Annotated in this window: 772 protein-coding genes, 7 tRNA genes, 3 rRNA genes, 2 other RNA genes, 6 pseudogenes and 2 riboswitches (1 of these 792 running past the window's edge); of the genes and pseudogenes, 430 read left to right on the forward strand and 360 right to left on the reverse strand. The window is 62.8% G+C overall.

What is annotated here, in order from left to right; genetic code table 11:
- The 3 genes from DJ563_RS23030 to trhA all read left to right on the forward strand — a co-directional run.
- Nucleotides 1–1286: the end of an Hpt domain-containing protein gene (locus DJ563_RS23030; protein WP_434518388.1), read on the forward strand. 3658 nt of this gene lie to the left of the window's left edge; only the last 1286 of its 4944 coding nucleotides appear in the window; the start codon falls outside the window, past its left edge; it ends in the stop codon at nt 1284–1286.
- A complete protein-coding gene (locus DJ563_RS23035) occupies nt 1279–1752 on the forward strand; it encodes a chemotaxis protein CheW (protein ID WP_274097400.1) in 474 nt (157 codons plus the stop codon). The genes DJ563_RS23030 and DJ563_RS23035 overlap by 8 nt, the downstream gene beginning before the upstream one ends.
- Before the next feature lie 148 nt (nt 1753–1900).
- Nucleotides 1901–2518: a PAQR family membrane homeostasis protein TrhA gene (trhA, locus tag DJ563_RS23040; protein WP_274097399.1), complete on the forward strand. Its 618-nt coding sequence runs from the start codon at nt 1901–1903 to the stop codon at nt 2516–2518.
- Nucleotides 2519–2526: 8 nt separating this feature from the next.
- Here the strand turns inward: trhA and DJ563_RS23045 are convergent, their stop codons facing one another.
- From DJ563_RS23045 to DJ563_RS23055, 3 genes are all read right to left on the reverse strand, one after another.
- Nucleotides 2527–3246 (reverse strand): 16S rRNA (uracil(1498)-N(3))-methyltransferase, encoded by a 720-nt coding sequence (locus DJ563_RS23045; protein ID WP_434518389.1) that lies wholly within the window; start codon nt 3244–3246, stop codon nt 2527–2529.
- A 170-nt stretch (nt 3247–3416) separates the two neighbouring features.
- Nucleotides 3417–4823 carry an adenosylmethionine--8-amino-7-oxononanoate transaminase gene (locus DJ563_RS23050; RefSeq protein ID WP_274097397.1) on the reverse strand — a complete coding sequence of 469 codons (1407 nt, stop codon included), beginning with the start codon at nt 4821–4823 and terminating at the stop codon, nt 3417–3419.
- Nucleotides 4824–4902: 79 nt separating this feature from the next.
- Nucleotides 4903–5394, reverse strand: a complete 492-nt coding sequence (locus DJ563_RS23055; RefSeq protein ID WP_434518390.1) for a hypothetical protein — start codon at nt 5392–5394, stop codon at nt 4903–4905.
- A gap of 210 nt (nt 5395–5604) precedes the next feature.
- On the opposite strand from DJ563_RS23055, the gene DJ563_RS23060 reads away from it, so the two are divergent.
- From DJ563_RS23060 to DJ563_RS23070, 3 genes are all read left to right on the forward strand, one after another.
- Nucleotides 5605–7476 (forward strand): flavin monoamine oxidase family protein, encoded by a 1872-nt coding sequence (locus DJ563_RS23060; protein ID WP_274097395.1) that lies wholly within the window; start codon nt 5605–5607, stop codon nt 7474–7476.
- 191 nt (nt 7477–7667) lie between these two features.
- The gene (locus DJ563_RS23065; protein WP_274097394.1) at nt 7668–8219 is read left to right on the forward strand and encodes a cytochrome b; all 552 of its coding nucleotides are present in this window, start codon (nt 7668–7670) and stop codon (nt 8217–8219) included.
- A 31-nt stretch (nt 8220–8250) separates the two neighbouring features.
- Nucleotides 8251–8826 (forward strand): YceI family protein, encoded by a 576-nt coding sequence (locus tag DJ563_RS23070; RefSeq protein WP_434518391.1) that lies wholly within the window; start codon nt 8251–8253, stop codon nt 8824–8826.
- Between the two features lie 119 nt (nt 8827–8945).
- On the opposite strand, the gene DJ563_RS23075 is transcribed toward DJ563_RS23070, so the two are convergent.
- The 5 genes from DJ563_RS23075 to ahcY all read right to left on the reverse strand — a co-directional run bounded on the left by DJ563_RS23075 (nt 8946) and on the right by ahcY (nt 15509).
- Nucleotides 8946–10856 (reverse strand): DEAD/DEAH box helicase, encoded by a 1911-nt coding sequence (locus DJ563_RS23075; protein ID WP_434518392.1) that lies wholly within the window; start codon nt 10854–10856, stop codon nt 8946–8948.
- Between the two features lie 218 nt (nt 10857–11074).
- A complete protein-coding gene (locus tag DJ563_RS23080; protein WP_434518393.1) occupies nt 11075–11863 on the reverse strand; it encodes a substrate-binding periplasmic protein in 789 nt (262 codons plus the stop codon).
- 52 nt (nt 11864–11915) lie between these two features.
- Nucleotides 11916–12992, reverse strand: coding sequence for a hypothetical protein (locus tag DJ563_RS23085; protein ID WP_274097389.1), 1077 nt, complete (start codon nt 12990–12992; stop codon nt 11916–11918).
- A 93-nt stretch (nt 12993–13085) separates the two neighbouring features.
- Nucleotides 13086–13931 (reverse strand): methylenetetrahydrofolate reductase [NAD(P)H], encoded by an 846-nt coding sequence (gene metF / locus DJ563_RS23090; protein ID WP_186652837.1) that lies wholly within the window; start codon nt 13929–13931, stop codon nt 13086–13088.
- A gap of 168 nt (nt 13932–14099) precedes the next feature.
- Nucleotides 14100–15509, reverse strand: a complete 1410-nt coding sequence (ahcY, locus tag DJ563_RS23095) for an adenosylhomocysteinase (protein ID WP_434518394.1) — start codon at nt 15507–15509, stop codon at nt 14100–14102.
- A 20-nt stretch (nt 15510–15529) separates the two neighbouring features.
- Nucleotides 15530–15626: riboswitch (S-adenosyl-L-homocysteine riboswitch) on the reverse strand.
- A 179-nt stretch (nt 15627–15805) separates the two neighbouring features.
- Here ahcY and DJ563_RS23100 point away from each other — a divergent pair.
- The gene (locus DJ563_RS23100) at nt 15806–16207 is read left to right on the forward strand and encodes an acyl-CoA thioesterase (protein WP_012312432.1); all 402 of its coding nucleotides are present in this window, start codon (nt 15806–15808) and stop codon (nt 16205–16207) included.
- Between the two features lie 34 nt (nt 16208–16241).
- Here the strand turns inward: DJ563_RS23100 and DJ563_RS23105 are convergent, their stop codons facing one another.
- Nucleotides 16242–17477 (reverse strand): cation:proton antiporter, encoded by a 1236-nt coding sequence (locus DJ563_RS23105; protein WP_274097388.1) that lies wholly within the window; start codon nt 17475–17477, stop codon nt 16242–16244.
- A gap of 191 nt (nt 17478–17668) precedes the next feature.
- Here DJ563_RS23105 and DJ563_RS23110 point away from each other — a divergent pair, with 191 nt between their 5' ends.
- Together DJ563_RS23110 and DJ563_RS23115 are read left to right on the forward strand one after the other, a co-directional pair.
- Entirely contained in the window at nt 17669–18502 is an 834-nt protein-coding gene (locus tag DJ563_RS23110; RefSeq protein WP_434518395.1) for an EamA family transporter, read from the forward strand.
- Between the two features lie 28 nt (nt 18503–18530).
- A complete protein-coding gene (locus DJ563_RS23115; protein WP_033701891.1) occupies nt 18531–18917 on the forward strand; it encodes an MAPEG family protein in 387 nt (128 codons plus the stop codon).
- Between the two features lie 92 nt (nt 18918–19009).
- On the opposite strand, the gene mltA is transcribed toward DJ563_RS23115, so the two are convergent.
- Nucleotides 19010–20161, reverse strand: coding sequence for a murein transglycosylase A (gene mltA, locus DJ563_RS23120; protein ID WP_434518396.1), 1152 nt, complete (start codon nt 20159–20161; stop codon nt 19010–19012).
- 119 nt (nt 20162–20280) lie between these two features.
- Between mltA and DJ563_RS23125 the strand changes: the two genes are divergently transcribed.
- Complete coding sequence (locus tag DJ563_RS23125; protein ID WP_434518397.1) at nt 20281–20727, forward strand: c-type cytochrome; 447 nt, start codon at nt 20281–20283, stop codon at nt 20725–20727.
- Nucleotides 20728–20798: 71 nt separating this feature from the next.
- On the opposite strand, the gene DJ563_RS23130 is transcribed toward DJ563_RS23125, so the two are convergent.
- The 4 genes from DJ563_RS23130 to DJ563_RS23145 form a co-directional block, all read right to left on the reverse strand.
- Complete coding sequence (locus tag DJ563_RS23130; protein WP_274097516.1) at nt 20799–21191, reverse strand: DUF1090 domain-containing protein; 393 nt, start codon at nt 21189–21191, stop codon at nt 20799–20801.
- A gap of 130 nt (nt 21192–21321) precedes the next feature.
- Nucleotides 21322–23022 carry an NAD-dependent DNA ligase LigB gene (ligB, locus tag DJ563_RS23135; RefSeq protein WP_434518398.1) on the reverse strand — a complete coding sequence of 567 codons (1701 nt, stop codon included), beginning with the start codon at nt 23020–23022 and terminating at the stop codon, nt 21322–21324.
- A 168-nt stretch (nt 23023–23190) separates the two neighbouring features.
- On the reverse strand, nt 23191–24381 hold the full coding sequence (metK, locus tag DJ563_RS23140; RefSeq protein WP_033701884.1) for a methionine adenosyltransferase: 1191 nt from the start codon (nt 24379–24381) through the stop codon (nt 23191–23193).
- Nucleotides 24382–24400: 19 nt separating this feature from the next.
- Nucleotides 24401–25393, reverse strand: coding sequence for an ArsR/SmtB family transcription factor (locus DJ563_RS23145; protein ID WP_434518399.1), 993 nt, complete (start codon nt 25391–25393; stop codon nt 24401–24403).
- Between the two features lie 248 nt (nt 25394–25641).
- Between DJ563_RS23145 and tkt the strand changes: the two genes are divergently transcribed.
- From tkt to DJ563_RS23190, 9 genes are all read left to right on the forward strand, one after another.
- Nucleotides 25642–27639: a transketolase gene (gene tkt / locus DJ563_RS23150; protein WP_434518400.1), complete on the forward strand. Its 1998-nt coding sequence runs from the start codon at nt 25642–25644 to the stop codon at nt 27637–27639.
- Between the two features lie 152 nt (nt 27640–27791).
- Complete coding sequence (gene epd / locus DJ563_RS23155; RefSeq protein WP_274097520.1) at nt 27792–28853, forward strand: erythrose-4-phosphate dehydrogenase; 1062 nt, start codon at nt 27792–27794, stop codon at nt 28851–28853.
- A gap of 12 nt (nt 28854–28865) precedes the next feature.
- Nucleotides 28866–30029, forward strand: a complete 1164-nt coding sequence (locus DJ563_RS23160; protein WP_274097521.1) for a phosphoglycerate kinase — start codon at nt 28866–28868, stop codon at nt 30027–30029.
- Nucleotides 30030–30061: 32 nt separating this feature from the next.
- Complete coding sequence (locus tag DJ563_RS23165) at nt 30062–30280, forward strand: hypothetical protein (protein WP_033702581.1); 219 nt, start codon at nt 30062–30064, stop codon at nt 30278–30280.
- A gap of 64 nt (nt 30281–30344) precedes the next feature.
- The gene (locus tag DJ563_RS23170) at nt 30345–30674 is read left to right on the forward strand and encodes an MliC family protein (protein ID WP_274097522.1); all 330 of its coding nucleotides are present in this window, start codon (nt 30345–30347) and stop codon (nt 30672–30674) included.
- A 100-nt stretch (nt 30675–30774) separates the two neighbouring features.
- Entirely contained in the window at nt 30775–31839 is a 1065-nt protein-coding gene (gene fba, locus DJ563_RS23175) for a class II fructose-bisphosphate aldolase (protein ID WP_016501943.1), read from the forward strand.
- A 214-nt stretch (nt 31840–32053) separates the two neighbouring features.
- A complete protein-coding gene (locus DJ563_RS23180; protein ID WP_274097523.1) occupies nt 32054–34180 on the forward strand; it encodes a putative bifunctional diguanylate cyclase/phosphodiesterase in 2127 nt (708 codons plus the stop codon).
- Nucleotides 34181–34219: 39 nt separating this feature from the next.
- Complete coding sequence (locus DJ563_RS23185) at nt 34220–34720, forward strand: M48 metallopeptidase family protein (protein ID WP_434518401.1); 501 nt, start codon at nt 34220–34222, stop codon at nt 34718–34720.
- A 12-nt stretch (nt 34721–34732) separates the two neighbouring features.
- On the forward strand, nt 34733–35029 hold the full coding sequence (locus DJ563_RS23190) for a winged helix-turn-helix domain-containing protein (protein ID WP_033701873.1): 297 nt from the start codon (nt 34733–34735) through the stop codon (nt 35027–35029).
- A gap of 29 nt (nt 35030–35058) precedes the next feature.
- On the opposite strand, the gene DJ563_RS23195 is transcribed toward DJ563_RS23190, so the two are convergent.
- Nucleotides 35059–35511: a GNAT family N-acetyltransferase gene (locus DJ563_RS23195; protein WP_186652821.1), complete on the reverse strand. Its 453-nt coding sequence runs from the start codon at nt 35509–35511 to the stop codon at nt 35059–35061.
- Nucleotides 35512–35729: 218 nt separating this feature from the next.
- Here DJ563_RS23195 and DJ563_RS23200 point away from each other — a divergent pair, with 218 nt between their 5' ends.
- Nucleotides 35730–36467: a substrate-binding periplasmic protein gene (locus DJ563_RS23200; protein ID WP_274097525.1), complete on the forward strand. Its 738-nt coding sequence runs from the start codon at nt 35730–35732 to the stop codon at nt 36465–36467.
- A 17-nt stretch (nt 36468–36484) separates the two neighbouring features.
- Here the strand turns inward: DJ563_RS23200 and yccS are convergent, their stop codons facing one another.
- The 8 genes from yccS to putA form a co-directional block, all read right to left on the reverse strand.
- Complete coding sequence (gene yccS, locus DJ563_RS23205; RefSeq protein WP_274097526.1) at nt 36485–38668, reverse strand: YccS family putative transporter; 2184 nt, start codon at nt 38666–38668, stop codon at nt 36485–36487.
- Nucleotides 38669–38750: 82 nt separating this feature from the next.
- The gene (locus tag DJ563_RS23210; RefSeq protein WP_033701867.1) at nt 38751–39932 is read right to left on the reverse strand and encodes an NAD(P)/FAD-dependent oxidoreductase; all 1182 of its coding nucleotides are present in this window, start codon (nt 39930–39932) and stop codon (nt 38751–38753) included.
- A 119-nt stretch (nt 39933–40051) separates the two neighbouring features.
- On the reverse strand, nt 40052–41389 hold the full coding sequence (gene dbpA, locus DJ563_RS23215) for an ATP-dependent RNA helicase DbpA (RefSeq protein WP_434519743.1): 1338 nt from the start codon (nt 41387–41389) through the stop codon (nt 40052–40054).
- 112 nt (nt 41390–41501) lie between these two features.
- Complete coding sequence (gene mdtD / locus DJ563_RS23220; protein ID WP_033701864.1) at nt 41502–42929, reverse strand: multidrug transporter subunit MdtD; 1428 nt, start codon at nt 42927–42929, stop codon at nt 41502–41504.
- Between the two features lie 143 nt (nt 42930–43072).
- Nucleotides 43073–44404, reverse strand: coding sequence for a TldD/PmbA family protein (locus tag DJ563_RS23225; protein WP_434518402.1), 1332 nt, complete (start codon nt 44402–44404; stop codon nt 43073–43075).
- Nucleotides 44404–45846: a TldD/PmbA family protein gene (locus DJ563_RS23230; protein WP_434518403.1), complete on the reverse strand. Its 1443-nt coding sequence runs from the start codon at nt 45844–45846 to the stop codon at nt 44404–44406. Before DJ563_RS23230 ends, DJ563_RS23225 begins: the two co-directional genes overlap by 1 nt.
- 31 nt (nt 45847–45877) lie before the next feature.
- Complete coding sequence (locus DJ563_RS23235; RefSeq protein ID WP_434518404.1) at nt 45878–47680, reverse strand: acyl-CoA dehydrogenase; 1803 nt, start codon at nt 47678–47680, stop codon at nt 45878–45880.
- Nucleotides 47681–48142: 462 nt separating this feature from the next.
- On the reverse strand, nt 48143–52096 hold the full coding sequence (gene putA, locus DJ563_RS23240) for a trifunctional transcriptional regulator/proline dehydrogenase/L-glutamate gamma-semialdehyde dehydrogenase (RefSeq protein WP_274097532.1): 3954 nt from the start codon (nt 52094–52096) through the stop codon (nt 48143–48145).
- A gap of 356 nt (nt 52097–52452) precedes the next feature.
- Here putA and putP point away from each other — a divergent pair, with 356 nt between their 5' ends.
- Nucleotides 52453–53931 carry a sodium/proline symporter PutP gene (gene putP, locus DJ563_RS23245; RefSeq protein WP_274097533.1) on the forward strand — a complete coding sequence of 493 codons (1479 nt, stop codon included), beginning with the start codon at nt 52453–52455 and terminating at the stop codon, nt 53929–53931.
- 126 nt (nt 53932–54057) lie between these two features.
- On the opposite strand, the gene DJ563_RS23250 is transcribed toward putP, so the two are convergent.
- On the reverse strand, nt 54058–54315 hold the full coding sequence (locus DJ563_RS23250; RefSeq protein ID WP_274097534.1) for a hypothetical protein: 258 nt from the start codon (nt 54313–54315) through the stop codon (nt 54058–54060).
- A gap of 167 nt (nt 54316–54482) precedes the next feature.
- On the opposite strand from DJ563_RS23250, the gene DJ563_RS23255 reads away from it, so the two are divergent.
- The 8 genes from DJ563_RS23255 (at nt 54483) to DJ563_RS23290 (ending at nt 63616) form a co-directional block, all read left to right on the forward strand.
- The gene (locus DJ563_RS23255) at nt 54483–55319 is read left to right on the forward strand and encodes a 23S rRNA (adenine(2030)-N(6))-methyltransferase RlmJ (protein ID WP_274097535.1); all 837 of its coding nucleotides are present in this window, start codon (nt 54483–54485) and stop codon (nt 55317–55319) included.
- Between the two features lie 147 nt (nt 55320–55466).
- Nucleotides 55467–57224, forward strand: coding sequence for a carbamoyltransferase family protein (locus DJ563_RS23260; RefSeq protein WP_027592485.1), 1758 nt, complete (start codon nt 55467–55469; stop codon nt 57222–57224).
- On the forward strand, nt 57208–58338 hold the full coding sequence (locus DJ563_RS23265) for a glycosyltransferase (RefSeq protein WP_274097536.1): 1131 nt from the start codon (nt 57208–57210) through the stop codon (nt 58336–58338). The genes DJ563_RS23260 and DJ563_RS23265 overlap by 17 nt, the downstream gene beginning before the upstream one ends.
- The gene (locus DJ563_RS23270; protein ID WP_033701856.1) at nt 58338–59234 is read left to right on the forward strand and encodes an antimicrobial resistance protein Mig-14; all 897 of its coding nucleotides are present in this window, start codon (nt 58338–58340) and stop codon (nt 59232–59234) included. The genes DJ563_RS23265 and DJ563_RS23270 overlap by 1 nt, the downstream gene beginning before the upstream one ends.
- Nucleotides 59231–60634 carry a PIG-L deacetylase family protein gene (locus DJ563_RS23275; RefSeq protein WP_434519744.1) on the forward strand — a complete coding sequence of 468 codons (1404 nt, stop codon included), beginning with the start codon at nt 59231–59233 and terminating at the stop codon, nt 60632–60634. Before DJ563_RS23270 ends, DJ563_RS23275 begins: the two co-directional genes overlap by 4 nt.
- Before the next feature lie 48 nt (nt 60635–60682).
- A complete protein-coding gene (locus tag DJ563_RS23280; RefSeq protein ID WP_095063881.1) occupies nt 60683–61639 on the forward strand; it encodes a glycosyltransferase family protein in 957 nt (318 codons plus the stop codon).
- A 65-nt stretch (nt 61640–61704) separates the two neighbouring features.
- Complete coding sequence (locus DJ563_RS23285) at nt 61705–62478, forward strand: glycosyltransferase family 2 protein (protein WP_434518405.1); 774 nt, start codon at nt 61705–61707, stop codon at nt 62476–62478.
- Nucleotides 62479–62524: 46 nt separating this feature from the next.
- Entirely contained in the window at nt 62525–63616 is a 1092-nt protein-coding gene (locus tag DJ563_RS23290; protein ID WP_434518406.1) for a glycosyltransferase, read from the forward strand.
- Between the two features lie 3 nt (nt 63617–63619).
- On the opposite strand, the gene DJ563_RS23295 is transcribed toward DJ563_RS23290, so the two are convergent.
- Nucleotides 63620–64225, reverse strand: coding sequence for a lipopolysaccharide kinase InaA family protein (locus tag DJ563_RS23295; protein ID WP_033701851.1), 606 nt, complete (start codon nt 64223–64225; stop codon nt 63620–63622).
- A gap of 101 nt (nt 64226–64326) precedes the next feature.
- Here DJ563_RS23295 and DJ563_RS23300 point away from each other — a divergent pair, with 101 nt between their 5' ends.
- The 3 genes from DJ563_RS23300 (at nt 64327) to hldE (ending at nt 68878) form a co-directional block, all read left to right on the forward strand.
- The gene (locus DJ563_RS23300; protein WP_434518407.1) at nt 64327–65502 is read left to right on the forward strand and encodes an O-antigen ligase family protein; all 1176 of its coding nucleotides are present in this window, start codon (nt 64327–64329) and stop codon (nt 65500–65502) included.
- Nucleotides 65503–65517: 15 nt separating this feature from the next.
- Complete coding sequence (gene msbA, locus DJ563_RS23305; protein WP_274097540.1) at nt 65518–67326, forward strand: lipid A export permease/ATP-binding protein MsbA; 1809 nt, start codon at nt 65518–65520, stop codon at nt 67324–67326.
- 130 nt (nt 67327–67456) lie between these two features.
- Nucleotides 67457–68878: a bifunctional D-glycero-beta-D-manno-heptose-7-phosphate kinase/D-glycero-beta-D-manno-heptose 1-phosphate adenylyltransferase HldE gene (gene hldE, locus DJ563_RS23310; protein WP_033701849.1), complete on the forward strand. Its 1422-nt coding sequence runs from the start codon at nt 67457–67459 to the stop codon at nt 68876–68878.
- Between the two features lie 30 nt (nt 68879–68908).
- Here hldE and DJ563_RS23315 read toward each other — a convergent pair whose 3' ends face one another.
- The 4 genes from DJ563_RS23315 to DJ563_RS23330 are packed head-to-tail and all read right to left on the reverse strand — an operon-like array spanning nt 68909 to nt 72278.
- Nucleotides 68909–69877 carry a metal ABC transporter ATPase gene (locus DJ563_RS23315; RefSeq protein ID WP_274097541.1) on the reverse strand — a complete coding sequence of 323 codons (969 nt, stop codon included), beginning with the start codon at nt 69875–69877 and terminating at the stop codon, nt 68909–68911.
- Between the two features lie 37 nt (nt 69878–69914).
- On the reverse strand, nt 69915–70727 hold the full coding sequence (locus DJ563_RS23320) for an aldo/keto reductase (RefSeq protein ID WP_274097542.1): 813 nt from the start codon (nt 70725–70727) through the stop codon (nt 69915–69917).
- On the reverse strand, nt 70724–71899 hold the full coding sequence (locus DJ563_RS23325) for an NAD(P)/FAD-dependent oxidoreductase (protein WP_274097543.1): 1176 nt from the start codon (nt 71897–71899) through the stop codon (nt 70724–70726). Before DJ563_RS23325 ends, DJ563_RS23320 begins: the two co-directional genes overlap by 4 nt.
- Before the next feature lie 46 nt (nt 71900–71945).
- Nucleotides 71946–72278, reverse strand: a complete 333-nt coding sequence (locus DJ563_RS23330; RefSeq protein WP_033701845.1) for a DMT family transporter — start codon at nt 72276–72278, stop codon at nt 71946–71948.
- A gap of 85 nt (nt 72279–72363) precedes the next feature.
- Here DJ563_RS23330 and DJ563_RS23335 point away from each other — a divergent pair, with 85 nt between their 5' ends.
- The 6 genes from DJ563_RS23335 to DJ563_RS23360 all read left to right on the forward strand — a co-directional run bounded on the left by DJ563_RS23335 (nt 72364) and on the right by DJ563_RS23360 (nt 84497).
- On the forward strand, nt 72364–73254 hold the full coding sequence (locus DJ563_RS23335) for a LysR family transcriptional regulator (RefSeq protein WP_274097544.1): 891 nt from the start codon (nt 72364–72366) through the stop codon (nt 73252–73254).
- Nucleotides 73255–73265: 11 nt separating this feature from the next.
- The gene (waaA, locus tag DJ563_RS23340; protein WP_434518408.1) at nt 73266–74537 is read left to right on the forward strand and encodes a lipid IV(A) 3-deoxy-D-manno-octulosonic acid transferase; all 1272 of its coding nucleotides are present in this window, start codon (nt 73266–73268) and stop codon (nt 74535–74537) included.
- Nucleotides 74538–74749: 212 nt separating this feature from the next.
- Entirely contained in the window at nt 74750–76897 is a 2148-nt protein-coding gene (locus DJ563_RS23345; protein ID WP_434518409.1) for a type I secretion system permease/ATPase, read from the forward strand.
- Nucleotides 76894–78312, forward strand: coding sequence for an HlyD family type I secretion periplasmic adaptor subunit (locus DJ563_RS23350; RefSeq protein ID WP_434518410.1), 1419 nt, complete (start codon nt 76894–76896; stop codon nt 78310–78312). Before DJ563_RS23345 ends, DJ563_RS23350 begins: the two co-directional genes overlap by 4 nt.
- Nucleotides 78313–79083 (forward strand): hypothetical protein, encoded by a 771-nt coding sequence (locus DJ563_RS23355; protein ID WP_434518411.1) that lies wholly within the window; start codon nt 78313–78315, stop codon nt 79081–79083.
- Nucleotides 79080–84497, forward strand: coding sequence for a S8 family serine peptidase (locus DJ563_RS23360; protein ID WP_434518412.1), 5418 nt, complete (start codon nt 79080–79082; stop codon nt 84495–84497). The genes DJ563_RS23355 and DJ563_RS23360 overlap by 4 nt, the downstream gene beginning before the upstream one ends.
- 137 nt (nt 84498–84634) lie before the next feature.
- On the opposite strand, the gene DJ563_RS23365 is transcribed toward DJ563_RS23360, so the two are convergent.
- Complete coding sequence (locus DJ563_RS23365) at nt 84635–86068, reverse strand: TolC family outer membrane protein (RefSeq protein ID WP_274097546.1); 1434 nt, start codon at nt 86066–86068, stop codon at nt 84635–84637.
- Between the two features lie 160 nt (nt 86069–86228).
- Nucleotides 86229–86334, forward strand: a riboswitch (TPP riboswitch).
- A gap of 156 nt (nt 86335–86490) precedes the next feature.
- Between DJ563_RS23365 and thiC the strand changes: the two genes are divergently transcribed.
- On the forward strand, nt 86491–88371 hold the full coding sequence (gene thiC / locus DJ563_RS23370) for a phosphomethylpyrimidine synthase ThiC (RefSeq protein WP_274097547.1): 1881 nt from the start codon (nt 86491–86493) through the stop codon (nt 88369–88371).
- A 176-nt stretch (nt 88372–88547) separates the two neighbouring features.
- Nucleotides 88548–89831, forward strand: a complete 1284-nt coding sequence (gene cytX, locus DJ563_RS23375) for a putative hydroxymethylpyrimidine transporter CytX (protein ID WP_434518413.1) — start codon at nt 88548–88550, stop codon at nt 89829–89831.
- Here the strand turns inward: cytX and DJ563_RS23380 are convergent.
- Nucleotides 89800–90546: an RsiV family protein gene (locus DJ563_RS23380; protein ID WP_274097549.1), complete on the reverse strand. Its 747-nt coding sequence runs from the start codon at nt 90544–90546 to the stop codon at nt 89800–89802. The genes cytX and DJ563_RS23380 overlap by 32 nt on opposite strands.
- Nucleotides 90547–90731: 185 nt before the next feature.
- On the opposite strand from DJ563_RS23380, the gene DJ563_RS23385 reads away from it, so the two are divergent.
- From DJ563_RS23385 to DJ563_RS23425, 9 genes are all read left to right on the forward strand, one after another.
- Nucleotides 90732–91349 carry an NUDIX domain-containing protein gene (locus DJ563_RS23385; protein ID WP_033701837.1) on the forward strand — a complete coding sequence of 206 codons (618 nt, stop codon included), beginning with the start codon at nt 90732–90734 and terminating at the stop codon, nt 91347–91349.
- Nucleotides 91340–91792 carry a DUF1249 domain-containing protein gene (locus DJ563_RS23390; RefSeq protein ID WP_027592506.1) on the forward strand — a complete coding sequence of 151 codons (453 nt, stop codon included), beginning with the start codon at nt 91340–91342 and terminating at the stop codon, nt 91790–91792. The genes DJ563_RS23385 and DJ563_RS23390 overlap by 10 nt, the downstream gene beginning before the upstream one ends.
- 85 nt (nt 91793–91877) lie before the next feature.
- Nucleotides 91878–92684, forward strand: a complete 807-nt coding sequence (gene cpdA / locus DJ563_RS23395; protein ID WP_434518414.1) for a 3',5'-cyclic-AMP phosphodiesterase — start codon at nt 91878–91880, stop codon at nt 92682–92684.
- 151 nt (nt 92685–92835) lie between these two features.
- A complete protein-coding gene (locus DJ563_RS23400) occupies nt 92836–93444 on the forward strand; it encodes a YqiA/YcfP family alpha/beta fold hydrolase (protein ID WP_274097550.1) in 609 nt (202 codons plus the stop codon).
- A gap of 48 nt (nt 93445–93492) precedes the next feature.
- Entirely contained in the window at nt 93493–95397 is a 1905-nt protein-coding gene (parE, locus tag DJ563_RS23405) for a DNA topoisomerase IV subunit B (RefSeq protein WP_033701834.1), read from the forward strand.
- On the forward strand, nt 95394–96380 hold the full coding sequence (locus tag DJ563_RS23410; RefSeq protein WP_274097551.1) for an esterase-like activity of phytase family protein: 987 nt from the start codon (nt 95394–95396) through the stop codon (nt 96378–96380). Before parE ends, DJ563_RS23410 begins: the two co-directional genes overlap by 4 nt.
- A complete protein-coding gene (locus tag DJ563_RS23415; RefSeq protein ID WP_274097552.1) occupies nt 96377–96895 on the forward strand; it encodes a retropepsin-like aspartic protease family protein in 519 nt (172 codons plus the stop codon). The genes DJ563_RS23410 and DJ563_RS23415 overlap by 4 nt, the downstream gene beginning before the upstream one ends.
- Nucleotides 96896–96905: 10 nt before the next feature.
- On the forward strand, nt 96906–99164 hold the full coding sequence (parC, locus tag DJ563_RS23420; protein WP_033701831.1) for a DNA topoisomerase IV subunit A: 2259 nt from the start codon (nt 96906–96908) through the stop codon (nt 99162–99164).
- A gap of 173 nt (nt 99165–99337) precedes the next feature.
- A complete protein-coding gene (locus DJ563_RS23425) occupies nt 99338–100048 on the forward strand; it encodes a PqiC family protein (protein ID WP_033701830.1) in 711 nt (236 codons plus the stop codon).
- 85 nt (nt 100049–100133) lie between these two features.
- On the opposite strand, the gene DJ563_RS23430 is transcribed toward DJ563_RS23425, so the two are convergent.
- Nucleotides 100134–101597: a histidine kinase gene (locus tag DJ563_RS23430; RefSeq protein ID WP_434518415.1), complete on the reverse strand. Its 1464-nt coding sequence runs from the start codon at nt 101595–101597 to the stop codon at nt 100134–100136.
- A 135-nt stretch (nt 101598–101732) separates the two neighbouring features.
- On the opposite strand from DJ563_RS23430, the gene serB reads away from it, so the two are divergent.
- Nucleotides 101733–102947 (forward strand): phosphoserine phosphatase SerB, encoded by a 1215-nt coding sequence (gene serB, locus DJ563_RS23435; protein WP_274098722.1) that lies wholly within the window; start codon nt 101733–101735, stop codon nt 102945–102947.
- 46 nt (nt 102948–102993) lie between these two features.
- Here the strand turns inward: serB and asd are convergent, their stop codons facing one another.
- Genes asd through DJ563_RS23450 form a run of 3 tightly spaced genes read right to left on the reverse strand, consistent with a single transcriptional unit; the run spans nt 102994 to nt 106256 of the window.
- Nucleotides 102994–103857: an archaetidylserine decarboxylase gene (gene asd / locus DJ563_RS23440; protein ID WP_033701827.1), complete on the reverse strand. Its 864-nt coding sequence runs from the start codon at nt 103855–103857 to the stop codon at nt 102994–102996.
- Nucleotides 103858–103866: 9 nt separating this feature from the next.
- Nucleotides 103867–104676 carry a rhodanese-like domain-containing protein gene (locus tag DJ563_RS23445; RefSeq protein ID WP_274098723.1) on the reverse strand — a complete coding sequence of 270 codons (810 nt, stop codon included), beginning with the start codon at nt 104674–104676 and terminating at the stop codon, nt 103867–103869.
- Between the two features lie 44 nt (nt 104677–104720).
- A complete protein-coding gene (locus DJ563_RS23450) occupies nt 104721–106256 on the reverse strand; it encodes an HDOD domain-containing protein (RefSeq protein WP_434518416.1) in 1536 nt (511 codons plus the stop codon).
- 130 nt (nt 106257–106386) lie between these two features.
- Here DJ563_RS23450 and motA point away from each other — a divergent pair, with 130 nt between their 5' ends.
- Both motA and motB read left to right on the forward strand, forming a co-directional pair.
- Nucleotides 106387–107238 (forward strand): flagellar motor stator protein MotA, encoded by an 852-nt coding sequence (motA, locus tag DJ563_RS23455; RefSeq protein ID WP_033701822.1) that lies wholly within the window; start codon nt 106387–106389, stop codon nt 107236–107238.
- Between the two features lie 3 nt (nt 107239–107241).
- Complete coding sequence (gene motB / locus DJ563_RS23460) at nt 107242–108267, forward strand: flagellar motor protein MotB (RefSeq protein WP_274098724.1); 1026 nt, start codon at nt 107242–107244, stop codon at nt 108265–108267.
- Nucleotides 108268–108383: 116 nt separating this feature from the next.
- Here the strand turns inward: motB and DJ563_RS23465 are convergent, their stop codons facing one another.
- Nucleotides 108384–108863 (reverse strand): molecular chaperone Tir, encoded by a 480-nt coding sequence (locus DJ563_RS23465; RefSeq protein ID WP_274098725.1) that lies wholly within the window; start codon nt 108861–108863, stop codon nt 108384–108386.
- A 122-nt stretch (nt 108864–108985) separates the two neighbouring features.
- Nucleotides 108986–110017: a small ribosomal subunit biogenesis GTPase RsgA gene (rsgA, locus tag DJ563_RS23470; RefSeq protein WP_186652753.1), complete on the reverse strand. Its 1032-nt coding sequence runs from the start codon at nt 110015–110017 to the stop codon at nt 108986–108988.
- Nucleotides 110018–110158: 141 nt separating this feature from the next.
- Here rsgA and orn point away from each other — a divergent pair, with 141 nt between their 5' ends.
- Nucleotides 110159–110701, forward strand: coding sequence for an oligoribonuclease (gene orn / locus DJ563_RS23475; protein ID WP_033701818.1), 543 nt, complete (start codon nt 110159–110161; stop codon nt 110699–110701).
- 91 nt (nt 110702–110792) lie between these two features.
- Entirely contained in the window at nt 110793–111404 is a 612-nt protein-coding gene (locus tag DJ563_RS23480) for a trimeric intracellular cation channel family protein (RefSeq protein WP_033701817.1), read from the forward strand.
- A gap of 25 nt (nt 111405–111429) precedes the next feature.
- Here the strand turns inward: DJ563_RS23480 and queG are convergent, their stop codons facing one another.
- Nucleotides 111430–112494: a tRNA epoxyqueuosine(34) reductase QueG gene (gene queG / locus DJ563_RS23485; protein WP_434518417.1), complete on the reverse strand. Its 1065-nt coding sequence runs from the start codon at nt 112492–112494 to the stop codon at nt 111430–111432.
- A gap of 65 nt (nt 112495–112559) precedes the next feature.
- Here queG and DJ563_RS23490 point away from each other — a divergent pair, with 65 nt between their 5' ends.
- The 13 genes and pseudogenes from DJ563_RS23490 (at nt 112560) to DJ563_RS23550 (ending at nt 126962) form a co-directional block, all read left to right on the forward strand.
- Nucleotides 112560–113420 (forward strand): NAD(P)H-hydrate dehydratase, encoded by an 861-nt coding sequence (locus DJ563_RS23490; protein WP_434518418.1) that lies wholly within the window; start codon nt 112560–112562, stop codon nt 113418–113420.
- Nucleotides 113408–113872 carry a tRNA (adenosine(37)-N6)-threonylcarbamoyltransferase complex ATPase subunit type 1 TsaE gene (gene tsaE / locus DJ563_RS23495; RefSeq protein WP_033701813.1) on the forward strand — a complete coding sequence of 155 codons (465 nt, stop codon included), beginning with the start codon at nt 113408–113410 and terminating at the stop codon, nt 113870–113872. The genes DJ563_RS23490 and tsaE overlap by 13 nt, the downstream gene beginning before the upstream one ends.
- Nucleotides 113873–113892: 20 nt before the next feature.
- Nucleotides 113893–115326: an N-acetylmuramoyl-L-alanine amidase gene (locus DJ563_RS23500; RefSeq protein ID WP_156311294.1), complete on the forward strand. Its 1434-nt coding sequence runs from the start codon at nt 113893–113895 to the stop codon at nt 115324–115326.
- A complete protein-coding gene (gene mutL / locus DJ563_RS23505; protein ID WP_274098728.1) occupies nt 115323–117221 on the forward strand; it encodes a DNA mismatch repair endonuclease MutL in 1899 nt (632 codons plus the stop codon). Before DJ563_RS23500 ends, mutL begins: the two co-directional genes overlap by 4 nt.
- 1 nt (nt 117222) lies before the next feature.
- The gene (gene miaA / locus DJ563_RS23510) at nt 117223–118194 is read left to right on the forward strand and encodes a tRNA (adenosine(37)-N6)-dimethylallyltransferase MiaA (protein WP_047582306.1); all 972 of its coding nucleotides are present in this window, start codon (nt 117223–117225) and stop codon (nt 118192–118194) included.
- 94 nt (nt 118195–118288) lie between these two features.
- The gene (hfq, locus tag DJ563_RS23515) at nt 118289–118549 is read left to right on the forward strand and encodes an RNA chaperone Hfq (protein ID WP_003258160.1); all 261 of its coding nucleotides are present in this window, start codon (nt 118289–118291) and stop codon (nt 118547–118549) included.
- A gap of 12 nt (nt 118550–118561) precedes the next feature.
- The gene (hflX, locus tag DJ563_RS23520; RefSeq protein ID WP_033701809.1) at nt 118562–119863 is read left to right on the forward strand and encodes a ribosome rescue GTPase HflX; all 1302 of its coding nucleotides are present in this window, start codon (nt 118562–118564) and stop codon (nt 119861–119863) included.
- A 96-nt stretch (nt 119864–119959) separates the two neighbouring features.
- Nucleotides 119960–121141 carry an FtsH protease activity modulator HflK gene (gene hflK, locus DJ563_RS23525; protein WP_033701807.1) on the forward strand — a complete coding sequence of 394 codons (1182 nt, stop codon included), beginning with the start codon at nt 119960–119962 and terminating at the stop codon, nt 121139–121141.
- Nucleotides 121141–122010, forward strand: a complete 870-nt coding sequence (gene hflC, locus DJ563_RS23530; protein ID WP_033701806.1) for a protease modulator HflC — start codon at nt 121141–121143, stop codon at nt 122008–122010. Before hflK ends, hflC begins: the two co-directional genes overlap by 1 nt.
- Before the next feature lie 301 nt (nt 122011–122311).
- Nucleotides 122312–123499, forward strand: a complete 1188-nt coding sequence (locus DJ563_RS23535) for an ATP phosphoribosyltransferase regulatory subunit (protein ID WP_033701805.1) — start codon at nt 122312–122314, stop codon at nt 123497–123499.
- 56 nt (nt 123500–123555) lie between these two features.
- Complete coding sequence (locus DJ563_RS23540) at nt 123556–124848, forward strand: adenylosuccinate synthase (protein WP_008095424.1); 1293 nt, start codon at nt 123556–123558, stop codon at nt 124846–124848.
- Between the two features lie 995 nt (nt 124849–125843).
- A pseudogene (locus tag DJ563_RS23545) lies at nt 125844–126104 on the forward strand (HAMP domain-containing protein); the annotation flags it as partial.
- Between the two features lie 69 nt (nt 126105–126173).
- Complete coding sequence (locus DJ563_RS23550) at nt 126174–126962, forward strand: methyl-accepting chemotaxis protein (RefSeq protein ID WP_434519745.1); 789 nt, start codon at nt 126174–126176, stop codon at nt 126960–126962.
- Nucleotides 126963–127056: 94 nt separating this feature from the next.
- Here DJ563_RS23550 and DJ563_RS23555 read toward each other — a convergent pair whose 3' ends face one another.
- The 4 genes from DJ563_RS23555 to DJ563_RS23570 form a co-directional block, all read right to left on the reverse strand.
- Complete coding sequence (locus DJ563_RS23555; RefSeq protein WP_033701803.1) at nt 127057–128622, reverse strand: ABC transporter permease; 1566 nt, start codon at nt 128620–128622, stop codon at nt 127057–127059.
- Nucleotides 128622–129635, reverse strand: a complete 1014-nt coding sequence (locus DJ563_RS23560; protein WP_434518419.1) for an extracellular solute-binding protein — start codon at nt 129633–129635, stop codon at nt 128622–128624. Before DJ563_RS23560 ends, DJ563_RS23555 begins: the two co-directional genes overlap by 1 nt.
- Nucleotides 129636–129834: 199 nt before the next feature.
- A tRNA-Leu gene (locus DJ563_RS23565) sits at nt 129835–129921 on the reverse strand.
- 88 nt (nt 129922–130009) lie between these two features.
- A tRNA-Leu gene (locus DJ563_RS23570) sits at nt 130010–130096 on the reverse strand.
- A 275-nt stretch (nt 130097–130371) separates the two neighbouring features.
- On the opposite strand from DJ563_RS23570, the gene rnr reads away from it, so the two are divergent.
- The 8 genes from rnr to DJ563_RS23610 all read left to right on the forward strand — a co-directional run bounded on the left by rnr (nt 130372) and on the right by DJ563_RS23610 (nt 140000).
- Nucleotides 130372–132948, forward strand: a complete 2577-nt coding sequence (gene rnr / locus DJ563_RS23575) for a ribonuclease R (RefSeq protein ID WP_274098731.1) — start codon at nt 130372–130374, stop codon at nt 132946–132948.
- A complete protein-coding gene (rlmB, locus tag DJ563_RS23580; RefSeq protein WP_274098732.1) occupies nt 132945–133691 on the forward strand; it encodes a 23S rRNA (guanosine(2251)-2'-O)-methyltransferase RlmB in 747 nt (248 codons plus the stop codon). Before rnr ends, rlmB begins: the two co-directional genes overlap by 4 nt.
- Nucleotides 133692–133997: 306 nt before the next feature.
- On the forward strand, nt 133998–134423 hold the full coding sequence (gene rpsF, locus DJ563_RS23585; RefSeq protein WP_033701800.1) for a 30S ribosomal protein S6: 426 nt from the start codon (nt 133998–134000) through the stop codon (nt 134421–134423).
- A 28-nt stretch (nt 134424–134451) separates the two neighbouring features.
- Nucleotides 134452–134682 (forward strand): 30S ribosomal protein S18, encoded by a 231-nt coding sequence (gene rpsR / locus DJ563_RS23590; RefSeq protein WP_003249563.1) that lies wholly within the window; start codon nt 134452–134454, stop codon nt 134680–134682.
- A gap of 34 nt (nt 134683–134716) precedes the next feature.
- Entirely contained in the window at nt 134717–135580 is an 864-nt protein-coding gene (locus tag DJ563_RS23595) for a hypothetical protein (RefSeq protein ID WP_274097485.1), read from the forward strand.
- A gap of 20 nt (nt 135581–135600) precedes the next feature.
- Nucleotides 135601–136047 (forward strand): 50S ribosomal protein L9, encoded by a 447-nt coding sequence (gene rplI / locus DJ563_RS23600; protein WP_033701798.1) that lies wholly within the window; start codon nt 135601–135603, stop codon nt 136045–136047.
- Nucleotides 136048–136160: 113 nt separating this feature from the next.
- Nucleotides 136161–137558, forward strand: a complete 1398-nt coding sequence (gene dnaB / locus DJ563_RS23605) for a replicative DNA helicase (protein WP_186652730.1) — start codon at nt 136161–136163, stop codon at nt 137556–137558.
- Between the two features lie 141 nt (nt 137559–137699).
- Entirely contained in the window at nt 137700–140000 is a 2301-nt protein-coding gene (locus tag DJ563_RS23610; RefSeq protein WP_274097486.1) for a YgiQ family radical SAM protein, read from the forward strand.
- Between the two features lie 43 nt (nt 140001–140043).
- Here the strand turns inward: DJ563_RS23610 and DJ563_RS23615 are convergent, their stop codons facing one another.
- Nucleotides 140044–140631 (reverse strand): TIGR00730 family Rossman fold protein, encoded by a 588-nt coding sequence (locus DJ563_RS23615; RefSeq protein WP_434518420.1) that lies wholly within the window; start codon nt 140629–140631, stop codon nt 140044–140046.
- A gap of 349 nt (nt 140632–140980) precedes the next feature.
- On the opposite strand from DJ563_RS23615, the gene azu reads away from it, so the two are divergent.
- The gene (gene azu / locus DJ563_RS23620; RefSeq protein ID WP_274097487.1) at nt 140981–141430 is read left to right on the forward strand and encodes an azurin; all 450 of its coding nucleotides are present in this window, start codon (nt 140981–140983) and stop codon (nt 141428–141430) included.
- Nucleotides 141431–141559: 129 nt separating this feature from the next.
- On the opposite strand, the gene nadE is transcribed toward azu, so the two are convergent.
- The gene (nadE, locus tag DJ563_RS23625) at nt 141560–142387 is read right to left on the reverse strand and encodes an ammonia-dependent NAD(+) synthetase (RefSeq protein WP_434518421.1); all 828 of its coding nucleotides are present in this window, start codon (nt 142385–142387) and stop codon (nt 141560–141562) included.
- A gap of 3 nt (nt 142388–142390) precedes the next feature.
- Complete coding sequence (gene pncB / locus DJ563_RS23630) at nt 142391–143596, reverse strand: nicotinate phosphoribosyltransferase (protein ID WP_434518422.1); 1206 nt, start codon at nt 143594–143596, stop codon at nt 142391–142393.
- 457 nt (nt 143597–144053) lie between these two features.
- On the opposite strand from pncB, the gene DJ563_RS23635 reads away from it, so the two are divergent.
- The 6 genes from DJ563_RS23635 to DJ563_RS23660 all read left to right on the forward strand — a co-directional run bounded on the left by DJ563_RS23635 (nt 144054) and on the right by DJ563_RS23660 (nt 150514).
- Nucleotides 144054–145190, forward strand: a complete 1137-nt coding sequence (locus tag DJ563_RS23635; RefSeq protein ID WP_434518423.1) for a branched-chain amino acid ABC transporter substrate-binding protein — start codon at nt 144054–144056, stop codon at nt 145188–145190.
- 157 nt (nt 145191–145347) lie between these two features.
- Nucleotides 145348–146262 carry an ABC transporter permease subunit gene (locus DJ563_RS23640; protein WP_033701789.1) on the forward strand — a complete coding sequence of 305 codons (915 nt, stop codon included), beginning with the start codon at nt 145348–145350 and terminating at the stop codon, nt 146260–146262.
- 2 nt (nt 146263–146264) lie between these two features.
- Entirely contained in the window at nt 146265–147566 is a 1302-nt protein-coding gene (livM, locus tag DJ563_RS23645) for a high-affinity branched-chain amino acid ABC transporter permease LivM (protein ID WP_434518424.1), read from the forward strand.
- Complete coding sequence (locus tag DJ563_RS23650; RefSeq protein ID WP_047582330.1) at nt 147563–148438, forward strand: ABC transporter ATP-binding protein; 876 nt, start codon at nt 147563–147565, stop codon at nt 148436–148438. Before livM ends, DJ563_RS23650 begins: the two co-directional genes overlap by 4 nt.
- Complete coding sequence (locus DJ563_RS23655; protein ID WP_033701785.1) at nt 148435–149151, forward strand: ABC transporter ATP-binding protein; 717 nt, start codon at nt 148435–148437, stop codon at nt 149149–149151. The genes DJ563_RS23650 and DJ563_RS23655 overlap by 4 nt, the downstream gene beginning before the upstream one ends.
- A 595-nt stretch (nt 149152–149746) precedes the next feature.
- A complete protein-coding gene (locus tag DJ563_RS23660; protein ID WP_095063875.1) occupies nt 149747–150514 on the forward strand; it encodes an SDR family oxidoreductase in 768 nt (255 codons plus the stop codon).
- A 10-nt stretch (nt 150515–150524) separates the two neighbouring features.
- On the opposite strand, the gene DJ563_RS23665 is transcribed toward DJ563_RS23660, so the two are convergent.
- The 3 genes from DJ563_RS23665 to DJ563_RS23675 all read right to left on the reverse strand — a co-directional run bounded on the left by DJ563_RS23665 (nt 150525) and on the right by DJ563_RS23675 (nt 152746).
- Complete coding sequence (locus DJ563_RS23665) at nt 150525–151622, reverse strand: AGE family epimerase/isomerase (protein WP_434518425.1); 1098 nt, start codon at nt 151620–151622, stop codon at nt 150525–150527.
- Between the two features lie 50 nt (nt 151623–151672).
- Complete coding sequence (locus DJ563_RS23670) at nt 151673–152305, reverse strand: TetR family transcriptional regulator (RefSeq protein WP_033701781.1); 633 nt, start codon at nt 152303–152305, stop codon at nt 151673–151675.
- Nucleotides 152306–152428: 123 nt separating this feature from the next.
- The gene (locus DJ563_RS23675; protein WP_274097495.1) at nt 152429–152746 is read right to left on the reverse strand and encodes a hypothetical protein; all 318 of its coding nucleotides are present in this window, start codon (nt 152744–152746) and stop codon (nt 152429–152431) included.
- Between the two features lie 338 nt (nt 152747–153084).
- On the opposite strand from DJ563_RS23675, the gene DJ563_RS23680 reads away from it, so the two are divergent.
- Nucleotides 153085–155151 carry an AsmA family protein gene (locus tag DJ563_RS23680; protein WP_274097496.1) on the forward strand — a complete coding sequence of 689 codons (2067 nt, stop codon included), beginning with the start codon at nt 153085–153087 and terminating at the stop codon, nt 155149–155151.
- A gap of 31 nt (nt 155152–155182) precedes the next feature.
- On the opposite strand, the gene DJ563_RS23685 is transcribed toward DJ563_RS23680, so the two are convergent.
- Both DJ563_RS23685 and osmE read right to left on the reverse strand, forming a co-directional pair.
- Nucleotides 155183–155713 carry a ferritin-like domain-containing protein gene (locus DJ563_RS23685; RefSeq protein ID WP_033701778.1) on the reverse strand — a complete coding sequence of 177 codons (531 nt, stop codon included), beginning with the start codon at nt 155711–155713 and terminating at the stop codon, nt 155183–155185.
- A gap of 48 nt (nt 155714–155761) precedes the next feature.
- Entirely contained in the window at nt 155762–156103 is a 342-nt protein-coding gene (gene osmE, locus DJ563_RS23690; protein ID WP_434518426.1) for an osmotically-inducible lipoprotein OsmE, read from the reverse strand.
- 123 nt (nt 156104–156226) lie between these two features.
- On the opposite strand from osmE, the gene DJ563_RS23695 reads away from it, so the two are divergent.
- Nucleotides 156227–157117, forward strand: a complete 891-nt coding sequence (locus tag DJ563_RS23695) for an esterase/lipase family protein (protein ID WP_186652722.1) — start codon at nt 156227–156229, stop codon at nt 157115–157117.
- Here the strand turns inward: DJ563_RS23695 and DJ563_RS23700 are convergent.
- A complete protein-coding gene (locus DJ563_RS23700; RefSeq protein WP_274097497.1) occupies nt 157098–157991 on the reverse strand; it encodes a DMT family transporter in 894 nt (297 codons plus the stop codon). The two genes, DJ563_RS23695 and DJ563_RS23700, sit on opposite strands and share 20 nt — an antisense overlap.
- Nucleotides 157992–158124: 133 nt before the next feature.
- Between DJ563_RS23700 and DJ563_RS23705 the strand changes: the two genes are divergently transcribed.
- The 3 genes from DJ563_RS23705 (at nt 158125) to DJ563_RS23715 (ending at nt 160351) form a co-directional block, all read left to right on the forward strand.
- On the forward strand, nt 158125–158913 hold the full coding sequence (locus DJ563_RS23705) for an AraC family transcriptional regulator (protein ID WP_274097498.1): 789 nt from the start codon (nt 158125–158127) through the stop codon (nt 158911–158913).
- Nucleotides 158914–158987: 74 nt separating this feature from the next.
- Nucleotides 158988–159272 (forward strand): PsiF family protein, encoded by a 285-nt coding sequence (locus DJ563_RS23710; protein WP_047582340.1) that lies wholly within the window; start codon nt 158988–158990, stop codon nt 159270–159272.
- Nucleotides 159273–159343: 71 nt separating this feature from the next.
- On the forward strand, nt 159344–160351 hold the full coding sequence (locus DJ563_RS23715) for an AI-2E family transporter (protein WP_434518427.1): 1008 nt from the start codon (nt 159344–159346) through the stop codon (nt 160349–160351).
- A gap of 38 nt (nt 160352–160389) precedes the next feature.
- Here the strand turns inward: DJ563_RS23715 and DJ563_RS23720 are convergent, their stop codons facing one another.
- Nucleotides 160390–161661 carry an Hsp70 family protein gene (locus DJ563_RS23720; protein WP_434518428.1) on the reverse strand — a complete coding sequence of 424 codons (1272 nt, stop codon included), beginning with the start codon at nt 161659–161661 and terminating at the stop codon, nt 160390–160392.
- 164 nt (nt 161662–161825) lie between these two features.
- Between DJ563_RS23720 and cbpA the strand changes: the two genes are divergently transcribed.
- Both cbpA and DJ563_RS23730 read left to right on the forward strand, forming a co-directional pair.
- Nucleotides 161826–162782 (forward strand): curved DNA-binding protein, encoded by a 957-nt coding sequence (cbpA, locus tag DJ563_RS23725; RefSeq protein ID WP_033701769.1) that lies wholly within the window; start codon nt 161826–161828, stop codon nt 162780–162782.
- A 2-nt stretch (nt 162783–162784) separates the two neighbouring features.
- Nucleotides 162785–163093, forward strand: coding sequence for a chaperone modulator CbpM (locus tag DJ563_RS23730; protein ID WP_033701768.1), 309 nt, complete (start codon nt 162785–162787; stop codon nt 163091–163093).
- A 46-nt stretch (nt 163094–163139) separates the two neighbouring features.
- Here the strand turns inward: DJ563_RS23730 and DJ563_RS23735 are convergent, their stop codons facing one another.
- From DJ563_RS23735 to cbiE, 17 genes are all read right to left on the reverse strand, one after another.
- Nucleotides 163140–163655 (reverse strand): GNAT family N-acetyltransferase, encoded by a 516-nt coding sequence (locus DJ563_RS23735; protein WP_274097501.1) that lies wholly within the window; start codon nt 163653–163655, stop codon nt 163140–163142.
- Nucleotides 163656–163686: 31 nt separating this feature from the next.
- Nucleotides 163687–164385 carry an urea ABC transporter ATP-binding subunit UrtE gene (gene urtE, locus DJ563_RS23740; RefSeq protein WP_274097502.1) on the reverse strand — a complete coding sequence of 233 codons (699 nt, stop codon included), beginning with the start codon at nt 164383–164385 and terminating at the stop codon, nt 163687–163689.
- A gap of 37 nt (nt 164386–164422) precedes the next feature.
- Nucleotides 164423–165280, reverse strand: coding sequence for an urea ABC transporter ATP-binding protein UrtD (urtD, locus tag DJ563_RS23745; RefSeq protein WP_274097503.1), 858 nt, complete (start codon nt 165278–165280; stop codon nt 164423–164425).
- On the reverse strand, nt 165277–166356 hold the full coding sequence (gene urtC, locus DJ563_RS23750) for an urea ABC transporter permease subunit UrtC (protein ID WP_434518429.1): 1080 nt from the start codon (nt 166354–166356) through the stop codon (nt 165277–165279). Before urtC ends, urtD begins: the two co-directional genes overlap by 4 nt.
- Complete coding sequence (urtB, locus tag DJ563_RS23755; protein ID WP_434519746.1) at nt 166356–167876, reverse strand: urea ABC transporter permease subunit UrtB; 1521 nt, start codon at nt 167874–167876, stop codon at nt 166356–166358. The genes urtC and urtB overlap by 1 nt, the downstream gene beginning before the upstream one ends.
- A gap of 88 nt (nt 167877–167964) precedes the next feature.
- On the reverse strand, nt 167965–169230 hold the full coding sequence (gene urtA, locus DJ563_RS23760; RefSeq protein ID WP_033701760.1) for an urea ABC transporter substrate-binding protein: 1266 nt from the start codon (nt 169228–169230) through the stop codon (nt 167965–167967).
- Nucleotides 169231–169415: 185 nt separating this feature from the next.
- Nucleotides 169416–170822: a D-serine/D-alanine/glycine transporter gene (cycA, locus tag DJ563_RS23765; protein ID WP_186652717.1), complete on the reverse strand. Its 1407-nt coding sequence runs from the start codon at nt 170820–170822 to the stop codon at nt 169416–169418.
- A gap of 132 nt (nt 170823–170954) precedes the next feature.
- Nucleotides 170955–172319, reverse strand: coding sequence for a PepSY-associated TM helix domain-containing protein (locus DJ563_RS23770; RefSeq protein ID WP_434518430.1), 1365 nt, complete (start codon nt 172317–172319; stop codon nt 170955–170957).
- Between the two features lie 58 nt (nt 172320–172377).
- Nucleotides 172378–174444, reverse strand: a complete 2067-nt coding sequence (locus DJ563_RS23775; RefSeq protein WP_434518431.1) for a TonB-dependent copper receptor — start codon at nt 174442–174444, stop codon at nt 172378–172380.
- A 66-nt stretch (nt 174445–174510) separates the two neighbouring features.
- The gene (locus DJ563_RS23780) at nt 174511–174951 is read right to left on the reverse strand and encodes a DUF2946 domain-containing protein (protein ID WP_434518432.1); all 441 of its coding nucleotides are present in this window, start codon (nt 174949–174951) and stop codon (nt 174511–174513) included.
- A gap of 23 nt (nt 174952–174974) precedes the next feature.
- Entirely contained in the window at nt 174975–175466 is a 492-nt protein-coding gene (locus DJ563_RS23785; RefSeq protein ID WP_434518433.1) for a copper chaperone PCu(A)C, read from the reverse strand.
- A 46-nt stretch (nt 175467–175512) separates the two neighbouring features.
- On the reverse strand, nt 175513–175902 hold the full coding sequence (locus tag DJ563_RS23790) for a DUF2946 domain-containing protein (RefSeq protein WP_274097512.1): 390 nt from the start codon (nt 175900–175902) through the stop codon (nt 175513–175515).
- Between the two features lie 140 nt (nt 175903–176042).
- Nucleotides 176043–176897: an SPFH domain-containing protein gene (locus tag DJ563_RS23795; RefSeq protein WP_434518434.1), complete on the reverse strand. Its 855-nt coding sequence runs from the start codon at nt 176895–176897 to the stop codon at nt 176043–176045.
- Between the two features lie 26 nt (nt 176898–176923).
- Entirely contained in the window at nt 176924–177361 is a 438-nt protein-coding gene (locus DJ563_RS23800; RefSeq protein WP_033701751.1) for an NfeD family protein, read from the reverse strand.
- Between the two features lie 416 nt (nt 177362–177777).
- Nucleotides 177778–178500 (reverse strand): cobalt-precorrin-6A reductase, encoded by a 723-nt coding sequence (locus DJ563_RS23805; RefSeq protein ID WP_434518435.1) that lies wholly within the window; start codon nt 178498–178500, stop codon nt 177778–177780.
- Nucleotides 178497–179591: a cobalt-precorrin-5B (C(1))-methyltransferase gene (locus DJ563_RS23810; RefSeq protein WP_033701749.1), complete on the reverse strand. Its 1095-nt coding sequence runs from the start codon at nt 179589–179591 to the stop codon at nt 178497–178499. Before DJ563_RS23810 ends, DJ563_RS23805 begins: the two co-directional genes overlap by 4 nt.
- Nucleotides 179584–180795 carry a precorrin-6y C5,15-methyltransferase (decarboxylating) subunit CbiE gene (cbiE, locus tag DJ563_RS23815; RefSeq protein ID WP_434518436.1) on the reverse strand — a complete coding sequence of 404 codons (1212 nt, stop codon included), beginning with the start codon at nt 180793–180795 and terminating at the stop codon, nt 179584–179586. The genes DJ563_RS23810 and cbiE overlap by 8 nt, the downstream gene beginning before the upstream one ends.
- A 131-nt stretch (nt 180796–180926) precedes the next feature.
- Here cbiE and cobG point away from each other — a divergent pair, with 131 nt between their 5' ends.
- The 7 genes from cobG to DJ563_RS23850 all read left to right on the forward strand — a co-directional run bounded on the left by cobG (nt 180927) and on the right by DJ563_RS23850 (nt 187443).
- Complete coding sequence (cobG, locus tag DJ563_RS23820) at nt 180927–182258, forward strand: precorrin-3B synthase (RefSeq protein ID WP_434518437.1); 1332 nt, start codon at nt 180927–180929, stop codon at nt 182256–182258.
- On the forward strand, nt 182251–182877 hold the full coding sequence (locus DJ563_RS23825) for a precorrin-8X methylmutase (RefSeq protein ID WP_274098077.1): 627 nt from the start codon (nt 182251–182253) through the stop codon (nt 182875–182877). Before cobG ends, DJ563_RS23825 begins: the two co-directional genes overlap by 8 nt.
- Nucleotides 182874–183608 carry a precorrin-2 C(20)-methyltransferase gene (locus tag DJ563_RS23830; RefSeq protein ID WP_274098078.1) on the forward strand — a complete coding sequence of 245 codons (735 nt, stop codon included), beginning with the start codon at nt 182874–182876 and terminating at the stop codon, nt 183606–183608. The genes DJ563_RS23825 and DJ563_RS23830 overlap by 4 nt, the downstream gene beginning before the upstream one ends.
- A complete protein-coding gene (gene cobJ / locus DJ563_RS23835) occupies nt 183596–185293 on the forward strand; it encodes a precorrin-3B C(17)-methyltransferase (protein ID WP_434518438.1) in 1698 nt (565 codons plus the stop codon). The genes DJ563_RS23830 and cobJ overlap by 13 nt, the downstream gene beginning before the upstream one ends.
- Before the next feature lie 116 nt (nt 185294–185409).
- On the forward strand, nt 185410–186105 hold the full coding sequence (locus tag DJ563_RS23840) for a hypothetical protein (RefSeq protein ID WP_274098080.1): 696 nt from the start codon (nt 185410–185412) through the stop codon (nt 186103–186105).
- A gap of 50 nt (nt 186106–186155) precedes the next feature.
- Nucleotides 186156–186824: a hypothetical protein gene (locus DJ563_RS23845; RefSeq protein ID WP_274098081.1), complete on the forward strand. Its 669-nt coding sequence runs from the start codon at nt 186156–186158 to the stop codon at nt 186822–186824.
- The gene (locus tag DJ563_RS23850) at nt 186817–187443 is read left to right on the forward strand and encodes a hypothetical protein (protein ID WP_274098082.1); all 627 of its coding nucleotides are present in this window, start codon (nt 186817–186819) and stop codon (nt 187441–187443) included. The genes DJ563_RS23845 and DJ563_RS23850 overlap by 8 nt, the downstream gene beginning before the upstream one ends.
- Here the strand turns inward: DJ563_RS23850 and DJ563_RS23855 are convergent.
- The 9 genes from DJ563_RS23855 to DJ563_RS23895 all read right to left on the reverse strand — a co-directional run bounded on the left by DJ563_RS23855 (nt 187427) and on the right by DJ563_RS23895 (nt 198543).
- Nucleotides 187427–188029 (reverse strand): MarC family protein, encoded by a 603-nt coding sequence (locus tag DJ563_RS23855; RefSeq protein ID WP_274098083.1) that lies wholly within the window; start codon nt 188027–188029, stop codon nt 187427–187429. The genes DJ563_RS23850 and DJ563_RS23855 overlap by 17 nt on opposite strands.
- Nucleotides 188030–188082: 53 nt before the next feature.
- Entirely contained in the window at nt 188083–190854 is a 2772-nt protein-coding gene (locus DJ563_RS23860) for a hybrid sensor histidine kinase/response regulator (protein ID WP_274098084.1), read from the reverse strand.
- A 135-nt stretch (nt 190855–190989) separates the two neighbouring features.
- Nucleotides 190990–192285 (reverse strand): phosphoribosylamine--glycine ligase, encoded by a 1296-nt coding sequence (purD, locus tag DJ563_RS23865; RefSeq protein ID WP_274098085.1) that lies wholly within the window; start codon nt 192283–192285, stop codon nt 190990–190992.
- A gap of 99 nt (nt 192286–192384) precedes the next feature.
- Entirely contained in the window at nt 192385–193992 is a 1608-nt protein-coding gene (purH, locus tag DJ563_RS23870) for a bifunctional phosphoribosylaminoimidazolecarboxamide formyltransferase/IMP cyclohydrolase (RefSeq protein ID WP_033701735.1), read from the reverse strand.
- 79 nt (nt 193993–194071) lie between these two features.
- Complete coding sequence (gene fis / locus DJ563_RS23875) at nt 194072–194392, reverse strand: DNA-binding transcriptional regulator Fis (RefSeq protein WP_012274390.1); 321 nt, start codon at nt 194390–194392, stop codon at nt 194072–194074.
- Nucleotides 194389–195402, reverse strand: a complete 1014-nt coding sequence (dusB, locus tag DJ563_RS23880) for a tRNA dihydrouridine synthase DusB (protein WP_033701734.1) — start codon at nt 195400–195402, stop codon at nt 194389–194391. The genes fis and dusB overlap by 4 nt, the downstream gene beginning before the upstream one ends.
- 212 nt (nt 195403–195614) lie before the next feature.
- Nucleotides 195615–196970 carry a DUF3426 domain-containing protein gene (locus DJ563_RS23885; protein ID WP_434518439.1) on the reverse strand — a complete coding sequence of 452 codons (1356 nt, stop codon included), beginning with the start codon at nt 196968–196970 and terminating at the stop codon, nt 195615–195617.
- Nucleotides 196971–197010: 40 nt separating this feature from the next.
- Nucleotides 197011–197889 carry a 50S ribosomal protein L11 methyltransferase gene (gene prmA, locus DJ563_RS23890; RefSeq protein WP_434518440.1) on the reverse strand — a complete coding sequence of 293 codons (879 nt, stop codon included), beginning with the start codon at nt 197887–197889 and terminating at the stop codon, nt 197011–197013.
- Nucleotides 197890–198087: 198 nt separating this feature from the next.
- The gene (locus DJ563_RS23895; RefSeq protein WP_434518441.1) at nt 198088–198543 is read right to left on the reverse strand and encodes a MaoC family dehydratase; all 456 of its coding nucleotides are present in this window, start codon (nt 198541–198543) and stop codon (nt 198088–198090) included.
- Nucleotides 198544–198686: 143 nt separating this feature from the next.
- On the opposite strand from DJ563_RS23895, the gene DJ563_RS23900 reads away from it, so the two are divergent.
- The 3 genes from DJ563_RS23900 to DJ563_RS23910 are packed head-to-tail and all read left to right on the forward strand — an operon-like array spanning nt 198687 to nt 200362.
- Nucleotides 198687–199049 (forward strand): CidA/LrgA family protein, encoded by a 363-nt coding sequence (locus DJ563_RS23900; RefSeq protein WP_033701729.1) that lies wholly within the window; start codon nt 198687–198689, stop codon nt 199047–199049.
- Nucleotides 199046–199762, forward strand: coding sequence for an LrgB family protein (locus DJ563_RS23905; RefSeq protein ID WP_186652685.1), 717 nt, complete (start codon nt 199046–199048; stop codon nt 199760–199762). Before DJ563_RS23900 ends, DJ563_RS23905 begins: the two co-directional genes overlap by 4 nt.
- Before the next feature lie 9 nt (nt 199763–199771).
- Nucleotides 199772–200362: an LON peptidase substrate-binding domain-containing protein gene (locus DJ563_RS23910; RefSeq protein ID WP_033701727.1), complete on the forward strand. Its 591-nt coding sequence runs from the start codon at nt 199772–199774 to the stop codon at nt 200360–200362.
- Between the two features lie 22 nt (nt 200363–200384).
- On the opposite strand, the gene DJ563_RS23915 is transcribed toward DJ563_RS23910, so the two are convergent.
- Entirely contained in the window at nt 200385–201701 is a 1317-nt protein-coding gene (locus tag DJ563_RS23915) for a bifunctional DedA family/phosphatase PAP2 family protein (RefSeq protein WP_274098091.1), read from the reverse strand.
- A 3-nt stretch (nt 201702–201704) separates the two neighbouring features.
- Nucleotides 201705–202373, reverse strand: a complete 669-nt coding sequence (locus DJ563_RS23920) for a DNA-3-methyladenine glycosylase (protein WP_274098092.1) — start codon at nt 202371–202373, stop codon at nt 201705–201707.
- 262 nt (nt 202374–202635) lie between these two features.
- On the opposite strand from DJ563_RS23920, the gene DJ563_RS23925 reads away from it, so the two are divergent.
- The 13 genes from DJ563_RS23925 (at nt 202636) to DJ563_RS23985 (ending at nt 215065) form a co-directional block, all read left to right on the forward strand.
- Nucleotides 202636–203907: a glutamate-5-semialdehyde dehydrogenase gene (locus DJ563_RS23925; RefSeq protein ID WP_033701724.1), complete on the forward strand. Its 1272-nt coding sequence runs from the start codon at nt 202636–202638 to the stop codon at nt 203905–203907.
- 1 nt (nt 203908) lies between these two features.
- Nucleotides 203909–204568 carry a nicotinate-nucleotide adenylyltransferase gene (gene nadD / locus DJ563_RS23930; RefSeq protein ID WP_033701723.1) on the forward strand — a complete coding sequence of 220 codons (660 nt, stop codon included), beginning with the start codon at nt 203909–203911 and terminating at the stop codon, nt 204566–204568.
- A 42-nt stretch (nt 204569–204610) separates the two neighbouring features.
- The gene (rsfS, locus tag DJ563_RS23935; protein WP_274098094.1) at nt 204611–205030 is read left to right on the forward strand and encodes a ribosome silencing factor; all 420 of its coding nucleotides are present in this window, start codon (nt 204611–204613) and stop codon (nt 205028–205030) included.
- A gap of 9 nt (nt 205031–205039) precedes the next feature.
- The gene (gene rlmH, locus DJ563_RS23940) at nt 205040–205507 is read left to right on the forward strand and encodes a 23S rRNA (pseudouridine(1915)-N(3))-methyltransferase RlmH (RefSeq protein WP_023382530.1); all 468 of its coding nucleotides are present in this window, start codon (nt 205040–205042) and stop codon (nt 205505–205507) included.
- Between the two features lie 16 nt (nt 205508–205523).
- Nucleotides 205524–207413, forward strand: a complete 1890-nt coding sequence (mrdA, locus tag DJ563_RS23945) for a penicillin-binding protein 2 (RefSeq protein WP_274098095.1) — start codon at nt 205524–205526, stop codon at nt 207411–207413.
- 38 nt (nt 207414–207451) lie between these two features.
- A complete protein-coding gene (gene rodA / locus DJ563_RS23950; RefSeq protein WP_050506153.1) occupies nt 207452–208555 on the forward strand; it encodes a rod shape-determining protein RodA in 1104 nt (367 codons plus the stop codon).
- Nucleotides 208556–208572: 17 nt separating this feature from the next.
- The gene (gene mltB / locus DJ563_RS23955; protein ID WP_033701719.1) at nt 208573–209583 is read left to right on the forward strand and encodes a lytic murein transglycosylase B; all 1011 of its coding nucleotides are present in this window, start codon (nt 208573–208575) and stop codon (nt 209581–209583) included.
- Nucleotides 209583–210584, forward strand: a complete 1002-nt coding sequence (locus DJ563_RS23960; protein WP_434518442.1) for a septal ring lytic transglycosylase RlpA family protein — start codon at nt 209583–209585, stop codon at nt 210582–210584. Before mltB ends, DJ563_RS23960 begins: the two co-directional genes overlap by 1 nt.
- 278 nt (nt 210585–210862) lie before the next feature.
- A complete protein-coding gene (locus DJ563_RS23965) occupies nt 210863–212023 on the forward strand; it encodes a D-alanyl-D-alanine carboxypeptidase family protein (RefSeq protein ID WP_033701717.1) in 1161 nt (386 codons plus the stop codon).
- A gap of 75 nt (nt 212024–212098) precedes the next feature.
- Nucleotides 212099–212374 carry a DUF493 domain-containing protein gene (locus DJ563_RS23970; protein WP_033701716.1) on the forward strand — a complete coding sequence of 92 codons (276 nt, stop codon included), beginning with the start codon at nt 212099–212101 and terminating at the stop codon, nt 212372–212374.
- Complete coding sequence (lipB, locus tag DJ563_RS23975) at nt 212374–213021, forward strand: lipoyl(octanoyl) transferase LipB (protein WP_033701715.1); 648 nt, start codon at nt 212374–212376, stop codon at nt 213019–213021. Before DJ563_RS23970 ends, lipB begins: the two co-directional genes overlap by 1 nt.
- A 2-nt stretch (nt 213022–213023) precedes the next feature.
- A complete protein-coding gene (lipA, locus tag DJ563_RS23980) occupies nt 213024–214040 on the forward strand; it encodes a lipoyl synthase (RefSeq protein WP_274098098.1) in 1017 nt (338 codons plus the stop codon).
- 86 nt (nt 214041–214126) lie between these two features.
- Complete coding sequence (locus DJ563_RS23985; RefSeq protein ID WP_434518443.1) at nt 214127–215065, forward strand: S66 peptidase family protein; 939 nt, start codon at nt 214127–214129, stop codon at nt 215063–215065.
- A gap of 27 nt (nt 215066–215092) precedes the next feature.
- Here DJ563_RS23985 and DJ563_RS23990 read toward each other — a convergent pair whose 3' ends face one another.
- From DJ563_RS23990 to leuS, 5 genes are all read right to left on the reverse strand, one after another.
- Nucleotides 215093–216409, reverse strand: a complete 1317-nt coding sequence (locus tag DJ563_RS23990) for a lytic murein transglycosylase (RefSeq protein ID WP_434518444.1) — start codon at nt 216407–216409, stop codon at nt 215093–215095.
- Between the two features lie 60 nt (nt 216410–216469).
- On the reverse strand, nt 216470–216634 hold the full coding sequence (gene arfA, locus DJ563_RS23995) for an alternative ribosome rescue factor ArfA (RefSeq protein ID WP_434518445.1): 165 nt from the start codon (nt 216632–216634) through the stop codon (nt 216470–216472).
- Between the two features lie 142 nt (nt 216635–216776).
- Nucleotides 216777–217814 carry a DNA polymerase III subunit delta gene (gene holA, locus DJ563_RS24000; RefSeq protein ID WP_274098101.1) on the reverse strand — a complete coding sequence of 346 codons (1038 nt, stop codon included), beginning with the start codon at nt 217812–217814 and terminating at the stop codon, nt 216777–216779.
- A gap of 37 nt (nt 217815–217851) precedes the next feature.
- Complete coding sequence (gene lptE, locus DJ563_RS24005; protein ID WP_033701709.1) at nt 217852–218457, reverse strand: LPS assembly lipoprotein LptE; 606 nt, start codon at nt 218455–218457, stop codon at nt 217852–217854.
- A 60-nt stretch (nt 218458–218517) separates the two neighbouring features.
- On the reverse strand, nt 218518–221124 hold the full coding sequence (leuS, locus tag DJ563_RS24010) for a leucine--tRNA ligase (protein WP_434518446.1): 2607 nt from the start codon (nt 221122–221124) through the stop codon (nt 218518–218520).
- A gap of 227 nt (nt 221125–221351) precedes the next feature.
- On the opposite strand from leuS, the gene DJ563_RS24015 reads away from it, so the two are divergent.
- Both DJ563_RS24015 and DJ563_RS24020 read left to right on the forward strand, forming a co-directional pair.
- Nucleotides 221352–221666 carry a hypothetical protein gene (locus tag DJ563_RS24015; protein ID WP_274098103.1) on the forward strand — a complete coding sequence of 105 codons (315 nt, stop codon included), beginning with the start codon at nt 221352–221354 and terminating at the stop codon, nt 221664–221666.
- Nucleotides 221667–221798: 132 nt separating this feature from the next.
- A complete protein-coding gene (locus DJ563_RS24020; RefSeq protein ID WP_434518447.1) occupies nt 221799–222560 on the forward strand; it encodes a YdcF family protein in 762 nt (253 codons plus the stop codon).
- Between the two features lie 180 nt (nt 222561–222740).
- Here DJ563_RS24020 and lnt read toward each other — a convergent pair whose 3' ends face one another.
- From lnt to DJ563_RS24040, 4 genes are read right to left on the reverse strand one after another with little or no spacing between them, the layout of a single operon-like run.
- On the reverse strand, nt 222741–224258 hold the full coding sequence (lnt, locus tag DJ563_RS24025; protein ID WP_434518448.1) for an apolipoprotein N-acyltransferase: 1518 nt from the start codon (nt 224256–224258) through the stop codon (nt 222741–222743).
- Between the two features lie 8 nt (nt 224259–224266).
- A complete protein-coding gene (locus tag DJ563_RS24030) occupies nt 224267–225106 on the reverse strand; it encodes an HlyC/CorC family transporter (RefSeq protein WP_033701704.1) in 840 nt (279 codons plus the stop codon).
- A 26-nt stretch (nt 225107–225132) separates the two neighbouring features.
- Nucleotides 225133–225606, reverse strand: coding sequence for an rRNA maturation RNase YbeY (ybeY, locus tag DJ563_RS24035; protein WP_434518449.1), 474 nt, complete (start codon nt 225604–225606; stop codon nt 225133–225135).
- The gene (locus DJ563_RS24040) at nt 225599–226597 is read right to left on the reverse strand and encodes a PhoH family protein (RefSeq protein WP_274098106.1); all 999 of its coding nucleotides are present in this window, start codon (nt 226595–226597) and stop codon (nt 225599–225601) included. Before DJ563_RS24040 ends, ybeY begins: the two co-directional genes overlap by 8 nt.
- Before the next feature lie 186 nt (nt 226598–226783).
- Between DJ563_RS24040 and DJ563_RS24045 the strand changes: the two genes are divergently transcribed.
- Nucleotides 226784–227110 (forward strand): DUF1820 family protein, encoded by a 327-nt coding sequence (locus DJ563_RS24045; RefSeq protein WP_033702578.1) that lies wholly within the window; start codon nt 226784–226786, stop codon nt 227108–227110.
- Between the two features lie 6 nt (nt 227111–227116).
- On the opposite strand, the gene DJ563_RS24050 is transcribed toward DJ563_RS24045, so the two are convergent.
- From DJ563_RS24050 to DJ563_RS24065, 4 genes are all read right to left on the reverse strand, one after another.
- Nucleotides 227117–227662, reverse strand: coding sequence for a tetratricopeptide repeat protein (locus DJ563_RS24050; protein ID WP_434518450.1), 546 nt, complete (start codon nt 227660–227662; stop codon nt 227117–227119).
- A gap of 177 nt (nt 227663–227839) precedes the next feature.
- Nucleotides 227840–229123: a glutamate-1-semialdehyde 2,1-aminomutase gene (hemL, locus tag DJ563_RS24055; RefSeq protein ID WP_033701699.1), complete on the reverse strand. Its 1284-nt coding sequence runs from the start codon at nt 229121–229123 to the stop codon at nt 227840–227842.
- A 17-nt stretch (nt 229124–229140) separates the two neighbouring features.
- On the reverse strand, nt 229141–229764 hold the full coding sequence (thiE, locus tag DJ563_RS24060; protein ID WP_434518451.1) for a thiamine phosphate synthase: 624 nt from the start codon (nt 229762–229764) through the stop codon (nt 229141–229143).
- 14 nt (nt 229765–229778) lie between these two features.
- Nucleotides 229779–230576: a hydroxymethylpyrimidine/phosphomethylpyrimidine kinase gene (locus tag DJ563_RS24065; protein WP_033701697.1), complete on the reverse strand. Its 798-nt coding sequence runs from the start codon at nt 230574–230576 to the stop codon at nt 229779–229781.
- A gap of 265 nt (nt 230577–230841) precedes the next feature.
- Here DJ563_RS24065 and DJ563_RS24070 point away from each other — a divergent pair, with 265 nt between their 5' ends.
- Both DJ563_RS24070 and DJ563_RS24075 read left to right on the forward strand, forming a co-directional pair.
- On the forward strand, nt 230842–232830 hold the full coding sequence (locus DJ563_RS24070; RefSeq protein WP_434518452.1) for a sensor histidine kinase: 1989 nt from the start codon (nt 230842–230844) through the stop codon (nt 232828–232830).
- Nucleotides 232831–233121: 291 nt separating this feature from the next.
- Nucleotides 233122–233250 (forward strand): annotated as a pseudogene (locus DJ563_RS24075) (DUF3077 domain-containing protein); the annotation flags it as partial.
- A gap of 24 nt (nt 233251–233274) precedes the next feature.
- On the opposite strand, the gene DJ563_RS24080 reads toward DJ563_RS24075, so the two are convergent.
- Nucleotides 233275–233883, reverse strand: coding sequence for a hypothetical protein (locus DJ563_RS24080; RefSeq protein WP_434518453.1), 609 nt, complete (start codon nt 233881–233883; stop codon nt 233275–233277).
- A gap of 390 nt (nt 233884–234273) precedes the next feature.
- Nucleotides 234274–234624 (reverse strand): PAAR domain-containing protein, encoded by a 351-nt coding sequence (locus DJ563_RS24085; protein WP_274100021.1) that lies wholly within the window; start codon nt 234622–234624, stop codon nt 234274–234276.
- Between the two features lie 232 nt (nt 234625–234856).
- On the opposite strand from DJ563_RS24085, the gene DJ563_RS24090 reads away from it, so the two are divergent.
- From DJ563_RS24090 to DJ563_RS24100, 3 genes are all read left to right on the forward strand, one after another.
- A complete protein-coding gene (locus DJ563_RS24090) occupies nt 234857–236509 on the forward strand; it encodes an acyl-CoA dehydrogenase family protein (protein ID WP_434518454.1) in 1653 nt (550 codons plus the stop codon).
- Between the two features lie 71 nt (nt 236510–236580).
- Nucleotides 236581–238044 (forward strand): AMP nucleosidase, encoded by a 1464-nt coding sequence (gene amn, locus DJ563_RS24095; protein ID WP_033701693.1) that lies wholly within the window; start codon nt 236581–236583, stop codon nt 238042–238044.
- A gap of 6 nt (nt 238045–238050) precedes the next feature.
- The gene (locus DJ563_RS24100) at nt 238051–238686 is read left to right on the forward strand and encodes a pseudouridine synthase (RefSeq protein ID WP_047582401.1); all 636 of its coding nucleotides are present in this window, start codon (nt 238051–238053) and stop codon (nt 238684–238686) included.
- 54 nt (nt 238687–238740) lie between these two features.
- Here DJ563_RS24100 and DJ563_RS24105 read toward each other — a convergent pair whose 3' ends face one another.
- Complete coding sequence (locus tag DJ563_RS24105) at nt 238741–238944, reverse strand: DUF2788 domain-containing protein (RefSeq protein ID WP_033701689.1); 204 nt, start codon at nt 238942–238944, stop codon at nt 238741–238743.
- A gap of 53 nt (nt 238945–238997) precedes the next feature.
- On the reverse strand, nt 238998–239474 hold the full coding sequence (locus DJ563_RS24110; RefSeq protein WP_003249795.1) for an Lrp/AsnC family transcriptional regulator: 477 nt from the start codon (nt 239472–239474) through the stop codon (nt 238998–239000).
- 397 nt (nt 239475–239871) lie between these two features.
- On the opposite strand from DJ563_RS24110, the gene DJ563_RS24115 reads away from it, so the two are divergent.
- Nucleotides 239872–240699 carry a DUF6515 family protein gene (locus DJ563_RS24115; protein WP_434518455.1) on the forward strand — a complete coding sequence of 276 codons (828 nt, stop codon included), beginning with the start codon at nt 239872–239874 and terminating at the stop codon, nt 240697–240699.
- 11 nt (nt 240700–240710) lie between these two features.
- Here the strand turns inward: DJ563_RS24115 and DJ563_RS24120 are convergent, their stop codons facing one another.
- Nucleotides 240711–241580 carry a cation diffusion facilitator family transporter gene (locus DJ563_RS24120; protein ID WP_258714176.1) on the reverse strand — a complete coding sequence of 290 codons (870 nt, stop codon included), beginning with the start codon at nt 241578–241580 and terminating at the stop codon, nt 240711–240713.
- A gap of 25 nt (nt 241581–241605) precedes the next feature.
- Complete coding sequence (locus tag DJ563_RS24125; RefSeq protein ID WP_047582423.1) at nt 241606–242025, reverse strand: hypothetical protein; 420 nt, start codon at nt 242023–242025, stop codon at nt 241606–241608.
- Nucleotides 242026–242142: 117 nt separating this feature from the next.
- On the opposite strand from DJ563_RS24125, the gene hrpB reads away from it, so the two are divergent.
- Nucleotides 242143–244668: an ATP-dependent helicase HrpB gene (gene hrpB / locus DJ563_RS24130; protein ID WP_434518456.1), complete on the forward strand. Its 2526-nt coding sequence runs from the start codon at nt 242143–242145 to the stop codon at nt 244666–244668.
- 6 nt (nt 244669–244674) lie between these two features.
- On the opposite strand, the gene DJ563_RS24135 is transcribed toward hrpB, so the two are convergent.
- On the reverse strand, nt 244675–245259 hold the full coding sequence (locus DJ563_RS24135) for a hypothetical protein (RefSeq protein ID WP_434518457.1): 585 nt from the start codon (nt 245257–245259) through the stop codon (nt 244675–244677).
- A gap of 105 nt (nt 245260–245364) precedes the next feature.
- Nucleotides 245365–246021, reverse strand: coding sequence for a YciC family protein (locus DJ563_RS24140; protein ID WP_047582415.1), 657 nt, complete (start codon nt 246019–246021; stop codon nt 245365–245367).
- 167 nt (nt 246022–246188) lie between these two features.
- Here DJ563_RS24140 and DJ563_RS24145 point away from each other — a divergent pair, with 167 nt between their 5' ends.
- The 4 genes from DJ563_RS24145 (at nt 246189) to DJ563_RS24160 (ending at nt 250013) form a co-directional block, all read left to right on the forward strand.
- Entirely contained in the window at nt 246189–246950 is a 762-nt protein-coding gene (locus DJ563_RS24145) for a DUF2076 domain-containing protein (protein ID WP_434518458.1), read from the forward strand.
- Nucleotides 246951–247007: 57 nt separating this feature from the next.
- The gene (locus DJ563_RS24150) at nt 247008–247502 is read left to right on the forward strand and encodes an NYN domain-containing protein (protein ID WP_156311438.1); all 495 of its coding nucleotides are present in this window, start codon (nt 247008–247010) and stop codon (nt 247500–247502) included.
- Nucleotides 247503–247705: 203 nt separating this feature from the next.
- Nucleotides 247706–248626, forward strand: coding sequence for a drug/metabolite exporter YedA (gene yedA, locus DJ563_RS24155; RefSeq protein WP_186652640.1), 921 nt, complete (start codon nt 247706–247708; stop codon nt 248624–248626).
- Nucleotides 248627–248681: 55 nt separating this feature from the next.
- Nucleotides 248682–250013, forward strand: a complete 1332-nt coding sequence (locus tag DJ563_RS24160) for a DEAD/DEAH box helicase (RefSeq protein WP_033701681.1) — start codon at nt 248682–248684, stop codon at nt 250011–250013.
- A gap of 73 nt (nt 250014–250086) precedes the next feature.
- Here the strand turns inward: DJ563_RS24160 and DJ563_RS24165 are convergent, their stop codons facing one another.
- Entirely contained in the window at nt 250087–251334 is a 1248-nt protein-coding gene (locus DJ563_RS24165; protein ID WP_434518459.1) for a TIGR03862 family flavoprotein, read from the reverse strand.
- A 149-nt stretch (nt 251335–251483) separates the two neighbouring features.
- Complete coding sequence (locus DJ563_RS24170) at nt 251484–252398, reverse strand: histone deacetylase family protein (protein WP_274098768.1); 915 nt, start codon at nt 252396–252398, stop codon at nt 251484–251486.
- 180 nt (nt 252399–252578) lie between these two features.
- Here DJ563_RS24170 and DJ563_RS24175 point away from each other — a divergent pair, with 180 nt between their 5' ends.
- The 7 genes from DJ563_RS24175 to DJ563_RS24205 all read left to right on the forward strand — a co-directional run bounded on the left by DJ563_RS24175 (nt 252579) and on the right by DJ563_RS24205 (nt 258833).
- On the forward strand, nt 252579–253148 hold the full coding sequence (locus tag DJ563_RS24175) for a GNAT family N-acetyltransferase (protein ID WP_033701678.1): 570 nt from the start codon (nt 252579–252581) through the stop codon (nt 253146–253148).
- Between the two features lie 95 nt (nt 253149–253243).
- Nucleotides 253244–254113, forward strand: coding sequence for an acyl-CoA thioesterase II (gene tesB / locus DJ563_RS24180; protein ID WP_033701677.1), 870 nt, complete (start codon nt 253244–253246; stop codon nt 254111–254113).
- Entirely contained in the window at nt 254110–254700 is a 591-nt protein-coding gene (locus DJ563_RS24185; RefSeq protein WP_434518460.1) for an HAD family hydrolase, read from the forward strand. Before tesB ends, DJ563_RS24185 begins: the two co-directional genes overlap by 4 nt.
- A gap of 71 nt (nt 254701–254771) precedes the next feature.
- Nucleotides 254772–255782, forward strand: a complete 1011-nt coding sequence (locus tag DJ563_RS24190) for a zinc-dependent alcohol dehydrogenase family protein (RefSeq protein ID WP_033701674.1) — start codon at nt 254772–254774, stop codon at nt 255780–255782.
- Between the two features lie 131 nt (nt 255783–255913).
- The gene (locus DJ563_RS24195; RefSeq protein WP_434518461.1) at nt 255914–257017 is read left to right on the forward strand and encodes an ABC transporter substrate-binding protein; all 1104 of its coding nucleotides are present in this window, start codon (nt 255914–255916) and stop codon (nt 257015–257017) included.
- Entirely contained in the window at nt 257014–258075 is a 1062-nt protein-coding gene (locus DJ563_RS24200) for a FecCD family ABC transporter permease (RefSeq protein WP_434518462.1), read from the forward strand. The genes DJ563_RS24195 and DJ563_RS24200 overlap by 4 nt, the downstream gene beginning before the upstream one ends.
- Nucleotides 258072–258833, forward strand: coding sequence for an ABC transporter ATP-binding protein (locus DJ563_RS24205; RefSeq protein WP_434518463.1), 762 nt, complete (start codon nt 258072–258074; stop codon nt 258831–258833). Before DJ563_RS24200 ends, DJ563_RS24205 begins: the two co-directional genes overlap by 4 nt.
- Nucleotides 258834–258992: 159 nt before the next feature.
- Here DJ563_RS24205 and DJ563_RS24210 read toward each other — a convergent pair whose 3' ends face one another.
- On the reverse strand, nt 258993–259694 hold the full coding sequence (locus DJ563_RS24210) for a FadR/GntR family transcriptional regulator (protein ID WP_033702574.1): 702 nt from the start codon (nt 259692–259694) through the stop codon (nt 258993–258995).
- A gap of 256 nt (nt 259695–259950) precedes the next feature.
- Between DJ563_RS24210 and DJ563_RS24215 the strand changes: the two genes are divergently transcribed.
- The 3 genes from DJ563_RS24215 to gabP all read left to right on the forward strand — a co-directional run bounded on the left by DJ563_RS24215 (nt 259951) and on the right by gabP (nt 264449).
- Complete coding sequence (locus tag DJ563_RS24215) at nt 259951–261303, forward strand: MFS transporter (protein WP_033701668.1); 1353 nt, start codon at nt 259951–259953, stop codon at nt 261301–261303.
- 19 nt (nt 261304–261322) lie between these two features.
- Entirely contained in the window at nt 261323–262678 is a 1356-nt protein-coding gene (gene gudD, locus DJ563_RS24220) for a glucarate dehydratase (RefSeq protein WP_434518464.1), read from the forward strand.
- Between the two features lie 379 nt (nt 262679–263057).
- On the forward strand, nt 263058–264449 hold the full coding sequence (gabP, locus tag DJ563_RS24225; protein WP_434518465.1) for a GABA permease: 1392 nt from the start codon (nt 263058–263060) through the stop codon (nt 264447–264449).
- 138 nt (nt 264450–264587) lie between these two features.
- Here gabP and DJ563_RS24230 read toward each other — a convergent pair whose 3' ends face one another.
- Nucleotides 264588–265451, reverse strand: a complete 864-nt coding sequence (locus DJ563_RS24230; RefSeq protein WP_186652631.1) for a LysR family transcriptional regulator — start codon at nt 265449–265451, stop codon at nt 264588–264590.
- Nucleotides 265452–265627: 176 nt separating this feature from the next.
- On the opposite strand from DJ563_RS24230, the gene DJ563_RS24235 reads away from it, so the two are divergent.
- The 3 genes from DJ563_RS24235 to DJ563_RS24245 all read left to right on the forward strand — a co-directional run bounded on the left by DJ563_RS24235 (nt 265628) and on the right by DJ563_RS24245 (nt 270423).
- A complete protein-coding gene (locus tag DJ563_RS24235; RefSeq protein WP_434518466.1) occupies nt 265628–267175 on the forward strand; it encodes an MFS transporter in 1548 nt (515 codons plus the stop codon).
- Between the two features lie 117 nt (nt 267176–267292).
- Complete coding sequence (locus DJ563_RS24240) at nt 267293–269686, forward strand: TonB-dependent siderophore receptor (protein WP_434518467.1); 2394 nt, start codon at nt 267293–267295, stop codon at nt 269684–269686.
- A 146-nt stretch (nt 269687–269832) separates the two neighbouring features.
- The gene (locus DJ563_RS24245; RefSeq protein ID WP_274098782.1) at nt 269833–270423 is read left to right on the forward strand and encodes a TetR/AcrR family transcriptional regulator; all 591 of its coding nucleotides are present in this window, start codon (nt 269833–269835) and stop codon (nt 270421–270423) included.
- A 10-nt stretch (nt 270424–270433) separates the two neighbouring features.
- On the opposite strand, the gene DJ563_RS24250 is transcribed toward DJ563_RS24245, so the two are convergent.
- From DJ563_RS24250 to DJ563_RS24265, 4 genes are all read right to left on the reverse strand, one after another.
- A complete protein-coding gene (locus DJ563_RS24250; RefSeq protein ID WP_434518468.1) occupies nt 270434–271945 on the reverse strand; it encodes an MFS transporter in 1512 nt (503 codons plus the stop codon).
- A 92-nt stretch (nt 271946–272037) separates the two neighbouring features.
- Entirely contained in the window at nt 272038–273837 is a 1800-nt protein-coding gene (locus tag DJ563_RS24255; RefSeq protein ID WP_434518469.1) for an ABC transporter ATP-binding protein, read from the reverse strand.
- Between the two features lie 962 nt (nt 273838–274799).
- Nucleotides 274800–275420, reverse strand: a complete 621-nt coding sequence (locus DJ563_RS24260; protein ID WP_274100516.1) for an FMN-dependent NADH-azoreductase — start codon at nt 275418–275420, stop codon at nt 274800–274802.
- Nucleotides 275417–275863 carry a GNAT family N-acetyltransferase gene (locus tag DJ563_RS24265; protein ID WP_274100515.1) on the reverse strand — a complete coding sequence of 149 codons (447 nt, stop codon included), beginning with the start codon at nt 275861–275863 and terminating at the stop codon, nt 275417–275419. Before DJ563_RS24265 ends, DJ563_RS24260 begins: the two co-directional genes overlap by 4 nt.
- Nucleotides 275864–275953: 90 nt before the next feature.
- Here DJ563_RS24265 and DJ563_RS24270 point away from each other — a divergent pair, with 90 nt between their 5' ends.
- From DJ563_RS24270 to DJ563_RS24380, 23 genes are all read left to right on the forward strand, one after another.
- On the forward strand, nt 275954–277357 hold the full coding sequence (locus DJ563_RS24270) for a PLP-dependent aminotransferase family protein (RefSeq protein ID WP_434518470.1): 1404 nt from the start codon (nt 275954–275956) through the stop codon (nt 277355–277357).
- Between the two features lie 839 nt (nt 277358–278196).
- Nucleotides 278197–278463 (forward strand): hypothetical protein, encoded by a 267-nt coding sequence (locus DJ563_RS24275; protein ID WP_095063969.1) that lies wholly within the window; start codon nt 278197–278199, stop codon nt 278461–278463.
- A complete protein-coding gene (locus tag DJ563_RS24280; RefSeq protein ID WP_095063844.1) occupies nt 278453–279217 on the forward strand; it encodes a DotI/IcmL family type IV secretion protein in 765 nt (254 codons plus the stop codon). Before DJ563_RS24275 ends, DJ563_RS24280 begins: the two co-directional genes overlap by 11 nt.
- A gap of 2 nt (nt 279218–279219) precedes the next feature.
- On the forward strand, nt 279220–280239 hold the full coding sequence (locus tag DJ563_RS24285) for a DotH/IcmK family type IV secretion protein (protein ID WP_095063843.1): 1020 nt from the start codon (nt 279220–279222) through the stop codon (nt 280237–280239).
- On the forward strand, nt 280236–281678 hold the full coding sequence (locus DJ563_RS24290) for a DotG/IcmE/VirB10 family protein (RefSeq protein ID WP_186652627.1): 1443 nt from the start codon (nt 280236–280238) through the stop codon (nt 281676–281678). The genes DJ563_RS24285 and DJ563_RS24290 overlap by 4 nt, the downstream gene beginning before the upstream one ends.
- 10 nt (nt 281679–281688) lie before the next feature.
- Entirely contained in the window at nt 281689–282309 is a 621-nt protein-coding gene (locus DJ563_RS24295; RefSeq protein WP_095063841.1) for a type IV secretion protein DotF, read from the forward strand.
- 14 nt (nt 282310–282323) lie between these two features.
- Nucleotides 282324–282908 carry a type IV secretion protein DotIE gene (locus DJ563_RS24300; protein ID WP_095063840.1) on the forward strand — a complete coding sequence of 195 codons (585 nt, stop codon included), beginning with the start codon at nt 282324–282326 and terminating at the stop codon, nt 282906–282908.
- Nucleotides 282909–282945: 37 nt separating this feature from the next.
- Complete coding sequence (locus tag DJ563_RS24305; RefSeq protein WP_095063839.1) at nt 282946–283326, forward strand: hypothetical protein; 381 nt, start codon at nt 282946–282948, stop codon at nt 283324–283326.
- A 73-nt stretch (nt 283327–283399) separates the two neighbouring features.
- On the forward strand, nt 283400–284146 hold the full coding sequence (locus tag DJ563_RS24310; protein ID WP_434518471.1) for an HNH endonuclease: 747 nt from the start codon (nt 283400–283402) through the stop codon (nt 284144–284146).
- A gap of 63 nt (nt 284147–284209) precedes the next feature.
- A complete protein-coding gene (locus DJ563_RS24315; RefSeq protein WP_095063837.1) occupies nt 284210–287272 on the forward strand; it encodes a type IV secretion protein DotO in 3063 nt (1020 codons plus the stop codon).
- An 11-nt stretch (nt 287273–287283) separates the two neighbouring features.
- Nucleotides 287284–290223: a TraM recognition domain-containing protein gene (locus tag DJ563_RS24320; protein ID WP_434518472.1), complete on the forward strand. Its 2940-nt coding sequence runs from the start codon at nt 287284–287286 to the stop codon at nt 290221–290223.
- Nucleotides 290224–290332: 109 nt separating this feature from the next.
- A complete protein-coding gene (locus DJ563_RS24325; protein ID WP_434518473.1) occupies nt 290333–290950 on the forward strand; it encodes a hypothetical protein in 618 nt (205 codons plus the stop codon).
- A gap of 2 nt (nt 290951–290952) precedes the next feature.
- Nucleotides 290953–291477 carry a transglycosylase SLT domain-containing protein gene (locus tag DJ563_RS24330; RefSeq protein WP_227696470.1) on the forward strand — a complete coding sequence of 175 codons (525 nt, stop codon included), beginning with the start codon at nt 290953–290955 and terminating at the stop codon, nt 291475–291477.
- 81 nt (nt 291478–291558) lie between these two features.
- Nucleotides 291559–292059, forward strand: a complete 501-nt coding sequence (locus tag DJ563_RS24335) for a DotD/TraH family lipoprotein (RefSeq protein ID WP_227696469.1) — start codon at nt 291559–291561, stop codon at nt 292057–292059.
- 14 nt (nt 292060–292073) lie between these two features.
- Entirely contained in the window at nt 292074–293021 is a 948-nt protein-coding gene (locus tag DJ563_RS24340; RefSeq protein ID WP_434518474.1) for a type IV secretory system conjugative DNA transfer family protein, read from the forward strand.
- The gene (locus DJ563_RS24345; RefSeq protein ID WP_095063833.1) at nt 293018–294217 is read left to right on the forward strand and encodes an ATPase, T2SS/T4P/T4SS family; all 1200 of its coding nucleotides are present in this window, start codon (nt 293018–293020) and stop codon (nt 294215–294217) included. Before DJ563_RS24340 ends, DJ563_RS24345 begins: the two co-directional genes overlap by 4 nt.
- 48 nt (nt 294218–294265) lie before the next feature.
- Complete coding sequence (locus DJ563_RS24350; RefSeq protein WP_095063832.1) at nt 294266–294538, forward strand: hypothetical protein; 273 nt, start codon at nt 294266–294268, stop codon at nt 294536–294538.
- 79 nt (nt 294539–294617) lie between these two features.
- Nucleotides 294618–295937: a secretion/conjugation apparatus DotM-related subunit gene (locus DJ563_RS24355; protein ID WP_434518475.1), complete on the forward strand. Its 1320-nt coding sequence runs from the start codon at nt 294618–294620 to the stop codon at nt 295935–295937.
- 134 nt (nt 295938–296071) lie between these two features.
- The gene (locus tag DJ563_RS24360) at nt 296072–297040 is read left to right on the forward strand and encodes a hypothetical protein (RefSeq protein WP_434518476.1); all 969 of its coding nucleotides are present in this window, start codon (nt 296072–296074) and stop codon (nt 297038–297040) included.
- A 12-nt stretch (nt 297041–297052) separates the two neighbouring features.
- A complete protein-coding gene (locus DJ563_RS24365) occupies nt 297053–297844 on the forward strand; it encodes a hypothetical protein (RefSeq protein ID WP_434518477.1) in 792 nt (263 codons plus the stop codon).
- Nucleotides 297845–298018: 174 nt separating this feature from the next.
- Nucleotides 298019–298861: a hypothetical protein gene (locus DJ563_RS24370; RefSeq protein ID WP_095063828.1), complete on the forward strand. Its 843-nt coding sequence runs from the start codon at nt 298019–298021 to the stop codon at nt 298859–298861.
- Nucleotides 298861–299439: a hypothetical protein gene (locus DJ563_RS24375; RefSeq protein WP_434518478.1), complete on the forward strand. Its 579-nt coding sequence runs from the start codon at nt 298861–298863 to the stop codon at nt 299437–299439. Before DJ563_RS24370 ends, DJ563_RS24375 begins: the two co-directional genes overlap by 1 nt.
- Nucleotides 299440–299476: 37 nt before the next feature.
- Nucleotides 299477–300325 (forward strand): hypothetical protein, encoded by an 849-nt coding sequence (locus tag DJ563_RS24380; RefSeq protein ID WP_434518479.1) that lies wholly within the window; start codon nt 299477–299479, stop codon nt 300323–300325.
- A 133-nt stretch (nt 300326–300458) separates the two neighbouring features.
- On the opposite strand, the gene DJ563_RS24385 is transcribed toward DJ563_RS24380, so the two are convergent.
- Together DJ563_RS24385 and DJ563_RS24390 are read right to left on the reverse strand one after the other, a co-directional pair.
- Nucleotides 300459–300812, reverse strand: coding sequence for a hypothetical protein (locus tag DJ563_RS24385; protein WP_095063826.1), 354 nt, complete (start codon nt 300810–300812; stop codon nt 300459–300461).
- An 11-nt stretch (nt 300813–300823) separates the two neighbouring features.
- Entirely contained in the window at nt 300824–301369 is a 546-nt protein-coding gene (locus DJ563_RS24390; RefSeq protein WP_434518480.1) for a hypothetical protein, read from the reverse strand.
- A 971-nt stretch (nt 301370–302340) separates the two neighbouring features.
- Here DJ563_RS24390 and DJ563_RS24395 point away from each other — a divergent pair.
- The 5 genes from DJ563_RS24395 (at nt 302341) to DJ563_RS24415 (ending at nt 309447) form a co-directional block, all read left to right on the forward strand.
- A complete protein-coding gene (locus DJ563_RS24395) occupies nt 302341–305928 on the forward strand; it encodes a DotA/TraY family protein (protein ID WP_258714165.1) in 3588 nt (1195 codons plus the stop codon).
- Between the two features lie 156 nt (nt 305929–306084).
- Nucleotides 306085–306504, forward strand: a complete 420-nt coding sequence (locus DJ563_RS24400) for a hypothetical protein (protein ID WP_274151102.1) — start codon at nt 306085–306087, stop codon at nt 306502–306504.
- Nucleotides 306505–306601: 97 nt separating this feature from the next.
- The gene (locus tag DJ563_RS24405; RefSeq protein ID WP_186652621.1) at nt 306602–307054 is read left to right on the forward strand and encodes a hypothetical protein; all 453 of its coding nucleotides are present in this window, start codon (nt 306602–306604) and stop codon (nt 307052–307054) included.
- A 26-nt stretch (nt 307055–307080) separates the two neighbouring features.
- On the forward strand, nt 307081–308880 hold the full coding sequence (locus DJ563_RS24410) for a phospholipase effector Tle1 domain-containing protein (RefSeq protein WP_227696464.1): 1800 nt from the start codon (nt 307081–307083) through the stop codon (nt 308878–308880).
- A 132-nt stretch (nt 308881–309012) separates the two neighbouring features.
- Complete coding sequence (locus DJ563_RS24415; RefSeq protein ID WP_238338535.1) at nt 309013–309447, forward strand: hypothetical protein; 435 nt, start codon at nt 309013–309015, stop codon at nt 309445–309447.
- A 48-nt stretch (nt 309448–309495) separates the two neighbouring features.
- Here the strand turns inward: DJ563_RS24415 and DJ563_RS24420 are convergent, their stop codons facing one another.
- Entirely contained in the window at nt 309496–310749 is a 1254-nt protein-coding gene (locus DJ563_RS24420) for a DUF6685 family protein (RefSeq protein ID WP_095063820.1), read from the reverse strand.
- A gap of 38 nt (nt 310750–310787) precedes the next feature.
- Complete coding sequence (locus DJ563_RS24425; RefSeq protein ID WP_095063819.1) at nt 310788–311321, reverse strand: hypothetical protein; 534 nt, start codon at nt 311319–311321, stop codon at nt 310788–310790.
- 305 nt (nt 311322–311626) lie between these two features.
- On the opposite strand from DJ563_RS24425, the gene DJ563_RS24430 reads away from it, so the two are divergent.
- Together DJ563_RS24430 and DJ563_RS24435 are read left to right on the forward strand one after the other, a co-directional pair.
- Nucleotides 311627–312118 (forward strand): hypothetical protein, encoded by a 492-nt coding sequence (locus DJ563_RS24430; protein ID WP_095063818.1) that lies wholly within the window; start codon nt 311627–311629, stop codon nt 312116–312118.
- Nucleotides 312115–312822, forward strand: a complete 708-nt coding sequence (locus DJ563_RS24435) for an OmpA family protein (RefSeq protein WP_186665798.1) — start codon at nt 312115–312117, stop codon at nt 312820–312822. Before DJ563_RS24430 ends, DJ563_RS24435 begins: the two co-directional genes overlap by 4 nt.
- Here the strand turns inward: DJ563_RS24435 and DJ563_RS24440 are convergent.
- Nucleotides 312790–313137 (reverse strand): hypothetical protein, encoded by a 348-nt coding sequence (locus DJ563_RS24440; RefSeq protein ID WP_095063816.1) that lies wholly within the window; start codon nt 313135–313137, stop codon nt 312790–312792. The genes DJ563_RS24435 and DJ563_RS24440 overlap by 33 nt on opposite strands.
- A 111-nt stretch (nt 313138–313248) precedes the next feature.
- On the opposite strand from DJ563_RS24440, the gene DJ563_RS24445 reads away from it, so the two are divergent.
- Together DJ563_RS24445 and DJ563_RS24450 are read left to right on the forward strand one after the other, a co-directional pair.
- The gene (locus DJ563_RS24445; protein WP_095063815.1) at nt 313249–313860 is read left to right on the forward strand and encodes a hypothetical protein; all 612 of its coding nucleotides are present in this window, start codon (nt 313249–313251) and stop codon (nt 313858–313860) included.
- An 85-nt stretch (nt 313861–313945) separates the two neighbouring features.
- Complete coding sequence (locus DJ563_RS24450; RefSeq protein ID WP_274151113.1) at nt 313946–314692, forward strand: hypothetical protein; 747 nt, start codon at nt 313946–313948, stop codon at nt 314690–314692.
- Between the two features lie 26 nt (nt 314693–314718).
- Here the strand turns inward: DJ563_RS24450 and DJ563_RS24455 are convergent, their stop codons facing one another.
- From DJ563_RS24455 to DJ563_RS24495, 9 genes are all read right to left on the reverse strand, one after another.
- On the reverse strand, nt 314719–315168 hold the full coding sequence (locus DJ563_RS24455) for a hypothetical protein (protein ID WP_095063813.1): 450 nt from the start codon (nt 315166–315168) through the stop codon (nt 314719–314721).
- A 15-nt stretch (nt 315169–315183) separates the two neighbouring features.
- Nucleotides 315184–315609: a hypothetical protein gene (locus tag DJ563_RS24460; RefSeq protein WP_095063812.1), complete on the reverse strand. Its 426-nt coding sequence runs from the start codon at nt 315607–315609 to the stop codon at nt 315184–315186.
- A 95-nt stretch (nt 315610–315704) separates the two neighbouring features.
- Entirely contained in the window at nt 315705–317024 is a 1320-nt protein-coding gene (locus DJ563_RS24465) for a hypothetical protein (protein WP_095063811.1), read from the reverse strand.
- A gap of 28 nt (nt 317025–317052) precedes the next feature.
- Nucleotides 317053–318186 carry a M23 family metallopeptidase gene (locus DJ563_RS24470; RefSeq protein WP_186665792.1) on the reverse strand — a complete coding sequence of 378 codons (1134 nt, stop codon included), beginning with the start codon at nt 318184–318186 and terminating at the stop codon, nt 317053–317055.
- Between the two features lie 13 nt (nt 318187–318199).
- Nucleotides 318200–319375, reverse strand: coding sequence for a hypothetical protein (locus DJ563_RS24475; RefSeq protein ID WP_434518481.1), 1176 nt, complete (start codon nt 319373–319375; stop codon nt 318200–318202).
- Between the two features lie 7 nt (nt 319376–319382).
- A complete protein-coding gene (locus tag DJ563_RS24480; RefSeq protein WP_434518482.1) occupies nt 319383–320474 on the reverse strand; it encodes a hypothetical protein in 1092 nt (363 codons plus the stop codon).
- Nucleotides 320475–320520: 46 nt separating this feature from the next.
- The gene (locus tag DJ563_RS24485) at nt 320521–321276 is read right to left on the reverse strand and encodes a hypothetical protein (protein WP_434518483.1); all 756 of its coding nucleotides are present in this window, start codon (nt 321274–321276) and stop codon (nt 320521–320523) included.
- A gap of 12 nt (nt 321277–321288) precedes the next feature.
- Nucleotides 321289–322122 carry a hypothetical protein gene (locus DJ563_RS24490; protein WP_434518484.1) on the reverse strand — a complete coding sequence of 278 codons (834 nt, stop codon included), beginning with the start codon at nt 322120–322122 and terminating at the stop codon, nt 321289–321291.
- Nucleotides 322115–322633 carry a type IVB secretion system protein IcmW gene (locus tag DJ563_RS24495; RefSeq protein ID WP_434518485.1) on the reverse strand — a complete coding sequence of 173 codons (519 nt, stop codon included), beginning with the start codon at nt 322631–322633 and terminating at the stop codon, nt 322115–322117. Before DJ563_RS24495 ends, DJ563_RS24490 begins: the two co-directional genes overlap by 8 nt.
- 381 nt (nt 322634–323014) lie before the next feature.
- Here DJ563_RS24495 and DJ563_RS24500 point away from each other — a divergent pair, with 381 nt between their 5' ends.
- Nucleotides 323015–324181: a hypothetical protein gene (locus DJ563_RS24500; protein ID WP_434518486.1), complete on the forward strand. Its 1167-nt coding sequence runs from the start codon at nt 323015–323017 to the stop codon at nt 324179–324181.
- Nucleotides 324182–324210: 29 nt separating this feature from the next.
- Here DJ563_RS24500 and DJ563_RS24505 read toward each other — a convergent pair whose 3' ends face one another.
- The 7 genes from DJ563_RS24505 to hsdR form a co-directional block, all read right to left on the reverse strand.
- On the reverse strand, nt 324211–324981 hold the full coding sequence (locus DJ563_RS24505; RefSeq protein WP_274100513.1) for a nuclease-related domain-containing protein: 771 nt from the start codon (nt 324979–324981) through the stop codon (nt 324211–324213).
- 65 nt (nt 324982–325046) lie between these two features.
- Nucleotides 325047–326897 carry a 3'-5' exonuclease gene (locus DJ563_RS24510; RefSeq protein WP_186665782.1) on the reverse strand — a complete coding sequence of 617 codons (1851 nt, stop codon included), beginning with the start codon at nt 326895–326897 and terminating at the stop codon, nt 325047–325049.
- A 329-nt stretch (nt 326898–327226) separates the two neighbouring features.
- A complete protein-coding gene (locus DJ563_RS24515) occupies nt 327227–328162 on the reverse strand; it encodes a restriction endonuclease (RefSeq protein ID WP_434518487.1) in 936 nt (311 codons plus the stop codon).
- 26 nt (nt 328163–328188) lie between these two features.
- Entirely contained in the window at nt 328189–329532 is a 1344-nt protein-coding gene (locus tag DJ563_RS24520; protein ID WP_434518488.1) for a restriction endonuclease subunit S, read from the reverse strand.
- The gene (locus DJ563_RS24525; RefSeq protein ID WP_434518489.1) at nt 329525–331075 is read right to left on the reverse strand and encodes an N-6 DNA methylase; all 1551 of its coding nucleotides are present in this window, start codon (nt 331073–331075) and stop codon (nt 329525–329527) included. The genes DJ563_RS24520 and DJ563_RS24525 overlap by 8 nt, the downstream gene beginning before the upstream one ends.
- Before the next feature lie 66 nt (nt 331076–331141).
- Nucleotides 331142–332653, reverse strand: coding sequence for an RNA-binding domain-containing protein (locus DJ563_RS24530; RefSeq protein WP_434518490.1), 1512 nt, complete (start codon nt 332651–332653; stop codon nt 331142–331144).
- A 97-nt stretch (nt 332654–332750) separates the two neighbouring features.
- Nucleotides 332751–336215: a type I restriction-modification system endonuclease gene (hsdR, locus tag DJ563_RS24535; protein ID WP_434518491.1), complete on the reverse strand. Its 3465-nt coding sequence runs from the start codon at nt 336213–336215 to the stop codon at nt 332751–332753.
- 358 nt (nt 336216–336573) lie between these two features.
- Between hsdR and DJ563_RS24540 the strand changes: the two genes are divergently transcribed.
- A complete protein-coding gene (locus DJ563_RS24540; protein ID WP_434518492.1) occupies nt 336574–337671 on the forward strand; it encodes an endonuclease NucS domain-containing protein in 1098 nt (365 codons plus the stop codon).
- A gap of 38 nt (nt 337672–337709) precedes the next feature.
- Here the strand turns inward: DJ563_RS24540 and DJ563_RS24545 are convergent, their stop codons facing one another.
- The 4 genes from DJ563_RS24545 to DJ563_RS24560 all read right to left on the reverse strand — a co-directional run bounded on the left by DJ563_RS24545 (nt 337710) and on the right by DJ563_RS24560 (nt 339450).
- Nucleotides 337710–337973 (reverse strand): DUF3077 domain-containing protein, encoded by a 264-nt coding sequence (locus tag DJ563_RS24545; protein ID WP_434518493.1) that lies wholly within the window; start codon nt 337971–337973, stop codon nt 337710–337712.
- Between the two features lie 88 nt (nt 337974–338061).
- Nucleotides 338062–338304: a hypothetical protein gene (locus DJ563_RS24550; RefSeq protein ID WP_434518494.1), complete on the reverse strand. Its 243-nt coding sequence runs from the start codon at nt 338302–338304 to the stop codon at nt 338062–338064.
- Nucleotides 338305–338666: 362 nt separating this feature from the next.
- Nucleotides 338667–339058, reverse strand: a transfer-messenger RNA (tmRNA) gene (gene ssrA / locus DJ563_RS24555).
- A gap of 98 nt (nt 339059–339156) precedes the next feature.
- Entirely contained in the window at nt 339157–339450 is a 294-nt protein-coding gene (locus DJ563_RS24560; RefSeq protein ID WP_227696445.1) for a hypothetical protein, read from the reverse strand.
- A gap of 457 nt (nt 339451–339907) precedes the next feature.
- On the opposite strand from DJ563_RS24560, the gene DJ563_RS24565 reads away from it, so the two are divergent.
- Both DJ563_RS24565 and DJ563_RS24570 read left to right on the forward strand, forming a co-directional pair.
- Nucleotides 339908–340156 (forward strand): hypothetical protein, encoded by a 249-nt coding sequence (locus tag DJ563_RS24565; RefSeq protein WP_047583937.1) that lies wholly within the window; start codon nt 339908–339910, stop codon nt 340154–340156.
- A 486-nt stretch (nt 340157–340642) separates the two neighbouring features.
- Nucleotides 340643–340891, forward strand: a complete 249-nt coding sequence (locus tag DJ563_RS24570) for a hypothetical protein (RefSeq protein WP_047583937.1) — start codon at nt 340643–340645, stop codon at nt 340889–340891.
- A 330-nt stretch (nt 340892–341221) separates the two neighbouring features.
- Here DJ563_RS24570 and DJ563_RS24575 read toward each other — a convergent pair whose 3' ends face one another.
- The 3 genes from DJ563_RS24575 to DJ563_RS24585 form a co-directional block, all read right to left on the reverse strand.
- The gene (locus DJ563_RS24575; protein WP_434518495.1) at nt 341222–344032 is read right to left on the reverse strand and encodes an FAD-binding and (Fe-S)-binding domain-containing protein; all 2811 of its coding nucleotides are present in this window, start codon (nt 344030–344032) and stop codon (nt 341222–341224) included.
- 75 nt (nt 344033–344107) lie between these two features.
- Nucleotides 344108–345253 (reverse strand): FMN-dependent L-lactate dehydrogenase LldD, encoded by a 1146-nt coding sequence (lldD, locus tag DJ563_RS24580; protein ID WP_033701621.1) that lies wholly within the window; start codon nt 345251–345253, stop codon nt 344108–344110.
- A 63-nt stretch (nt 345254–345316) separates the two neighbouring features.
- Nucleotides 345317–346987, reverse strand: coding sequence for a lactate permease LctP family transporter (locus DJ563_RS24585; RefSeq protein ID WP_033701618.1), 1671 nt, complete (start codon nt 346985–346987; stop codon nt 345317–345319).
- Nucleotides 346988–347242: 255 nt separating this feature from the next.
- Here DJ563_RS24585 and DJ563_RS24590 point away from each other — a divergent pair, with 255 nt between their 5' ends.
- Nucleotides 347243–348010, forward strand: a complete 768-nt coding sequence (locus DJ563_RS24590) for an FCD domain-containing protein (RefSeq protein WP_434518496.1) — start codon at nt 347243–347245, stop codon at nt 348008–348010.
- A 160-nt stretch (nt 348011–348170) separates the two neighbouring features.
- Here the strand turns inward: DJ563_RS24590 and smpB are convergent, their stop codons facing one another.
- Nucleotides 348171–348653: an SsrA-binding protein SmpB gene (gene smpB / locus DJ563_RS24595; RefSeq protein ID WP_012312633.1), complete on the reverse strand. Its 483-nt coding sequence runs from the start codon at nt 348651–348653 to the stop codon at nt 348171–348173.
- Between the two features lie 163 nt (nt 348654–348816).
- On the opposite strand from smpB, the gene DJ563_RS24600 reads away from it, so the two are divergent.
- Nucleotides 348817–349251: a type II toxin-antitoxin system RatA family toxin gene (locus DJ563_RS24600; RefSeq protein WP_033701615.1), complete on the forward strand. Its 435-nt coding sequence runs from the start codon at nt 348817–348819 to the stop codon at nt 349249–349251.
- Nucleotides 349252–349311: 60 nt separating this feature from the next.
- Here the strand turns inward: DJ563_RS24600 and bamE are convergent, their stop codons facing one another.
- On the reverse strand, nt 349312–349845 hold the full coding sequence (gene bamE, locus DJ563_RS24605) for an outer membrane protein assembly factor BamE domain-containing protein (RefSeq protein ID WP_033701613.1): 534 nt from the start codon (nt 349843–349845) through the stop codon (nt 349312–349314).
- Between the two features lie 97 nt (nt 349846–349942).
- Here bamE and fur point away from each other — a divergent pair, with 97 nt between their 5' ends.
- Nucleotides 349943–350347: a ferric iron uptake transcriptional regulator gene (fur, locus tag DJ563_RS24610; RefSeq protein ID WP_019470441.1), complete on the forward strand. Its 405-nt coding sequence runs from the start codon at nt 349943–349945 to the stop codon at nt 350345–350347.
- A gap of 85 nt (nt 350348–350432) precedes the next feature.
- Here the strand turns inward: fur and recN are convergent, their stop codons facing one another.
- Entirely contained in the window at nt 350433–352106 is a 1674-nt protein-coding gene (gene recN / locus DJ563_RS24615; protein WP_274098757.1) for a DNA repair protein RecN, read from the reverse strand.
- Nucleotides 352107–352298: 192 nt separating this feature from the next.
- On the opposite strand from recN, the gene grpE reads away from it, so the two are divergent.
- The 8 genes from grpE (at nt 352299) to DJ563_RS24655 (ending at nt 362663) form a co-directional block, all read left to right on the forward strand.
- On the forward strand, nt 352299–352853 hold the full coding sequence (grpE, locus tag DJ563_RS24620) for a nucleotide exchange factor GrpE (RefSeq protein WP_434518497.1): 555 nt from the start codon (nt 352299–352301) through the stop codon (nt 352851–352853).
- 102 nt (nt 352854–352955) lie between these two features.
- Nucleotides 352956–354881, forward strand: coding sequence for a molecular chaperone DnaK (gene dnaK / locus DJ563_RS24625; protein ID WP_274098759.1), 1926 nt, complete (start codon nt 352956–352958; stop codon nt 354879–354881).
- 212 nt (nt 354882–355093) lie between these two features.
- Entirely contained in the window at nt 355094–356218 is a 1125-nt protein-coding gene (gene dnaJ / locus DJ563_RS24630) for a molecular chaperone DnaJ (RefSeq protein WP_033701606.1), read from the forward strand.
- A 13-nt stretch (nt 356219–356231) separates the two neighbouring features.
- Nucleotides 356232–357038 carry a 4-hydroxy-tetrahydrodipicolinate reductase gene (gene dapB / locus DJ563_RS24635; protein ID WP_047583812.1) on the forward strand — a complete coding sequence of 269 codons (807 nt, stop codon included), beginning with the start codon at nt 356232–356234 and terminating at the stop codon, nt 357036–357038.
- 254 nt (nt 357039–357292) lie between these two features.
- On the forward strand, nt 357293–358429 hold the full coding sequence (gene carA, locus DJ563_RS24640; protein ID WP_274098760.1) for a glutamine-hydrolyzing carbamoyl-phosphate synthase small subunit: 1137 nt from the start codon (nt 357293–357295) through the stop codon (nt 358427–358429).
- 106 nt (nt 358430–358535) lie between these two features.
- A complete protein-coding gene (gene carB / locus DJ563_RS24645) occupies nt 358536–361757 on the forward strand; it encodes a carbamoyl-phosphate synthase large subunit (protein WP_033701599.1) in 3222 nt (1073 codons plus the stop codon).
- Nucleotides 361754–362236: a transcription elongation factor GreA gene (gene greA / locus DJ563_RS24650; protein ID WP_077068663.1), complete on the forward strand. Its 483-nt coding sequence runs from the start codon at nt 361754–361756 to the stop codon at nt 362234–362236. Before carB ends, greA begins: the two co-directional genes overlap by 4 nt.
- Nucleotides 362214–362663, forward strand: coding sequence for an MFS transporter (locus DJ563_RS24655; RefSeq protein WP_081874760.1), 450 nt, complete (start codon nt 362214–362216; stop codon nt 362661–362663). The genes greA and DJ563_RS24655 overlap by 23 nt, the downstream gene beginning before the upstream one ends.
- 12 nt (nt 362664–362675) lie before the next feature.
- Here the strand turns inward: DJ563_RS24655 and DJ563_RS24660 are convergent, their stop codons facing one another.
- Entirely contained in the window at nt 362676–362984 is a 309-nt protein-coding gene (locus tag DJ563_RS24660; protein ID WP_027595032.1) for a YhbY family RNA-binding protein, read from the reverse strand.
- Nucleotides 362985–363086: 102 nt separating this feature from the next.
- Between DJ563_RS24660 and rlmE the strand changes: the two genes are divergently transcribed.
- From rlmE to DJ563_RS24740, 16 genes are all read left to right on the forward strand, one after another.
- Complete coding sequence (gene rlmE / locus DJ563_RS24665) at nt 363087–363713, forward strand: 23S rRNA (uridine(2552)-2'-O)-methyltransferase RlmE (protein WP_033701595.1); 627 nt, start codon at nt 363087–363089, stop codon at nt 363711–363713.
- A 203-nt stretch (nt 363714–363916) separates the two neighbouring features.
- A complete protein-coding gene (gene ftsH / locus DJ563_RS24670; protein ID WP_033701593.1) occupies nt 363917–365821 on the forward strand; it encodes an ATP-dependent zinc metalloprotease FtsH in 1905 nt (634 codons plus the stop codon).
- Between the two features lie 8 nt (nt 365822–365829).
- On the forward strand, nt 365830–366681 hold the full coding sequence (gene folP / locus DJ563_RS24675) for a dihydropteroate synthase (RefSeq protein WP_434518498.1): 852 nt from the start codon (nt 365830–365832) through the stop codon (nt 366679–366681).
- A gap of 16 nt (nt 366682–366697) precedes the next feature.
- Nucleotides 366698–368038 carry a phosphoglucosamine mutase gene (glmM, locus tag DJ563_RS24680; protein ID WP_274098762.1) on the forward strand — a complete coding sequence of 447 codons (1341 nt, stop codon included), beginning with the start codon at nt 366698–366700 and terminating at the stop codon, nt 368036–368038.
- Nucleotides 368039–368103: 65 nt separating this feature from the next.
- Nucleotides 368104–368859, forward strand: coding sequence for a triose-phosphate isomerase (gene tpiA / locus DJ563_RS24685; protein ID WP_033701590.1), 756 nt, complete (start codon nt 368104–368106; stop codon nt 368857–368859).
- A 4-nt stretch (nt 368860–368863) separates the two neighbouring features.
- Nucleotides 368864–369259, forward strand: coding sequence for a preprotein translocase subunit SecG (gene secG / locus DJ563_RS24690; RefSeq protein ID WP_047583813.1), 396 nt, complete (start codon nt 368864–368866; stop codon nt 369257–369259).
- Nucleotides 369260–369280: 21 nt separating this feature from the next.
- Nucleotides 369281–369366, forward strand: a tRNA-Leu gene (locus DJ563_RS24695).
- 99 nt (nt 369367–369465) lie between these two features.
- Nucleotides 369466–369542: transfer RNA gene (locus DJ563_RS24700), tRNA-Met, on the forward strand.
- A gap of 130 nt (nt 369543–369672) precedes the next feature.
- Nucleotides 369673–370131 carry a ribosome maturation factor RimP gene (rimP, locus tag DJ563_RS24705; protein ID WP_033702568.1) on the forward strand — a complete coding sequence of 153 codons (459 nt, stop codon included), beginning with the start codon at nt 369673–369675 and terminating at the stop codon, nt 370129–370131.
- A gap of 59 nt (nt 370132–370190) precedes the next feature.
- Nucleotides 370191–371672 (forward strand): transcription termination factor NusA, encoded by a 1482-nt coding sequence (gene nusA / locus DJ563_RS24710; protein ID WP_027595024.1) that lies wholly within the window; start codon nt 370191–370193, stop codon nt 371670–371672.
- Nucleotides 371673–371699: 27 nt separating this feature from the next.
- The gene (gene infB, locus DJ563_RS24715; RefSeq protein WP_274098763.1) at nt 371700–374225 is read left to right on the forward strand and encodes a translation initiation factor IF-2; all 2526 of its coding nucleotides are present in this window, start codon (nt 371700–371702) and stop codon (nt 374223–374225) included.
- Between the two features lie 116 nt (nt 374226–374341).
- A complete protein-coding gene (gene rbfA / locus DJ563_RS24720; RefSeq protein WP_016489165.1) occupies nt 374342–374740 on the forward strand; it encodes a 30S ribosome-binding factor RbfA in 399 nt (132 codons plus the stop codon).
- A 3-nt stretch (nt 374741–374743) separates the two neighbouring features.
- Nucleotides 374744–375661, forward strand: a complete 918-nt coding sequence (gene truB / locus DJ563_RS24725) for a tRNA pseudouridine(55) synthase TruB (RefSeq protein ID WP_033701583.1) — start codon at nt 374744–374746, stop codon at nt 375659–375661.
- 147 nt (nt 375662–375808) lie between these two features.
- A complete protein-coding gene (gene rpsO / locus DJ563_RS24730) occupies nt 375809–376078 on the forward strand; it encodes a 30S ribosomal protein S15 (RefSeq protein ID WP_016489163.1) in 270 nt (89 codons plus the stop codon).
- A 247-nt stretch (nt 376079–376325) separates the two neighbouring features.
- Complete coding sequence (gene pnp, locus DJ563_RS24735; protein ID WP_033701582.1) at nt 376326–378431, forward strand: polyribonucleotide nucleotidyltransferase; 2106 nt, start codon at nt 376326–376328, stop codon at nt 378429–378431.
- A 262-nt stretch (nt 378432–378693) separates the two neighbouring features.
- Entirely contained in the window at nt 378694–379044 is a 351-nt protein-coding gene (locus tag DJ563_RS24740) for a BON domain-containing protein (protein WP_434519747.1), read from the forward strand.
- A gap of 81 nt (nt 379045–379125) precedes the next feature.
- On the opposite strand, the gene DJ563_RS24745 is transcribed toward DJ563_RS24740, so the two are convergent.
- Nucleotides 379126–379428: a putative quinol monooxygenase gene (locus tag DJ563_RS24745; protein WP_434518499.1), complete on the reverse strand. Its 303-nt coding sequence runs from the start codon at nt 379426–379428 to the stop codon at nt 379126–379128.
- 60 nt (nt 379429–379488) lie between these two features.
- Here DJ563_RS24745 and DJ563_RS24750 point away from each other — a divergent pair, with 60 nt between their 5' ends.
- Complete coding sequence (locus tag DJ563_RS24750; RefSeq protein ID WP_434518500.1) at nt 379489–379902, forward strand: VOC family protein; 414 nt, start codon at nt 379489–379491, stop codon at nt 379900–379902.
- A gap of 64 nt (nt 379903–379966) precedes the next feature.
- On the opposite strand, the gene DJ563_RS24755 is transcribed toward DJ563_RS24750, so the two are convergent.
- The 13 genes from DJ563_RS24755 to dksA all read right to left on the reverse strand — a co-directional run bounded on the left by DJ563_RS24755 (nt 379967) and on the right by dksA (nt 398605).
- Complete coding sequence (locus DJ563_RS24755) at nt 379967–382897, reverse strand: DUF748 domain-containing protein (RefSeq protein WP_434518501.1); 2931 nt, start codon at nt 382895–382897, stop codon at nt 379967–379969.
- Nucleotides 382898–382975: 78 nt separating this feature from the next.
- The gene (locus tag DJ563_RS24760; protein ID WP_033701574.1) at nt 382976–383845 is read right to left on the reverse strand and encodes an oxygenase MpaB family protein; all 870 of its coding nucleotides are present in this window, start codon (nt 383843–383845) and stop codon (nt 382976–382978) included.
- A 42-nt stretch (nt 383846–383887) separates the two neighbouring features.
- Complete coding sequence (gene acs / locus DJ563_RS24765; RefSeq protein WP_274100150.1) at nt 383888–385822, reverse strand: acetate--CoA ligase; 1935 nt, start codon at nt 385820–385822, stop codon at nt 383888–383890.
- 125 nt (nt 385823–385947) lie between these two features.
- Nucleotides 385948–387612 (reverse strand): glucose-6-phosphate isomerase, encoded by a 1665-nt coding sequence (pgi, locus tag DJ563_RS24770; RefSeq protein ID WP_033701571.1) that lies wholly within the window; start codon nt 387610–387612, stop codon nt 385948–385950.
- Nucleotides 387613–387808: 196 nt separating this feature from the next.
- The gene (gene panC / locus DJ563_RS24775) at nt 387809–388672 is read right to left on the reverse strand and encodes a pantoate--beta-alanine ligase (RefSeq protein ID WP_033701570.1); all 864 of its coding nucleotides are present in this window, start codon (nt 388670–388672) and stop codon (nt 387809–387811) included.
- Nucleotides 388669–389469 (reverse strand): 3-methyl-2-oxobutanoate hydroxymethyltransferase, encoded by an 801-nt coding sequence (gene panB, locus DJ563_RS24780; RefSeq protein WP_033701569.1) that lies wholly within the window; start codon nt 389467–389469, stop codon nt 388669–388671. Before panB ends, panC begins: the two co-directional genes overlap by 4 nt.
- 246 nt (nt 389470–389715) lie before the next feature.
- Nucleotides 389716–390195, reverse strand: a complete 480-nt coding sequence (gene folK / locus DJ563_RS24785) for a 2-amino-4-hydroxy-6-hydroxymethyldihydropteridine diphosphokinase (RefSeq protein ID WP_274100151.1) — start codon at nt 390193–390195, stop codon at nt 389716–389718.
- Nucleotides 390192–391580 carry a polynucleotide adenylyltransferase PcnB gene (locus DJ563_RS24790; RefSeq protein ID WP_033701566.1) on the reverse strand — a complete coding sequence of 463 codons (1389 nt, stop codon included), beginning with the start codon at nt 391578–391580 and terminating at the stop codon, nt 390192–390194. Before DJ563_RS24790 ends, folK begins: the two co-directional genes overlap by 4 nt.
- A gap of 746 nt (nt 391581–392326) precedes the next feature.
- Complete coding sequence (locus DJ563_RS24795; RefSeq protein WP_274099175.1) at nt 392327–393766, reverse strand: sigma-54-dependent transcriptional regulator; 1440 nt, start codon at nt 393764–393766, stop codon at nt 392327–392329.
- Between the two features lie 4 nt (nt 393767–393770).
- Nucleotides 393771–396746, reverse strand: coding sequence for a sensor histidine kinase (locus DJ563_RS24800; protein WP_434518502.1), 2976 nt, complete (start codon nt 396744–396746; stop codon nt 393771–393773).
- Nucleotides 396730–396906, reverse strand: coding sequence for a hypothetical protein (locus DJ563_RS24805; RefSeq protein WP_003250005.1), 177 nt, complete (start codon nt 396904–396906; stop codon nt 396730–396732). The genes DJ563_RS24800 and DJ563_RS24805 overlap by 17 nt, the downstream gene beginning before the upstream one ends.
- A 301-nt stretch (nt 396907–397207) precedes the next feature.
- Nucleotides 397208–398095 carry a tRNA glutamyl-Q(34) synthetase GluQRS gene (gene gluQRS / locus DJ563_RS24810; RefSeq protein ID WP_274099174.1) on the reverse strand — a complete coding sequence of 296 codons (888 nt, stop codon included), beginning with the start codon at nt 398093–398095 and terminating at the stop codon, nt 397208–397210.
- Nucleotides 398096–398158: 63 nt separating this feature from the next.
- The gene (gene dksA, locus DJ563_RS24815; RefSeq protein ID WP_274099173.1) at nt 398159–398605 is read right to left on the reverse strand and encodes an RNA polymerase-binding protein DksA; all 447 of its coding nucleotides are present in this window, start codon (nt 398603–398605) and stop codon (nt 398159–398161) included.
- A 210-nt stretch (nt 398606–398815) separates the two neighbouring features.
- Here dksA and DJ563_RS24820 point away from each other — a divergent pair, with 210 nt between their 5' ends.
- Nucleotides 398816–399988: a pyridoxal phosphate-dependent aminotransferase gene (locus DJ563_RS24820; RefSeq protein ID WP_274099172.1), complete on the forward strand. Its 1173-nt coding sequence runs from the start codon at nt 398816–398818 to the stop codon at nt 399986–399988.
- Nucleotides 399988–400701, forward strand: a complete 714-nt coding sequence (gene sfsA, locus DJ563_RS24825) for a DNA/RNA nuclease SfsA (RefSeq protein ID WP_434518503.1) — start codon at nt 399988–399990, stop codon at nt 400699–400701. Before DJ563_RS24820 ends, sfsA begins: the two co-directional genes overlap by 1 nt.
- On the opposite strand, the gene DJ563_RS24830 is transcribed toward sfsA, so the two are convergent.
- Nucleotides 400691–401008, reverse strand: coding sequence for a Rieske (2Fe-2S) protein (locus tag DJ563_RS24830; RefSeq protein ID WP_274099170.1), 318 nt, complete (start codon nt 401006–401008; stop codon nt 400691–400693). The genes sfsA and DJ563_RS24830 overlap by 11 nt on opposite strands.
- A 149-nt stretch (nt 401009–401157) precedes the next feature.
- Here DJ563_RS24830 and DJ563_RS24835 point away from each other — a divergent pair, with 149 nt between their 5' ends.
- Genes DJ563_RS24835 through DJ563_RS24850 form a run of 4 tightly spaced genes read left to right on the forward strand, consistent with a single transcriptional unit; the run spans nt 401158 to nt 404743 of the window.
- On the forward strand, nt 401158–402042 hold the full coding sequence (locus tag DJ563_RS24835) for a heme/hemin ABC transporter substrate-binding protein (protein WP_274099169.1): 885 nt from the start codon (nt 401158–401160) through the stop codon (nt 402040–402042).
- Between the two features lie 50 nt (nt 402043–402092).
- On the forward strand, nt 402093–403076 hold the full coding sequence (locus DJ563_RS24840; RefSeq protein ID WP_434519748.1) for a FecCD family ABC transporter permease: 984 nt from the start codon (nt 402093–402095) through the stop codon (nt 403074–403076).
- Complete coding sequence (locus tag DJ563_RS24845; protein WP_434518504.1) at nt 403076–403843, forward strand: heme ABC transporter ATP-binding protein; 768 nt, start codon at nt 403076–403078, stop codon at nt 403841–403843. The genes DJ563_RS24840 and DJ563_RS24845 overlap by 1 nt, the downstream gene beginning before the upstream one ends.
- A 12-nt stretch (nt 403844–403855) precedes the next feature.
- A complete protein-coding gene (locus DJ563_RS24850) occupies nt 403856–404743 on the forward strand; it encodes a ChaN family lipoprotein (protein ID WP_434518505.1) in 888 nt (295 codons plus the stop codon).
- Nucleotides 404744–404920: 177 nt separating this feature from the next.
- Here the strand turns inward: DJ563_RS24850 and DJ563_RS24855 are convergent, their stop codons facing one another.
- Nucleotides 404921–405199, reverse strand: a complete 279-nt coding sequence (locus DJ563_RS24855; RefSeq protein WP_047583985.1) for a TfoX/Sxy family protein — start codon at nt 405197–405199, stop codon at nt 404921–404923.
- A 220-nt stretch (nt 405200–405419) separates the two neighbouring features.
- Complete coding sequence (locus DJ563_RS24860) at nt 405420–406982, reverse strand: AAA family ATPase (protein WP_434518506.1); 1563 nt, start codon at nt 406980–406982, stop codon at nt 405420–405422.
- A gap of 116 nt (nt 406983–407098) precedes the next feature.
- Here DJ563_RS24860 and mrcB point away from each other — a divergent pair, with 116 nt between their 5' ends.
- From mrcB to DJ563_RS24960, 20 genes are all read left to right on the forward strand, one after another.
- Nucleotides 407099–409420 carry a penicillin-binding protein 1B gene (mrcB, locus tag DJ563_RS24865; RefSeq protein WP_033701549.1) on the forward strand — a complete coding sequence of 774 codons (2322 nt, stop codon included), beginning with the start codon at nt 407099–407101 and terminating at the stop codon, nt 409418–409420.
- Nucleotides 409421–409435: 15 nt separating this feature from the next.
- Nucleotides 409436–410224, forward strand: coding sequence for a tetratricopeptide repeat protein (locus DJ563_RS24870; protein ID WP_274099165.1), 789 nt, complete (start codon nt 409436–409438; stop codon nt 410222–410224).
- Nucleotides 410224–410550, forward strand: a complete 327-nt coding sequence (locus DJ563_RS24875) for a YqcC family protein (protein ID WP_186652584.1) — start codon at nt 410224–410226, stop codon at nt 410548–410550. The genes DJ563_RS24870 and DJ563_RS24875 overlap by 1 nt, the downstream gene beginning before the upstream one ends.
- 414 nt (nt 410551–410964) lie before the next feature.
- Complete coding sequence (locus DJ563_RS24880; RefSeq protein WP_033702567.1) at nt 410965–412689, forward strand: acetolactate synthase 3 large subunit; 1725 nt, start codon at nt 410965–410967, stop codon at nt 412687–412689.
- A gap of 1 nt (nt 412690) precedes the next feature.
- Complete coding sequence (ilvN, locus tag DJ563_RS24885) at nt 412691–413182, forward strand: acetolactate synthase small subunit (RefSeq protein ID WP_003250040.1); 492 nt, start codon at nt 412691–412693, stop codon at nt 413180–413182.
- 55 nt (nt 413183–413237) lie between these two features.
- Nucleotides 413238–414254: a ketol-acid reductoisomerase gene (gene ilvC / locus DJ563_RS24890; RefSeq protein WP_033701544.1), complete on the forward strand. Its 1017-nt coding sequence runs from the start codon at nt 413238–413240 to the stop codon at nt 414252–414254.
- 149 nt (nt 414255–414403) lie between these two features.
- Nucleotides 414404–415255, forward strand: coding sequence for a CDP-diacylglycerol--serine O-phosphatidyltransferase (pssA, locus tag DJ563_RS24895; RefSeq protein WP_027594991.1), 852 nt, complete (start codon nt 414404–414406; stop codon nt 415253–415255).
- A gap of 79 nt (nt 415256–415334) precedes the next feature.
- The gene (gene msrP, locus DJ563_RS24900) at nt 415335–416348 is read left to right on the forward strand and encodes a protein-methionine-sulfoxide reductase catalytic subunit MsrP (protein ID WP_434518507.1); all 1014 of its coding nucleotides are present in this window, start codon (nt 415335–415337) and stop codon (nt 416346–416348) included.
- Nucleotides 416348–416962 carry a protein-methionine-sulfoxide reductase heme-binding subunit MsrQ gene (gene msrQ, locus DJ563_RS24905; RefSeq protein WP_258714124.1) on the forward strand — a complete coding sequence of 205 codons (615 nt, stop codon included), beginning with the start codon at nt 416348–416350 and terminating at the stop codon, nt 416960–416962. Before msrP ends, msrQ begins: the two co-directional genes overlap by 1 nt.
- A gap of 858 nt (nt 416963–417820) precedes the next feature.
- Nucleotides 417821–419357 (forward strand): 16S ribosomal RNA (locus DJ563_RS24910).
- Between the two features lie 86 nt (nt 419358–419443).
- Nucleotides 419444–419520, forward strand: a tRNA-Ile gene (locus DJ563_RS24915).
- 26 nt (nt 419521–419546) lie between these two features.
- Nucleotides 419547–419622 (forward strand) — tRNA-Ala (locus DJ563_RS24920).
- Between the two features lie 244 nt (nt 419623–419866).
- Nucleotides 419867–422758: ribosomal RNA gene (locus tag DJ563_RS24925) — 23S ribosomal RNA — on the forward strand.
- Nucleotides 422759–422890: 132 nt separating this feature from the next.
- Nucleotides 422891–423006, forward strand: a 5S ribosomal RNA gene (gene rrf, locus DJ563_RS24930).
- The 16S, 23S and 5S rRNA genes sit together here with 2 tRNA genes alongside, the layout of an rRNA operon.
- 148 nt (nt 423007–423154) lie before the next feature.
- Nucleotides 423155–426637, forward strand: coding sequence for an exodeoxyribonuclease V subunit gamma (gene recC, locus DJ563_RS24935; RefSeq protein ID WP_434518508.1), 3483 nt, complete (start codon nt 423155–423157; stop codon nt 426635–426637).
- Nucleotides 426634–430311 (forward strand): exodeoxyribonuclease V subunit beta, encoded by a 3678-nt coding sequence (gene recB / locus DJ563_RS24940; protein ID WP_434518509.1) that lies wholly within the window; start codon nt 426634–426636, stop codon nt 430309–430311. The genes recC and recB overlap by 4 nt, the downstream gene beginning before the upstream one ends.
- Entirely contained in the window at nt 430308–432383 is a 2076-nt protein-coding gene (gene recD / locus DJ563_RS24945) for an exodeoxyribonuclease V subunit alpha (protein WP_434518510.1), read from the forward strand. The genes recB and recD overlap by 4 nt, the downstream gene beginning before the upstream one ends.
- A gap of 292 nt (nt 432384–432675) precedes the next feature.
- Nucleotides 432676–433242, forward strand: coding sequence for a YfiR family protein (locus tag DJ563_RS24950; protein ID WP_274099055.1), 567 nt, complete (start codon nt 432676–432678; stop codon nt 433240–433242).
- The gene (locus DJ563_RS24955) at nt 433239–434507 is read left to right on the forward strand and encodes a diguanylate cyclase domain-containing protein (protein ID WP_274099056.1); all 1269 of its coding nucleotides are present in this window, start codon (nt 433239–433241) and stop codon (nt 434505–434507) included. Before DJ563_RS24950 ends, DJ563_RS24955 begins: the two co-directional genes overlap by 4 nt.
- Before the next feature lie 4 nt (nt 434508–434511).
- Nucleotides 434512–435003 (forward strand): OmpA family protein, encoded by a 492-nt coding sequence (locus tag DJ563_RS24960; protein ID WP_274099057.1) that lies wholly within the window; start codon nt 434512–434514, stop codon nt 435001–435003.
- Between the two features lie 118 nt (nt 435004–435121).
- Here the strand turns inward: DJ563_RS24960 and DJ563_RS24965 are convergent, their stop codons facing one another.
- Complete coding sequence (locus tag DJ563_RS24965; RefSeq protein WP_033702979.1) at nt 435122–436072, reverse strand: LysR family transcriptional regulator; 951 nt, start codon at nt 436070–436072, stop codon at nt 435122–435124.
- A gap of 132 nt (nt 436073–436204) precedes the next feature.
- On the opposite strand from DJ563_RS24965, the gene DJ563_RS24970 reads away from it, so the two are divergent.
- Entirely contained in the window at nt 436205–437731 is a 1527-nt protein-coding gene (locus DJ563_RS24970) for a CoA-acylating methylmalonate-semialdehyde dehydrogenase (protein ID WP_033702978.1), read from the forward strand.
- 10 nt (nt 437732–437741) lie between these two features.
- Nucleotides 437742–438629, forward strand: coding sequence for a 3-hydroxyisobutyrate dehydrogenase (gene mmsB / locus DJ563_RS24975; RefSeq protein WP_274099059.1), 888 nt, complete (start codon nt 437742–437744; stop codon nt 438627–438629).
- A 139-nt stretch (nt 438630–438768) separates the two neighbouring features.
- On the opposite strand, the gene DJ563_RS24980 is transcribed toward mmsB, so the two are convergent.
- The 8 genes from DJ563_RS24980 to DJ563_RS25015 all read right to left on the reverse strand — a co-directional run bounded on the left by DJ563_RS24980 (nt 438769) and on the right by DJ563_RS25015 (nt 446004).
- Nucleotides 438769–439113, reverse strand: coding sequence for a cupin domain-containing protein (locus tag DJ563_RS24980; RefSeq protein ID WP_003251579.1), 345 nt, complete (start codon nt 439111–439113; stop codon nt 438769–438771).
- Nucleotides 439114–439308: 195 nt separating this feature from the next.
- Nucleotides 439309–440241: a phosphatidate cytidylyltransferase gene (locus DJ563_RS24985; RefSeq protein WP_033702976.1), complete on the reverse strand. Its 933-nt coding sequence runs from the start codon at nt 440239–440241 to the stop codon at nt 439309–439311.
- 1 nt (nt 440242) lies between these two features.
- Nucleotides 440243–440866 (reverse strand): lysophospholipid acyltransferase family protein, encoded by a 624-nt coding sequence (locus DJ563_RS24990; RefSeq protein WP_434518511.1) that lies wholly within the window; start codon nt 440864–440866, stop codon nt 440243–440245.
- Between the two features lie 10 nt (nt 440867–440876).
- Nucleotides 440877–441308 carry a hypothetical protein gene (locus DJ563_RS24995; protein WP_274099060.1) on the reverse strand — a complete coding sequence of 144 codons (432 nt, stop codon included), beginning with the start codon at nt 441306–441308 and terminating at the stop codon, nt 440877–440879.
- On the reverse strand, nt 441305–442633 hold the full coding sequence (locus DJ563_RS25000) for a serine/threonine protein phosphatase (protein ID WP_434518512.1): 1329 nt from the start codon (nt 442631–442633) through the stop codon (nt 441305–441307). The genes DJ563_RS24995 and DJ563_RS25000 overlap by 4 nt, the downstream gene beginning before the upstream one ends.
- Nucleotides 442630–444387, reverse strand: a complete 1758-nt coding sequence (locus DJ563_RS25005) for a bifunctional alpha/beta hydrolase/class I SAM-dependent methyltransferase (protein ID WP_274099062.1) — start codon at nt 444385–444387, stop codon at nt 442630–442632. The genes DJ563_RS25000 and DJ563_RS25005 overlap by 4 nt, the downstream gene beginning before the upstream one ends.
- Before the next feature lie 30 nt (nt 444388–444417).
- Nucleotides 444418–445023, reverse strand: a complete 606-nt coding sequence (locus tag DJ563_RS25010; protein ID WP_434518513.1) for a CDP-alcohol phosphatidyltransferase family protein — start codon at nt 445021–445023, stop codon at nt 444418–444420.
- Nucleotides 445024–445104: 81 nt separating this feature from the next.
- Nucleotides 445105–446004: a LysR family transcriptional regulator gene (locus DJ563_RS25015; protein WP_274099064.1), complete on the reverse strand. Its 900-nt coding sequence runs from the start codon at nt 446002–446004 to the stop codon at nt 445105–445107.
- A 77-nt stretch (nt 446005–446081) separates the two neighbouring features.
- On the opposite strand from DJ563_RS25015, the gene DJ563_RS25020 reads away from it, so the two are divergent.
- On the forward strand, nt 446082–446846 hold the full coding sequence (locus DJ563_RS25020; RefSeq protein WP_434518514.1) for a sulfite exporter TauE/SafE family protein: 765 nt from the start codon (nt 446082–446084) through the stop codon (nt 446844–446846).
- On the opposite strand, the gene DJ563_RS25025 is transcribed toward DJ563_RS25020, so the two are convergent.
- On the reverse strand, nt 446836–447150 hold the full coding sequence (locus DJ563_RS25025) for a putative quinol monooxygenase (protein WP_033702960.1): 315 nt from the start codon (nt 447148–447150) through the stop codon (nt 446836–446838). The two genes, DJ563_RS25020 and DJ563_RS25025, sit on opposite strands and share 11 nt — an antisense overlap.
- 194 nt (nt 447151–447344) lie before the next feature.
- Here DJ563_RS25025 and DJ563_RS25030 point away from each other — a divergent pair, with 194 nt between their 5' ends.
- The 3 genes from DJ563_RS25030 to ggt all read left to right on the forward strand — a co-directional run bounded on the left by DJ563_RS25030 (nt 447345) and on the right by ggt (nt 450707).
- The gene (locus DJ563_RS25030) at nt 447345–447935 is read left to right on the forward strand and encodes an NAD(P)H-dependent oxidoreductase (RefSeq protein WP_274099068.1); all 591 of its coding nucleotides are present in this window, start codon (nt 447345–447347) and stop codon (nt 447933–447935) included.
- A 90-nt stretch (nt 447936–448025) separates the two neighbouring features.
- Nucleotides 448026–448922: a LysR family transcriptional regulator gene (locus DJ563_RS25035; RefSeq protein ID WP_274099069.1), complete on the forward strand. Its 897-nt coding sequence runs from the start codon at nt 448026–448028 to the stop codon at nt 448920–448922.
- Between the two features lie 117 nt (nt 448923–449039).
- A complete protein-coding gene (ggt, locus tag DJ563_RS25040; protein WP_186658906.1) occupies nt 449040–450707 on the forward strand; it encodes a gamma-glutamyltransferase in 1668 nt (555 codons plus the stop codon).
- 100 nt (nt 450708–450807) lie between these two features.
- Here ggt and DJ563_RS25045 read toward each other — a convergent pair whose 3' ends face one another.
- From DJ563_RS25045 to ypfJ, 3 genes and pseudogenes are all read right to left on the reverse strand, one after another.
- A complete protein-coding gene (locus tag DJ563_RS25045; protein WP_434519749.1) occupies nt 450808–451671 on the reverse strand; it encodes a methyl-accepting chemotaxis protein in 864 nt (287 codons plus the stop codon).
- Nucleotides 451666–452727, reverse strand: a pseudogene (locus DJ563_RS25050) (methyl-accepting chemotaxis protein); the annotation flags it as partial. The gene DJ563_RS25045 and the pseudogene DJ563_RS25050, both read right to left, overlap by 6 nt.
- 183 nt (nt 452728–452910) lie before the next feature.
- Entirely contained in the window at nt 452911–453798 is an 888-nt protein-coding gene (gene ypfJ / locus DJ563_RS25055) for a KPN_02809 family neutral zinc metallopeptidase (RefSeq protein WP_095064169.1), read from the reverse strand.
- A 200-nt stretch (nt 453799–453998) separates the two neighbouring features.
- Between ypfJ and pcaH the strand changes: the two genes are divergently transcribed.
- Nucleotides 453999–454718, forward strand: coding sequence for a protocatechuate 3,4-dioxygenase subunit beta (gene pcaH, locus DJ563_RS25060; RefSeq protein WP_274100089.1), 720 nt, complete (start codon nt 453999–454001; stop codon nt 454716–454718).
- 10 nt (nt 454719–454728) lie between these two features.
- Complete coding sequence (gene pcaG, locus DJ563_RS25065; RefSeq protein WP_033702952.1) at nt 454729–455334, forward strand: protocatechuate 3,4-dioxygenase subunit alpha; 606 nt, start codon at nt 454729–454731, stop codon at nt 455332–455334.
- A 34-nt stretch (nt 455335–455368) separates the two neighbouring features.
- On the opposite strand, the gene DJ563_RS25070 is transcribed toward pcaG, so the two are convergent.
- From DJ563_RS25070 to DJ563_RS25090, 5 genes are all read right to left on the reverse strand, one after another.
- Nucleotides 455369–455803, reverse strand: coding sequence for a cupin domain-containing protein (locus DJ563_RS25070; RefSeq protein ID WP_274100088.1), 435 nt, complete (start codon nt 455801–455803; stop codon nt 455369–455371).
- Nucleotides 455804–455906: 103 nt separating this feature from the next.
- Nucleotides 455907–456812, reverse strand: coding sequence for a LysR family transcriptional regulator (locus tag DJ563_RS25075; protein WP_434518515.1), 906 nt, complete (start codon nt 456810–456812; stop codon nt 455907–455909).
- A gap of 58 nt (nt 456813–456870) precedes the next feature.
- Nucleotides 456871–457956, reverse strand: coding sequence for a tRNA (uridine(54)-C5)-methyltransferase TrmA (gene trmA, locus DJ563_RS25080; protein ID WP_434518516.1), 1086 nt, complete (start codon nt 457954–457956; stop codon nt 456871–456873).
- Nucleotides 457953–459248 (reverse strand): NCS2 family permease, encoded by a 1296-nt coding sequence (locus tag DJ563_RS25085; protein ID WP_274100085.1) that lies wholly within the window; start codon nt 459246–459248, stop codon nt 457953–457955. The genes trmA and DJ563_RS25085 overlap by 4 nt, the downstream gene beginning before the upstream one ends.
- 212 nt (nt 459249–459460) lie before the next feature.
- Nucleotides 459461–460681 carry an MFS transporter gene (locus DJ563_RS25090; protein ID WP_274100084.1) on the reverse strand — a complete coding sequence of 407 codons (1221 nt, stop codon included), beginning with the start codon at nt 460679–460681 and terminating at the stop codon, nt 459461–459463.
- Nucleotides 460682–461035: 354 nt separating this feature from the next.
- On the opposite strand from DJ563_RS25090, the gene DJ563_RS25095 reads away from it, so the two are divergent.
- The 3 genes from DJ563_RS25095 to DJ563_RS25105 are packed head-to-tail and all read left to right on the forward strand — an operon-like array spanning nt 461036 to nt 463648.
- A complete protein-coding gene (locus tag DJ563_RS25095) occupies nt 461036–462472 on the forward strand; it encodes a cytochrome ubiquinol oxidase subunit I (RefSeq protein WP_434518517.1) in 1437 nt (478 codons plus the stop codon).
- A 3-nt stretch (nt 462473–462475) separates the two neighbouring features.
- Entirely contained in the window at nt 462476–463483 is a 1008-nt protein-coding gene (cydB, locus tag DJ563_RS25100) for a cytochrome d ubiquinol oxidase subunit II (protein ID WP_274100082.1), read from the forward strand.
- Nucleotides 463484–463492: 9 nt separating this feature from the next.
- Complete coding sequence (locus DJ563_RS25105) at nt 463493–463648, forward strand: DUF2474 domain-containing protein (protein WP_033702943.1); 156 nt, start codon at nt 463493–463495, stop codon at nt 463646–463648.
- Nucleotides 463649–463680: 32 nt separating this feature from the next.
- Here DJ563_RS25105 and DJ563_RS25110 read toward each other — a convergent pair whose 3' ends face one another.
- Together DJ563_RS25110 and DJ563_RS25115 are read right to left on the reverse strand one after the other, a co-directional pair.
- The gene (locus DJ563_RS25110; RefSeq protein WP_434518518.1) at nt 463681–464805 is read right to left on the reverse strand and encodes a methyltransferase; all 1125 of its coding nucleotides are present in this window, start codon (nt 464803–464805) and stop codon (nt 463681–463683) included.
- Between the two features lie 96 nt (nt 464806–464901).
- Nucleotides 464902–465609 (reverse strand): autoinducer binding domain-containing protein, encoded by a 708-nt coding sequence (locus DJ563_RS25115; protein WP_434518519.1) that lies wholly within the window; start codon nt 465607–465609, stop codon nt 464902–464904.
- A gap of 212 nt (nt 465610–465821) precedes the next feature.
- On the opposite strand from DJ563_RS25115, the gene DJ563_RS25120 reads away from it, so the two are divergent.
- Nucleotides 465822–466598, forward strand: coding sequence for a ferredoxin--NADP reductase (locus DJ563_RS25120; RefSeq protein ID WP_274099619.1), 777 nt, complete (start codon nt 465822–465824; stop codon nt 466596–466598).
- Between the two features lie 30 nt (nt 466599–466628).
- On the opposite strand, the gene mscL is transcribed toward DJ563_RS25120, so the two are convergent.
- Nucleotides 466629–467048, reverse strand: coding sequence for a large-conductance mechanosensitive channel protein MscL (mscL, locus tag DJ563_RS25125; RefSeq protein WP_033702940.1), 420 nt, complete (start codon nt 467046–467048; stop codon nt 466629–466631).
- Nucleotides 467049–467225: 177 nt separating this feature from the next.
- Here mscL and radA point away from each other — a divergent pair, with 177 nt between their 5' ends.
- A complete protein-coding gene (gene radA, locus DJ563_RS25130; protein ID WP_033702939.1) occupies nt 467226–468596 on the forward strand; it encodes a DNA repair protein RadA in 1371 nt (456 codons plus the stop codon).
- A gap of 79 nt (nt 468597–468675) precedes the next feature.
- On the opposite strand, the gene DJ563_RS25135 is transcribed toward radA, so the two are convergent.
- The 3 genes from DJ563_RS25135 to DJ563_RS25145 form a co-directional block, all read right to left on the reverse strand.
- Complete coding sequence (locus DJ563_RS25135) at nt 468676–470193, reverse strand: nucleobase:cation symporter-2 family protein (RefSeq protein ID WP_274099618.1); 1518 nt, start codon at nt 470191–470193, stop codon at nt 468676–468678.
- 265 nt (nt 470194–470458) lie between these two features.
- The gene (locus DJ563_RS25140; protein WP_033702937.1) at nt 470459–470824 is read right to left on the reverse strand and encodes a PilZ domain-containing protein; all 366 of its coding nucleotides are present in this window, start codon (nt 470822–470824) and stop codon (nt 470459–470461) included.
- A gap of 103 nt (nt 470825–470927) precedes the next feature.
- On the reverse strand, nt 470928–471659 hold the full coding sequence (locus tag DJ563_RS25145) for a lytic polysaccharide monooxygenase auxiliary activity family 9 protein (RefSeq protein ID WP_274099617.1): 732 nt from the start codon (nt 471657–471659) through the stop codon (nt 470928–470930).
- A gap of 209 nt (nt 471660–471868) precedes the next feature.
- On the opposite strand from DJ563_RS25145, the gene DJ563_RS25150 reads away from it, so the two are divergent.
- The 3 genes from DJ563_RS25150 to yjiA all read left to right on the forward strand — a co-directional run bounded on the left by DJ563_RS25150 (nt 471869) and on the right by yjiA (nt 475206).
- On the forward strand, nt 471869–473935 hold the full coding sequence (locus DJ563_RS25150; RefSeq protein WP_274099616.1) for a carbon starvation CstA family protein: 2067 nt from the start codon (nt 471869–471871) through the stop codon (nt 473933–473935).
- A 17-nt stretch (nt 473936–473952) separates the two neighbouring features.
- On the forward strand, nt 473953–474150 hold the full coding sequence (locus DJ563_RS25155) for a YbdD/YjiX family protein (protein WP_027595234.1): 198 nt from the start codon (nt 473953–473955) through the stop codon (nt 474148–474150).
- Nucleotides 474151–474228: 78 nt separating this feature from the next.
- Nucleotides 474229–475206 (forward strand): GTPase, encoded by a 978-nt coding sequence (yjiA, locus tag DJ563_RS25160; RefSeq protein WP_274099615.1) that lies wholly within the window; start codon nt 474229–474231, stop codon nt 475204–475206.
- Here yjiA and DJ563_RS25165 read toward each other — a convergent pair.
- Nucleotides 475166–476653, reverse strand: a complete 1488-nt coding sequence (locus tag DJ563_RS25165) for a methylenetetrahydrofolate reductase C-terminal domain-containing protein (RefSeq protein ID WP_274099614.1) — start codon at nt 476651–476653, stop codon at nt 475166–475168. The two genes, yjiA and DJ563_RS25165, sit on opposite strands and share 41 nt — an antisense overlap.
- A gap of 214 nt (nt 476654–476867) precedes the next feature.
- On the opposite strand from DJ563_RS25165, the pseudogene DJ563_RS25170 reads away from it, so the two are divergent.
- Together DJ563_RS25170 and DJ563_RS25175 are read left to right on the forward strand one after the other, a co-directional pair.
- A pseudogene (locus DJ563_RS25170) lies at nt 476868–478004 on the forward strand (5-methyltetrahydropteroyltriglutamate--homocysteine S-methyltransferase); the annotation flags it as partial.
- Nucleotides 478005–478076: 72 nt separating this feature from the next.
- Entirely contained in the window at nt 478077–478796 is a 720-nt protein-coding gene (locus DJ563_RS25175; RefSeq protein WP_186658871.1) for an SDR family NAD(P)-dependent oxidoreductase, read from the forward strand.
- A 68-nt stretch (nt 478797–478864) separates the two neighbouring features.
- Here DJ563_RS25175 and DJ563_RS25180 read toward each other — a convergent pair whose 3' ends face one another.
- On the reverse strand, nt 478865–480043 hold the full coding sequence (locus DJ563_RS25180) for an acetyl-CoA C-acetyltransferase (protein ID WP_434518520.1): 1179 nt from the start codon (nt 480041–480043) through the stop codon (nt 478865–478867).
- 203 nt (nt 480044–480246) lie between these two features.
- On the opposite strand from DJ563_RS25180, the gene DJ563_RS25185 reads away from it, so the two are divergent.
- The 4 genes from DJ563_RS25185 to DJ563_RS25200 all read left to right on the forward strand — a co-directional run bounded on the left by DJ563_RS25185 (nt 480247) and on the right by DJ563_RS25200 (nt 483501).
- Nucleotides 480247–480513 (forward strand): PepSY domain-containing protein, encoded by a 267-nt coding sequence (locus DJ563_RS25185; RefSeq protein WP_047582639.1) that lies wholly within the window; start codon nt 480247–480249, stop codon nt 480511–480513.
- Nucleotides 480510–481040 (forward strand): cytochrome b/b6 domain-containing protein, encoded by a 531-nt coding sequence (locus DJ563_RS25190; protein ID WP_434518521.1) that lies wholly within the window; start codon nt 480510–480512, stop codon nt 481038–481040. Before DJ563_RS25185 ends, DJ563_RS25190 begins: the two co-directional genes overlap by 4 nt.
- Before the next feature lie 160 nt (nt 481041–481200).
- On the forward strand, nt 481201–482412 hold the full coding sequence (gene fabV / locus DJ563_RS25195; RefSeq protein ID WP_274099611.1) for an enoyl-ACP reductase FabV: 1212 nt from the start codon (nt 481201–481203) through the stop codon (nt 482410–482412).
- Between the two features lie 180 nt (nt 482413–482592).
- Nucleotides 482593–483501 carry an alpha/beta hydrolase family protein gene (locus DJ563_RS25200; protein WP_274099727.1) on the forward strand — a complete coding sequence of 303 codons (909 nt, stop codon included), beginning with the start codon at nt 482593–482595 and terminating at the stop codon, nt 483499–483501.
- Between the two features lie 67 nt (nt 483502–483568).
- Here DJ563_RS25200 and DJ563_RS25205 read toward each other — a convergent pair whose 3' ends face one another.
- The 4 genes from DJ563_RS25205 to DJ563_RS25220 are packed head-to-tail and all read right to left on the reverse strand — an operon-like array spanning nt 483569 to nt 485548.
- Nucleotides 483569–483910, reverse strand: coding sequence for a HopJ type III effector protein (locus DJ563_RS25205; RefSeq protein WP_033702922.1), 342 nt, complete (start codon nt 483908–483910; stop codon nt 483569–483571).
- Complete coding sequence (locus tag DJ563_RS25210) at nt 483903–484199, reverse strand: DUF1244 domain-containing protein (protein WP_033702921.1); 297 nt, start codon at nt 484197–484199, stop codon at nt 483903–483905. Before DJ563_RS25210 ends, DJ563_RS25205 begins: the two co-directional genes overlap by 8 nt.
- A gap of 9 nt (nt 484200–484208) precedes the next feature.
- A complete protein-coding gene (gene folM, locus DJ563_RS25215; protein ID WP_274099726.1) occupies nt 484209–484955 on the reverse strand; it encodes a dihydromonapterin reductase in 747 nt (248 codons plus the stop codon).
- A 32-nt stretch (nt 484956–484987) separates the two neighbouring features.
- Nucleotides 484988–485548 (reverse strand): antibiotic biosynthesis monooxygenase, encoded by a 561-nt coding sequence (locus DJ563_RS25220; RefSeq protein ID WP_274099725.1) that lies wholly within the window; start codon nt 485546–485548, stop codon nt 484988–484990.
- Nucleotides 485549–485767: 219 nt separating this feature from the next.
- Here DJ563_RS25220 and DJ563_RS25225 point away from each other — a divergent pair, with 219 nt between their 5' ends.
- On the forward strand, nt 485768–486718 hold the full coding sequence (locus DJ563_RS25225; protein ID WP_434518522.1) for a MerR family transcriptional regulator: 951 nt from the start codon (nt 485768–485770) through the stop codon (nt 486716–486718).
- On the opposite strand, the gene DJ563_RS25230 is transcribed toward DJ563_RS25225, so the two are convergent.
- Entirely contained in the window at nt 486703–487320 is a 618-nt protein-coding gene (locus DJ563_RS25230) for a hypothetical protein (RefSeq protein WP_274099723.1), read from the reverse strand. The genes DJ563_RS25225 and DJ563_RS25230 overlap by 16 nt on opposite strands.
- A 59-nt stretch (nt 487321–487379) precedes the next feature.
- The gene (locus DJ563_RS25235; protein ID WP_274099722.1) at nt 487380–487808 is read right to left on the reverse strand and encodes a PAS domain S-box protein; all 429 of its coding nucleotides are present in this window, start codon (nt 487806–487808) and stop codon (nt 487380–487382) included.
- 113 nt (nt 487809–487921) lie between these two features.
- Here DJ563_RS25235 and DJ563_RS25240 point away from each other — a divergent pair, with 113 nt between their 5' ends.
- Nucleotides 487922–488377: a flavodoxin gene (locus DJ563_RS25240; RefSeq protein ID WP_434518523.1), complete on the forward strand. Its 456-nt coding sequence runs from the start codon at nt 487922–487924 to the stop codon at nt 488375–488377.
- Nucleotides 488378–488395: 18 nt separating this feature from the next.
- Here the strand turns inward: DJ563_RS25240 and DJ563_RS25245 are convergent, their stop codons facing one another.
- Entirely contained in the window at nt 488396–489277 is an 882-nt protein-coding gene (locus DJ563_RS25245; protein ID WP_434518524.1) for a LysR substrate-binding domain-containing protein, read from the reverse strand.
- Between the two features lie 96 nt (nt 489278–489373).
- Here DJ563_RS25245 and DJ563_RS25250 point away from each other — a divergent pair, with 96 nt between their 5' ends.
- From DJ563_RS25250 to DJ563_RS25260, 3 genes are all read left to right on the forward strand, one after another.
- Nucleotides 489374–489760, forward strand: coding sequence for a CidA/LrgA family protein (locus tag DJ563_RS25250; RefSeq protein ID WP_274099719.1), 387 nt, complete (start codon nt 489374–489376; stop codon nt 489758–489760).
- Complete coding sequence (locus DJ563_RS25255; protein WP_274099718.1) at nt 489750–490436, forward strand: LrgB family protein; 687 nt, start codon at nt 489750–489752, stop codon at nt 490434–490436. The genes DJ563_RS25250 and DJ563_RS25255 overlap by 11 nt, the downstream gene beginning before the upstream one ends.
- 176 nt (nt 490437–490612) lie before the next feature.
- The gene (locus tag DJ563_RS25260) at nt 490613–491518 is read left to right on the forward strand and encodes an alpha/beta fold hydrolase (RefSeq protein ID WP_434518525.1); all 906 of its coding nucleotides are present in this window, start codon (nt 490613–490615) and stop codon (nt 491516–491518) included.
- A 246-nt stretch (nt 491519–491764) separates the two neighbouring features.
- Here DJ563_RS25260 and DJ563_RS25265 read toward each other — a convergent pair whose 3' ends face one another.
- A complete protein-coding gene (locus DJ563_RS25265) occupies nt 491765–492547 on the reverse strand; it encodes an IclR family transcriptional regulator (protein WP_274099717.1) in 783 nt (260 codons plus the stop codon).
- A 197-nt stretch (nt 492548–492744) separates the two neighbouring features.
- Between DJ563_RS25265 and hmgA the strand changes: the two genes are divergently transcribed.
- The 3 genes from hmgA to maiA are packed head-to-tail and all read left to right on the forward strand — an operon-like array spanning nt 492745 to nt 495987.
- Nucleotides 492745–494046 carry a homogentisate 1,2-dioxygenase gene (gene hmgA, locus DJ563_RS25270; RefSeq protein WP_274099716.1) on the forward strand — a complete coding sequence of 434 codons (1302 nt, stop codon included), beginning with the start codon at nt 492745–492747 and terminating at the stop codon, nt 494044–494046.
- A gap of 3 nt (nt 494047–494049) precedes the next feature.
- Nucleotides 494050–495342, forward strand: a complete 1293-nt coding sequence (fahA, locus tag DJ563_RS25275) for a fumarylacetoacetase (protein WP_033702910.1) — start codon at nt 494050–494052, stop codon at nt 495340–495342.
- 12 nt (nt 495343–495354) lie between these two features.
- Complete coding sequence (maiA, locus tag DJ563_RS25280; RefSeq protein ID WP_434518526.1) at nt 495355–495987, forward strand: maleylacetoacetate isomerase; 633 nt, start codon at nt 495355–495357, stop codon at nt 495985–495987.
- On the opposite strand, the gene DJ563_RS25285 is transcribed toward maiA, so the two are convergent.
- Nucleotides 495981–496787, reverse strand: a complete 807-nt coding sequence (locus DJ563_RS25285; RefSeq protein WP_033702908.1) for a SirB1 family protein — start codon at nt 496785–496787, stop codon at nt 495981–495983. The genes maiA and DJ563_RS25285 overlap by 7 nt on opposite strands.
- A 125-nt stretch (nt 496788–496912) precedes the next feature.
- On the opposite strand from DJ563_RS25285, the gene DJ563_RS25290 reads away from it, so the two are divergent.
- Nucleotides 496913–497932 (forward strand): Leu/Phe/Val dehydrogenase, encoded by a 1020-nt coding sequence (locus tag DJ563_RS25290; protein WP_033702907.1) that lies wholly within the window; start codon nt 496913–496915, stop codon nt 497930–497932.
- 58 nt (nt 497933–497990) lie between these two features.
- On the opposite strand, the gene DJ563_RS25295 is transcribed toward DJ563_RS25290, so the two are convergent.
- Entirely contained in the window at nt 497991–498254 is a 264-nt protein-coding gene (locus tag DJ563_RS25295; RefSeq protein WP_033702906.1) for a YebG family protein, read from the reverse strand.
- Between the two features lie 231 nt (nt 498255–498485).
- Here DJ563_RS25295 and DJ563_RS25300 point away from each other — a divergent pair, with 231 nt between their 5' ends.
- Nucleotides 498486–498956 (forward strand): phosphate-starvation-inducible protein PsiE, encoded by a 471-nt coding sequence (locus tag DJ563_RS25300; RefSeq protein ID WP_012274137.1) that lies wholly within the window; start codon nt 498486–498488, stop codon nt 498954–498956.
- Nucleotides 498957–498970: 14 nt separating this feature from the next.
- On the opposite strand, the gene DJ563_RS25305 is transcribed toward DJ563_RS25300, so the two are convergent.
- Both DJ563_RS25305 and DJ563_RS25310 read right to left on the reverse strand, forming a co-directional pair.
- Nucleotides 498971–499261, reverse strand: coding sequence for a DUF3509 domain-containing protein (locus DJ563_RS25305; RefSeq protein WP_434518527.1), 291 nt, complete (start codon nt 499259–499261; stop codon nt 498971–498973).
- A 122-nt stretch (nt 499262–499383) separates the two neighbouring features.
- Nucleotides 499384–499731, reverse strand: coding sequence for an HPF/RaiA family ribosome-associated protein (locus DJ563_RS25310; RefSeq protein ID WP_027595269.1), 348 nt, complete (start codon nt 499729–499731; stop codon nt 499384–499386).
- A gap of 257 nt (nt 499732–499988) precedes the next feature.
- Between DJ563_RS25310 and DJ563_RS25315 the strand changes: the two genes are divergently transcribed.
- The 6 genes from DJ563_RS25315 to DJ563_RS25340 all read left to right on the forward strand — a co-directional run bounded on the left by DJ563_RS25315 (nt 499989) and on the right by DJ563_RS25340 (nt 506261).
- Nucleotides 499989–500294 (forward strand): DUF3649 domain-containing protein, encoded by a 306-nt coding sequence (locus DJ563_RS25315; protein ID WP_434518528.1) that lies wholly within the window; start codon nt 499989–499991, stop codon nt 500292–500294.
- Nucleotides 500291–501868 (forward strand): PepSY-associated TM helix domain-containing protein, encoded by a 1578-nt coding sequence (locus DJ563_RS25320; protein ID WP_434518529.1) that lies wholly within the window; start codon nt 500291–500293, stop codon nt 501866–501868. Before DJ563_RS25315 ends, DJ563_RS25320 begins: the two co-directional genes overlap by 4 nt.
- Nucleotides 501868–502194 (forward strand): DUF3325 domain-containing protein, encoded by a 327-nt coding sequence (locus tag DJ563_RS25325; RefSeq protein ID WP_274099885.1) that lies wholly within the window; start codon nt 501868–501870, stop codon nt 502192–502194. Before DJ563_RS25320 ends, DJ563_RS25325 begins: the two co-directional genes overlap by 1 nt.
- A 22-nt stretch (nt 502195–502216) precedes the next feature.
- Complete coding sequence (locus tag DJ563_RS25330) at nt 502217–502774, forward strand: RNA polymerase sigma factor (protein ID WP_434519750.1); 558 nt, start codon at nt 502217–502219, stop codon at nt 502772–502774.
- Nucleotides 502771–503754 carry a FecR family protein gene (locus DJ563_RS25335; protein WP_434518530.1) on the forward strand — a complete coding sequence of 328 codons (984 nt, stop codon included), beginning with the start codon at nt 502771–502773 and terminating at the stop codon, nt 503752–503754. Before DJ563_RS25330 ends, DJ563_RS25335 begins: the two co-directional genes overlap by 4 nt.
- A gap of 116 nt (nt 503755–503870) precedes the next feature.
- A complete protein-coding gene (locus DJ563_RS25340; protein WP_434518531.1) occupies nt 503871–506261 on the forward strand; it encodes a TonB-dependent siderophore receptor in 2391 nt (796 codons plus the stop codon).
- A gap of 20 nt (nt 506262–506281) precedes the next feature.
- Here the strand turns inward: DJ563_RS25340 and DJ563_RS25345 are convergent, their stop codons facing one another.
- The gene (locus tag DJ563_RS25345; protein ID WP_274099889.1) at nt 506282–507157 is read right to left on the reverse strand and encodes a helix-turn-helix domain-containing protein; all 876 of its coding nucleotides are present in this window, start codon (nt 507155–507157) and stop codon (nt 506282–506284) included.
- Nucleotides 507158–507339: 182 nt separating this feature from the next.
- Between DJ563_RS25345 and DJ563_RS25350 the strand changes: the two genes are divergently transcribed.
- Complete coding sequence (locus DJ563_RS25350; RefSeq protein ID WP_434518532.1) at nt 507340–508236, forward strand: DMT family transporter; 897 nt, start codon at nt 507340–507342, stop codon at nt 508234–508236.
- A 9-nt stretch (nt 508237–508245) separates the two neighbouring features.
- On the opposite strand, the gene DJ563_RS25355 is transcribed toward DJ563_RS25350, so the two are convergent.
- Nucleotides 508246–509220 carry a 2-hydroxyacid dehydrogenase gene (locus DJ563_RS25355; RefSeq protein ID WP_434518533.1) on the reverse strand — a complete coding sequence of 325 codons (975 nt, stop codon included), beginning with the start codon at nt 509218–509220 and terminating at the stop codon, nt 508246–508248.
- 129 nt (nt 509221–509349) lie between these two features.
- A complete protein-coding gene (locus tag DJ563_RS25360) occupies nt 509350–510297 on the reverse strand; it encodes a LysR family transcriptional regulator (protein WP_033702895.1) in 948 nt (315 codons plus the stop codon).
- Nucleotides 510298–510488: 191 nt separating this feature from the next.
- Here DJ563_RS25360 and DJ563_RS25365 point away from each other — a divergent pair, with 191 nt between their 5' ends.
- The 4 genes from DJ563_RS25365 to DJ563_RS25380 are packed head-to-tail and all read left to right on the forward strand — an operon-like array spanning nt 510489 to nt 515268.
- Nucleotides 510489–512018: an efflux transporter outer membrane subunit gene (locus DJ563_RS25365; protein ID WP_434518534.1), complete on the forward strand. Its 1530-nt coding sequence runs from the start codon at nt 510489–510491 to the stop codon at nt 512016–512018.
- Entirely contained in the window at nt 512015–514192 is a 2178-nt protein-coding gene (locus DJ563_RS25370) for an FUSC family protein (RefSeq protein ID WP_274099891.1), read from the forward strand. Before DJ563_RS25365 ends, DJ563_RS25370 begins: the two co-directional genes overlap by 4 nt.
- Nucleotides 514193–514196: 4 nt before the next feature.
- The gene (locus DJ563_RS25375; RefSeq protein ID WP_027595286.1) at nt 514197–514397 is read left to right on the forward strand and encodes a DUF1656 domain-containing protein; all 201 of its coding nucleotides are present in this window, start codon (nt 514197–514199) and stop codon (nt 514395–514397) included.
- A 10-nt stretch (nt 514398–514407) separates the two neighbouring features.
- Entirely contained in the window at nt 514408–515268 is an 861-nt protein-coding gene (locus DJ563_RS25380) for an efflux RND transporter periplasmic adaptor subunit (RefSeq protein ID WP_033702892.1), read from the forward strand.
- A gap of 126 nt (nt 515269–515394) precedes the next feature.
- Here DJ563_RS25380 and DJ563_RS25385 read toward each other — a convergent pair whose 3' ends face one another.
- A complete protein-coding gene (locus DJ563_RS25385; RefSeq protein WP_033702891.1) occupies nt 515395–515844 on the reverse strand; it encodes a universal stress protein in 450 nt (149 codons plus the stop codon).
- 169 nt (nt 515845–516013) lie between these two features.
- On the opposite strand from DJ563_RS25385, the gene DJ563_RS25390 reads away from it, so the two are divergent.
- The 4 genes from DJ563_RS25390 (at nt 516014) to DJ563_RS25405 (ending at nt 521113) form a co-directional block, all read left to right on the forward strand.
- A complete protein-coding gene (locus DJ563_RS25390; protein WP_434518535.1) occupies nt 516014–516919 on the forward strand; it encodes a LysR family transcriptional regulator in 906 nt (301 codons plus the stop codon).
- A gap of 115 nt (nt 516920–517034) precedes the next feature.
- Complete coding sequence (locus DJ563_RS25395; RefSeq protein ID WP_274099085.1) at nt 517035–518576, forward strand: MFS transporter; 1542 nt, start codon at nt 517035–517037, stop codon at nt 518574–518576.
- Nucleotides 518577–518603: 27 nt separating this feature from the next.
- Nucleotides 518604–519665 (forward strand): HlyD family secretion protein, encoded by a 1062-nt coding sequence (locus tag DJ563_RS25400; RefSeq protein ID WP_274099084.1) that lies wholly within the window; start codon nt 518604–518606, stop codon nt 519663–519665.
- Nucleotides 519662–521113 (forward strand): efflux transporter outer membrane subunit, encoded by a 1452-nt coding sequence (locus DJ563_RS25405; protein WP_274099083.1) that lies wholly within the window; start codon nt 519662–519664, stop codon nt 521111–521113. Before DJ563_RS25400 ends, DJ563_RS25405 begins: the two co-directional genes overlap by 4 nt.
- Nucleotides 521114–521141: 28 nt before the next feature.
- On the opposite strand, the gene DJ563_RS25410 is transcribed toward DJ563_RS25405, so the two are convergent.
- The 15 genes from DJ563_RS25410 to yaaA form a co-directional block, all read right to left on the reverse strand.
- Entirely contained in the window at nt 521142–521966 is an 825-nt protein-coding gene (locus DJ563_RS25410; RefSeq protein WP_274099082.1) for an SDR family oxidoreductase, read from the reverse strand.
- A 69-nt stretch (nt 521967–522035) separates the two neighbouring features.
- Entirely contained in the window at nt 522036–522500 is a 465-nt protein-coding gene (locus DJ563_RS25415) for a multidrug transporter (RefSeq protein WP_274099081.1), read from the reverse strand.
- 151 nt (nt 522501–522651) lie between these two features.
- Nucleotides 522652–524106: a mannose-1-phosphate guanylyltransferase/mannose-6-phosphate isomerase gene (locus DJ563_RS25420; RefSeq protein ID WP_033702884.1), complete on the reverse strand. Its 1455-nt coding sequence runs from the start codon at nt 524104–524106 to the stop codon at nt 522652–522654.
- 37 nt (nt 524107–524143) lie between these two features.
- Complete coding sequence (locus DJ563_RS25425; RefSeq protein WP_027595301.1) at nt 524144–524791, reverse strand: alginate O-acetyltransferase AlgF; 648 nt, start codon at nt 524789–524791, stop codon at nt 524144–524146.
- Between the two features lie 21 nt (nt 524792–524812).
- A complete protein-coding gene (locus DJ563_RS25430; RefSeq protein WP_274099080.1) occupies nt 524813–525970 on the reverse strand; it encodes an alginate O-acetyltransferase in 1158 nt (385 codons plus the stop codon).
- A gap of 11 nt (nt 525971–525981) precedes the next feature.
- The gene (locus DJ563_RS25435) at nt 525982–527439 is read right to left on the reverse strand and encodes an MBOAT family O-acyltransferase (protein WP_274099079.1); all 1458 of its coding nucleotides are present in this window, start codon (nt 527437–527439) and stop codon (nt 525982–525984) included.
- Nucleotides 527440–527632: 193 nt separating this feature from the next.
- Nucleotides 527633–528736 carry a mannuronate-specific alginate lyase gene (locus DJ563_RS25440; RefSeq protein ID WP_274099078.1) on the reverse strand — a complete coding sequence of 368 codons (1104 nt, stop codon included), beginning with the start codon at nt 528734–528736 and terminating at the stop codon, nt 527633–527635.
- A gap of 7 nt (nt 528737–528743) precedes the next feature.
- The gene (locus DJ563_RS25445; RefSeq protein ID WP_434518536.1) at nt 528744–530183 is read right to left on the reverse strand and encodes an alginate O-acetyltransferase; all 1440 of its coding nucleotides are present in this window, start codon (nt 530181–530183) and stop codon (nt 528744–528746) included.
- 13 nt (nt 530184–530196) lie between these two features.
- Nucleotides 530197–531756, reverse strand: coding sequence for a mannuronan 5-epimerase AlgG (gene algG / locus DJ563_RS25450; protein ID WP_274099076.1), 1560 nt, complete (start codon nt 531754–531756; stop codon nt 530197–530199).
- A gap of 22 nt (nt 531757–531778) precedes the next feature.
- A complete protein-coding gene (locus DJ563_RS25455) occupies nt 531779–533257 on the reverse strand; it encodes an alginate export family protein (protein WP_047582654.1) in 1479 nt (492 codons plus the stop codon).
- Nucleotides 533254–534681 (reverse strand): alginate biosynthesis TPR repeat lipoprotein AlgK, encoded by a 1428-nt coding sequence (gene algK / locus DJ563_RS25460; RefSeq protein ID WP_434518537.1) that lies wholly within the window; start codon nt 534679–534681, stop codon nt 533254–533256. The genes DJ563_RS25455 and algK overlap by 4 nt, the downstream gene beginning before the upstream one ends.
- A 12-nt stretch (nt 534682–534693) precedes the next feature.
- The gene (locus DJ563_RS25465; RefSeq protein WP_434518538.1) at nt 534694–535860 is read right to left on the reverse strand and encodes a PilZ domain-containing protein; all 1167 of its coding nucleotides are present in this window, start codon (nt 535858–535860) and stop codon (nt 534694–534696) included.
- A gap of 36 nt (nt 535861–535896) precedes the next feature.
- Nucleotides 535897–537378 carry a glycosyltransferase family 2 protein gene (locus tag DJ563_RS25470; RefSeq protein WP_177326484.1) on the reverse strand — a complete coding sequence of 494 codons (1482 nt, stop codon included), beginning with the start codon at nt 537376–537378 and terminating at the stop codon, nt 535897–535899.
- 81 nt (nt 537379–537459) lie between these two features.
- Complete coding sequence (locus DJ563_RS25475) at nt 537460–538776, reverse strand: nucleotide sugar dehydrogenase (protein WP_095064190.1); 1317 nt, start codon at nt 538774–538776, stop codon at nt 537460–537462.
- 801 nt (nt 538777–539577) lie between these two features.
- The gene (yaaA, locus tag DJ563_RS25480; protein ID WP_434518539.1) at nt 539578–540357 is read right to left on the reverse strand and encodes a peroxide stress protein YaaA; all 780 of its coding nucleotides are present in this window, start codon (nt 540355–540357) and stop codon (nt 539578–539580) included.
- Nucleotides 540358–540492: 135 nt separating this feature from the next.
- Between yaaA and DJ563_RS25485 the strand changes: the two genes are divergently transcribed.
- From DJ563_RS25485 to moaE, 5 genes are all read left to right on the forward strand, one after another.
- On the forward strand, nt 540493–541629 hold the full coding sequence (locus tag DJ563_RS25485) for a polysaccharide deacetylase family protein (RefSeq protein ID WP_274099072.1): 1137 nt from the start codon (nt 540493–540495) through the stop codon (nt 541627–541629).
- A gap of 266 nt (nt 541630–541895) precedes the next feature.
- Entirely contained in the window at nt 541896–543290 is a 1395-nt protein-coding gene (locus tag DJ563_RS25490; protein WP_033702869.1) for a PhoH family protein, read from the forward strand.
- A gap of 121 nt (nt 543291–543411) precedes the next feature.
- Nucleotides 543412–543882, forward strand: a complete 471-nt coding sequence (moaC, locus tag DJ563_RS25495) for a cyclic pyranopterin monophosphate synthase MoaC (protein ID WP_033702868.1) — start codon at nt 543412–543414, stop codon at nt 543880–543882.
- Complete coding sequence (moaD, locus tag DJ563_RS25500; RefSeq protein WP_033703011.1) at nt 543882–544127, forward strand: molybdopterin converting factor subunit 1; 246 nt, start codon at nt 543882–543884, stop codon at nt 544125–544127. Before moaC ends, moaD begins: the two co-directional genes overlap by 1 nt.
- A 2-nt stretch (nt 544128–544129) precedes the next feature.
- The gene (gene moaE / locus DJ563_RS25505) at nt 544130–544576 is read left to right on the forward strand and encodes a molybdopterin synthase catalytic subunit MoaE (protein WP_274099071.1); all 447 of its coding nucleotides are present in this window, start codon (nt 544130–544132) and stop codon (nt 544574–544576) included.
- Between the two features lie 161 nt (nt 544577–544737).
- On the opposite strand, the gene rhlB is transcribed toward moaE, so the two are convergent.
- Nucleotides 544738–546207, reverse strand: a complete 1470-nt coding sequence (gene rhlB, locus DJ563_RS25510; RefSeq protein ID WP_274099946.1) for an ATP-dependent RNA helicase RhlB — start codon at nt 546205–546207, stop codon at nt 544738–544740.
- A gap of 100 nt (nt 546208–546307) precedes the next feature.
- Nucleotides 546308–546964 (reverse strand): alpha/beta hydrolase, encoded by a 657-nt coding sequence (locus DJ563_RS25515; RefSeq protein ID WP_434518540.1) that lies wholly within the window; start codon nt 546962–546964, stop codon nt 546308–546310.
- A 332-nt stretch (nt 546965–547296) separates the two neighbouring features.
- Here DJ563_RS25515 and DJ563_RS25520 point away from each other — a divergent pair, with 332 nt between their 5' ends.
- From DJ563_RS25520 to DJ563_RS25535, 4 genes are all read left to right on the forward strand, one after another.
- Nucleotides 547297–548325: an amino acid ABC transporter substrate-binding protein gene (locus tag DJ563_RS25520; protein ID WP_186663361.1), complete on the forward strand. Its 1029-nt coding sequence runs from the start codon at nt 547297–547299 to the stop codon at nt 548323–548325.
- A 67-nt stretch (nt 548326–548392) separates the two neighbouring features.
- Nucleotides 548393–549571 (forward strand): amino acid ABC transporter permease, encoded by a 1179-nt coding sequence (locus DJ563_RS25525; RefSeq protein WP_434518541.1) that lies wholly within the window; start codon nt 548393–548395, stop codon nt 549569–549571.
- A gap of 10 nt (nt 549572–549581) precedes the next feature.
- Entirely contained in the window at nt 549582–550679 is a 1098-nt protein-coding gene (locus DJ563_RS25530) for an amino acid ABC transporter permease (protein WP_033702862.1), read from the forward strand.
- Nucleotides 550680–550689: 10 nt separating this feature from the next.
- Nucleotides 550690–551454 (forward strand): amino acid ABC transporter ATP-binding protein, encoded by a 765-nt coding sequence (locus tag DJ563_RS25535; RefSeq protein ID WP_033702861.1) that lies wholly within the window; start codon nt 550690–550692, stop codon nt 551452–551454.
- A 41-nt stretch (nt 551455–551495) separates the two neighbouring features.
- Here the strand turns inward: DJ563_RS25535 and algW are convergent, their stop codons facing one another.
- On the reverse strand, nt 551496–552656 hold the full coding sequence (gene algW / locus DJ563_RS25540) for a Do family serine endopeptidase AlgW (protein WP_033702860.1): 1161 nt from the start codon (nt 552654–552656) through the stop codon (nt 551496–551498).
- 214 nt (nt 552657–552870) lie between these two features.
- Between algW and DJ563_RS25545 the strand changes: the two genes are divergently transcribed.
- The 4 genes and pseudogenes from DJ563_RS25545 to cysN all read left to right on the forward strand — a co-directional run bounded on the left by DJ563_RS25545 (nt 552871) and on the right by cysN (nt 557114).
- Nucleotides 552871–553629: a Nif3-like dinuclear metal center hexameric protein gene (locus DJ563_RS25545; protein WP_434518542.1), complete on the forward strand. Its 759-nt coding sequence runs from the start codon at nt 552871–552873 to the stop codon at nt 553627–553629.
- Between the two features lie 174 nt (nt 553630–553803).
- Complete coding sequence (gene cysD, locus DJ563_RS25550) at nt 553804–554721, forward strand: sulfate adenylyltransferase subunit CysD (protein WP_434518543.1); 918 nt, start codon at nt 553804–553806, stop codon at nt 554719–554721.
- Nucleotides 554722–554878: 157 nt separating this feature from the next.
- A pseudogene (locus DJ563_RS25555) lies at nt 554879–555159 on the forward strand (four helix bundle protein).
- Between the two features lie 53 nt (nt 555160–555212).
- Nucleotides 555213–557114, forward strand: coding sequence for a sulfate adenylyltransferase subunit CysN (gene cysN / locus DJ563_RS25560; protein ID WP_434518544.1), 1902 nt, complete (start codon nt 555213–555215; stop codon nt 557112–557114).
- A 335-nt stretch (nt 557115–557449) separates the two neighbouring features.
- Here cysN and DJ563_RS25565 read toward each other — a convergent pair whose 3' ends face one another.
- From DJ563_RS25565 to DJ563_RS25575, 3 genes are all read right to left on the reverse strand, one after another.
- Nucleotides 557450–557728, reverse strand: a complete 279-nt coding sequence (locus DJ563_RS25565) for a bacteriocin immunity protein (protein ID WP_274099952.1) — start codon at nt 557726–557728, stop codon at nt 557450–557452.
- Nucleotides 557725–558045 carry an S-type pyocin gene (locus DJ563_RS25570; RefSeq protein ID WP_434518545.1) on the reverse strand — a complete coding sequence of 107 codons (321 nt, stop codon included), beginning with the start codon at nt 558043–558045 and terminating at the stop codon, nt 557725–557727. Before DJ563_RS25570 ends, DJ563_RS25565 begins: the two co-directional genes overlap by 4 nt.
- Nucleotides 558046–559733: 1688 nt before the next feature.
- Nucleotides 559734–560213, reverse strand: coding sequence for an Lrp/AsnC family transcriptional regulator (locus DJ563_RS25575; protein WP_027595326.1), 480 nt, complete (start codon nt 560211–560213; stop codon nt 559734–559736).
- 127 nt (nt 560214–560340) lie between these two features.
- On the opposite strand from DJ563_RS25575, the gene DJ563_RS25580 reads away from it, so the two are divergent.
- Nucleotides 560341–561546, forward strand: coding sequence for a methionine gamma-lyase (locus DJ563_RS25580; protein ID WP_434518546.1), 1206 nt, complete (start codon nt 560341–560343; stop codon nt 561544–561546).
- Between the two features lie 283 nt (nt 561547–561829).
- On the opposite strand, the gene DJ563_RS25585 is transcribed toward DJ563_RS25580, so the two are convergent.
- Nucleotides 561830–562267, reverse strand: a complete 438-nt coding sequence (locus DJ563_RS25585) for a YhcB family protein (RefSeq protein ID WP_027593992.1) — start codon at nt 562265–562267, stop codon at nt 561830–561832.
- Between the two features lie 135 nt (nt 562268–562402).
- Here DJ563_RS25585 and DJ563_RS25590 point away from each other — a divergent pair, with 135 nt between their 5' ends.
- The 3 genes from DJ563_RS25590 to zapE all read left to right on the forward strand — a co-directional run bounded on the left by DJ563_RS25590 (nt 562403) and on the right by zapE (nt 565632).
- Nucleotides 562403–563038, forward strand: coding sequence for an alpha/beta hydrolase (locus tag DJ563_RS25590; RefSeq protein WP_434518547.1), 636 nt, complete (start codon nt 562403–562405; stop codon nt 563036–563038).
- Between the two features lie 25 nt (nt 563039–563063).
- Nucleotides 563064–564413: a tryptophan--tRNA ligase gene (locus DJ563_RS25595; RefSeq protein WP_434518548.1), complete on the forward strand. Its 1350-nt coding sequence runs from the start codon at nt 563064–563066 to the stop codon at nt 564411–564413.
- Between the two features lie 124 nt (nt 564414–564537).
- Nucleotides 564538–565632 (forward strand): cell division protein ZapE, encoded by a 1095-nt coding sequence (gene zapE / locus DJ563_RS25600; RefSeq protein WP_274098465.1) that lies wholly within the window; start codon nt 564538–564540, stop codon nt 565630–565632.
- A gap of 147 nt (nt 565633–565779) precedes the next feature.
- Here zapE and DJ563_RS25605 read toward each other — a convergent pair whose 3' ends face one another.
- Both DJ563_RS25605 and DJ563_RS25610 read right to left on the reverse strand, forming a co-directional pair.
- Complete coding sequence (locus tag DJ563_RS25605; RefSeq protein WP_274098477.1) at nt 565780–566700, reverse strand: GlxA family transcriptional regulator; 921 nt, start codon at nt 566698–566700, stop codon at nt 565780–565782.
- A 234-nt stretch (nt 566701–566934) separates the two neighbouring features.
- Nucleotides 566935–567975: an NADP(H)-dependent aldo-keto reductase gene (locus DJ563_RS25610; protein ID WP_274098466.1), complete on the reverse strand. Its 1041-nt coding sequence runs from the start codon at nt 567973–567975 to the stop codon at nt 566935–566937.
- Nucleotides 567976–568232: 257 nt separating this feature from the next.
- On the opposite strand from DJ563_RS25610, the gene rplM reads away from it, so the two are divergent.
- The 7 genes from rplM (at nt 568233) to DJ563_RS25645 (ending at nt 573097) form a co-directional block, all read left to right on the forward strand.
- Nucleotides 568233–568661: a 50S ribosomal protein L13 gene (gene rplM / locus DJ563_RS25615; RefSeq protein ID WP_008097538.1), complete on the forward strand. Its 429-nt coding sequence runs from the start codon at nt 568233–568235 to the stop codon at nt 568659–568661.
- 14 nt (nt 568662–568675) lie between these two features.
- The gene (rpsI, locus tag DJ563_RS25620) at nt 568676–569068 is read left to right on the forward strand and encodes a 30S ribosomal protein S9 (protein WP_033702850.1); all 393 of its coding nucleotides are present in this window, start codon (nt 568676–568678) and stop codon (nt 569066–569068) included.
- 262 nt (nt 569069–569330) lie between these two features.
- Nucleotides 569331–569924 carry a ubiquinol-cytochrome c reductase iron-sulfur subunit gene (petA, locus tag DJ563_RS25625; RefSeq protein ID WP_027593998.1) on the forward strand — a complete coding sequence of 198 codons (594 nt, stop codon included), beginning with the start codon at nt 569331–569333 and terminating at the stop codon, nt 569922–569924.
- Nucleotides 569924–571135, forward strand: a complete 1212-nt coding sequence (locus DJ563_RS25630) for a cytochrome b (protein WP_033702849.1) — start codon at nt 569924–569926, stop codon at nt 571133–571135. The genes petA and DJ563_RS25630 overlap by 1 nt, the downstream gene beginning before the upstream one ends.
- The gene (locus tag DJ563_RS25635) at nt 571135–571914 is read left to right on the forward strand and encodes a cytochrome c1 (RefSeq protein WP_274098467.1); all 780 of its coding nucleotides are present in this window, start codon (nt 571135–571137) and stop codon (nt 571912–571914) included. Before DJ563_RS25630 ends, DJ563_RS25635 begins: the two co-directional genes overlap by 1 nt.
- 117 nt (nt 571915–572031) lie before the next feature.
- A complete protein-coding gene (locus DJ563_RS25640) occupies nt 572032–572655 on the forward strand; it encodes a glutathione S-transferase N-terminal domain-containing protein (RefSeq protein WP_434518549.1) in 624 nt (207 codons plus the stop codon).
- Nucleotides 572656–572665: 10 nt separating this feature from the next.
- Nucleotides 572666–573097, forward strand: a complete 432-nt coding sequence (locus DJ563_RS25645) for a ClpXP protease specificity-enhancing factor (RefSeq protein ID WP_033702846.1) — start codon at nt 572666–572668, stop codon at nt 573095–573097.
- Nucleotides 573098–573148: 51 nt separating this feature from the next.
- On the opposite strand, the gene DJ563_RS25650 is transcribed toward DJ563_RS25645, so the two are convergent.
- From DJ563_RS25650 to DJ563_RS25670, 5 genes are all read right to left on the reverse strand, one after another.
- Nucleotides 573149–573367, reverse strand: a complete 219-nt coding sequence (locus DJ563_RS25650; protein WP_274098469.1) for a YgdI/YgdR family lipoprotein — start codon at nt 573365–573367, stop codon at nt 573149–573151.
- 101 nt (nt 573368–573468) lie between these two features.
- Nucleotides 573469–574047 carry a BON domain-containing protein gene (locus DJ563_RS25655; RefSeq protein WP_033702844.1) on the reverse strand — a complete coding sequence of 193 codons (579 nt, stop codon included), beginning with the start codon at nt 574045–574047 and terminating at the stop codon, nt 573469–573471.
- Entirely contained in the window at nt 574044–574637 is a 594-nt protein-coding gene (locus DJ563_RS25660) for a phosphoheptose isomerase (protein WP_012274070.1), read from the reverse strand. Before DJ563_RS25660 ends, DJ563_RS25655 begins: the two co-directional genes overlap by 4 nt.
- Before the next feature lie 86 nt (nt 574638–574723).
- Nucleotides 574724–575095: a YraN family protein gene (locus tag DJ563_RS25665; RefSeq protein WP_274098470.1), complete on the reverse strand. Its 372-nt coding sequence runs from the start codon at nt 575093–575095 to the stop codon at nt 574724–574726.
- Nucleotides 575095–576912 carry a penicillin-binding protein activator gene (locus DJ563_RS25670; protein ID WP_274098471.1) on the reverse strand — a complete coding sequence of 606 codons (1818 nt, stop codon included), beginning with the start codon at nt 576910–576912 and terminating at the stop codon, nt 575095–575097. The genes DJ563_RS25665 and DJ563_RS25670 overlap by 1 nt, the downstream gene beginning before the upstream one ends.
- 187 nt (nt 576913–577099) lie before the next feature.
- Between DJ563_RS25670 and rsmI the strand changes: the two genes are divergently transcribed.
- From rsmI to lpxC, 18 genes are all read left to right on the forward strand, one after another.
- Nucleotides 577100–577975 (forward strand): 16S rRNA (cytidine(1402)-2'-O)-methyltransferase, encoded by an 876-nt coding sequence (gene rsmI / locus DJ563_RS25675; RefSeq protein ID WP_033702841.1) that lies wholly within the window; start codon nt 577100–577102, stop codon nt 577973–577975.
- 67 nt (nt 577976–578042) lie between these two features.
- Nucleotides 578043–578416: RNase P RNA component class A (rnpB, locus tag DJ563_RS25680), an RNA gene on the forward strand.
- 308 nt (nt 578417–578724) lie between these two features.
- The gene (gene mraZ / locus DJ563_RS25685; protein WP_019439042.1) at nt 578725–579180 is read left to right on the forward strand and encodes a division/cell wall cluster transcriptional repressor MraZ; all 456 of its coding nucleotides are present in this window, start codon (nt 578725–578727) and stop codon (nt 579178–579180) included.
- A complete protein-coding gene (gene rsmH, locus DJ563_RS25690) occupies nt 579177–580124 on the forward strand; it encodes a 16S rRNA (cytosine(1402)-N(4))-methyltransferase RsmH (RefSeq protein ID WP_434518550.1) in 948 nt (315 codons plus the stop codon). Before mraZ ends, rsmH begins: the two co-directional genes overlap by 4 nt.
- Complete coding sequence (gene ftsL / locus DJ563_RS25695) at nt 580121–580414, forward strand: cell division protein FtsL (protein ID WP_033702839.1); 294 nt, start codon at nt 580121–580123, stop codon at nt 580412–580414. Before rsmH ends, ftsL begins: the two co-directional genes overlap by 4 nt.
- Nucleotides 580414–582150 (forward strand): peptidoglycan D,D-transpeptidase FtsI family protein, encoded by a 1737-nt coding sequence (locus DJ563_RS25700; RefSeq protein WP_434519751.1) that lies wholly within the window; start codon nt 580414–580416, stop codon nt 582148–582150. The genes ftsL and DJ563_RS25700 overlap by 1 nt, the downstream gene beginning before the upstream one ends.
- On the forward strand, nt 582147–583637 hold the full coding sequence (locus tag DJ563_RS25705; protein WP_434518551.1) for a UDP-N-acetylmuramoyl-L-alanyl-D-glutamate--2,6-diaminopimelate ligase: 1491 nt from the start codon (nt 582147–582149) through the stop codon (nt 583635–583637). The genes DJ563_RS25700 and DJ563_RS25705 overlap by 4 nt, the downstream gene beginning before the upstream one ends.
- Nucleotides 583630–584997, forward strand: a complete 1368-nt coding sequence (locus tag DJ563_RS25710; RefSeq protein ID WP_274098473.1) for a UDP-N-acetylmuramoyl-tripeptide--D-alanyl-D-alanine ligase — start codon at nt 583630–583632, stop codon at nt 584995–584997. The genes DJ563_RS25705 and DJ563_RS25710 overlap by 8 nt, the downstream gene beginning before the upstream one ends.
- Nucleotides 584997–586079, forward strand: coding sequence for a phospho-N-acetylmuramoyl-pentapeptide-transferase (gene mraY, locus DJ563_RS25715; protein WP_033702836.1), 1083 nt, complete (start codon nt 584997–584999; stop codon nt 586077–586079). The genes DJ563_RS25710 and mraY overlap by 1 nt, the downstream gene beginning before the upstream one ends.
- Nucleotides 586080–586085: 6 nt before the next feature.
- The gene (murD, locus tag DJ563_RS25720; protein ID WP_033703003.1) at nt 586086–587432 is read left to right on the forward strand and encodes a UDP-N-acetylmuramoyl-L-alanine--D-glutamate ligase; all 1347 of its coding nucleotides are present in this window, start codon (nt 586086–586088) and stop codon (nt 587430–587432) included.
- Entirely contained in the window at nt 587429–588643 is a 1215-nt protein-coding gene (gene ftsW, locus DJ563_RS25725; protein WP_033702835.1) for a putative lipid II flippase FtsW, read from the forward strand. The genes murD and ftsW overlap by 4 nt, the downstream gene beginning before the upstream one ends.
- Nucleotides 588633–589712 carry an undecaprenyldiphospho-muramoylpentapeptide beta-N-acetylglucosaminyltransferase gene (gene murG / locus DJ563_RS25730; protein WP_434518552.1) on the forward strand — a complete coding sequence of 360 codons (1080 nt, stop codon included), beginning with the start codon at nt 588633–588635 and terminating at the stop codon, nt 589710–589712. Before ftsW ends, murG begins: the two co-directional genes overlap by 11 nt.
- The gene (gene murC, locus DJ563_RS25735; RefSeq protein WP_274098474.1) at nt 589705–591153 is read left to right on the forward strand and encodes a UDP-N-acetylmuramate--L-alanine ligase; all 1449 of its coding nucleotides are present in this window, start codon (nt 589705–589707) and stop codon (nt 591151–591153) included. Before murG ends, murC begins: the two co-directional genes overlap by 8 nt.
- Nucleotides 591150–592106: a D-alanine--D-alanine ligase gene (locus tag DJ563_RS25740; RefSeq protein WP_274098475.1), complete on the forward strand. Its 957-nt coding sequence runs from the start codon at nt 591150–591152 to the stop codon at nt 592104–592106. Before murC ends, DJ563_RS25740 begins: the two co-directional genes overlap by 4 nt.
- A gap of 5 nt (nt 592107–592111) precedes the next feature.
- The gene (locus tag DJ563_RS25745; protein ID WP_033702831.1) at nt 592112–592981 is read left to right on the forward strand and encodes a cell division protein FtsQ/DivIB; all 870 of its coding nucleotides are present in this window, start codon (nt 592112–592114) and stop codon (nt 592979–592981) included.
- A 14-nt stretch (nt 592982–592995) separates the two neighbouring features.
- Nucleotides 592996–594258, forward strand: a complete 1263-nt coding sequence (gene ftsA, locus DJ563_RS25750) for a cell division protein FtsA (protein WP_033702830.1) — start codon at nt 592996–592998, stop codon at nt 594256–594258.
- 55 nt (nt 594259–594313) lie between these two features.
- Complete coding sequence (ftsZ, locus tag DJ563_RS25755; protein WP_016488958.1) at nt 594314–595510, forward strand: cell division protein FtsZ; 1197 nt, start codon at nt 594314–594316, stop codon at nt 595508–595510.
- Nucleotides 595511–595622: 112 nt separating this feature from the next.
- Nucleotides 595623–596534 carry a UDP-3-O-acyl-N-acetylglucosamine deacetylase gene (lpxC, locus tag DJ563_RS25760; protein ID WP_033702829.1) on the forward strand — a complete coding sequence of 304 codons (912 nt, stop codon included), beginning with the start codon at nt 595623–595625 and terminating at the stop codon, nt 596532–596534.
- A gap of 47 nt (nt 596535–596581) precedes the next feature.
- Here the strand turns inward: lpxC and DJ563_RS25765 are convergent, their stop codons facing one another.
- The gene (locus DJ563_RS25765) at nt 596582–597043 is read right to left on the reverse strand and encodes a DUF721 domain-containing protein (RefSeq protein WP_434518553.1); all 462 of its coding nucleotides are present in this window, start codon (nt 597041–597043) and stop codon (nt 596582–596584) included.
- A gap of 314 nt (nt 597044–597357) precedes the next feature.
- On the opposite strand from DJ563_RS25765, the gene secA reads away from it, so the two are divergent.
- The 4 genes from secA to DJ563_RS25785 all read left to right on the forward strand — a co-directional run bounded on the left by secA (nt 597358) and on the right by DJ563_RS25785 (nt 603121).
- Entirely contained in the window at nt 597358–600093 is a 2736-nt protein-coding gene (secA, locus tag DJ563_RS25770) for a preprotein translocase subunit SecA (RefSeq protein WP_033702825.1), read from the forward strand.
- A gap of 184 nt (nt 600094–600277) precedes the next feature.
- Nucleotides 600278–601495, forward strand: a complete 1218-nt coding sequence (gene argJ, locus DJ563_RS25775) for a bifunctional glutamate N-acetyltransferase/amino-acid acetyltransferase ArgJ (RefSeq protein ID WP_261872400.1) — start codon at nt 600278–600280, stop codon at nt 601493–601495.
- A gap of 52 nt (nt 601496–601547) precedes the next feature.
- The gene (locus tag DJ563_RS25780) at nt 601548–602180 is read left to right on the forward strand and encodes a glutathione S-transferase family protein (protein ID WP_033702823.1); all 633 of its coding nucleotides are present in this window, start codon (nt 601548–601550) and stop codon (nt 602178–602180) included.
- Nucleotides 602177–603121 (forward strand): Nudix family hydrolase, encoded by a 945-nt coding sequence (locus tag DJ563_RS25785; protein WP_274100353.1) that lies wholly within the window; start codon nt 602177–602179, stop codon nt 603119–603121. Before DJ563_RS25780 ends, DJ563_RS25785 begins: the two co-directional genes overlap by 4 nt.
- Before the next feature lie 106 nt (nt 603122–603227).
- Here the strand turns inward: DJ563_RS25785 and DJ563_RS25790 are convergent, their stop codons facing one another.
- Genes DJ563_RS25790 through DJ563_RS25800 form a run of 3 tightly spaced genes read right to left on the reverse strand, consistent with a single transcriptional unit; the run spans nt 603228 to nt 606783 of the window.
- Nucleotides 603228–603794: a cob(I)yrinic acid a,c-diamide adenosyltransferase gene (locus tag DJ563_RS25790; RefSeq protein WP_274100352.1), complete on the reverse strand. Its 567-nt coding sequence runs from the start codon at nt 603792–603794 to the stop codon at nt 603228–603230.
- Between the two features lies 1 nt (nt 603795).
- The gene (locus tag DJ563_RS25795; protein WP_274100351.1) at nt 603796–605826 is read right to left on the reverse strand and encodes a sensor histidine kinase; all 2031 of its coding nucleotides are present in this window, start codon (nt 605824–605826) and stop codon (nt 603796–603798) included.
- Between the two features lie 39 nt (nt 605827–605865).
- Complete coding sequence (locus tag DJ563_RS25800) at nt 605866–606783, reverse strand: putative 2-dehydropantoate 2-reductase (protein WP_434518554.1); 918 nt, start codon at nt 606781–606783, stop codon at nt 605866–605868.
- A 100-nt stretch (nt 606784–606883) separates the two neighbouring features.
- Here DJ563_RS25800 and DJ563_RS25805 point away from each other — a divergent pair, with 100 nt between their 5' ends.
- From DJ563_RS25805 to DJ563_RS25815, 3 genes are all read left to right on the forward strand, one after another.
- Entirely contained in the window at nt 606884–607369 is a 486-nt protein-coding gene (locus DJ563_RS25805) for a YajQ family cyclic di-GMP-binding protein (protein WP_033702818.1), read from the forward strand.
- Nucleotides 607370–607483: 114 nt separating this feature from the next.
- Entirely contained in the window at nt 607484–608326 is an 843-nt protein-coding gene (locus tag DJ563_RS25810) for a mechanosensitive ion channel family protein (protein WP_033702817.1), read from the forward strand.
- 209 nt (nt 608327–608535) lie between these two features.
- Nucleotides 608536–609780 (forward strand): MFS transporter, encoded by a 1245-nt coding sequence (locus tag DJ563_RS25815; RefSeq protein ID WP_274100101.1) that lies wholly within the window; start codon nt 608536–608538, stop codon nt 609778–609780.
- A 73-nt stretch (nt 609781–609853) separates the two neighbouring features.
- On the opposite strand, the gene DJ563_RS25820 is transcribed toward DJ563_RS25815, so the two are convergent.
- Nucleotides 609854–611401: an AmpG family muropeptide MFS transporter gene (locus tag DJ563_RS25820; protein WP_033702815.1), complete on the reverse strand. Its 1548-nt coding sequence runs from the start codon at nt 611399–611401 to the stop codon at nt 609854–609856.
- 43 nt (nt 611402–611444) lie between these two features.
- Nucleotides 611445–611798, reverse strand: coding sequence for an MGMT family protein (locus tag DJ563_RS25825; RefSeq protein WP_274100100.1), 354 nt, complete (start codon nt 611796–611798; stop codon nt 611445–611447).
- A 151-nt stretch (nt 611799–611949) separates the two neighbouring features.
- On the opposite strand from DJ563_RS25825, the gene DJ563_RS25830 reads away from it, so the two are divergent.
- The 5 genes from DJ563_RS25830 to groL all read left to right on the forward strand — a co-directional run bounded on the left by DJ563_RS25830 (nt 611950) and on the right by groL (nt 616547).
- Nucleotides 611950–612960 (forward strand): DUF481 domain-containing protein, encoded by a 1011-nt coding sequence (locus DJ563_RS25830; protein ID WP_434518555.1) that lies wholly within the window; start codon nt 611950–611952, stop codon nt 612958–612960.
- 92 nt (nt 612961–613052) lie between these two features.
- The gene (locus DJ563_RS25835) at nt 613053–613784 is read left to right on the forward strand and encodes a HugZ family protein (RefSeq protein ID WP_274100098.1); all 732 of its coding nucleotides are present in this window, start codon (nt 613053–613055) and stop codon (nt 613782–613784) included.
- A 65-nt stretch (nt 613785–613849) separates the two neighbouring features.
- Entirely contained in the window at nt 613850–614314 is a 465-nt protein-coding gene (locus DJ563_RS25840) for an FxsA family protein (protein ID WP_033702811.1), read from the forward strand.
- Between the two features lie 247 nt (nt 614315–614561).
- Nucleotides 614562–614855: a co-chaperone GroES gene (locus tag DJ563_RS25845; RefSeq protein WP_012274036.1), complete on the forward strand. Its 294-nt coding sequence runs from the start codon at nt 614562–614564 to the stop codon at nt 614853–614855.
- A gap of 48 nt (nt 614856–614903) precedes the next feature.
- Entirely contained in the window at nt 614904–616547 is a 1644-nt protein-coding gene (gene groL, locus DJ563_RS25850) for a chaperonin GroEL (protein ID WP_033702809.1), read from the forward strand.
- Between the two features lie 80 nt (nt 616548–616627).
- Here the strand turns inward: groL and DJ563_RS25855 are convergent, their stop codons facing one another.
- Entirely contained in the window at nt 616628–617356 is a 729-nt protein-coding gene (locus tag DJ563_RS25855; protein ID WP_274100096.1) for a phosphatase PAP2 family protein, read from the reverse strand.
- Nucleotides 617357–617537: 181 nt separating this feature from the next.
- Between DJ563_RS25855 and colR the strand changes: the two genes are divergently transcribed.
- From colR to DJ563_RS25880, 5 genes are all read left to right on the forward strand, one after another.
- Entirely contained in the window at nt 617538–618221 is a 684-nt protein-coding gene (gene colR / locus DJ563_RS25860) for a two-component system response regulator ColR (RefSeq protein ID WP_003255215.1), read from the forward strand.
- A complete protein-coding gene (locus tag DJ563_RS25865) occupies nt 618211–619521 on the forward strand; it encodes a sensor histidine kinase (protein WP_274100095.1) in 1311 nt (436 codons plus the stop codon). The genes colR and DJ563_RS25865 overlap by 11 nt, the downstream gene beginning before the upstream one ends.
- Before the next feature lie 107 nt (nt 619522–619628).
- Entirely contained in the window at nt 619629–620309 is a 681-nt protein-coding gene (locus tag DJ563_RS25870; RefSeq protein WP_033702806.1) for a class I SAM-dependent methyltransferase, read from the forward strand.
- A gap of 6 nt (nt 620310–620315) precedes the next feature.
- Nucleotides 620316–621017, forward strand: a complete 702-nt coding sequence (locus DJ563_RS25875; protein ID WP_033702805.1) for a lipopolysaccharide kinase InaA family protein — start codon at nt 620316–620318, stop codon at nt 621015–621017.
- Entirely contained in the window at nt 621014–621241 is a 228-nt protein-coding gene (locus tag DJ563_RS25880; protein ID WP_033702804.1) for a hypothetical protein, read from the forward strand. The genes DJ563_RS25875 and DJ563_RS25880 overlap by 4 nt, the downstream gene beginning before the upstream one ends.
- A gap of 68 nt (nt 621242–621309) precedes the next feature.
- Here DJ563_RS25880 and DJ563_RS25885 read toward each other — a convergent pair whose 3' ends face one another.
- The 9 genes from DJ563_RS25885 to DJ563_RS25925 form a co-directional block, all read right to left on the reverse strand.
- Nucleotides 621310–624354 (reverse strand): multidrug efflux RND transporter permease subunit, encoded by a 3045-nt coding sequence (locus DJ563_RS25885; protein ID WP_434518556.1) that lies wholly within the window; start codon nt 624352–624354, stop codon nt 621310–621312.
- A 12-nt stretch (nt 624355–624366) separates the two neighbouring features.
- Entirely contained in the window at nt 624367–625515 is a 1149-nt protein-coding gene (locus DJ563_RS25890; protein WP_434518557.1) for an efflux RND transporter periplasmic adaptor subunit, read from the reverse strand.
- A 162-nt stretch (nt 625516–625677) separates the two neighbouring features.
- Entirely contained in the window at nt 625678–626775 is a 1098-nt protein-coding gene (locus DJ563_RS25895) for a DUF1513 domain-containing protein (protein ID WP_033702801.1), read from the reverse strand.
- A 2-nt stretch (nt 626776–626777) separates the two neighbouring features.
- A complete protein-coding gene (locus tag DJ563_RS25900) occupies nt 626778–627842 on the reverse strand; it encodes an imelysin family protein (protein WP_095064201.1) in 1065 nt (354 codons plus the stop codon).
- A gap of 18 nt (nt 627843–627860) precedes the next feature.
- Entirely contained in the window at nt 627861–629288 is a 1428-nt protein-coding gene (locus DJ563_RS25905) for a di-heme oxidoredictase family protein (protein WP_274100079.1), read from the reverse strand.
- Between the two features lie 162 nt (nt 629289–629450).
- Nucleotides 629451–630785 (reverse strand): imelysin family protein, encoded by a 1335-nt coding sequence (locus tag DJ563_RS25910; RefSeq protein ID WP_274100078.1) that lies wholly within the window; start codon nt 630783–630785, stop codon nt 629451–629453.
- A gap of 148 nt (nt 630786–630933) precedes the next feature.
- Nucleotides 630934–632985, reverse strand: coding sequence for a putative bifunctional diguanylate cyclase/phosphodiesterase (locus DJ563_RS25915; RefSeq protein ID WP_274100077.1), 2052 nt, complete (start codon nt 632983–632985; stop codon nt 630934–630936).
- Nucleotides 632986–633251: 266 nt separating this feature from the next.
- A complete protein-coding gene (locus DJ563_RS25920) occupies nt 633252–633848 on the reverse strand; it encodes a superoxide dismutase (protein ID WP_033702796.1) in 597 nt (198 codons plus the stop codon).
- Nucleotides 633849–634326: 478 nt separating this feature from the next.
- Nucleotides 634327–634926 (reverse strand): LysE/ArgO family amino acid transporter, encoded by a 600-nt coding sequence (locus DJ563_RS25925; RefSeq protein ID WP_047582705.1) that lies wholly within the window; start codon nt 634924–634926, stop codon nt 634327–634329.
- A 124-nt stretch (nt 634927–635050) separates the two neighbouring features.
- On the opposite strand from DJ563_RS25925, the gene DJ563_RS25930 reads away from it, so the two are divergent.
- The 3 genes from DJ563_RS25930 to DJ563_RS25940 all read left to right on the forward strand — a co-directional run bounded on the left by DJ563_RS25930 (nt 635051) and on the right by DJ563_RS25940 (nt 637947).
- Nucleotides 635051–635941 carry a LysR family transcriptional regulator ArgP gene (locus DJ563_RS25930; RefSeq protein WP_274099966.1) on the forward strand — a complete coding sequence of 297 codons (891 nt, stop codon included), beginning with the start codon at nt 635051–635053 and terminating at the stop codon, nt 635939–635941.
- 49 nt (nt 635942–635990) lie between these two features.
- A complete protein-coding gene (locus DJ563_RS25935; protein WP_033702793.1) occupies nt 635991–636995 on the forward strand; it encodes an NAD-dependent epimerase/dehydratase family protein in 1005 nt (334 codons plus the stop codon).
- Between the two features lie 79 nt (nt 636996–637074).
- Entirely contained in the window at nt 637075–637947 is an 873-nt protein-coding gene (locus DJ563_RS25940) for an ATPase (protein ID WP_274099965.1), read from the forward strand.
- A gap of 40 nt (nt 637948–637987) precedes the next feature.
- Here the strand turns inward: DJ563_RS25940 and DJ563_RS25945 are convergent, their stop codons facing one another.
- The gene (locus tag DJ563_RS25945; protein ID WP_274099964.1) at nt 637988–639037 is read right to left on the reverse strand and encodes an alkene reductase; all 1050 of its coding nucleotides are present in this window, start codon (nt 639035–639037) and stop codon (nt 637988–637990) included.
- Between the two features lie 12 nt (nt 639038–639049).
- Nucleotides 639050–639352: an ArsR/SmtB family transcription factor gene (locus tag DJ563_RS25950; RefSeq protein WP_434518558.1), complete on the reverse strand. Its 303-nt coding sequence runs from the start codon at nt 639350–639352 to the stop codon at nt 639050–639052.
- Nucleotides 639353–639503: 151 nt separating this feature from the next.
- On the opposite strand from DJ563_RS25950, the gene DJ563_RS25955 reads away from it, so the two are divergent.
- Entirely contained in the window at nt 639504–640088 is a 585-nt protein-coding gene (locus tag DJ563_RS25955) for an ACP phosphodiesterase (protein WP_274099962.1), read from the forward strand.
- A gap of 51 nt (nt 640089–640139) precedes the next feature.
- On the opposite strand, the gene DJ563_RS25960 is transcribed toward DJ563_RS25955, so the two are convergent.
- Together DJ563_RS25960 and olsB are read right to left on the reverse strand one after the other, a co-directional pair.
- Nucleotides 640140–640928 carry a lysophospholipid acyltransferase family protein gene (locus DJ563_RS25960; protein ID WP_274099961.1) on the reverse strand — a complete coding sequence of 263 codons (789 nt, stop codon included), beginning with the start codon at nt 640926–640928 and terminating at the stop codon, nt 640140–640142.
- Nucleotides 640928–641683: an L-ornithine N(alpha)-acyltransferase gene (gene olsB / locus DJ563_RS25965; protein ID WP_274099960.1), complete on the reverse strand. Its 756-nt coding sequence runs from the start codon at nt 641681–641683 to the stop codon at nt 640928–640930. The genes DJ563_RS25960 and olsB overlap by 1 nt, the downstream gene beginning before the upstream one ends.
- A gap of 150 nt (nt 641684–641833) precedes the next feature.
- On the opposite strand from olsB, the gene DJ563_RS25970 reads away from it, so the two are divergent.
- The 6 genes from DJ563_RS25970 to DJ563_RS25995 all read left to right on the forward strand — a co-directional run bounded on the left by DJ563_RS25970 (nt 641834) and on the right by DJ563_RS25995 (nt 646586).
- Nucleotides 641834–642721 (forward strand): acyl-CoA dehydrogenase, encoded by an 888-nt coding sequence (locus tag DJ563_RS25970; RefSeq protein ID WP_434518559.1) that lies wholly within the window; start codon nt 641834–641836, stop codon nt 642719–642721.
- 81 nt (nt 642722–642802) lie between these two features.
- Nucleotides 642803–643867, forward strand: a complete 1065-nt coding sequence (locus DJ563_RS25975) for a serine hydrolase domain-containing protein (RefSeq protein ID WP_434519752.1) — start codon at nt 642803–642805, stop codon at nt 643865–643867.
- Complete coding sequence (locus DJ563_RS25980) at nt 643864–644172, forward strand: amidase (protein ID WP_434518560.1); 309 nt, start codon at nt 643864–643866, stop codon at nt 644170–644172. Before DJ563_RS25975 ends, DJ563_RS25980 begins: the two co-directional genes overlap by 4 nt.
- Nucleotides 644173–644215: 43 nt before the next feature.
- Nucleotides 644216–644797, forward strand: coding sequence for a YceI family protein (locus DJ563_RS25985; protein WP_434518561.1), 582 nt, complete (start codon nt 644216–644218; stop codon nt 644795–644797).
- 1 nt (nt 644798) lies between these two features.
- Complete coding sequence (locus DJ563_RS25990; protein WP_434518562.1) at nt 644799–645956, forward strand: phospholipase D-like domain-containing protein; 1158 nt, start codon at nt 644799–644801, stop codon at nt 645954–645956.
- 51 nt (nt 645957–646007) lie between these two features.
- A complete protein-coding gene (locus DJ563_RS25995; protein WP_434518563.1) occupies nt 646008–646586 on the forward strand; it encodes a DJ-1/PfpI family protein in 579 nt (192 codons plus the stop codon).
- Nucleotides 646587–646622: 36 nt separating this feature from the next.
- Here DJ563_RS25995 and DJ563_RS26000 read toward each other — a convergent pair whose 3' ends face one another.
- On the reverse strand, nt 646623–647021 hold the full coding sequence (locus tag DJ563_RS26000) for a nuclear transport factor 2 family protein (protein ID WP_033702781.1): 399 nt from the start codon (nt 647019–647021) through the stop codon (nt 646623–646625).
- Nucleotides 647022–647136: 115 nt separating this feature from the next.
- Here DJ563_RS26000 and DJ563_RS26005 point away from each other — a divergent pair, with 115 nt between their 5' ends.
- Together DJ563_RS26005 and DJ563_RS26010 are read left to right on the forward strand one after the other, a co-directional pair.
- On the forward strand, nt 647137–647727 hold the full coding sequence (locus DJ563_RS26005; protein ID WP_033702780.1) for a GNAT family N-acetyltransferase: 591 nt from the start codon (nt 647137–647139) through the stop codon (nt 647725–647727).
- Nucleotides 647724–648596: a carbon-nitrogen hydrolase family protein gene (locus tag DJ563_RS26010; RefSeq protein WP_434518564.1), complete on the forward strand. Its 873-nt coding sequence runs from the start codon at nt 647724–647726 to the stop codon at nt 648594–648596. Before DJ563_RS26005 ends, DJ563_RS26010 begins: the two co-directional genes overlap by 4 nt.
- A gap of 51 nt (nt 648597–648647) precedes the next feature.
- On the opposite strand, the gene DJ563_RS26015 is transcribed toward DJ563_RS26010, so the two are convergent.
- The gene (locus tag DJ563_RS26015; protein ID WP_434518565.1) at nt 648648–650171 is read right to left on the reverse strand and encodes a fumarate hydratase; all 1524 of its coding nucleotides are present in this window, start codon (nt 650169–650171) and stop codon (nt 648648–648650) included.
- Nucleotides 650172–650420: 249 nt separating this feature from the next.
- Between DJ563_RS26015 and DJ563_RS26020 the strand changes: the two genes are divergently transcribed.
- Nucleotides 650421–651341: an iron-sulfur-binding ferredoxin reductase gene (locus DJ563_RS26020; RefSeq protein ID WP_274099609.1), complete on the forward strand. Its 921-nt coding sequence runs from the start codon at nt 650421–650423 to the stop codon at nt 651339–651341.
- A gap of 143 nt (nt 651342–651484) precedes the next feature.
- Here DJ563_RS26020 and pyk read toward each other — a convergent pair whose 3' ends face one another.
- Complete coding sequence (gene pyk, locus DJ563_RS26025) at nt 651485–652939, reverse strand: pyruvate kinase (RefSeq protein ID WP_033702776.1); 1455 nt, start codon at nt 652937–652939, stop codon at nt 651485–651487.
- Between the two features lie 180 nt (nt 652940–653119).
- On the opposite strand from pyk, the gene DJ563_RS26030 reads away from it, so the two are divergent.
- From DJ563_RS26030 to sbcB, 3 genes are all read left to right on the forward strand, one after another.
- Complete coding sequence (locus DJ563_RS26030) at nt 653120–653506, forward strand: tetratricopeptide repeat protein (protein ID WP_095064207.1); 387 nt, start codon at nt 653120–653122, stop codon at nt 653504–653506.
- 123 nt (nt 653507–653629) lie between these two features.
- The gene (locus tag DJ563_RS26035) at nt 653630–653989 is read left to right on the forward strand and encodes a PilZ domain-containing protein (protein ID WP_033702999.1); all 360 of its coding nucleotides are present in this window, start codon (nt 653630–653632) and stop codon (nt 653987–653989) included.
- A 67-nt stretch (nt 653990–654056) separates the two neighbouring features.
- Complete coding sequence (gene sbcB, locus DJ563_RS26040) at nt 654057–655493, forward strand: exodeoxyribonuclease I (protein WP_434518566.1); 1437 nt, start codon at nt 654057–654059, stop codon at nt 655491–655493.
- Between the two features lie 70 nt (nt 655494–655563).
- On the opposite strand, the gene mvaT is transcribed toward sbcB, so the two are convergent.
- Nucleotides 655564–655941, reverse strand: a complete 378-nt coding sequence (mvaT, locus tag DJ563_RS26045; protein ID WP_033702773.1) for a histone-like nucleoid-structuring protein MvaT — start codon at nt 655939–655941, stop codon at nt 655564–655566.
- A gap of 284 nt (nt 655942–656225) precedes the next feature.
- Here mvaT and purU point away from each other — a divergent pair, with 284 nt between their 5' ends.
- Entirely contained in the window at nt 656226–657077 is an 852-nt protein-coding gene (gene purU, locus DJ563_RS26050) for a formyltetrahydrofolate deformylase (protein WP_033702772.1), read from the forward strand.
- Nucleotides 657078–657265: 188 nt separating this feature from the next.
- Here purU and DJ563_RS26055 read toward each other — a convergent pair whose 3' ends face one another.
- From DJ563_RS26055 to DJ563_RS26075, 5 genes and pseudogenes are all read right to left on the reverse strand, one after another.
- Nucleotides 657266–658258, reverse strand: coding sequence for a lysylphosphatidylglycerol synthase transmembrane domain-containing protein (locus tag DJ563_RS26055; RefSeq protein ID WP_434518567.1), 993 nt, complete (start codon nt 658256–658258; stop codon nt 657266–657268).
- The gene (locus DJ563_RS26060; protein ID WP_274099606.1) at nt 658255–659019 is read right to left on the reverse strand and encodes a DUF2334 domain-containing protein; all 765 of its coding nucleotides are present in this window, start codon (nt 659017–659019) and stop codon (nt 658255–658257) included. The genes DJ563_RS26055 and DJ563_RS26060 overlap by 4 nt, the downstream gene beginning before the upstream one ends.
- Nucleotides 659012–660133 carry a glycosyltransferase family 4 protein gene (locus tag DJ563_RS26065; RefSeq protein ID WP_434518568.1) on the reverse strand — a complete coding sequence of 374 codons (1122 nt, stop codon included), beginning with the start codon at nt 660131–660133 and terminating at the stop codon, nt 659012–659014. Before DJ563_RS26065 ends, DJ563_RS26060 begins: the two co-directional genes overlap by 8 nt.
- Nucleotides 660134–660300: 167 nt before the next feature.
- Entirely contained in the window at nt 660301–661065 is a 765-nt protein-coding gene (locus DJ563_RS26070) for a methyl-accepting chemotaxis protein (RefSeq protein ID WP_371097681.1), read from the reverse strand.
- A gap of 93 nt (nt 661066–661158) precedes the next feature.
- A pseudogene (locus DJ563_RS26075) lies at nt 661159–662175 on the reverse strand (HAMP domain-containing protein); the annotation flags it as partial.
- 167 nt (nt 662176–662342) lie between these two features.
- On the opposite strand from DJ563_RS26075, the gene DJ563_RS26080 reads away from it, so the two are divergent.
- Nucleotides 662343–663818, forward strand: coding sequence for a helicase HerA-like domain-containing protein (locus tag DJ563_RS26080; protein ID WP_274099604.1), 1476 nt, complete (start codon nt 662343–662345; stop codon nt 663816–663818).
- 54 nt (nt 663819–663872) lie between these two features.
- Here DJ563_RS26080 and DJ563_RS26085 read toward each other — a convergent pair whose 3' ends face one another.
- Together DJ563_RS26085 and DJ563_RS26090 are read right to left on the reverse strand one after the other, a co-directional pair.
- Nucleotides 663873–665345: an inorganic phosphate transporter gene (locus DJ563_RS26085; RefSeq protein WP_033702766.1), complete on the reverse strand. Its 1473-nt coding sequence runs from the start codon at nt 665343–665345 to the stop codon at nt 663873–663875.
- A 314-nt stretch (nt 665346–665659) separates the two neighbouring features.
- Nucleotides 665660–665860 carry a hypothetical protein gene (locus DJ563_RS26090; RefSeq protein WP_033702765.1) on the reverse strand — a complete coding sequence of 67 codons (201 nt, stop codon included), beginning with the start codon at nt 665858–665860 and terminating at the stop codon, nt 665660–665662.
- A gap of 538 nt (nt 665861–666398) precedes the next feature.
- Between DJ563_RS26090 and pcaR the strand changes: the two genes are divergently transcribed.
- The 7 genes from pcaR to pcaC all read left to right on the forward strand — a co-directional run bounded on the left by pcaR (nt 666399) and on the right by pcaC (nt 674375).
- Nucleotides 666399–667274, forward strand: coding sequence for a pca regulon transcriptional regulator PcaR (gene pcaR, locus DJ563_RS26095; RefSeq protein ID WP_050506164.1), 876 nt, complete (start codon nt 666399–666401; stop codon nt 667272–667274).
- 326 nt (nt 667275–667600) lie between these two features.
- Nucleotides 667601–668947 carry an MFS transporter gene (locus DJ563_RS26100; protein ID WP_274100688.1) on the forward strand — a complete coding sequence of 449 codons (1347 nt, stop codon included), beginning with the start codon at nt 667601–667603 and terminating at the stop codon, nt 668945–668947.
- 134 nt (nt 668948–669081) lie between these two features.
- Entirely contained in the window at nt 669082–670287 is a 1206-nt protein-coding gene (pcaF, locus tag DJ563_RS26105) for a 3-oxoadipyl-CoA thiolase (protein WP_274100687.1), read from the forward strand.
- Between the two features lie 218 nt (nt 670288–670505).
- The gene (locus DJ563_RS26110) at nt 670506–671795 is read left to right on the forward strand and encodes an MFS family transporter (protein ID WP_033702762.1); all 1290 of its coding nucleotides are present in this window, start codon (nt 670506–670508) and stop codon (nt 671793–671795) included.
- A 9-nt stretch (nt 671796–671804) separates the two neighbouring features.
- Nucleotides 671805–673169, forward strand: a complete 1365-nt coding sequence (locus DJ563_RS26115) for a 3-carboxy-cis,cis-muconate cycloisomerase (protein WP_274099301.1) — start codon at nt 671805–671807, stop codon at nt 673167–673169.
- Nucleotides 673170–673180: 11 nt separating this feature from the next.
- A complete protein-coding gene (pcaD, locus tag DJ563_RS26120) occupies nt 673181–673972 on the forward strand; it encodes a 3-oxoadipate enol-lactonase (RefSeq protein ID WP_274099302.1) in 792 nt (263 codons plus the stop codon).
- Nucleotides 673973–673982: 10 nt separating this feature from the next.
- Nucleotides 673983–674375, forward strand: a complete 393-nt coding sequence (gene pcaC / locus DJ563_RS26125; protein WP_047583944.1) for a 4-carboxymuconolactone decarboxylase — start codon at nt 673983–673985, stop codon at nt 674373–674375.
- 139 nt (nt 674376–674514) lie between these two features.
- On the opposite strand, the gene DJ563_RS26130 is transcribed toward pcaC, so the two are convergent.
- The 6 genes from DJ563_RS26130 to ttgA form a co-directional block, all read right to left on the reverse strand.
- Nucleotides 674515–675027 carry a DUF962 domain-containing protein gene (locus DJ563_RS26130; protein WP_274099303.1) on the reverse strand — a complete coding sequence of 171 codons (513 nt, stop codon included), beginning with the start codon at nt 675025–675027 and terminating at the stop codon, nt 674515–674517.
- 75 nt (nt 675028–675102) lie between these two features.
- Nucleotides 675103–676026, reverse strand: a complete 924-nt coding sequence (locus tag DJ563_RS26135; protein WP_047583969.1) for a LysR family transcriptional regulator — start codon at nt 676024–676026, stop codon at nt 675103–675105.
- A 139-nt stretch (nt 676027–676165) separates the two neighbouring features.
- Complete coding sequence (locus DJ563_RS26140) at nt 676166–677419, reverse strand: OprD family porin (protein WP_434518569.1); 1254 nt, start codon at nt 677417–677419, stop codon at nt 676166–676168.
- Nucleotides 677420–677675: 256 nt separating this feature from the next.
- On the reverse strand, nt 677676–679133 hold the full coding sequence (locus DJ563_RS26145; protein WP_274099304.1) for an AdeC/AdeK/OprM family multidrug efflux complex outer membrane factor: 1458 nt from the start codon (nt 679131–679133) through the stop codon (nt 677676–677678).
- Entirely contained in the window at nt 679130–682282 is a 3153-nt protein-coding gene (gene ttgB / locus DJ563_RS26150; RefSeq protein WP_274099305.1) for a multidrug efflux RND transporter permease subunit TtgB, read from the reverse strand. Before ttgB ends, DJ563_RS26145 begins: the two co-directional genes overlap by 4 nt.
- Before the next feature lie 3 nt (nt 682283–682285).
- Nucleotides 682286–683440, reverse strand: coding sequence for a toluene efflux RND transporter periplasmic adaptor subunit TtgA (gene ttgA, locus DJ563_RS26155; protein ID WP_033702753.1), 1155 nt, complete (start codon nt 683438–683440; stop codon nt 682286–682288).
- A gap of 255 nt (nt 683441–683695) precedes the next feature.
- On the opposite strand from ttgA, the gene ttgR reads away from it, so the two are divergent.
- Entirely contained in the window at nt 683696–684328 is a 633-nt protein-coding gene (gene ttgR, locus DJ563_RS26160) for an efflux transport transcriptional regulator TtgR (RefSeq protein ID WP_033702752.1), read from the forward strand.
- 84 nt (nt 684329–684412) lie between these two features.
- Here the strand turns inward: ttgR and DJ563_RS26165 are convergent, their stop codons facing one another.
- Nucleotides 684413–685864, reverse strand: a complete 1452-nt coding sequence (locus DJ563_RS26165; RefSeq protein ID WP_186659607.1) for an MDR family MFS transporter — start codon at nt 685862–685864, stop codon at nt 684413–684415.
- Nucleotides 685865–686211: 347 nt separating this feature from the next.
- Here DJ563_RS26165 and DJ563_RS26170 point away from each other — a divergent pair, with 347 nt between their 5' ends.
- A complete protein-coding gene (locus DJ563_RS26170; RefSeq protein WP_033702750.1) occupies nt 686212–687081 on the forward strand; it encodes an isocitrate lyase/PEP mutase family protein in 870 nt (289 codons plus the stop codon).
- Between the two features lie 19 nt (nt 687082–687100).
- On the opposite strand, the gene DJ563_RS26175 is transcribed toward DJ563_RS26170, so the two are convergent.
- A complete protein-coding gene (locus DJ563_RS26175) occupies nt 687101–687274 on the reverse strand; it encodes a hypothetical protein (RefSeq protein ID WP_167334470.1) in 174 nt (57 codons plus the stop codon).
- Between the two features lie 68 nt (nt 687275–687342).
- Nucleotides 687343–688251: a LysR family transcriptional regulator gene (locus tag DJ563_RS26180; RefSeq protein WP_274099307.1), complete on the reverse strand. Its 909-nt coding sequence runs from the start codon at nt 688249–688251 to the stop codon at nt 687343–687345.
- Nucleotides 688252–688354: 103 nt separating this feature from the next.
- Between DJ563_RS26180 and DJ563_RS26185 the strand changes: the two genes are divergently transcribed.
- Nucleotides 688355–689230: an MBL fold metallo-hydrolase gene (locus DJ563_RS26185; protein ID WP_258714074.1), complete on the forward strand. Its 876-nt coding sequence runs from the start codon at nt 688355–688357 to the stop codon at nt 689228–689230.
- A 27-nt stretch (nt 689231–689257) separates the two neighbouring features.
- Complete coding sequence (locus DJ563_RS26190; protein WP_434518570.1) at nt 689258–689872, forward strand: NAD(P)-dependent oxidoreductase; 615 nt, start codon at nt 689258–689260, stop codon at nt 689870–689872.
- Nucleotides 689873–690000: 128 nt separating this feature from the next.
- Here DJ563_RS26190 and DJ563_RS26195 read toward each other — a convergent pair whose 3' ends face one another.
- Nucleotides 690001–690885 (reverse strand): LysR substrate-binding domain-containing protein, encoded by an 885-nt coding sequence (locus DJ563_RS26195; RefSeq protein ID WP_033702746.1) that lies wholly within the window; start codon nt 690883–690885, stop codon nt 690001–690003.
- A 114-nt stretch (nt 690886–690999) separates the two neighbouring features.
- Here DJ563_RS26195 and DJ563_RS26200 point away from each other — a divergent pair, with 114 nt between their 5' ends.
- Nucleotides 691000–692637: a 5-guanidino-2-oxopentanoate decarboxylase gene (locus DJ563_RS26200; RefSeq protein ID WP_434518571.1), complete on the forward strand. Its 1638-nt coding sequence runs from the start codon at nt 691000–691002 to the stop codon at nt 692635–692637.
- A 49-nt stretch (nt 692638–692686) separates the two neighbouring features.
- Here DJ563_RS26200 and DJ563_RS26205 read toward each other — a convergent pair whose 3' ends face one another.
- Nucleotides 692687–693607 (reverse strand): AraC family transcriptional regulator, encoded by a 921-nt coding sequence (locus tag DJ563_RS26205; protein WP_033702744.1) that lies wholly within the window; start codon nt 693605–693607, stop codon nt 692687–692689.
- 200 nt (nt 693608–693807) lie between these two features.
- Here DJ563_RS26205 and DJ563_RS26210 point away from each other — a divergent pair, with 200 nt between their 5' ends.
- Together DJ563_RS26210 and DJ563_RS26215 are read left to right on the forward strand one after the other, a co-directional pair.
- Nucleotides 693808–694101: a putative quinol monooxygenase gene (locus DJ563_RS26210; RefSeq protein ID WP_033702743.1), complete on the forward strand. Its 294-nt coding sequence runs from the start codon at nt 693808–693810 to the stop codon at nt 694099–694101.
- Nucleotides 694102–694123: 22 nt separating this feature from the next.
- A complete protein-coding gene (locus DJ563_RS26215; protein ID WP_434518572.1) occupies nt 694124–694390 on the forward strand; it encodes a hypothetical protein in 267 nt (88 codons plus the stop codon).
- Here DJ563_RS26215 and DJ563_RS26220 read toward each other — a convergent pair whose 3' ends face one another.
- The 6 genes from DJ563_RS26220 to bglX all read right to left on the reverse strand — a co-directional run bounded on the left by DJ563_RS26220 (nt 694391) and on the right by bglX (nt 703152).
- Nucleotides 694391–695002 (reverse strand): flavin reductase family protein, encoded by a 612-nt coding sequence (locus DJ563_RS26220; protein ID WP_274098011.1) that lies wholly within the window; start codon nt 695000–695002, stop codon nt 694391–694393.
- A 118-nt stretch (nt 695003–695120) separates the two neighbouring features.
- Entirely contained in the window at nt 695121–695408 is a 288-nt protein-coding gene (locus DJ563_RS26225) for a hypothetical protein (protein ID WP_033702740.1), read from the reverse strand.
- Nucleotides 695409–696122: 714 nt separating this feature from the next.
- Nucleotides 696123–697442 (reverse strand): MFS transporter, encoded by a 1320-nt coding sequence (locus DJ563_RS26230; RefSeq protein ID WP_274098012.1) that lies wholly within the window; start codon nt 697440–697442, stop codon nt 696123–696125.
- 252 nt (nt 697443–697694) lie between these two features.
- Nucleotides 697695–699026 carry a sigma-54-dependent transcriptional regulator gene (locus tag DJ563_RS26235; RefSeq protein ID WP_434518573.1) on the reverse strand — a complete coding sequence of 444 codons (1332 nt, stop codon included), beginning with the start codon at nt 699024–699026 and terminating at the stop codon, nt 697695–697697.
- Entirely contained in the window at nt 699020–700777 is a 1758-nt protein-coding gene (locus DJ563_RS26240; RefSeq protein ID WP_434518574.1) for a sensor histidine kinase, read from the reverse strand. The genes DJ563_RS26235 and DJ563_RS26240 overlap by 7 nt, the downstream gene beginning before the upstream one ends.
- 83 nt (nt 700778–700860) lie before the next feature.
- On the reverse strand, nt 700861–703152 hold the full coding sequence (gene bglX, locus DJ563_RS26245) for a beta-glucosidase BglX (protein WP_033702736.1): 2292 nt from the start codon (nt 703150–703152) through the stop codon (nt 700861–700863).
- A gap of 186 nt (nt 703153–703338) precedes the next feature.
- Here bglX and DJ563_RS26250 point away from each other — a divergent pair, with 186 nt between their 5' ends.
- The 4 genes from DJ563_RS26250 (at nt 703339) to DJ563_RS26265 (ending at nt 706245) form a co-directional block, all read left to right on the forward strand.
- A complete protein-coding gene (locus tag DJ563_RS26250) occupies nt 703339–703956 on the forward strand; it encodes a TPM domain-containing protein (RefSeq protein WP_274098015.1) in 618 nt (205 codons plus the stop codon).
- A gap of 83 nt (nt 703957–704039) precedes the next feature.
- Nucleotides 704040–705254 carry a class I SAM-dependent methyltransferase gene (locus tag DJ563_RS26255; RefSeq protein ID WP_434518575.1) on the forward strand — a complete coding sequence of 405 codons (1215 nt, stop codon included), beginning with the start codon at nt 704040–704042 and terminating at the stop codon, nt 705252–705254.
- 200 nt (nt 705255–705454) lie between these two features.
- Nucleotides 705455–705733 carry a hypothetical protein gene (locus DJ563_RS26260; RefSeq protein ID WP_274098017.1) on the forward strand — a complete coding sequence of 93 codons (279 nt, stop codon included), beginning with the start codon at nt 705455–705457 and terminating at the stop codon, nt 705731–705733.
- Nucleotides 705734–705735: 2 nt separating this feature from the next.
- Complete coding sequence (locus tag DJ563_RS26265; protein ID WP_274098018.1) at nt 705736–706245, forward strand: helix-turn-helix transcriptional regulator; 510 nt, start codon at nt 705736–705738, stop codon at nt 706243–706245.
- A 20-nt stretch (nt 706246–706265) separates the two neighbouring features.
- Here the strand turns inward: DJ563_RS26265 and DJ563_RS26270 are convergent, their stop codons facing one another.
- Nucleotides 706266–707276: a DUF4917 family protein gene (locus tag DJ563_RS26270; RefSeq protein WP_434518576.1), complete on the reverse strand. Its 1011-nt coding sequence runs from the start codon at nt 707274–707276 to the stop codon at nt 706266–706268.
- Nucleotides 707277–707411: 135 nt separating this feature from the next.
- Here DJ563_RS26270 and DJ563_RS26275 point away from each other — a divergent pair, with 135 nt between their 5' ends.
- From DJ563_RS26275 to DJ563_RS26290, 4 genes are all read left to right on the forward strand, one after another.
- The gene (locus tag DJ563_RS26275; protein WP_274098020.1) at nt 707412–707951 is read left to right on the forward strand and encodes an RNA polymerase sigma factor; all 540 of its coding nucleotides are present in this window, start codon (nt 707412–707414) and stop codon (nt 707949–707951) included.
- A complete protein-coding gene (locus DJ563_RS26280) occupies nt 707944–708906 on the forward strand; it encodes a FecR family protein (protein WP_274098021.1) in 963 nt (320 codons plus the stop codon). Before DJ563_RS26275 ends, DJ563_RS26280 begins: the two co-directional genes overlap by 8 nt.
- Nucleotides 708907–708979: 73 nt before the next feature.
- Nucleotides 708980–711349 carry a TonB-dependent siderophore receptor gene (locus DJ563_RS26285; protein ID WP_434518577.1) on the forward strand — a complete coding sequence of 790 codons (2370 nt, stop codon included), beginning with the start codon at nt 708980–708982 and terminating at the stop codon, nt 711347–711349.
- Nucleotides 711350–711356: 7 nt separating this feature from the next.
- On the forward strand, nt 711357–712961 hold the full coding sequence (locus tag DJ563_RS26290) for an alpha/beta hydrolase (protein WP_434518578.1): 1605 nt from the start codon (nt 711357–711359) through the stop codon (nt 712959–712961).
- Nucleotides 712962–713092: 131 nt separating this feature from the next.
- Here the strand turns inward: DJ563_RS26290 and DJ563_RS26295 are convergent, their stop codons facing one another.
- From DJ563_RS26295 to DJ563_RS26320, 6 genes are all read right to left on the reverse strand, one after another.
- Nucleotides 713093–714793 carry a SulP family inorganic anion transporter gene (locus DJ563_RS26295; RefSeq protein WP_434518579.1) on the reverse strand — a complete coding sequence of 567 codons (1701 nt, stop codon included), beginning with the start codon at nt 714791–714793 and terminating at the stop codon, nt 713093–713095.
- A gap of 233 nt (nt 714794–715026) precedes the next feature.
- A tRNA-Gly gene (locus DJ563_RS26300) sits at nt 715027–715100 on the reverse strand.
- A 111-nt stretch (nt 715101–715211) separates the two neighbouring features.
- Nucleotides 715212–716096: an alpha/beta fold hydrolase gene (locus DJ563_RS26305; RefSeq protein ID WP_186656580.1), complete on the reverse strand. Its 885-nt coding sequence runs from the start codon at nt 716094–716096 to the stop codon at nt 715212–715214.
- A 335-nt stretch (nt 716097–716431) separates the two neighbouring features.
- A complete protein-coding gene (locus tag DJ563_RS26310; protein ID WP_274098025.1) occupies nt 716432–717124 on the reverse strand; it encodes a pseudouridine synthase in 693 nt (230 codons plus the stop codon).
- Between the two features lie 32 nt (nt 717125–717156).
- On the reverse strand, nt 717157–717378 hold the full coding sequence (locus DJ563_RS26315; RefSeq protein ID WP_033702730.1) for a cysteine-rich CWC family protein: 222 nt from the start codon (nt 717376–717378) through the stop codon (nt 717157–717159).
- Complete coding sequence (locus DJ563_RS26320; protein WP_274098026.1) at nt 717371–718861, reverse strand: sensor domain-containing diguanylate cyclase; 1491 nt, start codon at nt 718859–718861, stop codon at nt 717371–717373. The genes DJ563_RS26315 and DJ563_RS26320 overlap by 8 nt, the downstream gene beginning before the upstream one ends.
- A gap of 212 nt (nt 718862–719073) precedes the next feature.
- Here DJ563_RS26320 and DJ563_RS26325 point away from each other — a divergent pair, with 212 nt between their 5' ends.
- Complete coding sequence (locus DJ563_RS26325; protein ID WP_434518580.1) at nt 719074–719514, forward strand: hypothetical protein; 441 nt, start codon at nt 719074–719076, stop codon at nt 719512–719514.
- A gap of 39 nt (nt 719515–719553) precedes the next feature.
- On the opposite strand, the gene DJ563_RS26330 is transcribed toward DJ563_RS26325, so the two are convergent.
- On the reverse strand, nt 719554–720669 hold the full coding sequence (locus tag DJ563_RS26330; protein ID WP_274098028.1) for an enoyl-CoA hydratase/isomerase family protein: 1116 nt from the start codon (nt 720667–720669) through the stop codon (nt 719554–719556).
- A 126-nt stretch (nt 720670–720795) separates the two neighbouring features.
- Between DJ563_RS26330 and ung the strand changes: the two genes are divergently transcribed.
- A complete protein-coding gene (ung, locus tag DJ563_RS26335) occupies nt 720796–721488 on the forward strand; it encodes a uracil-DNA glycosylase (protein WP_186663421.1) in 693 nt (230 codons plus the stop codon).
- A 37-nt stretch (nt 721489–721525) separates the two neighbouring features.
- On the opposite strand, the gene DJ563_RS26340 is transcribed toward ung, so the two are convergent.
- From DJ563_RS26340 to DJ563_RS26360, 5 genes are all read right to left on the reverse strand, one after another.
- The gene (locus DJ563_RS26340) at nt 721526–722554 is read right to left on the reverse strand and encodes an AbrB family transcriptional regulator (protein ID WP_274098029.1); all 1029 of its coding nucleotides are present in this window, start codon (nt 722552–722554) and stop codon (nt 721526–721528) included.
- Entirely contained in the window at nt 722547–724061 is a 1515-nt protein-coding gene (locus DJ563_RS26345) for a tripartite tricarboxylate transporter permease (protein WP_047583618.1), read from the reverse strand. Before DJ563_RS26345 ends, DJ563_RS26340 begins: the two co-directional genes overlap by 8 nt.
- A gap of 3 nt (nt 724062–724064) precedes the next feature.
- Nucleotides 724065–724523 carry a tripartite tricarboxylate transporter TctB family protein gene (locus tag DJ563_RS26350; protein ID WP_274098030.1) on the reverse strand — a complete coding sequence of 153 codons (459 nt, stop codon included), beginning with the start codon at nt 724521–724523 and terminating at the stop codon, nt 724065–724067.
- A gap of 149 nt (nt 724524–724672) precedes the next feature.
- Entirely contained in the window at nt 724673–725653 is a 981-nt protein-coding gene (locus tag DJ563_RS26355; protein WP_274098031.1) for a Bug family tripartite tricarboxylate transporter substrate binding protein, read from the reverse strand.
- 32 nt (nt 725654–725685) lie between these two features.
- Nucleotides 725686–726975, reverse strand: a complete 1290-nt coding sequence (locus DJ563_RS26360) for an OprD family porin (RefSeq protein WP_047583619.1) — start codon at nt 726973–726975, stop codon at nt 725686–725688.
- Nucleotides 726976–727174: 199 nt separating this feature from the next.
- Here DJ563_RS26360 and DJ563_RS26365 point away from each other — a divergent pair, with 199 nt between their 5' ends.
- Both DJ563_RS26365 and DJ563_RS26370 read left to right on the forward strand, forming a co-directional pair.
- Nucleotides 727175–727846 (forward strand): response regulator, encoded by a 672-nt coding sequence (locus DJ563_RS26365; RefSeq protein WP_027594137.1) that lies wholly within the window; start codon nt 727175–727177, stop codon nt 727844–727846.
- The gene (locus DJ563_RS26370) at nt 727839–729218 is read left to right on the forward strand and encodes a sensor histidine kinase (RefSeq protein WP_033702720.1); all 1380 of its coding nucleotides are present in this window, start codon (nt 727839–727841) and stop codon (nt 729216–729218) included. Before DJ563_RS26365 ends, DJ563_RS26370 begins: the two co-directional genes overlap by 8 nt.
- A gap of 38 nt (nt 729219–729256) precedes the next feature.
- On the opposite strand, the gene DJ563_RS26375 is transcribed toward DJ563_RS26370, so the two are convergent.
- Both DJ563_RS26375 and DJ563_RS26380 read right to left on the reverse strand, forming a co-directional pair.
- Nucleotides 729257–730063 (reverse strand): HDOD domain-containing protein, encoded by an 807-nt coding sequence (locus DJ563_RS26375; protein WP_274098033.1) that lies wholly within the window; start codon nt 730061–730063, stop codon nt 729257–729259.
- Between the two features lie 57 nt (nt 730064–730120).
- A complete protein-coding gene (locus tag DJ563_RS26380; RefSeq protein WP_274098034.1) occupies nt 730121–731062 on the reverse strand; it encodes a YgfZ/GcvT domain-containing protein in 942 nt (313 codons plus the stop codon).
- A 134-nt stretch (nt 731063–731196) separates the two neighbouring features.
- Between DJ563_RS26380 and DJ563_RS26385 the strand changes: the two genes are divergently transcribed.
- Nucleotides 731197–731451 carry a succinate dehydrogenase assembly factor 2 gene (locus DJ563_RS26385; protein WP_027594141.1) on the forward strand — a complete coding sequence of 85 codons (255 nt, stop codon included), beginning with the start codon at nt 731197–731199 and terminating at the stop codon, nt 731449–731451.
- Entirely contained in the window at nt 731435–731893 is a 459-nt protein-coding gene (locus DJ563_RS26390) for a protein YgfX (protein WP_274151842.1), read from the forward strand. Before DJ563_RS26385 ends, DJ563_RS26390 begins: the two co-directional genes overlap by 17 nt.
- Before the next feature lie 56 nt (nt 731894–731949).
- Here the strand turns inward: DJ563_RS26390 and nadB are convergent, their stop codons facing one another.
- Nucleotides 731950–733554 carry an L-aspartate oxidase gene (gene nadB, locus DJ563_RS26395; RefSeq protein ID WP_434518581.1) on the reverse strand — a complete coding sequence of 535 codons (1605 nt, stop codon included), beginning with the start codon at nt 733552–733554 and terminating at the stop codon, nt 731950–731952.
- A 435-nt stretch (nt 733555–733989) separates the two neighbouring features.
- Between nadB and rpoE the strand changes: the two genes are divergently transcribed.
- The 10 genes from rpoE (at nt 733990) to pdxJ (ending at nt 743982) form a co-directional block, all read left to right on the forward strand.
- On the forward strand, nt 733990–734571 hold the full coding sequence (rpoE, locus tag DJ563_RS26400) for an RNA polymerase sigma factor RpoE (RefSeq protein ID WP_003252049.1): 582 nt from the start codon (nt 733990–733992) through the stop codon (nt 734569–734571).
- Nucleotides 734572–734602: 31 nt separating this feature from the next.
- Nucleotides 734603–735199, forward strand: a complete 597-nt coding sequence (locus tag DJ563_RS26405; protein WP_033702715.1) for a sigma-E factor negative regulatory protein — start codon at nt 734603–734605, stop codon at nt 735197–735199.
- 8 nt (nt 735200–735207) lie between these two features.
- Entirely contained in the window at nt 735208–736173 is a 966-nt protein-coding gene (locus DJ563_RS26410) for a MucB/RseB C-terminal domain-containing protein (RefSeq protein WP_274098037.1), read from the forward strand.
- 209 nt (nt 736174–736382) lie between these two features.
- Complete coding sequence (locus DJ563_RS26415) at nt 736383–737783, forward strand: DegQ family serine endoprotease (protein ID WP_371856416.1); 1401 nt, start codon at nt 736383–736385, stop codon at nt 737781–737783.
- Nucleotides 737784–738055: 272 nt separating this feature from the next.
- Entirely contained in the window at nt 738056–739855 is a 1800-nt protein-coding gene (gene lepA, locus DJ563_RS26420) for a translation elongation factor 4 (protein ID WP_033702712.1), read from the forward strand.
- 5 nt (nt 739856–739860) lie between these two features.
- The gene (lepB, locus tag DJ563_RS26425; RefSeq protein WP_274098039.1) at nt 739861–740715 is read left to right on the forward strand and encodes a signal peptidase I; all 855 of its coding nucleotides are present in this window, start codon (nt 739861–739863) and stop codon (nt 740713–740715) included.
- A gap of 161 nt (nt 740716–740876) precedes the next feature.
- Nucleotides 740877–741566: a ribonuclease III gene (rnc, locus tag DJ563_RS26430; RefSeq protein ID WP_033702710.1), complete on the forward strand. Its 690-nt coding sequence runs from the start codon at nt 740877–740879 to the stop codon at nt 741564–741566.
- A complete protein-coding gene (gene era, locus DJ563_RS26435) occupies nt 741559–742461 on the forward strand; it encodes a GTPase Era (protein WP_027594149.1) in 903 nt (300 codons plus the stop codon). Before rnc ends, era begins: the two co-directional genes overlap by 8 nt.
- Nucleotides 742462–742514: 53 nt before the next feature.
- A complete protein-coding gene (gene recO / locus DJ563_RS26440) occupies nt 742515–743198 on the forward strand; it encodes a DNA repair protein RecO (protein WP_274098040.1) in 684 nt (227 codons plus the stop codon).
- Between the two features lie 61 nt (nt 743199–743259).
- On the forward strand, nt 743260–743982 hold the full coding sequence (gene pdxJ / locus DJ563_RS26445) for a pyridoxine 5'-phosphate synthase (protein ID WP_156310258.1): 723 nt from the start codon (nt 743260–743262) through the stop codon (nt 743980–743982).
- Nucleotides 743983–744056: 74 nt separating this feature from the next.
- Here the strand turns inward: pdxJ and DJ563_RS26450 are convergent, their stop codons facing one another.
- A complete protein-coding gene (locus tag DJ563_RS26450; RefSeq protein WP_274098041.1) occupies nt 744057–745436 on the reverse strand; it encodes a heavy metal sensor histidine kinase in 1380 nt (459 codons plus the stop codon).
- Entirely contained in the window at nt 745433–746107 is a 675-nt protein-coding gene (locus tag DJ563_RS26455) for a heavy metal response regulator transcription factor (protein ID WP_033702706.1), read from the reverse strand. Before DJ563_RS26455 ends, DJ563_RS26450 begins: the two co-directional genes overlap by 4 nt.
- Nucleotides 746108–746356: 249 nt before the next feature.
- Here DJ563_RS26455 and DJ563_RS26460 point away from each other — a divergent pair, with 249 nt between their 5' ends.
- Entirely contained in the window at nt 746357–746560 is a 204-nt protein-coding gene (locus tag DJ563_RS26460; RefSeq protein ID WP_033702705.1) for a hypothetical protein, read from the forward strand.
- A 67-nt stretch (nt 746561–746627) separates the two neighbouring features.
- Here the strand turns inward: DJ563_RS26460 and cmoB are convergent, their stop codons facing one another.
- Both cmoB and cmoA read right to left on the reverse strand, forming a co-directional pair.
- The gene (gene cmoB, locus DJ563_RS26465) at nt 746628–747584 is read right to left on the reverse strand and encodes a tRNA 5-methoxyuridine(34)/uridine 5-oxyacetic acid(34) synthase CmoB (RefSeq protein ID WP_434518582.1); all 957 of its coding nucleotides are present in this window, start codon (nt 747582–747584) and stop codon (nt 746628–746630) included.
- The gene (gene cmoA, locus DJ563_RS26470) at nt 747581–748324 is read right to left on the reverse strand and encodes a carboxy-S-adenosyl-L-methionine synthase CmoA (protein ID WP_434518583.1); all 744 of its coding nucleotides are present in this window, start codon (nt 748322–748324) and stop codon (nt 747581–747583) included. The genes cmoB and cmoA overlap by 4 nt, the downstream gene beginning before the upstream one ends.
- A 253-nt stretch (nt 748325–748577) precedes the next feature.
- Here cmoA and DJ563_RS26475 point away from each other — a divergent pair, with 253 nt between their 5' ends.
- Together DJ563_RS26475 and DJ563_RS26480 are read left to right on the forward strand one after the other, a co-directional pair.
- Nucleotides 748578–749762 (forward strand): alpha-xenorhabdolysin family binary toxin subunit A, encoded by a 1185-nt coding sequence (locus tag DJ563_RS26475; RefSeq protein WP_434518584.1) that lies wholly within the window; start codon nt 748578–748580, stop codon nt 749760–749762.
- A 26-nt stretch (nt 749763–749788) separates the two neighbouring features.
- Nucleotides 749789–750700, forward strand: a complete 912-nt coding sequence (locus DJ563_RS26480; RefSeq protein ID WP_434518585.1) for an alpha-xenorhabdolysin family binary toxin subunit B — start codon at nt 749789–749791, stop codon at nt 750698–750700.
- Between the two features lie 7 nt (nt 750701–750707).
- Here the strand turns inward: DJ563_RS26480 and DJ563_RS26485 are convergent, their stop codons facing one another.
- The 5 genes from DJ563_RS26485 to DJ563_RS26505 all read right to left on the reverse strand — a co-directional run bounded on the left by DJ563_RS26485 (nt 750708) and on the right by DJ563_RS26505 (nt 759877).
- A complete protein-coding gene (locus tag DJ563_RS26485) occupies nt 750708–751100 on the reverse strand; it encodes a protease inhibitor I42 family protein (RefSeq protein WP_434518586.1) in 393 nt (130 codons plus the stop codon).
- A gap of 114 nt (nt 751101–751214) precedes the next feature.
- Nucleotides 751215–753635, reverse strand: a complete 2421-nt coding sequence (gene lon / locus DJ563_RS26490) for an endopeptidase La (protein ID WP_434518587.1) — start codon at nt 753633–753635, stop codon at nt 751215–751217.
- A gap of 147 nt (nt 753636–753782) precedes the next feature.
- Nucleotides 753783–756194, reverse strand: coding sequence for a glucose/quinate/shikimate family membrane-bound PQQ-dependent dehydrogenase (locus DJ563_RS26495; RefSeq protein WP_434518588.1), 2412 nt, complete (start codon nt 756192–756194; stop codon nt 753783–753785).
- A gap of 31 nt (nt 756195–756225) precedes the next feature.
- Nucleotides 756226–757560: a carbohydrate porin gene (locus DJ563_RS26500; RefSeq protein ID WP_434518589.1), complete on the reverse strand. Its 1335-nt coding sequence runs from the start codon at nt 757558–757560 to the stop codon at nt 756226–756228.
- Between the two features lie 265 nt (nt 757561–757825).
- Nucleotides 757826–759877 (reverse strand): TonB-dependent receptor, encoded by a 2052-nt coding sequence (locus DJ563_RS26505; protein ID WP_434518590.1) that lies wholly within the window; start codon nt 759875–759877, stop codon nt 757826–757828.
- 165 nt (nt 759878–760042) lie between these two features.
- On the opposite strand from DJ563_RS26505, the gene DJ563_RS26510 reads away from it, so the two are divergent.
- Nucleotides 760043–760264: a VF530 family protein gene (locus tag DJ563_RS26510; protein ID WP_274098511.1), complete on the forward strand. Its 222-nt coding sequence runs from the start codon at nt 760043–760045 to the stop codon at nt 760262–760264.
- 1 nt (nt 760265) lies between these two features.
- On the forward strand, nt 760266–760916 hold the full coding sequence (locus DJ563_RS26515) for a Pr6Pr family membrane protein (RefSeq protein WP_274098512.1): 651 nt from the start codon (nt 760266–760268) through the stop codon (nt 760914–760916).
- Nucleotides 760917–760962: 46 nt separating this feature from the next.
- On the opposite strand, the gene DJ563_RS26520 is transcribed toward DJ563_RS26515, so the two are convergent.
- The 3 genes from DJ563_RS26520 to DJ563_RS26530 all read right to left on the reverse strand — a co-directional run bounded on the left by DJ563_RS26520 (nt 760963) and on the right by DJ563_RS26530 (nt 765488).
- A complete protein-coding gene (locus DJ563_RS26520; RefSeq protein WP_434518591.1) occupies nt 760963–761724 on the reverse strand; it encodes a siderophore-interacting protein in 762 nt (253 codons plus the stop codon).
- Nucleotides 761721–762263, reverse strand: coding sequence for a PadR family transcriptional regulator (locus tag DJ563_RS26525; protein WP_434518592.1), 543 nt, complete (start codon nt 762261–762263; stop codon nt 761721–761723). Before DJ563_RS26525 ends, DJ563_RS26520 begins: the two co-directional genes overlap by 4 nt.
- Nucleotides 762264–762350: 87 nt before the next feature.
- Entirely contained in the window at nt 762351–765488 is a 3138-nt protein-coding gene (locus DJ563_RS26530) for a biosynthetic peptidoglycan transglycosylase (RefSeq protein ID WP_274098514.1), read from the reverse strand.
- A 424-nt stretch (nt 765489–765912) separates the two neighbouring features.
- Between DJ563_RS26530 and DJ563_RS26535 the strand changes: the two genes are divergently transcribed.
- Nucleotides 765913–767331, forward strand: coding sequence for an amino acid permease (locus tag DJ563_RS26535; RefSeq protein WP_274098515.1), 1419 nt, complete (start codon nt 765913–765915; stop codon nt 767329–767331).
- A 37-nt stretch (nt 767332–767368) separates the two neighbouring features.
- Here DJ563_RS26535 and DJ563_RS26540 read toward each other — a convergent pair whose 3' ends face one another.
- Both DJ563_RS26540 and DJ563_RS26545 read right to left on the reverse strand, forming a co-directional pair.
- Nucleotides 767369–768988: an FMN-binding glutamate synthase family protein gene (locus DJ563_RS26540; RefSeq protein WP_274098516.1), complete on the reverse strand. Its 1620-nt coding sequence runs from the start codon at nt 768986–768988 to the stop codon at nt 767369–767371.
- Nucleotides 768989–769114: 126 nt separating this feature from the next.
- A complete protein-coding gene (locus tag DJ563_RS26545; protein ID WP_434518593.1) occupies nt 769115–773398 on the reverse strand; it encodes a DEAD/DEAH box helicase in 4284 nt (1427 codons plus the stop codon).
- 129 nt (nt 773399–773527) lie between these two features.
- Between DJ563_RS26545 and DJ563_RS26550 the strand changes: the two genes are divergently transcribed.
- The gene (locus tag DJ563_RS26550; RefSeq protein ID WP_274098518.1) at nt 773528–773941 is read left to right on the forward strand and encodes an NUDIX hydrolase; all 414 of its coding nucleotides are present in this window, start codon (nt 773528–773530) and stop codon (nt 773939–773941) included.
- Here the strand turns inward: DJ563_RS26550 and metR are convergent.
- Complete coding sequence (gene metR / locus DJ563_RS26555; protein ID WP_033702687.1) at nt 773925–774842, reverse strand: transcriptional regulator MetR; 918 nt, start codon at nt 774840–774842, stop codon at nt 773925–773927. The two genes, DJ563_RS26550 and metR, sit on opposite strands and share 17 nt — an antisense overlap.
- A 207-nt stretch (nt 774843–775049) precedes the next feature.
- Here metR and DJ563_RS26560 point away from each other — a divergent pair, with 207 nt between their 5' ends.
- Nucleotides 775050–776045 (forward strand): alpha/beta fold hydrolase, encoded by a 996-nt coding sequence (locus tag DJ563_RS26560; protein ID WP_274098519.1) that lies wholly within the window; start codon nt 775050–775052, stop codon nt 776043–776045.
- 37 nt (nt 776046–776082) lie between these two features.
- Here DJ563_RS26560 and DJ563_RS26565 read toward each other — a convergent pair whose 3' ends face one another.
- The 6 genes from DJ563_RS26565 to DJ563_RS26590 form a co-directional block, all read right to left on the reverse strand.
- Nucleotides 776083–777411 (reverse strand): sigma-54-dependent transcriptional regulator, encoded by a 1329-nt coding sequence (locus DJ563_RS26565; protein ID WP_434518594.1) that lies wholly within the window; start codon nt 777409–777411, stop codon nt 776083–776085.
- Entirely contained in the window at nt 777408–779312 is a 1905-nt protein-coding gene (locus tag DJ563_RS26570; RefSeq protein ID WP_156310215.1) for a sensor histidine kinase, read from the reverse strand. Before DJ563_RS26570 ends, DJ563_RS26565 begins: the two co-directional genes overlap by 4 nt.
- Nucleotides 779313–779379: 67 nt before the next feature.
- Entirely contained in the window at nt 779380–780114 is a 735-nt protein-coding gene (locus DJ563_RS26575) for an amino acid ABC transporter ATP-binding protein (protein WP_047583640.1), read from the reverse strand.
- Nucleotides 780111–780782, reverse strand: a complete 672-nt coding sequence (locus DJ563_RS26580; protein ID WP_033702682.1) for an amino acid ABC transporter permease — start codon at nt 780780–780782, stop codon at nt 780111–780113. Before DJ563_RS26580 ends, DJ563_RS26575 begins: the two co-directional genes overlap by 4 nt.
- Entirely contained in the window at nt 780783–781529 is a 747-nt protein-coding gene (locus DJ563_RS26585; RefSeq protein WP_033702681.1) for an amino acid ABC transporter permease, read from the reverse strand.
- Nucleotides 781530–781671: 142 nt separating this feature from the next.
- Complete coding sequence (locus DJ563_RS26590) at nt 781672–782589, reverse strand: glutamate/aspartate ABC transporter substrate-binding protein (RefSeq protein WP_434518595.1); 918 nt, start codon at nt 782587–782589, stop codon at nt 781672–781674.
- Nucleotides 782590–782908: 319 nt separating this feature from the next.
- Here DJ563_RS26590 and DJ563_RS26595 point away from each other — a divergent pair, with 319 nt between their 5' ends.
- Nucleotides 782909–787036 (forward strand): NEL-type E3 ubiquitin ligase domain-containing protein, encoded by a 4128-nt coding sequence (locus DJ563_RS26595; RefSeq protein ID WP_434518596.1) that lies wholly within the window; start codon nt 782909–782911, stop codon nt 787034–787036.
- Between the two features lie 35 nt (nt 787037–787071).
- On the opposite strand, the gene glpD is transcribed toward DJ563_RS26595, so the two are convergent.
- The 4 genes from glpD to DJ563_RS26615 all read right to left on the reverse strand — a co-directional run bounded on the left by glpD (nt 787072) and on the right by DJ563_RS26615 (nt 792217).
- On the reverse strand, nt 787072–788601 hold the full coding sequence (gene glpD, locus DJ563_RS26600; protein WP_434518597.1) for a glycerol-3-phosphate dehydrogenase: 1530 nt from the start codon (nt 788599–788601) through the stop codon (nt 787072–787074).
- Nucleotides 788602–788929: 328 nt separating this feature from the next.
- A complete protein-coding gene (glpR, locus tag DJ563_RS26605) occupies nt 788930–789685 on the reverse strand; it encodes a DNA-binding transcriptional repressor GlpR (RefSeq protein WP_274099378.1) in 756 nt (251 codons plus the stop codon).
- Nucleotides 789686–789814: 129 nt separating this feature from the next.
- Entirely contained in the window at nt 789815–791314 is a 1500-nt protein-coding gene (gene glpK, locus DJ563_RS26610; protein WP_274099377.1) for a glycerol kinase GlpK, read from the reverse strand.
- Nucleotides 791315–791365: 51 nt separating this feature from the next.
- Nucleotides 791366–792217 (reverse strand): MIP/aquaporin family protein, encoded by an 852-nt coding sequence (locus DJ563_RS26615; protein WP_434518598.1) that lies wholly within the window; start codon nt 792215–792217, stop codon nt 791366–791368.
- A 302-nt stretch (nt 792218–792519) separates the two neighbouring features.
- Between DJ563_RS26615 and ybaK the strand changes: the two genes are divergently transcribed.
- The gene (gene ybaK / locus DJ563_RS26620) at nt 792520–792990 is read left to right on the forward strand and encodes a Cys-tRNA(Pro) deacylase (protein ID WP_033702675.1); all 471 of its coding nucleotides are present in this window, start codon (nt 792520–792522) and stop codon (nt 792988–792990) included.
- A gap of 41 nt (nt 792991–793031) precedes the next feature.
- Here the strand turns inward: ybaK and DJ563_RS26625 are convergent, their stop codons facing one another.
- On the reverse strand, nt 793032–794141 hold the full coding sequence (locus tag DJ563_RS26625) for an ABC transporter ATP-binding protein (protein WP_434518599.1): 1110 nt from the start codon (nt 794139–794141) through the stop codon (nt 793032–793034).
- Nucleotides 794138–795058: an ornithine carbamoyltransferase gene (argF, locus tag DJ563_RS26630; RefSeq protein WP_033702673.1), complete on the reverse strand. Its 921-nt coding sequence runs from the start codon at nt 795056–795058 to the stop codon at nt 794138–794140. The genes DJ563_RS26625 and argF overlap by 4 nt, the downstream gene beginning before the upstream one ends.
- A 364-nt stretch (nt 795059–795422) precedes the next feature.
- Between argF and DJ563_RS26635 the strand changes: the two genes are divergently transcribed.
- A complete protein-coding gene (locus DJ563_RS26635) occupies nt 795423–797531 on the forward strand; it encodes a molybdopterin oxidoreductase family protein (protein WP_434518600.1) in 2109 nt (702 codons plus the stop codon).
- Nucleotides 797532–797622: 91 nt separating this feature from the next.
- Nucleotides 797623–797958: a Grx4 family monothiol glutaredoxin gene (grxD, locus tag DJ563_RS26640; RefSeq protein WP_033702671.1), complete on the forward strand. Its 336-nt coding sequence runs from the start codon at nt 797623–797625 to the stop codon at nt 797956–797958.
- A gap of 57 nt (nt 797959–798015) precedes the next feature.
- On the opposite strand, the gene bfr is transcribed toward grxD, so the two are convergent.
- Both bfr and DJ563_RS26650 read right to left on the reverse strand, forming a co-directional pair.
- Entirely contained in the window at nt 798016–798489 is a 474-nt protein-coding gene (gene bfr, locus DJ563_RS26645) for a bacterioferritin (protein ID WP_027594191.1), read from the reverse strand.
- A 201-nt stretch (nt 798490–798690) separates the two neighbouring features.
- Nucleotides 798691–798909, reverse strand: a complete 219-nt coding sequence (locus tag DJ563_RS26650) for a bacterioferritin-associated ferredoxin (protein ID WP_033702670.1) — start codon at nt 798907–798909, stop codon at nt 798691–798693.
- Between the two features lie 213 nt (nt 798910–799122).
- On the opposite strand from DJ563_RS26650, the gene DJ563_RS26655 reads away from it, so the two are divergent.
- On the forward strand, nt 799123–799725 hold the full coding sequence (locus tag DJ563_RS26655) for a peroxiredoxin (protein WP_033702669.1): 603 nt from the start codon (nt 799123–799125) through the stop codon (nt 799723–799725).
- Between the two features lie 134 nt (nt 799726–799859).
- On the opposite strand, the gene rnt is transcribed toward DJ563_RS26655, so the two are convergent.
- Entirely contained in the window at nt 799860–800471 is a 612-nt protein-coding gene (rnt, locus tag DJ563_RS26660; RefSeq protein WP_371097688.1) for a ribonuclease T, read from the reverse strand.
- A gap of 59 nt (nt 800472–800530) precedes the next feature.
- Nucleotides 800531–801577 (reverse strand): dihydroorotase, encoded by a 1047-nt coding sequence (gene pyrC, locus DJ563_RS26665; protein WP_434518601.1) that lies wholly within the window; start codon nt 801575–801577, stop codon nt 800531–800533.
- Between the two features lie 130 nt (nt 801578–801707).
- Between pyrC and DJ563_RS26670 the strand changes: the two genes are divergently transcribed.
- Nucleotides 801708–802673, forward strand: coding sequence for a flagellar protein MotY (locus DJ563_RS26670; protein ID WP_434518602.1), 966 nt, complete (start codon nt 801708–801710; stop codon nt 802671–802673).
- Nucleotides 802674–802842: 169 nt separating this feature from the next.
- The gene (locus tag DJ563_RS26675; RefSeq protein WP_274099372.1) at nt 802843–804060 is read left to right on the forward strand and encodes an argininosuccinate synthase; all 1218 of its coding nucleotides are present in this window, start codon (nt 802843–802845) and stop codon (nt 804058–804060) included.
- A gap of 69 nt (nt 804061–804129) precedes the next feature.
- Here DJ563_RS26675 and DJ563_RS26680 read toward each other — a convergent pair whose 3' ends face one another.
- The gene (locus tag DJ563_RS26680; protein WP_274099371.1) at nt 804130–804573 is read right to left on the reverse strand and encodes a hypothetical protein; all 444 of its coding nucleotides are present in this window, start codon (nt 804571–804573) and stop codon (nt 804130–804132) included.
- 369 nt (nt 804574–804942) lie between these two features.
- Between DJ563_RS26680 and DJ563_RS26685 the strand changes: the two genes are divergently transcribed.
- A complete protein-coding gene (locus DJ563_RS26685) occupies nt 804943–805569 on the forward strand; it encodes a response regulator transcription factor (RefSeq protein WP_033702663.1) in 627 nt (208 codons plus the stop codon).
- Between the two features lie 45 nt (nt 805570–805614).
- On the opposite strand, the gene DJ563_RS26690 is transcribed toward DJ563_RS26685, so the two are convergent.
- The 7 genes from DJ563_RS26690 to metG form a co-directional block, all read right to left on the reverse strand.
- Entirely contained in the window at nt 805615–805791 is a 177-nt protein-coding gene (locus tag DJ563_RS26690) for a PA3496 family putative envelope integrity protein (RefSeq protein WP_027594199.1), read from the reverse strand.
- A 104-nt stretch (nt 805792–805895) separates the two neighbouring features.
- Nucleotides 805896–806534 carry an endonuclease III gene (gene nth, locus DJ563_RS26695; protein ID WP_033702661.1) on the reverse strand — a complete coding sequence of 213 codons (639 nt, stop codon included), beginning with the start codon at nt 806532–806534 and terminating at the stop codon, nt 805896–805898.
- Between the two features lie 4 nt (nt 806535–806538).
- Complete coding sequence (locus DJ563_RS26700) at nt 806539–807063, reverse strand: NADH:quinone oxidoreductase (protein ID WP_434518603.1); 525 nt, start codon at nt 807061–807063, stop codon at nt 806539–806541.
- Nucleotides 807056–807658, reverse strand: coding sequence for an RnfABCDGE type electron transport complex subunit G (locus tag DJ563_RS26705; protein ID WP_274099369.1), 603 nt, complete (start codon nt 807656–807658; stop codon nt 807056–807058). The genes DJ563_RS26700 and DJ563_RS26705 overlap by 8 nt, the downstream gene beginning before the upstream one ends.
- Entirely contained in the window at nt 807655–808623 is a 969-nt protein-coding gene (locus tag DJ563_RS26710) for an RnfABCDGE type electron transport complex subunit D (protein ID WP_274099368.1), read from the reverse strand. Before DJ563_RS26710 ends, DJ563_RS26705 begins: the two co-directional genes overlap by 4 nt.
- On the reverse strand, nt 808620–809168 hold the full coding sequence (locus DJ563_RS26715; RefSeq protein WP_434518604.1) for an Rnf-Nqr domain containing protein: 549 nt from the start codon (nt 809166–809168) through the stop codon (nt 808620–808622). Before DJ563_RS26715 ends, DJ563_RS26710 begins: the two co-directional genes overlap by 4 nt.
- Before the next feature lie 87 nt (nt 809169–809255).
- Entirely contained in the window at nt 809256–811301 is a 2046-nt protein-coding gene (gene metG / locus DJ563_RS26720) for a methionine--tRNA ligase (protein ID WP_434518605.1), read from the reverse strand.
- A 158-nt stretch (nt 811302–811459) separates the two neighbouring features.
- Here metG and apbC point away from each other — a divergent pair, with 158 nt between their 5' ends.
- On the forward strand, nt 811460–812554 hold the full coding sequence (gene apbC, locus DJ563_RS26725; RefSeq protein WP_434518606.1) for an iron-sulfur cluster carrier protein ApbC: 1095 nt from the start codon (nt 811460–811462) through the stop codon (nt 812552–812554).
- Nucleotides 812555–812686: 132 nt separating this feature from the next.
- Here apbC and DJ563_RS26730 read toward each other — a convergent pair whose 3' ends face one another.
- Complete coding sequence (locus DJ563_RS26730) at nt 812687–812896, reverse strand: cold-shock protein (protein WP_012273869.1); 210 nt, start codon at nt 812894–812896, stop codon at nt 812687–812689.
- Nucleotides 812897–813234: 338 nt separating this feature from the next.
- Between DJ563_RS26730 and dcd the strand changes: the two genes are divergently transcribed.
- Entirely contained in the window at nt 813235–813801 is a 567-nt protein-coding gene (dcd, locus tag DJ563_RS26735; protein ID WP_012313046.1) for a dCTP deaminase, read from the forward strand.
- A 94-nt stretch (nt 813802–813895) separates the two neighbouring features.
- Nucleotides 813896–814123 (forward strand): hypothetical protein, encoded by a 228-nt coding sequence (locus DJ563_RS26740; protein ID WP_274099499.1) that lies wholly within the window; start codon nt 813896–813898, stop codon nt 814121–814123.
- A gap of 10 nt (nt 814124–814133) precedes the next feature.
- Here the strand turns inward: DJ563_RS26740 and pdeM are convergent, their stop codons facing one another.
- From pdeM to DJ563_RS26795, 11 genes are all read right to left on the reverse strand, one after another.
- On the reverse strand, nt 814134–814787 hold the full coding sequence (pdeM, locus tag DJ563_RS26745) for a ligase-associated DNA damage response endonuclease PdeM (protein ID WP_434518607.1): 654 nt from the start codon (nt 814785–814787) through the stop codon (nt 814134–814136).
- On the reverse strand, nt 814784–817237 hold the full coding sequence (locus DJ563_RS26750; RefSeq protein WP_434518608.1) for a ligase-associated DNA damage response DEXH box helicase: 2454 nt from the start codon (nt 817235–817237) through the stop codon (nt 814784–814786). Before DJ563_RS26750 ends, pdeM begins: the two co-directional genes overlap by 4 nt.
- Nucleotides 817238–817305: 68 nt before the next feature.
- Entirely contained in the window at nt 817306–818421 is a 1116-nt protein-coding gene (locus DJ563_RS26755; protein WP_274099502.1) for a succinylglutamate desuccinylase/aspartoacylase family protein, read from the reverse strand.
- A gap of 83 nt (nt 818422–818504) precedes the next feature.
- Entirely contained in the window at nt 818505–820163 is a 1659-nt protein-coding gene (locus DJ563_RS26760; RefSeq protein ID WP_274099503.1) for an ATP-dependent DNA ligase, read from the reverse strand.
- The gene (locus DJ563_RS26765) at nt 820160–821176 is read right to left on the reverse strand and encodes a ligase-associated DNA damage response exonuclease (RefSeq protein WP_434518609.1); all 1017 of its coding nucleotides are present in this window, start codon (nt 821174–821176) and stop codon (nt 820160–820162) included. Before DJ563_RS26765 ends, DJ563_RS26760 begins: the two co-directional genes overlap by 4 nt.
- Nucleotides 821177–821281: 105 nt before the next feature.
- Complete coding sequence (locus DJ563_RS26770) at nt 821282–821623, reverse strand: hypothetical protein (protein ID WP_434518610.1); 342 nt, start codon at nt 821621–821623, stop codon at nt 821282–821284.
- A gap of 104 nt (nt 821624–821727) precedes the next feature.
- Nucleotides 821728–824169: a penicillin acylase family protein gene (locus DJ563_RS26775; protein ID WP_434518611.1), complete on the reverse strand. Its 2442-nt coding sequence runs from the start codon at nt 824167–824169 to the stop codon at nt 821728–821730.
- A gap of 210 nt (nt 824170–824379) precedes the next feature.
- Nucleotides 824380–824583 carry an SEC-C metal-binding domain-containing protein gene (locus tag DJ563_RS26780; protein ID WP_033702646.1) on the reverse strand — a complete coding sequence of 68 codons (204 nt, stop codon included), beginning with the start codon at nt 824581–824583 and terminating at the stop codon, nt 824380–824382.
- 7 nt (nt 824584–824590) lie between these two features.
- The gene (locus tag DJ563_RS26785) at nt 824591–825067 is read right to left on the reverse strand and encodes an LEA type 2 family protein (protein WP_274099512.1); all 477 of its coding nucleotides are present in this window, start codon (nt 825065–825067) and stop codon (nt 824591–824593) included.
- A gap of 2 nt (nt 825068–825069) precedes the next feature.
- Nucleotides 825070–825546: a YchJ family protein gene (locus DJ563_RS26790; RefSeq protein ID WP_274099507.1), complete on the reverse strand. Its 477-nt coding sequence runs from the start codon at nt 825544–825546 to the stop codon at nt 825070–825072.
- Nucleotides 825547–825548: 2 nt separating this feature from the next.
- Nucleotides 825549–826043, reverse strand: a complete 495-nt coding sequence (locus DJ563_RS26795) for a DUF6231 family protein (RefSeq protein WP_274099508.1) — start codon at nt 826041–826043, stop codon at nt 825549–825551.
- 160 nt (nt 826044–826203) lie between these two features.
- Between DJ563_RS26795 and DJ563_RS26800 the strand changes: the two genes are divergently transcribed.
- The 3 genes from DJ563_RS26800 to DJ563_RS26810 all read left to right on the forward strand — a co-directional run bounded on the left by DJ563_RS26800 (nt 826204) and on the right by DJ563_RS26810 (nt 828080).
- Nucleotides 826204–826896 (forward strand): OmpA family protein, encoded by a 693-nt coding sequence (locus tag DJ563_RS26800; RefSeq protein WP_274099509.1) that lies wholly within the window; start codon nt 826204–826206, stop codon nt 826894–826896.
- 157 nt (nt 826897–827053) lie between these two features.
- On the forward strand, nt 827054–827329 hold the full coding sequence (locus tag DJ563_RS26805) for a DUF1145 domain-containing protein (RefSeq protein ID WP_434518612.1): 276 nt from the start codon (nt 827054–827056) through the stop codon (nt 827327–827329).
- Nucleotides 827322–828080, forward strand: coding sequence for a collagen-like protein (locus tag DJ563_RS26810; protein ID WP_274099510.1), 759 nt, complete (start codon nt 827322–827324; stop codon nt 828078–828080). Before DJ563_RS26805 ends, DJ563_RS26810 begins: the two co-directional genes overlap by 8 nt.
- Nucleotides 828081–828116: 36 nt before the next feature.
- Here the strand turns inward: DJ563_RS26810 and DJ563_RS26815 are convergent, their stop codons facing one another.
- Nucleotides 828117–828581 carry a CopD family protein gene (locus tag DJ563_RS26815; RefSeq protein WP_033702640.1) on the reverse strand — a complete coding sequence of 155 codons (465 nt, stop codon included), beginning with the start codon at nt 828579–828581 and terminating at the stop codon, nt 828117–828119.
- A gap of 98 nt (nt 828582–828679) precedes the next feature.
- Here DJ563_RS26815 and dinG point away from each other — a divergent pair, with 98 nt between their 5' ends.
- From dinG to pdxH, 5 genes are all read left to right on the forward strand, one after another.
- Nucleotides 828680–830824: an ATP-dependent DNA helicase DinG gene (gene dinG / locus DJ563_RS26820; protein WP_274099511.1), complete on the forward strand. Its 2145-nt coding sequence runs from the start codon at nt 828680–828682 to the stop codon at nt 830822–830824.
- Nucleotides 830825–830905: 81 nt separating this feature from the next.
- Nucleotides 830906–833143, forward strand: coding sequence for a beta-galactosidase (locus DJ563_RS26825; protein WP_434518613.1), 2238 nt, complete (start codon nt 830906–830908; stop codon nt 833141–833143).
- A gap of 120 nt (nt 833144–833263) precedes the next feature.
- On the forward strand, nt 833264–834409 hold the full coding sequence (locus DJ563_RS26830; RefSeq protein ID WP_274098838.1) for a serine hydrolase domain-containing protein: 1146 nt from the start codon (nt 833264–833266) through the stop codon (nt 834407–834409).
- 98 nt (nt 834410–834507) lie between these two features.
- The gene (locus tag DJ563_RS26835) at nt 834508–835494 is read left to right on the forward strand and encodes an OmpA family protein (RefSeq protein ID WP_274098837.1); all 987 of its coding nucleotides are present in this window, start codon (nt 834508–834510) and stop codon (nt 835492–835494) included.
- 19 nt (nt 835495–835513) lie between these two features.
- A complete protein-coding gene (pdxH, locus tag DJ563_RS26840) occupies nt 835514–836161 on the forward strand; it encodes a pyridoxamine 5'-phosphate oxidase (RefSeq protein ID WP_434518614.1) in 648 nt (215 codons plus the stop codon).
- A 38-nt stretch (nt 836162–836199) separates the two neighbouring features.
- Here the strand turns inward: pdxH and DJ563_RS26845 are convergent, their stop codons facing one another.
- Nucleotides 836200–836433, reverse strand: a complete 234-nt coding sequence (locus tag DJ563_RS26845; RefSeq protein WP_033702634.1) for a hypothetical protein — start codon at nt 836431–836433, stop codon at nt 836200–836202.
- A gap of 149 nt (nt 836434–836582) precedes the next feature.
- Between DJ563_RS26845 and DJ563_RS26850 the strand changes: the two genes are divergently transcribed.
- Complete coding sequence (locus DJ563_RS26850; RefSeq protein WP_033702633.1) at nt 836583–837047, forward strand: glycine zipper 2TM domain-containing protein; 465 nt, start codon at nt 836583–836585, stop codon at nt 837045–837047.
- An 80-nt stretch (nt 837048–837127) separates the two neighbouring features.
- Here the strand turns inward: DJ563_RS26850 and nhaA are convergent, their stop codons facing one another.
- The 8 genes from nhaA to DJ563_RS26890 form a co-directional block, all read right to left on the reverse strand.
- The gene (nhaA, locus tag DJ563_RS26855) at nt 837128–838303 is read right to left on the reverse strand and encodes a Na+/H+ antiporter NhaA (RefSeq protein ID WP_274098835.1); all 1176 of its coding nucleotides are present in this window, start codon (nt 838301–838303) and stop codon (nt 837128–837130) included.
- A gap of 249 nt (nt 838304–838552) precedes the next feature.
- Nucleotides 838553–840160 (reverse strand): NAD(P)/FAD-dependent oxidoreductase, encoded by a 1608-nt coding sequence (locus tag DJ563_RS26860; protein ID WP_434518615.1) that lies wholly within the window; start codon nt 840158–840160, stop codon nt 838553–838555.
- 103 nt (nt 840161–840263) lie between these two features.
- Entirely contained in the window at nt 840264–840938 is a 675-nt protein-coding gene (locus DJ563_RS26865; RefSeq protein ID WP_033702630.1) for a COG3650 family protein, read from the reverse strand.
- Nucleotides 840939–841074: 136 nt separating this feature from the next.
- Nucleotides 841075–841776, reverse strand: a complete 702-nt coding sequence (locus DJ563_RS26870) for an ABC transporter ATP-binding protein (RefSeq protein ID WP_274098833.1) — start codon at nt 841774–841776, stop codon at nt 841075–841077.
- Entirely contained in the window at nt 841777–842544 is a 768-nt protein-coding gene (gene livG / locus DJ563_RS26875) for a high-affinity branched-chain amino acid ABC transporter ATP-binding protein LivG (protein ID WP_033702628.1), read from the reverse strand.
- Nucleotides 842541–843797: a high-affinity branched-chain amino acid ABC transporter permease LivM gene (locus DJ563_RS26880; protein ID WP_033702627.1), complete on the reverse strand. Its 1257-nt coding sequence runs from the start codon at nt 843795–843797 to the stop codon at nt 842541–842543. The genes livG and DJ563_RS26880 overlap by 4 nt, the downstream gene beginning before the upstream one ends.
- Nucleotides 843794–844717, reverse strand: coding sequence for a high-affinity branched-chain amino acid ABC transporter permease LivH (livH, locus tag DJ563_RS26885; protein WP_008097482.1), 924 nt, complete (start codon nt 844715–844717; stop codon nt 843794–843796). Before livH ends, DJ563_RS26880 begins: the two co-directional genes overlap by 4 nt.
- 185 nt (nt 844718–844902) lie before the next feature.
- Nucleotides 844903–846018: a branched-chain amino acid ABC transporter substrate-binding protein gene (locus DJ563_RS26890; RefSeq protein WP_274098832.1), complete on the reverse strand. Its 1116-nt coding sequence runs from the start codon at nt 846016–846018 to the stop codon at nt 844903–844905.
- 360 nt (nt 846019–846378) lie between these two features.
- On the opposite strand from DJ563_RS26890, the gene DJ563_RS26895 reads away from it, so the two are divergent.
- Both DJ563_RS26895 and DJ563_RS26900 read left to right on the forward strand, forming a co-directional pair.
- On the forward strand, nt 846379–846684 hold the full coding sequence (locus DJ563_RS26895; protein WP_274098831.1) for a DUF2288 domain-containing protein: 306 nt from the start codon (nt 846379–846381) through the stop codon (nt 846682–846684).
- A gap of 169 nt (nt 846685–846853) precedes the next feature.
- Nucleotides 846854–847741 carry an NAD(P)-dependent oxidoreductase gene (locus DJ563_RS26900; RefSeq protein WP_434518616.1) on the forward strand — a complete coding sequence of 296 codons (888 nt, stop codon included), beginning with the start codon at nt 846854–846856 and terminating at the stop codon, nt 847739–847741.
- Here the strand turns inward: DJ563_RS26900 and DJ563_RS26905 are convergent.
- Both DJ563_RS26905 and rapA read right to left on the reverse strand, forming a co-directional pair.
- Nucleotides 847641–849905 (reverse strand): putative bifunctional diguanylate cyclase/phosphodiesterase, encoded by a 2265-nt coding sequence (locus DJ563_RS26905; protein ID WP_434518617.1) that lies wholly within the window; start codon nt 849903–849905, stop codon nt 847641–847643. The two genes, DJ563_RS26900 and DJ563_RS26905, sit on opposite strands and share 101 nt — an antisense overlap.
- Before the next feature lie 223 nt (nt 849906–850128).
- Entirely contained in the window at nt 850129–852975 is a 2847-nt protein-coding gene (rapA, locus tag DJ563_RS26910) for an RNA polymerase-associated protein RapA (protein ID WP_274098828.1), read from the reverse strand.
- A gap of 151 nt (nt 852976–853126) precedes the next feature.
- Here rapA and DJ563_RS26915 point away from each other — a divergent pair, with 151 nt between their 5' ends.
- The 7 genes from DJ563_RS26915 (at nt 853127) to DJ563_RS26945 (ending at nt 857963) form a co-directional block, all read left to right on the forward strand.
- On the forward strand, nt 853127–853822 hold the full coding sequence (locus DJ563_RS26915; protein ID WP_434518618.1) for a M949_RS01915 family surface polysaccharide biosynthesis protein: 696 nt from the start codon (nt 853127–853129) through the stop codon (nt 853820–853822).
- Between the two features lie 61 nt (nt 853823–853883).
- A complete protein-coding gene (locus tag DJ563_RS26920) occupies nt 853884–854213 on the forward strand; it encodes an aspartate-semialdehyde dehydrogenase (protein WP_274098826.1) in 330 nt (109 codons plus the stop codon).
- 67 nt (nt 854214–854280) lie between these two features.
- Nucleotides 854281–854442 (forward strand): hypothetical protein, encoded by a 162-nt coding sequence (locus DJ563_RS26925; protein ID WP_077068735.1) that lies wholly within the window; start codon nt 854281–854283, stop codon nt 854440–854442.
- 135 nt (nt 854443–854577) lie between these two features.
- Nucleotides 854578–854694 (forward strand): cytochrome c oxidase subunit CcoM, encoded by a 117-nt coding sequence (ccoM, locus tag DJ563_RS26930; protein ID WP_003254862.1) that lies wholly within the window; start codon nt 854578–854580, stop codon nt 854692–854694.
- Nucleotides 854695–854876: 182 nt separating this feature from the next.
- The gene (locus tag DJ563_RS26935; RefSeq protein ID WP_434518619.1) at nt 854877–856865 is read left to right on the forward strand and encodes an FUSC family protein; all 1989 of its coding nucleotides are present in this window, start codon (nt 854877–854879) and stop codon (nt 856863–856865) included.
- Nucleotides 856852–857058 (forward strand): DUF1656 domain-containing protein, encoded by a 207-nt coding sequence (locus tag DJ563_RS26940; protein ID WP_274098824.1) that lies wholly within the window; start codon nt 856852–856854, stop codon nt 857056–857058. Before DJ563_RS26935 ends, DJ563_RS26940 begins: the two co-directional genes overlap by 14 nt.
- Nucleotides 857059–857093: 35 nt before the next feature.
- Nucleotides 857094–857963 (forward strand): efflux RND transporter periplasmic adaptor subunit, encoded by an 870-nt coding sequence (locus DJ563_RS26945; protein WP_047583682.1) that lies wholly within the window; start codon nt 857094–857096, stop codon nt 857961–857963.
- Between the two features lie 34 nt (nt 857964–857997).
- Here DJ563_RS26945 and DJ563_RS26950 read toward each other — a convergent pair whose 3' ends face one another.
- The gene (locus DJ563_RS26950) at nt 857998–859212 is read right to left on the reverse strand and encodes a GAF domain-containing sensor histidine kinase (RefSeq protein ID WP_274098823.1); all 1215 of its coding nucleotides are present in this window, start codon (nt 859210–859212) and stop codon (nt 857998–858000) included.
- A gap of 182 nt (nt 859213–859394) precedes the next feature.
- Here DJ563_RS26950 and DJ563_RS26955 point away from each other — a divergent pair, with 182 nt between their 5' ends.
- Nucleotides 859395–859715 carry a DUF2025 family protein gene (locus DJ563_RS26955; protein WP_227696389.1) on the forward strand — a complete coding sequence of 107 codons (321 nt, stop codon included), beginning with the start codon at nt 859395–859397 and terminating at the stop codon, nt 859713–859715.
- A 45-nt stretch (nt 859716–859760) separates the two neighbouring features.
- Here the strand turns inward: DJ563_RS26955 and DJ563_RS26960 are convergent, their stop codons facing one another.
- Together DJ563_RS26960 and DJ563_RS26965 are read right to left on the reverse strand one after the other, a co-directional pair.
- Nucleotides 859761–862349 (reverse strand): bifunctional diguanylate cyclase/phosphodiesterase, encoded by a 2589-nt coding sequence (locus tag DJ563_RS26960; RefSeq protein WP_434518620.1) that lies wholly within the window; start codon nt 862347–862349, stop codon nt 859761–859763.
- Nucleotides 862350–862405: 56 nt separating this feature from the next.
- Complete coding sequence (locus DJ563_RS26965) at nt 862406–863476, reverse strand: diguanylate cyclase (protein ID WP_434519753.1); 1071 nt, start codon at nt 863474–863476, stop codon at nt 862406–862408.
- Nucleotides 863477–863606: 130 nt separating this feature from the next.
- On the opposite strand from DJ563_RS26965, the gene DJ563_RS26970 reads away from it, so the two are divergent.
- Nucleotides 863607–864701, forward strand: coding sequence for an MBL fold metallo-hydrolase (locus DJ563_RS26970; protein WP_434518621.1), 1095 nt, complete (start codon nt 863607–863609; stop codon nt 864699–864701).
- Nucleotides 864702–864704: 3 nt separating this feature from the next.
- On the opposite strand, the gene DJ563_RS26975 is transcribed toward DJ563_RS26970, so the two are convergent.
- On the reverse strand, nt 864705–865601 hold the full coding sequence (locus DJ563_RS26975; RefSeq protein WP_047583684.1) for a formate/nitrite transporter family protein: 897 nt from the start codon (nt 865599–865601) through the stop codon (nt 864705–864707).
- Nucleotides 865602–865811 lie beyond the last annotated feature (210 nt).

Below are 865811 nucleotides of genomic sequence, written 5' to 3' on the forward strand. Positions count from 1 at the left end.
GCATGGTGGCGCCCCTGGAACACATGCTGCGCAACGCCGTCGACCATGGCCTGGAAGGCCGCGAAGCGCGCCTGGCGGCGGGCAAGCCCGAGCACGGCACGATCCACCTGAACCTGTTGCACGAGGGCGCCGACATTGTCATCGAGATGACCGACGACGGCGCCGGCGTGCCGTTGGAGGCGGTGCGGCGCAAGGCGATCAAGCGTGGCCTGCTGGACCCGCAGGCGCACTTGAGCGACCACGAGGTGTTGCAGTTCATTCTGCGCCCGGGTTTCTCCACCGCCGAGAAGATCACCCAGATCTCCGGGCGTGGCCTGGGCATGGACGTGGTGCACGAAGAGGTCAAGCAATTGGGCGGTTCGATGACCATCGAGTCGGCCCAGGGCAAGGGCGCGCGCTTTTTGATCCGGCTGCCTTTCACCGTGTCGATCAACCGTGCGCTGATGGTGCATTTGGGCGAGGACCAATACGCGATCCCGCTCAATACCATCGAGGGCATCGTCCGCGTACCACCAGCGGAACTGGCGGCCTGTTACCAGCTGGATACCCCGCAGTACGTCTACGCGGGCCACACCTACGCTTTGCGCTACCTGGGTGAGCTGCTGCAAGGGTTGCCGCGGCCCAGCCTGCTTGGCCAGAGCGTGCCGCTGCCAGTGCTGCTGGTGCATTCCCAGGAGCAGTCGTTCGCGATCCAGGCCGACAGCCTGTCGCCTAGCCGCGAGATCGTGGTGAAAAGCCTCGGCCCCCAATTCGCCGCGGTTGCCGGGTTGTCTGGTGCGACCTTGCTGGGTGACGGCCGGGTGGTGCTGATTCTCGACCTGCTTGGCCAGTTGCGTGGCCAGCAAAGACGCCTGGCGCGCCTGCCGGGTGGTGGCGACGCGCAGCGCCAGCTGTTCGGCCCGGCGCCGCGACGGGCACTGCTGGTGATGGTGGTGGACGATTCGGTGACGGTACGCAAGGTCACCAGCCGGCTGCTGGAGCGTCATGGCATGAGCGTACTGACGGCCAAGGACGGCGTCGATGCCATGGCGCAGCTGGAAGAGCATCGCCCCGATGTGTTGCTGCTGGATATCGAGATGCCGCGCATGGACGGTTTCGAGGTGGCCACGCGCATCCGCCGTGACGAGCGCCTGAAGGGCTTGCCGATCATCATGATTACCTCACGCACAGGGCAGAAGCACCGCGACCGTGCCATGGCCATCGGTGTCAACGAGTACCTGGGCAAGCCTTATCAAGAGTCTGTGTTGTTGCAGAGCATCGCCCATTGGAGCCAGGCCCATGCTTGAACTTATCTCCGGCCAGCGCAGCAGCCTGACCGGCCTGTTGCTGCCCTTGGGCGACCGGACTTTGGTCTTGCCCAATGTTGCCGTGGCCGAACTGATCGCCCAGCGCAACCTGCTGTGTCAGCGTGGCGAGCCTGCCTGGCACCTGGGCTGGATCGACTGGCGCCAGCAACGGTTGCCGCTGATCGGTTTCGAGGCGGCGTGCGGGGGGGATACCCCGTGTGGTGAGCGGGCGCGTATCGTGGTGCTCAATGCGCTGGGGGATACCGGGCTGCGTTACCTGGCGGTACTGCTGCAGGACATCCCGCGTTCGTGCAAGCTCGACAGCCAGCTCAATTACGTGGACGTGGCGCTGGGCAGCCTGGAGCTGGCAGCGGTGCAGGTGGGCGAGCAGGTGGCGCGGGTGCCGGACCTGGTGGCGCTGGAGCGCTTGGTGCGTGACGCGCAATTGCAACCTGAGGCTGGATAATAGGGCGTTTGATCGGACCTCTTCGCGGCGCAAGCCCGCGCCCACAGGCACAGCGTTTTGTCCAACCTGTGGTAGTGGGCTTGCCCCGCGAAGAGGGACGAACGGAGTACCTCAGGAACCCAGCCCGCCAAAGGAGGTCTGTGTTTGCATGTATTACGGTGAACGCTTCAACGCCTGGACCCACCTGGTAGGTGCCGTCCTGGCCTGCATAGGTGCCATCTGGCTGATCGTCGTCGCGGGCCTGCAGGGCGACCCCTGGAAGATCGTCAGTTTCTCCATCTACGGCGGCACGCTGCTGCTGCTGTACAGCATCTCCACCCTCTACCACAGCACGCGCGGGCGGGCGAAGGTGATCATGCGCAAGCTCGATCACCTGTCCATCTACCTGCTGATCGCCGGCAGCTATACGCCATTCTGCCTGGTCAGCTTGCGCGGGCCTTGGGGCTGGAGCCTGTTTGGAGTGGTCTGGGGGCTGGCAGTGATCGGTATGCTGCAGGAGATCAAGCCCCGCTCCGAGGCGCGAATCTTGTCGATCATCATCTATGCAGTGATGGGCTGGATCGTCCTGGTGGCGGTCGACCCGCTGCTGCGCAGCCTCGGCACCGCCGGCTTCGCCTGGCTGGCGGCCGGCGGCGTGTTCTACACGGTGGGCATCATCTTCTTTGCCTTCGACAGCCGTTTTCGACACTGGCACGGCATCTGGCACCTGTTCGTGATCGCCGGCAGTGTGATGCACTTCATTGCCGTGTCGTTCTACGTGCGCTAGGCGCTGGGTTAAAAGTCGCCCCACAACTGCTGTGCCACCGACAACGCCACCACTGGCGCTGTTTCGGTGCGCAGCACGCGTGGGCCGAGGCGGGCGGCGTGGAAGCCGGCGGCCTTGGCCTGGTCGACTTCGGCGTCGTTCAGGCCACCTTCAGGGCCAATCAAGAAGGCCAGGCGTGAAGGCGTGGCGTGGCTGGTCAGCGGTTCGGCCACCGGGTGCAGGACCAGTTTCAGGTCGGCCTCGGTGTGTTTGACCCATTCGGCCAGTGTCACTGGCGAGTGAATTACCGGCACGCTCGACCGGCCGCACTGTTCGCAAGCACTGATGGCCACCTGGCGCCAGTGGGCCAGGCGTTTGTCGGCGCGTTCGTCTTTCAGGCGGACTTCACAGCGTTCGCTGACGATCGGGGTAATTTCATTGGCGCCCAGTTCGGTGGCCTTCTGGATCGCCCAATCCATCCGTTCGCCACGGGACAAGCCCTGGCCGAGGTGGATGTGCAGCGGCGATTCGGCCTGGCCGGCAAGGGCCTGGTCCAGTGCTACACGCACGGTTTTCTTGCCGACTTCGAGCAGCTGGCCGCGAAACTCCTGGCCGCTGCCGTCGAACAGTTGCACGGCATCGCCCGGGGCCATGCGCAGCACGCGGCCGATGTAATGGGCCTGGGCCTCGGGCAAGTCATGCTCGCCAAGGCTCAGGGGGGCGTCGATGAAGAAGCGGGACAGTCTCATGGTTAAGCTCAGAAAGTGAAGAAGTCATCGACCCTTGTAGGAGCGGCCTTGCGTCGCGAAAGGGTCGCAAGGCGGCCCCGGCGATATTTGCTGCGCCACAGAACCTGGGGCCGCTGCGCGCCCCTTTCGCGACGCAAGGCCGCTCCTACAAGGGAGTGCGTGGTGTTTGGTTAGCCCGGGTCGCGGAAATCGGGGTGGAAGTTGGCCGGCACCGCCACGCTGACGCTGTCTCGCGTGGCGATATCGATGCCTTCACTGGCCACCTCGGCAAGGAAGTCGATCTGCTCGGGCGTGATCACGTACGGCGGCAGGAAGTACACCACGCTGCCCAGCGGGCGCAGCAAGGCGCCACGGGTCAGGGCGTGCTCGAAGACCTTCAAGCCACGGCGTTCCTGCCAGGGGTAGGCGACCTTGCCAGCCTTGTCCTGGACCATCTCGATGGCCAGGGCCATGCCGGTCTGGCGGATCTCGGCCACATGCGGATGATCGGCCAGGTGCGCGGTGGCCGTGGCCATGCGTGCGGCCAGGGGCTTGTTGGCCTCGATCACGTTGTCTTGCTCGAAGATATCCAGCGTCGCCAGTGCGGCGGCGCAAGCCAGCGGGTTGCCGGTGTAGCTGTGCGAGTGGAGGAACGCGCGTAGCGTCGGGTAGTCGTCGTAGAAGGCCTGGTACACGGTGTCGGTGGTCAGGCACGCCGCCAGCGGCAGGTAGCCCCCGGTCAGCGCCTTGGACAGGCACAGGAAATCAGGACGGATACCGGCCTGTTCGCAGGCGAACATCGTCCCGGTGCGGCCGAAGCCCACGGCGATTTCGTCGTGGATCAAGTGCACGCCGTAGCGGTCACAGGCTTCGCGCAGCAGCTTGAGGTAGATCGGGTGGTACATGCGCATGCCGCCCGCGCCCTGGATCAGCGGCTCGATGATGACCGCGCTGATGCTGGCGTGGTGTTCGGCCAGGGTCTGCTCCATGGCCTGGAACAGGTTGCGCGAGTGTTCTTCCCAGCTCATGCCTTCGGGGCGCAGGTAGCAATCCGGGCTGGGCACCTTGATGGTATCGAGCAGCAGCGCCTTGTAGGTTTCGGTAAACAGCGGCACGTCGCCCACCGACATCGCGGCAATGGTTTCGCCGTGGTAGCTGTTGGTGAGGGTGACGAAGCGCTTCTTCTCGGGTTTGCCAATGTTCTGCCAGTAATGGAAGCTCATCTTCAGCGCGACTTCGATGCAGGACGAGCCGTTATCGGCGTAGAACACCCGGTCCAGCCCCGCCGGGGTCATGGCGACCAGGCGTTCGGACAGCTCGATCACCGGCTGGTGGCTGAAACCGGCCAGGATCACGTGTTCCAGCTGGTCGACCTGGTCCTTGATGCGCTGGTTGATGCGTGGGTTGGCATGGCCGAACACGTTGACCCACCAACTACTCACGGCGTCCAGGTAGCGCTTGCCTTCGAAGTCTTCCAGCCACACGCCTTCACCGCGCTTGATCGGGATCAGCGGCAACTGCTCGTGGTCTTTCATCTGGGTGCAGGGGTGCCACAGGACCTTGAGGTCACGTTGCATCCACTGATCGTTGAGGCCCATGGGTACTTCTCCTGGCTGCACTGCTGGCTTGGACCGCGTAAGCCTAAGCAAAGCTGCCGGGCAGGACAACCGCTGCTCATCAATGACGTTGGGTGCCGGTCCATTCGAGCTTGCGAATATGTACGGTGCCGGCCTGGGAAGTGGAAATGGTCAGGCGCCGGAAAGGCCCGTCGATGACCTGGTGATAGGGTTGTGTGGCGATGGGGCCGGGCATCAGGTCGGTAAAGCCGCTGCCTTCGATAGTGAGCCAGTAGAAGTTGCGTGGCGCGGGAGCGGCCAGGTCGTAATTGTGGTCTTCGGCATCGAACAGCATGTGCAGGTCGTCGCACAGGAAGTCGCTGACCACGTAGTACTCCAGTCGCAAGCATTCGACCTCTTGGGCGAAGGTAATCTCCACATCGCTGTTTTCGCCAATTACCAGTTCCGTGCCATCGTCGCCCCTGAACGCTTCGTGAAAGCCCGTCCAGGATGTGCTGTTGGCGCGAATACTCAGGCCAGATGCCGTGCACAAGGTTTGTTTGTGCCAGAGAAATTGCCGTGCGACGTGAGTGAAACACTCCTCGAAGATCATCTGCAGGCCCTCCTGGCGGGCGTTTGGCCATTCGCGTCAGCATCGCCTGCCGTGGTGCGAGCTGGCTACTGACAAAAATGTCAGTTGCCAAAAGGACTTGATGTCGCTGTGGTGGCAGGGTTGGCAGACCTGACGTATTCTTAACGCATCTGTCTCGGGGCATTTCTGCCTCCCTCTTTTTCTGAAACGTCTGACTCGGAGTTCGCCAACATGGCTGCTGCTTGGGTGCGCCTGTGCGCGTTGGTATTGATCGGTGTGTCCAGCGGCGCCGCGCTGGCGAAGGACAAAACGCCCACGGCCATCGTCGTGGGTGGCGGCCTGGCGGGCCTTACTGCAGCCTACGAGCTACAGAGCAAGGGCTGGCAGGTGACGCTGCTGGAGGCCAAGTCGGGCATGGGCGGCCGCTCGGGCCTGGCGACCAGCGAGTGGATCGGCAATGCCAAGGCGCAGCCGGTGCTCAACCAGTACCTCGACCGTTTCAAGCTTGAAACACTGCCTGCGCCGGAGTTCGTGCGCACGCCGGGTTACCTGATCGACGGTGAATACTTCAGTGCCACCGACCTGGCCACCAAGCAGCCCGCCACCGCCGAGGCGCTCAAGCGCTATGAGAAAACCCTCGATGACCTGGCCCGGTCGATCGACGACCCGCTGAACCCCCAGGCGACCAGCACACTGTTCGCCCTCGACCAGATCAACGTTTCCACCTGGCTCGACAAGCTGCAACTGCCAGCCACCGCGCGTCAGCTGGTCAACCAGCAGATCCGTAGCCGCTACGATGAGCCGTCACGCCTGTCGCTGCTGTACTTCGCCCAGCAGAATCGCGTGTATCGGGGTGTCAGTGACCGTGACCTGCGCGCCGCGCGCCTGCCCGGTGGCAGCCCGGTACTGGCTCAGGCTTTTGTCAAACAGCTGAAGACCATCAAGACCAGCTCGCCGGTCACCGCCATCGTCCAGGACAAGGACGGCGTCACGGTCAAGGTGGGCAGCGTGGGCTACCAGGCCGATTACCTGGTCATGGCTGTGCCCCTGCGCGCCCTGGCCAAGATCCAGATGACCCCGGGCCTGGACAACCAGCACCTGGCGGCGATCAAGGGCACCAACTATGGCTGGCGCGACCAGCTGATGCTCAAGTTCAAGAAGCCGGTGTGGGAAAGCCGGGCGCGCATGTCTGGCGAAATCTTCAGCAACGCCGGCCTGGGCATGCTGTGGATCGAACCGGCACTCAAAGGCGGCGCCAACGTGGTGATCAACCTGTCCGGCGACAACGCCCGCCTGCTGCAGGCGTTCGGTGACAAGCAGATGGTCGACCAGGTGTTGATCCGCCTGCACGCGTTTTATCCACAGGCCCGTGGCTCGTTCACCGGCTACGAGGTCAAGCGCTACAGCACCGACGCCGGTATGGGCGGCGCCTACCTGGCCTATGGCCCGGGGCAGATCAGCAAGTACTGGCGCCTGTGGGAGCGCCCGGTGCAGCGCATCACCTTTGCCGGCGAGCATACCGACGCCCTCTACCCTGGCACCCTGGAAGGCGCTCTGCGCAGCGGCCAACGTGCGGCCAGCCAGGCACAGGACTTGTTGGCCGGCAAGTCATTCGACCCCGCCAAGGCTGTGCCGGTTGCGGCCGCAGCCGCAGCAGGTGCTGCTGCGGCCAAGGACAAGGGCGGGTTCTTCTCGAACATGTTCGGTGGCGGGTCCGGCAAGACCGACAAGGCTGAAAAAGCCCCCGCCAAGGCCGAGCCGCTGAAAGATGAGGCCAAGCAGGACAAGCCAGGGTTCTTCTCGCGCCTGTTTGGCGGGGCTGACAAGCCCGAGGTGAAAGCCGAGCCGCTTGCCAAGGCCGACGAAGTGGCACCGGCGCCTGCTGCGCCAACCCCCGTTGCACCGGCAGTTGAGGCCAAGCAAGAGGCGGCCAAGCCTGCTGCCGCCAAGCCCGCCGCAACCAAGGCAACCCCTGCCAAGCATGCGCCAGCACACAAGCCGGCGGCAAAACAGGCGCACAAGCCTGTCGAGGCTAAAAAGGCCACGGCAAAATCGGCGCCGGCCAAGAAGCCAGTGGCCGATACCCAGGCCAAGGCAGGCTGACCTCCTCCCAGTGCCGGCTTAAGGGCCGGCACTGGCGCCCCGCGCTAATCCAACTATCGTTAATGTTTCCTTAATGGGAAGCTTTCACAATAAATATCGGATTTCTCGATAATCCGAAGCAATTTTTTCCGCTTTTATTCGATACGTTACGCGTTAGTCTGTGCACAGCTTTCACGGGGAAACACGCCAACATGCAACTGCGCAATTCACCTTCTCGCTACGGCGTGGTCAGCATCATCCTGCACTGGGGTGTAGCGCTGGCAGTCTTTGGCCTGTTCGGCCTGGGGCTGTGGATGGTCGGTCTGGACTACTACGACCCTTGGCGCAAATCTGGCCCAGACCTGCACAAAAGCATCGGTCTGATGCTGCTCGCGGTGATGCTGCTGCGTGTCGTCTGGCGTTTCATCAGCCCGCCACCGCCGGCGCCGGCCAACCACGGGGCACTCACCCGCGTGGCCGCCAAGCTGGGCCATCTGGCACTGTATGTGGGGCTGTTCGCGGTGATGATCGCCGGTTACCTGATATCCACCGCCGACGGCGTCGGTATTCCGGTATTCGGGCTGTTCGAAGTACCGGCACTGGTCAGTGACCTGCCCGATCAGGCGGACCTGGCTGGCGTGATTCATCTTTGGCTGGCCTGGGGCCTGGTGGTTTTTGCCGTGCTTCATGGCCTGGCAGCATTGAAACACCACTTCATTGACCGTGACGCGACCCTGACCCGTATGCTGGGCCGCAAAGCTTGACCCTCAACCTCAATTGCAAGGAATAGAAAGGATGTTGAAAAAGACTTTTGCCGCTCTGGCGCTCGGTACTGCGCTGTTCTCCGCTGGCGCCATGGCCGCCGAGTACAAGATCGACAAGGAAGGCCAGCACGCGTTCGTCGACTGGAAGATCAGCCACCTGGGCTACAGCTTCATCCACGGTACCTTCAAGGACTTCGACGGCAACTTCACTTGGGACAGCGCCAAGCCTGAGGCGAGCAAGATCAGCGTCGACCTGAAGACTGCCAGCCTGTGGTCCAACCACGCCGAGCGTGACAAGCACATCGCCAGCAAAGACTTCCTGGATGTGAAGAAATATCCAGACGCCAAGTTCGTTTCCACTGCCGTCAAATCGACCGGTGACAAAACGGCTGACGTGACCGGTGACCTGACCCTGCATGGCGTGACCAAGCCGGTCACCTTCAAGGCCACGTTCAACGGTGAAGGCAAGGACCCATGGGGCGGCGAGCGTGCTGGCTTCAACGCCACCACGACGCTGAACCTGAATGACTTCGGTATCAAAGGGCCAGGCGCGACTTCGCAGACCTTGGACCTGGATATCAGTGTTGAAGGCGTGAAGCAGAAGTAATGTGTTGTAGCTGAAAAAAGCTGGGGCCGCTGTGCGGCCCTTTCGCGACACGAGGCCGCTCCTACACAGAGCGGCCTTTTGCCGTGAAAGGGCCGCGCAGCGGCCCCAGCTTTTTACGATCAGCGGTTACGGGTGAGCAGCGCCGGGCGCTCGCCACGTGGGCGGCTTGGCAGATCGTCCAGTTGCTCAGGCGTCGGGTAACGGTCGAGCTTGGATTCCTTGCGGATGATCACCGGCTGGTTCTGCGGCTCACGCGAGCTGCGCACTGCAGGTTCCTGACGGGCAGCATCATCGCGAGCCGGGCGACCACGGCCACCGCCACCGCCATCACGGCGTGCACCGCCACCGTTTTTGTTGCGCGGCGGGCGCTTCTCGCCGCTGGTGCTGCGTGGCTGGCCGCCATTGCGAGCCTGGCCACCGGCACCGGCACCGGCACCGCCACCGTTGCTGCGCTGGGCAGCACCTTGGCCTTGGCTCTGGCTCGCACCAGTACCAGCGCCACCACCAGGACGACGGTTACGCCCCTGGTTCTTGCCCTGGTACGGGCTGACGTAGTCGGCGCGGTTACCGAAGTTGTCGACTTCGTCATCCAGGAACTCATCCGGCGCGCGGTCAGATGGCGCTTTGGGCGTGCTGTTCTGGCTGGCTTGCTGCTGGCGTGGCTTGTTGTCACGCGGCTTGCGCTGCTGCGGCTTGTCGCCGGACCTTTCCTTCTCGGCAGGCTTGTCGGCAGCGGGCTGCTTGGCCTTGCCTTTATCCTTGCCTTTGTCCTTGCGGCCGCCGTTGGCGTCTTTGCCGCCTTCGCCGCGTGGCTGGTTGCGACCACCACGGCCGGTGTTCTGCGGGCGTTCGCGTACTTCAGGCTTCTCGGCTTCCACCTGGCTTGCATCAAAGCCCATCAGGTCGCCATCGGCAATCTTCTGCTTGGTGACCCGCTCGATGCTCTTGAGCAGCTTCTCTTCGTCTGGCGAGACCAGGGAAATAGCCTCACCCGAACGGCCTGCACGGCCCGTACGGCCGATACGGTGCACGTAATCTTCTTCGACATTGGGCAGCTCGAAGTTGACCACGTGGGGCAACTGATCGATGTCCAGGCCGCGGGCGGCGATGTCGGTGGCAACCAGAACCCGTACGGCATTGGCCTTGAAGTCGGCCAGGGCTTTGGTGCGGGCGTTCTGGCTCTTGTTGCCGTGGATGGCGGCGGCGGTCAGGCCGTGCTTTTCCAGGTACTCGGCCAGGCGGTTGGCGCCGTGCTTGGTACGGGTGAACACCAGTACCTGTTCCCAGGCACCCTGGGTGATCAGGTGTGCCAGCAGTGCACGCTTGTGGCTGGCGGGCAGGCGGTAGATGCGCTGCTCGATGCGTTCGACCGTGGTGTTGGGCGGCGTGACCTCGATGCGCTCCGGGTTGTGCAGGAGCTTGTCGGCCAGGTCGGTGATGTCTTTGGAGAAGGTGGCCGAGAACAGCAGGTTCTGGCGCTTGGCCGGCAGGCGCGCAAGGACCTTCTTGACGTCGTGGATGAAGCCCATGTCGAGCATGCGGTCGGCTTCATCGAGGACCAGAATTTCTACATGGGACAGGTCAACCTTGCCTTGACCGGCCAGGTCGAGCAGGCGACCAGGGCACGCCACCAGGACGTCGACACCCTTGGCGATGGCCTGGATCTGCGGGTTCATGCCGACACCGCCGAAGATGCAGGCGCTGACCAGTGGCAGGTCACGGGCATAGACCTTGAAGCTGTCATGCACCTGGGCCGCCAGTTCGCGGGTCGGGGTCAGGACCAGTACGCGGGGCTGGCGTGGGCCATGGCGCTGCGACTTGTCGGGGTGGCCACCGGGGAACAGGCGCTCAAGGATCGGCAAGGCAAAGCCGCCGGTTTTACCAGTACCTGTCTGTGCGGCGACCATCAGATCGCGGCCTTGCAACACGGCGGGAACAGCCCGCTGTTGCACCGGAGTCGGCTGGGTGTAGCCCGCAGCCTCGATAGCGCGGACAAGAGCCTCGGAGAGACCGAGGGAAGCAAAGGACATGGGCGATCCTGTTCTCGTGTGGGCTGGGCCCGTTGGGATGTTCTGCCTGGCGCGACGGGCATCGGTGAGATGCGATCGCGTCCGGTCCAGCTTGGCTTTCACTGCACATCCAGGAAGCGGAGGGCTGACGCGGTGGGGCGTCGATGCCGATCGGGATGTCTGTTGCTAGGCCGAGCGTCCGGGCGTAAGCCTGGCGGGAAGGCCCGAGTATAACAGAGCTATCGCGGCGTGCTGCTTTCCTGCTGCTCAACGGCGTTGAGAATGTTTCCGATGTCGCCTGTGTAGCGGTTGTTGATGGCGGCATAGGCGGGTTCTTGCTTGAAGCGCTGCAATTCTTCGGCGAACGCCTGGGCCAACGCTTCTCGCCCAGGTTTACGGGTCAGCCCGAGGTACTGCGTCTGTCGGCTGATCAGCAGTGGCAGTTCCTCGACCTGCTGTTCCAGGCCCAGTTGACGCATCAGGTAGCGGCCAACCCTGCGGTCGGTAATCAGTAGATCGATGCGGCCAAGCACCAACTTGCCGAGGTTGGCTTCATGGGTGGGGGCTGCTTCACGTCGGAAACGGGACGAGCCGTTGAAGGCCGCGCCGTAGGTATAGCCGGGCGATGTGCCTACGCTGAGGCCGGCGAGGTCATTCAGGCTGGTCACTGTGTGCCGACGGCTGCGGGCCTGGAACAGCACGAACTCGACATCCGACATGGGCTCCGACGGGTAGATCAGAAAAGGCCTGCGCGCGTCGATCTGAAAGATATCGACAATACCGTCCGCCAGCCCTTGCTCGATCATCGCCAGGCAGCGCTTCCAGGGTAGAAACTGCCATTCCACCTCCACGCCCAGGCGCTTGAAGACCTGGGTGGTGACCTCGTAATCGATGCCTCGGGGCTGGCCGTTCTGCTGGTAGACATACGGCGCCCAGTCGTCGGACACCAGGCGCAGGCGTTCGGCCTGGGCCAACGGGCTCAGGCAGGCGAGCAGCAGGATCCAGAACAGGCGGGTGATGGCGGGCATGGCCCGCAGATTACGCGCTCGGCCTGCTCAAGGCCAGTGAAGAGCAGGCTGTTCAGGCCTGCTTCGAGCACAGCAGGTGCGCTTCGATATCCTTGCGCCGCGCCCCCAGCGACAGGCGCAAGCCCGGGTGGCGCAGGCACTGGCGCAACTGCTCGGGCTCGATGCGGCCGTGGCGCGTATTGAAGTTTTCCAGGGCTTTGTCCCACCAGGCCGATGCACAGGCGCGGTCGAATTCATTGGGGTAGGGGTAGCTGCCGTAGAGCAATTCGCGGGCAAACTGCCGCTCGTGGCGGGGCAGGGTCAGGCTCAGTGCCTTGTAACCCAAACGGTGCAGGGTTGGCGGCCGTGGCAGTTGATCGTTGACCCGCGCGACATCGGCCAGCGCCGCCTCGCAAAGCGGCTCATCGCCGTGCTTGCGTAGCCAGGCCTGGATCTTGGCGCGAAACTGGGCTTTGCGGCTCCAGTAATGGTGAATGACGTCGGTGCATTCGGCCACTTTCAGCGTGCGGTAGGCCGCCACCGCCAGGCAGAACTCCTCCAGGGTGTAGGCCTCGCGGGCCAGCGGGTAGAACTCGTCCATCATGGCGATGGAGTGGTCCAGGGTCGGCGCGTCTTCGGCGCTGAGCCCGATCACGCCAGAGTTGATCAGCGGCATCTGGCAATCGGCCAGGCCCCGGTCCTGGAGAACAGCCAGCAGGTTCTTGTACAACAGACACTTCTGGTTGGCGCCGTAGCGGCCACCGATGGCGTTGCACAGCAGTTGGCCGGGCTTGACGCGCTCGAACAGGCGCATCGGCGAGTGCCGGAAGAAGGTGTCGGTATCGATCAGTATGGCCAGTGGGTGCTGCTCGAGTACCTGACGGAGCAGCACGTGCTTGCTGCGAAAGTGATAACCGTGGGGCGCATTCCACGCTGTGCGGGTGGCTTCGTCGAGCAGATGCACCGTGACCGGCAGCTTGGCATACGGCGCTGGGTTGTCGGTGTAGACCTGGATGTCCAGGGCCTCGCCTGCCGACCGGCCCAGGTGGGCAAGGGCACTGACGATGCTGAAGCAGGCTTCCTGATGGTAGGTGGCCGGGCCGAAAGCCAGGTAGACGAGCTGAGGGCGCGATGGCTGGGGATGCTGCATGTCAGGCAAGACCTGTTTAACCCGAAAATAAATAAGGCCTTAGTCTATGACCAAAGCCTTAATCATTTCTTAAACAGATATTGCCAAGACGTTTCAGCGGGGCAGCTTCAGGTTGTTCCAGATCGCGAGGCTCGCTTCGGCCTGGTTCAACGTATAGAAGTGCAGGCCCGGTGCGCCGCCTTGCAGCAGCTGTTCGCACATGCGGGTGATCACTTCTTCGCCGAATGCCTGGATGCTGGCGGTGTCGTCGGCATAGGCTTCGAGCTGCTTGCGGATCCAGCGCGGGATCTCGGCGCCACAGGCGTCGGAGAAGCGTGCCAGCTTGCTGTAGTTGGTGATCGGCATGATGCCGGGCACCACCGGGATCTCGACGCCCAGTTTCTGCGCACGCTCGACAAAGTAGAAATAGCTGTCGGCGTTGAAGAAGTACTGGGTGATGGCGCTGTCGGCACCGGCTTTGACCTTGTGCACGAAGTTGGCAAGGTCGATCTCGAAGTTGCGCGCCTGCGGGTGCATTTCGGGGTAGGCGGCCACTTCCAGGTGGAAGTGATCACCGGTTTCCTGGCGGATGAACTCGACCAGGTCGCTGGCGTAGCGCAGCTCGCCGCTGGCCATGCCCATGCCCGAGGGCAGGTCGCCGCGCAGGGCGACGATACGCTTGATGCCCGCTGCCTGATATTCGGCCAGCAGGCTGCGCAGCTCTTCTTTGCTATCGCCAACGCACGACAGGTGCGGTGCGGCAGGTACCTTCACTTCGCTTTCCAGCTGCAGCACGGTGTTCAGCGTGCGGTCGCGGGTAGAGCCGCCGGCACCGTAGGTGCAGGAGAAGAAGTCCGGGTTGTAGGTGGCCAGCTGGCGGGCAACGCCCATCAGCTTTTCGTGACCGGCATCGGTCTTGGTCGGGAAGAATTCGAAGCTGTAGCGGCGTTCTTGTGACATCACTCTTTCCTCAAGCAGCAAGCTGCTAGCGGCAAGCTGCAAGTAAAAGCCAGATCGGTGATGGCCGATCTGGCTTGGCATCGTTCAAGATCGTTAGTGCATGAACCACAAGCGACAGCGGCACGGGGCGCCTTTTCTTGCCGCTTGCAGCTTCAAGCTTGCCGCTTATCAGTAGCGGTAGGCGTGCGGCTTGAACGGGCCTTCGACAGTCACACCGATGTACTCGGCTTGCTGCACGGTCAGTTTGGTGACGACGCCGCCGAAGCCGCGGACCATTTCCAGGGCCACTTCTTCGTCGAGCTTCTTGGGCAGCACTTCAACGGTCAGGCGCTCGGCTTTCTTCTCGGCCGACAGGTCGGCGTACTTCTGCTCGAACAGGAAGATCTGGGCCAGCACCTGGTTGGCGAACGAACCGTCCATGATGCGGCTTGGGTGACCGGTGGCGTTACCCAGGTTCACCAGACGGCCTTCGGCCAGCAGGATCAGGTAGTCGTCGTTTTGCGGGTCGAAATCGCCAGCGCCGGTACGGTGGATCTTGTGTACCTGCGGCTTGACCTCTTCCCAGGCCCAGTGCTTGCGCATGAAGGCGGTGTCGATCTCGTTGTCGAAGTGGCCGATGTTGCACACTACGGCGCGCTTTTTCAGGGCCTTGAGCATGTTGGCGTCGCAGACGTTGACGTTACCGGTGGTGGTGACGATCAGGTCGATCTTGCCCAGCAGGGCCTTGTCGATGCTGGCTTCGCTGCCATCGTTGATGCCGTCGATGAACGGCGAGACCAGCTCGAAGCCGTCCATGCACGCCTGCATGGCGCAGATCGGGTCGACTTCGGTGACCTTGACGATCATGCCTTCCTGACGCAGGGACTGGGCCGAGCCCTTGCCCACGTCACCGTAGCCGATCACCAGGGCTTGCTTGCCCGACAGCAGGTGGTCGGTGCCGCGCTTGATGGCGTCGTTCAAGCTGTGACGGCAGCCGTACTTGTTGTCGTTCTTGCTCTTGGTGACCGAGTCGTTGACGTTGATCGCCGGGACTTTCAGCTCGCCCTTGGCCAGCATGTCCAGCAGGCGGTGCACGCCGGTGGTGGTTTCTTCGGTCACGCCGTGGACGCGGTCCAGCACGGCCGGGTATTTCTTGTGCAGCAGCTCGGTCAGGTCGCCGCCGTCGTCGAGGATCATGTTGGCGTCCCATGGCTGGCCATCCTTGAGGATGGTCTGCTCCAGGCACCACTCGTACTCTTCCTCGGTTTCACCTTTCCAGGCGAACACAGGGATACCGGCGGCGGCGATGGAGGCAGCGGCCTGGTCCTGGGTGGAGAAGATGTTGCAGGACGACCAGCGCACCTCGGCACCCAGGGCAACCAGGGTTTCGATCAGCACGGCGGTCTGAATGGTCATGTGGATGCAGCCCAGGATCTTCGCGCCCTTGAGCGGTTGCTCGGCGAGATACTTGCGGCGCAGGCCCATCAGTGCAGGCATTTCCGATTCGGCGATGATGGTTTCGCGACGGCCCCAGGCGGCCAGGGAGATGTCAGCGACTTTGAAATCGGTAAAACCAGCAGGCGTGTTTACAGCGCTCATGAGAGCCTCCATTCGTAGTGTGCGAATGGGCGCCGTTGTGCGTTGAGCGTCCGCAGAAGCGGACAACGCCCCATCCGAGCCTGACAGGCCTAGCCTGCTGCAGCGCCCCTCGGACAGGTGGCGGGCATGGCCCCGCGGCGGGTGGCCATGTAAAACGGCACAGATTATAGCCGTGACCGGGACCTTCGCCCAAGGTTTTCTGTCGATTAATCGAGACGATAGTCGATGTTCAATGGAGCGGTGACGGCCGCTCTGCCATCATGAGTACACGTTAGCCAAGCAGGTCAGGAGTACAGATGAACTTTCACACCCGCAAATGGGTAAAACCCGAAGACCTCAACCCCAATGGCACCCTGTTCGGTGGCAGCCTGTTGCGCTGGATCGACGAGGAGGCGGCCATCTACGCCATCGTCCAGCTGGGCAACCAGCGTGTGGTGACCAAGTACATGTCGGAGATCAACTTCGTCAGTGCTTCGCGCCAGGGCGACATCATCGAGCTGGGTATTACCGCAACCGAGTTCGGCCGTACCTCGATCACCCTCAAGTGCGAGGTGCGTAACAAGATCACCCGCAAGAGCATCCTGACGGTCGACAAGATGGTCTTCGTCAACCTCGGTGAAGATGGCCAGCCGGCGGCGCATGGGCGGACCGAGATCAAGTACGTGCAGGACCAGTTCCCGGATTCTGCGGTGGAGTGAAAACCAGGGGGCCGCAAAGCGGCCCCGTTGTTTTTCAGGGTTGGGCGCTGACCTTGCGCACCACGCGGCCAATGCTCAGCCCCTGCACCAGGATCGACGACAGCACCACGATGTAGGTGATCGACAGCAGCAGGTCGCGCTCTTCGCCCAGCGGCAGCGACAGCGCCAGGGCCACCGAAACCCCACCGCGCAGACCACCCCAGGTCAGCACCCGCACAGTGCCTTTGGGGACCGGGCGCCAGCGCCGCAGCAGCACGATTGCCGGGGCCACGGTCAACAGCCGCGACAGCAGTACCGCCAACGCCAGCACGCTACCGGCCGCCAGGTGCATCCAGTTGAACGGCAGCAGCAGAAGCTCCAGGCCGATCAGCGCGAACAGCAAGGCGTTGAGCATGTCATCGATCAACTCCCAGAAACCGTCCATGTAGCGACGGGTCATGTCGTTCATCGCCAGGTTGCGCCCCATGTTGCCGATGATCAGGCCGGCCACCACCATGGCGATCGGCGCCGAGACGTGCAGCTCGTAGCACATCGCCGAGCCACCGATGACCAGCGCCAGGGTCAGCATGACCTCGACCTGGTACTGCTCGATGCTCTTGATCATGCGGTAGGTGGCGTAGCCGATCAGCCCACCGAACACCACGCCGCCAATGGCCTCGCGGGCGAACAGCACCGCCGTGTCGTAGACGCTGGGGGTTTCGCCCAGCTGGATGATGCCCAGCAGCACAGTGAACACCACGACTGCGGTGCCATCGTTGAACAGCGATTCGCCGACGATGGTGGTTTTCAGTGGCTTGGATGCATTGGCGGTACGCAATGCGCCGAGCACGGCAATCGGGTCGGTGGGCGAAATCAGCGCGCCGAACAGCAGGCAATAGATCAGCGGCACCTCCCAGCCGAACATCGCGAACACCCAATGCGACAGGTAGCCGATGACCACGGTTGCGATCAGCACACCGATGGTGGCCAGCAGGCCGATCGGCCAGCGATAGCTGCGCAGGTCCGAGAGGTTGACGTGCAAGGCGCCGGCGAACAGCAGGAACGCCAGCATCCAGTGCATCAGCAAATCGTTGAAGTCGATCTGGTTCATCAGGCCTTCGACGCGTTCTTCCAGGCCAGGGAAGCCGATCAGGCTCAGGCCCTGCAGCATCAGGGAGAACAATAACGCGGTGACCATCACGCCAATGGCGGGTGGCAGGCCGATGAAGCGGTAGTTGACGTAGGTGAGGAGGGTGGTGAGGCAGATAAACGCGGCAACTAATTCAAGCATCCCGAATCCTGTGACAGTGGCTTCCAAGTCGTACCCGAATGGCTCGGGCAGTTCTTTGATGACCTGGCGAGGGGTTCGGGACACAGGGTTTGACCCAATTAGTCCAAATCGTTCCCAGATATGGGGCGCGCAGCGGCCCCCTGGAACGCTATATATTCAACCCTCGAGAAACCTCACAAGGATAAGAAGGCGTGTTGGCAACATCCCTGGTACTGGTCGCCGCCTTGCTGCATGCGACGTGGAATACCCTGATCAAATTCAGCGGCGAGCGCTTGCTGGTGATCGCCAGCATGGACACGGTGGCACTGGTGTTCGCGGTGCTGGCGGTGGCGTTCGTCGATGTGCCGCCGGCGCAGATATGGCCCTGGCTGATGGCCTCGGCGCTGGCCGAGCAGTTGTACCGCTACCTGCTGATCAAAGCCTACCGCGTGGGCGACCTGGGGCTGGTCTATCCTCTGATGCGCGGGCTGTCGCCGTTGGTGGTGCTGGGGCTGACGCTGGCGTTTGCTGGGGAGTCGCTGAGCCAGCAGCAGATCATCGGCATCCTGCTCATCCCTTGCGGCATGGCGTGCCTTCTATGGCAGGGGGGAGGGGGCGATCGCCTGCCCTGGTCGATGCTGCCGGTGGTGGCGCTGATCGGCCTGTGCATCGGTTGCTACACCTGGTTCGATGGCCAGGCGGTACGGCTGTGGGGCAAGCCGTGGGACTACCTGGTATGGCTGACCTTGCTCAGTGCCTGGCCCTTCCCGCTGCTGGCCAGTGTGGCGCGGCGGGCCCCCTTCGTGCTGTTCTGGCGAACCCAGTGGCGGCTGGGGTTGGCCGTGGGGTTTTGCGTGTTGTTCAGTTACGCCCTGGTGCTGTGGGCCATGCACCTGGGATCGGTGGCCGAAGCGGCAGCGTTGCGAGAGTTGAGCGTAATCCTGGTGGTGCTGTTTGGCATGCGCTACCTCAAAGAACCTTTTGGCGGGCCAAGACTCCTAGCTTGCGGGCTGGTGCTGGCAGGTATGCTGGTAATGAAGCTCTAACCCGATTATTGAACAAGGAGTCCTGTCCATGACCGTTGCCCTGTGGTGCATCCTGATCGCGCTGGCACTGCCGCCGCTTTGTGCGTTGATCGCCAAGGTGAGCAGTGGCCGTTTCGGCCTCAAGGACAATCACGACCCGCGCGCCTTCCTCGACACGCTATCGGGCCTGCCGCGCCGTGCCCACGCCGCGCAGCAGAACAGCTACGAGGCGTTTCCGGCATTTGCGGCGGCCGTGCTGGTGGCCGATATCGTCGGCAATGCCGAACAAGTGACGCAGGACGTGCTGGGCGTGATGTACATCACCAGTCGGCTGCTCTACATCATCTGCTACCTGGCGGACTGGGCGGCGTTGCGCTCGCTGGTGTGGTTTGCCGGGTTGGCGCTGATCGTGTCGTTCTTCGTCGTTTCGGCCTGAGTCGTCGCGCTTTTCGCGGGTAAACCCGCTCCCACAGCAGCCATTGCGATCCCTGTGGGGGCGGTTTTATCCTCGCAGCATTCAGCACCGTATCAAAGGACTTTCGGCACTTCAGGCAGCGGTTTGCCTTTCGGCCACAACATCCAGATCTGCCCCTGCTGCTTCATGTTACCGGCCAGCTCGCCTGCTTCAGGCCCGGTGCCCCAGAACAGGTCCGCACGTACTTCGCCAGCAATAGCCCCACCCGTATCCTGAGCGCCTACCGGCCGCACCACCGGCGTACCGTCCGGGCGCGTGGTCGACAGCCAGAGCAGGCTGCCCAGCGGAATCACCTTGCGGTCGATCGCCACACTGTAACCGGCCGTCAATGGCACATTGAGCGAGCCGCGCGGGCCTTCGTTACTGTCGGGGCGGGTGCTGAAGAACACATAGCTGGGGTTGCTGGCGAGCAATTCCGGTACCCGCTGTGGGTTGGCCTGGGCCCAGGCGTGAATGGCGCCCATACTCACCTCTTCCTTCTTCAATTGGCCCTGCTCCACCAGCCAGCGGCCGATCGGCCGATAGGGGTGGCCGTTCTGGTCGGCGTAGCCCAGGCGCAGTTGGCGGCCATCTTCCAGTTGTACCCGGCCCGAACCCTGGATCTGCAGGAACTGCAGGTCCATCGGGTCGGTCAGCCAGGCCAGCACCGGGGCCTTGACGCCCTCACGGTTGATCACCTCGGCGGTGTCGTAAGGCTTGAGCACGCGGCCGTCCAAGCGCCCACGCAAGCGCTTGCCCTTGAGCTCTGGGTACACGCTGGCCAGGTCGACCACAATCATGTCGTCGGGCACGCCATAAACCGCGACGTGGTTGGCCTCGGTAGGCTTCAGGCTGCCGGGGTAGACCGGCTCGTAGTAACCGGTGATCAGGCCGTTGGCATTGTTTTCGGCCGAGCGCAGGCCATAGACCTGCAGGTTCTGCTGCAGGAAGGCGCGTATTTGCAGGGCGTCGTCGGGCACGCTGGCAGCGGCCTCGCAGGTGGCGGCCCAGACTGTGTCGCGCTTGAGCTTCTCGCAACCATTACGCCACGCGTGGAAGCCGGCAACCAGGTCGGTGTCGCTGACGCTGGGCAGGTCCTGCCAGGTGGCGTTGGCATAGGTGGCAATGGCATGGGGCTCTGGCTTGGCGCTTTCGCCGCCGTTGCAGCCGGCCAGCAGGGCCAGCGCCGGGAGTGTCCAGGCCAGGTGGCGCAGGGCAGATTTCATGTGTGGGTTCCTGTCACGGGCGAAGATGAATATTCGCCCCTGTTATTTATGTGGCTATTGGTCTTTGGCCCTCGGGCGGCGATACTGGCTGCCCATTTTCGTAGGCCGTATTGACCGTGATGTTCAAGCGATTGACCGTTGTTCTGCTCGCAGCCCTGGCCCTGAACGCCTGTGACCGTGTTGACCCGAATTCGCCGTTGGGCAAGCGTAAGGTGATCTTCAAGGACATGCTCAAGACCAGCGAAGACCTGGGTGGCATGTTGCGCGGTCGTTTGCCCTTCGACGGGGAGAAGTTTGCCGAGGGGGCCGTGAAGCTCGACACCCTGTCGCAGCAGCCGTGGCAGCACTTCCCGCAGGCGCGCGATGGCGGCGACAGCAGTGCACGAGCAGAGGTGTGGGAGCGTCAGGCGCGTTTCCATGACCTTGCCCGGCAACTGGAGGGCGTGACTGGCGAGCTGGTCGATGCGACTCGGGGCCAGCCGCTGGACGCCGCGCAATTGAAAGGGCCGATGGACAAGGTCGAGGCAGCATGCAAGGCCTGTCATACCGAGTTTCGCAATCATTGAGGGTAAATGCCTTGGCCCCATCACCGGGAAACCGCTGATGGAGCCAGGGCAGGCAGCATAAGCAGGGCCTGTCAGCGGTCCAGTTCGTCCACTGCTTCCTGCAGTTCCTTCCTGGACTCTGCGAGCTTGTCTTTACGCTTGTTTATCCTTTCGGCGTCGCCTTTTTTCTCGGCTTTTTTCAGGTCTTTTTCGCGCTGTGCGACTTCATGGCGTGCATCGAGCACTTTTTGTTCGCGCTCTTTGCGCAGGCTGTTATCGGTGCAGTTCTTGGCGCCTTCCAGTGCCTGTTCGAGCCCCGCGACCTGGTCGCTGTTGCCATGTTCACGGGCAATCTTCAGCTGGTTCTCGATGGCACTGCGTTTGGCGTCGCAGCCCGTCAGGCCGGCATCCGGCTGGGCGGCCTGCACGGCGCCAGCGGTCAGACCAAGGGTTGCGAGCAGGAAAAGAGTCGAAATACGTTTCATGAAAAGCCTCCTGAACGGGGCGGGCAGAAAAGTTGGGGGAAATCCTGCCTTGGTTTTTCCTATTTAGAAACCCTTGTTGGTTTTTTCTGGTCGATACTCAGACTTTGCTTACATGGATTTTGGTAATAATTCATTGCGCGGGGGCTTTGTCGCTGAATTGGAATGCGTTGACGCCGGCCTCGTTCAACCGCGCTGCGATGGCTTGAACCTCGTTGGCCATGAAAAATGCCTCAAGCTGATGCGCGCGTACGGCGCCGATACCCGGCAATGCCTGCCAGTCACCGGCAGTACGCAAGGATAGCTGAGCCCACTCACCTTCCAGTTGCATGCCGCCGGGTGCGGGTACGCCAAGCGCCCGCAACCAGCGGGCAAAGGGTTGGGAGCGCGCGCTTTCGAAGCTGTTCATCAGCTGTGTGGCAGTCGCTTCGCTGATACCCGGCACCTCACCCATTCGCTGGGTATCGAGGTGCAGCCAGTCAGTCATTGAGGTAACTACCCCCGCATCGACCAGGCGCCGCCACGTACCCGGCCCGGTGCGTGGCATGGCCAGCCCCTGCTTGCCACTGAGCCATGTGAGCCGTGCAATGAACTGCTCGTTGCAGCCATCGCCTGCGTGCCAGCAGCTGTGCGGGTGATAGCGTCCTGGCGGCGGCACCTCCATCGGCTGGCGCACGGCCGCGCGATGCACCACGCGCTCGAAACGCGGGATGGTCAGCCCTGCCAGGCTGATTGCCACCTGGTCACCCGGGGCAATGTCGAGGCGCTGCCAGCGGTCCAGTGAGCCCAGGCTTACCTGGGTGATCAGTCGGTCGTCCAGTTTGACCGGTTGAAGCTGCAGCACCGGTGTGATCCTCCCGGTGCGGCCGACCCGCAAGCGGACTTCGCGTACGTCTGCCAGGGCCTGGGCGTAGGGGTGTTTCCAGGCTGCGAGCCAGTAAGGCGCCTTGGCCTGCCAGCGCTCAGCGGGTGGCCGTGCGTCCTGGCGCAGAATCACGCCATCGGTGGCGAAGGGCAGGGGTGAGCGGTACCAGTGCTGGCGCCAGTGCGCGGCCTGGGTGGCGGAGTCGATCGCGATGCTGTAGCGCTGGCTGTCGGGGAAGCCCAGTTGCGCCAGTTGCGAAACCCGTTCGGCCTGGCTATCGGGGCCTTGCGGCCAGTCCCAGACGAACAGGCCGATGCCGGCCCCTTGTTCTGCGCTGAACAGCTTGCGGGCGAGTAGCCCGGCCACGGTCCCGCGCGCATTGACGCTGCCAGCCTGGGCTTGGATATGTGCGTCCAGGCGCAGGTACAGTTCACCTTGCAGCACCAGGTCACGCGCTTGGGGCAGTTGCCGGGTGATGGCGCCGAGCTGAGCGATATGGCGACTCCAGTCGTGCCCTTGCACCCCATCACCGCGGCTCAGCAACTGCACCAGTTGCCCCTGCCGATAGCGAACAGAGACCGCCACGCCATCGACCTTGGGCTGTATCCACAGGCCCGTCTTGCCAGCCATCCAGCGGCCCACGGCCTGCTCGTCGGCGAGCTTGTCGACGCCGGTATGCGGAATGGGGTGGGGAACCGGGCCACGTGCCGTCGTCAGGGGGGCAAGTCCTGCCAGCAGGCCGAAACATTGCTGCAAGTGGTGCAGGCGTTGTCGGCTTTGGTCATACAGCTCATCTGCCACCAGCGCGATGCCCTGGCGGTGGTAGTGGTCATCCCAGTGGGAAAGCGTATCGCGCAGGTGGGCAACTTCGGTTTCGGCTTGTTGCATGGGCCAGTCGGGGCATGAGGCGGCCCTTGCAAGCGAGGCCTGCAGTGAGAGCAGCAGTGCAAATAGCAGCATGAACGGCATGGCCAGCATCCTTGCATGGCGGGAGGAGCCTTCAGCCTAGGCAGGTAGCGCGCTGGTTGCTGTGAGCAGTTGTCAGTCGATATGTCACAACGCTCACGGCGGAAACCTGAAAAGCAAAAGCCCCTGCCGATCGCTCGGCAGGGGCTTTCGTTTACCGCTGTAGGAAAATTACAGCCCGGCAGCGTCACGCAGCGACTGGGCGCGGTCGGTGCGCTCCCAGGTGAAGGTGGTGAAGGTGTCGTCGCCGACAGTCTTCTGCTGTGGCGTGCGGCCGAAGTGGCCGTAGGCAGCGGTTTCCTGGTACATCGGGTGCAGCAGGTCGAGCATCTTGGTGATGGCGTACGGGCGCAGGTCGAAGCACTCGCGCACCAGTTGTACGATCTTCTCGTCCGACACTTTACCTGTGCCGAAGGTGTTGATCGAAATGGAGGTCGGCTGGGCCACGCCGATCGCGTAGGACACCTGGATCTCGCAGCGCTCGGCCAGGCCGGCAGCAACGATGTTCTTGGCCACGTAGCGGCCGGCATAGGCGGCCGAACGGTCGACCTTGGACGGGTCCTTGCCGGAGAACGCGCCACCACCGTGACGGGCCATGCCGCCGTAGGAGTCGACGATGATCTTGCGGCCAGTCAGGCCGCAGTCACCCACCGGGCCACCGATGATGAAGTTGCCGGTCGGGTTGATGTGGTACTGGGTGCCCTTGTGCAGCAGCTCGGCCGGCAGGGTGTGCTTGACGATCAGCTCCATCACCGCTTCCTGCAGGTCTTTCTGCGAGACCTCAGGGTTGTGCTGGGTGGACAGGACGACGGCGTCGATGCCGACCACCTTGCCGTTTTCGTAGCGGCAGGTGACCTGCGACTTGGCGTCCGGGCGCAGCCACGGCAGCAGCTTGGACTTGCGCGCTTCGGCCTGGCGCTCGACCAGACGGTGCGAGAAGCAGATCGGCGCCGGCATCAGCACGTCGGTTTCGTTGCTGGCGTAGCCGAACATCAGGCCCTGGTCGCCCGCGCCCTGGTCTTCCGGCTTGGAGCGGTCGACGCCTTGGGCGATGTCGACCGACTGCTTGCCGATGATGTTCATCACGGCGCAGGTGGCGCCGTCGAAGCCGACGTCGGAGCTGTTGTAGCCGATGTCGATGATGACCTTGCGTACCAGCTCTTCGAGGTCGACCCAGGCGGAAGTGGAGACTTCGCCGGCGATGATGGCGACTCCGGTCTTGACCAGGGTTTCGCAGGCTACGCGGGCGTATTTGTCCTGAGCGATGATGGCATCAAGGACAGCGTCCGAAATCTGGTCGGCGATCTTGTCCGGATGCCCTTCGGACACGGACTCGGAGGTGAAAAGGGAGTATTCGCTCATCTCGAAGGGTTCCTAAAATTTACCGATGGTGTATGTCGCCAGTCGCCCGCTGAAAGTGGCGGACCTGTATCTGGAAACCGTTACGCAAGCCCACGTAGAGGCTGTCCCCGGGGACCAGCCCGGCAACGTTGGCCCAACGGGCCAGGTCGTCCTGTTCGAAGCCCAGCCAGAGGTCGCCGCAGGCATCCCGCGCCCACCCCTGGTCATGGCTGCACAGCTCGGTGACCAGCAGGCTGCCGCCCGCTTTCACCCGTTTGGCCAGCAGGCGCAGGGCCAGGGCCGGGTCGCTGAAGTGGTGCAGGACCATGTTCAGCACAACGCAGTCGGCTGCCACATCCGTTGCATCCAGTGCATCGGCCAACTGCAGGCTCACATTGTCCAGGCCTTCACGCTGGCAGACCTGGCGGGCCAGCTCGAGCATGGTCGGGCTGTTGTCCAGCGCGGTCACCGTGCCGAAGCGCCGCGCCAGGTCCGGCAGGAAGCCGCCGTCGCCGGGGCCTACCTCCAGTGCACTGGCAGCCGGGCCGAAATTCAGTTTGTCGAGCATGGCCAGCAGGCTTTCGCGGTACTGCGGCAGGCCGGCGATCAGGTCTTGCTGGGCGCGGAATTTTTCTTCCACGCGCTGGAAGAAGTCCTGGCTGGTGGCCGCACGACGCTGCTGCACCTGGGCGATCCGTGCCTGTACCGCCGGCGGCAAGGTCAGGTCGTCGACCTCGTCGAGCAGCGCCGTGTGCAGGCGCCCGCCAAGGCGCAGGCTGTCGGGCAGGGCGCGGCGGTAGAAGATGGCGTTGCCTTCGCGGCGGGTAGCCACCAGTTCGGCCTGGGCCAGTACCTTGAGGTGGTGGCTCATGCCGGACTGGCCGATGTCAAAGATTTGCGCCAGTTCCAGCACGCCAAACGAATCGCTGGCCAGCGCGCGCAAGACATTCAGGCGCAGCGCATCGCCACTGGCTTTGCACAGGGCAGCCAGTGTGTCGCTTCGCTCGGGGATCGATTGCGCACGGAGGTTCATGGGGCGGCAGTCTAGACAGGCATCGTTGCCCCCGCAAGACCAATATCAAAAAGTTTTGATATTGGCGATGAGCTGCAAGCCGCAAGGCTCAAGCTGCAAGAATAGAGCGTTCCGCGCGCGGGTCTGCTTTCGCTTGCAGCTTAAAGCTTGCCGCTCGCAGCTTTAATGTTTGCCCCCAGCCCCCCCAGTGGGCGAAAATGGCCGCCTTTTTTCGTTTCACTACTTATTCAAGCCCCAGGAGATCAGCGATGCCCAGCCGTCGTGAACGTGCCAACGCCATTCGTGCACTCAGCATGGATGCCGTGCAAAAGGCCAACAGCGGCCACCCAGGTGCCCCTATGGGCATGGCGGATATCGCCGAAGTGCTTTGGCGCGACTATCTGAAGCACAACCCGAGCAACCCGAGCTTCGCCGACCGTGACCGCTTCGTGCTGTCCAACGGCCACGGCTCGATGCTGATCTACTCGCTGCTGCACCTGACCGGCTACGACCTGTCGATCGACGACCTCAAGGCCTTCCGCCAGCTGCACAGCCGTACCCCGGGCCACCCGGAATACGGCTACACCCCGGGTGTCGAGACCACCACCGGCCCGTTGGGCCAAGGCCTGGCCAACGCCGTGGGCTTTGCCCTGGCAGAAAAAGTGTTGGGCGCGCAGTTCAACCGTGACGGCCACAACATCGTCGACCACAACACTTACGTGTTCCTCGGCGACGGCTGCATGATGGAAGGCATCTCCCACGAAGTCGCCGCCTTGGCTGGCACCCTGGGCCTGGGCAAGCTGATCGCGTTCTACGACGACAACGGTATCTCCATCGACGGCGAAGTCGAAGGCTGGTTCACCGACGACACGCCCAAGCGTTTCGAAGCCTACAATTGGCAGGTGATCCGCAACGTCGACGGCCACGATGCCGAAGAGATCAAGATGGCGATCGAGACTGCGCGCAAGAGCGAGCAGCCGACCCTGATCTGCTGCAAGACCATCATCGGCTTCGGTTCGCCGAACAAGCAGGGCAAGGAAGACTGCCACGGTGCCCCGCTGGGCAACGACGAAATCGCCCTGGCCCGCAAAGCACTGAACTGGAACCACGGCCCGTTCGAAATCCCGGCCGACATCTATGCCGAATGGGACGCCAAGGCCGCCGGTGCCAAGGCTGAGGCCGAGTGGAACCAGCGCTTCGACGCCTACGCCAAGGCGCACCCGGAGCTGGCTGCCGAGTTCAAACGCCGTGACAGCGGCGAGCTGCCGGCCGACTTCTCGGAAAAGGCCCAGGCCTACATCAATGAAGTCGCTGCCAAAGGCGAGACCATCGCCAGCCGCAAGGCCAGCCAGAATGCCCTGAACGCTTTCGGCCCGCTGCTGCCTGAGTTCCTCGGCGGTTCGGCTGACCTGGCCGGTTCCAACCTGACCCTGTGGAAAGGCTGCAAGGGCGTCGAAGCCCATGACGCCAGCGGCAACTACGTGTACTACGGCGTGCGCGAGTTCGGCATGACCGCGATCATGAACGGCGTTGCCCTGCACGGCGGCCTGGTGCCTTACGGCGCGACCTTCCTGATGTTCATGGAATACGCCCGCAATGCAGTGCGCATGTCGGCCCTGATGAAGCAGCGCGTCATCCACGTCTACACCCACGACTCCATCGGCCTGGGCGAAGACGGCCCGACTCACCAGCCGATCGAGCAGCTGACCAGCCTGCGCAGCACGCCGAACCTGGACACCTGGCGCCCAGCCGACGCGGTCGAAGCGGCCGTGTCCTGGAAAAACGCCCTGGAGCGCAAGGACGGCCCATCGGCGCTGATCTTCTCGCGCCAGAACCTGCAGCACCAGGACCGCGACGCCCAGCAGATCGCCGACATCAGCCGCGGTGGCTACATCCTCAAGGACTGCGCTGGCGAGCCTGAGCTGATCCTGATTGCCACCGGTTCCGAAGTGGGCCTGGCGGTTCAGGCCTTCGACAAGCTGACCGAGCAGGGCCGCAAGGCCCGCGTGGTCTCCATGCCGTGCACCAGCGTGTTCGATGCCCAGGACGCTGCCTACAAGCAGTCGGTACTGCCACTGGAAGTGGGCGCGCGCATCGCCATCGAAGCTGCCCATGCCGACTTCTGGTACAAGTACGTCGGCCTGGAAGGTCGTATCATCGGCATGACCACCTACGGTGAGTCGGCCCCGGCCTCTGCCCTGTTCGAAGAGTTCGGCTTCACCCTGGAGAACATCCTGGGTACCGCCGAAGAGCTGCTGGAAGACTGATACAGGCAAAGTGAGGGCCGCAGGCCCTCATTCGCGGCACAAGGCCGCTCCCAGAGGATCTGCATAAACCGCAGTACCCTGTGGGAGCGGCCTTGTGCCGCGAATGGGCCGCATGGCGGCTCCGTTCAACCGCCGGAGTTCAAGAGCTACCTATGTCCCACCCGCGTCCCTACAAAGTTGCACTCAACGGTTATGGCCGCATCGGCCGCTGTGTCCTGCGCGCGTTGTTCGAGCGGGGGGCGAAGGCCGGTTTCGAGATTGTCGCGCTGAACGACCTGGCCGATCAGGCCAGCCTTGAATACCTGACACGCTTCGACTCCACCCACGGGCGTTTCCCCGGTGAGGTGAAGGTCGACGGCGATTGTCTGCATATCAATGGTGACTGCGTGAAGGTAATGCGCAGTGCCACCCCGGAAGGCATCGACTGGGCCGCCCTGGGCATCGACCTGGTGCTGGAGTGCTCCGGCGCCTACAACACCCGCGCCGATGGCCAGCGTTTTCTGGATGCCGGCGCGCCACGGGTCCTGTTCTCGCAGCCCATGGCCAGTGAGGCGGACGTGGACGCCACGGTGGTCTACGGCATCAACCAGGCGTGCCTGACCGGCAGCGAGCGCCTGGTGTCCAACGCGTCGTGCACCACCAACTGCGGCGTGCCGCTGTTGCGCGTGCTGGACCAGGCGTTCGGCATCGAATACGTGCAGATCACCACCATCCACTCGGCGATGAACGACCAGCCGGTGATCGACGCCTACCACCACGAAGACCTGCGCCGCACGCGTTCGGCGTTTCAGTCGGTGATCCCGGTGTCCACCGGGCTGGCACGCGGCATCGAGCGGTTGCTGCCGGAACTTGCCGGGCGAATCCAGGCCAAAGCGGTACGCGTGCCGACCGTCAACGTGTCGTGCCTGGACATCACCCTGCAGACCGCCCGCGACACCAGTGCCGCCGAGGTCAACCGGGTGCTGCGCGAGGCAGCGCTGGAAGGCCCGCTCAAAGGATTGCTGGCCTACACCGAGCTGCCCCACGCCAGCTGTGATTTCAACCACGACCCGCATTCGGCGATCGTCGATGCCAGCCAGACCCGTGTTTCCGGCCCCCGCCTGGTGAACCTGCTGGCCTGGTTCGACAACGAATGGGGGTTCGCCAACCGTATGCTCGACGTCGCCGAACACTATCTGCACGTCGTTCACCCAACCCGCAACAAACAGCCCTGAAGGACTGCATTCATGACCGTGTTGAAGATGACCGACCTCGACCTGCAAGGTAAACGCGTACTGATCCGCGAAGACCTCAACGTGCCTGTGAAGGACGGTGTGGTAACCAGCGACGCGCGTATCCTGGCAGCGCTGCCGACCATCAAGCTGGCCCTGGAAAAGGGTGCGGCGGTAATGGTCTGCTCGCACCTGGGCCGCCCTACCGAAGGTGAATTCTCGGCCGAAAACAGCCTCAAGCCGGTCGCCGAGTACCTGAGCAAGGCCCTGGGCCGAGACGTGCCGCTGGTCGCCGACTACCTGAACGGTGTCGAGGTCAAGGCCGGTGACCTGGTGCTGTTCGAGAACGTGCGCTTCAACAAGGGCGAGAAAAAGAACGCCGACGAACTGGCGCAGCAATACGCTGCCCTGTGCGACGTGTTCGTGATGGACGCCTTTGGTACTGCCCACCGCGCCGAGGGTTCGACCCATGGCGTGGCCAAGTTCGCCAAGGTCGCCGCTGCTGGCCCGCTGCTGGCTGCCGAGCTGGATGCCCTGGGCAAGGCGCTGAAAGCCCCGGCCAAGCCGATGGCGGCCATCGTTGCCGGCTCCAAGGTTTCCACCAAGCTGGACGTGCTGAACAGCCTGAGCAGCGTCTGCGACCAACTGATCGTTGGTGGCGGTATTGCCAACACTTTCCTGGCCGCTGCTGGTCACCCTGTGGGCAAGTCGCTGTATGAGCCTGACCTGGTCGACACCGCAAAAGCCATCGCCGCCAAGGTCAGCGTGCCGCTGCCAGTCGACGTGGTGGTCGCCAAGGAATTCGCCGAAAGCGCCGAAGCCACCGTCAAGGCTATCGCCGACGTTGCTGCTGACGACATGATCCTGGACATCGGCCCACAGACTGCAGCCAATTTCGCCGAGCTGCTGAAGTCGTCGAAGACCATCCTGTGGAACGGCCCGGTCGGCGTGTTCGAGTTCGACCAGTTCGGCAATGGCACCAAGGTGCTGGCCAAGGCCATCGCCGAAAGCCCTGCGTTCTCCATCGCCGGTGGCGGTGACACCCTGGCGGCCATCGACAAATATGGCGTCAGCAAGGAAATCTCCTACATTTCTACCGGTGGTGGTGCCTTCCTCGAGTTCGTCGAGGGCAAGGTACTGCCGGCTGTGGCGATCCTGGAAGAGCGGGCTAAAGCCTGACAATGGCGGCGCCTGGCAAAGGGAGCGACCTGATGGTCAAGCAATTGCCTGTGATGATCCTGGCCGGCCTGCTGAGCGCCTGCTCCGGCAGCCCCTCTTCGGACGATGACCCGGCGCAGCCGCCCAAGGGCGGTTGCTACCAGTCCGAGTGGCAGGCCGAAACCGTGCCGGTCATCAACAAGCGCGTGGGCCCTGAAGGCCTGGAGAAGTATGACGAAGACCACCAGCGCAAGGCTCCAGGCTGCCCTTGAACCGATGCGCTTCGTCGGAGCAGGCAACCAAGCGACCGTTGTGTGGTCATCTAGAGGATACGTAATGAAAGCGCTGATGGCCTTGATGGCCCTGGCGACACTGGCAGGATGCTCACTGCTGCAGCCGGCGCAACCCGCCCCGGCAGACGACTGGACCCGTTGGGTCTGTGACAGCCAGGCCGAGGTGCTGTGGCGCTTCGCTGACCCGCAGCAGGACTCGGTCGACGTCCGCCTCGGTGGCGGCGACCAGGTCTACCGGCTCAAATCCGAGCCGAGCGCGTCGGGGGCGATGTACAGCGATGGCATGCTGGCCTTCCACACCAAGGGCGAAGAAGGCCTGGTGTACTGGGTGGCAACCAACGATCTGATTGGGCGGGGCTGCAAGGCACCGTGACTGGCCGGGCCGCCATGGTGGCCCACACTACTTGAACAGCAACCGCCCCTGCGGCAGGCTTGCACGAAACAAACGACGCTTGTCGGGAGAGAGATACACAATGGCACTCATTAGCATGCGCCAGATGCTGGACCACGCCGCCGAGTTCGGTTACGGCGTTCCAGCTTTCAACGTCAACAACCTCGAGCAGATGCGCGCCATCATGGAAGCGGCCGACAAGACCGATTCCCCCGTGATCGTCCAGGCTTCGGCCGGTGCCCGCAAGTACGCCGGTGCACCCTTCCTGCGTCACCTGATCCTGGCCGCCATCGAAGAATTCCCGCACATCCCGGTGTGCATGCACCAGGACCACGGCACCAGCCCTGACGTGTGCCAGCGTTCGATCCAGCTGGGCTTCAGCTCGGTGATGATGGACGGCTCGCTGGGCGAAGACGGCAAGACCCCGACCGACTATGAGTACAACGTCCGCGTTACCCAGCAGACTGTTGCCATGGCACACGCCTGTGGCGTTTCGGTAGAAGGCGAGCTGGGCTGCCTGGGTTCGCTGGAAACCGGCATGGCGGGTGAAGAAGACGGTATCGGCGCCGAAGGCGTGCTGGACCACAGCCAGATGCTGACCGACCCGGAAGAAGCGGCCGACTTCGTCAAGAAGACCCAGGTCGATGCCCTGGCCATCGCCATCGGTACCAGCCACGGTGCGTACAAGTTCACCAAGCCACCTACCGGTGACGTGTTGGCGATCGACCGCATCAAGGAAATCCACAAGCGCATCCCCAACACCCACCTGGTCATGCACGGTTCGTCCTCGGTACCGCAAGAGTGGCTGGCGATCATCAACCAGTACGGCGGCGACATCAAAGAGACCTACGGTGTACCGGTCGAAGAGATCGTCGAAGGCATCAAGCACGGCGTGCGCAAGGTCAACATCGATACCGACCTGCGTCTGGCGTCCACCGGTGCCATGCGTCGCCTGATGGCGCAGAACCCAAGTGAGTTCGACCCGCGCAAGTTCTTCGGTGAAACCGTCAAGGCCATGCGTGACGTGTGCATCGCCCGTTACGAAGCCTTCGGTACTGCCGGCAATGCCTCCAAGATCAAACCGATCTCCCTGGAAGGCATGTACCAGCGCTACCTGAAAGGTGAGTTGGCCGCCAAGGTCAACTGATTCGCAGGCCGCACTGAAAAAACCCGCAGCGATGCGGGTTTTTTTATGCCTGCGCTCAAGCGCGCAGATATTCACGGCAGAGCAACCGTTAGTCGGCTACCGTACAGTTTAGGCACTGATAGCGTTCTGATTGCATTGCTTGTTACAAACTCGGGTCTAGAGTAGTTATCGGATCCAACCGCGATGTGAAGTCGGTCACAAATAGAGAAGCAGCATGGATGGCGCTCACCCTCAACCTCAGCCAGTGGATGGCAGCTCGGTTCTGCTGGTAGTAGACGATTACCCCGAAAACCTCATCAGCATGCGGGCCTTGCTGGCCCGGCAGGATTGGCAAGTGTTGACTGCAAGTTCAGGGACAGAAGCCTTGAGCGCCTTGCTCGAACACGACGTCGACCTGGTTTTGCTGGATGTACAAATGCCGGAAATGGACGGCTTCGAAGTCGCTCGGCTGATGCGTGGCAGCCAGCGCACACGGCTGACGCCGATCATTTTCCTCACCGCCAACGAGCAGTCCGATGCCGCTGTGCTCAAGGGTTACGCCAGTGGCGCCGTGGACTACATGTTCAAGCCGTTCGACCCGCAAATTCTCAAGCCCAAGGTCCAGGCCCTGCTCGACCAGCAGCGTAACCGGCGCATGCTGCAACGCCTGAGTCGCGAGCTGGAAGCGGCGAGGGCATTCAACGCCTCGATTCTGGAGAACGCTGCCGAAGGTATTCTGGTAGTGAATGCCGCAGGTACCATCAGTTTCGCCAACCCGGCCATTTCACGCTTGCTGGCCGCTGCGGTGGAGCAATTGCAGGGCGCCCAGTTGCTTGATCTGGTGCAGATGGCCAATGCCAATCTGTGGAACGAGTCGGACTTCTACCAGGCCTACCTGGGGCGGCAGATCTTTCGCGTGCACGATGCCCAGTTGCGCACCCTGGGTGGCCAACTGGTGCCGGTCGCGCTGTCCTGTGCGCCGTTGCCGGCCGATCAGCAAGCGATGGTGGTGACCGTGCTGGACATGTCGGTGGTGCGCAACCTGCACCAACAGCTTGAGTACCAGGCGGTGACCGACCCACTCACCGGCCTGCTCAACCGCCGCGGCTTCTATCAGTCTGCCGAGGGCGTGCTGCTGCGCAACGAGCGTTCGGACAAGGCCCAGGCGCTGATGTACATGGACCTGGATGGCTTCAAGCGGATCAACGATTCGTTGGGCCATGAGGCGGGCGATCGCGTGCTGCGCTGGGTGGCAGAACAGCTCAAGGACTGCCTGGGCAGCGAGGCGTTATTGGCGCGGATGGGCGGTGACGAGTTCACGGCGTTGTTCGACAGCCTGCCGTACCCCGAGCAGGCCGGGCGTTACGCCGAGCGACTGCTCGAGCGCGTTTCGATCAGCCAGCAGATAGAAGGGCTGGATGTATGCCTTGGGGTCAGCATTGGCATCGCCACCTTTCCCGACTGCGGCGCAACCGTCGAAGGCCTGCTGCGGGCTGCCGATGCGGCGATGTATGCGGCCAAGCAGGCCGGGCGGCAGCAGTATCGCTTCTATGACCAGGAGCTCAATGGCCGGGCGCGGTCACGGCTGATGCTCGAAGACAGCGTGCGCGCCGCTATCGAGCAGCACGATTTCAGCCTGGTGTATCAGCCCCAGGTGGCTTTTGCCGACGGCCACCTGCGCGGTTTCGAGGCGTTGCTGCGCTGGCAGCACCCCAGTGTCGGCGATGTGCCACCGGGGCTGTTCATCCCCTTGCTGGAAGAGGCGCGGCTGATCAACCGGCTGGCCAGCTGGATCTATCGCCAGGGCGCGGCCCAGCGCCAGGCCTGGTGCGATCGTTTTGCCCAGGGGCTGGTGCTGGGCATCAGCCTGAGCCGCGCCCAGTTCGTCATGCCGGGCCTGGTCGATGAGCTGCAGCGGGTGATCCAGGACTACCAGCTGGACCCGGCGCAGCTAGAGGTCGAGGTGGCAGAGACGTCGTTGATGTACAACATCGACGCGGCCGTGAAGCAGATACACCGCCTGCGCGAACTGGGCGTGCGGGTGGCGCTGGATGATTTTGGCGCGGGTGACTGCTCGTTGCGTATGCTGCGTGACTTGCCGATCGACACCCTCAAGCTTGACCGCCACCTGGTTGCGCGCTTGCCGGGCTCTGCGGTAGACGCCGCGCTGGTACGCAGTGTGATCGGCTTGTGCGCCGACTACCGCATCACGGTGATAGCCGAAGGCGTGGAAACCCCGGCCCAGGCCGACTGGCTCAAGGCCAATGGCTGTGCCTACGTGCAGGGGTTTCTGGTGGCACACCCGATGACGGCGGCGGATGCCAGCGGCTTCCCGGCGATTTTCTCCTGGCCCCGGCCATGATTGGCTAGAATCGCCATTCGCCCCGCCGAATGCAGTGCCATGACCGTATTACGTTACTTGCAAGCTTACCCGCCGCACCTGCAGGAGCAGGTACGGCAGATGATCGACAGCGACCGCCTGGGGGAGTACCTGCAGCGTCGCTACTCCGACCGCCATGACGTGCAGAGCGACAAGGCGTTGTACAGTTATGCCCAGGACTTGCGCCAGCAGTACCTGCGCAGCGCGCCCGGCCTGGACAAGGTGCTGTTCGACAACCGCCTCGACCTGACCCACCGTGCCTTGGGGCTGAACACGGCGGTATCGCGGGTTCAGGGTGGCAAGCTCAAGGCGAAGAAGGAAATCCGCATCGCCTCCTTGTTCAAGGAGGCCGCGCCGCAGTTTCTGCGCATGATCGTGGTGCACGAGTTGGCGCACCTGCGTGAGCGCGACCATAGCAAGGCGTTTTACCAGCTCTGTCAGCACATGGAGCCGGACTACCACCAACTGGAATTCGACCTGCGCGTCTACCTGACCTATCGGGAGCTGCCGGGCAACTGTTAAGGACCACGCAGCATGGAAGTGAGCAAGACCAAGAGCAGCTTCTACCGGCGCCTGTACGTGGCCTGGCTGATCGACAGCCAGACTGCGACCAGCGTGCCGGCGCTGATGGAGGCCACCGGCATGCCACGGCGCACCGCCCAGGACACCATCGCCGCTCTGGCAGACCTGGATATCATCTGCGAGTTCGAGCAGCAGGAGGGCGCGCGCAATCATGCCGGGCACTACCGCATTCATGACTGGGGCGCGATCGACAAGCAGTGGATCATCCAGCATTTGCGGCAGATCCGAGAAGTGCTGGGGTATCGGTGATTGTGGGGGCGCAAAGCGCCCCGGCTTTCTCAGCCCTTACGCATGCCGATATGCGGTATGTCATCCTCCAGGTATTGCTCGCCAACCGCTTCGAACCCATGCCCTGCGTAAAACCCTTGCAGATGCGCCTGCGCCGACAGATACACCGGCGTCCCCGGCCAGCAATGTTCGGCAGCCTCCAGCCCTTTCAGCAGCAACGCATGCCCAAGCTTCAGCCCACGCGCCGCCGGTGAGGTCACCACGCGCCCGATCACCACATCACCGCCCTGGGATTGCGGGTCGAGCAGGCGCAGGTAGGCCACCAGCTTGTCGTCCTGCCACGCCATCAAGTGCAGGGTATCGCCGGCCAGGTCCTGGCCATCGACTTCCTGGTAACTGCAGCGCTGCTCGACCACGAACACTTCGGTGCGCAATTGCAGGATGGCGTAGAGCTGGTCCTTGCTCAGGTCGGTGTGGTGCTTGCAGAGCCAGTCGATAGACATTGGCGAACTCCTTGAATGGGCCGTCGATCATCGCAAATCCCGGGGCTGTGGACGAGTGGATGATTGCTGCAGGGCATTGCCTGCGCGCCTCGGCCAAAATAGAGGCAAAATGACACTATTGTCCGCTGCCGTGAGCCATGGCTTTGTGTACTCTCATCCGCAGTCGCGGCGAAGGCCGCCTACACAGTGTGCGCCCTCCATTGCAAAAGGACTTGAGCATGCGGCCACTGCTTGGTGTTCTGGGATTGCTGGCAGCCCTGCTGGCTGCGCCAGCCCTGGGTGAAGACAAGCTGCGGCTGGTGGCAGACAAATGGCCACCGTTCACCGATGCAAGCATGCCGGGCGGCGGTTTGGCGACCAGCATCGTTACCACCGCACTGACCCGGGCCGGTTACGCCAGCGGGTTCGAGGAGGCGCCATGGGCACGGGCCTTGATGGGCGTGAGCGAAGGGCGCTACGACGTGTTGATCAATGCCTGGTACAACGACTCACGTACACGCATCGGGCATTTTTCCAACGCTTATCTGAACAACAAGATTCGCCTGCTCAAACGCAAGGGTGAGGCCTTCGCCTACCAGCAGGCGTCCGACTTGTACCCCTACAGCATCGCCGTGGTGCGCGATTATGCCTATTCACCTGAATTCGACAGCGACACCCGCTTGCACAAGGTGGCGGTGCGCAACTTCTCGTCGGCCGTGCGCATGCTGGCGGCCGGCCGGGTGAACCTGGCGGTGGAGGATGAATACGTGGCCCGCTACAACCTGCAACGTGAACCGCAGGCGGTGCGCGATGGCGTGGAGATGGTCGAGCCGCCTCTGGGGGAGAACAGCCTGCATATTCTGGTCAGCCTGAAACACCCCCAGCACCAGCAGATCGTCGAACGTTTCGAGCGGGCGATAGCGGCGATGAAGGCGGATGGCAGCTATGCGCGCCTGCTGCGCCAGCATGGTTTTTGACCCAGGCCACAAAGCACTCAGCCCGTAGGGCTTTCCTTGACCAGGTGCGCCGCCAGCGTGCGCAACGGCGCCAGTTGCCGGCAGATCAGCGCCAGCTGGGTCTGCACCAGCCGCTGATGTTCATCCAGCTCTTCCGGCATCTGCTCCAGGTCGTTGGCCAGCGCCTCTTCAGCATCACTGTGGATGGCGACCGGTAGCCGCGCTGCCAGGCCGTTGGCGATTTCGTCCAGGCTGTTGGCCAGGCTTTGCCCGGCGCCCTCGATCAATTGCTCCTGAACCTCCGCCGGCAGGGCGGTATCACGGTGCGCGCCCAGCCCGGAAAGGTAGCTGAGCAGGGTATGCGACAACACCAGGAAGCGGAAGCCGACGTCCGCCTCCTTACGGAAGTGCCCCGGCTCCATGAGCATGTTCGCCAGCGTGGTGGACAGGGCTGCATCGGCGTTGTGGGCGTTGCGCCGGGCCAGGCGGTAGGCGAGGTCGTCGCGCTTGCCATGGGCATACTGCTGCATGATCTGGCGCAGGTACACGCTGGCGCAGGCCAAGGTGTTGGCCAACGCCTTGTTCAGGCGCCGGCCCTGCCAGTCGGGCAGGAACAGGAACACCGCCAGAATGGCGATCAGGCTGCCCACCAGGGTGTCGAACAGGCGTGGCAGGAACAGGCCGTAGCCGTCGCCGATCTGGTTGAAGCAGAACAGCACCATCAAGGTGATCGCCGCCGTGGCCAGGGCGTAACGGGTAGTCCGGTTGACGAAGAACACTACCCCGGCGACCACGGCGAACATCGACTGGATGATCGGGTTGGGGAACAGGTCGAACAGCGCCCAGCCGACTGTGAGGCCGATGGCCGTGCCGAAAATCCGCTGCACCAGCTTGCGCCGGGTGGCACCGTAGTTGGGTTGGCAGACGAACAGTGTGGTGAGGATGATCCAGTAGCCCTGGGTGGGGTGGATCAGGTGCACCATGCCGTAGCCGATCGACAGCGCCAAGGGTAGGCGCAAGGCATGGCGGAACAGTAGCGAGGTGGGTGTGAGCTGGGTGCGCAGGCGGCTCCAGACATCCTTCAGGGAGCGTGGCGAACGGTCGAGCAGGCTGCTGTCACTGGCATCGGCCAGGCTGTCCGGGTTGCTGGCGGCGCCCAGCAGGCGGTCCAGGGTGGCCAGGTTGGCCGCCAGGGCCCGCAGCGAGCGCAGCAGGCTGCGCCAGGCAGGGTTGTTCTGGTTGCGCAGGTGCTCCAGGGAGGCGTTGAGGTCTTCCAGGGTGTCGGCAAATCGGCTGTCGAGGACAAACGGCTGACGCATGCGGATCGAGCGCGCCAGGTCCTGGCAGGCCGAGCCTTGATGGCGCAGCAGGCGCTGGCAGCGGAACATCACGTCGCTGTGGAAGAACGCTTCGGCCAGGGCGTTGTAGGGATAGTGCGAGGCGCTCACCCGCTCGTGGATGTCCTGGGCCAGGAAGTACAGCTTCAGGTAGCGGCTGACCTTGGAATTTGGCTGGCTGTTGCCGACCCGGTGCAGGATGATTTCCTTGGCGGCATTGAGCGCCGCGACCACCTTGCCGTTTTGCTGGGCCAGCTCCAGGCGGCGGGCCTCCAGGTCGTGGTGGCGGATCGGCTCGAACAGGTTGGCCTTGAGCTTGAGGTAGCGCCCCAGCTCGAAAAACAGCTTGGCCAGGCTTTGCTGCACCGGCTGGTTGGAGAACAGCGCCTGCCATAGCACCGACAGCAGGCCGTACCAGGCCGCGCCCGCCACCAGCAGCATCGGCTCGTGCCAGAAGTCGGTGACCAGGCCGCCGCGTTGGTCCACGCCGATCATGGTGTACACCGCCGTGATCAGCGTTGCCGAGGCGATTGCGCCATAGCGCTCGCCCAAGGCGCCAAGCATGGTCAGGCCGAACGCCGCCAGGGCCAGGGCAATGGCGAACACCCACGGGTAGGGGAACAGCAGCTCGACGGCCAGGGCGGCGATGGCAAAGCACACCAGGGTCACAGCCAGGGCACTGAGGCGGCCCTGCCAACTGTCGTCGGTCTCGGCCAGTGCGCTGGCGATGATGCCCAGGAACAACGGGATCAGCAGGGCCATTTCATCCTGGTACCAGCACAAGGCCATGCTGCCGGTGAGGGCGACCGTTACCCGGATGCTATAGCTGAACTTGTCTTGGCCCCACAGGCGACGCAGTGACTGACGGAACGAGCTCGATGACATGATGGCCTTGGGCTGTGATCGAATGAATACATTGCCGCACGGACCAGCAAGAAGCGTTCCGTGCTGCTGAATGGATTCTACTCTACACGAACTGTGCCGCTGCGTTAGCCGATGCCCACGCCCACTGGAAATTGAACCCGCCCAGGTGGCCGGTCACATCCAGCACCTCGCCAATGAAGTACAACCCTGGGCTCTTGAGCGACTCCATGGTCTTGGACGACACCTCGCGGGTATCCACGCCGCCTAGGGTCACTTCGGCGGTGCGATAGCCCTCGGTGCCGGCAGGTACCACCTGCCAGGCCGCCAGTTTGTCGGCGATCTGCGCCAGTTCGGCCGGAGTGTACTGCTTCATCGGCTTCGATTCGAACCACTGCTCGGCCAAGAGGTTGGCCAGCTTGCGGGTGAACACTTCGCCGAGCACGGTCTTGAGTTCTGCATTGGCGCGCTCGGCCTGCTGCTGTTGCAGCCAGGTCAGGGCGTCACGGTCGGGCAGCAGGTTGATCTCCACCGTGTCGCCCGCCTCCCAGAATGAAGAAATCTGCAGGATCGCCGGGCCACTCAGGCCGCGGTGGGTAAACAGCAGGTTTTCGCGGAAATGGGTGCCGTTGCAGCTGGCGGTGCAGTCCAGCGAGGTACCCGACAGTTCTGTGCACAGTGCCTTGAGTTGGGGCTCGGTGATGGTGAAGGGCACCAGCCCGGCGCGGGTCGGCAGCAGGGTGTGGCCGAACTGGCGAGCCACCTGGTAGCCGAAACCGCTGGCGCCCAGGGTCGGGATCGACAGGCCGCCGGTGGCGATCACCAACGACTGGCAGGCAAACTGCCCGGCACTGGTTTGCAGCAGGTAGCCGGTTTCGGTCTTTTCGATGTGCGAGATGCTGGTGTCCATGCGCAACTCGGCACCGGCCTCGTCGCACTCGGCCAGCAGCATGTTGAGGATGTCGCTGGCCTTGTTGTCGCAGAACAGCTGGCCGAGCTTTTTCTCGTGGTAGGGCACGCCGTGCTTGGCCACCAGCTCGATGAAGTCCCACTGGGTGTAGCGGGCCAGGGCCGACTTGCAGAAGTGCGCATTGTGCGAGAGGAAGTTGGCCGGCTCGGTGTACATGTTGGTGAAGTTGCAGCGCCCGCCGCCGGACATGAGGATCTTCTTGCCTGGCTTGTTGGCGTGGTCGAGCAGCAGCACCCGGCGGCCACGGCGGGCGCTGAGCTGGGCGCACATCAGGCCGGCGGCGCCGGCGCCGAGGATGATCACGTCGGTGGAATGCACGGGGTACCTCTTGGAGATTGCTGGGGCTTTTGCGCAGCCCTTTCGCGTACAGGGATATGCATGCCCCTGTAGGAGCGGCCTTGTGTCGCGAACGGGCCGCAAAGCGGCCCCAAAGGATTTCAGAGAATACGAACTTTCAGAACGCGGCCCTTGATCTTGCCGCTGTTCAGCCGCTGCATGGCCTGCTTGGCCAGTGCTCGCTCTACCGCCACAAAGGCCTGGAAGTCGAAGATGGCGATCTTGCCCACTTGCTTGCCCGGGATGCCGGCATCACCGGTCAGCGCCCCCAGGATGTCACCCGGGCGCAGCTTGTCCTTGCGTCCGGCAGCGATGCACAAGGTGCTCATCACCGGCAGCAGCGGCTCACCGCCCTTGTTTTTCAGGCTGTCGAGCTGGTCCCAGTGCAACGGGCTCTTCTGCAGTGCCTCGATGGCCTGGGCGCGATGCCCTTCGGCCGGGGCCACCAGGCTGACCGCAACGCCTTTCTCACCCGCACGGCCGGTGCGGCCGACGCGGTGCACATGGATTTCGGCATCCCGCGCCAGTTCAACGTTGAGCACCATGTCCAGGCCGTCGATGTCCAGGCCGCGTGCGGCCACGTCGGTCGCCACCAGCACCGAGCTGCTGCGGTTGGCGAACATCGCCAGCACCTGGTCGCGGTCGCGCTGTTCGAGGTCACCGTGCAGGGCCTGGGCGACGATACCTTTGGCCGTGAGGTGGGCGACCACGTCTTCGCACTGCTGCTTGGTGAAGCAGAACGCCACGCACGATTGTGGGCGGTAGTGGCCGAGCACGCGGGTCACCGCATCCAGGCGCTGCTGTGCGTCGATTTCGATGAAGCGTTGTTCGATCTGATTGTCGGTGTGCAGGCTTTCGACCTTGACCTGCTGCGGCTTGCGCATGAAGTCTGCGGCCAGTTGCTCGATGCCGGCCGGGTAGGTGGCCGAGAACAGCAGGGTCTGGCGACGCGCCGGGGTCTTGCCGATGATGCTGGCGATGGCGTCGAAGAAGCCCATGTCGAGCATGCGGTCGGCTTCGTCCAGCACCAGGGTGTTGAGCCCGTCGAGTACCAGCGTGCCCTTTTCCAGGTGCTGCTGGATGCGCCCTGGGGTGCCGACGATGATGTGCGCACCGTGCTCCAGCGAGGCGATCTGCGGGCCGAGCGAGACGCCGCCACACAGGGTCAGGATCTTGATGTTGTCCTCGGCACGGGCCAGGCGGCGGAGCTCTTTGGCGACCTGGTCAGCCAGTTCGCGGGTCGGGCACAACACCAGTGCCTGGCAACCGAAGTAACGCGGGTTGATCGGGTTCAGCAGGCCGATGCCGAACGCAGCGGTCTTGCCGCTGCCGGTCTTGGCCTGGGCGATCAGGTCCTGGCCCCTGAGGATGACCGGCAGGCTCTGGGCCTGGATCGGCGTCATCGAGGCATAGCCGAGGGCGTCCAGGTTGGCCAGCATGGCGGCGGACAGCGGCAGAGTGGCAAAGGCGGTGGTTTCGGTGGTCACGAGGCGGGCCTGTGTAGCGAAGCGAAAAATGCCGCACAGTCTACCAGCCTCATGGCCATTCGCCCTACGACTCCATGTGTTGTTCCGGACGACGGGCACGCCTTCCGTCTGTCGGCGCCAGTTGCAGGAAGATCGCCGCTGCCAGCATCGACATGATGCCGATGGTGACGAAAGTCAGCTGGAACGCCCCCAAGGTGCTTTCCACGCCTTCGGCACTGCCCGCGGCGGTGAAGCCGCCGAGCAATGCCCCGGCGCAGGCCACGCCCAGGCTCAGGGCCAGCTGGGCGACCACCGATAGCAGGCTGTTGCCGCTGCTGGCGCTGGCATCGTCGAGGTCGATCAGGGTCACCGTGTTCATGGCCGTGAACTGCATGGAGTTGACCGCGCCGAGCAGGCCCAGGTGTATCAGCAGTACGGCGTAGGGGGTCTGTTCGTCGATCAGCCCCAGGCTGGCCAGCAGCAGGCCCAGCAGCAGGGTGTTGCCGGTGAGGATGATGCGGTAGCCAAGGCGCTCGATCAGCGGCCGGGCAATGGACTTGGCGAGCATCGCCGCCGCTGCCAGCGGGATCATGCTCATGCCGGCCTGGGCCGGCGAATAGCCCAACGCCACCTGCAACAGCAAGGGCACCAGGAAGGGCAGGGCACCGCTGCCCAGACGAGCGAACAGGTTGCCGAGGATGCCGATGGCAAAGGTGCGTACACGGAACAGGCTGGGCGAGAACAGCGGCTCTGGGTCGCGCCCGGCACGCAGCCAGTACGCGGCCAGGCAGGCCATGCCGGCGAACAGCAGCAACATCACCCGCAGGTGCGGCAGGTGCAACTCGCCCAGGCCTTCCATGGCGATGGTGATCAGCACCATCGCCGCGCCGAACAGCAGAAAACCCGGGCCATCGAAGCTGGTGCGCTCGGCACCGCGCAGGTCGGGGATGAACTTCCACACGGCATAGCAACCGATGGCGCCCACCGGCAGGTTGAGCAGGAAGATCCAGTGCCAGCTGAGGATCTCCACCAGCCAGCCGCCGACCGTGGGGCCGAGCAGGGGGCCGAGCAGGCCGGGGATGGTGATGAAACTCATGATGCGCACCAGTTCGGTGCGTGGATAGGCGCGCAGCACCACCAGCCGCCCGACCGGCAGCATCAGCGCGCCGCCCAGGCCCTGGACGACCCGCGCCAAAATCAGAAAGCCCAGGCTGTTGGCGGCCGCGCACAGCAGCGAGCCGAAGCTGAACAGCAGGATGGCGCTGAAGAAGATGCGCTTGGTGCCGAAGCGGTCGGCGATCCAGCCGGAGGCGGGGATCAGCAAAGCCACGGTGAGCATGTAGGCGATGATCACGCCTTGCATGCGCAGCGGGTCCTCTTCCAGCGAGCGGGCCATGGCCGGCAGCGCGGTGTTGAGGATGGTGCCGTCCAGGGACTGCATGAAGAAAGCGATGGCCACTACCCACGGGATCCAGCGGGCGGTGACGGGGTCGAGCGGGGTGCGTTCGGGCATGACGTCCTCGTTTGTCAGTACGGGCCTCTTCGCGGGGCAAGTCGGATCGCCGCACCGCCGCTCCCGCAAGTACCGTGCAGCCACCAGAAACAGCGGCTATATGTGAGAGTGGGCTTGCCCCGCGAAGAGGCCAGCAACGCCAATCACAATGTCAGGGTAAGCCCTTTGACCAGAGCCCCCGGCAAATGACTCGACCCGGTACTGCGCTGTCCATAGGTACTGGTGGACAGGATCATCTCGCGCTCGCGGGTCAGGTCTTCCAGTTGGTTGCCCAACAGGCTGAACAGGCTGTCATCGAAGCGCATGGTGCTCACCGGCCCCTGAATCTCGCCATTCTCCACCCAGAAGGTGGCAAAGCGGGTCAGGCCGGTCATGCGCGCCGCTGGCAGGTCCGAGTAGTTCAGGTACCACAGGTTGCTGATATATAGCCCGGTGCCAAGCCGTTCGAGGATCGCCTCACTGGCCAGGTTACCCGGCGCCAGGCTCAAGGCGCAGGGCGACTCGTAGCTGTCGGCGCCATTGGCCTGCAGTGCGAACTCGGCCGCGCTACGCGCGCTGATCAAGCGCTGTACGGCCTGGCCTTGGGTGATCAGCGGCACATCGAGGCGCGGTGAGCCCTCATCCGAGAACGCCGGGCTCAGCGAGCCGCTGACCTGCTCGTCGAAGCTGACCAGCGGGCTCAAGCGGGCATCGCCGTTGTACAGACGCTGCAGGGCGCTGTTGCCAGTGGCCAGCGCCTGCGCGGAAAAACCGCCCCAGCACAGCATGCCGGCAATTTCGTCCATGGCCGCAGGCGCCAGGTAGGCGCGGTAGCTGCCCGGCTTCAAGGTAATCGCCGGGCGGCCGAGGAAGGCCAGCTGTTCGCGGGCCTGGCGCAGGCGGGCGGTGAAGTCGTCGGCGTGCCACACCTGCCCGGCATAGTTGGCTTTCACTGCTTGGCCGTTGCTGTGGAACAGGCTCCAGTCCATGTTGAAACTGTTGGCCTGGTGCCAGCCGAAGGCGCCGAACGAGCTGGCGAAACCGCGACAGATCGGCCCGGCGGCATAGATACCGACCAAGTCCATGTCGCCGGCTTCACGTTCGATCAGGGCAAGGACCTCATCCAGTTCCGGCAGTGGGTGATCCTGCTGGCTATGGCTGTGCCATGGGGTATCGTCCAGGCGCAGGTAGGGGTCGACCGGCAACAGCGGCAGGGTCTGGCGCAGTTGACTGAGGGCATCGGCCAGGCGCGTGCGGTCCAGCACGGCATCATCGCCCAGGGTGATCTGCTGCTCGGCCTGGCGGCCGTCACGCATCAGGCGCAATTGCACGCTGGCCTGGCTGACCTCGCCGGCCTGACGCACCTGGGCGTGGTTGAAGCGGATGAACTGCGACTGTTCGGCGCTGTAACCAAGGGTGAACTGCTCGCCCACCTGAAGGGTGTCGCGCAGGGCGCCAAGCAGGGTTTCGAAGCGTTGCTGGGGTGTGGCGCTCATCAGGCGTCGCCTCCGAATACGTCGATCTGGCGGAACACGCAGGCCGGCGAGGCGTGGCCGACCCGTACCACCTGGTTGGGTTCGCCTTTGCCGCAGTTGGGCGTGCCCAGCACCTGGAAGGTGCTGCGGTCGCCGACTGCCGACAGGTTGCGCCAGAACTGCGCCGAGATGCCGCGGTAGTTGGGGTTTTTGACGATGCCCTTGAGTTCGCCGTCCTCGATCAGTTGGCCCCACTCGCAGCCGAACTGGAACTTGTTGCGTGCATCGTCGATGGACCACGAGCGGTTGGTGCGCATCAGGATGCCGTGCTCGATGCCCTTGACCAATTGTGCCAGCGAGCAGTCGCCTGGCTCGATGTTGAGGTTGGCCATGCGGTCGATCGGTGCGCGGTTCCAGCCACAGGCACGGCTGTTGGCCACGCCGTCCAGGCCCGAGCGGAACTGCGACAGGGCGCCGCCCAATGGGCGCAGCAGCAGGCCGTCGCGGATCAGGAATTGCTTGCTGGCCTGGGTGCCGTCATCGTCGTAGCTGTAGCTGGCCAGCTCTTCGTCGATGGTAGGGTCGAAGGTCACGTTGAGCAGCGCCGAGCCGTATTGCAGGTGGCCGAAGTCGCTGGCTTTGACGAAGCTGGTGCCGGCGTAGTTGCGCTCGTCGCCGAGAATGCGGTCCATCTCCAGCGGGTGGCCGATGGACTCGTGAATCTGCAGCATCATCTGGTCGGGCATCAGCAGCAGGTCGCGCGGGCCGCTGGGTGTATTGGGTGCCAGCAGCAGTTGCAGCGCTTCGTCGGCGACGCGGCTGGCGGCGCCGACCAGGCCACAGCGCTCGACGATCTCGAAACCGCCCTGCTGGCCGAAGTTGTCCCGGCCCAGGCTGCGGCTCTGGCTGTCCTGGCCGTCGCTGGCGGTCACGCTCAGGCCTGGGAACAGGAAACGCTGGGCGTGGCGCAGTTCGGCGCCGGCAGAGTTGAGGTAGGTTTGCTCGACCACGCTCATGCCCAGGCCGGCCTGCCAGTCCACCAGGCGGCTGTCGCTGGGCACGCTGGCCGATTCCGCGGCGAGCAGGCCGAGGCAGTCGGCAAGGCTGGGCAAGGGTTGATCGAAGTGGGGCGAAACGTGGTCGTGGCGCGCGCTGGTCACCGGTTGCTCGCGCAGGTCCAGCAGGCTATGCCCGGCGAGCTGCCGGGCCAGGGCTTCGGCGCGTTCGAGTGCCTGTTGCAGGCCGTGCTGGGACAAGTCTGCGGTGGCTGCATAAGCCTCCACGCCATTGACACGCACGGTGAGCATGGCGCCCTCGTCCTGGCTGAAGAACGGTGGCTCGGTAACATTGCGGCGCACCGACAGCGCCTGGTGCGACTGTTTCACATGGCGCAGGGAAAACAACTCCGCCGTGCTGCGCAGCGCGGCGAACCGCTGGCGCAGCAGGGCGCTGGAATCGAACATGCGGGAACCTCCGAGTCAGTGGTGGCTCCCCCTAGAACCACTCCTCTCGCATGCTCAGGCACGTATCGTCGCGGGCCTCGAGCAATGCCAGCTCATTATGGCAGCCAGGCACTTCCCAGGTGAGGAAATAACGGGCGGCCTGCAGTTTGCCCTGGTAGAAGTCGCGGTCTGCGGCATTGCCCTTGAGCAGGCCAAGTTCAGCGTGGATGGCTTGCTCCAGCCAGCGCCAACCGATCACGCAATGGCCGAACGCCTTCAGGTACAGGGCCGAGTTGGCCAGGGCGGCGCTGACCTTGCCCTGGGCCAGATCGCCCAGTAGGGCGAGGGTGACGGCTTGCAGGCGATTGACCAGTTGCTCCAGTGGCTGGCGCAGGGTATCGAGGCCGGGGTGGTGGCTGGCGCGCTCGGCCGTGCTGGCGATCAGGCGAATCAGATGCTTGAGCCCGGCGCCGTTGTGTTGCGCCAGCTTGCGGCCGAGCAGGTCGAGTGACTGGATGCCCTCAGTGCCCTCGTGGATCGGGTTCAGGCGGTTGTCGCGGTAATGCTGCTCGACCGGGTATTCGCGGGTGTAGCCGTGCCCGCCGAGGATCTGGATGGCCAGTTCGTTAGCTTTGAGGCAGTACGCCGACGGCCAGGATTTGACGATCGGGGTCAGCAGGTCGAGCAGTGTCTGGGCCTGTTGCCGAGAGCTCTGGTCGTCGGCGGTCTGGGTGTCGTCGAACAGGCGCGCGGCGTACAGGCCCAGGTCGAAGGCGCCTTCCACGTAGGCTTTTTGGGTCAGCAGCATGCGCTTGACGTCGCTGTGCCCAATGATAGGGACGGCGGGGCTCTGCGGGTCCTTGCTGTCTGGCAGGCGCCCCTGCGGCCGTTGGCGGGCGTACTCCAGCGAATACAGGTAGCCGGCATAACCGAGCATCACCGCGCCCATGCCGACGCCGATACGTGCCTCGTTCATCATCTGGAACATGCAGGCCAGGCCCTGGTGCGGCTGGCCGACCAGGTAGCCGACGCACTGGCCGTTGTCACCGAAGTTGAGCGCGGTAGAGGTGGTGCCGCGCCAGCCCATCTTGTGGAACAGGCCGGCCAGCAGCACGTCGTTGCGTTCGCCACGGCTGCCATCCGGATTGACCAGGTACTTGGGCACGATGAACAGCGAGATGCCCTTCACGCCGGGCGGTGCGTCCGGCAGCTTGGCCAGGACCATGTGCACGATGTTTTCCGACAGTTCGTGGTCGCCGCCGGAGATGAAGATCTTGTTGCCCTTGATCCGGTAGCTGCCATCGCCGGCGGGTTCGGCGCGGGTGCGGATATCGGCCAGTGAAGACCCGGCATGCGGTTCGGTCAGCGCCATGGTGCCGAAGTAGCGGCCTTCGATCATCGGCTGCAGGAACAGGCGCTTTTGCTCCTCGCAGCCGAAGCTCTCTATCAGGTTGGCCGCGCCCATGGTCAGGAACGGGTAGGCCGTGGTGCCGGCGTTTGCAGCCTGGAAGTGGGCGAAGCAGGCTTGCGAGACCAGGCTGGGCAGTTGCATGCCGCCGGCTTCGAAGTCGCGGTTGGCGTTGAGAAACCCCGCATCGAGGAAGGCATCGACTGCCGGTTTGACCTCCGGGATCAGCTCGGCGCGGCCGTCCACATAGCGCGGCTCGTTTTCGTCGGCCTTGCGGTTGTGGGGCGCGAAGTACTTTTCGGCGATGGTGCGGGCGGTGGTCAGGGCAGCGTCGAAGGTTTCGCGGCTGTGCTCGGCGAAGCGCGGGCGCTGGGTCAGGGCTTCGGCGTCGAGCACTTCGTAGAGTTCGAAGGCGAGGTTGCGGGGGCTGAGCAGGGTCTCGGGCATCGGGGCGGTCCTTGGGCGGGGTTGGACCGAGTCTAGGATTTAAATAGAGGTGGGAGACAGGTTAATAGGTGGGGGTGATATGGGTTTAGAAGGTTTGGGGGCGGGCAGGCGCTAGCCGTGACGTATTTGCTGGTCCTGAGATCGAGCGCCGCCCGCGCGGCGCATCGCGAGCCAGCTCGCTCCTACATTTGTTTCGGGCCAGTGAGGCCTGTGGCATTTGCGCGCGACCGCCTTGTTTGTACGACGCGATATCGAGACAGGCACCAAGGGGCCGCGCGCCAATACCTCAGGAATAACTGGCCCGAAACAAATGTAGGAGCGAGCTGGCTCGCGATGCGCCGCGCGGGCGGCGCTCGATCGCGATCGCGCCCGAGAAGCCGGTGGCATGCACCTGGTGGCCGTAACACCAAACCCATAAAAAAAGGAGAGCCTAAGCTCTCCTTCTTCACCAACCGTCAGCTATCAACCAATGGTCATCAAGCTGGCATTACCCCCAGCAGCAGCGGTATTCACACTCACCGCCCGCTCAATCACCAACCGCTCCAATGCAATCTGATGATCCCCGCTGGACAACCCGTGCACCCCGACGATCGCCCCGGCGCGCTTGGCCACCTGCTGGCAAACGCCACGCAGCTGGTCCGAGTCGCCATGGTGGATCACGGCATCGAACGCCACGTCATCCTTGTTCCAGTCCGCCACCAGCTTGACCTTGCCCTGCAGCTCCTTCGGCAGGCGGCCGCGCAGGCCTTTGCCTGGCTCGCCATCCACCCACACCGCCGAGCTGCCAACGGCCAGCACCGCGGCAAACTGCGCCAGCAGGTCAGCCTCGTTGTCCGCCAGGCACAGCACGTGCTCGCGCGGCAGGATGGTGTAGCTGTTGCGCTCGCCGGTAGGCCCTGGCAGCAGGCGGGCGATGCCGCTCTGCGACTGGCCGGCGAACTGTGTGCACAGCGCGGCCAGGTCGGCCTGCTGGTTGCTCTCGGCCCAGGCCTTGAGGCTGTGCAGCGGCTTGATCAACTGCTCGTGCAGCGTACGGTCCGGCTTGCCTTCGCCATCCTGATGCTGGAAGTGACGGCCAATCGCGTCAGCCGGGCGGGTCGACAGCAGGCGGTACAGGTACAGCGGGCCACCAGCTTTCGGGCCGGTACCAGACAGGCCTTCACCACCGAACGGCTGCACGCCCACCACCGCACCAACGATGTTGCGGTTGACGTACATGTTGCCGGCGTTGGCGTTCTCCACCACCTTGGCGATGGTCTCGTCGATGCGGGTGTGCACGCCGAGGGTCAGGCCGTAGCCGGAGTTGTTGATCTGCTCGATCAACTGGTCGAGGTTGCGGCGGTTGTAGCGCACCACGTGCAGCACCGGGCCGAAGATCTCGCGCTTGAGCTCATCGAAGCTGTCCAGCTCGATCAGGGTCGGCATGACGAAGGTGCCGCGCTTGACCTCGCCAGCATCGGCGATGGCGACCTGGTACACCGAGCGGCCTTTTTCACGCATGCCCTGGATGTGTTTTTCGATACCCGCCTTGGCTTCGGCATCGATCACCGGGCCGATATCCACGGCCAGGCGGTCCGGGTTGCCCAGGCGGTTTTCGGCCATGGCACCCTTGAGCATTTCGATCACGCGGTCGGCAGAATCTTCCTGCAGGCACAGCACGCGCAGGGCCGAGCAACGCTGGCCGGCGCTGTCGAAGGCCGAGGACACCACATCGATCACCACCTGCTCGGTCAGTGCCGAGGAGTCGACAATCATCGCGTTCTGGCCGCCGGTTTCGGCGATCAGCGGGATCGGCCGGCCCTGGTTGTCCAGGCGCCCGGCGACGTTGCGCTGCAGCAGGCGGGCGACTTCGGTGGAGCCGGTGAACATCACGCCTTTGACGCGCTCGTCACCGACCAGGCCAGCACCCACGGTCTCGCCACGGCCTGGCAGCAGTTGCAGGACGCCTTCGGGAATACCGGCCTCAAGCAGCAGGCGCACGGCCTGGGCCGCGATCAGCGGGGTCTGCTCGGCAGGCTTGGCCAAGACCGGGTTACCGGCTGCCAGGGCTGCGGCCACCTGGCCAGTGAAGATCGCCAGCGGGAAGTTCCACGGGCTGATGCACACCACCGGGCCCAGCGGGCGGTGGGCGTCGTTGCTGAAATCATTGCGTGCCTGCACTGCGTAGTAGCGCAGGAAGTCCACGGCCTCGCGCACTTCGGCGATGGCGTTGGCGAAGGTCTTGCCGGCTTCGCGGATGAGCAGGCCCATCAGCGGCTGGATCTCGGCCTCCATCAGGTCGGCGGTGCGCTCAAGGATCGCAGCGCGCTCTGCGGGCGGGGTGGCCTGCCAGATCGGCGCGGCGTTGAGTGCGCATTGGATGGCGCTGTCGACGTCGGCAACGGTGGCTTCCTGAACATGGCCGACCACGTCGCGATGGTCTGCCGGGTTGAGTACCGGTGCTGCGGCTGCTTCACTGGCGGCGCAGGCCAGCAGCGGGGTGGCTTTCCAGTCGTTGTGGGCGGTGGCCAGCATGGCGCAGGACAGCGACGCCAGGCGGTGTTCGTTGGCCATGTCGATACCGGCCGAGTTGGCCCGCTCGCTGCCATACAGCTCACGCGGCAGCGGAATGCGCGGGTGCGGCAGGCCGAGGCTGCCTTCCTGGGTGCCCATGCGCTCGATGCTGGCGACCGGGTCGGCGACCAGTTCCTGGATAGAGATGGAGTGGTCGGCAATGCGGTTGACGAACGAGGTGTTGGCGCCGTTCTCCAGCAGGCGGCGGACCAGGTAGGCCAGCAGGGTTTCGTGGGTGCCGACCGGCGCGTACACGCGGCACGGGCGGTTCAGCTTGCCTTCGGAGATCTTGCCGACCACTTGTTCGTACAGTGGCTCGCCCATGCCGTGCAGGCACTGGAACTCGTACTGGCCTGGGTAATAGTTCTGGCCGGCGATGTGGTAGATGGCCGACAGGGTGTGGGCGTTATGCGTGGCGAACTGCGGGTAGATGGCTTCGGGTACTGCCAGCAGCTTGCGTGCACAGGCAACGTAGGAAACGTCGGTGTACACCTTGCGGGTATAGACCGGGTAGCCTTCCAGGCCTTCAACCTGGGCGCGCTTGATCTCGCTGTCCCAGTAGGCGCCTTTCACCAGGCGGATCATCAGGCGGTGGCGGCTGCGCTTGGCCAGGTCGATGACATAGTCGATGACGTACGGGCAGCGCTTCTGGTAGGCCTGGATAACGAAACCAATGCCGTTCCAGCCAGCCAGCGAAGGCTCGAAGCACAGGCGCTCGAGCAGGTCGAGCGACAGCTCCAGGCGGTCGGCCTCTTCGGCGTCGATGTTCAGGCCGATGTCGTATTGCTTGGCCAGCAGGGTCAGCGACAGCAGGCGCGGGTACAGCTCTTCCATCACGCGCTCGTACTGGGCGCGGCTGTAGCGTGGGTGCAGCGCCGACAGCTTGATCGAGATGCCCGGGCCTTCATAGATGCCGCGGCCATGGGAGGCTTTGCCGATCGAGTGGATGGCCTGCTCGTAGGACGCCAGGTACTTCTGGGCGTCGTGCTCGGTCAGTGCGGCTTCGCCGAGCATGTCGTAGGAATAACGGAAACCCTTGGCCTCGAAACGGCTGGCGTTGGCCAGGGCTTCGGCGATGGTTTCGCCGGTGACAAACTGCTCGCCCATCAGGCGCATCGCCATGTCGACGCCCTTGCGGATCATCGGCTCGCCGCTTTTGCCGATGATGCGGGTAAGCGACGAGGTCAGGCCGGACTCATTATGGGTAGACACCAGCTTGCCGGTCAGCAACAGCCCCCAGGTGGCGGCGTTGACGAACAGCGACGGGCTGTTGCCCAGGTGCGGCTGCCAGTTGCCGTTGCTGATCTTGTCGCGGATCAGCGCGTCACGGGTGCCTTTGTCGGGGATGCGCAGCAAGGCTTCGGCCAGGCACATCAGTGCCACACCTTCCTGGGACGACAGCGAGAACTCTTGCAGCAGCCCCTGGACGATGCCGGCACGCCCGCCTGCGCTCTTCTGGTTGCGCAGTTTCTCGGCGATGCCGGCGGCCAGTTTGTTGGTGGCCTCTGCCAGCGGCGCGCTCAGGCGAGCCTGCTCCAGCAGCATTGGGATAACTTCCTGCTCGGGGCGGCGATAGGCGGCAGTGATGGCCGAACGCAGGACCGATTGCGGCAGGATGCTCTCGGCGAACTCGAGGAAGCACTGGTGAGCATGGTCGGGCTGGATTTCACCGGCGTCGTCGGCCAGGTTGCTGGCCTGACCGTTGAGTTCGGTCAGGGTGGCGCCACCCTCGAGCTTCTCCAGGTAGTTGAAGATCGCTTGCTTGATCAACCAGTGCGGCGTGCGGTCGATGGACTGCGCAGCTGCTTTGAGTCGCTCACGGGTAGGGTCATCAAGTTTGACCCCAAGGGTGGTCGTCGCCATTTCTTATCCTCGTTATTGCCACGGTTGTGGCCTAAGCTGACGCCAAGAGTATCTGTAGGACAATTCGGGTGCAACCAGGTGCAACCCGTTTTTTTGGCAGAAAAGGTGCAACTCGTCCGGCGAACATTCCTACACTTAATAAAGGGTTGTTTATGGTGCGTTTTAATCTGAAAAACGCGGTTTTTGCTCCAAAAAGGAGCAAAAAGTAGGCAATAACTGAAAATGCATAAGTAGGTGCAACTAGACGAAGAAAAATGGTTGCACCTCGTTTGGGTTGTTGCATAGGATTCGTCGCCTGGGTGCAACCACCTCGTTGTGGTTGTGCATGAAATAAAAACAAACGCCAGGGCACACGCATGGGCAATCCACTAACGATCACCTTCGTGATCTACATCGCGGCAATGGTGCTGATCGGCTTCGCCGCCTATCGCGCCACCAATAACCTTTCCGACTACATCCTTGGCGGGCGCAGCTTGGGCAGTGTGGTTACCGCGCTTTCCGCCGGTGCCTCCGACATGAGCGGCTGGCTGTTGATGGGCCTGCCGGGCGCCATCTACTTCTCGGGCCTTTCCGAAGCCTGGATCGCCATCGGCCTGACCGTTGGTGCCTACCTGAACTGGCTGTTCGTTGCCGGCCGCCTGCGGGTGCAAACCGAGCACAACGGCGATGCACTGACGCTGCCGGACTACTTCGCCAGCCGTTTCGAAGACCAAAGCGGCCTGCTGCGGATCATCTCGGCCATCGTCATCCTGGTGTTCTTCACCATCTATTGCGCCTCTGGCATCGTGGCCGGTGCTCGTCTGTTCGAAAGCACCTTCGGCATGCCGTATGAGACCGCGCTGTGGGCCGGTGCTGCGGCGACCATCGCCTATACCTTCGTCGGTGGTTTCCTGGCGGTGAGCTGGACCGATACCGTGCAGGCATCGCTGATGATCTTCGCGCTGATCCTTACCCCGATCATCGTGCTGATCTCCACCGGTGGCGTCGACACCACCTTCCTGGCCATCGAGGCGCAGAACCCGGCCAACTTCGACATGCTCAAAGGCGCAACCTTCGTCGGCATCATCTCGCTGATGGGCTGGGGGCTGGGTTACTTCGGGCAGCCGCACATCCTGGCGCGCTTCATGGCCGCCGATTCGGTCAAGTCGATCGCCAAGGCACGTCGCATTTCCATGACCTGGATGATCCTGTGCCTGGCCGGCACTTGCGCCGTGGGCTTCTTCGGCATCGCCTACTTCTCGGCGCACCCTGACCTGGCAGGCCCGGTCACCGAGAACCGCGAGCGCGTGTTCATCGAGCTGGCGAAGATCCTGTTCAACCCATGGATCGCCGGTGTGCTGCTGTCGGCCATCCTGGCGGCGGTGATGAGCACCCTGAGCTGCCAGTTGCTGGTTTGCTCCAGTGCCTTGACCGAAGACTTCTATAAAGCCTTCCTGCGCAAGAATGCCTCGCAGCGCGAGCTGGTCTGGATTGGCCGCCTGATGGTGCTGGCCGTGGCGCTGATCGCCATCGCCATGGCAGCCGACCCGGACAACCGTGTACTGGGCCTGGTGGCTTATGCCTGGGCAGGCTTCGGTGCTGCCTTTGGTCCGGTGGTGCTGATCTCGGTACTGTGGAAGGGCATGACCCGTAACGGTGCCCTGGCCGGTATCGTGGTGGGTGCGCTGACCGTGATCGTGTGGAAGCAGATCGATGTCTGGGGTCTGTACGAAATCATCCCGGGCTTCCTGTTGGCCAGCATCGCCATCATTCTGGTGAGCAAGCTGGGTAGCCCATCGCAGGCGATGGTGCAGCGCTTCGAGACTGCTGATGCGGCGTATCACGCTGACAAGTAACCCTTGTGCCGACAGTCAGCTTTGCTGCTGACTGCCTGGTTAGAATCCGCTGGGCGTTGGCCCGGTAAAAGCAAGCGGCCCGAACAATCAGATTGTTCGGGCCGCTTGCTTTTCAGTGAAGCCTGCTTACAGCGAGAACTTCACTCGGGTTGCTTCAAACGCGTTTGCTTCCCTTGGGCGGATCAGCGCGTCGTAATCGCCAGGAGCGTAACTATCCAGGTTCATCGACCACTTTGTGCTTTGCGAGGACCCTACGACCAGGTTGTCGGTCGTGCCATCGGGCTTGGTGATTTCGAGTACAGCGGTGTACGGCACATTGGCGATACCGAGGTCGCCGTGTACCAGTGGTGTTTCGGTGTTGTCGAACGTGATGGAAGCTTTCATGTCAGGTACTCCTTGATAATGGAAGCGCTAGTTTGAGCTCCATGCCTGAGGTGAAGAACGAGGAATGGCTACCTGACATGGGGTGAGGTGGGTGGATGAACTGTGCGTGCCCGTACCTGACTCCGCCGGTCTTACGAGGTAAACTTGCCACCCCCGCAGGAGTTGCCATGAACTATCGTCACGCCTTCCACGCCGGCAACCATGCCGACGTTCTCAAGCACATCGTGCTGACCCGCCTCATCGCCCTGATGTCGCGCAAGGAGCAGCCGTTCGCCTATATAGACACCCACGCCGGCCTCGGTCTTTACGACCTGCAGGGCGACCAGGCGACCCGTACCGGTGAATACCTCGAAGGTGTTGCACGCTTGTGGAATCGCGATGATGTCCCGGCGATGGCCGCCGACTACCTGCGTGTCATCAAGCGCCTGAATGCCGATGGCGAATTGCGCTACTACCCTGGGTCGCCAGAACTGGCTCGCCGCCTGATGCGTCAGCAGGACCGGGCGTTGCTCAACGAGAAGCACCCTGAAGACGGGCCGCTGCTCAAAGAGAACATGAAGAAAGACCCGCGCGTGGTGGTGCACCTGGGTGAGGGTTGGCATGTACCGCGGGCGTTGCTGCCGGTGCAGGAAAAGCGCGCGATCATGCTGATCGACCCGCCATTCGAGCAGGCTGACGAGCTCAAGCGCTGCACCAGCTCGCTGAAAGAGGCGATTGGCCGCATGCGCCAGACCGTCGCTGCCATTTGGTACCCGATCAAGGACCAGCGCTCGCTCACCCGGTTCTACCAGGACCTCACCAGTACCGGTGCGCCGAAGCTGCTGCGGGTCGAGTTGTACGTGCACCACCAGGACAGCCCGCAGGGGCTGAATGGCTCTGGCCTGGCCATTGCCAACCCGCCGTGGGGCCTTGAAGAGGAGCTCAAGGAGCTGCTGCCTTGGCTGGCCAAGGAGCTGGCGCAGACCGCTGGCAGCTACCGGATGGACTGGCTGATCGCCGAATAAGGCACTGCCCACCGCTGCAGATTTGCCGCGCCGCCGCCCCTACAAGGGGCGGTGTGTCGTTCTGGTTTGCGTTATAATCCCGCCTTTTAGCCGCCACCCGCCCATGAGGCCGCTGGCGCATCTCTACCGAATGAAGAGGCTAATCCCTTGGCATTGACGATTCTTGGCCTGTCCGGCGCCCTTAGCCATGACCCTTCCGCGGCCCTGTACATTGACGGCAAGCTGATTGCCGCCGCCGAAGAAGAGCGCTTCGTGCGTGACAAGCATGCGAAGAACCGCATGCCCTACGAGTCGGCGAAGTTCTGCCTGGAGCAGGCGGGCATCAAACCGTCCGACGTCGACGTGGTAGCCATTCCGTTTGCGCCGATCAGCCTGTTCGGCAAGGCCCGCTGGCACTATGCCAAGCGTTACTGGTACGCCCCGGACCGCGCCCTCGACGCGATCCTGATGGGCAACCGCCGCTACAAGCGCTACCGCAAGAAGATCGTCTGGTGCCTGGAGCAACTGGGCTTCGACCCGAAAAAGGTCAAGATCGAGCCGGTCGAGCACCACCTGGCCCACGCCTCCAGCGCCTACCACTGCTCGGGCTTCAAGGAAAAGACCGCGATCCTCGGCATCGACGGTAAGGGCGAGTACGCCACCACCTTCTTCGGCTACGGCGAAAACGGCAAGATCCACAAGATCAAGGAGTTCTTCGACCCGGACTCCCTGGGCGGCCTGTATGGCGCGATCACCGAGTTCCTCGGTTTCGAGATGCTCGACGGCGAGTTCAAGGTCATGGGCATGGCGCCGTACGGCGATGCCAGCAAGTATGACTTCTCGCGCCTGGCCAGCTTCGAGAACGGCGAGTTGGTGATCAACACCGAATACGCCAACGTCATCGGCCTGCGCCGCTATAAAGAGAAGGGCAAGGGTTTCTACTTCTCGCCGAAGCTGATCGAATGGCTGGGCCCCAAGCGCGAAGGCGACATTGCCGACGAGCCGTACATCCACTACGCAGCCAGCATGCAGGCGCTGTTCGAAAAGCTGGCCCTGCAGATGATCGACCATTACCTGGGCGACACCTTGAAGCAGACTGGCAAGCTGGCTTTCGCCGGTGGCTGCGCGCTGAACGTCAAGCTCAACCAGAAGATCATCGCCCGCCCGGATGTGAAGGAGCTGTTCGTCCAGCCCGCATCCGGTGACGCCGGTACTGCGGTGGGTGCTGCTGCTTATGTTTCCCACGCCCGTGGCGTGCCGGTCGAGAAGATGGAACACGTCTACCTCGGCCCGTCGTACTCCAACGAGGACGTGATCGCCGCCTGCGCCCGTCACCCGGACCAGCCGAAGTGGCGCAAGCTCGACAACATGCCAGAGCAGATCGCCAAGATCATGGTCGACGGCAACCCGGTGGCCTGGTTCCAGGGCCGTATGGAGTTCGGCCCGCGCGCCCTGGGCGGTCGTTCGATCATCGGTTGCCCGAGCGTCGAAGGCGTGGCTGACCGTATCAACCACCAGATCAAGTTCCGCGAGCGCTGGAGGCCTTTCTGCCCGTCGATGCTCGACACCGTCGCGCCGCAGATGATCAAGGTCGACCACCCGGCGCCATTCATGACCTTCACCTTCGAAGTGGCTGAAGAGTGGAAAACCCGTGTGCCGGAAGTGGTCCACGAGGACGGCACTTCGCGTGCTCAGGTGCTCAAGCGCGAGTACAACCCGCGCTACTACGACATGATGAAGGCGCTGGAAAACCTGACCGGCAACGGCGTCTCGCTGAACACCTCGCTGAACCGCCGTGGTGAACCGATGATCTGCTCGCCGACCGATGCCTTGAACATGTTCTTTGGCTCGGACCTGCAGTACCTGATCATGGAAGACATCCTGGTAGTGAAGGACGGCGCGGCCGCGTATGACCAGCCGCTCTGAACCGCGCATCCTGCAGTTCTGCCATGGCTATGACGGGCCGTTCCTGGACTGTGCCCGTCAGTACGCCAGCCTGTTTCAGGGGCGTGGCTACCAGGTCACCACGGTATTTCTCACCGGCGCCGCCGACCCGCAGGTTGCGGCGGGCTGCGCGTCGGACGAGGTGCTGTTCCTGGAGTTCAGCTCCAAGGCTGTGCGTGGCCTGAAGCTCGGCGCCATCCGCGCCTTGCGGCGGATTGCTACCGAGCGCAATTTCAGTTTCTGCATCGCCCACCGGTTCAAGCCGATCTATGTGGCATTGCTGGGTACTGGCCTACCGGTAATCGGTGTGCACCATGCCTTTGGCGACTATCAGCGCAAGGGGCGGCGGCTGTTTGCCAACCTGTTCAGCAAGCGCCTGAGCCTGCTGGGTGTTTCGGATGCGGTGCGTGACGACATGCGCCGTTGCCTGCCGCAGTGGCCGGCCGAACGCATCCAGACTCTGTACAACCGTATCGACATCCAGGCCCTGCAAGCGGCATTGGTGCCGCGTGAAGCGGCGCGCCAGGCCCTTGGCCTGGACCCTCAGGCGTGGATTGTCGGCAATGTCGGGCGCCTGCACCCGGACAAGGACCAGGCCACGCTGTTGCGTGGTTTTGCCGAAGCGCTGCCGGGGCTCCCCGCAGGCGCGCGCCTGGCGATTCTGGGTAAAGGCCGCCTCGAAGCCCAACTCAAGGCATTGGCGGCCGAGCTCGGCATTGCCGGCCAGGTGGATTTCCTCGGCCAGGTGCCGGACGCGCGGCGCTATTTCAAGGCGTTCGATGTGTTTGCCCTGAGTTCCGACCATGAGCCGTTCGGCATGGTCCTGCTCGAAGCCATGGTCGCGGGCGTACCACTGCTGGCCACGGCCTGTGGTGGGGCACGCGAAGTGGTCGAGGGTGTGGGTGTGCTGTTCCCGCTTGGCGATGCTGCGCAGCTGGCTCAAGGCCTGAAGCACATGGCCGCGCTAGACGACCAACAGCGCGAGGCGTGCGCCGAGCACATGCTGCAACGCCTGCACCAGCGCTTCTCCGATTCGGCGGTACGCGAAGCCTTCTGGCAACTGCCGCAGGTGCGTGCCTTGGTGGCGAAGGCGTGATGCTCAATCGTATTCAAGCCTTCCGCGAGCGCGGCTGGCAAGTCATCGACGCCAAGGCATATGCCGAGGCATGGGCGCGGTTTGGTGGCAGCGTTGCCACTCATCCGCGGGTGGTCGAGCAGTTGGCCGAGTTGGCGCAGATCCCCGTGCGCTACCTGGGTTGGCTGCAAGACGGCGAGCTGAAAGCGGCGATCCCGACCTGGGGGCGCCACCTGGCGCTGTCCAAGGACGTGCTCAAGCGCGCGGGCAAGAAAGGCCTGTTCGACCTGGGCAATGCCGAGATCATCCTGCCGGCCGCCGCCGATGCCAGCGCGCCGCTGCGCCATGCCGCGCGTTACCTGTCCGAGCTGAACCAGGGTCGTTTCACTGGCCTCAAGGCACAGACCGAGCAGTTGGCCATGGCCCGCGCTCATGAAGACCTGTCGAAAAAGTTCCGCTACAACCAGCGCCGCGAGTTGCGCCTGCTGGAAGAGGCGGGCGGGGTGGTGCGGCCGATCAGTGACTTCGACGCCGGCCAGATCGCCGCCATGTACCGTGACCTGTTCCAGCGCCGCTGGGGCTTCCCGGCTACCGGCGCCGAGCGCCTGGCCGAGGTGCTTGAGCGTTTGCGCGAGCTGCTGATCGGTTCGGTGCTGCTGCTGGACGACAAGCCGATCGCGATTCAGCTGGTGTACCGGGTCGAAGCGCCCGAGTGGATCAGCGTCGAGTACGTCAACGGCGGCGTCGACCCCGAGACCAAGGCATTCAGCCCCGGTAGCGTGCTGAGCTTCCTCAACACCCAGGCAGCCTGGGAAGACGCCCGCGCACGTAACAAGCCGCTGCGGTTCTCGTTCGGCCGTGCCGACCGTGAGTACAAGGATCGCTGGTGCAACCCCGTGCCGGTGTTCCAGGCGTGAGCCGCAAGCAGCAATTGCTCAAGCGCCATCGGCGCAACAAGCGCCTGGGCCTGCTTGCCGGCCTGATCGCACTGATCGCGCTGGGGGTACTGGCCTGGTGGTGGCTGCCGCTGTTGTTGCTGCCGTTGGTCTGGGCCGCCCATGAGGCCTGGTTCGCCGATCACTTGTTCTACGCACCCGGTGAGGATTACGCCTACAACTTCGGTGAGCAAACCCGCGCGGCGGCGGCCAGCCTGCAGGGTGGGCTGCTGCAGGCCGATGCGACACTGCAAGGTGACGAGACCCTCGTCCTGGAACTGCGGATAAAGAGCACCTGGCTGGGGCGCTTTCTCGACCCGCGGGTGGAGCTTTCTGCGGATGCGCTGAGTGATCGGCAAACTTTCGAGCGCGGCGTCGACGGGGTTCGCTTCCTGAACCTGACCGGCATGGCCTTGCCGCTCAAAGCCGGCACGCTGCGTGTGCGTGGCCGCCATTGCCGGCTGCAGGGCGAACCGCGCCTGTGGATAACCCCCAGGGTCGAATTGCAGCGCCGCCGCGTGATGGTGATTGCGCCGCATGCCGATGATGCCGAGCTGGCGGCTTATGGGCTGTACAGCCAGGCTGACGAAACCTGGGTGGTCACCCTGACTGCCGGCGAGATCGAAGCCGAGCACTATCAGAAAATGGGCCTGGGAAAGGCCGAGGCGGCGCGCCTGAAAGGGCGCTTGCGCGCCTGGGACAGCATTGCCGTGCCGCGCTGGGCTGGTGTGCCGCAATCGCGCTGCGTGCAGTTGGGCTACTTCTGCCTGCAACTGCCCACCATGCAGGCCGCGCCAGATGTACCGGCGGCTTCACGCGAAGCCGACATGGCCGATATCCGCCCGTTCCGCCAGTTCAATCCGTTCCCGCTGCCGGCCGACAATGACGGTGCGCCGACCTGGCACAACCTGCTGGCCGACCTGCGTGCGCTGTTGGCAATGGCCAAGCCCGAGGTGCTGGTCATGCCGCACCCGCAACTCGACCCGCACCCCGATCATGTCTGTGCCCAGGCGGCCGTGCTGGAAGCCTTGCAAGGCCTGGCGTGGCAGCCGCAAACGCTGCTGTGCTACGCCAACCACCTGCATGACAACGACCGCTGGCCGATGGGTGACAGCGGCGACGGTGTGGCCTTGCCGCCACAACTGAGTGCCGAGCAGTCGTGGGCACCGTGCTCGCTGGTGCTGGACGTGTCGACCCAGCACGACAAGGCCATGGCCCTGGGCATGATGCACGACCTGCAGCCCCCCGCGCCGTTCAAACGCCGCCTGCGGCGATTGTTGCAACGCTGGCTGGCCGGGCGCAGGCCGTCGCCCTATGGCGAAAACGAATTCTTCCGCAAGGCTGTGCGCCGGCATGAACTGTTCTGGCGCCGTGAGCTGTAAACAATGCCCATGGTTGACCGCGATGGCGCAGCGCGCCCAAGGAAAGCAATGAAAGTCTTATTTCTGGTGCAGAAGGAACAGCGGGCGATCCTCGACCGCCTGTACGATGGCGTCGCGGCCAACTGCGAATGTGACCTGCGCTGGCTGACCAGTGAAGACCAGCGTAACCTGCGCCGCTACTTCAAGCGTGAAGTGCAGGTGGAGCGTTACGACCGCATCGTGTTCTTCCTGCGCTTCAAGCAGGAAATCCGCCAGGTGGCGTTCATCCAGACGGTGCCAAACCTGGTCATCCTCGAACATGACGCCTATCAGAACTACATCCCCTGCAAGTACACCGGCAAGTTCAGCGCGCATTACCGCAAACTGCCGTGGGCGCGGGTGATCAGTTCGGGCTACATGGTCAGCGAGCGCCTGCGCCAGGAAGGCTTTGACGCGGTATTCGTGCCCAAGGGCTACGATGAGCAGCTGCTGACCGACCAGGGGCGTGAGCGCGATATCGACCTGGCGTTCGTCGGCAGTACCAACAGCGTTGCCTACAGCGGGCGCAAGGCGCTGCTGGACGAGTTGGGGCGGGTCGAGAACCTGGTGGTGACCCGCACCAAGTCGGGCGAGGACTATTGCAACACGCTCAACCGTATTCGTTTCTTCGTCAGTGCCGATGTCGGCATGGGCGAGTACATGATCAAGAACTTCGAGGCCATGGCCTGTGGCTGTGTGTTGCTGGCGTTCGACCAGGGCGAGGAAGAAAACCGCGCCCTGGGCCTGCAGGACATGCACAACGTGGTGTTCTATGACAGCATCCCGACCCTCCAGGAAAAGCTGCGCAGTTTGCGCGCCGACCCTGCGCTGGCCCAGCGGATTGCTGAAAATGGCCGCCATCTGGCGGTTTCTCGTTTCAGTTTCGGTGAAGTTGGACGTAGCATCGTCGACCACATGCGCCCTGCGCTCAGGCCTCATCCGCCGTTGTCTGCCTGGCAGCGGCTACGCCTGAAACTGGGCATTTAATAAAGCACTTTCGTGCCTACGGAGCGGGTGCTGGAAGTCGATTGTCGCAATGCGGAGGGAGTCCGGTGCGCTTTTCAAATGAGAGTGATGTCACGCTGGTCGTGACCAGCTGTGGGCGGTTCGATCTGCTCAAAGACACCCTTGAGAGTTTCGATCGCTACAACACCGCGCCCATTCGCGAAGTCTTCATCACCGAAGATTCCGGTGACGATGCCGTGCATGGGGCAGTGCCAGAGCACTGGAAACCGTATTGCAAGGTGTTCGTCAATCGGCCGAAGCTGGGCCAGCTGCCGTCGATCGACCTGGCTTACAGCCACGTCAAGACGCCTTACATCTTCCATTGCGAGGATGACTGGCATTTCTACCGGCAGGGCTTTGTCGAAGATTCCCGGGCGATCCTGGAGGTCAGCCCCAACCTGCTGCAGGTCTGGCTGCGCAGCCATGCCCATGACCTGTCCGTGCACAGCCCTTACATCCACCTTGGCGACCGGCAGGTGATCGCGGGCGTGCCTTGCTACCCACTGCTCTCCGAAAAAGCGGAGTGGCAAGCGTTTTCGCTCAACCCCGGCCTGCGTCGTTTGAGCGATTATCAGCGCTGCGCACCATTTGCCGCCTATGCTGGAGAAAAGGCGCTTTCCCGTCGTTATGCTGAGTTAAATCTGACAGCGGTCACCTTGGAGGGTGATGCAGTATTGCACACAGGATTTGGTAATCACGTGACCTTGCCCATAGAAGTGGAGCGCAAGGCCAAACGTCGTCAACGTGATCGGATAAAGCTGGCATTGACGCTGGTGGCAGGTGCCGTGATTGGCATGGGTATCACCATTTTTGTTCAATGAAGTCGCAGTCCCACCTGACCTTGAGCGGGAGAGGGGCGCTAACCCCATGAACATCGTCAATATGATGTGGGCAGGCGGTTCGCCGTACATGTCCATCCACAAGGTTCACCGACAGGTGCTGTCGCACGCCGGCCCCGATGCCAGGATCAGCAACTGGCTGCTGTTGGGCAGCGGGCTGTGCTGTGGGCTCGGCTCGACCCGGGAGTGGCACATGCCGCCGCGTGCGCTCAAGGGCCGGCACCTGTGGCGCCTGCTGCGGCCGTGGCTGCGCATGCGCCTGCGCAAGGCGCTGGCCGAGGCCCAGGCCGAGATCGTGCTGCTCGACGGTGTCGGCGTGGCAAGGCTGGTGCTGCCGCTGCTGCAGCAGATTCCCGAGGTGCGTGCCAAGGTACTGTTCCACGGCAAGACGCGCCTGACGGCGAGTGATATCCGCCTGTTGCGCGCATTGCCCGCCGAGCGCTTGAGCATCGCAGCGGTTTCGCACACGCTTGCCGAAGCCCTGGAGCATGACCTTGGGCGGCCGGTACAGACCCTGCGCATGGCGCTCGACCCTCGGGCCTTCGTCGAACCGCTGTTGAGCCGCGAGCAGGCCAGGCAGGCACTGGCGTTGCGGCCAGGCAACGGCCAGGTGCTCGGTGCGGTGGGGCGGCTGGTCGAAAGCAAGGGCTTTGAAATGCTGATCGAGGCGTTTGCCAAGGCCGTTGTCCACAAACCCGATCTGCAGATGGCAATCATTGGTGAAGGCCCTCTGCATGCCGTGCTGCAAGCGCGTATCGACGAACTGGGCCTGGCCGGGCAGGTCCACCTGTGCGGCCACCGTGAAGACCTGCAGCGGCTGTACCGGGCATTTGACTGGCTATTGGTACCTTCGCGCTCGGAGGGCCTGGGGCTGGTGGTGCAAGAGGCGGTGATGGCCGATGTACCGGTGGTGTGCAGCGACCTGCTGGTGTTCCGTGAGCAGTTGCTGGACACCGGTGGCTACCTGCCCATTGCCGATGAGCATGCCTGGGCCGAGGCGATAGCGCGCTGCAGCCTGCCAGACGCCGCAGCCGTGGCCGCCCGGCAACGCCAGGCGCTGGCGCCGGAGCAGGCCTGGCAAGCCTTCCAGAATGGCTCGCAAAGCCTGCTGCGGGGTTGACCCTCAGCGGGCCAGCAGGGCTGCCTCGAAGTCGGCGAGGGGGAACTGGTCACCCAGGTTCTCCCGCTCGATGTAGCGCACCATGTGCTGCACGTTGCGACGAATCATGCGGGCAGACAACGGCGGGCGCAGGAACCGCATGTCGGCCACATCAATCAACCCCAGGCGCTGATCGGGGGTCACCACGACATTGCCCAGGTGCAGTGAGCGGAAGTAGACACCCGCGCGGTGCAGTTGGCGTATGAGTTCGATCAATCGCGGCAGATAGGTGTCCCAGCTGAAGTCGGCGTCGCGCGACATCTGCAGCAGGGTCCGCCCGGGCAGCGGGCGATACAACACCGCGGTTCTGCCGGGCAAGTCGAGCTTGTGCTGGCTGATCACCTCGAGGGTGGGAATGCCCAATTGCGCCAGGCGCGCGGCGTTGTCGACGAAGCGCTGCGAGTAGGGGCGCAACAGGGCAGATGAAATCAATCGCTTACGGCGAAAAACCTTAAGGAAATTACCATCCTTGAGCAGGTAGACTTTGGCGCCATGGCTGTCTGCCTCTAGCACCTGTGCGCCTAGTGTCAGCTGATCGAAGTCGATCTGGGTGAGCCGGGAGCATTGCATGAATAGAGCCTTGTCGTCTGGCGAGCAAAATGACCGGCAATAATGCCGAAAATAATGCGGTAGCACCATGGATGGTGTCTTTGATTCATCGGGGGAAAAGGATGTTGTATGAAAAACGCTGGGCTCGGGCCTGGTTAGGTTTGGGTCTGGTCTGGTTCCTGGCGGCGATTGCATTGGCGCCCAGCAACAAGGTCTACCAGCAAGGGCTGGTGTTGTTTTTGTGGTTACCGACGCTCGTGCTGGCGTGGTCTGCCCGGCAGGTGTTTGCCCAGGCCTGGCGGCGTCAGCCGGCATTGTGGGGCAGTATCTTGTTGCTGCTGGCCTGGAGCGGGTTGAGCCTGGCCTGGTCGCCGGCCGAAGAGCCGGGGCGTGAAATCAAGCGCCTGATCTACATTCTGGTCTTCCTGATGGCGTTCCCGTTGCTGGCCCAACTGGGCCTGGCCCGGGTCCGCCAGTTGTTGCTGCTGGGGAGTGGCCTTTTGGCCTTCGCCGCGCTGGTATCGATCATCAACTTCTACGGGTTGCAGGGCAAATCGCTGCTGGCCCGGCTGGCAGGTATCGGTGAAATTTCACACCCCATCCTGGGTGCCTATGTGGTCGGTGCTGCCGCGCTGTTTCTGTTGTACGAGCCGCCGCAAAAGCGCGGCATGCAGTTGCTGTGGCTGGCGGCGCTGGCCTGCCTGGGCGCGTTTGCAGTGCTCAGCCAGAGCCGCGGGGCGATCCTGGCCCTGGTGATCACGGTGGTGATGGCGCCGCTGTGGTTCCGTGATCGTCACAGCCGGGTGTTCTCGATCCTGGCTGTCATCGCCACGGGCGCTGCGTTCTATGTGATGTACGACCTGATCGCCAAGCGCGGCTCGTCCTACCGACCAGAGATCTTCCATGCGGTGGTGGACATGATTGCCGCCCACCCGTGGACGGGCCTGGGCCTGGGCGCCGGGTACGACGTGAGCGCAGTCGGCAAGCACTTCGACCATACCCACAACATGTTCACCCACGTTGCGGTGGAAATGGGCCTGCCTGGCATGCTGCTGTGGGTGACCGTGTGGCTGTACACCCTCGGTGAAATCGTCCGGGCCCGTGCCACACTGTTCGGCAAGGTACTCTTGTGCTTCTGGGTCTACTCGACCCTGGCCATGCAGTTCGATGCCGCCAGCCTGACCGGTACGCCGCGTGCGGAGTGGTTCATCAGCTGGTTGCCGGTCGGCCTGGCCATGTTGTTGCCCTGGGGGCGTGCCGAAAATGAAGCCTGTGGTAAAATTTCCGGTTCAACCTGAACAGCGAGCTCGATGATGGCCGAAACACCGCGAACCGCGGAGCACACCTCCAGCCTGAAGATCTACTTCCGGCTGTTGAGCTACGTGAAACCCTATGCCGGCATTTTCCTGCTGAGCATCGTCGGTTTCGTGATCTTCGCCTCGACCCAGCCAATGCTGGCCGGCATTCTCAAGTATTTCGTCGATGGCCTGAGCAATCCGCAAGCGGTGTTGTTCCCTACCGTGCCCTACCTGCGCGACCTGCAGCTGCTGCAGGCGGTGCCACTGCTGATCATTCTGATCGCAGCCTGGCAGGGGTTGGGCTCGTTCCTGGGCAACTACTTCCTGGCCAAGGTGTCGTTGTGCCTGGTGCATGACCTGCGGGTCGAGTTGTTCAACAAATTGCTGGTGCTGCCCAACCGCTACTTCGACAACCACAATTCGGGCCACCTGATCTCGCGCATCACCTTCAACGTGACCATGGTCACCGGTGCCGCGACCGATGCGATCAAGGTTGTGATCCGCGAGGGCCTGACGGTTGTCTTCCTGTTTGCCTACCTGCTGTGGATGAACTGGCACCTGACCCTGGTCATGGTTGCCATCCTGCCGGTGATCGCGGTGATGGTCAGCGTCGCCAGCAAGAAATTCCGCAAGCAGAGCAAGAAAATCCAGGTGGCCATGGGGGATGTGACCCACGTCGCCTCCGAGACCATCCAGGGTTATCGCGTGGTGCGCAGCTTTGGTGGCGAGGCCTACGAACAGCAGCGTTTTGGCCGCGCCAGCCAGAGCAACACCGACAAGCAGCTACGCATGACCAAGACCGGCTCGCTGTACACGCCGATGCTGCAGCTGGTGATCTACAGCGCCATGGCCGCCTTGATGTTCCTGGTGCTGTACCTCCGTGGTGACTCTACCGCCGGTGACCTGGTGGCCTACATCACCGCAGCGGGCCTGTTGCCGAAACCGATTCGCCAGCTTTCCGAAGTCAGCTCGACCATCCAGAAGGGCCTGGCAGGCGCAGAAAGCATCTTCGAGCAGCTCGACGAAGAGCCTGAAGTGGACAGCGGCACCATCGAGAAGGCGAAGGTCGAAGGCCGTCTGGAAGTGCGTAACCTCAGCTTCACCTACCCAGGCACCGACCGTGAGGTGTTGAGCGACATCAGCTTCGTCGCCGAGCCGGGGCAGATGATCGCCCTGGTGGGCCGCTCTGGCAGTGGCAAGTCGACCCTGGCGGCATTGATTCCACGCTTCTATCACCACGACAAGGGGCAGATTCTGCTTGATGGCGTGGAGATCGAAAACTATCGCCTGCGCAACTTGCGTCGCCATGTTTCCCAGGTTACCCAGCACGTCACCTTGTTCAACGACACCGTCGCCAACAACATTGCCTACGGCGATCTGGCCGGTGCCCCGCGTGAACACATCGAGGCTGCGGCTGCAGATGCCTACGCCAAGGAGTTCGTCGACAAGCTGCCGAAGGGCTTCGACACCGAGGTCGGCGAGAACGGCGTGCTGCTCTCCGGCGGCCAGCGCCAACGCCTGGCCATTGCTCGGGCGCTGCTCAAGGACGCGCCGTTGTTGATTCTCGACGAGGCGACCTCGGCGCTGGATACCGAGTCCGAGCGGCACATCCAGGCGGCACTGGACCATGTGATGGAGGGCCGCACCACGCTGGTGATCGCCCACCGTCTGTCGACCATCGAAAAGGCCGACATGATCCTGGTCATGGACCAGGGCCGCCTGGTCGAGCGTGGCACCCATGCCGAGCTGCTTCAGGCTAATGGCCATTATGCCCGCCTGCATGCCATGGGCCTGGATGAGCCGGCCAAGGCCGATATCACCTGAACCTCTTTGATCGGGGCCGTGCCGGCCCCGATTGTCACCGGAATTTTCAAGGGCCCGATCTGGCCGTAAAGCCGTCGCTTGCCCTGTGCTAATATCCTGCCCCTGTTCATTATTTTCATATGGGTTGCCCATGAAGTTGTCCATGCCGCGTTTCGATCAAGCCCCGGTACTGGTGGTCGGCGATGTCATGCTCGACCGCTACTGGCATGGCGGTACTTCGCGTATCTCGCCTGAAGCGCCAGTCCCGGTGGTCAAGGTCGATCAGATCGAGGATCGCCCCGGCGGCGCGGCCAACGTTGCCTTGAACATCGCCGCCCTGGGTGCGCCGGCGTCGCTGATCGGTGTTACCGGCCAGGACGAGGCGGCCGACAGCCTGGCCAACAGCCTGCAAGCTGCGGGCGTGCGCTCGGTGTTCCAGCGCATCGCGCACCAGCCGACCATCGTCAAGCTGCGGGTCATGAGCCGCCACCAGCAGCTGCTGCGTATCGATTTCGAAGAACCGTTCGCCACCGACCCGCTCTCGCTGGGTACGGAGGTCGACAGCCTGCTCGATGGCGTCAAGGTGCTGGTGTTGTCCGACTACGGCAAAGGCGCCCTGAAGAACCACCAGAGCCTGATCCAGGCTGCACGTGCCAAGGGTATTCCGGTATTGGCCGACCCCAAGGGCAAGGATTTCTCCATTTACCGCGGCGCCAGCCTGATCACCCCGAACCTCAGCGAGTTCGAGACCATCGTTGGCCGTTGCGCCGATGAGGCAGAACTGGTCGCCAAAGGCCTGCAGTTGCTGCTGGACCTGGACCTGGGCGCTTTGCTGGTGACCCGTGGCGAGCACGGCATGACCCTGTTGCGTACGGGCCACCCCGCACTGCACCTGCCGGCCCGCGCCCGCGAAGTGTTCGATGTGACCGGCGCCGGCGACACGGTGATCTCCACCCTCGCGGCGGCCATCGCGGCCGGTGAAGACCTGCCGCACGCGGTTGCCCTGGCCAACCTGGCGGCGGGTATCGTGGTCGGCAAGCTGGGTACCGCCGCTATCAGTGCGCCTGAGCTGCGCCGCGCGATCCAGCGCGAAGAGGGCTCCGAGCGCGGGGTGCTGGGCCTGGAACAGTTGCTGCTGGCGATCGATGATGCGCGTGCGCACAACGAGAAGATCGTCTTCACCAACGGCTGCTTCGACATTCTGCATGCCGGCCATGTCACCTACCTGGAGCAGGCGCGTGCGCAGGGCGACCGGCTGATCGTCGCGGTCAACGACGATGCGTCGGTCAGCCGCCTGAAAGGCCCGGGCCGCCCGATCAACAGCGTCGACCGCCGCATGGCGGTGCTGGCAGGGCTGGGGGCAGTGGATTGGGTGATCAGCTTCCCCGAGGGTACGCCGGAAAACCTGCTGAGCCAGGTCAAGCCCGATGTGCTGGTCAAGGGCGGCGACTATGGCATCGACCAAGTGGTGGGTGCCGACATCGTCAAGGCCTATGGCGGCACCGTGAAGGTGCTGGGGCTGGTCGAGAACAGCTCGACCACGGCGATTGTCGAGAAAATCCGCAAAAACTGATGTTACCGGGGCCGCTTTGCGGCCCCGGTGTTACTTGTGCAACGAAGTCCGCGCCCTGGCCAGCAATGCCCGCGCCTTGTCGCCAAACCGCTGCAGATGTGAAGCCCGCCCGGGCTTGGCCTCCACCAACCCCTGCTGCTTCACCCAATCCCGCCAGCGAATCCGCTCATCCCTGACCACCCAACCTTCCTGCCGGGCAAAGCTCTCGGCCAGGTACAGCCCGCGTGTGCTCGCCGGCACCAGCTCGTCCTTTTTCAGCGTGTAGAGTTCGGCCAACGGTTGCCCGTCCTTCAAGGGCATCAGGTACAGGTCCGGCCGTTTGCGATTGAGCCGAGCCACCAACTGGTCGCCTTCCAGGCGTTCATCGACATGGAACAGGCTGAGCTTCTTGGCGTCCCTGGGCACTTGCAGGCGCATGTCATAGATGAGCTGCAACGAGGCGGTCGGCAAGTGCACATAGGCCCGTGGCCGTTCGAGCAGCATCAGGTTGGCGCAATGCACTGGCCGTGCGGCACCAGACTCCGGCGTCAGCACAAACGGCAGCGCTTCGCGGTAATGCAGTGCGGCGGCGTAGGGTGCCGGTAGCCAGGTGTCATTGAAACGCCCACCCAGCCAGCCTTCCGGGGTTTCCAGCAGGCACTCTTCAGCCACTTCCTGCACGGCGGTGTGCAGCGGCAAGTTGAGTTCTTGAGCGGGGACATAGCCGGAAATCAGTTTCAGCACCACGTCGCCGCGGTCCTGGCGTCGCTGACGGACCAATACCCAGTAGTCGCGGTTTTGCCAGTGCAGGGTCAGGCGTACCGAGACCCCCAGGTTGGCAAGCTCGGCCACGAAGCGCTGTGTGTCGGGCAACTGGATGGCCCGGCGCCGCTGTTGGGTCTGGGCGAAGTTCAGCGGCATGCCGATGCTTTGGTAAACCAGGCCTTCGGCGGTGGCCTCGACATGCAGCGGCAGTGTCTTGAAGTTGCTCGGGTTCTTGCGGATCAGCGTTCGCGGCACGAGGTTCCTCCTCCTGTCGGACGCCCGCGAGGGCGGCTCAATGCTGGCCCAGAATTCGGGCGACGGTGGCCACGTTATGGGCCAGGTGCAACGGATTGATGGTGCCGACGATAGCACTGCTGACGCCCGGGTGGGAAAACAGCAGCTCGAAGCTGGCCTGCACCGGGTCGACTCCGGGTGCCAGGCAGATGTGCCCGCTGGCCAGGGCCTTCTTCACCAGGATCGCCTTGCCGTGTTCGGCAGCGTAGTCCAGCACCGGGCGTTCTGCCTGCTCGTTCAGGTTATAGGTGACCATGGCGCAGTCGCCCTGTTCCAAGGCCTTGAGGCCACCTGCGACGGTCTTGCCCGACAGCCCGAAGCCGAGGATCTTGCCCTCTTGCTTAAGGGCCGCAAGTGTCTGGTAGACCTCTTGCTGTTCGAGGATCGCCAGGTCGTTGCCGTCGGAATGCACCAGCACCAGCTCGATGTGGTCGGTTTCCAGGCGGCGCAGGCTGCGCTCCACAGAACGGCGGGTGTGGGCGGCGCTGAAGTCGAAGTGCGAGTTGCCGTTGTCGAACTCTTCACCCACCTTGCTGACGATCACCCACGCATCACGCTGGCCGCGCAGCAGCGGGCCAAGGCGCTCTTCACTGCGGCCATAGGCCGGTGCGGTGTCGATCAGGTTGATGCCCAGTTCGCGGGCCTGGGCCAGCAGCATGCGAGCTTCGTCATCATCGGGGATGGTGAAGCCGGTGGGGTATTTCACGCCTTGGTCGCGGCCAAGCTTGACCGTGCCCAGGCCCAGGGGCGAGACCTTGAGGCCGGTACTGCCCAGGGGGCGATGGAAGTCGTGCAGGGTCGGCAGGCTCATGGCAGCAGTCGCTCCCAGGCTGGCACGCCCAGCGCAGGGCGCGGCAGGCCACTGAGGTCGGCCTGGGCGGCTGGGCGGATGCCGTCGCGTTCAAACATGGCGATTACCCGGTCGCTGAAGTCCGGGGCCAGCGCCAGCTTGGTCGGCCAGCCCACCAGCAGGCGTTGCTGGTCGGCGATAAAGGCGTTGTCCGGGCGTACCAGGCCCGACTGCGCGGGCTCGGCGCGGTCCACGCGCAGGGTTGCCCAACGGACCTGGCCCTGGTCGACCCAGGGCAGCAGGTTGGCGATTTCCTTTTGCGCCGCGGCTATCTGCGCGGCCGGCTCGCGCGCCACGCCATCGGCCTCGGCCAGGTCGCCGCCAAGGTACCAGACCCACTGGCCATCGGCCGCCGGGTGGGTGGTGATGGTGACCCGTGGCTTGGGCCCGCCGCCCAGGCAGTGCGCATACAGCGGCTTGAGGTTCGGCCCCTTGGCCATGACCATGTGCAAGGGGCGGCGCTGCATGGCCGGCTGGCTCAGGCCCAGCGCATGCAACAGGTCTTCGGTGCCGGCGCCGGCGCTGAGCACGATACGCTGCGCGCGGATTTCACGGTCGTCCACGCGCAATCCCACCAGCTCATCGCCGTCACGCAGGGGTTCGATGCGCTCGCCGGCGAGCAGGCTGTCGCCGGCCAGTTCGGCCAGGTTGGCCAGCAGGCTGGGCACGTCGATGACCAGTTCCGCCAGGCGATAGACCTTGCCCTTGAAGGCGCGGTCCTGCAGGGCCGGCGGCAGTTGCTCGCCCTTGACCTGATCGACCCGGCCGCGCACGGCCTTGCTGGCAAAGAAACTGGTGAGGTTGCCGGCCAGGGTGCCGGGGGACCACAGGTAGTGTGCCTCGGACAGCAGGCGGGTGTTGCCCAGCGGCAGTTCGCCATTGCCCGCCAAAGCCTCGCGCCAGCGCCGCGGCATGTCGGCGATGGCTTCCGAGGCGCCGGTCAGGGCGCCGTGCAGGGCGTACTTGGTGCCGCCGTGGATGATGCCCTGAGACTTGATGGTCTGCTCGCCACCGAGGCTGGCGCGTTCCACCAGCACGGTCGAAAAGCCCTGACGACGCAACCGGGCATTGAGCCAGAGGCCTGCGACCCCGGCGCCGACGATCAGCACGTCAGTGGAAATGGCGGTTGGCATGGCGGTACCTCTAAGACTGGGACAGCTGGCAAGTATACAGCCCGTATCAATGCCCGGCAGTCTTCGAGAACAGCTGAATCACCACCACCCCACCGACGATCATCGCCATGCCCAGCATTGCCGGTACATCCAGCTTCTGCCCATAGATCACCAGTGCCGCCACGCTGATCAGCACAATGCCCAGCCCCGACCAGATGGCATAGGCGATCCCCACCGGAATGCTGCGCACCACCAGGGTCAGCATCCAGAACGCGATGCCGTAGCCGACCACCATCAGCAGCAACGGCAGAGGCGTGCTGAACCCCTTCACCGCTTTCATGGAGGCAGTGGCGATGACTTCGGCGCAGATGGCGATGGCGAGGTAGGTGTAGGCATTCATGGCGGTTCTCCGGTGACTGGTCGGGCATTCTAGACGTTGCCTGGATGGGGTAAAGTCATTACCTATCACCCATGGAGATAGGTTGATGGCCGAACAGTGGAACCTCGAGCAACTGCGCACCTTCGTGCGCGTCGTTGAACTGCGCTCGTTCTCCGCCGTTGCCCGTGAACAGCGCAAGGCCCAGTCGGCGGTGAGCAACGCCATCGCTCTGCTAGAGGCGGACCTGGGCGTAACCCTGTTCGAACGCAGCAGCGGCCGCCAGCCCAAGCTGACCGAAAACGGCACCGCGCTGCTGGAGGACGCCCGCGAACTGCTGCGCCAATGCGAACGCCTGGACGGTCGCGCCTTGGCCCTGATGCGCGGGCAGGAGGCCCTGTTGCGGGTCGCCCAGGACGAGGCGATGCCTTATCAGCCCGTCATCGACAGCCTGGACGAGCTGGCCAGCCGCTACCCGTACCTGGAAGTGCAACTGGCCAGCGCCGCCCAGGGTGATGTGGCGCGCAAGCTGGTGGAGCGGCGCGCCGACCTTGGTCTGTTTTTTCATCATGAAAGCATGCCGTCGTCGCTGGAGCGCCGTGCCCTGGGCAGTGTGGAAATGGTCACGGTGTGCGCGGTCGGCCATCCGCTCGCGCAGCAGGCAAGGGTCAGCCGCCAACAGTTGGCACGCCACCGGCAGTTATTGATCACCCCGCAGCAGAGTGGCTACCCTGGCGGCGAAGCGATCAGCCCGCAGGTCTGGCGTGCCGACAGCTTCTACGCCATGGCTGAACTGCTGATGCGCGGCCTAGGGTGGGCCTGGCTGCCCCGGCATGTGGTGCAGTACCCTACCTACCAGGCGCAAATGGTCGAGCTTGCCAGCGAGTGGCGGCCGCCGGCGCTGGTCGTCGAGCTGGCCTGGCGCCGTGACGAGCCGTTGGGGCCGGCCGCGCAATGGCTGGCCGAGCGCTTTGCGGTGCACCTGCGCGCGATCGGGTAAACTTCGCCGCCATGAACAGAACTCTCTATACCTTGCTGTTTCACCTGGGCCTGCCACTGGTTGCGCTGCGCCTGTTCCTGCGGGCGCGCAAGGCACCGGCCTACGGCCAGCGCATCGGCGAGCGCTTCGCCTTCAACCTGCCGGCCATGCAGCGGGGCGGCATCTGGGTGCATGCCGTGTCGGTGGGTGAAAGCATCGCCGCCGCACCCATGGTGCGGGCGCTGCTCAAGGCCTACCCAGGCCTGCCGATCACGCTTACCTGCATGACCCCGACCGGTTCCGAACGCATTCGCGCCATGTTTGCCGACGAACCGCGCGTGCAGCATTGCTACCTGCCCTACGACCTGCCATGGGCCGCCGGGCGTTTTCTCGACCATGTGCAGCCGAAGCTGGGCATCATCATGGAAACCGAGTTGTGGCCCAACCACATCCATCAGTGTGCCAAGCGGGGCATCCCGGTGGCGCTGGCCAATGCCCGGTTGTCCGAGCGCTCCGCCCGTGGTTATGCGCGCTTCGCCAAGCTGACCCGGCCGATGCTCGCCGAGATGAGCCTGATCGCGGTGCAAACCGACACCGAAGCGCAGCGCTTTCGCAACCTGGGCGCGCTGCCTGCGTGTGTGCAGGTGACCGGTTCGATCAAGTTCGACCTGAAGGTCGATGACCAACTGCTGCCGCGCGCCAGGGCGCTGCGCGAGCAATGGGGCGCAAGCCAGCGTCCGGTGTGGATCGCCGCCAGCACCCATGAGGGTGAGGATGCCTTGATCCTGCAGGCCCATCGGGCGTTGCTGCAGGTGCACGGCGATGCCCTGCTGATACTGGTGCCGCGCCACCCTGAGCGGTTCAACTCGGTGCATGCCCTGTGTGCCGAGCAGTTCGCCACCGTGCGCCGTTCAACCGATGCCGCAGTCGATAACCAGACCCGCGTACTGCTCGGCGATACCATGGGCGAGTTGCTGTTCCTCTATGCACTGGCCGACATCGCCTTCGTCGGCGGCAGCCTGGTCGCCACTGGCGGGCACAACCCGCTGGAACCGGCAGCGCTGGCATTGCCGGTGATCATGGGGCCACATGTGTTCAACTTCCTTGAAATCAGCGCGATGCTGAAGGCAGCCGGGGCGTTGCAGCAGGTCGAGGATGTCGAAGGGCTGGCCGAGGCGGTACGGCGGCTGATCGAATTGCCGCAGGATCGTCAGCGCATGGGCGAGGCGGGCAGGGCGGTGATGCAGGCCAATCAGGGGGCCTTGCAGCGGTTGCTGGATGGGCTGGGTAAGTTGATACGTTGATGTAGTCGCTCAAGTAATAAGCCAGATGTTGTACTTTTTACTTCACATAAATGAGAGCCTTCCTACACGAATTTTATTGTCAATCGGAAGTTTCCTACGATTAACATTATTTAGTCAGAAGCTTCCCACTACTTAGTCGGACTGTTGTAGGACGCTTGTCCTATTGTTTCGGTCTAGTATCCCCTCGTGTTGTTTTTACATGAGGTGGTGTAATGCCGGATTTATCTGATGGCTATAACGCCAAGTCTATCGATAGCGGGTTGGCTTGCCTGGTCATGCTGTCGCGCTTTCACAACGTGGCCGTCTCTCCCGAACAGTTGCTTCACACTCATGCAACGCCGGGTGAAAAGTTTTCGAGTCTCACGATACTTCGCGTTTTCAGCCAACTAGGGCTCAAGGCCAAACACCGAAACATCAACCTAAATCGGCTGCAGCATACACCGCTGCCCGCCATTGCCGTTGACAACCTCGGTGAGTATTTCATCATTGCGCGGGTTGAAGATCAGCGAGTACTGGTGCAAGACCCGCATGTCCCGGCGCCACAGACCCTGACCTTTGATGAGCTCGCCGCCCGCTGGAGTGGCGAGCTGATCTTGGTCCGTTCCGATGCCCAGTTGCCTCATGGGCTGTCGCGTTTCGACCTGACCTGGTTCATTCCGGCGGTGGTGAAGTACAGGCGGCTTCTTGCTGAAGTACTGGTCGTTTCCTTGGTCATCCAAGTGCTCGCTTTGCTGACACCGCTTTTCTTCCAGGTGGTGATGGACAAAGTGCTTGTGCATCGCGGGCTGACGACACTGGACGTGATTGCGCTGGGTTTACTGGTCATCGTCCTGTTCGAATCCTTGCTCAGCGGATTGCGCGCCTATGTGGCGGCCCACACGGCGTCAAGAATCGACGTCGAACTGGGTGCCAAGTTGTTCGGTCACCTGATAGAACTGCCGCTGGCCTACTTTCAAGCGCGACGAGTGGGCGACTCGGTGGCCCGAGTGAGAGAGCTGGAAAACATCCGAAGCTTCCTGACCAACAACAGCATCACCTTGCTGCTGGATGTGCTCTTCACAGTGGTTTTCATCGCTGTGATGTTCCTTTACAGCGGGTGGCTGACGTTGATGGTCGTTGCCTCGCTGCCTTTGTATTTTCTGGTGTCCTTGGTGGTTACCCCGCTGTTGCGGGCGCGGATCGATCAGAGTTTTCAGCGCGGCGCCGAGAACCAGGCTTTTCTGGTGGAGGCAGTGAACGGCATCGACACACTTAAAGCGATGGCGGTGGAGCCGCAGATCGCTCGACGCTGGAACAATCAGTTGGCCGCGTATGTATCGGCCAGTTTCAAGACCCAGAACCTTTCCAACCTGGCGAACGAAAGCGTCGGCCTGATCGGCAAGCTGGTCACAGTTGGCACGCTGTGGCTCGGGGCACGCCTGGTCATCGATGGTGAGCTCACGGTGGGCGAACTGATCGCTTTCAACATGCTTGCAGGGCGTGTGTCGCAACCCATCATCCGGTTGGCGCAACTCTGGACCAGCTTCCAGCAGACCGGCGTATCGATCCAGCGCCTGGGCGACATCCTCAACAATCGCACCGAAGTCAATCAGGGCAAGGGCACGGTGCTGCCTGCGCTTGCAGGGCAGATCGAGCTCGACCGTGTGTGCTTTCGCTATCGACAGGACGGTGGCGAGGTCCTGCGTGATGTCAGCCTGAAGATCGCAGCCGGTGAAGTGATCGGCGTTGTCGGCCGGTCGGGGTCTGGCAAGAGCACGCTGACACGCCTGATTCAAAGGCTGCACTCGCCTGAACGGGGACGGATATTGCTCGATGGTGCAGACCTGGCAGTAGCCGATGTGGCTTCGCTGCGTCGGCAGATCGGGGTGGTGCTGCAGGAAAACATGCTTTTCCGGCGCACCGTGCGCGAGAACATCGCGCTCGGCAACCCTGCGGCACCGCTCGAAGAGGTCATCGCCGCAGCGACGTTGGCGGGCGCCCACGCGTTCATCCTCGAACTGCCGGATGGCTACGAGACCTTGGTTGGTGAGCACGGCGCCAGCCTGTCGGGCGGGCAGCGACAGCGTATAGCCATCGCCCGGGCGCTGTTCGGCAACCCACGCATCTTGATCTTCGACGAAGCCACCAGTGCGTTGGACTATGAGTCCGAACGGATCATCCAACAGAACATGGCGCATATCTGCGCACAGCGCACGGTGATCATCATTGCCCACCGGTTGTCTGCGGTGCGGCATGCCGACCGCATCGTGGTCATGGAGCGCGGGCAGATCATCGAGCAAGGGGCTCATGAGGAGCTTTTGGGCGACTCCCAAGGCACCTACGCCTACTTGCATCGACTACAGCTTGGGGCGGCCCTGTGAGCGCAGCGTTCAGAGACCTTGTCGAGCGTTATCGGGACGCCTGGCGAGGGGCCTGGCGATGCCGTCAGAGCATGGACGGCCCACTGCGTGAGTGTGACGAACTGGCCTTTTTGCCAGCGGCACTCTCTCTGCAGGAAACGCCGGTGCATCCCTTGCCGCGCTACCTGCAGTGGAGCCTGCTGACGTTCGTCGCCTTGGCATTGGCCTGGGCCTGTATCGGTGAGATCGACGTAGTTGCCAGTGCCGAGGGCAGGATCGTGCCCAGTGGCAGAAGCAAGCTGATACAGGCCAGCGAGGTCGCGGTGGTGCAGGCGATCCATGTAGTAGATGGTCAGGCGGTGCGCAAAGGCGATGTGCTGGTCGAGCTGGAAGGGCAGTTGACCGAAGCGGATATCAAGCGCCTGGGCAGCGAACTGCTGGCAGCGCAGATAGACCAGGCGCGGGCCAGCACGCTGTTAAGTGCGCTGGAAAGTGGCGAGGCGCCTGCCTCCCTCGCACCGCTGATCCCCCTGGCCACCCCCGGGCAGCAAGCAAGCGCCCAGCGTTGGTTGGAGGGGCAATACTTTGAATTGCGGGCCACGTTGCAGCAGGCCGATGCCGAGATCGGCCAGCGGGAAGCCGAGATCCGTTCTGCTCAAGCGCGTGCACAGGCACTTGAGCAACTGTCGGTGATCACCCGCCAGCTCACAGCGGATTACAAGCAGCTGTTCAGCGAGTCAGCGGTAGCCAAGCACACCTACCTGGAAAAGGAACAGGCCCGCCTGGAGCAGGAGCGTGAACTGGCTATCCAGCACTCGCGCATCGAGGAGCTGAACGCTGCCCGGCTGGCTGGGCAACACCGCCGCGCAGGTGCCATCGCCCAATTGCGGCGCTCCATGCTCGACCTGTTCGGTGATGCAGAACGGCGTATTGCAACGTTGGGTCAGGAATTGAATAAAGCCGAACAACGTCACCGCCTCAAGGCGCTGACATCGCCTGTGGATGGCACTGTCCAGCAACTCGCCATTCACACGCAGGGCGGCGTTGTTACGCCTGCGCAGGCACTGATGGTGATCGTGCCAACGGGGCAGCCGGTGGAAGTGGAAGTGAAAGTTGAGAACAAGGACATCGGCTTTGTCTATCCGGGGCAGGCCGTGGAGGTGAAGGTCGAAACCTTTACGTTCACCAAGTATGGAATTGTGCCTGGGGAAGTGCTGAGTATTTCCGATGATGCCATTGAAGATGAGCGACGAGGTTTGGTTTACAGCGCTCGGATCAAGCTGGGTGAGAAGGCTCTACGTGTCGGGGGTAAGGATATGCTGCTAACAGCGGGTATGTCTGTGCGCGCAGAGGTAATTGTAGATAGGCGCAAAATTATAAGTTATTTCCTGAGTCCGCTGCAGAGGCATGTTCAAGAAAGTCTGGGGGAGCGATAAATGCATTATGCGAACGTCACTGTTGCTTTGTGTCGAGCTACGTGGTGCGTACTAAGGATTTGTAGTGGTGTGCTTTTGTTGGCTTTAGGGGGTTGTATCGTTTTTGGGGTTGTGTTTTCAGAATCCTGGGAAGTAAAGGGGAGAAGGGTCGTTGACCCTATGGTGTGCGGCAAGCTTTCGGGACTTGTGTACGAATTCCCAAGGGAATACATGATTTATTGGCCGGAATATGAGGGTAAAAGTTCTTGGGAGCCAGGTTTTACCGAAAACAAAAAAGGATGTGACGCAAATTTAGTGTCGCTTTATATGGCGATGAGTTGGCCGGAAATTAAACCTGTTTCTTTCGGTGAGGCTACCTCCTTTAGCTTTACTGGTGTCACCACAGCGATTGAGCCTTGGGTTCATGGCGAAGCGGGTTTGAAGAAAGTGCTTGATGTTTACCTTCGTGCAACTCCCGTCAGTGTCGTGGAGCAGGCAACATACGACAAGCATGTCGAGTTGCATCATGTGGAAGGGGTTAATAGTGCGCTACCTAATCACAAGGAAGACTATTACTGGGCGCAAGAGGGAGGGCGTGTGAAGTACGTTATCGCTTGTGTTAGGGGGTATCGGGGAGGTGAGTCATTTTGCAGTTTAAAATTTCTATTGGCTGATAAGCGCGCTCTTGTAAGTTTGCGCTTTCTACGAAGTCAACTTAAAGAGTGGAAGCGTGTGGCCAGTGCTGTTGAGGGTTTTATTTTGCTAGGTATAAGGTGTGGAGATGCTAGATGATTAAAGTTGAAATGGCTGATATTGATGAAGCGCGTGCTGCCCTTGAAAGTAAGGGGCCGTCAGCAATGTATGACCTGCTGGCAGCAAAGGGAGATAAGTACGCAGTACTTGCAAATGGCGTTGCTCGAGGGGAGTCGGTGGCCGGCGTTGCAGCAATAAACTATATGAAAGTCGTTGCCGCTGATGCCGGCCTCCCTATGTCTGATAGTGATGTGAATGTGATTCGGGTGGCAATGGCAAGTGAATATTTGAGAGTTCTCGAGGTTAAAGCTTCAAATGGTTCAATTGTTGAACAGGTACGGCAAGGTGAAGTTGCCGAGTTTCATGCGAGGGTGTTTGTTGTTCACGGTTATTCTCCCAAGGCTTGGACCCTAAATCCTGTGTTTGAGATTATGCACGAGGCTCATCGGGAAGCTTATTGGGGGCTCGTACTTTCTTCGGCTGGGGAGTTATCGGGTGAGGTTTCCCTGTCTTTCCATACTCATCGAATGATGGCAATGGCAAGCGCCATTGCGCCGGCCAAGTCTAGCTCGCTTGCGAGAGAGTGGCTGTCCAGAATCGAATCATTATCGGGCGTGCCAGATTTAATAGGGGCAGCAGCTACATCAGCTTTAAACTCAATTGACGCGAGTATTGAGCGTTGGAATAGCTCTGTCCCATCTTCAGCTGAAACGCTTAAAATCGAGATAACCCCCACTACCGAATCCCGCCGCGACCTCCAGGGCCAGGACGACATCCGCAACGATGTCTCCGAAGGCTACGTCGATCGCCATCTCACCCACAGCATCGCCTTCACCGATAAGACCCTCGAAAACACCGATTTCACCTCCGCCCAGATGGGCAGCCTGGCCACGGGTGGCATACGCCCCGGCGAATTGCAGCGTGACCCCAACGTGCGCCCCAACCAGCACCTGTCGCAGTTCTACCGTGATGACAGCGAACAACCCGACTTCAGCCTGCGCAATGCCGTGGTCCTGAACGGCCTGGCGGCAATGACCACGGTGAACACTTTCGTCGACCCGCTGTTACTCGACCTGAGCGGTAAGGGCGTGGGCCTGACGGGCATCGAAGATGGCGTGCTGTTCGATGTCGATCACAGTGGTTCACTGCGTCGCACCGGCTGGGCTGACCGACAAACAGGCATGCTGGTGCATGACGATGGCTCGGGCCAGGTCAGCAATATCAGCCAGCTGTTCTCCGAGTACTACGGTGGCAATGCCGGCACCGCCGGCGCATCGGGTGAAACACCGTTCAAGGATGGCTTCGCCGCGTTGGCAAGCGTGGATGCCAATGCCGATGGCGTCATCAACGCTGAGGATGCCATCTGGGCACAATTGAAAGTCTGGGTCGACGGCAACCACGACGGGCGTGCCGATACAGGAGAGCTGAAGGCGCTGCAGGAGCATGGTATTTCCCAGATCAAGTTTGCTGAACGCCAGGTATTGAATGAGGTGCGCCTGGGCAACCAGGTTACCGCTCGTGGCGCATTCACCATCAACGGTGCGGACCGGGAAGTCCTGGCGGTGAAGTTCCTTGCCGATACCGTCGGCAATCGGGCCGAAGCCTTGGATGGCAGCACCGTACTGACCTCCTCGAGTGGAACCTCCTCCCGCCGCGCCTTTGTCAGCCAGCACCCTCAAGGCACTGCGCTGGACGCCTCGGTGCTTGGTGTGGACACCCTGTACGGCGCAGCCGGCGATGATGTGCTGACGGCTGCTCCCGGTGGCAGCTGGCTGGTCGGTGGCGGCGGTAGCAACACCTATAACGGTGGGGCGGGCGACGATGTGTTCGTGATCAGCGCCAGCGATGACTGGGCGAACATGCACGGCAATGGCGGGCGCGACACGGCACTGATCGTGGGAGAGGAAGGTGTAGGCCTGAACATGGCCAAGGCCGGGTTGACCATCGCGCAAGGAGGGCGGGGTAGGGACATCATCGCCAGCGGCGGTCAACGCGGTGTTTTCATCAAGGGCGGCTCGGGCGACAGCGTGCTGATGGGCGGCGGGGGCAACGATGTGCTGGCCGGTGGCAGTGGCCGCAACACTATTTTTGGCGGTACCGGCAAGTCCGTGATCTACGCAGGGCCCAAGGGTGACCGTATCCAGGCCTCGGCGGGCGGTAGCATCATTTACGCGGGCGGTGGCGCTGACCGGATTATCGGAGGGGCGGCCGATGACGTAATTGAAGCCGGCCGCGGTGATGCCATGATCGACGGCGGTGCAGGCACCAACCTAGTCAGCGTGCATGGCGCACATGATGAATACGTGATCACACGCACCGAGTCCGGTTACCAGATCACCGACACTGTTGCGGGGCGAGACGGCCGCCTCACCCTCAGCAACATCCAGAAACTGAGCTTCGCCGACATTGCTGCTGTCGATCTTATGGGCACCGGCGCTTTGCCGATTGGCGACAGGCTGGCACCGGAGCAACTGGTTGCGTTCGCCACCACTGAAACCGCGCTGGTGGTCCCTGCCGCGACGCTGCTGGCCAACGACCAGCCGCTCTACAGCAGCGGGCCGTTGCGCATTGCGTCGGTGAGCGATGGCAAGGGCGCCACAGTACGCTTGAATGAGCAGGGGGATGTGGAAGTAACGCCGTTGCCCGGCCATGACGGTGATGTCAGCTTCCGCTACGACTTGGTTGATGCTGCTGGCAACGCGTCCTTGGGCGTGACCGAGGTCGGCAGCGGTGCGACGGCCCCCTTGCGCGCGACGGTGACGTTGCGTCACGAACAATCGCCCAGTGACCCGCTGTCGGCGCGGCAGTGGTACCTCGGTGAAATCGATGTTCTACCTGTCTGGCGGGATTTCACGGGCAAGGGTGTGAGGATTGGCCAGTTCGAGCCGGGCGGTGAATTTGCGGTCGCTCCGGAAATTTTCGATATCGAGCACCCCGATCTCAAGCCGAATATCGATGGTATCTGGCTTGAGACCCAGCGCACCAACGGGACGCTGCCTGCGCTGGCGTCCAATCATGCCACTCAAGTGGCAGGTATCATGGTAGGTGCGCGCAATGACCAAGGCGGTATCGGTGTGGCCTATGATGCGACGATTGGCGGGCATTACCTGGCCAACAAAGGTGACGACTTGACTACCCTGGGGCGGATGGTCAATTACGACGTTGCCAACAACAGCTGGGGATTCACAACCGATTTCGCGCTCGGCAATGTCCCGGAAGGCAAGGTCGATACCGCTTTGGCGCTAGCCTTCAGCACTACCCTTGCGGCCACCAATGGCCGAGGCGGGCTGGGTACTGTCGTAGTTGCCTCTGGCGGCAACCAGCGTGAGAAAGGTGGCAGTGCGCAGGGGTCGCTGACCAATAACAACCGCCATGCCATCGAGGTGGCGGCCATCAATGCAAAGGCGGATCTCTCTGTGCTGCAAGCCGCTAGCGCACCTTTTTCGAATCCAGGTTCCAGTTTGTTGGTCGCCGCACCCGGCAGCCACGTGTTGTCCAGTGGCGTGAGCCTCGAGGCGGAGCGCGGTGCGACGGTGGGCAGTGCCTACAGCACGACGCAGGGCACCAGCTTCGCCGCGCCTATTGTTTCAGGCGTGGTGGCGTTGATGCTACAGGCCAACCCTGGGCTTGGTTACCGGGATGTGCAGCAGATCCTTGCATTGTCTGCGCGCAAAGTGGATGACGCCTCTACTCAATGGGCTTACAACGCCGGGCATAACTGGAATGGCGGCGGCATGCGCCCAAGCCACGACTATGGTTTCGGCATGATCGACGCACGTGCGGCAGTACGCCTCGCCGAGTCGTGGGGCAACCAGGCGACCAAGGCCAATGAGCGGCAGTTGACCGCCAGCAGCGAACCACTGGCCCGGCAGATAGTTGCGGGGCAGGTCGCTACGCTGTCTTTGATCATGCCGGCTGATGTTCTGGTGGAGCATGTAGAGGTCGATGTCCACTCCACGGTCGGACGTCTTGGCGACATGACGCTAACGTTGGTGTCGCCCGGTGGGACACGCAGTGTGCTGCTTGACCGGGCGGGGAAGGCTCCGAGCTCTGGTGATGAGGACCTTGGTAATTCGCGTTCGGGGGATTTCACCTATGGCTTCATGTCGACCCATCATCGCGCAGAGCGCTCAAGTGGGGCATGGACGCTTGAAGTGCGCAACGCTGACGCTGGCCTGCCGATAACGCTCGATCGTTGGACGTTGCGTCTCGCGGGTAGCCCCAGCACCCTCGATGATGTTTATTACTTCACAGATGAATACGCAGGTCTGGTGGCAGAAAACGCAGTGCGGGCGCAGCTTGACGATGCAACCAATGGCACCGTTGGCGGGCGTAACACGTTGAATGCTGCGGCCGTGAGTAGCAGCATTCTGGTGGATTTGAACAGCGGCAGTGCCAATATTGCCGGGACAGAGCTGACCATGAGCCCTGGCTCGGTGCAGAACATTATCAGTGGTGATGGCGACGATACCTTGGTTGCTGGAGCTGCCGGAGCATTGCTCGATGGCGGGCGTGGATACAACCTGCTCAAGGGTGGGGAGGGCACTGACTGCTACGTTATCCACAGGCGCGCAGCCGGCAACGATGTGCTTGAGCACTTTGAGACTTCTCGCGAAGTGATTGACCTGGTCGGGTTTGGCAGCCGCGGGTTTGCAGACCTGCAGATGCGGCAGGACGGCACTGTAGCTGTGCTGGATCTTGGAAGTGGGCAGACACTGAAGCTTGTGGATAGGGCCATCGCCGAACTGAAGCCAACCAATTTCCGCTTTCTTGATGTATTCACAGCCCCGCCGGGTTACTTCGAGGGTAGCCCTGAAGGGCAGAAGCCAGCGCCGGTCAGTGCAAATGTGTTGCTCAGCGGCGGTGCGGGAGGTGTGTCGCTGGCGAGCGACGAGTCAGGGCAGTTGGTGGCTTCTCTGACGGGCACCATCTACACCCCGGCAACGGTTTCACCCAGCGTGTTCGAGGTAGTGAAACAAGAAGGGGTGAGTGACTACAAGAACACGTTGCGGGGGTTCAGACACGGTATCGACAAGATAGACCTGAGCCAAGTGGGCATCAGCCGTATCGAAGATTTGCAGATCAGTAAGTCCGAACGCTTCGAACTCAATGGATTTGCCCAAATACACGGTGTGGAAGTTGAGACTCAAAGTACGGCGGGGCAGGGAGGTGTTGTGAAGCTGCTGTACCTGGATGCGCTTGAAGTGGCTCAAGTGACAGCAGAGGACTTCATTTTTGCGCAGCCGGCCGTAGTGACGTCTGAAGGAGGCGCCGTACCTGAAACTGTAGCCCTGTCAGCAGAGGTGTCTCTGTTTGCTGCCGAGCAGTCGCTACCGAGCCTGGGGAACCTTGTTGATGCGATGGCTGCATTCGCCCCGAAGCCTGCTGGTTCTGCATTATTCGGGGATGTGTCTGCTCAGCATATTGAATCGACGATTGCCATCGCTGCTTAGTCGCGGTCCAGTTGTGGCTGCGGTGGTGTTTGATGGCCCTATCGCGGGCAAGCCCGCTCCTACAGGGATCGCGCAGTTCCTAAGCAATGCGTGATCCCATAGGGAGCGGTTATGCCCGCGAAGAAGCCCTACGCATCTCAAGGCCTGCGTTCGAAGTTCTTCGCTGCAGCTGCCGCCAGGTCTGGTGGCAGGAAGTCCTTGTCCGGGTTGTAGTCCGGTTTCAGATACCGCCCCAGGTCCTGCAGGTCTTGCGGGCTCAGGGTGCCCGCCGCTTGCTTGAGGCTCAGGTTGTCGAGAATGTAGTCATAGCGGCTGTTGTTGTAGTCACGCACCGAGGTGTACAGCTGGCGTTGGGCGTCGAGCACGTCGACGATGTTTCGGGTACCGACCTGGTAGCCGATTTCGGTGGCTTCCAGCGCGCTCTGGTTGGAAATGATCGACTGCTTGCGCGCCTGCACCTGTTCCACATCGGTATTCACCGCACGGTGCAGGTTGCGCGTGTTCTCTACCACCTGGCGGCGCAGGCTTTCGCGCTGTTGCTCGCTCTGGCTCAGGCGCTGGTAGGCCTCGCGCACTTGCGAACTGGTCAGGCCGCCGCTGTAGATCGGAATGTTCAGCTGCAGGCCGATGCTGGTCTGCTCGACGTCGCCGCTGTAACGCACGCCCAGTTGCGAAGGGTTGGTGAAGCCGAGGCTGTCGTTGTCACCCTTCTGGTACTTGGCCACCGCATCCAGGGTCGGGGCATGGCCGGCCTTGCGCTGGCGCAGGGTTTCTTCAGCGGCGTTGACGGCGTAGTTGGTCGCCAGCAGGTTGAGGTTCTGCCGCCCGGCGGTCTCGACCCAGGCTTTGGCATCGTTGGGCGTGGGCACCTGAATCGGCAGGGTGTGGACGACGCCCTGGATCGATGCGTATTCGCGGTTGGTCAGGGTTACCAGGGCTTCGAAGGCATCCTGTACCTGGCGCTCGGCGATGATCCGGTTGGCCCGGGCGGTGTCGTAGCTGGCCTGGGACTGCAAGACGTCGGTCTTGTCGGAAAGGCCCACGTCGAAACGCTCGTTGGACTGGTCGAGCTGGCGCTTGAAGGCCGATTCTTCAGCCTTGGTCGCGGCCAGGTTGTCCTGGGCGCGCAGCACCGCAAAATAGTTTTGCGCCGTCTGCAGAATGAGGTTCTGCTCGGTGGCAGACAGCTCAAGCGCTGCCTGCTCGTTGACCGCCTCGGCGGCCTGCAACTGGAACCAGCGGTCGGCACGGAACACCGGCTGCGCCAGGGTCGCACTCCAGGAGTTGCCGCTGCGGTTGGAAGTCATCGACGGTTCGTCGAGCTTGGTACGGGTGTTCAACATTTCGGCGCTGGCCGACAGGTTCGGCAGCAGCCCGGCGCGGGCCTGCGGTACCACCTCGCGGCGGGCGCCATAATCGGCGCGGGCCGCTGCAAGGTCGGCGTTGTTGTCGACCGCCTCCTGGTAGACGCTGACCAGGTCGGTCTTCACCGTCATGGGCACATCCGCTGCCCAGACCACTCCGTTGGACGCACAAGACACGGCTATCGCCAGTGAGAGTTTGCGCAGCATAGAGGCAATCCTTGTACGAAAATTAATTACTGAACTGTTGAGTATCGAGCGATGGGCCAGTGTAGTGCCATGCGCCCCCGGCAACAATCGCCCAGTGCGCCTTTCATCATCCCCGCATTTACCCGCTTGGCTTTGCCGGCCACTCCAGTCTAGACTGCGCATGTTCTTGTCGGGGTGCCTTGTTGCAAAGGCTGAGATCGGAAGTTCCGGATCCCGTTGAACCTGATCAGGTTAGCGCCTGCGTAGGGAACAAGATTGCTCGCTTTCCCGATGAGCCTCTTGTGCCAGGTCCGGGATTGTCGCCGCTGTAAAAAGCGCAAGGCACCCCCATGTCCGGCACTGCATCCATCTCTGGGTGCGTCCGCGTCTTTCAGGTTCTCCCCGACATTCCATCCGCTAGGAAGCTGTCTGGAGAGCCCGTGATGAGCAAACAAGAAAAAACGATCAACCTCAGCGAGTCGGCACAAGTCGATCAGCAGTCCGTGCAACCGTTCCCCCGTTCGCGCAAGGTCTATGTCGAGGGCTCTCGCCCGGACATCCGCGTGCCCATGCGCGAAATCAGCCTGCACGACACCCCGACCGACTTCGGCGGCGAAACCAATGCCCCGGTGCTGGTCTATGACACTTCCGGCCCGTACACCGACCCCAACGTCATCATCGACGTGCGCAAGGGCCTGGCCGACGTCCGTTCGGCCTGGATCGACGCCCGCGGCGACACCGAGCGGCTGGGCGGCCTGACCTCGAACTTCGGCCAACAGCGCCTGAACGATGCAGAGCTGGCCAAGCTGCGCTTCAACCACGTGCGCAACCCGCGCCGCGCCAAGGCTGGCGTCAACGTCTCGCAGATGCACTACGCCCGCCAGGGCATCATCACCGCCGAGATGGAATACGTGGCCATCCGCGAGAACATGAAGCTGCAGGAAGCCCGTGCTGCCGGCCTGCTCGACCAGCAGCACGCCGGCCACAGCTTCGGCGCCAACATCCCGAAAGAAATCACCCCCGAATTCGTCCGCGAAGAAATCGCCCGCGGCCGCGCGATCATCCCGGCCAACATCAACCACACCGAGCTGGAGCCGATGATCATCGGCCGCAACTTCCTGGTGAAGATCAACGGCAACATCGGCAACAGTGCGCTGGGCTCCTCGATCGAGGAAGAAGTGGCCAAGTTGACCTGGGGCATTCGCTGGGGCTCGGACACGGTCATGGACCTGTCCACCGGCAAGCACATTCACGAAACCCGCGAGTGGATCATCCGTAACTCGCCGGTGCCGATCGGTACCGTGCCGATCTACCAAGCCCTGGAGAAAGTCGGCGGCGTCGCCGAAGACCTGACCTGGGAGCTGTTCCGCGACACCCTGATCGAGCAGGCCGAGCAGGGCGTGGACTACTTCACCATCCATGCTGGCGTGCTGCTGCGTTATGTGCCGCTGACCGCCAAGCGTGTCACCGGCATCGTCAGCCGGGGTGGCTCGATCATGGCCAAGTGGTGCCTGGCGCATCACCAGGAAAACTTCCTGTACACCCACTTCAACGAAATCTGCGAAATCATGAAGGCCTACGACGTCAGCTTCTCGCTGGGCGACGGCCTGCGCCCGGGCTCGATCGCCGACGCCAACGACGCTGCACAGTTCGGTGAGCTGGAAACCCTTGGCGAACTGACCAAGATCGCCTGGAAGCATGACGTGCAGTGCATGATCGAAGGCCCAGGCCACGTGCCGATGCAGTTGATCAAGGAGAACATGGACAAGCAGCTGGAATGCTGCGACGAGGCGCCGTTCTACACCCTCGGCCCGCTGACCACTGACATTGCGCCGGGTTACGACCACATCACTTCGGGTATCGGCGCGGCGATGATCGGCTGGTTCGGTTGCGCCATGCTCTGCTACGTGACGCCCAAGGAGCACCTGGGCCTGCCGAACAAGGACGACGTCAAGACCGGCATCATCACCTACAAGATCGCCGCCCATGCCGCCGACCTTGCCAAGGGCCACCCGGGCGCGCAGATTCGTGACAACGCCTTGTCCAAGGCGCGTTTCGAATTCCGTTGGGAGGACCAGTTCAACCTTGGCCTGGACCCGGACACTGCCCGCGCGTACCACGACGAGACCCTGCCCAAGGAGTCGGCCAAGGTCGCGCACTTCTGTTCGATGTGCGGGCCGAAGTTCTGCTCGATGAAGATCACCCAGGAAGTGCGTGAATACGCCGCCAAGATCGAAACCGTGGACGTGACGGTTGCAGATGGCATGCGTGAGCAGGCCGAGCGGTTCCGCCAGGAAGGCAGCCAGCTGTACAAAAAAGTCTGACTGCAAAACTGCCCTCTGTAGGAGCGGCCTTGCGTCGCGAAAAGGGTCGCGAAGCGGCCCCGGCACTATCAGCGGCGAAGCTGAAACCGGGGGGCCGCTTCGCGCCCCTTTCGCGACGCAAGGCCGCTCCTACAGCGACCGTGTTCAACCACCTTTAATGCCGAGTGTCTGCAAGCATGACCACCCCCAGCCAATTCTCTCCCGACCACCCGGTCCCCACCCAGCAACGCATCTTCGGCGCACGCGACCTGTTCGCGCTGTGGTTCTCCCTCGGTATCGGCCTGATGGTGCTGCAGGTCGGCGCCATGCTGGCGCCAGGCCTGGGCCTCGCCGGCGCGGTACTGGCCATCGCGCTGGGCACTGGTGTGGGTGTGCTGTTGCTGGGGGCTGCCGGGGTTATCGGCAGCGACACCGGCCTGTCCGCCATGGGCACCCTGCGCCTGAGCCTGGGCAGCCATGGCGCGCGTTTGCCGGCACTGCTCAACCTGCTGCAACTGGTCGGTTGGGGCGCCTTCGAGATCATCGTCATGCGCGATGCCGCCAGCCTGCTGGGCGCGCGGGCCTTCGGTGAAGACAGTGCCTGGAACAGCCCGGTGCTGTGGACACTGTGCTTCGGTGCGCTGGCCACTGTGTTGGCAGTCAGCGGGCCACTGGCCTTCGTGCGCAAGGTGCTGCGCGCCTGGGGCATCTGGTTGTTGATGGGCGCTTGCGTGTGGCTGACCTGGAACCTGTTTGCCAAGGCCGACTTGGCTGAGCTGTGGAGCCGCGCCGGGGATGGCTCGATGTCGCTGGCGGTGGGTTTTGACATCGTCATCGCCATGCCGCTGTCCTGGTTGCCGTTGATCGCCGACTACTCGCGCTTCGCCCGCAATGGCAAGCATGTGTTCGGCGGCACGGTAGTTGGGTACTTTATCGGCAACACCTGGCTGATGAGCTTGGGCGTGGCCTACACCCTGGCCTTTGCCGCCAGCGGCGAAGTCAATGCCCTGCTGCTGGCCCTGGCTGGCGCCGGCATGGGTATTGCGCTGCTGCTCATTCTGCTGGATGAGTCGGAAAAGGCCTTCGCCGATATCCATTCGGCAGCGGTTTCAACCGGTGTACTTCTGCCACTGAAGGTCGAGCATCTGGCGCTGGCCATCGGCGTGCTGTGCACCCTGATCGCCCTGCTGGCGCCGCTGGCCCAGTACGAAAACTTCCTGCTGCTGATCGGTTCGGTGTTCGCACCGTTGTTCGGCGTGGTGCTGATGGACCACTACGTGATCCGCCGCCGCCGTTTGCCGGCGCAGATCGATGGCTTGCACTGGCAGGCGTTGCTGGCCTGGGCCGTGGGGGTGGCGGCTTATCATCTGATCGCCGCGCAAGCGCCGGACCTGGGTGCGACCCTGCCAGCGCTGGTGCTGGCAGGTGTGCTGCATGCGCTACTGAGCTTCAGCCGCGGCCGGGAAACAGCTCAGGCTTGATCACGCCGTTCAGGCGCGGGTAGGGGATCTTCAGCTCTACATGGCCCATGGAGTAGGGCGCGATGGCATAGACCTCATACTTGACCACCACCGCGCCGTACGTCAGGGCGACGTGCGGCGACTTCTTGAAGGGCCAGGTCTTGATGAATTCGGCGTCCTTGTCCATGCCCACGCTGATCATCCACGCGCGGTGCGACTCTTCGACGGTTTTCCAGAAGGTCTCTTCCTGGCCGGGCACCAGCATGTCCTGCAGGGTCAGGACCTTGTCCAGCTTGCGCGAATAGTTGATGAAACCACGCCCCGGCATGCCGTGGGCACCCCCGCTGTCCAGGTAGCTGGACAGTTCGATGATCACCAGTCCGTCATGCTGTTCGCGTACCTTGGCCTGCAGGTAGCTGCTGTTGCGCTTGTCGGCGCTGGCCAGGTACTGCTGCTCGTAGGCCTGCAAGGTGGTTGGCGCGGCGCCGCGCTGGTTGTCTTCGGTCAGTTGCAGCAGGCGCTGTTCGACGATGCCGTCGAGTTTGGGCAGGGCGGGGAAGTGAATGGTGTCGATGTTCACCAGGGGGCAGTCGCTTTCGCTGCAGCCGGGTTTGACGTGCTCCCAGGCGTCACGCTTGACCTCGAGCGGTGCTCGGTAATTGGGCGTGAACAGGCTCTGGCAGGCACTCAGGGCCAGTGCCAGCACGGCCACGGAAGTCAGTTTGACAAGTGTCATGATGATCCTTGCAGAACAGGGAAAAGTCGGCCTTTGACCGTCGGCGCGGCCTTCAGTTCGCCACTAAGCTAACAGACAGAAGGCGTGCTGTCCCGAGTGCGCGAACGGTTGCTGGAAACGGATGAAAGAGGCCGGCAGGCGGAGTAGGATGGCGCGAAGCGGTAAATGAGGTAACGAGGATTTCTATGTCAGACACGCTCAATTCAGTCCCCAAGGCGGTCGAGATCGTCAAGCGGGCCAACTGCTTCCAGGGCTTCTACAAGCTCGACAAGGTGCACCTGCGCCACGAACTGTTTGCCGGGGGCATGGGCCGCGAGATCAGCCGCGAACTGTTCGTGCGTCATGATGCGGTCTGTGTGCTGCCTTATGACCCGCTACGCGATGAAGTGGTGTTGATCGAGCAGTTTCGTGTCGGCGCCCTCGACAAGGTCGCCAACCCGTGGCTGATCGAGATGGTCGCCGGGCTGATCGACAAGGACGAGCAGCCTGAAGAGGTTGCACACCGCGAGGCAGAAGAAGAGGCCGGCCTGACCTTCAGCGCCTTGTGGCCGATGACCCGCTACTTCCCGTCGCCCGGTGGCAGTGACGAATACGTCCATCTGTTCCTTGGGCGTTGCACCAGCGAGGGCGCGGGCGGCCTGCATGGCCTGGAAGAAGAGGGCGAGGACATCCGCGTGCGCGTCTGGTCGTTCGAAGATGCCTTGCAGGCGGTGCGTGACGGCCGTATCTGCAACGCTGCGACGATCATTGGCCTGCAGTGGCTGGCGCTCAACAGAGACGAAGTTCGAGGTATGTGGAAGTGAACCTGCTGCGCGAGCGATATCGGGTCGACCTGGTCGGGCTGCAAGCAGCCTGCGAGGCCAACTACGCCCGCTTGATGCGCTTGTTGCCTGACATGCGCACCACCCAGAGCTCGCGTCGCATCGGCATGACCCAGGGCGATCAGATGCTCGGTGTGCTGGTGCTCGATGTGGTGCTGGCCTGCCCGTATACCACCACGCTGCACGTGCGCCAGGAACACAGCTTGCCATGGCTGCCGGTGCCGCACCTGGAGGTTCAGGTGTACCACGATGCGCGCATGGCCGAGGTGGTCAGCGCCGAGCACGCGCGGCGCCTGCGCAGTATCTACCCGTACCCCAATGCAGGCATGCACCAGCCCGATGAAAAGGCGCAGCTCAACCTGTTCCTCGGCGAGTGGCTGAGCCACTGCCTGGCCTGTGGTCACGAATTGGCAAGCGTTCGCTGAAATGTGATGTGCGTCGGCTTCGGGTGTTTGCTCGCACCCGTTGCACAGCCATAATTCGTGCTGAATCCGTTCGAGGAGACGGCCGTTGCCGCACCTAGACCCAACCCACCCCGTGCATGTGGTGCAACTCACCGATGCCCACCTGTTCGCCGACCCGGCCGGCACCCTGCTGGGTCTCAACACCCGGGACAGTCTGCGCCATGTGGTTGCCCAGGTGCAGCGCGAGCAACCGGCCATCGACCTGCTGCTGTGCACGGGGGACCTTTCCCAGGACGCCAGCGTGGCGTCGTATGAAGCGTTCCGCGAGCTGACCGCAGGGTTTGGCGTAGCGACGCGCTGGTTGCCGGGCAACCATGACGAAGCCAGGGTGATGGCCGACATCGCGCAAGGCACGGACCTGGTGCAAGCGGTTACCGATATCGGTGGCTGGCGCATCGTGATGCTCGATTCTGCGGTGGCCGGCGCGACCCATGGCCTGCTCGAAGAGGCTCAGCTGAGCCTGCTTGAGGGTGCATTGAAGACGGCGGGCGAACGCCATTGCCTGGTGTGCTTCCATCATCAGCCGGTGGACATCGGCTGCGCCTGGATCGCCCCGATCGGCCTGCGCAATGCCCAGGCGCTGTTCGGCATCGTCGAACGTTATCCACAGGTGCGCGGGCTGCTTTGGGGGCATGTCCACCAGCCGTGGGATGAAATGCGCGAGGGGTTGCGCTTGCTGGCCACGCCGTCTACCTGCATTCAGTTCGCGGCGCACAGCGAGGACTTCAAGGTGAGCGAGGAACAGCCGGGCTATCGCTGGCTGCGTCTGCACGCCGACGGGCGGTTGGAGACTGGTGTAGAGCGGGCGCGGGACTTCGACGTGAAGCTGGACTTCGACAGCCCGGGGTATTGACGGCCTTGGGGCTGCTGCGCAGCGGCCCCTCAGGTTGCCGAAGAAATTGTTGCGAAAACCCCGCCGCTGCGTCAAAACCCGGCGAACGCGCTACACTGCGCGTCCCTGCGCCTGCCAGATTGGGCGCGAAGCCACAGATTCCGGGGGCAGCATGTCGGGTTCCATCCTCTATATCCATGGCTTCAACAGCTCGCCGCTGTCGAAGAAGGCGCGCCAGCTCGAGGCCGTCATGCAGCAGCTGGGGTTGTCCGAGCAATTGCGCGTACCGGCCTTGCACCATCACCCGCGCCAGGCCATTGCCCAACTGCAAGGCGCTATCGCGGAGTTGGGCGCGCCCCTGCTGGTCGGCAGTTCGCTCGGCGGCTACTATGCCACCTATCTGGCCGAGCGCCATGGCCTCAAGGCCCTGCTGATCAACCCGGCAGTGGCACCGCACCGGTTGTTCGATGGCTACCTCGGCACCCAGCGCAACCTCTACACCGATGAGGCCTGGGAGCTGACTCACGATCACGTGCAGGCCCTGGCCGAGCTGGAAGTGCCCGCCCCCGTGGATGCCAACCGCTATCAAGTGTGGTTGCAGACCGCCGATGAAACCCTGGACTATCGCCACGCCGAGCGCTATTACCGTGCTTGTGCCCTGCGTATCCAGGCCGGTGGCGACCACAGCTTCCAGGGCTTCGTCGAGCACTTGCCGGCGATGCTGGCCTTCGCCGGTGTTGCCCCCAGTTTGTATGCGGCGCTCGACTTTTCTGTGCTCTGACTTTTGTACTCTGACCTTTTGCATTCACCTGACTGACGACGAGACCCCATGGCCAATCCCAGCGCTAGCGCCTATAACGCAGACGCCATCGAAGTCCTCTCGGGCCTTGATCCGGTCCGCAAGCGACCGGGCATGTACACCGATACCAGCCGACCGAACCACTTGGCCCAGGAGGTCATCGACAACAGCGTCGACGAAGCCCTGGCCGGTCACGCCCGTTCGGTGCAGGTCATCCTCCACGCCGACCACTCGCTGGAAGTCAGCGACGACGGCCGCGGCATGCCGGTGGACATTCACCCGGAAGAAGGCGTGTCCGGGGTCGAGCTGATCCTTACCAAGCTGCACGCCGGCGGCAAGTTCTCCAACAAGAACTACCAGTTCTCCGGCGGCCTGCACGGCGTGGGTATTTCGGTGGTCAACGCCCTGTCGACCCAGGTGCGCGTGCGCGTCAAGCGTGACGGCAACGAGTACCAGATGACCTTCGCCGATGGCTTCAAGGCCAGTGAGCTGGAAGTGGTCGGCTCGGTCGGCAAGCGCAATACCGGCACCAGCGTGTACTTCAGCCCCGACCCGAAGTATTTCGATTCGCCTAAATTCTCCATCAGCCGCCTCAAGCATGTGCTCAAGGCCAAGGCCGTTCTGTGCCCGGGCCTGCTGGTCAGTTTCGAGGACAAGGGCAGCGGCGAGAAGGTCGAGTGGCACTACGAGGACGGCCTGCGTTCGTACCTGGTCGACTCGGTCAGCGAGTACCTGCGCCTGCCGGACGAGCCGTTCTGCGGCAGCCTGGCTGGCAACAAGGAAGCCGTGGACTGGGCCTTGCTGTGGCTGCCCGAAGGCGGTGACAGCGTTCAGGAAAGCTACGTCAACCTGATCCCTACCGCCCAGGGCGGCACCCACGTCAACGGTCTGCGCCAGGGCCTGCTGGATGCCATGCGCGAGTTCTGCGAATTCCGCAACCTGCTGCCGCGCGGCGTCAAGCTGGCGCCGGAAGACGTCTGGGAGCGCATCACCTTCGTGCTTTCGATGAAGATGCAGGAGCCGCAGTTCTCCGGGCAGACCAAAGAGCGTCTGTCGTCCCGCGAGGCGGCCGCGTTTGTTTCCGGTGTGGTCAAGGACGCCTTCAGCCTGTGGCTCAACGCCCACCCCGAGCTGGGCATGCAGTTGGCTGAACTGGCCATCAGCAACGCCGGCCGTCGTCTCAAGGCCAGCAAGAAGGTCGAACGCAAACGCATCACCCAGGGCCCGGCGCTGCCAGGCAAGCTGGCGGATTGCGCAGGCCAGGACCCGATGCGCGCCGAGCTGTTCCTGGTCGAGGGTGACTCGGCCGGTGGCTCGGCCAAGCAGGCGCGGGACAAGGAGTTCCAGGCGATCCTGCCGCTGCGCGGCAAGATCCTCAACACCTGGGAAGTGGACGGCGGCGAAGTCCTGGCCAGCCAGGAGGTGCACAACATTGCCGTGGCCATCGGCGTCGACCCCGGCGCCGCCGACCTGTCGCAACTGCGCTATGGCAAAATTTGCATCCTCGCCGACGCCGACTCCGACGGCTTGCACATCGCCACCTTGCTGTGCGCGCTGTTCGTTCAGCACTTCCGCCCCCTGGTGGAGGCCGGCCATGTCTACGTGGCCATGCCGCCGCTGTACCGCATCGACCTGGGCAAGGAAATCTACTACGCCCTCGACGAAGCCGAGCGTGATGGCATCCTCGACCGCCTGGTGGCCGAGAAGAAGCGCGGCAAGCCGCAAGTCACGCGCTTCAAAGGCCTGGGCGAGATGAACCCGCCACAGCTGCGCGAAACCACCATGGACCCGAACACCCGGCGCCTGGTGCAGCTGACCCTGGAAGACGTCGAGGCCACCTGCGAGCTGATGGACAAGCTGCTGGCCAAGAAGCGCGCCGGTGATCGCAAGAGCTGGCTGGAAACCAAAGGCAACCTGGCCGAGGTCATGGTTTGATTCGGCTGCTACTTGCCACTTGCCTTGCACTGTTTGCCTTGCCGAGTTTGGCGGGCAACTGGCCGCAGTTGAAGATGGCCGCCGAGCACCCGATCGAGGGTATGCGCGGCGGCAACCTGTCTGGCCTGGCCCAGTGCCGAGGCGGGCTATGGGGCGTTTCCGACCGTGACGACGACCGCGTTTACCGGTTCGATCAACAAAATGCCGTGTGGCGCGCTCAACCGCTGACCTTCAACCCGCCGCCGGTACCGGAGAGCGGTTTGCCGTGGGGGCTGAAGTCGCGCAACTGGGCGGCGTCCTATGTCCGCGGTGGTGAACTGGACTTCGAAGGCATCACCTGTGACCAGGCCGGTAACCTTTATCTGGTCAGTGAGGCCCACGCTGCTGTCTTGCAGGTCCCCGTCGAAGGCGAGCCGGACTGGTTGAAGATCGACTCGGCCATGGTACGACAGGCCCGGGCCAGCGGCATGCTGCTGAACTTCAATGCCTTGTTCGAAGGCTTGGCGATCAACCCGGCGGGCGACCGCATCTGGCTTGCCGCCGAGCGCGAGCGCCGGGGGCTGGTGGCGATCGAGCGCCAGCAATCGGTATGGACGTGCGGGCGCAGCTGCGTGCTGCTGAGCGAGGCCGGGGTCGAGATGCAACCGCCGCAGATGCCCAACGCGCGCGCGCTGTCGCGTGACTTCGCCGACCTGGCCTGGTTCGAGGGCAAGCTGTTTACCCTTGAGCGTAACGCCTACCGCATCTGTCGCCGCGACGCCGACAGCGGCAAGGTCGAGCGTTGCTGGTCGTTTGCCGCCGATGCGCTGGTGGATGCTCGCCGCTATGATCAGCCGTTCGGCCTGGCAGAAGCCCTGGTGATCGACGCCAAAGGCGCCTGGATTGGCCTGGACAACAACAATGGCCGCCGCGCCGATGGCGAGGTGCGGCCGATTGTCTGGCGCTTCGAAGCGCCAGAGGGCGGTTGGAGCGCCAAACCATGAGCCAGGCACCGGGCAAGCGTGCTGGCAAGGTACTGATGATCGTCGCCTGGGCGGCGGCGCTGTTCCTTGCCACGCGCTTTTTCGGTCAATGGGAAGATAGCCAGCGCAATCCCAATGCCCAGGTGCGCTCCGAGCACGGCGAAGGCTTTATCGAGGTGCGCCTGCTGAGCAATGGCCAGGGGCATTTCGTGGTGGATGGCGCGATCAATGGCCAGGCGGTGCATTTCATGCTCGACACCGGGGCCACGGACGTGGCGATCCCCGAGGCCCTGGCCAGCGAGCTGGACCTGGCGCGAGGCAGCCCGGTGCTGCTCAGCACCGCAAATGGCCGCACCGAAGGCTACCGCACCCGTTTGAATACCCTGCAACTGGGCGATATCCGTTTACAGGGCGTGCGCGCAACCGTGGTGCCAGGCCTGGACGGCCAGACCGTGCTGCTGGGCATGAGCGCCCTGAAACAGCTTGAATTTACCCAGCGCGGCGGCACCATGCTGTTGCGCCAGAACCTGAAATGACGAGGCCCGCATGAGCGACCCACTGGAACTCAGCCTCGACGGCGTCGAACGCCGCTCGCTGGCTGACTTCACCGAACAGGCCTACCTCAACTACTCCATGTACGTGATCATGGACCGGGCCCTGCCGCACATCGGCGACGGCCTGAAGCCGGTGCAGCGACGCATCATCTACGCCATGAGCGAGTTGGGGCTCGATGCCGATGCCAAGCACAAGAAGTCGGCGCGTACCGTCGGTGACGTGCTCGGCAAGTTCCACCCCCACGGCGACTCGGCCTGCTACGAAGCCATGGTGTTGATGGCGCAGCCGTTCAGCTACCGCTACACCCTGGTCGATGGCCAGGGCAACTGGGGTGCACCGGACGATCCGAAGTCGTTCGCTGCCATGCGTTACACCGAGGCGCGCCTGTCGCGCTACGCCGAAGTGTTGCTCAACGAAGTGGGCCAAGGCACCGTGGACTGGGTGCCGAACTTCGACGGCACCCTGCAGGAGCCCGCAGTACTGCCGGCGCGCCTGCCCAACATCCTGCTCAACGGCACCACCGGCATCGCCGTGGGCATGGCCACCGACGTGCCGCCGCACAACCTGCGTGAAGTGGCCAGTGCCTGCGTGCGCCTGCTGGACGAGCCCAAGGCTACCATCGAGCAGTTGTGCGAGCATATCCAGGGCCCGGACTACCCGACTGAAGCCGAAATCATCACGCCCCGCGCCGAGATCCTGAAAATCTACGAAAGCGGCCGCGGCTCGATCCGCATGCGTGCCGTTTATCGCGTCGAAGACGGCGACGTGGTGGTCACCGCGCTGCCGCACCAGGTCTCCGGGGCCAAGGTGCTGGAGCAGATCGCCGCCCAGATGCAGGCGAAGAAGCTGCCGATGGTGGCCGACCTGCGTGACGAGTCGGACCACGAGAACCCGTGCCGTATCGTCATCATCCCGCGCTCCAACCGGGTGGATGCCGACGAGCTGATGCAGCACCTGTTCGCCACCACCGACCTGGAAAGCAGCTACCGGGTCAACGTCAACATCATCGGCCTGGACGGCCGGCCGCAGTTGAAGAACCTGCGAGCACTGTTGCTGGAGTGGCTGGAGTTTCGTACCAACACCGTCCGCCGCCGCCTGCAGCACCGCCTGGACAAGGTGCAGAGGCGCCTGCACCTGCTCGAAGGCTTGCTGACTGCCTTCCTCAACCTGGATGAAGTGATTCATATCATCCGCACCGAGGAGCATCCCAAGCAGGCGCTGATCGAGCGTTTCGAGCTGACCGAAATCCAGGCTGACTACATCCTCGAGACCCGCCTGCGGCAGCTGGCGCGCCTTGAAGAGATGAAAATTCGCGGCGAGCAGGACGAACTGCTCAAGGAGCAGGCCAAGCTGCAGGCCCTGCTCGGCAGCGACGCCAAACTGCGCAAGCTGGTGCGCAGCGAGCTGATCAAGGACGCCGAAACCTACGGCGACGACCGCCGCTCGCCGATCGTCGAGCGTGCAGAAGCCAAGGCGCTGTCGGAAAACGAGCTGATGCCGACCGAGCCGGTCACCGTTGTGCTGTCGGAAAAGGGCTGGGTGCGCTGCGCCAAGGGCCACGACATCGACGCCACCGGCCTTTCGTACAAAGCTGGCGATGGCTTCAAGGCTGCAGCCGCCGGGCGCTCCAACCAGTTTGCCGTATTGATCGACTCCACTGGCCGCAGCTACTCGGTGGCCGCGCATACCTTGCCGTCGGCGCGGGGGCAGGGCGAGCCGCTGACGGGCCGCCTGGCGCCGCCACCTGGGGCGACCTTCGAGTGTGTGCTGCTACCTGAGGACGATGCGCTGTATGTGGTGGCGTCGGATGCCGGTTACGGCTTCGTGGTCAAGGGCGAAGACTTGCAGGCCAAGAACAAGGCCGGTAAAGGCCTGCTCAGCCTGCCCAATGGGGCCAAGGTCATGACCCCGCGCCCGGTGGCCAACCGCGAGCAGGACTGGCTGGCGGCAGTCACCACCGAGGGCCGGCTGCTGGTGTTCAAGGTCAGCGACTTGCCGCAGTTGGGCAAAGGCAAGGGCAACAAGATCATCGGCGTGCCTGGCGATCGGGTGGCCAGTCGTGAAGAATTTGTCACCGACCTTGCGGTAATCCCTGAAGGCGCGACCCTTGTATTGCAAGCCGGCAAGCGTACGCTATCGCTGAAAGCGGACGATCTGGAGCACTACAAGGGCGAACGGGGCCGGCGCGGCAGCAAGCTGCCACGCGGCTTCCAGCGCGTCGATGGGTTGCAGGTGGAAGGCCCGGCGTAAGCTGCTGAAATGTCTGGAACGGCAATTTCAAGGCCGTTCCGGGCAGAAATGCTGGAGTCGGACAGCTATTTCGCGGATGATATGGCCCTTGCGGTGCCGGCGTGGCCGTGTGCCCGATTGAATCTACATGAGTATCACTGCGGTCTGCCTGTGGCGACCGCCTGGATGGGATGATGAAACTTCTGCGCCTTCCATTTGCGCTGTTGATGACGGGCCTTCTGGGGCTGGGCGGATGCAGCATGCATCAGCCTGTGGCCTTGTACCAGCTCGACAGCGGTGATCCTGGCCAGCCGTCGCAAAGCGCGGGCATGGCCGTGGTGCTCGGCCCGGTATCGGTTGCCGATTACCTGCAACGCGAGACGTTCCTGCAGCGTCAGGCCGATGGCAGCCTGAGTTCGGCGACCGACGGTCGTTGGGCCGGCAGCCTCTCGTCGGACATTGACCAGTTGCTGGTTCGCCAGCTGGCCTGGCGGCTGGATAGCCAGCGCGTGGTGCTGGCCCCGGCGACCACTGGTTTCAGCCCGGACGTGCAAGTGTTGCTGTCGATTACCCGCCTGGACTCGGGCAAGGACCAACCGGCGATTCTGGACGCCCAATGGCGCCTGCTCGACCGTCGTGGCCATGTGCGTGACAACCGCATCGTTCACCTCGAGCAGCAGCATGAGGGCAGCGAAGCGTCGCAGGTGCAGGCTCAAGGGCAACTGCTGCAAAAGCTGGCCGAACAGCTGAGCACGGCGGTCAAGCCGCTGGCCAATCAGCCAGCCATTGCCGAAGAGGCGCCGAAAAAGCCCGCTGCGCCGGTACAGGTCAAGAAGGCACCCGAGAAGTCCAAGATCCCGATGGCTTCGCCGATTCGTACCGATATGGAAGTCTATCGGTTCTGATGGTTCCGCCAGATACAGAAAAGCCCGCATCGATGCGGGCTTTTTTGTATCTGCTGCACGATCCTTTGTAGGAGCGGCCTTTGTGTCAGGCCCGGCGCTCGTGCATCCGCGCCAATTGCCGCTCCAGCATCGACGGATACGGCTCCATCAACCGCTCTACACAGCAAGCGCCTTCCGGGCTGGCAATCGGGCGAATCCGCGCGCGCTGACGAATCAGCGCGTCATCACTGATCTGGCGCTCCACCAGCAGTAGGTTACGGCTGTGCTGCGACAGCGCCAGGGCATCCTGGGCTTTTTCTGCCATCAGCAGGTCGACCAGCTCCAACCCTTGCAGGTCGTTACCCAGTGCCAGGCCCAGTTGCAGTTGCAGGGTAATGCCGCTGTCGGCCACCTCGATCTGCAAGGCATGGCCCAGTGCACGCAGCAATTCGCCACAGCAGATCGCATTGGTCAGGTAGTCCTCGCCACAGTCGCGGCTGTGGAACAGCACCAAGGTGCTGCCGTCGTTGAGCGTGTGGGTTTCACCGTCATACAGCGAAGCGGCTTGCTCCAGGCAGTCGCGGTAGCGCTCCAATAATTCGGTCAGGCGCGTGCGCGGCAGGCGGCGCAGCTGCTCCTGGGAGCCGAGCTGAACGGCCAGTACGGCGCTGTTCTGCGGCTCGTCCGAATCGTATGGCACAGGCTTGGGCGCGCTTTCGTCGTTGTCCAGCAGCCCGGCAAAGGCATCGTCGTCCTCTTCGTCAGCCTGGGCGACAACCTTGGCGCGCGGCGCAGTCTTAGGGGCCGGCGCGTGATCGTGCAGGTCGTCGAAGTCGTCTTCGTCGTCCTCTTCTTCCGGCTCTGGCTCAGGTGGCGGCGGCGGAGCCAGGCGAGTGTGCAGCTGGCGGGCAATATCGCCGATCTCGTCCTGGCGGTCGGTGGCCGGCGTATAGGGCTGCGGGTCGCGCAGCCACACCCGCAACTGCAGCAGCGGTGTGGTGATATGGCGCGCCTGGCGCAGGCTCAGGCTCAGCGCCAGGGCCAGCAGGATGGCGGCGAGGATGCCCATGCTCTGCAGGCTGATCAGCATCGGCTGCTGGAACTGGCTCATGTCCAGGCTGATGCGCAGTTGCCCTGCCGTGACGTCCTGGAAGGTGATCTTGGTCTGGTACAGGCCTTCGGCTTCGCCCAGCAGGCTGTTGCGCGGGCGCTGGCCGGCCTCGGCAAGGATGCGGTTGTCCACGCTGTAGATGGCCGCATGGGCCACCAGCGGGTTTTTCACCAGGTTGCCCAGCAGCACGTTGAGGCTGAGGATGTCGTTGGACACCAACAGCTCGGTGGCCGACGTGGCCGTCTGCGTGGTCAGGCTCTGGCCGAGCGCGTCGGCCTGCTCGTGCATGGCCTGCTTGAACTGCAGGCCCATCACACAGGCATAGATGACCAGCGCCAGTGCCACCAGGAATATGTTGGTGCAGGCGATGCGTAGCGCCAGAGGGACGCGACGTTGACTCAGGGCACGATAGATCATCAGGAAGAAGTTGTCTGGCTTGACGGGGGTGGGCCGGTTCACAGCGCTCGGCTCTTAATGGCATAAAAGTGTTGGGCAGTATAGCGACACCGGTTTTGTCGGCAAAGCATCGTTCGCGCCCGATGGTCACTGAAAATCGGTAGAATGCGCATTTTTCATCGAAGTCGGAGTCCGGTCTTGCGCGAAATCGTCCTGATCAACATCACAGGTGAAGACCGTCCCGGTCTCACTGCGGCCATCACTGGCGTCCTGCTGCAGGGCGGTGTGAGCATTCTCGACATCGGCCTGGCGGTCATGCACGGCACGTTGTCGTTCGGCATTCTGGTCGATATCCCGGACAACGAAGTGGCCACTCGCCTGCTGCAAAGCGTGCAGGCCAAGGCCCACGAACTGAATCTGCAGGCCCGTTACACGCCGATATCCGAGGCGGATTACCAGCATTGGGCCGATGGCCACGGTGAGGCGCGTCATATCGTCACCCTGCTCAGCCGCAAGATCACCCCTGAGCAGTTGCAGCGCGTCAGTGCGGTCATCAGCCAGTACGGCCTGACCATCGAGCGCATCGAACGCCTGTCCGCCCGCGTGGGGCTGGATGCCGAGACCGAGAAGGGCAAGGCAGCCATCGAGATCTCTGTGCGCGGCGTGCCGAGCGATGCCCAGGCATTGCGTGCAGATTTCTTCGCCCTGGCAGAAGCCTTGAGTGTCGATATCGCTTTCCAGAAGGACGACCTGTTCCGCCGCAACCGCCGCCTGGCGGTATTTGACATGGACTCGACCCTGATCGAGGCCGAAGTCATCGACGAGTTGGCCAAGGCCGCTGGCGTTGGCGAGCAGGTGGCAGCGATCACCGAGCGGGCGATGCGGGGCGAGCTGGACTTCCGCGCCAGCTTCAAGGAACGCATGGCGTTGCTCAAAGGCCTGGATGTAGGGGTGCTGGATGAGATCGGTGCGTCGCTACGCCTGACCGAAGGTGCCGAGAACCTGTTCGCCGAGCTCAAGCGCCTGGGTTACAAGACTGCGATCCTGTCCGGTGGCTTCACGTACTTCGCCAAGCAGGTGCAGGCGCGCCTGGGTATCGACTATGTGTTCGCCAATGAGCTGGAAGTGGTCGACGGCAAGGTGACCGGCGTTGCCGTGGAGCCGATTGTCGATGCTCAGCGCAAGGCCGAACTGCTGCAGCAACTGGCCCGCGAAGAGGGCTTGCAGCTGGACCAGACCATCGCCGTGGGGGATGGCGCCAACGACCTGCCAATGTTGTCGCTGGCCGGCCTGGGCGTGGCCTTCCGCGCCAAACCGCTGGTGCGTCAATCGGCCAAGCAGGCGATTTCCACCTTGGGGCTGGATGGGGTGCTGTATCTGCTGGGCCTGCGCGACCGCGACGCGCGCGGTTGATCTGAACGACCGGGGCTGCACAGCAGCCCCAGCTTCTACAAGGCGATCAAGCCTGCGCAGGCGCTGCCAACTGCTGGCCCATGCGCACTGCCGACCCGGCACCCAGGCTTTCAGCCCACTTCACCTGCTCTGGCCCGAACAGCACGATGGCGGTCGAGCCCAGTTTGAAGCGGCCCAGCTCGGCACCTTTTTCCAGGTGGATCGGCGCACGGCTGGCTTCGTCGTAACGGAAGGTCTTCAACTCACGCTTGGGCGGCGTTACCAGGCCGGCCCAGACCGTCTCGATCGAAGCAACAATCATCGCACCTACCAGCACCACGGCCATCGGGCCGCGTTCGGTGTCGAACAGGCAGACGACGCGCTCGTTACGGGCAAACAGCTCGGGCACGTTTTCGGCCGTGGTTTGGTTCACCGAAAACAGGCGACCCGGTACATACACCATCTCGCGCAGGGTGCCGGCCAGCGGCATGTGCACGCGGTGGTAATCCTTCGGCGACAGGTAAATGGTGGCGAATTCGCCGCCCATGAACGGCGCGGCCAGGGCCGGGTCGCCACCCAGCAGCTCCAGGGCGCTGTAGCCGTGGCCCTTGGCCTGGAAGATGCGGCCGTGCTCGATCGGGCCTAGCTGGCTGACAGCACCGTCGGCCGGGCACAGGATGGCACCGGGGGTTTCGTCCAGCGGGCGGGCGCCGGGCTTCAAGGCGCGGGTGAAGAACGCGTTGAAGTGCTCGTAAGCGCTCAAGTCCTCGACCAGGGCCTCGGACATGTTCACCTGGTAGCGCTTGGCAAACCAGGCGGTGAAGGCGTTTTTGAACCAGCGTGCACGGCACTCGGCAATGCAGCCGGCCAGCCGCGACAGCAGGTGGTGCGGCAGCAGGTACTGGCTGATGATGAACAAACGGGATTTCATGCAGGTTCCTTAAACTTCAACAGGCGTGTCCGGGTGGTTGCCCCATTCGCTCCATGAGCCAGCGTAGGCCTTGACGCGTGGGTAACCGAGGGCTTTGGCCACCAGGTAGGTGAAACCGGAGCGGCGGTGGCTCTGACAATGGGTGATCACTTCCTTGTCGGGCGTGATGCCCAGCTTTTGCAGGACTTCGGCGATGTCGTGGCGGATGCGCAAGTGGTCGTTGAGGTCCATGCCGGCCGTCCACTCGAAATTGACCGCGCCGGGGATGTGGCCGCCTTTGGCCGCCAGCACCTTCTCGCCGCTGTACTCCAGCGGGCCGCGGGCGTCCCAGATGACCAGGTCATCGGCGCCCAGGCGGCTTTGCAGGTACTCGCGGGTGGCCGTTGGCTCACTGTGCACCTGCAGGCGCACGGTGGCATTGCCGCTTGCCGGCACGTCGGTGCAGAGCGTGTCCGCCGGCCAGGCCTGAATGCCGCCATTGAGGTAGTGGTAGGCCTTGTGGCCGATCACGTCGAGCATCCAGATGAAGCGCCCGGCCCAGCCCCCGCCTTCATCGTCGTAGACCACGTAGACGGCATCGTCGCGATGACCGAGCTCGCTGAACAGTTTTTCCAGGTCGGCCAGTGCCGGCAGCAGGCCCGGCGCTGGTGGCAGGCCCAGCTGGGTGCGCTTGCCTTCGACGAAGCGGGCGCCGGGGATGTGCCCGCTGACATAACGGTTTGCGCTGCTCAGGTCCACCAGGATCAAGTGCGGTGAACCCAGGCGCGGCAAGAGATCCGCGGCTTCGATCACCAGGGGCAGGCCGGAAAAGTCAGTCATCCACGGTCTCCAGTGTGGAAAGAGGGGCGATTGTAGCGCAAGGCTCAGCCCTTGCGGTTGGCAAACACGGACAGCGCGCGCTCGATGCATTGCGCGGTTTTACCAAAGGCTTGCACGCTGATATCGGCCAGGGGGTTGCCGCCTTGGTCGGCCACCGCCAGCATCAGGACCTGGTCGTTGACTGCCAGCGAGCGCAGCAGCAGGTGCTCGCTGCGGAAGAGGGCGCGCAGCGGTGCAGGCAGCAGGGCCGAGAACTGGCCGTGGTTTTCCGGGGTCAGGCGCAGTTGCCCGGCCTTGCTCATCAGTTTTTGCAGCAGCTTGCTTTGCGGCACTTGCAAGGCCATGGCCGCGGCTTCCTTGGGCAGGCCGGCGGTCTGCTGCACGCGCAGGTAGTCGCTCGCCTTGTCCAGGGTCAGCAGCATGATGCGCTGCATGCCGCAGGCCAGCAGGGCCTCGCGGGCCTGGGTGGCCAGGTGCACGGTATTGGTGAACGGGCTTGGCTGCGCCAGCAGGTCCTGGCACAGCGTGCGCCAGCGGTTCAGTTCTTCACTGCTGGGCGGCGGTGGCGCCAGCATGCCTGGGTGGGGGCGGCGTTGCTGCCAGGGCCAGATCAGCGCTTCGGCCGGGTGGAACAGCGCCTGGTGGGCATGGCGCCGGGCGCTGGCCGCCGCTTGTTGGTGAACCTGCTGCTGCACGTCATCCAGCGACGTCTGCAGGTACAGCGCGGTCAGCAACTGCCAGCGCAGCAGGTGCGGGTTGTCCCAGCCCACCTGCGCCGCCAGGGCCAGGCCGTTGGCCAGCAGCACGGTATTGGCCGGCTGGTTGAACCAGCGGCGCAGGCCGGGCTCCTCATCCAGGCGGTGTTGCTGGCTCAGCACGTCCTGATCGCGGGCAATGTTGAACACCTGCGCCAGTTGCTCGCGTTCATCCAGCAACATGCGGTAGCCCTGGGTCACCCATTGCGGCAGGCGCCAGTACTCGGCCATGGTCTGGCACAGCGCCATGATGCGCACACCGAACAGTTCCTGCTCCACCTCGGCGGCTTTCTCACCCTTGTGGATAACCCGCAGCTCCCAGGTGTCGAGCAGCTTCGGGTAGGCCAGGGCCAGCGGCCAGAGCGGGGCGAGGAACAGCAGGCTGCCCCAGTGGATTTCTTGCCACAAGCGCGCCAGGCGGCTGGCGAACAGGCCACTGGCTTGCTGCGAGGCGTGCTGGCTGATCAGCTGGAACTGGCCCAGTACCGGCGGGACCTCGTCGGCTGGCAGCGAGGGCAGGCGCTTGAGCAACTGCTCGATACGCGTCAGGCCCAGCCGGTTCAGGGCAATTTCCAGGCTCTCGGCGGGCTCGGCCTGGCTGGCGTTGGCCGGGTGATTGGCTTCACGCATGACCGAAAGCACCAGTGCCGGGCTATCCTGCATCAGTTCGGCGATATCGCGCAGGGAGCGGCGGCTGTCGTTTATCGCAGCCAATACCCGGTCGTAACTCTGTTTCGGCACAGGTATACGAACACTCTCCAGCAGCTTTACCCAGGCCTCTAACGTACGTGGCGGCTGAGCGGGCACCTTGGTTTCAATTGGCATTTTGACATCAGTCCGAACTGGCTTTTCGCTTTGAGTGGCTATAGTCTGGCGCAGTTCTGCCGATAAGTAGAAGAAGAGTTTTAAAGCTCCCGTCTCTCACCCTGACCACGACAGCAAGTGCTTTGAACCTATGGCTAAAATTATCGGCATCATCGTCGTATTCGCGAGCGTGCTCGGCGGATACGTGCTCTCCCACGGCAAGATCGCGGCGCTGATCCAGCCGTTCGAAGTACTGATCATCGGCGGTGCGGCCTTCGGTGCATTCTTGCAGGCCAACCCTGGCCACATGACCATGCACGTCATCAAGAAGTCGATGAAGATGTTCGGCTCGCGCTTCACCCACGCCTATTACCTGGAGGTGCTGGGCCTGGTGTACGAGATCCTCAACAAAAGCCGTCGTGAAGGCATGATGGCCATCGAGAGTGATATCGAGGACGCTGCGGCCAGCCCGATCTTCGCCAAGTACCCCACCGTACTGGCGGATGAGCGCATGACCGCGTTCGTCTGCGACTACCTGCGCATCATGTCCACCGGCAACATGGCCCCGCACGAGCTCGAAGGCTTGTTCGACATGGAGCTGCTGAGCATGAAGGAAGAGCTCGAACACCCCTCCCATGCGGTGAACGGCATTGCCGACGGCATGCCGGGCTTCGGTATCGTTGCGGCGGTACTCGGCATCGTGGTGACCATGGCCTCGCTCGGCGAAGGCGACCAGGCGGCCATCGGCATGCACGTGGGTGCGGCACTGGTCGGTACTTTCTTCGGTATCCTGGCGGCCTATGGCTTCTTCGGCCCGTTGGCCAAGTGCCTGGAGCACGATGCCAAGGAAGAGATCAACCTGTACGAGTCGATCAAGGCCTCGCTGGTCGCGTCGGCCTCGGGCATGCCACCGTCCCTGGCTGTCGAGTTCGGTCGCAAGGTGCTTTACCCCAAGCATCGCCCAAGTTTTGCCGAGCTGGAACAAGCGGTTCGCGGTCGCTGAGTCATGGAGAACAATCAGCCGATAATCATCAAGCGCGTCAAGCGCTTCGGCGGCGGCCACCATGGCGGCGCCTGGAAAATCGCCTTTGCCGACTTCGCCACGGCGATGATGGCGTTTTTCCTGGTGCTCTGGCTGTTGTCCACAGCCACGCCTGAGCAGAAGATCGCCATTGCCGGCTATTTCAAGGACCCGATCGGCTTTTCCGAGAGTGGCACGCCCTACGTCATCGACCTCGGCGGTTCGCCCGAGATGGCACCGGAAAAAACCATCAACCCTGAAGTGAAGTCCGAGCCGACGCCTGAATCCAGCGTGCAACTGAGCAAGGACCAGGTCGAGACCATGGCCGAGCAGGTCGAACGCGAGCGCCTCGAGCTGTTGCTGCAGGAACTGCAGAACAAGGTCGAGGAAAACCCGCAGCTGCAGAAGTTCAAGGACCAGATTCTGTTCGAGATCACTCAGGACGGCTTGCGTATCCAGATCATGGATGCCGAGAACCGGCCGATGTTCGACATCGGCAGTGCGCGTTTGCAGCCGTATTTCGAGGACATCCTGCTGGCCATGGCCGACACCATCAAGGCGGTGCCGAACAAGATCAGCATCAGTGGCCACACCGATGCCAAGCCGTTTGCCGGCACCGGTGAGTTCGGCAACTGGGAGCTGTCGGCCAACCGTGCCAACGCGGCGCGGCGCGCGCTGGTCGCAGGCGGCTATCCGGACGGGCAGGTGGCCCGGGTGGTGGGCTACGCCTCGTCGTCGTTGTTCGACCGCAAGGACCCGTTCAACCCGGTCAACCGGCGCATCGACATCATCGTGCTGACCAAGAAGGCCCAGCGCAACATCGAGGGTGAGCAGGCCGCGCCCGAAGCGCCGCCGGCCGAGCCCGCAGCACCTGCCGACACCGCCCCCGGCGCCTCGGCCCCGGCTGTGCCAGAGGCCGAGCAGGCACCGATGCAGCCGCGTGAGCTGCGCGAGAAACTAAACATCTTCGAAGATGGGACGCTGAAGATGGACGACGCCAAAGAGCAGTAGCCCCTCGCGCAGCCGCTCCGATAGAGAAACAGTTATCGCATTGATAGCTGTGCCTCTGTGGGGGCGGGCTTGCCCCGCGAACACCGGCGAAGCCGGTGCCAGCCATCACATGGCCGTCAAAACCCCCGGCGGATCTTGGCCTTGAGATCGGCATGAAAGAAATCGGCATTATCCCTGTCAGCACCCAACCCTCGCCCTGGCGGCAGTGGCATGGCCCGCTCGAACGTGCGCTCGTCATGATAGGCCCGCACGAACAGGTCGATATGCGCCCGCTCACGCATGCACGGCCACCTGCCCAGGCATTCCGGTAGTGGCGCTAGTTCTTTGCGATAGAAGCTGATACGGCGGCAGGCCATTGCCGCAGCCCCCAGCAGCCAAGCAGTCCACCAGTCTTCGGCAGCGTCGGCGGGGAGCACCCCGACCCAATGAGTAGCATCGCTCATCTGCTGGCAGAAACTGCCATGCAGGTCATCGCGGGTCTGCCCTTCGCTGTCAAGCTGCACCACTTGGGTAGCGATGCCTTCGAGCAGCAGGCGCTCATTGAGGATGAACGCATCGAGCCGCTCTTCGTGGCGGTAGCTGATAAGAACCGGCATGGCGGTTGCCCTCCCTGATAGAAGGCATGACCATCAGCGAAAGCAGTAGAAGGGGCAATAGATGACGGTAAAACCGGAGCGGTCCTACATGCCCCGGTAATACTTCCTACAAAACAGGCTGATCAGTAGCTGTCTTCCGGCAGGCTGGCGATGATCGAGCGGTAGCTGTTCATGCGCTGCTGCTTGATACGGCCATCGTCCAGTGCCTGGAGCAGTGCGCAGCCTGGCTCGCGGTCATGCTTGCAGTCGCGGAAGCGACAGGTGCCGAACAGGTCGCGAAACTCGATGAAACCGTCTTCCACGTCATCGCGGCTGACATGGCCCAGGCCAAATTCGCGAATGCCCGGCGAGTCGATCAGGTCGCCGCCGTTGGGGAAGTGGTACAGGCGCGCGGTAGTGGTGGTGTGCGTGCCCTGGCCCGACCACTCGGACAGGTCACCGACGCGGGTGTCGGCGGCCGGCAGCAGGCTGTTGACCAGGGACGACTTGCCCACGCCCGACTGGCCGACGAACACGCTGATGTGCCCGTCCAGCATCTGCTGCAGGCGCTGCATGCCATCACCCTGGTGGGCAGAAACCTCCAGCAAGGGGTAGCCGAGGTCGCGATAGACTTCGAGCAGCGCATGCAGGGCCGGGCCGTTCTCGTCGTTGATCAGGTCGGCCTTGTTCAGCAAAAGCAGCGGGCGGATGCCGGCATGCTCGGCGGCTACCAGGTAGCGGTCGATCAGGTTCGGGTGTGGCTCGGGCGCTGGCGCGAAGACGATCACGATCAGGTCGACGTTGGCCGCTACCGGTTTGAGCTGGCCGTGGTTGTTCGGCCGGCACAGCTCGGTGCTGCGCGGCATCTGCGCGACGATCACGCCGATGCCCTGGTTACCTGCACGCCAGACCACACGGTCGCCTGTGACCAGTGCGGGCAGGTTGGCCCGCAGGTGGCAACGGAACACTTGGCCGGCCGTATCGCCGTCCTGGGCCTCGACCTCGACCTGCACACCAAAGTGGGCAATCACCAGGCCCAGTTGTTCTGGCCCCAGGTCGCCGCCCTCCAGTTCCTGCAGCGTGTGCTGCTCGCGTTTGGCGGCGCGAGCGGCGCGCTCGTTCTGGATTTTTTCGATACGCCAGTTTTGGCGACGATTGAGCTGGCGTTTGGCCATGAAGGTTCCGTGCTGGGACAGATTGAAAACGGCAGGCAGTTTAGCACGCCGGGCGCTCGACCATTGGGCTTACCTTTGCGCCGCGCATGCGCCGGCCGCCCCCGCTAGGCTAATATGACGGCCTATACGAGGAGCCCCTGCATGCATAACCCACAGAACCTGATCTGGATCGACCTGGAAATGACCGGCCTGGATCCGGACAGCGACGTCATCATCGAGATGGCCACGATTGTCACCGACAGCGATCTGAACACCTTGGCCGAAGGCCCGGTGATCGCCATTCACCACAGTGACGAAGTGCTGGCGCGCATGGACGAGTGGAACACCCGTACCCACGGCGGCTCGGGCCTGACCCAGCGTGTGCGCGAAAGCCGCGTCAGCATGGCCGAGGCCGAGGCGCAGACCATCGCCTTCCTCGAGCAGTGGGTACCCAAAGGCAAGTCGCCCATCTGCGGCAACAGCATCTGCCAGGACCGCCGTTTCCTTTATCGCCATATGCGCAACCTGGAAAACTACTTCCATTACCGCAACCTCGACGTCTCGACCCTCAAGGAGCTGGCCGCACGCTGGGCGCCGAATGTTCGCGACAGCTTCAAGAAGGGCGGCACCCACCTGGCGCTGGACGATATCCGCGAGTCGATCGCCGAGTTGCGCCACTACCGCGAGCACTTCATCAAGGTGTGAGCCGAAAGGGCGCGGATATTGTGTCTGCGCCCTCTTTTGGTGCCTCGGGCAACTGGTTAGACTGCGCGCCTTTCTCGCACGGACTCGCACCATGTTGTTGATGCTCTACCTCATTGCCATCACCGCTGAAGCCATGACCGGTGCCTTGTCTGCCGGCCGCCGCGGCATGGACTGGTTTGGCGTGGTGCTGATTGCCTGCGTCACCGCCCTGGGCGGTGGCTCGGTGCGTGACGTGCTGCTTGGGCACTACCCGCTGACCTGGGTCAAGCACCCGGAGTACCTGGTACTGACCAGCTGTGCGGCACTGCTGACGATTTTCATCGCACCGATGATGCGCCGCCTGCGTTCATTGTTCCTGGTGCTCGATGCCCTGGGGTTGGTGGCGTTTACCTTGATCGGTTGCATGACGGCGCTGGAGATGGGCCAGGGCATGCTGGTGGCGTCGATCAGCGGGGTGATCACCGGGGTATTTGGTGGGATCTTGCGCGATATCTTCTGTAACGACATCCCGCTGGTGTTCCGCCGGGAGCTGTATGCCAGCGTGTCGTTTGCGGCGGCATGGTTCTATCTGGGCTGCGTGCACTTTCAGCTGCCGGCGGAGCAGGCGACGTTGCTGACCTTGTTTGGCGGGTTTCTGCTGCGTTTGCTGGCGATCAGGTTTCATTGGGAAATGCCCAAGTTTCATTACAACGACCAGCAGTGAGGCGGCCTCGCCCGCCTGACCCCACCTACACCTGTCCGTGCCGTGCCAGCGCCCACTCTACATGCTCACGCACCAGTGCCGACGGGTCATCCCGTCGGGCCTTCAAGGCCTCCAGCACCGGAATCGTCGAAGGGGCATTGCCCAACCCCACCGCCAGGTTTCGCAGCCAGCGTTCATACCCCGCTCGCCGCAATGGCCCGCCTTCGGTCTTGCGCAAAAAGGTCTTTTCATCCCACAGGAACATCTCGGCCAACTCGGCATTCTCCAGCCCATGCCGGGGCTGGAAGTCACTCTCCTGGGTGGGCCGGGCAAAGCGGTTCCACGGGCAGACGATCTGGCAGTCATCGCAGCCGAACACTCGGTTGCCCATCATCGAACGCAACTCGACGGGAATCGCACCCTTCAGCTCGATGGTCAGGTACGAGATGCAGCGCCTGGCATCCAGCACATAGGGGCCGACAAATGCTTGGGTCGGGCAGATGTCCAGGCACGCCTGGCAGCGCCCGCAGTGCTCGCTGGTATGTGCTTCGTCCACCGGCAGCTGCAGGTCGACGAACAGCTCGGCAAGGAAGAAATAGCTACCGGCCTTGCGATTGAGCAGCAGGGTGTTCTTGCCGATCCAACCCAGCCCGGCTTGCTCGGCAATTGCCTTTTCCAGCACCGGGGCGCTGTCGACGAACGCCCGGTAACCGAACGGGCCAATGTCTTCCTGGATGCGATCGGCCAGGTGCTGCACGCGTTTGCGCACCAGCTTGTGGTAGTCGCGGCCAAGGGCGTAGCGCGATACGTAGGCCTTTTCTGGCTGGGCCAGGCGTTGCGCCATCTGCGTGTCGCCTGGCAAGTAGTCCATGCGCAGCGACACCACCCGTACCGTGCCGGGGATCAACTGGTCAGGGTGGGCACGCTTGCCGTCGTGAGCGGCCAGGTACTCCATTTCGCCCTGGTAGCCAGCGTCGAGCCAGCGTTGCAGGTGTTGTTCGTGCTCGCCAAGGTCCACACCGGCGATGCCGACGTGGGCAAAACCGAGTTCTCGGCCCCAATTCTTGATCGATTGGGCCAGTGCGGCGAGGTCAAGTGTGCAAGCGGACATGGATGGGCAAGGCAATACGGGCTCAGGTGCGTATAATTCTGCCAGACATTGGAGCCTTTGACCCCATGCCCCAGACCAAACACCCAGGTAATGCCCCGCAACTGCTCAGCAGCGTGACCGTCGCGCACCTGCCGGCAAGGCAGGCGCATGCCCATAAAGGTGATTTTGGCCATGTGCTGGTGGTCGGTGGCGACCTCGGCACCGGCGGCGCGGTGCTGCTCAGTGCCGAGGCGGCGCTGCGCTGTGGCGTGGGCCTGGTCAGCGTGGCAACGCGGCCGGAACATGTCGGTGCGAGCCTGGCCCGCCTGCCAGAAACCATGTGCCTGGGCGTGAGTTCGGCCAATCAGCTGATGGGCGTGCTGGAGCGCGCCTCGGTGCTGGTGGTCGGGCCGGGGCTGGGGCAGGGCGCATGGGGCCGCAGCCTGCTGTCGGCAGTGGCCAATGCCGAGCGCCCGCAGGTGTGGGATGCCGATGCGTTGAACCTGCTGGCGCGCACGCCGCTGGCCCTGCCCAGTGGCAGCATCTTGACCCCGCACCCTGGGGAGGCGGCGCGGTTGCTGGGGATTTCCACCGAGGCCGTTCAGGCCGACCGTCCGGGCGCTGCTCGCAAGCTCGCCCGCCGCTATGCCAGCGTCTGCGTGCTCAAGGGCGCCGGCACCCTGGTGGCCGACCCTGGCGGGCAATTGGCACGCTGTGACCGTGGGCACCCAGCCATGGCCGGTGCAGGCCTGGGCGACGTCCTCACCGGCGTGCTGGCGGCGCTGCTGGCTCAGGGCATGGCGGCCTGGCCGGCGGCTTGCCTGGGTGTCTGGCTGCATGCCTGTGCCGGTGAGCGCCTGGGCGTCAAGGGTAGAGGCTTGGCAGCCAGTGATCTGGCGCCGGTCATTCGTGAGTTGTTGGAGGAGCATTCTGCGTGTCTGGCTTAACCTTGTTTTTGGCCGATGAAGCGGCCATGGTCGCGTTTGGTGCGCGGCTTGCCGAAGTGACCGGCGGTCACGGCGTGATTTTTCTCGAAGGTGACCTGGGGGCTGGCAAGACCACGCTCTCGCGTGGCCTGATCCGCGGCCTGGGCCATACTGGTGCAGTCAAGAGCCCGACCTTCACCGTGGTCGAGCCTTACGAGATCGGAGACGTGCGCGCTTTCCATTTCGACCTGTATCGCCTGGTCGATCCGGAGGAGCTGGAGTACATGGGCATTCGTGACTACTTCGATGGCGATGCATTGTGCCTGTTCGAGTGGCCAGAAAAGGGTGCGGGCGTTTTGCCAAAGCCTGACCTGACCATTACCATAAGCCCCCAAGCGCGCGGACGCTCGCTGAACCTTTCGCCGCAGGGGGCTCGCGGCGAGGCCTGGTGCGTGGCACTGGGCAAACACTAAAAACAGAAAGTGGGGTAGGTATGCGCATACGCGCACTGGTCGCCATCGTTGGTCTGCTGCTGACAACGGTGACCGTTGAGGCTCTGGCCGTCACACAAGTCAAGAGCGTGCGCCTGTGGCGCGCGCCGGACAACACGCGGCTGGTCTTCGACCTGTCTGGCCCCGTGCAGCACAGTGTCTTCACCCTCAGCGCACCTGATCGCCTGGTCATCGACATCAATGGCGCGACCCTGGCCGCGCCGTTGAACGTGGCCACGTCCAATACACCAATCAGCAGCGTGCGTTCGGCCCAGCGCACGCCTACCGACCTGCGCGTTGTGGTCGACCTGAAAAAGTCGGTCACACCCAAGAGCTTCACCCTCGCGCCCAATGCCCAGTACGGTAACCGCCTGGTGGTCGACCTGTACGACCAGGAGGCCGATGCCGTCGCCGCCAGCACGCCGACCCCACCGCCTGTGCCAGTACAAACGCCTGCGACCACGCCGGCCGTGCCGGTGAGCCCGGCCCAGCCGGCCATCAAGCTGCCACCGGTGCCTAGTGGCAAGCGTGACATCGTGGTCGCCATCGACGCCGGTCACGGCGGTGAAGACCCGGGCGCCTCCGGCTCGCGCGGGCAGCACGAAAAAGACATCGTGCTGCAGATCGCCAAGGAACTGCAGCGCCAGATCAACAGCGAGAAGGGCTTCCGCGCCGAGCTGACCCGTACCGGTGACTATTTCATCCCGTTGCGCAAACGCACCGAGATCGCCCGCAAGAAGGGCGCCGACCTGTTCGTCTCGATCCACGCCGACGCCGCGCCATCCAGGGCCGCCTTCGGTGCGTCGGTATTCGCCCTGTCCGACCGTGGTGCCACGTCCGAGACCGCGCGCTGGCTGGCCGACACGGAAAACCGCTCCGACCTGATCGGCGGTGCTGGCAACGTCAGCCTCGACGACAAGGACCGCATGCTGGCTGGCGTGTTGCTCGACCTGTCGATGACCGCCACCCTCAGCTCTAGCCTCAATGTCGGGCAGAAGGTGCTGGGCAACATGGGCCGCGTCACTTCCCTGCACAAGCAGCGGGTGGAACAGGCGGGCTTCATGGTGCTGAAATCGCCAGATATTCCGTCGATCCTCGTTGAAACCGGGTTTATCTCCAATGCCAACGAGGCGGCCAAACTGGCTACCCGCAGCCACCAGCAGGCCCTGGCCCGCTCGATCCATACCGGCGTGCGGCAGTTCTTCCAGCAGAATCCGCCGCCCGGCACCTACATCGCCTGGCTGCGTGACACCGGCAAGATCGCTGCCGGCCCACGTGAGCACACCGTGCGCCCTGGCGAAACCCTGGCCATGCTTGCGGTTCGTTATCAGGTCAGCGTGGCCAGCCTGCGCAGCACCAACAGCCTCAAGACCGATGAGCTGAAGGTCGGCCAGCGTCTCGATGTGCCGGCCACCACACTGGCTTCGCAGCAATGAATGGTGGTTCGCGCATCCAGCTGCTAAGCCCGCGGCTGGCTAACCAGATTGCCGCCGGTGAAGTGGTCGAGCGCCCGGCTTCGGTGGCCAAGGAGCTGCTGGAGAACAGCCTCGACTCCGGTGCCCGGCGCATCGATGTCGAAGTTGAGCAGGGTGGGGTCAAGTTGCTGCGCGTGCGCGACGATGGCGGCGGGATCTCCGCCGACGACCTGCCGTTGGCCCTGGCCCGTCACGCCACCAGCAAGATCCGTGAGCTGGAAGACCTCGAAGGCGTGCTGAGCCTCGGTTTCAGGGGTGAGGCCCTGGCCTCTATCAGCTCGGTGGCGCGCCTGACCCTGACGTCTCGCACGGCCACTGCCGGCGAGGCCTGGCAGGTCGAGACCGAAGGCCGCGACATGACCCCGCGCGTGCAGCCTGCCGCGCACCCGGTCGGTACGTCGGTTGAAGTGCGTGACCTGTTCTTCAACACCCCGGCGCGGCGCAAGTTCCTCAAGGCCGAGAAGACCGAATTCGACCACCTGCAGGAAGTCATCCGCCGCCTGGCCCTGGCCCGCTTCGATGTCGGCTTCCACCTGCGCCACAACGGCAAGAGCATCCTCAGCCTGCACGAGGCCCATGATGAAACCGCCCGTGCGCGGCGGGTCGGCGCCATTTGCGGCGCTGGCTTCATGGAGCAGGCGCTGCCCATCGATGTCGAGCGCAATGGCCTGCGGCTGTGGGGCTGGGTAGGGCTGCCGACCTTCTCGCGTAGCCAGGCCGACCTGCAGTACTTCTTCGTCAACGGCCGGGCGGTACGCGACAAGCTGGTGGCCCACGCTGTGCGCCAGGCGTACCGGGACGTGCTGTTCAATGGTCGGCACCCGACCTTCGTGCTGTTCCTGGAGCTTGAGCCCAACGGCGTCGACGTCAACGTGCATCCGACCAAGCACGAAGTGCGCTTTCGCGAAGGGCGTTCGGTGCACGACTTCCTTTACGGTACCTTGCACCGTGCTCTGGCCGATGTGCGCCCGGAAGATCAATTGGCCGCGCCCGCCGCCGTTGCCGAAATCGTTCGCCCCAGTGGCCAACAGGCCGGTGAGTTCGGGCCTCAGGGTGAGATGCGCCTGGCCTCGCCGGTGCTTGAACAGCCTCGGGCACCGCAGTTTTCGATTTCCAATGGTGGCAGTGGCGCGGGCTATCAGTCCCAGTACAGCCCGCGCCCGTCCCAGCCGTTGCCGGCAGCCGAGTCGCAAGCCGTCTATCGCGAGTTCTACAAGCCGCTGGCCGACGGCGCCGAGACGCCGTCGGCGCTGCCCGAAAGCCAGGGCGACATTCCACCGCTGGGCTACGCCCTGGCCCAGCTCAAGGGCATCTATATTCTGGCCGAGAACGCCGTCGGCCTGGTGCTGGTGGACATGCACGCTGCGCATGAACGGATCATGTACGAGCGGCTCAAGGTGGCCATGGCCAGTGAAGGCCTGAGCGGTCAGCCACTGCTGGTGCCCGAATCGCTGGCGATGAGCCAGCGCGAAGCCGACTGCGCCGAGGAACACGCCCAGTGGTTCCAGCGCCTGGGCTTCGAGCTGCAGCGCCTGGGTCCCGAGACTTTGGCGATCCGGCAGATCCCGGCGTTGCTCAAGCAGGCCGAGGCCAACCGCCTGGTACAGGATGTGCTCGCCGACCTGATGGAATACGGCACCAGTGACCGTATTCAAGCGCACCTCAACGAACTGCTCGGCACCATGGCCTGCCACGGCGCCGTGCGCGCCAACCGGCGCCTGGCCATCCCCGAGATGAACGCACTGCTGCGCGACATGGAAAGCACCGAGCGCAGCGGCCAGTGCAACCATGGCCGGCCGACCTGGACCCAGATGGGCCTGGACGACCTGGACAAACTTTTCCTGCGCGGTCGATGAGATGAGCGGCAAGCCCCCAGCAATATTCCTCATGGGCCCGACGGCGGCCGGCAAGACCGACCTGGCCATCGAGCTGACCAAGGCCCTGCCGTGCGAACTGATCAGTGTCGATTCGGCGCTGGTCTACCGCGGCATGGACATCGGTACCGCCAAGCCTTCCAAAGAGCTGCTGGCGGCTCACCCACACCGGTTGATCGACATTCTCGACCCGGCCGAAAGCTACTCCGCTGCACATTTTTGCACCGATGCCTTGCAGGCCATGGCCGAAATCACCGCGCGCGGCAAGATCCCGCTGCTGGTCGGCGGTACCATGCTGTACTACAAAGCCTTGATCGATGGCCTGGCGGACATGCCGCCGGCCGACGCCAGTGTGCGTGCCGAGCTGGAAGCCCAGGCGCGCGAACTGGGCCTGGCCGAATTGCACCGTCAGCTGGCCGAAGTGGACCCGGAATCAGCGGCGCGCATCCATCCGAATGACCCGCAGCGGCTGATACGTGCACTTGAGGTTTACCGGGTCAGTGGCGAGAGCATGACGGCGCATCGCCAGCGTCAATACGCGGAAAGTCGCGGCGCAGACGCAGGCGCTGACGGACATTTGCCCTATACTGTCGCGAGTTTGGCGATTGCTCCTACAGATCGTCACATTTTGCATCAGCGAATTGCGTTACGATTTTCGCAGATGCTGGAACAGGGCTTCATCGACGAGGTCCGATCGCTGCGAGCCAGAAGTGACTTGCACGCCGGGTTGCCGTCTATACGGGCAGTGGGGTACAGGCAGGTCTGGGACTACCTGGATGGCAGGCTAAGTGAGAATGAGATGCGAGAACGCGGTATCATTGCCACTCGCCAGCTGGCCAAGCGGCAGTTCACCTGGTTGCGCGGCTGGTCCGACGTCCACTGGCTCGACAGCCTGGCCTGCGACAATCTGTCCCGCACCTTGAAATACCTGGGAAGCGTCTCCATATTGAGCTGAGTCCCTGCTAATTGCCGTCTATTCTTGCGAAGGGGCGGCCTAATTTATCGATTTTCTTGATTTTCTATTATTTATCCTTACAGGAGTGCGGCATATGTCAAAAGGGCATTCGCTACAAGACCCTTACTTGAACACTTTGAGAAAAGAAAAGGTTCCGGTTTCCATTTACCTGGTCAACGGGATCAAGCTGCAGGGCTCGATCGAATCGTTTGACCAGTTCGTGGTGCTGCTGAAGAACACCGTCAGCCAGATGGTGTACAAGCACGCCATTTCGACTGTGGTGCCTGCTCGTCCGGTTCGCCTGCCAAGCCCGTCCGATTCCGAACACGGTGACAGCGAGCCAGGCAACGCCTGATAGGAGCCTGCATTGTTCTTTGAGCGCCACGGTGGTGGTGAACGGGCGCTGCTCGTTCACTTGGAAGGACAGAACCCTGAGGCGCGCGAAGACCCGCAGGAGTTTCAGGAATTGGCTTTGTCGGCCGGGGCGGACATCGTCTCGCTGGTGACCGTGTCACGGCATCAGCCTACAGCCAAATACCTGATTGGCAGCGGCAAGGTCGAAGAATTGCGCGACCGGGTCAAAGCCGATGAGGTCGACCTGGTGATTTTCAATCACACCCTCACGCCCAGCCAGGAACGCAACCTCGAACGTGTCTTCGAGTGTCGCGTACTTGATCGCACCGGGCTGATTCTCGATATCTTCGCCCAGCGGGCGCGTACCCATGAAGGCAAGCTGCAGGTCGAACTGGCCCAGCTCGAGCACATGAGCACGCGGCTGGTACGCGGCTGGACGCACCTTGAGCGGCAAAAAGGCGGTATCGGCCTGCGCGGCCCGGGTGAAACCCAGCTGGAAACCGACCGCCGCCTGCTGCGGGTGCGCCTGCGACAGATCAAGGCACGCCTTGAAAAAGTGCGTAGTCAGCGCGAACAGGCCCGCCGCGGCCGACGCCGCGCCGAGCTGCCGTCGGTCTCGCTGGTGGGTTACACCAACGCCGGCAAGTCCACCCTGTTCAACGCCCTGACTCAATCCGATGTCTACGCCGCCGACCAGCTCTTCGCCACCCTCGACCCGACTTTGCGCCGACTCGAGCTGGATGACCTTGGGCCGATCGTGCTGGCCGACACTGTCGGCTTCATTCGCCACCTGCCGCACAAGCTGGTCGAGGCTTTTCGGGCTACGCTCGAAGAGTCGAGCAACTCCGACCTGCTGCTGCATGTGATCGACGCGCATGAGCCCGACCGCATGGAGCAGATCGAACAGGTTCTGGCGGTATTGGGCGAGATCGGCGCCGAAGGCTTGCCGATCCTCGAGGTGTATAACAAACTCGACCTGCTCGAAGATGTCGAGCCGCAGATCCAGCGCGATGCCGATGGCAAGCCGGAGCGGGTCTGGGTATCGGCACGAGACGGGCGTGGCCTGGAGCTGGTTGGCCAGGCGATTGCCGAGTTGCTGGGGGATGATCTGTTTGTCGGCACCCTGTGCCTGGAGCAGCGTTTTGCCCGCTTGCGCGCGCAATTCTTTGCCTTGGGGGCGGTGCAGAGTGAAGAGCATGATGAAGAAGGGCGCAGCCTGCTGAGCGTGCGACTGCCCAGGGTCGAGTTGAATCGTCTGGTCAGTCGCGAAGGCATGGAGCCGCAAGTGTTTGTCGAGCAACACACTTTGCAATAAATGCTCGTCGAGGTCGCCGGGCAGCAGTGACAGGCATTCTGTAGCATTGGACGGCGCGCCGTGGGCGCGTCTTTGCTTTATCAGATGGAGAGCGCTATGGCTTGGAACGAGCCGGGTGGCAACTCGAACAATCAGGATCCCTGGGGCGGCCGCCGTGGTGGCGGTGGCGGCGGTGGTGACAAGAAAGGTCCGCCGGATCTGGACGAGGCCTTCCGCAAACTGCAGGACAGCCTGAACGGCATGTTCGGCAGCGGCAAGAAACGTGGCGGCGGTGACCGCAATGTCGGCAGGGGTGGCGGCTACGGCCTGCTGGGCATTGGCCTGGCGGTGCTGGCGGCTATCTGGCTGTACAGTGCCGTGTACGTGGTGGACGAGCAGGAGCAGGCCGTTGTGCTGCGCTTCGGCAAGTACTACGAGACGGTAGGTCCCGGCCTGAACATCTACTTCCCGCCGATCGATCGCAAGTACCTGGAAAACGTCACGCGTGAGCGTGCCTACACCAAGCAGGGGCAAATGCTGACCGAAGACGAGAACATCGTCGAGGTGCCGCTGACCGTCCAGTACAAGATCACCAACCTGCAGGACTTCGTGCTCAACGTCGACCAGCCAGAGGTGAGCCTGCAGCATGCGACCGACAGTGCCCTGCGCCACGTGGTGGGTTCCACCTCGATGGACCAGGTGCTGACCGAAGGCCGTGAGCAGATGGCCGTGGACATCCGCGAGCGCCTGCAGCGCTTCCTCGACAACTACCGCACCGGCATCACCGTCACCCAGGTCAACGTACAGAGCGCGGCAGCCCCGCGTGAAGTGCAGGAAGCCTTCGATGACGTGATCCGCGCCCGTGAAGATGAGCAGCGCGCCCGCAACCAGGCCGAGTCCTACGCCAATGGCGTGGTGCCGGAAGCCCGTGGTCAGGCCCAGCGCATCATCGAGGATGCCAACGGTTACCGCGACGAAGTGATTGCCCGCGCCAAGGGTGAGGCCGACCGCTTCACTAAGCTGGTTACCGAGTACCACAAGGCACCTGACGTGACCCGTCAGCGTCTGTACCTCGAAACCATGCAAGAGGTCTACAGCAATTCGAGCAAGGTCATGGTGGCAACCAAGGACGGGCAGAACAACCTGCTCTACCTGCCGCTGGACAAGATGGTCGAAGGCAGCCGCAACACGTCCGCACCGACCAGCAGCGTGTCTGCGTCGGTCAACGATGCGGCCGCGCGTGCGGCGCAGGACCTGCAACAGCAACAACAGCCGCTGCGCACTAGGGAGAGCCGCTGATGAGCAATAGATCGCTGATCGCCCTGATCGCCGCTGTGGTGCTGGCCGTCGTGGCCTGGAACTGCTTCTACATCGTGTCGCAGACCGAACGCGCCGTGCTGCTGCAATTCGGCCGTGTGGTCCAGGCGGATGTCCAGCCAGGCCTGCATGTGAAGGTTCCTTATGTGAACCAGGTGCGCAAGTTCGACGCCCGTCTGATGACCCTTGATGCTCCGACCCAGCGGTTCCTGACCCTGGAGAAGAAAGCGGTCATGGTCGACGCCTACGCCAAGTGGCGCGTCAAGGATGCCGAGCGCTTCTACACCGCCACGTCCGGCCTCAAGCAGATCGCCGACGAGCGTCTGTCGCGTCGTCTGGAAAGCGGCCTGCGTGACCAGTTCGGTAAACGTACCCTGCACGAAGTGGTCTCCGGTGAGCGTGACGCGTTGATGGCTGACATCACCGCTTCGCTGAACCGTATGGCCAACAAGGAGCTGGGTATCGAGGTGGTCGACGTTCGCGTCAAGGCCATCGACCTGCCGAAGGAAGTCAACCGCAGCGTGTTCGACCGTATGAGCACCGAGCGTGAACGTGAGGCTCGCGAGCATCGCGCCAAGGGTAACGAACTGGCCGAGGGTATCCGTGCGGATGCCGACCGTCAGCGCCGTGTACTGCTGGCCGAAGCCTACCGTGAAGCTGAAGAAACCCGCGGTGACGGTGACGCCCAGGCGGCCGCCATCTACGCCAAGGCCTACACCCAGGACGCTGATTTCTATGCGTTCCACCGTAGCCTGCAGGCGTACCGCGAAAGCTTCTCCAGCAAGAGCGACGTGCTGGTCCTGGACCCGAAGAACGAGTTCTTCCGCTACCTGGACAAGAGCAAGCCTTGATGCTCTGAGCCCGTTCTCATTGGGGTAACGCCCCGCCTGGCAGCTAAAACACCAGGCGGGGTGCATCCTGAATGAAAAGGGGTGTATGATGAGGCAGCCGGGAAATTTCCCGGCTTTTTTGCGTCTGCAAGGTTGATTGGCACACGGCCAGTTGACGGTTTGGTCAGGTCGCAAGGCAATTCGAGGGTATTGGGTACGGTGGCTGCGCTGGGATCAGTGCTGCCCGCTGCTGTGCGCCGATACCTGCTTTACTGACGGCTCGCCACAGGCAGGCCGCCCGGACCAGAGGGGAAATGGCGTAATGGCAACGGTAGACCGCTGGCTGCTGCCAGATGGCATCGAGGAAGTACTGCCACCTGAGGCTGCGCGCATCGAGATCGCGCGTCGCCAGGTGTTGGACCTGTTCCAGAGTTGGGGCTACGAACTGGTTGTCACCCCGCATATCGAGTATCTGGAGTCGCTGCTAACCGGCGCCGGCCAGGACCTGGATCAGCGCACCTTCAAGGTGGTCGACCCGCAGTCCGGACGCCTGATGGGCTTCCGTGCCGACTTCACCCCGCAGGTGGCGCGTATCGACGCCCACACCCTGCGCCGTGAAGGCCCGAGCCGCCTGTGCTATGCCGGCAGCGTGCTGCACGCCCAGCCGCGTGCACTGTCGACCTCACGCAGCCCGATCCAGCTGGGTGCCGAGCTGTACGGCGATGCCAGCCCCACCAGCGATGTCGAAGTCATCAGCCTGATGCTCGCCACGCTGCAACTGACCGACGTCGCGGATGTGCACATGGACCTCGGCCATGTCGGCATCTACCGCGGCCTGGCGCGTGCCGCCGGGCTGTCGGGTGCGGTCGAGCAGCAGCTGTTCGATGCTCTGCAGCGCAAGTCGGTCGATGAAGTGCAGGCACTGACTGCCGACCTGCCTAAAGACCTGGGCAACATGCTGCGTGCCCTGGTCGAGCTGTGCGGCGGCCGTGAAGTGCTGGCCGAAGCCCGCGTGCGCCTGGGCCGTGCCCCGGCCAGCGTGCTGGCGGCGCTGGACGACCTGCTGGCGATCGCCGATCGCCTGGCGTCGCGCTACCCGGACCTGCCGCTGTACTTCGACCTGGGCGAGCTGCGTGGTTACAACTACCACACCGGCGTGGTGTTCGCCGTGTTCGTGCCGGGCGAAGGTCAATCGATCGCTCAGGGCGGTCGCTATGACGACATCGGCGCCGATTTTGGCCGGGCACGCCCGGCCACCGGATTCTCCACGGATTTGAAGACCCTGGTCACACTGGGGCGAGCGGAGGTCGTATTGCCAACTGGCGGCATCTGGATGCCTGACAGTGGCGACGCGGCCCTCTGGCAGCAGGTCTGCCAGTTGCGCAACGAGGGCCAGCGTGTGGTCCAGGCTTTGCCTGGCCAGCCGTTGAGTGCTGCTCTCGAGGCGGATTGTGATCGGCAATTGATTCAGCAAGACGGGCGCTGGCAGGTTCTGCCGCTGACCCAGTGAGTTTCTGCGTCGGCAGTAGGCCGGCAACCAAGTTTGCGTGAATGAGGACCAATGTAATGGGTAAGAATGTCGTCGTCCTGGGCACCCAGTGGGGTGATGAGGGCAAAGGCAAGATCGTCGATCTGCTGACCGAACATGCTGCCGCCGTAGTGCGCTACCAGGGTGGCCACAACGCGGGCCACACCCTGGTGATCAACGGTGAAAAAACCGTTCTGCACCTGATTCCGTCCGGCATCCTGCGTGAAGGCGTTCAGTGCCTGATCGGCAACGGCGTGGTCGTTGCTCCAGATGCCCTGATGCGTGAAATCACCAAGCTGGAAGAGAAGGGCGTACCGGTGCGTGAGCGCCTGCGCATCAGCCCGGCTGCGCCGCTGATCCTGTCGTACCACGTGGCCCTGGACCAGGCCCGCGAGAAGGCCCGTGGCGAAGCCAAGATCGGCACCACCGGCCGTGGTATCGGCCCAGCGTACGAAGACAAGGTCGCACGCCGCGGCCTGCGCGTCGGTGACCTGTTCCACCGTGAGCGTTTCGCCGCCAAGCTCGGTGAGCTGCTGGACTACCATAACTTCCAGCTGGTGAACTACTACAAAGAGCCGGCCATCGACTTCCAGCAGACCCTGGACGAGTGCATGGCCTACGCCGAGCAGCTCAAGCCGATGATGCTCGACGTCACCGCCGAGCTGCACAACCTGCGCCGCGCCGGCAAGGACATCATGTTCGAAGGCGCCCAGGGCTCGCTGCTGGACATCGACCACGGTACCTACCCGTACGTCACCAGCTCCAACACCACTGCTGGCGGTATCTCGACCGGCTCCGGCGTTGGCCCGATGTACCTGGACTACATCCTCGGTATCACCAAGGCCTACACCACCCGCGTCGGTTCTGGCCCGTTCCCGACCGAACTGTTCGACGAGACTGGCGCTACCCTGGCCAAGCGTGGTCATGAGTTCGGTTCGACCACCGGCCGTGCCCGTCGCTGCGGCTGGTTCGATGCCGTCATCCTGCGTCGTGCCATCGACGTCAACAGCATCTCGGGCATCTGCCTGACCAAGCTGGACGTACTGGACGGCCTGGAAACCATCAACATCTGCGTTGGCTACAAGAACGAGAACGGTGCTGTCATCGACGCGCCTTCCGATGCCGACAGCTACATCGGCCTGGAGCCCGTGTACGAAGAGATGCCAGGCTGGAGCGAGTCGACCCTGGGTGCCAAGACCCTGGAAGAGTTGCCAGAAGCTGCTCGCGCTTACATCAAGCGCATCGAGGAGCTGACCGGCGCGCCGATCGACATCATCTCCACCGGCCCGGACCGCAACGAGACCATCGTGCTGCGTCATCCGTTCGCCTGATCCGCTTTCCAGGCTGATCTGACGCCGCGACCCCGCAAGGGATCGCGGCGTTTTTTTTTGTATGCCTGGGCTGCTAGACCTTGGCGCATATCCCTGCTGTTCCCGGCATAACCCTTGCTGTAAGAAGTTTCTGTAGATGCCATCAAAATAGTGGCGCCAGTAAACACGAGGGTTACACCGTGTCTGCCATCCTCTCACTGTTACGAAGCCGCCTTTTGCGGCCTGTGTTTGTTGCCCTTGGTATCGCCCTTTTGGTGCAGGTACTGGTGGCCGTTGCGCTGACCCGAAGCACCGTCACCGCCCTGGAGGCTGACCTTGGCGAGCGCCTGGGCACCGACAGCCACAAGCTTGCCAGCGAGCTGGAGCAGGCCGGGCAGGAGGTGCGCTCGGGCCTCGACAGCCTCTCCAGCAGCACGCGTCAGCGCCTGAGCGCGGGGTTGTCCACGCGCCTGCAGAACGAACAGCAGCAACTGCGTACGACCCTGGAAAAGAACCTCAAGGATTCCGCCAACGACATGGCTGAGCTGCTGGCCTCGGTGGCGCCGCGGGCGATCTGGGACAACGACGTGCCGGTGCTCTCCGATTTCGCCCGGCGTGCCCAGCGCAACCCCAATGTGCTGTTCGTGGTCTACGACGACGCCCAGGGCCAGCACCTGACCCGCTACCTCAACCGGCAAAACCCGATCAACCAGGCGTTGATGGAGAAGGGGCAGGGCGAGCGGGCGCTGGACAAGGTCATCGAGGCGGCTCGCCGCGACCCGGCGGTGTACTTTGTCGAGGCGTCGATCAACCCGAATGGCGCGGAAATCGGCAAGGTGCTGATGGGGGTTTCCACTGCTGGCGTCGATCAGGAACTGGCGGCCCTCGACCAGCGTTTTGCTGCCTTGATCGCCAGTGGCGAGCAACTGGTGGGTGACAGCCTCAATGGCGCCGCCGCCGACAGTGGCAAGGCCCTGCGTGAACGCCTGGAAACGGCGCAGAGCAGTGCCACCGCCATGCAGGCCAATACCGCGCAGACCGTACGCGAAGCTGCTGCCGAACTGCGTTGGCGCATTGGCCTGGGCCTGGTGCTGGTGGGCCTTGGTGTGTTGCTGGTGGTGGCTGTGGTGCTGGGCCGCCGCGTGCTCAGCAAGCTGCGCCTGTTGATCGATGCCCTGAACGATCTGGCGGCTGGCGAAGGCGACCTGACCAAGCGCGTCAGCCTCGACAGCCGCGACGAGATCGGCGACATGGCTTCGGCGGTCAACCGCTTTGTCGACAAGCTGCAGCCGATTGTGCGTGAGGCCGGCGAGGTGGCGCAGCGTACCGGTGTCGAGATTGGTGCCATGGCCCAGCGCAATGCCGGCGCCGATGCCGCTGCTGCGCTGCAACGGGATGAAGTGGCTGCCAGCCTGCGTGATCTGTCGAGCATGGCCGATGAAGCGCAGGCCGAGAGCCACGCCATGCAGTCGGCCTTGCAGCAAGTGGTAGACATCCGCCAGGCGACGGATGAGAACAGCCGCACCTCGACCCAGCTCGCCGGCTTGATCGAGAGCCTGGCAGGGCAGGTGGAGACCGGCTCCCATGTGATCGAGCGGCTGGCCAAGCAGAGTGAGCAGATCGAGGTGGTGCTGACGGTGATCCACGGTATTGCCGAACAGACCAACCTGCTGGCGTTGAACGCGGCCATCGAGGCGGCGCGGGCCGGTGAGACCGGGCGCGGGTTTGCTGTGGTGGCCGATGAGGTGCGTGCGCTGGCCAGCAAGACGCAAAGCTCGACGGGGGATATCCAGGCGCATATTACCGCGCTGCAAAAGGGCGCCAAGGAGGCGGTGGCGACCATCAGCCAGGCGGGGCTCAAGGCCAGTGAAGGGTTGTTGGTGCTGCGCGAGAACGAGCGCCGCCAGCAGTCGGTGCAGGTGGCGGTGGAGCAGGTGCATGCGGCGATCGGGCTGGCGACGCGCGCGGCAGAACAGCAGGCGCATGGGGCGCAGGCGGTGCGCGGGCGAGTGGAGACCATTCATGCCCAGGCTGAACGGTCGGCTGAGGTGGTGATGCAGACTACGGCCAGCAGCAAGGTGCTGGATGACTTGGCGGCGCAGTTACGGGCTAGCCTGGGGCAGTTCAGGGCTTGAGATGATCGCCGGGCGTCTTTCTGCGCCTATCAGATCGAGCGCCGCCCGCGCGGCGCTCGATTTATGCTGCGATCAATGACTCAAGGCGTACACATCACGCCTTGTTCAAATACATCCGCGTCGTCAGCAAATACACCGGCAACCCCGACACCACGATCAGCAGCGCCGCATAAGGCGCCGCCGCCGCAAACTCGACGTTGGCGGTATGTGCCCAGACCTCGGTGGCCAGGGTGGTCATGCCCGTCGGGCTGAGCAGTAGGGTAGCGGTCAGCTCCTTCATGGCATCGAGGAACACCAGCGCGAACGCCGCCGCCAAGGCCGGGAAGATGATCGGCAGCGTCACCCGGCAAAACGCCGTGAAGCTGCTGGCGCCCAGGGTGCGCGCGGCTTCTTCGAGGGTGGGCGAGGCCTTGTTCAAGGCGGTGCGTACAGGGGCCTGGGCCAGCGGCAGGAACAGTAACCCATAGGCCAGCAACAACAGGGCTGTGGTCTGGTACAGCGCCGGCACGTAGTGCAAGGCGAAGAACACCAGCGTCAGCGCGATCACCAGGCCCGGCAGGGCATGCAGCAGGTAGGGCAGGCGTTCGGCCCAGATCGCCAGGCGGCCTTTGTAGCGCACCACCAGGAAGCTGATCGGCAGTGCCAGCAACACGCACAAGCCCGCGCCGCCAAGCGACACCGACAGCGACGTGAGCAGCGCTTTGGAGATTTCCGCCACCGGGAACGCTGCCGACGAGCCGACACTCAGCCAGTAGCCGAGCATCGCCAGTGGGATGCCGCTGCCCAGTACTGCGAGGGCCACGCAGAACAGCTGCGCCAACGGCGCCCAGCCGCGCAGGCGCACCGGTTGCGCGCGGCGCGCCACGCCTTGGCCGATGCGCACATGGCGGGCCTTGCCGCGCACTCGCAGCTCCAGCCACAGCATGATCAGGCACAGCGCCAGCAGCACGGCCGAGAGCATGGCAGCGTTGGCGTTGCTGAACTCCAGCTCGAACTGCTGGTAGATAGCCGTGGTGAAGGTCTGCAGGCCAAGAATCGACAAGGCGCCAAATTCCACCAGCATGTGCAGGGCAATCAGCAGCGCGCCGCCCAGCATCGATGGCCACAGCAGCGGCAGGGTCACCTTGACGAACACCCCCCAGCGGCTGCAGCCCAGCGTGCGTGCCGACTCTTCAAGCGAGGTGTCGACGTTGCGCAGGGTGGCGGCCACCGGCAGGAACACCAGCGGGTACTTGGACAGGGCCATGACTAGGATGGCCCCGCCGAGGCCTTCGAAGTCCGAGCTCAGCGATACCCAGGTAAAGCTGCTGACGAACGAGGGCACTGCGAACGGCAGGCACAACACCACGCCCCACAGCCGACGGCCCGCCAGGTTGCTGCGTTCGAGCAGCCAGGCCAGGGCCAGCCCGACCACCATGCACACCAGCGTCACCCCGAACATGAGCATCAGGGTGTTGCGCATCAGGCCCCAGACGAACGGGCGCCAGAGCAGGTGCAGGGCCTCTCGCCAGCCTGCTTCCCAGGCCTTGAGGGCGACATACGCCAGCGGCAGCAGGCTCATCGCCACCAGAAACAGCACAGGCAGCACCACCCAGATCGAGGGGCGCTTGCGGCGCGGTACGAAGCGTACCGGCACCGGCTCGGACAGGGCGGCGGTCATCAGAGCAGGCCGACCTCACGTTCAAGCTCAAGCGCTTCCTGGGCGTTGCCAAGGTCGGCCGGCGAGATCTTCGGCGGGCGCAGCTCTTCGAACGGCTTCAAGCCACGGTCGGACACCATACCCTTGTGCAGCGGGTATTCGGCGGTGGTCTGGGTGATCACGCGCTGGCCTTCTTCGCTGGCCATCCAGTTGAGCAGGGCCTGGGCTTCCTTGGGGTGCTTGCTGGCCTTGACCGCCGCGGCGCCAGAGATGGTCACCAGGCCACCGGCATCGCCGTCGGCCAGGTAGTACAGCTTGGAGTCCAGCTTGCCCCGCTCACGCTCAAGGGCATACCAGTAGTAGTTGTTCACCAGCACGGCGGCGACTTCGCCTTTTTCCACGGCCTTGAGCGCCACCATGTTGTTGGTGTAAGTCTTGCCGAAGGCTTTCAGGCCGGTCAGCCACTCCTCGGCAGCGTCACGCCCGTGCATCTTCAGGATGGCCACGGCCTGTTCCTGGAAGGCGCCGCTGGTCGGCACGAAGCCGACGCGGCCGTCCCACTCAGGGTTGGCGAAGTCCATTACCGATTGCGGCAGGTCTTTCTCATCGATTTGCTTGGGGTTGAACACCACGACGCGGGTACGCGCAGTAACGCCCATCCAGGTGCCGTTGGCAGCCACGTATTCCTTGGGCAGCATGTTCAAGGTGGCGTCGTCGATCTTCGCCAGCAGGCCCAGTTCGCCCAGGTTGTTCAGCGGCGGCGACTCTTCGGTGTAGATGACATCAGCCGGCGAGCGCTCGCCTTCTTCGATGATCTGGCTGGCCAGCTGGTTGCTGCTGCCCTTGCGGATATCGATGTGAATGCCGGTCTTGGCCTCGTAGGCCTTGGCGATGGCGTCGCCGATTTCCTTGTGCTGCCCGTTGTACAGGGTCAGTGTTACCGGTGCGTCTGCCATGGCGGCCGGCGCGCCGATCACCAGGCTCAGTACAGCGGCGGCCAGGGTGCGCATCAGCGGTTGCGGACGGATCGTCATGCGGGTACTTCCTCGCTTACGGCTACATATTTGGAAACAATGGTAAACGAAATCGTTTCTCAGGTGGCCGGGTGACAAGAAATTCATCGCGAGACGATCGTCGAGTGGCGGAGTGCGCGAGGGTGTCGTGCGCAAAGGGAAGGGGAAACAGAAAACGCAGGCAAGAAAAAACCCACTAGCAAGCTAGTGGGTTTTTATATGGTGCCCAGGAGAAGACTCGAACTTCCACGACCTTGCGGTCACTGATACCTGAAACCAGCGCGTCTACCAATTCCGCCACCTGGGCAAAGCTTTACATCGTCTGATGAAGGCGACTATCGTTCGCTTTCAAACAGTAGTAATAGATCCTTGGTCATCTATTACTTGATAATACTTGGTGCCCAGGAGAAGACTCGAACTTCCACGACCTTGCGGTCACTGATACCTGAAACCAGCGCGTCTACCAATTCCGCCACCTGGGCACACATTTCGTCGAGGTCACATGATGCTTTACATCGCGTTTCATCTCAACTACAACGTCGTCTGTCCGTCGTTGTGGTGCGCACTATACGGACGGTCCTGGAGGCTGTAAACCCCCCGGTCGAAAAAAATTTCAAAAAATTCAACTTGTTGATTCTTCAGCCCTATTACGGCTTCCTCGACTCATTGCTGGGGGGCTGTCCAAGGCTGACATTTCCGGTTTCAATACGCCTATGCCAGAATTCCTATCTATATACCCCAAGGTGAACCCCTTCTGATGGCCGATTGGCAATCCCTCGATCCCGAGGCCGCTCGCGAAGCGGAAAAATACGACAACCCTATCCCCAGCCGTGAGCTGATCCTCCAGCGTCTTGCCGATCGCGGCGAGCCGGCCGCCCGCGAGGAGCTGGCGGCAGAATTCGGTCTGTACGAGGAAGACCAGATTGAAGCCCTGCGCCGCCGTCTGCGTGCCATGGAGCGCGATGGCCAGCTTATCTATACCCGGCGCGGCACCTATGCCCCGGTAGACAAGCTGGACCTGATCTGTGGCCGCGTTTCCGGCCATCGCGATGGTTTTGGCTTCCTCATCCCCGATGACAAGAGCGACGACCTGTTCCTCAGCCCTTCGCAGATGCGCCTGGTGTTCGACGGCGACCGCGCCTTGGCGCGTGTCTCCGGCACCGATCGCCGTGGCCGCCGTGAAGGTGTACTGGTAGAAGTCATCTCCCGTGCCCACGAAAGCGTGGTCGGGCGTTACTTCGAAGAGGGCGGTATCGGTTACGTAACGCCGGACAACCCGAAGATCCAGCAGGAAGTGCTGGTGACCGCCGGTCGCAATGGCGGCGCCAAGATCGGCCAGTTCGTCGAGATCAAGATCACCCACTGGCCAACCCCGCGCTTCCAGCCGCAGGGTGATGTGGTCGAGGTGATCGGCAACTACATGGCGCCGGGCATGGAAATCGACGTCGCCCTGCGCAGCTACGACATTCCGCACGTCTGGCCCGACGATGTGGTCAAGGAAGCGCGCAAGTTCCGCTCCGAAGTGGAAGACAAGGACAAGGAAAAGCGCATCGACCTGCGCCACCTGCCTTTCGTCACCATCGACGGCGAAGATGCCCGCGACTTCGACGACGCGGTCTATTGCGAGCCATTGGGCAAGCTGCGCATGTTCTCGGGCGGTTGGCGCCTGTACGTGGCGATCGCCGACGTTTCCAGCTACGTGCGCCTGGGTTCTGCCCTGGACGTCGAAGCCCAGCAGCGCGGCAACTCGGTGTATTTCCCCGAGCGCGTGGTGCCGATGCTCCCCGAGGAGCTGTCCAACGGCCTGTGCTCGCTGAACCCGCACGTCGATCGCCTGGCCATGGTCTGCGAGATGACCATCAACAAAGCCGGCCAGATGGTCGACTACCAGTTCTACGAAGGCGTGATCCACTCCCATGCCCGCCTGACCTACAACAAGGTCAGCAGCATGCTCGAGCATTCCCGCACCCGTGAAGGCAAGGCGCTGCGCGAGCAGTACAAGGAAGTCCTGCCAGACCTCAAGAGCCTGTATGCGCTCTACAAGGTGCTGCTGGACGCGCGTCACACCCGCGGTGCGATCGACTTCGAGACCCAGGAAACCCGCATCGTCTTCGGTGACCAGCGCAAGATCGCCGAGATCCGCCCGACCGTGCGCAACGATGCACACAAGCTGATCGAAGAATGCATGCTGGCGGCCAACGTGGCCACCGCCGAGTTCCTGCAAAAGCACGGCGTGCCGGCCCTGTACCGCGTGCACGACGGCCCGCCGCCGGAGCGCCTGGAAAAACTGCGCGCCTTCCTCGGTGAGCTGGGCTTGTCGCTGCACAAGGGCAAGGACCCGTCGCCGAAGGATTACCAGGCACTGCTGGCGAGCATCGCCGAGCGCCCGGACTTCCACCTGATCCAGACCGTGATGCTGCGTTCGCTGAGCCAGGCGGTGTACAGCACCGACAACAATGGCCACTTCGGCCTGAATTACGAGGCGTACACCCACTTCACCTCGCCGATTCGCCGTTACCCGGACCTGCTGGTGCACCGCGCCATTCGCAGCATCATCCGCTCCAAGGTGGATACCCCGCACGTCAAGCGTGCGGGTGCCATGAGCATTCCCAAGGCGCGTATCTACCCGTACGACGAGAACACCCTGGAGCAGCTCGGCGAGCAGTGCTCGATGACCGAGCGTCGCGCCGACGAAGCGACCCGCGACGTGGTCAACTGGCTCAAGTGCGAATACATGAAGGACCGCGTGGGCGAGACCTTCCCGGGCGTGATCACTGCGGTGACCGGCTTCGGGTTGTTTGTCGAGCTGACCGACATCTACGTGGAAGGCCTGGTGCACGTCAGTGCGCTGCCGGGTGACTACTACCACTTCGACCCGGTCCACCATCGCCTGTCCGGCGAGCGTACCGGGCGCAGCTTCCGCCTGGGCGACACCATCGAAGTCAAGGTCATGCGCGTCGACCTGGACGAGCGCAAGATCGACTTCGAAGTCTCCGAGAAGACCCTCAGCGGCCCGATCGGTCGCAAGCAGCGCGGTGCAGCGCCAACCGACGGCAAGGCCGAGCCGCAGCAGCCGGCCACCGAAGCGAAAGCCACGCCCAAGCCGCGCAGCCGCAAAAGCGAGGCTTCCGAGGCTTATTTCCCGAAAGATGCCGTGCAGCGTAACGCTGAGGTGCGCAAAAGCCGCGAGATGAAGAAGGCGTTGATGACCGACGCGCGCAGCACTGCCGGCAGCAAGTCGGAGAAGGCTGGCAAGCCATCCGGCAAGCCGACCAAGCATCGCAAAGGCCCGCCGAAGTCCGGTGCGCCCCGCAAGAGCAAGAGCAAGTCATGAGTCAGCTGGAAAAGATCTACGGCGTACACGCCGTGCAGGCGTTGTTGCAGCACCACCCCAAGCGGGTCAAGCAGGTCTGGCTGTCGGAGGGGCGTAGCGAGCCTCGCCTGCAGAAGCTGCTGGAACTGGCCGCGGAAAACCGCGTGGCGGTCGGCCAGGCCGAGCGCCGTGAGCTGGATGCCTGGGTCGAAGGTGTGCACCAGGGCGTGGTCGCCGAGGTCAGCCCGAGCCAGGTGTGGGGCGAGTTGATGCTCGAAGAGTTGCTTGAGCGCACCGAAACGCCGCCGCTGATCCTGGTGCTGGACGGTGTCACCGACCCGCACAACCTCGGCGCCTGCCTGCGCACCGCCGATGCCGCCGGTGCCACGGCGGTGGTGGTGCCCAAGGACAAGTCGGCGACCCTGACGCCGGTGGTGCGCAAGGTTGCCTGCGGCGCTGCGGAAACAATCCCGCTGGTGGCCGTGACCAATTTGGCGCGTACCCTTGAAAAGCTTCAGCAACGTGGGCTGTGGGTAGTTGGCACGGCTGGCGAGGCTGAGCAGGAGATCTACCAGCAGGACCTGACCGGGCCTCTGGTGATGATCATGGGGGCAGAAGGCAAAGGTATGCGCCGCCTGACCCGTGAGCATTGCGATTTTCTGGTCAAGTTGCCGATGGGCGGTAGCGTCAGCAGCCTGAACGTTTCGGTGGCGACCGGCGTTTGCCTGTTTGAGGCAGTGCGCCAGCGTCAAGCCAAGCGCTGATATTCAGTCTGTGCTGGCCTCTTCGCGGGGCAAGCCCGCTCCCACAGGATTACTGCAATGGCTGAGGCTGCAGTAGGCCTGTGGGAGCGGGCTTGCCCCGCGAAGGGTTGGTGAAGGCAAAATATGTTTCCGGCTGTTCAAATAATCGCCAATCACCTTGCTTGTGCGCCACGCCTTCTCTACAATTGCGCCCCTTGCCGAGCTGGCAGGCGCTCATGTGCCTCCCCTCCATGGCAAGACATACAGTGTCATTCACTCCTTGTCTGACCAGCGTTCTGGCAGACTACTAACCCGTAAGGAGCATTCATGCGTCATTACGAAATCATCTTTCTGGTTCACCCGGACCAGAGCGAGCAAGTCGGCGGCATGGTTGAGCGTTACACCAAGCTGATCGAAGAAGATGGTGGCAAGATCCACCGCCTGGAAGACTGGGGCCGTCGTCAACTGGCCTACGCAATCAACAATGTTCACAAGGCTCACTACGTGATGCTGAACGTTGAGTGCACCGGCAAGGCCCTGGCCGAGCTGGAAGACAACTTCCGCTACAACGATGCCGTGATCCGTAACCTGGTCATCCGTCGCGACGAAGCCGTAACCGGTCAGTCCGAGATGCTCAAGGCAGAAGAGAACCGCAGCGAGCGCCGTGAGCGTCGTGAGCGTCCTGAGCATTCTGACTCCGCCGAAGGCGATGACAGCAATGACAGCGACTCCAGCGATAACGCTGACGAGTAATCCACGGACCTTTTGAGGAGCCTATTACATGGCACGTTTCTTCCGTCGTCGTAAATTCTGCCGCTTCACTGCTGAAGACGTGAAAGAGATCGACTTCAAAGATCTCAACACCCTGAAAGCTTACGTATCCGAAACCGGCAAGATCGTTCCAAGCCGTATCACCGGTACCAAAGCTCGTTATCAGCGTCAGCTGGCTACCGCTATCAAGCGCGCCCGCTTCCTGGCCCTGCTGCCCTACACCGACAGCCACGGCCGCTGAGACCGGGTCGTCGACAAGCAGTAAGGGATAAAGCATGCGAGCGTTAGCTGATTTCATCATGCGCGGTCGTGTGCAGGCCACCCTGGTGGTGGTCATCAGTGCAGTGTTACCGCTGTTGTTCTGGTTGAGTGCCGCTGCCGGGAGCCTCGTGCTTCTGCGGCGCGGGTTCAAGGATGCTTCAACGGTCATCGCGTTCGGGCTTTTGCCGGCGGTGGCCATCTGGGCCTTTGGCGACCCAAGCACCTTGCTGGTGCTGTTGGGGACGCTGGGGCTGGCCGCCTTGTTGCGTGCCGGGCATTCCTGGAGCCGGGTGTTGATGTCCAGTGTTGTGCTGGGGCTGGTCTACAGCCTCATCCTGGACACGGTACTGCGTGAAACCTTCGAGGTGTTGGCCAAGGCGCTTGTACAAGCCCTGCCACAAATCGAAGGCAAACCGGTGATCCCCGGTGAGCTGATCGGCCCTGTGCTGGTCGCTTCAACGGCGGTGATGCTGCAGCTGTTCAGCGTGCTGGCTTTGATGCTGGCGCGTTATTGGCAGGCTGCGTTGTACAACCCTGGAGGCTTCGGTCGCGAGTTTCGCGCCCTGAAGTTGCCGCGGGTCACCATGCTGACGCTGGTGGCACTGATGGTGCTGGGTCCGTTCATCGGGCCGCAGTTCATCGTCCTGGCCTCTGCATCCAGCCTGGTGCTCGTCCTGGCCGGCATCGCCTTGATGCATGGGCTGGTGGCACAGGGCCGACTGGCTGGTTTCTGGCTGGTGGGCATGTACGTGACGCTGCCGCTGATCATGCAGCTGATTTATCCGTTGCTCGTGGTTTTGGCCATTGTCGACAGCCTGATTGATTTTCGCGGTCGCAAGTCCCCTGAGGGGAATGACTCCGCGAACGGTGAAGGTTAAAAGTTAAGAGGTTTTACCAAATGGAACTGATCCTGCTGGAAAAAGTCGCTAACCTGGGCAACCTGGGCGACAAAGTAAAAGTTAAGGCTGGTTACGGCCGTAACTTCCTGCTGCCATTCGGCAAGGCCACCGTTGCCAACGCCGCCAACCTGGCTGCGTTCGAAGAGCGTCGCGCCGAGCTGGAAAAAGCAGCTGCTGACCGTAAAACATCGGCTGAAAGCCGCGCTGCCCAACTGGCCGAGCTGGAAGTGACCATCACTGCCACCGCTGGCGACGAAGGCAAGCTGTTCGGTTCGATCGGCACTCACGACATCGCTGACGCCCTGACCGCCTCCGGCGTTGAAGTGGCCAAAGCTGAAGTGCGTCTGCCGAACGGCACCATCCGTCAGGTTGGCGAATACGACGTGGCCGTGCACCTGCACAGCGACGTTGAAGCCACCGTACGCGTGGTCGTCGTAGCTGCCTAAGCTGCGCTGACTGGCTGGCCGTCCGCGGCCCAGCCGGTTAACATCGGGCACGGTCCTGTCTTCTACAGGCCGTGCCCTTTGTCTTTTTCGTCCCCCAGAATCCTTTCGTGGCCATGAACGAGATCACCACCTCCGAACAGCTCGACCTGCAAACCGCAGCCCTCAAGGTGCCGCCGCATTCCATCGAGGCCGAACAGGCCGTGCTCGGTGGCCTGATGCTGGACAACAACGCCTGGGAGCGGGTACTGGATCAGGTCTCGGATGGCGATTTCTATCGGCATGACCACCGCCTGATCTTCCGCGCCATCCACAAGCTGGTCGACCTGAACCACCCGTTCGACGTGGTCACGTTGCACGAGCAGTTGGACAAGGAGGGCGTGTCGTCGCAAGTCGGCGGCCTCGCCTACCTGGCGGAGTTGGCCAAGAACACCCCGTCGGTGGCCAACATCAAGGCCTATGCCGCGATCATTCGCGAGCGGGCCACGCTGCGTCAGCTGATCAGCATCAGCACCGACATCGCCGACAACGCCTTCAACCCGCAAGGGCGCAACGCCGAAGAAATCCTCGACGACGCCGAGCGGCAGATCTTCCAGATCGCCGAGGCGCGGCCGAAGACCGGCGGCCCGGTGGGGGTCAACGAGCTGTTGACCAAGGCCATCGACCGCATCGACACGCTGTTCAACTCCGACAGTGACATTACCGGTATTTCCACCGGTTACACCGACCTGGATGGGAAGACCAGCGGCTTGCAGGCGGCCGACCTGATCATCGTTGCCGGCCGTCCGTCGATGGGCAAGACCACCTTCGCCATGAACCTGGTCGAAAACGCCGTGCTGCGCAGCGACAAGGCGGTGCTGGTGTTCTCCCTCGAGATGCCAGGCGAATCGCTGATCATGCGTATGCTCTCGTCGCTCGGGCGCATCGACCAGACCAAGGTGCGTTCCGGCCAACTGGACGACGACGACTGGCCGCGCCTGACCTCGGCGGTCAACCTGCTCAACGACCGCAAGCTGTTCATCGACGATACCGCCGGCATCAGCCCGTCGGAAATGCGTGCGCGTACCCGCCGCCTGGCTCGCGAGCACGGTGAGATCGGCATGATCATGGTCGACTACCTGCAGTTGATGCAGATTCCGGGCTCTTCCGGTGACAACCGAACCAACGAGATTTCCGAGATCTCCCGCTCGCTCAAGGCCCTGGCCAAGGAATTCAACTGCCCGGTCATCGCCCTGTCGCAGCTCAACCGCTCCCTGGAGCAGCGGCCGAACAAGCGCCCGGTGAACTCCGACTTGCGTGAATCCGGTGCAATCGAGCAGGACGCCGACGTGATCATGTTCGTTTACCGTGACGAGGTGTATCACCCGGAGACCGAGCACAAGGGCATTGCCGAAATCATCATCGGTAAACAGCGTAACGGCCCCATCGGTTTCATCCGCCTGGCCTTCATCGGCAAGTACACCCGCTTCGAGAACCTTGCGCCGGGCATGTACAACTTCGACGACGACGAATAACAACCCTGTGGCTCGGGCTTGCCCGGCCCCACGGGGTTATTCGTGTTGCAAATGAATCCGACAACCACCGTCGGATTTGATCAAAATTTGTGCTATATTCCGCGCCCGCGATTTCCCTGAACACCAGAACCGGTCACTGACATGCAAGCAGCCAAACCACTCTACGACTATCCCAAGTACTGGGCCGAATGCTTCGGGCCAGCACCGTTCCTGCCCATGAGCAGGGAGGAGATGGATCAGCTCGGCTGGGATTCCTGCGACATCATCATCGTGACCGGGGATGCCTACGTCGACCACGCGTCGTTCGGCATGGCCATCATCGGCCGCCTGCTGGAAGCCCAGGGCTTTCGGGTTGGCATCATCGCCCAGCCGAACTGGCAGTCCAAAGAAGACTTCATGAAGCTGGGCGAGCCGAACCTGTTCTTCGGCGTCGCGGCCGGCAACATGGACTCGATGATCAACCGCTATACTGCGGACAAGAAGATCCGCTCCGACGACGCCTACACCCCTGGCGGCATGGCCGGCAAGCGCCCAGACCGCGCCAGCCTGGTGTACAGCCAGCGTTGCAAGGAGGCCTACAAGCACGTGCCGATCGTGCTCGGTGGCATCGAGGCCTCGCTGCGCCGTATCGCCCATTACGATTACTGGCAGGACAAGGTCCGCCACTCGATCCTGATCGACGCCAGTGCCGACATCCTTTTGTATGGCAACGCCGAGCGGGCGATCGTCGAAGTCGCCCAGCGCCTGTCCCAGGGCGAGAGCATCGAGCACATCACCGACGTGCGCGGTACCGCGTTCGTGCGCCGTGACACGCCCCAGGGCTGGTTCGAGATCGACTCCACCCGCATCGACCGCCCAGGCCGGGTCGACAAGATCATCAACCCCTACGTCAACACCCAGGACACCCAGGCCTGCGCCATCGAACAGGCCAAGGGCGACGTGGAAGACCCGAACGAAGCCAAAGTGGTGCAGATTCTCGACAGCCCGGGCATGACCCGTGACAAGTCGGTGATTCGCCTGCCGTCGTTCGAAAAAGTGCGTAACGACCCTGTGCTGTACGCCCACGCCAACCGCGTGCTGCACCTGGAAACCAACCCAGGCAACGCCCGCGCCCTGGTGCAGAAACATGGCGAAGTGGACGTGTGGTTCAACCCACCACCCATCCCCATGACCACCGAAGAAATGGACTACGTGTTCGGCATGCCCTACGCGCGTATCCCGCACCCGGCCTATGGCAAAGAGCGCATCCCGGCCTACGAGATGATCCGCTTCTCGGTGAACATCATGCGCGGCTGCTTCGGTGGCTGCACCTTCTGCTCGATCACCGAGCACGAAGGGCGGATCATCCAGAACCGCTCCCACGAATCGATCCTGCACGAGATCGAGGAGATGCGTGACAAGGTGCCGGGCTTCACCGGCGTGGTCTCCGACCTCGGCGGCCCGACTGCCAACATGTACCGCATCGCCTGCAAGAGCCACGAGATCGAGAAGCACTGCCGCAAGCCGTCATGCGTGTTCCCGGGTATCTGCGAGAACCTCAACACCGACCACAGCTCGCTGATCGAGCTGTACCGCAAGGCGCGTGCCTTGCCGGGCGTGAAGAAAATCCTGATCGCCTCGGGCCTGCGCTACGACCTGGCGGTGGAATCGCCGGAGTACGTCAAGGAGCTGGTCACCCACCACGTGGGCGGCTACCTGAAGATTGCCCCCGAGCACACCGAGCGTGGCCCGCTGGACAAGATGATGAAGCCGGGTATCGGTTCCTACGACCGCTTCAAGCGCATGTTCGAGAAGTACTCGAAAGAGGCGGGCAAGGAGCAGTACCTGATCCCGTACTTCATCGCCGCGCACCCGGGCACCACCGACGAAGACATGATGAACCTGGCCTTGTGGCTCAAGGGCAACGGCTTCCGCGCCGACCAGGTACAAGCCTTCTACCCGTCGCCCATGGCGTCGGCCACGGCCATGTACCACTCGGGCAAGAACCCGCTGCGCAAGGTGACCTACAAGAGCGAAGGGGTCGAGATCGTCAAGAGCGATGAGCAGCGCCGTCTGCACAAGGCGTTCTTGCGCTATCACGATCCGAAGGGCTGGCCGATGCTGCGCGAGGCGCTGGAGCGCATGGGCCGCGCCGACCTGATCGGGCCGGGCAAGCACCAGCTGATCCCGTTGCACCAGCCGCAGTCCGACAGCTACCAAAGTGCCCGGCGCAAGAACTCGACCCCAGCTGGCAGCCACAAGGTGGCCAAGGAACAGAAGATCCTGACCCAGCACACCGGCCTGCCACCGCGCGGCAGCGATGGCAGCAAGCCGTGGGACAAGCGTGAGAAGGCCAAGGCCGATGCGTTTGCCCGCAACCAGCAGGCGGCCAAGGAGCGTAAAGAAGCGGCCAAGGGCGGCAAGGGTGGCAAGAAGCCGCGTCAGCCTGTCATTCCGCGCTGAGTGATTCATTGCGGGGCTGCAAAGCAGCCCCAAAATGCCAAGCTCAATCAGGCTGCTTGTCGACCCACTTCGGCACCACCGGCGCAACGAACTCGTTCATCCCGTCCAGCAGCGCATCCGGCTGCTGACCCAGCAGCAACATGGCCCGATGCTGCGGCCGCACGAAACCTTCTTCGACGATATGGTCGAGGAACCCGCCCAGCTTTTCATAGAAGCCATTGACATCGAGCAGGCCCAGCGGCTTGGCGTGATAGCCCAGTTGCCCCCAGGTCCACACCTCGAACAACTCCTCCAGCGTACCCAGGCCACCCGGCAGTGCAATGAACGCATCGCTGAGTTCGGCCATGCGTGCCTTGCGCGCATGCATGCCATCGACCACTTCCAGGCGGGTCAGGCCTTTGTGGCCGACCTCGGCGTCCAGCAGGCTTTGCGGGATGATCCCGACCACTTCGCCACCTGCGGCCATGGCAGCGTCGGCGACGATGCCCATCAAGCCGACCGCGCCACCGCCATACACCAGGGTCAGGCCGCGTCGGGCGATGGCCTGGCCAAGGGTGACGGCCGCTTCACGGTAGGCAGGGTTGGCGCCGATGCTGGCGCCGCAGAAGACACAAACGGAACGTACAGGCATTGCTCATCTCCAGTCACTCAGGGTGACAGGGTACGGCGCCTGCCTGGCACTTCCAAGGCCGCTTTCACTCCGGCCGGGAGAATTCACAGACGGCGCCAGTGGCGCCTTGGGCATAGGCGGCGAGCAGACTGTTCAGAAAGCTGGACATGGGCATTTGGTATTGCTCCTAAATGAGAGGTTGTCCCATCGTCTATTAAAAGGGCATGATGTGCCCTTAGATTGGTTGTATACAATCCATTGAACAATTCAACTGGCTGGCCACTTGACACCCCCTTGACCCATATCATCAAGGGGCTGAACGGTTTCAGGCAGTCTCGCAATTGATAAAACCCTGCCAAGGAGATTCATGATGTTTGCGAAAGCTGTAGCGGTATCCCTGCTGACCCTCGCCAGCGCCTCTGTCTTCGCCGCCGAGTGCTCGGTAACTGTCGACTCGACCGACCAGATGTCCTTCAATACCAAGGAAATCACCGTCGACAAGAGCTGCAAGGAATTCACCGTCAAACTGACCCACTCCGGCAACCTGCCGAAGAACGTCATGGGCCATAACCTGGTGATCAGCAAGACTGCCGACATGCAGGGCATTGCCACCGAAGGCATGACTCAAGGCCTGGATAAGGACTACATCAAGGCCGACAACGCCGGCATCATCGCTCACACCAAGATGATCGGCGCGCCAGAGAAAGAAACCGAAGTCAAATTCGACGCTACCAAGCTGGAAGCCGGCGGCGACTACAGCTTCTTCTGCACCTTCCCGGGCCACATCTCGATGATGAAGGGCAAGGTCATCGTCAAGTAAGGACGATGGCGTAGAGGGGAGGGCTTAGCCCTCCATTCGCGGGGCAAGTCGGATCGCCGCACCGCCGCTCCCACAGGTCTGATGCCAGTGGGGCGGCGGTGCGGCGATCCGACTTGCCCCGCGAAGCTTTTACGGGGCGAACGGCAGTTCGCGCTTGTGCTGGGTCTTGCGGTAGGTGGCGACGATGATGTCGAACGCTTCCTGCTCGACCGGCTCACCCTGTAGGAATGCATCGATCTGCTGGTAGGTCACGCCATGTGACGCCTCGTCCGGCTTGCCCGGCGCCAGGTCTTCCAGGTCCGCTGTCGGGACCTTCTCCACCAGCGATTCCGGCGCACCGAAGCTGCGTGCAATCGCCCGCACCTGGTGCTTCACCAGCCCGCTCAGCGGTGCCAGGTCGCACGCGCCATCACCAAACTTGGTAAAGAAGCCCATCACTGCTTCGGCCGCATGGTCGGTACCGATCACCAGGCCCGCGCGCGCGCCAGCGATGGTGTACTGCGCGACCATGCGCGTGCGTGCCTTGATGTTGCCGACAACGAAGTCCACCAGGGTCGGCGACCCCCCTTGCAGCGCCTCGGTTTCGGCCGCCAGTGCACGCACGGCGGGTGCGATGTCGACGGTGTGCACTTCATCGGCGTTGATCACCTCCAGGCAAGCCTGGGCGTCGTGCTCGTCATGCTGCACCTGATAGGGCAGGCGCACGGCAATGAAGCGGTAGGCCGCATCGCCCGTTTCGGCACGCAGCTCGTTGATCGCGCGCTGGGCGAGCAGGGCGGCGGTCAGGGAATCGACGCCCCCGCTGATGCCCAGTACCAACGTCTTGAGCCGGGCATTGGCCAGGCAGCCCTTGATGAACACCACGCGCCGGGCCACTTCCTGGTCGAGCGCGGCAGCATCGGCGAACGGCGGCTGCACCTTGAGCGCTTGGGCAATCTCTCGCTGAACGGCTTGCATGGGTTACTCCTTGCTGGGGATTTTGAAAACGTGGCGCATGTAGGCAACGAAGTTTTCGTCGCGGCATTGGGTCTTGGCCGCCTCGTCGGAGATTTTCGCCACCGGCGAGCCGTTGCAGTCGGTCATTTTAAGCACGATGTTCATCGGTGCCACACCCGGGATGTCGCAGGTCAGGTTGGTGCCGATGCCGAAACTGACGTTGATGCGCCCGCGCAGGGCGCGGAAGATTTCCAGCGAGCGGGTCAGGTTCAGGCCGTCGGAAAACACCAGGGTCTTGGTCATGGGGTCGATGCCCAGCTTCTGGTAATGGGCGATGGCCTTTTCCGCCCAGGCCACCGGCTCGCCCGAATCGTGGCGCAGGCCGTCGAACAGCTTGGCGAAGTACAGATCGAAGTCGTTGAGGAAGGCGTCCATGGTGATGCAGTCGGTCAGGGCGATGCCCAGCAGGCCACGGTACTCGCGCACCCAGCAGTCCAGCGCGGCAATCTGGCTGTCGATCAGCCGCGGCCCAAGCTGTTGATGGGCCATGAACCATTCATGGGCCATGGTGCCCAGCGGCTTGATATCCAGTTTCCATGCCAGGTCGACGTTGCTGGTGCCGACGAAGCGGGCCGGGAAGTCATCGCGCAGTACCCGCACCACCTCTTCCTGCACGCGGCTGGAGAAGCGCCGACGGGTGCCGAAGTCGGCCACCTGCAGGTCGGCCAGCTCATCTTCGCTGGCATGCGCACGCAGCCAGTCGAACTTGCGGTACAGCTGGTCACGGGCATCGGCCAGGCGCATGTGCGGGTGCAAGTGGCGGTTGCGTACTTCGCTGATCATGGCCAGCAAGGGCACTTCGAAGAGGATCACGTGCAGCCAGGGGCCACGCAGGCGCAGGTACAGCTGATCGTTTTCGATGCCGATGCGCACGTAGCGCAGGTTGAAGCGGAACAGCCGCAGAAAGCGCAGGAAGTCGGGCTTGAGGAAGCTGATACGTTCTAGAAAGGCCAGTTGGCCGTCATCCAGGGTCAGCTCGCTGAGCCGTTCGAGCTGGTTGCGGAGCTCGCCGAGGTAAGGGCGCAGGTCTTCGCCGTTGCGGCAGCGGAATTCCCATTCCACGTCGGCGTCCGGGTAGTTGTGCAGCACGCCCTGCATCATGGTGAGTTTGTAGAAGTCGGTGTCGAGCAGGTTGTGCACGATGCGCTCGGCGAATGCGCTTTCGCTCATCAAGGGTGGCTCCAGAAGCGGCGAATGGCGGCCATTGTGCCACAGGTACTGGGATGAACTGGCTGGCAGTGGGGCGGGTTTACCCGCGAAGAGGCCAGCACCGGCAAAACAGGTGTTTTTCCGTGCACCAGCTAGCCTTCAAACGGTGCTGCCTGTAGCAGTCGCGCACCAGCGGTGTGCACTTCGGTGACGTCCGCTGTTACAGGGCGGTTGCACGTAAACACTTGCCAGGGTTGCAATGATGGCACTCGACGGTTGCTACTTGTCTGTACGTGTGGTGGCGCCTGCCGCAGGGCAGACGGTTGCACGCTCAATAAAGAAAAGGCCGTCGGTCGCCTGCTGGCGACCTTCACAGTGTGTTTTCCCGGAAGACAAAACCAATGGCACGGCCCTTGCTCAGAGCACAGGGTTGAGAAGTTGTAGTGCCAACCAAAAAAAACTCTAGGAGCACCACCTCATGTCGCAGACGTTTTACAAGAAAGGTTTCCTGGCACTGGCCGTAGCTACGGCACTGGGTGTTTCTTCGTATGTTCAGGCCGACGTAAAGATCGGCGTCGCGGGCCCGATGACCGGTGCCAACGCAGCGTTTGGCGAGCAGTACATGAAAGGTGCCCAGGCGGCAGCCGACGTGATCAACAAAGCCGGTGGCATCAACGGTGAGAAGATCGTCTTGGTGGCGGGTGATGATGCTTGCGAACCGAAGCAGGCCGTGGCCGTGGCCAACCGCCTGGCCGATCAGGACAAGGTGATCGGCGTGGTGGGCCACTTCTGCTCTTCGAACACCATCCCGGCGTCCGAGGTGTATGACGAAGCGGGCATCATCGCCATTACCCCGGGCTCGACCAACCCGCAAGTGACCGAGCGCGGCCTGAACGCCATGTTCCGCATGTGTGGCCGTGACGACCAGCAGGGCATCGTGGCCGGTGACTATATCGTCGATGTGCTCAAGGGCAAGAAGGTTGCCGTCGTGCACGACAAGGACACCTATGGTCAGGGCCTGGCCGATGCGACCAAGGCGCAGTTGGAGAAGCGCGGCGTCAAGCCTGTGCTGTACGAAGGCCTGACCCGTGGCGAGAAAGACTTCAGCGCGTTGGTGACCAAGATTCGCTCTACAGGTGCCGATGTGGTCTATTTCGGCGGCCTGCACCCGGAGGCCGGGCCACTGGTACGTCAAATGCGCGAGCAGGGCCTGAAGGACGTCAGGTTCATGTCCGATGACGGCATCGTCACCGACGAACTGGTAACCACCGCAGGCGGCGCCCCAAATGTCGACGGCGTGTACATGACCTTCGGCGCCGACCCACGTCTGCTGCCCGACAGCAAAGCCGTCGTGGAAGAGTTCCGCAAGAACGGTACCGAGCCTGAAGGTTACACCCTGTACGCCTATGCCTCGCTTCAAGCGCTGGCCGCCGCGTTCAATGGTGCCAAATCGAACAAGGGCGAAGACGCTGCCACATGGCTCAAGGCCAACACGGTCAAGACCGTCATGGGCGATAAAAAGTGGGACAGCAAAGGCGACCTGACGGTCTCCGACTACGTGGTCTACCAGTGGGACAAGACCGGTAAATACCACCAGCTGGAAAAACAAAAATAATAACGGCTACCGGCCCGGGTGCGCATTGCCCCGGGCCGCAGCCCCGCAGTACCTGTCTTTATCCGTAGATCTGCACAGTTCTGCGCTGCGAGGGCCGCTGCATTCATGGCCCGCCGTGGACGGCGCTCGTGCAATCTCAATCAGGTGAGATTGCGTTATGGATGGTATTTTTCTGCAGCAACTGGTCAACGGCCTGACCCTCGGGTCGGTCTATGGCCTGATCGCCATCGGCTACACAATGGTCTATGGCATTATCGGCATGATCAACTTCGCGCACGGCGAGGTGTATATGATTTCCGCGTACCTCGCGGCAATCAGCCTGGCATTGCTGGCCTATTTCGGCGTCGAGTCGTTCCCGCTGCTCATGCTGGGCACGCTGTTGTTCACCGTCGTCGTCACGGGCGTTTATGGCTTTACCATCGAACGCATCGCTTACAAGCCCCTGCGCAACTCCACCCGCCTGGCACCGCTGATCAGTGCCATCGGTATTTCGCTGATCCTGCAGAACTACGCTCAGATCAGCCAGGGCGCTCGCCAGCAAGGCGTGCCGACCCTGCTGGAAGGCGCCATGCGCATCGAGGTCGGCACCGGCTTCGTGCAACTGACCTACACCAAGATCTTCATCCTGATTGCCGCGTTCGTAGGCATGGGCCTGCTCACCTACGTGATCAAGTTCACCAAGCTCGGCCGCATGTGCCGCGCCACGCAGCAAGACCGCAAGATGGCCTCGATCCTGGGCATCAACACCGACCGGGTGATTTCCTACGTGTTCGTCATCGGTGCGGTAATGGCCGCCCTGGCGGGCGTGCTGATCACCATGAACTACGGCACCTTCGACTTCTACGCCGGCTTCATCATCGGCATCAAGGCGTTCACGGCGGCGGTACTGGGCGGCATCGGCTCGCTCCCGGGGGCCATGCTTGGCGGCATCATCCTGGGCATTTCCGAGTCGCTGTTCTCTGGCCTGATCAACTCCGACTACAAGGACGTGTTCAGCTTCTCGCTGCTGGTGCTGATCCTCATCTTCCGTCCCCAAGGCCTGCTGGGTCGCCCGCTCGTGGCTAAGGTGTGAACATGTCCACTGCCAAAACTGCCCCTGTTTCCGAAACCAACCGTTTCGACCTCAAACGCAGCCTGCTGGAGACCTTCGTCGCCGGCCTGCTGGCGCTCATTGTCTTTGGCCCGGTCGTCGGCGTGGTGCTCGACGGCTACACCTTCAATGCCGAACCCCGCCGCGTGGCGTGGCTGGTCGGTGGTGTAATGGTCGGGCGCTTCCTGCTCAGCCTGTACCTGCAGAGCGGCGCTGGACGGCGCATGCTGCAAGGCTTCGACAGTGGTGGCTCGGGCGTGCATGTGAACGCGCCGAACTACAAGTCACGCCTGCGCTACATCATCCCGGCGCTGATCGTGATCGCCATCGTCTTCCCGATCTTTGCCAACAAGTACCTGCTGACCGTGGTCATCCTCGGCCTGATCTACGTATTGCTGGGCCTAGGGCTGAACATCGTGGTCGGCCTGGCCGGCCTGCTCGACCTGGGGTACGTGGCGTTCTATGCCATTGGCGCTTATGGCCTGGCGCTGGGCTACCAGTACCTGGGCCTGGGCTTCTGGAGTGTGCTGCCGCTGGCGGCCATCGCCGCAGCGCTGGCGGGGTGCATACTCGGCTTCCCGGTGTTACGCATGCACGGTGACTACCTGGCGATCGTGACCCTGGGCTTTGGCGAGATCATCCGTCTGGTATTGAACAACTGGTTGTCGTTCACCGGCGGGCCGAACGGCATGCCGGCGCCGTCGCCAACCTTCTTCGGCCTGGAGTTCGGCCGTCGGGCCAAGGACGGCGGGGTGCCGATCCACGAGTTCTTCGGCTTCGATTACAACGCCAACCTCAAGTTCGTGTTCATCTACGCCGTATTGTTCCTGGTGGTGCTGGCGGTGCTGTACATCAAGCACCGGTTGACCCGCATGCCAGTCGGCCGCGCCTGGGAAGCGCTGCGTGAAGACGAGATCGCCTGCCGCTCGATGGGCCTGAACCACGTGCTGGTCAAGCTCTCGGCCTTCACCCTCGGGGCATCTACTGCGGGCATTGCTGGTGTGTTTTTCGCCACGTACCAGGGCTTCGTCAACCCGTCGTCGTTCACCTTCTTCGAGTCGGCGCTGATCCTTGCCATCGTGGTACTGGGCGGTATGGGTTCGACGGTGGGCGTAGTGATCGCAGCGTTTGTGCTGACTGTGGCCCCGGAGCTGCTGCGCAGCTTCTCCGAGTACCGCGTGCTGCTGTTCGGCGTGCTGATGGTGCTGATGATGATCTGGCGACCGCGTGGGCTGATCCGCATCAGCCGTACCGGTGTGGTTCCGCGTAAAGGAGTGGCGCCATGAGCGACGAAATCATTCTTTCGGTCGACAACCTGATGATGCAGTTTGGCGGCATCAAGGCGCTCAGCGATGTCAGCCTCAAGGTCCGGCGCAATCAGATCTTTGCCCTGATCGGCCCCAATGGTGCCGGCAAGACCACGGTGTTCAACTGCCTCACAGGCTTCTACAAGGCCAGTGGCGGGCGCATCGAACTGAACGTGCGCGGCAGCCAAACCAACGTCATCCAGTTGCTCGGCGAGCGCTTCCAGGCGGCCGACTTCATATCGCCCGCGCGCTTTGCCAACCGCCTGTACTACAAGATGTTCGGCGGCACCCACCTGGTGAACCGGGCAGGCCTTGCCCGGACCTTCCAGAACATTCGCTTGTTCAAGGAAATGTCGGTGGTGGAAAACCTGCTGGTGGCCCAGCACATGTGGGTCAACCGCAACCTGCTGGCCGGGGTGCTCAACACCAAGGCCTACCGCAAGGCCGAGAGCGATGCCCTGGACCATGCGTTCTACTGGCTGGAGGTGGTCGACCTGGTCGATTGCGCCAACCGCCTGGCCGGTGAGTTGTCGTACGGCCAGCAGCGGCGCCTGGAAATTGCCCGGGCCATGTGCACGCGGCCGAAGATCATCTGCCTGGACGAACCGGCTGCCGGCCTCAACCCGCAGGAAACCGAGGCCCTGAGTGGCATGATCCGCGTGCTGCGCGACGAGCACGACATCACCGTGGTGCTGATCGAACACGACATGGGCATGGTCATGAGCATCTCCGACCATATCGTCGTGCTCGACCATGGCAACGTGATCGCCGAAGGCGCGCCACAGGAAATCCGCAACAACCCGACGGTGATTGCCGCCTACCTGGGTGCAGACGAAGAGGAACTGGTATGAGTGCACCCATTCTCGAGCTCAAGGACCTGGATGTGTTCTATGGGCCGATCCAGGCGCTGAAGAAGGTGTCGATGCACATCAACGAAGGCGAGACGGTGAGCCTGATCGGCGCCAACGGTGCCGGCAAGTCGACCCTGCTGATGTCGATTTTCGGCCAGCCGCGCGCCGCGTCGGGGCACATCGTGTACCGCGGCACCGACATCACCCGCAAGTCGTCGCACTACATCGCCTCCAACGGCATTGCCCAGTCGCCGGAAGGGCGGCGGGTGTTCCCCGACATGACCGTCGAAGAAAACCTGATGATGGGCACCATCCCGATTGGCGACAAATATGCCAAGGAGGACATGGAGCGCATGTACGAACTGTTCCCGCGGTTGAAGGAGCGGCGTACCCAGCGGGCGATGACCATGTCGGGGGGCGAGCAGCAGATGCTCGCCATCGCCCGTGCGCTGATGAGCCGGCCTAAGTTGCTGCTGCTCGATGAGCCGTCGCTGGGGCTGGCGCCGATTGTGGTCAAGCAGATCTTCGCCACCTTGCGTGAGCTGGCCAAGACCGGCATGACCATTTTCCTGGTGGAGCAGAACGCCAACCATGCCCTGAAACTGTCGGACCGGGCGTATGTGATGGTCAACGGAGAAATCCGCATGACCGGGACGGGGCAAGAGTTGTTGGTGAATGAAGAGGTGCGTAGCGCCTATCTGGGCGGGCACTGAGTCGGATACGGGGGCCGCTTTGCGGCCCCAACTGCAATGTGGACAACTTGCCGCACATCGCTCCCAGGCCGCCACAAAACCTCAGCCTAAGTCATTGTTTGCACAGCCTTGTTTTACCCACGGATAATGTGGAGCCGCCTGTGGAAAACATGGGTGCACCTCGCTGTAGCCCTTTGCTGTCGTGGTCTGCAGGGATCTGATCATTTTTTGATCGGTTTGCCCTTGTGGATGATTTCCCAACGATTTTTACCCACATGCAGCTGTGTGTAATCGCCTTGAGCACCTGTGTATAACTCTGTGCAAAACCCTTGGACATACCGCTGCAAGCGGCATGGTTTAAAGCCTTGCGCCATCACTAAAAAGATATCCACCGACCCTGTAACGCTGAAAGGGTTCCGCTACCCCGACAAGTTGCCCCCAATCTGTGGGGAAAGCCTTGTGGATAACATGCGCATACATGACGCCAGGCCCTCTGCAACGGGGCTTTCGCCGATATGGTCAATATTTGATCAGTTGCCTCAATGGCTTGCTGCCTGCGTGGCACGAAGGCATGCTGCAACCCCTGCCGAAATTAATCCACAGCGAGGAACAGAGCATGACGTCCACCGTATTCATCACTGGCGCGACTTCCGGTTTCGGTGAAGCCACCGCCCGACGTTTCGCCGAGGCCGGCTGGAAGCTGATCCTCACTGGCCGGCGCAAAGAGCGCCTGGACGCCCTGTGTGCCGAACTGTCGGCCAAGACCGACGTGCATGGGCTGGTTTTGGATGTGCGCGACCGCAACGCCATGGAACAGGCCATCGCCACGCTGCCGCCCGGTTTTGAGAAGCTGCGCGGCCTGGTCAACAACGCAGGCCTGGCGCTGGGCGTCGATGCGGCGCAGAACTGCAGCTTGGACGACTGGGAAACCATGGTCGACACCAACATCAAGGGCCTGATCTACACCACGCGCCTGCTGCTGCCTCGGTTGATCGCACACGGCCGCGGCGCGTCGATCCTCAACGTAGGTTCGGTGGCGGGCAATTACCCGTACCCGGGCAGCAACGTGTATGGCGGCACCAAGGCGTTCGTCGGGCAGTTTTCCCTCAGCCTGCGCTGCGACCTGCGCGGTACTGGCGTGCGCGTCAGCAACATCGAGCCGGGGCTGTGCGAGAGCGAGTTCTCGTTGGTGCGTTTCGGGGGCGACCAAGCCAAGTACGACGCCACCTACGCGGGTGCAGAGCCGATCCAGCCGCAGGATATTGCCGAGACCATCTTCTGGATCCTCAACCAGCCGGCGCACATCAACATCAACAGCCTGGAGCTGATGCCGGTGAGCCAGGATTGGGCAGGGTTCTCGATCGACCGGTCGCCCAAGGGCTGATCCGAAGGCGTCAAGCCAGGCGCTGCAGCCCTGCCAGGCAGGTCGCCAAGTGATAAGGCGTGGTCGAAGGCATGTCATGCCGGCTGACAGCGCCTTCGCCGTCCCGGCACTCATACCAGCCGCCGTCATGCAGGAACCGCTGCGTCATCGCCTGCAACTGCGCCGCAAGCTTGGCTTCGTTGCCTGAGCGCAACACCAGTGCCCGCAAGTACTCCGCCTGGGCCCAGATCCGCTGGGTGGCATCGATGACCTTGCCGTCCACAGCCAGCATTGCCAATACCGCCGAATCCTTTACCCCGCACTGCTCGGCATAATCGAACGCCCGGGCAATGGCGCCATGCAGCGGGGTGCCGCGTAACAGTGGCGAAGTGTCGAGCAGGTAGAACCATTCGAACTGATGCCCTGGCTCGAACCAGTTATCCACAGCACCGCGTGGTTTTTCCAGCATCAGGCCGTGCTGCGGTTCGATGAACTGTGCCTGCAGGGCATCGCACAACTGCAGCAGCGCCTGCTGCACGCTGGCATCTTCACGCACGGCAAGCACCTGCAGGAAGGCCTCGGCCAAGTGCATCTGGGGGTTCTGCAGCGGGCCGCTGCCAAGGTCGGCCCAGTCTTCTGCGAGGCTGGCCTCGTACAGGCCGTCGTCGCGGGCGAACTGCGTGCTGACGATTGCCAGGGCAGCGTTCAGCGCAGATTCCACCAGGCTGTCGCGGACCTTGCCCCAGTAATGCGCGCAGGCAAACACGATGAACGCGTGGGTGTAGAGGTCCTTGCGTCGGTCGAGTGGCTTGCCTTCGGCATCGATGCTGTAGAACCAGCCACCGTGCTCGGCATCGTGGAAATGCCGCTGCAGCGAGCGGAACAACGCCGCTGCCCGCTCTGCCGCGCCCGGTTGCTCGATGCGGCTGCTGAACAGGTACAGCTGGCGCGCGCAGGCCATCGCCCGATAGCGCTGAACCGGCAATGGCCGGTGCTGGGCATCGAGGGCCTCGAAGGGCAGGGCCATTTCGACGTTCCAACCCGGGCCTTGCCACAGCGGCACGATACGCTCGGCAAAGTGCTGGTTGAAGCGGGCCAGTTCGGGCGGAGTGGGGCGGGGGTCGGACATGAATGCGCTCGTCACAATCGGGCAGTGCGCCATGGTAGCAGAACTGCGCTTCAGCCCGGGTTACCCAGGCCTTGCCAGTGCCGTGCGCCGACGAAGATGAAGCGCAGCTGTTGGGTGATCTTTTCCTGCGCGGACAGCGCCTGTGGATAACCTGAGTCAGGGTTGTCGATCAGCTCGGGCAGGGTGGCAAATACCGTCTTCACGACCAGGTCGGCCATCACCGCCAGTGCTGCACCGTCCAGGTGCTGCCAGCGTTTCATGCGCGCAAGGTCGGTGGCCAGGTCGTCACTGATGTCCTGGCGCAGGCGAGCAATCGCCTGGCGTACCGCCTGCGAGCCACCGTATTGCTCACGGGCCAGGAACAGGAACTGCGCCCGGTGGGCGGCGACCACGTCGAGGAAGATGCGCACCGAGGCGTCGGTGATGCCGCCAAACTCGAATTCGTTCTGGCGCACCAGACGGATGGTCTGGCGGAAGGTGGTATCGACCTCGGCCACCAGGGCCAGGCCCAGGGCGTCCATATCGGGAAAATGCCGGTAGAAACCGGTGGGAACGATACCTGCCGTTTTCGCCACTTCGCGCAGGCTGATGCTGCCGAAACCACGGCCACTCTCCATCAGCTGGCAGGCGGCATCGAGCAGGGCCTGGCGGGTCTGTAGCTTCTGTTCGGCACGCGGCAGCATGGGTCAGGGTTCTGTGTCGGTCGAGGCAGGGCACTCTAGATAATAAAACGAAGCCCGGTCAATGGACCGGGCTTGGAGGTGAGCAGGCATTGTGCCGCAGGTTGTTATTTTCGGCCATGGCGATCAGCTCACACGGCTGAGTTCAACCAGGCGATCCGAGCCACCCTCGGCTACCCGGCCGGAGCGTTCGATCAAGCGGTCCGAACCGCCTTCGGCTACCCGGCCGGAGCGTTCTATCAGGCGGTCCGAGCCACCTTCGGCGACGCGGCCAGTGCGTTCGATCAGGCGGTCCGAACCACCTTCGGTAACCGTTTTCAGGGGCTGGGCGATTTCAGCGGCGCTGGAGCGCGATTCGGCGGTCAGGTGCTGGTCAGCAGCCGGCAGGGCGAAGGCGTTGGCAGCAAGGATCGACAGGGTCAGGGTCAGCAGGTGGCGTTTCATGAGTAGTTGCTCCTCTGGGGGGCTGGAAAGTGGGTACGAAGCCAATGCTACGCCCGGTAACGCCAGAGAAAAGTTCATAAGGATAATGGTAACAATCGACAGCATTGATAGAGCTTTTTGGAGGCTCTAGCGCGGCTGTTTCGACATGCATGGTGGCTTTTGGCCTTCATCTTTGCCAGGTAACGCAACGCCGTTGCCCAGACCAAATGCTGAGCAAGGCGCCAGGAAAAACTTCGCTATCATGGCGCCACCGATAAAACCCAGCGGGTTTTCATCAGTCCGAGTTAATGAGTGCCACCGGTGCCCGCTTTGTGCCATGCCGTCAGGAGAATCACGCAATGACGCGACCCGCCAGAATCCTTGTCTGGACCCTTGCCACCCTGTTGACTCTGTTGGCGATACTGGTGGTGGTAATCGCCACCTTCGACTGGAACCGCGTCAAGCCGTTGCTCAACGAGAAGGTTTCCGAGGCCCTGCACCGGCCTTTCGCAATCAATGGCAACCTTGCGGTGCAGTGGCGTACCGAGCCTGAAGAAGGCGGTTGGCGGGCGTGGGTGCCGTGGCCGCACTTCATTGCCGAGGACCTGACCCTGGGCAACCCCGACTGGCTCAAGGAGCCGAAAATGGTCGGCCTCGAGCGTGTCGAGTTCCGCCTGGCGCCGCTGCCGCTGGTGTTCCAGCAGATCGTCATCCCGCGCATCAACCTGACCAAGCCCACCGCCAGCCTGACTCGACTGGCCGATGGCCGTGCCAACTGGACCTTCGACTTCGGCCCCAAGGATGAAAACGCAGAACCCTCGAAATGGCAGCTGGACATCGGTGCCATCGGTTTTGACCAGGGCAATGTCAGCCTTGATGATCAGACCCTGAAGACCAGCATGAAGATACAAATCGACCCGCTGGGCAAGCCGATACCCTACAGCGACATCGTCGGCAAGGCGCGGGCCGAGAAAACGGCGGGCGCCCAGGACTATGCCTTCGGCCTCAAGGCCCAGGGCCGCTACAAAGGGCAGCCGGTGGCCGGCACCGGCAAGATCGGTGGCCTGCTGGCGCTGCAGGACGCCAGCCAGCCGTTCCCGTTGCAGGCTGACGTGCGCATCGCCGACACCCACGTGGTGCTCGCCGGCACCCTGACCGACCCGCGTAACCTGGGCGCCCTGGACCTGCGCCTGCGCCTGTCCGGCAAGAGCCTGGGCAACCTCTACCCGCTGACCGGCGTGACCCTGCCGGACACCCCGGCCTACGCCACTGATGGCCACCTCACTGCCAACCTGCATGCCGCGCAAGGTGCGACCTTCAATTACCAGGGGTTCAACGGCAAGATCGGCGACAGCGACATCCACGGCGACCTGGCCTTCGTGGCCAGCCAGCCGCGGCCCAAGCTCTCCGGCAAGCTGGTCTCCAACCAGCTGCTGTTCAAGGACCTCGCGCCGCTGATCGGTGCCGACTCCAACGCCGAGCAGAAGGCTCGCGGGGGCGCCAGCAAGCAGCCGACGGGCAAGGTATTGCCGGTCGAGGAGTTCCGCACCGAACGTTGGCGCGCCATGGACGCCGACGTCGAGTTTGCCGGCAAGCGCATCGTCCACAGCGAGCAATTGCCGTTCAACGACCTGTCTGCCCACGTGATCCTCGAAGACGGCCTGCTGCGCCTGGAGCCGCTGCGCTTTGGCGTGGCCGGTGGCAACCTGGCCTCCAGGATCCGCCTCGATGGCCGCAGCGTACCGTTGCAGGGGCGGGCGCAGTTGACCGCGCGGGGCTTCAAGCTCAAGCAACTGTTCCCCACCTTCGCGCCGATGCAGACCAGCTTCGGCGAACTCAACGGCGATGCCGACATCACCGGCCGCGGCAACTCGGTGGCGGCGCTGCTGGGCACGGCCAATGGCGACCTGCGCATGCTGATCAACGATGGCGCGATCAGCCGCAGCCTGATGGAAATTGCCGGCCTCAACGTAGGCAACTACGTGGTTGGCAAGTTGTTCGGGGACGAGGACGTGCAGATCAACTGCGCGGCGGCCGATGTCGGGATCAAGGATGGGCTGGCGAGCACACGCCTGTTCATCTTCGATACTGAGAACGCGATCATCTACATCAACGGCACGGCGAATTTTGCCAGTGAGCAGTTGGACCTGAAGGTGACCCCGGAGTCGAAGGGGCTGCGGCTGTTCTCGCTGCGTTCGCCGCTGTATGTACGCGGGCCGTTTGCCAAGCCGAGTGCGGGTGTGCAGGCGGTGCCGCTGGCCTTGCGCGGGGCGGGGATGGTGGCCTTGGGGGTGGTTGCGGGGCCTGCGGCGGGGCTGCTGGCACTGATTGCGCCTAGCAGTGGGGACGAACCTAACCAGTGCACGCCGTTGTTGCAGCAGATGAAGGCGGGCAAGGCGCCGGCGGCGGTCAAAGGCAAGAAATAATGTAAGGGGCTGCAGGGCAGCCCCCTTTCGATTACAAACCTTGCAACAGATCGGACATATCGTCCGCGTGCTCTTCTTCCTGCGCCAGGATGTCTTCGAAGATGCGCCGCGTGGTCGGGTCCTTGTCACCAATGTACTGAATGATCTCGCGGTAGCTGTCGATCGCAATCCGCTCGGCCACCAGGTCTTCCAGCACCATTTCTTTGAGGTTATTGCCCGCCACATATTGGGCATGGGAGTTCTTGGTCAGGTTGTCCGGGTTGAAGTCCGGTTCGCCGCCCAGCTGCACGATCCGCTCGGCCAGCTTGTCGGCGTGCTCGGCTTCCTGGTTGGCATGCTCAAGAAACTCTTCGGCCGCCACGCTCGCCTTGATCCCGCTGGCCATGAAGTAGTGGCGCTTGTAGCGCAGCACGCAGACCAGTTCGGTGGCCAGCGACTCGTTGAGCAGGCGCAGGATCTCTTGGCGGTCGGCATGGTAGCCCTCGGTCACGGCGCCTTGCTCGACGTGCTGGCGGGCACGTTCGCGCAGGGTTTGCACATCGGTCAGTTCAACGTTGCTCATGGTTATCTCCAAAAAGATCAGAACGGGTGGTCAAGGTGTTGCGTAGGCTCACGCGCCGGGTACGGCTTCGCTGTCCTCTTCTCGTTGCTTGCAAGTCTTGAAGCCCTTGGCATCGACATGGCCGGTGGCGTCGAAGCGCACGTAGTACGCCTGTTGCTTGCCGTCGCGGTTGAGGATGTAGTCGTTGCAGGTGCCGCCGTGGGGCAGGTCGATCGCATTGGATGGGCTGCCACCAATGGCGATGACTTTCTGCATGGTCATGCCGTGCTCCACCTGCTTGACCAGCGGCTCGTCACCGTAGGTGACGTAGTCCACCGGGTTCTCCGGGCGGCTGCCGCAAGCGGCAAGTGTTGCGCTGGCCAGAAGGATTGCCAGGGTCTGCTTGTACATGGTCCCGCTCCTTGCTCAGGGTCTGTTTGGTTTGGAACCGCACGGCGCGCCAGGAGTTCGATTGCGATGGTCATCCAGGCCGCTGTAGTGTTGGCCGGTCGACCACGCAAAGGGGCAGGGGCTATGCCGCAGGAATTGGCCACGCGATACCCACTGGTGCTGGTGCCGGGCATGCTCGGTTTCGTCCGGGTGCTGCTCTACCCCTACTGGTTCGGCATCGTGCCGGCCCTGCGCAAGGGCGGGGCGCAGGTGTTCCCCGTGCAAGTCTCGCCGCTGCACGCCAGTGAGGTGCGGGGTGAGCAGCTGCTGGCGATCATCGAAGCCATCTGCCAGCGCACCGGTGCCGACAAGGTCAACCTGATTGGCCACAGCCAGGGCGCCTTGGACGCGCGCTATGCTGCGGCCAAACGGCCTGAGCGGGTGGCTTCGGTGACGTCCGTGGCGGGGCCCAACCATGGCTCGGAACTGGCCGACCACCTGCACCGTACGGCGCCGGGCGACTCGCCCCAGGGGCGTATCCTCAAGGGCGCGCTGCACGGCCTGGCGGTGCTGCTGGTGTGGCTGGAAACCGGCTGGCGCCGCGAGCCATTGCCCATCGACGTGCACGCCTCGCACCAGGCGCTGACCAGTGCCGGGGTGGCGCTGTTCAACCAGGCTTATCCACAGGGCCTGCCCGACACCTGGGGCGGCGAAGGGCCGGCAGAGGTCAATGGCGTGCGCTACTACTCCTGGTCAGGCACCTTGCAGCCCGGCCTGACCGACCAGGGGCGCAACCGCTTTGACGGCAGCAACCGCTTCTGCCGCCTTTTCGCCCGCAGTTTCGTCAAGGAAAAGGGCCATTGCGATGGCATGGTCGGGCGCTTCAGCTCGCACCTGGGGCAGGTGATCGGCGACGACTACCCGCTCGACCACCTGGACATCGTCAACCAGTCGCTCGGCGCCGTGGGCAAGGGCGCCGAGCCGGTGCGCCTGTTCACCGAGCACGCCGCCCGGCTCAAGGCTGCGGGGCTGTAACGCTGCGGCGTACGGGTGTGGTCCAGCGCTCGGCCAGGATCACCCCCAGCAGGGTCAACAAGCCGCCGACCAGGTGGTAGCTGGCCAGCTGTTCATCGAGTACCCCAGCGGCGATCAGCGCGGTGACCAAGGGCAGCAGGTTGAAGAACAGCGTGGTGCGGCTTGGCCCCAGGCGGTGCACGGCCTGCATCCACACCAGCGGGGCGATCATCGAGGCCAGCACGCAGGCGTACAGCACCAGGCCGACGTTGTGGGCATTCAGGCCGGTCTTGTCCGACAGCAGGAACAGTGGCAGCAACACGACGATGGCCACCAGCACCTGCAGGTACAGCAACTGCAAGGGCGGCAGGCGCAACTGCCATTTTTTCAGCAGGAAGCTGTACAGCGCATAGGCCAGGGTGGCCACCAGCATCAGCAGGTCGCCGCTGTTCAGGCCCTGTTCCAGCAAGGCCCCGGGTTGGCCTGCGCTGACCACTTCAAGCACGCCGAAAAACGACACCAGGGCGCCGACCAGGGCGCCGAAGGTCAGGCGCTGGCCGAGCCAGGCAATCGACAGCGCCAGCGACATCAACGGCATCAGCGAGAGGATGATGCCCATGTTGGTGGCGCTGGTGATGCTGGCGGCGAAGTACGCCAGGCTCTGGTACAAGGCCATGCCCAGCACGCCGAGGACGAACACCTTGCCCAGGTGCGGGCGGATGGCTGCACGGTTGCGCCACACGGCGGGCAGCAAGAAGGGGGTGAACAGCAGGCCGGCCAGCAGCCAGCGGTAGAAGCCGATCTCGGCGGGGTGGATGGCACCGGCCGACAGCTTGGTGACCACGGTGTTGCCGGCCCAGATAAGGATGGCGGTGAGGGGGAACAGGTAATTCATAAACGTGCAACTCTGGGTGAGACCAGGAATTTTGGGGCTGCTGCGTAGCAGGCCCAGGTTGCCCGGTATTATGAGTTGTCTGTCCGCAAGCCTATACTTGCATCCAGACAATCCGCCCTTCGAAGCAGACAGCATGCCGCGCAAATACCTCGACATCCCCGGTTTCGACCGGCTCCCGGCGCCGGTGTACTTGCGCCACGACGAGTTCGGCGCCGATACCCACAGCGCCCCCCATCGCCACGCCTGGGGCCAGTTGAACTACGCGGCGCACGGTGTCATGCACCTGGATGTCGAAGGCCAGCGCTTCCTCTCGCCGCCGCACTACGCCGTCTGGGTGCCACCGGGCATCGAGCATGGCTGTTACAACCCCCAGGCCATCGTCTACCGCTCGCTCTACCTGGACCGCAGCTTGTGTGCCGGGTTGCCGCAGCAGCCGTGCAGCCTGGTCATCAGCGACATCCTCAAGGCCATCCTCGGCGACTTCGCCCGGCGCGGCCTGAACGTGGCGCAGGACGAACGCGACCAGCGCCTGGTGCAGGTGCTGCTCGACCAGTTGCTGCTGGCGCCGACTCAGACCTGCTACCTGCCCTTCGCCCGTAGCGAGGGCCTGGGCCAGGTGCTCGATGGCTTGAGCCATGCCCCGGGCGACAATCGCCCGCTGGCTGATTGGGCGCGGCAGGTGCATGTCAGCGAACGTACCCTGGCCCGCCAGTTCATCCGCGAACTGGGCATCGGTTTTGGCGAGTGGCGCCTGCGCCTGCGCTTTCTGCGTGCCATCGAGATGCTGGAGGCAGGCTTGCCGATTCAGGCCATTGCCTTCGACCTCGGCTACAGCAGCGCCTCGGCCTTCATCGCCATGTTCCAGCGCCAGGCCCATTGCACGCCGGAGCAGTACCGGCGTCAGGTGAGGGCTGGCGGCTGAAATGAGTGTAAAAAATCTTGTCTACACTCAGTGGCACCACCGTGCATCGGGCGCGGAGACAAGGAGACCACTCCATGAAGCTGCTGCAAATGCCATTGCTGGTGTTGGCTGTATTGTTCAGCGCACAGGGGTTCGCCGCCACTGCGCAACAGGAAAAGATGACCTCGTGCAATGCCGACGCCAGCGCCAAGGCGCTCAAGGGCGATGAACGCAAGGCGTTCATGAGCAACTGCCTGAAGAAGAGCGTACCGGCCACCCAGCAGGAAAAGATGAAGACCTGCAACGCCGACGCCAGCACCAAGGCACTCAAGGGTGACGAGCGCAAGGCGTACATGAGCGACTGCCTGAAGAAGAAATGACCTGCGCCTATGCCTGTAGGGCGAAGGCTGGCAGACTGCGGGTCTTTTCCGTTGTCTGCCCCTGAGGCTGTATGACCTTCACCCCCCGCCAGATCACCCTGGCCAGCTGGATCATCGTGTTTGCCGGCCTGTTGCTGGCGCTGCCCCTGAAGTTGCTGCCGAGCCTGCTTGCCGGTTTGCTGGTGTTCGAACTGGTCAACATGCTGACGCCGCGGTTGCAGCCACTGATTGCCGGGCAGCGCGCCCGCTGGCTGGCCGTGGCCCTGCTCGGCACGTTGGTGGTCACTACCCTGACCTTGCTGATCGCCGGCGCATTCAGCTTCCTGCTGCACGAGGCGGAGAACCCCGGGGCCTCGCTGGACAAGTTCATGGCCCTGGTCGAGCGGGCCCGTGGGCAGCTGCCGCCGTTCATCGAAGGCTACCTGCCGGCCAGTGCCGCCGAGTTCAAGGTGGCCATCGGCGACTGGCTCAAAAGCCACCTGGGCGAGCTGCAACTGGTAGGCAAGGGCATGGCGCACATGTTCGTCACCTTGCTGATCGGCATGATCCTCGGCGCCATCGTGGCCTTGCAGCGTATACCCGACATCTCTCGGCGCAAGCCGTTGGCCGCAGCCCTGTTCGACCGCTTGAGCCTGCTGGTGCAGGCGTTTCGCAACATTGTTTTTGCGCAGATCAAGATTTCGCTGCTCAACACCACCTTCACCGGCATCTTCCTGGCCGTGGTGCTGCCGATGTTCGGTGTGCATCTGCCGCTGACCAAGACGCTGATCGTGCTGACCTTCCTGCTTGGGCTGCTGCCGGTGATCGGCAACCTGATGTCCAACACCCTGATCACCATCGTCGGGTTGTCATTGTCGATCTGGGTGGCGCTGGCGGCGTTGGGGTATCTGATCGTCATCCACAAGGTCGAGTACTTCCTCAACGCGCGGATCGTGGGGGGACAGATCAGTGCCAAGTCGTGGGAGCTGCTGCTGGCGATGCTGGTGTTCGAGGCGGCATTCGGCTTGCCGGGGGTGGTGGCGGGGCCGATCTACTATGCGTATCTGAAGAGTGAGCTGAAGCGAGTGGAACTGGTTTGAGCTGAGATCTTGGGGCCGCTTTGCGGCCCCAAGATCGTTCAGATAACGCCGTAGCGCTTGCGTGCCTCGATCGCCAGCCCGCTGCCAATACTGCCGAAGATGTTGCCTTCCACATGCCGTGCATTGGGCAACATCGCCGCCACGCTGTTACGCAGCGCCGGAATGCCGCTGGAACCCCCGGTAAAGAACACCGTATCCACTTGCCCTTCGCTCACCCCGGCCTTGTTCAGCAGCTCGCTGACACTGCCGCGCACGCGCTCCAGCAGGCTATCGATCGCTTCTTCGAACACCGCACGGGTCAGCTCGGCGGTCAGTTCGGGCTCGACACGGCGCAAGTCGATGCGGCGGCTGTCCTGTTCGGTCAGCTCGATCTTGCTGGCTTCCACTTCCATCGCCAGCCAGTGGCCGGCGCGCTGTTCGATCAGCTGGAACAGGCGGTCGATACCGATGGTGTCCTCGATGTCGTAACGCATGTTGCCCAGGGCCAGCTGCGACTTCTGCGAGTACAAGGCGTTGATGGTGTGCCAGGTGGCCAGGTTGAGGTGGTAGCTGGTCGGCATCAACGCACCGCTCTTCATCCGGCTGCCATAGCCGAACAACGGCATCACGCCCTGCAGGCTCAGCTGCTTGTCGAAATCGGTACCGCCGATGTGCACGCCACCGGTGGCGAGGATATCGCTTTGGCGTTCGGCCACCAGGTGGCGCTCGGGCGACAGGCGGATCAGGGTAAAGTCGGAGGTACCCCCGCCGATATCGACGATCAGTACCAGCTCTTCACGGCTGATGCTCGACTCGTAGTCGAAGGCTGCGGCAATCGGTTCGTACTGGAACGACACGTCCTTGAAGCCGATCTTGCGCGCCACGTCGGCCAGGGTGTCTTCGGCTTCCTGGTCGGCGGCCGGGTCTTCATCGACGAAGAACACCGGGCGGCCCAGCACGACCTGGTCGAAGCTGCGCTCGGCGGCGGTTTCGGCGCGCTTTTTCAGTTCGCCGATGAACATGCCCAGCAAGTCCTTGAACGGCAGGGCGCTGCCCAGCACGCTGGTGTCGTGCTTGATCAGCTTGGAGCCGAGCAGGCTCTTGAGCGAGCGCATCAGGCGGCCTTCGTAGCCTTCCAGGTACTCGTGCAGCGCCAGGCGGCCATACACCGGGCGACGCTCCTCGATGTTGAAGAAGACCACCGAAGGCAGGGTGATCTTGCCGTCTTCCAGGGCAATCAGCGACTCGAGGCCAGGGCGGTGCCAGCCGACCGTGGAGTTGGAGGTGCCAAAGTCGATGCCAAGGGCACGGGCCGGGGATACGTCAGACATGGGAAAAAGGTTTCCGGAGGCAAAACGGCCGCGCAGTTTATGCCAGTTGGCAACAGAATCAAGACCAGTCGTCTGCCATACAGCAATCCCAAGCGGCCCTTGAAAGGCTATGCTTGACCCCTATCTTCAGTTGCAACACGCAAATTCACATTGGTGATCCATAAATGGACTTCAAAGACTATTACAAGATACTTGGCGTAGAGCCCACGGCGGACGAAAAGGCGATCAAGGCCGCCTACCGCAAGCTGGCACGCAAGTATCACCCCGATGTCAGCAAGGAGCGCGACGCCGAGGACAAGTTCAAAGAGGCCAACGAGGCCTATGAAGTGCTCGGTGACGCGCAGAAACGTGCCGAATTCGACGAGATCCGCAAGTACGGTGGCCAGCATGGCCGGCCGTTCCAGGCGCCTCCGGGCTGGGAAAACCGCGGCGGTGGTGCGGGCGGTGGTTTCGAAGGCGGCGACTTTTCCGACTTCTTCAGCTCGATTTTTGGCGCGCGGGGGGGCAACCCCTTTGGCGGCGCCCGGCAGCAGCGCAGCGCAGGCAGGCGAGGGCAGGACGTGGAGTTGGAACTGGCGGTATTCCTTGAGGAGACCCTGAGCAAGGAGTCCAAGCAGATCAGCTTCCAGGTGCCGCAGACCAATGCCGCCGGGCAGCGCACCGGGTTCACCACCAAGACCCTGAACGTCAAGATCCCCGCCGGGGTGACCGACGGCGAGCGCATCCGCCTCAAGGGCCAGGGTGCGCCGGGCAGTGGCGGCGGGCCCAACGGCGACCTGTTCCTGACCATCCGCATGGCACCGCACCCGCTGTTCGATGTCGAAGGCCATGACCTGATCATCACTGTGCCACTGGCACCGTGGGAGGCGGCACTGGGCGCCAAGGTGGCGGTGCCGACCCTGGACGGCAAGATCAACCTGACCATCCGCCCCGACAGCCAGAGCGGCCAGCGCCTGCGCGTACCGGGCAAAGGCCTGGCCAACAAGCAGGGCGAGCGCGGCAACCTCTATGCGCAGCTCAAGGTGGTCATGCCGACTGCATCCGACGAGTCGACCCGTGAACTGTGGGCCAAGCTTTCCGAGAAGGCCGCGTTCAACCCGAGGGCACAATGGAGTAAGTGATCATGAGCAGCACCCTGATCGTTCAACTGGACATGCGCACCCTCTGCCAGGAAGCCGACATTACGGCGGACTACGTGATCGAAATAGTCGAGCACGGCATCGTCGAACCCTCTGGGCGAACGCCTGAGGACTGGTTGTTCGACGATCAGGCGCCGCTTTTGGCCAAGCGCGCGGCGAAGCTGCACCAGGAGCTGGAACTGGAGTGGGAAGGCGTGGCGCTGGCGCTGGAGCTGTTGCAGGAAGTGCAGCAACTGCGCAGTGAGAACAACATGCTGAAACAGCGCTTGGGCAGGTTCACCCAGCTGGGATGAGGCCAGTGCGGGCCCCTTCGCGGGGCCCACACCGGCACCCTCACGTTCAGGCCGGCTCAGCCCCCGGGTTCAGCATCAGCTGCATGAACGTCAGGTCCAGCCAGCGGCCGAATTTCACCCCCACCTGCGGCATCTGCCCGGTCACCACGAACCCCAGCCGCTCATGCAGGCGTACCGACGCCGCGTTGCCGCTCTCGATGGCCGCCACCATCACGTGCTTGCCGCAACCCCGCGCGCGTTCCACCAATGCGCTCATCAACAATGGCCCCAGGCCCTTGCCGCGCTGGTCGCCACGGATGTACACCGAATGTTCCACGGTATTGCGAAAGCCCTCGAACGGCCGCCAGTCACCAAACGACGCATAACCCAGCACGCCGCTCTCATCCACCGCCACCAGAATCGGGTAGCCCTGCTGCGCACGGGCCTCGAACCAGGCCTGGCGGTTGCCCAGGTCGACGGGTGTTTCGTTCCAGATCGCCGTGGTGTTGCGCACGGCGTCGTTGTAGATGTCGAGGATGCCCGGCACATCGGCGGGCAAGGCGTCGCGGATTTCGTGGCTCATTGCAGCGTCTCACAAGGTCGATCGGTGCAGATTAAATGGTTACCAGCCCGCGTACACCTTCTGCCTGCATGTTTGCCCCCAGCCCGCGCTGGATGATCTCGCCGCGGGCCATCACCAGGTACTGGTCGGCCAGTTCTTCGGCGAAGTCGTAGAACTGCTCCACCAGCAGGATGGCCATGTCGCCGCGCTGGGCCAGGCGTCGGATGACCGCGCCGATTTCCTTGATCACCGAAGGCTGGATACCTTCGGTGGGCTCGTCGAGTATCAGCAGACGCGGGCGGCTGGCCAAGGCGCGGCCAATGGCCAACTGCTGTTGCTGGCCGCCGGACAGGTCGCCGCCGCGGCGCTGTTTCATCTGTTCCAGTACCGGGAACAGTTCGTAGATGAAGGCGGGCACTTCACGGGCCTCGCGGGCGGGGAAGCGCGACAGGCCCATCAACAGGTTCTCCTCCACGGTCAGCCGCGCGAAGATTTCGCGGCCCTGGGGCACGTAGGCGATGCCGGCCTGCACCCGTTGCTGGGGCTTGAGCGCGGTGATCGGCTTGCCTTCCCATTCGACGCTGCCTTCGCGGGCTGCGACCAGGCCCATCAGGCAGCGCAGCAGGGTGGTCTTGCCCACGCCGTTGCGGCCCAGCAGGCACGTGACCTCGCCGACCTTGGCCTCGAAGGACAGGCCGCGCAGGATGTGGCTGCCGCCGTAGTATTGGTGCAGTGTGTCGATTTTCAGCATGTCATGTCCCTGGAAGTTTTTGCGCTGGCTGTGAGGATCATCGGCCCAGATAAACCTCGACCACCCGCTCATCCGCCTGCACCTGCGCCAGCGAGCCCTCCGCCAGCACGCTGCCTTGGTGCAGCACCGTCACATGGTCGGCAATGCTGCCGACAAACCCCATGTCGTGCTCCACCACCATCAGCGAATGCGTGCCGGCCAGCCCCTTGAACAGCTCTGCGGTGAACTCGGTTTCGGCATCGGTCATGCCCGCCACCGGCTCGTCGAGCAGCAGCAGTTGCGGCTCCTGTACCAGCAGCATGCCGATCTCCAGAAACTGCTTCTGGCCGTGGGACAGCAACCCTGCCTGGCGCTGCGCCAGCGGTAGCAGGCGCAGGGTGGTCAGCACGTGTTCGATACGCTGTCGTTGCTCGCCGCTCAAGCGCGCGGCCAGGCTGGCCCACACCGACTTGTCGGCCTTCAGCGCCAGCTCCAGGTTCTCGAACACCGTCAGCGCCTCGAACACCGTGGGCTTCTGGAACTTGCGGCCGACCCCGGCCTGGGCGATCTGGTATTCGCTCATGCGGGTCAGGTCGAGGGTGTCGCCGAAAAAGGCGCTGCCGCTGTCGGGGCGGGTCTTGCCGGTGATCACGTCCATCATCGTGGTCTTGCCGGCGCCGTTGGGGCCGATGATGCAACGTAGCTCGCCGACGCCGATGTACAGGTTCAAGCCATTCAGCGCCTTGAACCCATCGAAGCTGACGCTGATGTCTTCCAGGCTCAGCACCGTGCCGTGACGGGTGTCGAGGCCGGCCTTGCGGCTCTGGCCGAGGCCGATGGCGTCGCGGCTGGCGCCAAGGGTGTCGAACACCGGCTCCAGCATGAACTCGGGATGAACCGGGGGCACGCCTCTCATGGCTGGCTCCTTTTCTTCAGCAGGCCCACCACGCCCTTGGGCAGGTACAGGGTGACCAGAATGAACAGCGCACCGAGGAAGAACAGCCAGTACTCGGGGAACGCCACGGTGAACCAGCTCTTCATGCCATTGACCAGGCCTGCGCCCAGCAGCGGGCCAATCAACGTGCCACGCCCGCCCAGGGCGACCCAGACAGCGGCTTCGATGGAATTGGTCGGCGACATTTCGCTGGGGTTGATGATGCCCACCTGGGGCACATACAGTGCGCCGGCCAGGCCGCACAGCACGGCGCTCAGCACCCACACCAGCAGTTTGAAGCCGCGCGGGTCGTAACCGCAGAACATCAGGCGGTTCTCGGCGTCGCGCACGGCAGTGAGCAGCCGGCCGAACTTGCTGGTGGTCAGGCGCCAGCACAGGTACAGGCTGGCCAGCAACAGGCCGACAGTCAGCAGAAACAGCACGGCCCGTGTGCCTTGCGCGGCAATGTCAAAGCCCAGAATGGTGCGGAAGCTGGTAAAGCCGTTGTTGCCGCCAAACCCGGTCTCGTTGCGAAAGAACAGCAGCATGCCGGCAAAGGTCAGGGCCTGGGTCATGATCGAGAAGTAAACGCCCTTGATCCGCGAGCGGAAGGCGAAAAAGCCGAACACCAGCGCCAGCAGCCCAGGCGCCAGCACCACCAGGCACAGGGCCCAGGCAAAATGCTGGGTGCCGGCCCAGTACCAGGGCAGCTCGGTCCACGACAGGAAGGTCATGAAACCCGGCAGGCCATCGCCGGCGGCCTGGCGCATCAGGTACATGCCCATGGCGTAGCCGCCGAGGGCGAAGAACAGCCCGTGGCCGAGCGACAGCAGCCCGGCATAGCCCCAGACCAGGTCCAGGGCCAGGGCGACGATGGCGTAGCAGAGTGTCTTGCCGACCAATGTCAGCGTGTAGGCCGAGACCTGCAGGGCATGGTCGGCCGGCAGCAACGACAGCAGTGGCAGGGCCAGCAGCAACAGTACGACGACTGCGCCGATGGCCAGCGACAGGCGCGGCCCGGCTTTTTGCGAAGCGGTGACAAGCAGTGGCTGGTTCATCAGTCGATTACCCGTCCCTTGAGGGCGAACAGGCCTTGCGGGCGCTTCTGGATGAACAGAATGATCAACGCAAGGATGAGGATCTTGCCAAGCACCGCGCCGATCTGCGGCTCCAGCAGCTTGTTGGCGATGCCTAGGCCGAAGGCGGCCCAGAGGCTGCCGGCCAGTTGCCCGACACCGCCGAGTACCACCACCAGGAACGAGTCGATGATGTAGCTTTGGCCCAGGTCCGGGCCGACGTTGCCGACCTGGCTCAGGGCCACGCCACCGAGCCCGGCGATACCGGAGCCGAGGCCGAAGGCGAGCATGTCGACGCGCCCGGTGGACACGCCACAGCAGGCGGCCATGTTGCGGTTCTGCGTCACCGCGCGCACGTTCAGGCCGAGCCGCGTGCGGTTGAGCAGCAGCCAGGTCAGCAGTACCACGGCGAGGGCGAAGCCGATGATCACCAGGCGGTTGTACGGCAACACCAGGTTTGGCAGCAGTTGGACACCACCAGACAGCCACGCCGGGTTGCTGACTTCGACGTTCTGCGCGCCGAACAGCAGGCGGATGGCCTGGATCAGGATCAGGCTGATACCCCAGGTCGCCAGCAGGGTTTCCAGCGGGCGGCCGTACAGGTGGCGGATCACCGTGCGCTCCAGCGCCATGCCGACCCCGGCGCTGACGGCGAACGCCACCGGCAGGGCGATCAGCGGGTAGAACTCGATGGCGCCCGGGGCGTAGCGTTGCAGCAGTACCTGGACCATGTAGGTGCTGTAGGCACCGAGCATCAGCATTTCACCGTGGGCCATGTTGATCACCCCGAGCAGGCCGAAGGTGATCGCCAGGCCCAGCGCCGCCAGCAGCAGGATCGACCCCAGTGACAGACCGCTGAAAGCCTGGCCCAGCAGCTCGCCGACCAGCAGCTTGCGTTTGACCTGGGCCAGGCTGGTTTCGGCAGCGGTACGCACGCCGGCATCGCTTTCGACGCCGGGCTGCAGCAGCGCCTCCAGGCGGGTGCGGGCGACCGGGTCGCCGGTCTCGCCGAGCAGGCGCACGGCGGCCAGGCGTACCGCAGGCTCGCCGGCGCCCAACTGCAGGTTGGCCAGGGCAAGGCCGAGGGCGGCGTGTACCGCAGGGTCCGCTTCGTTGGCGAAGCGCCGGTCGAGGAAGGCCATCTGCGCCGGTTGCGCGCTCTTCTGCAGTTGCTGGGCGGCGGCCAGGCGCGCGTCGTTGTTGTCGCTGAGCAACTGGTGGCTGGCCAGGGCGTTGTCGATCAGGCCACGCAGACGGTTGTTCAGGCGCACCTTGCGGGTGTCGCCTTCGGCGATGCGGCCTTGGCGCAGGTTTGCCAGCAGCGCCAGGCGCGCGGCATCGGGTTGCGCCGCCCAGCCTTCGAGCAGGCGAGCCTGTTCGGCGGGCTTGGCGCTGAGGAAGAATTCGCCCTCGCTGGCCTGGGTTGCCAGGGGCAGCATAAGGAGCAGGGTGAGCAGGAGTCTGAGCATGCGGGCAATCCTGGAAATCGGCGGTGGATTCATCGCGAGCAAGCTCGCTCCTACAGGGCAGGCACCGCATGTGTAGGAGCGAGCTTGCTCGCGATTGGGCCGCATAGCGGCCCCAGTGCACTCAGTTACCTTTCACTGCGTAATCAGGGCGCTTGTCGTTACCCGGAATGAACGGGCTCCAAGGCTGTGCCCGCAGTGGCTGCTCGGTCTCCCAGACCACGCTGAACTGCCCATCATCCTGGATCTCGCCGATCATCACCGGCTTGTGCAGGTGGTGGTTGGTCTTGTCCATGGTCAGGGTGAAGCCGGACGGTGCCTTGAAGCTCTGCCCAGCCAAGGCTTCGCGCACTTTGTCGACCTCGGTGGACTTGGCTTTTTCCGCCGCCTGCGCCCACATGTGGATGCCCACATAGGTGGCTTCCATCGGGTCGTTGGTCACCGCCTTGTCAGCGCCGGGCAGGTTCTTGGCCTTGGCGTAGGCCTTCCAGTCGGCGACGAACTTCTGGTTCACCGGGTTATCCACCGATTCGAAGTAGTTCCACGCCGCCAGGTGGCCCACCAACGGCTTGGTGTCGATGCCACGCAGTTCTTCTTCACCCACCGAGAAGGCTACCACTGGCACGTCGGTGGCCTTCAGGCCCTGGTTGGCCAGCTCTTTGTAGAACGGCACGTTGGAGTCGCCGTTGACGGTGGATATGACAGCAGTTTTGCCGCCGGCAGAGAACTTCTTGATGTTGGCGACGATGGTCTGGTAATCGGCATGGCCGAACGGGGTGTAGACCTCTTCGATGTCCTTGTCGGCCACGCCTTTGCTGTGCAGGAAGGCGCGCAGGATCTTGTTGGTGGTGCGCGGGTAGACGTAATCGGTGCCCAGCAGGAAGAAGCGCTTGGCGCTGCCGCCTTCTTCACTCATCACGTACTCCACGGCCGGGATGGCCTGCTGGTTGGGCGCGGCGCCGGTGTAGAAGACGTTCGGCGACATCTCTTCGCCTTCATATTGCACGGGGTAGAACAGCAGGCCGTTGAGCTCTTCGAACACCGGCAGTACCGACTTGCGCGACACCGACGTCCAGCAGCCGAACACCACGGCAACCTTGTCCTGGGTCAGCAGCTGGCGGCTTTTCTCGGCGAACAGCGGCCAGTTGGATGCCGGGTCGACCACCACTGGTTCGAGCATCTTGCCATTCACGCCACCCTTGGCGTTGATCTCGTCGATGGTCATCAGCGCCATGTCCTTGAGCGAGGTCTCGGAAATGGCCATGGTCCCCGACAGCGAATGCAGGATGCCGACCTTGATGGTCTCGGCGGCCTGGATGCTCCAGCTCAGGCCCATCGCCGCAATCGATGCGCTGAGGGTAAAGGCCTTGATCAGACTGCGACGCTTCATGTGCTCTCTCCGCTGGTTTTTTTGGTGTTGGCCAAGCGGGAGGGGCTTTGCAAGGGGTGTGCCGAATGGCGAGAGGCGCGTAATAGACGGGGTGTGCGAGGTATTGGGGCGCGGGAAGGGGCCAGGTTGGTGCTTGAAAGATTTGCGTGCACAGCATTGGGGCTGCAAAGCAGCCCCTTGCTGCATCAGTTGTTGCGTACAGCCGCGCGCGGGTGGCGCTTGCTGCGCACACCCTGGTAGGTGACGGCCAGCAGCACGAACCAGATCGGCGTTACCAGCAGCGCCGAACGGGTATCCGCCTCCAGGCTCAGCAACACCAGGATGAAGGCGAAGAAGGCCAGGCACACGTAGCACATGAAGCGCCCGCCGGGCATCTTGTACTTCGATGCCTGGTGCAGCGCTGCGCGGGTTTTGCGGTACTTCAAGTACGACAGCAGGATCAGCGTCCAGACGAACATGAACAGCACCGCCGAAACCGTAGTGATCAGGGTAAACGCCTCGACTACGTCAGGAATCAGATAGATCAGCACCGCGCCCAGCAACAGGCAGGTACAGGAGAAGTACAGGCCGTTGGCCGGTACTGCGCGGCGCGACAGTTTCTCCAGTGCCTTAGGCGCGTCACCTTCCTGGGCCAGGCCGTAGAGCATGCGGCTGGTGGAAAACACGCCGCTGTTGGCCGACGAGGCCGCCGAGGTCAGTACCACGAAATTGATGATGCTGGCCGCTGCCGGCAGGCCGGCCAGGACGAACAGTTCGACGAACGGGCTCTTGCCCGGTACCACGTCGCGCCACGGGGTCACGGCCATGATCGCGAGCAGTGCCAGCACGTAGAACACGATAATACGGATCGGGATCGAGTTGATTGCCCGGGGCAGGGTGCGTTCGGGGTTTTTTGCTTCGGCGGCGGTGGTGCCGACCAGTTCGATACCGACGAAGGCGAACACGGCGATCTGGAAGCCGGCGAAGAAGCCCATCAGGCCATTGGGGAACATGCCGCCGTCGTTCCACAGGTTGGCCAGCTGCGCGGTGCGCCCGCTCGGCGACTCGAAGCCGCTGATGACCATGTACAGGCCGGTGGCAACCAGGCCGAGGATGGCGACGATTTTGATCAGGGCGAACCAGAACTCGAGCTCGCCGAACATCTTCACGGTCACCAGGTTCAACGACAGCAGCACCGCCACGCAGGTCAGCGCGGGTATCCACTGTGGCAGTTCCGGGAACCAGAATTGCGTGTAGGCGGCGATCGCCACCACATCGGCGATGCCGGTGACCACCCAGCAGAACCAGTAGGTCCAGCCGGTGAAGTAGCCGGCCCAAGGGCCCAGCAAGTCGGCGGAGAAGTCGATGAACGACTTGTAGTTGAGGTTCGACAGCAGCAGTTCGCCCATGGCGCGCATGACGAAGAACAGCATGAAGCCGATGATCATGTAGACGAAGATGATCGATGGGCCGGCAAGGCTGATGGTCTTGCCCGAGCCCATGAACAGGCCGGTGCCGATCGCGCCGCCGATGGCGATGAGCTGGATGTGGCGGTTGGTCAGGTTGCGCTGCAGATGCTGCTCTTCAGCGGGAGGGGAAGAGGTCCGGGTCATTGGCTGCATTCCATTGAGGGTCAGTCTTTTTTTGTGAAAGCCAAGTAGGCTAACACGGGCGTCCCAATTCGGGGCGCGACAGATCGACACGATTCATGGGTAGCAGGGGGCCGCTTTGCGGCCCCGCAGGCCTCAAGCCTGGGCCAGTACCCGGCGGCGCACCACCAGGCTGTCGACCAGCCACATCACCACCATCGACACTCCCACCAGCGGGAACATCACCCCCAGCACGACCATCACCCCGACTGCCGTCTTCCAGCGCGGCAGGTCATGGCGCAGCGGCGGCACACCCAGCCCGCCCGCTGGCCGGCGCTTCCACCACATCACCAGGCCACTGACCGACCCCAGCAGAATCATCAGGCACACCACAAGGATGATGATCTGGTTCAACGCCCCGAACATCTTGCCTTCATGCAGCATGACGCCCAGCTCGGTAGCCCGGGCGACCGGGCTGTAGTCCTGCCAGCGCACGTCGGCCAGCACCTTGCCGGTGTACTGATCGACATGCAGGGTGGCGTCGTTGCGTGGGTCGTCGGCGAACACCGTAACGGTGAACACGCCGTCGGCCGTGGTCGGCAAGGTAATGCTGTAGCCCGGCTCGACCTGACGCGAAGTGGCGATGTCCTCGACCTGCTGCAAGCTCACTTGCGGCGCTGCCGGGGCGTTCGACATCATGTGGTGCCCGGCATGTTCGGCATGGGCGCCGGACTGCGGCATGGGGGTGTTCTCCACCGCCCAGGGCACGGTCTGGCGATGGGCGCTGTTGAGCTCGCGGGCCTGCTGGTCGGACTTGGGCACGTCGTTCCACATCGCGGCAGGGAAACGGTTCCACAAGTCGGCGTACTGCTTGCCCCACATGCCCGTCCAGGTCATGCCACTGAGCAACATCAGCAGCAACAGGGCCGAGCCCCAGAACCCGGTCACCGCATGCAGGTCACGCCACAACAGCCGACCGCGTGCGGAAAACCGCGGCCACAGCACGCCGGCGCTGTTGCGCCCGCGTGGCCACCACAGATACAGGCCCGACACCACCAGCACGATGCCCCAGCCCGCCGCCAGCTCGACCAGGCGATCACCGACCGTGCCGACCATCAGCTCGCCATGCAGGGCACGGGCAACCGCCTGCAGGTTCTGTTTGCCATCCTGCTCGCCGAGCAGCTTGCCACTGTAGGGGTCGACGAACACGTTCAGTTCGCGCCCGCCGTCATGCACCACGAACTGCGCGCTGCGCTCGGCATCCAGGGGCGGCAGGTACTGGCCGACATGGCCTTGTGGATAAGCCTTGCGCACCTCGGCCAGCAGGGTGTCTGCAGGCTGTCGATGATGGCCGGCTTCGACCACCATCAGGTCGCGGTACAGCAGCGGGTCGAGCTGCGGTTTGAACAGGTAGATGATCCCGGTGATCGCCAGCAGGATCATGAACGGGGCGACGAACAGCCCCGCGTAAAAATGCCAACGCCAGGCCAGGTTGTAGAAAGAGATGCGTGTTCCGCGCATGGGAACCTCCTGTTTGACCAGGTGAGGGGCGCGACCGCAGCCGCGCCCATTGTTGTTGTCAGAAGCTGAAGTCGACCTTGGTCCAGAAGGTCCTGCCTGGCTCGTTCACCGGCTGTGGGTCTGTGGCCGGGTAGCCGAACCCGGCGTTCCCGGCCAGGTTCAAGTGCTCGGCGTAGGTTTTGTCGAACAGGTTGTCGACCCCTGCGCTGAGCTTGAGGTTGTTGTTCACCTTGTAGGCACCATTGAGCGAGAACACGCCGAAGCCAGCGCTCTTGTCGTAGTCCTTGCCCACCACATTGCCCTGGTTCTCGGCGATGCGGTTTTGCGCGGCCACCAGCCGCCACAGGGCACCGACACTCCAGACGTCGCGGCTGTAGGTCAGGCCCAGGCGGCTCTCCAGGGGCGGCATTTGCGGTAGCGCTTTGCCATCACTGCTGTTCTTGCCCCAAGCGTAGGCCAGGGTAGCGTCGGCTTTCCAGTTTTCGCTGAGCTTGTAGGCCGCGCCCAATTCGCCGCCCATGATGCGCGCGTCGATGTTCTGGGCCTGGGAAGTGCTCATGCCCATCATGCCGGTGTGGTAGTCGAACAGAATGTAGTCGCGGATCTGCCCGACATACCCCGAGGCCCAGGCCTCCAGGCGTTCGTCGCGGTACTGGATGCCGAAGTCGAGCTGGGTGGTCTTCTCTGGCTTGATGCCGTCGAAGGCGTTGGCAGCACCGGCCGGCGCTTGCTTGGGCGAGAACAGCTCCCAGTAGTCGGGGAAGCGCTGGGCATGGCCCAGGCCGATGTAGGTGGTGGCGGAAATGGCCGCCAGGTCGTGCTCGTAGCGCACGAAACCGCTGGGCAGGGTATCGGCGCGGGTGTCGCCTTCAGTGGCGCTGCCTTTACGGAAGTCACGGGCCGAGGCACGGTCCAGGCGGGCGCCGCTGATCAGCCGGTCTGCGTCGCTGACGTACCAGGTCAGCTCGCTGAAGGCACCGTAGTTATGGAAGTCGGCGTCCTTGGTCCAGGCCTGGCCCTTGTGCGCATCGACGCCCATGCCACCGCGCTGGCGATGCTCGTTGGTCTGCGCATCAATACCGCTGACCAGTTGCACGTCGGCCCAGCGCCAGGTCGCCTTGACCCGGGCGCCCATGGTGCGGCGGTCGACGTTGCTGACCATGGGCATGCCCATCATGCCGCTGCCGGAGGGGGTACGCAGGCTGTAGTTGTCCATCACGTGGTCGGCGTAGTTGTAGTAGACCTGCGCCTCGACCTTGTCGAGCACGTCGCCGAGGTTGGACTTCTCGAACCGCAGCCCCAGGCTTTCACGCTTGAACTGCGAGCCGTCCATGCCGCGCCCGGCATAGCGTGCTTCGCCGTCGCCCTTGCCGGCGGTGAGTTCCAGCAGGGTGTCCTGGTCGGGGGTCCAGCCGAGGGTGACATCGCCGTTCCATTTGTCCCAGCGCGACGGCACGGTGTCATCGTTGCCGTCATGGTAGTCGTCCGAGCGCGACTGGTTGCCGACGAAGCGGGCATAGGCCTGGCTGTTGCCGGCGGCGGCGTCCAGTACCTTGTCGAAGCGGCCATTGGAGCCGGCCAGCAGGCTGGCGTTGACGCGGCTGCCCAAGGTGCCGAATTTTTCCGGTTCGCGTTCGAAGAGGATGGTACCGGCCGAACCGCCAGGGCCCCAGATCACGCTTTGCGGGCCTTTGATCACGGTCAGGCGGTCGTAGGTTTCGGGTGATATGTACGAGGTCGGTGCATCCATGCGGTTGGGGCAGGCGCCCAGCATCACGCCGCCATTGGTGAGGATGTTCAGGCGTGAACCGAACATGCCGCGCAACACGGGGTCACCGTTGGTGCCGCCGGAGCGGATTGCCGAGAAACCGGGGATGGTCTTGAGGTAATCGGCACCGTCGCTGGCCGGTACCGGCTGGCGCGGGTCTTTCGGGTTGGTGACCACGGTCAGCGGCGAGCTGGGCGCCACGGCGGTGATCACCGTCGGGCTCAGCTCGGGGGCGGCATGCGCGTGCTCGGCGTGGCCGAGGTCGCTGGCCAGGGCCATGGGCGCGATCAGCGAACCGCAGACGGCGGCGATGGCCCCGCGCAGGGACAGGGCAAAAACAGGGGTGCAGCCAGACATAATGATTCCAGTCGATCAGTCATGAGTGAGCGCGAAGCCTCCTGGCTCCGTGCGGACAATGTGTTTTCAGACGCTGATCGAGGAAGGCGGTGCGCGGCTGCGCGCACCCGGGAATACAGCCTGCCGGGCATGCCCCTGGCGCGTGGTTGCAAGAAGGTGAGTGGAGGGGACTGCTACGCCGGCACTGAGCGGGCTGAGGGTTTGCGGCAGTGCGGGGCAGTTGAACAGCAGGCTGCAGTAGCCGCACTTTTCCCACATCACATGCAGTTGGCCATCGCCGCCATGGCCATCATGGCCGTGGTGCGAGTCCACGCTCTGCGCGTGCTCGTGGGCCATCGACATGCCCGTCGGCATGTTCATGCCGGCGTGGTGGTCCATCGGCATCGACTGGGAAACCAGCGGGCCGATGAAGATCATCCACATGGCGAACAGGCTCAGCCAGCCGCCCCCGACGCGCCTGCGTTCAGGGCGGGGGGTATGGCTGATGCTGTTGCGCGGCAGGCTCATGGCGAGTGCCTGTCAGCTAATGTTCAGTGCGCGTGTTCGTGAGCCTGGGGCTGGGGCTGGCCCGAGGGCGCCTCTTTCTGCACGGCGATTTCGACCGTGACATCACCGGCCTTCTCGAAGTGCAAGGTCAACGGGAAACGCTTGCCGTCGCTGAGCAGGCTGCGGTCCTTGGGCTGCATCAGCATCACGTGGTAGGCGCTGGGGGCGAAGGTCACATCCTTGCCGGCGGGTACTACCACGCTGGGCACCTGTTGCATCTTCATGGTGCCGCTGGCCGTCATGGCGTGCTCGTGCAACTGGGCGTCATCGCTGATGGGGCTGTCGACACTCAGCAGGCGGTCATCGGCCTGGCCATTGTTGTGCACGACGAAATACGCGGCGACGTTGGGCGCGTTGGGGGGCAGTTGCAGTGACCAGGGGTGCGCGATGTGCAGGTCGCCCACGGTGTATTCGTGGGCAGTGGCGAAGGCGCTGGGCAGCAGCAGGGCGGCCACGACGAGGGCTTGCTTGAGCATGGTGAGTCTCCGATCTGTTCAGGTTCAGGCAGACAGCGTGAGCAACTCAGACCAGAGGGGAGGCACGGGGGTTGAGCGCGGGCCATAGCTGGCGCGGCGTGGGTTGGTAGTCGGCAAGCAGCGGCAGGTGCCCGGCGTGCAGTGTCGGCGGGTTGTGCAACTGCGGCGGGTAGCCGGGCAAGGCCAGCAGCGGCGCGGCGCCAGCGCAGCACCAGCAGTTCATCATGCTGGCGCTGTCGTCGCTTTGCGGGCCGAGGTCGATCTTGGCCAGGGCCTGGACGTCGACCTTGGCCTTGTTGGCCATGCTGGAACAGAAAGCCCCCCACAGCAACTGCTCGGCCGGGCCCTTGGGCGCGGCAGAAGACAGCGGCATGGCCAGCAGGTTGAACAGCACTGCTAGGCAGGCTATCCAGGCAATGTGCCGACGTGGGGGCATGGAGAGATCCGGTCAGGAATCGTGGTGGGTATTGTAAGGCGCAGTATAGGTAAAAAAGGCGGGGTGCGGTGAAGTGACGCAGGTGGGAGGGGCTGGGGCCGCTTTGCGGCCCCTTCGCGGGGCAAGCCTGGCCCGCTAACTCAGGGCTTGTTGCGGCCCATCAGGCCGCGCACGGTCTCTTGCAGGTCGGCCGGCAACACCACGACTTTGGCATTGCTGCTGCTGGCCAGGTTCTCCATCGCGCCGATGTAGCGCTCGCCCAGCAGGTACATGGCCGGCACGGTCTCGCTGCCCACGGCCTCCTTGACCAGCGAAATCGCCCGTGCCGACGCCTCGGCCAGGTTGATCTGCGCCTCGGCGTCCAGCTTGGCGGATTGCAGGCGTGCTTCAGCTTCGAGGATCGCAGCCTGCTTGGCACCTTCGGCACGGGTGACGTCGGCTTTACGTTCACGCTCGGCAGCGGCCTGGCGTTCCATGGCCAGTTGCATGTTCTCGGATGGCTTGATGTCCTGGATCTCGACCGAGCGCACGGTCACGCCCCAGTCTTCGGTCTGCTCGGACATCGCCTCGCGCAGGCGGGCCTTGATCTGCTCACGGCTGGACAAGGCTTCGTCCAGGTCCATGGCGCCGACGATGGCGCGCAGCGAGGTCATGGTCAGGCTGGTGACGGCGAAGGAGAAGTTCTGTACGCCGTACGAGGCCTTCTGCGGGTCGACCACCTTGGCGAAGCACAAGGCGTTGGCGACGATCACCGCGTTGTCCTTGGTGATGATTTCCTGCTCTTGCACATCGAGGATGATGTCTTTGGTGGGCAGGCGGTAGGCGACCACGTCCACGTACGGAATGACGATGTTCAGGCCGGGTTTGAGGGTGTTGTTGTAGCGGCCAAGGCGCTCGACGATCCACTCCTCGCCCTGGGGCACGATACGCACCCCCTTGAACACGGTGATCAGGACGAACAGGGCGAGGGCGCCCACGACGATAAGGCTGGTCATGATACGAACTTCCTTTCAGTACGGATTCAGGCCCGGATGACGCGGGCGGTATTGCCTTCGATGGCGGTGAGGCGCACACGCTCGCCGGACGGGATCTCAGTGTCGGCGACGCAGGTCCATTCTTCGTTGCCGAGGATCGGCTTCTGGAAACGCACGCGGCCTTTCTGGAACTCGGAAACGCTGGCGGTCAGCAGGCCGACTTCACCGATCACGCTATCGGCCGTCCAGCGCACATCCGGTTTTTTGCGCCGGAACAGCTTGAACCACAGGGCGGTGGTGGCTGAGGACAGCAGCACCCACAGCAGCATCTGCATATCCAGTTGCAGGCTGGGTGCGGCGAGCGAGATGAGCGAAACCAGCACGGCACCGATGCCGAACCAGAGAATGAAGAACGTAGGCAGGACCAGTTCGAGCAGGATCAGCGCGATACCGAATACCAGCCAGATCCACCATTGCATTTCCATATGAATGAAGCCTTCCGGGGGAGGGGGGAAGAGTTTAGGGCAGAGGATGGGCAGAAGGCTATTCAGACAAGTTGGCGTTGGGTGTAGGAAGAGGCTGATTTGGCATAGAGGCGGTTGGGGGGGAGAAGTGCTTGCCGTAGGTTTTTTGGCGCCTTGAAGATCGAGCGCCGCCCGCGCGGCGCATCGCGAGCAAGCTCGCTCCTACATTCGTTTTGTGCCAGTTATTCCTGAGGCATTGGCGCGCGCCCCTTTTCGCGCCCGCCTCAATATCGCGTCGTACAAACAAGGCGGTCGCGTGCGATGGTACAGGTATTACTGGCACGAAACGAATGTAGGAGCGAGCTTGCTCGCGACGCGCCGCGCGGGCGGCGCTCGATCTCGAAGGCGCTACAAAACCCACGCCATGCGCCTCGTCCCTACCCGCGGTCCAAGTCCGCCATCAACGCTTCGCACGCCCCATACTCCCGATCCACCCCAGGCAGCTCCGGCCGCTTCAGAATCAACACCGGCACCCCTAGCTCCCGTGCCACTTCAAGCTTGGGCTCGGTCGCCAGGCTGCCGCTGTTCTTGCTGATCAGCACATCAATCTGCCGCCGCGCGAACAACGCACGCTCCTCTTCAATACGAAACGGCCCACGCGCGCCAATCACTTCGCAGCGGTCGTTACCCGGGCAGGCTTCCAGGGCCCGCAATGTCCAGAACTGTTCCGGCGGTATCTCTGCCAGATGTTGCAACGGCTCGCGCCCCAGCGTGAACAGCGGCCGCCGGAAGGGCGCGAGTGCGTCGATCAGCCCCGCCCAGTCTTGCACCTCGCGCCAGTCGTCACCCGGCTGCGCTTGCCAGGCAGGCCGGCGCAACGCCCAGCACGGAACACCTGCAGCGCGTGAGGCAACGGCGGCGTTGTGGCTGATTTGCGCGGCATAGGGGTGGGTGGCATCGATCAGCAGCGTGATACCCGCCTCACGCAGGTAGCGGGCAAGGCCTTCGGCACCGCCAAAGCCGCCAACCCGCACCTGGCATTGCAGGTCCTGCGGCACGCGGCCGATGCCTGCCAGGCTGTAGACATGCTGCGGGCCCAGCTGGCGGGCGATGGCCAGGGCCTCGGTCACGCCGCCCAGCAGCAGGATGCGCGCGCTCATTGCACGCCCGCCTGGCCGACGATACCGCCTTGGCGGTCGATGGCGAATACCTCGACCTGGACCTGCGCGGGCACCACGCTGCGGGCGAATGCCAGCGCATGCGCGCAGACGGCGTCGCCCAGGGCAATGCCGGCGGCATGGGCCAGTGCCAGGGCTTGCTGGCTGGTGTTGGCGGCGATGATCGCGGCCTGAAGGTTTGCATCGGCGCCGACAGCCGCCGCCCAGCCGGCCAGTTGCGGCAGGTCGATGCTCGAATGGCGGCTGTGCAGGTCCATGTGCCCGGCGGCCAGCTTGCTGATCTTGCCGAAGCCACCGCACAGGCTCAGGCGCGGTACCGGCACCTTGCGCAGGTGCTTGAGCACGGCACCGACGAAGTCGCCCATTTCTATCAGGGCGATTTCCGGCAGGCCGTAGACCCGGCGCATGGTGTCTTCGCTGGCGTTGCCGGTACAGGCGGCAATGTGCGTGTAGCCGTTGGTGTGGGCCACGTCGATACCCTGATGGATCGAGGCGATGTAGGCCGCGCAGGAAAACGGCCGGACGATGCCGCTGGTGCCCAGGATCGACAGCCCGCCGAGGATGCCCAGGCGCGGGTTCATGGTCTTGAGCGCCAGCAATTCACCGCCCTGCACGTTGACCGTCACTTCGAAGCCGCCATGATAGGCACACGCCTCGGCCAGGCGTTGCAGGTGTTCGCCAATCATGCGCCGGGGCACCGGGTTGATCGCCGGCTCGCCCACCGCCAGTACCAGCCCCGGGCGCGTCACGGTCCCCACGCCATGGCCGGCGACAAAGCGGATGCCGGGTTCGGCCAGCAAGCGGACCTGGCTGTAGAGCAGGGCGCCATGGGTCACGTCCGGGTCGTCGCCGGCGTCCTTGAGGGTGCCGGCTTCGGCGCACTGCCCTGCGCGACGGCAGAACTCCAGGCGCATCTGCACCACCTTGCCCTTGGGCAGGGTGATGCTCACTGCGTCGTCACAGACGCCTGTCAGCAGCAGGCGCGCCGCTGCGAGGCTGGTGGCGGTGGCACAGCTGCCGGTGGTCAGGCCGCTGCGCAGCGGCGCGGGTTGTTCGTGGGTTTCTTCACGCATCGAAGGGTTTCACCACGTCCAGCAAGGTGATCGGCAAGGCCTGGCGCCAGGTGTCGAACGCCCCCAGCGGCTGCGCGTGGGCAACATGGATACGGGTCAGCTCGCCACCGTGCTGCTCGCGAAAATGCGCCAGGGCCAACTCGCTTTGCAGGGTGACTGCGTTGGCCACCAGTCGCCCACCCGGGCGCAGACGCTCCCAGCACAGCTCCAGCACGCCTTCACGGGTTACCCCGCCACCGATGAAGATCGCGTCGGGTTGCTCAAGGCCTGCCAATGCCGCCGGCGCCTTGCCGCGTACCAGTTGCAGGCCAGGTACGCCCAGCGCATCGCGGTTGTGTTCGATAAACCCCTGGCGCCCTTCGTCGGCCTCGATGGCCAACGCACGGCAGGCAGGGTGGGCACGCATCCACTCGATGCCGATCGAGCCACAGCCCGCGCCCACGTCCCACAGCAGCTCGCCGGGCTGCGGGGCGAGGCGGGCCAGGGTGATGGCGCGGACATCGCGCTTGGTCAGTTGGCCGTCATGCTGGAAAGCCGTGTCTGGCAGCCCGGCAACCCGTGGCAGGCGTGGTGCATTGGGCGCGGCGAGGCACTCGATGGCCACCAGGTTCAGCGCTGCAACCTGGGTGTGAGGCCAGTCCTGGGCGCTGCCGGCCAGTTCGCGTTCATCGGCGCCGCCAAGGTGTTCGAACACGCGCAGGCGACTTGGCCCGAAACCACGCGCGCACAGCTGGGCGGCAATCGCGGCAGGGCTGTCGCCGTCATTGCTCAGTACCAGCAGGCGGGCACCGCTGTGCAGGTGGGCATTGAGCGCCGCCAGCGGCCGGGCGACCACCGATACCACCTGCACCTCCTGCAGCGGCCAGCCCAGGCGGGCGGCGGCGAGGGCGCAAGAAGACGGCATCGACAGCACGCGCATCTCGCTGGCGGGCACCTGGCGAGCCAGGCTGGCGCCGACGCCGAAGAACATCGGGTCGCCGCTGGCCAGCACGCAGACAGGGGCACTGCGCGCTGCCAGTACCGGCGCCAGGGAGAACGGGCTGGGCCAGCTCAGCCGCTCGCCGACCACGCAGCGCGGCAGCAAGGCCAGTTGGCGGGGGCTGCCGAAGATCCGCGAAGCGCCCAGCAGGGCGCGCCGGGCCTGCTTGCCCAGGCCGTTGAAGCCGTCTTCGCCGATGCCTACTACTGTCAGCCAGGGTGCCATGTGTTTCAATCCGCCATTTCTGGGGCGCGAAGCGGCCCCGGGTAAACGATAAGCTCGACCACCGGCTTTTCATGCCGCCGGACAAAGCAGGCATAATACCGCGCCTTCTATACTCAAGCGCACTTCACAGATTGCCGGACACCCCTTTGAAGCAGGCCCAAGCCCCCGATGTTTCACCTCGCCCCTCGGCCTGCCCGGGGTTGTGGCGCATCGTCAGTGCCCGTGATGGCGGAATTTGCCGGGTCAAGCTGCCCGGGGGCCTGCTGCTGGCCGATCAGGCCGATGCCGTGGCCGAGGCCGCCGAGCGCTTCGCCGGTGGCGTGATCGAGGCGACCAACCGCGCCAACCTGCAAATCCGTGGTATCGGCAGCGACCACAGTGGCCTGGTCGCCAGGCTGCTGGCTGCCGGCCTGGGCCCGCGCGATGCCGCCGGTGACGATGTGCGCAACCTGATGCTCAGCCCGCTGGCCGGGCATGATCCGGCCATGTTGCTGGATGCCCGGCCATTGGCGGGGCAGATCCTCGCCATGCTGGAAAGCACACCGCGTTTTCACCAATTGTCGGCCAAGTTCGCCGTGCAGCTGGACGCCGGCGAAGGCCTGGCCATGCTCGAACACCCCCATGACTTATGGCTTTCGGCCCTGCACCTTGAGCAGCGCACGTGGCTGGCGTTTGGCCTGGCGGGCTGCCCGGCCGATGGCCAGGTGCTCGGTGCCGTGCCGCTGGAGCAGGGCCTGGCCCTGGTGCGTGCGGTGCTGGCGCGTTTCCTTGACCTGGCGTCTGCGGACCAATCGCGTATGCGCCAATTGCTGGAAGGCTGTTCGGCCGCGTTTTTCGTCGAAGGGCTCGGCCTGGACATTCGTCGCGATGCTGCCGTGCTGCGATGGCGCCGTGCACGAAACCAGCCCGTATGGCTGGGGGTATTGCCACAAAACCACGGCCGTGCGCTGGGCGTCGCCCCGCCCCAGGGCCGGTTGACGCCGGAGATGCTGCGCGGTGCCGCGCACATCGCCCGCCACCGGGGTGACGGCAGCCTGCGCCTGAGCCCCTGGCAAAGCCTGGTGCTGACCAATCTCGACCCGGCCCACATCGAGCAGGCCCAGGCGCAGTTGGCCGCCTTGGGCCTGCTTTGCCACCGCGATGAGCCGCTGGCGCGCATCACCGCGTGCACCGGCAGCAGTGGGTGCGCCAAGGCCCACGGCGAGACCAAGGCCGATGCCGTTGTCCTGGCCGCGCTGCTCGGCCCAGGCGTTCCCGGCAGCGTCCACCTGTCCGGTTGCCCCCGATCCTGCGCCGTGGCCCATGTTGCCCCGGCCACTTTGCTGGCCCGTTCACCGGGCCGTTACGACTTGTATGTGCGCGATGCACGCCTGCCGGGCTTCGGTGCCCTGCGCGCCATCGACCTCACCTTGAACGAAGCAGGCGCCATGCTCGACCTGCCGACGGAGCACCTTGATGATTGACTACATCCGCGATGGTCAGGAGATCTATCGCAATTCCTTCCGGATCATCCGCGAGGAAGCCCGACTCGAGCGGATACCCGCAGACCTCGAAAAGCTCGCCGTGCGCGTGATCCATGCCTGCGGCATGGTCGAGGCCATCGACGGCCTGCAGTTCTCCGAAGGGGCTGGCCGCGCCGGGCGCGAGGCCCTGGCCAACGGCGCGCCGATCCTGTGCGATGCGCACATGGTCGCTGAAGGCATCACCCGCGCGCGCCTGCCGGCGAACAACCCGGTGATCTGCACCCTGCGTGACCCGAGTGTACCTGGCCTGGCCAAAGACGCCGGCAATACCCGTTCTGCCGTGGCCCTGGAGCTGTGGCGCCCACACCTGGAAGGCAGCGTGGTGGTGATCGGCAATGCCCCGACCGCACTGTTCTACCTGCTGGAAATGCTCGACGCCGGTGCGCCCAAGCCTGCGCTGATTCTCGGCTTCCCGGTCGGCTTCGTGGGTGCGGCCGAATCCAAGGCCATGCTGGCCGCCGACAGCCGCGGCGTGCCGTTCGTGATCATGCAAGGCCGCCTGGGCGGCAGCGCGATGGCCGCTGCCGCGGTCAACGCCCTGGCCACGGAGGTGGAATGATGACCCCACGTGGACGTCTGCTCGGCCTGGGCGTAGGCCCCGGCGACCCTGAACTGATCACCGTCAAGGCCCTGCGCCTGCTGCGCGAGGCGCCGGTTGTCGGCTACTTCGTGGCCAAGGGCAAGCGCGGCAACGCGTTCGGCATCATCGAGGCGCACCTGCAGGCCGAGCAGACACTGCTGCCGCTGGTCTACCCGGTCACCACCGAAGCGCTGCCGGCGCCGCTGTCCTATGAACAGGTGATCAGCGATTTCTACGATGAAGCCAGTGTGCAGGTTGCCGAGCACCTGGATGCCGGCCGCGACGTGGCGGTGATCTGCGAGGGCGACCCGTTCTTCTACGGCTCCTACATGTACCTGCATGACCGCCTGGCGCAGCGCTATGAGGCCGAAGTGATCCCTGGCGTCTGCTCGATGCTGGGGGGGGCGTCGGTGCTGGGCGCGCCGCTGGTCTACCGCAACCAGAGTCTTTCGGTACTGTCGGGCGTGCTGCCGGCCGAGGAACTGAAGCGGCGCCTGGCCGATGCCGATGCTGCCGTGATCATGAAGCTTGGCCGCAACTTCCCCAAGGTGCGTGAGGTGCTGGCCGAGCTGGGCCTGGACGGGCGTGCGCTGTATGTCGAACGGGCAACCATGGCCAACCAGAAGATCGTGCCGCTGGCGGAGGTCGACCCGCTGTCGTCGCCGTACTTCTCGCTGATCATCGTACCGGGTGAAAAATGGCAGGGATGAACATGCACAAGGCACCGGCAATCGTCGTGCTTGGCCCTGGCAGCCTGGCCACGGCGCAGCGCATTCAGCAGTGTTATCCACAGGCCTCGATCCATGGCCTGAGTGGCCGGGTCGAGGGCGCCGATCAGCTTTACGCATCGTTCGGCGATACCTTGCGCACGCTCTATCAGCAAGACACCCCGATCATCGCCCTGTGCGCGGCGGGTATCGTCATCCGCAGCCTGGCCAGCCTGCTCAGTGAAAAAGGCGTCGAGCCGCCGGTGCTGGCAGTGGCCGAGGATGGCAGTGCGGTGGTGCCGCTGCTCGGTGGCCTGGGTGGGGTGAATGTGATGGCGCGTGAGATCGGCGAGGCACTGGGCGTGGCTGCGGCCATCACCACCAGTGGCGAGCTGCGCTTTGGCACCTGCCTGCTGAACCCGCCACAGGGCTATGCCCTGGCGGACATCGAGCAAGGCAAGCGCTTTGTCTCTGACCTGCTGGCCGGCGAGGCGGTGCGCGTCGAAGGCGATGCACCTTGGCTTGAGCAGGCGCAGCTGACCGCGAGCGAGAGCGCCCGGCGCACCATTCATGTCGGCCATCAGGCACGCCCGAGCAGCCGTGATGAGCTGTTGATCCACCCGCGTTCGGTCGTGGTGGGCGTCGATACCGCTGACCTGCAAGGCATCCGCGCCGCGCTGCAGGCGGCGGGTATCGCCGAGCAATCGCTGGCCTGCCTGTTGGCTGGCGAGCACGCCATGGCCGATGCCGCCCTGCACGAGGCTGCACAGGCCCTTGGCGTGGCGCTGCGTTTTGCAGCCAAGCCTGGCGACCTGCGTGACATGCTGGCCCAGGCGCTACCCGGCGCCGAGTTGATCGAGCAGGCGGGTACCGTCATCGCCGTGGCCCCGGCGCCGGTGGATGCCGCGCAGGTCGGCCGCCGCCGTGGTCGGCTGGCGGTGATCGGCCTTGGCCCAGGCGCTGCCGAGCTGATGGTGCCGGCGGTCAAGGCCGAGCTGGCCCGCGCCGAGGACATCCTCGGCTACGAAACCTACGTGCGCATGGCCGGGCCGTTCCGCGCCGATCAGGTGCAGCATTGCACCGACAACCGCGAAGAGATGCAGCGCGCTCGGCATGCCTTCGAACTGGCCGCCCAAGGGCGTTCGGTGGTGGTGGTGTCGTCGGGTGACCCGGGCGTGTTCGCCATGGCCGCAGCGGTGCTCGAAGCGTTGCACGAATCCAGTGACCCGGCCTGGCATCGGGTCGATCTCGAGATCCTGCCGGGGGTTTCGGCCTCGCTGGCCACTGCCGCTCAGGCGGGGGCACCGCTGGGGCACGACTTCTGCGTGATGTCGCTGTCGGACAACCTCAAGCCGTGGTCGATCATTGAAAAACGTCTGGACCTGGCCGCCCAGGCGGACCTGGTAATGGCCTTTTACAACCCGATTTCCAAGGCCCGGCCTAAGCAATTGGGGTTGGCACTGGACATCGTCCGCCGACACCGCGAAGGGCAAACGCCTGTAGTCCTTGGTCGCGATATCGGTAGGCCTGGGCAGACGCTCAAGGTCGTCTCCTTGGCCGAGCTGATGCCAGAAATGGTCGACATGCGCACCATGGTGCTGGTGGGGTCGTCGACAACCTGCCGGTTCCAGTGGGCTGAAGGCAAAGAGTGGGTGTACACCCCGCGCTGGTATCCGGTTGTAGCGTAAGGCCCTCATCCCCAGCGGGGAAGGTCTTCACGGCAGTTTTGCACGCAAGTCGTCGGTAGATTCGAGCGCTGAAGCCTCAGGCTTCAGCTCTTTCATTCACCAACGGAGTATTCGCCATGACAACTGCCGACGACAACCAGCGCGTCGATGTGCTGCCGGGCAACAACGTGTTCGTCTTCCCTGACAACATGAGCTCGGAAAACATCAACGCCGCCAAGGAATGCCACGTATTCGCCAACCAAGCTGCCACTGCCGAGCATCACCCGGTTAGTGAGACCGAGCAGTGGTTCGGAATGTATATAGAAGTGATGCAGCAGTGCGGCTGGCTGCCGATCAGCTATGAGCTGATCAGGGTCACGGAAAGCGACATCAAACTCGACCTGAGCAACCTTTTAGGCAAGGGCCTGAAAGCCGCTGCCGGCTTTGCAGCAGGAGCCGTCGGGGCTGGGGCCGCCGCCCTGGACATGGGCAAGGCGGTAGTCAATACCTTGGCAGACAGCGAAGCCGCAGTAGAGCTGGTCAGCCATGGGGCAAGTGAAACAGACCGCACAGGCCTGTCGGTGGCGCAGTGCCACCAGTCTGGCAATGGCGAAGTGGTGATGTTGCTCAGTGCCGTGAAGACCGATGCCACTCCCAAGGGGGGCGGCAACTACTTGCTGTTCCAATGGAGCAGCACAGGTAGCACCAACTCCACCGCCTCTGCCGCGCTGACATTCCATCGCTCGTTGTACGAGGCCAACAAGGACATCCTGGTCGAGCGTGTGCATGCCAATGCCCGCAGCACGTTGCTCTCCCTGAAGCTCAAGGCCTAAGCCGGTACGCGCCGAGCCTGAGCTCGGTGCGCACTCACTAGGAGCACATGATGCAGGATGAATTTTCACTGTGGCTCAACGGCAATAGCCTGGTGCTGGCGAGTAATGCATTGGGCCGTCGGCAGATCAATGACCTCCTCGATCTGCAGTTGCTGGCCTATCTGGGCAGCGTTGGCGAGATGCCCGATATAAAAGAAATCACTGAATGGCGGAGCCTCTACCAGGCCATCCAGGCTTCGATGGGGTGTGCCTTCACATCGCTGTACAGCCACCCGTTACCGAGTTCCACTGAGGCGTCGCTGGAACCCTTGCAGGCGTTGAAAACGGGGCTCACAAAGCATGTGCCAGGGCCTTCGCAGGCTTCGCTCAGCCGCGCACTTGCCGGTCTCGATGCCTTGGACCGGCAACGGCTGCAGCCCCTGTGTCAAGCGTGCATTACCGGCTGTCAGTTCAATGCCGAGCTGCGCCTGCTGCTGCCCGGGCCGTTGATCATCGGCAGTGAGTTGTGGTTCGGCAGCAGCGAGCCACTGTCATGCCAAGCGCCTGGTTGGCGGGTAGATCACGCAGCGTTGAGCAAGGTCAGCGCGCACACGACGACTTACCTGGTGGACGAAAGCCTGTTCGATAGCGTTCGCGACCTTGTCGATGAGACGTTGTCCGGCAAGCGCGAGCAGTATCGATTGGCGGTGAACTTACCGGGAGGGCAAGGCCATGAATGAAATCACCAGCAAGGAACTGGCAGCCAACAGTAACCTGGGCGGAAATGCGTCGTTCCTGGCTAATGTGGCCGCTCAGGATCGGGAGGACATCAAGTTGGCCAACTTGATGGTGCAACAGCAAGTACTCCAGGCCCAGCGCTCGGGTGAAGCGATGCACTGGTTCGACAATTATCAACTCAAGCTGCAAGCGTTGGCCCGGCCTGCGACAGAGGAAGGGTTTGACCCTGCTGTCTTTCAGATGATCGCCCAGGCCGGGCAGGCGGGGTCGATCATCACCCAGTGGGCGCTGCAATCGCTGACCGAGCACATGCAGGGGCTGCAGCTGTTTCAGTCGCGCGTCCAGCATGAACGCAAGCGATATGTGCAGCTGTTGCCGTGCGTGACCCAGGCCAATGGCTGCATCGTGCTCATCCTCCATTACCTGGAGGTGGACGTCACACACTCGAGCCGTGGCGTGCTCAGCCTGCGCACCAAGCGTGATGACAATTCACTCTCGGAAAGGGTGGCGGCCATCACATTCGACCCGGCGGTGTTTCGCGACGCGCATCGACAACGCGTGCTCTTGCAGATCTCGGAGCACAACCGCCAGATGTTGCAGCAGGTCAAGCTGGGCCGATGAGGTAACCCTTGATCCCGGTAAAAATGATCTGCGCCGCCAGGGCACAGACGAACAGCCCCATCAGACGGCTGACGATCTGCAGGCCCTGGTCACCGAGCAGCCGCTCGATGCCGTGCGACAGGTACAGCACCAGGCCCACGGTAAAGCTGGCCAGCGCGATACTGACGATGGCCAGCAACTTGTCGTCCCAGTGCGGCTGGCCCACGCCCATCACCAGCAGCGCACCGATGGTGCCGGGGCCGACGGTCAACGGGATGGTCAGCGGCACGATGGTCACATCCTGCTGCACGTTGTCGGCTTGCACGGCGGGTTTGCCCTGGGCCATGCCCAGCGCAGAGATGAACAGCACACTGCCGGCACCGATGCGGAAGGCGTCGGCGGTGATGCCGAAAATACCGAAGATCGCCCGCCCGAACAGGTACAGCAGAATGCTGGCGACCAGTGCGGCGAAGGCCACCTTCCAGGCCAGCTGCTTGCGTTCCTTGCTGGAGTGGCCACGGGTCAGGCTGATGAAACAGGACAGCACGAAGAACGGGCTGTAGAGCACGAGCATCTTCAGGTAGACGCTGAACAACTCATGGAGCATGGGCGTTGATCCTCGGCTGCGGTGCAGGCCTGTTGGCACTTCATCGGCATGGGTTACGGGATAGGCGCAGGGTCCGTCTTGGCTTCCCGGTGATTCGCCCAATACTGGATCAGCTCGCGCAATTGCGACAGCTCCACCGGCTTGGCCATGTGCCCATCCATGCCCGCCAGCTTGGCGCGCTCCTTGTGCTCGGCGAGGATATGCGCAGTCAGCGCCACCACTGGCGTGCGCTGGCGCTGCTGTGCGGCTTCCCACGCGCGCAGTTGCTGGGTCGCCGAGAAGCCGTCCAGCACGGGCATCTCGCAGTCCATCAGCACCAGGTCATAGCGTTGCGCTTTCATCGCTTGCAACGCCTCTTCACCGTTGCAGGCCGTGTCGGGCTCAAGGTTGAGCTTGCCGAGCATGCCACGGATGACCTTGGTGGAAATACTGTTGTCCTCGGCGACCAGCACGCGGAAGTCGCTGGGCAGGTCCAGTGCTTGCGGGGTACCCGGGGGGCTGACGGGCACCGCTTGCTCACGGCCGCGCTGGGCCAGCTCTTCAGCCAGCGTGGTCTTGAGTGTATAGCCCGCCACCGGTTTGGCGAGAATCCGCTTGACCCCGGCGTTGCGCGCGATGACCTTGCTCGGCGCATTGCTGATGCCGGTGAGCATCACCACCAGGATGTCGTGGTTAAGGCTGGGGTCTTCCTTGATCTTGGCCGCCAGCTGCATGCCGGTCATGCCGGGCATGTTCTGGTCCAGCAGCACGGCATCGAAGTAATCGCGCAAGTGGGCCTTGGTGCGCAGCAAGGCCAGCGCCTCCTTGCCTGACGGCACCGCGCTGACATTCATGCCCCAGGCGCTGCACTGCTGCACCAGCACCTTGCGGCAAGTGTCGTTGTCGTCCACCACCAGTACCCGGGCGTCGCGCAGCGGGCCGTCGAGGTCGGCCGGTGGCTGTTCAAGGCGCGAAGGGTCCAGTGGCAGGGTCAGCCACAGAGTGTTGCCCATGCCGCTGCTGCTCTTGATGCCGAATTCGCCCTGCATCAGGCCGATCAACTGCTTGGCGATGACCAGCCCGAGGTGGCCGCCCAGCTTGTTGCTGGAGAGAAAGTGGTGGCTGTGCAGCTCGGCTTGCAGCAGCGCTTCGCGCTCGGCGGCGGGCAACGGTTCGCCGCTGTCCTGCACGGCAATGCGCAAGCGCGGAGCCGCGCCGCGCTGGTCGAGCGCCACCACCAGCAGGATCTCGCCCTGGTCGGTGTTTTTCAGGGCATTTTCCAGCAGGCTCGACAGCGCTTGGCGCAGGCGTGTCGGGTCGCCACTGATCACCCGTGGCACTTGCGGCTGGGTAAAGCTGATCAGCTCGATGTTCTGCTGCTCGGCCTTGGCCCGGAAGATGTTCAGGCAGTCCTCGATCAGGGCGTTGAGGTCGAACTGCACATCGTCCAGCTCGATCTGCCGTGACTCCAGCTTGGAGATGTCGAGGATCTCGTTGATCAGCGTCAGCAGCTCGTTGCCGGCGCTATGGATGGTTTGCACATAGTCGCGCTGCTTGACCGACAACGGCGTGCCGAGCAGCAGCTCGGTCATGCCCAGCACGCCGTTCATGGGCGTGCGGATTTCGTGGCTGATCTTGGCCAGAAACTCGGCCTTGGCGTTGATCTCGGCATCGCTGGCGGCCAAGGCGCGGCTGGCGCTGAAGCGCTCTTCGCTCATGCGCCGCAGGCGTTCGCTGACCGCCAGGTTCAGCAGCAGGCCGCTGACGACGGTCAGGCCCATGAGCACGCACAGCAGCCAGGGCGTCGAGGTGCGGGTCAGGCCCAGCAGCGCAGGCAGCAGTACCAGCCCGCCAAGGTTGTAGACCACCATGGCGAGGCTGAACAGACGGGCTGGCGCATAGCCCTTGTACCAGTGGAAGGTGCTGACCAGCAGCATGCTGACGCTGCCCAGGGCCAGCAGCGCATAGGTCATCAGGTTGAGCGGCAAGGTGTCGACGAACAGCAGCACCAGGCCGCTGACTGCCGCCACCAGCATCTCGCCTTGTAGCAGGCGGTTCAGCCGCGGCGAATTGCACGGCGAGAAGAAATGCAGGGTGAAATACAGCCCCGCCAGGCCCGCGAGCACCAGGGTGAGGTAGGCAGCGGGCGTTTGCGCACTGTGCCAAACATGCCACCAAGGGCCGCTGAGGTTGAGCAGGATCAACCCGCTGAGCAACATCAGCCCATGGTACAGGGCCAGAATCAGGGTAGTGCTGGAGCGGCTATAGAGGAAGCGGATCAGGTTGTGCAGGATCAGCATCACCAGGCCGCCAAAGAGCATGCCGAACAACAGTGGCCGGCTTTGGTCCGAGGCGGCCACGGCGGCGGGCTCCAGACTGATGGCCGGGCGCAGTTGATGTTCGGAGACCAGGCGCAGGTAGATGTCCAGCGGCTGCTTGCTGTTGGGCAGGGGCAGTACATGGTCGCTGCCGCGCAGGGTCGGGCTGGCATTGCCGGCCTGGCGCCCGTGGTGCAGCTGACGGAGTAATTTGTCGCCCTCGAGGGCGTAGAGGTCCAGGCCTGACAGGTCTGGGGCGAAGACCCGCAGCAGTTGCTCCTGATCGCCGGGTTCCAGGCGATAGTGCAGCCACAGGGCTTGTTCTGCGGGGGCCGCGTCCAGGTCGGCGAGCAGCAGGGGGCTGAACTGGTTGCGGTAGCGATCGGAGCGCACGTCGCTCAATTGCAGGTTGGCCTGTTCGTCGAGCAGCACGGACCAGCCTCCGCCTTCTTCGGCCGAAGCCGGGAGCAGGCAGAGCAAGGTCAGCAAGCTGACGATCAGAGCTGTGGCAATCCGAAGCCGACGCACTACGAAATCCCTTCTTAGCCGATGTGCCGGATACTAACTATGCGCGGCGCGCCAAGTCGAAGGCAAGGCCCACACAGAGCCCTGTCGACGAGCCGAAGGCCGTGGGCGCAAGGCGTCACGGCGCTTCGGTAAAGGTTACTGCTGGTGTTCACCGCGCTCGCGGGCGATGGCCCGGTAGCCGATGTCGGTGCGGTAGAAGCTGCCGTCCCATTTGACCTGCTCTGCCAGGCGGTAGGCCTGTTGCTGAGCGGCTTCGACGGTCTCGCCCAGGGCGGTGGCGCAGAGCACACGGCCGCCGGCGGTCACCACCTGGCCATCTTTGAGGGCGGTGCCAGCGTGGAACACCTTGCCTTCGAGCTTGGCAGCCGCGTCCAGGCCGCTGATTGCGTCACCCTTGGCGTAGTCGCCCGGGTAGCCGCCGGCGGCCAGTACCACGCCCAGGCTCGGCCGTGGGTTCCACTGCGCTTCGACCTTGTCCAGGGCCTTGGCGAAAGCGGCCTCGATCAGCAGCACCAGGCTCGATTCCAGGCGCAGCATGACGGGCTGGGTTTCCGGGTCGCCGAAGCGGCAGTTGAACTCGATGACCTTGGGGTTGCCCGCCTTGTCGATCATCAGGCCCGCGTAGAGGAAGCCGGTGTAGACGTTGCCTTCCTCGGCCATGCCGCGCACGGTCGGCCAGATGACCTGGTCCATCACGCGCTGGTGCACGTCTGCGGTAACGACCGGGGCAGGGGAGTAGGCGCCCATGCCGCCGGTGTTCGGGCCGGTGTCGGCGTCACCGACGCGCTTGTGGTCCTGGCTGGTGGCCATTGGCAGCACGTTGTGGCCGTCGACCATGACGATGAAGCTGGCTTCCTCGCCGTCCAGGAACTCTTCGATCACCACACGCGAGCCAGCGTCGCCAAAGGCGTTGCCAGCCAGCATGTCACGCACGGCGTCTTCGGCTTCCTGCAGGGTCATGGCGACGATCACGCCTTTGCCCGCAGCCAGGCCGTCGGCCTTGATCACGATTGGCGCACCCTTTTCCTGCAGGTAGGCCAGGGCTGGCTCGATTTCGGTGAAGTTCTGGTAGTCGGCGGTCGGGATCTTGTGACGCGCCAGGAAATCCTTGGTGAAGGCCTTGGAGCCTTCCAGCTGGGCCGCGCCCTTGGTGGGGCCGAAGCAGTCCAGGCCACGGTTGCGGAACAGGTCGACCACACCGATGACCAGTGGCGCTTCAGGGCCGACGATGGTCAGGTCGACGTTCTTCTCGGCGAAGTCGGCCAGTTGCTCCAGGGCGCACACGTCGATGGCGACGTTCTCGCACTTGGCTTCAATGGCGGTGCCAGCGTTGCCTGGGGCAACGAAGACTTTCTCGACGCGTGGGTCCTGGGCAACTTTCCAGGCCAGGGCGTGCTCACGGCCGCCGCTGCCGATGATCAAAACTTTCATGTCAAAACCTCGAATTCTTTCGGGCGCAAGGCAAAGCCTCACGCTGTACGAGGTCGCACTGAAGCAGATGCCTGCTTCAGTGCGGCCGATTGCCGTAAATCAGTGGCGGAAGTGGCGCATACCGGTGAACACCATGGCAATGCCGGCTTCGTCGGCTGCGGCGATGACTTCGGCATCGCGCATCGAGCCACCAGGCTGGATCACGGCGCTGATACCCACTTTAGCTGCATTGTCGATGCCGTCACGGAACGGGAAGAACGCATCCGATGCCATGACCGCGCCTTGTACCTGCAGGCCAGCATGCTCGGCCTTGATTGCAGCAATGCGGGCGGAGTTGACGCGGCTCATCTGGCCGGCGCCGACGCCGATGGTCTGGCGCTGCTTGGCGTAGACGATGGCGTTGGACTTGACGAACTTGGCGACTTTCCAGGCGAACACCAGGTCATGGACTTCTTGCTCGGTCGGTGCGCGTTTGGTGACGATCTTCAGGTCATCGGCGGTGATCATGCCGATATCGCGGCTCTGTACCAGCAAACCACCGTTGACCCGCTTGAAGTCCCAGCCGGCAGCACGCTCGGCAGGCCACTCGCCGCACTCCAGCAGGCGCACGTTCTGCTTGGCAGCCACCACGTCGCGGGCGGCCTGGGAAATTTTCGGGGCGATGATCACTTCGACGAACTGGCGCTCGACGATGGCCTTGGCGGTTTCGCCGTCCAGCTCGCGGTTGAAGGCGATGATGCCGCCAAAGGCCGACTCGGTGTCGGTGGCGTAGGCCAGGTCGTAGGCCTTGCGGATGCCGCCTTCTTCTTCCGGTACCACAGCCACGCCGCACGGGTTGGCGTGCTTGACGATGACGCAGGCCGGCTTGACGAAGCTCTTCACGCACTCCAGCGCGGCGTCGGTGTCGGCCACGTTGTTGAACGACAGCTCTTTGCCTTGCAGCTGGATGGCGGAGGAGATGCTCGCCTCACCCTTGCGCGCTTCGACATAGAACGCCGCGCTCTGGTGCGGGTTCTCGCCGTAGCGCATTTCCTGGGCCTTGACGAACTGGCTGTTGAAGGTGCGCGGGAATTCGCTGCGGTCGGACGTCGACAGGGTTTCTTTGGCCTGGTCGATGGTGCCCATGTAGTTGGCGATCATGCCGTCGTAGGCGGCAGTGTGCTCGAAGGCCTTGAGCATCAGGTCAAAGCGCTGGGCGTAGGTCAGGCCACCGGCTTTCAGGCCGTCGAGGACGCTGGCGTAGTCGCTGGCGTTGACCACGATGGCGACATCCTTGTGGTTCTTGGCGGCCGAGCGGACCATGGTCGGGCCACCGATGTCGATGTTCTCGATGGCGGTCGGCAGGTCGCAGCCTGGCTTGGAGATGGTCGCTTCGAAGGGGTACAGGTTGACGGCGACCAGGTCGATCGGCTTGATGCCGTGCTCGTTCATGATGGCGTCGTCGACGCCGCGACGGCCCAGAATGCCGCCGTGGATTTTCGGGTGCAGGGTCTTGACCCGGCCATCCATCATTTCGGCGAAGCCGGTGTAGTCGGCCACTTCCACCGCGTTCACGCCGTTATCCTTGAGCAGCTTGTAGGTGCCGCCGGTGGACAGGATCTCGACACCGAGCTGCTGCAGCTCACGGGCGAATTCGAGGATACCGGTCTTGTCGGAGACGCTGATCAGGGCGCGGCGGATCGGCAGGCGGGTAGTCTGGTCGGTCATTTCGGATTCCATAACGCGGTGGAGTCAGCAAAAAAGGCGTCCCTTTGCAGGAGCCGCCTTTTCTGATTGGGATTCTGGCTTACAACAAGTCGTACTGCTTGAGCTTCTTGCGCAGGGTGCCTCGGTTGAGCCCGAGCATCTCGCTGGCCTTGGTCTGGTTGCCCTTCACGTAGTTCATCACGCTTTCAAGCAGGGGCGCCTCGACTTCGGAGAGCACCAGGTTGTACACGTCCGTGACGGTCGCGCCTTCCAGGTGGGCGAAGTAGTTGTGCAGCGCCTTCTCGACGCTGTCGCGAAGGGTCTGGCCCTCTTCGCTCGGCGTGTTGAGGTGCTGTTTCAGGTTGGCGTTGTCGCTCACGGGCGTTGTTCCACTCACAAATGTCTCGGTCATCATCGTCATGCGGCCACCCCTTGTCCGTCCTCTGTCTCAAGGCTCTGTCGACGTTCACTGAAAAACGCGCGAACGTTGGCGCACTGCGCTTGTGTGTCTTCCAAAGCATTGAACCGGGAGCGAAACTCCTTGCCGCCGGGTCGTGTCGCCAGGTACCAGCCAACGTGCTTGCGGGCAATACGTACGCCCATCACATCGCCATAGAAGGCATGCAGCGCGGCCAGGTGCTCCAGCAGGATGCGTTCCACTTCGTCCAGCTGCGGGGCTGGCAAGTGTTCGCCAGTACGCAGGTAATGCTCGATCTCGCGAAAGATCCATGGCCGCCCCTGGGCGGCGCGGCCGATCAACAGCCCATCGACGCCAGTGGCGTCCAGTACCGCCCGGGCCTTTTCTGGCGAAGTGATATCGCCGTTGGCAAATACCGGGATAGACACCGCCTGCTTGATGGCAGCGATGGTGTCGTATTCGGCTTCGCCGGTGTACAGGTCGGCGCGTGTGCGGCCATGCACCGCCAGCGCCTGGATGCCGGCCTGCTCGGCGATCTTCGCCACATTCAGGCCGTTTTTGTTCGCCCGATCCCAGCCAGTGCGGATCTTCAGCGTCACCGGGACGTCCACGGCGCCTACCACGGCGTGGAGAATCTCGCTGACCAAGGCTTCATCTCTCAATAAAGCAGAGCCTGCAGCTTTGTTGCAGACTTTTTTTGCCGGGCAGCCCATGTTGATATCGATGATCTGGGCACCCGCTTGTACGTTGGCCTTTGCCGCCGCCGCCATCATCTGTGCGTCACCACCGGCGATCTGTACCGAGCGTGGCTCGGGATCACCTTCGTGGATGCGGCGCAGGCTCGACTTGCGGCTGTTCCACAGGTTCATGTCGCTGGACACCATCTCCGACACCACCATGCCTGCGCCAAGGCGCTTGCAAAGTGTTCGGAAAGGCTGGTCCGTGACCCCGGCCATGGGGGCGAGGATCAGGTTGTTGCGCAGTGTGTATGGGCCGATGCGTACCGCCGACATAGGTGATCCCTGTTGTGGGGCCGAATCTTGGAGTTCGAAAAAGGGTGGGCATGATACCCGCTCTCGGTGACCGGATAAAGATGGATTTGGATAAAATCTGAACAGTTGTCGGCTTATGACTTTGAGCTTCAAGCTGCAAGCTTCAAGCGGCAAGACAAAAGCAGCCGTGGTCTGGCTTCTTGCCTTGTGGCTTGCAGCTAGCCGCTTGTCGCTTATTCCGGCGAGCGGAAGCTGAGGCTGTAGTTCACGGCCTTGGGGCCCGGGTCGAGGATGTCCAGGGCGATGTGGATCGGGGTCTGGCTGGGCATTTCGCCACGCCCGGCCAGTTCGCCGGAGAGGTACTCGCTGGGTTTGAAGCGCCGGCTGGCGATCAATTGGCCATTGAGGTCGGCGAAGCGCAGCTCCAGCAGCGGGAACGGCTGAGCGAAGGGCGCGCGGTTGTAGATGATCGCATCGACGATCAGCGCTCCCTTGAAGTCCGGATGGCTGCGCACCACCAGGTTGCTGCTCTTGATGCGGGCGATGTCGACGCGGGTCGGCACTTGGCAGCCGAATACCGGGCACAACTGCTGGAAGATCGGCCGGTACTGGTCTTGGCGGGCCATCTCGTCGAAGTGGAACCAGACGTACTGGAACGCCAGCAGGCCGGTGGCCAACAGCGTCAGGCAGCCCCACAGCAGGCGCTTGCCCCAGTTCGGCTGGGGTTTTTCCCAGCCCAGCTGCAGCGGGTCGTCGACCACGTCAACCAGCGGCTCCTTGCGCGGTGCACGCTCGGGTTTGCTGGACAGGCCTGGCTCCAGGCGTTCGCCGGGCAGCGGCGCGTCAGGGGCGTCGTGATGGGCCGACAGGTGCAGGTCCAGTTCGTCGTCGTCGCGGGCGCTCAGGCCCTTTTCAGGGGGGGCATCATCGCTGGCGGCGAAGTGCTCGCTGACGAACGCATGGTGCTCATCGGCCTCGATGTCCCGGCGTACAGGCGGTTCATCGTCGATGTCCAGGTCCAGATGGCCGCCCAGGGTAGGCTCGGTGCGATCGCCTGGGGCCGGCTCCAGGTCCAGAGGTTCCTGTTCCAGCAGCACCGGTGCAGGCGCGGGCGCCTGCTGCGGCTCGAAGCGGTCGTCGGTGGCGTTGCCGAACAGGGTGTCGGCATGCGTGTCCGGCTGATGCTCGTCACGGCGGGCCTGCAAGCCGTTGTCCGGCTTGACCGGGCGAGCGGCGGCAGGGTCGCCGCGACGTTCAAGGCGGGCCAGCTCCTGGTCCAGGTCCAGTTCATCGAGGGCCTGGGCGGTGAGCACCCAGTCTTCCTCAATGGCGGGTGGGCGCTCGCTGATGGGTGGATCGGGCGTAACCGCAGGCTCGGCGACCGGTTCGGCAGGCGCGGCCGGTGCTGGCGGCACCACGGGGGTGCTGGCGGCATCGGTACGGTTCTGCTCCAGCAGTTGCTTTGCGGCGTTGAACACCTGCAGGCAATGGCCGCAACGCACCACCCCGCGCGCCACACTCAACTGGTGATGAGTGACGCGAAAGCTGGTCTGGCAATGCGGGCACTGGGTGACGAAACTGTCGGTCATGCGGCGATCCGGGGTTGTACAGAGGTTATTCTAGGCCCGCTTAACGGCGGCGACCACTGATGCGCACCCAACCATCGCGTACGGCGATCGGGTCCAGCTCGAAGTCGGCGGCGTATGCAGCGGCCACTTCCTCGCCTTGCTCGGCAAGGATGCCCGACAGTGCCAGCAGGCCGCCAGGGCGAACCAGGCCGGACAACTGTGGCGCCAGCGAGACCAGCGGGCCGGCCAGGATGTTGGCGACCAGTACGTCGGCTTGCATGGCCGGCATGTGCTCGGGCAGGTACAGGGGGAACTGTGCGTCAGCGATGCCGTTGCGCCCGGCGTTGTCGCGCGAGGCTTCCAGCGCCTGCACGTCGATGTCGGTGCCGACCGCTTCGCGGGCGCCCAGCAGCAGCGCCGCGATGGCCAGAATTCCCGAGCCGCAGCCGAAGTCCAGCACGTGGGTGCCTTCGAGTTGCTGGCCGTCGAGCCATTCCAGGCACAGGGCGGTGGTCGGGTGCGTGCCGGTGCCAAACGCCAGGCCCGGGTCGAGCAGCAGGTTGACTGCGTCCTTCTCCGGGGCTTCGTGCCAGCTTGGCACGATCCACAGGCGGCGGCCGAAGCGCATCGGCTGGAAGTTGTCCATCCAGCTGCGCTCCCAGTCCTGGTCTTCGATCACTTCGGCCTGGTGCTCGGGCAGCTCGGCGCCGGTCAGCAGGCGGACGTGGGCGAACACCTGCTCGGGTTCGGCATCGGCCTCGAACAGGGCCAGCAAATGGGTTTGCGACCACAGGGGCGTGGTGTTGAGGTCGGGTTCGAAGATCGGTTGGTCTTCTGCGTCCACGAACGTGACCGAGACGGCGCCGACTTCAAGCAGCGCGTCTTCGTAGGTTTCGGCTTGTTCCGGGCTGATGGCCAGGCGTACTTGCAGCCAGGGCATGGCGGGCACCTTTGGTAAATCGACAGGGGCAGCCCGAGGCTGCGCGAAGGCTGGCAGTTTACGCGAGTGCGCAGGGTTTGTAGAGAAGACCAGGCGCGGACCCTGTAGGAGCGGCCTTGTGTCGCGAATGGGCCGCAGAGCGGCCCCGGCGATGGCAGAGCAAGCACAAGACAGTTGCTCCCACAGTTATCGTGGTGCCTAGACGAAACAGAGCGAAAGCGACTCAGCTATATAGGCAGGCTTGTCTTCATTCTCGATTTCCAACGTTGCAATCGCCTTGAGCAACCATTGCCCCGGCTTCTTCTCCACCACTTCAGCCAGGTCCACCTTCAGCCGCACCTTGCTGTCGACCTTGACTGGCTGGATGAACCGTACGCTGTCCAACCCATAGTTCACCACCATCTTCAGCCCTTGTGGCAGGACCAGGATGTCCTCGATCAGCTTGGGGATCAGCGACAACGTCAGAAAACCATGGGCAATGGTGCCGCCAAAGGGTGTTTTCGCCGCCTTTTCCGGGTCGACGTGAATGAACTGGAAATCGCCTGTGGCCTCGGCAAACAGGTTGATGCGCTGCTGGTCGATCGTCAGCCATTCGGAACGTCCGAGTTCCTTGCCAACGTACTGCGAAAGCTCTGTAACCGGTACATAAGGCATCGCGACTCTCCAGGTTGTCATTTGGTACGAAAGTGCAAGATCAGCACGGCGAACCGTTTCAGTCAAGTTATGCGTTTTTCGGCGAATATCGGCTTATAGCTGCGGCGTGCTTATAATGGCCGCCATGCCCGAGGGAGATGCTTATGCTGTTGCGTGGTTTGACCTGGCTGGTGCTGTTCCAACTGCTGGGTACGGCGATCAATCACCTGTTTGTGCCGTTTTTACCGGGGCCGATCATCGGCTTGCTGTTGCTGCTGGCCTTCCTGATGGCCCGGGGTGAGGTGGGCAAGCCGCTCAACGAGGCTGCCGGCAGCCTGCTGCGTTACCTGCCCCTGTTGCTGGTGCCTCCGGCGGTGGGGGTGATGGTGTATGCCAAGGATATTGCTGCCGACTTCTGGGCGATCGCCGGTGCGCTGTTCATTTCGTGCCTGCTGACATTGGTATTCGTCGGCGTGCTGATGCAAAAGCTCATCCATCGCCAGGGCAAGCGCGAGGAGCAGCCATGATGCTCGACTGGCAAGGCGCGCTCGACGCGGTCATCCACCACCCCTTGTTTGGTATCGGCATTACCCTGGGGGCTTACCAGGTGGTGCTCGCGGCGTACGAGAAGACCCGCTGGATCTTCCTGCAGCCGGTGCTGGTCTCGATGCTGCTGGTGATCGGGGTGCTGCTCGTGTGTGGCATCGACTACAGCGAGTACCGCAAAAGCACCGAAATCATGAACACGCTACTGGGGCCTGCAACCGTGGCCCTGGCTGTGCCGCTCTATCTCAACCTGCGGCGGATCCGCCAACTGTTCTGGCCGACATTTACTACGCTGGTAGTCGGGGGCCTGTTCGCCACCGTCTGCTGCTTGCTGCTGGGCTGGTGGTTCGGTGCCGAGCACATGATCCTGATGACCATGGCGCCAAAATCGGTGACTTCGCCGATCGCCATGCTGGTGGCTGAGCAGATCGGCGGGGTGGCCGCACTGGCTGCGGTGTTCGTGTTGATCACCGGGGTGATTGGCGCAATCTTCGGCCCGGCGCTGCTGACCCGGCTGGGTGTGCACAGCCCTGAAGCGCGTGGTATGTCGCTGGGCGTTACCGCGCATGCGGTGGGCACTTCGGTAGCCTTGCAGGAGAGTGATGAATGCGGCGCTTTTGCCGCGCTGGCGATGAGCCTGATGGGGGTGGCCACGGCGGTGTTCCTGCCGCTGGCGGTCAGCCTGGTGGCTTGAGGAGTTGTGATGACGCTACCGCTGTTTCCCCTCAATACCGTGCTGTTTCCCGGCTGTTTTCTCGATTTGCAGATTTTCGAGGCGCGTTACCTGGACATGATCAGCCGCTGCATGAAGCAGGGGGCGGGCTTTGGTGTGGTGTGCATCCTTGAAGGCGAGCAGGTCGGCAAGGCGCCGCCGGTGGTGGCTTCGATCGGCTGCGAAGCGATGATCCGCGACTTCGTGCAGCAGGATAACGGCCTGCTGGGGATCCGCGTCGAAGGTGTGCGGCGTTTCAGCCTGGAGCAGACCGAGGTGCAGAAGGACCAGTTGCTGGTGGGCCAGGTGCAATGGCTGCCGGAGTTGGCGGACAGCCCGGTGGGCGAGCCGGACGAAGATCTGCTGGCGTTGCTGGTGGCCTTGGGCGAGCACCCGATGGTCGAGGCGCTGGACATGCCGCGACCGGTGGACGGGCGGCAGGCGTTGGCCAATCAGTTGGCGTACCTGCTGCCATTCATGGAAGAGGACAAGCTCGATTTGCTGGCGATCGATTCGCCGCAGTTGCGCCTGGAAGAGATCCAGCGGCTGCTGGAGCGCATCCAGGGCGAGTTGTTTGCCTGATGCTGCGGTGCTTCAGTCGGCCTCAGTACTGATAGCGCAGCAGCGCCTGCGGCAATGCGTGCATGGCAAAGAACGCCAGCAACGCAATACACGCCGGCAGCACCAGCCACCACACCCGCAGCGGCAGTGCGGTAAGCGGTTGGCGGTACTGCGACAAGGTCAGGCTCAACGCACAGACGCAGCACGCCAGCAGGGCGCCGGCCAGAATGTCGGTCGGCCAGTGCGCCCCCAGGTATACCCGCGACAAGGCGATCGCCAGGGCGGGGATGCACCCCAGCATCACCCAGGTCAGGCGCATCCGCGGCGGTTGACCGCGCCCGGCGAGCACCGCCATCACCAGAAAGAACGCGAACGACGCCGAGCTGTGGCCGCTGGGCATGCTGTAACTCGTCAGCGGGTCGGTCAGCACCTCGGGGCGCGCGCGGGCGAACAGCCATTTCAGCGTGCCGTTGGCTAGCGCCGTCCCCATCAAGGCGCCGCCGGCAAACAGGGCGTGGCGCCATTGCCGGGCGAGCAGCAGCAGGCCGGTCAGCAGCCCGCCGAGAAAGAACTGGGTGCGAAAATCGCCTAGCCGGGTCACCAGCACCACAACGCCGTCAACGGCCTGGCTGCGGTGCTCCTGCACCAGTGTCATCACGCCCTGGTCGAATTCGTGCAGGTACGGCCAGCCCAGGAATACCCCGGCCAGGGCTGCGAAGCTCATGCCGGCGATCAGTCGTGTTCCATGGCGCTGGTCACGAATGCTGGTGGTCAGGCTAAGGCCGATGATGACTGCCAGAGTGCCGGCGATGATGCCTGCATCCAGCCAGAAGCCTTCCGGTAGCGGCAGACGCATGGCCGCGCCGGTGGCCCAGCCTGGCAGCAGGTAGGCGACCGACCAGCCGGCGCCGGCCACCAGGCTGACGGCGATGAAGCGCGGCAGCGGCATGTCGAACATGCCGGCGACCATTGGCAGCATGGGCCGCAGCGGCCCGATGAAGCGCCCCACCAGCAGGCTGGCGATGCCATAACGCTGGAAGTAGGCCTCGGCGCTGCCGATCCATTCCGGGTGGTGGCGCAGCAGCGGCAGGCGCCGGATGTTCTGGTGGAAATACTTGCCGACGGTGTATGACAGCGCGTCGCCCAGCAAACCGCCGAGAAAGCCCAGCAGCAGGGTTTCGCCCAGGCTGAAGGCGCCGCTGCCGGCCAGCACGGCGACCGCGAACAGCAGTACCGTGCCAGGCACGATGATGCCGGCAATGGCCAGGCATTCAATGCAGGCCACCAGGAAAATCGCCAGGCCAAGCCACTGTGGGTTGGCGCTTAGCCAGCCGGTCAGGCTGTCGAGCCATTGGCCCATGTGTCAGCTTCCTTGTTCGAGTATGAAGAAGTCTTGGCCTTCGACTTGGCCGCGACGCAACGGGTTCCGCGTACAGGCGCGGGCGTATTCGGCGTCGACGAAGCGGTACGGCAGGTGTTCGTCGCGCCCGTGTGGGATGCCCAGGCGGGCGGCCTGGATCACCCGTGGTACGGCGATGCCGCAATCGTCGACGTAGAACCGCTCGGGGTCGAACCGTTGGGCGTCCCAGTGCGGCACTTTCAAGCCCAGTGCACGGCACAGCAGGGTCTGGCCGGCGCACAGGCGCTCGGCCGGGCGCAGGTTGCCGCTGGCATCGGGGTTGTTCAACTGCATCTGCGCCAGGCTGTTGGCGCCTGAGATCGCATCCTGCCAAGGGTAGGCGGATTTGATCAGCACGGCGTTGCCCGGGCCTTGGGCGCTGAAGTTCAGTGAGTCGCCACCGCGGGCGTAGTACATATAGATGTGCCCGCCGTCGAGGAACAGCGCCTTGCGTTTTTCGGTGTAGCCGAGCGATGCATGGCTGCCTTTGTCGGTAAGGTAGTACGCCTCGGTCTCGATGATGCGTGCCGCCAGCCACAGGTCGCCTTGGCGATGGCGGATGACCTTGCCCAGCAGGGCCTTGGCCAGGGTTTGGGCGTCACGGTCGAAAAAGCTGTCGGGCAAGGCTGGCATGCTGGCAGTTCGTCGGTGGAAAGGCGGGGATAATAGCAATGAATGGCTTAATCGAGGCTGAACCAGTGCCCTGATTCATTGGTATCGATATGTTTCGCGCCAGGGTGATGTTTGCCTTGGGAAGCGCGGTGCTCGCCCTCACAGGCACTGAAAATACCAAGCCGAGAACAGCCATTTTCTACCATCCGCCAGCCGCCGCTGGGCGTACACCTGCGCGCCAGTTATAATCAGCCGATTTCCCCTTCGCCAAGACACCGAACCCATGACTGAGTCCGTTCTTGACTACATGACCCGTTTGGGTCGCGCTGCTCGCCAGGCTTCCCGGGTGATCGGCCGTGCCAGCACCGCGCAGAAGAACCGCGCCTTGCAAGCGGCCGCTGACGCTTTGGACGCCGCACGCGCCGAGCTGACCGCCGCCAACGAGCTGGACCTGGCCGCCGGCCGCGGCAATGGCCTGGAGCCAGCGCTGCTCGACCGCCTGGCGCTGACCCCGGCGCGTATCGACGGCATGATCACCGGCCTGCGCCAGGTGGCCAGCCTGCCGGACCCGGTCGGTGCCATCCGCGACATGAGCTACCGCCCATCGGGTATTCAGGTCGGCAAGATGCGCGCTCCGCTGGGGGTGATCGGGATCATCTACGAATCACGCCCGAACGTGACCATCGACGCTGCCAGCCTGTGCCTTAAATCCGGCAACGCGACCATCCTGCGTGGCGGCTCCGAAGCAATCCACTCCAACCGTGCCATCGCCACCTGCATCCAGCGCGGCCTGGCCGAGGCCGGCCTGCCGGCGGCAGTGGTGCAGGTGGTCGAGACCACCGACCGCGAAGCCGTGGGCGCGCTGATCAGCATGCCCGAGTTCGTCGATGTCATCGTGCCGCGCGGCGGCCGTGGCCTGATCGAGCGTATCAGCCGCGATGCGCGGGTGCCGGTGATCAAGCATCTGGACGGCATCTGCCATGTCTATGTCAGCGAGCACGCCGACCTGGACAAGGCCTGGCGCGTCGCCTTCAACGCCAAGACCTACCGCTACGGCATCTGTGGCGCCATGGAAACCCTGCTGGTCGACCAGCGCGTAGCCGAACGGTTCCTGCCGGAAATGGCCCGCCGTTTCCAGGAAAAGGGCGTCGAACTGCGTGGCTGCGAGCGCACGCGTGCGTTCATCGACGCCAAGCCGGCCAGCGAAGACGACTGGCACACCGAGTACCTGGATGCGATCCTGTCGATTCGTGTGGTCGATGACCTGGACCAGGCCATCGAGCACATCAACCACTATGGCTCGCACCACACCGATTCAATCATCACCGAGCACCAGGGCCAGGCCCGCCAGTTCATGGCCGAGGTCGACTCGGCGTCGGTGATGCTCAATACCCCGACCTGCTTTGCCGACGGTTTCGAGTACGGCCTGGGTGCGGAGATCGGTATTTCCACCGACAAGCTGCATGCCCGCGGCCCGGTCGGCCTGGAAGGGCTGACCTGCGAGAAGTACGTGGTGATCGGCGACGGCCAGCTGCGCGGCCAGGAGTCCTGCTGAGTTGAGCAAGGCCCAGGCAGTCCGGCGCATCGGCATTCTAGGCGGCACCTTCGACCCCGTGCACATCGGCCACTTGCGCAGCGCGCTGGAAGTGGCCGAGCTCATGGCGTTGGACGAGTTGCGCCTGCTGCCCAACGCCCGGCCGCCGCACCGCGACACGCCGCAAGTGGCCGCGCAGGACCGCCTGGCGATGGTGCAAAGCGCCGTGCAGGGTGTCGAGCGCCTGAGTGTGGACGCCCGCGAGCTCGCGCGCGACAAGCCGTCTTACACCATCGACACACTGGAGTCGATCCGCGCCGAACTGGGCACGCACGACCAGTTGTTCCTGGTGCTGGGCTGGGATGCCTTTTGTGGCTTGCCAGGCTGGCACCGCTGGGAAGAACTGCTGCAACACTGTCACATCCTGGTGCTGCAACGCCCGGATGCCGACGTAGAACCCCCTGACGAGCTGCGCAACCTGCTGGCTGCGCGCTCCGAGAGCGATCCCACCGCCATGTCCGGCCCGGCGGGAAATATTTCGTTCGTCTGGCAGACCCCGCTTGCGGTGTCGGCTACACAGATCCGACAGCTGCTGGCCAGCGGCAAGTCGGTGAGGTTCCTGGTGCCGGACGCCGTACTGGCCTACATCGAGGCGCACGAACTGTATCGTGTGCCTAACTGACGGTGCTCCGGCACCTCATCCAACAAGTTGAACGAGTTTTATATGAACAAGCAGAAAATTCACGGCGAAGAACTGGTCCAACTGACCATTACCGCGCTGGAAGACGTCAAGGCCCAGGACATCCAGGTCATCGACGTCAGCGAAAAACACAGCCTGACCGATTACATGATCATTGCCACCGGTACCTCCAACCGCCAGATCAGTGCGATGCTGGAAAAGGTCCGCGAAGCGGTCAAGAGTAAGGGCGTTCAGCCGCTGGGCGAAGAAGGCAAGGGCGACAGCGACTGGGTGCTGCTCGACCTGAACGATGTCATTGTGCACATGATGACCGCCGCTGCCCGCCAGTTCTACGACCTGGAGCGCCTGTGGAAGGGTGCCGAGCTGAGCCGTGCTGCCGATGGCAAGCACCACAACCCGGAGCACGCCCACGAGTACTCCGACAAGCTCAAAGACCGGGAATAAGGAAGCGTCGTGCGTCTGCGCCTGATCGCGGTCGGCTCGCGCATGCCCAAGTGGGTCGAGGACGGTTGGCATGAATATGCCAAACGCCTGCCCCCGGAGCTGTCGCTCGAGCTGGTGGAAATCCCGCTGAATACCCGTGGCAAGAATGCCGACGTCGCTCGCCTGATCCGTCAGGAGGGCGAGGCCATGCTGAGCAAGGTGCAGCCTGGGGAACGCATCGTCACCCTCGAGGTCCATGGCAAGCCCTGGAGCACCGAGCAACTGGCGACCGAGCTGGACCGCTGGCGCCTGGATGCGCGCACGGTGAATTTGATGGTTGGCGGCCCGGAAGGGCTGGCGCCTGAGGTCTGCGCGCGCGCCGAGCAACGCTGGTCGCTGTCGCCGCTGACGTTGCCGCACCCGTTGGTAAGGATACTCATCGGCGAGCAGATCTACCGCGCCTGGACCGTGTTGTCCGGGCACCCTTACCACAAATGAGCCTGTAAGCAGTCCGATGTCGCAGCCGATCCGTCTCAAGGACCACGAGAAAGACGCCCGCCTGGTGCGTAACCGCGTCGTGGTCGGCGCGGTGGCGATCATGCTGCTTATCTGCGTCTTGATCGCGCGGCTGTATTACCTGCAGATCATCCAGTACGACTACCACTCGACGCTGTCGGAGAACAACCGGGTGCATGTGCAGCCGATCCCGCCGACCCGCGGGCTGATCTTCGACCGCAACGGGGTGATCATCGCCGATAACCGGCCCAGTTTCAGCCTGTCCATGACCCGTGAACGCGCAGGGGACTGGCAGGTGGTGCTGGACAACATTGTCGAAGTGCTGGAGCTGACAGCGGACGACCGCGCCCTCTTCGAAAAACGCATGCGCCAAGGCCGCCGGCCGTTCGAGCCGGTGCCCATCCTGTTCGAGCTCAACGAAGAGCAGATTGCGCGGGTGGCAGTGAACCAGTTCCGCCTGCCGGGCGTGGAAGTGGTCGCGCAGTTGGTGCGGCACTACCCGCAGGGTGCGCACTTCGCGCACTCGGTGGGGTATGTCGGGCGCATCAACGAGAAAGAGCTGAAAACCCTGGATCCGGTGAATTACAGCGGCACGCACCATATCGGCAAGACCGGTATCGAGCGCTTCTACGAAGATGCCCTGCACGGTCAGGTCGGTTACGAAGAAGTCGAGACCAACGCCCGCGGTCGGGTGCTGCGGGTGCTCAAGCGTACCGACCCGAAGCCGGGCAAGGACATCGTCCTGAGCCTGGACATCAAGCTGCAGGAAGCCGCCGAAGCGGCCCTGGGCGGCCGGCGTGGCGCGGTAGTTGCGCTCGATCCACGTACGGGTGAGGTGCTGGCGATGGTCAGCCAGCCGAGCTTCGACCCCAACCTGTTCGTCACCGGCATCAGCTTCAAGGCCTATGCCGAGCTGCGTGATTCGATCGACCGGCCGCTGTTCAATCGCGTGTTGCGCGGGCTGTACCCCCCCGGCTCGACCATCAAGCCGGCGGTGGCCATCGCCGGCCTGGACAGTGGCGTGGTCAATGCCGGCAGCCGGGTGTTCGACCCAGGCTATTACCAGTTGCCCAACTACGATCACAAATACCGTAACTGGAACCGCTCTGGCGATGGCTGGGTCGACCTGGATACCGCGATCATGCGCTCCAACGACACCTACTTCTACGACCTTGCCCACAAGATGGGCATCGACCGCCTGTCCACCTACATGAACAAGTTCGGCATTGGTCAGAAGGTATCCCTCGACATGTTCGAAGAATCTTCCGGGCTCATGCCGTCGCGTGAATGGAAGCGCGCCACCCGCCGCCAGGCCTGGTTCCCCGGCGAAACCCTGATTCTCGGTATCGGCCAGGGCTACATGCAGGCCACGCCGCTGCAGCTTGCCCAGGCCACCGCGTTGATCGCCAACAAAGGCGTATGGAACCGCCCGCACCTGGCCAAGACCATTGAAGGCCAGCCGCCGGTGGACGACAACCCCATGGAAAACATCATCCTGCGGGACAAGTCCGACTGGGCCAAGGTTACCCATGGCATGGAGCAGGTGATGCACGGTGCCCGGGGTACCGCCCGCAAGGCTGCCGCTGGCGCCCAGTACCGCATCGCCGGCAAGAGCGGTACCGCCCAGGTGGTGGCGATCAAGCAAGGCGAAAAATACGACCGCAACAAACTTCAGGAACGCCACCGCGACCACGCCCTGTTCGTCGCCTTTGCACCGGCCGATGACCCGAAGATCGTGATTTCGGTGATGGTCGAGAACGGCGAGTCCGGCTCTGGCGTCGCCGCACCGGTGGTGCGCCAGATCATGGACGCCTGGTTGCTCGACGAGCACGGCCGGCTCAAGACCGAGTTCGCTCCCGCCACCGTTACCCAGGAATCGGCCCTGTGATGAACAATTTCGATCGCATGCTCTCCAGCGAGGATGTGATGCGTCGGCGCGCCAGTTTTCTGCAGCGCATTCATATCGACGGCCCGTTGCTGGTCATTCTGCTGGCCCTCGCGGCCGGCAGCCTGTTCGTGCTCTATTCGGCCAGTGGCAAGAACTGGGACCTGCTGCTCAAGCAGGCCACCTCGTTCGGTATCGGCCTGGTGTCGATGTTCGTCATCGCCCAGCTGGAGCCGCGTTTCATGGCGCGCTGGGTGCCGTTGGCCTACCTGACGGGGGTACTGTTGCTGGTGGTCGTGGACGTCATGGGCCACAACGCCATGGGTGCGACGCGCTGGATCAACATCCCGGGGGTGATCCGCTTCCAGCCCTCGGAGTTCATGAAGATCATCATGCCGGCGACCATCGCCTGGTACCTGTCCAAGCGCACCTTGCCGCCGCACCTCAAGCATGTGGCGATCAGCCTGGTGCTGATCGGCGTGCCGTTCATTCTGATCGTCCGCCAGCCTGACCTGGGCACGGCGCTGCTGATTCTCGCCTCCGGTGCCTTCGTGCTGTTCATGGGTGGGCTGCGCTGGCGCTGGATCGTCAGCGTGGTGGCCGCCGCGGTGCCAGTGGCGGTGGCCATGTGGTTCTTCGTCATGCACGACTACCAGAAGCAGCGCGTGCTGACCTTCCTCGACCCGGAAAGCGACCCGCTGGGCACCGGCTGGAACATCATCCAGTCCAAGGCCGCGATCGGCTCGGGCGGCGTATTTGGCAAGGGCTGGCTGCTGGGCACCCAGTCGCACCTGGACTTTTTGCCCGAGAGCCACACCGACTTCATCATTGCGGTGCTGGGTGAGGAGTTCGGCCTGGTCGGCATCTGCCTGCTGCTGATCGTCTACCTGCTGCTGATCGGCCGCGGGCTGATGATCACGGCCCAGGCGCAGACCCTGTTCGGCAAGCTGCTGGCGGGCAGCCTGACGATGACTTTCTTTGTATACGTGTTCGTCAATATCGGTATGGTCAGCGGCCTTCTGCCCGTGGTGGGCGTGCCGCTGCCCTTCATCAGCTATGGCGGAACTTCGTTGGTGACGCTGCTGTCAGCGTTTGGCGTTCTGATGTCGATCCATACGCACCGCAAATGGATCGCACAGGTTTGAATAAGGTGAAGAATTTAATGCAAGCAGTGCGTAACTGGGCTGCCCGTTGTACGCCGTGGATCGGTGCGGTGGGCCTGTTCGGCGCTGTCCAGCTGGCCCATGCCGGCGACTACGATGGCTCGCCCCAGGTGGCCGAGTTCGTTGGCGAAATGGCCCGTGACTATGGCTTTGCCAGTGAGCAGCTGACCGGCGTGTTCCGCGAAGTGCAGCGTAAGCAGTCGATCCTCGATGCCATCTCGCGGCCGGCCGAACGGGTCAAACCGTGGAAGGACTACCGGCCGATGTTCATCACCGACGCGCGCATCGCCCGCGGTGTGGACTTCTGGCGCCAGCACGAAGCGGTGCTGGCCCGTGCCGAGCAGGAATACGGGGTGCCGGCGCAAGTCATCGTCTCGATCATCGGCGTAGAGACCTTCTTTGGCCGCAATACCGGCAATTACCGGGTGATCGACGCCCTGTCGACGCTGGGCTTCGACTACCCGCCGCGGGCCGAATTCTTCCGCAAGGAGTTGCGCGAGTTCCTGCTGCTGGCCCGCGAAGAGCAGCTTGACCCGCTCACGCTCAAGGGTTCCTACGCCGGTGCCATGGGCCTGCCGCAGTTCATGCCGAGCAGTTTCCGCAACTATGCCGTGGACTTCGACGGCGATGGCCACATCAATATCTGGAACAACCCGGACGATGCCATCGGCAGTGTCGCCAGCTACTTCAAGCGCCATGGCTGGGTGGCCGGCGAGGGCGTGGTCAGCCGTGCCATGGTGCAGGGCGAGCGGGCCGACGAAGGCCTGACCACCGGTATCGAGCCGGTGAAGACGGTCGGAGAGTTGCGGGCGCTGGGCTGGTCAAGTCATGATGCGCTGCGCGATGATCTGCCGGTTACCGCCTTCCGCCTGGAGGGCGAAAACGGCCCCGAGTACTGGATGGGCCTGAAGAACTTCTACGCGATCACTCGCTACAACCGCAGCGTGATGTATGCCATGGCGGTGCATCAGCTTTCGGAACAGCTGGTCCAAGCACGGGGCGTCAAGTAATGCGCGCAATCATTTCTGCCAATACCTTCAAGCTGCTGACCTGCATGACCGTCGGCATGCTGCTGGTCAGCTGCTCCTCCAGCCGCCCGACCACCACCCAGAAAAGCGGCAATACAGTCCGCGCCCAGCCCGGGCTGGACATCAACCGTGCCCACAAGGACGGTGCGCCGTGGTGGGACGTGGATGTGAACAAGATCCCCGACGCCACGCCGACGGTGCACACCGGCAACTACAAGGCCAACCCGTACACGGTGCTGGGCAAGACCTACTACCCGATGCAGGAATCGCGCAACTACCGCGCCGAGGGTACCGCGTCGTGGTATGGCACCAAGTTCCACGGGCAGAACACCGCCAACGGCGAGCTCTATGACCTGTACGGCATGAGCGCCGCGCACAAGACCTTGCCGCTGCCGGCCTACGTGCGGGTGACCAATCTGGCCAATGGCCGCAGCGTGGTCCTGCGGGTCAACGACCGTGGCCCGTTCTATTCCGACCGCATCATCGACTTGTCGTACGCGGCGGCGAAAAAGCTCGGCTACGCCGAAATCGGCACCGCGCATGTGCGTGTCGAGGGTATCGACCCGCAACAATGGTGGGCCCAGCGTGGCCAGCAGCCACCGTTGGTGCTGAAGGAGCCTCAGGTCGCGCAGACCCAGTCGATCCCGGCCAGCACCGGCCGCGTCGAGCAGTGGACCCCACCAGCGCAACAGCACGCGGCGCCTGTCGTGCCCGTGCAAGTCGGCGGCAACAATGTGCCGGCGGGCAACGGCGGCAGCTTCCTGCAGGTGGGCGCCTTCGCCAACCCGGACGCCGCCGAGTTGCTGCGTTCGAAGCTGAGCACCATGGTCAGCGCGCCGGTGTTCATCAGCTCCATCGTGCGTAACCAGCAGACGCTGCACCGCGTGCGTCTGGGGCCGATCGGCAGCCAAGGTGAGATCCAGCAGGCGCAAGACAGCATTCGCCTGGCGAACTTGGGGCAGGCCAAGCTGGTCACAGACTGACCTCAGCTACAAGCAACGAGCTGCAAGCTGCAAGCTGCAAGAAGAGCCTGCGCGCGCCCGCTTTGTCTTTTGGCTGCAGCTTGAAGCTTGAGACTCTTGCTGTCGGTTTTGTCATGAATTGCCGGGCGCGCGCATGTACAATGGCCGTTTTTGCCCGCAGCGACATAAAGCCGCACTTCGTGGGCACGGCCCAAGGCCTTAAAACTAGACTGACTGGCGCTGGGTACACGATGTGGCCCAGGGAACATCTCAGACCATTAGCGATTTTCGAGAGACGGATGAACATCACCAACCTTGCCAAACGACTTTGCCTGCCCGTACTGCTGATGATCACGCCTGCTGCTTTCGCGGCAGAGCAAATGATGCCGGCACCACCGCAACTGGCAGCCAAGTCCTACGTACTCATGGACGCGTCCAGCGGCAACGTGCTGGTCGAGAACAACGGTGACGAGCGTCTGCCGCCGGCCAGCCTGACCAAGCTGATGACCGCCTACATCGCCACCCTGGACATTCGCCGTGGCCAGATCGGTGAAAACGATCCGGTTACCGTCAGCGAAAACGCCTGGCGTACCGGCGGTTCGCGCATGTTCATCAAGGTCGGCAGCCAGGTCACGGTCAGCGACCTGCTGCACGGCATCATCATCCAGTCGGGTAACGATGCTTCGGTCGCCCTGGCCGAACACATCGCCGGCAGCGAAGACGCCTTCGCCGACATGATGAACAAGACAGCTGCCGACCTCGGCATGTCCAACAGCCACTTCATGAACCCGACCGGCCTGCCGAACACGGAGCACTACTCCTCGGCGCATGACATGGCCCTGCTGGCGCGTGCGATCATCGACGTCGACCCGGCCCACTATGCGATCTACTCGCAGAAAGAGTTCTTCTGGAACAACATCAAGCAGCCCAACCGCAACCTGCTGCTGTGGCGCGACAAGACCGTCGATGGCCTGAAGACCGGCCACACCGACGAAGCTGGCTACTGCATGGTGGCTTCGGCCGTACGTGACGGCCAGCGCCTGATCGCCGTGGTGTTCGGCACCAACAGCGAGCAGTCCCGTGCCGCCGAGACCCAGAAGCTGCTGACCTACGGCTTCCGCTTCTTCGAAACCCAGACCTTCTACCAGAAGGGCACCGAGCTGACGCAGGCTCCGGTCTGGAAGGGCGCCACCAGCCAAGTCAAGGCTGGCCTGGCCAACGACCTGACCATGACTATGCCTAAAGGCCAATTGAAGCGCTTGCAAGCTTCGATGACCATGAACCCGCAGCTCACCGCGCCGATCGCCAAAGGTGACGTGATCGGCAAAGTGGAAGTCAAACTGGACGAGAACGTGGTTCACAGCGCCGACCTGATCGCCCTCGATGGCGTCGAGGAAGGTGGTTTCTTCCGCCGTATGTGGGATAGCATCCGTCTATTCTTCTACGGGTTGTTCAACTGATAACGTGACCTGCCACGCTCCCGCTGTTCATGCGGGAGCGTTGTTGTTGCCACGGCTTACGAGGCCGTTTCCGCCATGAGCGAACCTGACGTCAAGTCGCACAAGATCGAATTCCCCTGCGCCGATTACCCGATCAAGGTGATCGGTGACACCGTGGTCAATTTCAAGGACACGGTCATCGAGATCTTGAAGAAATATGCTGAGGTCGACATGCAGACCTTGGCCGAGCGCCAGAGCAAGGAAGGCAAGTACACCACGGTGCAACTGCACATCGTTGCCACCAGCGAGGATCAGCTGCACGATATCAATAGTGCCCTGCGTGCTACCGGCATCGTGAAAATGGTGCTCTGATGTCCGCCTGTCTCGGTTTTCGCGATCTCGGCCTGCAGCCCTATGAACCGGTGCTGGAAGCCATGCGTCGCTTTACCGAGCAGCGTGGGCCCGACAGCCAGGACGAAATCTGGCTGGTCGAACACCCTTCGGTCTTTACCCAGGGCCAGGCTGGCAAGGCCGAGCACCTGCTGATCCCGGGCGATATCCCGGTGGTGCAGACCGACCGCGGTGGCCAGGTGACCTACCATGGCCCCGGTCAGCTGGTGGCCTACCTGCTGCTGGATGTACGGCGGCTGGGGTTTGGTGTACGTGAGTTGGTCAGCCGCATCGAGCAGGCCCTGATCGACCTGCTTGCCAGTTACGATGTCCAGGCCGCGGCCAAGCCCGACGCCCCGGGTGTCTATGTCGATGGAGCGAAGATCGCCTCCCTCGGCCTGCGAATCCGCAACGGCCGTTCTTTCCACGGCCTTGCCCTGAACGTGGACATGGACCTTGCGCCATTCCGCCGAATCAACCCCTGCGGCTATGCGGGGCTGGCCATGACCCAGCTACGCGATCAGGCAGGCCCGATCGAACTCAACGAGGTCAGGACAAGGCTGCGCGGACAGCTGGTCAAGCACCTCGACTACGCTGAGCAGACGACCCTCACGGGCGGAATCGACTGAATATGACAACTGTGCAAGAAGCCGTGCCGAACCTGATACCTACCCTGGATGCCACCCCGCGCCCTGCGCCGAAGAAGGTGGAAGCTGGGGTCAAACTGCGTGGCGCCGACAAGGTGGCGCGCATCCCGGTGAAGATCATCCCCACCGATGAGCTGCCGAAGAAGCCCGACTGGATCCGCGTGCGCATCCCGGTTTCGCCCGAGGTAGACCGCATCAAGCAACTGCTGCGCAAGCACAAGCTGCACAGCGTCTGCGAAGAGGCCTCCTGCCCGAACCTGGGCGAGTGTTTCTCTGGCGGTACCGCGACCTTCATGATCATGGGTGACATCTGCACCCGTCGTTGCCCATTCTGCGACGTTGGCCACGGCCGGCCGAAGGCACTGGATGTCGATGAGCCGAAAAACCTCGCGGTCGCCATCGCCGACCTGCGCCTGAAGTACGTGGTGATCACCTCGGTGGACCGCGACGACCTGCGTGACGGTGGTGCCCAGCACTTCGCCGACTGCATTCGCGAGATCCGCGCCTTGTCGCCGGGCGTGCAGCTGGAAACCCTGGTCCCGGACTACCGTGGCCGTATGGATGTCGCCCTGCAGATCACCGCGCAAGAGCCGCCGGACGTGTTCAACCACAACCTGGAAACCGTACCGCGGCTGTACAAGGCAGCGCGTCCGGGTTCGGACTACGACTGGTCGCTGGACCTGCTGCAGAAGTTCAAGCAGATGGTGCCGCACGTGCCGACCAAATCGGGCCTGATGCTTGGCCTGGGCGAGACCGACGAAGAAGTCATCGAAGTGATGCAGCGCATGCGCGAGCATGAGATCGACATGCTGACCCTCGGCCAGTACCTGCAGCCGTCGCGCAGCCACTTGCCGGTGCAGCGTTTCGTGCACCCGGACACCTTCGCCTGGTTCGCCGAGGAAGGCTACAAGATGGGCTTCAAGAACGTCGCCTCCGGCCCGCTGGTGCGTTCTTCGTACCATGCCGACCAGCAGGCTCACGAAGCCAAGATCAAGCTCTGAGCCTGGTCTGAGCCACACATGCCGATGCGCGCCGAAAGGCGGCATCGGCATTTTTGTTTTTGTGCCATGCGCTGCAAGGAGTTGCGATGAATTGCGCCGAAACCTTTGAATCCCGTCTGCCCGCCGCCTTGCGGGAAAATGCCTGCTTTGCCATCGTCGCCCCGGCCGGGCCGGCACGGCTGGATGCGCAAAAAGCCAGCCAATGGTTTGCCGAACGTGGCTACCGTTGCCGCATCTACCCGGGGGTGGAACAGGCCCAGGGTTACCTCGCAGGCACCGATCAGCAACGTCTGCAGGACCTACACGATGCCTTCGCCGACCCGGCCATCGATGCGATTGTGTGCATGCGCGGGGGGTACGGCAGCATGCGTTTGCTCGATAGGCTCGATTTTGAGCTCATTCGGCGTAATCCCAAGCCGCTGATCGGCTACAGCGACATCACCGCGCTGCACACGGCCATCTACCGCAAGACCGGGTTGATTACCTTCCATGGGGCGATGCTCAATGCCGACCTGCTGGGCGCCAAGCAACAACCGACCGAATCGTCGCTGGTGGCCCAGTTGATGGGGCAGGTAGGGGCGGGGGATGCGATTGCTCATCCGGCAGACTTTGCCTTGAGCTGCGTGGTGCCGGGTGTTGCCAGCGGGCGTTTGCTGGGCGGCAACCTGTCGATACTGGGTGCGACCCTGGGCACTGTGGCCCAGATCGATACGCAGGGCTGCATCTTGTTCATCGAAGACGTCAACGAGCCGCTGTTTCGCGTGGATCGTTTGCTGACCCAGTTACGCCTGGCGGGCAAGCTTGCGGGGGTGAAGGGGGTGCTGGTGGGGGATTTCGCCGGTATTACCGTGACGGCCATGACGCCGTTGCTGCAGGACATTTTCGGGCCGCTGGGTGTGCCGGTGCTGGCCGGGTGGCGCAGTGGGCATTGCGATCCGAATGTGTGCTTGCCGCTGGGGGCCGAGGTGGTGCTGGACAGCGAGAAGATGAGCCTGGTGTTGCAGCAGGATCTGTTCAGGGCTTGATGGGGCTGCGCCGCAGCCCCAACTGCCTCAACGCTGACGCAAGCTCTCAAGCAGCTTGTGCGTCGGATACCCATCCGCCGGCCAACCCAACCCCTGCTGGGCGGTGCGAATGGCCTTGCGGGTATTGGCGCCAATGATGCCGTCGGCATTGCCCGCGTCATGCCCGCTGGCATTGAGCAGGTGCTGCAGCTCCATGCGTTCGCTGCGGCTCAGGGGCAGGTCCTCTTTCGGCCAGCTGCCGGCAATGAACCCCCAGCCTGAGAACCGATCACCCAACAGGCTCACTGCCAGGGCATAGGACGATGAGTTGTTGTACTTGAGGATCGCGCGGAAGTTGTCCAGTACCAGGAACGCCGGGCCGCGAGCGCCCGCAGGCAGCAGCAGGGCGGCGGACAGCTGATTGCTGTTGGCCGGCAGCTGGGTGCCGGCTGGCAGTGTCACGCCCAGTTGCAACCACTCGCCCACCGGCTTGCGCAGCGAACCGTCGGCCAGCCAGAAGTCGAAACCTGCCGGCACCTGCACTTCAAAGCCCCAGGGTTGGCCACGCTTCCAGCCGGAGCTCTGCAGGTAGTGCGCGGTCGAAGCCAGGGCGTCCGGGGTGCTGTTCCAGATGTCCCGGCGGCCATCGCCGTCGAAATCCACTGCATGGGTGTTGTAGGTGGTCGGAATGAACTGGGTCTGGCCCATTGCACCGGCCCACGAACCGCGCATGGCCTCCGGCTGGATGTCACCGTTCTGCAGGATCTGCAGGGCGGCAATCAGTTGGTCCTGGGCGAACTGCGGGCGGCGGCCTTCGTAGGCCAGGGTCGCCAGCGAGCGAATGACCGACTTGCTGCCCTGGAACTGGCCGAAGTTGCTTTCCATGCCCCAGACCGAAACCAGCACCTGGCGATCCACGCCATAGCGCTGTTCGAGGCGGGTCAGCAGCTCTGCATTCTGCTCCAGCAGTTTCTTGCCGTTGCGCACACGCAGTGGCGACAGGGCGCCTTCAAGGTACTCCCACACCGGCCGGCTGAACTCAGGCTGGCTGCGGTCGGCCTTGATCACGTCCAGGTCGGGGGTAACACCGAGGAATGCACGGTCGAAGGTGTTCGGCGAAATACCGGCCTGCAGCGCTTGTTGGCGGAAGCCAGCCTGCCATTGCGCGAAGGTTTGCAGGGGTTGGATCTCAGTGCTGGCGTCGGGCGTTGCACCGGGCAGGTTCACCACTGGAGCGGGCTGGGCAGGGGCCAGCGGCAAGGCATCGGCGGCGGTGGGTTTTTCCGCACAGGCGACGAGCAGGATGAAGCTGGAGGCCGCGATCAGCTGACGGGATTTCCAACGGGGGAGAAGACTGAAGAGCATGCACAGATCCAGAATTTCAGGTCAGGTGCCGACCATACCATGCCTGCGCTTTCGATGCTTTCATGCGGCCAAAAAGTAAGAAGCCTCCCAATCTCTCGATTGGAAGGCTTCGCGGCGGTAGCTGCCTTTGCCCTTGCCTGGTTGTTCCTGGCGGCAGCGGAACAGGGGCTGGGCGACGATTGACTTGGCCTTGTTGGGGCCGTGCTTTTTCGGCTTTTTGCTCATGGTGCAGGTTCCCGATGGGTGGCTTTCGGGGCGCACTGTAGGCCCCTGGGCTACTACGGGCCAATTGATTGTGTTTATGGGAGGCAACGTGATGCTCGTAGGAGCGGCCTTGCGTCGCGAAAGGCGCGCGCAGCGCGCCCGGCTATTGCGAAGGAAGCACCAATCGCTGCCCCGCCATCAACAACGAAAGCCGCGCCAGCCCGGTCCAAGGCGACCCCTCGGCCTGCCCCTTGATCTGCGCATCGATACGCTGGGCATCCTGCAACAGCTGGGCCCAACGCTGCGCGGAAAGGCGCTGCAGTGCTTTGCTGACTAGCGGGCGGCGTTTATCCCACACCGGTGGTCGTGCTTGGCTGAAGGCTTTGTCCAGCGGTACGCCCTGGCTGAACTGCTGAGCCAGCCCGGCCAGTTGCCGCAGCTCGCGGGCCAGCGCCCACAGAATCACCGGTGGCTCCACGCCTTCACCGCGCAGCCCTTCGAGCATGCGCAGGGCATGCGCGGCTTCGCCATTGAGAATGGCATCGACCAGCCCGAAGACATCGAAGCGGGCGCTGTCGGCGACTGCCGACTGCACCGTCTCCACGGTGATCTGGTTACCCTCGGCCAGCAGCTTGAGCTTTTCGATTTCCTGGGCGGCGGCCAGCAGGTTGCCTTCGACGCGTGCGGCAATCAGGTCGACCGCATCACGCTGCGCCGAAAGGCCCGCCTGCGACAGCCGCTGGTTGATCCACTGGGGTAGCTGGTGGGCATCTACCGGCCAGATCTGGATGAACTGGCAGTGGGCGCCTTCGATCAGGGCCTTGCCCCATTTGGTCTTCTGCGCGCTGCCGTCGAGCTTGGGCAGGCTGATCAGCAGCAGGGTGTCCTCGGCCGGGTTGGCGCAGTATTCCATCAACGCGGCAGCGCCCTTGTCCCCGGGTTTGCCAGAGGGCAGGCGCAGTTCCAGCAGGCGGCGCTGGGCGAACAGGGAAAGGCTGGCACCGGCCTGAAGCAGGGTGCCCCAGTCGAAATTGGCGTCGGCGCTGAACACCTGGCGTTCGTCGAAACCCTGCTGGCGTGCGGCGCCACGGATGGCGTCGGCGGCTTCCTGGCACAGCAACGGGTCGTCGCCACTGACCACGTAGACCGGTGCCAGGGCGCCTTGCAGGTGCTTGTTGAGTTGGGCGGGGGCGAGTTTCATCGGAAACAGGCGGGGCACCGGGGTGCCCCGCGCGGGCTCAGTTGCCCGGAACTTCCAGTGGCGACTGCTGCGGCGTTTCAGCCTGCTGGCTGCGGGCCGCTTCCAGCGCGTCGGCTTCGGCCTTGGCGCGTTCGTCGGCTTTGACCTGCAGCTCGTCCAGTTGGGCCGGGGTCAGCATTTGCAGGCGTACAACCATGGCGTTGACCAGGTCGCGGCGCATTTCTTCACGTGCCCGGTTGGCTTCCTGCTCGGAACCGGTGATGTTGGAGGCGTCACGCACGTAGATCTTGCGCACTTCCAGCTTGTCGCTGAGCAGTTCCAGGTTGTTCAGGCCCTGGATGCTGTAGTTCAGCACCGTGGTCAGCTCGTACTCGGCCGAGCGGCTGCCACCGCTGTAGGTCGCGGCGCGCTGGTTTTCCTGCTCGTTGGTCAGGACCAGGCGGTACGGTGCGCCGGCGTGCACGTTGACGCCGCTGCGCTCCAGCACCTGGCGCAGTTCGGTCACGGTTTCGCCATAGGCATTACGTGCGCTGACGTCCATCTCCTTGACGCTCAGCTCGGTGGAGCCGGTGCCGCGCAGTTGGAAACCGCAGGCGCTGAGCAAAACGGCCAGGCCGATTACCAGCAGATTGCGTTTGATCATGTTGTTGCTCCCTCTTGGGCCTGTACCGCCCGCCCGCAGTGGCTGCGGGCGGGCGTGCCATCAATTGGCGACGATGTTGACCAGCTTGCCCGGCACCACGATGACCTTGCGGATGGTCAGGCCATCGATGAAGCGCAGGACATTCTCGTTGCTGCGGGCGGCGGCTTCGATTTCCTCGCGGCTGGCGGCGGCCGGCATTTCGACCTGGCCACGCAGCTTGCCGTTGACCTGTACCACCAGGACGATGCTGTCCTGCACCAGCGCGCTCTCGTCGACCGCTGGCCAGCCAGCATCGATGACCGCCTGGTCGTGGCCCAGCGCCTTCCACAGCTCGTGGGAGATGTGCGGGGTGATCGGTGCCAGCAGCAGCGTCACGGCTTCCAGGCCTTCCTGCAGCAGGGCGCGGTCCTGTTCGGTGGCTTGCGGGGCCTTTTCCAGCACGTTCATCACGGTCATCACCTGGGCGATGGCGGTGTTGAACTTGTGGTGCTGGCCCACGTCGGTGCTGGCCTGCTTGATGGCGGCATGAATGGCGCGACGGATGGTTTTTTGCGCGTCGTCCAGCGCGGCTACATCCAGCGTGCCCGGCAGGCCCTGGTTGACGTGGCCCTGAGCCAGGCGCCAGACACGGCGCAGGAAGCGGCTTGCACCTTCGACGCCGGAGTCGGACCACTCCAGGCTCATGTCAGGTGGCGAGGCGAACATCATGAACAGGCGGCAGGTGTCGGCGCCGTAGGCTTCGATCATCGATTGCGGGTCGACGCCGTTGTTCTTCGACTTCGACATCTTCTCGGTGCCGCCGATTTCCACCGGCAGGCCGTCGGTCTTCAGGCGCGCACCAATGATCTTGGCCTTGGCGTCACGCTCGATTTCGACGTCGGCCGGGTTGAACCAGTCCTTGCCGCCGTTGCTGGCGACGCGGTAGTAGGTCTCGGCGACCACCATGCCCTGGGTCAGCAGGTTCTTGAACGGTTCGTTCGAGGTGACCAGGCCTTCGTCACGCATCAGCTTGTGGAAGAAGCGCGCGTACAGCAGGTGCAGGATCGCGTGCTCGATGCCGCCGATGTACTGGTCGACCGGCAGCCAGTGGTTGGCCGCTTTCGGGTCGACCAGGCCCTGATCGTAGTTTGGCGAGGCGTAGCGGGCGAAGTACCAGGACGACTCGACGAAGGTGTCCATGGTGTCGGTTTCGCGCTTGGCCGCCGTGCCGCATTTCGGGCAGGTGCATTCGTAGAATTCTGGCAGGCGCGCCAGTGGCGAGCCGGCGCCGTCCGGTACCACGTTCTCCGGCAGGGTGACCGGCAGCTGGTCTTCCGGTACCGGCACGTCGCCGCAGGACGGGCAGTGGATGATCGGGATCGGGCAGCCCCAGTAGCGCTGACGGCTGATGCCCCAGTCGCGCAGGCGGAACTGGGTACGCGACTTGCCGAGGTCCTTGCGGATCAGGGCGGCCTCGATGGCGTCGAAGGCGCCGGCGAAGTCCAGGCCGTCGAACTCGCCGGAGTTGATCAGCTGGCCATGCTCGCCATAGGCGGCCAGCCACTCGTTGCCGACGTCATCGCCAGCGCTGGTGCGCACCACGGCCTTGACCGGCAGGTTGTACTTATGGGCGAACTCGAAGTCGCGCTCGTCGTGGGCCGGCACGGCCATCACGGCGCCATCGCCGTAATGCATCAACACGTAGTTGGCGACCCATACCGGCAGCTTCTCGCCGGTCAGCGGGTGGTCGACGAACAGGGAAGTGGGCATGCCCTTCTTCTCCTGGGTGGCCATGTCGGCCTCGGCGACGCTACCGCTCTTGCACGCGTCGATGAACGCCTGCAGCACCGGGTTGCCCTGGGCGGCCTGGGTGGCCAGCGGGTGTTCGGCGGCGACCGCGACGTAGGTGGCGCCCATCAGTGTGTCGGGGCGGGTGGTGAAGACCTTGAGGGTGCCTTCGTGGCCGATACTGGCCTGGTCGAACGGGAACTGCACTTCCATGCCGCGCGACTTGCCGATCCAGTTGCGCTGCATGGTCTTGACCTGTTCAGGCCAGCCCGGCAACTCGTCGAGGCTTTCCAGCAGCTCGTCTGCATAGTCGGTGATGCGGAAGTAGTACATCGGGATTTCGCGCTTTTCGATCAGCGCGCCCGAACGCCAGCCGCGGCCGTCGATGACCTGCTCGTTGGCGAGCACGGTCTGGTCGGCCGGGTCCCAGTTGACGGTACCGTTCTTGCGGTAGATGACGCCTTTTTCGAACAGGCGGGTGAACAGCCACTGTTCCCAGCGGTAGTAGTCCGGCTTGCAGGTGGTGACTTCACGTGCCCAGTCGATGGCCAGGCCCAGGCTCTTGAGCTGGGTCTTCATATAGTCGATGTTTTCGTATGTCCACTTGGCCGGGGCGACGTTGTTTTTCATCGCCGCGTTTTCCGCGGGCATGCCGAAGGCGTCCCAGCCCATCGGCTGCAGGACGTTTTTGCCCAGCATGCGCTGGTAGCGGGCAATCACGTCACCGATGGTGTAGTTGCGCACGTGGCCCATGTGTAGCTTGCCGCTCGGGTACGGGAACATCGATAGGCAATAGTAAGTGTCTTTGCCTGGCTGTTCGGTAACAGCGAACGATTGTTGCTCGTCCCAGAAGTTCTGGGCGGCGGCTTCGATATCACGGGGCGTGTATTGTTCGTGCATGGCTACTTTTGGCTGAGAGAGAAGAGACCTTGTTCCAGGCAGCGGAACCTCGCTGCAACCGGTACTCCGGTGTCGTTTAGAGTGAACGCCGTAGCATACAGCAGCGCCGCGCATCGTGGGAAACCTTGATTGCTAATGGCCGCTGGTCGCGGCAAACGGCTGCTTTTTAGAGTGACGCTAAGCTCAGGTGTGGGGGGAGATATTCTGACCTTCAATGAGGTGAACGGATGGGAGAGACGCAGCTACCCGCAATCAAACCGGAGCTTTACGAACGCCTGATCGACCGCCTTGGCCTGGCGCTGGAAGTTGCCAGGACATCGGTAAGATTGCGCGACGAGATGCCAGCCGAGCTGGAGTTGCGTGGCCTTAGCCACGCAGAGTTCGAAGTGATCAAGGCGTACCTGGACACCCTCCCGGAGCGCCAAAATGCCTGTGCCGGCAGTTACCCGCAAGCGGAGCCGACAACGGCCAAGATCATCTGGCTCAAGGACAAGAAACGCCCCGCCAGCACGGCGAGATCCAGGACGCTGCCACATCGTTAGCCGTTCAGGACGCCAGCCGCAGGCCATCGCGCGCCGGTTCTTCAATACACTTCTCACGATCGTCGCCGGCCGCACACTTGTTGCCCGGCGTCGATCCTCTTAGGCTGCACGCCTTCCATGGAGGTGTGGCCGATGCCGATCCGATTCTTCATCAAACAATGGCTGATGCCGCCTGGCGTCCTCTTGCTGCTGCTGTTGGCGGCGTGGTGGCTGCGCAAGCGGCGCCCACGGCTGGCCGGGCTGTGCTTCGCTGTGGGCCTTGGCGGTTTGTGGCTGATGAGCCTGCCGCTTGCCGTGCAGGAATCGGCGCGCCTGCTGGAGACCGAGCCGCCGCTGGCGGTCAGCGAATGGGCGGGCCTTGCCGGCAGGGCGGATGCCATTGTCGTGCTGGGCGCAGGGCGCGAGCGCGGTGACCCGGCCTGGGGTGGCGATGACCAGCCCACCGCAACGGCCCTTGAGCGCATGCGCTTTGCCGCACGGTTGGCCAAGGCCTCGGGTTTGCCGGTGCTGACCAGTGGTGGCTTGCACTATGGCACGCCGCCCAGTGAAGCGCGGTTGATGGCCGATCGCTTGCGTGAGGATTTTGCGGTCGAGGTGAAATGGCAAGAGCAGGCCAGCCGCACCACCTGGGAAAATGCCCGGTTCACGGCGGACATTCTGCAGCCGCTGGGTATTCGCCGGGTGGTCGTGGTGACGCAGGCCTGGCATATGCAGCGTTCGCGCTGGAGCTTCGAGCAGGCAGGTTTCGACGTGGTGCCGGCACCGATGGGCTTCCTCGGGCGCGAGCATGCCCGCCCGTTTGCCGGGTTGCTGCCGGAAAGCCGGGCGATGTGGCAGAGCGGGCAGTTGCTTAATGAAGCGGTGGGGTTGGTGGGGTATCGGTTGTTCTACTGATCTCGGAGCTGCCCGGTCTTTGTAGGAGCGGCCTTGCGTCGCGAAAGGCTGCGTAGCGGCCCCAGGTTCTGTGGCGCAAAAAAGATCGCTGGGGCCGCTACGCAGCCCTTTCCGACCGGTCCGGCGCCCCGGCAAGGCTGCTCCTACAAAGATGGTGCCGGTCATCAAAGGAAGGCGCAGTCAAACAGTCTTGGCAATCCGCCCTGCCAGCAACGCCCACCCGAGCAACAGCACACAGACAATCGCCAGCGGCCACGAACGCCACTGCAGATAAGGCGTCAGCTGCTGCATCGGCACCACCTCGCCATACAGCACCGCCGGCTGGAACTGCGGGATCTGTGTGGTAATGCGCCCAAACGGGTCGATCAGCGCGGTCACACCGTTGTTGGTGGCGCGGATCATCCAGCGGCCGGCTTCCAGTGCGCGCATCTGTGCCATCTGCAGGTGCTGCAGCGGGCCGATCGAGGTGCCGAACCAGGTGTCGTTGCTGATCGTCAGCAGCAGGTCGCTGCGCGCTGCCAGGCTGGCGGCAAACTCGGGGTAGACCACTTCATAGCAGATGTAGGGTGCGATCTGGTAACCCTTGGCCTGCAGCAACGGCTGGTCTTCCGGGCCCCGGGCGAAGTCCGACATGGGCAGGTTGAAGAACTCGATCACGCCGCGCAGCATGTCCTGCAAGGGCACGTACTCGCCGAAGGGCACCAGCTTCTGCTTGAGGTAGGTGCCGTCACCTTCGCCGGTCACGGTGATGCCGTTGTAGTAGCGGCGCTGGTGGTGCACCACCTCACGCACCGGCACGCCGGTGATCAGCGCCGAATGGCGCTCGGCGGCAAAGCGCCCCATCACGTCGATGTAGCCCTGGGCCTGGTCCTTGAGCACCGGTACCGCAGTCTCGGGCCAGATCAGCAGGTCTACCGGCTTTGAGGTGAAGCTCATGTCACGGTACAGCGCCAGCTGGGCGTCGATGTGGGCCGGGTCCCACTTCAGGTCCTGGGCGACGTTGCCTTGGATGGCGGCCACCTTCAACGGCTCGCCGGCAGGCTTGGTCCAGGCGTGGCCCTTGAGTGCCATGCCCAGTAGCCAGGGAGCCAGTAGCAGCACGCCGGCGACGGCCAGGAACGAGGGCCGGGCACGCAGGCGGGGCAAGTTGCACAGCAAGGCGGCGCTAAGCGCCAGGGTGAACGAGATCAGCCATACACCCCCCAGCGGCGCAAGGCCCGCCAGCGGGCCGTCGAGCTGGCTGTAGCCCGCATAAAGCCAAGGGAAGCCGGTGAGGAACCAGCCGCGGAAGGCCTCCTGCAGCAGCCACATGGCCGCGAAGCACAAGGCATCAGCCAGTGGCGCCTCATTGCGCCGCAGCCAGCGCGCCCACAGCCATGCGGGCAGGGCGAAGAACCAGGCCAGGGCGGCGAAGAACGCCAACAGCAGCAGGATCGCCAGCAGCGGCGAGGCGCCGCCGTAGGTGGTCATGCTGACGTAGATCCACCAGGTGCCGGCGCCGTACAGGCCGAAACCGAAACACCAGCCACGGCCCATGGCCTGGCGCGGGCTGAGCTCGCGCAGGCCAAGGTAGAGCAGGGCGATGGACAAAAGGGCCAGCGGCCAGATGTCGAATGGCGCCAGGGCCAGGAGGGTGGAAGCGCCGGCCGCCATGGCCAGCAGGTTACCGGGCCAGCCGGGGCGGGTGATCCAACGCATGATTGTCCTTAGCGGGTGATCGGTGTCAGGCGCAGCAAGTGTACCCGCCGGCTGTCGGCATTGAGAATGCGGAACTTGTAGGCGCCGATCTCGGTGGTTTCGTTACGCTTGGGCAGGTGCCCGAACGCGCTCATCACCAGGCCGCCAACGGTGTCGAATTCGTCATCGGAGAAGCTGCTGTCGAAGAACTCGTTGAAGTTCTCGATCGGCGTCAGTGCCTTGACCAGGAAGTCGCCGCTGGGCAGCGGCTTGATGTAGCTGTCTTCCTCGACGTCATGCTCGTCTTCGATGTCGCCGACGATCTGTTCCAGCACGTCTTCGATGGTCACCAGGCCCGCCACACCGCCGTATTCGTCGATGACCACGGCCATGTGGTTATGGTTGGCACGGAACTCGCGCAACAGCACGTTCAGGCGCTTGGACTCGGGCACGAAGGTGGCCGGGCGCAGCAGGTCCTTGATGTTGAAGCTGTCGCCGTTCTCCTTGAGGATCAGCGGCAGCAGGTCCTTGGCGAGCAGGATGCCCAGCACATCGTCATGGCTTTCGCCGATCACCGGGTAGCGCGAGTGCGCGGCGTCGATCACCGCCGGCAGGAACTCGCGAGGCGACTGGCTGGCCTTGATGCTGATCATTTGCGAGCGCGGCACCATGATGTCGCGCACCTGCAGGTCAGCGACCTGGATGGCGCCTTCGACGATGGTCAGCGCTTCGCTGTCGAGCAGCTTGTTCTGATGGGCTTCGCGCAGCAGCTCAAGGAGCTCCTGGCGGTTTTTCGGCTCATGGGCAAAAGCCTGGGTCAGTTTACCCAACCAGGACTTTTGCCCGTTGCTCGATCGATCTTCGCTCATGGCGGTTACTCGTGATCCTTGCAGTGTCAGTGTGTGATTGAATCGGTTTCGTCGTCGGCATAGGGGTCCGGGTGGCCCAGTTCTGCCAGCAATTCTCGTTCCAGGGCTTCCATTTCCTCGGCTTCTTCATCGTCGATGTGGTCGTAACCGAGCAGATGCAGGCAGCCGTGGATTACCAGGTGCGCCCAATGCGCCTCCAGGGCCTTGCCCTGTTCGGCGGCTTCGCGCTCGACCACCGCCACGCAGATCACCAGGTCGCCCAGCAAGGGGATATCGAGCAGGTCATCGGGCACGTCGGCGGGGAACGACAACACGTTGGTCGCGTAGTCCTTGTGCCGGTAGACGTGGTTCAGCTCGCGGCCTTCGGTTTCATCGACCAGGCGGATGGTCACTTCCGAGTCGGCTGTGCGCTGGCGAAGGGCCAGCTCGCACCAGCGGCGGAAGGCGGCATCATCAGGGGCGGCGGCGTCCGTGGCCCGTTGCAGGTCGAGTTCAAGCATCTTTGCCGGGTGCCTCTGGCTGGGCCTGACGGCCTTCGAAGCGGTCGTAGGCCTCGACGATGCGTTGCACCAATGGGTGACGAACCACATCTTTGGGTTGGAAATGGGTAAAGCTGATACCCGGAACGTCCCTGAGCACTTCGATCACATGCGCCAGGCCCGACTTGGTGCCACGCGGCAGGTCGACCTGGGTGATGTCACCGGTGATCACCGCAGTCGAGCCGAAGCCGATGCGGGTAAGGAACATCTTCATCTGCTCGAGCGTGGTGTTCTGGCTCTCGTCGAGGATGATGAAGCTGTTGTTCAGGGTGCGGCCACGCATGTAGGCCAGCGGGGCGATCTCGATCACCTGGCGCTCGATCAGCTTGGCCACGTGCTCGAAGCCCAGCATTTCGTAGAGGGCGTCATACAGCGGGCGCAGGTACGGGTCGATCTTCTGTGCCAGGTCGCCGGGCAGGAAGCCGAGCTTCTCGCCCGCCTCGACCGCCGGGCGCACCAGCAGGATGCGGCGCACCTGTTCGCGCTCCAGGGCATCCACAGCGCAGGCCACGGCCAGGTAAGTCTTGCCAGTACCGGCCGGGCCAACGCCGAAGTTGATGTCGTTGGCCAGGATTTCCTTGACGTAGCGCTGCTGGTTGACGCCGCGCGGGCGAATATTGCCCTTGCGCGTGCGCAACGAGACGCTGACCTCGTTGACCGCCGGGTTGTCGATGTTCTCGACGGTCGACTCCTGCAGGTACAGGTGGACGGTTTCCGGCGACAGGTCAGTGGCCTTGGCCTCGCGATAGAGGCGGCGCAGCAGTTGTTCAGCAGCGGAAGTGGTCTTGGGCTCGCCGATCAGTTCGAACTGATTGCCGCGGTTGCGGATCTCGATGGCCAGGCGTTGTTCGATCAGGCGCAGGTGCTCGTCGAACTGGCCGCACAAGTTGGCGAAACGGTGGGCCTCGAAAGGTTCGAGGATGAAACGATGGGGTTCTATGGGTGCGTTCAAGGTCGTTTTTAGCCGCCCGACGGCAATGGATGTGAGCTCAAGAATAACCCTTGAATGGCAGTGGCGAAAGCACTGAAACGATCAAGGGTCTTGCAGCCTGTGCCGGCCCATCGTGGGCTTGCCTGCGAAGCGGCCGGCACTGCTATGATGCGCGCCTTTTCTTACACATGGGTTATCCCGCCAAACATGAGCAAACGCGAACCCGCCATCTATAAAGTGATCTTCCTCAACCAGGGGCAGGTCTTCGAGATGTATGCCAAGCAGATCTTCCAGAGCGACCTGTGGGGCTTTCTGGAAATCGAAGAGTTCGTCTTCGGTGAGCGCACCCAGGTGGTGGTCGACCCCAGCGAGGAAAAACTCAAGAGCCAGTTCGAAGGTGTGATCCGCAGCTTCGTGCCGATGCATTCGATCGTGCGTATCGATGAGGTCGAGCGGTTGGGCACGGCGAAGATCAGCGAAGCCAAGGGCGGCGGCAACGTGATGCCGTTCCCCATGCCGATGCCGGAGAAGTAGGGCGGTTCAGGGCAGTGGCGAGAACGGCGTACGGCCTTCGGCGTTCTGCAGTTCGAGCAGGTACTTGCGGAAGATCTGGCCGAGCACCTGGGTGGCGTGCTCCAGTTCGTCGCGGGGCATCTGTTCGGTGACTTCGTCGGCCATGTCCAGCGCATCCTCGGCGCCGTTGACTGCCGCCATTTTCAGCAGGATGTAGGCCTGCACGTTGTTGGCCTTGACCCCTTCGCCCCGGTAGAACATGGCGCCAAGGCGGTATTGAGCCTGGGCGTGGCCTTGCAGCGAGGCCTTCTGGAACCAGTTCAGCGCCTTGTTCAGGTCTTTCGGCGTCTGGGTGTAGTAGTACTCGCCCAGTTCGAACTGCGCCAGGGCATCCCCCGTCGTCGCCGTCTGCTCGCAAGCCTTGAGGGCATTGGCGAGGTCTTCTGGCTGAACATTCAGGGTGCAGCGGCCCGTCGCTGGAATAAGCAACGAGTTACCGCCCTCCGCCAGGGCCAGCAGGGGCTGAAGAAGCAACAGGCAGCCCAGGGTCAGGGCGCGGCCGGTGCGGTTCATGGGGATCGACTTACCTCTGCAAAGCTGCGGCCAATGTCTCTGGTGGCACATTATGGGATAAGCAACGCCAACCTTACAAAGTTTTACTCGAATTTCTGCATTGGTGGGGAAGTTGGCTGATTGTCTCGGGCTTTTTTGCGCCTGCACCCGCCGCCTGGTGGGTGCAGGCAACGCCACTTACTTGAGTTTCGCGAACGCTCGCTCAGCCGCATCCAGGGTGATCTGCAGCTCTTTGTCACCGTGGGCGATGGAGGTGAAACCGGCCTCGAACGCACTTGGCGCCAGGTACACGCCACCTTCGAGCATCAGGTGGAAGAAGCGCTTGAAGCGGTCCGCATCGCTGGCCATCACGTCGTCGAAGGTGACGATGTCGTCGGCGCCACTGAAGTACAGGCCGAACATGGCACCCGCCTGCGTGGTGACGAACGGCACGCCAGCGGCATCGGCGCGTTGCTGCAGGCCGTCGAGCATGCGGCTGGTGAAGTCGGTCAGTTCGGCGTGGAACCCAGGGCGGCTGATCAGCTTCAGCGTGGTCAGGCCGGCGGCCATGGCCAGCGGGTTGCCCGACAGGGTGCCGGCCTGGTAGACCGGGCCGAGCGGGGCGATGCAGCCCATGATCTCGCGCTTGCCGCCGAAGCAGCCGACGGGCATGCCGCCGCCGACGATCTTGCCGAAGGTCGACAGGTCAGGGGTGATGCCATAGTGGCCTTGGGCGCCGCCCAGCGAGACGCGGAAGCCGGTCATCACTTCGTCGAAGATCAACACCACACCGTGCTTGTCGCACTGCTCACGCAGGCCTTCGAGGAAGCCTGGCGCGGGCGGTACGCAGTTCATGTTGCCGGCGACCGGCTCGACGATGATGCAGGCCACGGTCTGGCCGACGTCGGCCAGAGTCTTCTCGACCGCAGCAATGTCGTTGAACGGCAGGGTCAGGGTGTGTTTGGCGAAGTCCGCCGGTACGCCCGCCGAGCTTGGCACGCCTTGGGTCAACAGGCCGGAGCCTGCCTTGACCAGCAGGCTGTCGGAGTGGCCGTGGTAGCAGCCTTCGAACTTGATGATGGCGTCGCGGCCGGTGTAGCCACGGGCCAGGCGGATGGCGCTCATGGTGGCTTCGGTGCCGGAGCTGACCATGCGCACCATCTCCATGGATGGCACGAGCGAGCAGACCAGGTCGGCCATCTCGGTTTCCATGGCCGTCGGTGCGCCATAGGACAGGCCGTGCTGCAGCTGGTTACGCACCGCGTCGAGTACTTCAGGGTGGCCGTGGCCGAGGATCATCGGGCCCCAGGAGCCGACGTAGTCGACGTAGCGCTTGTCATCTTCGTCAACGACATAAGCGCCTTCGGCATGCTTGAAGAACAGGGGTGTGCCGCCAACGCTCTTGAACGCGCGGACCGGCGAGTTGACGCCGCCCGGGATGTGCTTCTGGGCTTGGGCGAACAGGGATTCGGAACGGGACATGGGATCTTCTCTCGAAATCAGGAAGCGAACAGGGCATTGAAGGCACGGGCGCGGCGGGTGACTTCCGGCGCGCTATCGGTACCAAACAGGCCGTGGATCACTGCCAGCAGGTCGGCGCCATGGGCGACCAACGGGGCAGCGTTGTCGAGGGTGACGCCGCCGATCACGGCGATCGGCAGCTTGACCTGAGCGCGGGCCTGTTCCAGCAGGTCGAGGCTGGCGGCCGGCGCGCCCGGCTTGGTCACGGAGTTGAAAAACCGCCCGAAGGCCACGTAGCTGGCGCCTTCGCTGGCGGCCTGTCGGGCCAGGTCGAGCTGGGCGTGGCAGGTCGAGCCGATGATGGCGTTGCGGCCGAGCAGGGCGCGGGCCGGGGTGAGTGGGCCGTCGGTCTGGCCCAGGTGTACACCCACGCCCAGGCGGGCGGCCAGTTCGGCATCATCGTTGATGATCAGTTGGGTATCGTAGCGCTCGCAAAGGCGCATCAGTGCTTCGGCTTCACGCAGGCGGCGGGCCGCGTCGTCACTCTTGTCGCGGTACTGCAGCAGGCACACGCCGCCCGCCAGCGCCGCTTCGACATGAGACAGGAAACGGCCGGCGAGCAGCTGGCTGTCGGTGATTGCATACAGACCGCGTAGCTTCATCTGAAAGCCTCGTATCAGGAGCAGAAGTCCAGGGGCAGACGGCGTGGCACGAACTGGCCGCGGCCCAGTTGCTCGGCGTCACGCAGGGTCCGCCAGGTGTAGTCCAGGGCGCTGCGTACAGCGCTTTGCAGCTGTTCGCCGAGGGCCAGTCGGCCAGCCAGGGCACTGGCCAGGGTGCAGCCCGAGCCATGATAGCTGCCAGGCAGGCGCTGGCAGGTCCAGGTATGGGGCTGGCCATCTCGGCTGTACAGGCGGTTGTGGATTTCGTCTTCGTCGCCGTGACCGCCGGTAATCAGCAGGTGTCTACAGAACGGCAACAGTTTCTCGGCACACTCGTCAGCCGTGCCTTCTGGCAGCTCTGCGAGAATGCGCGCTTCCGGCAGGTTGGGGGTGGCAATGGTCGCCAGCGGCAGCAGGCGCTCGCGCACGGCATAGCCGACCTCGTCCTTGCCCAGGCGGCCACCGCCGCCGGCACGCAGCACCGGGTCGCAGACCAACGGCAGGTGCGGGTGGGCAGCCAGCAGTTCGGCGACGGTGTCGACCATGTCGATCGAACCGAGCATGCCCAGCTTGACGGCGGCCACCGTGGAGTCGGCCAGCACGGCGTTGGCCTGGGCCAGCACCCACTCGCGGTCGAGCACGCGGAAGTCGGAAACGTTGACGGTATCCTGGACGGTCAGGGCGGTCACCGCAGGTGCGGCGTGACAGCCTTGGGCGATCAGGGCTTCGATATCTGCCTGCAAGCCGGCGCCGCCACTGGGGTCGTGGCCGGAGAGACAGAGGACAACGGGGCGGGAGCTGTAGGTATTCATGGGCGGCGAGCTTACCACCAAACCTATTTGTGGGGATCGTCCTACAAACGGGTTTTGTTGATCGAGTGGTCAGATTTGTTTGTGTGAATCTTCTGAAAGTATTGATTTAGAGCTGTTTTATCGTGATCTCAGGTGGTCGATTGCCAGGTGGGAAAGCTATGCTAGAGTGCTCGGATAACTCGACAAACGGGTTCTGCCGGATTACGTCGTCTCAAACGGATGGGAGGCAACCGCGACGCGACCGGACAGGCCATGCTGGGGCTGTATGCGCTATTTGCTGATTGTGCTTCTGGGCTTGTTGCCTGTGCTGGCCGGGGCGGTCGAATTCGACGATGCCACCCGCCACCTTCCGTTGGGCCAGGCCATGCAGGTCTTCGAGGACCATGATGGCAGCGCCAGCATCGCCGAGGTCAGTGCGCCTGCGTTCGCCAAGCGGTTTCGCGCCCACCACGAGCCGGTGTTGAACGCCGGTTACTCCACATCGGTGTTCTGGCTGAAGATCGACTTGCACTACCTGGCATCGGCCACTGCCTCGCCCCGTGAATGGCTGCTGGAACTGGCCTATCCACCCCTGGACCACCTTGAGCTGTACCTGCCCGACAGTGCCGGCGCCTACCGCCTGGCCCAGCGCACGGGCGACGCCTTGCCCTACGCCAGCCGGCAGATCCGGCAGAACAACTACCTGTTCGAGTTGCCGCTGCGCCCTGGCCAGGCGCTTACCGTCTACCTGCGCCTGCACAGCCAGGGGTCGGTGCAGGCACCGCTGGCGTTATGGTCCGCCGAAGCCTATATGGAGGACCAGCCGACTCGCCTGTACGTGTTGGGCATGATCTACGGCGTGCTGCTGGTGATGCTGGTGTACAACCTGTTCATCTACCTCAGCGTGCGGGATGTCAGCTACCTCTATTACATCCTCTATATTGCGTCGTTCGGCCTTTACCAGGTTTCGGTGAACGGTGCGGGGGTCGCCTATTTCTGGCCGGAAAGCCCCTGGTGGGCGAATGCCTCGACACCGCTGTTCATTGGTGCCGCCGGCTTGTTTGGCTGCCAGTTCGCGCGGCATTTTCTGCAACTGGGCACGATCAGCCGAGGCTTCGACCGGTTGCTGCAACTGTTGATGCTCGGTGGCGCGGTGGTGATGGTGCTGGCCGTGAGCATGCCGTATGGCATCGCCCTGCGCATGGCCACGGTGCTGGCGCTGCTGTTTACGGTCAGCATCTTTACTGCCGGTGTGTATGCCTGGTCGCGCGGCTTGCGGGTGGCGCGCTGGTTCATCATCGCCTGGTCGGCGTTTTTGCTGGGCGGGCTGGTCAACACCTTGATGGTGCTGGGTTACCTGCCGAACCTGTTCATCACCATGTATGCCAGCCAGTTGGGTTCGGCCCTGGAAGTGGCACTGCTGTCACTGGCGCTGGCCGACCGTATCAACAGCCTGCGCGAGCAGCAGGCGCAAACCTTGCGTGAAACCGGACGAACGCTGGAGCAACTGAACCTTGAACTGGCCCGGAGCAACCGTATGAAGGACGAGTTCCTGGCCAGCGTGACCCATGAGCTGCGCACACCGATGAATGGTGTGATCGGTTCGCTGGAGCTGATGCACACGCTGCCGATGGACGCCGAGATGGCCCAGTACCATCGCACGGCGGCAGGTTCGGCGCAGGGTATGATGGACATGGTCGACGACATCCTCACCCTTTCCGAATTGCAAGGTGGTCGCCTGCGTGCGCAGCCTGCGCCGTTCAGTTTGCGCAACCTGCTGCAGGGCCTGCGTGCCGCGCATGCTGGCCAGGCGCTGGGCAAAGGGTTGTACCTGAGCCTGGACATCCCCGCCGAGCTGCCGGATGCGCTGCTGGGTGATGCGCAAAAACTCAGCCGCTGCCTGGGTTGCCTGCTCGACAACGGCCTGAAGTTCACCCATCAGGGCGGGGTCATGCTGCAAGTGCGCGGTCGACACCTGGGGCCGGACAACCTGGCGCTCACCTTCACGGTCAGCGACAGTGGTATCGGCTTTGATGATCTTGACCAGGCGGCCCTTTATCAGCGTTTTTATCAGCTCGATGGTTCCATGACCCGGCGTTATGGCGGGCTGGGGATTGGCTTGTCGATTTGCCGGCAGATGGGCGAGTTGTTGGGGGCGACGTTGTCGCATGACTCGACACGCGGGCTGGGGAGCCGGTTCGAGCTGACGATGAAAGTCGCGATATCGCAGGTGCAGTTGCCTGCGCACTCGCTGCAGACGCGTCGCTCGTTCTAGGTATATCGATAGCGGGGACGACGCGTTTGGGGGTGACAGGCGCCTGCCACGGGAGGTTTAGCGCCTGGGTAATCGAGTGCCGCGCGGGCGGCGCTCGATCTCATAGGCGCTAAATGTGTTGTGGCGAGCACCTGTCAGCCCTGATGCATTCCAACTCCTGTCGACGCGCGTCAGATTGTTCCTGCAACTCCCGCCCTCTAGGTTTGCCTGTCGCTTACAGTTCAGCGATCGGGTGCCGAAACTGCAGCAAGCATCTCAGGGTTTGATGAGTATTCCGGAGAACCCATGTAAGACGAAACCAAAACCACCCCAGGCGTCACCTATTTCTAACAAGGCGTGTTCCGCATAGCCGAAGGCATCCCCTGCCGCAGAGCCCGCGAGGAAGCCTCGGAGATGATGGAGGTTCCCCGCGATGAGTCCTCAGGCAAGGCTAGGCAGCGCGGGTTACTGCATCACTAATGGTGCGTAAGTCGACGAAAAGCCAAAAAGAGCGGTGATGGGCATCCAGCAGATAATCAGCCATAGAACATTTAGCCAAGTTATTTTTGAATTTTCAAAGCCGCACGCATCCCCCTCGCAAACATTGACTGACTGCTGGATCTGTACCATTGCTACCGAGAAAAAGGTGGTGTAGAGGAGTGTAAGCATAATCGGGATTATAGTGAAAAAAGAGAGTGGAAGGCTATCAAGTACCTTTTCGGATATATAGAATTCCCAGCTCACTATCATTAGGATGGGGGCGTAAAACATCAGCGTGACACCGATCGCACTACCTTCTACAGGCTGATTCACTTGAGTGCAGCGAGCGACGATTTTTTTCATCAAGAAGAAAATTGTTAAAGCGCCAAATATTGTACACAGCAGCGGGATGAGTCTGAGGCCATGCTGACCTCTAATGAGTAACCAGTGTCGATAGTGCCAGTAATAAAGGTACAGGCCCATTGACAAGGAAGCCATGATGATGAGTTTTGAAATGGAAATGACATAGAGTTGTTTTTTTTGCGGGTGTGAGGTGGTTGGCAATTCGGGATGGTGCTTATGGTCTGAGCTCATAGGGGTGTCTCTCATTTCATCAGCTTCATTAGGTAATATATCGCTACCCAGACAACGCCAATGGTGTTTAATGAAGATGCAATGAGTATTTTTCTTCTCAAATGTCTAGGAAATTGTAAGTGGTCTTGCTCATCCAGTAGCCCTCTGCGAATGCTTGAGGCGGGGGATCCGATGGCGCCAGCGATTACAGAAATAACTAGAATTCTGGAACCTATCTTTTTCTCTCCCCACATGCCGGTCGCAAATGGAAGGCACGCGCTCCGTTGGAGTGCTGAGGTCATTTCTTTATATTGGCGAGAGCAAGCGATGTGAAGGTCAGATACAAGCCCGATCAAGGCGAGGCAGATAGGAGTACCTAACAAAAAAAGCCTTAGTTTTACGTCAAGGTGGTCAATCATCCCCAAAGACCTCGAAGACTAATTCGCCGAACTCCTCACCCGCTTCCATACCACCGATGCTGCCGGCCACAGCGCCTCCACCAGTGATCACTATTCCGCATGCTGCGGCGTACGGCCCGAATCTCCAGCAAACCTTCGCAGAGATCTTCCATCGGCTTTCGCCTTCAACGATGGTCCCCTCGTTACCGCAGAGTGGGCAGGGCGTTGTTTTGTCGCCCACCAGCAGCCAGCCTCTCCCGTGTACACGCCCACGTGCCTGGCCGGCGATACAGAGGGCACCTGTGGTGGTCTGGTCACCGTCGAGCCCCTGGCCTTTGCCAAGGATGTTAATACGCTGGCTCATGGTTCGTTTCTTCCTGAAAGGGTGGAAGCCCGAACCTAGCACTCTGGAAACAGCCCTTTTCACTGGAAGAATGGTTTAGGAAACTTCTTACGCGAAATGCAGATTTGGATGTCGTCCAATCATCACCGCCGTAGCCAATTGCCATCCCGATTAGTCATTTTTGTCACTTTGACTGACCCCCAGGGAGTGCTTCACTGGACCTTTCAAGCATGCCCGGCTCCAGGAGCTCCCGATGAACCTGCACCAGTACGCTGAAACCCACGAAGTCACCAACCAGCCGCCGTCGCTTGATGGCGCCAACCTGTACCGCCTCGACCTGCCATTGCAGGAATGGTCGCGGCGCTTTGGCGCCGGCTGGGCCGAGTCGCGGATCGATGCCTACGGTGCCTTGGCCGGCGGCCCGCTGATGCGCGCGGGCTTCCTGGCCAACGCGCACAAGCCGGAATTCAGCAGCCACGACCGCTATGGCCATCGTATCGACCTGGTCGAGTTTCACCCTGCCTATCACGAACTGATGCGCACCGCGGTCGAACATGGCCTGCCCTCATTGCCCTGGGCCGAGCCGCGCCCCGGTGCCCATGTGGCGCGGGCTTCGATGACCTACCTGCACACCCAGGCCGAAGCCGGTACCGGCTGCCCGCTGACGATGACGTTTGCCGCGGTGCGGGCGCTCAGGCTGCAGCCTGAGCTGGCCGAGTACTGGCTGCCCAAGGTGCTGGCGCGTGAATACGACCCGCGCAATGTCGGGGACCGGCACAAGGCGGGGGTCACCCTTGGCATGGCCATGACCGAGAAACAGGGCGGCACCGATGTGCGGGCCAACACCACGCGCGCTTATCCTGTGGGTGCGCCTGGGCCGGGCCAGGCCTATGAACTGGTCGGCCACAAGTGGTTTTGCTCGGCGCCCATGTGCGACGCCTTCCTGACCCTGGCCCAGACCGAAAAAGGCCTGAGCTGCTTCCTGCTGCCACGCCATCGCCCGGATGACAACCGCAACCAGTTCTATATCCAGCGGTTGAAAAACAAGCTGGGCAACAGCTCCAATGCCTCCAGCGAAGTGGAGTTTCGTGGCGCCCTGGCGTGGATGGTCGGCGAAGAAGGGCGCGGGGTGCCGACCATCATCGAAATGGTCGCCATGACCCGTTTCGACTGCATGGTCGGCTCCAGTGCCTTGATGCGCCAGGCCTTGACCCAGGCGGCCCATCATTGCGCGTATCGCAAGGTCGGCGGCCGGGTGCTGAACGAGCAGCCGCTGATGCAGAACGTGCTGGCCGACCTGGCGCTGGAAAGCGAGGCGGCGCTGGCCCTGAGCCTGCGCATGGGGCAGGCGCTGGAACAGCTCGATGACCCGCAGCAGGCGCATTTTGCCCGGCTGGTCACGGCGGTGGGCAAGTACTGGATCTGCAAGCGTGCGCCGGCCATGATCAATGAAGCCGCCGAATGCCTGGGCGGCGCCGGGTATGTCGAAGACAGCATCCTGCCACGGTTGTACCGTGAGGCGCCGGTCAACTCGACCTGGGAAGGTTCGGGCAATGTGCAGTGCCTGGATGTACTGCGGGCCTTGTCCAAGGAACCCGGGGTGCTCGATGCGCTGTTCGCAGAACTGGGGGACGGCCATGGCGACCCTCGGCTGGCCGCGCACATCGGCAACCTCAAGGGGGCGTTTGCCGACACCGCCGACATCCAGTATCGCGCCCGTCAGTTGACCGAGGACATTGCCCTGGCACTGCAGGCCAAACTGCTGCTGGAAGCGGGCAATGCGGTGGTCAGCGATGCCTTCATCGGTAGCCGCCTGGCCGGTGGCGGCCGGGCCTATGGGGCGTTGCCGCGGGGTGTGGATGTGCACGCGCTGGTGGCCAGGGCTACGCCAGCCTGGCAACACTGATCAATGGGGGTGTATTTACCCTCGAAGGCAGGCAAGATGGTCCACATGCATGTCCAGACAGGAAGCACAGTGTGAGCCACGCTTTTGTAGTCGTTGATACCCCAGAACAGGCCGTCGACCGTCTGGCGGCCCTGCATGCTCAGGCCACCGGTGCCCTCAGCCAGGCCCTCAAGCAATACCTCAAGGACCGAACCGAACCAGACGCCGAGGAACGCGGGCTGTTCCGTTACCCGGCGCTGCGCCTGACCTACTACAGCCAAGGTGAAGTCGCGGCCACCACGCGTGCTTACGCCAAGGTGCAGGTGGCCGGTACCTACAGCGTTACCGTTACCCAGCCGGCCGCCTTCCGCGGCTATTTGCTGGAGCAGTTGCGCCCCCTCATGCACGACTACACCGTGACGGTTGAAGTCGGCGTCAGCGAGCAGAACATCCCTTACCCTTACGTGGTCGACCAAGGCGACGAACTGGCCGGCAGCGGTATCACCGCGGCGCAGCTGGCGCGGGTGTTCCCCAGCACCGACCTGTCGGCAGCCACCGACAATATCGCCGATGGCCTGTACGACTGGGACAGCACCGAAACCCTGCCGTTGGCCTTGTTCGATGCCGCGCGCGTGGACTTCTCGCTGCGCCGGCTGGTGCATTACACCGGCAGTGACTGGCGCCACGTGCAGCCGTGGATCTTGCTGACCAACTACCACCGTTATGTCGACCAGTTCATCAGCCATGGCCTGGAGCAGTTGCGTGAAGACCCGCGCTTCGTGCGCATGGTGTTGCCGGGCAATGTGGTGATCGAAAAGGGCATGGACCATGGCGAGACCCAGGCCTTGGTGGCCAGCGTGGTCTGGCACCGTTACCAGATGCCGGCCTATCACCTGATTGCGGGCGACGGCGACGGGGTCACCTTGGTCAACATCGGCGTCGGCCCTTCCAATGCCAAGAACATCACCGACCACCTGGCCGTGCTGCGCCCGCACTGCTGGCTGATGATCGGCCACTGCGGCGGCCTGCGCCAGTCGCAGACCATCGGTGACTATGTGCTGGCGCACGCCTACATGCGGCGCGACGGCATCCTCGACCGCGTGGTGCCGCCGAACATTCCCATCCCGGCCCTGGCCGAGGTGCAACTGGCCTTGCAGGAAGCGGCTGCACAGGTGACCGGTGAGCGTGGCGAAGAGCTGAAGAAACGCCTGCGCACCGGCACCGTGCTGACCTACGACGACCGTAACTGGGAACTGCGCTGGGCCCAGGAGCGGCCATTGATCAACCTGTCACGTGCGGTGGCCGTGGACATGGAGAGTGGCACCATTGCCGCCCAAGGCTACCGGCTGCGCGTGCCGTACGGCACCTTGCTGTGTGTGTCCGACAAGCCTCTGCACAGTGAGATCAAGCTGCCGGGGTCGGCTAACGCGTTTTACAACCGGGCGGTCAGCCAGCACTTGAAGATCGGCATCGCCGCACTGGATCTGCTGCGTACCGAGCTCAATTCGCTGCACTCGCGTAAACTGCGCAGCTTCGATGAGCCGCCGTTCCGCTGAGGATCCATGCCCCTGCCACCCCGTTCCAAGCCGCGCCGCCCCCAGGCGCGGCCTGCCGACCAGCGTCGCCAGCCCAAGGCGCCGCCGGCCGAGCCACGCCTGATCCTGTTCAACAAGCCGTTCGACGTGCTGACCCAGTTCAGCGATGGCGAAGGGCGCGCGACCCTCAAGGACTTCATCGACATCCCCGGTGTGTACCCGGCCGGGCGGCTGGACCGCGACAGCGAAGGCTTGTTGCTGCTGACCAACGATGGTGGCCTGCAGGCGCGCATCGCCGACCCCAAGCACAAACTGGCCAAGACCTATTGGGTGCAGGTGGAAGGCGAGGCGAGCGACGAGCAACTGCAACGCCTGCGCGAAGGCGTGGCACTCAATGATGGGCCGACATTGCCGGCTGAAGCACGGCGCCTGGATGAGCCCGAGCTGTGGCCACGCAACCCGCCGGTGCGCTTTCGCAAGAGCGTGCCGACCAGTTGGCTGGAGCTGGTGATTCGCGAGGGGCGTAACCGCCAGGTACGGCGGATGACGGCGGCGGTAGGGTTACCGACATTGCGCCTGGTGCGGGTACGCATTGGTGACTGGGCGCTGGATGGGCTGGAGCAGGGGTGCTGGCGGGAAGTTGCAGCGAAGCTGTCGAGGTAGGTGCAGGGGGCCGCTTTGCGGCCCATTCGCTACGCAAGGTAAAGCGCCGCGCGCCTACACGCCTTCCAGGAATGCCACCACCACGCTCTTGATGATGAAGGCCAGCACCCCCAGCCCCAGCACGAAGAACAGGATCATCGTGCCAAACCGCCCGGCCTTGGACTTTTTCGCCAGGTCCCAGACGATGAAACCCATGAAACCGATCAGCACGGTGACCAGGATGATCATCATCCATTCTTCGAATACGGCGGGATCCATCTGTGTTCTCCAGGCAGTCTGAGCGCTCGATCATACGCCGGGCGCCCGGGTATTCAACGCAGGTGCGTCAAGGGCAGCTCGGTACTGGCCAGCACCTGGTTGAGCACGAAGCTCGAACGCACGCTGGTCACACCTTCGATGCGGGTCAGGCTGCCTAGTAGCAATTTCTGGTAGTGGTCCATGTCAGGCACCACCACTTTGAGCTGATAGTCGGCGTCCATACCGGTGACCAGGCTGCATTCGAGCACCTGCGGCAAGTTGCGGATGGCGGCCTCGAAGGTTTCGAAGCGCTCCGGGGTGTGGCGGTCCATGCCGATCAGCACATAGGCGGTCAGGCTCAGGCCGAGCTTCTTGCGGTCGAGCAGGGCAACCTGACGCGAAATGTAGCCGTCATCCTCCAGCTGCTTGACCCGACGCGAGCACGGCGAAGGCGACAAGCCGATGCGTTCGGCCAGCTCCTGGTTGGAAATGCGCGCATCGCGCTGCAATTCGGCAAGGATGCTCAGGTCGTAGCGGTCAAGTTTGCTCATGGAATATGCCTTTTCTGTTCCGATTGCGGTGAATTATCAATCCACGATGAAAAATTGCGCAAGTGCTATTTATCTGAGCAATCTTCGCAATCCTCTGTCACCTCCGGTTCGGTATCTTTATCAACAGAATCACTGCCCGGACAACAGTCCACGGCGACGCGCCCTAGGCGGGCGGTCGCGGCCAGCCATCCAACAGGATCCGCTAGGCCCCCGGGCTACACACCGTCCAGAAGACGGCGTGAGGTGAGCCGGCGCCACAAGTGCCGAGCACGGACGACAATTCCCAAAGGGAGGCCCCACGGCCTCCCTTTTTTCATGTCCGCGATTTTAACTTGCCGCTGTGGCCGGCGCGGTAGACTGGCAGCGGCTGCAGTCATTTTTTACCGAGAGGAACACCATGAAGTCGCGCATCTGGCAGTTGGCAGGTGTTGGTTTGGTTGCGTTGAGCATCAGTCTGGGCGCCTTGGCCCAAGGCCCGGATGAGGCGCACGGTGGGCATGGCGGCGACCCCAATGGCGCCCCCGCGGGCCGTTCCCCGCTCAACTCGCGCGACGAAGTGCGCCAGACGCAGCCGCCGCGCGAGGGCTATTACCAGGACATCCCTCGGCGCAATGGCGATAACCGTCACTGGCAGGCCGGTGGGCCCGGGCAGCGGCCAGGCGGTGACTGGCAGGGGCGCCCGGACGGGCATGGCAATGGCTGGGGGCCGGGGCCGCAGTATCGGCCAGGGCAAAGCATCGAGCGCTTCCCTGACCGCTACTGGAAGGTGCCCTACCGCGGGCAGGACTACTTCTACTCGGGCGGCTACTGGTACCGGCCGCATGGCGGCAGTTACATCGTCGTGGCGCCGCCCTATGGGGTAAGGGTGGAATACTTGCCGTCGTATGCCCGCGAGGTGTGGTTGGGTGGGGCGTTGTTCTTCCTGGTTGCCGATACCTATTACCAGTACCTGGCGGACAGCCGCGAGTACGTGGTGGTCAACCCGCCGGGGGTGGCGCCGGCGCCTGTGCCGGCTGGCAACGGTTACGACGTGGTGGCCTATCCGATGAATGGCCAGGGGCAGGAGCAGCAGGAGCAGGACCGCTACCAATGCCATCGTTGGGCGGTGAGCCAGTCTGGGTTTGATCCGGCCACGGCGGTTTATGCGCCACCGGGCAATGTCACAGACACCTACCGGCGTGCGCTGGGGGCCTGTTTCAGTGGGCGTGGTTACAGCATCAACTGAAGCTGACGCGCCTACACCGGGTCCGCGTGCACCATCACATCCGCCTGTGGATAACGCTGGCGGATCACCTTCGATGCCGCCACGCACAAGCCGTGCGCCTCATGCAGCGCCAGCTCCCCAGGCAACTCCAGGTGCAACTGCACGAACCACTGGTTGCCCGATACCCGCGTGCGCAGGTCATGCACCCCTTTCACCCCGGGGATGGCCAGCACCAGGGCGGCCATCTGCTCGCCAACCTCGCCGGGCAGCGCCTTGTCCATCAGGATGGCGGTGCTTTCCCGCGCGATCTGCAGGGCGCTCCAGAGAATGTAGAAGGCAATGCCCAGGCCGAACAGGGCGTCCAGTTGCGACCAGCCAAACTGCGTCAGCAACAGGGCAAGCAAGATGCTGCCATTGAGCAGCAGGTCGGAGCGGTAGTGCAGTGAGTCGGCCCGCACCGCCGTAGAGCCGGTCAGGCGAATGACCTTGTGCTGCAACGCCAGCAGGGCAATGGTCAGCACCAGCGAAAGCAGCATCACCGCGATGCCGACCGTGGTGTCGCCCAACGGTTGTGGCGTTTGCAGGCGTTCGACCGCCTGCACCCCGATCAACACCGCGCTGACCCCGATAAACAGCGCCTGCGCCATACCGGCCAAGGCCTCGGCCTTGCCGTGGCCGAACCGGTGGTCATCATCGGCCGGGCGCAAGGCGTAATGCACGGCGAGCAGGTTGAGAAACGAGGCCACGGCGTCCAGTGCCGAATCGGTCAGCCCGGCCAGCAAGCTGACCGAGCCGCTCAGCCACCAGGCCAGTGCCTTGCTCAGCACCAGGATGCTGGCCACCGCCAGTGAGGCGCGGGTGGCCAGGCGCAGCAGGCGCTGGTGTTCAGCCGGGGTGATCATGCTGTGGGCGATGTCCTTGTGTGGTTCAGGCAGCCGGTACCCGCTGGTAGGCCGCCAGTTGCTCGACGCTGCCACGCTGCTGGATCAGGCGCGGGTCATTCAGCGGCAGGCGCTGGCCGAGCTCGCTTTCGAGGATGGCCTGCAGCTTGAGGTTGTCGACCTTGCCATCGGGGCTTACCGCTTCGCGCAGTTTTTCCGGAGCGACCTGGGCGGTGCGGCCGCCGGGGTAGTAGATGGCGCCCGTGGCGAAGTCGATGCCGAAGGCGATCAGCCCGGGGATCACGTAGAACAGGATGCCGATGGCGTCCATGGCGGCGACCACGGGGTCGATCTTGCCGTCGATCTGCCCGCGACGGTCTGGGTAGAACAGCGTGCCGCAGGCCGTCAGCTGGGTCAGCAAGGTGACGATGAGGGCGCCGCCGATGACACGGGATGGGATACGCATGTAAATCTCCGAAAAGGTATTCAGCAGGGGCAAGCGAAGCGCCAGCACCTGAAGCTAAGACCATGATAGAGCAGGCTGGGTTCGCCGTTATACTCGCCCGACTGTTCGAGGACCACCATGATTTCATTACCGATCGATACCGTGTTGCCCGCCTTGCGCCAGGCATTGGAAAACCGCGACGAAGCCGTGCTCGAAGCGCCGCCCGGCGCCGGCAAGACCACCCGCGTGCCCCTGGCGTTGCTGGACGCGCCATGGCTGGCCGGGCAGACCATCGTGATGCTCGAACCGCGCCGCCTGGCGGCCCGCGCGGCCGCCGAAAGGCTGGCCAGCGAGCTGGGGGAAAAGGTCGGGGAAACCGTTGGCTACCGCATCCGCCTGGACAGCAAGGTCGGGCCCAGGACCCGTATCGAAGTGGTCACCGAGGGTATCCTCACCCGCCGGCTGCAGGCCGACCCAGGGCTGGAGGGCGTGGGGTTGCTGATTTTCGATGAATTTCACGAACGCAGCCTGGACGCCGACCTGGCGCTGGCGCTGAGCCTCAATGGCCGCGAGTTGCTGCGTGACGAGCCGCTGAAGATCTTGCTGATGTCGGCGACCCTGGAAGGCGAGCGCCTTTCGCGGCTACTCGACGACGCGCCGGTGGTCAGCAGTGAAGGGCGCATGCACCCGGTGGATATCCGCTGGGGGCGGCCCTACCAGCCTGGTGAATTCGTCGAGCCGCGGGTCGTCGAGTGTGTCCTGCAGGCCCTGGCGGAGCAGCCAGGCAGCGTACTGGTGTTTCTGCCAGGCCAGGCGGAGATCCGCCGGGTGCATCAGCACCTTCAAGAGGCATTGGCTGACCGCCCGGGTATCCTGCTGTGCCCGCTGCATGGCGAACTCGACCTGAACGCGCAGCGCGCGGCCATCGACCCCGCGCCCAGCGGTATGCGCAAGGTGGTGCTGGCCACCAACATCGCGGAAACCAGCCTGACCATCGACGGCGTGCGCGTGGTGGTGGACGCAGGCCTGGCGCGAGTGCCGCGCTTCGACCCCGGCAGCGGCATGACGCGGCTCGATACCCAGCGCATCTCCCGCGCCAGTGCCACCCAACGCGCCGGCCGTGCCGGGCGCCTGGAACCGGGGGTGTGCTTCCGGCTGTGGTCCGAGGCCCAGCATGACCAGCTGGCCGCCCATGGCAGCGCAGAAATACTCCAGGCCGACCTTGCGGGGCTGGCCTTGCAACTGGCCCGCTGGGGCGTCACGCCCGATCAGTTGCGCTGGCTGGACCAGCCGCCAGCGGCGGCGTTCGCCCAGGCCCAGGACCTGCTGGCACGGCTCAACGCGTTCAAGCCCGGCAGCCGCGACAACTTGAGCGAGCACGGCCAGGCGATGGCCGAATTGCCGGCCCATCCGCGCATCGCTCACTTGCTGCTGCGCGGCCAGGATCTGGGGCTGGCCACCATGGCCTGTGATGTTGCGGCCTTGCTGGGGGAGCGTGATATCCAGCGTGGCGGCGGCGCCGACCTGCACAGCCGGCTGGCGCTGGTCAGTGGTGAAAGCAAAGCATCCCGAGGCGGGCAAGGCGGTGTGCAGCGTGCGCGGCAGCTGGCCCGTCAGTACCGTGGGCTGCTGCGCGGCAAGGTGGGTGCGGGCGTCGCCGACCCCGACCATCCACGCTGGTTGGGCGCGTTGCTGGCGCTGGCCTACCCCGACCGGGTCGCCCAGCAGCGACGCGAAGGCGGCGCCGAGTACCGCCTGGCCAACGGTCGCGCGGCATTGTTCGCTGAGGTCGATGCCTTGATGAAGTGCCCGTGGCTGGTGATTGCCGACCTGGGCAGCCGTCAGGGCCAGCGTGAGGAACGCATCTACCTGGCCGCCGAGTTCGACCCGGCGCTGCTCGACGGTGTGCTGGCCGAGCAGGTCGAGCGTGTCGACCTGCTCGACTGGGACGAGCGCGAACAGGTGCTGCGTGCCGAACGCCAGACCAAGGTTGGCGAGCTGGTGCTCAGCCGCGAACCGTTGCCTGGCCTGGACGATGAAGCCCGCGCCAAGGCGCTGCTCGGCCTGGTACGGCGCAAAGGCCTGAACCTGCTGAGCTGGACGCCAGAGTTGCGCCAGTGGCAGGCGCGGGTGGCCTTGCTGCGCCAGCTGGACCTGGAGAAGAACGGGCAGAGCGAGTGGCCTGATCTGGGCGACGAAGCGCTGCTGGCCAGCCTGGAAGATTGGCTGCAACCCTACCTGGGCAAGGTCTCGCGCTTGAGCCATTTTGCCGGGCTGGACCTGTCGTCGATCCTGCGCAACCTGCTGCCATGGCCGTTGCCGCAGCGTCTGGATGAGTGGGCGCCGGCGCATCTGGCCGTGCCGTCTGGCTCGAACATCCGCCTGGACTACAGTGAATACCCGCCCATTCTCGCCGTGCGCCTGCAGGAGCTGTTCGGCCTGGCCGACACCCCGCGCATTGCCCAGGGGCGACAGCAGGTCAAGCTGCACCTGCTGTCACCGGCACGCCGGCCGGTGCAGGTGACCCAGGACCTGGCCAACTTCTGGCGCACGACCTATGCCGAGGTGAAGAAGGACCTCAAGGGCCGCTACCCCAAGCACTACTGGCCGGATGACCCGCTGGTGGCTGAAGCCACGGCGCGGGCCAAGCCTCGGGGTACCTGATGGGTTTCAGGCGGAATTACTCGGTTCCTGCACTGGGCGTCCGTTGCAAACCCGCGTGAGGAGGAAGATGGTTTCTTTGCCCTCCAAGACTCGCAGGTAAGAAAAGAAAGGATCGGCCACGGTCTGGTCGTGGTCGAGCCGCACCGTATGCCCTTGATGATCACGCCAACGGCATATCAAGCTGTCGTCGCTCCAGTACAGCGGTTCGAACTTGAAGGGGTCGGACACGCTGGCGTACTGGTATAGCCCAAGGTAGCCGTTGCGGCTGACCCCCATGGTCTTGTCGTGGTCCGCCCCGCTGCCGGTGATCATGAAGTGCAGGCGATCTGGTTCTTTCGAGTGAAACAGAAAACGAAACACGCTGGCAGGCTTCTGATGGCCGGCAATCACCCAATCACTCTGGCCGCTGATCACCTGCTGATCAGCGTCTTTGAACAGGCTGAGGTAGACGGATTTGGGCTTCTGGCGCGGAAGGCTTTCGAGGGTGGTTGCCGGATCGAGGGCTTGCAGAGTGCCGAGGAATATCTCGGCATCTTCTGCCCAATGGCTATCGCTTGCTGCCCCTTGGCTGTCGGTTATGGAAGTGATCATGGCGGCTCCGTGTCTTAAGGTCGCGAGCCGCCACGGTCACTGATACGGGGCCATGCTGGCAGCGTGCAGGTCTTCCACGGCGCACGCCTTGTGCAAGGTCACGCGTCAGGCGCCGCTATCCGCCTCCAGCAACGTGAACAGGCGGTACAGCACCACGGTACTGAACAGCTGCAAGAAGCCGCTCAGGCTGTCCATGGCCAGTTCCATGCCGGGGGCTGGCTCCGGGAAGGCCATCAGCAACAGCCCGTCGATCAGCCAGATGGGCGCCAGCACGCCCAGCACGCAGATCATGATGCGCATGAAGTGGCCGGTGGTCATCCGCGCGCTTTCGCGCATCGCCTGCACCACCGGCAGGCCACGCAGCACCAGCAGGTATTCGGCGAACACCAGGTTGATCATGATCCACACGCCCGGGAAGATGAACAGCGCCAGGCCCGCCATGATCAGCAGCGAGCTGATCAGAATCAGCAGGGCCAGTTGCGGCCACAGTTGCAGGGCGCGGGCGAACAGGTCGCGCTTGGCGATGTCCTGGCCGTTGCTGCGGGTGTCGAGATAAAGGATCAGCGCCGCGCTGTACAACGGGTAGAACAGCAGGCTGACCAGCATGCCGTAGGCCGGCGACGCCTGGTCGCCCAACTGCCGGTACAGCAGCTGGGTGAGCAAGGCTTCAAGCACCACCAGCGGCAGGCACAGCTGGAGAATGTTTGGCAGGTGGCGGCGGAAGAAGTACAGGGAGTCGCGCAGAACGCTCAGCGGATTCATCGGTCAACATCGCATGGCAGTAAAAGCAGGGGCCTAACTTTAGCCCAAAGCGGGCGTGCAGCTGTCACTTGCTGAAAAAAGTTTCACCGCCGTGGCGATTGAATCCCGTGCCTGCACCCCCCATCTTTGACGCTGTCCGTTGTCCCGCTTCCCCACGAGGTCGCCTCATGAACACTGAAGAACAAACCCTGATCGATAGCCTGTTCGGCCGCATCAAGCAAGCTGAAGACCCAAGCCAGCCCCGCGATGCCCAGGCCCAGGCGTGCATCGAGGAACACCTGCGTCAGCAGCCAGCAGCACCTTATTACATGGCCCAGGCGATCCTGGTTCAGGAAGCTGCGCTCAAGCGCCTGGACGAGCAGAACAAGCAACTCGAAGCGGAGCTCAAGCAGGCCCGCGCCCAAGCCGAAGCCAGCCGTGCGGGTAGCAACGCCCCGAGCAACAGCGGCGGTGGTTTCCTGTCGAGCATCTTTGGTTCGGGCGGGCGCAGTGCGCCACCGGCGGTGCAACCGCAGCGGCCTTCGGCGCCTGTTTCTGCCGGCGGTGGCTGGCGTGAACCGTCTGCGCCGGGCTTTAACCAGCAGCCTGCGCAGCAACAGCAGCAAGGCTTCGGCGCAGCCCCGGCGCGGGGTGGCGCCAGCAGCTTCCTGGGTGGCGCGATGCAGACCGCTGCCGGTGTGGCAGGCGGGGTGTTGCTGGCGCAAGGTATCAGCAGCCTGTTCAACCACAACTCGCAGCCCGAGGAAGTGGCCGAGGTAAGCAAGGAAGAGCCGACCCCTGCCAGCGACAGCGGTGGCTGGAATGACCAGGGCGGGCAGCAGCAAGTGGCCGACAGCGGCGGTTGGGGCAATGACCAGGGCGGTTACGCCGACACCGATTATGGCAGTGATGATGGGGGCTTCTTCTCCGACGACGATTCCTACGTCTGACGGGTCTGGCATACTGCTGGCATTTTGGGGCTGCAGGGCAGCCCCGAATTCCATCAGATGAAGGGGTTCCAGGTGAAAAAGATCGCGTTGTTCGCCGACGTGCAGAACCTCTACTACACCGTGCGCCAGGCGCACGGCTGTCATTTCAACTACGCCGCGCTGTGGGCCGAGGTCAGCCGTGAAGGGCAGATCGTCGAGGCCGTGGCCTATGCCATCGACCGCGGTGACAGCAAGCAGCAGCAGTTTCAGCAAATTTTGCGCAACCTGGGTTTCGAGGTACGCCTGAAACCGTTCATCCAGCGCAGCGATGGCTCGGCCAAAGGTGACTGGGATGTGGGCATCACCCTGGATGTGATCGATGCGGCCAGCCGCGTGGACCAGGTGGTGCTGGCCTCGGGTGACGGTGACTTCGACCTGTTGCTGGAGCGGGTCATCCAGCGTCACGGTGCTGAAGCGGTGGTGTATGGCGTGCCCGGGCTTACTGCGATGTCACTGATCCGCGCTGCGAGCCGGTATGTGCCTATTGAGGGGCGGTTGTTGTTGCGTCATTGAGGTGTTCGCCATTACATCTTCAGCGCCCATAAGATCGAGCGCCGCGCGGGCGGCGCTCGATCTCACAGGCGCTGAAAACCTACCGTCAAACTCGCCCCCCCCCACCAAGTGTGCCGCTCATTTATTCTGGTTTTGTAACTTATTATTGCTCGGTGGCCTTTCTAAACTAAGCCACCCGTAAACGGATTTTGAGTAACCTTGCCATGCCTGCCTCCCGTCGCTTCCCGCTGCTGCTTATCGGCGCCTTTATGGCCCTGTACCTGGTCTGGGGGTCCACCTACCTGTTCATTCGCATTGGCGTCGAGTCCTGGCCACCGATGCTCATGGCGGGGGTGCGCTTTCTGATCGCCGGGGGCTTGCTGTACGGTTTCCTGCGCTGGCGGGGTGTGCCGGCGCCGACCTGGCCGCAATGGCGGGCGGCGGGGGCAATCGGCTTTCTGCTGCTCAGCTGCGGCAATGGCGGTGTGACCGTGGCCGAGCACGCCGGTGTGGCCTCAGGCGTGGCGGCGCTGGCGGTGGCGACGGTGCCGCTGTTCACTCTGGTGTTCGGCTTGCTGTTCGGTCACCGTAATTCGCGGCTCGAGTGGGCGGGTATCGGCCTTGGGCTGGTCGGTATCGGCCTGCTCAACCTTGGCTCCAACTTGCAGGCAAGCCCGATTGGCGCGGCACTGATTCTGTTCGCGGCGGCGTCGTGGGCATTCGGTTCGGTGTGGAGCAAGAGCTTGCCGTTGCCCCAGGGGCCGATGGCCAGTGCCGCCGAAATGCTGGTGGGCGGGGCAGTGTTGCTGCTGGGCAGCGTGGTGTCGGGCGAGCGCATGACCCAGATGCCGACCGCCGCCGGTTGGGGCGCGCTGGCCTACCTGGTGTTCTTCGGCTCGATCCTCGCATTCAGTGCCTACATGTACCTGCTCAAACATGTACGCCCGGCAGCCGCGACCAGCTATGCCTACGTCAACCCGGCGGTGGCGGTGCTGTTGGGTATCGTCTTCGCCGGTGAGCAGATCGGCGCCGAAGAATGCGTGGCCATGGCAGTCATCATTGGCGCAGTGGTGCTGATCGGCCTGCCGCAGTGGCGCAAGGCACCACAACCTGCGCAACCGCTGAAGGGCGAAATCTGCAAGTAAGCGGGGGTGTTGCGGTAAACTTGCCGCCTTCGCTGAACCCCCTGACGGTATTGCCATGAATTTCGCCAAACTCGGCCTGATCGAACCCTTGCTGCGTACCCTGCAGCAGCTGGACTACACCACCCCGACCCCGGTCCAGGCCCAGGCCATCCCTGCCGTGCTGGCCGGCCGCGACCTGATGGCCGCAGCCCAGACCGGCACCGGCAAGACCGCAGGCTTCGCCCTGCCGGTGCTGCAGCGCCTGGCGCTGGAAGGTGAGAAGGTTGCCAGCAACTCGATCCGCGCGCTGGTGCTGGTACCCACCCGCGAGTTGGCCGAGCAGGTGCACAACAACGTGCGCGAATATGCCGAGAACCTGCCGCTGAGCACCTATGCGGTGTACGGCGGCGTCAGTATCAACCCGCAGATGATGCGCCTGCGCCGTGGCGTCGACCTGCTGGTGGCAACCCCAGGTCGCTTGCTCGACCTGTTCCGCCAGAACGCTGTGAAGTTCAACCAGGTGCAGACCCTGGTGCTCGACGAAGCCGACCGCATGCTCGACCTGGGGTTTGCCGAAGAGCTGCAGTCGGTGTACGCCGCGCTGCCGCGCAAGCGCCAGACGTTGCTGTTTTCCGCGACCTTCTCGGACCAGATCCGGGTGCTCGCCGGCCTGGCCCTGAACGACCCGCTGAGCATCGAAGTCAGCCCGCGCAATGCCGCCGCCTCCACCGTCAAGCAGTGGCTGGTGCCTGTGGACAAGAAGCGCAAGGCCGACCTGTTCTGCCACTTGCTGCGCAAGCAGCGCTGGAGCCAGGTGCTGGTGTTCGCCAAGACCCGCAACGGTGTCGACCAGTTGGTGGAGCGCTTGCTCAGCGAAGGTATCAACGCCGATGGCATCCATGGCGACCGCCCGCAAGCGACGCGCCAGCGTGCCCTGGATACCTTCAAGGCGCGTGAGATCCAGGTATTGGTGGCAACCGATGTGGCCGCACGCGGGCTGGACATCGACGACCTGCCGCTGGTGGTCAACCTCGACCTGCCGATTGTCGCCGAGGATTACGTGCACCGTATCGGCCGCACGGGGCGTGCTGGCAACAAAGGTGAGGCGATTTCGCTGGTGTGTGCCGACGAAGTGCAGATGCTGGCGTCGATCGAGACGCTGATTCGCCAGACCTTGCCGCGGCACGAAGAGCCGGACTTCATCCCTGAGCACCGGGTGCCGATGACTGATGCCAGTGGGCAGGTGATCAAGAAGCCGAAGAAGGCCAAGAAGCCGAAAGAGAACAGCGCCAAGCGTGGTTTGGGGCGCTGGATGGACAGTGCCGAGGCGGCTAGCCCGGCGCCAGCTGTTAAAGCGGTGCGCAAGGTGCCTAGCTTCAATGGCGGGCCGCGTAAGCGTAAGCCTTGAGCTAGCTGCGGCTCTGTGGGAGCGGGCTTGCCCCGCGAACACCGGCGAAGCCGGTGCCAGGCACTGCGTGCCTCTATTCGTGGAACAAGCCCGCCACCCAATCCGCCGCTGCCCGCCCGGCCCGCAACCCACTGGCAAAGCACGCCGTCAGCAGATAACCCCCCGTCGGCGCCTCCCAGTCCAGCATCTCGCCGGCACAGAACACACCCGGCAGCGCCTTGACCATCAACCCCGCGTCCAGCCCCTCGAAGCGCACCCCACCGGCACTGCTGATCGCTTCATCCAGCGGCCTGGCGCGCACCAAGGTAATCGGCAACGCCTTGATCGCCCGTGCCAGCGCTTGCGGATCGGCGAAGGTCGCTTGATCCGTCAGCTCCCGCAACAAGCCTGCCTTGACCCCGTCGATACCCAATTGGCTGTGCAGGTGCTTGGCCATCGAGCGTGAACCACGCGGCTTGGCCAACGCTTCAGCAATTTTATCCACAGGCCGGTCTGGCAACAGATCCAGCAGCAGCACCCCGCGGCCCTCGCGGTTGATGGCCTCGCGCACTAGCGCCGACCAGGCGTACACCAGGCTGCCTTCGACCCCTTGCGCAGTGAGAATGAATTCGCCCTTGCGCGGCGGGCTGCCCGGCACGCTGAGGGCAATGTTCTTCAGCGGTGCGCCGGCAAACTTGTCCTTGAGCAAGGTGCTCCAGCCTTCGACTTCAAACCCACAGTTGCTCGGCTGCAAGGGCGAGATATCCACAGCCCGCTCAGCCAGCAGTGGTTGCCACGCACCGTCTGAACCGAGGCGCGCCCAACTGCCCCCACCCAGCGCAAGCACCACGGCTGCCGCTTTCACCCGTCGTTCACCCTGTGGATAAGCGATCCGCAGGCTGCCATCGTCATGCCAGCCCAGCCAGCGATGGCGGGTGTGGATAACTACGCCGCTGTCGCGCAGGCGCTTGAGCCAGGCGCGCAGCAGGGGGGCTGCCTTCATGTCGCGAGGGAATACCCTGCCCGAGGTGCCGACGAAGGTTTCGATACCCAGGCCGTGAATCCACTGGCGCAGGGCCTCGGCATCGAAGCTGCGCAGCAGGGCGTCGATCTCGCCCTGGCGTTCGGCGTAGCGCGCGACGAAAGCGGGGTATGGCTCGGAATGGGTGATGTTCATGCCGCCGACACCTGCCAGCAGAAACTTGCGGCCTACCGAGGGCATGGCATCGAATACCTCGACCGCCAAGCCCGCCTGGGCCAGCGCTTCGGCGGCCATCAGGCCGGCGGGGCCACCACCGATGACGGCGACAAGGGGAGGGGATGAAGGGTGTAGATCGGGCATGGGCGGCGGCAGGCTGTGGAAAAGAGTGTGCATTCTAGCGCAGGCGGCCCTGTGGAAGCACTGGTCAAAAAATGATCAGATCTTTGCAGGGCACGCAGGCAAAGGGCTGCAGCAGCTTTCGCGCAGCTTATCCACAGGCGGTTCCACAGTCATTGTGAACAACTGATGACCTTCGCCGCACTGTGATGCAGGATGCCATGGCGCCGCGCCAGCGCAGCACGGTCTTTGCTGTAGCCACCGCCGATCACCCCCACCACCGGGATATCGCGGCCCAGGCAATGACGCATGACACTTTCGTCGCGGGCCGCCAAGCCTTCGTCGGTCAGTTGCAGGTAGCCCAGGGCATCGTCCTTGTGCACATCCACGCCGGCGTCGTACAGCACCAGGTCGGGCTGGTACAACGGCAGCAGGTAGTTGAGGGCATCGTCCACGACCTTGAGGTAGGCCGCGTCGCCCATGCCGCGGGGCAGGGGGATGTCCCAGTCGCTCTGCGCCTTGCGGGCCGGGAAGTTCTGTTCACAGTGCAGGGACACGGTGATCGCGTCGGGTGTGTCCTGGAGGATGCGCGCAGTGCCGTCGCCTTGGTGCACGTCGCAGTCGAAGATCAGCACCCGGTGCACCCGCCCGGCCTCCAGCAGGTAGCGGCTGATCACGGCCAGGTCGTTGAAGATGCAGAAACCGGCGGGGTGATCGTAATGGGCGTGGTGGGTGCCGCCGGCCAGGTGGCAGGCGATGCCGTGCTCAAGGGCCAATTCGGCGCACAGCAGCGAGCCGCCCACGGCGCGCACGGTGCGCCGGGCCAGCGCCTCGCTCCAAGGCAGGCCGAGGCGGCGCTGGTCCTCGCGGGACAGGTCGCCGTTCATGTAGCGCTCGATGTAACCGCGGTCGTGGGCCAGGGCGAGGATGTCGTTGGGGCAGATCTGCGGGCGCAACAGGTCCTGGTCGCGGGTCAGGCCGCTGTCGACCAGGTGGTCGCGCAGCAGGCGAAACTTGTCCATCGGGAAGCGGTGGTCGGCGGGGAACGCCGGGCTGTAGTCATCGTGGTAGATCAGCGGCAACGGCATGGTGGGTTCGCAATCGGGGCCAGTGCTGATCTTGCCAGTTCTTGGGCGGTCGGTGCTATTGCCCGTGGGAGCGGGCTTGCCCCGCGAAGCGCCGCGCGGACGGCGCTTGATCTCACTGGGTTAAACCTTCGCCCGCGCCTACGCTGTAAACTGCAAGACAGCAAAACCGGAGCACACCCCATGACCCCCATCCCCCAACTGGAAAGCGCACGGCTGGTGCTGCGCCAATGGCATGACGACGACCTGCGCGAGTTCGCCGCGCTGTGCGCCGACCCTCAGGTGATGCGCTACTTCCCGGCGCCGTTGACGCGCCTGGAGGCGGCTGCGCTGATCGGGCGTATCCGTGGCCACTTCAATGAGTACGGGTTCGGCCTGTGGGCGCTGGAGCGCAAGGACAGCGGCGCGTTCATCGGCATGACCGGGCTGTTGCACGTCAGCTTCGATGCCGATTTTGCGCCTGCAGTGGAAATCGGCTGGCGCCTGGCGCGGCGCCACTGGGGCCTGGGCTTTGCCAGCGAGGCCGCCTGGACGTGCCTGCGTTGTGCCTTCGCCCAATTGCGCCTGGATGAGGTGGTGTCGTTCACTAGCGAGAGCAACTTGCCCTCGCAAAAGGTCATGCAGGCCGTTGGCATGCTGCAAGACCCGAGCGGCAGTTTCGAACACCCGCGCCTGCCTGCCGGCCACCCGTTGCGCCCGCATGTGCTGTACCGCATCGACCGTGCACACTGGGAGCAGACCCTGCGCGGCTGAATGGATGGCCATGCGCGGTGCGAATGACAAACCCTGTATCATTTGCCTTCATGAAAGTGCTGTAGAGCCGTGATGCCTTGCTAGGAGAACCCCCGATGAGTCATGTGTTGGACGACCTGGTCGACCTGTTGAGCCTCGAGTCCATCGAGGAGAACCTGTTCCGTGGACGCAGCCAGGACCTGGGCTTCCGCCAGCTGTACGGCGGGCAGGTGCTGGGCCAGTCATTGTCGGCGGCCAGCCAGACGGTCGAGGACGCGCGCCACGTGCATTCGTTGCACGGCTACTTCCTGCGCCCTGGCGATGCCAGCTTGCCGGTGGTCTATTCGGTAGACCGGGTACGTGACGGTGGCAGCTTCAGCACCCGGCGGGTGACGGCGATTCAGAAGGGCCACACCATCTTCACCTGCAGCGCGTCGTTCCAGTACGACGAAGAGGGCTTCGAGCACCAGGCGCAGATGCCGGATGTGGTCGGCCCGGAAAACCTGCCCAGCGAAGTCGAACTGGCCAGTGCCATGGCCGAGCACCTGCCCGAACGCATCCGCGACAAGGTGCTGTGCGCCAAGCCGATCGAAATCCGCCCGGTCACAGAACGCGACCCGTTCAACCCCAAGCCGGGTGACCCGGTGAAGTACGCCTGGTTCCGTGCCGACGGCAACCTGCCGGACGTGCCAGCGCTGCACAAGTACCTGCTGGCCTATGCCTCTGACTTCGGCCTGCTGACTACCGCGCTGCTGCCCCATGGCAAATCGGTGTGGCAGCGCGACATGCAGATCGCCAGCCTCGATCATTCGCTGTGGTTCCATGGCAACCTGCGTGCAGACGAGTGGTTGCTGTACGCCACCGACAGCCCTTGGGCCGGCAATGCCCGCGGCTTCTGCCGGGGCAGTATCTTCAACCAGGCCGGGCAGCTGGTGGCATCGTCGTGCCAGGAAGGCCTGATCCGTCATCGCAAGGACTGGGCATGAACCTGAGCGAAGTGCGTAACTGGGTGTTCGATATGGACGGCACCCTGACCGTGGCGGTGCACGATTTTGCGGCGATCCGCGAAGCGCTCAAGATCCCGGCCGAGCACGACATCCTGACCCACCTGGCGGCGTTGCCGGCGGCGCAAGCGGCGGCCAAGCACGCCTGGCTGCTGGAGCATGAACGCGACCTGGCGCTGGCCTCGACGGCAGCGACGGGCGCGGTGGAGCTGGTGCGCGAGCTGGCCGAGCGCGGCTGTCGGCTGGCGATCCTGACCCGCAATGCCCGCGAGCTTGCGCATGTCACGCTAGAGGCCATCGGCCTGGCTGACTGCTTCGCGGTGGAGCATATTCTTGGCCGTGACGAGGCCGCGCCCAAGCCTAGCCCGGACGGCCTTTTGAAAATTGCCGGGGCGTGGGGCGTGGCACCGCGCGAGCTGGTGATGGTCGGTGACTACCGCTTCGACCTGGATTGCGGGCGCGCGGCCGGGGCGCGGACCATACTGGTCAACCTGCCGGACAACCCGTGGCCGCAATTGACCGATTGGCATGCAGCGGATTGCCGGGCGTTGCGGGTGATGCTCGGCTGATCGTTGGTGTTGGCAAGCTGCCTGCACGGGCTATGCTGAACCGAAATTTTTCCCTTGATGGAGACCCAGCCATGAGCAGCAAGGCCATCTACGTCCAACCTGGCGGCGGCTACGCCAACGTCCAGGTCGGCACCTGCGAGGCGCTTGCGCCACAGGCCGGCGAGATCACCGTGCGTTTGCACGCCAGTTCCCTCAACTACCACGACTTCGCCGTGGTCAGCGGCATGTGGGGGCCGAGCGAGCGGCGCATTCCCATGGCCGATGGTGCCGGTGAAGTGACGGCGGTGGGGGCCGGCGTCAGCGAATTCCAGGTGGGTGACAACGTTGTCAGCACCTTCTTCCCCGACTGGCTCGACGGCCAAGCCAATGTCGAAGGGTTTGCCCGGGTGCCCGGTGATGGCCTGGATGGCTACGCCCGTGCGCAGGTCACCGCGCGTGCCACCTCCTTCACCCTGGCGCCCAAGGGTTACAGCCACGCCGAGGCGGCCACGCTGACCACCGCAGGCCTTACCGCCTGGCGTGCCTTGATGAGCGACGACCACCTCAAGCCCGGTGATACCGTGCTGGTGCAGGGTACCGGCGGGGTGTCGATATTCGCCTTGCAGTTCGCCAAGCTGGCGGGTGCGACGGTGATTGCCACGTCGTCCAGCGATGCCAAGCTCGAGCGCCTAAAGGCCCTCGGCGCCGACCACCTGATCAACTACAAGAGCACCCCGGCCTGGGGCGAGAAGGTGCGTGAGCTCACCGGCAATCGCGGTGTCGACCATGTGATCGAAGTCGGCGGCCCGGCGACCCTGGAGCAATCGATGATTGCCGCGCGTATCGGCGGGCATGTGTCGTTGATCGGTATCCTCACCGGGGTGGCAGGGCAGTTGCCGCTGGTGCAGGCGCTGGTGCGGCAGATCCGCTTGCAGGGCGTGCTGGTCGGCAGCCGGGCCCAGCAGCAGGCGATGGTGCGGGCGATCGACGCCAATGGCTTGCGGCCGGTGGTGGACAAACACTTCGAGCTGGAGCAGATCGTCGATGCGTTCCGCTACCAGGAGAGCAACAAGCATTTCGGCAAGATCTGCCTGACCTGGTAGTTGCTGCGCCGACAAGGCGTTTGTAACGAGCGACCTACAACCCGATACATTCCCGCACATGGGTAGCACCAGGCGGCTGGCTAGAATGCCCTGCTTCTGATGCGACTGATTCTCTCGAAGAGGATGCCCCCATGTGCGTACTTCCCCGCCTCTGGCAGCGCTTGCTGCCTTTTCTGTTGTTGATGGCGTTCATCCAGACCGCCAGTGCCGTGCAAGCCACCGATGTGCTGGGGCGCAAGGTCGAGCTCGACCATGCGCCGCAGCGCATCGTGCTCGGCGAGGGCCGGTTGTTCTTCGCCCTGGCACTGCTCGACCGCGACAACCCCTTCCAGCGCGTGGTGGGTTGGCAGAACGACATGCGCCTGCTCGACCCCCACACCTATGCGGTATATGCGCAAAAGTACCCGCAGATCACCCAGTTGCCGCTGATCGGCCAGGCCACCGAGCAGAGCGTCAGCGCTGAACAGATTCTCGCGCTCAAGCCCGACCTGGCGATCTTCAGCATTGCCGGCGAGGGCCCGACCCAGCACAGCCCGGTGGCAGACCTGCTGGCCAAAGCCGGCGTACCGGTGCTGTTCATCGACTTTCGTGTACACCCCATCCGCAATACCCAGGTCAGCATGCAAGCGCTGGGCACGCTGCTCGGTCGCGAGGCCCAGGCCCAGCAATACCTGAGCCTGTATGACCGCCACCTGAAGCGGGTGACCGAGGGCGTGGCCGGCCTGCCGGACAACGCGCGGCCCAAGGTCTTCCTCGAACTGTTGGCCGGGGTCTGGCAGGCGCCTGGGCACACCACCGGCAAGAGCGGCCTGGGCAGCGTGGTCGAGGCCGTGGGCGGGCATAACATCGGTGCCGACGTGGTGCCGGGCGCGCTCGGCGATGTGAGCGTCGAATACGTGCTGCAGGCCGACCCTGATGTGTATATCGCCACCGGCAACCGCGCACCTGGCGTGCTGCTGGGGGCTGGGGTATCGCTCGATACCGCGCGCCAGAGCCTGGCCAAGATCACCGCGCGGCCTGAATTTGCGCCGCTGCGGCCAATCCAGGCGGGCCAGGCGCATGGCCTGTGGCATGACTTCTACAATTCGCCGTTCAACATCCTCGCCATCGAAGCCATGGCCCGTTGGGTGCACCCCGAGCGCTTCGAGGGCCTCGACCCGCAGGCGACCCTGGCCGAGATCAACCAGCTGCTCAAGGTCGGCCTGGACGGCCAGTACTGGGCCGACGCCAAGTGACTGCACTGGCTCAGGATGGCGCCGCACTGGCCGCCTGGCACTATCGCCGGCTGCTGTGGCGGCGCGGGTTGCTGGTAGCGGGGCTGGCGCTGTTGCTGCTGGTGTCGGTGCTGGGCGACCTGGCCAGTGGCGCCTCGGGCATGAGCCTGGGGCGTTTGCTGCAGGGCATTTTCGAGCCGACCACGCTCAGTGCCACCGAGCGGGTGATCATCTGGAACGTGCGCCTGCCGTACGCGTTGATGGCGGTACTGGTGGGGGCGGCGCTGTCGCTGGCCGGTGCCGAGATGCAGGCGATCCTCGACAACCCGCTGGCCAGCCCCTTCACCCTGGGGGTGTCGTCGTCTGCTGCGCTGGGCGCTTCGCTGGCGATTGCCTACCCGCTCGGGGTCGCCTGGCTGGCGCCGAGCGCCCAGGTGACAGTGATGGCGTTTGCCTTCGCCTGCCTGTCGGTGGTGCTGCTGCAGATGATGTCGCGCTTGCGCGGTGCCGGTGTGCAGAGCCTGGTGCTGTTTGGCATCGCCTTGGTGTTCAGTTGCAACGCGCTGGTGTCGCTGCTGCAATTGCTGGCCACCGAAGACGTGCTGCAGCAACTGGTGTTCTGGACCCTGGGCAGCCTGGCGCGGGCCGACTGGCACAAGCTTGGCCTGTTGGCCCTGGTGCTGGCGGTGCTGCTGCCGTTTTCGCTGCGCGCCGCGCCAGCGATGACCTTGCTGCGTATGGGCGAGGACCGCGCGCGCAGCTTTGGTGTGGACACCCGGCGCCTGCGCCTGGCCTCGTTGCTGCGCATCAGCCTGCTGTCGGCCACTGCGGTGGCGTTTGTCGGCACCATTGGCTTCGTCGGCCTGGTCGGGCCGCACATCGCGCGATTGCTGGTGGGGGAGGACCAGCGGTTTTTGTTTCCGGCCAGTGCGCTGGTGGGCGCACTGATGCTGTCGTTGTCGTCGCTCGCCAGCAAGTTGCTGCTCCCTGGCGTGATCGTGCCGGTGGGCATCGTCACAGCCCTGGTCGGTGTGCCGGTGTTCGTGGTGCTGGTGTTTCGACGGGGGAGAAGCCTGTGAGCCTGTCGATCGAACATCTTTGCGTTGCCTACGGCGCACGGCAGATTCTGCATGGGGTGACGCTGCCTGCGTTGCCGGCGGGTAGCCTGGTGGCGCTGGTCGGGCCCAACGGCGCCGGCAAGTCCACACTGCTGCGGGCCTTGGCCGGGCTGGAGCGAATGCAGGGCACACTGCGCCTGGATGGCCAGAATGTGACGCGGCTGGGCTCTGCCGAGCGCGCCCGGCGCCTGGCCTACATGCCGCAACAGCTGCCGCCGGGGCTTGCCTTGGGCGTGCTGGAAAGCATCGTTGCGGCGTTGCGTGTCGGCGGCAGTGAAGACCTGCTCGGTCATGCCTTTGAGGCGTTGCGGCAATTGGGCATCGAGGGCCTGGCCGAGCGCTCGCTCGACAGCCTGTCGGGTGGCCAGCGGCAGTTGGTGGCGCTGGCGCAGTTGCTGGCGCGCAATCCGCAGGTACTGCTGCTGGATGAGCCGACCAGTGCGCTGGACCTGCACTACCAGCTGCGGGTGATGGGCGCGGTGCGTGAGCGGGTAGTGGCGCATCGGCTGCTGGCGGTAGCGGTGCTGCATGACATCAACCTGGCGGCCAGCCAGGCCGATTGCCTGGTGGTGTTGCGCGAGGGCAGGGTGGTCGCCTGCGGGGCGCCTGCCGATGTCCTGAAGCCGGCGATGCTGGCCGAGGTGTATGGGGTCGAGGCGCGGGTCGAGCAGTGCTCGCAGGGGCGCTTGCAGGTGTTGGTGGATCGGGCGCTGGCCTGACGCCCGGCCTGCGGTTTGTAGGAGCGGCCTTGCGTCGCGAAAGGGCTGCGCAGCGGCCCCCGGCAATCTCTGCTGTGACATAGAACCTGGGGCTGCTGCGCACCCCTTTCGCGACGCAAGGCCGCTCCTACAAAGGCCCGCAAGGTGGTTTCCGCAAGGTCATTCGGGCAGCAATCTGTCGCGGCTGTTGGACAGGTGCAGGCACATCGCCGCCCGCGCTGCATCCGGGTCCTGGCGGCGGATGGCATTGAGAATCGCCTCATGCTCCAGGTTGGCCAAATACGCATGCCGGGCCAACCTGGCCCCGGCCCGTTCGGCCAGGGCCATGCGGTTACGTGGGATAAGGCCGCTGCCAAGCTGCACCATCATTTCGCTGAAATACAGGTTGCCGGTGGCCTCGGCGATCAACAGGTGGAAGCGCCGGTCAGCCTCGATGCAACTGTCGCCGGCGGCCGCCAGGTCTTGATAGTCGTCCAGCGCCTGGCGCATGCGTGCCACGTGCCCGTCGTTGCGGCGCACTGCGGCGAGAGCGGCGGCCTGGCCTTCGAGGCCGATGCGCAACTCCAGCAGGTCGCGCACGCTGGCGGCGTTTTCCGCGCCAACGCGCAGGCCTGCCTGGGGCTGGCGCTCGATCACGAATGTACCGATACCGTGGCGGGGCTCCACCAGCCCCGAGGCCTGCAACTTGGACAAGGCTTCGCGCACCACGGTGCGGCTGACCCCATGCTCGCGCACAAGGGTGTTTTCCGAAGGCAACTTGTCGCCGGGTTTGAACGTGCCCAGCAAAATCTGCTGGGTCAGGCTGGAAACCAGGTCGTGGGCGCGGCTGTGGCCGCGAACACGGGTGGGTGCTGTGTCCATGGTGGGCTCGGTGTTATCGGTTGGCTTGTACGACAAGTTAATTCATAAAAATAATCTCTGCTGGTTTTTAGTCTGCTGAAGCCAGCGCTGTGCGCAGTTGTTTTTGAAAGATTGCAGCATTTTCTCATTATGGCAGCTTGTATTTTGCCTTTTTGGCGACTTTATCGATCTTGTCGTACAACTTCGCGAAGCCTATGCTCCTCCCACTGTCATGTCAGACAACCCGCATAAAAACAACTAGTGGGAGACCCGCAAAGTGAACGACACCCTCGCTCCGCCTGCCTGCAATGGCGGCGACACACTGGCCAGCGCCGTGGCCAAGGTCAAACGCCATGTGTTACCGCTGTTCGTCATCATGTTCATCGTCAACTACCTCGACCGCGTCAACATCGGCTTCGTCCGCCCCCACCTTGAAAGCGACTTGGGCATCAGTGCGGCGGCCTATGGGTTTGGCGCCGGGCTGTTCTTCATCGGCTACGCACTGTTCGAAGTGCCCTCCAACATGCTGCTGCAGCGTGTCGGCGCGCGCCTGTGGCTGACCCGCATCATGTTCACCTGGGGGCTGGTGGCCACGGCCATGGCCTTCGTCCAGACCGAAACCCAGTTCTATGTGCTGCGGTTTCTGCTGGGCGTTGCCGAGGCCGGGTTCTTCCCCGGGGTGATCTACTACTTCACCCGCTGGTTGCCAGGCGCCGAGCGTGGCAAGGCGATTGCCATCTTCCTCAGCGGTTCGGCGCTGGCCTCGCTGATCTCCGGCCCGCTGGCCGGGGCCTTGATGCAGATTCAGGGGCTGGGCTTGCACGGCTGGCAGTGGATGCTGTTCATCGAAGGCATGGCGTCGGTGACGCTGTGCTTCTTCGTGTTCTTCTGGCTCGACTCCAAGCCGCAGGATGCCAAGTGGTTGAGCCAGGCCGAGCAGGCGGCGCTGGTGCAGGCCATCGACAGCGAGCAACGTCAGCGTGAGGCGGTCGGCGCGGTCAAGCTTTCTGCCTGGAGCCTGCTCAAGGATCGCCAGATCGTGCTGTTCTGCCTGATCTACTTCTGCATCCAGCTGACCATCTATGCCGCGACCTTCTGGTTGCCGAGCATCATCAAGCGCATGGGCGACCTCAGCGACCTGCAGGTCGGCTTTTTCAACTCGATCCCATGGCTGATCTCGATTCTTGCCATGTACGCCTTCGCTTCCGGTTCCAGCCGCTGGAAGTTCCAGCAGGCCTGGGTGGCCGCTGCGCTGGTGATCGCCGCCATCGGCATGTTCATGTCCACCACCGGTGGGCCGGTGTTCGCCTTCGTCGCCATCTGTTTTGCCGCCATCGGGTTCAAGTCGGCCTCGTCGCTGTTCTGGCCGATTCCCCAGGGCTATCTGGACGCCCGTATTGCGGCGGCCGTGATCGCGCTGATCAACTCGGTCGGCAACCTCGGCGGCTTCGTCGCGCCCACCACCTTTGGCCTGCTCGAACAACAGACCGGCTCGATCCAGGGCGGCCTGTACGCCTTGGCGGTGACGTCGGTGCTGGCGGCGATCGCCGTGTTCTTCGTCCGCACCCGCCCCAAGGGCGCCCCTTCCGATGAGCTCAAGGCGCCTTCGGCCCTGGGCCAGACCCACTGATGACTGCGAGATAAAAACCATGAACATGCAGACGACACCCGCCGTGCACTCCGCCACCCCCGTGGTCACCGACCTGCGCGTGATCCCGGTGGCCGGCCACGACAGCATGCTGCTCAACCTCAGTGGTGCCCATGGCCCGTACTTCACCCGCAACGTGGTGGTGCTGCGCGACAGCGCGGGCAACACCGGCCTGGGCGAAGTGCCGGGTGGCGAGATGATCCGCCAGACCCTGGAAGACGCCCGCAGCCTGGTAGTCGGCCAGCCCATTGGCCATTACCAGCGCGTGCTCAATGCCATGCGCCAGGCGTTCGCCAACCGCGATGCCGGCGGCCGCGGGCTGCAGACCTTCGACCTGCGCATCGCCGTGCACGCGGTCACCGCCGTCGAGTCGGCCTTGCTCGACCTGCTCGGCCAGCACTTGCACGTGCCCATGGCCGCACTGCTGGGTGAAGGGCAGCAACGTGAGGCGGTGAAGATGCTGGGTTACCTGTTCTACATTGGCGACCGCCAGCAGACCGACCTGGCCTACCGCGCCGAGGCCGATGCTGACAACGACTGGTTCCGCCTGCGCCATGAGCCGGCGCTGACGCCCGAAGCCGTCGTGCGCCTGGCCGAAGCCGCCCGGCAGCGCTATGGCTTCAGCGACTTCAAGCTCAAAGGTGGCGTACTGCGCGGCGAGGAAGAAATGGAGGCGGTGACCGCCCTGGCCGAGCGCTTCCCCGATGCACGCATCACCCTCGACCCGAACGGCGCCTGGTCACTCAAACAGGCCATCGCCCTGTGCCGTGACAAGCACGACGTGCTGGCCTATGCCGAAGACCCTTGCGGTGCCGAGAACGGTTACTCGGGCCGTGAGGTGATGGCCGAGTTCCGCCGCGCCACCGGGTTGCCCACCGCCACCAACATGATCGCTACCGACTGGCGGCAGATGGGCCATGCGATCCAGTTGCAATCTGTGGATATCCCCCTGGCCGACCCGCACTTCTGGACCTTGCAGGGCTCGGTACGGGTGGCGCAGATGTGCCATGACTGGGGGCTGACCTGGGGCTCGCACTCCAACAACCATTTCGATATCTCGCTGGCCATGTTCACTCAGGTGGCCGCAGCGGCGCCGGGCGAGATCACCGCCATCGACACTCATTGGATCTGGCAGGACGGCCAACGCCTGACGCGTGAGCCGCTGCGCATCGTCGATGGCCAGGTGCGCGTGCCTGCGCGGCCGGGGCTAGGGGTGGAGATTGATGAGGACCAGTTGGCCAAGGCGCATGAGTGCTACTGCAACATGGGCCTCGGGGCGCGCGATGACAGCGTGGCGATGCAGTTTCTGATACCGGGCTGGCGCTTCGACAACAAGCAGCCTTGCCTGGTGCGCTGAGGCACGGCGGTTCGTTACCCCGATAAACCCGCTCCCGCTTGGGAGCGGGTTTTTTTATGCATGGGCGATACACACCCAAATGAAAAACGATAGCTTCAGACGGCCCGATGGCGCGTTTGGGCATGCCAATCGCGACATCTGACGGGAATGGAAAAGCGTTGTCGTGATCGCACACCTGCGGGACGTTCTCGTGTAATTTTCCTACGCCTTACGGGGCTTAAATGAACCCCGAATTCCACTGATGTGTTGCTCTGAAAGCGTGCAAAAGGCCAACAACAGCGCGTGAGCGACGTGTCATTTCGATGGCCTCTCAAGGAGATATTGTTCGCCTACGCCTGCCCCCGTCCTTCCTTGTGTCAGCAAAAAGAGAACAAGATCAATGAACACCGTGGGATCTGATGGCAACCTTGCACAAGGTTTCAAGCCACGTCATGTAACGATGTTGTCCATCGCGGGCATCATCGGTGCGGGACTTTTCGTAGGCTCCGGGCACGCGATTGCTGCGGCCGGGCCAGCCACCATAATTTCTTACTTCGTGGCCGGTACCTTGGTGGTACTGGTCATGCGCATGCTCGGCGAGATGGCCGTAGCGCACCCTGACACCGGATCGTTCTCCACCTACGCTGACCAGGCCATCGGCCGCTGGGCTGGCTACACCATCGGCTGGTTGTACTGGTGGTTCTGGGTGTTGGTGATCCCCATCGAGGCACTGGCGGCGGGGCATGTGCTGAACGCCTGGTTCCCGCAGGTCGACAGCTGGATCTTCGCCCTGGCCTCGGTGCTGCTGTTGGCGTGCACCAACCTGTTCAGCGTGGCCAAGTACGGTGAGTTCGAATTCTGGTTCGCCATTCTCAAGGTCACGGCGATCCTTGGCTTCATCGGCCTGGGCTTCGCGGCGCTGATGGGCTGGTTGCCAAACCGTGAAGTCAGCGGGTTGAGCGGGTTGATCGCCGAGCACGGTGGTTTCGCGCCCAACGGCTGGTCGGCGGTCATCGGCGCCTTCATTACCGTGATGTTCAGCTTCATCGGTACCGAGGCTGTGACCATCGCCGCCTCCGAGTCCAGCGACCCCTCACGCAACATCGCCAAGGCCACGCGTTCGGTGATCTGGCGGATCAGTACCTTCTACATCCTGTCGATCTTCGTGATCATCTCGGTGGTGCCGTGGAATGATCCACAGCTGGCGGCGGTGGGTTCCTACCAGCGTGCGCTGGAGATCATGAACATCCCCAACGCGGCCTTCATGGTCGACATGGTGGTGCTGGTGGCCGTGACCAGCTGCATGAACTCGTCGATCTACATTGCTTCGCGGATGATGTATTCGCTGGCCAAGCGCGGTGATGCACCGGCCTTCCTGAACAAAACCTCGAAAGTCGGCGTGCCGCGCTCTGCGGTGTTCGGCAGCACCTTGATCGGCGCGGCCATTGCTGTGCTCAATTACTTCGCGCCCAAGGGCGTGTTCGAGTTCCTGCTGGCAAGCTCCGGCGCCATCGCCTTGCTGGTGTACCTGGTCATCGCCATCTCCCAGTTGCGCATGCGCCGTCGGCTGGAGCGCGAGAACGCCGAGCTGAAGTTCCGCATGTGGCTGTTCCCGTGGTTGACCTGGGCCGTGATCATCTTCATCGCGGCGGCGCTGGCGGTGATGATGTACACGCCTGAGCACCGGGTGGAAGTGAGCTCGACACTGGGCTTGGCGATTGTGATTTCCTTCTTGGGGATCGTCACTTCGCGGGGGCATGCGCAGGTGGTGGCGGCGCGGTCGGTGGGGTGATGGAGTGGTGGGCGAAGGTGCTTGGCTTGGGTTTTGTAGTGGTGCGTAGATCGAGCGCCGCGCGGGCGGCGCTCGATCTCACAGGCGCTGAAAATACCGAGCCGAACACTGACGCCCCACCACCCTACAAACAGCCAATCAGCGGCGCACCCTTTCGATATACCTGACCACCGCCGGCGCCTTCTCGAAACGCCGATGAATCAGGCTCAGCCACGAACTGGCCTGGCAATCGGCAATGCGTCGGTAATTCACCTGCGCCAAGCTGATGCGCTGCACCACCGACTCCGGCACCACGGCTATGCCCTGGCCCAACGACACCAACGTGATCACCGCCACCAGGCTACCGGGTTGCGGGCCCAGTCGCGGGACAAAACCCCCTTGTGCCGCCACTTCCAGCGTGCCGGAGATCTGCTCGGGCAGGATGAAGGTTTCACCGGCCAGGCGTGCCGCCGGGATCTGTGGCAGCTCGTTGATCCGTGAGCTGGCGGGCAGGGCGAGGACAAAACCTTCCTGGTGCAGGCCGATGGCTTGCAGCGTGTCAGGCAGTTCCATGGGCGAGCGCACGTAGGCGAGGTCGAGCAGGCCGTCGCTGACCCTGTCGGGCAGCTCGGCCATGGGCAGTTCGCGGATGTTCAGGCGCACGCCGGGGTGGCTTTCGCTGAAGCCGATCACTTGCCGCTGCAGCATGCCCGAATAGGCAGCAGAGGCCACGTAGCCCAATTCGATGCTGCCACTCTCGCCTCGGCCCGCACGCTGCGCACCCAGTTGCGCCGCGTCGAACTGGCGTACGGCCTGTTCGGCTTCGATCAGCAAGGCTTGGCCGGCGGCGGTGAGGTTGACCTCGCGCTGGCTGCGTTCGAACAGGCGCACGCCCAGCTCGCGTTCCATGTCCTGGATCTGCCGGCTGAGGGTGGGCGGAGCGATGCCCAGCTGTTCCGCAGCCCGGGTGAAATGGCCGTGTTGGGCGACGCAGAGGAAGTAGCGGAAATGGCGGATTTCCATGCGGTGTTACCTGCAAGCTAATGACGCGGGCCTTGGGGGCTAACAAGCCTCGGGGCTGACGGCGTTAAGGTGAAGACAACACTACAAGGCTGGTGGCGTGGCGGCAAAGGTATCGGCAGTTGCCGGTGACACAGCAAGGGGCCCCATGACAACCAGCCCGCTTCTGGAGCCTTGCCATGCCCATCACCGCTTCCCCGCGCTTCACCCTGCTCACCGCTTCGCTGGTCTGCGCCCTGATCATCCTCGACACCAACATCGTCGCCGTCAGCCTGCCCAGCATTGCCCGTGACTTGTCCGGCTCGTTTGCCGACATCGAATGGGTGGTCAGCGCGTATCTGCTGGCCTTCGCCGCGTGCCTGCTGCCAGCCGGCAGCCTGGCCGACCGCTTCGGTCGGCGGCGCATGCTGCTTATCGGCCTGGCCGTGTTTGGCGCCGCGTCGCTGGCCTGTGGCGCCGCCCCCACCCTGATGTTCCTTGACCTGGCCAGGGCCGCCAAGGGCATCGGCGCGGCCATGCTGCTGACAGCGGCCCTCGCGGCCATCGGCCATCGCTTCCATGAACCCCAGCAACGCCTGAGCGCCTGGGCCTTCTGGGGCGCCTGCATGGGCGCCACCATCACCTTCGCGCCGCTGCTCGGCGGGGTTATCGCCAGCACCCTGGGCTGGCGCTGGATTTTCTACATCAACCTGCCGCTGGTGGTGGTGCTGGCAGTGATGGTGCTGCGCAGCGTCGAGCCCTCGCGCGACAGCGCCGCAGCACGCCTCGACCCGTGGGGCAGCCTGACGTTCGCCGGCAGCTTGGGTTACCTGATCTGGGCAATGATCGACGCCAACCAGGTCGGCTGGGGCAGCGCCCAGACCCTGGGGCGGATGCTGATCAGTGCGTTCCTGTTCGGCCTGTTCATCATGGTCGAGCGCAGCCAGGCGCGGCCGATGATCGACTTGCGGCTGATGCGCAGCGGGCGCTTCGTCGGTGCCTTGCTGGGCATGTTCGCCTACGCCGCCTGCGCCCAGGTCATGATGACCCTGTTGCCGCTGTACCTGCAGAACGGCCTGCAACTGTCGGCCCTGGCTGCCGGTGCGGGCATGCTGCCATTCGCCGTGGCCATGTTGCTGACCCCGCGGCTGGGCATGCGCCTGGCTGCGCACTTGAGCCCGGCGCAGGTGTTTACCCTTGGCCTGGTGCTGGTGGGGGTGGGCAACCTGCTGTGTGCCTGGGCCGCAGGCTACGGCGGCTACACCGCCTTTGCCCTGGCCAGCCTGGTGCTGGGCGCGGGCGCAGGCCTGCTCAATGGCGATACGCAGAAGAACATCATGGCCTGCGTGCCGCGTGAGCGCACCGGCATGGCCTCGGGGTTGAGTACCACCACGCGGTTCGGCGCGATTGTGCTGGCCATCGGTGTGCTCGGGGGGGTACTGGCTACCCGTAGCGGGCAATTGCTCTACGACGCCATGGCCGCCGTGGCGCCCGCGCAGCTGGGCCAGGTTGCCGCGATGGCCACGCGGGTTGCGGCGGGCGACCTGCAGGCGGCGTTGGCCGTGCTTGAGCCCGGCTTGCGGGAGGCGGTGGCCCCCTTGGCCCGCCAGGCGTTCATGGGTGGGTTCGAGGCAGTGTTGCAGGCTGCAGGTGTGGCGGCGCTGCTGTTCGCGGTATTGGTCGGCACGTTGCTGAGCCGACCACTGCCCGCCCTGCAGGAAGCGCTGGTGGCGGACGGGCAGTCATAGGGCCGGCGGCTTTTGCACAATGTTGTGAAAATAAATGAGGTGTTTTCTCATTCTCGTTCGGCTTGTAGGGAAGGCCGGAATACAGGCCAGTCCGCCAGCACTCCACGGAGCGAGAAAATGAGTTCGACCCCGGTTCCCCAGCGCCATCCCTTGAATCGAGCCTTGCACGGCGCCTTCCTGGGGTTGGTTGTCAGCAGCTATGCATTGCCGTCGCTTGCGCAACCGTTGCCCGCTGATCACAACAGCCAGCTGCAGCAGTGGAGCATCCCTGCCGGCCCGCTGGCGCCGGCGCTTGACCGCTTTGCGCGGCAGGCAGGTGTCAGCCTTTCCTACGATGCGCAGAGCATCGCCGACCGCACGACCCAAGGCGTACAAGGCCCGCTCGAAACACCGGCAGCCCTGTCGTCGTTGTTGCAGGACACCGAGTTACAGGCGCAGCAGCAAGGCCCGAACGCCTATCTGGTGATCCCGCAAGTAAAGCCTGCCGGCCCGCTCGAACTGGGTGCGACCGAGGACTATCGCCTTGCGCCCGTCATCATCAATGCCAAGGTCAAGGCCAGTGCTGACGACGACACCGACTCGGTGGTTGCCAAGGAGCTTTGGGTGGGTGGCAAGGTCGCCACCAGCATCCTCAACACACCTGCGTCCGTGTCTGTGGTTACCCGCAAGGAAATGGAGCAGCGCAGTGTCAGCACCACGGAAGAGGCGCTGCTCTACACCCCAGGCGTCATCAGCGACTTTTATGGCTCGGACGACCGCAACGACTACTTCCAGATCCGCGGCTTCCAGGCCACGACCTACCGCGATGGGTTGACCTTGAGCTCGATGCGCGGCGTGCGTGAAGACCCGTTCGCCTACGAGCGCATCGAGATTCTGCGCGGCGCCAACTCCACCCTGTTTGGCCCGGCAGACCCAGGCGGCTCGGTAAACTTTGTGACCAAACAGCCGCGCTTCGAGCAGTTCGGCCAAGGCTACGTGACCTACGGCTCCTATGACCATGCCGAAACAGGCATCGATGTAGGCGATGCCCTGAACGATGAAAAAACCCTGGCCGGTCGCTTCACCGCCAAGATGCAGAACAGCGACCGCGAGTACGACCATTCCCAGGACGACAACCGCTTCGTGATGGGTGGCCTTACCTGGGCGCCCACCGACTACACCTCGGCCACCGTGATTCTGGATTACCTGAAGACCGACAGTTCGCCGAACAGCGGTGGTTACCCGCTGGACAAGGAATACGACCGCAGCGATTTCTACGGTGAGCCCAGCTACAACTTCCACAACGTCGAGCGCACCAGCCTCAGCGGTAACATCACCCACGACTTCGACAACGGCTTCGTGCTGCGCAGCAACCTGCGTTACAGCGAGTTGAGCGATGACTTTGGCTACGCCTACCTCAGCGATAGCCCGACGCGCGTTGGCACCACCATTCCACGCTACGTGTTTGGTACCGACAGCGACGCCGACCAGCTCAACGGCAACCTGATGCTGCAGTACGATGCCCAGTTCGAGCACATCGACAGCAGCACCCTGGTGGGTGTGGAGTATCTGGACTCGACCACCAAGCAAAGCTCCGTCTATGGCCTGGCGCCTTCGATCGATATCGCCAACCCGGTATTCACCGGTGTGCCCGGCGGCATCACGCCCTATACCCGCAAAAAGAATGACGCCACGACCAAGGCGGTGTTCCTGCAGCAGAACCTGTCGTTCTACGACCGCGTCATCGCTACTGCGGGCGTGCGTAATGACTCCATGGAGCTGTCCAGCAAGGAGTACATCGGCACGGTGGGGAGTGAGCGCGACAACTTCTCCGAAACCTCTTACCGCGGTGCGCTGACCTACATCGTCAACGATGAGGTTTCGACCTACGTAAGCATGGTCGAATCGGTCTCGCCGCCCCAGGTCGGCGTCACCCCGCAGACCGGCCGGCAGTACGAAGTGGGCATCAAGTACTCGCCCATGGGCATGGACGCGTTGTTCTCCGCTGCCATTTATGACCTGACCCAGGAAAACGTCACCATCGCCGTGGTGCTGCCGAGCGGCATCATCGAGCAGCAGACGGTGGGTGAGTCCCGTGTGCGCGGCCTTGATCTGGAAGCCAAGGCGCAAGTGACGCAGAACATCAGCGTGATCGGGGCGTATTCGTATATGGAGTCCGAAGTGCTGCGCGGGGCGTTGTATGACGGCTCGTCGCTCAAGGGTAAGGAATTTACCACCGCGCCGAAGCATTCGGCGTCGTTGTGGAGCTACTACAGCATTCCTGACACGGACGTGAGCGTCGGCCTGGGCGCGCGGTATGTTGGCGCTTATTACATGGATGCTGCCAACACCAAGAAGAGCGATGGGACCACGTTGTTTGATGCGGCTTTGAACTACCGGATTGCCAAGGGCACCGACCTTGCCCTGAATGTCAGCAACCTGTTTGATGAGCAGCATGTGGTGGGTTCCGGCACGGCGAACTACTACAACCCGGGGCGCGAATTCACGGCCAAGTTGAGTTACAACTGGTAACGCAGGCTTTTGCGGTGCCCGCCGTATGGCGGGCATGCACGGCGGCTTCGACGACAACCTTGTGTGGGCGGTTTTTCAAATGAGAGACTAAGTAGTCGATCTAATGAATAGCGTTGCAGGTCGGCTTCTGCATCCCTGGAGAAAGCATGAGAAAAGTCGACCCTGAGAAACACCAGGCCAAGCTGCAGCACATCCTCGAAGCCGCTGTGGCGTGCTTTGCCGAGAAAGGCTTCCGCGGCACTTCGACCAACGAGATCTGTGCCGCAGCGGGCATGAGCCCAGGCAACCTGTTTCACTACTTCCCCAACAAACAGGCAGTGATTGAGGCCATTGTGGAGGAAGACCGACGTGAAATGAGCGAACGCTTCGCCCAACTTGCCGACGAGCCCGATGCCATTGTGGCTATCGAACAATTGGCAAAAGGCCTGCTCAAGCAGTGCGCCGACCCGGTCTACGCCAAGATCGGGGTCGAGGTCGTTGCCGAGAGCATGCGCAACCCTGAGATGGCCACCTTGTTCGCGGCCAGCGAGGCTTCGATCAAGGGCGATCTGGTTACTCTTCTGCGCCGGGGGATCGCCCAAGGCCAGATTGATACCGCCCTGGACCCGAAAATCGCTGCTACCTGGCTGCTCGCGCTCATTGACGGAGCCGTCTCGCGCTCTGTACTGGACCGCGATTTCAAGCTCAAAGCCTATACGCCAACGTTGATGCGCATGATCCGGCGGTTTCTCGAATAATGCCCTTGGGCTAACGGGTGCAGGCCTGTTGTGCCCGGGGCCCTGATTCGCCGTGAAGCCGGATCACGCGCTGGGCAGCAAACAAGGCGAACAGGGGCGCGAAAGCGAATACGCCGAACAGCCAAGTTGCAGCGCTCGCCGTGCCCAGGCTACCGCCTGGGTCCGTCAGCCCGGCAAGGTTTGCCACCATGCCGGCCAGCGCCGCGCCGAGTGCTGTGGCGAACAGCTGCACGGTGGTGATGGACGCCGCAGCCAAGTCCTGCTCGCCTGCCGAGGCGACCTGAAACACGCGGGTCAGCAGGTGCGGCCAGGCCAGGCCCACCCCCAACCCGATTGCAACCAGTGCCAGGCAGATCGGCGTGATCGTCAGCCAGCCGCCTGCACTTTCGCTTCGAATCAGAATGGCAAGCGCCACCATGCCGGCCAACCCAAGGATTGGGCCGGCGAGGATGGCGCGCCTGATGCCTTTATCACTCGCCCCGGCACTGGCGAGGGACCCGAGCGTCCACCCGGCAGCCATGAGCGCAGCGAGATAGCCGGCGGCGAGGGGGGATTGATGGTGAAGCACCTGAAGGAACAGCGGCACGAAAATCTCGCCACTGGTAACAGCGACGGCCAGCAGCGACATGGTCGCATACAGGGCGCACAACGCAGAGGTGAGGCTGAATGCACCTGCCGGCAGCAGCCTATGCCGTGAGCGGCTTTCGGTGCCTATCAGCAAGGCTGTGAGAATAACGGCGGCGCCAAGGCCGGCGATGTTCCAGGGCAAGCTTGGCGAGACGCTGCCGGCCGAAACGGCCAGCACTGCCGAGGTCAGAAACACCAATTGGGCAAGTGGCAGCGGCGCGCGCGCTGACCGTTCAGCATGGCGTTTGGGCAGCACGACCCCAGCCAGCAGTGCGAACAACACGGCGACCGGGATCAGTGACCAGAACGCGGCGCGCCACGCGCCGAGTTCAGCGAAGATACCGCCGACCGCAGGGCCGATCAACGTCGCCACTCCCCACATGCCCGAGACCAGCGCCATTGCACGTGGCCATAAGGCCTCGTCGAAAACCAGCCGGATCATGGCGTAGGAGAGGGCGAACAGAAAACCCCCGCCGAGCCCCTGAACAAGCCGCCCCGCCAACATGATCGGCATCGAGGGGGCAAACGCACACAGCAGCGCGCCGCAGGCAAACACCAGTGTGGCGACGATGTAGGCGCCACGTGGCCCAGCGGCGCCAAGCAACCTGGCCGAGAGCGCTGAACCGAGGATCGAGGCCGCGACGAACAGCGTGGTATTCCACGCGTAATAGTCGATACCGCCGATGTCCTTGACCACTGAAGGCAAAATAGTGGTCGCAATGTAGACGTTGACCGCATGCAGCACCACGCCCCCGGCCAACGCGAGCGAGCGCACGCCATTCGCGCCCGACAGCAGGGCAGCCCAGCCAGCATTGGCCGGGCGGTTATCCACAGGTGTGCCTGCTTCTGACACGGATTGCGCGCTTTGGGCAGGTGAGGCGTGATGCTTGTTCATGTCGGCTCCACTTCGATCGTTCACCCGCCGCGGCGAGCAGGGTTTGCGAAGGCAAACCGACACCCCTTATAAAACCTCAGGTTAAGGTGAGGTCAAGCGGCATTTGAATTCATGTTAGCGATGAGCCCAGCATAAACACCGTTGAGCTGCTCCAGCTCAGTGTGCGTTCCGCATTCAACAACGCGGCCATGCTGTAGAACGACGATCTGATCAGCATGCCGAATGGTGGAGAGGCGGTGGGCAATGGTGATTGTGGTGCGGCCTTTAGCCAGGGCCGCCAGGGCAACTTCCATGGCGCGTTCGGTTTTTGTGTCCAACGCACTGGTCGCTTCATCGAGCAGCAGGATCGGAGGGTTGCGCAGGATCGTGCGGGCGAGCGCAAGGCGCTGCTTTTCACCGCCCGAGAACCGGTACCCGCGGTCGCCAACCAGCGTGTCATACCCGTCGGGCAAGGCCGACAGGCTGTCGTGGATTTGCGCGATCTTGGCCGCCGCGATCAGCTCTTCATCGGTGGCGTCGGGTTTTGCGAAGCGAAGGTTTTCTGCCACCGAGGCATAGAGCAGATACGGCTCCTGTGTCACCACGCCAAGCAGATCGGTCACCGTTTCAAAACTCAGCGTGCGTACGTCCACGCCGTCGTAACGGATTTCACCAGCACTGACATCGTAAAGGCGCGCCAGCAGATAACCCAGCGTGGTCTTGCCCGACCCTGTTGAACCTACGATGGCGACGCTGGAGCCGGCTGGAATATCGATCGAGACATCCGACAGTGTTGGCTGCGGGTTATCTGGGTAAGAGAAGCTGACATGCTTCAACTGCACTGCGCCTTGCATGTGCAGGCGATCCAAGGTGATGGCATCAGGTTGTTCGGTGATCTCCACGGGCTGGTCAAGGTACTGAAAAACACGGGTGAACAAGGCGCGGGTGGTGCGCATTTCACGGCCGATTTCCAGTAAGCCTTCCAAGGGCCAGAGCAACTGCTCCTGCAGGGCGATCATCGCCACCAGCGTGCCGATGGTCGCCGGTACCCCAGCATTGAGCAACAGGCCGCCCAGCAACAGGGTAAGCGCCGGGAAGATCGACAGCATCAGCAGGATCAACTGCCATTGCCACTCACCTGCGGTGTGGGAGCGGACCTCAAGGCTGGCGACCTCTTTCGAGGTGCGGGTGAAGCGTTGGGTCAAATGTGCCGCGCGGCCGAGGGTACGCGCCAGGATCACCCCCGAAATCGACAGCGATTCCTGCACCGCTGCAGACATATCGCCAAGGCGCACCTGCTGTTCGTGGGTAATGGTTTCCCGCAGCTTGCCGACGCGGTCGCTCAGGAGGATCGAGATCGGCACCGCGATCATCGAAAACAGCGCAAGGCGCCAGTCGAGTAGAAACATGGCAATGGTTGTCATCACCACGATGCTGAAGTTACGTGCCAACTCGTTGGCAGTATGGGTGACGAGTGTTTGCAGGCCCCCGATATCGCTGGCAATGCGTGATTGGATTTCGCCAGAGCGTGTTGCCGTGAAGAACGACAGGGAAAGCGATTGCAAGTGCGAGTAAAGCTTCACCCGCAGGTCATGCATGATCGACTGGCCGATCTTGGTCGACATGACGATCTGCAGCGTGTTCAGCCCGGCCGTCAGAGCGGCAACGCCAATCAACCCCCCCGCGAGGTACACAAGAAGGCGCAAGTTCCCGTCAGGTAGCGCCTCGTCAATGATCGCCCGCAGCAGGAAAGGGGACGCCATGCCAATCGCAGAGCACACCAGGATCAGGCAGACGACCCGTGCTATTTGCAGTTTATAGGGGATGAACAACGCGATGATCCGGCTTGCCGACACATGCTTGGCTGCAAGGTCATGGTAGGTGTCAGCTTTTGCGATGCCATGTTCAGTCATTTTTATTCCGGCCCTGTAGGCACTGAATGGTTGCCCACCCTCGGTGAGCGTTCCTTGTAGCGATATCCCTGAGCAGGGGGCCGCTTCGGCACCCTGGACGCTTCCGTCGGCGCGAGTGTATTCTAGACTAAGTGCTTAGTCTATTAATTGCGAAGGGATGAACCGGGCTGCTGTTCCCGGTGCAAAGGGAGGTTAGGATGACAAAGAAATCCAGGATTCTGGCGTGGGTAGGTGGCCTTGCGGTTCTGCGGGTGGGTGGACGGCAAGTTGTCGTGGTCCCCAACGCCACTCATAGCCTGTTAAGAGCGGGATTATTCAATTATCAGTTGCTCTCGCAATGGCCGCGATGGCCAACCGCCGGTGGGCAGTCCATTTTGTGGGAGCGGGCTTGTCCCGCGATGGAGTGCGAAGCGCTCCTGTACCCGATATCAAAGGTGTCAAAGAAGCCGCGGTGTGGATTTTCACGGAATGTTGGGGAGTGGGGCTGCTATGTGCTTGACGGGAGATAGGGTGATGGGGGCTAGGTGCCTGTCTTGGGTTTGGAGGTGGGGCGGAAATCGAGCGCCGCCCGCGCGGCGCATCGCGAGCTCTGCTCGCTCCTACATTTGTTTCGGGCCAGTCACGTCTGTGCCAGCGCGCGCGACCGCCTTGTTTGTCCGACACAATATCGCGTCGTGCCAACAAGGCGGTCGCGCGCAAATGCCACAGGCCTCACTGGCCCGAAACAAATGTAGGAGCGAGCGTAGCTCGCGATGCGCCGCGCGGGCGGCGCTCGATCTGATAGGCGACGAAAATGCCAAGCCAGGCACCTGGTGGCCCCGAATACAAGCTCCAGGCATTCACAACCCCCCTGAAAAAGCCGAGGACACCCTGGCCCCCATCGCCCGTGCGGCACGGGCCTTGGGCATGTAATTTTCATTGGCACTTCTGAAACACCACACCAAGGCACGATCGTCCACCGCTCAGGCGCCAACCAGGGTTTTGAACAGTGGCTCCTGCGACAGCCGAGCACGAGTGTCTTCAAGCGTTAAACGCACGGCCGCATCACCGAACACCAAACCCTGAAGGTAGGTGAAGTGTGGGTTGAACAGGCCGAGCGTACTCAATACCTGGCGCAGGTAAGGCGTCAGAAAGTCCGGTTGCCGCGCGGATTCACCTTGGTGAAAGCCACCAGAGCCCACCAACACGTACACCGGGCGGTCTTTCAGGAGCCCGGTCTTGCCCTCGGGGCCTGAACGGAATGTGCGGTGAATACGCAAGACGTAATCGACCCAGAGCTTGAGCGCGGCAGGCAGCGTGAAGTTGTGCATCGGCGTGGCAATGAGCAGGATATCGCTGCGTTCCAACTCGCCGATCAGCGCCTCCGAGAGCTCGAACACCGGTGAGTCGAACGGTGTGGTGGTGGCCAGGGCATGGGCGTAGTCCCTGTCGAGCGGTGGCAGTGGGTACCTGCCCAGATCGCGTTCGACCAGTTCGAGCCGCGGATACCGATGGCGCAAAGAGGCGACTAATTCCAGCGCCACCTGATTGGCATGGGAGACGTGGCCATGGGGGCTGGCATTGATCAAAAGTACATTGTTCATGGCTGACTCTCTGTTTGCAGGCGCTGTGTAAAGTGCATGCCGTGCGCCAGCAATCCCTGGCGGAAGTAGAAACGCTGAGCCAACGGCATGTGCAGCCCGGTGTCCAGTACGAAATGCGCGCAACCGCGCTGCACCGCCTCTTCGCGAACCGCCCCCAGCAGCCGCGCCCCCAGGCCACTGCGCTGCACGTCCGGCTGCACCACCAGGTCGTCCACGTAAACAAAGCGCCCGTAGAGCAAGTTTTCCATCTCGCGGTAACCGGCCAGGCCGACAACCTGCTCACCCTCCCACGCGGCCAGCAGGCGGTAGCCTTGCCCAGCTTGCCGAAGCAGTTGCTGCACATAGCTGTCCCGGTCAGTGACATGCGGGCGCAATTCGCGCATGAGGTTGAAACTCGCCTGAAACCCATTCCGGTCTTCGAGGTGTTGCAGTGTGTATTGCATAGCCGTCGTCCGCTATAGAGTGATGGCTGACCTTAATCCGCCAATGACTTAAGCTACAGGGCCGAAAAGTGCATAAATGACTGGGCCAAGATGCTTCCCTTCACGCTGGACCGCAGCCAGTCCGAGCCGATCTATCGCCAGCTCTATCTCCGTTTTCGTGAGTCCATTGCCGACGGCCGCCTGCGCCCGGGCGACCGGGTACCTGCAGTGCGCGCGTTGGCGGCGGAGTTGAACCTGGCGCGAGGCACGGTGGAGGCGGCATACCAGTTGCTGATCGGCGAGGGCTACTTGATCGCCCGTGGCGCCGCCGGCACGGTGGTCACCCCACACCTGCCACCCGTTCCCACCCCCACGCCGCGTGCGCCAGTGGCCTCGACGCAGTACCAGCCCACCCATTCAGGTGAGCTGCCGTTAGCCCTGCAGATGGGGCTGCCGGCGCTGGATGCCTTCCCCCGCAAGCTCTGGACAAGACTGGCCGGCCGCCAACTGCGCCAGGCTGGCCTGGAGGGGCTTGTCTACCCCGACCCGCGCGGGCATGCCCCGTTACGCGCGGCCATCGCCACCTACCTGGGCATTTCACGCGGTATTACCTGCCACCCAGAGCAGGTGTTCGTGTGTGCCGGTTATCGTGCCTGCCTGGACCTGATCAGCCACACCTTGATGCGCCTGGGCGACACCTGCTGGCTGGAAGAGCCCGGCTACTTCATGGCCAGGAACGCCCTGCTGGAAGCCGGCGCGCAATTGGTGCCGATCCCCGTGGATGAGGACGGCCTCGACGTCGCGCAGGGCATTGCCCGCGCCCCGGATGCACGCTTTGCCGTGGTTACGCCGACCCACCAGAGCCCACTGGGCATGTCGCTGTCACTGCCGCGCCGGTTGGCCCTGCTGGGCTGGGCCAACCGGCGCGGTAGCTGGGTTATCGAGGATGACTACGACAGTGAGTACCGCTATCAGGGCAAGCCCTTGCCCGCACTCAAGAGCCTCGATCAGCAAGGCCGCGTGCTGTACACCGGCACCTTCAGCAAGGTGCTGTTTCCTGGCTTGCGCCTGGCTTACCTGGTGGTGCCGGCGGAGCAGAGCGCCGCGTTCGCCCGCCAGGCGGACCGGCTGCATAACCACTGCCCGCATGTGCTTCAGGCGACGGTCTGCGCGTTTCTGCAGGAGGGGCACTTTGCCCGGCATTTGAAGAAAATGCGCAGCCTTTATGCGCTGCGTCGGCGGTGGTTGGTTGAGGCGCTGGGGCAGCAGTTTGGGGGAAGGGTAGAGATCAACCCGCGGGCGGGGGGGATGCACCTGGTTGTGGGGATTCGAGAGGGGAATGATATCGAGATTGCTCGGCGTGCTCGGGCGGTTGGGGTAGCGGTGGAGCCGCTCTCGGAGTGGTATCTGGGAGGGGCGCGTAGGCGGGGGGTGGTGGTGGGGTTTACCAATATTGTTAGTGTGGGGCAGGCGGGGCGGGTGGCGGAGCGATTAAGCGAGATTATTGAGGGGTGAATGGGGTCGTGGGGCTGGAGCGTGACTCTTGGAGCGGCTTCAGAGGTGGCGTAATGCAATTATTTTTACCCGCTCGTTCAACAATTTAAGCCAGAAAATTTGGGCTGCGACGCAACGTTCGCGGTGGCTAGGGGTCAATCAAGCAAGCTGATGGCAAAAGGCCCCTATCGCATAAAGGTGAATGGATAGTGGAAAATCGCCGTCCGACCCTCGGCAGGGTCCATCGTAGCGGCCCCAGGCGCGCTTGAAAGCGGGATGGACAGACCGGGTCGAGGGCGAACTTCAAGCCTTGAACGATCACATTCTAAACGCGAAATACCCTGTGTCCGTACAGGGTTTATGGAGAGGTCTGGACCACGATCCAGGCCTGTCATGGAGGATATGTTGCGAGATCTGCTGTTCACCCTGCCCGCCATCATGTCGGCCTGGCCCTTGCGCCAGCGCTGCTCGATCGCCTGCCCGGCATTCTGAACACTCATGAATGACCAGGTTGCGTAGATCGAAAAATTAGTGTCGCCACGTATTTTTCAAAGTGGTGTTCTGATGGTGCGTCCCCTCGTTTGGGGGGGTACGGCGCCCCATGGGCTAAGTGCGAATAAAATCCTTTAAAATCAGGTAGTTATTGCCTTTGCGCGGCAGTATTCGTCTGTGATTGCCCGTGTCTTTCCCATGGCTAAGGCGTTATGAGGCGCGCCTCTGAAAGGGCACCAGAGTTTATGAAGGGGTAACAGAGGCGTGCAAAAATACGTCGCGGATTGCAAGGATTGTCCCTATCTGTCAAAATTTCGGTGTTGCACCTTTCTAAGTTTTGGCTGAAAATGCTGCTCACGGAGCGAGATATGGATGAACTCGAGTCAACGACAACATCATGGGGCAGCAGGTCCAGCGAAGACGTGGATGTACGCGCGCTGCGCCGCTACAACCGAATGCTCTGCGTGCTGCTGGATGTCGGTGAGTGGGCCTGCATGGCCTTGCTCCCCTGTGTAGCGGTCGCCGCCATCTGGCTCGTGACACAAACGAATTTTGAAAACGTCGTGTTCTATGACGGAACCGACTCGATTTGCATTTACGACGGAACGACAGGGGAAATCCGGAATGTCGAGTAAGGAAACCCAGCACGGAACCCCGAGTGGCGATGGGCCGGAAGCTCGTCGGGGCACCGATGAAGAGAAGCTGCTGGAGCTGGCGCTGGACGAAACGCCCGGGGAGGCAGCGGCTACCGTCCGGGAAGTCAAGCGTCTGCAGCTGGAGTGCCTCGACCTCAAGCGCCGTAACAAGCGCGTCTGGGGCCAACTGTTGGCACTCACATGCGTATTCGGCTTGACCATCGGCGCCGTCGTTTTCTGGTACCCGAAGTACCGCTGGATACCGACCACGGATAACCACGCCATCTGTGAAGTCTCGACTGAAAGCAACCCGCGGGTCACCCCTGCGACCTTGGCCGAATACGCTAAAGACGCCGTCGTCAATTCGTATTCCTACGACTATGTGAATTACCGCTCCAACCTCAATGCCGCGGGTGCCCGCTGGTACACGGATGACGGGCGCAAGGCCTTCCTGAAGACGCTGGACGACTCGGGGAACCTGGAGCGCGTGCTCAAGGGCCGGATGATATTGCGTGCCATGGCGACTCAAGTTGCCCAGGTCGAAGAAAGCGGTGTGCTCGCAACAGGTCAGAACTACTGGCTGGTACAGGTGCCTGTCGCCATCGAATTCTATGTCGGTGGTGACCAGCAGGCACGCTCGCGCCAGGACTTCCTGGCGGCTGTCACCATCGTTCAGATCCCGGCTTCGGCCACTAACACCAAAGGGATCGCCGTCGATTCTGTTCAGCTGTCGCCGTATATCTCAAGGAAGTGACCATGAAGAAGCATCTGATCGCATCGTTGATTGCGAGCGCTATTGTCATGCCTGCGTTTGCCAATGAGCCGCAAATCGCGCCCGTTACCGCCGATGGCGCCGGGCAAGTCGATGCCGCGCAGGCCAATGAAGCGCCACCCCTGCCGCCCATGAACGGCCTCGGTCGGCAAGTAGCCAGCGCTGCTCAAGTGGTCTACCCACGTCCGGAAGATGTCGTCAACGAAACCATTCAGGATGTGCAGGACTCGCAACTGACCCCTGCGCAACTGGAGCTGGTCAAAAAGCTCTGGCTCGATCGTGAAAAACAGAAAGCCACGCCCTACGTCAGCCCGGCCAAGCCTGTGACTCGCACCCTGGCACTGAACCTGGATCCGGGCGTGTCGCCGCCCATCGTTCGCCTGAGCAAAGGCCAGCAATCATCGATCGTGTTCTCTGACTATGCCGGGCAACCGTGGATGATCCAGAACGTCTCGATCAACCGTGAGTTGTTCAGCGATGGACGCGAGCGCGGTGCGCAAGGCGGTCAGGGGCAGGGCGGCGGCGTCACGCCTACCAACATCCTGACCCTGGACCCCGCCACTGCTGCTGCCTACGGCAACGTGACCGTCACCCTGCGTGGCCTGTCCACCCCGATCATTCTGATTCTGGCCGCAGGCCAGGAGGAAGTGGACATGCGGGTGGATGCCAAGGTGCCAGGGCGCAACCCTGACGCTGCGGCCTCGGTTGCCCTGCAGAACATGCCAAGCATCGACAATGCGCTGACCTACTTCCTCGATGGCGTGCCGCCGAAGGAAGCGCTGCGCCTGAGGGTGACCGGGTTGGATGGCGTGGAGGCCTGGAGCTATCGCCAGAACATGTATGTGAAAGCGAAGGCTGACGCTCAGTACCCGGCGTACACCAACGCTGCGCGCAGCACGACTGGGGTGGCCGTGTATCGCTACGCCGGCTTGCAGAACAGCGTCACGTTCACGACCGGTGGGCAAGCCGTTACCGTCTTCATCGAGCAAGGGAATCTGCAATGAGTGAGAACAATACACCGCCCAGTGACGCAGGCTTTGATGAAGAGCACGATCACCTGGTGGCCGATCGCGACGAAGCCTCTGCCGGGAAGTCGGACAAGGCGCGCAAGTCGAACGAGATGCAGCGCAATCTGCAAGCCGTGTTCGGCTCGGGTGTTGGCAAGGTCTCGCTGATTGCTGCCGGCATCGTGGTGGTTGCGTTGGGGGCGCTGGCCTACAATGGCATGACCGCCAAGGACGAGCCGGTCGGCCAGACAGCCAAGGTCGATGTGCCTCGTGCGCCACAGCCCGAAGTGTCGGTCGATCCGATTTCCGCTGCCGAAGCCGAACGTCGCAACCAGCGAAGCTCACTGGAAGCTCAGCAGGCCGCCGAGCGCGGCATGTCGTATCAGCCGGGCTTCGACCCCAACATCGTGGCCTCCACCAGCAAGGACTACGCCCGCGATCAGGCGGTGCAGTTCAATGTACCTGGGCAACCCTACAACGATACCAGTGCTCCGCCGCCGATCTATGTCGGGGCCGGCCAACCGCCCCGCGAAGAGGCGGCGAACGCTGCGCTAGCGGCTCGCCAGCAAGGTGGTGCGGGCAACGCCCAGGTAGAGGAGCAGGAGCGTCGGCGCCTGGAGGAAGAGCTGAAAAAGGCCCGCCAAGAGCGCGATGCCTACGTCAGCGAGCTGAAAAGCGAAACGCTCAAGTCGATCAAGCAGCTCATGGGCGAGTCGGAAAGCGCCAAAGGGTTTGCTGAAAAAAGCAGCTTCAGCACGGTCAGCTACTACCCGGCCGAGCGCGCTGTGGCCGACGACGGGGGCGCTATGGCGCGTACCGCCAAGGACAAGAAAGACCCCAGCGCCATCGAGGCCGTGGGCGATACCGACCGCGAATTGCTGATCAAGACCGGCACGATCATGTATGCCACGCTCGATGCCGAGGTCAACACCGATGACGGCGGCGATGTCCTGGCAACCATTCGTGGCGGCAAGTGGAACGGCTCCAAACTGATCGGCAAGATCGAGCAGGCGCCGGACAACATCCGCGTCAAGTTCACCATTCTTGCGCCGCCGGTAAACGACACACGCCCCACCATGCGTATCAGTGCAGTGGCGCTTCGCGAAGACGATGCCAAGCAAGGCATTGCCGAGACGAAGGACCACCACACTATGGAGCGCTACTTCGCACTGGGCGCTGCCTCGCTGCTGTCCGGTTACGGCCGGGCCTACCAGCAGACGGCGGGCACCACGGTCATCAGCCCGAGCGGCGTAGTGGCCCAGACCACCACCGAGCCTTCCTCCAAGCAGGTCATCGGTATGTCGGTTGGCGAGCTGGGGACCTCCATCGCCTCGGAAGTGCGCCGTGGGTTCAACCGGCCTGCTACTTACGCGACGCCTGCGAACAAGGGCTTTGGCCTGTTCTTCCTGCAAGACGTTCACGATCAATCTCGATAAGGAGTTCGACATGAAGAACTGGTCGTTCGGAAAACTGTTAGGCGTTTTTGCCGGCAGCTTCGTAGCCCTCATCCTCATCGCCGTGATGGTGATGAAGGTGTCGTCGTCGCCCGCCAAAGCCAAGCGCATGACGCCAGCCCAGGCGCAGGCTGCGCAACAGCCGCGGATGGATGTGCTGAGCATTGAGTTGGCCAAGTCCAAGGAGCAGGCGCAAGCCGCCCTCGAGGCCCAGCAGAACAGTGAGAAACAGCTGAAGATCGTGCGTCAGGAGTCCCAGCACAATACCCAGCTGCTGCTCAACCAGATCAAGCAGCTGGATAGCACCCTCTCTGGGCTGAACCAGCGCATGGACTATTTCGAGGCGAGCCGTCAGCGGGTAGACATCGTCAAGCCGCCGCGCAAGGCCCCGGTAGCCACCCCGGCACAAGGGCTTGCCAAAGGCGGCCATGCAATCCCGCAGTCCAGTGGCTACAAGGTGCAGGCGATTGTCGGGCACCGCGCCTGGGTCAAGAGCGGCGAGCGTGAAGACAGCGTAAAAGCCGGCGAAAGATTGCCGCCTGTACAGCGTGAGCTGAATGTACTCGCGGTGGATGGCAACAGTGGCATCGTGGTCACCGCGCCCGCGCTTTAAATAGGGAAATACACATGGCAGCCGGATATGCCGATCTCGTAGATGTGATGGTCAACATCGGTAAAGTCATACCGACGGCGATCATGATGTGCCAGGGTATTGCCGCGCTTATCGGGCTTTACCTGACCTCTGCTGCGTTGGTGGAAATTTGGGGCGTTACCCACGACAACGCATTGAAGTATGTTGCCGGGCGCCAGCGGTTTTCCGTCGGTTCAGCGTGTGTGCAATTGGTCATTGGCTCGATTTTACTGGCCATCGGCACACTGGAGTGGATGGGTATCATGTCGCGCACGTTGACAGGCGATTATGCCAACTCGCGCATGCTGTCTTATTCCTCTTCCGGGAGCACGTTGCAAGCGCAAGCACAACTGGCAACGCTGGCCCTGTTGGGCATCATGCAAGTGGTCGGTTTCATTGCCATGGTGAAAGGCTGGTTGACGGTTAACGGTTATTACAATAATCAAACGCAAGCCGGCTTGGGTACTGCCAGTGGGTGGATTATTGGCGGTATCTTGGCGTGGAACTTCAAATGGTTCAGCGATGTACTCAACAACACAATCGGATTCAATCTGGTTGGACTTTTCACGCCGTGGTCGTAACGGCTTCACGCACTATGAAACCCAAGGAGCGTCACTCATGAAAGCACTCAAAACCCTTAAAGCTGCTTACGATTCGGCCAAAGTTCGCGCAATTACCGCTGCTGTCGGCGCCCTGACCGCGCCGTCGGCATTCGCCATCACCAAGACCGACCTGACCCAGGATACCTCTGGCGGCAAGACGGCCAGCGATGTCATGACCAACATCGACGATACCGCCCAGGGCGGTGCCACGCTGTTGATCTCCCTGGTGTCGATTGGTGGCTTCGTGGTCGTGGCCATGTCGCTGTACACCCTGTGGAAAGCTTCCAAGGACGAGCGTGAAAAGCCCCTGTCCGCCATCGTCGGCCTGTTCATCGGCGGCTTGATGGCGGGTGTCGGTACCGTGATGTGGATCATGCGCAACACCACCGTCGGCTAAGGCTGCGCGCCGCCTACCGTAGCGCGGGGCGCAATGCCCCGCATTCTCAATAACCGTTTCGGGGATTTCAGACGTGAGCGAACAACCCTCTCCTGAGAACAAGGCCGTCAATGTCCCCACCCTGGCAAGTGGCTATCTCAGCCGTACTGCCAACCAGCCGGTATTTGGTGTGCGTCGACCGCTTTGGCGCTCCGACGATGACCAACGCACGTTGCTGAGTGAAGCGAACGCCAAACTTCGCACGGCCGTGTGGCAGCGCGACAACTACACCTGCCGCTTCTGTGGTTTCAAGTCTGCCAAGTATCAGGAACTTCACGCGCTGGATGGCAATGCCGAAAATTGCAGCAAAGAGAATCTCGTCACGGCGTGCAACTTGTGCCGCCAGGTGCATCACCTGGGCGCGTGTGCCATGAACAACACGGGATTTTTCGTGGCCGTGCAGGAACTGACGCAGACCGAAGTCAACCTTATTGCCCGTTGTATTTACGTGAACGAATTACTGGGCGATGTGGCCGTCAACGAGAAGCTGGCCAGCCTGCTGGCGGCGTTCAAGTTTCGTGGCAGCGACACCCTCAAGGAAGTGTATGGCGGTGAACTGATCACCGTGCTTGGCGTGGCAGAAACACTCGCCAGCAAGCACCTGGTCAGTGATGAGGAATACGCCAGGCGTGGTGAGTGGCTGGCCCCGCTGCGCCTGTTTCCCACCAAGAGCGCATTCAAGGACGGGCAACTTGAATACTACGCAACGCATAACCGCGCGCTGTTTTTGCCCGACAGTTGGTCTGCATTGACCGGCCAACTATTCAAGCATTTTGCTTAATGCACCCGAACGCAGAGCTGATCAGCCTCGCCGTTGAGAACGTTATCAAGGGAGAACAAGGACATGTTTAACAAACTCGAGGCGGTGATCCTGACGGTTCTGAGCCAGCTCAAAGCAGACGTGCAGGACTACTGCGATCTGGAGACGGTCGATGGTGGGCAGTCCATCGTCGCCAACGACGGTTCGCTGGCTTCAATCGTGCGCTTCAACGGCACCAAGAGCGTGCTGGGTCGCGAACAGTTCGAACGGCTCGTGAGCTTGCTGGAAGCATCGCTTGCCGTGTACTTCAAGGTGCGCGGTCATCACCTGCAGATTGTCTTCAGCCGTGACCTGGATGCCACCGCGCCGCTGGAGCAGAACGCCTTGCAGCAGGCGGCTACCGCCGAGCGGCTGAACCTGAACGTACGCCACCTGATCAATGAAGGGGTCAAAAAGTACGCGCAGTATGTGTATGACGAAGAATGCTACCTGGTGTTCTGGTCGCGGCCCGCGCTGCTTGACCAGACTGAAAAGACGATGGCCCGCGAAGCCACCAACGAGTTCAGAAAAGCCTCGGACTGGCCCGCTACCGCCGAGGCGCAGAACCTGCTGCGCCCCATCTCCTACCTCAAGGATCGCCACCTTTCCTTCGTCGCCAAGATTACCGAAGACCTGACGTCCCCCGAGTTCGGCTGCTCGGCCGATGTGCTCGACGTCAGCGAAGCGATTCGCGCAATCCGTGCCAAGGTGAACCCCGACATTACTCCGCGTAGCTGGAAGCCTTACATTCCGGGCAGCGCAATCCCGATGCGCTGGAAAGCCAACAACCGCAGCAATGACAAGTCGGAGTTCATGTACCCCACGCTGCCCAGCCAGATCATGGTCACCTCTGGCGAAATTGGCAGTGGGCAGCGCACAAGCCTGCTGCCAGACCCCACCAGCGTTAGGGTCGGCTCGCGGGTGTATGCGCCTTTGCTGATGTCGATTCCGCCGGCAGAGCCGCAGTACTTCAATACCCTGTTCAACAGCCTCAACCGCGCAGAAACCCAGGAAAACGGCGTGTCCAGGGCCTTGCCGTACTCCATGTCGATCATGCTGTCTTCCGATGGCATGAGTGTGCTGGCCTGGAAGAGCTTGTTTGCCCAGCTGCTTTCGGTCACCTCCGAACAGAACCGCAACATCAACCTGGCCACCAAAGAGCTGCGCGAGCGTGTGCGCGACGGCGAGTGCATGGTGAAGCTGCAAATCGCCGCGATGACCTGGTCCAGCCCCGACGAGAAAGGCGTGAAGGAACTTGCGCTGCGCAAATCGAAGCTGTGGCGCACCTTGGAGGCGTGGGGGCAACCGGTATTCATCGAGCGTACCGGCAACCCGATGCAGGCGTTCCAGTCCAACTGCCTGGCCTTGACCACCAAGCATCTCGGCGACCCTGCAGCCGCGCCGCTGGGCGATGCAGTGGCCATGCTGCCGCTGACCCGGCCCGCGTCGCCGTTCCAGGAGGGGTCGACCATCTACCGTAGCCTGGATGGCAAGATCCTCAAGTATCAGCGCTTCTCGTCCCAGCAGACCACATGGATCACCTTGATCGCCGGCAAGCCGGGTTCGGGCAAATCGGTGTTGATGAACAACAACCATTTCGAATCTTGCCTGATGCCGGGCCTGACGGGCCTGCCCTACATCGGCATTACCGATATCGGGATTTCCTCGTCCGGCTTCTGCGACCTGGTTCGCGACAACCTGCCACCCAGGCTTCATCACCTGGTGGTGTACAAACGTTTGCAGAACGCCAGAAAGGACTGCATCAACCCGCTTGATACGCCGCTGGGCCAGCGTTATCCACTGCCAAAGGACCGTGAGTTCAACAAGAACTTCCTGACCATCCTGGTGACGCCGCCCGAGCGCGAAAAGCCTTACGAAGGGATGAGCAACTTTGTGGGGCGCATGGTCGACCTGGCCTACCGACGCAAGGACGACAAGATCGAGCGGGCCAGCCCAGAGACCTACAAGCCCGGGCACAACGATGTGGTGGACACGGCGGTGGCGCAGCTGGGCTTCCGCATTCTTCCTGCCACCACCTACTGGGAACTGGTCGATGCGATGTTCGACGCCGGTATGGTGTACGAAGCCGAGGTGACCCAGCGCTATGCGGTGCCGACCCTCAATGACCTGGTAGCGGTGGCATCGACCGAAGAGGTTCGCGCCGAATACGAAGGCTCCGGTGAGGTGGGGCGCAGCCTGGTCGATGCCTTCATCCTCGGCATCCGCGAATCGGTCGGCGACTTCCCGGTGTTCTCCGACCACACCCGTTTCGATGTGGGCAGTGCCCGCATCGTTGCCCTCGACCTGCAGGACGTGGCGCTGCAGGGCTCTGCTTCGGCCAAGAAACAGACTGCACTGATGTACATGATCGCTCGCCAGTGCTTCATGAAGAAGGTGGCCTTCTCGAAAGAGGACTTCCCCTTCTTCACCGAGAAGTACCTGCCGTTCTACGAGCGTCTGGTCGCCGACCTGGTAGACGAATACAAGGTCATGTGCATGGACGAGTTCCACAAGACAGGCGGCCACTCCGGGCTTCAGGAACAGATGCAGACCGACGGCCGTGAGGCGCGAAAGTGGAACATGGAAATCATCCTGGCTTCCCAGTTGATGGAGGACTTCGGCCCGCTCACCAAGATCGCCACGGCCACGTTCATCCTCGACTCGGGCACCAAGGAAACCCGCGACTGGCTCCGCAAGAACATTGGCCTTTCCGATACCGAAGAACATGCGCTGGTCAATTTCGTCCACGGTGCGAACAAGCACGGCTGTACGTTCCTGGCGCGTTTCGAGACCAAGAACGCCAGTTACAGCCAGCTGTTCACCATGTCTGCCGGGCCGATGCGGCTCTGGGCACTGACCACCACCGCCGAAGACCGCAAGCTGCGCACCATGCTCTACGAGCATATGCCGCGCCCGGATGCGTTGGCGCTGCTTGCCCGACGCTTCCCGTCAGGGGGCTGCAAGGACATGGTCGAGCGGCTCAAGCGCGAAACGTTCAAGGACGTCGAGTTTGTCGATGACGACATGGAGCAGTCCGTGATTGCGCGGATCGCCAAGGATTTGGTCGCTGACTACATCAGCGCCAGTGCATTCGAAGACGTGGTTTAAGGGGGCGACAGATGGCTCAGTACAAGGGCGCATCCCGTCAGCATGAAGTCAGCAGCAGCCGGCGGCGCAAAGATACTCGCCTGGCCGGGCAGCGCTTCAGTGACTTCTTTCAATCTGCCGAAGGTGCGGTGTTCGGTACGTTCGCGTTGCCGATCCTGGCCCTGGTACTGATCAAGGTGCCTTTTTCGGGTGAGCTGCTGTTGCTGCTGGCCTGGGCCTTCAAGCGCAAGTTCGTGGCGGTGGATAACCGGGCGTTCGATTTCCCGTACCGGGTGCCAAAGCTGGCGGATGTCAACGATGGTTCCTACAAGGGCAAGAAGAAGGGCGAGGGTGTCACCCTATTCGGCAACGACCTGGAAACCAAAGAGCAGATCTACGCCGGCGACAGTGACCTGAGGACGCACCAGCTGGTACTGGGCACCACCGGTTCTGGCAAGCCTCAACCCAAGCATGCCAAGGTACTCACGCCGAAGGGCTGGGTTGCGATGGGCCAGGTCAAGGTGGGCGATAGCGTGTGCACACCCGATGGCAAGCACGCCGCTGTGCTGCGGGTGATCGAGCAGGGCATCCAGCCGATCTGGACCATCGCCACGCGCGACGGCCGCCGTGCCCAGGCGACCGGCGACCACCTGTGGCGCGTCCTCAGCCGCGAACCGGACGGCACTGAACAAGCCCATACCGTGACCACCGATGCCATTCGGGCGCTGATGGCCCGTGGCGTCGTGGTGATGCTGCCGAAGGTGCGCAAGAAGCGCGGCACGGCCAAGTTCGACGGTTGGGCAGAGGTCTGGAAAGTCACCGCTGCCGGCCAGGCGCAGTGCCAGTGCATCGAGATCGATCACCCGCACCACCTGTACATCACCGACGACAGCCTGGTCACCCATAACACCGAGCTGTTGCTGGGCATCGTGTTCAACGCACTGGTACAGAACACGGGCTTCATCTATGTCGATGGCAAGGGAGACCCTAAGCTGCAGAAGGAAATATTCCGCCTGTCGCGCTATCTGGGGCGTGAAGACGACCTGTTGATCATCAACTTCATCACCTCTGGCCGCGACTTCGTGGAGAAGCAGGTCGACAAGGTCACCAACAACATGAACATGATGGGGAACACCTCGTCCGGCATGTTGATCGAGCTGATCGTCTCGCTGATGGATGACTCGGGCGGTGGCGGCGACATGTGGAAAGGCCGTGCAATCATGTTCGTGGCGGCGTTGACCCGGCCACTGACCTACCTGCGCGACAAGGGGCACATCAACCTGTCGCCAGAGAAGTACCTTGAATACTTCGAGCTGAACATCATCGAAGAACTGGTGTGGGAACACGGTGGCAAATACGGCGACATGTTCGATGTCATCGTCGCACCGTTGCGCTCGTACCTGCTGACGCTTCCGGGCTATCAGAAAGCCAAGTTGAAGAAGCAGGAAACCAAGACCCTCGAACAGCACGGTTACATCGTGATGCAGCTGGGGCGGATCTTCAACGACCTGACGTTCAACTATGGGCACATCTTCAAGACCCGGGTCGGCGATGTCGATTTCTATGATGTGGTGATCAACCGACGGCTGCTGGTGGTGCTGTTGCCTGCACTGGAGCGGGCACCGGACAGCATGCGCATGCTCGGCAAGATGATCGTCGGCAGCATCAAGCAGATGATGGCCGGCTGCCTGGGTAACCGGGTTGAAGGGGTTGTGCGCGAAATCATCGACAGCCGCCCCACGGGCTCGGAGTTCCCGTTCTATACCATCCTCGATGAATACGGCTATTACGCCGTGGTCGGCTTCGCGGTGGCCCCGGCACAGGCGCGCAGCCTGGGCTTCAGCGTGACGTTTGCCGCGCAGGACTTCTCTTCGCTTAAAAAGTCCAGTGCCGAAGAAGCCGATGCCACCTGGGAAAACACCAACATCCGAGCCGTCGGCCGACTGACTTCAGGTACTGAATCCGAGACCTGGCGGCGCGTGCAGGGTGCGGCGGCGGAGTCTTCGCAGGCCATGGTAGGTAATTTCGAGCGCTCCCCGGGGGGCGCCAATGAAAAACTGCGCCAGTCCGACAATGTCGCGATCGAACAGCGTAGCCGGTTGAACTACGACGACGTCGCCATGCAGGAAAACGGCGAATTCACGTTCCTTATCGGCAAGAAATCGCAGAATGGCAAAACCGGTGGCGTGGCGCTTATCCGCGGCCTTGGCTTCTACACCGCTGGCCCTGCACCCAAAGAAATGCGGATCAACGACTTCATCCCCGTCGAGCCGCCAGAGCCTTCGGACCTGCCTCAGAGCAGGGCGTCGCGCAAGGCGTTTGTCGACAGCCTGAAAGACGGCTCATTCGCCAAGCGGGTGCGCTCGGTGGTGAAGGGCGACCCGACCTTTGCTCGCATGCACAGCGCCTTCGAGCATAACTATGCAGATGCCGACCGGCCTGTGCTTGGCCGCCTGGACACCTCGTTCGCTGTGCTTGGGGCATATCTGTCGGGCAGTTTGCAAAAGCCACCGGCCGCTGCGCCGTTGCCGGTAACGCCAGCGCCTGAGGCCGTGGCGCAGGTTGCTGTTGCGCCTGCACCCACGCCGCAGCCTGACCCGCTGAGCCAGGCGTCGATCGAAGCAAGCCTGCTGGCCGTGGCGGACATGCTCGCTGAGACGGCAGTGGCGCCGGTGGTTGCCGCCCCGGATGAAAAGGTATTGGACGCGGCGTGGGAGGGTGAATTGGCCATTGCCGAGCCGCAGCAGTTGCTCGACATGCAGCTGATGGCGGCCGGCGAGGGCTTTGAATCGTTGTCCGACAAATGGGCCGCGCAGGAGCGGATCCAGACTACCTGCGATGCCATCGCCCGCGAAACGGCCTATGTCATCGCGCCCGAGCCTGAAGCACTCGGCGTGGCAGGGGTACGCAAACAGTTGAGTGACCTGGATGCGCGATGCCGCGAGTTGATCAAGGGGCAGCCAGGCAGCTAAGCGGCAACCCGTTGGTCGGAAGCTGTTTGATGGTTGTGTCATAAATTGACGACGATATAAATCTGACAGATAATCAGAAACTATAATTTCTGCATGCTATGGTGAGGCGATGGGGCTGTTCAGCACAGGGAAGAAAGTAGCGAAGTACGCGTTCATCAAAATGCCGATGGCGGCGTTGGGCGTAAACCAGCTGCGCATGGGCAACCAGCACATCAAGTCGCTGTGGCAGTCGAATTTCAGCCCCGCCTGCCCGGAGTGCGAGCGCGGTGTGCTGCTCAAGGCCGAAGGCGATCACCAGGAGCTTGAACAAAGCCCCAAGGGCAAGATCCGCGTACTGCACAGCTGGGGCTGCAACAACTGCGACTTTGCGTTGTTCGAAGAGGATGACGTCAAAAAGGTCCGGGACCACGCCGCGCGCTATCGCAACGAGCGGGTCAAAGAACAGCTGACGACCATCGAGCGCGATGAGATCGACCGCATCGCCCGCAACCACCGGTTGCATTCCAGGGCCTTTTTCATCGCCAGCGTTGTCGCCATCCTCGGGTTTGTCTACATGCTCGCAACCGGCGCGGGCGTGATGGTGGCCCTGAACTGGCTGTCGATCGGCTTCGCGCTGTGGGTCTTCGGCATGAAGAAGTCCTACCGCTGCTGGCAGGTCTCGACAGGGCAGTTGTTCGTCGAAGGGGCATTCTGGTTCTGGTTCCAGCACCAGAAGTGGATCATCTGAGCATGGCCGGCAAGTGGTTGTACCGCGTAGTCGTCCCGTTGACGCTGTGGCCGGCGCTAGCCCAGGCGGACGACTTTTATGCCGTGCGGCCGGCGGACATCGAATGTGTCGTTCAGGCAGCCCAGCGCCAGGGCGTACCTGCCAATGTGCTGCTGGCCATTTCCAGCAAGGAAAGTGGCAAGAACGGGCAGAGTGTCTCGAACAGCAACGGCACCTTCGACCTTGGCCACTTCCAGATCAACACCACCCATTGGGGCCCGAAAGGCGTGTTCGCCTCATACCCGGCAATCACCAAGTCCGATGTCGCCTGGCGGGGCTGTTACAACGCGGAATTGGCAGCATGGCTGCTGCGCCAGAAGCTCGACGAAAGAAACGGTCAGGATTTCTGGACCCGCGCTGCCAATTACCATTCCCGTACCAAAAAATTCAACGACATCTACAAGAAAGGCCTGATTCCGCTCGCGGTGAAATGGGGCAAGTACCTCGAACAGCAGCGTCACGCCCAGTACGTGGTGAGCTACCAGTAGAACAGGCCACCGCCAGTGCCCGAAGCGCTTGAGCGTAGGGCACGCCGGGTCGATCAGAATGACAACTTCAGGAGTTTTTACATGAAAGGAATGCTCATGGGTGCACGCGGCTGCAAGGCTGGGGGCATGCTGCTTGCGCTGTTTGTGCTGGGCGGGTGCGCAAGCTCTGCCAAACCGACCACCGATGACACCGAGGCCTTTGCCAGCCGCATCATCGCGGACAAGGTGGCCGTGGCAGTCAACTCGCAGCACAACTATGTTTCGTCGCTGACGGCCGACCGCGTCAAAGCGGCCTCCAGGCAGGCTGCGGTCGACACCGACCAGGTGGATATCGACTTCATCGGCAAGCCCCAGGAGCTGTTGCAGACGTTCGCCAGCCGCTATGGCTATGCCTATGTCGAAAGCGGCAAGCGCGTGGACCTCAAGCCGATCAACATCTGGGTGCGTAAAGCCACGCCCATCAACGTGCTCAAGGATGTGGGCGTGCAGATCGACACCGGCGCCGATGTGGTACTCGACAAGAGCACCAACACGCTGCGCCTGATCTACAAGCCCGTACCGCTGGCTTTGGGGAGGGGCTGAACATGGCGATGGACATGCCCCCGATGACCCTCGAAGACGCTGAGCGCCTTTACGACAAGCCGGCTTATGTTCAGCAGCAGGGTGACGCCGGTGATGCCAGGTCGGCCGTGGAAGCCATGCGTGACGAGAAGAACCAGGCCTCGGCGGCCCGCGGCGAGGCCATTCTCGATGCGGCATTGCAGGTGGGGGTAAAGGCTGGCCTGGCGTGGCAGTTGACCAACATCAACAAGGCACTGAAGGAGCGCGAGCGTGAGTTCGATACGGTCTACGACTTCAGCAACCTGATGATCCAGGACCGTGTGGTGCCGCCGGTGATCACCGAGGCGCGCGATCTGTACAACCAGGACGGTGACTACACGCTTCGCCTTTCGGGCGCGTCCTACAAGATCGAGTCGCAGGCACGCTTTTCGTCGGTCCCGCCAAGCTGGCGCGAGTACCTGAGCTTCCCGCTGCCCGCCATGGACCGCACGTCCCTGGTGTCGGCGCTGATGCCACGCTCGGACGAAGAAGAACGCGTGTGGAAATTGGCCGTCCGTGACGGTTGGAAGCAAGGCGTCGAGCAGGCAAACCTGATGCTGACCTATGGTTTCGACCGGATGAACCGCGACATTGATGGCATGCGCCGTTTCAGCACGTTCGCCCGCCACGGCCAGATCACGATGCCGATCATTTCCGGTGCCGCGATCCCTGTCACCAAAGAGGGGCAGACCATGGCGGTGGACGAGACCCTGCTGCGCATCACCGCGTTGCCGCAGTTCAATGACAACATGAATGTATGGCGCAGTTCGATTGCAACGTCGACCGCAGCCGACCCTGTGCGCAGGCCGCCGGCACCGCGTGCACCCAGCCCGGCGCCGGCGCCTGGTGTTTCCAGCCAGCCCGGTGCGGCCAAGGCTTTTGCCGTGCCCGGTGGTGGTGAGCTGCGCACCCAGCCTTCGGGCAGAGAAGGCGGGCCGCAATGAAGCAGGACTTTCACGATGACGTGATGATGCTGGAACCCGGTGCGATGATCGAGCGCCTGGAACGGCTGACCAGTTATGAAGACCCCTTTCGCTTCGACCGTGCCGAGCAGTTCAAGGCGATGATGCTGGAAACGCTGAGCCATGGCGTCAGCGACATCTTCATCCAGCCCGCATTGCCGGTCGTGGTGAAGAAGTACGGCCGTCTGTATGCGGTCACCCGCCGTGCGCTGGATGTCGGGGAGGTCAACGAGCTGCTCAAGATGGCCGCCAACCGCGACACAGCCACCACCGATATCGTGTCCGGTACTGCGGTCAACGAGCGCTACGAGTTGTTCGACCCGCAGCGCAAGGATGCCCGCGGTGCTCGGCTGCGTTATGCCTACCGGGTCAACGCCTCGCCCATTGCCTGCCATGGCGATACGTCCTGCCAGATCGTCATCCGGGCGATCCCCGACGACCCACCGCGGATTCAGGACGTAGGCCTGAGCGAAGACATCGTGAGGATGGCCACGCCGCGTGACGGCATCGTGTATATCGCGGGGGCGACCGGCCATGGCAAGACCACCACCTTTGCCGCCATCAACCGCTTCATTCTTGAAAATGACACGCCGATCAAGGGCAACCTGATCAGCCACGAAGAGCCCATCGAATTTACGTACGAAAAGATTCAGAGCAAGCATTCGATTTTCGTGCAGTCGCAGATCCCTACGCACTTCAAAGACTTCTACAGGGCCAACCGTGAGGCCATGCGGCGTGCGCCCGGCCTGTGTGTGATCGGTGAATTGCGTGACCAGGAAACCATTCGGGCGGCGGTCGAGCTGTCGCTGACAGGCCACCCGGTGTTCGGCACGGTTCACGCCAAGGATGTCGCGGCGATCATGCGCAGGATGATCTCCCGCTTTCCCGAACAGGAGCGGGCGACCGCGATTTACGACCTGGTCGATACCAGCCGGTTCATGATGGCGCAGAAGCTCGTGCCCACGGTTGATGGCAAGCGGACGGCGGCCCGTTCCTGGCTGCGGTTCACCGAGCAGGTACGCGACACCTTGATGGACTTGACCGACATGGGCCGTGTGACCCAGCGGGTCGCCGAATTCGTGCGTGAGGAAGGGCATACCTTTGCTGCTGAAGCAGATCGCCTGCTGGCAGCAGGTTTGATCAGCGAGTCGACCGCCCGCGATCTGCGGCACGGTTGAGCTGGGAGCGCCCTGTAATGGCATTGCAAACGAGATTTTGGAGGGGTTATGGCAAAGGGACGGTACCACTGGAGCAGAAGCGCGCCGCCGGCACGCTTTTTCGTCATCAACGCAAGCGCCGCCTTGCCTTGGTTGATGTTGCTGCTGGTGCCAGCGTTGTGGAAGTTTCTGCTGCCGTTGGCGCTGTGCATGACGTTCGGCCTGGTCTACATCGAAGTCGTGAAAAAAATGACCGTGCGCGCGGTGTTTCGCCAGGCCGGGGTTTTCCTGGTAGGGCGGGTGCGTACCACGCACAACATTCTCAAAGAACTGGTCAGGTAGAAAGCACGTTGCACAGGGCTGGCGCATGGCTTGGCGGCGCTGCGGGTGTGAAGGCATTTTTGGCCCATGGAGGCGTTGAATGAAACAGCAAGGCGGTGGGCAAAGAAGCTTTACCTGGGATGACCCCGCCGTGCTCATCGGCATCATCCTGGTGCTGTACCTGGGGGGCTGGGGCGCGTGGTCTTTCGCCCATGACAAGATTGCGACTGTCTATGTCTACATCCGTTACGTGGAGCTCTGGCTGTTGAGCGTTGCGGGCGAATTCGCGGCGCTTCCGGGTATTGCTTCGATCAACCAATGGGTCGGGCGGATGTGTGCGCCGGACGGAATTGTCGGCGCTTGCCAGCGCGATTTTTCGACGGTGGCATGGAGTGAAATCACCTCGTCTTCCCTGGTGGTGAACGGGTTCCTGCTTGTGGTGATGGTGGTGCTGTCGGTGCGCATGTTCATCCGCATCAACAAGACCCACCCCAAACTCAAATTCACCAAGACGCACAACATCAAGAGTTATGTGCAAGAGAGCAAGGCGCAGTACCCGCACCTGCGCATGTTCGCGGAGCTCGACCTGATTGCTCAGCCGCTTGATCATCCGGTATTCGGCATGTCGCAGACATCCCGCCAGTTTGCCTATGAGCACCTGCTGATCAGCGGGTGGGCAGAGCAGGCGGACCGCAGCTGGGCGCCTACCCTGGATCGTGAAAAAGCCACCGAGGTGATGCGTCGTCAGTTGGGCCAGCACTGGACCCGGGTGGGTAACCTGACCCCTGCCGAAACCCTGCTGGTGGCCATCGCGCTACCCCGCGTGGTTGCCACGGATGCTGCGCTGGACGACGCCGCCTTCAAGGCGGCCATGGCCGACAGTGATTACATGATTGCCTGGTGCTGGGACCAGTTCAAAGCGCCTTCAGGCAAGGGCAGCAAGGGGCAGGGTGCGCCCGAACCTTATGCGTGGTTGAAACCTGAAGTGCCGCTGGAAGTGCCGCGGGCGATCATTCAGAAGTACATCAAGCACCCTAACGCAAGCGCGATCCTGCACGCCCATGCGTTTGTCAGAACCATCATTTTCGCCATGTTCTTCCAGGCGCGGCGCCTGGGGGTATTGCCACCGGCCGAGATGCGCTGGTTGCGTTTCTTCGATCGGGACATGTGGTACGCCCTGCAGACCATCGGGCGCCAGGCGAGCTTCCCGGAGGCGCCGGGGATCCTGTCGCACTTCCTTTACGAGTGCAAAGCGGGTGTGTCGCTGGCAGAGCCTCAGCTCGACAGGGCAGTCAATGGCCTTGAGCAAGCCATGTCGGCGTACAAGTACCTTGATGCCGACAAGAAACGCTACGAGACGATGCAACAGGAGAAGCATGCTGCGGCGCAGGCTGCGACCCTCGCTGAGGTTGCGCCCTGACGCTGCGGCCTTGAGCGTATCGGTACCACTAAAGGGCCATCTTTAAAGATGGCTCTTTTTTGTTTTTTTGGTGCCAAGTTCTACTTTTTTGTTAGAATACGGTCGTATTGGATTATTAATAAGGACATCGAGCCATGAAAGGTGTGATTGCAAGACCTGTAGCCGTGTTGGCGGCGCTTGCGGCGGGGGTTTCAGCCGCCCATGCCGACCCTGCTCAAACGGCAGACCTCTCTTCCTTCATCACCGCTCAAGGTGCCGTTGCGGCAAACCCTGCGCAACAGCCGCTCGATGACCTGACTGCGCAGCGGGTATCGCGCTACGGCCGCATCGTCAACGCCCGCCCTGTCGGCCTGGGCGGCTTGACTGCCTGGACCGTGGAAAAGAACGGCCACCAAGTGGTGCTGTTCAGCACGCCGGATTCCTCGGTGCTGTTCACCGGGGTGGCCTGGAATGCTGAAACAGGCGTGAACATTTCCGACGCTTTCCTGCCGGGTGTGGCCCAGATGAACAACCCTCGCCCGGCAAACCCGCCCGTAGCGGCTGCGCCCGCTGCGCCGCTGATGTCGCCGGTTGAAGCCACGAACGTGCGGGAAGCTGCGGCCATGGACGGTCAGTACCAGGGCGCAGTACCTGAGTCGATGAAGACGGTTGACTCGCTGGCCGGCGTCAAGGAAGGCGATGGCAGTATCGGCGATACCGTCTACATCATCATCGACCCACGCTGCCCGTATTGCCGCGAGGCGTACAACTTAACAAGGGCTTACGCGGCAAAGGGCCACACCATCAAGTGGATTCCGTCGGCTGCGCTGGGCAACCCGGCAGATGGCGTGCCGCTTGCTGCCACGATCCTGCAGGCCAAGGACCAGCGCACGCTTGAGCGGGTGCTGGGCAAGCACGAACAGATTCGCTCCGAGCCTTCGCCGGAGACGGTGGAGCAGCTGAGCACCAACCTGGCGTTTCTGTACGCAGCATTCGAAAACAACGGCAAGGAGCAAGCGGGTGTCCCGGCTGCCTTCTTCGTCGACCACCGCACAGGGAAGCCAAGGATGATGACGGGCCTTTCGCAGGCCGTCGTGCTTGAAGACATCTTTGGAAAACTTTAAGGAGCAAAGTACATGAAAGCCAAAGCCCCGAACTTCGAGTTCGACCCCAGCATCCGCCTCTTCGGCTCGGCCGAGCACTTGTTGGTGGTGTTCGACAGCCAGAGCCCACATGACGCGCTGCGGGCTACCCGCACTGTGCGCATCCCCAAGGCGTTCAAGCAGCTGTCCCTGGTGGTGGCCGGCCTCGACGCCGCTGAAGACGATGGGCACCGGCGCATGCTGACGGGAAGTGTCAGCCTGGCGATCCAGGATGATGCCGACGTGTTGTCGAGCTACGAGCTGGCTGCCCTGCAGTTGGTGTTTCATGCCGAGGCGGATCGCAAGGGCGCGCTCACGCATATCGACCCTGCACTCGTTGCCTATCAGGTGCGCCAGGCGCTTTCGGAATGCTTGAACCAGGCCCTGAACGACTACTTCCAGCGCGAAGAAGCGCAAAAGGCAAGCGCGCAGCCGGAGGCCTTGCAGCCTGTTGCGGTGAGTGCGCAGTATCACGGCGCAGCGCCCCAGCCGTCACGCAAGGCGCTGCGCGAGCAGGCCGCCAGCGACGCAGAGCGCCAGGCCCGGTCACGCCGGCGCAAGGCGGTATTGGCGTGGGTCGTGCCGCCGGTTCTGGTCATTGCCGTATTGTCGACTCTGTCACATCTTGCTTCCAGTCAGTCGCCGATTGAAAATGCTGTCGCGCAGCAGATGGCGAACGATCCCGAGTCGATCAAGGCGCAGGTCGAGCTGACCAAGCAGACGCTGCAGTCCATGGGGCTTGACCCAGGGCAGGGCGGAGACCTCGGATGCCTGGCACCGCAATGATTTCAGTTGCTCCCATCTTCGCTGCTATGCAGGTGCCGAAGGAGGATCTTTTCCAGGATTGGAGATGAGCAGGCGATGCTCGCGAAGCCTTCGTCTGCTGTTTTGCTTGAGCGGGGTTCTGCGCCCGCCAGCACTTGAAGACTATTTTGGATTGGAGAACCTTTAGGTACGTATATGCGACCAGCGAATGAAGTGAAAGACGGGGCTAAATTATTATCCCTTGCCCAAGGCCTGAGGTCGCTGCTGGTCCCCTCGCCGGATGTACTGGCAGATACCGTCAAAGAGTTGCACCCCTTGGTCAACTTGTCTGACAAGGTGCTGCCGTTGAAGTCGTATTTCAACATGGTCCAGGACATTCAGCGGACCAAGCATACCCACGCCGCCATGCGCGCCGCGGGTGAGGCGCTGAGCCGCGAAGCCATTCAGCAAGGCGTGTCACGCAAGCTCTGCACCGAAGACATTTTCATGGTGGCGTGTTCTTTCCTGGAAGTGGAAATCGCCAAACAAGGCTCGGTGTACTACCTGAGCGGCGAGTCGCCCGACTTCAAGGAAACCAAGAAGAACCGAAACCCGCTCGATCTGTCCGATGAGGTCGTGCTGAAGAACCTTTCAAGCGGGCTGGCCCGCCCCGACACCGATCGCGGTGCGGTTGAGCGTGGGCAGATCGACAGTGGCTTCAACCATCTGGTGCGGTTGAACCAGCTGCATAACCTGATGCTGGAAAGTGTGCGGCTAATGAAGGCGGATGAGCGTTTGACCAAGGTCGATATCCGCAAGAAGTTCAACATTTCGCACACGGATTACGAGCGCATGATGTCGATGGCGCGCCGGTCGGGGCTGATTTCCTTCCGCAATCGGAAAAAGGACCCGTCAAACTCTTACACCTTGCGCAATGACAACCATGAGCGCGTTTCCGAACATGCGAAAAACTTCGGCCACACGCCGCAGAAGATGTTGAACAAGATCCTTGATGACTTCTTCGGCATGCTGGAAAAACGCAAAAAGCACGAGGACTGATGCAGATGGGTATCCAGGGCCAAAAGGATGTGGGGCCGGCAATCAGCGCAGAAGAGCAGGCGCGGGTAACGCGGGCTGCAAGGCAAGTGGTGGCCTACGCCAACTTTCTGCGTTGGACGGCGAACTTCAAGCGGGACGAAGTGCTGCGTCATCCCCGGCATGAGCGCGTCATGTTGCTCTCGCCCATGCAAAGTGGGCGTTTCAGTTTTGCGCTGGAGGGCGACACCCTGTATGTGGGTGTTCAGCCATTCGAGGCGGCCTGGGCTGCATGCATGCCTTTCCAGGCCGCTTATGTCTCCGATCGTCTGTACCTGTCGGTTGAAGGCGTCAGCTTCATGGATGCCCGTATGCCGCCCTTGTCACTCGGCATTTTTGTTGATGAGAGCAGCAAGCGTGCGCTCATGGCGCGCGCCAAGTTCGTTCGGTTCGTGCATGTGAGTGTGCGTGACGGCTACGTGATCGATGTCGGTGAGCCTTGTGGCGAGCCTGTCGAGATGCGCCCAGGCGATGTGGTGCAGCAACTGCAGCAGACCCAGCAGGCGAAAGTTCAGCAGCAAGACATGGGGCGGTTCTTCTGATCGCGCTCAAGCAGAATTCACAAGTAAGGATACGAGCATGACCAAGTGCACACTCATCCTGCCTATTCTGGCCGCTGTGGCCATGGCGGGCTGTGTAACCACCGAGAAGATGCCGGACGGGACTACCAAGATTCGCTTTTCCGATGAGGCCGCCAATTCCCTGGCCTCGTTGATGCCTACTGGCGTCGTGACCGGGATCGCAGGTGGCGCGGGCAGTGGTGGGCTGGATCTCAACTACAGCCTGAGCCCGCTCAACAGTGGCGAATACCTGTACCTGAACGGGCAATACGACTTCGAATGTGCCGCAGCCATGCTGTACAGCGCGAAGTCGGGCCAGCCCATGGATGCAAAAATCAGCAAAACCTGCCGCGACGGCTATTTCTTGCGCCAGGAGCAACTGCGCATGGCGGGCAAGCCGTACGACAGGGGCGTGCCTGCCTATGACCCTGCCAACCCGTCCAATGCCTACTGGGAAAAAGTGGCCGGCCGAACCGTCAGCCAGCTAGCGCCGATCAACCAGTTCAAGGTCCGTTTTGCCGGGTATCCGCGCGTTGATCGCAACGGCAACATCTCCATTCGCGTGAGCTTCATGGGTGCTGCCGACGGGCAGTATGCAGACTTGGTTACCACGCCCGAGCGCACGCCGGTGGTGCTGGACGATGCTGGCTTCGCGCAGGGTATGCGCAAGCGAGTGGCAGAGCTCAACACCCAGATCGGTGAGTTGATTGCCTGTGAGGCGGTGCTTGGGTACAGCAAGGCCGTCGATAAAGGCCCTCGGCCTTCGAGCATTTCAGCTGGCGACTATTCGCGTTATGAAGTGCGCTTCACGGTGGCATCGATGGGCTGCAAGGACCACTCCCGCCAGTTCTCGGCGGCTGCACGCTAGCGCTGCCAGTGGGCTTGCTGCGCAGTTGATCGCCGGCAAGCCCGGCCCCGCAGTGTGGAGGTGGTTGCCCATTATCTTCCATGCTGCGGGGTAGTTGCCTGCGTTTGCTGGGCCACTCAGATGCCGAGGGCGGTCATGGCGCCATGTTCCATGTATCGTCAGCCGCCACCGCTGCCTCATTGATGCCGGGGCCGTGCCTGTCTGCGGCGTTCAGCCATTCCTGGCTGAGGTCCGCCTGTTGAGCGGCACGCTCGTGCGCAAATTCGCGCAGCAGAATGGCGTCCTCGATCGAGGTGACGACCTGCGCGGTCGCGCCGCCATACTCGCTGAGCAGCGTTCGGGTCGCTTCGGGTGGGAGCTGGTTGATGGCGCTGCGCAGCTCTCGGCCGTAATCGGCCAGAACAGGCTGCTTGTCAATGACGATCTCCGCCGCTTGAGAGGGGAATACGGAGGCTGTGAAACTCTGGAAATCCTGTGCGCTCGGCATGGCGTGCGTCCTTACATGCTGTAGTCGTCGAGGCCCTCGCTGCGTGACAGCGATGGATTGGCATAACGGGCAAATGTCTTGTCCAGGTCGGCTGCCAGGTACGCCTGTTCACTGTCGCGCAGCGCGCGCTTCATGAAGTCGCCGTCGCCTGCTACCGAAACCACCTGATCGCGCAGATTGCTCAGCAGCCCTTCACGGTCGGCCCGTGAGCCGGGCGTGTTGTCGATCGCTTCGAGTACGTGCAGCAGCGATTGGCGAAGTTCGGTTTCGGCGGCGCCTTTGTCGGCGGGCGGGGCCGCGTCGAAGGCCACGGTGCTGATCACGGCGCGATGGATGGCTGTGAATGCGCTGATTTCGGCTGCCCGGCTCTGCATGACCCGATCGGAGTTCAGGGTGTGAGGCGGCGTATTGCGCAGCCAAGCCGATTCCTGATCAGCCAGCGTGTCGATGGTTTGCCGGATTTTCTGGCCGTCGGGGCCTTCGCGCAGTGCGGCTTGCGCTACGTTCTCAAAACTAATTGCCGGGTTGCCCGAGGCCTCGATGGCTTTCTGGCGCATTAACCCGGCACCGATCACGAATCGGCTGGCATCACGTATTGATAGCTGCATCTATGTCCGTCGTTTTTCACAGGGCTTGAACGTGCCCGAATCAGTCGGCATCCAGCAACGTCAGCTTCCCTGCGCGGCTCACCGTACGCCAGTCGCATAGGCTGATGCGAAGCGTCGATTGCGGCTTTGCGACGTGCTGTGGGTGCTCCCTCGCAGACCTGGGTGCGTCTGCCATGAGTGACCATAGCATTTTTACTGTTTTATTTCTTGTGAGCGAGTCGAGTCAAACGCTTTTTTCGATGATTTATAGTATCCCCCTCCATGGCCGGATGTACCGAGGCGGGTTGAGCGCGAAAAACCCGACCATCTTCAATTTAGGCGCTGAAACCCCAGTGGTACGGGCTTTTTCGCCTGTTGTCGCGTTCACGTGCCTGGTGGGCCTACGTAAGAGCAATGTGCCTTTTTAGCGGTCTTGCAGCGTTCTGAAAGCCCGAATTGAAGATGAAAATTCGCGATTTCATGGATCATTCGGCAATTGATCAAGTATGCGAATAGAGGTCGCTTTGACCATAGGGGCAGTAGGTGAATATCATACGATATTCATGATTTTAAAGGACTTTAGGCTGTTTTTAGCCTGTTTTAATGGGTTTTGATACGGTAGCTGGGCAAGCTTGGGTGGCTTGCGAGATCGCCGATTTTCAGCAGCGCACACGTTCTGAAATCGTTTTGTTAGTTTTCTTTCGTAACATTTTTTTGATAATTCTGTGATGTCTGGTTTAAGATTGCCCGACCTTAGCTATCCGCAGGATTACGGCTCACAGGGTGGAACCATGGCTCAAGCTAGAACGCATGCCCGTCTAGGCCTTCGCTTACGCGGCTGCACGACAGCTCATCTCAAGGACGACGGAGCACTCCAAGGGGAATTCGTCGCGAACGATTCAGATAATCCGTCCGCAATTCGATTCAGGTAGGTATTCACAATGGCTCAGATGCCGTTCTCTCCGTGCAGCGATCCAAGCGCCTGCACCGACCAATCGGTCAAGATGCTAGGCCGGATATTCGGCCCGGTCATCGATGCATTGGTCAAAGGCACCGACCCCAATACGGTTGAGGCAAGCGCGAATATCCTTGCGACGATGTTCGGCTTCTTCAACAGCGGGATCCTGATCATCGGCTCGCTGATCGTCTCGTACGTAGCGGTGATGGGCGTGACCAACACCGCCAACGACGGTGAGGCGATGGGCAAGAGCTGGTCCTCATTGTGGACGCCGGTACGGATCGTGGCAGGTGGCGCCGTGTTGCTGCCGACAACCAGTGGCTTTTCTTTCATTCAGCTCATCGTGCTGATGTTCGCCTTGTGGGGCGTTGGTTTTGCCAACGGCACCTATAAAGCGGGCATGGCCATGGGGGTTCTGTCCCCGAACGGTGTTGTCGAAGGGGTGAACTCTCCCGGCAACTTCTATGGGCTGCGCGATTTTGCCCGCGGCTACCTGGCGGGGTCTTACTGCGCGACGGCGGCCAACTCGATCTATGCCGACAACACCGCCTCAGGTGCACTCCCTGAAGTTGGCGCGAAAAAGAACAGGACCGAAGACAAATTCACCATTGTGGATGGCCGCAAGGAATGGGTTTTCGACCTGAAAGACCGCAACAAGGTTACCAACCTGGCGGGCGGCTCCGCGTTTTGCGGCTCTGTGAAAGTGGCCGAATACCAGGCGCAGACGAAGACGGATGCCACTGCCCAAGCCTTGGAGCAGATGCGCGTGCAGGTTCAGGGCATCAAGCGCGCAGCAGCCATCAACATGATGAAAGAGCTGGATGACTGGGTGCGGCAGTGGCCAGCCACCATCAATGATACGGGCTGGGATCAAGTCGACTCCGGCCAGTTCAACGTCATTGTGAACAAGTGGGAGCAGAAGGTGGCGACCGATATCGTCGCCCAGGTCACCAACCAGGCGTCGGGTGTCAACGGGGGGCTCGACGACTTCCTGAAGACGCTTACCAATGATGGCTGGGCGGCAGCCGGGGGGTGGTTCCAGCGTGTAGGCATGGTCCGCGGGCAAATTGCAGGCGTGCTTGCCGAGCCGGTGGGTGCGGTCAGTGCGCCCTCCCTGGGCGCACTGCCTGGCGATGCCCGGTTCTTTTTGCTGGCCAACAGCGTGACAACGGTCACTGAGGCAATCGACAAGAAGGCAGAAGAAAAAACCAGCTACAAATCTTCGACCTCGGCCAAGCCCGAAGACATCGCGAGCCTGATCCCCAAGGACCCCGGCAGCGATATCAGTGTCAGCACCTTGCGCGCCGACATGGATGCGAAGATGTCGTCGTTCGTCAACGGCGTGATGCTGAACGTGGTGGAGATCGCCACGGGGGCGGGCAGCAATGGGCAGACGCCGCTCTGCGGAACGGCGGGGCAGATGGGGGGCTCGCTCAACCGCATGAAGTGCGTGGGTGATTACCTGGTCGTAGCTCGCGCCGGCATTCTGGTGGCCGATGTCGCCATCAAAAGTGCGGGAACAGCGGTGAGGGTGCTTGCGGGTACGCTTTCGTCGGTCAAAGGCTTGGGCAACGGGTTGGACCTGGACAAGGTCGTGACCCCGCTGTGGGACTGGGTGATGGAGGTGCCGGTCAAGCAACTGGCGTTGATGGCCAGCTACATCGAGCCGCTGGCGTTCTATTTTGCTGTGTTCCTCCCCAGCTTGCCCTACACGCTGTTCATGATCGTTTTTGTTGGCTGGTTGCTCGCTGTGTTGCAGTCGATCATTGCGGCGCCGCTCTGGGCTGTGATGCACATGACGCCGGACCGCACTTTCGTGGGCTCGCAGACGCAAGGCTACCTGCTGTTGCTGTCGCTGTTCGCTCGCCCGGCGCTGGCCGTGCTTGGCCTGTTCGCGGCGGTGTTGGTGTCCGACCCGGTGATCGACTACATAGCCCAGGGCTTTTTCGCCATGCGCGGTGCGGTGGTGACCTCCTCGGGCAATGTGGGCATCATTTCGGAGTTTCTGACCTTCGCGTGGTGGTTCATGGTGTTCGGGCTGACGTTGTTGCCCGTGTTGTACATGATCTTCGGCTTGCCCCAGACCCTGCCTGACCAGGTGCTCAGCTGGATCGGCGGGGGCCTTGGCAGCATGGGTGAGACCAGTGCGGTGGCTGATATGCGAGGCGGCATGAGCCGGGTTGGCTCGAGCGTTCAGGGCAGTGGTACCGGCATGCGCCTGGGTGGCGGCACCCAGGGCAGGCTGCCACCGCCTGATGGCGGTTCGCCCAATGATCCCAAGGGGGGTGGGCCTCGCGGCGGCGGCTCAGGCGGCGGCACGCCACTGCTCAGTGCAAACGGCCAAGGCGCAGGTGGGGCGGCATCGCGGGAGTCGGATGCGACCGGCGACAGTGCACCGAGTGACAGCCGTACGAACGGCCAGCGAGTCAGTGATGCAGCTGGTGTTGCCCTGGGCCGGGCAGTTGCGGGGGGTGCCGCTTCGACAGGCAGGGCCATGCGCAGCGCCGGCAGTGCCGCGCTGTCTGCCGGCCGTGCGGGCGTGGAATCGTTCCGCGGCTCGGAAGCAGGCTCTATTGGTGGGCGCATGCGTGATGGGGTGAAGGCGGGCGCGTTGACGGCCGGTGCCGGTCTGGCGTCTGCTGCGAGCGCCGCCGGGGCCGATTACAAGCAAGCGTTTTCGACCGCTGGTGCGGAAGGCAAGGCGGCGTATCACGAAGGTGCTGACGCACGTATCCAGGCGTTCAAGGAATCGCTATCGGCCGGGGCAGCACCTGTCGGAGGGGGGAGCGATCAGGAATCAGCCGCCTCATCTGCCGGCGGTGCGGATGACTCCGGGCTCAGCGACCATCAGTTCAGCAGCGCGACCCTTGCTGCCGGGGCGTCCTCGGCCAGTAACGAAGGTGGGCAAGCGGCAGCTGCCGACGGCTCCGGCCTGAATGCGCAGGATGGCGGTGCGGGCCAGTCGGCGGGTCGCTCGGCAGCGTCTGCCGGGCAGCCTTATGCGTCCAGCGGCGCTGCACCGGGCGGTGCGGCGACCGGCGCAAGTGGCGGCGATCAACAACCGGCTGCATCATCCGCCGGGCGGGCAGGCGACGCTGGGGTCAAGGACCATCAGTTCAGCGGCGCGACGCTTGCTGCTGGGGCATCCTCGGCCAGTAACGAGGGCGGGCGCGGGGCCGTTGCCGGCGGAGCCAGCAGCAACGCGCAGGCTGGTGCTGCTGGCCAGTCGGCGGGTCGCTCCACGGCGTCTGCCGGGCAGCCTTATGCCGCCAGCGGCGCTGCACCAGGTGGTGCGGCGTCCGTCGCGGATGGCGGTGCTCAGCAGCCGGCTGCAGCCTCCGCTGGGCGGGCAGGCGACGCTGGGGCCAAGGACCATCAGTTCAGCGGCGCGACGCTTGCTGCCGGGGCATCCTCGGCGAGTCACCAAGGCGGGCAAGCGACAGCTACCGAACGCTCCGCCGGCACTGCGCAGGAGGGTGCCGATGGCCAGTGGACCGGTCGCGGCACATCGCGTGCCGGTGAGCCTTATGCTACCGGCCGCTCCAATGTCGGCCACGAAGAAGATCGATAAGCAGGCAGGCCGCCTTGCTCCGAGCGGGTGGCCATTTGCCCACGGATAGCCGGCAGGCGGGGAATTATTCCCGCCCTTGGCTGTCTTGGACGGTGACGCGCAATGGGTGTGCGCAACTTGATACGCGGCTGAGGCCGCGCTGAGCAGAGGCTTCGCATGGTTGATAATCCACTGGAAGACCAGCTTCGACGGCTCCTTACCGGGCTGGCTGATCAGGCCATCGTGCGTGGTGAACAGTTCTTCTACGATGGCGGGGAGTTGTATGCCGACGATGTAGCCGATATCGGCCTGGTGGCCGTGTTGTGCATTGCCCAGGCGTTATCCGAGCGTACGGGGCTGGGCGGGTTCGGCTATGAGTTCGAGCTGGCTGCGCCTGCCAACCCAATCTTTCCGCTGCACGCCAGCCCTCAAGGTGAGCTGCCTGACTTCTTTCGGGTGGCACCCTTCGTGGCGGCGGTTTTCTACGGTGAGGTGCTCGCAGCCAGGCAAGATCTGACGCTGCTGTACCACGCTGCTGTACAGGCTTTGCAGAATGGCCCTGGGCGTGCCTTTGACAAGGTGGGGGTGGCGAGCTGATTACTGCATATTTTTGTCAAAATAGCCTGTTAGAAAATTGATTTTCACCATATCTGTAGTTAGTATTCAGGCTACAGTGCCGCGCTAGGAGCATCCCATGCACGACGACGAAAACACGCGTCAAGCGTCTGGTCCCCACGAAGAACTACCCCCTGGGGTATTTCCGCCGATGCCAGGCTACACCACTGCTGACCTGCTCGCGGTTGCCAACGCCCCCGTCGAAGCATTGCTTGAAGAGCGCGCTATCGACCCCGGCCTGATCCGCGAAACCGTCATTGCGTTAGCCGAGCATTTGTATGCAGCATTCGAGCGAAATGACATTCAGTACCAAATTGCCACTTGGTACCAGAAGCCCTACGACCACCCAGAAATGCGCACACGCAGTATCGAAATTATTGCGGAGCAATTCGGCGTCATTGCGCTGGATGCGGCGGCAGATTCCTTGGACGGCTCACCCTTGCTCCACCTGGGTGAGGCGTTCTACGGAGATTTTATGGAGCGCGCGGGTAACGCAATAAAGGCCCACATTCTCAAGTTGAATGAAGCCTGAGCCGTCGTTGTTCATAGGGACATGAAATGAGTAAATCTGTGTACTTTAGTGTGTACCTGGATGGTACGGCTAATAGCAAAGATAATGATAAACCCACGGGTAGCCACACCAATGTAGCCCGGCTCTTCGAGCTGGATACCGCGCAAGGTACCAATCTGGCTGTCAACTCCGACCATGTGCCCTTGAAGTACGACCCGGCGCAATACGCCGGGCAGTCGGAGAAGATCTACCTCGATGGCGTGGGCAGCCAGAGGTCGAGCACGCCCAATGCGTTGCTCGAACGGGGAACCGGTTTGGGTGGCCAGAACCGTATCGAACAGGCCTACGACGCCTTCGTCGCCTTTTACAATAAAAACCAGGACCTCGATATCGATGTCAACGTGATCGGCTTCAGCCGTGGTGCGGCGCAGGCCCGCGCGTTGGCGAACGAGATCATCGACCGGGGTGTGCCAAGGCTCGACAGCAACTGGAAACCCACCCGTGAGTATCTTGTCCCGCCGGGCCAGGCCGAGGTTAACAAGCTCGGCATATTCGACACCGTTGCTTCCTATGGCATCCCCATCACCGATAGCCACCCGAACAAAAATCTGGAGATAAGCAAAAACGTCAAGTCGACCACGCATCTGGTGGCGATGCATGAATATCGCTCAACGTTCCCTTTGACCAGTGCGCTGCGTAATGACGACAACTCGCGCATTGAAGAGGTGAAGTTCGCGGGCGCGCATTCCCAGGTCGGTGGCGGCTACCGTAATGATCTGTTGGCCGCTGGCCCGCTGGCGTTCATGTACGATCGCTTGAAGTCGGCGGGCATCGAGATGGGGCCAATGCCGCCGGAAGAGTTGAAGCGTATCGAGCAGTACAATGCATTGATCAAAGACCCCGAACGGCTGCAGGAAGCGTTGATCGACTCTCGCCTGATCAAAGGCAACGAGGCGTTCAAGCGCAATGCCGATGGGTCGTTCACGCTTGTCAATAATCAAGCCTTCCCGACCGAGCGCGGTACGCTCTTGCCGTTCAGGCGGCAGGACCAGCCGTTCGGCCAGCAAGTCAATGGTCGCAAGGTCATCTTTGAAAACGATGACTCGCTGGGCGAGCCGCTTGTCCAGCGCATCGGCAGAAAGGTAGGTGAGAAATTCTTCGCGTGGGACGAGAAGGCTGAAAATAGCGCGGCCACCCCTGAAAACCCTGCCGGCAGCAACATCAAGGACAGGATGGCGACCCGCAAGGCTGAGCACGCGTCACGATTGGCAGCTCAGTCCCAGCAGCAAGTGGCGGAACTCTCGTCGTTGCTAGCAAGCTCCAAGCCCGAAGTCGAACACCTCAAAAGGTTGGCGCTTGAAGAGGTTCCGGTACCCAAGCCGGCCTTTTCAGCCAACTATGCCGTGGTACGCATTGACCCCGAAGGCTCCTCGGCATTTGCCGATCTGGGTTTTGAATACGAGGCCAGCCGCATTGTTGCCGATGCGGCTATCGGCGCCCTTGCCAAAGCGCCCTTGGGTATCGATGATCCGTTCATGCTGCATGACACCAACGGCAATGTGGTGGGCACCCTGGAGGCTGTGCATGAAGCGCCATCGTTTGCCAGTGCGCGCGGCGTGCTGGTCGCGATCGACCTGCAGCATATAGACCCGGCGGCGCAGGCAGGGATGCTCTACGATGGCTTCAAGCAAGCTGCAACCTGGATCGCCGAGCGACCGGAAGGCACCTTGAAGGACGCCTGCGAGATACCCGGCGCGGATGGCAAGCCATTGGCGCGTGCGATGATTGCCTATTCTGCGGAGCGCGAACTGGAGCGTACCGTCACCTGGGATGCCCCCGAGCCGTGAAAGCGCTCGACGTTGCGTTGCATCAACAACAGGTGTCGGTAAGCGCATGCGGTTACGCTTTTTGCAGGCTGCTTGCTTAGAATGCACCTGTTACCGACGTGGGTCGGTCAGTCAATCCGTAAGGGCTACATGATGAAAATCCACAAATACCAGCCAGGCACCTTTATCGAGGTCGATGATATGGCCGGTGGCCGCCGTGTGGGGATGGTCTGCAAGGATGGCGTGACGTTCTGGGATTTACTCGATTCCGACCTCTGCACACCGCTGACGATTCACCCTTCCATGGCGCCGCAGGCGCTGGGCACTTTGACCCAGTTTGGCCAGGGCAACGGGTTGGTCAAGGCGACTCAGGCGCTGGTCGGCCATTTGCGTGCAGTGGGTGATCAGCGCCTCGACAGCGACCCGCTGTTTGTCATGCGCGCGTTGTGGTTCGTGTCGCAGCGGGCGAGCGGGGCGCAGGCCGTGCCTGACGCCGCGACACTGCTTTGGGCGTGCGAACAGGCTCAAGGCCAGGCGCAAGCAGCAGCACGCATCCACCAGATGGCCAAGCAGTATTGTTCAGCGTAGCGACTGCACCCAACTGCTTGTTCGAGCCGAAACGTCCGAGCCCCGCCTTCAGTCGGGGCTCGGTGCATCTGGGGTTGCCTGGCTGTCCAGTTGCCGCTCATGAAGGGCTGCATAGCCGTCCACGGTAGCGCGCAGGGTGTTCTGGGAGTGGCGGGAGACAGCGCCTGGGCTGTGCTGGCAAAGGCCCTCGAACACGCTCTGGGCGTCGAGCCGATGCACGCCAAAGGCTTCCTCCAGCGTCGCTCGCTCCACGGTTGGCCAGTCCACCTGTGTCGCCAGTTCGTGGCGCAGGCTCGCCGCTGCATGCTTGCCGAACACGTGCGCCACGCCAGCCTTTGCTTCCAGGCCAGGCAAGGCCTCAATGCGCTTGCGCATCTCGTCCTGGCGGTCGCGACGTTGCACGGCTGCGTTCTCCGAGGCCAGCTCCACCAGTATCTCGCCGACGTTGGTAAAGCCTTCACTGGCAAAGACCTCGGCAACCTTGCGTGAGCGCGGTTCCTCTTTGGGCAGGAAGATGGCCAGGCCATTGTCATAAGGGTGTGGCAGATCGCCCCAGAAGTGCGTGGCCTTGAAGTCGCGCAGGGCATCGAGCGCGTCAGAGAAGTAGGCGTCCTTGGCAACGGCGTAGATGGCGTATTCGTCGTTCAGCTGAGCCACCGCATCGGCATCCAGGCCGTAGCGCTCAAGGCGGCCTTGCAAGGCAACGGGTTGCTGCAGGTGCCTGGCGATATGCTGGGCCGCGACGAAGTGGTGCGAACCGCCGCTGTTGACCAGGTACAAGCCATCATCCCAGTCGTGCCTGACCATGAAGTCGGAGCCGCCATGAACAATGCGCACCTCGGGCCAGCGCAGGTTTTGCGCAAGGCCCTCTTGGCTCAGGTCTTGGGTGAATGCCTGGCAGGCCTGCTCTGCCATCTGCTGCATGGAGTTGAAGCGATACAGTTCGGACTTCGACGCCGACAGGCCGGACACGTCGGTGATATCGCAGGCGAAGTCTGCTGTCGTCTCGCGCCTGCTGAGCCGGGCCAGTGCGGGGATGTGCCGGTGCTCACCCTGATAGCGGCCGTTGGCCGAGCGCCAACCTCTGACTTCGCCGCTGCTTTCGCTACCGTGGCCGAAGCCGATGCGGTGCGACCATTCATGCCAGCGAACCACGCTCGATAACGCGATGACACTTGCAGTGTCATCGACCCGCCTGCGCAGGGCGGGTTGCTCGGCAATGACTCGGCGCAGCCGGGCCGGGATGCCCAGGTCGTCCTTGACCGTTTCCAGAAACTTTGCAGCCAGTGTTCTGAAGCTCATGGCATGACTCCATTCAGCGCATGTCGGTTAGCGTGGCGTTACTGGGTGGCCCGTTTGACGGCGTCCGCGGCGTCGCGCGCTGTGCGTTTGATGGTTTTCGCCACTGTGCGCACATCGTACGCGCAACTGATGTAGGTGCTGCCTGAATCTACATACAGCCACTGGTCATGGTTGCCGACCTCTTTCTTGTAGTCGCCGATTGGGTCCCGGGGGACGCCGGCCAGCTTGGCCACCGTCTGGATGCTTTCGCCGCTGAATGCGCCGGAGTAGGAGTTGAAATCACCTTCGCCATTGGAGCCTGGGTGCAGTGCAAGCCGGGTGACGGGGCGACCGAAAACGTCCAGCGGGTTCGGCACCGTGTATTCGCCATCGGACAAGTCCGAGGCCTGCACGATGGCTTTGCCCTTGGCTGTTTTAACCAGTGCTTCGAACTCTTCTGGCGAGACGTTGCGTTGGCAGGTCAAGACCTGAGCCAGGCGTGCGTTGGCCTCGGGCTGGTCGACTTGCTCGGCGTACGCCCCAGAGCAGGCGAGCGAAACCAGCAGCGGTACGGCGAGTTGCAGTGCTTTCATGCGGCAGATCCTTCTGGATGACAAAGTGCTATCAATTTAGCCTGTTAGAAAAACGTTTTTTGCATGGCCGCAGTGTGCGCTACGCCTTGCGGCCGGTCAAGCGAACGCCTGTGCATCCTCAGGATTTCACCTTGACGGCAAATGGCCTCAAATTCATACTCGCCATCACGAGCAACATTTTTCTAACAGGCCATTTTGATAATTGACAGGACGTTGAACGCTGGCTGATCGGCATCGCCTCCGCATGCTGCGACGCTTGTCTTGAACATCACCGTTCAGCTGGCCCTTACAAGGAGTTTTCAGGCATGTCCTACCCATTACCGCCACTTGCTGTGGAGCCGGGCCTGAGGGTGGTGGGCGATCGCCGCGCGGCCTTGTGGCTTTTGCTGGTGCCGTTGCTGGGGGCACTGCTGGCCTTCGTCATTGCGGTCGCTGCGACCATGATGGGTGAAATGGCTGAAGGCTCGCCACGCTTCTACGCCGCGGCACTGTCGTTCTCGGTGCTTTTGTTTAGCGTGATTCTGCTGCCGGCCTACCTGCTCAGCGTGGGCTGGTACGCCTGGTGGACGCACGGCGCTGACCACCGTCGGCTGCGCCTGGGCCTGTGGCTTGTCCCGCTGGTGGCGCTGCTGTTTGCGTGGTTCCCCGTCACCTTGGTGCCAGGCCTGAAGCCACTTGGCCAGGACACTATCGACCCGCTGCGCATGTACTTGCTGGCAGGCGCACTGACGCTGCTATTGGGCTATGCCTGGTCGCTTATCGTTTTCGTGATCCTGCGGTTCTGGAGAGATGTATGAGCACCCTGATTGTCACCCCGCGCAAATTGCTACCGTTGGTATTGGCGGTCGTGTCTGCGGCGCTTGCCCCACACGCTTTTGCGGGGTTTGAATTGATTGAAAGCCCAGCCGCGCCGGTGTCTTATGTAACTACGGCGCCCCCCGTAGACGACACTGCGCAGATGCAGCAGACGATCAACGCGCTGCGTGTGGAAATCCAGAGCCTGCGGGTTCGTCTGGCAGCTGCAGAGGCCGATGCCAACGGCAGCCGCCAGGAATTGCTGGCCATCAGGGCGGGGCAGGAGCAGGTCCAGGCCTCGATCAACCACATGACGCTCAACTTCGCCTTTGGCCACTCAAGGTTCCGCCCCAACGCCGCCGATGAAGACGTGTTGGTGCGCTCTGCTCGTGCCGCGCGGCAGGTGAAGATCTTTGGCTACACCGACAGTGTGGGCACCCTGGAAGCGAATCGCCGCGTTGCCCAGCTTAGAGCGGAAGCGGCGAAGATGTACCTGGTTCGGCGTGGCGTGGAGGCCTCGAAGATCAGTGCCCAAGGCCGGGTGGGGGACTATATTGCGTCCAACGACACAGCCAATGGCCGCGCCGCCAATCGCCGGGTCGAATTCGAGTTCTCGACCACGGCCAATGACGCCAGGCCCTCCTATGAAGTCAGTGAGGGCCGCGCACCTGTATCAGGCCTGCAGGCGCATGTTATCCAGGAATAACCGTGCCTCGGCAGCTGCCGCGATCGTAGCGTCGGCGGGCGATTCCCAGGCCACCCCGTTGTAACGCAGGCTGTAGCTTTCGCGGCAGGGGTGAAAGCCGATATGGGCCCAGTCGATCCCTTCGCGAGCAGCCCACTCGCCGAGGATTTCCGACCGGGTTTCGCCGGCCGTACGACGTTTTTCGATTTGCCCGACCACGTCTGCAAACAGGCGCAGGTTCTCAAGGTCGATACTGACCGAGGCCGGGCCGATATTCAGTACTCCACCCGGGTTACCGGGGGCAGCTTGAAATGCGCAATGAAACTGATGGCTCATTGATACTTCCTTGAAGTTTGGGCTGCAAACATACACACACTGTTGACAGTAACTTTGACCTTGAAGCCGCTTCAAGTTCAGTCTAGTCGACCCGGTGCAGGGAAGTTGAACATGTATTCACTTGGTGAACTTGAAGCATTCGTGGCGCAGGCCATCAGTGGCAATGTGTTTGCGCAGTCAGGCGGCGGCTTTGTCAGCGTGATGGCCAAGAGCACCCCGGCCATTCAAAAAGACATCCCGGCGGCATTCGAGATGTACACGCTGCTGGAGCATTTTTTGAAGACGTTGCCCATTCGCCATGAGGCGCTGGGCTTCGGTGCACCCACCATCAACCTCGAGCCGGGTATCGTGGTGAGTCACGACGGCGGCAAAGTGATTGCCTTGTTGCCGATCCAGGCCAACCAGTTGGGCGACGTGGCATTCTGGCTGGCCGATGCGCTGCCCAGCCGAGAGGTCAAGGCCATGCCCGGAACGCTGGCACTGATGTTCACTGTCGAAACCCACGATGCGATAAATCACCTGCTGCCCGAATGGCTGGCCGCTTTCTATGTCCAAGGGGATGCACGGCATTGTGTGCCGATCCTGGCGCTGAAGTCGGTGCTGGAAGACGAACGTTTCGGGGGCGACTGGGTAGCGGTCGCCGTGCACCGGCTGACGGAGTTCGCCTTGCCCCAGGCAGCGGCGGAGCAGGCAGCCGGCGCCGAGATCAAGACCACACGTTAGGCGCTGTCAGCCCTGATCGCGGCACCCATCATCTAGAGTGTGAGGCGTGTGACGCGACGATGCGCCAATGGAAGGAGGTAACGAAATGGACCAAAACTGGGCAGCACGCAAGGGCAACATGAGCCTGGACGGCGGCTACAACGGCTCTGCGCAACAGGCCGAGGCCAACCTCCACGTTGGCCGCGACCAAGGGCGCCGGGAGGGCTTCGAGCAGGGGCGCTCCCACGGTTATTCACAAGGCTGGGATGCCGGCGCGGCCCACGCCAACCAGAAGCTGGAGCCGCTGCGTGGGCACGTGCGCCAGTACTTCGCAGAAGCGGTACAGCTCAGGGACCATGTGAAGCGTCAGAAGGCGGTAATCGACCTGATGTACGAGCAGTTGTCGCAAGTCGCCAAGGCCAACGAAGCCAACCGCAGCGCAGTGGCCGAGGAGGCCCGCCTGACCAGTGTGGTCGCCGCCCTCAACAGCGCCAATGAGTTGCAGGAACTCACCATCAAGGCGATGGAGAAGCAATTCGAGTCCACGTTTGCGCAATCTGAGCTGAAGACCGAACAGTACCAGCGCACCCTGGTCTTCACGCAGGCGGCACAAGGGCTGCTGGAGGAGCTTGCCGGCGAAGATACGCCTGAGGCCCGGCGTATCCGTGAGCGGTTCGTCGAGCGTTATCAGCAGCAGGTGGCGCTGGGCCTGCGTGAGGGGCACATCCAACGCCCGCCGGAGCAGGATGAAACGTTCCAGAAACAGCTGCCTGAAACACACCAGTTCATCCTGAGCATGCAGGCGGCGGTTGCACCGCGCTCGCAACCGGACGACGCGGACCCAGCGCCCTAGGCGCTGAGCCGGGCAGCCTCGGCTGGCTATTGCGCCGGGGCTTCAGCGGGCGGCAGTGGGGCAGGTGGGGGCGCGTAAGGGGTCTCATGGCCAGGGTTGCCAGGCTCAGCGCCTTGGCCGCCGGAAGGTGGGGCGTCCGGCGGCACGCACACCAACCCCGTTCGCACCTGTGCAGGGTACTGCTGCACCTGATACCCATACGCCGGCGGTTGGCGCATTTCGGGGGCCTGGCAGGTGCCTTCGACGACCCCCTGCTGAGGCGTGGCGAAGTCACAACGTTCACCTTCATAGCGACCGGAACACGACCGGTAGGCGGATACGGGTGTGATCCGCGTCGGTACTGGCACGTAGATGGTGGTGTTGCGCGGCAACTCCTGCCACTGCTCTTCAGCCGGCTCAGGGGCGTTCTGAGCCTGGGCAGCACTCACCAGGGCCAATGCGCTCAACGCCAAGGCGATTGATAGGGTGTTTTTCACAGGCGCCTCCAGGCATTACATGCCAGGTTCGTAGTCCGAACCGCTGGTGCGTGCGGGTGCCGGGTCGCTGTGATCCAGACCGGCATCCACGTCTACGCCACGTTCTTTCATCTCACTGATCATGTATTCGTAACCGACTGTGAAATGGGCCATGTCGTAGCCAGGGTCAGCCTGTTTGATCTTCGACGTCAGCGAGACGATCTCCAGTTTCACCGGGTCAGGTGTTTCGTCGGTATCCCAGTTACCCGAGTTGTTCTCCAGGTTGTTCAAGTGGAAGGCCTGGCTGAACGCCTTGCCATCCACGGTGATTTCCTGGGCCAGTTTCTGATAGAGGTTCTTGCCACCCAGGCCCTCGTCCAGGCTGGCATCGACCACCCGCAGGAAATCCAGATGGGCCTCTGGCGTGGCGGTGAGTTCTTTCCAGTTGCTGTATTCTTTCATTCCGTTCTCCTTGCTTGGATGTATATGCCTGCGCCTTCATGGCTCCATTCGGCATTGGCCTGGTGCTGAGCCTGCCGCCGGGGTGGCGGCCCCCATCACGGGGTGTAATCGTTGCCTGACGATGGGCCCGAAGGCTTGCCACGGACCATGTCGACGATCCCTTGGAGCATTTCCTTGAGCCGCTCGGCGATGCGCTGCATGACGTCTTTGAGGCGCTCCAGGTGCGATTGCGCTTCGCCGTCGAAGGCCGGTGTATTGCCGGCGTTGGCATGCATGCTCTGGCTGGACGTTTCGAGCCGGTTCTTGAGCTTGTCGTAATGCGGGCTGCCGTCGGTTTCCGGGTTCAGCAGCTCTTCCTGGGCGCGCCCGTATTGCCGCGCCCAGCCGGTGAGGGCCTTGTCCATGGCTTTTTTGTTGCTCTGGGCCTCGGGCGACTGGCCTACAGCCTCGACGAATGTTTCGTGCAGGTCGGTGAATTCGCCATCGGGCTTCATCTTCTCGATCACTTCGGGCACGGTCAGGCCGGTTTGCTCGGCGCGCGCCTCGATCTGCTGACGAACCTGGGGCATGTTGTCCGCATTCCAGAAGGCAACATGTGCCTTCTCGTAGTTGCTGGCGGCTTTCTCGACCTGATCGACCCGGTATTCGGAAAGGCGAGGCAAAACCGGCACCCGGCCAGCCGTTTCTTCCGAGAACGCAGGCTCTGCGGCTTCCTGCGCCTTTGAGCCGCCGCGCCAGGCATTGGCCAGCGCGTCCGCACCCTTGCCCAGGCCCTGCATGGCAGCACCCGTCAACGACGCGACGCCACCCACCAGCTCGGCAGTGCCACGCAACAAGGTTTCGGCACCATTGGCCTCGCGCTCCGAGCGTTTGCCAGAGGCAGCGTCATTCTCATGCAAGGAGGCGTTGATCCGCCGCACTTCCTCGGGGTCGAGCGAGTCCATTTTCTTCTTCACATCGCCCGCCACCTGCATCAGCGCATCGAGTGCCACGGGGTCGATCTCGGTGCGGGCAGTTGGCGCCTGGCTGGCGGGGGTATCCCTGCCGGCAGCCGCCCCCTGCGGCGTTGCGTTGGCGTCAGCGGCCTGCAACGATGCCGCATCGATCGAGCGTGCGCTCCAGGTGGCTTGCGCCGAATGCTCGGCGTTGCCTTGGTAATCCAGCTGCACAGCCTGGCCGCGCTGCACTGCAGCGCCGCGTATGGCTTGCTCAAGCTCGGCGCCCCACAGGGTTTGCTCGCCAGCGGGGGATTTCAAGGTGACGTAGTAGCTTTTCGGTTGTGCAGGGTCGTTGTGAGCGGGCGCCGCGCCATGATGGACCAAGATGCCTGCGTAACTGCGCCCTGGCTCGGCGTGCGGCCCGGCAGCAGAGTGAGCGACGGCCGGTTCAGGCTTCTCGAGTTCTTTGGGTTCCATCTTTGATTACCTTTTCGTGGGCGCCGCGTTATTCAATGGATCTGGACACAGCTCCTTTCTGGGCGCGCTGATGCGCCCAATCGGTCTGTGCCCGTTGACCTGCCAATTTCTGCGACGCGTAAACGGCAAGCAATGCTTCAACTTTTTCTTTCTTGCGATAAATCGCTTCCGACAGGTAATTGCTGACACCTGTCGCCCGGTTGTAGTCGACCCACAGGGCGCGGCTGGAAACGTGCGTGATGCTGTTGTTCCACTCGGCGTCGCTGAACCGCCGGGTCGCTTCAGTCATCATCATTTCCGAAACCGACATGGTGTCGTAGCCACCGATGGGGGCTGTCGGCAAGGCACCATAGCCATCGGCGTCAGACAAGTACATCTCAGGTGTTTTGCCATCTGCTTCGGCCAGTGCGGCATCGGCGTTGGCAGCGGCCACCTGCACGGGTTCGGCCGTGGAGTCGGGGGCGACGCCGCCTGAGGGCACATTGCCGAACAGGATCTGGTGTTGCGCCTTGGTATCCTTGCCCAGGATCGGGTAGTGCTCCGGGTGGCCATCCTGAATGGAATAAGTTTGGCAGAAATAGGGTGCCGGGTCAGTCTTGTAGCCAATGTCGTCCTGGCGATTGAACACGGGCGGTAACTGGGCCGGGTTAAAGGGCCCACGGTGAGCATTTTCGGCAAACGCCTTGGCCCTGGCCGCATCCTTTTGCGCGGTGCCATAGGTGAAGTGCAAATGCTTGGTCATGCTGCTGCTGGGCGTATTGCCCGACAGACCAAGTTGCTGCCCGGGTTTTACCGTAGCGTAGCGCTTCACGCCATTAGCAAAACCGCTAAGGTGGTAATACGCGACGATATCGCCGTTGTCCCGTTTGATCAGCACTGTGTTGCCCGCCGACCCTCGGCTTCCGACAAATGCGATGACACCTTCAGTGGTCGCGTACACTGGTTGCGACGCGCCACTGGTAGAGAAGTCGAGGCCATCGTGCATGTGCGCTTTCTTGTTGGCCGAGCCGAAGTTGCCCGAGCCGCCGCCGCGGAATTTGCCGAAACGCCCGGAAACAACTTCCTTGTCGGTCGGCGATACCATGCAAGTGTCGGCAATGGCGCTGTGGGCGTAAACCGCCAGCCCCAAGGCTGCCACGCCTCGCAAGATCGTTCTGTTCATACCTTGCGCTCCGTCACTTCACACTCTGCTTCACGTTTTGCTTGGCGGCATCCGAGGCGGCTTGGCTGGTGCGGGCTTGTGCGCCACCTGCAGTGACTTCCAGCGACACCAGCGAAGCCAGTTGGGCTTCCATGCTTTCGTATTGGCGGTACTGCTTCTCTTGGATGGCCAGGTCCAGCGCCTTGATCTTCAGCAGCTCGACCAGCGCGCCGCGCTCGTTCTGCGCAGCCATCACCCGGGCCCAGCTGTCGTATTCGGCGGTGTTGCCCGAATAGCGTTTGACCTCGTTACGGAAATGCACCGCCAGCGGCAGGTCGGAGCCTGTCTCCTTGCCCTCTACACCCGAGTAGTCGAGCTGGATGGCCTTGAGGCTGGAGAGTGCAGGCGAGACCAGCGCGTCTTTACGGGCCTTGGACAGGGAATAGTCTTCGGCGGCAGACGATTTGCCGGCCGATGCCGGTACCGGGCCGTCAGGCAGGCCAGCAATGTTGTTGACGAACCCGACCTTGGCCTCGTACAGCGTTTCGCCTTCCATGGCGGGTTCGAACAAGGTAGCCACGGTCAAGTCGGCGCCCGGCATCGACCCGGTCGATTGGCACATGCCCGAATCTGCCTGGTCTTGCGTGCAGAACTTCTGCCTTGCCTTCACCAGTGCTGACTGGGCGCTGATCGGCTCGGCATAGGTGCCCGGTGCGGCGACGATCTCGGCTTTGACCCGTTGGCGAACCTCGGTGGTCATGTCGGCATCGCGGTTGCTCATCAGCGTTCGGGTCGAGTAGACCTTGCACGGCGAGAAGCCTTGGCCGAACTCACCGCCATAGTCGAAGCGGGCCTGCTTGACCCGCTGGGTCTGCGCCAGCACGTTCAGCGCGGTCGCCGTTTGTTGCGCCGCATTGCGCCCTGCCTCGGCAACGGTGTTGGCCGACAGGGCTTTCTGCTTGGTCATTACCGCGATGGCGGAGGTCAGGCGCTGGCTTTGGGTCTCGAGCAATGCCGAAAGGGAGGCGTCGACTGAGGACACCAGCCCGTTGAGCGTCTGGGTAGCCGCCGTGAACGCCGGCGCCACGACGGTTTCCTGATACTGCGGTGGGCAGTAGGCCCAGGCCAGCGTAGAGGTGAGGGCCAGCGATACGCCGAACGACACCTTCCATTTACGCGACTCGCGCGCTTCGTCGAAATCCTTTTTCATACGCATCTCATTGCACCGCCTGCTTGGCGGTTTCAGACAGCACCTTCTGATAACGCGACTCCAGCGGCGCGTCGAGGCGGTCGGACGAGGCGACCACCAGTGTCGCCAGGTTGGCGATCAGCCGTTGGTTCTGCTCGTACTGCTGCTGATGGATCCATACCTCGAGGCCACCCATCTTGGCGGCCTCCACCAATAGCCCGCGCTGGGTCTGGCGTGCCAGGTTGCCCGACCACTGCTCGGCTTCCTTGCCGCCGAAGTACTGGTTCACACGCAGCTTGAGCACTTCGTTGGGCGACTTGCCGCCGAACTGGGTGCTGCGGGTGTTAGCCGCGTTGATGGTCGACAAGCTGTAGGCCGGCACCGACAACATCGAGTCCTTGCGGTTTTTCTGGACCATGTAGGTTTCACCGGCAGGCGTCGCACCGGCCTCTTTGGCAAGCTTCTCGTCCGGCGGGCCAATCACATGCTGAATGTAGGCAGTACGCGCTTCGGTGGTCAGCGAGTTCTCTTCCGCAGGTTCGAACAGCAGGGCGGCATTGGTATCGCCGCCGGGCAAGGCGCTGAGCGTGCACAGCCCGGCATCCGCCTCTGCGGCGGTACAGAACTTGTCGCGGTGCACTTTCAGGCGCGCTTGCATCGCCTGGGAGGTTGATGTCACCAGGCGACCTGGGGAGGCGTCGAGTACACCGACTGCCGCCTTGGCCTTGGCGGCCAGGGTGGTGAAGGCCAGGTCCATCGATTTGTTCTTGGCCACCGTACCGCAAGGGTCGAAGCCTTGGCCGGTCGCCGCGTTGAAGTCGAGGTAGGCTTTGGCGACCGCAGTGTTCTGCTGCTGCGCACGAATGGCGTTCACCAGCTGTTCAGACGTTTGCCGGTTGTTGTCCGCCACCACGTTTGCAGACAGCGCTTCCTGCTTGGTGGCAATGGCCACCGCCGAAATGATCTGCTCGAACTTGGTCGTCATCTGCGCACCGAAGCTGGTGCCAAAGGCGGTAATATTGGCGCCCACTGTCCCCGTGTGCGTCGATATCTGCGCTGCGGTCCATGCCTCTGCGGGGCCGAAACCGTACAGCGCACCGTAGGAAACACTGGAGAGCATTGTCGACCCCGCGACAATGCCCGCTAACTTGAGCCGAAAATTCATATCACTGCCCTGTGAGCATTGGCACGCGACGGTCCGTCACTTGCCCTACGAGAGAGTTGGCAGCCATCGCGCTCATCGCCGAGGTGGCTAGCTGCTGCGACTGGGCGGCGTTGCAGGCGGCTGAGGTGCAGTCGATGTGCGCCTCGGCGCGCTGATCGGTGATCATCGCGGTGTACGCATACGCTGCCGCCTCGCCTTCGGGGGCGAGAGTGTTCTCGCTGAAAGGCCCGGCGTAATCCACATCCCAGCCCTGCATGCCGTTGGCGTTGAGCGTGCACATGCCCTGCCTGGCCTCGGACACGGTGCAGTAGGTATCGCGGTGCATGGCCAGGGCCGACTGATCGGCCGTAACCCTGGAGCCCACACGCTGGGAGGCGTAAGTGGCCATCAGCCTTGCCGTGTCCTTGTCACGCTGGGACACGGCCTCCACGAACAGCTTGCCCTGCTCCTGAGCCGTGCATTTGATGGTCACCGGCTGCCCGACGGCAGAATCGAACGATGTCACGGCCTTCATCACCCGGTCGGACATGTCGATGGTGCCTACCGCGTTGGCCAGCTGCTTTTTCGAGTCGCTGTCCATCTGCGAGACGACGTTGGCCGACAGCGCGGTCTGCTTGACCGTCACCGACCAGGCACTCATTTCGCTCTGCATCGTGTTGAAGAAGGTCAGCACCGATGCCCAGGTAAGCGCCTGGGCCGGCAGCGCCGTGGCCCCGACCGCAAGGCCCACCGCCAGAACTGCTGCGATCTTTTTCATCGACAGCCCCTTTTAGTTGAACAGGCCCGCAGCGGAGCTGGACGACCCACTGCTCGAGTTTGGCGAGGCACTTGGCGTGCTGACGGGTGCCGGCGCTGCGCTGGCAGGCGCCGCCAGGCTGTTGGTGGTGGCTGGGGGCGTGGTACCCGCGCCGGCACCGGCGCCACCGCCGAAGTCGGTCTGCACGTAGTTGAACGGGTTCACATCCACGGTGTAGGTGGCTTCGTAGCCTGCCGCGGCGTTGTGGTAGCCGCTGCCCAGCTGCGGGTCGAGCGTGCTCATGCCCTGGCTGACCAGGCCGTTGGTGAGGCCGTTGAGGTCGCCCAGCGAGGTGCCGCTGCTGACCTTGCCAATCGCCTGGTTGATCGGCGTGGTGACCATCGAAGCGACCTGCTGTACCGCCGAACACACCTTTTTCTGCGCGTATTGCAAAACCGCCGCCTGGGCGGAGGCGAGGATGCTGCCCAGGCTCGGGATGGAGCCCGAGAGGTCGAACAGGCTGCTCAGGCCACCGAAGCAATCCGCCGTGGCGCTGAACAGCGACTCGACATTGGGTGTGGCCGACGCCAGCTCGGTATGGATCTTCAGCGCATCGCCGATGGAGGCGCCAATGGTGCCTTCCTTGGTGCCCTCGGCGCAGTCCTCGGCATCGGCCTTGATGGCATCGGCGACGACCGAATCCTGTTGCGAGATCAAGCTGCTCGACGTCGCGCCCAGGCTGCTGGTTGCCCCGAAAGCCGGCCCGGCCAGCACCAGCCAGGCGCCCAGCACCCCGCCCAGCACCGCGCGCTTGCCCACAGATTTGCCTATCGCCTGTGCGACAGGGTTCAAGCGTCCCTTATACATCTGCGTAACTCCCCATGATCTGTGATATCTCGCGCAGCCGCTCTGCGCAGAAAATCTCGCTGAGCAGGTGCGTCTTGCTGAAGGCATCCAGCCGACGCCGAAACGCCGCCAGGTCCATCGACTGCGCTGAGTCGCTGCCTAACAGCGCGGCCAGCGCCCCGGTGAAAGCTTCATTGCGTTGCGCGACATACCGCACCAGGTACATGCAGCGCGACGAAGTGAGGTGTGCCAGCAGCTCGGCGAATGGCTGCGGAAGCCGATGCAGCACGCGCGCATAGGCCTCCACGAAGGTTTGGATTTCTTGCATCAGCAGCTGGATTTCGAACTGTTGCCCGGGAGCGTCTTCGTCAAAGTCCACGGCCCAGCGGTCCACGCGGTCCATGGCCATCAGAAAATTCAGCAGCTGTACATTGCGCGACGACGCGGCGAAGTGGCCCAAAACGCCGTGTGCCGTGAGATCAAGCTGGTCGATGGGCGGCACGGCCGCATCTGAGGTTCTGTCTTCGTCCATTCCCTGCACTCGCTTAAAGCATACTGAAATACGCTAAAATGCATCCTGTTTCTAATTCTCTATCAAAAAGACTGGCGTATCAACTTTTTGACATAGTGATAATGTGTTCGATCGTAAGGCAAATGGCCATATCTGACCCGCCTGCGGGAGTGGCGCTATGAAAAAATCGGCTATCAAACAAGTGGTTGCATTTTCGCTAGGAGGGTTTTTGGGGGCTTCCCAGTGGCTAGCCAATCTCCTATAGTGGCCCGCGCCGCCAGGCCTACTTGTACGCGAGTAAAAAATGGCATCTGTACCCCACATACTTTGATCAAGCCTCTCGCTCGTCGATACGGCTTAAACGCGTACCCCACTGCATCGACGGGCCTTGAGGATTGACTCATGACGCTCAAAGATCTTGTTTTCGCCGTTCGCCAGGGAATCAACTCCCGCCTCGGTTCCAAACTCTCCGTTGGCCATACCTACGAAATGCTCGCAGCCCTGATGGGCTATGGCTCGTTCGCCAGCTTGAGCAGCCAGGCATTCATCATCAACTGCGGCAACGGAGCCATTGATGTAGGCGATGCACAGGTTGCTTTCGGCTGCCAATACTCCCTCGAGCGAGCCGCTCAGAGGCACCGGGCAATCAGGGCTCAGGGTGACGCTCACGCCACAGCTGCAAAGCTCAAGGAAATTGCTGAAAGCTTGGAGCTGGTTGCCATTCCCCATGCTGCCCTCATCAGCCTTTTCGAAGGTGGCCTCGACGACTGCCAGGCTGACGTGCTCATTACGTTTATGGAGTGCATACAGCCAGACGACGCACCAACCATGGCAATAGCCCTCGGCATGCTTGAACAGGAGTGTGCTCGCAAGCCTGCATTGCACTACCCGATCTCGCAGATCTACCAGGCGATGGTGGATGAAGAAGCAGATAAGTCGGATTACTGGTTGAAACAGCGGCGTGCCGGACGGGTGCTTTCCGAGGTAGAGGAAATCTTTGCGAACGAAGCGGCGGGTTACAAACATGTTCGTGACCGCTATCAGTACCACTACGATTGTGCGGTCGCCGGCCATAACCCATACGCACTGATCGACGCGGCCGCCGACGCATTAGGCAAACGTGATTTGAATGCGGCCCGTGCCCATCTCCAGTTATTGAAAGACTCGGACTCGCCGTATGTTGTTTGTGAGACTGCCTCGGTCGTGGTCAGGTCAAAACTGAAAGATGACTGCGCCTACTGGGCGGCAAAGGCCGCTCCGTTGGGGCACATCAAGTCCATGCGTTGGTTGGTCGAGCAAGCTGAAGGCACACCAACGGTGGATACCTGGACCTGGATCTATCTCAGCAAAATGCTCGGCGAAGATGTGACCGCCTCAAACGTCCGCGCTTACCATGACGGCGGGCTCTATGACGGCCAGGAGTATGATGACGATTGCGGTGGCCCCATGTGCTTTGACGGCGACCTCGGGCTGAACGTGCGAGCACTTGATGCTGCCGGTGACAAAGCAGCCCGACACGAAGCGCGCCGGTTGAAGGCTGAACTGAGGGGCCCTGGTCGTATCGGCTGAATCGACACGCCCGTAAGCCCCTCTCACCCTTAAAGACTCTGCATCGTTCGGCATTTGGGGAATGCCGAACAACCCCAAAACTGCTCCCCTGCCTTCGCCCCTGATTTGGCGGTCCGAACCAGCAGCGCATTGCCACATTTAGGGCATTGCCGCTCGGCTGTCGGGTCGCTGCGGCGTTTCAGGTTTTGCACGTGCTCGCGGTGGGTAGCGCGGGTAGGGGCACGGCGGCCGGTTTGCAGGGTTTGCAGCATGGCGTTCACATCGGCCTCCGTGAAAACCGGCTGATTAAACGATTTGATGTAGCGAATGAACTTGCTGCCTTGGGTAACTTTTGCAGGCATCTGCGTTTTGAACGTGCTGTCACCGACGAATGTGATCACCGAGTGCAGGTGCTCGGCATTCACGCCCAAGGTCGTTTCCAGTGCTTTGAGGTGCTTGTAGTTCTGCCGCAGCGGGTTCTGGAATTTGAAGGTGCGCTTGTAGAGCTTCTGCGTCCACTGGGGCTGCTTTTCGCTGCCGAAGATCCAGCCGTTCATATTCTTCGTTTCCAGCACGAAAATGCCGTACACCGAGACGAAAACGTGGTCGATCTGGGTGGTGCCGTCCGGGGTGTCCAGGGTGATGTTGTGCAGGCGGCGATAGGTTTGCTCGTTCAGGTGCAGGTAGGTGAAGTAGCGTACAAGCAGCTCGCCTAGGTAGCCCTTTACACCTGGAGACTTGAGTGCGAAAAGCAAGATGACGAGGGGGATGAACCAGCTCAGGGGGATCCAGTGCTGGGCGATGATGGGGGTGAAGTCCATTTCTTATCTTTCAAAAGTATGGGTGACAGCGGCTATTCCAAGCCGCTGTACGAACAGCCGTTGACCTAAAGGCTGGCTTTTACTTGGGCGATTGCTTCCCCGAGACGTTCGGTGAACCCCGACTCACCTTGATGGCTCATTACCAGGCGATCGACTGCGCGTGTCATCGCCACGTACAGCAAGCGCATCTCGTCAGCTTCATCTTCGCCTTTGGCTGGCATTTCATGCAGGCGCGGGATCATCACAAAACCAAACTCCAGCCCTTTGCTGGAGTGCATGCTGACGATTTTTACCGAATGGTGGGCGTAAAGCTTTGTGCGCTGAGAGCTCACGCGTGCGGTGGTGTAGGGAATACCTGCCGCCTTTAGCGCCTCTTCAACCCAGAAGGCCTGCTCGGTATGCCGGTAAATGACCGCCATGTCGTCCCAGGCTCTGCCGTTTTCATGTTCTGCCCTCAGCCTAGTAACCAGGCATTGCGCCTCTTGTGCAGGCCCAGCAAGGCTTAGAAGCTGTGGCATCTCACCCCGGCGACCTGCACTTTGGGGTGCAAGCACAGGTACATGGTCGTCTTCGGCGTCGCGTGCGCTTAGCAACTCCTTGGAGAATGCATGGGCAACCGACAGCACTTCCAGCGTGTTGCGATAATTGATACGCAGCACCGTGGTACGGCCAGAAGCCTTGATGCCCACGCTGGCAAAACTGAACGCCAATTTTGTGCTCGGCGCCTTGCCGCGATAGATCGCTTGGGCGTCGTCATACAGTACCAATAGGTCCTCGCGCTCACGATCCACCTGATGGACGACTAAGCGGAACCACTCGGGTTTGAAGTCATGCCCTTCATCAATCAGGATGGCACCGTACTGTTCGGGCGCGAGGGCGCCGCTTTCCATTTGCCGAAGCACCTCTTCTTCCAGTGCTTGAATAAACTTCGCCCCTTTCATTTCGGGGATGGCGAGTTTTGCTTGGGTCAGCAAACTGTGGCACCAGGCATGAAAGCCTACGACTGTTACCTTGTGCTCCTGGCGGTGCTGTTGCAGCACCTGGTTCAAACGCGCGGCAAGTGTTTTGTTGAAGCACAAGACCAGCACCGGTTTAGTGGCTGCGCGAGCCAGGTACAAGCAGCGATAGACCAGGATCATGGTTTTACCGCTACCTGCCACACCGTGGATCACCCGATGGCCATCGCCCATTGAGCGCGCCAGCTGCTCTTGCTGAAGGTCCATCACTTTCAGCAGGCAGGGAAGGGGCGCGTCTTGTTCACTGAACAACCCGAACTGGGCGGGGGCAGGGCTCAAGCGGATTTCTGGAAACAAGTGATAACGCACTCGGTCGATCTGTTCTGGTACCAGATGCACGGGAAACTGATGGACCAGCATCTTGCAAACCTGCTGTTCGAATACGCTGCTGTCGGCGGTTTCGTACATCTCGTCCTTGCAGATGACCCGCGTGCCCTCCATCGCGGCACCAAGCTGTCTTGCCTCGAACTCTTTGCGAGTGATCTCGGTGAGCACCACCCCCCAGCTGTACGGCATGATCAGCTTGCCGGGCCGGTAAGCCTCAGCACCTTGGGTCAGCGCGCTGTCTTTCTCCAATGCCTGAACGGTTTCAAAGGCATTCTTGCGGGCCTGCGCCAGGGGATTGATAACGGTTTTTTCTTGACCATCATCATATTTTTTCACATCGCTGGCCGTTATCGAGATCAGCGAAGTCATTTTCCAGTCTTTGACTTCGAGCACCAATAGCCCGATTTTCGGGTGCAACAGGACAAAGTCAGGTTGCAGACCTTTTGGGCCTACTGGTACGTTGAACCAGCATAGCCAGTCGTTTGAGAGCTTTTTCTCGAGTCGCTCCGCCAGGCGTTTTTCGCCGGGAGCGTCGAAGCGACAGGCACTGAGTGCCGGGAAGAGTTGGGCCATATCCTTATCGTCCATATCCAAAAACGCCGTGCACAGTAGGATTTAATGCTGCGAGGTGCAAATCCAAAAGGAGGAGGGGGCGGTTTGGGGTAGCGGCGCTGGAGGATTCACTGACCGTGATTTTGGGCCGTGAGGGGAGGGCTGGGGGTAAGCGTTAAGCCGAGGCGGCTTGATTGGTTTTACCAAATAGCAGCTGATAGGGCCGGGGTAATTTGAAACGTGTCGGTATCTATCTGTTTTTTCTAATTAATAATTTATTGATCAACATGCTTGGAATACCAGTTGGAACGCTTCGTGGTCTGGATTCCGATGGACATTGATTGTCGAGCTCAGCCAAGCGACTCATCAAAGTAATCGCTGTCGAGCCTAGGCACCTTGTAAAGCTGCGAGCTGACTCCGACCTCGTGGTCCAACATCAGATTGACCAGGCGTTTACCGTCGACCAGCACAAGCCCTTCGACCGATAGCGCGAACTCAACCGCTTGGGCGGTGAAGCCGGAGGTGGTGATGAATACACCGCGTTTGGCTTTCTGTCCTGCTAGAGCTCCGTAGAACGCCTGCAAATCGGGGCGGCCTACAGTGTTCTGCCAGCGCTTGGCCTGCACGTAGACTTTCTCCAGACCCAGCGCGTCGAGCGAGATCACGCCGTCAATGCCTCCGTCGCCACTACCGCCGACTTGCTGCAGCGCCTGCCGGTTCGCTCCATAGCCCAAGCTGTGCAGGACGTCGAGGACGATGTGCTCGAAGCGCGTCGGGCTCGCTTGCAACAGATTGTCCAGCAGGTCGCCAGCGACGCTGGTGCGCAACTCGAGGATTGCTTGGTTCAAGCGCTCTTGCGGGCTGCTAGTGGCGAGATTGGTCTTGGCAATAAGCGCTGGCGTGTCGTTGCTCTCATCCAGCGAGGCGGCATCCGGCGCTGTCTTCAGTTTCACGCTCATGAAGTTCACAGCTAGATACTCGACCTGTTCTGCGCTCAACGGGGCAGGGTTGGCCTGAGCAAATGCGCGGCCGGTGTCGGTCAGCTGCCAGTAGCCACGCTTGGCGCTGCTGGAGTAGCCGGCGCGCTTGAGCCGATCATGCGCCCAGCCTGATCGGTTCTTGTAGGTGGCCTGACCGCTGGCAAGGGTCTCTTGCCGCTGTGCTTCGCTAAGACCAAGCGTCATGGCGGCGGCCTCGTGAACCTCGCTCGCGGTGGTCCCGCTCGAGTTGGCGGCGAGAAAGCGCAGGATGGGCTCAATGAACTGGTCGTAGGTCGGGACTGGCATCGTTAGTTTTCTTCCAGAAGTAAGGCTTAGACCGTCATGGTGGATCTGCGACCGCGTTTGCCCTTGGGGGCAGCGGCGCGTTGGGCTTTGATGCGATCAAGCAGTACGCTGGCCGGTTCGTCGTTCAGGTCTTGCGGCACGAGCTCGCCGCTGAAGGCTCTTGTAAGGATGCTTTGGGTCAAGTGGTCGATTCGCGCCTGCGCGGTTTTCACGCGGATTTCGAATTGGTCGGTGAGAGCGAATAGTTTTTCGACGCGGCGGACAATTTCAGTTTGTTCATGGAGCGGCGGCAGTGTGATTGAGTAGTTTAGGATTTGTTTTCCGCTGATATGTGGAATATCACTGCCCGTTTGGTTAGGGATTAAGTAGTTCGTGAAGGCGTAATCTGACAGGAGCAAAAATAAATAATCGTTTAGAATCTTTTTGGATTGCTTAAAGCGGCACACTCGCTGAACAAGTAGACAGGGAAGGTCTTCTTTTTTTGCTCTGGCTAGTTTAAGTCCAGCAGAAACTACTGGGCGATCCATTGCAAGAATGATGTCTCCCTCCGATATAAGCAAATTTTCGAAGCTTGACAGTTTTTTTTCTGGGAAAAATTTTGTTTCTATCCAGCGCAGAGAGCCAGGCTCAATATTTTGCCCTCTAAGTAGCCGAATCCCATCGGCTGAAAATTCGCTGCTTTTGAAAGCATGGCCGATATCAATAGCAACAAAATCTCCAATTTTCCCCTTGAGCCATTTGTCATAGTCCGAACTACACCGCTCAGACGTCAACCGCCCGGAAGTAGCGGCGGTAAGTACGGATTGTCTAAAGCGCTTGAGTAGCGCGGGAATTCTGTCGATGCGGGCTTTCAGGGTATCGACTTGAGCCAGCAGTTCGTCGAGTTTGGCGGCGATGCGGGTTTGTTCGGCGAGCGGTGGAAGACCGATTTCATGTGCTTTTATGACCGCCTGCGAAATATTCGGCTGAGCTCCACCTTTACCTTTCTCAATGAAAGCCGCCTTTTCATTTTGAAGAAGCCTATACAGGTATTCTTTTCCAATAAGACCTTTGACTGGCGTGCCAACGGCACAAGCTTGGTTGGTAGATGCATCGATGCCGAGGATGGCCGTTTTACCGATAGTTGCCCCATACATTGCAATGGCCACGGAGCCTGCGGGGAAAATCTTCGCACTTGAGGATTTGATAGCTTCTTCTGTAATGCTTTCCTCAGTCGTTTTTATGTAACGGCTATTAAGTTCTCCGCTTTTAATCCAAGGGATCTCTCCGCCGTAAAAATTTGGCTCGCTGCGAGACGGAGTTCCTCCTGCTCCCCAATCGGCAACGGTCCCTAAAGTTGTGCGTGCCCATCCACTTGGCAGCTCACTCATTGCCATCCTCCTCAACTACAGCCAATCCCATCACCTCAGCCATCAACTGCTTCTGCGCCACTACTTCATCCCCTGCACCCAGGGCTTTCATCAACTCCTCCAACTCATGGAGCGCCTCGGTCAGTTCAGCCATGGCTTCCCCCGCCAGAACTTCCGGAGCAGGCAGGTCGACGGCGTCGAGGCTGCTTTCGTCTTTTAGCCAACTGATATCTAGCGAGTCACTACGCTCGTTGCGGATGTAATCGCGGGTAAAGCTGCGGAAGCGACTGTTTTCACCAATTCCTTCGACGTTCTCGGCGCGCGGGCTTTCGCCGTTGGGGCTGTTGCCATAGGCCTCCTCGAACTGCTTGAGGTGGGGAGGCCCGAACGGCGTACGCTTGCCAAAACTAGGCATATTGCTACGCAGGTCATAGATCCAAACGCGCTTAGTGCAACCTTCCTCCTGCCGCGGGTTTTCCAAGGTGCCCTTCTGAAAGAACAGTACGTTGGTCTTCACCCCCTGTGCGTAGAAGATGCCAGTAGGCAGGCGCAGAATGGTGTGCAGGTTGCACTTGTCCATTAGGTCGCGACGCACGTCGGTGCCGACGCCGGCCTCGAACAGCACGTTGTCCGGCAGCACCACGGCGGCGCGGCCGCCCGGCTTGAGGCCACGGTAGATGTGTTGGAGAAAGGCCAACTGCTTGTTACTGGTGCGGTAGGTGAGATCATCACGAGTCGGGCCACCGCCACCCTTGGCAGTGCCAAAAGGTGGGTTGGAGAGGATGACGTCGACCTTGGGTAAGTTGGCCCCGGTTTGACCCAAGGCGTTGCCCAGATGCACGACACCTTCCTCGTCGCCTTCCATGCCATGCAGCAAGGTGTTCATTAGCGCCAAACGGCGAGTGCCGGGCACCAGCTCTACGCCAACAAAGGCGCGATTGCGCTGGAATGCTTGTGCTTTGGCGTCTAGGTCGTAGTGATCGTCGGTTTGGCTTTTGATGTAGGCGTCAGCAGCGATCAAAAAGCCCGCAGTACCTGCGGCCGGGTCTTGAATAGTCTCGCCCGGTTGCGGCTTGATGCAACGAATGATGCTGTCGATCAGCGGGCGTGGGGTGAAGTACTGGCCGGCGCCAGACTTGGTTTCGCTGGCGTTCTTTTCCAGCAGGCCTTCATAAAGGTCGCCTAGGCCGTCTTGGCGGGCGCTGAACCAGTCGATGCCATCGAGGCTCTTGATCAACTGCTCAAGGTGGCGCGGTTCCTTGAGGCGAGTCTGAGCGTCGGCGTAGATGGCGGCAATCAGCGGGTCAGGGTTTTTGCCAAGGTCCAGCAGCATCTGCCGGTAGTGATCGAGAAGGTTAACGCCGGACTTGCCAGCCAGGTCTGGCCAGCGCGCGCCTTCGGGCAACTTGTGGCCGAAGCTGTCGTTGTTTTGCACCTGTTCGTATTCCATCTTGATGAACAGCAGCAGCACGAGCTCTGTGACGTAGTCGCTGTAGTTGATGCCATCGTCGCGCAGGACGTCGCAGAGGTTCCAGAGTTTCTGGACGATATCGGAGTTGGTCATGGGGTACCTGTGGCGAAGTGTGTATAGCACCAGATTTCGCTGGCGCAAAGAAATGATTGTCTGGGCTCAGTCGTCTGAGGAGCGTTGTTCGGCCTTTAGCGCTCGGCCCGTCGCAGTCAGGCGATAGCGTTGCTTGCTGCTGTTGGGCTTGTCTGGAATGGTCATCTCGACAACGCCAAGCCTCAGTAGTGGGGTCAAAACCTGCTCGCGAAACTTGCTGCGGTTGCTGCGCCCGACGAATGTCATTAGCTCTGGCGCAGTGTGATCGTCTGTCATCTTGCACAGCATCGTTATCTGCTCTTGCTGCAAAGACCGGCGAGTTTCGGCTTGTTCTTCTTCGACAGCAAACTCAGTCCCTACTTGGTCCCTACTTGGTCCCGACTTAGTCCCTACTTGGTCCCCACTTGGGCCCGAAAGAGGCCCTTTTTCAACGGCGCGCTGAATCACCACCTTGAACTGATTACTCTGCCGGTCGTCCTCCAGCCGGATCATTGGCCAAGCATCGATAGCGCGTGGGATGCCGGTGCCCAAACCGCGATAGGGGAGAATGTGCACAGCATGGGAGGTGAGCGTCGGGTTACGACGGTTGGACAGGCCGAATCGAATTTTCTCGGTATCGAGCACGTCAGGCAGGTGCCCAGGGCTGATCAGTTCGATGCGATCGGCAAAGATCATGATCCGGATGGAGGCGCTGACAAAGTAGTCGCGGTGGATCAGGGCATTGACCAGCAGTTCTTCAAACACCTCCTCCGGCACTTCCAGCTGGCCGAGGGTATTGAAGCCCTGCTGGCGCTGCACGTGGTGTAAGTTGCGCTTTATGAAGGCAAGGCTGCGTCGGTATTGTTCCTGCAGATTGCCGTCGATATCTTCGCTGTCTAGATAGTGGCGGTCATGCAGAACCGTGCCCGGAAACGCCACGGCCTTGATATCGAATGCTGGGCACAGGCGTTGTGGCGTTTGGCAGAAGAGCAGCAGACCAGCCAAATTGGGTGTGTCGCCACTGGCGAGGCCAAGATTGTCCAGGATGCGGGTGGTTTCCAAACCTGTCTGTTCGGGGTTCTGCCGAAAGCGTCTTTGGAAGTACTCGCCAAGCGCTTTGGCGTCGATATCCGCCACGCTGCTGCCCGCGACCGGTACCGCATCGGCGCACACCAGTCCGGCCTGCTGGAACAACCGCTGCAGTTCTTCACGGGCCGTGACCCGACGCTTGTCGGCGCCGTTCTTTACCCAGATGCGACCCTGGTTGTCGACATAGGGTTTATTCAGCCCTTGTTCGACTGTCACCACCATGACCAGCCCGTGCTCGGTCTGAAGGTTGCTGGACAATGGATTGATCGCCGGGCGGACGTTCTGCGAGGCCGCATTGGAGAGCAGCTGATTGAGTCGCGCAACGTCGGTACTACCCAGCCCGCTAAACTCCCCTGAGTCCTCTACGCCAATTATCAGATAGCCACCGGACGTATTGGCGAACGCCACCAACTCGGCTGCCAAGGCATCGATATTGTTGAAGTCGCGCTTGAACTGATGGCGGCTGTCCTCACCACAGGCAAGGATCTGATGAAGCTCAGCAAGGGTCATGAAGCGTCTCTAGGTATCGCGGCCGATAAGTCGTGTAGTAGGGGGCATTATCCCTCATGAACAAGTACGGTGGCCAATCCAGCGTTCAGGATGGGGCTCATCCCGCTTGTGCCCACAGGTTGTCATTCAGGGCGTCCAGCACCACGCCCAAGTTACCGCCGAGCATTTTATCCAGCCGTGTGCTGCCGCCATCGTTTTTGAAGGCCTCGCCAATCTGCTTCTCGTCAATAACAACCTCGTGCACCAGTTGCTTGGCCAGCCGGTCCAGCCACTTACGCTGAACTTGAGTCCAAGGTTGCAGGGTGTAAATCGCCTCCATCGCCTTGGTTACGCGCTGCTCGAATGGCAGCAAAGCCTCTCCGAGGGCGGCGCGGCGGATGAAGCCGACGATACTGGCAGCGATTTCCTGGTTCGTCTGGTTGCGCCAGGCGCTTTGCAGGTTGACCTCGCTGTAGCCATGCCCGTCGAGCAGCAGGCGCACTTCGCGCAGTTGCTCACGAGTCAGGTCTTGCGGGCGGTTGACTACTACGCCGAGGGCAACCGACTGGTTCAGTTGATTCTTGATGAAGTCGTTGAAGCTTTCCAGGTAGTCGGCGGGCTTTGGGTAGTCGCCATAGTTCTGCTCACGGACCATCAGTTCGTCCGTGTGGGTGGAGATTACCGGGTAGTTCAGCGACCCAAGCAGGGCATTAACCGTAGCGAGTTGATCAAGCAGATGGGCATGCTGTTGGATGAACTGGGCCGCTTGCTGCGGGCCTAGCTGGTGCAGGTGCTGGTGCAGTTTGTCCGGGGCTACGCCCCAGCTGTCTTCCAGTTCGGCGAGCTTGTCCTTTAGGATTGGCTTGTTTTCAGCCTTATGGCTGGCTTTGCGTAGGATGCGCATGACCCGCTGGCTCAGTTGGTCTAGCACGTCGTGGGCATGGCTGGTGTCTGGCAGGTTGCCCGGGGCATCGAGGCTGGCCGGGTTGGTTAGCTCGCTGACCAATTGTTCGAGGCTAATGCTCGGGTCTTTGACCAGCGGCTTCATCGTATCTACCGGCTCAAGGGCAGCGTACAGGTCAACCGGATCGTAAATCTTGAATACCGTCTTGCCGATGTCATCGCAGCGGCGAGTCGCGCGGCCCTTCATCTGTTCGTAGAGGATGCGCGAACGCACCCGGCGCATGAATACCAGGTGGCAAATGCGCGGCACGTCGATACCGGTAGTCAACAGGTCGACCGTGATGGCAATGCTCGGGTAGCGCTCGTTCTTATACTGGCGGATCAGTTGATTAACCTTGTCACTCTTCCCGGTGATGATCTGTACAGCCGCCTGGTTGTAATCCTCGCCGTGAACGTCCTTGAGCGCTTCGTCGAGGAGGTTTTTGACCCGCTCAGCATGGGCTTGGTTAACGCAGAAAATCATCGCTTTTTCGTCGCCCGACGGGTCGAGTTCTTGTGCCAGTTGCTCGCAGATAACCTTGTCGAAACCGGGCGTAATCACTCGGCGATTGAAGGACTCGATTTCGAAGTCGAGTTCGTCCTCGAGCTCGGCGACATCCACCTCGCCGGTGCCTGTATCAATGACGTTGACGCTCTCGCCCTTGGCAAAGTGGATGCCGTTCTGGCTCAGCAGGGTCTGGTAGCGGATTGGGGGTTCGTGATCAATTAGCCAGTCGTCCGCCACAGCCTCACGGTAGCTATAGGTGAATAACGGGGCACCGAAGACTTCGCTGGTGTGCTTGGCTGGCGTAGCGGTGAGCCCGATGCGGCAGGCGTCGAAGTAGTCAAGCACGCGACGATACTGCGACAGGTACTGGTTGAAGTCGCGCACCGTCAGCTCGCCTTCAGTCATTTCCTGGTCGAGTGTGTAACCGCGGTGCGCTTCGTCGACGATGATGCAGTCGAAGGCATCGATGGACGGCGGCGTGTCCGACTGGAAGATGCGCTTGACCATGGCCTGCACAGTGGCGACCTGAACCCGTGTTTCAGCCTCGGCAGCCATGTCGCCTAGTTCTTTGACGTCGTATATCTGCGCCAGCGTGTGATTCTGTTCCAGCGTCGCCTCGTTGAAGGCTTCGATGGCCTGTTCCCCCAAGGCGCTGCGATCGACCAGGAAAAGAATACGGCGAAAGCGCTCGGCCTTCAGCAGGCGGTACATCAAGCCGATGATAGTGCGCGTTTTACCGGTTCCGGTCGCCATGGCCAGTAGGCAGTTGCGGCGATTGGCGGCTAGCGCCTGCTCAACGGCGCGGATGGCGTTTTCCTGATAATCACGCAACTTAAGATAGGCGAAGCCTTCCTGCTGTAGCTTCGCCTCGGCGCTTTCACGGCTGCGCTTGAGCAGGTCGAGTAGGCCGCCCGGCGTATGGAAGTCTTGCAGCGGCCGGCGCAGGTTGGCAGGGCTGCGCAAGTCGCGGAACCAGATGCCGGACAGCTCGGCGAGCTGCTTGATAAAGGGGCGGCCATTGCAGGCGAAGGCAAACGGGACCTTGAAGTGGGCGCCCTGGCCATCCGCCCAGCCCGCGCTCTGCCCGGCCGGTTGCAGATCGGCGGTAATGATCAGTTGGCGTGAATAGCGCTCGGCTTGGGGAATGCGGTCCGCTATGTTGACGCGCTTGCGCTTCGCTTCGACGATGGCGACCGGGATTAGGCCGGCGAATAGCACGTAATCAGCGTTTTCTTTGGGCTTGCTGGTTGGCCATTCGGCGATGGCCTTGTTCTTGCCCTTCTCGGGGCGAGCGCCCTTGCTGTAGGTAAGATCGAGCGAATCGGCTTCCCAGCCGGCATCGTTCAACTGTTGATCGATGAGAATGCGGGTGAGGTCTTCATTGAGGTCGAACTGGCTGCTTGCCTGCTGGGTTTTGCGCGTGACCTGCTGGGCAGCTTGCGGCTGATCTTCAGGCTGTTGCTGCAGCACTTTCAGCCTGGCCTCGAAATCGACTCGGGCCTTCGATAGCTCTGCCTCGCGTTCAAGGGCAATCTGCTCGTAGACGCGGGCTTCTTCGCTCATCTGGCCTACAAGACTGGCTTGCACTTGCTTTTCTTGCGCCAGTAGCTCGGCTAATTGTTGGTTGCTCTCCAACTGCTGGCGACTGTCGCCCAGCTCTGCGCGAAGTTTTTCGATCTGCCCCTGCAGCTCACGTAGAGGCTCACTCGGATCGGCCGGAACCATGAAAGGCCCAGGCTTGAAGGTGCTGCCGCCCGTACCGAATGACTGGTGATACCAGATCGCCAGGGCCCGGGCGACTCTTAACCCGTCTAGTGCCTCGCGATGCTGGGTGCGGAATTCGTGGGTAGCCTTGTTGCCTTCGATACGCAGTGTATGGAATAGGTTACGGATGTTGCCGTCGAGCTGGATTTCACGGCTCAAGCGGAACAGCAGATCAGCTTGGGACGTGGTGGCTTCGAACTCAATGCCTGCTCTTACCGCCAGATCTTGGGCGAGCGCTTCACCCAACTGGCGCAGTTTGATCAGCGTCGTGTTGGGGTCGCTGGAAAATACCCGCTCGGCCGCATTGGCAAGCTGGAAAAAAATCGGATCGTGTTCTTTGAAAAAGGCGAAGTTGCTGGTCTCTGCCATGTTCCATCCCTTGAGTTCGTCACCAGCCATCCCGAGAGTAGTGGCGCTATAGAGGCATGATGCCAGACGAAGGGTGGTGCGTGTATCACCGTGTGCAATCTGGCCAGCGTCACAGTCATCGGCATGAGAATTGTTGTTGGTATTATCGGCGTTTGTTACGAGTCGGAATGCCGCAAAGGCACGTATGATATGGGCTTAGGAAACGGTAGAGGGAGCGCCTCAAACAGTCCGTCGCTGCCTTCGTCGACCGATCAGCAAATTCGGATCCTGACCCCCCGTGACCGCCACAGCTAAAGGCTAAATCACCGCAGCATCCACGTTTCCGTCTCGCAGAGAAATAGTGCCTAAGGAATTGCCTATGCCCATCAAAACGGACGTTTGGACTGTTGGCCTTACACCAAACAAGCTAAGTCAAAGCCAATTACCAAGTGAGCAGCTTTTAGAGGATATGATCGTCAATTCCCCAAGCATCCTGTCTGAGGAATGGATGCTGATAGGAAGACAAGAAACCACTGGTATGGGAGGACGCATTGACCTACTGGCCATCGCACCTGACGGTAGCCTTGTGCTGATTGAGCTAAAGCGTGACCGAACCCCTCGCGAGGTGGTTGCTCAAACGCTTGATTACGCAGCTTGGGTAGACAACCTCACAGAAAGTGATATCGCCGCCATCTATGAACGGTTCCGTCCCGGGCACAGCCTGTATGTAGACTTCCAAACCCGTTTTGGCCGCGTCCTAGACGACGATGAACTGAATGCTAGTCATCAACTGATCATTGTCGCCACGGAGCTGGACGCCAGTAGCGAGCGGATCGTGCAGTACCTGAGCAAGCGAGACATTCCGATCAACGTGCTCTGCTTTCAAGTTTTTCAGATAGGCGAGCAGCAATTGCTGAGTAGATCCTGGTTGCTGGATCCTATTCAGACTCAAGTGAATGCCGCATCTACCAGCGAGGGTCAGAGTGAGCCCTGGAATGGTGAGTTCTACTGCTCATTCGGGGATTCCAGTTCACGCTCGTGGGCAGATGCTGTGGAGTTCGGTTTCATTTCGGGTGGTGGTGGCTCCTGGTACAGCAAAACCCTTCAGCTTTTATCTCCTGGGGACCGCGTGTGGATAAATGTTCCCCAGCAAGGCTATGTGGGAGTTGGCCGTGTGCTCGGTGCGGCTACTTCCGCAAATGAGTTTACGGTGATGAAAGATGGCGTGGAGCGGCCTGTATTGGAGGTCGCAGTCCGTGCTAACTACCACGCCGCGTTCACTGACGACCCTGAGCGTTGCGAGTATTTTGTCCCGGTGCAATGGTTGCAAACCGTTCCGGTCGGCCAGGCAATCCGTGAGATTGGAATGTTTGGCAACCAAAATACGGTGTGCCGGCCTAGAACACCGAAGTGGAGATCAACGATTGAGCGGTTGAAGGAGCGCTTCCCGCATTTCGATGATATGACCGCTATCTAGGCCGGGCCGGGGGGCGAGGAGGCAGGGCTGCGCAGGCGTCAGCGCGTCATGCTGAGTTCGGCATCATCCAGAAGACCCTTGGCCATAGCGCAGAGATAATGTGAGGCCCAGATCAGTTTTGGTTTGTCTTCCATGAGGCCCTCAATGGTGAGGTCACGCGCATAGCCCATGAGTTCCGACGCCTGTTCGCGGGCATTTTGGCAAGGAATGCCGGCCTCGATGCGAAACAGTGGGTGAGTCTGGTTTTCACCTTGGAAGAAGATGGTTTTGCCGACTGTGCATTGGGTATCTTCGGTTGTCATTGATCAATCTCCCTGGTCTTGTGGTTGCCTGGGCTGCCCCTATCGCCGGCAAGCCGGGCTTCCACACGTCTTTCGCTCGGTATGCGAATCAATGCATCGGTTGCGGGTTCGCGGGCGTCTGTATTTGCGCCAGCGCTGATTCTAGTAAACGGCGCAGGGTTTCAAGCTCGTGCATTGACGCCATGATCAACAACGAAGCGGGCGACCTCGGCTGCATCAGCATCGCCTGTTGGGCTACGGCTTCTGCACAGAGTGCGTAGTCCGCGGCCATCATGATCGTGTCTTCCAGGGAGTGGAGGTGGTGGGGTGGGTCGGGGACTATCTTCAACATGATTGCTTCCATTTCAGGGCCGTCACCATCTGCTGTCAAACAGAGGGTGGCAGCTGTACGTGGGTTGACAGACCGGCGGAAACAACAAGTTCCGGCGCACGCAAGCGTGCCCGCACGTACAGCCGCCATAAGGACGAGCCGTTTTGTTGTTTACCGTCGCGACCTGTCAAAGTCATGCCGTTGATGAGCAACGACCCACCGAGACTAAAACCCTGAAAAAATGACCGCAACGGAAAACAGGCGCTGGGAGTATCTTTGGGAAACGCCCTACGAGAAAGGCGGTAAATCTGATTTCTTTAGCCCGCAGATCCCAAAATTCAGACACAAAAAAAGACGCCCGAGGGCGTCTTCTTTTTAGGATTTGGTGGAGCCGGGGGGATTTGAACCCCCGTCCGCCAGTACTCCGCTGTCGGTACTACATGCTTAGCCGTGTCTACTGATTTAATCCGCAGCCGCCCGACGGGCAGGGTGCTTTGGATGAGTTGGGTAAGTTTTAGTCGCTTTGCCCCCAACGTGCTACACGACGATCCTGTTCTGTATGACAATCATTTCGGGTTTACAGGCATCCCCTGATGATTGCTGGAGCCGAAGCTACCAGGAGAGCGGGCTCAGCTGCTTACGCAGCGAGAGCGTAACCCTCGTAGTTTTCGTCATTGGCAACTATAGAAAGTTGCAACAGTGGATTTACGAGTTCTGTTACCAACTCGGCATGCACCTAGAGTTTCGCTACCGGCGTCGAATCCTAATCGGCCCCACACTCAGCTCTAGCTGACCGTACCTTTCGGCACGTGGGCTGAGTATACGCGCTAAAGCGGGCGGCGTCGACAGCAGGTTCCGCCGCCCGCTTCAGGCTCAGGCACCGCCGCCGCCGGCCGAGCCGCTGCCTTTCTCGGTTTTTTCCAGGCGTTCCAGGACTTTGCTGGTAATGGCAATGCATTCCTTGGTGTCGCCCGAGGCTTGTGCGGCTTTGGCTTTGTCGACGTGCTCGGTGAGGGCTTTGTCCAGGCCCTCGGAGGTAGCGCCGGCGGTGGCCATGCTGTCGTCGATTTTCTGCAGGTTGGCGGTGCAGAGGTCGTCTGCGGCGAACACTGGCGAGGCCAGGAGGGTAGCGGCCGCGAAGAGGGCCGAAAGCGCGGTACCTTTCATGGGTGACTCCTTCTGAGGCCTCTGGAAGGTGGGCCTGTAAGGTGGACTGCGCAGGTTTGGCGAGGGTTCAATCGGGATGGTGGCGGGGCGATATGATGGGATGGCTAGGCGTGATTGCGTCGCTTTGGGCGGCGGGGCTGTAGGGGAAATCGGAACTTGAAACCAAATGCTTCAGGTGGAATTGTTTTAGGAATTATCCTACCGGCGCCGCAGCCGTTTCTCTGTTGTCGATGATGAGCGCAGGGGCTAGTTTCCCTGGGTCGCCATGGTTTGGCGATGGGGTGTGAGAGCCCGCTCCATTCAAGAGATTTACCGTCATGGTAGCTGTGCGCGGGCAGGCCTTGTGCCTGGCCGGTTTCCTCCTGTTTGGCCGGTCTCTCACCCCGCGTACAGCTGCCACCCATTCCTGTGAGAGGGAATGGGCGGAGCGTCATGCACACAAACGGGAGAGAGATTTATGAAGAAGATTGTTCCTGACCCACCCAGCCAAACGTCTTCACGTTCGTTCTACACCATCGACAACAAGGTGCCTTCACCTGAGGCGCTGTTGTACGCCATTCAGTTGATGCGCGGTATTGAAGACACCTTGGACGAATACATCTGCGGCAATGCCGGTGAGCCGGGGATCGGTATGCTGGTGAATTCGGTGCATAACGTGCAGATGAGCAGGGCGTTGGCTGAGTTGGTGCTGGCTCGCGAGCCTTGAGGGCTTTGGGGGGGGCTAGTGCTTGTCATGGCATTTTTGGCGCCAGTGAGATCGAGCGCCGCCCGCGCGGCGCATCGCGAGCGAAGCTCGCTCCTACATTTGTTTCGGGCCAGTTATTCCTGAGGCATCTGCGCGCGGCCCCTTGGCGGCTGCCTCAATATCGCGTCGTACGAACAAGGCGGTCGCGCGCAATGCCACAGGCCTCACTGGCCCGAAACAAATGTAGGAGCGAGCTTCGCTCGCGATGCGCCGCGCGGGCGGCCTGATGAGCGCAGGGGCTAGTTTCCCTGGGTCGCCATGGTTTGGCGATCGGGTGTGAGAGCCCGGCGATTACATCGTGCCAGTGTTATGGCAGCCGTTCGTGGGCAGGCTTCGGCCTGGCCGGAATTCCGATGTTCGCCGGTCTCTCACCCCGCGTACGGCTGCCACCTCCTTCTGTGAGAGGAAGAGGGTGATAGCTCCGTTTATGACATCGGAGAATTCATCATGAAGAAGATTGTTCCTGACCCACCCAGCCAAACGTCTTCACGTTCGTTCTACACCATCGACAACAAGGTGCCTTCACCTGAGGCGCTGTTGTACGCCATTCAGTTGATGCGCGGTATTGAAGACACCTTGGACGAATACATCTGCGGCAATGCCGGTGAGCCGGGGATCGGTATGCTGGTGAATTCGGTGCATAACGTGCAGATGAGCAGGGCACTGGCTGAGTTGGTGCTGGCGCGCGAGCCTTGAGGGCTTTGGGGGGGGGCTAGTGCTTGTCATGGCATTTTTGGCGCCTGTGAGATCGAGCGCCGCCCGCGCGGCGCATCGCGAGCGAAGCTCGCTCCTACATTTGTTTCGGGCCAGTTATTCCAGAGGCATTGGCGCGCGACCCCTTGGTGCTCGCCTCGATATCGCGTCGTACAAACAAGGCGGTCGCGCGCAAATGCCACAGACCTCACTGGCCCGAAACAAATGTAGGAGCGGCCTTGCGTCGCGATGCGCCGCGCGGGCGGCGCTCGATCTCATAGGCGCTGAACATGCATTGGCGAACACCTGTCAGCCATAACGCCATCTCATGCTTCAAATACTACGCGCCCGCGTCACCCGATCCACCAGGTAAACCAACCCGTGATAATCAATACCACTATGGCTGGACAACCCAATCTCACAGGTGCGGCTGGTAGAAATCCCTTCACTGCAATACTGCACCGCATCCTTCAAGCTCCGCAGCGAATGTGCATTGAGCTCCGGCGTGGTAAACCCCTTGTCCCCGGCAAACCCACAACAGTGAATCCCTTCCGGAATCACCACCTGCTTGCTGCACCGCCGCGCCAGGTCGATCAGCGCCTGGCTTTCCCCCAAATGCTGGGTGCTGCAGGTCACATGCACCGCCACCGGCTCTTCCTGCGGGGTGAACTCCAGCCTGTCCAGCAGATGGCTACGAATGAAGCGCACCGGGTCGTACAGGTCCAGGCGGGTTTCCCCCAGGTCCTGAACCAGGCGCAAGGTGCACGGGCTGGTGTCGCAGTAGATCGGGTCAAGCCCTCCGCGGCTGGCATGCAGCAGGGCGTTGATCAGCTCCTGGCGCTTGTGCTCAGCCTGCTCCGGGTACCCCTTGGACGCAAACGGCTGCCCACAGCACAGGCTGTCGGCATTCTCCGGAAACACCACTTGGTAACCGGCCTTCTCCAGCAGCCCGCGGGTCTTGTCCAGCAATGAGCTTTGCTCCCGGTCCGCATAGGCCGGCCCCATCACGCGTGACACGCAAGCCGCCAGGTACACCACCCGTGGCCGGGCATCATGGCTCGCCGGGCCAAAGTCGATGCTGCGCAGGGGCTGTGGCATGGCTGGGGTCCACTGCGGCAGCCGGCCTTTGCTGGCTTTGTTCAGCGCTGTGCTCAAACGGCCCAGGCGCGGGGCGCCGAGCAGCTTGCGGGCGGTGTTGGCGGCGGTCAGGGTCAGGCGGGCACCGCTCAGTGCCGTGTGGAAGTGGTCGGCCAGCCAGTCGGCGGCCTTGTCGTGCTCGGCGGCCTGGCTGCGCAGCTTCTTCACCAGCTCGCCGGTGTTGATGCCGACCGGGCAGCGCTGGGCGCACAGGCCGGTGGCGGCGCAGGTGTCGAGGCCTTGGTATTGGTAGGTCTTGAGCAGCGCTCGGGTATCGATGCCGGCGCGTTTCTTGGCCTGGATATCACGCCACATGACGATGCGCTGGCGGGGGCTCAGGGTCAGGCCCTTGGACGGGCACACCGGTTCGCAGAAGCCACACTCGATGCACTTGTCGACGATTTCATCGGCGGCCGGCAGCGGCTTGAGGTTTTTCAGGTGGATATCGCGGTCTTCGCTCAGCACCACATCGGGGTTGAGGATGCCGTTGGGGTCGAGCAGGCGCTTCAGCGCCCACATCAACTGGTACGCGTCATGGCCCCACTCCAACTCCACGAACGGCGCCATGTTGCGGCCGGTGCCGTGCTCGGCCTTCAGCGAGCCACCGAACTCCACGGCCACCAGTTGGGCCACGTCGTCCATAAAGGCTTGGTAGCGCGCCACTTCCTCGGCGCTGTTGAAGCCCTGGGTGAAGACGAAGTGCAGGTTGCCCTCCAGGGCATGGCCGAAAATGATCGCTTCGTCGTAGTGGTGCTTGTCGAACAGCTGGATCAGGCGGTTCACGCCCTCGGCCAGTTGCTCGATGGGGAAAGTCACGTCTTCGATGATCACCGTGGTGCCGGTCTGGCGCACGGCGCCGACGGCGGGGAAGGTGTCTTTGCGGATTTTCCACAGCTGGTTGTACACCGCCGGGTCTTCGCTGAACTCGACTTTCTGCTCCAGCGGGAACTCGGCAATCGACGCCATCACCTGCTGCAGTTGCTCATGCAGCAGCGTCTGGCTGGCCGCGCGGGACTCGATCAGCAATGCGCAGGCATTGTCTGACAGGCCTTTTACCCACAGCGGCATGCCGGGCATGTTCTGCACCGAACGCAGGCTGCGCCGGTCGAGCAGCTCTACGGCAGACACCGGCTGGCGCTTGAGCAGGGTGACCGCGCGGCAGCAGCTTTCGACGCTGGGGAAGACCAGCAAGGCGCTGGCTTTGTGCGGGTGGTCGGGCACGGTGTCGTAGGTGACGGCGCTGATGAAGCCCAGCGTGCCTTCAGACCCGACCAGCAGGTGCTGCAGGATGTCGAGCGGCTGGTCGTAGTCCACCAGGGCATTGAGGGACAGCCCGGTAGTGTTCTTCAGCCGGTACTTGTGGCGGATGCGGTCGGCGAGTTCGGTGTTGGCGCGGGTTTCACGGCCCAGACGCGCCAGTGCTTCGAGCAGGTCGGCGTGGCTGTGCTCGAAGGCGCTGACGCTGGCCGGGTCTTCGCTGTCCAGGCGGGTGCCGTCGGCCAGCACCAAACGCAGGCCGGCCAGGGTGTGGTAGGTGTTTTGCGCGGTGCCGCAGCACATGCCGCTGGCGTTGTTGGCGACGATGCCACCGATCTTGCAGGCATTGATCGAGGCGGGGTCTGGGCCGATCTTGCGCCCAAACGGTGCCAGCCAAGCGTTGGCCTGGGCGCCGATCACGCCGGGCTGCAGGCGGATCTGCTCGCCCTGGCCGCGGATTTCGCGGCCGTTCCAATTGTCGCCGAGCATAATCAGCACCGAGTCGCTGATGGCCTGCCCAGACAAGCTGGTGCCGGCCGCGCGGAAGGTCACCGGCACGCGCTCGCGCTGGGCCAGTTGCAGCAGGCCGACCACTTCGTCCTCGGACTCGACGCGCACCACCAGCTTGGGGATCAGCCGATAGAAGCTGGCATCGGTGCCAAAGGCCAGGGTGGAGGTGGGGTCGTCGAAACGGCGTTCGGCGGGTATCAGGCGCTCGGCATCACGCAGGAACGCGGCGGGCAGGCTCATGCAATCTCCTCGCGGGGCCGCGGCGTCTGGTGCGCCGCATGCCCCGGTCAATCAGGCGGTGTTTCGTGCAGGCGTTCAGGCGCCCAGTTCGCGGACCAGCGAATCGCGGGTGATCTCGCTGATCGACTTGGCGCCGGTGAGCACCATGGCCACGCGCATTTCCTTCTCGAACAGTTCGAGCAGGTTCTTCACCCCGGCCTCGCCATGCACGGCCAGCGCCCAGAGGAAGGCACGGCCGATCAGCACGGTGTCGGCGCCCATGGCGATCATGCGCACCACGTCGAGGCCGCTGCGGATGCCGGAGTCGGCGAGAATCTTCAGCTCGCCCTTGACCGCATCGGCAATCGCCGGCAGCGCGCGGGCGCTGGACAGCACGCCGTCGAGCTGGCGGCCACCATGGTTGGACACGACGATACCGTCGGCGCCGAACTTGACCGCGTCACGGGCGTCGTCGGCATCGAGGATGCCCTTGATGATCATCGGGCCCTCCCAGAAGTCGCGGATCCACTCCAGGTCTTTCCAGGAGATCGAGGGGTCGAAGTTGTTGCCCAGCCAGCCGATGTAGTCGGCAAGGCCGGTGGGGTTGCCACGGTATTTGGAGATGTTGCCGAGGTCGTGCGGGCGGCCCATCACGCCGACGTCCCAGGCCCACTCGGGGTGGGTCATGGCTTGCAGCACGCGGCGCATCGGGCCGTTGCGGCCGCTCATGCCGGAGTGGGCGTCGCGGTAGCGGGCGCCGGGCACGGGCATGTCGACGGTGAACACCAAGGTCTTGACCCCGGCCGCCTTGGCCCGCTCCAGCGCATTGCGCATGAAGCCGCGGTCCTTGAGCACATACAGCTGGAACCACATCGGCCGGTTGATGGCCGGGGCCACTTCTTCGATCGGGCACACCGACACGGTGGACATGGTGAACGGGATGCCATGGGCTGCTGCGGCGCGTGCCGCCTGCACTTCGCCACGGCGGGCGTACATGCCGGTCAGGCCGACCGGGGCCAGGGCCACGGGCATGCTCAGGGTTTCGTCGAACAGCTGGGTTTCCAGGCTGAGCTCGGACATGTTCTTCAACACGCGCTGGCGCAGGGCGATGCTGGCCAGGTCCGAGACGTTGTGGCGCAGCGTGTGCTCGGCGTAGGCGCCGCCGTCGGCGTAGTGGAAGAGGAAGGGGGGCAGCTTGCGTTGGGCCGCGGCGCGATAGTCGGTAGAGGCGGAAATGATCATGGATTCTCGCAGCGTTGCTTGAGGGGAATGCCGGGCGCGCCTTGGCGCCCGGCCCCTTTCACTTTAGTGATGAACCAGCATGCCGGTCAGCCAGTAAGCCTGGACCAAGGTGATCAGGCCCACGATGGTGGCGAAGAACAGGCTGTGCTTGACGGTGAAGCGGAACAGGTCGGACTCCTTGCCCACCAGGCCGGTGGCGGCGCAGGCCACGGCAATGGATTGTGGCGAGATCATCTTGCCGGTCACGCCGCCGCTGGTGTTGGCGGCCACCAGCAGGGTGTCGTTGACCCCGATCTGGTGCGCGGTGGTGGCTTGCAGCGAGCTGAACAGGGCGTTGGACGAGGTGTCCGAGCCGGTCAGGAACACGCCCAGCCAGCCGAGGAACGGCGAGAAGAACGGGAACGCGGCGCCGGTGCCAGCCAGTACCAGGGCCATGGTCGAGGACATGCCCGAGTAGTTGGTGACGAAGGCGAAGGCCAGCACCATGCCGATCGACAGGATTGGCCAGCGCAGTTCCCAGAACGTCTCTTTGAAAGTGGTCAGACCAGTTTTGAAGTTGATCTTCAGCACCGCCATGGAGATCAGCGCCGAGAGGAAGATCGCGGTGCCGGTGGCGGAGATCGGGTCGAGCTTGAACACCGCTGGCATGGCGGTCGGCGCGGCAACGATCGGGGCGGTCTTGATCACCAGTTGGTCAAGGTGCGGGATGGCGAAGTTGAACACGAAGTTGTACATCGCACCGCCCGGCGCGAACGCGGCCTTGAATGGTTTCAAGGTCCAGATGGTGACCAGCACGGTGAGGATCAGGAACGGCGACCAGGCCTTGAAGATCTCGCCGAAGCTGTACGGGCTAGGCTGGCTGCCGCTTGATTGCACGACGGCGGCGCCGACGCTGCCCTTGGCTTGCGCGAACGAGCGCTTGGGCTGCCAGACTTTCAGGAACAGGGTCAGGCAGATCAGGCTGGCCAGGGCCGAGGTGATGTCGGGCAGCTCTGGGCCGATGAAGTTCGAGGTGAAGTACTGGGTCACGGCAAAGCTCAGGCCGGCGACCAGGGCTGCAGGCCAGGTCTCCTTCACGCCGCGCACGCCGTCCATCATGAACACCAGCCAGAACGGCACGAACAGCGACAGCAGCGGCAGCTGGCGGCCGGTCATGGCGCCGATGTGGAAGGCGTCGATGCCCGTCACCTGGCCGGCCACGATGATCGGGATGCCCAGCGCGCCGAAGGCGACCGGTGCGGTGTTGGCGATCAGGCACAGGCCGGCGGCGTACAGCGGGTTGAAGCCCAGGCCCACCAGCAAGGCGGCCGTGATGGCCACCGGTGCGCCGAAGCCGGCCGCGCCTTCCAGGAAGGCACCGAAGCAGAAGCCGATCAGCAGCACTTGCAGGCGCTGGTCGTCGGTGATCGACAGCACCGAGCTGCGGATGACTTCGAACTGGCCGCTCTTGACCGTGAGTTTGTACAGGAACACCGCGGCAACGATGATCCAGGCAATCGGCCAGAGGCCGTAGAGGAAGCCGTAACCCGCGGCGGCCAAGGCCATGTCGACAGGCATCTGGAAGGCGAAGATCGCCACCAGGATCGACAACCCGAGGGTGATGCTGCCGGCCACGTGGCCTTTGAGGCGGAACACGGCCAGGGCAAGGAAGAAGAACACGATAGGGATGACCGCCGCCAGTGCGGACAGGCCGAGACTACCAAGCGGGCTATAGAGTTGTTGCCAGGTTTGCATATGGGGTGGCCCCTAATTGTTGTTGGTCAGCACTGGCATTGGATAATTGGTAAGACCAATTTACAATGTCTGGGCGCTAGGTTAAAAGCGCTGTCGTGGGTGTGTCAATTTGTCCGACACAAAACTTTGCTCGTGTGCCGATGAGCGGGCGTCTGATGAGCTTGGAAAAACACCGGGTGATGGGTGTGTGTGCGGCGCGGATCGGCGAGAATAGGCGCCCCCTGATATTTGCCGGGGGTTTGTGGAGAGCATGTGATGGTTTTTGATCAGGTCCGCCAACGGCGCCTGTCCGACGACATCGTCGATCGGTTGGAAGGGATGATTCTCGAAGGCACGCTGACCTCGGGCCAGCGGCTGCCGGCCGAGCGCGTTCTGGCCGAGCAGTTCGGTGTGTCGCGCCCGTCACTGCGTGAGGCCATCCAGAAACTGGTGGCCAAGGGGCTGCTGATCAGCCGCCAGGGCGGTGGCAACTACGTCGCCGAGTCACTGGGCTCGACGTTCAGCGACCCGCTGTTGCAGTTGCTGGAGCACAGCCCCGAGGCGCAGCGTGACCTGCTTGAGTTTCGTCATACCCTGGAGGCGTCCTGCGCGTACTACGCGGCCCAGCGCGCCACCGAGCCGGACCGTGCACGGCTCAAGGCAGCCTTCGACACGCTGCAGGACTGCTACACCCGGGTTGACCAGGTGACGCGGGCTGAGGAGGGCGCAGCGGATGCGCGCTTTCACCTGGCGATTGCCGAGGCCAGCCATAACGCGGTCTTGCTGCATACCATCCGCGGCTTGTTCGACCTGCTCAAGCGCAACGTGGTGACCAACATCGGCGGCATGTACCAACAGCGGACCGAAACCCGGGACATGCTGATCAGTCAGCACCGGGAGCTGTACCTGGCGATTGTCGAGGGCAGGGCGGAGGAGGCGCGAGAGGTTTCCAGCCGGCACATTCTGTATGTGCAGGAGGTGCTGGAAGAGGCGCGCGAAGAGGCGCAGCGCGTGGCACGGGCAGAGCGACGCAGCGGACGTTAAGCGGTCAATGCTGATGCGCCTCCTGTAGGCGCGGCCTTGCGTCGCGAAAGGACTGCGTAGCAGTCCCCGGATTTGTGCGTCGCCGCTGATATCCGGGGGCCGCTTTGCGGCCCTTTCGCGACGCAAGGCCGCTCCTACAGCAAGCGCGCAAGGGCGGAATCTAGTCTTCCTTGCCCTTGTTCCGCACGGCACGCTGCAGCTCGCGGTTGGAATCGCGTTCGCGCACGGTGTCGCGCTTGTCGAATTCCTTCTTGCCCTTGCCAAGCGCGATCTCGCACTTGATCAGGTGCTTGCTCCAGTACAGCGCCAAGGCCACACAGGTGTAGCCCTTCTGCGCCACCGCCGCTTCCACACGCTCCAGCTCGCGCTTGTTCAGCAACAGTTTGCGCGAGCGGATGGGGTCGGCGATGACGTGGGTGCTGGCCGTGGTCAGCGGGGTGATGTGGCTGCCGAACAGCCAGGCTTCGCCATCCTTGAGCAGCACATAGCTGTCGGTCAGGTGCGCCTTGCCGGCCCGCAGGCTCTTTACTTCCCAACCGGACAGGACCAGCCCGGCCTCGAACTTGTGTTCGATGAAGTAATCGTGTCGCGCTTTCTTGTTTTGCGCGATGGTCCCGGTCGGATGTTTCTTTTGTTTAGCCATAGGGGCGGCATTATAGGCAACTCGATGCGTCGTCGGCTATGGGATTTCGGTGTGCTTGAGCCACCGCAATGAATACCGGACAATACAGGCCCTGTCGTAGGTACAGAACCTGTTTTCGGCACGCTGCGAAGCGCCGCCACCCAGCCTTGGAAGTGACGCCTGGATGACTACCCATATTCAACGCTCCGCCCTGCTGCCGTATCCCGCCCAGGCGCTCTATGATCTGGTCAATGACGTGGCCAGCTACCCGCAGTTCCTGCCGTGGTGCTCTGCCGCTACCGTGATCGAGGCCAGCGACACGCACATGCGGGCCAAGCTCGAAGTGGCCAAGGGCGGCATGAGCCAGCATTTCGTCACGCGCAATGTACTGGTGCCGGGCCAATCCATCGAAATGAACCTGGAGGAGGGGCCGTTCTCCCAGCTGCATGGCGTGTGGGTGTTCAAACCGTTGGGCGAGAAGGCCTGCAAAATCAGCCTGGACCTGTCTTTCGACTATGCCGGCCCCTTGGTGCGGGCCACGTTGGGGCCGCTGTTCAATCAGGCTGCCAACACCCTGGTCGATGCCTTCTGCCAGCGTGCCAAGCAGCTTAATAGCTGAGTGCTGGCCGCAAACGAAAAAGCCCGGGCCTAGGCCCGGGCTTTTTAATGCCACCCGCGTTTATTGCGGGGAGGTTTCCAGCGGTGCTGGTGTCGGGACCGGCGTGGCCTCGATGGTGTCGATTTCGCGCTGGATGGATTCTTCCACCGAACCCGGCTTGGCCGGTTTCTCTTCAGGCTGAGGCGTAGCCTGCTCTGGCTGAGCCGCAGGGCTGACAGTGGTGTCACTGCTGCCACCGAGGATTTCCTGGTCGCGGCTCACGCCTGGCATGAAGTCGCCCGACAGGCTGACCAGTTGGTCGCCCTCGTTGAAGAAAATGCTCATGCGCTCTTGCTGGCGTTTTCCGCCACCAGGCTGCAGGCTGTACAGGTAGTCCCAACGGTTGGTGTTGAACGTATCCTGAATCAGGGGGTTGCCCATGATAAACCTTACTTGCCGTCGGGTCATTCCCGGGCGTAATTGGTCTATCATGTCCTGCGTGACGACATTGCCCTGCTGGATGTCGATTTTGTAAACCCCGGGAAACGAGCAACCGGCGAGTGCGAGCAGTCCCACTAGGGTGAGGCTGGTTAGCAAGAGCTTGGTGTTTTGCATCGGTGGGCGACTTCCACTATCTTGGCTGGACAACGTAAACCCCGATCATACCCGTATTAAGAGAAGCTGCGAAGCAGCATCGGCGAGAAAGCTGACCATGGTTGAAAATAGCGAATTACGCAAAGCCGGTCTCAAGGTTACCCTGCCTCGAGTAAAGATCCTTCAGATGCTCGACTCTACCGAGCAGCGTCACATGAGTGCCGAGGATGTCTACAAGGCCTTGATGGAAGCTGGTGAGGACGTTGGCCTGGCCACCGTCTACCGCGTGCTGACCCAGTTCGAAGCGGCGGGTCTGGTGGTTCGCCACAACTTCGACGGCGGCCACGCAGTCTTCGAGCTGGCGGATGGCGGTCACCACGACCACATGGTCAACGTGGAAACCAGTGAAGTCATCGAGTTCATGGACGCTGAAATCGAGAAGCGTCAGCGCGAGATCGTGGCCGAGCATGGCTTCGAGCTGGTGGACCACAATCTGGTCCTGTACGTGCGTAAGAAAAAGTAACGATTTCGATCGTTATAAATAGCAAAGGCGACCTTCGGGTCGCCTTTGTGCTTTGTGCTGCAGGAAAATGCTGGGGGGCAGGGGCTCACGCCTTGCCGCTGACCACCATCTTGCGCGCATGCGCCAAGGATTCCTTGGTGAGGTCGATGCCGCCGAGCATGCGCGCCACTTCCTCGACCCGTTCGCGTTTGCCCAGGCTGGCCACCGCCGTGTGGGTGGTGTCGCTGTGGCGCACCTTGTGCACGAACAGGTGGTGGTGCCCTTGCGCCGCAACCTGAGGCAAGTGGGTTACGGTCAGTACCTGGCCGCGCTCACCCAGCCGGCGCAGCAGTTGGCCGACGATTTCGGCGGTGGGGCCGCCGATGCCCACGTCCACTTCGTCGAAGACCAGGGTAGGGATGCGTGAGGTCTGCGCGGTGATCACCTGGATGGCCAGGCTGATGCGTGACAGCTCACCACCCGAGGCCACTTTCGCCAGGCCTTTGAGCGGTTGCCCCGGGTTGGCGCTTACCAGCAGTTCGATCTGCTCCAGGCCGTGGGGCGACAGGTCGTTGCCCTCGTTAGGGATCAGTTCGATACAGAAGCGCCCGCCCGGCATGCCCAGGCGCTGGACCTCCAGTTCCACGGCCACCGCCAGTTGCTGGGCGGCCTGCTGGCGCAAGGCGCTCAGTTCGCGCGCACGGTCCTTGTAATGCTGGGCATAGGCCGCCAGTTCTTCGCCCAGGCGCTCGATCGACTCGTCGCTGGCGTTCAGACCTTCCAGTTCTTCCATCAACCGTTGCTGCAGGTGGGGCAGTTCGGTGGGGTGCACGCGGTGCTTGCGGGCCAGGGTATAGATAGTGTCGAGGCGTTCTTCCAGGGCCTGCAGGCGCATTGGGTCGGCGTCGAAGTGATCGAGGAAGCGGTTGAGCTCGCCCACGGCTTCTTCGACCTGGATCTGCGCACTGGCGATCAGGTTGGCGGCCTCGCCCAAGGCCTTCGGTGAGTTGCTTGCGGCGCCCAGCCGGTTGAGGCTGGCGGTGAGGGCGCTGAGCACATTGCCCGAGTCGCTCTCGCTGCACTGGTCGATGACCTGGCGGCAGATGCCGAACAGGGCCTCGGCATTGGTCAGGTTCTTGTGTTCCTGCTCCAGCTGCTCCAGCTCGTTTTCGCCCAGGCCGAGGTTGTCCAGCTCTTCCAGCTGATAGCTGAGCAGCTGATGGCGGGCGCGCTGCTCGTCACCTGAATTGGACAGGCGCTCCAGCTCCAGGCGGGTCTGGTTCCAGCGCTTGGCGGCCAGTTGCACCTGGCGGGCCAGGTCGATGGCGCCGGCATATTCGTCCAGCAGGCGCCGATGGGTGTCGGTCTTGAGCAGCGACTGGTGCTCGTGCTGGCTGTGGATGTCGATCAACAGCTCGCCGAGCGACTTCAAGTCGCCCAGCGGGCAGGGCGTGCCATTGATGTAGCCGCGGCTGCGGCCTTCGGCGGTGATCACCCGGCGCAGGATGCACGGGCCGTCGTTGTCCAGGTCGCGCTCGGCAAGCCAGGTGCGCGCTTCGGGGATATCTGCCAGGTCGAAGGTGGCGAGGATGTCTGCCTTGTCTGCGCCGGGGCGCACCACGCCGCTGTCCGCACGGTCGCCGAGGGCCAGGCCGAGGGCGTCGAGCATGATCGATTTGCCTGCGCCGGTCTCGCCGGTGATGACGGACATGCCGCGGGCAAGTTCGAGGTCAAGGTGCTCGACGATGGCGTAGTTGTGAATGGACAGGTGCAGCAGCATGGGGGCGGCTCCCGAAGGGACAGGTCTGGTTATTTATACAGTACTTTTTTCTACCCTGACAATGCCCGCTCGCACATTCTCATCCGCCCGGGAAACCATGTTGCCCCTTGAAGCTGGTTTTTCCGGCCCCATATAGCCGACAACAAAGGCGAGCCTGGCTCGCAATCCAGAAATCTGCGCAGGAGAGACCCAATGGCTGACGAACAGCTGAATGAGAAAGACCTTAACGTCGAAGAGGCAGGTGCAGCAGATGTCGGCGCCCGTGTTCTGGAGCTCGAGGAACAGCTGGCCGCCGCCAAGGATCAGTCGCTGCGCGCCGTTGCCGACTTGCAGAACGTGCGCCGTCGCGCCGAGCAGGATGTCGAGAAGGCGCACAAGTTCGCCCTGGAAAAGTTCGCTGGCGACCTGCTGCCAGTGATCGACAGCCTGGAGCGTGGCCTGGAGCTGTCCAATGCCGACGACGAAAGCATCAAACCGATGCGTGAAGGCATCGAGCTGACCCTGAAGATGTTCCACGACACCCTCAAGCGCTACAACCTCGAGGCTGTCGACCCGCACGGCGAACCGTTCAACGCCGAGCATCACCAGGCCATGGCGATGCAGGAAAGCGCCGAGGTCGAGCCTAACAGTGTGCTCAAGGTGTTCCAGAAAGGCTACCTGCTCAACGGCCGCCTGCTGCGCCCCGCCATGGTGGTGGTCAGCAAGGCGCCGAGCGCAGCTCAGCCTTCGATCAATGAAAAGGCTTGAAATCTGTCGGGGCAACCCCATCTAGGTGTCAAGCCTTCAAGTATTACCGCAGTTGGCCAAAGTAGTCGCTGCTAACCAAATTCAAGTTTCGGGAGAGTTAACATGGGTAAAATCATCGGTATCGACCTGGGGACCACCAACTCGTGCGTCTCCATCCTGGAAAACGGTAACGTCAAAGTCATCGAAAACGCCGAGGGTGCGCGTACTACCCCTTCGATCGTGGCCTATGCCAACGATGGCGAAATCCTGGTAGGCCAGTCTGCCAAGCGTCAGGCTGTCACCAACCCGCACAACACCCTGTTCGCAGTGAAGCGCCTGATTGGCCGTCGCTTCGAAGAGCAAGTGGTGCAAAAAGACATCGAGCTGGTGCCGTACAAAATCGCCAAGGCCGACAACGGTGACGCCTGGGTCGAAGTCAACGGCCAGAAAATGGCGCCGCCGCAAATCAGCGCCGAAGTCCTGAAAAAGATGAAGAAGACCGCCGAAGACTACCTCGGCGAGCCTGTCACCGAAGCGGTCATCACCGTGCCGGCCTACTTCAACGACAGCCAGCGTCAGGCCACCAAAGACGCCGGCCGCATCGCCGGTCTGGACGTAAAGCGCATCATCAACGAACCGACCGCTGCGGCACTGGCCTATGGCATGGACAAAGCCAAGGGCGACCACACTGTCATCGTTTATGACCTGGGTGGCGGTACCTTCGACGTTTCGGTCATCGAAATCGCCGAAGTCGACGGTGAGCACCAGTTTGAAGTACTGGCTACCAACGGCGACACCTTCCTGGGTGGCGAAGACTTCGACATGCTGCTGATTGACTACCTCGTCGAGGAGTTCAAGAAAGAGTCCGGCATGAACCTGAAGGGCGACCCGCTGGCCATGCAGCGCCTGAAAGAAGCCGCTGAAAAGGCCAAGATCGAGCTGTCGTCCGCGCAGCAGACCGACGTCAACCTGCCGTACATCACTGCAGATGCCACCGGTCCTAAGCACTTGAACGTGAAAATCTCCCGCGCCAAGCTGGAGTCGCTGGTTGAAGGCCTGGTGCAGCGCACCATCGAGCCTTGCCGCATCGCGCTGAAAGATGCCGGCATCGACGCCAGCAAGATCGACGACGTGATCCTGGTCGGCGGCCAGACCCGTATGCCGCTGGTACAGAAAACCGTTGCCGACTTCTTCGGCAAGGAAGCCCGCAAGGACGTCAACCCGGACGAAGCCGTCGCCATGGGCGCCGCTATCCAGGGTGCAGTTCTGGCCGGTGACGTGAAAGACGTACTGCTGCTGGACGTCAGCCCGCTGACCCTGGGTATCGAAACCATGGGTGGCGTGATGACTGCGCTGATCGAGAAGAACACCACCATCCCGACCAAGAAGTCGCAGGTGTTCTCGACTGCCGACGACAACCAGAGCGCCGTGACCATTCACGTGCTGCAAGGTGAGCGTAAGCAGGCTTCGAGCAACAAGTCGCTGGGCAAGTTCGACCTGGCCGAGATCCCGCCAGCACCACGCGGTGTTCCACAGATCGAAGTGACCTTCGACATCGACGCCAACGGCATCCTGCACGTCGGCGCGAAAGACAAGGCCACCGGCAAGACCCAGTCGATCGTGATCAAGGCCAACTCCGGCCTGTCCGATGACGAAATCGAGCGCATGGTGCGTGACGCCGAGGCCAACGCCGAGGAAGACCGCAAGTTCGAAGAGCTGGCCGCTGCCCGTAACCAGGGTGATGCACTGGTTCACTCGACCCGCAAGATGGTCGCTGATGCAGGTGACAAGGTCACCGCTGAAGAGAAAACCGCCATCGAAGCGGCAGTCGTTGCCCTGGAAGCCGCTGTCAAAGGCGACGACAAGGCCACGATCGACGCCAAGGTCGAAGAGCTGTCCAAGGTCTCCGCGCCAGTGGCTCAGAAGATGTACGCCGAGCAGCAAGCCGAACAGCCTCAGGGCGGCGCGCAGCAGGCCGAGCCGGAAGCCAAGCACGATGACGTGGTTGACGCCGAGTTCGAAGAAGTAAAAGGCGACGACAAGAAGTAATTTTTGCATGTTGTCGGCCAGCTCACCGCCGTTTGGCGGTGAGCTGGTAGGATGTCGCCGCGCGGGGGCTTGCTCCCGCGTTGGTGTGTCTGGAATACGCGAATTTTTACAGCATCTGTCAGGACGCATTCGCGCGGCAGGTGCTTACGGCACAGCGCCCATGCGCCTATGCGCAGCGCTCTGTCGAACGCCCTCAAGAGTGCAAATGACCTATGGCAAAGCGTGATTATTATGAGGTCCTGGGTGTCGAGCGTGGCGCCAACGAAGGTGATCTCAAAAAGGCCTATCGCCGCCTGGCGATGAAGTACCACCCCGACCGCAACCCGGGCGACAAGGAGTCGGAAGAGCAGTTCAAGGAGGCCAACGAGGCCTACGAAGTGCTGTCCGATGCCAGCAAGCGCGCGGCCTATGACCAGTATGGTCATGCCGGCGTCGACCCTAGCATGGGTGGCGGTGGTGCCGGCTTCGGTGGTGCCAACTTCTCCGACATCTTCGGCGATGTGTTCAGTGATTTCTTCGGTGGCGGCCGTGGCGGCTCGCGCGGTGGCGCCCAGCGTGGCAGCGACCTGCGTTACACCCTGGAGCTGAACCTGGAAGAAGCGGTGCGTGGCACCACGGTCAGTATCCGCGTTCCTACTCTGGTCAACTGCAACCCTTGTGATGGCTCCGGCGCGAAGAAGGGCTCGACCCCGTCGACCTGCCCGACCTGCGGCGGTATCGGCCAGGTGCGCATGCAGCAAGGCTTCTTCTCGGTGCAGCAGACCTGCCCGCGCTGCCATGGCCAGGGCAAGATCATCACCGACCCTTGCGGTGCGTGCCACGGCGAAGGCCGTGTCGAGGAATACAAGACGTTGTCGGTCAAGGTGCCGGCAGGTGTCGATACCGGTGACCGCATTCGCCTGTCGGGCGAGGGCGAGGCCGGTACCCATGGTGGCCCGACTGGCGACCTGTACGTGGTCATCAACGTGCGTGAGCACGAGATCTTCCAGCGCGATGGCAAGCACCTGTACTGCGAAGTGCCGATCAGCTACACCGACGCTGCCCTGGGTGGCGAGCTGGAAGTGCCGACCCTCGATGGCCGGGTGAAGCTGAAGATCCCGGAAGGCACCCAGACCGGCAAGCAGTTCCGTCTGCGCGGCAAGGGTGTGGCACCGGTACGCGGTGGTGGGGCAGGTGACCTGCTGTGCCGCGTGGCGGTGGAAACCCCGGTCAACCTCAGCCGTCGCCAGCGCGAGCTGCTCGAAGAGCTGCGTGATTCGCTGGAAGGCGACAGCTCCCATTCGCCCAAGGCCAATGGCTGGTTCGATGGCGTGAAGCGCTTCTTCGGCGATCTCTGACAAGGAACAGGTTATGCGACGTATTGCGGTAATGGGCGCGGCAGGGCGGATGGGCAAGACCCTTGTCGAAGCTGTGCAGCACCAAGCGCCTCAGGCGGGTTTGACGGCGGCGATCGATCGCCCTGACAGCAGCCTGGTAGGGGCTGATGCAGGGGAGTTGGCGGCCTTGGGTCGTATTGGCGTGCCGATCTCCGACGACTTGGTCAAGGTTGTGGACGAGTTCGACGTGCTGATCGACTTCACGCACCCTTCGGTGACCCTGAAGAACCTCGCGTTCTGCCGCAAGGCGGGCAAGGCCATGGTCATTGGCACTACTGGCTTTACGCCGGAAGAGAAAGCGTTGCTGGTCGAAGCGGGCAAGGATATCCCGATCGTCTTTGCCGCCAACTTCAGCGTTGGCGTCAATCTGTGCCTGAAGCTGCTGGACACCGCAGCGCGCGTACTGGGCGACGAGGTCGACATCGAGATCCTCGAGGCGCACCACCGGCACAAGGTCGATGCGCCGTCGGGTACTGCGCTGCGCATGGGTGAAGTGGTGGCTCAGGCGTTGGGGCGTGACCTGAAGGAAGTGGCCGTGTATGGCCGCGAAGGCCAGACCGGTGCGCGTGATCGCCAGACCATCGGCTTCGCTACGGTGCGTGCCGGTGACGTGGTGGGTGACCACACCGTGCTGTTCGCCGCCGAAGGCGAGCGGGTGGAGATCACCCACAAGGCCTCGAGCCGCATGACCTTCGCCAAGGGTGCGGTGCGTGCCGCGCTGTGGCTGGATGGGCGTGAGCCGGGGCTGTACGACATGCAGGACGTGCTGGGGCTGCACTGACCAGGTGATCTCGGCGGCGCGCCCTTCGCGGGGCGCGCCACGCTTCATCGATTCTGTCGCAATCATGTGTTTTAGAGACACATATACGGTAGACCGAAAACGCACTTTTCTGTAAGCTACAGCTTTAGTGTGTCCACTAAAAGCGCGCAGCGAATTGAATTCAGCACATGAAAGCGGGGTGACGTGTCCATACGTCACTCCGCTTTTTTGCAACCTGCGATCGCCCTTTCATGCTTGATTTACGGGAGGTCTTCTTGACAAAGCCAGCCATACTCGCCCTTGCCGACGGCAGTATTTTTCGCGGTGAAGCCATCGGTGCCGACGGTCAGACCGTTGGTGAGGTGGTGTTCAACACCGCTATGACCGGCTACCAGGAAATCCTTACAGACCCTTCCTACGCCCAGCAAATCGTTACCCTGACCTATCCGCACATCGGCAACACTGGTACCACCCCGGAAGACGCCGAGTCGAACCGTGTCTGGTCTGCCGGCCTGGTCATCCGTGACCTGCCGCTGCTGGCCAGCAACTGGCGTAACACCCAGTCGCTGCCTGACTACCTCAAGGCCAACAACGTCGTTGCCATCGCCGGCATCGACACTCGTCGCCTGACCCGTATCCTGCGTGAAAAGGGCGCTCAGAACGGCTGCATCCTCGCCGGTGACAACATCAGCGAAGAAGCCGCCATCGCCGCTGCCCGCGCCTTCCCGGGCCTCAAGGGCATGGACCTGGCCAAGGTCGTTTCCACCAAAGAGCGTTACGAGTGGCGCTCCAGCGTGTGGGAACTGAAAACCGACAGCCATCCGACCCTGGAAGCTTCCGAGCTGCCTTACCACGTGGTCGCCTTCGACTACGGCGTCAAGCTGAACATCCTGCGCATGCTGGTTGCTCGTGGCTGCCGCGTGACCGTGGTGCCTGCTCAGACCCCGGCCAGCGAAGTGCTCGCACTCAACCCTGATGGCGTGTTCCTGTCCAACGGCCCTGGTGATCCGGAGCCTTGCGACTACGCCATCCAGGCCATCAAGGAAATCCTTGAAACCGAGATCCCGGTATTCGGTATCTGCCTCGGCCACCAGCTGCTGGCCCTGGCCTCCGGCGCCAAGACCGTCAAGATGGGCCACGGCCACCACGGTGCCAACCACCCGGTCCAGGACCTGGACACCGGCGTGGTCATGATCACCAGCCAGAACCACGGTTTCGCCGTCGACGAAGCCACGCTGCCGGGCAACGTCCGCGCCATCCACAAGTCGCTGTTCGACGGTACCCTGCAGGGCATCGAGCGCACCGACAAGAGCGCGTTCAGCTTCCAGGGCCACCCTGAAGCGAGCCCAGGCCCGACTGACGTCGCGCCACTGTTCGATCGTTTCATCGATGCCATGGCCAAGCGCCGCTGAGCATCCTGCATCAAGGCCCCGGGCCGGCTCGCGCCGCGCCCGGAAGCGCCTGACCCAGATTGTTCAAGACGGCTTGCCGACTGACCCGCGGATTTGAGTGACAACCATGCCAAAACGTACAGACATCAAAAGCATCCTGATTCTCGGCGCTGGCCCGATCGTGATCGGCCAGGCCTGTGAATTCGACTACTCCGGCGCCCAGGCTTGCAAAGCCCTGCGCGAGGAAGGCTATCGCGTCATCCTGGTGAACTCCAACCCGGCCACCATCATGACCGACCCGGCCATGGCCGACGCCACCTACATCGAGCCGATCAAATGGCAGTCGGTGGCCAAGATCATCGAGCAGGAGCGCCCTGACGCCGTCCTGCCGACCATGGGCGGCCAAACCGCACTGAACTGCGCCCTGGACCTGGAGCGCCACGGCGTTCTGGAAAAGTTCGGCGTAGAGATGATCGGCGCCAACGCCGACACCATCGACAAGGCAGAAGACCGTTCGCGCTTCGACAAGGCGATGAAAGACATCGGCCTGGAATGCCCGCGTTCCGGTATCGCCCACAGCATGGAGGAGGCCAATGCGGTCCTCGAGAAGCTCGGCTTCCCATGCATCATCCGTCCGTCCTTCACCATGGGCGGCACCGGTGGTGGCATCGCCTACAACCGTGAAGAGTTCGAAGAAATCTGCGCCCGTGGTCTGGACCTGTCGCCGACCAAAGAGCTGCTGATCGACGAATCGCTGATCGGCTGGAAGGAATACGAGATGGAGGTGGTCCGCGACAAGAAGGACAACTGCATCATCGTCTGCTCGATCGAGAACTTCGACCCGATGGGCGTGCACACCGGCGACTCGATCACCGTTGCCCCAGCACAGACCCTGACCGACAAGGAATACCAGATCATGCGCAACGCCTCGCTGGCGGTGCTGCGTGAAATCGGTGTCGAAACCGGCGGTTCCAACGTGCAGTTCGGTATCTGCCCAGACACCGGCCGCATGGTCGTGATCGAGATGAACCCGCGTGTATCGCGTTCGTCGGCCCTGGCCTCCAAGGCCACTGGCTTCCCGATCGCCAAGATCGCCGCCAAGCTGGCTGTCGGCTACACCCTCGATGAGCTGCAGAACGACATCACCGGCGGCCGTACCCCGGCGTCGTTCGAACCGTCGATCGACTACGTCGTCACCAAGCTGCCACGTTTCGCCTTCGAGAAATTCCCGAAAGCCGACGCCCGCCTGACCACCCAGATGAAATCCGTGGGTGAAGTCATGGCCATCGGCCGTACCTTCCAGGAATCCCTGCAGAAAGCCCTGCGCGGCCTGGAAGTCGGTGTTTGCGGTCTGGACCCGAAAGTTGACCTGGCCAGCGCCGAAGCGGCCAGCATCCTCAAGCGCGAGCTGACCGTGCCGGGCGCCGAGCGTATCTGGTATGTGGCCGACGCCATGCGTTCGGGCATGACCTGCGAAGAGATCTTCGCCCTGACCGGCATCGACATGTGGTTCCTGGTTCAGATGGAAGACCTGATCAAGGAAGAAGAGAAGGTCAAGACCCTGGCCCTGTCGGCCATCGATAAAGGCATGATGCTGCGCCTCAAGCGCAAAGGCTTCTCGGACCAGCGCCTGGCTGTGCTGCTTGGCATTACCGACAAGAACCTGCGTCGTCACCGCCACAAGCTGGAAGTGTTCCCGGTCTACAAGCGCGTCGACACCTGCGCTGCCGAGTTCGCCACCGACACCGCCTACCTGTATTCGACCTACGAGGAAGAGTGCGAGGCCAACCCGTCGACCCGCGACAAGATCATGATCCTGGGTGGCGGCCCTAACCGTATCGGCCAAGGCATCGAGTTCGACTACTGCTGCGTGCACGCGGCCCTGGCGCTGCGTGAAGACGGTTACGAGACCATCATGGTCAACTGCAACCCGGAAACCGTCTCCACCGACTACGACACCTCCGACCGTCTGTACTTCGAGCCGCTGACCCTGGAAGACGTGCTGGAAGTCTGCCGTGTCGAGAAGCCGAAGGGCGTGATCGTTCACTACGGCGGCCAGACCCCGCTGAAACTGGCACGCGCCCTGGAAGAAGCTGGCGTACCGATCATCGGTACCAGCCCGGACGCCATCGACCGCGCCGAAGACCGCGAGCGCTTCCAGCAGATGGTTCAGCGCCTGAACCTGCTGCAGCCGCCAAACGCGACCGTGCGTAGCGAAGACGAGGCCATCCGTGCCGCTGGCGGTATCGGTTACCCACTGGTCGTGCGCCCGTCGTACGTACTGGGTGGCCGCGCCATGGAGATCGTCTACGAGCTGGACGAGCTCAAGCGCTACCTGCGTGAAGCCGTACAGGTGTCCAACGACAGCCCGGTGCTGCTCGACCACTTCCTCAACTGCGCCATCGAGATGGACGTGGATGCGGTCTGCGACGGCACCGACGTGGTGATCGGCGCGATCATGCAGCACATCGAGCAGGCCGGCGTTCACTCCGGTGACTCGGCGTGCTCGCTGCCACCGTACTCGCTGCCGGCTCACGTGCAGGACGAAGTCCGCGAACAGGTCAAGAAAATGGCCTTGGAGCTGGGCGTTGTCGGCCTGATGAACGTTCAGCTGGCCCTGCAGGGCGACAAGATCTACGTGATCGAAGTCAACCCGCGCGCTTCGCGTACCGTGCCGTTCGTCTCCAAGTGCATCGGCACCTCGCTGGCCATGATTGCCGCCCGTGTGATGGCGGGTAAAACCCTGAAAGAGATCGGTTTCACCAAAGAAATCATCCCGAACTTCTACAGCGTCAAGGAAGCCGTCTTCCCGTTCGCCAAGTTCCCAGGGGTTGACCCGATCCTCGGCCCTGAGATGAAATCGACCGGTGAAGTCATGGGCGTCGGTGACAGCTTCGGTGAAGCGTTCGCCAAGGCTCAGATGGGTGCCAGCGAAGTGCTGCCAACCGGCGGTACCGCGTTCATCAGCGTGCGTGACGACGACAAGCCACAAGTGGCTGGCGTTGCCCGCGACCTGATCGCCCTGGGCTTCGAAGTGGTTGCCACTGCCGGCACCGCCAAGGTTATCGAGGCGGCAGGCCTGAAAGTGCGCCGTGTGAACAAAGTGACCGAAGGTCGCCCGCACGTGGTCGACATGATCAAGAACGACGAAGTGTCGCTGATCATCAACACCACCGAAGGCCGTCAGTCGATCGCTGATTCCTACTCGATTCGTCGCAATGCGCTGCAGCACAAGATTTACTGCACCACCACCATTGCGGCCGGTGAAGCCATCTGCGAAGCGCTGAAGTTTGGTCCCGAGAAGACCGTTCGTCGCTTGCAGGATCTGCATGCAGGACTCAAAGCATGAGCATTACCAAATACCCGATGACCGTCCAGGGCGCTCGCGCCCTGGAAGAGGAGCACCTGTTCCTGAGCAAGACCGAGCGCCCGCGGCTGAGCCAGGCTATCGGTGAAGCACGCGAGCTGGGTGACCTCAAGGAAAACGCCGAATACCATGCCGCCCGTGAAGAGCAGGGCATGGTCGAGGCGCGTATCCGCGATATCGAAGGCCGCCTGCAGAACTCGGTGGTGATCGATGTGACCTCAATCCCGCACACCGGCAAGGTCATTTTCGGCACCACCGTCGAGCTGGCCAATACCGAAACCGACGAGCGCGTGAAGTACCAGATCGTGGGTGAAGACGAAGCCAACATCAAGCTGGGCAAGTTGTCGGCAGGCGCGCCGATTGCCCGTGCCATCATCGGCAAGGAAGAAGGTGATATCGTCGTCATCAAGACGCCAAGTGGCACGGTCGAGTACGAGATTGTCGAAGTCCAGCACATCTGACCGGCGCCTGCGGGCGCCATCCCTTGAAGGGATCCTCTGGCAGCTGGCCCAGGTTTTCTGGGTCGGCGGCTTGTGGGTGTTTCATGTGGGGCTGGTGCCCGCGCTCAAGGTCAGTGGCCTGGCGCCCCTGCTGGTGCAGGATATTGCCGGGCAGATCGACCGCTGGTTGATTGGCGTGGCCTTGCTTGGCTTGTTGACCCAGCTGGCGGTATTGGCGAGGGTGGATGGCCTGGCGGCCTGGTGGCGACAGTTCCGTGGCCAGATGCTGTTGCTCGGCTTTGGTGCCTGCGTGGGGTATTACACCTTGCGCTACGGTATATCCGTGGGTGAGCGCTGGCAGATGTTCTGTTTCCTGGTGCTGGGTTTTTCCGGCATCGTGCTGGTGGCCCAGCCAGTACCGGTCAGGGCGCGCAAGGCGCGCCACTGATCGGAGCCGCTATTATTTGAAGCGGTGGATGTTCGACAGCTGCTTGTTCGGCTGTGGGTTCTTGCGGTAGATCAGCGCTTTCTTGCCGATGGTCTGCACCAGTTCAGCACGGCCGACCTTGCACAACTCGGCAATGGCGGCAGCGCGTTCTTCACGATCTTCGGAGCGAATCTCGACCTTGATCAGTTCATGATCGGCGAGTGCGCGTTCCAGTTCGGCGGCAACGCCTTCGTTAACACCGTTGCCAGCAACGATCAGGACCGGCTTCAGGTCATGACCAATGGACTTGTATTGCTTCTTCTGCTCGTTATTGAGCGGCATAATCTGACCCTTTCCGTCTGATTCTGTAAAATTGACAGGCATTTTACCCGAGGGCCCCCGGCTCCGCCCAGTCAATCACGACGCATATCATCGAGGTGCCCCGTGGTACAACGTTCCAAAAGCAGCGCTAACTGGCTGCGTGAGCATTTTAACGACCCTTTCGTCAAACAAGCGCAGAAGGATGGCTACCGTTCGCGTGCGAGCTACAAACTGCTTGAGATCCAGGAAAAGGACCGGTTGATCCGCCCGGGCATGAGTGTGATCGACCTCGGCGCAGCCCCAGGAGGCTGGTCGCAGGTGACCAGTCGTCTGATTGGTGGCCAGGGCCGTCTGATTGCCTCCGATATCCTGGAAATGGACTCGATCCCGGACGTGACCTTCATTCAGGGTGACTTCACCCACGATGAAGTGCTGCAGCAGATTCTGGAAGCGGTCGGCGATTCGCATGTAGACCTTGTGATTTCCGACATGGCCCCCAATATGAGTGGTACGCCTGAAGTGGACATGCCGCGCGCCATGTTCCTTTGTGAGTTGGCGCTTGACCTGGCAACCCGCGTGCTGAAGCCTGGTGGTGACTTCCTGATCAAGATTTTCCAGGGCGAAGGCTTCGACATGTACTTGAAGGACGTTCGCACCAAGTTCGACAAGGTGCAGATGCGCAAGCCGTCGTCTTCGCGGGATCGCTCGCGTGAGCAGTACCTGCTGGGTAAAGGTTTCAAAGGCGTGTGAAAGACGTGCTACGGGGTGGCTGATAGTTAATTCCAATCGGCCAGCCCGTCAGGATCGTCCGAACTTCGTGTAGTCTAGGTTTCACAAAGGGTTACAGACGGTGCCTGCGGATGCGTAGGTAATGTAGTAAGTTAGGGCGATGAATATCATGCGAGGCACGGCTGCGTCGTGCGCCGGCCTCAGAGGGTAGCGAATTGAACGACATGGCAAAGAATCTGATCCTGTGGTTGATCATCGCAGCTGTCCTGGTGACAGTGATGAACAACTTCTCAAGCCCTAACGAGCCGCAGACCCTCAACTACTCCGACTTCATCCAACAGGTCAAAGACGGGAAAGTCGAGCGTGTGACCGTCGACGGCTACATCATTACCGGCAAGCGCGCTGACGGCGACAGCTTCAAGACCGTGCGCCCGGCCATTACCGACAATGGCCTGATCGGCGACCTGGTCGACAACCACGTGGTCGTCGAAGGCAAGCAGCCCGAGCAGCAGAGCATCTGGACTCAGTTGCTGGTAGCCAGCTTCCCGATCCTGGTGATCATCGCGGTATTCATGTTCTTCATGCGCCAGATGCAAGGCGGCGCGGGCGGCAAGGGCGGGCCGATGAGTTTCGGCAAGAGCAAGGCGCGCCTGCTGTCCGAAGACCAGGTCAAGACCACCCTGGCAGACGTCGCGGGTTGCGACGAAGCCAAGGAAGAAGTCGGCGAGCTGGTCGAATTCCTGCGTGACCCGGGCAAGTTCCAGCGCCTCGGCGGCCGTATTCCTCGCGGCGTGTTGATGGTCGGCCCACCGGGTACCGGTAAGACCCTGCTGGCCAAGGCCATTGCCGGTGAGGCGAAAGTGCCGTTCTTCACCATTTCCGGTTCGGACTTCGTTGAAATGTTCGTCGGTGTCGGTGCCAGCCGTGTGCGCGACATGTTCGAGCAGGCCAAGAAGCACGCCCCGTGCATCATCTTCATCGACGAAATCGACGCCGTGGGTCGCCACCGTGGCGCCGGTATGGGCGGTGGTCATGATGAGCGCGAACAAACCCTCAACCAGCTGCTGGTAGAGATGGACGGCTTCGAGATGAACGATGGCATCATCGTCATCGCCGCAACCAACCGTCCGGACGTCCTCGACCCGGCACTGCTGCGTCCTGGTCGTTTCGACCGCCAGGTGGTGGTTGGCCTGCCGGACATCCGCGGCCGTGAGCAGATCCTCAAGGTGCACATGCGCAAGGTGCCGATCGGCGAGAACGTCAACCCGGCGGTCATTGCCCGTGGTACCCCAGGCTTCTCCGGTGCCGACCTGGCCAACCTGGTCAACGAAGCATCGTTGTTCGCTGCTCGCTCCAACAAGCGCCTGGTCGAAATGAAAGAGTTCGAGCTGGCCAAAGACAAGATCATGATGGGCGCCGAGCGCAAGACCATGGTCATGTCCGAGAAAGAAAAACAGAACACCGCCTACCACGAAGCCGGTCACGCCATCGTCGGTCGTCTGGTGCCTGAGCATGACCCGGTCTACAAGGTTTCGATCATCCCGCGTGGTCGTGCCCTGGGTGTGACCATGTTCCTGCCTGAAGAGGACCGTTACAGCCTGTCCAAGCGTGCGCTGATCAGCCAGATCTGCTCGCTGTACGGCGGCCGTATCGCCGAAGAAATGACCCTGGGCTTCGACGGCGTCACCACCGGTGCCTCCAACGACATCATGCGTGCCAGCCAGATTGCCCGGAACATGGTCACCAAGTGGGGCCTTTCCGAAAAGCTCGGCCCGTTGATGTATGCCGAAGAAGAAGGCGAGGTGTTCCTCGGCCGTAGCGCCGGCAGCCAGCACGCCAGCGTGTCGGGTGAAACCGCCAAGCTGATCGACTCGGAAGTGCGCAGCATCATCGACCAGTGCTACGCCACGGCCAAGCAGCTGCTCACCGACAACCGTGACAAGCTCGATGCCATGGCTGAAGCGCTGATGAAGTACGAGACCATCGATGCCGACCAGATCGACGACATCATGAATGGTCGTGCCCCGCGCGAACCTCGCGATTGGGATGGTGACTCGGCTTCGGGTACCCCGGCAGCCCAGGGTGATCGCCCGGAATCGCCGATTGGCGGCCCAGCGGCTCAACACTAAGGGCATCTATGAGCTCAATGCAGTACCCGACCCGGTTGCCTTGCGGCAACCGGGTTCTTGATTTGTCGCGTACCCATGTCATGGGTATCCTCAATATCACCCCCGACTCCTTCTCTGACGGCGGGCGCTTCAGCCAGCGCGACGCTGCGCTGCGGCATGCCGAAGCGATGGTCGCCGCAGGCGCCACGCTGATCGACATCGGTGGCGAGTCGACGCGCCCTGGGGCGCGTGCCGTGTCTGTGACCGAAGAAATCGAGCGCGTGGCGCCGATGGTCGAGGCAATCAATAGCCGCCTGGATGTGGTCATTTCGGTCGATACCTCCACGCCTGCGGTCATCCGCGAGTCTGCGCGGCTGGGGGCTGGGCTGATCAACGACGTACGCGCGCTGGAGCGCGATGGTGCCCTGGACGCGGCGGCCGATACCGGTCTGCCGGTGTGCCTGATGCACATGCGCGGTGAGCCGGGCAATATGCAGGACGACCCGCATTACGATGATGTGACAGCGGACGTTACGCGATATCTTGAACAACGGATGGCCGCTTGCGCTGCGGCGGGCATCGATGCAAACAGAATCATTCTTGACCCAGGCTTCGGTTTCGCCAAGACACTGGCGCACAACCTGAGCCTGTTCAAGCACATGGAAGCGCTCTATCGCCTTGGGCGCCCACTGCTGGTGGGTGTTTCACGAAAGAGCATGATCGGCCTGACGCTGGATCGTCCGGTCGGCGAGCGTTTGTACGGCAGTCTGGCGCTGGCAGCGTTGGCCATGACCAAGGGAGCGAGTATTCTTCGCGTCCATGATGTGGCCGAAACTGTCGATGTAGTACGCATGATCGCTGCCGTGCAAAACGCCGAATAAGAACATTGGAGTCGCTATGAGCAGAAAATACTTTGGTACCGACGGCATTCGTGGCCGCGTCGGCGAATTCCCGATCACGCCGGACTTCATGCTGAAGCTCGGCTGGGCGGCTGGCATGGCTTTCCGCAAGCAGGGCCATTGCCGTGTACTGGTGGGCAAGGACACGCGTATTTCCGGTTACATGTTCGAATCTGCGCTCGAGGCCGGGCTTTCTGCGGCCGGTGCCGATGTGATGCTGCTCGGGCCGATGCCGACCCCGGCCATCGCCTACCTCACGCGTACCTTCCACGCTGAAGCCGGCATTGTCATCAGCGCGTCGCACAACCCGCACGACGACAACGGCATCAAGTTCTTCTCCGGCCAGGGCACCAAGCTGCCTGACGAAGTCGAGTTGATGATCGAAGAGTTGCTCGATCAGCCAATGACGGTGGTCGAGTCGGGCAAGCTGGGCAAGGTCTCGCGCATCAACGATGCGGCTGGCCGCTACATCGAGTTCTGCAAGAGCAGCGTGCCTTCGAGCACCAGCTTCGACGGCCTCAAGCTGGTGGTCGATTGCGCCCATGGCGCCACGTACAAGGTCGCGCCAAGCGTGTTCCGCGAACTGGGTGCCGACGTGACCATTCTGAATGCTCAGCCTGATGGCCTGAACATCAACGAAGGCTGTGGCTCTACCCATATCGAGTCGCTGCAGGCTGCCGTGCTGGTGGGCCATGCTGACCTCGGTATCGCCTTCGATGGCGACGGTGACCGGGTGCTGATGGTCGATCACACGGGTGCCATCGTCGACGGCGACGAATTGCTGTTCATCATCGCCCGTGACCTGCATGACCGCGGCAAGCTGCAAGGCGGGGTAGTGGGCACACTGATGAGCAACCTGGGCCTTGAACTTGCGCTCAAGGAGCTGGATATCCCGTTCGTGCGGGCCAAGGTCGGCGACCGTTACGTCATGGCCGAACTGCTCGAGCGCGAGTGGTTGGTCGGGGGTGAAAACTCCGGGCATGTCGTGTGCTGCAACCACACCACCACCGGTGATGCGATCATCGCCGCGCTGCAGGTGCTGATGGCCCTCAAGCGTCGCGGGGAGACACTGGCCCAGGCCCGTCAGGCCCTGCGCAAGTGCCCTCAGGTACTGATCAACGTGCGCTATGGGGCAAGCAAGGTCGACCCTCTGGAGCACCCTGCGGTGCAGGAGGCCAGTGCCAAGGTCACCGAGGCGATGGCCGGTCGCGGTCGCGTACTGCTGCGCAAGTCCGGTACCGAGCCGTTGGTGCGGGTCATGGTCGAAGGCGACGACGAAAGTCAGGTTCGCGGCCATGCCGAAGCCCTGGCGAAACTGGTCGGCGAAGTTTGTGTCTGAAGGCGCTTGCCAGCGCAGATCTGGTTGGGTAAGATCTGCGCCCACTTTGACCGACGAGGTAAAGCATGCGTCGCCCTATGGTAGCTGGTAACTGGAAGATGCACGGTACCCGCGCCAGCGTCGCTGAGCTGACCGAGGGCTTGAGCAATCTTGCCCTGCCGAGCGGAGTGGAAGTCGCGGTATTTCCACCGGCCTTGTTCATCAATCAAGTGATCGATGGCCTGGCAGGTAAAGAAATAACTGTCGGCGCACAGAATTCTGCTGTACAACCCGAACAGGGTGCGCTGACCGGGGAAGTTTGCCCGGAACAGCTGGCCGAAGTGGGCTGCAAGTTGGTGTTGGTTGGGCATTCGGAGCGTCGCCAGGTCATCGGCGAAAGTGATGAAGTGCTGAACCGCAAGTTTGCAGCCGCACAGGCCAAAGGTTTGAAGCCCGTGCTGTGTATTGGGGAAACCCTTGAGGAGCGCGAGGCGGGCAAGACACTCGAAGTTGTCGGGCGTCAACTAAGCAGTATCATCGAAGCGTTCGGTGTTAAGGCTTTTGCCAATGCAGTAATTGCTTATGAGCCTGTATGGGCCATCGGCACTGGCCTTACGGCCACGCCCCAACAGGCTCAGGATGTGCATGCTGCCATCCGCGGTCAGTTGGCGGCAGAAGATGCTGAAGTGGCTGCGAAGGTGCAGCTGCTCTACGGCGGCAGCGTGAAGGCGGCCAATGCGGCCGAACTGTTCGGCATGCCGGATATCGATGGGGGGCTCATTGGTGGAGCGTCCCTGAACGCAGACGAATTCGGTGCAATTTGTCGCGCCGCAGGAAACTGAACAAATGCTGGAAACAGTCATCGTTGTTTTTCATCTGTTGGCAGCGCTGTCGCTAGTAGTGCTGGTTCTGTTGCAACAGGGTAAGGGTGCGGAAGCAGGTGCATCTTTCGGCGCAGGTGCCTCAAATACTGTGTTCGGAAGCCAAGGCTCTGCAACCTTCCTAAGTAAATTCACTGCAATACTCGCTGCCACTTTCTTTTTGACAGCACTTGGGTTAGGATACTTCGCCAAGGAACAAGCTCACAAGCTGACCCAGGCGGGCCTTCCAGATCCAGCAGTGTTGGAAGTGAAAGAGCAAAAGCCGGCAGTGAATGATGATGTACCGGTGCTCCAACAGCAGAAGAGCGAAGCCACTCCGAGTACGGGTGATGTACCTCCTCCGGCAGAAGAGCAGAAGTAACGGGTTTCAAGAAGTAGTATTGCCGAGGTGGTGGAATTGGTAGACACGCAACCTTGAGGTGGTTGTGCCCATAGGGTGTAGGGGTTCGAGTCCCCTTCTCGGTACCAATTGAAGCAAGAGAGCCCGCTTTATGCGGGCTTTCTTGTAGGTGGAGGTCGGATTGACCCCGTACGGGGTTCGGTCTTATACTTTCGCCCCAGCTTTGTCGCGGGGTGGAGCAGCTTGGTAGCTCGTCGGGCTCATAACCCGAAGGTCGTTGGTTCAAATCCAGCCCCCGCAACCAGCTTTAGCGGAGCCCCTTTTCAGGGGCTTTTTGCTAGCCGAACAGTTTTCGGCGTCGTTGTCCAACGGCGCTTTCAGGGATGGGCGCTTCGCCCATTTTTTATTTGCACAGCATGCACGAGGGGGTTCAGGTGTCGAGCAAGCTAGAACAGTTGCAGGCCTTGTTGGCCCCGGTGGTCACGGGGCTGGGCTTCGAATGCTGGGGGATTGAATTCGTCTCCCAGGGCAAGCATTCGGTACTACGTGTCTACATCGATAAGGAAGGCGGCATTCTGGTGGACGACTGCGCTGAAGTCAGCCGTCAGGTCAGCAGCGTCCTCGATGTGGAAGATCCGATCAGCTCTGAATATACCCTAGAGGTTTCTTCTCCTGGCATGGAACGCCCGCTGTTCACGCTTGAACAGTTTGCCTCGCATGCCGGCGAACAAGTGAAGATCAAGCTGCGCTCACCCTTCGAGGGTCGTCGTAACTTCCAGGGCCTTCTCCGCGGTGTGGAGGAGCAGGATGTGGTGGTCCAGGTGGACGACCAGGAGTTCCTGTTGCCGATCGACTCGATCGACAAGGCCAATATTATTCCCAGTTTTGACTGAGACGTGCCGGGCCCGGCGGACTATCCGGGCCCAATGGCTTGCGCAAGGCGAGGCGTACGATGAGCAAAGAAGTACTGCTGGTTGTTGAATCGGTATCCAACGAAAAGGGTGTACCGCCCGGCGTCATTTTCGAAGCGCTGGAAGTGGCCCTGGCCACTGCAACCAAAAAACGTTTTGAGGACGAAGTCGACCTGCGTGTGGAAATCAACCGCCACACCGGTAGCTACGAGACCTTCCGTCGCTGGACCGTGGTCGATGAAGCCGATCTTGATGATCCGGCAATCGAGACCTGGTTGAGCAAGATCCACGAGACCCACCCTGAAGCCAAGGTCGGTGACGTGATCGAGGAGAAGATCGAGTCTATCGAGTTCGGTCGTATCGCCGCCCAGACCGCCAAGCAGGTCATCGTGCAGAAGGTCCGTGAGGCCGAGCGCGCCCAGGTGGTCGATGCCTACCGTGAACGCGTAGGCGAGATCATCTCCGGTACCGTCAAGAAGGTTACCCGCGACAACGTCATCGTTGACCTGGGCAACAACGCCGAGGCCTTGCTGGCTCGCGAAGACATCATTCCCCGCGAGACTTTCCGGGTTGGCGTGCGCCTGCGTGCGCTGCTCAAGGAAATCCGCACTGAAAACCGTGGCCCCCAGCTGATCCTGTCGCGCACTGCGCCACAGATGCTGATCGAGCTTTTCCGCATTGAAGTGCCGGAAATTGCCGAGGGCCTCATTGAAGTCATGGCTGCCTCCCGTGATCCGGGTTCGCGAGCCAAGATCGCCGTCCGCTCCAAGGACAAGCGCATCGACCCGCAAGGTGCCTGTATCGGCATGCGCGGTTCGCGCGTCCAAGCCGTATCCGGAGAGTTGGGTGGTGAGCGTGTGGATATCGTCCTGTGGGACGATAACCCGGCGCAGTTCGTCATCAACGCCATGTCGCCGGCCGAAGTCGCGGCGATTATCGTTGACGAGGATGCCCATGCCATGGACATCGCCGTCGCCGAAGACAACCTTGCCCAGGCCATTGGCCGTGGCGGTCAGAACGTTCGTTTGGCCAGTCAGTTGACCGGCTGGACCTTGAACGTGATGACCGAAAAGGACATCCAGGCCAAGCAGCAAGCAGAAACCGGTGACATCCTGCGCAATTTCATCGATGAACTGGAAGTCGACGAGGAGCTGGCCCAAGTGCTGGTCGACGAAGGCTTTACCAGCCTCGAAGAAATTGCCTACGTACCGTTGGAAGAAATGCTCAACATCGATGGCTTTGACGAAGATATCGTCAATGAGCTCCGCGCTCGAGCCAAGGACCGTTTGTTGACCAAGGCCATCGCTACCGAAGAAAAACTGGCAGACGCCCATCCGGCCGAAGACCTGCTCTCCCTTGAGGGCATGGACAAGGACCTGGCGGCGGAACTGGCGGTGCGCGGCGTGGTTAACCGCGAAGACCTGGCCGAGCAGTCGATCGACGATCTGCTCGACATCGACGGCATCGACGAAGAGCGTGCCGGCAAGTTGATCATGGCCGCCCGAGCCCACTGGTTCGAGTAATTAGGCGCGGCCTGAGGAGAGAAGTGCATGACGCAAGTCACGGTGAAAGAACTGGCCCAAGAGGTCGAGGCACCGGTAGAGCGCCTGCTGCAGCAGATGCGTGAGGCAGGTCTGCCGCACACCGACGCCGGTCAGGTAGTGACCGACAATGAGAAGCAGACTCTGCTGACTCATTTGAAAAGCAGCCACAAGAGCAAGGCGGAAGAGCCGCGCAAGATTACCTTGCAGCGCAAAACCACCAGCACCCTGCGTGTCGCCGGTAGCAAAAGTATCAGCGTAGAAGTACGCAAGAAGAAAGTATTCGTGCAGCGCAGCCCGGAAGAAATCCAGGCTGAGCAGAAACGCGAGCAGGATGAGCGCCGTGCGGCGGAAAACGCTGCGCGCGACAAGGTTGACGCCGACGTTCGCCAGCGCAACGAAGATCAGGCTCGCCGTCAGGCTGCTGATGCCGCCCCTGCGGCCCCAGCTGCCAAGCCGGCTGCCGCTGCTGCCGCACCTGCGCCGGCACCGGTAGTCGCTGACGCGCCTGCCTCGGAAGATGCCGCTGCGCGTGCTGCCGAGCGCAAGAAGGACGAGACCCGTCGCAACGAAAGCCGCACTCGCGATGACGACCGTCGTCGTGGCGAGGCGCCTCGCGTGTCGATCAAGGTCAAGGTCAAGGAGAAGGAAAAAGCACCGACTCCACGCGCTGCTCCGCGTACCACCGAAGAAGAGAGCGATGGCGCTCGTCGTGGTCGTGGCGGCAAGGGCAAGCTGAAGAAGCGTAACCAGCACGGCTTCCAGAGCCCTACCGGCCCCGTCATCCGTGAGGTGACCATCGGCGAGACCATCACGGTCTCGGAACTGGCCAACCAGATGTCCGTCAAGGGCGCTGAAGTGGTCAAGTTCATGTTCAAGATGGGCACCCCGGTTACCATCAACCAGGTGCTCGACCAGGAAACCGCTCAGCTGATCGCAGAAGAGCTGGGCCACAAGGTCACCCTGGTCAGCGATACTGCCCTGGAAGACTCCCTGGCCGAATCGCTGAAGTTCGAAGGCAAAACCGAATCGCGCGCCCCGGTCGTTACCGTCATGGGCCACGTTGACCACGGTAAGACCTCGCTGCTCGACTACATCCGTCGTGCCAAGGTTGCTGCTGGCGAAGCCGGCGGTATCACCCAGCACATCGGCGCCTACCACGTGGAAACCGACCGCGGCATGGTCACCTTCCTCGATACCCCGGGCCACGCTGCGTTCACTCAGATGCGTGCTCGTGGTGCCAAGGCGACCGACATCGTCATCCTGGTGGTGGCGGCGGACGACGGCGTGATGCCGCAAACCCGTGAAGCCGTTCAGCATGCCAAGGCAGCTGGCGTCCCACTGGTTGTTGCAGTGAACAAGATCGACAAGCCTGGTGCCGACCTCGATCGCATCCGCAACGAGCTGTCCGTCGAAGGCGTGACCTCCGAGGAATGGGGTGGTGACACGCCTTTCGTCAAGGTTTCGGCGAAGATGGGTACCGGTGTGGACGAACTGCTCGAAGCCGTTCTGCTGCAGGCCGAGATCCTCGAACTGAGCGCTACCCCGACCGCACCTGGTCGTGGTGTCGTCGTCGAATCGCGCCTGGACAAGGGCCGTGGCCCAGTGGCGACCATCCTGGTTCAGGACGGTACCCTGCGTCAGGGCGACATGGTCCTGTGCGGCTCCAACTATGGCCGCGTACGTGCCATGCTCGACGAGAACGGCAAGCCTGTGAAGGAAGCTGGCCCGTCGATCCCGGTCGAGATCCTTGGCCTGGACGGTACCCCGGAAGCCGGTGACGAGCTGTCGGTGGTTGCTGACGAGAAGAAAGCCCGCGAAGTTGCCTTGTTCCGTCAAGGCAAGTACCGCGAGGTCAAGCTGGCCCGTGCTCACGCTGGCAAGCTGGAAAACATCTTCGAGACCATGGGTCAGGAAGAGAAGAAAACCCTCAACATCGTCCTCAAGACCGATGTACGTGGTTCCCTGGAAGCGTTGAACGGCTCGCTCGGCGGCCTGGGCAACGACGAAGTACAGGTTCGCGTGATCGGCGGCGGTGTGGGTGGTATCACCGAGAGCGACGCCAACCTGGCGCTGGCGTCCAACGCGGTGCTGTTCGGCTTCAACGTGCGTGCCGATGCCGGTGCGCGCAAGATCGTCGAGCAGGAAGGTCTGGATATGCGTTACTACAACGTGATCTACGACATCATCGAAGACGTCAAGAAGGCCCTGACCGGCATGCTCGGCAGCGATGTTCGCGAGAACATCCTGGGTGTCGCCGAAGTGCGTGACGTGTTCCGTTCGCCGAAGTTCGGCGCCATCGCTGGCTGTATGGTCATCGAAGGTACCGTGTACCGCAACCGTCCGATCCGCGTACTGCGCGAGGACGTTGTGATCTTCGAAGGCGAGCTGGAATCGCTGCGTCGCTTCAAGGACGACGCTGCCGAAGTACGTTCGGGCATGGAGTGCGGTATTGGCGTCAAGAGCTACAACGACGTCAAGGTCGGCGACAAGATCGAAGTCTTCGAGAAAGTCCAGGTGGCTCGTACCCTCTAAGGGCGAGCTTGCCGCAAGCCCCCGCTACAGGGCGGTTGGCGGCGCCTTTACAGGTAGCGCCCGGTCAGGCATCAGCTTGACCGGGCGTTTGCCGCTTTAAGTTACAGGTAGCAAGAATGGCCAAAGAATATAGCCGTACCCAACGTATCGGTGATCAGATGCAGCGCGAGCTGGCTGAGCTGATCCGCCGCGAAGTCAAGGATCCACGTGTCGGTCTGGTGACCATCACCGCCGTGGATGTCAGCCGCGACCTGGGCCATGCCAAGGTGTTCATCACCGTCATGGGCGAGGAAACGCCAGATGCCGTGAAGCAGTCGCTCAAGGCACTGAACAGCGCCGCCAGCTTCCTGCGCCTGCACCTGGGGCGTTCGATGCAACTGCGCAGCGTGCCCCAGCTGCATTTCCACTTCGATGAAAGCGTCAGCCGCGGTGTACACCTGTCGGCGCTGATCGAGCGTGCAGTGGCCGAAGACCGCCTGCACAAGGATACCGACGAGCTGGACACCAAGGAGTAAGCGGTGGCCCAGGTCAAACGTATCCGCCGCAACGTCAGCGGCATCATCCTGCTGGACAAGCCACTGGGCTTTACCTCCAACGCGGCACTGCAGAAAGTGCGCTGGTTGCTCAACGCGGAGAAGGCCGGCCACACTGGCAGCCTCGACCCGCTGGCAACCGGCGTGCTGCCACTGTGCTTCGGCGAAGCGACCAAGTTTTCGCAGTACCTGCTCGATTCCGACAAGGGCTACGAAACCGTCATGCAGATGGGGCAGACTACCAATACTGCCGATGCTGAAGGCGAGGTCCTGCAGACCCGTGAAGTGACCGTTGGTCGTGCCGACATCGAGGCGCTGCTGCCCCGTTTTCGTGGCCCGATCAGCCAGATACCGCCGATGTACTCGGCGCTCAAGCGTGACGGCCAGCCACTGTACAAACTGGCTCGTGCTGGAGAGGTAGTGGAGCGCGAGGCGCGTTCTGTTACTATTAACCGCTTGGAGTTGCTCGAGTGCGAAGGCACCCGTGCACGGTTGACGGTAGGATGCAGCAAAGGCACCTATATCCGCACCCTGGTGGAGGATATCGGCGAAGCCCTTGGCTGTGGCGCTTATGTCGCCGAGCTGCGCAGGACCCAGGCCGGGCCCTTCGAGCTGGCACAGACGGTGACCCTCGAGGAACTCGAACAGGCCCATGCCGAAGGCGGCAACGAAGCGCTTGATCGCTTCCTGATGCCTTCCGACAGCGGGCTGCAGGACTGGCCAATGGTGAGTTTGTCCGAGCACAGTGCGTTCTACTGGCTGCATGGCCAGGCAGTACGTGCGCCGGATGCACCGCAGTTTGGCATGGTCCGCGTACAGGATCACAATGCTCGCTTCATCGGTATCGGTGAAGTGAGCGAAGACGGGCGCATTGCGCCACGTCGGCTGATTCGGTCGGAATGACCGAAACCGCAGGGTCTGGCTTCGGCCGGGCCCTACGGGATCAAGGGTGGCTGTCAGTAGGCACGGTCACACCTTTCTTATTAATACAGGGATTTGTCCCTGGCCTATTGGACCCCGCTCGCGGGATCCGTTATCAGGAGAAGCCAAATGGCCCTCAGCGTTGAAGAAAAAGCTCAAATCGTTACCGACTACCAGCAAGCTGCTGGCGACACTGGTAGCCCGGAAGTTCAGGTTGCTCTGCTGACCGCGAACATCAACAAGCTGCAAGGCCACTTCAAGGCCAACGGTAAAGACCACCACTCGCGTCGTGGCCTGATCCGTATGGTTAACCAGCGTCGTAAGCTGCTGGACTACCTGAAGGGTAAAGACACCACTCGTTACAGCGCCCTGATCGGTCGTCTGGGCCTGCGTCGCTAATAGCGGCCTGGTCAGTGGTGTGCATGGCGTCTCATGCATTGGCAACGCTGCCTGGCAGCGTTGTCTTTGGGCACGCCATGCGTATCTCCGAGGTTGGCAGCCTGGTTACGTTGCGCGGTTTTCCGCGCTTCGGCCAGGCTCCCAGCCTCGTGTTGTATCTGGACGGTCAATGGGGCCGATTCCCCGTTCTGCCCAAGAATTCGCAAGAAACCAGTTCCCCCCAGAGCCACTGAAAAGGTAGGAAACCGTGAACCCGGTAATCAAGACATTCCAGTTCGGTCAATCGACCGTTACTCTCGAAACGGGCCGCATTGCCCGTCAGGCAACCGGCGCAGTGCTGGTTACCGTCGACAACGACGTCACCGTGCTGGTGACCGTGGTAGGTGCCAAGCAGGCCGATCCAGGCAAGGGTTTCTTCCCGCTGTCGGTCCACTACCAGGAAAAGACCTACGCCGCCGGCAAGATCCCGGGTGGCTTCTTCAAGCGTGAAGGCCGTCCTTCCGAGAAAGAGACCCTGACCTCGCGCCTGATCGACCGTCCGATCCGTCCGCTGTTCCCTGAAGGCTTCATGAACGAAGTCCAGGTCGTCTGCACCGTGGTTTCCACCAGCAAGAAGACCGACCCGGACATCGCTGCGATGATCGGTACCTCGGCTGCCCTGGCTATTTCCGGCATTCCGTTCGAAGGCCCGATCGGCGCCGCCCGCGTTGCCTTCCACGAAAGCACCGGCTACCTGCTGAACCCGACCTACGAGCAACTGGCTGCCTCGAGCCTGGACATGGTCGTTGCCGGTACCTCCGACGCCGTGCTGATGGTTGAATCGGAAGCCCAAGAGCTGACCGAAGACCAGATGCTGGGCGCCGTACTGTTCGCCCACGATGAATTCCAGTCCGTTATCCAGGCTGTCAAAGAGCTGGCCGCCGAAGCGGGCAAGCCGACCTGGGACTGGAAACCCGCCGTTGCCAACACCGAGCTGCTCAACGCCATCCGCGCCGAGTTCGGCGAGGCTGTTTCGCAGGGCTACACCATCACCGTCAAGGCCGACCGCTACGCGCGCCTGGGCGAGCTGCGTGATCAGGCGATCGCCAAGTTCTCCGGTGAAGAAGGCCAGCCTTCGGCTTCCGAAGTCAAAGAAATCTTCGGCGAAATCGAATACCGCACCGTTCGCGAAAACATCGTAAACGGCAAGCCGCGTATCGATGGTCGTGACACCAAGACCGTTCGCCCGCTGAGCATCGAAGTCGGCGTGCTGCCGAAGACTCACGGTTCGGCACTGTTCACCCGTGGTGAAACCCAGGCCCTGGTCGTCGCGACCCTGGGTACTGCGCGTGATGCCCAGCTGTTGGACACCCTCGAAGGCGAGAAGAAAGACCCCTTCATGCTGCACTACAACTTCCCGCCGTTCTCGGTGGGCGAGTGTGGCCGCATGGGCGGTGCTGGCCGTCGTGAAATCGGCCACGGCCGTCTGGCCCGCCGTTCGGTACAGGCCATGCTGCCTGCCGCCGACGTGTTCCCGTACACCATTCGTGTGGTGTCGGAAATCACCGAGTCCAACGGTTCGAGCTCGATGGCTTCGGTCTGCGGTGCTTCCCTGGCCCTGATGGATGCCGGTGTACCGATGAAGGCGCCAGTGGCCGGTATCGCCATGGGCCTGGTCAAGGAAGGCGAGAAGTTCGCCATTCTGACCGACATCCTGGGTGACGAAGACCACCTGGGCGACATGGACTTCAAGGTTGCCGGTACCGCCAAGGGCGTTACCGCACTGCAGATGGACATCAAGATCAACGGCATCACCGAAGAGATCATGGAAATCGCCCTGGGCCAAGCCCTGGAAGCGCGCCTGAACATCCTCGGCCAGATGAACCAGATCATCGGTCAATCGCGTACCGAGCTGTCGGCCAACGCCCCGACCATGATCGCGATGAAGATCGACACCGACAAGATCCGTGACGTCATCGGTAAAGGCGGCGCCACCATCCGCGCCATCTGCGAAGAGACCAAGGCTTCGATCGACATCGAAGACGATGGCTCGATCAAGATCTTCGGCGAAACCAAGGAAGCGGCTGAAGCAGCTCGTCAGCGCATCCTGGGCATCACTGCAGAGGCCGAGATCGGCAAGATCTATGTCGGCAAGGTCGAGCGTATCGTTGACTTCGGTGCCTTCGTCAACATCCTGCCTGGCAAGGATGGCCTGGTGCACATCTCCATGCTGAGCGATGCTCGCGTCGAGAAAGTCACCGACATTCTGAAAGAAGGTCAGGAAGTGGAAGTACTGGTATTGGACGTGGACAACCGCGGCCGTATCAAGCTGTCGATCAAAGACGTTGCCGCGGCCAAGGCCTCCGGCGTCTAAGCGACTGACGCGCAATGAAAAAAGAGCCCTCCGGGGCTCTTTTTTTATGCCCGAAGGGAACCTTTTGCACAGTTGCATCTTGCACGCAGGTTTACCCCGCAGGTTGCAAATTGCACGACTGATGCAAATCGCCTATATGTCTAAGTCATTGATTTATAAAGGTTTAATGGAAGCGGAAAAGCTGGCACAGCACGTGCAACTACCTTCATACCTGCAGCCAGGAATAACGGCGCAGACCTTTCGAAAAACAGGAGTGACTCACATGAAGAAGTTCGCCATTGCTGCCGCTACTGCTACCGCTCTGACCCTGACCATGGCTAATGCGGCATTTGCCCAACAGTCCACCCAGGCCCCGATGACGCTGGCGGCTGGTGAGATGACCGAAGCCAAGGAAGCTACTTCCGACACTTGGATCACCACCAAGGTGAAGGCTGACCTGATGACCGAGAAAGGTGTACCTGGCAGCGACATCAAGGTTGAAACCAACAAAGGCGTCGTATCGCTGTCTTCCGATGTGGCAGTGAGCGATTCGCAGAAAGAGATGGCCGTGGCCATCGCCAAGAAGATCAAAGGCGTTCAGGCCGTTTCGGCTGATGGTCTGAAGTCCGAATAAGGAATGTCCCATAGGCCAAACGGAATTGGCCACTTTTCAGGAAAGCCCCGGCATCACTGCCGGGGCTTTTTACTGTGCGCCTCAAATCACCGGGTTACGGGCGATGACGTCACTCTCGAAACAGTCCTGCTCGACGATCAGCGGTTCGACCAGCGGGCGACTGTCGCGAAAGTGCGCTGTCAGGGTGTGTGCCTCATAGGCGGCATCGTCACGGTAAATCTCGTAGAGGTAGATCACGTCGGGATCGAGGCGGTCCTGAGACACGTCGAACACCAGGCAACCGGGCTCGGTTGCCACGGAAGCAGCGGCATTGGCCTTGATAGCGGTCAGAAAAGTCTCGGCGCTGCCGGGCTTCACGCGTGTCTTGATAAACAGGCTATACACATGGCGCTCCTTTTGTTTTAAATTCAGATCTGAATTGTATACAAAAAAGGAGTTTCGCCAATGTCCGAGTTGCCTGCACGCCCTGGCCGTCTGAATGGCCTGCGCCATATTGCCTTGCTGGTCCCGAACCTTGAGGAGTGCGAGCGCTTTTACGTCGACGTGCTTGGCATGGAGGTGCTCAACCGGGCCAATGAAGACTTGGTCTACCTGACCTGCGGAAACGACAATTTGTCATTGGGGCGCGGGGCGGGGGCGGCCAATGGTTTGCAGACACTCGACCACTTCGGCTTCATCGTCGACAGCGTGGAAGAGCTGGAGGCCTGGTACCAGTACTTCAAGGCGCGCGGGGTGACCTTGCTCGACCGCCCGTTCAACCATGGGGATGGCGCGCGCAGCTTCCACTTGCTGGACCCGGCAGGTAACAAGGTACAGCCGCTGTATCACCCGGCGGTGTCGGGCCAGCGGTTGGTCTGATTGCAGCTTTTATTGCCGGTACCGGCCGCTTCGCGGGGCAAGCCCGCGAAGCGGCCCGGGTTGATCACTCTGCATCCAGGTGCATCGGGGTGATCACCCGGCCATCCTTCTCAGCCTGACCCAGGGTGGTATCGATGAAGTACACCCGGTCGTCTTCCAGCTTGCCCTTGTCCACCAGGTAGTCCTTGATGCTGCTGGCCCGCTCCTGGCCGAGCGTACGCAGCAAGGGGGCGCTCTCGGCCCAGGACTTGATCACCGCTTCACGCAGCTTGGCGGTGCGCTCGTCGCGCCCCAGTTGTTCCCACTCAGCCGGTGGTTGCTGCTTCAGGCGATTGCGGTAGATGCCTTCGAGCATCGCCGGTTTGTCGCTGTCGTCGATCACCAGCATCGAGGCATTGGCAGGCACCTTGTCGCCACGACGCTGCAGGATCTTGTACCAGGTGGCCTGGTACTCGCGGTCCAGGCGCTGCTGGGCGATCAACGGGCCGTCGCTGGTCTGCGCGCTGGTGCCTTCGATTTCCAGGCGCAGCTCCGGGCGCTCCTTGAGGGCCGAGGCCAGTTTGTCCAGCGACGACTGGGCGTCGCCACTGAGTTCACTCGAGCCTGGGGTGAACGACACGTTGCCAAGGTCTTCCGAGCCCCCGCCAGCAATCAGCCCGCCAATGAACTTGAACGGTGCCTGGGCCGCGCGCAACACCAGGTTGCGCAGGGTTTGCCAGACAATCGGCATGACGCTGAACTGCGGGTTGTTGAGGTCACCCGTCACCGGCAACTCGATGGAGATCTTGCCTTCGGTATCCTTGAGCAGTGCCACCGCCAGGCGGATCGGCAGGTCCACGGCATCCGGGCTGTCGACCTTTTCGCCCAGCTGCAATTGCTCGACCACCACCTTGTTCTCGGCCTTGAGCTGGCCGTTGGTGATCAGGTAGTGCAGGTCGAGGTTGAGCCGGCCCTTGCGGATACGGAAGCCTGCGAACTTGCCGGAGTAGGGCGTCAGCGTGGTCAGTTCGACCCGCTTGAAGCTGGTGGCGATATCCAGGCTGGCCAGCGGGTTGAACGGGTTGAGCGCACCCTTGATGGTAACCGGCGCATAGCGGTCGACCTTGCCCTTGATGTCCACCTTGGCCGGGTTCGGCTTACGGTTGTCGATCGTGCCGACCTGGCCGTTGAGCTGTTGCACGGCCGTGGCGAAGTTGGGCGTGAGGGACAGGTCGGCGAAGTTGGCCGAGCCGTCGTTGATGTCGATCTGGCCGATGTGTATGCCCAACGGCTTGTCGTTGCTGGCCGGTTTGGCAGCCTTGGAGGCCGGCGCGTCGGCCGGTTGCGGGATCAGCAGGTCGTTGATGTTGGTGGTGCGGTCTTCGTTGATGATGAAGCGCGCATAAGGCTGCAGCAGGGTCACCTTGTCGATCGACAAGGCATCACCGTGCACATACGACAGGCCGTCGACGTTCACTTGCTGCCACTTCACGAAGTCGCGGCCCTTGATGGTGTCGAGCGTATGCAGCTGGTTGACCTGGGCCTTGCCGGCGACGTTGAAGGCCAGTGGCTCGGTACTTTTCAAGTCGACCTTCAGGTCGCTGGCGAGCATGCCGCTGCGAAGCTCCAGGAGGATGAACGGGCTGATGTAGGCCTGGGCCACACGCAGGTCGATGTCACGTGTGCTGACATCCAGCTTGGCCCAGACCGGCGCCAGGTTGACCTGGCCAGCAGCCTGCAGCTTGCCTTGCTTGCCCACACCCGTATCGAGCTTGAGCGTGAAAGGCGTCTGGTTGAGGCTGTCGAAGCCTTGCAGGTCGACATTCAGCGGGCCGACGTCCAGGGCCACGGGTTCCTTCTGGCTGCGGTCTGCCAGGTGCACGCTGTAGTTGCGCAGCTGCACGTCCTTGAGCAGCACCTGCCAGGGCTTGCTTGGCGTGTTGGCGGCTTGCGCATCGGGCGCAGGCTCGGCAGCGGCGGGTTCGGCCTTTTCCTTGGGGGTGGGCTTGGCCGGTTGGCTGGCGAACAGCTTCTGCCAATCGAGTTGGCCGTCTTTTTCCAGCGCAGCCCAGGTTTCGAGTTTTTCGCTACGAATCTTGCCGACGATCACCTGTTGCTTGGCCAGGTCGATGGAGGTTTCACTCACCTCCAGGCTGGCCAGACGCGCGAGTTTGCGCCCATCTGGCGCCTTGATGGCGAAAGGCGCGATGCGTACCGAGGTGTTGTCCAGCAACAGCTCGGTCTGCTTGGACAGGTTGAGCTTGTAGTGGGTATCGAGGCTGATCACACCGTCTTCGAGCACCAGCGGCACGGCATCACGCACATACGGCCAGAACAGTTTCATCTTGCCGTCGGTGATCTTCAGCGTGCCTTCGGAGGCGATCGGCGACAGGCCAAGGGTGCCTTTCCAGTCGATGCGCCCACCGTTGGGGCCGTTGGCCACCAGCGTCATGTCGGCATTGTCGTCCGGCAGGGTGCTGAGGTTTTTCAGCTCCAGGTTCATGTTGTCGTAGAGGAATTCGATCGGCTCGCTCGGGCGTTGATCCTCGAAGTGCAGGTAACCTTCGGTGAGCTTGATGCTGCCGATGCGAAGCGGGAACGGGTCGCTGGGCGGCTGGTCCGGCTTGGCCTCACTGGCGGGCAACGTGAACAACTGGGTGAGGTTGAGCGTACCGTCTTTGGCGAACAGCACTTCATTGCGCGGTTTGTCGAGTTCCACTGCGGTCAGGTGCAGGGCACCGCTCCACAGGCTGTCGAGCGAGAGGTTGGCGTACAGCCGCTCGAAACCGACTTGTTCCTTGCCAGGCTCGCCGATCTGCAAGCCCCACAGCGTCAGTTCGAGGCTGAAGGGGTTCAGCTCGATGCGCTGCAGGTGCGCCGGCACGCTGGCATAGTGCGCCAACTGCTGGTTGGCGATGCGCAGGGCGACACCGGGAAGAATGAGGAAGCCGAGCAGGCTATAGAGGGCTACGAGGGCCAGCATGGCGCCGAGGGCGCGAGTCAATCCTTTGTACATGTGTCGCTTCGTCTGTCTAAGCAGGAGTGCTTGGAGTATGGCACGTTAAATCAGTTCCGCTGAGGCGACCATTTCGCCTCATTCGATGCCCATGCGGCGCTTTGCCCGATGCGCCGAGCCGTCGCGCATGGCCCAGCGCAGTACCGGCGCCGTGCGTTGCAGGCCAAGGCGGATCATGCGGCGCTGCAAGGGACCTTGTTGCAGGCCGAGCATGGCCTGGGCCCAATCGGGCAGCAGGTCGATGCCCGCGTTAAGCATCAGCTTGCCGACAGGTTGCGCCAGGCGGCTGGGGGCCGGTGCGGCAAGCAGGATGTCGACCACCTCGAAGCTGCGCGCATCGCTCTGCAACTGCGGGCGCATCTGCCGCAGGTAGTCTTCGACTTGCTGGCAGGAGCGCGGCACATCACGGGCGCCAAGGCGTTCGGCGATCAGGGCAATCTCGTTGTAGTAGGCATCCTGCTCGGCACGCGGCAGGTGCGGGTTGCGGTAACGCAGGTGGGCGGCGAGAAAACTGCTCACCTCGGCGACGTGCACCCAGGTCAGCAAGCCCGGGTCGCTGGCCGCATAGGGGCGGCCATCCGGCGCGGTACCGGTGACTTGCAGGTGAATGGTGCGGACCTTTTCGATCAGCCAGTCGGCGTCGCGGGTCGAGCCAAAGGTGGTGCCGGAAATGAACTGGCTGGTGCGGCGCAAACGGCCGAGCAGGTCCTGGCGAAAGTTCGAGTGGTCCCACACTCCGGCCAGGGCCAGCGGGTGCAGCAGTTGCAGCATAAGGGCACTGATGCCGCCGACCAGCATGCTCGGGAAGTCACCGTGTACCTGCCAACTGATGCTTTGCGGGCCAAACAGGCCAGGGTCGCCCTTGGGCGATTCCAGGTCGAGCTGGCCGAGGGCCAGCCCGGTAAGGCTCATGACCTGGGTTTCGATGCGGCGGCGAAGGGCTTCCATGGCGACCTGTCGTTCAGGGCGGCCATGAACATGTGCCGCCGGCTATTGGTTGAGGCGTTTGTCGATCAACCCCTGGACCACGCTCGGGTCGGCCAGGGTCGAGGTATCGCCGAGGTTTTCCAGCTCGTTGCAGGCGATCTTGCGCAGTATACGCCGCATGATCTTGCCCGAGCGGGTTTTGGGCAGCGCCGGCGCCCATTGGATCAGTTCCGGTTTGGCGAAGCTGCCGATTTCCTTGCTGACCAGGGCCAGCAGTTCGGCCTTGAGCGCGTCGTCGGGGTCCACGCCGTTCATGGTCGTGACAAAGGCGTACACCCCCTGGCCCTTGAGGTCATGGGGGTAGCCGACCACTGCCGCTTCGGCGACGCTGTCATGCAGGACCAGCGCGCTTTCCACCTCGGCCGTGCCGATGCGGTGGCCGGACACGTTGATCACGTCGTCAATGCGCCCGGTTATCCAGTAGTCGCCATCGGCATCGCGGCGTGCGCCGTCACCGGTGAAGTAGTAGCCGGGCAGGGGCTTGAAGTAGGTTTCGACCATGCGCTGATGGTCGCCATAGACGCTGCGAATCTGCCCGGGCCAACTGGCCTTGATGGCCAGCAGGCCGGCGCCGGGGCCTTCGATGAGTGCGCCTTTTTCGTCCAGCAGCACTGGCTGCACACCGAACATGGGCTGGCTGGCGCAGCCGGGCTTGAGCCGCTGGGTGCTGGGCAACGGGGTGAGCATGATGCCGCCGGTTTCGGTCTGCCACCAGGTATCGACGATCGGGCAGCGCTTGCGCCCGACTTCTTCGAAATACCATTCCCACGCTTCCGGGTTGATCGGCTCGCCAACGCTGCCGAGCAGGCGCAGGCTCTGGCGCGAGGTGCTCTGCAGCGGGCCGGAGCCTTCGCGCATGAGGGCGCGCAAGGCCGTGGGCGCGGTGTAGAAGATGTTCACCTGGTGCTTGTCCACCACCTGCCAGAAGCGCGATGTGTCCGGGTAATTGGGCACGCCTTCGAACATCAGTGAAATCGCACCATTGGCCAGCGGGCCATAGACGATGTAGCTGTGGCCGGTGACCCAGCCCACGTCCGCCGTGCACCAGAACACCTCACCCTCGCGGTAGTCGAACACCACCTTGAAAGTGAGTGTGGCCTGCAGCAGGTAGCCTGCGGTGGTATGCAACACGCCTTTGGGTTTGCCGGTGCTGCCGGAGGTGTAGAGGATGAACAGCGGGTCTTCTGCGCCCATGGGTTCGGGCGGGCAGTCGTCACCCGCCTGCTCGGTTGCCTGGTGATACCAGAGGTCGCGGCGTTCATCCCAGGCGATGTCGCCACCGGTGCGGCGCACGACGAATACGCTGCTGACATCGGGGCAGTTGGCCAGAGCCTTGTCGACGTTCAGCTTCAGCGGGATGCGCTTGCCCCCGCGCACGCCTTCATCGGCGGTGATCACGGTGCGGCAATCGGCATCGAGGATGCGATCGCGCAGGGCATCGGGCGAGAAGCCCCCAAACACCACTGAGTGCACGGCGCCCAGCCGCGTGCAGGCGAGCATGGCAAAGGCCGCTTCAGGGATCATCGGCATGTAGATGCAGACCCGGTCGCCTTTTTTCACCCCGCGCGCTTTCAGGGCATTGGCCAGGCGGCAGACCTGGCGGTGCAATTCGCGGTAGCTGATGGCTTTGGCGTCGTTAGGGTCGTCGCCTTCCCAGAGCAAGGCGGTCTGTTCGCCGCGCGTGGCCAGGTGGCGGTCGATGCAGTTGTAACTGACGTTCAGCTGGCCGCCGTCGAACCAACGGGCCTTGCCGGTTTTCAGGTCGCATTGCTGCACGCTCGACCAGGGCTTGACCCAGTCCAGGCGCTTGGCCTGCTCGGCCCAGAACGTATCGGGGTCGTCGACCGATTGCTGGTAGAGGCGGCGATACTCTTCGTCACTGAGGGTGGCCGATTGGCTGACGGCCAGGGCCTGGGGGTAGTCGCGTATATCGAACATGGCGGTTGTCCTGCTCTTGTCGGGGCGATGGACTGCAACGGCTATTCGATGGACAAGTGTAGCCAGGCTGGGTTCGCCTGGGCATGAAAGACGAAGGGCCCACCTTGGCGGTGAGCCCTTCTGCATCAACCGCGGTGACGGCCGCGGAAGTAGTTGATCAGGCCCTGGGTCGAACCGTCTTCGGCGCTGTCTTCCAGGCTGCCTACAAGGCGCTGGTAGACACCTTTGCCCAGCTCCTTGCCCAGCTCCACGCCCCACTGGTCGAAGGCATTGATGCCCCAGATCACGCTCTGCACGAAGACCTTGTGCTCATACATCGCCACCAGTGCGCCCAGGCGGCGCGGGCTGATGCGCTCGACCACCAGGGTGTTGCTCGGGCGGTTGCCCGGGATCACCTTGTGTGGCGCCAGCTTCTCGATGTCTGCTTCGTTCAGGCCTTTGCCGCGCAGTTCGGTCTCGGCTTCGTCACGGGTCTTGCCGAGCATCAGCGCCTGGCTCTGCGACAGGCAGTTGGCGTACAGCCACTGGTGGTGGTCGGCAACCGGGTTGAAGCTCACCACCGGCACGATGAAGTCGGCCGGAATCAGCTGGGTACCCTGGTGCAGCAACTGGTGGTAGGCATGCTGGCCGTTGCAGCCAACGCCGCCCCAGATTACCGGGCCGGTGTCGGTGTTCACCGGTGTGCCGTCCTGCAGCACGCTCTTGCCATTGGACTCCATGTCCAGCTGTTGCAAGTGCTTGGTGATGTTACGCAGGTAGTGGTCATACGGCAGGATCGCATGGCTGCGCGCGCCCCAGAAGTTGCCATACCACACGCCCAACAGGGCCAGCAGCACTGGCATGTTCTGTTCGAACGGCGCGGTCTGGAAGTGCTGGTCCATGGTGTAGGCGCCAGACAGCAGCTCCTTGAAGTTGGCGGTGCCGATGGCCAGGGCGATCGGCAGGCCGATGGCCGACCACAGCGAATAGCGCCCACCCACCCAGTCCCACATCGGGAAGATGTTCTCTTCGCGAATGCCGAAGGCCACGGCGGCGGCCTTGTTGCTGGAAACCGCGATGAAGTGGCGATACAGCTCGGCTTCCGAACCGCCCTGGGCCAGGTACCAGGTACGCGCGGCCATGGCGTTCTTCAGTGTTTCGAGGGTGTTGAACGACTTCGACGAAACGATGAACAGGGTGGTTTCGGCGCGCAGGTTGGCCGACAGTTCGTGGAACTCGCTGCCATCGATGTTCGCCAGGTAGTGGCAGCGCACGCCACGTTGCGCGTAGGGCAGCAGTGCCTCGGAGACCAGCTCGGGGCCAAGGAACGAGCCGCCGATGCCGATGTTGACCACGTCGGTGATCGGTTTTTCGCTGTAACCGCGCCACAGGCCATCGTGGATGCGCCCCACCAATTCGGTGATCTGGTTGAGCACCTTGTGCACCTCGGGCATCACGTTGACGCCGTTGACGCTGAGCTTGTCGCCAACCGGGCGGCGCAGGGCGGTGTGCAACACCGGGCGGCCTTCGGAGGCGTTGATGATCTCGCCGTTGAACATCGACTTGATGGCATCTTGCAGGCCGACTTCTTTGGCCAGGTTCACCAGCAGGTCACGGCTTTGTTCGTTGATCAGGTTTTTCGAGTAGTCGAGAAACAAGCCGCAGCAGCTCAGCGAGAACTGGTCAAAGCGCTTGGGGTCGGCGGCGAAGGCGTCACGCATGCTGAAGTCTTGCATGGCGTCGCGGTGTTGCTGGAGCGCCTGCCATGCGGGCAGGGCCGTCACATCATGGGGTGTACGGTAATACGCCATTGCGGAGGGTTCCTTGGTGCGTTGTGAGGCCTTGGACATTGGCCTTGGCTGTCAGTTGCAGGCAGTCATTATAGGCATTGGCGGCGCGGGGGGAATGGGGGGCGTGACGGGATATCGCGGGGCGTCTGCACGGTATGTTGCAGGGGCGGCCTTGCGCCGCGAAAGGGGCGCAAAGCGCCCCCGGAAAACCGCATGATCAGGCGGTCTTGTCTTCCACGTGCAGGTACAGGTTGTCGATCAACCGGGTGTTACCCAGGTAAGCCGCTGCGATCACCACCAGGTCCCGATCATCGATCAGCGCCGGGCGCAGGCTCACGGCATGGCGAATTTCCAGGTAGTCCGGGCGCAAACCCGCAGCGGTCAGTTGCGCCAGCCCTTCTGCGGCCAGTGCCGCAAAATCACGCTGGCCACGGCCAAGCGCCGCCCCGATGTGCTGCAGGGTGCGGTACAGCGCAGGCGCGGTAACACGTTGCTCGGGCGTGAGGTAACCATTGCGCGACGACAGCGCCAGGCCGTCCTCGGCGCGCACGGTCGGCTCACCGATGATCTGGATGGGCATGTTCAGGTCGCGCACCATGGCGCGGATCACGGCCAACTGCTGGAAGTCCTTCTCGCCGAACACGGCGAGGTCCGGCTGGACCATGTTGAACAGCTTGCTGACCACCGTCGCCACACCTTCGAAATGCCCTGGCCGGCTGGCGCCGCACAGGCCTTCGGAGAGCTGGGGCACGCTTACCCGGGTTTGCACGCTCATGCCGTCGGGGTACATCTCGTCGACAGTCGGGGCAAACAGCAGGTTGCAGCCCGCCTGGAGCAAGCGCTCCTGGTCGGCAGCCAGGGTGCGCGGGTAGGCGTCGAGGTCTTCATTGACGCCGAACTGCAGCGGGTTGACGAAGATGCTGGCAACCACGAAATCGGCTCGCTGGGCGGCCTTGGTCACCAGGGCGGCATGGCCGCTGTGCAGGTTGCCCATGGTCGGCACGAACGCGATGCGCTTGCCTTCGCCGCGGGCGCGGCCAACGGCGGCGCGCAGTTCGCGGACGGTCTTGACAGTGTTCATGCGCTGAACCCGTGTTCGCTGGCGGGGAAGCTGACGTCCTTGACCGCCTTCACGTAGGCGGCGAGGGCGCTGTCGATGTCCGGCTGGCCGGCCATGAAGTTCTTCACGAACTTCGGTACCCGGCCACTCAGCGACAGGCCAAGCATGTCGTGCAGCACCAGCACCTGGCCATCGGTGGCGCTGCCGGCGCCGATGCCGATCACCGGAATGCTCACCGCCTGGGTGATTTCCGCTGCCAGTTCACTTGGCACGCATTCGAGCAGCAGCATGGCCGCGCCGGCTTGTTCCAGGGCAATGGCGTCGGCACGCATCTGCCGCGCCTGGGCTTCCTGGCGGCCCTGCACCTTGTAACCGCCCAGCACGTTGACGGTCTGTGGCGTCAGGCCCATGTGCGCGCACACCGGTACACCGCGCTCGGCCAGCAGGCGAACGGTCTCGGCCAGCCAGGCGGCGCCTTCGAGCTTGATCATGTGGGCGCCGGCCTGCATCAGCGTGGCGCAGTTGGCGAAGGCCTGCTCGGGGGTGGCGTGCGCCATGAACGGCAGGTCGGCCAGAATCAGCGCGCCATCGTTGCCACGCTTGACGCAGGCAGTGTGGTAGGCCATTTCCGCCGTGGTCACAGGCAGTGTGCTGTCGTGGCCTTGCAGGACCATCCCCAGCGAGTCGCCCACCAGCAACACTTCGACACCGGCCTGGCTGGCGGCCTTGGCGAAGGTCGCGTCGTAGCAGGTCAGCATGGTGATTTTTTCACCCTTGGCCTTGAGGCCATGCAGGGTGGTCAGGGTTACTTCAGGCATGTAGGAAAATCCTCGTTCAGGCGCTGTTAAAACGACTGCATACAACGCGTGTAGTCATCTTCCGGAGCGGCACATCATCGCGCGTGATGTTCGCAGGTCCGTCCGGGCCTAAATACGGGTATGCGGCACTTGGGTGCCACACGGGACGCCTATAGTCGTGAGCGAGGTGGGGGAAGTCAATCACCCTGTTACCGCATTGTTACGAACAGGGTGTTACTGGCGTTACCGTCGCCTGGAGCGCCCGAATTACAGGCGCTCGAGACCGACGAACGGGCAGGCGCTGATGAGCTGGGCAAGTTCGCGGCCATCGGGCAGGCAGAAGCCGTCTGGCACCAGTTCGGCCAGGGGGTACAGCACGAAGGCGCGGGCGTGCATGTGGTAATGCGGTACCTGCAGGCGCGGCACGTCGATCAGCTGGTCGCCGAACAGCAGGATATCCAGGTCGAGCGTGCGAGGCCCCCAACGCTCCTTGCGCACGCGGCCCTGGTCATTTTCGATGGCCTGCAGGGCGTCGAGCAGGGCCAATGGCTCGAGCGAGGTGTCGAGCGCCGCCACGGCGTTGGTGTAGCGCGGCTGGCCAGGCAGCAGCGAGTCGCTGGTGAACAGGCCCGAGGCCGCCACCAGGCGGGTGCCTTCGGCCTGGCCCAGCGCCTGGAAGGCGTTTTGCAGTTGTTCTGCAGGCGCGTCCAGGTTGCTGCCCAGGCCGATGTAGGCGCGCGTTGTCACTCGAACGCCTCGTCGCCACCGCGTTTACGCTTGCTGGGGCTGCGTTTGCGCTTGCGCGGGCCGGCGCCGGTACCTTCGTCGCGGCTGCCCAGCTCACGGATCATGTCGCGGCGCTGGCTGTCGTTGGCATCCTGGTAGTCAGTCCACCATTGGCCGAGGTCATCGGTTTCCTCGCCAGCGCTTTCACGCAGCAGCAGGAAGTCGTAACCGGCACGGAAGCGCGGGTTGTCCAGCAACTGGTCGGCGCGCTTGCCGCTGCGACGTGGCAGGCGTTCCTGCATGTCCCAGATCTCGCGGATCGGCAGGGTGAAACGCTTCGGGATAGCAATGCGTGCGCACTGTTCGGCGATCAGGTCGTGGGCCGCACCGTTCATGGCTGGGATCGGTGGCACACCCTGGTTTTGCAGGTGCAGCACACGGGCCGGCAGGGCGGGCCACAGCAGCGCGGCGAAGAGGAAGGCCGGCGTGACCGGTTTGCCCTGTTTGACGCGCAGATCGGTGTTGGTCAGCGCCTGGCTGATCAAGGTGTGGGTGTAGCTCGGGCGTTCGTCCAGGGCTTGCGCGCTGGCCGGGAACAACGGCTCGAACAGCTGCAGGTCGACCAGCATTTCGAAGGCCATCGCACCTTGGCCCGAGAGGAACAGCTTGAGGCTTTCCTCGAACAGGCGCGCAGGCGGGATCTCGCGCAGCAGCGGGGCCAACTCGCGGATCGGCTGCACCGTGTGCTTCTCGATGCCGAAGTCGAGCTTGGCGGCGAAACGCACGGCACGCAGCATGCGCACCGGGTCTTCCTGGTAGCGGTGGGTTGGGTCACCGATCAGGCGCAACAGGCGGTTGCGCACATCGTGCACGCCGTTGGCGTAATCGAGGATGCGCTCGCTGACGGGGTCGTAGTAGAGGGCATTGATGGTGAAGTCGCGGCGTTGCGCGTCTTCTTCCAGGGTGCCGTACACGTTGTCACGCAGGATGCGGCCACTGGCATTGTGCGACGAACGGTGGTTATCACCTTGGTCGTCTTCCGAGTGGTGGGCGCGGAAGGTGGCGACTTCGATGATCTCACGGCCGAAATGCACGTGGACCAGCTTGAAGCGGCGACCAATGATGCGCGCGTTACGGAACTCGGCACGGACCTGTTCGGGCGTGGCGCTGGTGGCGACGTCGAAGTCTTTGGGCGTGATGCCCAGCATCAGGTCGCGGACACAGCCACCGACCAGGTAAGCCTGGTAGCCCGCACTCTGCAGGCGCTCGACGATGTTCACCGCGTGGCGGCTGAACTGGTGGCGTTGCAGCGAGTGTTGGCTCTTGTTGATCACCTCGGGCGTGGTGCGCCGGTGGTGCTGGCCCGGTACGGGAGGGCGGAACGACTGGAACAGCTTCTTCAGCATGGGATGCACTGTTTGAAGGAATGTTCGGCCAAGAATAGGAGAATGGCCGCATGATGGGCGGGGATTCTAGCATTTACTCAAGGAATGGTGTAGGCGGGTAGCAGGATGACTGCCAGAAGGGAGAAACGACAAGGGGAGCCTAAGCTCCCCAAGAAGTCGTTGCGTGCTCTTATTATTTTTTTGCTGGGCTTCTTGTTTTTGTTGAGTGCCCTGTCCACAAATCGCAAAGCTTGTGGACGACCCCTAATCCAGGGGTAAAGAGCAAACGGATTGCTTTGGCCGCTGATGTCACGTTGATCTGTCGATCCAACCAGTTCAGGCGCTGCTTTTTAGTGCAGTTTTTGTTGTTCTCTGCCTGGTCGTGGGGCAAGCCCCAAACACGCATCCTCTCCAAAAGAATCAGTTAGCTGCGCCTCCGCCGTCTTGTTTTTATTGTGCGTGAGCCGTTTCGTCTTGTTCTTATTCTGAGTTGCAGTGCTTGTTATTGTTTTTGTACTAAGCATATAGCAGGTGCCGTGCCAACTTTGCGAAACCCAATGAAATCAAGGGTTTGGAGGTTTTCGCAGGATTCGGACGGGCTGAAAAGGGCGGGGTTTCGTTACCGTACACCTCGGCAACTGTTACGTCTGAAAGGTTGGGTAACAGATTTTTGCGGTAACTGATGTGTTACCTGGGGTGTGCATGCTGGCCGACCAGGCCAGTAAAGAAGCGTCAGGGCAGGAGGGACCCCCTGCCCACGCGATCAGTTACTCGCTGATGGCATTGCTCTTGCGCCGCGGGATGCCCAGGCGCTGACGGCGTTCCCACAGGCATTTGCGGCTGACGCCAAGCTTGCGGGCAAGCTCTGTCTCGGTCATGTGGTCCTGGTGCTCCAGGACGAAGTGCTGGAAGTAGTCTTCCAGTGACAGGTCCTCGGTCGGCTCATGGCTGGCATTGCCAGCGCTGGCGCCGCCCAGGGCGTTGTCGAGCAGGTCGTCGTCTTCCAGGTCGCTCAGCTCGATGTCGATGCCCAGCAGGTCGGCGGAAATTTCTGCGCTCTCGCTGAGAATCACCGCGCGCTCGACGGCGTTTTCCAGCTCACGCACGTTACCCGGCCAGCTGTAATGACGAATGGCCTGTTCGGCGTCGGCAGAGAAGTGCAGGTCATCACGGCCGATGCGTGCGCTCTGGCGGGCCAGGAAGGCGCTGGCAATCTCGTTGACGTCGCTGCCGCGCTCACGCAGGGCGGGCAGTTTCAGGGCGATCACGTGCAGGCGGTAATAAAGGTCTTCACGGAACTGGCCGGCCTTGGCCAGGTTTTTCAGGTCGCGGTGGGTCGCGGCAATCAGGCGTACATCGACCTTTTGCGACTGCACCGAGCCGACCCGGCGGATTTCGCCTTCCTGCAGCACGCGCAGCAGGCGAGCCTGTGCTTCCAGTGGCAATTCGCCGATTTCATCGAGGAACAAGGTGCCGCCGTCCGCCGCTTCCACCAGCCCGGCGCGCCCTGCGCTGGCGCCGGTGAAGGCGCCTTTTTCGTGGCCGAACAACTCGGACTCGATCAGGGTCTCGGGGATGGCCGCGCAGTTCACCGAGATCATCGGTGCCTTGGCCCGCCGCGACAGGTTGTGCAGGGCGCGGGCGACCAGCTCCTTGCCGGTGCCCGATTCGCCCTGGATCAGGACATTGGAATCGGTCGGCGCCACCTTGCGGATCTTGCTGTACATGTCCTGCATCGGCGGGCACGAGCCGATGATGCCAATTTCGCCGTTGGCCGAGGCATTGCTGCCCTTGTCGGCAGCGGCGGCCTTGCCGTTGCTGCGCGGCTCGGCAGCCGGTGCGGCAGCGGGCGCGCTTGGCCGGTCACGGAGGATGCGCGCCACAGCTTGTAGCATCTCGTCGTGGTCGAAGGGCTTGGCGATGTAGTCCACCGCGCCCATTTTCATCGAATCCACCGCCGAGCGCAGGCTGGCGTAACTGGTCATGATCAGCACCGGGGTGCCCTGGCCGAGCTTGATCAGCTCGGTGCCAGGTGCGCCCGGCAGGCGCAGGTCGCTGACGATCAGGTCGAAGGTGGCAATGCTGAAGCGTTCCTGGGCTTCCTGCACCGAGCCGGCTTCGCTGACTTGGTACTGGTTCCGCTCGAGCAGGCGACGCAAGGCCGAGCGGATGATGGTTTCGTCTTCGACGATCAGAATATGCGGCATTGATTCAATTCTCTCGACGGTCTCGAATTTCAGGGGACGTCGCTACGACATGCCGGGGCAGGGTCACGCGGATCCGGGTGCCACGTTGCCGTTCGATATCGGCAGGGCTGTCGATGGTGATTTGCCCATAATGCTCTTCCACGATGGAATAGACCAGAGCGAGCCCCAGTCCGGTTCCTTCGCCCGGGTCCTTGGTGGTGAAGAAGGGTTCGAACAGGCGGTCCATGATGTTCTTCGGGATGCCACTGCCCTCGTCTTCGACGATCAGGTCGACGGTGTGTTCGCTGATTTCGCTGCGCACGCGCACGGCACTGCCGGGCGGCGACGCGTCGCGGGCATTGGAGAGCAGGTTGATCAGCACCTGGGCCAGGCGCTGGGGGTCCCCTTCGGCCCAGTGTTCCGGGTCGCAGAGGTTGAAGAACTGGACTTCGAAGTTGCGCCGGTTCAACGCCAGCAGGCCGATGGCATCCTGCGCCACTTCGGCCAGGCACACCGGCTCTTCGCTGTTCTGGTGGCTGCCACCGGCATGGGCGAAGCTCATCAACGACTGGACAATGCGCGAGACCCGTTTGGTCTGCTCAAGAATCTGGCTCGACAGCTCGGTGATCTCGCCATCGCCCTCGCGTTCCTCGCGCAGGTTCTGCGCCAGGCAAGCGATGCCGGTGATCGGGTTGCCGATTTCGTGGGCCACGCCCGCCGCCAGGCGGCCGATGCTGGCCAGGCGCTCGGAGTGCACCAGCTTGTCTTCCAGGGCCTGGGTTTCGGTCAGGTCTTCGACCAGCAGCACCAGGCCGCTGTTACCCGGTGCCAGTGGCTCGTCGATGGCGGCCTTGTGCAGGTTCAGCCAACGGGGCTGGCCGTCGAGGGCCAGGCGTTGCTTGTGCAAGTGTTCGTCGGGCAGGTCGATGAAGCCTTGCAGCAGGCCGCGCCACGGCTCGCCGATGGTCATCAGGCGCGACCCGACCACGTGCTTGGCAGCGATGCCGGTGAGCTCCTCCATGGCCTTGTTCCACATCAGGATCTCTTGGTCCTTGGCCAGGGAGCAGACGCCCATGGGCAGTTCCTGCAGGGTCTGGCGGTGGTAGCGGCGCAAGGCGTCGAGCTCGGCGGCAAGGCCGGTCAGGCGCGAGTGGTAGTCTTCCAGGCGGCTTTCGATGAAGTGGATGTCTTCGGTGACGTAGTTTTCGTTGCCGGACTTGTAGGGCAGGAACGTCTCGACCATGTCCTGGGCCACGCTCGGGCCCATCAGGCCCGAGAGGTTGGCCTCGATGCGGTCGCGCAGGCGGCGCAACGCGTAGGGGCGGCGCTCGTCGAACGGCAGGTAGAGGTCGCGCAGTGCTTGTTCCACTTCTTTCTGCGCGGCCTTGGCGCCCAATGGCTTGGCCAGTTGGGTGGCAAATTCCTGCGGCGAGGCGGCATGCAGCTCACGGCGCTGCGGGCGCCGCACGTTGTCCACCGCGCACGCTTCGGCGGCGCTGACCTCTTCGCTGCTGGCGTTGGTGAACAGCGAGATCAGAGTAAACAGCAAGACGTTGGCCGCCAGCGAGGCGATGGCCGCCATGTGCCAGCTGGTGTCGTCGAGCACATAGATCATGTCCAGCAACGGGATGTAGAAGCCCTGCAGGTTGCCCAACAGCGGCAGCAGCATGGTCACCATCCACACCAGGGTGCCGGCCAGCAAGCCGGCGATGAAGCCGCGGCGGTTGGCGGTCGGCCAATACAGTACCGACAGCACGCCCGGCAGGAACTGCAAGGTGGCGACAAACGCGACGATGCCCAGGTTGGCCAGGCTCTGGTGGTTGTTCTGGGTCAGGTAGAACATGAAGCCGGCGGTGATGATGGCGACGATCAGCGCGCGGCGGGTCCATTTCAGCCAGCGGTAGATGTTGCCTTCGGCCGGCGGCTGGTACAGCGGCAGCACCAGGTGGTTGAGGGCCATGCCCGACAGCGCGAGGGTGGTGACGATGATCAACCCGCTGGCCGCTGACAGGCCGCCTATATACGCCAGCAGCGCCAGCGCCTCGTTGTTGGCAGCAATGCCAAGGCCCAGCGTGAAGTACTCGGGGTTGGTGCTGGCGCCCAGGCGCAGGCCGGCCCACAGCACCAGCGGCACGGCCAGGCTCATCAGCAGCAGGAACAACGGCAGGCCCCAGCTGGCACTGACCAGCGAGCGCGGGTTGAGGTTTTCGGTAAAGGCCATGTGGTACATGTGCGGCATGACGATGGCCGAGGCGAAGAACACCAGCAGCAGGGTGCGCCATGGCCCTTCCTGCAGCGGTGTGTGCAGCGCGGCCAGGGCGGTCTGGTTCTGCAGCAGCCACACTTCAAGCTCGTGCGGGCCGCCGAACACACCGTACAAGGCATACAGCCCGATACCGCCCAGGGCCAGCAGTTTGATCACCGACTCGAAGGCAATGGCGAACACCAGCCCTTCGTGCTTCTCGCGCGTGGCGATGTGCCGCGAGCCGAAGAAGATGGTGAACAGGGTGATCAGTGCACAAAAGGCGAAGGCTACCCTGGCCTTGACCGGCTCGCCGGTGAGGATGCTGATTGAATCGGCCACCGCCTGGATCTGCAGGGCCAGCAACGGCAATACGCCGATCAGCATGATGACGGTGGTCAGCGCGCCGGCCCAGGTGCTGCGAAAGCGAAACGCCAGCAGGTCGGCCAGGGACGATAGCTGATAGGTGCGGGTGATTTTGAGGATGGGGTAGAGCAGCACCGGCGCCAGCAGGAAGGCCCCGGAAACCCCCAGGTAGCAGGCCAGGAAGCCATAACCGTACTGGTAGGCCAGGCCCACCGAGCCATAGAAGGCCCAGGCACTGGCATACACGCCCAGCGACAGGGTGTAGGTCAGCGGGTGGCGAATGATCGAACGGGGAATCAGCCCGCGCTCGCTGATCCAGGCCACGCCGAACAGTACCATCAGGTACGCGGCGCTGATCAGGATCATCTGGGTCAGGCTAAAGCTCATCGGCATCTCGTTGGCTCTGCAGGATGAAGGTGACGACGATCAGGATCAGCCAGAGCAGGTAGGGGCGGTACCAGGCACCGGTTGGTTCGATCCACCAGTCCATGATGGCCGGGGAGAACAGGTAGATCCCCACGACCAGAAGCAGGACCAAACGATAGATGTACATGCTGGCCTCGATGGTTGGGCGCTGCGGGCTTGGACTTATTATTGGCGCAAATGGCGGGGGGGATGCTAGCGGGAATCCATTGCGTTAGCCAAGGTTTTGAAAGTATTGGGCTTTTGTTTTCGGTGAGATGCGCGGTGTTTAGCATCACGCGATTCCTGTAGGAGCGGCCTTGTGTCGCGATGGGGCGCGTAGCGGCCCCAGGATTTCAGCTCTGCCGCACCTATTGCCGGGGCTGCTTTGCAGCCCTTCGCGACACAAGGCCGCTCCTACACTGACCGCATTGGCCGGTCAGATCCGAGGCTCAGCGCAAATCAGCTTCAGGCACTGTGGTCCGCTGCGCAATCGCCTCCGGCCGCCACTGCTGGCGGGCTATCGCCAACACTTCAGCCGGCGTAGCCAACAGCAAATCGGGGTCTGCTTCCTGCCCCAACGCCCGCAATGCCCGCAACAGCAGCGGTGTAGCATGCTCCGCCTGCAGGGGTGGCGAGCGGTACGATTTGCCCAGCTTGTGCCCATCCGGCTGCACGATCAGCGGAATATGCAGGTAGCGCGGCTGTGAGAAGCCCAGCAACTCCTGCAGGTACAGCTGCCGTGGGGTGTTGTCGAGCAGGTCGGCGCCCCGCACGATGTCGGTAACACCCTGCCAGGCATCGTCCAGCACCACCGCCAGTTGGTACGCATACAGCCCGTCGCGGCGCTGGATGACGAAGTCGCCCACCTCACGCCCGAGGTGTTGCTGGTACTCGCCCTGTACCCGGTCGGTAAAGCGGTAGATCAGCTCTGGCACGCGCAAGCGGATCGCCGCACCTTCACGGGCATGACCGGCATTGCGGCACAAGCCTGGGTAGATGCCGTTGTAACCCTCCAGCTGCTTGCGCGAACAGGTGCAGGCGTAGGCCAGGCCCAGGTTGAACAGGCGATCGACCACGGCGGCGTAGGCATCGTGGCGCTGGCTCTGGAACACCACCTCGCCGTCCCACGCCAGCCCGTAGCGCTCCAGGGTCTGCAGGATGGCATCGCGGGCGCCGGGCATTTCCCGGGGCGGGTCGGTGTCTTCCATGCGCAGCAGCCAGCGGCCATTGACGGCGCGGGCATCGAGCCAGGAGGCGAGGGCGGCGACCAGCGAGCCGAAGTGCAGAAAGCCACTGGGGGTAGGGGCGAAGCGCCCGATGTAGCTGGAGTCGTTCATGGCTGTCGTGCGTCTGAAAATGAAACGGGGCGCAAGATGCGCCCCGTTCGGATGGGAAAAGGGTCAGCCTTTGCCGACGGTTTTTTCCTTTTTCTCCGCGATTTCCTTGCAGTCGAAGCACAGGTCGGCGGTAGGGCGGGCTTCCAGACGGCGCAGGCCGATCTCGATGCCGCAGGATTCACACCAGCCGTATTCTTCGTCCTGGATCAACTGCAGGGTTTTATCAATCTTCTTGATCAGCTTGCGCTCGCGATCCCGGCTACGCAGTTCCAGCGCAAACTCTTCTTCTTGGCTTGCACGGTCTGCAGGGTCAGCGAAGTTGGCCGCTTCTTCCTTCATGTGGTCGACGGTTTTATCGACACCCTCCATGAGGTCTTTTTTCCAGGCGTTGAGGACTTTGGTGAAGTGCTCTCGCATGGGTTTACCCATGTACTCCTCACCCTTTTTTACCTCGTAAGGATCGACGCCATGAAGAGATTGATTCGATTTTTGCTTTTCTAGGGTGGACATGAATAGACCGCCTCTTACTCATCTGATCCAATGCGCAGGCTGCTCCATCTCCGGCAACTACCGGCCCTGCGACTGCTAGCCGCCGAACTTACCAGATAGATCAGGGGTGCGCTACCCCGCCCGATCCAGATAATTGACAGCGGCGCGAGCCACACGTTCGGTAGTGTGCAGAGGTAGAATCTCCAGTTTAGACCCAATTGAGAGAAGGTCATGGCCCACCCCTACAGTGCGCGCAGCCGCGCCATCGAACCCTTCCACGTCATGGCGCTGCTGGCGCGGGCCAACGAGCTGCAGGCGGCCGGGCACGACGTGATCCACCTGGAAATCGGCGAACCGGACTTCACCACGGCTGCGCCCATCGTCGAAGCCGGCCAGGCGGCATTGGCTGCGGGCCACACCCGCTATACCGCCGCCCGTGGCCTGCCGGCGCTGCGTGAGGCGATCGCCGGTTTTTATGGGCAGCGTTACGGGGTGAGTGTCGACCCCGAGCGCATTCTGATCACCCCGGGCGGCTCTGGCGCGCTGTTGCTGGCCAGCAGCCTGTTGGTCGACCCCGGCAAGCACTGGTTGCTGGCCGACCCGGGCTACCCGTGCAACCGCCACTTCCTGCGCCTGGTCGAAGGCGGCGCACAATTGGTGCCGGTGGGGCCAGAGGTCAATTACCAACTGACAGCCGACCTGGTCGAGCGCTACTGGGACAAGGACACGGTCGGCGCCCTGGTCGCCTCGCCGGCCAACCCGACCGGAACGGTGCTGGACCGTGCCGAGCTGGCCAGCCTGTCCGCCGCCACCCGCGAACGCCATGGTCACCTTGTGGTGGACGAGATCTACCACGGGCTGACCTACGGTATGGATGCCCCCAGTGTGCTGGAAGTGGACGATGAAGCCTTTGTGCTGAACAGTTTTTCCAAGTATTTCGGCATGACCGGCTGGCGCTTGGGCTGGCTGGTGGCGCCGCCTGGCGCGGTGGCTGACCTGGAGAAACTCGCGCAAAACCTGTACATCAGTGCGCCGAGCATGGCCCAGCATGCTGCTTTGGCGTGCTTCCAGCCGCAAACCCTGGCGATTCTGGAAGCGCGTCGTGCCGAGTTCGCCCGCCGTCGCGACTACCTGCTGCCGGCCCTGCGCGAGCTGGGCTTCGGCATTGCCGTGGAGCCCCAGGGGGCCTTCTATCTGTATGCCGACATCAGCGCCTTCGGCGGCGATGCCTTCGCCTTCTGTCGGCACTTCCTCGAAACCGAGCACGTGGCGTTTACCCCTGGGCTGGACTTTGGCCGCCACCTGGCAGGGCATCACGTGCGCTTTGCCTACACCCAGAGCCTGGCGCGCCTGGAACAAGCGGTGCAGCGTATCGCCCGCGGCCTGCGCAGTTGGCAAGGCTGATGGCGTTCTTCCCCCCACTCGAGCAGGGGCGCCTGCTGCGCCGCTACAAACGGTTTCTGGCGGACATCGAACTGGCCAGTGGCGAGCAACTTACCATTCACTGCCCCAACACCGGTTCCATGCTCAACTGCATGCGCGAAGGTGGGCAAGTGTGGTTCAGCCGCTCCACCGACCCCAAGCGCAAGCTGCCCGGCACCTGGGAAATCAGCGAAACGCCACAGGGGCGGCTGGCCTGCGTGAACACCGGGCGCGCCAACGCACTGGTTGAAGAGGCGTTGCGTGCCGGGGTGATCAGCGAGCTGGCCGGCTTCACGGCGCTCAGGCGCGAAGTGGCCTATGGCGAAGAGGGCAGCCGCATCGATTTTCGCCTGGAGTTCGACAGTGGCCCGGCCTATGTCGAGGTCAAGAGCGTGACCCTGGGCTACCCCGACACTGACGTTGCGGCATTCCCCGATGCCGTCACCCAGCGCGGCGCCAAGCACCTGCGCGAGCTGGCGACGTTGGCCCGCAATGGTGTTCGTGCCGTGCAGCTTTATTGTGTGAACCTGACCGGGGTCGGAGCGGTGCGCCCAGCCGAGGAAATCGACGCGGCCTATGCCCAGGCATTGCGCGCCGCCGTGGCGGAAGGGGTCGAGGTGCTGGCCTACGGTACCCATCTGGATGCCGAACGCATTGTCATCAACCGCCCATTGCCCGTGTTGCTCAACCCGTGAGCCAGATGCCCTGGCTGTCTTCGTGGCAGCCCAGGGCCAGCAGCGCCTCGCCCTCGCAAGGCCCAGCCACGCATTCGCCGCTCTCTATAAGAAACAAGGCGCCATGATGGGCGCAGTGAATCAGGCTGGCGCTGTCATCGAGAAACGCATCGGTTGCCCAGTTCAGGGGGATACCCCGGTGTGGGCAGCGGTTGCGATAAAGGTACACCTGGCCCTGGCGGCGTACGCCGAGCAGGTCGACGCCGTCTACGCTGAAGGCGCGGCTGTGGCCCTCGGCCAATGAGCTGGAAGTACAAAGCAAGTGCATGGCAAGGAAGACTCGTGAAACACGTGATGGCTTGACGCTTCAATGCGAATAATTATCAAATTGCCCGCATTCGCTGCGCCCAGCCGTCTATGGTGCGCAGTTCCGCCGCCCGCCACAAGGCGCGCGGCCCGCCTTCAGAAGGAAATCCGATGATGCGCCGCCCCGTCGCCCTGATCGCCCTGTGCGCAGGTTTAGTGCTGTCCACCCAGGCCCTGGCTGCCGAACTGCCGCAGCGTTGGGTCAGCGCTGGTGGCGCGCTTAGCGAATGGGTCAGTGCGCTGGGCGGCGAAGCGCACCTGGTCGGCGTCGATACCACCAGCCAACACCCCGAGTCGCTGAAGGCGCTACCGAGTGTCGGCTATCAGCGCCAGTTGTCCGCCGAAGGCATTCTGAGCCTGCGTCCTGATGTGTTGGTGGGTACCGAAGAGATGGGGCCGCCACCGGTGCTGGCGCAGATCCGCAAGGCGGGCGTGCGGGTTGAACTGTTCTCGGGCAAGGCCGAACTCGACGCGGTCGATGAAAACCTCAGGCACCTGGGGCAATTGCTTGGCGCAGAGCAACAAGCCACTGCGCTGGCAACAGGCTATCGCCAGCAGCTGGATGCGCTGCAGGCCGAGGTCAAGCAAGCCCAGGCGGGCCAGAAGGCGCCCGGCGTGTTGCTGCTGGTTGGCCATGCCGGTGCCAAGCCGTTGATCGCTGGCCAAGGCACCGCGGGCGACTGGCTGCTGCGACAGGCCGGGGCGCGCAACCTGGCGGAGCACCAAGGCTACAAGAACTTCTCCAGCGAAGCGCTGGCAGCGCTGGACCCTGATGTGGTGGTGTTTTCCGACCGTGCGTTGGCCGATGAGCAGGCGCTGCAGGCGTTGCTCAAGGAGAACCCGGCGCTGGCGGCCTCCCGTGCGGTGCGTGAGCAGCGCCTGGTGTCACTCGACCCGACGCTGCTGGTGGGCGGCCTTGGGCCGCGCTTGCCGGCGACCCTGCGCACGCTGGCTGGGGCCTTCTACCCAGCAGCCAAGGCCAGCTTCGCGCAATGAAGCAGCGCGTTCAGCCACGCACACTGATCGTCTGCCTGAGCCTGCTGTGCCTGTTGGCGGTGTGGTTGTCCCTGGCCCTGGGGCCGGTCAGCCTGCCGCTGTTCGATACCTTGCGCGCGGGCCTGCGTTTGTTGGGGCTGCCCGTGGCGGGTGATGACTTGCAGCAGGCCGAGATGATCCTCGGCCAGATCCGCCTGCCGCGCACGCTGCTGGGGCTGGCGGTCGGGGCGGTGCTGGCGCTGTCCGGCGTGGCCATGCAGGGGCTGTTCCGCAACCCGCTGGCCGACCCGGGGCTGGTGGGGGTCGCTGCCGGGGCGGCGATGGGCGCTGCGGTGGCCATCGTCGGCAGCAGCTGGTTTGGCGGCATGCCCGATGTGCTCGCGCCCTATCTGTTGTCGCTGTGTGCCTTTATCGGTGGCTTGGGGGTGACCGCGCTGGTCTATCGCCTGGGGCGGCGTGACGGCCAGACCAATGTCGCCACGATGTTGCTGGCCGGCGTGGCGATGACCGCCTTGGGCGGCGCAGCGGTGGGCTTGTTCTCTTACCTGGCCGATGATGCCACCTTGCGCACCTTGACCTTCTGGAACCTGGGCAGCCTCAATGGCGCCAGCTACGAGCGGTTGTGGCCGCTGCTGATGGTGGCCGGGGGCGTGGCGCTGTGGTTGCCGCGTCGGGCGCGGGCGCTGAATGCCTTGCTGCTGGGTGAGTCGGAGGCGCGGCACCTGGGTATCGAGGTGGAGCGGCTCAAGCGCGAACTGGTGTTCTGTACCGCGTTGGGGGTGGGTGCGGCGGTGGCCGCCGCCGGGCTGATCGGCTTCATTGGCCTGGTAGTGCCGCACCTGGTGCGATTGCTGGCAGGGCCCGACCATCGGGTGGTGTTGCCCGCCTCGCTGCTGGCCGGCGGTGTGCTGATGCTGTTTGCCGACCTGGTGGCGCGGCTGGTGCTGGCGCCGGCCGAGCTGCCGATCGGTATCGTCACCGCCTTCATTGGTGCGCCGTTTTTCCTGGTCCTGCTGATTCGAGGGCGTAGCTGATGTTGCAAGTCGAGGGCCTGCACCTGCGGCGGGGCAGCAATGAAGTGCTGCATGACATCCACCTGCAACTGACCCCGGGGCAGGTCGTGGGTGTGCTCGGCCCCAATGGCGCGGGCAAGAGCAGCCTGCTGGGGGTGTTGTGTGGCGAGCTGGCCCCCGGTCGGGGGCGAGTGACGCTACAGGGCCGGCCATTGACTGACTGGGCCGGGCAGGCGAGAGCACAGCGCCTGGCGGTGCTGCCGCAGGTGTCCAGCCTGGGTTTTTCGTTCAGGGTCGAAGAGGTGGTGGCCATGGGGCGGATGCCCCATGGCAGCGGCCAGCTGCGCGACGCCGAAATCGTCGAAGCGGCCTTGCGTGCGGCGGATGCCTGGCACCTGCTGGGGCGCAGCTACCTGGCATTGTCGGGCGGTGAGCGGCAACGGGTACACCTGGCCCGCGTGCTGGCCCAGCTGTGGCCAGGTGAGCAGGGCACTACACTGCTGCTTGACGAACCGACCTCGATGCTCGACCCGCTGCACCAGCACACGACCCTGCAAGCGGTGCGGCGCTTTGCTGATCGCGGCGCTGCGGTGCTGGTGATCCTGCATGACCTGAACCTGGCGGCACGCTACTGTGATCGTATCCTGCTGCTCGAACAGGGCCGCTGCCATGCCCTTGCATCACCCCAGGAGGTGTTGACGCCGGGGGCACTGAAGGCGGTGTTCGGCATCGATGTGCTGGTGCAGGCGCACCCCGAGCGCGGCCACCCGCTGATCATCACGCGTTAGGAGGCATTGCCGATGCGCCATCCGTTGCTGTCCGGTGTTGCGCTGTGCCTGGTGCTGGCGTTGGCGGGGTGCCAGGCCAGCCTGCCGCCGTTACCGGGCTGGCAGAGCCCCGAAGGGCGTGCCCACGCCCAGCTTGGGCAAATCAAGGACCTGGCCAGCGGCCGGCTCATCAGCCCTGAGCAACTGGTCAGGCAGTTGGCCGACGCGCCACGTGTGCTGGTAGGGGAGAAGCATGACAACCCCGATCATCATGCGTTGCAGTTGTGGCTGTTGCGCGCCCTGCAGGCTCAGCGCCCCCAGGGCAGCCTGCTGCTGGAGATGCTGCAGCCCGAGCAGCAGCCGCTGGTCGACAAACTTGAGGCGCAGCAAACGCTGCCTGCGGACCTGCCCAAGGCACTGGCCTGGGAGGAAGGCTGGGACTGGCAGCTGTACGGGCCAATTGTGACGCACGCTTTGCAGGGCGACATTGCGCTGTTGGCCGCCAACCTTTCGCCCGCGCAGATGCGCCACGCCTATCGCCAGCCGGCGGCGTTGTCGGGCGCGCGTTCCAATGCCCCGACGGTGAAGGCCGCGCTGCTTGAGCAGGTGCGTACCGGGCACTGCGGCCTGCTGCCGCAAAGCCAGTTGCCAGCCATGCTTGCGGTCCAGCAGCAACGTGACCGGCGCATGGCCGAACGCTTGATCGCGGCACCGCAGCCGGCCTTGCTGTTGGCGGGCGCGTACCACGTACGCAAGGACCTGGGGGTGCCGTTGCATCTGGCCGACCTTGGGGCGCAGGGGCGCAACGCGGTCTTGCTGTTGGCCGAGGTGGGGGAAGAGGTCGAGGCGGGTATGGCCGACTATGTCTGGTACACGGCGGCGGTGCCTGAGCAGGACTATTGCGCTCAACTGAATCAGTAAGGCCAAACGACAGGCAAAAAAAGACCCGGCAAAAAGCCGGGTCAATAACCGTGATTAGCCTGATGAGGAGATAATCTGAGAGTCCGAACCAGGGGCTTTCAGTTTATCCAACCAGTCTCGCGACCAGTTGCGATAATCATAACGATTCTCATTTCGGAGTCAATCCCCTGCACAGGTTTATTTTGAATTTTTTTGCGGAGGTCTTTTTTCATCCAGTTGTTGATTGAGCGCTTCCTTTCGTTCGATCGGCAAATCATTCCAGTGCATGTCCAGCAACGCGCCTTCTATGGCGTACAACAGCACTTTAGAGGCCCGGAACCCTCGCGTTTTTACAGCCTGGTACGCACCCACCGCGCCCAGGCGGCGCAAATCCGACGCACTGTGGATACCGGCTGCGTGCAACCACTGCGCAGAGGTCTTGCCAAGATTCTTCAGATGCTGCAATTCATCGTTCATCGAGCCTCCTTGCGATGGCTGAACGGGTCTTGGGGGATAAATCGCGAGCAGGTCAGAGAGGAGTGTAGCGGGGCTTGGAAAATGCGCGGCTTTTTGCCATCTGTGGCGACGAGCAGCCCTGAATACGGGGCCTCTAGCTTGTCAGCAGCCGCCTCTTTTTGGGGTGTTGGAGGGCCCCGGTGGGGCGGGTTTACCCGCTACCACTGGGGCCCTGCGAGGATTACAGGCCCGGCAAGCGCTGACGCACCTGTTCGATCACCTGGTCCATGCTGGCACCTTCCTGGGTGTCGACGCGCTTGCTGACCAGCAGTTCTTCCTCGCTCAGGGCGTCACGGCTGGCCTGCTGCGCCTTGACCACTTCCAGGGTGGCGTCCGACGGGTCGCTGTTTGCGGCTTGGCGCTGGGCCAGCCAGCTGGCAATGACCGCTTCCGGGGCGTGGCAATCGAGGATCAGGAAGGGGACGCCCGTCTGGTTGGCGACATCCGCCGCCGCCTGGCGCTGTTCACGCTTGAGGTAGGTGGCATCCAGCACGACCGGGAAGCCCGCGCGCAATACCATCTCCGCTACCTCGTGCAGGCGCTGGTAGGTGGCGGCACTGGCATCCTGGTCATAGATGCCGGCAGTCAGCTGGCCGACGTTCGCTTGCGGTTGTTCGCCGAACAGGCGCTTGCGCTCGACATCGGAGCGCACGCGGATCGCGCCCAGGGCCTCGACCAGGCGCATCGCCACGTGGCTCTTGCCCACTGCCGAGACGCCATGGGTGATGGCCAGCAGCCGCGAAGGGATGGCGCTGTAGCTTTCCGCCAGGTTGGCGTAGTTGCGGTAGGTGCGCAGGGTCGTGGCGCGTTGCACGCCATCGGCATCGGCCGGCATGCTGAACAGCGCCACCTTGGCGCGCACCAGGGCGCGGTAGGCCTTGTAGAAGTTCAGCACTTCCAGGCCTTCATAATCGCCGGTCAGTTCCAGGTACTGGCTGACGAAGCGCCGGGCCAGGCACTTGAGGCCGCGGTCTTCCAGGTCCATGGCCAGGAAGCCGGTGTCGGCCCAGACGTCGGTCATGCGGAACGGTTCGTTGAACTCGATGCAGTCGAAGATCACCACCTTGCCGTTGATCACGGTGGCGTTGCCCAGGTGGATGTCACCGTGGCATTCACGGGTGAAGCCATTGGCCTTGCGCGCGGCGAACAGGCCTTGGAGCCGCTCGAAGCTGCTACGTGCCCAGGCCTGGAGGTTATCCAGTTGCTGCAGGTCGGCCTTGTCGGTGAGGAATGGGCGGATCTGTTCGAAATTCTGCTCGACCGGGGCCATCACGCTTTCAGGTGAGCCGTAAGGTTGCTCTGCCGGCACCTTGGGCGTCTGCAGGTGGAATTCGGCAACCTGCCGGGCCATCTGGTCGATGTGCTCGGCGTTGAGCTCGCCGTTGGCTTGCAAGGTGCTGAGCATCTGCCCTTGCGGGAACTGGCGCATCTTCAGTGCGTACTCGATGGCCTCGCCCTCGCCGCCGATTTGCGGGGCTTCGGCACTGCCGGTGATCGGCAGCACTTCGAGGTACAAGTCTTCGGTCAGGCGCTGGTTCAGGCGCAATTCTTCGTTACAGAAATGCGCGCGCTGATCCAGGCGGGTGAAGTCGAGGAAGCCGAAATTCATTGGCTTCTTGACCTTGTAGGCGTACTCGCCAGTCAGCAGGACCCAGGAGATATGCGTCTCGATGAGTTGGAACCCATCCACGGGGTGAGGGTAGAGGGCTGGGTTCTGCAACGCAGTAATAAGAGCTTGGCTCACGGGAAATCCTTCCGAGGGCAGGGAATTCGAATGCGCCATTATGGTCAATGGTGCCGTCCCTGCATACCGCCGGGGGCGCCTGCCCAGCCTTTACAAAGTGCGTATAATCCGCCGCCATGACTCGAACTCGAAACGCTCGTACCCCTCAGAAACGCCCGACCGGCCGCTCTCGCGCCTGGCTGGGCTGGGCTTTGAAGCTCAGCCTGGTCGGCCTGGTGATCATCGCCGGCTTCGCGGTTTACCTCGATGCTGTCGTCCAGGAAAAGTTCTCCGGCAAGCGCTGGACCATCCCGGCCAAGGTGTATGCCCGGCCGCTGGAGCTGTTCGTCGGCCAAAAACTGAGCAAGAACGACTTCCTCACCGAACTCGACGCCCTTGGCTATCGCCGTGAAAGCGCGGCCAACGGCCCGGGCGCAGCGGCAGTCAACGGTAATACCGTCGACCTCAATACCCGTGGCTTCCAGTTCTACGAAGGGATGGAGCCAGCGCAGTTCGTGCGCGTGCGCTTCTCTGGCGATTATGTCGCCGGGCTTTCCGGTGCCAACAACGGCAAGCTCGATGTGGTACGCCTGGAGCCGCTGATGATCGGCGGCATTTACCCGAAAAACCTCGAGGACCGCATCCTGATCAAGATCGATCAGGTGCCGCCGTACCTGCTCGAAACCCTGGTGGCAACCGAGGACCGCGACTTCTACAGCCACTTTGGCGTGTCGCCCAAGTCCATCGCCCGTGCGGTGTGGGTCAACACCTCGTCCGGGGCCATGCGCCAGGGCGGCAGTACCCTGACCCAGCAGTTGGTGAAGAACTTCTACCTCACCAGCGAGCGCAGCCTCAGCCGCAAGCTGACTGAAGCGATGATGGCCGTGCTGCTGGAGCTGCATTACGACAAGCGCGAGATTCTCGAGGCCTACCTCAACGAGGTATTCGTCGGCCAGGACGGCCAGCGTGCGGTGCATGGCTTTGGCCTGGCCAGCCAGTTCTTCTTCAGCCAACCGCTGTCAGAGCTCAAGCTGCACCAGATCGCCTTGCTGGTGGGCATGGTCAAGGGGCCGTCCTACTACAACCCGCGGCGTTACCCTGACCGCGCCCTGGCCCGTCGTAACCTGGTGCTCGACCTGCTGGCTGAACAGGGCGTGGCGAGCAAGGACGTGATCGAGGCGGCGAAGAAGATGCCGCTGGGCGTGACCAAGCGCGGCAGCCTGGCAGACAGCTCGTTCCCGGCGTTCCTCGACTTGGTCAAGCGCCAGTTGCGCCAGGACTACCGCGACGAAGACTTGACCGAAGAAGGCCTGCGTATCTTCACCAGCTTCGACCCGATCCTGCAGATGAAGGCCGAAACCTCGATGAACGAGACCTTCAAGCGCCTGGCCGGGCGCAAGGGGGCTGACGAGGTCGAGTCGGCGATGGTCGTGACCAACCCGGAAACCGGGGAAGTCCAAGCGCTGATCGGCAGCCGTCTGTCGGGCTTTGCCGGCTTCAACCGGGCCATCGACGCGGTGCGGCCGATCGGTTCGCTGGTCAAGCCGGCGGTGTACCTGACCGCCCTGGAGCAGCCCAGCAAATACACCCTGACCAGTTGGATACAGGACGAGCCGTTCTCGGTCAAAGGGGCCAACGGCCAGGTTTGGCGCCCGCAGAACTATGACCGCCGGCCCCATGGCACCATTTATCTGTACCAGGGCCTGGCCAACTCCTACAACCTGTCGACGGCCAAGCTCGGCCTGGAAGTGGGCGTGCCCAATGTGATCAAGACCATTGGTCGGCTGGGCGTGAATGTCGACTGGCCAGCCTTCCCGGCGATGCTGCTGGGGGCCGGTGGCATGTCGCCGATGCAGGTTGCGACCATGTACCAGACGATTGCCAACGGTGGTTTCAACACGCCGATGCGCGGTATTCGCAGCGTGCTGACCGCCGAGGGCGAACCGCTCAAGCGCTACCCGTTCCAGATTCAGCAAACCTTCGACCCGGGTTCCATCTACCTGGTGCAAAACGCCATGCAACGGGTGATGCGCGAAGGTACCGGCCGGTCGGTGTACAACGTGTTGCCGCGTTCGCTCACCCTGGCCGGCAAGACCGGTACCAGCAACGACTCGCGTGACAGCTGGTTCTCCGGCTTCAGCCAGGACCTGCTGGCGGTGGTGTGGATGGGCCGCGACGATAACGGCAAGACGCCGTTCACCGGTGCCACTGGCGCCCTGCAGGTCTGGACCAGCTTCATGAAGAAGGCCGACCCGTTGCCACTGGACATGCCGCAGCCGGACAACATCGTGCAAGCCTGGATCGACCCGTACAGCGGGCAAGGTTCTGATGGCAGCTGTCCGGGAGCGGTGCAGATGCCGTATATTCGCGGCAGCGAACCGCCCGCCGGGGCAACCTGTGGCGGTGAGCAGAATCCGGCAGAATCGGTCATGGACTGGGTCAAAGGCTGGATGAATTAAGCGCGAGCTGCATTGATGAGGTGTGAAGTGAATAAGTGGCTGTTTCCTGCCTTGACGGCGTTGGTTGTGCTCCAGGGTTGCTCCAGCGTCCAGCGTGGCAATATCCCGGTGGTCGACTCGAGCACGCGCGTCTCCAACAGTGAACGCGTAACGGCCAACCGCTCGGCGGCTGGCATGAACAGCGGCACCTCACAAGCGCAAACGCTGCCTGAGGACTCCGGCGTGACCGTGATGATTCCGCAGGGTGCCGGTGCCTCGGGCATCCAGACGTTCCCGGCCGCCAATGGGGCGGCACCGATCAGCGCCATGCCGATTACCCCTGGCCCGGTCTCGACCGGGCCGATGACCACCAACCCCAACCCGATTGCCGACGAACCGTTCGACATCGCGTCGATGAACAGCACGGCGAAAGCCAGCAGCGCGCCGACCGGTATTCCGCGTAGCACCGCCGCAGCCGGTGGGCTGTCTGCCGATGAGCAGCTCGACGGGCCAGTGCTGGCGCTGTTGACCACTGCCCAGCAACAACAGGGCAGTGGCGACTTCAATGGTGCTTCGTCGAGCCTGGAGCGTGCCCAGCGTATCGCGCCGCGCGAACCGCAGGTGCTGTTCCGCCTGGCCCAGGTGCGCCTGGCCCAAGGTGATGCCGCGCAGGCCGAGCAGTTGGCCCGCCGAGCCCTGACCTACGCCAATGGCCGCCCTGACCTGCAGGCCGAACTGTGGAACACCATCGCCCAGGCCCGCGAGAAACAAGGTGACAGTGCCGGTGCGGCGTTGGCGCGGCAGAAGGCACGGGTGAACTCGTAATGATCGAGCAACGCATTCTGGACATCGCCGACCACCTGCTGCTGATCGAGCGTGAACTGAAGGTGCAGGGCTGGTGGGACGATGAGCCGCCCAGCGATGAAGCGCTGGCCAGCACCGTGCCCTTCGCGGTTGACACCATGAGCCTGGAGCAGTGGCTGCAATGGATCTTCCTGCCGCGCATGAAGATCATCATCGAGCTGGGCCAGCCGCTGCCTAACGCGTCGGGCATTCTGGTGATGGCCGAAACGGTGTTCACCGATCGCCCAGAGCAGAGTCGCGAGCTACGGCGCCTGCTGGCAGAGTTCGATCAATTGATCGCTGCTTGAGCCTGATTTCTTCTCTTTTTCCTTCAAGGGCCGCAGATTGTGGCCCTTTTTTATGGAAATCTTCTTAATTCTGCTGCTGGTATCCTTTTTAGTGGTGGCAGGAATTCATCTTGAGGAAAAATTGGCAATAATTTTTCTTGACTTGTAGCCGGCAAATCACAAGAATCCAACTTCCGCTGTAGAGGGACTGCCAGAAGCAGACCCGCTAAGCAGATCATGAGGCGCACACCCGCGCCGACCTGTAACACCCCGCAACGCGTTACCTCGCGCTGGGTGGGAAAACCCCGCAACACTCTGGGGCGCTCCCAATACTTGCTCAGTCAGTGCTGACGTTCGCTCGTGCTCTGCTTGGCAGTAAACCTATTAAGACCCGTCCACTAGGGACGGTATTCTGGCGTTTTAGAGGTGAACAACGTGGAGCTTTTATCTGGCGCTGAGATGGTCGTCCGCTTCTTGCGTGACGAAGGCGTTAAGCACATCTACGGGTACCCTGGCGGTGCTCTTCTTCATGTTTACGACGCCCTGTTCAAGGAACCGGAAGTCGAACACATCCTGGTTCGTCACGAACAGGCTGCGACCCATATGGCAGACGGCTACGCCCGTGCCACCGGCAAGGCCGGTGTGGTGCTGGTAACCTCCGGCCCGGGTGCGACCAATGCCATCACCGGCATTGCCACCGCCTACATGGATTCGATTCCGATGGTCATCCTCTCCGGCCAGGTGCCTAGCACCATGGTGGGTACCGATGCCTTCCAGGAAACCGACATGATCGGTATCTCGCGGCCGATCGTGAAGCACAGCTTCATGATCAAGAACGCCACCGAGATCCCTGAAGTTCTGAAAAAAGCCTTCTATCTGGCGCAATCCGGCCGTCCCGGCCCGGTCGTGGTCGACATTCCAAAAGATATGACCAACCCGGCCGAGAAGTTCGAGTACGTCTATCCGAAGAAGGTCAAGCTGCGCTCCTACAGCCCGGCGGTACGTGGCCACTCCGGCCAGATCCGCAAGGCCGCCGAGATGCTGCTGGCTGCCAAGCGCCCCATTGTCTATGCCGGTGGTGGCGTGATCCTCGGCGGTGGCTCCGAAGCCCTGACCGAAATCGCCAAGTCGCTGAACCTGCCGGTTACCAATACCCTCATGGGTCTGGGTAGCTACCCGGGTACCGACCGTCAGTTCGTCGGCATGCTCGGCATGCACGGCAGCTTCACGGCCAACATGGCCATGCACAATGCCGACGTCATCTTCGCCGTCGGCGCGCGCTTCGATGACCGCGTGGTCAACGGCCCGGCCAAGTTCTGCCCGAATGCCAAGATCATCCACATCGACATCGACCCAGCGTCGATTTCCAAGATGATCAAGGCCGACGTGCCTATCGTGGGCCCGGTCGACAGCGTCTTGAACGAGATGCTCGGCATCCTCAAAGAAATCGGCGAGCAGCCTGACAAGGCCGCCGCAGAAGCCTGGTGGAAGCAGATCGACGAGTGGCGTGGCGATGGCGACCTGTTCCCTTACAACAAAGGGGACGGCAGCGTCATCAAACCGCAGACCGTGATCGAAACCCTGTGCGAAGTGACCAAGGGCGATGCCTTCGTCACCTCCGACGTCGGCCAGCATCAGATGTTCGCGGCGCAGTACTACCGCTTCAACAAGCCGAACCGCTGGATCAACTCCGGTGGCCTGGGCACCATGGGCTTCGGTTTCCCGGCGGCCATGGGCGTCAAGCTCAACTTCCCGGATCAGGACGTGGCGTGCGTCACTGGCGAAGGCAGTATCCAGATGAACATCCAGGAGCTGTCTACCTGCATGCAGTACGGCCTGCCGGTAAAAATCGTCAACCTGAACAACGGTGTATTGGGCATGGTCCGCCAGTGGCAGGACATGGCGTACAACGGCCGTCATTCGCACTCCTATGTCGAGTCGCTGCCTGACTTCATCAAGCTGGCCGAGGCCTATGGCCATGTGGGCATCCGCATCACCAGCCTGAAGGACCTCAAGCCGAAGCTGGAAGAGGCGTTTGCGATGAAGGACCGCCTGGTGTTCATCGACATCGCGGTTGACCGTACCGAGCACGTCTATCCGATGCAGATCAAGGATGGCTCGATGCGTGACATGTGGCTGAGCAAGACGGAGCGTACCTGATATGCGGCACATCATTTCCCTGCTGCTGGAAAACGAACCCGGTGCCTTGTCTCGCGTCGTTGGCCTGTTCTCCCAGCGTAACTACAACATTGAAAGCCTGACCGTGGCGCCGACCGAAGACCCGACCCTGTCGCGTCTGACGCTGACCACCGTTGGCCATGACGAAGTGATCGAGCAGATCACCAAGAACCTGAACAAGCTCGTCGAAGTGGTGAAGCTTGTCGACCTGTCGGAAAGCGCTCATATCGAGCGCGAACTGATGCTGGTCAAGGTCAAGGCCACCGGAGCCCAGCGCGCCGAGATCAAGCGCACCACGGATATCTTCCGTGGCCAGATCGTCGATGTGACCGCCAGTGTGTACACCGTGCAACTGAGCGGCACCAGCGACAAACTGGACAGCTTCATCCAGGCCATCGGCACCGCATCGATTCTCGAAACCGTGCGCAGTGGCGTCACCGGCATTGCCCGTGGCGACAAAGTGCTCAGCATCTAAATTCAAAAATTAGCGATGGCTCCGCAGGGGCCGAGATATAACCAGGGGTATTTTCATGAAAGTTTTCTACGATAAAGACTGCGACCTTTCCATCATCCAGGGTAAGAAAGTCGCCATCATCGGTTACGGTTCCCAAGGCCACGCCCAGGCGTGCAACCTGAAAGACTCCGGTGTAGACGTTACCGTCGGTCTGCGTAAAGGCTCGGCCACCGTTGCCAAGGCCGAAGCCCACGGTCTGAAAGTTGCCGACGTGGCTACCGCTGTCGCTGCTGCCGACCTGGTCATGATCCTGACCCCGGACGAGTTCCAAGGCGCTCTGTACAAGAACGAGATCGAGCCGAACATCAAGAAAGGCGCCACCCTGGCCTTCTCCCACGGCTTCTCGATCCACTACAACCAGGTTGTTCCGCGTGCCGACCTCGACGTGATCATGATCGCGCCGAAAGCCCCGGGCCACACCGTGCGTTCCGAGTTCGTCAAAGGCGGCGGCATCCCTGACCTGATCGCTATCTACCAGGACGCTTCCGGCAACGCCAAGAACGTTGCGCTGTCCTACGCTGCAGGCGTCGGTGGCGGCCGTACCGGCATCATCGAAACCACCTTCAAGGACGAGACTGAAACCGACCTGTTCGGTGAGCAGGCAGTTCTGTGTGGCGGTACCGTCGAGCTGGTCAAAGCCGGTTTCGAAACACTGGTCGAAGCTGGCTACGCGCCAGAAATGGCCTACTTCGAGTGCCTGCACGAGCTGAAGCTGATCGTTGACCTCATGTACGAAGGCGGCATCGCCAACATGAACTACTCGATCTCGAACAACGCCGAGTACGGTGAGTACGTCACCGGCCCAGAAGTCATCAACGAAGAATCCCGCAAGGCCATGCGCAACGCTCTGAAGCGCATCCAGGACGGCGAGTACGCGAAGATGTTCATCTCCGAAGGTGCCACCAACTACCCATCGATGACCGCCAAGCGCCGCAACAACGCTGCCCACGGCATCGAAGTCATCGGCGAGCAACTGCGCTCGATGATGCCTTGGATCTCGGCGAACAAGATCGTCGACAAAGCCAAGAACTAAGTTTCTCGCAACATGAAAAACGCGGCTTCGGCCGCGTTTTTTCGTTTAGGCAGCCGGCATCTGGTATAAAGCAGACCAGTGGCCTGCCGTCAGAACCTGTTTCGCAGGCCCGTGTCGAACATATTCCACCCTGTTGCAAGGTACCCTACATGAGCGAACGTCCCGAAGAGCCGAACAAGCCCTCCGACGCCGAAAGCCTGCTACCTGTCGATGAGCACATTGAAGAAGGGCATGACGCCGAAGGGCGCAAGGTCCGGCATCGCGGCATTTATTTGCTGCCCAACCTGTTCACCACCGCCAACCTGTTCGCCGGCTTCTATTCAATCATCAACTCGATGAGCGCGCAGAGTGCGCTGAGCGCCGGTGACCCGCGCGAGGCAAGCAAGTACTTCGCCTTCGCCGCCATCGCTATCTTCGTTGCCATGGTGCTCGATGGCCTTGATGGCCGTGTAGCACGCATGACCAACACCCAGAGCGCCTTCGGCGCCGAGTACGATTCGCTGTCGGACATGGTCGCCTTCGGTGTGGCCCCTGCGCTGCTGGCCTTTGGCTGGGCACTGGGCGACATGGGCAAGGTCGGCTGGATGGTCGCCTTCATCTATGTGGCGGGCGCCGCTCTGCGGCTGGCGCGCTTCAACACCCAGGTGGGGACCGCCGACAAGCGTTACTTCATCGGCCTGGCCAGCCCGGCCGCTGCCGGGGTGGTTGCAGGTACTGTTTGGGCCTTCAGTGACTACGGCATCCAGGGCTCCAAGCTGTCGTTCCTGGTGGCGCTGCTGGTTGCGGCTGCCGGCATGCTGATGGTCAGTAACATCAAGTACAACAGCTTCAAGGAGCTCGACTTAAAAGGGCGCGTGCCGTTTGTGGCTATCCTGGCTGTGGTGCTGGTATTCGCGGTGGTCTTCAGCGACCCGCCCCGCATCCTGCTGCTGATTTTCCTTGCCTACGCGGCGTCTGGGCCGATCCAGTTCCTGCTGCGGTCTCGCCGTCGTAAATCGTGACAATGATTTAATGATGGAATAACCCTCCGGCTCCATAGTCTTACTGGTACATCCGTTATCCAGTGCTGTGGAGCCGTCCATGCTCATCAAGCTACCCAGGTCGTCCGAGTGCAATGCATCGGAGATCACCCCCGAAGGTCTCTATCTCTCTCGTCGCAGCTTGCTCGGTGGTTCGCTGGCAGGGCTAGCCCTGGGCGCACTGCCAGGCCTGGCGCATGCGGCCGAGGCCAGCCGTTACGCTGATGTCGAGGCGGGCGCCGCACCTGGCTGGTTCAGCGACAAGCTTGCTGGCACGCAATGGCAGGCGGTGACGGTCAAGGACGAGGCTATCACCCCGTTCAAGGATGCGACCCACTACAACAACTTCTATGAGTTCGGGCCTGACAAAGGCGACCCAGCGGCCAATGGCGATAGCTTGAAGACCGAGCCGTGGTCGGTGGTAATTGACGGCGAAGTCGGCAAGCCTGGGCGCTATGCCCTCGAAGACTTCGTCAAGCCGTATCAGCTCGAAGAGCGCATCTACCGGTTGCGCTGTGTCGAGGCGTGGTCAATGGTCATCCCCTGGCTTGGCTTCCCGCTGGCGCAGGTACTCAAACAGGTAGAGCCGACATCGAAAGCGCGCTACGTGCGATTCGAGACTTTGAAGGACCCGGAGCATATGCCCGGGCAGCGCTCAGGCTTTGCCTTGATCGACTGGCCTTATAGAGAAGGGTTGCGCCTGGATGAGGCGATGCACCCCTTGGCGATTCTGGCGGTGGGTATGTATGGCCGTGAACTGGCCAACCAGAATGGCGCGCCGCTGCGGCTGGTGGTGCCTTGGAAGTACGGGTTCAAGAGCATCAAGTCGATCGTGCGTATCAGCTTGGTGGCCGAGCAGCCGCAAACCACCTGGGAGGGGCTGGCGCCAGACGAGTATGGCTTCTATGCCAACGTCAACCCGGAAGTCGATCACCCGCGTTGGAGCCAGGCGCGTGAACGCCGTTTACCCAGTGGCCTGTTCAGCCCCAATGTGCGGCAGACCCAGATGTTCAATGGCTACGCCGATGAGGTGGCGTCGCTGTATACCGACCTCGACCTGCGGAAGAACTATTGATGCGTTATCCCTGGTTGCGCCTGGCCATCTTTATAGTGGGGTGCGCGTTGCCGCTTTGGTGGTTGTATGAAGCGGCGATGAGCCTGCTGGGGCCTGACCCGGGCAAGATCCTGATGGACCGGCTGGGTTTGGGTGCGCTGACGTTCTTGCTGGTGACGTTGTGCATGACGCCGTTGCAGCGGCTGACCGGGTGGTCGGGCTGGATCGTCGTGCGCCGGCAGCTGGGGTTGTGGTGTTTTGCTTATATCGTGCTGCACATCCTTTGTTATCTGTTCTTTATTCTGGGGTTGGACTGGGGGCAGTTGGCTGTCGAGCTACGCAAGCGGCCCTACATTTTTGTGGGTGCGCTGGGTTTTCTTGGTTTGCTGGCCCTGGCGGTCACCTCCAATCGGTACAGCCAGCGGCGGTTGGGCGCCCGTTGGAAGAAGCTGCACAAGCTGGTGTATGTGATTCTGGGGTTGGGGTTGCTGCATTTTCTGTGGATCGTGCGTTCGGACCTGCGGGAGTGGGCTATCTATGCGGGCATTGGTGGTTTGCTGATGGTGTTGCGGATTCCCGCGGTGGCGCGGCGCGTGCCGCGGTTGGTGGGGCGGCGGGGGAGGGTGGCTTCGTAGGGGTGTGGCTTGCTCGTCGTTGGGTTTGTGGGGGTAGAAGTGTTCGCCACAGCAGTTTCAGCGCCTATGAGATCGAGCGCCGCCCGCGCGGCGCATCGCGAGCGAGCTCGCTCCTACATTTGTTTCGGGCCAATTATTCCTGAGTGATTGGCGCGCGGCCCTTGGGTGCCCGCCTCAATATAGCGTCGTACGAACAAGGCGGTCGCGCGCCAATGCCACAGGCCTCACTGGCCCGAAACAAATGTAGGAGCGAGCTCGCTCGCGATGCGCCGCGCGGGCGGCGCTCGATCTCATAGGCGCCGAAAGGGTAATGGCGGGCACCTGTCAGCCTTGATGCGGTCTTTTCTGCGGTTATTTCACTTTAATGAACATTAAGGGTTGACGCGGTCTCGAATCCCCTTATAATGCGCCCCACTTCCAGCGTAGTCGGAACGAAAAACTCCTTGAGTTTCAACGAGTTAAATAGTCAAGGCGAAGTTTGAAGTGCTCCGATCGAAAGATCGTCAGCGGTTAAGATGGTGGTTGACAGCGCTTCTAAACGCTGTATGATTCGCCTCCCGCTACGAGAGATCGCAGCGAGTCAAGTGTTTGAAGCTAAACGAGTTTCTCGCAAAAAACTTCAAAATAAACGCTTGACAGCAAATGAGGAAAGCGTAGAATGCGCGCCTCGGTTGAGACGAAAAGCTCTTAACCAACCGCTCTTTAACAAATTGAATCAAGCAATTCGTGTGGGTGCTTGTGAGTACGGACTGATAGTCACAAAGATTATCAGCATCACAAGTGACCATGCGAGAAATCACATAGTCATTTGAGATTGCTGAGCCAAGTTTAGGGTTTCTTAAAAACCCAAGCAGTATTGAACTGAAGAGTTTGATCATGGCTCAGATTGAACGCTGGCGGCAGGCCTAACACATGCAAGTCGAGCGGATGAGAAGAGCTTGCTCTTCGATTCAGCGGCGGACGGGTGAGTAATGCCTAGGAATCTGCCTGATAGTGGGGGACAACGTTTCGAAAGGGACGCTAATACCGCATACGTCCTACGGGAGAAAGCAGGGGACCTTCGGGCCTTGCGCTATCAGATGAGCCTAGGTCGGATTAGCTAGTTGGTGGGGTAATGGCTCACCAAGGCGACGATCCGTAACTGGTCTGAGAGGATGATCAGTCACACTGGAACTGAGACACGGTCCAGACTCCTACGGGAGGCAGCAGTGGGGAATATTGGACAATGGGCGAAAGCCTGATCCAGCCATGCCGCGTGTGTGAAGAAGGTCTTCGGATTGTAAAGCACTTTAAGTTGGGAGGAAGGGCAGTAAGCGAATACCTTGCTGTTTTGACGTTACCGACAGAATAAGCACCGGCTAACTCTGTGCCAGCAGCCGCGGTAATACAGAGGGTGCAAGCGTTAATCGGAATTACTGGGCGTAAAGCGCGCGTAGGTGGTTTGTTAAGTTGAATGTGAAAGCCCCGGGCTCAACCTGGGAACTGCATCCAAAACTGGCAAGCTAGAGTACGGTAGAGGGTGGTGGAATTTCCTGTGTAGCGGTGAAATGCGTAGATATAGGAAGGAACACCAGTGGCGAAGGCGACCACCTGGACTGATACTGACACTGAGGTGCGAAAGCGTGGGGAGCAAACAGGATTAGATACCCTGGTAGTCCACGCCGTAAACGATGTCAACTAGCCGTTGGAATCCTTGAGATTTTAGTGGCGCAGCTAACGCATTAAGTTGACCGCCTGGGGAGTACGGCCGCAAGGTTAAAACTCAAATGAATTGACGGGGGCCCGCACAAGCGGTGGAGCATGTGGTTTAATTCGAAGCAACGCGAAGAACCTTACCAGGCCTTGACATGCAGAGAACTTTCCAGAGATGGATTGGTGCCTTCGGGAACTCTGACACAGGTGCTGCATGGCTGTCGTCAGCTCGTGTCGTGAGATGTTGGGTTAAGTCCCGTAACGAGCGCAACCCTTGTCCTTAGTTACCAGCACGTTATGGTGGGCACTCTAAGGAGACTGCCGGTGACAAACCGGAGGAAGGTGGGGATGACGTCAAGTCATCATGGCCCTTACGGCCTGGGCTACACACGTGCTACAATGGTCGGTACAGAGGGTTGCCAAGCCGCGAGGTGGAGCTAATCTCACAAAACCGATCGTAGTCCGGATCGCAGTCTGCAACTCGACTGCGTGAAGTCGGAATCGCTAGTAATCGCGAATCAGAATGTCGCGGTGAATACGTTCCCGGGCCTTGTACACACCGCCCGTCACACCATGGGAGTGGGTTGCACCAGAAGTAGCTAGTCTAACCTTCGGGAGGACGGTTACCACGGTGTGATTCATGACTGGGGTGAAGTCGTAACAAGGTAGCCGTAGGGGAACCTGCGGCTGGATCACCTCCTTAATCGACGACATCAGCCTGCTGATGAGCTCCCACACGAATTGCTTGATTCTTTGTATAAAGACGATGCTGTAACGCGACCCTGTTATAGGTCTGTAGCTCAGTTGGTTAGAGCGCACCCCTGATAAGGGTGAGGTCGGCAGTTCAAATCTGCCCAGACCTACCAATTACTTGGTGCGGCCTACAAAATACGGGGCCATAGCTCAGCTGGGAGAGCGCCTGCCTTGCACGCAGGAGGTCAGCGGTTCGATCCCGCTTGGCTCCACCACTCTTCAGGTTTCGCAGCACTGCTCAGAACTTAGAAATGAACATTCGGTGATGAATGTTGATTTCTGGCTTTTGTCAGATCGTTCTTTAAAAATTCGGATATGTGATAGAAATAGACTGAACACTACTTTCACTGGTAGTGGATCAGGCTAAGGTAAAATTTGTGATTTGCTCTTAATCGAGCAGCATGCGAATTTTCGGCGAATGTCGTCTTCACAGTATAACCAGATTGCTTGGGGTTATATGGTCAAGTGAAGAAGCGCATACGGTGGATGCCTTGGCAGTCAGAGGCGATGAAAGACGTGGTAGCCTGCGATAAGCTTTGGGGAGTCGGCAAACAGACTGTGATCCAGAGATCTCTGAATGGGGGAACCCACTCAGCATAAGCTGAGTATCTTGTACTGAATACATAGGTGCAAGAGGCGAACCAGGGGAACTGAAACATCTAAGTACCCTGAGGAAAAGAAATCAACCGAGATTCCCTTAGTAGTGGCGAGCGAACGGGGACCAGCCCTTAAGTTGGTTTGAGATTAGTGGAACGCTCTGGAAAGTGCGGCCATAGTGGGTGATAGCCCCGTACACGAAAATCTCTTATCAATGAAATCGAGTAGGACGGAGCACGAGAAACTTTGTCTGAATATGGGGGGACCATCCTCCAAGGCTAAATACTACTGACTGACCGATAGTGAACTAGTACCGTGAGGGAAAGGCGAAAAGAACCCCGGAGAGGGGAGTGAAATAGATCCTGAAACCGTATGCGTACAAGCAGTGGGAGCCTACTTGTTAGGTGACTGCGTACCTTTTGTATAATGGGTCAGCGACTTATATTCAGTGGCGAGCTTAACCGAATAGGGGAGGCGTAGCGAAAGCGAGTCTTAATAGGGCGTTTAGTCGCTGGGTATAGACCCGAAACCGGGCGATCTATCCATGGGCAGGTTGAAGGTTAGGTAACACTGACTGGAGGACCGAACCGACTACCGTTGAAAAGTTAGCGGATGACCTGTGGATCGGAGTGAAAGGCTAATCAAGCTCGGAGATAGCTGGTTCTCCTCGAAAGCTATTTAGGTAGCGCCTCATGTATCACTGTAGGGGGTAGAGCACTGTTTCGGCTAGGGGGTCATCCCGACTTACCAAACCGATGCAAACTCCGAATACCTACAAGTGCCGAGCATGGGAGACACACGGCGGGTGCTAACGTCCGTCGTGAAAAGGGAAACAACCCAGACCGTCAGCTAAGGTCCCAAAGTCATGGTTAAGTGGGAAACGATGTGGGAAGGCTTAGACAGCTAGGAGGTTGGCTTAGAAGCAGCCACCCTTTAAAGAAAGCGTAATAGCTCACTAGTCGAGTCGGCCTGCGCGGAAGATGTAACGGGGCTCAAACCATGCACCGAAGCTACGGGTATCATCTTAGGATGATGCGGTAGAGGAGCGTTCTGTAAGCCTGTGAAGGTGAGTTGAGAAGCTTGCTGGAGGTATCAGAAGTGCGAATGCTGACATGAGTAACGACAATGGGAGTGAAAAACTCCCACGCCGAAAGACCAAGGTTTCCTGCGCAACGTTAATCGACGCAGGGTTAGTCGGTCCCTAAGGCGAGGCTGAAAAGCGTAGTCGATGGAAAACAGGTTAATATTCCTGTACTTGCAGTTATTGCGATGGAGGGACGGAGAAGGCTAGGCCAGCTTGGCGTTGGTTGTCCAAGTTTAAGGTGGTAGGCTGAAATCTTAGGCAAATCCGGGATTTCAAGGCCGAGAGCTGATGACGAGTTGCCATTAGGCGACGAAGTGGTTGATGCCATGCTTCCAAGAAAAGCTCCTAAGCTTCAGATAACTGGGAACCGTACCCCAAACCGACACAGGTGGTTAGGTAGAGAATACCAAGGCGCTTGAGAGAACTCGGGTGAAGGAACTAGGCAAAATGGCACCGTAACTTCGGGAGAAGGTGCGCCGGCGAGGGTTAAGGACTTGCTCCGTAAGCCCATGCCGGTCGAAGATACCAGGCCGCTGCGACTGTTTATTAAAAACACAGCACTCTGCAAACACGAAAGTGGACGTATAGGGTGTGACGCCTGCCCGGTGCCGGAAGGTTAATTGATGGGGTTAGCGCAAGCGAAGCTCTTGATCGAAGCCCCGGTAAACGGCGGCCGTAACTATAACGGTCCTAAGGTAGCGAAATTCCTTGTCGGGTAAGTTCCGACCTGCACGAATGGCGTAACGATGGCGGCGCTGTCTCCACCCGAGACTCAGTGAAATTGAAATCGCTGTGAAGATGCAGTGTATCCGCGGCTAGACGGAAAGACCCCGTGAACCTTTACTATAGCTTTGCACTGGACTTTGAATTTGCTTGTGTAGGATAGGTGGGAGGCTTTGAAGTGGGGACGCCAGTTCTCATGGAGCCATCCTTGAAATACCACCCTGGCAACTTTGAGGTTCTAACTCAGGTCCGTTATCCGGATCGAGGACAGTGTATGGTGGGTAGTTTGACTGGGGCGGTCTCCTCCCAAAGAGTAACGGAGGAGTACGAAGGTGCGCTCAGACCGGTCGGAAATCGGTCGTAGAGTATAAAGGCAAAAGCGCGCTTGACTGCGAGACAAACACGTCGAGCAGGTACGAAAGTAGGTCTTAGTGATCCGGTGGTTCTGTATGGAAGGGCCATCGCTCAACGGATAAAAGGTACTCCGGGGATAACAGGCTGATACCGCCCAAGAGTTCATATCGACGGCGGTGTTTGGCACCTCGATGTCGGCTCATCACATCCTGGGGCTGAAGCCGGTCCCAAGGGTATGGCTGTTCGCCATTTAAAGTGGTACGCGAGCTGGGTTTAGAACGTCGTGAGACAGTTCGGTCCCTATCTGCCGTGGACGTTTGAGATTTGAGAGGGGCTGCTCCTAGTACGAGAGGACCGGAGTGGACGAACCTCTGGTGTTCCGGTTGTCACGCCAGTGGCATTGCCGGGTAGCTATGTTCGGAAGAGATAACCGCTGAAAGCATCTAAGCGGGAAACTTGCCTCAAGATGAGATCTCACTGGGATCTAGAATCCCCTAAAGGGCCGTCGAAGACTACGACGTTGATAGGTTGGGTGTGTAAGCGCTGTGAGGCGTTGAGCTAACCAATACTAATTGCCCGTGAGGCTTGACCATATAACACCCAAGCAATTTGCTCATGCAGATTGCGGTGGTGAAGACACACGAACCGAAAGTTCGAATGCCCATCACAAATCACATATCCGAATTCGCTAGGCTGTCCATCTGGACGTTCTGGCAACAGAATTTCTTGACGACCATAGAGCATTGGAACCACCTGATCCCATCCCGAACTCAGTAGTGAAACGATGCATCGCCGATGGTAGTGTGGGGTCTCCCCATGTGAGAGTAGGTCATCGTCAAGATTCATTTCGCAAAACCCCTATCTGCGCAAGCAGGTAGGGGTTTTGTCTTTGCGGCTGGAAAAGAATTGTCGCCATGCTCGCCATAAGCCCGGGCATGCCCCGTGATATGGTTCCGCATCAGAACCCACTGCCTTCCAGGGAATGCTCAATGGTCAACACCACCACCCTCCAGCCCGGCTTCATGATCGTGCATGGCAACCGCCTCGACGACTTGCGCAGCTTGGTGGTGAGCTGGATGCGTCGGTACCCGTTAGCGCCGTTGGAAAATGAAATTGCCCTGGTGCAAAGCAACGGCATTGCCCAGTGGCTGAAACTGGCGCTGGCTGAAGACCCTGAAGAGGGAGACCTGGGCGGCTGTGGCATCGCCGCCGCGATCGATGTGCAACTGCCCGGTAGTTTCATGTGGCAGCTTTACCGTCGAGTACTGGGTCGCGATGAAATCCCTGAGGTGTCCTTGCTCGACAAGGCCCCGCTGACCTGGCGCCTGATGCGCTTGCTGCCCTCGTTGATCGAGCGCGAGCACTTCGAGCCCTTGCGGCGTTTTCTGACCGACGATAGCGACCTGCGCAAGCGTTACCAGCTTGCCGAGCGCCTCGCCGACCTGTTCGACCAATACCAGGTCTACCGAGCCGACTGGCTCAAGGACTGGGCGGGCGGTGATCACGTCCTCAATACCGCTCGAGGCGAGCGTAAAGCGCTGCCCCCTGGCAATCGCTGGCAGGCCGAGCTGTGGCGCGCCCTGCTGGAAGATGTCGGCGAACAAGGCATGGCGCAGAGTCGCGCGGGTGTGCATCAGCGTTTCATCGAGCGCATCAACAGCTTGGAACAAGCCCCTGCGGGCCTGCCATCGCGGGTGATCGTGTTCGGTATCTCCTCCCTGCCGGCCCAGGCACTGGAGGCGTTGGCTGGGCTGGCCCGGTTCAGCCAGGTACTGCTTTGCGTTCACAACCCTTGCCGCCATCACTGGGCCGATATCGTCGCCGACAAAGACCTGCTGCGCCATCAGTACAAACGCCAACAGCGCAAGCAGGGCATGCCGCTGCTGCTGGACGACCAGTCCCTGCACCAGCACGCGCATCCTCTGCTGGCCGCCTGGGGCAAGCAGGGCCGTGACTACATCAACCTGCTCGACAGCTATGACGATCCGGGCAGCTACCGCGGTGTGTTCAGCGAGGGGCGCATCGACCTGTTCAGCGAGGGTTCGCCGACGACGCTGCTCAACCAGCTGCAAGATGACATCCTTGAACTGCGCCCGCTCGCCGAAACCCGTGAGCGCTGGCCGCAAGTCGACCTCGGGCAGGACCGTTCGATGCGCTTTCACGTCGCGCACAGCCCGCAACGCGAGGTGGAGATTCTCCACGACCAGCTCCTGGCACGCTTCAGCGCCGACCCTACCCTGCGCCCGCGCGACGTGATCGTGATGCTGCCGGCAATCGACACCTACGCCCCTCATATCCGTGCCGTGTTCGGCCAGCTGCAGCGTCATGACCCACGCTACATTCCGTTCACCCTCACCGATCAAGGCCAACGCGGTCGGGAGCCATTGCTGATTGCCCTGGAGCACCTGCTCAAGTTGCCGGATAGCCGTTTTGCCGTCAGCGAAGTGCTCGACCTGCTCGACGTGCCGGCGGTACGCGCCCGTTTCGCCATCCGTGAGAGTGACTTGCCCACCCTGCATCGCTGGATTGAAGGCGCCGGTATCCGTTGGGGCCTGGATGCCGAGCAGCGCGCCAGCCTGGGCTTGCCGGAAGGCTTGGAGCAGAACAGCTGGCGGTTCGGCCTGCGGCGTATGCTGCTGGGTTATGCCGTTGGCGTAGGTGAGGGCTGTGATGGCATTGAACCCTATGACGAAATCGGCGGCCTGGATGCCGCTCTGATCGGCCCGCTCGTAGCCTTGCTGGATGCCCTGGATGTGGCGTGCCAGGCACTGGCCCAGCCCGCGACCGTCACCCAGTGGGGCGAACGCCTGAATGCCTTGTTGCAGGTGTTCTTCCTGGCTGAAGGTGAGCACGACGAGTTTCTGTTGATGCAGCTGCAGGACTTGCGCGATGCCTGGCTGCAAGTGTGCGAAACCGTCGGGCTGCAGGACTCGCTACCGCTGACCGTGGTCCGCGAGGCATGGTTGTCTGGCCTGGATCAGGGCAAACTGTCCCAGCGCTTTCTCGCCGGCTCGGTAAACTTCTGCACCCTCATGCCCATGCGCGCCATCCCCTTCCGGGTGGTCTGCCTGCTGGGCATGAACGATGGTGACTACCCCCGCGCCCAGCAGCCACTGGACTTCGACCTGATGGCCAGCGACTATCGCCCCGGTGATCGCTCGCGCCGTGAAGATGACCGTTACTTGCTGCTCGAAGCCCTGCTGTCGGCACGCGATCAGCTGTATGTCAGCTGGGTCGGGCGCAGTATCCGCGACAACAGTGAGCGCCCGGCCTCGGTGCTTATCGGCCAGTTGCGCGACCATGTGGCTGCAGGTTGGCGTTTGGCCGGCACCGACGCGGGCCCAGGGCTTGGGCCGGACGAGCGGTTGCTGCACGCCTTGACGCAAGAGCACCCGCTACAGCCGTTCAGCCCGCGTTATTTCCAGAAGGGCAGCCCTTTGTTCAGCTTCGCCCATGAGTGGCAGGTGCTGCATCTGCCCGGGCAGGCGGTCGCGCAGCCCGTCCCCGATCTACCGCCTTTCGTCGATGATGAGGCGCTGAGCCTGACGCAACTGCACGACTTTCTTCGCCATCCGGTGCGGCACTTCTTCAGCCAGCGCTTGAAGGTGTTCTTCGAAGCCCTGGAGGCGCCGACCCCGGATGAAGAGCCATTCGTGCTCGATACCTTGCAGCGCTATGGTGCCGCCGAAAGCCTGTTGAATGCCGCATTGGCCGACCCGGACCATGCCGAGCCCGCCTTGCAGGCGCAAGCCCGCCGTCTACAGGCCTGTGGCCTGTTGCCCCTTGCCGGTTTCGGGCAGCTCTTGCAGGCCGAGCTGATCCAGCCACTGCCCGATCTGCTGCAACGCCATCGTCAGCTGTTGCAACGCTGGCCGCACCTGGTCGAAGGCGCATTGCCTGTTCATTTCGAACAGGGCAGGCATCGCCTCGAAGGCTGGCTGGGCCGGGTTTACCAGGCAGAAGATCAAAGCCTGCTCAGTATCACCACAGTACCGAACACCATCAGCGCCGGGCGCAACAACTACAAGTGGCACCGGCTGATTGCGCCCTGGGTCATGCACCTGGCCGCCTGTGCTGCGGGTTACCCGCTTAACAGTGCGCTGGTGGCCAGTGACCTGACCCTGCTGCTCGCGCCGTTGCCGCAAGGTGAGGCGGCGCAGCTGCTCGGCGACCTCCTGGTAGCGCGCCAGGCGGCAATGAACGCGCCACTGTCGGTGGCAGCCAAGACTGCCTTTGCCTGGCTGGGCCAGGACGATGCCGACAAGGCGCTGGCCGCAGCGGCCCGTGCCTATGAAGGTGACGAGCGCAACAGCTTCGGCGAGCGCAGCGAAAGTATTGCCCTGGCCCGGCAGTTCCGTGATTTCGCCGCGCTCAGCGCCGACGAAACCTTTGAAGGCTGGTGCGAAACCTTGTACCGCCCATTGTTCAACGCACCCTGGCAGGCCCTGGGCAACCCGGAGAGTGGCGCATGACCCAGGACCGTCCCCTGGCACTGAGTTTCCCCCTGTATGGCAGCCAGCTGATCGAAGCGAGCGCCGGTACCGGCAAGACATTCACCATCTCGGCGCTGTACCTGCGGCTGATCCTCGGCCACGGCGGCGAACAGGCTTTCGGCCGTGAGCTGTTGCCCCCGCAGATCCTCGTGGTGACCTTTACCGACGCCGCCACCAAAGAGCTGCGCGAACGCATACGTGCCCGGCTGGCCGAAGCGGCGCGGTTCTTCCGTGGCGAGCTTGAAGCGGCCGACCCACTGCTGCATCAGTTGCGCGACGATTACCCGCAAGAAGCTTGGCCGCGTTGCGCCAGCCGCCTGGAAATCGCCGTGCAATGGATGGACGAAGCGGCGGTGTCGACCATCCACGGTTGGTGCCAGCGCATGCTTCGCGAGCACGCGTTCGACAGCGGCAGCCTGTTCACCCAGACGCTGGAGACCGATCACACCGACCTGCTTGGCCAGGTCATGCGCGATTACTGGCGGCGGTTCTGCTATGGCATGCAGGGTGAGGCGCTGGCCTGGGTGCGTGGCCACTGGGGCAGCCCCGACGCGCTGTTGCCGCGCATTCGCCCGCTGTTCGGTCGGGTACGGGCCCAGCAGCACGAGCAAGAACCCGAGTCGTTGATTGAAGACGCGCTTGCGCAACGTACCGAGCAGTTGGCCCAGCTCAAGGCGCCCTGGGCACAGTGGGCCGATGAGCTGCGGCAGATCTGCCGCGATGCCGTGGCCGCCAAGCTGGCCGACGGGCGCAAGATGCAGGCACGCTACTTCGAACCCTGGTTCGACAAGCTGAGCGCATGGGCCGCCGACGAACACATCGTCGAACTCGACCTGGGTACCGGCTTTACCCGCCTGACCCCGGCCGGCATGGCCGAGGCCTGGAAGTCAGGCGAGCCACCCGATCACCCGGGGCTGCATGCCATGCAGACGCTGCAACAGCAATTGCAGGCGCTGGCCAGCCCGGATGCGCGGCTGCTCGAACATGCTGCCAGCTGGGTCTCGGCGCGTTTTGAAGTGGAGAAGCGTCGGCGCGCCGAAATGGGCTTCGACGACATGCTGCTGCGCCTGCAACATGCCCTGGCCAGCGAGGCCGGCGAGCGCCTGGCCGGGTTGATTCGTGAGCAGTTCCCGGTGGCACTGATCGACGAATTCCAGGACACCGACCCGGTCCAGTACGGCATCTTCGAGCAGATCTACCAGATCACCGAAAACCGCACCGAAACCGGGCTGTTCATGATCGGCGACCCCAAGCAGGCGATCTATGCCTTCCGCGGCGCCGATATCTATACCTACCTTGCCGCCCGGCGCGCCACCACCGGGCGCCTGCACAGTCTGGACACCAACTACCGCTCGAGCCAGGCGATGGTCGCGGCGGTCAACCAGGTGTTCCTCCAGGCCGAGACGCGAAGCCAGGGGCGAGGGGCGTTCCTGTTCCGTGAAGCCGAAGACAATCCGTTGCCGTTCATCGAGGTGCGTGCCAAAGGCCGTGGCGAACAGCTGCTGGTGGATGGCGAGGTGTGTGCAGCCTTGCAATGCTGGCAACTGCAGAGCGAAGAACCGGTCTCGGGCACCCTGTACCGTCAGCAGTTGGCGGCCAGCTGCGCCAGCCATATCGTCGCCCTGCTCAACGGTGGCCAGCAGGGCACGGCGGGGTTCCGTAACGGCGAAGGCGAACTGCGCCCTTGCCTGCCATCGGATATCGCCATCCTCGTGCGCGACGGCCACGAAGCCCAGATGATCCGTGGTGAGCTGGCTGCTCGGGATGTGCGCAGCGTGTACCTGTCCGACAAGGACTCGGTATTCGCCGCCCAGGAGGCCCATGACCTGCTGGCGTGGCTGAAGGCCTGCGCCGAACCGGACTCGGAGCGCCTGCTCAAGGCTGCCCTGGCCAGCCTCACCCTCGACCTGTCATTGGCAGCGCTGGACAAGCTGAACCAGGACGAGCGCGTGTGGGAAGACTGGGTCATGCGTTTTCGTCGTTACCGCGAGACCTGGCAGCGCCAGGGTGTGCTGCCGATGCTGCGGCACCTGCTGCACGACTTTCAGCTGCCGCGCACGCTCATCGCCCGCAGTGACGGCGAGCGCGTGCTGACCAACCTGCTGCACCTGGCCGAATTGCTGCAACAGGCGGCAGGTGAGCTGGATGGCGAGCAGGCGTTGATCCGTCACCTGGCCGAGCACCTGTCCAACTCCGGCCAGGCCGGTGAAGAGCAGATCCTGCGGCTGGAGAGCGATGAGCAACTGGTCAAGGTGGTGACTATCCACAAGTCCAAGGGCCTGGAATACCCGTTGGTCTACCTGCCGTTCATCTGCACCAGCAAGCCGGTAGACGGTACGCGCCTGCCGTTGGCCTGGCATGACAGCCAAGGTAACGCCCACCTGACCCTTACGCCTGACCAAGAGCAGATCGCCCGGGCCGATGACGAGCGCCTGGCCGAAGACCTGCGCCTGCTCTATGTGGCCCTGACCCGCGCCCAGCATGCCTGCTGGCTCGGCGTCGCCGACCTGAAACGCGGCAACCAGAAGCACTCGCAACTGCACCGTTCGGCGCTCGGTTACCTGCTGGGCGGTGGCCTTGCCCTGCCGGGTTCCGAGCAACTGGCGGGCTGGCTGCAGGCGTTGGCATCGGCCTGCCCGTACATTGCCTGCCCGCCGCTGCCGCTGGCCGACGATCAGGGGTATCGCATGCCGCATGCCGAACGTGAGCTGCTGCCTGCGCGCAAACCCCGGCGGGCGGCCGCCGAGAACTGGTGGATCGCTTCCTACAGTGCCCTGCGCGTCGGTGAGCAGACCCTCGGCGCCGACAGCTCGCAGGCCCAGCAACTGTTGGATGACGAAGTGGTCGACGCCCAGGTACTGCGCGAGGTGCCGGCAGAAGGCGGCGATATCCACCGCTTCCCGCGGGGGCCGAACCCCGGCACCTTCCTGCACGGCCTGCTGGAGTGGGCTGGCCGTGAAGGTTTCGCTGAGGTCAGCGGCAACCTTGAGCTGATCGAACGCACGGTCGGGCAGCGCTGCAATCGGCGTGACTGGACTGGCTGGATCGCGACGCTGACGCCCTGGCTGCACCGGTTGCTGAACGAACCATTGCCTGTCCTGGGACAGGAAGTAAGCTTGAGCCTTGCGCAGTTGCGTCATTACCAGATCGAAATGGAGTTCTGGTTCGCCAGCCATCAGGTCGACGCCGAACAGCTCGATCAACTGGTGGCGCGCCACACCCACCCAGGCCATGCGCGCCCGGCGGCGCAACCGACGTTGCTCAATGGCATGTTCAAGGGCTTCATCGACTTGGCCTTCGAGCTGGACGGGCGCTATTACGTGGCCGATTACAAATCCAACTGGCTGGGCCCGGACATCCAGGCTTACGACAGCTTGGCCATGGAAAAAGCCATCCTCGAGCATCGCTACGATTTGCAGTACGTCCTGTATCTGCTGGCCCTGCACCGTCAGTTGCGCGCCCGGCTGCCTGATTACGATTACGACCGCCATGTCGGCGGCGCCCTGTTCATCTTCCTGCGTGGTGCCAGCAGCAGTGGCCATGGCGTGTACTTCGCCAAGCCACCGCGGGTGCTGATCGAAGCACTCGATGCACTGTTCCGTGGTGAGTCCGCGCCCGAGCAGCAGGACCTGTTTGCCGGAGCCGCGCCATGAGCCGAAGCCTCACCGACCTGTTGCCCACCCCCTTGCATGCCGAGCACCTGCTGGCCCTGGCGCCGCAGCGCGACAGCGGCGACCTGCTGCTACTGCTGGACCGTTGGGTCGAGCGTGGCTGGCTGCGCGCCCTCGACCGTGCCTTCGTGTCGTTTCTCGACGAACGCGCCCCTGGTAGCGACCCATTGCTGTTGCTGGCGGCAGCCCTGGCAAGCCATCAGCTGGGCCATGGGCATGTCTGCCTGGACCTGCAGCAGACCCTGGCCGAGCCGGACTTCGCGCTGTCGCTGCCGCCGGAAGGTGACGCCCTGATCGGCCCCTTGCTGTTGCCTTCGCAACTGCTTGCAGGCCTGGACCTTCAGGCCTGGCGCCAGCGCATCGCGGCCAGCCCACTGGTGGCCAGTGGCGACACACCCGGCCAGCAGGCACGGCCGCTGGTCATCAGTGGCGAGCGTCTGTACCTGCGCCGCTACTGGGGCTACGAGCGGCGCATCGACCACAACCTGCGCCAGCGCCTGAGCCAGCACGAGGCAGCGCCCAGCGACTTGCCGGCTCGCCTGGGCCAGTTGTTCGACGAAGGCGCCCTGGCTGGCCAGGTCGATTGGCAAAAGCTTGCCTGCGCCCTGGCGACCCGGGCCGGCTTCAGCATCATCACTGGCGGCCCCGGCACCGGCAAGACCACCACGGTGGTGCGGTTGCTGGCCTTGCTGCAGGCGCCGGCGGTGGAGCAGGGCAGGCCTTTGCGCATTCGCCTGGCCGCGCCGACCGGCAAGGCGGCGGCGCGCCTGACCGAGTCCATCGGCCAGCAGGTCGAGCGGCTGCAGGTCAGTGCTGCCGTGCGTGGGCAGATCCCCACCGAGGTCAGCACCGTGCACCGGTTGCTGGGCAGCCGCCCGGGGTCGCGGCACTTCCGCCACCATGCGGGTAATCCGTTGCCATTGGACGTGCTGGTGGTCGACGAGGCCTCGATGATCGACCTGGAGATGATGGCCAACCTGCTCGATGCGCTGCCACCTCGCGCGCGGCTGATCCTGCTGGGTGATAAAGACCAGTTGGCCTCGGTCGAGGCGGGTGCGGTACTGGGTGACCTGTGCCGGGATGCCGAGGACGGTTGCTACTCGGCCGCGACCCAGGCGTGGCTGGAGCAGATCGGCGGCCAGTCGCTGCAGGGCAGTGGCCTGATGGCCGGTGATGCGCAGCGCAATCCGCTGGCGCAGCAGGTGGTGATGCTGCGTTTTTCCCGGCGCTTCGGCGAGGGCAGCGGCATTGGCCAATTGGCTCGGCTGGTCAACCGTCAGGAATCGCATGCGGCGCGCAATCTGCTCGCCCTGCCACCGCCCGATGTGAATGGCCTGTCGCTGAAGAACGAACAGGACCGGGCCTTCGACCGTTTGCTGCTTGACGGCCTCAACCGCGGCGCCGAGGGCCCGCAAGGCTATCGCAGTTACCTGCGGACCCTGGGGCGTTATCGGCCGGCACCTGGCACCGCTTATGACGACCCCCTGTGGGAGCAATGGGCGAGCAAGGTACTGCACGGTTTCGAGGACTTCCAGCTGCTCTGCGCGGTACGCCGGGGCGCTTGGGGGGTAGAGGGCCTCAATGAGCGGGTGGCTCGGGTGCTGCACAATGCCGGGCTGATCGACGCCCAGCAGCCCTGGTACGAGGGCCGGCCCGTGCTGGTGACGCGCAACGATTATGGCCTGGGCCTGATGAACGGTGACATCGGCATCGCCTTGCGCCTGCCGGATGAGCGGGGCGAGCCGCTGCTGCGGGTTGCCTTCCCGCGTAACGATGGCAACGGCGGGGTACGTTTTGTCTTGCCAAGCCGGCTCAACGAGGTGGAAACCGTGTTCGCCATGACCGTGCACAAGTCCCAGGGCTCGGAGTTCAGCCATACCGCGCTGGTGCTGCCGGACGCCCTCAACCCGGTGTTGACCAAGGAGCTGGTGTACACCGGCATCACCCGGGCCAAGCATTGCTTCAGCCTGATCGAGCCACGGCAGGGCATATTCGAAGAGGCGGTGTCACGCAAGGTGCGGCGGATCTCCGGCCTGATGCTCGAACAGGTCTGAATCGCCCACGGCTGCCATCATTGCGGCGCGGCCCTTGTAGGAGCGGCCTTGCCGGGGCGCCGGACCGGTCGGAAAGGGCTGCGCAGCAGCCCCAGTTACTGTGGTGCAACAAGTTTCTGTGGTGCAACAAGGTTCCGTGGTTGCAACAAGATCGCCGGGGCCGCTGCGCAGCCCTTTCCGACCGGTCCGGCGCCCCGGCAAGGCCGCTCCTACAAAAGCCACGCAAGTCAGGGTTGGCGGCCATGTGCTATCGTTGCGTCAATATCTGAAAGGACTTCGAGAGATTTCCCACATGACCGTGGCCGGGAGGCGATTGACGAGCTGTATGCTTTCGCTGTTGCTGGCCGCCCTGTCGTTACTGGCAGGCCCTGCCTGGGCGGAATCCTCAGCCACCGCTGTGCAAGCACAGCAACGCGCCAAGGCCGTCACCCAGGTGGTATTGGGAATCTTCAGCTACGCACGCTGGCCAGCCGAACCTGCGCCGTTGCGCCTGTGCCTGGTCGGCCCTACCGAGTACGCAGACGACCTGATCAAAGGGCATGTGCAGGAATCCGGGCGGCCTTTGCAGGTCCGTCGCCTGCTGGCTGACGATGCACACGTCGCCCAGGCCTGCGATGCCATTTACATCGGCAAGCTCGATCAAGGCCAACGCGATCGGTTGTTCCAGCGCGTCAGCGGTCACCCGGTATTGAGCATCAGCGAGGCAGACGACCCCTGTACCGTCGGCAGCTTGTTCTGCCTGCGGGTCAGCGATCAGCAGGTCGCCTTTGAAGTGAACCTCGACTCCGTGGCCCGTTCGGGCGTACGCATCCACCCCAGCGTGCTGCAATTGTCGCGGCGCCGAGGTGCGCAGCCATGAAAGCTGCCAACAAGCGCATGCGCCCGACCCTGCGTTCGGTGCTCGGCCGTGGGCACCTCAATGTTGCCCTGCTCGCCGTAGGCCTGGTCGGTGTTTCGCTGACCGTGCTGGGCGTGCTTGCCCTGCAGGTCTATGCCAACCACAACCTGCACCTGATCGCCCGCTCGATCACCTACACCGTGGAAGCCGCTGTGGTGTTCGACGACCGCGTCGCGGCCAATGAGGCGCTGGCGCTGATCGCCAGTACCGAAGAGGTGGCCGACGCCAAGGTATTCAACAATGACGGTGAGCAACTGGCCCACTGGCAACGCAACGACAGCGGCATGCTCGCGCACTTGGAAACCCTGGTCGCCACCACGCTGCTGGACGAACCGGTCAACCTGCCGATCCTTCACCAGCAGCAAAAGGTCGGGCACATCGAGCTGATTGGCCAGGGCCGCAGCCTGTTGCTGTTCCTGCTCGGCGGGTTGGGCGGGATCCTGTTGTGCATGGTGCTCAGCGCAGTCATCGCCCTGTACTTGTCGCGGCGCCTGCTCGGCGACATCGTCCGGCCATTGCGTGGCCTGGCCAGCGTTGCCCATGCCGCGCGGCGCGAACGGCGCTTCGACCGTCGCGTGCCGGAGGCGCCGATCGCCGAACTCAACGAGCTGGGTAACGACTTCAACGCCTTGCTCGATGAACTGGAGGTGTGGCACAGCCACCTGCAGAGCGAAAACCAGACCCTGGCCCACCAGGCCAGCCACGATAGCCTGACCGGCCTGCCCAACCGCGCCTTCTTCGAAGGGCGCCTCAGCCGTTGCCTGCGCAATGCTGCGCGCCAGCAGGATCACCTGGCGGTGCTGTTCCTCGACAGTGACCACTTCAAGCAGATCAATGACAGCTTGGGCCATGCGGTAGGCGACGAGGTGCTGATCAGCGTTGCCGACCGCATCCGCGCCCAGCTGCGTGAGCACGACCTGGTGGCGCGCCTGGGCGGTGACGAGTTTGCGGTGTTGCTGACGCCGCTGCATTCGCGTGAAGACGCCGAGCTCATCGCCGAGAAGATCGTCGCCAGCATGAAGCTGCCGGTGCAGCTGGACAGTGGCAGCAGCATTGCCACCTCGCTGAGTGTCGGCATCGCCTATTACCCGGTGGATGGCACTGACCCTGCCAGCCTGCTCGACGCCGCCGATGCGGCAATGTACCAGGCCAAGCGAAAACGCCGTGGCCAGTGGCAAGTGGCGCAGACGGAACGGTCCGCCGCCGAAATCAAAAACAGGAGTTGAACCCGTGATTCATCGTTTGCGTTTCCCCCTTTGGGCTTTGCTGCTCGCCTTGCTGGCGCTGACCGGCTGCCAGAGCACACCGCCCAAGGGCCTGACTGCCGAGCAGATCGCCGTGCTCAAGCGCGAAGGCTTTGCCCCGACTGATGAAGGCTGGGCCTTCGATCTGTCGGGCAAGGTACTGTTCGGCAGTGACCTGGACGGCCTGAATGGTCAGAGCCAGGCGATTGTCGAGCGTATCGGCAAGGCACTGCTGGGGGTTGGTATCCAGGGTGTGCGGGTGGATGGGCACGCGGATGCGTCGGGCAGGGCGGCCTACAACCAGCAGTTGTCCGAGCGCCGGGCGCAGAGTGTGGCCAGAACGCTGATCGGAATCGGCATGCCTGCGCAGAACATCCAGACCCGCGGCCTGGGCAGCACCCAACCGGTGGCCGACAACCGCAGCAGTGCCGGGCGCACCGAGAATCGACGGGTGTCGATTGTTGTCGCGTCGTACTGAGCGATCTCTTGCAGACCGACTCGGCCCCTGCAGGCGCTGGCTTGGCTGCGATCGAGGGCGCAGCCCATCGCAGGCCAAGCCAGCTCCTACCTGTACGGCGCCGTTGCTGAGGGCTGCATCATTCCTGAGCAAACCGCATCTCACGGGTTTCCCCCATCAACAACGGCGCATTCGCCTCGGTCACCCCACGGATGTAATCCCACAACAGGGTAATGCGCTTCAACTTGCGCAAATCCTCCCGGCAGTACATCCAGAATTGCCGCGTCACCTCGATCTGCTCCGGTAGCACCGTGACCAATCGCGGGTCTTGCGCCGCCAGAAAACACGGCAGAATCGCCAGCCCACGCCCCTGCAATGCTGCGGTGTACTGCGCAATCACGCTGGTACTGCGCAAATGCGCGTTGGCATTGGGGATCAGGTTGGCCAGGTACAGCAGCTCGGAGCTGAACGCCAGGTCATCCACGTAGCTGATGAAGGGGTGCTTGGCCAAATCCCCCACCTGGCGGATCGGCGCGTGGTTATCCAGGTACGCCTGGGTCGCATACAGCCGCAACCGGTAGTCGCACAGCTTGCAGCACACATAAGGGCCGTGCTCGGGCCGTTCCAGGGCAATGACGATGTCCGCCTCGCGCTTGGACAGGCTGATGAAGTGCGGCAGCGGCAGGATATCCACCGAAATGGCCGGATACGCGTCGACGAAGTGGCTCAGTTGCGGCGTGACGAAGAAGCTGCCGAAACCTTCGGTGCAGCCCATGCGCACATGCCCCGACAACGCCACCCCCGAGCCTGACACCTGCTCGCACGCCATGTGCAGCGTGCTCTCGATCGACTCGGCATAGCCCAGCAGGCGCTGGCCTTCGGCGGTAAGCACGAAGCCGTTGGTCCGGGACTTCTCGAACAACAGCGTGCCCAGCGCCCCCTCCAGCGATGTGATGCGCCGTGACACCGTGGTGTAGTCGACGCTCAGGCGCTTGGCGGCGCTGCTGGCTTTGCGGGTGCGTGCCACTTCGAGGAAAAACTTCAGGTCGTCCCAGTTGAGCGAGCTGAGGGATGTGAGGTCTTTTTGCATGATGATCCGGTTTTTTTGTGCGTTCTTGTTGGATGTTTGCACATCTATACTCGAAACAAGCCCCAGGACGCCACCTCGCGTTTGCACGGCGCTGGCGATCTCGACCCGACAATAATTCCAAGGAGAACCCAGATGAACGCACCTCAATCCCCCGACCAGACCAAGGTCGAGCAGGTCAAGCTGCTGATCGATGGCCAGTGGGTCGAATCCAAGACCGACGAGTGGCGCGACATCGTCAACCCGGCCACCCAGCAAGTGCTGGCGCGGGTGCCGTTCGCCACCGTCGAAGAAGTCGACGCTGCCGTGGCGGCTGCTCATCGCGCCTTCAAGACCTGGCGTGACACCCCGATCGGCGCGCGCATGCGCATCATGCTCAAGCTGCAGGCGCTGATCCGCGAACACTCCAAACGCATCGCCCAGACCCTCAGCGCCGAGCAGGGCAAGACCATTGCCGATGCCGAAGGCGATATCTTCCGCGGCCTGGAAGTGGTCGAGCATGCGGCGTCCATTGGCACCTTGCAGATGGGCGAATTCGCCGAGAACGTTGCCGGCGGCGTCGACACCTACACCCTGCGCCAGCCCATCGGCGTGTGCGCGGGCATCACCCCGTTCAACTTCCCGGCCATGATCCCGCTGTGGATGTTCCCCATGGCCATCGTCTGCGGCAACACCTTCGTGCTCAAACCTTCCGAACAGGACCCGCTGTCGACCATGATGCTGGTCGAGCTGGCGCTCGAAGCCGGCGTGCCGGCCGGTGTGCTCAACGTGGTGCACGGTGGCAAGCAGGTGGTGGATGCGATTTGCACCCATCAGGACATCAAGGCGATCTCGTTCGTCGGTTCCACCGAAGTCGGTACCCACGTCTACAACCTGGGCAGCCAGCACGGCAAGCGTGTGCAGTCGATGATGGGCGCGAAAAACCACGCCGTGGTACTGCCTGACGCCAATCGCACCCAGACCGTCAACGCCCTGGTCGGCGCGGCCTTTGGTGCTGCCGGCCAGCGTTGCATGGCCACCTCGGTGGCGGTGCTGGTGGGCAAGGCCCGCGAGTGGCTGCCGGACATCAAGGAGGCCGCGAGCAAGCTCAAGGTCAATGCAGGGTCCGAGCCCGGTACCGACGTCGGGCCGGTGGTCTCCAAGCGTGCCAAGGAGCGGGTGCTGGGCTTGATCGAAAGCGGCATCAAGGAAGGCGCCAAGCTCGAACTCGATGGCCGTGATGTCAAAGTGCCGGGCTATGAGCAAGGTAACTTCGTCGGCCCAACCCTGTTCTCCGGGGTTAAAACCGACATGCAGGTCTACACCCAGGAAATCTTCGGCCCGGTGCTGGTGACCCTGGAGGTCGATACCCTCGATGAGGCGATCGCCCTGGTCAACAGCAACCCGTTCGGCAACGGCACTGGCCTGTTCACCCAGAGCGGCGCAGCGGCGCGCAAGTTCCAGAGCGAGATCGACATCGGCCAGGTCGGCATCAACATCCCGATCCCGGTACCGGTGCCGTACTTCAGCTTCACCGGCTCGCGCGGCTCCAAGCTCGGCGACCTCGGCCCGTACGGCAAGCAAGTGGTGCAGTTCTACACTCAGACCAAGACCGTCACCGCCCGCTGGTTCGATGACGACAGCGTCAATGACGGTGTGAACACCACCATCAGCCTGCGCTAAGGAGTTCGCCATGCGTATCGCATTCATCGGCCTGGGCAACATGGGCGCGCCCATGGCCCGCAACCTGATCAAGGCCGGGCATCAGCTGAACCTGTTCGACCTGAACAAGACCGTGCTGGCCGAGCTCGCCGAACTGGGCGGGCAGATCAGCCCTTCACCCAAGGAAGCAGCGGCCAACAGCGAGCTGGTGATCACCATGCTGCCGGCCGCAGCCCATGTGCGCAGCGTCTACCTGAACGATGACGGCGTGCTGGCGGGCGTACGCCCCGGCACACCGACCGTGGACTGCAGCACCATCGACCCGCAGACCGCCCGCGAGGTGTCCAAGGCCGCAGCGGCCAAGGGCGTCGACATGGGCGATGCACCGGTCTCCGGTGGCACCGGCGGCGCGGCGGCCGGCACCCTGACCTTCATGGTCGGTGCCAGCGCCGAGTTGTTCGCCACGCTCAAACCGGTGCTGGAGCAGATGGGCCGCAACATCGTGCATTGCGGTGAGGTGGGTACCGGGCAGATCGCCAAGATCTGCAACAACCTGCTGCTGGGCATTTCGATGATCGGCGTGTCCGAGGCCATGGCCTTGGGTAATGCACTGGGCATCGACACCCAGGTGCTGGCCGGCATCATCAACAGCTCGACCGGCCGTTGCTGGAGCTCAGACACGTACAACCCATGGCCCGGCGTGATCGAGACCGCGCCTGCTTCACGCGGGTACACCGGCGGCTTTGGCGCCGAGTTGATGCTCAAGGACTTGGGGCTGGCTACCGAGGCTGCCCGTCAGGCGCACCAGCCGGTGATTCTCGGGGCCGTGGCCCAGCAGTTGTATCAGGCGATGAGCCTGCGCGGGGAGGGTGGCAAGGACTTCTCGGCCATCGTCGAGGGGTACCGCAAAAAGGATTGACGAGCGAGGTGGACTTCATCGCGGGCCAGGCGGCCTTCCCTCTGTAACTGCGCACCAGAGGGAAGGGCACCTGCTCCGCGATTTTTTTGCCCAGGGTTTACGGGGGCTGAAGGTGCCCTGCACAAGCAGGGCTTGGCAATCAGGCGAAAACGAAGTACTTGCGCACGGTCTCGACCACTTCCCAGGTGCCTTTCATTCCGGGTTCGATCACGAACACATCACCTGCCTTCAGGTGCTTCGGCTCTTCGCCTTCCGGGGTGATGATGCAGTAGCCATCGAGGAAGTGGCAGAACTCCCACTTGTCGTAGTTGACCTCGAACTTGCCCGGGGTGCAGATCCAGGTGCCCATGATCTTGCTGCCGTCGGCCGACAGGTAGGCATTGAGGTTGACGGTGTGCGGATCGCCGCCGATGCGCTTCCACTTGGTGGCGTCCACGACCGGCGTCGGGCAGGTCTCGCGCAGGACGGTGATGAAATCGGACATGGCACAACTCCTGGTGACTGGATGAATGACCCGTCACCATAGGGATATCGGCCGAGCCGCAGTTGCCTGGGCTCGACGTCCAGGTGCCTGACCGCGCTATATCTGGTCTTTCGAGGGTATACGCGGCACTTGTAGGCGCTGGCTTGCCTGCGATGGGCCGCATAGCGGCCCCGGCGTGTCAGAGCCCTTCATTGCTCAAGCCCACCAGTACCGCACGAAGTGAAAGAACACCGGCGCCGCAAAGCACACCGAGTCCATCCGGTCGAGCATGCCGCCGTGGCCTTCGATCATGTGCCCCCAGTCCTTCACCCCACGGTCACGCTTGATCGCCGACATCACCAGCCCGCCAAAGAAGCCCATGGCGTTGACGGTCAGGGCCATCAGGGCCGCCTGCCAGAAGTTGAACGGGGTGATCCAGCACAGCAGGGCGCCGATCAAAGTGGCCAGTGCCACGCCACCGACCAGGCCTTCAAGGGTTTTCGAGGGGGACAGGTTGGGCGCCACCTTGCGTTTGCCGAACAGCTTGCCGCACACGTACTGCAACACGTCGCTGATCTGCACCACCAGGATCAGCCAGGCGATCAGCAGCAGGTTACGGCCCTCGAAGCCCGGGATATCGAGCGTCATCAGCGCGGGCACGGAAGAGACGCAGTACACCGCGATCATCAGGCCCCACTGCACCTTCGATGCGCGCTCCAGGAAGCGTGTGGTATCGCCACCGAAGCTGGCCAGGATCGGCAGCAGCAGGAACAGGTACACCGGGATGAAGATGCTGAACAGGCCGTACCAGTCCATGGCAATCAGCAGGTACTGCACCGGCAGCGCCACATAGAACGCGGCGACCAGCGCCGGGTAGTCGCTGCGCCGGGTCGGGGTCAGCGTCATGAACTCGCGCAGGGCGTAGAACGACACGCCATAGAACAGCACGATCACGCCGTACTTGCCGAATACGAAGGCGATGCCGATCACCAGCACCATCACCCACCAGGCGTTGATGCGGGCATTGAGGTTGTCGATCACCGCATGCGGCGCCGGGCCGGCACGCCACTTGAGCAGTCGGCCGATCACGCTGGCGAGTAGCAGCAGGGCGCCGATGCCGGCGAACAGGGAAAGTGTGTTGTCATCCATGTCAGGCATCCTTCGGCGCCAGGTTCAGCAGGGCCTGGCTGGCCCGCTGCAGAAAGGCCTGCTTGCTTTCATCAGCGTGCAGGTTCAGGGGTTCGCCGAAGCTCAATGTGCACAGCAGCGGCAATGGCAGGGCGCGGCCCTTGGGCATGACCCGGTTGAGGTTGGCGATCCACACAGGCACCAGCTCGACCTCGGGGTTGGCTGCGGCCAGGTGGAACAGCCCGCTTCTGAACGGCATGAGCGGTTCGTCGCCAAGGTTGCGGGTGCCCTCCGGGAAGAAGATCAACGAGTCGCCTTGGGCCACCGCTTCGAGTATTGGCTGCAGGGCGCTGCCTTGGCCTTCTGTGCGCTGTCGCTCGATCAATATGCCGTTGAAGACTTTGCGGATGAGAAAATCGCGGATGCCGGGCTTTGCCCAGTAGTCGGCTCCGGCCACTGGGCGGGTGCGCTTGCGCAGGGGTTCTGGCAGCGACGCCCACAGCAGTACGAAGTCGCCGTGGCTGCTGTGGTTGGCGAAGTACAGGCGTTGCACCGGCAACGGCGTGCAGCCGAGCCACAAGGCACGGGCACCGGTGATCAGCCGGGCGGCGGAGGTGATGACGAAGGCGGTCAGGGTCGCAAGCATGGGGCGGTAGTCATCCGGTAAAAGGCAGTGTCAGCAGGGTAGCCAAGGTCAGCGACAGTTGCAGGCCCAGGCACGCCGCCTGACGACGCAGCAGGGCCAGCGCGGCGTGGCTGCGGGTGAGCCAGTCGCGGCTGTCGGTGACGTGCGGTTTGAGGTTGAGGTCGAACAGGGCGCGGTCCAGGGCCTGGGTGTCGGCTGGCAGGTCAGGGCTGCTGGCGAGGCGGGCGAACAGCTCGGCGTCCAGCGCGACGCGGATGGCCCAGTACTTGTGCAGCACACCCAGCACCAGCAACACGGCGCACAACAGGCTGGCCAGGGCAGGCAGTTGTGCGCCCAGCAAGGGTGCCAGGCCATAGCCAAGGGCCAACAGGGTGATGCCGTCCGACAGGCGCTCCAGCTGACGGCCACGGGCCAGCAGGCTGGCGATCAGGTGCAGGCTCATCGCTGTGCGCCTAGCCGTTGCAGCACCTGCCGATGGGCGGGGTGCAAGACCACGCCAGGGCGGGCTTGGCGAACCCGTTGCTCGGCTTGCTCTGCGTCGGGGCAGCGGCCAGTGAGCAGTAGCCACGCCGCCACGGCGCTGGCGCTGCGCGAGTAACCCAAGGCGCAGCAGACCAGCAAGGGGCCTTGAGGGCGCAGTTGCTCGATGGCGGCGGCGGCGTCGTGCAGCAGGGTGCTGTCGGGGGCGATCAGGTCCAGGGTGGCGAGCGCTTGATAGCCCTGCTGCGCGAAGGGGCCAGTGCCGGCCGAACGGCGCGGCAGCTCTGCGCAAAGGTCGACGACGGCAGCGAACTGCCCACCTTCGCCACGCCCTGGTAGCCGCCCCAGGAATACACCGTCACATACCGCGTCTGGCTGCGGATGGCGCCAGGTCCATAGCCGTGAGTTGATCCATGCCCCGATCAGGTAGGGCGCCATCAGCCAGGAGGCAGCAACCGACAAGCGCCCCTCCGTGTCTTTCTGAAAACCGCCGGCACCGAACACGCTGTAGTTCAGCGCCACCAGCAGCAGCGCCACGCCAGGCCATGCCAACCACAGCCATGCGCCACCTGCCGTGAACACCGCCAGCGCGCACAGCAACGCCCCCAAACCGTAGTAGAGCGCCAGCCGCCAGCGTTTGCGATCGCGCGCCAGCCGCGCCTGCTGCCACGGCAACAGCCCTTGGCGCGGCCATAGCCACAGGCAGACAAACCCTGCCAACGCGCCGGTGGGCACGTCGATGAAATGATGCTGCCAAGTCGTCAGCACCGAGACGCCGATCAGCGTCATCCAGCCGTGCATGGCCCAGCGCCAGGGCTGGCGGTGCACGTGCCGGGCGAACATCGCCCAGATGATCACCAGCAAGGCGATATGCAGCGATGGCGCCTGGTTGTAAGGCTTGTCAAAGCCCATCAGCACATCGAACAACCCGCCGTACAGCCCACCTATTTCCGGCCGTTCGAAGGTGAAGCGCAGCGGCCAGAGCAAGAAGCAGCTCACGCTGATCACCTGTGCCGTGAGCAACGCCAGGGCATGCCGGTCCATCTCCCGGCGGGTGCGCGGCAGCAGGAACGACAAGCCATACAGCAGGTCGATCGACCAGTACGGGATGATCGTCCACGGCCACAGCGGCATGTGCTGTTCCCAGCCGAACACCAGGCTGCCGACATCACTGCGCCCGGCGGTGTGGGTATTCACCAGCCCATAGCTGAGGAAGAAGAACGGCCCCAGCAGCAGGAGCCAGAGCACGCCACGGCGGATCAGCCCGGGCTCACGCGGTGGGTTCATTCACGCACCCGTTGCGCCAGGCTGACGCTGAAGATGCCCCATTCGTCGATGCGCTGGGCCAGCTTGCGAAAGCCTGCCGCTTCGACCAACTGGTCCATCTCTGCCTGGCTGCGCCGGCGCATTACCCACGCTTCGCCGCCGCGGTGGCTGGTCAGGGCGCGGGCGATCATTTCCAGTTGCGGGTGCCAGGGCTGGCCGGTGTAGACCAGGTAACCGCCCTCTTCGACGGCATCGGCCAGGCCGGCGAGGGAGTTGCCTACCTGGGTGTTGCTGGGGAACAGTTCGTACAGCCCGGATACCACCGCCAGCGTAGGGCCTGGCTGCAGCGCCGCGAGGCTGGCGCGGTCGAAGGCATCGCCCTGGACGAAGCGGGCAACCTCGGCCAGGCCTTTTTCGGCGATCAATGCGCTGCCTTGTTGCACGTTCAGCTCGCTGTAGTCGCGCAGCAGGATCGAGTCTGGCAGTTGTTCGAGGTCCTGCAGGGCTTCGAGGATGTAGCGACCATGGCCGGCGGCGATGTCGACGATATGCACCGGCCGTTGCTGCGCGCGCAGGCGGGTGATGGCCTCGCGTAGCAGCGCTTCGACGTGCACTTTGCGCTGGCGTATGCCGCGCCAGCCAATGGCGTCGAGGTAGTTGCGGTCGATCATGCGGCCCAGCTTGCCTTTGCCTGTGGCCTGGTTGCGGTAGACGTAGTCGAGGGTGCTGCCGGAGTCGAAGCCGGTGTCGAACCCCAGCTTCACGCCTTCGGCCAGCCCTTGGCCAAGGCGCAGGCCGGCGCGGGTGGCACGCCAGTAGAGGTCGCGGGGCGAGTTGCGCGGCAAGGGCGCGGCCAGGCTCTCGGCCTCGGCGCAGCTGGCGCCGACCTTGTCGGCATCGAGCAGCGAAGGGGCCTGCACAGGGCTGTCGAAGCAATGCTCGACGAAGCGCTCGATACGCCTGAGCGCATGGGCGCGGTCACGTTCACCGAGGGTGTCGTGGAAGAAGCCTGGGAGGGTGTGCATTTCCTTGCGGGCGCTGCCCAGGCGCTCGAAGAAGCGCACCTGCGGTTTGCGCTCGACCACCAGGTCGGCACCCGAGACCAGCAGCTGGGTCGGCACCTGGATCGCCTGGGCGTCCGCCACTACGCGGTCGGCCGCGTCGTACAGGCCCAGCAGCATGGTCACCGAAATCGGCCGGCTGATCAGCGGGTCGGCCACATACGACATGACCCGCTCGGGGTCGTGGGTGAGCAGGCGCGGCTTGACGTAGCTGTTGACGAAGAAGTTGCCGCGCACGGCCTTGAGCAGTTTCAGGCCAGGGCGTGCGAAGGGCACGTACAGCTTGACCTTGAACGCCGGCGAGGCCAACACCAGGCAGCGCACCTTGGGCGCGTAGTCGTGCGCCCAGGTGGCGATCAGTACGGCGCCGACGCTTTGCGCCAGCACCACCATGTCCTGCTCGGCGATGCCATGCACGCTCTGCAGATGTTCGATGAAGGTCTGCACATCGCGCACGCTGGTGGCGAACCCCGGGCTGTCGCCGCGGGCACCCGGCGACTGGCCGTGGCCGCGGGCATCCCAGGCAAAAAAGTCGTAGCCCGGCATGTCCAGTTCGTCGGCCAGGTGGGCCATGCGCCCGCCGTGTTCGTGGCCACGGTGGAACATCACCACGGCACGGCGTGGCTGGTGTTCGTTGCGGGTAGCGGGCCAATGACGGTAGTGCAGCTCGACACCGTCATGGGTGGAGAAATGCAGCGATTGCGCTTGGCGCATGGCGAGAATCCTTGTCCGGCGGCGATGGGCTCAGTGGGCTTCGGCCAGCCCTCGGCGAACCCGGTTGTAGAGGGTATAGAGCGAGAGCGCGAAGATGACCAGCAAGAGGCCGTTCAGCCAGTTGGCGTCGAGCAGGCCGAAGGCTACGCCGGTGCCCAGCACGCCGAAGGCAAATGCCCGGTCGCTTTTGCCCATCGGCCCGTCGTAGCGCCTGGATGCGCCTGCCAGCGGGCCCATTACCCCGGCGTATTCGCTCACCGTGGCGCTCAGTACCACCAGCACCACCAGGCTCGGCCAGACGCCGGCCAACAGGGCGAAGGGCAGGTAAAGCGCAGCGTCGGCGATCACGTCGCACAGTTCGTTGAGGTAAGCGCCGAGCCTGGATTGCTGGCCGAATTCGCGCGCAAGCATGCCGTCGACGGCATTGAGGGCCATGCGCAGCAGCATCCACACCGGGATCAGCATGAACAGCCAGGTGATGTGGCTGAGGCCTGCCAGCAGCAGGCCCAGCAGGACCGACACCAGGCCGGCGGCGACGGTGACCTGATTGGCGGTGACGCCGCGCTCGTGAAGGCGCTTCACGCCGGGGCGGAGCAGGGCCTGGAAGCGGGGCTTGAGCTGGTAGATCGATGGCACTGGAAACTCCTTTTCTTGGTGCAGCCTGATTGTGGGCAAAGACCCAGCCTGGCGGCAAGCGCGGTCGCCAAATTTGCGCGCCTACACAACCGCGCTGGGCCGGCTGGTCAAGCGCCTGACCAAACCTGCGGCATACCCCGGCAATGCGGCGAAGTCCCGTGCGCACACCAGCAGCCGGCGATTGGCCCAGCTCTCGTGCAGCGCCACCCAGTGCAGCGGCAGCAGCCCTTGCCAGCGCTTCACCGAAGCCAGTGGCACCACCCCCACCCCCGCGCCCCCCGCGACCATGCGCAGCACCCCATCGAAGCCATCGGCCCGCACCCGTACGCGCATTCGCCTGCCCTCACGCAGTGCCTGTTCCTCCAGGTACAACGCCAAGGCGCTGTCAGCCCCCAGCCCGACATGGCCATGGGCGAGGCTGTCGATGAAGCTCGGGGCAGGGTGCGCTGCCAGTGGGTGCTCAACGGGGGTCACCAGCACCAGCGGGTCATCGCGAAACGGCAGGGTCTGCAGATGCTCACTGGGCGCTGCGCTCGAGATGATCCCCAGGTCCGCCATGCCCTGGGTGATCGATTGCACGATGTGCAAGCTCGGCAGCTCCTGGACATCGACACTGACGGCGGGATGGTCGGCGAGGTAGCAGGCCAACAACTCGGGCAGGTATTCGGTCAGCGCCGCCGTGTTGCACAACAGCCGTACCTGGCCTTGCAGGCCCTGGGCATAGTGGGCCAGGTCGAACTGCAGGCGCTCTACCTGCTGCCCGATCAGCCGGGCATGTTGCAGCAACGCCTGGCCGGCTGGGGTCGGCTGTACGCCTCGGCGATTACGCGCGAGTAGCGGTGTACCCAGGGAGGCTTCCATGGCGCGGATACGGGCGCTGGCAGCGGGCAGCGACAGGTGGCTGCGGCGCGCGCCGGCAGTAATGTTGCCGCACTCCAGGGTGTGCCGGAAAAGCGCGAGGTCAATCAGGTCGAAGTGCATGTGCCTCTGTCCTGGCGATAGTCTGGCTGAGTATATGGCAGATTTTCAGCCAGCCAGCCGCACGCCATCATGGCCACATGAATACCGTGATCGCGTTCTATCAGACTCTCGGCCCGGCATTGACTTTGCTGGTGGTGATTACCTTCCTGCTGGCAGGCACCGTCAAAGGTGTCATCGGCCTCGGGCTGCCGACCATCGCCATGGGGCTGCTGGGGCTGGCTATGCCGCCCGCGCAGGCTGCCGCCTTGTTGATCGTACCTTCGACCCTCACCAACCTCTGGCAACTGGCGGCCGGGGGCCATCTGCCGGCGCTGCTGCGGCGGCTGGGGCCAATGCTGGCGATGATCTTCGTCGGCACCCTGGCCGGCAGCGCCTGGTTGGGCATCAACAGCGGCCCCTGGGCGGTGCATGCGCTTGGCGCAGCGCTGGTGGCCTATGCCGTGTATGGGCTGATCGGCCCGGGGCTGAGCGTGGGGCACAGGCGGGAGTGGTGGCTGGGGCCGATCTGCGGGCTGGTGACAGGCGTGGTAACGGCGGCTACCGGGGTGTTCGTGATGCCGGCAGTGCCCTACCTGCAAAGCCTGGGTTTGAACCGTGACGAGATGATCCAGGCGCTTGGCCTGGCGTTCACGGTCTCGACCGTGGCATTGGCCCTGGGCCTGGCCGGGCAGGATGCCCTGGGCGGCCAGGCGCTGGGTGCGTCATTGCTGATGCTGGCGCCAGCGCTGGTGGGCATGCTGGCGGGCCAGTGGTTGCGCCAGCGCATCAGCGCGGCGCTGTTCAAACGCTGCTTCTTCATCGGCCTGGCCGTGCTCGGCGGCCATTTGCTGATCAACGGTTAGCAGAGGCGGCGCTGAGCATGTCGATCAACTGGACATCGAATTCGCGCTCCAGGTAGTCCATGCGCTTTTCGAAGAACGCGGCCATGTGCGGCAGGGCCGAGTGCACATCCAGTGCCGCCTTGTCTGCCCACACCTCGTAGAACACGAACAGGCTGGGGTCGGCCTTGTCGCGCAGCATGTGGTACTCGATACAGCCCGGCTCCTGGCGACTTGGCTCGACATAGGCGCGGAACAAAGTTTCGAAGGCTTCGGCCATTTCCGGGCGGGTCTTGGCTTTGAGGATAAAAGCGTACTGCTCGCTCATGGATCGCTACTCGCTGGTGAATGATGAAACGATTCTAAGGCAATAATGGCTTGGTCATTCGTGATTTCAAGTCAATTGTATTTTGCCTCATGCCTGCTTTTTCCCACGTCTGCGACTCCCTAATCTGCCGGTCATCCATTTGACTCGATCAAGGCAATCAGGCCTCGGATCGACATCGACACATCGAGGCCAGCATGAAAAAGATCCTTTTGCTCAACGGCGGTAAACAGTTCGCTCACTCCGATGGCCGCCTCAACGCGACCCTGCACGAAGCGGCGCTCGCTTATCTGGACCGTGCCGGTTTCGACGTGCGCCACACCTTCATTGACGGTGGCTACGACGTGCAGGAGGAGGTCGAGAAGTTCCTCTGGGCAGATGTGGTGATCTACCAGATGCCCGGTTGGTGGATGGGCGCACCGTGGACGGTGAAGAAGTACATCGATGATGTCTTCACCGAAGGGCACGGCAGCCTGTACGCCAGCGACGGCCGGACCCGCTCGGATGCTTCGCAGAAGTACGGCAGCGGTGGCCTGATCCAGGGCAAGCAGTACATGCTGTCGCTGACCTGGAATGCCCCGCAGCAAGCGTTCGACAACCCTGGCGATTTCTTCGAGGGCAAGGGTGTGGACGCCGTGTACTTCCCGTTCCACAAGGCCAACCAGTTCCTCGGCATGACCGGGTTGCCGACCTTCTTGGCGGTGGATGTAATGAAGCGCCCGGATGTACCAGCGGCGTTGTCCGCTTATGAAGCGCACCTGGGCAAGGTGTTTGGCAAGGCCGCGTAAGCGCCTGTGACAGGGGCTGCACAGTAGCCCCTTGCACAGACCCCACTGACCCGCTATCTATCACCGCACACTCCAGCCAAGGCCAAGCGCGTGAAAACCCGATCCGAAGAACTCCAGGTATTCGTCGCCGTGATCGACTGCGGTTCGATCTCTGCCGCTGCCGAGCAGATGGGCCAGACCCCGTCCGCCGTCAGCCGCACCCTGTCGCGCCTGGAGGCCAAACTCGGCACCACCCTGGTCAACCGCACCACCCGGCGCATGGACCTGACCGAAGAAGGCCGCTTCTTCCTGGCGCGCTCGCGGGTGATCCTGGAACAGATGGACGAGATGGAAGAGCGCCTGTCGATGAACCGCCAGACTGCCACCGGGCGCCTGCGCATCAACGCCGCCGCGCCGTTCATGCTGCACGCCATCCTGCCCTGGATCGGCGAGTTCCGCCGCCAATACCCCGGCATCGAGCTGGAGCTCAACACCGACGACCTGATCATCGACCTGCTGGAGCAAAGCACCGATGTGGCGATCCGCATCGGTGAGCTGGCCGATTCCAGCCTGCACGCCCGCAACCTGGGCTGCAGCCCGGTGCAGGTGCTGGCCAGCCCCGCCTACCTGGAACGCCACGGCACGCCGCAGCACGTCGAAGACCTGGCCAACCACTGCCTGCTGGGGTTCAGCCAGCCTGAGTCACTCAACCACTGGCCGTTGCGCCATGCCCAGGGCGACCGCTGGGCGATCCGCCCCGCGCTGATCGCCTCCAGCGGCGAGACCCTGCGCCAGTTGGCCCTGGCCGGGGAGGGCATCGTCAGCCTGTCGCACTTCATGACCCACGAAGACATCCGCAGCGGCCGCCTGCAGGTGCTGCTGGGCGATGCCAACAACGGGTACCGTCAGCCGATCCATGCGGTGTATTACCGCAACACCCAGCTGGCGCTGCGCATCCAGTGCTTCCTCGACTTCATCCAGCGCAAGCTGGCGATGTACGCCTGCTGAGTTGCCTGAACGCGACAAATGCTGCCCAAAGGCGGCGAAACTTCCTACGTTGGATTGCGCAGTCGACGCGCTTCGGCCTTACTGACTGATCAACAAAAACAACACCAAGGAAGTGTCATGCGTATTGTCCTGTTCCAGTCCATGGCCCTCGGAGCCGCTATCCTGAGCTGTTCCTCGGCCTTTGCGGCCACCCTTGAGGGTGGCGCAGTGGCCGCGCCTGATCAATATGGCGCACAGGTGGCCGCCGATATTCTGAAAAAAGGCGGCAACGCCGTGGACGCCGCCGTGGCAACGGCGTTCACCCTGGCGGTGACCTACCCTGAAGCCGGTAACATCGGCGGCGGTGGCTTCATGACCCTGTTCGTCGACGGCAAACCCTACTTCCTCGACTACCGCGAAGTGGCGCCCAAGGCCGCCAGCCGCAACATGTACCTGGACGACAAGGGCGAAGTGATCGAGAACCTGAGCCTGGTTGGCGTGCGCGCCGCCGGCGTGCCCGGCACGGTGATGGGGTTGTGGGAGGCGCACCAGAAGTTCGGCAAGCTGCCCTGGAGCGAGTTGCTGACCCCGGCCATCGGTTATGCGAAAAACGGCTTCAAGATCGCCGAAAAGCAGTACCAGTACCGCAACGATGCCCAAGGCCTGTTCAAGACCGCGACCAATTTCAACGACTATTTCGGCACCATGAAAGTGGGCGAGCTGTTCAAGCAGCCCGAGATGGCCCAGACCCTCGAACGCATTGCCGACAAGGGCGTGAGCGAGTTCTACCAGGGCAAGACCGCCGACCTGCTGGTGGCGCAGATGCAGGCGGACAAAGGCCTGATCACCAAACAAGACCTCAAGGACTACAAGGCCGTCTGGCGTGAGCCGATGGCCCTGAGCTGGCGTGGCAACGTGGTCTACACCGCGCCGCCGCCAAGCTCTGGCGGTGTGGCCCTGGCCCAACTGCTGGGTATCAAGGAAGACCGTGCGGCGGACTTCAAAGGCGTCGCGCACAACTCTGCGCAGTACATCCACTTGCTGGCCGAGATCGAGAAGCGCGTGTTCGCCGACCGCGCCGACTACCTGGGTGACCCGGCGTTCACCAAGGTGCCGGTGGATCAATTGATTGCCAAGGATTACCTGGCCAAGCGCGCCGCGCAGGTCAACCCCAAGGCCATTTCGGCAACCGACGACGTCAAGCCGGGCCTGGAGCCGCACCAGACCACGCACTTCTCGATCGTCGACAAGCAGGGCAATGCGGTCAGCAACACCTACACCCTCAACCTCGACTACGGCAGTGGTGTGGTGGTCAAGGGCGCCGGCTTCCTGCTCAATGACGAGATGGACGACTTCAGCGCCAAACCGGGGGCGGCCAATGCCTTTGGCGTGGTCGGCGGTGATGCCAACGCCATCGAGCCCGGCAAGCGCATGCTGTCATCCATGAGCCCAAGCCTGATGACCCGCGATGGCAAGGTCGAGCTGGTGATCGGCACGCCGGGCGGTTCGCGGATCTTCACGTCGATCTTCCAGGTGATGAACAACCTGTACGACTACGGCATGCCACTTGAGAAGGCGGTGGCTGCACAGCGTGTGCACCATCAGTTGCTGCCCAAGGACACCCTTTATTTCGACAGCTATGCACCGCTGACCGGGCCGGTAGCGGACGACCTGAAGAAAATGGGTTACGTGCTGGAAGACCAAGGCTGGGAGATGGGCGATATCCAGGCCATTCGGGTGAACGGGGCGAAGCTTGAGACGGCGTCGGACCCGCGTGGGCGCGGGGTGGGGATGGTCGTCAAGTAACATCTGCCAGGGTGCCGGGGAGCCCTTTCGCGGGGCAAGCCCGCTCCCACAACCTGAAAGTTTGTGGGAGCGGGCTTGCCCCGCGAATGCGCTTCAGAGATCAGACACGGAACTGGCTCACCAGCATCTGCAATTGCCCCCCCAACCGCGCCAGCTCAACACTGGACGCCGCCGTCTCGTCACTGGCCGCCGCGGTCTGCTCAGACACATCCCGCACATTCAGAATGCTCCGGCTGATTTCTTCCGCCACCGCGCTCTGCTCTTCCGCCGCCGCCGCAATCTGCTGGTTCATCGACTGAATGTTCGACACCGTGCTGGTGATGTTTTCCAGCGAGGCACCGGCCTTGCGTGCCAGTTCGACGCTGCTGTCGGTCAGGGTACGGCTACCCTGCATGGCCGTGGCCACTTGCTGGGTGCCGTGCTGCAGGCTGGCGATCAGCTCTTCGATCTCTTCGGTGGACTTTTGCGTACGCTGCGCCAGGCCGCGCACTTCGTCGGCGACCACAGCAAAGCCACGGCCCGCCTCGCCGGCACGGGCGGCTTCGATCGCGGCGTTCAGCGCCAGCAGGTTGGTCTGTTCGGCCACCGACTTGATCACGTCCATGACGCTGCCGATCTTCTGGCTTTCCTGCTGCAGCAGGCTCATGGCTTCAGTGGAGCGGTGCACTTCTGCGGCCAGGCGTTCGATCTGGCTGATTGCCTCACCGACCACACGGTCGCCGGCGCGGGCTTCGTCGTCGGCACCGGTGGCGGCATGCGAGGCCTGCTCGGCGTTGCGGGCGACTTCCTGAACGGTTGCCGCCATTTCGTGCATCGCGGTGGCCACCTGGTCGGTTTCGACCTTCTGGCTGTTGGCACCTGCGCTGGTCTGTTCGGTGACGGCCGATAGCTCTTCGGCGGCGCTGGCGATCTGGGTGACGCCGTCGCGGATGCCGCTGATCAGTTCGCGCAGGGTAACGCCCATGCGGGCGATGCCCTGTTGCAGCACGCCCAGTTCATCACGGCGGGTGACACGCAGGTCGTGAGTCAGGTCGCCGCCCGCGATGCGTTCCACTGCTTGCAAGGTTTCCTGCAGCGGGCGGGTGATCTGCCGAGTGATCAGCACCGCTGCCAGCACGCCTACCAGCAATGCCAGCAGGGTCGCGATGGCCTGCAGGCTGCGGGCCTGTGCGCTCTCGATGTCGCGGCGCTCCAGCTGGATCTTGTACAGCGCGTCGCTGGTCTTGACGATGTCGGCACCCTGGACGGTCATTTCTGCGCGTGCGCTGGTGATATCGGCGAGGGCATCGCGGAACTGACGCACGGCGTCACGGTAGGCCAGCACCGACTGTTCGAACTGTTGCAGGCGCGCGTCAGCAGTGGGCAGCTGGCGCTTGAGGTTGTCGACCTCGGCCAATGCCGCTTCGAGCTGGCGCAGGGCAGCCTGCTCGTTGGTCGCGCTGTTGTCGGCAATGTAGCCGCGCACGTCGATGCGCACCTGCAGCAGTTGCTGGCGGGCCTTGCTGATCAGCTGGTACTGGGCCAGGCGCACGCTGTCGCTTTCGGGGCGTGCCATGACGTCCTGGCTGAGGGCGTCCATGGCCTGGTCGGCCTTGGCTGCAGAAACATTCATTGCATCGCGGGCGGCGCGGGTGGCGTTGTAGCCTGCGCGCATGGTGCCCAGCGACACCTTGTACTGGCTGATGGTCTGCCCAAGGTCGTGCAGCAGCTTGACGTTCTCCGGGCTCTTGAACGTGCCGACCAGGCGTTGCTGCTGGTTGCTGAAGGTGTCCAGCTTGGCCAGGGTGTTGGCCGCCGCCGCATCGTCGCCGTTGGCAATCATGTACTGCAGGCGGGCAATGCGCAGGTCGGTCAGGTCCTTGTTGAGCTGGCTGATATCGCTCATCCAGTTGCTGCGGTCGATCAGGCTGCCCAGGCTGGTCCAGCCGGTCAGGGCCAGCAGGCCGGTGAGGATCAGCACCAGGCCGAAGCCCAGGCCGAGTTTGAGGTTGACGCTGATGTTGGCAAACCAGCTGTTCATGCACGCACTCCAGAAGTTGTTTTCGCTCTCTTGATCGTCGATCGCAAGGCGTTGTTGTTCTGGGTGCCCGCTGATTCGTGCAGGGGTTATCGGCAATGAATCTGGAAGCTGAAACGCTTTTTCAGCAGATTTGTAACCGGTCGTCCGGTTGAAACGGGGGCTGCCAGGCAGCCCCGCAGGGTGTTACAGGTTACGCGCACTGAAGGTATCGCAGCTGTTCACTTCGCCCTCGGCAAAGCCTGCCTTGAACCAGCGTACGCGCTGCGCCGAGGTGCCGTGGGTGAAAGAGTCGGGCACCACGCGCCCCTGGCCTTTCTGCTGCAGGCGGTCGTCACCAATGGCGTTGGCCGCATTCAGCGCTTCCTCGACGTCGCCTGGCTCCAGCCAGTTCAGGCGCTTTTGTGCCTGATACGCCCACACCCCGGCCAGGCAATCGGCCTGCAGTTCCTGACGTACCAGCAAGCCGTTGTCGCCCTCCATGCGCTGCCCATTGCGGCGGGCCGCATCAACCTTGGCCGACACGCCGAGCAGGGTCTGCACGTGGTGGCCGATTTCGTGGGCGATGACATAGGCCTGGGCGAAGTCGCCCGCTGCGGCGAAGCGGGTTTCCATCTCGCGGAAGAACGACATGTCCAGGTACACCCGCTGGTCGGCCGGGCAGTAGAACGGGCCCACCGCCGCCGAAGCGAAGCCGCAGGCGGAGTTGACCTGGCCGTTGAATAGCACCAGCTTGGGGTCTCGGTACTGCTTGCCTGCCTGGGAGAACAGCGCCTTCCAGGTGTCTTCGGTGTCACCGAGCACCGAGGCGACGAATTCGGCCTGCTGGTCATTGGCCGGCGGCGCCTTGGTGCCCACGCTACTGGGAGCCTGCTGTTGCTGTTGCATTTGCCCGGTGAGCTGGCCAAGGATCTGCAGCGGGTCTTGCCCGGTGAGCCAGCCGATGCCCACGATCAGCAGGATCGCCCCCAGCCCCAGGCCCTTGCCGCCGCCAAAGCGCATGCCGCCACCACCGCCACCTTCGCCTCGGGCATCGACCACGTTGTCGCTGCGTCGGCCTTTTCGCCATTCCATGAATGCTCTCCGGAGCGTGAAACAAGAAGACAAAGATTAGTTCACCTCAGCGAAAGGTGTCAGCCAAAGGTGTTAATCCATAACCATATGGTTATGTATTGAGAGGCTGATTTCAGTATTCATCCCACGCGAGTTATCCGAAACTGCAAGTCCGCCTGCCACGTACAGGCGTTTTGATAATACCAAGAGAGGAAAACGGCATGCCCGCCCAGGACACCAGCCGCTTCGTGATCCGTGATCGCAACTGGCACCCCAAAGCCCTGACCCCCGACTACAAGACGTCCATTGCCCGCTCCCCGCGCCAGGCACTGGTCAGCATCCCGCAGTCGATCAGCGAAACCACCGGCCCGGATTTCACCCACCTGGGTTTCGGTGCCCACGACCATGACCTGCTGCTGAACTTCAACAACGGTGGCCTGCCAGTCGGTGAGCGCATCATCGTTGCCGGCCGGGTTGTCGACCAGTACGGCAAACCGGTGCCCAACACCTTGGTAGAAATGTGGCAGGCCAACGCCGGCGGCCGCTACCGGCACAAGAACGACCGCTACCTGGCCCCGCTGGACCCGAACTTCGGTGGCGTTGGCCGTTGCCTGACCGACCGCGACGGCTATTACAGCTTCCGCACCATCAAGCCCGGCCCGTACCCATGGCGCAACGGCCCGAATGACTGGCGCCCGGCGCACATTCACTTCGGCATCAGCGGCCCGTCGATCGCCACCAAGCTGATCACCCAGCTGTACTTCGAAGGCGACCCGCTGATCCCGAAGTGCCCGATCGTCAAGTCGATCGTCAACCCCGAGGCCGTGCAGCAGTTGATCGCCAAGCTCGACATGAGCAACGCCAACCCGATGGACTGCCTGGCGTACCGCTTCGACATCGTGCTGCGCGGCCAGCGCAAGACCCACTTCGAAAACTGCTGAGGACCCCGCCATGCCAATCGAACTGCTGCCGGAAACCCCTTCGCAGACTGCCGGCCCCTACGTGCACATCGGCCTGGCCCTGGAAGCGGCCGGCAACCCGACCCGCGACCAGGAAATCTGGAACCGCCTGGCCAAGCCAGAAGCACCGGGTGAACACATTCTGTTGATCGGCCAGGTCTATGACGGTAACGGGCACCTGGTGCGCGATTCGTTCCTGGAGCTGTGGCAGGCCGATGCCGCTGGCCAGTACCAGGACCAATACAACCTGGAAAACGCCTTCAACAGCTTTGGCCGCACCGCCACCACCTTCGATGCCGGTGAATGGACCGTGCAAACGGTGAAGCCGGGTGTGGTGAATAATGCTGCTGGCGTGCCGATGGCGCCGCACATCAACATCAGCCTGTTTGCCCGTGGCATCAACATCCACCTGCACACGCGCCTGTATTTCGACGATGAAGCCGAAGCCAACGCCAAGTGCCCGGTGCTCAACCTGATCGAGCAGCCGCAGCGCCGTGAGACGTTGGTTGCCAAGCGTTGCGAAGTGGATGGGAAGACGGCCTATCGTTTCGATATCCGTATTCAGGGGGAAGGGGAGACGGTGTTCTTCGACTTCTGAGTGAAGCTTGGGGCCGCAAGGCGGCCCCGGCCTCTCAACCTTTGACCGGTTTCAGGTCAAAGGCATCGGCCTGATACTGGAACAACAGGCAATCGGCAGCCGCCGTGCAGCCACTTTCATGCACCAGGTCGGCTGGCAGTTTGTAGTAGGCCCCGGCCGGGTACTCGGTGCGCTTGCCATCGATCACTGCGTAGAACGTCCCGCTCAATACCACTGTCGGCAAGGTCTGGCTGTGCTGGTGCAGGCCGTTGTCGGTGCCTTTTCTGAATTTCACATACGCCGAATACGGCCCCTTGCCGAAGATATCGCCTTCGACGTTGGCGTAGCTGACGGCGCCGCGGGTGTTGGGCACGTCCTGCCACTTCAGGGCAGCGTTGTCAGGGACCGAAACGGTTTGTTCTGCTGCATGGGCGACGATTGCCACAGCGCTGAGCGCGATGCCGGTGATAACTGCCTGCAATGATTTCATAATGAGTCCTCTTCGCTGAAGTAACGTGCAGCGTAGGTTAATGAATCATCAAGAGCACAAATACGGCCTCAACTCCGCAAGACTTGTGCAGATAAAGCACAAGTCAGCCCTGCCACCTGGGCGTTGCGTAGTAATGCTGCACGTAATCCAGCAGCGCACGCACCTTGGGCGCCAGGTAACGGCTCTGTGGGTAAACCGCGAACAGGCTGCGCGCCGGCTGCCGCCAATGGCTCAGCACTTGAACCAGGCGCCCGTCGCGCAGCGCATCATCGACGATGAAACGGTCGAAACTGGCGATGCCCAGGGCGCCGATGGCGGCGGCGCGCAGGGCCATGGGGGAGTTGGCGCTCACGCGCCGGGGCATCAGGATTTCACGCTGCTCGCCCGCGTCGTTGGCCACCTGCAAGCGTTGCGGGTGCAGCAACTGGCTGTAGCCGAGCAACGGGTGGCCGGCCAGGTCGTCGGGTGAGGCGGGCGTACCGTGGCGTTGCAGGTAGCGCGGTGCGGCCACCAGCAGGACTTCACTGGTGGCCAGGCGGCGTGCCACCAGGCTGGAGTCAGGCAGGTGGTCGGTGACCCGCAGGCACACATCGATCTCCTCCTCCAGCAGGTCAACGAAACGATCGCTGCAGTGCAGCTCGATCTGCAGTTGTGGATGGCGCTCGACAAAATCCGGCAACCAACGCCCCAGTTCCAGTTCGCCAAAGGCGGTGGCAACGCCCAGGCGCAAGGTGCCGGCAGGTTGCTGCTGATGCTCGGACAGTTCCAGGGTCATCGCCTGCATCTGTTCGAGGATCTGCACGCAATGGCGATAGAACAGCGCACCGGCTTCGGTGAGGTGCAGGCGGCGGGTGGTACGGGTGAGCAACTGCGTGCCGAGGTGGCGTTCGAGGTGCTTCACCTGGCGTGACAGCACGGTGTGCGAGACGCCGGCCTGGTTGGCGGCGGCGCTGAAGCTGCCGAGGTCGACGACCCGGCGGAAGGTGTGCATGGCACTGAACTGGTCCATCGGCGCAACTCTCCTGGCAGTGTGCGTTGGGGCCGGCCAGGCCCCAACGCGACACGGATCAGCGCCGAACCAGCAGCACCCCGCTTTCCATGTGATGGGTATACGGGAACTGGTCGAACAGCGCGCAGCGTTCGATACGGTGGGTATCTTGCAGCTGGGCGATGTTCGCCGCCAGCGTTTCCGGGTTGCACGAGATGTACAGGATGCGCTCGAAACGCCGGGTCAGCTCGCAGGTGTCCGGGTCCATGCCGGCACGCGGCGGGTCGACGAACACGGTGCCAAACGCATAGCTTTTCAGGTCGATGCCTTCCAGCCGGCGGAACGGGCGCACCTCGTTCAGTGCCTGGGTCAGCTCTTCAGCCGACAGCCGCACCAGCCGCACGTTATCCACACCGTTCTCATCGAGGTTGCTCAACGCGGCATTGACCGACGTCTTGCTGATCTCGGTGGCCAGCACCTGGCGCACGCGGGTGGCCAGCGGCAGGGTGAAGTTGCCATTGCCGCAGTACAGCTCCAGCAGGTCATCGTCGCGCTCGCCAATGGCGTCGTAGGCCCAGCTCAGCATCTTCTGGTTCACCGCGCCGTTGGGCTGGGTGAACGCGCCTTCTGGCTGGCGGTAGCTGAATACGCGGCCCGCCACGTCCAGTTGCTCCACCGCATAATCACGGCCTATCACCAGGCGCTTGCCCTTGGAGCGGCCGATCAGGCTCACCCCCAAGTCTTCGGCCAGCTGCCGTGCGGCCACTTCCCAGGCCTCGTCCAGCGGGCGGTGGTAGCACATCGTGACCATCGCATCGCCCGCCAGGGTGGTAAGGAACTCCACCTGGAACAGCCGGTTGCTCAGTGCCTCGCTGGCCTGCCAGGCCGCCTTGAGGCGCGGCATCAGCAGGTTGATGCGCTCGCTGGCGATGGGGAAGTCTTCGATCAGGATTGCCTTGTGCTTCTCGCCTGGGGCGAACATCGCGTAGTGGCGCTGACCGTCCTCGCGCCACAGGCGGAACTCGGCGCGCAGGCGGTAGTGCTCGCGCGGCGAATCGAAAACAGCCGGTTCCGGCGCGCCAAACGGCGCCAGCAGCTCACGCAGCCGGGCAACCTTGGCGTCCAGCTGGGTGGCGTAGGAGGAGGGGTCGAAAGCAGCACTCATGCGTTGAACCAGCCCAGCTTGATGACGAACAGGATGGAAAGGATCACCAGGGCCGGGTTCAGGTCGCGGTGGCGGCCGGAAATCAGCTTGATGGCAGTCCAGGAAATGAAGCCGAAGGCGATGCCGTTGGCGATCGAGTAGGTCAGTGGCATGGCCAGGGCCGTCACCACCACGGGCGCGGCTTCGGTGACGTCGTCCCAGTTTATTTCCGCCAGGCCCGAAGCCATCAGTACGGCGACGAACAGCAGCGCCGGTGCCGTGGCGAAGGCCGGTACGCTACCGGCCAGCGGTGCGAAGAACAGCGCCAGCAGGAACAGCACGGCCACCACGATGGCGGTCAGGCCGGTACGCCCGCCCGCGCTCACGCCGGCAGCCGATTCGATGTAGCTGGTGGTGGTCGAGGTGCCCAGCAGCGAACCGGCCATGGCCGCGGTGCTGTCGGCGATCAGGGCGCGGCCCATCTTCGGCATGTGGCCGTCCTTGCCCATCAGGCCGGCGCGCTTGGCCACGGCGATCAGGGTGCCAGAGTTGTCGAACAGGTCGACGAACAGGAAGGCGAAGATCACGCTGATCAGGCCCACATCGAGGGCACCGGCGATGTCCAGTTGCAGGAAGGTCGGTGCCAGCGAAGGGGGCATCGACACGATGCCGCCGAACGGCGTGACGCCCATCGCGATCGACGCGACAGTGACGGCCAGGATGCCGATCAGCACCGCGCCGCGCACCTTCAGCGACTCAAGGCCGACGATCAGGAAGAAGCCCAGCGTGGCGAGGAGCACCGAGGGCTGCTTGAGGTCGCCCATACCCACCAGGGTGGCCGGGTTATCGACGACGATGCCCGCGTTATGCAGGGCAATCAATGCCAGGAACAAGCCGATGCCAGCGGCGATGGCCGAGCGCAGCGGCAGCGGGATGCTGTTCACGATCCATTCGCGGATGCGGAAGATCGACAACAGGAAGAACATCACCGCCGACAGGAACACCGCACCCAGCGCAACCTGCCAGGTATGGCCCATGTGCAGCACCACGGTGTAGGTGAAGAAGGCGTTCAGGCCCATGCCCGGCGCCAGCGCGATCGGGTAGTTGGCGATCAGGCCCATGGTCGCCGAACCAATGGCCGCGGCCAGGCAGGTGGCGACGAAGATCGCACCTTTGTCCATGCCGGTCTCGCCCAGGATGCTGGGGTTGACGAACAGGATGTAGGCCATGGCCAGGAAGGTGGTGACGCCCGCAAGAATCTCGGTGCGCACATTGGTGTCGTGTGCTTTTAGTTGAAACAGCCTTTCCAGCATGCCCGCTCCCCAAGGCGCCCCCGGCGCCGTGATATGTATCGACCCCATCAGCAAAGCACAGACCGTACCGGTTGCCGTGGTTTTATCTGGGGCGGAAAAAAGCCGCGCATCATACCAGCATGCTCGGCAGGGGCCTATGGGCTTCGGGGAATGGCTTTTCCATCGCCTGTGGTAGTGGGTTTAGCTGTGAAGAGGCCAGTACCGCCGAGCCATCAACCGCTGTGCAAGCGGTCGCGCTTGGCCAGGGTCGGGAACAATTTTATCCACACCCCGGTCACCACCAGCGTGCCCACGCCCCCCAGCACTACCGCCGGCACTGTGCCAAACCAGTGCGCGGTGACCCCCGATTCGAATTCACCGAGCTGGTTCGAGGCACCGATGAACAACCCGTTCACAGCGCTCACCCGCCCGCGCATCTCATCCGGCGTTTCCAGTTGCACGAACGAACTGCGAATGACCATGCTGATCATGTCCGCCGCACCCAGTACCACCAGCACCGCCAGCGAGAACCAGAACGACGTCGACAGGCCGAATGCGATGGTCGCCACGCCAAACACGCCCACGGCGGTGAACATGGTGCGGCCTACCTTGCGCTCGAACGGGAAGCGCGCCAGCCACAGCGACATCAGCAACGCCCCCACCGCCGGTGCCGAGCGCAGCAGGCCCAGGCCCCATGGGCCGGTCAGCAGGATGTCCTTGGCGAACACCGGCAACAACGCGGTGGCACCGCCCAGCAACACGGCGAACAGGTCCAGCGAGATGGCGCCAAGGATGTCTGGCCGGCTGCGGATGAAGCGGATGCCGGCCAGCAGCGACTCCAGGCTGGCACGGCCACGCTGGGCCACTTGCTGGCGTGCGTCCAGGCTCAATGTCAGTGCACAGGCAATGGCGTACAGCGCCACGGTCGGGCCATACACCCAGATACTGCCAAAGGCATACAGCAACCCGCCCACCGCCGGGGCGACGATGGTGGCTGCCTGGGTCGCCGAGGCCGAGGCTGCCACCGCCCGTGGGAACAACCCCGGCGGCACCACATTGGGCAGCAGGGCCTGGGTGGCCGGCATCTCGAACGAGCGCGTGGCGCCCAGCAGGAAGGCCAGGGCGAAGATCAGCTCGCGGCTGACATTGTCGGTGGCGCTGCCCACTACCAGCGCCAGGGCAATCAGCCCCTGCAGGCTTTGGCACAGGGCCGCGACCTTGCGCCGGTCATAGCGGTCGGCGACATGCCCGGTGTGCAGCATGAACAGCACCCTTGGGGCGAATTCGACCAGGCCGACCAGGCCCAGGTCGAGCACATTGCCGGTGAGCTGGTAGAGGTGCCAGCCAATGGCCACGGTGAGCATCTGGAAGCCGCTGGCAGTGAACACACGGGCCAGCCAGAAGGCGAGGAAGGGGCGATGATGGCGCAACAACTGCGGTGCGGAATCGGACATCGGAAACCTGTGGCCTCGGCGCAGTAGAGGGGCCGGCAGATTATCATCTGTTTGTAACAAGCAGTTACTGGTTGCCGTGATCGGCACTTTTTCACACGTTCTGAAAGAGGGTGGGGCAACAGGTCACGCGGCAATCAACCACACGGCCTGGCTGGCTATTCAGGACTATGCTTGCAGTCAGTCGTTGATCTGGATCAATCGTTGTATTTGCAACGAACCGGCAACGATGTGGCCCTTGGGCCGGAATCCCTGCGATTGCACAGAACAATTCAAACTCGCCGCACTCGATACCGTGGGGGCAGTAGGCGCAAAGGCCACGAGCCCGAACGCCGGATTATCTGAAGAGGAAGCACTATGTTCGGTTTAGAGGCCCTAGATCTCGCCCGAATCCAGTTTGCGTTTACCGTGTCCTTTCACATCCTGTTCCCGGCCATCACCATTGGCCTGGCGAGCTATCTGGCGGTCCTTGAAGGCCTTTGGCTGCGGACCCACCACCAGGTCTACCGTGACCTATACCACTTCTGGTCGAAGATCTTCGCCGTCAACTTCGGCATGGGCGTGGTCTCTGGCCTGGTCATGGCCTATCAGTTCGGCACCAACTGGAGCCGCTTCTCCGATTTTGCCGGCGCCGTCACCGGCCCCTTGCTGACTTATGAGGTGCTGACGGCGTTCTTCCTCGAGGCAGGCTTCCTGGGCGTCATGCTGTTTGGCTGGAACCGTGTGGGCCGTGGCCTGCACTTCTTTGCCACGGTCATGGTGGCGCTCGGCACGCTGGTCTCGACCTTCTGGATCCTGGCATCCAACAGCTGGATGCAGACCCCGCAAGGTCACGAAATCATTGATGGCCGGGTGGTGCCGGTGGACTGGCTGGCGGTGATCTTCAACCCCTCGTTCCCCTACCGGCTGATGCACATGGCCACCGCCGCGTTCGTCGCCACCGCCTTCTTCGTCGGTGCATCGGCGGCCTGGCACCTGCTGCGTGGGCGTGACAACCCGGCCGTGCGCAAGATGCTGTCGATGGCCATGTGGATGGCGCTGATCGTCGCGCCGGTCCAGGCGGTGATCGGTGACTTCCACGGCCTCAACACGCTCAAGCACCAGCCCGTGAAGATCGCGGCCATCGAAGGCCATTGGGAGAACGTGCCGGGCGAGCCGACCCCGCTGATCCTGTTCGGCATCCCCGACATGAAAGCCGAGACCACGCGCTTCAAGGTCGAGATCCCGGCCCTTGGCAGCCTGATCCTGACTCACAGCCTGGACAAGCAAGTGCCGGCGATGAAGGAATTCCCGGCGGCGGATCGGCCCAACTCGACCATCGTGTTCTGGTCGTTCCGGGTCATGGTCGGGCTGGGCTTGCTGATGATCTTCGTTGGCCTGTGGAGCCTGTGGCTGCGCAAGCGCGGCACGCTCTACAGCTCCAGGCCGTTCCTGTACCTGACCCTGTGGATGGGCCCCTCTGGCCTGATCGCCATCCTGGCGGGCTGGTTCACCACCGAAATCGGCCGCCAGCCGTGGGTGGTGTATGGCCTGATGCGCACCTCCGAAGGGGTGTCCAACCACAGTTATGTGCAGCTCGGCTTTACCCTGGTGGCGTTCGTGGTGGTGTACTTCGCGCTGTTCGGCACCGGCCTTGGCTACATGATGCGCCTGGTGCGCAAAGGGCCGCAGACGGGCGAGGGTGATGAACCCAACCCGGGTGGCCCAGGCCAGAAACGCACGCCGGCGCGGCCGTTGTCCGCCGCCGATGATGGCCATGAGGCCGACACTGCCAGCCTGAGCAAGGGGAACTGAGCCATGGGTATCGACCTTCCGCTGATCTGGGCCGTGATCATCATCTTCGGCGTCATGATGTACGTGGTGATGGATGGTTTCGACTTGGGCATCGGCATGCTCTTCCCCTTCGTCAAGGGCGAGCGTGACCGTGATGTGATGATGAACACCGTCGCCCCGGTATGGGACGGCAACGAGACCTGGCTGGTGCTGGGTGGCGCCGGGCTGTTCGGGGCCTTCCCGATGGCCTATTCGGTGGTGCTTGAAGCCTTGTACCTGCCGCTGATCCTGATGCTGATCGGGCTGATCTTCCGTGGCGTGGCCTTCGAGTTCCGCTTCAAGGCCAAGGACGACAAGCGCCACATCTGGGACAAGGCGTTCATCTGGGGTTCGCTGATCGCCACCTTCTTCCAGGGGGTTGCCCTGGGCGCGTTCATCGAGGGCTTCAAGGTGGTCGACCGCCACTATGCCGGTGGCACGCTCGACTGGCTGACCCCGTTCAGCCTGTTCAGCGGCCTCGGCCTGATCGTCGCCTACACCCTGCTGGGCTGCACCTGGCTGATCATGAAGACCGAAGGGCCGCTGCAACTGCAGATGCATGACCTGGCAAGGCCGCTGGCGCTGGTGCTGCTGGTGGTGATCGGTATCGTCAGCCTGTGGACGCCGATCGCCTACCCGCAGATTGCCGATCGCTGGTTCAGCATGCCCAACCTGATCTGGTTCATGCCGGTGCCGATCCTGGTGCTGGTGACCTTCTACGGGTTGCTCAAGGCAGTCGCTCGCAATGCCAACTACACGCCGTTCCTGCTGACCCTGGTGCTGGTGTTCCTCGGCTATAGCGGCCTGGGCATCAGTGTGTGGCCGAACATCATCCCGCCGTCGATCTCGATCTGGGATGCCGCGGCGCCGCCGCAGAGCCAAGGGTTCATGCTGGTGGGGACGTTGTTCATCCTGCCGTTCATCCTTGGCTATACCTTCTGGAGCTACTACGTGTTCCGCGGCAAGGTGACCCACGAAGACGGCTATCACTAGGAGGGCCGCATGATGACCGGCAAGCATGGTGTAGAAGAGAAAAAGCCCTTGTGGCAGCGGCTGGGTTGGCTGGTGCTGATCTGGGCGATGAGCGTGGCGGCCCTGGGGGTGGCGGCCTGGGTAATGCGGCTGTTCATGGGGGCAGCCGGCCTGACTACCCATTAAAGGGGCTGGGGCCGCCAAGCGGCCCCAGCCACTTACTTGCGGGCCTTGAGAATCACGAACTTCGGCGTCGCCGCCACCTGTTCCACCCCTCGGAACAGCCGCGCCAGCTTGCTGTGGTAACCCAGGTGACGGTTACCGACGATATACAACGCACCGCCCACCACCAGTGCCTCCCGGGCCTGCTGGAACATGCGCCAGGCGAGGAAGTCGCCCACCACCTGTTGCTGGTGGAACGGCGGGTTGCACAGCACCACGTCCAGCGACTGCTTTTCTACCCCCGCCAAACCATCGGCCGCCAGCATCAATGCCGGGCGCTCGCCCAGTGCCGCCTGCCAGTTTTCCCGCGCCGATTGCACCGCCATGTACGACTCGTCGACCAGCGTGTAATGCGCCTCGGGGTTGGCCAGTGCGCTGGCGATCGCCAGGACGCCGTTGCCGCAGCCAAGGTCGGCAACACGGGCCTGGCCCAGGTTGCGCGGCAGGTGCGGGAGAAAGGCACGGGTGCCGATATCCAGGCCATCGCGGCAGAACACGTTGGCGTGGTTGACCAGCTCAAGGGCCGGCGTTTCGAGCTGATAGCGGCTAGGGTAGGGCGAGCGCGCGGCCGGGCGGTCGGCAACGGTGGCTGTCAGCAGTCGGGCCTTCTTTTGCGCCAGCGAGGCCTGAACCGGGCCGATGTACTTTTCCATCAGCTCACCGGCGGCACGGGGCAGGTGCTTGATCATCGCCCCGGCAACCACCTGCGCGCCGGGCGCCAGGTGGCCCTGCAGGCGAATGAGCTGCTCCTCGAGCAAGGCCAGGGTCTTCGGCACGCGTACCAGCACCCGGTCGAACGGGCCTTGCCACGGTTCGCTGGCCGGTACGAACGGCACGCTGTCGAACGGCTTGCCGTTGCGCGCGAGGTTTTTTTCCAGGGCCAGGTGCGCCAGGTGCGAATCGCCACTGCTGGTCACTGCAAGCTGCCCGGCCAGGCTGGCGGCCAGGGCACCGAAGCTGTCATTGAGCACCAATACCCGGCAGCTGGCGTCAGGCGCCTGCTCATGCAAGTGCGCGAGCAGGTACTCGTCAGCGGCGTCGAATGCCTGCAGAGGGTCGTTGGCCTGGTCCGGCTGGCGGATCAGGTCGAGTTCGGCGTAGGGGGTGGTCAACAAGGGCATGGCGTCTGGCTCGGGTACGAATCTGCCCGTTGCGGATCGCCACGGGCTTTGCCGCGCCATTCTACAGGGCTTTGCCGGTAGTCGCAGGGGTGGCTGTCAGATCCACCCACGCAGGGCGGCTATGGCGATGGCGCCTGCCTTGTTGGCCGCGTTGGTCTTGGTGATCACGCTGCGGATATGGAAGTTGACCGTACTTTGTGACAGCGACAGGATGGAGGCAACGTCGGCGGCGGTCTTGCCTGCAGCTGACCACCTCAGCACTTCCAGCTCCCGCTCGCTCATTTTCGGCTGAGGCGGGCAGAGCGCGTCCAGGTGGTGCTCGCACAGTACCGAGTGCAGGGTATGGCACAGCCACTGCACGCTGGCGGCTTTTTCGTAGAGTTCGTTGATTGCAATCTGGCCTGCTGGCCTGGCGACGCTGACTTGGCTTTCATTGTGCTGCAGGTCGTGCAGCGACTGTGTCCAACCATGACGCAGCCCGTGCTGGCAGGCAGCCTCGCGAAATTGCGGGGCCTCGCAATACAGTTCGTCGGTCCACAATACAGGTGTGGTCTGACCATGGCTCAAGCGTGCGGCCGGGTCTTGCTTGTAGAAATCATCACGCTGATAGCGCTCGATCCATTCGTCTGGGTAATTGCTGTAGAGGTACAACCGCGGTGTCTGGGTGGCAATCTGTATGCGAATGTTCAGCCCCAGGTGTTCCATACCCAGGTCTTGCACCAAATGCACAGCGATGTCGAACAATTTGCGCGGGGATCGCTCGCTGACAAATTGATGGAGATGCTCGGGTTTCCAGTGAAGCATCCGTAACGCTCCTAAGGGGCAACAGGATCCAATCCGTTTGCATACCCGCATCATTGTAGGAAAAACCTACTAATGCGTTGTGATTTTTTGTTATAGCGATCACGTTTGTCTGCGACATCGGCAGCATTGACGTGGTGAGGCCTTACAAACCGGTGGTTTTTATCCAGGCCGCTTTGCGCGACACTGTGCGCACGTCAACCTTGGAGCCCGATATGACTGCCAGCGCCGAAAAGTTCACCCGCCAGACCCTGCTCGATGTTCAGCCACTGACGCCGAACCTCTTCAGCCTGCGGGTAACGCGCGATTCGGGCTTTCGCTTCCGGGCCGGCCAGTTTGCTCGTCTCGGGGTAACCAAGGCCGATGGCAGTGTGGTGTGGCGCGCCTATTCCATGGTCAGCGCGCCCCATGACGAGTACCTCGACTTCTTCTCGATCGTGGTGCCCGGCGGTGAGTTCACCAGCGAGCTGAGCCGGCTGGGCGAGGGTGACAGCCTGCTGATCGATCGGCAGGCCTTCGGCTTTTTGACACTCGATCGCTTCATCGGCGGCCGCGACCTGTGGTTGCTGGCCACCGGCACCGGCATTGCACCGTTCATGTCCATCCTGCAGGACTTCGAGGCCTGGGAGCGTTTCGACAGCATCAAGCTGGTGTACTCGGTGCGCGAGGCGAAGGAACTGGCCTACGTGAAGGAAATCGCCGAGTTGGAGCAGCGCGACTACCTGGCAGAGTACGCCGGCAAGTTGCAGTTCATCCCGATCGTGACCCGTGAGCTGCATCCGGGGGCATTGAATGCACGCATTACCACGTTGATCGAGAACGGTGAGCTGGAGAAGGCGGCGGGGCTTGCGCTGTCGCCCGAGCATTCACGCGTGATGCTCTGCGGCAACCCGGAGATGATCGATGAAACGCGCAAGGTGCTCAAGGCGCGTGATCTGCAGTTGAGCCTGAGCAAGCGCCCGGGGCAGGTGGCGGTAGAAAACTACTGGTGACACGGGGGCCGCAATGCGGCCCCGGCACCTTCAAGGCAGGCGGTTTTGGTTCTGCGTCTTGAGCAGGTCGCGGATTTCGGTCAGCAACGTCTCTTCGGCACTTGGCACGGGCGGCGCGCTCGGTGCCACGGCCTCTTCGCGCTTCAGGCGGTTGATCGCCTTCACGCCCATGAAGATGGCGAACGCTACGATCAAGAAGTCGATCACGGTCTGGATGAACTTGCCGTAGGCCAGCATGACTGCCGGAACGTCGCCTTCTGCTGCCTTCAAGGTAATGGCCAGGTCGCTGAAGTCCACGCCACCGATCAAAAGGCCCAGTGGTGGCATGACCACGTCACCCACGAAGGACGAGACGATCTTGCCGAAGGCCGCGCCGATGATGATACCGACCGCCATGTCGACGACGTTGCCTTTGACCGCGAAGGCCTTGAACTCACTGATCATGCCCATGTTCGATTCCTTTGTAACAAATGGTGAGGTTAACGCAGTGTAAGCCACTAAAACGCTTCATGCGTTGTGTTCAGGGGTAGTGACTGCGGTTAGAACGAATAGTTTTGTCGCACGCCGAAGCGTTCGAGACACGTCTCGCTCGGCTATCATGGCGGTTTTTTCCAGGAGAAACCGCCCATGGCCAAGGCCAAGCGCTTGTATGGCTGCACCGAATGCGGCGCGACCTTCCCCAAATGGGCCGGCCAGTGCGGCGAATGCGGGGCCTGGAACACCCTGGTCGAAACCATGATCGAGAGCGGCGGGGCGGCGGCGCCCAGCAGTGGCCGGGCCGGCTGGACCGGGCAACAGGCGCAGATCAAGACCCTGGCCGAAGTCAGCGTGGAAGAGATCCCGCGCTTCACCACCAGCAGCAGCGAACTGGACCGCGTGCTGGGTGGCGGTTTGGTCGATGGCTCGGTGGTGCTGATCGGCGGTGACCCGGGTATCGGCAAGTCGACCATTCTGTTGCAGACCCTGTGCAACATTGCCGTGCACATGCCTGCGCTGTATGTCACCGGCGAAGAGTCGCAACAGCAGGTGGCGATGCGCTCGCGCCGCCTGGGCCTGCCCCAGGACCAGCTCAAGGTGATGACCGAAACCTGTATCGAGACCATCATCGCCACGGCTCGCCAGGAAAAGCCCCGCGTCATGGTCATCGACTCGATCCAGACCATTTTCACCGAACAGCTGCAATCGGCGCCCGGTGGCGTGGCCCAGGTGCGCGAGAGTACGGCGTTGCTGGTGCGTTACGCCAAGCAGAGCGGCACCGCCATCTTCCTGGTGGGCCACGTCACCAAGGAAGGCTCGCTGGCCGGGCCGCGCGTGCTGGAGCACATGGTTGACACCGTGCTGTATTTCGAGGGTGAGTCCGATGGCCGCCTGCGCCTGCTGCGGGCGGTGAAGAACCGCTTTGGCGCGGTCAACGAACTGGGCGTGTTCGGCATGACCGACCGCGGCCTCAAGGAGGTTTCGAACCCTTCGGCGATCTTCCTTAATCGCACCCAGGAAGAGGTGCCGGGCAGTGTGGTGATGGCCACCTGGGAGGGCACCCGGCCGATGCTGGTCGAGGTGCAGGCGCTGGTCGATGACAGCCACCTGGCCAACCCGCGCCGGGTGACCCTTGGCCTGGACCAGAACCGCCTGGCCATGTTGCTGGCAGTACTGCACCGCCATGGCGGCATTCCTACCCACGACCAGGATGTGTTCCTCAACGTGGTGGGCGGCGTGAAGGTGCTGGAGACGGCTTCTGACCTGGCTTTGTTGGCGGCGGTGATGTCCAGCCTGCGCAACCGGCCGTTGGCCCATGGGTTGCTGGTGTTTGGCGAGATTGGCTTGTCGGGCGAGGTGCGGCCGGTGCCCAGTGGCCAAGAGCGGCTGAAAGAGGCGGCCAAGCATGGCTTCAAGCGGGCCATCGTGCCCAAGGGCAATGCGCCGAAGGAGCCGCCGGCAGGGTTGCAGGTGATCGCCGTGACCCGGCTGGAGCAGGCTTTGGATGCCCTGTTCGAGTGATGTATTGCCTGTAAAGGCAAACAAAAAGGGGAGCCGACGATGCGCATCGGCTCCCCTTGCTTAACCGCTCAATCAGCGGTCAATGCTCGGCAACCGGGCTGCGCCTGGGCGCCTCGTTGCCATGCTCGTCCAGCTCCAGCATCGGCACTTCATTACCTTCGGCATCGAACAGCTTGCCATCCTTGAAGTAATCGCCATCGCGCAGTGCAGAAATGTCCGAATACTGGATGGTGCGTTCGTAGGCTGCGGCAAATACCGACTGCTGGTCCGAGTTGCCAGTGGTGAAGTGGTTGAAGATCAGGTTCAGCAGAATCGCCATGATCGCCGCCGAGCTGATGCCCGAGTGGAAGATGGTCTCGAACCAGTTCGGGAAGTGGTGGTAGAAGGTCGGTGCGGCAATCGGGATCATGCCGAAGCCCAGCGAAGCAGCGACGATGATCAGGTTGACGTTGTTCTTGTAGCTGACCTTGGACAGGGTACGGATGCCGCTGGCTGCCACGGTGCCGAACAGCACGATGCCCGCGCCGCCCAATACCGGGGTAGGCACGGCGGCAATCACCCGGCCCATGACCGGCAGCAAGCCGAGCACCACCAGGATCACGCCACCGGTGGCCACCACGTAGCGGCTCTTGACCCCGGTCACGGCCACCAGGCCGACGTTCTGGGCGAAGGCGCTCTGGGTGAACGAGCCGAAGATCGGTGCCAGGATGCTCGATGCCATGTCGGCACGCAGGCCATTGCCCAGGCGCTTGGAGTCGACCTTGGTTTCAATGATGTCGCCCACCGCGAGGATGTCGGCCGAGGTTTCCACCAGGGTCACCATGATCACGATGCACATCGACAGGATCGCGGCGATGTGGAATTCCGGCATGCCGAAATGGAACGGCGTGGGGAAGGCGAACATCGGGCCTTGGGTGACCTTGCTGAAGTCGGTCATGCCCAGCCCCCAGGCGATCAGGGTGCCAAACACCATGGCCAGGAGAATCGACAGGCGCGAGATGGTCGCGCTGCCCAGCTTGCTCAGCAGCAGCACGATGGCGAAGGTCAGTGCCGCCAGGCCGATGTTGGCCACGCTGCCGAACTCCGGTGAAGCACTGTTGCCGCCCATCACCCAGCGTGCCGCCACTGGCATCAGGGTCAAGCCGATGGTGGTGATGACGATACCGGTCACCAGGGGTGGGAAGAACTTGGTGATGCGCGAGAACACCGGGGTGATCAGGAAGCCGATGAACGAGGCCGCCATGACCGCACCCAGCACACCCGGCAGGCCACCACCGCCTTCGCTGCTGAGAATGGCGCCCATGGTTGCCACGCCGGCGAACGATACGCCCTGCACCAGCGGCAACTGGCAACCGAAGAACGGCAGGCCAAGCGTCTGCAGCAAGGTGGCCAGGCCACCGGCAAACAACGACGCGGCGATCAGCATGCCGATTTCGGCACCATTCAGGCCCGCGGCCTGCCCCAGAATCAGGGGTACCGCAACGATCCCTCCATACATGGTCAACACATGCTGCAGACCATAGGCCAGGTTGGCCCCAAGGCCGAGGTTTTCATCCTCGGGGCGCTTGGCGGGAGACGTGCTAGGGGACGTAGTCATGGAGCAGGCTCTCTGCGTTTATTGTTGTGCCGCTACTGTAGACACTTCCTACAATTGATTGCTACAAGAATTGTATACAATATTTTGATCGGAGCGCGAACAAGCCGGGCTTCAGGGTGGCCTGAAACCCAATGCAGAACGCGTACCAAGTCATGAAAGGCTGTACTAGAGGGGTGTGTACAAAGAGCTGCTACCCCGGCTTAAAGCTGTCTGGGTAGACAGGAAACGCTAGGTGGGAAGGATGTTAGCTAGCTAAGAGATCCCATTATTCGATGAGTTCGCGCAGCTCCCGCATCATTTCGGTGCTGTCGGCCACGTTCAGTTCCACAAGACGGTGCAAATGGCTCATCGAATCGAGGTCGATGTAGAGGCAGACGAAGCCCAGGCGCTGCGCTTCTTCATGACGAAGCTCCACCTGCATCCGCACGTGGGTATGCGGGTCAAGGTGGATCACCGCATCGAAGTCCTGAGAGAGGTCGGCATTCCACGGCTGGGGGCGCTCGACCAGCAGGCCCTTGAGCGACAGGTCAAGCAGTTTGACTGGCCAGCGGCGGTCACCCTGGCGCAGTTCGGTGGGGGCGTCGAAGTCTATGCGCTGGAAGCGTCGGCGATTGTTGGAAGAAGTGGTCATGGCGGGCCCCTCGTCAGATGTTCTGACTATAGACCAGCCATGGCCTGTTCTGCCTGATGGCGAGCGACAAGGTGCCGTCTGCGGCAGTCGCCCCGTGCCACCCTTAGTCGGGGACGAAATTCAGGTCAACCACCTGATAGAAGGCTTTATCGGTCTCGGCAATTTCCCATACCCCAAGCAGCACATGATAACCGTCGCGCTCAGGCAACTTCAGCGTGTGCTTGGTCGGCTGCTCCGGCCACATTTCTTCATCCGAGTAGCCCCAATAAGGTTGGCGTTCATTGAGGAAAGTAGCGAAGGGTTCAGGTTCGAACTGTGCACGCGAAAGCGGCTGAGTCGGGTTCCATCCGGCTTTGGTGATGAAGTAGTTGAAACGGCGGTACTTGTGGCGCGCGCTGAAGCTCCAGACGAACTCCAGCGGTGTGTCGCTGGTAACGTCATGCTTGTCCCAGTCGACATCTGTGCGGTCCAGGTAGGCAGCGCCCGGCCTTTCGCCGCTGGCAATCTTGCCATCGACCGGTGGTGCCATACTTCTCACGTCGTCCTTGGCGTAGGGATCGGCCAGCCCGCCCGTGGTCTGCGGGAAGAATTTGCCGCTTTCGATGCCGTTGTGAAGATTTCCCTCAATGAGGCGTCTCTCCTCAGCGAAGGTCGCTCGGGACTTGGGCGTCGAGATCGAGCCATGGTTGGGTTCGATGGGGCCTGAGTCACGCGTGGATTTACTCTTATCCTGAGTCATCATCTGTCCCTGCTTGATGGTTATCAAATGTTCGACGCACGGTTCGAACGTTTGCACACCGTGTGTCATATCGTGGCGACGGGTTTGCCTGATCATTTAATGCGCGGTTGCCACCCTGGACAACTGACAGAAATGACAGGTCAGCCGAAGTAACGTTTCCGTCGCAGCCTGCGGGTTGTTCGGGTAGTCGCGTGCTAGAGCGCGTGCTGGTCAGTGGCTGAGCGCCAAATCGGGATGGTAAAGCCGTCAAGCAGGCCCTAGACTCAAGGGGCTGTCTATTCCAACCACTTAGCTGGAAGCATGCCATGAACAACAATAACAGCCTGCTACGCCACATCCCGTGGCTGGCGTTGGCGGTCATAGGAGCCTGCGCGCTGGGTGTTGTCGCCCTGCGTCGCGGCGAGGCGATCAACGCCTTGTGGATCGTGGTCGCGGCAGTGGCCATCTATCTGGTCGCCTACCGCTACTACAGCCTGTTCATCGCCACCAAGGTGATGCAACTCGACCCTCGCCGTGCCACCCCGGCGGTGCTCAACAACGATGGCCTGGACTACGTTCCGACCAACAAGCACATCCTGTTCGGCCACCACTTTGCCGCCATCGCCGGCGCCGGCCCACTGGTCGGCCCGGTACTCGCCGCGCAGATGGGCTACCTGCCCGGCACGCTCTGGCTGATCGCCGGCGTTGTGCTGGCCGGTGCGGTGCAGGACTTCATGGTCCTGTTCATGTCCACCCGCCGCAACGGTCGCTCGCTGGGCGACATGGTGCGCGAGGAAATGGGCCGGATCCCGGGCACCATCGCCCTGTTCGGCTGCTTCCTGATCATGATCATCATCCTCGCGGTGCTGGCGCTGATCGTGGTCAAGGCCCTGGCCGAGAGCCCATGGGGCATGTTCACGGTGATGGCGACCATCCCGATCGCGATGTTCATGGGCATCTACATGCGCTATATCCGCCCGGGCCGCATCGGCGAGATCTCGGTGGTCGGCGTGGTGCTGCTGCTGGCGTCGATCTGGCTGGGCGGCGTGATCGCTGCCGACCCGGTCTGGGGCCCGGCGTTCACCTTCACCGGTGTGCAGATCACCTGGATGCTGGTGGGTTATGGCTTCGTCGCTGCCGTACTGCCGGTATGGCTGGTGCTGGCGCCGCGTGACTACCTGTCGACCTTCCTCAAGATCGGCACCATCGTTGGCCTGGCCATCGGTATCCTGATTATCGCGCCAGAGCTGAAAATGCCGGCCCTGACCCAGTTCACCGACGGTACTGGGCCGGTCTGGAAGGGCACGTTGTTCCCGTTCCTGTTCATCACCATTGCCTGCGGTGCGGTATCGGGCTTCCACGCGCTGATTTCCTCGGGCACCACGCCCAAGCTGCTGGATAACGAAACCAACGCCCGTTACATCGGCTACGGCGGCATGCTGATGGAGTCGTTCGTCGCCATCATGGCCATGGTCGCCGCCTCGGTGATCGAGCCTGGCGTGTACTTCGCCATGAACAGCCCGGCTGCGGTGGTCGGCGCCGACGTTGCTACGGTGGCGCAGACGGTCAGCAGTTGGGGCTTCCTGATCACCCCTGAGCAGCTCGAAGCGGTCGCCCGCGACATTGGCGAGCACACCGTGCTGGCCCGTGCCGGTGGTGCGCCAACGTTGGCGGTGGGTATCGCGCAGATCCTTCACCAGGTGCTGCCGGGTGAGAACACCATGGCCTTCTGGTACCACTTCGCGATCCTGTTCGAGGCCCTGTTCATCCTCACCGCCGTGGACGCCGGTACCCGTGCCGGGCGCTTCATGCTGCAGGACCTGCTGGGCAGCTTCGTGCCGGCGCTCAAACGCACCGAATCGTGGGGTGCCAACCTGCTCGCCACCGCTGGCTGCGTGGCAATGTGGGGTTATCTGCTGTACCAGGGCGTGATCGACCCGCTGGGTGGCATCAACACCTTGTGGCCGCTGTTTGGCATCTCCAACCAGATGCTGGCCGGTATCGCCTTGATGCTCGGTACTGTGGTGCTGATCAAGATGAAGCGTCAGCGCTACATCTGGGTCACCCTGGTGCCGGCCGTGTGGCTGCTGATCTGTACCACTGCCGCAGGCCTGATCAAGCTGTTCGACCCGAACCCGGCCGTTGGCTTCCTGGCCCTGGCCAAGAAGTACAGCACTGCGCTGGATGCCGGCCAGGTACTGGCCCCGGCCAAGGACATCGGGCAGATGCAGCACGTGATCTACAACGCCTACACCAACGCGGGCCTGACGATTCTGTTCCTGCTGGTGGTGTTCAGCATCCTGTTCTTCGCCATCAAGGTCGGCTACGCCGCCTGGGGCCGCAAGGAGCGCAGCGACAAGGAAACCCCGTTCCAGGCCTTGCCTGACGCGTAATCGAGAGGACTGCAGCTATGTTCAACGACCTGGGTCGACTGGGTAAGTACCTGGGGCAGGCAGCCCGCCTGATGGTCGGCATGCCCGACTACGACAACTATGTCGAACACATGCAGAACAAGCACCCGGACAAACCGGTGATGAGCTACGAGGCGTTCTTCCGTGAACGCCAGGAAGCGCGTTACGGTGGCAAGTCCGGGCCCAAGTGCTGTTGAGCCTGCAACACCTGTGAAACTGTGGGAGCCCGGGCAGCCGGGCTCCCACATTCATATTCAGCTTCAGGAGCTTTTTGCGTGCAATCGCCTATTCCCGTCACCGTACTGACCGGCTTTCTGGGTGCCGGCAAGACCACCTTGCTCAAGCACATGCTCAAGGCCGAGCACGGCCTGAAGATCGCCGTGATCGAGAACGAGTTCAGCGAGGCCGGTATCGACAGCCAGCTGCTGGGCGACGAGCCGGTGCAGGTCATGACCCTGGCCAACGGCTGCGTGTGCTGCAGCATCCATGGTGACCTCACCCGCGCCCTGTACCTGCTGCTGGAGCGCCTGGACGCCGGCGAAATCGCCTTCGACCGCCTGGTGATCGAATGCACCGGGCTTGCCGACCCTGCACCGGTTGCGCAGACTTTTTTCATCGACGAGGACCTGCGTGATCGCTACATCCTCGACGGCATCATCACCCTGGTCGACGCCGCCCATGCCGAGCTGCACCTGACCCAGGCCATTGCCCAAGCCCAGGTCGGTTTTGCCGACCGCCTGCTGCTGAGCAAGACCGACCTGGTCGAACCTGCGGCGGTGGATGCCCTGCGCGAGCGCCTGTCGCGCATCAACGGCCGTGCCGCCATTCGTGTGGTCGAACAGGGGCGCATCGACCTGGCCGAACTGCTCGATGTGCGCGGTTTCAACCTCAATACCGACCTGGGTGCCAGCCTCAAGCCGGCCCTGCGCCCGGTGCTCAAGCCGGCCACCCCGGACCGTATCTCGACCTTGGTGTTGCGCACCGACACCCCGCTGGACATCGACCGCCTCAGCGACTTCATGAACGCGCTGCTGGAAACCCACGGCAAGCAATTGCTGCGTTACAAGGGCGTGCTGAATATTGCCGGGGACGATCGTCGCCTGGTGTTTCAAGGCGTGCTCAAGCTCTACGGCTTTGACTGGGATGCCGAATGGGCAGCAGGCGAGGCCCGCGAAAGCGTGCTGGTGTTCATTGCCGATGACCTGCCCGAGGCTACGATTCGGGCTGGGTTCGAGGCTTTGAGCAGGGCTTGAGCCGGTGAGGTGCCTGGGCCGCGAACCAGGCCGGCCATGAGCTGCGGTGGCGGGTTTGCACTTCGATGCACGGGATCAGCCGCTCGGTGAGCACAGCCGTCTGCCGCACGGCCTTGGCGGTGCGGTACTTGACGCTGTGGATGCATTCGCGGTCGCCGAATTCGCAGCGGTTCAGCGAGGTACCGCCGCAGGGGCCGTTGGCCAGGCCCTTGGGGCAGGTTTCCGGGCAGATGTAGAGCGTGTCTTCGAGGCGGCAGCGGCCGCAGGTGTCGCAGCCCACCAGCGGTCGCTTCAGCGCACGCTCCACCCCGTGCAGCACGCGGGCACCGCGGGCTGTTGCCCACAACGGTTGGCGAACGGCCCAGCCGAATGCCTGGCTCAGCCAGTTGCTGCGGCTGAACAGCAAGGCATGGGAAGCGTGCAGCAGGTGGTACCGCGCCTTCTCTTTGTTCGACGCGCTGACCTTCGACTCGCCCTGGCGCCAGCTCGCTGACGGCGGATGAAAGACCACGGCAGGCAGGCCGGGCACCTGCCAACTGGCCGCCCAGGCTGGCGCCCACTGTTCCAGTGAGTAGATCTGCGCTTGCCAGTGTTCGATGCGTTGTTCCAGGGCCAACAGCTGCTTGAGTTCGTGAATGCCGGACAAGTGCACCCCGGCGTAACCCATCAGTTTTACACCAATCACCTGCAGCGCCAGCCGGTCGACGCTGCGCGCCTGGGCGTGGGCCTTGGACACCGCTGCTTCCGCTTCGAGCATGTCGCGCATGGACGGCGTGACCGTCACCCCGGCCACGTGATCGAGCATTGCGGCGCGGCCATGGGTAAGGCTCATCAGGCAGGCCAGCAAGGGTTTCGGGTGCGGCTGGCGGTTCATCCAGGTTTGGGCTTCCTGATGCTTGCTGGCATCGAAGCCCAGTTGCAGGGTCAGGAAGTCGGCGCCCGCAGCCAGTTTTTTCTCGGCCTTGAAGTACTGCGCGCCGCCTTCTTCCTCGCAGTACTTGAATGGGTTGAGGGCGGCACCGAGCAACCAGTGTGGGCAAGCCTGGCGCGCGAGCTGCAGGGCGGCCACCGATTCCAGGTAGCGCACCGGGCGCTCTGCGGGTTGATGCCCAGGCAGGCGGTCGCCAGTGAGCAGCAGCAGTTGGTCAAGCCCGTCGGCATCCATGCGTTGCAGTTGCGCCAGCAAGTGGTGCCGTTCGCGGTCCTTGCCAGAAAAGTGCGGCAGGGCAGGCACGGGCGAGCTGAAGCTGGCGAGGGCGTCCAGAGGCGACAGGTCCAGTGGGCTGCCGACGCGATCACCGATGGCCACGGTCATCGGCCAGCCACACAGGTGCGCGCGGGCCATGATCGCTTCCATGGCGGCGAAACGATCCGCCGAGGGCTTGGGGACGAACTCCATGACGCAGACGAAGGTTTTTTCGTGCAGCGCCGTTTTCAGCAGGCTCATGGATCGGGCACCGGGTTGGGGCAGGGTGGCATTGTGCGGCAAAGGGCCGATGGGGTCATGTCCGGATGCGTAGGGTGCTGCTCTGAACGAGACATGCAGGTGGACACATCAACATGAGTAAATCTTGATTTCATATCAAATTAAATGAGTTTGTCTCAGCGCTTGTTGGTCCCGAAAATGCCCACATTCATTTAGACATTCTGAGGCACGAGACATGGCACTGGCACATTCCCTGGGCTTTCAACGCATCGGCCATGATCGCGAACTGAAAAAAGCCCAGGAAGCCTTCTTGCAAGGTGAACTCGACGAAGCCGGCCTGCGCGCTGTGGGCCGCGCGCTGCGTGCCAGCCATTGGCAGGCGCAGAAGGACGCTGGCATCGAGCTGCTGCCGGTGGGCGATTTCGCCTGGCACGACCAGGTGCTGACCCATTCGCTGACCTTCGGTGTCGTCCCGCAGCGCTTTCGCGGCCACGATGGTGCCAAGCCCACTTTGCAAACCGTGGTCGCCATGGCTCGAGGCACGACCGAGCGCAGCGACAGCGGCGGTGCCCACGCCCAGGAGATGACCCGGTGGTTCGACAGCAACTATCACTACCGGGTACCGGAGTTCACCGCCGACCAACAGTTTGCCCTCAGTTGGGAGCAGCTGTTCGAAGAGGTCGAAGAAGCCAAGGCCCTGGGCCATGCGGTCAAACCTGTGGTGATCGGCCCGCTGACCTATCTGTGGCTGGGCAAGGCCCAAGGCGCCGACATGGACAAGCTTGAGCTGGTCGACCGGTTGTTGCCGCTGTACGACGAAATCTTCAACCGCCTGGCCGCACAGGGCGTTGAATGGGTGCAGATCGACGAGCCGATCTTGGTGCTGGATTTGCCGCAAGACTGGAAAAACGCCTACGAGCGCGTTTACAACATCCTGCAACGTGCGCCGCTGAAGAAACTGATCGCCACCTACTTTGGGGGCCTCGAAGAAAACCTGGGCCTGGCGGCGAACCTGCCCGTCGATGGCCTGCACATCGACCTGGTGCGTGCGCCAGACCAGTACCCGACCCTGCTCGACCGCCTGCCGGCATACAAGGTCCTGTCGTTGGGCCTGGTCGACGGCTGTAGCGTCTCGGCTTGCGACCTGGAAAAAGCCCTGGCTGTGTTGCAGCACGCGGCCGAACGCCTGGGTGACCGCCTGTGGGTCGCGCCGTCCTGCTCGCTGTTGCACAACCCATTGGGGCTGGCCCGTGAAGACCAGCTCGACGCCGAGCGCAAAGGCGGGTTGGCCTTCGCCGTGCAGAAGTGCCAGGAAGTGGCCGCGCTGAGTAAAGCGGTCGACGCGCCAGAGGCTGCCCGCGCGTTGCGCGCCACGGCTTGATCATCGGGCCGCTACGGGTGCTTATAATGCCGGCTCGAAACGTAATCGACAGGGAATGATGCGATGAGAGTTCTGGTAGTCGGCGCCAGCAAGGGGCTGGGCAAGGCCTTCATGGAAGGGCTGGGCAAACCGGGCGATACGCTGATCGGTGTGTCCCGTTCGCGCCCCGAGCGGGTGGTGGCCAGCAAGGATGTCGAGGTGCAGTGGATTGCGGCCGACCTCGCTCAGCCGGCCGCCGCCGTCGAGGCCATTGCCCAGGCGCTGGCGGGCGGTGGCGTGGATACCCTCATCTACAACCTCGGGTTGTGGGAAGCCGAGGCGTTTGCAGAGCACTACAGCTTTCTTGCCGACCGCGATGCCGAACTGCAAGGCATGGTCGACTGCAACATCACGGCCACCATCCTGCTGATCAAGCGCTTGCTGCCGATGCTGCTCGAAAGCGAAAAGCCACGGATCCTGCTTACCGGTTCCACCTCGGGCCTGCCGCAAAGCGGGCGCCCTGAAGTGACCTTTGCCGCGTCCAAGTTCGCCCTGCGCGGTATTGCCGAAGCCTTGCGTGAAGGGTATCGCGAGCAGGGCCTTGGTGTGACGTGCCTGAACCTGGGCTACCTGAACACCGAGGATGGCTTGGATGTGCCAGTGGCAGAAGCCGCGGCGCGCGGGGAAGGGGGGCTGATTCCGCTGCACGATGTGGTGCTGATGGTACGCACGATGCTGGAACTGTCGGCGGCCAGTTATGTGCGTGAGCTGACACTGCCAGCGATTGCCGATGAGCGCTTCTGAGTAACCAGGCCCGGCCTCTTCGCGGGTCTATTCGCGAAGAGGCCGAGCCTGCAGGCATCAATGACTGATCAACGCTCGATCGCCAGCGCTACCCCCTGGCCACCACCAATGCACAACGTGGCCAGCCCTTTCTTGGCATCTCGCTTGATCATCTCGTGCAACAGGGTCACCAGCACCCGGCACCCCGACGCACCGATCGGGTGGCCCAGGGCAATCGCCCCGCCATTCACATTGACCCGCGCCGCATCCCATTCCAGGGCCTTGCCCACCGCCAACGCCTGCGCGGCAAAGGCCTCGTTGGCTTCGATCAGGTCCAGGTCCGCCAGCTGCCAGCCCGCCTTGTCCAGGCAGCGTTGGGTAGCCGAAACCGGGCCGATACCCATGACCGCCGGGTCCACGCCCGCACTGGCATAGGCCGCGATCCTCGCCAGTACCGGCAAGCCCAGGGCCTTGGCCTTGGCGGCACTCATCAGCAATACGGCAGCGGCGCCATCATTGAGGCTGGAAGCATTGCCGGCCGTCACGCTGCCCTCTTTCTTGAAGGCTGCGCGCAACTTGCCCAGGGACTCGGCAGTGGTACCTGGGCGGGGTTGTTCGTCGCGCTCGAAGACCGTGGGCTCGCCCTTTTTCTGCGGCATCACGATCGGCGTGATCTCGTCCTTGAATCGGCCGGCCTCGATCGCGGCCACGGCCTTGCGCTGGGACTCGGCGGCGAAGGCGTCCTGTTGTTCACGGCTGAGGCCGTACTTGTCCACCAGGTTCTCGGCGGTAATGCCCATGTGGTAGTCGTTGAAGGCGTCCCACAGGCCGTCGGTGATCATGCTGTCGACCAGTTGACCGTGGCCCATGCGCTGGCCGGTGCGGGCCGAAGGCATGACGTAGGGTGCCAGGCTCATGTTTTCCTGGCCGCCGGCAATCACCACCTCGGCGTCACCGCAGCGAATAGCCTGGGCTGCCAGGTGCAGGGCCTTGAGGCCCGAGCCGCAGACCTTGTTGAGCGTCAGCGCGGGCACGCTGTAGGGCAGGCCAGCCTTGATCGCGGCCTGGCGGGCCGGGTTCTGGCCGGCGCCGGCGGTGAGTACCTGGCCGAGGATCACTTCGTCGACCAGGGCAGGGTCCAATTGGGTCTGTTCCAGCAGGCGCTTGATCACGGCTGCGCCGAGGTCGACGGCGGGCACTGTGGCCAAGGCGCCCTGGAAGCTGCCAATGGCGGTGCGGGTGGCGGCGACGATGACCACGTCGTTCATGTTGTTGTTCTCCGTGCAAGGGTGGGCGCCGCGAGGGCAGGATGTTGTCAGCATCGGCGGGTTTGGTTCATTTGTTAAGTTTGTTTTTCTTTGCGATTGTTCTGGAAAACAAATGAATGATGCCGGCCCTGCAGGCAAGGCGCTGACCCTGGGTCTAAGCTGGATGTCGTGCTGTTTCACTCAACGCAACGGAGCTCATGGCCATGCGCATCTTGATCGCTCTTACCCTCCTGATCGGCAGCAGCACAGCATTCGCCGCCACCCAGTGCACCACTGCAGACAAAAGCACCTGGCAAGACCCGGGCAAATTCCAGGCCCAGCTCAAGGATCAGGGCTACAAGATCAGCAAGTTCAAGGTCACCAAAGGCAACTGCTACGAAATCTATGGTTTCGACAAGGATGGCCGCAAGATCGAGATCTACCATGACCCGGTCAGCGGCAAGGCGGTCAAGACCGAGTATCACGATTGAAGGCCCGCCCCACGGTACAGCTGTGGGACCCGCTCCTGCGGCTGTGCCACCTGTCGTTGGCCACGGTGTTCTTCGCGGATTATTTTTTCAATGAAGAGGGCGACGACTGGCACCAGTGGTTGGGCTATTACGGGCTGGCGTGCGTGCTGTTGCGCCTGGTTTGGGGCTTCGTCGGGCCGCAAAGCGCGCGCTGGGCCGACTTCTGGCCGACCCCGGCACGCCTGGCCGCCCACGCCCGCGCGCTGATAAGCGGGCAGCCCTACCATCGCCTGGGGCATTCGCCGATCGGCGCCCTGGTGATGCTGCTGATGCTCACCGGCATCGCCGGCCTGGGCCTGACCGGTTGGGCGTCGCAAGAGGTCGACGCCCTGTGGGGCGCCGACTGGCCGACGAGCCTGCACCGCTTTCTGGCCGACGCGGTGCTGGCGTTGGTCTGCGTGCATGTATTGGCGGCCATCGTCGAAAGCCTGCGCCTGGGCGAGAACCTGCCCCTGTCGATGATCACCGGCCGCCGTCGGCAGCGCTAGGCGGCTTGTACGGTGCAGCGCAAGATGCGCACGGTTTTGTATCCCCCCCAATCACCCCGTAATATGTGTCGGATAACTGGCGGGGGTAGTCTCACCCTCTGATCAATCGGAATCGCCCGTGGCGGCGCTTCCCTGGCATAAACCTGACGAGGTACAGACATTGGCCATCATTCATCCTAAGGTCCGCGGTTTCATCTGCACCACGACCCATCCGAAGGGCTGCGAGCTCAACGTCCGTGACCAGATCGAAGCCACCCGCAAGCTGGGCGTGCGCGAGGATGGCCCGAAGAAGGTCCTGGTGATTGGTGCTTCCAGCGGCTACGGCCTGGCGGCCCGCATCACCGCAGCGTTCGGCTTCAAGGCCGACACCCTGGGCGTGTTCTTCGAAAAAGCAGGTACCGAGACCAAGGCCGGTACTGCGGGCTGGTACAACTCCGCCGCCTTCGACAAGTTCGCCAAGGCCGAAGGCCTGTACAGCAAGTCGATCAACGGTGATGCGTTCTCCGACGAGGCCCGTGCCAAAGTTATCGAGCTGATCAAGAACGAAATGGGTGGCAAGGTCGACCTGGTCATCTACTCCCTGGCCTCCCCCGTGCGCAAGCTGCCGCAAACCGGTGAAGTGATTCGCTCGGCGCTCAAGCCTATCGGCCAGCCGTACAAGTCGACCGCCATCGACACCAACAAGGACACCATCATCGAGGCCAGCATCGAGCCGGCTTCCGAGCAGGAAATCGCTGACACCGTCACCGTCATGGGTGGCCAGGACTGGCAGCTGTGGATCGATGCCCTGGCCGGTGCCGACGTGCTCGCTGAAGGCGCCCGCACCGTGGCCTTCAGCTACATCGGTACCGAGATCACCTGGCCGATCTACTGGCACGGTGCCCTGGGCAAGGCCAAGCAGGACCTGGACGAAACCGCGCTGCGCCTTGACCAGAAACTGGCCGGCGAAATCAACGGCGGCGCCAACGTGGCCGTGCTGAAGTCGGTGGTCACCCAGGCCAGCTCGGCCATTCCGGTGATGCCGTTGTACCTGTCGATGGTCTTCAAGATCATGCAGGAGAAGGGTGTTCACGAGGGTACCCAGGACCAGCTGGACCGCATGTTCCGTGATCGCCTGTACCGTGCAGACGGTGCCCCGGCCGCAGTCGACGAGAAGAGCCGCCTGCGCCTGGACGACTGGGAACTGCGTGATGACGTGCAGGACGCCTGCAAGGCCATGTGGCCGCAAGTCACCACCGAGAACCTGTTCGAGCTGACCGACTATGCCGGTTACAAGAAGCAGTTCCTCAACCTGTTCGGCTTCGAGCGCGCTGACGTCAACTACGACGAAGACGTGGCCACCGATGTGAAGTTCGACTGCATCGAGCTGTAAGCACAGCCGAAACATGAGGGGGCTGTACCGCCCTCTTCGCGGGGCAAGCCCGCTCCCACCGGTGCTCCACAAGGCTTTGGCTCAATGGGGATCCTGTAGGAGCGGGCTTGCCCCGCGAAGAGGCCGGTACAGCCCCCGATTTTTTTGCTAGCGTTGGCGCACAACAACAGGACGCGCGCCATGAGCAGCCTCACCCAACCGGCCACCGCCTTTCGCCACACCGCAGCCGACGGCTACAGCCTCGGCGGCTTCTGCTGGCGCCACGCCCAGGCCAACCCCCAGCGCCCGCTGGTGATCATCAACGCCGCCACCTCCGTGCGTTGCCGCTATTACGCTCGCTTTGCCGACTACCTGTTCGCCCAAGGCTGTGATGTGCTGACCTACGATTACCGAGGCATCGGCGAATCACGGCCGCCTTCACTGCGCGGTTTTCAGGCGTCCTGGAGCGACTGGGGCCGGCTGGACTTCGAAGCCATGCTGGCCCACGCCGCGCAGGCATTTCCCGGGCAACCGGTGGATGTGGTGGGGCATAGCTTCGGTGGTTGCGCGGTGGGGTTGGCACCGTCTGCCGGGCAGGTCAGGCGGGTGGTGATGGTGGGTGCGCAGTTCGCCTACTGGCGCGATTACGCCGCTGATCAGCGTTGGCGGCTGTTCGGAAAATGGCATCTGGTGATGCCCTTGCTGACCCGTGCGTTCGGTTACTTCCCCGGCAAGCGCCTGGGCTGGATGGAAGACACGCCGGCCGGAGTGGTGCACGACTGGACGACCCGTACGCCACGCTATGAGCACCGGCCAAGCGGGCAACGGTTGCAGAGGGTGCCGTTTGCACAGGTGCGGGCGGCGACGCTGGCAATCAGCCTGACCGATGACCCGTTTGGCACTGTGGCGGCTACAGAGCGATTGCTAGGGTACCTGCAGGGGGCTGAGCGTCAGCACCTGCGTATTGCACCTGTGGATATCTCGGTCGAGGAAATTGGCCATTTTGCGTTTTTCCATGACCGCTTTCGGGGCAGCCTGTGGCCGATTGCCTTGGCGTGGTTGCAGCAGGGCGGCTTGCCCGAAGAGGTGCCGGGGACGGTCATCAAATAACAGGGGTCGCCTAACGTTGTAGGCGCGCCTCGCGTCGCGAAAGGGCCGCAAAGCGGCCCCAGTAATTTCAAGCCTTACGCGAAAGTGGCTGCCCGGTGAACTTCACCCCAGCCAGGCCATGCGCGATCAGCGCACGGATATTGCCATGGTCGCTGCCCTCAGGCGTGGCCACCACATCGCGATAATGCTCACCGAAGGCCAGCAGGGCCTCTTCATCGCTCAAGCCTTCCAGCAGCGCCAGCCCCAGGGTCTTGCACGAGCCTTCGTTCTGCCCGGCGGCATTTTCCACGCCGCCGTTGTTGAAGGCCTGTGGCTGATAGCTGTAGTGGGCGGCGATGAACGCCAAGGTATCGGCAAAGACGTGTTCGCCGCTTTTCAGGCTGGCGCGCAGGGTGTTCAGATCAGTCACGAGGTTTTCCTTTTTCGAACGCCGCGTGTTGTTCGGCGCTGGCTTCTTTCTGGTATTGGGCTTTCCACTCGGCGTAGGGCATGCCGTACACCGCTTCGCGGGCGTCATCCAGGCTGACATCGACTTGGCGCTCGTCGGCAGCGGCCTTGTACCACTTGGACAGGCAGTTGCGGCAGAAGCCGGACAGGTTCATCAGGTCGATGTTCTGCACGTCGGTGCGTTTTTGCAGGTGGTCGACCAGGCGCCGGAACGCGGCGGCTTCGAGTTCGAGCTGTTGTTGCGGGGTCATGGGCTTCTCTCAGGTCATGCGATTCTTCAGGTGGCGGCCACCGTTGATGACCACCTGGCTACCGGTACTGTACTGGCTTTCGAGCAGGTATTTGACCGTGTCGATCAGCGGGCCGGCGCCGGGCTCGAATTCCAGCAGGGCCTTTTTCAGGGTCTGCTGGCGGTAGGCTTCGTCACCCCCTTCCTTGAGGATCAGCAGCCCGGGCAGGATACCGTTGACGTGCACCTTGGGCGCGTACTTTTCGGCGAACGACAGCACCATGTTCTGCAGCGCGGCCTTGGTGGCGGCGTAGCCGATGTGGCTCTTGCTGCCCCGCGAAGAGGTTTCATCGCAAATGTGGATGATGTCGGCCTTGCCCACGCTGCCTGCCTTGCCCAGCATCTCGCCGAGGGCCAGGTTGAGGTGGTAGGGCGCTTCGACGTGCAGGCGGAACATGGTGTCGAGGTTGGCCAGGCCATCGTCGAGCCACAGGGACGCGTTGTGGATGATCGCGCGCAAGCCGTCGTAGTGGCCTTGCAGGTAGTCGATCAGCGCCTGGCGGTCGGCAGCCTGGCACAGGTCGGCCTGGAACTGCACGATGTTGGGGTGTGCGGGCTGCGGCTGCAGGCTGCGGCTGGCACTGACCACCGTATGGCCGGCTTGCGCCAGTTCGAGGGCCAGGGCCAGCCCGACGCGCTGGCTGGCTCCGGTAACGAGAATTGGGCTGTTCATGTTCGGGGCGGTCAACTTGTCTGTCCTTTCGTTGCCGCCCAGCATACCCGAACTGTTTCCCTCTTGTAGACCAGCCCTCAGCGGCTGCGCAGGGCTGCAGCAGTAGCCGGGGCAGCCTGCAGCCAGCCCGCCAGCAGGCGCGTGGAGAGGGGGATGAACAGGTACACCATCACAGGCGTCAGGGCCAGGGTACTGAGCATTACACGTGGCACCAGGTCCATGCCTGCCAGCCAATGCCCGAACAATAGGTTGAACAGCAACGAGACCGGGAAAAAGGCCAGCCAGATGGCGACTGCCTGCTTCCAGCGTGGGGGTTTTTGCACCTTATTGGTGCCAAACCAGTCATCGATACCGCTCACACGCGCTTCTTTGGGGCGTTCGAACAGCCCGTTGCCACGTTGCAGCCAGGCCCGGCGTGAGGCGGAGTGTTCCCAGGCGTGCAGGGTGGGTTCGTCGCTGAAGCGAAAGATGATCTGGAATTCATCGCTATCTCGGGGCGGTGCGAAGATGCCCGAACCGAGGTAGCCGGGAAAGTCGGTGGCCAGTTGCTCGCCTTCGTGGAGCCAGGCCAGCAGGGCCTGGTAGCGGCCATGGGCAGCGCGGCGCGACACCAGCAGGGTGACGGGTGGGGTAGACATCGTGTATCTCCTGACGACGGGGCTGGCGGGTAGCTGGCCCCTTGGCGGCGTCGCCCGGGGTGGTGGGCGACGCAGGCATGCATGCAAGAATCGGGCGCGAATTATCGCGATATGGCTTCGTACGGCAAGAGCAAGGGGGCGAACAGTTGTTAACATGCGCACTATGCTCTTCGTAGTAATATGCGCGTTCAACTTCCGCACACAGGGTACTCAGTGCAGATGAGCAAACAGGGACGTACCTCGCCGGTCGACGAGGGACTGCAACACCAGGAGCTGTTCCCGATTCGTGAAGTCTCCCGCCTGACGGGCGTAAACCCGGTGACCCTGCGCGCCTGGGAGCGCCGCTATGGGCTCATTCAGCCCACCCGTACCGACAGTGGCCATCGCCTGTACTCCCAAGCCGATATCGATGATATCCGCAATATCCTCGGCTGGCTGGAGCGCGGCGTTGCAGTGAGCAAGGTGGGTAGCATCCTTGTCCGCAGCCAGGCGCTGGTGGAGGAAAACGGTGATGAGCAAAGTGCCCGGCTGAGATGGCGGCAGCAGATACACGAGGCGGTTCTGCGCTTTGATGGCACGCGCCTGCACCGTCTGTTCGACAAGGCGTTCGCGAGCCATTCGCTGGATCAGGTGTTCGGCGAAATCTTCATGCCGGTGTGGCACGATCTGGCAGCAGGCCAGGGCGGTTACGGCCAGCGGGCCTTCGGCCAGGCCAGTGAATGGCTGTTTTTCGATCAGTTCTTGCGCAGCCGCGTGTTCGTGCGCTTGCAGCTATCGCGCATGCCGCGCAGCCGCAGCGTCTTGCTGGCGCCATTGGCGGGGCCTTGTCACGAGTTGGAATTGCTGGTGACAGCCTTGTTGCTGGGGTGCGACGAGGTGGAGGTAAGCGTGTTGGCGCCAGGGCAGCCTTTGCAAGAGCTGACGCTGATTTGCGAGCGGTTCAGGCCTGATGCCTTGGTGCTGTTCTCCAACCAGGCGCCGACCGCCGAGTTGAGCAAGCGCCTTGGGCGCTTGGTGGTGGGCCTTGAATGCCCGTTGCTGCTGGCCGGTGAAGTGGCCGAGCTGGCCCAGGACAGCCTGGCAGGCAGCCCGGTAGCGTGCCTGGGGGCACAAGGCAGCGTGATGCGCCAACGGCTGCGACAGTTTTTGGCCGGTCAGCTCGATACCTGACTGTGCAGCTCCGGGTGAGCCTGACGATGGGCTTGCAGGATGTATTCGCGCAGGCGCTCGATCTCTTCGGCGGGGCTGCAGCTCAAATCGTAGGCCGCAAGGTCGGGGCCAATGCGCCGACGCAGCACACCGTGCAGCTCGATAGGGGCAATGCCGGCAGGTGCGAAGCACAATTCGAAGCGCGCAGGGGCTTGTGCCAGGTCGCGGATCTCCAGCAAAGCGCCCTTGAACGAGATCTCGCGAACCCACAGGCCGCTTTGCTGATCATGTGCATCGAGCAAGGCGCTTGGCTGGTCCATGGACAAGCGCCATGGGCGCAGCATCGGGCCGTCTTCGTAAATTTCCGGGGAGCCCAGCTGCAGGTGCAGGGCATGGAACTCGTCTTCCACCAGTTGCAGCGGAAAGCTGATCTGCTGGTTGTTGAACTGCGCCTGCAAGGTCACCTGCTCGTTGGCCACCAGGCGGGTGAGCAAGGTCTGAATCCGGCGGTCGCCATTGACCAGCAGGCTGGACATCGTGTCAGCCAGATTAAACTGGGGCGAGTGCTGCATGTTCTGTATGAAATCCAGCTCGTCCTGGGTCAGGAGCGCATCTGCTTGCATGATCGAACTCGGCGGTGGCGATTTCTTCAACGGGATTGACCGTGCGTGGCGCGCTTGGTTCAGGAGCGTAGATCGGATTTCGGACGAGCGTGCATTTCTGCCAGTTCGCGCTCCAGTTCGACCTGGCGGCTGACATCCTTCTGAATGCCGATGAAGTAGGTGCGCTGCTCGGCGTCGTTTCTCACCGGGGTGATTGACAGTTCGTTCCAGAAGGCGCTGCCATCCTTGCGGTAATTGCGCAGCACTTCGCGGCATGGGCGGCCCTCGGCCAAGGCCTTGCGGATACGCGCGCGGCCTAGCTGGTCACGGTCGTCGGCCTGCAGAAAGCGGCAATCCTGGTAGAGGATCTCGTCACGGGAGTAGCCGGTGAGGCGCTCGAAGGCGGCGTTCACGTAGATCAGGATGGTGTCTTCACCTTCCTGTTCGGCGACCACGATGCCGTCGTTGGACGCATCGACCATCGATTGCAGCAGTTGCGCGTTGATCATGTTCGGGCCATTGGGCAAGAAAAGGGGGGCTGGTAGTTGGGTCGAGGCGGCCTTTTGCCAGCGTTGAATGCTAGTATCCTACGTTTTCACTCAGTTTCGGAATCCTCTTCCCGATGAAAGTCGCCATTATTTCCGGGTCGGTGTACGGCACCGCCGAAGAAGTCGCCCGCCATGCCGAATCGTTGCTCAAGGCTGCGGGCCATGAGGCTTGGCATGCTGCGCGTGCCACCCTGCAGGACGTAGAAGGTTTTGCCCCCGAGGCATTGCTGGCGGTGACTTCGACCACCGGCATGGGTGAGCTGCCGGACAACCTCATGCCGCTGTACAGCATGATCCGCGACACCTTGCCCGCCGCCTGGCGCGGGCTGCCGGGCGCGGTGATCGCGCTGGGCGACTCCAGTTATGGTGATACCTATTGCGGCGGTGGCGAGCAGATGCGTGAGCTGTTCGCTGAGCTGGGGGTGCATGAAGTGCAGCCCATGCTGCGCCTGGATGCCAGTGAGACGGTGACCCCGGAAACCGATGCCGAACCGTGGTTGGCCTCGTTTGCGCAGGCCCTCAACGCCTGACCCGCTCCAACCTGCGACTCAATGGGCGCGCTCACGCAACAACGCCAACCACGCCTGCGCTGCCCGTGACAGGTACGCCCCCCGCCGCCAGATGAACGCGATGTCCCAGCGCAGGTCCAGCGGCGCCTGCAGCGGCAAGCGCACCACCCCGGGGCGTTCCAGCGCCTTGGCCACCACCCGGGGCAGCAACACCACGCCCTGGCCCGCTGCCACCAACGCCACCAGAAAATCCGCCTGGCCACTGCGCCCGCCTTCTTTCGGGGTGAAGCCCTGTTGCTGGCAGGCCTTTAGCAACCGGTCATTGAGCACGAAGCTGCGCTGATACAGTAGAAACGGCGTATCGGCCAGCTGCCGCAGATGCACGCCATCCGCGCCCGCCAGCGCATGCCCGGCGGGCAGCAGGGCATCGAGTGGTTCGTTGCAGAAAGGCTGGTGCTCGAAGGCGCTGTCACTGGGCGTGAGGCTACCACCGAGTTCCAGCTCGCCGCTGCGTACCGCTTGCTCGACGCTACGGCTGCCGCCTTCAAGCAACTGGATGGTGATGTTCGGGTAGCGTTGCCGGTATTCGGCGAACAGGCCGGCAAACAGGGCATCGCTGCCCAGCATCGGCAAGCCCAGGCGCAGTTCGCCGCGAGCCATCTGGCCGAGGTCATCGAGTTCGCTGAGCAATGCCTGGCGCTGGCGCAGCAGTGCTTCGCCGCGCTCCAGCACGATGCGCCCGGCCGCAGTCAGGTGCAGTTGCGAGGCTTGCCGTTCAAGCAGCGGCTGGCCCACGTCCTGCTCCAGCTGAGCCACTTGCTTGCTCACCGCCGACTGGCTGATGTGCAGGGTCTGCGCCGCCTGGGTAAAGCCCCCGCGGTGGACCACTTCGATGAAGCTGCGCAGTTGTTTGAATTCCATGTTTCCAATTCCATTCTGGAATGCAGGCCAGTCTAACAATTCGCTTCTGGCCTAGGCAGGCAAATCTTAAAATGAGGGCCTGTCGAGGAAGCCCCCATGAAACCCGCGTTACTGAAAAAAGCCCTGCGCCTGCTCGTCGAGCTGGCGACCCTCTATGCCTTGTTCCTGTTCGGCGGCCAGCTGGCTGCCTGGCTGGGCTGGCCGATACCCGCCGGGGTCATGGGGCTGGCACTGCTTCTGCTGCTGTTCGCCAGTGGCGTGGTCAAGCCGGCCACGCTGCAACTGGGCGCCGGCTGGCTGATGGCCGAAATGTTGTTGTTCTTCATTCCGGCGCTGATGAGCCTGCTCGATTACGGCACCCTGGTGCGCGAAGAAGGTTGGCGCATTCTGTTGGTGATTGCCGTGAGCACGTTGATGGTCATGGTAGTGACCGCACTCACCGTCGAACTGGTGTGCCGCTGGAGCTTGCGCCATGAGCCTTGAACCCATGCCGTTGTTCTGGCTGGCGCTGACCTTGCTGGCCTACCTGGGCAGCCGCTGGCTGTACCGGCGCAGCGGGCGCTATGTGCTGTCTCCGCTGATCCTGGTGCCTGCATTGCTGCTGGCGGTAGCCGTGCCGCTGCATACCGCCTATGCCGAATACGCCCGCAACACCCATTGGCTGATGGCCGTGCTCGGCCCGGTGACCGTGGCGTTCGCCGTGCCCATCTGGCAACAGCGGGCGCTGCTGGCGCGTCACTGGCCGGCGCTGATGATGGGCATGCTGGCGGGCAGCACAGCCTCGATCGCCAGCTCGTGGGGGTTGGCCCACCTGCTGGCGCTGGACAATGCAACCAGCCTGTCGCTGGTGCCGCGCTCGATCACCACGCCGTTTGCCATGCCGCTGGCCCACGACCTGGGCGGCGTGCCGGAACTGACTGCGGTGTTCGTGATGTTCACTGGGGTACTGGGCGCCCTGTTCGGCGGTATGCTGCTGCGCTGGTTGCCGTTGCGTACCGCGCTGGCGCGGGGCGCGTTGTTCGGGGTGGGCGCGCATGGTGCCGGGGTCAGCAGGGCGCAGGAAGTGGGCCGCGAAGAAGGTTCCGTGGCCGGCCTGGTCATGGTCCTGACCGGGTTGCTGAACCTGTTCGCCGCACCGCTGCTGGCCATGCTGCTCTGACCGTTCGTGCCACTGACTCGCAAGGTCATCAAGCTGGCTGGCAACGCAAGTTTCAGCCCATGGGCTGCTGGCTAGACTCAGCCTCGACATAGAGAGCACATGTAAGTGCCGAGGTAACATGCAATGACCGCAGCCTTGCCCTATTCCGTCAACACAACTCCACCGGGACCGATCTGATGCCTTTGGCCGAAATTCCATTGTGCGTCTGGCGTACCCGGGGACAGAGTTTCATCTTCCGGGGCCAGAGCATCCGCTACTGGACCGCAGGGCAAGGAGAGCCCCTGCTTCTGTTACATGGCTTCCCCACCGCCAGCTGGGACTGGCACTACCTATGGACGCCCCTGGCGCAGCGTTTTCGGCTGATTGCCTGCGACATGCTCGGCTTTGGCGATTCGGCCAAGCCGGTCAACCATGCCTACAGCCTGATGGAACAGGCAGACCTGCAACAAGCGTTGCTTGCCCATCTCAAGGTCAACCAGCCTGTGCACCTGCTGGCCCATGACTATGGCGGCAGCGTGGCCCAGGAGCTGCTGGCGCGGCACCACGAGCAGCGAGCTAACATCGCCAGTTGCGTGTTTCTCAACAGCGGGCTGTTCCCCGAGAGCTACCGGATGCTGCTGATCCAGAAGCTGTTGCTCAGCCGCCTGGGCTGGCTGGTGGGGCGCTCGTTCGGGCGGGACGACCTGGTGCGCAACGTGTCGCAGGTCTATGGCCCCTGCACCCATCCGAGTGAAAGCGCGCTGGATGATTGCTGGAGCCTGATCGCCGCCAACCGGGGCACGCGTATCTTGCACAAGCTGGTCGGCTACTTGCCGGAGCGCACCGTGCATCGCGAGCGTTGGGTGGGTGCGTTGCAACGCGAGGGGGTGCCAATGCGTTTCATCAACGGTGTGGTCGACCCGGTGTCGGGAGGGCGCATGGTCGAACGCTACCGGCAGCTGGTGCCGCAGCCGGATACCGTGCTGCTGCAGGGCATCGGGCATTACCCGCATACCGAAGCGCCGGTGCAGGTGCTGCGGCATTACCTGGCCTTTCGTGAGCAACCGCTGAGTTTCTTGCAGCAGAAGGTGGCGTGGTCTTGATGGGGCTTGCCCCTCCCAGCCCTCAGGCGATCACCCAAAAAAAAGGCCGCTGCAATCGCAGCGGCCAATCGAGACGTTAGATCAAGGAGCTTCAAAATCTACGTCGGTGAACCTCGCAGGCCTGAAAGGCGGGGGGTAGTGCCCTTCATGCCGGCCAGTGAGACAAGAATAAGCGCTTGATCCCTCGGGAAAAATAGCCGCCTATGACATTCACCTTTACGTTTCGGGCAATAGTCCCCACTTCGCTCAACCCGCAGGCGCATACCCCATTCGCCAACTGGTATCCCGCGCAGCCGCCAACAATCGCTGCGCCGCAGGGCCATGTTCGTCAGCATGGAATATCGACGTCGGCCCCACCACAGTCATCACCGCAGCGATCTGCCCCATGGCATTGAACACCGGTGCCGACAGCGCATCCACACCTGGCATCAGCAGGCCATGCACATGGTGCAGGCCACGCACGCGAATGCCTTCCAGCAAGGCTGCGTAGTCGCAGGCTTGGTGCTGCAGCGCAGTCAACTCCCGGTCGCGCAAGTCGATGGTCTCGCGCTCTGGCAGGTGGGCGGCGAACACCAGCCCGGTGGACGAGCTGAGCAGCGGCAGCACTGAGCCAATCTGGGTCACCACCGTGACCGCGCGCACCGCCGGTTCAATGCTGACCACCGTCGCGCCCTGGTTGCCCCATACGGCAATAAAGCAGCTTTCGTTGAGCTCATCGCGCAACTGCGACAGCGGCAGCGCCGCGATCTTCAGCACATCGATGCTGGCCAACGCCGCCAACCCCACGCGCAACGCTTCACGCCCCAGGCCATAGTGGTTGGTGGCCGCATCCTGTTCGGCGAAACCGCTGGCGATGAGCGCCTGCAGGTAGCGGTGCACCTTGCTCGCCGGCATCTGCACATGCTCTGCCAGGCGTGACAGCGACGTGGAGGGGGCGAGTTCGGCGAGTGCCTTGAGAATATCGGTGCCGACTTCCGCCGAGCGGACCTTCTGCTTGCCGTTATCAGTGGGTGAGCTGGCTTTGGCCATGGGCATAGGCTTCCGGATTCGTCGAGTGGCGCCTTTATAGCTTGACGCCTTGCCCGTAGCAAATTACGTTATTCGTAATCTGATTACGATAAAAACAATGCAGACGTGCTGCCACTCCAGTGCCTGACCTCGGAAACCGCCGGGCCAGGTCAGCAGCCAGCTGCCAGCAACGGCTCTGCCAGAGCCCGGAGGCATCGATGAACCGCGACACGTCCCCCGACCTTCACTACCTGAGCGGCTTCGGCAACGAGTTTGCCAGCGAAGCACTGCCTGGCGCCTTGCCGGTCGGGCAGAACTCGCCGCAAAAAGCCCCCTATGGGTTGTATGCCGAACTGCTTTCGGGCACGGCCTTCACCATGAGCCGCAGTGAGTTGCGTCGCACCTGGCTGTATCGCATCCGCCCGTCTGCATTGCACCCCCGTTTCGAACGCCTGGCGCGCCAGCCACTGGCCGGGCCGCTGGGGGCGGTCACACCCAACCGCCTGCGCTGGAACCCGCAACCGATCCCGGCCGAGCCCACCGACTTCATCGAAGGCTGGGTGCCGATGGTGGCCAATGCGCCAGCGGACAAGCCGGCGGGTGTGAGCATCTACATCTACAGCGCCAACCGCTCCATGGAGCGCGTGTTCTTCAATGCCGACGGTGAACTGCTGCTGGTGCCAGAACAGGGCCGCCTGCGGATCGCCACCGAGCTTGGGGTCATGGACGTCGAGCCATTGGAAATCGCGGTGATCCCGCGGGGCATGAAGTTTCGCGTCGAACTGCTCGATGGCCAGGCCCGTGGCTACCTTGCCGAAAACCATGGCGCGCCGCTGCGTATCCCGGACCTCGGGCCGATCGGCAGCAATGGCCTGGCCAACCCGCGTGACTTCCTCACCCCGGTGGCGCACTACGAAGAGGCCGAAGGCCCCGTGCAACTGGTGCAGAAGTTTCTCGGCGAACACTGGGCCTGCGAGCTGCAGCATTCGCCGCTGGACGTGGTCGCCTGGCACGGCAGCAACGTGCCCTACAAATACGACCTGCGCCGCTTCAACACCATTGGCACGGTCAGCTTCGACCACCCCGACCCGTCCATCTTCACCGTGCTGACCTCGCCCACCAGCGTGCATGGCCTGGCCAACATGGACTTCGTGATCTTCCCGCCGCGCTGGATGGTGGCCGAGAACACCTTCCGTCCACCGTGGTTCCACCGCAACCTGATGAACGAGTTCATGGGCCTGATCCAGGGTGCCTACGATGCCAAGGCCGAGGGCTTCCTGCCTGGCGGCGCCTCGCTGCACGGGGTCATGAGCGCCCACGGCCCGGACGCCGATACCTGCGACAAGGCCATCGCCGCCGACCTTGCGCCGCACAAGATCGACAACACCATGGCCTTCATGTTCGAGACCAGCCAAGTGCTGCGCCCGAGCCGCCATGCACTCGAATGCCCGCAATTGCAGGCCGACTACGATAGTTGCTGGGCCACCTTGCCGAGCACCTTCAACCCGAACCGGAGATAACCCATGAACCAGACCGCCATTACCCGTAGCTGGGTCGAGCATGCCAACGGGCACAGCGATTTCCCGCTGCAGAACCTGCCGTTGGGCATCTTCAGCCGGCCGGGTGAAGCGCTGCGCTGCGGCGTGGCCATCGGCGATGCCATTCTTGACCTGGAGGCAGTACTTGCCGCGGGGCTGTTCGAAGGTGAAGCCAAGGCGGCGGCAGAAGCCACCCGCGGCGGTGCGCTGAACGCCTTCTTTGCCCTCGGCCGTGGCGCCCGTGTGGCCCTGCGCGAGCGCTTGCTGGTACTGCTCGGCGAACACAGCGAACACCAGTCGGCGCTCAACGCCGCGCTGTACCCGGCCGCTGATTGCCAACTGCATGTACCGGCCCGCATCGGCGACTACACCGATTTCTATGTCGGCATCGAACACGCCAAGAACGTCGGCAAGCTGTTCCGCCCGGACAACCCGCTGCTGCCCAACTACAAGCACGTGCCAATCGGTTATCACGGCCGTGCGTCGACCATTCGCCCGTCCGGTACCGATGTGCGCCGCCCCAAGGGCCAGACCTTGCCGGCCGGGCACAGCGAGCCGAGCTTCGGCCCCTGCGCACGCCTGGACTACGAGCTGGAGCTGGGTATCTGGATCGGCCAGGGCAACGACATGGGCCAGTCGATCCCGGTGGGTGATGCCGCCGAGCATGTGGCCGGCTTCTGCCTGCTCAACGACTGGTCGGCGCGTGATATCCAGGCCTGGGAATACCAGCCATTGGGGCCGTTCCTGTCCAAGAGTTTCATTACCAGCGTTTCGCCCTGGGTGGTGACCGCCGAAGCCCTGGAGCCGTTCCGCACGGCACAACCGGCGCGCCCGCAAGGCGATCCGCAGCCGCTGTCGTACCTGATGGACGCGCGTGACCAAGCCAATGGCGCATTTGATATCGAGCTTGAAGTGCTGCTGCTCACCGAGCGCATGCGCGAGCAAGGCCTTGCCGCTCACCGCCTGACCCTGAGCAACACCCGCAGCATGTACTGGACCGTGGCGCAGATGGTGGCCCACCACAGCGTCAACGGTTGCCAGCTGCAACCGGGCGACCTGTTCGGGTCGGGTACGTTGTCGGGCGCAACGCCGGGCTCCTTTGGCAGCCTGCTGGAGATCACCGAGGGCGGCAAGCTGCCGGTGGAACTGGCCAGTGGCGAGGTGCGCAAGTTCCTCGAAGACGGCGACGAGATCATCCTGCGCGCCCGGTGCACGCGTGATGGCGTGGCCAGCATCGGCTTCGGCGAATGCCGCGGCACCGTCATCGCGGCCAACTGAGGGGGCAGGGGTATGGAGCTGTACACCTATTACCGTTCCACCTCGTCCTATCGGGTACGCATCGCGCTGGCGCTCAAGGGGCTGGATTACCAGTCACTGCCGGTCAACCTGCTCAAGGGCGAGCAGCGCGATGCGGGCTATGTCGCGGTGAACCCGCAGGGGCGAGTGCCGGCCCTGCGCACCGACAGCGGTGCGCTGTTGGTGCAGTCACCGGCGATCATCGAATACCTGGAAGAGGTTTATCCACAGCCTGCGCTGCTGCCGGACACGGCCGAAGCGCGCGCCAAGGTGCGCGGTGTGGCGGCGATCATCGGTTGCGACATTCACCCGCTGCACAACGTCAGCGTGCTCAACCTGCTGCGCCAGGCCGGCCAGGACGAGGCCCAGGTCAACCAGTGGATCGCGCACTGGATCAGCCAAGGGCTGTCGGCGGTGGAGCAACTGATCGACGAGCACGGCTTCTGCTTTGGCGATGAGCCGGGGTTGGCGGATGTCTACCTGCTGCCGCAGCTGTACGCTGCCGAGCGCTTCAACATTGACCTCAGCGGCTACCCGCGGCTGCGTCGCGTTGCGGCACTGGCTGCCCAGCACCCGGCGTTCGCCAAGGCGCACCCCTCGCAGCAGCCCGATACCCCGGTTCAGTGAATGGAATGGGTTGGCGCCGGGAGTTTGCCGATACGTTCGGACAGCTTCAGGCGTTGCACCGGGTCGTCCGTCAGTAGCAGGGCATGCTCCAGGTCGAAGCGCTCGGCCTGCGGGCAATCCAGGGATTGGTACAGCGAAGCGCGGGTGGTGTAGTCGCTGACTTGCACCGGGCCCAGCTGCATGACCCGCTCGGCATCGATCAGCGCGGCCAGGTGGTTGTCGTTGCTGATGTGCAACTGGCGCAGGTTGCGTGACAGGCGTTGCAGCATCTGCCGTGGGCTGGCCGTGCGCATGTGCTCTGCGTTCAGTGGCACGTGCGGGCCGAACTGGCGGGCCAGCAGGTCACGGCAGTCGCTGGGGTACAGGCGCCTGCCACCGCAGGGGTCAAGCAGGTGGTCGGCGCCGGGCACGCGCAGCAGGAAGTGGCCGGGGAAGCCCACGCCTTCCAGCGGGATGGACAGGCGCCCCGCCAGCTCCAGCGCAAGAATGGCCAGGGTCAACGGTTGGCCACGGCGGCGTTGCAGGACGTTGTTCAGCAACGCCGCTTGGGGCCGCAATGGGTGATATTCGTCTTGCTGAAAACCCAGTGCATTGAGTTGGCGCAGCAGCGGCTGGGCCAGTTCGCACAGGGGCAGCATCGGCAGGTTGGCGTTGATCTCGCGGTGCAGGTCGTGCAGCAGGGCGAGGCTGTGCGCGGGCTCGACAGCAGCGTCGTGCTCGGCGGCAATCCACAATGCGGCTTCCAGCAGGGCGACAGGCTCGCGTTCCAGGCAGGCCAGGCACGCTTGACGTGGCTTCATGGGGGTATCTCCACACACGTTTAACTATTAGCCGTGGCGCGCTGTTTCGTCCAGTGGTCTGACCAAGGCTCTACCCTCGCGGGCGTGCCTATACTGCTAGGAGCACCTCGTTGGGGAGCCCGCCGATGTTCGCACTCATGCAAAGTACCCGTACCCAATCGTTGCACTTGTTCATCGACCCGCCCACGGGGCTCAAGGCCGTGGTGGTTATCCACAGCGAGCAACTGGGCCCCGCCATGGGCGGGTGTCGCTACCTGCCTTACGCCGATGACGAGAGCGCCATGACCGACGCGATCCGCCTGGCCCAGGGCATGAGCTACAAGGCCGCGCTGGCGGGTTTGCCGCTGGGGGGTGGCAAGGCGGTGATCATGCGCAACCCCCATGTCGAAAACCGCGCTGCGCTGTTCGAGGCATTCGGCCGTTTCGTCGACACCCTGCAGGGGCGTTTCATTACCGCCGTAGACAGCGGTACCTCGACCGTGGACATGGACTGCATCGCCCAGAGTACCCCGCATGTGACCAGCACCACGGCCTCGGGTGACCCTTCACCGCATGCCGCCATGGGGGTGTTCGCGGGTATTCGCGCCACGTCCTATGCCCGCCTGGGCAGCTACAACCTGGAAGGCTTGCGGGTTGCGGTGCAAGGCTTGGGCAACGTTGGCTATGCCTTGGCCGAGCAATTGCACGCGGCGGGGGCGGAGCTGCTGGTGAGTGACCTGGACCCTGGGCGTGTGCGCTTGGCAGTCGAGCAGTTCAATGCGCACCCGGTGACCAACGATGCCTTGATCAGCACCCCCTGCGATATCTTCGCCCCTTGTGGCGTGGGGCCGGTGCTCAACGGGCAGAGCGTGATGCAACTGCGTTGCGCGGCGGTGGCGGGGGCGGCGAACAATCAGCTGACCACCCTGCAGGTGGCCGACCAACTGGAGTCGCGCGGCATCTTGTATGCGCCTGACTATGTCATCAATGCCGGTGGGCTGATCTATGTGGCATTGACCCATCGGGGTGAGGACCTGAGCACAATCACAGCGCACCTGGCGCGTATTCCGACGCGGCTGACCGAAGTGTTTGGCCATGCCCAGGCGGAGAAACGTTCGCCGGCGCGGGTGGCACAGATGCTGGCGGAGCGGTTGCTCTACGGTTGAGTGCGGCGTTGTTGCCTGTGGGAGCGGTTAAACCTGCGCCCCCAAATGCCGCGCGATACTATTCGGCTGCTTGGCCATCGAGCAGCTCGGCCAAGGCGTCTGGCTGGCTCTTGAACGCCCGGGCGAACACATCACGGTTCTTGGCCATGTAGATACCGGCTTCTTCGACCTGTTGCTCGGTCAGCGATGGCACTGCCTTGTGCAGCACTTCGGCCAGGCGCTCGGCCAGTTCGAGCATCTTGTCGTGACGATCTGCTTCGGCCTTATCCATGAACAAGCGCTCCGGGTCGCGGCTGCTGCGGTACACCACTTCGACGGCCATTCATCACCTCTATGCCTTTTTGCTGGTTGGGTTGCGTTTTACTGTATCTATATACAGTAATGGCATCGGGCATCGTTGCGCAACCAGAATCTTGCGCAAAAGCGTAGCCCACAGGTGCCTTGCGGCAATCGGTCGCCTTCCAAAGCGGGGGCCTGGCCCTTTAACTGCAAGGCACAAGCGTCACAGAGGTGGCGCATTATCCTTCATGGCGTATCGGGGAATGGGACAATCGTGAACATCAAATGGGCTGAAAAGCTGCGCAAGGGCCTGCACGGCTCGGCCGACTCGCTGGGCAACCTGTGTGTCGAGGCATTCCATTATCTGGCGCTGTTCGGCATTGGCGCCATCACCGCCTACGCGGCGGTGGTGACGTTTCTGGACATGCTCGGCAAGGGCGGGGTCAGTGTCGATGACATCCTGCTGCTGTTCATCTACCTGGAGCTGGGGGCGATGGTCGGGATCTACTTCAAGACCAACCACATGCCCATCCGCTTCCTGCTGTACGTGGCGATCACTGCGCTGACGCGCCTGCTGATCGGCGATGTCTCGCACCACAAGGCGCCGGATGAGGGCCTGCTGTACCTGTGCGGTGGCATCCTGCTGCTGGCGTTCTCGATCCTGGTGGTGCGCTACGCCTCGTACCGCTACCCCTCGACCAAGGTGCTGGATGCCAACGGCAAGGAAGTGGAGGAGGGCAAGTAGCCCCTGACCAAACCCTAGTTGGCCACGAAGTGACGCGGCGCGTGTTGCGCATCACGGGTCAGCGCGGCAAGCACCTGCATGGGGTTCTGGCCGAGTTCGATGGCCAGGCCCAGGCGGATGCTGTCGATGACCCGCTGCAGGCGCACCGGGTCGTTGCGCTGGGCCTGGCTGATCAGGCGCTTGGCGACCACGCCGGCGTCGTCGGACAGGGTCAGCATGATGCTGCCATCGAGGTTGGCGATGCTCAGGTTGATCCGGTACTCGGGGGCGAAGGCGGCGCTGATGAGTTCGAATGGGTTGTTCATGGTCATGCTTCTGCAGCAAATGGATTGCACAGGTTGACCGGACAAAAACCTCGTTGGTTCAGCGCCGTTGATCGGCAGAAACGAAAACGCCCGGCTCTAGGCCGGGCGTTTTGTTGCAACCATCAGGCGTCTGGGTCACTCAGTTCCAGCACACCGCGCTTGCTGCGCAGCTTGCCGTAGAAGTGTTCCAGCGCATGGTTGAGCTTGGTAGCGGCACCATCGACCGCCTGGTCCAGCGAGGTGGCGGTGTGGGTCACGGAAATCGGCTGGTGGCCTTTCGGGCGAGCCTCCATCTGGCAACGTTTGTCATGCGGTCCGGGCTTGGCGCCGTTCTCGTCGCGCAGGTGGACCTCGATGCGGGTGAGGTCGTCCTCGTAACGTTCGAGTGAGCTTTCCAGCGTACTGCGGACCCACTCGTCGAGCCGGGCGTTACCTTCGATATGGTTGCTGCTGTTGACCTGGATTTGCATGATTCAATCCTTATTCAGCTTGCTCGCATGGAGGCGTGCCTAGGCCCTTGAGACCCTTGGAATTTCTGCGCCTCTTGACTCTAAGGTCAGGCAACCGAGGCATGATTTCAAGCCCTTTGTGAAAATAAATTTCTTGTTGCAAATGCACGCCGAGGGCCGCGCAACCTCCTGCGCAACAGGCATACGACTGCCAATGCTTTGCTTATGAGAATTGAAATCATTACTATTGCAGCCCCGAAAATGCCCGGACCTCCGCCATGAAGAGCAAAGCCACCGGCGTACCACTCAGCTACCGCCTGGCCGTGGCTTCACGTTGCCTGGCCGCGTTGTTGGGCGGTTATCTGCTGGCGTCCATGGCCAGTGTCAGCATCGCGTTGCTGGCGCCCCTGCCACGGGTAGACGCGACGCTCATCGGCTTGCTGCTGTCGTTCGTCTTCTACCTGCTGGCCTTCGTCTGGTGCTTCGCTTGCCGCAGCGCCTGGCGTGCCTGGCTGGGCGTGCTGTTGCCCAGCCTGCTGATGGCCATGGCCAGCGGGATTGCCTACTGGATGAAAACCCCATGAAAGAAGGCTTCCGCCAGGCCATGGCCTGGCTGCACACCTGGGCCGGCCTGATCTTCGGCTGGCTGCTGTTTGCCATCTTCCTCACCGGCACGCTGTCGTACTTCAAGGAAGAGATCAACCACTGGACCCAGCCCGAAGTGCACCGCCATGCGCTCGACCCGGTCAACAGCCTGGGCCTGGCCCAGCGCTATCTGGAGGCCAACGCCGCGCACGCCGGCAGCTGGATGATCCGTTTGCCCAATGCCCGGGAGGCTGCGCTGAGCGTGAGCTGGCGCGACCCCGAGGCGGGGCGGCGCGGCTTTGTCAGCAAAAGCCTCGACGCGCAGACCGGCCAGCCGGTCGATGCCCGTGACAGCCGCGGCGGCGAGTTCTTCTACCGCTTCCACTTCCAGCTCGAGATGCCGTATCCGTTTGGCCGTTGGCTGTCGACCTTCTGTGCCTTCATCATGCTGGTGGGCCTGGTCACCGGGATCATCACCCACAAGAAGATCTTCAAGGAGTTCTTCACCTTCCGCCCCGGCAAGGGCCAGCGCTCCTGGCTGGACGGGCACAACGCAATCGGTGTGCTGGTGCTGCCGTTCCACCTGATGATCAGCTACAGCAGCCTGGTGCTGTTCATGTACATGGTGATGCCTGCCGGCATCCTGGCCAGCTACGGCGGCAACACCGGCGAATACTTCAACGAGCTGTTCGGCCGTGACGATCCACCCAAGGCGGCCAATGTCGCGACACCGCTGGTGCCGTTGCCGATGCTGTACGGCAAGGTTCAGGAACAAGTGCCAGGTGCGCGTATCGGCTACATCCAGCTGCAGAACCCCGGCGACAGCAATGCCCAGGTCACCTTCACCCAGGCCTCCGCCGACAACATCGCCTACAAGCGCAGCGCCAAGTGGACCTTCGACGGCACCAACGGCGCGCTGCTGAGCCAAGGTGCGCCGGAGAGCGGGGCGATGGCGACGGCCTTCAGCTTCGCCGGCCTGCACATGGGCAATTTCGCCGGCCCCTGGCTGCGCTGGCTGTACTTCGTGTTCGGTGTGGCTGGCACGGCGGTGATCGGCACAGGCCTGGTGATGTGGCTGGGCAAGCGTCAGCTCAAGCATGCCAAGAGCGCGCACATGCCGGGCGAGTTGCGCCTGGTCGAGGTGCTCAACATTGCCAGCATGAGCGGCCTGCTGCTGGCGGTGGCGGGGTTCTTCTGGGCTAACCGGCTGGTTCCTGTGGCGTTGGAAGGCCGCGCCGACTGGGAGGTCAACGCCTTCTTCCTGGCCTGGCTGCTGTCGCTGGTGCATGCCGTGTTACGTCCCGGGCGTCGCGCCTGGGGTGAGCAACTGGCACTGGGCGCGCTGGCGTTCGCCTTGCTGCCGCTGGTCAATGGCCTGACCACCGGCCAGGGCCTTGATCATTCGCTGCAGGTTGGCGACTGGGCCATGGCCGGGTTCGATCTCACGGCGCTGGCCGTCGGCCTGTTCCTGGCCTGGGCGGCCAGCAAGATGCTGCGCGCCCCAAAACCTGTGGCCAAGCGCGCCTCGCGTGCGGCAAAAAAACCGGCTGCTGACATGGTCGAGGTGGGCTGATGCTAGGTATCGCGCTGATCGGCTTCGCAGGCTTCGCTGCCCTGTGCCTGGCCATGGAAAAACACTTCAGCGACCTGCTTGGGCGCAAGCCGCGCCCGCAGCAGGTGCGCTTGCTGCGCGTTGGTGGCTGGCTGCTGCTGATGCTGTCGCTGGCACTCAGCGTGCAACTGCGGGGCTGGGGCCATGGCCTGGTGGAGTGGATCGCGGTGTTGATGGCGGGGGTGACCCTCTGGGTGTTCGTCCTGCCGTACCAGCCACGTCTGTTGCTGGGCCTGGCCGCCGCCAGCCTGGTGCTGGGCCCGCTGCTGGCTGTGCTGGCGGGGTGACCGCTTGAGCCAGCCGCAAGACATGCGCGAACCTGACGCCGACAGCGCCAGCGGGCGCGCGCGTTTCGTCCAGGTGTTCCTGGCGCAGCGGGCGCGCATGGAAGCGTTGGTCAACCGCCGCGTCGGCTGCCGGGCCACGGCATCGGACCTGGTGCAGGAGTTGTTCCTGCGTTTCTGGCGCCGCCCCGAGGTCAAGGTCGAGGCACTGGACACCTACCTGCTGCGCTGTGCCGGCAACCTCGCCATCGACCACTTGCGCAGTGAAAGCAGCCGCGAGCGCGTGGCAGAAGCCACGCAGGCCGTGGATGAGCAGGCCTGCGCCGCAGAGCCTGAGCATTCCCTGGAGGTGGATCACGACCTGCAACGCATCGAAGCTGCATTGCGTGCCTTGCCCGCGCGTACGCGGCAGATCTTTCTGCTCAACCGCATCCACGGCTGCACGTACAGCGAGATTGCCACGGCCATGCAACTGTCCCAGAGCGCTGTGGAAAAGCATATGATGCGCGCCCTCGAAGCGTGCAAGGCGAGTATCGCCGAGCCCGCGTCCACCATGCGCAGGCCAGGGAGCGCCCGTCGATGAGCCGTCCGAATTCGATCACTGCTGCGCAGTCACAAGCCGCCCTGCAGTGGCTGATCCGCATCAACGAGCAGCCTGAGCAAGCCCAGGGCGCGGCGTTCAAACGTTGGTTACTGGCCGACCCGGGGCATCGCGAGGCCTATGCCCAGGCCAAGGCTGTGTGGCAGATGAGCGCGGTGCCGGCGGCGCGGTTGGCCGATGAAGAGCGCGAAGGCCTGCAGCAGTATCTGGATGCCATCGCCCAGGCACCTGCCCAAGGCCGTTGGCGGCAACGTGTCACCGCCTTGGCGGCGGCAGCCTGCCTGGTGCTGGCGGTCGGCGTTGTGGGCGGTTGGCACCCCGGCTTCTGGTTGCAGGACCTGCAGGCCGACTACAGCAGCACAGGGCACGTCCGCCAGCTGACCCTGGCCGACAAATCGCAAGTGACACTGGATGCGGGCAGCGCCATTGCGGTCGACTTTGCGCACGGCGAGCGGCGAGTACGGCTGCTGCGCGGGGCGGCGTTCTTCGAGGTCACCCACACGGGTGAGCCGTTTCTGGTAGCCGCTGCGGGCGGCGAGGTGCGGGTGCTGGGCACCCAGTTCGAGGTGCGTGAGCAGGGTGACGGCGCGCAAGTCACGGTGCGCAGTGGGCGGGTGGCGGTGACGCCGGTGCAAGGCGAGGTTGCCCGTGAACTGACGGCCAATCAGCAACTGGCCTACGTTGGCGGCCGGGCGGGCAGCACCCTGAGCGTGGACAGCGAGAGCCGCCTGGCTTGGCGCCAGGGCTGGCTGAATTACTACCAGGTGCCGCTGGCGCAGGTGGTCGAAGACCTTGGACGCTATTACCCGGGGCGCATCTTGTTGCTTGATAGTGAGTTGGGGGAACGCAAGGTCAGTGGCAGTTTCCCGGTGCAGGAACCTTTGGCGGCGCTCGACTCGCTCGGCAAGGTGATGGGCTTTTCGCGGCAGACGGTATTGGGGCGTTTGACCCTTATCCGCTAGGCACCGGTAGCGCAAAAATATTTCAGATAACGGATGAGGTAACAGGACGTGGCATCCGTGTAATGAGTGGAAGTGCGATTCATTCGCAGTCAATACCCACTTACAGGTCAGCGTCCATGAAGTTCACCTCGCGTTGCGTCCCCCTATGGCTCGGTCTTGCAGTGTTCCCGGTCATCGCCATCGCACCGCTGGCCGGGGCCGCCGAGCAGATGCAGGCGTACACCTTCGCCCAACCAAGCCAGCCCTTGGCCCAGGCGCTCAATGCCTTCAGCCGTGCCACCGGCCAGAGCGTGGTCTACACCCTCGAGCTTCCAGGCATACAAGCACCCGCTCTCAACGGTACGTACAGCGCCGAGCAGGCGCTGCAGCAATTGCTGGGCACCTCCGGCCTGGCCTGGCGCCGCGTCGATGCGCGCACCCTGACCCTCGAAGCCGTGGGCACCGACGGGGCACTGAACCTGCAGGCCACCACTGTGACCTCGCAAATGGACGCTTACAGCTACCAGCCCCCAGCCAGTGCCTCGATCATGCGTGGCCAAGGCCCGAACCAGGACATCCCCCAGGCCATCAACGTGGTCCCGGCCCAGGTCATCCGTGACCAGGCCCCGCGCAACCTCGATGACGCCTTGACCCATGTCAGCGGCATTACCCAGGGCAACAACTTCGGTGGCACCTCCGACACCGTGATGAAGCGCGGCTTCGGTGACAACCGCGACGGTTCGATCATGCGTGATGGCATGCCCATCGTGCAGGGCCGCAGCCTCAACGCCAGTACCGAGCGGGTCGAGGTGCTCAAGGGGCCGGCCTCGTTGCTGTATGGCATCCAGGACCCGGGTGGGGTCATCAACGTGGTCAGCAAGCGCCCGCAGTTGCAGCAGTACAACGCCCTGACCGTGCGCGGCTCGACCTACGGCAGCGGCAAGAACGGCAGCGGCGGTGGTTTCGACAGCACCGGGGCACTGGGCGACAGCCCGTTCGCCTACCGCCTGATCGTCGATCATGAGGACGAAGATTACTGGCGCAACTTCGGCGTGCACCGCGAATCGCTGGTGGCGCCGTCGCTGGCCTGGCTGGGCGAGGACACCCAGGTGGTGCTGGCCTACGAGCACCGCGAGTTTCGCTACCCGTTCGACCGCGGCACGGCCTTTGGCAGCAACGGCCACCCGTTGGACATACCGGCCACGCGTCGCCTGGACGAGCCGTTCAACGACATGCAAGGGCGTTCCGACCTGTACCGCCTGGAGGTCGACCATCAACTGGCCGATGACTGGAAGCTGCACTTCGGCTACAGCTTCAACCGCGAAACCTACGATGCCAGCCAGGTCCGTGTGACCGGTGTCAACGAGGCCAAGGGCACGCTGACGCGCAGCATCGATGGCACCCACAACGCCATGAGCCGCGACCAGTTCGCCACCGTCAGCCTGGCGGGCAACGTCGAGCTGGGCGGCCTGCAGCATGACCTGCTGCTCGGTATCGATCACGAAGACCGCAAGGTGTTTCGTGGCGACCTGATTCGCCAGACCGCGCAGTCCAGCTTCAGCTATGTGAACCCGGTGTATGGCCAGGAAGTGGAGGGCAGCAGCGTGCGCGCCAGCGACAGCGACCAGACCGACAAACTGCGCAGCGATGCCCTGTTCATGCAGGACGCGGTGCACCTGGACGACCACTGGATTGTGGTGGCCGGCGCGCGTTTCCAGCAGTTCGACCAGTACGCCGGGCGCGGTCGCCCGTTCAAGGCCAATACCGACACCAGCGGCCAGGCCTGGGTGCCGCATGCCGGCATCGTCTACAAGGTCGATGACCAGCTGTCGTTCTATGGCAGTTACAGCGAGTCGTTCAAGCCCAACTCCAGCATTGCGCCGCTGACCGGCGGCGTGGTGCTGGATGCCTCGGTGGCGCCGGAGGAGGGCAAGTCGTGGGAGCTGGGCGCCAAGCTGGACATGCCGGGCAGCCTGACCGGGACCCTGGCGCTGTTCGATATCACCAAGCGCAACGTGCTGGTGGCCAATTTCGACAGCGGCACCGGCGAGACGGTCTACAGCAATGCCGGTGAGGTCAATTCACGCGGTGTCGAGCTGGACCTGACCGGGCAGCTCAGCGAGCGCTGGAGCCTGATCGGCAGCTATGCCTTTACCGATGCCAAGGTGACCAAAGACCCTGACCTTGAAGGCAACCGCCTGCAGAACGTGGCCAGGCACAGCGGCTCGTTGTCGGCGGTGTATGACTTTGGCAGCCTGTTCGGCGCTGACCGCCTGCGCTTGGGTGCCGGGGCCCGTTATGTGGGCGAGCGTGCGGGGAATGCGACCAACACCTTCGACCTGCCGAGCTATACCGTGGCCGATGCCTTTGCCACGTACGAGACCAAGCTCGACGAACACAACGTGCGCCTGCAACTGAACGTGAAGAACCTGTTCGACAAGGTGTACTACAGCTCGGCGGTGAACCAGTACTTCGTGGCGGTGGGGGATGCACGGCAGGTGAGCCTTTCCAGCACCTTGGAATTCTGAAGGGCTGCGCAGCGGCCCCATCAAAGGGTGAAGGCTGCACGATAAGCGCCGGGTGTGGCCCCGAGTGCCTGACGAAACCGGTTGCTGAAATGGCTGGCACTGGCAAACCCGCACAGCAACGCAACCTCGCCCAGTGGCAACTGGCCCAGGCGCAGCAACTGGCAAGCCCGATGCAGCCGCCGAGCCAGCAGGTACTGGTGCGGCGGCAAGCCGAAACTGCTGCGGAACATGCGCGCAAAGTGGTACTCGGACAAATTGCAGCGCACCGCCAGCTCGCCGAGGGTGATGGGCTGGTCCAGGTGCGCCTCGATGTATTCGACCAACTGCCGACGCAGGTTCGGCGCCAGCCCACCTTTCAAGCGCAAGCCCTCACGTAGCCCAACCTGGCTGAGCACCGCGTGGTCGACGATTTCGTGCGCCAGGCTGCTGGCCAGCAAGCGCTCGCCGGGTTCATCCCAGTCCAGGCTGATCAATTGGTGAAAGCGCAGCGCCTGCTGCGGGTCGTCGAGAAACGTCGCCTCCTGCAACTGCAGCTCCCGCGGTTCGCGGTCCAGCAGGCGCACACAGCCGAGGGCGAACTGTGCCTCGCTGATGTACAGGTGGGCCAGGCGGATCTCGCCATTGACCACCCAGTTCGACTCATGGCCGGCCGGCATGACGCACAGCTTGTTCGGCGCGCCCTTGTCGGCCGGGCGCTGGCGGCGAAACGTGCCGGTGCCATCGGCGATGTAGCACGACAGCGTGTGATGGCTTGGCGCCTGGTAGTCGCGGGCATCGTCGCGGTTACGCCACAGTGCCGCAGCCAGGCCGTCGCCCAGGTGCGCGCTCAGCTCCAGGCGGGCGTGGGGCGAGGCGTGCATGGCGTTGAACACTTGCAGCTGGGACAGTGGGGTCATGGGCGATTCCTCTGAGCGCCATCGTACTGCGAGTTGGCCGCGCAGGCAGCTAGCTGCAGTACAAAAGCGCAAGTTTGTGCAAGCGCGAAGGGGCCAGCAGGGCGAACACTGAGGGCCTCGGCGAGGGTTGCGCCCCGCGAAGCGCCGGGCACCGATCTCGAAAGGCCCAAGGAACCACCGCCATGAACCTGTCCCTGTACCTGCTCACCGTCCTGATCTGGGGCACCACCTGGATCGCCCTGAAACTGCAACTGGGCGTGGTCGCCATCCCCGTATCGATCGTCTACCGCTTCGCCTTGGCCGGGCTGATTCTGTTCGCCATTTTGCTGCTCACCCGCCGCCTGCAACCGATGAACCGCCGCGGCCACCTCATTTGCCTGGCGCAGGGCCTGTGCCTGTTCTGCGTCAACTTCATGTGCTTTCTCACCGCCAGCCAGTGGATCGCCAGCGGCCTGATCGCCGTGGTGTTCTCTACCGCGACCTTGTGGAACGCACTCAATGCGCGGGTGTTCTTCGGCCAGAAGATCGCCGCCAATGTGCTGGGCGGCGGCGCTTTGGGGCTGCTGGGCCTGGGCCTGCTGTTCTGGCCCGAACTCGGCCACCATGCGGCCAGTCGTGAAACCTTGTACGGCCTCGGCCTGGCGCTGCTCGGCACGCTGTGCTTCTCGGCCGGCAACATGCTGTCGAGCATGCAGCAGAAGGCCGGGCTCAAACCCATGACCACCAATGCCTGGGGAATGGTCTATGGCGCGGCGATGCTGACCGTGTATTGCCTGTTCAACGGCATCCCTTTCGCCATGGAATGGAACACCCGCTACATCGGCTCGTTGATGTACCTGGTGATCCCGGGTTCGGTGATCGGCTTCACCGCCTACCTGACCCTGGTCGGGCGTATGGGGCCGGAGCGGGCAGCCTATTGCACGGTGCTGTTCCCGTTGGTGGCGTTGAACGTGTCGGCGTTTGCCGAAGGGTACCAATGGACGGCCCCAGCGTTGCTGGGGCTCGTCGCGGTAATGGCGGGTAACGTGCTGGTGTTTCGCAAGCCTTCGCTCAAGCCGGCTTCCGTGTTGGCACGCTAGGCGGAAACCTCAGCCCTTCCACACCTGCGGGTTAACCAGGTCGCGCGGCCGCTCGCCCAGCAGCGCCGCACGCAGGTTGTCCATCGCCCGGTTGGCCATGGCCTCACGGGTTTCGGCGGTGGCCGAGCCGATGTGCGGCAGGGTCAGGGCATTGGGCAGCTTGAACAGCGGCGACTCGCTCAGCGGCTCTTTTTCATACACATCCAGGCCGGCGCCGCGAATAGTGCCGTTCTGCAGTGCCTCGACCAGGGCCGTTTCATCTACCACCGGGCCGCGGGCAATGTTGATCAGGAAGGCACTTGGCTTCATCAGCTTCAGCTCACGGGCTCCGATCAGCTTGCGGGTTGCCTCGGACAACGGCACCACGATGCAGACGAAATCGGCTTCGGCCAGCAGTTGTTCCAGGCTGCGCAACTGCGCCCCCAGCTCTTGCTCCAGCGCGGTCTTGCGGCTGTTGCCGGCATAGATCACCGGCATGTTGAAACCGAACCGCCCACGACGGGCAATGGCGGCGCCGATGTTGCCCATGCCGACGATACCCAGAGTTTTGCCGTGCACATCGCTGCCGAAGTGGGCCGGGCCGACGGTGGCCTGCCACTGGCCGGCCTTGGTCCAGGCATCGAGCTCGGCCGTGCGCCGGGCGCAGCCCATGATCAACGAGAAGCCGAGGTCTGCGGTGCTTTCGGTCAGCACGTCGGGGGTGTTGGTCAGGGCGATGCCGCGTTCGTTGAAGTAGTCGACGTCATAGTTGTCGTAGCCGACCGAGACGCTGGACACCACCTCAAGCTTGGCCGCGCCCTCAAGCTGCGCACGGCCAAGCTTGCGGCCGACGCCGATCAGGCCGTGGGCCTCGGGCAGGGCTTCGTTGAACTGGGCGCTGATGTCGCCCAGTTTGGGGTTCGGCAGGATCACGTTGAAGTCTTGCTGCAGGCGCTCGGCCATGGCCGGGGTGATACGGCTGAAGGCCAGGACGGTCTTTTTCATCGGACAACTTCCACAAGAAAAGCTACAAGCTACAAGCTTCAAGCTACAAGCTTCAAGCCACAAGAAAAAGCCGCGCTTGCGACGATCTGCTTTTTCTTGCGGCTTGAAGCTTATGGCTTGCAGCTGCTTTCAGTTGGCGATCAGCACCTGATGGGTTTTCAGGTCTGCTTCATGGGCTGCAAGAATTTCCGGCAGCGAGTTGCGCAGGTACTCGACCCAGGTCTTGATCTTGGCATCCAGGTACTGGCGCGACGGGTAGATGGCGTACAGGTTCAGCTCCTGCAACCGGTACTCGGGCAGCACCCGCACCAGGCTGCCATCACGCAGGCCCTCGATGGCCGAATAGATTGGCAGCACGCCCACCCCCATGCCGCTGCGGATTGCGGTTTTCATGGCGTCTGCCGTGTTCACCTGGAACGGCGAGGTGCTGATGTTGACCATTTCCTGGCCTTCCGGGCCGTCGAACAGCCACTTTTCCAGTGGGATCACCGGGCTGACCATGCGCAGGCAGGCGTGCTTGAGCAGGTCGGCAGGCTTGTGCGCGATGCCGTTGCGCGCGATGTAGGCGGGCGAGGCGCAGACGATGCTGTAGGTGATGCCCAGGCGCTGCGACACGAAGCCCGAGTCCGGTAGCTCGGTGGCCAGCACGATGGACACGTCGTAGCCTTCGTCGAGCAGGTCCGGCACGCGGTTGGCCATGGTCAGGTCGAAGGTCACGTCCGGGTGCGATTCGCGGTAACGGGCGATGGCATCGACCACAAAGTGCTGGCCGACCCCGGTCATCGAGTGAACCTTCAACTGCCCGGCCGGGCGGGCATGGGCGTCGCTGGCCTCGGCTTCGGCTTCTTCAACGTAGGTAAGAATCTGTTCGCAGCGCATCAGGTAGCGCTTGCCGGCCTCGGTCAGCGCGATGCGGCGGGTGGTGCGGTTGAGCAGCCGTGTTTGCAGATGGGCTTCCAGATTGGAGACCGCCCGCGACACGTTCGCGGTGGTCGTATCCAGCTGCGCCGCCGCAGCCGTGAAGCTGCCAAGTTGGGCTACGCAACTGAAAGCACGCATATTTTGCAGGGTGTCCATGGGTCGCTCTCAAGGTAGAGGACAAAATTGTGTCACGAAGTAACGACGAAGTTATTAAAAGTTACCTTCGACCAAAGGCTGATTATCGCGCGTTTGGTAACAAAGATTCGCAGGAATATGCGCTTATCGCCAGTCCTGCGGCCCCCTAGAATTGCTCGGCCCCTCCACCTCTTCCTCGGGAAATCGCAGCTGTGCCGCGTCGCATCATCAGAACGCTTCAAGTGTTCAGTGCCTGTGCCCTTAGCCTCACCTTGAGCGGCTGTATCGGAACCTGGGGCATCGCCCCGCAAAGCAAGACGTTGCACGCCAACACCCTGACGACCGACGCGGCGATACGCGAAGCCGCCACTGACGCGCACTGGCCCGACCAGCAGTGGTGGCAGGCCTACCGCGACCCGCAGCTGAACCGCTGGGTTGCACTGGCCGTCGAAGGCAGCCCAAACCTGGCCATGGCCATGGCGCGGGTGCGCGAGGCCAAGGCCATGGCCGGTGTGGTCGAGTCTGCGGAAAAACTGCAGGTCAACGGCCAGGCGACACTCAAGCGCCATAATTGGCCTGAAGACCAGTTCTACGGCCCTGGCGCGCTGTCGGGCGCCAATACCTGGGACAACAACGCCGCCCTCGGTTTCAGCTATGCCCTCGACCTCTGGGGCCGCGAACGCAATGCCAGTGAACAGGCCGTGGACCAGGCGCACATGAGCGTGGCCGAGGCCCGCCAGGCGCAACTAGAGCTGCAGAGCAACGTGGTGCGTGCCTACATTCAGCTGAGCCTGCATTTTGCTCAGCGCGATATCGTCAAGGCTGAGCTCGAGCAGCAAGAGCAGATTCTGGCCCTGGCCGAGCGCCGGCTGGACGCGGGCATCGGTACCCACTTCGAAGTCAGCCAGGCGCAAGCGCCGCTGCCGGAAACCCATCGCCAGCTCGACAGCCTCAACGAAGACATCTCCCTGACCCGCAACCAGCTGGCCGCCTTGGCCGGCAAGGGGCCGGGCGACGGCGCGCAGATCGAGCGCCCGAGCCTGACCCTCGGCGCCCCGCTGAAGCTGCCCTCGGCACTGCCCGCCGAACTGGTGGGCCAGCGCCCGGACGTGGTGGCCAGCCGTTGGCAGGTGGCCGCGCAAGCCCGCGGCATCGACGTGGCGCATGCCGGCTTCTTCCCCAATGTCGACCTGGTCGGCAGCCTGGGCTTCATGGCCACCGGCGGCGGCCCGCTGGAGTTTCTCACCGGGCGCAAGTTCAACTACAACGTCGGCCCGGCCATCAGCCTGCCGATCTTCGACGGTGGCCGCCTGCGCTCGCAGCTGGGCGTCGCTTCGGCGGGCTATGACATGGCCGTGGCGCGTTACAACCAGACCGTGATCGGAGCGCTGAAAAACATTTCCGACCAGTTGATCCGCCGTGAGTCGATGAAAGAACAGTCGCACTTCGCCGCCGAATCGGTCGCCGCCGCGCAGAAGACCTACGACATCGCCATGGTCGCCTTCCAGCGTGGCCTGACCGACTACCTCAATGTGCTCAATGCGCAAACCTTGCTGTTCCGTCAGCAGCAGGTGCAGCAGCAGGTGCAGGCCGCCCGCCTGGTCGCCCATGCCGAGCTGGTCACGGCCCTGGGTGGCGGCCTGCAAGCGGGCCAGGACGTGCCGGAGCCAGGGCGCCAGACTGCGCCGAAAACCCCGGCCACCCTGGCCGTTTTCGACAAGCAGCCGGATAACGCCGAATGAGCACTTCCAGTCTGCCCGTGCGCTGGCTGCAGAGCCTGGAGTGGCGCCGGGGCTTCTTTGCCTGGGCGCGCACCGATGGTGTGACCTGGGTCTACATCTTCAAGGTGCTGGCTGCCGCCTTCATCACCCTGTGGCTGGCCATGCGCCTGGAACTGCCGCAGCCGCGCACGGCGATGATCACCGTGTTCATCGTCATGCAGCCGCAAAGCGGGCACGTGTTCGCCAAGAGCTTCTACCGGGTGCTCGGTACCCTGGCAGGTTCGGCGATGATGGTTGCGCTGATCGCCATCTTCCCGCAGAACACCGAGCTGTTCCTGCCCAGTCTCGCCCTGTGGGTCGGCCTGTGCTCGGCGGGCGCCATGCGTTACCGCACCTTCCGTGCCTATGGTTTCGTGCTGGCTGGCTACACCGCAGCGATGATCGGCTTGCCGGTGCTGCAACACCCCGACCAGGCCTTCATGGCTGCTGTGTGGCGGGTGCTGGAGATCGCCCTGGGGATTCTCGTTTCAACCTTTGTCAGCGCCGCGATTCTCCCGCAGTCGGCCAGCGCGGCCATGCGCAACGCCCTGTACCAGCGCTTTGGCGTGTTTGCCGGGGTGGTGGTCGAAGCCTTGCGTGGCGACAGCCAGCGTGACCGTTTCGAAACCAGCAACGTGCGCTTCGTTGCCGAGGCCGTGGGCCTGGAGAGCCTGCGTAACGTCACCGCCTTCGAAGACCCGCACATGCGCAGGCGCTCTGGCCGGCTGGTGCGCATGAACAGCGAATTCATGGCCATCACCACGCGCTTCAACGCCCTGCACCGGTTGCTCGAACGCCTGCGCGCACGTGGCCCATTGCAGATCGTCAGCGCCATCGAGCCGGGCCTGAACACCTTGGTCGCGTTGCTTGAACCCTACGTGGGCCGCGCCTTGACCGACTCGGACGCGTTGCGCCTGACGTTGGAGCTGGCCGCCTACAAAGAGGGCCTGCAAGCCCAGGTGCGTGGGCTGCGCACCGAGTACCAGCAGACCGACCCCAGCGAGTCCGACCTGCTCGACTTCCATACCGCCTTCGAGCTGCTCTACCGCTTCGTCGACGAGATGTACAGCTATGCCGAGACCCATGCCTCGCTGGCCGCGCACAAGCATCAGCGTGAGCAGTGGGACGAGCCGTATGTGGCGCAGACCAGCTGGCTGGTGTCACTGGCGGCCGGCGTGCGCGCTTCGGCGGTGCTGTTGCTGCTGGGCAGCTACTGGTTGCTCAGCGACTGGCCCAGCGGCGGCATGATGACGCTGATCGCCACGGTCACCGTGGGCCTGTCGGCGGCTTCGCCGAACCCCAAGCGCATGTCGTTCCAGATGGCCTGCGGCACGGCGATCGGGGCCTTTGTCGGCTTCTTCGAGACGTTCTTCGTATTCCCCTGGATCGACGGCTTCCCGCTGCTGTGCATGGTCCTGGCGCCGGTCTTCGTGCTCGGGGCGTTCCTCTCGTCGCGGCCTGCCTATGCCGGTTACGGCATCGGTTTGCTGGTGTTTTTCGCCATCGGTTCGGTGCCGAACAACCTGACCGTCTACGACCCCTACACCTTCATCAACGATTACATCGGCATGGTCATCGGCATGTTCGTCTGCGCCGCAGCCGGGGCGATCATCCTGCCGCCCAACAGCCGCTGGCTGTGGAGCCGGCTGGAGCAGGAGCTGCGCGAGCAGGTGCTGTTCGCCATCAGCGGCCGCTTGCGAGGCCTGGGCTCGGCCTTCGAGAGCCGCACCCGCGACCTGCTGCACCAGGCTTATGGCCTGGCGGCCGGCAAGCCGCAGGTGCAGAGCGAGCTGATGGGATGGATGTTCACCGTGCTGGAAGTCGGCCACGCCATCATCGAACTGCGCAAGGAGCAGGCCCGCGCGCCGATCCATCCGGCGTATGCCGAATCCCAGCCGTGGCGTCAGGCCATTCGCGTCATGGGCCGGGCGCTGGCGCGCTTGTTCCTGCAGCCCAGCGCCAGCAACCACGAGCGTGCCCTGGTGGCGGTGGACCATGCCATCAGCCGCGTGCAGGCCACCGATGAGCCGTTCGCCCGGCACTTCGACACCTCGGTGCTGCGCCGCGCGCAAAGCTACCTGCATTTCATCCGTTCTTCCCTGCTGGACCCTCAGTCGCCGCTGGCACCGGCGAAAGGATTGCATTATGCCCCGTGAAATCATGCCCCGTGAGATCGCCTTCCATGGCGTGTACATGCCCACCATGACCCTGATGTTCCTGTTCGCCCTGGGCCTGGCCTGGGGCCTGGACCGCTTCATCGCCAGCCATGACGGCTACCGCTTCTTCTGGCACCCGGCGCTGCTGCGCCTGAGCCTGTTCGTCTGCCTTTTCGGCGCCCTGGCGCTGTCTGTCTACTGGTGAGAAACCTTCGATGAAAAAGTTCTTCAGCCTGATCGCCACCCTGCTGGTGCTGGTGGCTGCCGTGGCGATCGGCCGCCAGTTGTGGCTGCACTACATGACCACGCCATGGACCCGCGACGGCCGGGTGCGTGCCGACATCATCAACGTCGCCGCTGACGTGCCGGGCTATGTGGTGGGCGTGCCGGTCAAGGACAACCAGCGGGTGAAGAAGGGCGACCTGCTGATCCAGATCGACCCTGAGCACTATCAGCTGGCCGTCGACCAAGCCAAGGCCTTGGTCGCCTCGCGCAAGGCCACCTGGGAGATGCGCAAGGTCAACGCCAAGCGCCGGGCCGACATGGACAACCTGGTGATCTCCAAGGAAAACCGCGACGACGCCAGCAACATCGCCAACTCGGCCCAGGCGGATTATCAACAGGCCCTGGCCGAGTTGGCGGCGGCCGAGTTGAACCTCAAGCGCACGCATATCGTGGCCACGGTGGATGGCTACGTGACCAACCTGAACATTCACAAGGGCGACTATGCGCGCACCGGTGAGGCGGTGATGGCGGTGGTCGATGAGCACTCATTCTGGGTCTACGGCTTTTTCGAAGAGACCAAGCTGCCGCATGTAAAGGTAGGTGATCGGGCCGAGTTGCAGATGATGAGCGGCGAGCGCATCACCGGCCATGTGGAGAGCATCGCGCGCGGTATCTATGACCGCGACAACCCGCAGAGCCGTGAGCTGATCGCTGATGTGAACCCGACGTTCAACTGGGTGCGGCTGGCGCAGCGGGTGCCTGTGCGGATTCACATTGATGAAGTGCCAGAAGGGTTTTTGCTGGCGGCGGGGACGACCTGTACGGTGGTGGTGAAGCCGGGTGAGGAGTGAGGTGTTTGCCCCAGTGTTCGCCGCAACCCTTCTGGCGCCCATGAGATCGAGCGCCGCGCGGGCGGCGCTCGATCTCATGGGCGCTGCAAAACTCAAGACGAACCCTCGCAGGCGCCCCCCCAATCTCTACCCCGCAACCCCCACCAACACCGGCACCTCGACCCGGTCAATCACCTTCGCGCTGATCGACGGATCCAGCAACCGCCCCAATCGCGACAAATGCCGGTGCCCCATGATGATCAACTCGCACCCCAGCTCCTGCGCCTGGCCAACGATAACCTCTACCGGCTGCCCGGCCACCATGGCCCCTTGGCTGGCAAAACCCGCCTTTTGCAACACACGCACGGCATCCGCCACGGCGCTTTCGCCCAAGTGCTGCTCCTCGCAGGCAGCCGGGTATTCCTCCAGTTCCTCGGCGGTATAGGGCGCAGGTTGGTCGTGCACGGTAAAGGTGGTGTCGATGGCCAGCAGCACGTGCAGTTCATGTTCGTCAGGGCGGCAGTAGCGGCGGGCGAGGGTGAGCAGGGCGGCGGCAGCAGGGGAGGCATCGATGGCAATCAAGACGGTGCTAGGCATGTGAATCCTTGTCGAAGCTGGCTAGTCGGTTGGCTGTACAGCCACTGCGTCACTTATGGCCCATCCCGCACCCCGAATAAATGCTCCCTCACGCACGACCTTATTGCATCAGACGCAATCAACCAACCTGCTACCATCGCCTTTCCCACAGCTGTAACGGAAAACGGCCATGCAACTCCCGGACATGAACCTGCTCGTCGCCCTCGACGCCCTGCTTGACGAAGGCAGTGTGGTGGGCGCGGCGCAGCGCATGAACCTGAGCCCGGCGGCCATGAGCCGGACATTGGGGCGTATCCGCGATGCGCTGGGTGACCCGATTCTGGTACGCGCCGGCCGTGGCCTGGTGCCCACCCCCCGTGCGCTGGCCTTGCGCGAGCAGGTGCATGGCCTGGTGGAGCAGGCTGGGCAGGTGTTTCGCAGCCGTGACGATGTCGACCTGGTGAACCTGGACCGTGCCTTCAACATCCGCACCAACGACCTGTTCATTGCCCTGTACGGCGCCCAGTTGCTGCGCATGATGCTGGCCCAGGCACCGCGCACGGTGCTGCGCTTTGTGCCGGAGGGCAGTGGCGACGATGATGCGGTGCTGCGCAACGGGCACATCGACCTGATCATCAGCTCGGCCATCGAACTGGGCCCGGAAATCAAGGTGCAGAGCCTGTTCAACACCTACTTCGTGGGCCTGGCGCGTGTGGGGCACCCGATCTTCGACGCCGAGATTACCCCTGAGCGTTTCGCCGCCTACCCGCAGATCAGCGTGTCGCGCCGCGGCCGGGCCAATGGGCCAATCGATGAGGCGTTGGCCCACCACAAGGTGGAGCGGCGGGTGGCGCTGATCACCACCAGCTTCCACTCGGCGATGTTCTCGTTGCCGGATTCGGACCTGATCCTGCCGATACCGGCCAATATCCTCAATAGCGTACAGCGCTTGAAGCTGCCCTTGCGCTCGTTCGAGATCCCCGTGCCGCTGGCAAAGGTCAATGTGATGCAGGCCTGGCACCCACGGTTCGACAACGACCCAGCGCATCGGTGGCTGCGCCAGACCCTGAAGGCGTGTGGCCGCATGGACCCGTGACAGCGCCATCAATTGCGTCTGGCGCAATATAAAGCTGCCAACAAGTCAGTTTTCGTAAGCATTCGATCTTCTTAGACTTGCTCCAGCCTAAAATTGTTGCTGGAGATGTATTCCCATGAGTTCCCTGACCGCGCCCTCTGCTGCGCTGGCCGCCGCCCCTGCGCCGGCCGCCCCTGCGCAGACGGCGTTCGGCCTGCAGGTGGTGGTTGGGCTGTTCGGCGTGTTGCTGGCGGTGTTGTGCGCCGGCCTCAACGAGGCGGTGACCAAGATTTCCCTCAACGACATCCGTGGCGCCATGGGCATCGGTGCCGACGAGGGCGCCTGGCTGTTGGCCGTGTACAGCGCGGCGTCGGTGTCGGCGATGGCCTTCGCACCCTGGCTCGCCACGACCTTTTCGCTGCGCCGCTTCACCCTGTCTGCCGTCGGCCTGTTCGCCGTGCTGGGCTTGCTGCAACCCTTCGCCCCCAACCTGCACAGCCTGATGCTGCTGCGCGTGCTGCAGGGTTTCGCCTCTGGCGCCTTGCCGCCGATGCTGATGAGCGTCGCACTGCGCTTTCTGCCACCGGGCATCAAGGTCTATGGCCTGGCCTGCTATGCCCTGACCGCCACCTTCGGGCCGAACCTCGGCACGCCGCTGGCGGGCCTCTGGACCGAGTACGTCGGCTGGCAGTGGGCGTTCTGGCAGATCATTTTGCCGTCGCTGCTGGCAATGTTATGCGTCGGTTGGGGCCTGCCCCAGGACCCGCTGCGCCTCGAACGCTTCAAGCAACTCGACTGGCGTGGTGTGCTGCTTGGCCTGCCCGCCATCAGCTGCACCGTGCTGGGCCTGTCGTTGGGCGACCGCTGGGGCTGGTTTGACTCGCCGCTGATCTGCTGGTTGCTGGGCGGTGGCCTGCTGTTGCTGGTGCTGTTCCTGTACAACGAATGGTCCGAGCCGTTGCCGTTCTTCCAGCTGCGCATGCTCTCGCGGCGCAACCTGAGCTTTGCCTTGCTGACCCTGGCCGGTGTGCTGATCGTGTTGTCGGGTGTGGGCAGCATTCCGTCGGCGTACCTGGCGCAGATCCAGGGCTACCGCCCGGCGCAGACCAGCCCGCTGATGATGCTGGTGGCCATGCCGCAACTCATCGCCCTGCCGCTCACGGCGGCGCTGTGCAACATCCGTGCGGTGGACTGCCGCTGGGTGCTGGCGACGGGGCTTGGCATGCTGGCGCTGTCGTGCGTGGGCAGCAGCCTGCTGACCTCCGAATGGATACGCGGCGATTTCTACCCCTTCTACCTGCTGCAGGTGTTTGGCCAGCCGATGGCGGTGTTGCCGTTGCTGATGCTTTCCACCAATGGCATGACCCCGCAGGAGGGCCCGTTCGCCTCGGCCTGGTTCAATACGGTCAAAGGGCTGTCGGCGGTGATTGCCGGTGGCCTGCTGGATGCCCTGGGCACCGTGCGCCGGCATTTTCATTCCAACCACCTGGTCGACAGCCTGGGCAACGCGCCGTTGATCGATGGCAGCGCCACCGGCCTTGCCCGACGCATTCATGAACAGGCCCAGGTACTGACCTCGGCCGACCAGTACCTGGTGATGGCCTGCATCGCCGTCGCTTTGATCTGCCTGATCCCCTTCGTGCCTACCCGGATCTTCCCGCCGCGTGCGGTGGCTTGAGCCCGTGAATGAATTCGAGAACTTGAAATGACCAACAACCGCAAGACAATCATCATCGGCTCGGTGCTCGCCGTGGCCGTGCTGGCCGCCATCGTCGGCCCCTGGATGTTTGGCAGTGACCACCGCCAGCGCACCAACGACGCCTACGTGATCGCCGACTACACCGTGGTCGCGCCCAAAGTCGCAGGCTTTATCAAAGAGGTGCTGGTCGAGGACAACCAGCAGGTCAAGGCCGGCCAGTTGCTGGCGACCATCGATGCCCGCGACTATCAGGCCGCGCTCGACGCTGCCCAGGCACAATTGCTGGTGGCCAAGGCGCAGAGCGCCGACGCCCGCGCCACGCTGGAGCGCCAGGCGGCACTGATCGCCCAGGCCGAGGCCGCGGTGAAAGCGGCTCAGGCCGAAACCGCCTTCGCCGATCATGAAGTCAACCGCTACAGCCGCCTGGCCGAGCAGGGCGCCGGCACCGTGCAGAACGCGCAGCAAGCGCGCAGCGGGGTCGACCAGGCCCGTGCGCGCCTGGCCAATACCCAGGCGGCCTTGCTGGCGACACGCAAACAGGTGGACATCCTCACCGCCCAGGTGGCCAGTGCCGATGGCCAGCTCAAGCGTGCCGAAGCCGGGCTGGAAAAGGCCCAGCTGGACCTGTCCTACACGCGCATCACCGCACCGGTGGACGGTATGGTCGGTGAGCGTGCCTTGCGCGTGGGCGCCTATGTCAACCCGGGTGCTCGCCTGTTGTCGGTGGTGCCGTTGCAGCAGGCCTATGTGGTCGGCAACTTCCAGGAAACCCAGCTGACCCACGTGCAGCCTGGCCAACCGGTGAGCATCACGGTCGACACCTTCTCTGGCGAGCAACTCAAGGGCCATGTCGAGAGTATTGCGCCGGCCACCGGGGTCACCTTTGCCGCCGTCAAACCCGACAATGCCACCGGTAACTTCACCAAGGTGGTGCAGCGCATTCCGGTGAAGATCGTCTTCGATGACGGCCAGGCGCTGCTTGCACGGCTGCGCGTGGGCATGTCGGTGGAAGCCACCATCGATACCCGTGGCGACAAGCTCGAGGGCAAAGAGGTGAGCGCGCGATGAAACCAGCATTACGCTTGAGCCCGTTGTTGCTGGCTGTGCTCATGGCCGGCTGCACCCTGGGGCCGGACTTCCAGCGCCCCGCCAGCCAGGCCCCGCAACAGTGGGCGGCGCTGCAAGGCGAGGCCGCAGCAAGCCAGCCGCAGGCCGAACCGCTGGAACTGCGCTGGTGGGAAACCTTTCACGATGCCCGCCTCAGCGCGCTGATCCAGCAGGTCACCGAACGCAACCTGGACCTGCAGATGGCCAGTGCCCGCCTGCTGCAAAGCCGCGCCCTGCGCAGTACGGTGGCGGCGGACGAAGCGCCTTCGGTGGATGTGAACGCGGGCTACAGCCGTGCTCGCAACAGCGCCGAAGGGCTGAGCGACCCCTCTGGCCATGCCGGTAAGTCTGCCTTCAACCTGTGGCAGGGTGACCTGGTCGCGGGTTGGGAGCTGGACCTCTGGGGCCGCGTGCGGCGCCAGGTCGAGGCTGCCGATGCGACGGTCGAAGTGGCCGAGAACGACCGCCGTGGCGTGCTGCTGGCCCTGCTGTCGGAAACCGCCGGCAACTATATTCAGCTGCGTGCGGTGCAGCACACGCTTGATGTCACCCGTGACAACCTGAAGGTGGCGCAGCACAGCTTGAAGCTGTCTGAAAACCGCCAGGCCGAAGGTGTCGCCACCCGCCTCGACGTGGCCCAGGCCAGTGCCCAGGTCGCCTCGATCGAAGCCCGCCTGCCCAGCCTGGAGGCCCGCCGCGACGACCTGATCAACGCCCTCAGCCTGCTCGCGGCCGAACCGCCACGCAGCCTGCAGGCGCAGCTGCTCGAAGGCGGTGAACTGCCCGCGCCACAACAGCAGTTCGCCATCGGCTTGCCGTCCGAGCTGGCTGAGCGCCGCCCGGACATTCGCCAGGCCGAGGCGCGGTTGCACGCGGCAACCGCCAGCATCGGCGTGGCCAAGGCCGACTTCTACCCGAGCATTCGGCTGTCGGGCAGCATGGGGTTCCAGGCCATGCAGCTGTCTGACTTCGGCGGCTGGGACTCGCGCCGCTTCGCCTTCGGCCCACAACTGTCGTTGCCGATCTTCGAAGGGGGGCGGCTTAAAGGCACGCTGGAGTTGCGCGAGGCGCAGCAGCAGGAAGCGGCGCTCAACTACCGCAAGGTGGTGCTCGGCGCCTGGCACGAGATCGACGATGTGCTGCGCCTGTACAACGCCAGCCAGTTGCGCCGCGACCACCTGGCCGAGGCGGTGCGGCAGAACCGCATCGCCCTGGAGACTGCCCAGCGCCAGTATGTGGAAGGGGCGGTGGATTTTCTCAATGTGCTGACGGTACAGGGTGCGTTGCTGGCCAGCGAAGAGCAGTGGATCGACAGCTCGGCAGCGGTTTCCCAGGCCTTGGTGGGGTTGTACAAGGCGCTGGGCGGGGGCTGGCAGGCGTTTGATACTCAGCCGTCGAAAAAGGTGTGATGGTTGCGCTGGCTGTGCTGGCCAAACATCAAAGCGGACGCAGCAACCCGAACCGCTTGCGCAACACCCAGCCCAGCAGCCGCCGCGGCAACAGCCTGGCGATCAGCGGCAACGCCGTGCTGCCATTGCCCAACCTCACCACCGCAGGCACCGCCGTTTTGCGCGTAGCCGCCAGCACCCCTTGGGCAAACACGGCTGCCGGCGTCGGCCGGTCCTGCGACGCCCGGGCGCGTGCCTGGACGTACTCGCGCAGCGGCCACCACGGTGAATCCGCCGCCAGTACCTGCTCGGCCTGGCGCTGGGCATTGCTGGCGAACTGCGAGGCGATCGCCCCCGGTTGCACTTCCATCACCCGAATGCCAAACGGTGCCAGCTCCAGGCGCAGGGCATCGCTCAGGGCGTTGACGGCGGCCTTCGAGGCGCAATAGGCACCCGCGAATGGCGTGACCAGTACCCCGGAAACGCTGCCGATGTTCACCACCAGCCCGCGCGCGCGACGCAGCAGCGGGAACAGCGCGCGGGTCACACCGACCACGGCGAATACATTGGTTTCGAATTGCTGGCGCATCGCGTCTACGCCGCCATCGAGCAGCGGGCCCATGGCGCCGTAGCCGGCGTTGTTGATCAGGATGTCGAGGCTGGCGTGGCGCGTTTGCAGCTCATCGGCCAGTTGCGTCAGGGCATTGCTGTCATTGACGTCCAGTTGCCGGGCGGTGAAGCCGGCAGCGGACAACTGCTCGACGTCTTCAGGCTTGCGGGCGGTGGCCCAGACCTCGTGGCCGGCATCGCGGAAGGCGTTGGCCAGGGCGCGGCCGATGCCGCTGGAACAACCGGTGATCAGTACGGTGGGCATGGGGGGAGGGCCTTGGGTCTGGGAAATGGGTGTCGTGTGCACCGCGAAGAGGCCGGGGCAGGCAATGCGTCAATTGGCAAATGTACCCTGCAGACGCTCGGCACGAAACTCCAGCGTCTGTGCTCGGTAACCGGAACGCAGGGGCGGTACCGGCAGGCAATCGTTCCATTCGGCACCCGGTTGCAGCTCACCCGGCCCGCGGTAACGCGGCGCGCTGTAGGTGTTTTCGGCAAGGTTGACGGTATCGCCTGGCGCATACGCGCCCACGCGCCAACGCAGCTCGGTGAGCGGGGCCTTGTTGCCGTTTTTCATGTGCACGTGCAGCGCGCGGTCGGCGGGGCACTTGTCAGGGGCGTAGCTCAGGCGCAAGTCCAGGCGTGCCAGTTGCGTGGCTTCGCGGGTGTCTTGCCAGGCGACGAACAGGGCGACCAGGCCCAGGCCACAGACAGCGGCCAGGGATATCGGCAGGGCTTTGGCCGGGTAGCGCAGCAGCAGCACCAGCCAGGTGAGGATGAGGAAGGCACCGATGATCATGGGGCTTGCAGACCTTGGTTGCGCGGGTCTGACCATCGTAGCTTGAAATGGGGGAGGGCTCAAAAGCGGGAGGGCTTTGCCCTCCTTTCGCGACACAAGGCCGCTCCTACCGGATCGTGTGATCTTTGCAGGTGCGGCCCCGGGGTTTCACTTACTGCGCGATGGTTTTCACCGAAACACCACGCTCGACCGGCGTCGAGGTGCGCCCGTAGACGTCCTCGAAACGCTCGATATCATCCTCGCCCAGGTAGCTGCCAGACTGCACTTCGATGATCTCCAGTGGGATCTTGCCTGGGTTGCGCAGGCGGTGGATCGAGGCGATCGGGATGTAGGTCGACTGGTTCTCGGTCAGCAGGAACACGTTCTCGTCGCACGTCACTTCGGCAGTGCCGGACACCACGATCCAGTGCTCGGCGCGGTGGTGGTGCATCTGCAGCGACAGGCTGGCGCCCGGCTTGACGGTGATGTGCTTGACCTGGAAGCGGCCGCCCATGTCCACCGAGTCGTACGAGCCCCATGGGCGGTACACTTCCAGGTGGTTCTGAGTCTCGCTGCGGCCCTGCTCGTCCAGGGTCTTGACCATCTGCTTGACGCCTTGGACCTTGTCCTTGTGGGCAATCATCATGGCGTCCTTGGTCTCGACCACGACGATGTTCTCGAGGCCGATCACCGACACCAGCTTGCCATTGCCATGGATCATGCAGTTGCGGCTGTCCTGCACCACCACATCGCCTTTGGTGACGTTGCCGTTGTCGTCCTTGTCGTGCACTTCCCACAGCGACGACCAGCAGCCCACGTCGCTCCAGCCGGCCGACATCGGCACCACGCAGGCACGCTGGGTCTTCTCCATCACCGCATAGTCGATGGAGTTGTCCGGGCAGCAGGCGAAGGTGGCTTCGTCGATGCTCAACACATCGTCTTCTTCCTGGCTGCGTTCCAGGGCCAGCACACAGGTGTCGTAGATGTCGGCGTCGTGCTTTTTCAGCTCTTCGAGGAAACGGCTGGCGCGGAACAGGAACATGCCGCTGTTCCAGAAATAGCCCCCGGCCTTGACGAACTCGGCGGCGCGTTTTTCATCGGGTTTTTCGACGAACTGCGCAACCCGCGCCACGCCTTCTGGCAGCAGTGCGTCCTGGCTGGAGCGGATGTAGCCATAGCCGGTCTCAGGCTTGGTCGCCGGCACGCCGAACAGCACCATCTCGCCACGCTCGGCGGCCACGGTGGCCAGGGCCAGGGCGCGCTGCAGGGCTTTCTGATCGTCGATCACGTGGTCGGCAGGCAGCACCAGCATCAAGTCGTCGCGGCCTTCGCTGACCAGCTTCATCGCGGTCATCGCCACGGCGGGCGCCGTGTTGCGGCCGAACGGCTCCATCAGGATGGCCTGGGTTTCAAGCTTCAGGGCGCCGAGCTGCTCCTGGACGATGAACTTGTGGTCCTTGTTGCAGACCACGATCGGCGCATCCATGCCTTCGAACACCAGGCGCTGAATGGTTTGCTGGAACAGCGTGTGTTCACCGGTCAGGGCCAGGAACTGCTTGGGGAACTGCTTGCGCGACAGAGGCCACAGACGCGAACCGCTACCACCAGAAAGAATTACCGGGATCATGATGTTTCTCCAATAAGGTCGTTAACGAGGCAGGGGATCAGTTGGTGGACACTGGGCGGGTGACCCAGACCGGCGACAGGCTGCTGCCCGAGCCGGTGACGTACAGCACGGCAGCTTCGCCGCGCTCCAGGGCGACGGGTTTGACGTCGCTGACTTTCTTGTCACCTGCATACAGGGCGAGGTTGACCTTGACCGGGTTGATCTCACGCTCGCCACGGCCTTTGGCTGCTACCGGGGTGACCACTTCGGTCTTGCCATCGGCGGTCTTCAGGGTCAGCGACTGATCGCTGAGGTTCTGTACGCGTACCAGGGCTTTCTGCTTGTTCTTGAACGGTGGCTCTTCGATCAGTTGCGGGTTGCCGCTGCCGCTGTTGACCAGGGTGTAGTACTTGTCCGAGGCCAGCTTGACCGGGACGCTCTTGCCGCCGACCTGGGCGGTGTAGTCGCCACCCGGCAGGAAGCTGAAGTCGCTGCTGGCCTGGGCGCCAACTTGTTTGATCTGGGTATTGCCGACCGAGGCGGCGGCCGGGGCGCTGGCAGCGTTGTACAGGCGCACGAAGGTCGAGCCTTTCGGTGCGGTCGGGCCATACAGCGCGGCATCGGCGCCGGCGAAGGCCTGCATCGAAGCAAGGGAAAGGCCGGCCGCGAGGGTGAGGGCTTTGGCAATGGAAGTTTTGGTAGTCATGTGCGTGTTCCTCTCTATCGATCAGTGGTTCGTCCGGGTGGACGACAGGGCCAGGTTTTCTTCGGATTTGCGGGTGTTTTTCAGCTGCGCGATCCACTGCGGATCAAAGCTGCTGAGGTCGTTTTTCATGGGCAGATAACGTTCGGGGAATTCCCACACCACCACTTGTGGCGCGGCATTTTTGAAAGCATCGCTTTGCAGGTACTTGAGCATCGGCAGCAGCGGGCCATGGCCGTCTTCGGCGTAGTTGGCGACGTCGCTGTGCAGGGCTTGCTGCAGGGCACCGAGGAAGTTCCAGTGCGGGTTGGCGCTGTAGCTGGTGCCTACCAGTGCGACCGGAATCTGGCTGTCGGCGAACAGCGCATCGCCTGCCTCGCCTTCGGTTTCGGCTGGGCGTGTTGTGCGTTGCTGCAGGTTGTCCGGCGCCGGCAACAGGTTGCTGAACAGCGGGTCGAGTGGCAGGAAGTTGGTCAGGTCGCCCTTGTACGGCGCGGTATTGCCGGCTTCGGTGATGAAGGCCTGGGGGTCGCCATTGAGCAGGCTCTGGCGGCTGACCGCTTCGGCCAGCGCCTGGGCGGCGACTTCGGCGCCCATCGGCGTCCAGTGGGTGTCGGTGCGCAGGAATACCTGGCCACGGGTCTTGGCCTGCTCCATGGGCGCCATCAGGTCCGGGGCAAACACGTTGGCCTGGCGGGCCTGGGCATGGAACTGGTTGTACAGGTCGTCATGCAGGCTGGCTGGCAGTTCCTTGCCCACGTACTCCGAGTAGACCCGCGCCTTGGCCGGCACGATCGCCAGCACCAGCTGGCTGCCATGCTGCTGCAGGGTGTCGCGCACGCCACGGATCAGCGCCAGGTTTTCCTGCATCAGTTGCTCGGCACCGGCGGTGGGTTTGAACTCTTCATCGCTGAACAGCCATTGGTCACGGCCCAGCACCACGCCTGGGCGCCCTTCGTTGAACAGCTTGAAGTCCAGTGCCGCCCAGAGGTTGGTGCCCAGGCGCTTGATCGGGAACTGCTCGTCGTAGTGGGTCTCGGCGGCCTTGGCCAGCTTGCCGTTGAGCAAGGTCATCTGCGCGGTGCGCTGGAAGCTGTCCAGGCCGCCAGTGGACCAGGCGCCCATGCCGACCAGCAGGCCCAGGAACGACAGCGAATAGGTAATGCGTAATGTCCGGGTCATGGTCATCAACCTCAGAACTGGAAGTAAAGGAACGGCGAGTAGCTCTGCGCCGAAAGCTTGAGGATCGAGGCCACGAACAGCAGCAGGATCAGGGCGCGGGTCATCACCCGGGTCCAGTCCAGGCCAATCGAGCCGTCGGCGTTGATCTGCACCGGGGTCGCCTGCGGCGTCGGCTTGGCATTGCGGTAGAAGTCGCGCAGGCCGAAGTACGCCAAGGTGAGGTAGGCGATGATCAGGGTGGCCACTTGCAACCCGGTGAGCTGGGCGCGGTTGAGCTCCGACAGCTGCCATTCACCAAAGCTGAACATGGCGCCGTACATGCGGCCGGCCACGTGCAGGTTCTCGGCCCGGAAGATCACCCAGCCAACCACCACCAGCAGGAAGGTGAACGCCCACTTGACCGGGTTGAAGCGCTGCGGGTTGGTGTCGAGGCCCAGCGCCCGCTCGATGGCCAGCCACATGCCGTGCCAGGCGCCCCAGATGATGTAGGTGAAGTTGGCGCCGTGCCACAGCCCGCCCAGCAGCATGGTCAGGAACAGGTTGCGGTAGGTGTTGAAGGTGCCTTTGCGGTTGCCGCCCAGGGTGATGTACAGGTAGTCGCGCAGCCAGGTCGACAGGCTGATGTGCCAGCGGCGCCAGAACTCGGTGATCGACTGGCTGATGTACGGCTGCTTGAAGTTCTCCATGAAGCGGAAGCCCATCATCAGGCCCAGGCCGATGGCCATGTCGCTGTAGCCAGAGAAGTCGAAGTACAGCTGCGCGGTATAGGCCAGGGCGCCCAGCCAGGCGTCGCCGGTGGTCGGGTTCTGCAGGGCGAAGCAATGGTCGGCGACCACTGCCAGGGTGTCGGCGATGAACACTTTCTTGATGAAGCCCTGCATGAAGCGGGTGCAGCCTTCGGAGAACTTGTCCAGGGTGTGGGTGCGGTTGTTGAACTGGTCGACCAGGTCCTTGAAGCGCAGCACGGGGCCGGCGATCAGGTGCGGAAAGATCGCCACGAACGCTGCGAAGTCGATCAGGTTACGGGTGGCCGGGGTGTCGCCGCGGTACACGTCGATGATGTAGCTGATCGACTCGAAGATGTAGAACGAGATACCGATCGGCAGCAGCACGTGGGTGAGGATGAAGGGCTCCAGGCCAAACGAGCTGACGATCGCGTTGAGGCTGTCGACGCCGAAGTTGGCGTACTTGAAATAGCCGAGGATCGCCAGGTCGACGCCCACGCCCAGCAGCAGCCAGCGCTGCGCCGGCTTGGTGCGTACGCCTGCTGCGCCGACTTTAAGGCCGATCCAGTAGTTCCACAGGGTCACGCCGGCGAACAGGGCGAGGAAGTCCACGCGCCACCAGGCATAGAAGATGTAGCTGGCGACCAGCAACAGCAGGTTGCGATAGCGTTGCCCGCTCAAGTAGTACAGGCCGAGGAAGATCGGCAAGAACAGGAACAGGAACACGTTGGACGAGAAGACCATCCCGGTTCTCCTAATTTGTTCACAGCATCCAGGGCAAAGCGCCCCCCAAACCCCCCACGCAAATGTGGCGGGTTACCTAGATCCCTGTGGGAGCTGGCTTGCCTGCGATGCAAGGCGAAGCCTTGTCCTGCTATGGTCGGGGGCCGCTTCGCGGCCCATCGCAGGCAAGCCAGCTGCTACAGGGGGTTTTGCGTTATTTCTTGCTTTGTGCGCTCGGGTCATAGACCCGGGTCAGGTTGCCGCCCAGCCTGAAGCTGTCGAATGGCTGCATGCCGTGCTTGCGCTCAAGCGTGTCGCCCACGCACTGGTACAGCGCGCACCAGGGCTCGAGCCAGGCGTACTTGCTGTCGACCTTGAGGTCTTTCATGTCCTGTTTTTCACCTGCGCGCTCTGCGAAATGGCGCGGGTCGCGGGCGCCGGCCAGCACGCCTTCGCCCAGGCGCTGCAGGGCGAAGTTGTTCTCGCTGCGCAGGTCCACACCGTTGGCCTTGGCGAAGCTTGCGATCATCGCCAGCGGCGGCAGGGCGTAGTTGTGGTAGGCCAGGGCGCGCTGCTTGCGCTTGACTTCGTTGGGCAAGAAGCCCTGGTCGTCGATCTGGTTGGCGCCGACCTTGTATTCCTTCACGGCCCAGTCGAACAGGTCGCGGCGGTCGGTGGCCACGGCGGTGGCCATCACCGACCAGGCGGCCCAGTAGCTGTGGTTGTTGATCTTCTCCAGCGGCAGGTCGCTCCAGTCACGCACGGTCTGTTCGGCCAGGCGGGCGAACCAGCGCTCGATCTGCTCGGCTTCGGTCTGGTGCGCGGCCAGGGGCTGCGAATTGGAGAACTTCAGGCGCAGCCATGAGCCGCTCATGCTGCCCAGCGCCCATTTGCGCATCGACTTGCCGGTGTGGTTGTAGTCGGTGGACAGCAGCGCATCGGCGCGTGCCCAGGCCCCCAGCCAGGTCAGGGTGCAGTCGAGCTGCGCCGGGCGGCCATCACGCATGTACTGGTTGACCATCTTGGCGACGCCGCGCTCAAGCGTGGTGATGTCTTTGGTGGAATCGCGGAAGGCCTGTTCCGAGTCCAGGTTCAGGGTCGCCCGTGCCTTGTCCGAGCCTTCGTACTTGCTGCGAAACTGCAGCGCGCCGGTGTAAGGCTTGGGCGCCGCTTCGCAGCGGAACTTGCCGTCGCTGGTTTTGAGCTTTTCGATCCCCTCGTAGTAGCCCTGAGGGGGCACCAGCGCAGCATGCGCGGCGCCGCCGACCAGGGCCAGGGCGAGCAGGGCGGGGCTGAAGATGTGCTTGAACGTGGTCATGGTCGCCTCACTGGCCAGCTTGCGCGGTGTGCGCAGGCACGGCGAAGTTGTTGCGTTTGCAGAGTTTGGCCTCGACTTTCTGGGTGCCGTTTTCCGGCCCCTGGACCTCGAAGGCCAGCAGGTTCTGGTTGGCCCAGTCCTCGTCCTCGCGCATCTGGAAGACGAAGCGGCCGTCGGTGTCGGAGGTTTCCGGCTTCTCCAGCTTGATGTCCTCGTGGCGGCCATTGAGGTACCAGAGGGTCGCCTGCAGCACCTTGACCGAAGGGTCTTCGAACTTGACGTCCATCTGCAGGTTGCGGTTGATCAGGTCTTTGATCACGCCGCCCTTGCCGTTGACCATCAGCTCGTTCTTGCCAGGCTTGAGTGTGCTGCTGGCGCTCATCAGGGCCGGGCGCGCGTCGCAACCGTCGTCGAGCAGGCCGAGGATCTGCCGCCAGATGGTTTCCTGGTCCAGGCGATACAGCGGCGAAAATTCCCAGATGAGGATCTTCGGTGGGTTGTTCTGGAATTCCTCGCTGCCCAGGTACTGGATCATCGAACCTTCCAGGCCACCGCCAGGGAAGGCGACGTTGAGCACGTCGGCGCCGATGTACTGCTCGAGGAAGCCCGAGAAGTTGTAGTTCTTGCCGCTGTGGCTGGTACCGACCAGGGTGATCTGCGCATTGCCGCCGTCGCCGAACAGGTCGTCGCCGCCGCTGGCGCCTTTCGGCTCGGTGGCGAACTGGTCCATGTACTGCACGGCGTAGCTGGTGCCGCAGAGCTGGCCGGCGACGTTGTGCAGGGTGCCGGTCTTGCCCATGCGCCCAGACTTGCGGGTTTCGAATTCCTTGCGCGGGATGTCTTCGAAAGCCGGCATGTGGTGCACGGTATCGGCCACGATCTTGGCGGCGCGCTCGGCGCCATACGGCGTCCAGTGCTGGTCGCCGCGGAAGTAGAAGTCCTTGCCCTGGTCGGCGGCGGCCAGTTGCTCGTTGGTCAGCGGCGACAGGTCGGGGACGTTGTAGCCCATGCCGGCGAAGCGCTTGAGCATGGCCTGGTAGTTGCCCAGGGCCTTCTGGTAGTCGAAGGCGGCCTTTTCTTCGGGCTTGAGCATGTTGCGGTTCACCAGGCCACGGGTCGGCTGGTAGACCACGACCAGTTCCACGCCACGTTTCTTGAACGCGTCGTGCACCTGCTGCAGGCGTTTGTAGCCGGCGGGCGTGGTGGTGAACTCGGTGCGCAGGTCTTCGCGGGTACGGAACAGCCAGTCGCCCTGGGCCTGCACCAGCGTGGTGAAGTTCTGCTGGTAGCGGGTGGTGTAGCGGCTGGCGTCATGCGCCTCGGGGCACAGCTGGCAGCAGGGTTCGGCGCTGAACGTCGGGGCTTTCACCTCGTCGGCGCGCACGCCCTGGCTGATCGCCAGGAGGGCGGCGGACAGGCCCAGCAGTTTTATCAGGTGTGGAGTCATGGTCTGGGCTTCCTTAATCGATCATTTCGGTCTGGCGTTCGACCGGGTCGATCAGCACAGCCTTTTGCTGGCGCACCAGCAGGTCGAGGATTTCGTCCTGGCGCTCGCCGAGGATGCCGTTGAGGCTGATGCCGTTGGCCTTGCGCGGCGCGAGCATCGAAACCTTGTACAGCTCGACCGACAGCGGCGAGTCGATCGACAGCGGCCCGGAGCCGTTGGCCGCCAGCTCACCGCCGACCACGATCAGCGACACCTTGGTGTCGAACGGGTCGAGGGCAATGTCGCGGTCGGTGTCGGACAGGTCCTTGATGTGCCCGTACACACCGACCAGGCCGTTGGCCATGGCGACGTTTTCGTACAGGCGGATGTTCACGCTGTTGCGCACGCGGATGCCGTGGCGGCGGTTGTTGATCAGCTTGTTGCCCCAGATCAGGTTGTCGCCGCTTTCGTACAAGGTGATGCCGTCGGTGTGGTTGCGGTAGATCTCGTTGTAGGCGATCAGGTTGTTGACGCTGTTGCGGTCGATCACCACGCCCGAGAGCTTGTTGTCGTAGCTCTTGTTGTTGATGATCCAGCTGTCGTTGACCTCACGCGAGACGATGATGCCGTGCTTCTTCTTGGTGCCGTACACGGTGTTGCCGGCGATGATCAGGCGGTGCGAACGGTCGTGCGGGTCGATGCCGTAGACGATGTTGTCGCGGTAGGTGTTGTCCTTGACCACGAAGTCCTGGGTCTCGTAGCAGTAGAAGCCGTACCACATGTCGCTGAACTCCGAGCCGATGATCCAGCCGGTAGGTTCGGCGCGGCCCATCTGCTTGGACATGTTCGGCGTGTACTGCGAGATGCTCACACCGTAGGACTTGGACTTGGCGTAGCCGAAGCTGGCCATTTTGGTATTGACGATGTAGGTCTCGGTACCGCCCCACGACAACAGGAACGGGCGGAACTCCTGGGGCGAGCGGAAGGTGGCCGGGCCGTTGTCCTTCTCGCGCCAGCCGGTGACCTGGGTGTCGGTGACGAACAGCTTGCCGTCGTTGACCAGGAACGCGCCGCCTTCCTGGGAAAGGCGCAGTTGCTTGACCTTGCCGTCGATCTCGAGGATGCCCTTGTGCCCCACCACGATCGGCAGGCGCGACAGGTACACGCCCGGCTCGACTTCGCGCAGGTACTGCTTGGGTACCTGCTTGCTCAACTCGACCAGGTCGACATGGCCGTCGTCGACGAAAATCGCCTGCGGGATGCCATGCTGACGCTGCACCCACTCGGCGGCCTTGTTGTCACCGCCGATGAATTCCTTGAGCGACACTTCTTGCAGCATGCGGCGCACGCTGACCTTGCCCTTGTGGCTGCGGTCGATCTTTTTCTGCACGGCCTCGGCGGTGAAGCCGGTGAGGTCGGGCAGCTTGGGCGGGTCCATGTGCAGCGGTTCGACCGGTGCGGCAGAGATGGTGTAGGTCTTGGCCTGCTGCAGTTCCTTGGCGACTGCCGTGGGTTCTGCGGCGACGGCAAGGCCTGAGGCCAGCAGCAAGGCGCTGGCCAACAGGCTGTGACGTAGGTGCGGGTGAAGGGTCATGGCAACAAATCCTCTACCGGCCTCAGAAGCGCCAGATCACGTCGACGAAGGCACGGTGCATGTACGAGTCCGCTTCCTTGCCATAGGCATCGCCCGGCTTGAATACGCCGGCACGCAAGCGCACCAGGGCGGACGGTTCGTCGATGGCCTGGCTCATCGAGGCGGGCAGCAGGCCCTGCTTGAAGTACTTGGTCACGACCACGTCCATTTCCTGGCCGAGGTCTTTCTCGCCGTTGACCAGCGGGCGGCTGACGCCGTTGTCGTTGACCGCAGCATTGATGCCGCTGGAGCCAATGTTCTGCTGGCCATCGACGCGCCAGAACTTGTGGTAGATGAAGCTGGCGTCGTAGTCATCGCGCAGCTGCCAGGAGGCAAACAAAGTGGCCGCCTGCAGGTTGCCCAGCTCGCCGCGGAAGGCTTCGCCGAAGCGGTGCACGCGCGAGCGGGTACCGGTGAAGTTGGAGCGGTTGCTCTCAAGGCCGGTCTGCTCGAAGTTGTTCGAACCGTCGTCGCCACCGCCGCCGCTGCCACGGGCATAGGCCGCGCCGACTTGCCAGTTGGGGTCCAGGCGCAGGCGGATGCCGAGGTCGGTGGCCCAGGCGTTGACGTCGCCGCTCTGCTTGCCGGTAGCCACCTGCTCGTCGCCTACGGCCTGGCTGCTCAGGGTGTCGCGATCACCGGTCAGCCAGGTCAGGCTGCCCCAGTAGTTGACGGTGTGATCGTTGCGCCAGTTGTAGGCGTCGCTGTTGGCCTCCAGGCCCAGCCAGGTGAGGTCGCCGGTGCGGGTCTTGTCCAGCGCATCGACCGTCTCGCCGGGGTTTTTCAGGCTGCCGCTGTCGTGGGTGTGGTGGGCGCGGACGCCAACCCAATGGCCAGGCGTCCACTGCGTGGCGACGTTGCCATAGATGTGCGTGCGGTCCTTGTCTTCCGGGGCCAGCTCGGTGAGGTCGGTGCGGTACTCGCTGAAGCGCTGGGCCACGCCCAGGTCGGCCTTGAGCAAGGTGGTGTCGAAGGACCAGTTCAGTGCTTCGATGTTGGTGTCGCGCCACATGCCGTCGTCGCTGCGCAGGCGCTGGCGGCCGAAGCGCAGCTGCTCGCCCGGGTAGGCGGTGAGGCCGCTGTAGCCGACCCAGAACTCGCGCATGGCCAGGTAGTTTTTGTCTGGCTTGCGGCTGTCGTCGCCGGTGTCGGTGGTGGTGCCGTCATCGTTCTGGCGCAGGGTGTCGGTTTCGATGGTGTCGGTGGCGGCAACGGCCTGGCCCATGGCATAGGCGCTCCAGTTGCCACGCTCGCCATACACCCATGGGCGCAGGTCGAGGCCCAGGCCGTTGACGTCGCCGCCAGGGCGGGTGCCCAGGTCGCGGTCATCTTCCGATTGACCGGTGATTTTCACGTCCAGGCCGAAGTTTTTCTCGGCGGTCATGTCGGCCAGGGTCGGGCAGGACCACAGCAGGGCGAAGCTCAGGCCAATGCCGGCTTTCACGAAGGGATTGAGCGTCATAGCGAGTCCTCACCGTCTACTTCTTTTTCGTCGTCTTGCAAGGCTTCGAGGGCCAGGGTGCTGTTGGCGCCTTGGCTCATGCTGCCGCGTGCCTGCTTCTCCTGCGCCAGCAGGCGTTGGGCCTGGCTGCGCTGGTCAGGCGAGAGTTGCTGGTCGAGTTGCTGCAGCAGCTCGCTGGACTGTGGCGTCGGGTTTAGCTGCGACAGCTGGGCGAACACCCAGGCGTTGGTCGGCTCGCTGCGGATGCCATGGCCTTCGCTGAACAGCTGGGCCAAGGCATAGTCGGCGCTGTTCTGGCCGCCACGGGCGGCAGTCAGCAGGTGGTCGACGGCTTTCTGCGGCTCGACATTGCCCAGGTAGCCGCGGCGGTACAGCTGGCCCAGGTAGTAATGGGCGCTGATTTCGCCGGCGTCGGCGGCGGCCTGCAGGTGCTGTTCGGCCTTTGCTGCATCGGCCGGCAGCGTCTTGCCTTCGTAGTAGAGGCGGCCCAGCAACAGTTCGGCGCGCGGCTGTTCGGCTTCGCGGCCTTTGTCGATGTAGGCCATGAGCTGGTCGGTATCGCCCAGTTCGGGGAAGTCGTAGACCAGTTGCGCCAGGCTGACCCACGAGGCCGGGTTGGCCGGGGCCACATGTTCGAGCAGGTCCTTGGCGGTCTTTTCGTCGGTCTGGCCGAGGCTGCGGTCGGCCAGCACGCGGGCGACGCTGTCGACCCGGGTGGCCGGTATGGCGCCACGGGCATAGGCGGACTTCAGCTGGCCCAGCAGTGCGGCTTGCTGGTCGGCCTGGCCGCGCTTCTGGTAAACGGTGGCCAGTTCGACGTAGCAGATGTCGGTGGTGTTCAGGGCGGCCTTGCAGATGCGTTCGACCTCGCCCAGGTGCTGGTCGTAGGTGCCCTGGGTGCGATACAGCAGCACCTGGGCCAGGCCCGCCTCGGGGTTGCCGGCCGCGCGCCACTGGTCGATCTGCTGCTGCGCGTTGACGTTGGGGAAGCTCTGCGGGTATTGCAGGTAAAGCATCGCCAGCGGTATCAGGGTGTTGTTTTCACCCTGTTGGGCGGCGTGCTTGAGCAGGCTTTCGGCCTCTTCGCGTTCTGCCTGGGTGCTGTCGGGCTTGGCCACCAGCAGGCGGCCAAGGCGCGCCTGGGCCCGTGGCGAGGTGGCGGCCGCAGCGCGATAGGTGGCCTCGGCTTGCTGGATTTGCGCCGGGTCACGGGTGGCCACCTTGATGTCGGCCAGGCCCACTTGCGCGTCGCTGTAGCCCAGGTCGGCCAGGGCCTTGTAGTTGCGTTCAGCCAGGGCGGTGTCGCCGCGCTTGAGGGCTTCGTTGGCCAGACGCTGGTCGGGCAGGCCGGCACAGCCGGCCAGGGCGATGGCCGCGGCCAGGGCACAGAGGCCCAGGCTTGCGCTTTTCTTATGGGGAATCATCGCTGGATCCTCTTACAGCCCACGGGCCGCGGCTTTGTCGATCAGCCAGTTGAGCGACGGGCCACGGTCGCTGCTGACCGAGGCCGGGCGCCCGGCCAGTTCGGCAGGCAGGCCGCTGTCAGGCTTGATCTGCACGCGGATGTCGGCGGCCAGGTTCTCGTTGTCGAGGCTGGCGCTGCTGACGATCTGGCCAGTGCGCACTTCGTCTTCGCCGGCCACCTGGAAGTTGACCCGGGTACCTGGCTTGACCTCGTCGAACTGGCGGTAGCTGAAGCGGGCCTCGACCATCGGGTTGCTGGTGCGAGGGATCAACTGGAAGATCGGCTGGCCCTTGGCGGCGTACTGGCCGTCGTCCACCAGTTGCCGGGCAACCACGCAATCGCAGGGGCTGGTGAGGGTGCCGGAGAGTTGCTTGCCGAACAGCTCCTCGACCTTGGCCGGCTCCAGTTGCGAGTCGTCCAGGTGGCCCTTGAGCATGTCCAGCATGCTGGTGCTGAAGCTTGCCAGCGGCGCGCCCTTGACCACCAGGCCACCGCTTTCGACCAGGCTGTTCACGGTGCCGTCGCGGGGCATGGTGACGCTGGTGGTGGGCACCGCGACCACGCCGGCCTCGGCGTGGCTGACGAAGTACATGCCGTACAGCGACTTGGCCACGAAGCCGAAGGCGGCCACACCGACCACGAACACACCCAGGGTCACGCCGACCGCCTTGAGACGACCGAAGGCGGTCAGGCCGCTGCCGCCATCCTTCTGTTTGCGCGCCTTGGTGAAGTTGTCGCGCTGCAGCGTGCTGAGCACATCGCCGATGCTGATCAGTTCACCCGACAGATGGCTGGTGATGATGTGGCGCAGGGTGGCGATGTCGCGCGGTTCGAGGTTCTGGAACTGCGCGCCGGTACGGCTATTGCTCGGGTTGAAGGAGCGCACCTGGAACTCGATGTCGATCGACAGGCCCAGGTTGTCGACCACGAACTGCAGACGCCCGCGCAGCACATCGCCCACCGACAGTGGCTGTTTGCTGTGGAAGCTCAGGCCACCGGCGGACAGGTCATCGACCTTCACTTCGTGGGTTTGGCGCTGGGTATCCAGGAAGCGCAGCTTGGCTGGAATGCGCACCCGGGCGTGTTGGCGCTGGGCTTCGGACTCATGCACGACGTTGACGTTCACGGCGGTATTCATGGTGGTTTGTTCCTGTTAGATCCGATCCGGTTGGGCTCACACGACCATGAACAGCACAGCAACGAAGATGCTGGCCGCCGAGAAGGTCATGGTCCGCGAGGACCAGGTGTTGAACCATTGTTGAAAGCTGGCGAGGTCACGCTTGAGGGCAGTGGGCTGGCGGGTCCAGGACTGCTTGTCGAGGCGGAAGAACACGTAGATCTTCATCATCGCGCCGACGATCTGGTTGTAATAAAGAATCAGCGGATAGGCCGGCCCGACCTTGTGCCCCGAGCACAGCAGCATCACGGTCAGGATCAGGCGGGTGATGCCGATCCACAGCAGGTACACCAGCAAGAAGCCGAGGCCGAACTTGAGGCTGGCGATCACCGCCACGGTCAGGCCCAGCAGGCTGGTCCACATCGACACGCGCTGGTCGAACAGGACGATGCTGGTGAACAACCCCAGGCGCTGCAGGCCCAGGCCCAGCGCGCGCGAGTTCTGCCGCAGGTTGTTGCCGTACCAGCGGTACATCAGCTTGCGGCTGGCCTTGAGGAAGCTTTTTTCCGGCGGGTGCTCGACCGTATTGATCGCGGCATCCGGCACATAGAAGGTGTCGTAGCCAAGGCGCATCAGGCTGAACCAGCTGGACTTGTCGTCACCGGTGAGGAACTTGAAGCGGCCCAGGCGCCAGTGCATCAGCGAGTCGCTTTCGACGTCGGCGATGAACTCGGGGTTGGTCACCACGCTTGCGCGGAACATCGACATGCGCCCGGTCATGGTCAGCACGCGCTTGGACAGGGCCATCGAGCACATGTTGATGTGGCGCTGGGCGAAGCGCAGCTTGTGCCACTCGCTCATGATGTAGCCGCCGCGCACTTCGCAGAATTCGTTGGTGGTCAGGCCACCGACATTGGGGTAGAGCTTGAACCAGGGCACGGTCTTGCACACCACGCCATCGGCCAGCACGGTATCGCCATCGATCACGGCCACCACGGCGTTTTCGTCCGGGAGCATCCGCGAGATGGCGCGAAAACCATAGGCCAGGCCATCACGCTTGCCGGTGCCGGCGATGCGCACGATGTCCAGCTTGACGTGCTCTGGCGGGTTGTATTTGGCCCACAGGCTTTTCACCAGCAGTTCGTCCGACATCTCCACCAGCGAGCAGACCACGGTGGTGGGGAAGCCGCAGTTGATGGCTTCGCGGATCACCGAGCTGTACACCTGTGCGGTGGTCAGCGCATCGATGCGAAAACTGGTGACCATCAGGTACACATGGGACGGGTCCGCGGCCTTGCCCAGTTTCTGCACCTTGCGGCGCAGGTACGGGTAGACGGCATAGAGGAAGATCATGCCGCGGATGAAATGGGTGGCGCCCATCGAGTAGCGCCAGATGCCGACTGCGCCGACCAGGAAGATGAAGTGCTTCGACTGCGAGTCGAAGATATCGGCGGGCAGGGCCAGGGCGATCAGCATGAGCAGGCTCATGTAGAGCAGCCATCCGGCGCACTGCAACAGCACTGTCTGGAGCCTTTGCATGTTCAGCATCCGTCGCGAAATCAGGGAAGGAAGGGCAGCGCATGGTGGGTAAGGAGTACCCGCGCTGCCCGGCCAGGGGTGTTACCAGCAGATGCCTTCGGTACGGCTGGTGCTGCAGGTGGCGTTGTTCATGAAGCCGACCAGGTCGATCACCTGTTTGCCAGCGGGTGCTTGCTGGGCCAGGGCGCGGAACTGCTCGTCACGGTTGCCCAGGACGATGATGTCGGCGTTGTCGATGACCTGCTGGAAGTCGGCGTTGAGCAGCTTTGATACGTGGGGGATCTTCGACTCGATGTAGTCTTTGTTGGCGCCGTGGACCCGGGCGTACTGGACGTTCTCGTCGTAGATGTCCAGCTGGTAGCCCTTGCCGATCAGGCGCTCGGCCAGTTCCACCAGCGGGCTTTCGCGCAGGTCGTCGGTGCCGGCCTTGAAGCTCAGGCCGAGCAGGGCGACCTTGCGCTTGTCGTGGGCTTCGATCAGCTCGAAGGCGTTTTGCACTTGCGACTCGTTGCTGAGCATCAGCGAATCGAGCAGGGGTGCTCGCACGTCGAGGCTGGCGGCGCGGTAGGTGAGGGCGCGCACGTCCTTGGGCAGGCACGAACCGCCGAAGGCAAAGCCTGGGCGCATGTAGTACTGGGACAGGTTCAGCACCTTGTCCTGGCAGACCACGTCCATCACGTCGCGGCCATCGACACCTACGGCCTTGGCGATGTTGCCGATTTCGTTGGCGAAGGTGACCTTGGTGGCGTGCCACACGTTGCAGGTGTACTTGATCATCTCGGCCACTTCGATCGGCTTGCGGATGATCGGTGCGTCGAGCTCTTCGTACAGGCTTTGCAGTACGTCGCCGCTGGCGCTGTCCAGTTCGCCGATGACGGTCATCGGTGGCTGGTCGTAGTCTTTGATCGCAGTGCTCTCACGCAGGAACTCAGGGTTGACCGCAACGCCGAAGTCGACCCCGGCTTTTTTGCCCGAGCAATCTTCGAGAATCGGGATCACCACGTTCTTGACGGTACCTGGCAGCACGGTGCTGCGTACCACGATGGTGTGGCGGCGGGTTGTGTCACGCAGTACGTAGCCGATTTCGCGGCACACCGATTCGATGTACTCAAGGCCCAGGTCGCCGTTCTTCTTGCTCGGCGTACCGACGCAGATCATCGACACATCGCTGGCGCGGATGGCCTCGGCGAAGTCAGTGGTGCCGCGCAGGCGGCCATTGGCGATGCCTTGCTGCAGCAGTGCTTCCAGGCCAGGTTCGACGATGGGCGACTTGCCCTGGTTGATCAGGTCGATCTTGGTGCTGGACACGTCCACGCCAATCACTTCATGGCCTCGCGCCGTCAGGCAGCCTGCACAGACCGCACCTACATAACCCAAACCAAAGATGCTGATACGCATCGCTATCACCTCATGTGTGTTTATCACGCCAGCTCTTCAGGAAGAGCCGGGCCAGGTTGATCAACATCAGTTTCCGGGCGCACGGGTCCATGGCGAATGCACACTTCGCCGAGCGCAGGCAAAATTAATCCGGAGCGCGAAAAGTTATGCGCTCAAACTTGGCAGTCAAAAGCCATTATTAAAAAACGTGCCTTGGTCTTCAGCCGTCTTTATTGCAATGCGCTACTTGGCGCACTGCTGTGCTTGTTCTTTCAAGTGGATAAATCCTTTGAAATCAACCACTAGGACGAATTGTAAGGGCGCGTCTCTCCTGCTTGGACAGGGCTGTCGGGGGGAGCCCGTTATTCCTGTCGAAGTTGCCGGGGCGGGTAGTGGATACCTGCCGTTGTCATCTGTAAGTCATTTCTCACAGCCCGTAGGCAGGAAAATCGTTACGGCACTATGAGCGATTGGGCGTAGCAGAAGTTCCTGGGTGGATTCTGCACCGATGAAAGATTTCTAAATAATTCTTCAGTGGCAAATAGTTTCATTCTGATAGCACCGGGCAGTTTCGTCCCGGTATATAAAGGGCGAGACTGAGGGGGGATGTTTTTATGCCAGTATCGAAAAATATTTTTCAAAATTCGTCAAAAAAGGTACGAACGGTCTTATGGCGTTTTGCGATAAAGGTGGGTTCGTTGGTTTTTTGGCGTCATAAACATGGCTTGGTGGCGATATGAAGCCTGCCCTGTTGCAGGGCTGGGGAGGGGTGTTGCAGCTGGCCTCATCGCGAACAAGCCCGCGATGAGGCCCTTGCCAAAATCACTCGGCAGGGTGGTCGCGCAGGAACACCAGGTGATCAGGCTTGGACTGCTCGGCATTGTAGTAGTAGCCCTGCACATCAAACGTTTTGAGCTGCTCCGGGTCATTGATGCGCTGCTCGATCACGAAGCGGCTCATCATGCCCCGGGCTTTCTTGGCATAGAAACTGATGATCTTGTACTGGCCGTTCTTGAAGTCCTTGAAGTCGACGTTGATCACCCGGGCCTTCAAAGCGCTGCGTTTCACCGCACTGAAGTACTCGTTGCTGGCCAGGTTCAGCAGCACGTCATCGCCTTGTTCGGCCAGGGCCTGGTTCAGCCATTCGCTGATGCGTGTGCCCCAGAAGGCATATAGGTCCTTGCCGCGGGCGTTGGCCAGCTTGGTGCCCATTTCCAGGCGGTAGGGCTGCATCAGATCGAGCGGGCGCAGCAGGCCGTACAGGCCCGAAAGCATGCGCAGGTGGTCTTGCGCGTAGCTGAAGTCGTCCTCGCCAAGGCTTTGCGCATCGAGGCCGGTGTACACATCGCCTTTGAACGCCAGCAGCGCCTGCTTGGCGTTGGCCGGGGTGAAGTCTGGGGTCCAGCTGCCGAAGCGTGCGGCATTGAGGCCGGCAAGCTTGTCGGACAGGTGCATCAGTTCGCTGATCTGGGCGGGCGACAGCTCGCGCAGTTGCACGATCAGTTCCTGGGAGTCGTCCAGGTACTGGGGCAGGGTGAAACGCTCGGTCACCGGCGGGGTGTCGTAATCGAGGGTCTTGGCGGGGGAAATCACCGTCAGCATCGGGTCGGCTCCTGGAATCGTTGGCGCGATTCTACGGGCTGGGGCAGGCAAGTCCAAACTATGCCGACGATAGTCACAGACCATCGGCATTCCAGGCGCTATAGTGCGCGTTTTGCTGTTGCGGAGCTTCCCACCGTGCGCATTGCATCGGCCCTGCTGGCCGCGCTGTTGAGCCTGGCCGTGCAGGCCGCCCCTTCGCCCCAGGTAAGCCTGGACCGCAGCCTGTGGCCCGAGCAGCTGGACAGCCCGGCGTTGTTCGATGTTGCCTCGCGTGCCGAGATCCTCTCGTTCGCCCAAGTGCTGCACGAGAGCGAGCTGCTCGATGATGGCGCACTGGCGGCGCGGTTGGGCCTGCGGCAGGTCAACCTGCAGAAGGTGCGCCTGGTGCGGGCGCGCATGTGGCAGCGCTTGTGGCAGGGTTATCAACAGGCCCAACGCAGCTGCGCGCAAGATGCCTCGTTCTGCTACCCGGTTACCTCGATGGCGGAATTGCGCACCCAGGCGGCCACGTTTGCCGCTGATGTCGGCACGTTCTACACCAGTTGGGTCGAGCCCAGCCACCAGTTCCATGTCCGTTACCTGGACGAGCAACTGCGCAAGGCAGCGCTGCTGGGGCAAACCAGCAGCGAGGTCGAGCGCCTGTCCAGCCGTGAGCGCAATGGCGATGAGCTCAACGATCGCATGTTCCTGCTGACCTTCGTCGGCGGCCCCGGCCCTGATGGGGGCAACACCGACACGCTCGCCGCCTACCTGCGCAGGCAGAAGCTCGAGGGCACGTTCTTCGTGCTTGGCAACCGCCTGCAGCAACGCCGCGATGCCGGTGCGGCGAATGCACTGCGCCAGCTCTATCGTGGGCAATGCGTGGGTATCCAGGGCTGGGAATATCGCTCCCATGCGCAGTGGACGGCTTGGCAGGACTCGCTGCGGCGCAGCCAGGCACGGGTGCAGGCTGACCTGCCCGAGCAGTACGTGCCGCTGTTCCGCCCGCCTTATGGCCAGCGTCGGGCCGATGGCGAAGCCTTCATGGCCAGCCAGCAGTTGCGCGTGTCGTTATGGGATATTGATGCCCAGGATGATGGCGCGCTGAGCGCGGAGGCTTCGGCGCAACGGGTGCTGACCTTGATGCTGCTGTGGCGCAAGGGCGTGATCCAGCTCCATGACAGCCTGCCCAAAGCCCAGCCGGCGGTGCAATGGTTGCTGCAAAACACTGCGCAGAGCGGCATCGGTTGGGAGGATTGCCACGCCTACGGCCAGGCTCGACAGGGGGATTAATATTTGACTGTAGACCCGCCTTGCCCCCTCGCCAACCCCTGATTGCCATTCGGAAAAATAAACTTCATTGACACGTAAAAATACTTTTTCTAGTCATGGTTTATGCGGTATGAAGAAACCAGACAGCCGATCCCTGCAGCACAGGTGGCGTCATCCACCGTGTCAGGTTCGCTTCCCGCCCGTAGCAACGCGGATACGGGAAGACCGGCAGTCACTCTGCGGCGCAGCAGACCGCGCCGTGTGGCTTCGACATAAGGTGACCGAGTATGGATGACCAAGGACGCAACCCTTCCTCCAGCAAGCCAATCCTGTATGTGCTCGATACCAACGTCCTGATTCACGACCCCAACGCATTGCTCAACTTCGAGGAGCACCACGTCGCCCTGCCGATGACGGTGCTGGAGGAACTCGACAAGCTCAAGACCGGCAAGCAGACCATCGCCGCCGAATGTCGCCAGGCCATCCGCCTGATCGACCAGACCCTGGGTGACGCCTCGCCCAGCGATGTCGAACAGGGGGTACCGATCCAGCGTGGCAAGAGTGGGCCCAAGGGCTTCTTGTCGATCCTGATGAGCCCGCGCAACGAACCGAACCGGCTGCTGCCGGAAAACCTCAACGACAACATCATCATCAACCAGTTGCTGGAACTGCGGGCCAAGCGCACCGACCTTGACGTGGTACTGGTCACCAAAGACATCAACATGCGCCTGAAGGCGCGCGCCTGTGGCATCGCGGCCGAGGACTACAGCACCGACCAGCTGGTCGATGACGTGTCGCTGTTGTCCAAGGGCTACCACTCGGTCACCGGCTCGTTCTGGGACCGGGTCAGCAAGGTCGACACCCGTCAGGAGCGGGGCCGCACCTGGCATCGGGTACAGCTGATCGACAACCTGCCGGCTGTGCACGTCAACGAATTCATCATCGATGAGCAAGGTTTCGTCGGCTGGATCAAGGGCATCCGCAGCGATGAACTGCTGCTGCTCGACCTGCATCAGGAACCCCTGTTGCACCAGGAAGCCTGGGGCCTGAAACCGCGAGACATCCATCAGAGCCTGGCGCTGTTCGCCCTGCTCGACCCGGATATCCACCTGGTCAACCTGACCGGCGCCGCCGGCTCCGGCAAAACCATCCTGGCCCTGGCGGCGGCCATTGAACAGACCATGGTCAGCAAGCGCTACCGGCGCATCATCGCCACCCGCAGCGTGCAGGGGCTGGACCAGGAGATCGGCTTCTTGCCGGGCACCGAAGCGGAGAAGATGGAGCCTTGGCTGGGTGCCATCACCGACAACCTCGAAGCCTTGCACATGGACGACGAGAGCACCCACGGCAGCGTCGAGTACATCCTTGAACGGGTGCCACTGCAGTTCAAGTCGCTGAACTACATTCGCGGTCGCAGCTTCCAGCAGAGCCTGATCCTGATCGACGAATGCCAGAACCTCACGCCGCACCAGATGAAAACCATCATCACCCGTGCCGGCTCCGGTTCCAAGGTGGTCTGCCTGGGCAACCTGGCGCAGATCGACACCCCCTACCTGTCCGCGACCAGCTCGGGCCTGACCTACCTGACCGAGCGCTTCAAGGACTTCCCCCATGGCGTGCACATCACCCTGCAGGGTGTGCCGCGCTCGGTGCTGGCCGAGTACGCCGAGTCGCATCTGTAACCCTTCGAGCCGGGCGGCGCGCCGCCCGGCCTCTTTGCGGGGCCACCACTGACAGTACATTCCGCTGCTCAAACCTGACCCACGGGTTTACACTCTTTGTTCCCTTCACAGGAGCAGAGCAGTGCTGACACATCTTGATTCCCAGGGGCGGGCCAACATGGTCGACGTCACTGAAAAGGCCGTGACCGAGCGCGAGGCCATTGCCGAGGCGCGGGTGCGCATGTTGCCGCAGACCTTGCAGATGATCGTCGATGGCGAGCACCCCAAGGGCGATGTGTTCGCCGTGGCGCGCATCGCCGGCATCCAGGCGGCGAAGAAGACCAGCGACCTGATTCCGCTGTGCCATCCGCTGATGCTGACCAGCGTCAAGGTCGAGCTCAGCGCCGAAGGCCAGGACGCGGTGCGTATCGTTGCCCGCTGCAAGCTGGCCGGGCAGACCGGTGTCGAGATGGAAGCACTGACCGCTGCCAGCGTTGCCGCGCTGACGATCTACGACATGTGCAAGGCCGTGGACAAAGGCATGGTGATCGAGCAGGTGCGCCTGCTGGAAAAACTCGGCGGCAAGAGCGGCCACTACAAGGTGGGCGCATGATCAAGGTCAAGGTGATGTATTTCGCCCGTTACCGGGAGTTGCTCGGGCTCGACGCCGAGCGCCTGGAAGGCGACTTCGCGGTAGTCGACGATGTGCGCAAGGCGCTGGTGGCCAAAGGCGAGCAGTATGCGTTGCTGGCCGAGCAGAACCTGATGTGCGCGCGCAACGAAGAGCTGTGCAAACTTGATGAGCCGCTGGCGGAGGGCGATGAAGTGGCGTTCTTCCCGCCAGTGACCGGAGGCTGAACATGACGGTGCGAGTGCAGCCAGAAGCGTTTGACCCAGGTTTCGAGGTCAATGCCATGCACGCCGCGAATGTCGGCGTGGGCGCGGTGGTGGGGTTCGTCGGCTATGTGCGGGACTTCAACGATGGTCGGGACGTGGCGGGGATGTTCCTGGAACACTATCCGGGGATGACCGAGAAGGCCTTGGCCAAGATCGTGGTCGAAGCCGAGCAGCGCTGGCCGTTGCTCAAGGTCGACGTGTTGCACCGCATTGGTGCGCTTGAGCCCGGTGAGCCGATCGTTTTCGTCGGCGTGGCCAGTGCCCATCGGCAGGCGGCGTTCGATGCCTGCAACTTCATCATGGACTACCTGAAGACCCGGGCGCCGTTCTGGAAGAAGGAAAACACCCAGGAAGGGCCGCGCTGGGTGGAAGGCAAGCAGAGTGACCAGGACGCGGCGGGGCGCTGGTAGGCAAGGTTGCGCCGATTCCCTGTAGGAGCGGCCTTGTGTCGCGATAGGGCCGCGCAGCGGCCCCAGCAATCGCTGCATCAAAGCTGAAATTTTGGGGCCGCTGCGCGGCCCTATCGCGACACAAGGCCGCTCCTACAGGGGCGGCATCAGCATTCGGGCAATCAGTGGTGCTTGCGTGGTACCGGCGTCAACAGCTCATCTGGCGGCATCTCGCACTTGATCTTGCGCCCCAGCAGTTCTTCGATCGCCGGCAACTGGTAGGAATCGTCCTCACCGGCAAAGCTGATCGACACACCACTGGTCCCGGCACGGCCAGTACGGCCGATGCGGTGCACGTAGTCATCGGCATCTTCGGGCAGGGTGAAGTTGATCACGTGGCTGATGCCATCGATGTGAATACCACGGCCCGCCACGTCGGTGGCCACCAGCACGGTAATCCGGCCTTCACGGAAGCTTTCCAGGGTGCGAATGCGCTTGTGCTGTGGCACATCGCCCGACAGTTGCGCAGCGTTGATGCCATCGCGCACCAGCTTTTCTTCGATGCGCCGCACCTCGTCCTTGCGGTTGGCAAACACCATCACCCGTTCCCACTTGTTCTGGGTCACCAGGTTGTACAGCAGCTTGTACTTGTCGCTGCCAGCCACCGCGTACACGTGCTGCTCGACGGTTTCGCTGGCCACGTTTTCCGGTTCGATCTCGACGATGGCCGGGTCGGTGGTCCACTGTTTGGCCAGGTTCATCACGTCTTCGGTGAAGGTGGCGGAGAACAGCAGGGTCTGGCGTTCGCTTTTCGGCGGGGTCTGGCGAATGATCTGGCGTACCTGGGGGATAAAGCCCATGTCGAGCATGCGGTCGGCTTCGTCCAGTACCATCACCTCGACCATGTCCAGGTGCACTTCACCGCGCTGGTTGAAGTCCAGCAGGCGGCCCGGGGTGGCGACCAGAATGTCGCAGTGGCGTGCTTCCAGGGCCTTGAGCTGCTTGTCGAAGTCCATGCCGCCGACAAAGCTCATGACGTTCAGGCCGGTGTACTTGGTCAGGGCTGCGGCGTCCTTGGCGATCTGCACCACCAGTTCGCGGGTCGGCGCGATGATCAGCGCGCGCGGTTCGCCCATGTAGCGTTCCTTGGGCGGCGGCGTCTGCTGCAACTGGGAAATGATCGAGATCAAAAACGCTGCGGTCTTGCCGGTGCCGGTCTGAGCGCGGCCGATCGCGTCCTGGCCACGCAGGGTGTAACCCAATACCTGAGCCTGGATCGGCGTGCAGTAGGGGAAGCCCAGGTCATGGATCGCGTGCATCACTTCGTTGGACAGCTTGAAGTCGTGGAAGCGGGTTTTACCTTCCTGCGGCTCGACCACGAAGTCTTCCAGCTTCCACAGGCTGGCCTGTGGCTTTGGCTTGGGCTTGCGTTCGCGACGCGGTTTGTCCTTGGCCGGGTTGTCGGCAGCGGCAGGCGCTTGGGCCTCTTGGCTGGCGTCGGCGCGTTGTGGGGCCGGCTGGGGCGCTGGCTGAGGCTGGGGCTGAGCCACAGCAGCGGGCGCAGGCTCGGGCGTTTTCACGCTGGCAGCGGGATCGACGGCCTGGGGCGCGGCGTCTCCTTTGCCGAATATTTTTTTGAGTGCCTTGAGCACGATCGTCTCATCAACTGGTTAAGGAATGTACGCCGGGCAGTGTAAAGCAAGAACCCGACGCGGCGTAGCGGAATACACCCACAACTACAGGCGATCAGGCTTATTGCAGCTGCTTGCTCAACCAGTCATGGATGTCGCCCAGCTCTTCGACCACCACTTCGTGTTCCATGGGGTACTCGTGCCAGCGAGCGGCGACACCCCAGGTATTGAGGTGCTCGAACGCGGTGCGGCCCATCGAGGGGATCACCACCGGGTCATGCACACCATGCAGGCACAGGGCCGGGGTGCGTTGCTGGCAGGCGCTCAGTTCATGGGCGTCGGAGAAGGTCGGGGCATAGGTGGACAGGGCGATCACGCCGCCCAGGGCTTCTTGCCACTTTATATAAGCCGTGTGCAGTACCACCGCGCCGCCCTGGGAGAAGCCGGCCAGGAAAATCCGCGTCAGGTTGATGCCCTTGGCCTGTTCTGCCTTGATCAGGGCGATCACCTGCTCGGCCGATTCCTCCAGCTGCGCCTCGTCGATGGCACGTGCCGGGGTCATGGCCTTGATGTCGTACCAGCTGGGCATGGCATAGCCGCCGTTGATGGTCACGGGGCGGGTGGGGGCCTGGGGCATGATGAAGCGGGTGCTGAGCAGTCGTTCCTGCATGAATTCGGCAACCGGTAGGAAGTCGTAACGGTCGGCGCCCAGGCCGTGCAACCAGATCACACAGGCGTCGGCGGTTTTCTGCGGTTCGAGAATCAGCGGGTTGGTCATGACTGCTCCGAAAATGTGCGGGTCTTGTTATGGCGTGCTTAAAAAGAAGGCGCTGCAAATGATTGTCGGAAAAATAATGTCGCAACGATACAACTTTGCCTACTTGACGTGCGCTTAAACGCTTTAGCCGCCAACTGTGGTACGCCCTTTGCTACGAATCATACGATGCAAGGGTCAGGCCGTGACGGTAACACCCTTTGCAAGCGAAGGCTGTCATAGAACAGCCCATTGCGCCAATTGACCCAATAACAAGCCAACACGGGTCGGATACGCCTCAAAAGGGTGCGGTGCAATTCCGGCTCGGTACAACAAGAGCGATTTGGAGGTTGTGAATGAAGATGTTGAAAACCACCCTGGCAGTCCTGACCGCTGCCGCTGCGCTGGGCGCCGTGACTACCGCCCAGGCCGGCGCCACGCTTGATGCGGTAAAGAAGAAGGGCTTCGTCCAGTGTGGCGTGAGCGACGGTCTTCCAGGCTTCTCGGTACCTGATGCGCAAGGCAAGATCGTCGGTATCGACGCCGATGTCTGCCGCGCCGTGGCCGCCGCCGTGTTCGGCGATGCGACCAAGGTCAAGTTCAGCCAGCTCAACGCCAAGGAACGCTTCACCGCACTGCAGTCCGGCGAAGTCGACGTGCTGTCGCGCAACACTACCTGGACCAGCTCGCGCGATGCCGGCATGGGCCTGGTGTTTGCCGGTGTCACCTACTATGACGGCGTCGGTTTCCTGGTCAACAAGAAGCTGGGGGTATCCAGCGCCAAAGAGCTCGACGGCGCGACCATCTGCATCCAGGCCGGTACCACCACCGAACTGAACGTGTCCGACTACTTCCGCGCCAATAACCTCAAGTACACCCCGATCACCTTCGACACCTCCGACGAAAGCGCCAAGTCGCTGGAGTCGGGCCGTTGCGACGTGCTGACCTCGGACAAGTCGCAGCTGTTCGCCCAGCGCTCCAAGCTGGCCGCGCCGACCGACTACGTGGTGCTGCCGGAAACCATCTCCAAGGAACCGCTGGGCCCGGTGGTGCGCAAGGGCGACGAAGAGTGGTTCAGCATCGTCAAGTGGACCCTGTTCGCCATGATCAATGCCGAAGAGGCTGGTATCACTTCGAAAACCGTCGAAGCCGAGGCCAAGTCCACCAAGAACCCGGACAATGCCCGCCTGCTCGGCGCTGACGGCGAGTACGGCAAAGACCTCAAGCTGCCCAAAGACTGGGTAGTCCAGATTGTCAAGCAAGTCGGCAACTATGGCGAAGTGTTCGAGAAGAACCTGGGCCAGAGCACCGACCTGAAGATCGACCGTGGCATGAACGCCCTGTGGAACAACGGCGGCATCCAGTACGCGCCACCTGTGCGCTGATGGTTGCACCCTGCGGCGGCATTCCGCCGTCGCAGGCTGTTCGAATCCCTACTTTCCGGGGCACTTCATGCAAAATCGAATCGGCGCACAAAAGGGGCTATCCCTGAGTGATCCACGTGTGCGCGCGTGGCTGTTCCAGGTACTCACGATCCTGTTCGTGGTGGGCCTGGGCTGGTACCTGTTTCACAACACGCAGACCAACCTGCAGCACCGGGGCATCACCTCCGGCTTCGACTTCCTCGACCGCAGTGCCGGCTTCGGCATCGCTCAGCACCTGATCCCTTATGTGGAGTCCGACAGCTACGCGCGGGTGTTCGTCATCGGCCTGCTCAACACCCTGCTGGTCACCTTCATCGGCGTCATCCTGGCGACGATCCTGGGGTTCATCATCGGCGTGGCGCGGTTATCACCCAACTGGATGATCAACAAGCTGGCGACCGTGTATGTGGAGACCTTCCGCAACATTCCGCCGTTGTTGCAGATCCTGTTCTGGTACTTCGCGGTGTTTCTGACCCTGCCGGGACCGCGGGGCAGCATCAACCTCGACGACATGTTCTTCATCAGCAACCGCGGGCTGAACATGCCCGGTGCCTCGATGGCCGAGGGCTTCTGGCCGTTTGCCGTTGCCGTGGGGCTGGCGATCGTGGCCACGGTGGCGATGGTGCGCTATGCCAACAAACGCTTCAACGAGACCGGCAAGCCGTTCCACAAGTTCTGGGCAGGGCTGGCGCTGCTGGTCGTCATCCCCGGTCTGTGCGTATTGCTGTTCGGCAGCCCGGTGCACTGGGAAGTGCCGCAGCTCAAGGGTTTCAACTTCGTTGGCGGCTGGGTGCTGATTCCCGAACTGCTGGCCCTGACCCTGGCGCTGACCATCTATACCGCGGCGTTCATCGCCGAAATCGTGCGCTCGGGTATCCGTTCGGTCAGCCATGGCCAGACCGAAGCTGCGCGTTCGCTTGGCCTGCGCGAGGGCCCGACTCTGCGCAAGGTGATCATCCCCCAGGCACTGCGGGTGATCATTCCGCCACTGACCAGCCAGTACCTGAACCTGGCGAAGAACTCGTCGCTGGCGGCCGGTATCGGCTACCCGGAGATGGTCTCGCTGTTCGCCGGTACCGTGCTTAATCAGACCGGCCAGGCCATCGAGGTGATTGCCATCACCATGAGTGTCTATCTCGCCATCAGCATCAGCATTTCGCTGCTGATGAACTGGTACAACAAGCGCATCGCGCTGATCGAGCGGTGAGGATACGCCCGTGAATGCTCATGTTTTCAAACCTGACATGCCGCCACCGGTAAAAACCGTCGGCGTGCTCGCATGGATGCGGGCCAACCTGTTCTCCAGCTGGCTCAACACGCTGCTGACCCTGTTCGCTGTGTACCTGGTGTGGCTGATCGTGCCGCCGCTGGTGCAGTGGGCGTTGATCGACGCCAACTGGGTCGGCACCACCCGCGCCGATTGCACCAAGGAGGGCGCCTGCTGGGTGTTCATCCAGCAGCGCTTCGGCCAGTTCATGTACGGCTACTACCCGGCGGAACTGCGCTGGCGCGTGGACCTGACCGTGTGGCTGGCGGTACTTGGCGCCGCGCCGCTGTTCATCAAGCGCTTCCCGCGCAAGGCCGTGTATGGCCTGGGCTTCCTGGTGCTGTACCCGGTCCTTGCCTACACGCTGCTGCATGGCGGCTACCTGGGCCTGGAAAGCGTGCCGACCAGCCAGTGGGGCGGGCTGATGCTGACCTTGGTGATTGCCACGGTGGGTATCGTCGGTGCGTTGCCGCTGGGCATTTTGCTGGCATTGGGGCGGCGCTCCAGGATGCCGGCGGTGAAGGTGGTGTGCGTGACCTTCATCGAGTTCTGGCGCGGCGTACCGTTGATCACCGTGCTGTTCATGTCGTCGGTGATGCTGCCGCTGTTCCTGCCTGAGGGCATGAGCTTCGACAAGCTGCTGCGGGCGATGATCGGCGTGATCCTGTTCCAGTCGGCGTACATCGCCGAGGTGGTGCGTGGCGGCCTGCAGGCCATCCCCAAGGGGCAATACGAAGCGGCTGCGGCCATGGGCCTGGGCTACTGGCGTGCGATGGGGCTGGTGATTCTGCCCCAGGCGCTGAAGCTGGTGATCCCCGGCATCGTCAACACCTTCATCGCCCTGTTCAAGGACACCAGCCTGGTGATCATCATCGGCCTGTTCGACCTGCTCAACAGCGTCAAGCAGGCCGCAGCCGACCCGGCCTGGCTGGGGATGGCGACCGAGGGTTATGTGTTTGCCGCCCTGGTGTTCTGGATTTTCTGTTTCGGTATGTCCCGCTACTCCATGCATCTGGAGCGCAAGCTGGACACTGGCCACAAGCGTTAGGAGTTTCGAAATGAGTGAAGCGATTAAGCAGCCTGCTGGCCCCGAAGGCATCATCCAGATGCAGGGTGTGAACAAATGGTACGGCCAGTTCCACGTGCTCAAGGACATCAACCTGAATGTGCGCCAAGGCGAGCGCATCGTTCTGTGCGGGCCGTCCGGGTCGGGCAAGTCGACGACCATTCGTTGCCTCAACCGCCTGGAGGAGCATCAGCAGGGGCGCATCGTCGTCGATGGCGTCGAGCTGACCAACGACCTCAAGCAGATCGAGGCGATCCGCCGTGAGGTGGGCATGGTGTTCCAGCACTTCAACCTGTTCCCGCACCTGAGCATCCTGGAGAACTGCACGCTGGCGCCGATGTGGGTGCGCAAGATGCCACGGCGCAAGGCCGAGGAAATCGCCATGCATTATCTGGAGCGGGTGCGTATTCCGGAGCAGGCGCACAAGTACCCTGGGCAGTTGTCCGGCGGGCAGCAGCAGCGCGTGGCGATTGCCCGGGCGCTGTGCATGAAGCCGAAGATCATGCTGTTCGACGAGCCGACTTCGGCGCTGGACCCGGAGATGGTCAAGGAAGTGCTCGATACCATGGTGGGCCTGGCCGAGGATGGCATGACCATGCTGTGCGTGACCCACGAGATGGGCTTTGCCCGCACCGTGGCGAACCGGGTGATCTTCATGGACAAGGGGGAGATCGTGGAGCAGGCGGCCCCGGATGAGTTCTTCGACCGGCCGCGCAGTGACCGGACCAAGTTGTTCCTGAGCCAGATCCTGCATTGATGTAACCAAGGGCCGCCCCATCGGGGCGGCTTCATGCAGCTTTACTTCTCTTCAGGATTGGCAGCCGGCGCAGGCGGCGGCCGCAGCCCCACCTCGGCAATCAGCTTCAGTTGCTGCCCGTTGCGCATCACCTCGATGGTGATTTTCTCATTGGGCTTGATCCGCGCCACCTGGTTCATCGACTTGCGCCCGTCACCGGCTGGCTCGCCGTTGATGCTCATGATCACGTCACCCAACTGCAACCCGGCTTTTTGCGCCGGCCCTTCGCGGAAGATCCCCGCCACGACGATGCCCGGCCGGTCCTGCATGCCGAACGATTCGGCCAGCTCCTGGCTCAGCGGCTGCACTTCGATGCCCAGCCAGCCACGAATCACCTGGCCGTGCTCGACGATCGACTTCATCACCTCCAGTGCCAGCTTCACCGGGATGGCGAAGCCAATGCCCTGGGAGCCACCGGACTTGGAGAAAATGGCCGTGTTGATGCCGATCAGGTTGCCGTTGGCATCGACCAGCGCGCCACCGGAGTTGCCAGGGTTGATCGCCGCGTCGGTCTGGATGAAGTCTTCGTAATTGTTCAGGCCCAGCTGGTTGCGGCCGGTGGCGCTGATGATGCCCATGGTCACGGTCTGGCCGACGCCAAAGGGGTTGCCGATGGCGAGCGACACGTCGCCGATGTGGATGTTGTCGGAGCGGCCTATGGTGATGGCCGGCAGGCTTTTGAGGTCGATCTTCAGCACCGCAAGGTCGGTTTCCGGGTCGCTGCCGATCACCCGGGCCAAGGTCTCGCGGCCATCCTTGAGCGCCACCACGATCTGGTCGGCGCCACTGGTGACGTGGTTGTTGGTCAGCAGGTAGCCCTCGGGGCTCATGATCACCGCCGAACCCAGGCTCGATTCCCAGCGCTTCTGCTTGGGCAGGTTGTCGCCGAAGAAACGGCGGAACTGCGGGTCTTCGAACAGCGGGTGGGCGCTCTTGTTCACCACCTTGGTGGTGTACAGGTTGACCACCGCCGGCGCGGCCAGGGTCACAGCGTCGGCGTACGACACCGGGCCCTGCATGATCCGCGAGGTCTGCGGTGCTTGCTGCAGGTTGACGTCCTGGCTTGGCAGGCCGACCCATTGCGGGAAGCGCTGGATGATCAGCATGGCGATCAGCACACCGGTGAGCAGGGGCCAGCCAAAGTAACGCAGAGCCTTGAACATGAACGAATCCTGGGAGTAGGGCGGGAGCCAAGTAGCCGCGCCACGGGGCGCGAGCGCGCGCGATCATACACCTGAAACCGCTGATCGGCGATGGCTTGTCTGGCCTGCCCGCAAGCGGCTGCCGCCGGTTTCCCCAAGGCCGGCGACGGCTCATAATGGCGGCCAGTATACGGGTGTTGAACCCGGCAAAAACGCAGATTTCGAGGAGATTTTCATGGCCGTCGCTCTGAACACCCTGGTCGAGGAAGCCGAGCGCTACCTGGGCAGCGCGAAGATCCAGGATTATTGCCCCAACGGGCTGCAGGTCGAGGGCCGCCCGCAGGTCAGCCGCATCGTCAGCGGCGTCACGGCCAGCCAGGCGTTGCTGGATGCCGCCGTCGAGGCCGAGGCTGACTTGGTGCTGGTTCACCATGGTTACTTCTGGAAGGGCGAGAACCCTTGCATCACGGGTATCAAGCAGCGGCGCCTGAAGACCCTGCTCAAGCACGACATCAGCCTGCTGGCGTTTCACCTGCCGCTGGACGTGCACCCGGAGGTGGGCAACAACGTGCAGTTGGCGCGCCAGCTGGACATTACCGTGGAGGGGCCGCTGGACCCTGAAAACCCGAAAGTGGTCGGGTTGGTCGGTTCGCTGGCCGAGCCGGTCACGGCGCGCGATTTTGCTCGACGGGTGCAGGAGGTGATGGGGCGCGAGCCGTTGCTGGTCGAAGGCGAGCAGATGATTCGCCGGGTCGGTTGGTGCACGGGGGGCGGGCAGGGCTATATCGATACTGCGATTGCCGCCGGTGTCGACCTGTTCATCAGTGGCGAAGCGTCGGAGCAGACCTACCACAGTGCCCGCGAAAACGGCATCAGCTTCATTGCCGCCGGGCACCATGCCACCGAGCGTTATGGCGTACAGGCACTGGGCGATTACCTGGCACGGCGGTTTGCCGTAGAACACCTGTTCATCGATTGCCCCAACCCGATCTGAGCGATTTTGCCCGCGAAGGGCCGCAAAGCGGCCCCATTTCCCCCAAACCCCCAGTCATATCGTTAGATTGTTTCGATCTAGCCCGCCTCCTAAATAGAAGCAGCCGCTGTGATAAAGTGGCTCGCTCGAACACGGCCCGCAGGCCGTCCATAAGATCGTTTTTCGTGAGTAGCCATGGTCGACAAACTGACGCACTTGAAACAGCTGGAGGCGGAGAGCATCCACATCATCCGCGAGGTGGTCGCCGAGTTCGACAACCCGGTGATGCTGTACTCGATCGGCAAGGATTCCGCCGTGATGCTGCACCTGGCGCGCAAGGCCTTCTTCCCGGGCAAGCTGCCGTTCCCGGTGATGCACGTCGACACCCAGTGGAAATTCCAGGAGATGTACAGCTTCCGCGACAAGATGGTCGAGGAAATGGGCCTGGAACTGATCACCCACGTCAACCCCGAGGGTGTGGCGCAGGGCATCAACCCCTTCACCCATGGCAGCTCCAAGCATACCGACATCATGAAGACCCAGGGCCTCAAGCAGGCGCTGGACAAGCATGGTTTCGACGCCGCCTTCGGCGGTGCCCGCCGTGACGAAGAAAAGTCCCGGGCCAAGGAGCGCGTCTACTCGTTCCGTGACAGCAAGCACCGCTGGGACCCGAAAAACCAGCGCCCCGAGCTGTGGAACGTGTACAACGGCAAGGTCAACAAGGGCGAGTCGATCCGCGTCTTCCCGCTGTCGAACTGGACCGAGCTGGACATCTGGCAGTACATCTACCTCGAAGGCATCCCGATCGTGCCGCTGTACTTCGCCGCCGAGCGTGAAGTCATCGAGAAGAACGGCACCCTGATCATGATCGACGACGCGCGCATCCTCGAGCACCTTTCCGAGGAAGAGAAAGCCCGCATCGTCAAGAAGAAGGTGCGTTTCCGTACCCTCGGTTGCTACCCGTTGACGGGTGCTGTCGAGTCGGAAGCCGAGACCCTGACGGACATCATTCAGGAAATGCTCCTGACCCGCACGTCCGAACGCCAGGGCCGTGTCATCGACCACGATGGCGCCGGCTCCATGGAAGACAAGAAACGCCAAGGCTATTTCTAAGCTTCAAGTTACAAGCGGCAAGCTGCAAGACAGAAGCAGAACGAGTAGCTTCTGATTTTTGTGGACTGCCGCCTGCACTGCGGGCGCACAGGGAGTGCCTGCAGTGGATTTTGAGAAGTTGCTGGTTTGGCAGAGAAGTACAAATTTAGCCGTTGTGATGTATCAGGCATTTGCTGACTGCCGGGATTTTGGATTCAGATCTCAGATCACCCGTGCAGCTGTTTCAGTCCCTTCCAACATTGCCGAAGGGATGGAGCGCAGAGGGTCGCGGGAGAAGACGTGGTTCCTAAGCGTGGCGAATGCGCAGAGTTGCGGACTCAACTGATAATTGCCGGTGAAATTGGTTACTTGCCTTCTGAATTGGCCAACGACTGGATTACTGAAACCCGTGAGCTCTCCAGAATGCTTGCAGGGTTGATCAACAAAATTTCTAACTAGCTGTACGCCGACAAGCTTGCTGCTTGAAGCTTACAGCTTGGAGCTTGAATGCAATGAGTCACCAATCTGATCTGATCAGCGAGGACATCCTCGCCTACCTGGCCCAGCACGAGCGCAAGGAACTGCTGCGCTTCCTGACCTGCGGCAACGTTGACGATGGCAAGAGCACCCTGATCGGGCGCCTGCTGCACGATTCGAAGATGATCTACGAGGACCACCTCGAAGCCATCACCCGTGATTCGAAGAAGTCCGGCACCACCGGCGAAGAAGTCGACCTGGCGCTGCTGGTCGACGGCCTGCAGGCCGAGCGTGAGCAGGGCATCACCATCGATGTCGCCTACCGCTACTTCTCCACCGCCAAGCGCAAGTTCATCATTGCCGACACTCCGGGCCACGAGCAGTACACCCGCAACATGGCCACCGGTGCATCCACCTGTGACCTGGCGATCATCCTGGTTGATGCCCGCTATGGCGTGCAGACCCAGACTCGCCGGCACAGCTACATTGCCTCGCTGCTGGGCATCAAGCACATCGTGGTCGCGGTCAACAAGATGGACCTCAAGGGCTTTGATGAGGGCGTCTTCGAGTCGATCAAGGCCGACTACCTGCAGTTCGCCGAGGCCATCAACCTGACCCCGAGCAGCCTGCAGTTCGTGCCAATGTCGGCGCTCAAGGGCGACAACGTGGTCAACCACAGCGAACAATCGCCGTGGTACACCGGCCCGACGCTGATGGAAATCCTCGAAACCGTCGAGGTTGCGGCCGACCGCAACTTCACCGACCTGCGCTTCCCGGTGCAGTACGTGAACCGCCCGAACCTGAACTTCCGTGGCTTCGCCGGCACCATTGCCAGTGGCGTAGTGCACAAGGGTGACGAAATCGTCGTGCTGCCGTCGGGCAAGAGCAGCCGGGTCAAGTCCATCGTCACCTACGAAGGTGAGCTGGAAAACGCCGGCCCAGGCCAGGCCGTGACCCTGACCATGGAAGACGAGATCGACATCTCCCGTGGCGACCTGCTGGTGCATGCCGACAACGTGCCGCCGGTGACCGACCAGTTCGACGCGATGCTGGTGTGGATGGCTGAAGAGCCGATGCTCCCGGGCAAGAAATACGACATCAAGCGCGCCACCAGCTATGTGCCGGGCTCGATCGCCAGCATCACCCACAAGGTCGATGTGAATACCCTCGAAAAAGACGCTGCCAGTGCGCTGCAACTGAACGAGATCGGTCGGGTCAAGGTGTCCCTGGACAGCGCCATCGCGCTGGACGGCTATGACAGCAACCGCACCACCGGTGCGTTCATCGTCATCGACCGGCTGACCAACGGCACCGTTGGCGCCGGCATGATCATCGCGCCGCCAGTACTGCCACACGGCAGCACCGGCCAGCACGGCAAGCAGGCCCACGTTTCCACCGAAGAGCGCGCCCTGCGCTTCGGCCAGCAGCCGGCCACCGTGCTGTTCAGCGGCTTGTCCGGCGCTGGCAAGAGCACCTTGGCTTATGCCGTTGAGCGCAAGCTGTTCGACATGGGCCGTGCTGTTTACGTGCTCGATGGCCAGAACCTGCGCCACGACCTGAACAAGGGCCTGCCACAGGACCGCGCCGGCCGTACCGAAAACTGGCGCCGCGCCGCCCATGTGGCGCGCCAGTTCAACGAAGCCGGCATGCTGACCCTGGCTGCGTTCGTTGCCCCGGATGCCGAAGGCCGCGAACAGGCCAAGGCGCTGATCGGCAAGGAGCGCCTGGTGACCGTTTACGTCCAGGCTTCGCCATTGGCGTGCCGCGAGCGTGACCCGCAAGGCCTGTACGCGGCCGGTGGCGAAAACATCCCGGGCGAAAGCTTCCCGTTCGATGTGCCACTGGATGCCGACCTGGTGATCGATACCCAGAACACCAGTGTCGACGAAGGCGTGAAGCAGGTGTTGGACGTGCTGCGTCAGCGTGGCGCGATCTAAGCGCTGAAGCTGCATGAAAAACCCCGCTTCTGCGGGGTTTTTCATGGCTGTGATTACAGCACATGCATGGCGATCCGTTAGCGACTTGACGGCGGGGCAGTGAAAGCCGGGGCTCTCTACAAGGCTTCTTGTACGTTTACTCCAGCACTACACCTAGGCTGTCCAGAAATTCAACGGCCGTTTCACCGTTAGACAGCAGCGCCTGCATGAGAGGTTGATAGCTCAGTGCTTCCACTTGGGTTGAGCGACCTGTGAACAAGACATTCAAGATGCGAGCGGCTTTGAGTTGGTGCAGCGAAGTCGCGTTAAGCTGAGAAAGGCGTACCGGTTGATCGTCAACACCCTGGCCAGGCTGGCACATCCTTGAGTAAAGGAAGCCCGTTTGTTTTTCGCCATGCCATGATACGTGCAATTACCTGGGTAGCCCGGCCTTCCTTCTCACTTTCCGAGTAATAGATCAGGTCCGAGCCGTCGGGGTGTGCGACAAGATCGATAAAATGCTCCAGTAGGCGATCTTGCCAGGCAGAGGTCCCTGCGGCTTGCAGTAGTTCCTCCACCAGGGCTTCGAATTCAGAGTAGGTGTAGTCCGCGAGGCAGTGTTTCTGGCCGATCACCACGCCACCTCCGAAGACAGTGCGTACTGCATCGCACTCATGATGCGCAGGTTGTCGGCGTCATACATCAGGCCGCCGAGCACGGGTGGGGCGAGGTGGCAGAGCTGATAGGAGCGCAGGCCTTTGGCGGTGTCACGGAAGGGGGCGCGGGGTGGCCAGCCTTGCTTGATGCGGTTGAGCTGGGAGGGGATGAACTGCCGAGAGTAGATCGGGTCTTCTGCGATTGCCATCCAGAACGCTTGAGAGAACTGGTCGAAGTTACAAAATATTTGCCCAGATAGTTTTTTGACGATGCAGTCAGGAAGGTGCGCAGTCATGCCGGATTATCTCCGTAGGTAAAGGTTGGCTGTTCTTTCGGTTTTTATCCTAGCGCAACTTCTTTCATTGGGGGTCTGAGAGTGCTGTAGCCGTTTTTCTGTTGAGCTGTAGGAGATTTCTGTAATCGTAAGTATCGTAAATATTGGGGGTCAATTTATACGCTTCATACGTCGTTTGCGGGGGCAAGAGGGTGGGGGCAAAGTTAATCTGGCTGAATGCTTGTTGGTCGGCGACATAGGCCGTGCGTGGCCACCTGCTGAGCTTCGTCTATAATGGGCTATAAGAAGTAACACCCCGCAGGAGTGGGGTGTTATATTCACGCTGCTTTCAATCCTGATTTATCGTTGGCTGCGCGCCGCTCGTTTATGGTGCGTGCTCTAAGTAATCATCCCGGCTGTTTTTATTTTTTATGTTATTTATCCATCGAAAGTGCTCTTGGTAATCCATCTGGCGCTCGCAACCCTGCTTGTACGGGTCCATATCGCATTTGAAATGGATGTCTTGTTTGTCAGGGAATAATATAGGCATCTCGTGGGTGCATCCGTTAAGAATAATTAGAGTCATGATGGCTAGCTTTTTCATGGCGTATATTTTGCGTGTGCGAAAGTTATTATTCTGATGAGGGAATTAAGTGTTTCAGTATGGGCTGGTCTTTTTGGGTCCTCGTGGATGTTTTTTTGAGCTTGAATTATGGCTGGTTTTTCAAGATGAATCTGGGCTAATAGGTGAAGGAGATTTCGCTTTAGTTTGTAGGGATTTTTTCCAGCTTTAGTGGGGGAGCAGTTCTACGTGTTATTGTGCTCGTCATATAGCCATCATGGTCGTGGATCGCTTAATAAGCGGGCCGTGTGTGTCAACAGACCTGAGGTGTGTAATGGGAAGAGGTAAGTATCGAAAAATAAGCTATCAGCCGTTCCTTGGTTCGGGTGGGGTATTGCTCCCTCCTAATCAAGCCATGCAGGCGGGACAGTTTATAAAGTCAGAGAACGGACGGTTTATTCTTCGTCTCAGAAGTGACGGAAATCTGGTCTTGGAAGATGGGGGGACCGTAATCTGGATCGCAGACGAGAGTCAGCCGTATAGCTCCACATTCCGGCAGCGAGCGCGCGAGCCACTCCAGTTTGTTGTCAGTAATTCCGGTTTTTTATATGATCCTGTCCGAGAGCGGATATGGTCCGCTCAGTCCACAGAGACACTGGATAAATCCTACTGGGAAAATAACTATCTCGCGTTGACTGATACGGGAAATATTTTGATTTTTGATGGCCGCAATGGGGAGGTGAGATGGGCGCGCCATGGGTATGTACCGGGACGGCTGCCTCGAAGGGTCAAAATATACCCGGAGGTTTATCCTTCCATCCCTTCACCTCTCATCAAGATTCCACATGACTATCCATGATACATAGTCGCGCTTCGAGGGAGTTAGGCCTCCAAGCTCGATAAGCTTGGAGGTATAATTTTTCGTGGTATAGAGTGTGTCTGCAAACCGACCGCAGCGGTTGGATGAGCGGTAAATAAGCTCAATTTTTTAATGGTCGAGACGTAAGTTCATGGGCTAAGGTGCTTGTTGCTCGGTAAAACAGGCGCTACCTAAAAACCGAAGGTAGGAACTTTTTCGCCTTCGTCCGATCTTTTTACGAGTAATACGCAATCCTTGCCGTTTGAACAAGCAACGGCCTAGTCCAACTTATATGTGTTTTTCTGAGACTGGAATAACCCGTCTTTCCTTCACCGCTTTATAAGAAAAACTCGAATAAATTTCCTTCACCCCCGGCAACCGCTGCAGCACTTCCCGAGTAAACTCCCCAAACGACTCAAGGTCGCGCGCCAGTATTTCCAGCAGGAAGTCATACCGCCCCGAAATGTTATGGCACGCCACAATCTCCGGTATCTCCATCAACCGTTTTTCAAACGCCAGCGCCATGTCCTTGGTATGCGAATCCATCATGATGCTGACAAAGGCGGTCACACCAAACCCCAGCGACTTGGGGGAAAGAATGGCCTGATACCCGGTGATGTAACCGTTATCTTCCAGCAGCTTGACCCGCCGCCAACAGGGCGAGGTGGTCAGCGCCACCTGATCGGCAAGTTCGGAAACGGTGAGGCGGGCGTTGTCCTGCAGGGCGGCAAGCAGGGCGCGGTCGGTGCGGTCGAGGCTCGAAGGCATGTTTTGCCCTCCTGATCGGATAATTGTTGTTTTTGTTCCAAAAAGTGCGCGTTTGCGTGGGCTATTTTGGAAAAATTCAGGCAGCTCGGTGGCATAAGCTTATAACAAACCACAAGAGGCTGTTGCCATGCGCGACTCCCATAACAACACCGGTTTTTCCACGCGGGCCATCCACCATGGCTATGACCCGCAGTCACACGGTGGCGCATTGGTGCCGCCGGTGTACCAGGCCGCCACCTATGCCTTCCCCACCGTCGAATACGGCGCTGCCTGCTTTGCCGGGGAAGAGGCGGGGCACTTCTACAGCCGCATCTCCAACCCGACGTTGGCTTTGCTGGAACAGCGCATGGCATCACTGGAGGGGGGCGAGGCGGGGCTGGCGTTGGCGTCGGGGATGGGGGCCATCACTTCGACGATATGGACCCTGCTACGGCCGGGCGATGAGCTGATCGTCGGGCGTACGCTGTATGGCTGTACGTTCGCCTTCCTGCACCATGGCATCGGCGAGTTCGGGGTGAAGATCCATCACGTCGACCTCAACGATATCAAGGCACTCAAGGCGGCAATTACCAGCAAAACACGGATGATCTACTTCGAAACCCCGGCCAACCCCAACATGCAACTGGTCGATATCGCAGCGGTGGCCGATGCTGCGCGCGGGCATGACTTGCATATCGTGGTCGACAACACTTACTGCACCCCTTATTTGCAGCGGCCGCTGGAAATGGGCGCCGACCTGGTGGTGCATTCGGCGACCAAGTACCTCAGCGGCCATGGGGATATCACTGCCGGCCTGGTGGTCGGGCGCAAGGCACTGATCGACCGGATACGCCTGGAAGGGCTGAAAGACATGACCGGTGCAGTGCTGTCGCCGCACGATGCGTCGCTGTTGATGCGCGGGATCAAGACCCTGGCCCTGCGCATGGACCGCCATTGCGCGAACGCCCAGCAAGTGGCGGAGTTTATCGCGAGCCAGCCGCAGGTCGAGCTTATTCACTACCCAGGGCTGCCATCGTTTGCCCAGCACGCGCTGGCCCAGCGCCAGATGCGCCTGCCGGGCGGCATGATTGCGTTCGAGCTCAAGGGCGGGATCGAAGCAGGGCGGCGGTTCATGAACGCCTTGCAGCTGTTCGCCCGGGCGGTGAGCCTGGGCGATGCCGAGTCGCTGGCGCAGCACCCAGCGAGCATGACGCATTCCAGCTATACGCCACAGGAGCGGGCGCACCATGGCATCTCGGAAGGGTTGGTGCGGTTGTCGGTAGGGTTGGAGGATATAGAAGACCTGATCGCTGATGTCGAGCAGGCGCTTCGTGTCTGTACCCAGGCGGCATGAGGGCGGCGGAAGCTGTGCCCTGTGCCTTGGTCTTTAGCTCAGGAGCATCCTCACTGCGTTGGTCATTTGGCCAGCGCATCTTTGAAGGAGTATCTCCATGAAGACAACAGTGAACTACAGGCTGGACATTCGCCGTGGTGGTGACGACGATGAGGGAGGCCAGTCGTGGCGCAAGCCTTGAGCTGAAATGAAAAACCTTGCCTCGGCAGGGTTTTTCATCGTTGTTCCAAAAAATGGATACAAGAAAAAGGCCTCTCGCGAGGCCTTGTTTCATTTCAGGGTATCAACGCTTGAGCCCGTAGCTCTCATCGAGCATACCCGGCGAGTTCGGCGTTTTTGGCGCGTAGTCGCGTGGCACTTCGGCAGTGTCCTTCGGCGGGGTAAGCCGGTCACGAGGGCCTTGGGCCGCTTCCGAGTGCAGGGCGGCCAGCAGGCGTTGGCGGGTCACGTCGTCGAGGGCCAGGGTATTGGCACCATCGGCCAGGTGATCCTGGACATCCTGGTAGCTCTGGGTCAGTTTCTTGACCAGTACGGCGGTGCTGTTGAAGTGGGTGACCACTTCGTTCTGGTAGCTGTCGAAACGCTGCTGGATGTCGTCCAGCTGACGTTGCGTGCTGCTAGGCGCGGCATTGGGCAGCAGGCGGGCCACGACGAAACCAACCACCACGCCGATGACCAGGGCCAGGGTCGGCAACAACCAAACAAGGAGCGAGAGTTCCACGAGTCCTTCCTCTATAAACGGCTTTGCTTTACGTTAACGGCTCAGACCTGCGCTGTATACCGCGAGCGATCGCAAATCAGAACAGAATTCCTCACCTAGACGAATCGACCCTTCCCGAGGTCACGGAGTAGTGCCTTGCTTGTCCGCGAAACCCCTTTGTTCATCGACGGCCCTTGCGGCCAGTTGGAAGCCTTGTACCTGGATGTGGCCGAGGCCCGCGGCGCGGTGCTGATCTGCCACCCCAACCCGGTCCAGGGCGGCACCATGCTCAACAAGGTGGTTTCGACCCTGCAACGCACGGCGCGTGACGCCGGTTACGTGACCCTGCGCTTCAACTACCGTGGCGTGGATCAGAGTGCCGGCAGCCACGACATGGGCGCTGGCGAGGTGGCCGACGCCGAGGCCGCCGCAGCTTGGCTGCAGGCCAAGCACCCAGGGCTGCCCGTGGTGCTGATGGGCTTCTCGTTCGGTGGCTTTGTCGCCACCAGCCTGGCAGGGCGCCTGGAAAGCGCAGGCGTTGCGCTGCAGCATCTGTTCATGATCGCCCCGGCGGTGATGCGCCTGACGAGTGAATTCCCGCCGCCGCAGCGCTGCCCGATCACGCTGGTACAGCCTGACAGCGACGAAGTCGTCGATCCGCAGTTGGTTTACGAATGGTCTGACGCCCTGTCGCGCCCCCACGAGCTGCTGAAAGTGGCAGAATGCGGACACTTCTTCCATGGCAAGCTGACCGATCTGAAGGATCTGCTGCTGCCGCGCCTTTCGAATTGAGCCAAGCCTGAATAAGCGAACACCCATGACCACGCGCATCCTTACCGGTATCACCACCACCGGCACCCCGCATCTGGGCAACTACGCCGGCGCCATCCGCCCGGCGATCCGCGCCAGCCAGCAACCCGGTGCCGATTCGTTCTACTTCCTGGCCGACTACCACGCCCTCATCAAGTGCGACGACCCGCAGCGCATCCAGCGCTCGCGCCTGGAAATCGCCGCGACCTGGCTGGCCGGTGGCCTCGATCCGGACAAGGTGACCTTCTACCGCCAGTCCGATATCCCCGAAATCCCCGAGTTGACCTGGCTGCTGACCTGCGTCGCGGCCAAGGGCCTGCTCAACCGGGCGCATGCCTACAAGGCCTCGGTGGACAAGAACCTGGAAACCGGCGAAGACCCGGATGCCGGCGTGACCATGGGCCTGTACAGCTACCCGGTGCTGATGGCCGCCGACATCCTGATGTTCAACGCCCACAAGGTACCGGTTGGCCGTGACCAGATACAGCACGTGGAAATGGCGCGTGACATCGGCCAGCGCTTCAACCACCTGTTCGGCCAGGGCAAAGACTTCTTCGCCCTGCCTGAGGCGGTGATCGAGGAGAGCGTGGCGACCCTGCCGGGCCTGGATGGTCGCAAGATGTCCAAGAGCTACGACAACACCATCCCGTTGTTCACCAGCGCCAAGGACATGAAAGACGCCATCTCGCGCATCGTCACCGACTCGCGCGCACCTGGCGAAGCGAAAGACCCGGACAACGCCCACCTGTTCACCTTGTTCCAGGCGTTCTCGACGCCGGCACAATGCGCCGAGTTCCGCGAAGAGCTGCTGCAGGGCCTGGGTTGGGGTGAAGCCAAGCAGCGGCTGTTCCAGCTGCTGGACGGGCAACTGGCCGAGAAGCGTGATCACTACCACCAACTGATATCGCGCCCCTCGGACCTGGAAGACATCCTCCTGGCCGGCGCCGCCAAGGCCCGCAAGACCGCCACGCCGTTCCTCGAGCAACTGCGCGAGGCTGTTGGCCTGCGCTCGTTCCGCAGCAGCGTGCAGGCCGGCACCGAAGTCAAGAAAAAGGCAGCCAAGAGCGCGCGCTTCGTCAGCTTCCGCGATGAGGACGGCAGCTTCCGCTTCCGCCTGCTGGCCGCCGATGGCGAGCAACTGCTGCTGTCGCGCAGCTTCGCCGACGGCAAGAGTGCGGGCGCTGTGAGCAAGCAATTGCAGCAAGGCGGCGAGGCCGATGTGCGTGTCGAAGGCCTGGGCTTCAGCCTGTGGCTGAACGGCGAGCAGGTTGCCGACGGGCCGCAGTTCGCAAGCGCCGAAGCCCGAGATGCTGCCGTTCAAAGCCTGCACGAGGCGCTGGCGCCGCAGCAGGACTGAAGCATTCGACTGTAGGAGCGGTTGAGCGTGCGGCCTGAGAGACAATGGCCGTATGTATGATTGCCATCAAGCGGGTCTGTCGCTACAGTGACGGCCCGTTTTTTGTTGCCTCGCTAACGAAATCATGACGCCCCTAGAACGATATCAAGCAGATCTGAAACGTCCCGACTTCTTCCATGATGCGGCGCAGGAGACTGCGGTGCGTCACCTGCAGCGCCTCTACGACGACCTGGTCCAGGCGCAGAACAACAAGCCGGGCATGTTCGGCAAGTTGTTCGGCAAGAAGGAGCAGACGCCGGTCAAGGGCCTGTACTTCTGGGGCGGCGTAGGCCGTGGCAAGACCTACCTGGTCGACACCTTCTACGAGGCGCTGCCGTTCAAGCAGAAAATGCGCACGCACTTCCACCGCTTCATGAAGCGTGTGCACGAGGAGATGAAAACCCTCAAGGGCGAGAAGAACCCGCTGACCCTCATTGCCAAGCGCTTCAGCGACGAAGCCAGGGTGATCTGCTTCGACGAATTCTTCGTCTCCGACATTACCGATGCGATGATCCTCGGCACCCTGATGGAAGAGCTGTTCAAGAACGGCGTGTCCTTGGTGGCGACCTCCAACATCGTGCCGGACGGCCTGTACAAGGACGGCCTGCAGCGTGCGCGCTTCCTGCCGGCCATCGCCATGATCAAGCAGTACACCGACGTGGTGAACGTCGACAGCGGCGTCGACTACCGCCTGCGTCACCTGGAGCAGGCCGAACTGTTCCACTTCCCGCTCGATGACGCCGCGCAGCAGAGCATGCGTGCAAGCTTCAAGGCGTTGACGCCGGAGTGCACCCAGGCCGTCGAGAACGACGTGCTGATGATCGAGAACCGCCCGATCAATGCCCTGCGCACCTGCGACGACGTCGCCTGGTTCGACTTCCGCGCCCTGTGCGACGGGCCGCGCAGCCAGAACGACTACATCGAACTGGGCAAGATCTTCCATGCCGTTCTGCTGAGCAATGTCGAGCAGATGGGCGTTGCCACCGATGACATCGCCCGTCGGTTCATCAACATGGTCGACGAATTCTACGACCGTAACGTCAAGCTGATCATCTCGGCCGAAGTGGAGCTAAAGGACCTGTACACCGGTGGCCGGCTGAGCTTCGAGTTCCAGCGTACCTTGAGCCGGTTGCTGGAAATGCAGTCACACGAGTTCCTGTCGCGCGCGCACAAGCCCTAAAGGCAGCGGCAAGCTTCGAGGTTCAAGCGGCAAGAAGCAGCGGCAAGCTTCGAGGTTCAAGCGGCAAGAAAAAGCCAGAGCAAGCCGCATGTTTCTCTAGCTTTTTCTTGCCGCTTGTAGCTTGCCGCTTGCCGCTCAGGAAGCCTTTCAGGCTTCCTGCACAAACTGCTGCCGATACTGGTTCGGCGACAGTTCGGTGTGCTGGCGGAATAACCGGGCAAAGAAGCTGGCATCGTCGTAGCCGACCTCGTAGCTGATGGTCTTGATGCTCTTGCGCGTGCTCGACAACAACCCCTTGGCCGTCTCGATGCGTAACCGTTGCAGGTAATGCAGCGGCTTGTCGCCCGTCGCACCCTGGAAGCGGCGCATGAAGTTGCGAATGCTCATGCCATGGTTGCGGGCGACGTCTTCGAAGCGGAACTTGTCGGCGAAGTGCTCTTCCAGCCAATGCTGGATCTGCAGGATGATCAGGTCCTGGTGCAGCTTCTGCCCGCCAAAGCCCATGCGCCCCGGGGTGTAGTTGCGCTGCACTTCGTAGAGGATATCGCGGGCCACGGCACGGGCCACGTTGGCCCCGCAGAAACGCTCGATCAGGTAGATGTACAGGTCGCAGGCCGAGGTTGCACCGCCGGCGCAATAGATGTTGTCGGCATCCGTCAGGTGCTTGTCCTGGTTCAGCCGGATGTTCGGAAAGCGCTCGGCGAAGTTGGCGAAAAAGCGCCAGTAGGTCGTCGCTTCCTTGCCATCGAGCAGGCCGGACTCGGCCAACCAGAACACACCGCTGGCTTCGGCACACAGCACGGCGCCGCGGGCATGCTGTTCACGCAACCACGGCAAGACCTGTGGATAACGCTGCATGAGGTTGTCGAAATCGTCCCAGAACGCCGGGAGGATGATGATATCGGCATCGTTCAGGCTGCCGTCGACCGGCAGTTGGACATTGCTGAAGCTGTCCACGGGCTGGCCGTCCGGGCTCACCAGGCCAATCTCGAACATGGGCTGCAAGCCCAGGCCCAGCTGCTTGCTGTAACGCAGGCTGGCGAGGTGGAAGAAATCCTTGGCTTGCATCAAGGTCGAAGCGAACACCTTGTCAATGGCCAGGATGCTGACGCGCCGCAGTGAAGCGGTGGGTTGGGTAAACATCATTTGTCATTGTTCTTATAGGGTAGAGTGGTCAATCACCGGCTGGATCGTCTTATGTTTTTTGTCCAGCTGCAAGCTTCAAGCTACAAGCTCCAAGAAAACAGGCCAGTACACACCCGCTCTGTCTTGCAGCTTGAAGCTCGCTGCTTGTCGCTTTGATCAAGGCGCCGGGTTGGGCTGGTCCTGATGAATCGCTTCGATCGCCGCCAGCAGTTCATCGCCCAGGTTCAGTTCCAGGCTCTTTAGGTTGCTCTGCAGCTGCACCAGGTCGGTCGCACCGATGATATTGCTGGTCACGAAGGGCTGCTGGGTGACGAAGGCCAAGGCCATCTGCGCCGGGTCCAGGCCATGCGCCTGGGCCAGTTGCACATAGCGGCTGCAGGCCGCCACGGTCTGTGGGTTGGAGTAGCGGGCGAAGCGGCTGAACAGGGTCAGGCGGCCGTTCTCTGGCCTGGCGCCGTTCTCGTACTTGCCCGAGAGCATGCCGAATGCCAGCGGCGAGTAGGCCAGCAGCCCGCACTGCTCGCGGATCGCGATTTCCGCAAGGCCGACCTCGAAGCTGCGGTTGAGCAGGTTGTACGGGTTCTGGATCGACACCGCGCGCGGCCAGCCGCGGGTTTCTGCCAGGTGCAGAAACTTCATGGTGCCCCACGGCGTTTCATTGGACAGCCCGATGTGGCGGATCTTGCCCGCGCGCACCTGCTCGTCGAGCACCTCGAGGGTTTCTTCCAGCGGGGTGAACAGGTCTGTGCTCAGGTGCTGGTAGCCCAGCTTGCCGAAGAAATTGGTGCTGCGCTCGGGCCAGTGCAACTGGTACAGGTCGATGCGGTCGGTCTGCAGGCGCTTGAGGCTCTCGTCCAGTGCCGCGACGATGTGCTGGCGGTTGTGCTTGAGTTGGCCATCGCGGATGTGGCTGATGCCGTTGCCGGGCCCGGCGACCTTGCTGGCCAGGATCCAGTCGTCGCGATCGCCATGCTGGCGGAACCAGTTGCCGATGATGCGCTCGGTGGCGGCGTAGGTCTCGGGGCGGGGCGGCACCGGGTACATCTCGGCGGTGTCGATGAAGTTGACCCCGGCGGCCTTGGCCATGGCGATCTGTTCAAAGGCCTGGTCCTGAACGTTCTGCTCACCCCAGGTCATGGTGCCCAGGCACAGGGCGCTGACGCTGAGATCGGTACGGCCGAGCTGGCGGTATTCCATCGGGAAGTGTCTCCTTGGCAAAGAAGCCCATAAAAGCAGGTTGAAATTTTTCGCGCAATCTGGATAATTCGGACCCTCTCCGTGTGGAGGGAGTGATGCACCACCACGCAGGAAGAACCCCGTCGAACATGGGCGTGCCCGACCCGAGCCCCCAAAAGCGTCTGTGTTCGGCTGCGCGCTTGCCCTTGGCAAGCTGTGCACTATCCAGTAAGATTCGCCGTCTATTTTTCGCTGGGCGGCCTCTGAGGCTTTAGAGAATGAAAACTTTTACTGCTAAACCGGAAACAGTAAAGCGCGAGTGGTTCGTAGTCGACGCCGCTGGCCAGACCCTGGGTCGTCTGGCTACCGAAATCGCTAGCCGTCTGCGTGGCAAACACAAACCAGAATACACCCCTCACGTTGACACCGGCGACTACATCGTCGTCATCAACGCCGAGCAAATTCGTGTGACTGGCGCCAAGTCTTCCGACAAAATGTACTACTCCCACTCCGGCTTCCCAGGCGGTATCAAGGAAATCAACTTCGAGAAGTTGATCGCCAAGGCCCCTGAGCGTGTTATCGAAACCGCGGTCAAAGGCATGCTGCCGAAGAACCCGCTGGGTCGCGACATGTACCGTAAGCTGAAAGTGTACGCGGGTGCTGCTCACCCACACACTGCTCAGCAGCCTCAAGAACTGAAGATCTAACGGGATAGTTCATTATGTCGGCGACTCAAAATTACGGCACTGGCCGTCGCAAGACCGCAACCGCTCGCGTTTTCCTGCGTCCGGGTACTGGTAACATCTCCATCAACAACCGTTCTCTGGACGTGTTCTTCGGCCGCGAAACCGCTCGCATGGTTGTTCGCCAGCCGCTGGAACTGACCGAGACTGTTGAGAAGTTCGACATCTACGTCACCGTTGCTGGTGGTGGTGTCAGCGGTCAAGCCGGTGCGATCCGTCACGGTATCACCCGCGCTCTGATGCAATACGACGAAACCCTGCGTGCCGCTCTGCGTCGTGCTGGCTACGTCACCCGCGACGCTCGTGAAGTTGAGCGTAAGAAAGTGGGTCTGCGTAAAGCGCGTAAGCGTCCTCAGTACTCCAAGCGTTAATACCGCTTCGGCAGTCGAAAAAGCCCGGTTCCTTTGGAACCGGGCTTTTTTTATGTCTTGAACTAACCTGTCAGCATGTCCGTGACGGCTTACCGCATAGACGCAGATCAAGCAAAGCGAGGGTTGTAGCCCGTAAGTGGGTAATCACCTTGTCAGTGTGTGGATTTGTTTCTTACCATGGCGGCCAATTTTTAGTGCCACAGACATTACCTAAGTACAGGCCTGATTCAACAGGCCAAGCAAGCTGATGGGAGAGGACTGAATGAGTAATGACGGCGTCAACGCAGGCCGGCGCCGCTTCCTCGTAGCCGCGACCTCTGTGGTCGGGGCGGCGGGGGCAGTGGGGGCTGCGGTACCGTTCGTGGGGTCATGGTTTCCCAGTGCCAAGGCGAAAGCCGCAGGTGCACCGGTGAAGGTCAATATTGCCAAGGTCGAGGCCGGGCAGCAGATGGTGGCCGAGTGGCGTGGCCAACCTGTGTTCATCGTACGGCGAACGGAAGAGATTCTCGGAAACCTCAAGAAAATCACCGCAGACCTGTCCGACCCCGAGTCGAAGGCCTCGGTGCAGCCGACCTACGTCGACCCACAGGTTCGCTCGATCAAGCCGGAAATACTCATTCTCGTCGGCCTGTGTACCCATCTGGGGTGCTCGCCGACGTTCCGCCCGGAAGTGGCGCCCGCCGACCTCGGTCCGAAATGGGTGGGTGGCTATTTCTGCCCTTGCCACGGTTCCCACTACGACCTGGCTGGCCGTGTCTACAAGTCGCAGCCGGCGCCTCTCAACCTGCCAGTGCCCCCGCACTCTTATGAGTCGGACGACATCATTGTCATCGGCGTCGATCAGGAGAACGCATGATGAGCAAGTTCATGGACTGGATTGATGCGCGCTTCCCCGCCACCAAGATGTGGGAAGACCACCTGAGCAAGTATTACGCGCCCAAGAACTTCAACTTCCTGTATTTCTTCGGCTCCCTGGCGTTGCTGGTGCTGGTCAACCAGATCGTGACCGGTGTGTGGCTGACCATGAGCTTCACGCCCTCGGCGGAAGAGGCCTTCGCCTCGGTCGAGTACATCATGCGTGACGTCGAATATGGCTGGATCCTGCGCTACCTGCACTCCACCGGTGCTTCGGCGTTCTTCATCGTGGTCTACCTGCACATGTTCCGCGGCCTGCTCTATGGCTCTTACCAGAAGCCGCGTGAGCTGGTCTGGCTGTTCGGCATGCTGATCTACCTGGCGCTGATGGCAGAGGCCTTCATGGGTTATCTGCTGCCGTGGGGGCAGATGTCGTACTGGGGTGCCCAGGTGATCATCTCGCTGTTCGGCGCAATCCCGGTGATCGGCGATGACCTCACCCAGTGGATTCGCGGTGACTACCTGATCTCCGGCATCACCCTGAACCGCTTCTTCGCCCTGCATGTGGTTGCCCTGCCGATCGTCATCCTTGGCCTGGTAGTGCTGCACATCCTGGCCTTGCACGAAGTGGGTTCGAACAACCCCGATGGCGTCGACATCAAGAAGAAAAAGGACGAAAACGGTATTCCGCTGGACGGTATCCCGTTCCACCCGTACTACACCGTAAAGGACATTGTCGGCGTGGTGGTGTTCCTCTTCGTGTTCTGTGCCGTGGTGTTCTTCTTCCCGGAAATGGGCGGTTATTTCCTGGAAAAACCGAACTTCGAGCAGGCGAACGCGTTCAAGACGCCGGAGCACATCGCGCCGGTGTGGTACTTCACACCGTTCTACGCGATCTTGCGTGCGGTGCCTGACAAACTGATGGGCGTAATCGCCATGGGGGCCGCGATCGCCGTGTTGTTCGTGCTGCCTTGGCTCGACCGCAGCCCGGTGCGCTCCATGCGCTACAAGGGCTGGATCAGCAAGCTCTTCCTGCTGGTGTTCTGCGTGTCCTTCGTCATCCTCGGTGTGCTGGGCGTGCTGGCGCCGACGCCTGGCCGCACCTTGCTGTCGCAGGTGTGCACGGTGTTGTACTTCGCCTACTTCCTGCTGATGCCGTTCTACACAAGGCTCGAGAAGACCAAACCGGTTCCGGAAAGGGTGACTGGCTGATGAAAAAGTTGATTGCAGTATTTTTGCTGGCAGTGATGCCTGCCTTTTCCTTCGCCGCAGAACATGGCCTGGAGCTGGACAAGGTTGACATCGACCTGACCGACAAGGCGGCCATGCAGGATGGCGCGCGTACCTTTGCCAACTATTGCATGGGTTGCCACAGTGCCAAGTTCCAGCGCTACGAGCGGGTGGCCGACGACCTGGGTATCCCGCACGAGCTGATGCTCGAGAGTCTGGTCTTCACCGGTGCCAAGATCGGCGACCACATGCAGATCGGCATGCGCCCCAACGACGCCAAGACCTGGTTCGGGGCCGCGCCGCCCGACCTGACCCTGGTTGCCCGGGTGCGTGGCACTGATTGGCTGTACACCTACCTGCGCAGCTTCTATGAGGACCCATCGCGCCCTTATGGGGTGAACAACAAGGTGTTCCCTAACGTTGGCATGCCCAACGTGCTGGTTGGCCTGCAGGGCAACCAGGTGGTTGGCTGCAAGCAGGTGCAGAGCGTAGTCGATGGCAAGAAGCAGTTTGACCCGCTGACGGGCAGCCCGCTGACCCATGAAGCGTGTGACCAGCTGACCATCACGCCGAATTCCGGTACCCTGACGACCGAGCAGTTCGACGAGAAGGTCAAGAACCTGGTGACCTTCCTGGCCTATTCGGCCAACCCGGTCAAACTGGAAAGCCAGCGCATCGGTACCTACGTGTTGCTGTACCTGGCTTTCTTCTTCGTATTCGCCTATTTGCTCAAGCGTGAATACTGGAAGGACGTGCACTGATCACGCAGTAATTTCTGGTAGTTGAACGCGCCCGGGGGGCTCTGGCAGGTTTGCCAGGGTGCCCCGGGCGCGTTTTCATTTTGAGTGTTACGAGCATCCCGTACGAGGAGGCGCTACATGGGCGCAACCAACAGGTTAGCCTGCTATTCCGACCCCGCTGATCACTATTCTCATCGGGTACGCCTCGTGCTTGCCGAGAAAGGCATCAGCGTGCAGATCGTCGACGTCGACCCTGGCCGCCTGCCGCCCAAGCTGGTCGAGGTTAACCCCTATGCGAGCGTGCCGACCCTGGTCGACCGCGACCTGGCGTTGTATGAGTCGACCGTGGTGATGGAATACCTCGAAGAGCGTTATCCGCATCCGCCCTTGATGCCGGTGTACCCTGTGGCGCGTGGCAACAGCCGCCTGCTCATGCATCGCATCCAGCGTGACTGGTGTGCCCTGGCCGATACGGTGCTCGACGTGCGCAACAGCGATGCTGCCCGCGCCGAGGCGCGCAAGGCGTTGCGTGAGAGCCTGACGGGGGTCTCGCCGCTGTTCGGTGAGTTCGCCTGCTTCATGAGTGATGAGCAAAGCCTGGTCGACTGTTGTCTATTGCCCATACTCTGGCGTTTGCCGGTAATGGGTATCGAATTGCCGCGGCAAGCCAAGCCGCTGCTGGATTACATGGAGCGACAGTTCGCCCGCGAGCCTTTCCTGGCGAGCCTGTCCTCCGTTGAACGTGAAATGCGCAAGCTTTAAGGAGCTGTTGATGAACTCCAGTCGCCCCTATCTGGTTCGAGCACTGTATGAGTGGATCGTCGACAACGATTGCACGCCCCATATGCTGGTCAATGCCGAGTATCCGGCAGTCCAGGTGCCTCAAGGTTTTGCCAGTGATGGTCAGATTGTCCTGAATATCTCGCCCAGTGCCGTGCGCAGCCTGCACATGGATAACGAGGCAGTGAGCTTCGAGGGCCGCTTCGGCGGTGTTGCCCACACGCTGTACGTGCCGATTGGCGCAATCCTCGGTATCTACGCCCGTGAGAACGGCCAGGGCATGGTCTTCGAGTTGGAGCCGTCGCTGATGGAAGGCGAGGAGCTGGAAGACGATGATGTCGAGCCGGATGATGATGGCCCGCCAGAAGGCGGTGGCCAGCCGCCGCGCCCGACGGGGCGGCCAAGCCTGAAAGTGGTCAAGTAACAGAAAAGGCGATCCAACCGGATCGCCTTTTTATTTGCAGCGCGCCTGCGATTACAGGTCGCTGATAGTGCGTACCTGGTCTTTGTTGATGCGGGTGCGCTTGCCGTCGAGTTGCTGGAACTCGTAGAAGCCGGAGTCCTTTTCGAACTTCGGAGCGTCGACAGCCTGGATTTCACGGCCGTCGTTCAGGGTGATCAGGCTTGGGGTGGAGCAGCCAGCCAGGGTGGCGAAGGTGCCAAACAGCAGGGCAGGCAGCAAAAGCTTTTTCATGCGGTGTTTCCTGGGTATCTGGAAGGATTGGAGCAACGTTGCTGCCTGTGCCGGCCCTTCGCGGGTCAACCGCGAAGAGGTCGGTTCAGGCAGCCAGTCAATCAGTCGATGTACTCGAACAGTTTGACGATCTTCTGTACGCCCGACACGCTCTGTACCACGCCGGTGGCAGCATTGGCCTCCTGTTGGGTCACCAGGCCGAGCAGGTAGACGATACCGTTCTCGGTAATCACCTTGATGCGCGAGCTTGGCACGGCGTTGTCAGTGAGCATCTGCGTCTTGATCTTGGTGGTCAGCCAGGCGTCGTTGTTGCGCGCCAGGATGGAGGAGGGCTGCATCACCTGCAGTTCGTTGTGCACCTTCTTCACGCGCTGCACCTGGCCAGCCGTTTGCTCGGCCAGGCTCTTGAGCTCGGCGCGAGGGGTCTGGCCGGCAAGCAGGACGATGCCGTTGTAGCTGCTGACAACGATGTGCGAGCCCTTGTCGAGGTCTGGGCTGGCTTTGGAAATATTGACCGCAGCCTTGGTTTCGATCAGCGAGTCATCGATCTTGCTGCCGATGGTGCGCGTGCCGCGATCGTCCTCGATCGGCGAGTTACGGGTCGAGGTCAGCACCGAGCTGCAGCCGGTGACGCTCAGGCACAGGGTCAGGGCCATCAGGCCGAGGCGCATAGGGGTCATTCTTCACTCCCGAACAATTGGCTGTCGATCAGATCGCACAGGCAGTGGATCGCCAGCAGGTGGACTTCCTGGATACGTGCGGTGACCGTCGAAGGCACGCGGATTTCGACGTCCTCGGGCAGCAGCAGCGAAGCCATGCCGCCGCCGTCACGCCCGGTCAATGCTACGACAATCATTTCGCGATCATGTGCGGCCTGGATCGCTTGAATCACGTTGGCCGAGTTGCCGCTGGTGGAAATCGCCAGCAGCACATCGCCGGGCTGGCCCAGGGCGCGGATCTGCTTGGAAAAGACTTCGTTGTAGCTGTAGTCATTGGCGATCGAGGTCAGCGTCGAGCTGTCGGTGGTCAGTGCTATGGCCGGCAGGCTCGGGCGCTCGCGCTCGAAGCGGTTGAGCAGCTCCGACGAAAAGTGCTGGGCATCGCCAGCCGAGCCGCCGTTGCCGCAAGCGAGCATCTTGCCCTCGTTGAGAAGCGCATTGACCATGACCAGGCTGGCCTGCTCGATGTGCGGTGCCAGGATGTCCATTGCCTGTTGCTTGGTATCGATGCTGGCCTGGAACAGCCGGCGAATTCGGGATTGCATGTCCATCTGGTGACCTTAAGTGGGGCGGTGGCCGGCGCGGCGCGCAACAAAGACCAGCCCGCGAAACATAGAGCAAAAAATACGAAGTGGGTTCAGCATTCGAAGGCGTTTTTCAGCCATTGAAGCGGTCTGCCTGCGTGGTGGCTGCCCTGCAGGGCGACAACGTCGAAGCGGCAGGGTTGTGCGGCCCAGCGCGGCTCCTTTTGCAGGAAAAGGCTGGCAGCCAGCACCAGCCGTTTCTGCTTGCGCCCGTCGATACTGCCGAGGGCGCCACCGAAGCTCGCGTGCAACCGGTAGCGGACTTCGACGAATACTACTGTATCGGCGTCGAGCATGACCAGATCAAGCTCACCGCCTTTGCATCGCCAATTGCGCGTCAGCAACTTGAGACCTTGCCCTTGAAGGAACTCAAGGGCTTGGTTTTCGGCTGCCTGACCGGCCTGGGAGGGCGATGCGTCTGGCATCAACGGGCGGTGTCTGGCAGGCGCTTGACCTGGCCGCCAGAGAATTCGGCCCAAGGCAGCTGGCGCTCGATACGCTGGTTGGCGTTCATGCTGAGGCTGCCCGAAAGCCCTTGTACGCGGTTGTCCGGCAAGGCTTTCAGTTGGCCCAGGCGCGGTGCCAGGCTGTAGGCATCCACGCCCATGGCGTACAGGCGGCCGAGGCTGCCGGCGGCTTGCGGCCATTGCTGCACCACCTGCTGGCGCAGGCTGTTGCTGGTGTCGAGCAGCCACGGTGTTTCGCAGAAGCGAATGCCGTTCATGTCGTTGTACTGGTTGACGTCACCGCTGGCGCTGTACAGGTTCGAGGTGGCATAGACCGGTACGTCGCCGGCGTACTGGAAGTTCAGGGTCGGCTTGATCTGCTGGGCCTGTTGCGGCGTCGAGGCCAGGAAGATGAAGTCGATGTCCTGACGGCGCGACGGCTGCGCGGCGATGTTGCCGCCCACGGTGCTCTGCAGGCTCTTGGCGCGGCCTTCGCTCTGGCGCAGCTGGAACAGGTCGGCAATCTGCTGGGCCAGGGCGACGGGCTGAGCGATGCGCTCGGCGGCGAGCAGGGTGCCGCCGTTGCTTTCCCAGTCTTTGCGGAAGGCGGCGAGCACACGGTCACCCCATTCGCCACTCGGTACCAGCGCGACGGCGCGGACCATGCCGTCGGCGCGGGCGCGACGTGCGACTTCGCGCGCTTCATCCTCGGCAGCGAGGCCGAACTGGAAGAGTTGTGGCGGGGCTGTCTGGCCGGCGTCTGCGTAGTTCAGGGCGAGCGTGGTGATTGGCAGTTGCGCATTGGCAGCGAGCTTTTTCACCAGGGGTTTTTCCAGCGGGCCGACTACCAGTTGCACGCCATCGGCCTGGGCCTGGCGGTAGAAGTCGTCAACCGAGGTGATGCGGGAGCTGTCGTATACCTGCACGGCGGGGGCCGGCTGGCCAGACTGCTGAGCCTGGAAGTGGGCGGCCATGAAGCCATCACGCAGTGCGCGTGCGACGCCTGCCAATGGGCCTTCCTGGGGCAGCAGCAGGGCAATCTTGGTCAATGGCTGGCTGGCCAGCTCCTTGAGCTTGGCCAGCGCCACCGGCAGTTGCTGGGCGGCAGGGTGGTCCGGGTGCTGCTGGCGCCAGGTGTCGATGGCGGCTTGCTGTTGCTCCAGGGTACCGGCGGTTTTCACGGCCAGTGCCAGGCTGGTCCAGCCGGCGAGCACCGGGTCGTTGGCTGGCTGCTGCAGCTGTTCGGGTGGCAGCGCGGCGACCAGCGACCAGATCGAGTCGTTGTTGGCGCTGGCGGCCTGGCCGCTGAGCAGCGGGGCAAGCAGCACGCGCTGCTGGGCGGCGGCCAGGGCCTGGCCGTCGGCTTCGAGGGCGGCGGCGTGGACGCTGTAGGTGCGTACCTGCTGTTCTGCCGGCAGCTCGGCGACACGCTGCAGGCTAGGGTGCGACAGGGCGGTGAGGGCCGCCTTGGGCTGGTTGCGGCTCATGGCCAGCTCGGCGCCAAGGGTGCTGGCGAACACTTGCTGGGCGGGCTTGAGCGTGTCCATCGGGACCTGCTCGAGAATGCGTGCGGCGCGCGGGTAGTCCTTCTGCTTGTACGCCAGGTCTGCGGCGCTCAGGCGCAGCAGGGCGGCATCTTCCGTGGACTTGCTGGAGGCGGCCTTTTCGAGCAGTTGCTCGATGCTGGCGTCCGGGGTGCGTGGCAGCTCGCCCAGGCTGGATGAGGGCGAGCTGGCGCAGGCTGCCAGCAGGGTAGCGAGGCAGAGGGCTGAGAGCAGCCGCAGGCAAGCGATCATGTAAAGGTCCTGTTACTCGATCAAGTTGGCCGGCAATTGTACCCAAGCACTGGCCGGGGCGCGATCTTGCTGATGCTGATCCTTCACTATAGGTGGCTGGCCGATGAACGCCTGCGAAGTTCTTTGCGCCCTGTTACGGGCGGTCGGGCTACAATGGCGCCTTTGATCCGAAAGACAGGTGTGCGCAGTGACTGATGTGGCAGGGGCTTCGAAATCCACCGTGGGTACGCTGTATGTGGTCGCAACGCCCATCGGCAACCTCGACGACATGAGCGCCAGGGCGCTGAAGGTGCTGGCGGATGTCGCCCTGATCGCGGCCGAGGACACGCGCCACTCGATCCGTCTGTTGCAGCATTTCGGTATCGACACGCCGCTGGCGGCGTGCCATGAGCACAACGAGCGCGACGAGGGCGGTCGGTTCCTGACCCGGTTGTTGGCCGGCGACAATGTTGCGCTGGTTTCCGACGCCGGCACACCGTTGATTTCCGACCCTGGCTACCACCTGGTGCGTCAGGCGCGGGCGGCGGGGGTGAGTGTGGTGCCGGTACCGGGTGCATGCGCGCTGATTGCCGCGCTGTCGGCGGCGGGCCTGCCCTCTGACCGTTTCATCTTCGAAGGCTTTTTGCCAGCCAAGACGGCGGGGCGCCGTGCACGGCTGGAGCAGGTCAAGGAAGAGCCACGCACGCTGATCTTCTACGAGGCCCCTCACCGTATCCTCGAGTGCCTGGAGGACATGGAGGCGGTGTTCGGTGGCGAACGCCCGGCGCTGCTGGCGCGCGAGCTGACCAAAACCTTCGAGACCCTCAAGGGCTTGCCGTTGGCCGAGCTGCGGGCGTTTGTCGCGGGCGACAGCAATCAGCAGCGTGGCGAGTGCGTGGTGTTGGTCGGTGGCTGGAGCGCGCCCGAGGGCGAGCAGGCGATCAGTACCGAAGCGCAGCGGGTACTGGACTTGCTGTTGGCAGAGTTGCCGCTCAAACGGGCGGCGGCACTTGCGGCGGAAATTACCGGTGTACGCAAGAACCTGTTGTATCAACTTGCCCTGGAAAAGCAGAAAGCAGAGTAGTGGCCACTTGATATAGTTTGCGGTATCGCTTGTTCTTGACCGCGTGTACCGTTAATCTTGTCGGCGGAGAGTCGATCGGACAGTCGCTGCCTGTTTTTGTTCCGCAGCTTTTGTTGCGAAACAGCAGGGGGAGGAAAGTCCGGGCTCCATAGGGCAGAGTGCCAGGTAACGCCTGGGAGGCGCGAGCCTACGGAAAGTGCCACAGAAAATAACCGCCTAAGCACTTCGGTGCCGGTAAGGGTGAAAAGGTGCGGTAAGAGCGCACCGCACGGCTGGCAACAGTTCGTGGCTAGGTAAACCCCACTCGGAGCAAGACCAAATAGGGTTCCATTAGGCGTGGCCCGCGTCGGAACCGGGTAGGTTGCTAGAGGCGTCCAGTGATGGCCGTCGTAGAGGAATGACTGTCCTCGACAAAACCCGGCTTACAGATCGACTCTCCACCTCTCCCTCCCTGCTTGAATCGATAGCAGGCGCACTCTGGTAATACCGAAAAAATCTTACTCTTAATAAATCACTTTAACTTCGAACTCCATTCGCTTGCGTGGGTTTGATTTTTCTCGTGTTTTTTTCCTCCCTGAAGTCCTTCCGCATTCCTTTGTCGCGCTAAATCTCGGTCCTGTAAGGCTTTTCCTTATGAACGTGCCTTGACGGTGCGGCGGGCGGATTCCTATAGTGTGCGCAAGTGGCAGAAAGTGGGATGAAGTGGGTTTTCTGGCACAAAAAAGCTACCATTGTGGGGAGTCGCAGCCGTGTTCCGCGGAGCCAACGCCGTCAGCCTCGATGCCAAAGGCCGTCTCGCCATGCCGAGCCGGTACCGCGACGAGCTCGATTCGCGTTGCAATGGCCAGCTGATCGTGACCATCGACGCTGTAGACCCCTGCTTGTGTGTTTACCCCCTCGATGAGTGGGAACAGATAGAAGCCAAGTTGCGTGCCTTGCCGTCATTGCGTGAGGAAAACCGCCGCCTGCAGCGTTTGCTGATCGGCAATGCGGTTGACCTGGAGCTCGATGGCAGTGGGCGTTTCCTGGTTCCGCCCCGTCTGCGTGAGTACGCCAAGCTCGACAAGAAGGCGATGCTGGTGGGGCAACTGAACAAATTCCAGCTGTGGGATGAAGATGCCTGGAACACGGTTTCGGCAGCCGACCTTGCAGCTATTCAACAACCGGGCGCCATGCCCGACGAATTGCGTGACCTGATCCTGTGACCATAGATAGCGGCTTCAACCACATTACCGTCCTGCTCGACGAAGCTGTCGAGGCATTGGCCCTGCGCGCCGACGGTTGCTATCTGGACGGCACCTTCGGCCGGGGCGGACACAGCCGTCTGATCCTCAGCAAGCTTGGGCCGCAAGGGCGGCTGCTGGGCTTCGATAAAGACCCACAAGCGATTGCCACAGGGCAAGCGCTGGCGGCCGAAGACGGCCGCTTTGTCATTGTGCAGCGCAGCTTTGCCGAGCTCGGCGCGGAAGTGGCTGAGCGCGGCATGGCCGGCAAGGTCAGCGGTGTGCTGCTCGACCTGGGTGTGTCTTCGCCGCAGCTGGATGACCCAGAGCGTGGCTTCAGCTTCCTCAATGACGGCCCGCTGGACATGCGCATGAACCCCGGTATCGGGGTCAGCGCCGCCGAATTCATCGCCAGCGCACCGGTCGAGGAAATCGCCCGCGTGTTCAAGGAATACGGCGAGGAGCGTTTTTCCGGGCGTATGGCGCGTGCCGTGGTGGAGCGTCGCGAAAAGCAGCCATTCACCCGTACCGCCGACCTTGCCGAAGTGCTCAAGGTCGCCAACCCGGCCTGGGAGAAGGGCAAGAACCCCGCCACCCGCGCCTTCCAGGGCCTGCGCATCCACGTCAACAACGAGCTGGGCGACCTCGAAACCGGCCTTGAAGCGGCGCTCGAGTCGCTGGAAGTTGGCGGCCGCCTGGTCGTCATCAGCTTCCACTCGCTCGAAGACCGTATCGTCAAGCTGTTCATGCGCAAGCTGGTCAAGGGCGAGGCAGACAACCTGCCGCGCAACCTGCCGGTACAGCACAAGGCCTTCGAGCCCAAGATCAAGCTCATCGGCAAGGCGCAGTTCGCTTCCGAGGCCGAGCTCAAGGCCAACCCGCGGTCGCGCAGCGCCGTGATGCGGGTGGCGGAGAAGCTGCGGTGAGCAGGTTGTTTGCCAAGCCATTGCCAGGCGGAAGCTTCCTGATGCTTCTGCTGTTCGTCGGCGTTCTGGTTTCGGCCATCGCCGTGTCCTACAGCGCCCACTGGAACCGTCAGTTGCTCAACACCCTGTACGGCGAGTTGAGCGAGCGCGACAAGGCGCAGGCCGAGTGGGGGCGTTTGATTCTTGAGCAGAGCACCTGGACGGCTTCCAGCCGCATCGAAAGCCTGGCGTCCGAGCAGCTGAAAATGCGCGTGCCCGCCGCTGACGAAGTGCGGATGGTGGCGCCATGATGAAGCTCGAAGGCGCACTCTACCCCTGGCGCTTCCGGGTGGTGATCGGCTTGCTGGCGTTGATGGTCGGTGCCATCTGCTGGCGCATCATCGACCTGCAGGTGGTCGACCGTGACTTCCTCAAGGGGCAGGGCGATGCGCGCAGCCTGCGCCATATTCCAATCCCGGCGCACCGTGGCCTGATCACCGACCGCAACGGTGAGCCGCTGGCGGTCAGCACCCCGGTCACCACCTTGTGGGCCAACCCCAAGGAAATGCAGGCGTCGAAGGACCGCTGGCCACAACTGGCTGCCGCCCTTGGGCAGAACCCCCAGCAACTGACCGAGCGCCTGACCCAGCAGGCCAGCAAAGAATTCATCTACCTGGTCCGCGGCCTGACCCCGGAGCAGGGCCAGCATGTGCTCGACCTGAAAGTGCCGGGTGTCTATGGCCTGGAAGAGTTCCGCCGCTTCTATCCCGCCGGTGATGTCACCGCGCACATGGTCGGCTTCACCGACCTCGATGACCACGGGCGTGAAGGGGTAGAGCTGGCCTATGACGAATGGCTGGCCGGCGTGCCTGGCAAGCGACAGGTGATCAAGGACCGGCGTGGCCGGCTGATCAAGGACATTCAGGTAACCAAAAACGCCAAGGCCGGTAAGACCTTGGCGTTGTCGATAGACCTGCGCCTGCAATACCTGGCCACCCGTGAGCTGCGCAACGCCATCGCCGAACAGGAAGCCAAAGCCGGCAGCCTGGTGATCATGGACGTCAAGACCGGCGAAGTGCTGGCCATGGTCAACCAGCCGACCTACAACCCGAACAACCGCCGCAGCATGTTCCCTGCCGCGATGCGTAATCGGGCGATCATCGACGTGTTCGAACCCGGCTCGACCGTGAAGCCGATTTCCATGAGTGCGGCGCTGCAGAGCGGGCGCTGGAAGATCACCGACAAGGTCGAGGTCTACCCGGGCACCCTGCAGATCGGCCGCTACACGATCAAGGACGTTTCCCGTAGCGAGGGCCCGATCCTCGACCTGACCGGCATCCTGATCAACTCCAGTAACGTCGGCATGAGCAAGATCGCCTTCGACATCGGCGGCGAGGCCATCTATCGGGTCATGTCCCAGGTCGGCCTGGGGCAATACACCGGCCTGGGCTTCCCGGGCGAGCGGGTGGGCAACCTGCCTAACCACCGTGAGTGGCGCAAGGCCGAGACCGCGACCCTGTCCTACGGCTATGGCGTGTCGGTGACTGCGCTGCAACTGGTGCATGCCTACGCGGCGCTGGCCAACGACGGCAAGATGGTGCCGCTGTCGATCCTCAAGGTGGACAAGGCGCCCGAAGCCGTTCAGGCGATTCCGAAAGAAACTGCCGAAACCGTCCAAGGCATGCTGCAGCAAGTGATCGAGGCGCCGCGCGGGGTGTTCCGTGCCCAGGTGCCGTTCTATCACGTGGGTGGTAAGTCGGGTACGGCGCGTAAGGCGACCGTTGGCTCCAAGGGCTACACCGAGAACGCCTACCGCTCGCTGTTCGCAGGCTTCGGCCCGATGAGCGACCCGCGTTACGCGATCGTGGTGGTCATCGACGAACCGAGCAAGGGCGGCTACTTCGGTGGCCTGGTATCGGCGCCTGTGTTCAGCAAGGTCATGTCGGGCACCTTGCGTTTGATGAACGTGCCGCCAGACAACCTGCCGCCGCCAGCAACCGCACAACCACAAGTCAATGCAGCAGACGCCAAGGGAGGGCGTGGATGATGACAATGCCACTGAGCAAGCTTTTCGCCCACGCCAGCCGTGATCCGCTGATCCGCGAGCTGACCCTGGACAGCCGTGCGGTGCGCCCGGGTGATCTGTTCCTGGCTGTGCCCGGGGCCAAGGTCGATGGCCGTGACCATATCGCCGACGCCCTGGCCCGTGGCGCCGCCGCGGTTGCCTATGAAGAGCAGGGCGCGACCGTGTTGCCGATCACCGAGATGCCGCTGATTCCGGTCAAGGGGCTGATCGCTCAGCTGTCGGATATCGCCGGTCGCTTTTATGGCGAGCCAAGCCGTCAGCTGAACCTGGTCGGGGTGACCGGCACCAACGGCAAGACCAGTGTCACGCAACTGGTGGCCCAGGCGCTTGATGTGCTGGGCCAGCGTTGCGGCCTGATCGGCACGTTGGGTACCGGTTTCTATGGTGAGCTGCAGAGCGGCCGCCTGACCACCCCAGACCCGATCGCGGTGCAGTCGACGCTGTACGACCTGAAAAAGGGCGGCGCCAAGGCCGTGGCGATGGAGGTGTCCTCGCATGCCTTGGAGCAGGGGCGTGTCGCTGCGCTGGAGTTCGATATCGCGGTAATGACCAACCTGTCCCGCGATCACCTGGATTACCACGGCAGCATGGAGGCCTATGAGGCCGCCAAGGCCAAGCTGTTCGCCTGGCGCAGCCTGCGTTGCCAGGTGGTCAACCTGGATGACGATTTTGGGCGCCGCCTGGCGGCGGCCTATGCCCGTCGTCCGAGTGCCGATCATATCGAGACCCGGCTGCTCAGCTATAGCCTGGAGAACCCGGAGGCTTCGTTGTATTGCCGTGAAGCCACGTTCGATGACGATGGCGTGCGCGCAATCCTCGTCAGCGCCCAGGGTGAGCGCACCTTGCGCAGCCAACTGCTTGGCCGTTTCAACCTGAGCAACATGCTCGCGGCAGTGGCAACGCTGCTGGCTCTGGATTATTCGCTGGACGAAATCCTCAAGGTCACCCCCCAGTTGCAAGGGCCGGTTGGCCGCATGCAGCGCCTGGGCGGCGGCGACAAACCGCTGGTGGTGGTCGACTACGCCCACACCCCGGATGCCTTGGAAAAAGTACTCGAGGCCCTGCGCCCGCACGCACACGGCAAGCTGCTGTGCCTGTTCGGCTGCGGTGGCGACCGTGACCGTGGCAAGCGCCCGCTGATGGCCGAAGTGGCCGAGCGCCTGGCTGACCGCGTGCTGGTCACCGATGACAACCCGCGCAGCGAAGACCCGCTGCGGATCTTCGACGATATCCGCCCTGGCTTTGCCAAGTCAGAGCACGTCGAGTTCGTCGCTGGCCGCGGCGAAGCCATTGCCCACTTGATCGCCACTGCCGCCGCCGATGACGTCATCGTCCTGGCCGGCAAGGGCCATGAGGATTACCAGGAGATTCGTGGCGAGCGCCACGATTTCTCCGATCTGGTCGAAGCCGAGAAGGCGCTTGCAGCCTGGGAGGCTCCACATGCTTAAGCCGATGACCCTCAGCCAGCTGACCACGGCACTGAGTGCTCGCGTGGTGGGTGCCGACGCCAGCTTCGGCGGCGTCAGCATCGACAGCCGCAGCGTCAGTGCCGGGCAACTGTTCGTCGCCCTGACAGGCCCGCGTTTCGATGGCCACGATTACCTGGCCGATGTGAAGGACAAAGGTGCCGTAGCGGCGCTGGTCGAGCGTGAAGTGGCCGATGTCGACCTGCCACAGCTGCTGGTCAAGGACTGCCGTGTCGCGCTGGGGCAACTGGGTGCCTTGAATCGTGCCGCGTTCGACAAGCCGGTCGTGGCCATCACCGGTTCCAGCGGCAAGACCACGGTCAAGGAGATGCTGGCCAGCATCCTGCGCACCCGTGGCCTGGTGCATGCTACCCGTGGCAACCTGAACAATGACCTCGGGGCGCCGCTGACCCTGCTGGAAATCGCCCCGGAGCACAGCGCTGCGGTAATCGAGCTGGGCGCTTCGCGCATTGGCGAGATCCGCTACACCGTCGGCCTGACCCAGCCGCACGTGGTGGTCATCAATAACGCCGGTACTGCCCATGTCGGCGAGTTCGGCGGCCCGGAGAAAATCGTCGAGGCCAAGGGCGAGATCCTCGAAGGCCTGGGCGAGGGCGGCACGGCCATCCTCAATCTGGACGACAAGGCTTTTGCCATCTGGAAGGCGCGTGCCGGTGCGCACAGGGTCGTCAGTTTCGCCCGTAACGATGGCCGCGCCGACTTCTACGCCACTGGCATCGATCGCGATGCGCGTGGCTGCCCGTCCTTCACGCTGCATGGCGCCGGGGACTCGGTTGCGGTGCAACTCAACGTACTGGGCGAGCACAACGTCAGCAACGCATTGGCCGCTGCGGCGGCTGCCCACGCCGTCGGTCTGAGCCTGAGCGGCATTGCCGCTGGCCTGAATGCCGTGCAACCGGTCAAGGGCCGCACCGTGGCGCAGATCGCGCCGAACGGTGTGCGGGTAATCGACGACAGTTACAACGCAAATCCCACCTCGATGTGCGCGGCCATTGATATACTCGCCGGCTTTTCCGGACGCACCGTCCTGGTGCTTGGGGATATCGGCGAATTGGGTCAATGGGCGGAGGAAGGCCACCGTCAGGTGGGTGACTACGCGCGTGACAAGGTCGACGCCCTGTACGCTGTGGGTTCCAACATGACACACGCGGTCAAGGCGTTCGGCGCCAATGGCCGTCATTTCGCTACTCAAGCTGAGCTGATCGACGCGGTTCGCGCCGAAAATGCCAGTGACACCACTATCTTGATCAAGGGCTCGCGCAGCGCTGCGATGGAAAACGTCGTGGCGGCATTGTGCGGTGCCAGCGGGGAGAAACATTAATGCTGCTGCTGTTGGCTGAGTATCTGCAACAGTTCCACAAAGGCTTCGCGGTCTTCCAGTACCTGTCCCTGCGCGGGATCCTTGGTGTACTGACTGCGTTGTCGCTGGCGCTGTGGCTGGGCCCGTGGATGATCCGTACCCTGCAGATTCGCCAGATCGGTCAGGCCGTCCGTAATGACGGCCCGCAATCGCACCTGTCCAAATCCGGCACCCCGACCATGGGCGGCGCGCTGATCCTGTCGGCCATCGCGATCAGCACCCTGCTGTGGGCCGACCTGTCCAACCGCTACGTGTGGGTCGTGCTGATCGTCACCCTGGCGTTTGGCGCCATCGGTTGGGTCGACGACTACCGCAAGGTGATCGAGAAGAACTCCCGTGGCTTGCCGAGCCGCTGGAAGTATTTCTGGCAGTCGGTGTTCGGCCTGGCTGCGGCGATCTTCCTTTACAAGACCGCCCCGACCAGCGTCGAGACCACGCTGATCGTGCCGTTCATCAAGGATGTCACCATTCCGCTGGGCATCGGCTTCGTCGTCCTGACCTACTTCGTGATCGTCGGTTCGAGCAACGCGGTCAACCTCACCGACGGCCTCGACGGCCTGGCCATCATGCCAACGGTCATGGTGGGCGGTGCCCTGGGCATCTTCTGCTACCTGTCGGGCAACGTGAAGTTCGCCGAATACCTGCTGATCCCGTATGTGCCGGGTTCGGGCGAGCTGATCGTGTTCTGCGGCGCGCTGATCGGAGCGGGTCTGGGCTTCCTGTGGTTCAACACTTACCCGGCCCAGGTCTTCATGGGCGACGTCGGCGCCCTGGCGCTGGGCGCCGCGCTGGGCACCATCGCGGTGATCGTCCGCCAGGAAATCGTACTGTTCATCATGGGTGGCGTATTCGTCATGGAAACCCTGTCGGTGGTGATCCAGGTCGCCTCCTTCAAGTTGACCGGCAAGCGCGTGTTCCGCATGGCGCCGATTCACCACCACTTTGAACTCAAGGGCTGGCCTGAACCACGGGTGATCGTCCGTTTCTGGATCATCACCGTGATTCTGGTGCTGGTCGGCCTTGCAACCCTGAAACTGAGGTAGATGAGCGTGTCACTGATCGCTTCCGACCAATTCCGCATCGTTGTCGGCCTCGGCAAGAGCGGCATGTCCCTGGTTCGCTTCCTGGCGAGCCGGGGCATTGCCTTTGCGGTCGCCGACACCCGCGAGCAACCGCCGGAACTGGACACCCTGCGCCGTGATTACCCGCAGGTGGAAGTGCGCTGTGGCGAGCTGGACGTGGACTTCCTCTGCCGCGCCAATGAGCTGTACGTGAGCCCGGGCCTGGCGTTGTCTACCCCGGCGCTGCAGCAGGCCGCGGCGCGCGGTGTGGCCCTGTCGGGTGACATCGAGCTGTTCGCCCGCCATGCCAAGGCGCCGATCATCGCCATCAGCGGCTCCAACGCCAAAAGCACCGTCACCACCTTGGTCGGTGAAATGGCTGCCAAGGCGGGCAAGCGTGTGGCCGTTGGCGGCAACCTCGGTACGCCGGCCCTCGACTTGCTCGGGGATGAGGTGGAGCTGTATGTGCTGGAGCTGTCCAGCTTCCAGCTGGAAACCACCGACCAGCTCAATGCCGAAGTGGCCACCGTGCTGAACGTCAGCGAAGACCACATGGACCGCTACAGCGGCCTGCCGGCCTATCACCTGGCCAAGCACCGGATCTTCCGGGGCGCCCACCAGGTTGTGGTGAACCGCCAGGACGCCCTGAGCCGGCCATTGCCGGTGGAAGGCCGGCCGTGCTGGAGCTTTGGTCTGAACCCGCCCGACTTCAAGGCCTTTGGCCTGCGCGAGGTTGATGGCGAGAAGTACCTGGCCTTCGAATTCCAGAACCTGATGCCGGTTCGCGAACTGAAAGTGCGTGGCGCGCACAACCAGAGCAATGCCCTCGCAGCCCTGGCCCTCGGCCATGCGGCCGGCTTGCCGTTTGCGCCGATGCTCGAAGCCCTGCGTGAATTTGGTGGCCTGGCCCATCGTTGCCAGTGGGTTCGCGAGCGCAATGGCGTCAACTGGTACGACGATTCCAAGGCCACCAACGTGGGGGCCGCGCTGGCCGCCATCGAAGGCCTGGGCGCGGACATCACCGGCAAGCTGGTGCTGATTGCCGGCGGCGACGGCAAAGGTGCCGATTTCGCAGCGCTGCGTGCACCGGTGGCGCGCTTCTGCCGTGCAGTGGTGCTGCTGGGCCGTGATGCCGAGCGCCTGGCCGAAACACTGGGTGAAGGTGTGCAGCAGGTCCGGGTCAAGACCCTGGATGAGGCCGTCGAGCAGTGCGCCGCCTTGGCTCAGCCGGGCGATGCGGTGCTGTTGTCGCCAGCCTGCGCCAGCCTCGACATGTTCAAGAACTTTGAAGAACGCGGGCGGCTGTTCGCCCAAGCGGCGGGAGGGCTGGCATGATCCTGGGCATCTTCAAGCCGTACCCGTCGCCGCTGATCAGCGGCCGTGGCATCGACCTCGACTTCGCGATGCTCGCCGGTTGCCTGGCATTGCTGGGCTTGGGCCTGGTGATGATCACCTCGGCCTCTTCGGAAGTGGCTGCGGTGCAGTCGGGCAACCCGCTTTACCACATGTTCCGCCACCTGGTGTACGTGGCCATCGGCCTGTTCGCCTGCGGCGCCACCATGCTGGTACCGATCGCCACCTGGCAGCGCATGGGCTTCATGATGCTGCTGGGCGCCTTCGGCTTGCTGGTGCTGGTGCTGGTGCCCGGCATCGGCCGCGAAGTGAACGGTTCCATGCGCTGGATCGGCTTCAGCTTCTTCAACGTCCAGCCTTCGGAAATTGCCAAGGTCTTCGTGGTCATCTACCTGGCCGGCTACCTGGTGCGCCGGCAGACCGAAGTGCGCGAGAGCTGGATGGGCTTCTTCAAACCTTTCATCGTGCTGCTGCCAATGGCCGGCCTGCTGCTGATGGAGCCAGACTTCGGCGCCACCGTGGTGATGATGGGCGCTGCGGCGGCCATGCTGTTCCTCGGCGGGGTGGGGTTGTTCCGCTTCAGCCTGATGGTGGTGCTGGCGGTGGTCGCGGTGTTTGTCCTGGTGCAGGCGCAGCCGTATCGAATGGCGCGCCTGATCACCTTTACCGACCCATGGTCCGACCAGTTCGGCTCGGGCTACCAGCTGACCCAGGCGCTGATTGCCTTTGGTCGCGGCGAGTGGCTGGGCGTTGGCCTGGGCAACAGCGTGCAGAAGCAGTTCTACCTGCCCGAGGCGCACACCGACTTCGTGTTCTCGGTGCTGGCCGAAGAGCTCGGCGTGGTCGGCTCGCTGGTCACCATCGCGCTGTTCGTCTTCGTCACCGTGCGTGCCCTGTACATCGGCCTGTGGGCTGAAAAGGCCAAGCAGTTCTTTGCCGCCTACATGGCGTTCGGCCTGGCCTTCCTGTGGATCGGCCAGTTCCTGATCAACATCGGGGTGAACGTCGGCCTGCTGCCGACCAAGGGCCTGACCTTGCCGTTCCTCAGCTACGGGGGCAGCTCGCTGGTGATCTGCTGTGCCTGCGTGGGGTTGCTGCTGCGTATCGAGTGGGAGAGCCGCACGCACCTGGGCAGCGAGGAACACGAATTCAACGAAAGCGATTTTGCCGAGGAGACCAGTCATGGCCGCTGACGGCAAGAACGTACTGATCATGGCAGGCGGCACCGGGGGCCACGTGTTCCCGGCCCTGGCCTGCGCTCGCGAGTTCCAGGCACGCGGTTACAGCGTGCACTGGCTGGGCACGCCGAAAGGCATCGAGAACGAAGTGGTGCCCCAGGCCGGTCTGCCGTTGCACCTGATCCAGGTCAGCGGCCTGCGCGGCAAGGGCAAGCTGTCGTTGCTCAAGGCGCCGTTCACCCTGGTCAAGGCCGTGCTGCAGGCACGGCGCATCATTCGTCAGCTCAAGCCGGTGTGTGTGCTGGGCTTCGGCGGCTATGTGACCGGGCCCGGCGGTGTGGCCGCGCGGCTGTGCGGTGTGCCGCTGGTGATCCACGAGCAGAACGCCCGTGCGGGTACCGCCAATCGGCTGCTGGTGCCACTCTCGGCGCGGGTCTGCGAAGCTTTCCCGGGCACGTTCCAGGCCAATGACAAGCTGCGTACCACCGGCAATCCGGTACGCACAGAGTTGTTCATGGATGCACAACGTGCGCCCCTTTCCGAGCGCCGTGCTCGCCTGTTGGTAATGGGCGGCAGCCTGGGTGCGGAACCATTGAACAAATTGTTGCCTAAGGCCCTGTCCGAAGTGTCTGCGGCGCTGCGGCCAGAGGTGTTCCACCAGGCTGGCAAGCAACACGCGCCGATCACCGCCGAGCGTTATCACGAGGTCGGCGTCGAGGCTCAGGTAGAGCCTTTCATCACGGACATGGCCCAAGCCTATGGCTGGGCCGACATGGTGGTATGCCGGGCCGGTGCCCTGACCGTCAGCGAACTCGCGGCGGCAGGCCTGCCTTCGATGCTGGTGCCGCTGCCCCATGCGATCGACGACCACCAGACCTACAACGCCCAATATCTGGCTCGGGAGGGCGCGGCCTTCCTGATGCCACAAGCGACAACTGGCGCAGCGCAGCTCGCTGAACGCCTGAACGAGGTGCTGATGCAACCCGAGAAACTCAACACCATGGCTGGCACCGCACGGCGCCTGGCCAAACCTGCTGCAACCAGCACCGTGGTCGATATCTGCCTGGAGGTGGCCCATGGTTGAAAGCCAGAAAGCCATTCCCCAGCCGAAGATGGGCCGTATCCGCCGTATTCACTTCGTCGGTATCGGCGGCGTCGGTATGTGCGGCATCGCCGAAGTGCTGCTGAACCTGGGCTATGAGGTGTCCGGCTCCGACCTCAAGGCGTCGCCGGTCACCGAGCGCCTGGAGTCGTTTGGCGCCGAGATCTTCGTTGGCCACCGTGCCGAGAACGCAGTCGCCGCCGATGTGCTGGTAGTGTCCAGCGCGATCAACCCGGCCAACCCGGAAGTCGCCACCGCCCTCGAGCGGCGTATTCCGGTGGTGCCGCGTGCCGAGATGCTTGCCGAGCTGATGCGCTACCGCCACGGCGTTGCGGTCGCCGGTACCCACGGCAAGACCACCACCACCAGCCTGCTGGCCTCGGTGTTCGCCGCCGGTGGCCTGGACCCGACCTTCGTCATCGGTGGGCGCCTGACCGCGGCCGGTACCAATGCCCAGCTGGGCACCAGCCGCTACCTGATCGCCGAAGCGGACGAGAGCGACGCCAGCTTCCTGCACCTGCAGCCGATGGTCGCCGTGGTCACCAACATCGACGCCGACCACATGGCGACTTACGAAGGCGACTTCAACAAACTGAAGAAAACCTTCGTCGAGTTCCTGCACAACCTGCCGTTCTACGGTTTGGCGGTAATGTGCCTGGATGACCCGGTGGTGCGCGAGATCCTGCCGCAGGTCAAACGCCCGACGGTCACCTACGGCTTCAGCGAAGAGGCGGATATCCGCGCCATCAACGTGCGCCAGCAGGGTATGCAGACGCACTTCACCGTGCTGCGCCGTGACTGCGAGCCGCTGGAGGTGTCGGTGAACATGCCCGGCAACCACAACGTGCTCAATGCCCTGGCAACCATTGCCATCGCCACGGACGAAGGCATCAGCGACGAGGCCATCATCCAGGGGCTGTCCGGCTTCCAGGGTGTCGGCCGACGCTTCCAGGTCTACGGCGAGCTGCCGGTCGACGGCGGCAGCGTGATGCTGGTCGACGACTACGGCCACCACCCGACCGAAGTCGCCGCTGTCATCAAGGCCGTGCGCGGTGGCTGGCCGAGCCGTCGCCTGGTCATCGTCTACCAGCCGCACCGTTATAGCCGCACCCGCGACCTTTACGACGACTTCGTGCAGGTACTGGGCGACGCCAACGTGTTGCTGTTGATGGAAGTCTACCCGGCCGGCGAAGAGCCGATCCCCGGGGCGGACAGCCGTCAGCTGTGCCACAGCATCCGTCAGCGCGGCAAGCTGGACCCGATCTACATCGAGCGTGGCGCAGAGCTCGCCCCGCTGGTGCAGCCACTGCTGCGCGCGGGCGACATCCTGCTTTGCCAGGGCGCCGGTGATGTCGGTGGCCTTGCCCCGCAATTGATGAAAAGCCCGCTGTTCGCTGGCGCCAAGCAGGAGAAGTCGAAATGACCAGCGCCTACGACACACTGCACTCGTCCCTGGACGTCAAGGCGTTCGGCCGCGTCGCCGTGCTCTACGGCGGCAAGAGCGCCGAGCGTGAAGTCTCGCTCAAGTCCGGCGCCGCCGTGATCGAGGCCTTGACCAGCGCCGGTGTCGACGTGGTCGCCATCGATGTGGGCGACGACCTGCTCGACCGCCTGCAACGCGAGAAGATCGACCGCGCGTTCATTATCCTCCACGGCCGTGGCGGTGAGGACGGCAGCATGCAGGGTCTGCTCGAGTGCCTGGGCATCCCTTACACCGGCAGCGGCATCCTCGCTTCGGCCCTGGCCATGGACAAGCTGCGCACCAAGCAGGTGTGGCAGAGCCTGGGTATTCCGACCCCGCGCCACGCGGTTTTGGCCAGCGAAAACGATTGTGTGGTGGCCAGTACGGAACTGGGCTTCCCGCTTATCGTCAAACCTGCCCATGAAGGCTCTAGCATCGGCATGGCCAAGGTGAACAGCGAGCAGGAATTGATCGCCGCCTGGCAGGACGCCGCCAAATACGATTCCCAGGTTCTGGTCGAGCAGTGGATCCACGGCCCGGAGTTCACCATCGCGGTGCTGCGTGGCCAGGTGCTGCCGCCAATCGCCCTGGGTACGCCGCACGTGTTCTACGACTACGACGCCAAGTACATCGCCAACGATACCCAGTACCGCATTCCGTGCGGTCTGGACAGTGTCAAGGAACAGGAACTGATCGACCTGACCGCGCGGGCCTGCGATGCCATCGGCATCGAAGGCTGGGGGCGGTTGGACGTGATGCAGGACGAGCAGGGCCGGTTCTGGCTGCTCGAAGTCAACACCGCACCCGGCATGACTGATCATAGCCTGGTGCCCATGGCGGCCCGCGCGGCCGGCCTGGACTTCCAGCAACTGGTGCTGGCGATCCTGGCTGCCAGCGTCGAGACGCGAGGTTAACAGCCATGCAAGGCGCGATGTTACGTCATCAGCAACCCGCCACCGGCCGTAGCAAGCCGGTGCCGCGCGGTGCCAGCCGAATGGTGGCCAACGAGCCCATGTCGGCGCGCCTGCCCAAGGCCAACTTCAGTGGACTCAAGCGCCTGCTCTGGCCGGTGCTGCTGGTCGCGGCAGGCTTCGGCGCCTATGAAGGCGCCATTCGCCTGATGCCTTATGCCGACCGGCCGATCACCCGGATCGCCGTGCAGGGCGACCTCAGCTACATCAGCCAGCAGGCGGTGCAGCAGCGTATCGCCCCGTTCATGGCGGCGAGCTTCTTCAGCGTCGACCTGCCGGCGATGCGTGCGGAGCTCGAGCAGATGCCGTGGATCGCCCATGCCGAGGTCCGGCGCGTGTGGCCGGACGAGGTGGTGATCCGCCTGGAAGAACAGCTGCCAGTGGCACGCTGGGGTGACGAGGCCTTGCTCAACAACCAGGGCCAGGCCTTCACCCCGCGCGAACTGGCCAACTATGAGCACCTGCCGCAGCTGTTCGGGCCGCAGCGTGCTCAGCAGCAAGTCATGCAGCAGTATCAGGTATTGAGCCAGATGCTGCGCCCCATGGGCTTTTCCATCGCTCGCCTGGAGCTGCGCGAGCGCGGCAGCTGGTTCCTGACCACCGGTGCGGGCAGCACCGGCCCAGGCATCGAGCTGCTATTGGGGCGCGACCATCTGGTGGAGAAGATGCGCCGTTTCATTGCCATTTACGACAAGACGCTTAAAGAGCAGATCACCAACATCGCCCGCATCGATCTGCGATACGCCAACGGACTTGCCGTTGGTTGGCGGGAACCGATTGCACCGACGACGGCCCAACCCGCCGTTGCGAAGAATTAGAGAGAGGCAGGACCATGGCAAACGCGCATAGCGGCAAAATGATCGTCGGGCTGGACATTGGCACCTCCAAGGTGGTGGCGCTGGTGGGCGAAGTGGGCGAAGACGGCACCCTGGAGATCGTCGGGATCGGCACCCATCCGTCCCGCGGCCTTAAAAAAGGCGTGGTGGTGAACATCGAGTCGACCGTGCAGTCCATCCAGCGCGCGGTGGAAGAAGCGCAGCTGATGGCCGGCTGCCGTATCCACTCGGCGTTCGTCGGCGTGGCCGGCAACCACATTCGCAGCCTGAACTCCCACGGCATTGTCGCCATCCGCGACCGTGAGGTCAGTGTTGCCGACCTCGAGCGCGTGCTCGACGCTGCCCAGGCCGTGGCCATTCCAGCTGACCAGCGCGTGCTGCACACCCTGCCGCAGGACTACGTGATCGACAACCAGGAAGGCGTGCGCGAGCCACTGGGCATGTCCGGCGTGCGCCTGGAAGCCAAGGTCCACGTGGTCACCTGTGCGGTCAACGCGGCGCAGAACATCGAGAAGTGCGTGCGCCGTTGTGGCCTGGAAATCGACGACATCATCCTCGAGCAACTGGCGTCGGCCTACTCGGTACTGACCGACGACGAAAAAGAGCTCGGCGTGTGCCTGGTGGACATCGGCGGTGGCACCACCGATATCGCCATCTTCACCGAAGGTGCGATCCGTCACACCGCGGTCATCCCGATTGCCGGCGACCAGGTCACCAACGACATCGCCATGGCCCTGCGTACACCGACCCAGTACGCCGAGGAAATCAAGATCCGCTACGCCTGCGCCCTGGCCAAGCTGGCCGGCGCCGGCGAAACCATCAAGGTGCCGAGCGTGGGTGACCGCCCACCGCGCGAGCTGTCGCGCCAGGCCCTGGCCGAGGTGGTGGAGCCACGTTACGACGAGCTCTTCACCCTGATCCAGGCCGAACTGCGCCGCAGCGGCTACGAGGACCTGGTGCCGGCTGGCATCGTCCTCACCGGCGGCACCGCGAAAATGGAAGGCGCCGTGGAACTGGCCGAGGAAATCTTCCACATGCCGGTACGCCTGGGCGTACCGCACAGCGTTCGAGGGCTGAGCGACGTGGTGCGCAACCCGATCTATTCCACCGGTGTGGGCCTGCTCACCTACGGCCTGCTCAAGCAGTCCGAGGACTTGATCCTGACCGGTAACAGCAACAGCAGCAGCAACAGCTATGGCGATGAACCGAAGGCTCCAGTGCTTGAGCGATTCAAGCGCTGGGTCCAGGGCAATTTCTAAGTTTCAAAGCAGTAGTGGTAGGCGCGACAACTAGAGAACTGTAAGGAGAGGGAAAATGTTCGAGCTCGTAGACAACGTCCCGCAAAGTCCGGTCATCAAGGTGATCGGCGTAGGTGGTGGTGGCGGCAACGCCGTCAACCACATGGTCAAGAGCAGCATCGAAGGTGTGGAATTCATCTGCGCCAACACCGATGCCCAGGCGCTGAAAAGTATTGGCGCGCGCACCATCCTGCAATTGGGCACTGGCGTGACCAAAGGCCTGGGTGCGGGTGCCAATCCGGAAGTCGGCCGTCAGGCCGCGCTGGAAGACCGTGAGCGCATTGCCGAGGTGCTGCAGGGCACCAACATGGTGTTCATCACCACCGGCATGGGTGGCGGTACCGGTACCGGTGCAGCCCCGATCATCGCCGAAGTGGCGAAGGAAATGGGCATCCTCACCGTTGCCGTGGTGACCCGTCCGTTCCCGTTCGAAGGCCGCAAACGTATGCAGATCGCCGATGAAGGCATCCGCATGCTGGCCGAGAGCGTCGACTCGCTGATCACCATCCCCAACGAGAAGCTGCTGACCATCCTGGGCAAGGATGCCAGCCTGCTGTCCGCCTTCGCCAAGGCTGACGACGTACTGGCCGGTGCCGTGCGCGGTATTTCCGACATCATCAAGCGCCCTGGCATGATCAACGTCGACTTCGCCGACGTGCGCACCGTGATGGGCGAGATGGGCATGGCCATGATGGGTACTGGCTGCGCCAGCGGCCCGAACCGTGCGCGTGAAGCGACCGAGGCGGCGATCCGCAACCCGTTGCTGGAAGACGTCAACCTGCAGGGCGCCCGTGGCATCCTGGTGAACATCACCGCCGGCCCTGACCTGTCGCTGGGTGAGTACTCCGACGTGGGTAGCATCATCGAAGCCTTCGCCTCCGACCACGCGATGGTCAAGGTCGGCACCGTGATCGATCCGGACATGCGCGATGAGCTGCACGTGACCGTGGTCGCCACTGGCCTGGGCGCGCGCATCGAGAAGCCGGTCAAGGTGGTGGACAACACCCTGCAGACCGCTCAGCAGGCGTACGAAGCGTCCAACCCGGCACCGGTTCGCCAGGAGCAGCCTGCGGTCAACTACCGTGACCTGGAGCGCCCGACTGTCATGCGCAACCAGGCCCATGCAGGTGCCGCTGCGGCAGCTAAACTGAACCCTCAGGATGACCTGGACTACCTCGATATCCCGGCTTTCCTGCGTCGTCAGGCTGATTAATGGAATTTATCAGGGGTATAAAGGTGATTGGTATTCAGCAAAGGTTGGGTCTGTTATCATCCTCAGCCTTTGTTGATACCTGTTCGCAATTTGCGCTGAAGCGGCCAATGCCATGATTAAACAACGCACCCTGAAGAATACCATCCGTGCCACAGGTGTCGGCCTGCACTCCGGGGAGAAGGTATACCTGACCCTGAAGCCTGCACCTGTTGACACCGGCATCGTCTTCCGCCGCGCCGATCTCGACCCTGTGGTCGAAATCCCGGCGCGCGCGGCCAACGTCGGCGAGACAACCATGTCGACGACGCTGGTCAACGGTGACGTCAAGGTCGATACGGTCGAGCACCTGCTCTCCGCCATGGCGGGCCTGGGCATCGATAACGCCTACGTCGAGCTCTCCGCCTCGGAAGTGCCGATCATGGATGGCAGCGCCGGACCCTTTGTATTCCTGATTCAGTCTGCCGGCCTGGAAGAACAGGACGCCCCCAAACAGTTCATCCGCATCCTGCGCGAAGTGACAGTGGAGGAGGGCGACAAGCGCGCCACCTTCCTGCCTTTCGAAGGGTTCAAGGTGAGCTTCGAGATCGACTTCGATCACCCGGTCGTCAGCGGCCGGACCCAGAGCGCCAGTGTGGATTTCTCCAGCACGTCGTTCGTGAAAGAAGTCAGCCGTGCCCGCACCTTCGGTTTCATGCGGGACATCGAGTACCTGCGCAAGCATAACCTTGCGTTGGGCGGCAGTGTCGAAAACGCCATCGTGGTAGATGAGACTGGCGTGCTGAACGAAGACGGCCTTCGTTATGAAGACGAATTCGTCAAGCACAAGATTCTCGACGCCATTGGCGACCTCTACCTGCTGGGCAACAGCCTGATTGGCGAGTTCAAGGGCTACAAGTCCGGGCACGCGCTGAACAACCAGCTGCTGCGCAAGCTCATTGCTGAAACCGATGCCTGGGAAGTGGTCACTTTCGAAGATGCCAGTACGGCACCGATCTCGTACATGCGCCCTGTTGCGGCCGTGTAAGTTCGAACACTCTCTAGTTCATTAAGGCCACCTTCGGGTGGCCTTTTTTATACCTGCTTTTTATCCCGGGCATGGCTGGCGAGCCGTTCCAGCGCGGCGCGCAGCTTGGGGTCGGTAATACCCTCGGCGGTATCGCGAAGGCTTTCGGCGGCATTGCTCGACAGCTCGGTGGCATGCCCGCCACGCTTGGCGGGTACCAGCGGCGGTTGCACCTTGTACAGGATGCGCCGCAGGTTGCCGAACGCTTCCATGGCTTGCAACTCGCGCATCAGGCGTTTCTGCTGATAGCGCAGGCGGGTGGCCCAGTGGCCGTCGGTCACCACCAGCAACAAGGTACCGTCACGCCAGGAGGCAACGTGGCAATGCTCGCGGGCGGCCGGCTGCAGCTGGCTTTCCAGCAGGCGCTGCAGGTGTTCCAGTCGTTCGGCCTGGTTCAACAGCAGGCGCAGCGGACGGACCTGGCGCAGCAGTGCCGAGGGAAGCTGGGCGGGGGAGGGTTTATAGGCCATGCGGGTACGTATGAAGTTACAAGATCGGCAGTCTAACAGATGCGGGGTTATCGATTGCCTGCACTGGCCGCTTCGCCGATAAACACCGGATACGAGCTATTCTCGATACGTTTCATCTTTCTCAGCCTTGAACTCAGGGAAAATGCCCCTATCTAAGAAACGCCCCTGCCAAAACGCTGTACCAGCATCGTGGAAATCCACCACTTTCCTCACCATCGTTTCCGGGTAGAATGCTCGTTCGCATGCGGCCTTAGGGCTGCACGGGCGACTCATGGGGCCGCCCTCCATCCCTACGTGTGGAAGATCCTGCCGATATGTTTGCGCCTTTGTTAAAGAAACTTTTTGGAAGCAAGAATGAGCGTGAAGTCAAACGCATGCTCAAGACGGTGACTATCGTCAATGCCTTCGAAGAGAAGATGGTGGCCCTCTCCGATGAGCAACTGCGGGGCAAGACCGCAGAGTTCAAGGAACGCTTGGCCAAAGGCGAGACACTGGACCAACTGCTGCCCGAAGCCTTCGCCGTGGCCCGTGAGGCCGGCAAGCGTGTGATGGGCATGCGCCACTTCGACGTGCAGCTGATCGGCGGCATGACCCTGCACGAGGGCATGATCGCAGAAATGCGCACCGGTGAAGGCAAGACCTTGGTCGGTACCTTGGCCGTCTACCTCAACGCATTGTCCGGCAAGGGCGTGCACGTGGTGACCGTCAACGACTACCTGGCCCGCCGTGACGCCAACTGGATGCGCCCCTTGTACGAGTTCCTCGGTCTGTCCGTGGGCATCGTCTCGGCTTTCCAGCCGCCGGAAGAAAAGCGCGCTGCCTACGCCTCTGACATCACCTACGGCACCAACAACGAATTCGGTTTCGACTACCTGCGCGACAACATGGCGTTCAGCCAGGAAGAGAAGTTCCAGCGTGAACTCAACTTCTCGGTCATCGACGAAGTCGACTCGATCCTCATCGACGAAGCCCGTACTCCGCTGATCATTTCCGGGCAGGCCGAAGACAGCTCCAAGCTGTACATCGAGATCAACCGTCTGATCCCGCGTCTGACCCAGCACATCGAGGAAGTCGAGGGCCAGGTCACTCAGGAAGGCCACTTCTCCATCGACGAGAAGAGCCGCCAGGTCGAGCTCAACGAAGCGGGTCACCAGTTCATCGAAGAGATGCTCACCCAGGCCGGCCTGCTGGCCGAGGGCGAGAGCCTCTACTCGGCGCACAACCTGGGCCTGCTGACCCACGTCTACGCTGGGCTGCGCGCGCACAAGCTGTTCCACCGCAACGTCGAATACATCGTCCAGGACGGCCAGGTCCTGCTGATCGACGAGCACACCGGCCGTACCATGCCCGGCCGTCGCCTGTCCGAAGGCCTGCACCAGGCCATCGAAGCGAAAGAGAACCTGAACATTCAGGCCGAGAGCCAGACCCTGGCTTCGACCACCTTCCAGAACTACTTCCGCCTTTACACCAAGCTGTCCGGCATGACCGGTACGGCCGACACCGAAGCGTTCGAGTTCCAGTCGATCTACGGCCTCAACGTGATGGTGATCCCGCCGAACAAGCCGCTGGCGCGCAAGGACTTCAACGACCTGGTGTACCTGACCGCCGACGAGAAATACGCTGCGATCATCGCCGACATCAAAGAAAGCATGACCCTGGGTCGCCCGGTACTGGTGGGAACTGCCACCATCGAAACTTCCGAGCACATGTCGAACCTGCTGCTCAAGGAAGGTATCGAGCACAAGGTACTGAACGCCAAGTACCACGAGAAGGAAGCCGAGATCATCGCCCAGGCGGGTGCTCCGGGCGCGTTGACCATCGCCACCAACATGGCTGGCCGTGGTACCGACATCCTGCTGGGCGGTAACTGGGAAGCCGAAGTGGCTGCCCTGGACAGCCCGACCGCCGAACAGATCGCGCAGATCAAGGCCGACTGGCAGAAGCGCCACCAGCAGGTGATCGAGTCGGGTGGCCTGCATGTGATCGCCTCCGAGCGTCACGAGTCGCGCCGTATCGACAACCAGCTGCGTGGCCGTTCCGGCCGTCAGGGTGACCCAGGTTCCAGCCGCTTCTACCTGTCGCTCGAAGACAGCCTGATGCGCATCTTCGCCTCCGATCGGGTGAAGAACTTCATGAAGGCACTGGGCATGCAGTCCGGCGAGGCGATCGAGCACCGCATGGTCACCAACGCCATCGAGAAAGCCCAGCGCAAGGTCGAAGGCCGCAACTTCGACATCCGCAAGCAGCTGCTCGAATACGACGACGTGGCCAACGAGCAGCGCAAGGTGATCTACCACATGCGCAACAGCTTGCTGGCGGCCGAGAACATTGGCGATACCATCGCCGAATTCCGCAAGGAAGTGCTGGACGCTACCATCAGCCAGCACATCCCGCCGCAATCGCTGCCCGAGCAGTGGGACGTGGCCGGCCTGGAGGCCTCGCTGGCGAGCGATTTCGCCATGAAGCTGCCGATCCAGCAATGGCTCGACGAGGACGACCACCTCTACGAAGAGACCCTGCGCGAGAAGCTGCTGAGCGAGATCACCAGCGCCTACACCGAGAAGGAAGACCAGGCCGGCATCGACGCCCTGCGTACCTTCGAGAAGCAGATTCTGCTGCGTGTGCTGGACGACCTGTGGAAAGACCACCTGTCGACCATGGACCACCTGCGCCACGGTATTCACCTGCGCGGTTATGCGCAGAAGAACCCGAAGCAGGAGTACAAGCGCGAGTCGTTCACGCTGTTCCAGGAGCTGCTCGAGTCGATCAAGCGCGACACCATCCGCGTGCTGTCGCACGTTCAGGTGCGCCGCGAAGACCCGATCGAAGAAGAAGCCCGCCTGCGCCGCGAGGCCGAAGAACTGGCCAGCCGCATGCAGTTCCAGCATGCCCCTGCGCCAGGCCTTGAAAGCGAGCAGCTGAGTGAAGAGGGCGCCGAAGTGGCCGTGGCCACGGCACCGGTGCGCAATGACCAGAAGCTGGGCCGCAACGAGCCATGCTGGTGCGGTTCGGGCAAGAAGTTCAAGCATTGCCATGGGCAGATCGAGTGATCTGATCTGACTCTTGTAAAAGCCTGGGGCCGCTTTGCGGCCCTTTCGCGACACAAGGCCGCTCCTACAGGTACCGCGCTCGTCTACGGATTGGCGCGGCCCCTGTAGGAGCGGCCTTGTGTCGCGATGGGGCGCAAAGCGCCCCCGTTTTTCGACATTAACCGTTTTATCTAGGAGCGCTCTAATGGCTGTTGGTCTTGGTCCTTTGCCCACCCTGCACCCGGTTCCGGGTTTTGAACTCGGCATCGCTTCTGCCGGCATCAAGCGCCCTGGGCGCAAGGATGTGGTGGTCATGCGCTGTGCCGAAGGCTCCAGCGTCGCTGGCGTGTTCACCCTCAACGCCTTTTGCGCCGCTCCGGTTATCCTCTCCAAGCAGCGCGTTCAGGGCACTGTGCGTTACCTGTTGACCAACACCGGCAACGCCAACGCCGGTACCGGTGCACCTGGCCTGGCCGCTGCCGAGCGCACCTGCGCCAAGCTCGCCGAGCTGACCGGCGTGCCGGCCGAGTCGGTACTGCCATTTTCCACCGGTGTGATCGGCGAGCCGCTGCCAGTCGAGAAGATCGAAGGCGCCCTGCAGGCCGCCCTGGACGACCTGTCGGAAAACAACTGGGCTGAAGCCGCCACCGGCATCATGACCACCGACACCCTGCCCAAGGGTGCCAGCCGCCAGTTCCAGCACGATGGCGTGACCGTCACCGTTACCGGCATCAGCAAAGGCGCCGGCATGATCCGCCCGAACATGGCCACCATGCTCGGCTACATCGCCACCGACGCCAAGGTCGCACCCCAAGTGCTCAAGGACCTGATGCTCGATGGCGCCAACAAGTCGTTCAACCGCATCACCATCGATGGCGACACCTCGACCAACGACTGCTGCATGCTGATCGCCACCGGCAAGGCCAACCTGCCGGAAGTCACCGAAGCCAGCGGTGCGCTGTTCGAAGCCCTGAAAAAGGCCGTATTCGAAGTGTGCATGGACGTGGCCCAGGCCATCGTCCGTGACGGCGAAGGCGCCACCAAGTTCGTCACCGTGCAGGTCAACGGCGGGGGTAACCACCAGGAATGCCTGGACGTCGGTTACGCCGTGGCTCACTCGCCGCTGATCAAGACCGCGCTGTTCGCCTCCGACCCCAACTGGGGCCGCATTCTGGCGGCCGTTGGCCGTGCCGGCGTGCCAGAGCTGGATGTCAGCCTGATCGACGTGTACCTGGACAACGTCTGCATCGCCAGCCAGGGCGGCCGTAGCCCTAGCTATACCGAGGCACAGGGTTCGGCGGTAATGGCCCAGGAAGAGATCACCATCCGCATCGAGCTGGGCCGCGGTGCGTGCAGCGAAACCATCTGGACCACCGACCTGTCCCACGAGTACGTGAAGATCAACGCCGAATACCGCACCTGATGCATGTGGGGCCGCGTGCGGCCCCATAACCCCAGACAAATGGAGCCGAACCATGAGCTACCACCTGATCATCGGCGACAAGTTGCATTCCTCCTGGTCGCTACGCGGCGCCCTGGCCCTTGAGCTGGCTGGCGTTGCCTACGAAGAAACCCTGATCAAACTCAACCAGCCCGACACCCGCCAACGCCTGCTCGCTTACTCGGCCACCGGCAAGGTGCCGTTGCTCAAGACCGAGCACGGTGTGATCGCCGACTCGCTGGCCATCGCCGAATACCTCAACGAACGCCACCCAGAGGCCCAGCTGTGGCCTGCCGACGTGGCTGCCCGTGCTCAGGCTCGTTCGGCCTGCGCGCAGATGCACAGTGGCTTCTTCGCCCTGCGCGGGGCGATGCCGTTCGACCTGGCCCGTGATGAAGCCCTGGAGAACGTGCCGCTGGACGTGCAGGTCGATATCGACCGTATCGTCGCGCTGTGGTCCGAGTGCCGCTTGGTAGCCAAAGACAGTGGGCCGTTCCTGTTCGGCAAGCCGACTCTCGCTGACGCCTACTTCGCCCCGGTGGCTGTGCGCTTGCGCACCTACCGCGTTGAGGTGCCGGCAGAGGCGGCAACGTACATCGAGACCATTTACCAGTGGCCGGCCTTCAAGGCCTGGCAACAGGCTGGCCTGGCGGAGCGCGCAGGGTGAAACGCATTCATGTAGTGGCCGCAGTGATCCGCGGCGCCGATGGCCGCATTCTTATCGCGCGACGGGCTGATACCCAACACCAGGGCGGCCTATGGGAATTCCCGGGCGGCAAGGTGGAAGAGGGCGAGAGCGTCGAAGCGGCGCTGGCCCGCGAGCTTCGTGAGGAGCTGGGTATCGAAGTGACCCGTTCACGGGCGCTGATCAAGGTCAGCCACGATTACCCGGACAAACAGGTGTTGCTGGATGTTCGCGAGGTCGAGGCATTCACCGGCGAGCCCCATGGTGCCGAGGGCCAGCCGTTGGCCTGGGTAACACCACGCGAACTGCCGCAGTACGACTTCCCCGAGGCCAACAAGCCGATTGTCGCCGCCGCGCGCCTGCCGGACCAGTATCTGATCACCCCCGATGGCCTTGAAGTGCCTGAGATGCTCAAGGGCATCCAGAAGGCGGTCGCCAGCGGCATACGCCTGATTCAGTTGCGTGCGCCGGACATGTACGACCCCAAGTACCGCGACGTGGCGGTGGATGCGGTCGGCTTGTGTGGCGGCAAGGCCCAACTGATGCTCAAGGGGCCGCTGGAGTGGCTGGGCGATTTCCCATCTGCGGGTTGGCACCTGACGGCCGCGCAGCTGCGCAAGTATGCGGCCAAGGGGCGGCCATTCCCTGAGCACCGTTGGTTGGCGGCGTCCTGCCACAGTGCAGAAGAGCTGGCGCTGGCGGAACAGATGGGGGTCGACTTCGTCACCCTGTCGCCGGTGCAGGCGACGCAGACGCATCCTGAGGCCGTGCCGCTGGGCTGGGATGAGGCGCAACGGCTGGTTGCGGGCTTCAGCCGGCCGGTGTTCTTGCTGGGTGGGGTCGGGCCGGGTGAGCGTGAGCGCGCTTGGGAACTCGGCGCACAAGGCGTTGCCGGGATTCGGGCGTTCTGGCCTGAGATTTGAGTCGCCAGTACTGGGGCCGCTTTGCGGCCCATTCGCGGGGCAAGCCCGCTCCCACACGAGGATCGCGCAGTACCTGTGGGAGTGGGCTTGCCCCGCCCTGGCACTCTCAGCCTTGAGGCTTTTCTGCGGGTTGCCACAGCACCTCGGCAACCCCCTGCCGGCGGCCAATGATCCGCGCGGCTACGAACAATAGATCCGACAGCCGATTGATATACGCCAACGCCACCCCTTCCAGCGGTTCCACCGCGTTCAGCTGCTGGCAGCGGCGCTCTGCGCTGCGCGCCAGGCAACGACACACATGCGCGTGCGCCACCAGTGCCGAGCCACTGGGCAGGATGAAGTTCTTCAACGGCCCCAGCTCCTCGTTCCATACATCGATTGCCGCTTCCAGCCGCTGCACTTCGGCCAAGTTCAACGCTTGGTAACTGGGCATCGCCAGTTCGCCACCGAGGTCGAACAAGCGGTGCTGACAAGGCGCCAGCACCTCGCTGACCTCAGCCAGCCCTTGCTCGGCCAGCCCTGCCAGCAGCAGCCCGAGCTGGCTGTTGAGGCTGTCCACCTCGCCAATCGCTTCGATGCGTGGGTGGTCCTTGGGCACCCGACGGCCGTCGCCCAGGCCGGTTTCGCCTTGGTCGCCAGTGCGGGTGTAGATCTTCGACAGGCGGTAGCCCATGTCATGCCTCCGTGGTGTTCGGTGCCGTCGCTGCCGGCTGGCCGAGGGGCAGGCGCAGGGTGAAGCATGTGCCCTGGCCGGGCGTGGACTGCACCTCCATCTGCCCCTTGTGGTTGTTGGTGATGATGAAATACGAGACCGAAAGGCCCAGGCCGGTGCCTTGGCCGATCTCCTTGGTGGTGAAAAACGGCTCGAAGGTGCGCTTGCGCACGGCTTCGGGCATGCCCACGCCGTTGTCCTCGACCTGGATTTCGGCCCAGGGCGGGTTGAGCCGGGTGCGCAGGGTGATGCGCCCAGGCTCGCTGGGTTGCGGGCGCAGGTGAATGGCCTGGGCGGCGTTTTTCAGCAGGTTGAGCAGCACCTGTTCCAGCTCGTTCGCGGTGCACGGCACCGGCCCGAGGTGTGGGTCGAACTGGCGCACGATGGCCTGGCCCTTGAAGTCGAAGCCGATGGCCAGGTCGAAGTCGTTGCTGGCGATCTCCAAGGCCTGGTCGATCAGTGCCGGCAGGTCGCAAGGTGCCAGCTGGCGATTGCTGCGGCGGCTGAAACTGAGCATGTGGGTGACGATCTTGGCGGCCCGCGCACCGGCCTGCTGAATCCCGTCGAGCAACTGCGGCACTTCGCGGCTGTCCAGGTAGCGGTTGACGGTGGGCAGGTCGATGCCGAGCTCTTCGGCTTGTTCCTGGTTGCGCGGTAACTCCGGGGACAGGCGGCGGCGGATATTCTGCACATTATGCAAAATGGCCCCCAGCGGGTTGTTGATCTCGTGAGCCATGCCAGCGGCCAGGCCACCTACCGAGAGCATCTTCTCTGACTGCACCATCATCTCTTCCAGGGACAGGCGCTGGGTGATGTCGTCGATCCGGATCACCACGCCGCGGCCGCCACCGCCCATCAGTGGATAGAAGGTCAGGGCGTAGTGGCGCAGTTCATCGCCCTTGGGCCAGGTGACGCGCTCGATTTTCGCTACCCGGTGTTTTTCCACGGTTTCCTTGAGCTGCGGCAAGAATGGCTTGAGCGGCTCGAAGGCGATGAAGATCGGCTGGTTCAGGGCCTCGTCCAGCGGTGTCCCGGAGAGCACGGTAGCCTCGTGGTTCCACTGGGTGACGTAGAGCTGCTCGTCGAGGGCGATCAGGGCCGAGGGCATGGAGTCGATGATGCTGTTGAGGTAATTCTGGAAGCCTGTGAGTTTTTTCTCGATCTTGCTGCGCACCTGGACTTCCAGCTCCAGCTTGCGGTTGGTATGGCGGGTTTCTTCGGCCAGGCCCTGGGCCTGGTCGTAGGCGGTCTGGAATTCATCGCGGGTGCGCTTGAGCTGCTGCTCGCGGGCTTCGATGCGCGAGAGCATGGTATTGAACGCCTCGGCCAGGCTGCCGATTTCGTCGTCGTTGCCGCGCCGGGCACGCAGGGCGTAGCTCTCTTCGCGGGTGACCTGGCGGCTGAGTTCTTCGAGCTGGTTGATCGGCTGGGTGATCAAGCGCTTGATTTGCCGGGCCACGACGATCCACAGCAGGATGCTGAACACCAGGATGCCCAGGCTGGCGCTGAGCGTGCCGGTGTAGAAGGCGGTGGGCAGTTCGCTGCTGGCCACCAGCAGCAGGTGTGCGGGTGGGTTGGCGTCGCGTGGGATGCGGATCAGCTGCGTGCTGCGAAACTCCATCAGGCGCCAGCCGTCGATGTCGCGAAAGCGCCTGGGCAGCGCCAACGGTTCGCCGTGCTGGAGTTGTGCCAGCATGCGGCCATCGCCGCCGTACACCGCCGCCGCGCGTAATGGCGTGTAGCTGTCCAGCTCCTTGAGCAAGGCGCTGGCGGTGTCCGGGGTGTCGCCTGCCCGGGTCGCCAGCTGTGGGTTGGACACCAGCCGGCCGATGGTCTGCAGGGCCTGGGGCGCCATGCTTTCCTGGGTGATCCAGTAGGCGGCGCTGATGAAGGTCAGGTTGGCCACCAGCAGAATGGTCACCAGCAGCACCAGCAGGGCCGCCAGCAGCTTTTGCCCGACCGGGAGGTTTTCCAGGCGTTGGCGCAGGGTCATGGGCAAGGCAATGTCCGTCTCCGGTTGAAAGGGCCAGCGTCAGGCGCTGGGCAAGCCACGTGCCTGCAGGTTATCGACCAGGCACCGGTGCAGGCGTTCCAGCTGCGGGAGCTGCAGGCCATGACGATCGGCGGCGCGGCAGGCGTGGCCGAGCAGGTAATGGACCTCGGTTCGCCGCCCGGCTCGCACGTCCTGGTACATGGAAGAGTAGTTGGCGGCGGTGGCGAGGATCACCCGTTGCACTTCTTCGTCCAGGTCCTCGGCAGCCTGGGGTTGGCCACAGCGACGCAGCAGTTCGGCCAGCTCGTCGCACAGGGCAGTCACTTCGCCCAGGTGCTCCAGCAGGCCGCCGTTGCGGCACTCGTGCAGCACGGTCAGTGGGTTGATCGCGCAATTTAGCGCCAGCTTGCGCCACAGGCGGGGGAGGATATCCACGGTCCATTCGGCCGGGATGCCGGCGTCGTGCAGGTCATCGAACCATTCCGGGAGCGCCGGCGTCAGCGGGTCACCCAGCCAGTTGAAGCCATGGCCGGCGAAGCGCACTTGCCAGTCGTCCTCGCGAAAAGCCCCTTCGGTACTGGAGGCGAAGATGCAGCGGGCATGGGGGACCTGGTCGGCGACTTCGTCCTGGCTGCCGAGGCCGTTCTGCAGCAGCACCAGCTCGGCGCCGTCGGCCAGCCTGGGCGCCAAGCGCGCGATGGCCGGTGCGGCGTCATACGCCTTGCAGGCCACCAGCAGCCGGTGGATCGGGCCGTCGCCCTCGGCGGTTTCGGCGGGGATCGCGTAGTGGTTGGCGGTGTCCTGTTCGTGCAACGTCAGGCCGCCTACCTGCTGATAGGCCTGCAGCCGTTGCGCGTCGCGCAGAATCAAGCGTACCGCCTTGCCCGCGCGCGCCAGGCGGCAAGCCCAGAGGCTGCCCAGGCTACCCGCGCCGAGAATATGCCAGGTGCTGCTCATATGCGTTTCGCAACCCGTTATAATGAGTCCGCATTTTAACCGTCTAACTCAGCGTGCTCCATCTTCAGGCCGAGCGCGCTTTTATTTTTGGAGAAAAACCATGCCTTCGTTCGACGTGGTATCGGAACTGGACAAGCACGAAGTGCAGAACGCTGTAGACAACGCCGTCAAGGAACTCGACCGCCGGTATGACCTCAAGGGCAAGGGCAACTTCGAGTTCAAGGACAAGGACCAGACCGTGCTGCTGACCGCCGAAGCCGAATTCCAGCTCGAGGCGATGATCGAGATCCTGCGCGGTGCGCTGGTCAAGCGCAAGATCGACGTCAAATGCCTGGAAACCAAGGACGCCTACCCGTCCGGCAAGGAAATGAAACAGGAAGCCAAATTCCGCGAGGGCATCGACAAGGAGCTGGCGAAGAAGATCGTCGCTCACATCAAGGATGCCAAGCTCAAGGTTCAGGCCGCCATCCAGGGTGAGCAGGTGCGTGTCACCGGCAAGAAGCGCGACGACCTGCAAGAGGCGATCGCCGCCCTGCGCGCCAAGGAATTCGACATGCCGCTGCAGTTCAACAACTTCCGCGATTGATCGGGGCGTTGCCAGGAACCTCGATGGCGCAATGATGTCCATGGGGGCCGTGGCCGCGGAAATGCCCGCGGCCAGTTTTACCGTGCACATGCCGTTCGGCATCAGGAGATGAACATGGATTTGAACGCTGAAGTCGATCAGCTGGTCCGCCAATCGCAGACCTGGATCCCCTTGATCATGGAATACGGCAGCCGGGTGTGCCTGGCGTTGCTGACCCTGGCTATCGGCTGGTGGATCGTCAACAAGCTCAGCGCGCGCCTGGGCAAGCTGGTCGGCCTGCGCAACGCCGACCTGGCGCTGCAGGGGTTCATCAGCACCCTGGCCAATATCATCTTGAAGATTCTGCTGTTCGTCAGCGTGGCGTCGATGATCGGCATCGAGACCACCTCCTTCGTTGCCGCTATCGGCGCCGCGGGCCTGGCCATCGGCCTGGCCTTGCAGGGCAGCCTGGCGAATTTCGCCGGCGGCGTGCTGATCTTGATGTTCCGCCCGTTCCGCATTGGTGACTGGATCGAGGCGCAGGGTGTCAGTGGCACCGTGGACAGCATCCAGATTTTCCATACCGTGCTGCGCACGGGTGACAACAAGACGGTGATCATGCCCAACGGCAGCTTGTCCAACGGCATCATCACCAACACCAACCGCCAGCCGACCCGCAAGGTGGTGTTCGACGTGGGCGTGGATTACGACGCCGACCTGCAAAAGGCGCGTAATGTGCTGCTGGAACTGGCCCAGGACCCACGTGTGCTGGCCGACCCGGCGCCGCAGGCAGTGATTTCGACGCTGGGCGACAGCTCGATCACCGTGTCGCTGCGCATCTGGACCAAGACCTCGGACTACTGGGATGTGATGTTCATGCTCAACGAGCATGCCCGTGACCGGTTGAAGGCCGAGGGTATCGACATTCCGTTTCCGCAGCGGGTGATTCGTGTGGTGCAGGAGACGGCTACGCAGTAAGCAACGCTTCAAGGCCGGGGCCGCTATGCGCCCCTTCGCGGGGCAAGCCCGCGCCCACAGGACAACGCCGTACCTGTAGGCGCGGGTTTGCCCCGCGAAGGGGCGCACAGCGGCCCCAGCTTTTTCCGCGCCTATTACATTTGTTCACAGCCAAGCCCTGCCATTTCTGGCATACAGGCTGACCCCACCTGTTCCCGCTGAAATTCACCATGAAACCACTGCTGTACATCACCCCCCTCCGAGCCCTGTTGTTCGGCCTGACCCTGGCCCTGTTCGAGTTGCTCACCTACCTGGCCAGCGACGCTGTGATGCCGGCCATGCCCGTGGTGGTCGGCGACCTCAATGCCAGCCCCGAATACATCCCCCATGCCCTGAACCTGTACCTGCTCGGTGGCGTGGTGCTGCAGTGGTTGATTGGCCCCCTGGCCGACCGCTACGGCCGCCGCCCGCTGCTGTTGGGCGGTTGCGTGTTCTTCGGCGTGGCGTGCCTGGCGACGTTCTGGGTGCACGATATTGGCCTGTTCAACCTGCTGCGCCTGTTGCAGGGCATTGGCCTGGGCTTTGTCGTCACGGTCAGCTACCCGGCCCTGAACGAGGCGTTCAGCGAAGCCGACGCAGTGCGCATGATGGCCCTGCTGGCCAACATTGCCCTGCTGTCGCCGCTGCTCGGCCCCCTGGTGGGCACCTTGCTGCTGCAATGGCTGGACTGGCGCTGGCTGTTCGTGGCCTTCGCCATCGGTGCGGTGCTGGCCTGGGTGCTGTTGTACCGGTTGATGCCGGAAACCCTGGGCGTGGAGCGGCGCGACGGTTCGCGTCTGCCCTTTACCCCGATCCATTTGCTGCCGTTGTTGTCCGGCTACGGCCAACTGCTGGCCAACCGTCGCTTTGTCGCCGGTAGCGCCGCCCTGGGCTTGGTCGGGCTGCCCTTGATTGGCTGGATCGGCCTGTCGCCGGTGCTGCTCATCCATGACGAAGGGTTGAGCACGATGGAGTATGCGTTGTGGCAGCTGCCGGTGTTCGGCGGGCTGATCCTCGGCAACCTGATCATCAACCGTATTGCCGACCGTTACTCGCTGCCAGCCCTGGTGCGTGGCGCATTGTGGCCCTACCTGGCGGGCCTGTCGCTGATGGTGCTGGCGACCTGGTACTGGCCAAGCGTGACCAGCGTGGTGGCCGGCATGTCGCTGTATGCCCTGGGGCTGGGGGTGGCCAACGCCGTGCTGTACCGCATGACGCTGTTCGCCAGCGATCAGAGCAAAGGGCTGGTCTCGGCCATGTTGGGGATGATCACCATTGCCTTGCTGGGCCTGGGCGGGGCGCTCATGGCGATGATCGGGGCGGGTGCCAGTTTGCTGCACTTTGCCTTGGCGGCCAGTGTGGCGGGGGCGCTGGCGCTCTGGCCGTTGTGGTTCGTTGTGGGTGGGCGGTCTGGGGAAGGCGCCGTAGCCCAGTAGCATTCGTCGCCTGTACCGCCTCTGTGGGCGCGGGTTCACCCGCGAAGAGGCCGGTACAGGCGGCGAGGTACCCTCAGGGCCGTTCGGCCGCTGGGTTCTCCTCGGGCACCGGTTTGCCGGGCCCGGCTTCCTGACGCCACTGCAGGGCGATCAGAATCAGCGTCGGCACGCCCAGCAGGGCAGTGATCAGGAAGAAGTCGTGGTAGCCGAACTTCTCCACCATGACCCCCGAGTAGCCGCCGATCAGCCGTGGCAGCAACAGCATGATCGAGCTGAGCAGCGCGTACTGGGTGGCCGAGAACTTCAGGTTGGTCAGGCTCGACAGGTAGGCGACGAACGCCGAGGTGGCCATGCCGGAGCTGAAGTTGTCCAGCGAGATGGTGACCACCAGCATGTCCAGGTTCGGGCCCATGTCGGCCAGCATCAGGAACAGGATGTTGGTCGCCGCCGAGGCCACGCCACCGATGAACAGGATCGGCATGATGCCGAAACGCACGATCAGCAGGCCGCCGACACCGGCACCGACCAATGTCATGATCAGGCCGAAGATCTTGCTGACGCTGGCGATCTGGTCCTTGGTGAAGCCCATGTCGATATAGAACACGTTGGCCATCACGCCCATGACCGTGTCCGACATGCGATAGGTGGCGATCAGCCCCAGCAGCAGCAGGGCCTGCCAGCGGTAGCGGGCAATGAAGTCGTTGACCGGGGTCAGCACCGGGGCAAGGCCGCGACGGCCCATGGTCGACAGGCACGCCCAGGTCAGCAGCACGTACAGAATCAGGCGCAGGAAGGCGCGGTCTTCCAGCAGCAGGTCAAGTGGGGTGGCGTCACCGAAGATCACGCTGGCCCAGTCGGTATTGAACAGTTGGGTGAAGCTGGCAGGCACCGACACCAACAGCAAGATCAGCACGAATACCGACGCCAGCTGATGGACCAGGCCATAACGCGCCGCCGACAGCTGGGTACGCAGCGGCACCGAGGGTTCACGCATGACCAGGGTGGTGAACAGCGCCGGCAGCATCAGCAGGGCGAACATGATATAGGTGCCGGCCCAGGCCTTGTGCAGGTAGCTGAACCCGGTGGAGCCGAACCATTCGGCGAAGAACAGCGCGCCTGCCGTGGCCAGCAGGGCCGCTACCCGGTAGCCGGCCATGTAGCTGGCGGCGAGCGCGGCCTGACGCTGGTCATCGGCAATTTCCAGGCGATAAGCATCGACGGCGATGTCCTGGGTCGCCGAGGCGAACGCCACGAGCACGGCCATGGCAATCAGCCACGACAGGTGTTGCTGCGGGTCGCACAGGCTCATGCCGACCAGCCCGACCACCACCAGCGCCTGGGACAGCAGCAGCCATGAGCGGCGGCGCCCCAGGCCTCCAAGCAGTGGCAGGCGCCATTGATCGAGCAGCGGCGACCAGACCCATTTGAAGGCATAGGCCAGGCCGATCAGGCTCGCGTAACCAATGGTCTCGCGGGCAACGCCTGCTTCGCGCAGCCATACCGAAAGGGTCGAGAACACCAGCATGTAGGGCAGGCCGGCGGCAAAGCCGAGCAGCAGAAGTACCAGGGTTGACGGGCTGGCATAGGCAGCGAGCGCAGCGCGCCAGGTTTTACGGGGCATGGGCCAACATCTGCCTCAAGTTTTCGAAAACAAAGCGCGCACTCTAACCGCTGTGCTCCATCGGGCGCCAGCCATGGCGCGTCATATCCACACGATTATTGGTTACATTCACGCCTTCTGCGCGCAACCGCGCCCGTTGTTCGTCGCCTGACGGCGTGCCCAATGCCAGGCTCAGGCGCCCGCCCGCGGCGAGTACCCGGTGCCAGGGCAGGCGGGTATCGCCTGGCAGTTGTCCGAGGGTGCGCCCAACCCAACGTGCCGCGCGGCCAAGGCCGGCCAGCTCGGCAAGCTGGCCGTAGCTGACCACCTTGCCCGCGGGCACTTGCCCGAGCACCGAATACAGTGCCGTTCGTCGGGCTTGTGGCGTTTCCAGTGTGTGCCCGTATGCCTCAGACATCAGTGCCCCCGTGGCCTGTGGATGAAACCGGACCAGTGGCGAGGCAAATGCGAGTTGAACTCAACGGCATGTGCTCGGTCTTTCCTTGCTCTGGTTGTCCGTATCTGGATAATGCCCGGCTTTTTCGACGAATCGAACCCGTAGTCCGCCTATGTATTCTAGATCCCTGTTGTGCCTGTTAGCTGCCTCCCTGTGCACCGCGCCCGCGTTTGCCGACACCGTGTGGATGAAAAACGGTGACCGCCTGAGCGGCAAGATCAAAGTTTTCGATGGCGGCAAACTGCTGCTGGAGACCCCCTATGGCGGGTCTATCGCGCTGGACTGGAAAGAAGTCCAGACCCTGGAAAGCGACCAGGAAATGCTGGTCAAGCAGGATGCCTACAGCGGTGAGCGGGCCAAGTCGTTGAAAGCCGCCGAAGCCGGCAAGGTCACCCTGGCCAACGGCGAGGCGCCCAAGACCGTCGAGCTGGCCAGCATCGAGCAGATCATGAAGCCCAAGCCGGTGGTCGAGGACCTGGTCTGGAAAGGCAACGTCGACGTCGCCCTCGACTACAAGCGTGCCGAGAATGACACCGACGACTACGACGTCAGCTTCAAGACCACTGCCCGCCATGGCCGCTGGCGCCACAACGCCGAGGGCGAGTACAACCGCGAGACCAAGGACGACGTCACCACCACCGACAACTGGAGTGCCGAGTACGCCCTTGACCGCTTCATTACCGAGAAGTGGTTCTGGCAGGGCCGCATGGAGTACAAGCGCGACCGCATCGAGGACCTGGCCCGCCAGCGCACCGTGGGTACCGGCCCGGGCTACCAGTTCTGGGACGACGAGCTGGGCGCGTTCTCGCTGGGTTCGCTGATCAACCGTACCGACTTCGAATACCAGGACGGCGCCAAGGACAACTTCTATGCCGCGGCGGTCAAGTGGGACTACACCCGCTACCTGATCGGCAAGAATGTGCAGCTGTTCACCAATGGCGAAGTCGCCAAGCCGCTGGGCAGCGTGGCCAACTACTCGCTGGATGCCGAAATGGGCCTGCGCTACAAGGTCACCGAATGGGCCTCGCTCAACCTCAAGGCAGAGAAGGACATCATCAGCGGTACGCGTGACAGTGACCTGGACAAAACCCGTTACACCGCAGGCTTCGGCGTGACCTGGTAAATACCCAGCAAGTGTCAGCGGCCTTTTGTGGCAGCGGCGGGTGATAATGCTTATCTTGTCACCCATCCAGTCCGCTGCCAGGAGCGCCCTTCGTGAGTACCAATGCCATCCGCCCCGCCCGGGAACTGCTGCTCAAGGAATACCGCGGCGTGCTCTCGACCCACTCCAAGTCCATGCCCGGTTTCCCGTTCGGCTCGGTCGTGCCGTATTGCCTGGATGCACAGGGCAACCCGCTGATCCTTATCAGCCGCATTGCCCAGCACACCCACAACCTGCAAAAAGACCCCAAGTGCTCGCTGCTGGTCGGCGAACGCGAAGCAGAGGATGTGCAGGCAGTCGGCCGTCTGACGGTCATGGCCGAGGCGCACAAGCTGGTGGACGAAGCCGCCATCGAAGCCGCCGCCCAGCGCTACTACCGGTACTTCCCCGACGCCGGCAATTACCACAAGGCCCACGACTTCGACTTCTGGGTGCTGCAGCCGGTGCGTCACCGCTACATCGGCGGTTTTGGCGCCATCCACTGGCTTGACCAGGTGACCCTGGCCAACCCGTTCGCGGGCAAGGCCGAAGCGAGCATGATCGAGCATATGAACAGCGACCACGCCAAGGCCATTGCCCACTACGTCGAACTGACCGAGCTGCCACGCTCTGTGCCTGCGCAGATGGTCGGTATCGACAGCGAGGGCATGCACCTGCGCATCGGCCAGGCGGTCCATTGGCTGGCGTTCCCAAGCCCATGCAATACGCCGACACAAGTGCGCGAAGCCCTGGTTTTGCTGGCGCACGCCGACCAGTGGCCGGTTGCGGCTGAAGTCGAGGGTTGAAATTGGGAGCTTGCGCATCCATCTGAGGTCTTATTGGGAGGTTCTCTTCCGTCGAGGAATCTTTGATGCGTGCTTTTCTACTGCTGTTTTTGCTGTTTCCTGTGCTGGAGCTGTTCGTCTTCGTCAAGGTCAGCGCGGCGATCGGGTTTTTCCCCGCGCTGCTGCTGATCATCGCCGGTTCCGCGCTGGGTGTGCTGGTTATGCGGGTGGCCGGGCTGGCCACCGCACTGCGTGCCCGTGAAAGCCTGCAGCGCGGCGAACTGCCCGCTGAGGACATGTTCCAGGGGTTGATGATGGCGGTGGGTGGCGGCCTGCTGTTGCTGCCGGGCTTCATCAGTGACGTGCTGGGCCTGATCTGCCTGTTGCCATTCACCCGTCACCTGGCCGCGCGCAAAATGCGCCAGCGTGCCGAGGAGCAGGCCCTGCGCCAGCGGGCGTTTCAGGACGATCCGTTCCAGGCACAGCCGCCTCGTGACGCCGGCCACCGGCCCAATGTGATCGAGGGCGAATACGAGCGTCGCGACAAGTAACCTGCCGGGGCCGCTTCGCGGCCCCTGTTGTTTTCACCTTATGCCTTTGATGAAAATTTTTACGTATCAAGCCTTGTAATTGCATATGGCGGCCTCATGTATGGGTCACCGCAAGGTTTCTGGTGGCAACACCAGACATGACTCAGGTGGTTCGCCCCGTGCGGGCCACCCCCGGCAACGCCGGACCGCATCAACCCGCCGGTGTCGATACCGGCCGATGAAAACCACAATTTGGGAGAGATCGACAATGAAGCTTCGTCCTCTGCATGACCGCGTAGTCATCCGTCGCAGCGAAGAAGAATCGAAAACCGCTGGCGGTATCGTCCTGCCGGGTTCGGCCGCTGAAAAACCAAACCGCGGCGAAGTTGTTGCCGTCGGCACCGGTCGCATCCTGGAAAATGGCGAAGTGCGCGCGCTGGCCGTGAAAGTGGGTGACAAAGTGGTTTTCGGCCCTTACTCGGGCAGCAACACCGTGAAAGTCGATGGCGAAGACCTGCTGGTAATGGCCGAGAACGAGATTCTCGCCGTTATCGAAGGCTGATTTCCCCGACTTCCCGTTATTCCAAAGCATTTCAAGGATTAAACGATCATGGCTGCTAAAGACGTAAAATTCGGCGATTCCGCCCGTAAGAAAATGCTGGTTGGTGTCAACGTTCTGGCTGACGCGGTAAAAGCGACCCTGGGCCCGAAAGGCCGCAACGTGGTCCTGGCCAAGAGCTTCGGCGCACCGACCATCACCAAGGACGGCGTTTCCGTTGCCAAAGAGATCGAGCTGAAAGACGCGTTCGAGAACATGGGCGCCCAGCTGGTCAAGGAAGTCGCTTCCAAGGCCAACGATGCAGCCGGTGACGGCACCACCACCGCTACCGTTCTGGCTCAGTCCATCGTCAACGAAGGCCTGAAAGCCGTCGCTGCCGGCATGAACCCGATGGACCTGAAGCGCGGTATCGACAAGGCTACCGCCGCTGTCGTCGCCGAGCTGAAAAACCTGTCCAAGCCATGCGCCGACTCCAAGGCCATCGCCCAGGTAGGCACCATCTCCGCCAACTCCGACAGCTCCATCGGTGAAATCATCGCCGAAGCCATGGAAAAAGTCGGTAAAGAAGGCGTGATCACCGTTGAAGAAGGCTCGGGCCTGGAAAACGAACTGTCTGTCGTTGAAGGCATGCAGTTCGACCGTGGCTACCTGTCGCCGTACTTCGTCAACAAGCCGGACACCATGGTTGCCGAGCTGGAAGGCCCGCTGCTGCTGCTGGTCGACAAGAAGATCTCCAACATCCGCGAGCTGCTGCCAGTACTGGAAGCCGTTGCCAAAGCCGGCCGTCCGCTGCTGATCGTTGCAGAAGACGTTGAAGGCGAAGCGCTGGCTACCCTGGTAGTCAACAACATGCGCGGCATCGTCAAGGTTGCTGCGGTCAAGGCACCGGGCTTCGGCGACCGCCGCAAGGCCATGCTGCAGGACATCGCTGTCCTGACCGGCGGCCAGGTCATCTCCGAAGAAATCGGCCTGTCCCTGGAAACCGCTACCCTGGAGCACCTGGGTAACGCCAAGCGCGTCATCCTGTCCAAGGAAAACACCACCATCATCGACGGCGCTGGCGCCGACACCGAGATCGAAGCACGCGTCAAGCAGATCCGTGCCCAGATCGAAGAGACTTCCTCGGACTACGACCGTGAGAAGCTGCAAGAGCGTCTGGCCAAACTGGCTGGCGGTGTTGCCGTGATCAAGGTCGGTGCTGGCACCGAAGTCGAGATGAAAGAGAAGAAAGCCCGCGTTGAAGACGCCCTGCACGCTACCCGTGCAGCCGTTGAAGAAGGCGTGGTGCCTGGCGGTGGTGTTGCCCTGGTACGCGCTCTGAACGCTATCGTTGACCTCAAAGGCGACAACGAAGACCAGAACGTCGGTATCGCACTGCTGCGTCGCGCTGTTGAATCGCCGCTGCGTCAGATCACTGCCAACGCCGGCGACGAGCCAAGCGTTGTGGCCGACAAGGTCAAGCAGGGTTCGGGCAACTTCGGTTACAACGCTGCTACCGGTGAGTACGGCGACATGATCGAGATGGGCATCCTGGACCCAGCCAAGGTCACCCGTTCGGCACTGCAAGCTGCTGCTTCGATTGGCGGTCTGATGATCACCACCGAAGCCATGATTGCTGATGCTCCGAGCGACGCTCCAGCTGGCGGCGGTATGCCAGACATGGGCGGCATGGGTGGCATGGGCGGCATGATGTAAGCCAGCCTTACCCCCTAGCAGCATGAAAAAGCCCCGGCTCGCGAGAGCCGGGGCTTTTTCGTTCTTCTACGGCCCCTCTTTCAGGCCACGCGGCGCTCAGCGGCAGGCGCCTCGACCATGCCCCGCCGATACAGAACCAGGTAATACGAGCCCAACCCGATCAACCAGCAGAACACTGCCGTCCACACGTTGTGCGACAGAAAGTGCGCGCCCTGCATCATCCGCCCAACCGACAACACTGAACCGGCCACCACTGCTACCACCAATGCCACCCGGGCCAGGCGCGGGCGACGGTCGCGCAGCGCGAAGAACAGCGCAAACAGGCAAAATCCGGTCGCGGCATGGCCGCCTGGCCAGCACAGCCCGGGCTTGTCGGTAGCGGGCCGCGCCTCCAGCAGCTTGCTGTAGGTTTCCTTGCCGCCGAACTGGCTCAGGCTCCAGGGGCACTGTACCTGGGTGACCTTTTTAAGCGGTGTGACAAACGCCGTGGACAAACTCAACGCCAGCACCAGGCAGCCCAGTTCTCGGCGCCAGCCAAACAAGCGCTTCCAGAAGAAACTCAGGGCAAATGTCAGCAACGCCAGCAAGCCCAGCACGATCACCACCTGCTTGACCCCGTCATGCAGCACGTTCTCCAGCCAGTAGCTGTGGCGCCCGATGAATTGCCCGGCGGCCGGGTCGAAGAACAGGTTGGCCACGTCCATGTCGACCGAGGTCAGCTCAAGCAGGGCCAAGGCCACTGCCGTCACCAACGGGATACCCAAGTACAGCCAGAGGTTGATCGGGCGAGGGCGGCTACGTTCGTGCATGACGACTCCAGGGCGCAAAAAAGATCGGGCATTATCGAGTGGCCGCTATCCTGTGTCCGTGAAGGATCAGTGAAAAAACTGTCAACGGCGGCGAATTTCGCCTGGGGGTGGCACAGTGCAGGCATTGGCCTTAAGCTGCGCCTGCCGCGCACCACAGCGAAGCGCCGCACAGGAGACCCCGATGCGCATTCTATTGGTTGAAGACAACCGCGATATCCTTGCCAACCTGGCTGATTACCTGGGCATGAAAGGCTACACCGTCGACTGCGCCCAGGACGGCCTGTCAGGTTTGCACCTGGCGGCCACCGAGCATTACGACCTGATCGTGCTCGACATCATGCTGCCCGGCATCGATGGCTACACCCTGTGCAAGCGCCTGCGCGAAGACGCCCGGCGTGACACCCCGGTGATCATGCTCACCGCCCGCGATCAACTGGACGACCGCCTGCAAGGCTTCCGCTCCGGGGCCGACGATTACCTGCTCAAGCCCTTTGCCCTGTCGGAGCTGGCCGCCCGCATCGAAGCGGTGCTGCGCCGCGCCCAGGGCGGAGGCCGCCGCACCTTGCAGGTCGCCGACCTCAGCTACGACCTCGACACCCTGGAAGTCACGCGTCAGGGGCGCCTGCTCAAGCTCAACCCGGTCGGCCTCAAGCTGCTTGCCGTGCTGATGCAAAAAAGCCCGCACGTGCTGCGTCGCGAGGTACTGGAAGAAGCCCTGTGGGGCGACGACTGCCCAGACAGCGACAGCCTGCGCAGCCATGTGCACCAGTTGCGCCAGGTGATCGACAAACCGTTCGAAAAACCGCTGCTGCATACCGTCCATGGCGTCGGCTATCGCCTCGCCGAGGGCCGCGATGGAGTTTAAGCAAAGCCTTGCCCAGCGCATCATCATCGCCTTTGCGTTGATGAGCGCGCTGGTCGCCGGGGCCTTCGCCTTCGGCATCGTCGCCACTGTGCATCTGGTTGAAGAGCGGCTGATTTCCACGGTACTGGGCGGCGACCTGCAGCGCCTGTTGCGCATGGACAGCGTGAGCGACTGGAGCCATCGACCGCGCCCTGACCAGCTGTTCTATTTCAGCGGCGGGCGTGATGATTTCGAGTTGCCCAAAGACTTGCGTCATCTCGACAGCGGCTTCCATGAGGTATTTCGCGATCAGCTGTCGTACCACGCGATGGTCGAGATCGTCGACGGTCGCCGTTATGTGCTACTGCAGGATCAGAGCGATTTCGAAGAGCGCGAGCGCGTGCTGTTCGCGGTGGTGGTCGTGGGCTTTGTGCTCAGCCTGGTGCTGGCCGTCATCCTTGGCTGGCTGGTGGCACGCAGGGTGATGGCGCCGGTGATCCGCCTGGCGCGTCAGGTACGCCATCGTGACCAGCTGCTCGGCCTGGCGCCGCCCTTGGCGCCCGATTATGCGGCAGACGAAGTCGGCCAGTTGGCCGTTGCCTTCGACGACACGCTGGGCCGCCTGCGCGATGCCTTGACCCGCGAGCGGCTGTTCACCAGCGACGTCAGCCATGAACTGCGCACGCCGTTGATGGTGCTGGCCACGTCGTGCGAGCTGTTGATGGAAAACCAGACACTGGACCCGCGTGCGCGCAGCCAGGTCGAGCGGGTCGCCCGGGCTACCGAGGAGATGCGCGAACTGGTCAAGACCTTCCTGATGCTGGCCCGTGCCCAGCGCGACGAGGGCGCCGTGGCCTCGAAGGCAACCCTGCGCGAGGTGGCCGACGAACTCACCGGCGTGTGGCGCGATACCATCGAGCAGAAAGGGCTCACCCTCTATTTCGATGGTCGAGTCAGCGCCAGCCCGGTCCTGTACAACGCCACCTTCCTGCAATCGGTAATGGGCAACTTGCTGCGCAACGCCGCGCACTACACCGACAGCGGTTACATTCGCCTGAGCCTTGAAGCCAATGGGTTCAGCGTGGAAGACAGTGGTGTGGGTATCCCCGAAGAGCAGCGCGAGGCGATGTTCAAACCCTTCGTGCGCGGTGCCGAACGGCGGGGCGAAGGGCTGGGCTTGGGCCTGTCACTGGTGCAGCGCATCTGTGACGACCAGGGCTGGCGGGTCACCCTGACATCGACCTTGCCGCACGGCTGCCGCTTCCAGGTGGACCTCAGCAAAAGTGTGGAGGTGGGTGACCCTTCGTCGCTCATTGGGTAATGTTTGGTAATACCTCCCGAAAGGACTAACACTTTTTTCACATTGGCATAACCTGATTCCAACGCTTGCTTTCCTAAAGTGGGCGTACTGGAGTCAGGAGATGCCCAATGCGTAGCCCCATCAAGCTTGAATTTTCCGAGAAATACGACCAAGAACACGCGCGCGAATATTTTCTCAAGCATCAGGATGGCCTGGCACGTCGCCTTTCCCACAAACGTGACGAGCAGTTGGCGCGTCGCGCCCTGGCCTTGGCCGGTGAGCCGGGCCTGGTGCTGGACCTGCCCTGCGGTGCGGGGCGCTTCTGGCCGCTGCTGGCGGAAAAACCCAACCGGGTGATCATCGGTGCCGACAACTCCGAGGCGATGATCGAGACAGCCTGTGCCGCGCAACCGCCAGAGGTGGTCGCACGGGTACGGCCCTTGCAGACTTCAGCGTTCGCCATCGACCTGCCGGACAATTCGGTCGACAGCATTTTCTGCATGCGCTTGTTCCACCACATTGGCGAAGCCGCCCACAGAAAGACGATTCTTTCGGAATTTCAACGAGTTAGCCGTGATAGTGTGATCCTGTCGCTGTGGGTGGATGGCAACTTCAAGGCCTGGCGACGGAAAAAGCTCGAGCAGCGCCGTAGCGCCAAGACTGAGCAGGACAATTACCAGAACCGTTTCGTGTTACCAGCGGATACGGTCGAAGAAGAATTCAAGGCAGCCGGCTTCAGAATTCAGGAACGCTTGGACTTCCTGCCGTTCTATGCCATGTGGCGAGTCTATGTATTGCGCAAGGGGTAGTGTTTGATGGCTGTAGCCCGGAACGGGGAATCGCGGTTCGATTTTTACTGGCGCCAGCAGGGTGAGTGGGTCGAGGAACCCAACCAGCGGCGGGGTGGCGAGAGTGGCGTGCAACGCCTCAACGACGCCAGCGGCAAACTGCTGTATGCCAAGCGCCAGGTCGGGCACATCTATCGCAGCTTGCTGCACCCTTTTGGCCGGCCGACCGTATTGCGTGAACTCGATGCGCTCAACAGCTTCGAGCAATTGGGTGTGCGTGTACCGCGCATCGTCTTTTGTGGTGCCGAGCGCGATGCCGATCATCAATGGCGGGCGCTGCTGGTCAGCGAAGCGCTGGATGGCTTCATCGAACTCGACACCTGGCATGCCGAAGGTGCCCGCGAGCGTTATCCGCAGGTGGTGCATGAGCGCATGCTCAAGGACCTGGCCGATAACCTGGCGCGCATGCACCTGGGGCATTGGCAGCACGGCTGCCTGTATGGCAAGCATGTCTTCATCAAGGTCATCGGCGAGGGCGAACAGGCGCGGGTCGAAGTCGCCCTGCTGGACCTGGAGAAATGCAGGCGGCGTATCAGCTGCCAGCGCGCGGCCGGTAACGACCTGCGTCAGCTGCGCCGCCACTCGTCGTTGAATGATGCGGAATGGAAAACATTGCTCTACTTTTACCAGATGGCGTTTGGCAGCGTTGTCAAAGGGTTAGAGCAATGAAACTAGAAATCGCTCGAGCTTTGTTCCTGGTAGCCGGGTTGGCCGTGACCACCGTGGCGGTGGCCGCCTGGGAAGAGCCGAAGCCGATGGTGTTCAGCAAGGCCGAGATGGCGGACCAGTGCGCATTGCCGCGGGTGGCAAAGCAGCAAGCGCAGGCCAAGCCAGATCAGGACCTGTTGCTGTTCCTGTTCGGTTTGCGTCAGGGGTTGCGGCCGTTCGGCTGAACCCTGGTTGAGTGTAAAAAGCCAGAGGCCCCGTATCACGGGGCCTCTGGCTTTTTTTGTGGGCCGTTTCAGGCGATCGATGTTTCCCTGGCCTGCGTCTTGTGCGCCAGCAAGGTGTAGATACAAGGCAGCACAAACAAGGTAAACAGCGTCCCGATCGACATCCCGGTTGCAATCACCGTCCCGATATCGAACCTGCTCACCGCCCCCGCACCGGTCGCCAGGATCAACGGCACCATGCCGAACACCATTGCCGCAGTGGTCATCAGCACCGGGCGCAGGCGAATGGCTGCCGCTTCCTCGATCGCCTCGCGCACGCTCAAGCCTTTTTCTTCGCGCAACTGGTTGGCGAACTCGACGATCAGAATGCCGTGCTTGCTGATCAGCCCGATCAGGGTCACCAGCCCCACTTGGGTGTAGATGTTCATGCTGGAGATGCCCAGGAACAGCGGCAGCAGCGCACCGCAGATCGACAACGGCACCGTCACCAGAATCACCAAGGGGTCACGGAAGCTCTCGAATTGCGCGGCCAGCACCAGGAAGATGATCGCCAGCGCCAGGCCGAAGGTCACCCACAGGGCGCTGCCTTCCTGGACGTATTGGCGTGCCACCCCGGCATAGTCGAAGGCGAAACCTTCCGGGGCCTCTTCGCGGGCGATGGCCTGCACGGTCTGCAGGGCCTCGCCCAGGCTGACCATGGGCACGCCCTGGATGATCGCCGAGTTCAACTGCTGAAACTGGTTGAGCTGGCGCGGGCGGGCGCGGTCGCTGAGGGTAATCAGGGTCGACAGGGGCAGCAACTGGCCCTGGTCGTTCTTCACGTAGTAGTTGTTCAGCCAGCCGGGGTTGTCGCGGTACGGCCGCTCGACCTGGGCAATCACCTTGTAGCTGCGGCCCTCCAGGGTGAAACGGTTGATTTCCGCCTCGCCCAGCAAGGTCGCCAGCGTGCCGCCCAGGGTGTCCATCGAAACCCCCATCTGCGCCGCTTTGGCACGGTCGATATCGACCACCACCTCAGGTTTGTCGAAGGCCAGGTCGATGTCGAGGAAGGCGAACTTGCCTGACGCTTGGGCGCGGGTCTTGATGCGCTGAGCTACCTCCAGCAGCGCCGGATAATCCCCGGCGGTGTTGATCACAAACTGGAACGGCAGGCCCTCACCGGTGCCGGGCAGCGATGGCAGGTTGAAGCCGAAGATCTGCAGGCCGCCGATTTCCTCAAGCTTGGCCTGCACCAGCGGCAGCAGCTCCATCTGCGTACGTTCGCGCTCGTTCCACGGCTTGAGCAGGAAGCCGCCGATGCCGCTCTGCACACCGTTGAAGCCGTTGATCTGAAACGACGAGTAGTACTCGGGGAAGGCTTTGAACAGTGGCGTGAACTGGTCGGTGTAGGCATTGAGGTAGTCGAGGTTGGCCGGTTGCGGCGAGCTGCTGATCATGAAGATCACCCCTTGATCCTCGTTGGGCGCCAGCTCGTTCTGGGTGAACTTGAGCAGTACCGGGATCAGGCACAGGATGATGACCGCGAACACCAGCACCACCGGCCGGCTGTTCAGGGTGGCGTGCAGCAGGCGCTGGTAGCGCACCTTGAGGCGCTCGAACAGCCGGTCGAGGCGATGGGCAAGGCCTGTGGCGTTCTGTTCCGGGCGCAGCAGCAGCGCGCACATCATGGGTGAAAGGGTCAACGCGACGATGCCGGAGATGATCACCGCACCGGCCAGGGTCAGCGCGAACTCCTTGAACAGCGCTCCTGTAAGCCCGGTCAAAAAGCCGATAGGGGCATACACCGCCGCCAGGGTGATGGTCATCGAGACCACCGGCATGGCGATTTCCCGGGCACCTTCGAGCGCCGCATCGAACGGCGATTTACCTTCTTCCATGTGCCGGTGGATGTTTTCCACCACGACGATGGCGTCGTCCACCACCAGGCCGATCGCCAGCACCATCGCCAACAGGGTCAACAGGTTGAGCGAGTAGCCCATCATCTGCATGAAGAACAGCACGCCGATCATCGACAACGGGATGGTCACCACCGGGATCAGCACCGAGCGCAGGGCACCGAGGAACAGGAACACCACGACGATGACAATCAGCACCGCTTCGCCGAGGGTCTTGATCACCTCGTCGATGGAGGCCTGGATGAACAGCGTGGCGTCGTAGGCAATCGACACCTTCAGCGCCGAGGGCAGTTGGCTCTCAAGCTCCGGCATGATGCGCCGGACTTCCTTGATCACTTCCAGCGGGTTGGCGGCCGGTGTTGCCTTGATGCCGATGTACACCGAAGGGATGCCGTCGAACGAGCTGACCGTGTCGTAGTTTTCTGCGCCCATCTCGACCCGCGCCACATCGCCCAGCAACACCCGGCTGTCGCCACTGGTCTTAACCGGCAGGGCGGCGAACGCCTCGGCAGACTTGAGTTCGGTGCTGGCATTGATGCTGGTGACCACGTACTCGCCCTTCACCTCGCCGGCAGCGGAGAGGAAGTTGTAGCGGCGCACGGCGCTGGTCACGTCGGTTGCCGAGAGGCCGAAGCCGGCCAGCTTCACCGGGTCGATCCAGATGCGCATGGCGAACACCTGGTTGCCGAGAATTTCGGCCTCGGCCATGCCCGGCAGGGTGGCAAGCTTGGGCTGGATCACCCGTGACAGGTAGTCGGTGATCTGCGGGTTGCTCATTTCCTTGCTGTAGAAGCTGATGTACATCAGCGCCGAGGCATCGGCGGCCTCCTTGCTCAGCACCGGGTCTTCGGAATCTTGCGGCAGCTTGTTGCGCACCTCGTTGGCCTTGGCCAGCAGTTCGGTGAACAAACGGTCACTGTCGGCGCCAATGCGCGCATAGATGGAGATGATCGAGAAGTTCTGCCGGCTCACCGAGGTCATGTAGTCGATGCCTTCGGCGCTGGCCAGGCTTTGCTGCAGGGGCTGGGTGATATAGCCCTGGATGGTTTCGGCGTTGGCACCCGGGTAGGCGGTGGTCACCGTGATCAGGGCGTTCTCCATTTGCGGGTACTGGCGGATCTGCAGTTTGCTCCAGGCCTGAAAGCCCAGCAGCAAGATCAGCAGGCTGACGACGCTGGCCAGGACCGGGCGGCGGATGAACGGGTCGGTGAACGCCATGCCTGCCTCCTGTCAGTCGTTGTGCGGGGTGCCGTGATCAGGCGTGACCGCCTTGTCCTGGCCAATGCGGATCGCCGCGCCCGGGGTCAGTTTCAGCTGCCCGGCGGTGACCACCTGCTCACCAGCCTTCAGGCCCTTGCTGACCACCACCACGCCGTCGCGGCGCTCGCCGGTCTGCACGGTGCGTTGCTCGGCGCTGAGCCGGGGTTGGCCATCGTCGGTTTTCTCTGGGGTGCCGTCCTCGCCCTGCTTGGGTGTGGCGACATACACCGAGTTGCCATACAGGGTGTAGGTGATGGCGCTTTCCGGTACCACCACGCGCGGCTGCGGGTCGGGCAACAGGATCAGCAAGTTGGCAAACATGCCCGGCAGCAGCTTGCCGTCGGGGTTGGCCAGGGTGGCGCGGGCCAGCAGGTTGCGGGTGGTTTCCTCGACCTTGGGGTTGATGGCGCTGAGGCTGGCGGGGAAGGTCTGGCCGGGGTAGGCCGCCACCTGCAGCAACACCTGCTGGCCCAGGCTCAGGTGCGGCAGGGCCTGTTCGGGCACGTTGAAGTCGACGTAGAGGCTGGACAGGTCTTGCAGGGTGGCGATCACGGTGCCGGCTGCCAGGTAGTCGCCGACATCGACCTGGCGGATGCCGATGGTGCCGCTGAAGGGGGCACTGATGCTTTTCTTGGTCTTCGAGGCCTTGAGCTGATCGACCACTGCCTGATTGCGCCGGTACTGGGCGGTGAGGCGATCGTACTCGCCACGGGAAATGGCCGAGTCGACCACCAGCTGGCTGCCCCGGCCGAAATCGACCTTGGCCAGGCCCAGGTCGGCCTGGGCGGTGCCGAGCAGGGCGGTTTCCTGGTCGTCGTTGAGTTGCAGCAGCAGTTGCCCGGCCTTGACCTTCTGGCCGGAGTCGAAGTGCAGGCTTTTGACGATGCCTTCGACTTCAAGGCTCAGCTCGACGCCTTGCAATGCCTTGAGGCTGCCGACGGCGGGCAGGCGCTCTTGCCACTGGCGTTCTTCGGCCAGCGCCGCTGCCACGGTGATGGGCGGTTTGGGGGCAGTGAACACCTGGATCTGCTGGTAGATCGAGTAGGCCTTGTAGCCCCCCAAGGCCAACACGATCAGCAGAACGACGGCCAACATGATGAGCATGCGGCGGCGCAGCATAGGTCCGGTTCCTTGGATACGTGGTTGTTATTCGTTTTGACACGACAACGGGCGACCCTGCCCACGTGTGGATGGGGCAAGTATTGACTGTTTTTGGCAGGATGGGGAATTGCTTTGTGTGTGCTGGCCTCGCGAAGAGGCCAGTATTGGCAGCCGAGAAGATCAGGCCAGGTGCAAGTGGTTGTCCCAGAATCCGGAAGGCAGCTGCATCGGTTGCCCGATCAGCTCGGCCTTGCGGCAATCGTAAAAGCGGCAACGCCCCTGCCCGGAAGTCACGACAAAGCCATCTTTCACCGCACCTACCCCAGCGCAATCGGGCATTGGTGCATCCAGCTTCACCGCGCCACTGTCCAGGTCCCAGACGAACAAGCGGTTGGCCCGCGGCGCCGTCAGCGCCACCAGCCGCAAGTCGCTGTGGATGGCAACGCTGGCGGTGTACTGGGCCATGGCCTGCAACTGCCGCTCCGGCACCGGGAAGGCCTTGAACGGCTCGCCCGGGCGCTTGATGGCCAGCAGCTCGGCCGTCTCATCGGCGTCGCCCATGAACTGCTGGCAGGCGGCGATGGTGCCGTCGTCGCCAATAGCCAGGTGACGCACGCTGTTCATCTGCTGGGCGAGGGTTTCCTTGCTCAGCAGGGTGCCGTCGCGCTGCATCAGCACCAGGCTCGGTTGCATGGCGTCGAGGTTCATCTCCACGCGGCTTTCGGCCTCGGTGCGGATGCCGCCGTTGGCCACCACCAGTGTTTCGCCGTCTGGTAGCCAGGCCACTTCATGCGGGCCGATACCGTGGGTCGAGAGCTCGCCGCTGTGCACCAGGCGTTCGCCCTCGAAACGGTAGACGCCCAGCACGCCGCGCCCAGGGTCGCGGGTATCGTTCTCGGTGGTGTACAGCCACTCGCCATCCTTGTGGATGACCGCGTGGCCGTAGAAGTGGCGGTTGGGCTGCGAGGTCACGGTTTGCAGCAGACGCCCGTCGCGCAGGTCGACCAGGTAGCTTTCGGTACCCGGGCGGCGGGCGACGAACAGGGCGATCGGCAGCTCGGGGTGGTTGATGATGGCGTGGCAACGCTGGGCAACCTGGGTGCTGAACACCTGGGTGCCGTCCAGGCGAAACCCGACGGCGTAATGCTTGCCATCGCCATCGTCACGCGCCGAGAGCAGCAGAGGTTCGCCGCCTTTGTTGCGCAACAGGCTCCAGCCGCCCAGGGTCAGGGCGCTGAGCAATACACTACCGAGTTTGAGGGCCTGGCGTCGCAGCATGATCAGTCACCGTCGTTGGCATTGAAGCCCAGCTGGATGTTCAACGCCTTGGCCAGCTCGCCTTCGTGCAGGCGGTGGACGACGTTGAGGCTGTCGTAGATCTGGTTGAGGGTCTGCTTGCCGGCGTCATCGGCCAGCAGCTCGCCGAGGGTCTTCTGGTTGTCGGCCAGCAGTTTGATGGACGTAGCGTAAGCCTCGTCGATCTTGCCCGCCAAGGCCTTCTGGTCGCTGCCCAGCAGGCCGCGCAAGCCCTGGTTGTCGACCCCGACCCAGACCGCCTGGGCAGCCTTCAGGCTGGCCTCCAGGCTCTTGAGCGAAGAATGGCTGCGCCAGGCTTCGGCCTGCAGCGGCTGGACGATGCCCTTGCTCTGCCGGCCCATGGGGGCGCCGAGCTTTTTCTTCAGGGTATCCAGGGCGGTGACCTGTGCGCGCAGCAGATCGGCGATGGCCTCGTGGGAGTCGGCGTAGCGCTGGTTGGGGAACTTGGTCATCTGCGAGAGCATGCCGTCGGTGCTGTTCCAGCCCTTGAGGATCTCTTCGGCCAGGGCCTTCTGGTGGTCGGCGATGGCCACCAGCAATGGGCAGTAGCGGGCCTTCTGTTCAGGCGTGGCAACATCCGGCTTGCTGTCGAAGAGGATGTACTCGTAGGCCGACAGGCCGCGCACCACGACGCTGGCCTTGCCCAAGGTAGCGGCATCGACGGGCTTGTCGGCGTTGACCAGTTGCTCGACCTGGCGGCCGACCAGGTTCTTCTTGTCGGGCCAGAACTGCACCTGCCAAGGACGGTTGCCTTCGGCCAGTGGGCCGACCAGCAAGGGTTGCAGCTCGGCCCAGGCCTTTTGCGCAGTAAGGAAGTCGGCGCGGGCGGTGTCCAGGCTGGCCTTGCCTTCGCAATAGGCCAAGGCGCTGACGGCCAACTGGCGGTCGGCTTCGACCCAGCGGCTGTAGGTGGGCAGGATCACCTGCTTGGCGATGGCGGCGGAGGTCACCGCTTGCGGGTCCTGCGGCGAGCAGGCGCCGAGGGCGAGTGCGGCGAGGCTGGTGAACAACAGTTTAGGTCGGAACATGCCCGGCTCCTTGCGCGTTTAAAGTGAATTCAGGAAAGCCAGCAACGCGGCGCGCTGCTCGGCATTGAAGGTGAGTACGAAGTTGCGCGCCGCTTGCGCTTCGCCACCGTGCCAGAGCACAGCTTCGAGCAGGTTGCGGGCGCGGCCGTCGTGCAGGAACTGGCTGTGGCCACTGACCGTTTCGCTCAGGCCTATGCCCCACAGCGGCGGGGTGCGCCAGTCCTGGCCATTAGCGGCGAATTCGGTGCGTTCATCGGCCAGGCCCGGCCCCATGTCATGCAACAGCAGGTCACTGTAGGGGCGGATCACCTGGCCGGCCAGCTCAGGCTCTGCGGCGTTTGCGGCGGTGGTGAATTGCGGGGTATGGCAGCCTTGGCAACCGGCCTGGAAGAACAGGTTCTTGCCCGCCAGCACCTGCGGCGAACCCACGTCACGACGGGCAGGCACTGCCAGGTTGCGGGTGTAGAAGGTCACCAGGCGCAGGATGTTGTCGCTGACTTCCTTTTCGCCACCGTTGCCATCGCCATTGGGGGCGGCCAGGCAGTCGACTTGCGCCGCGGTGCAGTCGTCCTTGGGTTGCAGGGTGGTGGTCAGGCCCATGTCGCCGGCAAACGCATGGACGTTCTGCTGGTTGACGTTGGGTTGCCCGGCTTTCCAGCCGAAGCGGCCAACCACGGTTTTGCCCTCGGCGTCGTCCCAGACCCGGTTGGCACGGCCACGGATACCATCGCGGTTGCGGTCGTCCGGGTCTTCGTTGGCCAGGATATCGGCTTCGGGGATGGCTTCGAGCAGGCCAAGGCCGATCATCGGCGGCGCCACGCGGGCCGAGAAACGGGTGTCGGGGTGCATCGCGCCGTAGCCAAGCTGGGTGATCTGCAGGCTTGGGCGGCGCAGCTCGAGCTGATGGCCGTCCTTGAAGGTGACAGCCTGGTTGGCGTAGGTCACCCGCACCTTGCCCTCCGGCGCCACCCCGGGGATGGCCATGTCCTGCAGCTGGGTGCCGTATACCGGCTCGGGGACCACGCCCAGGCGTTCGATCACCTTGGCCAGGTAAGGCTGGTCGGGGATCGACAGGCGCACCAGCATCGACACCGCGTTGCTGTCATCGAGCGCTGGCGGGTGGCCACGGCCATCGCGTACGTGGCAGTTCTGGCAGGCATTGGTGTTGAACAGCGGGCCGAGCCCATCGCGCGCGGTGGTGGTGGACGGGGCGATCACCCACGGGTTGCGAAAGAAGCTGTTGCCGACGGCGAAGTCCAGGCGCCGCTCGGGCGAGAGGTTGGCCGAAGGCAGGGAGTAGGCATTGCGATCACTGCGCTGGACCGTCGCCTTGCCACCCGACAGCGCTTCGCCGGGCTCGGCCTGGGTGAAACGCGGGGCGTCATCACAGGCAGCGAGGGCAAAGGCCAGCAGCAGAGGAGAGAGTCGGAACAGCGACGAGGACATCTAGAACCCTGGGCGTGAGCGAAAAACCGGCGTGCAAGCTTAGCAAAGTGGGGATGTTTGAATAAGAGCAATTTGCAATTGCTGGATGAAATCAGTGTCAGGCAGGACAAAACAAAAAAGGCGACCCGAGGGCCGCCTTCTTCAGAACCGCTACAGCAGGGATCAGAATTCGTGATCGGCCGTGTCCGGGTTCAGGTTGGTAATGCCCAGCTTGCCTGCGGCTTGCTCGATCGCACCGGTCTGCTTGACCAGGGAAGCGATGGCATCACGCACGATCTGGTTGCCGGCCGCATTGTCGGCGGCGATCAGCTGGTCGTAGTGCTCGCCCTTCAGGGCGTGGTCGACGATCACCTGGATCTTCGCTTCGGTGGCTTCCAGGTCGGCCTTCAGGGTGGCGTCGGTGGCCGGGTCAACCTTGGCCACCAGCGACGACAGGCTCGGGCCGGTCACCTTGCTGCCATCCGGGCGGGTGTACTCGCCCAGGTAGACGTTGCGGATGCCCTTGGCGTCGTAGAAGTGCGAGTAGTGGGTGTTGTCACTGAAGCAGTCGTGCTCGTCTTCAGGCGAGTTGGCTTCCAGCGAGACTTTCATGCGCTCGCCCGCCAGTTCGCCCAGCGACAGGCTGCCCATGCCGAACAGCATCTTGCGCAGGCCGTCGTTGACCGACTCGGCTTCCAGCTTGGCGCGGTAGTTGTCGGCGACGTTCGGTGCCCAGTTGCCGACCATCTCTTCGAGGTCCTTGACCAGCAGGTCGGTGACCGCTTTCAGGTAGGCACGACGGCGGTCGTTGTGGCCGCCGGTGGCGCCGTTGCCTTCCAGGTAGTCGGAGGCTGGGCGGTTGCCGGCGCCCGGGCCGGTGCCGTTCAGGTCCTGGCCCCAGAGCAGGAATTCGATGGCGTGGTAGCCGGTGGCGACGTTGGCTTCGGAGCCGCCCAGCTCGTTCAGGCTGGCCAGCTTCTCTGGGGTGATGTCCTTGACGTCGACCTTCTCTTCGCCGACCTGGATCTCGGTGTTGGCGATGATGTTGGCGCTGGCGGCCGGGTTGCCCAGGGCGTGCTCGTAGCTCTTGTCGACGTAGTCGATCAGGCCTTCGTCCAGCGGCCATGCGTTAACCTGGCCTTCCCAGTCATCGATGATGGTGTTGCCGAAGCGGAAGGCTTCGCTCTGCAGGTACGGCACACGCGAGGCGAACCAGGCTTCCTTGGCGGCCTTCAGGGTTTCGTCGTTGGGCTGGGCAAGGAACGCGTCGACAGCGGTCTGCAGGGTCTTGGCGGTGCTCAGCGAGTCGCTGTACACGGCGTAGACCAGTTCGGCGTAGTGCTTGACCACCGCCTTGCCAGCCACTTCATCGACAGCCCCAGGCGCCGCAGCGGGGGTGCTGGCGGCAGCAGGTGCCTGAGCTTGCGGAGCGGCAGCCTTGTCATCTTTTTCGCCGCAACCGGCGAGAGCGATGGCGATGGCCAGCAGACTGGCGGAGGCCAGAGGCATTCGAATCATTATTGGTTTCCCTGCGTCGTGTGGTTGGACCGTGCGGCGTGGCACGCGAAACCGCAACATCATGCGAAAGATTTGCATTTGCTGTAAAGGGGCGAACGCGCAATTCATGTAAATGCCGGTCACGGCCTGTAACCGGGGGCGCCAGCGGCTAGAACATCGAGACCTGGTTGCGCTGGGCCTGCTTGAGGAAGTTGGTCAGCTCGCGGGCCGACAGGGGCTTGCTGTAGTGGTAGCCCTGACCCTCGTGGCAACCCTGGGCGATGATGTAGGTCTCCTGCTCGGCGGTTTCCACGCCTTCGGCGATTACCTGCATGCCCAGGCTCTTGCCCAGCTGGATGATGGCACGGACGATGGTGGCGTCGTCATCGTCGTCGAGCAGGTCCTGGACGAAGCTCTTGTCGATCTTGATCTTGTCCAGCGGCAACGACTTCAGGTAGCTGAGCGAGGAGTAGCCGGTGCCGAAGTCGTCGATGGCGATCAGCGCCCCGGAGCGGCGCAGGCTGAGCAGGTGCTGGGCGGCCGTGCTGATGTCTTCCATCAGGCCGGTCTCGGTGACTTCCAGCTCCAGGCTGCGCGGTGGCAGGCGATAGGCTTGCAGCAGGTTGTTGACCACCCGCGGCAGCTCGCTGTGGTGCAGTTGCACGGTCGACAGGTTGACCGCCATGCGCAGGTCGCTGAAGCCCAGGTCGTGCCATTCGCGCAGCTGCCGGCACGCCTGGTCGAGCACCCATTCGCCGATGGTGATGATGTTGCCGTTCTGCTCGGCCAGCGGGATGAACTGGTCGGGCGGGACCATGCCCAGCTCCGGGTGCTGCCAGCGCAGCAGGGCCTCGACGCCGACCACACGGTGGTCGCGGTAGCTGATCTGCGGCTGGTACACCAGGTACAGCTGATTGCGCGGCAGCGCTTCGCGCAGGTCTTTTTCCAGCTCGCGGCGGCGGCGCATCTCGCTGTCGACGCTGGCGATGTAGAACTGGTAGCGGTTGCGCGAGCGGGCCTTGGCCAGGGTCATGGTCTGTTCGGCTTTCTGCAGCAGCTTCTCGGTGCTGTCGCCGTCTTCGGGGAACAGGGTGATGCCGATGGTGGCGCGCAGGCGGATCTGATGGTGGTCGAGGTCGAACGGCACTTCCAGGTCGTCGAGGATGCTCTGGGCCAGCTCGGCCGCTTCATAAGGCTGCTCGATATTGGCCTGGACCAGGGCGAACTGGTCGCCCCCCAGCCGCGCCAGCGCCCCCAAGCGGCCACTGTGGGCCCGCAGGCGGTCGGCCAGGGCCAGCAGCAACTGGTCACCGACCTGGTAGCTGAACTGCTCGTTGATGCCCTTGAAGTCGTCCAGGCCCACGCACAGCACCGCCACGCGATGCTGCAGGCGCCCGCCATCGACGAGGATTTTGTCCAGTTGCTGCTGCAGTTGCTGGCGATTGGGCAGGCCGGTCAGGAAGTCGTACTGCGCCATGCGTTGCAGGCTGTTCTCGGCTTCATGGCGCAGGTGGGTATTGCGCTCGATGGAAGCCAGCAACTGGTTGGCGGTGTTGACCCAGAGCCCCAGTTCGTTTTTCTCGTGGCCCTTGAGCAGGGGAATCTGGTGTTGGCTGGGGCGGTCGGGGTTGATCTGGGTCAGGTGCTCGATGATCTTCGACAGCGGCTTGGTCAATAGCCAGTGGTAGACCAGGTACAGCACCAGGCCCATGGCCAGGGCACGCAGCACGCCGGAGATGAAGATGATCACTGCATTGATCAGGAAGTCTTCGCCATAGGACGAGGTGTCGAGGGTGATGCTCAGGTCGCCGTAGTATTCGCTGTACGGGCCGCGGCCGACCAGTTGGGTGGTGTAGGTGCGTTCCTGGCCGAGAATCAGGTCGGTCAGCCAGCGCATCGACATGTCCTGCAGCGGGCGGGACTTTTCTGCCAGCATGGTTTCGTTGGGGTGGCCGATGGACGCCATGCGTACCGATTCGTCCTGGAACAGGCCTTCCATGACCTGCATGCCCATCTCCCGGTCAAGGCTGTACACCGCCTGGGTCGAAGGGTCGCGGAACATGTCGAGGATGCGCTGGGCATCGTTGTTGACAGCCTGGCGGGTCTTGTAGGTGTCATAGACAATTTGCGCACAACTGAGCACGACGCCCACTGCGAGCGCCGACAGCAGCACGACCCTGAGCAACTTGACCGACAAGCTGTTCCGCAATTCCAGCTTCAATGGGGTTTCCTTAATCCATGCGCATGGCATCATTTTGCCATCAATGAAACCAATACACTATCGGCCGGTGTGCCACGGACACAGCGCGAGGAGCGGGGTTGTCCTTGGCAGTATATCGGTCGCCTGGCCCTGCAACTTGAGTGCGCTGTATCAACTTTCCAGAGGTTTGATGTTAGCGCGCAATCCTGGCTGAGCAAGAGGCCATGACCTGCGCATAAAAAAACCCGGCACCAGGGCCGGGTTCTTCGTTCAAGGCTGAATAAGCATCAGGCCTTGAAGGTGTTGCCTTCGAACTGTTCGGCAACGAATGCCCAGTTGACCAGGTTCCAGAACGCCTCGACGTACTTCGGACGTACGTTGCGGTAGTCGATGTAGTAGGCGTGTTCCCAGACGTCGCAGGTCAGCAGCGGGGTGTCGCCGTTGGTCAGCGGGTTGCCGGCGCCGATGGTGCTGGCCAGGGCCAGGGAACCGTCAGCTTTCTTCACCAGCCAGCCCCAGCCGGAACCGAAGGTGCCAACCGAAGTCTTGGTGAACTCTTCCTTGAACTTGTCGAAGGAACCGAAGGCGGTGTTGATGGCTTCGGCCAGGGCACCGGTCGGTTGACCACCGGCATTAGGTGCCAGGCAGTTCCAGTAGAAGGTGTGGTTCCAGACTTGAGCGGCGTTGTTGAAGATGCCACCCGAAGAGGTCTTGACGATCTCTTCCAGGGTCTTGCCTTCGAATTCGGTGCCTGGGACCAGGTTGTTCAGGTTCACGACATAGGTGTTGTGGTGTTTGTCGTGGTGATACTCCAGGGTTTCCTTGGAGATGTGCGGCTGCAGGGCATCGTGGGCGTACGGCAGCGGCGGCAATTCAAAAGCCATGGTGGATCTCCTGATTCAGGTCTATTTGCGGTTTGCGCAAGGCCGATCACGGGCGGCCCGATAAGCGTCGGCGAGTTTGTACTCTTTGCGACGCAAGGGCTGGATCATAGCACCGGGCCCGGCGCATAACCACGCAACAAACATAGGGAATAGAGGTTCCAGAGCGGTTGGGCGCTGCCGACCAATGGTGTTCGCCGCAGCCCTCGCATCGCCTGTGAGAACGAGCGCCGCCCGCGCGGCGCATCGCGAGCCAGCTTGCTCCTACATTTGTTTCGGGCCAGTGAGGCCTGTGGCATTTGCGCGCGACCGCCTTGTTTGTCCGACGCGATATTGAGACGAGCACCACGGGGCCGCGCGCCAATGCCTCAGGAATAATTGGCCCGAAACAAATGTAGGAGCGGCCTTGCGTCGCGATGCGCCGCGCGGGCGGCGCACGATCTCACAAGCGACAAACCTGCTGTGACAAGCCCCCCAAAACTCAACTAAAGATCAACTGCGCCGCCACCGCGAACATCATCACCGCCACCATCAAGTCGAGCATCCGCCAGGTCGCTGGCCGTGCCAGCCACGGTGCCAGCCAGGCCGCGCCGATCGCCAGGGTCGAGAACCACAGCAACGACGCACTGGCCGCCCCCGCCACATAGGCCCCAGGCACCGTCTGCTGGGCACCGAGCGAACCGATCAACAGCACCGTGTCGAGGTACACATGGGGATTGAGCAAGGTCACCGCCAGGGCACTGAGCAGCACCGCGCGGCGCGAACGCACGCCCTGGCCTTGCTGATGCTGCAGGCTCTGCTTGGAACAGGCGCTGCGCAAGGCTTTGGCGCCATACCACAACAAAAACAGCGCGCCGCCCCAGCGAGCGATGGCCAGCAGTGTCGGGTTGTGCGCCAGTACCGTGGCCAGGCCGAATACCCCGGCAGCCACCAGCAGGGCGTCGCAGACAATGCACAGGGCAGCCACTGGCAAGTGATGCTCGCGGCGCAGGCTCTGGGCGAGGACGAAGGCGTTTTGCGCGCCAATGGCCATGATCAGGCCGAAGGCCACCAGCATGCCGTTCAAATAACTTTGCCACATGGCGGGATACTCCACTGACGCCACGGGACACGGGCGTTGTTCAACGAAAGAAGATGCTGGCCATTGTGGATAAAGCCGCTGTATAAGAAAAACAAATAAAGCTGATCAGGCATTAGAGAAATCGATGTTCGACTACAAGCTGCTGGCCGCCCTTGCGGCGGTGATCGAGCAAGGCGGCTTCGAGCGCGCGGCGCAGGTGCTGGGGCTGTCGCAATCGGCCATTTCCCAGCGCATCAAGCTGCTTGAAGCACGGGTCGGCCAACCGGTGCTGGTGCGTGCCACGCCACCGAGCCCGACCGAGGTCGGGCGCCAGTTGCTCAACCATGTGCAGCAGGTGCGCCTGCTCGAACGCGACTTGCAACGTCAGGTGCCGGCGCTGGACGAGGAGGGCATGCCCGAGCGTTTGCGCATTGCCCTGAACGCCGACAGCCTGGCCACCTGGTGGGCAGGCGCGGTAGGCGCGTTTTGCGCTGAGCACAACCTGCTCACCGACCTGGTGGTGGAAGACCAGGAAGTCGGCCTTAAACGCATGCGGGCGGGCGAAGTGGCCGCCTGCCTGTGTGGCAGCGAACGGCCGGTGGCCGGCGCGCGCAGCCTGCCTTTGGGCGCGATGCGTTATCGCGCGCTGGCCAGCCCGGTGTTCATGGCGCGGCACTTCCCACAGGGTTTCGAGGGCAGGCGCCTGGCCCGCACGCCGGCGATCGTGTATGGCCCGGACGACTTTCTGCAACACCGCTACCTGGCATCGCTGGGTATCGAAGGCGGTTTCCTGCATCACCTGTGCCCGTCGTCCGAAGGTTTTCTGCGCATGACCGAAGCGGGGCTTGGCTGGGGGCTGGTGCCTGAGTTGCAGGCACGCGAACAACTGTCCAGCGGGCAATTGGTGGAAATATGCGCCGATACTCCCATCGATGTGCCGCTGTACTGGCATCATTGGCGCAATGGCGGGCAATTGCTCGCGCAACTGACCGATCACCTGCGGTACACGGCACGGCAATGGCTGGTGCCGTTGTAGCCACGGCTGGCGTCAGTTGCATCTGAAATCTGGCAAGGCGGAGTCTTACATGCGAATTCTGGTCACTGGCGCGAGCGGCTTCATCGGCGGGCGCTTTGCGCGCCTGGCCCTGGAGCAGGGCCTGGACGTGCGGGTCAGCGGCCGACGTGCCGAAGGTGTCGAGCACCTGGTCAAGCGCGGGGCGCAGTTCATCCCTGGCGACCTGGGTGATGCCGAACTGGCCCGGCGCCTGTGCCAGGGCGTCGAAGCGGTGGTGCACTGCGCGGGTGCGGTGGGTAACTGGGGGCGCTTCCAGGACTTTCACCAGGGCAACGTGGTGGTCACCGAAAACGTGGTCGAAGGTTGCCTGAAGGAGCATGTGCGGCGCCTGGTGCACCTGTCGTCGCCGTCGATCTACTTCAATGGCCGCTCGCGCCTGGACATCCGTGAAGACCAGGTGCCGCGGCGCTTTCATGATCACTACGCACTGACCAAGCACCTGGCCGAGCAGAAGGTGTTCGGTGCCCAGGAGTTTGGCCTGGAGGTGCTGGCGCTGCGCCCGCGCTTTGTCACCGGTGCCGGTGATGCCAGCATCTTCCCTCGGCTGATGCAGATGCAGCGCAAGGGCCGTGTGGCAATCATCGGCAATGGCCTGAACAAGGTCGATTTCACCAGCGTGCACAACCTCAACGAAGCATTGCTCAGCGCCTTGTTCGCCGACGACCGCGCGCTGGGCCAGGCCTACAACATCAGCAATGGGCAGCCGTTGCCACTGTGGGATGTGGTCAATTACGTGATGCGCCAGATGCAACTGCCGCAGGTTACCCGTTACCGCTCCTATGGCCTGGCCTACAGCCTGGCCGCGTTGAACGAGGCGGCCTGCATGCTGTGGCCGGGGCGCCCGCAGCCGACCTTGTCGCGCCTGGGCATGCAGGTGATGAGCCGTGATTTCACCCTGGACATCAGCCGCGCCCGGCAATACCTGGACTACCAGCCCAAGGTCAGCCTGTGGACGGCACTGGACGAGTTCTGCGCCTGGTGGAAGCACCAGCCCGAAGGCCTGAAGTTCGGCTGAGGCTGATGATGGTCATCAACGTGCCGCGCTTGCGGTTTATACTCGTGCCTCTTTGCGACTACTGCGGTTGAATGTATCCATGCGTAACCATGCTCACGACGATTACGATGATGTGCCTACCCTGAGGGCCGGCACCCCCGACGATGACGAACTGATGCCAGCGCACGTGGTGCGCAATCGCCAGAAAGCCGAGCGTGGGGCCAGCACCGCGCCTTTGTGGGCGCTGTTGGGGGCGTCGTTCATCGCCTTGGTGGGGTTGGGCTGGTGGAGCTTTCAGCAGATATCGCTGATGGAGCAGCAACTGGTCGCGACCCAGGAAAGCTTTGCCCGCATCAGCGAAGAGGCGGCCGGGCGGCTGCAGGCCATCAGCGGCAAGGTGGCGGCCAGCGAATCGACGGTCACGACCGGCAGCGAGGCCTTGAAACTGCAGATCCGTCAGTTGCAGCAAGGGGTGGCCGGGCAGACCGGTGACCTGGGCAAGCGCCTGGAGCAGGTGCTGGCCGATACCCGTGAACAGCAAAAAGCCGTGACTGAGCTGCAGACCCAGTTGCAGGCGCAGTTGAAGCTGGTGAATGGCGAACTGGCTGCGCTGAAGTCCAGCCAGGTCGATGGCGGCAAGCTGGATGCCCAGTTCAAGACGTTGACCACGGATGTGGCTGCCTTGAAAGCAGCGCAGGTGGATGGCGGCAAGCTGGATACTCAGCTCAAGAGCCTGGGCAGCGATGTGGCTGCGCTGAAGAAGCAGGGCAACCCGAGTGCGGCGATCCAGAACCTGGAGCAGGACATGCTGGTGTTGAAGAGCCAGATCGACAATCGCCCGGCTGCTGCGGCGTCGCCGAGCGGTGCTTCGGTGCAGGAGTTCGATGCGTTCCGCGGGCAGATGACCCGCAGCCTGAACACGTTGCAAAGCCAGGTCCAGAACCTGCAACAGCAGATCAACGCGCGGCCTTGAGCCTTACCGCCGGGGCAACGCGCCCCGGCGGCCGATCCGCTTACAGGCGCGGGTAATCGATATAGCCCACCGGCCCCTTGCCGTAGAACGTTTCCGGGTGTGCCGGGTTCAAGGGGGCATCTGCCGCCAGGCGCGCCGGCAGGTCCGGGTTGGCGATGAACGGCACGCCGAACGCCACGGCGTCGGCCTTGCCGCTGGCCAACGCGGCATTGGCACTGGCCTTGTCAAAACGCTCATTGACGATGTACGGGCCGCCGAACGCTTGCTTGATCAGTGGGCCGATGCTGTCGTCGGCGTCTTTCTCCCGCGAGCAGATGAAGGCGATGCCGCGCTTGCCCAGTTCACCGGCGACGTAGGTGAAGGTCTCGGCCCGGTCGGCGTCGCCCATGTCGTGTGAGTCGGCACGCGGCGCCAGGTGCACGCCCACGCGGTTTGCCCCCCACACTTCAATGGCGGCGTCGGTCACCTCAAGCAGCAACCGTGCGCGGTTTTCCAGCGAACCACCGTAGCGGTCGGTGCGCTGGTTGGTGCTGCTTTGCAGGAACTGGTCGAGCAGGTAGCCATTGGCGCCATGCACCTCGACCCCATCGAAACCGGCGGCCTTGGCATTTTCGGCGCCGCTGCGGTATGCCTCGACAATGTCGACAATCTCTTCGGTTTCCAGTGCGCGGGGGGTGGGGTAGTCGGTGAGCGGACGCACCAGGCTGACATGGCCCTTGGGCTTGATTGCGCTGGGTGCCACGGGCAGCTCGCCGTTCAGGTAGCTGGGGTGGGAAATGCGGCCGACATGCCACAGTTGCAGGAAGATGCGCCCGCCGGCACCGTGCACAGCCTTGGTGACGTTGTTCCAGCCGCGCACCTGTTCATCGTTCCAGATGCCTGGGGTATCGGGGTAGCCGACACCCATTGCTGTGACCGAAGTCGCCTCGCTGAGGATCAGCCCGGCGCTGGCGCGCTGCACGTAGTATTCGGCCATCAGTGCGTTGGGCACCCGGCCTTCATCGGCGCGGCAGCGGGTCAGCGGGGCCATGATGATGCGGTTGGGCAGTTGCAGGTCACCCAGCGTGATCGGGTCGAAGAGCGTAGTCATGCGGTTTCCTTTTCAGAGCGTTCGGCTCAACTGTGCGAGGAAGGCCTGAAGGGTCTCCTCATTGCGTTTGAAGAAGTGCCATTGGCCGATCTTCTGGCTGTTGATCAGGCCGGCGCGCTGCAAGATGGCCAGGTGCGCAGAGACGGTCGACTGCGACAGGCCGCAGCGTTGGTCGATCTGCCCGGCACAGACGCCGTGTTCGGTGCTGTGGTGCTGGTCAGGAAACTGCGTTGCCGGGTCCTTCAGCCAGTCGAGGATTTGTCGCCGTACCGGGTGGGCCAGGGCTTTTATTATTTCGTCCAGATCGAGGGGCATGGGGTGGGCTCGTGGTGAAGCGGTAAATCGCGGTAGGGCGAAATGTAAATCGGTATTTCGCGATATACAAATATGAAGAGGTTCTGAGCTGAGCACCAATCGCTATATCGTGTGATGACGATATAGGCGTGGGCGGTGCTAGACTTGCGCCATGAACTACCTCGCACACCTGCACCTGGGCGGCCCTGCGCCGCAGCAATTGCTCGGCAGCCTGTATGGCGATTTCGTCAAGGGCTCGCTGGAAGGGCGCTTTCCACCAACGCTGGAAGCGGCGATCCGCCTGCACCGGCACATCGACAGCTATACCGACCGCCATCCCGTGGTATTGGCTGCGTTGGCACGCTTCCCCGCACAGCGGCGGCGCTTTGCCGGCATTGTCCTCGATGTGTTTTTCGACCACTGCCTGGCGCAGCATTGGGCGGACTATGCCGAGCAGCCGTTGGCGCAGTTCACCGGCAATTTTTATCGGGTGCTGCTGGCTGAACCCGAGTTGCCAGGGCGCCTGGCGCGCATTGCGCCGTTCATGGCGGCGGATGACTGGCTCGGGGCGTATGGCGATTTTGCGACGCTGGAGCAGGTGTTCAACGGCATTGCACGGCGGCTGTCGCGGCCGGAGGGGATGAGCGGGGTGATGCCGGAGCTAGAGCGCTTGTATGAGCCGTTGCTGGCGGACTTTCGTGAGTTCTATCCACAGTTGCAGGCGTTTGCGGCGGTGGGGCGGGTGTCGGGCACTTAGTCAAGTACTGCCTGCCCCGGCCGCTTCGCGGATACAGGCAGCCCAAGACAATCAGGCAGCCCGCGCCTGCCGCCGTGGCACCCCCTCTGCCTCTTCAACCCCGAACAACGCCCCATTAATGGCTTGCTGCGCCTGCAAGGCCAGTACCGCTCGCTCTTTCTGCGCGCTGGCAATCGGTTGCAGCAGGTGAATGCACACCTCGCCACGCGGCTGGGCAAACAGCCGCAGCAGGTGTGACACCAGGTCATCATCGCCAATGAAAGGCGCAATCGGGTCGATCACGCCATCGCGCAAGTACTGGATCGCCACGGGTTGAACTGCCACGCCCTGGTCGATGGCGCCTGCCAGTAACCGGCCGTGGAACGTTCGCAGGCCATGGCCGTTGGTGGTAGTACCCTCCGGGAAGATCAACAGTGGCCGGGCTTCGCCCAGTTGCGTGCTGATCTGCTCGCGCAGACGCTGGCTGTCGCCACCGCCGCGGCGGATGAACAGCGTGCCGGCTTTCTCTGCAAGCCAGCCGGCCACCGGCCAGTGACGGACTTCGGCCTTGGACAGGAATGACAGCGGCTGCAGCATGCCGAGCAGTGGGATGTCGGCCCAGGAAACGTGGTTGCTGACCCACAACATCGGCCGCTGCGGCAGTTGGCCGATTACCCGCACCTCGAACGGCAAGGCGGCTACCAGGCGCTTCATGAACAGGCAGCTCCAACGTTGCCGGCGCTCGATGGAGGCCTCCAGGCCAAGGCGTTCGCCAAGCGCGATCACGCTGGCCATCAGCATGCCCAGCAGCAGGACCAGAAACAGCCGTGTCAGGCGGGCCAGTACCCGCAGCTTGGGCATCAGACCGCCGCCTTGAAGTGGCGGGCGTAGCGCGGGCAGAGGTCGTCGCGCTTGAGCAGGATGAACACGTCGGCAACCTGGAAGTCTTCGTCCCAGCATGGCTCGCCGCAAATCTTCGCGCCCAGGCGCATATAGGCCTTGAGCAGCGGTGGCATTTCGGCGATGACGTTGCTGGGCAGGGCCAGGCTTGGCAGGGGTTTTTTCGGCTCGGCCCGCAGGTGCTCGGTGCATAGGTAACGCTCGCGCAGGCGCTGCATGACCGCATGGGCCTGCACGCCACCGTCCTGCATGGGGATGCTGGCGCAGCCCATCAGGTAGCTGTAGCGCCCTTCGTTGAGCACTTCGGCGAGCTCGCCCCAGAGCACGGCGATGGTGCCGCCGTTACGGTAGTCGGCGGCCACGCAGGTGCGCCCCAGCTCCAGGATCGGCCCTTGCAACTGCACCAGGCCGTGCAGGCTGAACTCTTCTTCGCTGTAGAAACGGCCCAGGCTGCTGGCCGCCTGGTGGTCGAGCAACCGGGTGGTGGCTACCAGCTCGCCGGTGCTCAGGTCGCGCACACCGATATGGCGGCAGTGCGGGTCGTAGTCGTCCATGTCCAGGCCGTGTTCGGCACCTTTGAGCTTGGCCTTGAATTCTGCACTGAACACTTTGTAGCGCAGGGCCTGGGCTTCCTGCAGGGCCGTGGCGCCGACCAGGCGTTCGGCTTGCAGACGGCGTGCAGTGCTGGTGTCGCCAGCGTGAGCGATCCGAGTCATTACGAGTCTCCATAAGCCAGCCATGAAGGGTTGCGGCCGGTCGGCTTTGTTGTGCAAAGTCAGCCTAGGTAGACGGGGTGTCACCCCTGTGAATCTTTGGTGATGCTTGCGTGACACCCTCCCACACGCCCCAGCAAGGAGCATCCTGCGATGGCTTGGCTACAACGACTCAACGACCCGCTGCGCCTCCCCATGGCCGGCACCCTGGGTGAAACCTACGCCGCGCTGCTTGAGCGCCTTGGCCAGGTAGCCCCGTTCGAACTGGCGGTGCTTGGCGGGCGCGCCATGCCCACGCCGGGCCTGGCGTTTCTGGTCGGCTACCAGGCCGCCTTGCGGGTGCTCTGGCCCAGTGCGCCAGCCAGCCTCGGCGCACTGTGCGCGACCGAACGGCGCAGCGTGCGGCCGGCAGACATGCGCACCCGCCTCGACGGTTTGCGCCTTGGCGGCAGCAAGGATTTCGTCACCGCCGGCCTTGAGGCGGAGTGGCTGCTGGTGGCCGCGCGCAGCGAAGCGCCAGGCGAGGCGCCGCGGCTGAACCTGGCGGTGGTGTACCCGGGTGAGCCGGGCGTGACGCTGGAAGCGTTGCCGACCTTGCCGCTGATGCCCGAAGTCGGCCATGGCCGCCTGCACCTGGAGCAGGCGGCTTGCGAGTTGCTGGCAGGCGATGGCTGGGATGCCTACGTCAAACCGTTCCGCTCGCTGGAGGACCTGTACGTGCTCGCCGCGTTGACGGCCTGGCTGTATGGCGTCGGCCAGGAATGTGCGTGGCCACAAGCGTTGCGCCTGCGTTTGCTGAGCGTGCTGGCCGGCTGTGCCGAGGGGAGCCGCCAGTGTGCCGACAGTGTCGGTTGCCATTTGCTGCTGGCGGGGTTGTTTGGCCAGTTCCAGGCGCTACGCGCCGACATCGATGAGGCGTTGCTGGCGGGGCCTGCGCAGTGGGCGCAGCTCTGGCAGCGTGATCAGGGGGTGATGGCGTTGGCGGCGGCGGCGCGGGAGAAGCGTTTGGCCAAGGCCTGGGCGGCTGCGGGATTGTCATGAAGGGCAGGCAGACTCGGTGAACCATTGAATGCTGGGGCCGCAAAGCGGCCCCATGGCGCCGAGGCCCAAGTGCTCGATACCCTGAAAGCCCTACTGGCAACCCTCAGCCTGGCAGTGGCCCCAGCCTGGGCCGAAGACTGGCCGGCCCCCGACTGGCAAACCGACCCCACCCCCATCGACTGGCAAGCCGTCGACGCCTATGCCTTCCCCGCTGACGGCAGCCTGCGCACCGACGCCCTGCTGATCATCCGCGACGGCCGCATCCTGCATGAACGCTACGCCGCGCCCACCACCGCCAGCACCGCGCACCTCACCTGGTCGGTGAGCAAGAGCGTGCTGGCCACGCTACTGGGCGTGGCCCAAGGCGAAGGGCGTTTCCAGCTGCAGGACCCGGTAGCCCGCTTCTACCCCCCGATGCAGGCACACCCAGAGGTGCGCCTGGGAGACCTGCTGCACTGGGCCAGCGGCCTGGCCTGGCAGGAAGACTACGAATACGCACCGTTGCACTCCTCGGTGGTGGCCATGCTCTACACCCGTGGTCGTGAGGACATGGCGGCCTATACCGCAGCGCGGCCTGCGGCGCAGCTACCGGGGCAGCGCTTTCTCTACTCCAGCGGCGACAGCAACCTGTTGGCAGCGGCCCTGCGCGGCATGCTCGATGCCGGGCAGTATGCCGACTACCCGTGGCAGGCGCTGTTCACGCCGCTGGGCATCAACAGCGCGGTGTGGGAGCGCGATGGCGCGGGGAGCTATGTCGGGTCTTCGTACCTGTACCTCACTGCCCGTGACCTGGCGCGCATCGGCCTGCTGATGCAGCGCGACGGGCGCTGGCGCGAACGCCAACTGGTGCCTGCGACATGGGTGGCGTTCAACCGCACGCCGTTTGCCCAGGCCGAGGCTGTACCCGGCGAGGCCAACCCAGGCGGCCACTGGTGGCTCAACAGCGCGTCGTCAGGCGGGGCTCGCCCCTGGCCGCATGTGCCGGCTGACACCTACGCCGCGCTCGGCCATTGGGGCCAGGCGCTGTACGTGTTGCCGACGCAGAAGCTGGTGATCGTTCGCTATGCCGATGACCGAGGCGACAGTTACCAGCATGAGCAACTGCTCGAACGGGTACTGGCGGCGCTGGCCGGGGAGGGCGCATGAGGCGGGTGCTGCTGGTGCTGTTGGCACTGCTTGGCGTGTCGTTGGGATGGAGCGGTTGGCAGGCACGTCAGGCGTTGGCGGACTTCCCGGGCATTCTTCCGGCCTACTCGGCCAAGGAGTACTGCTCATGCCGCTTCGTCATGGAGTTTGACCCGGCGTATTGCCGGGGGTACGTGAAACAATGGCTGCCCCTTGGCCAGCTGGCGGAAAACAGCGCGCAGCGCCTGGTCACGGCCGAGGGCCTGGGCCGGCGTAACCAGGCCGCATGGCAGGGCGCACGCGTGGGCTGCCGCTTGCTGCCATGATGGCGGGCGGGTAAGGTTGCGGTCTTGTTTCACGAGATCTGTCATGTTCAAGTTGCCCCGCCTGATGCCCGCCTTGTTGCTGGCTCTATGCCTGCCCGCCCACGCCAACTGGCACCTCGATGGCGAGTCATCGCGCCTGTCGTTCATCACCGGCAAGAACGGTGATACCGCCGAAGTCCATCGTTTCCTGGTGCTGCATGGCACGGTAGACCGCAAGGGCGCGGCCGGCCTGCGCATCGAGATGGACTCGGTGAGCAGCGGCATCCCCTTGCGTGACGAACGCATGCGCGACGGCCTGTTCGATGTCGAGCGTTTTGCCGAGGCGACGGTGAAGGCGCAACTGGACCTGCGCCCGATCAACGACCTGGCCAGCGGTGCGCAAATCGAACTGCGCCTGCCGCTGACCGTTACCGTGCATGGCCAATCCCACCGCTACAACGCCTTGCTGCTGGCCACGCGGCTGGACGAGCGACGCTTCCAGGTGGTGACCCTGGAGCCCCTGGTACTGCGCGCCGAGGATTTCGGCCTGATGCCGGGGCTGGAAAGCCTGCGCAAGTTTGCCGGGCTCAAGTCCATCAACCCATCGGTACCGGTCAATGCGGTGCTGATCTTCACCGCCCGCTGACATGCCGGGGCCGGTCTTCCCCTGGCGGGATGGCAACCAGTTCGAACTGCTGATCGACGGCCCCGAATTCTTCCCTCGCATGCTTGAGGCGATCACGCGCGCCGAGTTCCAGGTAGACCTCGAACTGTATCTGGTCGAGGCTGGCGCCTGCGCCGAAGCGGTCGTCGCAGCGCTGGAGCAGGCCGCAAGGCGCGGTGTGCGGGTGCGCTGCCTGTTCGATGACTATGGCTCGCTGGCCTTCAACAGTGCCCTGCGCCAGCGGCTGCTGGAAGCAGGCGTGTACCTGCGCTGGTACAACCGCCTGCGCTGGAAGCGTGGCTTGCGCAACCTGTATCGCGATCACCGCAAGCTGCTGTTGGTGGACGAGCGCTGGGCAGTGGTGGGGGGCACGGGCGTCACCGACGAGTTCTGGACGCCGGCCAGCGCTACCAGCGAATGGCACGAGGTAATGGTGCAGATGCAGGGGGCGGTGGTCAGCGACTGGCAGTTGTTGTTCGACCGCCAATGGCACGCCAACAACCGGCGCACCGCCTGGCGCCCAGCCGAAGGTTTCGGCCTGCCGCGCCTGCCCAAGGTGCCTGCGCAGGGGCAAGGCATGGGCCGGGTAGCCTATGCCGACGCCCGTCAGCATCAGGACATCCTGCATTCGCTGGTGCGCGCGCTCAACAGCGGCAAGCAGCGGGTGTGGCTGGCGACGCCTTATTTCTTGCCGACTTGGAGTGTGCGCCGCTCGTTGCGACGCGCGGCCAGCAAGGGCCTGGACGTGCGCCTGCTGCTGACCGGGCCGCGCACCGATCACCCCTCGGTGCGCTATGCCGGGCATCGTTACTACCCGCGCCTGCTGCGCGCCGGGGTGAAGATTTTCGAGTACCAGCCGTGTTTCCTGCACTTGAAGATGGCCGTGGTGGACGACTGGGTGAGCGTTGGTTCGTGCAACTTCGACCACTGGAACCTGCGTTTCAACCTTGAGGCCAATATCGAGGCCCTGGACCCGCCGCTGACCGCTGCCGTGGTGGCCAGTTTCGAGCGTGACTTCGCTTTGAGCGAAGAAGTCGACCTCGACCACTGGAACGCCAGGCCGCTGTGGCGACGGGTGAAGCAGCGGGTATGGGGTTGGCTCGACCGTCTGGTGGTCAACCTGCTCGACCGGCGTGACTGAGAGCGACTATCGTGCAGTGACTGTTCACAAGCAATGGAAGGAGTGGATGCGATGACGGCGAAGAAAATTCTCATGCTGGTTGGCGACTACGTCGAGGATTACGAAGCGATGGTGCCGTTCCAGGCCCTGAGCATGGTTGGCCATACGGTGCACGCTGTCTGCCCCGAGAAGCTTGCGGGCCAGACCGTGCGCACCGCGATCCATGATTTCGAGGGTGAGCAGACTTACAGCGAAAAGCCGGGGCACAACTTTGCCCTGAACTATGACTTTGTGCGGGTGCGTGCCGAAAGCTATGACGCCTTGCTGATCCCCGGTGGCCGTGCCCCGGAATACTTGCGCCTGGATGAGCGGGTGCTGGAGCTGGTCAAGGCGTTCGACCAGGCGGGCAAACCGATTGCGGCGGTGTGCCATGGCGCGCAGTTGCTGGCAGCGGCGGGTGTGCTGGAAGGGCGCGAATGCAGTGCCTACCCTGCCTGTGCGCCGGAGGTGCGTTTGGCGGGCGGGACGTTTATCGATATCGCGGTGGACCAGGCGCATGTGGAAGGCAACCTGGTGACCGCGCCGGCATGGCCTGCCCACCCGGCCTGGCTGGCGGCTTTCCTCAAGGTGCTAGGTACACGTATCACCTGATCTGCAAGGCCGCTTGTACAAAAAGCGCATGCAGATTCAGCCGACCTGCTCGACCCAGTCATTGAGGTTGTAGTAGTTGGTCACCCGGGCAATCTTGCCGCAGTGGATATAGAAGAACGCACCCGCCGACAGCACATAGGTCTGCCCGTTGGCCGCGGGCAGGCCTTCGTCATCGGCGATGTACTCGCCATGCACGGTGAACTCCGCGGCCGCGCGGCTGCCGTCGGCATTCTGCATGACCACGATATCGGCCAGGCGCTCGCGGTAGCAGCGGTTCATCTTGTCCATGAACGCGGCAAACCTGGCCTTGCCCATCTGCCGCTCGCCCTGGTTGATGTCGTGGATCACATCTTCGTTCAGCAGTGCGAGAAAGCCGGGCATGTCACCGGCATTGAAGGCGGCGTAGTAGGCATTTACCAGTTCGGTAGCGGTCATGGAACAATTCCTGTCGTGTTGGGAAAAGGCGGCGCGTTGGTTCGGATGATAGGGTTTCCCCTCAAGCCCGGCTTAGCCGAGCGCGTCATCCACATCGACAAAACGACCGCCAAGCATGGAAATCCGCCTGTTGCACGGCGCCGCTATCGCGCCTTACATCGATGACCTCGCTCGCCTGCGCCTGACCGTGTTCCGCGAGTTTCCCTACCTTTACGACGGTACGCCGGAGTACGAGGCCGACTATTTATCTACGTACGCCCGCTCCGGGCGCAGCCTGGTAGTACTGGCGCTGGACGCCGGCCGGGTGGTGGGTGCCGCCACCAGCCTGCCGCTGGTGGACGTTGCCGCCGAGTTCCAGCAGCCGTTCCTGGCCCAGGGGCGTGACCCGGCCAGCGTGTACTACTTCGGTGAGTCGGTGGTGCTGCCGGAGTACCGTGGCCAAGGGCTGGGGGTGCGTTTTTTCATCGAGCGCGAGTCCTACGCCCACAAACTCGCCGAGTTCGATTATTGCGCCTTCTGTGCCGTGGAACGGCCCGGCGTACACCCGCTGCGCCCCGCGCACTACAAGCCCTTGCAGGGGTTCTGGCGCAATCGTGGGTTCCTGCACGACCCCTCGTTGCGCACCCACTATGCCTGGCGCGACCTGGATGAACAGGAATCGTCTGAAAAGATCATGTCGTTCTGGCTCAAGGAACTGCCGATATGATCCGCCTCGCGGCCTGCCAGTACGCCATCGAGCTGCACAAGACCTGGGATGCCTACGTCGATCATCTGCAGGGCCTGTGCGCCGAAGCGGCCGAGGCCGGCGCTCAGCTGCTGCTGTTGCCGGAATACGCGGGCCTGGTACTCAGCGGGCTGTTACCTGCGCAGCAGCGGGGTGATTTGAAGGCTTCTATCGCCGGTATCCAGCCCTTGATCGAACCTTGGAAAGCGCTGTGCGAGCGCATTGCCCGGCGCTGGGGCGTCTACCTTCAGCCTGGCAGCCTGCCGGTGCAGGACAGCGATGGCCGCTATCGCAACCGTGCCTGGCTGTTTGGCCCCGAGGGTGAACTGGGGCATCAGGACAAGCTGATGATGACGCGCTTCGAGCGGGAACAATGGGACATTGCCCCGGGCGATGGCCTCAAGGTGTTCGACACCCAGCTGGGGCGGCTGGGCATTCTGATCTGCTACGACAACGAATTCCCGATGCTGGCACGGCGCCTGGCAGAAGGGGGCGCCGACCTGATTCTGGCACCGAGCTGCACCGATACCGAAGCCGGTTACCACCGGGTGCGCATTGGTGCCCAGGCGCGGGCCCTGGAAAACCAGATTGCAGTGTTGCAGAGCCCCACGGTGGGGTTGGCCCCGTGGTCGCAGGCGCTGGATGAGAACATTGGGCGGGCCGGGTTGTTTGTGCCGCCGGACCATGGCATGCCGAAGGACGGTGTAGTGGCCCTGAGTACCGAGCTTGACCCGGCCGGCAGCCGGTGGCTGATCTGTAATGTGGACCTTGCGGCGGTGCGGCGGGTAAGGGAGCAGGGGCAGGTGTTTACCCGGCGCGACTGGCCAGAGCAGTTCGAGCGCAGCCTGTAAATGAAAACGCCCGGCAGATGCCGGGCGTTTTCGATCAGGCCGAAGGGTGAATCACTTCACTTCAACAGCCAGGCTTTCGGCGATCTTGCTCTGCCACAGCGCGGGGCCGGTGATGTGCACCGACTCACCATTGCTGTCCACCGCGACGGTGACCGGCATGTCCTTCACTTCGAACTCGTAGATCGCTTCCATGCCCAGCTCGGCGAACGCCAGGACCTTGGATTTGCGGATCGCCTGAGCCACCAGGTAGGCGGCGCCGCCGACGGCCATCAAATATACGGCCTTGTTGTCCTTGATCGCTTCGATGGCGGTCGGGCCACGCTCGGACTTGCCGATCATGCCCAGCAGGCCGGTCTGTTCGAGGATCTGGCGGGTGAACTTGTCCATCCGGGTAGCGGTGGTCGGGCCGGCTGGGCCTACCACTTCGTCACCGACCGGGTCGACCGGGCCGACGTAGTAGATGAAGCGGCCTTTCAGGTCGACCGGCAGTGCTTCGCCACGGTTGAGCATCTCGACCATGCGCTTGTGCGCGGCGTCGCGGCCGGTGAGCATCTTGCCGTTGAGCAGGATGGTCTCGCCTGGCTTCCAGCTGGCCACTTCTTCCGGGGTGATCGAGTCGAGGTCGACGCGACGGGCGCTTGGGCCAGCTTCCCAGACGATTTCCGGGTAGGCGTCCAGCGATGGCGCTTCCAGCTCGGCCGGGCCGCTGCCGTCGAGCACGAAGTGCGCGTGACGGGTGGCGGCGCAGTTCGGGATCATGCATACCGGCAGGGAGGCGGCGTGGGTCGGGTAGTCCATGATCTTGACGTCGAGCACGGTGGTCAGGCCGCCCAGGCCCTGGGCGCCGATGCCCAGCTGGTTGACCTTGTCGAACAGCTCCAGGCGGATCTCTTCGATGCGGTTCTGCGGGCCACGGGCTTTGAGTTCATGAATGTCGATGGACTCCATCAACACTTCCTTGGCCATGACCGCAGCTTTTTCGGCAGTGCCGCCGATGCCGATGCCGAGCATGCCAGGTGGGCACCAGCCGGCGCCCATGGTCGGGACGGTCTTCAGTACCCAGTCGACGATCGAGTCGGACGGGTTGAGCATGGCCATCTTCGACTTGTTTTCCGAGCCGCCGCCTTTGGCTGCGACATCGACTTCGACCTTGTCGCCAGGGACGATCGAGTAGTGGATGACGGCCGGGGTGTTGTCCTTGGTGTTCTTGCGGGCACCGGCCGGGTCGGCCAGGATCGAGGCGCGCAGGACGTTCTCAGGCAGGTTGTAGGCGCGACGCACACCTTCGTTGATCATGTCGTCGACGCTCAGGGTGGCGCCGTCCCAGCGCACGTCCATGCCCACACGCACGAACACGGTGACGATACCGGTGTCCTGGCAGATCGGGCGGTGGCCGGTGGCGCACATGCGCGAGTTGATCAGGATCTGGGCGATGGAGTCGCGCGCGGCAGGCGACTCTTCACGCAGGTAGGCCTCGTGCATCGCCTGGATGAAATCGACGGGGTGGTAGTACGAAATGAATTGCAGGGCGTCGGCGACGCTCTGAATCAGGTCGTCTTGCTTGATCACGGTCATGCAGCGCGCTCCTCTTAAAGACGGGAACATTCGTAAAGGCTTTCCGACACTGCACACCTGTGTGTCGAAACGCCTGGCAAGGCGTCGGCAGGTCAGGCCGACGTAAAAAGGCGCGGCAGTATAGCGCGCCTCACCGTGCGAAACACCTGCGCGTGGTCTGGACCATGGTCGGCAGTGCGGCGGGCATCCTTTTTGCTGCCGATAGCGGCTTGCCTTAGAGTGGCGATGTAGACCAAGGAAGTAATGACCATGCCTGAACTCTGTGTGGGCGAGCGCCGCTGGACGGTGCCCACCGGCAGTAACTTGCTCGATGCCTTGAACGAGGCAGGCTTGAATGTGCCCTACAGCTGCCGTGCGGGCAGTTGCCACGCCTGCCTGGTGCATTGCCTGGACGGGCAACCGGTGGATGCCCTGCCCGAGGCATTGGCGTTGGACAAGCACGCACAGGGCTGGCGCCTGGCCTGCCAGTGCCGGGTGGTGGATGACCTGCGCGTGGCAGTGTTTGACCCGCAGCTCGAAGGGATGCCCGCAACGGTGCGTGAACTGGACTGGTTTGGCGATGTGTTGCGCTTGCGCCTGCGCACGGAGCGGGCGCTGCGGTATCAGGCCGGCCAGCATCTGGTGCTGTGGAACGGTGCGGTCGCGCGACCGTATTCCTTGGCAAGCCTGCCGGGTGAAGACGCCTTGCTGGAGTTTCATATCGATTGCCAGCGGCCAGGGGCTTTCTGTGACCAGGCCCGGGCCTTGCGGGTTGGCGATGAGCTGCGCCTGGGCGAGTTGAGGGGCGGGGCGTTGCATTATGACCCGGACTGGCAGGACCGTGCGCTGTGGTTGCTCGCGGCCGGGACGGGGCTTGCGCCATTGTGGGGCATCTTGCGCGAGGCGCTGCGCCAGGGGCATCGGGGTGAGATCAGGGTGCTGCATGTGGCACGTGAGCACGCCGGGCATTACCTGGCTGAGCCGTTGCTGGCAATGGACGGGGTGCGTGTCGAGCAGGTGCTGGCGGAGCAGCTGGATGAAGCGCTGGCGGCGTTGCGGCCGTCATCACGGCAGACCATCGCGCTGCTGTGTGGCTCGCCGGGGAGTGTCGAGCGGTTTGCGCGGCGGCTGTTTATTGCGGGGGTGCCGAGGAACCAGGTGTTTGCCGATGTGTTTGTCGAGCATGCCTGAGGAATGTTGCGCGCCTATGCCGACCCTTTCGCGGGGCAAGCCCGCTCCCACAGCGACCTGACTGCGCTTGAGTTCAGAAGGGTAACTGTGGGAGCGGGCTTGCCCCGCGAAGGGGCCGCAGAGCGGCCCCCCCAGGAAGGCTATCAGCCGACCAGCGGATCACCGACATGCAGGATCTTCATGCCGTTGGTGCCACCGATGGTGTGGTAGCTGTCGCCCTTGGTCAGGATCACCCAGTCACCCTGTTGCACCAGGCCACGCTTGAGCAGTTCGTCGACCGCCGCTTGGCTCACCTTGTCGGCCGGCAGCGAAGCCGGGTCGAAGGCGATCGGGTAGACACCACGGAACATCGAGGCGCGAGCCTGGGTAGCGCGGTGCGGCGACAGGGCGAAGATTGGCACGTGCGAACGCAGGCGCGACATGATCAGCGGGGTGTAGCCACTTTCGGTGAGGGCGATGATCGCCTTGACGCCCGGGAAGTGGTTGGCGGTGTACATGGCCGCCAGGGCGATGCTTTCGTCGCAACGCTCGAAGGTGGTGTGCAGACGGTGGCTGGATTTCTGGTTGGTCGGGTGCTTTTCGGCACCTTGGCAAATCCGCGCCATGGCCTGTACGGCTTCGATCGGGTAGGAACCGGCAGCACTTTCGGCCGACAGCATCACCGCATCGGTGTTGTCGAGCACGGCGTTGGCCACGTCGGACACTTCAGCGCGGGTCGGCATCGGGTTCTGGATCATCGACTCCATCATCTGGGTCGCCACGATCACCGCCTTGTTGTTGCGGCGGGCGTGCTGGATGATCTTTTTCTGGATGCCGATCAGCTCGGCGTCGCCGATTTCCACACCCAGGTCGCCACGGGCAACCATGACGGCATCGGAGGCGGCGATCAGCTTGTCGAGGGTCTCGTCGTCGGCAACGGCTTCGGCACGCTCGATCTTGGCCACCAGCCAGGCGCTGCCGCCGGACTCGTCACGCAGCTTGCGGGCATATTCCATGTCGCTGGCGTCACGCGGGAACGATACGGCCAGGTAGTCCAGGTCCATTTCCGCGGCCAGCTTGATGTCGGCCTTGTCTTTTTCGGTCAGGGCCGGCGCGGTCAAGCCGCCACCTTTGCGGTTGATGCCTTTGTGATCCGACAGCGGGCCACCGATGATCACCACGCAGTGCAGTGCATCAGCGGTAGCGGTCTCGACGCGCATGACCACACGGCCATCGTCGAGCAGCAGTTCGTCACCAACGCCGCAGTCCTTGACCAGGTCGGGATAGTCGATACCGACGATGTCCTGGTTGCCTTCGGTCAGCGGGTGGGCGGTGGAGAAGGTGAACGTGTCACCGATCTTCAATTCGATGCGCTTGTTGCTGAACTTGGCGATGCGGATCTTCGGACCTTGCAGGTCGCCCAGCAAAGCGACATGGCGGCCGTTCTTGGCGGCGATGTCACGGATCAGGCGGGCGCGCGCTTTGTGCTCGTCCGGGGTGCCGTGGGAGAAGTTCAGACGTGCCACGTCCAGGCCGGCAAGGATCAGTTGTTCGATCACTTCCGGCGAGTTGCTGGCGGGGCCAAGGGTGGCGACGATTTTGGTACGGCGGATGGTCATGCACAGACTCCTATAGTGAAGCGCAGCGAAAGGCTACTCCTGAATCGCGCTGTAGTCATTGTTCCGTTGCACTACCTGCGAGCGAGGCAGGGTGGCGTTTGAACGGTCAGGCCATCCTTGCAAAAGGGTGTGAAGATTTATCGGCAAAGGCCGATACACTGGCATCAAAGGAGACCCCCCATGCGAGCCCTGATCGTTTTAGCCTTGGCGGCCAGCGCCGTCGGCTGCACCCGCTGGTCCATGGACCACCACTTGAACAACGCCTACCGTGCCTATGACCGCGGCGATTGCCAGCGGGTCATGCTGGAGCTGTCGCAGGTTGACCGCACCAGCCGCGCGCGACCGTTCGTCCACCCGGAGGTGTCGCTGCTGCGCGGCCAGTGCCTGGAGCGCCAGAAGTTGTTCGTGGATGCAGCGCAGACCTACGAGTACCTGATCCAGCAGTACCCCGGCAACGAATACGCGTACCGTGCCCAGGCTCGCCTGCAAACACTGGAGCAGCTTGGCCATTACCGCGGTGCCGAAGCGGCCGTGGCCAACCCGGTGAAAGCCACCCCTTGGCGTTAATGCCAAGGTGTGATTTATTTCACGGGATTTACCGTGCGCGCTGCGCTAATCTGTAACTCAGTTGTTACAACAACCGCCAGTACCTCGCATTCCTGGCACCGGGTACGGACTGCACTTGTGATCATGTTCAACAAGCGGCATATCGAACGCCATCAGTTGCCCTGCGTTCTCAAGGTCTTCAACCGTTTTACCGATCAGGCAATCGGCCAGCTGGGTAATGCCTCCGAAGATGGGCTGATGCTGATCAGCCAGCTGCCGGTACTGGTCGGGCCAGACTACGAACTGCAACTGCGCTTGCCGCTGGCCGGTGGCGGGTACCAGTTCATCAACCTCACCGCCAGTTGCCTGTGGTGCCGCGAAGACCAGACGCCCGGCAACTACGATTCTGGCTTCATGTTGCTGCAGGCGCCCCGCGAGTACGATGAATTCGTCCGCTCGTTGCGCGACTATTTCAGTTTCCGCCCCGCCAACGCATCCGCCTGACTCCCCCTGAGCCTTGGCGCGCGAGAATCGCGCTAGAATCGGGTCGACCTTGATACAGGACGACCCCGTGAGCTCCAGCATTTTCTGGCACGACTACGAAACCACTGGCATCAACCCGCGCTGCGACCGGCCACTGCAGGTGGCCGGTGTACGCACCGATTTCGACCTCAACGAGATCGAAGAACCGATCAGCCTCTATTGCTGCCCCTCCGACGACATCCTGCCGCACCCGGCCGCCTGCCTGGTAACCGGTATCACCCCGCAGCAACTGCTAGCCCAGGGGTTGTGCGAAGCCGAGTTCATGACCCGCGTGCACGAGCAACTGGCGCGCCCTGGCACCTGTGGTGCCGGCTACAACACCTTGCGCTTCGACGATGAGGTGACGCGTTACAGCCTGTACCGCAACTTTTTCGACCCCTACGCCCGTGAGTGGCAGGGCGGCAACAGCCGCTGGGACCTGATCGACATCGTGCGCACGGCCTATGCACTGCGCCCTGAAGGCATCGAGTGGCCGCAGCAGGATGGCCGCACCAGCCTGCGCCTGGAACTGCTCAGCAAAGCCAATGGCATCGACCATGGCCATGCCCACGAAGCACTTTCCGACGTGCGGGCCACCATTGCCCTGGCGCGCTTGATTCGGCAAAAACAACCGAAGTTGTATGAGTGGCTGTTTCAGTTGCGCAGCAAACATAAAGTGATGGAGCAGATTCGTTTGTTGCAGCCACTGGTCCATATTTCAGGGCGATTTTCGGCGGCGCGTAATTACCTGGGGGTGGTCCTGCCGCTGGCGTGGCACCCGCGCAATCGCAATGCCCTGATTGTCTGCGACCTGCATCAGGAAACCCTACCGTTAATACGGGAAAGTGCCGAAGTTCTTCGCCAGCGCTTGTATACCCGGCATGAAGATCTGGCCGAAGGTGAATTACCCGTTCCGCTTAAATTGGTGCAGATCAACCGTTGCCCGGTGCTGGCACCGCTCTCGGTATTGCGCCCGGCCGATCAACAGCGCCTGGGTGTGGACTTGACGTTGTTACAATTGCGCGGCGAGCAATTGGCCAATCAACAGGCGGACTGGCAAGACAAGCTGGCGCACATTTATGGCAACGATGATTTCGCCCCGAGTGAAGACCCTGAACAACAGTTGTATGACGGTTTTCTAGGGGACCGCGACCGCCGTTTGTGCGAGCAAGTTCGCACGCTGGAACCTGCGCAGTTGGGTCAGGGGCACTGGATGTTCGATGACCCGCGCATGCCTGAACTGTTGTTCCGTTATCGGGCACGCAACTTCCCTGACACCTTGAATAGCGAAGAGCGCCAGCGCTGGTATGCATTCTGTCAGCAACGTCTGAGCGACCCGCAGTGGGGCGCGCCGAATACCCTGGGTGATTTCGAGCAGGCGCGCCAGCGTGCCTGGGAAAGCGCCGACGAGGCGGGCCGCCGGGTATTGGACGCCTGGCAGGAACACGCCAGTAAACTGAAGACACAATTTGCAATTGCGCGCTGAGTGGACAAACAAAAACGCCGGCATCGAGCCGGCGTTTTTGTTGCGTCAAGCAATGTGAGCGTGCGGACTATCAGTCCAGCAGGGTCGCCCAGCTTTCAACCACGTCACCACCCCACTTGGCTTTCCATTCTTTCAGGGTCTTGTGGTTGCCGCCTTTGGTTTCGATCACTTCACCATTGTGCGGGTTCTTGTATTGCTTGACCTTGCGCGCACGCTTAGTGGCGGTGACCTTGACCGCGCCACGTGGCGCCTTGCTCAGTTTCGACTCTGGGTCGAGCAGGGCAATCACATCACGCAGCGACTTGGAGTACTCGCCCATCAGCGTGCGCAGTTTGCCTTCGAACTCCAGCTCTTGCTTCAGCTTGTCATCCTGGGACAGGTTGGCCAGGCGGGCCTGAAGTTCCTTGATGGCTTCTTCGGTGGCGCGGTACTCGTTAATCAGGGACATGGAGTGTTCCTTTAATACGTGTTCAGAAATGTGTGGGCCAATAATAGACAGGCCATACTCGCAAGTAAACATGGAATTGGGCAATTAACAGTTAATTAAGCTGTGACAACATTTCTCCACGTGAACAAAAATTTACATAAGCCCCTGCATTTTGTCATGGCGAGGCGCGGCGGCTTGCCGTGTGTGTGGGCAGGTGCGCACAAGACGCGCCGTGCAATCCATACTGCGTTTTTTCTGGCGGGCCGCTAGAATGAGCGCCTTTGCGAAGTTCTGGAGTCTCATTCATGCGCACCTATCGTCTGGTGATCGCCTGCCCCGACCGTGTTGGCATCGTGGCGAAAGTCAGTAATTTCCTGGCCTTGTACAATGGCTGGATCAACGAAGCCAGCCACCACTCCGATGAACAGAGTGGTTGGTTCTTCATGCGTCATGAAATCCGTGCCGAATCCCTGCCATTCGGTATCGAGGCATTTCGCGAGGCGTTCGCGCCGATCGCCGAAGAGTTCTCCATGACCTGGCGGGTGACCGACTCGGCGCAGAAAAAGCGCGTGGTGCTGATGGCCAGCCGCGAATCCCATTGCCTGGCCGATCTGCTGCACCGCTGGCACACCGACGAGCTGGATTGCGATATCCCGTGCGTGGTGTCCAACCACAATGACCTGCGCAGCATGGTCGAATGGCACGGCATTCCGTTCTTCCATGTGCCGGTCGACCCCAAGGACAAGGCGCCAGCCTTCGCCGAAGTGTCGCGCCTGGTTCAGGAGCACGCCGCTGATGTGGTGGTGCTGGCTCGCTACATGCAAATCCTGCCGCCGCAGCTGTGCCAGGACTACGCTGAAAAAGTGATCAACATCCACCACAGCTTCCTGCCGTCGTTCGTCGGTGCCAAGCCCTACCATCAGGCGGCCCTGCGCGGCGTTAAACTGATCGGTGCGACCTGCCACTACGTGACCGAAGAGCTGGATGCCGGCCCGATCATCGAACAGGACGTGGTACGTGTCAGCCATGCCGACAGCATCGAAGACATGGTGCGCTTCGGCCGTGATGTCGAGAAAATGGTGTTGGCCCGCGGCCTGCGTTATCACCTGGAAGACCGCGTGCTGGTGCACGGCAACAAGACGGTGGTGTTCGACTGACAGCGACACGGGGCTGCGCAGCAGCCCCGGCAATCCCGAGTGAATCGCCATGGCCGACCCCCGCGACAAAGCCGCCGCCTCACCCCCGCCAACCCTCGGCGAGGGCTGCCTGGCCCGCTATGACCCCGAGGCCCTGAGCGACGCCGACGGCACCAACTTCCCCGGTGCTGCCGAGCTCTGGCGCCAGCTCAACCCGCCTGACGCCGCCAGCGTTCCAGCAACGGACGCGCCAGCAGGCAGACAAACACCGGCCCCCCCGCCAGCAGATAAAAGTAGTAAGTGACCGCACGCCAGATCACGATCGCCGCAGCCGCTGTCGAACTGCCCACCAAGGGCGTCAGCAGGCTTGCCGAGGTCAGCTCGGCAGCCCCCGCACCGCCTGGCAGCAGGCTGAACTGGCCAGCACTGAGCGAGAGCATCTGCACCAGAAAGCTGGGGATCCACGACAGTTCCACGCCCAAACCCTTGAGCACCAGGTACAGCACGCTGTAGCGCAGGCCCCAATGCACGCAGGTCAGCGTGAACACCAGTGCCAGGGTGCGTTTGGGCAGGCGCCAGGTCTGCGCCAGGGCGTCGATGAAGTGCAGCAGCTTGCGCGCCCAGCGGCGTTTACGGCATTCGGACATGCCCAGGCGGCGCAACAGCCGTCCATTGAAGCGCATCATGGCGCGCCGGTAGCGCAGCAGCCCCAGCACCACGATTAACGCCGAGCACAGCAGCAGCGCGCTGCCCAGCAACATGCTTTGCTGGCTGTGCCCCAGGCTGTGAAACAACGCATAGCCGGCAATCGCCAGCATCGCGCAGAAGAAGAACAGCAGGTCGTTCAACTGGTCCATGGCGAACACCGCGCCGCTGCGCGCCGGGCCGATGCGGTCCCGCGCCAGCAGGGCCATCAGGGTCAGCGGGCCGCCGCTGCCGCCCGGGGTGGTGCAGATGGCGAATTCGGTGGCCATGACCACGCCTAGGCTGCGCAGGTACTTGAGCTGAGCACCTTGCTGGCCGAGCAGCAGGCGCAGGCGCAGGGCGTTTATCACCCAGCACAGCAGGATCATGCCCAGCAGCGTCAGCAACAGGCCGGGGTCGAAGCGTTGAAGCCTGGGCAGTAGTTCGCTACCGCCCAGCACTATCGGCACCAGCACGGCGCCCAGCAGTGCCAGGCCCAGCCAGCCCAGGCGGTTCATGCGCTGGCCTGGCCGTCCAGCCAGGCGGACTTGGTCAACGGCACACGGCCCTGTGCCAACAGTGCGCGCAAGGTGCGTAGCCAGTATTCGCGCGACGCCTTGTGGCGCATGTCCACCGGGTGCAGGCCCAGGCGTACGGTGCCGGCTTCACGCCAGCGCCGGCATTGCCAGTCGCAAAGCATCTTCGATAACCCTCGACGCCAGGCACTGCGCGCGCTCCAGACCAGGCCGGGGGCTTCGATGGCGGTGAAGTCCGGCAGGCGGTACAGGTGCTGCGGTGTGCTGGTGTAGCGCAGCGGCAGCTGGCGCAATGCCTGGCGCGTGCCTTCGCTCATCAGCCAGGCCGGGGCGACGAAGCCGGCAACCGGCCAGCCTTGTTGGTCGAACACTGCCAGTCCTTGCTCCAGGCGCTGCAGTGCCTGTTGCTGATCAAGCCCATAGAACTCGCCTTCGTGGGTATAGATGCGGCGCATGAAGAACGCGCCGGGGCTGCGCGGTGGCGCGCCGTCGTCGGCATGGTAGAAACCATGCAGCGCCAGCTCGTCACCCAGCGCCAGGCGCCGTTCGAGCAGGCGGCAGAAGGACGGTGAGCGGTGTAGGGGGTTGCGGTGGTGAAAGTCCGGCACCACCAGCCAGGTCATGGGCACACCGCCCATCTCATCGATGGCCTGGACGAAGGGTTGGTAGTCGGGCCAGGTCTCGGGCGCGATGTCGTGCAGCACCAACATCAGGCTGCGGGGGGCGCTGGCGCTTTCAGCCATGGGCTCGCACCAGCGGTTGGTGGCCGAGCACGGCCTGGTAATGCTGCAGCAAGCCGGCCACCACGTTGTCCCATGAATAATGCTGCTCGACATGGCGGCGGGCCTGGCTGCCGAGCGTGCGCACGCCCTCTTCGAAGACCTGGCGCACGGCCTGCGCCATGGCTGTGCCGTCGTTGGCCTGGCACAGCCGCCCGCACTGTTCGTTGACGATTTCGCCAAAGGCGCCGGCGCGCACCGCCACCACCGGCGTGGCGCTGGCCATGGCTTCGAGGATGACCAGGCCGAAGGTTTCCTGGTCGCCGGCATGCACCAGCAGGTCGGCACTGGCCATCAGCCTGGCGACTTCCTGCGGTGGGCAGAAGTGGTCGACCACGCTGACGTTATCCGGCACATTGACCGGCATGTTGGAGCCGACCAGCAGCAGGTGATAAGGCCGGCCCAGGCGCTGCATGCAGTCGAGCAGCACCGGCAGGTTCTTCTCGCGCGAGCCACGGCCGGCGTAGATCAACAGGCGGCTGGTGTCGGCAATCCCCAGTTCGGCGCGCAGGTGCGGGTCGCGGTGCTCGGGGTTGAAGGTGGCCAGGTCCACGCCCAGGCGTTGCACGTGCACGTCACGGATGCCCAGGCGGCGCAGTTTGTCGGCCATCACCTGGCTGGGCGCCAGCACCCGGTCGAAGTTGCCGTACAGCTTGCTGACATAGGCCTCGACATTGGGCGTGAACCAGTTGCCCATGCGGTTGCTGACAAGCAGCGGCAAGTCGGAGTGGTAGAAGCCGATCACCGGAACGTCGAGCTGGCGGCGTGCCTCCAGGGCAGCCCAAGCGGTCAGGTAAGGGTCGCCGACTTCGATCAGGTCGGGTTTGAGGTTACGCAGCACATTGCACCAGGGCGCCAGACGCACCGGGAAGCGGTAGCCGTTGCCGAAGGGCAGGGGCGGCGCGGGCACCTGGTAGATGCCATCGGCGTGTTGCGCGCTGGCGCCGGGGATCAACAGGCTGTGGCGCACGCCTTGCAGGGCATCGAGGTGGCGGTGTTTGGCATCAAGATAGGTACGCACGCCGCCGCTGGCGGGGGCGTAGAACATGGTGATGTCGGCGATGTGCACGATCAGCATCCCTCCGGGATCGTCTTCGGGTCTGTCATCCGGCTGTAATGGGCCGGCGATGACACGCCTAAAGGTTGACCTTTCAGAAGGATAGTTTGTTCGATCGAGGTTGGCGGGGGGTGAACCCGCTCCCATCAGGTTGCTGTGGGAGCGGGTTCACTCGTGAAGCAGGCGGGTCAGATGCGGAAGCTGCCAACCAGGTGTTTCAGGCGCGAAGCCTGTTGCTCCAGGTCCGAGCAGGCGCGCAGGGTGGCCTGCAGGTTCTCCACGCCCTCCTGGTTGAGCATGTTGATCTCGTTGATGTCCATGTTGATCGCCTCGACCACGGCGGTCTGTTCTTCGGTGGCGGTGGCCACCGACTGGTTCATGCCGTCGATCTCGCCGATGCGCACGGTCACGCTGTCCAGGCGCTCGCCGGCCTGGTTGGCGATCTGCACGCTATCCTGGCTGTGACGCTGGCTCTGGCCCATGGTGTCGACCGACTCGCGGGCACCCACCTGCAGCTCTTCGATCATGGTTTGCACCTGCTGCGCCGACTCCTGAGTGCGGTGCGCGAGGTTTCGCACTTCGTCGGCAACCACGGCAAAGCCACGCCCGGCTTCACCGGCGCGGGCGGCTTCGATCGCCGCGTTCAAGGCCAGCAGGTTGGTCTGCTGGGAGATGCTGGTGATGACTTCGAGAATCTGGCCGATGTTGACGGTCTTGCTGTTGAGCGTCTCGATGTGCGCGCTGGAGGTGACGATCAGGTCGGACAGCCGGTTCATCGCCGCAATGTTGCGTTCCACCACTTGCTGGCCTTCCTCGGCCAACAAGCGGGCGGAGCTGGCATGTTGCGAGGCCTGGGCGGCGTTGCCGGCGATTTCCTGGGCGGCGGCGCCCAGTTCGTTGATGGCGGCGGCGACGCTGTTGGTGCGGTTGGATTGCTCGTCGGAGTTGGTCATCGACGAGTTCGAGGCGCTGATCACGCGCAGGGCCACTTCATTGACTTGCTCGGTGGCCGAGGACACTTCGCGGATAGAGCCGTGGATGCGCTCGACGAAGCGGTTGAAAGCGGTGCCCAGGATGCCGAACTCGTCGTGGTTGTGGATGCGCAGGCGTTTGGTCAAGTCACCTTCGCCTTCGGCGATGTCTTCCATGGCACGGGTCATGGTCAGCAGCGGCTGCATCAGCACGCGAATCAGCAGGCCGAGCAGGCCGATGATGATGACCACCGCAACCAGCGTGGCGATCACCGCCGAGGTGCGGAAGGTGCTGAGCATGGAGAAGGCTTTGTCCTTGTCCACCGACAGGCCGATGTACCAGTTGGCCGACGGCAGGCCTTTGATCGGGGTGAAGGTCAGCAGGCGGGTCTGGCCCTGGGCCTGGACTTCGGTCAGCTCACCGGACAGCGTCGGTGTGTGCTGCGGGAACAGGTCCGACAGCGATTTCATCACCAGGTCCTTGTCCGGGTGAACCAGGATCTTGCCTTGGTCGTTGACCAGGAACGCGTAGCCCATGCCGCCAAAGTTCAGCGAGTTGATGATCTCGACCAGGCCGTCGAGGGCCAGGTCGCCACCGACCACGCCCACGCTGTTGGACACTTTGCTGAGGATGCCAATGACCATCTTGTTGGTGGTCATGTCGATGTACGGCTCGGTCAGGGTCGCACCGGAGGCGTTCATGCCGTCCTTGTACCAGGGGCGAGTACGTGGGTCGTAGCCGTCGGGCATCTTCGCGTCCGGGCGCACGCTGAAGCCTCCGTCGACCTTGCCCAGGTACACCGTGAGAAAGCTGGTGATCAGGGCATTCTGCCCCATCAGGGTTTCGGCGTCGTTGGGGGCCTGGGCAATGTTCTGTGCCAGGTTCTCTACCAGCTTGATACGGCCTTCGAACAGGTTGCGAATATTGGTCGAAGTGGACTCGCCCATTTCAGCCAGATAGTTCTCCAGGTCCTCCCTGATCGCATTACGCTGGAGATAATCGTTGTAGAGGGTGAAGAGGCTGAAGGCGAGCATCACGATCAGTGACGCGGCCACGAGAATCTTGTGGCTGAAACGAAGGCTTTTGTTCATGGTGTAATCGGTTCCGCTAAGGTTTTATCGGGCGTTCGCACGAATACATCTGCAAGACAGTGCAACATCCCGGGAAGTCCTAGTTGGGTTGTTACTGTGTTCTAGGCGAATATCACCCCGAGGTATCGGCCGATACGCGGCAAAGCTTGAGAAGAGGATGAAAGAAGATGTCAGATCCTTCGCAAATTGTTGTAGGAGCGGGCCTTGATGGCCAGCCTGTCCATCAAGCCATGCGCCTCGCCAACCGCCACGGCCTGGTCGCTGGGGCCACCGGCACCGGCAAGACCGTCACCTTGCAGCACCTTGCTGAAGTGTTCAGTGATGCCGGCGTGGCGGTGTTCGCGGCCGACGTCAAAGGCGACCTGTGTGGCCTGGGCGCGGCGGGCGCGCCGCAGGGCAAGGTGGCCGAGCGCATTGCGGGCATGCCGTGGTTGGGGCATGCACCGCAGGCCTACCCGGTGAGCCTGTGGGATATCGCCGGGCAGTCCGGCCACCCGTTGCGCACCACCCTCAGCGAAATGGGGCCGCTGCTGCTGGGCAACCTGCTGGAGCTGACCGACAGCCAGCAGGCGGCCTTGTATGCAGCGTTCAAGGTGGCGGACCGAGAAGGCTTGCTGTTGCTCGACCTCAAGGACCTCAAGGCGCTGCTTGCGCACCTGAAGGACAACCCGCAGATGCTGGGTGAAGACAGCGCGTTGATGACCAGCGCGTCCACCCAGGCCTTGCTGCGTCGCCTGGCGACCCTGGAACAGCAAGGCGCCGAGGCGCTGTTCGGTGAGCCTGCGTTGCAGCTCGAAGACTTGTTGCGCCCTGGCAGCGACGGCCGTGGGCGTATCCACTTGCTCGATGCCAGCCGGCTGGTGCATGAGGCACCGAAGGTGTATGCCACCTTCCTGCTGTGGCTGTTGGCGGAGTTGTTCGAACAGTTGCCCGAGCGCGGCGATGCCGACAAGCCGGTATTGGCGCTGTTCTTCGATGAAGCGCACTTGTTGTTCAATGGCACGCCCAAGGCGTTGCAGGACCGCCTGGAGCAGGTGGTCAGGCTGATTCGCTCCAAGGGCGTGGGCGTCTACTTTGTCACTCAGTCGCCGGGCGACCTGCCCGATGCGGTACTGGCCCAATTGGGCCTGCGTATCCAGCATGGGTTGCGTGCATTCACCGCCAAAGAGCAGAAGTCGCTGCGGGCCGTGGCCGATGGCTTTCGCCCCAACCCCGCGTTCGACAGCCTGGCGGTGCTGACCGAGCTGGGTATCGGTGAGGCCTTGGTGGGTACGCTGGAGGATAAGGGCACGCCCGCAATGGTGCAGCGGGTGCTGATCGCACCGCCGCAATCGCGCATCGGGCCACTGAGTGCCGCTGAGCGCAGTGCATTGATTGCTTCGTCGCCGCTGGTTGGGCGCTATGACAAGCCGGTTGACCGTGAGTCGGCCTACGAAATGCTCACCCAGCGCAAAGGAGAGCCTGTGGAGCCTGCACCCGTGCCTCAGGCCGATGAGGAGAGCTTTGCCGACAAGGCCGGTGACTTCTTGCAGAGTGCGGCAGGGCAGGCGATCAAGTCTGCGGTGCGCCAAGCAGCCAATCAGTTGGGGCGGCAGTTGGTGCGCGGGTTGATGGGGTCGTTGCTGGGCGGCAAGAAGCGCTAGTGAGGCACATGAAAAAGGCGCCCGAACAGGCGCCTTTTTCTACAGCGGTATCGCTCAGCCGATCGCCTTGGACGCCAGCCAGAACAGGCCAGCTGCCAAGCCCATCGAGGCTGGCAAGGTCAATACCCAGGCCAGCAGGATGGTCTTCACGGTGCCGCCTTGCAGGCCGCTCTTGTTGGCGACCATGGTGCCGGCGACGCCAGATGACAACACATGGGTGGTCGATACCGGCAGGCTGAACACGTTGGCCATGCCGATGGCGCAGGCTGCGGTGATCTGCGCCGACATGCCCTGGGCATAGGTCATGCCCTGCTTGCCGATCTTCTCGCCAACCGTCAGTACCACGCGCTTCCAGCCGACCATAGTGCCCAGGCCCAGGGCCAGGGCAACGGCCACGATCACCCAGAACGGTGCGTATTCGGTGGTGGCGGTGAGGTCTTTGCGCAGCTTCTCCAGGTCGGCCTTTTCACGGGCATCCAGGCCTGGCAGCTTGCCGACCTTTTTCGCCGTGTCATCCAGGCAGAGCAGGTAGCGGCGCACTTCAACGCGCTTGTCGGCTTCCAGGGTGTGGTAGTCGGTCACGCCCTTGAGCGAAGCCTGCAGGGCGGCGATGGTCGGCTCGGTCTGCTGCGGGTTGCAGCTGAACTGCTCTGGCAGGTCGGTCGACTTGGCCTTGCCCAGTGCCAGGAACTCACCCAGGGTGGCGGCGTTGCGCTCGTAGAACTGGCTCATGTGCAAGGTGGCGTCGCGGGTGCGCTCGATCTGATAAGTGGTGCTGTTCAGGTCGAGTACGAACTTGGCCGGTACGATACCGATCAGCACCAGCATGATCAGGCCGATACCTTTCTGACCATCGTTGGAGCCGTGCACGAAGCTCACGCCCATGGCCGAAATCACCAGTACCAGGCGATTCCAGAAGGGAGGGTGCTTCTTGTCGTCGAGCTTGCGACGCTGTTCGGGCGTCTTGTGCATCTTCGACAGCGGGCGCCACCATTTCAGGCCGAGCAGCACCAGCGCCGCGACGGCGAAGCCGGCCATTGGCGAGACCACCAGCGACATGGCGATGTCGATCGCCTTCTGCCAGTTGACGCCATCGCCCAGCGGGATGTCGTTGATCAGGGCATTGGCCAGGCCAACACCGAGGATCGAGCCGATCAGGGTGTGCGAGCTGGACGCAGGGATACCGAAGTACCAGGTGCCCAGGTTCCAGGTGATGGCCGCAGCCAGCAGCGAGAAGACCATGGCCAGGCCGTGTCCGGTGTTCACATTGATCAGCAGCTCTACCGGCAGCAGGTGAACGATGGCATAGGCCACCCCGACACCACCGAGCAGAACGCCGAGGAAGTTGAACACGCCGGAGAAGAACACGGCGAGGTGCGGCGGCATGGCTTTGGTATAGATGACGGTAGCTACCGCGTTGGCGGTGTCATGAAAGCCATTGATGAACTCGAAGGCGAGTACGAAGGTCAAGGCGAGCAGCAGGCTCACCAACACCCAGGCATCCAGTCCGCTGAATAAATCGATCATGAAGGTTGTCTGGCGGTCATAGGGGGGCGCGATTATGCCAGAAAACCTTGGCAATCGATGCACCTGCGACAGACCGATGGCAGGTATCCAGGTGCGACCAGCAAGCGCAATACCGCGCTATCTGGCAAAGAACTGTCCGATAAAAAACGAGAAATATCACTAAAATCGGCAAATATCTGGAAAACGTATGACGTGGCATTCATTCAAACGGTCGTATGAAATTTGTGTAATTCCATTTCATCTACGACCTCTGGGTAAAGATCGACCGCGCCCGGGCTTGCCGGGCGACGACGCGGATGGCGTGAACCTGGCGCTCAGGGCTTGTCGCTGCGCAGGTCCTTTTCCATTTTTTCCAGTTCCTGGTTGAACGCCTGGTCGCGCACGCTGGCACGCTTGCGCCACGGTTTGCGCTCTGGGTCCGGTTGAGCGGCGTACGTGGTGACTTCACCACCGTAAACATCCTTGTAACGTTCAGCCTGGCGCTCGAGCTCTGCGCGCAGTTCATCTTTCGTCACAGTAGTACCTGAGTAAGTTGAGTTAAGACTGTTGTTGTTTGCTGTACAGCGTGCCCCTGTGCATACAAGGACGGCACATGGAAAGCTGCGGGGATGCCATACAGGGCCTGCACACACACACACATGGGTTGAAGCGAAGTGCTGATTACAGCGGTGTGTTCCATTACCCCAGCATCGGGCATTCAACCAAATTGATTATAGCAACCGACCCTTCTTCGAACAGGGGTATTTATGCGGCCTGACAATGCCGGTCGAAGTTGTCGGTTTCATTCGGCAATGTCTTACGCCGTGCGTATAACTTTGAAGGGCGGCAAGGGCAAAAGTTCGTTGCCACGCACACGCGAGAAGGGGAAGTAAAAACGGCCTCGCACAGGGCGAGGCCGTTGCCTGGGACTTCTACGGTGGGTACCTGACCAGTCTCTCCAAAGAAGCCACAAGTGGCAGGAGAAAGGTATAAGCAAAAGTGTCAGCGGTCAATTGCGATTATCGGCCGTTCGTTCGATAATCGCACGAACCAGCGATTTTTTTGAGGTGAGCGATGAGCGACGAAACACCGGCCAACGAATCTGCCAACCCAGAGTCGGCACGCCCTGCCGCCCCCGCACTGGCGCCGCCGATCGTGGCATCGCCGGCCAAGCGTATTCAGGCGTTTACCGGCGACCCGGACTTCATGACCTCGCTCGCCCGAGGGCTGGCGGTGATTCAGGCGTTCCAGGAGCGCAAGCGCCACCTGACCATCGCCCAGATCAGCCACCGCACCGAGATCCCTCGTGCGGCGGTACGCCGCTGCCTGCACACGCTGATCAAGCTGGGGTATGCGACGACCGACGGGCGCACCTATTCGCTGTTGCCCAAGGTGCTGACATTGGGCCATGCGTACCTTTCGTCGACGCCCTTGGCGATTTCCGCCCAGCCGTACCTGGACCGCATCAGTGACCAACTGCACGAGGCGGCCAACATGGCCACCCTCGAAGGCGACGACATCCTTTATATAGCCCGCTCGGCAACCGTGGAGCGGCTGATCTCGGTCGACCTGTCGGTAGGCGGGCGATTGCCGGCGTATTGCACGTCGATGGGGCGTATCCTGCTGGCGGCGATGGATGACACCAGCCTGCGCGAGTATCTGGACCGGGCTGATCTCAAGGCGCGCACCAGCCGCACCTTGAATGATGCCGAATCGTTGTTTGCCTGCATCCAGCAAGTGCGTGCCCAGGGCTGGTGCGTGGTGGACCAGGAGCTGGAACAAGGGCTGCGCTCCATTGCCGTGCCGATCTATGACGCGTCGGGGCAGGTGCTGGCAGCATTGAATGTCAGTACCCATGTCGGGCGGGTAACGCGTAGCGAGTTGGAACAGCGCTTCTTGCCGATCCTGTTGGCGGCCAGTCGGGATCTTTGCCACCAGTTGTTTGGTTGACGCGCGCAGGGCGCGCGCGCCCTGCATGCCCCATTATCGAACACGCCCGCCGTTTCCTGTTCGATAAACGCACAATGTCGCTCCCAGCGAATTGCGTCCCCCCCGTCAGCTGATTAATGTCTCTCGCAACGGTCGGCTGTGCCGACCGAACAAGAAAAACTTGAGAGGCACACACCATGACTACTGTCCCATCGCTGCTGCGGCCGCACCCGCACGCGGTACTGTTGTATCCAGGCTGAAGCAGGCCGCCATCATCCTATTACCCAACCCTGTACTTGCGCCCTGAGTGCAGTGGCATGGCTGTGCCCTAATTCTGGATAACAACAATGAACCAACCCCACACCAACGTCGGCAGTTGCCTCGACGTTCAATCGTTCATCAACGATCAGCCGCTGTCCCGCTATCAATGGCGGGTGGTGTTGCTGTGTTTTCTGATTGTCTTCCTCGATGGCCTGGACACCGCCGCCATGGGCTTCATCGCCCCGGCCTTGTCGCAGGAGTGGGGTATCGACCGCGCCAGCCTCGGCCCGGTCATGAGTGCCGCGTTGATCGGCATGGTGTTTGGTGCTCTGGGCTCCGGCCCGCTGGCCGACCGTTTCGGGCGCAAGGGCGTGCTGGTTGGCGCGGTGCTGGTGTTCGGCGGCTTCAGCCTGGCCTCGGCCTACGCGACCAATGTCGACCAGTTGCTGATCCTGCGCTTCTTGACCGGGCTCGGGCTGGGCGCGGGCATGCCCAATGCCACCACGCTGCTTTCCGAGTACACCCCCGAGCGCCTCAAGTCGCTGCTGGTGACCAGCATGTTCTGTGGTTTTAACCTGGGCATGGCCGGTGGTGGCTTCATTTCCGCGAAGATGATCCCGGCCTACGGCTGGCACAGCCTGCTGGTAATCGGTGGCGTGCTGCCGCTGCTGCTGGCGGTGGTGCTGATGGTCTGGCTGCCGGAGTCGGCGCGGTTCCTGGTGGTGCGTAACCGCGGCACGGACAAGGTGCGCAAGACCCTGGCGCCGATTGCGCCGCAGGTGGTGGCCCAGGCGGCCAGCTTCAGCGTGCCGGAGCAGAAGGCGGTGGCTGCGCGCAGCGTGTTTGCGGTGATCTTCTCCGGTACCTACGGGCTGGGCACCATGCTGTTGTGGCTGACCTATTTCATGGGCTTGGTGATTGTCTACCTGCTGACCAGCTGGCTGCCAACGCTGATGCGTGACAGTGGTGCCAGCATGGAAGAGGCGGCCTTCATCGGCGCGTTGTTCCAGTTCGGTGGCGTGCTGAGTGCGGTGGGCGTGGGCTGGGCCATGGACCGCTTCAACCCGCACAAGGTCATCGGCATTTTCTACCTGCTGGCCGGGGTATTCGCCTACGCCGTTGGGCAGAGCCTGGGCAACATCACCTTGCTCGCCACCTTGGTGCTGATCGCAGGCATGTGCGTCAACGGCGCCCAGTCGGCGATGCCGTCGCTGGCAGCACGCTTCTACCCGACCCAAGGGCGTGCCACGGGCGTCTCGTGGATGCTGGGCATCGGCCGCTTTGGCGCAATTCTCGGCGCCTGGAGTGGTGCGACGCTGCTGGGCCTGGGCTGGAACTTCGAGCAGGTGCTGACGGCATTGCTGGTCCCGGCTGCATTGGCGACGGTGGGGGTGATTGTGAAAGGGCTGGTCAGCCACGCGGACGCGACCTGAGCAGCGCTGGAAATGGAGGGTCAGGGTGACAAATGGTTCGATAATCGCACGTATAGTCGATTATCGGATTGTCACCGACCTGCCAGCCTCCTTAATCTGAACGCACTGATGCACCCTGACCAGGAGTCTCCAAAATGATGCGTGACGTATTTATCTGTGATGCCATCCGCACCCCGATCGGCCGCTTCGGCGGCGCCCTGGCCGGCGTGCGCGCCGATGACCTGGCGGCTGTGCCGCTGAAGGCGCTGATCGAGCGCAACCCGTCGGTGCAGTGGGACCAGGTCGACGAAGTGTTCTTCGGTTGCGCCAACCAGGCCGGTGAAGACAACCGCAACGTGGCGCGCATGGCGCTGCTGTTGGCAGGCCTGCCCGAGAGCATCCCAGGCGTGACCCTCAACCGCCTGTGCGCATCGGGCATGGATGCCATCGGCACGGCGTTCCGCGCCATCGCCAGTGGCGAAATGGAGCTGGCCATCGCCGGTGGTGTCGAGTCGATGTCGCGTGCCCCCTTCGTCATGGGCAAGGCCGAGAGCGGTTACTCGCGCAACATGAAGCTTGAGGACACCACCATTGGCTGGCGCTTCATCAACCCGTTGATGAAAAGCCAGTACGGCGTGGACTCGATGCCGGAAACCGCCGATAACGTTGCCGACGATTATCAGGTCTCCCGCGCTGACCAGGATGCCTTTGCCGTGCGCAGTCAGCAGAAGGCCGCAGCGGCCCAGGCAGCTGGGTTCTTTGCCGAAGAGATCGTGCCGGTGCGCATTGCCCACAAGAAGGGCGAGACCGTGGTCGAGCGCGATGAGCACCTGCGCCCGGAAACCACCCTTGAAGCCTTGACCAGGCTCAAACCGGTCAATGGCCCGGACAAGACGGTCACCGCTGGCAACGCGTCGGGTGTCAACGATGGCGCGGCGGCGTTGATCCTGGCCTCGGCCGAGGCGGTGAAAAAACATGGCCTGACCCCACGTGCCCGGGTACTGGGCATGGCCAGTGCTGGTGTGGCGCCACGGGTGATGGGCATCGGCCCGGTACCGGCGGTGCGCAAGCTGACCGAGCGCCTGGGCGTGGCGGTGGCTGATTTTGATGTGATCGAGCTCAACGAGGCGTTTGCCAGCCAGGGCCTGGCGGTGCTGCGCGAGCTCGGTGTGGCGGACGATGCGCCGCAGGTGAACCCTAATGGCGGCGCGATTGCCCTGGGCCACCCGCTGGGCATGAGCGGTGCGCGGTTGGTGCTGACGGCGCTGCATCAGTTGGAGAAGAGTGGCGGACGTAAAGGCCTGGCCACCATGTGCGTGGGCGTGGGCCAAGGTCTGGCGCTGGCGATCGAGCGAGTTTGACCACTACCGGCCTCTTCGTGGGGCAAGTCGGATCGCCGCACCGCCGCCCCCACAGTGGACCACGCATCCTCTGTGGGAGCGGCGGTGCGGCGATCCGACTTACCCCGCGAAGAGGCCGGTACTGTAAGACACAAGGCCAATTGCCAGCCTGCGAGCGGAACGAGTGTGTTACTAGGTATGTCTAGACTTACCTAGGACCCTCCAGGAGTAAAACCACCATGACCTCAACCTATTACACCGGCGAAGAGCGCAGCAAGCGCATCTTCGCTATCGTCGGTGCCTCTTCGGGCAACCTGGTGGAATGGTTCGACTTCTACGTCTACGCCTTCTGCGCGATCTACTTCGCCCCGGCCTTCTTCCCCTCCGACGACCCCACCGTACAGTTGCTCAACACCGCCGGCGTGTTCGCCGCGGGCTTCCTGATGCGCCCCATCGGTGGCTGGATATTCGGCCGCCTGGCCGACCGCCATGGCCGCAAGAACTCGCTGATGATCTCGGTGCTGATGATGTGCGCCGGGTCCTTGATGATCGCCTGCCTGCCCACCTACGCCAGCATTGGTACCTGGGCACCCGCGCTGCTGTTGCTCGCCCGTCTGATCCAGGGCCTTTCGGTGGGTGGCGAGTACGGCACCACCGCCACTTATATGAGCGAAGTGGCGTTGCGCGGCCAGCGCGGCTTCTTCGCCTCGTTCCAGTACGTGACCTTGATCGGCGGCCAGTTGCTGGCCGTGCTGGTGGTGGTGATCCTGCAGCAACTGCTGACAGAGGACGAGCTGCGTGCCTGGGGCTGGCGTATTCCGTTCGTGGTCGGCGCCGTGGCCGCACTGATCTCGCTGATGCTGCGCCGCTCGCTGCACGAAACCAGCAATGCCGAAACCCGCAATGACAAAGATGCCGGTTCGATCAGCGGGCTGTTCCGCAACCACACCGCAGCGTTCATCACCGTGCTGGGTTACACCGCAGGCGGGTCGCTGATTTTCTACACCTTCACCACCTACATGCAGAAGTACCTGGTCAACACGGCCGGCATGAACGCCAAGAACGCCAGCTACGTGATGACCGGCGCGCTGTTCCTGTTCATGATCCTGCAGCCGTTCTTCGGCATGTTGTCCGACCGTATTGGCCGGCGTAATTCCATGCTGCTGTTCGGCGCCTTGGGTACGCTGTTCACCGTGCCCCTGCTGATGGCGCTGAAGACCGTGACCAGCCCGTTCCTGGCCTTCGTGCTGATCAGCCTGGCCTTGTGTATCGTCAGTTTCTACACCTCGATCAGCGGCCTGGTAAAAGCGGAGATGTTCCCGCCGCAGGTGCGCGCGCTGGGTGTCGGCCTGGCCTATGCAGTGGCCAACGCGATGTTCGGGGGTTCTGCCGAATACGTGGCGCTGGGCCTGAAGACGCTGGGCATGGAAAACACCTTTTACTGGTACGTGACGGGCATGATGGCGATAGCCTTCCTGTTCAGCCTGCGTCTGCCGAAGCAGGCCGCGTACCTGCACCATGACGATTAAGGACCTGCAATGACGTACCGTGCGGACAACCAGCTGTTCGATGCCTACTTCACCGCGCCGGCCATGCGCGAGATCTTCTCCGACCGTGGCCGCCTGCAGGGCATGCTCGATTTCGAAGCTGCCCTGGCCCGCGCCGAAGCGGCCGCCGGGCTGGTGCCGCACAGCGCGGTGGCGGCCATCGAGGCCGCCTGCAAGGCCGAGCGCTACGACACCCGCGCCCTGGCCGATGCCATCGCCAGCGCTGGCAACTCGGCCATCCCACTGGTGAAGGCGCTGGGCAAGGTGATCGCCAGCGGCGTACCCGAGGCCGAGCGCTATGTGCACCTGGGCGCCACCAGCCAGGACGCGATGGACACCGGGCTGGTGCTGCAGTTGCGCGATGCCCTCGACCTGATCGAAGCGGACCTGGGCCAACTGGCCGAGACCCTGTCGCGCCAGGCCTTGCAGCATGCCGATACGCCCCTGGTGGGGCGCACCTGGCTACAGCATGCCACACCGGTCACCCTGGGCATGAAGCTGGCCGGTGTACTGGGCGCGTTGACCCGCCATCGCCAACGCCTGCAGGAACTGCGCCCGCGCCTGCTGTGCCTGCAATTCGGCGGTGCTTCGGGCAGCCTGGCGGCATTGGGCAGCAAGGCCATGCCGGTAGCCGAGGGCTTGGCCGAGCAGCTCAAGCTGAATTTGCCTGAGCAGCCTTGGCACACCCAGCGCGACCGCCTGGTGGAATTTGCCTCGGTATTGGGCCTGATCGCCGGCAGCCTGGGCAAATTCGGCCGCGATATCAGCCTGCTGATGCAGACCGAGGCGGGCGAGGTGTTCGAGCCTTCCGCGCCGGGCAAAGGTGGCTCGTCGACGATGCCGCACAAGCGCAACCCGGTGGGCGCCGCCGTGCTGATCGGTGCCGCCACCCGTGTGCCTGGCCTGCTGTCGACGCTGTTTGCCGCCATGCCTCAAGAACATGAACGCAGCCTCGGCCTGTGGCATGCCGAATGGGAAACCCTGCCGGATATCTGCTGCCTGGTGTCCGGCGCCCTGCACCAGGCCCAGGTGATCGCCGAAGGCATGCAGGTGGACGCCGAGCGCATGCGCCGCAACCTCGACCTGACCCAGGGCCTGGTGCTGGCCGAAGCCGTCAGCATCGTCCTGGCCCAGCGCCTGGGCCGTGACCGCGCCCACCATCTGCTCGAGCAGTGCTGCCAGCGTGCCGTCGCCGAGCAGCGCCACCTGCGCGCGGTGCTTGGTGACGAGCCGCACGTCAGCGCCGAACTGTCGGCGGAAGAACTCGATCGTTTGCTCGACCCTGCCCATTACCTCGGCCAGGCCCGCGTCTGGGTGGCGCGCGCCGTGGCTGAACATCAACGTTTCACTGCCTGAAGGAGACTGCTGTGGCGCATTTGCAACTGGCCGATGGCGTACTGAACTATCAAATCGATGGCCCGGCGGATGCTCCGGTGCTGGTGTTGTCCAACTCACTGGGTACCGACCTGGGTATGTGGGACACGCAGATTCCGTTGTGGAGCGAGCACTTGCGCGTGTTGCGTTATGACACCCGCGGCCATGGCGCCTCGCTGGTCACCGCAGGCCCTTACAGCATCGAGCAATTGGGCCGCGATGTGCTTGCCCTGCTCGATGGCCTGGACATCCAGAAAGCGCACTTCGTCGGGCTGTCGATGGGCGGCCTGATCGGCCAGTGGCTGGGGATCAACGCAGGCGAGCGCCTGCACAGCCTTACCCTGTGCAACACCGCGGCCAAGATCGGCAGTGACGAGGTCTGGAACCCGCGCATCGACACCGTGCTCAAGGGCGGCCAGCAGGCCATGGTCGAGCTGCGCGATGCCTCCATTGCGCGCTGGTTTACCCCAGGCTTCGCCCAGACGCAGCCCGAGCAGGCCCAGCGTATCTGCCAGATGCTGGCGCAGACCACGCCTGAGGGCTATGCAGCCAACTGCGCTGCGGTGCGCGACGCCGACTACCGCGAGCACGTGCAGCGCATCCAGGTGCCGACCTTGATCGTCGCCGGTACCGAAGACGTGGTGACCACCCCTGAGCATGGCCGCTTCATGCAGGCTGCCATCCAGGGCGCCGACTATGTCGACTTCCCGGCTGCGCACCTGTCCAACGTCGAGATTGGCGAGCGCTTCAGCCGCCGAGTGCTCGACTTCCTGCTGGCTCACTGAGGATAACGCCATGGATGAGAAACAACGCTACGACGCAGGCATGCAGGTGCGCCGCGCGGTGCTTGGCGATGCGCACGTGGACCGCAGCCTGGAGAAGCTCAACGACTTCAATGGCGAGTTCCAGGAGATGATCACCCGCCATGCCTGGGGGGATATCTGGACCCGCCCCGGCCTGCCGCGTCACACCCGCAGCCTGATCACCATTGCCATGCTGATCGGCATGAACCGCAACGACGAGCTCAAGCTGCACCTGCGGGCCGCTGCCAACAACGGCGTGACCCGCGACGAGATCAAGGAAGTGCTGATGCAGAGCGCGATCTACTGCGGCATCCCGGCGGCCAATGCCACCTTCCACCTGGCGGAATCGGTGTGGGATGAGCTGGGCGTCGAGTCACGCTCTTAAGCCCCACGGGCTCTTGGTAGGAGCGGCCTTGCCGGGGCGCCGGACCGGTCGGAAAGGGGCGCGCAGCGGCCCCGGATATGTGCGGCGACGCTGAAATCGAGGGGCCGCTGCGCAGCCCTTTCGCGACGCAAGGCCGCTCCTACGACGACCGCAGGGCCACTGGGCCGGCATTGGCCTCCACGGCTTGCTTGAGCGCCGGGCACAACCCCAGCATGAATGCCGCTTCCGCCACCACGAACAGCGGCCCGATGATCAGCCCGCTGATATCGTCGACGAACGCCGGCTTGCGGCCTTCGTAATAGTGGCCGACGAACTGGATGATCCAGCCCACCACGAATGCCCCCAACCCCGCACCGAGCCACAGCCCGGTGCTTTGCATCGCCAGTACCTGGCCAAGCCACAGGCACAGCCCCAGCAGCAGCCCCATGACCAGCCCGAAGCGCAGGTCCAGGCGCAGGTAGAACCACACCGAAGCCGCCGCCGCCAGCAGGGCAGGGGATAGCCAGATACCGGCAACGTCCCAGCCTGGGCGCGACAGCAGGATGGTCACGGCCAGCACGATCAGTGGGATGCCAAGGAAATGGGTGGCGATGTTGCGTGGGTCGCGGTGGTAGTTGGCGTATTGGCTCAGGTGTTCGACGAGGTTTTTCATTGTTGTGCCTCCCTGGTTTGCCGGTACAGGCCCCCATATAGCTCAGGATAGCCCGCACGCACCATCTTCATCAGTTCAGCGAATGGCGGCACTGCGCAGGGGCGCATCCAGCCCCACCAGCGTCTCGATCATGGCCCGCGCCGCAGGCGACAAGCGATAGCCGCTGCGGCTGACCACGCCACAGCGCACGCTGAGCACTTCCAGTGCCGGCGGCAGGTTGCGCCAGTGCAGGCGCACCAGGCGCCCGGCAGCCAGGTCTTCGGCAACGGCTTCCTCGCTGGCGGTGCCGATCGCATCACTGGCCTGCACTACGCTGCGCAACACCGCCAGGTGCTCGGTCTGCAGGTGTGGGGTGAAGTCGCTGCGCCCGCTCAGGTTGGCCAGGCGCTTGCGCACGCCAGGTGCAAGCAGGGCGCTGGCCAGCGGGTAGGTGAACAGGTCGTTGGTCGACAGGCTGTCCTTGGCCAGCAAGGGGTGGCCGGGGCGGCAGAAGAACAGGCCGGGCCGTGGCGACAGTGGCTCGGTGTGGAAGTTGGGGTCGGCCTCGAAGGGGCGGATATCGTCGACGAAGAACTCGATCTGCTCACGGCGCAGTGCCTGGCCGAGGCGCTCGGCATTGTCCACCAGCAACGCGGTGCGGATCCCCGGGTGGCTGTCGATGAAGTGGCGCAAGGCTTCGGGGACCAGGCGCACAGCCAGTGCCGGGCCGCTGCCAAAGTGCAACTCGCCGGCATCGAGCTTGGTCATCTGCAGCACTTCGTTGCTCAGTTGCGCGGCACCTTGTACCAGGCGGCGGGCGTGCTGCAGTACCACCAAGCCTTCAGGGGTGGGCGGCAGCGCTTTGCTGGCACGGTCGACCAAGGGGCAGCCAAAGGTTTGTTCCAAGCCCTGGATGGCGCGGCTGAAGGCAGGCTGGGTGATGCCCATGGCCTCGGCGGCGCGGACGAAACTGCGATACTCGTTGAGTGCAATGAAATAGCGCAGTTGACGAAGGTCCATGGTGAGGCTCTAGGGCGGGGAACAGACGTCGATTTAAGCGGTTACAGCATATGTCGTCAACGATGCGTTATTTTGTTAGTTATTCTTTTTGGTTATTTAAACCCTCGTCACGGGTTTGACCGCGACGAGGGTAGCCAGATCACAGCAGATTCAACGGGTAACTCACAATCAGCCGGTTCTCATCGAACGCATTGGTGCTGAAGTCCCGGCGCATGGTGGAGTTGCGCCATTTCACCGACAGGTCCTTGAACGACCCCGACTGCACCACGTAGGCCAGCTCGGTCTCCCGTGCCCATTCCTTGCCATCGTCGACGCCACCCGCCGTCACGTTGTCACCCTTGATATAGCGGTTCATCAAGGTCAGCCCCGGTACCCCGACGGTGGCGAAGTTGAAGTCATGGCGCACCTGCCAGGAACGCTCCTTGGCATTGTCGAAGCTGGCGTTGTAGCTGTCGTTGGCCAAGGTGCCACCGCTGGTGCCATTGACCCGCAGCCATGCGTCATCGCCACTGACCTTTTGCAGGCCGACGTAGAAGGTATGGCCCTGGTAGCGTGCCGAAAGCAGTGCCGAGGCGGTGCGGTTATCCAGTTCTCCGGCGCGCTCGGCGCCGTCTTCCTTGCCGATGAAGTAGCCGAGGTTGGCGCCCAGGGTCCAGTCGCCCAGTGGCTGGCTGTGTACCAGGTTGAGGTACTGCTGGCGGTAGATGTCCTTGAGCTGGGCATCCCACAGGCCAATCATCGTGCGCTTGTCGTTGAAGGTGTATTCACCACCGCCGAAGTTGAAGCGGTCCGAGGTGAACGCTGCACGGCCATTGAGCGACATGTCTTCCATGCTGGCGTCGTTGCGCGGGCTATTGCCGCGGAACTGGCCGGCATACAGGGTCAGGCCGTCGATTTCCTTGGAGGTGAGCTGGCCGCCGCGGAAGGTCTGTGGCAGCGAGCGGCCATCGTCCGAACGCAGGATCGGCAGCACTGGCATCCATTCGCCGACCTTCAGTTCGGTCTGCGAGAGCTTGGCTTTCAGGGCCACGCCCAGGCGGCCGAAATCGTCTGCGGGGCGGCCGTCGTCGTGCACCGGCAACAGGTGGGTGTTGGTGGTGCCTCTGCCGCCATCGAGCTTGACCGAGTACATGCCCAACACATCCACGCCGAAACCCACGGTGCCCTGGGTGAAGCCGGAGCGGGCATCGAGGATGAAGCTCTGGGTCCATTCCTCGGCCTTGCTCTGGGGGTGGGCCGGGTCGACGAAGTTGCGGTTGATGTAGAAGTTGCGCAGGTTGAGGATGGCCTTGGCGTCTTCCATGAAGCCGCCGTCCGCAGCAAACGCGGGGAGGGTGCAGGACATGGCCAACAGGCCGGGCAGCAGCTGGCGTGCGGTATGCGAAGTGCTCATCTGTCGTGGATCTCTTGTTTTTATGGTCGAGCCGTTGCGCTGCAGGATGCGGCCTGCAGGTGCGGGTCTTTGATGAACGTGGGCAACGTTGCGTGAGCGGATGGTGCGGGGAAGGGAAGGGGCGAGGCAATTCGTCGCAGACGGTATGGGGCGATAATCGAACGGAATGTTCCAGGTGGTTAATTATTTTCCTGCGCAGGCAGCGACAACAAAAAGCCCACCGCGAGGGGTGGGCTTGATGTTGCTACAAGGGCATTCAGCCTTTCGGTGTTGCCACCGAAGCCTGCTGATTGGCCTGCTGCCCGGTCTGCTCGTACCAGCCGCCGCCGAGCGCCTTGTACAGGTTGACCTCACTGGTCAGCTGCGACAGGCGATCACCGATCAGTGCCTGTTGGGCGCTGAACAGGTTACGTTGGGCGTCGAGGAAGGTCAGGTTGCTGTCGATACCGATACGGTAGCGACGCTCGGCCAGGCGGTAGTAGTCCTGGTTCGCCTGCACCAGGTCACGCTGGGCCTGCAACTGCTCTTCGAAGGTCTTGCGCGCCGCCAGGCCATCGGAGACTTCCTGGAAGGCGGTCTGGATGGTCTTCTCGTACTTGGCGACGTTGATGTCCTTCTGGATCTTCGAGTAGTCCAGGCTGGCCTTCAGGCTGCCGGCGTTGAAGATCGGCAGGTTGATCTGCGGCTGGAACAACCAGGTGCCCGAACCGCCTTTGAACAGGCCGTCCATGTCGGTACTCAAGGTGCCGGCGTTGGCGGTCAGGCTGATGCTCGGGAAGAACGCTGCACGGGCCGCGCCGATGTTGGCGTTGGCGGCCTTGAGCAGGTGCTCTGCTTCCTGGATGTCCGGGCGACGCTGGAGGATATCCGACGGCAGGCCGGCCGGTACTTCGGCCAGTTGGTCGGCGTTCAGCTCCAGCGGCTGGGGCAGGTTGGCCGGTACGCCGGTACCCAGCAGCACGGTCAGGCTGTTGAGGTCCTGGGCAACCAGGCGCTGGTACTGCGAGTACTTGACCCGCGCGCCTTCCACGGCGGTGCGTGCCTGGCTGAGGTCGAGCGCCGAGGCGACACCGACTTCATTGCTGCGACGGGTCAGGTTGTAGCTTTCCTGGTAGGTCTTCAGGGTGTCTTCGGTCAGCTTGAACAGCGCCTGATCCGCCTGCCAGGTGTAGTAGGCGTTGGCCACGCTGGCCACCAGGGCGATCTGCGTGGAGCGCCGTGCCTGTTCACTGGACAGGTAGGTTTCCAGCGCTTGCTCGCTCAGGCTGCGCACACGGCCGAACAGGTCCAGCTCATAGGCACTGACGCCGAGAGTGGCCGAGTACTGGCTGGTGATACCGGCTTGGCCGGTCTGTGACATGTCTGCCGGTACCCGCTGGCGGCTGCCGCTGCCAGTGGCCGAAACCGCCGGGAACAGGTCGGCCCGCTGGATGCGGTACTGCGCGCGGTAGGCGTCGATGTTGAGCGCCGCGACACGCAGGTCGCGGTTGTTCACCAGCGAGGTCTGGATCAGCTGCTGCAGCGCCGGGTCGTGGAAGAACTGGCGCCAGCCCTGTTCGGCGGCGGCAACGTCTGCCGACTGGGTCGGCGAGTACGCAGGGCCTTGCGGCCACTGCGCTGCCACCGGCGCTTCCGGGGTCTGGTAATCAGGGATCAGCGAGCAACCGCCAAGAATGAAAGCGGTTACCGCCAGGGACAACAAAGACTTGGTCATTGCCCAGCCTCATAACGTGGAGTTTCAGGGGTGTCGTCTTTTTTCGGCTCTTTGCTGCCGAACATCGACGACACTGCGACGAAGAATAGCGGTACCCAGAAGATTGCCAACACGGTCGCACTGATCATGCCGCCGATCACACCGGTGCCGATCGCATGCTGGCTGCCGGCGCCTGCGCCGCTGGCGATGGTCAACGGTACCACGCCGAGGATGAACGCCAGCGAGGTCATGATGATCGGGCGCAGACGCATGCGGCACGCCTCGATCGCCGCGTCGTACAGGCTGCGGCCCTGCTCGTGCAGCTCTTTGGCGAACTCGACGATCAGGATCGCGTTCTTCGCCGCCAGGCCGATGGTGGTCAACAGGCCGACCAGGAAGTACACGTCGTTGGACAAACCGCGCAGGCTGGTGGCGATCAGCGCACCGATGATACCCAGCGGTACCACCAGCACGACCGCGATCGGGATCGACCAGCTTTCGTACAGCGCTGCCAGGCACAGGAACACGAACAGAATCGAGAGGGCGAACAGTGCCGGCATCTGCGAGCCGGAGAGTTTTTCCTCGTAGGACATGCCCGTCCAGGAGAAGCCGATACCATCCGGCAGCTCGCCAGCGATGCGTTCCACTTCGGCCATGGCCTCACCGGTGCTGTAGCCCGGCGCTGGTGCACCGAGGATTTCCATCGCCTCGACGCCGTTGTAACGGGACAGCTTCGGCGAGCCGTAGGTCCATTCGCCTTTGGCGAAGGAAGAGAACGGCACCATCTCGCCCTTGCCGTTGCGCACGTACCACTTCTGCAGGTCTTCCGGGCTCATCCGGGCATTCGGTTCACCCTGGATGTACACCTTCTTGACCCGGCCACGGTCGATGAAGTCGTTGACGTAGCTGGCACCCAAGGCAATCGACAGGGTGTTGTTGATGTCGGCGATGGTCACGCCCAGGGCGCTGGCACGTTCGTCATCAATGGTCAGCTGGTACTGCGGTTCATCGTTCAGGCCGTTAGGGCGCACGGCACTGAGTACCTTGCTCTGTGCAGCCTTGGCCAGGAACTGGTTGCGTGCTTCCATGAGTTTTGCATGGCCGACACCGCCGCGGTCCTGGAGGAACACGTCGAAGCCGGTGGCGTTACCCAGTTCGAGTACCGCAGGCGGGGCGAAGGCGAACACCATCGCATCGCGGAAGGTGAAGAAGTGCTGCTGGGCACGCTGGGCCAGGGCGAACACACTGTTCTCCTGGGAGCGTTCGCCCCACGGCTTGAGCATGATGAATGCCATGCCCGAGCTTTGGCCGCGGCCGGCAAAGTTGAAGCCGTTGACGGTGAACACCGACGCCACGGTATCGGCTTCGTCCTTGAGCAGGTACTCACGCATCTGGTCGACCACCACCTGGGTGCGTTCGGCACTGGAGCCTGCCGGGGTCTGCACCTGGGCAAACAGCACGCCCTGGTCTTCTTCAGGCAGGAACGCCGTCGGGATGCGGGCGAACAGCCAGATCATGCCAACCACGATCAGTGCGTAGCCCAGCAGGAACGGCACCTTGTTGCGCAGGATGGTGCCCACGCTGCGCTCGTAGCCGTTTACGCTGCGGTCGAAGTTGCGGTTGAACCAGCCGAAGAAACCACCTTTGGCGGTGTGGTGCTCGCCCTTCTTCAGCGGCTTGAGCATGGTTGCGCACAGTGCCGGGGTGAAGACCAGCGCCACCAGCACCGACAGGCCCATGGCCGATACGATGGTGATGGAGAACTGGCGGTAGATCACCCCAGTGGAACCGCCGAAGAAGGCCATGGGCAGCAGTACCGCCGACAACACCAGGGCGATACCCACCAGGGCACCCTGGATCTGCTCCATGGAACGCTTGGTGGCTTCCTTGGGCGGCAAGCCCTCCTCGGACATCACCCGCTCGACGTTCTCCACCACGACGATGGCGTCGTCCACCAGCAAGCCGATGGCCAGGACCATGGCGAACATGGTCAGGGTGTTGATGCTGAAGCCCGCAGCGGCAAGGATGCCGAAGGTACCCAGCAACACCACCGGTACGGTCATGGTGGTGATGATGGTGGCGCGGAAGTTCTGCAGGAACAGGTACATCACCAGGAACACCAGAACCACGGCTTCGATCAGGGTGTGGATCACCCCACTGATCGATTCGGTGACCACTGGCGTGGTGTCATACGGGAACACGGCCTTCACGCCCGGCGGGAAGAACGGCTCAAGGTCGTTGATGGTCTGGCGCAGCGCCTTGGCAGTGTCCAGGGCGTTGGCGCCGGTGGCCAGCTTGACCGCCAGGCCCGAAGCCGGTTTGCCGTTGAACTGGGCACTGACCGCGTAGTTCTCGCCGCCCAGGCCAACCTCGGCGACATCACCCAGGCGTACCTGGGAGCCGTCGTTGTTGACCTTGAGCAGGATCTTTTCGAACTGCTCGGCGGTCTGCAGACGGGTCTTGCCGATGATGGTGGCGTTCAGCTGGGTGCCCGGCAGGGCAGGCAAGCCGCCGAGCTGACCGGACGATACCTGCACGTTCTGCGCAGCGACCGCAGTCTTCACGTCGACCGGGGTCAGCTGGAACTTGTTCAGCTTGGCCGGATCAAGCCAGATACGCATTGCGTACTGGGCACCGAATACCTGGAAGTCACCCACGCCGGCGGTCCGCGAAACCGGGTCCTGCATGTTCGAGACGATGTAGTTGGCCAAGTCGTCCTTGGTCATGCTGCCATCTTCGGACACCAGGCCGATCACCAGCAGGAAGTTCTTCACTGCCTTGGTGACACGGATACCCTGTTGCTGCACTTCCTGCGGCAACAGCGGGGTGGCCAGGTTCAGCTTGTTCTGAACCTGAACCTGCGCAGTGTCGGCGTTGGTGCCTTGCTCGAAGGTGGCGGTGATGGTCATGCTGCCGTCGGAGTTACTTTCCGAAGACACATAACGCAGGTTGTCGATACCGTTGAGCTGCTGCTCGATGACCTGCACCACGGTGTCCTGCACCGTCTGCGCCGAGGCGCCCGGGTAGGTCACGGCGATGGCGATGGCCGGTGGCGCGATGCTCGGGTACTGGTTGATCGGCAACTTCAGGATCGACAGGGCCCCGACCAGCATGATCACCAAGGCGATCACCCAGGCGAAGATCGGGCGATCGATAAAGAACTTCGACATGGTTTACTCCGCTTTGGCGTCTGCTTTCGCCGCGTTGGCCTGATCAGGGCTGGCCGGCTTGTTGACGTTGGTGGCTTCGCTGACCTTGACCTCGACGCCCGGACGCACATATTGCAGCCCTTCGGTGATCAGGCGGTCGCCCGGGTTCAGGCCTTCCTCGATCAGCCAGTCACTGCCCAGGGTACGGCTGGCCTTGAGCTGGCGCAGTTCGACCTTGTTTTCCTGGTTGACCACCAGTGCGGTCGGCGCGCCCTTGAGGTCGCGGGTCACGCCCTGCTGTGGGGCCAGGATGGCGTTGGCGTTGACCCCGGCGCGCAGGCGGGCATGCACGAACATGCCTGGCAACAGGGTGTGGTCGGGGTTCGGGAAGATCGCACGCAGGGTCACCGAGCCGGTGGTCTCGTCGACCGAGACTTCGGAGAACTCCAGGCGGCCTTGCTGCTTGAACAGGCTGCCGTCTTCGAGCACCAGCTGCACCGAGGCGGCGTTTTCGCCGGCCTTTTGCAACTGGCCGCTTTCCAGGTCACGGCGCAGCTTGAGCAGCTCGGCGGTGGACTGGGTGACGTCGACGTAGACCGGGTCGAGTTGCTGGATGGTGGCCATGGCATTGGTCTGGCCATTGCTTACCAGCGCGCCTTCGGTAAACGCGGAACGGCCGATGCGGCCGCTGATCGGGGCCAGGACCTTGGTGTAGCGCAGGTCGATCTGGGCACTTTTCAGCGCAGCCTCTGCCTGCAATCGTTTGGCATTGGCGTCGTCGTATTCCTGCTTGGACACAGCCTGTTCATCGATCAGCTGCTTGTAGCGCTCGGCCAGCGAACGGGTGGCCTGCAGGTTGGCCTGGGCATTGGCCAGGTTGGCCTCGTAGACGGCAGGGTCGATCTGGTACAGCTGCTGGCCTTCCTTGACGTCGCTGCCTTCCTTGAAGAGGCGCTTGAGAATGATGCCATTGACCTGTGGTCGCACTTCGGCAACCCGGTAGGCACTGGTGCGCCCCGGCAATTCCGAGGTCAGGGTGAAGGCTTGCGGCTGAATGGTCACGACGCCGACCTGAGGAGCCTGCGCGGCAGGCGCTGCTTCCTCTTTCTTGCAGCCACTGAGCAGAGTTGCGAGGGCGACGGCGGAAACCAGAGCGGTAACGGCTGGCTTGAATTGCATGAGGATCCTCGGGGCGCTGGAGCAGGAGACGCTCAAGAGTAATGGAAGAGTCTGATTCAGAAAAATGCTATCCGGTGGATAAATAGCTTGCTAAGGAATATACTTACATTCATGGTTGTTTGTAAATACCGCTGCGCAGTACTTGGTGACTGCCGCAGCCCTTGATTAGCCCATTCGGGAGACGCCCTGCAGAGGCGACCCCGGCGGTTTCCCCGAGCGCGCCGTGCGCTCGGGCCCAGATGAGGTTGTACTGCCATGGTCCGTAGAACCAAAGAAGAAGCCCAGGAAACCCGCGCCCAGATCATCGAGGCGGCGGAAAAGGCCTTCTACAAGCGCGGGGTTGCGCGAACCACCTTGGCCGACATCGCCGAACTGGCGGGCGTCACCCGAGGTGCGATCTACTGGCACTTCAACAACAAGGCCGAACTGGTGCAGGCGTTGCTCGACAGCCTGCATGAAGCCCATGACCACCTTGCACGCGCGAGTGAAAGCGAGGATGAACTGGACCCGCTGGGTTGCATGCGCAAGCTGCTGCTGCAAGTGTTCAACGAGCTGGTGCTTGATGCCCGAACCCGGCGTATCAATGAAATCCTGCATCACAAGTGTGAGTTCACCGATGACATGTGTGAAATTCGCCAGCAGCGCCAGAGCACGGTGCTGGATTGCCACAAGGGCATTGCCCTGGCGCTTGCCAATGCCGCGCGCCGGGGCCAGTTGCCTGTCGAGTTGGATGTCGAGCGCGCGGCGGTGGCCATGTTTGCCTATGTCGATGGCCTGATCGGGCGCTGGTTATTGCTGCCGGACAGTTTCGATCTGCTGCGTGATGTTGAGAAATGGGTCGACACCGGGCTGGATATGCTGCGCTTGAGCCCAGCGCTGCGCAAATGACACTTTGTTAAGGATTGTGAGGGAGTGTTGCCCCATTGTATTAACGGGGCATTAAAGGCGGGGTCGCGCTGCGGCCCCGCTTTATTAGTGCCCGCGCAATTGCCGGTCCGGCAACGCCAGCGCCGCCACCAACCCCAGCAGTGCAACCACACCACTGCCCATCAACAAATGCTTGAACGTCTCCAACAACCTTGCCTGGGTCAGTGGGTCAGCCTCGCCTGCCTTAAGGCTGCCCAGCAGGGGGTTGCCAAGCAGCTCGAACCCACCCTGATGCAGCAACGCCAGCAGCAGGCTGGACATGCACGCCACCCCCATGGCCCCCCCAAGCGAGCGGAACAGGTTGGTGGTGCTGGTGGCAACACCGATGTCCTTGCTGGCCACCGCGCTTTGCGTGCCCACCAGCGACGTCGGAAACTGCAGCCCGCAGGCAATGCCGGTCAGCAACATGAACACGGCGCTGAGCAGCGCCGACTGCGGCGGTGTCATGGCCATGGCGAAGATAGCCACCGGCATCAGCAGCGCGCCGGTGAGTATCTGCGGTTTGTAGCGCCCGGTGAGGCTGGTCATGCGGCCGCCGGTGAAGGCCCCCATCGGCAGGCCCATGGCCAGTGGCAGCAGGTGCAATGCCGCGCTGTCGGCACCTGCACCGGTGATGCCCTGGTAGCGCAACGGCATGAGCATGGTCAGGGAAATCGACTGGAAACTGGCGAAAAAGATCACCCCCCAGCACAGCACGGCGACGCGGTTGCCGAACAGGTCGAGGGGCAGCAGCGGCTCCGGGCAGCGCCGTTCATGGCCAATGAACAGCGCCAGGCCAAGCACCGCGCAGGCGAACAGCGCCAGTACGGATGGCGCTGCCCAGGCGTGGCCCTGGCCGACCAGGGTAATGCCCAGCAGCAGGCTACCCAGGCCAACAATCAGCAACACGGCGCCGAGGTAATCGACCTGGGCCTCGCGGCGCTTGACCGGCATGTCGCGCAGTGCCCGATGGATCGCCCACAACGCGACCATTCCCAGTGGCAGGTTGATCCAGAACACCCAGCGCCAGGACAGGTACTCGGTCAGCCAGCCGCCGAGCACCGGCCCGGCGACGCTGGCCACCGCGTACATGCTGCTGAAATAGCCCTGGTAACGGCCACGTTCGCGCGGTGGCACGAAGTCGCCGATGATCGCCTGGCTGACCGACACCATGCCCCCTGCACCGACCCCTTGCAGCACGCGGGCCAGCACCAGTTGCTGCATGTCCTGGGCGAGGGCGCAGGCAATCGACGCCAGGGTGAACAGCGTGATGCCGGTAAGGATCATCCGCCGCCGGCCATACAGGTCACCCAGTTTGCCGTAGATCGGCACCGCCACCGTCATCGCTACCATGTAGCCGGAGATCACCCAGGCGAGCAGGCCAACATCGTTGAATTGTGCGGAAATGGCCGGCAGCGAGACGGCGACGATGGTCTGGTCCAACGCGCCGAGGAAGATGGCCAGCATCAGAGCGGTGAGCACGTTGCGCAACACGGTCGGGGGCAGGGCGGCAGTCACGAAATTACCTTAGGCATGGCAATGAGGCCGATGAATTGTAACCTGACTTAGGTAGCTTCCTATGTACTATCTGCATCCCCTATGCAAGATCGGCATTGGCGCATTCATCCAGTGAGGCATGGCCGCGTGATATCGTGGCTGGACCGCAGGGGCTGTGATCCGTGGCCTGCACCAGCTTGGTGCAGCTAATTGCCGCAGGGTTTTCGTGTCGCTGTATCCCACACCTTTTATTCCTCTGCCTGCATGTCGAGCATGACCGCCCAGATGGCGACGGTTGGAACAGGTCAGGTAGACCCGATTCAGGGGTTGGTAGCAACCGTTCAATTTCACGTTATTGCGGAGTGATCATGCCCAGGGCTTCCCACCAAGATTTGCGTTTTGCCTTCCGCGAGCTGCTCGCTTCAGGTTCCTGTTACCACACAGCGTCCGTGTTCGACCCGATGTCGGCGCGCATTGCCGCTGACCTGGGTTTCGAAGTCGGTATTCTTGGTGGTTCGGTGGCTTCGCTGCAGGTGCTGGCCGCACCGGATTTTGCCTTGATCACGCTCAGCGAGTTCGTCGAGCAGGCCACACGTATTGGCCGTGTGGCGCAACTGCCGGTGCTGGCCGATGCCGACCACGGCTACGGCAACGCGCTGAATGTCATGCGCACGGTCATCGAACTGGAGCGTGCCGGCGTTGCGGCACTGACCATCGAAGATACGCTGCTGCCGGCCCAGTTCGGGCGCAAGTCCACCGATTTGATTCCAGTCGACGAAGGTGTCGGCAAGATTCGCGCGGCGCTTGAAGCACGGGTCGACTCGTCGCTGTCGATCATCGCCCGCACCAACGCCGGTGTGCTGAGCACCGAAGAAATCATCGTGCGCACCCAGAGCTATCAGAAAGCCGGTGCCGACGGGATCTGCATGGTGGGGGTGAAGGATTTCGAGCAGCTTGAGCAGATTGCCGAGCACCTGACCGTGCCGTTGATGCTGGTGACTTACGCCAACCCCAACCTGCGTGATGATGAACGCCTGGCACGCCTGGGCGTGCGCATCGTGGTCGATGGCCATGCGGCGTACTTTGCTGCCATCAAGGCCACCTACGACTGCCTGCGCCTGCAGCGCGGCCAGCAGAACAGGTCCGAGAACCTCAACGCCACCGAACTCTCGCACACCTACACCCAGCCCGAGGATTACATCCGCTGGGCCAAGGAATACATGAGCGTCGAGGAGTGACCGGCAGGGCGCCGTCAGCTCAACGGACGGCGCTCAAGGTTGCACTTTGCGGCACGCAGTGCGCGTGCTGACAATTGGCTGCCGAGCTGGGTTGGTCGCGGAGCAGTTCGACCCGCCAGCAGGCTGAGCCGTAAAGCCCGGCAACGGCAAACAGCGCCATCACCACTGCGAACCTTCTTGTCTTGATGCCCATGGTGCTCACCTCCTGTTACCGCGCCAGGTGATACCGGTAAGCGTAGGCCAATTCGCGGCGCCGTGGGCTTACATCAGGTCCTTGTCCCATTCCGGCTCGTCCCGGAACCGCTGTGCAAGAAAGTCCAGCATGCTGCGCAAGGTCGCCGGCATGTGCTTGCGCGAGGTATACACCGCATTCAGGTTGAGCTCGCGCGGCCGTGCTTCGGGCAGCAGGCGCACCAGTGCGCCCGTGCGCAGCGCAGCGGCAGCCTGGTAGGTTGGCAGCATGGCAATGCCCGCACCGGCCAGTGCCGCCTTTTGCAACGTCATGGCCTCATTGGCACTGATGTTGCCCTCGACCGGGACGGCAATGGCGTGGCCCTGCACCTCGAAATGCCAGAGGCTGTGGCCGAAGTAGGCATGGGTCAGGCAATTGTGCCCACTCAGTTCCTCAACCCGCTGCGGCGTCCCATGTTCGCGCAGGTAGCCCGGTGCCGCGCACACCACCGAGCGGCACACGGTCAGGCGCCGGGCGATCAGGTTCGGGTCCAGATCGTTGCTGGTGCGGATGGCCAGGTCGATGCGCTCATCCACCAGGTTGACCGTGCGATCGAGCATCTGCAGTTCAACCTTCACCCCGGGATAGCGCCGAACATACGCGGCCACGGCATCCACCAGTTGCGCTTGGCCGAATGACGTACTGACGCTGATGCGCAGCGCGCCGCGGGGCGCGTCGTCCGGTTGGCGTACGGCAACCTGCAGGTCGCCGGCAAGTTCCAGCAGTTGGCGGCAGCGGGGCAGTGTTTCCTGGCCAGCGGCGGTCAGGCTCAGCTTGCGCGTGGTGCGCTGCATCAGCCGCGCGCCGACCCACTCCTCGAGTTCTGCCAGGTAGCGTGAAACCACTGGCCGCGACAGCTGCAGGTGATCCGCTGCCGCAGACTGGCTGCCCAAATCGACAACAGTGACAAAAACGCGCATGGCGTTGAGACGGTCCATGATTTGCCCGATTTTAGAAACAAACTATGTTCGAGCATCGCATTTTTTGTCATGGATTTGGCAACTAAGCTGTTGATCATTCTTCTACAGACGGACCGTTGCGATGTCGCTATTCACTCCCTTGCGTGGCCTGTTACTGGCCTGTGTTGCGTTGACCGGCCCGGCCCTGGCCGCCGAGCCGTTGCAGTTGGACGTCTACAACCCTGGGCACGAGGCCATTTTCCCGGTCAGTTCGGTGATTGTCAGCGGCGCCCACGATGCCATCCTGGTCGACGCCCAGTTCGGCAAGGCGCAGGCTGAACAGGTGGTCGAGCGCTTGCGTGCAGGCGGCAAGCGGCTTACCACCATCTACATCAGCCATGGCGACCCGGACTACTACTTCGGCCTCGACACGCTGACCCAGGCGTTCCCCGCCGCCAAGGTGGTAGCCTCGGCGCCCACGGTTGCGCACATTCGCCAGACCATGGACGCAAAGCTGGCCTACTGGGGCCCGCAAATGGGCGCGGACAAACCGGCGCGGCTGGTCGTGCCACAGGTCCTCGCGGGCGATCGCCTGACCCTGGAAGGCCAGACGCTAGAGGTGGTCGGCCTGGACGGGCCGCAGCCTGATCGCAGTTTTGTCTGGATTCCGTCGATCAAGGCAGTCGTCGGCGGCGTGGTGGTTGCGGAGCATATCCACGTGTGGATGGCCGATACCCAGTCGGCCCAGTCGCATGCCGACTGGCTGGGCACGCTCAAGCACATCGAGCAGTTGGCGCCGCGCACCGTTGTGCCCGGCCATTACCTGGGCCAGAGCAGCCGTTCGCTCGCCGCTGTCCGCTTCACGGCCAATTATGTTGAAGCGTTCGATGCCGAAGCCGCCAAGGCGAAAGATGCCGCTACGTTGATCGCGGCGATGAAAAAACGCTACCCCGGCCTGGCTGACGAGAGCTCGCTGGAGCTCGGTGCCAAGGTCGCCAAGGGCGAGATGAAGTGGTAATTCCGTTCAATTGATGGAGTGTTTCCCATGAGCAAGATCGCAATCATTGGTGCCACCGGCCGAGCCGGCAGCCAGTTGCTGGAAGAAGCCCTGCGCCGTGGCCACAGTGTCGTGGCCATTGCCCGCGACCCGTCGCGGCTGCAGGGGCGTGATGGGGTGACGGTCAAGGCGCTGGACGTCAAGGACAGTGCGGCGCTACAAGCGGCTGTCGCCGGTGTGGACGCGGTGTTGAGCGCTGCGCACTTTGCAACTATCGACGCGCACGCGATCATCGAGCCAGTCAAGCGCGCCGGGGTCAGGCGCCTGCTGGTGGTGGGCGGGGCCGGCAGCCTGCTGCTGCCTTCCGGGCACAGGGTGATCGACAGCCCGGACTTCCCCGAGGCCTACAAAGCCGAGGCGAGTGCCGGCGTGCGCTTTCTCGAGGTGCTGCGCCAGGAGCAGAATCTGGACTGGACGTTCCTGTCGCCGTCGGCGGAGTTTGTCGAGGGCGAGCGGAGCGGGCACTACACGCTGGGCAAGGATCATCTGCTGATCGGTGCCGCCGGCAAGAGCTGGATCACCTTTGCCGACTACGCGATTGCCATGCTCGATGAGCTGGAAAAGCCGGCGCATTCGCGGGCGCGGTTTACTGTCGGGTACTGAGCCGCAGCACGGCCTCGTGTAGGAGCGGCCTTGCGTCGCGAAAGGGTCGCGCAGCGGCCCCCTACGTTCTTGCTGGCACCCGAAAACCCGGGGCCGCTGCGCGACCCTTTCGCGACGCAAGGCCGCTCCTACAAGGGATCGCGGTTGGCGCGCGCCTGCAGCCAGTCCATCAGCTCGACCAGGCCGGCAGGCAGGTGCTTGGCCTGGCTGACCAGGTAATAGCCCTTGCCGGTCGTCACCTTCAAGCCAAAAGGCATGCACAGCCGTCCGCCGTGCAGGTCATCGCCGATCAGCGACCAATCGCCAATGGCTACCCCGGTGCCCTGCGACGCCATGGCCATTGCCATGTCCAAGGTCTCGAAATGCTGTTTCGGCCCTTGTGCAGCAAACGTCGCGCCAGCTGCCTGCAGCCATAGCCGCCAGTCGTGCTCGTCACGCGAGGGGTGCAGGAGCATGTGGCGCATCAGGTCGTCGATCTGCGCCAGCGGCAAGGCGCCTTCCAGCAGTGAAGGCGCGCAGACAGGTGTCAGCTGCTCGTCGAACAATTTGCGAACTTGCAGGCCATGGTTCGGCAGGCTGCCGTACACCACCGCCGCATCGAAGCCTTCGCGGCGAAAGTCCACGCCATGCTGCACCGTGGTGGTCAGCTCTACCGGTACGTCGGGGCGCAGCGCCTGCCATTCCATCAGGCGTGGCAGCAGCCAGCGCATGACGCAGGTCGGCGCCTTGAGCTGCAAGGTGGCGCGATGCCCACCCACTTCACGCACGCCTTGTTCGACCAGCGCAAACACCTGCTGCACCCGCGGCAACCAGTCCTGGCCTTCACGCGTCAGGCTCAGGCCGCGGGCCTGGCGCTGGAACAGGGCGTAACCGAGGTGCGCTTCCAGTGCGCCAATCTGCCGGCTGACGGCGCCTTGGGTGATGTGCAACTGCTGCCCCGCACGGGTGAAATTGCAGTGCTGGGCTGTGACCAGGAAGGTGTACAGGGCGGGCAGGGGCGGGAGCCGTTTCATTGCATTAAGCCATGACGTGGGGACATGGCTAGTATGTGTTTTTTTGCATTGTGGCGATAGCGTTGGCTTGGGTCCAATACGGGCAGATTCCAACAAGACTCAAGGTAAAAACACATGGCAACCTGCGGCGAAGTACTGGTCAAACTCCTTGAAGGCTATGGTGTGGACCATGTCTTCGGCATTCCAGGCGTGCATACCGTCGAGCTCTATCGCGGCCTGGCGTCTTCTTCCATTCGTCACATCACCCCGCGCCACGAGCAAGGCGCCGGGTTCATGGCCGACGGATATGCCCGGACCCGGGGCAAACCAGGGGTGTGCTTCATCATCACCGGCCCTGGGATGACCAACATCACCACCGCCATGGGCCAGGCCTATGCCGATTCGATCCCGATGCTGGTGATTTCCAGCGTGCAATCGCGCGATCAACTGGGCGGCGGCCGCGGCAAGCTGCACGAGTTGCCGAACCAGGCTGCATTGGTGTCGGGCGTGGCAGCCTTCTCGCAGACCCTGATGAGCGCCAACGACCTGCCACAGGTACTGGCCCGCGCCTTTGCCGTGTTCGAGGGCGCCCGCCCGCGCCCTGTGCATATCGAGATCCCACTGGACGTGCTGGTCGAGCCAGCCGATCACTTGCTGCCAGGCCGTCCGGTGCGCAGCAGCCGCGCAGGTGCAGCCCCCCAGGCCGTAGCGTTGATGGCCGAGCGCCTGGCCAAGGCCAAGCGCCCGCTGATTCTGGCGGGTGGTGGTGCGTTGAGCGCTGGCGCCCCCTTGGCCCGCCTGGCGGAGCTGCTGCAGGCACCGGTAGCATTGACCATCAATGCCAAGGGGTTGCTGGCATCTGATCACCCGTTGCAAATCGGCTCCACCCAGTCGCTGCCGGCCACGCGGGCGTTGGTGGCCGAGGCGGACGTGGTGCTGGCCATCGGTACCGAACTTGCCGAAACCGACTATGACGTGACCTTCAAGGGCGGCTTCGAGATCCCGGGCAGTCTGCTGCGGATCGACATCGACCCGGACCAGACAGTGCGCAACTACTTGCCCGAGCTGGCGTTGGTCGCCGATGCCGAATTGGCCGCCGAGGCGCTGTGCGCGGCCTTGCAGGGGCAGCCGCTGCCGGCGCGTGACGGTGGCTGGGGGCAGCCGCGCGTGCAGCAGCTGCGCCAGGCCCTGGCGAGCGGCTGGGACCAGCCGACTCTGAGCCAGACGCGCCTGCTGAACAGTATCCTCGAGCGCCTGCCCAACGCCATTCTGGTCGGCGATTCGACCCAGCCGGTGTACTCCGGCAACTTCACGCTGGACATGGACCAGCCGCGCCGTTGGTTCAATGCCTCGACCGGTTACGGCACCCTGGGCTATGCATTGCCAGCGGCGATGGGCGCCTGGCTGGGCAGCGCCGCGCAAATCGCCGAGCGTGCGCCGTCGGTTTGCCTGATCGGCGATGGTGGCTTGCAGTTCACCCTGCCGGAGCTGGCCAGTGCGGTGGAGGCCCAGGTACCACTGATCGTGCTGTTGTGGAACAACCAAGGGTACGAGGAAATCAAGAAGTACATGGTCAATCGCGCCATCGAACCGGTCGGCGTGGATATCCATACCCCGGACTTCATCGGCGTGGCCCGGGCCTTGGGTGCCGAAGCGGAGCATGTGGTTGATGTCGCGCAGTTGCAGGCGGCGTTGGGGCGTGCGGTGGAGCGCAAGGGGCCGACCTTGATCCAGGTTGACCAGAATCAGTGGCAGGCGGCGGTGGTCGCGTAAAAAGCTGCCGGCCTGTACCGACCCTTCGCCGGTACAGGCCGTGCACAACTTACCCGGCCGGGGCCCGCAACCGCGCTACATCGCGAATCGGCGGCGCGCCGTAAAGCCTGCTGTATTCGCGGCTGAACTGCGACGGGCTTTCATACCCTACCCGATAGCCCGCCACTGCGGCTTCAAGCCCGTCATTGAGCATCAACCGCCGTGCCTCTTGCAGGCGCAATTGCTTCTGGTACTGCAGCGGGCTCATGGACGTCACGGCCTTGAACCGATGGTGCAAGGTCGAGGTGCTGAGGTTGACCTCCCGGGCCAGGTCCTCGATGCGCAGCGGCTGCTGAAAGTTCTGGTTGAGCCAGGTAATGGCCTGGCAGACTCGGTGGGTCTGGCTGTTGGCCAAGGCGATCTCATACAGCCGATAGCCCTGCGGGCCACGCAGCAGGCGGTAGAGAATTTCTCGGCGGAACAGCGGCGCCAGCATGGCAATGTCCCGTGGCGAATCCAGCAGGCGGATCAGCCGCAGCAGCGCGTCGAGCAGCTGTGCGTCGGTCCTCTCCACATACAGCCCACGGCCGGACGGCAGGTTGGGCACCAACATCGGCCCACTTTCGGCGATCAGTTGGCTGATTTCGGCCGGGTCCAGGTCCAGTCGCAAGCCCAGGCTGGGGTTTTCGGGGCTGGCATCGAGTTTGGCCGCGCTGATCGGCAAGGTCACCGACACCACCATGTAGTGCAGCGGGTCATAGGCGTACTGCTCGTCACCGAGGAACAGGCTTTTGCTGCCCTGTGCCAGGATGCACAACGCCGGCAACGCCAAGGTAGGCATGGCGCGGATGTTTTCCGTGTAGCGCACTAGATACAGGTCGTCGATGGCCGACACCGTGCCTTGGGGCTCGCCGGCATGGCGGCGGATCAGCTCGGCCAGCTCCTGGCGTTGCACTTCCAGGGACGGCTCGATGGGCGTGGCGGTGGTCATGATGGCTTCCTCTACTGACTGACGCAGCATAGGTTTGGGCAATGGCGGGCGCTAGTCGAAAGCTGCACGGCGATTGCCTGATCCTGCCGTGCTGCAGGATCAGGCAATCGCCGTGCAGTAATAGCCTAACGCGTCGCGCGCGCCAGCCTCTAACCTTGGCAGCCTGGTTTTTCGTCCGCCTGCTTCAAGGAGATCGTGCAATGACCCAACGACAACCGGTCACCCACTTGGCTTTCATTCGTGCCAGCAGCGGACGTTCGGCAGAGCTGGGCGCGCGCCTGCGCGATCTGCTCGAGCCCTCTTTGCGTACACCGGGTTGCCTTAGCTTCACGGTCCAGCGCTCGCAGGCCGACGCCGACCTTTGGTTGCTCAGCGGCAGCTGGCGCGACCAGCAGGCGATGAGCGGCTACTTCGCGTCACCGACCCTGGAGGTGTTCGGTGAACTGGTGCAGGCTCAGGTGGTCAGCAGCCTGGATTTGCATACCTTCGATTGATCGCCGGTGTGTGCAGGTTAGAATGCCGCCCTTGATCAATGGCGCGGAGCGCAGCATGGCACGTAGAGAATTCCCGCAGTTCGAAGCGGTTTCGGCGATGGTCCCGGTGGAAGGGGGTGGCTACAACGCGGCCATTGCGGTGAAAGCGCTTGGCATGGGCGGCGCCCCGCGCTTTCACAAGGTACTGGACGGCCAGGTGTTTAAGGGGGCCATGGCGGCCGACGAGGCCGCCTGCGCCGAACTCGAACGCCTGCAGGGCGTCAGTGATGAGGGCGAGCTGATCTGGTGATCAGTCGCCCACCTGCGGCCTGGCCATCTTGAACAGGTTGCCCAGTTCGAAGTAATCCGCCGGGCCGCCACCACGCAGGATCGGCTCAGCGGCAGCGGTATCGTAGATGCCGTCCTTGAGCAGGTGCTCGGCAATGTGCACCGCCACCACTTCACCCAGGATCAGCCAGCTGGGCACCAGCGCCTGGTCTGCCCGCTGCAGCTGGACAATCTGGCTGACCTTGCACTCGAACGCCACCGGCGTTTCGCTTACGCGGGGCACCTGCACCACACGCGACGGTGCTGGCGTCAGGCCGCTCAACGCGAACTCATCGATGTCTGCCGCTACCGCCGCACAGCTCTGGTTCATCGCCTCGGCCAAAGGCCGGGTCGCCAGGTTCCAGACAAACTCGCCGGTCTGCTCGATGTTGTTCAGGCTGTCTTTGCGCCCGACACTGCAGAAACCGATGATCGGCGGGATGTAGTTGAAGGCGTTGAAAAAACTGTAGGGCGCCAGGTTCAGGCGGCCTTCGCGGTCGTGGGACGAGATCCAGCCAATGGGGCGGGGGCCGACGATGGCGTTGAAGGGGTCGTGGGGCAGGCCGTGGCCTTTGGCAGGTTCGTAGTAATACATCGGTGCTGGGCTTGCTTGCCCTACCTCTTGGGGACGAAGGCCTCTAGTGTGCCAAGCCTGTGCCCGCCTGAAAATGATCAAGCCCGGCCGAAGCCGGGCTGGGTACGCGCATCAGCGGTCAGCTGATGCGGTGAGCGTTGGTGCGGTCGAAGCCGTCTTCGGCGAAGCGTTGGCCGCCGGTGCGGTCGAAGCCATCTTCAGCGAAGCGTTGGGCGCCAGTGCGGTCGTAGCCGTCTTCGGCGAAGCGCTGGCCGCCGGTGCGGTCAAAACCATCTTCGGCGTAAGTGGCGGCTTGGGTTTGCACCGCTGCGAAGGTATGGGCATTGGTACGATCGAAGCCGTCTTCGGCGAAGGCGCCAGCAGCGAAAACCGAAAGGGCCAGGGTGAGGATCAGTTTGTTTTTCATGGTCGTTGCTCCAGGGTGGCGAGGGGTTGTTGTTTCTATGGGTTTAATCCTACGCTGATAAAATTGATTAAAAAGCGCAAAAAATAGCGTCTAAATATCGTTTTTATCGATTGGTTAACCCATGCTGACGGTGAATCAGGCAGTGGGCCTGATGTGTATTGTCAGGGCGCGCATCATCGCTTCGTCAGCCATTGCAGCATGACGGCGCGGAATTAATGGGGCATTAAGATAGGAAACCTGGCGCGTTACTGGGACGTTGCGGGTAGTGGTGCTGATGGGCGGCGTGACGAACCAGAAATGCGCGATGCCTGCGTGTAGTAGCGGGGCCAGGCACCCGTGAGCCGAATAAGTCCGCTAATCGGCTCACATGATCGAGCGCCGCCCGCGCGGCGCATCGCGAGCAAGCTCGCTCCTACATCTGTTTCGGGCCAGTGCGGCCTGGGCATTTGCGCGCGACGGCCTTGTTCGTACGACGCGATATTGAGGCGAGCACCAAGGGGGGCGCGCCAATGCCTCAGGAATAATTGGCCCGAAGCAGATGTAGGAGCGAGCTTGCTCGCGATGCGCCGCGCGGGCGGCGCTCTATCTTCGTCCCCTTGAAAAAATCAAGCCAGGCACCTGGTGGCCCAAATATAATCGCCAGGCATCCACAACCCAGCAAAAAAGGGGCGCCCCCATGAAGGAGCGCCCCTGTTCAAGACCCGCGGACCTGAATCAGTCAGTGGTGATCCGCGAATGCTGCTTGGTGTCTTTCATGGTGGCATACACCAACAGCGAGCAGGCGATGCAGCCGGTGACGTACCAGTAGAAGCCGGTTTCCATGCCGTTGCTCTTGAACCACAGGGCCACGTATTCGGCGGTGCCGCCGAAGATCGATACGGTCAGGGCGTACGGCAGGCCAACGCCCAGGGCGCGGATTTCGGTCGGGAACAACTCGGCTTTGACCACTGCGTTGATCGAGGTGTAGCCGCTGACGATGATCAGCGCAGCCATGATCAGGAAGAACGCGCCCCACCAGCTTTGCACGGTGTGCAGGGTGCTGAGGATCGGCACGGTGAACAGGGTGCCGAGCACACCGAAGGCGATCAGGATCGGGCGTCGGCCGATCTTGTCGGACAAGCCGCCGACCAGCGGTTGCAGGCACATGAACAGGAACAGCGTGGCGGCCGAGATGGTGGTCGAGTCGGTGATGCTCATGCCCACCGTGTTGACCAGGTACTTCTGCATGTAAGTGGTGTAGGTGTAGAAGGCCAGGGTGCCGCCCATGGTCAGGCCGACCACGGTCATCAGCTCCTTGGGATGACGCATCAGGGTGCGCATCAGGCTTTCCTTGGCCTTCTCCTTCTTGGTGAAGGAGGTGGTCTCTTCCATGCCGCGACGCAGGTACAGCGCAACCACCGCGCACAGCGCGCCGATCACGAAGGGCACACGCCAGCCCCAGGCATACAGCTGCTCGGTGGTCAGCGTCTGCTGCAGGATGATCAGCACCGCCAGGGCAATGAGCTGGCCAGAGATCAAGGTCACGTACTGGAAGCTGGAGAAGAAGCCACGGCGTTCCTTGCTGGCCATCTCGCTGAGGTAGGTGGCCGAGGTGCCGTACTCACCGCCCACCGACAGGCCCTGCAGCAAACGCGCAAGCACCAGCAGGATCGGGGCGGCGACGCCGATGGTTTCATAGCCAGGGGTCAGGGCAATGACCAGGGAGCCTGCGCACATCAGCAGCACCGAGGCCATCAGTGCGGCCTTGCGGCCTTTACGGTCGGCGTAAAGGCCCATCAGCCAGCCACCGATCGGGCGCATGAGGAAACCCACGGCAAAGATCGCGGCGGTGTTGAGCAATTGTGCAGTGGTGTCGCCGGCAGGGAAGAACGCTTTGGCGAAGTACAGCGAGAATGCGGCGTAGACGTACCAGTCGTACCATTCGACCATGTTGCCGATGGACCCGCTGAAAATCGACTTCAGGCGGCTGGCGGTGGTTTTTTCTGCGGCCGGCGCAATGGCCGCCCCGGTGGGCAGGGAGGTGGCGTTATCCATCAGGGATACCTTCTCGTTGTTTTTGTGGAGCGCGCCGGAGCGCTGCTTGCCACAGTGATTGCAGAAGGTGTGCCAAACGGGTGCGAAGTGATTCATTTGCGGGCACGCATGGCACCCAGCCCGCCTACCAAGGCCTGGCAACGCGCCCGTGTAGGAGCGGCCTTGCGTCGCGAAGGGCTGCAGCGCAGCCCCAAACTAGCCGCCATAAGCAAATATCCGCTTACCCCGCACATCAGATAAGCGGAAAACCGCCTACCTCTCGATATAATCCTCCCGCACCAGCCCATGCCGCTGCATCTTCTCGTTCAACGTCCGCCGCGGCAGTTGCAAAGCCTCCATCACCCCCTTGATCTCGCCCTTGCACTGGCGCAACGCCGCCCGCAAACACTGCGCTTCGAACGCTTCCATCTGCTCGCCCAGCGACTGCCCGGCCGGCACCACTTCACTGTTCGGCGAACCCAGCCCCAGCGCGTGCCGCTCTGCCGCGTTGGCCAACTCGCGCACATTGCCCGGCCAGTCATGGCACAGCAGCTGAGCCAGCTGGCTGGCGCTGAGCACCGGCGCCGTTCTGCCCAGCTTCTCAGCGGCAGCACGGGCAAAGTGCTCGAACAGCAACGGGATGTCTTCACGCCGTTCACGCAACGGCGCCAGCCGCAGCTCGGCGACGTTCAGGCGGTAGGCGAGGTCTTCACGAAAGCGCCCGGCACGGGCTTCTTCCAGCAGGTCGGGTTTGGTCGCGGCGATGATGCGCAAGTCGACGCTGATGCTCTGGTTGGCGCCCAGGCGTTCGAGCTTCTGTTCCTGGAGCACGCGCAACAGTTTTGCCTGCTGGGCCAGGGGCATGCTCTCGATCTCATCGAGGAACACCGTGCCACCATTGGCATATTCCAACTTGCCGATCCGTTTGCCCTGGGCGCCAGTGAAGGCACCGCTCTCATGGCCGAACAGCTCGGCCTCGAACAGCGCTTCGGGGATTGCCGCGCAGTTCAGGGCAACGAAGGGCTTAGCCGCACGCGGGCCGAAATCGTGCAGGCAGCGGGCCACGCGCTCCTTGCCACTGCCCGTTTCGCCGCGGATCAGCACATTGACCGGCAAGCCGGCCAGGTCCAGTACCTGCCGGCGCAGTTGCTGCAGGCCTTGGGACATGCCCAGCAGCGTGCCTTCGAGGCGCGACTTGAAGTCTGCCTGTTCGTGCAGCCGGCGGTTTTCCAGCACCAGCTGGCGCTTTTCCAGGGCACGGCGCAGGCTGCCCAGCAGGTGTTGCGGGGTGAAGGGCTTTTCGAGGAAGTCGTAGGCACCGTTGCGCATCGCCTCCACCGCCATCGGTACGTCACCGTGGCCGGTCAGCAGGATCACCGGCAGGTCGGGGTCAGCCTTTTGCAGGCGTTCGAGCAACTGCAGGCCATCGATGCCCGGCATGCGCACATCGCTGATGATCACCCCGGCAAAGTGCTCTGGCAGTTGTGCCAGGCACGCTTCGGCGTGGGCGAACAGTTGCACGCTGAAGCCGGACAGGCTCAGCCATTGCTCGACGGCGGTACGGATACTGGCTTCATCGTCGACAACGATCACTGAATTCAACATACAGGCTCCAGGTCGCGGGGCAGGGTAAGGCTCAGGCGTGCGCCGCCAGGCAGATTTTCGGCCTGCAGCTGGCCGCCCGCCTCATGCACGATGCCATAGGAAATGGCCAGGCCCAGGCCTAGCCCTTCACCCACCGGCTTGGTGGTGAAGAACGGGTCGAAGACCTTGGCCAGGTGCTCATCACCAATACCGCCTCCCGAATCGAGCACACTCAGGCGCCACAGGTCGTTATCCAGCTCGATGCGGACCTCCAGGCGCTTGTAGCGTTTGTCGGCCATGGCGTCGAGGGCGTTGCGCAGCAGGTTGATCAGCACTTGCTCCAGGCGGATCGCATCACCGCGGACCCAGGCCGGGCGCGCCAGGTACAGCGCCACTTCGACGCCTTCGGTGCGGATGCGCGTGTCCAGCAGGTGCAGGGCCTGGTCGACCACAGAGGCCAGGTCCAGCCGCTCGCGCAGCCCGACCGGGCTGTTGCGGGCAAAGGTTTTCAGGTGGCTGGTGAGCGCGGCCATGCGCCTGAGCATCTGCTCCAGCGGCTCCAGGGCTTGGCGGGCCTCGTCGTAGCGGCCATGGTCGAGCAGCAGGCGCAGGGTTTCCAGTTGCATGCGTTGGGTGGTCAGGGGCTGGTTGATCTCGTGGGCCATGGCGGCTGACATCTGCCCCAGTGCAGCCAGCTTGGCCGATTGCACCAAGCCTTCCTGTGCGGTGCGCAGCTCACGGGTGCGCTCCTCGACCTGGCGTTTGAGGGCTTCACGGCTGCGCTGGCGCAAGCGTGCCAGGCGCAGCCGCTGGCTGACGAACAGCGCCGCGAAGACCAGGCTCAACCACACGGCGGCGGCCCCCAGGGCGGCATTGCGGCCGTCGGCCGCGACCTGCGGTTTGCGCAGCAGGTGCAAGGTCCAGTCCTCACCGTGCAATGGCAGGCTTTCCCACAGGTATTCGGCGACCCCCTGCGGGCCATGCACGCGGCTCAGGTGGCTGTTGTCGGCAAACTGGGTCAGCACCTGGTGCTGCAAAGGCACCAGAGGCTGTTTGTCGTATTGCCGAGTCTCGGCCAGTTCGGCACGGTCAGCGCCGCTGAGCGGCTGCAGCTCGCGGTAGCGCCAACCGTCCTGGTTGGCAATGAAGGTGATACCGCGGGCATCACTGACCAACAGAATATCGCTGCCTTGGCGCCATTCGCGTTCCAGCTCGGGGAATTCGAGCTTGACCACCATGGCACCGAGGAAGCGGCCTTGCTCGTCGGTTACCGCGCTGGCGAGGAAATAACCTGGCACGCCGCTGGTCACACCGACGGCGTAGAAACGCCCGCTGCCCTGGCTGCGGGTCTGCTTGAAGTAGGGGCGAAAGCCGTAGTTGGAGCCGACGTAGCTGCTCGGCAGTCGCCAGTTGCTGGCCGCGATGGCCAACCCGGTGTGGTCGAGCAGTTCGAGGGTGGACGAGTTGGCGGCACCGTTGATGCGTTCGAGCTTACGATTCAGGGCGTCCTGTACCGGCTCGCTGACTGGGCCGCGCAAAGCTTCGATCAGTTCCGGGTCGAGCGCCAGCACCGCAGGCAGGGCGCGGTAGCGTTCGATCAGGGTGTGCAGTGCGTTGGCATAGAGGCCGAGCTGCTGGCTGGCACGCTGGGCGTCGTCTTCCATGGCCTGGCGCTTGGCCTGGTGCATAGCCCAGCCCGCGCTGAGGGCGGTGCCGAGCAGGATGAACAGGATGATCAGCCCCAGACGCAGGGCGCGAAAGGAAAAAGCCATGGGGCAGATCCGCATGAAAGGGATAGCAGGGCCGGCCTGTTCGCGGGTAAACCCGCGAAGGGCCGGTACTGTTCACAGGCGTGTCACAGCAACTCGAAGCTTTGCTGTTGCACCGACTCGGAATCCAACCCTACCTGAACGTTGAATTCGCCAGGTTCGGCAACCCGCTGCAGTTGGCTATTGTAGAACTTCAGGTCTTCTTCGCTGATGCGGAAGGTCAATGTCCGTGACTCGCCGGCCTTGAGCGGCAGTTTCTGGAAGTTCTTCAGCTCCTTGACCGGGCGGCTCATGGACGCCGAAACGTCCTGCAGATACAACTGCACCACGGTTTCGCCGTCGCGTTTGCCGGTGTTCTTCACCGTGACCTTGGCCTCCAGCGTATCGCCACGCTTGAGGTCCTTGGCCGACAGGGTCAGGCCCGACAGTTCGAAGCTGCTGTAGCTCAAACCATAACCAAACGGATACAACGGGCCGTTGGGCTCTTCGAAGTACTGCGAGGTGTAGTTGCCAGGCTTGCCGGGGGTGAACGGCCGGCCAATGCGTGTGTGGTTGTAGTACATCGGAATCTGCCCGACCGAACGCGGGAAGGTGATGGCCAGTTTGCCGGACGGGTTGTAATCGCCGAACAGCACGTCGGCGATGGCATTGCCGCCCTCGGTGCCGCTGAACCAGGTTTCCAGCAGCGCGTCGGCCTGCTCACGCTCCCAGGCGATCGACAGCGGCCGGCCATTCATCAGCACCAGTACCAGCGGTTTGCCGGTGGCTTTCAGGGCCTTGATCAGCTCGCGCTGGCTGGCCGGGATCTCCAGGGTGGTGCGGCTCGACGACTCGTGGGACATGCCGCGCGACTCGCCGACCACTGCCACCACCACGTCGGCCTGCTGGGCCGCCTTGACCGCTTCATCGATCAGCACGGCGGCTGGGCGCAGGTCATCGACGATTTCCGGGGCATCGAAGTTGAGGAAGTTCAGGTAGTCGAAGATCGCCTTGTCGCCGGTGATGTTGGAGCCTTTGGCGTAGACCAGTTTGGCTTTGCCGTCGACGGCGCGGCGCAAGCCTTCGCGCACGGTCACCGAATGCACCGGTTTGCCGTCGGCGGCCCAGCTGCCCATCATGTCGATCGGTGCATCGGCCAGCGGGCCGACCAGGGCGATGGTGCCGGCTTTCTTCAGGGGCAGGGTCTGGTTGCGGTTTTCCAGCAGGACCAGGCTGCGGCGGGCCACGTCACGCGCGGCGTCGCGGTGCAGGCGGTCGTTGCCGTAGTAGTCCTTGAGGTCGGTTTCGGCCTTGCCGATTCGCACGTACGGGTCTTTGAACAGGCCCATGTCGTACTTGGCGCCCAGCACTTCGCGCACCGCCTGGTCCAGCTCGCCCTGGGTCACTTCGCCGGCCTTCAGCAGCCCTGGCAGCTCTTCGCCGTAAAGGGTGTCGTTCATGCTCATGTCGATGCCGGCCTTGATCGCAAGCTTCGCGGCTTCTCGGCCGTCGCGGGCGACGCCGTGGCGAATCAGCTCCTGGATGGCGCCGTGGTCGCTGATGGTCACGCCCTTGAAGCCCCACTCCTTGCGCAGCAGGTCGTTCATCAACCAGGTATTGGAGGTGGCTGGCACGCCATTGATCGAGTTGAGCGCCACCATCACCCCGCCAGCACCGGCGTCGAGCGCGGCGCGGTAGGGCGGCAGGTAGTCGTTGTACATCTTCGGCAGGCTCATATCGACCGTGTTGTAGTCGCGGCCGCCTTCCACCGCGCCGTACAGGGCGAAGTGCTTGACGATGGCCATGATGCTGTCGGGGTTGGCCGGGCTGCTGCCCTGGAACGAGCGGACCATCACCTGGCCGATTCTGGAGGTCAGGTAGGTGTCTTCACCAAAACCTTCACTGGTGCGGCCCCAGCGCGGGTCGCGGGCGATATCGACCATCGGGGCGAAGGTCATGTCCAGAGCGTCGGCCGCGGCTTCGATGGCTGCGGTGCGGCCGACCTTGGCAATGGCGTCCATGTCCCAGGTGGCGGCCATGCCCAGGCCGATCGGGAAAATGGTGCGTTCGCCGTGCACGGTGTCGTAGGCGAAGAACATCGGAATCTTCAGACGGCTGCGCATGGCCGCGTCCTGCATCGGCCGGTTCTCGGGCGCGGTGCGCGAGTTGAAGGTACCGCCGATACGCCCTGCGGCGATTTCTTCGCGGATCTTCTCGTGCGGCATCTCCGGGCCGATGCTGATCAGGCGCAACTGGCCGATCTTCTCGGCCTCGGTCATCTGGCTGATCAGGTGATTGATGAACGCCTGCTTGTCTTGCAGGGGCGGGGCGGTTTGGGCGGCGAGGGCCGCCTGACTGGCAAGGCCCATGGCCAGGCCCAGCAAAGACAGTTTCATCATGGATTCCGTTGTGGGGCCTCTACCGTATCCACAGTGATACGCGCGCGGCCGAAGTTATCAGGCGACTATTGTTGTACAGTTCGGGGGCAATGCTGCCAGCGGCGGATTATGCCTGAATATATCGGCTGCCGATGGCGCCCTGCGTGCCTGGACAACAACAATAAGAACGATCGAGAGACCGCTGGCATGACCCCTTTCAACGAATACGATCAACGCCAGATCGCCGAAGCCATTGCCCGTGCCGAACGGCGCACCGATGCCGAGCTGGTCACGGTGCTGGCCAGACGTGCCGACGATTACGCCTACCTGCCGCTGTTCTGGGCCGCCGTGCTGGCCCTGGCCGTGCCTGGCCTGCTGCAATTAGTACTTGGCTGGCCCGGTATGCGTGGCCTGCTGGTGGCCAATGTGCTGGTGTTCATCGGTTTGTGCCTGCTGTTGCGCAACCCGCGCCTGGCCGGCTGGTTGATCCCCCGTGCCTTGCGCCGATGGCGTGCGTCGAGCCTGGCCCGTCAGCAGTTTCGCGAGCAGAACCTGCAGCGCACCACGGCTGCCACGGGGGTGCTGATTTTCGTCAGCGAGGCGGAGCGGCATGTAGAGATCCTGGTCGACCAAGGGGTCGAGCGTTACCTTGATGCCAGCGCCCGCGCGGCCATCGTCGGCCGTTTTGCCGAACAGGTCCGCCAGGGCCGGACCCTGCAGGGTTTTGTCGAATGCATCGAGGCCTGTGGCGAGTTGCTCAGCGAGCATGTACCCCCCACCCATACGCGCAACGAGCTGCCTAATCGCCTGGTCATTCTGGACTGATCGGGGCGGCAAGCTCGCCGCCACACCTGTAGAATACCGGGCATTGCGCAACGCGCCCCCTGCTACCCGAGGCACCGTTTTTCATGTCCGCCAGTTCTTCTGCTTCAACCGCGCCAGATGCGCGTGCCCAGTTCCTCGCGCTGTTGAGCACCGCCCTGCACGGCAATACCTTGGTGAAACTGGTGCTGGCGCGCCATGTCGGTGCCGACTCGACCTTGCAGCGGATCATCGCCAAACCGTTGCAGGTCAAGGGCCAGCCCTGCCTGTCGCTGGTGTATCGCCACCAGACCCGAGACATCACCCGCAACCTGCCGCTGGAACAGGCCGAAGTGCTGGTGGCCGAATTGCTGCCTGAGAGTTTTCGCAATGCCCACCTGTTCGATGCCGACGGCGAAGTGCAGTTGACGTTCAGCAAGAAGGGCAAGCCCATGCTCCAGCGCCACGGCGCCCAGGCCCCGCGTGAAGGGGCAGCGAGCAGTGCCCATGACCGCGAGAAGAAGCGCTACCTGGAATTGTCGCGCCCCTTCCTGCGTGACCTGGGTGTGACCGATGCACAAGGGGCGTTGATCCCGTCGATGTCGCGCAAGTGGAAGCAGATCAACAAGTTCATCGAGGTGTTCGAGCACGCCCTGGCCAGCGCGCCGGTGCCAGCCGAGCAGGCCCTGCGGGTGGCCGACTTCGGCTCGGGCAAGGGTTACCTGACCTTTGCCATGCACGACTACCTGCGCAATACCCTGGGCCGCGAAGCCCAGGTGACGGGTGTCGAGCTGCGCCAGGAAATGGTCGACCTGTGCAACGCCGCCGCTGCGCGGCTTGAGCACCCTGGCCTTGAGTTCCAGTGCGGTGATGTGCGCAGCGTGGTGCCCGAAGCGATCGAGGTGATGATCGCCTTGCACGCCTGCGACATCGCCACCGACTACGCCATCCACACCGGCATACGTTGCAACGCCGCGATCATCATGTGTTCGCCGTGCTGTCACAAACAGATCCGCCCGCAGTTGCACAGCCCTGGGTTGCTGCAGCCGATGCTGCAGTACGGCCTGCACCTGGGGCAGCAGGCCGAGATGCTCACCGACAGCCTGCGCGCGCTGTTCCTGGAAGCCTGTGGTTATGAGACCAAGGTGTTCGAGTTCATCTCGCTGGAGCACACCAACAAGAACAAGATGATTCTGGCGGTCAAGCGCAGGCAGGCGGTGGATAACGGAGCGCTGCTGGAGAAGATTGCGCAGCTCAAGACGTTTTATGGGGTGCAGGAGCATTGCCTGGAGACGTTGTTGCGCGGGGATGGGTTGATCTGAGCGCGGCAACTGGCGCCAGCACCCATTCATACCAGCCGGGCCGAAGGTGCATTGTTCCTGAATACGCGTAGGAGAATTCTCAAGACCACCTAGCGGCCGAGTTTGGCGCGAGGATAGCTGTAGTGTGGCGTGCATGCGTCAGATGGCTTGGTTGTCATTTGACAACTTTGTTATTGCGAGCCCACACTGGAGAAAAGCTGATGTCACGCCCCAGTCATGCCAAGAAGGAGGTCGAGCAGGCCTTGACGCACGCTGAGTTACAGGGGTGGCGAGTCGTGGTGGGTGGCGGGCATTGCTGGGGGAGGATGTATTGCCCCTTCAACGACACCGATTGCCGTTGTGCAGAGTTTTGCATCACTAGCGTCTGGAGTACCCCCAAGAATCCTGGAAATTTCGCGCGCCAGCTACGGCGTGTCGTGGATAACTGCTCTGGCAACAGGATGGCGAAAGGCGCAGCAAATGTGGCTGAGGAACGGTAGCGATGGAATATGAATTCACCCTCAAGTATCAACTGAACGAAGACGAAGATGCCGATGCGCTTTTGGAGCGCCTGGCCCAAGCAGGCTGCGAGGACGCATTGGTTGGCGTAGGTCAGCCCGGTCGCTTGGCGCTGGCTTTTGTCCGCGAGTCTCCATCGGCCCGGGAGGCCATCGAGAGTGCGCTCAAGGATGTTCGCGAAGCAGTGCCTGACGCACGCCTGATCGAAGCGACGCCAGACCTCGTCGGGCTTACTGATGTGGCTGAAATCGTGGGTGTTTCGCGCCAGAACATGCGCAAACTGATGCTCTCACACGCTCATAGCTTCCCTGCGCCCATTCACGAGGGAAGTGCTTCGCTTTGGCATCTGGCTGAAATTCTGGTTTGGTTGCAAGCCCGCGGCAGCTACGCTATCGGCCAGGAGACCCTTGAGCTGGCTCGCGTCGCGATGACGGTCAATGTATCAAGCGCATACCAGCGCGTCTTCGGTGATTCACCGAAGCTGGCCTATTGAACCGATAAGCCCTGCTCGCCTCAACGGCGAGCAGTCGGCACCTCGATCGCCAGTTCCGCCAACCCCAAAGGATGCGTGCTCGCATCGAAAAAGTGCAGCGCAGTCGCCGGCAGATCCCCGAACCGATCGATGTAGTGCTGCTTCTGATTGATCACCGAAGCCTCCCCCAACGGCCGGATGGCAATCGACAAATGGCGGGGGCGCGCCTGGCGAACAGCCTCGACCAGGTGCTGGTCACTGCTGTCCAGATGCTGCCCGAACAGGCACAGCCCCTGGCTTTCCTGCGCGAGTTGCCCCAGGCACCAGCTCAGGTAGTCCGAGTGACGAATAGCGCGCAGCTTTTCGTCGCTGCGGTCTTCGTTGACGAACAACGGCACTTCACCCGGAATGTTTACGGCAAAGCCATCGAGCAGTTCGGCGCTTTCGGCGCTGCGCTGGCGGGTAGTGCCATCCGGCAGCTTCAGCAGGTGCAGGCCGCCATGCAGGTGCAGTACGCGGGTGCCTTCGCTGCGGGTGCGGCGTACGTCGAAAAAACCCTGCTCATCGAACAGCTCGGCAAAACCTTGCGGGGCGTGCTGCACGGCCCATGGCAGGATCAGGTCGTAGTTGCTGGTGTAGATGTTGCGATAGCCGCGCAGGGCCTGGTTCAGCGTGGCCAGCGTGGTGGCCGGCATCTGCGGCCAGGGCAGGTGCAGCGTGCGCACAGCATGGATCAGCGCTTCCTTGATCGAGTAATAGCGGTTCAGCGGGGCGGTGGAGTTGATGGCCAGTGCGGCATTGGCCCGCACGGTGGTGTTCAGGGCGCTGAGCACCGGCTCGAACAGTTCTGTGGCAAGCGACTTGAACAGGGCCTGGTCGCTGATCGCCAAACCTTTCTTGCGGCCCGCACGTTGCGCTTCCTCGAACAGCGAGAAATAGCCAAACGGCTTCCACAGTGCGCGGCTGGCGCCGTTGCCCACCAGCAGGGCGTCGCAAGGGTGGCGTTGGTCGAGTGCTGGCCAGGTGGCGAGGTGAGCGTCAAGTGCGGGCATGCGGGGTCCGTTTGGCGGCGCGGGAAACGGGGGCGACTTTAGCATGCCAGGCAAGCGCCTAGTGATTGAGGCTGGCGATGGCCAGAAGGCATGTGTGAGAATGATAGGAATTCCTATTAACGATGCTCGCCTTCAATGACCTCCATTACCACGCCCTGGGCTGGCACCGCTGCTCCGTTTCAGGCAGTCGTCGATGAGCTGCTGGCCAACTACAGTGACTTGCGCCGCTACCTGACCGGGCGCCTGCGCAACCCCGACGACGCCGCAGACATCGCCCAGTCCAGTTTCGCCCAGGCCTATGCCCATGCCCTGAATGCACCGGTGCTCAATGCGCGCGCCTTGTTGTTCCAGGCGGCGCGCAACCTGTGCATCGACCAGTACCGCCGTCGCAGCACCGAACTTGCAGCGCTGGAAGACTGGCTGGTGCGGGTCGATGGGCTGAGCCCCAGCGTCGAAGACATCATGATCGCGCGCGAGCAGTTGCAGCTACTGATTGCCCTGATCGAGCGCATGCCACGGCTGCGCCGCGAAGTGTTCGTGCGGGTTCGGTTGCATGGCCAGAGCCACCGGGAGGTGTGCGAAGCGCTGGGGCTGTCGGCCAAGTCGGTGGAACTGCACATCGCCCGTGCGGTGTTCGACCTTTCCGAATTGCGCCTGGCCAGCCGTCATGGCTGAGCCTTCAGCCGCCCGCAAGGTGCAGCAGGCGCTGGTCTACCTCGCGGCCATGCATGGCGACGATCCGGCGCGGGTACGCGAAGCCAGCGGCCAGGCGCTGCGCTGGCGGCACAAGAGCGATGCGCATGAGCAGGCCTGGCAAGAAGCCGAGCAGCGCTGGCAGATGGTGCATCGCCTGGCGCCGCAACTGCGCGGCGCTTTGCAGCCGCAGCCGTACGACCCGAGCCGTCGGCGCCTGCTGCGCCAGGGCGGCGCGCTGGCGGTGCTGTTGGCGGCAGGAGGCTGGCTTGGCTGGATGTGGCAGCGCACGGGGATCTACCAGCAAGACCTGCAGACCGCTCACGGCGAACAGCCACGCCCGCTCACCTTGCCCGATGGCAGCCAGTTGCTGGCTGCGGCAGAGAGCAACCTGCGCATCCGCTTCGACTCTGGCCGGCGCCAGGTGATGCTGTTGCACGGTAATGTCTTCTTCGACGTCGCCCACGAGGCGGCGCGGCCCTTTCACATCAGCACCCGGGTGGGCAGCGTGCAGGTACTGGGCACTGCGTTTTCGGTCAGTGATCGGGGCGATCGGCTGTTTGTCGCGGTGGCGCGCGGCCGGGTGCAGGTGCGTGACCTGCACGGCGGCGAACGCATCCTGGGTGCTGGCCAGCGTGTCTGTATCGATGGCCGGGGGCACTTGGGCAGTCTGCGTGAGAGCGGGCAATTCGGCGCCGATCTTGGCCATTGGCAACGCGGCTGGTGGTCGTACACCGACCAGTCGCTGGGTGAAGTGATCGGCGAGCTCAATGCCTACCTGACCCAGCCAGTGTTGCTGGCGCCAGAGGTCGCCGAGCTGAAGCTGACCGGTAGTTTCCCCAGTGACCAACCGCAGAAGCTGCTGCAGGCGTTGCCACGGATTCTGCCGGTACGTCTGAGTGAACGGCAGGGCAGGCTGGAGCTGTTGCCGCGCTGAAAAAAAACGTTGAGGGGTAAGGCGCTTGAGCGGCGTCATCAACAGTGAACCCCTCTAACAGCAAGGACCCTTCATGTCGTTCGCCTGCACCCGTTTATCTGCGCTGGCCCTGGCTTGTGCGTTGGGCAGCCTGTTGTCGCCGGGCATGGCCCTGGCTGACAGCCAGCCGCTGGCCCTGGATTTTCCCAGCCAACCGCTGGAAGCCACCGTGCACGCTCTTGCCCGGCAGTCGGGTGTAGCCATTGCCGCCGACAGCCGGGTACTCGCGGGCCGCAATGCGCCGGCCCTGCACGGGCACTTCAGCGTGCTGCAGGCCCTGCAGCAGTTGCTGGTCGGCACCGACCTGGTGGCCGAGGAGGTCAACGGCGTAGTGACCCTGCGCAGCACCGCCGAAGACGGCGCCCTGACCCTCGGGGCCACCAACGTCAACGCTGCCGGTTTCAACAGTGACCTGCCCGAGGCCTACAGTGGCGGCCAGGTAGCGCGCGGTGCGCGGCTTGGCATGCTGGGCAATCGCGACATCATGGACACCCCCTTCAACATCACGGCCTACACCGCCAAGACCATCGCCGACCAGCAGAGCGGCACGGTTGGCGCCGTGTTGCGCAATGACCCGTCGATCCGCTTCAGCACCGGCGAAGGCCATGCCTACGAAAACTTCATGATCCGCGGCTATGGCCTGGAATCTTCGGAACTGGCGGTCAATGGCCTGTACGGCCTGGCGCCGGATGGCCATGTACCCACCGAATTCCTGGAGCGGGTAGAGGTGCTCAAAGGCCCGAGCGCATTGCTCAGCGGCATGGCGCCCAATGGTGGGGTAGGTGGCAATATCAACCTGATACCCAAGCGTGCCGGCGATGCGCCACTGACCCGCCTGACCACCAGCTATGTGTCCGACGGCTACTTTGCCCAGCACATCGACGTGGCCCGGCGTTCTGAAGACGGGCGTTTCGGCATTCGTTTCAATGGGGTGTACGGCAGCGGCGACACAGGTGTCGACGAACAGTCCAAGGACCGCACCCTGGCCTCGCTGGCGCTGGATTACCGAGGTGACGACTTCAAGCTGGAACTCGATGCCTACGAGACCCATGAGAAACTCGATAACGGCAGCCCGATGATGGCGGGCTTCAGCGACCTGGGCTACGTGACCAAAGCGCCCAAGCCCGACACCAACGTGCTCAAGGGTATTTATGCCAAACAGGTCAGCAAGGCGGTGATGCTGCGCGGCGAGTACCAGCTCAACGACGACTGGACGGCGTTTGCCAGTGTGGGTGGGGCGCGCACTTACTACGACGGCTTCCTCAATGGCACCCGCATTCGCGTGCAGGCGGCCGATGGCAGCGCCAAGGGGCAGACCTACAACCAGGCCGGCTACACCCACAGCCTGTCCAGCGAGGCAGGCCTGCGTGGCAACTTCATGACGGGCCCGGTCAGCCACCAACTGGTGTTCACCACATCGCTGCTGCACCAGGACATCGGCCGCGCGCCGACGATTACCGGCCCGACCTACGACACCAATCTCTATCGCCCTGTCAAAGGGGTGATTGCCGGTGATCATGGCGCCAACGTCAAGACCGGCGACAACACCCTGTCCAGCTTCGCCCTGGCCGACACCCTTGGCTTCTTCGACGAGCGTGTACTGCTGACCCTGGGCGCGCGTGCCCAGCGGGTGCGGCAGAAGATGAGCAAGCCAACGGCCTACGACGAACGCAAACTGACGCCAGCCTTCGGCATCGTGGTCAAACCCTGGGATGCGCCAGTGTCGCTGTACGCCAACTACATCGAAGGCCTGACCCAAGGCGGCACGGTGACTGAAGTGGGTGCGCTGAACAAGGACGAGCAGTTCGCGCCATACGTGGCCAAGCAGATGGAAGCCGGTGTGAAGTGGGACCTGGGCAGGTTCAGCCACACCTTGGCGGTGTTCCAGATCGAAAAGCCCAGCATGGTGAAAAACACCCGCGGCGACACCTTCTGGTACACCGACGATGGCGAGCAGCGCAACCGCGGCGTGGAATGGAACATGTTCGGCGAGGCAGCCCCGGGTGTACGTCTGCTGGGCGGGGTGACCTACACCCGTGCCGAACTGAGCAAGACCGCCAACGGCACCCTGGATGGCAACACGGCCCGCGGCGTGCCGGCCTGGTCGGCCAACCTGGGCGCCGAGTGGGATCTGCCTTGGGTCGACGGCCTGACCTTGACGGCGTTGGGCATCCACAGCAGTTCACAGTACCTGGACGATGAAAACACGATGAAAATCCCCCAGTGGACGCGCTACGACCTGGGCGCACGCTACGCCACCCGGGTGCTGAGCAAGGACGTGACGCTGCGCGCTAGCCTGGAGAACGTCGAGAATCGCGCTTACTGGGCCGGGGTGTTCAACCCGGGGTATGCCACCGTCAGCGAACCGCGCACCTTGAAGCTGTCTGCCAGTGTCGACTTCTGAGGTGAGTATGCAGCGGATCATTGGCATCAGTTGCGCCTTGCTGCTGACTTTGACCTGTGCCGCTACGGCGCAGGCGGCAACAGGCGCCACGCTGCAGCCGGGCCAGGCCGTCAACGGCCAGGCGCTACCGGCAGGCAGCACGGTTTGGGGCGTTACGCTCAAGGCGGGCGACCTGGTGCGCGGGCGGGTCGACGGCAACGTCAGCCTGCGCCTGCTTGACTCCGAGGGCAGGCCCTTGCGCCTGCTGATCGACGGCCAGGACCAGCCACGCGAATTCTTGTTCGTCGCCGACGGCCCTGGGCGCTACGGTTTGCGTGCAGAGCCGCTGCACGGGCGCCCGGATGCGCAGTACAGTTTGCGCTTGGACCAGGTGCTAGCGCTCGCCGAGCAGCAGCGTAGCCCGCAGCAGCTTGCCAGCCCGACCTTGGCCGAGCTGGCAAGGCAGCTTGCCCAAGGCGGCAGCACCGAGGCCTTCTGGCACGCACGAAAGGCCGAGGGCACGCCACTGGTGGAGCTGGTGCCGGGGCAGCCACAGCAGCGCCTGGTGACCTTTCTGTGGCGCGGTGCCCAGCACAACGTGCGAATGTTCGGCGCGCCGTCGGGCCGCCATGAAACGCTGCAGCGCCTTGGCAGCAGCGATGTCTGGTATGCAAGCTTCGAGGTCCCGGCCAGCGCCCGGCTCAGCTACCAGATGGCGCCTGACGTGCCGCAGTCGGATGATCGCCGGGTGATACTGGCCACCACGCGACGCGACCCGCTCAACCCTGCCACGTTCGCCGACAGCAGCGGTGACCCTTGGTTGTCGCGTTCGCGCCTGGAGCTTGCGGATGCGCCACCGCAGCCGTGGGTCGCAGCGCGGCCAGGCATCGCCCGTGGCACGCTCGAACGCAAGCGCCTGGCCAGCGCTGTGCTCGGTAACGAGCGCGACCTCTACCTGTACCGCCCCGCCGGCTGGCGCCCGGGCGCTGCAGGCCAGGCCTTGCTGGTGCTGTTCGATGCCCATGCCTACACCCGCCAAGTGCCGACGCCTACGCTGCTCGACAACCTGATCGCCGATGGCCTGATGCCACCGACGGCAGCGATCATCATCGCCAACCCTAGCGACCTCAGCCGCCAGCAGGAGCTGCCGCCCAACCCGCAGTTCGCCCGCTTCATGGCCGAAGAGCTGATGCCCTGGGCGCGCCGGCAGGGCCTGAGTGCATCTGCAGCCAGTACGGTGATCGCAGGTTCCAGCTACGGTGGCCTGGCCGCTTCCTACCTGGGCCTGATGCACCCCGAGCTGTTCGGCAACGTGCTGAGCCTGTCGGGGTCGTACTGGTGGGCCAAGGACGGTGAAGAGCCGGGCTGGTTGACCCGCGAGTACGTCAAGGCACCGCCCAGGCCGCTGCGCTTTTACCTGCAAGCGGGGCTGTTCGAAGGCCCGACGATTCTCGACACTCACCGCCACCTGCGTGATGTGTTGCGAGCCAAGGGGTATGCGGTGGAGGCGGTGGAGTACCCGGCGGGGCACGATTACCTGCAATGGCGCGGGTCATTGCCGTGTGGCCTGATCAGCCTGATTGGCAGGCCGGGTGAGGCCAGTGCCCGGGCTTGCAGAGAACGAAGCCAGTGAGTGCGCTTCATACTCTGTGGAGCGGGCTTGTCCCGCGAATGGGGCCGCGGGTGCCTGGCACCGGCTTCGCCGGTGTTCGCGGGGCGAGCCCGCTCCCACACTGTTAAATCAATAGGTTATGTACTGGCCTGTTATTCCGCCGGTGAGTCGTTGCGAATTCTGTTGCGCCATACCCGATAAGCGCGGATCCCGGCCCGTACCGAGCCGAACAGCAGTTTGTCCTCCATCTCCCGGGCCATCCCTGAGCGCACCAGCATGCGCAGGAAGGTGCCACGGGCGCGGGCGATGGCGAAGAAGATGCCTTGGGCGGCCAGGGTGTCGCGCACCTCGCGCAGTGCGGCGATGCCGCTGACGTCGATGCTGGTCACCGCTTCGGCATCGAACAGCACGGCCTTGGGCTGGGCCTGGCTCTGCACGGCTTCCAGCAGGCGCATCTTGAAGTAGTCGGCGTTGAAGAACAGGATCGCGTCGTCGAAGCGGTACACCACCAGGCCCGGCACGGTGCGGGCGTCCTTGAACTTGCGGATGTCGACCTGGCCCTCGGTGCCTGGCAGCCAGCCCAGCACCGCGTCGGTGGGTTGGTAGATGCTGTACAGCAAGCGCAGGATCGCCAGGGTCACGGCAAATACGATACCCGGCAGCACGCCCAGGCCCAGTACGCCAACCGTGGTCAGCAGGCACAGCCAGAACTCGAAGCGGCTCAGGCGCCTTATGGTCTTCAGCGACTTGATGTCGATCAGCCCCCAGCCTGCCATCAACAGCACGGCGCCCAGCGCCGCCTGGGGGATCCAGGCCATGGGGGCGGTGAAGAACAGCAAAATCAGGGCGATCACCAGCGCGGCGATGATCCCCACCAGTTGGCTCTTGCCGCCGACCATGTCGTTGACTGCGGTGCGTGAATCGGCGCCACTGATGGCAAACCCTTGGGACATCCCCGCCGCCAGGTTGCTTACGCCCAGCGCCACGAACTCATGGTTGGCATTGATGGCATAGCCATGGCGTGCAGCAAAGCTGCGGGCGGTGAGCATCGCGCTGCAGAAACTGACGGTGGCGATACCCAAGGCATCGCGCAACAGGCTCTTCATTTCTGCCAAGTTGCTTTGCGGCCAGGCCAATTGCGGCATGCCGGCCGGTACCGGGCCGAGGATGGCGACACCCAAGCGGTCCAGGCCGAACAGGCCGACCAGTACGGTGAACAGTGCCACCGCCACCAGCGCCGCAGGCAGCCGTGGGTAGCGCTGTGGCAGCCAGATAAGCAGGGCCAGCGCGCACAGGCCGATGGCCAGGGTGGGCAGGTGAATCTCGCCCAGGCGCTGCAGGAAGTTGACCAGGCTGAGGATGAACCCGTCGCCCTCGATCTTGAACCCCACCACCTTGGACAACTGCCCGGCAATCAGGCTCAGGCCGATGCCGTTGAGGTAGCCGATCAGGATCGGCCGCGAGAAGAAACTGGCGATGAAGCCCGCTCGGGCCAGCCCCGCCGCGATCAGCATCATGCCAACCAGCACGGTGACGATCACCGACAGTTCGGCGATGCGCTGTGGGTCGCCCAGTGCCAGGGGCGCCACGGCGCCGGCGATCATTGCGCAAGTGGCGGCGTCCGGGCCGACCATCAGCTGGCGCGAACTACCGATCAGGGCGTACACCATCATGGGCAGTACGCACGCATACAGGCCATATTGCGGTGGCAGGCCGACGATCTGGGCGTAGGCGATGGCGATGGGGATCTGGATGGCGGCAACCGACAACCCGGCCTGCAGGTCAGCGTGGAACCACGCGCGGCGGTAGTGCAGCAGATTGGCGAGGCCAGGTAGCCAGCGGGACAGAAACATGCGGGGTCCTTTCTGAATGTTTCACGAATCCCTGAAGCATATGCGCTTCAAGCCGTTTCGCTTGCAAGCGGATTCGTCGGTCGCGCATTCAAGCGGATCGGCAACAAAGTGGCCATGGGCCAGGTCAAGGAAAGGGCTTGGAGATGGAAAGGCGGGGACCAGAAACGAAAAAAGGAGCAAAGGCTCCTTTAAACAGCGATGACGTTGCTGGAACGTCATGCGGGAATGCGTGGTGGAGCGGGTAGAGGGAATCGAACCCTCAACTAAAGCTTGGGAAGCTTTCGTTTTGCCACTAAACTATACCCGCGTCTGCGTTCGACTTTTTACCAGAAACCTCCACGAATTAGAAGCCCAAGTTATAAAAAAGCTTGTCGGCGACCCATAGCCTGCGGGTAATCACTACAGGGCGCCGATGCGCTCAGATGGCCAGTGCATGCTGCCCCTGTACGTGCTGGTAGCGTTGACGTGGCTCACGCTCGGTCGGCTTGAGGAAGCCGAGCAGTACGCTGCGGGTGTCTTCACAGGCTGCCTTGGTCTCCATGTCGAGGAAGTGCCCGGCATCGCGGATGACACTGAAGTGGCTCTTGCCTACATGGCGGCCAAACTCGCGGGCATCTTCGGCCGTGGTGTATTCGTCACGTTCACCGTTGATGAACAGCACCGGGATGTCGATGTTGCGCGCCCCACTCAATGCCCGTTCCAGGTCATGTTGCAGCACCTCGTTGATGTGAAAGTGCATCTGCGCGTACTCGTGGCTGTCCAGGCTGCTGACGTGGCGGTAGTTGAAGCGCTTGAACAGTGACGGCAGGTGCTTGCCGATGGTGTCGTTGACCAGGTTGCCGACCTGGTAGCGATCGCAGGCGGCCAAGTACTGGCAGCCACGGTCCAGGTAGTCGCGCATCGGCTCGTTGATTACCGGCGAGAACGAACTGACCACGGCCTTCTTCACCCGCCGTGGCTGGTGCGCCAGCGCCAGCAGCGTGCTTGCACCGCCCCACGAGAACGACATCACGTGGTCGGCCTGGAAGTGCTCGATCAGCTCAAGGAGGATATGCGCCTCGGCCTCTTTGGTGATTAGTCGCTCCTGGCGGTTGTGCGGCTTGGACTTGCCGGCGTACGGCTGGTCGAACAGCACGACGTTGAATTGCGGGTGCAGGTTACGCACCGTCTGGGCGAACGAGGCCGTAGTGGCCAGCGAGCCGTTGATCAAAATGATCGTCTTCTCGGCTGCATCCGCGCGATGGAACTCCGTGTAAACCCGATACTGACCTTGGATATCAAGTACAGCGATTTCTGGCCTCATGTCATCGACTCCTGGCGCAAAAAGGGTATTCGCGTCACCTAGGGTGCACGTTCTTTATGACAGGTAGGCATTTGCCTTGAAGAGTAACGGGGGGCCCAGTGTCGATCCTTGGCACACGTGTCGACGGTATTGTTTTTGGCGGGCAATTTGCCGTGCCCCAAGGCATCTAGGCCTTGGGTGGCCGGCAAAAAGTGTCTTCGGCTGCGGGCGTGACTCACGAGTCACATGCAGACTGACGATTTGGATTCAAGCAGTGGCCTGGGAATCCTGCAAGTGCCGTTCGGGTAAAAATGTGACCTGAGCCGCTGGGCGGTCGTGTTGGACCAGGCTGAGGCCTAGACGCCGGCAACTTCCTCGTCGGTCAACGCCCTGTAGGCGCCTGGCGCCAGCCCTGGGTCCAGGCGAATCGCGCCCATGCTCTCACGGTGCAACCCCACCACCTTGTTGTCGAAATGGCCGAACATGCGTTTGACCTGATGGTACCGCCCCTCGACGATCGCCAGCCGGGCCCGGCGCGGGCCGAGGATGTCGAGCTGGGCGGGCAGGGTGGTGAGGTCTTCGAATGCAAAGTACAGGCCTTGCTGGAACGTGGCGGCATAATGCGGGCCAATCTCGTCCTCGGTCTCGACCAGGTAATGCTTGGGCAGTTTGGTGGTTGGCTGGGTCAGGCGCCGTGACCATTGGCCGTCGTTGGTCAGGATCAGCAGGCCGGTGGTGTTGAAGTCCAGGCGCCCGGCAATGTGCAGGTCGTCGCGCATCTCGGCGGGCAGTAGCTCAAGCACCGTGCGGTGCTGCGGGTCGAGCGTGGCACTGACGTACCCGGCTGGCTTGTTGAGCATCAGGTAGCGCGCCGGCCGCCCGGCCTGCAGCGTTTGCTCATCCACTTCGACGCGGCTGAACTCACGCACCGGGGTCAACGGGTCGGCCGCGACGATGCCATCGACCCGCACACGGCGCTGCACCAGCAGCAGGCGAACTTGCTGGCGGTTGTAACAGGGCAGGTTGGCAAGGAAACGGTCGAGGCGCATGGCGAACAGGGCAGAAGAAGCGGGCGCGCAGTCTAGCGCTTTGTGCCGGGCGCTGCTGCCTGCAGTTGCGTTTCGACTGCTGCACAGCGTGGGCACAGGCAGGCCTTGTCCCGTAATTCGGCGGGCAGGGCCTGGAGCACGGCGGGGTCGATGGTCACGCTGTAGCACCAACAGGCCTGGGTGGCGCTGCGAGGGTCGGCGAGGCTGCACTGGTTGAGGGCGCCGCAGGCGGGGCAGTGCTGGCTGTCATTCATGGCTGGGTCCGGGGGCCTCACTGCAGACGCGGTTGCGGCCGGCCTGCTTGGCACGATAGAGCGCGCGGTCGGCGCGGGTCAGCAGGGCATGCAAGGTATCACCCGGCTGCAGGCTGCTAAGGCCGATGCTGGTGGTCAGGCGCAAGGGTTGGTCGTCATAGCTGAAGGTCAGTTGCTCGGTGCGGCGACGGATTTTCTCCGCCACTTCGATGGCTTGCCGGCCTTGTGCTTCACGCAGCAGCACGATGAACTCCTCACCGCCCCACCGGCACAGTATATCCGACTGACGCAGGCTGCCCTGCAGCACATTGGCGAACTGGCGCAGCACTTCGTCGCCTGCCAGGTGGCCGTGGTTATCGTTGAGGGCCTTGAAGTGGTCAAGGTCGATCAACAGCGCCACCAGTGGGCCGCTGTCACGCTGGGCTTCATGCAAGGCCTGGGCGGCCAGCAGGTCGAAGCTGCGCCGGTTGGGCAGGCCGGTAAGGCTGTCGAGGGTGGCCAGCGCCTCGGTGCTGGCCTGGTGGCGCTTGACCATGGCATGCACCAGCGCCAGCACCACCAGGGTGATCATCGCGCAGATCGCCAAGTTCAGGTACAGCGAGTGGCGGATGCGGTCCAGGGCACCGGTCTCGCGCTTGTCCACCAGCAGGTACCAGTCCAGCTCGGGAAGGTGGCGCACATTGAGGAAGTGGCTGTGGTTGTCGCTGTCGCGGTATTCGTGGCTGCCTTCACCGGGTACCGGTTGCTGGGCCAGCAGGTCGCTCAGTTCGGGGTTGTCGCTTAGCGGCTGGCCGACCCGCAGGCCATGCGGGCCACCGTCGGAGCCGGTCAGCAGGACCTTGCCCTTGGCGTCGGTGAACAGCACCGAGCGCTGGTAGCGCCGCTGGTACTGGTCGATCAGCTTGACCACCGACGACACGCTCAGGCCTACGCCGGCGGCGCCGATAAAGCGCTGTTGGTAATCCAGCACCTGGTAGTTGATGAATACCGTCAGGCTGTCCTGGTTGGCCATGTCCAGGTCGACGTTGATCTCGTAGGGTGCCTTGAGGTCGCGCAGGCGGAAATACCAGGCATCGCGCCAGCTGCCTGGCTTGATCTGCTTGAGCACACCCTTGGCCTGGTAGTAGGTGAGGCTGCGCTCTGAGACGAAAAACGAGGTGAAGGTGTCCTGCTTGCCCATGATTTCGCCCAGGTAGCGGGTGATGCGCTGGGTGTCCTGCTCACCGGACAGCACCCAGTCCCGCAGGAAGGTGTCCTGGGCCATCATCGAGGCGATCAGCACGGGGCGGATCAGGTCTTTCTGGATTTCCGAATAGACCGTATCGGACGTCAGTGGCAGTTCGGTATTGACGATGCCATCGCGAATGGCGCTGCGCGAGGCGAAGTAGCTGAGCAGTGAGGTGGCGAGAAAGCCGCTGGCCAGCAACATCAGCAGGGTAATGATCAGCGAACGCTGCGAAAACAGAGCGGAACGTACAGGCATGATCTTCCCGTGATGTGTGCCAAGGCGCTCATTCTAGTGAGATGGCCGGCAAATGACTGCAAGTTTTTCAGGGTTATCCGAGCTGTTTCAAATTATTGCAAAAATGGCACTGCACCCGGGTCTGGCGGTCTTATTCAGTATCGATGAACGCCTTACGCATCGATGCTCGCCAGCGCCGCTGCGCGGGCACTCCAGCGGTCCAGGAGGCCGCCATGTCCTATCGAATTCTGTTGATCGCCCTGCTGGGTCTGATGACGTCCGCCTGCGCCCCTTACTACGGTGGCGGGGGCTACTACCGTTCCGATTACTACACCAGCGACCGCTACGTGTCGCCGGGGTATTACCGCCACGACCGCTACTATGTGGCGCCGCAACCGCGCTACTACTACCAGCCAGCACCGCGCTATTACCGCCCGGCGCCGGTGCCGCAATACAGGCCACACCCCCAGCCAGGGATGAACCAGTGGCACGGTAACCCGCGGTATGACTATGGCAATCGCCAGCGCTATGACTATGGGCGCGACCGCGATCGTCACGACTATCGCGATGGCAGCCAGCGTTACCAGAACGATCGCTGGCACTCCAATGGGCGTGGGGATCGTGACCGCAGGCCGGATGCCGGCCGGGGGCAGGGCCGCAACTGGCAACGGTGATGCAATGGGGGGCGCTTTGCGCCACTTTCCACGACCCGGTCATACCTGATCAGCGAGATCCGCCAACGGGTGGCGCCCTTCCCAGACCTTGGCAAAGTGCGCCTCGACCACCGCCGCCGGTACCTGGGCTACATCCGGCCAGTGCCAGCGCGGCTGGTTGTCTTTGTCCAGCAGGCGTGCGCGCACCCCTTCGCTGAAGTCCGGGTGTCGGCAGCAGTTCAGGCTCATGCTGTATTCCATCTGGAAGACCTGCGCCAGCGACAGGTGCCGCGCCCTGCGTATCTGTTCCCAGACCAGGTGCGCTGTCAGCGGGCACCCTTCGTGCAGCCGTTTGCCGGCTTCGGCCAGCAGCGGGTCATCATGGTATTTCAGGCCCTCCAGTGCCCGCCACGCGGCGGCAGGGTCGGCAACGTCGAGCAACCGATCGATCTCGTCGCGGCGGGGCAGCCATTGCGCTTCAGGCAGCTCGACGCAGGCGCGGTGCTGCTCGGCCTTGAGCAGGCTGTTCAATTGCAGGGCGGTCTGTTCCTGCCAGTTCAGTTGCAGCAACTCTTCGATCAACGCCTCTTGCTGGTACTCACCCAGGAACCGGTCGGCCAGGCCCAGGTCGAGGGCATCATGGGCGTTGATCGGGGCGCCGGTGAGCCCCAGGAACAACCCGAGCTTGCCTGGCAGGCGGGCCAGGAACCAGCTGGCGCCGACGTCGGGGTACAAACCAATGCTGATCTCTGGCATGGCCAGGCGGCTACTGGGGGTGACGATGCGCACGCTGGCGCCTTGCAACAAGCCCATGCCCCCGCCCAGCACATGCCCATGCCCCCAGCACAGCAAGGGTTTGGGGTACGTGTGCAGGGCGAAATCGAGGCGGTATTCTGCGGCGAAGAAGGCGGCGGCCAACGGCGGCACGCTGCCCGGGTGTGCCCGGCAGGCCTGGGCCAGCGCACGCACATCGCCCCCCGCGCAGAACGCCTTGGCGCCGTTGCCGCGCAACAGCACGCAGACGATTTCGGGGTCGCGGGCCCAGGCGTGCAGTTGTTCGCCGAGCACTTCGATCATCCGCAGGTTCAGCGCATTCAGCGCTTTGGGTGCATCCAGGGTGGCGATGCCGATGCCGGCGCCATCGGCACCGGTGAGTACCTCGCAATGAATGGACATGGACTACCTCTCGCAGGTCATGGCTCAAGTATGGCCTGCCTGGGCGATCATGCCGGTCGTCGGTCGGATCGTTTGACAAGCGGGAGTGGCTTACCTAGTGTCGCGCCATTGTTTACGGATGGCCCCATGACTGACGACGATCGCATCAAACTCGAACCCAGCTGGAAAGCCGCATTGCGCGACGAATTCGACCAGCCCTACATGCATCAGCTGCGTGACTTCCTGCGTCAGGAGCACGCGGCCGGCAAGGAAATCTACCCACCGGGCCCGCTGATCTTCAATGCGCTCAATTCGACGCCGCTGCCGCAGGTCAAGGTGGTGATCCTCGGCCAGGACCCTTATCACGGCCCCGGGCAGGCCCATGGCCTGTGCTTCTCGGTGCAGCCCGGCATTGCCACGCCGCCGTCGCTGGTCAATATCTACAAGGAGCTGCAGCGCGACCTGAACATCCCGATCGCCAGCCACGGCTATTTGCAGAGCTGGGCCGAGCAGGGCGTGCTGCTGCTCAACACGACCATGACCGTGGAGCGTGCCAATGCGGCTTCGCATGCCAAGAAAGGCTGGGAGTTCTTTACCGACCGCGTCATACAGGTGGTCAGCGAGCAGTGCCCGAACGTGGTGTTCCTGCTGTGGGGCGCGCATGCCCAGGGCAAGCAGAAGCTCATCGATGGCACCAAGCACCTGGTGCTCAAGTCGGTGCATCCGTCGCCGTTGTCGGCGTACCGTGGGTTCCTCGGCTGCGGGCATTTCAGCCGGGCCAACGGCTTCCTTGAACAGCGCGGTTTGGCACCGATCAACTGGGCCTTGCCGCCGCTGTGACAGACCGCATCACCTCCCTTGCGAGGTGATGCGTATTTCAGCTTTGCCCATTCCAGAGTCGGAACAACGGCTCTGCCAGAAACAGCACGAACAGCAAGCGCATTACCTGCAGCGCCGTCACCAGCGGCACCGACAACTGCAGGGTCTCGGCCGTCAGGCTCATCTCGGCAATCCCGCCCGGCATCATCCCCAGTGTCAGCGAGCGCAGGTCCAGTGCGGTCATCACGCTCAGTGCCCAGGCGGCACTGGCGGCGATCAGCATGCACAAGGCCGTGGCCACCAGGGTACGCCCCAGGAACGACGGTGCCCGGCGGAAGAACGCACGGTTGAAGTGACATGCCAGCCCGCTGCCGATCAACCACTGGCCGACTTGGCTGGCACCCTCGGGCAGGGCGATCTGCAGGTTGCCGGCAAGGCTCACGGTGGCTGCCACCAGCAAGGGGCCGAACAGCCAGGGGTTGGGCTGGCGCAGGTGTTGCCAGAGCAGCGCCACGGCAACGCCCAGCGGTGCGATCAAGGCCAGCCAGCCCCAGCTGACGCTGCCTGCGTGGTTCAGCGCCACCCCGTCACCCAGCAGCAGCTTGAACAGCGCCGGCACGCACAGCACCACTGCCAGCACCCGCAAGCTCTGCGCCGCGGCGACCTGGCTGAGCACTGCGCCGTTGCGCGCCCCAAGGTTGACCATCTCCCCCGACCCACCCGGCATGCTGGCGAAGAAGGCGGTCGCGCGGTCCTCGCCGGTGCGGCGCAGCAACCACACGCTGATGACGCTGGACAGGGTAGTGAACAGCGCGCCAAAGAAGATCAGCGCAAAGTGGCTGGCCACCTGCTCGATAACCGCCGGGGTGAAGTGCAGGCCGATGCCGATGCCGATGATCCATTGCCCGCATTTGCGGCCATGGGGGATTTCCGACAGCTGCCAGGGCGTCAGGCAGCGCACCAGGATGATCGCCAGCAACGAGCCGACCATCCAGGGCAAAGGCCAGCCGACCCGGCTGGCGAGATACCCGCCAGCAAGGCCGACCAGCCCGGTAGCCCAGTACAGCGGCAACGACCGATCAGGCATCAGCCATGGCCCGGCGTTGCTGGCTGCGCTTGCGCCAGATACGCAGCAGCGGCAGGCAGAGCATGCAGCCCACCAATACCCAAACACCCAGGCTGATCGGGCTCGACCAGAGGATGCCCAGCTCACCGTTGGAGATCGACAGCGCACGGCGCAGGTTCTGCTCCATCAGCCCGCCAAGGATGAAACCGAGCAGGATCGGCGACAGCGGGAAGTCCAGCTTGCGCAGGATATAGCCCATGATGCCGATGCCGACCATCAGGAACAGGTCGAAGGTGGTGGCATGCACGGCGTATACGCCGATCGCGGTGATGATCGCGATGACCGGCACCAGCGCCCAGTTCGGTACCGCAAGGATGCGGGTGAAGATGCGGATCATCGGGATGTTGAGGATCACCAGCATGATGTTGGCGATGAACAACGAGGCGATCAGGCCCCAGACGATGTCGGGCTGCTGCTCGAACAGCAATGGGCCAGGGGTGATGTTGTACAGGGTCAGCGCACCGATCATCACGGCCGTGGTACCCGAGCCTGGCACACCGAGGGTCAGCATCGGTACCAGGGCGCCGCAGCAGGACGCACCGATCGCGGTTTCCGGGGCGGCCAGGCCGCGGGCATCGCCCTTGCCGAACGTGCCGCTTTCGCCGGCGATACGCTTCTCGGTCATGTAGGCCACGGCACTGGCCAGGGTGGCACCAGCGCCCGGCAGCACGCCCATGATGAAGCCGAGCAGGCCGCAGCGGATGTTGACCACGAACACCGAGGCGGCTTCCTTGAAGTTGAACAGCATGCGCCCGGTGGCCTTGACTGCCTGGTGGCCATGGTGGGTCTTTTCCAGCAGCAGGAGGATTTCGCTGACCGAGAACAGCCCCAGCACCAGCACCACGAACTGGATGCCGTCGGCCAGGTGCACGCTGTCACCGGTGAAGCGGTACACGCCGCTGTTGGCATCGATGCCGACTGCCGACAGGAACAGGCCGATCAGAGCGGCGATGAAGGTTTTCAATGGTTTGTCGCCGGCCATGCCGCCCAGGGCGACGATGGCGAACACCATCAGCACGAAGTACTCCGCCGGGCCGAAGGCGATGGCCCATTTCGCCAACAGCGGGGCGAACAGCACCATGCCGCAGGTGGCGATGAAGGCGCCGATGAACGAACTCCAGGCAGACAGCGACAGCGCCACGCCGGCCAGGCCCTGACGGGCCATCGGGTAGCCGTCGAGGGTGGTCATCACGGTCGAAGCTTCGCCCGGGATGTTCAGCAGGATCGAGCTGATGCGCCCGCCGTATTCACAGCCCAGATAAACTGCGGCCAGCAGGATCAGTGCCGACTCAGGGGGCAGGCCCAGGGCAAAGGCGATGGGGATCAGCAGCGCCACGCCGTTGATCGGGCCCAGGCCCGGCAACAGCCCGACCACGGTGCCGATCAGGGTGCCACAGAGGGCGGTGACCAGGTTGTACGGGCTCAGGGCGACGCCAAAGCCCTGGCCCAGGTAGCTCAAGGTATCCATGTGTCAGTTCTCCAGTACGCTCAGCAGGCCAAGGGGCAGGGGCACATCCATGACGCGGTCGAACAGCCAGTAGAGGAACAGGCTCATGCCGACCACCACGATGGCGCTGTGCAACCAGCGCCCGCCATACAGCCGGGCCATCGGCAGGCCGATCAGGATCGCGCTGAGGATGAAGCCCAGGGCTTCGAAGGTGGCAGCGAAGACGACCAGCAGGCCGACACAGGCGGCGATCTTGATCAGGGTTTCGCGGTCCAGTTCGGGTTCGTCGTCCTTGCGCACGATCGGCGTGGGGCGGATCACCAGGTACAGCAGGCCCAGGCCCATCAGGCCGAGCATCAACAGCGGATAGGCGCGCGGGCCAACTGGCTCGTAGGAAAACGCAGCCTGGTAAGGCCAGGCCATCACGGCCAGGGCGGCACAGACGGCCAGCAAGACCAGGGCGAAGAGACGTTGCAGGATCATCGGGGAATCCTCGTTTTTATTCTGAACAGCGCGGCCCTCGTGGGCGCGGGCTTGCCCCGCGAACATCGGCAAAGCCGGTGCCATGCATCGCGGTGCTGGCTTCGCGGGGCACGCCCGCTCCCACAAGGGCGGTGACAGGTCGTTAGGGCTTACTGGATCAGGCCGAATTCCTTGGCCAGTGCCTTGTAGTCAGCCACCTGCTTCTTCACATAGCCGTCCAGCTCTTCACCGGTCATGGCGAACGGGAACAGCTCGCGCTGATCACGCAACGTGGCGAAGTCTTCGGAGGCCAGCATCTTGTCGAACGAGGCTTTCCACCAGGCGTAGTCTTCGTCGCTCACCTTCGGCCCGAGGTAGAAGCCGCGTACAACCGGCCAGACGATGTCGTAGCCCTGCTCCTTGGCGGTGGGGATGTCTTTCATCTCCGGCTCGTCCAGGCGGTTCTCGGAGAACACTGCGAGGATGCGCATGTTGCCGCTCTGGATGTGCGGCATGGAGTCGGAGATGTCGGTGGAGCCCACCTGGATATGCCCGCCCAGCAGCGCGGTGGCAATTTCGCCACCGCCTTCCAGGGCCACGTAGCGCAGGTCACGCGGGTTGATACCGGCGGCCTTGGCGATCAGTGCGGTCTGCATCCAGTCCTGGCTGCCGACGGTGCCGCCAGAACCGATCACCACCTTGCCCGGGTCTTTTTTCAACGCGGCGACCAGGTCGTCGAGGGTCTTGTAGGGCGAATCGCTTTTCACGGCGATGGCCCCGTAGCTGGTGCCGACCGCTGCCAGCCATTTCACCGCGTTCTCGTCGAAGCGGCCGAACTTACCCTGGGCCAGGTTGAGTAGCGAGCCGCTCGACCAGGCCACCAAGGTGCCGGCATCGCCTGGGCGCTGGGCCACCACGGCGTTGTAGGCCACCGCCCCGACACCACCGGGCATGTAGGTGACGCGCATGGGCTTGCTGAGGATTTTCTCCTGCACCAGCGCGCTTTGCACCAGCTTGCAGGTCAGGTCGAAGCCACCACCCGGCGAGGCGGGGGCGATGCATTCGGGGCGTTTCGGTTCGGCGGCGAGGGCGTTGCCGGCCAGCAGCAGGCAGCCGGTAGCGAGGACGAGGCGGCGCAGTGAAAAGGTCATCGTCAATCTCCGTGAGCGTTGTTGTTATTGGGTTACCACAGGGCCACGCTGTAGCTCACCAGCAGCCGCACTTCGTCGGCGTCGCGGGCAAAATTCGAGCGGAAGGTGGCATTGCGCAAGCGCACGGCGACGTTTTTCAACGGGCCGCTTTGTACCACGTACTTGAACTCGGTGTTGCGCTCCCACTCCTTGCCCTCGCTGCCATCGGCGCGGCTGACGTTGTCGCCGCTAATGTAACGGGTCATGAAGGTCAGGCCGGGGATGCCCAGGGCGGCGAAGTTGTAGTCATAGCGCATCTGCCAGGAATGCTCGTCGGCCCCGGCGAAGTCGTTGATCTGCACGAAGTTGACCAGGTACGGGTCGGCGCCGTCGATGTAGGGGAAGGCGCTGTCACCGGACAGGTGCTGGTAGGCGGCGCTGACCTTGTGCCCGCCCAGGGCGTAGCTGAGCATGCCGTTGACGGTGGTGTTGTCGATGTTGCCGGCCTTGGCCTGGCCTTGGTCATCACTCACCGCCAGGCGCAGGTCGGCGCCGAAGGTGCCTGGGCCCCACGGCTGGGTGGCGACCATGCCCAGGAAGTGCTGGCGGTAGATGTCGTCGAGCTGGGCGAAGTGGTAGCTGCCAGTGATGCGATCGGTGAACTGGTAATCAAGGCCTGCAAGGTCCAGGTTGTCGGCCGAGAAGGTGCCACCGAAGCGGCCGTTCTTGTTGTTGAGCGCGAGGTCTTCCCAGTTGGTGTCGTTGCGGTCCTTGGCCTTTTCCAGGCGCCCACCGGTGAAGGTCAGGTGGCTGATCTCTTTCGAGGTGAGCAGGCCGCCTTCGAAGGTTTGCGGCAGAATGCGCCCGTCGTTGGGCTGCAGGGTCGGCAGTTCCGGGATCAGCGTGCCGACTTTCAGTTCGGTCTTGGACACCTTGATCTTGCCGGTCAGGCCGAGCTTGGAGTACTCGTCGGCAGCCTTGCCGTCGTCATGGGTCGGCAGCAGGCCGGTGTCGGTGCGGTCGGGGCTGGAGTCGAGCTTGATGCCGAGCATGCCCAGCGCATCCAGGCCAAAGCCCACGGTGCCGTCGGTGTAGCCGGACTCGAAGTTGAGGATGAAGCCCTGGGCCCATTCGTCGCGCTTGGATTGCTGCGCGCTGGTGCCGTCGCGAAAGTCGCGGTTGAAGTACATGTTGCGGGTTTCGAAGGTCGCCGTGCTGTCTTCGAAAAAGGCGGCCTGGCTCAGCGGTGCGACACCGGCAAGCGCAACGGCGCTGGCGATGGCAGAGGGGCGTGCGGCAAAGGAACGGGTAGGCGCGAACGCCTGCGGCTGCGATGACAGCATCGAGATGGCTCCGTTTATTGTTCTTATTGGTTGCACCTTGCTGGTGCTTTTTTCGGCGCGTGGGGCGACCGTGGTGCGATGCTAGGTCGCCAACCTTTCGCTAACCTTTCAACGAGAAAGGTTTGTTACAAGGGGCTTCACAGGCGGGCCTACAGCGGTACACTCCGCGCCACCGCCCCACCCGAGCAGGGAGAATCCGATGCGTGTGCTGTTGGTCGAAGACCACCTGCAACTGGCCGAAAGCGTGGCCCAAGCCTTGAAAAGCCACGGCTTGACCGTGGATGTACTGCATGACGGCGTGGCTGCCGACCTGGCCCTGGCCAGTGAGGAATATGCGGTTGCCGTGCTGGATGTCGGGCTGCCGCGCATGGATGGCTTCGAGGTGCTGGCGCGCCTGCGCGGGCGCGGCAAGACCCTGCCGGTGCTGATGCTGACCGCGCGCAGTGACGTCAAGGACCGGGTTCACGGGCTGAACCTGGGCGCTGACGATTACCTGGCCAAGCCCTTCGAGCTCACCGAGCTGGAAGCACGGGTCAAGGCCTTGCTGCGCCGTAGCGTGCTCGGTGGCGAGCGCCAGCAGCGTTGCGGGCCGTTGGTGTACGACCTGGACACCCGGCGCTTCAGCCTCGGCGAGGACAACCTGACCCTAACCTCGCGTGAGCAGAGCGTGCTCGAGGCGCTGATCGCACGCCCAGGCCGGGTCATGAGCAAGGAGCAACTGGCCGCCCAGGTGTTTGGCCTGGACGAGGAGGCCAGCCCCGATGCCATCGAAATCTATATCCACCGCCTGCGCAAGAAACTCGACGGCCACCCGGTGGCCATCGTGACCTTCCGTGGCCTGGGCTACCTGCTCGAGCATCGCGATGCGTGACAACGGCAGCCTGCGTGGGCGGCTGCTGGGCAACCTGGCACTGCTGCTGGTGGTGCTGATGCTGGCCAGCGGCCTGAGCGCCTACTGGAACGGCCGCGAAGCCGCCGACACGGCGTACGACCGGACCTTGCTGGCCTCGGCGCGGACCATCGCCGCAGGCTTGTCGCAACGCGATGGCTCGTTGAGCGCGGATGTGCCCTACGTGGCCCTGGACACGTTCGCGTACGACAGTGCCGGGCGCATCTACTACCAGGTACTGGACATCAAGCAGCGGTTGATTTCCGGCTACGAGAACCTGCCAGCACCGCCGCCGGGCACGCCGCGCACGGATGACTACCCGGCGCTGGCGCGGTTCTACAATGCGACCTACCTCGGCCAGGACGTGCGTGTGGTCAGCCTGCTCAAGCCGGTCAGCGAGCCGAACATGAACGGCATGGCGGAAATTCGTGTGGCCGAGACCGAGGAAGCGCGCGTGCGCATGGCGCGGGGGTTGATGGCCGACACCCTGCTGCGCCTGGGCATGCTGGCGCTGGGCGCCTTGGTGATGGTGTGGTTTGCCATCAGTGCGGCGCTACGCCCGCTGGAGCGCCTGCGCACCGCCGTGGAAGAGCGTCAGCCCGACGACCTGCGGGCCTTGCCTGTGGTCCAGGTGCAGCGCGAACTGGGCCCGCTGGTGCGTGCCTTGAACCATTTCACCGAGCGCTTGCGCGGCCAGTTCGAACGCCAGGCGCAGTTCATCGCCGACGCCGCCCACGAGTTGCGCACCCCCCTGGCGGCGCTCAAGGCACGGGTCGAGTTGGGCTTGCGTGCGTCCGAGCCCGAGCAGTGGCGCCAGACCCTGGAGTCCGCAGCCCAGGGCACCGACCGCCTGACGCACCTGGCCAACCAGTTGTTGTCTCTGGCGCGGGTCGAGAATGGTGCCAGGGCGATTGCCGAAGGTGGCGCGCAGCGCCTGGACCTTAGCCAACTGGCCCGCGAACTGGGCATGGCCATGGCGCCGCTGGCCCACAAACGCGGGGTGGCGCTGGCCCTGGAGGCCGAGGCGCCTGTCTGGCTCAAGGGCGAGCCGACCTTGCTCAACGAGCTGTTGAGCAACCTGGTGGATAACGCCCTGGCGCATACCCCGGCCGGTGGCAACGTGATCTTGCGGGTGGTGGCGCCGGCGGTGCTGGAAGTCGAGGATGATGGCCCGGGGATTCCCGAGGAGGAGCGCGAACGGGTGTTCGAGCGCTTCTACCGCCGCAGTGCCCAGGGCAGTGGGCTTGGGCTGGCCATTGTCGGCGAGATCTGCCGCGCGCACTTGGCGCAGATCAGCCTGCACGATGGGCAAAAGGGCGGCTTGCGGGTGCGTGTGAGCTTTATCGCCGATTGAGTCTGCAACCGCGGGGCCTCAAGGGGGCCCCGGCGCCCTCAGCGCAACAGGCTCCGCGCCTCAAGCAACTCTTCCACCTCAAGCTCGGTGCCGAACGGCAGCCCCAGGTGGCGGTACGCCGGCAGCGCCGCCAACGGCCGGTTGCGCCCCCGCTGGCTGATGCAACGGGCGATCTGCACGACGTCGATGTAATCGACCTTGTCGGTCTGCCGGTCAAGGTCCTGAACCTGGCTTGGCAGGTTGACCAACTGCTCGGGAAACTCCCATGCCTTGAGGATCTTGTCGCCCAGCGCCGGCTGGATCTGCTCGATCACGTAATGCAGGCAGACCGGGTCGGACAGCAGCTCGTTGTGTTCCTCGGCGTAGATCAGCACCGGCAGCGCACCGATCTGGTTGACCAGCCCACCGAGGGTGGCCTGGTCTGGTTTCAGGTGGGTATAACGGCGGCTGATTTCATAGCTGATGCCTGCAACTTCCAAGCTGTTAGCCCAGATTTCGCGCAGTTTTTGCTCAACGGCAGGCGAGCGGGCATGGAAGATCTGCTCGATCACCAGGCCGATGGCCAGGTTGCAGCTGTAATTGATGCCCAGGCGGGTGATTGCAGTGTGCAGGTCGGTGACCTCTACCGCGGCACGCAGCAGTGGGCTGTTGACCACCTTGATCAGCCGCGCCGAGAGGGCTGCGTCGCGGCCGATCACCTTGCTCAGGGCCGACACACTGATCTCGCTGTCCTCGGCCGCCTCGCGGATGCTCAAGGCAACCTCGGGGAGGGTGGGCAGGACCAGGTCATCCTTTTCGATGGCCTCAAGCAGTTGTGCTTGAACCATCTCGGCCAGCTTGTTCATGGACTTCTCTACCGCAGTGGTGGTGCGGCCCCGCCATGCGGACGGGGCAGAGGCTGGTCAGCGCTGGATTTCCCGGTCGCGGTCCAGTTCGTAGGGCAGGCTCAGCACGTGCAGGCGTGGCCCTTCCAGGCTGCCCAGGTGCAGGTTGTCATCGTTCACCGCATCGGCGCTGAGCACCGCGAGCAGCTCGCAGCCCTCACCGGTGCTGGCAGCAATGACCACTTCACCGACCGACGAGCCATGGGTTGGCGAGAAGATCTCGGCACCGGGCGCGGGAATGGCCTGCTGGTCGAGTGCCAGGCGGTACTGACGGCGCTTGAGCTTGCCCAGGTACTGCATGCGGGCGACGATTTCCTGGCCGGTGTAGCAGCCCTTCTTGAAGCTGACACCGTCGACGGCCTGCAGGTTGATCATCTGCGGGATGAACAGTTCGCGGGTCGGGCCCATGACCTGGCCGATGCCGGCGCGAACCTGGCCCAGCAGCCAGTCATTGAGGCTGCCTTCGGGCAAGCTTGCGGCAAGTGTTGCGGAGACTGCACTGGCTTGCTCGGCAGGTGCCCACAGTTCAACCCGGCCCACCGACACGGCAATGGCGATCAGGCCCGCGTGGCGCACGGTGGCGCCCGCTTCGGTGGGTGGCGTCATACCCAGTGCCTGCAGCGCCGCATCGCCGCCCTGCAGGCCAAAGCGTGCCCAGGCGGCGCTTTCGTCGCTTAGGGTGGCTTTGGAGAACACGGCGTACTTCTTCAGGTCGGCCAGCTGCGCGTCGAGCAGTTCGCTGGCCATGGCCAGCAGGTAACCGTTGCCTTCCGGCACGATGCGAAAACTCGACTGCATGCGCCCCTTGACCATGCAGCGGGCGCCGAGGCTGGCATGTTCCTGGCTGAGGTAGTTGATGTTGCAGGTCAGCTGGCCCTGCAGGAACTTGCCTGCGTCGGAGCCGCGGACGGCGAGGATGCCCTCGTGGGACAGAGGGCTGAAGAAAGCGGAATCGGCCATGGGTCATCGCGGTGGCTTAAAGACTGGCGGCCATCATAGAACGCCAGTAACAAAATAGGTAGGTGACTAGACCAACGCCCTGTGCCGCTTCGCTCGCCTGGCTGTATACTGGCGGGCCATTCGAGGAGGGCCCCATGGTCGAACAAACTGAACTCAACCGGCTTTTCTGGCACAGCCGTCGCGGCATGCTGGAACTGGACGTACTGCTGGTGCCTTTCACCCAGGAAGTCTACGCCACCCTCAACGAAGCCGACCGTGAACTCTATGTGCGCCTGTTGAGCTGCGAGGATCAGGACATGTTCGGCTGGTTCATGGAGCGCACCGAGTCTGAAGACCCGGAGTTGCAGCGCATGGTCCGCATCATCCTGGATCGTGTCCAGCCCAAGTGAGTTTTTCCAGAGCTGTTGGCAGGGCTCGCGCCTGCTGCTGACGGCCTACCTGAGTTGCCAGGTGCTGGCGCTGCTTACCGTGTGGGTGAGTGCGTTGCCCTGGTGGCTGTCCCTTGCTGTTGCTGCTGCCTGCATTGCCCACGCCAGTTGGGCCATCCCCCGACGTATTCTGTTGACGCATGATCATGCCGTTGTGGGCGTGCGCCGTGATGTGCGTGGCTGGCAGGTGTTGAGCCGTGCCCGAGGCTGGCAGCCGGTGCGGTTGTGCCGCGATAGCGTGGCGGTGCCGGGGCTGGTGGTGCTGCGCTTTGTGCGGGAGGGGTGCTGGCTGGGGGAAAGCCAATGCATACCAACGGATGCGCTGGGGGCTGATGAGCACCGGCGGTTGCGGGTACGGCTGAAATTCAGCCGGCGCAGGTGGGGGCAGGCAAGCCAGGTATAGCTCGAAACGGCGCTGGCCTTATCGCGGGGTTACCCGCGAAAAGGCCAGCGCGGTTTTCAGAACGGGCTGAGGATGGTGTCCTTCGCCTCGTCCAGCATCCCTGGATAATCCAGCGTGTAATGCAAGCCACGGCTTTCCTTGCGCTGCATCGCCGAACGAATCATCAGCTCCGCCACCTGGGCCAGGTTGCGCAACTCGATCAGGTCGCGGCTGACCTTGTAGTTGCTGTAGAACTCGTCGATTTCATCAAGCAGCAGGCGGACGCGGTGTTCGGCACGCTGCAGGCGTTTGCTGGTGCGCACGATGCCGACATAGTCCCACATGAAGCGGCGCAGCTCGTCCCAGTTGTGCGCGATGATCACGTCCTCGTCTGAGTCGGTGACCTGGCTTGCATCCCAGCCGGGCAGGGCTTTGGGCATTTCGATCTGGTCCAGGTGCGCCTGGATGTCTGCGGCAGCCGCGCGGCCATAGACGAAGCACTCGAGCAGCGAATTGCTGGCCATCCGGTTGGCGCCATGCAAGCCGGTGAAGCTGGTCTCGCCGATGGCATACAGCCCCGGCACGTCGGTATGGCCGCGGTCGTCGACCACCACCCCGCCGCACGTATAGTGGGCCGCCGGTACCACAGGGATAGGCTGGCGGGTGATGTCGATGCCGAACGTCAGGCAGCGCTCGTACACGGTGGGGAAGTGGCCCTTGATGAACTCTGCCGGCTTGTGGGTGATGTCCAGGTACACGCAGTCCACGCCCAGGCGCTTCATCTCGTGGTCGATGGCGCGGGCCACGATGTCGCGCGGGGCCAGTTCTTCGCGTGGGTCGAAACGCGGCATGAACCGCTCGCCGTTGGGCAGGCGCAACAGGGCGCCTTCGCCGCGCAGGGCTTCGGTGACCAAAAAGCTCTTGGCCTGGGGGTGGTACAGGCAGGTCGGGTGAAACTGGTTGAATTCAAGGTTGGCCACCCGGCAGCCGGCCCGCCAGGCCATGGCGATACCGTCGCCGCAGGCGCCGTCCGGGTTGCTGGTATACAGGTAGACCTTGGCCGCGCCACCGGTGGCCAGCACGGTGAAGCGCGCACCAAAGGTGTCCACTTCCCCGCTGTTGCGGTTAAGCACATACGCCCCCATGCAGCGCTCGCCGGGCAGGCCCAGGCGGCGCTCGGTAATCAGGTCGACCGCCACGCGCTGCTCCAGCAACTCGATATTCGGGCGTTTCCGGGCCTGGGCCAGCAGGGTGGTGAAGATCGCGGCGCCGGTGGCATCGGCGGCGTGGATGATGCGCCGGTGGCTGTGGCCGCCTTCGCGGGTCAGGTGGAACTCGAAGCCCCCATCGTCGACGCCGTGCTGCTCGTCCCGGGTAAAGGGCACGCCTTGCTCGATTAGCCACTGGATGGCTTCGCGGCTGTGCTCGACGGTGAAGCGCACCGCATCTTCATGGCACAGACCGCCGCCGGCATTGAGGGTATCCTCGACATGCGACTGGACGGTGTCGGTGTCGTCCAGCACCGCAGCGACGCCACCCTGGGCCCAGAAGGTCGAGCCATTGGCCAGGTCGCCCTTGCTGAGCACGGCGACGCGCAGGTGGCTGGGAAGGTTCAGTGCCAGGCTGAGACCGGCGGCACCGCTGCCGATCACCAGGACATCATGTTGGAATTGTTGGCTCATGTCGGGACACTAGTAATCTACGGAAGGGGCGCGGCACAATAGTCACGCGCCGATGGCATTGTGAAACTATCGTTAAACCAGGCCGGGTTGCCTTTATAGCAGCCCCGGGTGGCCAATTTCCATGCCACTTGCCAGCTTGCGGTAACCTTTGTGGGAACTTTCCGGCATGGCCGGAAATCCTATGAAGGCTGCCCGTACGCCACATATTGCCGCGGCGACGCAGGGCAGCAGCTCTATCCGGGCTGACACCTGCGTATTCGAAACCTGATTATCGACGTTGCCGGCCGTGTCCGCGCCGCGTCTTCCGTGCGAGCCGACCAAGGGCTGCAGGAAACTTGCTTGGAGGGGAGAACTTTTGCGCAAAGCCCGAGTCTATGTTTGCAAGCCTGAACGATGGCTGTTGCAGCGCTCCTTCGAGTTCACTGAGGAGTGTTCATGCTAACCCAGGAAGAGGATCAGCAGCTTGTCGAGCGCGTACAGCGTGGAGACAGGCGAGCGTTCGATCTGTTGGTGCTGAAGTATCAGCACAAGATTCTCGGGTTGATCGTGCGGTTCGTTCACGATACCCACGAGGCCCAGGATGTGGCGCAGGAAGCCTTTATCAAGGCCTACCGTGCGCTTGGCAATTTCCGCGGAGACAGTGCGTTTTATACCTGGCTGTACCGCATCGCCATCAACACGGCGAAGAACTACCTGGTGTCCCGTGGAAGACGGCCACCAGACAGCGATGTCAGCTCCGAGGATGCGGAGTTTTACGACGGCGATCATGGTCTCAAGGATCTCGAGTCCCCAGAGCGCTCGTTGTTGCGGGATGAAATCGAAGGCACTGTCCATCGCACCATCCAGCAACTGCCCGAAGACCTGCGCACGGCGTTGACCCTGCGTGAGTTCGACGGACTGAGTTACGAAGACATTGCCAGTGTCATGCAATGTCCGGTGGGTACCGTGCGCTCTCGAATCTTCCGCGCTCGGGAGGCCATAGATAAAGCCCTGCAGCCGTTGTTGCAGGAAACCTGAGACAGCGGCTACAGCCAAGAGAGGAACCGCCATGAGTCGTGAAGCGTTGCAGGAATCGCTGTCCGCGGTAATGGATAACGAAGCGGACGAACTGGAATTACGTCGGGTACTGAGTGCCGTCGACGATGCCGAAACCCGGGCTACCTGGTCGCGTTACCAGGTAGCCCGCGCAGCGATGCACAAGGAACTGCTGCTGCCAAACCTCGATATCGCCTCGGCGGTGTCTGCAGCATTGGCCGACGAAGCGGTACCGGCCAAGGTCAAGAAGGGCCCATTGCGCAGCATCGGCCGGCTGGCAGTTGCCGCCTCGGTGACGATCGCAGTGCTGGCGGGTGTACGCATGTACAACCAGGACGAGATCACCGGTGCCGAGCTGGCTTCCCAGCAACCTGCACAGCAGGGGCTGAGCGTGCCACAAACTCAGGGCCCGGCTGTATTGGCAGGCTATAGTGAAAGCAGTGAGCAACCGACCGGGCCGATGGCTAACGGCGTGCTGCAGAACCAGGCCGGCTGGGATCAGCGTCTGCCAGGCTACCTGCGCCAGCATGCCCAGGAATCCGCGCTCAAGGGCAACGAAACCGCTCTGCCTTACGCCCGCGCCGCTAGCCTGGATAACCCCGTTAAGTAAGGAGGATCATGCGCGCGCTACCTCTCTTGTCGCTGCTGATAGGCAGCTGCATGACGGTGCCAGCGTTGGCGGCCAACTCTTCGCCCGAGGCGAGTGAGTGGCTGAACAAGCTGGCACAGGCCGAGCAGAAGCAGAGCTACCAAGGCTCTTTCGTCTACGAACGCAACGGCAGCTTTTCTTCCCACGATATCTGGCACAAGGTTCAGGACGGCAAGGTCAGCGAGCGGCTTCTGCAGCTCGACGGCGCCGCCCAGGAAATCGTGCGCGTGGACGGCAAGGTGGAATGCGTCAGTGGTGCCTTGGTCAGTGGCGTGAAGACGCCGCCCGATGCCGCGCCGCGTGTGCTCGATCCACTCAAGTTGATGGGCTGGTATGACCTTAGCCTGGCGGGCAAGTCTCGTGTCGCTGGGCGCGATGCGGTGATCGTCACGCTCACCCCGCGCGACCAGCACCGTTACGCTTTCGAATTGCATCTGGACCGCCGTACCGGCTTGCCCCTGCGCTCGTTGATGCTCAACGACAAAGGCCAGTTGCTCGAGCGCTTCCAGATGACCCGCCTGGATACCGATGACCTGCCTGCCGATGAAGACTTGCGCGCCAGTGCCGCCTGCAAGCCGGTGGAGCATCGCGCCACAACCACGCAAGAAGCGGTCGCTGGCTGGCGTTCGGACTGGCTGCCGCCGGGTTTCGAGCTGGTCAACAGCTCGGTACGCCGCGACCCAGCCCGCAACAGCTCGGTCACCAGCTTGATGTATGACGATGGCCTGGCTCGTGTATCGGTATTCGTCGAACCGGTCAACGACAACTCTGGCATCGACACGCGCGTCCAGTTGGGCCCGACCGTAGCGGTATCGCGCCGTCTCAATACCCCCAAAGGCAAGGTCCTGGTCACCGTGGTAGGTGAAATACCCCTGGGTACCGCAGAGCGCATTGCGCTGTCGATGCGGGCTCAGGATGCCCAGGCGCGGCAATGATGGCGTGCTTTTTTCAGGCGGTTTATGGCGTGAGAGACCTGCCTCTGAAATGAAATTTAAGCATTGTCATTTGCATTCTTTCGGCAAATTTTCTATAGGTCAGGCTTCTTGGAGCCTGGCCTTTCCTGCTTGTGCAGGGGCCTTACGCTAACCACGCTCGTTGTGACGGGAGCCGTATGTCAATACCACGCTTGAAACCCTACCTATCGATGTTCGCCGCCGTGCTGATGCTCGGCCAGGTGCTCACCGCCCAGGCCGAGGAAGCCCTGCCGGACTTCACCACGCTGGTCGAGCAGGCCTCGCCGGCCGTGGTCAACATCAGTACCAAGCAGAAGTTGCCGGACCGCCGCATCGCCGCAGGGCAGATGCCGGACCTCGAAGGCTTGCCGCCGATGTTCCGCGAGTTCTTCGAGCGCAACATGCCGCAGCAACCCCGCTCGCCGCGTGGTGATCGCCAGCGCGAAGCGCAGTCGCTGGGCTCGGGCTTCATCATTTCCAGCGATGGCTACGTGCTGACCAACAACCATGTGGTGGCCGACGCCGACGAGATCATCGTCCGCCTGTCGGACCGCAGCGAACTGCAGGCCAAGCTGGTCGGCACCGACCCGCGCACCGACGTGGCGCTGCTCAAGGTCGAAGGCAAGAACCTGCCGACCGTCAAGCTGGGTGACTCCGAGAAGCTCAAGGTAGGCGAGTGGGTGCTGGCCATCGGTTCGCCGTTCGGCTTCGACCACTCGGTGACCAAAGGCATCGTCAGCGCCAAGGGGCGCACGCTGCCAAACGATACCTATGTGCCGTTCATCCAGACTGACGTGGCCATCAACCCGGGTAACTCCGGCGGCCCGCTGTTCAACATGAATGGCGAGGTCGTGGGTATCAACTCGCAGATCTTCACCCGCTCTGGCGGTTTCATGGGCCTGTCGTTTGCTATCCCGATCGATGTGGCCATCGACGTCTCCAACCAGCTGAAAAAAGACGGCAAGGTCAGCCGTGGCTGGCTGGGCGTGGTCATTCAGGAGGTCAACAAGGACCTGGCTGAATCCTTTGGCCTCGACAAGCCGGCCGGTGCCCTGGTAGCCCAGGTGCTGGAAGACGGCCCGGCAGCCAAGGGTGGCCTGCAGGTGGGTGATGTGATTCTGAGCATGAACGGCCAGCCGATCGTCATGTCGGCCGACCTGCCGCACCTGGTTGGCAGCCTCAAGGATGGCGACAAGGCCAAGCTCGAGATCATTCGCAACGGCAAGCGTCAGAATCTGGACGTCAGCGTCGGCGCACTGCCGGACGATGACGCCGACATCGGTACAGGCGCTGAAGGCAGTGCCGAGCGCAGCAGCAACCGGCTGGGTGTTTCCGTCGCCGACCTTAGCGCCGAGCAGAAGAAAGCTCTGGAGCTCAAGGGCGGCGTGGTCATCAAGGAAGTTCAGGATGGCCCGGCAGCGTTGATCGGCCTGCGCCCGGGTGACGTCATCAGCCACCTGAACAACCAGGCAATCGGCTCGGCCAAGGAATTCACCGAGATTGCCAAGGACTTGCCGAAGAACCGTTCGGTGTCCATGCGCGTGCTGCGTCAGGGGCGTGCAAGCTTCATTACCTTCAAGCTGGCTGAATAAGCTGGCCATCGGGTAGGAAAAGGGCAGCCAGGGCTGCCCTTTTTCATGAAATAGGCGTGGGTCATGTGCTGTACCTACCGCCGGCAAGCCGGCTTTCACGGGTACTCCGCTGGTTTCAGGCGTGTTGCTGTCGCTTTGGGTACCGGCTTGCCAGCGACAGGGCCCATTCAGACAGCCGATCAGGAATCTCCCATATCCCTGCTGCTTGAGGTACAATTCCCGGCTATTTTTCGGCGGGCGTCCCGGCTCGCAGCCTTTTCGAGTGTTGACCCGTGAGTGATTTGAGTCATATCCGCAATTTCTCCATCATCGCCCACATCGACCATGGCAAGTCGACGCTGGCCGACCGTTTCATTCAGATGTGCGGTGGCCTGTCTGCGCGCGAAATGGAAGCTCAGGTCCTTGACTCCATGGACCTGGAGCGCGAACGCGGGATCACCATCAAGGCCCACAGCGTCACGCTTCACTACAAGGCGCAAGACGGCAAGACCTACCAGCTGAACTTCATCGACACCCCCGGCCACGTCGACTTCACCTATGAAGTCTCGCGCTCGCTGGCCGCCTGTGAAGGCGCGCTGCTGGTGGTGGACGCCGGCCAAGGCGTCGAAGCCCAGTCCGTGGCCAACTGCTACACCGCCATTGAGCAAGGCCTCGAGGTCATGCCGGTGTTGAACAAGATGGACCTGCCCCAGGCTGACCCGGACCGCGTCAAGGACGAGATCGAGAAGATCATCGGCATCGACGCCACCGACGCCGTGGCCTGCAGTGCCAAGAGCGGCATGGGTGTCGACGAGGTGCTCGAGCGCCTGGTGCACACCATCCCCGCGCCCGTGGGCGAGATCGACGCGCCGCTGCAGGCGCTGATCATCGACTCCTGGTTCGACAACTACCTGGGCGTGGTCTCGCTGGTGCGCGTGCGCCAAGGCCGGGTCAAGAAGGGCGACAAGATCCTGGTCAAGTCCACCGGCAAGGTGCACCTGGTCGACAGCGTCGGCGTCTTTACCCCGAAACACACCCAGACCGCCGACCTCAAGGCCGGTGAAGTGGGCTTCATCATCGCCAGCATCAAAGACATTCACGGTGCACCGGTCGGTGACACCCTGACCCTGTCCTCGACCCCGGAAGTCGAAGTGCTCGCAGGCTTCAAGAAGATCCAGCCACAGGTCTATGCCGGCCTGTTCCCGGTCAGTTCCGAGGATTTCGAAGACTTCCGTGACGCCCTGCAAAAACTGACCCTCAACGATTCGTCGTTGCAGTACATGCCGGAAAGCTCCGACGCCCTGGGCTTCGGTTTCCGCTGCGGCTTCCTGGGCATGCTGCACATGGAGATCATCCAGGAGCGCCTGGAGCGCGAGTACGACCTGGACCTGATCACCACCGCTCCTAGCGTGATCTACGAGCTCGAACTCAAGACCGGCGAAACCATCATCGTCGACAACCCGTCGAAGCTGCCGGACGTCTCGGCTGTCACCGACTTCCGCGAGCCGATCGTCACCGCGACCATCCTGGTGCCGCAGGAGCACCTGGGCAACGTCATCACCCTGTGCATCGAGAAGCGTGGCGTACAGCGCGACATGCAGTTCCTCGGCAGCCAGGTGCAGGTGCGTTACGACATGCCGATGAACGAGGTGGTGCTGGACTTCTTCGACCGCCTCAAGTCGACCAGTCGCGGATACGCTTCGCTGGACTATCATTTCGATCGCTACCAGTCGGCCAACCTGGTCAAGCTGGATGTACTGATCAACGGCGACAAGGTCGATGCCCTGGCCCTGATCGTGCACCGCGACAACGCGGCCTACAAAGGCCGTGCGTTGACCGAGAAGATGAAGGAACTGATCCCTCGGCAGATGTTCGATGTGGCGATCCAGGCAGCCATCGGCGGCCAGATCATCGCGCGGACAACTGTCAAGGCGCTCAGAAAGAACGTACTGGCCAAGTGCTACGGTGGTGACGTCAGCCGTAAGAAGAAACTGCTGGAGAAGCAGAAGGCCGGTAAGAAACGCATGAAGCAGGTCGGCAACGTGGAAATTCCACAAGAAGCCTTCCTCGCCGTGCTCAGGTTGGATAGCTAGGTCCTATGTCGCTAAATTTCCCGCTGTTGCTAGTCATCGCCGTAGCCGTCTGCGGCCTGTTGGGCTTGATCGACCTGCTGTTCCTGGCCCCGCGCCGGCGAACGGCAATCGCCAATTATCAGGGCAGCGTCCGCCAGCCCGAGATGGCGGTGGTCGAGCGCCTGAACAAGGAGCCGCTGCTGGTCGAGTACGGCAAGTCGTTCTTCCCGGTGCTGTTCATCGTGCTGGTGCTGCGCTCGTTTCTGGTCGAGCCGTTCCAGATCCCTTCGGGGTCGATGAAACCGACCCTGGAAGTGGGCGACTTCATCCTGGTGAACAAGTTCTCCTATGGCATTCGCCTGCCGGTGATCGACAAGAAGGTCATCGAGGTGGGTGACCCGCAACGCGGTGATGTGATGGTGTTCCGCTACCCAAGCGACCCGAACGTCAACTACATCAAGCGTGTGGTCGGCCTGCCGGGCGACCAGATCCGCTACACCAATGACAAGCGGTTGTACGTCAATGGTCAGCCGATTGCCGAGCAACTGGTGGGCACCGAGCCGGGCACCTTGGGCAGCGCCGAGCTGTACAAGGAGAAGCTGGGCGAGGCCGAGCACCTGATCCGCAAGGAGATGAGCCGTTATCGCATGCCGCCGGACCAGCAATGGACCGTACCGGCCGGCCACTACTTCATGATGGGCGACAACCGCGACAACTCCAACGATAGCCGCTACTGGGATGATCCGAACATTCCCAAGGAACTGCACGGCATGGTTCCGGACCGGAACATTGTCGGCAAGGCCTTCGCGGTCTGGATGAGCTGGCCAGAGCCCAAGCTCAGCCACCTGCCCAACCTGTCGCGGGTCGGCCTGATCCATTGATACCCTTCGGCGCTGTCCAGCAGACAGCGCCGAATGCATTTCTGACATAGGCTGTGTTCTCAGGGATCGAGAGATGCGTCGCGTGCAGCGGCGGACCACAGCCAAACAGTCTTTCAGGATGTTGATTTGAACAACGCGTTGAACAACCAACGGGTGGCCGCATGACTGCTTCCCTTGCCACTCTGGAGCGAAAGCTCGGATACACTTTCAAGGATCAGGACCAGATGCTTCTGGCCCTGACCCATCGCAGCTACGCCGGGCGCAATAACGAGCGCCTGGAGTTTCTTGGCGACGCCATTCTCAACTTCGTGGCGGGCGAGGCGCTGTTCGAGCGCTTTCCGCAGGCCCGCGAAGGCCAACTGTCGCGCTTGCGTGCCCGCCTGGTCAAGGGTGAAACCCTGGCCCGTCTGGCCCGGGGCTTTGACCTGGGCGAATACCTGCGCCTGGGTTCTGGTGAGCTTAAAAGCGGCGGTTTCCGCCGTGAATCGATCCTGGCCGATGCCCTGGAGGCGCTGATTGGCGCCATCTACCTGGACGCGGACATGCAGACCGCTCGGGAGCGTGTGCTGGCCTGGCTGGCCGATGAGTTCGAAAGCCTGACCCTGGTCGACACCAACAAGGACCCCAAGACCCGCCTGCAGGAGTTTCTGCAGTCGCGCAGCTGTGAGCTGCCGCGTTACGAGGTGGTGGACATCCAGGGCGAACCGCACTGCCGGACCTTCTTCGTCGAATGCGAAGTGGTTCTGCTGAACAACAAGAGCCGTGGTCAGGGTGTGAGCCGGCGAATCGCCGAGCAAGTCGCCGCCGCGGCTGCACTGATCGCCCTGGGCGTGGAGAATGGCAATGACTGATAACAATCCGACCCGCTGCGGCTACGTGGCCATTGTCGGCCGCCCCAACGTGGGCAAGTCGACCTTGCTCAACCACATCCTCGGCCAGAAGCTGGCGATCACCTCGCGCAAGCCACAGACCACCCGCCACAACATGCTCGGCATCAAGACCGAAGGTGATGTGCAGGCGATCTACGTCGATACGCCGGGTATGCACAAGGCCAACGACAAGGCCCTGAACCGTTACATGAACCGTAACGCTTCGGCTGCCCTGAAAGACGTCGATGTGGTGATCTTCGTGGTCGACCGCACCCGCTGGACCGACGAGGACCAGTTGGTGCTCGAGCGCGTGCAGTACGTCAGTGGCCCGGTCATCCTGGCGGTCAACAAGACCGATCGTCTGGAAGAAAAAGCCGATCTGATCCCGCACCTGCAATGGCTCCAGGAGCAACTGCCGAACGCGGAAGTGGTGCCGATCTCCGCCCAGCAGGGGCATAACCTCGAGGCACTGGAAGGGCTGATCGCCAAGCATTTGCCCGAGAACGAGCATTTCTTCCCGGAAGACCAGATCACCGACCGCAGCAGCCGTTTCCTGGCGGCCGAGCTGGTGCGCGAGAAGATCATGCGTCAGTTGGGTGCGGAGCTGCCGTACCAGATCACCGTGGAAATCGAAGAGTTCAAGCAGCAGGGGCATGTGTTGCACATCCATGCGCTGATCCTGGTCGAACGTGATGGCCAGAAGAAGATCATCATCGGTGACAAGGGCGAGCGTATCAAACGCATTGGCTCCGATGCGCGCAAAGATATGGAAGTGCTGTTCGACGCCAAGGTCATGCTCAACCTCTGGGTCAAGGTCAAGGGCGGCTGGTCCGACGATGAGCGCGCCCTGCGCTCGCTGGGCTACGGCGACCTGTAACCCCTCCAGCGGCCCGGATCTCTCCGGGCCGCTCTGCTTTCGGGCCACTCCCCATGGAACAACCAGTCGGCCAGCCGGCCTATGTGCTGCACAGTCGTGCCTACAAGGAAACCAGCGCACTGGTGGACTTCCTCACGCCGCAAGGTCGAGTGCGGGCCGTGCTGCGCCGGGCGCGAGGCAAAGGGGGCAGCCTGGTACGGCCGTTCGTGCCGCTGGAGGTGGAGCTGCGCGGGCGCGGTGAGCTGAAGAATGTCGGCCGCCTGGATGCCCTCGGTATCGCCGCCTGGCTGCATGGCGATGCACTGTTCAGCGGGCTGTACCTCAACGAGCTGCTCATGCGTTTGCTGCCGGCCGAAGCCCCACACCCGGCGCTGTTCGAACACTACACCCTGACCTTGCAGGCCTTGGCCGCCGGGCGCCCACTGGAGCCGCTGCTGCGTTCCTTCGAATGGCGCCTGCTGGACGAACTCGGCTATGCGTTTTCGTTGCAGCATGACGTCAACGAGACGCCGATCGATGCCGATGGGCGTTATCGTTTGCGCGTGGATGCCGGGCTGGAGCGGGTCGAGTTAGTGCAGCCCGGCCTGTTCCAGGGTGCCGAGCTGCTGGCCCTGGCTGAAGCAGACTGGGAAGCCCCAGGTGCCTTGCTTGCGGCCAAACGGCTGATGCGCCAGGCACTGGCTGTTCACCTGGGCCCTAAACCACTGGTCAGTCGGGAACTGTTTCGCAAGCGCTGATCCCGTCGTATGCTGTGTGGCTAAATCTTCAGGAGAGCCTTTCGTGACTCACAGCAACCGCATGCTTCTCGGCGTAAACATCGACCACGTGGCGACGCTGCGCCAGGCCCGGGGCACGCGTTACCCTGACCCGGTCAAGGCTGCCCTGGACGCCGAAGAGGCGGGTGCCGACGGCATCACCGTGCACCTGCGCGAAGACCGCCGGCATATTCAGGAACGCGACGTGGTGGTGCTCAAGGATGTGCTGCAGACGCGCATGAACTTCGAGATGGGCGTTACCGAAGAGATGATGGCGTTCGCCGAGAAGATTCGCCCGGCACACATCTGCCTGGTGCCCGAGACCCGTCAGGAGCTGACCACCGAAGGCGGCCTGGACGTGGCGGGGCAGGAGGCGCGGATTAAGGCCGCCGTCGAGCGCCTGGCGCGCACCGGTGCCGAAGTGTCGCTGTTCATCGACGCCGACGAGCGCCAGATCGAAGCTTCACGCCGCGTGGGCGCCCCGGCCATCGAACTGCACACCGGCCGTTACGCCGATGCCCAGACGCCGACCGAAGTGGCTGAAGAGCTCAAGCGCATCGCTGACGGTGTGGCCTTTGGCGTGGCCCAGGGGCTGATCGTCAATGCCGGCCACGGCCTGCATTATCACAACGTCGAGGCGGTTGCTGCGATCAAGGGCATCAATGAGCTGAACATCGGCCATGCGTTGGTGGCCCATGCGCTGTTCGTCGGCTTCAAGGCGGCGGTGGCGGAGATGAAGGCGCTGATCGTAGCGGCGTCGCGCTGATCATAGGGCCTTTGTAGGAGCGCCCCGGCAAGGCCGCTCCTACATAGAGCGCGGCGACATTGCCAGGGCCATCGCTAACCCGGAAATATCAGACTGAACCGGGTCGGCCCTGCCGGGCTGCTCACGACCTCAACCCGCCCCCCATGCAATTGCATGATCGATTTCACAATTGCCAGCCCCAGGCCAGTGCCACCCTCCAGCCGAGAACGCCCGGCGCCCACGCGGTAAAAACGCTCGAACAACTGCGGCTGATGCTCTGCGGCAATGCCCACCCCCTGGTTCTCAACCCATACCCTGACATCGCCACCCTGGCGCTCGATACCCAGCTCTATGGGTTTGCCTGGCAGCGCATGCCGAATGGCATTGCTCAACAGGTTCGACAAGGCACGCTGGAACATCAGCCGATCACCCGATGCCGTGCCCCAACCACGGATGCGCAGTTCGATATCCTTGAACTCGGCGCTGATGGCGAACAGCTCGACCACCTGTGCCGTCTCATCCGCCAGTGCCAGGGGCTTGAGCGCCACCTGGGCCTGCGGCTGGCTGACCTGGGCGAGAAACAGCATGTCGTTGATGATGCGGTTGAGCCGGGTCAGCTCTTCGATACTGTCTTCCAGCACTTCCCGGTAATTGGCATTGTCGCGCTCACGGCTCAGGGTAACCTGGGCCTTGCCCATCAGGTTGCTCAAGGGCGTGCGCAGCTCATGGGCCAGGTCGTCGGAAAATTGCGACAGCTGGCTCACGCCCTGGTCGAGGCGGTCGAGCATCACGTTGATGCTTGTGGCCAACGCTGCCAACTCCTGCGGCAGGCCGGTAGCGGGCAAGCGGTGTTGCAGATCCTGGGCCGATACCTGCCCGGCAATGCGCCGGAAGTGCTGCAGGGGGGCCAGCCCGCGCTGCACCAGCCACCATGCAGCAGCGCCGATCAATATCAGCAGCAAAGGCAAGACCAGCACGGTAGAACGCAGGTAAGCCTGAAGCAGTGCGTTGTCGTCGGCGCGGTCGAGCGACATCATCACCCGTACCGGGGTGTCGTCGCGCAAGCGCATCTGACGTGTCGCAGTCAGCATCTGCTTGCCACGGCTGTCGCGCCATTCGTGGAAGGCCAGGCGCGCACCAGTCTGCAGTTCGCCCACGCGCGACTCCAGTGCCGGCCCCAGGCTGAGCAGGTGCGGATGGCGGCCTTCGAGGGCCAGCACGCTGAGGCTGAGGTTGTCGTGCCCCATCACCAGGTCAAGCAGAGGGTGGGCGCGGCTGCCCAGGTCTTCGCTGCGCAGGTCGACCCTCAGGTTGTGCTCGACCTGCAGCATCTTGCGCGCCAGGTCTTTGCGCGCGCGGCTGTCCAGTTCGTGATCCAGGGCAACCACGGCCAGGCAGGCCAACAGCAGCACCAGCACCGCCCCCATCAGCGTGACGCTCAGGCCCAGGCGCAGCGACAGGCTGGCATTCTTCAAAACCGTGCCTCGAGTACGTAGCCGACGCCGCGCAAGGTGTGGATCAGCTTGTCATCGAAGGGGTCGTCGATCTTCGCCCGCAGGCGGCGGATCGAGACTTCGACCACATTGGTGTCACAGTCGAAGTTCATGTCCCACACCAACGAGATGATTTGCGTGCGTGACAGCACCTCGCCGGTCTGGCGCATCAGCAGGTGCAGCAAGGCGAACTCCTTGGCGGTCAGGTCGATGCGCTGCCCTGCGCGGTAAGCACGATGGCGGCCAGGGTCCAGCTCCAGGTCGGCCACGCGCAGGGTGCTGGGTTGCAGTTGCTGGTCGTTGCGGCGCAGCAGGCTGCGGATTCGCGCCAGCAGCTCGGGGAATTCGAAGGGCTTGAGCAAGTAGTCATCGGCGCCCAGGTCCAGCCCTTTGACCCGGTCGGCCAGGCGGCCGTGGGCGGTCAGCATCATGATGCGCGTGGCGGATTCGGCGCGCAGACGCTGCAGTACGGTCCAGCCATCGAGCTCGGGCAAATTGACGTCGAGGATGACCAGGTCATAGGCCTGCTGGCGGGCCAGGTGCAGGCCGTCGGTGCCGGTATGGGCACAGTCGACCACGTAGCCGTTCTCGCGCAGGCCTTGCAGCAGGTAATCGGCGGTACGCAGCTCGTCCTCGATGATCAGTAGGCGCATAGGGGGCTCGCAGTGGTGAAAAGGGGGCGATTCTCGACCCTGTAGTGACATCAGGGTCAAGCGGCAGGATGTTACGGCATGAGAGAGGGGGAATTGCCTGGATAACGGATTTGTAATCCGCGCGTCATGCCGCTGCCTGGCAGGGGGGCACCCGGCCAGATTGCAGGACTGTAATGCCCGCCTCACCTTGGCGTTAGCTACGCCTCGCTAGGATGGCCCCATCTGAACGGTTACCACGAGGCAAGCACGATGAACCTGATCAAATACCTGCTGTTGGCAACCCTGGCCTTTGGCAGCGTCAGCGCCTATGCCGAAGGCGGCGCCGAGCGTTCCCGGCAGTTCTGGGAAGCGTTCCGTCAGGACCAGCAGCGCCTGCACGGTGACAAACAACAGGCCGTGGTGGAACGGGAGCGCACAGCGCAGCAAAAGGCCCGCGAGGTGGCCAAGGACTGACTTTACCCACCTGCGGCGCCATCGCTCCTCGTCGCAGGGATGTTCGGGCGCCCGTAGGGCGCCTTTTTTATTTGCGCGCTACCAGCGTCGCCCGGCGCGGCGCTGGCAGGCCTTCGATGGTGCGGCTGTGGTCGTTCGGGTCGAGGAAGTCGCTCAGCGACTGGTAGCGCATCCACTCCGTACTGCGCTGTTCGTCGATGCTGGTGACGCTGACGTCGACGCAGCGCACATCACTGAACCCGGCACGGCGCAACCAGCGCTCCAGGGCCGGCACCGAGGGCAGGTACCAGACGTTGCGCATCTGTGCGTAGCGGTCTTCGGGGACCAGCACCTGTTGCTCATCGCCTTCGACCACCAGCGTCTCCAGCACCAGCTCACCGCCTTTGACCAGGCAGTCCTTGAGCGCCAGCAAGTGCTCGATAGGGGAGCGGCGGTGGTAGAAGACGCCCATGGAAAACACGGTGTCGAAACCTTCCAGGTTGGCGGGCAGCTCTTCCAGGGCGAACGGCAAATGCCAGGCCGGCAGATCGGGCAAATACTGCTGCACCGCCTGGAACTGGCAGAAGAACAGCCAGTTGGGGTCGACCCCGACCACCATGTCGGCACCGGCGCCGAGCATGCGCCACTGGTAATAACCATTGCCGCAACCGACATCGAGTACGCGCTTGCCCTTGAGGTCCAGGTGCGGGCTGACCCGCGACCATTTCCAGTCCGAACGCCATTCGGTGTCCACATGCACGCCGAACAGGTCGAACGGCCCTTTGCGCCAGGGCGACAGGCCCATCAGCGCCTCACGCATCCGCGCGCGGGTCGTATCGTCGCAGTCGCAGTCCAGGCGCAGCCCGTTGACCAGGTCGATTTCGCTCGGTTGCACGGCGGGCAGGGCGTCGAGCGCGCCGCGCCAGCGGTCGAGGTCGCCGTGGCCTTTTTCCAGTTTGGCTTCCAGCTGTGCTTGCAGGCCTTGCGACCAGGAAGCCAGGGGCGTACCCGCCAGGCGGCGGACAAGGGGGGACAAATCGATCATGGCAGGGCTATCAGCGAGGCGAAATTAAGGCATTGGAACCACGGCACCACTTTCGAGAACCCGGCAGCGCGCAGGCGCGCCTTGTGGGTCTCCAGGGTGTCTGGCTTCATCACGTTTTCGATGGCGCTGCGCTTCTGGGCAATTTCCAGTTCGCTGTAGCCGTTGGCCCGTTTGAAGTCCAGGTGCAGTTCATTGAGCAGGGTCTGTTCGTCGTCGTCGGTAAAGTGCAGCTTTTCCGAGAGAATCAACGCGCCACCCGGCAACAGCGCTTGACGAATACGGCCAAGCAGTTCGAGGCGCTGATCGGGGGCGATGAACTGCAGGGTGAAGTTCATCGCCACCACCGAGGCCGGCTCGAAGGGCAGGGCGAGGATGTCGGCTTCCAGCACGTTGACTGGCAGCAACTCCTGGAACATCGAGTCCTGGGCCGTGAGGTACTGGCGGCAGCGTTCGACCATCGCCGCGGAGTTGTCGACGGCGATCACCCGGCAACCGTCATTGCGCACGTGGCGGCGCAATGACTGAGTGACGGCGCCCAGCGAGGCACCCAGGTCGTACAGCGTGCTGTTCGGCTGAGCGAAGCGTGCGGCCAGCACGCCGAGGTTCTCGACGATGGTCGGGTAGCCCGGCACCGAACGCTTGATCATGTCCGGGAATACGCGCACCACGTCTTCGTTGAAGGCGAAATCGGGTACCTGCTCCAGGGGGTGGGCGAAGAGGCGGTCGGGGGATTGGCTCACGGCAGACTCAGGCGTGGGTAATGAGGGGGCAATATTCTAGCGAAAAGTGTCTGCGGCTGCCTATTTATCGGACCGAAGTGGCAGAGGGGAGGGTGGAGGAGGGTGTTCCCCCATTCATTGATCCGTCCCTGCATGGCGACTTTTCCGGCACGTTATCGACAATGCCCTGACTTCAGTAATCAGCGGCCAGCGCTACTGTGTTTGAGTGGTTAATCTTGCTTGGAATACTTCATATCCGCCGTGGAGGCTTTATATGGGAAACAGTAGCGAAGAAGATGTGCCTCTCGTTCAAAGTAGTGACGCGCAGCCTGAACAGAAGCCATTTGAAGAGCTGACGGAAGAGGAACGGGCAATCCTGATACCCAGCCAGATATTTAAATTAAAGGAGAAAGAGCCAGCCTTTATTTTTAGTCGGGAGAATCTGAGGACGATCAAGCGTTATGAGAATGCGGTTCGCCAGTTGCCGACGCCTGCCCAAGTTTCAGAAATCGGGGCGCTGTCTGTTCTCGGTCTTGAAGCAGAGGACGTCAATGTATTTTTCAGTAATCTGCGTGCGCACGTAAATACTTGGGATGGCGTTGAAGATTCATGCAAAACTATGGGGGCTGATCTGCAGGTATTTGCTGAGAGTCTGATCCGGGACGGCGTCAGTCTTATAGCAATCATCAAGAGCCTCGACTCGTGGGATTCTTTGCCAGAAGATCCCGCTGCGCTTGCGGCGCTCAAGCTTTCTGATGCCGAGGTTGAGAAATTTAATGAAGGTGTGGATACTTATCTGCAGCACATTACCGATGATATCGCCGATAAGCTAGACAGTATTCGGCAGGTCAAAAAGCTCATTGACCATTTTGGTGACACTATTACCAATAACTTGGATCCCATGGCCAAAAGTTTGATCGGTAACTTCGAAAGTCATGATGTTGCCGGCAAGCTGAAATCGATAGAAGATGAACTCGCCCTCCTGGATGACGACATTAAGCGGAAACTTGCAGAGTATAATGGCCTTGTCGGTACCGCTTTCTACGGCTTGGTTTTCGGGCCGATCGGGCTTTTAGTTACCGGCGGAATCTATGGCGCTCAAGCTGAAATCGTACGGGCCGAAAAAAACGAGCTGATCAAACGGCACGAGGACCTGTCCGTCACTAAAGATCTGTTGTTGGGGGGAGGGGTAAGCCAACTCGAAGGTGTCAAAGCTATTTTGAAAGATATGCAATTCAGGTTGGTGGATGTGAGTACGGCGACCAAAAATCTCGAAGATGTTTGGGTGTTGTTGGAGGCCTATGCAAAGAGCTCGCTAAGAAAAGTAAAAGGGGTGTCGACCCAGTTAGATCTTAAGCACTTTGCCACTGGCTTTGAACGGGTTATCACACCGTGGCGTGATATTCTAGGTATTACCAAGAAACTTTCTGAATTGTTCAATGAGACCCTGCGGGCTTAAGGAGCTTTGCTGTTATGGATAAGATAATGAATGAACTGCCCGATGTAAAAATCATGCTGCAGATCGAAACTCGGATTAAACATCTTTATTACAGTGAGTCCACTGCAATGCTGCCCGCCGTGCGTGAGCGCTTGCTGGATCTGGTCACCTTGGTCGAAGCCGGTAATGATGCTCTGCGCGAAAAAGCAGTGGGCAGCTTGGTCGCATTGAACCTCGACCTTGAGGGCGCGCTGTCGCCGCAGGATGAACAAGAATTGCTGCGTATCCGCCAAGACCTGCGTGCAGAAGCAAGCGAGGTTGTCGAGGCGATAGAGCGGGTAGGCGGGTACCGCTCACCGAATGTCATAGAAGATAAGCAAGCGCATGAGACTGATGTCGTGAATCAGCGGGATTGCATTGCAGAGATCGAGAAAACACTCGCCGACAAGACGGCAGAGCTGAAAGAGGTCGATGATCTGTTTCAGACAATCGGTCGGCCTTCTGTACGCAAGGCATTGCGCAACACCATTCCAGAGGAACGTGATATAGATACCGTGCTGAAAACGATCAAAGATCCCACGGTAAACCCAGAGCTGGTCAAGGTGGCCTTGAGCAACCTCAACAAGCACCTGGATCTGCTGGAGCAAGGCCGAAGGTTCGCCGATGTCATTGCGGCCAGGAAGAAACTTAGCGATGCCCGGGCCGACCAACAAAGAACGTTGGATCATCTTCAACAGCAACTGGAAAAGGCGGAGCACGAAGCTGGTCAGTTTGCCAGTGTGGCGGAGTTGCTCGAGAACCGCACACCCTGGTTGGAAGAAGCGGGCAAGTTCACCGATGCATGGCAGGTTCATTACAATGCATTGAGTGCTTCCACTACACCAGAAGCACTTGGGGCTGCGTTAGGGCAAGCACGCGATTACCTACTCGCCTTACGCCGGCGTTTCGAAGCGGTCTGAATTGCGTTCAATTCACCTTGATTGAACAATCAAACGTCTGCACGGGGCGCACTTCCGGCGCCCACGGCTGCTGATAGACCAACACCAGATGCCCTTCCCCAGCAGCGCGGGCTTCGAAGCGCCAGGAGGAAATACCCGCGCTGCCAACGATACCGGCGTCCTCGGGGGCGCTGTAAACCTCGGGGCCGAGGCTACGCAGTACATTCGAGGCTGGGTTCTGCACCAACCAGCGGTATCCGGTGGTGGGGTTGCTGGGCAGGGTCAGGGTCAGCGCCTGACCGACCTGCAGGCGCTTGGGGCATTCGCTTTCAGCGTCGAGTTGGACGGTTTGCCTGGGCTGCTGGGCGCAGGCAGTCAGCAGGGCGAGGCTAAGGGTAACGAGCAGACGAGGGGCGGCCATGTTTGGCTCCGAAGGCTGGCGATGGCCTGAGGATAACCGAACCACATGCGGATTTGTGCTACCTACCGGTAAAGGCCGCTTCGCGGTTCACGCCGCGAAGCGGCCTGCACAGAATCAGAACAGCACTTTCGCCACGTCGGCAAAGCGCTTGGCGAAATGCACCGTCAAGCCTTCGCGCAGGTAGTCGGGCAGTTCCTCGAAGTCGCCGCGGTTGGCCTCAGGCAGGATCAACTCGAAGATCTTCTGTCGCTTGGCGGCAATCACCTTCTCACGCACACCGCCAATCGGCAGCACCTGGCCGGTGAGGGTCAGTTCACCGGTCATCGCTACGCCTTTTTTCGGCGCTTGGTCGCGTGCCAGCGACAACAAGGCGCTGGCCATGGTAACCCCGGCGCTCGGGCCATCCTTGGGCGTGGCGCCCTCTGGCACGTGCAGGTGGATGAAGGCTTCGTTGAAATAGCCTGGGTCGCCACCAAACTGCTTGAGGTTGGAGCTGACATAGCTGTAGGCGATTTCGGCGGATTCCTTCATCACATCACCCAGTTTGCCAGTCAATTTGAAACCGCGGTTGAGGGTGTGAATGCGGGTGGCTTCGATCGGCAGCGTGGCGCCGCCCATGCTGGTCCAGGCCAGGCCGGTGATCACGCCCTTGCCGGCCAGTACCTGTTCGCTGCGGAACACCGGCATGCCGAGCGCGGCCTCCAGGTCCTTGCTGCCAATCTTGAGTTTGGTATCGGGGTTTTCCAGCAACTTGACCACAGCCTTGCGCACCAGTTTGCCCAGTTGTTTTTCCAGCTGCCGCACGCCGGCCTCGCGGGCATAGCCCTCGATCACGGTGCGCAGGGCACTGTCGCTGATGCTCAGGCTGGTCTTGGCTACGCCTGCCTTGTCCAACTGCTTGGGCCACAGATGGCGCTTGGCGATGGCCAGTTTTTCTTCGGTGATGTAGCCGGAGAGGCGGATCACTTCCATGCGGTCGAGCAAGGGCCCGGGGATCGAGTCGAGGGTGTTGGCGGTGCAGACGAACAGCACCTTGGACAGGTCCAGGCGCAGGTCGAGGTAGTGGTCAAGGAAGTCGACGTTCTGCTCGGGGTCGAGGGTTTCGAGCAGCGCCGAAGCCGGGTCGCCCTGGTAGCTCTGGCCCATCTTGTCGATCTCGTCGAGCATGATGACCGGGTTCATCACTTCGACATCTTTCAGCGCCTGCACCAGCTTGCCCGGTTGGGCGCCGATGTAGGTGCGGCGGTGGCCCTTGATTTCCGCTTCGTCGCGCATGCCGCCGACACTGAAGCGGTAGAACGGCCGGCCGAGCGATTCGGCGATGGACTTGCCGATACTCGTTTTGCCCACGCCGGGTGGGCCCACCAGCAGCACGATCGAGCCGCTGATCTCGCCTTTCCAGGCACCCACCGCGAGGAATTCGAGAATGCGTTCCTTGATGTCGTCAAGGCCTGCGTGGTGTTGGTCGAGCACCTTGCGGGCGTGCTTGAGGTCGAGCTTGTCCTTGCCGTAAACGCCCCACGGCAGGGCGGTGGCCCAGTCCAGGTAGTTGCGGGTCACGGCGTATTCCGGCGAGCCGGTCTCGAGGATCGACAGCTTGCCCATCTCTTCGTCGATGCGCTTCTGGGCCTGCGCGGGCAAGGTCTTGCCTTCCAGGCGCTGCTCGAACTGTTCGAGGTCGGCGCTGCGGTCGTCTTTGGTCAGGCCCAGCTCTTGCTGGATGACCTTGAGCTGTTCCTTGAGGAAGAACTCGCGCTGGTGTTCGCCGATCTGGCGATTGACCTCGGCCGAGATCTCGTTCTGCAGGCGCGCCACCTCGACCTCTTTGCGCAGCATTGGCAGCACCTTTTCCATGCGCTTGAGCATGGGCACGCAGTCGAGCACTTCCTGCAGCTGGGTGCCGGTGGCTGAGGTAAGGGCTGCGGCAAAGTCTGTCAGCGGCGAAGGGTCGTTGGGGCTGAAGCGGTTGAGGTAGTTTTTCAGCTCTTCGCTGTAAAGCGGGTTCAGCGGCAGCAGCTCTTTGATCGCATTGATCAGCGCCATGCCGTAGGCCTTGACCTCATCGGTCGGCTCGGCGGGTTGGCGCGGGTATTCCACCTCGACCAGGTAGGGCGGGCGATGGTGCTTGAGCCAGGTGCGGATGCGCACGCGGGTGAGGCCCTGGGCGACGAACTGCAGTTTGCCGTTTTCACGGCTGGCATGATGCACCTTGACCAAGGTGCCGTACTCCGGCAGCGCCGAGGTGTCGAAATGGCGGTGGTCTTCGGGCGGTGTGTCCATGAAGAACAGCGCCAGGCACTGGTCCGGGGTCTTGGCCACCAGGTCGAGGGTTTCGGCCCAGGGCTCTTCGTTGACGATCACCGGCAACACTTGGGCGGGGAAGAACGGGCGGTTGTGAATCGGGATCACGTAGACCTTGTCCGGCAACTGTTGGCCGGGCAGGGCGAGGGCGTGGCCGGGAACGGCCTGGGTGTCGGTATGCTCGACTTCGCTGTGTTCGTCGGGGTGTTCCGGGAAATCCTGCTGGTCGTTCATGGTGCACCTGCGTGAATGACTATGGTGCTTAGATGGGGCGCGGGGGGATGGGTTTCAAGCTTCGCGTTAGAAGCTGCAAGCTCCAAAAAAAAACGGGGCCATGCAGGCCCCGCTTTCTCTTGTGGCTTGTAGCTTGCCGCTAGAAGCTTAGTCGGCGAGTTTGTAAGCGATGATGTAGTCACCCATCTTGGTGCCCAGCGAGCCGTGGCCGCCAGCGGTCACCAGCACATACTGCTTGCCGTCCTTGCCGCTGTAGGTCATCGGCGTGGCCTGGCCGCCGGCCGGCAGGCGGGCTTTCCACAGTTCCTTGCCGTTGTTGGTGTCGTAGGCACGCAGGTACTGGTCCAGGGTGCCGCTGAGGAAGCCGACGCCGCCAGCGGTGACGATCGAACCGCCCATGCTCGGTACACCCACCGGCAGGCCGATCGGCACCGGGGTGCTGTCACGGGTGGTGCCGTTCTTGTGCTTCCACACGACCTTGTTGGTGAACAGGTCGATGGCCGCCACATAGCCCCAGGCCGGCGCCTGGCACGGTACGCCCAGCGGCGACATGAACGGGTGCATGGTCACGGCATACGGTGCACCGGTGTTCGGCTGCACGCCGCTGGTTTCGCTCTCGCGCTTGCTGCCGGCGGCCACTTGCTCGCGCGGCACCATCTTCGACACGAACGCCATGTAGTTGGGCGAGGTGAACAGCAACTGGCGCACCGGGTCGACCGACACGCTGCCCCAGTTGAACACGCCGACGTTGCCCGGGTAGATCAGCGACCCCTGCTCGGACGGCGGGGTGTACTGGCCTTCGTAACGCAGTTCGCGGAACTGGATGCGGCACAGCATCTGGTCGAACGGCGTGGCGCCCCACATGGCCTGTTCGGTCAGCTCAGGGCCGAGCAGGTTGAGGTCGGAGCGGGCCTGGGTTGGCGAGGTGTGGTCGCCTTTCACCGCGCCTTGTGGCGTCGGGATTTCGCGGATCGGCACGATCGGTGTGCCGTCGCGGCGGTCCAGCACATACAGGCTGCCCTGTTTGGTCGGCACGATGATCGCCGGTTTCACGCCATCGGCGGTCTTCAGGTGGACCAGGGTCGGCTGGCTGCCGACGTCCATGTCCCACAAGTCGTGGTGGGTGAACTGGTAGTTCCAGCGGGCCTTGCCGGTGGCCAGGTCGAGGGCGACCACGCCAGCGCTGTACTTCTCGGCGCCCGGGGTGCGGTCGGCGCCCCACTGGTCTGGGGTCTGGTTGCCCAGCGGCAGATAGATCATGCCCAGGTTTTCATCGACGCTGGCGATCGACCACATGTTGGCCGAGTTGCGGCTGTACGTTTTGCCGGGTGCCAGTGGCTTGGTGTCGTCCGGGTTGTTGCTGTCCCAGTTCCACACCAGGTGGCCGTCGTGCACATCATAGGCGCGGATGACGCCGGACGGCTCGTTGGTCGACTCGTTGTCGGTAACATGGCCGCCGATAATCACCAGATCACGGGTGATCGCCGCAGGCGAAGTGGAATAGTAGCCACCAGCGGTGAACGGGCCGATACCGGTGGTCAGGTCGATCACGCCCTGGTTGGCGAAGCCTTCGCAGACCTTGCCGTTGTCGGCGTTGATGGCGATCAGGCGGGCGTCGGCGGTGGGCAGGTACAGGCGGCGCGGGCAGGACTGGGCGACGGCCTGGCCGGCGTCGGTGATTTTCGGTGCCGGGCTGCCGTCACGGCTGACGTAGTTGTTCTCGTCATAGTACGAGACGCCACGGCAGGTCATGTGGGCGAAGCCCTTGAAGGTGCCGACCGGGCTCTTGACCTGAGGGTCGTAGCGCCAGATTTCCGCGCCGGTGTCCGGGTCCAGGGCCAGCAACTTGCTGTGCGCGGTGCAGGCGTAGAGCATGCCGTTGACCTTCAACGGGGTGTTCTGGTTGGTCAGCTCCACCGGGTCGTTGTCGGTCGGCAGGTCGCCGGTACGGATGCGCCAGGCTTCTTCCAGGCGATAGGCGTTCTGCGGGGTGATCTGGCGCAGTGGCGAGTAGCGGTCGCCATGCTCGGTGCGGCCATAGGCCTGCCATTCGCCATCGGGCATGGCGGGCGCGGCACTGGCCATCTCGCTGCTCTCGCGGCCGATTTCGCCGAACACTTCACCGGGGTGGGTGAACTGGCTGCCCAGGGCACAGGCGCCAGAGGCGAGCACTGCGACGCCGAGCAGCGCGGTGTTGGCCTTGGCTGCCGGGCCAATCAGCGGGCGACGCGCCCATGGCAGCAGCAGGACCACGCCGATGGCGAACCAGATGGCCAGGCGCGGCACCAATTGCCACCAGTCAAGGCCCACTTCCAGCAATGCCCAGGCCGTGCTGCCGAGCAGCACCAGGCCATACAGCCCAAGGGCGATGCGTCGCTGGGCCAGCAGCAGGATGCCGGACAAGGCAAAGCCGATGCCTGCGATCAGGTAGTACAGCGATCCGCCCAGCTGGCTCAGCTTGATACCGCCAGCCAGCAGGGCCAGGCCCATCAGCAGCAGCAGCACGCCCAGAAGGCGCGGTAGCCAGCGGGTTCCATTCTTGGCACCGTCAGTGCTCATCGTAGGTTCTCCGTTAGGTCAAAAAGTGGGTTCAGAAACTGCTCTGGATCTTCAAGCCGCCGATCAGGGCGCCGTCCACCTGCGACACCCCGCCCGGATGGCGGATGTACTGCAGGTTGGGGCGCACCGTGAGCCAGTCGGCCAGGTGTATGCCGTAGTACAGCTCGGCGCTGTACTCGGTGTCCTGCACAGGCAGGAAACCAGGGTTGTCGTAGTCGTCGAGGCCGGCGGCCTGGTTGGCCAGGCGGGCGTTCTTGCGATAGGCCGGGTTGACGTGCACGCGGGCGAGGGCGAAGCCGATGTCGTCCTTGGCGCGGGCATCGAAGGGCCCTTTGTATACCAGTCCTGCCTGAACATAGTTGTCGATGGCATTGGTCTTCTTGTCGTGCAAAGTGGCGTTGGCGAACAGGCTCAGGCCGCGCGACTGGTCGGACGCCAGCGAGGTAACCTGCTGCTGGGCGCCGAGCCACATGCCGTGCTTGCTCGAACGGCTGCGGTAGGCGGCGCCACTGAGGGCGGCCGGCTGGCCGTTGCTGTCGTCGAGCACATCCTGTGCCTTGGCATTACTGTAGTAGTAGCCGGCGCGATATTCCCCTTTCAGGTCATTGACCCGAGGGCTCCACACCAATTCGATCGGCATGATCGCGCCCTGGGTGCCGCTGCCGCTGAGCTTGAAGCCGTTGCCCGATTCCAGGTTGGAGGGGTTCTGCTCGTACACGCCGACCTGGGCATACAGGGTGTCGGCCAGGTTGTAGCGCACGCGCAGGGCCCACTGGCTGACCGGCCAGTTGTACCAGATGCCGCCGACCCAGTTGCCCACCTGCGAGCCGCAGAAGGCCAGGTTCTGGAAGTCGCAGGGGAAGCTGTTGAAGTCTTCACCTTCACCGAAGCGGCCGAATTTGACGTCCAGCGCGCCGTCGAAATACTTCTGTTTGACCCACAGCTGCGTGAGCCGCCAGGTTTCACCACGGCCCCAGACTTCCTGGGCGGAGGTGAAGCCGCCGACGCGCGGGTCGTTGATACGGTCGTTGCTGATGTTGTCGCCGTGGCGCTCGGTGAGGGTCAGTTGGAACTCGGTGTCGTTCCAGCCGAAAATCTTCTGCAGGTCCAGGTGGCTGCCGAAGGTGAACTGGTCGCTGTAGCGCGCGGTGCGATCGTGGTCGTAACCACCGTGCAGGTTGCTGCCCATCTCGCCGGTGTAGCCGAGGGTGAAGTCGTAACCTTTGGCCTGCAATTCACTGCGGCTGCCGCCCCAGTCGCCCAGCATCCAGGGGGAATCGCTGGCGAACATTTCGCTGGCGCTGGTGGGGGCGGCGAGTGCGGTCAAGGCGAGGCCGATGTAACAGTTTTTGGGCAGCAGAAACATGAGATAGCGCTATCTTTTGATTATTGAACAAACGGCAAGGGCATCGAAGGGGCGAGCCCGTCAATGGAGATGGCAACAAGGTGGATTCGATGAAGCGATTCAGCTTGCGGCGGGGAGGATATAGGGGAAGTTGTAAGAAAAAAAGACAAATTGTCGCAGTTGATTGTTGTTGAACTTGTAACAGTGTCCCAGGCGGCACTGACTTTTGCCCACCCTGTGGGACCGTTTGACCCGCGAAGGGGCGCAAAGCGCCCCCCGGGGGACTTCAAAACGACGTACGCAACCCGACTTGCACACTGCGCCCAGGCGCTGGCGCGATGTCCCGCAGAATCGAACTGGCATAACGTACCGTCTGGTCCGTCAGGTTTTCACCCCGCACGAACGCCAGCCACTGGCTTTGCCCGATGTCGAAGCGGTAGCCCACGCTGGCGCCCAGCGTGGTGTAGCCATCGGTGCTGGTCTCATTGCCCGGCTTGCGATGTTGCGACGAGGCATGCTGCACATCGACCCGCGCCTGCCAACGATCCAGCTCCCAGACCAGGCCGCTGTTCAACCGCAGCGGTGCGATACGCGGCAGTGGCTCGCCACTGTCGAGGTTCTTGGCCCGGGTGTAGTCGCCGGACAGTTCCAGCGCGAAGCTGCCGTAACGGTTCTGCACCAGTTGCCAGCGGTCTTGCGCTTCGATGCCATAGAAGCGCGCGCGTACGCCCTGATACTGGTATTCCGGGAAGCCGCCGTGGTCATGATCGTGATCGTGATCATGGTCATCCTGGCCATGGTCGTGGTCATGGCCTTCACGCAGGTTGCCCGTACCGATCAGGCCAATGTAGTTGCGAAAGTGGCTGTAGAACACGCCGACACTGCCCTTGTGGGTGCCATTGTCGAAGCGCAGGGCCAGGTCGCCGGAAATGGCCTTTTCCTTGTTCAGGCTGGCATCGCCCACCTCAAAGGCCCCCGTGGCCACATGCGCACCGTTGGCATACAGCTCATAGAAGGTGGGGGCGCGCTCGGTGTAGCCCAGGTTGGCGGCCAATGACCATATGGGGTCGAGTTGATACACCGCCCCCGAAGACAGCCTGAAGGCATTGAAACTGCTGGCGCTATCTGCGGCGGCAAAGGTTTCGTTGCCCTTGGCATCTGGGTCGACCCGGGTGTGTTCCAGACGCGCGCCCAGGCTCAGGTTCAGGCGCTCGGTGGCCTGCCATTGTTCGAGCATGAACAGCGCCAGGCTGTCGGTATCGGTCTGCGGCACAAAAGCCTCCTCGCCCAGTGCCGAGAACTCGTTGCGGCTGACCTGGGCGCCGATCACCCCTTCAACGGGCCCGAGCGGCTGATGGCGTGCCTCGATGCGCGCTTCGTATCCCTTGTTCTTGAAGGTGGTGTGCACCTCGCCTTGTTCGATCTCGCGGTGTTCGTAGTCGGTATAACCGGCATCGACCTTGACCGAGCTGAATGGGCCGTCCAGGTCACGCAGTTCGGAGGCGAAACCATAGTGATCCTGTTGCATGTCCAGGCGTACGCCGGGTTCTGCCACCGAGCCGTAGTTGCTGTCATAGCGGCTGTAGGACAAGCCGGCATAACCGTGATCCCAGTGGTAGGCGCCGCCGATCGCACCGCCGTCCTGGCGCCCGTCGCTGTTCTCCAGGCGGTGCTTGCTGCCCGGCTCGTCGGCATTACGTATTTTAGAGCTGCGGGCGTAGCCGGGGATGCGCAGGTCGTTGAACTGGCGGCTGTTGGCGTCCAGGTGCAGGGCGAAGGCGCCGTTGCCGGCCTCCAGTTTGCCAGCGCTGCTGCGGGTGGTGTCGGCACCGCCATAACGCAGCTCGCCAGCGCCGTGGATGCCTTCGATGGGCGCATCGGGGATGCGGTTGTCGAACGTATTGACCACCCCGCCGATCGCATTGCCGCCATACAGCAGGGCGGCGGGGCCGCGGACGATTTCGACGCGCTCCACGGTCACCGGGTCGAGTGGCACGGCGTGGTCGTAGGACAGCGACGACGCATCCAGGGCGCCGACGCCGTTGCGCAGAATGCGAATGCGGTCGCCGTCCAGGCCGCGGATCACCGGGCGGCTGGCGCCTGGGCCGAACCAGGTAGAGGCGACACCGGGCTGTTTGTTCAGGGTTTCACCGAGGCTGCCTTGTTGCTGCTGCAGCAGGTCGTCGCCTTCGAGCACCGTGCTTGGGGCGGCCAACTGGCGGTTGCCCAGCGGGTTGGCGGTGATCACCTGAGGTTCGAGTTCAACGGCCTGGCTGGGGGATGAGGCCAGCCAGAGTGCGACGGCGAGGGGGGATAGGCGGAGCGGGATGTACAGCATGGGGATGGGGCGTTCCTTGGCAGAGGCTGTTGTAATGTAACTGTATAACATTGCTATTTCATCACAAGGGTTTTGCCTCTGGCCAGCGGTTTTTCAAGCGGCTTGAGGTTCCCCGGCCACTACACTCGTGTAAGGTGCGCACCTTTCCCACGCTGGAGCACTGGCATGAGCACGGCCCAACACAACGCGCTGCACGGCAAGACCCTGGAGCAGATCCTCACCGAGCTGGTGGCTCACTACCAATGGCAGGGCCTTGCCGAGCGCGTCGACGTGCGCTGCTTCAAGAGCAACCCGACCATCAAGTCGAGCCTGACTTTTCTGCGCAAGACCCCTTGGGCGCGGGAGAAGGTCGAGCTGCTGTACGTGAAGCTGCAGCGCAACGCCTGAGATGCGGCGCCACCCGTGGCTGAGCCTGGCCGCCGTGCTCGGCTGGTTCGGCCTGGCCGTGCAGGTCTACCTGGTATTGCTGGCGCGCTGGCAGGAGCAGGCCAGCCTGATCGGCGGCCTGGTCAACGTGTTCGGCTACTTCACCGTGTTGACCAACACCCTGGTGGCGACGGTGCTGAGTTATGCGGCGTTCGGCCGGGAGGGGCGCGCCAGGCGCTTCTTTCTGCTGCCGTCGGTGAGCTCTGCTGTAGCGGCCAGTATCGTGCTGGTGGCGCTGGCCTACAGCGTGCTGTTGCGCCACCTGTGGCAGCCCGAGGGCTGGCAATGGCTGGCGGACGAGTTGCTGCACGATGTGATGCCTGCGCTGTTCGTTGTGTACTGGTGGTTTGCCGTCCCCAAGGGCAGGTTGCGGCTGTGGCACTTGGCGGCCTGGGCGCTGTACCCGGCGCTGTATTTTGCCTATGCACTGTGGCGGGGGAGTGAGATTGGCGTGTATGCCTACCCGTTCATCGACGTGGCGAGCCTCGGGTATGGGCAGGTGATGCTCAATGCGCTGGGGGTGTTGGCGGGGTTCTGGGCGATTGGCCTGGTGCTGCTGGGCCTGGACAGGTGGCGCGGCCGCTCTGTCATGGAACAACCGCTAAATCATTGATTTAGCGGGGTTCTGGTGACTGCCAGGTTGTTTGCACCCGGGCCCATCACGCGTCGTCCGCAGTACCGTCGGCGCGCCAGTAGGCAGCCGCTTTCAGCGCATCTTCCTGCACGCCTTTCTCCAGCAACAGTGCCTTGGCCTGGCGGGTCAGGGCTTTTTCCAGGGCCACCCAACCGTACAGCCTGCCTTGCGGCAAGGTCAGGTTCTTCAGCAGCGCCAGCAGGTCTTCTTCCTGGCGCCGTACCCAGATCACGTCCACTTGTGCCTTGCTCGGCAGCGGCTGGCGCTCCTGTTCGTCTTCGATCTGGATCACCGCCAGCACCTGGCGCCCCGCAGGCAGTTCTTCCAGGCGCCGCCCGATTGCAGGAATCGCGGTTTCGTCACCGATCAGCAAGTAGCTGTCGAAGATGTCCGGTACCACCATCGAGGCCCGTGGGCCGGCGATGTTCAGGTACTGGCCCGGTGTAGCCTGGGCGGCCCAGGTGGAGGCAGGGCCATCACCGTGCAGGACGAAGTCAAGGTCCAGCTCATGGCCGACCAGGTCGATACGCCGTGGGGTGTATTCACGCATGGTGGGGCGTGCGCCACCTTCACGACCCAGATTGCGCGCTTCGATCGCTTGCTGTTGCTCCGGCGTTTCGGCAAACAGCAGCTTCACATGGTCGTCAGTGCCGACGCTGGTAAAGCCTTCCAGTTCCGCGCCCCCCAGGGTGATACGGCGCATGCGCGGGGTCAGGTCGGTGACGCGCAGCACTTCGAGGCGGCGTTGGCGTATCTCGTGGTTGACGCGGTGAATGGTGTCATTCATGGGGTGTTCTCCGAAAGAGGGTTGGCCGGCCCGGAGGCAATGGCCTTGGCAGTGGTGTTGAGCAGGTCGCGGACGCGCTCGATTTCTTCGGGTGTCCAGCGCCCGCTGTGCATGTGCAGGGCATGGCGCAGGTTGCCGACCGCCTCGTGGATCTCGGGTGGGCGGTCGTGGCCGCGCAGGGCGCGCTTGCTGACTTCGATGCGCATGCGCACGCCGTCAAGGGCCACAGCCTGTTCGGCCAGGGCGTTGCGGCCGGCATCGGTGATGACATAGAGGCGTTTGCTGCCTTGGGCCTGGCCGCTGATCAGCTCGGCTTCCTCAAGGAAGTTGAGGGTCGGGTAGATGACGCCGGGGCTTGGGCTGTAGCTGCCGTCGAACTGGTTCTCGATCTGGCGGATCAGGTCGTAACCGTGGCCAGGTTGCTCAGCCAGCAAGGCCAGCATCAGCAGCTTGAGGTCGCCGGGGGCGAATACGCGTGGGCCGCGTTCGCCGCGGCCGGGGCGTCGCTCGAAAGGGTCGTGGGGTGAATGCTCGCGCATGATCATGGGCTCCGTCTTGTGCGATATATCTTAAGATATTACTCAAGATATATCTAAAGACAAGCCCTAGATGCAGATGATTATCAACTAAATAGTCGATGGGTTATTCCCATGCACGGCTACCTGGGGCACTTTGCACTCATTCGGGTTGCCCGGTTGCAGGTACGGCATGAGGATCGGTGCCATGCCCTTGAGCACCTGCACCGGCAACGCCGAGGTGAATTTGAAGGCTTCCGCCGTGCGCCCTGGCACGAATGCGGTCAATGTGCCGAAGTGGTTATCGCCCAGGAAGAACACGAACGTGGCGGTACGGTTCAGCGAACGCGAGCCGATCAAGCGGCCGCCAGCGCCGAAGCTTTCGATGCGGTTGTCGCCAGTCCCGGTCTTGCCGCCCATCACCAGCGGCGTACCGTCTTGCAGCTTGAAACTGCCGGAAATACGCCGCGCGGTACCCGCGTCGACCACTTGCGACATGGCCCCTTTGAGTGCGCGTGCCACCTCCACCGGCAAGATCCGTTGGCCACGGTCCGGGTCACTCACCAGCTTGGTCTCGTAGGGCGTGTTGTCGGCGAAGTGCAGGGTATCGATGCGCAACGTGGGCAGGCGCACGCCGTCGTTCTGGATGATGCCGACCAGCTCGGAGAGGGCGGCCGGGCGGTCGCCCGAGCTGCCGATGGCGGTGGCCAGTGACGGCACCAGGTGGTCGAACGGATAGCCCACGCGCTTCCAGCGTTGGTGGATGTCGAGGAACGCTTCGATCTCGACCATGGTGCGGATGCGGCTGTCGCGGGCGCCCTGGTGACGGCTCTTGAACAACCAGCCGTACACCTCCTGGCGTTCGAAGCGGCTGGCATTGACCATTTCGGTCAGCGTCGAGCTTGGGTGCTTGAGCAGGTAGCCGAGCAGCCACAGGTCGAGGGGGTGGACCTTGGCGATGTAACCCTGGTCGGGCAAGTCGTACTTGCCTGGGCCGTAGGCGTCGTACATTTCCGACAGGCGACCGTCGGTGAGTTTGCCCAGGGCGATCTTGTCGTCCTTGCTGTGGGCGCGCACAAATGCATTGAAGGTTTCCTGGCCGGCTTCGGGGAACAGGTAACGGTGCACTGCCGCCAGGCGCTGTGGGGTCACGCGCATGCTGTCGAGGAAGGTGTCCAGGCGCTGCTGCGAGGTCTTGCGCTGGTACTTTTTCCAGAACCGCATCAGGTAGTTGGTGCCTTCCTTGTCGGCGAAACGGGCCAGGTATTCCTGCCGGCGTGGGTCGGCGTCGTCCTTGAGCAGCGGTACCCGATTGAACGGCTGCTGGTAGGTGACGTAGCGCACCACGTCGCGCATCAGCCGGATGAACGGCAGGTTGATCGACTCGCGCAGGGCAATCTTCAGGGTCGGGTTGCGGCCGTTGTCTTCCTTGCGGAAGTTGTTGAACACGTGCATGCCGCCCCCAGTGAAGAAGGCTTCGCCGGTATTGGCCGAATATTTGCGTTCCAGGGCGGCATCGAGCATCGCATCGAGGTTCTGGTTTTTGCTGTTTTGCATCAGCCATTCCAGCGACCACTGGGTGATACGGTCCAGTTCGGCCACCTCGACCTTTTTCAGCTCGGCGGCAGGCTTGCCGGCATACTTGTCGTGCAATTCGGCAATGATCTCAAGGTAGGTGGTGAGCACCCGCAGCTTGGCGGTAGAACCCAACTCCAGCTTGCTGCCTTCGTTGATGTCGAAGGGCTGGTCGGTGCTGTCGGTCTGCACCCGCACCCGCGAGCCGTCTTCGGTGCGCTCGAACAGCGTGAAGCTGTAGCGCACCTGGTCGGTGGTCTTGGCAGTCAGCAGGCGCTCGCCGATCAGCCCGATCTGTGCCGCAAACTCGGGGTCGGAGAGGTTTTTCAGGTACTGGCTGACCTGCATTTGCAGGTCAGCCTGCAAGGTGCTGGTGGCCGACAGGTCGAGGCGGTCGAGGTCGTACAGCGGGCGGTTGAGCATGGCCGCCAGGCGATTACGGGCCAGGCTGATGCCTTTGTTGGTGATGATCGGAACGATGGTCGGTTGCGCCACCCAGTCGCGATACACCGCCTTGCTGGCCAGCGCCGCGTCGGCCAGCGGCTGGTCGATGACTTGGTTGGCGGCGAGTACGCGAACATGCGAGTCGGTGAGTTCGGCCAGTTCGACCCGGCCTTTGGACAGGTAATGCGAGGGGCGGCGCTGGGCGATCATCAACGACAGTACCTGGCGCAGGGCCAGGCCACGCGCGGCGAGGCTTTCAGGGTCTTGGGCGGTCGAGGTCAGGGCCTGGTTGACCTGGTCGAAATCGGCGCCGTACCACACCCGCAGGCCCTCAGCCATGCCATGCACTTCGCCGTGGCCCGGCACCGCCGAAAGCGGCACGCTGTTGAGGTAGTCACGCACGATGCGCTGGCGCGCCTCGGTGGTGTCCGGGCCGCCTTGATAGGCACGCACGCTGGCAGAGATCATCTGGCGAATCTTTTCGGCACCGGAAACGGTCAGGCCGTCCGGTGAGTGGCGGTATTTCTCCAGCTGCGTCGCCAGGGTACTGCCGCCAGCCGACTGGCCGGGCAGGGCAAAGTACTTGGCCACTTGGCTGTAGGCCGCCTTGGCGAAGCGCGGCCAGTCGACCGCAGGGTTGTTGCGCGGGTCCTTGGTGTCGAGCAGGTCGCGGTTTTCGATAAACAGCAGGCTGTTGACGATCACCGGCGGGATCGCCGCAAAGTCCGGGTACAGGTGTTGCGGGTAGTTGTACTGGTAGAGCGTGTCGCCACGGCAGTCGGTGATCGACAGGCCGGCCTGGATCTTCTCGATATAGGGGGCGAACAGGCCGTGATCGACGTAGTCCATCAACGCTGGCGAGAACTTTACCTGTTCGCTGATCAGGTAGTCGCGCTTGAGCAACCGCGGCAGGAATTCGCCTAGCGCGCTGTAGCCCAGGCGTTTGTCGAAGGGGCCTTCACCGGGGTAGACGATGGCATCGCTGGGCCCTGGCTGCAGCGAATAGGTCAGGGTGGTGGCCAGTTTGCTGAATTCCCGCGATTGCAGGTTGGAGGTGCGGAATTCGTCATAGGCGGCAAAGCCGAGGGCGATGATGGCCACCAGCAGGATGAGGATGATCAGCCGCCACCAGAGCCGACGCTGACGTGGGGACTTTACAGGTGGCGTCTCGGCCGGAGGGGTTGCGGGTGCTTCCGTTCTGGTTGGTTCCGATTGCCACAGTGCGCCCATAGTCTTCAATCCGGCCAGGTATTTTCGTCTTGCTTGTCTGAAGCTTAGACGTTGACCGGGTTAGGTGAAAAATTTGTAAGAGGGCGAGAAAAGTGGCGTAGGGATATGCGGCTTTGGTGTGGGTTTCGGGGGGAGGCGATGTTGCTAAGGTGGCTACAGGATTTTTACGGCGGCTTCGCAGCCCTTGTCGCGACTCAAGGCCGCGCCCACAGGGGCGAGATTTCTCGCCGAATTTCCCCGTTTATACAGTGAAAATCCCTACAGGGAGCTTCCTATACTGCTCGCCCCCTTCGCCCTGCCGGACGCTCTACGCCGGCACACGGGCCGGCCCACGAGGCCAGCCCGGCAAGTCTACGCCCCGCCTATCGGCGCGGCCGGTGCTGCACGAAGGTCAAATCCAATAACAAAATGAGGTTGTATTGCTATGCCCGTCGGCAACCACCCTGCCCACGCCGAGACCGCCCAGGGCGGCCCTCTGAAGCGTGAACTTGGCGAACGGCACATCCGTCTGATGGCGCTGGGCGCCTGTATCGGTGTCGGTCTTTTCCTCGGTTCGGCCAAAGCCATCGAAATGGCCGGCCCAGCCATCATGCTGTCCTACATCATTGGTGGCCTGGCCATCCTGGTGATCATGCGCGCCCTCGGCGAGATGGCCGTGCACAACCCCGTTGCCGGCTCGTTCAGCCGCTATGCCCAGGATTACCTTGGCCCGTTGGCGGGCTTTCTCACCGGCTGGAACTACTGGTTCCTGTGGCTGGTGACCTGCGTGGCGGAAATCACCGCCGTGGCCATCTACATGGGCATCTGGTTCCCCGACGTACCCCGCTGGATCTGGGCCTTGGCGGCGCTGGGCAGCATGGGCGCGGTCAACCTGGTGGCGGTCAAGGCGTTCGGTGAATTCGAGTTCTGGTTCGCCCTGATCAAGATCGTCACCATCATTGCCATGGTCCTGGGCGGTATCGGCATCATTGCCTTCGGCCTGGGCAACGACGGCGTGGCCATGGGTATCTCCAACTTGTGGAGCAATGGCGGTTTCATGCCCAACGGCGTGACCGGCGTGCTGATGTCGCTGCAGATGGTGATGTTCGCCTACCTGGGCGTGGAAATGATCGGCCTGACCGCCGGCGAAGCACGCAACCCGCAAAAAACCATTCCGCAGGCCATCGGTTCGGTGTTCTGGCGCATCCTGCTGTTCTACGTAGGGGCGTTGTTCGTGATCCTGTCGATCTACCCGTGGAACGAGATCGGCAGCCAGGGCAGCCCGTTCGTCATGACCTTCGAACGCCTTGGTATCAAGACCGCTGCCGGCATCATCAACTTCGTGGTCATCACTGCAGCACTGTCGTCGTGCAACGGCGGTATCTTCAGCACCGGTCGCATGCTCTACAGTTTGGCGCAAAATGGTCAGGCCCCGGCCACCTTTGCCCGCACCTCGAAAAACGGCGTGCCGCGCAATGCGCTGCTGCTGTCGATCGGCGCGCTGCTGCTGGGCGTGCTGGCCAACTACCTGGTGCCGGAAAAGGTCTTTGTCTGGGTGACGTCGATCGCTACCTTCGGCGCGATCTGGACCTGGGTGATGATCCTGCTGGCGCAGCTGAAGTTCCGCGCCGGGCTCACCACTGCCGAGCGCAAGGCGCTGAAATACCGCATGTGGCTGTGGCCACTGAGCTCCTACCTGGCACTGGCCTTCCTGGTGCTGGTGGTAGGCCTGATGGCGTACTTCGAAGACACCCGCGTGGCGCTGTACATCGGCCCGGCGTTCCTGGTGTTGCTGACCGCCTTGTACTACACCTTCCGCCTGGCGCCGAAGCAAGTGCAAGGGGTGGCGAGCACCGCGTCCTGATCTGAAATACTGGGGCCGCAAAGCGGCCCCAGGCATGTCAGGCCGCTACCTCGCTGTTAGGCTCGAAGCTGTCCGCCCGGGCCATCTGCCACATCCGCGAATAGAACTGCCCATCCACCTCACCGGTCAGCAACTCCCCCGGTTTGAGGAATACATGCATCTGCGAGAACAGCTTGATCTCGGTGGCCGATACCCGTCGCACCAGGTGCTTGGCTTCCAATTGTGCCGGGTGTTCCAGGCCGGCTGCGGCGAGCATTTCGGCCAGGGCGCGCAGGGTGTTGTGGTGGAAGTTCAATACCCGCTGGGCCTTGTCCGGCACCACCAGTGCGCGCTGGCGCAACGGGTCCTGGGTGGCCACACCGGTCGGGCACTTGTTGGTATGGCAGCTCTGCGACTGGATGCAACCAATCGCGAACATGAAGCCACGCGCTGCGTTGGCCCAGTCGGCGCCGATGGCCAATACGCTGGCGATGTCGAAAGCACTGACGATCTTGCCACTGGCACCGAGCTTGATCTTGTCGCGCAGGTTCAGGCCGACCAAGGTGTTATGCACGAACAGCAAGCCTTCGCGCAGCGGCACGCCGATATGGTCGGTGAACTCCACCGGCGCCGCGCCCGTGCCCCCTTCCTTGCCGTCGACGACGATGAAATCAGGGAGGATGCCGGTTTCCAGCATGGCCTTGGCGATGCCCATGAACTCCCACGGGTGGCCCAGGCAAAACTTGAAGCCCACCGGCTTGCCGCCGGACAGCTCGCGCAACTGGGCAATGAACTGCATCATTTCAATCGGCGTCGAGAAGGCGCTGTGGCGCGACGGCGAAATGCAGTCCTCGCCCATGAGGATGCCGCGGGTTTCGGCAATTTCCTGGGTCACCTTGTGCTTGGGCAGGATGCCGCCGTGGCCGGGCTTGGCGCCTTGGCTCATCTTGATTTCGATCATCCGTACCTGGGGGGTACGTGCCTGGGCGGCGAAGCGTTCCGGGTCGAACCGCCCGTCTGCAGTACGGCAGCCAAAGTAGCCGCTGCCCAGCTCCCACACCAGGTCGCCACCGTGTTCACGGTGGTAGGGGCTGATGCTGCCTTCGCCGGTGTCATGGGCGAAGTTGCCCAGCTTGGCGCCTTCGTTCAGGGCGCGGATGGCGTTGGCGCTGAGTGAACCGAAACTCATCGCCGAAATGTTGAAGATCGACGCCGAATACGGCTGGCTGCACTGCGGCCCGCCGACGACGATGCGAAAACCTGCTGGGTCGGTCAGCGGTGCCGGGCGCATGGAGTGGCCGATAAATTCGAAGCCGGACTGGTAGACGTCGATCAGGGTGCCGAAGGGTTTGTCCGAGGCTTCGTTCTTGGCCCGGGCATACACCAGCGAGCGCTGGGCGCGGGAGAAGGGCAGGGCGTCGCTGTCGGCTTCGAGCAGGTACTGGCGGATTTCCGGGCGAATGCCCTCGACCAGGTAGCGGATGTTGCCGAGGATCGGGTAGTTGCGGCGGACTGCATGGCGCTTTTGCAGCAAGTCGAACACGCCGATCAGGCTGAGTACGGCAGTGGTCAGGGTGAAGGGCCACAACCACTCGTGGTGGGTGAACGGCAGGCTCGCCAGGGTGAACAGTACACAGGCGGCGAAGAAGGCGTAGCGGCTGAGAAGTGACAGGCTCATACGGGGTCCTTGCGATGGCGCGGTCAGGCTCAGGGGCCTGGGGCAAACCCCGACCATAGCCCGGTTGGGCGGTAGTGAAAATGAAAATCGGGGTATCGAAAATCATTCGCACAACGGGCTGGTTGCTCAGTCCTGCTGCTTGAGTAACAGCCGGTGGCGCCAGGCCTGCTGTTCTTCCAACGACGCGTCGATGAGGAATTGGTATCGCCCGGCAACCCGCATCGCTACGGGTACCCCATCGCGGTACAGCAAGCGATTGCCGCTCACGGCCGGTACCTTGGCCCCCGGCAGTAGCGAGCCCACCAGGTTCAGCGGGTCGCTTGCACTGACCATCACCAGGGCGCCCTCCGGCTCACGCCGTCGCACTTGCCGCAACAGGCCTACCGCCTCCGGCAAGGCGAACTGCTCGCCGGCCAACCCGGCGATAAACCGCCCGCCACGAATTTCGCCGCGGGCTTCCAGCCGGTGATAACAGCGCAGCAACGCTCGCCACGGGGGCAGCACATCGCTCTCGCGTTCCAGCAGTCGCCAGCAGATCACCCCGTAGCGGCGCAGCAGGGTGCGGGCAATGTGTTCCAGGCGCTGGTCGTCGTCCAAGCTGGCGGCACCGCGCCGCAACAACGCCCAGCGCCCGGCGTGGGCCATGCTGCTCGAAAACGGCGCATGGCCGCGGCGGCTGTGGCGTGGCGCGCGTTTGGCCGCTGGTGTGATCAGGCTGCGCAGGCCGGTGAAGCTGTCGGCGCCGACCAGGCCTGAGCCCACCAGCTCCTGCAGTGCCGTTTCCAGCTCACTGGGCAACAGGTGCGCCTCTTTGGCCAGTTCATCGAAGAACAGCGCACCTTCCGTTTTCAGCGCTTCATGCACACGTTGCGCGCGCGGGCCTAGCGCCTCAGGGCAAGGGGCTGGCGCGAGGCTGCGCCAGGTATTGAGCTGGTCCCGGGGCAACAACACCAGCGGGGTGCTCGCCAAGGTGCTGCTCGACTGCGTCGCTGCCAGGCGGCTCCAGGCGAACTGCCCGCTGCGGCACGCGTCGTCGAGCCAGTGCGGGCTGTAGTCCTTGATCCGCGCAGGCAACAGCTCGGCTTCCCAGGCACCCGCAGCACTCGGAAACCCCTGCAGTTGGCCCAGTACCTCGGCCACCGCCTGCGGCCCGCGCAGGCGTTCGTCTGCGGCCAGGTGCTGCCAATCGAACAGAAAGCGCATGAAGTCCTGCAGGCTGACCGGTTCTATCTCCCGGCGCAGGCGTTTGACCGTGTAGCGGTGGATGCGCGCCAGCAAGTGGCGCTCGCACCACTGCAGGTCGTGTGCACCTGGGCTGAAATGGCCGCGCAGCACATAGCCTTCGCTTTCCAGGCGAGCCAGGGCCTGCTCGATGTCCGGGAGGGGTTTGCCCAAGGGTGTGGCGATCTGCGCCAAGGTCTGCGGGCCGTGACCTCCCAGACGGGCGCGCAGCAGCTCGCTCAGCGCAGTGTCGGCGTCGATGGCCTGATCAAAGCCGGGCAGCAGGTTCAAGGCAGGCTCTGTGGCTGCACCCGGATACAGCGCCTGCAGCAGGTTCAGGCGCTCACGGGCCAGCCAGAGCTGTCGATCGGGCAGGTGCAAGGCTCGGCCTGCCTTGGCCAGTTGCCGCAGCAGCAGGGCCCAACTGGCGTTGGCCTGGGCTTCAGGCTGGGTGATGGCGCCCAGGCTCATCAACGCCTCGTGCATCTCATCGGCGTTGACCGGTTGCGGCCAGGCCTCATCTTCCACGGCGCGGATGGCGTCGGCGTCCAGCGCGCCAAGATCATCGCCACTGCGCACGTCGCTCCAGCGTCGGTTGAGTACTGCCTGAGTTCGGCGTTCTTCCAGCGGCGCATCGTCCAGAAACGCGTAGGGCCTGGCGTTGAGAATGGCCGAGGCCAGCGGTGACGGTGCCGGCAGGTCGCGGCTGAGCATGCGCACCTCGCCGCTCTCCATACGCCGCAGCAGGGCCAGCCAGCCTTCGCTGTCCATGGCTTCGTGCAGGCAGTCGTCGAGGGTCTGTTCGACCAGCGGATGATCGGGGATCTGCCGTTCGCCGACGATGTTTTCCAGGCAGGCGACCTGGTCGGGGAACACCGACGCAATCAGGTCTTCGCTTTTCATCCGCTGGATCTGCGGGGCCACCTTGCGCCCACCGACGAAGCGCGGCAAGGCCATGGCCACGGCAGCGTTCCAGCGCCAGCGCACACCGAACAGCGGCGCGTCGAGCAGGGCCTGGATGAGGACCTGTTCGGCACTGCGGCTGGTCAGGTAGCGCCACACTTCGTCCAGGGCGAAACTGTGGCTGGTGGACAGCGACAGCACGATGGCATCTTCGCTGGCCGCCGCTTGCAGCTCGAAATTGAACGTGCGGCAGAAGCGCTTGCGCAGGGCCAGGCCCCAGGCGCGGTTGATACGGCTGCCATAGGGCGAGTGGATGATCAGCTGGGTGCCGCCGGACTCGTCGAAGAAGCGCTCCATGATCAGCGTCTGTTGCGAGGGCAGGGCGCCCAGTACTGCCCGCGTGCGCCCCAGGTAATCGAGCAACTGGCTGGCGCTGTCTTCGCCCAGTTCGAAGGTACGCTGCAGCCATTGCAGCAACGTAGCGCTATCGGCACCCGGCAACCCCAGCCGCTCGTCGATGCGTGCCTGCAAGCGGGCGACCGCTGCTGACAGCTCATCGCTGCGCCCCGGCGCTTCCCCCAGCCAGAACGGAATAGTGGGCGGCAGGCCATGGGCGTCCTCGACCCGCACGCGGCCAGGTTCGACCCGCAGGATCCGGTACGAGGCATTGCCCAACTGGAAAATATCGCCGGCAATGCTTTCTACCGCGAAATCTTCGTTGACGCTGCCGATGCTCAGCGCCTGGGGTTCGAGCAGCACGGCGTAGTCGGCGGTCTCGGGGATGGTGCCGCCACTGGTCAATGCGGTCAGCTGGCTGCCGCGACGGCCGCGCAAGGTGCCGCTCACCGCGTCGCGGTGCAGGTAGGCGCTACGGATGCCTTGGCGGCCGTTGTAGCCCTCGGCAAGCATGCTCAGCAGCGCCTGGTAGTGCTGCGCGTCGAGTTCGGCGTAGGGCGTTGCCTGGCGCAGGCAGTCGAACAGCGCCTGCTCCAGCCACGGCTGGTTGCTGGCTTCGGCGACGATTTGCTGGGCCAGTACATCCAGGGGGGCCTTGGCGATGTGCAGCTGGTCGAGCTCGCCTCGGCGCACACAGTCGAGCAGGGCCGTGCATTCGATCAGGTCGTCCCGCGAAGTCGGGAACAGCCGACCTTTGGGAATGCCCTCGACCTGGTGGCCCGAGCGGCCGACACGTTGCAAAAAGGCTGCGATCGAACCTGGCGAGGCGATCTGGCAGACCAGGTCGACATCGCCGATATCGATGCCCAGCTCCAGCGAAGCCGTGGCCACGAGCACCTGCAACTGGCCCTGCTTCAGGCGCTGTTCGGCGTCCAGGCGCAGTTCCTTGGCCAGGCTGCCGTGGTGCGCGGCCACAGCTTCTTTGCCCAGGCGGTCGCTGAGGTGGCGGGTCAGGCGTTCGGCCAGGCGCCGGGTGTTGACGAAAACCAACGTCGTGCGGTGTTCGCGGGCCAGGGTTGCCAGGCGGTCGTAGACCAGGTTCCACACGTCGGTGGCCATCACCGCACCCAGGGGCACTGGTGGTACTTCCAGGGCCAGGTCGCGCGTGCGTGCGTGGCCGATGTCGACGATCGCACAGGGGCGCTGATGCCCCACCAGAAACTGCGCCACGCGCTCCACCGGCCGCTGGGTGGCGGACAGGCCGATGCGCCGCAAGGGCCGTTCGGCGAGGGCTTGCAGGCGCTCCAGGGTCAGCGCCAGATGGGCGCCGCGTTTGTTGCCGGCCAGGGCGTGAATCTCATCGACAATCACCGTGTGCACACTGGCAAGGCCGGCACGGCCCGAGGCCGAGCCCATCAGCACATAGAGTGACTCTGGCGTGGTCACCAGGATGTGCGGGGCGAGCTTGCGCATGGCTGCACGTTCTTTTTGCGGCGTGTCGCCAGTGCGCACGGCGGTGGTGATACGGGGCGCTTTCAGGCCCTGGTCTTCGAGCGCCTGGCTGATGCCTTCGAGCGGGGCCTGCAGGTTCAGGCGAATATCGTTGGACAGGGCCTTGAGCGGCGAGACGTAGACCACCTGCGTCTGTGCAGGCAGTTCGCCGCCGTGTTCAAGGCCTTGGCGGAACAGCTCATCGAGCACCGCGAGGAAGGCGCTCAAGGTCTTGCCCGAACCGGTCGGCGCGGCCAGCAGCATCGATTCACCGGCGTGAATCAATGGCCAGGCACGGGCCTGGGCGTCGGTGACCGTGGCGAAGTGGCGACGGAACCAGGTGCCGACGGCGGGGTGGAACAGTGCGAGCACCGGGTGCTGTTGGGCGGGCAGGTTCATGTGTTGGTTATGGAGGGTCGGCGGCGGGTTGGCAAGGGGCCGTTCGTCTGTGCGTGGGGGAGGCTGCCTGTGCTTGTCTGGCCATGAGCCCCATGGGATGCTCTCTGGCTTTGCCTGTGAGCCCATCCCATGACCAAGACCATCCGCATTGCCGCCGCCCTGCTGATCGACCCCCAGGGCCGCACCCTGCTGGTCCGCAAACGCGGCACCCAGGCCTTCATGCAGCCTGGGGGCAAGATCGATGCAGGGGAAACGCCGGTGGCCGCACTGGTACGCGAACTGCACGAAGAGTTGGGCCTGCGCATCGACCCCGCCCAGGCCATCCCCCTGGGCCGCTTCAGCGCCCCGGCGGCCAACGAGCCAGGCCATGAGGTGCAGGCCGAGCTGTTTCGGGTCGACAGTGCCGAGGCCGTGGTCCCAGCAGCAGAAATCGAAGAAGTGGTCTGGTTGGCCGCCGACCAGGCGCCCGCTCTTGAGCTGGCACCATTGACCCGCGACTTGATCCTGCCGCTCTACCGCAAAGCGGTCAGCGTACCGCGCTGACCCCGTCCAGGGTGGCGAACGAGGTGTCCTTGGCGGTCAACAGGAAGTCGCGCATGTACGGTGCATCGAGCATGTCGGTGCGCACGGCCGCATAAAGCGTGGCGAACAGGCCCTTTTCGCCCAGGCGCTTGCCCTTCACATAGCCGCGCGAGCTGTACTCGTGCAGCGCCCAGTGCGGCATGCCGCACACCCCGCGGCCGCTGGCGACCAGTTGCATCATCATCACGGTCAGCTCGGAGGTGCGCACGGCGGCCGGTTCGATGTCGGCCGGCTCCAGGAAGCGGGTGAAGATGTCCAGGCGGTCGCGTTCCACCGGGTACGTGATCAAGGTCTGGTCGAGCAGGTCCTGCGGCACGATGTAAGGCTTGCTGGCCAGCGGATGCTGGTTGGCGACGGCGATCATGGCTTCGTAGGTGAACAGTGGTACGTAGGTGATACCGGCCAGGTCCAGCGGGTCGGAGGTGACCACCAAGTCCAGGTCACCCCGGGCCAGGGCTGGCAGCGGGGCGAAGGCGAACCCTGAGGCCAGGTCCAGCTCCACTTCCGGCCAGGCATCGCGGAACTGGTCGATGGTCGGCATCAGCCATTGGAAGCAGCTATGGCATTCGATGGCCATGTGCAGGCGCCCGGCGGTGCCGCCGGCCAGGCGGGCGATGTCACGCTCGGCGCCGCGCAGCAGCGGCAAGGTGGCATCGGCCAGTTGCAGCAGGCGCAGCCCGGCGCTGGTAAAGCGGATCGGCTTGGTCTTGCGCACGAACAGCGGCAGGCCAAGGCGCTCTTCGAGCTCCTTGAACTGGTGCGACAGGGCTGACTGCGTCAGGTGCAGGCGCTCGGCGGCCTCCACCAGGCTGTCGGACTCGCGCAGGGCATGAAGGGTTTTCAGGTGGCGAATTTCAAGCACAGCGACTTTCCATTGGGAATACGGGAGGAAACGGGGTAGTCGTTGAGTCTGGCTCAAGTTGGCCTGGCTGTCATCAGGGTTTACGTGTGTTGCCACACTGACCGCCTGGCGAGGTTCACGAAATTGTCATTGAACTGTGGCAGCGCGCTTGAATGATTTTCATCAGACTCGCGCTCTACTGGGGATCTGCATTCTGGTGTTTCTTTCATGCGGGCTTTTCTGCTGTTTTTATTCTTCCTTGTCAGCGTGCCGGCGAGTTTCGCCGAGCAGCGCTGCGACGTTCACGTGGCGGCTCAGCGGGCGGAGCTGGGTGAGCTGAGCCTGGTCTACCAGAGCGTAGGTGCAGCCCGAGACCCGGCACTGCTGCTGGTCATGGGCCTGGGCGGGCAACTGATCCACTGGCCGGACGACGTGGTCGAGGCCTTGTGCCGCCAGGGGTTTCGGGTCATTCGCTATGACAACCGCGATGTTGGCCTGTCACGCTGGAACCAACTGCCCCCTTCCGCCAACCTGACCGTCGAGCTGCTGCGCTACAAGCTGGGCTTGCCAGTCGCCGCGCCGTATACGCTGACCGACATGGCCGGGGATGGGCTGCGCCTGATGGACTCACTGGGCATAGACCAATTTCATGTGCTGGGGGTCAGCATGGGGGGGATGATCGCGCAGCACCTGGCGGCGATGGCGCCGGAGCGGGTGCGTAGCCTGACGCTGGTGATGTCCAGCTCGGGGGCCGCAGGGTTGCCCGCGCCAGATCCGGCCCTGGTGCAGTTGCTGGCCCGGCGCAGTGCGCCGAACCGCGAGGTGGCCATCGAACAGCAGGCTGATTTGCTGGCAGCCCTGGGCAGCCCCGAGGTGCACGATGACCGTGCGGCGTTGATGCAACAGGCGGCCGTGGCCTATGACCGGGCGTTCAACCCTGAGGGTGCCAAGCGCCAGATCATGGCGATCCTTGCCGAACCGAGCCGGGTAGCGCTGCTCAACCAGTTGCGCGTGCCGACACTTGTGGTGCATGGCACGGCCGACCCCTTGTTGCCGGTGATGCATGGGGTGCACCTGGCAGCGCATATCCAGGGTAGCCAGTTGCGCTTGATACCGGGGTTGGCGCACCGCTTCCAGGAGCCGTTCAAGGCGCCGTTGCTGGGGGCGGTGCTGCCTTACCTGCAGTCACACCGGCAGGACGCGACGCATATCGCAGGCCTTTAAGAGCGGTTTTGTCCGCGAAGAGGGCGACGCCGATCTTTCAGCCCAGCCCGTACTTTTTCACTTTGTCGAACAGCGTGGTCTTGGCCATGCCCAGCTCCTGGCTGGCCTGGCTGAGGTTGCCGCCGGTGCGCTGCAGGGCATCGCTGAGCAGGTTGCGCTCGAAAGCCTCAACGGCTTCGGAAAAGCCCAGCCCCTGGCTGGCGCCACCACTCGGGCCTTTCTTGAACGCCGGCAGGCCCAAGGCATAACGCTCGGCCACGTTGCGCAGTTCGCGCACGTTGCCGGGCCAGTCATGGGCCATCAGCCGCGACAGGGTCTGGCTGTCCAAGGTCGGCGTTTCGCGGTCGAAGCGCAGGGCCGATTGCTGCAGGAAGTGTTCGAACAGTTGCAGGATGTCTTCGCGGCGTTCGCGCAGTGGCGGTAGTTCCAGCGTCACCACGTTCAGCCGGTAGTACAGGTCGCTGCGAAACTGCCCGTTCTGGCCCATGGCATCGAGGTCGGCCTTGGTCGCGGCGACCACCCGGCAATCCACCGCAATGCTCTGGTTCGAGCCCAGCCGTTCCAGGGTGCGCTCCTGCAACACCCGCAGCAGTTTGATCTGCAGGTTGATCGGCATGCTTTCGACTTCGTCGAGGAACAGCGTGCCGCCGTTGGCGTGTTCGATCTTGCCGATTCGGCGTTTGCCCGCACCGGTGAAGGCGTTGGCTTCGTGGCCGAAGATCTCGCTTTCGAACAGGTTCTCGGGCAGGCCCCCGCAGTTCAGGGCCACGAAGGGCTGGCCCTGGCGGCGGCTGAAGTCGTGGAGGCAGCGGGCGACCAGTTCCTTGCCGGTGCCGGTCTCGCCTTCGATCAGCACGTTGGCCGAGGTGTCGGCCACATTGGCGATCAACTCGCGCAGCTGCTCCATGGCGGCCGAGCGGCCAATGATGCGACCCTCCAGGCTGCTCTGTTCGGCCAGTTGGCGGCGCAGGGCCACCACTTCGCGGGAAAGGCCGCGATGTTCGAGGGCGCGGCGCACCACATCGACCAGGCGCTCAGGCGAGAAGGGTTTCTCCATGAAGTCATAGGCGCCATTGCGCATGGCGCCGACCGCCATGTCGATGTCGCCATGGCCGGTGATCAGCACCACGGGCAGGCTGCGGTCGCGGGCTTTGAGGCGGTTGAGCAGTTCGAGGCCGTCGATGCCCGGCAAGCGGATATCGCTGACGACGATGCCGGCGAAGTCGTCGCTGATGCGTTCCAGGGCCTGTTCGGCGCTGCCGACCCCTTCACAGGCGATGTCTTCCAGCGCCAGCGCCTGCTGGCAGCCGAGCAGCACATGCGGGTCGTCTTCGACGATCAGGACGGTAAGAGGCGCTTGGTTCATGGGTGCTCCGCCGGTTCGCTAGGGGGGGATACCAGGGGCAGGGCCAGGACAAAGGCCGTGCCGCCACTGGCGGGGTGCTCGACGTTCAGGCTGCCCTTGGCGGCGGCAGCAAGGCTCGCCGACAAGGTCAGGCCCAGGCCCAGGCCATGTTCGCCGGGTTTGGTGGTGAAGAAGGGTTCGAACAGGTGCTTGCGCGCCTCGGCGTCGATGCCATGGCCATTGTCGCGCACCCGCAGGCGATATTTGTCGCCCTGCAGTTCGCCTTCCAGCCACAGCTCTGGCAGGGGCTGGGTGGCCATGGCGTCGAGGGCGTTGCCGATCAGGTTGACCAGGATCTGCTCCAGGCGGGTCTGGTCAATGGCCAGTTGCTGGTCTTCGAACTGATGGTGCAACTGCAAGTGGCAGCCACTGATACGGTTGGCCAGCACCTGCAATGAAGCGTCCACTGCCTTGGCCAGCGACGCCTGGCCACTGTCGTCGCCACGGCGGGCGAACGAACGCAGGCTGGCGGTGATGCGGCCCATGCGATCAATCAGGTCGTTCATGGTGCGCAGGTTGGTGCTGGCCGTTTCCAGTGCGCCGCGTTCGAGGAAGCGCACGGTGTTGCCCGACAAGGTGCGCAACGCGGCCAAGGGCTGGTTGAGTTCGTGGGCGATGCTGGTGGACATCTGCCCGATGGCGGCCAGCTTGCCTGCCTGGACCAGCTCGTCCTGGGCGTGGCGCAGGGTTTGCTCGGCATGCCGACGCTCGCGGATCTGCCCCTTGAGCCGTTCATTGCTGGCGCGCAGGTCGGCGGTGCGCTCGGTGATACGCCGTTCGAGCTGGCTGTTGGCTTCCTGCAGTGCCTCGCGGGCGGCCAGGCGGGTAGCGATGACCTTGCGCCGCTCATTCCAGGCGATACCCAGAATCGCCAGCAGGGCGAATGCCACCCCAACCAGGATGCCCTGCACCATGGACTCACGGCGCAGGTCCTGCAGCGGGGTGAGCAGGGTGAAATGCCACGGGGTATCGACCAGGCGCCGGGTTTGTGCCAGGTACGCCACTTCATGGGCCTTGCCCTGAACCGTTTCGCTGTTGGCCGGGAAGGTCAGCTTCTCGACGCCATCGGCCAGGGTTTCCCGCGCCAGTGGTTGCAGCTCGTTCAACGGCCACCAGTAATACTGCAGGCTGCGCGCCAGGCGCTCTTTGATTTGCGGGGTCAGCGGGCGCACCGATTTCAGGCGCCGCGCCGGGTCACTGGAGAGGATGATGATACCGTTTTCGTCACTGACGAAAGCCTCCAGGCGGGCCCGTTGCCAGCGCTCCTCAAGGGTGTCCAGGCGCACCTTGATCACCGCCACGCCAATGATCTTGCCGTGTTCTTCCAGCCCGTGGGCCAGGTAGTAGCCAGCCTCGCCGGTGGTGCTGCCGATGCCGTAGAAGCGCCCGGGTTCGCCGCGCACGGCCGTCTGGAAATAGGCCCGGAACGACAGGTCTTCACCGAGGAACGAATCGGCATCGCGCCAGTTGCTGGTGGCCTGCACCCGGCCATTGGTGTCGAGGACGAAGATCGCCCGGCTGCGGCTGCGCCGATTCAAACCTTCGAGGTATTCGTTGACGGCCTGGCGGGAGCCGCCGTCAGGGTCGGTGAGCAGGTGCGAGACGCTGTCTTCAAGCTCCAGCAGGCTGGGCAGGTAGGTGTACTTGCTGATCTCGCTTTCGACCGTGCGCGCGTGCAGCTCCAGCTGACGTTCACCGTTTTCGCTCAAGGTGCGGATGCCGTTGCTCTCGCTGACCAGGTAACCGGCCAGCCCCAAGCCGACCATCAGCAGGATGATCAAAGGCGGCAACAGCAATTGGCGGATCAGGCGGGAATTCACGGCAGGCTTGGCAGGGAGCAGTAGCGAAGGGTCGCATTTCATCACAGTGGCCTTGTCACGACCAGCTTCCGCTGCCCGGAGGGGGCGAGCAGCGGGGCTGGAGGCCGACTTAGTGTTGCAGGATCTTGCTCAGGAAGTGCTGGGTGCGCTGGTCGCGGGCGCTCTGGTCACCGAAGAATTCCTCTTTGGTGCAGTCTTCGATGATGCTGCCCTTGTCCATGAAGATGACCCGGTTGGCGACCTTGCGGGCAAAGCCCATCTCGTGGGTCACGCACATCATGGTCATGCCTTCGTGGGCCAGTTGCACCATCACATCCAGCACCTCGCTGACCATTTCCGGGTCCAGTGCCGAGGTCGGTTCGTCGAACAGCATGACGATCGGGTCCATCGCCAGGGCGCGGGCGATCGCCACACGTTGCTGCTGGCCGCCGGAGAGCTGGCCGGGGTGCTTCTTGGCATGGGCGCTGAGGCCGACGCGTTCGAGCAGGGCCAGGCCCTTCTTGGTGGCTTCCGCCTCGCTGCGGCCAAGTACCTTGCGCTGAGCAATGGTCAGGTTCTCGGTGATGGTCAGGTGCGGAAACAGTTCGAAGTGCTGGAACACCATGCCGACCCGCGAACGCAGCTTGGGCAGGTTGGTCTTCGGGTCGGCAATCGAGGTGCCATCGACCACCACGTCGCCTTTCTGGAACGGTTCCAGGGCGTTGACGCACTTGATCAGGGTGGACTTGCCCGAGCCCGACGGGCCGCACACTACCACCACTTCACCTTTCTTGACGTCGGTGCTGCAGTCGGTCAGTACCTGGAAGTCGCCGTACCACTTGTTGACGTTCTTGATGGAAATCATACGGTGATCCTTTTTTGCAGGCGCTTGACCAGCCACGAAGCGGAGAAGCTGATGATGAAGTAGACGACCCCGGCGAAGATCAGGAACTCATGGGAGCGCCCGATGATGTCGCCGTTGGAGCGTGCCGAGTTGAGGAAGTCGACCAGGCCCACGGTATACACCAGCGAGGTGTCCTGGAACAGGATGATGCTCTGCTGCAGCAGCAGCGGGGTCATCTTGCGGAAGGCCTGGGGCAGGATGATCAGGCGCATGGTCTGGGCGTAATTCATGCCCAGTGCTTGAGCGGCACCCATCTGCCCTTTGGAAATCGACTGCACGCCGGCGCGGACGATTTCGCAGAAGTACGCTGCCTCGAACATCATGAACGCGACGACGCAGGAGGTGAACGCACCGACGGGGGTATCTTCGCCGGTGATCCAGCGCAGCACGAACGGCACCGCCAGGTAGAACCAGGTGATCACCAGCAGCAGCGGGATCGAGCGGAAGTAGTTGACGTAGGCACCCGCCACACGCGACAGCAGCTTGCTCGACGACAGGCGCATCAATGCCAGCAGGGTGCCGAGCGCGATACCGCCGACCACGCCCATGACCATCAATTGCAGGGTCATGACCATGCCGCCCCACAGGGCAGGCAGGGCCGGGATGATTTCGCTGAAATCCATGTCCATTTACTTGCCTCCCACGGAAATCAGGCCAGGCACGGCAACTTTCTTCTCGACCAGGCGCATGAGCAGCATCAGGCCCATGTTCAGGGTGAAGTAGATCAGCGTGGCCAGGGTGAATGCCTCGAACAGGTTGGCGGAAAACTCCGCCGTCTGTTTGGTCTGTGCCAGCAGCTCCATCAGGCCGATCAGCGAGGCCACCGAGGAGTTCTTGAACACGTTGAGAAACTCGGAGGTGAGCGGCGGAATGATGATCCGGTACGCTTGCGGCAGCAGCACGTTGGTGTAGATCTGCGGCAGGCTGAAGCCCATGGCGCGGGCGGCGGCCTCTTGGCCGCGGGGCAGTGCCTGGATACCGGTCCGCACCTGTTCGCAGACTCGCGCGGCGGTGAACAGGCCCAGGCAGACAACCACGCTGATCAGCGCCGAGGTGGTCGGGTTGAGGTCCTGCTTGAACCATTCTTGCAGGCCCTCGGGCAGCAGGTCCGGTACCAGGAAGTACCAGATGAACAATTGCACCAGCAGCGGTACGTTACGGAACAGCTCCACGTAGGCGGTGGCGATGCCCGATACAAGGCGGTTAGGCACGGTACGCATGACGCCGAGTACCGACCCCAGCAGCAGTGCGATGATCCAGGCGGTGATGGCGATGGCGATGGTCCAGCCCAGGCCGGTGATGTACCAGTCCAGATAGGTTTCGCTGCCCACGCCGGTGGACTTGAAGAACACGCCCCAGTCCCAGTTGTAATTCATCGGGATTTCCCCTCAGACGGTTGTTTCACGGGCACCTTCGAGCATCCGGGGGCGCTCGGCGCCCTCGGATGAAAGGTTAGACACTAATGAGTGGCCTGCAGAATAGATTCGTGCGCTTGCGCGCCAGGCCACTATCTGAGGATCAGGACTTCTTCTCGTCCGCGGCCTTGTCGGTCGGCTCGGCGATCAGTTTTTTCAGTTCGTCGCTCATCTGGAACTGCAGGTTCAGGCCTTTTGGCGGGATCGGTTGCATGAACCACTTGTCGTAGCTCTTGTTGACTTCACCCGATTTGAAGTAGCCCACGATGGCCCCGTCGACCGCTTTCTTGAACGCAGCGTCTTCCTTGCGCACCATGCAGCCGTAAATTTCGTACGACTGAGGAGTACCGGTGATGACCCAATCCGCAGGTTTACGCGCCTTGGCCATTTCACCGGCCAGCAGGGCGTCGTCCATCATGAAGGCCACGGCGCGGCCGCTTTCGAGCATGTTGAAGGCTTCACCGTGGTCCTTGGCGGAAATCACGTTCATCTTCATCTGCTTGTCGGCGTTCATTGCCTTGAGGATGCGCTCGGAGGTGGTACCGGCGGTGGTCACCACGTTCTTGCCGGCCAGGTCCGGGAAGTCTTTGTATGCAGGCGCACCGTCCTTGACCTTGGTCAACAGACGGGTACCGACTTCGAAGATGCCGACCGAGAAGCCGACTTGCTGCTGGCGCTCGACGTTGTTGGTAGTGGAGCCGCATTCCAGGTCGACGGTGCCGTTCTGCACCAGCGGGATACGGGTCTGGGAGGTGACGAGGTTGTACTTGACCTTGATGTCGGTGCCCAGCTGCTTCTTCAGCGCTTCGACCACAGCGAGCTGGATGTCGTGGGAGTAGCCGACGGGCGTGGTGCTGCCTGCCAGGTAGGAAAATGGAATGGATGAGTCACGGTGCCCCAGTGTGATGGTGCCCGAGTCCTTGATCTTCTTCAGGGTGCCGGTCAGCTCCTCGGCCATGACAGGCGAAGCGATGACTGCAGCCGCGATGGCGGCGCCCAGCAATTGACGAACGATACGCATCAAATTTTCCTCGACGTGTTTGTTTTTTTTATGGAGCCGTTGGCGGACTCTTTCGTTCAACGAATACAGCATGAAGCGGTGCATTCGGCTTCCAAGTGTAGAGCATGACTCGTGCCAAGCTCTGTGAATGATCATAACCCCCCGAAAAGCCTGGGCATCAGCCCTATCTCAAGGTTTTTCAGGATTAACCCGTAGTCGGAACGCCGAATGCGTGGGTTTTTTTCGTTCGGCAATCCGAACGGGGGCCTCAGCTTTAAGTAACACACCGGCATGAAACGCAAATGTTGAGCTGGCTGCCTCATCATCAGGAGCGCATGCCGTGTCTGTCATTCCGATCCCCTCCGATTCCGTCGATGCCTTCATTGCCCGCCAGCTTGCGGATTGGCTGAGAATCGCCAATGTCGATCTTCTGCTGACCTTGCACAGGGCGCTGCGCCGTCAGCAAGCTGCGGCGCAACAGGTCAGGAACAGGTTGGCGAGTATCCCCAGCCTGGAGGCCTTTGCCTCGCCGTTGCTCGAACAGGCGTTGCGCGCCCGCGGCCTGGCGGATGTCGATGTGCGAAGCATGCAGGTCTATATCGAAGACGATGTGCCCATGCCTAGCGCAGCACCGCGGCTGCATACCCCCTGGAGGACAGTCCATAGCGTGCAACCGCTGCTGACGGCGGCGCTGCACAATTTTCATGAAAGCGAGACCGTCCCCTCATCGCGTCGGCGAGCCTATTTGCAGGACGCCCACGGGGTGAGATTGCCGCTTGAGTTCGAGGCGTTTGCCCGCTGCTGCAGAGACTTGGATGTCGGCGGACGTTACCAGCAAATGCTGCGTACTCAACTGTTTCCGAAAAGCAGGCCCACGGCGCCTGAGGATTTTGCGCGTGTGGCAGTAGAGCGCATGTTCGAAGAAAGCCTGCGCGCCAAGTTGGACGTTGCAGTGCGTATGGCAAGGGTCAAGTCCGAGTTGGACGAAATCGACTACTTGCGCTTGTTACCGGTGTTCGCAAGCAAACCCATCGTGCCGGCGATGCCAGGTGTTGTCACACCTCGCCAGTTGTATCTATTGGGCAAGCGTATCCATGGGCTTGTCACCCTGGAGTTGCGCGAGCGTGCTGAAGGGCCGCTGGAGGGGGTCATCAGCTGGATACCGCAGGACCCCCATAGGCCGGTGGCCAAGCACGTCTCCTGGGATGCCTTGTACCTGTCGTTGGGCAAACGGATGCGTGCCCCCCATTACCGATCCTTTTTCCGTCGTTTCATCAGTGAACGTGATCGGCCAGCCTTCACGGCCACCCTGGAGCGCCTGATCGAAGCCAGCAGCGTGCAAGCGCCAGCTGTTCTGGATGGGCGCAACTTCGCCATCGATACGCCTTTGTTCGCCTATCTGCGTAGCTTGCAGGTCGACAAGATGCTTGATGATGCAAGAGTCCTGGCAGTGCCCACTGCCGACGAAACCGCCATCGAGCGCCATCAGCGGCTGGAAACGCTCAAGAGTGCGGGGCTCGATGTGCTCAACCTGGCTGCGCTGTTCATTCCGGTATTGGGGGAGGTGATGTTCGCCGTGGCTGCAGTGGACGTGGTCAGCGAAGTCTACAAAGGCTATACCGATTGGCGGATAGGGGACCGCCAAGGGGCACTGGATCACCTTTTTGGCGTGGCAGAGAACCTTGCTGTCGGTGCCGTGGTGGGCGTCGGGGTAGTGGGTGTGGGCCGGGTGCTGGAACGGGTGCCGTTTGTCGATGCGCTCACGCCCTTGCACGAAGGCGAGGGCCGGTGCCGGTTGGCGGATCGGCCGGTCTCGGCCCATCACCTCGATGGCGGCGGCCCGCTGATGCGCAGATTTGGCGGGGACTTCGCGCAAGCCTCTGACCAGACTGCCGAAACGCTGCTTCGGGTAACCGGGCTCGAACACAATCAGTTGCGCCATCTGCACCTGCAAGAGGCGCCAGCCCCTGCACGGCTGCTCGATGCCCATGCACGCCACGAGTGCCATGCACTTGTCCCTCAGTTGCGTGGCGCCGCGTTCGAACGGGAACTGGCTGCTCGACAAGGTGCGCCCTCTGCCGCTGGCGCCATGCTTATCCGGGTATTCCCAGGCCTGTCCGTTCGTTGCGCCGAAGCAATCCTCGAACTGGCAAACGGTGAGCAAATCAAGGCGCTACTGGCCAGTGGTCGGGTGCCGTTGGCAATGGCCGAGCGTGCACGCTGGCTCTTGCGGGAAAGTCGGCTGGACCGCGCACTGATGGGGTTCGAGCACGAGGGTGCGGTCAATACTGATACCCAGCGCCTGGCTTTGGAATTGATCGATGAACTGGCGCCATGGCCGCCATCGGTGCGCATCGAACTGCGCCTTGGAGAATCGGGTGGTCGTTTGCTGGCGTCGAAGGGCGCTAAGGACGCGTCGCGAATCAGAAGCATGATCCAGACCGAGCAGGGTTATCACTTGAGTGATGCCGCCCCTGCAGGGCCGGCCACGGGCTTGTTGCCCTGTTTACTGCTCACCCTTGAGGAGGGTCAGAAGGTGGCACTTGGCGGTCCCCGGGTGACGGCCACTGAACTGGGCCAGAGGCTCTCTCATCAAGCCAGCGTTGATCGTGAAAGCACGGCGAAGTTGATGGGGCTGCTGCCTATCGCAGAGCGTTACCGACCGCCGCAGCGAATTGCCGACGGTCGAATAGGCTATGCACTGAGTGGCGGAGGCGAGAGCAGCCGCCAGGCTATCCGTCGCGGCATACATGAGATATTCCCGACCCTGACCGACGCACAACTGGACGCTTACCTGCTCGATCTGATGCGCCGCCGTATCGGGCTCTGGGAGCACTTGAGCAGTCTTCAGCAACAGCTGGAAAGCCTGCGTGGGGCGCTGGATGCCTGGCAGCGCCAGCGCGTGAGCTTCATGGATGGGCTCAGGCGGCAACGCGTTGCCAACCAGATCCGGCGCGCCTGGCGACGCAAGACTGCCGGCCTTGCGGGTGACGACTTCGTGCTGCATATCGATGGCGAACACGTAGGCAGTTTGCCGACCTTGCCGGCCGGTATCGAATTCGGCCATGTTCGGCGCTTGAGCTTGCGCAACATGAGCCTTGAGCAGGCTGATGAAGACTTTCTGCGAAGGTTCTCCCACCTGCGCGAGCTGGACCTGCGCGGCAATCAGTTGGCCACCTTGCCGGTGGGGCTGGAGCACTTGACCGAACTGCGTACGCTGCGACTGGCGGGTAACCAGATTACCATCGATGCAGCAGGCAATCGAAGGCTGGCAAGCCTTTCAATGCTCCAGCAACTGGACCTGAACTATAACCCGTTGGGCCAGGTTCCCGACCTTGCTGGCTTGGGTCATCTACGCGAGGTCTCGCTGCGCGCAACCGGGCTGCAGGCAGTGCCAGATCAGGGTCTTATGCCTTGGAGGGGCCTGGTGGATGTTCGCGATAATCAGATTCGCCAGTTGAACGGCGATTTGCGCAGCCTGCGCGATCGACTGCAACGGCTGTCGATGCATGACAACCCCCTGGACGAAGCGAGCGAGGAGCTGATGGCTCGCAGTAGCACTATTATGACCATCCACCGCCGCGAGTCCTATCATCACGCCATTGCCGAGAATACCTTGCTGGAACGATGGATGGGCGCCCCCGATGGTGACCTACGCACCCAGCGCACGCAGGTCTGGACGAGTTTGTCCGAGGAGCCGCAGTCGGCAGACCTTTTTCGCTTTCTGGCCGATTTTGCGAGCTCTGATGACTTCCTTGATCATCCGCGCTACTACCGCGCCAGGGTGTGGCGGATACTCGAGCTTTGCGCGGACAACACCGACGTGCGTGAAGCGGTGTTCTGGCAGACGCAAGGACGCAGGACCTGTGAGGACCGGCTGTTACTGATCCTCAGCCAACTGGAAGTCAGAACCCATATTGCCTTGCACGCGGCCGGTGAGGGGGGCGCGCGGGCCGAGGCGACCTTGCTGAGGCTCGGGCGCTCGCTTTATCGCCTGGACGAAGTGGACAGTATTGCCGCTCGGCATATCCAGGAAATGCGCCAGGACCCTTTTGCCGCGGTGGATGACATCGAAGTTTATCTTGCCTACCGGGTTCACCTGGCTGACAGGCTCGATCTACCGGCCCAACCGCGGCATATGAATTACCTTCAGCACAGCGGTGTGACCCGTACGCGGATCATGCGTGCGGGTACTAGCGTGCTGGCCGGTGAAAATACCGACGTGCTGAGCCAGGCACTTGCGCAACGAGAGTTCTGGCAAGGCTATGTGCGCAATCGCTACCCTGAGCGCTTCGAAGCCTTGGCCGCGCCGTTTCATGAACAGCTGGAGGCTTATGAGCTTCAGGCTGGCGACTCGGGCGAGCAGCAGTACCTTGAGCGCGCTGCGGCATTGATGGAGGCGCTCAATGCTGAAGAGCGTGCGCTTTATCTCGAATTGGCGAGGAATGCGTACGGGCGGGAGGCCTGATTGCCGGCGACCGCAGGACGGTCGCCGTACAAGGTTCAGGCGGCGTTGCTGCGTGCGTCGCCCTGAGCCAGATAATCAGCCAGCGCGCGCTGTTCGCTTTCGCTGGTGAACAGGCCCAGTTTGGTCCTGCGCCAGAGGATATCCTGAGTGCTGACAGCCCATTCGGTTTCGCGCAGGTAATCGACTTCCCGGGTGAACAGGCCACCACCAATCGCCTGGCCCAGATCGTCCGGGCCGTTCACACCTTCCAGCAACTGCCAGGTGCGGCTGCCGTAGGTCACTGCCCAGCGCTTGGCGATATCCGGCGCGAGCCATTGGTGCTGCGAGAGCAGGTCGTCGACCAGTGCCTGAGGCGTGCTCATGCCTTCACCGCCGGGCAGGGCAGAGTTGGCTGTCCAGCTCTGGCCCATCTGGCTGAAGAACGGCTTGAGTTCTGCCATGGCCGACTCGGCCAGCTTGCGGTACGTGGTCAGTTTGCCGCCAAACACCGACAGCAAAGGCGCCTCGCCTTGAGCGGCGGAAAGCGCGAGGGTGTAGTCACGGGTGACGGCGGACGGGTTATCCGATTCGTCGTTGCACAGCGGGCGCACGCCGGAGTAGGTGTGCAGGATATCGCTGCGGCTCAGTTGATGATTGAAGTGCGCATTGACCACCTTCAGCAGATAGTCGGTTTCCTGCTCGGTGATCGCCACCTTGGCCGGGTCGCCGCTGTACTCACGGTCGGTGGTGCCGATCAGGGTGAAACGGTCCAGATAGGGGATGCAGAAGACGATACGTTGGTCTTCGTTCTGCAGGATGTAGGCGTGATCCCCTTCATACAGGCGCGGCACGATCAGGTGGCTGCCCTGGATCAGGCGAATGCCGTACGGCGCATCGAGCTTGAGGTCATCCTTGATGAAGCTGGCGACCCAAGGGCCGGCGGCGTTGACCAATGCCCGGGCGCGAATGCTGCGCACGCTGCCATCGGCTTGCTGCAGCTCCACGTGCCACAGGCCGTCGACGCGTTCGGCGCGCAGGCAGCGGGTACGGGTATGGATGTGTGCACCGTTTTCGCGTGCGGCCATGGCGTTGAGCACCACCAGGCGTGCGTCGTCAACGGCGCAGTCGGCGTATTCGAAGCCACGGGTGATCGCCGGCTTGAGCGGGTAGCCCGGGCCGAAGCGCAGGCTGCGCGAGGCTCCCAGGCGCTTGCGCTTGCCCAGGTGATCGTAGAGGAAAAGGCCGGCACGGATCATCCAGGCCGGGCGCAGGTGCGGGCGGTGTGGCAACACGAAGCGCATCGGCTTGACGATATGCGGCGCCTTGGCCAACAGCACTTCGCGCTCGGCCAGTGCTTCGCGAACCAGGCGGAACTCGTAGTGCTCCAGGTAACGAAGGCCGCCATGGATCAGCTTGCTGCTGGCGGAGGAAGTGTGCTGGGCCAGGTCGTCCTTTTCGCAGAGGAAGACCTTGAGGCCACGCCCGGCGGCGTCGGCAGCGATGCCCACGCCATTGATGCCACCGCCGATCACGGCGAGGTCATAGCAGTCGGCGAGTGGGGGCTGGGACGAAACGGGCTGGGACACGGGCAAGGCCTCCTGGGGCTGTTCACATCGAATATGAACATTGGTGTTCGTTTACGAAAATATTAGCGCAATGGAAAGGCAGTATCCAGTCGTGGGTTATAGAAAAAACTGATTGAATGAGAACGAAATGAACAATTTCGAAAATTTTAAGGGTGTTGGCGGGGTGTTTTGGAAGGGTGTGGGGTTGCAAGTGCTTGTCACAACATCTTTGGCGCCAGTGAGATCGAGCGCCGCCCGCGCGGCGCTCGATTTCGATGCCCCTGCAAAACTCAAGGCTGGCTACTTTCAGCCCTCACCCTATCCCCAGCCAGGCCTTCGAAGCAGCAGCTCAAACCACCTCAAGGCGAATCTTGTACTGATTGAGCAACTGGTTCAGGGCCGCCGTAGGTGTCTGGTCGGTCACCAGGCAATCGACCAGGCTGATCGACCCCAGGCGAACCATGGCATTGCGCCCGAACTTGCTGGAGTCGGCAGCCAGAATAACCTGCCGGGCATTGGCAATGATTGCCTGGGAAACCCGCACTTCCTGGTAGTCGAAGTCGAGCAGGCTGCCATCCTCATCGATGCCGCTGATCCCGACCAGGGCAAAGTCGACCTTGAACTGGCTGATGAAATCGACACTGGCCTGGCCCACCACCCCACCATCACGCCGCACCGTGCCACCGGCCACCAACACTTCGAAATCGTCCTTGGCAGCCAGAATCGAGGCCACGTGCAGGTTGTTGGTAATCACCTTCAGGTGGCTATGGTTCAGCAGCGCACGGGCAATCGATTCGGTGGTGGTGCCGATGTTGATGAACAGCGAGGCATGGTCGGGAATCTGCTGGGCAACGGCGTCGGCGATACGCTGCTTTTCATCGCGCATCTGGTCGGCGCGCATGGCGTAGGCGGTGTTTTCGATGCTCGAATCATAGGCGGCGCCACCGTGGTAGCGGCGCAGCAGGTTGAGCTCGGCGAGCTGGTTGATGTCGCGCCGGATGGTTTGCGGGGTGACGACGAACAGCTGTGCCATTTCTTCGATGCTGACGTAGCCGCGTTCGCGTACCAGCTCGAGGATTTGTTGTTGGCGGGGGGGCAGATTCATGGGCGGTCCTTTTGGGCAGCCGGACAAATTCTGCAATGATGCCGTAGGAAGGGGATGACGGCCAGCGGACGTTGGTGTCGGCGTCATCGCAGGCAAGCCCGCGATGACGCCGCACGCTTCAACGCCGATTCAAACCGCGTGGTCTTCCCAGTCGCGGGTACGATCGACCGCCTTCTTCCACCCGGCGTACAGCTTCTCTTTTTGCGTCTCATCCAGTTGTGGGCTGAACTCGCGCTCGATGATTGCCTTGTCGCGCAACTCGTCCAGGCTGCTCCAGAAGCCACAAGCCAGGCCCGCCAGGTAGGCGGCGCCAAGGGCTGTGGTTTCACGCATTTTCGGGCGTTCCACGCAGGTGCCGAGGATGTCGGCCTGGAACTGCATGAGGAAGTTGTTGGCTACCGCGCCGCCGTCCACGCGCAGTTCGGACAGGCGTTGGCCGCAATCCTGTTGCATGGCGTCAAGCACGTCGCGGGTCTGGTAGGCGATCGATTCCAGTGCAGCACGGATGATGTGGTCGACCTTCACCCCACGCGTCAGGCCGAACAGGGCACCACGGGCATAGGGGTCCCAGTAGGGGGCGCCCAGGCCGGTGAAGGCGGGCACCAGGTACACGCCGTTGCTGTCCTTGACCTTGCTGGCGAAGTACTCGGTGTCGAGGGCATCGTTGACGATCTTCAGTTCGTCACGCAGCCACTGCACGGTGGAGCCACCGTTGAACACGGCGCCTTCCAGTGCGTAGGCCACTTCGCCGCGGGGGCCGCAGGCGATGGTGGTGAGCAAGCCGTGGGACGAGGTGACGGCCTTGTCGCCGGTGTTCATCAGCAGGAAGCAGCCGGTACCGTAGGTGTTCTTGGCCTGACCGGGCTCAACGCACATCTGGCCGAATAGCGCGGACTGCTGGTCGCCGGCGATACCAGCGATGGCGATGCCGCTCTTGGTGTGGCCGTAGACTTCGGAAGAGGGGCGTACCTGGGGCAGCATCTGGCGTGGAATGCCAAGGATTTCCAGCAGCTTGTCGTCCCATTCCAGGCTGTGGATGTTGAACATCAGCGTGCGCGAGGCGTTGGTGTAGTCGGTGACATGCACCTTGCCGCCCGAGAACTTCCAGATCAGCCAGGTATCGATGGTGCCGAACAGCAGTTCGCCGCGTTCGGCGCGTTCGCGGGCACCTTCGACATTGTCGAGGATCCACTTCAGTTTGGTGCCGGAGAAGTAGGGGTCGGTGACCAGGCCCGTGGCCTCGCGGATGTAGTCTTCGTGGCCATCACGCTTGAGCTGCGCACAAATTTCGGTACTGCGGCGGCACTGCCAGACAATGGCGTTGTAAACCGGGCGGCCGGTTTCCTTGTCCCAAACCACCGTGGTTTCGCGCTGGTTGGTGATGCCGAGCGCAGCGACTTGGGCGTGGCTGATGCCGGCCTGAGCCAGGGCTTCGACCATGGTGGCGCTCTGGGTGGCGAAGATCTCCATCGGGTCGTGTTCTACCCAGCCAGCCTGCGGGTAGTGCTGGACGAATTCGCGCTGGGAGGTGCCGACCACATTGGCGTCGCGGTCGAAAATGATCGCACGCGAGCTGGTGGTGCCCTGGTCCAGGGCGATGATGTAGTGCTTATCCAGGGTGTCTGTCATGGTCGTTGGCCTTGCAAAATGAGGAAGTCAGGGCTTGGGCGTGAGGCCGCATCAGTTGACTTGAGTATCGCCCTGGCGATTGTCGTTTGTCTCAGGGGTCGCGGTGGGCGCCACCGGCAGGTTGCGGGCGATCAGGCCGCGATACGCGGCGGCGCCCAGGCATGCGCCGAGGATCGGTGCGAACACCGGAACCAGGAAATAGGGGATATCCCGTCCGCCAGTGAAGGCGATTTCGCCCCAACCGGCCAGGAAGGTCATCAGTTTTGGCCCGAAATCGCGGGCCGGGTTCATCGCGAAGCCGGTCAACGGCCCCATGGCGCTGCCGATCACGGCAATCAGCAGGCCGATCAGCAGCGGCGCGACGGCGCCACGTGGCAGGCCATTGTTGTCGTCGGTCAGCGCCATGATCACGGCCATGAGGATGGCCGTGATGACCACTTCCACCAGGAATGCCTGGCCGGTCGAAAGCGAGGGGTGCGGGTAGGTGGAGAACACCGAGGCCAGTTCGAGGCTTTCGGTACTGCCTCGCAACATGGCGTGGGCTTGTTCGAAATCGAAGAACAGGTTGCTGTACAAGGTGTAGACCAGCGCTGCGCCGCAGAAGGCGCCACAGACCTGAGCGAGCATGTAGAACGGCAGTTTGCGCTTGTCGAAACCGGCGAACAGGGTGAGGGCGATGCTCACGGCCGGGTTCAGGTGTGCACCTGAAACGCCCGCGGTGAAGTAGATCGCCATGCTGACGCCGACGCCCCAGATGATGCTGATTTCCCACAGGCCGAAGCTGGCACCCGCGACTTTGAGCGCGGCCACGCAGCCGGTGCCGAAGAAGATCAGCAGCGCAGTGCCGAGAAACTCGGCCAGGCACTGGCTGGACAGAGTGGGTTCGCGTAGAGCAGTCGTCATGTATGACCTCGTTTTTTTTGTTGTGAGGCGCGTGGCGCTCGACAGCAAAGCCCGGTGTCGATCCCCATTGACCCCAGGCAGATGTTGGAAATGCACCGTAAAAGTGCACCATTTATTCAGAAACGAAAAAATATAGACAAGAAACGCTTATGTCAAAGGTCGAAAGTGAACGGTCAGTCACGATCTGGACGTTGTTTGGGCGCGCGAAACCGCACGCTAGAGAGGCGCGTAAGCTGTGTATTGGCTGTGTTGTGGGATATGTCCTAAAGTAGCCGCCGACTTGTACTCGACCGGAGCTGCGCATGACCCCCGCCCTAGACGTGTTGAAAAAAGCCCGCGCTGAACATCGCGTGCACAGTTATGAGCACGATCCGAAGTCGGCGTCGTATGGGCTGGAGGCAGCGGAAAAGCTCGGGCTAGAGCCGCAGCAGGTATTCAAGACCTTGTTGGCGAGCAGTGAGAAAGGCGAATTGCTGGTGGCCGTAGTACCGGTGGTGGGCACCCTGGACCTCAAGGCACTGGCCCATGCGGCCGGTGTGAAGAAGTGCGAGATGGCCGACCCGGCGGCGGCCCAGCGCGCCACGGGATACCTGGTGGGCGGTATCAGCCCGTTGGGCCAGAAGAAGCGCCTGCGCACATTTATCGACGAGTCGGCGCAACACTTTGCAACTATCCATGTCAGCGCCGGGCGGCGCGGGCTGGAGGTGGAGTTGGCGGCTGCAGTGCTGGCTGAACATACCCAGGGCACGTTTGCCGGTATAGGTCGGGGCTGAAATGGCTGGGGCCGCTTCGCAGCAGCCCCGGCAATCGTGAATCAGGTCGCCGAACTGTACCGACGAACGCCGTTCTCCTGCCGCGGCAACTGCGCCGCGACACTGCCCGGCACCGGGAACAGCACCAGGTGATCGGCCGCCACGGCAATCCCGACTTCCTCACCGACCTGATGATCGACATGGCTGGGGAAGATCGCCTCCAGCTGGCTGCCTGTTACCAGTTGCAGGCGATACAGCGTCGACGCGCCCAGAAAGCTCTTGCCTACGATGCTCGCCCGCAGCGGGCTGTCTGGCGCATGCACGATGTCGTCAGGGCGCAGCAGCACATCCACCGAACTCCCCGGCGCCATGATGTACGCACGGTTGCCGCGCAGCTCACCGAGTTCGGTATTGACCGCCTCATGGCTGCTCATCTGACCACGGATGAAATAGCCCTGGCCGATGAAGCTGGCTACGAACGGCGTCTGCGGCTCGTGGTAGAGGTTGTAAGGGGTGTCCCACTGCTCCAGGCGACCTTCCTTGAACACGCCCACCTGATCGCTGACGGCAAACGCCTCTTCCTGGTCGTGGGTCACCAGAATGGCGCTGGTGCCACGGCTCTTGAGGATGTCGCGCACTTCATGGCTCAAGCGCCGGCGCAGTTCCACGTCGAGGTTGGAGAACGGCTCGTCGAGCAGCAGCAACTGGGGCTCCGGGGCCAGCGCGCGGGCCAGCGCGACCCGTTGCTGTTGCCCACCGGACAGCTCATGCGGATAGCGGCCGCCCAGCCCACCGAGCTTGACCAGCTCGAGCATCTCTTCGACGACCTGCGCCTGGCGCGGGTGCTTGGCAATGCCGAAGGCGATGTTCTGGGCCACGGTCAGGTGCGGGAACAGGGCGTAGTCCTGGAACACCATGCCGATGCGGCGCTTTTCCGGGGCCAGGGTGAAGCCGGGCCGGGAGATGACCTCGCCCGCCAGCTGGATCTCGCCGTCATGGATAGGCTCGAAACCGGCGATGGCGCGCAGGGTGGTGGTCTTGCCGCAACCGGATGAACCCAGCAGGCAACCAATGTCGCCTGCGTTCAGGTGCAGGTTGAGGTTCTGGACGATGCGCTGGTCGCCATAGCCGCAGGCGAGGTTGCGCAGGTTGAGCAGTAGGGGTTGACTCATGCGTGGTGGTAAGCCGGTTCTACAAGGAATTCGAGAAGGGCCTTCTGTGCATGCAGGCGGTTTTCAGCCTGGTCCCAGGCGACCGAACGAGGGTCGTCGAGCAGGTCATGGCTGATTTCCTCGCCACGGTGGGCGGGCAGGCAGTGCATGAACAGGGCGTCGGGTGCCGCCAGGTCGAGCAGTTCGCGGGTGACCTGGTAAGGCGCGAAGTGCGCCAGGCGCCGTGCAGTTTCCTCCTCCTGGCCCATGGAAGTCCAGACATCGGTGGTCACCAGGTGCGCGCCACGCACGGCTTCCTTGGGGTCGCGGATGATTTGCACGCGATCACCGCCCAATGCCATGAAGCGTGGATCCGGCTCGTAACCTTCCGGGCAGGCGATGCGCAGCTGGAAATCGAACTGACGGGCGGCTTCGATATAGGAGTTGCACATGTTGAAGCCATCACCGATCCACGCCACGGTCTTGCCCTGGATCGAACCGCGGTGTTCGAGGAACGTCTGCATGTCGGCCAGTAGCTGGCACGGGTGCGACTCGTCGGACAGGGCGTTGATTACCGGCACGCTCGACTTCGCCGCGAACTCGGTGAGGGTGCTGTGGGCGTGGGTACGGATCATCACCACGTCGAGCATGCTCGACAGGACGATGGCGCTGTCACCGATCGGTTCGCCACGGCCCAGCTGGGTATCGCGAGGCGACAGGAAGATGGCCTGGCCGCCCAGCTGGATCATGCCGGCCTCGAACGACACGCGGGTACGGGTCGAGGACTTTTCGAAGATCATCCCCAGCACACGGCTTTTGAGGGGCTCGAACAGCACGCTTCGCTTGCGCAGGTCCTTCAGCTCGATGCCGCGGCGGATCACCCCGAGCAATTCGTCGGTGGTGAAGTCCAGCAGGGAGAGAAAGTGCCTAGCGCTCATGATTGACTACCTTATCTGCAACGGTATGCAGGTCGACCGTATGGTTTTTTTTGACAACGGGAGTGACCTGCGGCGTAAGCCGCACGGGGCGGACGAAATAGGGAAAGGCGCAATACTATAATTAAATGTCGCCTGAAACCAAGAGGGGAAACAGCGGCTCTGTTGCAAAGGGTGTCGTTACCCATTGAGCGTGCGCTGTTTTTTATTTGCTACAGAGGTTGTACACGGCTTGCCCGCGATTTGGCAAATGCGTGTCGCGAATCGTTTGCCTGATGTCGGGCAATTCATGGCACGAAGCGCGCTGGCGAGGGCGTTGGGCTGGGCGCATAGTCGCCATCAGACCCATCATCAGGCAGAGGCGGCCATGACCAAGACCCTGCATCACCGTGCCTGTCACCTGTGCGAAGCGATCTGCGGGCTGAACATCGAAGTCAGCCATGAGGACGACGGGCAGGCGCTGATCACCTCGATCAAAGGCGACCCGGACGACCCGTTCAGCCGCGGCCACATCTGCCCCAAGGCAGTGGCCCTGCAAGATATCCAGAACGATCCCGACCGCCTGCGTCAGCCCCACCGTCGGATTGGCGAGCGCTGGCAGGCGATCAGCTGGGACGAGGCTTTCGCCCTGGCGGCCGACAAGCTCTGGAGTATCCAGCAGGCGCATGGTCGCAACGCGGTGGCGGTGTATCAAGGCAACCCCAGCGTGCACAACTATGGGCTGATGACCCACAGCAACTATTTCCTCGGTTTGTTGAAGACCCGCAATCGGTTTTCAGCCACCTCGGTGGACCAGTTGCCCCAGCACCTGACCAGCCACCTGATGTACGGCCACGGTCTGCTGTTGCCGATCCCGGACATCGACCACACCGACTTCATGCTGATTCTGGGCGGCAACCCGCTGGCGTCCAATGGCAGCATCATGACCGTGCCTGATGTGGAAAAGCGCCTGAGGGCGCTGCGTACGCGGGGCGGGCAGTTGGTGGTGGTGGACCCGCGGCGCAGCGAAACAGCGGCCATGGCCGACCGGCACCTGTTCATTCTTCCCGGCGGCGATGCTGCATTGCTCAGTGGCCTGCTCAATACCTTGTTCGACGAAGGCCTGACCCGTGGATCACACTTGCCGGTCAATGGCCTGGATCAAGTGCGCAGTGCACTCGCCCCGTTCACCGCCGACGCCATGAGTCCGTTGTGCGGCATCGCTGCCGCCGATATCCGTCAGTTGGCGCGCGATTTCGCGGCAGCCGACAAGGCGGTCTGCTATGGCCGCATGGGCGTCTCGACCCAGGCCTTCGGCACCCTGTGCCATTGGCTGGTGCAATTGATCAACCTGGTCACCGGCAACCTGGATCGGGTGGGTGGCGCCTTGTGTACCGAGCCTGCGGTGGACCTGGTGGCGAGTACGTCGGGCGGGCACTTCAATGCCTGGCACAGCCGAGTATCGGGGCTGCCGGAGTACGCTGGCGAGCTGCCGGTCGCCGCCTTGGCCGAGGAAATCCTCACGCCCGGTGACGGGCAGGTGCGGGCCCTGGTGACCGTGGCGGGCAACCCAGTGCTGTCCACGCCCAACGGTCGGCAACTGGACGGGGCGCTGGCGGGGCTCGAGTTCATGCTCAGCATCGACCTGTACATCAATGAAAGCACGCGCCATGCCGACCTGATCCTGCCGTCCACGTCGGCACTGGAGAACGATCACTACGACAGCACCTTCAACCTGCTGGCGGTGCGCAATGTGACCCGTTTCAACCGCGCGATCCTGGCCAGGCCCGAAGGCGCGCTGCATGACTGGGAGATCTTTGTCGGCCTGGCCAAGGCCTTTGCCGAACGGGCCGCCCTTGAGCTCAAGCCAACCCTGGCACCGGCGCAGATGATCGATTGGGCCTTGCGCAAAGGGCGCTACGGCGACGGCTCGGCCTGGAAGCTCTCGCTGGAAGCACTCGATCGGCACCCCCACGGGCTGGACCTGGGCCCGCTAGGTGCCAATCTGCAGGCACGCCTGAACACTGCCAGCCAGGCCATCGAGGCGGCACCGCAGGTGTTGCTGGACGACTTGGCCAGGCTTGCGCGGCAGGCGCCGATGGCGGCTGGCGCGCTCTTGCTGATCGGCCGCCGCCACGTGCGCAGCAACAACTCGTGGATGCACAACTTCCACCGACTGGTCAAAGGCAAGCCGCGTCATCAGCTGTTGATGCACCCTGAGGATTTGCAGCAGCGGCAGTTGCACGATGGCCAGCGAGTGCGCATACGCTCGCGTACCGGCACCCTCGAAGTCGAGGTGCAGGCGTGCACGGACATGATGCCAGGTGTGGTCAGCCTGCCGCATGGCTATGGCCATGGGCGCCAGGGCGTGCAATTGCGGATAGCCCACGGGCAGCCCGGGGTCAGTGCCAACGACCTGACCGATGAGCGCTTGCGCGATCAGGTGTCGGGCAATGCCGCCCTCAATGGCGTGCCTGTGCACGTGGAGGCCGCCTGAGCAATGGCAAGGCCGCGCACAGCGCTCGGCTTTCCGATACAATGCGTCACCGTGCCGACCATCGAGTCGGAAAGTTCAGACGAGGTGTTCCATGGATATCATCGAAACGATCAAAGAGCAGATTGCCAACAACACCATTCTGCTTTACATGAAAGGCTCGCCGAATGCCCCGCAGTGCGGGTTCTCGGCCAAGGCATCGCAAGCTGTGATGGGTTGTGGCGAGAAGTTCGCCTACGTCGACATCCTGCAGAACCCGGAAATCCGCGCCAACCTGCCCAAGTACGCCAACTGGCCAACCTTCCCGCAGCTGTGGGTAGCGGGCGAGCTGGTCGGCGGTAGCGACATCATGCTGGAAATGTTCGAGAAGGGTGAGCTGCAGGCCCTGATCAAGGACGCTGCTGCCAAGGCAAAGGCTGCTGAAGCCTGATCTTCGTACAGCCATAAAAAAACCCGCTCAAGGCGGGTTTTTTTATGGGCGGCGATTTTACTCTTCGCCCATCTGCGATTGCAGGTAGTTCTCGATGCTGATCTTGTCGATCAGGCTCAGCTGGGTTTCCAGCCAGTCGATGTGCTCTTCCTCGGACTCGAGGATGTCTTCGAGCATTTCACGCGAGCCGAAGTCGCCGACGGTTTCGCAGTGAGCGATGGCGGCTTTCAGGTCGATCAGGCCTTTCTGCTCGATCTTCAGGTCGCACTCGAGCATTTCTTTGGTGTGCTCGCCGATCAGCAGCTTGCCCAGGTCTTGCACGTTGGGGATGCCTTCGAGAAAGAGAATACGCTTGATCAGTTTGTCAGCGTGCTTCATCTCATCGATGGATTCCTTGTACTCGTGCTTGCCGAGTTTGTTCAGGCCCCAATCTTCGTACATGCGTGCGTGCAGGAAGTACTGGTTGATCGCGACCAGCTCGTTTCCGAGGATCTTGTTGAGATGCTGGATGACGCTTACGTCGCCTTTCATGACGGGTTCCTGCCCTGTAGAAGTGTGCCAATACAGGGAAGTTTGAGCCTGATACTTAGGGCTGTCAAACCTAAGTTATTGAATAATAAGTGAAAATGAATAGGAATAAGAATGTTTGTGAAGCGCGTTGGAGTGCTAAGTTATTGAATTACGGGCATAAAAAAACCGGACACAAGGTCCGGTTCTTCAAAATCAGTGGTTTCAGGCAGCGGTAAATTCTACCGGATAGGGCAGGGTGGCCTGGCTGACCTGGAGCTCGGTCAGGGTCTCACGGACCACTTGCTTGGCAAGGCAGGCGCATTTGCCACATTGGCTGGCGACATTGGTCGCGGCTCGAACTTCCTTGTAGCTGCAGCATCCTTCAAAGATCGCATCGCGGATCTGTCCGTCGGTAACGCCGACACAAAGACACACATACATAAAGTCGGACCATCGCTGGTTGAGTCGATGGGTTGGAGCTTAATGGTAATGAGAATGCTTGTCAAAAGACTTTCTGAAAGGGCCGTGCTTGAGCGACCGGCGGTTGGATTCGGTCTGTCATGAGAAGCCGTGTATGATGGTCGGCCTTTGTTGGATGTCGGGCAAGCCCGTCTGGCCCGGCAAACGGTTTTTTACCCTCATCAGGAGATAACAATGAGCGTACTCGTTGGTAAACAAGCCCCCGATTTCACCGTTCCAGCTGTGCTGGGCAACGGCGAAATCGTCGACAGCTTCAACCTGGCTTCGGCCATCAAGGGCAAGTACGGCCTGGTGTTCTTCTACCCGCTGGACTTCACCTTCGTCTGCCCGTCCGAGCTGATCGCCCTGGACAACCGCATCCCTGACTTCCAGGCCCGCAACGTGGAAGTGATCGGCGTTTCGATCGACTCGCACTTCACCCACAACGCCTGGCGTAACACCCCGGTCAACAACGGCGGTATCGGCCAGGTCAAGTACACCTTGGCTGCCGACATCACCCACGAAATCTGCAAGGCCTACGACGTTGAGTCCGAAGGCGGCGTGGCCTTCCGTGGCGCCTTCCTGATCGACACCAACGGTGTAGTCCGTTCGCAGATCGTCAACGACCTGCCACTGGGCCGTAACATGGACGAGCTGCTGCGTCTGGTCGATGCCCTGCAGTTCCACGAAGAGCACGGCGAAGTCTGCCCTGCCAACTGGAAAAAAGGCGACAAAGGCATGAACGCTTCGCCAGAAGGCGTTGCTGCTTACCTGAGCGAGAACGCTGGCAAGCTGTAATTGCCGCGCGCATAAAAAACCGGCCTTCGTGGCCGGTTTTTTTTGTTTCAAGTTTCTAGCTGCAAGCTTCAAGAAAAACCGAGCGTGTGCTGTCTGCCCTTTCTTGCTGCTTGCTGCTTGAAGCTTGTGGCTGCTTAGTCGTTGAAATCGCGCCAGCCGCCCATTTCTTTCCAGCGGTTGACGATGCCGCAGAACAGCTCGGCTGTCTTCTCGGTGTCGTAACGCGCCGAATGCGCTTCACGCCCATCAAAGTCGATGTCGGCGCTCTGGCAGGCCCGCGCCAGCACGGTCTGGCCATACGCCAGGCCAGCGAGGGTGGCGGTATCGAAGCTGGAAAACGGGTGGAAGGGGTTGCGCTTGAGGTCGTTGCGGTTGACCGCGGCGTTAAGGAAGCCCAAGTCGAAACTGCTGTTGTGGCCGACCAGGATCGCCCGCTTGCAGCCGTTGGCCTTGAGCGCCTTGCGCACGCCTCGGAAGATATCGGTCAACGCGCTTTCTTCACTCACTGCCATGCGCAGTGGGTGGTCCAGCTTGATGCCGGTGAACTCCAGCGCTGCCGCCTCGATATTGGCCCCTTCGAACGGTTCAACCCGGTGGAAGTAGGTGTGTTCGGGGAACAGGAAGCCCTTCTCGTCCATGCCGATGGTGACGGCGGCGATTTCCAGCAGGGCATCGGTGGCGCTATTGAAGCCGCCGGTCTCGACATCCACCACCACCGGCAGGTAGCCACGGAAGCGCTCTGCCATCGGGTGGCGCGAACCACCGCCGGCCTGGCTGTCCTGATCGTCTTCGTAGAGGTCTTCGCTCACGCGTTTTCCTCCAGCAGGCGCCAGCGCAGCTTCTCGCCAGCGCGCAGCGGTATCACCGTCTGCTCGCCGAACGGCAGGCTTTCTGGTGCGATCCACTCTTCACGGACCAGGGTGATGGTGTCGGTGTTCGCCGGCAGGCCATAGAAGGCCGGGCCGTGCAGGCTGGCAAAGCCTTCCAGCTTGTCCAGCGCATTGCGTTGCTCGAACGCTTCGGCGTACATCTCGATGGCCGCGTAAGCGGTGTAGCAACCGGCGCAACCGCAGGCGGCTTCCTTGGCGTGACGGGCGTGAGGGGCCGAGTCGGTGCCGAGGAAGAATTTCGGGTTGCCACTGGTGGCCGCGTCCAGCAGCGCCACCTGGTGGGTGTTGCGCTTGAGGATCGGCAGGCAGTAGAAGTGCGGGCGGATGCCGCCCACCAGCATGTGGTTGCGGTTGTACAACAGGTGCTGGGCGGTAATGGTCGCGCCGACGTTGGCCGGCGCTTCGCTGACGAACTGCGCGGCATCGCTGGTGGTGATGTGCTCGAACACCACCTTGAGCGTCGGGAAGCGTTCGACCACGCGACGCATGTGTTCGTCGATGAAGCGCTTCTCGCGATCGAAGACATCGATTTCGCTGCGCGTCACTTCACCGTGCACCAACAGTGGCATGCCGACTTCGGCCAGCGCTTCGATGGCGGGGAAGATGTTGTCGATGCTGGTCACGCCTGAATCGGAGTTTGTCGTGGCGCCGGCCGGGTACAGCTTGGCGGCATACACGATACCGCTGGCCTTGGCCGCGCGGATGTCCTCGGGGCTGGTGCGGTCGGTGAGGTAAAGCACCATCAGCGGTTCGAAGTGGCTGCCGGCCGGACGCGCATTGAGGATGCGCTCACGGTAGGCACCGGCTTCGACGGCATTGCGCACCGGCGGTACGAGGTTGGGCATGATGATGGCACGGGCGAAGGTACGCGCCACATCACCAACGGTATGGGGCAGGACGGCACCATCGCGCAGATGGATGTGCCAGTCGTCGGGACGCAGGAGGGTCAGGCGATCGGACATTGGGGATTCCAGGCGGGTCGAACTCAAGGCCCAATGCTACCGGAAAACCCTGGCCCGAGCACGGCTATCAAGTTTTTCGGGCGGCGTCCGATACCCTGCAGGTAAGCCGTCAGAATTTGTGGAGCCGCCCGTGCGCCAGCGTTACCTAGCCCTGTTCACCCTGTTCGCCAGCCTGCCGGCCGGTGCACTGACTTTCCAGACGCGCATGGAGAACATTGCCTGGCAAGTCGAGGGCGACCAGTTCGAGTGCCGTCTGATCCAGCCGATCGACGGTTTTGGCAGTGGCGAATTCGTGCGCCGGGCAGGTGAGCAGCCGGTGTTCCAACTGCGCTCGCACAGCAATGCGCTGGGGGCCGGGCCAGCCACGCTGCTGGCGGCGGCGGCGCCCTGGCAGCCTGGGCGCGGTGACATCAACCTGGGCACCGTGCGCATGGCGCGCACGGGCGTGCTGTTCAGCTCGTCCCAGGGCCAGGCCAGCCGCCTGATCAATGGTTTGCTCGATGGGCGCAGCACGGTGGTACGCAACTACACCGGGGAGGCTGGCCGGGCCATTGAAGTGCGGGTGCTGCCGGTCAGTTTCGCCAAGGCCTATGGCGACTACCAGGTGTGTGCCAGCAAGTTGCTGGCGATGAACTATGACCAGGTTCGCCAGACTCAGGTGGGTTTCCCTGGCGGTGGCATCGAACTTGACGATTCGGCCAGGGCACGGCTGGATGTGGTTCTTGACTATATGAAGGCTGACCCGACGGTTAATCACATCGAGCTCAACGGCCATTCCGACAACAGCGGCAATCGCCTGACCAACCGTGATTTGTCCCGGCGCAGGGCGATGGCAGTGGCGGACTATTTCAAAGCCCATGGCGTGCCGGAGGCGCAGATCACCGTGCGCTTCCACGGCGAGCGGTATCCGCTGGCGAAGAACAACAGTGCTGCCAACCGGGCGCGCAACCGGCGTGTGAATATCGAACTGGATCGGGTTGCAATCGCTGAGGCACCCGTCGAGAAGCCGGTGGAAAAACCTGTGCAGCAGCCTGCTGCTGCCAGTCCGCCTGCTGCCGCGCCGGCGTCCCCGGCACCGGGTGCGAAAGTGCCCTGACAGTGAGGTGGGCGTCGCTCCATCTCGCAGGCGTCAACCAGCGCCCGACAGACGTCGCGCCATCGACAATTCCTGTCGCTTTGTCGTCAGAAGCTGTCGCCCCACTGTAAATTTTTCCATAACGCCGTTAGAATCGACCCCTTTCCGTACAACCCCGTGGAGTGATGGCATGGCGGACGTAAATAAGGTCGTACTGGCGTATTCCGGCGGCCTTGATACTTCGGTGATTCTCAAGTGGCTGCAGGATACCTACAACTGCGAAGTGGTGACCTTCACCGCTGACCTGGGTCAGGGCGAAGAGGTCGAGCCGGCCCGTGCCAAGGCACAGGCAATGGGTGTAAAAGAGATCTACATCGACGACCTGCGCGAAGAATTCGTGCGTGACTTCGTGTTCCCGATGTTCCGCGCCAACACCGTCTACGAAGGCGAGTACCTGCTGGGTACCTCCATCGCCCGTCCGCTGATCGCCAAGCGCTTGATCGAAATCGCCAACGAAACCGGTGCCGACGCCATTTCCCATGGTGCGACCGGTAAAGGCAACGACCAGGTTCGTTTCGAACTGGGTGCCTATGCGCTCAAGCCGGGCGTCAAGGTCATCGCCCCTTGGCGTGAGTGGGACCTGCTGTCCCGCGAGAAGCTGATGGACTACGCCGAGAAGCATGGCATCCCGATCGAGCGTCACGGCAAGAAGAAGTCGCCGTACTCGATGGACGCCAACCTGCTGCACATCTCCTACGAAGGCGGTGTCCTGGAAGATACCTGGACCGAGCACGAGGAAGACATGTGGCGCTGGAGCGTCTCTCCGGAGAACGCCCCGGACCAGGCTACCTATCTTGAGCTGACCTACCGCAACGGTGACATCGTCGCCATCGATGGTATCGAGAAGTCCCCGGCTACCGTCCTCGCCGACCTGAACCGCATCGGTGGTGCCAACGGCATCGGCCGTCTGGACATCGTCGAGAACCGTTACGTCGGCATGAAGTCCCGTGGCTGCTACGAGACCCCTGGCGGCACCATCATGCTGCGCGCCCACCGTGCGATCGAGTCGATCACCCTGGACCGCGAAGTCGCTCACCTGAAAGATGAGCTGATGCCGAAGTATGCCAGCCTGATCTACACCGGTTACTGGTGGAGCCCGGAGCGTGTGATGCTGCAGCAGATGATCGACGCTTCGCAGGTCAACGTGAATGGCGTGGTACGCCTGAAGCTGTACAAGGGCAATGTCACCGTGGTTGGCCGCAAGTCGGACGACTCGCTGTTCGATGCCAACATTGCGACCTTCGAGGAAGATGGCGGCGCCTACAACCAGGCGGACGCTGCCGGCTTCATCAAGCTCAATGCGCTGCGTATGCGCATTGCCGCCAACAAGGGCCGTTCGTTGCTCTGAGTATTGGCGCGCATTGTAAGAACCCCGGCTTAGGCTGGGGTTTTTTTTGCGTCGACATCCAGCCGGTCCTCATCCCCTGAGATTGGCAGCATCTTGCTCGAGGGTGCAGACCGACAGCCTTGCGCATTGGTTTTTCTCGAGATTACAGAAGCGCCAGCTGTGCGCGGGTTCAGGTGATTGCGCGAGGGCAAGGCGGATTTGCTGTTCCAGCATAGGTTGGGCATCTGGGCCAGAGAAGATAAGGGTAATAGGCTCGGCTACTTCCAAGACTGTTGGCGAGGGTCTGTCGTTGGGTGTTTTGCTTGATACAGGATTGTAGAACGACTTGTAATTGAAGTTCAGCGTCAAGAAGAAAAGCGCTGTAAGGAAAAACGGAAAGCCTACCAGGAACCATGTATAGAGACTCTGGCTGGATTCGCTGAGAAACGGCAGTGTCGCAAGGGCGGATGCTTCTATGATCCCCGCGAAAATGGCAATGATCGTCAGCGGGGCGACAGGTTGTGCTTCGGGCATGAGGGCTGTCTCCTGCGGTTTTGCTTATCATTACCTGACACTGGTGCTCAACTAAAGATTGGATTTTTTCCCAGTTGAGAAATGTCTTTAAATAGGTGTTGAGCCTGATTTTTTCAGCGTCTGTGAAGTGGAATAATCTGCACGCGAAGGTTTGTTTTCAGCTGCTCATATCAATTGAATCTGTGATAGATGTTAATTGCGGGTCATTAAGTTTTACGGTTGGGGCCGTACATGCCTTTGTAGGAAAATTCTGTAAGTGTTGTAGGTTTTCTCTATTCATGAGTTTCACTGGCAAATCGTTGCACCCTGAAGCGTTCTGTCGGTTATCGTGGCGTGCCACAGCAAAAATCAATAATGAATGGATATCGCATGAATAAAGTCCTTATCGTGGATGATCATCCGGTTATACGCCTGGCCGTGCGCATGCTGATGGAGCGGCACGGGTACGACGTCGTTGCGGAAACCGATAACGGCGTGGCCGCCTTGCAACTGACGCGTGAACACCTACCGGATATCGTGGTGCTTGATATCGGTATTCCAAAACTCGATGGCCTTGAAGTCATCGCCCGCATGGCAGCCTTCAGCCCAGGCAGCAAAGTGCTGGTGCTGACCTCGCAGGTGCCTGGCAATTTTTCGATGCGCTGCATGCAGGCGGGGGCGGCGGGTTATGTGTGCAAACAACAGGAGTTGACCGAGCTGCTAAGCGCCATCAAGGCCGTACTGTCAGGCTACAGCTACTTCCCCAACCAGGCCTTGCATGCGTCACGGGGCAGGGGCAGTGGTGGCAGCGAGACGGATATGGTCAACCGGCTCTCTGCCCGGGAAATGACGGTTTTACAGCAGCTGTCGCGCGGGCGGTCCAACAAGGAAATTGCCGACAGCATGTTCCTCAGCAACAAGACCGTCAGCACGTACAAGTCACGCTTGCTGCTCAAGCTTAACGCCAGGTCGCTGGTAGACCTGATTGAACTGGCCCAGCGTCACGGCCTGAACTGACCGCCAGCATACAAAGCCTCCCTGAGGGAGGCTTTGCAAAAAAAGCTACAGATCGTAGTCGAAATCGGCCAGTTGTTTCTGCAGTCGCCGCTCTTCCAGCAGGTTGTCGATCGTGCGGCGTTTGCTCAAGTTGGTCTTTGCAGTTTCTACCTGGGGCTCCGCTTCATCATCCGCGGCAACAAAATCATCTTCGATTGACAGGTCGTCTTTATCGGCACTCATGAGTCGCTCCAAGCCAAGGGGCCATTGGCCGTCCTTATAACCAGAAAGCTGACGCTGGTAAAAAAGATTTTTTCAATCGTACCGGGTGGTTTTTCGCTATCGGCTCAATCGTCAGACGTCTTCTGCTTGTATTCGCAGAGGTCTTCGATCCGACAGCTCCCGCACCTGGGCTTGCGTGCCTGGCATACGTAGCGCCCATGCAGGATGAGCCAGTGATGGGCATCGAGCAGGTAGTCCTTGGGGACGAACTTGACCAGCTTCTTCTCGACCTCGAGCACCGTTTTGCCCGGCGCTATGCCGGTACGGTTACTGACCCTGAAAATGTGCGTATCCACCGCCATGGTCGGCTGCCGGAATGCCGTGTTGAGCACCACATTGGCAGTCTTGCGCCCCACGCCAGGCAGCGCTTCAAGGGCTTCCCGGGTTTCTGGCACCTGGCTGTCGTGGCGCTCGATCAGCAGTCGACAGGCCTCGATCACGTTCTTGGCTTTGCTGTTATAGAGCCCGATGGTCTTGATGTATGCGCTCAGCCCTTCGACGCCCAGGGCATAGATCGCTTCCGGCGTATTGGCGACGGGGAACAGGCGCGCGGTGGCCTTGTTCACGCCTACGTCAGTGGATTGCGCTGAAAGCGTGACGGCGACGAGCAGTTCGAACGGTGTGGTATAGGCCAGTTCTGTTTTCGGGTCGGGATTGTCTTCGTGCAGCCTGCGAAAGATCTCCAGGCGTTTTGCGGCATTCATGGAATCAGCGCTTTCCTTGACGACGTGGGTGGGCGGTGCCCGGACGCAGGTGATTGTACAAGGCCAACAGCAGTCCGAGCAGTAGCAGCGCGCCAGGGGTGAGGCTGGCAAGGTGCAGGCCCAGCCCTTCGGCCAGCCATTGGCGGCAGGCGCCGAGCAGCAGGCAGGCGCCCAGCAGGCCAGCCAGATGCAACAACAGTGTGCGCCAACGCCCTTCATGCGGCAGCAGATAGTCTGCTGTCAGGCACGGCAGGCACAGTAGTGCAGGGTACGGGCCCAGCAGCAGTGCTACCGGCAGCAGCCAGGCCCGCAGGGCCAATTGCAGGCAACTGGCCAGGGCCGCCAATAGCAGCAGGCTTGCCAGCATGTGTGCGGCGCCCTCCAGGCGGTTGCGCAACGGCACCAGCAGTACTTGATGCAGGCCGATCATCATCACCGCGCACGCACCTAAGACTGCGGCCAAGAGCAACGTTTGCGTGGCCCCTAGAAGGGGAGCAAGGCTGGCGGCCAGCAGGTAGCCCTTATTCATCGGCAGGGTCCCCAAGGAGGTCATGGCGATGTTCATCGAAATAGCTCAGGGCGTCTTGCAGTGCCTCGATAACCGCCCGCGAGGTCACTGTCGCGCCTGCCAGTTGGTCGAAATCGCCCTGGTCGCGCTTCAATGCCCAGCGATCACTCAGGCGGCGATTGGCAAATTGCTGCAGCCAGTTCACTTGCGGGTCGACAAGGCGCCCACCGAGCCCAGGGCTTTCCTGCTGTTCGACCACCTGGCTACCGATCAGTCGCCCATCTGGGGCGATGGCGATGCTCAGTACCACTGGCCCTGCATAGCCTTGGGCCTGGGTCACCAGGACGATGGCCGCAGGCTTGCCCGCCAGCGTAGCCCGGTAAGCAGCCACGATGCGACTGTGCGGGCGATGCGAGGCAGGCCTTGGCAGTGGGGTATCCAGCGGCAGGTTGTCGTAACTGGCCCCGGGCAGGACGGCGAGCCTCTGACGGCTCTGTAGCTGCTTTTCGGCTTGGCTGACGGCGGGTAGGGTCCATTCGCGCCAGATCAGCGTGGTCGACAATGCCAGTGCCGCAGTTACCAGCAGCAACCCTGCCGTGCGCACCCGGGGGCTCACCGGGCAGCCTGCTGGCGGCGCAAGGCCAGCCGTTCAAGGCTGGGGACCGCGAGGTTCATCAGCAGGATGGCGAACGCCGTGCCGTCGGGGTAACTGCCCCAGGTGCGGATCAGGTAGATCAACAGGCCTACAGCAAAGCCGAACACCAGCTTGGCCCAATCGCTTCTGGGGCCGGAGACAGGCTCGGTGGCGATGAAAAAAGCGGCCAGCATGGTCGAGCCAGAAAACAGGTGCAGCAAGGGGGAGCCATTGGAATCCGAACCTGAGCCGTTCCAGGCCAGCAGGCTGAACAGCGACAACCCCGCCAGCAAACCTGCTGGCGCATGCCAGCTGAACACCTTGCGCTGCAAGAGAAACAGCCCACCCAGCAAAAACGCCAGGTTGGCCCATTCCGCCCCACGCCCGCCGATACTGCCGAAGCCCGGGTGGCTGGCGAACAACTCATCAATGGTCAGGCTGCGGTTGTGGCGCAGGCCATCGAGTAGGGTCGGCTGCGCCCAGGCATCGATGTGCTCGGCGCCGCCAAATACCTGCTGCAGGGTCTCGAACAAGCCAGCTGGCTGACCTGGCCAATGATTCATCTGCAAGGGAAAGCTCAGCAACACGAAGGCATAGCCCAGCATGGCCGGGTTGAACAGGTTGCGACCGACCCCGCCAAAGGCTTGTTTACCGATGCCGATAGCCGTGCCAGCGGCGACCATGGGCAGCCACCATGGGGCCAGGGTGGGCAGTGCCGCCGCCAGTAGCACGGCGGTCACCAGCGCGCTACCGTCAGTCAGTGCCAAGCTGACGGGCTCGCCACGCAGCTTCAATAGCAGTGCTTCACAGAGCAGCGCTGCACTGGCACACAGCAGCAGGTTGCACAGCAGCCCCCAGCCCTGCAGCCACAGTAGTGTCAGCAAACCCGGGAGGCAGGCCAGTAGCACCAGGGCCATGCTCGTGCGCAGGCGGGGGTCGGGCTTCATTGCACAAAGAGTCCGTTGAAGCCGGAAAACGCCATGGCCATCACTCCGGCGCCAAGCAGCTCTATGGGCAGGCCGCGCAGGGCGACAGGGATGTCGGCCTGGGCGCTGCGCTGGCGCAAGTCGGCGAAAAGAACCAGAGCAAGCCACAAGCCTGCGCCTGCCAGCAGGCCTTTGGTCAGGGTTGCCGACCAGGCAGTGCCGTCACCTGCCCCTTGCAGCGCCAGGCCCAGCACGCTGGCGTTGCACAGCAGCAGCGCGGGCAGGTCAGCCACCGGCCAACCAGGGCGCAGCCTTGCCAGTGCCCTGGGTACGCCGAATGCCAGAAGCGCCAGCCAGGGCAGCAACAGGAACAGGCTGAGGTCGTGGAGCTGCCAAGGGTCGAGCACCAGCCATCTCAGCAGGTGGGCGCCGATCAGCCCCAAAACGACGGACAGGGCGCACGCCAGCCCGAGCACATGTAGGCGCAGCCGGGATGTCGGCTGTTGCGCCAAGCACAGATGATTGACCAGCGTGGCGCTGACCAGAACCAGAATGTAGTCACTCATGAACTGACGATAGCCGGGAATCACAGCGATTGTCCGGCATTCAGCGGGGGATGGAACTGCCCCGGCACTGAGGCCGGGGCAGGAGGCTTACTTGATGCGTTGGCCGGGTTTTGCGCCGCTGTCGGGGCTGAGCAGGTAGATCTCTTCACCGCCAGGGCCGGCAGCCATGACCATGCCTTCGGATACGCCAAAGCGCATCTTGCGAGGCTTGAGGTTGGCTACCATCATGGTCAGGCGGCCTTCCAGCTTGGAAGGGTCCGGGTAGGCCGACTTGATGCCAGAGAACACGTTGCGGCGTTCGTCACCGATGTCCAGCGTCAGTTGCAGCAGCTTGTCGGCACCTGCGACGGCCTCGGCCTTGACGATCAGGGCCACGCGCAAGTCGACGGCGGCAAAGGTGTCGAACTCGATTTCCGCCGACAGCGGCTCCTTGGTCAGCTCGCCATTGCCGGCCGGGGCCTGGGCCTGGCCGGCAGCAGCCAGCAAGTCTTCCTTGCTCGCGGCGACCATGGCTTCGACCTTGGCCGGTTCGATGCGGCTCATCAGTGCCTTGAAGGCGTTCAGGCGGTGGTTTTCCAGGCGCGACTGGTGGTCGTTCCAGATCAGCGGCGCGACATTGAGGAAGGCCTCGGCGTCGGCAGCCAGCACCGGCAGTACCGGTTTGAGGAAGATCACCAACTGGCGGAACAGGTTGACGCCCTGGGCGCAGATGGCCTGCACCTCGTCCTGCTTGCCTTCCTGCTTGGCCAGCGACCAAGGGGCCTTGTCGGCGATCCAGGCGTTGGCACGGTCGGCCAGGGCCATGATTTCGCGCATCGCACGGGCGAAGTCGCGGCTCTCGTAGGCTTCGGCGATGGAAGGCGCGGCGGCCAGGAAGGCCTCGGTCAGCTCAGGTGCGGCATCGCCGGCCACCATTACACCTTCGTTGCCTTTGTGAATGAAGCCTGCGCAACGGCTGGCGATATTGACCACCTTGCCGACCAGGTCGGAGTTGACCTTCTGCACGAAGTCTTCCAGGTTCAGGTCCAGGTCATCCACGCCACGGCCCAGTTTGGCCGCGTAGTAGTAGCGCAGGTATTCCGGCTGCAGGTGGTCCAGGTAGGTGCGCGCCTTGATGAAGGTGCCGCGCGACTTGGACATCTTGGCGCCGTTGACGGTCAGGTAGCCGTGCACGTTGACCGCGGTCGGCTTGCGGAAGCCCGCGCCTTCGAGCATGGCCGGCCAGAACAGGGCGTGGAAGTTGACGATGTCCTTGCCGATGAAGTGGTACAGCTCGGCAGTGGAGTCTTCTTTCCAGAATGCATCGAAGTCCAGCTCCGGGCGGCGCGCGCAGAGGTTCTTGAAGCTGGCCATGTAGCCGATTGGCGCATCCAGCCAGACGTAGAAGTATTTGCCCGGCTCGCCCGGGATCTCGAAGCCGAAGTACGGCGCATCGCGGGAGATGTCCCACTCCTGCAGGCCAGAGTCCAGCCATTCGGCGAGCTTGTTGGCGACGGCCTCCTGCAAGGTGCCGCTGCGGGTCCACTGCTGCAGCATCGCCTGGAAGTCGGGCAGCTTGAAGAAGAAGTGCTGGGAATCACGCAGCACTGGGGTGGCGCCGGAGATGGCCGATTTGGGGTTCTTCAGCTCAGTGGGGGCGTAGGTGGCGCCGCACTTTTCGCAGTTGTCGCCGTACTGGTCTTCGGCCGCGCACTTGGGGCAGGTGCCCTTGATGAAACGGTCGGCCAGGAACATGCCCTTTTCAGGGTCGAAGTACTGGGTCACCGAACGGGTGGCAATGTGCCCGGCTTCACGCAGGCGCGTGTAGATCAGGCCGGACAGCTCGCGGTTCTCTTCGCTGTGGGTCGAGTGGAAGTTGTCGAAGTCCACCAGGAAATCGGCGAAGTCGCCGCTGTGCTCGGCCTGGACGTTGGCGATCAGCTGTTCGGGCGTGATGCCTTCCTTTTCGGCGCGCAGCATGATGGCCGAGCCGTGGGCGTCGTCGGCGCAGACGTAGATGCACTGGTTGCCGCGCAGCTTCTGGAAGCGGACCCACATGTCTGTCTGGATGTACTCGAGCATATGGCCAAGATGGATTGATCCATTGGCATAGGGCAAGGCGCTGGTGACGAGAATCTGACGTGGCTCGGACATGGTGGCTCGGCTACTTATCTGGCTACGGGGTAAAAATGAGGGTGATCGGCCACTATAAAGGGCTGGCGAAGATATTTCACCCCACAGACGCACCTGCTGACGATTGACGGGTTAGGATAGGCGCCTGTTTTACATTCAGTTTGCCAATGGGAGTCTCCATGAGTGCCGTCACCCGTGCCGCCGTCGAAGGCGTGCTTCGCCAGTACACCGACCCCTACCTGAACCAGAATCCAGTCAGCGCCGGCTGTGTGCGCGCCATCGATATCCAGGGCGGTCAGGTCAGTGTGCAGTTGCAACTGGGGTATGCCGCAGGGTTGTTCAAGAACGGCTGGGCCCAGGTACTGCAGACAGCAATCGGCAACCTTGATGGCGTCAGCAGCGCCCAGGTGTCGATCGACTGCGTGGTCGCCGCGCACAAGGCCCAGGCCCAGGTGCCGGCCATGGCCAACGTCAAGAACATCATCGCAGTGGCTTCGGGCAAGGGTGGCGTCGGCAAGTCGACCACTGCTGCCAACCTGGCCCTGGCCCTGGCCCGGGAAGGCGCCCGGGTAGGTATTCTCGACGCGGATATCTATGGCCCAAGCCAGGGCGTGATGTTCGGCATCGCTGAAGGCACCCGGCCACAGATTCGCGAGCAGAAGTGGTTTGTGCCGATCAAGGCGCATGGTGTGGAAGTCATGTCCATGGCGTTTCTCACTGACGACAACACGCCGGTGGTATGGCGTGGCCCGATGGTGTCCGGTGCGTTGCTGCAACTGGTGACCCAGACCGCCTGGGATGACCTCGATTACCTGGTGATCGACATGCCGCCTGGCACCGGTGACATCCAGCTGACCCTGGCGCAGAAAGTGCCGGTTGCTGGTTCGGTGATCGTCACCACCCCGCAAGACCTGGCCCTGCTGGACGCCAAGAAGGGCGTGGAAATGTTCCGCAAGGTCAACATCCCGGTGCTGGGTGTGGTGGAGAACATGGCCGTGCACATCTGTTCGAACTGTGGCCATGCCGAGCACCTGTTCGGCGAAGGTGGTGGTGAAAAACTGGCGGCCCAATACGGCGTCGATCTGCTGGCCTCGCTGCCGCTGTCGATGCTGATCCGTGAGCAGGCCGACAGCGGCAAGCCGACGGCGATTGCCGAGCCGGAAAGCCAGATCGCCATGGTCTATCAGGAGTTGGCTCGCCAGGTGGGCGCGCGCATCGTCCTGCAGGAAGCGGCGGCGCCGGCGATGCCGAACATTACCATCAGCGAGGATTAATACCCTTGACGCTGTAGCGGTCTCTGCAGGAGCGGCCTGGCAAGGCCGCTTCTACAGGGCATGCGATTGCAGCAGGCATAAAAAAACCCGCCAGAAGGCGGGTTTTTTGAAAGCTTGTAAGCTTAGATCGACTTAGGCGATCTGAACTTCTTCAGCCTGCATACCTTTCTGGCCGCGGGTAGCGACGAAGGTAACAGCCTGGCCTTCTTTCAGGGTCTTGAAGCCGTCAGCTTGGATGGCTTTGAAGTGTACGAAGAGATCGTCACCCGACTGAGGGGTGATGAAGCCGTAGCCTTTCTCATCGTTGAACCACTTAACGGTACCGTTTTGGCGATTGGACATGTTTCTGTCTCCTTGGACAAAGTTGATTACGGTCAGGAAAAACCCTGCCCGGGACTGAGTGCAAAGAGAGCAGAAAATTCAGAGATGGGCCGATCAGATCGTGCATCAAACTAGAGATTCTCGGTGTCACGTGCAGCACAGTGGCGTCACCTTACCCCACTTTCTGCAACCTGCCAATGGCCAGAAGCCGCTTTACTGAAATTCAGATCGGCGGCGGCTGTAGGCCCCGCCCGGCGGGGATTATAGCCAGAATGAAGGATGGAACTTTGAAGCGAGCGCCGGGACCGGTAAGATGCGCCTCACGATTTTCACCTAGCAACTCTTCAGGACACCCCGCCATGAGCATCAAATCGGACAAGTGGATTCGCCGCATGGCGCAGGAACACGGCATGATCGAACCGTTCGTCGAGCGCCAGGTGCGCGGCGAGCACGACAGCCGGGTCATCTCCTTCGGCGTCTCCAGCTACGGCTACGACGTGCGCTGCGCCGACGAATTCAAGGTGTTCACCAACATCAATTCGGCCACCGTCGACCCGAAAAACTTCGACGCCGGCAGCTTCGTCGACGTCAAAAGCGACGTCTGCATCATCCCGCCAAACTCCTTCGCCCTGGCCCGCACTGTGGAGTACTTCCGCATTCCACGCAACGTGCTGACCATCTGCCTGGGCAAAAGCACTTACGCGCGCTGCGGCATCATCGTCAACGTCACCCCGCTCGAGCCGGAGTGGGAAGGCCACGTGACCCTGGAATTTTCCAACACCACCACCTTGCCGGCAAAAATCTATGCCAACGAAGGTGTGGCGCAGATGCTCTTCCTCGAATCCGACGAAGAGTGCGAAGTGTCGTACAAGGACCGCGGCGGCAAGTACCAGGGCCAGCGCGGCGTCACCTTGCCACGCACCTGAGCCGACGAGCGCGGGGAATTCCCCGTGCGTTTGGTACTCCAACGGGTAACTGCCGATGTGCATGACGCGTATCGGCGCCCGTCAGGAGCCGCCAATGAAACTCCATCCCGCAATCAGTGCCAAGCTGGCTGGCTTGCAGCCCAATCAGATCGGGTTGTTGCCGTGGTCATTGCTGGCGCATCCGCTGCCGATGCAGGCGGGGGGCGTGCCTCATCAGCCAGGTCCCGATACCCCGCAACCACCGCAACCCGGTGAAACGCCGCCCATGGAGCCAGGTGAACCGACCTTGCCCGATGAGCCGCCTCCCGCGCCGGTCGCCTAAGCCGGTGCTGCTATAGCGCCCATACCCGTTCAGCGCCGGTCAGAAACACTCGGCTGGTGCTATCGGGGTGGACGCGCCAGCCACCGGTGAACTCACCGAAGGCGGGTAGCAGGCTGACTTTGTCATCGATCAGAAAGCAAGGCAGGCGCAGTCGCTGCCTGGCTCGCCCCTGCAAGACGAACACAGGGTGAACATGCCCGGCCAGCACTGGGTGCTGAGGGTGGGTGACAGGCTCGTGCTGCAAGGCAAAGGGCGCCAACACCCACGGTTCTTCCACCACCTCGATATCCAGTTCAGCCGGTGGGTCGCCCGCGTGGCGATCATGGTTGCCACGCACCAGCACCATCCGTAGCTCGGCATGCCGTTGGCGCCACGCCTGCAGCCTGGCCAGCGTCGCAGGTGCGCGCGCGGTGCGGGCATGCAGGAAATCGCCGAGGACCACCAGTAATTGGCAGTCATGGCTGGCCAGCAGGGTATCCAGGCGTGCCAAGGTGGCTTCGGTGGTGCCGCGCGGCACGGGTTGATGAAGGGCGCGATAGCTGGCGGCCTTGCCGATATGCACATCGGCTACCAGCAGGGCGCGGCGGGCAGGCCAGTACAGGGCTTTGTCCGGCAACAGCCAAAGCGTTTCTTCGCAGTGTTCGATGGCCAGGTAATCATTCATCGCCTTCCACTCGCTGCGGTTTCCAGGTCTGCCACCATCCGCGCAATGCGGTCAGCCAGTTTCTCCGTGCTCAAGGTCTCGCGCATCCCTTCCACCAGCAAGGCAAAGGCCAATGGGCCTGGGCGGCGCAACTCACGCAGGTCCAGCCGCAGTTGGCCCATCTTCAGCAACTGGCGCTGCAGCCGATCGATCTCCAGTTCTTCGCGCAGTACTTCGTCCCGGGCCTGGCCCAGCAGCAAATTTCCGGCATCGTGTTTGCGAAACACCTCGTAAAAAAGCCCGCTCGACGCCTGGATCTGCCGGGTGCTCTTTTGCGCTGCCGGGTAGCCGCCAAACACCAGCCCGGCGATCTGGGCGATTTCGCGAAAGCGCCGCAGCGCCATCTCGCCCGCGTTGAGGCTGGCCAATACGTCCTCCAGCAGCTGCTCGGGCGATAGCGCAGTGGGCAAGTGCGCCGCCCAGTCCACGGCGCTCGGGCTGAGCAGTTCAAAGCCATAGTCACTGACGGCGATGGACACAGACAGTGGCTGTACCCGGCTGACCCGCCAGGCAATCAGGTTGGCCAGCCCCAGGTTGGCCATACGCCCGGCGAACGGATAGAGAAACAGGTGCGAGCCCTGGCGTGATTTCAGGGTTTCTGCCAGCAGCGTGCCGGTGGTCGGCAGGGCCGACCAGCGGGCCTGCAGCTCCAGCAGGGGGCGTACGGCGCGCATTTCCGGGCCGTCGTAATGTTGGTGGGCAGCGGCATCGAGCTGTTCGACCAGGGCATCGGCCAGTTCGCTGGACAGTGGCATGCGCCCGCCATTCCAGCGTGCCACGGCGGCGTTGCGCGAGGTGCTGCGGCGTACGTAGGCGGTCATGTTTTCGACCCGCACCAACTCCAGCACCCGGCCGGCGAAGACCAGGCTGTCACCCGGACGCAGGCGGGCGATGAAGGCCTCCTCGACACTGCCCAGCGACTTGCCGCCACCGCCCTTGCTCCAATACTTGAGCTGCAGGCTGGCGTCGCTGACGATGGTGCCGATGCCCATGCGGTGCCGGCGTGCCAGGCGCTCGCTGGCAACCCGCCAAACGCCGTCGGCCTGGGCCTCGACACGCTGGTAGTCGGGGTAGGCGCTGAGCGAGTTGCCGCCGTGGCAGACGAAGTCCAGCGCCCACTGCCACTGGCTGTCGCGCAACGTGCGAAAGGCCCAGGTGCTGCGCACTTCGTCGAGCAGATGATCGGGCCGAAAGCCGCTGCCCAGGGCCATGCTGACCAGGTGTTGCACCAACACATCCATGCACAGGCGTGGCGAACTTCGGGCCTCGATCTGCCCGGCAAGCAGCGCCTTTCGGGCCGCCGCCGCCTCCACCAGCTCCAGGCTGTGGGTGGGCACCAGGGTCACTCGCGAGGGGCGCCCGGGGGCATGCCCGGAGCGCCCGGCGCGCTGCATCAGTCGAGCGATACCTTTGGCCGAGCCGATCTGCAACACCCGCTCCACAGGCAAGAAGTCCACGCCCAGGTCCAGGCTGGAGGTGCAGATGACCGCTTTCAGCGTGCCTTGCTTCAGGTTGCGTTCGACCCAGTCGCGGGTATCGCGGGCCAATGAGGCATGGTGCAGGGCGATCAGGCCGGCCCAGTCTGGGCGTGTATCGAGCAATGCCTGATACCAGAGTTCAGCCTGGGCCCGGGTGTTGGTGAAGACCAGGCTGCTGGCGCTATTGTCGATTTCCCTGCTGACCTGGTCGAGCATCTTCAGGCCCATGTGCCCTGCCCAGGGAAAACGCTCGATCGCCGTGGGCAGCAAGGTGTCTACCTGCAGTTGTTTGTCCTGTCGGCCTTGTACCAGCAACCCTTCTTGGGGCAACAGCACCTCAAGGGCGTGTTGCAGATTGCCGAGGGTGGCCGACAGCCCCCATGTCAGCAACTGCGGGTGCCAGTGACGCAGTCGCGCCAAGGCCAGTTGCAATTGTACGCCACGCTTGTTGCCCAACAGCTCATGCCATTCGTCCACCACCACCAGGCGCAGGCCTGCGAAGTCATCGCGGGCCTGTGCCCGGGTCAGCAGCAAGGTCAGGCTTTCGGGAGTGGTGATCAATACGCTGGGCAGGCGTCTTGCCTGCCGCGCACGCTCTGCGCTGCGGGTATCGCCACTGCGGACCCCAACGCTCCAGTTCAGCCCCAGTTCATCGAGCGGTGCTTGCAAGGCGCGCGCGGTATCGGTGGCCAAGGCGCGCATGGGCGTGACCCAAAGCACCTGCAAGGGGGCCGGTTGGCGGCCAGAGGGGCTGGTGGCGAATGCGCGAAGCGCTGCCAGCCAGACCGCGTAGGTTTTACCGGCGCCGGTACTGGCGTGCAACAGCCCGGATTCACCGCGCTCGACGGCTGCCCAGACACGCCGCTGGAAGGCGAACGGCTTCCAGCCGCGCTGGGCGAACCAGGCATTGGCGAGGTCGGTGGAGGCGGGCATGGGGGCAGGTGATCCTTCGAAGGCTGTGCTTCTACTGACCGCTTGCCCGGCCGATTGGTTTTACCGGATCAGTTGCCCAGCAGGTAGCCGCTGCGGCACACCTGCTCGCCCGCCACATGGGCGATGACCATGCCCGCCGTCGCCATGCGCCGCACGCTGCGGGCGTACAGCAGGCCGGGTTGGCTGTTGCGCACGGCGGTTACCCGGTCGTTGAGCGGGTCGATGACTTCGGCGATCAACTGGTCGGCTTGCAGGTGCTGGCCTGGCCGGGCGTGGTACACCAGCAAGCCGCCCAGCGGCGCAGTTATCGGTTCCACGGCGGCTAACGGCGTGGCCGGGCGGGGCAGCGGTGGAAGGGGCGCGTGGGCCCCTTCGATGACGCCGGCATGGGTCAGGAAGTCGAGTATCGCCTGGCAGTCCTTGCCGGCCAGTTCGTGGCTAACATCCGCCTGCCCACGCAACTCGACGGTCACCGCACAGCAGCCCAGCGGGATCGGGAAACGCTTGCCGAAGCGTTGCTGCAACTGCCACCAGACCAGGCTGAAACATTCATCGAACGATTGCCCGCCGGAGTCGGTGGCCAGCAAGCTGGCCTGGGCCCCCAGATAACGGGCCAGTGGCTCGATCTGAGGCCAGGCTTCGGGTGTGGTGTACAGGTGCTCGACGGCTTCGAAGTCGCAGTGCAGGTCCAGTATCAGGTCGGCGTCACAGGCCAGGCGCTGCAGGATCAGGCGCTGGGCCTGGAGGGGCGTGCGGGTGGGGTGTGCGTCCAGCCCGCGGCGCAGGTATTCACGGATCAGGGCAATGTTGTGGGCCGGGTCCTGGGTCAGGTGCTGTTCGATCTGATCGCCGATGCTGTCTGACAGGTCGACGAAATTGCGATTGAAGTTCTCGCCGCTTTGCAGTTCGAAGCGCCCCAGCGGGGCGTCCAGCAGTACCTGTTCCAGGCCTACCGGGTTAGCCACCGGCACCAGGATGATTTCCCGTTGCAGACGGCCCTGCTGCTCCAACTCGGCCAGCCGCCGCTTGAGGTGCCACGCCACCAGCATGCCGGGCAGTTCGTCGGCATGCAGCGAGGCCTGGATGTACACTTTGCCACCACCGCGTGGGCCAAAGTGGAAGCTGTGCAGTTGGCGTGAGATGCCCGGTACGGGGGCGAGCAGGTCGTGGGTCGAATGGTGCATGGGGGTCCTGGCTACGTGGCGAAAACGGTCTGCGACACGGGTCGGCACAAAGATAGAAGCATAGTTTGCCACTCTGTGCCTCTTCAGATCAGCAATGCCTGCAGTGTGGCCAGGTCGTCGGCTTCTTCCACCGGTTTGTCCAGGCGCCAGCGCAGCATGCGCGGAAAGCGCACGGCGATGCCGCTTTTGTGGCGGCTGGACAGGGCAATGCCCTCGAAGCCCAGTTCGAAGACCAGCGTCGGGGTCACACTGCGCACCGGGCCGAACGTCTCAATGGTAGTCTTGCGGATGATCGCGTCGACCTTGCGCATCTCTTCATCGCTCAGCCCGGAATAGGCCTTGGCGAAGGGTACCAAGGCCCGGTCGGGGCTGCCCGGGGGCGCGTTCCATACGGCGAACGTGTAGTCGCTGTAGAGGCTGGCGCGGCGGCCATGGCCGCGTTGGGCGTAGATCAATACGGCATCGACACTGAACGGGTCGATCTTCCATTTCCACCAGGTGCCCATGTCCTTGGTGCGGCCTACGCCATACAGGGCCTCACGCTGCTTGAGCATCAGGCCTTCCACGCCCAGGCTGCGCGACTGCTCACGTTGCTCGGCGAGGTCGGCCCAGCTCAGCCCTTCGAGCAACGGCGAAAGCAGCACCGGCGCCAGCGGGTACTCTGCTACCAGGCGCTCCAGCTGCCGACGACGCTCATGCTGCGCGCGGTTGCGCCAATCCTCGCTCTGCCATTCCAGCAGGTCGTAGGCCTGCAGCACCACGGGGGCGTCAGCCAGCAGCTTCTTGCCCAAGGTCTTGCGGCCCAGGCGCTGCTGCAGCAGGGCGAAGGGCTGCACGGCCAGCGCACCGCGGGTGGCGCCAGGCTTCCAGACCAGAATCTCGCCATCGAGCACAACGCCATCCGGCAAGGTTTGCGCCAAGCTGTGCAGCTCGGGGAAGCGATCGGTGACCAGTTCTTCGCCGCGTGACCAGACCCACAGCTGGCCGTCACGCTTGACCACCTGGGCGCGGATGCCGTCCCATTTCCATTCGACCTGCCAATCGCTCGGGGGCCCAAGCAGCGCATCGAACTGCTCGGTTGGCGCCTGCAACGCATGCGCCAGGAAGAATGGATACGGCTGGCCGCCGCGCTGGCTGTGCTCATCGGCCGACTCGGCGGCCACCAAACGGTGGTAATCGGCGGCGCTGGGGCGGTGGCCGATGTCGGTGTAGCCGACCAGGCGCTGGGCTACGCGCTTGGCGTCGAGGTCTGCCAGCTGAGCCAGGGCGCGGGTGACCAGCAGCTTGGACACGCCGACGCGAAAGCTGCCGGTGATCAGCTTCAGGCACAGCATCAGGCTGGGCCGGTCGAGCTGCGCCCAGAGCGGTGGCAGGCGCTGGCGGATCTCTTCGGGTGGCAACCCGCGAAGGGGCAACAGGTGAGCCTCGACCCAGTAGGCCAAGCCATCGTCGCTGCCCTGGCTGTTCTGAGGCAGCAGCAACGAAATGGTCTCGGCAAGGTCGCCCACGGCTTGGTAACTCTCTTCGAACAGCCAGTCGGGCAGTGCTGCCAGCGCAGTGGCCAGTTCACGCAGCACACGGGTGGGCACCAGTTGCCGGGGGCGGCCACCGGCCAGGAAGTACACGGCCCAGGCCGCATCGTCGGCAGGGGCCTGGGCAAAGTAATCGCGCAACGCTTCGAGCTTGGCGTTGCTGGAGGTGGTCGCGTCCAGGCGCAGGTACAGCGCGGCAAAGGCCTTCATGCCTCGGCACCGGCGGGTGTCGACTCGTCTTCATCGCCGTATTCGGTGGCGAAGGCGCGGGCATCCAGGCCCTGTTCGTTGAGATAGCGCACCAGCACGTTGACCGAACCATGGGTGACCATCACCCGCTGTGCACCGGTCTGGCCGATGGCCCACAGCAGCCCTGGCCAGTCAGCATGGTCCGACAGCACGAAGCCGCGGTCGACGCCACGCCGGCGGCGTGTACCGCGCAACAGCATCCAGCCGCTGGCGAAGGCATCGCTGTAGTCGCCGAAGCGGCGCATCCAGCTGCTGCCGCCGGCTGACGGTGGGGCCAGGACCAAGGCCTGGCGCAGCAACGGGTCGTTGCGTGGGATATCGCCGGCATAGCGGGTTTCTGGCAAGTACACGCCTGCCTCTCGGTACACCCGGTTCAGCGGCTCGACCGCACCGTGGACCAGAATCGGCCCGATACTCGCGTCAAGCCCATGAAGGATGCGCTGCGCCTTGCCGAAGGCGTAGCAGAACAGCACGCTGGCTTTGCCCTGATCGCGGTTGGCCCGCCACCAGGCATTGATGCCGGCAAAGACTTCGGCTTGGCTGGGCCAGCGATAGATCGGCAGGCCGAAGGTCGACTCGGTGATGAAGGTGTGGCACGCCACGGGCTCGAAGGCTGCGCAGGTGCCGTCGGGTTCGACTTTGTAGTCGCCCGAAGCGACCCAGATTTGGCCCTGGTGTTCCAGGCGCACTTGCGCCGAACCCAGTACGTGACCGGCCGGGTGCAGGCTCAGGGTAACCCCGTGGTGGCGGATGCGCTCGCCGTAGGCCAGGGTCTGCAGGTCGATAGCCTGGCCCAGGCGACTGCGCAAGATACCTTCGCCAGAGGCGGCGGTGAGGTAGTGGCGATTGCCGGTACGCGCGTGGTCACCGTGGCCATGGGTGATGACGGCACGGTCCACCGGCCGCCAGGGGTCGATGTAGAAATCACCGGGCGGGCAGTACAGGCCTTCGGGGCGGGCGATGACGAGGTCCATGGCACGGCGGCTGGCAAAGGGCTTGCTAAGTCAGAGCGTGGCAGGTATCGGGAAGTTCGAATTCTAATCGAGCAGGCAGCCCTGGGGCAGGGCTGCCTGGGGTCATCAGGAGATCGCTATCTTCCAACCGGACAACTGAGCGTCGGAGACGCTGATTTTTGCAACGCGCTCAATGTTGAGGCGCTTGCCATCGTGCATGAGGTAGGGGGAGGTGTGGAAGTGGTCCCACACGGTTTCGGCATCTTCGGGCAGCAGGTCCTCGGTATCGTAGGTGAACGCGATGGTGGCTGGCGAGGTGGTGGCCGGGGCGTCGACATCGCTGTCGGAGATCAGCCGGTAACTGGCTACCTCGTTGCCGACCCAAATCTGCGCATTAACGGTAGCGCCAGCCGGGACGTCAAGCGTATCTGGCCAGGAAACTTCGATGTTGAGCGTTTCAGTAGTCATGGTGGCATCCTCATTGGAAATGGCCGCACTCGATAGGCATTACCCAGTGCGGTGCCGAGGATTCTAAGAGCCCGACGCGCTGTTGATCAGAGGGAAACTGGCCTCTAGCGGCCAGGTACCAAGGTCAGCCGCGGGTTGCCATAGGCCCGCCCAAAGTTTTGCGGTTGCAGCGGCAGGCTCATGAAGCGGCCCTTGAACCAGGCATCCAGCCCATCGCCGTAGTGCTGGCTGGCCGGGTTGCCGGACTGGCCGCTGCTGGTCAGTACCTGCAAGGGTTCAGCCTGGCCGAAGTCGACGACCATGCGTGCCGAGGCCGGCAGGCGCGTGTCGAAGTCATTGCCCCAGGCGTAGGGTGTCAGTGCCAGGGTACTGAAATCGCCACCGGCAGCCAGCGGTGAGCGGCTGACAGTGTCCCCCAGGCCGTGATAGGCCGGTGCTGGCCAGCGGTACTGGTGCAGTTTGCCCCATTGCCAGGCACGGCGGTCGGCGCCGAGTTGCGCAGTGCCTGCATCCACCGCAGCGGCCAGGCTGCGGGCGAGGATTGCCGGCTTGTCTTCCTTCTGCGGTGTGCTGCGGTCATCCCAGAACGGGCTGTCTTCGCGGCCCAGCAGGTGGTCGGCCTGGGCCGAGTAGGACAAGCGGGCATTGCTGACGAACGCCTGCCAGGCAGGGCTGGACACCGGCCCGAGGTCGTCGAGGAACGTTTCGCGGGCGAACGCCTGGAGGAACAATTCGTACAGTGCGGCATCCGCCGACACCGGGCTCAGGCGGCCATCGAACGCCTTGAGCCGGGCCAGGGCGTCGCGGGCCTTGTCGCGCTGAGCGGGTGGCAGTGCCTCGATCGCCTGCTTGAGCGGCTGGCCCATGCCCGGGGCGTCGAACATCTGCTTGAGCTTGTCGGCCAGCAGGGTGACTTGGTCGTTCTGCAGGGCCATCAGGCTGCGGCTGTCGTGGCGGCCGTTAACGGCCAGCTGGGCCAGGCGCTCGGCGCGTTCGGGGTAGTACCAGGTGTTGGACAACTGCATGCCGTAGCCGCGCGGCAGGCTGCGCTGGTTGGCGTGGCCGATCCAGCCGGCGGGCGGGTCCTGGTCGTAAGGGTGCAGCATCGGGTCTGCGTAGCCGTCCCAGTCGTAGCGCCCGTCCCAACCGGGCGAGGGCAGCAGGCCCTGGCCTTCGCGGCGGTTGGGGTAGCGTCCGCTGACCTGCCAGCCGATGTGATCAGGCTCGGCGAAGACGAAATTGAGCGCCGCGGCAGCGACTTCACGGGTGCTGTCGAAAGCGCGTTCGACCGTTTTGGCACGGGTCAGGTCGAACAGCGCGTCAAGGCTACGGTCGCCCTTCAATTGCGGCAGGGCCAAGGCCAGGCCCAGGCTTGCGCTACCCGGCTGGGCGAGCAGGGTACCGTGGCGTGTGTCGTACATCACCTCGCGCAGAGGGCGTTGGCCGCGCACGAAGAAGGTTTCGCTGCGCGCCCGGGCCGGCTGCCACTTGCCGTCGGCCAGGTAGCTAAGCTGGTTGCCTTGGCGGCGCAGTTGTTCCAGGTACAGGTCCTGGTTGTCGGCCATCACGGCGCTGCTGCTCCAGGCGACTTTGCCGTTGTAGCCGGCCAGTACGATCGGCAGGCCTGGCAGTGACAGGCCGGCGACCTGGTACTTGCTGGTGTGGATTTGCACCGGGCTCAAGGCCCAGGCCGCTTGGCTGTCGCTGGCCAGCAGGCTCTTGCCGCTGCGGCTGCGCTGGGCTGCCAAGGCCAGGTTGGCCGAGCCGGGGCTGCCGAGCAGGTCGAGGTCGGCGAGTTTCTGGCTGGCCGCCGCCAGGGCCGGCAAGCCGGGTAGCTGGCTGGCCAGGTTCAGGCCCTTGAGCTTGTCCACTTCGGCGTCGGCCAAGGGCTCGTCCGGGGCGCCGGGCAGCAGCCAGGCCAGCTTGTCGCTGCCGACCTTCTGCGCCAAGGTCAGGGCGCTGAGTTCCTCTTGCAGGTTCACTGACTGGCTGAAAGCGTAAAGGCTGAAGATCAGCGCCGAGTCTTCTGGTTTCCAGTACTCGGGGCGATGGCCGCTGCTGGCCAGGCCGGTGGGCAGCTTATCGCGGTAGCGGAACAGGTAGGCGTTGACCCCGCGGGCGTAGACCTCGAAGAAGCGCTTGAGCCGTGGCGACGCGTCGGCGTATTGCTGGGCGGCGCTTTGCTTGAGGTTGGCGGCACGCATCAGGCGGTCGATGTCCAGTGCTTCGCTGCCGGCCAGTTCGGCAAGGCGGCCCTGGGCGAGCAGGCGCATGGCGACCATCTGCTCGATGCGATCACCGGCATGTACATACCCCAGGCTGAACAGGGCGTCATGGAAGTTGCCGCTCTCGATCAGCGGAGCGCCCATGGCATTGCGCCGTACCGAGACGTTTTGCGCCAGGCCCTTGAGGGGTTGCACGCCGGTGGTCGGTGGCACGCTGCCCTGATAGCCGCCCATCTGGCAACCGGCGAGTCCGAGCGTGCCGAGCAGCGTGGCAGCGGTCGTGAACCGCAGGCGGAAGGGAGGAAAGGCGGGGGCGGCCATGACAAGGGCTCCTGCAAGGCGTGGCGGGGGTTTGGAAGGCGCTAAGGTAGTGAGCGCGCAGGCGCGGTGCAAGGTGCTGGGGCGGTTTATTTACGAATGGTAGGGGAGAATCGAGGTGCTTGGCTTGGGTATTGAGGTGTTGTCGAGATCGAGCGCCCTCATGCTCAAGGCATGTACGAGGCGCTCGATTTCATCAGCACAACGGTCGCATCAGGCGCCGTGGCACTTCTTGAATTTCTTCTCGCTGCCGCAGGGGCAAGGATCGTTGCGGCCAACGTCCTTCAGGGCATTACGCACCGGCTCCTGATGGCCGTGGTTGCAGTGCGGGCCGTGCACATGGCCATGGTCGTGATCGTGCGGGTGATCATGATCGTGGTTGCAGTCAGGGCCATGAACATGGGGTTGCTGGGTCATTGCAGGGTTACTCCGGTAAGAAATCACCGGGGATTATCTCACCACTGCGCGACAAGTGCAGGTCCCGATGGATGAGTAGCCCCGTGGCCAGTTCCCCCTGCAGGGTGTAGTGCAGCGGTTGTTCGCTTTTAAGCAGTTTGGCCAGTGGCTTGAGGTGCTGCCACAAGTTGGTCCGCGCGGTGATCTTGAACGTGCGCCGGGCATGGCCGCCAACGCTGCGCCATACGCTGGTCTCATCCTGCACCAGCAGCAGGTCGTTGAGCCGTATCGAATACGCCAGGCTACGGATGAACAGCCGGCTGTCGTTCGGGTTGTCGACACGCAGGTGCAGCACGAATTCCTGCTGCAGCAGCCTGGCCTTGACCGTCTCGACCTTGACCAGGTGTACCTCGGGTTCGCGCCAGTCGTCGCCGCCCCAGCTGGCGCAGCCGGCCAGCAGGGCCAACAAGGCGCCAAGCATGAGCACGCGGGCCTGGGCGATCATGTTCAGCTGGCCACGTAGCTTGCGCAGCATTTCTTGAATTTCTGACCGCTGGCGCACGGGCAAGGGTCGTTGCGCCCGGCCTTGAGCCCGACCGTGGGGTCGATGAAGTACCAGCGCCCATCATGCTGGACGAACGCCGAACGCTCGCGGTGTTGGTGATCGCCCTCCTGATCGTGCCAGCGAGCGGTGAAGGTGACAAAGCCGTGCTCAGGCTGACCACCCAGCACCTCGGCGTTTTCCACTTCCAGCCCCAGCCAGGTGCTCTGTGCGCTCCAGCTGGCCATGGCGGCGCGGTCCAGTTCCGCCTGCTGGGCCGGCAGGGTGGTGTGCACCAGGTAATCGACCAGGCCCAGCACGTAAGCGCTGTAGCGCGAGCGCATCAGCGTCTGGGCATCGGGGGCCGGGGTTCCGGCGTGGTAGTGCCCGCAGCAGGCGTCCAGCAGGTTGCCACTGCCACAAGGGCAGACCGAGACACTCATCATCACCACCAATACTTTCCAAAATTTTCAGGGTTGGCCCAGAATCGCGCATTGAGCCAGTCCGGGACTTGCTTGTAGTCATGTAGATCATAGGTGAACAGGCTCAGTACCTGCCCTTCACGACGGAACTTTTCGCTGGCCGACAAGGCCAGGGCGAAGAAATCGGTGTCTTGCCAGCCGCAAGCCGAGAGATCGGCCAGCACAGCAACCCGGCTGGCATTGAGGTTGCGAATGCCACCGAGCAGTTCCAGGCCCGTGCGTTTGGGCAGGTGCTCCAGGCAGTCCACCAGTACCGCCAGGTCGAAGCGCTGGTTTGCCAGGTCAACCGGCAGCGGCCCAGGCGCGGTCGTTGCAATCGCCACCTGCGGGTGAGCCTGGGCAAAGGCGTCCAGCGCCGGGAAGCGTGTGCCTACCAGCAACAGGCGTTGTGGGGTGAAACGCTCGAGCAGGGCTGCCAGGGCCTGCTGGGGAGTGCGCTGGGAAAAACCGTCGGTCATTGCCAATCCTCGTTCAAGTCGTCCAAGACTAGCGGGCCGCAGCGCGTGGGCAAAGCGTCATGTAACTGCGTCGTGGCTTATTGCTGGCAGGGATGGATTGTGCGGTCTTTACTGCCAGAGATCGGCCTTATGCCGATTCCCCCTAGGAGATGCGACGAAAATGAGCATAGTACGCACAGCGATACCCCTGGTACTGCTCACCAGTGTGTTGACTGGTTGTGCAGGTTTGCAAAAGACCGACTGGCCGAAGTGTGCTGCCGTCGGGGGTGTAGGCGGCGCCGCCCTGGGCGCCATCGAGAGTTCCAGCTGGGCTGGCTGGGGCGCGTTGCTGGGCGGTGGCCTGGCGGCGGGCTATTGCTGGGCCCATGGCGATGGCGACGAGGATGGTGACGGCGTACCGGACAGCCGAGACAAATGCCCAGGCACCCCGCGCGGCGTGCAGGTCGATGCCAATGGCTGCCCACCGGAGCCGGTCGCGGTGGTCGAGGAAGTGGTGGTGCAGAAGGAAGAAGTCATCGTCATCCGTGACGTGCACTTCGAGTTCGACTCTGCACGCCTGACCGCAACCGATAAAGAGCGCCTCAACACCATCGCCACCCGCCTCAAGCAGGAAGCACCCAGTGCGCGGCTTAGCGTCAGTGGCCATACCGACAGTGTCGGGTCAGACAGCTACAACCAGAAACTGTCCGAGCGCCGTGCTCATTCGGTGACCGATTACCTGGTCGAAAGCGGCGTACCCCGCAGCAGCTTCGTCTCGGTGGTCGGTGCAGGTGAAACCCAACCTGTGGCAGACAATGCCACCGCCGATGGGCGCGCCATGAACCGTCGCACGGAGATCAAGATCCAGCGCTGACGGCCCGCGCCCGCGCCTTGGGCAGTGGCGCGGGCGCGCCTTCAAACCGGCAAGCCGGGTGTGGCCAATGACACAGGCAGCCAGTACAGGTACTGTTGGCCGCACGGCCCGCTCGAACGGGCCGTTTCGACAGAACAATAAATGCAGGGGGTGGGGCATGAAATTCATCCTGGACCTGGGCAAGGTCCTGACGGTTGTCTTCTGGGGTGTGGTGCTGTTCAATCTGCTGCTGCCACAACCACTGCCATTCAATCTTCTGATCAATACGGCAGGCATTGTCCTGCTGAGCCTGCATGTGCTCGAGGTGCTGTTCTTCAACGCCAGCCTGCGTGGCCGTAGCCACCGTTGGTTCGACCGTCTGCAGATCCTGCTGACGGGTATTTTCCATGTCATGTCCATTCCTCGTGCGCAGGAGGCGCCGCGCAATGCGTAATCTGATGTTGCTGGCCATGTTGGCCGCTCCCCTGGCCCAGGCCGAAACCCTTGAAGTGGCGTCCAACTCCATGCTGCGTCTGCCCGACAAGTCGGCCAGCGTGCACCTGGAGCATTTGCGCGTGGCCGATTCAGCGACGTTGCTGCTGCCTGCCACGCTGACCGAGTTGACCATCGATCATCTGCAGCTGGGGCGTGATGCGCGTATCGCCATTGCCCCATCTGACCACCCGTTGCGCATCGAGGCGCGCAATGCCCGCTTGGGCGAGGGGAGCGAGATCAGTGCGCCGGGTGCGCCGGGCACCTACCAGCGTGCGGCCCGTTCCGGTCGAAGCCTGGACTTGAAGCTGGACGAGGTCGACGCCGGGCTGTTGTCGATCGACGCACGAGGTGGCGCGGGTGCGCCCGGTTATGCCGGGCTCGACGGCGCCAACGGCCAGCCTGGGGGCTGTACCTGGGGCCAGGCCAGCCGCGGCGCCAATGGCGATGACGGGGGCAATGGGCACGATGGCGCGGCGGGCGGGCGAATTCGCCTGAGCCTGCCGCAAGGTTTTGCCCAGGAGCGCATCGTGGTACGGCTGGATGGCGGTGCGCCAGGCCGGGCCGGTGCCGCCGGCAAGGCCGGCAAGGGCGGGGCGAGCAAAGGGTGCCTGGTGTATCGCACCGATGCCGGTGCCAGCGGCCGGCCAGGGCAACCGGGCCAGCCAGGCCTGGCTGGTGCTTCAGGTGAGTTGATCCTGCAACGGCTTTGACGTTAAGGGGCGGCGTGGCCCAAGGGGTCGCGTCGCCTACAGCATCAATCGCGAACTGGCCACTGCCACCACGGCGATGCCCAGCAGCAGGTTGATCCCGACCATGCGTCGAATCCTTCCCAGCACCGCAGCCCCCGCTGGCCAGTCCTCTGCTTGCACGGCCGTTTTCAGCTCCGGCAACAGTAGCGCCTGGATGCGCATGAACAGGGCGAACATGGCGATACCGCCCCCGATCATCACCTGCACGTACTTGGGCGCGGTCTCCAGGCCTGTGAAGCGCATGTGCAACATGCCGATACCACTTATCGCCAAGATCGCCACTGCCACCCAGACCCAGCCGAAGAAGCGTCGGAAAACTTCCACCCACAACCGCAGGCGAGCAGGCCCGTCGAGGGCTGCAACCGTTGCCGGGCGCAGCACCAGCCAGGCGAAGAACATGCCGCCGACCCAGACCAGGGCGGCCAGGACATGCAGTGTGTAGGGCAGGGCAAAGGCAAGCATCCGGATCTCCATGCGGCATAAAGGGCAATAGCGGGGTATGATAGCCGCCCCATGCGAAACACTGAAAATATATCCAGCCCTTCGGGCGTCTGCAGACCATGATCAGCAACGAACTCAAAGCCACTATCCAGGGCGCCTACTCGCGTTTTCTCGAAGCCAAGAGCCTCAAGCCGCGTTACGGCCAGCGCCTGATGATCGCCGAAGTGGCCAAGGTACTCGGCGACATCGCCTGCGACGATGAAGGCCGCCGCGCCGGCGAGCCTGCCGTGGTCGCGGTAGAGGCCGGCACCGGTACCGGCAAGACGGTCGCCTATGCGCTGGCCGCGATCCCGGCTGCCAAGGCCGCTGGCAAGCGCCTGGTCATCGCCACCGCCACCGTCGCCCTGCAGGAGCAGATCGTCTTCAAGGACCTGCCCGACCTGATGCGCAACAGCGGGCTGAACTTCAGCTTCGCTTTGGCCAAGGGGCGCGGCCGTTACCTGTGCCTGTCCAAGCTCGACGTGCTGCTGCAGGAAGGCCACGCGCAGTCGGCCACCGCCCAGTTGTTCGAGGAAGAAGGCTTTCACATCGAGGTCGACGAGCGTAGCCAGAAGCTGTTCAACAGCATGATCGAGAAGCTGGCGGGCAACCGCTGGGATGGTGACCGTGACAGCTGGTCCGAAGCCCTGGAAGACCAGGACTGGGCACGCCTGACCACCGACCATAGCCAGTGCACGGGCCGCCACTGCCCGAACTTCCAGCAGTGCGTGTTCTACAAGGCGCGCGAAGGCATGGGCAAGGTCGACGTGATCGTGACCAACCATGACATGGTCCTGGCTGACCTGGCCCTGGGTGGCGGCGCGGTGCTGCCCGACCCCCGCGACACTTTGTACGTGTTCGACGAAGGCCATCACCTGCCGGACAAGGCCATCGGCCATTTCGCCCATTACTCGCGCCTGCGCTCCACCGCCGACTGGCTGGAGCAGACCGCCAAGAACCTGACCAAGCTGCTGGCCCAGCACCCGTTGCCGGGGGACCTGGGCAAACTGATCGAACAGGTGCCGGAGCTGGCCCGCGAGATCCGTACCCAGCAGCAGTTCATGTTCACCCTGTGCGAGCAAGTCGCGGACTTCCGCCCCAGTGAAGACACCGAGGGCCGTGAGCGCCCGCGCTATCGCTTCGAAGGCGGCGTGGTGCCGGAGCAGATCCGCGAGGTGGGCATCGAGTTGAAAAAGGGCTTTGCCCGCCTCAACGATCTGTTCACCCGCCTGGCCGACCTGTTGAAGGAAGGCATGGACGGTGAAGTCAATATCGGTATCGCCAGCCATCAGGCCGAGGAATGGTACCCGCTGTTTGGCAGCCTGGTGACCCGTGCCCAGGGCAACTGGGAACTGTGGACGGCATTCACCGCCGAAGACCCCGAGGACAGCCCGCCTATGGCGCGCTGGCTGACCCTGGCCGAGAGCGGTGCGCTGTTCGACATCGAAGTCAACGCCAGCCCCATTCTGGCGGCCGAAATGCTCCGTCGCAGCCTGTGGAGCGTCGCCCACGGTGCGCTGGTAACCTCCGCCACGCTCACCGCCCTGGGCAAGTTCGACCGTTACCGCATGCGCTCTGGCCTGCCTCGCGATGCCGTGACCTGCGTGGTGCCCAGCCCGTTCGTGCATGGCGATGCCGGCGTGCTGCGGGTGCCCGACCTGGGCGCCGATCCGCGTGATGCGGCGGCGCATACGGCGGCGATCATCCGTGAACTGCCCAACATGCTCGATGATGCCCGTGGCGCGCTGGTGCTGTTCTCGTCGCGCAAGCAGATGCAGGATGTGTTCGACGGCCTGGACCGCGACTGGCGCAAGCTGGTGCTGATCCAGGGCAACCTGTCCAAGCAGGAAACCCTGAACAAGCACAAGGCGCGGGTCGATGATGGCCAACACAGCGTGTTGTTCGGCCTGGCCAGCTTTGCCGAAGGGGTAGACCTTCCTGGCGCTTATTGCGAGCACGTGGTGATCGCCAAGATCCCCTTCGCGGTGCCTGATGACCCGGTCGAGGCGGCCCTGGCGGAGTGGATCGAGGCCCGTGGCGGCAACCCGTTCATGGAAATTGCCGTGCCCGACGCCTCTTTGCGCCTGATTCAGGCCTGCGGCCGGCTGCTGCGTACCGAGCAGGATCGCGGTGTCATCACCTTGCTTGATCGACGTCTGGTCACCCAGCGCTACGGCAAGGCTATTCTCAATGCGCTACCGCCGTTCCGGCGGGAGATTTCCTGACGGCCGGAGCACTCTGCACCGGCTTGTTGTCCATCACTCAGTCTTGGGCTCATGAGGGCCCTGAAGGAGAGCCCCAGCCTTATGGTCCGCCGTACCCTGCCTGTCGTATTCGCCCTGTTGTTCAGCTCGCCATTGTTGGCCGGGCAGCAGACGCTGTTCAGCTTCGTGCGCCCGGCCTCGGTGGTCAATGTGGTGACCGAGGATGCCGGCATGCCGCAGTACAACGCAGAGCAGACGGCCGGGGGTGAGGTGTTGCGGCGCGTGGTGTTCAACCCGGCCGAGCGGCCGACCTTGCGCCTGAGCCCGCAGAGCGGTGTGTGGGACTGGTCTGCCGGGCAGTTCCTGACCTTGCGCCTGCAAAGCGCAATGGACTGGGCGCTGACCGTGGACGTTACCGTGTTGGGCAGTGATGGCCGCACGCTGACCAGCCGCATCGACCTGCCCGCAGGCCCCGCCCAGACGGTGATGGTACCGCTCAAGGCCAACTCGCCGTTGAGCCAGGGCATGCGCGCCGGGCCGCCGATGCCATGGGCGTACGCAGGCCAACGCCTGCTGCTGACCAGCAGCGCAGGTGCGGTCGACCTCAAGCAAGTGGCGTCCGTCAGCCTGACGATCCCCAACCCCAAGGTGGCGCAGAACCTGCTGATCGAGAAAGTGGGTATTCAGGATGACGACCAGGCCTACCAGGCCGCCTACCATGAATTGATCGACGCTTACGGCCAGTCCACACGCGGCCAATGGCCAGAGAAGATTGCCAGCGATGAGCAACTCAAGGCTGCAGAAGGCCGTGAGCAGCAGCAACTCAAGGGCTGGTTGGCAGAGCACGGCAAGCAGCAACTGGACAGCTATGGCGGGTTGCTGGGCGGGCCGGCGTTCGAGGCCAAGGGTTTTTTCCGTACCGAGAAGCGTGATGGCCGCTGGTACCTGGTCACGCCAGAAGGCAACCCGTTCTACTCGCTGGGCGTCAATGCCGTGGCCGCTGATGGCGGGCGCACCTACGTCGAAGGCCGTGACGGCATGTTCAAGGCGCTGCCGGCCGAGGGCGATCCGCTGGCGGCGTTCTATGGCAAGGGTAACAACGACGACGGCAATGCCTCCTCGCAAGGGCGTAACTTCAAGCAGGGGCGCTGGTTCGACTTTTATGCCGCCAATATCCAGCGCACCTATGGCAAGCCTTGCCCACCCAGCGTCGAGGGCCAGCCGGCAGCCGATTGCCCACCGCAGGTGCTGGATGCCACGCGCTGGCAGGCGCACGCGCTCGACCGCCTGCAAGCCTGGGGTTTCAATACCCTGGGTAACTGGAGCGACCCTGGCCTGGGCCAGGCCAAGCGCATGCCCTATACCTTGCCGCTGTCGATCGTTGGTGACTATGCCAGTATCAGCACCGGCATGGACTGGTGGGGCAGCATGCCCGACCCCTTCGACCCTCGCTTTGCCATGGCTACGGAACGTGCTGTCGCCATCGCTGCCCGGGACCACCGCGATGACCCCTGGCTGATCGGCTACTTCGCCGACAACGAACTGGCCTGGGCCGCACCGGGCAATGACCCCAAGGCGCGCTACGGGCTGGCCTATGGCACCTTGCGCCTGACCACCGATGTGCCCGCCAAGCGCGCCTTCCTCAAGCAGCTGCGTGACAAGTACCGAAACCAGGAGGGGCTGTCCAAGGCCTGGGGGATCGAACTGTCCGCTTGGGAGCTGATGGAAGACCCAGGGTTCGAGGCGCCTTTGCCCAGCCCCGAGCACCCGGAGATCGAGCGGGACTACCAGCACTTCCAGCAGGTGTTCGCCGAGACCTACTTCAAGACCATCGCCGACTCGCTGAAGTGGCATGCGCCCAACCACCTGTTGCTTGGCGGCCGTTTTGCGCTCAGCACACCGGAGGCGGTCAAGGCCTGCGCCGAGTTCTGCGATGTGCTGAGCTTCAACTTCTATACCCTCAAGCCCGAGGACGGTTACGACTTCGCTCGCCTGGCCGAGCTGGACAAGCCGGTGCTGGTGTCCGAGTTCCAGTTCGGTTCCCGCGACCGCGGGCCATTCTGGCCGGGGCCTCTGGAGGTGGCGCGTGAAGAGGACCGAGGGCCGGCCTATGGCAACTTCCTCAAGGCCGCGTTGGCGCAGCCGATGATCGTCGGCGCGCACTGGTTCCAATACCAGGACCAACCGGCCAGTGGGCGGTTGCTCGATGGCGAAAACGGCCACCTGGGGCTGGTGGCGATCACCGATGTGCCGTATCCGGGGTTCGTGGAGGCCGTACGCAAAAGCAACCAGCAGGCCATTGGTCAGTTGCGCACGCAGCTGGCCAAGCCGCTCCCCTGAGCCATCGGGGCCGTCAAACGGCCCCTTTGCTGGCGACCATCGAGCCTAAGCCAGTTTGCAAAACCGCCAACTACTGAAACAATGCACGCCATTTTCAGACGGTCGTACGGAGAACAGCGGGTGCAGATCCAGGGTCACTATGAGCTGAAGTTCGAGGCGGTGCGTGATGCCTTCGCCGAGTTGTTCGATGATCCCCAGGAGCGTGGTGCGGCGCTGTGCATCCAGGTGGGCGGCGAGACCGTGATCGACCTGTGGGCGGGCACCGCCGACAAGGACGGGCAGCAGGCCTGGCACAGCGACACCATCGCCAACCTGTTCTCCTGCACCAAAACCTTCACTGCGGTCACCGCCTTGCAGTTGGTGGGCGAGGGCAAGCTGGCGCTGGACGCTCCGGTGGCCCGTTACTGGCCCGAATTCGCCCAGGCCGGCAAGCAGTCCATCACCCTGCGCCAGTTGCTCAGCCATCGCGCGGGCCTGCCGGCCATCCGTGAACTGCTGCCTGCCGAGGCATTGTATGACTGGCAAGCGATGGTCGATGCCCTGGCCGCCGAAACCCCTTGGTGGACGCCTGGAGCCGAACACGGTTATGCCGCCATCACGTACGGCTGGCTGATCGGTGAGCTGATCCGCCGCGCTGATGGTCGTGGCCCAGGCGACTCGATCGTGGCCCGTACGGCGCGGCCGCTGGGGCTGGACTTTCATGTCGGCCTGGCCGACGAAGAATTCCATCGCGTGGCGCATATTGCGCGCGGCAAGGGCAACCCCGGCGATGCCGCTGCCCAGCGCCTGCTGCAGGTGACCATGCGCGAGCCTGAGGCGCTGTCCACCCGCGCCTTTACCAACCCGCCGGCGATTCTCACCAGCACCAACAAGCCCGAGTGGCGGCGCATGCAGCAGCCGGCGGCAAACGGCCACGGCAATGCCCGTAGCCTGGCCGGGTTCTATGCCGGCCTGCTCGATGGCAGCCTTCTTGAATCCGAGCTGCTCGACGAACTGACGCGCGAGCACAGTATCGGCCAGGATCGTACGCTGCTGACCCAGACCCGTTTCGGCCTGGGCTGCATGCTCGACCAGCCCGAGGTGGCCAATGCCACCTTTGGCCTCGGTGCCCGCGCCTTCGGGCACCCTGGCGCGGGCGGCTCGGTAGGTTTCGCCGACCCGGAGCACGATGTGGCCTTTGGCTTTGTGGTCAATACCCTGGGCCCCTATGTGCTGATGGACCCAAGAGCGCAGAAACTGGTACGCGTGCTTGCCAGTTGCCTTTGATCGGGTAATGCGGGTATTGGCCAACCCCTTTGACTATCCTCAATGCCAACGCCTGAATGCGTAGGCAAAATTTCTTTCTATTTCATGGTGTATCGCTGATGTCTTCACATAAAACCTTAGCACTCGCCCTGTGCCTGACCGCCGTTACCGGCTGCGCCAGTCACTCCCCGGACGCCGCGAAGGGCAGTGGCTCCAGCTGGTGGCCTTTCGGTTCGGACCAGGTTGCCGAGCAGGAAGTGAAGGAAGCCGTCACCGAAAAAGTGGCCAAGGCCGATGCCAAGTCGGAAAGCGCCAGCCGCTGGTGGTGGCCATTCGGCGGTGACGACAAGCAGGCCAAAGGGCCGGTCGTGCCGAAGATCGACCAGAAGGCTACCCAAGCCTGGCTGGACGAATACGAGCCCAAGCTGCGTGAAGCCATCAAGGACAGCAAACTGGAGCTGGAGCGCCGTGACAATGTCCTGGCGGTGACCATCCCGGTGGACAGTTCGTACAACCCTGACCGCCCGAACATGCTGCTGCCGATGACCCTGGGGCCGATCACCCGCGTAGCCAAGACCGTCGAGGGCGATGCCAAGACCGCCGTGCTGGTATTGGGCCATGCCGACAGCAGCGGTGCTGCGGCTGTCAACCAGAAGCTCAGCCTGGAGCGCGCCGCTTCGGTGTCGGCGATCTTCCGCCTCAGTGGCCTGCAGCGTGATCGCCTGATCCTCAAGGGTATGGGTTCGGTCATGCCGCGTGCCGCCAACGACAGCGCCGAAGGCCGTGCCCTGAACCGCCGTGTGGAAATGCTGCTGACGCCGCAGAACACCATGGTCGCGCTGTTGGCCAAGTACCAACAGGCCACGCCGGCACCTACCCCAGCTTCGATGGTTGCTGTTCAGGATGCCAAGGCGCCTGCCGTTAAGGCTGCCACCAGCAAGCCCGCCGCCAAGGCCGCTGCCAAACCTGCTGCGAAGAAGCCTGTCGCCAAGGCCAAGGCACCTGCCAAGACTGCTGCCAAGAAGAAGGCCGCACCGGTCAAGCCCGCTGCCAAGAAGACCGTTGACAAGAAAGTAGCCGCCAACAGCCCTGCGAAGACCAACTGATCGTCAAGGAAACGCAGCCATGACCCAATCCCTGGCCGATATGCGCCGCGACTACACCCGTGATGGCCTGGCTGAAGCCCAGGCCCCGGGTGAGCCGTTCGCTTTGTTCCACCAGTGGTTCGCCGATGCGGTGAAAACCGAGCTACCCCCGGTCGAAGCCAACGCCTTGACCCTTGCCACGGTCGATGGCGAGGGCCGCCCCCATTGCCGCGTACTGCTGCTCAAGGGGCTCGATGAGCGTGGCTTTACCTTCTTTACCAACTACGAAAGCGCCAAGGGCCAGCAGTTGAAGGCCAACCCTTTCGCCGCCATGACGTTCTTCTGGCCGGCGTTGGAGCGCCAGGTGCGGATCGAAGGGCGGGTTGAAAAGGTCACGGCCAAGGAGTCGGACGACTACTACCAGGTGCGCCCTCTGGGCAGCCGCCTAGGGGCCTGGGCCTCGCCTCAGAGCCAGGTCATCAGTGGCCGGGAAGCATTGGAAGCGTTGGTGAAGGCGACCGAAGCACGGTTCTCCGACACACAGCCGCACTGCCCGGAGCATTGGGGCGGGTATCGCCTGTTGCCTGAGCGGATCGAGTTCTGGCAGGGCCGTACCAGCCGCTTGCATGACCGGATGAACTATCGTCTGGTCGATGGGCAATGGCTGCGGGAGCGGTTGGCGCCCTGAGATCTCTGGGGCTGCGCAGCAGCCCCAAGGTTGCAACGCTACCCTTGATAAGCTGCCGCCTCACGCGCCAACCACTCCGCCAGCGCCTTGCGCCTGACCTTCTGCACCCGCGCCTGCTCCAGCCGCCGCAGCATGTACTCACGCTTGCGCACATCCTCCCCGGCCAGCGACAGCGCCAGGTCGCGGTCCATCCAGCGGCGCATCCGCACATACAGCCACCCATGGAAGTACAGCCCAGCGACAGTCGTGACCACGACGATGAAGTAATCCATGGCTATCCTTGGTCTCACTTGAAAGGCCCACGATACAGTCCAGGTAGGCTGTACCCAGGCTGAATGAAAACAATTTTATTACGTCTGTGCCGTGACAGCCGTCAATGTGCAGCGTCTAATGAACACCGATGACTTATGGAGACTTACCCATGCGTAAATCCGCTTTGCTGGTGGCGACCTTCACCACCATGTCGCTGTTGCTGGGGGGCTGTGCCTCGAGCCTGACCGGCGATAGCTACTCCCGTGATGAGGCCCGTCGCGTGCAGACCGTACGCATGGGGACCATCGAATCCCTGCGTCCGGTCAAGATCGAAGGTACCAAGACCCCGATCGGTGGTGGCGCGGGTGCCATTGTCGGCGGCGTTGCCGGCAGCGCAGTCGGTGGTGGTCGCGGCAGCATCGTCGCGGCAGTAATTGGTGCGGTTGCCGGTGGCCTGGCAGGTTCTGCCGCCGAAGAAGGCATCACCCGTACCCAAGGTGTGGAAATCACCGTGCGTGAAGACGATGGCAGCATGCGTGCCTATGTGCAGGCCGTTCAGGAAAACGAGATTTTCCGGGTTGGCGAACGTGTTCGCATCATGACCGTCGACGGTACCAGCCGCGTCTCGCACTGAGCCTTGCACAGGCTGTAGCGCAAAAACGCAAAACCCCGATTTGGCCACGCCAGTCGGGGTTTTTTCATGCCGCTTCTACTTTAGTGCGCGCGGGGGGCGCGGCTGGCCATGGCGGTAACGGCATAGCCGACGACCGCAGCGATGAACGAGCCGGTGAGAATGCCCATACGGTCCATGCCCGCATAGTCACTGCTGCCTGGCACGAAGGCCAGGGAACCTACGAACAGGCTCATGGTGAAGCCAATGCCGCAGAGTATCGCCACCCCCAGCAACTGCCCCCAGCTGGCACCCGCAGGCAACGCCGCCAGGCGAAGCTTGATCGCAAGCCAGGTCAGGCCGAACACCCCCACGGTCTTGCCCGCCAGCAAGCCGACAGCGATACCCAGCGGTACCGGGTGGGTGAAGCTTTCCACCGTCATGCCGGCCAACGAGACACCGGCGTTGGCGAACGCGAACAGCGGCAGAATGGCATAGGCCACCCAAGGGTGCAGGGCGTGTTCCAGCGACAGCAACGGCGAGCTTTCCGCGTTGCGGGTGCGCAGCGGAATGCACAGCGCCAGGGCGACACCGGCCAATGTGGCGTGGACACCGCTCTTGAGCACGCATACCCAAAGCACCAGGCCGATGATCAGGTAAGGCCCGAGCTTGACTACGCCAAGCCGGTTCATGGCTATCAGCGCTACCAGGCAGGCAGCGGCCAGCATAAGCGACACGCTCGACAAGGTGCCTGAGTAGAACAGCGCAATGACGATGATCGCACCCAGGTCATCAATGATCGCCAGGGTCATCAGGAACAGCTTGAGCGACGCCGGTACACGCTTGCCCAGCAATGCCAGCACGCCAAGGGCAAAGGCGATATCGGTGGCGGTGGGGATGGCCCAGCCGGCGACGGCTGCAGGGTTGTCGCGGTTGATGAACCAGTAGACCAGTGCCGGTACCACCATGCCACCCACTGCGGCGGTAGCGGGCAGGATTACCTGCGAGGGCTTCGACAGCTGGCCGTCGACCACCTCGCGCTTGACCTCCAGGCCGATGAGCAGGAAGAACAGCGCCATGAGGCCGTCGTTGATCCACAGCAGCAAAGGCTTGGCGATCTCCAGCGCACCAACCTTGACGGCGACCGGGACGTCGAGCAGGCCGTTGTACAGGTACGACAAAGGTGAGTTGTTGATGACCAGAGCAAGGATGGCCGCAGCGATCAGCAGCAGGCCGCTGGCGGCTTCGAGCTGAAAGAATCGGGTGAAGAGGCTACGCACGGGCTATGGGCTCTCCATGAGAGGTTGATTACGGAACGGGCGTACACCCTAGCTTGTGGCGATATGCTTTAAAACAAAAACTATATTCGTTTTTGTTATATGGTATTGCCGCCTTGGCTGTGGGAAGCCTAGACGCAGCTGAGGAATGGTGAGGTAGGGAAAATCTGATTATTCGCGCAGACTTTTCTGGCGATGGTCATGCCCCCTGCGCAGGCTTGCCCGCGCAGGGGGCGCATGACACTTGCTGCCTTACAGCCCGAGCATGTCCCGCGCTACCGCCTCGGCAATGCGAATGCCGTCGACGCCCGCCGACAGGATACCGCCCGCGTAGCCTGCGCCTTCACCCGCCGGGAACAACCCCCTCATGTTCAGGCTCTGGTAGTCCTCGCCGCGGGTAATGCGCAGCGGCGAAGAGGTACGCGTCTCGATACCGGTCAGCACCGCGTCATGCAGGTTGTAGCCCTTGATCTGCCGATCGAATGCCGGCAACGCTTCGCGGATCGCCTCGATGGCGAAATCCGGCAAGCTGGGCGCCAGGTCACCCAGGGTCACGCCTGGCTTGTACGAAGGCTCGACACTGCCCAGGGCAGTGGACGGCCTGCCGGCCACGAAGTCACCGACCAACTGCGCCGGGGCCTGGTAGTTACTGCCACCCATGACATAGGCGTGCGCCTCCAGGCGTTCCTGCAGCTCGATGCCGGCCAGCGGGCCGCCCGGGTAGTCGCGCTCGGGGTCGATGCCGACGACGATGCCGGAGTTGGCATTGCGTTCGTTACGCGAATACTGGCTCATGCCGTTGGTCACGACGCGGCCAGGCTCGCTGGTGGCGGCGACCACGGTGCCGCCTGGGCACATGCAGAAGCTGTAGACCGAACGGCCGTTCTTGGCGTGATACACCAGCTTGTAGTCGGCAGCGCCCAGTTTCGGGTGGCCGGCATATTTGCCCAGGCGCGCCTTGTCGATCAGTGTTTGCGGGTGTTCGATACGGAAACCGACCGAGAACGGCTTGGCCTCCATGAATACGCCCTTGGCATGCAGCATGCGGAAGGTATCGCGGGCACTGTGGCCCAGGGCCAGGACCACATGGCGCGACTGCAGTTGCTCGCCGCTTGCCAGCACCACGCCGGTCAGCTGGGCGTTGTCGGTCAGCAGGTCGGTGACCTTCTGCTCGAAACGCACTTCACCGCCCAGGGCGATGATGTCCTGGCGCATCTGCTCGACCATGCCGGTCAGGCGGAAGGTGCCGATGTGCGGTTTGTTGATGTAGAGGATCTCATCCGGCGCGCCGGCCTTGACGAACTCTTCGAGCACCTTGCGGCCGTGGTGCAGCGGGTCCTTGATCTGGCTGTACAGCTTGCCGTCGGAGAAGGTCCCGGCGCCGCCTTCGCCGAACTGCACGTTGGATTCGGGGTTGAGCACGCTCTTGCGCCACAGGCCCCAGGTGTCCTTGGTGCGCTGGCGTACTTCCTTGCCGCGTTCGAGGATGATCGGCTTGAAGCCCATCTGCGCCAGCAGCAATCCGGCAAAGATACCGCAAGGGCCAAAGCCGACCACGATCGGGCGCTGTGCGAGCTCGGCGGGGGCGTGGCCCACGTACTTATAGGTGACGTCGGGGGCTACGCCGATGTTGCGATCGTCTTCGAACTTGCGAAGCAGCTCGGCCTCGTTGCTGGCTTCGAGGTCGATGGTGTAGATGAACAGCAGTTCGCTGTTTTTCTTGCGTGCGTCGTAGCTGCGCTTGAACAGGTTGAAGCTGAGCAATTGCTCATCGTTGATGCCCAGGCGCTGGACGATGGCTTCGCGCAGGGCTTCGTCGGGATGGTCCAGGGGCAGCTTCAGTTCGGTGATTCGTAGCATGGCAGGGTCCAGTATCCCGGCCATGGGCGGCCGGCGGCTTTACACAAACCGCCAAGTATAAGCTGTTCGCCGCCCCGACTGGCAGGATAAAAGCGCCCGGTGATCAGTTGTCGCGCGCACCGCCGTAGTAACCGCAGCCTTGCAGGGTCTTGCCGTCGATCCGCAGCTCGGCGCGCAGGTGGCGCACCGCCCCGGTGGCGACGTCCACGCAGCGTTGCGGTGCGACCCAAAGCTCCACGTGCTGGCCATTGGCCTCGCTGGTCAGGGTCAGGCCGCCACCTGGCACTTCCTCTTCCAGAAACGGCAGGGGCAGCGGCGCTTGGCCAACCCGGCTGACCACCATGCCCTTGCCGCTGGCCTTGATGTCCCAGTCGGGTTCGTGGCCGTTGGCGCGCAGGGTCAGTTGCTTGAAGTTGGGGTCTTCGCAGGCGCGGGTCGAGGGTTCCAGGCGGTACAGTCGGCGCACTTCGAGCTGGCCGTCGTTGGTGGCCTGCTTGCTGCCGGTAAGGCGCCCGCGCACATCGGCGAACAGCTTGTCGCCGGCATCCTTGGCGAGGTTGGCGGCTTCCTGCAGGACCCCGGTGCCAGCGACGTCGTTGATCACGAAACGGCGGCTTTCATTGCAGGGTTTGAACAGCAGCTGACCACCGGCGGCGCTCAGTTCGCCCTGCATGCGCGTGGTGCCGATGTTCGGGTCGCTTGGGGTGTCAGCCATCAGTTGGCAACCGGCGAACAGGGGCAGCAGGGCGGTGAGCAGCAGGGTAGGGGTGAGGCGCATGGGGCGGGCTCCGGCGATGTTCCTGAAAGCCGGCCACGTTACGCAGGGTGCACGGGGATCACAAGCATTGTCGGTAACCGACGCAGGCCACATGAACCCAACAGGCAGAAAAAAGGGCCCGAAGGCCCTTTGTTCATCAACCCCCCAGGTACGCGTCACGCACCTTGGGGTCACTCAGCAGAGACTCGCCCGTTCCCTGCATCACCACCCGCCCGTTTTCCAGGACATAGGCACGGTCGGCGATCTTCAGCGCCTGGTTGGCGTTCTGTTCCACCAGGAACACGGTCACGCCGTCACGGCGCAACTGTTCGATGATGTCGAAGATCTGCTGGATGATGATCGGTGCCAGGCCCAGTGACGGCTCGTCAAGCAACAGCAGCTTGGGTTTGCTCATCAGCGCCCGGCCAATGGCGAGCATCTGCTGCTCGCCACCGGACATGGTGCCGCCACGCTGGATGTAACGCTCCTTCAGGCGCGGGAACAGCTGCAGGACTTTGTCCAGCTGCTCCTGGTAGTCGCCCTTGTCGGTGAAGAAACCGCCCATGGCGAGGTTTTCTTCCACCGTCAGGCGGGCGAACACGCGGCGCCCTTCCGGGACCACGGCGATACTCTTGCGCATGATGTGCGAAGAGGTCTGGCCGACCAGCTCTTCACCCAGGTACTTGATGCTGCCGCTTTGGGCCTGCGGCGAGCCGCACAAGGTCATCAGCAGCGTCGATTTGCCCGCGCCGTTGGCGCCGATCAAGGTGACGATCTCGCCCTGGTTGATCTCCACGTTGACGCTGTGCAGCGCCTGGATCTTGCCGTAGAAGGTGGAAACGTTCTCGAACTTCAGCATTTACGCTTCCCCCAGGTAAGCCTTGATCACTTCAGGATTGTCGCGAATCTGCTCCGGCGTGCCATCTGCCAGGGGGGTGCCCTGGTTGATCACCACGATATGGTCGGAAATGCTCATCACCAGCTTCATGTCGTGCTCGATCAGCAGCACGGTGACGTTGTGTGACTCGCGCAGATAGGCGATCAGTGCCTTGAGGTCTTCGGTCTCTTTCGGGTTAAGGCCCGCAGCCGGCTCGTCGAGCATGATGATCCGTGGCTGGGTCATCATGCAGCGGGCGATTTCCAGGCGGCGTTGCTGGCCGTAGGCGAGGGTGCCGGCGGTACGGTTGGCGAACTCGGTCAGGTTGACCTTCTCCAGCCAGTACTGAGCGCGTTCCATGGCCTCCTTCTCGCTGCGGCGGAAGCTCGGGGTCTTGAACAGGCCGGCGAAGAAGTTGGTGTTCAAGTGCCGGTGCTGGGCGATCAGCAGGTTCTCCAGCGCGGTCATTTCCTTGAACAGGCGCACGTTCTGGAAGGTACGCACCACGCCCTTGCGGGCGATCTGGTGGCCGGCCAGGCCCTGGATCGGCTGGCCATCGAGCAGGATGGTGCCACCGCTGGGTTTGTAGAACCCGGTGAGGCAGTTGAACACCGTGGTCTTGCCTGCGCCGTTCGGGCCGATCAGCGCCACCACCTGTTTTTCCTTGACGGTCAGGGCCACGCCATTGACCGCCAACAAGCCGCCGAAGCGCATGCTCAGGCCGCTGACTTGCAGAATTTCGCGGCTCATCGACGCAGCTCCATGTGTGGACGTTGCATAGGCAGCAGGCCTTGCGGACGCCAGATCATCATCAACACCATCAGCGCACCGAACATCAGCATCCGGTATTCGCTGAACTCACGCATCAGCTCGGGCAGCAGGATCATCACGATGGCCGCGAGAATCACGCCCAGTTGTGAACCCATGCCACCGAGCACGACGATGGCGAGGATGATCGCCGACTCGATGAAGGTGAACGACTCCGGTGTCACCAGGCCTTGCCGGGCAGCGAAGAAGCTGCCGGCGAAACCGGCGAAGCAGGCACCCAGGGTGAATGCCGAGAGCTTGATCACAGTGGGGTTCAGGCCCAGTGCGCGGCAGGCGATTTCGTCTTCACGCAAGGCTTCCCAGGCACGGCCGATCGGCATGCGCAGCAGGCGGTTGATGACAAACAGCGCCAGCAGGGCCAGCAGCAAGGCCACCAGGTAGAGGAAGATGACCTTGTTGATCGAGTTGTACGCCAACCCGAAGAACTCATGGAAGGTCTGCATCCCCTCGGCCGCACGGCGTTCGAAGGTCAGGCCGAAGAGCTCGGGCTTGGGGATGTTGCTGATGCCGTTGGGGCCGCCGGTCCAGTCGGTGAGGTTACGCAGGAACAGGCGGATGATCTCGCCGAAGCCGAGTGTCACGATCGCCAGGTAGTCACCGCGCAGGCGCAGCACCGGGAAGCCGAGCAGGAAGCCGAAGGTGGCGGCCATCAGGCCGGCGATCGGCAGGCAGACCCAGAAGCTCCAGCCCAGGTAGTGCGAGAGCATTGCGTAGCTGTACGCGCCGACGGCATAGAAGCCCACATAACCCAGGTCGAGCAGGCCTGCCAGGCCGACCACGATGTTCAGGCCCAGGCCCAGCAACACGTAGATCAGGATCAGCGTGGCGATGTCGACCGCACCGCGCGAGCCGAAGAACGGCCACACCAGCGCGACCAGGATCAGCCCGATGATGATCCAGCGCTGAGTCTTGGGCAGGGTCAGGTAGTTGCTCACGGCCGGCGAGATCAGCTTGCGATCCGAGCGGCGGCTCATGACCGAGCTCCACTGCTTGTCGAACAGCACGCGCAGGAACATCAGCACCGAGCACACGGCGATGATGCTGATGGTGAACGAGCCCTGGCTGTGCACCACCAGGCTGATGCCGTCGATGCTCAGTTTGAGGCCCAGTACCGGGAAGGCCACGGCCCATACCAGCAAGGCGCTGAAGAACGCCTGTTTGAGATTTTTGTTCATACTTTTTCAACCTCCGGGCGGCCCAGGATGCCGGTCGGCCGGAACAGCAGGACAAGCACCAAGAGACCGAATGCCACCACGTCCTTGTACTGGTCGCCGAAGATATCGGCGCCGAAGGCCTCGGCCACACCCAGCACCAGCCCACCGAGCATGGCGCCCGGAATGCTGCCGATGCCACCCAGCACCGCTGCGGTGAAGGCTTTGAGGCCCACCAGGAAGCCGGCGTTGGGGTTGATCACCCCGTACTGCATGCTCAGCAGCACGGCCGCTACCGCTGCCAGTGCGGCACCGATGACGAAGGTGAGGGCGATGATGTTGTTGGTGTTGATGCCCAGCAGGTTGGCCATCTTGATGTCCTCGGCGCAGGCGCGGCAGGCGCGGCCCAGACGGGAACGGGAGATGAACAGGGTGAGCAGGGTCATGGCCACCAGGGTGACCACGAACACCAGGATCTGCATGTAGCTGATCAGTACCTCTTCAGCGCCGCCCGGCCCGAAGGAGAAGCTTCCGGGGATCAGGTTGGGGATGGATTTGTCCTTGGAGTCCTGCGAGAGCAAGACCGTGTTCTGCAGGAAAATCGACATGCCGATGGCGGAAATCAGCGGGATCAGACGGTTGCTGTTGCGCAGGGGGCGGTAGGCAACCCGTTCGATGCTGTAGCCATAGGCACTGGTGACGAAGATCGTCGCGACGAAGGCGACGGTCATCAGGATCGGCAGCGAATGGATACCCATCATGGCCAGGCCCGCCAGGGCGATGAAGGCCACGTAGGAACCGATCATGTACACCTCGCCGTGGGCGAAGTTGATCATGCCAATGATGCCGTACACCATCGTGTAGCCGATGGCGATCAAGGCATAGGTGCTGCCGATGGTCAATCCATTAACCAGTTGTTGGAAGAAATGGTAGATCTCAGGCATTACAGCGCTCCTAAAAACCTGATTTGCATTTCGCTGGCGGGGGTAGGCCAGGAAACCGCGAGTGACGGTTTTAAGATTTTCAGGTGGCCGGCTCCCGGATCGCGGGAATCACGGCCATGAACCTCGTAAAACAAAGCCCACTGCTCGCACAGTGGGCTTTTACGGTCAGCTATTTAGTCACGCAGTTACTGAGGGGAGACTTCGGTCTTCGGTTTGCCGAAGTGCCATTCGTAAACAACGAATTTGAAGTCTTTCAGGTCGCCCTTGGCGTCATATGACAGGTCGCCGGTGGGGGTCTTGAAAGTACCGGCGTGGATGGCTTCTGCCACTTTGTCGGCGTCTTCGGACTTGGCCGCTTTGATGCCTTCGGCAATCAGTTGGACAGCCGAGTAGGCCGGGAACACGAACGGGCCGCTCGGGTCCTTGCCGTCAGCCTTGATGGCATCGACGATGGCCTTGTTCTCGGGATCGGCGTCGAACGACTTCGGCAGGGTGACCAGCAGGCCTTCGGAGGCGCCCTGGGCGATCTGCGAGATGGAGTCGTTGCCGACACCTTCTGGGCCCATGAATTTGGCTTTCAGGCCTTTTTCCTGAGCCTGGCGCAAGATCAGGCCCAGCTCTGGGTGGTAGCCGCCGTAGTACACGAAGTCGACGTTGTTCTGTTTGAGCTTCTGGATGATCGAGGAGAAGTCCTTGTCACCGGCGTTCAGGCCTTCGAACACGGCAACCTTTGTGCCTTTGCCTTCCAGTGTCTGCTTGACTGCGGTGGCGATGCCTTCACCGTACTGCTGCTTGTCGTGCAGGACTGCAACGACCTTCGGCTTGACGTGGTCAGCGATGTAGTTGCCGGCGGCCGGACCCTGGGCGCTGTCCAGACCGATGGTACGGAAGATCATTTTGTAGCCACGGGCGGTGATTTCCGGGCTGGTGGCGGCGGGGGTGATCATGATCACGCCTTCGTCTTCGTAGATGTCGGACGCAGGCTGGGTAGAGCTGGAGCACAGGTGGCCGATGACGAACTTGACGCCGTCGTTGACCACTTTGTTGGCGACTGCCACGGCCTGTTTAGGGTCGCAGGCGTCGTCGTATTCCTTGGCTTCGAGCATCTTGCCATCGACGCCGCCCTTGGCGTTGATGTCTTTGATGGCTTGCTTGGCGCCGATGAACTGCATGTCGCCGTACTGGGTGACAGGGCCGGTCTTAGGCCCCGCGATCCCGATCTTGATGGTATCGGCGGCAAACGAATGGCTGGCTACCCCTGCCAGAACCATTGCGGCGAACAGCTTGGAAATCTTGATCATAGTGCTCCACTCATTCTGTTGTAATTCTTATAGTCCTGGCGGCCAGGGCTACAGACCGGGCGGGATTTGCGGTATGGCCACGCCATACTGCATGCCCACCTTCCCCCGGAACATGTCCCGGAACTGTACCGGTACAGTGTAGAGCGCTGTTCGAGCGCTTGAAAAGCGGTCAAAAAGTACCTGGTTCCTGGGTTGTCGCTTGATCGACACAAAGATACAGAAAAGCGCCATCAATTTGCCTGTACCTGCGGCCCAACCCCACAAGTTCGGGGCCGATCGACCAAATTACGTATTTGAAACCGGGTTTTTCTGCAAAAATAGCGGCCATTTTTATTGGCCGATTTTTGCGGGTAGCAACCCATGACTGATCAAACAAGCACCCTCTATGCCAAATTGATTGGCGAGACGGCAATCATCGAGTGGAAAGCGCTGGAGCGCTTCTGGGCAAAGGGTGACCTGATTTGGGTCGACCCAAGCCTGGACCTGATCGCCGTTGCCGAAGCGATGGCCGAGAATCGCGGCGAGATCTTCGCCAAGTGGCGTAGTGATGGCACTGTTGGCCCGGTGACTGCCGAGCAGGCACTGGACCTGCAAAACCGCGATCCAGAGATCTGGGCGGTGGTGGTTTCACCGTTTATCGTGATTCAAGTGAAGCGCCCTGAGTGAACGTGATCGTTTTTGGTGCGTGAAAATGCGCAGCCGCCTCAATCTGGTGCTTGGGGACGATCAGATGGGTGGAGGGAAGTAACAATTCGGCGTGGCGGTAACAGTTTACGGGATGCGTAATGGGGCCGCTGCGCGCCTTGAAAATAACAAAATGTGCCAGGAGTCGTTCATGAGCTCACAACTACCTTCGCTAGCCTTCGCCGGAATCGGCCTGATGGGCTTGCCCATGTGTCGGCGCCTGATGGCTGCCGGTTACCCGCTGACGGTGTGGAACCGCAGCCCCGACAAATGCGCCGAGCTGGTAGCAGCTGGCGCGCGACTGGCGGCAACCCCGGCCGAGTTGTGCCGCGACAGCGACATGGTGCTGCTGTGCCTGGCCGATACGGCGGTGGTGCGTGAAGTGGTGTTCGGTGAGCAAGGCATCGCGCAGGGTGGGCGCAGTGGCCAGTTGCTGATCGATTTTTCGAGCCTCGAACCGACCGCCACCCGGGAGATGGCCGCTGCGCTCGCGGCCTTGTCTGGCATGGCCTGGCTGGATGCCCCGGTGTCCGGTGGCACGCCGGGCGCCGAGGCCGGCACCTTGGCCATCATGGTCGGTGGCGAGGCCGCTGACCTGCAGCGGGCACGGCCGGTGCTGCAGGCCCTTGGCCAGCGTGTGACGCACATGGGCGCCGTTGGCGCAGGCCAGGTGACCAAGGCCTGCAACCAGATGATCGTGGCCTGCAATGCCCTGGTGATCGCCGAAGTGGTGGCGTTGGCCGAGCAGTCAGGCGTGGATGCGACACTGATCGCCGAGGCTTTGGCGGGCGGCTTTGCCGATTCGAAACCGCTGCAGATCCTTGCCCCGCAAATGGCCGAGAGCCGCTTCGAGCCGATCAAGTGGCATGTGCGGACGTTGCTCAAAGACCTCGACAGCGCAGTCAAATTCTCTCGCGAGCAGGGCTCGGCGACACCGCTCAGTGGCCTCGCCGCGCAATTGATGCGCCTGCACGGTAGCCAGGGCTATCTGCAAAAAGATCCGGCGACCCTGGTAGCGCTGTATCGCAGCAAGGGCTGAGCAGGCCATTGCGCCGTTGCAGCCGCTCCAGGATCGGCCGCAATTCGCCCAGCGGCACCGGGCGGCTGAGCAGGTAGCCCTGCAGGTAGTCGCAGCCGTGGGTTTCGAGGAACTCTAGCTGTTCGACGGTTTCCACGCCCTCGCTGACCACCTGCAGGTGCAGGGTGTGGGCCATGACGATGATGGCCTGGACGATCTCACGGTCTTTCTGGCTGCCCGGCACATCCTGCAGGAAGGTCCTGTCGATTTTCAGGATGTCCAGCGGCAAGCGCTTGAGGTAGGCCAGCGACGAGTAACCAGTGCCGAAATCATCGATCGACAGGGCCACGCCCTGCGCGCGCACGCGCTTGAGCAGGCTGACAGTGCGCTGGATGTCGCCCATCAAGGCGTTTTCGGTGATCTCCAGCTCCAGGTGGCGGGGCGCCAAAGCTGAGTGGAACAACGCTTTCTCCACTTCGCTGGCCAGCTCATCGTGGCTGAGGGTGACTGCCGAGCAGTTCACCGTGACCTTGAGGTCGCCATAACCGTGGCGGTGCAGTTGTGCCAGGTCGGCACAGGCGTGGCGCAGTACCCACAGGTCGAGGTCGATGATCAAACCATTGGCTTCGGCGATGCCGATGAAACGGTCGGGCCCGAGCAGGCCGTGTTGTGGGTGTTGCCAGCGCACCAGGGCTTCGAGCTTGGCCACCTGGCCATTGTGCAGGTCGAAGATCGGCTGGTAATGCACGCACAGCCCGCGTTCTTCCAGCAGCGCGATGCGCAGTTCCTCTTCCAGCTGCAGGGCAAGCGTGGCCCGGGTTTTAAGGCTGTCGTTGAAGAAGGTCAGGCTGTTGCGCCCGTTGCCCTTGGACTGGTACAGGGCTAAGTCGGCGTGCTTGAGCAACTCTTCGGCAGTGTTGCCATCGTCGGGGAAAATGCTGATACCGATACTGGTGGTCATGACCATGCGCCGGCCACCCAGGTCGATGGGGTCCTTCATTCGCTGCATGATGCGCTGCGCCAGGTGGCGTGCTTCATCACGGTTGTTGAGGCTGGTGACCACGCAGAACTCGTCGCCACCAAAGCGCGCCACCAGGTCTTGGCTGCGGGTGGCTGCCTTGATGTGGTTGGCGATCACTTTGAGCAGTTCGTCGCCGGCAGCATGGCCAAGGCTGTCATTGATGCGTTTGAAGTGGTCGATGTCGAGAAACATCACCGCCAGGCGGTTGTCATCGGCGTTCTGTTCGGCGAGGCGCTCGGCGAACACTTGATTGAAGCCGCGGCGGTTGATCAGGTTGGTCAGGGCGTCGTAGTGCGCGGCCTGTTGCAGCGAGGCTCGCGCCTGGTCCAGTTGGTTGAGCAGCATGCTGACCCGGCGCAGGTCGTGTTCCTTGCTTTGCAGCTTCTTGTCGGCCAAGGCCGCACTGATGCTGGCACCACTGATCAGCAACGTGATGAAGGCAATGGTCAGCCCCAGTTGCAGGCTGTTGTCAGCTGACGGCAGGCGTAGGGCGGTGTCGGCGGGGATGACCAAGGTCATGGCCGACATGGCCGTGAAGTGGGTCGCGACGATGCCGCCGGCCATCAGCAGGCTTGCGCCGTACTTCAGGGCCTGGTGCAAGGTGCCGCTACCGTTGCGAAAGTACCGCGCCAGCAGCAATGCTGCGAGGCTGGTGAGCAGGGCGATGGCCATGGAGGCCAGTAGCCGCCCGGTCTGGTAGTACTGTTGCGCGCCGGTCTCGAGGGCGGCCATGCCGACAAAATGCATGAAGATGATGCCGACCGCGATGAGTACTGCACGCTTCAGATAATGATACGGGCGCATGTGTCTACGGTTGATGCTGTTCATGCCCACCCAGGCGACGATCAGGGCAATGAGCAGCGACAGCACGGTCAGCGACACGTCGTAGTGAACTTCGAGCGGGGCCTGGAAGGCCAGCATGCTGATGAAGTGCATGGCCCAGATACCGCCGGCGAGGCAGCAGGCGCCGAGCATGCGCCATTGGCGTTGCGCCGTGGCCTGTTCGCTATGGGACTGGCGCTCGGCCATGTCCAGGGTCGCGAAGCACCCCGCGCAGGCCACGGTATAGGCGAGCAGGACCAGGAAGGGTTCGTGGCGACAATCGATGACGATTCGCCCGGTTGCCGGAAGATCGGCGAACAGTTGCAGACCCAGCCATTCCATTGCGCGCCTCTTGGTCGAGTTTTCACTCGTCTGCGGTATAACCCTTGGCAGACTGTCCAGAGGCAGTATAGGAAGAGGTAGTTAGCCCTTCCTGAATAATGGCACTTTGATTTCTATGATTTGGTTATGAGGCCAATCGCAGCAAGGAATATGGCCGCTCCCGTTGCAGGAGCGGCCTTGGGTCGCGCTGGGCTGTCACGCAGCCCGACTGCCGCTCACCTAATCAGCCAGCCACCAGCACGCGAATGGCTTCCAAGCGCAAGGCAGCTTTGTCCAGCATCGCCATGCCTTCTTCACGCTGCTTGCGCAGGGCGTCGATTTCGCTGTCGCGCACGCTCGGGTTGACCGCCTTGAGCGCGGTCAGGCGCGCCAGTTCTTCGTCCGCTTCGGCAGCCAGGCGGCGCTGGGCTTCGGCCACACGCTCGACGTGGGTCGGCATGATCTTGGCCTCACCGCCACTGATGCGCTGGGCCAGTACATCCCGCTGGGCCTGGATAAACTTGTTGGCGCTGGCGCGCGGAACGCTTTCGAGCTGGTCGTTGAGCGTTTCGAAGGCCACGCGCGACGCCAGGTCGTTGCCATTGGTGTCGAGCAGGCAACGCAGGGCTGCCGGTGGCAGGTAGCGGCCGAGTTGCAGGCTGCGTGGCGCCACCACCTCGCTGACGAACAGCAGTTCGAGCAGCACGGTGCCAGGCTTGAGGGCCTTGTTCTTGATCAGCGCGACAGCGGTGTTGCCCATCGAGCCGGACAGCACCAGGTCCATGCCGCCCTGAACCATCGGGTGTTCCCAGGTCAGGAACTGCATGTCCTCGCGGGACAACGCCTGGGTACGGTCGTAGGTGATGGTCACACCTTCGTCGTCACCCAGCGGGAAACTGGCGTCGAGCATCTTCTCGCTCGGTTTCAGGATCAGGGCATTTTCCGAGTGGTCTTCGCTGTCGATGCCGAACGCGTCGAACAGGGTCTCCATGTAGATCGGCAGGGCGAACTGGTCGTCCTGTTCGAGAATCGCCTCCACCAGTGCCTGGCCTTCGCCGGCCCCGCCGGAGTTGAGCTCCAGCAGCCGGTCGCGGCCGCTGTGCAGCTCGGCTTCCAGGCGCTCGCGCTCGTTGCGGGCATCGGCCATCAGGGCATCCCAGGCTTTGCTGTCACCGCTTTCAAGCAGCGGTAGCAGGCGCGGGCCGAACTGATGCTGCAGGGCATTGCCGGTCGGGCAGGTGTTGAGGAAGGCGTTGAGCGCTTCGTGGTACCACTGGAACAGGCGCTGTTGCGGGCTGTCCTGCAGGTAGGGCACGTGCAGCTGGATGGTGTGCTTCTGGCCGATCCGGTCGAGACGGCCGATACGTTGTTCGAGCAGGTCAGGGTGGGCCGGCAGGTCGAACATCACCAGGTGATGAGAGAACTGGAAGTTGCGGCCTTCGCTGCCGATCTCGGAACAGATCAGTACCTGGGCGCCAAATTCCTCGTCCGCGAAATAGGCGGCGGCGCGGTCACGCTCCAGAATGCTCATGCCTTCATGGAAGACCGAGGCGGGGATGCCGGAGCGCACGCGCAGGGCGTCTTCCAGGTCCATGGCGGTTTCGGCATGGGCGCAGATGACCAGCACTTTGGTGCGCTTGAGCATCTTGAGGGTATCGATCAGCCAGTCGACCCGAGGGTCGAAACGCCACCAGCGCTCGTCGTCAGTGGTGTCGCCATGCGCCTGGAAAGCGACTTCCGGGTACAGCTCGGCCTTTTCGCCAGGCGGCAGGTCGCGGTACTGCTCGGGCATGGCCACCGGGTAGGCATGCAGCTGGCGCTCGGGGAAACCCTGGACCGCAGCACGGGTGTTGCGGAACAGCACGCGGCCAGTGCCGTGGCGGTCGAGCAACTCGCGGATCAGGCGCGCGCTGGCCTGGGTATCACCATCGTTGACCGCCGCCAGCAAGGCTTCGCCTTCGGCACCGAGGAAGCCATGGATGGTGGCGTGGGCCTTGGGCGACAGGCGGCCTTCGTCGAGCAGCTCCTGCACGGCTTCGGCCACCGGGCGATAGTGCTCGCTCTCGGCGCGGAAGGCCGCCAGGTCATGGAAGCGGTTAGGGTCGAGCAGACGCAGCCGGGCGAAGTGGCTGTCCTGGCCAAGTTGTTCGGGGGTGGCGGTGAGCAGCAATACGCCAGGGATGACCTGTGCCAGTTGCTCGACCAAGCCGTACTCCGCGCTGACCTGGTCTTCATGCCAGACCAGGTGATGGGCTTCATCGACCACCATCAGGTCCCAGCCCGCAGCAAACAGCGCATCCTGGGCCTTCTCGTCGTCGACCAGCCATTCCAGGGCGACCAACGCGAGTTGAGCGTCTTCGAACGGGTTGCTGGCGTCGCTCTCGATGAAGCGTTCGGCGTCGAACAGCGCCACCTGCAGGTTGAAGCGCCGGCGCATTTCCACCAGCCATTGGTGCTGGAGGTTTTCCGGGACCAGGATCAGTACGCGGCTGGCGCGCCCGGTCAGCAGCTGGCGATGGATGACCAGGCCGGCCTCGATGGTCTTGCCCAGGCCGACTTCGTCCGCCAGCAGAACCCGTGGCGCGCTGCGGTCTGCTACTTCGCGGGCGATGTGCAACTGGTGAGCGATCGGTTGCGCGCGGCAGCCACCCAGGCCCCAGAGGGACGATTGCATCTGTTTGCTGGTGTGATGCAGGGTGTTGTAACGCAGGCTGAACCACGACAGCGGGTCGATCTGGCCGGCGAACAGGCGGTCGCTGGCCAGGCGGAACTGAATGAAGTTCGACAGCTGGGTTTCTGGCAGGGTGCGCGGCTGGTTTTGCGCGTCCAGGCCATGGTAGACCAGCAGGCCGTCGACATCGTCGACCTCGCGCACGGTCAGCTTCCAGCCGTCGAAGTGGGTGATCAGGTCACCTGGCGAGAAGCGCACGCGGGTCAGCGGCGCATTGCGCAGGGAATACTGGCGGGTGTCGCCAGTGGCCGGGTAGAGCACGGTCAACAGGCGGCCATCCTGCGCCAGGATGGTACCCAGGCCGAGCTCTGCTTCGCTGTCGCTGATCCAGCGTTGCCCCGGTTGATACTGCTGCGCCATACTGCCTGAACTCCCGCGATGAAAAGCCGGCTATGTTAACGGATCGGCCGGTCAGACCAAAGTGTTGAAGTGCACCGATGGGTGCCAAAGACCAACAGTCTAGCCGTTTCATCGACCAACACCGTCTTGCCGACGAGGGCTGCGCACCGACATGTCCGCCAAGCACCGCTGGTTGAACGCTTCCCTGGCCGTGGGCAGCCTCGTGCTGCTGGCTGCGTGCGAGCAAAAAAACTTCGAGACGTTGCCGGCCATTGCGCCCGAGCAGCTTGAGGCGCTGGGCGTGCAGACGCCGATCAAGAGCGTGCATTTTCGTGACCGCGAGGGTGAAGGGCTGTTGGTGCTCAGCCGCACCGATGGCCAGGCCACCGACGCCGAAAACCAGCAGGAAGTCGACAAGGTGGTGCTCAAGGCCACGCTATATGGGCGCACGGCAGAACGCGATGCGTTCAAGTCGCGCTGGCAGATTGAACAGGAAACCACCTGCCCAGGCTTGGACCTGGATGTCGACTTCTATACCGATGTCAGTGATGTCAGTGACCTGAACCAAGACGGGGTCGCCGAACTGACGGTAGCCAGCCATGCCTTCTGCGGCGGGGGGATCGACCCGCACGATATCGCCATCGAGATGCGCGAAGGGCAGGCCAGCTACACCATTACCGGGGAGTCGCTGATCACGCCCGCCGGCGAAGACCCGATAGGCGGAGAACGCGAGGACAGCGCCTCGCTCAAGGCCGCGCCGCAGGTACTGCGCGACCACATGGACGCAGTCTGGCAACAGGTCTACAAGCGGCCCTGGAGTGAGGCCAGCCCGCCGAATGACGACGACCCTGACGACGAAGCCGAGTAAGCGTTGTCTGTATTCAAGGTAGGTGACCAGCCGCCGATACAGGGGTAATAGGAGACTTTCCATGTTGCCGCCGATCATTCCGCTCAGTGCAGCACCGGTAACCTCGCAACAGGACCCGGTCAAGCCAACCCCCGACATCAAGCCGGTGGTTCCCACGCAGCCTTCGTCCGGTGAAAGCGCGATCGACCTCAGGCAGCAGCGCGACCCGCAAGAGCAGGCCTTGCTGCTGCGTGATGAACAACGACGGCAACAGCAACGTCGGCAAAAAAACGACGGCGAGCGTTACAGCGCGCTACCCGGCGATGAGGTCAACGCCGACAACACCGTACCGGTGGCTCCGCTGATGGGCGAGCGCCCGCGTCAGGGGCTGCTGGTCGACATCGAAGTCTGACGCGGGGCTGGTCAGCGTCCGCGCCTGGCTTCATCATGCAAGCCTCAGTTGATCGTCGAGCCCACCCATGAGCCAAGACAACCTCATCGATTTCGATGCCGAACGTGCCAAGCGCGTCCACGACCTCAAGGAAAAGCGCCTCAACGAAGTGCGCCAGGCCTTCGAGCAGGCCATGCCCTTGAGCGCGGCCAAGAAAAAGAAACCCAAGGGCAAGCCCAAGAAGCGCTGAAACTTGACGCAGGTCAAACCTGCGCCCGCCTCGCGTGCCCGGTCTCGGGCACCATTGACCCCGATCAATTTTCTGTGCCCCCACATTCGTTACCTTGCATCCATCGGACAACGGCAAACGAAAAGGGAGGCCGACATGTTCTTCGACAACGTGGTTATCGCAGGAGTGGTAACGGTTGGGTTGATGGTCGCGTTCTTTGCCGGTCTGGGCATTTTCATCTGGAAGGACTCGAACAAGCGCAAACCGCGCTGACCTTCTGGGTTCACGAGCACGCAAGGCATTTAGGGCGACTTCGGTCGCCCATTTTTTTTTGCCTGGAAAATGCCAAGCAGCACAGCCCTTAAAAGATGATTAGCTAGCTAATTAATCGTTTGCGCATTATCCTTCTCTTCATTGTCTATCGTTTACCTGACCATCCCCGCAAGGTCCGCCTCGTGCCCATCACTCTCCAGGCCCTGTTCGCACCCAGCAGCCTCGCCCTGAAGTTCGCCATCAAGACCGTGCTTGGCGGTGGCCTGGCGCTATGGCTGGCGATGCGTTGGGGGCTGGAGCAGCCTTCATGGGCACTTATGACCGCCTTTATCGTGGCCCAGCCGCTGTCGGGCATGGTGGTGCAAAAGGGCCTTGCGCGTCTGGCCGGCACCTTGGTCGGCACCTTCATGTCGGTGCTTTTCATCGTCCTGTTCGCCCAGACGCCAGGCTTGTTTTTGATCACCCTGGCGCTGTGGCTGGCCCTGTGCACGGCGGCTTCGACCCAGCTGCGCAGTGCCTGGGCCTACGCCTTCGTGCTGGCCGGGTACACCGCAGCGATCATCGCCTTGCCGGCGATCGACCACCCGTTGCAGGTGTTCGATCAGGCTGTGGCCCGCTGCACCGAGATCTGCCTGGGGATTTTTTGCGCCACCGCCACCAGCGCCCTCATCTGGCCCATGCGCGTGGAACAGCAATTGAGCGGGCAGGCCCGGCAGGCTTGGCACAATGGCCTGCAGGCAGCCAGCGCCATGCTCGGCGGCGAAGATGACGCGCGCAAAGGGTTGCTGGAAAGCCTGGGGCGTATCGTCGCCATCGACAGCCAGCGCGAACATGCCTGGTTCGAAGGCAACCGCGGGCGCCAGCGCGCCCGCGCCATCCGTGGCCTGAGCCAGAAGCTGATGGTACTGCTGCGTATCTCCCGCTCGGTGCGCCGGCAGTGGCGCCAGCTTGATGAGCACGAAACTCGGCACCTGGCGCCCTGGTTGGAAGCGTTGCGCGCGCAGTTGGGCAACCCCGATCGACCGAGCCTCTTGCTGTTGCGTCAGCGCATCTGGGATGCCGCCCATGACGAGCAGATCAGCTCTGCAGAACATTACTGCCTGGCACGCATGGCGCTGTTGCTGGATTACGCCATGGCCGCGACCCAGGCGCTGGACGACGTCGAAGCGGGCAGGGCGCCCAAGGATGTGTCCCAGGGCCTGGCCGCGCACCGCGATTGGTCGCTGGCCCTGTTGTTCGGTTCACGTAGCGCGTTGGCGTTTCTGGTGATGAGTGGTTTCTGGTTGGCAACAGCCTGGCCATCGGCGCCGGGTGGGCTGATATTGACCTGTGTGGTCTGCAGCCTGTTCGCCAGCCGCGAAAACGGCGCCCAGATCGGCCTCAGTTTCTTGCGTGGCATCTTTTTGGCGATCCCGGTCGCATTCTTGGTCGGGCAAATTCTGCTGCCCCAATGGAGCAGCTTCGCCATGCTCTGCCTGGGCATGGGCGTGCCACTGTTTCTGGGCGCGCTGGGCATGGCCCACCCGCGTACCGGCGCTACCGCCACCTCCTATTGCCTGCACTTCATTGTCCTGGTGTCGCCACTCAATGCCATGCAGTTTGGCGTGGCCAGCATGCTCAACAGTGCGTTGGCCATGCTGGTGGGTGTGTCTGCGGCGGTCATGGCGTTCCGCTTGCTGGTGTTCCGCCACCCGGCGTGGCTTGGCCGGCGCCTGCGGGCAGCGACCCAGCACGACCTGGTGCGCCTGACCCGGCGCGACCTGCGTGGCGCCGACAGCTGGTTTGGCGGGCGTATGGCCGACCGCCTCATGCAGCTGGCGCGGCATGCCAGCGAGTTGCCTGAAAGCGAGCGCAAGCGCTGGGACGATGGCCTGCATGGCCTGGATATCGGCGATGAACTGGTGCACCTGCGCATGTGCCTGGCGGTCGCCCAGGCACCGTTGGGCCGGGCCGAACGCGAGTACCTGCAACAGGTAGAGGCCGTGCTGGCCAAAGGGCCTGCGCCCGGGCGCGGGCAGCGTCTGGACAACGCCAGCGCGCAATTCATCGAAGCGTTGCGCCGGCTGCCTGCGAGCGATCCGCTGCGCCTGGCCGAAGGCGCGGTGCTGCAGTTGCAGAAGAGCTGGGGCAAGTGGTGCCGCTGGCAGGAGGACGTGCATGGGGTTGCGTGAATGGGCGCTGGGCGGCGTGCTGTTGAGCCCGTTTCTGATTTATGTGCTGCTGGCGCTGTTGTGCACCGGGCTGCTGCGCTTGTTGGTACAGGCCACGCCGTTGGGCCGCTGGATCTGGCATGAAGCATTATTCGACGCGGCATTGTTCGTGTGCGTGTTGTACCTGGTAGTGCGCGTGCTGGGCGCTGCATAAGGGTTTTTGTCAGGGTTCAAGTAAGGAGTGATTCGATGCGTACCGTCGTACGTACCTTGGTGACACTGTGTGTGGTGGCCCTGGCCCTGTTGGCAGGCTACCAGCTGTGGCAGTACTACATGCTCACCCCCTGGACCCGCGATGCGCGTGTGCGCGCCGACGTGGTGGTGATCGCGCCGGACGTGTCCGGCTGGGTGCGCGAGCTGAAGGTGCATGACAACCAGCAGGTGAACGCGGGTGATCTGCTCATGAGCATCGACAGCGAGCGCTTTCAGGCAGCGTTCGACCAGGCCAGCGCCGTGACCGAGACCCGCGCGCAGCAACTGCGCCTGCGCGAGCGCGAAGCGGCGCGGCGTACTGCCTTGGGGCCGGAGGCGATCAGTGCCGAGCTGCGTGAAAATGCCCAGATCAATGCCGCTATCGCCCGTGGCGAACTGCATGAGGCCCAAGCGCAATTGCAGGTGGCCAAAATCAACCTGGCGCGCAGTGAAGTGCGCGCGCCGCGCAGCGGGCACATCACCAACCTGCGCTTGGCCCAGGGCAACTACGTGAACACCGGTGAGTCGGTCATGGCCCTGGTGGATGACTCGACTTTCTATATCCAGGCTTACTTCGAAGAAACCAAGCTACCGCGCATCCGCGTGGGTGACCGGGTGAAGGTGTGGCTGATGGGGGCGGGCGAGGCGATGCAAGGACATGTGCAGAGCATCAGCCGCGGTATCACCGACCGCAACAGCAACCCCGACAGCCAGCTGCTGCCGGAAGTCGAGCCCACCTTCAACTGGGTGCGGTTGGCGCAGCGGATACCGGTACGGATCCGCCTCGACCAGATCCCGCAAGGGGTGAACCTCAGTGCTGGCATGACCGCCAGCGTGCAGGTGCATGAAGACCGCGTTCAACAGTGATGGCCTTGGCAGGTGCCGCGCCGGGTGCATGCCGTCATGAGCTGGCTGGTGGTGCTGCCGGCGCCCCAGGTTGACCCAGCGGCAGACGGAAGCTGAACAAGGTGCCGTTGTGTTCGTTGGAGAGCACCTCCATGCGCCCACCATGTGCCAGCGCGATCTGGTTGGCGATGTACAGCCCGAGCCCAAGCCCTTGCTGCGGTACCTGTGACAAGGGGCGGGAGAAGGGTTGGAACAATTGCGCCAGGGTCTGCACGGCGATGGGGGCGCCTTGGTTGTGCACGCTCAGCACGAACTCACCGGGCTGGAGGGCCGCCTTGACCGCTACCGGTCCTTGCGGGTCGCCGTGGGTCAGGGCATTGGCGATCAGGTTCGAGAGCAGTTGGGTGACCCGTTCGCGATCACAGTACAGCCCGCCGATGTCGCCGATGTCCAGCACGATCCGCCGCTGCGGATGCACCTGTTGCAGTTCCGAGGCGACATGCCGCAGGCCTTCGGCAAGGTCAGGACAAGCCTGCAGGTTCAAGGGGATGCCGGCACCGAGGCGGCCACGGGCAAAGTCCAGCACATCGCGCACCAGCTGCGAGGCACGCCGGCCGCAGGTGAGGATATGCTGGGCGATAGTGCGCTGCTGGTCGTCCTGCAGGCGCTGAGCGAGCAGCTCGGCACCGGCGGTGATGGCGAACAGCGGGTTGCGCAGGTCATGGCCGAGCACGGCAATGAACTGTTCGCGCACTTCGGCCATGGCCCGCTCCTTGCGCAGTGCCTGCTCGGTGCGCTGGGCGCCTTCTTCGCTTTCGATCTGGATGGCCAGCAGCCGGGCGAAGGATTCCATCATCGGCTGGATGGCACTGCCTTTAAGCGCTGCGGGTAAAGGGTCGAGGGCGCAGATGGTGCCGAAGAAGCGGCCATCGGTCCGGAACACCGGCACTGAAATGTAGCTTTCGAAGCGATAGAGCTGAGGCGTGTGGTGCCGGCAGTACTGCTCGTCTTCGCTGGCCTTGTCGATCACGATGGTCTGGTGGGTGCTGCGGATTTCGTGGCACAGCGTGGTGGCGACATCGAGCTCACCGCCCGCGGTCAGGCCAAAACCCAGGGTGTCGAGCACGGCACACGCTGTCCAGTTGCTATCGGTTACCCGGGCCACGGCGGCGAAGCGCATGCCCGTTGTTTCGCAGATCACCTGGAGGATGGCGGGCACAGCATTGATGCGGCCGATCGTGGCAATGTCGGCATGGATGGCGTCGGTCATTAACAGTCCCAGTGTTGGCGACGAAGGGGGTTCAGGACCATTCTAGCGGGCCTTTGGCAGGATGATGAAAAACCTTGGCGAATGCTCTACCACTTGCGTTAGGCTGGCCTTGCGAGTCGCCCGGCAGAGGCGACCGTTTGCAGCCCGGCGTGCGTCACTTCCTTTTATTGCGAGGTTACGTCATGGCCATCACTTCCCAGGACATCTGCAACGCCGCAGAGCAGCTCAACGGTTTCGTCGGCTTTCATGGCAAGCGCGGCGTTCATATCGTGCGTTTTTCCGAGGACGCGTTCGGCATGGACGTGGCCGACGACAGTATCACCCCCTGCAACGAATTCGTCTGGCGACCTGAGCAAGGGCCGCGCATGGCCTTGTGCCGGTCGCGCTTGGCACTGTTGCTGGAGCAGCATGTGGACGACCGCCTGAACATCGGCGAGCCCTTGCGGACCTACTTGCGGCGCAGCGATTTGCCGGAGATCGTGGCCGAACGCAGTAAACGCTGATGGCCCCCTGTGCAGGAACATCCGTGCACCGCGAATAGGTTGTTCCTACAACAGATGGTGTGCCGAGCCTTCGGGGGCCTGTCGCAGCAGCGCCTCAAGGCTTTCTTTCGTCAAAGGTCGGCTCAGGAAGTAACCCTGCACTTCATGGCAGCGGTCCTTCTCAAGCGTCCTGAGCTGTTGTTCACTCTCCACGCCCTCGGCGGTCACCGTCAGCCCCATGGCTTCGCCCAGGTTGATGATTGCCTGGACCACAGCGCGATCATTGCCACTGGTGTTGTTCAGGCCGGCGATGAAGCGTTTGTCGATCTTTATGCTGTCGAACGGGTAGGTGCGCAGATAGCCCAGCGACGAGTAACCGGTGCCAAAGTCGTCCATGTTCAGGCGCACACCAAGCTCCTTGAGTGACAGCATGGTGCTGAGTGCGCCTTCGATGTCGTTGAGCATCACGTTCTCGGTGATCTCCAGCTCCAGGCGCTGGGCGGGTAGCGCGGTTTCCAGCAGGATGTCGCGCACATCGGCCACCACATCGCTGCGCAAGAACTGGGCGGGCGACAGGTTCACCGAAATCAACAGGTCTGCCGGCCAGTCGTGGGCCGTGCGGCAGGCTTCGCGCAGTACCCAACGGCCCAGCGCAACAATGATGTCGCTCTGCTCGGCCAGCGGGATGAAGGTGTCTGGCCCCAGCAGCCCTTCGTGCGGGTGCTGCCAGCGCAGCAGGGCTTCGACCGCGACGATGCGCAGGTCGCCCAGGCGATAGCGCGGCTGGTAGTGCAGCTCGAACTCCTGGTTCTGCAGGGCACGGCGCAAATCGTTTTCCAGTTGGCGACGGTACTGGATCTGCTGGTTCATTTCGGCGGCGAAATAGCGCCAGGTGCTCTTGCCATCTGCCTTGGCCTGGTACAGCGCGATGTCGGCGCAGCGGATCAGCTCGCCGGCATCGAAGCCCAGGGTGCGGCTTTGTGCGACGCCAATGCTGGCGCCAATGTGCAGCGGCTGGTTGTCAAACACGATAGGTTGCTGCAACAGGCTGATCAGGCGTGCGCAGAAGCGATCGACCTCGCTGCGGTTATCCATGCCAGTCAGAACCAGGATGAACTCGTCACCCCCAAGGCGTGCGACCAGGTCGACATCGCGGGTGGTGTCGCGCAGGCGTGTCGCCACCTCTTGCAGCACGGCGTCACCGGCGGCGTGGCCGAGGGAATCGTTGATCGGCTTGAAGTTGTCCAGGTCCAGCAGCAGTAAGGTGAGTGGCGGCGAGTCGCTGCCGCGCAGCAATACCTGTTCGAGATGCCGGGCGAGTTTGTTGCGATTGGCCAGCCCGGTCAGCGGGTCGTGCAGCGAGAGGTGCTGGATGCGCGCATGGGCGTCGACCTCGTCCGTGATGTCGCTGGCGGTACCGCGAAAGCCGGTAGGCTTGCCGTCGTACCAGATCGCTCGCGCCGAGATGCGGCAGTAGCGGTTCTGCCCGTTGTGATCACGGTAGGTGCAGCGCAGGTTTGCCAACTGCTGGGGGTCGGCGGCGGCCAATGCGTCGAGCCAAGGCGACAACGGCGTGGTATCGCAGGCCAGCAGCTGGTTGACCGGCTGGCCCAGCCAGTCGTCAACCGGGTAGCCGGTGACACTGACGAAACGCTGGGAAAGATAGGTCAGGCGTTGTTGCCGGTCGGTTTCCCAGATCCAGTCGGAAGCGGCTTCGGCCACGGCGCGAAAACGCTGCTCGCTGGCCTCCAGGGCCTGGTTGCTCTGTTGCAGGCGCTTGAGGCTGAGGTCGATGGCGCGGGAGCTGCGCAGGGCATGGCGGAACAGGTAGAGCATCACCAGGCCCAGTATCAACAGGGCGCAGAGCAGCGCAGGCAACATCGCCCAGAGCAATTGCTGCCCCGGCAGCGGGCTGGTCCAGGCCAGGTGGTAGCCGGTATCGCCCAGCTCGATGCGCTGATGGCCATGCTCGCCTGTGCCGTGTTTCTCGATATGCATACCCGCCAGACCCGCACCGGTGCCCAGGCGCGCGAGCTTGTCCTCGGTCAGCTGGTCGACGAACAGCATGACGGGCGCCTGGCTCACTTCGCTGGCCGACACGTCTTTGTCGGGGCGTACGGCGGCCGCGCTGAGCACTGCAGGCCAGCCGTTGAACAGCACGAACCGGGTAATTTGCTCGCGAGCGCTGGCGGCCGCCCGCGCTTGGCTGATGATCGGTTGCAGGGGCGCTTCTATATAGGTACTGGCTTGCGCCTCGCTGGGCTTGCCTTTGAACAGGGCGTAGGTGGTGCGCTGGTCGTCCACCACGAATACGCCTTCATAGCCACTGGCGCTGTACAGCGATTCGCCGACGTTCTTCTCCTCGTAGGCCCATTGCCAGTCGGCCCTGCCGGCCAGGTGCTCGAAGGCCGCATCCCACACGGCATAGCTGGACAGAAACTGGCGTGAGGCGAGCAACCGTTGTTCGAGGGCCTGGCTGGCATGGAAGGCGCTGCGTTGCTGCTCCTGGCGATCGAGGGTGGCAGCAATATTGAGCAACGCGCCCAAGGTAACCAGGCAGGCCAAGGCGAAAACCGCGCAAAAGCCTGCAATCAAGCGGCGGACTTGGAAATGTGGGGTGGCAAGGGTGGGTGGAAGGTCGGCGTTCCTGGCCATGCGCGAGCGACTCCTTCAAGAACAGCAGCCTCCCGCAGGGCAATCAGGAAGGAGGTTCAGTCAGGATAGGCCAGCCTGAGCCCGGCGGCCTCGCTTTGCGCGAAATTGACCTGGTCACGACCAGCGTGCTTGGCGGTGTACAAGGCCTTGTCAGCCTGTTCGAGCCAGTGCTCGGGGGATTCAAGGTCTGCATGAAACGCGGACAAGCCAATGCTGAGGCTGATGCGCAAATGCGGCAGTTGCGGATTGCGATAGTTCGCCACCCGCTCGCGCAAGCGCTCCATGGCCTGGCAGGCCTGCGCCTCGTGGGTGTCTGGCAGGATCACGCAGAATTCGTCGCCGCCATAGCGCCCGGCCTGGTCGACGTCACGCAGGTTGCGTTTGAGCTCTTCGCTCATCTGCCTAAGCACGCAATCGCCGACCACGTGGCCAAAGGTGTCGTTGATGGTCTTGAAGTGGTCAATGTCGATGAGGGCGATCACCGCATGCTGCTGTTGCTGGCAGGTCTGGAACCTGACTTGCAACAGGTCTTTCCAGGCCCCGTGGTTGAGCAAACCGGTCAGGCTGTCGGTAAGGCTCAGCGCACTGAGGCGGCGTTTGTGCTCGGCCAGCTTGATTGCCAGTTGGTAGCAGACCCAGCCAAGGGCCAAGGGGTAGAGCGTCAACATTGGCAGGCACGCGTAAACCTGCAGTGGTGTGGCGTTGAGTTGTAGCCCGGGGCCGAACACCAGCGTGGCCAGGAGCATACCGGCGAGCTGCGCCAGTACACCGCGTACGAGCAGGCGCTTGCCACCTGCGGCGACGTTGTTCATGGTCATCATCGACAGAACGGTGACGCTGGGCAGTGGGTTGAACTGCATGGTGGCAGTCCAGAAGCCCCCCATCAGCGAGTCCAGCAGCAGGTTGCGTTGCTCTGCCTGGTAAGGCGTTGCCGAGCGGATTGCCCACAGGTAGGCGGCATGTGGCCAGAAAAGTCCATTGAACAGTAACAGCAGCCAGGCCCACATCGGCGGCGATAGCGGCGCCACCGCTGCCACTACACTGAACAGACCGATGCCCATACCGATGATGCGCGGCAGGTAGATGCGCTTGACGAAAGAAAGTCCCTTGCCGCTGCGGTTGTCCATCATGGTTATCATTCTTCTGCCAAGGCGCCGTTTATCGCATAACTCGCGTGAATATTGTTGAACAGTGTTTCATCTATGAAAAATGACCTTACAAGCCAATTCACGGTTGATGCGATCACTGTGGGGTAATATGAAGGCTTTCCTGTTGCTCGGAGTGCTACTGCTCATGGTCCCCACCGCTAACGCTGCCGGTGAGCCGGCGCCACACTGGGACGGACGGTTCTACAACCAGGCACGCCTGCCGCAGGACGGCGTGATGAAGAAGCTGCGCATTGGCCTCAAGTACCTGTTCTTGCGCAAACCACCCGAAACCCGCCCCGCCAACCCCATCGCCGTGCAGCCCATGACCCGGCAGCAGGTGCTCGACGCACCTGATCACAGCCTCTGGCGCTTGGGCCATTCCACGATATTGCTCAAGTTGCGGGGTCGCTTCTTCATCACCGACCCGGTATTTGCCGAGCGCGCCTCCCCGGTGCAATGGGCAGGGCCGCAACGTTTTCATGCCCCACCACTTGGGCTGGACGAGTTGCCGCCGTTGGCTGCGGTAATTCTGTCCCATGATCACTTCGACCACCTGGACGAGCAGGCGATTCGTCGGCTTGCCCCGCGTACCGGGCTTTTCCTGGCCCCGCTTGGCGTGGGTGACCGGTTGATCGAATGGGGCGTTGCCCCTGACAAGGTACGTCAGCTGGATTGGTGGCAGGAGACCGAGGTCGACGGCGTGCGTTTCGTCGCGACCCCGGCGCAGCATTTTTCTGGGCGTGGTCTGTTCGACAGCAATCAGACCTTGTGGGCGTCGTGGGTGATCATTGATGAACAGCTGAGGGTGTTCTTCAGCGGCGATACTGGGTACTTCGATGGCTTCAGGCAAGTTGGCGAACGCTTCGGGCCTTTCGACCTGACCCTGATCGAAACCGGGGCCTATAACGTCGCCTGGCCGAACGTGCACATGCAGCCAGAGCAGAGCCTGCAGGCACACCTGGACCTGCGCGGGCGCTGGTTGCTGCCGATTCACAACGGCACGTTCGACTTGTCCATCCATGGCTGGCAGGAGCCGTTCGAGCGCATTCTGGCGCTGAGTGCGCAAGCGCAGGTGCGGCTAAGCACGCCGCAAATGGGCGAGCGGGTCAGCCTGGACTCGCCCCATGCCGGGCAGAACTGGTGGCAACCAAGGCCTGCGCAAGAGCACAGGCGGGCGGCCGAGCGTGCAGTGGCGGTGCGCTAAGGGTCATTTACCAGGGGCTTGCCGACGCGGGGAGGGCGGCGCCTGGTCGTCCAGCAGCCGCGAAGGCGGCTTGCCGCTGTCACTGCGCACTTGCGCATGGCTGATCAGCGCAAAGATGAAGCTGCCACCAATGATGTTGCCGGCCAAGGTCGGCAGGGCGAACTCCATCAAGAAGCTGCGCCAGGTCTCTTCACCGGCCCAGACCAGGTAGGACACCTCCACCGAACCGACGACGATATGGGTGAAGTCACCCAAGGCCATGAAGTACGTGATCATCAGGATGATCCAGATCTTGGCGTGCTCCATCGACGGAATCATCCAGACCATGGTGGCGATCATCCAGCCCGAGACGATGCCTTTGGCGAACATCTGGCTGATGTCGTTCTTCATTACCTTGCGGCCGACCTCAAGGAAGGCCACATCAGTCTTGCTGTCGAAGATCGGCAGCTCCAGCATGACCCAGGCCACCAGCAAGGTGCCCGCCAGGTTGCCGAGCAGTACCACGCTCCAGAGGCGCAGCAGGCGACCGAGGTTTGCCAGCGTGGGCGTGGTCATCACTGGCAGCACGGCGGTCAGCGTGTTCTCGGTGAACAGTTGCTGGCGGGCGAGGATTACCGCAAGGAAACCGGCACTGTAGCCGATGCTTGCGATTACCTGGGCGCTGTCGCCTTCCGGCAGGCGGGCATAGAACAACCCCATGGCCATGAGCGAAAGCCCCATGGACAACCCTGCAGCCAGCGCCGACCACCACAGTGCTGCGAGGGTGCGTTCCAGTTCCTGGTCGCCTTGGGCGCGAATGATCTCGTGTAGCACCGCTGCCCGTGGCGGCTGGTTATGGCTGACTTCCTGCTCTTCGTCTGCCGACAGGCCTGGCGTTTTCTCGCTTTGCGCATCGCTCATGATTGCCACGCTCCGTGGGGTGTTTATCTACAGATCGGTTGCGCCTTCATTAGTTGCGGGCAGGGGTAAAACGCGATTGGAAAGTTTTTTCAGATCAAGGTGTTGACTCTGATTTCAAAGCGCGTATTATTCGCCTCCTCGCAGCGATGAACGCTTCGGGGCAAGCGGTAAGATGTTGAAGTTAAAGGCTTTCGAAAGAAAGCAGCAGTT

It is taken from the genome of Pseudomonas sp. NFX1 (assembly GCF_051123555.1).
GTDB classification, from domain to species: domain Bacteria; phylum Pseudomonadota; class Gammaproteobacteria; order Pseudomonadales; family Pseudomonadaceae; genus Aquipseudomonas; species Aquipseudomonas capeferrum.

Excerpts from the sequence above, each read along its gene's own strand:
- DJ563_RS24160 (WP_033701681.1), top strand. The coding sequence starts at position 248,682 with ATGAATTTCGCCAAACTCGGCCTGATCGAACCCTTGCTGCGTACCCTG.
- DJ563_RS25940 (WP_274099965.1), top strand. The coding sequence starts at position 637,075 with ATGCGTAACCATGCTCACGACGATTACGATGATGTGCCTACCCTGAGG.
- DJ563_RS26355 (WP_274098031.1), bottom strand. The coding sequence starts at position 725,653 with ATGACCTTTTCACTGCGCCGCCTCGTCCTCGCTACCGGCTGCCTGCTG.
- DJ563_RS26265 (WP_274098018.1), top strand. The coding sequence starts at position 705,736 with ATGGAATATGAATTCACCCTCAAGTATCAACTGAACGAAGACGAAGAT.
- urtC (WP_434518429.1), bottom strand. The coding sequence starts at position 166,356 with ATGAACCAGCCACTGCTTGTCACCGCTTCGCAAAAAGCCGGGCCGCGC.
- DJ563_RS23665 (WP_434518425.1), bottom strand. The coding sequence starts at position 151,622 with ATGTCCGACCCCCGCCCCACTCCGCCCGAACTGGCCCGCTTCAACCAG.
- DJ563_RS26765 (WP_434518609.1), bottom strand. The coding sequence starts at position 821,176 with ATGGACCTCGTCATCGCCCGCCCCGAAGGCCTGTACTGCCCGCCCGGT.
- DJ563_RS25420 (WP_033702884.1), bottom strand. The coding sequence starts at position 524,106 with ATGATCCCGGTAATTCTTTCTGGTGGTAGCGGTTCGCGTCTGTGGCCT.
- cbiE (WP_434518436.1), bottom strand. The coding sequence starts at position 180,795 with ATGGCACCCTGGCTGACAGTAGTAGGCATCGGCGAAGACGGCTTCAAC.
- DJ563_RS25930 (WP_274099966.1), top strand. The coding sequence starts at position 635,051 with ATGTTCGACTACAAGCTGCTGGCCGCCCTTGCGGCGGTGATCGAGCAA.
- DJ563_RS23710 (WP_047582340.1), top strand. The coding sequence starts at position 158,988 with ATGAAGCTGCTGCAAATGCCATTGCTGGTGTTGGCTGTATTGTTCAGC.
- DJ563_RS25575 (WP_027595326.1), bottom strand. The coding sequence starts at position 560,213 with ATGCCTTCGAGCCTCGACCGCACCGACCGCGCCCTGCTTGCCGCCCTG.
- DJ563_RS24120 (WP_258714176.1), bottom strand. The coding sequence starts at position 241,580 with ATGATCACCCCGGCTGAACACCAGCGCCTGCTGCGCCTGGCCACCCGC.
- DJ563_RS26845 (WP_033702634.1), bottom strand. The coding sequence starts at position 836,433 with ATGGATTACTTCATCGTCGTGGTCACGACTGTCGCTGGGCTGTACTTC.
- DJ563_RS26340 (WP_274098029.1), bottom strand. The coding sequence starts at position 722,554 with ATGCCTGATCGGTCGTTGCCGCTGTACTGGGCTACCGGGCTGGTCGGC.
- DJ563_RS23700 (WP_274097497.1), bottom strand. The coding sequence starts at position 157,991 with ATGAATTACCTGTTCCCCCTCACCGCCATCCTTATCTGGGCCGGCAAC.
- DJ563_RS26825 (WP_434518613.1), top strand. The coding sequence starts at position 830,906 with ATGGTCCGCCGTACCCTGCCTGTCGTATTCGCCCTGTTGTTCAGCTCG.
- algG (WP_274099076.1), bottom strand. The coding sequence starts at position 531,756 with ATGACCCTTCACCCGCACCTACGTCACAGCCTGTTGGCCAGCGCCTTG.
- DJ563_RS26240 (WP_434518574.1), bottom strand. The coding sequence starts at position 700,777 with ATGGCTTTTTCCTTTCGCGCCCTGCGTCTGGGGCTGATCATCCTGTTC.
- DJ563_RS24820 (WP_274099172.1), top strand. The coding sequence starts at position 398,816 with ATGGCCCACCCCTACAGTGCGCGCAGCCGCGCCATCGAACCCTTCCAC.
- pcaF (WP_274100687.1), top strand. The coding sequence starts at position 669,082 with ATGATGCGTGACGTATTTATCTGTGATGCCATCCGCACCCCGATCGGC.
- DJ563_RS23160 (WP_274097521.1), top strand. The coding sequence starts at position 28,866 with ATGACCGTGTTGAAGATGACCGACCTCGACCTGCAAGGTAAACGCGTA.
- DJ563_RS24275 (WP_095063969.1), top strand. The coding sequence starts at position 278,197 with ATGGATGAACTCGAGTCAACGACAACATCATGGGGCAGCAGGTCCAGC.
- DJ563_RS25905 (WP_274100079.1), bottom strand. The coding sequence starts at position 629,288 with ATGTCCTCGTCGCTGTTCCGACTCTCTCCTCTGCTGCTGGCCTTTGCC.
- moaE (WP_274099071.1), top strand. The coding sequence starts at position 544,130 with ATGACGGTGCGAGTGCAGCCAGAAGCGTTTGACCCAGGTTTCGAGGTC.
- nadE (WP_434518421.1), bottom strand. The coding sequence starts at position 142,387 with ATGCAAGCCGTTCAGCGAGAGATTGCCCAAGCGCTCAAGGTGCAGCCG.
- DJ563_RS25235 (WP_274099722.1), bottom strand. The coding sequence starts at position 487,808 with ATGATCAACGCGCAACTGCTGCAATCGATGGTCGATGCGTCCAACGAC.
- motB (WP_274098724.1), top strand. The coding sequence starts at position 107,242 with ATGGAGAACAATCAGCCGATAATCATCAAGCGCGTCAAGCGCTTCGGC.
- DJ563_RS24600 (WP_033701615.1), top strand. The coding sequence starts at position 348,817 with ATGACTACCCATATTCAACGCTCCGCCCTGCTGCCGTATCCCGCCCAG.
- DJ563_RS23640 (WP_033701789.1), top strand. The coding sequence starts at position 145,348 with ATGGATGGTATTTTTCTGCAGCAACTGGTCAACGGCCTGACCCTCGGG.
- prmA (WP_434518440.1), bottom strand. The coding sequence starts at position 197,889 with ATGCCCTGGCTGCAAGTACGCCTGGCCATCAGCCCGGAACAAGCCGAA.
- DJ563_RS25445 (WP_434518536.1), bottom strand. The coding sequence starts at position 530,183 with ATGACTCCACACCTGATAAAACTGCTGGGCCTGTCCGCCGCCCTCCTG.
- DJ563_RS26915 (WP_434518618.1), top strand. The coding sequence starts at position 853,127 with ATGTCCGCCAAGCACCGCTGGTTGAACGCTTCCCTGGCCGTGGGCAGC.
- DJ563_RS24320 (WP_434518472.1), top strand. The coding sequence starts at position 287,284 with ATGGCTCAGTACAAGGGCGCATCCCGTCAGCATGAAGTCAGCAGCAGC.
- DJ563_RS25665 (WP_274098470.1), bottom strand. The coding sequence starts at position 575,095 with ATGCCAGACGCATCGCCCTCCCAGGCCGGTCAGGCAGCCGAAAACCAA.
- lipB (WP_033701715.1), top strand. The coding sequence starts at position 212,374 with ATGTCCGCCTGTCTCGGTTTTCGCGATCTCGGCCTGCAGCCCTATGAA.
- DJ563_RS25290 (WP_033702907.1), top strand. The coding sequence starts at position 496,913 with ATGTTCGCACTCATGCAAAGTACCCGTACCCAATCGTTGCACTTGTTC.
- DJ563_RS25155 (WP_027595234.1), top strand. The coding sequence starts at position 473,953 with ATGTTCAACGACCTGGGTCGACTGGGTAAGTACCTGGGGCAGGCAGCC.
- folM (WP_274099726.1), bottom strand. The coding sequence starts at position 484,955 with ATGCTGGGCGGCAACGAAAGGACAGACAAGTTGACCGCCCCGAACATG.
- DJ563_RS26650 (WP_033702670.1), bottom strand. The coding sequence starts at position 798,909 with ATGTATGTGTGTCTTTGTGTCGGCGTTACCGACGGACAGATCCGCGAT.
- DJ563_RS25115 (WP_434518519.1), bottom strand. The coding sequence starts at position 465,609 with ATGCTTCACTGGAAACCCGAGCATCTCCATCAATTTGTCAGCGAGCGA.
- mutL (WP_274098728.1), top strand. The coding sequence starts at position 115,323 with ATGAATGGTGGTTCGCGCATCCAGCTGCTAAGCCCGCGGCTGGCTAAC.
- DJ563_RS24590 (WP_434518496.1), top strand. The coding sequence starts at position 347,243 with ATGGTTTTTGATCAGGTCCGCCAACGGCGCCTGTCCGACGACATCGTC.
- DJ563_RS26410 (WP_274098037.1), top strand. The coding sequence starts at position 735,208 with ATGCGCGCGCTACCTCTCTTGTCGCTGCTGATAGGCAGCTGCATGACG.
- nth (WP_033702661.1), bottom strand. The coding sequence starts at position 806,534 with ATGAATGCCGCAAAACGCCTGGAGATCTTTCGCAGGCTGCACGAAGAC.
- DJ563_RS26325 (WP_434518580.1), top strand. The coding sequence starts at position 719,074 with ATGTCCTATCGAATTCTGTTGATCGCCCTGCTGGGTCTGATGACGTCC.
- queG (WP_434518417.1), bottom strand. The coding sequence starts at position 112,494 with ATGTCCGCTTGCACACTTGACCTCGCCGCACTGGCCCAATCGATCAAG.
- DJ563_RS24345 (WP_095063833.1), top strand. The coding sequence starts at position 293,018 with ATGAAGCAGGACTTTCACGATGACGTGATGATGCTGGAACCCGGTGCG.
- pcaC (WP_047583944.1), top strand. The coding sequence starts at position 673,983 with ATGGATGAGAAACAACGCTACGACGCAGGCATGCAGGTGCGCCGCGCG.
- DJ563_RS26540 (WP_274098516.1), bottom strand. The coding sequence starts at position 768,988 with ATGAGCCTGTCACTTCTCAGCCGCTACGCCTTCTTCGCCGCCTGTGTA.
- azu (WP_274097487.1), top strand. The coding sequence starts at position 140,981 with ATGTTTGCGAAAGCTGTAGCGGTATCCCTGCTGACCCTCGCCAGCGCC.
- DJ563_RS25410 (WP_274099082.1), bottom strand. The coding sequence starts at position 521,966 with ATGCCCACCGTACTGATCACCGGTTGTTCCAGCGGCATCGGCCGCGCC.
- DJ563_RS25885 (WP_434518556.1), bottom strand. The coding sequence starts at position 624,354 with ATGGCGTTCACCGACCCGTTCATCCGCCGCCCGGTCCTGGCCAGCGTC.
- thiE (WP_434518451.1), bottom strand. The coding sequence starts at position 229,764 with ATGAAGCTACGCGGTCTGTATGCAATCACCGACAGCCAGCTGCTCGCC.
- DJ563_RS24470 (WP_186665792.1), bottom strand. The coding sequence starts at position 318,186 with ATGAACAGAACGATCTTGCGAGGCGTGGCAGCCTTGGGGCTGGCGGTT.
- DJ563_RS23100 (WP_012312432.1), top strand. The coding sequence starts at position 15,806 with ATGAACTTTCACACCCGCAAATGGGTAAAACCCGAAGACCTCAACCCC.
- DJ563_RS26345 (WP_047583618.1), bottom strand. The coding sequence starts at position 724,061 with ATGGATACCTTGAGCTACCTGGGCCAGGGCTTTGGCGTCGCCCTGAGC.
- DJ563_RS26810 (WP_274099510.1), top strand. The coding sequence starts at position 827,322 with ATGCGTAATCTGATGTTGCTGGCCATGTTGGCCGCTCCCCTGGCCCAG.
- DJ563_RS24950 (WP_274099055.1), top strand. The coding sequence starts at position 432,676 with ATGACCGTGGCCGGGAGGCGATTGACGAGCTGTATGCTTTCGCTGTTG.
- DJ563_RS26950 (WP_274098823.1), bottom strand. The coding sequence starts at position 859,212 with ATGACCGACGCCATCCATGCCGACATTGCCACGATCGGCCGCATCAAT.
- DJ563_RS26625 (WP_434518599.1), bottom strand. The coding sequence starts at position 794,141 with ATGAGTCAACCCCTACTGCTCAACCTGCGCAACCTCGCCTGCGGCTAT.
- DJ563_RS23320 (WP_274097542.1), bottom strand. The coding sequence starts at position 70,727 with ATGAGCCTGCCGACCCTGCACGACTTCCATCGCCCCCTGGGCAGTACC.
- DJ563_RS23895 (WP_434518441.1), bottom strand. The coding sequence starts at position 198,543 with ATGCCTTATGTACCGGTTACAGAGCTTTCGCAGTACGTTGGCAAGGAA.
- arfA (WP_434518445.1), bottom strand. The coding sequence starts at position 216,634 with ATGAGCAAAAAGCCGAAAAAGCACGGCCCCAACAAGGCCAAGTCAATC.
- rpsF (WP_033701800.1), top strand. The coding sequence starts at position 133,998 with ATGCGTCATTACGAAATCATCTTTCTGGTTCACCCGGACCAGAGCGAG.
- DJ563_RS26940 (WP_274098824.1), top strand. The coding sequence starts at position 856,852 with ATGGGGTTGCGTGAATGGGCGCTGGGCGGCGTGCTGTTGAGCCCGTTT.
- DJ563_RS26140 (WP_434518569.1), bottom strand. The coding sequence starts at position 677,419 with ATGAGCACTTCGCATACCGCACGCCAGCTGCTGCCCGGCCTGTTGGCC.
- DJ563_RS25105 (WP_033702943.1), top strand. The coding sequence starts at position 463,493 with ATGATGACCGGCAAGCATGGTGTAGAAGAGAAAAAGCCCTTGTGGCAG.
- murG (WP_434518552.1), top strand. The coding sequence starts at position 588,633 with ATGGCCGCTGACGGCAAGAACGTACTGATCATGGCAGGCGGCACCGGG.
- DJ563_RS23065 (WP_274097394.1), top strand. The coding sequence starts at position 7,668 with ATGCAACTGCGCAATTCACCTTCTCGCTACGGCGTGGTCAGCATCATC.
- DJ563_RS26215 (WP_434518572.1), top strand. The coding sequence starts at position 694,124 with ATGCCGCCCTTGATCAATGGCGCGGAGCGCAGCATGGCACGTAGAGAA.
- miaA (WP_047582306.1), top strand. The coding sequence starts at position 117,223 with ATGAGCGGCAAGCCCCCAGCAATATTCCTCATGGGCCCGACGGCGGCC.
- ggt (WP_186658906.1), top strand. The coding sequence starts at position 449,040 with ATGCGTATTGTCCTGTTCCAGTCCATGGCCCTCGGAGCCGCTATCCTG.
- metF (WP_186652837.1), bottom strand. The coding sequence starts at position 13,931 with ATGTCACAAGAACGCCGCTACAGCTTCGAATTCTTCCCGACCAAGACC.
- DJ563_RS26295 (WP_434518579.1), bottom strand. The coding sequence starts at position 714,793 with ATGTTTCTGTCCCGCTGGCTACCTGGCCTCGCCAATCTGCTGCACTAC.
- DJ563_RS25970 (WP_434518559.1), top strand. The coding sequence starts at position 641,834 with ATGGCTTGGCTACAACGACTCAACGACCCGCTGCGCCTCCCCATGGCC.
- DJ563_RS23185 (WP_434518401.1), top strand. The coding sequence starts at position 34,220 with ATGACCGTATTACGTTACTTGCAAGCTTACCCGCCGCACCTGCAGGAG.
- DJ563_RS25245 (WP_434518524.1), bottom strand. The coding sequence starts at position 489,277 with ATGGAATTCAAACAACTGCGCAGCTTCATCGAAGTGGTCCACCGCGGG.
- radA (WP_033702939.1), top strand. The coding sequence starts at position 467,226 with ATGGCCAAGGCCAAGCGCTTGTATGGCTGCACCGAATGCGGCGCGACC.
- DJ563_RS25955 (WP_274099962.1), top strand. The coding sequence starts at position 639,504 with ATGAACTACCTCGCACACCTGCACCTGGGCGGCCCTGCGCCGCAGCAA.
- DJ563_RS26480 (WP_434518585.1), top strand. The coding sequence starts at position 749,789 with ATGAATGAACTGCCCGATGTAAAAATCATGCTGCAGATCGAAACTCGG.
- DJ563_RS24800 (WP_434518502.1), bottom strand. The coding sequence starts at position 396,746 with ATGCCGATGAGCTTTAGCCTGACCCAGATGATCCTGATCAGCGCCGCG.
- DJ563_RS24390 (WP_434518480.1), bottom strand. The coding sequence starts at position 301,369 with ATGCGCCAGAAAGCCATCGAGGCCTCGGGCAACCCGGCAATTAGTTTT.
- mltB (WP_033701719.1), top strand. The coding sequence starts at position 208,573 with ATGCAAGCAGTGCGTAACTGGGCTGCCCGTTGTACGCCGTGGATCGGT.
- dinG (WP_274099511.1), top strand. The coding sequence starts at position 828,680 with ATGATCAGCAACGAACTCAAAGCCACTATCCAGGGCGCCTACTCGCGT.
- DJ563_RS26680 (WP_274099371.1), bottom strand. The coding sequence starts at position 804,573 with ATGCCCGAAGCACAACCTGTCGCCCCGCTGACGATCATTGCCATTTTC.
- DJ563_RS26255 (WP_434518575.1), top strand. The coding sequence starts at position 704,040 with ATGTCCGCCAGTTCTTCTGCTTCAACCGCGCCAGATGCGCGTGCCCAG.
- DJ563_RS25985 (WP_434518561.1), top strand. The coding sequence starts at position 644,216 with ATGTTCAAGTTGCCCCGCCTGATGCCCGCCTTGTTGCTGGCTCTATGC.
- recN (WP_274098757.1), bottom strand. The coding sequence starts at position 352,106 with ATGCTGCTGCACCTGTCCATTCACAACTACGCCATCGTCGAGCACCTT.
- epd (WP_274097520.1), top strand. The coding sequence starts at position 27,792 with ATGTCCCACCCGCGTCCCTACAAAGTTGCACTCAACGGTTATGGCCGC.
- DJ563_RS26285 (WP_434518577.1), top strand. The coding sequence starts at position 708,980 with ATGTCGTTCGCCTGCACCCGTTTATCTGCGCTGGCCCTGGCTTGTGCG.
- DJ563_RS26220 (WP_274098011.1), bottom strand. The coding sequence starts at position 695,002 with ATGTATTACTACGAACCTGCCAAAGGCCACGGCCTGCCCCACGACCCC.
- DJ563_RS26350 (WP_274098030.1), bottom strand. The coding sequence starts at position 724,523 with ATGATCCTGCAACGTCTCTTCGCCCTGGTCTTGCTGGCCGTCTGTGCC.
- DJ563_RS26785 (WP_274099512.1), bottom strand. The coding sequence starts at position 825,067 with ATGATCGCCCAGGCCCGCGTGCTCATGCTTGGCGCCTTGTTGGCCCTG.
- DJ563_RS25135 (WP_274099618.1), bottom strand. The coding sequence starts at position 470,193 with ATGACTACGTCCCCTAGCACGTCTCCCGCCAAGCGCCCCGAGGATGAA.
- DJ563_RS26535 (WP_274098515.1), top strand. The coding sequence starts at position 765,913 with ATGCCCGTCGGCAACCACCCTGCCCACGCCGAGACCGCCCAGGGCGGC.
- rplM (WP_008097538.1), top strand. The coding sequence starts at position 568,233 with ATGAAAACTTTTACTGCTAAACCGGAAACAGTAAAGCGCGAGTGGTTC.
- DJ563_RS26700 (WP_434518603.1), bottom strand. The coding sequence starts at position 807,063 with ATGAATAAGGGCTACCTGCTGGCCGCCAGCCTTGCTCCCCTTCTAGGG.
- DJ563_RS25165 (WP_274099614.1), bottom strand. The coding sequence starts at position 476,653 with ATGAGCCTGCTGAAAACGGCGCTGCACGAAAAAACCTTCGTCTGCGTC.
- DJ563_RS26525 (WP_434518592.1), bottom strand. The coding sequence starts at position 762,263 with ATGCGCGAGCATTCACCCCACGACCCTTTCGAGCGACGCCCCGGCCGC.
- tpiA (WP_033701590.1), top strand. The coding sequence starts at position 368,104 with ATGCGTCGCCCTATGGTAGCTGGTAACTGGAAGATGCACGGTACCCGC.
- ftsW (WP_033702835.1), top strand. The coding sequence starts at position 587,429 with ATGATCCTGGGCATCTTCAAGCCGTACCCGTCGCCGCTGATCAGCGGC.
- DJ563_RS24150 (WP_156311438.1), top strand. The coding sequence starts at position 247,008 with ATGAAGGGGTTCCAGGTGAAAAAGATCGCGTTGTTCGCCGACGTGCAG.
- rodA (WP_050506153.1), top strand. The coding sequence starts at position 207,452 with ATGCGTCGGCGCGCCAGTTTTCTGCAGCGCATTCATATCGACGGCCCG.
- DJ563_RS26485 (WP_434518586.1), bottom strand. The coding sequence starts at position 751,100 with ATGGCCGCCCCTCGTCTGCTCGTTACCCTTAGCCTCGCCCTGCTGACT.
- DJ563_RS25475 (WP_095064190.1), bottom strand. The coding sequence starts at position 538,776 with ATGCGTATCAGCATCTTTGGTTTGGGTTATGTAGGTGCGGTCTGTGCA.
- DJ563_RS26560 (WP_274098519.1), top strand. The coding sequence starts at position 775,050 with ATGCGGGCTTTTCTGCTGTTTTTATTCTTCCTTGTCAGCGTGCCGGCG.
- DJ563_RS23130 (WP_274097516.1), bottom strand. The coding sequence starts at position 21,191 with ATGAAACGTATTTCGACTCTTTTCCTGCTCGCAACCCTTGGTCTGACC.
- DJ563_RS26130 (WP_274099303.1), bottom strand. The coding sequence starts at position 675,027 with ATGAAAAACCTCGTCGAACACCTGAGCCAATACGCCAACTACCACCGC.
- DJ563_RS23925 (WP_033701724.1), top strand. The coding sequence starts at position 202,636 with ATGACTGAGTCCGTTCTTGACTACATGACCCGTTTGGGTCGCGCTGCT.
- DJ563_RS24575 (WP_434518495.1), bottom strand. The coding sequence starts at position 344,032 with ATGAGCCTGCCCGCCGCGTTCCTGCGTGATGCCGAGCGCCTGATACCC.
- DJ563_RS24755 (WP_434518501.1), bottom strand. The coding sequence starts at position 382,897 with ATGTACAAAGGATTGACTCGCGCCCTCGGCGCCATGCTGGCCCTCGTA.
- DJ563_RS26085 (WP_033702766.1), bottom strand. The coding sequence starts at position 665,345 with ATGATCGATTTATTCAGCGGACTGGATGCCTGGGTGTTGGTGAGCCTG.
- DJ563_RS25415 (WP_274099081.1), bottom strand. The coding sequence starts at position 522,500 with ATGATCATCGGTGCCTTCCTCATCCTCACCTGGCTGGTGCTGCTGCTG.
- maiA (WP_434518526.1), top strand. The coding sequence starts at position 495,355 with ATGGAGCTGTACACCTATTACCGTTCCACCTCGTCCTATCGGGTACGC.
- DJ563_RS26945 (WP_047583682.1), top strand. The coding sequence starts at position 857,094 with ATGCGTACCGTCGTACGTACCTTGGTGACACTGTGTGTGGTGGCCCTG.
- grpE (WP_434518497.1), top strand. The coding sequence starts at position 352,299 with ATGGCTGACGAACAGCTGAATGAGAAAGACCTTAACGTCGAAGAGGCA.
- DJ563_RS23295 (WP_033701851.1), bottom strand. The coding sequence starts at position 64,225 with ATGCAATGCTCCCGGCTCACCCAGATCGACTTCGATCAGCTGACACTA.
- DJ563_RS23705 (WP_274097498.1), top strand. The coding sequence starts at position 158,125 with ATGCCGCGCAAATACCTCGACATCCCCGGTTTCGACCGGCTCCCGGCG.
- ccoM (WP_003254862.1), top strand. The coding sequence starts at position 854,578 with ATGTTCTTCGACAACGTGGTTATCGCAGGAGTGGTAACGGTTGGGTTG.
- DJ563_RS23720 (WP_434518428.1), bottom strand. The coding sequence starts at position 161,661 with ATGTCTGACGTATCCCCGGCCCGTGCCCTTGGCATCGACTTTGGCACC.
- DJ563_RS23735 (WP_274097501.1), bottom strand. The coding sequence starts at position 163,655 with ATGAGCCACGAAATCCGCGACGCCTTGCCCGCCGATGTGCCGGGCATC.
- DJ563_RS25470 (WP_177326484.1), bottom strand. The coding sequence starts at position 537,378 with ATGCAAAGGCTCCAGACAGTGCTGTTGCAGTGCGCCGGATGGCTGCTC.
- DJ563_RS26710 (WP_274099368.1), bottom strand. The coding sequence starts at position 808,623 with ATGAAGCCCGACCCCCGCCTGCGCACGAGCATGGCCCTGGTGCTACTG.
- parC (WP_033701831.1), top strand. The coding sequence starts at position 96,906 with ATGAGCGACCCACTGGAACTCAGCCTCGACGGCGTCGAACGCCGCTCG.
- DJ563_RS26280 (WP_274098021.1), top strand. The coding sequence starts at position 707,944 with ATGGCTGAGCCTTCAGCCGCCCGCAAGGTGCAGCAGGCGCTGGTCTAC.
- panC (WP_033701570.1), bottom strand. The coding sequence starts at position 388,672 with ATGAACACTGTCAAGACCGTCCGCGAACTGCGCGCCGCCGTTGGCCGC.
- waaA (WP_434518408.1), top strand. The coding sequence starts at position 73,266 with ATGAACAGAACTCTCTATACCTTGCTGTTTCACCTGGGCCTGCCACTG.
- DJ563_RS23425 (WP_033701830.1), top strand. The coding sequence starts at position 99,338 with ATGAAACTTCTGCGCCTTCCATTTGCGCTGTTGATGACGGGCCTTCTG.
- grxD (WP_033702671.1), top strand. The coding sequence starts at position 797,623 with ATGGATATCATCGAAACGATCAAAGAGCAGATTGCCAACAACACCATT.
- DJ563_RS25000 (WP_434518512.1), bottom strand. The coding sequence starts at position 442,633 with ATGAACCCACCGCGTGAGCCCGGGCTGATCCGCCGTGGCGTGCTCTGG.
- DJ563_RS26815 (WP_033702640.1), bottom strand. The coding sequence starts at position 828,581 with ATGCTTGCCTTTGCCCTGCCCTACACACTGCATGTCCTGGCCGCCCTG.
- DJ563_RS25945 (WP_274099964.1), bottom strand. The coding sequence starts at position 639,037 with ATGACTACGCTCTTCGACCCGATCACGCTGGGTGACCTGCAACTGCCC.
- DJ563_RS26890 (WP_274098832.1), bottom strand. The coding sequence starts at position 846,018 with ATGATCAAGATTTCCAAGCTGTTCGCCGCAATGGTTCTGGCAGGGGTA.
- DJ563_RS23465 (WP_274098725.1), bottom strand. The coding sequence starts at position 108,863 with ATGCCGGTTCTTATCAGCTACCGCCACGAAGAGCGGCTCGATGCGTTC.
- secA (WP_033702825.1), top strand. The coding sequence starts at position 597,358 with ATGTTTGCGCCTTTGTTAAAGAAACTTTTTGGAAGCAAGAATGAGCGT.
- DJ563_RS23115 (WP_033701891.1), top strand. The coding sequence starts at position 18,531 with ATGACCGTTGCCCTGTGGTGCATCCTGATCGCGCTGGCACTGCCGCCG.
- DJ563_RS25380 (WP_033702892.1), top strand. The coding sequence starts at position 514,408 with ATGAAAAAGTTCTTCAGCCTGATCGCCACCCTGCTGGTGCTGGTGGCT.
- mmsB (WP_274099059.1), top strand. The coding sequence starts at position 437,742 with ATGCGTATCGCATTCATCGGCCTGGGCAACATGGGCGCGCCCATGGCC.
- DJ563_RS24530 (WP_434518490.1), bottom strand. The coding sequence starts at position 332,653 with ATGACCCTTGCTGAGCTTCATCAGATCCTTGCCTGTGGTGAGGACAGC.
- DJ563_RS23045 (WP_434518389.1), bottom strand. The coding sequence starts at position 3,246 with ATGAGACTGTCCCGCTTCTTCATCGACGCCCCCCTGAGCCTTGGCGAG.
- rlmB (WP_274098732.1), top strand. The coding sequence starts at position 132,945 with ATGAGTCAGCTGGAAAAGATCTACGGCGTACACGCCGTGCAGGCGTTG.
- DJ563_RS25640 (WP_434518549.1), top strand. The coding sequence starts at position 572,032 with ATGGGCGCAACCAACAGGTTAGCCTGCTATTCCGACCCCGCTGATCAC.
- nadB (WP_434518581.1), bottom strand. The coding sequence starts at position 733,554 with ATGAGCCAACAATTCCAACATGATGTCCTGGTGATCGGCAGCGGTGCC.
- DJ563_RS26955 (WP_227696389.1), top strand. The coding sequence starts at position 859,395 with ATGGCCATCACTTCCCAGGACATCTGCAACGCCGCAGAGCAGCTCAAC.
- DJ563_RS23780 (WP_434518432.1), bottom strand. The coding sequence starts at position 174,951 with ATGAGCCTGCCGCGCAACAGCATCAGCCATACCCCCCGCCCTGAACGC.
- DJ563_RS26500 (WP_434518589.1), bottom strand. The coding sequence starts at position 757,560 with ATGTTTCTGCTGCCCAAAAACTGTTACATCGGCCTCGCCTTGACCGCA.
- leuS (WP_434518446.1), bottom strand. The coding sequence starts at position 221,124 with ATGCACGAACAATACACGCCCCGTGATATCGAAGCCGCCGCCCAGAAC.
- DJ563_RS25525 (WP_434518541.1), top strand. The coding sequence starts at position 548,393 with ATGCAAAATCGAATCGGCGCACAAAAGGGGCTATCCCTGAGTGATCCA.
- dcd (WP_012313046.1), top strand. The coding sequence starts at position 813,235 with ATGAGCATCAAATCGGACAAGTGGATTCGCCGCATGGCGCAGGAACAC.
- DJ563_RS25635 (WP_274098467.1), top strand. The coding sequence starts at position 571,135 with ATGAAAAAGTTGATTGCAGTATTTTTGCTGGCAGTGATGCCTGCCTTT.
- yaaA (WP_434518539.1), bottom strand. The coding sequence starts at position 540,357 with ATGCTGACGGTGATTTCCCCCGCCAAGACCCTCGATTACGACACCCCG.
- DJ563_RS24360 (WP_434518476.1), top strand. The coding sequence starts at position 296,072 with ATGAAAGGTGTGATTGCAAGACCTGTAGCCGTGTTGGCGGCGCTTGCG.
- DJ563_RS23970 (WP_033701716.1), top strand. The coding sequence starts at position 212,099 with ATGAGCGAACCTGACGTCAAGTCGCACAAGATCGAATTCCCCTGCGCC.
- DJ563_RS23900 (WP_033701729.1), top strand. The coding sequence starts at position 198,687 with ATGCTGTTGCGTGGTTTGACCTGGCTGGTGCTGTTCCAACTGCTGGGT.
- DJ563_RS25595 (WP_434518548.1), top strand. The coding sequence starts at position 563,064 with ATGACCACGCGCATCCTTACCGGTATCACCACCACCGGCACCCCGCAT.
- DJ563_RS25825 (WP_274100100.1), bottom strand. The coding sequence starts at position 611,798 with ATGTCTGAGGCATACGGGCACACACTGGAAACGCCACAAGCCCGACGA.
- DJ563_RS23325 (WP_274097543.1), bottom strand. The coding sequence starts at position 71,899 with ATGCCAACCGCCATTTCCACTGACGTGCTGATCGTCGGCGCCGGGGTC.
- DJ563_RS26545 (WP_434518593.1), bottom strand. The coding sequence starts at position 773,398 with ATGAACCTGCCCGCCCAACAGCACCCGGTGCTCGCACTGTTCCACCCC.
- DJ563_RS25295 (WP_033702906.1), bottom strand. The coding sequence starts at position 498,254 with ATGGCCGTCGAAGTGGTGTACCGCAGCAGCCGCGACCCGGAGCGCTTG.
- DJ563_RS24990 (WP_434518511.1), bottom strand. The coding sequence starts at position 440,866 with ATGCTTGCGACCCTGACCGCCTTCGTCATCACCTCCGCCGCCCGGCTG.
- DJ563_RS25305 (WP_434518527.1), bottom strand. The coding sequence starts at position 499,261 with ATGAACAACCCATTCGAACTCATCAGCGCCGCCTTCGCCCCCGAGTAC.
- ftsZ (WP_016488958.1), top strand. The coding sequence starts at position 594,314 with ATGTTCGAGCTCGTAGACAACGTCCCGCAAAGTCCGGTCATCAAGGTG.
- DJ563_RS24875 (WP_186652584.1), top strand. The coding sequence starts at position 410,224 with ATGATCGAGCAACGCATTCTGGACATCGCCGACCACCTGCTGCTGATC.
- DJ563_RS24080 (WP_434518453.1), bottom strand. The coding sequence starts at position 233,883 with ATGAGCTCAGACCATAAGCACCATCCCGAATTGCCAACCACCTCACAC.
- cysD (WP_434518543.1), top strand. The coding sequence starts at position 553,804 with ATGGTCGACAAACTGACGCACTTGAAACAGCTGGAGGCGGAGAGCATC.
- DJ563_RS25110 (WP_434518518.1), bottom strand. The coding sequence starts at position 464,805 with ATGCCCTTGTTGACCACCCCCTACGCCGAACTCGACCTGATCCGCCAG.
- DJ563_RS23550 (WP_434519745.1), top strand. The coding sequence starts at position 126,174 with ATGGCCCAGCGCAATGCCGGCGCCGATGCCGCTGCTGCGCTGCAACGG.
- pyrC (WP_434518601.1), bottom strand. The coding sequence starts at position 801,577 with ATGTCCGATCGCCTGACCCTCCTGCGTCCCGACGACTGGCACATCCAT.
- DJ563_RS23850 (WP_274098082.1), top strand. The coding sequence starts at position 186,817 with ATGAATGAAATCACCAGCAAGGAACTGGCAGCCAACAGTAACCTGGGC.
- DJ563_RS25310 (WP_027595269.1), bottom strand. The coding sequence starts at position 499,731 with ATGCAAATCCAGGTCAACAGCAGCAACCATATCGAAGGTAACGCCCGG.
- mrdA (WP_274098095.1), top strand. The coding sequence starts at position 205,524 with ATGTCGCAGCCGATCCGTCTCAAGGACCACGAGAAAGACGCCCGCCTG.
- argJ (WP_261872400.1), top strand. The coding sequence starts at position 600,278 with ATGGCTGTTGGTCTTGGTCCTTTGCCCACCCTGCACCCGGTTCCGGGT.
- DJ563_RS26960 (WP_434518620.1), bottom strand. The coding sequence starts at position 862,349 with ATGGCCAGGAACGCCGACCTTCCACCCACCCTTGCCACCCCACATTTC.
- putA (WP_274097532.1), bottom strand. The coding sequence starts at position 52,096 with ATGGCGACGACCACCCTTGGGGTCAAACTTGATGACCCTACCCGTGAG.
- DJ563_RS24565 (WP_047583937.1), top strand. The coding sequence starts at position 339,908 with ATGAAGAAGATTGTTCCTGACCCACCCAGCCAAACGTCTTCACGTTCG.
- DJ563_RS25320 (WP_434518529.1), top strand. The coding sequence starts at position 500,291 with ATGAAAGAAGGCTTCCGCCAGGCCATGGCCTGGCTGCACACCTGGGCC.
- yccS (WP_274097526.1), bottom strand. The coding sequence starts at position 38,668 with ATGTCATCGAGCTCGTTCCGTCAGTCACTGCGTCGCCTGTGGGGCCAA.
- DJ563_RS25015 (WP_274099064.1), bottom strand. The coding sequence starts at position 446,004 with ATGCACTTCGACCTGATTGACCTCGCGCTTTTCCGGCACACCCTGGAG.
- DJ563_RS23400 (WP_274097550.1), top strand. The coding sequence starts at position 92,836 with ATGTCGGGTTCCATCCTCTATATCCATGGCTTCAACAGCTCGCCGCTG.
- DJ563_RS25090 (WP_274100084.1), bottom strand. The coding sequence starts at position 460,681 with ATGTCCGATTCCGCACCGCAGTTGTTGCGCCATCATCGCCCCTTCCTC.
- DJ563_RS25800 (WP_434518554.1), bottom strand. The coding sequence starts at position 606,783 with ATGAGCAGCACCTGGCATATTCTCGGCGCGGGTAGCCTGGGCAGCCTC.
- zapE (WP_274098465.1), top strand. The coding sequence starts at position 564,538 with ATGACGCCCCTAGAACGATATCAAGCAGATCTGAAACGTCCCGACTTC.
- DJ563_RS26590 (WP_434518595.1), bottom strand. The coding sequence starts at position 782,589 with ATGCGTATCGTTCGTCAATTGCTGGGCGCCGCCATCGCGGCTGCAGTC.
- ftsA (WP_033702830.1), top strand. The coding sequence starts at position 592,996 with ATGGCAAACGCGCATAGCGGCAAAATGATCGTCGGGCTGGACATTGGC.
- gudD (WP_434518464.1), top strand. The coding sequence starts at position 261,323 with ATGAACATGCAGACGACACCCGCCGTGCACTCCGCCACCCCCGTGGTC.
- DJ563_RS25935 (WP_033702793.1), top strand. The coding sequence starts at position 635,991 with ATGCGAATTCTGGTCACTGGCGCGAGCGGCTTCATCGGCGGGCGCTTT.
- DJ563_RS26210 (WP_033702743.1), top strand. The coding sequence starts at position 693,808 with ATGACCCAACGACAACCGGTCACCCACTTGGCTTTCATTCGTGCCAGC.
- DJ563_RS25990 (WP_434518562.1), top strand. The coding sequence starts at position 644,799 with ATGCCGGGGCCGGTCTTCCCCTGGCGGGATGGCAACCAGTTCGAACTG.
- cysN (WP_434518544.1), top strand. The coding sequence starts at position 555,213 with ATGAGTCACCAATCTGATCTGATCAGCGAGGACATCCTCGCCTACCTG.
- DJ563_RS26795 (WP_274099508.1), bottom strand. The coding sequence starts at position 826,043 with ATGACCGACGGTTTTTCCCAGCGCACTCCCCAGCAGGCCCTGGCAGCC.
- DJ563_RS23200 (WP_274097525.1), top strand. The coding sequence starts at position 35,730 with ATGCGGCCACTGCTTGGTGTTCTGGGATTGCTGGCAGCCCTGCTGGCT.
- DJ563_RS24970 (WP_033702978.1), top strand. The coding sequence starts at position 436,205 with ATGAACGCACCTCAATCCCCCGACCAGACCAAGGTCGAGCAGGTCAAG.
- DJ563_RS24305 (WP_095063839.1), top strand. The coding sequence starts at position 282,946 with ATGAAAGCACTCAAAACCCTTAAAGCTGCTTACGATTCGGCCAAAGTT.
- parE (WP_033701834.1), top strand. The coding sequence starts at position 93,493 with ATGGCCAATCCCAGCGCTAGCGCCTATAACGCAGACGCCATCGAAGTC.
- DJ563_RS26475 (WP_434518584.1), top strand. The coding sequence starts at position 748,578 with ATGGGAAACAGTAGCGAAGAAGATGTGCCTCTCGTTCAAAGTAGTGAC.
- dksA (WP_274099173.1), bottom strand. The coding sequence starts at position 398,605 with ATGTCCACCCTAGAAAAGCAAAAATCGAATCAATCTCTTCATGGCGTC.
- DJ563_RS24500 (WP_434518486.1), top strand. The coding sequence starts at position 323,015 with ATGACGCTCAAAGATCTTGTTTTCGCCGTTCGCCAGGGAATCAACTCC.
- glpR (WP_274099378.1), bottom strand. The coding sequence starts at position 789,685 with ATGAATCTGCCCCCCCGCCAACAACAAATCCTCGAGCTGGTACGCGAA.
- DJ563_RS25745 (WP_033702831.1), top strand. The coding sequence starts at position 592,112 with ATGCAAGGCGCGATGTTACGTCATCAGCAACCCGCCACCGGCCGTAGC.
- DJ563_RS26170 (WP_033702750.1), top strand. The coding sequence starts at position 686,212 with ATGCCCAGGGCTTCCCACCAAGATTTGCGTTTTGCCTTCCGCGAGCTG.
- DJ563_RS23050 (WP_274097397.1), bottom strand. The coding sequence starts at position 4,823 with ATGGGCCTCAACGATCAGTGGATGCAACGTGACCTCAAGGTCCTGTGG.
- DJ563_RS23415 (WP_274097552.1), top strand. The coding sequence starts at position 96,377 with ATGAGCCAGGCACCGGGCAAGCGTGCTGGCAAGGTACTGATGATCGTC.
- cbpA (WP_033701769.1), top strand. The coding sequence starts at position 161,826 with ATGGACTTCAAAGACTATTACAAGATACTTGGCGTAGAGCCCACGGCG.
- DJ563_RS25175 (WP_186658871.1), top strand. The coding sequence starts at position 478,077 with ATGAGAGTTCTGGTAGTCGGCGCCAGCAAGGGGCTGGGCAAGGCCTTC.
- DJ563_RS24420 (WP_095063820.1), bottom strand. The coding sequence starts at position 310,749 with ATGAGCTTCAGAACACTGGCTGCAAAGTTTCTGGAAACGGTCAAGGAC.
- rplI (WP_033701798.1), top strand. The coding sequence starts at position 135,601 with ATGGAACTGATCCTGCTGGAAAAAGTCGCTAACCTGGGCAACCTGGGC.
- DJ563_RS26290 (WP_434518578.1), top strand. The coding sequence starts at position 711,357 with ATGCAGCGGATCATTGGCATCAGTTGCGCCTTGCTGCTGACTTTGACC.
- DJ563_RS24980 (WP_003251579.1), bottom strand. The coding sequence starts at position 439,113 with ATGTCCGATTTCATCACCGTCCTGCGCGAGACCTGCCCGACGCCGGTC.
- DJ563_RS23560 (WP_434518419.1), bottom strand. The coding sequence starts at position 129,635 with ATGACGATCCGTCCGCAACCGCTGATGCGCACCCTGGCCGCCGCTGTA.
- DJ563_RS26000 (WP_033702781.1), bottom strand. The coding sequence starts at position 647,021 with ATGACCGCTACCGAACTGGTAAATGCCTACTACGCCGCCTTCAATGCC.
- DJ563_RS26365 (WP_027594137.1), top strand. The coding sequence starts at position 727,175 with ATGCGTGTGCTGTTGGTCGAAGACCACCTGCAACTGGCCGAAAGCGTG.
- DJ563_RS26145 (WP_274099304.1), bottom strand. The coding sequence starts at position 679,133 with ATGACCAAGTCTTTGTTGTCCCTGGCGGTAACCGCTTTCATTCTTGGC.
- DJ563_RS23055 (WP_434518390.1), bottom strand. The coding sequence starts at position 5,394 with ATGATCTTCGAGGAGTGTTTCACTCACGTCGCACGGCAATTTCTCTGG.
- DJ563_RS25520 (WP_186663361.1), top strand. The coding sequence starts at position 547,297 with ATGAAGATGTTGAAAACCACCCTGGCAGTCCTGACCGCTGCCGCTGCG.
- apbC (WP_434518606.1), top strand. The coding sequence starts at position 811,460 with ATGAGTGCCGTCACCCGTGCCGCCGTCGAAGGCGTGCTTCGCCAGTAC.
- DJ563_RS24185 (WP_434518460.1), top strand. The coding sequence starts at position 254,110 with ATGAACCTGAGCGAAGTGCGTAACTGGGTGTTCGATATGGACGGCACC.
- DJ563_RS26135 (WP_047583969.1), bottom strand. The coding sequence starts at position 676,026 with ATGGACCTTCGTCAACTGCGCTATTTCATTGCACTCAACGAGTATCGC.
- DJ563_RS24450 (WP_274151113.1), top strand. The coding sequence starts at position 313,946 with ATGGACCAAAACTGGGCAGCACGCAAGGGCAACATGAGCCTGGACGGC.
- argF (WP_033702673.1), bottom strand. The coding sequence starts at position 795,058 with ATGAGCGCTAGGCACTTTCTCTCCCTGCTGGACTTCACCACCGACGAA.
- DJ563_RS25440 (WP_274099078.1), bottom strand. The coding sequence starts at position 528,736 with ATGACCACGTTCAAGCACATCTTCAGCCCCGCCCTGCTCGCCCTGGCC.
- DJ563_RS25335 (WP_434518530.1), top strand. The coding sequence starts at position 502,771 with ATGAGCCGTCCGAATTCGATCACTGCTGCGCAGTCACAAGCCGCCCTG.
- tkt (WP_434518400.1), top strand. The coding sequence starts at position 25,642 with ATGCCCAGCCGTCGTGAACGTGCCAACGCCATTCGTGCACTCAGCATG.
- dbpA (WP_434519743.1), bottom strand. The coding sequence starts at position 41,389 with ATGCTGGCCAACCTGGACGCCCTCGGCTATGCCTCGATGACGCCGATC.
- DJ563_RS23920 (WP_274098092.1), bottom strand. The coding sequence starts at position 202,373 with ATGCCAGCCTTGCCCGACAGCTTTTTCGACCGTGACGCCCAAACCCTG.
- DJ563_RS24045 (WP_033702578.1), top strand. The coding sequence starts at position 226,784 with ATGAGCAAACGCGAACCCGCCATCTATAAAGTGATCTTCCTCAACCAG.
- lnt (WP_434518448.1), bottom strand. The coding sequence starts at position 224,258 with ATGCGTTGGATCACCCGCCCCGGCTGGCCCGGTAACCTGCTGGCCATG.
- DJ563_RS25085 (WP_274100085.1), bottom strand. The coding sequence starts at position 459,248 with ATGCTGGAAAGGCTGTTTCAACTAAAAGCACACGACACCAATGTGCGC.
- DJ563_RS24460 (WP_095063812.1), bottom strand. The coding sequence starts at position 315,609 with ATGAAAGAATACAGCAACTGGAAAGAACTCACCGCCACGCCAGAGGCC.
- lldD (WP_033701621.1), bottom strand. The coding sequence starts at position 345,253 with ATGATCATTTCCGCCTCTACCGACTATCGCGCCGCGGCCCAACGCAAG.
- DJ563_RS24740 (WP_434519747.1), top strand. The coding sequence starts at position 378,694 with ATGAAGAAGTTCGCCATTGCTGCCGCTACTGCTACCGCTCTGACCCTG.
- colR (WP_003255215.1), top strand. The coding sequence starts at position 617,538 with ATGCGCATTCTATTGGTTGAAGACAACCGCGATATCCTTGCCAACCTG.
- DJ563_RS26805 (WP_434518612.1), top strand. The coding sequence starts at position 827,054 with ATGAAATTCATCCTGGACCTGGGCAAGGTCCTGACGGTTGTCTTCTGG.
- DJ563_RS26675 (WP_274099372.1), top strand. The coding sequence starts at position 802,843 with ATGGCGGACGTAAATAAGGTCGTACTGGCGTATTCCGGCGGCCTTGAT.
- DJ563_RS26655 (WP_033702669.1), top strand. The coding sequence starts at position 799,123 with ATGAGCGTACTCGTTGGTAAACAAGCCCCCGATTTCACCGTTCCAGCT.
- DJ563_RS24300 (WP_095063840.1), top strand. The coding sequence starts at position 282,324 with ATGGCAGCCGGATATGCCGATCTCGTAGATGTGATGGTCAACATCGGT.
- DJ563_RS25545 (WP_434518542.1), top strand. The coding sequence starts at position 552,871 with ATGGCCGTCGCTCTGAACACCCTGGTCGAGGAAGCCGAGCGCTACCTG.
- lepB (WP_274098039.1), top strand. The coding sequence starts at position 739,861 with ATGTCGCTAAATTTCCCGCTGTTGCTAGTCATCGCCGTAGCCGTCTGC.
- DJ563_RS24295 (WP_095063841.1), top strand. The coding sequence starts at position 281,689 with ATGAAGAACTGGTCGTTCGGAAAACTGTTAGGCGTTTTTGCCGGCAGC.
- ybeY (WP_434518449.1), bottom strand. The coding sequence starts at position 225,606 with ATGCTTGAACTCGACCTGCAACGGGCCACGGACGCCGCCGCCCCTGAT.
- trhA (WP_274097399.1), top strand. The coding sequence starts at position 1,901 with ATGTATTACGGTGAACGCTTCAACGCCTGGACCCACCTGGTAGGTGCC.
- DJ563_RS24100 (WP_047582401.1), top strand. The coding sequence starts at position 238,051 with ATGCCCCTGCCACCCCGTTCCAAGCCGCGCCGCCCCCAGGCGCGGCCT.
- DJ563_RS26225 (WP_033702740.1), bottom strand. The coding sequence starts at position 695,408 with ATGAAAAACAAACTGATCCTCACCCTGGCCCTTTCGGTTTTCGCTGCT.
- DJ563_RS23960 (WP_434518442.1), top strand. The coding sequence starts at position 209,583 with ATGCGCGCAATCATTTCTGCCAATACCTTCAAGCTGCTGACCTGCATG.
- DJ563_RS25700 (WP_434519751.1), top strand. The coding sequence starts at position 580,414 with ATGAAGCTCGAAGGCGCACTCTACCCCTGGCGCTTCCGGGTGGTGATC.
- DJ563_RS24465 (WP_095063811.1), bottom strand. The coding sequence starts at position 317,024 with ATGGAACCCAAAGAACTCGAGAAGCCTGAACCGGCCGTCGCTCACTCT.
- DJ563_RS23365 (WP_274097546.1), bottom strand. The coding sequence starts at position 86,068 with ATGCTGCGCAAACTCTCACTGGCGATAGCCGTGTCTTGTGCGTCCAAC.
- DJ563_RS25140 (WP_033702937.1), bottom strand. The coding sequence starts at position 470,824 with ATGACCACTTCTTCCAACAATCGCCGACGCTTCCAGCGCATAGACTTC.
- DJ563_RS23910 (WP_033701727.1), top strand. The coding sequence starts at position 199,772 with ATGACGCTACCGCTGTTTCCCCTCAATACCGTGCTGTTTCCCGGCTGT.
- pncB (WP_434518422.1), bottom strand. The coding sequence starts at position 143,596 with ATGAGCGAAAGCGCATTCGCCGAGCGCATCGTGCACAACCTGCTCGAC.
- DJ563_RS26505 (WP_434518590.1), bottom strand. The coding sequence starts at position 759,877 with ATGCTGTACATCCCGCTCCGCCTATCCCCCCTCGCCGTCGCACTCTGG.
- DJ563_RS24985 (WP_033702976.1), bottom strand. The coding sequence starts at position 440,241 with ATGGATGACAACACACTTTCCCTGTTCGCCGGCATCGGCGCCCTGCTG.
- DJ563_RS26385 (WP_027594141.1), top strand. The coding sequence starts at position 731,197 with ATGGTCGAACAAACTGAACTCAACCGGCTTTTCTGGCACAGCCGTCGC.
- DJ563_RS26895 (WP_274098831.1), top strand. The coding sequence starts at position 846,379 with ATGACTGATCAAACAAGCACCCTCTATGCCAAATTGATTGGCGAGACG.
- DJ563_RS24265 (WP_274100515.1), bottom strand. The coding sequence starts at position 275,863 with ATGCAATACACACTGCAACACCTCGAAGACCGGAATGGGTTTCAGGCG.
- rsfS (WP_274098094.1), top strand. The coding sequence starts at position 204,611 with ATGAACAAGCAGAAAATTCACGGCGAAGAACTGGTCCAACTGACCATT.
- DJ563_RS23345 (WP_434518409.1), top strand. The coding sequence starts at position 74,750 with ATGCCGGATTTATCTGATGGCTATAACGCCAAGTCTATCGATAGCGGG.
- ahcY (WP_434518394.1), bottom strand. The coding sequence starts at position 15,509 with ATGAGCGCTGTAAACACGCCTGCTGGTTTTACCGATTTCAAAGTCGCT.
- DJ563_RS25455 (WP_047582654.1), bottom strand. The coding sequence starts at position 533,257 with ATGACGCTCAATCCCTTCGTGAAAGCCGGCATTGGCCTGAGCTTCGCC.
- DJ563_RS26870 (WP_274098833.1), bottom strand. The coding sequence starts at position 841,776 with ATGCTGAAGTTCGAGAACGTTTCCACCTTCTACGGCAAGATCCAGGCG.
- dapB (WP_047583812.1), top strand. The coding sequence starts at position 356,232 with ATGCGACGTATTGCGGTAATGGGCGCGGCAGGGCGGATGGGCAAGACC.
- DJ563_RS26790 (WP_274099507.1), bottom strand. The coding sequence starts at position 825,546 with ATGAGTGTCTCGGTCTGCCCTTGTGGCAGTGGCAACCTGCTGGACGCC.
- DJ563_RS26205 (WP_033702744.1), bottom strand. The coding sequence starts at position 693,607 with ATGACCACCGCCACGCCCATCGAGCCGTCCCTGGAAGTGCAACGCCAG.
- DJ563_RS26415 (WP_371856416.1), top strand. The coding sequence starts at position 736,383 with ATGTTCGCCGCCGTGCTGATGCTCGGCCAGGTGCTCACCGCCCAGGCC.
- DJ563_RS26180 (WP_274099307.1), bottom strand. The coding sequence starts at position 688,251 with ATGGACCGTCTCAACGCCATGCGCGTTTTTGTCACTGTTGTCGATTTG.
- motA (WP_033701822.1), top strand. The coding sequence starts at position 106,387 with ATGGCTAAAATTATCGGCATCATCGTCGTATTCGCGAGCGTGCTCGGC.
- DJ563_RS25650 (WP_274098469.1), bottom strand. The coding sequence starts at position 573,367 with ATGAAAAAGCTTTTGCTGCCTGCCCTGCTGTTTGGCACCTTCGCCACC.
- DJ563_RS25980 (WP_434518560.1), top strand. The coding sequence starts at position 643,864 with ATGAGGCGGGTGCTGCTGGTGCTGTTGGCACTGCTTGGCGTGTCGTTG.
- DJ563_RS23965 (WP_033701717.1), top strand. The coding sequence starts at position 210,863 with ATGAACATCACCAACCTTGCCAAACGACTTTGCCTGCCCGTACTGCTG.
- DJ563_RS23230 (WP_434518403.1), bottom strand. The coding sequence starts at position 45,846 with ATGTTCGATTCCAGCGCCCTGCTGCGCCAGCGGTTCGCCGCGCTGCGC.
- pssA (WP_027594991.1), top strand. The coding sequence starts at position 414,404 with ATGAGCGAACGTCCCGAAGAGCCGAACAAGCCCTCCGACGCCGAAAGC.
- ung (WP_186663421.1), top strand. The coding sequence starts at position 720,796 with ATGACTGACGACGATCGCATCAAACTCGAACCCAGCTGGAAAGCCGCA.
- DJ563_RS23480 (WP_033701817.1), top strand. The coding sequence starts at position 110,793 with ATGTTGTTGATGCTCTACCTCATTGCCATCACCGCTGAAGCCATGACC.
- pcaG (WP_033702952.1), top strand. The coding sequence starts at position 454,729 with ATGCCAATCGAACTGCTGCCGGAAACCCCTTCGCAGACTGCCGGCCCC.
- DJ563_RS26750 (WP_434518608.1), bottom strand. The coding sequence starts at position 817,237 with ATGCCCGCCTCCACCGACCTCGCCAATGCCTGGTTCGCCCAGCGCGGC.
- DJ563_RS26690 (WP_027594199.1), bottom strand. The coding sequence starts at position 805,791 with ATGAGTGCCGATAAAGACGACCTGTCAATCGAAGATGATTTTGTTGCC.
- DJ563_RS26900 (WP_434518616.1), top strand. The coding sequence starts at position 846,854 with ATGAGCTCACAACTACCTTCGCTAGCCTTCGCCGGAATCGGCCTGATG.
- DJ563_RS26975 (WP_047583684.1), bottom strand. The coding sequence starts at position 865,601 with ATGAGCGATGCGCAAAGCGAGAAAACGCCAGGCCTGTCGGCAGACGAA.
- DJ563_RS26375 (WP_274098033.1), bottom strand. The coding sequence starts at position 730,063 with ATGAACAAGCTGGCCGAGATGGTTCAAGCACAACTGCTTGAGGCCATC.
- DJ563_RS23330 (WP_033701845.1), bottom strand. The coding sequence starts at position 72,278 with ATGAATGCCTACACCTACCTCGCCATCGCCATCTGCGCCGAAGTCATC.
- DJ563_RS23445 (WP_274098723.1), bottom strand. The coding sequence starts at position 104,676 with ATGACTGACTTTTCCGGCCTGCCCCTGGTGATCGAAGCCGCGGATCTC.
- cydB (WP_274100082.1), top strand. The coding sequence starts at position 462,476 with ATGGGTATCGACCTTCCGCTGATCTGGGCCGTGATCATCATCTTCGGC.
- DJ563_RS26035 (WP_033702999.1), top strand. The coding sequence starts at position 653,630 with ATGTTCAACAAGCGGCATATCGAACGCCATCAGTTGCCCTGCGTTCTC.
- DJ563_RS23695 (WP_186652722.1), top strand. The coding sequence starts at position 156,227 with ATGCCGCAGGAATTGGCCACGCGATACCCACTGGTGCTGGTGCCGGGC.
- rsgA (WP_186652753.1), bottom strand. The coding sequence starts at position 110,017 with ATGGCCAAACGCCAGCTCAATCGTCGCCAAAACTGGCGTATCGAAAAA.
- DJ563_RS25920 (WP_033702796.1), bottom strand. The coding sequence starts at position 633,848 with ATGGCTTTTGAATTGCCGCCGCTGCCGTACGCCCACGATGCCCTGCAG.
- DJ563_RS23660 (WP_095063875.1), top strand. The coding sequence starts at position 149,747 with ATGACGTCCACCGTATTCATCACTGGCGCGACTTCCGGTTTCGGTGAA.
- DJ563_RS26405 (WP_033702715.1), top strand. The coding sequence starts at position 734,603 with ATGAGTCGTGAAGCGTTGCAGGAATCGCTGTCCGCGGTAATGGATAAC.
- hflC (WP_033701806.1), top strand. The coding sequence starts at position 121,141 with ATGAGCAATAGATCGCTGATCGCCCTGATCGCCGCTGTGGTGCTGGCC.
- DJ563_RS24145 (WP_434518458.1), top strand. The coding sequence starts at position 246,189 with ATGAACACTGAAGAACAAACCCTGATCGATAGCCTGTTCGGCCGCATC.
- DJ563_RS24230 (WP_186652631.1), bottom strand. The coding sequence starts at position 265,451 with ATGGAAATCCGCCATTTCCGCTACTTCCTCTGCGTCGCCCAACACGGC.
- DJ563_RS23985 (WP_434518443.1), top strand. The coding sequence starts at position 214,127 with ATGAATTGCGCCGAAACCTTTGAATCCCGTCTGCCCGCCGCCTTGCGG.
- bglX (WP_033702736.1), bottom strand. The coding sequence starts at position 703,152 with ATGATGAAACTGTCTTTGCTGGGCCTGGCCATGGGCCTTGCCAGTCAG.
- DJ563_RS24250 (WP_434518468.1), bottom strand. The coding sequence starts at position 271,945 with ATGAACAAGCATCACGCCTCACCTGCCCAAAGCGCGCAATCCGTGTCA.
- DJ563_RS26510 (WP_274098511.1), top strand. The coding sequence starts at position 760,043 with ATGAGCACGGCCCAACACAACGCGCTGCACGGCAAGACCCTGGAGCAG.
- DJ563_RS25610 (WP_274098466.1), bottom strand. The coding sequence starts at position 567,975 with ATGGAATACCGCCAGCTCGGCCGTACCGATCTCAGCGTCAGCGCCCTG.
- fahA (WP_033702910.1), top strand. The coding sequence starts at position 494,050 with ATGAACCAGACCGCCATTACCCGTAGCTGGGTCGAGCATGCCAACGGG.
- DJ563_RS26030 (WP_095064207.1), top strand. The coding sequence starts at position 653,120 with ATGCGAGCCCTGATCGTTTTAGCCTTGGCGGCCAGCGCCGTCGGCTGC.
- DJ563_RS23180 (WP_274097523.1), top strand. The coding sequence starts at position 32,054 with ATGGATGGCGCTCACCCTCAACCTCAGCCAGTGGATGGCAGCTCGGTT.
- DJ563_RS24290 (WP_186652627.1), top strand. The coding sequence starts at position 280,236 with ATGAGTGAGAACAATACACCGCCCAGTGACGCAGGCTTTGATGAAGAG.
- DJ563_RS25180 (WP_434518520.1), bottom strand. The coding sequence starts at position 480,043 with ATGAACGACGTGGTCATCGTCGCCGCCACCCGCACCGCCATTGGCAGC.
- DJ563_RS25230 (WP_274099723.1), bottom strand. The coding sequence starts at position 487,320 with ATGCAAGCAGATGCGCTCCTGACCCAGGACGAGCTGGATTTCATACAG.
- DJ563_RS23595 (WP_274097485.1), top strand. The coding sequence starts at position 134,717 with ATGCGAGCGTTAGCTGATTTCATCATGCGCGGTCGTGTGCAGGCCACC.
- rnr (WP_274098731.1), top strand. The coding sequence starts at position 130,372 with ATGGCCGATTGGCAATCCCTCGATCCCGAGGCCGCTCGCGAAGCGGAA.
- livM (WP_434518424.1), top strand. The coding sequence starts at position 146,265 with ATGTCCACTGCCAAAACTGCCCCTGTTTCCGAAACCAACCGTTTCGAC.
- holA (WP_274098101.1), bottom strand. The coding sequence starts at position 217,814 with ATGAAACTCGCCCCCGCCCAACTCAACAAGCACCTGCAAGGCGCCCTG.
- hrpB (WP_434518456.1), top strand. The coding sequence starts at position 242,143 with ATGATTTCATTACCGATCGATACCGTGTTGCCCGCCTTGCGCCAGGCA.
- mvaT (WP_033702773.1), bottom strand. The coding sequence starts at position 655,941 with ATGTCCCTGATTAACGAGTACCGCGCCACCGAAGAAGCCATCAAGGAA.
- DJ563_RS24270 (WP_434518470.1), top strand. The coding sequence starts at position 275,954 with ATGCTTCCCTTCACGCTGGACCGCAGCCAGTCCGAGCCGATCTATCGC.
- DJ563_RS26370 (WP_033702720.1), top strand. The coding sequence starts at position 727,839 with ATGCGTGACAACGGCAGCCTGCGTGGGCGGCTGCTGGGCAACCTGGCA.
- DJ563_RS25425 (WP_027595301.1), bottom strand. The coding sequence starts at position 524,791 with ATGACTACCAAAACTTCCATTGCCAAAGCCCTCACCCTCGCGGCCGGC.
- DJ563_RS25225 (WP_434518522.1), top strand. The coding sequence starts at position 485,768 with ATGAGCAAACAGGGACGTACCTCGCCGGTCGACGAGGGACTGCAACAC.
- orn (WP_033701818.1), top strand. The coding sequence starts at position 110,159 with ATGCATAACCCACAGAACCTGATCTGGATCGACCTGGAAATGACCGGC.
- DJ563_RS24795 (WP_274099175.1), bottom strand. The coding sequence starts at position 393,766 with ATGCCGCATATTCTGATCGTCGAAGACGAAACCATCATCCGCTCGGCC.
- DJ563_RS25145 (WP_274099617.1), bottom strand. The coding sequence starts at position 471,659 with ATGATCAGGCAAACCCGTCGCCACGATATGACACACGGTGTGCAAACG.
- DJ563_RS25875 (WP_033702805.1), top strand. The coding sequence starts at position 620,316 with ATGGCTGTAGCCCGGAACGGGGAATCGCGGTTCGATTTTTACTGGCGC.
- DJ563_RS26190 (WP_434518570.1), top strand. The coding sequence starts at position 689,258 with ATGAGCAAGATCGCAATCATTGGTGCCACCGGCCGAGCCGGCAGCCAG.
- greA (WP_077068663.1), top strand. The coding sequence starts at position 361,754 with ATGAGCATTACCAAATACCCGATGACCGTCCAGGGCGCTCGCGCCCTG.
- DJ563_RS25605 (WP_274098477.1), bottom strand. The coding sequence starts at position 566,700 with ATGCAAGCCAAGGATTTCTTCCACCTCGCCAGCCTGCGTTACAGCAAG.
- DJ563_RS26270 (WP_434518576.1), bottom strand. The coding sequence starts at position 707,276 with ATGCCCGCACTTGACGCTCACCTCGCCACCTGGCCAGCACTCGACCAA.
- ftsH (WP_033701593.1), top strand. The coding sequence starts at position 363,917 with ATGGCAAAGAATCTGATCCTGTGGTTGATCATCGCAGCTGTCCTGGTG.
- DJ563_RS26065 (WP_434518568.1), bottom strand. The coding sequence starts at position 660,133 with ATGCTGATCGTGCACATCGCCGACATCACCATGTTCTACGCCCCCGCC.
- glpK (WP_274099377.1), bottom strand. The coding sequence starts at position 791,314 with ATGACAGACACCCTGGATAAGCACTACATCATCGCCCTGGACCAGGGC.
- DJ563_RS25260 (WP_434518525.1), top strand. The coding sequence starts at position 490,613 with ATGCCTTTGGCCGAAATTCCATTGTGCGTCTGGCGTACCCGGGGACAG.
- DJ563_RS26740 (WP_274099499.1), top strand. The coding sequence starts at position 813,896 with ATGAAACTCCATCCCGCAATCAGTGCCAAGCTGGCTGGCTTGCAGCCC.
- DJ563_RS26115 (WP_274099301.1), top strand. The coding sequence starts at position 671,805 with ATGACGTACCGTGCGGACAACCAGCTGTTCGATGCCTACTTCACCGCG.
- DJ563_RS24405 (WP_186652621.1), top strand. The coding sequence starts at position 306,602 with ATGCACGACGACGAAAACACGCGTCAAGCGTCTGGTCCCCACGAAGAA.
- gluQRS (WP_274099174.1), bottom strand. The coding sequence starts at position 398,095 with ATGAACGACTCCAGCTACATCGGGCGCTTCGCCCCTACCCCCAGTGGC.
- DJ563_RS24790 (WP_033701566.1), bottom strand. The coding sequence starts at position 391,580 with ATGCTGAAGAAGCTGTTCCAGTCGTTCCGCCCTCCCGTACCGGGCCAG.
- DJ563_RS26570 (WP_156310215.1), bottom strand. The coding sequence starts at position 779,312 with ATGAAATGCGACCCTTCGCTACTGCTCCCTGCCAAGCCTGCCGTGAAT.
- DJ563_RS25340 (WP_434518531.1), top strand. The coding sequence starts at position 503,871 with ATGAAGTTCACCTCGCGTTGCGTCCCCCTATGGCTCGGTCTTGCAGTG.
- DJ563_RS25845 (WP_012274036.1), top strand. The coding sequence starts at position 614,562 with ATGAAGCTTCGTCCTCTGCATGACCGCGTAGTCATCCGTCGCAGCGAA.
- DJ563_RS24050 (WP_434518450.1), bottom strand. The coding sequence starts at position 227,662 with ATGAACCGCACCGGCCGCGCCCTGACCCTGGGCTGCCTGTTGCTTCTT.
- DJ563_RS23840 (WP_274098080.1), top strand. The coding sequence starts at position 185,410 with ATGACAACTGCCGACGACAACCAGCGCGTCGATGTGCTGCCGGGCAAC.
- DJ563_RS25370 (WP_274099891.1), top strand. The coding sequence starts at position 512,015 with ATGAGCACTTCCAGTCTGCCCGTGCGCTGGCTGCAGAGCCTGGAGTGG.
- rbfA (WP_016489165.1), top strand. The coding sequence starts at position 374,342 with ATGGCCAAAGAATATAGCCGTACCCAACGTATCGGTGATCAGATGCAG.
- DJ563_RS26585 (WP_033702681.1), bottom strand. The coding sequence starts at position 781,529 with ATGAATTACAACTGGGACTGGGGCGTGTTCTTCAAGTCCACCGGCGTG.
- DJ563_RS23990 (WP_434518444.1), bottom strand. The coding sequence starts at position 216,409 with ATGCTCTTCAGTCTTCTCCCCCGTTGGAAATCCCGTCAGCTGATCGCG.
- DJ563_RS24195 (WP_434518461.1), top strand. The coding sequence starts at position 255,914 with ATGTGCGTACTTCCCCGCCTCTGGCAGCGCTTGCTGCCTTTTCTGTTG.
- DJ563_RS24395 (WP_258714165.1), top strand. The coding sequence starts at position 302,341 with ATGGCTCAGATGCCGTTCTCTCCGTGCAGCGATCCAAGCGCCTGCACC.
- DJ563_RS24805 (WP_003250005.1), bottom strand. The coding sequence starts at position 396,906 with ATGTACATCTATCGTTTGGTCCTGCTTCTGGTCGTGGGGATCTACCTG.
- DJ563_RS23810 (WP_033701749.1), bottom strand. The coding sequence starts at position 179,591 with ATGCGTGAAGAAACCCACGAACAACCCGCGCCGCTGCGCAGCGGCCTG.
- DJ563_RS26880 (WP_033702627.1), bottom strand. The coding sequence starts at position 843,797 with ATGAACAAAAATCTCAAACAGGCGTTCTTCAGCGCCTTGCTGGTATGG.
- DJ563_RS26970 (WP_434518621.1), top strand. The coding sequence starts at position 863,607 with ATGAAGGCTTTCCTGTTGCTCGGAGTGCTACTGCTCATGGTCCCCACC.
- DJ563_RS26175 (WP_167334470.1), bottom strand. The coding sequence starts at position 687,274 with ATGGGCATCAAGACAAGAAGGTTCGCAGTGGTGATGGCGCTGTTTGCC.
- DJ563_RS24245 (WP_274098782.1), top strand. The coding sequence starts at position 269,833 with ATGAGAAAAGTCGACCCTGAGAAACACCAGGCCAAGCTGCAGCACATC.
- secG (WP_047583813.1), top strand. The coding sequence starts at position 368,864 with ATGCTGGAAACAGTCATCGTTGTTTTTCATCTGTTGGCAGCGCTGTCG.
- DJ563_RS26330 (WP_274098028.1), bottom strand. The coding sequence starts at position 720,669 with ATGTCCATTCATTGCGAGGTACTCACCGGTGCCGATGGCGCCGGCATC.
- DJ563_RS24255 (WP_434518469.1), bottom strand. The coding sequence starts at position 273,837 with ATGACTGAACATGGCATCGCAAAAGCTGACACCTACCATGACCTTGCA.
- DJ563_RS26185 (WP_258714074.1), top strand. The coding sequence starts at position 688,355 with ATGTCGCTATTCACTCCCTTGCGTGGCCTGTTACTGGCCTGTGTTGCG.
- DJ563_RS26320 (WP_274098026.1), bottom strand. The coding sequence starts at position 718,861 with ATGCCTGTACGTTCCGCTCTGTTTTCGCAGCGTTCGCTGATCATTACC.
- fur (WP_019470441.1), top strand. The coding sequence starts at position 349,943 with ATGGTTGAAAATAGCGAATTACGCAAAGCCGGTCTCAAGGTTACCCTG.
- DJ563_RS23885 (WP_434518439.1), bottom strand. The coding sequence starts at position 196,970 with ATGACCGACAGTTTCGTCACCCAGTGCCCGCATTGCCAGACCAGCTTT.
- DJ563_RS24030 (WP_033701704.1), bottom strand. The coding sequence starts at position 225,106 with ATGAGCGAAGATCGATCGAGCAACGGGCAAAAGTCCTGGTTGGGTAAA.
- DJ563_RS23380 (WP_274097549.1), bottom strand. The coding sequence starts at position 90,546 with ATGACACTTGTCAAACTGACTTCCGTGGCCGTGCTGGCACTGGCCCTG.
- olsB (WP_274099960.1), bottom strand. The coding sequence starts at position 641,683 with ATGACTCGGATCGCTCACGCTGGCGACACCAGCACTGCACGCCGTCTG.
- DJ563_RS24430 (WP_095063818.1), top strand. The coding sequence starts at position 311,627 with ATGTCCTACCCATTACCGCCACTTGCTGTGGAGCCGGGCCTGAGGGTG.
- DJ563_RS25030 (WP_274099068.1), top strand. The coding sequence starts at position 447,345 with ATGAAAAAGATCCTTTTGCTCAACGGCGGTAAACAGTTCGCTCACTCC.
- DJ563_RS23775 (WP_434518431.1), bottom strand. The coding sequence starts at position 174,444 with ATGTCTGGCTGCACCCCTGTTTTTGCCCTGTCCCTGCGCGGGGCCATC.
- msrP (WP_434518507.1), top strand. The coding sequence starts at position 415,335 with ATGCTCATCAAGCTACCCAGGTCGTCCGAGTGCAATGCATCGGAGATC.
- DJ563_RS25490 (WP_033702869.1), top strand. The coding sequence starts at position 541,896 with ATGGATGACCAAGGACGCAACCCTTCCTCCAGCAAGCCAATCCTGTAT.
- DJ563_RS26250 (WP_274098015.1), top strand. The coding sequence starts at position 703,339 with ATGACCCCTTTCAACGAATACGATCAACGCCAGATCGCCGAAGCCATT.
- fba (WP_016501943.1), top strand. The coding sequence starts at position 30,775 with ATGGCACTCATTAGCATGCGCCAGATGCTGGACCACGCCGCCGAGTTC.
- DJ563_RS23915 (WP_274098091.1), bottom strand. The coding sequence starts at position 201,701 with ATGGGCCAATGGCTCGACAGCCTGACCGGCTGGCTAAGCGCCAACCCA.
- DJ563_RS26850 (WP_033702633.1), top strand. The coding sequence starts at position 836,583 with ATGCGTAAATCCGCTTTGCTGGTGGCGACCTTCACCACCATGTCGCTG.
- DJ563_RS23790 (WP_274097512.1), bottom strand. The coding sequence starts at position 175,902 with ATGCCCCCACGTCGGCACATTGCCTGGATAGCCTGCCTAGCAGTGCTG.
- recD (WP_434518510.1), top strand. The coding sequence starts at position 430,308 with ATGAGCCGAAGCCTCACCGACCTGTTGCCCACCCCCTTGCATGCCGAG.
- DJ563_RS24210 (WP_033702574.1), bottom strand. The coding sequence starts at position 259,694 with ATGGACACAGCACCCACCCGTGTTCGCGGCCACAGCCGCGCCCACGAC.
- urtE (WP_274097502.1), bottom strand. The coding sequence starts at position 164,385 with ATGCTGAAAATCGACACACTGCACCAATACTACGGCGGCAGCCACATC.
- DJ563_RS26920 (WP_274098826.1), top strand. The coding sequence starts at position 853,884 with ATGTTGCCGCCGATCATTCCGCTCAGTGCAGCACCGGTAACCTCGCAA.
- DJ563_RS25670 (WP_274098471.1), bottom strand. The coding sequence starts at position 576,912 with ATGATCGCTTGCCTGCGGCTGCTCTCAGCCCTCTGCCTCGCTACCCTG.
- DJ563_RS25705 (WP_434518551.1), top strand. The coding sequence starts at position 582,147 with ATGATGACAATGCCACTGAGCAAGCTTTTCGCCCACGCCAGCCGTGAT.
- cobJ (WP_434518438.1), top strand. The coding sequence starts at position 183,596 with ATGGCAGGGATGAACATGCACAAGGCACCGGCAATCGTCGTGCTTGGC.
- DJ563_RS26730 (WP_012273869.1), bottom strand. The coding sequence starts at position 812,896 with ATGTCCAATCGCCAAAACGGTACCGTTAAGTGGTTCAACGATGAGAAA.
- DJ563_RS24415 (WP_238338535.1), top strand. The coding sequence starts at position 309,013 with ATGAAAATCCACAAATACCAGCCAGGCACCTTTATCGAGGTCGATGAT.
- DJ563_RS25325 (WP_274099885.1), top strand. The coding sequence starts at position 501,868 with ATGCTAGGTATCGCGCTGATCGGCTTCGCAGGCTTCGCTGCCCTGTGC.
- DJ563_RS23805 (WP_434518435.1), bottom strand. The coding sequence starts at position 178,500 with ATGAGCGCGCGCATCCTGCTGCTGGGCGGCGTGACCGAGGCCCTGGCC.
- DJ563_RS23680 (WP_274097496.1), top strand. The coding sequence starts at position 153,085 with ATGACGCGACCCGCCAGAATCCTTGTCTGGACCCTTGCCACCCTGTTG.
- hldE (WP_033701849.1), top strand. The coding sequence starts at position 67,457 with ATGAAGTTGTCCATGCCGCGTTTCGATCAAGCCCCGGTACTGGTGGTC.
- DJ563_RS25570 (WP_434518545.1), bottom strand. The coding sequence starts at position 558,045 with ATGACTGCGCACCTTCCTGACTGCATCGTCAAAAAACTATCTGGGCAA.
- DJ563_RS25855 (WP_274100096.1), bottom strand. The coding sequence starts at position 617,356 with ATGCACGAACGTAGCCGCCCTCGCCCGATCAACCTCTGGCTGTACTTG.
- DJ563_RS24485 (WP_434518483.1), bottom strand. The coding sequence starts at position 321,276 with ATGAAAAAGATCGCAGCAGTTCTGGCGGTGGGCCTTGCGGTCGGGGCC.
- DJ563_RS24240 (WP_434518467.1), top strand. The coding sequence starts at position 267,293 with ATGAGTTCGACCCCGGTTCCCCAGCGCCATCCCTTGAATCGAGCCTTG.
- DJ563_RS24260 (WP_274100516.1), bottom strand. The coding sequence starts at position 275,420 with ATGAACAATGTACTTTTGATCAATGCCAGCCCCCATGGCCACGTCTCC.
- DJ563_RS25815 (WP_274100101.1), top strand. The coding sequence starts at position 608,536 with ATGAAACCACTGCTGTACATCACCCCCCTCCGAGCCCTGTTGTTCGGC.
- DJ563_RS26005 (WP_033702780.1), top strand. The coding sequence starts at position 647,137 with ATGGAAATCCGCCTGTTGCACGGCGCCGCTATCGCGCCTTACATCGAT.
- cycA (WP_186652717.1), bottom strand. The coding sequence starts at position 170,822 with ATGACCCGGACCTCTTCCCCTCCCGCTGAAGAGCAGCATCTGCAGCGC.
- lptE (WP_033701709.1), bottom strand. The coding sequence starts at position 218,457 with ATGATCAAACGCAATCTGCTGGTAATCGGCCTGGCCGTTTTGCTCAGC.
- DJ563_RS23070 (WP_434518391.1), top strand. The coding sequence starts at position 8,251 with ATGTTGAAAAAGACTTTTGCCGCTCTGGCGCTCGGTACTGCGCTGTTC.
- dusB (WP_033701734.1), bottom strand. The coding sequence starts at position 195,402 with ATGTCGGCGGTACGCATCGGCCCATACACACTGCGCAACAACCTGATC.
- DJ563_RS24540 (WP_434518492.1), top strand. The coding sequence starts at position 336,574 with ATGCCCATCAAAACGGACGTTTGGACTGTTGGCCTTACACCAAACAAG.
- DJ563_RS24115 (WP_434518455.1), top strand. The coding sequence starts at position 239,872 with ATGAAGTCGCGCATCTGGCAGTTGGCAGGTGTTGGTTTGGTTGCGTTG.
- DJ563_RS26925 (WP_077068735.1), top strand. The coding sequence starts at position 854,281 with ATGAGCCAAGACAACCTCATCGATTTCGATGCCGAACGTGCCAAGCGC.
- purH (WP_033701735.1), bottom strand. The coding sequence starts at position 193,992 with ATGACCGACCAGACTACCCGCCTGCCGATCCGCCGCGCCCTGATCAGC.
- DJ563_RS26100 (WP_274100688.1), top strand. The coding sequence starts at position 667,601 with ATGAACCAACCCCACACCAACGTCGGCAGTTGCCTCGACGTTCAATCG.
- DJ563_RS26615 (WP_434518598.1), bottom strand. The coding sequence starts at position 792,217 with ATGACGACTGCTCTACGCGAACCCACTCTGTCCAGCCAGTGCCTGGCC.
- ybaK (WP_033702675.1), top strand. The coding sequence starts at position 792,520 with ATGACCCCCGCCCTAGACGTGTTGAAAAAAGCCCGCGCTGAACATCGC.
- rpoE (WP_003252049.1), top strand. The coding sequence starts at position 733,990 with ATGCTAACCCAGGAAGAGGATCAGCAGCTTGTCGAGCGCGTACAGCGT.
- DJ563_RS25250 (WP_274099719.1), top strand. The coding sequence starts at position 489,374 with ATGAAACCCGCGTTACTGAAAAAAGCCCTGCGCCTGCTCGTCGAGCTG.
- DJ563_RS24480 (WP_434518482.1), bottom strand. The coding sequence starts at position 320,474 with ATGCTCTCCAGTGTTTCCTACGGTGCGCTGTACGGTTTCGGCCCCGCA.
- DJ563_RS23490 (WP_434518418.1), top strand. The coding sequence starts at position 112,560 with ATGCCCCAGACCAAACACCCAGGTAATGCCCCGCAACTGCTCAGCAGC.
- DJ563_RS24235 (WP_434518466.1), top strand. The coding sequence starts at position 265,628 with ATGCCCATCACCGCTTCCCCGCGCTTCACCCTGCTCACCGCTTCGCTG.
- metK (WP_033701884.1), bottom strand. The coding sequence starts at position 24,381 with ATGAGCGAATACTCCCTTTTCACCTCCGAGTCCGTGTCCGAAGGGCAT.
- DJ563_RS26080 (WP_274099604.1), top strand. The coding sequence starts at position 662,343 with ATGTCAGATCCTTCGCAAATTGTTGTAGGAGCGGGCCTTGATGGCCAG.
- DJ563_RS25830 (WP_434518555.1), top strand. The coding sequence starts at position 611,950 with ATGTATTCTAGATCCCTGTTGTGCCTGTTAGCTGCCTCCCTGTGCACC.
- DJ563_RS26515 (WP_274098512.1), top strand. The coding sequence starts at position 760,266 with ATGCGGCGCCACCCGTGGCTGAGCCTGGCCGCCGTGCTCGGCTGGTTC.
- DJ563_RS25210 (WP_033702921.1), bottom strand. The coding sequence starts at position 484,199 with ATGACCCCGCAACAACAGCTCGAACTCGAAGCCGCCGCGTTCCGGCGC.
- DJ563_RS24015 (WP_274098103.1), top strand. The coding sequence starts at position 221,352 with ATGGGAGAGACGCAGCTACCCGCAATCAAACCGGAGCTTTACGAACGC.
- hflK (WP_033701807.1), top strand. The coding sequence starts at position 119,960 with ATGGCTTGGAACGAGCCGGGTGGCAACTCGAACAATCAGGATCCCTGG.
- DJ563_RS25375 (WP_027595286.1), top strand. The coding sequence starts at position 514,197 with ATGCCCCGTGAGATCGCCTTCCATGGCGTGTACATGCCCACCATGACC.
- pgi (WP_033701571.1), bottom strand. The coding sequence starts at position 387,612 with ATGGCGTATTACCGTACACCCCATGATGTGACGGCCCTGCCCGCATGG.
- cmoB (WP_434518582.1), bottom strand. The coding sequence starts at position 747,584 with ATGATCGATTTGTCCCCCCTTGTCCGCCGCCTGGCGGGTACGCCCCTG.
- DJ563_RS26685 (WP_033702663.1), top strand. The coding sequence starts at position 804,943 with ATGAATAAAGTCCTTATCGTGGATGATCATCCGGTTATACGCCTGGCC.
- smpB (WP_012312633.1), bottom strand. The coding sequence starts at position 348,653 with ATGGCTAAACAAAAGAAACATCCGACCGGGACCATCGCGCAAAACAAG.
- DJ563_RS24170 (WP_274098768.1), bottom strand. The coding sequence starts at position 252,398 with ATGCCGTTGCCGCTGATCTACCACGATGACTACAGCCCGGCGTTCCCC.
- ttgA (WP_033702753.1), bottom strand. The coding sequence starts at position 683,440 with ATGCAATTCAAGCCAGCCGTTACCGCTCTGGTTTCCGCCGTCGCCCTC.
- hsdR (WP_434518491.1), bottom strand. The coding sequence starts at position 336,215 with ATGGCAGAGACCAGCAACTTCGCCTTTTTCAAAGAACACGATCCGATT.
- cytX (WP_434518413.1), top strand. The coding sequence starts at position 88,548 with ATGACCACCCCCAGCCAATTCTCTCCCGACCACCCGGTCCCCACCCAG.
- DJ563_RS26380 (WP_274098034.1), bottom strand. The coding sequence starts at position 731,062 with ATGGCCGATTCCGCTTTCTTCAGCCCTCTGTCCCACGAGGGCATCCTC.
- DJ563_RS24335 (WP_227696469.1), top strand. The coding sequence starts at position 291,559 with ATGAAAGGAATGCTCATGGGTGCACGCGGCTGCAAGGCTGGGGGCATG.
- DJ563_RS25435 (WP_274099079.1), bottom strand. The coding sequence starts at position 527,439 with ATGGTCTTCTCGTCCAACGTGTTCCTGTTCCTGTTCTTGCCGATCTTC.
- DJ563_RS23675 (WP_274097495.1), bottom strand. The coding sequence starts at position 152,746 with ATGAAACGCCACCTGCTGACCCTGACCCTGTCGATCCTTGCTGCCAAC.
- DJ563_RS24475 (WP_434518481.1), bottom strand. The coding sequence starts at position 319,375 with ATGAAAAAGGATTTCGACGAAGCGCGCGAGTCGCGTAAATGGAAGGTG.
- ttgR (WP_033702752.1), top strand. The coding sequence starts at position 683,696 with ATGGTCCGTAGAACCAAAGAAGAAGCCCAGGAAACCCGCGCCCAGATC.
- DJ563_RS23905 (WP_186652685.1), top strand. The coding sequence starts at position 199,046 with ATGATGCTCGACTGGCAAGGCGCGCTCGACGCGGTCATCCACCACCCC.
- DJ563_RS26315 (WP_033702730.1), bottom strand. The coding sequence starts at position 717,378 with ATGAATGACAGCCAGCACTGCCCCGCCTGCGGCGCCCTCAACCAGTGC.
- DJ563_RS23685 (WP_033701778.1), bottom strand. The coding sequence starts at position 155,713 with ATGAGCAACGTTGAACTGACCGATGTGCAAACCCTGCGCGAACGTGCC.
- DJ563_RS23280 (WP_095063881.1), top strand. The coding sequence starts at position 60,683 with ATGAAAGTCTTATTTCTGGTGCAGAAGGAACAGCGGGCGATCCTCGAC.
- DJ563_RS23535 (WP_033701805.1), top strand. The coding sequence starts at position 122,312 with ATGGCAACGGTAGACCGCTGGCTGCTGCCAGATGGCATCGAGGAAGTA.
- DJ563_RS24375 (WP_434518478.1), top strand. The coding sequence starts at position 298,861 with ATGCAGATGGGTATCCAGGGCCAAAAGGATGTGGGGCCGGCAATCAGC.
- DJ563_RS25355 (WP_434518533.1), bottom strand. The coding sequence starts at position 509,220 with ATGAAAAAGACCGTCCTGGCCTTCAGCCGTATCACCCCGGCCATGGCC.
- DJ563_RS25660 (WP_012274070.1), bottom strand. The coding sequence starts at position 574,637 with ATGGACATGCAATCCCGAATTCGCCGGCTGTTCCAGGCCAGCATCGAT.
- DJ563_RS26020 (WP_274099609.1), top strand. The coding sequence starts at position 650,421 with ATGCCTGAACTCTGTGTGGGCGAGCGCCGCTGGACGGTGCCCACCGGC.
- rnt (WP_371097688.1), bottom strand. The coding sequence starts at position 800,471 with ATGGCAGAGCGCTTCCGTGGCTACCTGCCGGTGGTGGTGGATGTCGAG.
- DJ563_RS23385 (WP_033701837.1), top strand. The coding sequence starts at position 90,732 with ATGTCAGACACGCTCAATTCAGTCCCCAAGGCGGTCGAGATCGTCAAG.
- DJ563_RS26055 (WP_434518567.1), bottom strand. The coding sequence starts at position 658,258 with ATGAACCGCCTGGGCTGGCTGGGCCTGGCACTGCTGGGCGCCGTGCTG.
- msrQ (WP_258714124.1), top strand. The coding sequence starts at position 416,348 with ATGCGTTATCCCTGGTTGCGCCTGGCCATCTTTATAGTGGGGTGCGCG.
- DJ563_RS23650 (WP_047582330.1), top strand. The coding sequence starts at position 147,563 with ATGAGCGACGAAATCATTCTTTCGGTCGACAACCTGATGATGCAGTTT.
- DJ563_RS24525 (WP_434518489.1), bottom strand. The coding sequence starts at position 331,075 with ATGACCAACTCCGATATCGTCCAGAAACTCTGGAACCTCTGCGACGTC.
- rpsI (WP_033702850.1), top strand. The coding sequence starts at position 568,676 with ATGTCGGCGACTCAAAATTACGGCACTGGCCGTCGCAAGACCGCAACC.
- DJ563_RS25580 (WP_434518546.1), top strand. The coding sequence starts at position 560,341 with ATGCGCGACTCCCATAACAACACCGGTTTTTCCACGCGGGCCATCCAC.
- DJ563_RS24425 (WP_095063819.1), bottom strand. The coding sequence starts at position 311,321 with ATGAAAGCACTGCAACTCGCCGTACCGCTGCTGGTTTCGCTCGCCTGC.
- DJ563_RS24105 (WP_033701689.1), bottom strand. The coding sequence starts at position 238,944 with ATGGATCCCGCCGTATTCGAAGAATGGATGATGATCATCCTGGTCACC.
- DJ563_RS25515 (WP_434518540.1), bottom strand. The coding sequence starts at position 546,964 with ATGACCAACCCGCTGATTCTCGAACCGCAGAAAACCGCCGACGCCTGT.
- DJ563_RS24370 (WP_095063828.1), top strand. The coding sequence starts at position 298,019 with ATGCGACCAGCGAATGAAGTGAAAGACGGGGCTAAATTATTATCCCTT.
- DJ563_RS24955 (WP_274099056.1), top strand. The coding sequence starts at position 433,239 with ATGAAAGCTGCCAACAAGCGCATGCGCCCGACCCTGCGTTCGGTGCTC.
- DJ563_RS25150 (WP_274099616.1), top strand. The coding sequence starts at position 471,869 with ATGAACAACAATAACAGCCTGCTACGCCACATCCCGTGGCTGGCGTTG.
- DJ563_RS24585 (WP_033701618.1), bottom strand. The coding sequence starts at position 346,987 with ATGCAAACCTGGCAACAACTCTATAGCCCGCTTGGTAGTCTCGGCCTG.
- DJ563_RS23555 (WP_033701803.1), bottom strand. The coding sequence starts at position 128,622 with ATGACCGCCGCCCTGTCCGAGCCGGTGCCGGTACGCTTCGTACCGCGC.
- DJ563_RS26530 (WP_274098514.1), bottom strand. The coding sequence starts at position 765,488 with ATGGGCGCACTGTGGCAATCGGAACCAACCAGAACGGAAGCACCCGCA.
- lipA (WP_274098098.1), top strand. The coding sequence starts at position 213,024 with ATGACAACTGTGCAAGAAGCCGTGCCGAACCTGATACCTACCCTGGAT.
- hmgA (WP_274099716.1), top strand. The coding sequence starts at position 492,745 with ATGAACCGCGACACGTCCCCCGACCTTCACTACCTGAGCGGCTTCGGC.
- recB (WP_434518509.1), top strand. The coding sequence starts at position 426,634 with ATGACCCAGGACCGTCCCCTGGCACTGAGTTTCCCCCTGTATGGCAGC.
- DJ563_RS24325 (WP_434518473.1), top strand. The coding sequence starts at position 290,333 with ATGGGGCTGTTCAGCACAGGGAAGAAAGTAGCGAAGTACGCGTTCATC.
- DJ563_RS23195 (WP_186652821.1), bottom strand. The coding sequence starts at position 35,511 with ATGTCTATCGACTGGCTCTGCAAGCACCACACCGACCTGAGCAAGGAC.
- DJ563_RS25655 (WP_033702844.1), bottom strand. The coding sequence starts at position 574,047 with ATGACCCCTATGCGCCTCGGCCTGATGGCCCTGACCCTGTGCCTGAGC.
- DJ563_RS25950 (WP_434518558.1), bottom strand. The coding sequence starts at position 639,352 with ATGCCCCTCGATCTGGACGAAATAATAAAAGCCCTGGCCCACCCGGTA.
- DJ563_RS25820 (WP_033702815.1), bottom strand. The coding sequence starts at position 611,401 with ATGCCCCGTAAAACCTGGCGCGCTGCGCTCGCTGCCTATGCCAGCCCG.
- DJ563_RS24140 (WP_047582415.1), bottom strand. The coding sequence starts at position 246,021 with ATGAATCCGCTGAGCGTTCTGCGCGACTCCCTGTACTTCTTCCGCCGC.
- DJ563_RS24760 (WP_033701574.1), bottom strand. The coding sequence starts at position 383,845 with ATGGAAGCCCTTCGCCGCCGCATCGAAACCCAGGTCATGAGCCTTACC.
- DJ563_RS26310 (WP_274098025.1), bottom strand. The coding sequence starts at position 717,124 with ATGCGCCTCGACCGTTTCCTTGCCAACCTGCCCTGTTACAACCGCCAG.
- DJ563_RS25790 (WP_274100352.1), bottom strand. The coding sequence starts at position 603,794 with ATGGGCTACCGCCTGTCGAAGATCTACACCCGCACTGGCGACCAAGGC.
- DJ563_RS26635 (WP_434518600.1), top strand. The coding sequence starts at position 795,423 with ATGACCAAGACCCTGCATCACCGTGCCTGTCACCTGTGCGAAGCGATC.
- ypfJ (WP_095064169.1), bottom strand. The coding sequence starts at position 453,798 with ATGGAATGGCGAAAAGGCCGACGCAGCGACAACGTGGTCGATGCCCGA.
- DJ563_RS25360 (WP_033702895.1), bottom strand. The coding sequence starts at position 510,297 with ATGGACACCCTGCAAAATATGCGTGCTTTCAGTTGCGTAGCCCAACTT.
- DJ563_RS25400 (WP_274099084.1), top strand. The coding sequence starts at position 518,604 with ATGACCAACAACCGCAAGACAATCATCATCGGCTCGGTGCTCGCCGTG.
- DJ563_RS23075 (WP_434518392.1), bottom strand. The coding sequence starts at position 10,856 with ATGTCCTTTGCTTCCCTCGGTCTCTCCGAGGCTCTTGTCCGCGCTATC.
- DJ563_RS26770 (WP_434518610.1), bottom strand. The coding sequence starts at position 821,623 with ATGACTACTGAAACGCTCAACATCGAAGTTTCCTGGCCAGATACGCTT.
- DJ563_RS26495 (WP_434518588.1), bottom strand. The coding sequence starts at position 756,194 with ATGAGCACTGACGGTGCCAAGAATGGAACCCGCTGGCTACCGCGCCTT.
- DJ563_RS26865 (WP_033702630.1), bottom strand. The coding sequence starts at position 840,938 with ATGCGCCTCACCCCTACCCTGCTGCTCACCGCCCTGCTGCCCCTGTTC.
- DJ563_RS23255 (WP_274097535.1), top strand. The coding sequence starts at position 54,483 with ATGAACTATCGTCACGCCTTCCACGCCGGCAACCATGCCGACGTTCTC.
- murC (WP_274098474.1), top strand. The coding sequence starts at position 589,705 with ATGGTTGAAAGCCAGAAAGCCATTCCCCAGCCGAAGATGGGCCGTATC.
- DJ563_RS24870 (WP_274099165.1), top strand. The coding sequence starts at position 409,436 with ATGAGGTGTGAAGTGAATAAGTGGCTGTTTCCTGCCTTGACGGCGTTG.
- DJ563_RS25120 (WP_274099619.1), top strand. The coding sequence starts at position 465,822 with ATGACTGCCAGCGCCGAAAAGTTCACCCGCCAGACCCTGCTCGATGTT.
- DJ563_RS24495 (WP_434518485.1), bottom strand. The coding sequence starts at position 322,633 with ATGGACGAAGACAGAACCTCAGATGCGGCCGTGCCGCCCATCGACCAG.
- DJ563_RS24570 (WP_047583937.1), top strand. The coding sequence starts at position 340,643 with ATGAAGAAGATTGTTCCTGACCCACCCAGCCAAACGTCTTCACGTTCG.
- DJ563_RS26230 (WP_274098012.1), bottom strand. The coding sequence starts at position 697,442 with ATGGATAACGCCACCTCCCTGCCCACCGGGGCGGCCATTGCGCCGGCC.
- urtB (WP_434519746.1), bottom strand. The coding sequence starts at position 167,876 with ATGAATCCACCGCCGATTTCCAGGATTGCCCGCATGCTCAGACTCCTG.
- DJ563_RS25900 (WP_095064201.1), bottom strand. The coding sequence starts at position 627,842 with ATGTTCCGACCTAAACTGTTGTTCACCAGCCTCGCCGCACTCGCCCTC.
- mscL (WP_033702940.1), bottom strand. The coding sequence starts at position 467,048 with ATGGGCATGATCAGTGAGTTCAAGGCCTTCGCGGTCAAAGGCAACGTC.
- DJ563_RS23610 (WP_274097486.1), top strand. The coding sequence starts at position 137,700 with ATGCAAGCAGCCAAACCACTCTACGACTATCCCAAGTACTGGGCCGAA.
- dnaK (WP_274098759.1), top strand. The coding sequence starts at position 352,956 with ATGGGTAAAATCATCGGTATCGACCTGGGGACCACCAACTCGTGCGTC.
- DJ563_RS24190 (WP_033701674.1), top strand. The coding sequence starts at position 254,772 with ATGAGCAGCAAGGCCATCTACGTCCAACCTGGCGGCGGCTACGCCAAC.
- DJ563_RS24445 (WP_095063815.1), top strand. The coding sequence starts at position 313,249 with ATGTATTCACTTGGTGAACTTGAAGCATTCGTGGCGCAGGCCATCAGT.
- DJ563_RS25880 (WP_033702804.1), top strand. The coding sequence starts at position 621,014 with ATGAAACTAGAAATCGCTCGAGCTTTGTTCCTGGTAGCCGGGTTGGCC.
- DJ563_RS24845 (WP_434518504.1), top strand. The coding sequence starts at position 403,076 with ATGTTGCAAGTCGAGGGCCTGCACCTGCGGCGGGGCAGCAATGAAGTG.
- DJ563_RS24135 (WP_434518457.1), bottom strand. The coding sequence starts at position 245,259 with ATGATCACTTCCATAACCGACAGCCAAGGGGCAGCAAGCGATAGCCAT.
- DJ563_RS24995 (WP_274099060.1), bottom strand. The coding sequence starts at position 441,308 with ATGAGCCTGCACCTGATCGCCAGCCTGCTGGCCCGTGGCCGTCAGCTG.
- pdeM (WP_434518607.1), bottom strand. The coding sequence starts at position 814,787 with ATGAATGATTACCTGGCCATCGAACACTGCGAAGAAACGCTTTGGCTG.
- msbA (WP_274097540.1), top strand. The coding sequence starts at position 65,518 with ATGGCCGAAACACCGCGAACCGCGGAGCACACCTCCAGCCTGAAGATC.
- DJ563_RS24965 (WP_033702979.1), bottom strand. The coding sequence starts at position 436,072 with ATGCAAAAAGACCTCACATCCCTCAGCTCGCTCAACTGGGACGACCTG.
- DJ563_RS26015 (WP_434518565.1), bottom strand. The coding sequence starts at position 650,171 with ATGACCGTGATCAAGCAAGACGACCTGATTCAGAGCGTCGCCGACGCC.
- DJ563_RS24175 (WP_033701678.1), top strand. The coding sequence starts at position 252,579 with ATGACCCCCATCCCCCAACTGGAAAGCGCACGGCTGGTGCTGCGCCAA.
- DJ563_RS23845 (WP_274098081.1), top strand. The coding sequence starts at position 186,156 with ATGCAGGATGAATTTTCACTGTGGCTCAACGGCAATAGCCTGGTGCTG.
- DJ563_RS26260 (WP_274098017.1), top strand. The coding sequence starts at position 705,455 with ATGTCACGCCCCAGTCATGCCAAGAAGGAGGTCGAGCAGGCCTTGACG.
- DJ563_RS25780 (WP_033702823.1), top strand. The coding sequence starts at position 601,548 with ATGAGCTACCACCTGATCATCGGCGACAAGTTGCATTCCTCCTGGTCG.
- pcaH (WP_274100089.1), top strand. The coding sequence starts at position 453,999 with ATGCCCGCCCAGGACACCAGCCGCTTCGTGATCCGTGATCGCAACTGG.
- purD (WP_274098085.1), bottom strand. The coding sequence starts at position 192,285 with ATGAAAGTTTTGATCATCGGCAGCGGCGGCCGTGAGCACGCCCTGGCC.
- DJ563_RS24850 (WP_434518505.1), top strand. The coding sequence starts at position 403,856 with ATGCGCCATCCGTTGCTGTCCGGTGTTGCGCTGTGCCTGGTGCTGGCG.
- DJ563_RS23800 (WP_033701751.1), bottom strand. The coding sequence starts at position 177,361 with ATGGAAATGCAATGGTGGATCTGGCTGGTATTCGGTATCGCGCTGATC.
- DJ563_RS26905 (WP_434518617.1), bottom strand. The coding sequence starts at position 849,905 with ATGGAATGGCTGGGTCTGCAACTGTTCGCCGATCTTCCGGCAACCGGG.
- DJ563_RS23225 (WP_434518402.1), bottom strand. The coding sequence starts at position 44,404 with ATGAGCGCCACACCCCAGCAACGCTTCGAAACCCTGCTTGGCGCCCTG.
- DJ563_RS25840 (WP_033702811.1), top strand. The coding sequence starts at position 613,850 with ATGCGTGCTTTTCTACTGCTGTTTTTGCTGTTTCCTGTGCTGGAGCTG.
- DJ563_RS24110 (WP_003249795.1), bottom strand. The coding sequence starts at position 239,474 with ATGAGCAAACTTGACCGCTACGACCTGAGCATCCTTGCCGAATTGCAG.
- DJ563_RS25430 (WP_274099080.1), bottom strand. The coding sequence starts at position 525,970 with ATGACCCGGACATTACGCATTACCTATTCGCTGTCGTTCCTGGGCCTG.
- DJ563_RS23770 (WP_434518430.1), bottom strand. The coding sequence starts at position 172,319 with ATGCGCGGAACACGCATCTCTTTCTACAACCTGGCCTGGCGTTGGCAT.
- DJ563_RS23060 (WP_274097395.1), top strand. The coding sequence starts at position 5,605 with ATGGCTGCTGCTTGGGTGCGCCTGTGCGCGTTGGTATTGATCGGTGTG.
- DJ563_RS25865 (WP_274100095.1), top strand. The coding sequence starts at position 618,211 with ATGGAGTTTAAGCAAAGCCTTGCCCAGCGCATCATCATCGCCTTTGCG.
- lon (WP_434518587.1), bottom strand. The coding sequence starts at position 753,635 with ATGAACGACCAGCAGGATTTCCCGGAACACCCCGACGAACACAGCGAA.
- DJ563_RS23500 (WP_156311294.1), top strand. The coding sequence starts at position 113,893 with ATGCGCATACGCGCACTGGTCGCCATCGTTGGTCTGCTGCTGACAACG.
- DJ563_RS25645 (WP_033702846.1), top strand. The coding sequence starts at position 572,666 with ATGAACTCCAGTCGCCCCTATCTGGTTCGAGCACTGTATGAGTGGATC.
- DJ563_RS25315 (WP_434518528.1), top strand. The coding sequence starts at position 499,989 with ATGAAGAGCAAAGCCACCGGCGTACCACTCAGCTACCGCCTGGCCGTG.
- DJ563_RS26565 (WP_434518594.1), bottom strand. The coding sequence starts at position 777,411 with ATGAACCAAGCGCCTCTTACCGTCCTGATCGTCGAAGACGACCCGCAT.
- gabP (WP_434518465.1), top strand. The coding sequence starts at position 263,058 with ATGAACACCGTGGGATCTGATGGCAACCTTGCACAAGGTTTCAAGCCA.
- DJ563_RS25200 (WP_274099727.1), top strand. The coding sequence starts at position 482,593 with ATGAGCAGCCTCACCCAACCGGCCACCGCCTTTCGCCACACCGCAGCC.
- yedA (WP_186652640.1), top strand. The coding sequence starts at position 247,706 with ATGCCTGCCTCCCGTCGCTTCCCGCTGCTGCTTATCGGCGCCTTTATG.
- DJ563_RS25765 (WP_434518553.1), bottom strand. The coding sequence starts at position 597,043 with ATGGCCTATAAACCCTCCCCCGCCCAGCTTCCCTCGGCACTGCTGCGC.
- DJ563_RS25630 (WP_033702849.1), top strand. The coding sequence starts at position 569,924 with ATGAGCAAGTTCATGGACTGGATTGATGCGCGCTTCCCCGCCACCAAG.
- DJ563_RS24365 (WP_434518477.1), top strand. The coding sequence starts at position 297,053 with ATGAAAGCCAAAGCCCCGAACTTCGAGTTCGACCCCAGCATCCGCCTC.
- DJ563_RS23825 (WP_274098077.1), top strand. The coding sequence starts at position 182,251 with ATGATTGACTACATCCGCGATGGTCAGGAGATCTATCGCAATTCCTTC.
- urtA (WP_033701760.1), bottom strand. The coding sequence starts at position 169,230 with ATGAAGCGTCGCAGTCTGATCAAGGCCTTTACCCTCAGCGCATCGATT.
- DJ563_RS24085 (WP_274100021.1), bottom strand. The coding sequence starts at position 234,624 with ATGAGCCAGCGTATTAACATCCTTGGCAAAGGCCAGGGGCTCGACGGT.
- DJ563_RS25240 (WP_434518523.1), top strand. The coding sequence starts at position 487,922 with ATGAAAGTCGCCATTATTTCCGGGTCGGTGTACGGCACCGCCGAAGAA.
- DJ563_RS24385 (WP_095063826.1), bottom strand. The coding sequence starts at position 300,812 with ATGCCGAGCGCACAGGATTTCCAGAGTTTCACAGCCTCCGTATTCCCC.
- DJ563_RS23855 (WP_274098083.1), bottom strand. The coding sequence starts at position 188,029 with ATGCTCCATGAGTTGTTCAGCGTCTACCTGAAGATGCTCGTGCTCTAC.
- DJ563_RS25795 (WP_274100351.1), bottom strand. The coding sequence starts at position 605,826 with ATGACCCTGCGCCAACGCCTGGAAAACCTCCCGGTCGGGCAAAAGCTG.
- DJ563_RS24835 (WP_274099169.1), top strand. The coding sequence starts at position 401,158 with ATGATGCGCCGCCCCGTCGCCCTGATCGCCCTGTGCGCAGGTTTAGTG.
- DJ563_RS25075 (WP_434518515.1), bottom strand. The coding sequence starts at position 456,812 with ATGGACCAGTTCAGTGCCATGCACACCTTCCGCCGGGTCGTCGACCTC.
- rpsR (WP_003249563.1), top strand. The coding sequence starts at position 134,452 with ATGGCACGTTTCTTCCGTCGTCGTAAATTCTGCCGCTTCACTGCTGAA.
- DJ563_RS24560 (WP_227696445.1), bottom strand. The coding sequence starts at position 339,450 with ATGAAAGGTACCGCGCTTTCGGCCCTCTTCGCGGCCGCTACCCTCCTG.
- DJ563_RS25910 (WP_274100078.1), bottom strand. The coding sequence starts at position 630,785 with ATGATTCGAATGCCTCTGGCCTCCGCCAGTCTGCTGGCCATCGCCATC.
- DJ563_RS23655 (WP_033701785.1), top strand. The coding sequence starts at position 148,435 with ATGAGTGCACCCATTCTCGAGCTCAAGGACCTGGATGTGTTCTATGGG.
- pcaR (WP_050506164.1), top strand. The coding sequence starts at position 666,399 with ATGAGCGACGAAACACCGGCCAACGAATCTGCCAACCCAGAGTCGGCA.
- nusA (WP_027595024.1), top strand. The coding sequence starts at position 370,191 with ATGAGCAAAGAAGTACTGCTGGTTGTTGAATCGGTATCCAACGAAAAG.
- DJ563_RS26760 (WP_274099503.1), bottom strand. The coding sequence starts at position 820,163 with ATGAAGGCCTTTGCCGCGCTGTACCTGCGCCTGGACGCGACCACCTCC.
- DJ563_RS23335 (WP_274097544.1), top strand. The coding sequence starts at position 72,364 with ATGGCCGAACAGTGGAACCTCGAGCAACTGCGCACCTTCGTGCGCGTC.
- DJ563_RS24350 (WP_095063832.1), top strand. The coding sequence starts at position 294,266 with ATGGCAAAGGGACGGTACCACTGGAGCAGAAGCGCGCCGCCGGCACGC.
- DJ563_RS26305 (WP_186656580.1), bottom strand. The coding sequence starts at position 716,096 with ATGAGGCCAGAAATCGCTGTACTTGATATCCAAGGTCAGTATCGGGTT.
- DJ563_RS23080 (WP_434518393.1), bottom strand. The coding sequence starts at position 11,863 with ATGCCCGCCATCACCCGCCTGTTCTGGATCCTGCTGCTCGCCTGCCTG.
- DJ563_RS23450 (WP_434518416.1), bottom strand. The coding sequence starts at position 106,256 with ATGCCAATTGAAACCAAGGTGCCCGCTCAGCCGCCACGTACGTTAGAG.
- mraY (WP_033702836.1), top strand. The coding sequence starts at position 584,997 with ATGCTGCTGCTGTTGGCTGAGTATCTGCAACAGTTCCACAAAGGCTTC.
- livH (WP_008097482.1), bottom strand. The coding sequence starts at position 844,717 with ATGCCTGAGATCTACCATTTCTTCCAACAACTGGTTAATGGATTGACC.
- petA (WP_027593998.1), top strand. The coding sequence starts at position 569,331 with ATGAGTAATGACGGCGTCAACGCAGGCCGGCGCCGCTTCCTCGTAGCC.
- DJ563_RS23190 (WP_033701873.1), top strand. The coding sequence starts at position 34,733 with ATGGAAGTGAGCAAGACCAAGAGCAGCTTCTACCGGCGCCTGTACGTG.
- DJ563_RS24750 (WP_434518500.1), top strand. The coding sequence starts at position 379,489 with ATGTCCGAGTTGCCTGCACGCCCTGGCCGTCTGAATGGCCTGCGCCAT.
- dnaJ (WP_033701606.1), top strand. The coding sequence starts at position 355,094 with ATGGCAAAGCGTGATTATTATGAGGTCCTGGGTGTCGAGCGTGGCGCC.
- DJ563_RS26235 (WP_434518573.1), bottom strand. The coding sequence starts at position 699,026 with ATGTTGAATTCAGTGATCGTTGTCGACGATGAAGCCAGTATCCGTACC.
- panB (WP_033701569.1), bottom strand. The coding sequence starts at position 389,469 with ATGCCTGAAGTAACCCTGACCACCCTGCATGGCCTCAAGGCCAAGGGT.
- ilvC (WP_033701544.1), top strand. The coding sequence starts at position 413,238 with ATGAAAGTTTTCTACGATAAAGACTGCGACCTTTCCATCATCCAGGGT.
- putP (WP_274097533.1), top strand. The coding sequence starts at position 52,453 with ATGGGCAATCCACTAACGATCACCTTCGTGATCTACATCGCGGCAATG.
- DJ563_RS25020 (WP_434518514.1), top strand. The coding sequence starts at position 446,082 with ATGAATACCGTGATCGCGTTCTATCAGACTCTCGGCCCGGCATTGACT.
- DJ563_RS26060 (WP_274099606.1), bottom strand. The coding sequence starts at position 659,019 with ATGGCTGAAAGCGCCAGCGCCCCCCGCAGCCTGATGTTGGTGCTGCAC.
- DJ563_RS23785 (WP_434518433.1), bottom strand. The coding sequence starts at position 175,466 with ATGCTCAAGCAAGCCCTCGTCGTGGCCGCCCTGCTGCTGCCCAGCGCC.
- DJ563_RS25330 (WP_434519750.1), top strand. The coding sequence starts at position 502,217 with ATGCGCGAACCTGACGCCGACAGCGCCAGCGGGCGCGCGCGTTTCGTC.
- DJ563_RS23290 (WP_434518406.1), top strand. The coding sequence starts at position 62,525 with ATGAACATCGTCAATATGATGTGGGCAGGCGGTTCGCCGTACATGTCC.
- lpxC (WP_033702829.1), top strand. The coding sequence starts at position 595,623 with ATGATTAAACAACGCACCCTGAAGAATACCATCCGTGCCACAGGTGTC.
- DJ563_RS23270 (WP_033701856.1), top strand. The coding sequence starts at position 58,338 with ATGCTCAATCGTATTCAAGCCTTCCGCGAGCGCGGCTGGCAAGTCATC.
- pdxJ (WP_156310258.1), top strand. The coding sequence starts at position 743,260 with ATGCTTCTCGGCGTAAACATCGACCACGTGGCGACGCTGCGCCAGGCC.
- ligB (WP_434518398.1), bottom strand. The coding sequence starts at position 23,022 with ATGCCGTTCATGCTGCTATTTGCACTGCTGCTCTCACTGCAGGCCTCG.
- DJ563_RS25535 (WP_033702861.1), top strand. The coding sequence starts at position 550,690 with ATGAGTGAAGCGATTAAGCAGCCTGCTGGCCCCGAAGGCATCATCCAG.
- carB (WP_033701599.1), top strand. The coding sequence starts at position 358,536 with ATGCCAAAACGTACAGACATCAAAAGCATCCTGATTCTCGGCGCTGGC.
- dnaB (WP_186652730.1), top strand. The coding sequence starts at position 136,161 with ATGAACGAGATCACCACCTCCGAACAGCTCGACCTGCAAACCGCAGCC.
- DJ563_RS24490 (WP_434518484.1), bottom strand. The coding sequence starts at position 322,122 with ATGTATAAGGGACGCTTGAACCCTGTCGCACAGGCGATAGGCAAATCT.
- era (WP_027594149.1), top strand. The coding sequence starts at position 741,559 with ATGACTGATAACAATCCGACCCGCTGCGGCTACGTGGCCATTGTCGGC.
- thiC (WP_274097547.1), top strand. The coding sequence starts at position 86,491 with ATGAGCAAACAAGAAAAAACGATCAACCTCAGCGAGTCGGCACAAGTC.
- DJ563_RS24070 (WP_434518452.1), top strand. The coding sequence starts at position 230,842 with ATGCGCTATTTGCTGATTGTGCTTCTGGGCTTGTTGCCTGTGCTGGCC.
- DJ563_RS26070 (WP_371097681.1), bottom strand. The coding sequence starts at position 661,065 with ATGACCAACTCCGACGAGCAATCCAACCGCACCAACAGCGTCGCCGCC.
- DJ563_RS25960 (WP_274099961.1), bottom strand. The coding sequence starts at position 640,928 with ATGCCCAAGCTGCGGGTACTGGCCCGCCTGACACGGCTGTTTCTGGTC.
- DJ563_RS24090 (WP_434518454.1), top strand. The coding sequence starts at position 234,857 with ATGAACCTGCACCAGTACGCTGAAACCCACGAAGTCACCAACCAGCCG.
- DJ563_RS26580 (WP_033702682.1), bottom strand. The coding sequence starts at position 780,782 with ATGGACATGGATTTCAGCGAAATCATCCCGGCCCTGCCTGCCCTGTGG.
- DJ563_RS25810 (WP_033702817.1), top strand. The coding sequence starts at position 607,484 with ATGGATTTGAACGCTGAAGTCGATCAGCTGGTCCGCCAATCGCAGACC.
- DJ563_RS26575 (WP_047583640.1), bottom strand. The coding sequence starts at position 780,114 with ATGATTTCCATCAAGAACGTCAACAAGTGGTACGGCGACTTCCAGGTA.
- ilvN (WP_003250040.1), top strand. The coding sequence starts at position 412,691 with ATGCGGCACATCATTTCCCTGCTGCTGGAAAACGAACCCGGTGCCTTG.
- DJ563_RS26460 (WP_033702705.1), top strand. The coding sequence starts at position 746,357 with ATGAACCTGATCAAATACCTGCTGTTGGCAACCCTGGCCTTTGGCAGC.
- metG (WP_434518605.1), bottom strand. The coding sequence starts at position 811,301 with ATGTCCGAGCCACGTCAGATTCTCGTCACCAGCGCCTTGCCCTATGCC.
- DJ563_RS25345 (WP_274099889.1), bottom strand. The coding sequence starts at position 507,157 with ATGACCCCACTGTCCCAGCTGCAAGTGTTCAACGCCATGCACGCCTCG.
- DJ563_RS25390 (WP_434518535.1), top strand. The coding sequence starts at position 516,014 with ATGCAACTCCCGGACATGAACCTGCTCGTCGCCCTCGACGCCCTGCTT.
- tesB (WP_033701677.1), top strand. The coding sequence starts at position 253,244 with ATGAGTCATGTGTTGGACGACCTGGTCGACCTGTTGAGCCTCGAGTCC.
- DJ563_RS24355 (WP_434518475.1), top strand. The coding sequence starts at position 294,618 with ATGAAACAGCAAGGCGGTGGGCAAAGAAGCTTTACCTGGGATGACCCC.
- DJ563_RS24855 (WP_047583985.1), bottom strand. The coding sequence starts at position 405,199 with ATGAACGATGAATTGCAGCATCTGAAGAATCTTGGCAAGACCTCTGCG.
- DJ563_RS24435 (WP_186665798.1), top strand. The coding sequence starts at position 312,115 with ATGAGCACCCTGATTGTCACCCCGCGCAAATTGCTACCGTTGGTATTG.
- DJ563_RS23730 (WP_033701768.1), top strand. The coding sequence starts at position 162,785 with ATGAGCAGCACCCTGATCGTTCAACTGGACATGCGCACCCTCTGCCAG.
- DJ563_RS24400 (WP_274151102.1), top strand. The coding sequence starts at position 306,085 with ATGGTTGATAATCCACTGGAAGACCAGCTTCGACGGCTCCTTACCGGG.
- DJ563_RS23670 (WP_033701781.1), bottom strand. The coding sequence starts at position 152,305 with ATGCTGCCGCGTGCCGAACAGAAGCTACAGACCCGCCAGGCCCTGCTC.
- DJ563_RS25220 (WP_274099725.1), bottom strand. The coding sequence starts at position 485,548 with ATGTCTACCCCACCCGTCACCCTGCTGGTGTCGCGCCGCGCTGCCCAT.
- folP (WP_434518498.1), top strand. The coding sequence starts at position 365,830 with ATGAGCTCAATGCAGTACCCGACCCGGTTGCCTTGCGGCAACCGGGTT.
- DJ563_RS24440 (WP_095063816.1), bottom strand. The coding sequence starts at position 313,137 with ATGAGCCATCAGTTTCATTGCGCATTTCAAGCTGCCCCCGGTAACCCG.
- DJ563_RS25095 (WP_434518517.1), top strand. The coding sequence starts at position 461,036 with ATGTTCGGTTTAGAGGCCCTAGATCTCGCCCGAATCCAGTTTGCGTTT.
- livG (WP_033702628.1), bottom strand. The coding sequence starts at position 842,544 with ATGAGCCGCGAAATTCTGCAAGTCAGCGGCCTGAGCATGCGCTTCGGC.
- DJ563_RS26455 (WP_033702706.1), bottom strand. The coding sequence starts at position 746,107 with ATGCGCCTACTGATCATCGAGGACGAGCTGCGTACCGCCGATTACCTG.
- DJ563_RS23170 (WP_274097522.1), top strand. The coding sequence starts at position 30,345 with ATGAAAGCGCTGATGGCCTTGATGGCCCTGGCGACACTGGCAGGATGC.
- acs (WP_274100150.1), bottom strand. The coding sequence starts at position 385,822 with ATGTTCGATATACGCGACTACCCCCAGGCCCTGGCCGTCAGCCAATCG.
- DJ563_RS24315 (WP_095063837.1), top strand. The coding sequence starts at position 284,210 with ATGTTTAACAAACTCGAGGCGGTGATCCTGACGGTTCTGAGCCAGCTC.
- DJ563_RS25265 (WP_274099717.1), bottom strand. The coding sequence starts at position 492,547 with ATGGCCAAAGCCAGCTCACCCACTGATAACGGCAAGCAGAAGGTCCGC.
- DJ563_RS25285 (WP_033702908.1), bottom strand. The coding sequence starts at position 496,787 with ATGAAGCCACGTCAAGCGTGCCTGGCCTGCCTGGAACGCGAGCCTGTC.
- DJ563_RS25805 (WP_033702818.1), top strand. The coding sequence starts at position 606,884 with ATGCCTTCGTTCGACGTGGTATCGGAACTGGACAAGCACGAAGTGCAG.
- DJ563_RS25005 (WP_274099062.1), bottom strand. The coding sequence starts at position 444,387 with ATGCGCCAAGCGCAATCGCTGCATTTCTCCACCCATGACGGTGTCGAG.
- DJ563_RS25710 (WP_274098473.1), top strand. The coding sequence starts at position 583,630 with ATGCTTAAGCCGATGACCCTCAGCCAGCTGACCACGGCACTGAGTGCT.
- DJ563_RS23035 (WP_274097400.1), top strand. The coding sequence starts at position 1,279 with ATGCTTGAACTTATCTCCGGCCAGCGCAGCAGCCTGACCGGCCTGTTG.
- DJ563_RS24545 (WP_434518493.1), bottom strand. The coding sequence starts at position 337,973 with ATGACAACCGAAGATACCCAATGCACAGTCGGCAAAACCATCTTCTTC.
- DJ563_RS25025 (WP_033702960.1), bottom strand. The coding sequence starts at position 447,150 with ATGAGCGAGCAGTACGCTTTTATCCTCAAAGCCAAGACCCGCCCGGAA.
- trmA (WP_434518516.1), bottom strand. The coding sequence starts at position 457,956 with ATGAGTGCTGCTTTCGACCCCTCCTCCTACGCCACCCAGCTGGACGCC.
- DJ563_RS23830 (WP_274098078.1), top strand. The coding sequence starts at position 182,874 with ATGATGACCCCACGTGGACGTCTGCTCGGCCTGGGCGTAGGCCCCGGC.
- DJ563_RS24410 (WP_227696464.1), top strand. The coding sequence starts at position 307,081 with ATGAGTAAATCTGTGTACTTTAGTGTGTACCTGGATGGTACGGCTAAT.
- osmE (WP_434518426.1), bottom strand. The coding sequence starts at position 156,103 with ATGTACAAGCAGACCCTGGCAATCCTTCTGGCCAGCGCAACACTTGCC.
- groL (WP_033702809.1), top strand. The coding sequence starts at position 614,904 with ATGGCTGCTAAAGACGTAAAATTCGGCGATTCCGCCCGTAAGAAAATG.
- DJ563_RS23235 (WP_434518404.1), bottom strand. The coding sequence starts at position 47,680 with ATGCCCGAGACCCTGCTCAGCCCCCGCAACCTCGCCTTCGAACTCTAC.
- DJ563_RS26775 (WP_434518611.1), bottom strand. The coding sequence starts at position 824,169 with ATGGCCGCCCCCGCCTTTCCTCCCTTCCGCCTGCGGTTCACGACCGCT.
- DJ563_RS26360 (WP_047583619.1), bottom strand. The coding sequence starts at position 726,975 with ATGCTGTCATCGCAGCCGCAGGCGTTCGCGCCTACCCGTTCCTTTGCC.
- DJ563_RS24505 (WP_274100513.1), bottom strand. The coding sequence starts at position 324,981 with ATGGACTTCACCCCCATCATCGCCCAGCACTGGATCCCCCTGAGCTGG.
- DJ563_RS23085 (WP_274097389.1), bottom strand. The coding sequence starts at position 12,992 with ATGCAGCATCCCCAGCCATCGCGCCCTCAGCTCGTCTACCTGGCTTTC.
- recO (WP_274098040.1), top strand. The coding sequence starts at position 742,515 with ATGGAACAACCAGTCGGCCAGCCGGCCTATGTGCTGCACAGTCGTGCC.
- DJ563_RS23145 (WP_434518399.1), bottom strand. The coding sequence starts at position 25,393 with ATGAACCTCCGTGCGCAATCGATCCCCGAGCGAAGCGACACACTGGCT.
- DJ563_RS25395 (WP_274099085.1), top strand. The coding sequence starts at position 517,035 with ATGAGTTCCCTGACCGCGCCCTCTGCTGCGCTGGCCGCCGCCCCTGCG.
- DJ563_RS23105 (WP_274097388.1), bottom strand. The coding sequence starts at position 17,477 with ATGCTTGAATTAGTTGCCGCGTTTATCTGCCTCACCACCCTCCTCACC.
- DJ563_RS25870 (WP_033702806.1), top strand. The coding sequence starts at position 619,629 with ATGCGTAGCCCCATCAAGCTTGAATTTTCCGAGAAATACGACCAAGAA.
- mrcB (WP_033701549.1), top strand. The coding sequence starts at position 407,099 with ATGACTCGAACTCGAAACGCTCGTACCCCTCAGAAACGCCCGACCGGC.
- DJ563_RS24515 (WP_434518487.1), bottom strand. The coding sequence starts at position 328,162 with ATGCCAGTCCCGACCTACGACCAGTTCATTGAGCCCATCCTGCGCTTT.
- DJ563_RS26755 (WP_274099502.1), bottom strand. The coding sequence starts at position 818,421 with ATGCACCATTCGACCCACGACCTGCTCGCCCCCGTACCGGGCATCTCA.
- DJ563_RS26010 (WP_434518564.1), top strand. The coding sequence starts at position 647,724 with ATGATCCGCCTCGCGGCCTGCCAGTACGCCATCGAGCTGCACAAGACC.
- DJ563_RS26965 (WP_434519753.1), bottom strand. The coding sequence starts at position 863,476 with ATGGACAACCGCAGCGGCAAGGGACTTTCTTTCGTCAAGCGCATCTAC.
- DJ563_RS25255 (WP_274099718.1), top strand. The coding sequence starts at position 489,750 with ATGAGCCTTGAACCCATGCCGTTGTTCTGGCTGGCGCTGACCTTGCTG.
- DJ563_RS23165 (WP_033702581.1), top strand. The coding sequence starts at position 30,062 with ATGGTCAAGCAATTGCCTGTGATGATCCTGGCCGGCCTGCTGAGCGCC.
- rapA (WP_274098828.1), bottom strand. The coding sequence starts at position 852,975 with ATGGCGCAGCAGTATCAACCGGGGCAACGCTGGATCAGCGACAGCGAA.
- algK (WP_434518537.1), bottom strand. The coding sequence starts at position 534,681 with ATGATTCCCCATAAGAAAAGCGCAAGCCTGGGCCTCTGTGCCCTGGCC.
- DJ563_RS25925 (WP_047582705.1), bottom strand. The coding sequence starts at position 634,926 with ATGTGGCAAAGTTATTTGAACGGCATGCTGGTGGCCTTCGGCCTGATC.
- purU (WP_033702772.1), top strand. The coding sequence starts at position 656,226 with ATGCGCACCTATCGTCTGGTGATCGCCTGCCCCGACCGTGTTGGCATC.
- asd (WP_033701827.1), bottom strand. The coding sequence starts at position 103,857 with ATGAAATCCCGTTTGTTCATCATCAGCCAGTACCTGCTGCCGCACCAC.
- DJ563_RS23300 (WP_434518407.1), top strand. The coding sequence starts at position 64,327 with ATGTTGTATGAAAAACGCTGGGCTCGGGCCTGGTTAGGTTTGGGTCTG.
- DJ563_RS23615 (WP_434518420.1), bottom strand. The coding sequence starts at position 140,631 with ATGCCTGTACGTTCCGTTTGTGTCTTCTGCGGCGCCAGCATCGGCGCC.
- DJ563_RS26835 (WP_274098837.1), top strand. The coding sequence starts at position 834,508 with ATGTCTTCACATAAAACCTTAGCACTCGCCCTGTGCCTGACCGCCGTT.
- DJ563_RS26800 (WP_274099509.1), top strand. The coding sequence starts at position 826,204 with ATGAGCATAGTACGCACAGCGATACCCCTGGTACTGCTCACCAGTGTG.
- DJ563_RS26550 (WP_274098518.1), top strand. The coding sequence starts at position 773,528 with ATGACCAAGACCATCCGCATTGCCGCCGCCCTGCTGATCGACCCCCAG.
- DJ563_RS24380 (WP_434518479.1), top strand. The coding sequence starts at position 299,477 with ATGACCAAGTGCACACTCATCCTGCCTATTCTGGCCGCTGTGGCCATG.
- DJ563_RS24285 (WP_095063843.1), top strand. The coding sequence starts at position 279,220 with ATGAAGAAGCATCTGATCGCATCGTTGATTGCGAGCGCTATTGTCATG.
- DJ563_RS25895 (WP_033702801.1), bottom strand. The coding sequence starts at position 626,775 with ATGCTGCGACGCCAGGCCCTCAAACTCGGTAGTGTATTGCTCAGCGCC.
- pdxH (WP_434518614.1), top strand. The coding sequence starts at position 835,514 with ATGACCCAATCCCTGGCCGATATGCGCCGCGACTACACCCGTGATGGC.
- DJ563_RS26195 (WP_033702746.1), bottom strand. The coding sequence starts at position 690,885 with ATGAAACGGCTCCCGCCCCTGCCCGCCCTGTACACCTTCCTGGTCACA.
- DJ563_RS24280 (WP_095063844.1), top strand. The coding sequence starts at position 278,453 with ATGTCGAGTAAGGAAACCCAGCACGGAACCCCGAGTGGCGATGGGCCG.
- urtD (WP_274097503.1), bottom strand. The coding sequence starts at position 165,280 with ATGAGAGGCGTGCCCCCGGTTCATCCCGAGTTCATGCTGGAGCCGGTG.
- DJ563_RS23355 (WP_434518411.1), top strand. The coding sequence starts at position 78,313 with ATGCATTATGCGAACGTCACTGTTGCTTTGTGTCGAGCTACGTGGTGC.
- DJ563_RS23635 (WP_434518423.1), top strand. The coding sequence starts at position 144,054 with ATGTCGCAGACGTTTTACAAGAAAGGTTTCCTGGCACTGGCCGTAGCT.
- DJ563_RS26715 (WP_434518604.1), bottom strand. The coding sequence starts at position 809,168 with ATGAGTGACTACATTCTGGTTCTGGTCAGCGCCACGCTGGTCAATCAT.
- algW (WP_033702860.1), bottom strand. The coding sequence starts at position 552,656 with ATGTTCAAGGCTCTGCGTTACTTTGGCTGGCCCCTGCTCACCGGTGTG.
- DJ563_RS24020 (WP_434518447.1), top strand. The coding sequence starts at position 221,799 with ATGCCGATCCGATTCTTCATCAAACAATGGCTGATGCCGCCTGGCGTC.
- DJ563_RS24065 (WP_033701697.1), bottom strand. The coding sequence starts at position 230,576 with ATGAATACCTACAGCTCCCGCCCCGTTGTCCTCTGTCTCTCCGGCCAC.
- ttgB (WP_274099305.1), bottom strand. The coding sequence starts at position 682,282 with ATGTCGAAGTTCTTTATCGATCGCCCGATCTTCGCCTGGGTGATCGCC.
- DJ563_RS26780 (WP_033702646.1), bottom strand. The coding sequence starts at position 824,583 with ATGACCCAGCAACCCCATGTTCATGGCCCTGACTGCAACCACGATCAT.
- DJ563_RS24125 (WP_047582423.1), bottom strand. The coding sequence starts at position 242,025 with ATGCGTATCCCATCCCGTGTCATCGGCGGCGCCCTCATCGTCACCTTG.
- DJ563_RS24660 (WP_027595032.1), bottom strand. The coding sequence starts at position 362,984 with ATGCCGCTCAATAACGAGCAGAAGAAGCAATACAAGTCCATTGGTCAT.
- DJ563_RS25405 (WP_274099083.1), top strand. The coding sequence starts at position 519,662 with ATGAAACCAGCATTACGCTTGAGCCCGTTGTTGCTGGCTGTGCTCATG.
- DJ563_RS25740 (WP_274098475.1), top strand. The coding sequence starts at position 591,150 with ATGACCAGCGCCTACGACACACTGCACTCGTCCCTGGACGTCAAGGCG.
- DJ563_RS23715 (WP_434518427.1), top strand. The coding sequence starts at position 159,344 with ATGACCTTCACCCCCCGCCAGATCACCCTGGCCAGCTGGATCATCGTG.
- DJ563_RS23125 (WP_434518397.1), top strand. The coding sequence starts at position 20,281 with ATGTTCAAGCGATTGACCGTTGTTCTGCTCGCAGCCCTGGCCCTGAAC.
- DJ563_RS25465 (WP_434518538.1), bottom strand. The coding sequence starts at position 535,860 with ATGAATACCGCCGTGAACGTCAACGTCGTGCATGAGTCCGAAGCCCAG.
- bfr (WP_027594191.1), bottom strand. The coding sequence starts at position 798,489 with ATGAAAGGCGACGTAAGCGTCATCCAGCATCTCAACAAGATCCTCGGA.
- DJ563_RS23265 (WP_274097536.1), top strand. The coding sequence starts at position 57,208 with ATGACCAGCCGCTCTGAACCGCGCATCCTGCAGTTCTGCCATGGCTAT.
- hemL (WP_033701699.1), bottom strand. The coding sequence starts at position 229,123 with ATGTCCCGTTCCGAATCCCTGTTCGCCCAAGCCCAGAAGCACATCCCG.
- rpsO (WP_016489163.1), top strand. The coding sequence starts at position 375,809 with ATGGCCCTCAGCGTTGAAGAAAAAGCTCAAATCGTTACCGACTACCAG.
- DJ563_RS25070 (WP_274100088.1), bottom strand. The coding sequence starts at position 455,803 with ATGAAATCATTGCAGGCAGTTATCACCGGCATCGCGCTCAGCGCTGTG.
- DJ563_RS25185 (WP_047582639.1), top strand. The coding sequence starts at position 480,247 with ATGCGCATCTTGATCGCTCTTACCCTCCTGATCGGCAGCAGCACAGCA.
- DJ563_RS23540 (WP_008095424.1), top strand. The coding sequence starts at position 123,556 with ATGGGTAAGAATGTCGTCGTCCTGGGCACCCAGTGGGGTGATGAGGGC.
- DJ563_RS24165 (WP_434518459.1), bottom strand. The coding sequence starts at position 251,334 with ATGCCCGATCTACACCCTTCATCCCCTCCCCTTGTCGCCGTCATCGGT.
- DJ563_RS24830 (WP_274099170.1), bottom strand. The coding sequence starts at position 401,008 with ATGCACTTGCTTTGTACTTCCAGCTCATTGGCCGAGGGCCACAGCCGC.
- DJ563_RS25995 (WP_434518563.1), top strand. The coding sequence starts at position 646,008 with ATGACGGCGAAGAAAATTCTCATGCTGGTTGGCGACTACGTCGAGGAT.
- fis (WP_012274390.1), bottom strand. The coding sequence starts at position 194,392 with ATGACGATGATGACCGAGACATTTGTGAGTGGAACAACGCCCGTGAGC.
- infB (WP_274098763.1), top strand. The coding sequence starts at position 371,700 with ATGACGCAAGTCACGGTGAAAGAACTGGCCCAAGAGGTCGAGGCACCG.
- DJ563_RS24520 (WP_434518488.1), bottom strand. The coding sequence starts at position 329,532 with ATGAGTGAGCTGCCAAGTGGATGGGCACGCACAACTTTAGGGACCGTT.
- DJ563_RS26275 (WP_274098020.1), top strand. The coding sequence starts at position 707,412 with ATGACCTCCATTACCACGCCCTGGGCTGGCACCGCTGCTCCGTTTCAG.
- DJ563_RS26520 (WP_434518591.1), bottom strand. The coding sequence starts at position 761,724 with ATGAATGACACCATTCACCGCGTCAACCACGAGATACGCCAACGCCGC.
- mltA (WP_434518396.1), bottom strand. The coding sequence starts at position 20,161 with ATGAAATCTGCCCTGCGCCACCTGGCCTGGACACTCCCGGCGCTGGCC.
- DJ563_RS23795 (WP_434518434.1), bottom strand. The coding sequence starts at position 176,897 with ATGACCAGCCTTATCGTCGTGGGCGCCCTCGCCCTGTTCGTCCTGATC.
- rnc (WP_033702710.1), top strand. The coding sequence starts at position 740,877 with ATGACTGCTTCCCTTGCCACTCTGGAGCGAAAGCTCGGATACACTTTC.
- mdtD (WP_033701864.1), bottom strand. The coding sequence starts at position 42,929 with ATGCCCGAACGCACCCCGCTCGACCCCGTCACCGCCCGCTGGATCCCG.
- DJ563_RS25350 (WP_434518532.1), top strand. The coding sequence starts at position 507,340 with ATGAACCTGTCCCTGTACCTGCTCACCGTCCTGATCTGGGGCACCACC.
- hfq (WP_003258160.1), top strand. The coding sequence starts at position 118,289 with ATGTCAAAAGGGCATTCGCTACAAGACCCTTACTTGAACACTTTGAGA.
- DJ563_RS24550 (WP_434518494.1), bottom strand. The coding sequence starts at position 338,304 with ATGTTGAAGATAGTCCCCGACCCACCCCACCACCTCCACTCCCTGGAA.
- DJ563_RS23360 (WP_434518412.1), top strand. The coding sequence starts at position 79,080 with ATGATTAAAGTTGAAATGGCTGATATTGATGAAGCGCGTGCTGCCCTT.
- DJ563_RS26110 (WP_033702762.1), top strand. The coding sequence starts at position 670,506 with ATGACCTCAACCTATTACACCGGCGAAGAGCGCAGCAAGCGCATCTTC.
- DJ563_RS25045 (WP_434519749.1), bottom strand. The coding sequence starts at position 451,671 with ATGGGCGTTACCCTGCGCGAACTGATCAGCGGCATCCGCGACGGCGTC.
- DJ563_RS24340 (WP_434518474.1), top strand. The coding sequence starts at position 292,074 with ATGCCCCCGATGACCCTCGAAGACGCTGAGCGCCTTTACGACAAGCCG.
- DJ563_RS24330 (WP_227696470.1), top strand. The coding sequence starts at position 290,953 with ATGGCCGGCAAGTGGTTGTACCGCGTAGTCGTCCCGTTGACGCTGTGG.
- recC (WP_434518508.1), top strand. The coding sequence starts at position 423,155 with ATGGTCAACACCACCACCCTCCAGCCCGGCTTCATGATCGTGCATGGC.
- glmM (WP_274098762.1), top strand. The coding sequence starts at position 366,698 with ATGAGCAGAAAATACTTTGGTACCGACGGCATTCGTGGCCGCGTCGGC.
- pyk (WP_033702776.1), bottom strand. The coding sequence starts at position 652,939 with ATGACCATCCGCCGTACCAAAATCGTCGCCACCCTTGGCCCCGCCAGC.
- bamE (WP_033701613.1), bottom strand. The coding sequence starts at position 349,845 with ATGCAAAACACCAAGCTCTTGCTAACCAGCCTCACCCTAGTGGGACTG.
- DJ563_RS23250 (WP_274097534.1), bottom strand. The coding sequence starts at position 54,315 with ATGAAAGCTTCCATCACGTTCGACAACACCGAAACACCACTGGTACAC.
- sfsA (WP_434518503.1), top strand. The coding sequence starts at position 399,988 with ATGGCGTTCTTCCCCCCACTCGAGCAGGGGCGCCTGCTGCGCCGCTAC.
- DJ563_RS25890 (WP_434518557.1), bottom strand. The coding sequence starts at position 625,515 with ATGCTGCGCCGCCGCATGCTCATCATGTTGGCCGTCGTTCTGCTGATC.
- DJ563_RS24510 (WP_186665782.1), bottom strand. The coding sequence starts at position 326,897 with ATGGCCCAACTCTTCCCGGCACTCAGTGCCTGTCGCTTCGACGCTCCC.
- DJ563_RS26860 (WP_434518615.1), bottom strand. The coding sequence starts at position 840,160 with ATGCTACGAATCACCGAACTGAAGCTGCCCCTGGACCATCCCGACGAA.
- DJ563_RS25385 (WP_033702891.1), bottom strand. The coding sequence starts at position 515,844 with ATGCCTAGCACCGTCTTGATTGCCATCGATGCCTCCCCTGCTGCCGCC.
- DJ563_RS26200 (WP_434518571.1), top strand. The coding sequence starts at position 691,000 with ATGGCAACCTGCGGCGAAGTACTGGTCAAACTCCTTGAAGGCTATGGT.